General features: G+C 70.2%; 764 protein-coding genes, 7 tRNA genes, 15 pseudogenes and 1 riboswitch (2 of these 787 cut by a window edge). Of the genes and pseudogenes, 349 read left to right on the top strand and 437 right to left on the bottom strand.

The window, feature by feature from the left end:
• On the top strand, window positions 1-1318 hold the 3' portion of the coding sequence (locus tag OG219_RS42020; protein ID WP_266835756.1) for a nitrate- and nitrite sensing domain-containing protein. The gene continues 641 nt to the left of window position 1, outside the view; the window shows 1318 of its 1959 coding nt (coding positions 642-1959); its start codon lies beyond the left edge, outside the window; the stop codon is at window positions 1316-1318.
• Between the two features lie 67 nt (window positions 1319-1385).
• Here the strand turns inward: OG219_RS42020 and OG219_RS42015 are convergent, their stop codons facing one another.
• Both OG219_RS42015 and OG219_RS42010 read right to left on the bottom strand, forming a co-directional pair.
• A complete protein-coding gene (locus tag OG219_RS42015) occupies window positions 1386-1604 on the bottom strand; it encodes a hypothetical protein (protein ID WP_266835755.1) in 219 nt (72 codons plus the stop codon).
• A 90-nt stretch (window positions 1605-1694) separates the two neighbouring features.
• Window positions 1695-2285, bottom strand: coding sequence for a helix-turn-helix domain-containing protein (locus OG219_RS42010; protein ID WP_266835754.1), 591 nt, complete (start codon window positions 2283-2285; stop codon window positions 1695-1697).
• 105 nt (window positions 2286-2390) lie between these two features.
• On the opposite strand from OG219_RS42010, the gene OG219_RS42005 reads away from it, so the two are divergent.
• From OG219_RS42005 to OG219_RS41950, 12 genes are all read left to right on the top strand, one after another.
• The gene (locus OG219_RS42005) at window positions 2391-2894 is read left to right on the top strand and encodes a flavin reductase family protein (protein WP_266835753.1); all 504 of its coding nucleotides are present in this window, start codon (window positions 2391-2393) and stop codon (window positions 2892-2894) included.
• Entirely contained in the window at window positions 2891-3778 is an 888-nt protein-coding gene (locus tag OG219_RS42000) for an MBL fold metallo-hydrolase (RefSeq protein ID WP_266835752.1), read from the top strand. Before OG219_RS42005 ends, OG219_RS42000 begins: the two co-directional genes overlap by 4 nt.
• Entirely contained in the window at window positions 3775-4977 is a 1203-nt protein-coding gene (locus OG219_RS41995) for an amidohydrolase family protein (RefSeq protein WP_266835751.1), read from the top strand. Before OG219_RS42000 ends, OG219_RS41995 begins: the two co-directional genes overlap by 4 nt.
• Window positions 4978-5078: 101 nt before the next feature.
• The gene (locus tag OG219_RS41990) at window positions 5079-5825 is read left to right on the top strand and encodes an ABC transporter ATP-binding protein (RefSeq protein WP_266835750.1); all 747 of its coding nucleotides are present in this window, start codon (window positions 5079-5081) and stop codon (window positions 5823-5825) included.
• Window positions 5822-6844, top strand: a complete 1023-nt coding sequence (locus OG219_RS41985) for an ABC transporter permease (RefSeq protein ID WP_266835749.1) — start codon at window positions 5822-5824, stop codon at window positions 6842-6844. Before OG219_RS41990 ends, OG219_RS41985 begins: the two co-directional genes overlap by 4 nt.
• A gap of 179 nt (window positions 6845-7023) precedes the next feature.
• Window positions 7024-8193: a hypothetical protein gene (locus OG219_RS41980; RefSeq protein WP_266835748.1), complete on the top strand. Its 1170-nt coding sequence runs from the start codon at window positions 7024-7026 to the stop codon at window positions 8191-8193.
• Complete coding sequence (locus OG219_RS41975; protein ID WP_266835747.1) at window positions 8193-9590, top strand: FAD-binding oxidoreductase; 1398 nt, start codon at window positions 8193-8195, stop codon at window positions 9588-9590. The genes OG219_RS41980 and OG219_RS41975 overlap by 1 nt, the downstream gene beginning before the upstream one ends.
• A 2-nt stretch (window positions 9591-9592) precedes the next feature.
• Window positions 9593-10366: a creatininase family protein gene (locus OG219_RS41970; RefSeq protein ID WP_266835746.1), complete on the top strand. Its 774-nt coding sequence runs from the start codon at window positions 9593-9595 to the stop codon at window positions 10364-10366.
• Window positions 10367-10449: 83 nt separating this feature from the next.
• On the top strand, window positions 10450-10878 hold the full coding sequence (locus OG219_RS41965) for a cupin domain-containing protein (protein WP_266835745.1): 429 nt from the start codon (window positions 10450-10452) through the stop codon (window positions 10876-10878).
• Complete coding sequence (locus OG219_RS41960) at window positions 10875-12398, top strand: amidase (protein WP_266835744.1); 1524 nt, start codon at window positions 10875-10877, stop codon at window positions 12396-12398. The genes OG219_RS41965 and OG219_RS41960 overlap by 4 nt, the downstream gene beginning before the upstream one ends.
• On the top strand, window positions 12391-13143 hold the full coding sequence (locus tag OG219_RS41955) for a cysteine hydrolase family protein (protein ID WP_266835743.1): 753 nt from the start codon (window positions 12391-12393) through the stop codon (window positions 13141-13143). The genes OG219_RS41960 and OG219_RS41955 overlap by 8 nt, the downstream gene beginning before the upstream one ends.
• Entirely contained in the window at window positions 13140-14201 is a 1062-nt protein-coding gene (locus tag OG219_RS41950) for an acetamidase/formamidase family protein (protein WP_266835742.1), read from the top strand. The genes OG219_RS41955 and OG219_RS41950 overlap by 4 nt, the downstream gene beginning before the upstream one ends.
• Here the strand turns inward: OG219_RS41950 and OG219_RS41945 are convergent.
• The 3 genes from OG219_RS41945 to OG219_RS41935 all read right to left on the bottom strand — a co-directional run bounded on the left by OG219_RS41945 (window position 14155) and on the right by OG219_RS41935 (window position 19606).
• Window positions 14155-14871 (bottom strand): ThuA domain-containing protein, encoded by a 717-nt coding sequence (locus OG219_RS41945; RefSeq protein ID WP_266835741.1) that lies wholly within the window; start codon window positions 14869-14871, stop codon window positions 14155-14157. The genes OG219_RS41950 and OG219_RS41945 overlap by 47 nt on opposite strands.
• Window positions 14872-14895: 24 nt before the next feature.
• The gene (locus OG219_RS41940; RefSeq protein WP_266835740.1) at window positions 14896-16647 is read right to left on the bottom strand and encodes a DUF2264 domain-containing protein; all 1752 of its coding nucleotides are present in this window, start codon (window positions 16645-16647) and stop codon (window positions 14896-14898) included.
• Window positions 16648-16711: 64 nt separating this feature from the next.
• Window positions 16712-19606, bottom strand: coding sequence for a polysaccharide lyase family 8 super-sandwich domain-containing protein (locus OG219_RS41935; protein WP_266835739.1), 2895 nt, complete (start codon window positions 19604-19606; stop codon window positions 16712-16714).
• A gap of 337 nt (window positions 19607-19943) precedes the next feature.
• Between OG219_RS41935 and OG219_RS41930 the strand changes: the two genes are divergently transcribed.
• The 5 genes from OG219_RS41930 to OG219_RS41910 all read left to right on the top strand — a co-directional run bounded on the left by OG219_RS41930 (window position 19944) and on the right by OG219_RS41910 (window position 25620).
• On the top strand, window positions 19944-20954 hold the full coding sequence (locus OG219_RS41930) for a hydroxyacid dehydrogenase (protein WP_266835738.1): 1011 nt from the start codon (window positions 19944-19946) through the stop codon (window positions 20952-20954).
• Between the two features lie 161 nt (window positions 20955-21115).
• Entirely contained in the window at window positions 21116-22540 is a 1425-nt protein-coding gene (ngcE, locus tag OG219_RS41925; protein WP_266835737.1) for an N-acetylglucosamine/diacetylchitobiose ABC transporter substrate-binding protein, read from the top strand.
• Window positions 22541-22637: 97 nt separating this feature from the next.
• Window positions 22638-23546: a carbohydrate ABC transporter permease gene (locus OG219_RS41920; RefSeq protein WP_266835736.1), complete on the top strand. Its 909-nt coding sequence runs from the start codon at window positions 22638-22640 to the stop codon at window positions 23544-23546.
• Window positions 23547-23557: 11 nt separating this feature from the next.
• Window positions 23558-24502, top strand: a complete 945-nt coding sequence (locus tag OG219_RS41915; RefSeq protein ID WP_266835735.1) for a carbohydrate ABC transporter permease — start codon at window positions 23558-23560, stop codon at window positions 24500-24502.
• Window positions 24503-24549: 47 nt separating this feature from the next.
• Complete coding sequence (locus OG219_RS41910) at window positions 24550-25620, top strand: LacI family DNA-binding transcriptional regulator (RefSeq protein ID WP_266835734.1); 1071 nt, start codon at window positions 24550-24552, stop codon at window positions 25618-25620.
• Window positions 25621-25730: 110 nt separating this feature from the next.
• On the opposite strand, the gene OG219_RS41905 is transcribed toward OG219_RS41910, so the two are convergent.
• Together OG219_RS41905 and OG219_RS41900 are read right to left on the bottom strand one after the other, a co-directional pair.
• Window positions 25731-25807 (bottom strand) — tRNA-Pro (locus OG219_RS41905).
• Window positions 25808-25977: 170 nt separating this feature from the next.
• Entirely contained in the window at window positions 25978-26745 is a 768-nt protein-coding gene (locus OG219_RS41900) for an NPP1 family protein (RefSeq protein WP_266835733.1), read from the bottom strand.
• Window positions 26746-27139: 394 nt separating this feature from the next.
• On the opposite strand from OG219_RS41900, the gene OG219_RS41895 reads away from it, so the two are divergent.
• The gene (locus OG219_RS41895; protein ID WP_266835732.1) at window positions 27140-27454 is read left to right on the top strand and encodes a hypothetical protein; all 315 of its coding nucleotides are present in this window, start codon (window positions 27140-27142) and stop codon (window positions 27452-27454) included.
• A 9-nt stretch (window positions 27455-27463) separates the two neighbouring features.
• On the opposite strand, the gene OG219_RS41890 is transcribed toward OG219_RS41895, so the two are convergent.
• From OG219_RS41890 to OG219_RS41875, 4 genes are all read right to left on the bottom strand, one after another.
• On the bottom strand, window positions 27464-28378 hold the full coding sequence (locus OG219_RS41890) for a YceI family protein (RefSeq protein WP_266835731.1): 915 nt from the start codon (window positions 28376-28378) through the stop codon (window positions 27464-27466).
• A gap of 176 nt (window positions 28379-28554) precedes the next feature.
• Window positions 28555-29640: a maleylacetate reductase gene (locus tag OG219_RS41885; RefSeq protein WP_266835730.1), complete on the bottom strand. Its 1086-nt coding sequence runs from the start codon at window positions 29638-29640 to the stop codon at window positions 28555-28557.
• A complete protein-coding gene (locus OG219_RS41880; protein WP_266835729.1) occupies window positions 29637-30500 on the bottom strand; it encodes an intradiol ring-cleavage dioxygenase in 864 nt (287 codons plus the stop codon). Before OG219_RS41880 ends, OG219_RS41885 begins: the two co-directional genes overlap by 4 nt.
• A gap of 61 nt (window positions 30501-30561) precedes the next feature.
• Window positions 30562-32346: an FAD-dependent monooxygenase gene (locus OG219_RS41875; RefSeq protein ID WP_266835728.1), complete on the bottom strand. Its 1785-nt coding sequence runs from the start codon at window positions 32344-32346 to the stop codon at window positions 30562-30564.
• A 120-nt stretch (window positions 32347-32466) separates the two neighbouring features.
• Between OG219_RS41875 and OG219_RS41870 the strand changes: the two genes are divergently transcribed.
• Complete coding sequence (locus tag OG219_RS41870; RefSeq protein WP_266835727.1) at window positions 32467-34485, top strand: helix-turn-helix domain-containing protein; 2019 nt, start codon at window positions 32467-32469, stop codon at window positions 34483-34485.
• 10 nt (window positions 34486-34495) lie between these two features.
• On the opposite strand, the gene OG219_RS41865 is transcribed toward OG219_RS41870, so the two are convergent.
• From OG219_RS41865 to OG219_RS41855, 3 genes are read right to left on the bottom strand one after another with little or no spacing between them, the layout of a single operon-like run.
• The gene (locus OG219_RS41865) at window positions 34496-35536 is read right to left on the bottom strand and encodes a ComEC/Rec2 family competence protein (RefSeq protein WP_266835726.1); all 1041 of its coding nucleotides are present in this window, start codon (window positions 35534-35536) and stop codon (window positions 34496-34498) included.
• A gap of 40 nt (window positions 35537-35576) precedes the next feature.
• On the bottom strand, window positions 35577-36866 hold the full coding sequence (locus tag OG219_RS41860) for a hypothetical protein (protein WP_266835725.1): 1290 nt from the start codon (window positions 36864-36866) through the stop codon (window positions 35577-35579).
• Window positions 36863-38035 carry a caspase family protein gene (locus OG219_RS41855; protein ID WP_266835724.1) on the bottom strand — a complete coding sequence of 391 codons (1173 nt, stop codon included), beginning with the start codon at window positions 38033-38035 and terminating at the stop codon, window positions 36863-36865. Before OG219_RS41855 ends, OG219_RS41860 begins: the two co-directional genes overlap by 4 nt.
• 157 nt (window positions 38036-38192) lie before the next feature.
• Here OG219_RS41855 and OG219_RS41850 point away from each other — a divergent pair, with 157 nt between their 5' ends.
• A complete protein-coding gene (locus OG219_RS41850) occupies window positions 38193-39248 on the top strand; it encodes a DUF2235 domain-containing protein (protein ID WP_266835723.1) in 1056 nt (351 codons plus the stop codon).
• 153 nt (window positions 39249-39401) lie between these two features.
• Window positions 39402-40643, top strand: coding sequence for a glycoside hydrolase family 71/99-like protein (locus tag OG219_RS41845; protein ID WP_266835722.1), 1242 nt, complete (start codon window positions 39402-39404; stop codon window positions 40641-40643).
• Window positions 40644-40652: 9 nt separating this feature from the next.
• Here OG219_RS41845 and OG219_RS41840 read toward each other — a convergent pair whose 3' ends face one another.
• From OG219_RS41840 to OG219_RS41815, 6 genes are all read right to left on the bottom strand, one after another.
• On the bottom strand, window positions 40653-42860 hold the full coding sequence (locus OG219_RS41840) for an ROK family protein (RefSeq protein ID WP_266835721.1): 2208 nt from the start codon (window positions 42858-42860) through the stop codon (window positions 40653-40655).
• On the bottom strand, window positions 42853-45843 hold the full coding sequence (locus tag OG219_RS41835) for a glycoside hydrolase family 38 C-terminal domain-containing protein (RefSeq protein WP_266835720.1): 2991 nt from the start codon (window positions 45841-45843) through the stop codon (window positions 42853-42855). Before OG219_RS41835 ends, OG219_RS41840 begins: the two co-directional genes overlap by 8 nt.
• A 228-nt stretch (window positions 45844-46071) precedes the next feature.
• Window positions 46072-47160 (bottom strand): Gfo/Idh/MocA family protein, encoded by a 1089-nt coding sequence (locus OG219_RS41830; RefSeq protein WP_266835719.1) that lies wholly within the window; start codon window positions 47158-47160, stop codon window positions 46072-46074.
• On the bottom strand, window positions 47145-47804 hold the full coding sequence (locus OG219_RS41825) for a ThuA domain-containing protein (RefSeq protein ID WP_266836418.1): 660 nt from the start codon (window positions 47802-47804) through the stop codon (window positions 47145-47147). Before OG219_RS41825 ends, OG219_RS41830 begins: the two co-directional genes overlap by 16 nt.
• A 53-nt stretch (window positions 47805-47857) precedes the next feature.
• Entirely contained in the window at window positions 47858-49153 is a 1296-nt protein-coding gene (locus OG219_RS41820; protein ID WP_266835718.1) for an enolase C-terminal domain-like protein, read from the bottom strand.
• 136 nt (window positions 49154-49289) lie between these two features.
• Window positions 49290-50075: an IclR family transcriptional regulator gene (locus tag OG219_RS41815; protein WP_266835717.1), complete on the bottom strand. Its 786-nt coding sequence runs from the start codon at window positions 50073-50075 to the stop codon at window positions 49290-49292.
• 160 nt (window positions 50076-50235) lie between these two features.
• Here OG219_RS41815 and OG219_RS41810 point away from each other — a divergent pair, with 160 nt between their 5' ends.
• Genes OG219_RS41810 through OG219_RS41790 form a run of 5 tightly spaced genes read left to right on the top strand, consistent with a single transcriptional unit; the run spans window position 50236 to window position 55438 of the window.
• Window positions 50236-51624 carry an ABC transporter substrate-binding protein gene (locus tag OG219_RS41810; protein ID WP_266835716.1) on the top strand — a complete coding sequence of 463 codons (1389 nt, stop codon included), beginning with the start codon at window positions 50236-50238 and terminating at the stop codon, window positions 51622-51624.
• Entirely contained in the window at window positions 51621-52616 is a 996-nt protein-coding gene (locus OG219_RS41805; RefSeq protein WP_266835715.1) for a carbohydrate ABC transporter permease, read from the top strand. The genes OG219_RS41810 and OG219_RS41805 overlap by 4 nt, the downstream gene beginning before the upstream one ends.
• Window positions 52613-53482: a carbohydrate ABC transporter permease gene (locus OG219_RS41800; protein WP_266835714.1), complete on the top strand. Its 870-nt coding sequence runs from the start codon at window positions 52613-52615 to the stop codon at window positions 53480-53482. The genes OG219_RS41805 and OG219_RS41800 overlap by 4 nt, the downstream gene beginning before the upstream one ends.
• Window positions 53482-54336, top strand: coding sequence for an NAD(P)-dependent oxidoreductase (locus OG219_RS41795; RefSeq protein WP_266835713.1), 855 nt, complete (start codon window positions 53482-53484; stop codon window positions 54334-54336). Before OG219_RS41800 ends, OG219_RS41795 begins: the two co-directional genes overlap by 1 nt.
• Window position 54337: 1 nt before the next feature.
• Entirely contained in the window at window positions 54338-55438 is a 1101-nt protein-coding gene (locus OG219_RS41790) for a glycoside hydrolase family 99 protein (protein ID WP_266835712.1), read from the top strand.
• 70 nt (window positions 55439-55508) lie between these two features.
• Here OG219_RS41790 and OG219_RS41785 read toward each other — a convergent pair whose 3' ends face one another.
• Both OG219_RS41785 and OG219_RS41780 read right to left on the bottom strand, forming a co-directional pair.
• Window positions 55509-59804 (bottom strand): discoidin domain-containing protein, encoded by a 4296-nt coding sequence (locus OG219_RS41785; RefSeq protein WP_266835711.1) that lies wholly within the window; start codon window positions 59802-59804, stop codon window positions 55509-55511.
• A 234-nt stretch (window positions 59805-60038) separates the two neighbouring features.
• The gene (locus OG219_RS41780) at window positions 60039-62252 is read right to left on the bottom strand and encodes an MMPL family transporter (protein ID WP_266835710.1); all 2214 of its coding nucleotides are present in this window, start codon (window positions 62250-62252) and stop codon (window positions 60039-60041) included.
• 453 nt (window positions 62253-62705) lie between these two features.
• Between OG219_RS41780 and OG219_RS41775 the strand changes: the two genes are divergently transcribed.
• Complete coding sequence (locus tag OG219_RS41775) at window positions 62706-64703, top strand: protein kinase (protein ID WP_266835709.1); 1998 nt, start codon at window positions 62706-62708, stop codon at window positions 64701-64703.
• Between the two features lie 54 nt (window positions 64704-64757).
• Here OG219_RS41775 and OG219_RS41770 read toward each other — a convergent pair whose 3' ends face one another.
• The 8 genes from OG219_RS41770 to OG219_RS41735 are packed head-to-tail and all read right to left on the bottom strand — an operon-like array spanning window position 64758 to window position 73817.
• Window positions 64758-66128: an MmgE/PrpD family protein gene (locus OG219_RS41770; protein WP_266835708.1), complete on the bottom strand. Its 1371-nt coding sequence runs from the start codon at window positions 66126-66128 to the stop codon at window positions 64758-64760.
• 24 nt (window positions 66129-66152) lie between these two features.
• Entirely contained in the window at window positions 66153-67760 is a 1608-nt protein-coding gene (locus OG219_RS41765; RefSeq protein WP_266835707.1) for a thiamine pyrophosphate-binding protein, read from the bottom strand.
• Between the two features lies 1 nt (window position 67761).
• On the bottom strand, window positions 67762-68769 hold the full coding sequence (gene tcuB / locus OG219_RS41760; protein WP_266835706.1) for a tricarballylate utilization 4Fe-4S protein TcuB: 1008 nt from the start codon (window positions 68767-68769) through the stop codon (window positions 67762-67764).
• Entirely contained in the window at window positions 68756-70144 is a 1389-nt protein-coding gene (gene tcuA, locus OG219_RS41755; protein ID WP_266835705.1) for an FAD-dependent tricarballylate dehydrogenase TcuA, read from the bottom strand. The genes tcuB and tcuA overlap by 14 nt, the downstream gene beginning before the upstream one ends.
• Window positions 70141-71166 (bottom strand): ABC transporter substrate-binding protein, encoded by a 1026-nt coding sequence (locus OG219_RS41750; RefSeq protein WP_266835704.1) that lies wholly within the window; start codon window positions 71164-71166, stop codon window positions 70141-70143. The genes tcuA and OG219_RS41750 overlap by 4 nt, the downstream gene beginning before the upstream one ends.
• Window positions 71163-72098 carry an ABC transporter permease gene (locus OG219_RS41745; RefSeq protein WP_266835703.1) on the bottom strand — a complete coding sequence of 312 codons (936 nt, stop codon included), beginning with the start codon at window positions 72096-72098 and terminating at the stop codon, window positions 71163-71165. Before OG219_RS41745 ends, OG219_RS41750 begins: the two co-directional genes overlap by 4 nt.
• Window positions 72095-72856 carry an ABC transporter ATP-binding protein gene (locus tag OG219_RS41740; protein ID WP_266835702.1) on the bottom strand — a complete coding sequence of 254 codons (762 nt, stop codon included), beginning with the start codon at window positions 72854-72856 and terminating at the stop codon, window positions 72095-72097. Before OG219_RS41740 ends, OG219_RS41745 begins: the two co-directional genes overlap by 4 nt.
• A gap of 19 nt (window positions 72857-72875) precedes the next feature.
• Entirely contained in the window at window positions 72876-73817 is a 942-nt protein-coding gene (locus OG219_RS41735) for a DUF6282 family protein (RefSeq protein WP_266835701.1), read from the bottom strand.
• A 146-nt stretch (window positions 73818-73963) separates the two neighbouring features.
• Here OG219_RS41735 and OG219_RS41730 point away from each other — a divergent pair, with 146 nt between their 5' ends.
• The 3 genes from OG219_RS41730 (at window position 73964) to OG219_RS41720 (ending at window position 76953) form a co-directional block, all read left to right on the top strand.
• The gene (locus OG219_RS41730; RefSeq protein WP_266835700.1) at window positions 73964-74746 is read left to right on the top strand and encodes an NAD(P)-dependent oxidoreductase; all 783 of its coding nucleotides are present in this window, start codon (window positions 73964-73966) and stop codon (window positions 74744-74746) included.
• A gap of 127 nt (window positions 74747-74873) precedes the next feature.
• Complete coding sequence (locus tag OG219_RS41725; RefSeq protein ID WP_266835699.1) at window positions 74874-75881, top strand: NAD(P)H-dependent glycerol-3-phosphate dehydrogenase; 1008 nt, start codon at window positions 74874-74876, stop codon at window positions 75879-75881.
• Between the two features lie 100 nt (window positions 75882-75981).
• The gene (locus tag OG219_RS41720; RefSeq protein WP_266835698.1) at window positions 75982-76953 is read left to right on the top strand and encodes an NAD(P)-dependent alcohol dehydrogenase; all 972 of its coding nucleotides are present in this window, start codon (window positions 75982-75984) and stop codon (window positions 76951-76953) included.
• 28 nt (window positions 76954-76981) lie between these two features.
• On the opposite strand, the gene OG219_RS41715 is transcribed toward OG219_RS41720, so the two are convergent.
• Window positions 76982-78442, bottom strand: a complete 1461-nt coding sequence (locus tag OG219_RS41715; RefSeq protein WP_266835697.1) for a glycoside hydrolase family 76 protein — start codon at window positions 78440-78442, stop codon at window positions 76982-76984.
• A 34-nt stretch (window positions 78443-78476) separates the two neighbouring features.
• Window positions 78477-80108, bottom strand: a complete 1632-nt coding sequence (locus tag OG219_RS41710) for an alpha-galactosidase (protein WP_266835696.1) — start codon at window positions 80106-80108, stop codon at window positions 78477-78479.
• A gap of 225 nt (window positions 80109-80333) precedes the next feature.
• Between OG219_RS41710 and OG219_RS41705 the strand changes: the two genes are divergently transcribed.
• Window positions 80334-81536 (top strand): glycoside hydrolase family 76 protein, encoded by a 1203-nt coding sequence (locus OG219_RS41705; RefSeq protein WP_266835695.1) that lies wholly within the window; start codon window positions 80334-80336, stop codon window positions 81534-81536.
• On the opposite strand, the gene OG219_RS41700 is transcribed toward OG219_RS41705, so the two are convergent.
• The 4 genes from OG219_RS41700 to OG219_RS41685 form a co-directional block, all read right to left on the bottom strand.
• Window positions 81530-82531 (bottom strand): LacI family DNA-binding transcriptional regulator, encoded by a 1002-nt coding sequence (locus OG219_RS41700; RefSeq protein WP_266835694.1) that lies wholly within the window; start codon window positions 82529-82531, stop codon window positions 81530-81532. The two genes, OG219_RS41705 and OG219_RS41700, sit on opposite strands and share 7 nt — an antisense overlap.
• 224 nt (window positions 82532-82755) lie before the next feature.
• Window positions 82756-84051 (bottom strand): ABC transporter substrate-binding protein, encoded by a 1296-nt coding sequence (locus OG219_RS41695; protein WP_266835693.1) that lies wholly within the window; start codon window positions 84049-84051, stop codon window positions 82756-82758.
• A 40-nt stretch (window positions 84052-84091) separates the two neighbouring features.
• Window positions 84092-85012 (bottom strand): carbohydrate ABC transporter permease, encoded by a 921-nt coding sequence (locus OG219_RS41690; protein WP_266835692.1) that lies wholly within the window; start codon window positions 85010-85012, stop codon window positions 84092-84094.
• Entirely contained in the window at window positions 85002-85976 is a 975-nt protein-coding gene (locus tag OG219_RS41685; protein ID WP_266835691.1) for a carbohydrate ABC transporter permease, read from the bottom strand. Before OG219_RS41685 ends, OG219_RS41690 begins: the two co-directional genes overlap by 11 nt.
• Window positions 85977-86106: 130 nt before the next feature.
• On the opposite strand from OG219_RS41685, the gene OG219_RS41680 reads away from it, so the two are divergent.
• Both OG219_RS41680 and OG219_RS41675 read left to right on the top strand, forming a co-directional pair.
• Window positions 86107-87507, top strand: coding sequence for a glycoside hydrolase family 125 protein (locus OG219_RS41680; protein ID WP_323183333.1), 1401 nt, complete (start codon window positions 86107-86109; stop codon window positions 87505-87507).
• A gap of 77 nt (window positions 87508-87584) precedes the next feature.
• Window positions 87585-89141, top strand: coding sequence for a hypothetical protein (locus OG219_RS41675; protein WP_266835689.1), 1557 nt, complete (start codon window positions 87585-87587; stop codon window positions 89139-89141).
• A 2-nt stretch (window positions 89142-89143) separates the two neighbouring features.
• Here the strand turns inward: OG219_RS41675 and OG219_RS41670 are convergent, their stop codons facing one another.
• The 5 genes from OG219_RS41670 to OG219_RS41650 form a co-directional block, all read right to left on the bottom strand.
• On the bottom strand, window positions 89144-90784 hold the full coding sequence (locus OG219_RS41670; protein ID WP_266835688.1) for a glycosyl hydrolase family 28 protein: 1641 nt from the start codon (window positions 90782-90784) through the stop codon (window positions 89144-89146).
• Window positions 90785-90982: 198 nt separating this feature from the next.
• Window positions 90983-91579, bottom strand: coding sequence for a DUF305 domain-containing protein (locus OG219_RS41665; protein WP_266836417.1), 597 nt, complete (start codon window positions 91577-91579; stop codon window positions 90983-90985).
• A gap of 107 nt (window positions 91580-91686) precedes the next feature.
• The gene (locus tag OG219_RS41660) at window positions 91687-92322 is read right to left on the bottom strand and encodes a DUF3105 domain-containing protein (RefSeq protein WP_266835687.1); all 636 of its coding nucleotides are present in this window, start codon (window positions 92320-92322) and stop codon (window positions 91687-91689) included.
• Between the two features lie 68 nt (window positions 92323-92390).
• Entirely contained in the window at window positions 92391-92759 is a 369-nt protein-coding gene (locus OG219_RS41655; protein ID WP_266835686.1) for a hypothetical protein, read from the bottom strand.
• A 2-nt stretch (window positions 92760-92761) separates the two neighbouring features.
• Window positions 92762-93031 (bottom strand): hypothetical protein, encoded by a 270-nt coding sequence (locus OG219_RS41650; protein WP_266835685.1) that lies wholly within the window; start codon window positions 93029-93031, stop codon window positions 92762-92764.
• 16 nt (window positions 93032-93047) lie between these two features.
• Between OG219_RS41650 and OG219_RS41645 the strand changes: the two genes are divergently transcribed.
• Both OG219_RS41645 and OG219_RS41640 read left to right on the top strand, forming a co-directional pair.
• The gene (locus OG219_RS41645; protein WP_266835684.1) at window positions 93048-93554 is read left to right on the top strand and encodes a hypothetical protein; all 507 of its coding nucleotides are present in this window, start codon (window positions 93048-93050) and stop codon (window positions 93552-93554) included.
• A 144-nt stretch (window positions 93555-93698) separates the two neighbouring features.
• On the top strand, window positions 93699-94397 hold the full coding sequence (locus OG219_RS41640; RefSeq protein WP_266835683.1) for a phosphatase PAP2 family protein: 699 nt from the start codon (window positions 93699-93701) through the stop codon (window positions 94395-94397).
• A 12-nt stretch (window positions 94398-94409) separates the two neighbouring features.
• Here the strand turns inward: OG219_RS41640 and OG219_RS41635 are convergent, their stop codons facing one another.
• The 21 genes from OG219_RS41635 to OG219_RS41535 all read right to left on the bottom strand — a co-directional run bounded on the left by OG219_RS41635 (window position 94410) and on the right by OG219_RS41535 (window position 121998).
• Window positions 94410-95780, bottom strand: a complete 1371-nt coding sequence (locus OG219_RS41635; protein WP_266835682.1) for a glutamate-1-semialdehyde 2,1-aminomutase — start codon at window positions 95778-95780, stop codon at window positions 94410-94412.
• Between the two features lie 8 nt (window positions 95781-95788).
• Window positions 95789-96340, bottom strand: coding sequence for a dTDP-4-dehydrorhamnose 3,5-epimerase (gene rfbC / locus OG219_RS41630; protein WP_266835681.1), 552 nt, complete (start codon window positions 96338-96340; stop codon window positions 95789-95791).
• On the bottom strand, window positions 96337-97569 hold the full coding sequence (locus OG219_RS41625) for a polysaccharide pyruvyl transferase family protein (RefSeq protein ID WP_266835680.1): 1233 nt from the start codon (window positions 97567-97569) through the stop codon (window positions 96337-96339). The genes rfbC and OG219_RS41625 overlap by 4 nt, the downstream gene beginning before the upstream one ends.
• Window positions 97566-98513: a glycosyltransferase family 2 protein gene (locus OG219_RS41620; RefSeq protein ID WP_266835679.1), complete on the bottom strand. Its 948-nt coding sequence runs from the start codon at window positions 98511-98513 to the stop codon at window positions 97566-97568. The genes OG219_RS41625 and OG219_RS41620 overlap by 4 nt, the downstream gene beginning before the upstream one ends.
• Complete coding sequence (locus OG219_RS41615; protein ID WP_266836416.1) at window positions 98510-99799, bottom strand: hypothetical protein; 1290 nt, start codon at window positions 99797-99799, stop codon at window positions 98510-98512. Before OG219_RS41615 ends, OG219_RS41620 begins: the two co-directional genes overlap by 4 nt.
• A gap of 5 nt (window positions 99800-99804) precedes the next feature.
• Window positions 99805-101079, bottom strand: coding sequence for a DUF4910 domain-containing protein (locus OG219_RS41610; RefSeq protein ID WP_266835678.1), 1275 nt, complete (start codon window positions 101077-101079; stop codon window positions 99805-99807).
• A complete protein-coding gene (locus OG219_RS41605) occupies window positions 101076-102101 on the bottom strand; it encodes an NAD(P)-dependent oxidoreductase (RefSeq protein WP_266835677.1) in 1026 nt (341 codons plus the stop codon). The genes OG219_RS41610 and OG219_RS41605 overlap by 4 nt, the downstream gene beginning before the upstream one ends.
• Before the next feature lie 3 nt (window positions 102102-102104).
• The gene (locus OG219_RS41600; protein ID WP_266835676.1) at window positions 102105-102752 is read right to left on the bottom strand and encodes a PIG-L deacetylase family protein; all 648 of its coding nucleotides are present in this window, start codon (window positions 102750-102752) and stop codon (window positions 102105-102107) included.
• On the bottom strand, window positions 102749-103543 hold the full coding sequence (locus tag OG219_RS41595) for a glucose-1-phosphate cytidylyltransferase (RefSeq protein WP_266835675.1): 795 nt from the start codon (window positions 103541-103543) through the stop codon (window positions 102749-102751). The genes OG219_RS41600 and OG219_RS41595 overlap by 4 nt, the downstream gene beginning before the upstream one ends.
• Window positions 103540-104775 carry a class I SAM-dependent methyltransferase gene (locus tag OG219_RS41590; RefSeq protein WP_266835674.1) on the bottom strand — a complete coding sequence of 412 codons (1236 nt, stop codon included), beginning with the start codon at window positions 104773-104775 and terminating at the stop codon, window positions 103540-103542. Before OG219_RS41590 ends, OG219_RS41595 begins: the two co-directional genes overlap by 4 nt.
• Window positions 104772-106013, bottom strand: a complete 1242-nt coding sequence (locus OG219_RS41585) for a glycosyltransferase (RefSeq protein ID WP_266835673.1) — start codon at window positions 106011-106013, stop codon at window positions 104772-104774. The genes OG219_RS41590 and OG219_RS41585 overlap by 4 nt, the downstream gene beginning before the upstream one ends.
• Window position 106014: 1 nt before the next feature.
• Window positions 106015-107319: an O-antigen ligase domain-containing protein gene (locus tag OG219_RS41580; protein ID WP_266836415.1), complete on the bottom strand. Its 1305-nt coding sequence runs from the start codon at window positions 107317-107319 to the stop codon at window positions 106015-106017.
• 1 nt (window position 107320) lies between these two features.
• Window positions 107321-108865, bottom strand: a complete 1545-nt coding sequence (locus OG219_RS41575) for a right-handed parallel beta-helix repeat-containing protein (protein WP_266835672.1) — start codon at window positions 108863-108865, stop codon at window positions 107321-107323.
• Window positions 108866-108873: 8 nt separating this feature from the next.
• On the bottom strand, window positions 108874-110832 hold the full coding sequence (locus tag OG219_RS41570) for an alginate lyase family protein (RefSeq protein WP_266836414.1): 1959 nt from the start codon (window positions 110830-110832) through the stop codon (window positions 108874-108876).
• The gene (locus tag OG219_RS41565) at window positions 110832-113018 is read right to left on the bottom strand and encodes a bi-domain-containing oxidoreductase (RefSeq protein ID WP_266835671.1); all 2187 of its coding nucleotides are present in this window, start codon (window positions 113016-113018) and stop codon (window positions 110832-110834) included. Before OG219_RS41565 ends, OG219_RS41570 begins: the two co-directional genes overlap by 1 nt.
• A 25-nt stretch (window positions 113019-113043) precedes the next feature.
• On the bottom strand, window positions 113044-114972 hold the full coding sequence (asnB, locus tag OG219_RS41560) for an asparagine synthase (glutamine-hydrolyzing) (RefSeq protein WP_266835670.1): 1929 nt from the start codon (window positions 114970-114972) through the stop codon (window positions 113044-113046).
• Between the two features lie 3 nt (window positions 114973-114975).
• Window positions 114976-116496 (bottom strand): Wzz/FepE/Etk N-terminal domain-containing protein, encoded by a 1521-nt coding sequence (locus tag OG219_RS41555; protein ID WP_266835669.1) that lies wholly within the window; start codon window positions 116494-116496, stop codon window positions 114976-114978.
• Window positions 116493-117863 (bottom strand): Wzz/FepE/Etk N-terminal domain-containing protein, encoded by a 1371-nt coding sequence (locus OG219_RS41550; protein WP_266835668.1) that lies wholly within the window; start codon window positions 117861-117863, stop codon window positions 116493-116495. The genes OG219_RS41555 and OG219_RS41550 overlap by 4 nt, the downstream gene beginning before the upstream one ends.
• Window positions 117860-119140: a glycosyltransferase family 4 protein gene (locus OG219_RS41545; protein ID WP_266835666.1), complete on the bottom strand. Its 1281-nt coding sequence runs from the start codon at window positions 119138-119140 to the stop codon at window positions 117860-117862. Before OG219_RS41545 ends, OG219_RS41550 begins: the two co-directional genes overlap by 4 nt.
• Window positions 119130-120446 (bottom strand): nucleotide sugar dehydrogenase, encoded by a 1317-nt coding sequence (locus OG219_RS41540; protein WP_266835664.1) that lies wholly within the window; start codon window positions 120444-120446, stop codon window positions 119130-119132. Before OG219_RS41540 ends, OG219_RS41545 begins: the two co-directional genes overlap by 11 nt.
• Before the next feature lie 73 nt (window positions 120447-120519).
• Window positions 120520-121998 carry a sugar transferase gene (locus OG219_RS41535; protein WP_266835662.1) on the bottom strand — a complete coding sequence of 493 codons (1479 nt, stop codon included), beginning with the start codon at window positions 121996-121998 and terminating at the stop codon, window positions 120520-120522.
• Window positions 121999-122634: 636 nt separating this feature from the next.
• Between OG219_RS41535 and OG219_RS41530 the strand changes: the two genes are divergently transcribed.
• Window positions 122635-122814 carry a hypothetical protein gene (locus OG219_RS41530; RefSeq protein WP_266835660.1) on the top strand — a complete coding sequence of 60 codons (180 nt, stop codon included), beginning with the start codon at window positions 122635-122637 and terminating at the stop codon, window positions 122812-122814.
• A 108-nt stretch (window positions 122815-122922) separates the two neighbouring features.
• On the opposite strand, the gene OG219_RS41525 is transcribed toward OG219_RS41530, so the two are convergent.
• Window positions 122923-122999, bottom strand: a tRNA-Pro gene (locus OG219_RS41525).
• 101 nt (window positions 123000-123100) lie between these two features.
• Between OG219_RS41525 and OG219_RS41520 the strand changes: the two genes are divergently transcribed.
• From OG219_RS41520 to OG219_RS41510, 3 genes are all read left to right on the top strand, one after another.
• Window positions 123101-123625, top strand: coding sequence for a DUF309 domain-containing protein (locus tag OG219_RS41520; protein WP_266835658.1), 525 nt, complete (start codon window positions 123101-123103; stop codon window positions 123623-123625).
• Window positions 123626-123755: 130 nt separating this feature from the next.
• A complete protein-coding gene (gene cobF / locus OG219_RS41515; RefSeq protein WP_266835656.1) occupies window positions 123756-124526 on the top strand; it encodes a precorrin-6A synthase (deacetylating) in 771 nt (256 codons plus the stop codon).
• Window positions 124527-124606: 80 nt separating this feature from the next.
• Complete coding sequence (locus tag OG219_RS41510) at window positions 124607-126694, top strand: MDR family MFS transporter (RefSeq protein ID WP_266835654.1); 2088 nt, start codon at window positions 124607-124609, stop codon at window positions 126692-126694.
• A gap of 21 nt (window positions 126695-126715) precedes the next feature.
• Here the strand turns inward: OG219_RS41510 and OG219_RS41505 are convergent, their stop codons facing one another.
• The 3 genes from OG219_RS41505 to OG219_RS41495 form a co-directional block, all read right to left on the bottom strand.
• Window positions 126716-127462, bottom strand: coding sequence for a cobalt-precorrin-6A reductase (locus OG219_RS41505; RefSeq protein WP_266835652.1), 747 nt, complete (start codon window positions 127460-127462; stop codon window positions 126716-126718).
• 96 nt (window positions 127463-127558) lie between these two features.
• Window positions 127559-128332: a sulfite exporter TauE/SafE family protein gene (locus OG219_RS41500; protein WP_266835650.1), complete on the bottom strand. Its 774-nt coding sequence runs from the start codon at window positions 128330-128332 to the stop codon at window positions 127559-127561.
• Between the two features lie 171 nt (window positions 128333-128503).
• Window positions 128504-129076: a MarR family winged helix-turn-helix transcriptional regulator gene (locus OG219_RS41495; protein WP_266835648.1), complete on the bottom strand. Its 573-nt coding sequence runs from the start codon at window positions 129074-129076 to the stop codon at window positions 128504-128506.
• A gap of 218 nt (window positions 129077-129294) precedes the next feature.
• Between OG219_RS41495 and OG219_RS41490 the strand changes: the two genes are divergently transcribed.
• From OG219_RS41490 to OG219_RS41460, 7 genes are all read left to right on the top strand, one after another.
• Window positions 129295-129846: a YceI family protein gene (locus OG219_RS41490; RefSeq protein WP_266835646.1), complete on the top strand. Its 552-nt coding sequence runs from the start codon at window positions 129295-129297 to the stop codon at window positions 129844-129846.
• A 597-nt stretch (window positions 129847-130443) separates the two neighbouring features.
• Window positions 130444-131508, top strand: a complete 1065-nt coding sequence (locus OG219_RS41485) for a LacI family DNA-binding transcriptional regulator (protein ID WP_266835644.1) — start codon at window positions 130444-130446, stop codon at window positions 131506-131508.
• 304 nt (window positions 131509-131812) lie between these two features.
• A complete protein-coding gene (locus OG219_RS41480) occupies window positions 131813-133144 on the top strand; it encodes an ABC transporter substrate-binding protein (protein ID WP_266835642.1) in 1332 nt (443 codons plus the stop codon).
• 4 nt (window positions 133145-133148) lie between these two features.
• The gene (locus OG219_RS41475; RefSeq protein WP_323183332.1) at window positions 133149-134081 is read left to right on the top strand and encodes a sugar ABC transporter permease; all 933 of its coding nucleotides are present in this window, start codon (window positions 133149-133151) and stop codon (window positions 134079-134081) included.
• Window positions 134078-135004, top strand: a complete 927-nt coding sequence (locus OG219_RS41470; protein ID WP_266835640.1) for a carbohydrate ABC transporter permease — start codon at window positions 134078-134080, stop codon at window positions 135002-135004. The genes OG219_RS41475 and OG219_RS41470 overlap by 4 nt, the downstream gene beginning before the upstream one ends.
• A 64-nt stretch (window positions 135005-135068) precedes the next feature.
• A complete protein-coding gene (locus tag OG219_RS41465) occupies window positions 135069-139604 on the top strand; it encodes a Tat pathway signal protein (RefSeq protein WP_266835638.1) in 4536 nt (1511 codons plus the stop codon).
• Between the two features lie 117 nt (window positions 139605-139721).
• Window positions 139722-140258: an NUDIX hydrolase family protein gene (locus OG219_RS41460; protein WP_266835636.1), complete on the top strand. Its 537-nt coding sequence runs from the start codon at window positions 139722-139724 to the stop codon at window positions 140256-140258.
• A gap of 23 nt (window positions 140259-140281) precedes the next feature.
• Here OG219_RS41460 and OG219_RS41455 read toward each other — a convergent pair whose 3' ends face one another.
• Window positions 140282-141379 carry a PP2C family protein-serine/threonine phosphatase gene (locus OG219_RS41455; RefSeq protein ID WP_266835634.1) on the bottom strand — a complete coding sequence of 366 codons (1098 nt, stop codon included), beginning with the start codon at window positions 141377-141379 and terminating at the stop codon, window positions 140282-140284.
• A 215-nt stretch (window positions 141380-141594) separates the two neighbouring features.
• A complete protein-coding gene (gene nac, locus OG219_RS41450; protein ID WP_266835633.1) occupies window positions 141595-142518 on the bottom strand; it encodes a nitrogen assimilation transcriptional regulator NAC in 924 nt (307 codons plus the stop codon).
• Between the two features lie 290 nt (window positions 142519-142808).
• Here nac and OG219_RS41445 point away from each other — a divergent pair, with 290 nt between their 5' ends.
• From OG219_RS41445 to OG219_RS41415, 7 genes are read left to right on the top strand one after another with little or no spacing between them, the layout of a single operon-like run.
• On the top strand, window positions 142809-143579 hold the full coding sequence (locus OG219_RS41445; RefSeq protein WP_266835631.1) for a LamB/YcsF family protein: 771 nt from the start codon (window positions 142809-142811) through the stop codon (window positions 143577-143579).
• A gap of 1 nt (window position 143580) precedes the next feature.
• Window positions 143581-144372, top strand: a complete 792-nt coding sequence (locus OG219_RS41440) for an allophanate hydrolase subunit 1 (RefSeq protein ID WP_266835629.1) — start codon at window positions 143581-143583, stop codon at window positions 144370-144372.
• The gene (locus tag OG219_RS41435) at window positions 144365-145384 is read left to right on the top strand and encodes a biotin-dependent carboxyltransferase family protein (protein WP_266835627.1); all 1020 of its coding nucleotides are present in this window, start codon (window positions 144365-144367) and stop codon (window positions 145382-145384) included. The genes OG219_RS41440 and OG219_RS41435 overlap by 8 nt, the downstream gene beginning before the upstream one ends.
• Entirely contained in the window at window positions 145381-146694 is a 1314-nt protein-coding gene (locus OG219_RS41430) for an MFS transporter (RefSeq protein ID WP_266835625.1), read from the top strand. Before OG219_RS41435 ends, OG219_RS41430 begins: the two co-directional genes overlap by 4 nt.
• A 60-nt stretch (window positions 146695-146754) precedes the next feature.
• Window positions 146755-147498 carry an SDR family oxidoreductase gene (locus tag OG219_RS41425; RefSeq protein ID WP_266835623.1) on the top strand — a complete coding sequence of 248 codons (744 nt, stop codon included), beginning with the start codon at window positions 146755-146757 and terminating at the stop codon, window positions 147496-147498.
• Window positions 147498-148697, top strand: a complete 1200-nt coding sequence (locus OG219_RS41420) for an aspartate transaminase (RefSeq protein ID WP_266835621.1) — start codon at window positions 147498-147500, stop codon at window positions 148695-148697. Before OG219_RS41425 ends, OG219_RS41420 begins: the two co-directional genes overlap by 1 nt.
• Window positions 148698-148724: 27 nt before the next feature.
• On the top strand, window positions 148725-149399 hold the full coding sequence (locus OG219_RS41415) for a 4-carboxy-4-hydroxy-2-oxoadipate aldolase/oxaloacetate decarboxylase (protein WP_266835619.1): 675 nt from the start codon (window positions 148725-148727) through the stop codon (window positions 149397-149399).
• Window positions 149400-149444: 45 nt separating this feature from the next.
• Here OG219_RS41415 and OG219_RS41410 read toward each other — a convergent pair whose 3' ends face one another.
• The 9 genes from OG219_RS41410 to OG219_RS41370 form a co-directional block, all read right to left on the bottom strand.
• Entirely contained in the window at window positions 149445-151259 is a 1815-nt protein-coding gene (locus OG219_RS41410; RefSeq protein WP_266835617.1) for an ABC transporter ATP-binding protein, read from the bottom strand.
• A 243-nt stretch (window positions 151260-151502) separates the two neighbouring features.
• Window positions 151503-152294, bottom strand: a complete 792-nt coding sequence (locus tag OG219_RS41405) for a polysaccharide lyase family 7 protein (RefSeq protein WP_266835615.1) — start codon at window positions 152292-152294, stop codon at window positions 151503-151505.
• Between the two features lie 72 nt (window positions 152295-152366).
• On the bottom strand, window positions 152367-153536 hold the full coding sequence (locus OG219_RS41400) for a mandelate racemase/muconate lactonizing enzyme family protein (RefSeq protein WP_266835613.1): 1170 nt from the start codon (window positions 153534-153536) through the stop codon (window positions 152367-152369).
• Window positions 153527-154504 carry a D-2-hydroxyacid dehydrogenase gene (locus tag OG219_RS41395; protein WP_266835611.1) on the bottom strand — a complete coding sequence of 326 codons (978 nt, stop codon included), beginning with the start codon at window positions 154502-154504 and terminating at the stop codon, window positions 153527-153529. The genes OG219_RS41400 and OG219_RS41395 overlap by 10 nt, the downstream gene beginning before the upstream one ends.
• Window positions 154501-155499, bottom strand: a complete 999-nt coding sequence (locus OG219_RS41390; protein ID WP_266835609.1) for a hydroxyacid dehydrogenase — start codon at window positions 155497-155499, stop codon at window positions 154501-154503. The genes OG219_RS41395 and OG219_RS41390 overlap by 4 nt, the downstream gene beginning before the upstream one ends.
• Window positions 155496-156728: a hypothetical protein gene (locus OG219_RS41385; RefSeq protein ID WP_266835607.1), complete on the bottom strand. Its 1233-nt coding sequence runs from the start codon at window positions 156726-156728 to the stop codon at window positions 155496-155498. Before OG219_RS41385 ends, OG219_RS41390 begins: the two co-directional genes overlap by 4 nt.
• 5 nt (window positions 156729-156733) lie before the next feature.
• Complete coding sequence (locus OG219_RS41380) at window positions 156734-157609, bottom strand: carbohydrate ABC transporter permease (RefSeq protein WP_266835605.1); 876 nt, start codon at window positions 157607-157609, stop codon at window positions 156734-156736.
• A complete protein-coding gene (locus tag OG219_RS41375) occupies window positions 157609-158631 on the bottom strand; it encodes a carbohydrate ABC transporter permease (RefSeq protein WP_266835603.1) in 1023 nt (340 codons plus the stop codon). Before OG219_RS41375 ends, OG219_RS41380 begins: the two co-directional genes overlap by 1 nt.
• Before the next feature lie 45 nt (window positions 158632-158676).
• Entirely contained in the window at window positions 158677-160140 is a 1464-nt protein-coding gene (locus OG219_RS41370; RefSeq protein WP_266835601.1) for an ABC transporter substrate-binding protein, read from the bottom strand.
• 281 nt (window positions 160141-160421) lie between these two features.
• On the opposite strand from OG219_RS41370, the gene OG219_RS41365 reads away from it, so the two are divergent.
• The 3 genes from OG219_RS41365 to OG219_RS41355 all read left to right on the top strand — a co-directional run bounded on the left by OG219_RS41365 (window position 160422) and on the right by OG219_RS41355 (window position 163501).
• Window positions 160422-161252, top strand: coding sequence for a sugar phosphate isomerase/epimerase (locus tag OG219_RS41365; RefSeq protein ID WP_266835599.1), 831 nt, complete (start codon window positions 160422-160424; stop codon window positions 161250-161252).
• 47 nt (window positions 161253-161299) lie between these two features.
• On the top strand, window positions 161300-162436 hold the full coding sequence (locus tag OG219_RS41360) for a LacI family DNA-binding transcriptional regulator (RefSeq protein ID WP_266835597.1): 1137 nt from the start codon (window positions 161300-161302) through the stop codon (window positions 162434-162436).
• A gap of 249 nt (window positions 162437-162685) precedes the next feature.
• Complete coding sequence (locus OG219_RS41355) at window positions 162686-163501, top strand: alpha/beta fold hydrolase (protein ID WP_266835595.1); 816 nt, start codon at window positions 162686-162688, stop codon at window positions 163499-163501.
• A gap of 20 nt (window positions 163502-163521) precedes the next feature.
• On the opposite strand, the gene OG219_RS41350 is transcribed toward OG219_RS41355, so the two are convergent.
• A complete protein-coding gene (locus OG219_RS41350; RefSeq protein WP_266835593.1) occupies window positions 163522-164859 on the bottom strand; it encodes a hypothetical protein in 1338 nt (445 codons plus the stop codon).
• 113 nt (window positions 164860-164972) lie between these two features.
• On the opposite strand from OG219_RS41350, the gene OG219_RS41345 reads away from it, so the two are divergent.
• Window positions 164973-166211 (top strand): molybdopterin-dependent oxidoreductase, encoded by a 1239-nt coding sequence (locus tag OG219_RS41345; RefSeq protein ID WP_266835591.1) that lies wholly within the window; start codon window positions 164973-164975, stop codon window positions 166209-166211.
• Between the two features lie 331 nt (window positions 166212-166542).
• Here OG219_RS41345 and OG219_RS48205 read toward each other — a convergent pair whose 3' ends face one another.
• The 3 genes from OG219_RS48205 to OG219_RS41325 form a co-directional block, all read right to left on the bottom strand.
• On the bottom strand, window positions 166543-167361 hold the full coding sequence (locus OG219_RS48205; RefSeq protein WP_323183330.1) for a class I SAM-dependent methyltransferase: 819 nt from the start codon (window positions 167359-167361) through the stop codon (window positions 166543-166545).
• A gap of 224 nt (window positions 167362-167585) precedes the next feature.
• Window positions 167586-168200: a DUF2064 domain-containing protein gene (locus tag OG219_RS41330; protein ID WP_266835587.1), complete on the bottom strand. Its 615-nt coding sequence runs from the start codon at window positions 168198-168200 to the stop codon at window positions 167586-167588.
• On the bottom strand, window positions 168197-168931 hold the full coding sequence (locus tag OG219_RS41325) for a glycosyltransferase family 2 protein (protein ID WP_266835585.1): 735 nt from the start codon (window positions 168929-168931) through the stop codon (window positions 168197-168199). Before OG219_RS41325 ends, OG219_RS41330 begins: the two co-directional genes overlap by 4 nt.
• Window positions 168932-169043: 112 nt before the next feature.
• On the opposite strand from OG219_RS41325, the gene OG219_RS41320 reads away from it, so the two are divergent.
• Both OG219_RS41320 and OG219_RS41315 read left to right on the top strand, forming a co-directional pair.
• Entirely contained in the window at window positions 169044-169817 is a 774-nt protein-coding gene (locus OG219_RS41320) for a response regulator transcription factor (protein WP_266835583.1), read from the top strand.
• A 117-nt stretch (window positions 169818-169934) separates the two neighbouring features.
• Window positions 169935-171047, top strand: a complete 1113-nt coding sequence (locus tag OG219_RS41315; protein ID WP_266835582.1) for a sensor histidine kinase KdpD — start codon at window positions 169935-169937, stop codon at window positions 171045-171047.
• 21 nt (window positions 171048-171068) lie between these two features.
• Here OG219_RS41315 and OG219_RS41310 read toward each other — a convergent pair whose 3' ends face one another.
• The 4 genes from OG219_RS41310 to OG219_RS41295 all read right to left on the bottom strand — a co-directional run bounded on the left by OG219_RS41310 (window position 171069) and on the right by OG219_RS41295 (window position 174391).
• Complete coding sequence (locus OG219_RS41310) at window positions 171069-172064, bottom strand: NAD(P)-dependent oxidoreductase (protein WP_266835580.1); 996 nt, start codon at window positions 172062-172064, stop codon at window positions 171069-171071.
• An 87-nt stretch (window positions 172065-172151) separates the two neighbouring features.
• Entirely contained in the window at window positions 172152-172949 is a 798-nt protein-coding gene (locus OG219_RS41305; RefSeq protein WP_266835578.1) for a VOC family protein, read from the bottom strand.
• Window positions 172950-173033: 84 nt separating this feature from the next.
• Window positions 173034-173846, bottom strand: a complete 813-nt coding sequence (locus tag OG219_RS41300) for an NAD(P)-dependent oxidoreductase (RefSeq protein WP_266835576.1) — start codon at window positions 173844-173846, stop codon at window positions 173034-173036.
• On the bottom strand, window positions 173846-174391 hold the full coding sequence (locus tag OG219_RS41295; protein ID WP_266835574.1) for a DoxX family protein: 546 nt from the start codon (window positions 174389-174391) through the stop codon (window positions 173846-173848). Before OG219_RS41295 ends, OG219_RS41300 begins: the two co-directional genes overlap by 1 nt.
• Window positions 174392-174404: 13 nt before the next feature.
• Between OG219_RS41295 and OG219_RS41290 the strand changes: the two genes are divergently transcribed.
• Window positions 174405-175199: an alpha/beta fold hydrolase gene (locus OG219_RS41290; protein ID WP_266835572.1), complete on the top strand. Its 795-nt coding sequence runs from the start codon at window positions 174405-174407 to the stop codon at window positions 175197-175199.
• A 106-nt stretch (window positions 175200-175305) separates the two neighbouring features.
• On the opposite strand, the gene OG219_RS41285 is transcribed toward OG219_RS41290, so the two are convergent.
• Complete coding sequence (locus OG219_RS41285; protein WP_266835570.1) at window positions 175306-176268, bottom strand: nitronate monooxygenase family protein; 963 nt, start codon at window positions 176266-176268, stop codon at window positions 175306-175308.
• Window positions 176269-176474: 206 nt separating this feature from the next.
• Between OG219_RS41285 and OG219_RS41280 the strand changes: the two genes are divergently transcribed.
• Window positions 176475-176684: a hypothetical protein gene (locus OG219_RS41280; RefSeq protein WP_266835568.1), complete on the top strand. Its 210-nt coding sequence runs from the start codon at window positions 176475-176477 to the stop codon at window positions 176682-176684.
• A gap of 126 nt (window positions 176685-176810) precedes the next feature.
• Here the strand turns inward: OG219_RS41280 and OG219_RS41275 are convergent, their stop codons facing one another.
• A complete protein-coding gene (locus OG219_RS41275) occupies window positions 176811-177380 on the bottom strand; it encodes a DinB family protein (protein WP_266835566.1) in 570 nt (189 codons plus the stop codon).
• A gap of 340 nt (window positions 177381-177720) precedes the next feature.
• Here OG219_RS41275 and OG219_RS41270 point away from each other — a divergent pair, with 340 nt between their 5' ends.
• Window positions 177721-178959 carry a ferredoxin reductase family protein gene (locus OG219_RS41270; RefSeq protein ID WP_266835564.1) on the top strand — a complete coding sequence of 413 codons (1239 nt, stop codon included), beginning with the start codon at window positions 177721-177723 and terminating at the stop codon, window positions 178957-178959.
• 115 nt (window positions 178960-179074) lie between these two features.
• On the opposite strand, the pseudogene OG219_RS41265 reads toward OG219_RS41270, so the two are convergent.
• The 4 genes and pseudogenes from OG219_RS41265 to OG219_RS41250 all read right to left on the bottom strand — a co-directional run.
• Window positions 179075-179392, bottom strand: a pseudogene (locus OG219_RS41265) (winged helix-turn-helix domain-containing protein); the annotation flags it as partial.
• A 126-nt stretch (window positions 179393-179518) separates the two neighbouring features.
• The gene (locus OG219_RS41260) at window positions 179519-180124 is read right to left on the bottom strand and encodes a class I SAM-dependent methyltransferase (protein ID WP_266835562.1); all 606 of its coding nucleotides are present in this window, start codon (window positions 180122-180124) and stop codon (window positions 179519-179521) included.
• Between the two features lie 181 nt (window positions 180125-180305).
• On the bottom strand, window positions 180306-180548 hold the full coding sequence (locus tag OG219_RS41255; RefSeq protein WP_266835560.1) for a hypothetical protein: 243 nt from the start codon (window positions 180546-180548) through the stop codon (window positions 180306-180308).
• 96 nt (window positions 180549-180644) lie between these two features.
• Window positions 180645-182051 carry a ferredoxin reductase family protein gene (locus OG219_RS41250; protein ID WP_266835558.1) on the bottom strand — a complete coding sequence of 469 codons (1407 nt, stop codon included), beginning with the start codon at window positions 182049-182051 and terminating at the stop codon, window positions 180645-180647.
• A 297-nt stretch (window positions 182052-182348) separates the two neighbouring features.
• Between OG219_RS41250 and OG219_RS41245 the strand changes: the two genes are divergently transcribed.
• The 3 genes from OG219_RS41245 (at window position 182349) to OG219_RS41235 (ending at window position 185317) form a co-directional block, all read left to right on the top strand.
• A complete protein-coding gene (locus tag OG219_RS41245; protein ID WP_266835556.1) occupies window positions 182349-183038 on the top strand; it encodes a response regulator transcription factor in 690 nt (229 codons plus the stop codon).
• Window positions 183035-184420, top strand: a complete 1386-nt coding sequence (locus OG219_RS41240) for a HAMP domain-containing sensor histidine kinase (RefSeq protein WP_266835554.1) — start codon at window positions 183035-183037, stop codon at window positions 184418-184420. The genes OG219_RS41245 and OG219_RS41240 overlap by 4 nt, the downstream gene beginning before the upstream one ends.
• A gap of 471 nt (window positions 184421-184891) precedes the next feature.
• Window positions 184892-185317 (top strand): HPP family protein, encoded by a 426-nt coding sequence (locus OG219_RS41235; protein WP_266835552.1) that lies wholly within the window; start codon window positions 184892-184894, stop codon window positions 185315-185317.
• Between the two features lie 48 nt (window positions 185318-185365).
• On the opposite strand, the gene OG219_RS41230 is transcribed toward OG219_RS41235, so the two are convergent.
• Window positions 185366-187150 (bottom strand): ABC transporter ATP-binding protein, encoded by a 1785-nt coding sequence (locus tag OG219_RS41230; RefSeq protein ID WP_266836412.1) that lies wholly within the window; start codon window positions 187148-187150, stop codon window positions 185366-185368.
• A 941-nt stretch (window positions 187151-188091) separates the two neighbouring features.
• Here OG219_RS41230 and OG219_RS41225 point away from each other — a divergent pair.
• The 4 genes from OG219_RS41225 to OG219_RS41210 all read left to right on the top strand — a co-directional run bounded on the left by OG219_RS41225 (window position 188092) and on the right by OG219_RS41210 (window position 191340).
• Window positions 188092-188649: a DUF1062 domain-containing protein gene (locus OG219_RS41225; protein ID WP_266835550.1), complete on the top strand. Its 558-nt coding sequence runs from the start codon at window positions 188092-188094 to the stop codon at window positions 188647-188649.
• 215 nt (window positions 188650-188864) lie between these two features.
• The gene (locus OG219_RS41220) at window positions 188865-189530 is read left to right on the top strand and encodes an NAD(P)H-binding protein (RefSeq protein WP_266835548.1); all 666 of its coding nucleotides are present in this window, start codon (window positions 188865-188867) and stop codon (window positions 189528-189530) included.
• Between the two features lie 127 nt (window positions 189531-189657).
• Complete coding sequence (locus OG219_RS41215) at window positions 189658-190125, top strand: nuclear transport factor 2 family protein (protein WP_266835546.1); 468 nt, start codon at window positions 189658-189660, stop codon at window positions 190123-190125.
• A gap of 18 nt (window positions 190126-190143) precedes the next feature.
• Complete coding sequence (locus OG219_RS41210; protein WP_266835544.1) at window positions 190144-191340, top strand: low temperature requirement protein A; 1197 nt, start codon at window positions 190144-190146, stop codon at window positions 191338-191340.
• Between the two features lie 24 nt (window positions 191341-191364).
• Here OG219_RS41210 and OG219_RS41205 read toward each other — a convergent pair whose 3' ends face one another.
• From OG219_RS41205 to OG219_RS41180, 6 genes are all read right to left on the bottom strand, one after another.
• Window positions 191365-193989 carry a LuxR C-terminal-related transcriptional regulator gene (locus OG219_RS41205; RefSeq protein WP_266835542.1) on the bottom strand — a complete coding sequence of 875 codons (2625 nt, stop codon included), beginning with the start codon at window positions 193987-193989 and terminating at the stop codon, window positions 191365-191367.
• A 159-nt stretch (window positions 193990-194148) separates the two neighbouring features.
• On the bottom strand, window positions 194149-194772 hold the full coding sequence (locus OG219_RS41200) for an ATP/GTP-binding protein (RefSeq protein WP_266835540.1): 624 nt from the start codon (window positions 194770-194772) through the stop codon (window positions 194149-194151).
• Window positions 194759-195115, bottom strand: coding sequence for a DUF742 domain-containing protein (locus OG219_RS41195; protein WP_266835538.1), 357 nt, complete (start codon window positions 195113-195115; stop codon window positions 194759-194761). The genes OG219_RS41200 and OG219_RS41195 overlap by 14 nt, the downstream gene beginning before the upstream one ends.
• Before the next feature lies 1 nt (window position 195116).
• Window positions 195117-195545, bottom strand: a complete 429-nt coding sequence (locus OG219_RS41190) for a roadblock/LC7 domain-containing protein (protein ID WP_266835536.1) — start codon at window positions 195543-195545, stop codon at window positions 195117-195119.
• Between the two features lie 11 nt (window positions 195546-195556).
• Window positions 195557-198013, bottom strand: a complete 2457-nt coding sequence (locus OG219_RS41185; protein WP_266835534.1) for a nitrate- and nitrite sensing domain-containing protein — start codon at window positions 198011-198013, stop codon at window positions 195557-195559.
• 213 nt (window positions 198014-198226) lie between these two features.
• On the bottom strand, window positions 198227-199249 hold the full coding sequence (locus tag OG219_RS41180) for a substrate-binding domain-containing protein (protein WP_266835532.1): 1023 nt from the start codon (window positions 199247-199249) through the stop codon (window positions 198227-198229).
• 492 nt (window positions 199250-199741) lie between these two features.
• Between OG219_RS41180 and OG219_RS41175 the strand changes: the two genes are divergently transcribed.
• A complete protein-coding gene (locus OG219_RS41175; RefSeq protein WP_266835530.1) occupies window positions 199742-200278 on the top strand; it encodes a TetR/AcrR family transcriptional regulator in 537 nt (178 codons plus the stop codon).
• Between the two features lie 38 nt (window positions 200279-200316).
• On the opposite strand, the gene OG219_RS41170 is transcribed toward OG219_RS41175, so the two are convergent.
• The 3 genes from OG219_RS41170 to OG219_RS41160 all read right to left on the bottom strand — a co-directional run bounded on the left by OG219_RS41170 (window position 200317) and on the right by OG219_RS41160 (window position 203380).
• Window positions 200317-201033 carry an HAD family phosphatase gene (locus tag OG219_RS41170; protein WP_266835528.1) on the bottom strand — a complete coding sequence of 239 codons (717 nt, stop codon included), beginning with the start codon at window positions 201031-201033 and terminating at the stop codon, window positions 200317-200319.
• The gene (locus OG219_RS41165) at window positions 201026-202198 is read right to left on the bottom strand and encodes an acyl-CoA dehydrogenase family protein (protein WP_266835526.1); all 1173 of its coding nucleotides are present in this window, start codon (window positions 202196-202198) and stop codon (window positions 201026-201028) included. Before OG219_RS41165 ends, OG219_RS41170 begins: the two co-directional genes overlap by 8 nt.
• A 222-nt stretch (window positions 202199-202420) precedes the next feature.
• Entirely contained in the window at window positions 202421-203380 is a 960-nt protein-coding gene (locus OG219_RS41160) for a ScbA/BarX family gamma-butyrolactone biosynthesis protein (RefSeq protein ID WP_266835525.1), read from the bottom strand.
• Window positions 203381-203561: 181 nt separating this feature from the next.
• Here OG219_RS41160 and OG219_RS41155 point away from each other — a divergent pair, with 181 nt between their 5' ends.
• Window positions 203562-204233 carry a ScbR family autoregulator-binding transcription factor gene (locus tag OG219_RS41155; RefSeq protein WP_266835524.1) on the top strand — a complete coding sequence of 224 codons (672 nt, stop codon included), beginning with the start codon at window positions 203562-203564 and terminating at the stop codon, window positions 204231-204233.
• Window positions 204234-204263: 30 nt separating this feature from the next.
• Here OG219_RS41155 and OG219_RS41150 read toward each other — a convergent pair whose 3' ends face one another.
• On the bottom strand, window positions 204264-208115 hold the full coding sequence (locus OG219_RS41150) for a BTAD domain-containing putative transcriptional regulator (RefSeq protein ID WP_266835523.1): 3852 nt from the start codon (window positions 208113-208115) through the stop codon (window positions 204264-204266).
• 185 nt (window positions 208116-208300) lie between these two features.
• Between OG219_RS41150 and OG219_RS41145 the strand changes: the two genes are divergently transcribed.
• The 5 genes from OG219_RS41145 (at window position 208301) to OG219_RS41125 (ending at window position 212652) form a co-directional block, all read left to right on the top strand.
• Window positions 208301-208858, top strand: coding sequence for an SDR family oxidoreductase (locus OG219_RS41145; RefSeq protein ID WP_266835521.1), 558 nt, complete (start codon window positions 208301-208303; stop codon window positions 208856-208858).
• 95 nt (window positions 208859-208953) lie between these two features.
• Window positions 208954-210186 carry an MFS transporter gene (locus OG219_RS41140; protein ID WP_266835519.1) on the top strand — a complete coding sequence of 411 codons (1233 nt, stop codon included), beginning with the start codon at window positions 208954-208956 and terminating at the stop codon, window positions 210184-210186.
• Between the two features lie 119 nt (window positions 210187-210305).
• Window positions 210306-210443, top strand: a complete 138-nt coding sequence (locus OG219_RS41135; RefSeq protein WP_266835517.1) for a hypothetical protein — start codon at window positions 210306-210308, stop codon at window positions 210441-210443.
• 361 nt (window positions 210444-210804) lie between these two features.
• Window positions 210805-211959 carry a transposase gene (locus OG219_RS41130; protein WP_266835515.1) on the top strand — a complete coding sequence of 385 codons (1155 nt, stop codon included), beginning with the start codon at window positions 210805-210807 and terminating at the stop codon, window positions 211957-211959.
• 27 nt (window positions 211960-211986) lie between these two features.
• Window positions 211987-212652, top strand: a complete 666-nt coding sequence (locus tag OG219_RS41125) for a response regulator transcription factor (RefSeq protein ID WP_266835513.1) — start codon at window positions 211987-211989, stop codon at window positions 212650-212652.
• Between the two features lie 46 nt (window positions 212653-212698).
• On the opposite strand, the gene OG219_RS41120 is transcribed toward OG219_RS41125, so the two are convergent.
• Entirely contained in the window at window positions 212699-213448 is a 750-nt protein-coding gene (locus tag OG219_RS41120) for an arylmalonate decarboxylase (protein ID WP_266835511.1), read from the bottom strand.
• Between the two features lie 206 nt (window positions 213449-213654).
• Here OG219_RS41120 and OG219_RS41115 point away from each other — a divergent pair, with 206 nt between their 5' ends.
• From OG219_RS41115 to OG219_RS41060, 12 genes are all read left to right on the top strand, one after another.
• The gene (locus OG219_RS41115; RefSeq protein WP_266835509.1) at window positions 213655-214806 is read left to right on the top strand and encodes an isopropylmalate synthase; all 1152 of its coding nucleotides are present in this window, start codon (window positions 213655-213657) and stop codon (window positions 214804-214806) included.
• A 40-nt stretch (window positions 214807-214846) separates the two neighbouring features.
• Window positions 214847-215032, top strand: a complete 186-nt coding sequence (locus tag OG219_RS41110) for a lysine biosynthesis protein LysW (RefSeq protein WP_266835507.1) — start codon at window positions 214847-214849, stop codon at window positions 215030-215032.
• A gap of 1 nt (window position 215033) precedes the next feature.
• Window positions 215034-215885 (top strand): RimK family alpha-L-glutamate ligase, encoded by an 852-nt coding sequence (locus OG219_RS41105; protein WP_266835505.1) that lies wholly within the window; start codon window positions 215034-215036, stop codon window positions 215883-215885.
• Window positions 215882-216937: an N-acetyl-gamma-glutamyl-phosphate reductase gene (argC, locus tag OG219_RS41100; protein WP_266835503.1), complete on the top strand. Its 1056-nt coding sequence runs from the start codon at window positions 215882-215884 to the stop codon at window positions 216935-216937. The genes OG219_RS41105 and argC overlap by 4 nt, the downstream gene beginning before the upstream one ends.
• The gene (locus OG219_RS41095) at window positions 216934-217737 is read left to right on the top strand and encodes an acetylglutamate kinase (protein WP_266835501.1); all 804 of its coding nucleotides are present in this window, start codon (window positions 216934-216936) and stop codon (window positions 217735-217737) included. The genes argC and OG219_RS41095 overlap by 4 nt, the downstream gene beginning before the upstream one ends.
• An 11-nt stretch (window positions 217738-217748) precedes the next feature.
• Window positions 217749-218312, top strand: coding sequence for a type 1 glutamine amidotransferase (locus OG219_RS41090; protein ID WP_266835499.1), 564 nt, complete (start codon window positions 217749-217751; stop codon window positions 218310-218312).
• A gap of 43 nt (window positions 218313-218355) precedes the next feature.
• Window positions 218356-219474, top strand: a complete 1119-nt coding sequence (locus tag OG219_RS41085; protein WP_266835497.1) for a Glu/Leu/Phe/Val dehydrogenase dimerization domain-containing protein — start codon at window positions 218356-218358, stop codon at window positions 219472-219474.
• Window positions 219471-221186 (top strand): AMP-binding protein, encoded by a 1716-nt coding sequence (locus tag OG219_RS41080; RefSeq protein WP_266835495.1) that lies wholly within the window; start codon window positions 219471-219473, stop codon window positions 221184-221186. Before OG219_RS41085 ends, OG219_RS41080 begins: the two co-directional genes overlap by 4 nt.
• A 229-nt stretch (window positions 221187-221415) precedes the next feature.
• Window positions 221416-222714: a pyridoxal phosphate-dependent aminotransferase gene (locus OG219_RS41075; protein ID WP_266835493.1), complete on the top strand. Its 1299-nt coding sequence runs from the start codon at window positions 221416-221418 to the stop codon at window positions 222712-222714.
• A 35-nt stretch (window positions 222715-222749) separates the two neighbouring features.
• Complete coding sequence (locus OG219_RS41070) at window positions 222750-223652, top strand: fumarylacetoacetate (FAA) hydrolase (RefSeq protein ID WP_266835491.1); 903 nt, start codon at window positions 222750-222752, stop codon at window positions 223650-223652.
• 12 nt (window positions 223653-223664) lie between these two features.
• Window positions 223665-225032, top strand: coding sequence for an NtaA/DmoA family FMN-dependent monooxygenase (locus OG219_RS41065; protein WP_266835489.1), 1368 nt, complete (start codon window positions 223665-223667; stop codon window positions 225030-225032).
• Complete coding sequence (locus tag OG219_RS41060) at window positions 225029-226252, top strand: LLM class flavin-dependent oxidoreductase (RefSeq protein ID WP_266835487.1); 1224 nt, start codon at window positions 225029-225031, stop codon at window positions 226250-226252. The genes OG219_RS41065 and OG219_RS41060 overlap by 4 nt, the downstream gene beginning before the upstream one ends.
• 10 nt (window positions 226253-226262) lie before the next feature.
• Here the strand turns inward: OG219_RS41060 and OG219_RS41055 are convergent, their stop codons facing one another.
• From OG219_RS41055 to OG219_RS41045, 3 genes are all read right to left on the bottom strand, one after another.
• Window positions 226263-227726 (bottom strand): hypothetical protein, encoded by a 1464-nt coding sequence (locus OG219_RS41055; protein WP_266835485.1) that lies wholly within the window; start codon window positions 227724-227726, stop codon window positions 226263-226265.
• A gap of 186 nt (window positions 227727-227912) precedes the next feature.
• Window positions 227913-228098, bottom strand: a complete 186-nt coding sequence (locus OG219_RS41050; RefSeq protein ID WP_266835483.1) for a hypothetical protein — start codon at window positions 228096-228098, stop codon at window positions 227913-227915.
• A gap of 92 nt (window positions 228099-228190) precedes the next feature.
• Window positions 228191-228649, bottom strand: coding sequence for a MarR family winged helix-turn-helix transcriptional regulator (locus OG219_RS41045; protein WP_266835481.1), 459 nt, complete (start codon window positions 228647-228649; stop codon window positions 228191-228193).
• Between the two features lie 222 nt (window positions 228650-228871).
• Between OG219_RS41045 and OG219_RS41040 the strand changes: the two genes are divergently transcribed.
• Window positions 228872-229555 carry a hypothetical protein gene (locus OG219_RS41040; protein ID WP_266835479.1) on the top strand — a complete coding sequence of 228 codons (684 nt, stop codon included), beginning with the start codon at window positions 228872-228874 and terminating at the stop codon, window positions 229553-229555.
• Window positions 229556-229954: 399 nt separating this feature from the next.
• Here the strand turns inward: OG219_RS41040 and OG219_RS41035 are convergent, their stop codons facing one another.
• Both OG219_RS41035 and OG219_RS41030 read right to left on the bottom strand, forming a co-directional pair.
• A complete protein-coding gene (locus OG219_RS41035) occupies window positions 229955-231613 on the bottom strand; it encodes a molybdopterin-dependent oxidoreductase (protein ID WP_266835477.1) in 1659 nt (552 codons plus the stop codon).
• Between the two features lie 38 nt (window positions 231614-231651).
• Window positions 231652-231855, bottom strand: a complete 204-nt coding sequence (locus OG219_RS41030; RefSeq protein ID WP_266472649.1) for a hypothetical protein — start codon at window positions 231853-231855, stop codon at window positions 231652-231654.
• A 217-nt stretch (window positions 231856-232072) separates the two neighbouring features.
• On the opposite strand from OG219_RS41030, the gene OG219_RS41025 reads away from it, so the two are divergent.
• Both OG219_RS41025 and OG219_RS41020 read left to right on the top strand, forming a co-directional pair.
• Window positions 232073-233320, top strand: coding sequence for a sensor histidine kinase (locus OG219_RS41025; protein WP_266835475.1), 1248 nt, complete (start codon window positions 232073-232075; stop codon window positions 233318-233320).
• Between the two features lie 18 nt (window positions 233321-233338).
• Complete coding sequence (locus OG219_RS41020; RefSeq protein ID WP_266835473.1) at window positions 233339-233974, top strand: response regulator transcription factor; 636 nt, start codon at window positions 233339-233341, stop codon at window positions 233972-233974.
• A gap of 222 nt (window positions 233975-234196) precedes the next feature.
• Here the strand turns inward: OG219_RS41020 and OG219_RS41015 are convergent, their stop codons facing one another.
• From OG219_RS41015 to OG219_RS41005, 3 genes and pseudogenes are all read right to left on the bottom strand, one after another.
• Window positions 234197-234454, bottom strand: a complete 258-nt coding sequence (locus OG219_RS41015; protein WP_266836411.1) for a hypothetical protein — start codon at window positions 234452-234454, stop codon at window positions 234197-234199.
• A 218-nt stretch (window positions 234455-234672) separates the two neighbouring features.
• Window positions 234673-234990 (bottom strand): annotated as a pseudogene (locus tag OG219_RS41010) (ornithine cyclodeaminase family protein); the annotation flags it as partial.
• 56 nt (window positions 234991-235046) lie between these two features.
• Complete coding sequence (locus tag OG219_RS41005) at window positions 235047-235247, bottom strand: hypothetical protein (RefSeq protein ID WP_266835471.1); 201 nt, start codon at window positions 235245-235247, stop codon at window positions 235047-235049.
• Between the two features lie 382 nt (window positions 235248-235629).
• Between OG219_RS41005 and OG219_RS41000 the strand changes: the two are divergent.
• Window positions 235630-235959: pseudogene (locus OG219_RS41000) on the top strand (TIM barrel protein); the annotation flags it as partial.
• Between the two features lie 484 nt (window positions 235960-236443).
• Here OG219_RS41000 and OG219_RS40995 read toward each other — a convergent pair.
• Window positions 236444-238021, bottom strand: a complete 1578-nt coding sequence (locus OG219_RS40995; RefSeq protein WP_266835469.1) for a glycoside hydrolase family 32 protein — start codon at window positions 238019-238021, stop codon at window positions 236444-236446.
• A 209-nt stretch (window positions 238022-238230) separates the two neighbouring features.
• Between OG219_RS40995 and OG219_RS40990 the strand changes: the two genes are divergently transcribed.
• From OG219_RS40990 to OG219_RS40975, 4 genes are all read left to right on the top strand, one after another.
• A complete protein-coding gene (locus OG219_RS40990; protein WP_266835467.1) occupies window positions 238231-239640 on the top strand; it encodes an extracellular solute-binding protein in 1410 nt (469 codons plus the stop codon).
• Window positions 239637-240632, top strand: coding sequence for a carbohydrate ABC transporter permease (locus tag OG219_RS40985; RefSeq protein WP_266835465.1), 996 nt, complete (start codon window positions 239637-239639; stop codon window positions 240630-240632). The genes OG219_RS40990 and OG219_RS40985 overlap by 4 nt, the downstream gene beginning before the upstream one ends.
• A gap of 65 nt (window positions 240633-240697) precedes the next feature.
• Entirely contained in the window at window positions 240698-241558 is an 861-nt protein-coding gene (locus OG219_RS40980; RefSeq protein WP_266836410.1) for a carbohydrate ABC transporter permease, read from the top strand.
• Window positions 241559-241575: 17 nt separating this feature from the next.
• Window positions 241576-242976: a glycoside hydrolase family 32 protein gene (locus OG219_RS40975; RefSeq protein WP_266836409.1), complete on the top strand. Its 1401-nt coding sequence runs from the start codon at window positions 241576-241578 to the stop codon at window positions 242974-242976.
• On the opposite strand, the gene OG219_RS40970 is transcribed toward OG219_RS40975, so the two are convergent.
• Window positions 242939-244003 (bottom strand): LacI family DNA-binding transcriptional regulator, encoded by a 1065-nt coding sequence (locus OG219_RS40970; protein WP_266835463.1) that lies wholly within the window; start codon window positions 244001-244003, stop codon window positions 242939-242941. The two genes, OG219_RS40975 and OG219_RS40970, sit on opposite strands and share 38 nt — an antisense overlap.
• Window positions 244004-244447: 444 nt before the next feature.
• Between OG219_RS40970 and OG219_RS40965 the strand changes: the two genes are divergently transcribed.
• From OG219_RS40965 to OG219_RS40955, 3 genes are all read left to right on the top strand, one after another.
• Entirely contained in the window at window positions 244448-244600 is a 153-nt protein-coding gene (locus OG219_RS40965) for a hypothetical protein (RefSeq protein ID WP_266835461.1), read from the top strand.
• Window positions 244597-244791, top strand: a complete 195-nt coding sequence (locus OG219_RS40960) for a hypothetical protein (RefSeq protein WP_266835459.1) — start codon at window positions 244597-244599, stop codon at window positions 244789-244791. Before OG219_RS40965 ends, OG219_RS40960 begins: the two co-directional genes overlap by 4 nt.
• A gap of 812 nt (window positions 244792-245603) precedes the next feature.
• Window positions 245604-246824, top strand: coding sequence for a metallophosphoesterase (locus OG219_RS40955; protein ID WP_266835457.1), 1221 nt, complete (start codon window positions 245604-245606; stop codon window positions 246822-246824).
• 59 nt (window positions 246825-246883) lie between these two features.
• Here the strand turns inward: OG219_RS40955 and OG219_RS40950 are convergent, their stop codons facing one another.
• The 3 genes from OG219_RS40950 to OG219_RS40940 form a co-directional block, all read right to left on the bottom strand.
• Complete coding sequence (locus tag OG219_RS40950; protein WP_266836408.1) at window positions 246884-247096, bottom strand: hypothetical protein; 213 nt, start codon at window positions 247094-247096, stop codon at window positions 246884-246886.
• 276 nt (window positions 247097-247372) lie between these two features.
• Window positions 247373-248014: a TetR/AcrR family transcriptional regulator gene (locus tag OG219_RS40945; RefSeq protein ID WP_266835455.1), complete on the bottom strand. Its 642-nt coding sequence runs from the start codon at window positions 248012-248014 to the stop codon at window positions 247373-247375.
• 92 nt (window positions 248015-248106) lie between these two features.
• Window positions 248107-250803: an AAA family ATPase gene (locus OG219_RS40940; RefSeq protein ID WP_266835454.1), complete on the bottom strand. Its 2697-nt coding sequence runs from the start codon at window positions 250801-250803 to the stop codon at window positions 248107-248109.
• A 518-nt stretch (window positions 250804-251321) separates the two neighbouring features.
• Between OG219_RS40940 and OG219_RS48200 the strand changes: the two genes are divergently transcribed.
• Window positions 251322-251687, top strand: coding sequence for a hypothetical protein (locus OG219_RS48200; protein ID WP_323183367.1), 366 nt, complete (start codon window positions 251322-251324; stop codon window positions 251685-251687).
• Between the two features lie 7 nt (window positions 251688-251694).
• Here OG219_RS48200 and OG219_RS48195 read toward each other — a convergent pair.
• Window positions 251695-251996: pseudogene (locus OG219_RS48195) on the bottom strand (helix-turn-helix domain-containing protein); the annotation flags it as partial.
• A 293-nt stretch (window positions 251997-252289) separates the two neighbouring features.
• Between OG219_RS48195 and OG219_RS40925 the strand changes: the two are divergent.
• Window positions 252290-253336 carry a medium chain dehydrogenase/reductase family protein gene (locus OG219_RS40925; protein ID WP_266835452.1) on the top strand — a complete coding sequence of 349 codons (1047 nt, stop codon included), beginning with the start codon at window positions 252290-252292 and terminating at the stop codon, window positions 253334-253336.
• Between the two features lie 196 nt (window positions 253337-253532).
• Here the strand turns inward: OG219_RS40925 and OG219_RS40920 are convergent, their stop codons facing one another.
• Window positions 253533-253664 (bottom strand): hypothetical protein, encoded by a 132-nt coding sequence (locus OG219_RS40920; RefSeq protein WP_266835450.1) that lies wholly within the window; start codon window positions 253662-253664, stop codon window positions 253533-253535.
• Window positions 253665-253950: 286 nt separating this feature from the next.
• Here OG219_RS40920 and OG219_RS40915 point away from each other — a divergent pair, with 286 nt between their 5' ends.
• The 4 genes from OG219_RS40915 (at window position 253951) to OG219_RS40900 (ending at window position 258000) form a co-directional block, all read left to right on the top strand.
• On the top strand, window positions 253951-254589 hold the full coding sequence (locus OG219_RS40915; protein ID WP_266835448.1) for an ABC transporter permease: 639 nt from the start codon (window positions 253951-253953) through the stop codon (window positions 254587-254589).
• 147 nt (window positions 254590-254736) lie between these two features.
• The gene (locus OG219_RS40910) at window positions 254737-255429 is read left to right on the top strand and encodes an SRPBCC family protein (RefSeq protein ID WP_266835446.1); all 693 of its coding nucleotides are present in this window, start codon (window positions 254737-254739) and stop codon (window positions 255427-255429) included.
• A gap of 115 nt (window positions 255430-255544) precedes the next feature.
• On the top strand, window positions 255545-256147 hold the full coding sequence (locus OG219_RS40905; protein ID WP_266835444.1) for an SRPBCC family protein: 603 nt from the start codon (window positions 255545-255547) through the stop codon (window positions 256145-256147).
• Window positions 256148-256872: 725 nt separating this feature from the next.
• Entirely contained in the window at window positions 256873-258000 is a 1128-nt protein-coding gene (locus OG219_RS40900; RefSeq protein WP_266835442.1) for a tyrosine-type recombinase/integrase, read from the top strand.
• Between the two features lie 32 nt (window positions 258001-258032).
• On the opposite strand, the gene OG219_RS40895 is transcribed toward OG219_RS40900, so the two are convergent.
• A tRNA-Pro gene (locus OG219_RS40895) sits at window positions 258033-258109 on the bottom strand.
• 152 nt (window positions 258110-258261) lie between these two features.
• Between OG219_RS40895 and OG219_RS40890 the strand changes: the two genes are divergently transcribed.
• Both OG219_RS40890 and OG219_RS40885 read left to right on the top strand, forming a co-directional pair.
• Complete coding sequence (locus OG219_RS40890; protein WP_266835440.1) at window positions 258262-258963, top strand: transketolase; 702 nt, start codon at window positions 258262-258264, stop codon at window positions 258961-258963.
• A 97-nt stretch (window positions 258964-259060) separates the two neighbouring features.
• Window positions 259061-259972 carry a transketolase family protein gene (locus OG219_RS40885; RefSeq protein ID WP_266835438.1) on the top strand — a complete coding sequence of 304 codons (912 nt, stop codon included), beginning with the start codon at window positions 259061-259063 and terminating at the stop codon, window positions 259970-259972.
• A 48-nt stretch (window positions 259973-260020) separates the two neighbouring features.
• Here the strand turns inward: OG219_RS40885 and OG219_RS40880 are convergent, their stop codons facing one another.
• The 10 genes and pseudogenes from OG219_RS40880 to OG219_RS40835 all read right to left on the bottom strand — a co-directional run bounded on the left by OG219_RS40880 (window position 260021) and on the right by OG219_RS40835 (window position 269836).
• Window positions 260021-260380, bottom strand: a complete 360-nt coding sequence (locus OG219_RS40880; RefSeq protein WP_266835436.1) for an MmcQ/YjbR family DNA-binding protein — start codon at window positions 260378-260380, stop codon at window positions 260021-260023.
• Between the two features lie 79 nt (window positions 260381-260459).
• Window positions 260460-261362 (bottom strand): LysR family transcriptional regulator, encoded by a 903-nt coding sequence (locus OG219_RS40875; protein ID WP_266835434.1) that lies wholly within the window; start codon window positions 261360-261362, stop codon window positions 260460-260462.
• A gap of 59 nt (window positions 261363-261421) precedes the next feature.
• On the bottom strand, window positions 261422-262615 hold the full coding sequence (locus OG219_RS40870) for a glycine C-acetyltransferase (RefSeq protein WP_266836406.1): 1194 nt from the start codon (window positions 262613-262615) through the stop codon (window positions 261422-261424).
• Between the two features lie 59 nt (window positions 262616-262674).
• Window positions 262675-263703, bottom strand: coding sequence for an L-threonine 3-dehydrogenase (gene tdh / locus OG219_RS40865; RefSeq protein WP_266835432.1), 1029 nt, complete (start codon window positions 263701-263703; stop codon window positions 262675-262677).
• A 165-nt stretch (window positions 263704-263868) separates the two neighbouring features.
• Entirely contained in the window at window positions 263869-264450 is a 582-nt protein-coding gene (locus OG219_RS40860) for a GAF domain-containing protein (RefSeq protein WP_266835430.1), read from the bottom strand.
• A 60-nt stretch (window positions 264451-264510) separates the two neighbouring features.
• On the bottom strand, window positions 264511-265110 hold the full coding sequence (locus OG219_RS40855; RefSeq protein ID WP_266835428.1) for an ATP/GTP-binding protein: 600 nt from the start codon (window positions 265108-265110) through the stop codon (window positions 264511-264513).
• Entirely contained in the window at window positions 265088-265459 is a 372-nt protein-coding gene (locus tag OG219_RS40850) for a DUF742 domain-containing protein (protein WP_266472880.1), read from the bottom strand. The genes OG219_RS40855 and OG219_RS40850 overlap by 23 nt, the downstream gene beginning before the upstream one ends.
• Window positions 265460-265461: 2 nt before the next feature.
• Window positions 265462-265896 (bottom strand): roadblock/LC7 domain-containing protein, encoded by a 435-nt coding sequence (locus OG219_RS40845; RefSeq protein WP_266835426.1) that lies wholly within the window; start codon window positions 265894-265896, stop codon window positions 265462-265464.
• 596 nt (window positions 265897-266492) lie between these two features.
• A pseudogene (locus OG219_RS40840) lies at window positions 266493-268214 on the bottom strand (ATP-binding protein); the annotation flags it as partial.
• A gap of 407 nt (window positions 268215-268621) precedes the next feature.
• Entirely contained in the window at window positions 268622-269836 is a 1215-nt protein-coding gene (locus OG219_RS40835) for an MBL fold metallo-hydrolase (RefSeq protein WP_266835422.1), read from the bottom strand.
• Between the two features lie 372 nt (window positions 269837-270208).
• Here OG219_RS40835 and OG219_RS40830 point away from each other — a divergent pair, with 372 nt between their 5' ends.
• Together OG219_RS40830 and OG219_RS40825 are read left to right on the top strand one after the other, a co-directional pair.
• Window positions 270209-271387, top strand: coding sequence for a Glu/Leu/Phe/Val dehydrogenase dimerization domain-containing protein (locus tag OG219_RS40830; RefSeq protein WP_266835420.1), 1179 nt, complete (start codon window positions 270209-270211; stop codon window positions 271385-271387).
• An 83-nt stretch (window positions 271388-271470) separates the two neighbouring features.
• Window positions 271471-272091, top strand: a complete 621-nt coding sequence (locus OG219_RS40825) for a TetR/AcrR family transcriptional regulator (protein ID WP_323183329.1) — start codon at window positions 271471-271473, stop codon at window positions 272089-272091.
• Between the two features lie 122 nt (window positions 272092-272213).
• Here OG219_RS40825 and OG219_RS40820 read toward each other — a convergent pair whose 3' ends face one another.
• The 3 genes from OG219_RS40820 to OG219_RS40810 all read right to left on the bottom strand — a co-directional run bounded on the left by OG219_RS40820 (window position 272214) and on the right by OG219_RS40810 (window position 276779).
• Complete coding sequence (locus tag OG219_RS40820; RefSeq protein ID WP_266836404.1) at window positions 272214-272999, bottom strand: SGNH/GDSL hydrolase family protein; 786 nt, start codon at window positions 272997-272999, stop codon at window positions 272214-272216.
• A 324-nt stretch (window positions 273000-273323) separates the two neighbouring features.
• On the bottom strand, window positions 273324-274247 hold the full coding sequence (locus OG219_RS40815; RefSeq protein ID WP_266835418.1) for a LysM peptidoglycan-binding domain-containing M23 family metallopeptidase: 924 nt from the start codon (window positions 274245-274247) through the stop codon (window positions 273324-273326).
• A 4-nt stretch (window positions 274248-274251) separates the two neighbouring features.
• A riboswitch (cyclic di-AMP (ydaO/yuaA leader) is annotated at window positions 274252-274409 on the bottom strand.
• Between the two features lie 300 nt (window positions 274410-274709).
• Window positions 274710-276779, bottom strand: coding sequence for an alpha-galactosidase (locus OG219_RS40810; protein ID WP_266835416.1), 2070 nt, complete (start codon window positions 276777-276779; stop codon window positions 274710-274712).
• Window positions 276780-276983: 204 nt separating this feature from the next.
• Here OG219_RS40810 and OG219_RS40805 point away from each other — a divergent pair, with 204 nt between their 5' ends.
• Window positions 276984-277781: a tyrosine-protein phosphatase gene (locus OG219_RS40805; RefSeq protein WP_266835414.1), complete on the top strand. Its 798-nt coding sequence runs from the start codon at window positions 276984-276986 to the stop codon at window positions 277779-277781.
• A 31-nt stretch (window positions 277782-277812) separates the two neighbouring features.
• On the opposite strand, the gene OG219_RS40800 is transcribed toward OG219_RS40805, so the two are convergent.
• The 20 genes from OG219_RS40800 to OG219_RS40710 all read right to left on the bottom strand — a co-directional run bounded on the left by OG219_RS40800 (window position 277813) and on the right by OG219_RS40710 (window position 298922).
• Window positions 277813-277965, bottom strand: a complete 153-nt coding sequence (locus OG219_RS40800) for a DUF6126 family protein (protein ID WP_266835412.1) — start codon at window positions 277963-277965, stop codon at window positions 277813-277815.
• A complete protein-coding gene (locus OG219_RS40795; RefSeq protein ID WP_266835410.1) occupies window positions 277962-278606 on the bottom strand; it encodes a helix-turn-helix domain-containing protein in 645 nt (214 codons plus the stop codon). The genes OG219_RS40800 and OG219_RS40795 overlap by 4 nt, the downstream gene beginning before the upstream one ends.
• A gap of 89 nt (window positions 278607-278695) precedes the next feature.
• Window positions 278696-280096 (bottom strand): aspartate aminotransferase family protein, encoded by a 1401-nt coding sequence (locus OG219_RS40790; protein ID WP_266835408.1) that lies wholly within the window; start codon window positions 280094-280096, stop codon window positions 278696-278698.
• Entirely contained in the window at window positions 280093-281988 is a 1896-nt protein-coding gene (gene dxs, locus OG219_RS40785; protein ID WP_266835406.1) for a 1-deoxy-D-xylulose-5-phosphate synthase, read from the bottom strand. Before dxs ends, OG219_RS40790 begins: the two co-directional genes overlap by 4 nt.
• Before the next feature lie 28 nt (window positions 281989-282016).
• Window positions 282017-283174, bottom strand: a complete 1158-nt coding sequence (ispG, locus tag OG219_RS40780; RefSeq protein WP_266835404.1) for a flavodoxin-dependent (E)-4-hydroxy-3-methylbut-2-enyl-diphosphate synthase — start codon at window positions 283172-283174, stop codon at window positions 282017-282019.
• 4 nt (window positions 283175-283178) lie between these two features.
• Complete coding sequence (hpnH, locus tag OG219_RS40775; RefSeq protein ID WP_266835402.1) at window positions 283179-284201, bottom strand: adenosyl-hopene transferase HpnH; 1023 nt, start codon at window positions 284199-284201, stop codon at window positions 283179-283181.
• 5 nt (window positions 284202-284206) lie between these two features.
• Window positions 284207-284848: a 1-hydroxy-2-methyl-2-butenyl 4-diphosphate reductase gene (locus OG219_RS40770; protein WP_266835400.1), complete on the bottom strand. Its 642-nt coding sequence runs from the start codon at window positions 284846-284848 to the stop codon at window positions 284207-284209.
• Window positions 284848-286851 carry a squalene--hopene cyclase gene (gene shc / locus OG219_RS40765; protein WP_266835398.1) on the bottom strand — a complete coding sequence of 668 codons (2004 nt, stop codon included), beginning with the start codon at window positions 286849-286851 and terminating at the stop codon, window positions 284848-284850. The genes OG219_RS40770 and shc overlap by 1 nt, the downstream gene beginning before the upstream one ends.
• A 111-nt stretch (window positions 286852-286962) precedes the next feature.
• A complete protein-coding gene (locus OG219_RS40760; protein WP_266835396.1) occupies window positions 286963-288090 on the bottom strand; it encodes a polyprenyl synthetase family protein in 1128 nt (375 codons plus the stop codon).
• Complete coding sequence (hpnE, locus tag OG219_RS40755) at window positions 288090-289505, bottom strand: hydroxysqualene dehydroxylase HpnE (protein ID WP_266835394.1); 1416 nt, start codon at window positions 289503-289505, stop codon at window positions 288090-288092. The genes OG219_RS40760 and hpnE overlap by 1 nt, the downstream gene beginning before the upstream one ends.
• Window positions 289502-289642: a DUF6380 family protein gene (locus tag OG219_RS48305; RefSeq protein WP_353962411.1), complete on the bottom strand. Its 141-nt coding sequence runs from the start codon at window positions 289640-289642 to the stop codon at window positions 289502-289504. Before OG219_RS48305 ends, hpnE begins: the two co-directional genes overlap by 4 nt.
• Window positions 289642-290592 (bottom strand): presqualene diphosphate synthase HpnD, encoded by a 951-nt coding sequence (gene hpnD, locus OG219_RS40750; protein ID WP_266835392.1) that lies wholly within the window; start codon window positions 290590-290592, stop codon window positions 289642-289644. Before hpnD ends, OG219_RS48305 begins: the two co-directional genes overlap by 1 nt.
• Complete coding sequence (gene hpnC, locus OG219_RS40745) at window positions 290589-291491, bottom strand: squalene synthase HpnC (protein ID WP_266835390.1); 903 nt, start codon at window positions 291489-291491, stop codon at window positions 290589-290591. The genes hpnD and hpnC overlap by 4 nt, the downstream gene beginning before the upstream one ends.
• Window positions 291492-291848: 357 nt before the next feature.
• Window positions 291849-292628, bottom strand: coding sequence for an ABC transporter ATP-binding protein (locus tag OG219_RS40740; protein WP_266835388.1), 780 nt, complete (start codon window positions 292626-292628; stop codon window positions 291849-291851).
• Window positions 292621-293550, bottom strand: coding sequence for an ABC transporter permease (locus OG219_RS40735; protein ID WP_266835386.1), 930 nt, complete (start codon window positions 293548-293550; stop codon window positions 292621-292623). The genes OG219_RS40740 and OG219_RS40735 overlap by 8 nt, the downstream gene beginning before the upstream one ends.
• 100 nt (window positions 293551-293650) lie before the next feature.
• A complete protein-coding gene (locus tag OG219_RS40730) occupies window positions 293651-294544 on the bottom strand; it encodes a glycosyltransferase family 2 protein (protein WP_266835384.1) in 894 nt (297 codons plus the stop codon).
• 23 nt (window positions 294545-294567) lie between these two features.
• Complete coding sequence (locus tag OG219_RS40725; RefSeq protein WP_266835382.1) at window positions 294568-295350, bottom strand: CDP-alcohol phosphatidyltransferase family protein; 783 nt, start codon at window positions 295348-295350, stop codon at window positions 294568-294570.
• Window positions 295328-296389 carry an iron-containing alcohol dehydrogenase family protein gene (locus OG219_RS40720; protein ID WP_266835380.1) on the bottom strand — a complete coding sequence of 354 codons (1062 nt, stop codon included), beginning with the start codon at window positions 296387-296389 and terminating at the stop codon, window positions 295328-295330. Before OG219_RS40720 ends, OG219_RS40725 begins: the two co-directional genes overlap by 23 nt.
• Window positions 296377-297129: a phosphocholine cytidylyltransferase family protein gene (locus tag OG219_RS40715; protein WP_266835379.1), complete on the bottom strand. Its 753-nt coding sequence runs from the start codon at window positions 297127-297129 to the stop codon at window positions 296377-296379. Before OG219_RS40715 ends, OG219_RS40720 begins: the two co-directional genes overlap by 13 nt.
• Window positions 297126-298922: a DUF5941 domain-containing protein gene (locus OG219_RS40710; RefSeq protein ID WP_266836403.1), complete on the bottom strand. Its 1797-nt coding sequence runs from the start codon at window positions 298920-298922 to the stop codon at window positions 297126-297128. The genes OG219_RS40715 and OG219_RS40710 overlap by 4 nt, the downstream gene beginning before the upstream one ends.
• A gap of 316 nt (window positions 298923-299238) precedes the next feature.
• Here OG219_RS40710 and galE point away from each other — a divergent pair, with 316 nt between their 5' ends.
• The 3 genes from galE to idi all read left to right on the top strand — a co-directional run bounded on the left by galE (window position 299239) and on the right by idi (window position 302199).
• Window positions 299239-300219 carry a UDP-glucose 4-epimerase GalE gene (gene galE, locus OG219_RS40705; RefSeq protein ID WP_266835377.1) on the top strand — a complete coding sequence of 327 codons (981 nt, stop codon included), beginning with the start codon at window positions 299239-299241 and terminating at the stop codon, window positions 300217-300219.
• 134 nt (window positions 300220-300353) lie between these two features.
• Entirely contained in the window at window positions 300354-301292 is a 939-nt protein-coding gene (locus tag OG219_RS40700) for a cation diffusion facilitator family transporter (protein WP_266835375.1), read from the top strand.
• Window positions 301293-301605: 313 nt separating this feature from the next.
• The gene (gene idi / locus OG219_RS40695) at window positions 301606-302199 is read left to right on the top strand and encodes an isopentenyl-diphosphate Delta-isomerase (protein ID WP_266835373.1); all 594 of its coding nucleotides are present in this window, start codon (window positions 301606-301608) and stop codon (window positions 302197-302199) included.
• 15 nt (window positions 302200-302214) lie between these two features.
• Here the strand turns inward: idi and OG219_RS40690 are convergent, their stop codons facing one another.
• Complete coding sequence (locus OG219_RS40690) at window positions 302215-302721, bottom strand: ATP-binding protein (RefSeq protein WP_266836402.1); 507 nt, start codon at window positions 302719-302721, stop codon at window positions 302215-302217.
• A 260-nt stretch (window positions 302722-302981) separates the two neighbouring features.
• Here OG219_RS40690 and OG219_RS40685 point away from each other — a divergent pair, with 260 nt between their 5' ends.
• Window positions 302982-303737 carry an enoyl-CoA hydratase/isomerase family protein gene (locus OG219_RS40685; protein WP_266835371.1) on the top strand — a complete coding sequence of 252 codons (756 nt, stop codon included), beginning with the start codon at window positions 302982-302984 and terminating at the stop codon, window positions 303735-303737.
• Here the strand turns inward: OG219_RS40685 and OG219_RS40680 are convergent.
• Both OG219_RS40680 and OG219_RS40675 read right to left on the bottom strand, forming a co-directional pair.
• Window positions 303724-304359 carry a DJ-1/PfpI family protein gene (locus OG219_RS40680; protein WP_266835369.1) on the bottom strand — a complete coding sequence of 212 codons (636 nt, stop codon included), beginning with the start codon at window positions 304357-304359 and terminating at the stop codon, window positions 303724-303726. The two genes, OG219_RS40685 and OG219_RS40680, sit on opposite strands and share 14 nt — an antisense overlap.
• 10 nt (window positions 304360-304369) lie before the next feature.
• Complete coding sequence (locus OG219_RS40675; RefSeq protein WP_266835367.1) at window positions 304370-305323, bottom strand: GlxA family transcriptional regulator; 954 nt, start codon at window positions 305321-305323, stop codon at window positions 304370-304372.
• Between the two features lie 124 nt (window positions 305324-305447).
• On the opposite strand from OG219_RS40675, the gene OG219_RS40670 reads away from it, so the two are divergent.
• The gene (locus OG219_RS40670) at window positions 305448-306314 is read left to right on the top strand and encodes a hypothetical protein (RefSeq protein ID WP_266835365.1); all 867 of its coding nucleotides are present in this window, start codon (window positions 305448-305450) and stop codon (window positions 306312-306314) included.
• A gap of 121 nt (window positions 306315-306435) precedes the next feature.
• On the top strand, window positions 306436-308820 hold the full coding sequence (locus tag OG219_RS40665; RefSeq protein ID WP_266835363.1) for a Tex family protein: 2385 nt from the start codon (window positions 306436-306438) through the stop codon (window positions 308818-308820).
• Window positions 308821-309083: 263 nt separating this feature from the next.
• Here the strand turns inward: OG219_RS40665 and OG219_RS40660 are convergent, their stop codons facing one another.
• Entirely contained in the window at window positions 309084-310724 is a 1641-nt protein-coding gene (locus tag OG219_RS40660; RefSeq protein ID WP_266835361.1) for an ABC-F family ATP-binding cassette domain-containing protein, read from the bottom strand.
• Window positions 310725-310784: 60 nt separating this feature from the next.
• The gene (locus OG219_RS40655) at window positions 310785-311804 is read right to left on the bottom strand and encodes an oxidoreductase (protein ID WP_266835359.1); all 1020 of its coding nucleotides are present in this window, start codon (window positions 311802-311804) and stop codon (window positions 310785-310787) included.
• Window positions 311805-311876: 72 nt separating this feature from the next.
• Between OG219_RS40655 and OG219_RS40650 the strand changes: the two genes are divergently transcribed.
• Complete coding sequence (locus OG219_RS40650; RefSeq protein WP_266836401.1) at window positions 311877-312824, top strand: FAD-dependent oxidoreductase; 948 nt, start codon at window positions 311877-311879, stop codon at window positions 312822-312824.
• Window positions 312825-312894: 70 nt separating this feature from the next.
• Here OG219_RS40650 and OG219_RS40645 read toward each other — a convergent pair whose 3' ends face one another.
• The 3 genes from OG219_RS40645 to OG219_RS40635 all read right to left on the bottom strand — a co-directional run bounded on the left by OG219_RS40645 (window position 312895) and on the right by OG219_RS40635 (window position 317890).
• A complete protein-coding gene (locus OG219_RS40645; protein WP_266835357.1) occupies window positions 312895-314568 on the bottom strand; it encodes a BCCT family transporter in 1674 nt (557 codons plus the stop codon).
• Between the two features lie 80 nt (window positions 314569-314648).
• Complete coding sequence (locus OG219_RS40640) at window positions 314649-315932, bottom strand: M14 family metallocarboxypeptidase (RefSeq protein ID WP_266835355.1); 1284 nt, start codon at window positions 315930-315932, stop codon at window positions 314649-314651.
• Window positions 315929-317890: a Xaa-Pro dipeptidyl-peptidase gene (locus OG219_RS40635; RefSeq protein ID WP_266835353.1), complete on the bottom strand. Its 1962-nt coding sequence runs from the start codon at window positions 317888-317890 to the stop codon at window positions 315929-315931. Before OG219_RS40635 ends, OG219_RS40640 begins: the two co-directional genes overlap by 4 nt.
• A gap of 182 nt (window positions 317891-318072) precedes the next feature.
• Between OG219_RS40635 and OG219_RS40630 the strand changes: the two genes are divergently transcribed.
• Window positions 318073-319596, top strand: a complete 1524-nt coding sequence (locus OG219_RS40630) for a M1 family metallopeptidase (protein WP_266835351.1) — start codon at window positions 318073-318075, stop codon at window positions 319594-319596.
• On the opposite strand, the gene OG219_RS40625 is transcribed toward OG219_RS40630, so the two are convergent.
• Together OG219_RS40625 and OG219_RS40620 are read right to left on the bottom strand one after the other, a co-directional pair.
• Complete coding sequence (locus OG219_RS40625; protein ID WP_266835349.1) at window positions 319590-320531, bottom strand: adenosine kinase; 942 nt, start codon at window positions 320529-320531, stop codon at window positions 319590-319592. The two genes, OG219_RS40630 and OG219_RS40625, sit on opposite strands and share 7 nt — an antisense overlap.
• A 150-nt stretch (window positions 320532-320681) precedes the next feature.
• Window positions 320682-321161 carry a macro domain-containing protein gene (locus OG219_RS40620; protein WP_266835347.1) on the bottom strand — a complete coding sequence of 160 codons (480 nt, stop codon included), beginning with the start codon at window positions 321159-321161 and terminating at the stop codon, window positions 320682-320684.
• A 159-nt stretch (window positions 321162-321320) separates the two neighbouring features.
• Between OG219_RS40620 and OG219_RS40615 the strand changes: the two genes are divergently transcribed.
• On the top strand, window positions 321321-322019 hold the full coding sequence (locus OG219_RS40615) for a MerR family transcriptional regulator (RefSeq protein ID WP_266835345.1): 699 nt from the start codon (window positions 321321-321323) through the stop codon (window positions 322017-322019).
• A gap of 24 nt (window positions 322020-322043) precedes the next feature.
• Here the strand turns inward: OG219_RS40615 and OG219_RS40610 are convergent, their stop codons facing one another.
• A complete protein-coding gene (locus tag OG219_RS40610; RefSeq protein WP_266835343.1) occupies window positions 322044-322769 on the bottom strand; it encodes an SDR family NAD(P)-dependent oxidoreductase in 726 nt (241 codons plus the stop codon).
• Between the two features lie 141 nt (window positions 322770-322910).
• Here OG219_RS40610 and OG219_RS40605 point away from each other — a divergent pair, with 141 nt between their 5' ends.
• The 3 genes from OG219_RS40605 (at window position 322911) to OG219_RS40595 (ending at window position 326596) form a co-directional block, all read left to right on the top strand.
• Complete coding sequence (locus OG219_RS40605; protein ID WP_266835341.1) at window positions 322911-323969, top strand: ABC transporter permease; 1059 nt, start codon at window positions 322911-322913, stop codon at window positions 323967-323969.
• A 67-nt stretch (window positions 323970-324036) separates the two neighbouring features.
• On the top strand, window positions 324037-325110 hold the full coding sequence (locus tag OG219_RS40600) for a sugar ABC transporter substrate-binding protein (protein WP_266835339.1): 1074 nt from the start codon (window positions 324037-324039) through the stop codon (window positions 325108-325110).
• Window position 325111: 1 nt separating this feature from the next.
• Window positions 325112-326596, top strand: coding sequence for a sugar ABC transporter ATP-binding protein (locus OG219_RS40595; RefSeq protein WP_266835337.1), 1485 nt, complete (start codon window positions 325112-325114; stop codon window positions 326594-326596).
• Between the two features lie 257 nt (window positions 326597-326853).
• Here the strand turns inward: OG219_RS40595 and OG219_RS40590 are convergent, their stop codons facing one another.
• The 7 genes from OG219_RS40590 to OG219_RS40560 form a co-directional block, all read right to left on the bottom strand.
• The gene (locus tag OG219_RS40590) at window positions 326854-327594 is read right to left on the bottom strand and encodes an IclR family transcriptional regulator (RefSeq protein ID WP_266835335.1); all 741 of its coding nucleotides are present in this window, start codon (window positions 327592-327594) and stop codon (window positions 326854-326856) included.
• A gap of 63 nt (window positions 327595-327657) precedes the next feature.
• A complete protein-coding gene (locus OG219_RS40585; RefSeq protein WP_266835333.1) occupies window positions 327658-329283 on the bottom strand; it encodes a thiamine pyrophosphate-binding protein in 1626 nt (541 codons plus the stop codon).
• Window positions 329284-329390: 107 nt separating this feature from the next.
• Window positions 329391-331592 carry a 3-hydroxyacyl-CoA dehydrogenase NAD-binding domain-containing protein gene (locus OG219_RS40580; protein ID WP_266835331.1) on the bottom strand — a complete coding sequence of 734 codons (2202 nt, stop codon included), beginning with the start codon at window positions 331590-331592 and terminating at the stop codon, window positions 329391-329393.
• A gap of 32 nt (window positions 331593-331624) precedes the next feature.
• Window positions 331625-332839, bottom strand: a complete 1215-nt coding sequence (locus OG219_RS40575) for an acetyl-CoA C-acetyltransferase (RefSeq protein ID WP_266472945.1) — start codon at window positions 332837-332839, stop codon at window positions 331625-331627.
• A gap of 21 nt (window positions 332840-332860) precedes the next feature.
• The gene (locus tag OG219_RS40570) at window positions 332861-334003 is read right to left on the bottom strand and encodes an acyl-CoA dehydrogenase family protein (protein WP_266835328.1); all 1143 of its coding nucleotides are present in this window, start codon (window positions 334001-334003) and stop codon (window positions 332861-332863) included.
• Window positions 334000-335139 carry a CaiB/BaiF CoA-transferase family protein gene (locus tag OG219_RS40565; RefSeq protein WP_266835326.1) on the bottom strand — a complete coding sequence of 380 codons (1140 nt, stop codon included), beginning with the start codon at window positions 335137-335139 and terminating at the stop codon, window positions 334000-334002. The genes OG219_RS40570 and OG219_RS40565 overlap by 4 nt, the downstream gene beginning before the upstream one ends.
• A gap of 130 nt (window positions 335140-335269) precedes the next feature.
• Window positions 335270-335650 carry an MmcQ/YjbR family DNA-binding protein gene (locus OG219_RS40560; protein ID WP_266835324.1) on the bottom strand — a complete coding sequence of 127 codons (381 nt, stop codon included), beginning with the start codon at window positions 335648-335650 and terminating at the stop codon, window positions 335270-335272.
• A gap of 130 nt (window positions 335651-335780) precedes the next feature.
• Between OG219_RS40560 and OG219_RS40555 the strand changes: the two genes are divergently transcribed.
• Window positions 335781-336971: a trans-acting enoyl reductase family protein gene (locus OG219_RS40555; RefSeq protein WP_266835322.1), complete on the top strand. Its 1191-nt coding sequence runs from the start codon at window positions 335781-335783 to the stop codon at window positions 336969-336971.
• Between the two features lie 31 nt (window positions 336972-337002).
• Here the strand turns inward: OG219_RS40555 and mmpA are convergent, their stop codons facing one another.
• From mmpA to OG219_RS40540, 3 genes are all read right to left on the bottom strand, one after another.
• Window positions 337003-337149, bottom strand: coding sequence for a morphogenic membrane protein MmpA (gene mmpA / locus OG219_RS40550; protein ID WP_266835320.1), 147 nt, complete (start codon window positions 337147-337149; stop codon window positions 337003-337005).
• An 83-nt stretch (window positions 337150-337232) separates the two neighbouring features.
• Complete coding sequence (locus tag OG219_RS40545) at window positions 337233-337922, bottom strand: endonuclease V (RefSeq protein ID WP_266835318.1); 690 nt, start codon at window positions 337920-337922, stop codon at window positions 337233-337235.
• A 72-nt stretch (window positions 337923-337994) separates the two neighbouring features.
• On the bottom strand, window positions 337995-339104 hold the full coding sequence (locus OG219_RS40540; RefSeq protein WP_266835316.1) for an oxidoreductase: 1110 nt from the start codon (window positions 339102-339104) through the stop codon (window positions 337995-337997).
• A 249-nt stretch (window positions 339105-339353) separates the two neighbouring features.
• Here OG219_RS40540 and OG219_RS40535 point away from each other — a divergent pair, with 249 nt between their 5' ends.
• The gene (locus tag OG219_RS40535) at window positions 339354-339770 is read left to right on the top strand and encodes an SsgA family sporulation/cell division regulator (RefSeq protein WP_266835314.1); all 417 of its coding nucleotides are present in this window, start codon (window positions 339354-339356) and stop codon (window positions 339768-339770) included.
• A gap of 143 nt (window positions 339771-339913) precedes the next feature.
• Here OG219_RS40535 and OG219_RS40530 read toward each other — a convergent pair whose 3' ends face one another.
• Entirely contained in the window at window positions 339914-340594 is a 681-nt protein-coding gene (locus tag OG219_RS40530) for a GPP34 family phosphoprotein (RefSeq protein WP_266836400.1), read from the bottom strand.
• Between the two features lie 338 nt (window positions 340595-340932).
• Between OG219_RS40530 and OG219_RS40525 the strand changes: the two genes are divergently transcribed.
• From OG219_RS40525 to OG219_RS40515, 3 genes are all read left to right on the top strand, one after another.
• Complete coding sequence (locus tag OG219_RS40525) at window positions 340933-342567, top strand: ABC-F family ATP-binding cassette domain-containing protein (RefSeq protein ID WP_266835312.1); 1635 nt, start codon at window positions 340933-340935, stop codon at window positions 342565-342567.
• Between the two features lie 152 nt (window positions 342568-342719).
• Window positions 342720-343496, top strand: coding sequence for a dimethylargininase (gene ddaH / locus OG219_RS40520; RefSeq protein ID WP_266835310.1), 777 nt, complete (start codon window positions 342720-342722; stop codon window positions 343494-343496).
• A gap of 214 nt (window positions 343497-343710) precedes the next feature.
• Window positions 343711-344688 (top strand): acyl-ACP desaturase, encoded by a 978-nt coding sequence (locus OG219_RS40515; protein WP_266835308.1) that lies wholly within the window; start codon window positions 343711-343713, stop codon window positions 344686-344688.
• 45 nt (window positions 344689-344733) lie between these two features.
• Here the strand turns inward: OG219_RS40515 and OG219_RS40510 are convergent, their stop codons facing one another.
• Entirely contained in the window at window positions 344734-348612 is a 3879-nt protein-coding gene (locus OG219_RS40510) for a hypothetical protein (protein WP_266835306.1), read from the bottom strand.
• A gap of 83 nt (window positions 348613-348695) precedes the next feature.
• Between OG219_RS40510 and OG219_RS40505 the strand changes: the two genes are divergently transcribed.
• The gene (locus OG219_RS40505; protein ID WP_266835304.1) at window positions 348696-349601 is read left to right on the top strand and encodes a hypothetical protein; all 906 of its coding nucleotides are present in this window, start codon (window positions 348696-348698) and stop codon (window positions 349599-349601) included.
• A gap of 48 nt (window positions 349602-349649) precedes the next feature.
• Here OG219_RS40505 and OG219_RS40500 read toward each other — a convergent pair.
• A tRNA-Trp gene (locus OG219_RS40500) sits at window positions 349650-349725 on the bottom strand.
• An 88-nt stretch (window positions 349726-349813) separates the two neighbouring features.
• Here OG219_RS40500 and OG219_RS40495 point away from each other — a divergent pair.
• Both OG219_RS40495 and OG219_RS40490 read left to right on the top strand, forming a co-directional pair.
• On the top strand, window positions 349814-351214 hold the full coding sequence (locus OG219_RS40495; RefSeq protein ID WP_266835302.1) for a hypothetical protein: 1401 nt from the start codon (window positions 349814-349816) through the stop codon (window positions 351212-351214).
• Window positions 351215-351339: 125 nt separating this feature from the next.
• Window positions 351340-353088, top strand: a complete 1749-nt coding sequence (locus tag OG219_RS40490; protein ID WP_266836399.1) for an AAA family ATPase — start codon at window positions 351340-351342, stop codon at window positions 353086-353088.
• 124 nt (window positions 353089-353212) lie between these two features.
• On the opposite strand, the gene OG219_RS40485 is transcribed toward OG219_RS40490, so the two are convergent.
• From OG219_RS40485 to OG219_RS40475, 3 genes are all read right to left on the bottom strand, one after another.
• Window positions 353213-354544, bottom strand: a complete 1332-nt coding sequence (locus OG219_RS40485) for an SDR family NAD(P)-dependent oxidoreductase (protein WP_266835300.1) — start codon at window positions 354542-354544, stop codon at window positions 353213-353215.
• Window positions 354545-354578: 34 nt separating this feature from the next.
• A tRNA-Glu gene (locus OG219_RS40480) sits at window positions 354579-354650 on the bottom strand.
• Between the two features lie 8 nt (window positions 354651-354658).
• Window positions 354659-354730, bottom strand: a tRNA-Ser gene (locus OG219_RS40475).
• A 96-nt stretch (window positions 354731-354826) separates the two neighbouring features.
• Between OG219_RS40475 and OG219_RS40470 the strand changes: the two genes are divergently transcribed.
• Complete coding sequence (locus tag OG219_RS40470) at window positions 354827-357298, top strand: hypothetical protein (protein WP_266835298.1); 2472 nt, start codon at window positions 354827-354829, stop codon at window positions 357296-357298.
• 21 nt (window positions 357299-357319) lie between these two features.
• On the opposite strand, the gene OG219_RS40465 is transcribed toward OG219_RS40470, so the two are convergent.
• Together OG219_RS40465 and OG219_RS40460 are read right to left on the bottom strand one after the other, a co-directional pair.
• Window positions 357320-357568: a WhiB family transcriptional regulator gene (locus OG219_RS40465; protein WP_266835296.1), complete on the bottom strand. Its 249-nt coding sequence runs from the start codon at window positions 357566-357568 to the stop codon at window positions 357320-357322.
• Between the two features lie 200 nt (window positions 357569-357768).
• Complete coding sequence (locus OG219_RS40460) at window positions 357769-358560, bottom strand: VOC family protein (RefSeq protein ID WP_266835294.1); 792 nt, start codon at window positions 358558-358560, stop codon at window positions 357769-357771.
• 94 nt (window positions 358561-358654) lie between these two features.
• Between OG219_RS40460 and OG219_RS40455 the strand changes: the two genes are divergently transcribed.
• Complete coding sequence (locus tag OG219_RS40455) at window positions 358655-360127, top strand: hypothetical protein (protein WP_266835292.1); 1473 nt, start codon at window positions 358655-358657, stop codon at window positions 360125-360127.
• A gap of 207 nt (window positions 360128-360334) precedes the next feature.
• Here OG219_RS40455 and OG219_RS40450 read toward each other — a convergent pair whose 3' ends face one another.
• Together OG219_RS40450 and OG219_RS40445 are read right to left on the bottom strand one after the other, a co-directional pair.
• Window positions 360335-361381 carry a LacI family DNA-binding transcriptional regulator gene (locus tag OG219_RS40450; RefSeq protein WP_266835290.1) on the bottom strand — a complete coding sequence of 349 codons (1047 nt, stop codon included), beginning with the start codon at window positions 361379-361381 and terminating at the stop codon, window positions 360335-360337.
• A gap of 198 nt (window positions 361382-361579) precedes the next feature.
• Entirely contained in the window at window positions 361580-362533 is a 954-nt protein-coding gene (locus OG219_RS40445) for a multicopper oxidase domain-containing protein (RefSeq protein ID WP_266835288.1), read from the bottom strand.
• 274 nt (window positions 362534-362807) lie between these two features.
• Here OG219_RS40445 and OG219_RS40440 point away from each other — a divergent pair, with 274 nt between their 5' ends.
• Window positions 362808-365237 carry a ThuA domain-containing protein gene (locus OG219_RS40440; protein WP_266836398.1) on the top strand — a complete coding sequence of 810 codons (2430 nt, stop codon included), beginning with the start codon at window positions 362808-362810 and terminating at the stop codon, window positions 365235-365237.
• Entirely contained in the window at window positions 365237-367453 is a 2217-nt protein-coding gene (locus OG219_RS40435) for a family 16 glycoside hydrolase (RefSeq protein ID WP_266835286.1), read from the top strand. The genes OG219_RS40440 and OG219_RS40435 overlap by 1 nt, the downstream gene beginning before the upstream one ends.
• A gap of 56 nt (window positions 367454-367509) precedes the next feature.
• Here the strand turns inward: OG219_RS40435 and ligD are convergent, their stop codons facing one another.
• Window positions 367510-368526 carry a non-homologous end-joining DNA ligase gene (gene ligD / locus OG219_RS40430; protein ID WP_266835284.1) on the bottom strand — a complete coding sequence of 339 codons (1017 nt, stop codon included), beginning with the start codon at window positions 368524-368526 and terminating at the stop codon, window positions 367510-367512.
• Between the two features lie 74 nt (window positions 368527-368600).
• Between ligD and OG219_RS40425 the strand changes: the two genes are divergently transcribed.
• Both OG219_RS40425 and OG219_RS40420 read left to right on the top strand, forming a co-directional pair.
• Window positions 368601-369671 (top strand): ATP-dependent DNA ligase, encoded by a 1071-nt coding sequence (locus OG219_RS40425; protein WP_266835282.1) that lies wholly within the window; start codon window positions 368601-368603, stop codon window positions 369669-369671.
• Between the two features lie 165 nt (window positions 369672-369836).
• Window positions 369837-370847 (top strand): DUF3048 domain-containing protein, encoded by a 1011-nt coding sequence (locus OG219_RS40420; RefSeq protein ID WP_266835280.1) that lies wholly within the window; start codon window positions 369837-369839, stop codon window positions 370845-370847.
• Between the two features lie 29 nt (window positions 370848-370876).
• Here the strand turns inward: OG219_RS40420 and OG219_RS40415 are convergent, their stop codons facing one another.
• The gene (locus OG219_RS40415) at window positions 370877-371341 is read right to left on the bottom strand and encodes a MarR family winged helix-turn-helix transcriptional regulator (RefSeq protein ID WP_266472977.1); all 465 of its coding nucleotides are present in this window, start codon (window positions 371339-371341) and stop codon (window positions 370877-370879) included.
• A 251-nt stretch (window positions 371342-371592) separates the two neighbouring features.
• Here OG219_RS40415 and OG219_RS40410 point away from each other — a divergent pair, with 251 nt between their 5' ends.
• The 8 genes from OG219_RS40410 (at window position 371593) to OG219_RS40375 (ending at window position 378959) form a co-directional block, all read left to right on the top strand.
• Window positions 371593-372375 (top strand): CoA transferase subunit A, encoded by a 783-nt coding sequence (locus OG219_RS40410; protein WP_266835278.1) that lies wholly within the window; start codon window positions 371593-371595, stop codon window positions 372373-372375.
• Window positions 372375-373019 carry a CoA transferase subunit B gene (locus OG219_RS40405; RefSeq protein WP_266835276.1) on the top strand — a complete coding sequence of 215 codons (645 nt, stop codon included), beginning with the start codon at window positions 372375-372377 and terminating at the stop codon, window positions 373017-373019. The genes OG219_RS40410 and OG219_RS40405 overlap by 1 nt, the downstream gene beginning before the upstream one ends.
• Entirely contained in the window at window positions 373016-374218 is a 1203-nt protein-coding gene (locus OG219_RS40400) for a thiolase family protein (RefSeq protein WP_266835274.1), read from the top strand. Before OG219_RS40405 ends, OG219_RS40400 begins: the two co-directional genes overlap by 4 nt.
• A 10-nt stretch (window positions 374219-374228) precedes the next feature.
• Window positions 374229-374999 (top strand): protocatechuate 3,4-dioxygenase subunit beta, encoded by a 771-nt coding sequence (gene pcaH, locus OG219_RS40395; RefSeq protein ID WP_266835272.1) that lies wholly within the window; start codon window positions 374229-374231, stop codon window positions 374997-374999.
• A 2-nt stretch (window positions 375000-375001) separates the two neighbouring features.
• Window positions 375002-375565: a protocatechuate 3,4-dioxygenase subunit alpha gene (gene pcaG / locus OG219_RS40390; protein WP_266835270.1), complete on the top strand. Its 564-nt coding sequence runs from the start codon at window positions 375002-375004 to the stop codon at window positions 375563-375565.
• Window positions 375562-376890, top strand: coding sequence for a 3-carboxy-cis,cis-muconate cycloisomerase (gene pcaB, locus OG219_RS40385; protein ID WP_266835268.1), 1329 nt, complete (start codon window positions 375562-375564; stop codon window positions 376888-376890). Before pcaG ends, pcaB begins: the two co-directional genes overlap by 4 nt.
• Window positions 376887-378035: a 3-oxoadipate enol-lactonase gene (pcaD, locus tag OG219_RS40380; protein ID WP_266835266.1), complete on the top strand. Its 1149-nt coding sequence runs from the start codon at window positions 376887-376889 to the stop codon at window positions 378033-378035. Before pcaB ends, pcaD begins: the two co-directional genes overlap by 4 nt.
• A 114-nt stretch (window positions 378036-378149) precedes the next feature.
• Window positions 378150-378959, top strand: a complete 810-nt coding sequence (locus OG219_RS40375; RefSeq protein ID WP_266835264.1) for an SDR family NAD(P)-dependent oxidoreductase — start codon at window positions 378150-378152, stop codon at window positions 378957-378959.
• On the opposite strand, the gene OG219_RS40370 is transcribed toward OG219_RS40375, so the two are convergent.
• Entirely contained in the window at window positions 378956-381625 is a 2670-nt protein-coding gene (locus tag OG219_RS40370; protein WP_266835263.1) for an AAA family ATPase, read from the bottom strand. The genes OG219_RS40375 and OG219_RS40370 overlap by 4 nt on opposite strands.
• A 259-nt stretch (window positions 381626-381884) precedes the next feature.
• On the opposite strand from OG219_RS40370, the gene OG219_RS40365 reads away from it, so the two are divergent.
• The 3 genes from OG219_RS40365 to OG219_RS40355 are packed head-to-tail and all read left to right on the top strand — an operon-like array spanning window position 381885 to window position 385372.
• Complete coding sequence (locus OG219_RS40365; protein WP_266835261.1) at window positions 381885-383180, top strand: MFS transporter; 1296 nt, start codon at window positions 381885-381887, stop codon at window positions 383178-383180.
• A 4-nt stretch (window positions 383181-383184) separates the two neighbouring features.
• The gene (locus OG219_RS40360; RefSeq protein WP_266835259.1) at window positions 383185-384339 is read left to right on the top strand and encodes an anhydro-N-acetylmuramic acid kinase; all 1155 of its coding nucleotides are present in this window, start codon (window positions 383185-383187) and stop codon (window positions 384337-384339) included.
• A 55-nt stretch (window positions 384340-384394) separates the two neighbouring features.
• Window positions 384395-385372 carry a DUF2510 domain-containing protein gene (locus OG219_RS40355; protein ID WP_266835257.1) on the top strand — a complete coding sequence of 326 codons (978 nt, stop codon included), beginning with the start codon at window positions 384395-384397 and terminating at the stop codon, window positions 385370-385372.
• A 151-nt stretch (window positions 385373-385523) separates the two neighbouring features.
• On the opposite strand, the gene OG219_RS40350 is transcribed toward OG219_RS40355, so the two are convergent.
• Window positions 385524-386138, bottom strand: coding sequence for a TetR/AcrR family transcriptional regulator (locus OG219_RS40350; RefSeq protein WP_266835255.1), 615 nt, complete (start codon window positions 386136-386138; stop codon window positions 385524-385526).
• 230 nt (window positions 386139-386368) lie between these two features.
• Between OG219_RS40350 and OG219_RS40345 the strand changes: the two genes are divergently transcribed.
• A complete protein-coding gene (locus OG219_RS40345; RefSeq protein ID WP_266835253.1) occupies window positions 386369-387220 on the top strand; it encodes a phosphatase PAP2 family protein in 852 nt (283 codons plus the stop codon).
• Complete coding sequence (locus OG219_RS40340; RefSeq protein ID WP_266835251.1) at window positions 387217-388197, top strand: DMT family transporter; 981 nt, start codon at window positions 387217-387219, stop codon at window positions 388195-388197. The genes OG219_RS40345 and OG219_RS40340 overlap by 4 nt, the downstream gene beginning before the upstream one ends.
• A gap of 61 nt (window positions 388198-388258) precedes the next feature.
• On the opposite strand, the gene OG219_RS40335 is transcribed toward OG219_RS40340, so the two are convergent.
• Window positions 388259-389110, bottom strand: coding sequence for a phospholipid scramblase-related protein (locus OG219_RS40335; RefSeq protein ID WP_266835249.1), 852 nt, complete (start codon window positions 389108-389110; stop codon window positions 388259-388261).
• A gap of 64 nt (window positions 389111-389174) precedes the next feature.
• Window positions 389175-391226 (bottom strand): phosphocholine-specific phospholipase C, encoded by a 2052-nt coding sequence (locus OG219_RS40330; protein ID WP_266835247.1) that lies wholly within the window; start codon window positions 391224-391226, stop codon window positions 389175-389177.
• Window positions 391227-391655: 429 nt separating this feature from the next.
• Here OG219_RS40330 and OG219_RS40325 point away from each other — a divergent pair, with 429 nt between their 5' ends.
• From OG219_RS40325 to OG219_RS40290, 8 genes are all read left to right on the top strand, one after another.
• Entirely contained in the window at window positions 391656-393818 is a 2163-nt protein-coding gene (locus OG219_RS40325; protein ID WP_266835245.1) for a hypothetical protein, read from the top strand.
• A gap of 1 nt (window position 393819) precedes the next feature.
• A complete protein-coding gene (locus OG219_RS40320) occupies window positions 393820-395061 on the top strand; it encodes a hypothetical protein (protein ID WP_266835243.1) in 1242 nt (413 codons plus the stop codon).
• Window positions 395058-397607, top strand: coding sequence for a GTPase-associated protein 1-related protein (locus OG219_RS40315; protein WP_266835241.1), 2550 nt, complete (start codon window positions 395058-395060; stop codon window positions 397605-397607). Before OG219_RS40320 ends, OG219_RS40315 begins: the two co-directional genes overlap by 4 nt.
• On the top strand, window positions 397607-399250 hold the full coding sequence (locus OG219_RS40310; RefSeq protein WP_266835239.1) for a hypothetical protein: 1644 nt from the start codon (window positions 397607-397609) through the stop codon (window positions 399248-399250). The genes OG219_RS40315 and OG219_RS40310 overlap by 1 nt, the downstream gene beginning before the upstream one ends.
• 74 nt (window positions 399251-399324) lie before the next feature.
• Window positions 399325-399450 (top strand): hypothetical protein, encoded by a 126-nt coding sequence (locus OG219_RS40305; protein ID WP_266835237.1) that lies wholly within the window; start codon window positions 399325-399327, stop codon window positions 399448-399450.
• Between the two features lie 98 nt (window positions 399451-399548).
• Window positions 399549-400229, top strand: coding sequence for a VWA domain-containing protein (locus tag OG219_RS40300; protein WP_266836397.1), 681 nt, complete (start codon window positions 399549-399551; stop codon window positions 400227-400229).
• Window positions 400223-401134 (top strand): PP2C family serine/threonine-protein phosphatase, encoded by a 912-nt coding sequence (locus tag OG219_RS40295; RefSeq protein WP_266835235.1) that lies wholly within the window; start codon window positions 400223-400225, stop codon window positions 401132-401134. Before OG219_RS40300 ends, OG219_RS40295 begins: the two co-directional genes overlap by 7 nt.
• On the top strand, window positions 401131-402468 hold the full coding sequence (locus OG219_RS40290; RefSeq protein WP_266835233.1) for a protein kinase: 1338 nt from the start codon (window positions 401131-401133) through the stop codon (window positions 402466-402468). Before OG219_RS40295 ends, OG219_RS40290 begins: the two co-directional genes overlap by 4 nt.
• 102 nt (window positions 402469-402570) lie before the next feature.
• Here OG219_RS40290 and OG219_RS40285 read toward each other — a convergent pair whose 3' ends face one another.
• Window positions 402571-402897, bottom strand: a complete 327-nt coding sequence (locus OG219_RS40285; RefSeq protein ID WP_266835231.1) for a hypothetical protein — start codon at window positions 402895-402897, stop codon at window positions 402571-402573.
• Window positions 402898-402922: 25 nt separating this feature from the next.
• Window positions 402923-404410 (bottom strand): hypothetical protein, encoded by a 1488-nt coding sequence (locus OG219_RS40280; RefSeq protein WP_266835229.1) that lies wholly within the window; start codon window positions 404408-404410, stop codon window positions 402923-402925.
• 862 nt (window positions 404411-405272) lie between these two features.
• Between OG219_RS40280 and OG219_RS40275 the strand changes: the two genes are divergently transcribed.
• Window positions 405273-406112: a hypothetical protein gene (locus OG219_RS40275; RefSeq protein WP_266835227.1), complete on the top strand. Its 840-nt coding sequence runs from the start codon at window positions 405273-405275 to the stop codon at window positions 406110-406112.
• Window positions 406113-406149: 37 nt separating this feature from the next.
• Here OG219_RS40275 and OG219_RS40270 read toward each other — a convergent pair whose 3' ends face one another.
• Both OG219_RS40270 and OG219_RS40265 read right to left on the bottom strand, forming a co-directional pair.
• On the bottom strand, window positions 406150-406980 hold the full coding sequence (locus OG219_RS40270) for an MHYT domain-containing protein (protein ID WP_266835225.1): 831 nt from the start codon (window positions 406978-406980) through the stop codon (window positions 406150-406152).
• Between the two features lie 538 nt (window positions 406981-407518).
• Window positions 407519-408454, bottom strand: coding sequence for a LysR family transcriptional regulator (locus OG219_RS40265; RefSeq protein WP_266835223.1), 936 nt, complete (start codon window positions 408452-408454; stop codon window positions 407519-407521).
• A 139-nt stretch (window positions 408455-408593) separates the two neighbouring features.
• Between OG219_RS40265 and OG219_RS40260 the strand changes: the two genes are divergently transcribed.
• Window positions 408594-409838: an MFS transporter gene (locus OG219_RS40260; RefSeq protein ID WP_266835221.1), complete on the top strand. Its 1245-nt coding sequence runs from the start codon at window positions 408594-408596 to the stop codon at window positions 409836-409838.
• A gap of 89 nt (window positions 409839-409927) precedes the next feature.
• On the opposite strand, the gene OG219_RS40255 is transcribed toward OG219_RS40260, so the two are convergent.
• The gene (locus OG219_RS40255; protein ID WP_266835219.1) at window positions 409928-410482 is read right to left on the bottom strand and encodes a TetR/AcrR family transcriptional regulator; all 555 of its coding nucleotides are present in this window, start codon (window positions 410480-410482) and stop codon (window positions 409928-409930) included.
• 30 nt (window positions 410483-410512) lie between these two features.
• Entirely contained in the window at window positions 410513-411778 is a 1266-nt protein-coding gene (locus OG219_RS40250; RefSeq protein WP_266835217.1) for an amidohydrolase, read from the bottom strand.
• Between the two features lie 249 nt (window positions 411779-412027).
• On the opposite strand from OG219_RS40250, the gene OG219_RS40245 reads away from it, so the two are divergent.
• The 4 genes from OG219_RS40245 (at window position 412028) to OG219_RS40230 (ending at window position 416449) form a co-directional block, all read left to right on the top strand.
• Window positions 412028-412798: an alpha/beta fold hydrolase gene (locus tag OG219_RS40245; protein ID WP_266835215.1), complete on the top strand. Its 771-nt coding sequence runs from the start codon at window positions 412028-412030 to the stop codon at window positions 412796-412798.
• Between the two features lie 144 nt (window positions 412799-412942).
• Window positions 412943-413824 carry a bile acid:sodium symporter family protein gene (locus OG219_RS40240; protein WP_266835213.1) on the top strand — a complete coding sequence of 294 codons (882 nt, stop codon included), beginning with the start codon at window positions 412943-412945 and terminating at the stop codon, window positions 413822-413824.
• 347 nt (window positions 413825-414171) lie between these two features.
• Window positions 414172-415074: a S1 family peptidase gene (locus OG219_RS40235; RefSeq protein ID WP_266835211.1), complete on the top strand. Its 903-nt coding sequence runs from the start codon at window positions 414172-414174 to the stop codon at window positions 415072-415074.
• Between the two features lie 217 nt (window positions 415075-415291).
• Entirely contained in the window at window positions 415292-416449 is a 1158-nt protein-coding gene (locus OG219_RS40230) for a serine hydrolase (RefSeq protein ID WP_266835209.1), read from the top strand.
• 30 nt (window positions 416450-416479) lie between these two features.
• Here the strand turns inward: OG219_RS40230 and OG219_RS40225 are convergent, their stop codons facing one another.
• The 5 genes from OG219_RS40225 to OG219_RS40205 all read right to left on the bottom strand — a co-directional run bounded on the left by OG219_RS40225 (window position 416480) and on the right by OG219_RS40205 (window position 424012).
• The gene (locus tag OG219_RS40225; RefSeq protein ID WP_266835207.1) at window positions 416480-417625 is read right to left on the bottom strand and encodes an acyl-CoA dehydrogenase family protein; all 1146 of its coding nucleotides are present in this window, start codon (window positions 417623-417625) and stop codon (window positions 416480-416482) included.
• 11 nt (window positions 417626-417636) lie between these two features.
• Window positions 417637-419190: an AMP-binding protein gene (locus tag OG219_RS40220; RefSeq protein WP_266835205.1), complete on the bottom strand. Its 1554-nt coding sequence runs from the start codon at window positions 419188-419190 to the stop codon at window positions 417637-417639.
• Between the two features lie 99 nt (window positions 419191-419289).
• Window positions 419290-421320, bottom strand: a complete 2031-nt coding sequence (locus OG219_RS40215) for an NADPH-dependent 2,4-dienoyl-CoA reductase (RefSeq protein WP_266835203.1) — start codon at window positions 421318-421320, stop codon at window positions 419290-419292.
• Window positions 421321-421355: 35 nt separating this feature from the next.
• A complete protein-coding gene (locus tag OG219_RS40210) occupies window positions 421356-422531 on the bottom strand; it encodes an acyl-CoA dehydrogenase family protein (RefSeq protein WP_266835201.1) in 1176 nt (391 codons plus the stop codon).
• Window positions 422532-422638: 107 nt separating this feature from the next.
• Window positions 422639-424012: a carotenoid oxygenase family protein gene (locus OG219_RS40205; protein WP_266835199.1), complete on the bottom strand. Its 1374-nt coding sequence runs from the start codon at window positions 424010-424012 to the stop codon at window positions 422639-422641.
• 181 nt (window positions 424013-424193) lie between these two features.
• Between OG219_RS40205 and OG219_RS40200 the strand changes: the two genes are divergently transcribed.
• The 4 genes from OG219_RS40200 (at window position 424194) to OG219_RS40185 (ending at window position 429010) form a co-directional block, all read left to right on the top strand.
• Entirely contained in the window at window positions 424194-424772 is a 579-nt protein-coding gene (locus tag OG219_RS40200; RefSeq protein ID WP_266835197.1) for a PadR family transcriptional regulator, read from the top strand.
• 120 nt (window positions 424773-424892) lie between these two features.
• A complete protein-coding gene (locus OG219_RS40195; RefSeq protein ID WP_266835195.1) occupies window positions 424893-426233 on the top strand; it encodes an aldehyde dehydrogenase family protein in 1341 nt (446 codons plus the stop codon).
• A gap of 84 nt (window positions 426234-426317) precedes the next feature.
• On the top strand, window positions 426318-428300 hold the full coding sequence (locus OG219_RS40190) for a dehydrogenase E1 component subunit alpha/beta (protein ID WP_266835193.1): 1983 nt from the start codon (window positions 426318-426320) through the stop codon (window positions 428298-428300).
• Window positions 428297-429010, top strand: a complete 714-nt coding sequence (locus OG219_RS40185; RefSeq protein ID WP_266835191.1) for a hypothetical protein — start codon at window positions 428297-428299, stop codon at window positions 429008-429010. Before OG219_RS40190 ends, OG219_RS40185 begins: the two co-directional genes overlap by 4 nt.
• 194 nt (window positions 429011-429204) lie before the next feature.
• On the opposite strand, the gene OG219_RS40180 is transcribed toward OG219_RS40185, so the two are convergent.
• Window positions 429205-430698 carry an aldehyde dehydrogenase family protein gene (locus OG219_RS40180; RefSeq protein WP_266835189.1) on the bottom strand — a complete coding sequence of 498 codons (1494 nt, stop codon included), beginning with the start codon at window positions 430696-430698 and terminating at the stop codon, window positions 429205-429207.
• 306 nt (window positions 430699-431004) lie between these two features.
• Between OG219_RS40180 and OG219_RS40175 the strand changes: the two genes are divergently transcribed.
• From OG219_RS40175 to OG219_RS40150, 6 genes are all read left to right on the top strand, one after another.
• Window positions 431005-432150 carry an acyl-CoA dehydrogenase family protein gene (locus tag OG219_RS40175; RefSeq protein ID WP_266835187.1) on the top strand — a complete coding sequence of 382 codons (1146 nt, stop codon included), beginning with the start codon at window positions 431005-431007 and terminating at the stop codon, window positions 432148-432150.
• 76 nt (window positions 432151-432226) lie between these two features.
• Window positions 432227-433795 carry an AMP-binding protein gene (locus tag OG219_RS40170; RefSeq protein ID WP_266835185.1) on the top strand — a complete coding sequence of 523 codons (1569 nt, stop codon included), beginning with the start codon at window positions 432227-432229 and terminating at the stop codon, window positions 433793-433795.
• The gene (locus OG219_RS40165) at window positions 433792-434268 is read left to right on the top strand and encodes a MaoC family dehydratase N-terminal domain-containing protein (protein ID WP_266835183.1); all 477 of its coding nucleotides are present in this window, start codon (window positions 433792-433794) and stop codon (window positions 434266-434268) included. Before OG219_RS40170 ends, OG219_RS40165 begins: the two co-directional genes overlap by 4 nt.
• A 61-nt stretch (window positions 434269-434329) precedes the next feature.
• Complete coding sequence (locus OG219_RS40160) at window positions 434330-434764, top strand: acyl dehydratase (protein ID WP_323183328.1); 435 nt, start codon at window positions 434330-434332, stop codon at window positions 434762-434764.
• A gap of 30 nt (window positions 434765-434794) precedes the next feature.
• The gene (locus OG219_RS40155; protein WP_266835179.1) at window positions 434795-435376 is read left to right on the top strand and encodes a TetR/AcrR family transcriptional regulator; all 582 of its coding nucleotides are present in this window, start codon (window positions 434795-434797) and stop codon (window positions 435374-435376) included.
• Window positions 435373-436137, top strand: a complete 765-nt coding sequence (locus OG219_RS40150; protein ID WP_266835177.1) for an SDR family NAD(P)-dependent oxidoreductase — start codon at window positions 435373-435375, stop codon at window positions 436135-436137. The genes OG219_RS40155 and OG219_RS40150 overlap by 4 nt, the downstream gene beginning before the upstream one ends.
• A gap of 65 nt (window positions 436138-436202) precedes the next feature.
• Here OG219_RS40150 and OG219_RS40145 read toward each other — a convergent pair whose 3' ends face one another.
• Window positions 436203-437270 (bottom strand): sorbosone dehydrogenase family protein, encoded by a 1068-nt coding sequence (locus OG219_RS40145; RefSeq protein WP_266835175.1) that lies wholly within the window; start codon window positions 437268-437270, stop codon window positions 436203-436205.
• Window positions 437271-437445: 175 nt separating this feature from the next.
• On the opposite strand from OG219_RS40145, the gene OG219_RS40140 reads away from it, so the two are divergent.
• The 3 genes from OG219_RS40140 to OG219_RS40130 are packed head-to-tail and all read left to right on the top strand — an operon-like array spanning window position 437446 to window position 439609.
• On the top strand, window positions 437446-438510 hold the full coding sequence (locus tag OG219_RS40140) for an aromatic ring-hydroxylating dioxygenase subunit alpha (RefSeq protein WP_266835173.1): 1065 nt from the start codon (window positions 437446-437448) through the stop codon (window positions 438508-438510).
• The gene (locus tag OG219_RS40135) at window positions 438507-438686 is read left to right on the top strand and encodes a hypothetical protein (protein WP_266835171.1); all 180 of its coding nucleotides are present in this window, start codon (window positions 438507-438509) and stop codon (window positions 438684-438686) included. Before OG219_RS40140 ends, OG219_RS40135 begins: the two co-directional genes overlap by 4 nt.
• Complete coding sequence (locus OG219_RS40130; protein ID WP_266835169.1) at window positions 438683-439609, top strand: PDR/VanB family oxidoreductase; 927 nt, start codon at window positions 438683-438685, stop codon at window positions 439607-439609. The genes OG219_RS40135 and OG219_RS40130 overlap by 4 nt, the downstream gene beginning before the upstream one ends.
• Here the strand turns inward: OG219_RS40130 and OG219_RS40125 are convergent.
• Window positions 439560-440375, bottom strand: coding sequence for an IclR family transcriptional regulator C-terminal domain-containing protein (locus OG219_RS40125; protein WP_266835167.1), 816 nt, complete (start codon window positions 440373-440375; stop codon window positions 439560-439562). The two genes, OG219_RS40130 and OG219_RS40125, sit on opposite strands and share 50 nt — an antisense overlap.
• A gap of 187 nt (window positions 440376-440562) precedes the next feature.
• Between OG219_RS40125 and OG219_RS40120 the strand changes: the two genes are divergently transcribed.
• Genes OG219_RS40120 through OG219_RS40105 form a run of 4 tightly spaced genes read left to right on the top strand, consistent with a single transcriptional unit; the run spans window position 440563 to window position 443904 of the window.
• Window positions 440563-441531 (top strand): ABC transporter substrate-binding protein, encoded by a 969-nt coding sequence (locus tag OG219_RS40120; protein WP_266835165.1) that lies wholly within the window; start codon window positions 440563-440565, stop codon window positions 441529-441531.
• Window positions 441528-442301, top strand: coding sequence for an ABC transporter permease (locus tag OG219_RS40115; RefSeq protein WP_266835163.1), 774 nt, complete (start codon window positions 441528-441530; stop codon window positions 442299-442301). Before OG219_RS40120 ends, OG219_RS40115 begins: the two co-directional genes overlap by 4 nt.
• Entirely contained in the window at window positions 442298-443077 is a 780-nt protein-coding gene (locus tag OG219_RS40110; protein ID WP_266835161.1) for an ABC transporter permease, read from the top strand. The genes OG219_RS40115 and OG219_RS40110 overlap by 4 nt, the downstream gene beginning before the upstream one ends.
• A gap of 20 nt (window positions 443078-443097) precedes the next feature.
• Window positions 443098-443904: an ABC transporter ATP-binding protein gene (locus OG219_RS40105; RefSeq protein WP_266835159.1), complete on the top strand. Its 807-nt coding sequence runs from the start codon at window positions 443098-443100 to the stop codon at window positions 443902-443904.
• Here OG219_RS40105 and OG219_RS40100 read toward each other — a convergent pair.
• The 14 genes and pseudogenes from OG219_RS40100 to OG219_RS40035 form a co-directional block, all read right to left on the bottom strand.
• On the bottom strand, window positions 443876-446032 hold the full coding sequence (locus OG219_RS40100; protein ID WP_266835157.1) for a discoidin domain-containing protein: 2157 nt from the start codon (window positions 446030-446032) through the stop codon (window positions 443876-443878). The two genes, OG219_RS40105 and OG219_RS40100, sit on opposite strands and share 29 nt — an antisense overlap.
• An 85-nt stretch (window positions 446033-446117) precedes the next feature.
• Window positions 446118-447728: a glycoside hydrolase family 13 protein gene (locus tag OG219_RS40095; protein WP_266835155.1), complete on the bottom strand. Its 1611-nt coding sequence runs from the start codon at window positions 447726-447728 to the stop codon at window positions 446118-446120.
• A gap of 56 nt (window positions 447729-447784) precedes the next feature.
• Entirely contained in the window at window positions 447785-448660 is an 876-nt protein-coding gene (locus OG219_RS40090) for a carbohydrate ABC transporter permease (protein WP_266835153.1), read from the bottom strand.
• On the bottom strand, window positions 448657-449619 hold the full coding sequence (locus OG219_RS40085; protein ID WP_266835151.1) for a carbohydrate ABC transporter permease: 963 nt from the start codon (window positions 449617-449619) through the stop codon (window positions 448657-448659). The genes OG219_RS40090 and OG219_RS40085 overlap by 4 nt, the downstream gene beginning before the upstream one ends.
• A gap of 8 nt (window positions 449620-449627) precedes the next feature.
• Window positions 449628-450977 carry an ABC transporter substrate-binding protein gene (locus OG219_RS40080; protein WP_266835149.1) on the bottom strand — a complete coding sequence of 450 codons (1350 nt, stop codon included), beginning with the start codon at window positions 450975-450977 and terminating at the stop codon, window positions 449628-449630.
• 144 nt (window positions 450978-451121) lie between these two features.
• Window positions 451122-452120, bottom strand: coding sequence for a LacI family DNA-binding transcriptional regulator (locus OG219_RS40075; RefSeq protein ID WP_266835147.1), 999 nt, complete (start codon window positions 452118-452120; stop codon window positions 451122-451124).
• A 398-nt stretch (window positions 452121-452518) separates the two neighbouring features.
• Window positions 452519-453759: pseudogene (locus OG219_RS40070) on the bottom strand (RNA-guided endonuclease InsQ/TnpB family protein).
• A 277-nt stretch (window positions 453760-454036) separates the two neighbouring features.
• A complete protein-coding gene (locus OG219_RS40065; protein ID WP_266835145.1) occupies window positions 454037-454732 on the bottom strand; it encodes a GntR family transcriptional regulator in 696 nt (231 codons plus the stop codon).
• A gap of 52 nt (window positions 454733-454784) precedes the next feature.
• The gene (locus OG219_RS40060) at window positions 454785-456149 is read right to left on the bottom strand and encodes an aldehyde dehydrogenase (protein ID WP_266835143.1); all 1365 of its coding nucleotides are present in this window, start codon (window positions 456147-456149) and stop codon (window positions 454785-454787) included.
• A 141-nt stretch (window positions 456150-456290) separates the two neighbouring features.
• Entirely contained in the window at window positions 456291-457292 is a 1002-nt protein-coding gene (locus OG219_RS40055) for a proline racemase family protein (RefSeq protein ID WP_266835141.1), read from the bottom strand.
• Between the two features lie 139 nt (window positions 457293-457431).
• Window positions 457432-458328 (bottom strand): dihydrodipicolinate synthase family protein, encoded by an 897-nt coding sequence (locus tag OG219_RS40050; protein ID WP_266835139.1) that lies wholly within the window; start codon window positions 458326-458328, stop codon window positions 457432-457434.
• Between the two features lie 112 nt (window positions 458329-458440).
• Window positions 458441-459838 carry an FAD-dependent oxidoreductase gene (locus OG219_RS40045; protein WP_266835137.1) on the bottom strand — a complete coding sequence of 466 codons (1398 nt, stop codon included), beginning with the start codon at window positions 459836-459838 and terminating at the stop codon, window positions 458441-458443.
• Window positions 459831-460139, bottom strand: coding sequence for a (2Fe-2S)-binding protein (locus tag OG219_RS40040; protein WP_266835135.1), 309 nt, complete (start codon window positions 460137-460139; stop codon window positions 459831-459833). The genes OG219_RS40045 and OG219_RS40040 overlap by 8 nt, the downstream gene beginning before the upstream one ends.
• Window positions 460136-461299 carry an FAD-binding oxidoreductase gene (locus tag OG219_RS40035; RefSeq protein WP_266835133.1) on the bottom strand — a complete coding sequence of 388 codons (1164 nt, stop codon included), beginning with the start codon at window positions 461297-461299 and terminating at the stop codon, window positions 460136-460138. Before OG219_RS40035 ends, OG219_RS40040 begins: the two co-directional genes overlap by 4 nt.
• Before the next feature lie 102 nt (window positions 461300-461401).
• Here OG219_RS40035 and OG219_RS40030 point away from each other — a divergent pair, with 102 nt between their 5' ends.
• On the top strand, window positions 461402-462811 hold the full coding sequence (locus tag OG219_RS40030) for an aminopeptidase P family protein (protein ID WP_266835131.1): 1410 nt from the start codon (window positions 461402-461404) through the stop codon (window positions 462809-462811).
• Window positions 462812-462848: 37 nt separating this feature from the next.
• Here the strand turns inward: OG219_RS40030 and OG219_RS40025 are convergent, their stop codons facing one another.
• Genes OG219_RS40025 through OG219_RS40010 form a run of 4 tightly spaced genes read right to left on the bottom strand, consistent with a single transcriptional unit; the run spans window position 462849 to window position 466841 of the window.
• The gene (locus OG219_RS40025; RefSeq protein WP_266835129.1) at window positions 462849-463664 is read right to left on the bottom strand and encodes an ABC transporter permease; all 816 of its coding nucleotides are present in this window, start codon (window positions 463662-463664) and stop codon (window positions 462849-462851) included.
• A gap of 10 nt (window positions 463665-463674) precedes the next feature.
• Entirely contained in the window at window positions 463675-464565 is an 891-nt protein-coding gene (locus OG219_RS40020; RefSeq protein WP_266835127.1) for an ABC transporter permease, read from the bottom strand.
• 3 nt (window positions 464566-464568) lie between these two features.
• Entirely contained in the window at window positions 464569-465765 is a 1197-nt protein-coding gene (locus OG219_RS40015; protein ID WP_266835125.1) for an ABC transporter substrate-binding protein, read from the bottom strand.
• Between the two features lie 38 nt (window positions 465766-465803).
• Complete coding sequence (locus OG219_RS40010) at window positions 465804-466841, bottom strand: ABC transporter ATP-binding protein (RefSeq protein WP_266835123.1); 1038 nt, start codon at window positions 466839-466841, stop codon at window positions 465804-465806.
• Window positions 466842-466948: 107 nt separating this feature from the next.
• Here OG219_RS40010 and OG219_RS40005 point away from each other — a divergent pair, with 107 nt between their 5' ends.
• Complete coding sequence (locus OG219_RS40005) at window positions 466949-467773, top strand: FadR/GntR family transcriptional regulator (protein WP_266835121.1); 825 nt, start codon at window positions 466949-466951, stop codon at window positions 467771-467773.
• On the top strand, window positions 467730-468518 hold the full coding sequence (locus OG219_RS40000; protein WP_266835088.1) for a cache domain-containing protein: 789 nt from the start codon (window positions 467730-467732) through the stop codon (window positions 468516-468518). Before OG219_RS40005 ends, OG219_RS40000 begins: the two co-directional genes overlap by 44 nt.
• 32 nt (window positions 468519-468550) lie before the next feature.
• Here OG219_RS40000 and OG219_RS39995 read toward each other — a convergent pair whose 3' ends face one another.
• Window positions 468551-469207, bottom strand: coding sequence for a hypothetical protein (locus tag OG219_RS39995; RefSeq protein ID WP_266835086.1), 657 nt, complete (start codon window positions 469205-469207; stop codon window positions 468551-468553).
• 222 nt (window positions 469208-469429) lie between these two features.
• Between OG219_RS39995 and OG219_RS39990 the strand changes: the two genes are divergently transcribed.
• The 3 genes from OG219_RS39990 to OG219_RS39980 are packed head-to-tail and all read left to right on the top strand — an operon-like array spanning window position 469430 to window position 471849.
• Window positions 469430-470086 carry a helix-turn-helix transcriptional regulator gene (locus tag OG219_RS39990; RefSeq protein WP_266835084.1) on the top strand — a complete coding sequence of 219 codons (657 nt, stop codon included), beginning with the start codon at window positions 469430-469432 and terminating at the stop codon, window positions 470084-470086.
• A gap of 32 nt (window positions 470087-470118) precedes the next feature.
• Entirely contained in the window at window positions 470119-470649 is a 531-nt protein-coding gene (locus OG219_RS39985; protein ID WP_266835082.1) for a toxin-antitoxin system, toxin component, read from the top strand.
• 6 nt (window positions 470650-470655) lie between these two features.
• Window positions 470656-471849 (top strand): MAB_1171c family putative transporter, encoded by a 1194-nt coding sequence (locus OG219_RS39980; RefSeq protein WP_266835080.1) that lies wholly within the window; start codon window positions 470656-470658, stop codon window positions 471847-471849.
• A 15-nt stretch (window positions 471850-471864) separates the two neighbouring features.
• Here OG219_RS39980 and OG219_RS39975 read toward each other — a convergent pair whose 3' ends face one another.
• Complete coding sequence (locus tag OG219_RS39975; RefSeq protein ID WP_266835078.1) at window positions 471865-472902, bottom strand: alpha/beta fold hydrolase; 1038 nt, start codon at window positions 472900-472902, stop codon at window positions 471865-471867.
• A 240-nt stretch (window positions 472903-473142) separates the two neighbouring features.
• Here OG219_RS39975 and OG219_RS39970 point away from each other — a divergent pair, with 240 nt between their 5' ends.
• On the top strand, window positions 473143-473379 hold the full coding sequence (locus OG219_RS39970; protein WP_266835076.1) for a hypothetical protein: 237 nt from the start codon (window positions 473143-473145) through the stop codon (window positions 473377-473379).
• Window positions 473380-473409: 30 nt separating this feature from the next.
• Here the strand turns inward: OG219_RS39970 and OG219_RS39965 are convergent, their stop codons facing one another.
• Both OG219_RS39965 and OG219_RS39960 read right to left on the bottom strand, forming a co-directional pair.
• On the bottom strand, window positions 473410-474102 hold the full coding sequence (locus OG219_RS39965; RefSeq protein ID WP_266835074.1) for a 4'-phosphopantetheinyl transferase: 693 nt from the start codon (window positions 474100-474102) through the stop codon (window positions 473410-473412).
• Entirely contained in the window at window positions 474050-474958 is a 909-nt protein-coding gene (locus tag OG219_RS39960; protein ID WP_266836396.1) for a metallophosphoesterase, read from the bottom strand. Before OG219_RS39960 ends, OG219_RS39965 begins: the two co-directional genes overlap by 53 nt.
• Before the next feature lie 264 nt (window positions 474959-475222).
• Here OG219_RS39960 and OG219_RS39955 point away from each other — a divergent pair, with 264 nt between their 5' ends.
• Window positions 475223-476428: an ATP-grasp domain-containing protein gene (locus OG219_RS39955; RefSeq protein ID WP_266835072.1), complete on the top strand. Its 1206-nt coding sequence runs from the start codon at window positions 475223-475225 to the stop codon at window positions 476426-476428.
• Between the two features lie 132 nt (window positions 476429-476560).
• Window positions 476561-478246 (top strand): carbohydrate binding domain-containing protein, encoded by a 1686-nt coding sequence (locus OG219_RS39950; protein ID WP_266835070.1) that lies wholly within the window; start codon window positions 476561-476563, stop codon window positions 478244-478246.
• 56 nt (window positions 478247-478302) lie between these two features.
• Here the strand turns inward: OG219_RS39950 and OG219_RS39945 are convergent, their stop codons facing one another.
• Genes OG219_RS39945 through OG219_RS39935 form a run of 3 tightly spaced genes read right to left on the bottom strand, consistent with a single transcriptional unit; the run spans window position 478303 to window position 483480 of the window.
• Complete coding sequence (locus OG219_RS39945) at window positions 478303-481350, bottom strand: glycoside hydrolase family 38 C-terminal domain-containing protein (RefSeq protein ID WP_266835068.1); 3048 nt, start codon at window positions 481348-481350, stop codon at window positions 478303-478305.
• 28 nt (window positions 481351-481378) lie between these two features.
• A complete protein-coding gene (locus OG219_RS39940; RefSeq protein ID WP_266835066.1) occupies window positions 481379-482716 on the bottom strand; it encodes a 6-phospho-beta-glucosidase in 1338 nt (445 codons plus the stop codon).
• Window positions 482713-483480 carry a DeoR/GlpR family DNA-binding transcription regulator gene (locus OG219_RS39935; RefSeq protein WP_266836395.1) on the bottom strand — a complete coding sequence of 256 codons (768 nt, stop codon included), beginning with the start codon at window positions 483478-483480 and terminating at the stop codon, window positions 482713-482715. The genes OG219_RS39940 and OG219_RS39935 overlap by 4 nt, the downstream gene beginning before the upstream one ends.
• A gap of 126 nt (window positions 483481-483606) precedes the next feature.
• On the opposite strand from OG219_RS39935, the gene OG219_RS39930 reads away from it, so the two are divergent.
• The 7 genes from OG219_RS39930 to OG219_RS39900 all read left to right on the top strand — a co-directional run bounded on the left by OG219_RS39930 (window position 483607) and on the right by OG219_RS39900 (window position 494298).
• Window positions 483607-484614 carry a carbohydrate kinase family protein gene (locus OG219_RS39930; protein ID WP_266835064.1) on the top strand — a complete coding sequence of 336 codons (1008 nt, stop codon included), beginning with the start codon at window positions 483607-483609 and terminating at the stop codon, window positions 484612-484614.
• A gap of 103 nt (window positions 484615-484717) precedes the next feature.
• Window positions 484718-486004 (top strand): ABC transporter substrate-binding protein, encoded by a 1287-nt coding sequence (locus OG219_RS39925; RefSeq protein ID WP_266835062.1) that lies wholly within the window; start codon window positions 484718-484720, stop codon window positions 486002-486004.
• Entirely contained in the window at window positions 486004-486954 is a 951-nt protein-coding gene (locus OG219_RS39920) for a carbohydrate ABC transporter permease (RefSeq protein WP_266835060.1), read from the top strand. The genes OG219_RS39925 and OG219_RS39920 overlap by 1 nt, the downstream gene beginning before the upstream one ends.
• 14 nt (window positions 486955-486968) lie before the next feature.
• Complete coding sequence (locus tag OG219_RS39915) at window positions 486969-487808, top strand: carbohydrate ABC transporter permease (RefSeq protein WP_266835058.1); 840 nt, start codon at window positions 486969-486971, stop codon at window positions 487806-487808.
• Window positions 487805-490726 (top strand): glycoside hydrolase family 2 TIM barrel-domain containing protein, encoded by a 2922-nt coding sequence (locus OG219_RS39910; protein WP_266835056.1) that lies wholly within the window; start codon window positions 487805-487807, stop codon window positions 490724-490726. The genes OG219_RS39915 and OG219_RS39910 overlap by 4 nt, the downstream gene beginning before the upstream one ends.
• A gap of 42 nt (window positions 490727-490768) precedes the next feature.
• The gene (locus tag OG219_RS39905; protein ID WP_266835054.1) at window positions 490769-492613 is read left to right on the top strand and encodes a LamG-like jellyroll fold domain-containing protein; all 1845 of its coding nucleotides are present in this window, start codon (window positions 490769-490771) and stop codon (window positions 492611-492613) included.
• 20 nt (window positions 492614-492633) lie between these two features.
• Window positions 492634-494298: a PHP domain-containing protein gene (locus OG219_RS39900; protein WP_266835052.1), complete on the top strand. Its 1665-nt coding sequence runs from the start codon at window positions 492634-492636 to the stop codon at window positions 494296-494298.
• 100 nt (window positions 494299-494398) lie between these two features.
• On the opposite strand, the gene OG219_RS39895 is transcribed toward OG219_RS39900, so the two are convergent.
• Genes OG219_RS39895 through OG219_RS39880 form a run of 4 tightly spaced genes read right to left on the bottom strand, consistent with a single transcriptional unit; the run spans window position 494399 to window position 498207 of the window.
• A complete protein-coding gene (locus OG219_RS39895) occupies window positions 494399-494854 on the bottom strand; it encodes a MaoC family dehydratase (RefSeq protein ID WP_266835050.1) in 456 nt (151 codons plus the stop codon).
• A 14-nt stretch (window positions 494855-494868) separates the two neighbouring features.
• Window positions 494869-496374: a long-chain fatty acid--CoA ligase gene (locus tag OG219_RS39890; RefSeq protein WP_266835048.1), complete on the bottom strand. Its 1506-nt coding sequence runs from the start codon at window positions 496372-496374 to the stop codon at window positions 494869-494871.
• A 40-nt stretch (window positions 496375-496414) separates the two neighbouring features.
• The gene (locus tag OG219_RS39885) at window positions 496415-497290 is read right to left on the bottom strand and encodes an amidohydrolase family protein (RefSeq protein ID WP_266835046.1); all 876 of its coding nucleotides are present in this window, start codon (window positions 497288-497290) and stop codon (window positions 496415-496417) included.
• Window positions 497290-498207, bottom strand: a complete 918-nt coding sequence (locus OG219_RS39880) for an SDR family oxidoreductase (RefSeq protein WP_323183327.1) — start codon at window positions 498205-498207, stop codon at window positions 497290-497292. The genes OG219_RS39885 and OG219_RS39880 overlap by 1 nt, the downstream gene beginning before the upstream one ends.
• Before the next feature lie 251 nt (window positions 498208-498458).
• Here OG219_RS39880 and OG219_RS39875 point away from each other — a divergent pair, with 251 nt between their 5' ends.
• Window positions 498459-498887, top strand: a complete 429-nt coding sequence (locus OG219_RS39875; RefSeq protein ID WP_266835044.1) for a MarR family winged helix-turn-helix transcriptional regulator — start codon at window positions 498459-498461, stop codon at window positions 498885-498887.
• A gap of 8 nt (window positions 498888-498895) precedes the next feature.
• Window positions 498896-499648, top strand: coding sequence for an IclR family transcriptional regulator (locus tag OG219_RS39870; protein ID WP_266836393.1), 753 nt, complete (start codon window positions 498896-498898; stop codon window positions 499646-499648).
• A 28-nt stretch (window positions 499649-499676) separates the two neighbouring features.
• On the opposite strand, the gene OG219_RS39865 is transcribed toward OG219_RS39870, so the two are convergent.
• Window positions 499677-500729 carry a hypothetical protein gene (locus OG219_RS39865; protein WP_266835042.1) on the bottom strand — a complete coding sequence of 351 codons (1053 nt, stop codon included), beginning with the start codon at window positions 500727-500729 and terminating at the stop codon, window positions 499677-499679.
• A gap of 172 nt (window positions 500730-500901) precedes the next feature.
• Between OG219_RS39865 and OG219_RS39860 the strand changes: the two are divergent.
• The 3 genes and pseudogenes from OG219_RS39860 to OG219_RS39850 all read left to right on the top strand — a co-directional run bounded on the left by OG219_RS39860 (window position 500902) and on the right by OG219_RS39850 (window position 504634).
• Window positions 500902-501319 (top strand): annotated as a pseudogene (locus OG219_RS39860) (hypothetical protein).
• A gap of 467 nt (window positions 501320-501786) precedes the next feature.
• Window positions 501787-503031: an Ig-like domain-containing protein gene (locus tag OG219_RS39855; RefSeq protein WP_266835038.1), complete on the top strand. Its 1245-nt coding sequence runs from the start codon at window positions 501787-501789 to the stop codon at window positions 503029-503031.
• Between the two features lie 211 nt (window positions 503032-503242).
• A complete protein-coding gene (locus OG219_RS39850) occupies window positions 503243-504634 on the top strand; it encodes a glycoside hydrolase family 16 protein (protein WP_266835036.1) in 1392 nt (463 codons plus the stop codon).
• 42 nt (window positions 504635-504676) lie between these two features.
• On the opposite strand, the gene OG219_RS39845 is transcribed toward OG219_RS39850, so the two are convergent.
• A complete protein-coding gene (locus tag OG219_RS39845) occupies window positions 504677-505597 on the bottom strand; it encodes an AraC family transcriptional regulator (protein WP_266835034.1) in 921 nt (306 codons plus the stop codon).
• A 146-nt stretch (window positions 505598-505743) separates the two neighbouring features.
• On the opposite strand from OG219_RS39845, the gene tkt reads away from it, so the two are divergent.
• From tkt to OG219_RS39810, 7 genes are read left to right on the top strand one after another with little or no spacing between them, the layout of a single operon-like run.
• The gene (tkt, locus tag OG219_RS39840; RefSeq protein WP_266835032.1) at window positions 505744-507843 is read left to right on the top strand and encodes a transketolase; all 2100 of its coding nucleotides are present in this window, start codon (window positions 505744-505746) and stop codon (window positions 507841-507843) included.
• A 19-nt stretch (window positions 507844-507862) separates the two neighbouring features.
• Window positions 507863-509008 carry a transaldolase gene (gene tal / locus OG219_RS39835; RefSeq protein WP_266835030.1) on the top strand — a complete coding sequence of 382 codons (1146 nt, stop codon included), beginning with the start codon at window positions 507863-507865 and terminating at the stop codon, window positions 509006-509008.
• Window positions 509005-510678, top strand: a complete 1674-nt coding sequence (gene zwf / locus OG219_RS39830) for a glucose-6-phosphate dehydrogenase (RefSeq protein WP_266835028.1) — start codon at window positions 509005-509007, stop codon at window positions 510676-510678. Before tal ends, zwf begins: the two co-directional genes overlap by 4 nt.
• Window positions 510675-511610: a glucose-6-phosphate dehydrogenase assembly protein OpcA gene (gene opcA, locus OG219_RS39825; protein ID WP_266835026.1), complete on the top strand. Its 936-nt coding sequence runs from the start codon at window positions 510675-510677 to the stop codon at window positions 511608-511610. The genes zwf and opcA overlap by 4 nt, the downstream gene beginning before the upstream one ends.
• Window positions 511603-513252, top strand: a complete 1650-nt coding sequence (pgi, locus tag OG219_RS39820; protein WP_266835024.1) for a glucose-6-phosphate isomerase — start codon at window positions 511603-511605, stop codon at window positions 513250-513252. The genes opcA and pgi overlap by 8 nt, the downstream gene beginning before the upstream one ends.
• 6 nt (window positions 513253-513258) lie before the next feature.
• The gene (gnd, locus tag OG219_RS39815) at window positions 513259-514137 is read left to right on the top strand and encodes a phosphogluconate dehydrogenase (NAD(+)-dependent, decarboxylating) (protein WP_266835022.1); all 879 of its coding nucleotides are present in this window, start codon (window positions 513259-513261) and stop codon (window positions 514135-514137) included.
• Between the two features lie 5 nt (window positions 514138-514142).
• Complete coding sequence (locus OG219_RS39810) at window positions 514143-514733, top strand: histidine phosphatase family protein (protein WP_266835020.1); 591 nt, start codon at window positions 514143-514145, stop codon at window positions 514731-514733.
• 22 nt (window positions 514734-514755) lie between these two features.
• On the opposite strand, the gene OG219_RS39805 is transcribed toward OG219_RS39810, so the two are convergent.
• Both OG219_RS39805 and OG219_RS39800 read right to left on the bottom strand, forming a co-directional pair.
• Window positions 514756-516564 (bottom strand): bifunctional sugar phosphate isomerase/epimerase/4-hydroxyphenylpyruvate dioxygenase family protein, encoded by a 1809-nt coding sequence (locus OG219_RS39805; RefSeq protein WP_266835018.1) that lies wholly within the window; start codon window positions 516562-516564, stop codon window positions 514756-514758.
• 152 nt (window positions 516565-516716) lie between these two features.
• Window positions 516717-517592: a shikimate dehydrogenase gene (locus tag OG219_RS39800; protein ID WP_266835016.1), complete on the bottom strand. Its 876-nt coding sequence runs from the start codon at window positions 517590-517592 to the stop codon at window positions 516717-516719.
• Between the two features lie 153 nt (window positions 517593-517745).
• Between OG219_RS39800 and OG219_RS39795 the strand changes: the two genes are divergently transcribed.
• From OG219_RS39795 to OG219_RS39785, 3 genes are all read left to right on the top strand, one after another.
• Window positions 517746-518411, top strand: a complete 666-nt coding sequence (locus tag OG219_RS39795) for a TetR/AcrR family transcriptional regulator (protein WP_266835014.1) — start codon at window positions 517746-517748, stop codon at window positions 518409-518411.
• Between the two features lie 251 nt (window positions 518412-518662).
• The gene (locus OG219_RS39790; protein ID WP_266835012.1) at window positions 518663-520015 is read left to right on the top strand and encodes an MFS transporter; all 1353 of its coding nucleotides are present in this window, start codon (window positions 518663-518665) and stop codon (window positions 520013-520015) included.
• A gap of 178 nt (window positions 520016-520193) precedes the next feature.
• A complete protein-coding gene (locus OG219_RS39785) occupies window positions 520194-521948 on the top strand; it encodes a hypothetical protein (RefSeq protein WP_266835010.1) in 1755 nt (584 codons plus the stop codon).
• On the opposite strand, the gene OG219_RS39780 is transcribed toward OG219_RS39785, so the two are convergent.
• Window positions 521923-524037 carry a tetratricopeptide repeat protein gene (locus tag OG219_RS39780; protein ID WP_266835008.1) on the bottom strand — a complete coding sequence of 705 codons (2115 nt, stop codon included), beginning with the start codon at window positions 524035-524037 and terminating at the stop codon, window positions 521923-521925. The two genes, OG219_RS39785 and OG219_RS39780, sit on opposite strands and share 26 nt — an antisense overlap.
• 173 nt (window positions 524038-524210) lie before the next feature.
• Window positions 524211-524822 (bottom strand): TetR/AcrR family transcriptional regulator, encoded by a 612-nt coding sequence (locus tag OG219_RS39775; protein WP_266835006.1) that lies wholly within the window; start codon window positions 524820-524822, stop codon window positions 524211-524213.
• Window positions 524823-524857: 35 nt separating this feature from the next.
• Between OG219_RS39775 and OG219_RS39770 the strand changes: the two genes are divergently transcribed.
• Entirely contained in the window at window positions 524858-525886 is a 1029-nt protein-coding gene (locus OG219_RS39770) for an NAD(P)-dependent oxidoreductase (RefSeq protein WP_266836392.1), read from the top strand.
• On the opposite strand, the gene OG219_RS39765 is transcribed toward OG219_RS39770, so the two are convergent.
• Window positions 525845-526279 (bottom strand): PPOX class F420-dependent oxidoreductase, encoded by a 435-nt coding sequence (locus tag OG219_RS39765; RefSeq protein ID WP_266835004.1) that lies wholly within the window; start codon window positions 526277-526279, stop codon window positions 525845-525847. The genes OG219_RS39770 and OG219_RS39765 overlap by 42 nt on opposite strands.
• Before the next feature lie 75 nt (window positions 526280-526354).
• On the opposite strand from OG219_RS39765, the gene OG219_RS39760 reads away from it, so the two are divergent.
• Genes OG219_RS39760 through OG219_RS39750 form a run of 3 tightly spaced genes read left to right on the top strand, consistent with a single transcriptional unit; the run spans window position 526355 to window position 529616 of the window.
• Window positions 526355-526936 (top strand): TetR/AcrR family transcriptional regulator, encoded by a 582-nt coding sequence (locus OG219_RS39760; protein ID WP_266835002.1) that lies wholly within the window; start codon window positions 526355-526357, stop codon window positions 526934-526936.
• Window positions 526933-528333, top strand: a complete 1401-nt coding sequence (locus tag OG219_RS39755; RefSeq protein ID WP_266835000.1) for an MFS transporter — start codon at window positions 526933-526935, stop codon at window positions 528331-528333. Before OG219_RS39760 ends, OG219_RS39755 begins: the two co-directional genes overlap by 4 nt.
• 56 nt (window positions 528334-528389) lie before the next feature.
• A complete protein-coding gene (locus tag OG219_RS39750) occupies window positions 528390-529616 on the top strand; it encodes a serine hydrolase (RefSeq protein WP_266834998.1) in 1227 nt (408 codons plus the stop codon).
• Window positions 529617-529622: 6 nt separating this feature from the next.
• Here OG219_RS39750 and OG219_RS39745 read toward each other — a convergent pair whose 3' ends face one another.
• Genes OG219_RS39745 through ribA form a run of 5 tightly spaced genes read right to left on the bottom strand, consistent with a single transcriptional unit; the run spans window position 529623 to window position 534712 of the window.
• Window positions 529623-530786, bottom strand: a complete 1164-nt coding sequence (locus OG219_RS39745; RefSeq protein WP_266834996.1) for a saccharopine dehydrogenase family protein — start codon at window positions 530784-530786, stop codon at window positions 529623-529625.
• Window positions 530779-531834, bottom strand: a complete 1056-nt coding sequence (locus OG219_RS39740; protein ID WP_266834994.1) for a saccharopine dehydrogenase — start codon at window positions 531832-531834, stop codon at window positions 530779-530781. Before OG219_RS39740 ends, OG219_RS39745 begins: the two co-directional genes overlap by 8 nt.
• On the bottom strand, window positions 531831-532976 hold the full coding sequence (locus OG219_RS39735; protein WP_266834992.1) for an FAD-binding oxidoreductase: 1146 nt from the start codon (window positions 532974-532976) through the stop codon (window positions 531831-531833). The genes OG219_RS39740 and OG219_RS39735 overlap by 4 nt, the downstream gene beginning before the upstream one ends.
• A complete protein-coding gene (locus OG219_RS39730; protein WP_266834990.1) occupies window positions 532973-533977 on the bottom strand; it encodes an ornithine cyclodeaminase family protein in 1005 nt (334 codons plus the stop codon). Before OG219_RS39730 ends, OG219_RS39735 begins: the two co-directional genes overlap by 4 nt.
• Window positions 533978-533980: 3 nt before the next feature.
• Window positions 533981-534712, bottom strand: coding sequence for a GTP cyclohydrolase II (gene ribA / locus OG219_RS39725; RefSeq protein ID WP_266834988.1), 732 nt, complete (start codon window positions 534710-534712; stop codon window positions 533981-533983).
• A gap of 38 nt (window positions 534713-534750) precedes the next feature.
• Here ribA and OG219_RS39720 point away from each other — a divergent pair, with 38 nt between their 5' ends.
• Complete coding sequence (locus OG219_RS39720) at window positions 534751-535596, top strand: creatininase family protein (RefSeq protein ID WP_323183326.1); 846 nt, start codon at window positions 534751-534753, stop codon at window positions 535594-535596.
• 197 nt (window positions 535597-535793) lie between these two features.
• On the opposite strand, the pseudogene OG219_RS48190 reads toward OG219_RS39720, so the two are convergent.
• The 5 genes and pseudogenes from OG219_RS48190 to OG219_RS39695 form a co-directional block, all read right to left on the bottom strand.
• A pseudogene (locus OG219_RS48190) lies at window positions 535794-536552 on the bottom strand (lysylphosphatidylglycerol synthase transmembrane domain-containing protein); the annotation flags it as partial.
• A gap of 101 nt (window positions 536553-536653) precedes the next feature.
• Window positions 536654-537586, bottom strand: a complete 933-nt coding sequence (locus tag OG219_RS39710) for a class I SAM-dependent methyltransferase (RefSeq protein WP_266834984.1) — start codon at window positions 537584-537586, stop codon at window positions 536654-536656.
• Complete coding sequence (locus OG219_RS39705; RefSeq protein ID WP_266834982.1) at window positions 537583-538785, bottom strand: glycosyltransferase family 4 protein; 1203 nt, start codon at window positions 538783-538785, stop codon at window positions 537583-537585. Before OG219_RS39705 ends, OG219_RS39710 begins: the two co-directional genes overlap by 4 nt.
• Window positions 538782-539180: a 6-carboxytetrahydropterin synthase gene (locus tag OG219_RS39700; protein ID WP_266473132.1), complete on the bottom strand. Its 399-nt coding sequence runs from the start codon at window positions 539178-539180 to the stop codon at window positions 538782-538784. The genes OG219_RS39705 and OG219_RS39700 overlap by 4 nt, the downstream gene beginning before the upstream one ends.
• A gap of 128 nt (window positions 539181-539308) precedes the next feature.
• On the bottom strand, window positions 539309-540289 hold the full coding sequence (locus tag OG219_RS39695) for a zinc-binding alcohol dehydrogenase (protein WP_266834980.1): 981 nt from the start codon (window positions 540287-540289) through the stop codon (window positions 539309-539311).
• A gap of 105 nt (window positions 540290-540394) precedes the next feature.
• On the opposite strand from OG219_RS39695, the gene OG219_RS39690 reads away from it, so the two are divergent.
• Both OG219_RS39690 and OG219_RS39685 read left to right on the top strand, forming a co-directional pair.
• Complete coding sequence (locus OG219_RS39690; protein ID WP_266834978.1) at window positions 540395-541108, top strand: CDP-alcohol phosphatidyltransferase family protein; 714 nt, start codon at window positions 540395-540397, stop codon at window positions 541106-541108.
• 127 nt (window positions 541109-541235) lie between these two features.
• The gene (locus OG219_RS39685) at window positions 541236-542048 is read left to right on the top strand and encodes an SAM-dependent methyltransferase (RefSeq protein WP_266834976.1); all 813 of its coding nucleotides are present in this window, start codon (window positions 541236-541238) and stop codon (window positions 542046-542048) included.
• A gap of 8 nt (window positions 542049-542056) precedes the next feature.
• On the opposite strand, the gene OG219_RS39680 is transcribed toward OG219_RS39685, so the two are convergent.
• Both OG219_RS39680 and OG219_RS39675 read right to left on the bottom strand, forming a co-directional pair.
• Window positions 542057-543175, bottom strand: a complete 1119-nt coding sequence (locus OG219_RS39680; protein WP_266834974.1) for a serine hydrolase domain-containing protein — start codon at window positions 543173-543175, stop codon at window positions 542057-542059.
• A complete protein-coding gene (locus tag OG219_RS39675; protein WP_266834972.1) occupies window positions 543172-544620 on the bottom strand; it encodes an MFS transporter in 1449 nt (482 codons plus the stop codon). Before OG219_RS39675 ends, OG219_RS39680 begins: the two co-directional genes overlap by 4 nt.
• A 302-nt stretch (window positions 544621-544922) precedes the next feature.
• On the opposite strand from OG219_RS39675, the gene OG219_RS39670 reads away from it, so the two are divergent.
• The 4 genes from OG219_RS39670 (at window position 544923) to OG219_RS39655 (ending at window position 548138) form a co-directional block, all read left to right on the top strand.
• Window positions 544923-545501, top strand: coding sequence for a TetR/AcrR family transcriptional regulator (locus OG219_RS39670; protein ID WP_266834970.1), 579 nt, complete (start codon window positions 544923-544925; stop codon window positions 545499-545501).
• 119 nt (window positions 545502-545620) lie between these two features.
• Window positions 545621-546760 carry an ABC transporter ATP-binding protein gene (locus tag OG219_RS39665; RefSeq protein WP_266834968.1) on the top strand — a complete coding sequence of 380 codons (1140 nt, stop codon included), beginning with the start codon at window positions 545621-545623 and terminating at the stop codon, window positions 546758-546760.
• A complete protein-coding gene (locus tag OG219_RS39660) occupies window positions 546757-547467 on the top strand; it encodes an ABC transporter permease (protein ID WP_266834966.1) in 711 nt (236 codons plus the stop codon). The genes OG219_RS39665 and OG219_RS39660 overlap by 4 nt, the downstream gene beginning before the upstream one ends.
• The gene (locus OG219_RS39655) at window positions 547464-548138 is read left to right on the top strand and encodes an ABC transporter permease (protein ID WP_266834964.1); all 675 of its coding nucleotides are present in this window, start codon (window positions 547464-547466) and stop codon (window positions 548136-548138) included. Before OG219_RS39660 ends, OG219_RS39655 begins: the two co-directional genes overlap by 4 nt.
• 55 nt (window positions 548139-548193) lie before the next feature.
• Here OG219_RS39655 and OG219_RS39650 read toward each other — a convergent pair whose 3' ends face one another.
• From OG219_RS39650 to OG219_RS39635, 4 genes are read right to left on the bottom strand one after another with little or no spacing between them, the layout of a single operon-like run.
• Window positions 548194-548805 (bottom strand): ATP/GTP-binding protein, encoded by a 612-nt coding sequence (locus tag OG219_RS39650; protein WP_266834962.1) that lies wholly within the window; start codon window positions 548803-548805, stop codon window positions 548194-548196.
• A complete protein-coding gene (locus tag OG219_RS39645; protein ID WP_266834960.1) occupies window positions 548756-549190 on the bottom strand; it encodes a DUF742 domain-containing protein in 435 nt (144 codons plus the stop codon). Before OG219_RS39645 ends, OG219_RS39650 begins: the two co-directional genes overlap by 50 nt.
• A 56-nt stretch (window positions 549191-549246) precedes the next feature.
• Window positions 549247-549726 carry a roadblock/LC7 domain-containing protein gene (locus tag OG219_RS39640; protein ID WP_266473148.1) on the bottom strand — a complete coding sequence of 160 codons (480 nt, stop codon included), beginning with the start codon at window positions 549724-549726 and terminating at the stop codon, window positions 549247-549249.
• Entirely contained in the window at window positions 549723-552263 is a 2541-nt protein-coding gene (locus OG219_RS39635) for an ATP-binding protein (protein ID WP_266834958.1), read from the bottom strand. Before OG219_RS39635 ends, OG219_RS39640 begins: the two co-directional genes overlap by 4 nt.
• A gap of 382 nt (window positions 552264-552645) precedes the next feature.
• Here OG219_RS39635 and OG219_RS39630 point away from each other — a divergent pair, with 382 nt between their 5' ends.
• The 3 genes from OG219_RS39630 (at window position 552646) to OG219_RS39620 (ending at window position 555713) form a co-directional block, all read left to right on the top strand.
• Entirely contained in the window at window positions 552646-553602 is a 957-nt protein-coding gene (locus tag OG219_RS39630; RefSeq protein WP_266834956.1) for an ABC transporter substrate-binding protein, read from the top strand.
• Between the two features lie 104 nt (window positions 553603-553706).
• Window positions 553707-555203, top strand: coding sequence for an aromatic amino acid lyase (locus tag OG219_RS39625; RefSeq protein WP_266834954.1), 1497 nt, complete (start codon window positions 553707-553709; stop codon window positions 555201-555203).
• Window positions 555204-555272: 69 nt separating this feature from the next.
• A complete protein-coding gene (locus OG219_RS39620; RefSeq protein WP_266834952.1) occupies window positions 555273-555713 on the top strand; it encodes a PAS domain-containing protein in 441 nt (146 codons plus the stop codon).
• Between the two features lie 67 nt (window positions 555714-555780).
• Here OG219_RS39620 and frc (OG219_RS39615) read toward each other — a convergent pair whose 3' ends face one another.
• On the bottom strand, window positions 555781-557037 hold the full coding sequence (frc, locus tag OG219_RS39615) for a formyl-CoA transferase (RefSeq protein WP_266834950.1): 1257 nt from the start codon (window positions 557035-557037) through the stop codon (window positions 555781-555783).
• A gap of 111 nt (window positions 557038-557148) precedes the next feature.
• Window positions 557149-558900: an oxalyl-CoA decarboxylase gene (gene oxc / locus OG219_RS39610; RefSeq protein ID WP_266834948.1), complete on the bottom strand. Its 1752-nt coding sequence runs from the start codon at window positions 558898-558900 to the stop codon at window positions 557149-557151.
• Window positions 558901-559166: 266 nt separating this feature from the next.
• Here oxc and OG219_RS39605 point away from each other — a divergent pair, with 266 nt between their 5' ends.
• Complete coding sequence (locus OG219_RS39605; RefSeq protein ID WP_266834945.1) at window positions 559167-560756, top strand: FadD7 family fatty acid--CoA ligase; 1590 nt, start codon at window positions 559167-559169, stop codon at window positions 560754-560756.
• A gap of 34 nt (window positions 560757-560790) precedes the next feature.
• Here the strand turns inward: OG219_RS39605 and OG219_RS39600 are convergent, their stop codons facing one another.
• Window positions 560791-561726: a LysR family transcriptional regulator gene (locus tag OG219_RS39600; protein WP_266834943.1), complete on the bottom strand. Its 936-nt coding sequence runs from the start codon at window positions 561724-561726 to the stop codon at window positions 560791-560793.
• A gap of 114 nt (window positions 561727-561840) precedes the next feature.
• The gene (locus OG219_RS39595; RefSeq protein WP_266834941.1) at window positions 561841-562815 is read right to left on the bottom strand and encodes a 2-dehydropantoate 2-reductase; all 975 of its coding nucleotides are present in this window, start codon (window positions 562813-562815) and stop codon (window positions 561841-561843) included.
• A 93-nt stretch (window positions 562816-562908) separates the two neighbouring features.
• Between OG219_RS39595 and moaA the strand changes: the two genes are divergently transcribed.
• Window positions 562909-563898, top strand: a complete 990-nt coding sequence (gene moaA / locus OG219_RS39590) for a GTP 3',8-cyclase MoaA (RefSeq protein WP_266834939.1) — start codon at window positions 562909-562911, stop codon at window positions 563896-563898.
• Window positions 563899-564096: 198 nt separating this feature from the next.
• Here moaA and OG219_RS39585 read toward each other — a convergent pair whose 3' ends face one another.
• From OG219_RS39585 to OG219_RS39570, 4 genes are read right to left on the bottom strand one after another with little or no spacing between them, the layout of a single operon-like run.
• A complete protein-coding gene (locus OG219_RS39585; RefSeq protein ID WP_266473163.1) occupies window positions 564097-564279 on the bottom strand; it encodes a formate dehydrogenase subunit delta in 183 nt (60 codons plus the stop codon).
• 31 nt (window positions 564280-564310) lie between these two features.
• Complete coding sequence (gene fdhF / locus OG219_RS39580; protein ID WP_266834936.1) at window positions 564311-567130, bottom strand: formate dehydrogenase subunit alpha; 2820 nt, start codon at window positions 567128-567130, stop codon at window positions 564311-564313.
• Window positions 567127-568740 carry an NADH-quinone oxidoreductase subunit NuoF gene (locus tag OG219_RS39575; protein WP_266834934.1) on the bottom strand — a complete coding sequence of 538 codons (1614 nt, stop codon included), beginning with the start codon at window positions 568738-568740 and terminating at the stop codon, window positions 567127-567129. The genes fdhF and OG219_RS39575 overlap by 4 nt, the downstream gene beginning before the upstream one ends.
• Window positions 568737-569216 (bottom strand): NAD(P)H-dependent oxidoreductase subunit E, encoded by a 480-nt coding sequence (locus OG219_RS39570; RefSeq protein ID WP_266473166.1) that lies wholly within the window; start codon window positions 569214-569216, stop codon window positions 568737-568739. The genes OG219_RS39575 and OG219_RS39570 overlap by 4 nt, the downstream gene beginning before the upstream one ends.
• Window positions 569217-569457: 241 nt before the next feature.
• Here OG219_RS39570 and OG219_RS39565 point away from each other — a divergent pair, with 241 nt between their 5' ends.
• On the top strand, window positions 569458-570147 hold the full coding sequence (locus OG219_RS39565; protein WP_266834932.1) for a GntR family transcriptional regulator: 690 nt from the start codon (window positions 569458-569460) through the stop codon (window positions 570145-570147).
• Between the two features lie 29 nt (window positions 570148-570176).
• Here the strand turns inward: OG219_RS39565 and OG219_RS39560 are convergent, their stop codons facing one another.
• Window positions 570177-570977 carry an acyl-CoA dehydrogenase family protein gene (locus tag OG219_RS39560; protein WP_266834930.1) on the bottom strand — a complete coding sequence of 267 codons (801 nt, stop codon included), beginning with the start codon at window positions 570975-570977 and terminating at the stop codon, window positions 570177-570179.
• Window positions 570978-571208: 231 nt separating this feature from the next.
• Between OG219_RS39560 and OG219_RS39555 the strand changes: the two genes are divergently transcribed.
• Window positions 571209-571904: a GntR family transcriptional regulator gene (locus tag OG219_RS39555; RefSeq protein ID WP_266834928.1), complete on the top strand. Its 696-nt coding sequence runs from the start codon at window positions 571209-571211 to the stop codon at window positions 571902-571904.
• A gap of 16 nt (window positions 571905-571920) precedes the next feature.
• On the opposite strand, the gene OG219_RS39550 is transcribed toward OG219_RS39555, so the two are convergent.
• The 5 genes from OG219_RS39550 to OG219_RS39530 all read right to left on the bottom strand — a co-directional run bounded on the left by OG219_RS39550 (window position 571921) and on the right by OG219_RS39530 (window position 578502).
• The gene (locus OG219_RS39550) at window positions 571921-572445 is read right to left on the bottom strand and encodes a carbonic anhydrase (RefSeq protein WP_266834926.1); all 525 of its coding nucleotides are present in this window, start codon (window positions 572443-572445) and stop codon (window positions 571921-571923) included.
• Between the two features lie 156 nt (window positions 572446-572601).
• The gene (locus tag OG219_RS39545; RefSeq protein WP_266834924.1) at window positions 572602-574890 is read right to left on the bottom strand and encodes an FdhF/YdeP family oxidoreductase; all 2289 of its coding nucleotides are present in this window, start codon (window positions 574888-574890) and stop codon (window positions 572602-572604) included.
• A gap of 209 nt (window positions 574891-575099) precedes the next feature.
• Window positions 575100-576329 carry a formyl-CoA transferase gene (gene frc, locus OG219_RS39540; protein WP_266834922.1) on the bottom strand — a complete coding sequence of 410 codons (1230 nt, stop codon included), beginning with the start codon at window positions 576327-576329 and terminating at the stop codon, window positions 575100-575102.
• 146 nt (window positions 576330-576475) lie between these two features.
• Window positions 576476-577177 (bottom strand): response regulator transcription factor, encoded by a 702-nt coding sequence (locus OG219_RS39535; protein WP_266834920.1) that lies wholly within the window; start codon window positions 577175-577177, stop codon window positions 576476-576478.
• Window positions 577162-578502 (bottom strand): sensor histidine kinase, encoded by a 1341-nt coding sequence (locus tag OG219_RS39530; RefSeq protein ID WP_266834918.1) that lies wholly within the window; start codon window positions 578500-578502, stop codon window positions 577162-577164. The genes OG219_RS39535 and OG219_RS39530 overlap by 16 nt, the downstream gene beginning before the upstream one ends.
• 221 nt (window positions 578503-578723) lie before the next feature.
• Between OG219_RS39530 and OG219_RS39525 the strand changes: the two genes are divergently transcribed.
• Together OG219_RS39525 and OG219_RS39520 are read left to right on the top strand one after the other, a co-directional pair.
• Complete coding sequence (locus OG219_RS39525; RefSeq protein ID WP_266834916.1) at window positions 578724-579416, top strand: ABC transporter ATP-binding protein; 693 nt, start codon at window positions 578724-578726, stop codon at window positions 579414-579416.
• Window positions 579413-581782 carry an ABC transporter permease gene (locus OG219_RS39520; protein ID WP_266834914.1) on the top strand — a complete coding sequence of 790 codons (2370 nt, stop codon included), beginning with the start codon at window positions 579413-579415 and terminating at the stop codon, window positions 581780-581782. The genes OG219_RS39525 and OG219_RS39520 overlap by 4 nt, the downstream gene beginning before the upstream one ends.
• A gap of 20 nt (window positions 581783-581802) precedes the next feature.
• Here the strand turns inward: OG219_RS39520 and OG219_RS39515 are convergent, their stop codons facing one another.
• The 6 genes from OG219_RS39515 to OG219_RS39490 are packed head-to-tail and all read right to left on the bottom strand — an operon-like array spanning window position 581803 to window position 589778.
• Window positions 581803-583443, bottom strand: coding sequence for a thiamine pyrophosphate-binding protein (locus OG219_RS39515; RefSeq protein ID WP_266834912.1), 1641 nt, complete (start codon window positions 583441-583443; stop codon window positions 581803-581805).
• Entirely contained in the window at window positions 583443-584225 is a 783-nt protein-coding gene (locus tag OG219_RS39510) for a cyclase family protein (RefSeq protein ID WP_266834910.1), read from the bottom strand. Before OG219_RS39510 ends, OG219_RS39515 begins: the two co-directional genes overlap by 1 nt.
• 25 nt (window positions 584226-584250) lie before the next feature.
• A complete protein-coding gene (locus OG219_RS39505; RefSeq protein WP_266834908.1) occupies window positions 584251-586635 on the bottom strand; it encodes a bifunctional salicylyl-CoA 5-hydroxylase/oxidoreductase in 2385 nt (794 codons plus the stop codon).
• 19 nt (window positions 586636-586654) lie between these two features.
• Window positions 586655-588355, bottom strand: coding sequence for an AMP-binding protein (locus tag OG219_RS39500; protein WP_266834906.1), 1701 nt, complete (start codon window positions 588353-588355; stop codon window positions 586655-586657).
• 41 nt (window positions 588356-588396) lie between these two features.
• Window positions 588397-589299, bottom strand: coding sequence for an acyl-CoA thioesterase II (locus OG219_RS39495; RefSeq protein ID WP_266834904.1), 903 nt, complete (start codon window positions 589297-589299; stop codon window positions 588397-588399).
• Window positions 589296-589778, bottom strand: coding sequence for a cupin domain-containing protein (locus OG219_RS39490; protein ID WP_266473210.1), 483 nt, complete (start codon window positions 589776-589778; stop codon window positions 589296-589298). Before OG219_RS39490 ends, OG219_RS39495 begins: the two co-directional genes overlap by 4 nt.
• 176 nt (window positions 589779-589954) lie before the next feature.
• Between OG219_RS39490 and OG219_RS39485 the strand changes: the two genes are divergently transcribed.
• Window positions 589955-590377: a RidA family protein gene (locus tag OG219_RS39485; RefSeq protein WP_266834902.1), complete on the top strand. Its 423-nt coding sequence runs from the start codon at window positions 589955-589957 to the stop codon at window positions 590375-590377.
• A 7-nt stretch (window positions 590378-590384) separates the two neighbouring features.
• On the opposite strand, the gene OG219_RS39480 is transcribed toward OG219_RS39485, so the two are convergent.
• On the bottom strand, window positions 590385-591257 hold the full coding sequence (locus OG219_RS39480; protein ID WP_266834900.1) for a PaaX family transcriptional regulator C-terminal domain-containing protein: 873 nt from the start codon (window positions 591255-591257) through the stop codon (window positions 590385-590387).
• A 107-nt stretch (window positions 591258-591364) separates the two neighbouring features.
• Between OG219_RS39480 and OG219_RS39475 the strand changes: the two genes are divergently transcribed.
• Window positions 591365-592747: an SWIM zinc finger family protein gene (locus OG219_RS39475; RefSeq protein WP_266834898.1), complete on the top strand. Its 1383-nt coding sequence runs from the start codon at window positions 591365-591367 to the stop codon at window positions 592745-592747.
• A complete protein-coding gene (locus OG219_RS39470) occupies window positions 592744-595416 on the top strand; it encodes a DUF6493 family protein (RefSeq protein ID WP_266834896.1) in 2673 nt (890 codons plus the stop codon). The genes OG219_RS39475 and OG219_RS39470 overlap by 4 nt, the downstream gene beginning before the upstream one ends.
• 374 nt (window positions 595417-595790) lie before the next feature.
• Here OG219_RS39470 and fusA read toward each other — a convergent pair whose 3' ends face one another.
• Window positions 595791-597923: an elongation factor G gene (gene fusA / locus OG219_RS39465; protein ID WP_266834894.1), complete on the bottom strand. Its 2133-nt coding sequence runs from the start codon at window positions 597921-597923 to the stop codon at window positions 595791-595793.
• A gap of 543 nt (window positions 597924-598466) precedes the next feature.
• Between fusA and OG219_RS39460 the strand changes: the two genes are divergently transcribed.
• Complete coding sequence (locus OG219_RS39460; RefSeq protein ID WP_266834892.1) at window positions 598467-599753, top strand: vanadium-dependent haloperoxidase; 1287 nt, start codon at window positions 598467-598469, stop codon at window positions 599751-599753.
• Between the two features lie 3 nt (window positions 599754-599756).
• Here OG219_RS39460 and OG219_RS39455 read toward each other — a convergent pair whose 3' ends face one another.
• Window positions 599757-600590 (bottom strand): DUF429 domain-containing protein, encoded by an 834-nt coding sequence (locus OG219_RS39455; protein ID WP_266834890.1) that lies wholly within the window; start codon window positions 600588-600590, stop codon window positions 599757-599759.
• 201 nt (window positions 600591-600791) lie between these two features.
• On the opposite strand from OG219_RS39455, the gene OG219_RS39450 reads away from it, so the two are divergent.
• The 4 genes and pseudogenes from OG219_RS39450 to OG219_RS39435 all read left to right on the top strand — a co-directional run bounded on the left by OG219_RS39450 (window position 600792) and on the right by OG219_RS39435 (window position 605164).
• A complete protein-coding gene (locus OG219_RS39450) occupies window positions 600792-601718 on the top strand; it encodes a hypothetical protein (RefSeq protein WP_266834888.1) in 927 nt (308 codons plus the stop codon).
• Window positions 601719-601734: 16 nt separating this feature from the next.
• The gene (locus OG219_RS39445; protein WP_266834886.1) at window positions 601735-602391 is read left to right on the top strand and encodes a hypothetical protein; all 657 of its coding nucleotides are present in this window, start codon (window positions 601735-601737) and stop codon (window positions 602389-602391) included.
• Between the two features lie 194 nt (window positions 602392-602585).
• A pseudogene (locus tag OG219_RS39440) lies at window positions 602586-602693 on the top strand (pyridoxamine 5'-phosphate oxidase family protein); the annotation flags it as partial.
• Between the two features lie 74 nt (window positions 602694-602767).
• A complete protein-coding gene (locus OG219_RS39435) occupies window positions 602768-605164 on the top strand; it encodes an excinuclease ABC subunit UvrA (RefSeq protein WP_266834884.1) in 2397 nt (798 codons plus the stop codon).
• Window positions 605165-605245: 81 nt separating this feature from the next.
• Here OG219_RS39435 and OG219_RS39430 read toward each other — a convergent pair whose 3' ends face one another.
• From OG219_RS39430 to OG219_RS39400, 7 genes are all read right to left on the bottom strand, one after another.
• Window positions 605246-607033, bottom strand: a complete 1788-nt coding sequence (locus tag OG219_RS39430) for an RICIN domain-containing protein (RefSeq protein WP_266836391.1) — start codon at window positions 607031-607033, stop codon at window positions 605246-605248.
• A 20-nt stretch (window positions 607034-607053) separates the two neighbouring features.
• The gene (locus OG219_RS39425) at window positions 607054-609201 is read right to left on the bottom strand and encodes a beta-galactosidase (RefSeq protein ID WP_266834882.1); all 2148 of its coding nucleotides are present in this window, start codon (window positions 609199-609201) and stop codon (window positions 607054-607056) included.
• A gap of 37 nt (window positions 609202-609238) precedes the next feature.
• A complete protein-coding gene (locus tag OG219_RS39420; RefSeq protein WP_266834880.1) occupies window positions 609239-610174 on the bottom strand; it encodes a carbohydrate ABC transporter permease in 936 nt (311 codons plus the stop codon).
• Window positions 610171-611097: a carbohydrate ABC transporter permease gene (locus tag OG219_RS39415; RefSeq protein ID WP_266834878.1), complete on the bottom strand. Its 927-nt coding sequence runs from the start codon at window positions 611095-611097 to the stop codon at window positions 610171-610173. Before OG219_RS39415 ends, OG219_RS39420 begins: the two co-directional genes overlap by 4 nt.
• Before the next feature lie 2 nt (window positions 611098-611099).
• A complete protein-coding gene (locus OG219_RS39410) occupies window positions 611100-612497 on the bottom strand; it encodes an ABC transporter substrate-binding protein (protein ID WP_266834876.1) in 1398 nt (465 codons plus the stop codon).
• Window positions 612498-612678: 181 nt separating this feature from the next.
• Entirely contained in the window at window positions 612679-613722 is a 1044-nt protein-coding gene (locus OG219_RS39405) for a LacI family DNA-binding transcriptional regulator (RefSeq protein WP_266834874.1), read from the bottom strand.
• A gap of 228 nt (window positions 613723-613950) precedes the next feature.
• Window positions 613951-614976, bottom strand: a complete 1026-nt coding sequence (locus tag OG219_RS39400; RefSeq protein WP_266834872.1) for a LacI family DNA-binding transcriptional regulator — start codon at window positions 614974-614976, stop codon at window positions 613951-613953.
• 109 nt (window positions 614977-615085) lie between these two features.
• Between OG219_RS39400 and OG219_RS39395 the strand changes: the two genes are divergently transcribed.
• The gene (locus tag OG219_RS39395; RefSeq protein ID WP_266834870.1) at window positions 615086-616246 is read left to right on the top strand and encodes a Gfo/Idh/MocA family protein; all 1161 of its coding nucleotides are present in this window, start codon (window positions 615086-615088) and stop codon (window positions 616244-616246) included.
• Here OG219_RS39395 and OG219_RS39390 read toward each other — a convergent pair.
• On the bottom strand, window positions 616227-617258 hold the full coding sequence (locus OG219_RS39390; RefSeq protein ID WP_266834868.1) for a LacI family DNA-binding transcriptional regulator: 1032 nt from the start codon (window positions 617256-617258) through the stop codon (window positions 616227-616229). The two genes, OG219_RS39395 and OG219_RS39390, sit on opposite strands and share 20 nt — an antisense overlap.
• A 107-nt stretch (window positions 617259-617365) precedes the next feature.
• Here OG219_RS39390 and OG219_RS39385 point away from each other — a divergent pair, with 107 nt between their 5' ends.
• From OG219_RS39385 to OG219_RS39370, 4 genes are read left to right on the top strand one after another with little or no spacing between them, the layout of a single operon-like run.
• Window positions 617366-618541 carry a phytanoyl-CoA dioxygenase family protein gene (locus OG219_RS39385; protein WP_266834866.1) on the top strand — a complete coding sequence of 392 codons (1176 nt, stop codon included), beginning with the start codon at window positions 617366-617368 and terminating at the stop codon, window positions 618539-618541.
• Between the two features lie 8 nt (window positions 618542-618549).
• Window positions 618550-619326, top strand: coding sequence for an SDR family oxidoreductase (locus OG219_RS39380; RefSeq protein WP_266834864.1), 777 nt, complete (start codon window positions 618550-618552; stop codon window positions 619324-619326).
• A gap of 43 nt (window positions 619327-619369) precedes the next feature.
• Window positions 619370-620374: a Gfo/Idh/MocA family oxidoreductase gene (locus OG219_RS39375; RefSeq protein ID WP_266834862.1), complete on the top strand. Its 1005-nt coding sequence runs from the start codon at window positions 619370-619372 to the stop codon at window positions 620372-620374.
• Window positions 620371-621393, top strand: a complete 1023-nt coding sequence (locus tag OG219_RS39370; RefSeq protein WP_266834860.1) for a Gfo/Idh/MocA family protein — start codon at window positions 620371-620373, stop codon at window positions 621391-621393. Before OG219_RS39375 ends, OG219_RS39370 begins: the two co-directional genes overlap by 4 nt.
• Window positions 621394-621639: 246 nt before the next feature.
• Here OG219_RS39370 and OG219_RS39365 read toward each other — a convergent pair whose 3' ends face one another.
• From OG219_RS39365 to OG219_RS39350, 4 genes are read right to left on the bottom strand one after another with little or no spacing between them, the layout of a single operon-like run.
• Window positions 621640-622548: a sugar phosphate isomerase/epimerase gene (locus OG219_RS39365; RefSeq protein ID WP_266834858.1), complete on the bottom strand. Its 909-nt coding sequence runs from the start codon at window positions 622546-622548 to the stop codon at window positions 621640-621642.
• Window position 622549: 1 nt separating this feature from the next.
• Window positions 622550-623467 (bottom strand): ATP-binding cassette domain-containing protein, encoded by a 918-nt coding sequence (locus tag OG219_RS39360; protein ID WP_266834856.1) that lies wholly within the window; start codon window positions 623465-623467, stop codon window positions 622550-622552.
• A 5-nt stretch (window positions 623468-623472) separates the two neighbouring features.
• Window positions 623473-624549 carry an ABC transporter permease gene (locus OG219_RS39355; RefSeq protein WP_266836390.1) on the bottom strand — a complete coding sequence of 359 codons (1077 nt, stop codon included), beginning with the start codon at window positions 624547-624549 and terminating at the stop codon, window positions 623473-623475.
• Window positions 624549-625568: a sugar ABC transporter substrate-binding protein gene (locus OG219_RS39350; RefSeq protein WP_266834855.1), complete on the bottom strand. Its 1020-nt coding sequence runs from the start codon at window positions 625566-625568 to the stop codon at window positions 624549-624551. Before OG219_RS39350 ends, OG219_RS39355 begins: the two co-directional genes overlap by 1 nt.
• 292 nt (window positions 625569-625860) lie before the next feature.
• On the opposite strand from OG219_RS39350, the gene iolC reads away from it, so the two are divergent.
• From iolC to OG219_RS39300, 10 genes are all read left to right on the top strand, one after another.
• Window positions 625861-626841 (top strand): 5-dehydro-2-deoxygluconokinase, encoded by a 981-nt coding sequence (gene iolC, locus OG219_RS39345; RefSeq protein ID WP_266834854.1) that lies wholly within the window; start codon window positions 625861-625863, stop codon window positions 626839-626841.
• A 51-nt stretch (window positions 626842-626892) separates the two neighbouring features.
• Complete coding sequence (locus OG219_RS39340; protein WP_266834853.1) at window positions 626893-627771, top strand: deoxyribose-phosphate aldolase; 879 nt, start codon at window positions 626893-626895, stop codon at window positions 627769-627771.
• A gap of 14 nt (window positions 627772-627785) precedes the next feature.
• Window positions 627786-628682, top strand: a complete 897-nt coding sequence (iolB, locus tag OG219_RS39335; RefSeq protein WP_266834852.1) for a 5-deoxy-glucuronate isomerase — start codon at window positions 627786-627788, stop codon at window positions 628680-628682.
• Entirely contained in the window at window positions 628682-630559 is a 1878-nt protein-coding gene (gene iolD, locus OG219_RS39330; protein WP_266834851.1) for a 3D-(3,5/4)-trihydroxycyclohexane-1,2-dione acylhydrolase (decyclizing), read from the top strand. Before iolB ends, iolD begins: the two co-directional genes overlap by 1 nt.
• A 26-nt stretch (window positions 630560-630585) precedes the next feature.
• Complete coding sequence (locus OG219_RS39325) at window positions 630586-632079, top strand: CoA-acylating methylmalonate-semialdehyde dehydrogenase (RefSeq protein WP_266834850.1); 1494 nt, start codon at window positions 630586-630588, stop codon at window positions 632077-632079.
• Window positions 632080-632111: 32 nt separating this feature from the next.
• On the top strand, window positions 632112-632897 hold the full coding sequence (locus OG219_RS39320) for a GntR family transcriptional regulator (RefSeq protein WP_323183325.1): 786 nt from the start codon (window positions 632112-632114) through the stop codon (window positions 632895-632897).
• 79 nt (window positions 632898-632976) lie between these two features.
• Window positions 632977-633291 carry a metalloregulator ArsR/SmtB family transcription factor gene (locus OG219_RS39315; protein ID WP_266834849.1) on the top strand — a complete coding sequence of 105 codons (315 nt, stop codon included), beginning with the start codon at window positions 632977-632979 and terminating at the stop codon, window positions 633289-633291.
• Window positions 633288-633707: an SRPBCC domain-containing protein gene (locus tag OG219_RS39310; protein WP_266834847.1), complete on the top strand. Its 420-nt coding sequence runs from the start codon at window positions 633288-633290 to the stop codon at window positions 633705-633707. Before OG219_RS39315 ends, OG219_RS39310 begins: the two co-directional genes overlap by 4 nt.
• A 359-nt stretch (window positions 633708-634066) precedes the next feature.
• Window positions 634067-636907 (top strand): carbohydrate-binding protein, encoded by a 2841-nt coding sequence (locus OG219_RS39305; RefSeq protein ID WP_266834845.1) that lies wholly within the window; start codon window positions 634067-634069, stop codon window positions 636905-636907.
• A gap of 1 nt (window position 636908) precedes the next feature.
• Window positions 636909-639071, top strand: coding sequence for a ThuA domain-containing protein (locus OG219_RS39300; protein WP_266834843.1), 2163 nt, complete (start codon window positions 636909-636911; stop codon window positions 639069-639071).
• A gap of 160 nt (window positions 639072-639231) precedes the next feature.
• Here OG219_RS39300 and OG219_RS39295 read toward each other — a convergent pair whose 3' ends face one another.
• Together OG219_RS39295 and OG219_RS39290 are read right to left on the bottom strand one after the other, a co-directional pair.
• Window positions 639232-639627, bottom strand: coding sequence for a VOC family protein (locus OG219_RS39295; protein WP_266834841.1), 396 nt, complete (start codon window positions 639625-639627; stop codon window positions 639232-639234).
• A gap of 105 nt (window positions 639628-639732) precedes the next feature.
• Complete coding sequence (locus OG219_RS39290; RefSeq protein WP_266836388.1) at window positions 639733-640368, bottom strand: TetR/AcrR family transcriptional regulator; 636 nt, start codon at window positions 640366-640368, stop codon at window positions 639733-639735.
• A gap of 281 nt (window positions 640369-640649) precedes the next feature.
• Between OG219_RS39290 and OG219_RS39285 the strand changes: the two genes are divergently transcribed.
• Window positions 640650-641285, top strand: a complete 636-nt coding sequence (locus OG219_RS39285; RefSeq protein ID WP_266834839.1) for a nuclear transport factor 2 family protein — start codon at window positions 640650-640652, stop codon at window positions 641283-641285.
• Window positions 641286-641483: 198 nt separating this feature from the next.
• Here the strand turns inward: OG219_RS39285 and OG219_RS39280 are convergent, their stop codons facing one another.
• The gene (locus OG219_RS39280; protein WP_266834837.1) at window positions 641484-642377 is read right to left on the bottom strand and encodes an RNA polymerase sigma-70 factor; all 894 of its coding nucleotides are present in this window, start codon (window positions 642375-642377) and stop codon (window positions 641484-641486) included.
• A gap of 72 nt (window positions 642378-642449) precedes the next feature.
• Window positions 642450-643676, bottom strand: coding sequence for an NAD(P)/FAD-dependent oxidoreductase (locus tag OG219_RS39275; RefSeq protein WP_266834835.1), 1227 nt, complete (start codon window positions 643674-643676; stop codon window positions 642450-642452).
• A 509-nt stretch (window positions 643677-644185) separates the two neighbouring features.
• Between OG219_RS39275 and OG219_RS39270 the strand changes: the two genes are divergently transcribed.
• From OG219_RS39270 to OG219_RS39260, 3 genes are all read left to right on the top strand, one after another.
• Window positions 644186-644926: an FHA domain-containing protein gene (locus OG219_RS39270; protein ID WP_266836387.1), complete on the top strand. Its 741-nt coding sequence runs from the start codon at window positions 644186-644188 to the stop codon at window positions 644924-644926.
• A complete protein-coding gene (locus tag OG219_RS39265) occupies window positions 644923-646401 on the top strand; it encodes a protein kinase (RefSeq protein ID WP_266834833.1) in 1479 nt (492 codons plus the stop codon). The genes OG219_RS39270 and OG219_RS39265 overlap by 4 nt, the downstream gene beginning before the upstream one ends.
• Before the next feature lie 358 nt (window positions 646402-646759).
• Entirely contained in the window at window positions 646760-646951 is a 192-nt protein-coding gene (locus OG219_RS39260; RefSeq protein ID WP_266834831.1) for a DUF6381 family protein, read from the top strand.
• A gap of 109 nt (window positions 646952-647060) precedes the next feature.
• On the opposite strand, the gene OG219_RS39255 is transcribed toward OG219_RS39260, so the two are convergent.
• Window positions 647061-647261 (bottom strand): hypothetical protein, encoded by a 201-nt coding sequence (locus OG219_RS39255; RefSeq protein ID WP_266834829.1) that lies wholly within the window; start codon window positions 647259-647261, stop codon window positions 647061-647063.
• A 175-nt stretch (window positions 647262-647436) separates the two neighbouring features.
• Entirely contained in the window at window positions 647437-648546 is a 1110-nt protein-coding gene (locus tag OG219_RS39250; protein WP_266834827.1) for a hypothetical protein, read from the bottom strand.
• A gap of 291 nt (window positions 648547-648837) precedes the next feature.
• Here OG219_RS39250 and OG219_RS48300 point away from each other — a divergent pair.
• From OG219_RS48300 to OG219_RS39240, 3 genes and pseudogenes are all read left to right on the top strand, one after another.
• Window positions 648838-649143: pseudogene (locus OG219_RS48300) on the top strand (transposase domain-containing protein); the annotation flags it as partial.
• Between the two features lie 28 nt (window positions 649144-649171).
• Window positions 649172-649657 carry a hypothetical protein gene (locus OG219_RS39245; protein ID WP_266834825.1) on the top strand — a complete coding sequence of 162 codons (486 nt, stop codon included), beginning with the start codon at window positions 649172-649174 and terminating at the stop codon, window positions 649655-649657.
• A gap of 284 nt (window positions 649658-649941) precedes the next feature.
• Window positions 649942-650619 (top strand): SpdA protein, encoded by a 678-nt coding sequence (locus tag OG219_RS39240; RefSeq protein WP_266834823.1) that lies wholly within the window; start codon window positions 649942-649944, stop codon window positions 650617-650619.
• 604 nt (window positions 650620-651223) lie between these two features.
• Here the strand turns inward: OG219_RS39240 and OG219_RS39235 are convergent.
• The 4 genes from OG219_RS39235 to OG219_RS39220 form a co-directional block, all read right to left on the bottom strand.
• A complete protein-coding gene (locus OG219_RS39235; protein WP_266834821.1) occupies window positions 651224-652552 on the bottom strand; it encodes a phosphoribosyltransferase family protein in 1329 nt (442 codons plus the stop codon).
• A gap of 181 nt (window positions 652553-652733) precedes the next feature.
• A complete protein-coding gene (locus OG219_RS39230; protein ID WP_266834819.1) occupies window positions 652734-653861 on the bottom strand; it encodes a CapA family protein in 1128 nt (375 codons plus the stop codon).
• Window positions 653862-653917: 56 nt separating this feature from the next.
• The gene (locus tag OG219_RS39225; RefSeq protein WP_266834817.1) at window positions 653918-654364 is read right to left on the bottom strand and encodes an SRPBCC family protein; all 447 of its coding nucleotides are present in this window, start codon (window positions 654362-654364) and stop codon (window positions 653918-653920) included.
• 350 nt (window positions 654365-654714) lie between these two features.
• Window positions 654715-655593, bottom strand: coding sequence for a hypothetical protein (locus OG219_RS39220; RefSeq protein ID WP_266834815.1), 879 nt, complete (start codon window positions 655591-655593; stop codon window positions 654715-654717).
• Window positions 655594-656220: 627 nt separating this feature from the next.
• On the opposite strand from OG219_RS39220, the gene OG219_RS39215 reads away from it, so the two are divergent.
• Window positions 656221-656778 carry a hypothetical protein gene (locus OG219_RS39215; protein ID WP_266834813.1) on the top strand — a complete coding sequence of 186 codons (558 nt, stop codon included), beginning with the start codon at window positions 656221-656223 and terminating at the stop codon, window positions 656776-656778.
• A 226-nt stretch (window positions 656779-657004) separates the two neighbouring features.
• On the opposite strand, the gene OG219_RS39210 is transcribed toward OG219_RS39215, so the two are convergent.
• On the bottom strand, window positions 657005-657436 hold the full coding sequence (locus tag OG219_RS39210) for an SRPBCC family protein (protein WP_266834811.1): 432 nt from the start codon (window positions 657434-657436) through the stop codon (window positions 657005-657007).
• 717 nt (window positions 657437-658153) lie between these two features.
• On the opposite strand from OG219_RS39210, the gene OG219_RS39205 reads away from it, so the two are divergent.
• The 3 genes and pseudogenes from OG219_RS39205 (at window position 658154) to OG219_RS39195 (ending at window position 661371) form a co-directional block, all read left to right on the top strand.
• Window positions 658154-659173 carry a DNA-directed RNA polymerase subunit alpha gene (locus OG219_RS39205; RefSeq protein WP_266834809.1) on the top strand — a complete coding sequence of 340 codons (1020 nt, stop codon included), beginning with the start codon at window positions 658154-658156 and terminating at the stop codon, window positions 659171-659173.
• Window positions 659174-659305: 132 nt separating this feature from the next.
• Window positions 659306-659584: pseudogene (locus OG219_RS39200) on the top strand (hypothetical protein); the annotation flags it as partial.
• Window positions 659585-660441: 857 nt separating this feature from the next.
• A complete protein-coding gene (locus tag OG219_RS39195; RefSeq protein ID WP_266834807.1) occupies window positions 660442-661371 on the top strand; it encodes a recombinase family protein in 930 nt (309 codons plus the stop codon).
• 240 nt (window positions 661372-661611) lie between these two features.
• Here the strand turns inward: OG219_RS39195 and OG219_RS39190 are convergent.
• The 4 genes from OG219_RS39190 to sucC all read right to left on the bottom strand — a co-directional run bounded on the left by OG219_RS39190 (window position 661612) and on the right by sucC (window position 665929).
• A tRNA-Leu gene (locus OG219_RS39190) sits at window positions 661612-661696 on the bottom strand.
• 459 nt (window positions 661697-662155) lie between these two features.
• Window positions 662156-663712 (bottom strand): aldehyde dehydrogenase family protein, encoded by a 1557-nt coding sequence (locus tag OG219_RS39185; protein WP_266834805.1) that lies wholly within the window; start codon window positions 663710-663712, stop codon window positions 662156-662158.
• Window positions 663713-663887: 175 nt separating this feature from the next.
• Window positions 663888-664787 carry a succinate--CoA ligase subunit alpha gene (sucD, locus tag OG219_RS39180; protein ID WP_266834803.1) on the bottom strand — a complete coding sequence of 300 codons (900 nt, stop codon included), beginning with the start codon at window positions 664785-664787 and terminating at the stop codon, window positions 663888-663890.
• Window positions 664788-664798: 11 nt separating this feature from the next.
• Entirely contained in the window at window positions 664799-665929 is a 1131-nt protein-coding gene (gene sucC / locus OG219_RS39175) for an ADP-forming succinate--CoA ligase subunit beta (RefSeq protein ID WP_266836386.1), read from the bottom strand.
• 165 nt (window positions 665930-666094) lie between these two features.
• On the opposite strand from sucC, the gene frc (OG219_RS39170) reads away from it, so the two are divergent.
• From frc (OG219_RS39170) to OG219_RS39155, 4 genes are all read left to right on the top strand, one after another.
• Window positions 666095-667327 carry a formyl-CoA transferase gene (frc, locus tag OG219_RS39170; protein WP_266834801.1) on the top strand — a complete coding sequence of 411 codons (1233 nt, stop codon included), beginning with the start codon at window positions 666095-666097 and terminating at the stop codon, window positions 667325-667327.
• Window position 667328: 1 nt separating this feature from the next.
• Window positions 667329-667499, top strand: coding sequence for a hypothetical protein (locus tag OG219_RS39165; RefSeq protein WP_266834799.1), 171 nt, complete (start codon window positions 667329-667331; stop codon window positions 667497-667499).
• A 118-nt stretch (window positions 667500-667617) separates the two neighbouring features.
• Window positions 667618-669009 (top strand): OFA family MFS transporter, encoded by a 1392-nt coding sequence (locus tag OG219_RS39160; protein ID WP_266834797.1) that lies wholly within the window; start codon window positions 667618-667620, stop codon window positions 669007-669009.
• Window positions 669009-670418, top strand: coding sequence for an OFA family MFS transporter (locus tag OG219_RS39155; RefSeq protein WP_266834795.1), 1410 nt, complete (start codon window positions 669009-669011; stop codon window positions 670416-670418). Before OG219_RS39160 ends, OG219_RS39155 begins: the two co-directional genes overlap by 1 nt.
• A 135-nt stretch (window positions 670419-670553) precedes the next feature.
• On the opposite strand, the gene OG219_RS39150 is transcribed toward OG219_RS39155, so the two are convergent.
• The 20 genes from OG219_RS39150 to OG219_RS39055 form a co-directional block, all read right to left on the bottom strand.
• Window positions 670554-671732, bottom strand: coding sequence for a sugar phosphate isomerase/epimerase (locus tag OG219_RS39150; protein ID WP_266834793.1), 1179 nt, complete (start codon window positions 671730-671732; stop codon window positions 670554-670556).
• A 106-nt stretch (window positions 671733-671838) separates the two neighbouring features.
• A complete protein-coding gene (locus OG219_RS39145) occupies window positions 671839-673263 on the bottom strand; it encodes a nucleotide pyrophosphatase/phosphodiesterase family protein (protein ID WP_266834791.1) in 1425 nt (474 codons plus the stop codon).
• Entirely contained in the window at window positions 673260-674429 is a 1170-nt protein-coding gene (eboE, locus tag OG219_RS39140) for a metabolite traffic protein EboE (protein ID WP_266834789.1), read from the bottom strand. The genes OG219_RS39145 and eboE overlap by 4 nt, the downstream gene beginning before the upstream one ends.
• Before the next feature lie 3 nt (window positions 674430-674432).
• On the bottom strand, window positions 674433-675281 hold the full coding sequence (locus tag OG219_RS39135; protein ID WP_266834787.1) for a TatD family hydrolase: 849 nt from the start codon (window positions 675279-675281) through the stop codon (window positions 674433-674435).
• Window positions 675281-675967 (bottom strand): EboA domain-containing protein, encoded by a 687-nt coding sequence (locus tag OG219_RS39130; RefSeq protein WP_266836385.1) that lies wholly within the window; start codon window positions 675965-675967, stop codon window positions 675281-675283. The genes OG219_RS39135 and OG219_RS39130 overlap by 1 nt, the downstream gene beginning before the upstream one ends.
• A gap of 29 nt (window positions 675968-675996) precedes the next feature.
• Window positions 675997-676929, bottom strand: a complete 933-nt coding sequence (locus OG219_RS39125; RefSeq protein WP_266834785.1) for a sugar phosphate isomerase/epimerase — start codon at window positions 676927-676929, stop codon at window positions 675997-675999.
• Window positions 676926-678398, bottom strand: a complete 1473-nt coding sequence (locus OG219_RS39120) for a UbiA family prenyltransferase (RefSeq protein WP_266834783.1) — start codon at window positions 678396-678398, stop codon at window positions 676926-676928. Before OG219_RS39120 ends, OG219_RS39125 begins: the two co-directional genes overlap by 4 nt.
• 200 nt (window positions 678399-678598) lie before the next feature.
• Entirely contained in the window at window positions 678599-679732 is a 1134-nt protein-coding gene (locus tag OG219_RS39115) for an inositol-3-phosphate synthase (protein ID WP_266834781.1), read from the bottom strand.
• Between the two features lie 126 nt (window positions 679733-679858).
• Complete coding sequence (locus tag OG219_RS39110; RefSeq protein ID WP_266834779.1) at window positions 679859-681205, bottom strand: ThuA domain-containing protein; 1347 nt, start codon at window positions 681203-681205, stop codon at window positions 679859-679861.
• A 15-nt stretch (window positions 681206-681220) separates the two neighbouring features.
• Window positions 681221-683725, bottom strand: coding sequence for a PQQ-dependent sugar dehydrogenase (locus OG219_RS39105; protein ID WP_266834777.1), 2505 nt, complete (start codon window positions 683723-683725; stop codon window positions 681221-681223).
• Between the two features lie 174 nt (window positions 683726-683899).
• Entirely contained in the window at window positions 683900-684904 is a 1005-nt protein-coding gene (locus OG219_RS39100) for a sugar phosphate isomerase/epimerase (protein WP_266834775.1), read from the bottom strand.
• A gap of 3 nt (window positions 684905-684907) precedes the next feature.
• Complete coding sequence (locus tag OG219_RS39095) at window positions 684908-686176, bottom strand: Gfo/Idh/MocA family protein (protein WP_266834773.1); 1269 nt, start codon at window positions 686174-686176, stop codon at window positions 684908-684910.
• Between the two features lie 79 nt (window positions 686177-686255).
• A complete protein-coding gene (locus tag OG219_RS39090; RefSeq protein ID WP_266834771.1) occupies window positions 686256-687293 on the bottom strand; it encodes a substrate-binding domain-containing protein in 1038 nt (345 codons plus the stop codon).
• Window positions 687294-687310: 17 nt separating this feature from the next.
• Complete coding sequence (locus OG219_RS39085) at window positions 687311-688333, bottom strand: ABC transporter permease (protein ID WP_266834769.1); 1023 nt, start codon at window positions 688331-688333, stop codon at window positions 687311-687313.
• Entirely contained in the window at window positions 688330-689847 is a 1518-nt protein-coding gene (locus tag OG219_RS39080) for a sugar ABC transporter ATP-binding protein (protein WP_266834767.1), read from the bottom strand. The genes OG219_RS39085 and OG219_RS39080 overlap by 4 nt, the downstream gene beginning before the upstream one ends.
• 119 nt (window positions 689848-689966) lie before the next feature.
• Window positions 689967-691148: an ROK family transcriptional regulator gene (locus OG219_RS39075; RefSeq protein WP_266474984.1), complete on the bottom strand. Its 1182-nt coding sequence runs from the start codon at window positions 691146-691148 to the stop codon at window positions 689967-689969.
• Between the two features lie 233 nt (window positions 691149-691381).
• On the bottom strand, window positions 691382-692059 hold the full coding sequence (locus OG219_RS39070; protein WP_266836384.1) for a GntR family transcriptional regulator: 678 nt from the start codon (window positions 692057-692059) through the stop codon (window positions 691382-691384).
• Between the two features lie 135 nt (window positions 692060-692194).
• Complete coding sequence (locus OG219_RS39065; protein WP_266834765.1) at window positions 692195-693133, bottom strand: beta-ketoacyl-ACP synthase III; 939 nt, start codon at window positions 693131-693133, stop codon at window positions 692195-692197.
• Window positions 693134-693271: 138 nt separating this feature from the next.
• Window positions 693272-693421, bottom strand: coding sequence for a hypothetical protein (locus OG219_RS39060; RefSeq protein ID WP_266834763.1), 150 nt, complete (start codon window positions 693419-693421; stop codon window positions 693272-693274).
• Window positions 693399-694721, bottom strand: coding sequence for an OFA family MFS transporter (locus OG219_RS39055; protein ID WP_266834761.1), 1323 nt, complete (start codon window positions 694719-694721; stop codon window positions 693399-693401). The genes OG219_RS39060 and OG219_RS39055 overlap by 23 nt, the downstream gene beginning before the upstream one ends.
• A 478-nt stretch (window positions 694722-695199) precedes the next feature.
• Between OG219_RS39055 and OG219_RS39050 the strand changes: the two genes are divergently transcribed.
• The 4 genes and pseudogenes from OG219_RS39050 to fdhD all read left to right on the top strand — a co-directional run bounded on the left by OG219_RS39050 (window position 695200) and on the right by fdhD (window position 697959).
• Window positions 695200-696171, top strand: coding sequence for a 2-dehydropantoate 2-reductase (locus OG219_RS39050; protein ID WP_266834759.1), 972 nt, complete (start codon window positions 695200-695202; stop codon window positions 696169-696171).
• Between the two features lie 47 nt (window positions 696172-696218).
• Window positions 696219-696983, top strand: a pseudogene (locus OG219_RS39045) (molybdopterin dinucleotide binding domain-containing protein); the annotation flags it as partial.
• Window positions 696965-697105, top strand: a pseudogene (locus OG219_RS39040) (Fe-S-binding domain-containing protein); the annotation flags it as partial. The pseudogenes OG219_RS39045 and OG219_RS39040, both read left to right, overlap by 19 nt.
• 5 nt (window positions 697106-697110) lie before the next feature.
• Complete coding sequence (fdhD, locus tag OG219_RS39035; protein ID WP_266834757.1) at window positions 697111-697959, top strand: formate dehydrogenase accessory sulfurtransferase FdhD; 849 nt, start codon at window positions 697111-697113, stop codon at window positions 697957-697959.
• A 102-nt stretch (window positions 697960-698061) separates the two neighbouring features.
• On the opposite strand, the gene OG219_RS39030 is transcribed toward fdhD, so the two are convergent.
• Both OG219_RS39030 and OG219_RS39025 read right to left on the bottom strand, forming a co-directional pair.
• The gene (locus OG219_RS39030) at window positions 698062-698598 is read right to left on the bottom strand and encodes an isochorismatase family protein (RefSeq protein ID WP_266834755.1); all 537 of its coding nucleotides are present in this window, start codon (window positions 698596-698598) and stop codon (window positions 698062-698064) included.
• A gap of 19 nt (window positions 698599-698617) precedes the next feature.
• Complete coding sequence (locus OG219_RS39025) at window positions 698618-699052, bottom strand: MarR family winged helix-turn-helix transcriptional regulator (RefSeq protein ID WP_266834753.1); 435 nt, start codon at window positions 699050-699052, stop codon at window positions 698618-698620.
• Window positions 699053-699238: 186 nt separating this feature from the next.
• Between OG219_RS39025 and OG219_RS39020 the strand changes: the two genes are divergently transcribed.
• Window positions 699239-701119: a sialidase family protein gene (locus OG219_RS39020; protein ID WP_266834751.1), complete on the top strand. Its 1881-nt coding sequence runs from the start codon at window positions 699239-699241 to the stop codon at window positions 701117-701119.
• Window positions 701120-701129: 10 nt separating this feature from the next.
• Window positions 701130-702365 (top strand): DUF4185 domain-containing protein, encoded by a 1236-nt coding sequence (locus OG219_RS39015; protein WP_266834749.1) that lies wholly within the window; start codon window positions 701130-701132, stop codon window positions 702363-702365.
• On the opposite strand, the gene OG219_RS39010 is transcribed toward OG219_RS39015, so the two are convergent.
• The gene (locus OG219_RS39010; protein ID WP_266834747.1) at window positions 702301-703335 is read right to left on the bottom strand and encodes a bile acid:sodium symporter family protein; all 1035 of its coding nucleotides are present in this window, start codon (window positions 703333-703335) and stop codon (window positions 702301-702303) included. The two genes, OG219_RS39015 and OG219_RS39010, sit on opposite strands and share 65 nt — an antisense overlap.
• 148 nt (window positions 703336-703483) lie before the next feature.
• Here OG219_RS39010 and OG219_RS39005 point away from each other — a divergent pair, with 148 nt between their 5' ends.
• The 6 genes from OG219_RS39005 (at window position 703484) to OG219_RS38980 (ending at window position 712573) form a co-directional block, all read left to right on the top strand.
• Window positions 703484-704353, top strand: coding sequence for a LysR substrate-binding domain-containing protein (locus OG219_RS39005; RefSeq protein ID WP_266834745.1), 870 nt, complete (start codon window positions 703484-703486; stop codon window positions 704351-704353).
• Window positions 704354-704847: 494 nt separating this feature from the next.
• On the top strand, window positions 704848-706674 hold the full coding sequence (locus OG219_RS39000; RefSeq protein WP_266834743.1) for a long-chain fatty acid--CoA ligase: 1827 nt from the start codon (window positions 704848-704850) through the stop codon (window positions 706672-706674).
• Between the two features lie 147 nt (window positions 706675-706821).
• On the top strand, window positions 706822-708078 hold the full coding sequence (locus OG219_RS38995) for an ABC transporter substrate-binding protein (protein WP_266834741.1): 1257 nt from the start codon (window positions 706822-706824) through the stop codon (window positions 708076-708078).
• A 22-nt stretch (window positions 708079-708100) separates the two neighbouring features.
• Window positions 708101-710827: an ATP-binding cassette domain-containing protein gene (locus OG219_RS38990; protein WP_266834739.1), complete on the top strand. Its 2727-nt coding sequence runs from the start codon at window positions 708101-708103 to the stop codon at window positions 710825-710827.
• Window positions 710824-711699, top strand: a complete 876-nt coding sequence (locus tag OG219_RS38985; protein ID WP_266834737.1) for an ABC transporter ATP-binding protein — start codon at window positions 710824-710826, stop codon at window positions 711697-711699. Before OG219_RS38990 ends, OG219_RS38985 begins: the two co-directional genes overlap by 4 nt.
• A gap of 82 nt (window positions 711700-711781) precedes the next feature.
• A complete protein-coding gene (locus tag OG219_RS38980; RefSeq protein WP_266836383.1) occupies window positions 711782-712573 on the top strand; it encodes an aldo/keto reductase in 792 nt (263 codons plus the stop codon).
• A 72-nt stretch (window positions 712574-712645) separates the two neighbouring features.
• Here the strand turns inward: OG219_RS38980 and OG219_RS38975 are convergent, their stop codons facing one another.
• Entirely contained in the window at window positions 712646-713347 is a 702-nt protein-coding gene (locus OG219_RS38975) for an SDR family oxidoreductase (RefSeq protein ID WP_266834736.1), read from the bottom strand.
• Window positions 713348-713503: 156 nt separating this feature from the next.
• Between OG219_RS38975 and OG219_RS38970 the strand changes: the two genes are divergently transcribed.
• Window positions 713504-714454 (top strand): GNAT family N-acetyltransferase, encoded by a 951-nt coding sequence (locus tag OG219_RS38970; protein WP_266834735.1) that lies wholly within the window; start codon window positions 713504-713506, stop codon window positions 714452-714454.
• A gap of 47 nt (window positions 714455-714501) precedes the next feature.
• On the opposite strand, the gene OG219_RS38965 is transcribed toward OG219_RS38970, so the two are convergent.
• The 3 genes from OG219_RS38965 to OG219_RS38955 form a co-directional block, all read right to left on the bottom strand.
• On the bottom strand, window positions 714502-715395 hold the full coding sequence (locus OG219_RS38965; RefSeq protein ID WP_266834733.1) for a trans-aconitate 2-methyltransferase: 894 nt from the start codon (window positions 715393-715395) through the stop codon (window positions 714502-714504).
• 177 nt (window positions 715396-715572) lie between these two features.
• On the bottom strand, window positions 715573-717282 hold the full coding sequence (locus OG219_RS38960) for a glycoside hydrolase family 6 protein (RefSeq protein WP_266834731.1): 1710 nt from the start codon (window positions 717280-717282) through the stop codon (window positions 715573-715575).
• A gap of 54 nt (window positions 717283-717336) precedes the next feature.
• Window positions 717337-718815 carry a cellulose binding domain-containing protein gene (locus OG219_RS38955; protein ID WP_266834729.1) on the bottom strand — a complete coding sequence of 493 codons (1479 nt, stop codon included), beginning with the start codon at window positions 718813-718815 and terminating at the stop codon, window positions 717337-717339.
• A gap of 254 nt (window positions 718816-719069) precedes the next feature.
• Here OG219_RS38955 and OG219_RS38950 point away from each other — a divergent pair, with 254 nt between their 5' ends.
• Window positions 719070-721985: a glycoside hydrolase family 48 protein gene (locus OG219_RS38950; RefSeq protein WP_266834726.1), complete on the top strand. Its 2916-nt coding sequence runs from the start codon at window positions 719070-719072 to the stop codon at window positions 721983-721985.
• A 258-nt stretch (window positions 721986-722243) separates the two neighbouring features.
• Window positions 722244-724895, top strand: a complete 2652-nt coding sequence (locus tag OG219_RS38945; RefSeq protein WP_266834724.1) for a cellulose binding domain-containing protein — start codon at window positions 722244-722246, stop codon at window positions 724893-724895.
• 45 nt (window positions 724896-724940) lie between these two features.
• Here OG219_RS38945 and OG219_RS38940 read toward each other — a convergent pair whose 3' ends face one another.
• On the bottom strand, window positions 724941-726824 hold the full coding sequence (locus tag OG219_RS38940) for a rhamnogalacturonan lyase (RefSeq protein ID WP_323183324.1): 1884 nt from the start codon (window positions 726822-726824) through the stop codon (window positions 724941-724943).
• Window positions 726825-726863: 39 nt separating this feature from the next.
• Window positions 726864-727832 carry a YafY family protein gene (locus tag OG219_RS38935; RefSeq protein ID WP_266834722.1) on the bottom strand — a complete coding sequence of 323 codons (969 nt, stop codon included), beginning with the start codon at window positions 727830-727832 and terminating at the stop codon, window positions 726864-726866.
• 62 nt (window positions 727833-727894) lie between these two features.
• Between OG219_RS38935 and OG219_RS38930 the strand changes: the two genes are divergently transcribed.
• On the top strand, window positions 727895-728374 hold the full coding sequence (locus OG219_RS38930) for a hypothetical protein (protein ID WP_266834720.1): 480 nt from the start codon (window positions 727895-727897) through the stop codon (window positions 728372-728374).
• A complete protein-coding gene (locus tag OG219_RS38925; RefSeq protein ID WP_266834718.1) occupies window positions 728371-728844 on the top strand; it encodes a hypothetical protein in 474 nt (157 codons plus the stop codon). Before OG219_RS38930 ends, OG219_RS38925 begins: the two co-directional genes overlap by 4 nt.
• Here OG219_RS38925 and OG219_RS38920 read toward each other — a convergent pair.
• The 3 genes from OG219_RS38920 to OG219_RS38910 form a co-directional block, all read right to left on the bottom strand.
• Entirely contained in the window at window positions 728819-729547 is a 729-nt protein-coding gene (locus OG219_RS38920) for a class I SAM-dependent methyltransferase (protein ID WP_266834716.1), read from the bottom strand. The genes OG219_RS38925 and OG219_RS38920 overlap by 26 nt on opposite strands.
• 5 nt (window positions 729548-729552) lie before the next feature.
• Window positions 729553-729858, bottom strand: coding sequence for a 4a-hydroxytetrahydrobiopterin dehydratase (locus OG219_RS38915; protein WP_266834714.1), 306 nt, complete (start codon window positions 729856-729858; stop codon window positions 729553-729555).
• Window positions 729859-729942: 84 nt separating this feature from the next.
• Window positions 729943-731010, bottom strand: coding sequence for an ADP-ribosylglycohydrolase family protein (locus tag OG219_RS38910; RefSeq protein WP_266836381.1), 1068 nt, complete (start codon window positions 731008-731010; stop codon window positions 729943-729945).
• 36 nt (window positions 731011-731046) lie between these two features.
• Here OG219_RS38910 and OG219_RS38905 point away from each other — a divergent pair, with 36 nt between their 5' ends.
• The 3 genes from OG219_RS38905 (at window position 731047) to OG219_RS38895 (ending at window position 733749) form a co-directional block, all read left to right on the top strand.
• Entirely contained in the window at window positions 731047-731877 is an 831-nt protein-coding gene (locus OG219_RS38905) for a helix-turn-helix domain-containing protein (RefSeq protein WP_266834712.1), read from the top strand.
• A gap of 91 nt (window positions 731878-731968) precedes the next feature.
• Window positions 731969-732832: a helix-turn-helix transcriptional regulator gene (locus tag OG219_RS38900; protein WP_266834710.1), complete on the top strand. Its 864-nt coding sequence runs from the start codon at window positions 731969-731971 to the stop codon at window positions 732830-732832.
• Between the two features lie 101 nt (window positions 732833-732933).
• Entirely contained in the window at window positions 732934-733749 is an 816-nt protein-coding gene (locus tag OG219_RS38895) for an SAM-dependent methyltransferase (RefSeq protein WP_266834708.1), read from the top strand.
• Window positions 733750-733828: 79 nt separating this feature from the next.
• Here OG219_RS38895 and OG219_RS38890 read toward each other — a convergent pair whose 3' ends face one another.
• The 7 genes from OG219_RS38890 to OG219_RS38860 all read right to left on the bottom strand — a co-directional run bounded on the left by OG219_RS38890 (window position 733829) and on the right by OG219_RS38860 (window position 743609).
• Window positions 733829-735043: an esterase-like activity of phytase family protein gene (locus OG219_RS38890; RefSeq protein ID WP_266834706.1), complete on the bottom strand. Its 1215-nt coding sequence runs from the start codon at window positions 735041-735043 to the stop codon at window positions 733829-733831.
• 254 nt (window positions 735044-735297) lie between these two features.
• Window positions 735298-737202, bottom strand: a complete 1905-nt coding sequence (gene dnaK / locus OG219_RS38885; RefSeq protein ID WP_266834704.1) for a molecular chaperone DnaK — start codon at window positions 737200-737202, stop codon at window positions 735298-735300.
• A 179-nt stretch (window positions 737203-737381) separates the two neighbouring features.
• The gene (locus OG219_RS38880; protein WP_266834702.1) at window positions 737382-737810 is read right to left on the bottom strand and encodes an OsmC family protein; all 429 of its coding nucleotides are present in this window, start codon (window positions 737808-737810) and stop codon (window positions 737382-737384) included.
• A gap of 98 nt (window positions 737811-737908) precedes the next feature.
• On the bottom strand, window positions 737909-739714 hold the full coding sequence (locus tag OG219_RS38875) for a hypothetical protein (protein WP_266834700.1): 1806 nt from the start codon (window positions 739712-739714) through the stop codon (window positions 737909-737911).
• A gap of 28 nt (window positions 739715-739742) precedes the next feature.
• The gene (locus OG219_RS38870) at window positions 739743-740804 is read right to left on the bottom strand and encodes an ATP-binding protein (protein ID WP_266834698.1); all 1062 of its coding nucleotides are present in this window, start codon (window positions 740802-740804) and stop codon (window positions 739743-739745) included.
• Between the two features lie 150 nt (window positions 740805-740954).
• Window positions 740955-743039, bottom strand: a complete 2085-nt coding sequence (locus OG219_RS38865; RefSeq protein ID WP_266834696.1) for a phage holin family protein — start codon at window positions 743037-743039, stop codon at window positions 740955-740957.
• A gap of 111 nt (window positions 743040-743150) precedes the next feature.
• The gene (locus tag OG219_RS38860; protein ID WP_266834694.1) at window positions 743151-743609 is read right to left on the bottom strand and encodes a hypothetical protein; all 459 of its coding nucleotides are present in this window, start codon (window positions 743607-743609) and stop codon (window positions 743151-743153) included.
• An 84-nt stretch (window positions 743610-743693) separates the two neighbouring features.
• On the opposite strand from OG219_RS38860, the gene OG219_RS38855 reads away from it, so the two are divergent.
• Both OG219_RS38855 and OG219_RS38850 read left to right on the top strand, forming a co-directional pair.
• The gene (locus tag OG219_RS38855; RefSeq protein ID WP_266834692.1) at window positions 743694-744467 is read left to right on the top strand and encodes an MBL fold metallo-hydrolase; all 774 of its coding nucleotides are present in this window, start codon (window positions 743694-743696) and stop codon (window positions 744465-744467) included.
• Between the two features lie 61 nt (window positions 744468-744528).
• Window positions 744529-745152 carry a DedA family protein gene (locus OG219_RS38850; RefSeq protein WP_266834690.1) on the top strand — a complete coding sequence of 208 codons (624 nt, stop codon included), beginning with the start codon at window positions 744529-744531 and terminating at the stop codon, window positions 745150-745152.
• 73 nt (window positions 745153-745225) lie between these two features.
• Here OG219_RS38850 and OG219_RS38845 read toward each other — a convergent pair whose 3' ends face one another.
• The 4 genes from OG219_RS38845 to OG219_RS38830 form a co-directional block, all read right to left on the bottom strand.
• Complete coding sequence (locus OG219_RS38845) at window positions 745226-746314, bottom strand: MBL fold metallo-hydrolase (RefSeq protein WP_266834688.1); 1089 nt, start codon at window positions 746312-746314, stop codon at window positions 745226-745228.
• Complete coding sequence (locus OG219_RS38840) at window positions 746311-747558, bottom strand: aminotransferase class I/II-fold pyridoxal phosphate-dependent enzyme (protein ID WP_266834686.1); 1248 nt, start codon at window positions 747556-747558, stop codon at window positions 746311-746313. Before OG219_RS38840 ends, OG219_RS38845 begins: the two co-directional genes overlap by 4 nt.
• Before the next feature lie 294 nt (window positions 747559-747852).
• On the bottom strand, window positions 747853-748551 hold the full coding sequence (locus OG219_RS38835; protein WP_266834684.1) for a hypothetical protein: 699 nt from the start codon (window positions 748549-748551) through the stop codon (window positions 747853-747855).
• 145 nt (window positions 748552-748696) lie between these two features.
• Entirely contained in the window at window positions 748697-749413 is a 717-nt protein-coding gene (locus tag OG219_RS38830) for an ANTAR domain-containing response regulator (RefSeq protein WP_266834682.1), read from the bottom strand.
• A gap of 113 nt (window positions 749414-749526) precedes the next feature.
• Between OG219_RS38830 and OG219_RS38825 the strand changes: the two genes are divergently transcribed.
• A complete protein-coding gene (locus OG219_RS38825; protein ID WP_266834680.1) occupies window positions 749527-750741 on the top strand; it encodes a PAS domain-containing protein in 1215 nt (404 codons plus the stop codon).
• A 24-nt stretch (window positions 750742-750765) separates the two neighbouring features.
• Here the strand turns inward: OG219_RS38825 and OG219_RS38820 are convergent.
• Window positions 750766-751559 (bottom strand): annotated as a pseudogene (locus OG219_RS38820) (RNA polymerase sigma factor SigF).
• Between the two features lie 302 nt (window positions 751560-751861).
• Here OG219_RS38820 and OG219_RS38815 point away from each other — a divergent pair.
• Window positions 751862-752323 (top strand): CBS domain-containing protein, encoded by a 462-nt coding sequence (locus tag OG219_RS38815; protein ID WP_266834678.1) that lies wholly within the window; start codon window positions 751862-751864, stop codon window positions 752321-752323.
• Window positions 752324-752352: 29 nt separating this feature from the next.
• Here OG219_RS38815 and OG219_RS38810 read toward each other — a convergent pair whose 3' ends face one another.
• From OG219_RS38810 to OG219_RS38780, 7 genes are all read right to left on the bottom strand, one after another.
• On the bottom strand, window positions 752353-752586 hold the full coding sequence (locus OG219_RS38810) for a DUF6158 family protein (RefSeq protein ID WP_266834676.1): 234 nt from the start codon (window positions 752584-752586) through the stop codon (window positions 752353-752355).
• 162 nt (window positions 752587-752748) lie between these two features.
• Window positions 752749-754368, bottom strand: coding sequence for an ATP-binding cassette domain-containing protein (locus OG219_RS38805; RefSeq protein ID WP_266834674.1), 1620 nt, complete (start codon window positions 754366-754368; stop codon window positions 752749-752751).
• 332 nt (window positions 754369-754700) lie between these two features.
• Window positions 754701-755819, bottom strand: coding sequence for a glycosyltransferase (locus OG219_RS38800; RefSeq protein WP_266834672.1), 1119 nt, complete (start codon window positions 755817-755819; stop codon window positions 754701-754703).
• A 47-nt stretch (window positions 755820-755866) separates the two neighbouring features.
• Window positions 755867-757036 carry a glycosyltransferase gene (locus OG219_RS38795; protein WP_266834670.1) on the bottom strand — a complete coding sequence of 390 codons (1170 nt, stop codon included), beginning with the start codon at window positions 757034-757036 and terminating at the stop codon, window positions 755867-755869.
• Window positions 757037-757059: 23 nt separating this feature from the next.
• A complete protein-coding gene (locus tag OG219_RS38790; protein ID WP_266834668.1) occupies window positions 757060-757668 on the bottom strand; it encodes a hypothetical protein in 609 nt (202 codons plus the stop codon).
• 37 nt (window positions 757669-757705) lie between these two features.
• A complete protein-coding gene (locus OG219_RS38785) occupies window positions 757706-758185 on the bottom strand; it encodes a hypothetical protein (RefSeq protein WP_266834666.1) in 480 nt (159 codons plus the stop codon).
• 43 nt (window positions 758186-758228) lie between these two features.
• Complete coding sequence (locus OG219_RS38780) at window positions 758229-758849, bottom strand: TetR/AcrR family transcriptional regulator (protein ID WP_266834664.1); 621 nt, start codon at window positions 758847-758849, stop codon at window positions 758229-758231.
• 36 nt (window positions 758850-758885) lie between these two features.
• On the opposite strand from OG219_RS38780, the gene OG219_RS38775 reads away from it, so the two are divergent.
• The 5 genes and pseudogenes from OG219_RS38775 (at window position 758886) to OG219_RS38755 (ending at window position 762756) form a co-directional block, all read left to right on the top strand.
• Window positions 758886-759683, top strand: coding sequence for an alpha/beta fold hydrolase (locus OG219_RS38775; protein ID WP_266834662.1), 798 nt, complete (start codon window positions 758886-758888; stop codon window positions 759681-759683).
• Window positions 759683-759841 (top strand): annotated as a pseudogene (locus tag OG219_RS38770) (leucine zipper domain-containing protein); the annotation flags it as partial. The gene OG219_RS38775 and the pseudogene OG219_RS38770, both read left to right, overlap by 1 nt.
• Window positions 759842-759917: 76 nt before the next feature.
• Entirely contained in the window at window positions 759918-761411 is a 1494-nt protein-coding gene (locus OG219_RS38765) for a bifunctional phosphatase PAP2/diacylglycerol kinase family protein (RefSeq protein WP_266834660.1), read from the top strand.
• Window positions 761412-761515: 104 nt separating this feature from the next.
• On the top strand, window positions 761516-762337 hold the full coding sequence (locus OG219_RS38760; RefSeq protein WP_266834658.1) for a class I SAM-dependent methyltransferase: 822 nt from the start codon (window positions 761516-761518) through the stop codon (window positions 762335-762337).
• A gap of 65 nt (window positions 762338-762402) precedes the next feature.
• A complete protein-coding gene (locus OG219_RS38755; RefSeq protein WP_266834656.1) occupies window positions 762403-762756 on the top strand; it encodes a VOC family protein in 354 nt (117 codons plus the stop codon).
• A gap of 202 nt (window positions 762757-762958) precedes the next feature.
• Here the strand turns inward: OG219_RS38755 and OG219_RS38750 are convergent, their stop codons facing one another.
• The 10 genes from OG219_RS38750 to OG219_RS38705 form a co-directional block, all read right to left on the bottom strand.
• Window positions 762959-763510 (bottom strand): GNAT family N-acetyltransferase, encoded by a 552-nt coding sequence (locus OG219_RS38750; RefSeq protein WP_266834654.1) that lies wholly within the window; start codon window positions 763508-763510, stop codon window positions 762959-762961.
• 32 nt (window positions 763511-763542) lie between these two features.
• A complete protein-coding gene (locus OG219_RS38745) occupies window positions 763543-763791 on the bottom strand; it encodes a DUF1049 domain-containing protein (RefSeq protein ID WP_266473465.1) in 249 nt (82 codons plus the stop codon).
• 86 nt (window positions 763792-763877) lie between these two features.
• Window positions 763878-765668 carry a CocE/NonD family hydrolase gene (locus OG219_RS38740; RefSeq protein ID WP_266834652.1) on the bottom strand — a complete coding sequence of 597 codons (1791 nt, stop codon included), beginning with the start codon at window positions 765666-765668 and terminating at the stop codon, window positions 763878-763880.
• A 135-nt stretch (window positions 765669-765803) separates the two neighbouring features.
• Entirely contained in the window at window positions 765804-766733 is a 930-nt protein-coding gene (locus OG219_RS38735; RefSeq protein ID WP_266834650.1) for an LD-carboxypeptidase, read from the bottom strand.
• A 31-nt stretch (window positions 766734-766764) separates the two neighbouring features.
• Entirely contained in the window at window positions 766765-768726 is a 1962-nt protein-coding gene (locus tag OG219_RS38730; RefSeq protein ID WP_266834648.1) for a prolyl oligopeptidase family serine peptidase, read from the bottom strand.
• Window positions 768727-768756: 30 nt separating this feature from the next.
• Complete coding sequence (locus OG219_RS38725) at window positions 768757-770061, bottom strand: M20/M25/M40 family metallo-hydrolase (protein WP_266834646.1); 1305 nt, start codon at window positions 770059-770061, stop codon at window positions 768757-768759.
• A complete protein-coding gene (locus OG219_RS38720) occupies window positions 770054-770887 on the bottom strand; it encodes a M55 family metallopeptidase (RefSeq protein ID WP_266834644.1) in 834 nt (277 codons plus the stop codon). Before OG219_RS38720 ends, OG219_RS38725 begins: the two co-directional genes overlap by 8 nt.
• A 65-nt stretch (window positions 770888-770952) precedes the next feature.
• Window positions 770953-772392 carry a gamma-aminobutyraldehyde dehydrogenase gene (locus OG219_RS38715; protein ID WP_266834642.1) on the bottom strand — a complete coding sequence of 480 codons (1440 nt, stop codon included), beginning with the start codon at window positions 772390-772392 and terminating at the stop codon, window positions 770953-770955.
• A 16-nt stretch (window positions 772393-772408) separates the two neighbouring features.
• Window positions 772409-772810 (bottom strand): nuclear transport factor 2 family protein, encoded by a 402-nt coding sequence (locus OG219_RS38710; RefSeq protein ID WP_266834640.1) that lies wholly within the window; start codon window positions 772808-772810, stop codon window positions 772409-772411.
• A 75-nt stretch (window positions 772811-772885) separates the two neighbouring features.
• Window positions 772886-774421 (bottom strand): cytosine permease, encoded by a 1536-nt coding sequence (locus OG219_RS38705; RefSeq protein ID WP_266834638.1) that lies wholly within the window; start codon window positions 774419-774421, stop codon window positions 772886-772888.
• Between the two features lie 101 nt (window positions 774422-774522).
• Here OG219_RS38705 and OG219_RS38700 point away from each other — a divergent pair, with 101 nt between their 5' ends.
• The 7 genes from OG219_RS38700 (at window position 774523) to OG219_RS38670 (ending at window position 783991) form a co-directional block, all read left to right on the top strand.
• Entirely contained in the window at window positions 774523-775974 is a 1452-nt protein-coding gene (locus OG219_RS38700) for a PucR family transcriptional regulator (protein ID WP_266834636.1), read from the top strand.
• Between the two features lie 128 nt (window positions 775975-776102).
• The gene (locus OG219_RS38695) at window positions 776103-777200 is read left to right on the top strand and encodes a LacI family DNA-binding transcriptional regulator (RefSeq protein ID WP_266834634.1); all 1098 of its coding nucleotides are present in this window, start codon (window positions 776103-776105) and stop codon (window positions 777198-777200) included.
• Between the two features lie 51 nt (window positions 777201-777251).
• Entirely contained in the window at window positions 777252-778850 is a 1599-nt protein-coding gene (locus tag OG219_RS38690) for an FAD-dependent oxidoreductase (protein ID WP_266834632.1), read from the top strand.
• 99 nt (window positions 778851-778949) lie between these two features.
• The gene (locus tag OG219_RS38685) at window positions 778950-781079 is read left to right on the top strand and encodes a hydantoinase/oxoprolinase family protein (RefSeq protein WP_266834630.1); all 2130 of its coding nucleotides are present in this window, start codon (window positions 778950-778952) and stop codon (window positions 781077-781079) included.
• On the top strand, window positions 781076-781675 hold the full coding sequence (locus OG219_RS38680) for a hypothetical protein (protein WP_266834628.1): 600 nt from the start codon (window positions 781076-781078) through the stop codon (window positions 781673-781675). Before OG219_RS38685 ends, OG219_RS38680 begins: the two co-directional genes overlap by 4 nt.
• A gap of 3 nt (window positions 781676-781678) precedes the next feature.
• Window positions 781679-782959 carry a TRAP transporter large permease subunit gene (locus OG219_RS38675; RefSeq protein ID WP_266834627.1) on the top strand — a complete coding sequence of 427 codons (1281 nt, stop codon included), beginning with the start codon at window positions 781679-781681 and terminating at the stop codon, window positions 782957-782959.
• Between the two features lie 30 nt (window positions 782960-782989).
• Window positions 782990-783991 (top strand): hypothetical protein, encoded by a 1002-nt coding sequence (locus OG219_RS38670; protein ID WP_266834626.1) that lies wholly within the window; start codon window positions 782990-782992, stop codon window positions 783989-783991.
• A 61-nt stretch (window positions 783992-784052) separates the two neighbouring features.
• Here OG219_RS38670 and OG219_RS38665 read toward each other — a convergent pair whose 3' ends face one another.
• The 5 genes from OG219_RS38665 to OG219_RS38645 are packed head-to-tail and all read right to left on the bottom strand — an operon-like array spanning window position 784053 to window position 789958.
• Window positions 784053-786185: a hypothetical protein gene (locus OG219_RS38665; RefSeq protein ID WP_266834624.1), complete on the bottom strand. Its 2133-nt coding sequence runs from the start codon at window positions 786183-786185 to the stop codon at window positions 784053-784055.
• A 7-nt stretch (window positions 786186-786192) separates the two neighbouring features.
• Window positions 786193-786804: a hypothetical protein gene (locus tag OG219_RS38660; protein WP_323183323.1), complete on the bottom strand. Its 612-nt coding sequence runs from the start codon at window positions 786802-786804 to the stop codon at window positions 786193-786195.
• Window positions 786805-786807: 3 nt separating this feature from the next.
• A complete protein-coding gene (locus tag OG219_RS38655; protein ID WP_266834622.1) occupies window positions 786808-787680 on the bottom strand; it encodes a carbohydrate ABC transporter permease in 873 nt (290 codons plus the stop codon).
• Entirely contained in the window at window positions 787680-788630 is a 951-nt protein-coding gene (locus OG219_RS38650; protein WP_266834620.1) for a carbohydrate ABC transporter permease, read from the bottom strand. Before OG219_RS38650 ends, OG219_RS38655 begins: the two co-directional genes overlap by 1 nt.
• Window positions 788627-789958 carry an ABC transporter substrate-binding protein gene (locus tag OG219_RS38645; protein WP_266834618.1) on the bottom strand — a complete coding sequence of 444 codons (1332 nt, stop codon included), beginning with the start codon at window positions 789956-789958 and terminating at the stop codon, window positions 788627-788629. Before OG219_RS38645 ends, OG219_RS38650 begins: the two co-directional genes overlap by 4 nt.
• 484 nt (window positions 789959-790442) lie before the next feature.
• On the opposite strand from OG219_RS38645, the gene OG219_RS38640 reads away from it, so the two are divergent.
• Window positions 790443-793565, top strand: a complete 3123-nt coding sequence (locus OG219_RS38640) for a discoidin domain-containing protein (protein ID WP_266834616.1) — start codon at window positions 790443-790445, stop codon at window positions 793563-793565.
• A gap of 64 nt (window positions 793566-793629) precedes the next feature.
• Here the strand turns inward: OG219_RS38640 and OG219_RS38635 are convergent, their stop codons facing one another.
• The gene (locus OG219_RS38635; RefSeq protein ID WP_266834614.1) at window positions 793630-795873 is read right to left on the bottom strand and encodes an MMPL family transporter; all 2244 of its coding nucleotides are present in this window, start codon (window positions 795871-795873) and stop codon (window positions 793630-793632) included.
• 211 nt (window positions 795874-796084) lie between these two features.
• Here OG219_RS38635 and OG219_RS38630 point away from each other — a divergent pair, with 211 nt between their 5' ends.
• Window positions 796085-797491, top strand: coding sequence for an FAD-dependent oxidoreductase (locus OG219_RS38630; RefSeq protein WP_266834612.1), 1407 nt, complete (start codon window positions 796085-796087; stop codon window positions 797489-797491).
• A 46-nt stretch (window positions 797492-797537) separates the two neighbouring features.
• Window positions 797538-798023, top strand: coding sequence for an SRPBCC family protein (locus OG219_RS38625; protein WP_266834610.1), 486 nt, complete (start codon window positions 797538-797540; stop codon window positions 798021-798023).
• Window positions 798024-798072: 49 nt separating this feature from the next.
• On the opposite strand, the gene OG219_RS38620 is transcribed toward OG219_RS38625, so the two are convergent.
• Window positions 798073-798696, bottom strand: a complete 624-nt coding sequence (locus OG219_RS38620) for a TetR/AcrR family transcriptional regulator (protein ID WP_266834608.1) — start codon at window positions 798694-798696, stop codon at window positions 798073-798075.
• A 186-nt stretch (window positions 798697-798882) separates the two neighbouring features.
• Here OG219_RS38620 and OG219_RS38615 point away from each other — a divergent pair, with 186 nt between their 5' ends.
• Genes OG219_RS38615 through OG219_RS38605 form a run of 3 tightly spaced genes read left to right on the top strand, consistent with a single transcriptional unit; the run spans window position 798883 to window position 802510 of the window.
• On the top strand, window positions 798883-800226 hold the full coding sequence (locus OG219_RS38615) for an NAD(P)/FAD-dependent oxidoreductase (RefSeq protein WP_266834606.1): 1344 nt from the start codon (window positions 798883-798885) through the stop codon (window positions 800224-800226).
• Window positions 800223-801101, top strand: a complete 879-nt coding sequence (locus tag OG219_RS38610; protein ID WP_266834604.1) for an SDR family oxidoreductase — start codon at window positions 800223-800225, stop codon at window positions 801099-801101. The genes OG219_RS38615 and OG219_RS38610 overlap by 4 nt, the downstream gene beginning before the upstream one ends.
• Window positions 801098-802510 carry an aldehyde dehydrogenase family protein gene (locus OG219_RS38605; RefSeq protein ID WP_266834602.1) on the top strand — a complete coding sequence of 471 codons (1413 nt, stop codon included), beginning with the start codon at window positions 801098-801100 and terminating at the stop codon, window positions 802508-802510. Before OG219_RS38610 ends, OG219_RS38605 begins: the two co-directional genes overlap by 4 nt.
• 4 nt (window positions 802511-802514) lie before the next feature.
• Here the strand turns inward: OG219_RS38605 and OG219_RS38600 are convergent, their stop codons facing one another.
• Window positions 802515-803615, bottom strand: a complete 1101-nt coding sequence (locus OG219_RS38600) for an AraC family transcriptional regulator (protein ID WP_266834600.1) — start codon at window positions 803613-803615, stop codon at window positions 802515-802517.
• Window positions 803616-803747: 132 nt separating this feature from the next.
• Here OG219_RS38600 and OG219_RS38595 point away from each other — a divergent pair, with 132 nt between their 5' ends.
• Window positions 803748-804983, top strand: coding sequence for an MFS transporter (locus OG219_RS38595; RefSeq protein ID WP_266834598.1), 1236 nt, complete (start codon window positions 803748-803750; stop codon window positions 804981-804983).
• Here OG219_RS38595 and OG219_RS38590 read toward each other — a convergent pair.
• The 3 genes from OG219_RS38590 to OG219_RS38580 are packed head-to-tail and all read right to left on the bottom strand — an operon-like array spanning window position 804973 to window position 808327.
• Window positions 804973-805824, bottom strand: coding sequence for a carbohydrate ABC transporter permease (locus OG219_RS38590; RefSeq protein WP_266834596.1), 852 nt, complete (start codon window positions 805822-805824; stop codon window positions 804973-804975). The genes OG219_RS38595 and OG219_RS38590 overlap by 11 nt on opposite strands.
• Before the next feature lie 10 nt (window positions 805825-805834).
• On the bottom strand, window positions 805835-806830 hold the full coding sequence (locus OG219_RS38585; protein WP_266834594.1) for a carbohydrate ABC transporter permease: 996 nt from the start codon (window positions 806828-806830) through the stop codon (window positions 805835-805837).
• 9 nt (window positions 806831-806839) lie between these two features.
• Window positions 806840-808327: an ABC transporter substrate-binding protein gene (locus tag OG219_RS38580; RefSeq protein WP_266834592.1), complete on the bottom strand. Its 1488-nt coding sequence runs from the start codon at window positions 808325-808327 to the stop codon at window positions 806840-806842.
• Window positions 808328-808631: 304 nt separating this feature from the next.
• Between OG219_RS38580 and OG219_RS38575 the strand changes: the two genes are divergently transcribed.
• Both OG219_RS38575 and OG219_RS38570 read left to right on the top strand, forming a co-directional pair.
• Window positions 808632-809666 carry a LacI family DNA-binding transcriptional regulator gene (locus tag OG219_RS38575; RefSeq protein ID WP_266834590.1) on the top strand — a complete coding sequence of 345 codons (1035 nt, stop codon included), beginning with the start codon at window positions 808632-808634 and terminating at the stop codon, window positions 809664-809666.
• Complete coding sequence (locus OG219_RS38570; RefSeq protein WP_266834588.1) at window positions 809663-811624, top strand: DUF2264 domain-containing protein; 1962 nt, start codon at window positions 809663-809665, stop codon at window positions 811622-811624. The genes OG219_RS38575 and OG219_RS38570 overlap by 4 nt, the downstream gene beginning before the upstream one ends.
• 118 nt (window positions 811625-811742) lie before the next feature.
• Here the strand turns inward: OG219_RS38570 and OG219_RS38565 are convergent, their stop codons facing one another.
• A complete protein-coding gene (locus tag OG219_RS38565) occupies window positions 811743-812720 on the bottom strand; it encodes a glycoside hydrolase family 6 protein (RefSeq protein WP_266834586.1) in 978 nt (325 codons plus the stop codon).
• A gap of 109 nt (window positions 812721-812829) precedes the next feature.
• Window positions 812830-815055: a glycoside hydrolase family 9 protein gene (locus tag OG219_RS38560; RefSeq protein ID WP_266834584.1), complete on the bottom strand. Its 2226-nt coding sequence runs from the start codon at window positions 815053-815055 to the stop codon at window positions 812830-812832.
• A gap of 309 nt (window positions 815056-815364) precedes the next feature.
• On the opposite strand from OG219_RS38560, the gene OG219_RS38555 reads away from it, so the two are divergent.
• From OG219_RS38555 to OG219_RS38535, 5 genes are all read left to right on the top strand, one after another.
• Window positions 815365-816699, top strand: coding sequence for a GH1 family beta-glucosidase (locus OG219_RS38555; protein WP_266836379.1), 1335 nt, complete (start codon window positions 815365-815367; stop codon window positions 816697-816699).
• A gap of 70 nt (window positions 816700-816769) precedes the next feature.
• Window positions 816770-817771, top strand: coding sequence for a LacI family DNA-binding transcriptional regulator (locus OG219_RS38550; protein ID WP_266834582.1), 1002 nt, complete (start codon window positions 816770-816772; stop codon window positions 817769-817771).
• A gap of 453 nt (window positions 817772-818224) precedes the next feature.
• Window positions 818225-819817 (top strand): carboxylesterase/lipase family protein, encoded by a 1593-nt coding sequence (locus OG219_RS38545; RefSeq protein WP_266834580.1) that lies wholly within the window; start codon window positions 818225-818227, stop codon window positions 819815-819817.
• A 67-nt stretch (window positions 819818-819884) separates the two neighbouring features.
• Complete coding sequence (locus OG219_RS38540; RefSeq protein WP_266834578.1) at window positions 819885-821540, top strand: carboxylesterase/lipase family protein; 1656 nt, start codon at window positions 819885-819887, stop codon at window positions 821538-821540.
• Window positions 821541-821778: 238 nt separating this feature from the next.
• Window positions 821779-823302: a carboxylesterase/lipase family protein gene (locus OG219_RS38535; protein ID WP_266834576.1), complete on the top strand. Its 1524-nt coding sequence runs from the start codon at window positions 821779-821781 to the stop codon at window positions 823300-823302.
• Between the two features lie 51 nt (window positions 823303-823353).
• On the opposite strand, the gene OG219_RS38530 is transcribed toward OG219_RS38535, so the two are convergent.
• The 4 genes from OG219_RS38530 to OG219_RS38515 form a co-directional block, all read right to left on the bottom strand.
• Window positions 823354-824079, bottom strand: a complete 726-nt coding sequence (locus OG219_RS38530; protein ID WP_266834574.1) for a class I SAM-dependent methyltransferase — start codon at window positions 824077-824079, stop codon at window positions 823354-823356.
• A gap of 170 nt (window positions 824080-824249) precedes the next feature.
• Window positions 824250-826706 (bottom strand): SpoIIE family protein phosphatase, encoded by a 2457-nt coding sequence (locus tag OG219_RS38525; protein WP_266834572.1) that lies wholly within the window; start codon window positions 826704-826706, stop codon window positions 824250-824252.
• Window positions 826707-826854: 148 nt separating this feature from the next.
• A complete protein-coding gene (locus OG219_RS38520; protein ID WP_266834570.1) occupies window positions 826855-829242 on the bottom strand; it encodes an MFS transporter in 2388 nt (795 codons plus the stop codon).
• Window positions 829243-829423: 181 nt separating this feature from the next.
• The gene (locus OG219_RS38515) at window positions 829424-829867 is read right to left on the bottom strand and encodes an SRPBCC family protein (protein WP_266834568.1); all 444 of its coding nucleotides are present in this window, start codon (window positions 829865-829867) and stop codon (window positions 829424-829426) included.
• A gap of 172 nt (window positions 829868-830039) precedes the next feature.
• On the opposite strand from OG219_RS38515, the gene OG219_RS38510 reads away from it, so the two are divergent.
• From OG219_RS38510 to OG219_RS38500, 3 genes are all read left to right on the top strand, one after another.
• Window positions 830040-831083, top strand: coding sequence for an Rv2578c family radical SAM protein (locus tag OG219_RS38510; protein WP_266834566.1), 1044 nt, complete (start codon window positions 830040-830042; stop codon window positions 831081-831083).
• 150 nt (window positions 831084-831233) lie between these two features.
• Window positions 831234-832817, top strand: a complete 1584-nt coding sequence (locus OG219_RS38505; RefSeq protein WP_266834564.1) for an alpha/beta hydrolase — start codon at window positions 831234-831236, stop codon at window positions 832815-832817.
• A gap of 162 nt (window positions 832818-832979) precedes the next feature.
• Window positions 832980-833492 carry a GNAT family N-acetyltransferase gene (locus OG219_RS38500; protein ID WP_266836378.1) on the top strand — a complete coding sequence of 171 codons (513 nt, stop codon included), beginning with the start codon at window positions 832980-832982 and terminating at the stop codon, window positions 833490-833492.
• A 9-nt stretch (window positions 833493-833501) separates the two neighbouring features.
• On the opposite strand, the gene OG219_RS38495 is transcribed toward OG219_RS38500, so the two are convergent.
• Complete coding sequence (locus OG219_RS38495) at window positions 833502-834074, bottom strand: adenylosuccinate lyase (RefSeq protein ID WP_266834562.1); 573 nt, start codon at window positions 834072-834074, stop codon at window positions 833502-833504.
• A gap of 363 nt (window positions 834075-834437) precedes the next feature.
• Here OG219_RS38495 and OG219_RS38490 point away from each other — a divergent pair, with 363 nt between their 5' ends.
• From OG219_RS38490 to pssA, 9 genes are all read left to right on the top strand, one after another.
• The gene (locus OG219_RS38490; protein ID WP_266834560.1) at window positions 834438-836243 is read left to right on the top strand and encodes a 3-hydroxyacyl-CoA dehydrogenase family protein; all 1806 of its coding nucleotides are present in this window, start codon (window positions 834438-834440) and stop codon (window positions 836241-836243) included.
• A gap of 136 nt (window positions 836244-836379) precedes the next feature.
• Window positions 836380-837192, top strand: a complete 813-nt coding sequence (locus tag OG219_RS38485) for a TetR family transcriptional regulator (protein WP_266834558.1) — start codon at window positions 836380-836382, stop codon at window positions 837190-837192.
• 420 nt (window positions 837193-837612) lie between these two features.
• On the top strand, window positions 837613-838950 hold the full coding sequence (gene ccrA, locus OG219_RS38480; protein WP_266834556.1) for a crotonyl-CoA carboxylase/reductase: 1338 nt from the start codon (window positions 837613-837615) through the stop codon (window positions 838948-838950).
• A 10-nt stretch (window positions 838951-838960) separates the two neighbouring features.
• Window positions 838961-840988: a protein meaA gene (locus tag OG219_RS38475; RefSeq protein ID WP_266834554.1), complete on the top strand. Its 2028-nt coding sequence runs from the start codon at window positions 838961-838963 to the stop codon at window positions 840986-840988.
• Window positions 840985-841944, top strand: a complete 960-nt coding sequence (locus OG219_RS38470) for a CoA ester lyase (protein ID WP_266473540.1) — start codon at window positions 840985-840987, stop codon at window positions 841942-841944. The genes OG219_RS38475 and OG219_RS38470 overlap by 4 nt, the downstream gene beginning before the upstream one ends.
• Window positions 841945-841949: 5 nt before the next feature.
• Entirely contained in the window at window positions 841950-842462 is a 513-nt protein-coding gene (locus OG219_RS38465; protein ID WP_266834552.1) for a MaoC family dehydratase, read from the top strand.
• 2 nt (window positions 842463-842464) lie between these two features.
• Window positions 842465-843670, top strand: coding sequence for an acyl-CoA dehydrogenase family protein (locus OG219_RS38460; RefSeq protein ID WP_266834550.1), 1206 nt, complete (start codon window positions 842465-842467; stop codon window positions 843668-843670).
• A 173-nt stretch (window positions 843671-843843) separates the two neighbouring features.
• Window positions 843844-844500: a phosphatidylserine decarboxylase gene (locus tag OG219_RS38455; protein ID WP_266473544.1), complete on the top strand. Its 657-nt coding sequence runs from the start codon at window positions 843844-843846 to the stop codon at window positions 844498-844500.
• Window positions 844501-844528: 28 nt separating this feature from the next.
• Window positions 844529-845347 (top strand): CDP-diacylglycerol--serine O-phosphatidyltransferase, encoded by an 819-nt coding sequence (gene pssA / locus OG219_RS38450; RefSeq protein ID WP_266474991.1) that lies wholly within the window; start codon window positions 844529-844531, stop codon window positions 845345-845347.
• 110 nt (window positions 845348-845457) lie between these two features.
• Here pssA and OG219_RS38445 read toward each other — a convergent pair whose 3' ends face one another.
• Genes OG219_RS38445 through OG219_RS38425 form a run of 5 tightly spaced genes read right to left on the bottom strand, consistent with a single transcriptional unit; the run spans window position 845458 to window position 850411 of the window.
• Entirely contained in the window at window positions 845458-846723 is a 1266-nt protein-coding gene (locus tag OG219_RS38445; protein WP_266834548.1) for an ABC transporter substrate-binding protein, read from the bottom strand.
• On the bottom strand, window positions 846720-847793 hold the full coding sequence (locus tag OG219_RS38440) for a branched-chain amino acid ABC transporter permease (protein ID WP_266836377.1): 1074 nt from the start codon (window positions 847791-847793) through the stop codon (window positions 846720-846722). The genes OG219_RS38445 and OG219_RS38440 overlap by 4 nt, the downstream gene beginning before the upstream one ends.
• A gap of 37 nt (window positions 847794-847830) precedes the next feature.
• Window positions 847831-848721 (bottom strand): branched-chain amino acid ABC transporter permease, encoded by an 891-nt coding sequence (locus tag OG219_RS38435; RefSeq protein WP_266834546.1) that lies wholly within the window; start codon window positions 848719-848721, stop codon window positions 847831-847833.
• Window positions 848718-849596, bottom strand: a complete 879-nt coding sequence (locus tag OG219_RS38430; protein ID WP_266836376.1) for an ABC transporter ATP-binding protein — start codon at window positions 849594-849596, stop codon at window positions 848718-848720. Before OG219_RS38430 ends, OG219_RS38435 begins: the two co-directional genes overlap by 4 nt.
• Before the next feature lie 8 nt (window positions 849597-849604).
• A complete protein-coding gene (locus OG219_RS38425; RefSeq protein WP_266834544.1) occupies window positions 849605-850411 on the bottom strand; it encodes an ABC transporter ATP-binding protein in 807 nt (268 codons plus the stop codon).
• A 187-nt stretch (window positions 850412-850598) separates the two neighbouring features.
• On the opposite strand from OG219_RS38425, the gene OG219_RS38420 reads away from it, so the two are divergent.
• A complete protein-coding gene (locus OG219_RS38420; RefSeq protein ID WP_266834542.1) occupies window positions 850599-851804 on the top strand; it encodes a CdaR family transcriptional regulator in 1206 nt (401 codons plus the stop codon).
• A gap of 245 nt (window positions 851805-852049) precedes the next feature.
• On the opposite strand, the gene OG219_RS38415 is transcribed toward OG219_RS38420, so the two are convergent.
• Window positions 852050-853168, bottom strand: a complete 1119-nt coding sequence (locus tag OG219_RS38415) for a glycerate kinase (protein ID WP_266836375.1) — start codon at window positions 853166-853168, stop codon at window positions 852050-852052.
• A gap of 185 nt (window positions 853169-853353) precedes the next feature.
• Here OG219_RS38415 and OG219_RS38410 point away from each other — a divergent pair, with 185 nt between their 5' ends.
• Both OG219_RS38410 and OG219_RS38405 read left to right on the top strand, forming a co-directional pair.
• Entirely contained in the window at window positions 853354-854424 is a 1071-nt protein-coding gene (locus OG219_RS38410; RefSeq protein ID WP_266834540.1) for an ADP-ribosylglycohydrolase family protein, read from the top strand.
• Between the two features lie 116 nt (window positions 854425-854540).
• Window positions 854541-855032, top strand: coding sequence for an NUDIX hydrolase (locus tag OG219_RS38405; protein WP_266834538.1), 492 nt, complete (start codon window positions 854541-854543; stop codon window positions 855030-855032).
• Between the two features lie 48 nt (window positions 855033-855080).
• Here the strand turns inward: OG219_RS38405 and OG219_RS38400 are convergent, their stop codons facing one another.
• The 4 genes from OG219_RS38400 to OG219_RS38385 form a co-directional block, all read right to left on the bottom strand.
• Complete coding sequence (locus OG219_RS38400) at window positions 855081-855815, bottom strand: hypothetical protein (protein ID WP_266834536.1); 735 nt, start codon at window positions 855813-855815, stop codon at window positions 855081-855083.
• Window positions 855816-856017: 202 nt separating this feature from the next.
• Window positions 856018-856503 (bottom strand): methylated-DNA--[protein]-cysteine S-methyltransferase, encoded by a 486-nt coding sequence (locus OG219_RS38395; protein ID WP_266834534.1) that lies wholly within the window; start codon window positions 856501-856503, stop codon window positions 856018-856020.
• A gap of 9 nt (window positions 856504-856512) precedes the next feature.
• A complete protein-coding gene (locus tag OG219_RS38390; RefSeq protein WP_323183322.1) occupies window positions 856513-858012 on the bottom strand; it encodes an AlkA N-terminal domain-containing protein in 1500 nt (499 codons plus the stop codon).
• A gap of 49 nt (window positions 858013-858061) precedes the next feature.
• Window positions 858062-860047, bottom strand: a complete 1986-nt coding sequence (locus tag OG219_RS38385) for a heavy metal translocating P-type ATPase (RefSeq protein ID WP_266834532.1) — start codon at window positions 860045-860047, stop codon at window positions 858062-858064.
• 35 nt (window positions 860048-860082) lie between these two features.
• Here OG219_RS38385 and OG219_RS38380 point away from each other — a divergent pair, with 35 nt between their 5' ends.
• Together OG219_RS38380 and OG219_RS38375 are read left to right on the top strand one after the other, a co-directional pair.
• The gene (locus OG219_RS38380) at window positions 860083-860445 is read left to right on the top strand and encodes a metalloregulator ArsR/SmtB family transcription factor (RefSeq protein ID WP_266834530.1); all 363 of its coding nucleotides are present in this window, start codon (window positions 860083-860085) and stop codon (window positions 860443-860445) included.
• A gap of 46 nt (window positions 860446-860491) precedes the next feature.
• On the top strand, window positions 860492-861646 hold the full coding sequence (locus OG219_RS38375) for an MFS transporter (protein ID WP_266836373.1): 1155 nt from the start codon (window positions 860492-860494) through the stop codon (window positions 861644-861646).
• A gap of 179 nt (window positions 861647-861825) precedes the next feature.
• Here the strand turns inward: OG219_RS38375 and OG219_RS38370 are convergent, their stop codons facing one another.
• The 5 genes from OG219_RS38370 to OG219_RS38350 form a co-directional block, all read right to left on the bottom strand.
• Complete coding sequence (locus OG219_RS38370) at window positions 861826-862767, bottom strand: lysylphosphatidylglycerol synthase domain-containing protein (protein WP_266834528.1); 942 nt, start codon at window positions 862765-862767, stop codon at window positions 861826-861828.
• Window positions 862768-862972: 205 nt separating this feature from the next.
• On the bottom strand, window positions 862973-863482 hold the full coding sequence (locus tag OG219_RS38365; protein ID WP_266834526.1) for an O-acetyl-ADP-ribose deacetylase: 510 nt from the start codon (window positions 863480-863482) through the stop codon (window positions 862973-862975).
• Window positions 863479-864888 carry an NAD(P)/FAD-dependent oxidoreductase gene (locus tag OG219_RS38360; RefSeq protein ID WP_266836372.1) on the bottom strand — a complete coding sequence of 470 codons (1410 nt, stop codon included), beginning with the start codon at window positions 864886-864888 and terminating at the stop codon, window positions 863479-863481. Before OG219_RS38360 ends, OG219_RS38365 begins: the two co-directional genes overlap by 4 nt.
• 245 nt (window positions 864889-865133) lie before the next feature.
• A complete protein-coding gene (locus tag OG219_RS38355; protein ID WP_266834524.1) occupies window positions 865134-865979 on the bottom strand; it encodes an inositol monophosphatase family protein in 846 nt (281 codons plus the stop codon).
• A gap of 121 nt (window positions 865980-866100) precedes the next feature.
• Window positions 866101-867921 carry a gamma-glutamyltransferase family protein gene (locus tag OG219_RS38350; protein ID WP_266834522.1) on the bottom strand — a complete coding sequence of 607 codons (1821 nt, stop codon included), beginning with the start codon at window positions 867919-867921 and terminating at the stop codon, window positions 866101-866103.
• Window positions 867922-868195: 274 nt separating this feature from the next.
• Between OG219_RS38350 and OG219_RS38345 the strand changes: the two genes are divergently transcribed.
• Entirely contained in the window at window positions 868196-869260 is a 1065-nt protein-coding gene (locus OG219_RS38345) for a biotin/lipoate A/B protein ligase family protein (protein WP_266834520.1), read from the top strand.
• A gap of 37 nt (window positions 869261-869297) precedes the next feature.
• Here the strand turns inward: OG219_RS38345 and OG219_RS38340 are convergent, their stop codons facing one another.
• The 3 genes from OG219_RS38340 to OG219_RS38330 all read right to left on the bottom strand — a co-directional run bounded on the left by OG219_RS38340 (window position 869298) and on the right by OG219_RS38330 (window position 871755).
• A complete protein-coding gene (locus OG219_RS38340; protein ID WP_266834518.1) occupies window positions 869298-869915 on the bottom strand; it encodes a DUF4232 domain-containing protein in 618 nt (205 codons plus the stop codon).
• Window positions 869916-869977: 62 nt separating this feature from the next.
• Window positions 869978-870646, bottom strand: coding sequence for a response regulator transcription factor (locus tag OG219_RS38335; protein ID WP_266834516.1), 669 nt, complete (start codon window positions 870644-870646; stop codon window positions 869978-869980).
• Window positions 870643-871755: a sensor histidine kinase gene (locus tag OG219_RS38330; protein WP_266834514.1), complete on the bottom strand. Its 1113-nt coding sequence runs from the start codon at window positions 871753-871755 to the stop codon at window positions 870643-870645. The genes OG219_RS38335 and OG219_RS38330 overlap by 4 nt, the downstream gene beginning before the upstream one ends.
• 273 nt (window positions 871756-872028) lie before the next feature.
• Here OG219_RS38330 and OG219_RS38325 point away from each other — a divergent pair, with 273 nt between their 5' ends.
• Together OG219_RS38325 and OG219_RS38320 are read left to right on the top strand one after the other, a co-directional pair.
• Entirely contained in the window at window positions 872029-873060 is a 1032-nt protein-coding gene (locus tag OG219_RS38325) for a carboxymuconolactone decarboxylase family protein (RefSeq protein ID WP_266834512.1), read from the top strand.
• Window positions 873061-873182: 122 nt separating this feature from the next.
• Window positions 873183-873851 carry a hypothetical protein gene (locus tag OG219_RS38320; RefSeq protein ID WP_266834510.1) on the top strand — a complete coding sequence of 223 codons (669 nt, stop codon included), beginning with the start codon at window positions 873183-873185 and terminating at the stop codon, window positions 873849-873851.
• Window positions 873852-873890: 39 nt separating this feature from the next.
• Here OG219_RS38320 and OG219_RS38315 read toward each other — a convergent pair whose 3' ends face one another.
• The 9 genes from OG219_RS38315 to OG219_RS38275 all read right to left on the bottom strand — a co-directional run bounded on the left by OG219_RS38315 (window position 873891) and on the right by OG219_RS38275 (window position 885316).
• Window positions 873891-875420 carry an NCS1 family nucleobase:cation symporter-1 gene (locus OG219_RS38315; RefSeq protein WP_266834508.1) on the bottom strand — a complete coding sequence of 510 codons (1530 nt, stop codon included), beginning with the start codon at window positions 875418-875420 and terminating at the stop codon, window positions 873891-873893.
• 142 nt (window positions 875421-875562) lie between these two features.
• Window positions 875563-876585 carry a TIGR03842 family LLM class F420-dependent oxidoreductase gene (locus OG219_RS38310; RefSeq protein WP_266834506.1) on the bottom strand — a complete coding sequence of 341 codons (1023 nt, stop codon included), beginning with the start codon at window positions 876583-876585 and terminating at the stop codon, window positions 875563-875565.
• Window positions 876586-876603: 18 nt separating this feature from the next.
• On the bottom strand, window positions 876604-878004 hold the full coding sequence (gene hydA, locus OG219_RS38305; RefSeq protein WP_266834504.1) for a dihydropyrimidinase: 1401 nt from the start codon (window positions 878002-878004) through the stop codon (window positions 876604-876606).
• Between the two features lie 139 nt (window positions 878005-878143).
• Window positions 878144-878986, bottom strand: a complete 843-nt coding sequence (locus OG219_RS38300; protein ID WP_266834502.1) for a nitrilase-related carbon-nitrogen hydrolase — start codon at window positions 878984-878986, stop codon at window positions 878144-878146.
• A gap of 148 nt (window positions 878987-879134) precedes the next feature.
• On the bottom strand, window positions 879135-880691 hold the full coding sequence (locus tag OG219_RS38295; protein ID WP_266834500.1) for a PucR family transcriptional regulator ligand-binding domain-containing protein: 1557 nt from the start codon (window positions 880689-880691) through the stop codon (window positions 879135-879137).
• Between the two features lie 22 nt (window positions 880692-880713).
• The gene (locus OG219_RS38290) at window positions 880714-882000 is read right to left on the bottom strand and encodes an aspartate aminotransferase family protein (RefSeq protein ID WP_266834498.1); all 1287 of its coding nucleotides are present in this window, start codon (window positions 881998-882000) and stop codon (window positions 880714-880716) included.
• A complete protein-coding gene (locus tag OG219_RS38285; RefSeq protein WP_266834496.1) occupies window positions 881997-882839 on the bottom strand; it encodes a nitrilase-related carbon-nitrogen hydrolase in 843 nt (280 codons plus the stop codon). Before OG219_RS38285 ends, OG219_RS38290 begins: the two co-directional genes overlap by 4 nt.
• Window positions 882840-883025: 186 nt before the next feature.
• Window positions 883026-884861 (bottom strand): hypothetical protein, encoded by a 1836-nt coding sequence (locus OG219_RS38280; RefSeq protein WP_266834494.1) that lies wholly within the window; start codon window positions 884859-884861, stop codon window positions 883026-883028.
• A gap of 203 nt (window positions 884862-885064) precedes the next feature.
• Window positions 885065-885316 carry a helix-turn-helix domain-containing protein gene (locus OG219_RS38275; RefSeq protein WP_266834492.1) on the bottom strand — a complete coding sequence of 84 codons (252 nt, stop codon included), beginning with the start codon at window positions 885314-885316 and terminating at the stop codon, window positions 885065-885067.
• Between the two features lie 32 nt (window positions 885317-885348).
• Here OG219_RS38275 and map point away from each other — a divergent pair, with 32 nt between their 5' ends.
• A complete protein-coding gene (gene map, locus OG219_RS38270) occupies window positions 885349-886116 on the top strand; it encodes a type I methionyl aminopeptidase (protein WP_266834490.1) in 768 nt (255 codons plus the stop codon).
• A gap of 62 nt (window positions 886117-886178) precedes the next feature.
• Here the strand turns inward: map and ggt are convergent, their stop codons facing one another.
• Window positions 886179-887984, bottom strand: coding sequence for a gamma-glutamyltransferase (gene ggt, locus OG219_RS38265; protein ID WP_266834488.1), 1806 nt, complete (start codon window positions 887982-887984; stop codon window positions 886179-886181).
• Window positions 887985-888088: 104 nt separating this feature from the next.
• Here ggt and OG219_RS38260 point away from each other — a divergent pair, with 104 nt between their 5' ends.
• Together OG219_RS38260 and OG219_RS38255 are read left to right on the top strand one after the other, a co-directional pair.
• Window positions 888089-888847, top strand: coding sequence for a hypothetical protein (locus OG219_RS38260; protein WP_266834486.1), 759 nt, complete (start codon window positions 888089-888091; stop codon window positions 888845-888847).
• Between the two features lie 116 nt (window positions 888848-888963).
• On the top strand, window positions 888964-890535 hold the full coding sequence (locus OG219_RS38255; protein WP_266834484.1) for an alpha/beta fold hydrolase: 1572 nt from the start codon (window positions 888964-888966) through the stop codon (window positions 890533-890535).
• Between the two features lie 236 nt (window positions 890536-890771).
• Here OG219_RS38255 and OG219_RS38250 read toward each other — a convergent pair whose 3' ends face one another.
• The 16 genes from OG219_RS38250 to OG219_RS38175 form a co-directional block, all read right to left on the bottom strand.
• The gene (locus tag OG219_RS38250; RefSeq protein ID WP_266834482.1) at window positions 890772-891662 is read right to left on the bottom strand and encodes an amino acid ABC transporter permease; all 891 of its coding nucleotides are present in this window, start codon (window positions 891660-891662) and stop codon (window positions 890772-890774) included.
• A complete protein-coding gene (locus OG219_RS38245) occupies window positions 891659-892303 on the bottom strand; it encodes an amino acid ABC transporter permease (RefSeq protein ID WP_266834480.1) in 645 nt (214 codons plus the stop codon). The genes OG219_RS38250 and OG219_RS38245 overlap by 4 nt, the downstream gene beginning before the upstream one ends.
• 7 nt (window positions 892304-892310) lie before the next feature.
• On the bottom strand, window positions 892311-893228 hold the full coding sequence (locus tag OG219_RS38240) for a glutamate ABC transporter substrate-binding protein (protein ID WP_266834478.1): 918 nt from the start codon (window positions 893226-893228) through the stop codon (window positions 892311-892313).
• Window positions 893229-893244: 16 nt separating this feature from the next.
• Entirely contained in the window at window positions 893245-893988 is a 744-nt protein-coding gene (locus OG219_RS38235; protein ID WP_266834476.1) for an amino acid ABC transporter ATP-binding protein, read from the bottom strand.
• Window positions 893989-894096: 108 nt separating this feature from the next.
• Complete coding sequence (locus OG219_RS38230) at window positions 894097-894537, bottom strand: DUF6278 family protein (RefSeq protein ID WP_266473618.1); 441 nt, start codon at window positions 894535-894537, stop codon at window positions 894097-894099.
• A gap of 181 nt (window positions 894538-894718) precedes the next feature.
• Complete coding sequence (locus tag OG219_RS38225; RefSeq protein ID WP_266834473.1) at window positions 894719-895498, bottom strand: exodeoxyribonuclease III; 780 nt, start codon at window positions 895496-895498, stop codon at window positions 894719-894721.
• A gap of 79 nt (window positions 895499-895577) precedes the next feature.
• On the bottom strand, window positions 895578-896210 hold the full coding sequence (locus tag OG219_RS38220) for an MBL fold metallo-hydrolase (RefSeq protein WP_266836371.1): 633 nt from the start codon (window positions 896208-896210) through the stop codon (window positions 895578-895580).
• 91 nt (window positions 896211-896301) lie between these two features.
• Window positions 896302-897597, bottom strand: coding sequence for a 4-carboxymuconolactone decarboxylase (gene pcaC, locus OG219_RS38215; protein ID WP_266834471.1), 1296 nt, complete (start codon window positions 897595-897597; stop codon window positions 896302-896304).
• Window positions 897598-897902: 305 nt separating this feature from the next.
• Complete coding sequence (locus OG219_RS38210) at window positions 897903-900176, bottom strand: SWIM zinc finger family protein (protein WP_266836370.1); 2274 nt, start codon at window positions 900174-900176, stop codon at window positions 897903-897905.
• A 44-nt stretch (window positions 900177-900220) separates the two neighbouring features.
• Window positions 900221-903121, bottom strand: coding sequence for a DEAD/DEAH box helicase (locus tag OG219_RS38205; protein WP_266836369.1), 2901 nt, complete (start codon window positions 903119-903121; stop codon window positions 900221-900223).
• Window positions 903122-903222: 101 nt separating this feature from the next.
• A complete protein-coding gene (locus tag OG219_RS38200) occupies window positions 903223-903804 on the bottom strand; it encodes a sugar kinase (protein ID WP_266834469.1) in 582 nt (193 codons plus the stop codon).
• The gene (locus OG219_RS38195) at window positions 903801-904946 is read right to left on the bottom strand and encodes an ROK family glucokinase (protein WP_266834467.1); all 1146 of its coding nucleotides are present in this window, start codon (window positions 904944-904946) and stop codon (window positions 903801-903803) included. The genes OG219_RS38200 and OG219_RS38195 overlap by 4 nt, the downstream gene beginning before the upstream one ends.
• A gap of 155 nt (window positions 904947-905101) precedes the next feature.
• Entirely contained in the window at window positions 905102-905905 is an 804-nt protein-coding gene (locus OG219_RS38190) for an ATP-binding cassette domain-containing protein (protein ID WP_266836368.1), read from the bottom strand.
• 14 nt (window positions 905906-905919) lie between these two features.
• The gene (locus OG219_RS38185) at window positions 905920-906951 is read right to left on the bottom strand and encodes an ABC transporter permease (protein WP_266836367.1); all 1032 of its coding nucleotides are present in this window, start codon (window positions 906949-906951) and stop codon (window positions 905920-905922) included.
• A gap of 20 nt (window positions 906952-906971) precedes the next feature.
• A complete protein-coding gene (locus OG219_RS38180) occupies window positions 906972-907976 on the bottom strand; it encodes a sugar ABC transporter substrate-binding protein (protein WP_266834465.1) in 1005 nt (334 codons plus the stop codon).
• Between the two features lie 235 nt (window positions 907977-908211).
• Window positions 908212-908949, bottom strand: coding sequence for a GntR family transcriptional regulator (locus OG219_RS38175; RefSeq protein WP_266836366.1), 738 nt, complete (start codon window positions 908947-908949; stop codon window positions 908212-908214).
• A 128-nt stretch (window positions 908950-909077) separates the two neighbouring features.
• On the opposite strand from OG219_RS38175, the gene OG219_RS38170 reads away from it, so the two are divergent.
• The gene (locus OG219_RS38170; protein WP_266834463.1) at window positions 909078-910088 is read left to right on the top strand and encodes a Gfo/Idh/MocA family oxidoreductase; all 1011 of its coding nucleotides are present in this window, start codon (window positions 909078-909080) and stop codon (window positions 910086-910088) included.
• Between the two features lie 40 nt (window positions 910089-910128).
• On the opposite strand, the gene OG219_RS38165 is transcribed toward OG219_RS38170, so the two are convergent.
• The 3 genes from OG219_RS38165 to OG219_RS38155 form a co-directional block, all read right to left on the bottom strand.
• Window positions 910129-911313: a cytochrome P450 gene (locus OG219_RS38165; protein WP_266834461.1), complete on the bottom strand. Its 1185-nt coding sequence runs from the start codon at window positions 911311-911313 to the stop codon at window positions 910129-910131.
• Window positions 911314-911354: 41 nt separating this feature from the next.
• Window positions 911355-912026 carry a response regulator transcription factor gene (locus OG219_RS38160; RefSeq protein ID WP_266834459.1) on the bottom strand — a complete coding sequence of 224 codons (672 nt, stop codon included), beginning with the start codon at window positions 912024-912026 and terminating at the stop codon, window positions 911355-911357.
• A 325-nt stretch (window positions 912027-912351) separates the two neighbouring features.
• Window positions 912352-913605, bottom strand: a complete 1254-nt coding sequence (locus tag OG219_RS38155) for a sensor histidine kinase (RefSeq protein ID WP_266834457.1) — start codon at window positions 913603-913605, stop codon at window positions 912352-912354.
• 384 nt (window positions 913606-913989) lie between these two features.
• On the opposite strand from OG219_RS38155, the gene OG219_RS38150 reads away from it, so the two are divergent.
• Window positions 913990-914196 (top strand): hypothetical protein, encoded by a 207-nt coding sequence (locus OG219_RS38150; protein WP_266834455.1) that lies wholly within the window; start codon window positions 913990-913992, stop codon window positions 914194-914196.
• Between the two features lie 57 nt (window positions 914197-914253).
• Here OG219_RS38150 and OG219_RS38145 read toward each other — a convergent pair whose 3' ends face one another.
• The 3 genes from OG219_RS38145 to OG219_RS38135 form a co-directional block, all read right to left on the bottom strand.
• Window positions 914254-914646, bottom strand: coding sequence for a ribonuclease domain-containing protein (locus OG219_RS38145; protein ID WP_266834453.1), 393 nt, complete (start codon window positions 914644-914646; stop codon window positions 914254-914256).
• Between the two features lie 109 nt (window positions 914647-914755).
• Window positions 914756-915382: a dihydrofolate reductase family protein gene (locus OG219_RS38140; protein WP_266834451.1), complete on the bottom strand. Its 627-nt coding sequence runs from the start codon at window positions 915380-915382 to the stop codon at window positions 914756-914758.
• Between the two features lie 74 nt (window positions 915383-915456).
• On the bottom strand, window positions 915457-916284 hold the full coding sequence (locus OG219_RS38135; protein WP_266834449.1) for an AIM24 family protein: 828 nt from the start codon (window positions 916282-916284) through the stop codon (window positions 915457-915459).
• A gap of 130 nt (window positions 916285-916414) precedes the next feature.
• Between OG219_RS38135 and OG219_RS38130 the strand changes: the two genes are divergently transcribed.
• On the top strand, window positions 916415-917164 hold the full coding sequence (locus OG219_RS38130; protein ID WP_266834447.1) for a 3-oxoacyl-ACP reductase family protein: 750 nt from the start codon (window positions 916415-916417) through the stop codon (window positions 917162-917164).
• A gap of 207 nt (window positions 917165-917371) precedes the next feature.
• Here the strand turns inward: OG219_RS38130 and alc are convergent, their stop codons facing one another.
• Window positions 917372-918502 (bottom strand): allantoicase, encoded by a 1131-nt coding sequence (alc, locus tag OG219_RS38125; RefSeq protein ID WP_266834445.1) that lies wholly within the window; start codon window positions 918500-918502, stop codon window positions 917372-917374.
• Between the two features lie 96 nt (window positions 918503-918598).
• Entirely contained in the window at window positions 918599-919939 is a 1341-nt protein-coding gene (allB, locus tag OG219_RS38120; protein ID WP_266834443.1) for an allantoinase AllB, read from the bottom strand.
• 270 nt (window positions 919940-920209) lie between these two features.
• Between allB and OG219_RS38115 the strand changes: the two genes are divergently transcribed.
• Window positions 920210-921013 carry an IclR family transcriptional regulator gene (locus tag OG219_RS38115; protein ID WP_266834441.1) on the top strand — a complete coding sequence of 268 codons (804 nt, stop codon included), beginning with the start codon at window positions 920210-920212 and terminating at the stop codon, window positions 921011-921013.
• 123 nt (window positions 921014-921136) lie between these two features.
• Here OG219_RS38115 and OG219_RS38110 read toward each other — a convergent pair whose 3' ends face one another.
• Window positions 921137-921451, bottom strand: a complete 315-nt coding sequence (locus OG219_RS38110; RefSeq protein ID WP_266834439.1) for a DUF5955 family protein — start codon at window positions 921449-921451, stop codon at window positions 921137-921139.
• A gap of 208 nt (window positions 921452-921659) precedes the next feature.
• Between OG219_RS38110 and OG219_RS38105 the strand changes: the two genes are divergently transcribed.
• Window positions 921660-922259: an NTP transferase domain-containing protein gene (locus tag OG219_RS38105; RefSeq protein ID WP_266834437.1), complete on the top strand. Its 600-nt coding sequence runs from the start codon at window positions 921660-921662 to the stop codon at window positions 922257-922259.
• A 187-nt stretch (window positions 922260-922446) separates the two neighbouring features.
• A protein-coding gene (gene aceB / locus OG219_RS38100; protein WP_266834435.1) for a malate synthase A crosses the window boundary here: on the top strand, window positions 922447-922746 show its beginning. 1335 nt of this gene lie beyond the right edge of the window; 300 of the gene's 1635 nt are visible here — the first part of the coding sequence; the start codon lies at window positions 922447-922449; the stop codon falls past the right edge of the window.

Below are 922746 nucleotides of genomic sequence, written 5' to 3'. Positions count from 1 at the left end.
CCGTTCCGGCGAGTACCTCGACTTCACCGAGATCCGGGCCACCCGTGTCGCCGAGCTCGGCCAGTTCCGCCAACTCGCAGGCGGTGGCGAGGAGTCCGCCCTCGACCGAGCCTTCAAGACTGCCGCGGCCCGCCGCGTCACCGCGTACGAAGCCAAGGCCGAAGCGGGCGCCGACGGCTCACCCCTCGATGTCACCCCCGCCCGTTGGTGGGCCGACATGACGACGCTCGTCGACGATCTGCACGCCGTGCAGAAACAGGTCGGTGACGACGTACGGGCAGGAGCGGGCCGGACCGGCGACGCGGCCACCCGGCAGCTCATCGGCTTCCTGGGCCTGGGCGCGCTGATCCTCGCCGTCGCCTCCGCACTCGCGGTGTTCTCGGCCCGCTCCATCACCCGCCCCCTGGGCGCCCTGGCCGACGAGGCGGACGCGGTCGCGGGCAGCAGGCTTGCGGAGGCGGTCAAGCGCATCCAGGAGGCGGACCCCGACACCCCGCTGCCCGAGCATCCCGAGACGGCCGAAGTCCCGGGTACCGCACGGGAGATCACCCGGCTCGTCGCCGCCCTGCACAACGTCCAGCGCACCGCCGTCCGTCTCGCCGCCGAGCAGACCGTTCTACGCCGCAACAGCACCGAGTCCCTGGCCAGCCTGGGCCGCCGCAACCAGTCCCTCCTCATCCGCCAGCTGGGCCTGATCACCACCCTGGAGAGCCAGGAACTCGACCCCGACGCACTCGCCGAGCTCTTCGAACTCGACCACCTGGCCACACGCATGCGCCGCAACGCCGAGTCCCTGCTCGTCCTTGCCGGCGAGGAGTCCCCGGCGCGCCCCTGGCCTGGCACGGTCACCGTCACCGAGGTGGTGCAGTCGGCCATCTCCGAGGTCGAGCAGTACCAGCGGGTCGCCGTCACCGACATCGAACACTGCCGCGTCCGCGGCCACTGCGTCGCCGAACTCTCCCACCTGCTCGCCGAGTTGGTGGAGAACGCGCTGATGTTCAGCTCGCCCAAGCAGCCCGTCGAGCTCTACGGCTGGCGGGACGGCGGCGAGTACTGCCTCGCGGTCGTCGACCGGGGCATCGGCATGACGGCGGAGCGGATGGCCCAGGCCAACGCCCTGCTGTCCGGCAAGAGTGGCTCCCTGCTCACGGCGCCCACCCGGTTCCTCGGCCACCATGTCGTCGGCGCACTCTCCGATCGCCTCGGCGCCCACGCCGAGTTGCGGCCCACACAGGGCTCGGGCGTGACAGCGTACGTAGCCCTGCCCGCAACGCTCGTCCAGGCATCGGATACCTCAATCACCTCCGCAGCCCGGTGAGTTCACGCCGGTGCTCGCAGCCGTTCGCGTCACCGTGCCCGCGTGTCGTGTCACGGTGTGCGGGCTGTCATACGGTGTTGCTCCAGTCGTACGGCCCTCCGCCGCGCCACTCGATCAGCTCGGGGTCGTCGATGGCCGTATCCGTTGTGGGCAGACCCGCACGGTGAAGGTATTCCAGCACGTCGAACAGGCTGTACGCGGTGCCCATGCGCTCGCCGTGGACCGTCACCCGCCGCCCTCCGTCCGACTGCGGCGGAAGCACGACCACAGGGGGGCTCTCGTCCATAACTCCACCATGCGCCGGAACCGGCCGTCACGCAGCTCGGCGACCATCGCAGCGGTCTGACGCCGCTGGTCAGCGGGGTCGCCCGGAGATTTAACGAGGGGCGTTCTGAACGGTGAGAACGTGCACCCCGGAGGGGTCCTGATCCTCCAGAACCCGCCAGCGGTGCGGGGTTCCGCCTGGGTAGAGCAGACTGTCACCGGCGTGGAGGCGGTGCAGTTCGCGGCCGCCGGGGCCCAGTAGGTCGATCTCGATCGCGCCGTGGACCACATAGAGGAACTCGTCACCCGGGTGGTCGTAGTACTCCTCGAAGTCGGTGGGTCCTCCCGTGTATTCGACCGGGTGGACGGCGAATTTGGGTGCCCCCAGCATTCGCGCCGAGCCGCCGCTGTTGACCACGGGGGTGCCGGTCCCCTCCCGTACGACATGGATGTCGGCGGGAGAGGTCGCCGAGTGCGCCAGCAGGGCCTGTTGGGTGGTGCCGAGCGCCTGGGCGATCCGGTGCAGCGAGGGCATGCTCGGGCGGGTCAGCCCGCGCTCCAGCTGGCTGAGGAAGGGGTGCGAAAGGCCTGCGCTGCCCGCGAGCTGGACAAGGGTGAGGCCGCGCTCCTTGCGTAGCCGTCGGATCGCGTTGCCGAGCTGCTGGTCCGGATCGGTGGGGGTTTCGGTGGGGCGGTCTGCCATGACGGAGATCCTAAGCGGTCACTTCGGAGTGGGATTTACTCCCGCGAAACACATACCTCTTACGCTCAATGTTGATGTGACGAACATTCTAGGCGAGGAGCCCGAATGACCGCGACCACCGCCGACCGACCCTCCACGGCCGGATTCCTCGATGCCATGGCCGCCCTCGCCGGCGGCGTCTGCGTGGTGACCACCGCCGCAGCCGATGGCACACCTGCCGGATTCACCAGCACCGCCGTGATGAGCCTCAGCCGCACGCCGGAGCTGATAGCGATCGGTGTCCAGCACGGCAGCCGCACCCTGCCGCTGCTCCAGGACGGCGGCAGGCTGGCCCTCAACATCCTCGCCGCGAACGGCGAATCCGTCTCACGGCGGTTCGCCGATCCGGCCGCTGACCGGTTCGCCGGGCTGGAGTGGACGACGGGAGAGGGAGGTGTGCCGCTGCTGCTCGCGCAGAGCACGTACGCCGTCGTGTGCCGCGTACGGGAAGAGGTGGCGGCCGGGGACCACCTGCTGCTGATCGCCGACATCGAGGAGATCGTCCCCGGCCAGGGCGGCATCAGCGCTCTCGTCCACCACGCCCGCCGTTACCACGGCATCGGCGCATGAGCGGGCGCGACTGGTTCTCCGTACGGGAGACCGGGCCCGGGACCTTCCTCCTCGCCGAGCCCGGGCACGTCAACAGCTATCTCGTCGTGGGCGACGACCTCGCCCTGCTGTACGACACCGGGATGGGCATCGGGGACATCGGGCGCGAGGTGCGTGCACTGACCTCGCTGCCGCTGCTCGTCGTCAACTCCCACCACCACTACGACCACCGGGGCGGCAACGCCTCGCTCGTGGGCGAGGCCAAGGACTTCGCCGTCCACGAGGCGGGCGGGGACCTGCACGGCGAGCCCGCACCGCGCGAGTGGCTCGAGACGTACTCGCACATCGCCCAGGACATGCGACAGCGCTACATCGAGCTGAGCGCACTCTCCGCAGAGGGCTTCTTCCTCACCGACTCGCGGATCGAGGTGCGGCCCGTCCCCGAACTGGCCCAGTGGCGTATCGACGCGGTGCGACCGACCCGGCTGCTGAGGGAAGGGGAGCAGCTCGACCTGGGCGGGCGGAGGCTGCACGTCCTGCACACCCCCGGCCACTCGCCCGACGGCATCTGCCTCTGGGAGCCGGAGAGCGGCCAGCTCCTCGCCGGCGACACCCTGATCAGCGGCACCTTCTTCGCCCATGTGCCGGGCGCCGATGTACCCGCCTTCGCCGCATCGACTCGGCGACTGGCCGAACTCCCGGTCAGGACAGCGCTGTTGGGGCACAACCTCCGCCACCGTGAGGACCATTACTTCGTGGGACGGGTCGCCGAAGCCTTCGATCAGGTGGTACGCGGACGGACCCGCCCGGTCCGCCGCCAGGACATGTTCGGCGCGCCCGCGATGTGGCACGCCTTCGACGGCTTCGCGGTACTCACGGCACCGGAGAGCGGAGACACGCGATGACGGCGACGGCACTGCTGCTGCGCGGGGCGCGGCTGCCCGAAGGGCAGGTCCGGGACGTACTGATCGAGGACGGGCGGGTGTCGGCCGTCGCACCGGCCGGTCAACTCCCCTCCGTACGTGAGGAGATGGACCTCTCCGGCTTCATCCTGCTGCCCGCCCCCGCCGAACCCCACGCCCACCTCGACAAGGCCCTCACCTGGGACCTGGCCGGTGCACCACCCTGCGACCTGCCCGGGGCGGTCGCCGCCTGGCACGGCTATGCCGAGCAGGTGACGGAGGAGGACGTGCTGGTCAGGGCCCGCCGCGCCCTGGACGAACTGGTCGCCAATGGCGCGACCGCCGTCCGCACCCACGCCGACATCCTGCCCGGCCCCGATCCGCTCCGGGGGCTTCGGGCGCTGTTGCGGCTGCGCGAGGAGCTGAGCGAGCGGGTCGCACTGCAGATCGCCGTACTGCACATCGAGGCACCCGACGAAGTCCTCGACGAGGCACTGGAGTTGGGAGCCGACCTGCTCGGCGGCTGCCCGCACCTCTCCGACGACCCGCAGGCCGCCGTCGCCCGTGTCCTGACCATCGCCGAGCGGCACGGCGTCGGCGTCGATCTGCATGCGGACGAGCATCTCCGTCCGGATCCGAAGGATCTGCTGCTGCTCGCCCAGGCGGTACGGGAGCGGGGCTTCGCCCACGGTGCGACCGCCGGCCACTGCGTGGGCCTTGGCGGTCTGGACCCGGCCGAGGCCACCCGGATCGCCAAGGAGGCGGCGGCCTCCGGGATCGGGGTCGTCGCACTGCCGCTCACCAACCTCTACCTCCAGGGCCGCGACACCCCTGCCCGCACCCCACGCGGTCTGACCGCCGTACGCGCCCTCCTGGACGCGGGCGTGCCGCTGGCCGGGGGTGGCGACAACATCCGCGACCCCTTCAACCCGGTGGGCAGGGCCGACCCCCTGGAGACCGCTGGACTCCTCGTCGTAGCAGGTCACTTGACACTGCCCGAGGCCGTCCACGCGGTGACCACCGGCGCCCGCACGGTCCTCGGGCTGCCCGTAGCAGGGCCGTACGAGGGTGCGATCGCCGACCTCCTCGCCGTACGGGCCGACTCGCTCTCCGGGGCTGTCGGTGCCTCGTACCCGGACCGGATCGTCTTCAAGGGCGGGCGAGCGGTGAGCCGTACCACGGTGATCCGCGAAGCGCTCTGACTAGTCCCGGGCGTAAACGCCCGGGACATCACCCCGAAACAAAGAATGTTGATGCTACGAACATCGGTGAATGCATCACAGGTTCAAAGGAAGGAGTCGACGTGGCGACAGCAGTGCAGACGGCGCTGAGCTTCGTAGCCGTCGACAAGCGTTTCGACAGCGGGACCACCGCGCTCTCGGGAGTGGAACTCCACGTCGGTGCAGGGGAGTTCGTCGCAGTCGTCGGCCCCTCCGGATGCGGCAAGTCCACCCTGCTGCGGCTCGCCTCCGGTCTCGATGCCCCCAGCGCGGGCGAGATCAGCACCCCGGGCGGGGACATCGGCTACGTCTTCCAGGACGCCACCCTGTTGCCCTGGCGCAGCGTCCTCGCCAATGTGGCACTGCCCGCCGAACTGGCCGGCCGTCCCAAGGCCGAACGGCACGAGCGCGCCATGGACGCCATCCGTCTCGTCGGCCTCGACGGCTTCGAGGAGCAGTTGCCGGGACAGCTCTCGGGCGGGATGCGGATGCGGGTGTCGCTGGCCCGCGCGCTGATGATGCGCCCCGCGCTCTTCCTCTTCGACGAACCCTTCGGCGCGCTGGACGAGATGACCCGGCTTCGTATGCAGGAGGAGCTCCAGCGGATCTTCGCGGAGACGGGATTCGCGGGTCTCTTCATCACGCACTCGGTGACCGAGGCGGTCTTCCTGGCCAACCGGGTCGTGGTGATGTCGGCTCGACCTGGACGCATCACCGCCGAGTTCGAGGTCCCGTTCGCCCACCCCAGGCCCGCATCGCTCCGTTACGAACCGGAGTTCGCCGCGATCGCGGGCGCGGTCTCCGGGGCCCTGCGAGGAGAGGCCCAGTGAGTACGAACACCCCGGCTGCCACGGCCGCCGACGCGCCGACTGCCCACGCAACCCCTGCTGCCGCGGTCGCAGCCGGCCCGAGCCCCGGCGCAACGTCGGCGGCCTCCGAACCTGCCGTCACCGGTCCGAGCGCTGCCGCTCCGGCCCACGAGGCGAAGACCCCCGTGCACCAGTCCGATGCTGCCGCAGACGCCACGGTCGAGACCTTCCCGGCCGCCAATGCGTCCGTCCGCACACGCCGGGGCCCCGTCGCCCTGCTCGCCCCCATCGGCTCGCTCGCCGTCGCCATCGGCCTCTGGTACGCGGTGAGTTATCTGCTCCTCGCCCCCGCCCGCCGCTTCCTCGTGCCGCCCCCGCACCAGGTACTCCAGGTCGCCGTCCTCGACTGGACCCACCTGCAGCCCATGCTCCAGGCCCTCGCCCTCACCGCGCAGGTCGCCCTCGCCGGACTCGCCATCGCCGCCGCCCTCGGCATCACCGGGGCCGTCGTGATGAGCCGGGCCCGCTGGCTGGAGCGCTCCCTCTACCCCTACGCCGTCATCCTGCAGACCGTCCCGATCCTCGCCATCGTCCCCCTCATCGGCCTCTGGTTCGGCTTCGGCTTCACCAGTCGGGTCGTGGTCTGCGTCCTCATCGCCCTCTTCCCGCTGATCGCCAACACCCTCTTCGGATTGCAGTCCGTGGACCGCGCACACCACGACCTCTTCACCCTCCAGAAGGCGAGCCGCTGGGACCGCCTGCGCAAGCTGGAACTGCCCGCGGCGCTCCCGGCCATCTTCACCGGGCTGCGTACCTCCTCCGGGCTCTCCGTCATCGGCGCGATCGTCGGCGACATGTTCTTCAAGCAGGGCGCGGCCGGCATCGGCACCCTCCTCGACATCTACCGCTCACGGCTCCAGTCCGAGGACCTCTTCGCCGCGATCATCCTCGCCTCCCTCTTCGGGGTCGCCGTCTTCGCGCTCTTCACGTTCCTGTCCCGCCTCGCCATCGGCTCCTGGCACGCGTCCGGGCGCAGCTAAACGCTCCGCTGGAAGTGCCGCGATATGCCGTTGACCGTCTGCGACACCGTCGTGGCTGGTCGCGCAGTTCCCCGCGCCCCTTCAGGGCGCTTCCCAACCGCAGTGGACTTCACCCGACCTGCTCAGCCGGCCCCACCCCCTCTCCGCTTTCCCGTCACAGCCCCTTCCGGGAGACAGTCATGCCAATTTCCGCCAGAAGAAGCCTTGTTGCGGGACTGAGCGCCTCGCTCCTTCTCGCCGCCACCGGCTGCGGAGCCGGCGCCACCACCGCCGCCGGTTCGTCCGCCGACCTCGAGCCCGCTCCCGCCGCTCAGCGCCTCGACAAGGTCTGTCCCGCCACCGTCGTCGTCCAGGCCGACTGGGAGCCCGAGGCCGAACACGGTCCGGTCTACAACCTCGTCGGCCCCGGCTACACCGTCGACACCGACAAGAAGCGGGTCACCGGCCCCCTCGTCATCGGCGGCAAGGACACCGGCGTCAAGATCGAGGTACGGGCGGGCGGTTCGGCCGTCGGATACCAGACCCCCGCCTCGCAGATGTACATCGACCAGTCCATCACCCTCGGCATGGTCACCACCGACAGCGCCATCCAGTCAGCGGGCAAGCAGCCCGTCACCGCCGTCGCCGCGCTGATGAAGAAGAGCCCGCAGGTCCTGATGTGGGACCCCGAGACCCACCCGGACTGGAAGACCGTCGCCGACATCGGCAAGAGCGGGGCCAAGGTCGTGTACCGCGACGGCGAGGTCTTCGCCCCGATGCTGGTGGCGAAGGGTCTCATCAAGAAGAGCCAGCTGGACGGGAGTTACGACAGCGCCCCGTCCCGCTTCGTCGCCGACCCCTCCATCGCGCAGCAGGGCTTCGCGACCGCGGAACCGTACATCTATGAGCACGAGGTCGCCGCCTGGAAGAAGCCGGTCGAGTTCCAGCTGCTGTCCGATGTCGGCTACACCGTCTACCCGGAGGCACTCTCCGTCCGCACCGGTGCGCTGAAGAAGCTCAGCCCCTGCCTGAAGAAGCTGGTTCCCGTCATCCAGCAGTCGGCCGCCGACTTCGCCGCCGCACCGGACACAGCGGTCACACTCATCGACGACATCGTCAAGCAGTACGCCACGAGCTGGGTCTACTCCAAGGGCACCGGCCAGTACGCCGCCAAGGAGATGGTCGAGCTCGGCATCCTCGGCAACGAGGCCGACGGATCGATCGCGAGCTTCGACAAGACGCGGGTGACCGACTCCCTGAAGACCTTCGGGCCGATCCTCACCGCGAGCGGCGTCAAGATCCCGGCCGGGCTCAGCGCCGAAGACCTGGTGACCAACGAATTCATCGACACCAAGATCGGAATGAAGTAATGGCCGTCGACCCCAAGGGCACAACCCTCTCCGCCGCCGAACTGCGCCGGATGACCGAACTGGTCGCGGACGAGGCGGTATTGGACGCCGAAGCAGGTCCTGCGTACCGCACCCCCGGCATCGAGGAATTCTGTACGGAGGCCGCCGCACTCCTGGGCGAGGATGCCGTCGTACGCGAGGACTCCGCCCTCGACAAGGCGTCCCGCGACTGGGCGCACATGTCGCCGATCCTCGCCGCCAAGCTCCCCGCCGGCCGCGCCGAAGTGGTGCTGCGCCCGTCGTCGTACGAGCAGATCCAGCCCCTCGTCGCCCTCGCCCATCGTCTGCGCATCCCGCTCACCCCGCGCGGCAAGGGCACCGGAAACTACGGTCAGGCGATCCCGCTCCACGGCGGCGCCGTCCTCGACCTCACCGGATGCGGACGCGTCCTGGGCGCGGGCGACGGGTGGATCAGGGCCGAGGCGGGCGCGAAGATGTCCGACCTGGAGGCGCATGCGCGCACGCTGGGCCAGGAGCTGTGGATGTTCCCCTCCACGTTCGGGACATCGCTCGGCGGCTTCCTCTGCGGCGGGAACGGCGGCACGGGATCGCTCGCCAACGGCACCAACGGGGATGGTTTCGTACGGGAGTTGACCGTCGTCCCGTGCACAGCGGAGGCCGAGCCCTTCACCGTACGCGGCGAGGAGGCCCTCCCGTACATCCACGCCTACGGCACCACCGGCATCACCGCGACCGCGACCGTCGCCCTCCAGCCGGCCCGGGACTGGACCGGTCTCTTCGCCTCCTTCGACACCTGGACCGCCGCCACCGCGGCCCTCTCCGACCTCGTACGCCTGGAGCCCGCCCCGCGCCTGGTCTCCCTCGACGAGCCCGGCCTCGTCGAGACCTTCGAGGCCGACCCGGCCCTCGACCCGGTGGCGCTGAGCGTCCGCGCGATCATCGAGGAGCGGGCCGAGGACGACGCCCGGGCGATCATCGAGAAGCACGGCGGCCGGGTGACGGAGGTACGTCCCGCGCCGCGCGGCCCGGCTCTCATCTCCTCGCTCTCCTTCAACCACCCCACGTACCACCTGATGAAGGCCCAGGACGGCTACTTCCACCTGGAGATCGGCGGCGACGTACTGCTCGGCGATCCGGCGGCGGTCAAGGCCGTCTTCCCCGGCACGGTGCTGCACCTGGAGGGGATGCGCTCGGGGACCGTCGGCATGCTGATGGCGCACTACCAGGACGAAGCCACCGTGTACGAGGGGATCGCCGCCCTGGAGGCACTGGGCGTCGGCGTCCATGACGTCCACAACTGGTACGTCGACCGGCGCGTCGACCTCGTCCGTGCCACCGCCCGCACCGCCGACCCGCTGGGGCTGCTCAACCCCGGCCACCTCCTGGGAGCGCGCTGACCATGGCCTTCACCCGCTTCACCGACCTCAGCGGACCGTCGGTCACCGACCTGTCCGCCGACACCGTGGCCGTCCTTCCCGTCGGCGCGATCGAGCAGCACGGGCCCCATCTTCCTGTCGCCACCGACTACTTCATGGCCGAGGCGATAGCGGAGGGCGCTGCCATGGCCGCCTCCGACAGCTGCGACATCACGCTGCTGCCGGGCCTCGCGTACGCCAAGTCCGACGAACACGCCTGGTCGCCGGGGACGCTGTGGCTCAGCGCCTCGACGCTCTTGGCGGTACTGGACGACCTGGGACGTTCTCTCGCCAAGGGCCCCGTCCGACGGCTCGCGTTCCTCAACGCACACGGTGGCAACAGCGCGCTGCTGGGGGTCGCTCTACGCGAACTCCGCACCAAATACGGTCTGTTCACCTTCCTGTTGCACGCCGCGCTCCCCGCGGACCAGGGCGGCGCGTCCCCGTCCGGCGAGCTGGGTCTGGGGGTGCATGGTGGGCTGAAGGAGACCGCGGCGATGCTCCACCTCCACCCGGAGACGGTGGACATGTCGCTGGCCGAGCGGAGTGTCCCCGAGCACCTGACCGCCTACGAGCACATCGGCTTCGGCAAGTCCGTCTCCTTCGGCTGGACGAGCGACGACTTCGGCACGGGCAACGGTGTCATCGGCGACCCGACCGGAGCCACCCCCGAACTCGGCCGCAAACTCGTCGACACCGCCATCGCCGACAACGCGGCCGCACTGCGCGAATGCGCCCGCTTCCTGCCTTCCGCCTGAACGCCATCTCTTGACCGCCTTCTTCTGAACGCCTTCTTCCTGAACGCCTTCTTCCTGACCGCCTGACGTCGAGGACACCCGCCATGGCCATCCCCCCGCTCCACAAGCCGCTCAGCGAGATCACCGCCCACCACATCACCGCAGGCGACACGGTCAAGCTCGCCGTCCTCACCGGACCGGCCGACGGCTCACCGACCACCGTCGTCTTCGAGGTGTGGGAGCCGGGCGGCGCCCAGCCGCTCAACTGGCACCCCGAGTCCGTGGAGACCTTCGTCGTGCTCGCGGGCGAGGGCCGCGCGGTGAGCGACGAGCACGAACGCGACCTCGCACCCGGCGATGTGCTGGTCCTGCCCCTCGGCTCCAAGCACCGGATCACCAACACCTCGGCCACCGAGCGGCTCTACACCCTCACGATCATGTCCCCCGACGAAGGCTTCGCCGACCTGATCCAGCGCGGCCCCTTCGCGGTGCTCGACGACGCGGACCTGGCCGTCCTCGGAGCCGCCCGATGAGCGAACTCCTAGACGCCTTCTGGTCGTACGAACAGGCCCTCGGCGCCAATGACTTGGCGGGCCTCGACCACTGGTTCCTGGACGCCCCGGACACGGTGCGCGCCGAGGGCTCGATGGTGCTGAGCGGGCATGCCGCCATCTCGGACTTCCGCCGCGGCCGCAGCGCGGGAGCCCCGGCCCGTACGGTCGAGCGCGTCCATGAGGTGAGGATCGCCGAGGACGTCGCGGTACTGACCGCCGAAACGCTGCGGGCCAGCGGGACGCGCGGGATACAGACTCAGGTGTGGCGGCTGACGGGCGCGGGCTGGCGGATCGCGGCCGCGCACGTCAGCGCGGTGCCGGATCCGGTGGCGGACGAAACTCCGGACCCCGCGGTGTGGCGGGTCGTGGGAGAGCCGCTGGTCGCCGGGGCGGAGGCGGGACCGCTCGCCGGTGTACGTACTGCCGTCAAGGACCTCTTCGCCGTTGCCGGACAGCGGATCGGCGGGGGCAACCCGCAGTGGCTGGCCGAAGCGCCGGTGGAGCCCCAACATGCCGACGCTGTACGGGAATTGCTCGGCGCCGGCGTCCGGCTCGCCGGGATCGTCCAGACCGACGAACTCGCCTTCAGTCTCGCCGGGACCAACATCCACTACGGCACCCCCGTCAACCCCGCCGCCCCCGGCCGGATCACCGGCGGCTCCAGCAGCGGTCCGGCGGCGGCGGTCGCCCGCGGTTGGGCGGACCTGGGGCTGGCCACGGACACCGCGGGCTCGATCCGGGTCCCCGCCTCCTACTGCGGCCTCTACGGCTGGCGCCCCACCCACGGAGCCGTCCCCACCGGCGGCCTGCTCCCGCTGGCCCCGTCCTTCGACACGGCGGGACTGCTCGCCCGGGACCCGGACCTGCTGCGTACGGCGGCGAAGGTGCTCCTGCCCCGGGACGACGAAGCCCCGATGACCACGCTTCTGGTCGACGACGCCCTCACCGCGCTCGCCGAAACCGAGGTCCAGGCATCCTTCGAGGCGGCATGCCGGGCGCTCTCCCTCCGCACCGGCCTGGAGCTCGTCCGGACCGACACCGGCATGGCCCCACACCTGGAGGAGTGGCTGCCCGCCTTCCGTACCGTCCAGGCGGCCGAGGCGTGGGCCGCGCACGGGGCGTGGATCGAGAAGCACCCGGGCGCGCTGGGGGCCGACATCGAGGCCCGGTTCGCCGGGGGGAGCCAGGTCACGGAGGGGGAAGTGCGTGACGCCAACTCCGGGCTCCTGTCCGCCCGTTCGGTCGTCGTCGAAGCCCTTCCGCCCGGCACGGCTCTCCTTCTCCCCGCCACGAGCAGCCCGGCCCCCCGCGCCGATGCGACACCGGCCGAGGTCGAGACCGTACGAGCCGCGACCCTCCGCCTCACCTGCATTGCCTCGCTCGCCGGGCTGCCCGCCGTCACCATGCCCCGGCTGCGGGTCCGCGACCTCCCGGTCGGCCTCTGCGCGATCGGCGCACCGGGCACGGACCACGCCCTCCTGGAGCTGACCCATGCTTGAAATCGGCCCCAACTCCCGCAACTCCTGGCGCGCGGACGCCAAGCACGTCGACCTCCGTCGCCCGCAACGCCCGGCCCGCCCCGTGACCGTGGAGGCTCAGCCCCAGATCCTGACGCTCGACCTGGCCAGGACGGCGATCGTCGTCATCGACATGCAGAACGACTTCTGCTCGCCCGACGGCTGGCTGGCCTCGATCGGCGTGGACGTGTCCCCGGCCCGCACCCCCATCCCCGTACTCCAGCGGCTCCTCCCCGCACTCCGGGCGGCCGACGTCCCCGTCGTCTGGCTCAACTGGGGCAACCGCCCCGACCGCGCGAACCTCCCACCCGGTGTCCTCCACGTCTACGACCAGGGTGGAAGCGGAGGCGGCCTCGGCTCCCAACTGCCCACTGGGGCAAGGGTTCTGGAGCGCGACAGCGCGTCCGCCGACATCACCGCACCCCTCTTCGCGGCACCCGGCGACCTGCACATCGCCAAGTACCGCATGAGCGGCTTCCAGGACACCGAACTCGACAGCGTCCTGCGCAATCTCCGCGCCGACACGCTCCTGTTCGCCGGAGTCAACGCCGACCAGTGCGTCCTCGCCACCCTCATGGACGCGGCGAGCCTCGGCTACGACGTGCTGATGCTTCAGGACGCGGTGGCCACCACCTCACCCACGTACTGCATGGACGCCACCGTCTACAACGTCCGCCAGTGCTTCGGCTTCACCCTCACCGCCGCCGACCTCCAGGAAGCCCTGTGACGCTCCTCCAACCCCATCAGGGTCCCGTCGACGGCGACCACTACCTCCCCGCCGACCCAGCCGCAGTGCACTGGGGTCTGCTCCCCAACGCCCGCTCCAAACCGGCCCTTTCGGTCCCCTCCGGCGCGAGCGTCAGCCTCGACACCATCAGCCACGAGGGCATCCTCGCCGACCAGGGCCGAGACCCGGCCGCCTTCTTCGCCGCGGCCGGCATCCACGGCATCCTCCACGACACGGCCGAACTCGCCGCGTCCACCCGACTTCACGACCCCGCCGCCCACGGCCCGCACGTGGTCACAGGACCCGTCCACATCCAGGGGGCCGAGCCCGGCGACGTTCTCGAAGTGGAAGTCCTCCGCCTGCGCCGCCGCGCCCCCTACGGAGTGATCAGCAACCGCCACGGCAAGGGCGCGCTCCCCGGCGAATACCCTCAGGGCCCCGGCCCCGACCCGGTCAGCCTGGTCGCCACCGTCGACGACGACGGCCGTGGCCGCCTCCCCGTGGGCGACGGTCGCGACATCCGCTTCCCGCTCCGTCCCTTCCTCGGCATCATGGGCACCGCCCCCGCAACCGTTGCCCCGGTCCACTCGGTGCCTCCCGGCCCGCACGGAGGCAATCTCGACGTACGCCACCTCGGCGTCGGCGCCCGCCTCTTCCTCCCCATTGCCGTCGAAGGCGCCCTCTTCTACGCCGGCGACCCGCACTTCTCCCAGGGCGACGGCGAAGTGGCCCTCACCGCCTTCGAAGCCCCGCTGCGCGCGACCCTCCGCCTCACCGTCCACCGCGACCCCGCTCTCCGCCGACTCGCATCCCGCCTGCGCGCCCCCTTCGCAGAGACCGACACCGAGCACATCGTCATGGGCTTGGACACCGACCTCGACGAGGCCATGCGCGATGCCGTACGCGACGCCCTCACCCTCCTCGACGAGCGCTTCTCCGTTCCCGGACCGGTGGCCCTCGCCTACCTCAGCGCGGCCGCCGACTTCCAGGTCTCCCAGGTGGTCGACATCGTCAAGGGCGTCCACTGCCGCATTTCCAAGGCGGACCTGACCTTCTGACGCCGAGTGGGGAGCCGACATCGCCCTCCGGCCAGGCGGCCGCACATCGCAGGGCGCCGAGGAGATGCGCCCTGAAGGCTGGATCGGCGTAGGCCTCGGGCGCATGGCCGAGTGCGGTGTAGAAGCTGCGCCCTCGGCCGTGGTGCCGGTACCAGACGAGGGGGTGATCGGCCCCCATGCAGCCGCCGGTGTAGGTCGTCTCGTCCACGGTGGCCAGCACTGTGACGTCGCTGGGCGGTGCCCTGAAGTCGTACCACTCGTCGGTCCAGTGCCACTGCCGCGGAAGGTGTGCGGTGGCCGGGTGCGAGCGGTCGACCGTGAGGACGGCAGGCTGCACCGGCGGATGCCCGGCGAACCGGGCGCCGAGGAGTTCACCGTAGGCGGGCCACTCGTACTCGGTGCAGGCGGCGGAGTGGACGCCCAGGAATCCGCCACCGCCCGCGACGTGTTCCAGCAGCGCCGACCGGCCAGGTTCGTCGAGGACCTCGCCGCTGGTCGACAGGAACACGACGGCGTCATAGCCGTCGAGGGAGCGCAGGGGCTCCTCGGTGGCGTGGACCACGAACCCGTGTTCGGCGCCCAGTTCACGGAAGGCGGCCACGCCGGCGGGTATGGAAGCGTGCCGGTACGCGGCGGTCGCCGTGTACACGAGGATCTGGCGGTCAGACATGCGTGCTCCGGTGCGAGGAGGGATTCATCGGCGGGTGAGGGACACCCGGCAGCGCAGGACGTGCTCGCCGGGATCGAGTACGCCGCGCAGTGTCGGCAGGGCTGTGCGCGGGTGCAAGAGATGCGAGCCCGGCAGCGGCAGTACGACGACCCCTTCGCGGGGTGATGTGTCGGCGGCGAGGCAGACGATCTCGCTCACAGCGGCGTCGGCCGTCGCCCGGGCCAGGCCGGGGTGCTCCGTGAAGTTGTGGGGTGTCGCACCGAGGCCGGTCTTCGGGACGCAGAAGGCGCCTTCGGCCGTGTACAGCAGGCGACCGGTGGTGATGCGGTGCTCGCGCAGGTGCCCGCCGTCGGTGTGCCGCAGCCGGGTCTCGACGGTCACGTCCGGCCATGGCTGCCAGCGCACGACGAGCGTCACGCCGTCGATCCGGGACTCGCCGGCGGAACGCGTACGCCAGCCTTCGCCGTCGTCGGACAGGGCCAGCGCGCTGTCGAAACCCCCTTGCTCCAGGGTTGGTTCGCCCGTGGGCACGCTGAAGGCGGCGAGCGTCGAGTAGGCGAACTTCGCGTACTTTGCGGTCCCGCCGCGGGGGTTCCAGGCGGGCGCGTTCTGCCCGGCGAGCGCGACGACGTCCCCCGCCGTGTCCCGCGCGAGAATCATCGCGGCGGCCGGCTGTCTGCTGATTCCGGGAGGCGGGACCGGCGCGGGCGTCGCCGTCCAGAAGGGATGGTCCTCGGTCGCGGCGAGGCTCGCGAAGACCTTCGTGCCCCAGTACGGGGAACCGCCGGCCAGGTACTGCTCGACGACGCCGGTGTTCGGGTAGGCGTAGCCGACGGTCAGGGAGCCGTCCTCGGCGAGGACCGGACGCTGCCACCACCAGGCGAGGTTGCGCTGCGCCAGCAAGCGTGCGGTGCTCCAGCCGACGGCGGGCTGGTCCGCCGCGGCGAGGGCCGACCAGAAGGCGCCCTGGGCGAACCGGTAGCCGAGGCTGCGTCCGAAGGGCAGGGCGGCTCCGTCGGCGGCGAACCAGTGCTGGAACTGCGTGGCGAACTCGGCGGCACGCTGCCGGTAGCGCCGGCCGCGCTCCTCGTCGACCGCTTTCAGCGAGGCCAGCAGCAGCCCGTAGAAGTGGAATCCGAACGGGACGTAGTAGTCGCGCGAACCGGGGCGCTCCGGTGTGCCGGGCCCGTCGGCGTACCAGCCGTCGTTCAGGGCGAAGTCCTCGATGCGGTCCAGATGCGAGGCCATCCGTGTCTCGTCCACGGGCACGCCCACCGAGCGCAGCCCGACAGCGGCAAGCACCGGGAAGAAGCACCAGTTGTTGTCCCACGGCGTCGCCGAAGCCGCCGCCGACAGCCAGTCGGCGAGCTGCTGCCGTTGCCGTTCGGTGAGCGGGTCCCAGAGCTGGTGCCGTGCGACGGCGAGCGCGTAACCGACGGCGGCGGACTCGACGAGGCGCTGGTCCATGTCGGCCGGACTGCCGACGTACCACGGGTGTTCGGGGTCGACGGCGGAGGTCAGCGCGTGGCGCGCCTCCTCCCACTGCCGGTCCGCGCCGGAAAGGCCGCCGGCGGCGTGCGCGGCGAGTCCCCACAGGGGGCGGGCGACGAGTTCGAACCAGACCGCCCGGTGGTCGCTCATGCTCGCGTGCACGGGCATCCGTCCGGGACCGGCAGCCGCCGTGCGCGTGGCGGGTGCGGCGAGGGCGAGCAGCGCGTCGGCCCAGCCTTCCCTGGTGGTGGGGGCTGGGCCGAACAGCTGTGACGGGGTGGGCATGGCCGTCATCGTAGAGATCGATCACAGGGTGTGCAATCGGTTTCATCTGTTTCCTAAAACCAGTTCACCCGGTAATGACCTGCAAGAACGGCTGGTTCGCCGAGCTGCTCCGGCTGGCCAGGAGGGCGGCGACGCCGGCCGCGCTCTCGGCGAGCGCCACAGTCGCCGTCCCATCCCCCGCGTACTGGGTCTGGAGGTGGCCGGTGACCTCGATCGGGATCCAGTCCTTGGCGTTTCCGATCGATCCGGAGGACAGCGCGTCGCCGAGCGACGGCTGGGTGTTCCAGGTCAGGCCGGTCTCCGTCCAACTGTCGCTGCTCACCGCGTACCCGGTGAGGGTGGCCTGCGTGCCGGTGGAGTCGGAGGTGGCCCCGCGCACCCACAGCACCGCGCGCCTGGGTGTGCCCGTCAGGGCGGACAGGTCGAACTTGAGGAACGACCGGCGGTGGTAACCGGTGCCTGCGTTCTTGACGACCAGGTCGGTGGTGCCGCCGTAGTTGGTGTCGGCGTAGGAGCCGTCGCGGACATAGGCGTCGGCGGTCGGGGCGAGTGCCGTGTACGTGCCGGCGGTGACGGTCGCTCCGGTGCCGAACGTGACGGTGCGGGAGGCGCCCTGCGTGCCGCCGACCTCCACGACCAGGGTGAGGGGAGCGAGGCCGACGACGCTGACTCCGTCGTCCGCGGTGGCCTTGGTGTATCCGCTGCGGGCGACGGTGACGGTGACGGTCGCTGCGGCGCGGGTGGGGTCGGCGACGCTGACCGACAGCGTGCCGCCGGACTCCCGCACGAGGACGGAGCAGGGGGCCGAGACGGTGATCGGGCCCGCGGTACCTGCGGCGAAGAAGTTGGCGGCGGTCACGCCAGTGGCGGTGTCCGTGACCGCCTGGACGGAGGCGGTGTTGGCCAGGACGGTGACGGTCGGGGCGGCCGCGCGGGCGGCGGTGAGGCTGGGCGTGGCGCCGGGCAGGAGGATGTAGCTGTAGGCGGCGCCGGCGGGGTCGGTGCCGTGGTCGACCCACAGGGTCAGGTAACGGCGGGTCAGGGAATCCGTCGAGCTCTCGGTGTTGATGTCGCTCCATGCGCCGGTACGGGCCTCGCGCAGCGCCTTCAGGGTGGCCCCGCCTGGGAAGACATAGCCGGCGACCCCGGTGATCGACGCCCAGGAGGCACCGGAGAAGGTGCCGGACCAGCCAAGCGTGGTCGACTGGGCGGTGCCGTCGACGGTCAGCGCGTTGGAGGCGGCGGAGCCCAGGTTGCGGTTGTCGACGGTGGTCTCGACCGCGTATCCGTCGCCCGCGTTGATCCCTGCGCCGAGGCAGACGACCTGGTCGTCGAGGCAGAACCAGGACTTCTTGGCGGCCAGGGTGGAGCCGAGGCCGCGGGTGTCCTGGCCGAGCGCGCTGTACGTTCCGTCGGTGGCGCCGCCGGCCCAGACGGCTCCCGTAGGCGGGGTGGGCCTGGGCGTTCCCTGTCCGTCCGTCAGCGGGATGCGGGAGACGGTGGTGCCGGGCAGGCGGTAGGGGTCGACGGTCGGCCAATAGGCGTCCGAGTACTGGCCGTTGCCGTAGGTGCCGCCCCACCAGTAGGTCATTCCGGAGCCGGTGTGCCAGCCGCGCAGGTTCTCGCCGTTGATGCACTCGTAGAACGCGGTTCTCGCGGAGCACATGGAGACGGCGAGGGCCCAGGAGGCGCGGCGGTGGGTGGCCCGGTCCATGCTGCCGAAGACCCGGGAGGCGACCGGTTCGGCGGTCGCGGTGACGGCGGTGTCGTCGACGACGGACTTCCCCAGGGCCAGCACGGGCAGCGTCTGGTAGGAGTCCTCCAGGAACGGGGCCCAGTAGTCGCGCTCCAGCCAGCCCTTGGCCATCGCCTTCCAGGTGGCGGCCTCGTCGGTGGAGGCCGCGTCCGCCAGCATCAGGATGCTGCCGATGATGAGATGGCCGCGTACGTGGTCGTCCTGCTGGATGCCCAGCGGATTGTCCACGGCCTTCACGCCGCGGCTGATCGCCCGCCCGGACACGCCGTCCATCATCAGCCCGTTGAACAGGAACGGGGCGAACGCGTCGGTGACCGCGTCGAAGAGCAGCTGCCGGTTGTCGTCCGTCACCTCCCAGGTCGATCCCGCCAGGAGCGAGAACAGCCCGGCCAGTCCGCTGATCAGGACGGAGCCGTAGGACCCGGTGTAGGGCACGTTGGTGTGCTGGACGAACGACCCGTCGGCGTATAGGCCGTCGCCGCTGCGGACCAGCGGGAACACGGCGGAGAGACCGGCGACGCCCGTGGCGATCTTCGCCGAGCTCTTGGCGAGGATGCCGCGGAGGATGAGCACGCGGCACAGGTCGACACGGTTGGCTCCGGTGCTGACTCCGCTGTAGGTGGCGACCGCGGAGTCCGGCACGAAGGCGTCGATCGCCGCCAGGTAGTTGGATAGTTGGGTGCTGCCGAGTTCGGCGTGGACCAGGCAGGCGGTGTCGAGCGAGAGCCGCGAGGCGCCGATCTGCCAGTCCCACCAGTTGTCGTAGGTGGTCGTCGTCGGCGTGTACGCGGTGGCGTACATCCAGTCGAGGCCGGTCAGGACGGCGGCGAGGAGATCGGCGTCGCCCGTCAGCCCGGTGCCGTCGAAGGCCCATGCCTGGGCCATCCACTTCAGACGTACGTAGCTGGAGGTGACGTTGGCGCTGACGCTGCCGATCGGCAGGTCGTCCCAGAGCGAGGCCGTCGACGGGTTCATGCCGGACAGATGGCCGGACGCGGTGCTGCCCATGCGGGTGAACAGAGTGGCGAACGGCTCCTGCGTGGCGTCGTAGCCGGTACCCAGCAGGGTCCTGTCGATCCAGCGCAGGCGAAGGGTGTCGTACTCGTCGGCGGCGAAGGCCGGCGGTGAGCCGATCGCGGCCATGCCCAGGGTGATACCCGCCGTGGCGGTGGCGAGGTGCAGCAACTGTCGGCGAGTGAGCATCGGGGATCCCCTCCGCACCCCGTGCGGGGCGCGCGGTCATACGGACGTGGGCGCCCGTCGTCGGATGGTTGGCCGGCTCCCCCGCCTGTCGGATGGGGCAGTTGGGCGGGGACGGTAAACCGGTTTCATCCAAGAGGACAACCCCTCTGGCCTCAACTCACCCGGACTCACAGCTTTCTGACCACCGGAACCCCATTTCTGCAGAGAGCCCCTTGACGGATCGCCTCAACGCTCAATAGCTTGACGGCCACCTCACGTGAAACCGGTTGCACGTCATGAAGCAACCCCACGCCGTGAAGCAACCCACCATCCCGAACCCCCAAGGAGCAGTGAACCGGTGAGCCGTCGCATGACCGTCGCCATCGCGATGCAGCCAGAGGTAGCCGCGCTCGCCCTCACCGAAGAGCTCACCGCTCGGCTGGACAAGAGCGTGGACGTCCGGCCCGGCATCATCGTCGACTTCGCGACCCCGGCCTCCCGCAGCCGCCTGGCGGACGTGGACGTGCTGCTCACCGGCTGGGGCTGCCCGCTCGTCGACCATTCCGTCCTCGATGCGGCTCCCCGGCTGCGCGCGATCGTGCACGCCGCCGGATCGGTCAAGCAGCACCTCACACCCGAGGTCTGGCGGCGCGGAATCCTCGTGTCCTCGGCGGCCTCCGCCAACGCCTTTCCCGTCGCGCAGTACACCGTCGGCGCGATCCTGCTCGCCGGGAAGCGTGCCTTCCGGCTTGCCCACGACTACACACAGGGCCGGTACAAGAACAAGCTCGCCGACGACACCGGCAACCATGAGCGCGTCGTCGGGATCGTCGGCGCGTCCCGCACCGGACGTCTCGTCCTGGAGCTGCTCGCCCCGCACGGCTTCCGGCTACTGGTCAGTGACCCGACCCTGGACGCGCGAGCGGCGGCCGGACTGCATCCGGCCGGACAGGTGGAGCTGGTCGACCTGGACGAACTGCTGGGCCACAGCGACATCGTCAGCCTGCATGCCCCGGCCCTGCCCGAGACCCACCACCTGCTCGACGACCGCCGGCTCGCCCTGCTGCGCGACGGTGCCGTCCTGATCAACACGGCTCGTGGACAACTGATCGACACCGAGGCGCTGTTCCGGCACTGCGCGGACGGCCGGATCGACGCCGTCCTGGACGTGACCGACCCCGAGCCGCTGCCCGCCGGCCACCCGCTGCTGTCCCTGCCCAACGTCATGGTCACGCCCCATGTGGCCGGGGCGATGGGCACCGAGATACGCCGGCTCGGCGAGTTCGCCGTCACCGAGATCGAACGCCTCAGCGTCGACGAGCCCCTGCACGGGGGCATCCATGCCGACCAGTTGGCGCTGCTCGCCTGAGCCGTAACGGCCTCCCCGTGCCGCCCTCGTCCACAACGAAGCCCGCACCAACCCCTCGCGCGGCGAACCCCGCCGCGCAATGAAGCCTGTGCCAACCCACCGCACAGCGAAGCCCGTACCAACCCATCCCACAGCGAACCCCGCCGCACAAAGGAGCACCAGTGAACACCCAGCCCCCGAGCTTCTCGAGACGAAGCCTGCTGAGAGCGACAGCCGTCGCCGCTTTCGCCGTGTCCGGCTCCGGCCTGCTGGCCGCCTGCGCCGCCGCCGATGGCGACGCCGAATCCGGCTCGGCCAAGGGCAAGGCCAGCGCCACCAACCCGTTCGGCATCGACGAGAGCGCCGCGCTGGACGTCGTCGTCTTCAAGGGCGGTTACAGCGACGACTACGCCAAGTTCGACGAAAAGCTGTACGCCAAGAAGTACCCCAAGGCGAAGATCAGCCACTCCGGCATCACCGAGATCCAGACCGAGCTGCAGCCGCGGTTCGTCGCCGGCGACCCGCCGGACGTCATCGACAACAGCGGCGCCAAGAAGATCGCGATGGGCACGCTGGTCGCCGATGGCCAACTGGCCGAGCTCGCCGACCTGTTGAAGGCCCCTTCGGTCGACGACCCGGACACCGCGGTCGAGGACACGCTGCTGCCGAGCACGCTGGACGTGACCACGTTCGACGGCAAGGTGATGGGCCTTCCGTACGTCTTCACCGTCAACGGCTTCTGGTACTCCCAGACGCTGTTCGACAAACACGGCTGGACCTGGCCGACCACCTGGGACGGCCTGACCGAGCTCGCCGCCAAGATCAAGAAGGCGGGCATCGCCCCCTTCGCGTACGGCGGTACGACGGCGCCCGACTACTTCTTCAGCCCGCTCATGGCTCTCGCGGCCAAGCAGGGCGGCGTCGACGTGATCAAGGCGATCGACAACCTGGAAGCCAAGGCGTGGCAGGCCGAACCGGTCAAGGCCGCCGCCGAGGCGATCGCGGGTCTGGCCTCGTCCGGGTACTTCCTCAAGGGCAGCGAGGGGCTGGACCACACGCAGGCGCAGACCGCCTGGGTGCAGGGCAAGGCCGCGCTGTACCACGCCGGTTCGTACGTCGAGAACGAGATGAAGGCGATCACCCCGGACGGGTTCGACATGGTCTTCGGCCCGGTCCCCCCGCTCACGGCGGACGGTGCCCTGCCCCAGAGCGCGCTGCACGCGGTCGCCGGAGAGATCTTCGTCGTACCGGCCAAGGCCAAGAACCTCCGCGGCGGCAAGGAGTTCCTGCGGATCATGCTTTCCAAGGAAGCCGCGTCCAACTTCACCGAGACGACCCACGCCCTCACCATCGTCAAGGGGGCCACGGGCGACAACGACTTCGGTTCCACCGCGCTGGGCTCGGTGCTGAAGGCCGTCACCGCGGCCGGGGACGACCTGTTCAACTACCGGTTCATGAGCTGGTACGCCGACTTGGCCACCACGCTGAAGTCCGAGGTCGCCAACCTGCTCGCCGGGCGCATCGACGCGGCCGAGTTCCTCTCCGCGATGCAGGCCAAGGCCGACGACATCGCCGCCGATCCCTCCATCACGAAGTTCAAGATCTAGGACCTGTCCGGCGGATCAAGCCGCAGACACGGAGGATCCGCCGTTCCTCGCCCCGCAGGAGCGGCGGACCCCGTCTCCCCCATCCCCGGAGTCGTTCGTGAACCACGGAAAAACCCGCATCATCCTTCTCTTCCTCGCACTGCCGCTCACCTTGTACGGGGCGCTGGTGGTCTCCCCCTACGCGCAGGCGTTCTCGATCTCCCTGACCAGTTGGTCGGGGTTCACCGCCGACAAGCCCTTCGTCGGCCTCGACAACTTCCAACGTCTCTTCCAGGACCCGGAGTTCTGGCAGGCCCTGGGGCACAACGGGCTGCTCCTGCTGGTGGTTCCGCTGGTCACGATCGCGCTCGGGCTGTTCTTCGCTGCCATGCTCAACGTGGGCGGCTCGGACGGCAAGGTGGCGGGAGTCCGTGGCTCGGCCCTCTACCGCCGGGTCTACTTCCTTCCGCACATCCTCCCCGTGGTGATCACGGCGATCCTGTGGCAGTTCATCTACAACCCGCAGATCGGGCTGCTCAACGGCGGACTGGACGCGATCGGTCTGGGCGGGCTGGCACACACCTGGCTCGGTGACCCGGCCGTCGCTCTGTGGTCACTGATCGCGGTGATGGTCTGGGCCGGCGTCGGTTTCTACGTCGTGCTGTTCAGCGCCGCGATGCAGTCCATTCCGAAGGACATCTTCGAGGCCGCCGACCTGGACGGCGCCGGACGCTTCCAGACGCTGACCCGCATCACCCTGCCGCTGCTGCGGGAGTCCGTCCAGGTCGCCTGGATCTATCTGGGCATCCACGCGCTCGACGCGTTCGCCCTGTTCATGGTCCTCACCCCGACCGGCGGCCCGGACAACTCCACCATGGTGCTCTCCCAGTACCTGTACCTGTCCGCGTTCGGGAACGGCAAGTTCGGCTACGCCACGGCGATCGGCGTGATGCTGAGCCTGCTCAGCCTGCTGCTGACGGCGCTCACCTTCCGCGGCTCCCGCGACAAGAACACGATCGAGTTCTGAGGCCCACCACGATGAAGACTTCGACTCACCCCACGCAGGCCGACGCGAGCCTGCCGAGCCCCACGCGCCAACAGCACGATCGGGTCCCGAAGCCCACCACGCCGCCAACTCCCCCGCTCCTCAAGCGCGTTGGCGCTCCCGCGGCCACGGGCGCGACCCACGCCCTGCTCGCCCTCTGGGCCCTGCTGTCCACCGTGCCCCTGCTCTGGGCCCTGATCAGCGCGTTCAAGGACAACCGGGAACTGTTCGGCAACCCCTGGCAACTGCCCAGCACTTGGCACGCCGACAACTTCACCCGCGCCTGGTCCAGGGCGAGCATCGGCGACTACTTCATCAACACCCTCATCGTCGTGCTCGGTTCGCTGGTCCTCACGATGATCCTGGGCTCCATGGTCGCCTATGTGCTGGCCCGGTTCACCTTCCCCGGATGCCGGCTGATCTACTACGCGTTCGTCGCCGGAATGGCGTTTCCCGTCGTGCTGGCCCTGGTCCCGCTCTTCTTCGTCGTCAAGAACCTCGGGCTGCTCGGCAGTTACCACGGCATGATCCTCGTCTACACGGCGTACGCGCTGCCGTTCACCGTCTTCTTCCTGACCAGCTTCTTCCGGACGCTTCCCACCGCGGTGGCCGAGGCCGCCCTCATCGACGGCGCCTCGCAGGAGGCCATCTTCTTCCGGGTCATGCTGCCCATGGCCAAGCCGGGCCTGCTGTCGGTCGGCATCTTCAACTTCCTCGGCATGTGGAACCAGTACCTGCTGCCGGTCGCGCTCAACACCGACCGCGACAAGTACGTGCTGTCCCAGGGGCTGGCGAACCTGGCCAGCCAGCAGGGTTACGAGGCGGACTGGAGCGCTCTGTTCGCCGGACTCGTCATCGCGGCGGTCCCCGTGATCGGCCTCTATCTCGCGCTCCAGCGACGCATCCAGGCCGGCCTCACCGTGGGGATGCTCAAGTGAGCCCGTCGCCCTCCGAGGAAACACACAGGCAACCGTATACTCCACACATGCACGACCCTCAGGACGCGCCTGCACGAGCCGCCACCATCCGTGACGTCGCTGCAAGAGCCGGAGTCTCCCCGGCGACCGTCTCCCGGGTTCTGACCGGCAGCCGCCCGGTGTCCTCCTCGGCGCAGGCGCGCATCCAGCGGGCCATCAAAGAGCTCGACTATGTGGTCAACGCCCAGGCACGCGCCCTGTCGGCCCCGCACTCGCGCACCGTGGCGATCCTGCTTCCCGGGCTGTCCTGGCAGTACCACAACCGGGTCGCGAGCGGTATCGAGCAACAGGCCGTCAACGAGAACCGGCTCTGCATCGTCTGTTCCACCAGAAGCGACCCGGACCGGGAGATCGCGCTACTGGAGACGCTGCGCGAGCACAACACCGAGGCGGTCGTGCTCATCGGCGGGACCGTCGTCACACCCCACTACGCGGAGCGGATCGCCCGCTTCGCCCGGATCCTCGACGCCAGCGGCTCCAGGCTGGTGCTCTGCGGACGGCCCGCCCCGGCACCCGACCTGCCGATCACGGTCGTGAACTACGACCATGAAGGCGGCGCCCACGCGGCCGTCAGCCACCTGCTGTCCCTCGGCCACCGGCGCATCGCCCTCCTCGGCGGCCCGCGTGACCACACCACGACCGATCTGCGGATCGCCGGCTACCGTCGCGCCCACGAGGACCACGGAATCACGCCGGATCCGGGCCTCCTCCACATCGGAGGGGCCGATCGGACGTTCGGCTACGAGACCGTGCGGTCCCATCTGGCCGCCGGGCGCCTGCCGTACACCGCGGCCTTCTGTTTCGACGACTACCTCGCGGCCGGCGCGATGACCGCCGCCCGTGAAGGCGGTCTGACACTCCCGGACGACCTGTCACTCATCGGCTACAACGACGAGGCGATCTCCGCCGATCTTCCCCTGCCGCTGAACTCGGTGCACGTGCCCTTCGACGAACTGGGCCGCGCCGCCGTGCGGATGGCGCTGCACCGCGACGACCCGATGTACAGCGACCAGAACGTCATGCTGGGCACGCACCTGGTCATGCGCCAGAGCGTGCGCTCCACCCGGGTGAAACCGTAGGCAGGCACTTTCGCCGGAGCGGACCTGACAGCTGGGTGTCCCGGGCCCGCCGGAACGCAAAAAGCCGCCCTCTCATAAATGAGAGAACGGCCTCCGACCTGCAACAAAGCTGGTCGGGACGACAGGATTTGAACCTGCGACCCCTTGACCCCCAGTCAAGTGCGCTACCAAGCTGCGCCACGTCCCGATGCGTTTCACCCGGGTTGACCCCGTGTTCATGCAGGTAAACCCTACCGCACCCGAGTGGCCGGACTTGCACGGGCGGTCACCGTCCCCTCTTAGGGAGGGGCATCGGCCTGAGCGGCGTGCGGACCCCGGGGGCGATTGAGGCGGCGTTCGGTCCCCGGGGTCCACTCGTCACGCGTTCGGGTCGAACGCGATGCCGGCGGGCTTCGCCTGCTCCAGGTGGTAGTTGAAGTTGCCGTCCTTGAGGCCGAAGACGGCGCTGCCCCAGTTGGCCCCGGTCAGCTTGTCACGCACGCCCGCGGGGTAGCCGTCCCAGCCGACCAGACGGGGGAACTGCCAGGTGTGCTGGTGGTTCTCCGGCGGCTCGTCGTTGGAGTTCGCGGGGCGGAAGCAGTGGGTGCTGATCCCGTCCTTGTGGTACACGATCTTGGGGTGCGTGCCGTCCCAGCGGATCTGGTCACTGCTGTAGGTGTTGAAATCGCCGTGGGCGGAGGTGGAGACGTACTTGGCAACGTTGTCCTGCACCCACACCACGACGTGCTCCCAGTCGTGCCGGTGCCCGCCGAGGCTGCTACCGGCCACGGCCTGGTCCTTCTCGAAGTAGAGGGCGTACAGGATCGCGCACCAGCCGTTGTTGCACTTCTCGCGCGAGTACCCGTTGGTGTTGTCCAGGTCCCAGGAGTCGCGGCACGAGCCGTTGAGAGCACCGGTCGGGTTGAGGCCGCCGTTGAGGGTGCCGTCGGCGGCGATGGCCGGGGTGGGGTAGCAGCCATCGGTGTCGTAGTCATAGGCGGGCTGGAACGTCTGCTCCAGTCCGTTCGCGTTGACCGGCAGGGCCGACGGCGGGTCGGCGAGGGCGATACCCGGAAAGGCGACGACCAGCGCGACGGCGCTTCCGAAAACGATCGAAACCTTGCCGATGCGCGAATTTTTCTTCACTGCGTCCTCCTGATCGACCGCGGCGTGGGGGCTGTTCGAGCGGTCGCATTGACATGCCCGGATCAGCTTCCCGGTGCACGGTCGAAAACTCCAGAGTCCGGAGGTGTCAGAGCGATGAAAGGTCAACTAATCCATGTCGACCAATCAACGGGCGAACGGGAGTTGGCAGCGTCGCCGCCCGCGAGTTTCCGGGTTTGTCTGGTGGCGGCCAGGCCTTGGCAAGAGCATTCCGGCGCGTAGTCACACAGCTACCCGAGGGCCTCACCTGATGCAGGCGTGACCCTTGCTGCTGGCCGGTTGTGTCCCCGCTCACATACTCGCCGGGACTCCTTGCCGCCCCCTTCACCACTGGCCAATCTGCCGTCAAGTACCAGGCGGACATCGGGGGTTGGACATGCAGTGCGCGAAGTGCAAGTCGACGAACATCGAGAAGCTGGCCCACTACTGGGCGGCCCTGCCGGCGGAGTCGCCGTTGCGGGTGAAGTACGCGCCGCCGCATGTGACCGAGTCCCGCTACCTGCTGGTGCTGGCCGCGGTGGCGGTCGGCATCCTCGTGATGGTGTCGGGTGAGGCGCTCCTCGGCCTGGCGGTGGCGGTGGGCGGGCTCGTGTGGGGTGCGGTGATGTTCCAGATGGTGGCGTCGTCGCTTGCCGGCTACGCGGCGTGGAACAGCTTGCAGATATGCCTGGCGTGCACGAAGCAGTTCTAGACGCGACCCCTATTCCGGCGGCGTAGGCGTGTCATGCGTCCGGTACATCGCCTGTACGTCCAGCTCCAGTTGGACCGTCGGGCCGACCACCGCGATGCCACGCGCCAGCATGGAACGCCAGTTGAGCGTGTAGTCCTCGCGGTGCAGCTCCGCCTTCGCCAGGGCCGCGCAGCGCAACTCCTCGCCGTAGCCGCCGTTGACCGTGCCGAGGTAGGTCGTGTCGAGTGCCACGGACCGGCTCACTCCGTGCATCGTGAGCGAGCCCTGCAGGGTCCACTTGCTGCCACCGCGGTAGGCGAAGCGCGTGCTGCGGAACTCGATGTACGGGAACCGCTCGACGTCGAGGAAGTCGGCGGAGCGCAGGTGGTTGTCCCGGGTCACGTTCCCGGTCGTGATGCTCGACGCGTGGATGCGGACCTGGACCAGGGAGTCGGCCATGTCGGGGGCGATCCGGATGCCGCCGTCGAAGCGTTCGAAACGACCGTGCACGTTGGCCATGCCGACGTGCTTGGCGATGAAGCGGATCGCCGTGTGGGGCGGGTCGAAGAGCCAGGTGCCGGGTACCGGCAGCTCCAGGACGCGGGCGGTCTGCAGCCAGATCCGCTCCGTGGGGGTCGCGGTTCCGGCCTGGACGTCCACCGTCTCGCGGTGCGGTTGCAGCCCCTCGGCCGCGATCATCAGGCTGTAGCGGCCGGGGGGCAGCGCCGCGAGGAAGAAGCCGTACGGGTCGGTGATGCCGCGGGCCACGACACGGTGCGAGTCCATCGCGGTGACCGTCACCTCGGCCGCACCCATGGCCACACCCATGGGGTCGAGCACCTCGCGGCCGAGCGCGCCGGCACCCTGCGGGAGGGGGAGCGAGAGGCCCGCCGCGTCGGCGGAGGCACCCTTGGATCGCAGGCGCCTGAGCAGAGCGAGGGCCATGGTCTTCACCTTTCTTCGCGAATGTTCAGATCCGTGCACGCGGCCACCGAAGGCGTGTTCGCGGTCACCAGAGGCGCACACGACGAGCCGGGCGGGCGTGGAAGTCACGGTCCATTTGCGATCCTGAAGCACATCGCGAGGTCTCGGGTGTCTCATCCTGAGACAGCGGCGGCCGTCTACTGGACGGCGTCGCTCCGGGGTTCCCAGCCTTCGTACGCCGCAGTCAGCAGACCGAGTACACCGCTCGCGGTGACCTCACGGGGGTTGGGATACGCGGCCGCGGTGGCCTGCGCGGCCGCGACTGCCAAGTCGGCCTCTTTCAGGCCGAGTTCGGCGAGCGTGCGGGGAGCGCCGAGGTTTCCGGCCAGGTCGCGAAGGGTGCGGGAGACGTCGTCGGTGGCCAGGGCGCGGGACAGGGCGCTGATCGCCTCGGGGGCGGCGGAGGCGTTGTACGCGAGGGCGTACGGGAGGACCACCGTGTGGGTCTCGGCGTGCGGCAGGCCGAAGGTGCCGCCGAGGACATGGCAGAGCTTGTGGTGCAGCCCCATGGTGGTGGCGCCCAGGCAGGCTCCGCAGAGCCAGGCGCCGTACAGGGCGCGGCTGCGCGCGTCGAGGTCGTCGGGAGCGGCGGCCACCAGGGGAAGCGCCCCGGCCATCGCGCGTACGCCCTCCTCCGCCATCAGCGAGACGAGGGGCGAGGCGTCGGGCGCGTACAGGGCTTCGACGGCGTGCGCGAGCGCGTTGACGCCGCTGGTGACGGAGAGGGGGACGGGGAGCGCGAGGGTGAGCTCGGGGTCGTAGACGACGGTGCGGGGCTGGACGACGGGGTCGCGTCCGGTGCGTTTGGCGCCGTGCTCGGTCAGGCCCCAGACGGGGGTCATCTCGGATCCGGAGTAGGTGGAGGGCACGGCGATCAGCGGCAGCCCCGTACGCAGGGCGATCGCCTTGCCGAGGCCGATCGCGGAGCCGCCGCCGACCGCGACACATCCGTCGGCGCCCACGGCCCGCGCCACCTCTACGGCCCGGTCGGCGACCTCCACGGGTACGTGCATACGGGCCTCGGCGTGCAGCCCCGCGCAGGCGTCGCCCAGCGCGTCCGCGACCGCCCGCGCGACCTCCGAGCCCCTGCTCCCGCACACCACCAGCACCCTGTGCAGCCCGAGCCGCGCGACCTCGCCCGGCGTAGCGGACACCGCCGCGCCGGGCCGGAAGACGACCCGCCCGGGCCGGCTCTCGTAGGAGAAGTCGAGCGCGGTGGTCATGACGGCTCCAGTACGAGGTCGAAGCGCGCGTGGCGGAAGGGGTTCGGGACGCCGAACTCCCGTGCCAGGGAAGGGTCGTCGGTCTCGGCGAAGTCCTGGATCAGGCTCTGCTTGACGGCGAACACCGCGTCGGAGTCGAGGTATTCGCTGCCCGCCACGAAGATGTGCGTGGTGACGGGGGCGTGGCCCTCGGCCGAGGCGATGAAGTGGATGTGGGCGGGGCGGTAGGGATGGCGGTCGGTCGCCTTCAGGAGCTCGCCGACCGGGCCGTCCGTCGGGATCGGGTACGGGCTCGGTACGCAGCTGCGGAACCAGAAACGGCCCTCGGCGTCGGCCGTGAAGAGTCCCCGTCCGTTGCCCGCCGGCTGGACGTCCGGCCGCTGCACGTCGTAGTAGCCCTCGGGGTCGGCCTGCCACACGTCGAGGACGGCGCCGGGCAGCGGGGTACCGTCCGGTGACAGCACCCGGCCGCTGACCACGCACGGCTCGCCGCTGCCCACCAGGTCGATGTTCGCGCCGAGTTCACGGACCGGCGACTCGGTCATGTGGAAGGGACCGAGGACGGTCGACTCGGTGGCGCCCGGATCGCGGTGGCCGTTGATGGTCTCCACGAGCATCGAGACGCCGAGCACGTCGGAGAGGAGGATGAACTCCTGCCGGGTGTCGGTGCACATCTGCCCGGTCGCCGTCAGGAAGCCGACGGCGCGCTCCCACTCCTCCATCGTCGGCTCCGTCTCGCGCACGAAGGCGTGGAGGTGCCGGGTGAGCGCGCTCAGGAGTTCGCGCAGCCGGGGGTCGGCCGTCCGCTGGAGGCTGTCGACGACCTCGCCGGTGAGGTCGTCCGTGAATTCGGTGGTCATTCCACTCCCCTGGTCCCGTCAGGCATGTCCGACGGTCCCATCGGACAAGTCCTCTGAACCCTCAGGCATGTCCGAGGATCCGCCGCAAGGCCGCCGACAGCAACCGCTCGGCGTCCTCGGAGGCCGCCGCGTGCCGGAAGGCCACATACCCGTCGGGCCGTACGAGCAGGGCGCCGGCGTCGGAGATCTCGCTCAGCCGCGCCCAGTCGCCGTACGGGTCCTCGTACTCCTGCCCAGGCCCGATGACGACGGTGGCGATGCCGAGGTCCTGCGCGTCGGCCGCACGCACCCAGTCCTCGCCGCCGATGCCCGTGACCAGGGTGAAACGGCCTCCACCCACCGTGTCGAGGGTGGACAAGGTGCGGGTCCCGGACGTGATCCAGGCGTGCGGGAGCTTGGCGCCGGGGCGGGAGGAGGGCTGGTGGTACAGCTCCGGGTCGCGCGCGAAGCCGGGATCCTGCGAGCCGTCGGGGACGATCGCCTCCGACGTGTAGCGCTGGTTGAGGTCGACGCCGTGCGCGTTGAACTCGTACACCTTGAAGGCGATCGCCTCGCGCAGCGCCTGCCGCTGCTTGGCCGCGGCCTCGGTGGCGTTCTTGCGGGCGGCGATGTTGGCCCACAGCTGCTCGGGCGTCTGCGGCGAGAGCCCGTCGAGGGCCTCGAAGATGGGGGCGGTCTCGCCGATCGACTTGTTGGCGCGGGTGACGATCTGCTTGCCGACCGGGGCGCGCTCGGCGGTGTACGTGTCGAGCAGCTTCGGTGCCGCCGTGCCGTCGAGGACCAGCTTGAGTTTCCAGGCCAGGTTGTACGCGTCCTGGATCGAGGTGTTGGAACCGAGGCCATTGGACGGCGGGTGGCGGTGCGTGGCGTCGCCGGCACAGAAGACACGGCCGTTGGAGTACGTCTCCGCGTACATCTCGTTGACCGTCCACGCCGAGGACGACCTGATGGTCACCGGGATGTCGTCGTCGCCGACGAGTTGCCGGACGACCGACTCGGCGTACTCGGTGGTCAGGTCGGGGGCGCCCGCCGTGACGTCGTACCCCCAGACGATCATCCACTCGTTCCACGGGCGGACGTTGCGCACCAGGCCCGCGCCGATGCCGCCGACGGTGGCGCCGGGCGCCAGCACCCAGTAGAGGGTGGAGGGCCGGTGAGCGGTGTACTTCGACAGGTCGGCGTCGAAGACGATGTTGATACTGCCGGCGACACCCATCTGGCCGCCCATCGGCAGGCCCGCGTCCTCGGCGACCTTGGAACGGCCGCCGTCGGCACCGATCAGGTACTTGGCGCGGATCTCGTACGTGTCCCCGCGCAGCCGGTCCCGGACGGTGGCCGTCACGCCGTCGGCGTCCTGAGTGTGCGAGAGGTACTCGGTCTCGAAGCGCAACGACGTGCCGCGCGCGACCGCCGCGTCGACGAGCACCGGTTCCATGAGGTGCTGCGGCATGTCGCACATGCGGGTCGGGCTGGCGAGTTCGTGCGCCGCCTGGACGAGCGGATCGTTGCCCCAGGAGCGGACACGGCCCAGCTCCTCGCCCGCGAGGCTGGTGCAGAAGGTGGTGTTGCCCATCAGGTGCTGCGGGGTGGCCTGCGCGACGACCGTCTGCTCCACGCCGAGGTCGCGGAGCACCTCCATCGTGCGCTGGTTGGTGATGTGCGCGCGGGGGGTTTCGGCGAGGCGCCCGTAGCGGGTGGCGACGATGTTGGGTACGCCGTACGTGCTCAGGGCCAGCGCGGCCGAGGCGCCCGCGGGGCCGCTCCCGATGATGAGTACTTCGGTCTCGACGGTGCGCACGGGAGAGGCTCCTGGGGGTGGGAACGAGCACGGGCCACTCTTGATCATGGGGTGCGGGGTGGGAATTCGGGTGTCTCATTTCGAGACAGCGGGCGCTGCCCCAGGTCACAGGTGCTGTCCGGGGTGGCGGTCCCTTCCCGCCGTTCGCCCGATACGGTGAGAGGTGTCGTGAGCATCGCCGAGCACTCCCCCGCCTTCCCCACTCTCGCGCCGCTGCGCCAGGCGCGTGAGCGGTTTCTGACGGGGCGGCCGCTGCCCGACGGCGTGCCGGACGAGATCGTCGCGGCCTGGCGGCGCGCCCGGTTCTTCGGCGTACCGCACGACTTGAAGGAACCCGCCGAGTTCCCGGCGGGCGCGCGGCCGGAGTCGGCGCTGCTGTCCGCGGCCCGTCCCGTGCTCGAACGGCTCGCCCCCGCCCTCGACACCGGGCGCTCGTCCCTCACCCTCACCGACGAGCGGCTGCGGGTGCTGTGGGCTGCCGGTCGCGCGCCCGGGGACCAGCCGTGCACCGACCTGTCCGAGCGGGAGGTGGGGCACAACAGCGCGGCCCTCGCCCTGCGCACCCGGTGCCGTGCCGAGGTGCACGGCCCCGAGCACTTCCTCGACCTGTGGCAGGACGTGTCCGCGGTGAGCGTGCCGGTGCTGGCCCCCGAGACCGGGCAGGTGCTGGGCACGGTGACGGTCGCCTCCGGGCTGTGCGCGGAGTGCTCACCGCATCCCGGGGCGGCACTCGCCGAGGCCGCCGCCGCGGCGGTGGAGGCCGAACTCCTCGCACGGACGCGGGCGGTCGAGCGCGTGCTGCTGGACGCGTACCTGAGCGCGACCCGAGGTCCGGCGCCCGCCGTGGTCGCCCTCGACGGGCGCAACCGGCTGGTCAGCGAAGCGGCGGCGCGGATGCTGTCGCCGGAAGGGCTGGAGGTGCTGGAGCGAGGCGCCGGGGCGGTGCTTCGGCAGGGGGCGGCGTCGGAGTCGTACGACACGGGGGTGGGGGTCGGGCGGGGTGCGCCTACCGAGCCGTACGACACAGGGCTCGGGCTCGGGCGGGGCGCGCCAAGCGAGCCGTACGACACAGAGCTCGGGCTCGGGCGGGGCGCGCCAACCGAACCGCACGCCACAGGGCTCCGGCAGAGCACGCCCTCCGCAACGGACGCCACGCCCCTCCCGCACGCCACGCTCTCCGAACCGGACGACACACCCCGTCCGCACGCCTCCCCCTCCGAACCGCACAACTCAGGCCCTGGGCAAAGCGCTCCCTCCCCGTCCTACGTCGTCGAACTCCCCGACGGTTCGGGCTGTACCGCGCGGTTCAGTCCCGTGCGTCATCTAGGGTCCGTCATCGGGCTGCTCGCCGTGCTCGAGCCGGTCGGCGATGGAGCCGTGCCGGTTATACCTCGCGCGGCTATCCCGCTCGCCGGGCGTTCCGGCCCCTGGCGGCTTGCTGTGGGGCGCGCCACGGAGCTGGCCCGGTCGCGGGAGCCGCTGCTGTTGACCGGCGAGCGCGGGACGGGGAAGACCACGTTGGCGCGGGAGTTGCTCGGGGAGTTCGCGCCGCTGGTCGTGGATGCGGCGGAGGGTGAACTCGGCTCCGGGTACCAGGAGTTGGCGGGTCGGCCTCTCCTGCTGCGGCATGCCGAGCGCCTGGCGCAGAAGGACGTCGCCGCTCTCAACTCCCTGCTCCACGAGCAACCGGGCGCGCACCTGCTCGTCACCTACACCCCCGGAACGCCTGCCGGCCCGTGCCTCCAGCGACTCCTGGACACCCTGGCCGCACGGGCGGTCACCCTGCCCGCCCTGCGCGAACGCCCGGACGACATCCGGGAGTTGCTCACCACCCTGGCTCCGAAGCCCGCTCCGGGACAGCCCCCGCTCACCTGGACACTCGACGCGCTGCGAGCCCTGGAGCAGCATCCGTGGCCCGGCAATGTCACCGAACTCGCCCATCTCGTACGGGCGTTGGCGGAGGACCGACGGACGGTGGGTCCGGTCCGGCGCGCCGAACTGCCGGATCCCGTCCGGGAAGGTCCCGCGACTCGGCGGCTCAGCCCGATGGAGCACGCCGAGCGCACCGCCATCCTGGAGGCGCTGCGTCGCCACGGCGGCAACAAGGCACGTACGGCTGCCGCGTTGGGGATCGGCCGGGCGACGCTCTACCGGAAGCTGCGGGGATACCGGGACTCGTCCTCGTAGTCGAGGGAGTTCACAGTTCGAAGCCGATGAACCCGTCCTCCGCGTCCCGCTCCGGCGCCGTCACCGTATAGCCGAAGCGGTCCTTGAGTCTGGCGTCGTCCCACATCGCCGCCCGGTCACGGTAGTTGAAGACGAGTTCCTTCTCGGCGCCGCCGTGTTTCAGGATGCGGGCGATGGCTATCTCGTTGGGATGGTCGTGCCGGGCACCGCTCGTCGATATGAGATAGCGGTCGCAGTCGATGAGGTCGAGCAGTTCGTTGGAGAGGTTGTGGTCGCTGCCGTGGTGGGCGACCTTGAGGACGTCGACGTGGAAGCGGCCGCCCTCCGCCTCGGCCCGGGGCCGTATCGACGCCACGAGCCTGCGGTCGTCGGCGTCGCCGGTGAGGACGACGCGCTTGTCCTCGAACTCGAAGAGCAGGCCGATGCTGCTGATGTTCGTCTTCGACGTGTCCGGTTTGAAAGGCGACGCGGCCAACTGGTCCACGTTCACGCCGCCGAAGTGCTCGAAGCCGGGGACCGGGGGGATCTCGTCGGGGTCGCGGCCCGGGATCAGGCCGTGCTTGGCGCACTCCTTGACCCACGCCGGTGCCAGCCGCTCCAGTTGCGCGCGGTCGGGCGAGAGCACGTCCATCGCGGAGCCGTCGTCGAACCACGCGAGTTCCCGCCCGACCTCGACGCTGCGCCCGCCGAAGGAGTCGTTCCACCGCACCTTCTGCTCCAGGAGCAAGCTGGTGAGCTTCTCGCCGTCCTGGGCACCGAACCCCTCGGTGTCGAGGAGATGGTCGAAGCCGTTGAACCACACGTCCCCGAACTCCACCGCTCTGTCGGCGTCGTCAAGGAGGGCGAGCACCCCCAGGATGTGGTCCTGGTCGACATGGGTGACGACGAGGACGTCGACCAGACCGTCGAGCCCGGCGAGCGTGGGCTTCACGAGCGGATACGTGCCCGAGCGGCCGCCGTCGACGAGGATCCGGCGGATGAAGGTGTCGTCGCCGTACTCCAAAAGCAGGCAGTCGCCGTCCTCGCCGGGCAACATGGTGAACCGGATCATTGGGGCTCCCTCTTCCATGCAGGGCTCGTACAGGGGGCTGTCATCGCGGCTTCCCGTGCAGTGCGACGACCACGAACGGTTCACGCATGTCGACGCGCCAGGACAGGCGGCGGGCCTGGTCGAGCCGGTCGGCGCACTCCGGGTCGTCGGGGAACTCGGACAGCCCGTGGATGAGGCGGCTCAGGCCCAGGGTGAAAACGGGAACTCCGCGGTCGAAGGCCTCGATGAGCGCGTCGCGGGCCGCCTGCCGCTCCACCTCGCTGTGTGCCCGGCGCAGATGGCGCATGGCCCACAGCAGGGAGCCGTCGCTCATCCAGTCGAACTCGTGCCGCAGCCGGGCGAGCCAAGGATCCCAGCGGTGCGGCCGCTCGGTCAGCTCGCTGCCGACCAGGACGTACGCGCCGGCCACCGCCGCGAGCGGGTTCGGCATCCTGCCCTTGCCGTAGAGCATGGTCTCCGCGTCCCTGACCAGGGTGGCCGCCGAGTCGAACGCGCCACGGGCCATGTACCCCAGGGCGGGTCCGACCCGGCTGTCGCGCACGGTCACGGAGACCGCGCTGCCGGTCGGGCTCTGCCGTTCGTTGACCATGACCTCGATCTGCGCGGAACCCCACGGCGCCGGCAGCGTGACGACGTACTCGCTTCCCGCCAGCGAGACGACCAGGAACTGCCGTGGCCCCATGGGCCCGCCGCCGAACGTGGGCTCGCCGTCCTCGTCGACGGGGCCCTGCGCGCCGAAGCGGTAGAGCCGTGCGGCCGCGTCGCCCAGATGGAGACTGGCGATGGAGTGGGGCGCGGAGTGGGCGATCTCGAACACGGCCGACCGTGTCGGGGGCTCCTCGGTCAGCTTGAGCATCGACGCGAACTGCCAGCTCTTCACCTTCGGGTCACCCACCCAGGCCGAGTGGCCCGGTTCGACGATCGAGTCCCACTCCCAGACACCGGACCGAGCCCCCTGGGAACGGGGAACGGGGATCGCCTCACCGTCGTGGTAGGGCCCGTAGGACTCGATGTTGCCCATGAGGTACTGCCATGAGTGCGACTCGTAGGGCGAGGGCGCCGCGCGCAGCGTCACATGGGTGTCGGCGCCCTCCCGTACTTCGGCGTCCTTGGACAGCACGACGCCGGAGGGCAGTGTGGCGGCCACCGTGTAGTGGCCGGGGCCGACCTCGTAACGTGTCGGTGGCGCCGAAGTCCCGCAGGGGAAGAGGACGTTGCGGTGGGCGGGGCCGCCCTCGGCCGAGTAGATGTTCCCGACGACCTTCGCGCCGTCGGGCAGGTCCGACTCGTAGAGGCTCAGCGCGACGGTCACTCTCAGGCCGGCACTCATGGCTTCACCAGCTGCACGCGACGGAACACCGGTCGTACGGTGATGGACTTGGTCCGCACGTCCTGGTCGCCGAGTCTCGCCTCGAAGTCGTAGTTCCCGAAGCGCAGTTCGATGGCCCACTCGCTCTCCGGGGCCGAGTCGTCGATGTCCTCCGCCGCCCGGCGCAGCCGCTCGAGACCGTTCTCCCGGCAGACGAATTCGGCCTCGGCGTTGTCCCGTGCGGACGCGCAGCCCACGTACACGGGGACGACCGGCGGGCCGGGCAGCTGGTGGAGGACGAATATGGGCAGTTCGCCGACCGAGGGGACCTGGACGCCCGCGACCGCTCCGGCGAACTCCGGTTGGTGCATGAAGTGGTCGATCGCTTCGAGGAGATGGGAGGTGTTGACCCGCCAGTCGCCCTCGGGATCGTCGCTCGCCGCACCGGCAAGGCTTTTGAGCAGGGCCTCCGTGAAGAGGCTCACCTGCCCGGGGCGCGCGTGCGACCGGTCCCCGGCCAGGGTGGCGTAGTACGGGATGTAGAAGCGGCGCGGGAGGTCGAGCGGGCGCGTCCCGGCGCCGAGCGGTGACCGCCCGGCGAACCGTGTGCCCGAACTCTCGATGAGCACATCGGAGTTGGACCGGCAGGCGTCGACGAAGAACACCTGCTGGGTGGCCTTGCAGCGCTTGAGTCCGTTCATCAGGCCCGCGAAGTCCAGTGCCCCGTTGAGCGGGTTGTGCTGGTCGGCGAAGATGTCGGCGGCGAGCAGGGCCATGTCGTCGCCCTGCGAGACGCCGTGTCCGCAGAAGTAGAAGACGAGCCGGTTGTCGACGTGGCTGTCACCGCGGTCGTACCACTGCGTGACCGCCGTGAGGATGTTCTCGATGGTGGCCTTGTCGACGTCGTGCGAGGCCTGGGTGCGGGGGTCCACGAACGGGGTCGGCTGTTCCTCGCTCAGCAGCAGGGCGAGGCTCCCGAGCGGTCGGCCCGGATCGTGGTACTCGGCGAGCAGCCAGGTCGAGAGGGCACGCGCGGAGAGGGGCGGCGAACTGAGCTGCCGCATCCCGTCCGAATCCGCGACCGGTGCCTCGCCGCCGGCGAGATGGGGGTATTTGCCGACGCCGATGACCAGGGCGTGGGTGCAGGGAGAACCGGCCTGCTCATCGAGGTGAATTACCGAACCGGCCATGGATCCTCCGGAACCCGCACACGCCGGAGACTGCCCGACAGGCAGCATTTCATCTATTATATTGCGGGAAACCAGAATTGTCCTGGTATGGAATGCGTCCGGGCATGGAATGTGTCCTGCTGTCCGATCCGGTACGCGAGGGAACGCGAGGCCCCACATGGCGAAGAATCTCGTCATCTGCCTGGACGGCACGGGCAATCAGTTGAAGGCGAAAGGGAATACCAACGTCGTCCGGCTCTACGAAATGCTGGACCTCTCCGATCCCACCCGCCAGATCGCCTATTACGACCCCGGCGTCGGCACCTTCTCCGCCGCGGGCGCCTGGACCCCCGCCGGCCGGAGCGTGTCGAAGCTCCTCGGCCTCGCCTTCGGCTCCGGGATGAAGACCAACCTGGCCGAGGCCTACACGTATCTGATGCAGCGCTACCAACCGGGCGACCGTATCTACGTCTTCGGCTTCAGCCGCGGCGCGTACACGGCCCGCGCGCTCGTGGGCATGCTCAAGGCGGTCGGCCTGATGCGGCCCGGCATGGAGAACCTCGTCCCGTACGCCATCTCCGTGTACGCGAAGAACAAGGACTGGACCCAGCGCGACTGGGACCAACTCCACCGTTTCGCGGAGGCCTTCAGCAATGCGGTCGACGGGCGCTTCGGCATCCCCGTCACCTACCTCGGGATCTGGGACTCCGTGAAGGCCGCCGGTCTGCTGCGCTGGAACCTGCGCTGGCTGCACACCCGGCAGGTCCCGAACGTACGACGCGTCCGCCACGCGGTGTCCATCGACGAGAAGCGCAGGCCCTACGGCGAGTACCTCGTCCAGCGCGACGACAAGGAGCGGCCCGATCCCACCCCGATCGAGCAGGTGTGGTTCGCGGGGGTCCACTCCGACGTCGGCGGGACCTTCGACGACGATCCCGGGCTCGCCACGATCGCCCTCAAGTGGATCGTGGACGGGGCGCTCGAAGAACAACTCCTGCTGAAGAGCGGGGCGTACACGCACGAGCTGCGTCTCAAGCCCGAGTCCGCGCGGGGGAAGGTGCACCGGATGGGCTGGATCTGGGCCCTGCTCACCTACCGGCGCCGCGTGCTGCCGAAGGACGCCCAGGTACACGCGAGCGTCCGCACCCGCGTCGAGGAGGACAAGGCCTACGCGAAACGGGTCCCGCAGACCGTCGCCTGGGCCGACGAAGAATGGCTCACTCCACGCGGCTGATTCACAATTCGGCGGAATCGGAAATTGGAAAATAAGGAGCCTGACAAATAGCGTGTCCGGCCCCGGAGTTTTCTGACTTACTCACTCTCAACGGCTTGTACCGGCGCGGGAATTCCCTCTACTTTCGAACCACCCCCACATGGAGGAATTCCCGTGAGCATCACAAGACGGAAGTTACTCGGTACAGCACTCGCCACCACGGCGGGACTCGGCACCGGCGCTCTCCAGGAGGCCGCCGCCGCACCGGCCGCGAGCCCGCCGGGCGATGTCGTCGGCAAGGTGTCCGTCGGCTACCAGGGCTGGTTCGCCTGCAAGGGCGACGGAGCCCCCATCGACGGATGGTGGCACTGGAGCCAGGACATGAGCCGGCCGCCGTCGCTGTCCAACACCACCATCAAGTCGTGGCCCGACATGCGCGAATACAGCCGCGGGTTCGCCACCGGGTATCCGAATCTCAACAGCGGCGCGGCCGCGACCCTGTTCACCTCGTGGGACCAGCAGACGGTCGACACGCACTTCCGCTGGATGCGCGAGAACGCCATCGACACCGCCGCGCTGCAGCGCTTCAACCCGTTCGGCTCGGAAGGCCCGACGCGAGACTCGATGGCGCAGAAGGTGCGACAGTCCGCGGAGGCCAACGGGCGCAAGTTCTACATCATGTACGACGTCACCAGCTGGACGTCGATGCAGTCGCAGATCAAGGAGGACTGGACGTCGAAGATGCAGGCGCACACGTCCTCCAGCGCCTACGCGCGGCAGAACGGCAAGCCCGTCGTGTGCATTTGGGGCTTCGGCTTCAACGACTCGGGGCGGCCCTTCGAGCCCGGACCCTGCCTGGACGTCGTCAACTGGTTCAAGGCGCAGGGCTGTTACGTCATCGGAGGCGTCCCCACGCACTGGCGCACCGGCACCGAGGACTCGCGCGCCGGCTTCTCCGACGTCTACCACGCGTTCAACATGATCTCGCCGTGGATGGTGGGCCGGATCTCCAGCGCCGCCCAGTCCGACCAGTTCTTCACCAGCGTCAACACACCCGACCAGGCGGACTGCGATGCCCACGGCATCGACTACCAGCCGTGTGTGCTGCCGGGCGACCTTCAGGAACGTCACCGGGCCCACGGCGACTTCATGTGGCGGCAGTTCTACAACATGGTCCGCCTAGGCGCGCAGGGCATCTACATCTCGATGTTCGACGAGTTCAACGAGGGCAACCAGATCGCCAAGACCGCGGAGACCGGCGCCGCCGTACCCTCCGGATCGGGCATCTGGGCCCTGGACGAGGACGGCACGCCCTGCTCCGCGGACTACTACCTGCGGCTCACGGGTGACGGCGGCCGGATGCTGAAGAAGACGATCGGCCTGACGCCCACCCGGCCCACACCGCCGACCCCCTGACCAGGAGGCTCAGACCTGGCCCCGGCCCCGCAGCCGGGGCGTGAACGCCGCATGGAACAGCGTGGAGGCCGCACCCACGGCCGCGGCCTCCGCGCTGAGCACCGAGCGTTCCACCTCGACGCGGCGCAGCCGTCGCGCGGTGGGGAACTCGTTGACCGCACGGCTGATTTCGTCGAGGTAGAACTCGGCGACGTCGTCGGTGAAGAACGGGCCGCCGAGCACGATCAGATCGATGTCGAGCAGGTCGACGAGCCCGAGGGCGCCCCCTCCGACCGCGCGTGCCACCTCCCGCACGGCGGTGACCGCGGCCCGGTCGCCCGCGGCGGCGGCCCGGCCCACGGCCCGGTAGGCGGCGGTACTGCCACCGTCGCCCGCGGCGCGCAGGCCGAGCCGGGCCGCGAAGTCCGCCACGGAGACAGGCGGGTTGCACTCCGGCAGCAGCTCCGGGCGGCCGTCGGACGCCATCCGGCCCAGCGCGATCGCGCACAGCTGCCCGAACTCTCCGGCGTTGGCGCTCACCCCGCGGTACAGGTCGCCGTTGAGGTAGAGCCCGGAGCCGACGCCCGTCCCCAGGTACAGGTAGGCGAAGTCCCGCGCCCTGCGGTCACGCCCGATCCACCGCTCCCCCGCCGCCGCGGCGAGCGAGTCCTTCTCGATGAGCACCCGGCACGGGAAGTGGTCCTTGAGGAGGTACAGCAGCGGCAGATCCTCCCACGCCGTCATCAGCGGCGGGTTGAGTACGGTGCCGGAGGCGATGTCGACCGGTCCCGGTACGGCCACACCCACGCCGAGCAGTCCGTCCTCGCGCACGGCGCCCCGCGCCTTCTCCAGGGCCTCGTGGCCGAGCGCGACGACCTGGGCGACGAACTCGCCGGGGTCGATGTCCGCGCTGACCGGCCGGGTACAGGTACACACGATGGCGCCGTCGAGGTCGATGACGACGGCGGTGAGCAGTTCGGGGTCGATGTGCAGGCCCAGGGCGTGCGCGGCGGTGCCGCAGAGCCTGACCGGGGTGCGCGGTTTGCCGGAGGTGGCGCGCCGCTGCGCGTCCTCGACGAGGATCCCGCGGTCCAGGAGCGAGCGGGCGATCCGGGAGACCGACTGCTGGGTGAGGCCGGTGCGGTGGGCTATCTCGCCGCGGGTGATGCTGCCGGAGAGGCGCACGGATTCGATGACCACGCACTCGTTGAACGAGCCCAGGTCGATCTGGTTGACGCCGCTGAACGACGGTGGGTGGGAGGGGAGTTCGCTCCGGCGCGATGCGCGCAGATGCTCGGCGACGTTCTCGCGCAGCCAGTGCGCGGGCTCGGCCGGCGGCAACTGCGTGTGCCGTTCCAGGGCGGCCACGAGGTCGAGGTACACGCGCCGGGAGGACTCGGGATGGCTGGTGCTGTCGAGCGCGATCATGGCGCGCAGGAAGCCGCGCCAGGTGGTTCTGGCGGGCAGCTCATGGAAGGTGACGGGGGTGTCGGCGGTGCGGTGCTCCCGAGCGACCGAGGCGATTCCCCTCTCCCACAGCACTACGGCGTGCAGCGCGATGTCGGGGTGGTGCTCGGCCGCATCGGTCAGGTAGGCGAGGAGCGTCAGGGGGTCGTCGGGTTCGATCCCGGACGCGGTGGTGGCCGCCGCGCGGAGCGTGCAGAGCGCCCGGTCCACTCCCTCCAGCACGTCCTCGCCGATCACTGTCGCGGCCGGGGCGGCGCGCGGTGCCTGGGGCCGGGTGCCCGTGAGGAGGACGGCGCGCAGCGGATCGACGTACAGGCCCATGACCCAGATGTCGGCGCCGGGCAGCGGTGGCCTGGTCGGGACGTGCGGGGCGGGTGACTCGTCGGGCGGGAGCTGCCAGCGGCGGCGGATCGAGGCCACCGTCGCATGGGAGAGGCCGAGGTCGCGGGCGATGGCCCGGCTGGCGCCGCTGCCTCCGGGGGCCAGCAGGGCTCGGGTGATGACCTCCGCCTCGTCGACCGTCGCGGGCCGGCCGGTGCGTGGGCGCTCATCGAGGCCGGGCAAGCCAGCACTCTGCCAACGATGGCGCCAGCTCCCGACGGTCTGCCGAGAGACGCCGAGGCGACGGGCGATGTCGGCGTCACGCAGGCCTTCCTCGGCGAGCAGGACGACGTGGGCGCGGGTCGCACGGGGGCCGCCGCTACCGGCCCAGCTGCGCAGCACGGCGAGGGTTTCGGGTGCGAGGCCCTCCTCGGGAATCGGTTCAGGCACCGCTGTCCTCCTGGCCGTGTCCGGCTCGCCGGAACCGCAACGTGCGGATCTGGAAGGGTCGCAGGGTGAGCGGAACACGGCCGTGCCGATGGGCGCGGGGCGTGGGGTGTTCCTCCAGGAGGTCGGTCTCGTGGACCGCCTCGACGGGGAAGTCCACGGCGAGCGTGGCGTGCGCCCGGCCGCCGCGTGCCTCGTAGAGCCGTACGACGATGTCGCCGCTGCGGTCGTCGGCCAGTTTCACCGTCTCGACGACGACATCCGGGTGCTCCACATGGACGAGCGGCGCCTGCGGGCCCGTGTCCGGGCCGGGGCGCAGCGGGAGGTCGAGGGCGTATCCCTCGGTGATGGCGTCGCCGAGGGTGGCGCCGGGGCGCAGGGTGTGGCGGAAGTGGTGGAGGCCCCGGTCGGCGTGCGGGTCGGGGCCTCGCGTGGCGCGCAGCAAGGTGTGGCGTACGACGGTGGTGGTGCCGTCGTCGCGAGGGTGCCGGGCGACGTCGTAGCCGTAGGTGGAGTCGGCGGCCAGGGCGACGCCCCAGCGGTGCTCGCCGACGTGGATCCAGCGGCGGGCTGCGTTGTCCTCGCGCACAGTGTCGGTGTTGTCGTGCGTGGGGTGGGCGACGTGCCCGAACTGCACGTCGCAGTGGCTGAGTTCGGCGTGCACGTCGAGCGGCCAGGTCAGTTTGAGGGCGGTGTCCCGCTCACGCCAGTCGACCTCGGTGTCCACCGTCAAGGCACGGCTCCCGGCGGTGAGGGTCAGATCCTGGAGGAAGGTGGAGCGTCCGGTTCCGCGCCGGACGCGCACGGTCGCCAACAGGGGTCCGCACGCCCGTAGTTCAACCTGTTCGGCGGCTCTCAGGTCGCGGCTGCCACTGGAGTCGAGGTCCAGGGCGGCTGCGTCGCGCAGGAGTTGGAGGAGGTTTCCCGCCGCACCGGGGGCGAGGGCATCCCGTCCGGTGGTCAGGTCGACGACCGAGCGGACCAGACCCGCCGCGTCGACGCACACCCTCAACAGGCCGTTGTCCATGATGTGTTGGCCGTCGACCGTGGTGTGTGCGGTCACGCGTGCGATGCTCCCGTCGAGAGAGAGTCCGGTGCTTCCCGCGCCGAGGGCGGGTGCCTCGGCCAGGACCGCGATGCGCCCGTCGGGCAGGACCTGTGACGTGCCGGACGCGGGGCCGGTACCTGCCGCGAGGACGAGGACCTCGCGGCGTGGGTGCGGCGCCCCGTTCAGCGCGGTGGCGCCGTCCGGTTCGCCGACCGCGCGCCGGACCAGGCGGGCGAGTCGGCGGTGCAGGTCGCGGTGCTCGTGTTCAGTGTCCTCGTGGACCCATGCGATGGAGGTGCCCGCCAGGATGTGCCGGCTCTGCTGGAGCAGTAAGCGCCGCCACAGGGCGTCGAGTTCGTCGTACGGGTAGGGGACGCCGTGGCGCACGGCGGCGGTCGCCGACCACAGCTCCGCCTCGTGCAGCAGGGCTTCACTGCGGCGGTTGCCGCGCTTGGTGCGTGCCTGAACGGTGTACGTGCCCCGGTGCGGGGCGAGGTCGAGTGCTCCCCGCCAGACGGGAGCGTGCGCGTACCCCTCCTGCGCCTCGCGGAAGAACTGGGCGGGATGACGCGTCGCGAGGCGGGGGGAGTCGTCCAGGTCGGCGAAGTCGGCCACGGAGTCGGCGGGTTCGGGGCCTGCGAGTGCCGCGCCGTCGGGTGCGAGGTGGGTGAGGAGCCTGGTGCCGTCGATGCCCTCCCAGCGGAAGGTCTCGTGGGGCGGTGCCGTGGGGTGGTCGGTGGCCGGGCGGCGGGTCAGGAACCAGCGGGCGCCCGCGAGGGCGGCGATCTGCGGGAAGGCGGCGGTCGCGCCACTCGCTCCGGGGAGCCAGGCGCCCTCGCTGTCGGTGCCGAGTTCGTCGCGGAAGAAGCGGCGGCCGAGGACGAACTGACGCACCAGGGCCTCGCCGCCCGCCAGTTCGACGTCGGGCTCCACCCATGTGCCGCCCGCGGGCGCCCAGTTGCCGTCGGCGACGGCTTTGCGGAGCCGCTCGAAGACGTGCGGTTGCCGGTCTCGCATCCAGGCGTAGTGCTGGGCAGGCGAGGCCTCGACGACGAGTTCGGGATACTCCTCGGCGAGTGTGACCAAGGTGCTGAAGGTACGGGCGCAGCCGCGGACCGACTCACGTGTGGGCCAGAGACCCCCGCAGTCGACGGGTGCGTGCCCGACGCCCGCGAACACGTGCGCCGACGCGTGGGCGTGGTGGGCGAGTGCGGGAGCAAGGACACGGCGGGCGGCCGCCGCGGTACGGGCGACGGCGTACGGGTCGACGCTGTCGACCGCATGCTCCAGGGCCGTCCGTATTTCGTGTCGGCGCGGGTGTGCGGCGGGCAGTGCGCGCATGAGTGCGTCGAGGGTCCGCATGTCGTGCAGCAGGTGCCAGACGTCGTCGTCGCGCAGGACGAGGTCCGCTCGCAGCAGGCGGTACAGCGGCGCGTCCCCGGCGGTGACCGGGTCGCCGTAGTGGACTCCGCTGCCCGTGGCCGCGTCGATGTACGGGTTGGCGGCGGCTTCGACGAGGAGGCGGACGGTTTCGCCGCCGCGAGCGGAGGCCGTCACGGGAACGGCACCGGTGTGCAGATGCAGGCCGTGCAGCGGGATGCCGTGTTCGTCGTGGACGAGGCCCTCCGCCTGATGGCCGCCGGTACGGGCGGGGTCGGCACCGAGGTCGATGAGGGCTTCGACGCGGCGGCCCGCCCACCGCTGCGGCACGCTCGCGCTGGTGCGGAACCATGTCGTCGACCAGGGACTGCCCCAGGGCTCCCCCACCGCGAACGGCGTGTACTCGGCACGCAGCGCGACACCCACGGGTACCGGCTCCCCGGGGATGTGCCAGGCGCCGACGTCCATGGGCAGTCGCTGCGGATACAGCGCGGGGTGGAGCCGTTCGCTGAGAAATGCGGCTATGCGCTCTTCGCCGGACTTTCTCCGGTCATGCATCGGCAGCCCTTCCTGTCCGGCCAGTAACCGCCATGTAAAACCATGTGTGTTATCAAGTCAACGCCTCTCACTCGTTCCTTCTTCTCGCAGATCGAGAGGCCATCTCCGGGAATTGTCAGGTGAATTCAATTCCACTGACGGACATCTTCGTCAATTAATTCGACTGACAGTCGGGATGGCAAAAGGCGGCAGGAAGGCCGACGCCTTCCTGCCGCCCGTCCCCCCGGTCTAAGGGATGCGGTGGTCCACGCGTTCGGGCCGCTCGCACGTCGCGGTCACCGGTAGGGACCTGCCGCCGTGGGCGGCGTCCAGCAGAGTGAGCATCACATCCAGTACGTGGTGGGCGAGTTCGGCCGACGCGCGATGCGGACGTCCGTCGGCGATCGCCTCGGCCATGTCCGCAAGTCCCGTACCGCGTCCTGCCGTTGGGTATCCGGCGGAGACGGGGAGGGGTGTCCAGTCGCCGCCCCGGTTCAGTTCGACCAGTCCCTCGAACCAGTTCGGGTCGGGGACGGAGAGCGAGCCCTCGGTGCCGTGGACCTCGATGCGGGGCAGTCTGGCCGCCTGGACATCGAAGCTCATGACGAGGGTGGAGAGGGCTCCGCCGGCGTGTTCGAGGATTCCGCTGACGTGGGTGTCCACCTCCACCGGGAGGCGGGTGCCGGCCCGGGGCCCGCTGCCGATCCGGCGTTCGGCGCGGGGCCGGGACGCGGCGCCCGTGACGCGTACGACCGGTCCGAGCAGGTGGACGAGGGCGGAGAGGTAGTAGGGGCCCATGTCGAGGAGGGGGCCGCCGCCCGGACGGTAGTAGAAGTCGGGGTCGGGGTGCCAGTCTTCGGGCCCTGCCGATGTCATGAACGCGGTGGCCGCGACCGGCGTACCGATGAGTCCGTCGTCGACGGCCTTGCGGGCGGTCTGGGTACCGGTGCCGAGAACGGTGTCCGGGGCGCAGCCCACCCGCAGTCCGCCGGCCCGGGCGGCGGCGAGCACCGACTCGGCCTCCTCGCGGGTGGCGGCCAGGGGCTTCTCGCCGTAGACGTGCTTGCCCATCGACAGCGCGACCAGGGCGACGCCCGCGTGGGCCGCCGGGATGGTGAGGTTGAGGACGGCGTCCACGTCCTGCCTGCTCACGAGGTCGACGACGGAGCCGGCGACGCGCACGTCGCCGGGTGCCTGCATGGCGGCCGCCTTCGCCCGGTCGGGGTCCAGGTCGGTGACGGCGGTGAGCCGGACGGTGTCGAGGCCGGCCAGCGTGTCCAGGTAGGCCCCGCTGATCTTCCCCGCGCCGACCATGCCGATCCTCAGCGGCTCGCCCACAGCAGTCCCCTCTCGGTCAGCGCCCGCACCTCGGGCACGTCGAAGTCGTCCGGCTTGTGTCCGACGGCGGACACGAACACGCGGCCCGCGCCCCAGTTCCTGGTCCACACCGCGGGCATGACGACCGCCCGGTCGCGTACGTCGTCGGGTTCGAAGGCCGTCGTCGCCAGGACGTCGATGAGCGGGTCGGTGGCCAGCCAGTACTGCTCGGTGTGGACACGGAAGTCGCTCAGTCCGCGCAGGACCGGGTGGTCGGCGCGCTCGGGCACCAGGTGCACGTCGTGGTCGTGGAAGCCGGGCGGGTGCATGAGGAACTGCCCGCCGGTCAGGAGCTGGTAGCCGACGTCGCCCCGGAAGGAGTCGACGATGCCGCCGTGCCAGCCCGCGAGTCCGGTGCCCGCGCGCACGGCGGCGGCGAGCCCGCCGCTCTGCTCCGGCGTGATCTCGCCCATGGTCCAGCACTGCACGATCAGGTCGGTGGCCGCGAGGAGTTCCGCATCCTCGTACACGTCGAGGGACTCGGAGGTCTCGACGGTGAAGCCCTGGTCCTTGAGGAACGGCAGGAAGAGGTCGGTGACGGTGATCGGCTGGTGGCCTTCCCAGCCGCCTCGGACGACGAGTGCTCGCCTCGGTGCGCTGTTCACGGTTACTGGTCGCGGTGCTTCGGCGGCCACGGACAGTTGTCGCGGTGCGTCGGTCACGGTCGTTGTACGCTCCCGTCGGTGTTGCGCAGCAGGGCCCAGCAGTCGTGTTCCAGTGGTTCGGGCACGGGATGGCGGCGGGCCGCCGACTCGTCGAAGTCGACGCCGTGCCCGGGTACTTCCGACGGTACGAGGAGACCGCCGCGCGGGACGACAGTGCCGGGGAAGACCTCGGCGACAGTTGGCCGGAATGTCGCCGCCTCCTGCACTCCGAAAGCGTGGCTGGACACGTCGAGGGCGAGGGTCGCCGCCCGGGCGACCGGGCTGACGTCGGCAGGTCCGTGCGGCGCGAGCCGTACGCCGCGCAGCTCGCACAGGGCGGCGATCTTGCGGGCGGGGGTGAGTCCCCCGAGCGTCGGGACGCGTATCCGCGCGAAGTCGATGTCGGGTCCGTCGAGAAGCGCCGTGAACTGCGCGGTGTCGCTGAAGAGTTCGCCGACCGCGAGCGGTACCGGAGACACCGCGTGCAGCCGCGCGAAGTGCCCGGCGTCCTCGGGCGCGAGGAGATCCTCGACGAAGTAGAGGCCCGCGTCCTCCACGCGCCGCAGGAAGTCCCGGGCCTGGCGCGGATCGAGCCGTTCGTGCACGTCGTGCAGCAACTCGACGTCGTCGCCGACCAGTTCACGCACCCGGGTGAGGATCCGCGGGACGGTCCGCACGTACGCGGCCGAGTCCCACGGGACACGCCGGGCCCGTACGGCGTCCGGATCGACGGCCGCTCCCCCGGTTCCGTAGGTGTCCGCGCCAGGGACTGCGGCCTGGACGCGGACGTGCCGGAATCCGCGCTCGCGTGCGGCGGCGACCTGGTCGGCGATCTCCCGCTCGTCGGCGCCGTCGACGTGCGTGTAGGCCTCGGCGCCGGTGCGGACCCGGCCGCCGAACAGCGAGTACAGGGGCGCCCCGAGCCGCTTGGCCTTGAGGTCCCACAGGGCGACGTCGACGCCGCCGAGGGCGTTGCCGGTGACCGAACCGCCGCGCCAGTAGGCGCTGTTGAGGAGCAGCCGGTGGATGTCCTCGATGTCGTCGGGGTCCCTGCCGGTGAGCATCGGGGCGAGGTAGTCGTCGAGGACCGAGCGGACGGCGAGGGTGCGCTGCGGGTCGCTGGCGCAGCCGAGTCCGTAGAGCCCGGGCTCGTTGGTCTCGACGCGGACGACGAGGTGGGGGCAGCCGTGCGGGGCCGTCAGGAAGGTGCGTACGGCCGTGATGCGGATCTTGGCGCCACGCTCCTCGACCCAGGGAGCCGGAGCGAGAAGGGGAGTGTGGGCGGGCGTGCGGGTGACAGGCTGAGCCATGCGAACTCCCGCGTACGGATAGCAGAATGACATACAGCCATCGGAACGTACGGAGCGTGCTGCGGGTTTGTCAACGGGCCTGCCAAATATGTCACCGGGGTGGCCGGAACGCCATCCCCGGCCCCCGGAAGCGCTCTCAGCGCTGCCCGATCCGCTTGAGGAGCGTCCGCAGGGAGTGCGCCGCCTCGGTGACGGCCTGCGCGACCTCCTCCACGCGCGCGTCGTCCATCCTGGTGCGCGGCGCCGAGCAGCTGAGGGCGTCGCCGCCGTCCGGGGCGACGCCGAGCGCGACGGCCACGCACCGGATGTCCACCGCGTTCTCGCCGTCATCCACGGCCCAGCCGCGCAGCCGGGCCTGGGCGAGCTGGCCGAGCAGGGCTTCCGGTTCGACGACCGTGTCCGGGGTCAGCCGCTCCAGCGGCCAGTTGAGCCGGCGCTGCACCTCCGCCGGGTCGTACTGGGAGAGCACGGCCTTGCCCAGGGCGGTGGCGTGCGCGGGCAGTCTGCGGCCCACCGCCGAATACATCCGCAGGGCGTGCCGCGACTCGCGTTTGGCCAGGTAGACGATGTTCGTGCCGTCGAGTCTGCCGAGGTGCACGGCCTCGCCTGTCTCCTCCGCGAGGGCGTCGAGGACGGGTCCCGCCAGGCTCGCGACGTCGTCGCCCTCCAGATAGGCGGTTCCCGTCAGCAGGGCCTTGAGTCCGAGGCTGTAGCGGGTCCCGGACGCGTCCACGTCCACCCAGCGGCGCGCCTCCATCGTGCGCAGGATCGCGTGCAGGCTGCTCTTCGGCACCGACATGGCGCTCGCCATCTCGGCGAGCGAGAGCCTGGCGCCGTCCTGCCCCAGGAGCTCGAGCACTTCGAGCACCCGAGCCGCGGACTTGACCTCTTCGACCTTGCGCCCGCGCGCTGTCGCTGTCACCGATTCCACTGACCCTCCGCCTCCCCGCCCCGGCGCCCCTCGGCCGACCGGTCAACACCTCATCGCAGCCTGCGTCTTGACGCTATATCACGACGACCCTAAGTTCGGTCACTCCAACGCTATTCGTCCTTCTGAACGGTCGAACCCTAGGTAGGGGTCCATGCGTATACGTATTTCACGAAAGGCCCGGCTTGTCGCGGCGGCCGTGGCCACGGCACTCTCGCTCACCTCCCTCACCGCCTGCGGCGGTTCCTCCGGATCGGGGGACTCCGAGTCGCTGGAGATGTGGACCTTCAAGCAGTCCCATGTGAGCGCGCTGCGCGCCGCCGCGGAGGAGTTCGAGAAGGAGACCGGCATCTCGGTCGGCATCGAGGCCTACACGCCCGACGACGCGTATACGACCAAGGTCCAGAGCGCGGCGAAGACCGGAGACCTCCCCGACGTGCTCGAAGTGCACTCGGACGGCGAGGACCGGGTCCTCGGCGCCGCCGGGATCCTGTCGGACCTGGCCGGCGACTACGACAGCGACTGGTCCGGACGCATCCAGAAGGCCGTCCAGGAGTCGGGACTCGTCACGGACCAGCGGTACGAGAACTCCCTCAACGCGGAGGCCAAGGACCACGGGGTGGAGAAGGGCGCCCGCTACAGCGTGCCCCTCACGGTCGGCACCTTCGGCATCGTCTACGCCAACAAGCAGATGCTCGCCGACGTCGGCATCACCGAAGCCCCCGCGAACTGGCAGGAGTTCCTCGCCGCGCTCAAGGCGACCAAGGCGAAGGACGCGAAGAACGGCGGACTCTCGCTGGGCCTGAAAGTGCAGGCAACCGGCCTGACCTGGGTGCTCCAGCCGCTGGCCTTCGCCCAGTTGGGGCAGCAGGACTACGAGAAGCTGTGGGGCAAGGACGAGAGCGCCGACTTCGGCTCGGCGAACGGCACCGAGGTCCTGTCTCTCTACGACGAGCTCACCCCGTACTGGATGCCCGGCTCCCAGAGCCTGACGATCGACCAGGCGGACCAGGCGTTCGCGCAGGGCAAGTCGGCCTTCGCCGTGGGCGGCACGTTCACCCTCGCGTTCCTCAAGCAGAACGGCATGAACCCCGACGACGTGCTCGCCTTCGGCCTGCCCGCCCCCGCGGACGGCGCCGTGCCCGACCGGGGCCTCGGCCCGCTCGCCCTGACTGGCCTCGGCGTGACCTCCACGAGCGAGCAGCCGGACAACGCCAGGAAGTGGATGGAGTTCCTCTCCCAGCAGGACGTCGCCACGCAGTTCGCCAAGAACTCCCTGGACCTGCCCGCCACGGAACTCGGCGCGGACTCCGCCAAGGTCCTCGGCCCCACGCTCAGCTCCATGGTCGACAGCTTCAAGGGCACACCCGAGACGACGTACGACCCCAGTCGCGGCGACGAGTTCCGCCCGATCGGATACGAGCAGGACGACGCCGGCGCGATCCTCGCGGACCTGACACCGCTCAAGCAGACCTCGGTCGAGGAGACCGCGCAGAAGCTCCGCAGCCTCAACCAGTCGTACTGGAAAGCGGCAGGCCAGTGACCACCGCTCCCCGGCGGACCGTGCCGAAGGCGGTGGACGAGGGGGGCGGTACCCGCCCGGTGAAAGCCGTGGCCGCTCCCCCGCCGCCCCGCCGGTGGCGCGGGTACGAGGCCCTGTCCGGGTATCTGTTCGTCGCCCCGGCCGTGGTGCTCTTCGCGGTGATGGGCCTGTACACGGTGGGCTACGGCTTCGCGCTGTCCTTCGCCACCTGGAACGGCTTCACCCCGAACTGGACCTGGGTCGGCCTCGACAACTACGCCGATCTGCTGTGGCGCGACCCGGTCTACGCCCCCCGCGTGCGGCACGCCACCCTCAACACCCTCTGGGTGATGCTCGCCGCGCCGGCCCTGACGGTCCTGGTGTCGTTTCCCCTGGCTGTGCTGCTCAACCAGGTCAAGCGGTTCCAGACGGTGCTGCGGTCCGTGTACTTCCTGCCGTACGTCACGAGCGGCATCGCCGTGTTCTTCGCCTGGCAGTACATCCTGCAGCCGGACGGCGCGGTCAACTCCCTGCTCGGCAGCGTCGGTCTGGGCTCGCTGGAGCAGCCGCAGGGCTGGCTGGGCAATCCGACGACCGCGATGCCGACGATGATCGTGGTGACGGTCTGGGGTGCGGTGCCGGTCGCGATGCTGCTGTATCTCACGGGGCTTCAGGGCATCGACCGCAGCGTCCTGGAGGCGGCACAGCTGGACGGCGCGGGCTGGTGGCGCACCAACGGGTCCGTGGTCTGGCCGCTGGTGCGCCCCATCACCGCGATCGTGGTGCTGCTGAACCTGCGCGAGTCCCTGCAGGGGTTCCAGACCTTCCTGGTGATGACCAACGGCGGTCCTGGCGACCACACGAACGTCCTCGGTCTGGAGGCGTACCGCCTGGCGTTCCTCAAGAACCTCTCGCCCACGCTCGGGCTCGCCAGCGCGCTCGGCTGGATCCTCTTCGCCGCGGCCCTCGTCCTGGCCCTGATCAACCTACGAGCGCTGCGGAGCAAGACATGACAACGATTTCCCCCGCCCGCTCCGGCGCGGGTGCACCGGGTGGCGCCCGCAAGCTCGTGGCCCGCACGGTCGTCGGCGTGCTGCTTGCCGCGTACGGCCTGGTCAGTGTCTATCCGTTCCTGTGGATGGTGTCGGCCGCGTTCAAGGATCAGATCGAGGTCGTACGCGGCGGGCACCTCATCCCCGACGACCCCACGCTCCAGACGTTCGCCGACACCTGGAACGAGCTGCACTTCTTCGACTTCTTCCTGAACAGCCTGCTGGTGACCGGGTACACCGTGGTCCTCACGCTGGTGATCTACGCGGCCGCCGGATACGCCTTCGCGGTCCTCCGTTTCCCCGGACGCGGGTTCCTCCAGAAGCTCTTCGTGTCCCTGCTGTTCGTGCCCGGGATCACGGTGATGCTGCCGATCGTGCTCCTGGAGGACAAGATGCGCATCCTCGGCACGCACTGGGGCCTCGTCCTGCCGTTCGTCAACGGCGGCGCCCCGCTGTCGATCCTCCTGATGACCGGCGCGTTCATGGCCGTGCCCGGGGAGCTGCGGGACGCGGCGCGCGTCGACGGCGCGAACGAGCTGCGGATCTTCACCAGGGTGTATCTGCCGCTCTCCCAACCCGCGCTGATCACCGTGGCGTTGCTCACCGCCATCCCGACGTGGAACGAGTTCCTGCTCACGCGCGTGTCCCTGAACGACCCGTCGACGTACACGCTCCCCCTCGGCCTCCAGACCCTGTCCGCGGAGAACGTGCCGCACTACAACAACCTGATGGCGGGCGCCCTGATCGTCGTCATCCCGGTGATCCTGCTCTTCCTCAGCCTCCAGCGGTACTTCGTCAACGGCCTTGTCGGGGCGGTGAAAGGCTGATGCGGGTCCTGGTCACCGGGGCCGCAGGCCACATCGGGCAGCACGTCCTGGACGAGCTGTTCGCGGCCTCGTACGACTACGAGATCGTGGCCACCGATGCCGTGCCCTTCGAGGCCCCCTCGGCCGAACGCGTGCACATCGGGGACCTCCAGGATCCCGACCTGGTGCGCAAGGCGGTCGACGGAGTGGAGGCGGTCGTCCATCTGGGGGCGATACCCCACCCCAACACGGACGATCCCAGTGCCCTGTTCGCCACCAACTGCCTCACCGCGCACCGCGTCCTCGACGAGGCAGGCCGCGCCGGGGTACGCCGGATCGTGGCCGCCTCCAGCATGGCGGCCGTCGGACTCGCCTGGTCACCCGTACCGGTCTCGCCCCTCTACGTACCGCTGGACGAGGAACACCCACTCCTCATCCGCGATGCGTACGGCCTGTCCAAGGCCGTCCTCGAGGAGACCGCCCGCAGCACGCACCGCCGCTGGGGCACGGACATCGTCTGCCTGCGCTTCCCGTTCACCGGCAGCGGCGAACGGCTTCACGGGCAGCTCGCCAAGGTCGCGGCGGACCCGGGAGCCCACCGGCACGACCTGTGGGGCTGGCTGCACACGCGGGACGCGGCGACCGTGGTGCACCGGGCGCTGCGGGCCGACCTCACCGGATGCCATGTGCTCAATGTCGCCGCGGCCGACACCTCCTCCCCGCTTCCCACCGCGGAGTTGATGGACCGCTTCCACCCGGACGTGCCGACGTTCTCGGCGCTGCCCGGCCGCACCTCCCTGTTCGACACGACGGCCTGCGCCGAGCTGCTCGGATTCGTCCCGCGGTACGGCCGGCCCGGCAACCGAGGAGAGTGACATGAACGATCCCCGACACCAAAGGCCCCTGTCCCGCAGAGGGTTACTCGCGGGCGGCGCGGCAGTCGGCACCGCCGCACTCGTCGCGGGGACGGCCACCCCCGCCGCGGCGAGACCCAAGGGCGTGTCCGCCAACGCGCACATCTTCTACTACCCGTGGTACGGCTCCCCGCGGGTGAACGGCGAGTGGCGCCACTGGCAGCAGGGCGAACTCAGCCCGCCCGACAACATCAGCGCCGACTACTACCCCGTGCTCGGCCCGTACGACTCCGGCGACCTGCACGGAGCGGTCGCCCGCCACATGCGCTGGCTGCGCCGGGCCGGGACGGGTGTGCTGGTCAGCAGCTGGTGGGGGCAGGGCAGTTACGAGGACCGGATGGCGCCCGTCGTCCTGGACGCGGCCGCCGTCGAAGGGCTCCAGGTCGCCTGGCACATCGAGCCGTACCAGGGCCGGGACGCCGCGTCCGTGGTCGCGGACATCCGCTATCTGACCGACCTCTACGGCGATCACCCCGCCTTCCACCGCGCCGCCGAGTACGGCGGCCGGTGCGCCTACTACATCTTCTACAGCCTGCTCTCCGTCGACTGGTCGGCGCTGCACGAGGTCGACGACATCGCCATCGTCATGGCACAGACCTGGGACCTGTCCCGCATCGGCGACTTCGGCGGCGTCTACACGTACGACGCCATCGCGACCGCCAACCGCCCCGACTGGACCGGAGTCGCGGCGTTCTGTGCGGAGCGCGGCATGGTGTGGGCACCGTCCCTCGGTCCCGGCTACCTGGACGACCGGGCGGTCCCCGGCAACACGACCCCCACCCTCGACCGGGCCGACGGCCGCACCTACGACCTGGAGTGGGAGTACGCGCTGGAGAGCGGCCACGGTGAGGCGCCACCGGACTGGGTGAGCATCACCTCGTTCAACGAGTGGCACGAGGGCACGCAGATCGAACCCGCGACGGCGCGCACGCCCGGCGCCCTCGACTACCTCTCCTACGAGGGTGCCTACGGACGGCGGGGCGCACACGCCGAGACGGCGTACCTGGACCGGACCGCCCAGTGGGTGACTCGCTTCGAGGCCGCGCGAGCCGCCCGTTACTGAGCCACCCGTTGCTGAGCACCGCGCCCGCTGCCCCGGCGCCTCCTGCGCGCCGGGGCAGCGGACTGCCGCGCTAGGGCAGCAGGTTGATCTTGAACGCCGGCGTCGTGTTCTTCACGTCCAGCGCGTTGTCGCTCAACTTCAGGTTGTGGAAGGTGACTTCACCGACGGCGGGCCCTTGCCCGGCCTCCGGCATCTCGTTGGCCCACAGGCCGAACCCGGACTTCGCGTCGTAGGCGTCGCCGCTCTTGTGCGCGCCGGAGATCGTCACGTCCGTGAGGATGGTGTCCTTGATCGGGAACTGGGGTTGTCCTCCCACGTAGTTGGTCTGGAACATGATGCCGCTGTACGTCGGATCGACGATGTCGACGTTGTTGACCCGGATCCCCTGGAAGACCTTCGAGGCGGAGAACATCCAGATGCCGGGGAAGGTCTGCGCTCCCCAGAAGTGACCGCCCGCGCGGACGATCGAGATGTTCTCCAGGGTCGTCGGTTCCGTGCCGAAGCCGTTCATCGGGTAGCCGAAGTCCAGCGAACTGACCGTGATCCCGGAGTAGACCAGGGTGTCGGCGATGTGGATGTTGCGGAAGGTGTTGTTGAAACCGCCGTAGACGGCGATGCCCGCCGCGCGCCACGTCAGGATCGACGTGAGGTTCTCGTACAGGTTGTTCTTCTCGTCGGCCCCGCCCGCGTCGATCGCGGAGAACAGCGCGAAGCTGTCGTCGCCGGTGGCCCGCGCCTCGTTGTTGACGACGTGGTTGTCCGTGCTGCCGTTGGTCATGTTGACGCCGTCGGCGAACATGTCGCGGATCCGCGAGTTCTTGATGGTGATGTTGTCGGTGTTGGCGCCCCAGTAGAGGCACACCATGTGTTCGTTCCAGATGTTGTCGATGGTGATGTCGGAGACGTTGGAGAAGTCGAACACCTTGCCCGGACCGTCGATGCGGGAGGTGTAGTTGCCGAAGTACGCGAAGTTCGCGAACGACGACCCCTTGGCGGTGCCCTCGGCCCGGAAGCCGATGTCGGTGTTCTCCTGCGAGGTGGGCGCACGGAAGCGCGTGAACCAGGGCCCGGCACCGACGACCTTGACGGCCTTGCCGTACACCTGGAACTTGCTCGACGTCTCGTAGTCACCGGCCGGCAGATAGACGCCGACGAGCGTGCCCGTGGTGTCCATGCGGACCTTGTCGAGCGCGTTCTGCACGTCCTGGTGCGAGAAGCCTGCCGGCACGGTGTACGTCGCCGGGTCCGGGTTGGGGATCGCCGACACCTGTTCCAGGCTCACGAAGTCGATCGCGTACGTGGAGGAGTTCGCGGCGTCCTTCTGGAGCCGGATCTTGCTGCCGGCCGGGACGGTCTGGCCGAGCATCAGGTTCGCTTCGTCGTAGATGTGCCGGGGCGCGCCCGAGCCCGGTGAGTTGCCGGGGCCGGCCTCCGCCCCGTACAGCCAGGCGTACTTGGATGTCAGGTCGATGACCTTGAGGAAGGTGCCGTTGACGTAGACGTTCAGCGTGGAGTTGGTGCCGCCGCCGCCCGCGGAGTCCGGGAGGGAGAAGCGGGTCACCAGGGTGTTGGTGCTGGCCTTGGTGGTCCATTCCACGTAGTTGCCGGTGTTGTTGAGCGTGACGGCCTTGCGGCCGGAGGCCTCACCGGCGATGTCGCCGATGGTGCGGTTGGGTCCGACGGTCTGGGCGCCGCCGCCCACGGTGCCGTCCTCGGCCTCGTAGTTGTCGAACGGCATGCTGGCGCCGCGGCCGACGAACAGCGACTGGCTGCTGGTGTTGTTGGCGCGCTTGACCTCCAGTTCGTTGGCGTCGGGGTCGATCACGGTCTTCACGGTGAACTTTCCGGGGCCCGCGGTCCAGGTGCCCAGGTTCACCGGGGAGGCCGTGGCGCCCGCCGCGATCGCGCCGCTGTGGGCGCCGGTGAGGGTCTTCACCGTCGCACCGGAGGCGTCGAGCACGGTGAGCGTGATGCCATGGCTGCCGGTCGCGGTGGCAACCGTTCCCTGGTTCTTCAGGGCGACGGAGAAGGTGACCGTGTCGCCCTCGGCGGGCGCGCTCGGCGACCAGCTGACCGGCGAGGCCACCAGGTCGGAGCTGGAGACCGGCTTGACGACGAGGGCGGTGGGGCTGGTGTAGGAGTTGTTGCCCTCGTTCTGCTCGATGACCTTGTTGTCGGGGTCGGCGGTCGCGCTGACCTGGTAGGTACCTGCCTCGCGAGCGCCGATGTCGGCGGTGACCGTCGCCGACGCGCCTGCCGCCAGGGCTCCGACGGCTGCGGTGCCCACCTTGGTGCCGCCCAGCTGGAACTGCACGTCGGTGGCGCCCGACGCCTCCGTGCCCGCGTTGCGCACGGTCGCCGTCAGCTTCACGGCGTCGGACTCGACGGGGCTGGCCGGGGCCGAGGTGATGCCGGTGATCTGGAGGTCAGGGTTCGGGGCGGGAGTGCCCAGGACCTGGAACTCGGCGACCTGCCCGGCAGGCGCGCCGGAGTTGGCGGTGAACACCAGCTGGACGTCCGCGACTCGGCCCGTGAGGGCGATCCGCACGGTGTTCGCGGTCGCCGGGTCGAACGTGTAGTCCTTCGCTGCGACCAGGCTCGTGAACGCGGTGGCGTTCTGCTCCCGGCCGAGCACCTGGATCTTCTGCGTCCGGGTCGCCCAGGCGGCGTCCGGACTGAGTTTCAGGACAACGGTGTTGACGTCCGCGTTGGCGCCGAGCTTCACGGTCAGGCTGTTCGGGTACGCTCCCGGACCGCCCTCCCAGTAGGTGCTGGTCTTGTCGTCGTTGGCGTTCTCCGCGACGAACGTGAACACGGAGGACGAGGCTGTGATCGCCTTGCCGACGGCGAGGTTCGCGTCGTCGGTCGTGGAGCCGTTGCGGGTGACGGTGTTGCTGTTGGCGGACTGGTTGCCCGCCGCGTCCTTGGCCCGCACGTGGTACGTCACCGTCGCCGACGCGGGCTGCGTGTCCGTGTACGTCGTGACGTTGCCTGCGACGCTCTGGCGCAGGGTGCCGTTGGCGTAGATGTCGTAGCCGGTGACCCCGACGTTGTCCGTAGAGGCCGTCCAGGTCAGCTTGACCTGCCCGCTGGTGGCCTCCGTGAAGGCCAGGTTGGCGGGTGCGGTCGGGGCCTGGGTGTCGCCCGAATCCCCTGTGCGGGTCACGGTGTTGCTGTTGGCGGACTGGTTGCCCGCCGCGTCCTTGGCCCTGACGTAGTAGGCGACGGTCGCCGAGGCGGGCTGGGTGTCGGTGTACGTCGTGGCGGCGCCGTCGACCGAGGTGCGCAGCTCACCGTTGGCGTAGATGTCGTAGCCGGTGACCCCGACGTTGTCCGTGGCGGCCTGCCACGTCAGCTTGATCTGCCCGGTGGCGGGTTCGGTGTAGGCCAGCGCGGTGGGCGCGGTCGGCGCCTCGGTGTCGCCCGTGGTCGGTCCGTACACCTCCAACTCCGCCAGCTGGCCCGCCGGTTGCCCGGTGTTGGCGGTGACGAGGACCCGTACGTAGCGCGTGGTGGTGGCGTTGAAGCTCAGTGTCTGCGACTGGTCGTTCGCCGCGTTGAAGGCGAGCGCCTGCGACGCGGTGAGGTCGCTGAACTCCGAACCGGTGGTGCTGCCCTGGAGTTTGAGGGTCTGTGTCCTCGCTCCCCAGTTGGCGGGCAGCCGCAGCGTCACACGGTCGACGCGCACGGACGAGCCGAGGTCGACCTGCACCCACTGCGGGAGAGCGTTGTTGCTGCTCTCCCAGTAGCTGGCCCGGTTGCCGTCGCCCGCGTTCGCGGCCAGGTACGTCTGTGTGTAGCTGCTCGCGGTGAACTGCTTGCCCGCGGCCAGGTTTCCGGAGGAGTCCGTCGCGCCGTGCACTTCCAGCTCGGAGAGCTGTGCGGCCGCCCAGCCGGTGTTCGCGGTGATGTTGACGCGCACGAAGCGGGTCTGGGTGGCCGGGAAGGAGATGGTCACCGTGTTGGCCGCGCTCGGCGTGAAGGCGTACGACGCCGAGGACTTGATGGTGTCGAAGCTCGTGCCGTCACCGCTGCCCTGCACGGTGAGCGTCTGGTTGCGGCTCTCCCAGGAGGCCGGGAGCTTCAGGACCACTTCGTCCACGCGGGTGGTGGCACCGAGGTCCGCCTGCGCCCACTGCGGGAAGCTCGATCCCGAACTCTCCCAGTACGTGGTGGCGTTGCCGTCGGTGGTGTTGGCGGCGCCGTAGCCGGAGTTGGAGCTGCTCGCGGTGGCGGTCTTGCCCGCGGCGAGGTTGGGGCCACCGGCCGCCGTCGCGGTCGAGGTCAGCGCCGGAAGCCCGATGAGGGCGAGCGCGGTGGTCAGCAGAGCGGCCAGCAGACGGCCTCTCCAACGATGTCTGGTCATGGTTCTCCTGCCCTTGAGCGGTGTCGTCACGGGGGAAGCGGAAGACTCACAAGAGAGCGAGAATCGATTTTTTGCGTTCAGTTATTGCAGATTTGCATGGTGATGTTGTTGAGTCCACAGTCTGTGCAGAGATAGTTGCTCACTGACGTTGGCGGGGAGGCAGCGGCGGGCGCACGGCAGCAGGGCCCGGCCGCTGTGCGGCCGAGCCCTGCTGAGTGAGGTGGCGGCGAGTCGCTAGACCCGGGCGGTCGGGTCGTCCGCAGGCGGGACGGCGGTACTCGCGTCGAACTGATGCTGAAGGCGGTCGCCCTCGATGTCGAGGTCGGGGATGTAGGTGCCGAACCACTTCGGGTGGTACCAGATCTTGGCGCCGATGATCGCCATGAAGGCGGGCACGAGAGTGAGCCGGACCACGAAGGCGTCGAGGGCCACGCCGGCGGCGAAGCTGAAGCCGATCGCCTTGATGGTCGGGTCGTCGGTGAACATGAAGGCCACGAAGATGCTGAACATGATCAGCGCGGCGGCGGTCACCACACGCGCGGCAAGACCGGTGCCGCGCTCCACGGCCCTGACGGCCTGACCGTTCTTGGTGAAGTCCTCCTTGATGCGGGAGACGACGAACACCTCGTAGTCACTGGAGAGTCCGAAGATGATCGCGAGCATCAGGAGAGGCAGGAAGCTGATGGTCTGGCTCGGCGTGATGCCGAACAGGTGCTGTCCCCAGCCCCATTGGAACATCGCGACCTGCGCGCCGAACGCGGCGGCCACCGACAGCAGGAACCCGACGATCGAACTGATCGGCACGAGGATGGTACGGAACGCGAACGTCAGCAGAATGAACGCGAGGCCGACCACCACGACCAGGAACACCGGCAGCGCCGAGGAGAGTTTGCTGGACACGTCGATATTGGACGCGGTGGTGCCACCGACCAGGATCGTGGCGCCCGAATCCCCCGCGACCGCCGCCCGGTCGTCCCGGATCCCGTTCACGAGGTCGGTGGTGGCGTCGTCGTTGGGGCCGGTGCTCGGGGTCACCCGGATGACGGCGACGCCGTTGTCCACCGCCATCGGCGCGGCGGCCACGACCCCCGGGATCTTGGCGAGCCGGTCCGTGATCGGGGTCGCCGCGGCGGCGTTCGGAACACCGTCGGCGACCACCAGGAGCGGACCGTTGAAACCCGCTCCGAAGTTGGCCGTGGTCAGGTCGTAGGCCTTGCGTGAGGTGTCGCTCTTCGGCTTCGACGATCCGCTGGGCAGCCCCAGGTCCATCTTGAGCGCGGGCAGGGCGAGCACCACGAGGAAGGCGATCCCGCCGATCAGCAGGGGAACTCGGCCGCGCACCACGAACCGCGCCCAGACGGCCCCGAAGGTGCGCTCCGGCTCCTTGGCGGCGATCTGGGCGACGTTCTCGTGGTGGCCCGGGCGCAGCGGGGTGCTGATGAACCGAGCCACCTTGTTCCCGGCGAAGCCCAGCATGGCGGGCATCAGGGTCAGGGCGATCAGCAGGGCGATCAGTACGGCTCCCGCCGCGGCGACGCCCATCACGGTCAGGAAGGGGATGCCGACCACGGCGAGCCCGCACAGGGCGATCATCACGGTCAGCGCGGCGAAGACCACCGAGCTGCCCGACGTGCCGGCGGCGAGAGCGACCGAGTCCTCGATACTCATGCCGGTAAGCAGGTTGTTGCGGTGCCGGGCCAGGATGAACAGGCCGTAGTCGATGCCGCAGGACAGTCCGAGCATCGTCGCCACTGTCGTCGAGGTCGAGGCGATCGTCATGACGGACGCCAGCGCGGACACGGTCATCAAGGTGACGACAAGGCCGATGACGGCGGTGAGGATCGGCAGCCCGGCCGCCACGAAGGCGCCGAAGGTGATGGTCAGGATCACGAAGGCGACCAACAGGCCGATGAGCTCGGGCAGTTCCGAGATCTCCTGGTTCCAGCCGGGGTAGACGCTTCCGGAGTATTCGACCTGCACACCGGCGTCCCGCGCCGGGACGACGGCGGCCTTGACCGCGTCCAGGGTCGATTCCTTCACGTCGGTCGGCTGCGCCTCGAACTGCACCGACCCGAGTGCGACATTGCCGTTCTCGGAGATCGCCTTCGCCGCGAAGGGGTCGGTGACCAGGCCTACTTGCGGCACCTTCTTCAGATTGACGATCGCGGCTTCGATGCCTGCCTTGTAGGACGGGTCGGTGACCTTGATGCTCCCACTGGTCGCGAACACGATCTGGGTCTGGCCACCGCTCAGGGCAGGCAGCTTCTCCTTGAGCAGGTTGGTGGCCTGCTGCGACTCCGTCCCGGGAACCGTGAAGGTGTTGTCGGTCTTGCCTCCGCCCACGACCGAGAGGGTGATCGCGGTGCCTGCCGCCAGGATCCACAGGGCGAGGACGAGCCGACGGCGCCGGAACGCCCAGCGAGCCAGGCGGAACAGATAGACGGACACAAATGCTCCCGAACGTGGAACGGCCGGCCTACGGCCGAAGGGCGGAGAGCCCGGACCTGTGCTCTCCGCCCACTCTCGACCTGCCGTCGGGCCGCCGCGAGGAGCGGAGGCCATTCGGGGGACCTCAGCGCACGGACACCGGCGTCACGGGGTTGCCGCTCTCACTCGGGCCGGTGCCGCCGGCGGTATCGGCCCGGTCGTACGCCGACAGGAGCGGGCCTGTAGGCCATCGCCCGGGCGCTGCCCCTCCGCGTGGCCGCCCATGTCCGCCAGTGGCTCATCAACCGCTCGAACCGGAAGCTGTGCCCCCGCCCGACCCCCGTCGACCGTACGCGCGCTGAGCCCGCGGCCGTGCGGAAACCCCTTGCTGTGGAACCGGGCCAACTCGCCATTCGCACACCTGTGCTGCGCTAGTCTCGCGACACACGCGCCACGCTAGAGACCGGGATCCCCATGCCAGAGCTCCACCGCAGCCGGTCCGAAACGATGGCCTATGCGGCGTCCGGGATGGAGCCACCGCCCGTGGTCCCGCTGCGGAAGAGCGATCCGAGACGGGCGGGGCCGTACCAGTTGGAGTCGGTGCTCGGCAGCGGTGGAATGGGCCGGGTCTATCTGGGCCGAGACACCACCGGCGGGACAGGCATCGCAGCCGTCAAGGTGATCCGGCCCGAATACGCGGAAGACCCGCTGTTCCGGAAGCGCTTCGAGCGGGAGGTCGGCGCGCTCGACCGCGTCCAGGGGGCGCACATCGTGCGGCTGATGGGCAGCGGTTGCGACGAGGACCTGGTCTGGGTCGCCACCGAGTACATACCCGGGCCCACTCTCTCGGAGGTCGTCACCGAGCGCGGCCCGATCGACTCGGCGGCGGCATGGCGGCTGCTCGCCGACGTGGGGCGTGCGATCGAGGCGATCTGGCGCGCGGGGCTGGTCCATCGCGACCTCAAGCCGTCCAACGTGATCCTGGGAGCCGACGGTGCCCGCGTCATCGACTTCGGTGTCGTCCAGGCCACCGACGGCACCTCCATCACCGTCACGGGCCAGAACGTGGGAACGCCCGCCTACATGTCCCCGGAGCAGGTCAGGGGCAGAGAGGTGACCGCCGCCTCCGACGTCTTCTCGCTGGCCTCCACCCTCACCTACGCCGTCGCGGGAGAAGCGCCGTTCGGCGAGGGTACGGGTGTCGACGTCCTGCACCGGGTGGCCTTCGAACCGCCCCGGGAGGCTGCCCTCGACAAGGTGGCGGCAGTCGATGCGGAACTGGGGGCGTTCATCCGCACCTGTCTGGACAAGGATCCCGAGCGGCGCCCCTTACCCGAGACGGTCTTCAGGACCGCCATCGGACACCAGCTGTCCGCATCGGCCACAAGCCCGCCACGCCCCGCCCCGAAGCGCCCGAGCATCCCCGCCCAGCGGCCCGCCGTCCTCCCCGCGCAGCGACCCGCCGTCCTTCCCTCCGCGCCGCTCGCGGCCCCGCCCGCCGACCACACCGTCGAGCCCGGCGCCCCTGCCGCCCCCGCACCCAAGAAGCGCAGAGCGCTGATGGTGGGCGCCGCGGCGATGACAGCCCTCCTCGTCGCCGGAGGTGTCACCGTGGCACTGCTGGACAACGGCGACGACCGCACAGACGGCCGGACATCGGCCGCTCCCATTCCCCAGACGTCCCCGGCGCTGACCGAAGCGCCGGCCCCGGCGCCGAGCAGTTCGCCCGAGGCGGCCACGCCCTCGTCCTCGAAGGCGGACCAGGCGGCGGAGGAGCCCTCGGCCCCGACGGTCACGCTGGATCCGTCGGCACTGGACATCCGGTCCGACGCGTGCCCCGCCGCGATCGCCCGGGGAGCACAAGGCGACTGCGTGAAGGCACTCCAGCTCCTCCTCGCCGGCTACGGCCTGCACGTCACGGTCGACGGGCAGTTCGGCGCGGAGACCGTCGCCGCGGTGAAGGCCTTCCAGACCGAGGCCGGGGCGGTCGTCGACGGGAGGGCCGGCGCCAAGACCAAGGCGCTTCTCTACGGTCAGCCGCGCGGTCCGGTCCGGCTCGGCTCGCTCACCGTGACCGAGAGCGTCAACGCCGTCTCGGTCGCGAGGTGCCTCGCCGTCGGCACCGGAGGCCTGGACGCCGAGGTCTGGGGGTGCAAGGACACGGCCGCTCAGCGGTGGGGTCTGTATCGGGTGCCCGGCCAGGACTCCCAGTACATCGTGGTCAACCAGGACAGCCACCGCTGCCTGGACGCCGGCGGCTACCAAGAGACCGTCCGGGTCAGCAACTGCGACGGGCAGAGCTCCCAGAGATGGCGGCTCGGCGACTCCGGCGCATCCGGCGGCCGGACCCTGGTCAGCGTTCCCGAAGGCTTCTGCATGGACGCTGAGGCCGCCACCTCCGGCAAGGACGGTCAGCGAGTCCAGAGCTGGGGATGCGCGGGCAGCACCAACCAGGTGTGGAACTGGTCCTGACACACCGTCAAGCTTCCGACACTGAGCCGGAGTTGTCGTGACAGCCCGGGTGGCTCAATCACCTTCCGCAGGTGTCCGGCGTCGGGTTCCATCAGCTGCCCCCCAGTCCAGAGCACTCATCCGGGTGAGAGCCGGCAGCTTCCACAGCGTGCTCGCGATCGACTCGGCCCGCGACCGGCCGACGACCGGGGGCACGAGTTCGTCGAACTTGTCACGCAACTCCCGGTCGCTCAGGGGGTCTTCGGGGTCGCCCTTGCGGGTGAGCCGCAGCCGTTCGTACGAGGCGCCCTGCCGGTCGGTGACCCGTACGCGGGCGGCCCGGCGCCCGGGGGCCATCATGTCCAGCTCCGGATCGACCCGTGTCGTGGTACGGGCCATGAGGTCCCGGATCGCCGGATCCCGCAACGCCTCGGGTTCGAAGGCGCGCAGCCGGACGCTGCCGAGGACCAGCGCGGCGGCGACGGTGTAGGCCAGGCTGAACCGGGCCTCGCCGGGCTCGCGGGGGTCGGCCCGGCCGGCTACGCGGGTGGCGGTCTCGTAGGTCTCGATCTCGATGCCGATGATGTCCTCCACCCGGGGGCCGTCGGCGCGCAGTTCGAGGGCGGCGTCGATCGCGGCGAACGTGTGCCCGCAGCAGGCGTGGTACTTCACCGTCGTCGCCGTGACGCAGAACGGATCGCCCAGGCCGGTGACCGAGAGGTCGGTGATCCCGGCGGTGGCGACGCCGAAACCGGCCGGTCCCTCAAGGACGTCCAAAGCGCCGGCGAGACCCCTCTCGGCGGCGAGCGCGGCCACCACCCCGGCTTCGGCCGCATGCCCCGAGTGCAGCGGCTTGCCCGTGGACGGCGACCGGAAGGTCTGCTGGAGCCCGGCGGCCATGGTCGCGGCGAGTGCCAGCGCGCCCGCGAACCGGACGGTGTCCAGTTGGAGCAGCTCCGCCGCCGCGGCCGCCGCGCCGAAGGTGCCCACCGTCCCTGTGGTGTGCCAATGGCGGTAGTGGGCCGGCCCGACGGCGAGCGCGATCCGCGCACCGATCTCGTAGCCGATGGTCACGGCGCGGAGGAAGTCCTCGCCGGAGACGTCGAGTTGGTCGGCGACCGCGAACGCCGCGGCGACGGTCGGGGCACCGGGGTGGTAGAACGCGTCGCGGTAGATGTCGTCGAGTTCCGCGGCATGCGCCGCGGTCCCGTTGAGCAGCGCCGCGGTCCGCACATCGGTGTCCTGCCCCGAGGGGATGAGCCGGGCGGGCCCGGGACCTGGGCCGAGCGCCTCGGTCAGACCGCGGGCGGCCGGCGTGACAGAGCCCGGGACCGTGGCCGAGACCCAGTCCACGACCGCACGCACGGCCGCGTGCCGTACGTCCTCCTCGATCGGCGTCGCCCGCTGGGCGGCCGCGAACTCGGCGAGTTGCTCGACGACAGTCATGCCGGCTCCCTGCGCGACTAGAACCTAGAACTGGGCCTCGTACTGGGCGGGGTCGATACGTGCCTCGATGAGCAGCGGCCTGGTCAGCCCGGTGAGCCCGGCCGTGGCCTTCTCCAGCTCGGCCACCGAGGTCACGCGCACCCCGTCGCAGCCCATCGAGCCCGCGAGCGCGACCAAGTCGATGTCGTCCAGCCGGGTCGCCGTGCTCGGATAGCCGAGGGCCCGCTGTTTGAGCTCGATGCGGTTGAGGCTGCCGTCGACGAACACCACCACCGCGAGCCGGAGTTGACGCGCGGCGGCCAGCCGCAGTTCGGTCGCGGCCATCGCGAAGCCTCCGTCGCCGATCAGCGCGACGACGGGAACCTCGCCGAGTGTCATCTGAGCGGCGATCGCGCCGGGGAGCCCGAGCCCCATCGCGGACAGGCCGTTGCTCATGAGGACGCTGCGGGGCCGGCGTGTCTGCCAGCCCTGGCCGACGAGGAGTTTGTGCGAGCCGACATCACAGGTGACGACGGTTTCGGGGGGTGCACTCGCGCGTACGACGTCGATGACGTCGGTGGGGTTGAGGCGGCCGGTGACCCGGCCCGAGTAGTAGGCCGCGCGGAGCCGGTCGCGGTGCGCCGCGACATCCCGCTCCGCCCATCGGGGCTCGCCCCGCCACCCGTCGGCGAGCCAGTCCAGGCTCGCGGAGACGTCTCCGATCACCTCGCAGTCGCTGGGGTAGATCTGATCGACGTTGGGCGTGGTGTCCACATGCAGGACCGGTACGGCGAGCGACCACGGCTTGATCAGCTCGACCGGGTCGAATCCGGCGGTGACGACGAGGTCGCTGCCCGCCAGGAATTCCCACACAACCTGGTTGCACGCCATGTCGAGGACACCGGCGAAGAGCGGATGGTCCTCGGGGAACACGCCCTTGGCCATCGGAGACACCACCACGGGGGCTCCGACCCCCTCCGCCAGCCGGATCAGGGCGCCGGACGCGCCGCATCGGGTGGCTCCGGCCCCGGCCAGCAGCACCGGACGCCGGGCGGAGCGCAGCACCGCCGCGGGGTCCCGGCCGCCGGGAACCAGATGGACCCGGACTCCCCCGCCCGCCCCGTCGAGCGGCGGCGGCCTGATCGCGCCATCGGGTGCGGACGCGGCGAACGTCTCGGCGGAGCCGGTGAGATGGACCGCCCCCGGCCGTTCGGCGACGGCCAGGCGGAGCGCTTTGCGCATCACCGTGTCGACGGACGCGGGGTGAATCCGGCCGGCCCACTTGGCGACCGGCGAGAAGAGCAGTTTGTGGTCCACCACCTGGTGGGTGACGAAGTCCTCACGTCCGGGGTCGATCTGGCCGGAGACCGCCAGGAGCGGTACCCGGTCCCAGGTGGCTGCGGCCACTCCGTTGACGATCGCGGTCGAACCGGGCCCCAGCGTCGACAGACAGACCCCGGGTCGCCCGGTCACCATCGCGTAGGCCTCGGCCATGAACACCGCGGTGCCCTCACGGCTGCCGAGAACGACTTCGACGTCGACGGCGCGCATCGCCTCCATCAGTTCGATGACCGGGTCTCCCGGGTAGGCGAACGCGAACCGAACCCCTGCGGCACGGACGTAACCGGCCACCACCGCGGCGCTGTTGCTCATGTCATCGCTCCAGGTTGTCGTGGTGGATGGAGAGCGTCCGGAAGATCCCGTGGACGAACTTGGTGTACGGGGCGATCCCGAACGCGACGACCACCGCGGCGACATGGAGGAGGAGCAGGGGGCCGAAGGCGACGGTCTCCCTCAGGAGCATCGTGAGCATCCCGGAGGCGGCGAGGACGAGCAGCGCCCACAGGAAGCCGCTGCCGCCGCGCCGCATCCACAGCCCGGTCCCCCCGACGATCATGGCGATCCCGCCGATACTGCCGCTGATGACGGGGACGGACAGATAGGGGTAGGGGGGATGCTCGCCGAGCACGTTCTGCAGGTACGACGCCGCCGTCGTGGAGACGACGCAGAGCCCGAAGCCGTACACCAGCACCAGATGGAATCCGCGCCTGCCGGGTACCTCACATCCCGCGCCACCCCCGGTCATGTGCTTGAGGTGGACGGCCTGCGTGAACGTCGTCAGCCATACGCGGAGCCGGCACAGGTCGGCGAGGCGGCCATGGATCTCGCGCCAGTAACTGAGCGCCGCCCAGGTGAACATGGCGACAGCCCACAGGCTCGGCGCCCCCACCGCGATCAGCATCGGTACGTGCGGAAGAATCTCGTACGGGTCTCCGGGCACGTCCGCCACCACGAAAGCGCGACCGGTGAACAGGTAGGACATCAGGGCGAGTACGAGGCAGGCCACGCCGAAGGCGACGCCCGTCGCCAACCGTCCCGGCGCGCGGTGCGGCCAGACATGGCGTCGGTACGTCTCCGCCCGGACCTCGGTGAAAACCTTCGGGGGGTCCACCGCGAACTCGTGCGGCGGAGCGTACATACAGGCGCTGAGACAGTCGCCGCAGTCGTGGCAGAGGTTGGCGAGGTGGGTGATGTCCGAGAGCTCCAGCTCGGTCCGCAGTTCCAGTGCCGGCCAGACGGGGCAGTAACCGGCGCAGTAGCGGCACGAGTTGCAGATGGTGAGCTGGCGTCCGGCCTCTTCGAACAGGTCATCCAAGGACATGGCGAGCCGCCTCCCGTCCCGCGATGCGACCCCACACGGTGCCGATGGTCATGCCGAATCCGGCGAGGTATCCGGTGGAGAGGACGTTCCCCGACATGATCTCGCCGGCGGCGAAGACGTTGCGGAAGACCCCGCCGTCCACCCTGCGCACCCGGGCCTGGTCGGTGACCGCGACGCCGAGATAGGTGAAGGTGATTCCGGGTCGCATCGGTACGGCGTGGTAGGGCGGGGTGTCGAGGCGCTGGGCCCAGTTGCTCTTCGGCGGGTCGAGCCCGGCGGTGGCCCTGCCGTCCGGCTGGGCCATGGTGAAGGCCCGGGACGGGGCGCCGCCGCGGTCGACCGCCGCGTTGAAGTCGCCGACGGTCTCGGCCGCGGCTCGCTTGTCCAACCCCAGCAGCTCGGCGAGTTCCTCGATCGTCTCCGCCGTGTACGTGCCGTACATGGGTGGCAGGAAGGCCCCTTGGACCTTGGCGTCCCACAGGGCGTAGGCGATCTGACCGGGTTGCAGGGCGATGTTCCGTCCCCAGATCGCGTACCGCTTGGGCCAGATGTCCTCGCCCTCGTCGTAGAAGCGGCGGCCGTCCCGGTTGACCACGATGCCGAAGGGGATGGAGTCGATGCGGGTGGCGATTCCGCCGTCGTACTTAGGGCCCCGGGCGTCCACCGCGACGGCGTGGAACCCCCTTTCCTCACCTGCGCGTTGGGCGCCGGCGTCGAGTAACTCCCGCAGCACTCCCCCATCGTTGTACGACGGCCCGCGCACATGGAAGCCCTTTGCCGCCTCGCCCCAATAGCGGCCCAGCCAGGCGAGGTTGGCCTCGAAGCCGCCGCTCGCGCAGATCACGGAGGCCGCCCGGATGCGGTGCCCGTCCTCGGTGAGCACGCCGGTGCAGGAGTCGCCCTCGAACTCCAGGCACGTGACCGTACGCTCGTACTCGATGCTCACCGACGCCCGCTCGGCGGTCCGGTAGTAGGAGTTGAGCAGTGCCTTGCCGCCGCCGAGGAAGAACCTGTTGGTGCGGGCCAGGTTGAGCGTGCCGGTGAGGGCCCGCTGCCAGTGGGCGCCGTGGGCTGCCATCCAGTCGGGTGCGTACGTCGATTGACGGACCGTCAGTTCGGCGAGGCGCTCGTCGCTCGGCCCGTCGCCGACTCCGCAGAGGTCGTTCCAGAGCTCGGCGAAGGGATAGGGGCCGGTGGTGAACGCGTCGCCGGTGTCGTGCGCGCAGCGGATGTTGCGGGTGTGCCTGCTGTTGCCGCCGCGGAAGACCACGGGCGCTCGCTCCAGCACCAGCACCCGGGCTCCGGCGTCGGCGGCGGTCAGCGCGCTCACAATTGCCGCGTTGCCACCGCCGATGACGAGGACGTCCGGGTTCACTGTTCGCGCAGGTTCGCGGGGACGAGCCGGTCGTAGCCGGGATCCTTCTCGATGAGGCCGGAGAACTTGTGGAACTCGACCGCGGCGTCGAAGGAGGAGCGCTTGAAGCCGTTCGTGGTGGGGATCTCGTCCTTCAGCTGAGGGAGCAGCGCGTCGAGGGTCGCGTCGGGCATTCCACTGCGGTATTCGGCGAGCAGTTTCTTCAGCTCGGCGGAGTCCCCTCCGTGGATGTCGCCCCTCGCCCGTACGAGCGCTCTCTGGAAGGCGGCTATCTCCTTGGCCTTGTCCTTCAGGATGCCCTGGGTGGTGAAGATGACCCCGTGGGACGCGTTGACCAGGCCGGGGATGTCACCGCGGGCCGGGGAGATGTAGGTGGTGCCGACGTCGGTCCCCTCCGCCTGCTGGGCGAGCGGCTGGGCGAAGGAGAGGGCGTCGACCTGGCCGCCCTTGAGCGCCCCGAGCGCCGCGGGGGGTTCGCTGCCGAGGTTGACGAGTTCGGCGTCCTTCTTCGCATCCATCCCGCCCTTGGTGAAGAGGTAGACGACCAGCGCCTCGGTGCCGCTGCCCGGCCCGGTGATGCCGATCTTCTTGCCGCGCAGTGCCGCGATCCGCTTCTCCAGCGGGGCGTCGGCCGCGGCACCCTCGAACTTCGTGCCGGTGATGATGTCGATGTAGTACTTGTCGACCAGGTTGGCGACGAGTCGGATGTCGCTCTGGATCTGGGACAGCTTCAGGACGTCGGTCATCACCGAACCGCCGAGTTCGATGCTGCCGGACTTCAGCGCGGCCGCCACCTTGGAGCCGTTGCCGAGGATCGGCGGATCCCCGAAGGTGACGCCCTCCTCCTTGAAGTAGCCCTTCTTGGTCGCGATGAACATCGGGAAGAACGCGATCGACGTACTGACCTGACCCACCGCCAGCTTGCCGACCGCCGTCGAGGCGCCGGACTCGGCGCAGCCGGCGCCGGTCAGCGTGACGGCTCCGGTCGCGAGGAGACTCTTGACGAGTTGCCGACGGTTCATTTCCGGACCTCCAGAGGCTTCCAGCGGTTGGCCCTGCGGTCGAGCATTCCGACGATCAGGTTGAGGACCGTGGCGATGGTCCCGAGCACGACGAGCGTGGCGAAGACGCCCGCCGTGTCGAAGTTGGCCGCCGCGTCGCTGATCAGATAGCCCAACCCCCGGTTGGAGGCGACCAGTTCACCGATCACCGCACCGATCAGCGAGTACGGGACGGCGACCTTGAGTCCGGTGAGCAGACCGGTCATCGAACCGGGCAGGACGACCTTCCACACGACTTCACGGCGACGGCCTCCCATCAGGCGGACCGCGTCGATCAGTCCCCGGTCGACCTCCCGCACGCCCACGGCGGTGTTGAGGAAGACCAGGAAGTACACGGTGACGGCGGCGAGCAGCACTTTCATCTGGAGGCCGATGCCGAACCAGACGATGAACAGCGGCGCGAGCGCCACCTTCGGCAACGAGTACAGCGCCACCATGAACGGGTCGATCACCCGGTAGAAGGTGGGCAGGGAAGCCAGCACGAACCCCGTGAGCGCGCCGGACCCGGCGCCGAGTGCGAACCCGAGGATGACCTCCTGGAGGGTGACCCAGGTGTTGGACCAGAGCAGGCCGTCCTGATGCCATTCGACCAGCCGGTGCATGACGTCGAGCGGCCGGCTGGTGAAGGTGACGTCGAACAGGCGGCCTGCGGACAGCTGCCAGGCGACCAGCAGCACCGCGACGAAGACCAGCCGCCCGCCCCAGATGATCACCTGGCTGCCGTGCTTGTCCCACCAGGTGCGGTTCAAGGGGATGGTGACCGACTGACCGGTGTTCTTCTCGGCGCCCATCGGTGTCTTCTCCGAGGGATTCTCGGGGGTCCCCGGGGTCTTCGAGGTCTTCGGGGTCTTCTCGGGGGGCGTCTCGGGGGTCATCTCGTCCACCGTGCTCATTGCGCCTCCCGGAGCGCCGCGGTCATCTCCTTGTGCAGGCTGACGAAGCGCGGATCCACCCGCAGTTCGTCGGCGTCGCGCGGCCTCGGCAGGTCGATCGCCTTGTCCAGGACCACCCGGCCGACCCGGCCGAGCACCACGATCCGGTCGCCGAGCAGCAGCGCCTCCTCGATGTCATGTGTCACGAACACCACGGTCTGCCCGCTGCCCTGCCACAGCCGCAGCAACTCGGCCTGCAGAACGGAACGGAGCTGCGCGTCGAGTGCGCCGAAGGGCTCGTCGAGCAGCAGAACCTCGGGGTCACCGGCGAGCATCCGGGCAAGGCTCGCCCGGCGCCGCATGCCGCCGGACAGTTCGCGCGGGTAGTGGCGTTCGAACCCGGTGAGGCCGACCCGCTCGATGAGATCCGCTGCGCGTTCCCGACGGTCCTTCGCCTCAACGCCCTTGATCTCCAAGGGCATCTCGATGTTGCGGCGGACGTCGCGCCACGGCATGAGGGTGTCGGACTGGGTCATGTAGCCGACGTCGGTACGTGGACCGGACACCGGCTCGTCCCGGAACGTGACGACACCCGAAGTAGGGGCCATGAGCCCGGACATCACGTTCAGCATGGTCGACTTGCCACAGCCGCTGCGGCCGAGAACCGTGATGAAGCAGCCCTCCTCGATCCCGAGACTCAGGTCGCGCAACGCCACGATCCCCATGTCGTCCTTGACGAACTGCTTGTTCAGCTCGCGGACCTCCAGGACGCTGTTCATCGTTCGTCCTCCTCAGCGCTCATCGGTCCTTCACCGCACCCGCGAGCCACCGCGTGTTGTCCACGGCCATGGTTCGTATCTCCCCTTCGGTGAAGCCCGCGGCGAGCAACCGGTCGGCGAGGAGCGCCAGGCCGTCCTCCACCGGAGGGTTGAAGGGCTGTCCGAGATCGCTGGAGAGCACGGAGTGCTCCGGGCCGACCGCCCTGATGTTCTCCAGCCACAGATCCCAGGAGACCTTGCCGGTGTACGGGGTGGTGAAGCACCGTTCGAGCAGGGCCCCCCGGGCGGCGAGTGCGCGCTGGCGTTCCACGCCCACCCGCTGGGAGGTGAACTCCGGGTGGGTGACCACGATCCGCCGTACGCCCTCCTCGACCGCGGCGTCCACGACGGCGGCGATCTCGTCGGAGCTGAGATGGCCGGTGGCGAGCGTCATGTCGTGCGCCGCGATCACCCTGAGCACCTGGCGGGTGAGCTCCAGCGCCCTGCCGTCCGGCCCGACCACGTCGACCGGGTCGGCCGCCATGCCGGCGTCCCGTAACTCTTCCTGGAGCTGAGCCCACATGGGCGGCTTGGCACCCTCGGGATCGCTCGCTGTGCAAGCCCGTTGGTTGGCGCTGTCCACGGTCGGCAGCCAGACGAACTGAGCGCCGCCGCGACCGGCGATCTCCACGGCGATCGGATTCATACCGCCCACCGAGGCGTTCAGGGTGATCGCCCCGACCGCGCCGAAGCCGGGCACGGCGTTGCGCACCACCTCGGCCCGTTCCGTGGTCGGCACGTAGTGCGACTTGAGTACGAATCCGGTGAGGCCGACCTCGGTGAACCGGGACGCGAGGGTCAGATCGTCCACGCGGCGCTTCATCAGGTCGGGCGAGATGTGGACGTGGATGTCGTAGGCCGCCGCGACGAGTTGGCGGGCGTGATCGGACGGTGTCGGATGCCTGGCTGGTCGGTCGGTCACGCCGCCTCCCTGTTGCCAATTTGGTAAACCGGATTGTTAACATTAAGGAAGAGGGCGTCAATGAGTTGCGCAGAAAGTGCCCGCTCCGGTTTCCGACCGCCGGCCAGAACCCACCGCCCATGACGCAGATGACGAGAAGGGGCGCCGTGGATTCCACCGTCGTTCAGGACCTTCGTATCGCCGTACTCGGCCTGGGCGAGGCGGGCGGCGCCATCGCGCGCGATCTGGTCGCCGCGGGCGTTCGCGTGCACGGCTACGACCCGAAGGTTCCGGCGCCCCCAGGGGTGGTGGACACAGGCAGCGAGGCGGAGGCGGCCGCGGGCAGCGACCTCGTACTGAGCGTCAACAGCGCCTCGGCCGCCGTGGACGCCCTCCGCGCGGGCCTTGCCGGAACACCCCCCGGCTGCCTGTGGGCCGATCTCAACACCGCGTCTCCCGGAGTGAAGCGGCACCTCGGCGAGATCGCCGCGGACGCCGACCTCGGGTTCGCCGACGTATCTCTGATGGCGACCGTGCCCGGGAAGGGCCTGCGCACGCCGATGCTCGTCTCCGGAGCGGGGGCCGGACGCTACGCCGCGATGCTCCACCCCCTCGGCGCCAGGGTGGACGTGCTCGAAGGGCCGGCGGGGCTGGCTGCCGAACGCAAGCTGCTGCGCAGCGTGTTCTACAAGGGCATGGCAGCGGCCGCCGTCGAGGCTCTCGCGGCGGCCCGGGCCGCCGGCTGCGAGGACTGGCTACGGGAGAACATCGCCGAGGAGCTGACCCGCGCGGACGCCGCGACCCTCGATCGGCTCCTCGAAGGCAGTCAACGACACGCCAAGCGCCGAACCGTCGAAATGCAGGCCGCCGCCGACATGCTCACCGACCTCGATGTGCTCCCGCTGATCGCGACTGCCAGCAGGGATCTCCTGCGTGGGCTGGCCCGCTAGGAGGGCGTGAGGACACCGGCGTCCGCTGTGCCGCGTTGATCTTCATGGGCCCTCCGCCGACGAGTTGGTCGACCGACGTATGGCCTGGATAGGCTGCCCGGGACCAGCGCAGAAGGAGAACCAGCAGATGGCTCGGGTTGCGGTGCTCTCGGCGGGCTCGTGGGGTACGACCATGGCGGCCCTGTTCGCCGACGCCGGCAACGAAGTCCTCGTGCACGCCCGGCGGTCCGAGATCGCCGACGCGATCAACACGCGCCACGAGAACCCTGCCTACCTGCCGGACATCGTCCTCCCGGACACTCTCCGCGCCACCACCGACCCCGTAGAGGCCCTCACCGACGCCGACCTGGTGATCCTTTCGATCCCCGCCCAGACCCTCCGCGACAACCTCGCCACCTGGGCCCCGCTCATCGAGCCGCACGCCGTGCTGATCAGCCTCATGAAGGGCGTCGAGACCCACTCCGGACTGCGGATGAGCCAGGTGATCACGCAGGTCACCGGAGTCCCCGACGAGCGCGTCGCGGTCATCTCCGGCCCGAACCTCGCCCGGGAGATCGCCGCCCGCCGGCCCGCCGCTTCCGTGATCGCGTGCCCCGACGAGACCGCCGCCAAGAACATCCAGGCCGCCTGCCACACCCCCTACTTCCGGCCCTACACCGCCACCGACGTCGTCGGCTGCGAACTCGGCGGCGCCGTGAAGAACGTGATCGCCCTGGCGGTGGGGCTCGCCACCGGCATGGGCCTCGGCGACAACGCGAGAGCACTGCTCATCACCCGCGGCCTCGCCGAGACAGCCCGCCTCGGAACCGCCCTCGGCGCCGACCCGCTGACGTTCTCCGGACTCGCGGGCGCGGGCGACCTCATGGCCACCTGCTCCTCACCGCTGTCCCGCAACAGAACCTTCGGCGAACACCTGGGCCAGGGCCTGACGGTCGCCGAGGCAACCGCCGCCACCAGCCAGACCGCCGAGGGAGTCAAGTCCTGCCAGGCGATCCTCGACCTGGCCCGCGGCCACGGCATCGAGATGCCCATCACCGAACTCGTCGCATCCGTCATCGACGGACGGACCACCGTCAAGGAAGCGGCCGGCATGCTCATGGCGCGCACACCGAAGCCCGAGCGGTACGACATCTGAAGACGAGCGGCGGTCACCGGTCCCGACGGCCCGGTCATCCGCGAACAGCCCAGCTCGTACGACGGTGTGGGGCGCCGGACATTGCCGCTAAGGTCCGTTCATGAGAGCAGCGGCGCACAGCCGGTACGGGCCACCGGACGTGGTCCGTATCGCCACGGTGGACAAGCCCTCGATCGGGGACCTCGACGTTCTCGTCCAGGTGCACGCGACCACGGCCAACCGGACGGACTGCGCCTACCGGGCGGCCAGGCCCTTCTTCATGCGGATGCTCACCGGCCTTGCCCGGCCGCGGCGGACCGTGCTCGGGACCGAGTACGCGGGAGTGGTGGAAGCGGTCGGCAGCGGCGTCACGACCTTCGCGGTCGGCGACCGGGTGTTCGGGTACAACGAGGGCGCGTGCGGAACCCACGCCGAGTATCTGTCGGTTCCGCACGGTGGAGCCATCGCAACGATGCCGGACGGCGTGACCTTCGAGGAGGCCGCTCCCGGTACGGAGGGCTCGCACTACGCGATGGCGTTCCTCAGGAAGGCGGGTGTCCGGGCAGGACAGGACGTCCTCGTCCACGGGGCGACCGGCGGCATCGGCTCGGCGGCGGTGCAGCTCCTGAAGCATCGCGGGGCGGTCGTGACGGCGGTGTGTGACACGGCGCACCTGGAGCTGGTGAAGGGCCTGGGCGCGGACCGGGTCGTCGACTACACGGCCCAGGACTTCACCAGGGACGAGCAGCGCTACGACGCGGTGTTCGACGCGGTCGGCAAGAGCACGTTCGGCCGCTGCAGGCGGCTGCTGAAACCCGGCGGGGTGTATCTGTCCTCGGAACTGGGCCCCTGGTGCCAGAACCTGCTCCTGCCGCTCGTCACGCCCCTGTTCCGCGGCAGGAAGGTGAAGTTCCCCTTTCCGAAGCAGGACCAGGAGATGGTGAGGTACTTCCGCGACCTGATGGAGGCGGGCGAGTTCAGGCCGGTCATCGACCGACGCTACCCGTTGGAGCAGATCGTCGACGCCTACCGGTACGTCGAGACCGGACAGAAGATCGGCAACGTCGTCGTCACCGTCGTACCGCCCAACTGACCTCATCCGCCTCCTTTCTGATGCCTCGTCAATTAACCGCGTTCATCAGGTCGAGGGCACTCTGCTGGCGGGCGGCGTCGGTGGAGTCCAGCGGTCCGGCCCAGTGCAGCCCGTACGCGTCGAGGGCGTTGCGGTCGTTCGCGTACGCGGCGTCGGCCTGCCGCCGGACGTACGACGTGTAGGGCCGGTCGGACAGCCGGGCGTTGAAGGCGCTCAACCCCCGGACGTACGCCCCCTTGAACGACGGGCCGTCGCCGCCGCAGCCGCTCGTCTCGCACGGCTCCCGCAGGATTCCGCCCGGGTTGAGGAACGCGGACGAGGTCGAGGCGTCACCGATCTGGCGGCCGGCGGTGAGCAGGGCGGAGTCCCCGGTCGCCCGGTACAGCTCCGAGAGTCCGCCGAGCAGCACGCCCTGGTTGTACGACCAGGTGGTGTCGCCGTTGTTGCCGCAGGTCGACAGGTTGATGCCGTCGTTGACCAGATGGGAACTGTTGATCATGCCGGTGCCCTTGAACCACGCCCACTCGGCGTTGGCCCGGCCGAGATACACCGTGTCGCCCGCGATGCGGTTGTGCAGGGCGGCGTTCAGCTCCAGGTAGAGGGAGTTGGCGATGGCGTTCTTGTAGGTCTTGGCGGTGCTCCACCACACGCCACCGCCGCACGTGGAGTCCCAGTACCGCGCCATGTAGTCGGCGTCGGCGCGGGCGGTGTTGAGGTATCTGCTGTCGCCGGTGAGGTCGTACGCGGCGACCCAGGCAAGCCCCCACCACCCCGTGTCGTCGATGTAGTCGTTGCGGAACTGGCCGCCCTGCGCGCTCAGTTGGCGGTCGTAGGTGTTGGCGATGGCGTACTTGTAGCTGGGCATTCCAGTGACGCGGATGTTGTCGATGAGGGCGGTCAGGGCGTTGGCCGAGTTCCACCAGCCGGTGGTGTCGAACAGGCCGGTGGAGTTGTTGTACGACTGCATCAGCGCGGTGGCCGCAGCCGTGGGGCGGCTGTACGCGTTCCAGGTCGTCCGGGCCCAGGCCGTGCAGGCGATCTCGGGACGGTCACCGGCCTTGCCGCAGGCGCGCAGGGCGCCGACACCGAGGTTGCCCCAGTCGTCGACGTTGTACATCAGGGTGCGCCAACCGCTCTGCCCCGAGGGGATGGTGGTGTCACCGAGCTTGCTCCCCGAGGCCCAGGTGCGGCCACCGTCGAAGGAGCGGTCGAGCCAGACCTCATCGCCCGGGCTCCCGTTGGCGATCGAGGCCCAGCCCATGGCGTCGTTGTCGTCGAAGTGCAGCGCGATGCTGCGGGAGTAGATGGTGGCGGTGACCGGCTGCCGGTCCCCCGGGGACAGGGCCGGGTCGCGTGCGTCGCAGTACTTGTTGCAGATCGTCGCCTTGGGGGCAGCGGTCGCGACGCCGGTGGTGAGCGGGATCAGCAGGGCCAGGGCGGCGATCAGGCCGGTCCCGATTCTCCGGATGCGTCTTGCTGCTGAGGTCATGCCGACTCCAGGGGGTGGTGGGGGATGCGGGAGGTCAGCCCAGGCGCCACTGCTGGTTGGCGCCGCCGTTGCAGGTCCAGAGTTCGAGCTCGGTGCCGTTGACGTTGCCGGCGGCCTGGTCGCCGCCGGTGACGTCGAGGCAGAGTCCCGACTGGGTTCCGGTGACAGTGCCGTTGGGGTTGAGGCTCCACTTCTGGTTGGCGCCCCCGGTACAGGTGTTGAGCTGCACCTTGGTGCCGGCGTTGGTCCCGTTGTCGCGGGCGTCCAGGCACTGCGTACCGCCGTAGAGCCGCAGTTCACCGGCGGCGGTGATGGTCACGGCCTGGTTGGCGCCGCCTCCGCAGTCCCAGATCTCGATCTTGGTGCCGGGGGCGGTCCGGTTGTCGTACGCGTCCAGGCAGCGGTTGGAGGAGGCACCGACCAGCGGATGGGTGCTGCCGACGCTGGTGCCGCTGCCCACGGAGACCCGGTACATGACCGAGCCGTGGCCGGGGACGCTTGCGGAGATGGTTCCGCTCGTGCTGCTCACGACCTTGGACCAGAGGTTGTTGAGCCGGTAGGAGGAGGCCGCGGGGAGACCGGCCGCGGTGGCGGAGGTGCTGATGGTGGCGGCGGATGCATTCTCGTTGAAGAGGACCACCGACCGGTCGCCGTTCGCCAGTTGCTTGGTCAGCACATGGAGGCCTCCCGAGGAGGAGATCTCGGTGCCCTGCCTGCCCAGGGAGTCCTGGTCCACGGCGATGACGTCTCTGTTGCCGTAGAGGGAGAGGGTGGCGGCGGAGGCCGTGCGCATGTCGTTCCCGGCGATCAGCGGCGCGGCCATCTCGGCCCACAGGCTGAAGTGGGAGCGGTCCTCGTTGAACGACATGCCTCTGCCGACTTCCAGCATGTCCGGGTCGTTCCAGGCGCCGGGCTTGGCGTACGGGGCCAGCTTGACGTTGGCCTTGAAGATCGACACCACGGTGGAGAAGTTGAGGTTGATGTCGTCGGTGGTGCGCCAGCTGTTCCCGACCCCCGCACCCCAGGTCCACACGTCGGCCAGGCCCCAGTTGCAGAGGCTGTAGACGATGGGGCGGCCGGTGTTCGCGAGGGCGTCGCGCATGGCGGTGTAGCGCTGCTGGTCGGGCACGTTCTGGTGGTTGCAGTTGTCGTACTTGAGGTAGTCGACGCCCCAGGCGGCGAAGCTGTTGGCGTCGGTCTGCTCATGGCCGAGGCTGCCGGGGTAGCCGGCGCAGGTGGCACTTCCGGCGCTCTCGTAGATGCCGAGCTTGAGGCCCTTGCCGTGCACGTAGGCGGCGGTGCCGCTGATACCGCTGGGGAACTTGACCGGGTCGGGCACCAGTTGGCCCGCGGAGCTGCGGGTCGAGGCCATCCAGCAGTCGTCGATATTGACGTAGATGTAGCCGGCGTCCTTGAGTCCGGAGGAGACGAGGTAGTCCGCGGTCTGCTTGACCAGTTCCTCACTGACGTTGCAACCGAAGGCGTTCCAGTCGTTCCAGCCCATCGGGGGCGTCCTGGCCAGGCCGTTGTCGAGTGCCTGGGCGCGGGGTGCGGTACCGAGGACGAGCAGGGGCGGCGCGAGCACGAGAAGCAGGAGCAGCACGAGCGCTGTACTCAGCGGCCCCAGGGATCTCGACCGTCTTGACGGTCTTGCAGAGATGGTCATGTCGCTGTCTCCTGCGTGCCTGTGGGGGGCGGACGGGACAACCTGCGCGGACCTCTGGAAACGTATCCATCGCGAAGGTGCCACCACCCCGGTTCACGCGTCAATGGTCTGGGCCAAATCCGTCACACCCGCCAACTACTGCATCTGTTCGGACCGTTGACGACTTCATAGCGCCATGACAACGTTTCCATCACCCCGCACCCGTATCCGAATGGAGACGTTCCCATGCGCAGGTACCCCTCCCGCCGGGCACTGGTCGGCTCCGGTCTGACGGCCCTGGCCACAGCCACCATGACAACGGCCTCCACCGGAAACGCGGCCGCCGCGGGCAGCGGCCACGCGGCGGACTCGGAACTCCGTTCCCGCGCACTGTCCCGCGCCAGAGCCGCCTACGCCGCCCTGGAAAGACACTTCGGCACGACGGACGGATCCGGACTGGTCCGTGAGCAGTATCCGGCGGCCTCGGGCGACCGTCCGTACTCCTTCGAATGGCCCTTCTCCCAGGTGCACATCGCCGCTCTGGACCTCGCGGCGGTGGACAAGGCGTACGAGTCGGAACTGACCGTCCGCGCGAAGGCCCAGGAGCACTACTGGAACGCCGGCGGAGGCACCACCGGGCTGCCCGGATACGACTCCTATCCCCGCGCCCCCTACGGCACGGGCGGCGACATGTTCTACGACGACAACGAGTGGGTCGGCCTGGCGAAGGTCCAGCGCCACCTGCAGACCGGGGATCCCGCCGCGCTGGCCCGCGCGAAGGAGATCTTCGAACTCGTCCGGTCCGGCTGGGACACCGACACCACCCACGCCGCACCCGGCGGCGTCTTCTGGACCCAGGCGACCTGGAGCCACGACCGCAACACCGTCTCCAACATGCCGGGCGCCCAACTCGCCCTGCGCCTCCACCTGATCACCGGCGAGAGCGGCTACCTCGACTGGGCGAGACGGTTCTACGACTGGACGAACACCCATCTGCAGACCCCGGGCGGACTGTACTGGGACCATCTCGACCTCCAGGGCACGATCGAGAAGACGGTGTGGTCGTACAACCAGGGCGTGCCGGTCGGCGTCAACGTCCTGCTCCACCGGGCGACCCGCGACCGTGTCTACCTGCGCCGGGCCGAGCGGATCGCCGAGGCGGCGTACGCCTACTACGTCACGCAGGGACGGCTGTTCAGCCAGCCGGTGTTCTTCAACTCGATCTTCTTCAAGAATCTGCTGCTCTTGGAGTCGGTGTCAGGGGACGGCAGATACCACCGCGCCATGGCCGACTACGCCGACCAGGTGTGGTCCACCATGCGCGATCCCGCGACCGGGCTTGTGCACTTCAACTCGTCCGGCGGCACGGAGGCGATCCAGCAGGCGGCCTTCGCCCAGCTCTACGCCGTGCTCGCGTGGCCGCCCGCCCTCTGGCCGACCCTTTACTGAGCCTGAGGCTGGGGGCCGAGTTCGCCGGTGCCCCGGGCGATGAGCCGCACCGGCAGCACGGTCCTGCGTGAGGGGGCGCCCTCGCCGTTGATGCGGTCGATGAGCAAGTGCGCGGCGTGGCGGCCGAGTTCCTCGGTGTCGGAGGTGACCACCGTGACCGGGGTCGGGAGCATGTCGGCCAGTTTGAAGTCGTCGAACCCCACCACCGCGACGGGCGCCCGTAGTTGCTGGCTGGCCCGCAGGACGCCCTCGGTGAGGAAGCCCGTGGTCGAGAAGATCGCCGTCGGCGGCTCCGCCGACGTCAGCAGGGCGTGGGTGGCGGCGGCGGCGTCTTCGGTGGTGCCGCGCCGCAGGGTGACGACCAGGTCGTCGTCGGCGGGGATGCCGCTGCGCCGCAGGGCCTTGCGGTAGCCGCGCAGTCTGCGGCCGGTGGTGTAGTACGAGGGCGCGACAAGGATCGCGATCCGGCGGTGGCCGTGGTCGATGAGGTGCTGGGTCGCCGCCGCTCCCCCGCCCTCGTTGTCGACCACGACGACATCGGCCTCGGCGCCGGTGGCGGGCCGGTCGACGAAGACGATGGGCACGTGGTCGTGGGCGTTGACCTCGTTGAGGAAGGCGTGGTCGCCCTGGTCGGGCACGATGATGAGCCCGGCCACCCGCCGCCCGATGAGCTCGCCCACCGCACGGCGCTCGACTTCCGGGTCCTCGTCGGCGGTGCTGAGGAGCACCGCGTACCCCGCCCGGTTCGCCACGTCCACGGCCGCCTTCGCCAGGGACGCGTAGAAGGGGTTGGTCAGGTCACCGAGCAGCAGCCCGACGGTCATGGAGTTCTGCCCGGGGCGGAGCGAGCGCGCGATCTCGTTGCGCTGGTAACCGATGGCGTTGATGGCGGCGTTGACCCGGTCGGCCGTCTCCTCGCGGACCGCGCCGATGCCGTTGACGACGCGCGAAACGGTGACGAGGGCGACGCCGGCCCGCTCTGCGACATCGCGCATCGTCGGCCTGGTGCTCTGGCGCTGCGTAGGACGACTGCTCACGTGGGGCGGAGACCAACTTTCATCGCCGGGGCGGCCGGGTGATCGCCCTCAGGATACGTTTCCGGATCCGGGCCTGAGCGCTCCGCTGGATATGCGGTTCGTTTGCCGCGGGTCGGTGGGGGCTGGTCGCGCAGTTCCCCGCGCCCCTTACGGGGCGCGGTTCCGCACTTCGCCAGATGCGCTCAGCCGTTGCTCTTGATCACGTCGTTGATCTTGTCGGTCATGGTCTGCAGATCGGACAGCGGCTTCTTGCCCTGGAGGATGTCCGGCCAGTACGCCGTGATCACGTCGTTGGACTGGCTGGCCCACTGCGTGGTGAAGCGCACGCCCGTGTTCAGCGGGGCGTCCAGGTCCGCCTTGACGGTGGACGCCACGGTCGTCAACCCGGCCTTGCCCAGGGCGTCGAAGTACGCGTCCTGCGCGCCGGTGTAGGCAGGCACGGCCACGGGCGACTCCGGAAGCACCTTGGTCCACACGGTGGAGTTGAGGTACGAGAGGACCTTGAAGGTGGCGTCCGCGTTCTTGGTGTACGACGGGGTGCAGATGCCCACCGCGTCGTACAGGGTGGCCGCCTTGTCGACCTGGGGCAGGGGCGCGAAGCCGTACTCGATCTTCGGCTTGTCGGTGAGGAACCCGGCGGCCAGCCACTGACCGCTCCACAGCATCGGGATCTCTCCCGCGGCGAACAGGGACTGCTGGCTGGAGATGTCGTAGCCGGGAGGCGCCACGGCACCGCTCTTGATGCCCGCCACGAGTTTGCCGACGCCCTCGGTGTAGGTCGCGTCGGCGGTCACCTTCGTGGGCTGGTGGACGCTGTCGGTGAAGGGGGCGCCACCGGCGGACTGGGAGTAGAGGCTGAGGCTGAAGGGCGCGTCCAGAGCGGTCATGGCGTCGGCGACCAGGCCGTACTTGGCACCCTTCTTGTGCAGCTTGTCGGCTGCCGCGTACATCTCGTCCCAGGTCCAGCCGGCCGCGGGCAGGGTTACTCCGGCGGCCTTGAAGGCGTCGATGTCGTACCAGATGCCGTAGGTGTTCATCAGGGAGGGGACTCCGCCGATCTTGCCGTCGGCGGTCGTCCAGTTCTTCATGGCCGTCGGGACGAAGCTGCCGGTGGTGAAGTCACCGGAGCCGGACAGCCTTTCGGACCAGTCGGTGAGCAAGCCCTGCCCTGTGTACTGCAGTTCGGTGTCGTTGCCGCACCAGAACAGGTCGGGCAGCTTCTTGGCCTGGGTGAGGGAGGCGAGCTTGTCCCCGTAGTTGCCGTTGGGTGTGTCGATGCGCTTGACCGTGATGTCGGGGTCGTTGAAGCCGGCCAGAGCCTTGTCGATGAGCTGGTTGGTCGCGTTCGACTCCCAGGTCATCACGGTGACCGTCGTCTTCCCTCCGGACTCGTTGCCCGAGGAGCCGCCGCAGGCGGACGTGGCCAGCAGTCCGCCTGCCGCGAGGAGCACTCCGGCGGCGTGCAGTGTTCGTTTCAACGTGGCCTCCTGGTAGGCGAGTTGGGTAGCAGGGTGCGGGTCAGCGCTGGTTGACGGTGCCCAGTGCGCTCAGACCTTGGATGAAGTAGCGCTGGGCCACGAAGAACACGGCCAGTGGGGGGAGCATGTAGAGCAGGTTCGCGGCCATGTAGAGGTTCCAGTCCGGGGTCTGGCCGGCGAACTGGGAGACGAAGGAGGCCATGCCCACGCTCAGCGGCCACTTCTCGGACGAGTACAGGTAGATGAGCGGGTTCAGGTAGTCGTTCCACGACAGCTGGAAGGCCAGGATGGCCATGGTGATCCAGGCCGGCCGGGTGATGGGGAGCATGACGCTGAAGAAGATCCGGATGTGTCCGGCGCCGTCCACCTTGGCGGCCTCGTCGATGGAGTAGGGCACCGACAGGAAGTACTGGCGGGCGAGGAAGATGAACAGCGGATTGCCGCCCAGGAAGGCCGGCACGATCAGCGGCAGCCAGGTGTCGTACCAGCCGATGTCCTTGAAGAGCTGGAACAGCGGGATGATGCCGACCACCGGGGGCAGCATCATGGAGCCGACGAAGACGTAGAACCAGAGCCTGCGGCCCGGGAAGCGGAGCCGGGCCAGGGCGTATCCGGTCATCATCGAGGTCAGGACGCCGCCGATCACCGAAAGACCGGTGATGACAAAGGAGTTCAGCAGCAGGCGGGGGAAATGGATCGCCTTCGGTCCGTCGATGAAGTTCTCGAAGTGGAACTCGTCGGGCAGCAGCCGGGGCGGTACCTGGAAGACCGCCGAGTGGCCCTTCAGGGCGATGGTGAGCATCCACAGGATGGGCATGACCATCACCGAGGAGATCAGCAGCGCGACGGCGTACCAGGACGCGGTCCGCACCGCCTTCCGGGGCGGCCGGGGCGCACGCGTGGCGGCGGGCGGTCGAGGGGACGTCGCCGGCTCCGGGGCCGTCGTGACGTCAGGAGACATGGTCACTGTAGGTCCAGACGGAGGAGAAGCGGGCGGTGGCGGCGATCACGACGACGATGACCAGGAAGAGCACCCACACCTGGGCGGAGGCGTAGCCGAAGTCGGCGACCCGGCCGAGCGTGGGGAAGCCGTTGTTGTAGATCGACAGCATCAGGACCCTGGTGCTGAATCCGGGTCCGCCCAGTCCGTCCGGCGAGAGGATCTTCGGCTGGTTGAACGTCTGCAGGGCGGTCACCAGTTGGAGCACGACCTGTAGCACCATGATCGGGCTGATCAGCGGCAGGGTGATCCGGAAGAACATGGTCCTGGGGCCGGCGCCGTCGATGCGGGCGGCCTCGTAGAGCTCGGTGGGCACCGCCTGGAGCGCGGCCAGAAAGATGATCATCGTGGAGCCGACGCTCCACAGCATGACGATCACGATCGACGGCATCGCTGAGTTCGAACCCGACAGCCACTCGCTGGTGGGGAGGTGAAGCCACGTCAGCACCTGGTTGGCCAGGCCGACTTGAGGGTTGAAGACGAACTTCCACAGCGTGATCGTGGCGACCACCGGCAGCACCACCGGAAGGTAGACCAGGGTGCGCAGGAGGCGGACGCCGCGGATGCGCCGGTTGCAGAACACCGCCAGCGCAAGGCCGATGACCAGCGACGCCGGCACATACAGGACGACGAGGAGCAGGGTGGCGCGCACCGAGGGCCAGAACGACGGGTCGGTGGTGAACATCCTGCGGAAGTTGTCGAGGCCGACGAAGGTCGGGGCGGTCAGGCCGTTGTACCGCGTCAGCGCGAAGTAGGCCGAGCGGATCAGCGGGTAGACGACGAAGACCGTGAAGCCGATGAGCGCCGGCGCCATGAACGCGTACGCGGCCCGGGTGTCCGAACCGAGCTTCCCTCCTCGACGCCATGAGCGGCGCGGCGACAAATGCGGCGGTCGGTGCGGCTGCTGGTGCGAAGTGGCTGTCACACGGGCTCACCTTCTCCTCCGAGGAGTTGCCGATGACTCAGACCCGGGGCGGACCCGACCGTCTGGTGGTCTCCAGCTCCTTCAAGGTAACGTTTCCATTCCCTGTTGATCACACGGTGGCGCACGCCACATGAGGGAGTCAAGAGGCGCGATGGTAACGTTTCCCGGATCAACATCCGCGACAGCATGGGCAGTTCCTGATTCCCTGAGGACGCTCGGACGACGGCTGGCCACCGAACTGCGGGGCAGCCCGGCAGCGGGCATCGTCGAGGGTTGCCTGACCAACACATGGACCACATCGATGAGTTGGGGCACCCCGTCATCGCAAGTCCCGGAGGTCTCGGGGGCCTCCGGGATCTCCGAGGTCTTCGTCGGGACCGGAGACATCCCGGCGATGTGGCTGCGCGACAGCACGGCCCAGGTCCGCCCCTACCTCGCCGTGGCCTCGGATCCGGAGGTCGCCGACGTCCTGGTCGCCGTATCGCGCCGCCAGATCCGCTGCGTCCTGCAGGACCCGTACGCCAACGCCTTCAACGACGGACCCACCGGCGCGCACGGCGAGCCCGGTGACCGGCCCGCGCCCAGGGATTGGGTGTGGGAGCGCAAGTACGAACTCGACTCCCTCTGCGCGCCGTTGCAGCTGGCGTACGCGATCCGGCGGGCGACCGGTCGCGAGGACCACCTCGACGGCGCCTTCCACCGCGCCGCCTGGACGATCGTACGGCTGTGGCAGGCGGAGCAGTCCCACACGCACTCGCCGTACTGGTTCATCCGGCCGTCCGGCCCCTTCGCCGGTGACAGCCTTCCGCACGACGGCCGCGGAGCCAGCGTCCGGCGGACGGGTATGACGTGGTCGGGCTTCCGGCCGAGCGACGATCCCTGCCGGCACGGCTACCTCGTCCCGGCCAACGCGCTGGCGTCCACGACCCTGCACGGGCTGGCCGAACTGGCCACGTCGGCACTCCGCGACACCGAACTCGCCCGGCATGCCCGGACGTTGGCCGACGAGATCGACGCCGGGATCCTGGCGCACGCGATGGTCGAGGTCGAAGGCACACCCGTACTGGCCTACGAGGTGAACGGCCTCGGCGCGGTGCTGCTGGGCGACGACGCCAACCTCCCCAGCCTGCTGAGCCTCCCCCTGAGCGGCTGGTGCACACCGCAGGACCCGCTCTATCGGGCGACCCGGCGTCTCGTACTCTCCGAGGCGAACCCCTCCTTCTTCCGCGGCAGTTACGCGTCCGGCGTCGGAAGTACACACACGCCGGACGGTCACGTCTGGCCGCTGGCGATCGCCACCGCAGGCCTGACCGGCAACAAGAACGCGGCGGCACGGGCCCTGGAGACACTCGCGACCACGACCGCCGGCACCGGCCTGATGCACGAGAGCTTCCACGTCGACAACCCCGGCCGCTTCACCCGGGACTGGTTCGGCTGGGCCAACGCCATGTTCTGCGAGCTCGCTCTCGACCTGTGCGGAGGCGGCGTACGGCACCTGTTTCCCGTACACCCGCGGACGCTGCCCACCTGACCCGCGCCGACAGCGTCCGAAGCCCCAACTACCCTGAGGATTCTGCCGTGTTGCGCCCACCCGACACCGTCCACGTGATGACCGACGACACCCGGCCGCGTACGGCGGAATCGGCCACCAAAGGCGTCTGGACGGTGCGCGGCGCCCAGGTCACCACCGAGCGAACGTCCGACGGCCTGCGGGTGTGCGCCCGCGCAGGCCCCGAGGGCCTGTCGAGGATCGTGCTGCGCTGGAGGCACCACGTGCCCGAAGGCGCGCGGATCCTGGGAGACGCCTGGGAGCGCGGCTACGGCGATCTTCAGTGGCGCACTCTGCAGCCGGATCGCGCGCTGCCCTGGTACATCCTGATCACCGGCACCTCCGGGGGAACGACGACCGGGTGGGGGGTCCGGACCAGAGCCGGCGCCCTGTGTTCCTGGACGGTCGACGAGGGCGGCATCGCCCTCTGGGCGGATGTGCGCAGCGGCGGCCTGCCGGTGCTGTCGGGCGAACGCGTGCTGGACGTGGCCACGGTGGTGACCGCCGCGGCCCCGACCCCGTTCGCCGCGCACCAGGCGCTCAGCGCCGTCATGAGCCCGGACCCACCGCCGTCCACCGGCCCCGTCGTGGGCAGCAACAACTGGTACTACGCCTACGGACGCGGCTTCGGCCCCGAAGCGCTACTGCGGGACGCGCGGACGGTCGTGGAGTACGCCGACGGGCATCCCGTCCGCCCGTACTGCGTGATCGACGACGGCTGGACCGAGGGCGGCGGAACCGCGCCCGGCGGTCCCTGGGACTCCGGACTGCCGGGCGTGTTCGACGACATGGGAGACATGGCCGCCCGGATCACGGAGACCGGCGCCCGGCCGGGCCTGTGGTTCCGTCCGCTGCTCTCCCGGACCGAGACCGCCGCGGTCCGGCCCGGCATACGCAGGGACGCCGGATTCCCCCTCGACCCGTCGCTGGACGTGGCGCTGGAGACGGTCGCCGAGGACGTGACCCGGTTCCGGCGATGGGGGTACGAACTGATCAAGCACGACTTCTCGACGTACGACGTGTTCGGCAGGTTCGCCGCCGGCTCCCCCGCCGAACTCGCCCTGCCGGGCTGGTCGTTGGCCGACCGGTCCCGCACGAGCGCCGAGATCCTGGTCCGCCTCTACCGCACGATCGCCGAGGCCGCCGGGGACGCGGTGGTGATCGGCTGCAACACGGTCGGCCATCTGTCCGCGGGCCTGGTGGGGGTGCAGCGGTCCGGCGACGACACCTCGGGCCGTAGTTGGGAGCGGACCCGGCGGATGGGCGTGAACACGCTCGCCTTCCGGCTGGCCCAGCACAACCGGTTCTTCACCGTGGACGCGGACTGCGTGCCCTGCACACCGCGGACGGACTGGAACCTCAACCGGCAGTTTCTGGACCTGGTTTCACGCTCCGGTACCGCCCTGTTCGTCTCGGTGGATCCCGCCGTCCGCACGGGCCGCACGGACGCCGACCTCGCCGCGGCCATCGGGCTCGCGCTGGACGGCGGGACACCCGGTGGCGTCGAGCCACTCGACTGGCTGTCCACCACCGCACCTCGTCGCTGGCGGGCCGGTGCGGAGACTCTCGTCTACGACTGGGCCGAACCCTGGGGGGCGACACCCCTGCCCGTTTGAGTTCAGGGCGTGATCGTGAGGGAGCCGTAGTCCGAGAGGTTGGTGAGGTTCACCTGGCTCAGGGTGGTAGCAGGGGTCGTGCTCCCGGGCATCACGATGTTCTTCAGCGCGACCCCGGTGATGGGAGCGCCGGGCAGTCCGTTGACGCGCGCGGCGGTGATCCCGGCGTTGCGCACCTTCACGTTGGAGATCGTGACCCCGGTGACCGGGCCGATGCCCGCCGTGCTTCCGGTCATCAGGGCCAGCCAGGTCCGGTTGTCGTCGTTCTTGAAGCTGAGCCGTTCGATGTCGATGTCGTCGAACTTGATGTTCGTCGCGCCCGCCGTCCCGTACTTGTGGTGGACGCCGATGCCCACGGCGGCGTCGTACACGACGACGTGCTGGAAGGTGACCTTGTTCTGCGCTTGGAAGACGCCCTGGCCCACCTTGACGCCGTAGCAGTAGGTCCAGGAGACCAGGTCGTTGAAGGTGACGTTCTCCAGCGGGCGTGGGCTGCCGGGAACGGTGTTGTAGATGTCGGTGCCGGCCGCCCAGGTCTTGGTGCTGAAGGGGTCGTCGAGCCCGATGCCGATCGCGTGGTCGACGGTGACGTCGGTGGACTCCATGACGTCGATGCCGTCGTTCTCGCCCATGTCGAACCTGTTGAACATCTTGATGTTGCGGAAGGTCATGTTCGAGGACCGCAGAGGAATGACCGCCCAACTGCTGGCCTCACGGAAGGTGATGCCGTCGACCGTGAAGCCGCTCGTGTAGATCGGGGCGAGGAGGTTCACGCCGAGGTTGTCGGGCGCGAGTGCGGCCTGACCGTTCCCGTCGATGATCCCCCGGCCGTAGATCTTGATGTTCGTCGAGGAGTACCGGGTGGAGATGAACCAGGTGAGGTCCCGCCCCTGCGAGTTCTTGTGCCCGTTCACCACGTAGTGGTCGGCGTCTCCCGTGTAGCGAAGGACCGCACCGGGCGCGAGATAGAACGCGAGGTTGCTCCGCAGATAGAGATTGCCCAGCGTGTAGACGCCGGCCGGCACGTACACGATGCCCTGTGTGCCGTTCGCGGATCCGTACGCGGCGGCGTCGTTGAGGGCGTTCTGGAAGGCCGTCGTGGTGTAGGCGCCGGTGTTCGGCTGGGCCGAGTAGGGCGCGCTCTGCACGTTGAAGATCCCGGTCCCGCTGGACGCCGGACGGTTGGTCTCGGCCGGGTCGGCCGCGATGACCAGGTTGGGGCGGCCGTCGAGCTTGACGATCAGGTACTCGTCGTTCTGGGCGGTGAAGGTCAGGGTCGGGCCGCTGACGGACCCGGTGATGCCCAGCTTCTGCGGGCTGATGCTGTACGAGCCGATGTCGGTGTTGTTGACCTTGGTCACCGCGATGGTGGCGGTGCCGGTCCCCAGGGAGAGCTGCGCGATGTCGTACCCCGGGTACTTGGTGACGGGCACGGAGGTTCCGTTGACGGTCAGCCTGTAGTCGGTCGAGGCCTGGTAGATCGACGGGACCGGGTACACCCCCACGGCTCCTGGCGCGGCCTGGGCGGACTGGGGCAGGCCCAGCAGCGCCGCGACGCCGAGCAGCAGAGCGGTCAACCCCTGTGCCAGACAACGCCGTACGCGACTTTCGACTCCGTCGGCCGCGATCAGTGGTGATCTCATCCGGTGCCTCCCCGTCAGACTATCCATCGGGCACACCCGTTCTGGTCATGTGCTCGGTGAATCGGGTGGCCGGTCGGGGCGTCACGCTAGGCAGCCATGGAAACGTTGTCAATGGCATGACAGCCTTGCCGTCGAGCGGTTCGCGGCCGCCGGACTCTCCCGTCCGGCGGCCGCTGCGCACGCGTAAGACCTGACGCGTCACGCCTTGGCGCCACGCGCCTTCAGCATGTCGGCCATGAGCTGTATCTCGGCCTGCTGGCCCTCCACCATGCCCTGGGCCAAGCGCCGCACCTCCTCGGTCTTCGCCGTCCCGGCCGCGGCCTCGGACATCGCGATGCCGCCCTTGTGGTGTGCGGTGAGCAGTTGGAGGTAGAGAATCTCCGCGGCCTTGCCCTTGTCCCGACGCAGCTGGTCCATCTGCCGGTTGGTGGCCATGCCGGGCATCAGGGAGCCGTCGTGCGCCTTGTAGTCCATGCCTTTCATGCCCTCCATCCCGTCCGTGCCGCTCATGTCGTGGTCCATCCAGGACATGTACGGCTGCTGCGAGCTCTTCGGCAGACCCCACACCTCCAGCCAGCCCAGCAGCATCCCTCGCTGGTTGGCCTGGGTGTTGATGACGTCGTACGCGAGCCGTCGCACGTCCTCGTCACCGGTGCGGTCGCGCACGATGAACGACAGCTCCACCGCCTGCTGGTGATGCACCGCCATGTCCCGTGCGAAGCCCGCGTCCACCGAGTCCTTGCGTGGCACGGCCGCGGCGCTGCTCGACGGCCACACCAGCGCCGCGAACACCATGACCGCCGCGAGCACGGCGACGAGCGACCCGCCGATCAGCAGCCGCGACAGCCTCCTGGTGTGCCGGTCTCCGGTGTCCTCCTCGTGTTCCGGCGTCTCGTCGTCACTCACGAGGACTTCCCGCCGGTGCAGGCGGCACCCGGCTCCGGGGTCTGCGCGCCCTGCACGTACTTCTCGAGGAACTCGGCCACCCTCGGGTCGGACTCCTTCGTCACGTTCAGCTGGTGGCCCCAGGCCGTCAGCGAGATCGGCGAGGACTGCGTCTTGTACGGGCTCATCAGCGTGTACGGCGTCTTGGCCACCTTGGCGGCGAGCGTCTTGACGTCGGCGTCGGCGGCCTTGTCGTTGTAGGTGACCCAGACGGCGCCGTGCTCCATGGAGTGCACCGCGTTCTCGTCGCGCAGTTCGCTGGTGTAGACGTCGCCGTTGCAGTTCTGCCAGACGGGATCGTGGTCGCCGCCGGCGGGCGGTGTCATGGGGTAGGTCACGTCCTTGTCGACGTGGTTCTGGGTCAGCTTCGACCAGGTCTTCTCGCCGGAGACGGGCTCGGCCTTGGCCTGCTCCTTCTCGTTGGCGGTGTCGACCAGGTACCAGCCTCCGCCCGCCACGCCGACGAGGATGGCCGCGGACGCGGCGATCGTGATGATCCGGTTGCGGCGCTCACGGGCTCTTTCGGCGCGGCGCTGTTCCTCTATTCGGGCGCGGCGGGACGCGGCCTTGGTCTTGGAGTTGGCGGAACCCATGGTGAAGTCCTTTTCGTGCAGCGGAAGTTGACGGATGCCGGTGGATGGAGAGGGACGGGCATCCGGTTCTAGGTCCGCAGGACTTGAAGGACGTGCAGGTTCGGCGGGCGCGGGGCGACCCCGTACGCCGTGGTCTGTGCCGGGACGGTGGCCGGCCTGGTGTCCACCTGGACGGGCAGGCTCTGAGGTTGCGGGTGCGGCCCGGGGCCGGTCGCGGGGGTGTCCAGTACCCACTGGGCGCCGCACTCGTCATGGCCTGGGGCAGCGCAGACGTGCTCGTGGTCGTCGCCGTCCGGCCCGTGGTACGCGGCGGACGACATGGCGGCGACCGGCTGCACGGCGGGCCCGTGCGTGCACAGGCACGCCACACCCAGCACCGTGGCCAGGGCCACCAACAGGCCCAGCACCACGGAGCCGGTAGGGCGCCGCACAGTCATCGTCAGTCGCCTGCGTCTTCCGGGTAGGTGAAGGAACGGCGGATCAGCTGGTCGGGGGCGACCAGGGTTTCCCGGACGACCCGGTTGTCCTCGTCCAACGTCAGCTCCGGCTCGGAGTCTACGAAGTGCTCGCCGGACATCTCCAGGCGGGTCGGGGCGATGGCGGCCCGGCCGCCCCACTGGTCATCGGCGGCATCCGCGCTGAACGGCCACAGCCGTTCACCCGTACCCCTTGTCGTATGCCTGGCCGCTCTCGTGGACAGGGCCAGCACCGATCAGGAGAGGCACGTGCCGCAACAACTGCCGCGAGGACGCACCGACCGTACCCAGCTCACCGCCCGCCTGGCGCGCGCGTCCGCGCTGACCGCCGGCCTGGCCCTCCTCCCCCTGGCCACGGCGTGCAGTGGAGGCGAGGACGGCGACGCGAAGAGCAAGCCGACGGCGACCTCCGTGACGGCCGCCGCCGCGGCCGGGGTCGTGGCACCGGCGAAGGTCGAGGTGATCGCCAACCTGACCGGCTGCAAGCCCACGATCCGTATCGAGGCGGACGAACTGCGCCAGGGTCTCTGCCACACGAAGGAGATCGACTACCTCATCACCACGTTTCCGGAGGACGAGTACAAGCAGGCGTGGCTGGACGCCGCCGCCGTCTACGGAGGCAAGTACCTGGTCGGCTCACGTTGGATCGTCAGCGCGAAAGAGCCGGAGATGCTGGAGCAGTTCCGTACCAAGCTCGGCGGGACCATTGAGCAACTGCGCGGCATAGGCCCGACCTCGGCACCGAGCTCGTCGTGAGCGGCGGCCCCGTCGGACCCACCTCGGGCACCGACTTCGACCGCGGTTTCCGCGACCGTATTGTTGGTTAGGGTGACAAGCAGCGGCTGATCTCGATGTCCTTGGCCAGGGCGATGGCGGGTCGGACACGACGGGGGGCTCGCGTTGGATCGCCTGGCAGGAGCAGACCTGGAAGCCGGCCAGGCCCAGTCCGTGCTGCCCCCGTCGCTGCGCGCGTTGCTCGGGCTGATCGCGGCGCCGGCCACGCTGTTGGTCGTCGTGCTCGGGGTGCTGTACGCCGGCCAGAGCGAGCCTGGCAGGGTGGACAGGTGGATCATCGAGCCGACGGCGGACAGTGTGGGGCCGCCTTGGCGGCGCGTCGCTCTGGCCACTGACTTCCTGGGAGAGCCCGCGGGAGCCGCGATGCTGGTCGTGGCCGCCGTGGCATGCTGCCTGCTGCTTCGGCGTCCTCGCGCGGCGGTGCTCATAGTCGCCGGTGCCGGCCTGACCGTGGGGACGGCGACGCTGCTCAAGCACCTGGTGGGACGCACCATCCACGGCGACGGCAACCTCTCCTACCCGAGCGGGCACACCGCCTTCCTCACCTCTCTCGCCCTCATGGTGGCGCTGCTCGCGACCGGCCGGCTCGGCCTCGGCAGGACGGCCGGCACGTTACTCGTGCTCGCCGCGGCACTGGTTGCCGGCGCCGCCATGGGCTGGGCGCAGGTCGCCCTGGGCGCGCACTACCCGACCGACGTCCTCGGCGGCTGGTGCACCGCGCTGGCGGTGATACCGGCGACCGCGTGGCTGGTCGACCGGATCGCCGACCGGATGGCCGACGCCGGTCCTCGGGAGCGCCGCTGACGTCACGTCACCTCACACCAGGCGGCGGAACACCGGCTTCACCGGCCGCCCCGCCAGCCAGGGGGTGGGGTCACCGACGTCCAGCGCCTTGCGGTACACCGCACATGCCTGGGCCACCACATCGACGGTGTGGTCGATGTCGGCGTCGTCAAGCGCACTGCTCACCACGAACGACGGGGCAAGCACCCCACCCGCGAGGAGCCGGCGCAGGAACAGGGTGCGGTACTGCTGCGACGGCCGCCGGTTCTCGTCGAGGGTGGCGAAGACCAGATTGCTGGCCCGGCCCCGGACGACGATGTGGTCACCGACGCCCATGGCGGCCGCGGCGTCGCGGACACCGGCGGCCAACCTCTCACCGAGGGCGTGCAGCCGTGCGGTGATGCCCTCCTCGGCGTAGGTGGTCTGCACGGCCATCGCGGCTGCCAGGGAGTGTGTTTCCGCACCGTGCGTGGTGGACAGCAGGAACACCCGGTCGCCGGAGTGACGCAGCCCGCCCCACTCCATCAGCTCGCGTCGCCCGGCCAGCGCGGAGACGGCGAACCCGTTGCCCAGCGCCTTGCCGAAGGTGGAGAGGTCGGGGACGACGCCGTACAGGCCCTGGGCGCCCGCCTCGGACCAGCGGAAGCCGGTGATCATCTCATCGAAGACCAGTACGCAGCCGTGCCGGTCCGCCAGCTCGCGCAGGCCGGCGAGGTAGCCGGGCGGCGGCTCGGTGTGGCCGGCGGGTTCGAGGATCAGGCAGGCGACCTCGTCCTGGTACCGGGTGAGCAGCTCCTCCGTCGCGGCCAGGTCTCCGTAGGGGAACGCCACGGTGAGTTCGGTGGTCGCCGCCGGAATGCCGGCGGACATCGGTGTGGTGCCGATGAACCAGTCGTCGACGGAGAAGAAAGGATGGTCGCCGCAGATGGCCACCCGCGGACGCCCGGTGACGGCGCGCGCGAGGCGCACCGCGGCGGTGGTGGCGTCGGAGCCGTTCTTCGCGAACTTCACCATCTCGGCGGTCGGCACCGTGGCCAGGAAGCGTTCGGCGGCCTCGACCTCCACGATGGACGGCCGGACGAAGTTGCTGCCACGGTCGAGTTCCCGCCGCACCGCCTCCAGCACGCGTGGGTGGGCGTGACCGAGACTCACCGACCGCAGGCCGGACCCGTACTCGATGTAGCGGTTGCCGTCGACGTCCCACACGTGGGCACCGCGGCCGTGGCTGATGACCGGGGCCAGATTCTCGGGGTACTGGTCGTCGCCCTTGGCGTAGGTGTGCGCGCCCCCGGGGATCATCGCGTGCAGCCGCTCGTTCGCCGTCCGCGACCGGGGCAGGAGGAACTCCTCGGTCTTTTCGGTCTCTTCGGTCTGTTCGGTGTGTTCGGTGTGTTCTGTTTCCACGCCGACCCTCACTTCTCTCTGTGCTTCAGGACCTCGGCGAGGCTCGGCGCCTCCCGGTCCCGCTGGGACATCGATTTGACCGGCAGCGGCCAGGGAATGGCGAGCTCCGGGTCGTCGAAGGCGATCGTCACGTCCTCGGCCGGATCGTGCGGGCGGTCGATCCGGTACGAGGTGTCAGCGGTGTCGGTCAGCGCCTGGAAGCCGTGCGCGCACCCCGCCGGGATGTACAGGGTCGTCTGTGTCTCGCCGGACAGCTCGAAGAAGGCCCGGTTGCGGTAGGTCGGCGAGTCCGTCCGCAGGTCCACGACGACGTCGAAGATCCTCCCGTACGAGCACCGCACCAGCTTGGCCTCGCCGGCGCCGGAGCGCAGGTGCAGGCCGCGCAGCACACCCCGGACCGAGCGGGACAGGCTGTCCTGGACGAAGGCGTCCGGGTCGAGGCCCACCGAGCGCACCACGTCGGCGTCGAAGGTGCGGCAGAAGAAGCCGCGCTCGTCGGCGTACGGCGTCGGCTCGAACAGGTACGCGCCGGTGATCTCCGGGACTTCGGTCGCTTTCATGGAGCCTTCCGCAAGGTGTGTGCATGGTCGGTCGACGGGAACAGGGCCGCGGTCAAGGAGTTGAACTGCTGATCGAGTCGCCGGGCGGTGGCCTGGTTCCGCTCGGTGAGGGTCTGCCGCAGCTCGGCCGAACTCTTCTCCAGCGCACGGAACTGCTCGAGCAGTCGGTCGGCGTCGACCTCGCGCGCCGGGTGGCAGTACGCGCCGAGGCCCATCTCCGCCATGAGCGCGTCGCTCTTCGCCGCGTAGCAGAGAGCGAGCACCGGCGTACCGGTCTTCAATGCGCAGATCAGGTTGTGGTATCGCACCGCCACCACGGTGTCGGCAGCCGCCATCTCCTTCATCAGGTCGGCCAGTGAGGACGGTTCGGCAGCGGTGACCAGCGGCGAGTCCACCGCGTCGAGGATCGCGGCGACCACCGACGCGTCGCACTCGTCACCGGTGAGCAGCCGGACCGGCCTGCCCTCCTCGACCAGCGCGCGGACGAACCGGATCGTCCCGTCGAGGTAGCGCCGGTATATCTCATCGGCCCGGGCGCGGTCGTCGTTGCCGCCGTGGAAGTCCATGACGCCGACGCAGACCGGGCCCGGCGAGCCCGAGGGCGCGCTCGCCCGCGGCGTGGGCAGGGCGAACGCGAGGTCCGGGTAGACCTCGTCGCGCGCGGTGTCCACGCCCATCGCCCGCATCGCGTCGCGGGACTGCGCGTCCCGGTACGACCGGTATGCGGCCAGCCGCGCCGACCAGCGAACCAGGAGCCGGGTCGGCCGGTTGCCGATCGCGGCGGCGCCGACGCTGACCAGCGCGACCCGGGTGCCGAACAGCCGGCCGCTCGCGCAGAGCAGGAACAGCGAGTACGGGAAGCCCCACGGCCGCAGCGGCAGCGTGGCCTCCAGGACGCCCATGCCCGGCACGATCACCACGTCGTGCCGGCGCACCCAGGCCGCGGTGCGGAAGACGTCGACGAGTTTGCCCAGACCCTTCCCCGCGATGGCGCCCGCACGCGACGCGGTCCGGTACTCCCGTCGGTACCAGTGCAGCCGCGTCGCGGGGATCCCGAACCGGGTCGTCACGGCCTCGGGTCCGCCGCACAGCGCGTCCACGACCGCCTCCGGGTGTGCGGCGCGGAGGTACCCGAGCACGGCTTCGAGCGATCCGTCGTTGCCGAGGTTGCCGGATCCGAGCAGGCCGAACACCCCTACGCGCACCGGAGTTTCGTCCCCGGACGTCATACCTGCCTTCCCTCACGGCCGGCGACGACGGCGTCGACGGAGACCGTGAGCTGGGCCGGATCGACCGGGGCGCGGTCCTCGATCCGCTCGCCGGCGCCCGGCCGGACCCGGCTGGTCATCCACGCGGCCAGGTGGCGGTAGCATGCGCGCCGGTCGGCCGGGGACAACGGCGCCCGCCGGATCGCCGAAGCGAAGCCCCAGATGTACTCGGCGAGCAGCCGGGGCGTCGGATGCAGCGGGCCTGCCCGGCGCGGGTCCAGGTTGACGCACCGGGAGCGCTTGGAAGGGTTCGCCCGCTCGGCGCGCGTGGGGTGGTCGCGGCGGAAGTACAGCAGCTCCGGTACCTGGTGGAAGGGCCCGTGCAGGGTGATCTCGGCGACGTAGGTGCGGTCCGCGTGGTGGTAGCTGTCCATCGGTTTCACCCGGCGCAGCATGTCGGTCCGCATCACCCCGTAGAAGTCGTCGCCACCCGGCTCGAACAACAGACTGCGGAAGCGCTCCGGCGCGTGCGGCGAGTCGGTGACGAGCCCGTACTCGTAGGGGACCGTCACCTGGCCGTCGCCGTCGATGACCGCCTGGCCGGTGTGCGCGAGGATCACGTCCGGCCGCTCGTCCAGCGCCTCCACGCAACGCCGCAGCAGGTCGCGGCCGTAAAGGTCGTCGTGCGAGGCCCACTTGAACAGCTCGCCACGGGACTCGGCGAGCACATGGTTGTGGTTCGGGGTGGCGCCGATGTTCCGGGGCAGCCGGAGGTAGCGGATGCGTGAGTCCCGCGCGGCGTACTTGCGGCAGATCTCCTCGGTCCCGTCGGTCGAGGCGTTGTCGGAGACGACCAGCTCGAAGTCCTCGTAGGTCTGACCGAGCAGGGCGTCGAGCGACTCGGCCAGGTACTCCTCGCCGTTGTACACGGGCAGGCCGATGCTCAGCCTGGGTTGGGCGGTCATGAAGTCCTCACTTCGGGTGTGGGGGTGTGGTTGTGCTCGTGCAGGGCGGACCGCAGTTGGAGCCACCACACGGCCGAGCTGCTGACGGTCGCGGCGGCGACGCCCCAGGCCGAGCCGACCGTGCCGCCGACGGCCGCCCCGCCCAGCCCGCCGCTGACATAGCAGGCGGAGGCGAACAGTTGGGCGCGCAGGCTGCGCCGGGCCGCGCCGAGCGCGCGCAGCCCGGCCGCCGCACCGGTGCCGAGGCCGGCGCCCGCGACGCTGAGCGTGACGGGCACGATGAGCTGAGAGGCGGGGCTCCAGACGTCGCCGAGCACGAGCTCGCCGAGCCGGTCGGGCATCAGCAGCAGCGCCCCGCCCCATAGAAGCGCGGCGACGGCCTGCCCGCCGCCGAGGAAGAGGCAGAAGTTCCCCAGCCGCTGCGGGGCCCGCCGCAGCACCCGGGCCGCCTCCGGGACGGTGACCAGCGAAAGCCCCATCAGCACGGCGAGGAACGGGCCGAGCAGGAGTTCGGCGCCCCGGACCGCACCCACCGCGCCGACCCCGACGATCGCGCCGAGTCCGTATGCCCGCAGCTGGCTCGCGCCGCTGAGGCTGACGTTCTCGATCAGGTACCGGGAGCCGAGGTCGCGCTGCTCGCGAAGCCATCCGCGGGCCCCGGTCATCAGGGGCCGGATGCCGGACTGGATGTAGCCGTACGCCGCCGCCACCGTGGCGGAGGCGCCCCAGGCGAGCACGAAAGCCGCCACGCTGCCCACGTGGGCCGCCACGACCATGGCCGGGACGAGTGCGACGCCCCACACGACGTCGTTGACGAACGCCTTCCGCCCGGTGCCGGCGGCGAAGAACGAGAACCGCCAGGCGTCCTGCAGCAGCAGCCCGGGCAGCATGACGCCGAGGCAGGCGAACGCGAGCCCCACGCGGCCGCCGAGACCGAGCCCGGCCACCAGACACACCGCGCCGATGGCTGTACCCACGCCGAGTGCGGTACCGGTCGACCGGGCCACCGCCCCGCGCCAGGACGCCTCCGGCACGCCGCTGAAGCGCACCACGAGCGGATCGGTGGCCAGCCCGCGGGAGACGTTGAGCACCACGCCGTAGGTCACCCAGGCGAGGCTGAACACGCCGAACGCGGTCAGCCCCAGTGAGCGGGCCACGTAGATGCCCACCACGAAGTTGGACATGCTGGAGGCCGCCTGGTCGGCCAGTCCCCAGGACAGCCGGCCGGCGAGGGCCCGCCGGGCGGATCCGGCCGGTCCCGTCGCCTTCTCCCCCTCGGTGGTCATCTGCGTCATGCCTTGATCAGCCCGGCGGCGCCCAGGGCGTCGGCCGCGGCGGCGACGGTCTCGAACGGCAGCCCGGACCGCTCGGCGACGTCCAGCAGACTGTGCTCGCCGTCGGACAGGTTGAGCACCCAGAGCATGGCCATCTGGGCCTGCTTGGTGTCGCTGCGGCCGCCGAGCGCGTCGTACAACCCGCGCCGCCCCAGCTGTGGTTCGCCGTAGGGGCTGAGGTTGAGGTACCGCCGGTTGCGGTCGAGGACGGCCGACGCCTCGCGGCAGACGGCGAGGGTGTCCGCCATCGCCTCCGGGGAGACGAAGTCCAGGTTGTCCGCCGAGGTGTGGTACTCGGGGTAGCCGGCGTACGGGGTCCGGGTGAGCGAGCCCACGCCGAGGTTGAACCCGGGCGAGCAGTACTGCCGCTCGTCGTAGCCGTACGGAGTGAACTCGTTGACGTGGTGCGGGCGTTCGGATGCGGCAAGGACGTGCCGCATCACCTGATCGATCTCCGCGTCGCCGCGCCTGCTCTGCTTGTACGTCAGTTGGCCCGGGTCGCCGGCGCAGGCGAGCACCAGGCCGTGCTTGACCCGTTCCACCCGCTCCGCGTTGCGGGCCAGCCAGGTGATCGCCCCGATGGTGCCGGGCGCGTAGATGAACCGGTAGGTGTAGTACGGCGTCTGCTCCGCCAGCTCCCGGGCGAGGAACGTCGCCACCGCGATGCCTGCGAGGTTGTCGTTGGCCAGCGACGGGTGGCAGGTGTGGCAGGAGACGATCACCTCGTCGGCCACCTGTCCGGGGACCACGTGCTCGGCGTAGGTGAGGTGACCGTCCGCGAGTGTGGAGTCGATGTGGACCTCGTAGTCGCCGTCCGGCAGCGCGTCCAGGGTCTCCTGGGCCAGGCAGAACCCCCACTCCGGCTTGTAGTAGCTGGTGCGGTACGGCACCCAGCTCGGGTGGTCCGGCAGGGTGTGCATGTGTTCGCGCAGCTCGGACAGGGGCATGGTCGCCGACACCGGCACGCTGTAGCCGAGCACGTGCAGGCTGGACGCGGCGAAGTCGACGACCCGGTTCCCGGCGGTGTCGGCGATGTACGCGTCCCGGATGTTCCACTCCTGCGGCACCGTCCAGTCGAGCACTTGAGTCCCGGTCGGCACCTCGTGCACCTGCAGCGGGATGTACTCGCCGACGATGTCCAGGGTGGCGCGCACACCGTCGCCTGTGATGCTCCGGCACAGCGGATACAGCCGCTCCACCAGGGCGTACATCTCTTCACCGGCCTTGGTCATCGGCGCCACCGCAGGGTGTCGTCGACGGTGCCGGCCTCGGTCGCCGCGCGCAGCACGGCAAGGCGCGTGAAGCGCCGCTCGAAGTCCTCGTGGGTCAGCCCGAACTTACGGTAGGCGTCGGCGAGTTCGAGCGCGCCCTGCTTCACCGTCCACTCGCAGTCGAAGCCGGGGATCGCGGCGCGGAACCGGGAGAAGTCCACCCGGTACGACCGCGGATCGGCACCGGCCTCCCCGGTGATCACCACCTTCGCGCCGGACACCGCCTCGGCGACCTGGTCGGCGATCTCGGCGACCGTGACGTTGTTGATCTCGCTGCCGATGTTGAACGCCTGGTCGTGCACCGCCTCGCGTGGCGCGGTCAGCGCGGCCGTGAAGGCGCGCGCGATGTCGCCGGCGTGCACCAGCGGGCGCCAGGGGGTGCCGTCGGAGAGCACCAACACCTCTCCGGACAGGAGCGCGTGACCCACCAGGTTGTTCAGCACGATGTCGGCGCGCAGCCGGGGCGAGTAGCCGAAGGCGGTGGCGTTGCGCATGAACACCGGGGTGAAGTCGCCGTCGGCCAGCGCGTGCAGGTCGTCCTCCACCCGCACCTTGGACTCCGCGTACGGCGTCACCGGGCGCAGCGGGGCGTCCTCGGCCACCAGGCCGCTGTCGCCGGCGGCTCCGTAGACGGAGCAGGTCGACGCGTACAGGAAGCGCCGCACTCCGGCGTCGCGGGCCAGCCGGGCAAGGCGTACGGACGAGTGGTGGTTGATGTCGTAGGTGAGCTCCGGCGCCAGCGATCCCAGCGGGTCGTTGGACAGTGCGGCCAGGTGGATCACGGCGTCCACCCCGGCCACGTGTTCGGCCGTGACGTCACGCAGGTCCACCCGATGCCCCGGCGGGTCCGCGGGCGGCTCGCCCAGCACGCAGTCGGCGAACAGGCCGGCGTCAAGGCCGACGACCTCGTGCCCGGCGGCCGCGAGGATCGGGGCCATCACGGTGCCCAAGTAACCCTGGTGTCCGGTCAGCAGTACGCGCAAAGTTCAGTCCCCCAGATTGAGCGTGAGTTTGGTGACCGCGAACGCCTCGGCGTAGCGGGCGTGGCATTCGATCCCGCGGATCCGTGCGAGACCGAGGAAGGCCTCCCGGTCGTACCAGGGCCGGTGCCGCTGCGAGGGGTAGTGCTCCTGGAGCAGCCGCACCTTCTGTTCGGCGATCTCCGGCGACAGCGGCTGGTACGCCGTCATACGGCCGAGATCGCCGTCCCACTTGACGATCTCGTAGCCGAGCACGAGGTAGTCGCGGAACGCGGTGGGGATCAGCTTCGCCAGGCCGCGGTGATCCTGGTGCGCGTCGTCGGTACGCGGGGCCAGCACGAGATCCGGCTCGGTCCGCTCGCGCAGTTCCTCGACCGCGGCCTTGGCCTCGTCCCAGTGCACGGGCAGTCGGCCGTCCGGCAGCTTGTGCACGGTCAGCCGCAGGTCGGCACCCGGGCAGAAGGCGGCGAGCGCGGCCTGTTCCTCCTGCTCCCGCTCGCTGCCACCGCCGGAGAGAACCAGTGCGTCGACACGGACACCCGGCCGCGCCAGGCACATCGTCAGCAGGGTGCCGCCGGCGCCGATGGCGATGTCGTCGCAGTGCGCGCCCACCACGACGATCCGGTCCAGGCGCCCGGCACCGAGCCGGATCACGCGCGCACCCCGGCGTTGTCGCGTTCCCATACCGCCCACGGCCGGTCGCCCCGGGCGTAGGCCTCGTCGAGCGCGGCCCGCTCCTTCACGGTGTCCGTCGGCTTCCAGAAGCCGCGGTGCTGATGGGCCACCAGCCTGCCCTGCTTGGCCAGTTGGGCGCATCCGTCGGCGACCAGGTCCCCGTTCTCCGGTATGTGGTCGAAGACCTCCTGGCGGAGCACGAAGTAGCCGCCGTTCTCCCACAGCGGCAGTTCGCTCACCGCGGTGATGCCCCCTACGAGGCCGTCCTCGCCCAACTCCACGCAGTGGAACGAGGACTGCGGCGGCACCACCATCATCGACGCACCGGCGTCACGCAGGGCGAACTTCTCGATCATCTCCGGCAGCGGGGCGTCGGTGAGCACGTCGGCGTAGTTGGCGAGGAACATCTCGTCGCCGTCCAGGTGGTGCCGCACCCGGCGCAGCCGCTCCCCGATCGGTGACTCGATGCCGGTCTGCGCGAACGTGATCGTCCAGTCCGAGATGTCGGTGGACAGCAGCTCGGTCCGCCCGCCCCGCAGCACGAAGTCGTTGGACGTCGTCTCCTCGTAGTTGAGGAAGAAGTCCTTGATGTGGTGAGCACCGTACCCGAGGCACAGGATGAACTCCGTGTGCCCGAAGTGCGCGTAGTAGCGCATGACGTGCCAGATCAGCGGTCTCGGGCCGACCATGGCCATCGGCTTGGGCACGTCGTCGGCGGTTCCGTTGCGCATCCGCATCCCGTAACCGCCGCAGAACAGAACGACCTTCATGACTTCACCTCGACAATGCTCAGTTCCGGGATGGGAAAGACCAGGCGGCCGCCCCAGTCGTGCACGAAGGACAACTGCTCGGCCAGCTCGGCCCGCAGGTTCCACGGCAGGACGAGGACGTAGTCCGGTTTGTCGGCGGCTATCTGCTCGGGCGGCAGGATCGGGATGCGGGTGCCCGGGGTGAACCTGCCGTGCTTGTAGGGGTTGCGGTCGACCGTGTACGGAAGCAGGTCGGGCCGGATGCCGCAGTGGTTGAGCAGGGTGTTGCCCTTGCCCGGGGCGCCGTAGCCCACGACCGTCTCGCCGCGCTCGGCCGCCTCGATGAGGAACTTCAGGAGGTCCCGGCGCACCTTGGCCACCCGGGCGGAGAACTCGGTGTACCCGGAGAGTTCCTGAAGCCCGGCGGCCTTCTCCCGGTCAAGGACGTCGGCCACCCGCCCGGTCGGCTCGCCGGCCACCTCGGCCGGCCGGGCCCACAGCCGGATGGAGCCGCCGTGCGTGGGCAGCAACTCGACGTCCACGAGCGTGAGTCCGCCGCTCGCCAGGGCCCGGCTCGCGGAGGCGACCGTGTAGTACTGGAAGTGCTCGTGGTAGATCGTGTCGTACTGGTTCTCCTCGATGAGGGTCAGCAGGTGCTGCACCTCGATGGAGACCCAGCCGTCGTCGGCGACCAGGGCGCGCAGCCCCTGGGTGAAGCCGACGACGTCGGGGATGTGCGCGTACACGTTGTTGGCCACGACCAGGTTCGCCGGGCCGTGCTCCTCGCGGACGGCGACGCCGGTCTCCGGGCTCAGGAACTCCGTGAGCGTGGGCACACCCGCGTCCCTCGCCGCTGCCCCGACGTTCACCGACGGCTCGACGCCGAGGCAGCGGATCCCCCGGTCCACCACGTGCTTCAGCAGGTATCCGTCGTTGCTCGCGACCTCGACCACGAAGGCGTCGGGGCCGAGCCCCACCCGCTGTACGGCGCCGTCGACGAACGTGCGCGCGTGCTCCACCCAGGAGGTCGAGAACGAGGAGAAGTACGCGTACTCCTTGAACGTCTCCTCCGGCGTGATCAGCGGCGGGATCTGCGCCAGCCAGCAGTCGGTGCAGACCCGCAGGTGCAGCGGGTACGCCGGTTCCGGCAGGTCCAGTTGGTCCGCGGCGAGAAAGCTCTCGCACGGCGGGGTCGCCCCCAGATCTACGACGCTCGCCAGCGTCGCCGAGCCGCACAGTCGGCAACGTGTCATTTACTGCCCCCCATTGATTCCGTTCCTATCGGCGGCGCACTGTCCCCGCCGCCGGACCGCACCGCGATCGCGGTGCGGTACCCCTCCACCAGGCGCTCCAGGCCGACGGCCGGGCTGAAACCCTGCTCGTAACGGCGTCGGGCCGCCTGGCCCATCTCCCGGTTGCGGGCAGGCTCGGCCGCGATCCGGCGTATGCAGGACGCGAGCGAGGCGGGCTCGCCCGGCCGGTGCAGCAACCCGGTCACCCCGTCCTCGACGAGTTCGACGAAGGCGCCGTGGCCGGCGGCGACGGTCGGCACCCCTGCCGCCATCGCCTCGACCACCACCAGGCCGAACGCCTCCAGCCACGTCGAGGGAGCCACCACGGCGACCGACCGCGCGATCGCCCGACGGCACTGGGCCGTGTCGTACAGGCCGACGTACCGCACGTCGTCCCGGCCCGCCGCCCAGGCGGTCACCTCTCCCTCCAGCGGCCCCGTGCCCGCGATCACGAGCGGCACGCCCAGGCCGCCGCTCGCTGCGATCTCGTCCCACGCGGTCATGAGCAGCCGCACGCCCTTGGCCTCCGCGAGCCGGCCGAGATAGAGCAGATGCTCGCCGTCTCCCGTTCGGCAAGTGCCCGGCTCCGGCACGAAGTTGTGCTTCACCGCCAGCCGCTCGGCCGGCATGCCGGACCGCACCAGAACGTCGCGCTGCGCCGCGGAGATGCAGAAGAACCGCTCCACGCCGGACCACCACCGCCGCCGGTTGACCGACAGGCTGACCGCGAGCGGCACCGTCGCAAGGCGGGAGTTCCGGTAGCAGCCGTGCCGGACGGCGGGCAGCGGCGTCTTCCCGACGCACTCGGTGCACGGCCGGCCGTCCCGCTGCAGCGTGCCGGGCGGGCAGACCTGGGTGTAGTTGTGCAGCGTGGCGACGACGGGCACGCCGACGTCGGCGCAGGCGGCAAGGACCGCGGGCGACAGCAGCGGGAAGACGTTGTGGACGTGCACCACGTCCGGTCGCTCGGCGCGGAGCCGGGCGGCAAGTTCCGTGCGGACCGCCGGGTTCCATGGCACCAGGAGCGGCACCGCAACCTTGCCGAGCAGGGACCGGGCCCCGATGTCGTCGCTGCGCCGCTCGAACAGCTCGACCCGGTGGCCGGCCGCGCGCAGCAGTTCCACCTCCTGGTCGACGACCTTGTTCTCCCCGCTCGGCTGCGCCGAGGCGTAGCGGTTGTGCACCACGAGGACGTGCATGTCAGGTCACCTCCGATCTCTGAGCCCATCGCGGGATGCGTCGTCGAGGGATTGCGGGCGTCGGGAACGGAGTTGCCGGGGCGGGTGCCGCGAGGAGCGAGGCGGCCAGGGCCAGATGCAGCAGATACGGCGAGGCGTCGCCAAGGCCGGCCTCGGTGTACGACGCGATCGCGCAGTAGCTGATCAGGAAGACCGCGCAGGCCCTCTGCAGCGACGGTGGCCGCAGCAACGCGACACCGCCAAGGACGATGATGATCGCCGCCACCAGGGAGACCCCGATCAGACCCTGTTCCTGGTAGACGGCCAGCCAGCTGTTGTCGATCGGCAGTCCGCCGAACGACTTGTCGCCCAGGCCCATGCCGAACACCTTCTCCGCGGTCGTCCTGGGCGCTGTCAGCAGGGCGTTCCAGACCTTGGCCCGACCGGTGAGGTTGGAGAAGTTCTCCTGGCTCTGCCCGCGCAGGAACCACGCCTGAAGCGCGGAACTGAACCCCACCGCGGCCACCGTGGCGCACAGCACCGCCCAGGTGAAGAACCGGCGGGCGGCGGCGCTGGTCAGGATGAGCGAGCCGATCGCCAACGCCAGCCCGATGAGCAGGCCGAGCGTGGCCGTCCGGGTATGGGTCAGCGCGAGCAGGACGAGTGACGGCACGATGACCACCGCCGCGCCGGCCCTGTCGATCCGCCGGCCCACTACGAGCAGCACGGTGAGCCCGATGATCACCGCGGCGTACTGTCCGATCTGCGGCGGGGTGAGCGGCCACAACGCGCCGACAAGGCGTCCGCCGTAGAGGTCCGGCAGTGCCGCGCCCGGTGAGACGACCAGGCCGACGGCCACCGATCCGAGCACCGCGAAGTACATCCGGATGTGGTGCCGGACGAACGTCAGGCTGCCGTCCCACCAGCGGCTGAGCAGCCACAGCGTGCCGACGAAGAGAGCCAGCCGGGCGCAGCGGAACAGCGCGCCGAACCCCGACTCCAGGTTCACGCTGGAGATCACGCTCGGCACCAGCAGCAGAGTGAGCAGGAACAGGAAGGCGCCGGCTCGGATGCGCAGCCGGAGATTGACCGCGAGCGCCAGCGCGAACGCGGCGACCAGCGCGCCCATGGTGACCATCTGGATGAGGGAGCGGGGCAGCGGGATGATGGTCTTCGCCCCGGCGGAGCCGAGTGTGTTGAGGACCAGCAGCCCCCAGACGATCCCGACGATCTTCGGCGTGCCGGCAGGGCGCGGTTGGGCGCCGGGCCGCGTGCCCGCCGTGTCCGGTCCGCCCGGCAGCCCACCGCGCCGCAGGTCCACACCCATCTCAACCACCGGCCCGTTGGTCGAGGGTGCTGCCCGCGTCCTGCTGGTACGGCGCGCCCTGCCACTGCGCGAAGTCGAACACCCGGCTCTGGTCCTGGGCGACGAACTTCCATGGTCCGAGGTAGACGTTGTCGTGCCAGCGGTTGTGCTGCTCGGTGGTGATCGCCTCAGCCACCCGCTCGCCCTTGTACGGCGACCAGTCCGGATAGGTGCCGTAGTTGGCGAGGACCGCCATTCGGTCGCACATCACCGTGCACTTGACGACGGACTTGTCCAGCTCGAAGCGGTTGTCGTGGATGTCCACCCGCTGGGTCTTCCACCGGCAGTCGGCGTAGAGCGGTGGCTTGGTGATCTCCGGCGTCGCGCAGCGGTCGGTGTCCGGCACCAGCAGGGTGCAGTCACCGGAGGAGGTGTTGGCCGGGCTGTTGCAGAACCGGTCGGCGTTCTCCCACAGGGTGATCCCCGACCAGTTGTTCTCCAGCACGTTCCCGTAGACCTCGAGCTTGTCCGTACGGGCTCGGATCCGTGGTTCGCCGCCGGACTCGGACAGGTAGATGGTGGCGTACGGGAAGTTGTCGCCGCGGTCGGCCTCCCCGCGGCCCTCGACCCAGTTGTTCCGCCGGATCGTGTTCTTCCGGATGACCGCGTTGTAGCTGGTCTCGTAGATCAGCGCGGCACCGTCGTTGTCCTCGATCACGTTGTTCTCGATGCGGAAGTCGTTGTTGTTGGTGTCCGCCCACAAGCCGGTTCCGCGGTTGTCGTGCACCCAGTTGCCGCGTATGTCGGCGCCGTTGACTGCCCAGAACTTGATGCCTCCGGTGCAGCCGCAGCCCTCCCGACGCCGCTCCCAGTCGCCGGTGTTGTTGCCCACGATCTCGTTGCCTTCGACCACCAGGCCGGTGATACCGCCTTTGGCCTGGTACGCGTTCATGCCGTACTGGCCGTTGCCACGCAGGCAGCTGGCGCGGACCTGCTGGCGGGCACCGGCCATCAGCCCGGCGGCGGAGTTGTACTGGATCGTCGCGTGCTCGATCACCCACCCGTCGGCCGAGTCGTGGTTGACCACGCCCTCGTCGTGCGGCGCGACGAAACGCTGCACGGTCAGGTAGCGGATGGTGACGTCGGGGGCGGTGCCGCCGAACGCGTACTGGTTCTTCTTCCCGCCGTCGAGCACCGCGCCCGGCGCACCGATGTAGCGGTCCCCCTCCTTGGGGATGACCTGGGCGTAGCGGTCCGGGTCGAGCCTGTGCTTGCCCGGTCGGAGCCAGAACGTGGTGTTCGGGGGGTTGCTCTTGGTCTTCGCCGCCAGGTCACCGACCACCGAGGGGTCGACCGTCACCGCGCCCGCCGGCGCCTTTGCCGGACCGGCGGCGGGCTTGGCGCACGCCCGGGCCACGTTCGTGGACGGCACACCGGACGTGGACGTGGACGCCGTACCGGCCGGCTTCGCCGAGGCGTCCGGCGTGCTCGTGCAGCCGGTCGCGGACAGCAGGACCAGCGCCAGCGGTGCCGCCGCCAACGCCCATTGCCGCCTCTTGATCCCCACCTGCCCCCCTAGCCGCGGAACCTGAGTACGGTGATGAACCCCTCCGCGCCGTCGGCGAATCCGGTGCCGACCAGCGTTGTGGTGGGTTCCTTGCGCCCGAAGCCCGCGGAGTACCAGCCCAGCGGCGGTTCACTCTCGCCCCGATGGGCCCGCCAGCTCAGCCGGCCGGGCAGGTCGAGCACCGCGGAGCGCCCCTCGCCGTCCCGGGTCCAGGTGAGCCGGGCCCGGTTGTCCACCAGGTCCGCGGCGATCGCCGGGCCGAGGTGGAACGCCAGCTGCACGGCCCGGCGCGGGCCGCGCACCTCGTCGACCACCCTCAACTCCTGGGCTGCGGGCGTCAGTTCCACCCGGCGGCGGTGCACGGAGCTCTGGTAGCCGTCGTGCTCGGCGCACCAGCGGGCCACACTTTCGTCCGATGTGTCCGCGGCCAGGACGCGGCTGCGGGCATGCCGGGTCCACAGGAACGGGCCGCCGGAGACGGACTGGTCACTGCCGTCCAGCTGCAGGGTGTTGTGGCCGAGCGTCGACCGGAAGTACTGCCGCCACTCGGGTTGCCCGTGGTAGCAGAACGTCCCCGGGTCGGCGAGCACGTCGACCCCGTCGTGCCGGACCTCCACGGACAGCGCGTCCGCGTGGGCATGAGCGGCGATGGACAGGAAGCCGTGCGGACCACCGTCGCAGCGGCACCAGATCTCCTCCGGACCGCGCAGGATGGTCATGCCCGCGTCGGCGAAGTGGGCCGGTCGGCTTGCCGGGCGGGTCGCGGCCGGTGCGGTTCCGTTCTTCGAGTACGGCCGGATGAGCGCGGCAAGGAGCGGGGTGCGCACATCGGTGCCGGTCACCGCCGGCCACCAGGCGAGCCGGCCGAACACGGCGTCCCCGGTGGCAAGGAGCGAGGCCCAGCGGTCGGTGCCCGCGCCGTCCACGATCAGACCGTGCCCGTCGTCCGCGTCCCCCTGGCGCGGCGGCCGCAGCCGGTTGTCCACGACGGCCGCGAGCGCGTCGGTCATCCGCAGCAGCACCAGCCGGATCGACGCGGGGACCGGTACGTCGGCGGCATCCGCCTCGGCCACGGCGGCCAGGCCGAGTTCCAGCACGAGTCCGTGGTACTCGGTGGCCAGCTCGCGGTTGAGGCCGGAGTCGAAGGTGTTGCCGCGCAGGTGCCGCTCCAGCGACCGCAGCGCGCCGGACCTCCATCGCGCGGAGGAGGGGAACCACCCGAACGCGCAGGCCGCTGCGAACTGCCCGGCGGTCTCGGCGATGACGTGGTTGTTCGCCGAAGACCCCCGGCTGGGGAAGGCGGCCAGCCAGCGCTGGTGGTGCCAGATCTGGTTCAGCGCCACCGGGTTGCCCTCGAAGAGCCCGGCCGCGCCCGGCCAGCCGTCGAGCAGCCGGCGGATCCACACCCAGGACAGCAGCCGGATGCCCAGCTCGATGCCGCTGATCCAGTGCACGCCGCGCAGCGGTGGGTTGGCCGCCCACCACGACCGCAGGTGCTCGGCCACGCGCTCGGCGTACCGCTCGTTCCCGGTGATCGCGTAGGCGGCGGCGAGCACGGTGAGGTACTGGTGCCGGGACGGCTCCCAGATCTGCTTGATGTCCCCGACCGCGTCCTCGTTCCGGTACGGCACGTCGAAGGCGTAGCCCCCCGGGGCGCGGCGCCCGGTCTTCGGGTCGCACCACCAGTCCGGATCGGTCAGGTCGTCGCGGACCACCCCGAAGAACTCGGCGTGCCCGTCCATCAGCCGGTCCGCCTCGGCGATGAGACGTTTCGCGGCGTCCGGAGGTATCGCGGCGATCGTCCCGGCGGGCAGTACCGCGGTGAACCGGGCGCCGGTCACGCTCGGGCAGTCCGGCTGCGCCGACCGCCAACGCCGCCTGCGCACGGCGTCGCTCACCCGGCCGCCGACCTCCTGCGGCCCCATCCGGGACAGCCGCCGCAGGTACCAGCCCGCGCTCATGGTCATCATGGCCTCGCCAACGTCACCGGCGCGCCGCCGGCCAGGCCGGCCTGCACGGCGAGGGTGGCAGCGGTGGTGGCGACCAGCGACTCCAGCGGCACCGGCATCGGCCCGCCGGTCCGCACGGCCTTGATGAACGCGGCCAGTTCGGCGTTCTGGCCCTTGTCCCGGGCCTTGGGGAGGCGCGAACTGACCCACTTCTTACGGCCGTAGACCGAGGCACGAACGAAGTCGTCGAGCCGCAGCACCTTGCCGTCCGCGACGAGGTCCAGCGTCTCCTTCGGGAAGCCGGGCGCGCCGGTGGTGACGTAGCTGATGGCGGCGGTGGACCCGTCCGGGTACCGCAGGACGACCTGGAGGTCCTCGTTGCCGGGCGCGGCTGTCGCGTACACCGAGACCGGGTCGGCGTCGAGCAGCCAGCTCGCCGTGTCGATGAAGTGTCCGCCCTCACCGGCGAACCGCGAGCCCTCGGAACCCTGTTGGAGGTACCAGCTGCCGTGCTGCAGCTTGCCCGCGTTGACCAGGTAGCGGAGGCTAGCCGGACCGGTCCGGGCGCCGAACCGCTTCCTGGCCTCCTGCAGCAGCGGCGCGAACCGGCGGTTGAAGCCCACCTGCAGCCGGTCGTTGCCGGACTCCTCCACCGCCGCGAGTACGCCGGCCAGCTCGTCCTCGGTGAGGGCCAGGGGCTTTTCCACGAACACCGTCTTGCCCGCGAGCAGTGCCCTTCGGGTCAGTTCGGCGTGCGAGCTGTGCCGGGTGACCACGAACACCGCGTCGATGGACTTGTCGCCGAGCACGGAGTCGAGATCGGTGGTCGCGTCGGCGAAGCCGAACTTCCGCTGCGCGTTGGCCGCGGACAGTGCCGTCGTGGTGACGACTGTCGACAGCTCGACGCCGTCGCGCTGTGCCAGGTGCGGCAGCAGCATCGACGTCGCGTAGTTTCCCGCGCCTACGAAGGCCAGCCGCACCGGCGCCTGGGCGGACCGGGCCGGGGCGGGCGCTCCGCCGTTGCGTCGCACCGCGGGCACGGCCAGCGCCGGGGCCTCCGATTCCCCCTTCTCCTCCGCCTGTTCGGGGTACCGGAACAGCACAGCCACGGCCTTCAGGTCGCCGTCCTTCAGGCTCTGGTACGTCTCGACGGCGTCGTCGAAGTCGGCGATGTGGGAGACCAACGGCTCCACGTCGACGCGGCCGCGGGCGAGGAGATCGAGGAAGCACGCCAGGTTGCGGCGCTCGGTCCAGCGCACGTAGCCGATCGGGTAGTCCCGCCCCTCCAGCTCGTACGCCGGGTCGTAGCGCCCGGGGCCGTAACTGCGGGAGAACCGGACGTCGAGCTCCTTCTCGTAGTACGCGTTCCACGGGAGGTCCAGGCGGCACTTGCCGATGTCGACGACCCGGCCGCGGTCCCTGCAGAGCCGGGCGGCCAGCTCGACGGGCTGGTTGCTGCCGCCGCCTGCGGCCAGGTACACCTGGTCCACGCCGTGGCCGCCGGTGAGTTCGGCGACGGCGGCCTCGACGGCAGCGGACGCGGGATCCCCGCAGGCCGCGGCGCCCAGGCGCTCGGCGAGCTCGCAGCGCACCGGGTCGGGGTCGGCCCCGACGACACGGACCCCCGCGGCGACCAGAAGCTGCACGACCAGCTGCCCGATCAGGCCGAGGCCGATGACAAGGGCCACCTCACCGAGCTGCGGCTCGCCCTGGCGGACGCCCTGCATCGCGATCGACCCGACGGTGCCGAAGGCCGCGTGCCGCGCCGCGAGGCCGTCCGGCACCGGGGCGTAGAGGTTCTTCGGCACCCAGTTCAACTCGGCGTGCAGCGCGTGCTCATTGCCGGCGCAGGCCACGAGGTCGCCGACCTTCACATCGTCGATCCCGGCGCCGACCTGCTCGACCACCCCGCACAGCGAGTAGCCCAGCGGCGTGTAGGAGTCCAGCTTGCCCATCACCTTGCGGTAGGTGGCGGGCACCCCGTTGGTGGCCACGCTCTGCATGACCTTGGCCACCTGGTCCGGCCGTGAGCGGGCCTTGCCCACCATCGACATGCCGGCCTCGGACACCTTCATGAGCTCGGTACCGGTGGATATCAGCGAGTAGGCGCTGCGGACCAGAACACCGCCCGGCTTGCACCCCGGCACCGGTACGTCGAGCAGCGCCAGCTCGCCACTCTTGTAGTTCTGCACAACCTGTTTCACTCGAGCTCCTCTTGATTCCACGCCGTCAAGCCGCCCGGCTCTGGCCGGAGCCAGAGGTCGCGCCGCGATACCAGTACTCGAGGGTCAGCACATGCCACAGATGCTTGGAGAAGTCCCGCTGCCCGGCGGCGTCCTCGGCGACCATCCGCGCCAGCGCGTCGCGGCGCAGGATCCCGGAATTGACGAGCACGCCGTCGTTCACCACCTCGCGCACCAGCGGTGCCAGATCCCGGCTCATCCAGGCACGCAGCGGGGCGCTGAACAGGCCCTTGGGCCGGTACACGATCTCCCGGGGCAGGATCGAGGTGGCCGCCTCCTTGAGGACGGCCTTGCCCTGCCGTCCGACGATCTTGCGATCACCGGGCACGGCGAACGCCGCCTTGACCACCTCGACGTCCACGTACGGCACCCGCACCTCGGTCGAGGCGGCCATGCTCGACCGGTCCGTGTAGGCGAGGTTCAGGCCCGGCAGGAACATCCGGGCGTCGCCCAGGCACATGCGGTTGACGAAGTCGTCGAGGTCGTTGTCCTCGTAGATGTCCGCGTGCTCGGTCAGCACGTCGTCGACCGTCCCGGCCAGGTCCGGACTGACCAGGGCGAGCAGCTCGTCCTGGTCGTACATGGTGTAGCTGCGCCGGAAGGCGGTCTCCTCCGGCAGGTCGGCGAAGGAGAGGAACCGCTTCGCGAAGCGCACCGACCGGTAGCCGCGGCGGGCCGTGGCGACCGGCAGCCGGTCGACGGCCGCGGACAGTCCGCGCCGCAGGGGCCGCGGAACGCGCTGGTAGCGCAGCGCGAGCAGGTTGGCCAGGTGCTTGCGGTAACCGGCGAACAGCTCGTCGGCGCCCATCCCCGAGAGCATCACCTTGACGCCGGCCTCCCGGGCGGCCTCGCAGATCAGAAAGGTGTTGATCGCGGCGGGGTCGCCGATCGGCTCGTCCAGGTGGTGCGTCATCTGCGGCAGCAGGTCGAGCACGTTCGGGGCTATCTCGATCTCGTGCAGGTCGACGCCGAACCGCTCGGCCACCTGCCGGGCATAGCGCAGGTCGTCCGGCATCGCCTCGAACTTGGCGTCCTCGGCGCGGAACCCGATCGTGTAGGCGGAGATCCCGGGTCGGTCGCGGGCCGCCAGCGCGGTCAGCCAGCTGGAGTCGAGGCCGCCGGAGAGGAAGGTCGCCACGGGTACGTCGGAGAGCAGGTGGCGCCGGGTCGACTCCTCGACGATGGCGGCCAGGTCCGGCTGCTCGCCGCTGCGGGCCCGCTCCTGGCCCTCGGCGGCGACGTCCTTCAGGTTCCAGTACCGGCCGCGCTCCACCCGGCCGTCGGGCCGGAACCGGATCCAGCTTCCCGGCGGCAGCTTCTCCGCTTCGCGGTAGGCACAGCGTGAGTCCGGCACCCAGTAGTACAGCAGCGAGGCCACCAGCGCCGCATGGTCCACCTCAAGGGACCCGCCGGTCGCGGCGGCGAGCGCCTTGAGCTCGGAGGCGAACACCAGGCCCTCGCCGCGCCGGAGCAGGAACAGCGGCTTGATGCCCAACTGGTCGCGGGCGAGCACCAGTTCACCGGTTCGCTCGTCGAAGATCCCGAACGCGAACATGCCGCGCAGCCGGGGCAGGCAGTCCGTGCCCCAGTGCCGCCAGGCCTCCAGGAGCACCTCGGTGTCGGACGTACCGCGGAAGCGCACCCCGGCGGCTGCCAGCTCGGCACGCAGCTCGGGCGCGTTGTACAGCTCGCCGTTGTACGTGAGGGCGAGGCCGTCCGAGACCATCGGCTGGGCGCCGGTCTCGGACAGGTCGATGATGGCCAACCGGCGGTGCCCGAGCTGCACTTCGCCGTCACCGACGGGGTGGCCGTACCGGCCCGCCCCGTCCGGACCGCGGTGGGCGAGGGTATCGGTGAGCCGGTCGGTCACGACCTTCCCGTCCGGCCATCGGTAAGTGCCTGCGATGCCACACATGTCCTACCGCGCTTCCTGGTCGTTGTCCGGGCCGCGCGCGGCCCACACCGGCAGCCGCTCCGTCTGCGGCCGGCCCGTCCCGTTCTGCTGGGCCGGCCGCTCGCTCCGGCCGCGCAGCGCGGTGTGCAGCCCGTCCCACAGGGTGCCGTCGGTCCGGTCGCGCGGATCGGGGTCGATCAGCACCACACCGATCACCGGAATCCGCTGGTCCGCGAGCTGCCGTGCCACGGTGTGCAGCCATTCGGCGCTGCCGTGCCCGGCACGCACGACCAGCACGGTCTGGCTGCCGAGGTACTGGAGGTCGGTCCACGCGGTGCCGGGCGCGACCGAGCCGACGCCGATCCGGCGCTCCTGATGCGGCACGGCCGCGGCACGCTCGCCGCTGACCACGGTGGGGCCCCCTGACTTCTGGCGGCGCTTGGCGAGCTGCGGGCCGGGCAGACCGTCGATGATCACCACGGGTTCCTCAGCCACGAGTGCCCCGGCGAGGTTCAGGGCGATCACGCTCGTACTGCGTGCGCAGCCCAGTTCCAGCAGCGACACCGGTTCCGCGGAGCCGCGCACGGTGCGGGCCAGGGTCGCGGTGAGCCGTTCGCGTGCCGCCCGGGTCCGTCGGCGCCGCCACAGCTTCCCCGACCGGCGGGGCAGCTCCGCGATGACCGAGGCGCCCAGATTCGCCGCGATGTCCCGGCGCAACACGGGGCGGTCCGCCACGACCACTCCGACCGCGGCCAGCGCGAGCCCGAGGAAGAGCCCGAGGAAGAGCCCGATCGCGGCGTCGGTGGCAAGGGCCTTGGGCAGGGAGTGCCGCACCGCGCGCGGGGCGTCCACGATCTGCGTACCGGCGATGACCTTGGGCGTGCCGGTGCGCGCCTCGGCGGCACGCTGGTCGAATTCGGCGATGCGCGAGTTGAGTTCGGCCCGGCGGGCGAAGAGCGACTCGATGCTCGCCGACGCCGTCGGGTCGCTCTCCGGCGATCGGCCTCCGATCTCCTCGTTGACCTGGGCAAGCTCGTCCCGCATGCGGTCACGCTGGTCGATGAGGGCCTTGGACTCGGCCTCCGCGATTTCCCGCATCCGCCTCACATGGTCCGCGATGAACGCATCGGCCAGCGCCTTGGCCCGGGCCACCGCTTCCGCGTTGCTGTCCCCTGTCACATCGATCTGCAGCAGGTTGTTGGTCAAGCCGGTGCCCCGGTAGTCCCGCATGAAGTCTTCCGGCTTCTCCGGGGACTTGAGGGCCTGCAGGGCCTTGTCGGCGATCCGCGTGGTCCCCAGCACCGCGACGTCGGTGCGCATCAGCGTCCCGGTGTCGTTCGGCTGGTCCTCCGCGTGCGCGACCAGCACCTTGGTCACCGCGCTCGGTGGGGGCGGCAGCAGGACCGCCACCGCCGCGCCGACCAGCAGTCCCAACAGCGCCATGGAGTACCAGAGTCGGCGGCGCCTGCGCACCGCCACCACCAGTGCCTGCAGGTCGAAAAGCGGTGTGGCGGCCGGCGACTCCGAAGTCGTGCTCGTCGTCACGCTGAACCTCCCGTCGCTTGGCCGCGAGCCGCGAGCGCGGCAGTGGCGTTGTCCGGAAGTCGGCCGGCAGACCGCGTCGTCGGACTGGCCAGGACCGTGCCCGCGACGACGATGCCGACGACCTCGTGCCCGCCGTCCGCACACGCCTCGGCGATGCCGGCGAGCTCCTCCGCGGTCCAACTGCCCGCGCTGAGGACGACCAGGGCACCGGCCTCCGTGTCGCGGTCCGGCACCATCGGCCGGTCCACCGAAACCTCCACCACCCGCAGCAGCGGATCGCCCTCGGCCTCGGCGACGAGTTGCCCGGCGGCCCGGCGGGCGATCTCGTCGCCGTCCGGTACGACGACCAGGAGCCGCCGGGCGCCCGGCAGTCGGTCCCTCAGGCGAGCGCACACCCGCCGGTAGCGGAGCCGTCTGCCGGCCTCGTCGCCGGACTTCTGCGGGGCCGGTACGTCCCACCGCGTGTCGACGCCGAGGAGTCGGCGGATCCGGGCTCGTGGGCCCCTGCCTTCCGGCCGGTGCGCACTCCGTTCATCGGGCACGTCGACGGTGCCGAGGAGCGCCGAGCCCAGCGCGCCGGCGATCTCCCGTTCGGTGCGCAGTCGGCGATTCACCCGTGCGGCGACGAGATGGCCGATCACCGCGAACAGGAAGAACAACAGCGCCCCGGCGACGACGAGCTGCACCCTCGTCGGCGGCGCCTCGCCGGTCGGCCGGACCGCCGACCCCATGACGACCATGCCGGCCTTGTTGGTCGCCAGGTCGGCGTCGTCCAGCTTCGTCATGGCCTCTTCCAGCGAGGTGCGCAACTTCTCGAGTTCGGTGCGGGCCTGCACGCTCTCCACGGTCTGCCCCGGATCGGCCGCATTGGCCAGGTCGGTGATGCGGCGGTTGGTCTCCGCCACCTGCTGCCGCAGCGCCTCTGTCCCGGTGGCCGCGTCGGGGTCGGTGCTGCCGCCTGCGATCTCCGCGGCGAACTTGACGAATTGCTGGGCAATCCGGTCGGAGAGCTGCTGTGCGCGCTCCGGGGTGCCGGCCGTACCTGAGATCTTGATGATGTTCCCGTCGGCGGCCTTTGCGCTCACTTGATCCCGCAGCTCGGTGCCGCTGACTCCGCTCCAGTCGAGAGCGGCGGCCGCGCGGTCGACCACTGTCGAACTGGTCACGATGTCCACCTGGGTCAGCAGTTCGCGCTCTTCCCACTGCCCTGGCAGCAGTACCGATGCCGACGTCGTGTATCGCGGCGGGAACACCACCGAGGCGCCGTAGCCGACGAGCGCGCCCACCACGGCGAGGACGGCGAGCAGCCGCCACCGTCGACGGAGAATCCGCCCGATCGTGACCAGGCGGATCGTGTCATCGCTCAATGGTGCTGCCTCTTCCCTGTGCGTACCGGGTCGCCCGCCGACACCGGAGTGTGGTCACGGCACGCAGCGGCGTAGGCGGCGAGCAGCGACGCTTGCGAGTTCCGCCAGGAAAGCTCTCCGCTGATCCGCTCCTGGCCGATCTCGCCCATCCGGGCCCGCTTCTCCGGATCGTCCAGGAGCAGCGCGATGAGCTTGGCGAATTCGGCCTCGTCGTTGGCGGGCGCGTAGAGGGCGGCGTCACCGGCGGAGACACGCGCCTCCCGGAGGTCGAACGAGACGATGGGCCGGCCCATCGCCATGTACTCCAGGACCTTGTTCATGGTCGACACGTCGTTGAGCGGATTGCGCGGGTCGGGAGAAAGGCACACGTCCGCGGTGGACAGGTAGCGCACCAGATCGGCGTCCGGAATGCGCCCGGTGAACTGCACCTGCTCGGAGAGACCGAGCCGCCGGGACAGCTCCACCATCTCGTCGTAGGCGTCGCCGGAGCCGACGAACACCGCATGCCAGTCGGTCCGCCCGAACTCGTCGCGCAGCTTCGCGAGGGCGCGCAAGGCGTAGTCGACGCCGTCCTGCGGGCCCATGACGCCTAGGTAGCACAGCAGATGAGGCTTGCCGCGCTTCAACTCCGGCTCGGGCGGCACCGGTTGGAACCGGTCGGTCTGGGGCGCGCTGCGCACCACGAAGACGTCCTCAGGGCGTTGACCGCCACGGCCTGTCGCGACGTCCCGGTAGCTCTCGTTCGTGGCGAGCACGACGTCCGCGGCCCGGTAGGTCCGCCGTTCCAGCGCGCACACGGCGCGGTAGAGCAGGTCCTCGCCGCGGTCGAACCGGGAGAGGTACAACTCGGGTACCAGGTCGTGCTGGTCGAAGACGAACCGCGCGCCGCGCCGCTTCAGCCACAGCGCCGGCAGGAACAGCAGGTCGGGCGGGTTGCAGGCGTGGACCACGTCGACCGGGCCGACCTTGCGGGCCAGCCGGGCCGTGTGCCACAACGCCGATCCGTACTCCCGCAGGTAGCCGGCCGGTCCTCCGGTGGCCGCGCGCAACGGGTAGCGGTGGATCCGCACCCCGTCGATCACCGCCTCCGGCTCCGTGTCCCGCTTCTCCCCCCGGGGGCAGATGACGTGCACCTCCCAGCCCGCGTCGCGCAGCGTCGTGCACTCCTGCCACACCCGCCGGTCGAACGGCACCGACAGGTTCTCCACCAGGATCAGCGCGCGCCGGCCCGGCCGGTCGCCGCCGGCTGTGTCATCGATCGATCTGTCACCAAGCAAGGCCCACGTACCCCGGTTCGGCCCGCCGCGCCTCGGCGTCGGGAAGGTGGATGAGGTCGACGATCACCGGGCCGTCGCCATGGGGCAGCGCCGAAAGCACGGCCGGATCCCTGGTCCCGACGAGGCACACCTCGGCGTGCTCGAGCACCTCGTCGACGGACTCCGCGAGCAGCTGCCCGAGGTGCGGCAGCCGGGTCTCGATGTACTCGCGGTTCGCGCCGAGCAGCCGGGAAAGGCTCACGTTGGCGTCGTAGATCTTCAGGTCGTAGCCCTTGCCGAAGAGTCTCTCCGCCAGTTCGACGAGTGGGCTCTCACGCAGGTCGTCGGTGCCGGGTTTGAAGGACAACCCGAACAGGCCCACCCGGCGCTTGCCGGTGCGCTCGACCAGCTCCACCGCGCGTTGCAGATGTGCGGAGTTGGAGGGCAGCACGTGGGCGAGGATGGGCACCGAGATGTCGGCCCGCTGCGCCGCGTGGACCAGGCTGCGCAGGTCCTTGGGCAGGCAGGAGCCACCGAAGGCGAAGCCGGGCCGCAGGTAGGCGGGGCTGACGTTCAGCTTGCGGTCGGCCAGGAACACGTCCATCACCTGGTGCGAGTCCACCCCGAGCGCCTGGCACACCGCGCCCAGCTCGTTCGCGAAGCCGATCTTGAGGCCGTGGAACGCGTTGTCCGCATACTTGATCGCCTCGGCCGTCGGGATCGGCACCCGGAACACCTCGCCGGGCACGCCGTCGTACAGGGCCAGCACCGCGTCGCCGCTTGCCGGGTCGAATTCGCCGATGACGGTTTTGGGCGGGTCGAAGAAGTCCCGCACGCTCGTGCCCTCGCGCAGGAACTCCGGGTTGACCGCGACCCCCAAGTCCGCCCCGGCCATGCCGCCGACGTACTTCTCCAGGATCGGTACCAGCAGGTTCAGGCAGGTGCCCGGGAGCATGGTGCTGCGGAACACGACGGTATGCCGCCCGCCCCGCTCGGCCAGCGCGGCGCCGATCTGCTCGGTGACCCGCTCCAGATACGTGGTGCACAGGCTGCCGTTGGGCTCCGAAGGCGTGCCCACGCAGACCAGCGACACCTCGCTGCCCATGATCGCCTCGCGGACGTCGTCGGTAGCGCGTAGCGCTCCGGTCCGCACGACCTCGGCGATGAGTTCGCCGATCCGCTCCTCGACCACCGGGGCCTTGCCGTCGTTGACCAGGTCGACCTTCACCTGGTTCACGTCCACCCCGATGACCTCGTGACCCATGCTGGCCAGGCACGCGGCCGACACACAGCCCACATAGCCGAGCCCGAAAACGCTGACCTTCATGATTCGTCCCTCCCCCCAGGCAGGCCCTTCCGGCCTGCGGTCCGCCCCCGCACCGAACGACAACCCCCGCGCATCAATAGGCCCCCTGCCCGTGGAGCACCGCACGCAGCGTCTTCCACAAGATCACTGCGTCCAGGGCGAGCGACCAGTCCTCCACGTACCGCAGGTCGAGGCGGACCGCCTCCTCCCACGGCAGGTCGCTGCGTCCGCTGATCTGCCACAGGCCGGTGAGCCCGGGCTTGACCAGCAACCGCCGCCTGATGTCCGGGCCGTAGGCGGCGGACTCCTCCGGCAGCGGAGGCCGCGGACCGACGAGCGACATCGATCCGGTGAGTACGTTGAAAAGCTGCGGGAGCTCGTCGATCGAGTACCGGCGGAGCACTGCTCCCACCCGGGTCACCCGCGGATCCCGGCGGAGCTTGAACAGCAGCCCCGCGCCCTCGTTGCGGCCGGCCAGCTCGCCACGTGCCCCGTGAGCCCCGGCGGCCATGGTGCGGAACTTGAGAATGGTGAACTCGCGGCCCTTCTTGCCGACCCTGCGCTGGCGGTAGAACGCCCCGCCCCGGCTGTCCATCAGCACGAGCAGCGCGACCGACACCATCAGCGGCGCGAACAGCAGCAGCAGGATCGCCGCGCCCATCCAGTCGACGACCCCTTTGATCGCCCGGCGGCCCCCGGTGAAGGTCGGCATGCTGACCCGCAGCAACGGAATGCCGAGCACCGCGTCGACGTGCAGCCGCGGGCCGGCCACCTCCATCAGCACGGGGGCCACGATCATCTCGGCGTCGCTGCCTTCGAGGTTCCAGGCCAGCCGTTGCAGCCGGTGCGGTGACCAGTACGGGTCCGAGGTGACGGCGACGACACGGTAGCCGTCGCGGCGGACGTGGCCCGCGACGTCCGCGAGTCGGCCGACGACCGGCACTCCGTCCAGTTGGTCCTCGTCGAGCCCGAGGCCGTCCGTCGTGCACACCGCGTCCACGCGCCAGCCGAGGTGCGGGAACTTGCGGGTTCGGTTGATCAGGTCGCGCACGGTGGCCGGGCTCCCGGCGGCGAGCACCGGTCTCAGGCACTGTCCTGCCTTCCGCTGTCTGTGCAGCCGGAGGCGGAGCAGATACCGGGCGGTCATGGTGACGAGCGCGATCGCAGGGATCGCGACGAAGATCCAGAGCTTGATGTTGCGCGAGGTGAGGGCTATCCCGCCGAGTGCCAGTACGACGGTCGCCGTGAACAGTGCGCGTCCGAGCCTGCGGAATTCGTCGGCTCCCTGGCCGAGCACCGCCGGAGCCCACGACCGGCTCACCGCCAACGCTCCCAGCACCAGGAGCTCGGTGCAGAAGGCGAGAATTCCCCACTTCTCGTGCCAGTTGGCCGCGTCCCGGGCCCCGAAGAAGTTGCCGATCCCCCCCACCACCAAGGCGGTGGCCACGGTATCGCTCATGATCACGGTACGGCGGTACCGATGCTCCCAGTCGTTCGCCGACTGGCTGATCGCCCCATTCCCCAGACGCTCGCGCGCCGACGGAAAAGGGCCGACTATTCCCCCCTGCCGCACAGAAACCCCCCGGTCCCCAGTGGTACGACGTGGTCGACTAACACCGTTCCTCCCCCCGGGAGGCCCCCGCCTCCCGCACGCTTCCTCCCCTCGGAAGGCCCCCCGCCTCCCGCGCCGCACTGTTCCTCCCTCGGGAGGCCCCCGCCCCCCGCGCATGGCTTTCCGGCTACTTCAGCGCTATGTGAACAACCCGCCCCGGCGGCAGCGGACTCGCATGTCCTGCCTGCCTCTCAAGGTGCGCGGATACCCGTCGAAACCTCGGGTGCTCCCCGCACCCAAAGGCCCTTTCGGGCTCCAAGAATTGATCACCCTCACGTCTGGCGCCGTAGACGCGGCTGTTGACTCTTCGTAGCGCCAGACCAATAGATCATCATTTGTCGCCTCGTGTCCCAGCATGTGAAGCACGGTCAATCTAGACCATCAGGGCCCGTCTGAAGAGAGGGGTGTGTGGAATTTGTGCCCCCATTTGAAGATGGGTCCAAGGATCGGTGAACGCCTGCGGGTGCCTTGGCGACGAAGGTGTGCCCTGTGACCTGTGGTAATGGGAGTTCTGTGGGTCGCTGGCACGGGTAACCCGGAGGCGTCCCGGCACTGTCAACTGGGCCGCGCCCAGGGCCTGTCCGGCGACTCTTGTCAGTGAGCACGGGGCGGTGGCTGCGGATGCGGACGATCGACGGCACGTGGGAATGGATCTTCACCGTTCCGCTCGCGCAGGCAGACTCCGAGGGCCACCTCGACCGGGTCGTCGCCGACGACTCCGCGAAGCCCCCAACCGGCTCCGCTCCCCCACACAGCCCGGCTTCTGCGCCACCGTGAACCGGCCCTGCATCCGACCTACGACCACAGTGCGACCACCAGCCCTCCAGGAACCCGAAAAGCCGCCCTCCCGTAAACGAGAGAACGGCCTCCGACCTGCAATAAAGCTGGTCGGGACGACAGGATTTGAACCTGCGACCCCTTGACCCCCAGTCAAGTGCGCTACCAAGCTGCGCCACGTCCCGGTGCGTTTCACCCGCGGTGACCCGCGGGATCGTGCGAACAGAACTTTACCCCACGCAGGGGGCTGCTCCGTGAGGGGCTCGGGGCGCGCGACAATCGACTCATGAGCGGGACATCTGAGGTTCAGCAGGACGACGGGCGGGACCGGGACCCGGACGGGCGGGCGCGGAACGCACGGCCGCGCGACGGGCTGGGGCGGCCGCTGCCGTACGGCGCGGACGGTGTGGAACGGCAGCCGGAGGGCCTCGTACGCAGCCCCGAGGAGACCGTCGCCGAGGCGCAGGCCCTACTGGACGACGGGAAACCGTTCCACGCGCACGAGGTCTTCGAGGACGCCTGGAAGGCGGGCCCGGAAGAGGAGCGCGCGCTGTGGCGGGGGCTGGCCCAGCTCGCCGTGGGACTCACACACGCGGCCAGGGGCAACACGACGGGCGGCGCCCGGCTACTGCGACGCGGTGCCGGGGCGGTGGAGGAGTGGTCCTCGGTTACCGGCCGGGCACACCCCTACGGGATGCGGCTCGGTGAACTGAGCGCCTGGGCAAGGGAGTTGGCTGGAGTCGTGGAGCGGGACGGCACGGCGATCAGCGCGGAGACGTGGGCGCCGCGACTGCGGGGGCGCGGGGCCTGACACGGGCGGCACCTTGGGACCGGTACGGCCGGTCGTGACCAGACCCGTCCCCCACACCATTCACCCCGACCCCGACCCCGACCCCGGATGCGGTGGACCCACTGTCAGTGGCGTGCGGCAGACTCTCGGTGTGCGAAAGATTCATGTCATCGGGATTGGGTCGGGTGACCCCGACCAGCTCACGCTTCAGGCGGTCAAGGCGCTGAGGGACACGGACGTGTTCTTCATCCTGGACAAGGGCGAGGTGAAGGCCGACCTCGTCCAGCTGCGCCGCGACATCCTCGACGCGCACGTACCCGAGGGGGCGTACCGGCTGGTCGAGGCGCGTGACCCGGACCGCGACCGGGCCGCCGGGGGTTCGGCGTACTCGCCGGCGGTCGGGGACTGGCGCAGCGCCCGCGCCGACATCTACGAGCGGCTGATCTCCGATGAGCTGGGCGAGGGGGAGAGCGGCGCGTTCCTGGTGTGGGGCGATCCCTCGCTGTACGACAGCACGCTCGGGATCCTGGAGGAGATCCTGGAGCGGGGCGCGGTGGCGTTCACCTACGACGTCGTGCCCGGGATCAGCAGTGTGTCCGCGCTCGTCGCCCGGCACCGCACGGGGCTGAACCGGGTCGCCCGGCCTGTCCAGATCACCACGGGCCGCCGCCTCTCGGAGGGCTTCCCCGACGGCGTCGACGACGTGGTCGTCATGCTCGACGCCCATCAGACCTTCCGGCAGTACGCCGACGAGGACATCGACATCTACTGGGGCGCCTACATAGGCACCCCCGACGAGATCCTCGCCTCCGGCCCGATAGCCGAGGCGGCCCCCCGCATCGAGCGCCTGCGCGCCGAGGCCCGGGAACGCAAGGGATGGATCATGGACACGTACCTGCTGCGCAGGCATCCGAAGGGGTAGCGCGCCCGTCGGGCGGGGCCTGTACGCCGGGCGGGTCGTCCCGCATGCACATGGCGTCCTGCGGTGTGAAAGTGACGAATGTGACGACCACCGAGGAATCCGTGCCGCCCGCCGCACAGGCGTCCGCACCGCCGGTGCTGGACAAGCGGCGCCGCAATGTCGTCTTCGTGACGATCATGCTGGGCATGCTCCTCGCGGCCCTGGACCAGACGATCGTGGGCACCGCCCTGCCGACGATCGTGTCGGATCTCGGCGGCGCGGCGCACATGTCGTGGGTGGTGACGGCGTACCTGCTGGCGGAGACCGTCGCCACGGTGCTGGTCGGTAAGTTCGGTGATCTGTTCGGCCGCAAGGTGGTCTTCCAGGCCTCGGCGATCATCTTCATCACCGGTTCGTTCCTGTGCGGCCTCTCGCCGAACATGACGATGCTGATCCTCTGGCGGGCGGTGCAGGGCATCGGCGCGGGCGGCCTGATGGTCACCGCCATGGCCCTGATCGCGGACGTCATCCCGCTTCGGGAGCGCGGCAAGTACCAGGGGGCGATCGGTGCCGTCTTCGGCGTCGCCACCGTCATCGGACCTCTGCTCGGCGGCCTGTTCACGGACCACCTGACCTGGCGCTGGGCCTTCTACGTCAACGTGCCCATCGCGATCGTCGTCGTCATCGCCGCGGCCCGCACCATCCCCGTCGTGAAGTCTGCGGTCCGTCCCGTCATCGACTATCTGGGCATCGCGTTCGTCGCGATCGGCGCCAGCGCCCTGATCCTGGCGACGAGTTGGGGCGGCAACGAGTACGCCTGGGGTTCGGGCATGATCATCGGCCTGTTCGTGGGCGGCGTGATCTCGCTCGGCCTGTTCTGCTGGGTCGAGACCCGCGCGGCCCAACCGACCCTGCCGATGCGCCTGTTCGCCAACCCCGTCTTCACGGTGTGCTCGATCCTCAGTTTCATCGTGGGCTTCGCGATGCTCGGCGCGATGACGTTCCTGCCGACCTATCTGCAGTACGTCGACGGCGACTCCGCCACGGTCTCCGGTATCCGCACCCTGCCCATGGTCATCGGCCTGCTCATCGCCTCGGTGTTCAGCGGCAACGTGGTCAGCAAGACCGGGCAGTACCGGATCTTCCCGATCGTCGGCTCCTTGGTGATGGGCGTCGGCCTCTTTCTGCTCTCCCTGATGGGACCGGACACCAGCGCCTGGCTGGCGTCGCTGTACATGTTCGTGCTCGGCACCGGGATCGGACTGTGCATGCAGGTGCTGACGATCGCCGTCCAGAACACCGTGGCCTACACCGACCTCGGCACCGCGACCTCCGGCGTCACCTTCTTCCGTACGCTGGGCAGTTCGTTCGGCACAGCCGTCTTCGGCACGATCTACACCAACACGCTGAAGACGAACCTCGCCGACGGGGTCGGCGAGGCCACCCGGACCGGTGCGGCGGATCCGGCCGCGATCGCCCAGGCCTCGCAGAGCCCGGAAGGACTGCACGAACTGCCGTCGGCCGCGGCCGAGCCCATCATCACGGCGTACGCCGACACACTCCAGACCGTCTTCCTCTGGACGGTCCCGGTCGCGGTCCTCGGCTTCATCGTGGCCCTGTTCCTCAAGCAGGTGCAGCTGCGCGACAGTGCGCGGATGGGCTCGACCGACATGGGAGAGGGCTTCGCGTCCCCGTCCACCGCGGATTCGCAGCGGGTCCTGGAAGCCTCCGTCGGGAAGATCATCGGCAGTACTCAGCTGGACACCGCGCGCCGCATCATCGCGGAGTCGGACACCCGCCTCGACATTGCCGGGGCATGGGCAGTGATGCAGGTGGAGCTGTTCACCCGGATGGTCGGCCATGCCAGTCTCGGGCTGATCGCCGCCCGGCGCCGGCTGCCCCCGGAGGTCCTGGTCCCGGTCTTCGACCGCATGGTCCAGGAGGGCTACCTCGCCCGCGACGGCTCACTCTTCTCGCACACCGCGGCGGGCGAGCGGGAGGCGCAGGTCCTCGGCAAGGCGTGGGGCTCCTGGCTCGCCCAGCGCGTGGAGCAGGACATCGGCCGCCCGTCCGGCGACGACCTGCGTGTCGCCGTCGACTCCATCGCCAAGCGTCTTCTGGTCGAGGACCTGACCACCGGCCTGCCGGCCACCCGGAATCCGGAGCCGGCCGAAAGTAGGTCGAGCTGACGGTCCAGGCACACCCGCCCGTCAGAGCGGGCCGAGGTCCAGCCCGGCCAGAGCCGACGCCACGTCCGGGACCGGGCTCACACCCTCCGGAAGAGGCGGGCGGCGTACGACGACCACGGGAAGCCCGAGTTCACGGGCGGCCACGAGCTTCGCCGCCGTCGCCGCTCCCCCGCTGTCCTTGGTCACCAGGACGTCGATGCGGTGCTCGCGCAGCAGCGTCCTCTCGCCGTCCACCGTGAACGGACCGCGCGCAAGGAGCACCTCGACGTCCCCGGGCAGCGGCGGCTCGGGCGCCTCCACCGACCGTACGAGAAAGTGGAGTCCGGGCAGCTCCGCGAAGGCCGCGAGGCCCAGGCGGCCCGTGGTGAGGAAGACGCGGCGGCCCAACTCCGGGAGCAGCGCGGCGGCTTCGGCGAGGGACGCCGCCGAATGCCACAGGTCACCGGGGCCCGGACGCCAGCCGGGGCGGCGCAGCACCACGGCCGGAATTTCCGTCACGGCCGCCGCGAGCGCGGCGTTCACCGTGATGCCCGCCGCGAACGGGTGCGTCGCGTCCACAACGGCGTCCACGCGATGCTCGCGCAGCCACCGCGCCAGCCCGTCCACCCCGCCGAATCCGCCGATCCGCACGTCCCCTTCGAGCGCACCCGGCCGGGACACGCGCCCCGCAAGCGACGTGGTCACCCGCACACCGGGACGGGCAGCCAGCCGGGCGGCGAGTTCTCGCGCCTCGGTGGTGCCGCCGAGGACCAGGACGTGGGGGGACATGGCGTCGAGCGTACGGGGGGTGAGGAAGGGGTTGGGGACAGGGTTGGGGAAGGGGTTCGCGGGGCCGGGTCCGGTGGTGCCACGGGTCGAAGCGGGTCAGCGCAGCAGGAGCTGCACTCCACCCACCACCGTCGCCGCGATCACCAGCTGTTCGAAGAGCCTCTGGTTGATCCGGTTCACGGCCCATTTACCGAGGACGGCACCCGGCAGGACGAAGGCGGCAAGCGCCGCGTCCAGCAGCAGCGAGTTCCCGTCGATCAGGCCGAGGCCGACGCTGAACGGCACCTTCGACACATTGACGATCAGGAAGAAGAAGGCGGACGTCCCGAGGAAACCGAGCTTCCGGAAGCCCGCCGACAGCAGGTACATGGACATCACGGGACCGCCGGCGTTGGCGACCATCGTGGTGAAGCCGCCGAGCACGCCGTAGGAGCGGGCCTGGACCCGTCCCCTGCGTGTCGCCACGGAGTCGGGTTCCTCGTTCTTGTCGGCGGTCCGTCTGCGCCACAGCGTGACCGCGGCCATCAGCAGCAGGATCGCGCCGATCGAGGTCCGCACCACACCGTCGTCGGCCCACACCAGGAACAGCGTGCCGAGGACGACTCCCGCGGCGACCGCCGGGAACAGCCTCCACAGCGTGGGCCAGTGGGCGTGGCGCCGATAGGTGAGCACCGCGAGCACGTCCCCGACGATGAGGATGGGCAGCAGCACCCCCGTCGAGGCGCGGGCGGGCAGCACCGCGGCGAAGATCGCCAGGCTGACCGTGTTGGCCCCACTGACGGCGGTCTTCGAGAAGCCGACGAGCAGAGCCGCGGCGGCGAGAGCGGCGAACTCCCATACAGATATGTGCCAGAGCGTCATCGTGTTCATGCGGGAACCGATGCTATGCCCACGTATCTCTTCCGCGTAAGGACCGTCTCGCCCATTGGCCCCTGGGGCGCCGTCGGACCGCACAGTGGATGCGGCGCCGCCCTCATCAGCTCTTCGTGAGGCGTGTACGCGCCGGCCGACTCACAGGACCGTACGCCGCGACTTCCGGCGTCAGGGGCTCCCCGCCGCCGCACCCCCGGGGCACGAATCGCCGCCCACGAGTCCCAACGTGGCGAAAGCGGCCGCGAACGACGCGAAGCCCTCCTCCCCCAGCGGTTCCACGACGCGGCGGCGCACCGAGTCCGCGAACGCCCTGGCCGTGACCGTGGCGGTCTCGCGGCCCTGCGGCGTCAACGCCGCGTACGTCACCCTGCGGTCCGAGCTCGACGGCCGGCGTTCGACGAGGCCGGCTTCGGCCAGCCGGTCGACCACTCCGGTCGTGCCCGCGGTGGAGAAACCCAGTGTCTGGGCGAGCAGCCGCATCGGGGCCGCCTGCTCCGGAGTGGTGGCCAGGAAGCAGAGCACTTCGAGCAACGACGGAGGCAGTCCGACCTCGCGCTGCGCGTCGCCGAGGAGCTGGTCCGTGAGCTCCCGGAATCCGGTCGCCAGAGAGTTCCAGCGCTGGAGCAGCTCAGCCTCCTCGGTACTGGGGCACCCGTCCGCGGCCGCGGTTGCGGCCGCGCTGGGGCACTCGGCCGCAGCAGCCCACTCGACCCGCCCCGCTGTCTGCTGGGACTCCCCCATGCACTGGCTCCCGTCGCCCGGTTCCACATCCTGACCCTCTTGTCGAGAATACCCCGGCCAGCTATTATCTCGCTAACTACCTAATAGCTGGCAACATATTGATTCTTCAAGCGGCCAGTTCGCTCAGCAGCATGCGTTCCGGCGCACGGGCCGCCGCCGATCTCCCACGGATCACCGTCGACTCCCCCCAGAGACGCTCACGAAAGGCACGACCGATCATGTCCAACACCACCTCGAACTCCCGCTCCTCCGGTTCACTCACGGACGTCGGCCCGGGCCGCTGGACGCTCGATCCGGCCGGTACGTCGGTCCGCATCCAGAACAGGACGATCTGGGGCCTCGTCAACGTCAAGGGCGTCTTCACCAAGGTGAGCGGCGAGGGCGAGGTACTCGCCGGGGGCGGTGCGCACGGCAGCATCACGATCGACGCCGCTTCCCTGGACACCAAGAACGCCAAGCGCGACAAGCACCTGCGCTCCGCGGACCTCTTCGACGTGGACAAGCACCCCACGCTCGTCTTCACCGCCACCGATGTCACCCCGGTCGGCAACGGCACCGCCCAGGTCACCGGCGAGCTGACCGTGCTCGGCGTGAGCCGCGCGCTCTCCTTCATCGCGGAAGCCTCCGAGGTCTCGGCGGACGCCGTCACCCTCACCGCCGAAGTCCCGGTGGACCGCAAGGAGTTCGGCATGACCTGGAACCAGGCCAACATGCTCAAGCCCCTGACGCTCGTCACGATAGCCGTGCGCTTCACCCGCCGGTCCGCCTGACGCGGCCCACCCGAACCCCGGGGACACCACCGAGAGCGGAGTGTGGAGACCCGGACCGCACCCGACCCGTGGGGACGGGGCCAGGGCGCGGAAACCAGGCCCCGGCGGCGGTCTTCCGACACCCTTCGGAAGACCGCCGCCGGGGCCTTCGTCGTGCGAGGACGGGGCAGGGCAGGAATCCGTGCGGTACTCGTCACCCTCCTCCGCGATGGCGACCTGGAACCGCTCACCGAACCCAAAAGGCAACCGGTCACTGTAGAGCGATCAGCAAATTCCACCTCTCTCGCCGCACAACCTCCTGACCACAGGCCCACTTTGATGAGCCCGGCCATTGACCCTCCCATCGAACGGCGCCTAGCGTAGAGAACGGTTGCTAACGACATCCGTCGGCTGCAGTCACCGTCCCGCCGACTGCCGTCCCACGAGAGCCGCCTTCCGAACCAGGCCGACCACACAGAACTGGAACGCGCCGCACGACCCCGGCCAGGGCACTGCTGCCGGTCATCCCGCCTGAGCCGGTCTCGGCCGTACTCCCGCAGGTGGCACGCCGTTAAGGTGAGCGTCTACGCAGGTGCGCGGGGTGGAGGGAAGTAAACGGTGGACAAGAACGCGGCGGCCTCACCCCACGGCGATGCCTCGACGGTCAGGGATGTCGCCGCGCGGGCCGGAGTGTCGGCGTCCACGGTCTCCCGAGTGCTCGGCGGCACCTACCCGGTGGCCAAGGCGACCCGTGCCAGGGTCCTCAAGGCCATGCGCGAGCTCGACTATGTGGTCAACGCACACGCCCGGGCCCTGGGCGGCTCCACCAACAAGACCGTGGCGTTCGTCGTCGACGACGTCACCGGGCCGTTCTACGCCTATATCGCCCGAGGCGTGGAGGAGCAGGCGTCCGCCGAGAGCAGGCTCTGCATGCTGTGCACCACGCACGGCGATCCGCAGCGCGTTCTCGCCGTCGTCGAGACGATGCGCGAGCAGCGCGCCGACGCCGTGATCGTGGTGGGCGGCGCATGGGACGACAAGGCCTACCAGGACCGCATGACACACTTCGCGCACGCGCTGGACCGGGCGGGCTCACGGCTCGTACTCGTCGGACGGCCACCGCTCGGCCCGGGTGTGCCCGCCACCGTCGTGGACTACGACAACGAGGGCGGCGCCTTCGCCATGACGACCCATCTGCTGAGCTCCGGCCACCGGCGGGTCGCCTATCTGGGGCGGGTGCCGGGTCTGTCCACCAGCAGCCAGCGCATCAGCGGCTTCGCCCGCGCGCACGAGATGCTCGGTCTCGAACTCGACCCGAAGCTGATCGTGGACGGCATCTTCACCCGTAGCTTCGGCTATCGGGGAATGCGTGAACTCCTCGCGTCCGGCCTGGAGTTCAGCGCTGTCTTCGCGGGCACCGACATGGTCGCCGCGGGGGCCCTCCAGGCGCTGCGCGAGGCCGGCGTGCGGGTGCCCGACGACATCGCGCTGGCGGGCTACGACGACATCCCGACCGCCATCGACGTGTGTCCGACACTGACCACGGTCCACGTACCCTCCGAGGAACTCGGCCGCACCGCGGTCCGGTTGGCGCTGCACCGCGAGGAGTTCCCGGATCGGCAGCACCAGGTGCTCGGCACGCATGTCGTCATACGGGAGTCGACCCGGCGGCCCGTCCGCTGACCCCACGTACATCCCACCCGGGGTGTCTCCCGCGCGAGCGCGTGGGGGGCACCCCTTTCCGCTGTTCACAAGCACCCTTCTAGAAAACGGTTCCTAGCCGGCAGAGCGCCGGTTGCCGATTCCGCTTGTTCGAAATGCCGTGCATACAGGGGGCATTCGCTGCGAACAGAAGATTTCCGCGTACGACGTCTTGTCCGACGGGGGGCGCGGCTCTAGCTTCCGTAGAGACCGATTTCTATGTGCCGCTCAGGCGGGTCCGGGAAGCGGATCGCCGCCCCATGCCCGAAATCCGAGGAGGACCCTCATGAACCGCAAGCAGGGCAGAGTGGCCGCTGCGACCGCAGTGGCGCTCTCCGTCGTTCTGGCCGGCTGCGGCAGCGGTGGTGACGACACGGGCGCCGAGGACAAGGGGCCGGTCACCATCGAGATGTGGGGCTGGCGGGAGAACAGGGTCGTCGACCCCATCGTCAAGAAGTTCAACGCGACCCACGACGACATCAAGCTGAAGTTCGTGAAGCAGGCCGACAACACCAGCGCGGCTGCCAACCTGCGCAACGCCGTCGCGGCCGGCAAGGGTGTGCCGTGCCTGGTGCAGAACTGGGACGCCGAGGCACCCAGCGTCGCCGCCGAAGGGCTGGCCGCGGACGTCACGGAGTACATCGAGCCGTACGTCGAGAAGGGGGTCTTCAACGAGTCGGCGCTCGCGTCGGCCCAGGTGAACGGGAAGTACTACGGCATACCCAGCGGCGCCGAGCCGTCCTTCATGATCGTGAACAAGGCGGTCTACGACAGGTACGGCGTCGCGGTCCCCAAGACCTGGGACGAGGTCATCACCGCCGGCAAGGAGCTGAAGAAGCACGGCGTCTACATCATGAACATGGCCGGAGAGGACCCGTCCACGCTGGTCGGTCTGGTCCAGCAGGCCGGCGGCACCTGGTACAAGATCAACGGCGACAGCTGGCAGGTCGACTTCCTGTCCCCCGAGTCGCTGAAGGCCGCCGACGTCATCCAGCGGCTGGTCGACAACGACCTGGTGGCGAACCAGACGTACATGGACAAGCCCGCGCTGATCAACTACTTCGACTCGGGCAAGATGGTCTCCCTGATGACCCAGGTCTGGCAGCTGGGCTCCCTCGAGATCGACTACAAGAAGTCGCTGGGCGACTGGCAGCCGATCGATCTGCCGCAGTTCTCCGACGCGACGCAGTTCGCGACGATGGCGCACGGCAAGCCCGAGTTCGTCCCCAAGGGCTGCGCACACCTCAAGGAAGCGGTGGAGGCGGGGGTCTGGAAGTCGACCACCAAGGCCGGCATCGACGCCTCGTACGACTCCAAGACCAAGTCGTACCCGTGGCCGGGCACCATCGCCGACCCGTCGCCGTGGATCGACTCGTCCGTGCCCGACAAGCTCTTCGGCCCGCGCAAGTCCGAGGCCAAGGCTGTGATCCAGAAGGCCGTCGAGGGCGGTCAGGACACCTGGGTGGTCGGCCCGAACTACACCGGTGTCTTCGCCGAACTCCAGGACCAGTGGGCCAAGGTCGCCGCCAAGAAGATCACCATGCGTGAAGCCCTTGAGCACATGCAGGAGTTCACCGTCGACGACCTGAAGTCGAAGAACATCAACGTCGAAGGCTGATCACGTGTCCACCGCCGCCAAGCAGCCGTCCCGTGCCCCGCACCTCCGCTGGAAGAGGGTCATGGCGCTCAAGGGTGCCTCCTTCACCCTCCCCTTCTTCCTCGGGTTCGCGCTCTTCACCGTGACCCCTCTGTTCATGGCCCTCAAGGAGAGCCTGTACAGAGCGAAGAGCTCAGGTCTCGGCTTCGGTGAGAAGACCGTCGAGTTCGTCGGCTTCGACAACTTCGCCGAAGGCCTCGGTGACGCCAAGTTCTGGGGCGGCATGGGCCGGGTCGCCCTCTTCGCGGCGATCTGCATCCCGCTGATCCAGGTGGCGAGCGTCGGCCTGGCGCTACTGCTCGACGCGGCCTCGCAGCGCCTCGCCGACCGCTTCCGGCTCCCGCTGCTCGTCCCGTTCATGGTCCCGGGCATCGTCGCCACCCTGATCTGGATCTACCTCTACAGCCCGGACGTCGGTCCGCTCACCCCGTTCTTCGCCCTGTTCGGGATCGACGCCGACTTCTACAGCGGCTCGCTGATCTGGATCTCCATCGGCAACCTCATGGCCTGGAGCAGCATCGGCTTCAACATGCTGATCGTGTACGCCGCCCTGCGCGCCGTACCACCCGAGATCTACGACAGCGCGCGCATCGACGGCGCCTCGGAATGGCGTATCGCCTGGTCCATCAAGGTGCCGCTGGTCCGCCGCTCCCTGGTGCTCACCACGGTGCTCAGCATCATCGGCACCCTGCAGATCTTCAGCGACCCGATGCTGTTCCGGTCGATGACCCCGGAGACCGTCACCCGCGACTTCACCCCGATCATGGCGATCTACGACTGGGCCTTCGCGCAGGGCGAGTTCAACTACGCGGCCGCCCTGTCGATCATCCTCGCCGTGGTCGTCGGCACCGCCTCCGCCATCTTCTACCGGCTCACGAACAAGGCGCCCACCTCATGACCGTAACCATGGACAGGCAGACCGGGCCGGCCGCCGGCAGCAGGCCCCCGCGGGCGAGCCGACGCACGGAACCGGGCCGGGTCCGCCAGACGACTCGCACCAAGACGCTGGTCATCACCGGCCTGGTGCTCTTCTCCCTCTACTCGCTGCTCCCGGTCTGGTGGCTGATCGTCTCCGCGACCAAGAGCCGCGGCGACCTGTACACCACCAACGGCCTGTGGTTCACCGACATGAACGTCGGGGAGAACCTCCGGCAGCTCTTCACCTATCAGGACGGCATCTTCCTGAGGTGGATGTGGAACACCCTGTTCTACGGCTTCGTCGGCACCGCGGGCATGACCCTGATCTGTGTGGCCTGCGGATACGGGCTCGCGATGTACGAGTTCCGGGGCAAGGGCTTCCTGATGGGCTGCATCATCGGCTCGTTCCTGGTGCCGGGGGCGCTGCTCACCATCCCGTCGTTCCTGCTCTACACCGACCTGAACCTGATCGACACCCCGTCGGCGATCATCGTGCCGAGCTTCTTCAACGCCTTCTCCGTCTATCTCGCCAAGGTGTACGCGGAAGGCGCCATCCCGCCCGAACTCCTGGAGGCGGCCCGCATCGACGGCGCCGGCGAGTACCGCATCTTCTTCCGGATCGGTGCCCGGCTGATGTCCACCGGAGCGGCGACCATCTTCCTGCTCGGCTTCGTCGGCTCCTGGAACTCCTTCTTCGGACCCCTGGTCTTCCTGCGCAGCACCGAGAAGTGGACGGTCATGCTCGGCCTGTACTCCTGGCTGAAGGTGAAGACCGACAGTTCGTACGACCTCACCGGCATGGTCGTCGTCGGCTCGATCGTCTCCCTGATCCCGATGGTGATCCTCCTGATCTCCATGCAGCGCTACTGGCGCTCCGGCGTCACGCTCGGCAGCTTGAAGTAGCCCCGGCCCGGCCAACCCCCCACCCCCTCACGTCCATTCACCCTGCTCGAAAGGGCTCTTCGTCATGCCCAAGCCAGGTCTCAGCCGTCGTCACTTCGTCCAGATCGCCGGTGCCGGAACCGCCGCCGTCACCGCGAGCGGCTGGCTCTGGCAGCAGGCGCCCGCCGCCCACGCCGCCGAGTCGGCGGCGACCAGACAGGCCGGACTGCTCGACAGACTCGTCCTCGGCGACGAGGACTCCGAGGCCGGCCACGGTTTCACCAGCGACGGCAGCGAAGTCGTCACGGGCGGGAACAAGGTCAAGGCCAGGGTCGCCGTACCGCTCTCCCCGATCGGCGTGAGACTGGGCGAGCTGCGGTTCACCATGAAGACCGACCCGCAGGCGCAGAACTACCTCACGGTGAAGCTCTGGGGCTCGGACCCCGGCTCGTACATCACCCTGGCCTACATCAACGGCGAGCAGATCGGCTACCGCCGGACCTTCGACTACGGGCCGGTCGCACTCGGCCTGGCCAAGCCCGTCCCGGAGCGCTTCTACTACTCCACCGTGATGCTGCCGCTGGAGATGACCACCGGCCGGGACCAGGTGGAGATCACCTTCCGTGCCTACGAGGGCAGTTACACCGGCAAGGCCACCCAGAAGTCCCGCGGCTACTACAGCGTCTACACCCACACCGCCGCCCAACTGGACCTCTCCGGTGAGGACCTGCCCAGCTACTCCCCGCCGGCCGCCACCCCGGACGACATCGGCGACGCGGCCAAACAGGCGATGATCGACGGCTTCCGCGCCTCCCAGGTCACCCTCTTCGACAACCACTCCGCCACGATGGACAGTTCGGACTCCGCCAAGCTCTCGATCGTCCGCTATGTCGACGACCTGCGCTTCTACGCCAATGTCCTGACGACCGACTGGTGCCCGGCCAGGACGGCCGAGGAGAAGAAGAAGGCCCTGCTTCGTCTCTTCAAGGCCATCGACAACCACGTCAAGGACTACTACGGCAACACCAGGCTGCTGTTGCGCGGCGGCCACCAGGGCGACTGGGGCGGCTACTACGGGGCGCTGGGCGAGGCGCTGTACATCGTGGAGAACGTCATCTCCGACGCGGACATCTACGGAGCCGAGGCCTTCACGGCCCTGTTGGACGAGGAGTTCACCACCGGCACCTCGGAGGGCGAAACCTCCCTGAAGGACGTCGACTTCGACGGCGGGACCCTGACCCGACGGGCCGCCTGGGGCCGCTGTCTCAAGGCCAACTTCGACTTCGCCCGCGCGCGACTCTCGTACATCTACAACCAGGTGCTCTTCACCTACGAGGGTGCCTGGGAAGCCCACGAGGGCCTGCGTGTCATCGGCTCGGAGTTCTACGAGGGCAGGAAGCGCAGCCACGCGATCCTCGGCGAGACGCTCGGCACGGTGCCGTGGCTCGGCGAGGAGGTCCTGGTCGGCCCGGACGGCGAGGATCTGGACCTGTTCCACTCGCTCTTCTACCACGACACCACGGCGCGCTTCACCGACGACTTCGTCCGGATCGTGGGCAAGGGCCTGGCCAGGAGCAAGCTCGACGCGAACGGCGAGGTCGTACGGCGGCTGCCCTACGGCCGGCACTACACCGGCATCACCGCCGCCGGTCTCACCCGCGAGAACACCTACGTCGGCAACTACGGCGAGGAGGCCTCCCGCTTCCTGGGCGAGTACTACTTCAAGACCTTCGGCCACGCGGGCGACGAGGACCTCAACGACGACATCCTCAAGCTCACCCTGCGCAACTCGCACGCCCGCGGCCACACCCGGTACCCGGCGGCCGACGACAGCAACGAGCACCGCCTGATGCGTACCGAGGGCTTCATCGACGAACGCAACGTGTACGTCCCCGGTATCCCGGCCTACTGCACCCGCATCAACGCCGGGCAGTCGCTCTACCTCGCAGGCGTCGAGGCGCACATGAAGGCCAACGCCGAGCGGTACGCGGGCCCCGGCTGGGACGTCTACTTGGAGTACGCGGCCGAGGCGGTCGGCTTCGCCCAGCAACAGCTGGTGGACCACCAGTACTTCAACCAGTTCAACCTCACCACCAGCAACAACAAGGCGGACCTGCGCCTGGCGGAGACCTGGGCCTACCTGGCCGAGCGGGGCCCGGCCGGCAAGGTCCTGCCGCAGACGAACTTCGCCTCCTACACCGCCGCGGAGATCTCCGAACTCGGTGTGGACCAGGCCGACTACGAGCAGTTCGCCTGGGTCGACGTCGACAACATGTTCGTCTCGATGCGCGACGGGGACCTGCGTGCCTTCGGCTCGCTCTTCGCCCAGAACCGCGGGGTGGCCGGCAGCGGCAAACTCCACGTGATCACCCCGACGTACGAGCACGTGGTGCAGCTGCGCACCAACGGCCTGTTCCAGTACCGCGACTACTGGGCGCGCACCGACAACATCGACGCCGACTTCATGGAGGACATCAACACCGGCGACAACTGGGCCCCGCAGGCGCTGGCCGGGGAGATCTGCCCGATCGCGTACCAGCCGGGGGTCGGCACCGTCCGCCGCGAGAACTTCGAGGCGGACACCCCGTACTCCGGCTACACCGACTTCCTCACCGCCCGCTACGGCCATTACCTCTTCGGGATCAACACCACACGCAAGGTGTACGGCAACAAGCGGACCCACCAACTCGCCGTCCCCCGGGGCCATTCCGGCTCCACCGTCCTCGACCTGGTCTCCGGGAAGCGGCTGCCGGTCAGCGGCGGAAAGGTGACGGTCCCGCCGTTCACCGCCGTGGTGCTGAAGCTGCCCGAGGGCGCGAGCGAGGTGCTGCTGCCGTCCGTCGTGCGGTACGCGGCGGCGCTGCCCGGCGACACGTACATCGGGGTCACCTGGACCACGACCGCGGGCGCCACCTCGTACACCGTCAGGCGGGCCACCCGCGAGGACGGTGAGTACGAGACCGTCGCCGAGGGGGTCACGGGCCTCTACTGGCGCGACGGCAAGGTCAAGCAGGGGCGCCGGTACTTCTACACGGTCACCGCCGTGAACGAGGCGGGCAGCGGCTGGGCGTCCTGGCGGGCCGAGGCGGAGCTGTCCGGGCCGGTGTCGGGGGGCCTGACCGGCTCCGGGTGGCGCGACGACCGGCTCGGTTCGCAGCGGAGCGGCAGGACGTCGGTCAGCGGGGCGCGTATCACGGTCGCGGGCGGTGACGGCGAGGGGCTGGGCAAGGGCGACGACTACATGGTCGCCACCCGCGACATCGAGGACTCCCTCCTCTTCGTCAGCCGGGTGCTCGCCGGCACCGGCACGGTCACCGCCCGCATCGACGACCACCAGGGCCCGCTGACCGGGCTGATGCTGCGCGACAAGCTCGACGCCGACACCCGGTACGTCTACTTCGGCGCCGACTCCGACGGAAAGCTCGTCCTCGCCAACCGCGACCGCGACAGCCGCCACGACTGGCAGGACCAGGTGCGCTCCCCGCGCGACGCGGGGATCTCCGGCTTCACCGCCTCCAACTACCCCTGGCTACGGCTGATCCGGGACTACGAGACCCACCAGATCCTCGCCTTCGCCTCGCCCGACGGCACTTCATGGACGTACACCGGGTCGATGCTCACGCCCCTCCCGCACGCCGTGCACGCGGGTGTCGCCGCCTCCGGCGACGCGGTTCTCGCCACGGTCCGGGTGCGGGACACGGCTTCCGGTGCGCTGCTTCCGTACGTGGCGGGGCGCGAGGCGGACCAGGCCGTCATCGCCTGGAACAAGCCCGAGGACGCGACCGGTTTCACCCTCTACCGCACGTCGGACGCGGACACGTCCGCCACCAACCCCCTGCAGAACGCGGCGGGTTGGGACACAGTCAGCGCCGACACCCGCGACCGGCGCTGGACGGAGAAGGAACTGCGCCACGGCAAGCGGTGGTTCAAGGTCGCCGCCTCTCTCGCGAGCGGCGGCAGCACGGTCGGTGAGGACGCGGCGGTCGCCGTCGCCGAGACCCTCGCCCAGCTCCTCGTCCGTGCGGGGAGGACCGACTCCGCCGATTGGACGAAGAAGAGCTACGCGGCCTTCACCGCCGAGGTCGAGCGGATCGAGAACGCGAGCGAGGAGCCGGGAGCGGACCAGGACGCCTTGATCGACGAGGTGTACGCCGCGTACGACCTGCTGTTGTCGAAGGACACCCTGCTGGTGAAGTTCGGGGTCACGGCGACGATGGTGGAGGCCTCCACCGTCCAGTGGCCCGGCACCGGCACCAAGGCCGCCAACGGCTGGCGGGCCTTCGACGGCGATGTCGCCACCAGCCCCGACACGCTCGCCGCCGAGAGCTGGATCGACATCGACCCGGGCGACGCCGGGCCCGTCACCATCGACAGGATCCGCTTCCGCCCGCGCGGTACCCACCTCTCCCGGGCCAACGGCACGGTCTTCCGCGGCTCCGACGACGACGGCGCCACCTGGACGGATCTGCACACCATCAGTGGCGTGAGCGCGGACCAGTGGTACGAGGTGAAGCTCGCCGAGCGGGCCTCGCACCGGAGGATCCGCGTGTACGACAACCACGACGGCAGGGCCAATCTGTCCGAAATCGAGTTCTGGTACCACCTGCCCGACGAGTCGTGACCATGATCCGTAGACGCCGTTCCGGGGCCGGGAAGTGGTGCGGGTCACGGTCTACTTGGAGGGCCTGACCTGGAGCGGCGCGCGCCAAGGGGGTGCCATGGAAAGTACGATCAACGAATGGCTGACACGACCGAAACCACGCCCGGCTGGCTGAGTCCCGACGACCTCGAGCTGGCGCGCGCACGCATGCCGATCCTTTACGTCGAGGCCGTGCCGGTGCGCGTCGACGACAACGGCGAAGTGACCAGCATCGGACTGCTCCTGCGGATCGGGTCGGAGGGGACGGTCAGCCGTGCCCTCGTCTCCGGCCGGGTACTGCACCACGAGAGGGTCCGGGACGCGCTCATGCGCCACCTGGAGAAGGACCTGGGTCCGGTGGCGCTGCCCCGTGTCCCGGCCTCCCCGCAGCCCTTCACCGTCGCCGAGTACTTCCCGACGCAGGGGACCACGCCCTTCCACGACCCCCGCCAGCACGCGGTGTCCCTCGCCTACATCGTCCCGGTGGCCGGCGACTGCCGCCCCCGCCAGGACGCTCTCGACCTGGTCTGGTTCAGCCCGCAGGAGGCCTCCTCGCCCGTGGTCCAGAACGAGATGCAGGGCGGGCAGGGGGTCCTCCTCAAGCAGGCCCTCGCGCACGTGGGCTGCCTGTCCTGAACGAGGGGGTGTGCAGGCTGCGCTCAGGGCGCCGCTCTGTGCACCGCAAGCAACGCCTGGTCGTCCTGCGGGCGGCCGCCGCAGTGCCGGCGTACGTCCGCGGCGAGCACATGCAGCAGCCGCTCGGCGATGCCACCGTGGTGGCGGGCCGTGAAACCGTGCGGGAACAGGTGCGGCAGCCGGGCGACCGGGTCGTAGAAGCGCCCGTGCCGGTCGCGGGCCTCGGTGAGACCGTCGGTGAAGCACAACAGGGTCGCTCCCGCGGGTAGGCGGAAGGACTCCACCGGCGACTCCCAGACGCCGAGTGCGGTCATGCCCAGCGGCGGGGCTTCTTCCGACGGGGGCAGGGCGAGGACCGTGGCGTCCGCGGAGAGCAGCAGCGGCGCGGGGTGTCCGCGGTTGATCACGCGCACCGTTTCCCCGTCCGGGTCGAACTCGACGACGAGGGCCGTGGTGAACCCCTCCTCCTCTTCCAGACCGCCGCGCACCTCCGCCTCACGCAGCAGCGCGGCCTCCAGCATGCCCAGCAGTTCCGGCAGATCGCGGGCATGGTCCGCGGCGTACCGGAAGGCCCAGACATCGGCGCACGCCGCGCGCACCGCGTCCAGGCCCTTGCCCCGTACGTCGCCGATGAGGACCCGCGTCCCGAAGGCCGAGTGCCGTACGGCGTACAGGTCGCCTCCGATCAGCCCTTCCTCCTCGGCCGGCTCGTACCGGGCGGCGATCCGCAGGTCACCGATGCGGGGCGGCGGAGTGGGCAGTACCGCCTGCTGTACGACGGCGGAGATCCGGCGTACCCGACGCAGGCCGTCCTCCCTGCGCGCGAGCATGCGGTTGATGCCGACGGCGAGCACGGTGACACCCGCGAGGGTGAGCTGGTTCGCCAGCCCGTGATGCCAGCCGAACGTGTGATCGATGGCTGCGAGGAACGCGTGCACGATCATGGCCGTGACTCCCACCGCCACGATGCCCGGCGGGCTCATCACCGTCGCGGCGGCGACCGGCGCGGCAACGGTGAGCGGAGCCGTGGTCACATCCGTCGGCGTGGCCAGGTCTCCCACGACGGCCAGCACGAGGATGCCCCAGGGGAGGATCGCCCAGGCGCCTCGATGCCGGTCCACATGCCCACCTTGTCCGGGCGGGGGGAGATCCGCATCCCGGACCGGGCGGCGGGGCGATCCGCTCTCCGCCCTTGGCAGCGCATCCGCAGACGGGTGGAATCCCCCGAGATTCGGACGGGCGGGACCAATTCCCGAAAGCGCTCCTGGGTGATACGGGTAGCTACCCCATATCCATTCCGCATGACGTCATCGGCGGCGGATATGTCGCACCACGCTTATTTGTGGCGGAGCTCGTCCCCGTCGAAGTCGCGGATCAGTTCGTGAAAGAGGTCGTGCACCGCGAGGGCGGGTTCCGACAGGGGCTGGTGGTCGGATGTGCAGAGGGAGAGCTTGACCTCGATGGCGGGGTCGGTGATCCGTCGTACGACCAACTTCCGTACGTCGAGGATGGCTTGGGCCGCCGACCACGGGAGCACCGTCGCGCCGAGGCCGGCGCCGATGGCGCTGGTCAGGGTGAGGACGGACTCGATCTCGCCGACGACTTTCGGTTCGAGTGAGGCGTGCCGGAAGGCGGCGTCGACGACCTGGCGGATGGTGTGGATGCGGCTGGGCAGCAGGAGGCCCACATCGGCGAGTTCCGTGATGGAGACCTCGTCGCCCGGGAGGGCGGGCGCGGCCGTGCCGGGCGCGCCGATCAGGTAGAGGTCCTCGGTGCGCATGGGCTCGAACTGGACGCCTCGCAGGGGCCCTGCGCCGTAGATGAAGGCCATGTCCATGCGGCCGGTCATGATGGCCTCGCTGATCACGCCGCCGAAGTTCTCGTTGATGTGCAGCAGGATGTCGGGGTAGCGCTCGCGCACGGCGCGCAGCAGGGGCAGGGCGAGCGCGGCGCCGGTGCTGTACGGGGCGAGGCCGACGGAGACGCTTCCGGCGGGGGCGCGGCCCGACACGTCGACCGCGGCCTGGGCGAGTTCGAGCTGGCGCAGGATCAGCTGGGCGTGCCGGTAGAGGGCGCGGCCCGCCTCGGTCGGTGCGACACCGCGCTTGCTGCGGATCAGCAGCTGCTGTTTGAACTGGGTCTCCAGTGTGGAGACCTGCTGGCTCAGCGCGGGCTGCGCGATGTGCAGGATGTCGGCGGCGCGGGTGATGCTCCCGGCGTCGACGATCTTCACGAACGAGTACAGACGCCTTGTGTCCATCGGCGGCCTCCAGCCCAGCAGCCTGAGAAGGGGCTCATCGTACGGGCCGGGTGCCGGACGCGGTGTCATACCGGGGGCCTATCACGTCACACCCAACGTGTATTTGATGCGCCAACACCCCGGTATTACGGTCACCGAAACGCTTAATTCCCGGACGGCGGCGAACGCCCGAAGAAAATGTAACGGCCGAGTTAATCACGTTACGAATTCTTTTCCGGGGGCCCGCGCGAAGAGGCGCGACGACGCGTGAAAACACGTAATCGGGCACATTCCTGTTTCCGGAGGACGACATGGCACTCAGGGTCGATCTCGTGGCCGACCTCGGTGAGGGGTTCGGCGCATACACGATGGGCGACGACGAGGCGCTCCTCGATGTCCTCACCTCGGCCAACATCGCCTGCGGCTTCCACGCGGGCGACCCCCGGATCATGGACGCCACCGTCCGGCACTGCGTGGAGCGCGGGGTCGCGGTCGGCGCCCACCCCAGCTTCCCCGACCTGGTCGGCTTCGGCCGCCGCGCGATGGACCTGTCGCCGGACGAGGTCCGCACCGACGTCCTCTATCAGGTGGGCGCGCTCCAGGCGTTCGCCGCCGCGCACGGCACCCGCGTAGGGCATGTGGCACCGCACGGCCGCCTCGGCAACCTGGTCGCGACCCGCGCCGACTACGCGCACGCGGTGGCCGAAGCGGTGGCCTCGCTCGATCCCACGCTGATCGTGCTGGCGCAGGACGGCGCTCTCGCCGATGCCGCCCGCGCCCGTGGTCTGCGGGTCGGCATCGTCGGGATCGCCGACCGGGCCTACCGGGACGACGGCACGCTGGTGCCCAGGAGCGAGCCGGGCGCGGTCATCCACGACGAGCACGAGATCGCCGAGCGCACCGTACGGATGGTGACCGAAGGGGTGATCCGCGGCGTCGGCGGCCGGGACATCCCGGTCGCGTGCGACACCGTCCTCCTGCACGGCGACACCCCCGGGGCCATCTCGCTCGCCCACCTCATACGCAAGGAACTCCTCGCGGCGGGCGTGACCATCGCCCCGCTGAACGGCAGGGGTGCCTGACGTGGGCGGCGAAATCCTGATCGCGGACTGCGGGGACTCGGCCGTGGTGGTCAAGGCCGAGGGCTCGAACGCCTGGGAGACCGTGCACGCGCTGGCCGACGCGATCGAGGCGGCCCGGCTCGACGGGGTGTACGGGATCGTGCCGACGTACGACTCGCTGCTCGTCGAGTTCGACTGCGCGGACACCGATCACGACACGGTCCGCGACGCGTTGACGCACGAGATCGGGCGGCTCGCGGAGGGTCCGGTACGACGGCTCCCGGCCCGGCGGTTCGTGGTTCCGGTGGTGTACGGGGGTGAGTACGGGCCCGATCTCCCCGTGGTGGCCGAGCAGTTGGGGCTGACCGAGCAGGACGTCGTCCGGCTGCACTCGGGTGCGGATCTGACGGTCCGCTGCCTGGGAGCGCCGGTGGGGGCGCCGATGACGGACGGCCCCGCCTTCCCGGGGCCGGTCCCCCGGCTGGCCTCGCCCCGTACCAGCGTGCCGCCCGGTTCGGTCGCCGTCGCCGGCCGGCAGGCCGTGATCTGCCCGATGCGGTCCCCCGGCGGCTGGCCACTCCTCGGCCGCACCCCGCTCCGCGTCCTGGACCTCGACTCCGAGCCGCTGACCCCCTACCGGCCCGGTGACACCTTCCGGTTCGTGCCGATCGCTCCCGAGCAGTGGGACGAGTACGACGGCCTCGCGCTGGCGGCCGCCACGTGTGACGCGCACAACGACCCAGCGCTGACGGCTGCCACGTGTGACGCGCACAACGGCCTCTCCCTCGCGCCTGCGACGGTGGCCCATGGCTGACACCCTCGCCATCCACCGCGCCGGTCTCACAGCGGTCCAGGATCTCGGCCGGCCGGGCCGCTCCCGGTTCGGGCTTCCGGTCAACGGCGCCCTCGACCAGTACTCCGCCCGCGTCGCCAACGTCCTCACCGGCAACGCCGAGAACGCGCCGCTGCTGGAGATCACCGCGCTCGACTTCAGCTGCACGCCCTCGGCCGATGTACTCATCGCGGTGACCGGGGCTCCCGCCGACCTCACCGTGGACGATGTACGACGCCCGCAGTGGGAGCCCACGATCGTCCGGTCCGGCGAGACCATCCGGATCACCGGGATCCGGCGGGGCATACGGGTCTATCTCGCGGTGTACGGATCGGTGAACGCGCCCTCCCTGCTGGGCAGTTGCGCCCCGGACACGATCCTCGGCTTCGGCCGGCAGCTGCGCGACGGCGACGAGATCGCCGTGCACGTCCCCTGCCCGCCCCTCGATCACCCGGTGTTCCGCATCCCGCTCTTCCAACTGCACGCCCCCGTACCGCGGTTCGGTGAGGCGTGCACGGTCGATGTCACCGACGGCCCGGAGCTGGCGGAGTTCGGCGCGAGCGCCGGGCGGCTCTTCGACTCACGGTTCACCGTGACCCCGCAGAGCAACCACATCGGTCTGCGGATGAGCGGCGACGTGCCGCGCCGGGTGACGAGCGGCGAGGTGCTCTCCCGTGGCGTGCCCGTGGGAGCGGTCGAAGTGCCCGCGGGCGACGAGCTCCTTGTTCTGCACCGCGGCCGGGGTGTCACCGCCGGCTACCCCGTGCTCGCGGTGGTGACCTCCACGGGCCTGTCCTCACTGGGGCAGGCCCGGCCCGGCCAGACCGTCCGCTTCCGGCGCCGGACGGTCACCGAAGCGGTGGGCGCCCACCGCGCCCAGCGCCACAGCATCGACGCCCTCCGCACCCGCGTCCGCACGGTGTTCGACGCCCTCCACATCCCCGTCCCCGTCCCGCAGCTCAGCCACCTCGTCCAGCAAAGGAGTCAGTCATGAGTACCCTGGCCGCCGCTCAGCCAGTGCCCAACACGGTCGACCCCACAACAGCGCGCAAAGTCACCCTCGCCGGCTGCGTCGGTATCTTCGCCGAGCTCTACGACAACGGCATCTTCGGCTTCATGGCGGGCACCCTGGCCGCCGTCTTCTTCCCCGGGTCGGAGAACGCCGTCCAGCTCGTCTTCCTGGGATACGCGGTCTCGTTCTTCTTCCGGCCGCTCGGCGGGGTGATCTGCGGCCACCTCGGCGACCGCATCGGACGCCAGCGCATGCTGGTCTTCGTCATCATGCTGATCAGCGTCGCGACGGCCGCGATCGGCCTGCTGCCGACGTACGCGAGCATCGGCATCGCCGCGCCCGCGCTCCTCATCCTGCTGCGAGTCCTCCAGGGTTTCTCCGTCGGCGGCGAGGCATCCGGCGCGATGAGCTTCCTCGCCGAGCACGCCCCCGAGGGCAGGCGCGGCCGCTACACCAGCTACGCGCAGATCGCCTCCTTCCTCTCCCTGCTCACCGGAACGCTGATCGCCGCCGCACTGACCAGCGGTCTCGGCACCGAGCGCATGGAGTCCTGGGGCTGGCGGATCCCGTTCCTGCTGGCGATCCCGCTGGGCGTCACCGGGATCTACATCCGCAAGCGGATCAGCGACACCCCCAACTTCATCCGCCTGCAAGAAGAGGGCGGCCTGTCGAAGAACCCGCTGAAGGAAGCGTTCACGTCCCCGGAACACCGTCGCGCGATGCTGCTCGCCCTGTTCATCCCGCTGATGAACGGCTCCGGCTACTACGTGCTGTTCGGCTACATGCCCACCTTCATGAGCACCGAGCTGGACTTCAGCAAGGTGCAGGGCCTGCTCGTCACCGCGACCAGCCTCGTCGCCATCTGTCTCGCGATCCCGTACATGGGCTCGCTGTCCGACCGGATCGGCCGCAAGAAGGTCCTGGCGGGCGCCGCCGTCGCCATGGCCGTCGCCGGAGTCCCCTGTTACCTGCTGATCGGCACGGGCAGTGTGCCGCTCGCCGTCCTCGGGGCCTGTCTGATGGCGGTCATCTTCGCCGGCCACACGGGCGTCATCCACATCCTGCTCGTCGAGCTCTTCCCGACCCGGGTCCGCTACTCCGCCTACGGCCTGGGCTACAACGTCTCCGCCGCCCTCTTCGGCGGCACCGCCCCGCTGCTGATGACGTACCTCATCGACCGCACCGGCAACACCAACATGCCCGCCTTCTACGCCGTCCTCACCGCCCTCGGCACACTCCTCGCCGTGTCCCGGGTGAAGGACAGGGCCCACCTTCCGCTGCGCGACGCATAGCCACGCGCCCGGCAGTCACTACGGCACCCGCACCCACCTCTCCCCCAGGAGCACTCCACCATGCCTTTCTCCGACTACAGGACCGCGCTGGTGACCGGCGCCTCGACCGGCATCGGAGCGACCGTCGTCGAGCGCCTGGCCAAGCAGGGCCTGGAAGTTCACGCCGTCGCACGCAACGCGGACCGGCTCGACGACCTGGCCCGGCGCACCGGATGCACCCCGCACGCCGTCGACATCACCGACACCGCCGCGCTCACGGAACTCCTGCGCGGCATCGAGGTGGACGTCCTCGTCAACAACGCCGGCGTCTCACGCTCCGGGAACATCCTCACCGCCGACGAGTTCGCCATCGACGAGCAGGTCGCGGTCAACATCCAGGCCGTGCTGCACCTCGTACGCCTGGTCATGCCGGGGATGGTCGAACGCGACCTCGGGCACATCGTCAACATCAGCTCGATCGCCGCGGTCTACAACTTCGGCGGCAACACGATCTACCACGCCACCAAGTCGGCCGTGCACACGCTCTCCCGCCAGCTCCGCGTCGACGGCTACGGCCGCCGTATCCGGGTCACCGAGATCTGCCCCGGCCGGGTGGAGACGGAGATCTTCGGCCGGCTCCTCGGCGACATGGAGGAGGCGCAGCGTACGTACTACGACGGGTACGAGTCGCTGAAGCCGGAGGACATCGCCGATGCCATCGAGTACGCGGTCGGCTCACCGCGCCATGTGAACATCGGCCATCTGGAGATCATGCCGACCTTCCAGGTGCCCGGCGGCCTCAACTTCGAGCGGAGGACCGGCTGATGGGCCTCGCCGAGCGGGTCGACCGCATCAAGCCATCCCCCAGCACCGCCGCCGCGCAACGGGTCCGTGAGCTCAAGGCGCAGGGCCACGAGATCCTCGATCTCACCGTCGGCGAGCCCGACTTCGACACCCCCGACCATGTGAAGGCCGCCGCCGTCGCGGCGATAGCACGGGGCGAGACCAAGTACACGCCCGTCAACGGCACTTCGGAGTTGCGCGCCGCCATCGCCGAGAAGCTGCACGAGCGCCACGGGCTGCGCTATCCGGTGGATCGGATCACTGTGGGCGGCGGTGCGAAGCAGGTCATCTTCCTGGCCCTGATGGCGACGCTCGACACCGGCGACGAGGTCATCATCCCCGCGCCGTACTGGGTGTCGTACCCCGACATGGTCCTCGCCAACGACGGCACACCGGTGGTCGTCGAGTGTCCGGAGGCGGACGGGTTCAAGCTGACGCCGGACCGGCTGGCGGCGGCGATCACCGACGCCACGCGCTGGGTCGTCCTGAACGCCCCGAGCAATCCGACGGGTGCGGCATACACGGCGGACGAACTCCGGTCCCTGGCCGACGTGTTGCTGGACCGCCCGCACGTCCTGGTCCTGACCGACGAGATCTACGACGAGATCTGGTACGAGCCGGGCCACGTCCCCACGCTCCTCGGAGTGGAGCCGCGCCTCGCCGACCGGGTGTTCGTCACCAACGGCGTCTCCAAGACGTACGCCATGACGGGCTGGCGCCTCGGTTACGGCGCGGGACCGGCCGAACTCGTGGGCGCCGTCAACAAGTTGCAGTCGCAGATCTCGTCCTGCCCCTCGTCCATCAGCCAGGCGGCCGCCACCGCCGCGCTCACCGGCGACCAGAGCTTCGTCCGCGAGTGCGTCGCCGTGTACCAGGCCCGGCGCGACAGGACCGTGAAGATGCTGGCCGACGTCCCGGAGCTCTCCTGCTCCACACCGAGCGGCGGCTTCTACGCGTTCGTCGGGTGCGCCGGGGCGCTCGGCAGGCGGACTCCCGCTGGTGAAGTGCTGCGCACCGACGAGGACTTCGCCCGCTACCTCCTGGAGTCCGGGCAGGTGGCCGTGATCCACGGTGCGGCCTACGGCTCCCCGGGCTACTTCCGCGTGTCGTTCGCGACGTCGAGCGCCGTGCTGACCGAGGCGTGCGAGCGCATCGCCCGCGCCTGCGCCGACCTGTCCTGAATCCTTGACCGTCTTCGAGAGGGAACCATGCCGCACGTCACCACGAAGTTCGACCGCCCCGATCCCGCGCTGGTCGAGCAGCTGAGCAAGTACTCCTCCGCGACCATCCACGAAGCACAGGGCCGGCTCGGAGCCCTCGGCTCCTCGATCAAGCCGGTCGACCACACCATGTCCCTGTGCGGCCCCGCGTTCACCGTGCGCTGCGCCCCGCGCGACAACATCATGCTCCAGGTCGCCATCGCCCACGCCCGGCCCGGCGACGTCATCGTGGTCTCCGCCGGCGAGTACGCCGAGGCCGGCTCCTTCGGCGACGTACTGGCCAACGCCTGTGTGACCAAGGGGATCGGCGGTCTCGTCACGGACACCGGTGTCCGTGACACCCTCGAACTGCGCGAGCTGGGCTTCCCGGTGTTCTCGCACAGCGTCTCCATCAAGGGCACCGTCAAGGAGACCGTCGGCCCGATGGCCCAACCGGTGCTGATCGGCGGCGAGTTGGTCCGCCCCGGCGACGTGGTGCGGGGCGACGCGGACGGCGTCGTGGTCGTACGCCGTGAGGACGCGGCCGACGTCGTGGGCAAGTCCCAGGACCGCGTCGACGCCGAGGCCGCCTACATCGCCGCCTACCGCTCCGGGAAGAGCGTCATCGAGGTCAGCAACCTCGCCGACGTGCTCGCGGCCAAGGGACTCGTCATCGACGGGTAGGCGCGGCCCGCGTTCAGGTACGGGCCGCGCCCACCGGGCTCGCGTTCAGTGCAGGTCCACCCGCGCGGGGCTGTCGTCGAGGAAACCGCCCGACTGGTGTTGCCACAGCTTCGCGTAAGCGCCTTCCGACGCGAGCAGTTCCTGGTGCGTGCCCTGCTCGACGATCCGTCCGCGGTCCAGGACGACGAGCCGGTCCATGGTGGCGACGGTGCTCAGCCGGTGCGCCACCACGAGCGCCGTCCGCCCCTCCATGAGCCGCCACAGCGCCTCCTGGACGAGGACCTCGCTCTCCGAGTCCAGGGCGCTGGTCGCCTCGTCGAGCAGCAGGACGGGAGCGTCACGCAGGATCGCCCTGGCGAGGGCGACCCGCTGGCGCTGTCCGCCGGACAGCTTGACGCCGCGCTCGCCCACCATGGTGTCGAAGCCGTCCGGCAGCGCGTCGGCGAACTCCGTGACGTGTGCAGCCTCCGCGGCGCGGCGGATCTCGGCGTCGGTGGCGTCCGGCCGGGCGAAGACGATGTTGTCCCGCAGCGAGCGGTGGAACATCGCCGGGTCCTGCGGCACGTAGGCGGTCAGGCTGCGCAGGTCGGCCTGGCGCATCCTGCTGATGTCCTGACCCCCGATCAGGATCCGGCCGTTGTCGATGTCCGTCATCCGCAGCAGCAGCCGGGTGAGCGTGGTCTTGCCCCCGCCGGAACGGCCGACGAGACCGATCTTCGCTCCGCTGGGCACAGCCAGGTCGAGCCCCTCGAAGAGCGGCGCCGCGCCCGCGTGGGCGAAGGTCACCTGCTCGAAGCGGACGTCGGCGGCCTTGGACAGCAAGGGCTCCGGCGTTGCCGGGTCGAGCACGGTCGGCGGAATCAGCAGCAGTTCGGTGAACTGCGCGGCCTCCGTCATCGAGCTCTCCAGGCGGCGGTAGATCTGGTTGAACTCGAACATGATCCGCGTCGCGTTGGTGTAGTACATGAAGGCGACCACGACCGACTCGACGCCGTTGCTGCCCCCGCCGAGCGCGACCGCGAGCAGCAGGCCCAGCGCGTTGGTCAGCACGGACATCGGCGCGACCAGCGTGTCGATGCGCAGATTGCCGTAGTCCCACGACCGGAGCGTGAGCCGGCGCGACACCGCGACGCGGGACCGGTGCTCGGCGGCCTCGCGCTCCTCGGCGGCGAACGCCCGGACCGTGTCCATGTTCATCAGGCTGTCGGCGACATGCCCCGACACCCGGGCGATCGCCTCCTCGCGCTCGTCGACGAGCGCCTGCCGGCGCCGGATGAGGGGCACCACGCACACCGCCGTCAGCGCGATCATCGCCAACAGCCCGACAACGAGCAGCGGTTCGTAGAGCCACAGCACCACCGACCCGAACGCCAGCGGCACGAAGCTGCCGGCGACCTGGAAGGTCATGGTGTCGACGAACTCCTCGAAGCGGGAGGCGAAGCTCAGCACCCGCTTGGTCAGCGATCCGGCGAAGTTGTCGTGGAAGAACGCGGCGTCCTTGGCGAACAGTTCGTCCATGCCGATCACGTACAGGTGCTCGATGCCGAGCGCGTCGAGACGGTTCAGGCAGTGCAGGCCGATGCGCCACAGCGTCTCGGCGAACAGCAGGACGCCGGCGAAGCCGAGGACGTAGGGAAGCGTCGAGCCGATGCTGAGGTCGGCGTCGCCCGCGATGGCTCCGACGAGCTTGGCGACGATCAGCGGCGCGATGTAGTTGAGGCCGATGTTGCCCAGCGCCGGCAGCAGCATGGCGGGTGCGGTCAGCCGTCGGAGCCGGGCCATCTCCCGGCCGTAATAGCGAAGCGCGAGGAGCACCGAGCCCTTGCCCGGCGAAGCCTCACGCGATTCAGGCGAACCCATCTCCCCCACCCCGTCGTTCCGTCGTACGGCATCCCCCGGATGCGCGCGGCGGCGCCAAGGTGCGAGTACGGGGAGGCCGGAAGACGCAGTGTCCCGCGACGCCGTGTGCGCGGTCCAAGCGTTTTTCTCAGCCATCGGCACGCCGGAAACAGAGGTGGCCGGGGCCACCCGCTCCCGGTGCGATCAGCGAGCCACGGCGAGCGGACTCGGAACTGAAACACCGGGAGGAGCGACCCCTTCAGCTCAGCTGTGCGTCACGGTGACCTTGTACAGAGCGACCTCGCCGTAGTTCGAGTTGTCGCAGGGCGAGGAGTTGGTGCAGTTCGCCTGGGTGTAGTCGCCCGCCTTGAAGTAGCCGCTGGCGAACGCGGCGGCGACGGTCGCCTTGAGGGCGCCGTTGTAGTAGACGTCGACCTTCCCGTCGTGGGCCACGAACTTCCCCTGGAAGCGGGTGCCGAGCTGGTAGTTGGACGTCACCAGCTTGTAGTGCGTGGTGTTGAACGAGGTGATGTACAGCGAGGTCCCTTCGAGACGGAACGAGGTGACGTCGCTGTCGGAGTCATGTATCTGACCCGCCATCACATGCGGTTTGGTCTTGGGGAGATGAGTGATGGCCTGGTCGACGACCATGGTGTGGGTGCCCGACGTGGACGGCCAGCTCTTCGTCGCCGACCCGTCCGCGGTCATCTCACGCAGTTCCGACCGCGGGTATCCGGTGTTGCTGGTGGTGGCGCCGTTGACCGCGGCCCGCAGCAGGATCGCCTTGCAGTCCGAAGTGGTCGTGAACCAGGGCGCGTTGTTGTAGGTCTTCAGCGCGGGCTGCTTGATCTCCACGGGAGAACCCGAGCTGGTCGGGGTGGGCAGCTGAAGCTTCCAGGCGGTGCTCAGGCCGATGGCCGCGGCCGGCGCGGGGCAGGCGGCGGCCTTCGCCGACGCACTCTCCGCCGAGGCCAGGAGGCCGACGGTGAGTGCGGGTGCCGCGAGCAGACACAGGGTGCGGCGGCGAGACCTGCGTGAGGAGATGGGAGATTTCATGAGCGGCTCCTTCAGTGTCAGGGCCATGACAGACCCGTCGGGGTTTTGAACAGGCGGACACACCCGCGCGGTTCAGCGGGCGAGTTCTCGTACGATCCCTTCGTCGATGCCGATACCGAGGCCGGGGCCCGAAGGCACCTCGGCCACCCCTGCGCGCACCTCGATGACGGAACCGGTGGCGTAGGGAGACTGCAGGAACTGCCGGCCGTTGAGGTCGGCGGGGGCGGTGAGGTCGTGGGCCGCGAACAGGTGCAGGGACGCGGCGAGGCCGATGTCGGACTCGGTCAGGCCCGAACCCATCAGCGCCACACCGCAGTCCTCCGCCAGCTGGCACTGGCGCAGCGCCAGGGTGAGTCCGGCGCAGCGCTGCACCTTCGCCACGGCGATGCCGATGGCGCCCCTGCGGACGAACGAGGCCAGGTCGGTGGGGTGCCGCAGGCTCTCGTCCACGGCGATCGGCACCGGGCTGAGGTCGCGCAGCCAGCGGAGTCCTTCGATGTCGTTGGCGGGCAGCGGCTGCTCAAGTGCCGCGATGTCGAGCGGTGCGAGCCGGCGGGCGAGGCGGAGCGCGGAGTCCTGGGTGCCCGCCTGGTTGGCGTCGACGATGAGCCGGGCGTCGGGGGCCGCCGCGCGTACGGCCGCTACGCGGGCGACCTCCTCGGCCTCGTCCTGTCCCGGCACGAGCCCCGTCTTGATCTTGAAGTGGCGGTACCCGTGGGCCTGCCCCTCGGCGACCGATTCGGCGAGGGCACCGGCCTCGGCTCCGGTGGCGATCCAGCAGAGTTCGACGGTGTCGTGGCGGCGCCTGCCCCACAGTTCGCCCAGGCTCACGCCGCGGGAGCGCGCGAGTGCGTCGTGCCAGGCGACGTCCAGGGCGGCACGGGCCAGCGGCATCCCGGTGGACCAGCCGCGCCGGATGACGCGGTCGCAGGCCCGCACCAGGCCGTCGAGATCCCACAGCGGGAGGCCGGTCGCGGCCGGCGCCAGGTAGTGCGTCAGGGTCGAGACGATGGACTCGGTGGTCTCGTACGTCCATGACGGGATCGGTGTCGCCTCGCCCCAGCCCGTGCTTCCGTCCGAGGCCGTGACCTTGACGAGCACGCGGGTCGCGGGCCGGCCCCGGGCGGTCACGCCGCCGCCCGCGACCGCGAAGTCCCGCAGCGTCGGCAGGGCGACCGTGAACGTCTCCACGCGCTCTACGGTCACCGCGGGCCGGGTGTCGGGGGATGCGGTCAGAACCATAGCGACTTGTCCACTACGTTGATCAACGGCCGCCCGTCGGCGAACCGCCGCGCGTTCTCCGCGAGCACGTCGAACCGCCGCTCCGAGGCGTGCGGTCCGGCCCCGCCCACGTGCGGGGTGATAAGCGCCCGGGGGTGGCGCCAGAGCGGATGGTCCGGCGGCAGCGGCTCCAGTTCCATGACGTCGAGGGCGACGCCTCGCAGTCGCCCCGTGTCCAGGGCCGCCACGAGGTCGTCGAGGCGGACGGTGGGGCCGCGGCCCACGTTGACGAGGCAGGCTCCGTCCTTCATCGCCGCCAGACGGCCGGCGTCCATCAGCCCTTCCGTCTGAGGGGTGTGGGGCACGGTCAGGATCACGATGTCCGCCTGGGGAAGCGCGCGATCGAGCTGTCCGGGTGGAAGGACCCGGAGGAAGCCGGGCGGTGCCGTGGTGACACGGGGATCGATGCCTTCCACACGGGTGCCGAACTCGGCGAGCAGTCGTCCGGTCTCGGCGCCGATCGCACCCGTTCCGACGATGAGCGCGCGCGCCTCGCCGAGTGGCACGACCGCACCGTCCGACCAGTCCGGCGCCCAGTTCGCGGCCGCCTGTTCGCGCACATAGCGGGGCAGCTGCCTGGCGAGGGCCAGGACCAACGCCATCGTGTGGGCGGCGACATGGTCGGTGTAGGTGTCCCGCATGTTCGTCACCTCGACCGGATGACGTACGAGCGCGGGATGGTAGAAACCGGGAGGAGGGCCGGCCTGGGGAGCCTGCAGCCAGCGCAACCGGTCCGCCGAGCCGAGGAGTTCGGGTGTGAGGGTGCCGTACGCGGCATCGGCGCGGACCAGCGCGGCGTCGACGTCCCGAGGGCCCTGGGGGCAGAGCACCTCGATCCCCGGTACGGCCTCGACGAGCCTGTCGGGCCAGGACCGGGCCTCCGCCGACAAGGGCGGCACCATGACCAGGGTGAAGGCGGCTGTGGTCATGCGGCATGCTCCATCGACGCGGCGTCCACCTCGTGACGCAGCGGGCTCCCGGAGACGTACCGGGCCAGTTCCTCGGCCATGGCCCGGCCCAGCAGGCGCCGTTCGGGGCCGAGGCTGCCCGCCAGATGCGGGGTGACCACCACGTTGTCCAGCTCGAACAGCGGGGAGCCGGGGGGCGGCGGCTCGGGGTCGGTGACGTCGAGTACGGCGAACAGGTCGGCGCGTTCTGCGAGCACGGTCACCAGCGCCGACTCGTCGACGAGGCCGCCGCGCGCGGTGTTGACCAGCGTGGCGTCGGGACGCATCGAGCGCAGCAGCCGTGCATCGACCATGGCGCGGGTCTCGTCGAGGAGCGGGGCGTGCAGGCTCACGACGTCGCTCTCGGCGAACACGCCCTCCAGCGTGGCCAGTTCGACACCGAGTGCATGGGCTTTGTCGACGGGTACATAGGGGTCGTGGGCCAGCACCCGCACGCCGTGCCTGTTCAGGAGCCGCGCGGTGGCCCGCCCGGTGGCGCCGAGGGAGACCAGGCCGACGGTGGCCCCCGCGGTGCCGAGTTCGCTTCGGCGCACGGCCGCCGTTCCGGTACGCCGTGCGGTGAGGACATAGCGCCAGCCGTGCTTGAGTGCGTACAGGATCTGCGCGAGTGCGAAGTCCGCCACCTTGTCCGCGATCACCGTGCCGGCGGAAGTGATCCGCACTCCGCGTGCCCAGGACTCCTCGGTCACCAGGGGGCGTACGGACCCTGCGGCATACAGGACGAGGGCGAGCCGCGGCGCGCTGTCCAGGAGCTCGGCGGTGAGCCGGGGCGCGCCCCAGCCGGTGACGAGCACGTCGACTCCCGCCAGCAGGTCCGGCGACAGGTCCGCCGCGGAGACCGGGGGCTCCTTGATGGTCAAGTGGCGTTCGAGGGCGGTGCGTTCGGCCGGCCCGTAGACGTCGTCGAAGCGCTCCGGATCCATCACGTACAGTCCGGTGAACGGCTCGTTCGTCATGCTGCTCCCTCCGTGGTCCGCGTACCTGCTCCCGCGATGGCTCGCACCGCTTCCTGGGCGTTGGCCATGCGCAGCGCCCGTAGTCGCGCGGGTGAGGACAGGCCCGCGTGGTAGTAGCGGATCTGCTGCGCTCCGGCGGCCAGCAGCCGCGCGACCCGCCTGGTGAGATCGGCGGGGTGCTCGTCAAGCACCGACACATTGGCGATGACCGGCCGTGAGCTGTCGCGCACCGCTTCCTCGACGCGGGCCACCGCCCGGTTCTCCTCGTCCCAGCACTTGAGGACGAGGGCCGTCGCCCGGCCGCCGAAACGGCCCAGGTCGAGTCCGCTGTCGGGGCCGGTGGCCTGCGGGTCGCCGTCCGCCATCAGGAGCAGCTCCCGGCCGGGGGCCACCGCCGCGACCTGCCGTGTCAGGTCCTCGATCACCGACTGGCGGTGGCGCAGTAGTGCTTGCGCCGCGCGTTCACCGAGCGATTCGGCGAGCGTGGCGGGTGCGCGTACGCCGTCGCGCATCTCGGCGTCGACCGTGCGGCGGACCGTCTGTGCGAGACCGGCGGGGTCTCCCCCGCAGGCCTCGATCCCCTCGCGGCACGCGGCGCACAGGCAGATCGACAGCAGATCGCGGCAGCCTCCGCTGAGGTCGGCGCCCGCCGTCTTCTCATGGTGGCTGCCGTGTTCGAAGCCCAGCCAGCCGCAGGCCTCCAGCATCAGGGCCGGTACCTCGGTGGCGTCGTAGCGTTCGCAGAAGGAGCGGACCAACTGCGCCGCGTACGCGGCCACTTCGGGCTGTGCCGGGCACAGGGCGTACCCGTATCGCTCGTCGAAGGCGTTGCGGACCGTGAGGTCGGGTGCGCGCTCTCCCGCCGCGGTGCTGTGCGTGAGTACCAGCCAGGCTTCGACCCGCAGCCCTTGCCTCCGCAGCTCTGAGGTCGCCGTGCCGAACCGGTCGGGAGCGTCGACTCCCCAGTCCGGCGCGGCGGGTCTCAGGCGCTTGCCGCGCCACTGGTGCGGGTCGAGCGGGAAGTACGCGGCCGCATGTGTGGCGTGCACCGTGCGGTGGACGGGGTGGTACGGCGTCATGGCGCGCACCGAGTGGTAGGCGGCCTGGAGGACCACCGCGCCCACGCCGAGTGAGGCTATTCGTTCGGCCGCGGCGGGGTCGCCCACCAGGTCCCAGGTATAGGCGAAGACGCCGCTGAGGTCGGCGGAGCCGGGCGGCTCGGTTGTCACGTGGTTCACTCCTTGGTGGCGCCGGCCAGGCCGCGCACGAAGTAACTCTGGAAGAAGACGAAGACGATCAGCATGGGAATGACGGAGAGCGTCATTCCGGCGGCGAATCCGGTCCAGTCCACGGAGTGCTCTCCCTTGAACGACAGCATTCCGACCGCGAGGTTCTGCAGATCCGGCTGGCCGAGTGTGAACACCAAGGGGATGTTGAACTCGTTCCAGTTGGTGATGAACTGGAAGATGACGACCACCGCGATGACGGGCTTCGCCAGCGGGAGGACCAGCCGGAACGTACGGAGGAAGCCGGCGCCGTCGAGCTTTGCCGCGTCGAACAGATCCTTCGGTACGCCCGAGAAGAATCCGATGAAGAGCAGCACGTAGAGGGCGCCCGCCGCGCCGGACATGGCCAGGATGACGCCGGCCTGGGTGTTCAGCAGGCCGAGCCGTTCCACCAGTACGAACTGCGGAATGATGATGGAGGCCACCGGCACGAACAAGGTGGCGACGATCATGCGGTGCAGGAGCTTTCGCCCCGGGAATTCGTACCGGGCGAGAATGTATCCGCACAGCGCCGACTTGAACAGTTCGATGACGGTGGACACGACCGCGTACAGAATCGTGTTGAAGAAGTACCGGGAGAATCCCGCATCCACCCACGCCCGCTGGAAGTTGTCGAAATTCCATTGATCGGGCATGAGGCTGGCGCCACCGGTGAAGAGCCCTGTCTGTGTCTTGAACGCCCCGGCGACGATCCAGAGGAACGGATAGATCCAGACCAGACCCACCACGATCAGCAGGGGCAGCGCGATGAGGTTGGCCCGCGCGGGCCGTGACAGCCGCGAGGAACGTGGTGCTCGCGGGGTGCGGAGTTCGGGACGGGACATCAGACTCCGTACTCCTTCCGCATCTTCTGCGCCCTGCGCACGAAGAGGCCCTGACCGGTGACGAGGAAGAACGCCATGACGGAGAACAGCAGGGCGGCCGCCGACGCGTATCCGTACGCGAAGGGCATCGAGCCGAAAGCCTGCTTGTAGATGAAGTACGAGACCACGTAGGTGCTCGATCCCGGGCCGCCCCCGGTGAGCGTGACGACGAGCCCGAACACGTGCATCGCGTTGACAAGCGCGAGCATCACGATGACCACGGCCACCGGACGGATCAGCGGCAGGGTGATCCGCGTGAGTTTCTGCCATTCGGTGGCGCCGTCGAGCTCCGCGGCCTCGTAGAGCTCGTCGGGGACGTTCTGCAGCGCGGCCATCCAATAGATCATGTACTGGCCGAAAACCTGCCAGACGGAGATGAGGACCAGGGTCAGCATCGCGGTCCAGCGGTTGGCGAAGACATCGGTCGTGCCGTCGGTCAGGCCCAGACCGTGCAGCGCGGAGTTGAGCGCGCCGTTGGACGGGTTGAGCAGGTAGGTGAAGACCAGGCCCGCCATCGCCACGGGGATGATCAGCGGTGCGAAGAAGACGGTGCGCAGCGCCCTCTTCGCCCGCAGCCACTTCCTGGTCATCACCAGTGCGGCGAGGAGGGACAGCGGCAGCTTGATCAGGGTCGTACCGACGGCGAACAACAGGGTGTTGACGACCGCCTGCCAGAAGAGCGGATCGCCGAGGATACGGCTGTAGTTGCCGCCGCCGACGAACTGGTCGAGCGGTCCGGTGCCGGACCAGTCGAAGAACGAGTAGTAGACCGTCACGACCAGCGGCCAGAGAGTGAAGCCCAGATAGAGAAGGAGGAACGGCACGAGGAAGGCCGCCACCCACAGCCGGTCGCGCCCTTTGGCGCGCTCGCGGTCCCCCTCCGGTGGCTTCGAGGGCCGGGTCGGGCGCATCGCCCTACTGGGCCGGGTTGCGGTGCTGGACGCCGTGTCGGGTGGACGCGGGTCGGTGGAGGCGAGAGCCATGTGAGGTCCTTTGCGGCTGACTTCCGGCTTCCGGGGCGTGAGCGGCTACTCGGCCGGCCGGTAGTCGGAGGTGTACGACCAGTCGGGGAACGTGAAGCAGTCGAGGGAGACCTTCAGCCCCTGGGCCGCTTCCTTCTTGAGCTCGGCCGTGAGGGTCTTCTGGCGTTGCGCGACGATCCGCTCGGCCTCGGGCTTCAGTGACTTGTCGCCGCTCAGGGCGCCGGACATCGCCTCGTACTCCCAGGTGGGACGTTCACCGATGGCCTTGACGTAGGCCTTGGACTTCACGAGGTCCGGGCACTTGGTGACCGGGAGCGGCAGATCGACCCGGTAACCCGGCTTGTCGGCTATGCCCATGATCTGTCGCATCGCGGGGTCTTTGATGTAGCGGGCGTTGTCCGCGAACGCCAGCGTCCCGAAGCCGCCTTCGAGGTACTGCTTGGCGAAGTAACCATCGGGCTGGGTCAGCCAGTTCAGGAAGGTCCACGCGGCCTTCGACTGCTTCGTATCCGCGCTCACCCAGTACTTGTTGCCGTCGGGCTGGCTCCACAGGGCGCCCTTGGCACCCGAGTCGGGCACGGGATGCGCGGCGACCTCGTACTGCGAGGAGTCCAGGCCGAGGGACTTGAACACCGAGGGAGTCCAGGTGCCGTCCATCATGATGCCGGCCTGTCCGGTGGCGAACTGCTGACGGGAGAAGTTCTTGTCGTTGGAGCCGGGTGCCAAGTAGCCCTCGTCCTTGAGTTCCTGGATGAACGCGAACACCTTCTGCGCCTGTGGTTCGGCCAGCGAGAACGTGCCCTTCTTGTAGTCGAAGAACCAGTCGTTGACGGTGTATTCGCCGGCGGCGAGTGCGTAGAAGATGCGCTGGAAGTCGACGTCCTTGCTGGGCGAGGCGATGCAGTACGCCTTCGTCTTCGCCTTGATCCGCGCGCAGGTGCTCTTCAGCTCGGACCAGGTCTTCGGCGGCTTCGCGGTGTCGAGTCCGGCGTCACCGAAGACCTTCTTGTTGAGGAACATGTATCCGGGGCCCCAGTAGGTGCTCTCGGACAGGGGGAAGCTGTACGTCTTGCCGTCGAGCTGGTTGACGCCGTTGATGAACGAACCCTCGGGCCACCGTTCGGTGAAGCTCGCGGGCAGCTTCGCTCCCCCGTTGAGCGGCTGGATCCACTTCTGCTCAAGGAGCTGCGACATCGCCAGCGGACCGTTGTCGCTCCAGTAGAAGACGTCCGGGCCCTGCTTGCTCTGGAAGGCCAGCGGGAGGGTCCGCTTGTACTCGTCCTGAGCGATCGACTGCCACTGCACGGTGATGTCCGGGTACTGCCGGTGGAACTCCTCGGCGGCCTTCTTGTGGAAGTCCGACTGCTCCGCCGAGTAGTCCCAGACCTTGAGCGTGGTGCCCGAGGCACCGGAGCTTCCACCGCATGCGGCGAGCAGTGGTGCCAGCAGCAGGGGCGCGAGTGCCAGCCTGCCGATCCGGGATGACCCAACTCTGTGTCCTGTGCCCATGGTTCGTCTCCTGCTCCGTCGAGATGGCGACCCGAGCGGCTCTCGGGACTGAGACGCGGACGACGTTAGGGCGCAGCCCCTGGCCTAGCAAGCGTTTTCACAGGAATCACTTGGCGAGCTCTCGGGCGAGCATCGCCAACAAGCCATCTCACCTGGGACGTTGCATGCTCTCTCGATCTTCAGCCGGAGTAGCGGTTAAGCTGAGGGAGCGCTTTCACAGATTTTCGCGGTGTCGGTCGGGGCCTCCACGGGGCTCGCGGGCGACCGGAAGGGAGTACGTCGTGCGCGTTCTCGTCCTCACGAAGCCGTTCGGCGCTCTGCCGCCCGGGGAACTCTCCGAGCAGCTGGCACAGGCCGGCGCGGACGGCGCCGACCTGCTGGTCAGGGACGGGCAGACCGTCACACCGGACACGTCGGGGCGGATCGCCGAGACGGCAAAGGCCTTGCGCGGCAACGGACTTGAGCTCGGTCAGGTCAGCACGGACCTGATCTCGGCGGACAGCGAGTCCGAGCGCGTCATCGCGCACTGTGCCGAGGCAGGCGTGTCCCTGATGCGCGTCGGGTTCTACCGTTACGACGCCGGACTCGGCTACGACGCCGGCCTGGACCGGGCCCGCCGCGGCCTCGCGAGTCTCGCCGAACTCGCCGCCAGCCACGGCGTCCGGCTCGTACTCGCTCTGCACCACGGCACCTTGCACCCGTCGGCCGCGCACGCGTCGCGGCTCCTGGACGGCCGAGAGGACGTCCTCTTCCACCCCGATCCGGGCAATCAGGCCAAGGAGGGCAGCGAGCACTGGCGTCTCACGCTCGATGTCCTCGGCGGCCCGGACCGGGTCGGCTGCGTGGGCGTGAAGAACGCGGTGTGGGAACCGGACGGTGCGCCCGGATCCTGGAACTGCCGGTGGCAGCCGCTCGCCGACGGCGGCGTCGTCCCCTGGGCCACGATCCTGCCCGGTCTCCAAGAGCTCGGCTACACCGGCCCGTTCTCCCTGCACGTCCACTACCCGGCCGACGACCCGCTCGCGGCGGTACGCCGGGACCTCGGGTACCTGCGCGGACTCCGGTCGGGGCCGTTCCGGTCCGAGCCGGGGATCGCACCGCCCGCACGCTGAACGACGAACTACGCTGACCACGGGACCGAGGGCACTGGGAGCAGGGCTTGGCAACTTCGAAAGCACCGGACACGACGGGAAATCCGGGAACGTCCGCGGAGCCGCAACTGCCGGGCGACGGCCCGCCCGAGAAGTCCCGGACGCCCGGGACGGCGAACGGGTCCGCCGCGAAGAAGGCCCCGCGTCAGCGGCGGGTCACGATCACCGATGTCGGCACGGCCGCGGGAGTCTCCACCTCCACCGTCTCCCGGGTGCTCAACGGCACGGCCCGGGTCGACCCCGAGCTGGTACGCCGGGTGGAGAGCGCCGTCGCCGAACTGGGCTACCGCCCCAACGCCGCCGCCCAGGGCCTGGCCCGCGGCGAGGCCGGCGCCATCGGCGTCCTCGTGCCCGACCTGGCCAACCCGTACTTCCCCGATGTCCTCAAATCCGTCTCCGCCGTAGCCCGCTCCAACGGACGCCGGGTGATGGTGATGGAGTCGGACGAGGACGCGACCAGTGAGCACGAGCTCGCCGAGGACCTCATGCGCTGTTGCGACGGTGTACTGCTGTGCTCCCCACGCATGGACCGCACGGCGCTCATCGACCTGTCCTTGCGCGGCCACCCTGTCGTGCTGGTCAACCGGATCGTCCCCGGCCTCGGTGTCCCCTCGGTCTCCGTCGACTTCTACGGAGGCATGACCCTGGTCTGCGGTCACCTGACCCAGCTCGGGCACCGCCGGGTGGCGTACCTGAGCGGCCCCGAAGCGTCCTGGGCCAATGCCGAGCGCATCCGGGCCTTCGACGCCGCGGCGGCTTTCGGCGTCGACGTCACTGTGATCCCCTGCGGCCACACCGCACGGCACGGCTACGCCGCGGCAGGCGCCGTACGGGACTCCGGTGTCACCGCCGTCGTCGCGTACAACGACCTCGTGGCGCTCGGCGCGGTGACCGCGCTGGAGGAGTCGGGCCTGCGGATCCCCGAGGACATGTCGGTCATCGGCTGCGACGACATCTCCCTCGACGACCTGCCCAGTTCACGCAGACTCACCACGGCCTCGCTGGCCCGGCACGAGCTGGGCAGGCAGGCCGCCCAGACACTGGAAGCGCTGATGACCGCCAACGGCGACACCGAGCCCAGGGTCATTCCGATGGAACTGCGCGTACGCCACACGAGCGCTCCACCGGCCGTGCCCGCGCGCTGAGGGCGGATTTCCCGCAGCTTCACCAAGGCACCGGAAAGAAAATCTTACGAACCCGTGAAAAGCCCCGCGAACCAGCGCGGATCGACGGGGACTGAAGAGTGCACGGGACATAGTGGCGGAGATGCGACGGTCGGCTCTGCCGGCCTCGCGGACTTCGTCCCGCCACCGGTTCAGGAAACCCCACGAGCGCCGGCAGACGCTCGTGGGCATCGGCCCTCACGGGCCGCGAACGAGTGAGGAAAACAGTCCTTGATCAGTCGACGAACATTTTCTGGTGCGCTCACCGCGGGAGCCGCGGCGGCGGTGTCCGGTGTGCCGTCCACCGGGGCCGCGGCCCAGGAACGGCCCGCTCCCTCCGTCAGCCCCGACCCGGGCGACGCGCCGGTGCGCAATGTGGTGCTCGTCCACGGCGCTTACGCGGACGGTTCATCGTGGTCGGAGGTGATCGAGCGCCTCCAGTCGGCCGGCATGAACGTGACCTCCGTACAGAATCCGCTCACGTCCCTCGCCGAAGACGTCGCCGCGACGGAACGTGCCCTCGCCCTGCAGGACGGGCCGACGATCCTGGCCGCACACTCCTGGGGCGGCACGGTCATCTCGCAGGCGGGCCTCGCCGCGAACGTCACCGGCCTTGTCTACGTCGCCGCCCGTGCGCCCGACGCCGGAGAGGACTACACGGCGCTCGCCGCGAAGTTCCCCACACCGCCTGCCAACGCCCAGCTCGTCGAGTCCGGCGGATTCAAGCAGCTGAGCAAGGAAGGGTTCCTCCGGGATTTCGCGGGCGGAGTCCCCAGGCGCCGGGCGCTCGCGCTCTACGCCGCGCAGGGCCGTATCGCGTCCTCGCTGTTCCCGACCTCGACGACCACGGTGGCCGCGTGGCGGCACAAACCCACCTGGTACGCGGTGTCGAAGAACGACCGGACCACGTCACCCGAACTCGAACGGTTCCTCGCCGCACGCATGCGCGCCAAGACCATCGAACTCGACTCCAGCCACCTGTCGATCGTCACCCACCCCGACGCGATCGCACAGCTGATCCTCGACGCCGCCGCCCACAAGTCCTAAGGTTCGCACCCCGGCCGCTCTCACCAGCCGGTCAGCAGCAGGTGGTTGAGGAGCAGGGCGAGAGCGGCCTGTGCGGCGAGCCAGGCGCGGGGACGGGTGAGGAACGCGCAGGCCGGGAGCAGCCACATCACGAACGGCAGCCAGATGCGTTCCGTCTCCGCCTTGCTCATGCCCGAGAGGTCGGCGATGAGGAGGGCGAGCAGCGCCGCGAGTACGAGCAGGGCGAGGCGGAGTTCGGGAGTGGTCGTGCGGACGCGGGCGCGTAGGTCCTTGTGCAGGGAAGCCGCGCCGGCCCGCCTCAGGCCCGCCACCGTCGCCGGGCCCGCGATCAGTACCGTGCAGGCGAGGTTCGCCCACACCCAGTAGCCGTACGGCCTGACGCGGGCGGCCCCTTGGTAGTAGCGGGTCACCAGCAGGCGGTACGCCTCCCACCAGTCGAAACCGGCGAGGGTGAACGCGAGCGGGACGACGAGGGCACCGGCGACCAGGTAGGGCAGCGGGCGCAGTCGCCGCGTACCGAGCAGCAGGACGGCGGCCGCGATCACCGCGAACAGCGTCAGCCCGTACGACAGATACATGGTGAGACCGAGGAGGAGCCCGGCGGCGAGGCCGGTCGCCCGCGGCCGGTGTCCCGTGACCGCGAGCGCGAGGAACGCCACGGCCCACGCGGCGACCGCGGCGAAGTACCCGTCCGCCGAGGCCCCCATCCAGACCGCGGCCGGGGCCAGGACGAGGAAGGGCGCGGCTCGGCGGGCGAGAGCCTCCCCGGACAGCGCTCGTACGGTGACGAGCACCGCGACCGCCGCCGTCGCCCCGACGGTGATGCACCAGACGCCCGCCCAGGCCCCGCCACCGAGCCCGATCCGGTCGAGCAGGACGAAGGTGAGGGTGGCGGCCGGGGGATGTCCGGCGACGTGCGCGGGCCAGTGGTCGGGGGATCCGATCAGGATGTGGTGCGTGAAATCCCGCAGGGTGTGGGGGATGTCATGGAAGCGGTCGATGACCTGGAGGTACTCGTACCTGGTCGTGAGCCGCTGGGCGATCCCGCGGTGCCAGCCGTCGACGAGGGCCAGGGAGAACGTCCACGCCATGCCGGTGCCCCAGATGCTCAGCAGCAGCGCCCGCCAGGGCAGCCGGGCGGCGACGAGCGGACCGTAGGCGACGACCGCGACGGCCACCACGATCGCGGCCGGGGTGCCGGGGCCGACGTGCGGATCCCAACGGGCGTACAGCGGCGGCCAGCCGACGTGGAGCGTCCCGTCGCGGTGCTCGATGGCGGTGCCGACCAGCACGGCAACGAGCACGAGCAGCGCGGCGGCCAGGGCCGCGGACAGGTCTCGGAGAAGATCGCGGTTCACACCAGCACGTTAGGGCGGGATCGGGTCCCCAGGGCCGCCACCAGGGTGGACGTCAGAGTTTCGTCATGGTTCGCGGACCCATTCGTGGGCTGTCCCGCGCCTACGGTCGGAGCATGCCACGGTCCCCCTCCTCCCCCGCCTTCTGGCGCAGCCCGCTGCGCGGCCCCTGGTTCACCTCCGTGCTGGGCATCGTCCTGCTCGGCGGCATCACGGTGCTGTTCGTGACGGGTCTCCTGTCGTACGCCGCCTACAACCCGGGCCTGTCACGGGTGAACGACATGACCCCGGACAAGGGTCTGCTCGGCTTCTATCTCTTCTCGTGGCCCACCGACCCGCACTGGCTGTACCGGCTCACGCAGGGCGTCCACGTCACGCTCGGCATCACGCTGATCCCCGTGCTGCTGGCGAAACTCTGGTCGGTGGTGCCGAAGCTGTTCGCACTGCCGCCCGCACGGTCCCTCGCGCACGCGCTGGAGCGGATCTCGCTGCTTCTGCTGGTCGGCGGCGCCCTGTTCGAGTTCATCACGGGCGTGCTGAACGTCCAGCTCGACTACCTCTTCCCCGGCTCCTTCTATCCGCTGCACTTCTACGGGGCCTGGGTGTTCTTCGCGGCGTTCGTCACGCACGCGGTGCTGAAGACGCCGAAAGCCCTGCGCAATCTGCGCCACCTGCGTGAGGAACACTCCTCGGAGGACGAGGAGTTGGTGTCCCCGGATCCCGCCGAGCCCACCGTCTCGCGGCGCGGCGCCCTCGGCTTCGTCGGCGGCGGATCGCTGCTGCTGTTCGCCACGACGGCGGGCCAGAGCTTCGACGGGCCACTGCGGGAGACGGCCCTGCTGGCGCCGCACGGCGGCCCTGAACCGGGTTCCGGCCCCGGCGGGTTCCAGATCAACAAGACGGCGAAGTCGCGCGGGATCAGCGCGACGGAGACGAGCGAGGAGGCCTGGCGGCTGGTCGTCGAGGGACACGGGCGGACGGTCCGCCTGAGCCGGGACGAGCTCCTGCAACTCCCGCTGCACAGCGCCGCGTTGCCCATCGCCTGTGTGGAGGGCTGGTCGACCTCCGACCAGTGGTGGCGGGGCGTACGGCTGCGGGATCTGGCCGTGCTTGTCGGGTATGAGGAGGGCGCGGCGCCCGACGTGCTGGTGGAGTCCCTCCAGCGGCACGGGGCTTTCCGCCGGGCCGCGCTGCGCTACAACCAGGTGCGCGACGCGCGCTCTCTGCTCGCCCTGTACGTCAACGGCGAGCCGCTGACCCCCGACCACGGCTACCCGGCGCGGATCATCGTCCCGGCGGCGCCCGGGGTGCTCAACACGAAATGGGTGGCACGGATGACGTTCGGAGACCTGTGATGCGCCTGATGCGACGACCGTTCGGGAGGGCTGTCATCGGCAGTCCGCTGCAACTCCTGCTGCTCGCCTGCTCGTTCGCGCTCGCCGGTTACGCGGGGGTGCGGCTGCTCGCGGGCGACTGGTTCGGGGTGGCGCTGTGGTTCGTGGGCGCGGCGGTGCTGCACGACCTGGTACTGGTACCGCTGTACGCGGGGGCGGACCGCGCTCTCTCACGCACGCTGGGAGCGGTCGGCCGCCGGGAGTGGACGGTCTTCGTCCGGGTGCCGGCGGCGCTCTCCGGTCTCCTGCTACTGGTGTGGTTTCCGCTGATCAGCGGGCAGGTCGCGGACCACTACCGGTCCGCGACCGGCCTGTCCGGCGACAGGTTCCTGTCCCGCTGGCTGCTGATCACGGCCGCGCTGTTCGGGGGCTCCGCGGTGCTGCTGGTGCTGCGGTTGCGCAGGGCGACGAAGGACCGGCCGCCCGCCTCCCACTGAGCGTCCGGGCGCCAACCCGCGCGCGCCGCGTGCCTCAGCAGGGCCGGGGCGCCGAGGCGGGCCCACGGGAAGGCCGGGCCCGCGGCACCGTGGTCGTTGGCGACCCGAACGACATGGACGTGGACGCGTTCGTCCACGTCCATGTCCGGGACGGCCTCGACGATCAACAGGCCGCCGGGGGCCAGGAGTTGGGACATCCGTCGGAGCAGGGCGGCCGGGTCGCCGCCGATGCCGACGTTGCCGTCGACGAGGAGAGCGGTGTCCCAGCGGCCTTCGCCGGGGAGCGGCTCGAAGACCGACCGGTGCAACGCCTGCCCGCCGAGCCGCACGGTGTGGGCGACGGCGGCCTCGCTGACGTCGATGCCGAGCGCGGGCCTGCCCAGCGCCGCAAGCTCGGCGACGAGCCGCCCCGGCCCGCACCCCACATCGAGCACAGCGCCTTCGCAGCGCCGCAACGCCTCCAGATCGGCCGCGTCGGCCCGCGCGCACCACCGCTCGACGTCGAGGGGGAGCAACCAGCCGTCGGGGCGACGGAGGTAGAGGGGGCCTTGGCCGGTACGAAGCGCGTCGGAGTACGGGTCGGCCGACCAGGGGGTGGGGGGACTCGCCGACGTGTCGGGCGTTCGAGGCCGAGACCGTTCGGGCCGGGAGCGGAGCGCTCCGCGGACGGGCACGGACGCGGGCGCAGGCGCAGGCGACGGTGCCGGGGAGAGCCGCCCGGCAGACGCGGCGTGGGCACCCGGACCCGCGCTCATCGGCGGCTCACCGCCCGCACGCGGGCCAGCTCCACGGACCGGAACAGGCACGGGCGCGGGCGCGGGCTGGGGCACGGGCACGGGCGACGTTGCCGGGGTAAGCCTCCCGGCAGACGCGGCGTGCGCACCCGGACCCACGCTCATCAGCGGCTCACCGCCCGCACCCGGGCCAGCTCCGCGGCGAACCGGCCGCCGGGCGCCGCCGCCGCGACCGCCTCCGCGTCGGCGGCCGTGTCGACGTCCCGAAGAGCGGGCAGGTCGCGTACGCGCAGGCCCGCGGCCGTGAGGCGGTCCCGCTGCACGGCGCCCGTGGTCGGCGTCGACATCGGTACGCCGCGCAGCAGTTCGGGGTCGGGGGTGGCAAGTCCCAGTGCCCAAAAGCCGCCGTCCTCGGCCGGTCCGAAGTACGCGTCGCAGTCGGCGAAGTCCACGGTGAGAAGTTCGGGCGTCACCTGAGGGGTGTCCATGCCGATGAGAAGCGTGGGCCCTTCGCAGCCGGCGAAAGCGGCGGCGAGCCGCTCGTCCAGACCTCCCGCACACTGCGGTACGACGTCGAAGCCGGGCGGCAGCCAGCGGCCAGGCGTTCCGTCGAGCACCAGCACGTGGCGCGAGGCGGGCGTCGCCGCCACCGTACGCAGGGTGTCCACGAGGGCCGCCTCGGCGAGCAGTGCCGCTTCCCGGGGCGTGAACGGCGGTGTGAGCCGGGTCTTCACCCGCCCCGGCCGTGGTTCCTTGGCGATGACGAGCAGGGTGCTCACTGGGCGGTTCCTCCCTGGGAGGGGGCGGCCGCCATGATCGGCGCCGGTGGTTCGGCCAGGACGCGGCGCATGTCCCGTACCGCCTGCCAGGTGCCGCGCCAGGTGCCGGTGACCTTGGAGGCGCCGGTGCGGGGCAGGTACGGCACGTCGTGCTCGGCGACGCGCCAGCCCGCGTCGGCGGCCCGGACGACCATCTGGAGCGGGTAGCCGCTGCGGCGGTCCGTGAGGCCGAGGGCGAGCAGCGGTTCGCGGCGGGCCGCACGGAGCGGGCCGAGATCGTGCAGGCGCAGCCCTGTGCGGCGGCGCATCATCCGAGCGAGGGCGAGGTTTCCCGCCCTGGCGTGCACGGGCCAGGCGCTCCGGCTCTGCGGGCGGCGCCGGCCGAGCACGAGGTCCGCCTCCCCGTCCCGCACCTCGCGCACGAAGGGGACGAGCAGCGCCGGGTCGAGCGAGGCGTCGCAGTCGCAGAAGCACACGAAGTCCGCGGTGGCGGCCGTCAGCCCGGCGTGGCAGGCGGCGCCGAACCCGCGGCGCGCCTCGTGCACGACGGTCGCGCCGAGGCCGCGGGCCAGTTCCGCCGAGCCGTCCGTGGACCCGTTGTCCACGACCAGTGCGCGCCAGCCCGGGGGGATGCGGGCGAGTACCCAGGGCAGGGCCTCGGCCTCGTTCAGACAGGGGAGGACCACGTCGACCTGCGGGTCCGTTGCGGGAAAGGCGCGATTTGCAGTCACGGCTTTCACCTTACGAACGCGAAAGGGACATATCAGGCTTGGCCTCCTTACGAAACACGGACGTCGAGCCACGCCGACGGCACAAGGGCGAGGCCGGTGGGAGGCTGGAGGCATGCAGCAGCCGTACGAACCCCCAGGTGCCGGACGTGCTCCGAACGGCCATGGGGACACGACCCCGGGCGGGTCCGGGGACACGACGCGCGTTCTCGTCGTCGACGACGATCCGACGGTCGCCGAGGTCGTCTCCGGCTACCTCGACCGCGCGGGGTACGCCGTGGACCGCGCCGCGGACGGGCCCGCCGCACTCGCCCGGGCGGCAGCGCACTGGCCGGACATGGTGGTCCTCGACCTGATGCTGCCGGGGATGGACGGCCTCGAGGTGTGCCGGCGGTTGCGGGCGCGCGGTCCCGTGCCCGTCATCATGCTCACCGCCCGCGGTGACGAGGACGACCGGATCCTCGGCCTGGAGGTCGGCGCCGACGACTACGTCACGAAGCCGTTCAGCCCCCGGGAACTGGTGCTGCGGGTGGAGTCGGTCCTGCGCCGCGCACGGCCCGCCGCCGACGCCCGCCCCCTCCACGCGGCCGGTCTCACCGTCGACCCCGCCGCCCGCCGCGCCACCAAGAACGGTACGGAACTCGCCCTCACCATCCGTGAGTTCGACCTCCTCGCCTTCTTCCTCCGCCATCCCGGCCGCGCCTGCAGCCGCGAGGACCTGATGCGCGAGGTCTGGGGCTGGGACTTCGGGGACCTGTCGACGGTCACGGTCCATGTACGCCGGCTACGGGGGAAGGTCGAGGACGACCCGGCGCGACCGCGGCTGATCCAGACGGTGTGGGGCGTCGGCTACCGCTTCGACACCACGCCCCGCGAAGAGGCGGTCTGACCATGCTGAAACGCCACGCCTCCCGAGGGGGCGGTCCGACCATGCCCGACACGACACCCCACGACGAGACGGTCTGACCATGCCCGAGACGACACCCCACGACGAGACGGTCTGACCATGCGCGACATGCTGCTCATCGCCCTCTACGCCTTCCTCGGCGCCGCAGCGGCCGGGCTGCTCGGGGCGGGTGCGCTCTGGCTGATCCGGCGGCGGTCGCTGACCGCGTCCCTCGCCGTCGTCGCCGCCGTGGCCGTCACCGCGATGCTCGCCGGGACGCTGGCCGTGGCCTGGGCGATGTTCCTGTCCTCGCACGACCTCAGCGTCGTGACCACGGTCGTCGCGATGGCGGCCGTCGTGTCCCTGGCGACCGCCCTCGTCCTCGGCCGCTGGGTCGTCGCCCGCAGCCGGGCACTCACTCTCGCCGCCCGCTCCTTCGGCGACGACGGCGACTTCGCGGCCCCCGACGGCCCGGCCATCGCCGAACTCACCGCACTGAGCCGGGAGTTGGCGGCCACCAGCGCCAAACTCGCCGAGTCCCGCGACCGCGAACGCGCCCTGGAGACCTCGCGCCGCGAACTCGTCGCGTGGATCTCGCACGACCTGCGCACCCCGCTCGCCGGACTGCGCGCGATGTCGGAGGCCCTGGAGGACGGCGTCGCGGCCGACCCGGACCGCTACCTCCGCCAGATCCGCACCGAGGTCGAGCGCCTCAACGACATGGTCGGCGACCTGTTCGAGCTGTCCCGCATACACGCCGGGACGCTCGCCCTCTCCACCTCCCGGATCTCGCTGTACGACCTCGTCGGGGACGCCCTCGCGGGAGCTGACCCGCTCGCCCGCGAACACGGTGTACGGCTGGTCGGCGACCGGATCGAACCGGTGCCCGTCGAAGTCGACGGCAAGGAGATGAGCCGCGTCCTGGGCAATCTGCTGGTCAACGCGATCCGGCGGACACCGGCCGACGGCACGGTGGCGATCGCGGCGGAGCGGTCGGAGAGGGGTGTCGTGCTGTCCGTCACCGACGGCTGCGGGGGCATCCCCGAGGAGGACCTCCCGCGCGTCTTCGACACCGGCTGGCGGGGCACGCACGCGCGGACTCCTCCCGCGGGTGCGGGGCTCGGCCTCGCGATCGTCCGGGGCATCGTGGAGGCTCACCGGGGCCAGGCCGCCGTGCACAACGTGCCCGGCGGCTGCCGCTTCGAGGTCACGCTTCCCACGGCCGAGGCGTGAGCGGCGGCACCGTACCGGGCTCTACTCCCCGCGCAGCTTCGCCGTCGCGAACTCCCGCATCCCCTCTGCGAACCCGACCTCGGCCTTCCAGTCCAGCTCGGCCCGCAGCCGGGACGAGTCCGCAGTGATGTGGCGTACGTCGCCGAGCCGGTACTCCCCCGTCACGACGGGCTCGGGCCCCCCGTACGCGGAGGCCAGCGCCCGCGCCATCTCTCCGACCGTGTGCGGCTGCCCGCTCCCGGTGTTGTACGTGGTCAACACCCCTTCCCGGGGCTCGGCCTCCAGCGCGGCCACGTTGGCCGCCGCCACATCACGTACGTGCACGAAGTCCCGTCGCTGGCCGCCGTCCTCGAAGACACGCGGGGCCTCGCCGCGGGCGAGCGCGGACCGGAAGAAGGAGGCCACTCCCGCGTAGGGGGTGTCGCGCGGCATCCCGGGCCCGTACACGTTGTGGTAGCGCAGCGACACCGCCGAACCGCCCGTGGAACGCGCCCACGCCGCCGACAGATGCTCCTGGGCGAGCTTGGTCGTCGCGTACACGTTCCGCGGGTCGACCGGAGCGTCCTCACCGACCAGGCCGGGCATCAACTCCCGCCCGCACCCTGGGCACATGGGCTCGAAGCAGCCGTCCTCAAGGTCCTTCACACTCCTGGGCCCGGGCCGTACCACCCCGTGCCTCTCGCAGCTGTAGGAACCCTCCCCGTACACCACCATCGACCCCGCGAGCACCAGCCGCCGCACCCCTGCCTCGGCCATCGCGGCAAGCAGGACCGCCGTACCGAGGTCGTTGTGGGACACGTAGTCGGGGGCGTCGCCGAACCTCGTCCCCAGCCCCACCTTCGCCGCCTGATGGCAGACGGCGTCGACGCCCGGCAGTGCGGCGGCGACCGCCCCGGCGCTGCGCACGTCCAGACCGTCGCGCAGGTCGAACCCGACGGTCTCGTGCCCCCTCGCGGTCAGCGCGTCGACGACATGGGATCCGATGAAACCGGCTGCGCCGGTGACCAGTACTCGCATGTGCGAAACGCTAGTACCGTGCAGACACCGTGCCGCGGCACGGCGCCTGCACGTCACCGGTCCGTAAGACCTCGGCGGACGCGGGGGTCAGCTCTCGGCCGGGGCGAGGACCACGAAATCCGCGTTCGACGGGTCGAGGCAGACGGCCAGCCGGCCGACACCCTCCACGTCCGCCGGACCCATCTGCACGCTGCCGCCCTTCTCGGTGACCTTGGCGACCGCGGCGTCGCAGTCGGTGACGGCGAAGACCGGGTGCCAGTACGGACGCCCGTTCGCCAGGGTGAGATCCTCCTCGCGGACCTCGACGAGGCCGCCGTGCATACGCTCTTCGGGGAGTCCGGCGGGAGTGACGAGGGTGTACGTGCCGCCGCCGCCCGGCATCTCCATGTCGCTGAACTGCCAGCCGAGGACCCCGCTGTAGAACTCCTTCGCGGCCGCGGTGTCGCTCGTGTACAGCTCGGTCCAGGACAGCGAGCCCGGCTCGTCGACCAGCTCGACGCCCTTGTTCTTCCCCGGCTGCCAGACGGCGAACTGGCCGCCCGACGGATCGGTGTACTGCGCCATAATGCCCCAGCGGTCGAGGTCCCTCGGCGCCACCCGCACCGTGCCGCCCGCGCGCTCCACGGCCTTCGTCGTGGCGTCCGCGTCGGCGACGCTGTAGTAGATCATCCAGGCCGGGCGGGCGCCTTCCTCGGTGAGCTTGCCGAGTCCGGCGACGATCTTGCCGTCCTTCCGGAACATCCCACCCTCCATGTCCTCGCCCTCTCCCATGGACTCGAAGTCCCAGCCGAGCACCGCGCCGTAGAAGGCCGCGGCAGCCGGAACATCGAGTGCGCCGAGGTCGAGCCAACAGGGGGAGCCGGGGACGAAATCAGTGGTGATCACAGCGATTTCCCTTCGCAGTTCCTGAGTGACCCCAGCGTGGCACCCGGCACTGACACTCGCCCGTCGGACCCGACGGCGGTGGGCTCAGGGGTGGTGGTTGTTCATCCGTGCGAGTGCCGCGTCGGCCGCCGCGACGACGGTGCCGGAGGCGGCGCCCGCGGTGACGGCGACGTCGGTCACCAGGCGGACGTCCTTGCTGAGCAGGGGCCCGGCGTGGGCGGCGATGCGGTCGAGGGTGCCGCCGACGGCAGCGACCCGGTTCAGGGCGAAGCTGCCGTGGGTGACGGCGGCGGCGAGGGCCGCGGGGTCGACGCCGAGGTCCCGGCCGAGCGCGAGGGTGTCGGCCGCGGTGGCGAGGTTGGCGGTGAACAGGACGTTGTTCAGGAGCTTCGCGAGTTGTCCGGTCCCGAGCGGGCCCATGTGCACGACCGGGTCGCCGTAGGTGGCGAACACGGGGCGGCAGAACGCGACGGTGCCTTGTTCGCCCCCTGCCATCACCAGCAGACGGCCCTCGGCGGCCGCCGGCCCGCCACCGCTGACGGGTGCGTCGATGAGGGTGACACCGCGGGCCCGGGCGCGATCGGCGAGGCGTCGGCAGGTGTCGGGGTGGACGGTGCTGTGCACGGCGATCACTCCCCCTCTGCGCAGCCCGGTCAGGACGCCGGACGATCCGGTGATGACCTCCTCGACGTCTGCGTCGTCGACGACGCAGACGCAGACGAGATCGCTGACGGAGGCGAGGTCCGCCGCCGACGAGGCGCATTTGGCCGCGGTGTCGGCGAAGGGCAGGAGCGTGGCCGGGCGGCGTGCCCACAGCGTCGTCTCGAAGCCCGCGTCGATGATCCGGCGCGCCATGGGGGCGCCCTGGCTGCCCAGTCCGATGAAACCGACGCGCATCAGCGGGCCTCCTGCTCAAGGGGTTCGTTGGTGGAAGGCTCGGGTTCCGGTGCCGGACCGGGGCGCCAGAACGCGGCGAGCAGCCCCGCTGTCGCCGCCACGGCCGCCCCGAGTGCCAGACCGCCACCCGCCCAGCCGGTCATCTCGATGCCGCTCGCCTCGTCCAGCGAGAGCCGCCCCGGTCCCAGTACGGCCAGCGCCAGGGACACCGCGGCGAGGGTGAGGACGTACTCGTAGCCGTCCTTGAAGACGAAGAATCCGTTGCGGCGGTGTGCGAGGAGTCCGGCGACCAGCATCACCGAGATGACGGCCGCGGACGCCAGCGGTGTGAGCAGGCCGAGCAGCAGCAGCGCGCCGGCTCCGATCTCGGTGACGACGCTCATCCAGGCCTGCAAGGTGCCGTGCCGCAGACCGAGGCCGGTGAACCAGCGGGCGGTGCCTTCGATACGGCCGCCGCCGCGCCAGTGGTTGAGGCCGTGCACGATCATGACGACGCCCAGGACCAGGCGTACGAGCAGCAGCGCGACGGCGCCCGGATGGCTCATCCTGCTCTCCCTTGTGGAACGCGCACGCCCTGGCAACGCGGAAGCGCAGCCGGGCGGCGCACGTTCACAGGCGAACCGGCGGAAGAGGACCGCCACGTACGTCCTGGTCCATGGGGGTGCTCACGGCGGATGGTGCTATCAGCGCGTCGCGCGGATCCTGCGTTCGGCCGGGCACAAGGTGTACACGCCCACCCTGACCGGTCTGGGCGAGCGGGCGCATCTGGTCGGCCCCGCCGTCGACCTGGACCTCCAGATCCAGGACATCACCCAGGGGCTTCGCTACGAAGACCTCAGCGACGCGATCCTGGTGGGCCACAGCTACGGAGGAATGGTCATCACCGGCGCCGCCGACCGCGCCATCGACCGGATCGGCCATCTCGTCTACCTGGATTCCATCACCCCGTACAACGGTGAGTCCCTCGCCGACATAGCCCCGGAGCTGATGGCGGCAGCCCGCGCCCAGGGCAAGGTGGTCGACGGCGTCGAACTCGTGCTGTTCCCCGGCACCGAGCCGATCCCGAACTACGGGGTGACCGACCCGGAGGACATCGCCTGGCTGCAGTCGAAGCTGACTCCGCACCCGTACAAGTGCTTCGACCAGAGGCTGCGCCTGGAGAACGAGGAGCAGCTGTGGAAGATCCCGCAGAGCCAGATCGTGTGCACCTCGACGCTGCCCTACCGCGACCCTGAGCGGATGAAGCTCGCGCAGGAGGCCGGCCGGGTCTGGGACATCGACACGGGCCACGACCTGATGATCACAGAGCCGAGGAGGGTCGCCGATCTGCTTCTGAGGCTGGCGTCGGTCTGACGTTCCGACGAAGAGTGAGCATCTGTCGGAGAGCCGGCGGCAGTGGGGACCTGTCGTGGCCGCGACTGTCGGGACCTGTCGTAGCCGCGGCTGTCGGGTGTTGTGCTCAGCGCCTTCCCGCCCGGTTCAGGGCGTCCTCGGCCTGTGTGGCCAGGGTGCCGACGAGGTCGGCCGCGGGTGGCTGGTCGTTGATGAGGTCGACCGCCTCACCTGCCCAGACGGGTAGCGGCGGCACGTCGCCTCGGGCCACGTCGTCCTGATACGCCCGCTGAGCCTGGGCGTCCGCGGCGAGTTCCGCTTCCCGGCCGCGCCATTGGTCGAGGTAGCGATGGCCCAGGGTGCGGGCGGTGTACCGGGAGGGCCACCGGGAGCCGCGGGCGATGTCGAGCACGCGGTTGCGCTCGGTGTCCTGCCCGTGCCCCTCGACGATCGCGGTGGCGATCGAGGGGTGGACCAGGGCTTCGGCGGTGGCCTGGAAGCGGGTGCCTATGACCGCACCCGCGGCCCCCAGGGCCAGGGCTGCCGCCAGCCCGCGGCCGTCGGCGATCCCGCCGGCCGCCAGCACCGGCACCGGTGCCGCCAGATCCACCACCACCGGCACGAACGGGAGGGTGGACCGCCCGTGCCGGGCCCCGTGCCCACCGCTCTCGCTGCCCTGCGCCACGATGACGTCGGCGCCCAAGTCCAGGGCCTGCCGGGCCTCTTCCAGGTCGGTGACCTGGATGATGAGTGCCGCGCCTGCCCGGCGGACGCGTTCGGTGTACGGGCTCGGGTCGCCGAAGGAGAACATCACCGCCCTGGGCTGGTGTTCCAATGCCCGCTCGACCGCCGGGGTTTCGAGCTGCCAGGTCAGAAAGCCGATGCCCCAGGGCTTGTCGGTACCCTGCTCGACGAGGGGCACTTCACGGGCCAGCCAGTCCGGATCCCCGTTCGCGGAACCCAGCAGTCCGAGCCCGCCACCGCGCGAGACGGCCGCCGCCAGCGCGCCACCGGCGGACCCGCCCATCGGTGCCAGCGCGATCGGATGCCGCACCCCGAACAGTTTCGTGAACGCCGTCGACAACGCCATGGCCACCATCATCGCGCATCGCGCTCGCCGGTACCCAAGTCTGACCAAGGCCACCGCCATGGCGACCATCGCGGCATTCGCACTGACCGCCGGCGCAACTGCCGCGGCAGAAGCGGCGCCGAGCGCGGCAAAGCACCGGGTTTCCCAGCACGTCGAAGGTCAGCAAGGGCACCTCTGTCGCCACGAAGGCCTTCCGCGGCGGCACCGTGACAGTGGCCGTCGACGCCAGCGGTTCCAGGGACATCAAGCACACCTGGAAACTGAGCGTCGGCGGCAAGCAGTTCACCTCCGGCACCTACAAGGAGAGCGACAAGAAGAAGAGTTGGACCTTCACCAAGGTCCGGTCCGGCGAGCTCAAGCTCTCGGCTCCGGCCGCCAAGGGCGAAGTCACGAAGATCACGCTCGAATGGAACTGATCCCGAGCGGCCGATGACCCGGGCTTCTCACCAACCGCGCACCTCACACGTTACGGAGAAGCGTGTGAGGTGCGCACCGCGCTGTGACCGCAGCGCGGCTACGGCGCCGGACAGCTCCGGCCCTCGTTACTGGCCAACCCTTCCGTCGATGCACTCGCGCAACAGGTCGGCGTGCCCGCAGTGACGGGCGTACTCCTCGACCCTGTGCACCATCAGCCCCCGAACCGTGATCCCGTCCTCCCCCAGACGCTCGCCCAGATCCGGGTGCTCGGCCAGCGCGGCGTCGGTCGCGGCCTGCTCGCGCGCCAGATCGGAGTACGCGGCTTCGACCACGGCCTGATCGGCGACAGCTCCGTCGAAGTCCGCGTCGCGTTCGCCGTACAGCTTCGGCAGCGGATCACCGTCGCCGATCCAGTTGTGCCAGTCCCGTTCCACCTCGACGAGGTGCCGAAGCAGGCCCAGCAGCGACATCGTCGACGGCGGAACCGACCGACGGGCCAGTTGCTCCGCGTCCAGGCCCTCGCACTTCATCCGCAGGGTCAGACGGTAGTTCGCCAGGAAGTCCAGCAGCGTCGCAAGCTCGCCTTCCGGATGCACATCTTCGGCGCCGCGGGGGTCATCGTCCGGGTCCGCCCACATGTCGGGGTAGACGGTCGCCTGGCTCCATCGTGCGGGTTGGTCACTCATGCGCGCCATGTTCGTCGGTGAGGACTCGAGCCCGCCAGCGAGTTTCGGTCCGGACGAACGGGTGGCCCTTCTTAAAGTGGTCACAAAAAACTCCATCATCCTGATTCGCGCAGCGCCATCCGCATAGCGGGAATGGGCTACGGGCCTCGGGTGTGATGAGAGGGTGTCCATGGGAACGATTCATCAGGTATCACCGGACCGATCGCCCCAGCCCCCGGACGGAACGTCACCACGTCCAAAGCGGTACAGGCCCGGGTGGGGAGACCTGCTCGGCACCCTCGCAGTCTTTACGACCGTCGCCCCTGTCGCGCTGTGGTTGCTGAACCACGGGCTGCCCCTGCCGCTGGGAATGAAGTCCACCGTCGGCATGCTGGGGCTGCTGTCCTCACTCGTCGCGACCCAGCTCATGCTCCTGCTGGTCGTCCTCATGGCGCGGATCCCATGGGTGGAACGAGCCTGGGGGCACGACCGCCTGGCTCGGCAGCATCGCTGGATCGGGTTCGCGTCCTTCTGGTTCATGATGGCGCACCTCGTCGCCCAGACCCTGGAGCGAGTCTCCCGCGACTGGTCCGTCGCCTGGCAACGGACCTACGAGCTCTACGTAGTTGAACCGTGGATGCTCGCGGCCACCGTCGGCACCGTCCTCATCATCGGCGTCATGGTCACGTCGATGCGCTGGGCACGTCGGCGCCTGCGCTTCGAAGGCTGGCACCTGCTGCACCTCTACACCTACCTCGGCCTGATCCTCATCCTGCCGCACATGCTGGTGACCGGTCCGGAGTTCCACGCGCAGTGGGCACGCGCTTATCTGTGGACCGAATACATCCTCGCCGCTGCCTGCATCCTGGCCTTCCGCCTCGGTCTGCCGCTGTACCGGTCCCTGTACCACCGGCTCCGGGTCGAGGAAGTGAGCAGCGAGGCGCCCGGCGTGGTGTCGATCTCACTGACGGGCCGTCAACTGGACCGGCTGCACGCCAAGTCGGGGCAGTTCTTCATCTGGCGCTTCATGGACGGACCCGGTTGGACCCACGGCCACCCCTACGCCCTGTCCGCCGCACCTCAACACGACCGGCTCCGCATCTCGGTCCGGGAGTCCGGCGACGGCAGTGCCCGCGCCGCCACGCTGCGGCCCGGTACCCGTGCGCTGATCGAAGGGCCGTACGGCACCATGACCGCGCGTCGGCGCCGCTGGCCGAAGATGCTGCTCCTCGCGGCCGGAATCGGCATCACGCCGTTGCGGGCACTGCTGGAGGACACGCGATACGGCTCCGGCGAGGCCACGTTGATCTACCGCTTCAGCAGCGAGGACGACCGGCTCTTCACAGCGGAGCTGCAGGAGCTCGTCACCCGCCGCGGCGTCGACCTGGTCCTGCTGCCCGGAGGACGCGGCTCCGACGGCTCATGGCTGCCGGCCGACTTCGGTGCACAACCCGATGAGATCCCCGTACTGCGTCACGCCGTCTCCGACTTGACCTGCCGGGACGTCTACGTGTGCGGCCCTCCCCCGTGGGCCTCCGCGGTCCACGAGACACTGCGCCGCGCGGGCGTCCGCGAGGAAGACATACACACCGAAGTCTTCGCCTGGTAACCGTCTCTGATCCAAGGAGCGACCCCGTCATGCATCGCATCACCCTGTGGAGTGCTCTGGTCCTGTCCGCTGTCGGCCTGGTCGTCTGCTACCTGGTCAATGCCGGCGGTCTGACCTACAACCCTGCGGTACCCACGGACAACGACAGGGAGCAGGGCACCCACATGCCGGCTCCAGGTACGGAGAAGAAGTAGCCGCCCGCCTCAAGCTTGCGGCGCAGGTACATGACGTACACGTCAACGGTGTTGGACGTGGGTCCGCCCTGTTCACCCCACAAGGACTTGAGCAGCCACTCCCGTGTCAGTACGTGGCCCGGACGCGCGAGGAAGAGTTCCAACAGGGCGAACTCGGTTCGTGTCAGGTGCAGATGACGGCCGTCGCGAGTCACCCGGCGGTTCGTTGTGTCCATGCGCAGACCGGCGAAGGTCAGGACGCGCGAGGCGAATTGGCTCTTCGTCATCGACTACGAGAATGCTCGGACCGTCGTCGGCGGTGGTTGTTGCCATGTCTTGTTCTCCGAGGTCGTTCGGCACGGAGCCGGCGGAGGTGGCTCGGCTCTTCACGCTTGCGGAAGCGCTCCGCAGCGGCAGCGGGCCGGGGCGGGGACCAGGAGGTGATGGACGTACGCCGGGGGCACGTTGGAGACGACGATCTCGCTGCCGACCACATGGAGGTCTATGGCCTCGCGCAGTGCTCGCCGGGAGAGAGCCTGCCGGGGATTGAGATGCTGCACGGCCCGGCCTCCGATGTAGCTGAAGAAGGAAAGCCGGCCACCAGGTCTGAGCGACGCGAGGAGTTGGCGGACGACGGCCTCGATCTGCGAGGGCGGGAAGTTCGCGAAGGGCAGCCCGCACACGATGTGGTCGTAGTGCCCGAGTTGCTGGTCCTGGACGAGGCCGTGGTGCAGGCGCGTACGGGGAGCGATGGCTGCCAGCCGTGAGTCGTGCCGCAGAGCCGCCGCCAGGTGGTCGACGAACGGGCGGTTGGCCTCGACGAGTTCGAGGGTGTCGTTGGGGCCGAGGCGTTGGGCGAGGTGGCGGGTGACGGCTCCGGTGCCCGGTCCGACTTCCAGCACGGCACGCGGCTGGTCCGGGCTGCCGGGCTGGACGTGGCGGGTGAGGGCACGGGACAGGGCAGCTCCGCTGGGCGCGATGGATCCCGTCATTTTCGCGGTTCGGGTGAACTGCCGGAGAAATGCCAGAGCTTCTGTCAGAGCAGCTGATGCGGTCGAGGTCGTCACGTGGGCACCTTCGCCTTGCTGAATGGCGGGTTACTGGGACCGTCGGTTCCGACCAGGACGGTCCCAGTAACTGTCGGAAATTGCCGGCAGGATGTAAGACGGTGAGCTACTTGTTCTCGCCGGGCTTGCCGACATGCTCGCCGTCGCCCGGTGTGTCGTCACCGGACTTCGCCTGGTCGGCGGGGCTTGCGGACGCGTCGGCGCCAGGGCTGGCAGAGGCCGTCGCGACGGGTTCCTCGTTCTTGGTCTCGCCTCCCTTCGCACCACTCCCGGAAAGGTTGAGCTGGTAGGCGAAGAGAAGGGCGGTCACGGCGAGGGTGGCCGTGAGCCAAAGCGTGATGCGGCGCATCATTACTCCTTCGGGTATTTGCGAATTACGGTTGGCGGATTCCACCGGACTCCACCGGATTGCGGATCGTGGATTGCGGGATTGCAGGATTGCGGATTACCAGGCGAATTCCTCGGTGTGCAGACTGTCTCGATGCACGCCTGCGGACCTGGTTGCCTTGCGGACCGCTGAAAGCCAGGCGGGCGGACCGCAGACATAGACATCGCGATCGGCGATGTCCGGGACGAGTTCCTTGAGCACTTGGGCGTCATCGGCACGGGTGCCGACGCCTGCCGGCAGCCACGAGTCGTCGGCACGGCGGGGGCCTGGCATGAAGTGCAGCTCGACACCGCGCCGGGCGGCGATCTGCCTCAACTCGTCCGCGAACACGGCGTGTTCACCCTCGGTGTAGCGGTAGAGGAGGGCTGCTTCCCCGGGGGCGTAGGCGGTGTCCTCGAGCAGGGCACGCATGGGGGTGACGCCGATACCGGCGGCGATGAGGAGCATGCGGGGGTGTCGGCGCTGCCGTGCCGTGAGCGTGCCGTACGGGCCTTCGATCAGAACGCGGGTGCCGGGCTTGAGGCGGGCTTGGCGCTCGCTTCCGTCTCCGGCGATCTTCACCGTGATCCGCAGGCGGTCGGCTGTGGGTGCCGCGGAGAGGGTGTACGGATTGCCGCGGGACCAGCCCGGGCCGTCGAGGAAGCGCCAGATGAAGAACTGTCCGGACTCGGTGCGCAGCCTGTCCAGCCGGTGTCCGCGCATGGTGACGGAGAAGATCCCCGGCCCTTCGGGACGTACCTCTGCCACGCGCAGCCGGTGGTAGAGGGAGCGCCAGGCGGGCCAGCCGAGCCGGTAGAGGACGGTGACGCCCGCGGCGAACAGATACAGGGTCCACCAGTAGGTGCGGGCCCAGGCCTCGTGGAAGTCGGCGCCGTCCTCCAGCATGTGCGGGAAGGTGAATGCGACGCCGAGGTACGCGTACAGGTGGAGCAGGTGCCAGGACTCGTACCGCAGCCTGCGGCGGGCCGCCCGGACGGACGTGACGACCACCATGATCACCGCGATGGTGCCGATGGTGGCGAACAGCATCCACGGGTCGGTGATGAACAGCTTCCACAGCTCGTCCAGCGCACTGGCCGGGTCCCGGGAAATGCGCTGTACGGCGAAGAGCACGACGTGCGCCATCATCAGCCAGAACGACGCGAAACCGATCCAGCGGTGCCGCCGGGTGAGCAGATCGTGGCCCCAGGACCGCTCGACCCAGGGGATCCGGGCAAGGAGCACGACCTGCAGCAGCATCAGATCGGCGGAGACCAGCCCGGTGAGCAGGCCGAGCGATCCGACGGCGGTGTCCACGGTGGTCAGGCTCAGCAGGCCCTGATTGCGGATCCAGAGGAATACGACGGCGACCACTGAGGCGATGGCGGCCGGCCCCAACAGGTCGGCGAGGCCCAACCTGAGGGCGCCACGCTGCGGCGCGGGCGGCCTTCGGTGGCCGGTGGCCGCCGCATTGGATGTGGTCATCACTACCTTCCCTCGGACATGTGACGGGGGTGACAGGCACCCTGGTGGGCGCTTCGACGACCAGCGTGGAGGGCGTTTTTGTGGCGTCTTTAAGAAGGCGTGGCGCCTTCGAGACGGCCTGGTGCGTTCGAGGAGGCGCAGGCAGCGGCGTGGCCGCGCCGTTCTTAATCTGTTTTGTGAAAGATCGGCCATCCTGGTCGTGGGTGGCCGGACGGGCCCGTCCGGCCGGTCCGGGCCCGGTCATCCGCGATCGCGATACGGCTTGGGTGTCCCGCCCGGCACGGAAAGTGAGGGGCGATGTCGGTTTCCCGGCGAAAGCCACTGGTGCTTGTGGTGGACGACGACCAGGGCGTCCGCCAGGCACTGCGGCTGGGACTGTCCGTCGAGGGCTTCGACGTCCATGAGGCCCCCGACGGGGAGGCCGGTCTGGACGCGATCGCCGCGCAGCTGCCCTCGGTCGTCCTGTTGGACGTCGTCATGCCCGGCATCAGCGGGGTGGAGGCGGTACGGCGTATGCGGCTGCAAGGGCGCACCATCCCGGTGTGCATGCTCTCCGCACGCGACGAGGTCGACGACCGGGTGGCGGGACTGGCGGCCGGCGCCGACGACTACGTGGTCAAGCCCTTCTCGGTCGCCGAGCTCGCCGCCCGGCTGCACGCCCTGGTCCGCCTCCACGAGGGCAGTCGGCAGCGCCCTCTCCTGCTGGGCGACCTCACCATCGAACCCGCCCGCCGGGAGGCCACGCGCGCGGGCCGTGAGCTGGGGCTCACCACACGCGAATTCGATCTCCTGGCGGCGCTCGCCCAGCGTCCGGGGCAGGTCCTGAGCCGCGCCCAGCTCCTTGAGCAGGTGTGGGGCTACACCTGGGACGTGGACACCAACGTGGTCGACGTCTTCATCGGCTATCTCCGCAGGAAGCTCGAGGCCGGCGGCGAGAAGCGGATCCTGCAGACGGTGCGCGGCGTCGGATTCGCGCTGCGGACATGAGGCTCCCCCTGCCGCGCAGCCTGCGCTCACAGATCACCGCGAGCGTCGCCCTCCTGGTGGTGCTCGTGGTCGGCGTCGCCGGCCTCGTCATCGTGGACCGCATCGACCACCGTGACCGCACCGACGTCGACCGGCAGCTCACCGCCCGCGCCACCAAGGTCCAGGAGGACGCGGACAAGCTCCTCTCCCAGGGAGACGGCGCCGACCGGGTCGGGAGCGACGACTACGGCGGCCTCCTCGCCGGCAGCCAGTCCCTGGTCCGGCTCATCTCCGGCGACGAGATCATCGCCCAGCGCGGCGACGAGCTCACGGTCGACATCCCCGTCCCCACCTCGGACGGCCTGAGCACCATCCGGGCCGGTGGTCAGACCTGGCGTTCCCTGGTGCAGCCCGTGGAAGACACCGGCAGCGAACGCCTCCAGGTGCTGCAGGACCTCGGCCCCATCGAGCAACGGCTGGCCGACAACACCCGCATCGTGGCCGGCGTCGCCGTGCTGTCCATGCTGTTCACGGCAGGCGGCGTGTGGCTGATCACCAGAGTGGTCCTGCAACCTCTGCAGCGGCTCCGTACCGGCGCGCAACGCATCCGCCCCGCCGATACCCATCAGGAACTGCCCACAGTCACCCGGCCGCAGGAGGTCGCGGACCTGTCCGCCTCCCTCAACCGCATGCTGGGCCAGCTCCAGACGAGCATGCACGCCACTCGCCGTTTCACCGCCGACGCCGGGCACGAGCTGCGCACCCCCCTCACCACCATCGGCATGAACCTGGAAACCCTGCAGCGCAACCCACAACTCCCCGCCGCCCAGCGGCAGGAAGCCCTCGACGCGATGGTCGTCGAGCATCACCGCATCACGACACTGCTGGAGGGCCTGCAGATCCTCGCCCGCGGAGATGCCGGTGCGCTCCCGCCCCGTGCCGCGGTGGATCTGCCGGCGCTGCTCGATGAAGCCGTACGACACGCGCAGCACCGGCATCCCACGACCACCTATTCCCTGTCCGTCGCTGCCGGCAGCGCTCCGCGCGTGCAGGGCTGGCCCGCCGGGTTGCGGCTGGCCGTGGACAACCTGCTCAACAACGCGGCCCTGCACGGCCGGCAACCCCACGGGCAGGTCCACGCATCACTCGTATGGGACTCGTCGCTGTCCTACCTCTCCGTCACCGACAACGGGCCCGGCATCCCCGCCGACGAACGGGAAGCCGTCAAGGAACGCTTCGCACGAGGCCGTCGGCCCCGCAGCCACGGCTCCGGTCTCGGACTCGCCCTGGTACAGCAGCAGGCAGAACTCCACGGCGGCACCCTCACCCTGGGAGACGCTGTCGGCGGCGGACTCCAAGCGACGCTGGCGATCCCACTGCGACAGGCCCCAGCGGTTCGATAGAGGCCCTCGATCGAGCGATAAAGAGGCGGGCTTGGACAGGCGTTGGCCTGCGACGTCAGGATTCAGGGCGTGATCCCCGTCTTCACGGACGACGAGCCGCCGTGGGCCGGAAGCGGGGACGGTTCCGAGGAGTTCCCTTGCTGCCTCCGTGCGCGCCGAAGGTGTACGCCCTGTCCGGCAGGACCGAGATCGCTCCTACTCTCCACGCGCCGCGGACGCATGCTGCGTGCTGTCGGCTGGGCAGATCTACGGCTGTGGGCCTTTCGACAGCTGTCGGCCGTTCTACAACTGTCGGCACTTCTACGGCTGTCGGCCTTCCGTCCGGACAGGTATGTCGCATTCATGGCGTGTGACGCGCCCGGGCTACCGGAAGCCATGAACGCCCCGACCCGCCTGGCGAAGCGGCCTCCCGTTCGCCGGCGGGAGACCGGCGAACCACGGCCGCCACGGCGCACGGTCGCATCGGCGGCCGTGACCACGTCCGTCGGGCTGGCCGTGTTGGTCGCCTTGGGAGCGCTCACTCACCAGACGGTGCTTGTGCCACCGCTCGCGGCCACCATGGCCATCGTCACCGCGACTCCCGACTCGCCTCTCGCGCAGCCCCGCCATGTCATCGGCGGCCACATGCTGTCCTGCCTCGTCTGCTTCGCGGTGCTCGCCCTCGGCTGGCACGGTCCCTGGGCCGCGGCCGTGGCCTGCGGCATCGCCTGCGGACTCGTGCTCGTACTCAAGGCGGCCCATCCACCCGCCATGGCGACCGCCGTCATGATCATGCTCACCCACCCGCCCGCCGAACGCTTCGTACCCCTGCTGGCCGCCGGTGCGGTACTGCTCGTCGCGGTGCAGATGGTCTCCGCCCGCCTGCAGCGAGAGGTCTATCCCACCTCTTGGTGGTGAGCCGGCACCGTCGTGCGGCCCCGCGTGGCGGGGGCGGTCGTACGGCGGTCACCAGGTCGTCTCGTTGAAACGGGCGTCGGTGGGTCCGGCCTTCTTGAGCCGGACGCCGTGCGGTGCTCCTTGCAGTTCCGCGTAGACCCCGCGGCGGGCGAGGAGTTCTTGATGGGTGCCGCTTTCCACCATCCGCCCGTGATCGAGTACGACGATGCAGTCGGCCTGCGGAGCCAGCTGAAGGTCATGAGTGATCATGAGGGTCGTACGGCCGGACATCAGCTCGCGCAACGGGCCGATCACCCGACGGGCAGCCAGGGCGTCCAGTCCGGTCGTGGGCTCGTCAAGGATCAGTACGGGCGCGTCGCGGAGCATCGCGCGGGCAATCGCGATGCGCTGCAGTTGCCCGCCGGAGAGCCGGGCGGTGTGGGGATCGATGGGGGTCTCGTAGCCCTCCGGGAGTGCGGCGATGAAACCGTGGGCGGCCGCGGAGCGGGCCGACTGCTCGATCTCCCGCTCGGTGGCCCCGGGGCGGCCGCAGGCGATGTTCTCGCGGATGGTGTCGTGCAGGATCAAGGTCTCTTGGGGCAGCAGGGTGACGTGTTCGCGCAGGAAGGACACCGGTACGGCGTCCAGGGCGACACCGTCGAGCCGGACACTTCCCTCGGTGGGGTCGTAGAAGCGCAGGAGCAGCTTGGCGACGGTGGACTTGCCCGCGCCGCTCGGTCCGGTGACCACGACGAATTCACCGGGCCGTGCGGTGAGGGACACGTCGTGGAGGGTGGGCGCGTCCTGTCCCGGATAGCTGAAGCCGACCCGGTCGAGTTGTACGGTCCCGTGCACGCGCCAGGGGGTGCTCGCCCGATGCGCGGGCGGGTCGGAGACGGCGGGCCGTGTGTCGAGGATTTCCAGCAGCCGTTCGGCGCCCGCGGTGGCCGCGGTGATGGTCAGACCGAGCTGGCCGAGGCTGCGCAGCGGCGGGTACAGGTAGCCCAGGAAGGCGGCGAAGGACAGGAGTTGGCCGATGGTCATGCGGTCCTGGGAGATTTCCCAGGCGCCCAGTCCGATCACGCCGAGGACGCACACCGTCTCGATGACTTCCACGGCCTGTTCGTAGAGTTCGCTCATGCGTGCCCCGGTCACTGAGGCCCGCATCCATGCGCGGGCTTCGCGCCGCAGCCGCTTCTCCTCGGCGTTCTTGAGGTTGTAGGCCTGGGTGAGCACGACGTTGCCGAGTGCTTCCTCGACGACGGAGGTGATGGCTCCGTCGGCGACGCGCTCATCGCGTGCGACCGACTTGATGGGCGCGGAGAACTTCCTGGCTGTGAGCCACAGGACAGGGGCCAGGGTGAAGGTGGCGAGGGCCAGGTCCCAGCGCAGCCACAGGGCCGCAGCCGAGAACAGTACGACGTTGAAGATCGCGGAGACGATGCCGACGACGCCGGAGACGACCATTTCCTCGATGGATTCGACGTCCCCCGTCAACCGCTCCACCAGGTCGCCCTGCCGGTGCCGTTGGAAGAAGTCCGGCGGGAGGTCCTGGACGTGCCCGAAGACTCGAGCACGCAGCCGCATGACGAAACGCTCCGCGGTCCACACGGCCGCCGAGTTGCCGGCGTATCCGACAGCGGCGCCGAGGACCGCGACGGCCAGCCACTGCCCCGCCGGTACCCAGAACGCGCTGAGTGAGCCCTTTTGGAGCGCGTGGTCGGTCAGTTCACCGAACAGCAGGATCGCCGCCGTCTCGCACACCGCGGCCACGATGACACAGCAGCAGATCAGCACCAGCCAGCGCCGATCGTCCTTCGTCAGCGGCCAGAAACGGGAGAATGCCTGCCGCATGGTGAGTTGTGGCGCCGCGTCCGTGTCACCGCCCTCCGCCTCGGCGGGGTCCACGCCGACACGCTCCAGTTGGAGTCCCACGAGCGTCTGGGTGCCGTGAGGGCGCAGCAGACCGGCTCGGCGGTGACGGCCTCTCACGGGCGGTACCGACGCCTGCGACAGGCGCAGTTGCATCGTCTGCTGATCGTCGTTCAAGGCCACTGCCACTCCTGAATCGGGCTCTGACATGGAAACACTAGGAGGCCTTCTTGAGGGTGGTTTAAGGAAACTCCCCGATATCCCGATTCCAGAAGTCACGCCCAGAAAGCACGCTCACAAAATGCCGAAAGCGGGCCCGCGACCGGCCGTCGCAGGCCCGCTTACCGCGGACTACTTGATCGGGCGGGTCTTGCGGACCTTCGCCGTCTTGGCCGGCTTGGCGGGCTTCACCTTGGCGGGCTTGGCCGTCTTGGCGGGCTTGACAAGGGCAACCTTCTTGAAGCTCACGATTCCTCCATAGGCGCAGCTCAACTGCTGCGTAGTTCCTTTCGCCGAAGCCGTCCGGCTTCGACACGGAAGACATTAGGAGGCTTTCTTGAGGCGAGTTTAAGAGGAAAGGAAAAGGCAGGGAGAGCTCTCTCCTTGCCGCTCTCGACGTCAGCCGGTGATCGGCTCGATCAGCTGTCGCGCCTCGCCCCCGGACGACCGGGAGTCGGTCCGCACGCTCAGCGCGCAGCAGCTCCTCGCCTCCGCGGGGACGTCACCGGCCTGCGTGGGCGTTCGAAAAACCAGTGGAACGGGGCCGCTGCGCGCCGTTACCGTGCTGCCGAGCCAAGTCGTCTGGGTTAGGACGTGCCGTTGTACACCCTGTGAGACCCCCCGAGAGCTGATCTGTCGCGCGTCGCGCATGTGCGCCGCGCTCCTTTTTGCTGCGGACTTCTCACTGAAATCGGTGTATTTCTGTGCTCAATAGCTGGGTGGTCATGCCCACCTGCCTGCCGACTGTTCTCCGCCGTTGCCACGCGTGCGCGTCCGAGCGTTTCCGGGCAAACGGCAAATTTCGCGTCAACGCAAACCACAAGCTCCTCGACGCCTGGCTCCTCGTGCTCTGCACGGGTTGCGGGGACACGGCCAAGCTCACGGTCGTGGAGCGGATGAATGTGCGCTCCGTACGACCTGAGCTGCTGGACCGGATGCATGACAACGACCCTGGCCTGGCCGCTGAGTTGCTCCAGGATCCGGTCGTGCAGCGCCGTAATCGCATAGCCCTCGACTGGGACAACGCCTGGCGCCTCGACACCGGCGGATCGGATCACCTGGACCGCAAGGTGGGCGATGCGATCGATGTGTCGGTCCGCTTTGCGGCGCGGATCCCTGTCCGGCCGGTGCGGCTGATCGCTGAAGGCTGCGGCCTTTCGCGGGCCGAGGTCGAGCGACTGATCACGGAGGGGAAGCTCGTCTCCGCAGTCCGGCTGAGCGGCAAGCTCTCCGGCGACTTCACCTTCACGCTCAAGCGCTGAGCCTTCCTAGGGACCAGGGCCTGTCCGGCAGGACCCGCCGGACAGGCCCTGGTCCACCGAACGCGCCACTCGGGTACGTGGCCGTACGCGCGAATCACCGAATTCCGGTGGCGACCTTTCACCTGCCCGGCGGGGACTCTGGACACGGGTCGCCGCAGTACCCGGCTTCGGCAGATCATGGAACCCTCAAGTACGAAACCTGGAACGGAGTCGACGTGAAGGTAGTTCTCTTCGGGGCGTCAGGCATGGTCGGCCAAGGCGTCCTGCGCGCATGCCTGGAAGATCCCGAGGTGGCCGAGGTCATCGCCGTCGTACGGCGACCGCTCGGCAGGACCGCACCGAAGCTGCGCGAGGTCCGGCACGCCGACCTCTCCGATCTCACCCCGATCGCAGCGCAGTTGTCAGGGGCGGACGCGTGTTTCTACTGCCTCGGAGTCTCGTCGGCGGGGCACAGTCGCGAGGAGTACGAGAGGATCACCTACGGCTACACCCTGGAGGCCGCGCGAGTCGTGGCGGCCGGCAATCCGCACCTGACATTCGTGTACGTGTCGGGGGAGGGCACCGACAGCACGGAGCGGGGGCGGGCCTTCTGGGCCCGGGTGAAGGGCCGGACGGAGAATGCGCTGATGGCCATGGACATGCGCGCGTACGCCTTCCGCCCCGGATGGATCCAGCCCGTCCACGGGGAGACCTCCGGAACGCGGTGGTACCGGGTGGCCTACCGGCTCACGTCCTGGCTGTATCCGCTCCTGCGCCGCGTGGTGCCCCGCTACGTGACCAGCACCGAGTACCTCGGGCGGGCGATGATCGCCGTTGCCCGGCTCGACGGTTCCGGACCCCGCGTTCTGCGGACGGACCAGATCACCCGGCTCGGGGCGTAGCGACGTACGGGCGGCAGGCCGTCCGGCGGGAATCACCGGAATCCGGTGAGGACTGGTCACCTGCTCTGCGGCAATCCTGAACTGGGCGTGCAGTGAAGGCGCCGCGGCCTGTGGAGGAGATGTCGCCGTGAGTATCCGTACGTCAGTCACCGAGGCGGAGGCCGCCGACCGGCTCGCCCTCCGCGAACTGATCGACGCCTACGCGCACTGCGCCGACCGGCGTGACGCCAAGGGGCAGATGGCCCTGTTCACCGAGGACACCCACTTCGTGGTGTACATGGACGCGAGGGATCCAGAGCCGACGCAGGAGTTGCACGGCCGCGAGTCGCTGGCGCCGGTCTTCGACGCGCTCAACGCGTACGCCGCCACCATGCACTTCAACGGGCAGAGCACGATCGAGTGGGAAGGCGACCGCGCGAGCGGGGAATCGTACTGCCTGGCCCATCATCTGACGGAGGCCGACGACGGCTCGCGGACGATGATGGTCGCCTCGATCCGCTACCTCGACACGATGGTCAAGCGGGAGGGAGAGTGGCTGTTCGCCGAGCGCCGTCTCCTGGTCAACTGGACCGATACACGGCCCCTTCAGCTCTGATCCGGACCCACGCCCACCATGCCCGAGGCACTCGAACGCTGGGCGCGGCTGCGCCACCGGCTGTGGCAGCCGCCGCGCCCGCACGGCGAGCAGCCGCTCGAACGCGCCGTCAGCCCGCTGGAACTGTTCTACGACCTGGTCGTGGTCGTGCTGGTCGGCCAGACCGCCCATCATCTGTCGGGGCATCTGAACTGGCGCGGGCTCGCGGAGTTCGCCGCGGTGTTCACGCTGATCTGGATCGTCTGGCTCAACGGCAGCCTCTACCACGACCTGCACGGCCGCGAGGACGCCCGGGGCCGGACGGTGCTGCTCGTGCAGATTCTCGCCATGGTCCCGCTGGGTGCGTTCATCCTCGAGGCCGGCGGCTCGGGCGGCTTCGCCTTCTCGGTCAGCGCCGCAGTGCTGTTCGCGGTCCTCGCCCTGGTCTGGCGTCTCGCCGGGCGCGGCACGACTGCGGAGTACCGCCGCTCCGGTCTCGTGTTCGTGGCCGGGACCGCGGCCTGTGCGGTCCTGCTGGCGTCGACGGCCTCGCTGCCGGCCGACGGCTGCCTCGCGGTCTGGCTGCTCCTTGACCTCGTCTATCTCGTGGGCTTCGGCGTCATGATCGGGACGGCGACGCCCGGTCTCACCGTCACGCCCGCGCTCATCGAGCGGTTCGGTCTGTTCACCATCATCGTGCTCGGAGAGACGGTGCTCGGTGTGGTCGACGGGCTGGCCCACGAGCCCGCGAACGCCCTCACGATCGCTGTAGGCCTCGTCGCCGTCGTGATCGGGTTCGGCGCGTGGTGGACGTACTTCGACTTCGTCGGGCACCGCCCGCCGCGGCCGACCCGTGCGGCGACCGTCCAGTGGATCCTGGCCCATCTGCCTCTGACGGCGGCCGTGACCGCCATGGGCGCGAGCATGCCGGGGCTGGTGGAACACGCCCACGACGGGCGTACCGCGGCCCCCGTCGCGTGGCTGCTGTGCGTCGCCACGGTCGTCGCGCTCGGCGCGGCGATGGCTCTGGCGGCGAGCCTCGATGCATGGCGCGACGACCGAGCCTTCTATCACTCCGTCGCCCGCACCTGCGCCATCGTGGGCGTCCTGTGCCTGGCTCTTGCCTTCGTACGCCCGGCTCCGCTGCCGCTCGGGCTGGCCCTTGTCGTCCTGCTCGGCATGCCCTGGGGCGTCGCCGTCATCCGCCAGACTGCGAACGACGCCGTCCGGGAGTAGCCCGCCGCGTCCCCGTCCGGTATCTCAGGCCCTGCCGCCGGGCAGAAGGCGCAGCTCACGGCCGCGCTGCACGGCCGCCGAGCGGTCGGTGACGCCGAGCTTGGCGTAGATGTTGCGAATGTGCGTGCTGACGGTGTTCAACGAGACCGTCATCTCATTGGCGATCTCCTGCCGGGTCAGGTTGCTCGGCAGGTAGCGCAGCACACGGAGTTCGCTCGGGCTGAGCGGCTCGGCCCGGTCCCGGTCGGCGTCGGCGTGGCCGTGCACGGCGTTGAGGATGCCGGTGATCTGCGCACTGTGTGCATTGCCCGCCGTACCCCCCGTCAGCACCGTTTCCAGCAGTCGCCAGGCACCGGTCATGGCGAACGGGAGGACCAGCCGGTCCGGCTCGGCGAGGGAGAGTGCCCGCTCGACGGCGGCCCCTGCCGCGCTCTGCTCGCCCAGTTCGTGATGAGCGAGGGCGTCCAGGAGGTGGGCCTCGATCAGGGTGAGATGCGGGTTTACGGGCGCGGTTCCCTCCAGCACGGGTTGGAGCGCCTTTTGTGCGGCGACGGGGTCGTGCTCGGCGAGGCGGAGCGTCGCGATCGCGTTGCAGAGCTCGCCTCTGGCCAGCTGCCTGTCCGTGACCATCGCGAGCCCGGCCCGGGCCTCTTCGAGCAACCCGAGCCGCGCCTGCGTGGCGATCGTCCAGGACGCCACCCGAGCCGTCAGCGCGTGCTCCCCGACCATGAGAGCGTTCACCCGCGTGGCGGCGTCGAACTCCTCCAGCGCCAGGTCGTTGCGGCCGCGCGCGGCGTGCAGCACCCCGGCGACGAGGTGCAGGAGCAGCCGGATCCCCGGTTCGGCGCCCGACCTGCCGGCCTCCGTGGCGCGCTCCAGCCAGCGTGCACCGTCGTCGAACTCGCCCGTCCAGATCTTGGCCCCGGCGAGCGTCGCCAGCGCGGGGACGATGACTGGAAGTTCGTCCCAGCCCTGCCGGGTGGCCACCGCGATCGCCTCCTCGCAGCGTCGACGGGCCAGGCCGAAGGAGTGGACTGTGGCGGAGAAACCGAGGTGCGCTAGGCAGGCGATTTCGAGGTAGGGACGTTCGATGGCGCGGGCGAGGGCGGCGCCCTCCGTGAGGTGGCGCTCGCTGTCCGAGAGCCGCAGCAACCACGCCTCCGTGACACCGAGATTGAGCAGCGCGACGGCGCGCAGATCGCTGCCGAGGGCGATGTCGGCGTCGGACCGGCCGGTCGCGGGTGACGGCAGCGAATCCACGAGTTCGAACACGCCGTCGAAATGGCCTCGCAGCCGCGCCAGAAGCAGTTCAAGGGAGGCGATCGCCATGGTGAGGCGATTGCCGCGATCCGGCGGCGCTGTTCTGGCGTGGGTTCGCGCCATCTCCAGATGGGCGGACGCCTCGTCCAGGCGGAGCCGGTTGAGGTCGGCTGTCGCGTGGGCCAGCGCCAGCTCGTTCTCGTACGTCCTGGCGGGGAAGGAATCCAGCAGCGCCTGGACGGTGTCCGCCTGGCCGTCCAGGGTCAGGCTCAGGGCGTGGTCGGTGAGCAGATGAGCCGCCTCGGACCAGTCCCCCGCGGCCTGCAGATGCTCGATGGCATCGGCGATCCGCGTGCGCCCGACCAGCCAACGCGCCGCGAGCCTGTGCAGTTCGGGCAGCTCTTCGGGCTGTGTCCGGCGTAGTTCCAGCCTCAGAAGGCCGCCGAACAGGTGGTGGTAGCGGAACCAGGTGCGCTCGGGGTCGAGCGATACGACGAAGGCGTTCGCGTCCTCCAGTTCGAGAAGGATCCGCTCCGAGCCGATCGAACCGGTGAGCAGGTCCGCGAGCTCGCCGTTGACCCGGTCCAGCACGGAGGTACGCAGGAGCAGTCGCTGGACGTCCTTGGGCTGCCGCTCCAGCATCTCGGCCGTCAGGTACTCGGCCACGGTGCGGTCGCTGCCCGAGAATTCGGCGACGAAACGCTCGGGGTCGGGGTGGCCGGCCAGGGAGAGCGCCGCGAGCCGCAGGCCGGCGGCCCAGCCCTCGGTGCGCTGTTGCAGCGTCGCGGTCAGGTGGTCGGGCAGCTCCAGACCGGACGCCGCCAGCAACGCGCGGGTCTCGGTCTCGGCGAAGCGCAGCTGCGGGCCGCGGATCTCGGCCAGGTCGCCCGTGAGACGCAGTCTGTGCAGCCTCAGGGGAAGATCGCGGCGGGTGGCGAGGACCGCGTGCGCGTGGCGGGGAAGGCGGGTCAGAAGCGAGGTGAGCTGTTCGATGGCCTCCGTCGAGTCGAGCTCGTGAAGATCGTCGATGACCAGCGTGATGGGATCGTCGGTCTCGGCGAGCTCGGTCAGGACCCGGTTCATCATGGCGCCGCCGTCGAAGCCGGGCGTCGCGTGCGGCGGTTCGGCCGCCTTGTTCAGAGCACCGCGGATCTCGCCGACCAGGTCGAGCCAGAACAGTTGCGCGTCGTGCCGGCCCGACCGTACGGAGACGAACGCGATGGGACGCTCCTTACGGGCCCAGTCGGCCCAGGCCCGCAGCAAGGACGTCTTCCCGCTGCCCGCGGGCGCCGAGATGATCGTCACTCGCCGACGCGCGGCAAGGTCCAGGGTGGCGACCAGATCGTGCCGATCGATCAACCCGACTCTGCTGCCCGGCCCATCAGCCATCGCGCATTCTCCTCCAGGCGAGCCGTCAGCGTATTCCGAAGAGATCACCCGAATCCACTGACGACACCTCACCGGCGCGGCCGGGACCAAGACGGCCCGACGACAGGACACTGCCATGCCCCGGGCAGCGGGCCGGACGTCCACCGGCGGTCGTGAGCGTCACACGCTCCGGCCGGCCCTGCCGTTTCCGTTGTTCGGGGCCGCGGTGACGATCAACTGGTCGATCAGGGCGATCAGTACGTCCCGGCACGACTCCCGGTCCCGGGCGTCGCAGAGGAGTACGGGAGTTCCCTCCGGCAGGGCCAGGGAGTCGCGGATCTCCTCGGGGTCGTACGGATGCTTTCCGTGGAAGCCGTTGACACCGACGACGAACGGGATGTTCCGCCGCTCGAAGAAGTCGATCGCGGCGAAGCTGGACTTCGGCCTGCGTACGTCGATGAGGACCACCGCACCGAGAGCGCCGATGGCGAGGTCGTTCCACATGAACCAGAACCGCTGCTGCCCGGGCGTGCCGAAGAGGTAGAGGATCAGTTCCTGGCTGAGCGTGATCCGGCCGAAGTCCAGGGCCACGGTGGTGGCGTGCTTCTCCGGGATGCCGTCGAGGTCGTCGACGCCCAGGCCGGCCGAGGTCAGCGGTTCCTCGGTGCGCAGCGGGACGATCTCGCTGACCGACCCGACCATGGTCGTCTTGCCGACACCGAATCCTCCGGCGATCAGGATCTTGACCGTGTCGGGTGCTCCGGGTGCCGAGGTCCCCCGGGTGACGGGGTCAGAGCCGGCCAAGGCCGTCCCTCACTTTCTGCAGCAGGTCCATGTCCGAGGTTCGGGAGATCTGGCGCGGCGCCTGGGCGATGATCCGGCCCTCCTCCAGCAGATCGCACAGCATGATGCAGACGACGCTCACCGACAGGTCGAGCTGGGCGGCGAGTTCCGCCACGACGACCGGCTTCGCGCACAGCCGCAGAATCCGCGCGTGCTCGGGCTGCGGCCGGCCGGCCCGATCGGGCGGCGGGTCCACCGCGGTGACCATCGTGATGAGGGTGAAGTCGGCACGGCTGGGCCGGGTCCGACCGCCGGTCAGTGTGAACGGCCGTACCAGACGGCCCGCCGCGTCGCCTCCGTTCACCTCACTCGCCGTTGTCAGTGATGGCGACGCCGGCACGGGGTGCCGCACTGAGGTGCTCGCCGATCTTCTTCACCAGCATGTTCATCTGGTACGCGACCACGCCGACGTCCGCGCCCTGGCTGGTGAGCACCGCGAGGTGGGCGCCGGGGCCGGCCGTGCTGAGTATCAGATAGCAGTTGGCCATCTCGATGAGCGCCTGGCGCACGGGGCCGCCCCGGAAGTCCATGCTGACGCCCTTGCTGAGGCTCATCAGGCCGGACGCGGTCGCCGCCAGCCGCTCGGCGTCGTCGCGCAGGAACCCCGTGGACCTGCTGACGACCAGTCCGTCCTCGGAGAGCACGACGGCTTGGTTCACCTCGGCGACCCGTTCCACCAGTCCGGTGAGCAGCTGGTCGAGCTGGCTGTGTGTGGCGGGGACTGGACGTGTCATTTCTCTGTCCTTCATGAGCGGTCTGCGGGCGGAGTCGAGGTGACGGATGCGCCTTCCGGTGCGGCTTGTTCCCCTTGGTCGTCCGTCGTATCCGTGACGTCGTCACGCGCCTGGAGCGTTCCGCGCTGGAAGCCGGCGAGGGAGGAGGCCGCGCGCTCGGCGCTGAAGTCCTCGAAGGAATCGTCGGCGACCGCGTCGGGCCCCGAGTCCTCCCGCAGCTCGGCGGCCAGGCTGGTCTGCGGTACCCGGCGCGGCAGCGGAGAAAGTTCTCCCTCGGCTTCGCTCGAGCGGGGGGACCCCAGTCGCCCGGCGGTACCCGAGTCCGGGTGGGGCATACCGGAGTCGGGGGCGGACCCGGCCGGGGAAGCGGTGGCCGGCCGAGCTCGGGCGACGGGCTGGCTCTCCCCGGAGCGCTCGTGGGTCTGCCGCTCCGGGCCGGGAGCGTCTGCGGTGGAGCTCTGCACGGCTGCGGCCGGCTCCTGGGCCGGGGAACCCGCCGAGTCCGCCGTCGACGCGTCCGTGGAAAGGGAGTCGCCGGGCTCCCGCACCACGATGTCGTGCGGGATGAGCACGATCGCGGTGGTCCCTCCGTACGGCGAGGAGCGCAACGTGACGGCGATACCGTGCCGGGTGGCGAGCCGGGCGATCACGAACATGCCGAGCCGCAGGTCGTCGGCCAGCGCCACCACGTCGAACTGCGGGGGCACCGCCAACTGGGCGTTGAACGCCGCGTAGTCCTCCTCGGACATACCCAGTCCGCGGTCCTCGATCTCGACGGCCAGGCCCTTGGCCACCATCCCGGCCCGCATCCCGACCGGGCTGGGCGCGGGCGAGTACACGGTCGCGTTGTCGATCAGTTCGGCCAGCAGATGGATGACGTCCGCCACCGCGGGCGGGGTGAGGAACACGTCCTCGTCGGTGTGCACCTCGACCCGCTGGTACTCGGCGATCTCACCGATGGCACTGCGCAGGATGTCGATCAGCGCGACCGGTTCGGTCCAGCTGCGCCGGGGCTGCCCGCCGCTGATGATGACGAGGTTCTCCTCGTACCGGCGCAACTGGCTTGCGTTGGAGTCGAGTTCGTACAGGCCCTTGAGGATCTGCGGGTCCTGGTGCTCGCGTTCCAGTGTGTCGAGCTTGCTGAGCTGCAGGTTGACCAGGTTCTGGCTCTGCCGGGCGATGCCCAGGATCACCTTCTGGAAGCCGCGTCTGGTGTCGGCGAGCTCCACCGCGGTGTGCACGGCCGTGCGCTGCGCGGTGTTGAACGCCTGTGCCACCTGGCCGAGTTCGTCCCTGCCGTAGTCCAGCGGAGGCGCGGCGGACTCCATGTCGATCTTCTCGCCGCGGTCGAGCCGGGCGACCACGTCGGGCAGCCGTTCCTCCGCCAGGCTGAGGGTGGCGATCCGCAGTCCGCGCAGGCGACGGGAGAGGGACCGGGTGATGCGCCACGACATCACGACGCACACCAGCAGGGCGACGAGTCCGCCGGCGCTCAGCGAGGCCGCTTTGATCAGCAGTCCCTGCGCCTTGTCGTCACTGCGTTCGAGCAGTGCGGCCGTCTCTTGGCGGATGAGGTTCGTGTACTCGTCCGAGAGTTTGTCCAGTGCGGCGTTCCACTGCTTCTGCGCGTCCGGAAGAGCGATCTCACGGCCATCGGTGAGGCCCTTGGCCCGGGCCGCGAGGACCTGGTCCTCGACGGACTCCAGGGCCTTCCACTCCGGGCTCTCCAGGATCCGCTCGGTCTGCGTCTTCAACGTGCCGCGCAGCGAGGGCCGGAGCTGGTCCTCGACGAGCCAGCGCCGTACGTTGACCAGCTGCGCGTATTGGTCCCAGGCCTTCTCGTCGACCTTCCCCGACGGCCAGGCCAGGTGCAGTTGGGCGTCCTCCTGGGAGACCAGCTCCGCCGAGTGCTCAAGGGCGATGAGCGGCCCCGCTTGCGAGGTGAGGTCCCCGTCGTCGACCTGGGAGAGCTCCTGGAAGGCGTGGATCTGGTCGTCGATGATCGAGGTGTACTGGGCCAGCGCCTGGTCGGCGCTCATGTTGGTGGGGTTGTCCACCTGGCCCCGGTAGTACTCCAGGCTCCCCATCGAGGCGATGACCGAGTACATCCGGTCGGAGATCCGCTCGGGGGCCTTCTGGATCGCGTCGGACTCACCGACCAGTTTAGCGACCTCTTCGTCGGTACGTTTCCGCTGCTCGTCCAGGGCGGTCCGGGAACTGCCGGGCGAGGCCAGCAGTACGGCCGACAGGCTGCGTTCCTGCTGCAGCGCGAGCGTCGCGTCGGTGCCCATGGCTCCGGTCGACTTGCTCAACCCGGTCTGGTCCAGCAGCCGCAGACCCTCGGAGAACATCTGGATCGTCGTCACACCCCAAATGGCGGCGAGGGTGACGCTGGGGACCAGAGCCAGCAGGATCAGCGAGAGTCGTATGGAACCGAGACGGCGCCGGGCACCTGTCCGTGGAGACATGGTCGTCCTAGGGCGATCAACAAGCGGATGTGGGCAGCGAGGAGAGAGTGAGCGAACGGGGATGGTCAGCGGGGGCGGGGATTTGTACGAGCGCGGCGGGTGACCGTATGTCCGTACAACACAGTGGGGTGTGCAGGATGCTATCCGTACAAGTGACCGTACACACGGTGAGTACCCCAAACCTTGGTCACGCTGTTACCTGACGGCGGCGGATCAGCGCGTCCCCTTGGCCGCGAACGCTGCGACCGCGGCGACGTTCTCCTTGGTGACGAACGCCGGACCGGTGAGTACCGGGGCCTGTCCGCCGCCACTGAGATTGCCGTTGGTCTTGTAGAGCCAGAGCGAGTCCACGGCGAGATAGCCCTGCAGATAGGGCTGTTGGTCCACCGCGAACTGCACATCCCCCGACTGCACGGCCTTGACCAGGTCCGTGTTGAGGTCGAACGTGGCGATCTTGGCCTTGCTGCCCGCCTCCTTCACGGACTTCACCGCCGCGAGTGCGAAACCGGCCCCGTTCGTGACGACTTCATCGATGGTCGGGTCCTGCCCCACCTTGGCCGCGATGGCCTCGGTCGCCGTGTCCATGTCGGCGCCGTTCACGTAGAGGTTCTCGGTCTCGCCGCCGAATGTCTTCTTCACACCGGCGCAGCGTGCCTCCAGGGCGACGTTGCCCTGCTCGTGGATGACACACAGGGCGTGCTTGGCCTTGTAGGCGTCCAGTTTGTCGCCGACGGCCTGGCCGGCGACGCTTTCGTCCTGGCCGAAGTACTCCAGCAGTCCCTCCGACTGCCAGGCCTCGATACCGGAGTTGAGGCCGACGACGGGTATGCCCGCCGCCTTGGCCTGGTCGACCGCGCTCTTCATGGCTTCCGGCTTGGCCAGGGTCACCGCGATGCCGTCGACCTGGTCGGCGACCGCGTCCCGCACCAGGTTCGCCTGACCTGTGGCGTCGGGGTCGTTCGTGTACGTCAGCTCGATGTTGTCCTTCGCGGCCGCCGCCTGGGCGCCCTTCTGCACCAGCTCCCAGAACACGTCCCCGGGGGCGCTGTGGGTGATCAGGGCGACCGTGAGCCGGGGAGTGTCCGCCTGGCCGGCCGGGGCGGCGTCGCTGCCGGATTCCGACCCGCCGGAGGAGGAGCAGCCGGCGGCGAGCAGACAGACGGCGGCGATGGCCGCTGCCAGGGCCGTGCCGCGCGCGGAACTGTCAGAAAGGTGACTTGAGGGAGTCATGTTCATGGTGGTGCAGCACCTCGCTGTGCGGCCGGGCAAGCAGATGGGGGGTGTCAAGTCGCTACGACCGTCGGCGAGATGTGGACCGACTGTCCGACTATCACTGGCCGGAGCAAAGCGCGTGTGACGCCTGGTAGTCAAGTGAGCACCTGCTTAGGGTGTCCGGCAGATCATGCCTGAGACGCGGGGTCAGGCACACCCGCCGGGCTTCCAGGCGATCGTTGCCCTCCCTCCGTACTGATCCGCTGGTCAGTTCTGGCGGTGGGCGGCTCGGCGGCGAGCGCGGCCAGGATCGGGGCTCAAGCGATCCCAGGCACGGTTCCGCCAGAGCGGTCCCCAGAACCGCGGTCACAACTGAGCCGTAATCCCATCCCAGGCTTGTACGCGGTCCGTCGGCAGGAAAAGATTCTTCGGCGACTGTTATTGCGGGTGACCGCGTGACCACGGAAGGGCATCATCGTGAAACAGGACAGGGCTTCGAGGACTCACGAGCGGTTCTTGGACGCCTCCGCCGACGAGTTCTCGCGCCATGGCTACGCGGGCGCCAATCTCCAGCGCATCGCAGCCCATGTCGGCATGACCAAGGGGGCGTTGTACGCCCACTTCCCGTCAAAGGACGCTCTTGCCGCCGAGTTCACCGCCGCGTTCGACCAGGTGGGGCACGAGCTGCTCCATGAGATCGGTGAGGGCGACCCACCGCTGACGAGCCTGCGCCACGTCACGATCGGCTTCGTCCGCCGTATGCAGTCGGACCTGCGCTTCCGCGCCGGCCTCCGGCTCGCGTCCGAGGAGGCCTGTACTCAGGGACGGGTTCCGGCCGTCATCGTCGACCTGTCGGCCGCGCTCACCCGGCTCGTCGGCGACGCCCAGGAGAAGGAGCAGTTGACCACCCGGCAGCATCCCGAACTGATCAGCTCACTCGTCGTGGCCCTGATGTTCGGGATGTACTACACCGCACCGGCGACCGGATTCGGCGACAGCGCCGAACAGGTCTGCCAGGTCTGGCAGTTGCTCTCCGTCAACGACACGGAGTGACGGCGGAGCGAGGCGGATGGAGGGCGGAACGACGGCAGTCACCGCCCGGCGGCTCCCACTCCCCCGGGGTCTCGGACCAACGCGCCCACCGGCAGAACCCGAGCCCCGGGAATCCGCGCCAGCAACTCCGCGCTGCCGCCCACCACAACCGGGTGTCCGACCTCCGTGAGCATCGGCAGGTCGGACAGATGGTCTCCGTACCCGTAGCAGTCGGCCAGGTCGATGTCCGGGTAGTCCTCGGCCAGGCCCCGTACCGCCCTCCGCTTGCCCTCCCCGATGCACGGCTCTCCGACCACCGCTCCGGTGAGGATCCCGTCCCTCACCTCGGGGCGGGTGCAGAGCACATGGCAGGCGCCGATGTCGGCCGCGACGGGGTCCACCACCGCCGGGAAGGAGCCCGAGACCAGGACGATTCGGTCCCCGGCCTTCCGGTGCTCGCGCAGCGCCGTGTGCGTGGCCGCCAGGTAGAAACCCGGCGTGGTTCTGCGCTGTTCGAACCAGGTGGCTCCCCAGGCCGTCACGACGTCGAGGCGTTCGCCCCTCCAGGCTTCGTAGTACGCGCGGTTTCCCACCTCGCGCGGGGCGCCTCCAGCCACCAGGGCGGCGATACGACGCCGCGTTCCGGCCGCGTGCCGGGTTCCGTCGGTGCCGTGCCGGGCGGCGAAGTAGAAGTCCAGGAAGTCGAACAGACTCTTGCCGCTGATCAACGTCTCGTCGACGTCGCTGAAAACCAGCCGGCGGGGCGCGTCAGGCATCGTCGGACCCGCCGACCGTGTCGAGGGAGCGGGCGAAGGCCTCTGCGGCGGGTTCCAGGCGCAGTGCGCCGTGCGAGGCGACGGTCAGGACGTCCGTCCAGTGCCGGTGCAACTCGCCGTCCGCGTCCCGGAGATGGGCGCCGCCGGTGCGGAACAGCCGGTCGACCGCGGTGGCCAGCCAGTCCACGGCCACGGCGGCGTCCCGGCGGTTGACGGCGACCGCCTGCTGGGTGATCGGTTCGGTGTCCGCCCTTTCCGCAGCGGTACGCAGCATCAGCTCGGCCGCGTCGATCTCGGCGGCCGAGCGGGCCAGACGCTCCTGCACGGACGGGCGGTCCAGGGGCCGTACGTCACCGGGGGCGGCCGCCCTGGCCCACCGGGTCCAGACGGCCAGGGCGCGGCGGGCGGCGCCGACCGCGGGCGCGCAGAACATGAGGCCGCCCGCGAGATGGGCGGGCGCCGCGTGGCACCGGGGCGCGCCCGTGTCGTCGCCGGCCAACAACCTGGCGAAGGGGATGCTGCGGGTGTCGGGTACCACGGTCGCGTCGAGGAGGACCGTGTTGCTGCCGGTGGCGCGCAGCCCTGTGGCGTTCCAGGTGTCGTGGACGGTCACCAGGCTTCTCGGGACAGCGAAGAGGCGTGCCGGACGGTCCGGCTCCGTCGCCTCCGGCGCGACCAGCAGGATCCAGTGGGCGCTCTCGACGCCGCTGGCCAGGTCCCACTCGCCGTGCAGCAGCCAGCCTCCTGGCGTCCTGGACGCGCTGCCGGACCGTGGCATGAGGGCGGCGGCGATCCGCACGTCGGGGCCCTCGCCCCAGATCTCTTTCTGGCCCTCCTCGGGCAGCAGCGACGCGAACCGCCCGTGTGCCGCCCACAACACCGCGCACCATGCGGCCGAGGCACATCCCTCTCCCACCGCGGCGGCCGCGCGGAACACCTCGCCGAACGTCCCTTCCTCGCCGCCCCAGCGCCGGGGAACGAAGTGGCGTGCGAAGCCCGCGGCTTCCAGGGCGGCGACCGTCCCCGGTGTCAGCCGCCGCTCGCGCTGGGCCTCGCGGGTGTCCTGACGGGCCGTGTCGGCCGCCCGCCGAACGGCTTCCGGGTTCAGCGCGCCGGCTTGACCGCGCGGCGTGGCGCGAACTCGTCGTATTTCGGCGTCAGTCATGACGTCCTTCTGTCAATCGGCCATCAGGCGTGGGCTGTTGAGACATGTCGCCCGGCATGGAAAGCGCGTACCGAGAGGCCTTCGATTTTTGGCCACGCTTCAGTACAATTCCTTCCCGACGGTATGTGGCGGCTCGCCGACCATGCCGGAGCCAACAAGAGGAGGCGGGCCGTGGGGAGTTGGTGCGTTCCCGTGCGGGACGGCGACGTCCGCCCTCAGGCTTCAGGCACAGGGCACGGGCAGACCGACCGGACGTTCCCCTGCCGTCGCCGGTCGCATCGGGGTCCACACCGAACCGCAGCTCGCGATCAACGTGTCGTCCTGGAGTGCGTCGAGGCGCAGTCGGCGTTCGGCCCATGGGTCCACGGCCGTCACGTCCTCGCGAACGACGAGGCGGGTGGGCACGTCGACTTCGCCGAAGGCCAGACAGTCGACGGCCGCCGACACGAGCGTGAGCGCGGGACCGCCGGGACGCGCCGCTGGATGGGTCATCAGGTGGCCGAGCTGGCGGAAACCCTCCAGCAGGACCATCAACGGCAGGTGGTCGGTGGGGTGGTCGAAGAGAATGGCGTGATCGAGGTCCGGTCTCAGCAGCCATTCGGCGGCCGACGAACCGGGGGCCAGCACACTGTCCTTGTTCCGCAGTCGGCCGACCAGGCCCGGTTCCAGGCGCAGGCTCGGCTCCTCCGGCGGGACGGCGGCGGACTCGGCTCCGCCGATGCGCCCGCGGATGATCCGATAGCTGCGCTCGTCGAGCGCGACGATCCGCAGACTGCCGCGGCCGCAGCTCCGGCCGCCGACGGAGAGCGCCACCTCGAGACGGGCGCCGTAGCGGCGGGGCGGCCTGCGGTCGGTCCACTGCCAGCGCGCCTCCAGCTCCACCGGCAAGGGTCGGCCGCCCACACACAAGGCGCCCGGGTCGGTGATCTCGAAGTCCATGTCGTACCCCACGAAGCGGTGGGTCAGCGGGACTCCGTAGTGCCAGTGGGCGAGGTAGACGAGCGCCTGTCTGATCGTCTCGGCGAACAGCAAGGGGTCGCTCCTGCGCTGGGCATCGGGATGGTAGAGCGTGTGGTCGCGCGGCCACTGGCTGCCGATCAGGAAGTGGTCCTCGCCGAGCACCACCGCATCCGTGACGAAGACCTCCGCCACGGCGGCCCGGTGCACGAGGCGTCGGGACACCGTCCGCTGGAAGTCGAGCTCCGGATCCGGACGGGCCGGTTCACCTGGAGTTTCTCGCCGTAGTCGGCCCTGGAACATCCTCGTCTCCCCCTAAAAATCGGGTCAAGCCGACGCAGCCTGCCCCCCGGGCGCCAAATATACCTTCGAGCAGGTTTCTTCAAAAGAGCGAAAGTGGATCATCATGGGAATCGCCGGCGAGGCTTTCGGCCCTCAACTCCCCGCGGGCACCAGGGAGCTGAAGCAGGAGCGGGCGGTACGCACGAGGGAGCGCATACTCACCGCCGCCGCCCAGGCGTTCGCGGCCAAGGGCTATCCCGCTGTCACGATCCTGGACGTGGCCGAGGCAGCCGGCATGACGAAGGGTGCCGTCTACTTCCACTACGAGAACAAGGACGCCCTCGCGCTCGCGGTGACCGACCTGTTCTACCGCCGGATCGGCGAGATCGCCGACGCGGTCGAGGAGTTGGCCCTCTCTCCCATCGGCTCCGTGGCCGAGCTTCTGCTGCGGACGGCCACGGCGTTCCGCGACGAGACGGTCCTGCAGGCCGGGGCACGACTACAGCTCGAACGCCAACTGATCGGCATCCGGCTTCCGTTGCCCTTCCAGGGGTACACCGAGCTGATCGCCTCGTGGCTGGCCAGGGATCGCGAGACGGGCGCACGGGACGAACTCCCGGCGCCCGACACGCTCGCCACCGTTCTGGTCTCCGCCTTCTTCGGCGCCCAGCACATCTCGTGGGTGCTCGACGACCGTGCCGACCTGGTGGAGCGCACGACCGCGCTGGTGCGGACGATCATTCCGTCGGCCGAGGAGGACATCGAGATGTGTCCGTCCGCGCCACGACGATGTTGAGGCTCCGGACACCGAACCGTGTGACGGACCTCAACCAGCCGTGTTCTTCGGCCAGTCGAGGGCCGTACGGGCATGACGCACCGCCTCCTCGGCGGTCAGCCGCGCGCCGCGCTCGAAGCCTTCCGTGAACGCCGGTCCGCCCAGGGCCGCCCGTGCCGCTGCCGCGACGCGGTCGACGTCGCCGCGCTCGGCCGGCGGCAGCGGGGCGCCCACCCCACGGCGGGCCGCGTCCGCCGCCCCGAGCAGCAGCGCGGCACACTCGGCCGACGTCCCCGGTCCGCCCAGCGACGCCGCGCCCGCGAGGCCCTCCAGGGACAGGGCGAGGGCGCGCGGTTCGCCGAGGGAGCGGGCGACGTCCAGGCCGTGCAGGTGATGGCGGACCGACTGGCCGGCGTCGCCGCGGACTTCGGCGATGAAGCCGAGTTCCGCGAGGAGCAGATGGTCGCCCGCCTCCGAGGAGACGTCGGCGTGACCGTCGCGGATGTGCAGCAGGTGCGCCTGTGCCGCGTCGAGGTCGCCCGAGCGGCGGGCGCCGAGTGCGAGGCCCATCTCGGCGTGGATCTCGCCGTACCTGTAGCCCTGTTCGGCGGCGCTGCGGCGCGCCTGTTCGTGCAGGTCCCGGCCCTGGTCCCAGTCGCGGGCGAGCAGTGCGAGCCGGCCGAGCCCGGACAGCCGCGCCGACACCTCCGCCTCCAGGCCCAACTCCCGTGCCATGCGCAGCCCTTCCCGCTGAAGGCGGGCCGCTTCGTCGTACTCGCCCTTGATCTCGGCGAGCGCGGCCAGCGGTGACACGGTCTGCAACTCGCCCCACCGGTCGCCCAGTTCACCGAAGAGCTCGGCGCTGCGCAGCCCGTCCCGGCCGAGTGCGCCGAAATCGCCGCGGACCAGAGCGAGGGTGGCCCGCAGGCCGAGCGCGGCAGCCGTACCCCATTGCTCGCCGGCCGAGTCGAAGAGGTCGAGGGCCCGGGCGTTCAGCTCCGCGCTCGCAGTCGCCTCGCCCGCGCTGAACAGGCCGTACGCGCACAGCCAGAGGGCGCGGGCCCGGCGTACCGGATCGGGGACGGCGTCGGCCGCCGCCGTCGCCGTCGCCTCCGTGGGGTCGCCGGTGAGCAGCGCGAACGCGGCGTGCACCAGGGCGAGTTCGGGGGCGGCGCCGTCGGGAGTGGCGGCGAGGACGGTCGAGAGTCTGCGGCGTGCCTCAGTGAGGCGGCCGCGCAGCAGCCACCACCAGGACAGTGCGGTGGCCAGTCGTACGGCCTCGTCGGGCTGTCCGTCGGCGGCGCGGCGCACGGCCTCGTCGAGCGCCGCGCGCAGATTGCCGGCGTCCGCGTCCAGGCGGGCGAGCCAGGACCGCTGGCCCGCACAGCGCAACCGGGACTCGGCACGTTCGGCGAGCGCGAGGTAATGGCGCAGATGGCGGTCGCGTACGGCGGTGAGATCCTGCATCTCGTGCAGGCGCTCCATCGCGTACGCGGAGACCGACTCCAGGAGCCGGTAGCGGGGTCCGACGGGGCCCTCCACGACGACCACGAACGACCGGTCGACGAGCCGGGTCACCAGGTCGAGGACCTCCTCGCGCGCCACGCCGTCGCCCGCGCACACCGCTTCGGCGGCGGCCAGGTCGCAGCCGTCACTGTGCACGGCGAGGCGGCGCAGGACGATGCGCTCGGGCGCGCTGAGCAGTTCCCAGCTCCAGTCGATCATCGCCCGCAGCGTCTGCTGACGGGCGGGCGCACCGCGCTGCCCGGCGGTCAGGATCCTGAACCGGTCGCCGAGCCGGGCCGCCAACTCCCTTACGCCCAGGGCGCGTACGCGGGTGGCGGCGAGCTCCAGAGCGAGCGGGATACCGTCGAGGCGGCGGCAGATCTCGGCGACGGCTGCGCGGTCGGCCGGGTCGGCGGCGTCCGGGTCCTGCGGGAAGCCAGGGGCGGAGGCGGAGGCACGCTCGGTGAACAGCCGTACGGCGTCGTCGGTTCCGAGCGGCTCCACGAGGAACACGGCCTCGCCCGCCAAGCCGAGCGGTTCCTGGCTGGTGACCAGTACCCGCAGCCCGGGCGCGGTGCTCAGCAGCAGCTCGGCGAGTTCGGCGGCGGCGTCGACGACGTGCTCGCAGTTGTCCAGGACGAGCAGGGTGCGGCGGTCCCGCAGGACGGCGGCGAGGCGGTGCGCAGGGGACTGCGAGGGCGCCCCGGCCCCGGCGCCCGGCAGTGCGGACGGGGCGTCGTCCCGGATCCCGAGAGCGGAGGCCACGACCTGGGCGAGGTCGGCGGCGGTACCGCCCCGGACCCCGGAGAACTCCACGAGCCAGACGCCGTCGGGGAGTTCGTCCACCCCCGCCGTCCCGGCCGCCGCCCCCGCGAGCCGGGTCTTGCCCACGCCACCGGGGCCGGTGAGGGTCACCAGGCGGGCGGCGGTGAGGAGTTGGGCGAGACGGGTCAGGGCTACGGCGCGGCCGATGAGGGGGGTCAGGGGGATGGGGAGGTTCGAGTGGGGGGTCGTGAGGGGATTCGGAGTCGGTGGGGTGAGGGCGGGGGGCGGGGCGGTGGTACCGGGGGCGGGAACGGGCGTGGCCGGTGCCGAAGTAGCCGTATCGGCCGGTGCCGTTGTAGGCGTATCGGCCGGTGCCGATGTGGCCGTATCGGACAGCCTCGCAGCACCGCCGGGGTCAGCCGCGGCCTCACCGGGTGAGGTCGCACGCGCGCCCGAAGCCGACGCGGCCCCACCTGACACCCTCGCAGCACCGCCGGAGTCAGCCACGGCCCCATCGGGTGAGGTCACACCCGCGCCCAGTGCCGACGCGGCCGAATCGGACAGCCTCGCCCCACCGCCAGGGTCAACCACAGCCCCACCGCGTGAAGTCACACCCGCACCCGCAGCCGACGCGGCCGCACCTGACACCCTCGCAGCGCCACCGGCGTCAACCGCCGCCTCACCGGGTGAAGTCAAACCCGCGCCCGGAGCCGTCGTCGCCGCACCTGACACCCTCGCGGCACCGCCAGGGTCAACCCCGGCCTCACCACGTGAAGTCACACCCGCACCCGCTGCCGGACCGTCCGTGCCCGGCCCCGCCGCGCCCGCACCCGGCGCCACCGCACCCACCCCAGGTGCCCGCACCCCCGTACCGGCCGCCATGCCGACCGTCTGCCCCAACCCCGCATCCTGACGCAGCACCGCCTGATGGAGTGCGCTGAGCGCAGGGCCAGGGTCGACGCCGAGGTCTTCCGCGAGGCGGGATCGCAGGGACTCGTAGGAGGCGAGGGCCTCGCTCTGGCGGCCGGTCAGATAGAGCGCCCTCATCTGGAGGGCGCGCAGACGCTCCCGCAGGGGGTGACTGGCCACGAGGTCCGCCAGTTCGCCGGCGAGGAGCACGTGGTCCCCGGCCTCGAGGCGGGCCTCGGCCTGCTCCTCCAGCACGGACAGCCGCTGCTCGGTGAGGCGCCGCACGGCCCCCCGTACGAACTCCTCGTCGGCGAAGTCGGCGTAGGCGGGCCCCCGCCACAGGTCGAGAGCCTCGGTGAGCAGCGCGGCCCGGGCGTGCGGGTCCCGGACGGGGCGGGCCTCGGCCACGAGGGCGTGGAAGCGGACGGCGTCCACCTCGTCGGCCGCGGGGTCGAGCCGCAGACGATAGCCGGGGGCCTGCCGTACGACACGGTCCCGGCCGAGGACCCGGCGCAGTTGGGAGACCTTGGCCTGGAGTGCGCCGGACGGCTTGCCCGGCGGTTCGTCGCCCCAAAGGTCCTGGACGAGGCGGTCGGCGGAGACCGGCTTCCCGTCGTGCGTGAGCAGATCCGCCAGCAGTGCCCGGACCTTGAGCTCGGGGACCCTGACCGTCTCCCCCGCGTCGTCCCACACCACAAGTGCCCCGAGCACCCCGAACCGCATGCGGGCAACCGTACATGTCCGGCTGCGGCGGACCCGGATGCAGGGGCGCCCACCTGCGACGACGGTCGACCGTCAGCGAACCGTCAGCGGCTCCGAAGTCTCTCCGAAGCGCCGGCGCGCACAGTCGTTCCCGCCGGGCGACGTGGGGCGCCCGGCAGCGGAGCCATCAGGAGGGAGCGGCAGCCATGACCAGGTACGCGGGCAGGAGGGCCGTGGTCGTCGACCAGGCCAACGGGATCGGTCTGGCCATCGCGAAGCGGCTCGTGGAGGGCGGCGCGGAGGTCCTGCTGACCGCGGGCACCGCTCAGGAGCGGGCGTACGCGAGCGCCGAACTGGGTTCCGCGGCCCGGGTGGTCGCCCCGGACGCCGTCGAGTCCGCCCTCGGACCGGTCGACGGCACCGGCCACGGCGGCGTCGACCTCGTGTTCGCCGATGCCGTACCGACCGCTCGTCCGCTGCTGCCGCACCTCGACGACGGCGGCGCGGTGGTGCTCACCGCCGCCGCCCCGACCCCGGCGTCCGTGCGCACGCTCGCCGCCGAGCTCGCCCCGCGCGGCATCCGCGTCAACGCGGTGGCCGCGAGCTGTATCGAGGCGCCGGCCGGCGGCGCCGAACCCCTGCCGCCGCTGGGGCGCCTCGGCTCCGCCGAGGAGGTGGCCCGGGCCGCGCTGTTCCTCGCAACGGACGCGACGTTCACGACCGGCGCCCGGCTCCCCGTCGACGGCGGTCTCGGCCACCCGTAGCCGGACGTACGTGCCGGTTCGCCCAGCACCCGAAACGCCCCCAGCACACAGAACCCCGAACGCACACCGTCCCCAGACGATCCGGAGATCACGGCATGAGCACGTCTTCCAACACCACAACCACCCCCGGCAAGGACACCCGCGCCGCACCCGACGCGGAGGAACGGCGGAAGCTCCCGCTCTTCGCCCTGCTGGCCCTCGCCACGGCCGTCTTCATCACCAGCCTCACCGAGACCCTCCCGGCGGGCCTGCTCCCCGCGATGAGCGACGACCTCCGCATGAGCGAGTCCGCGACCGGCCAGACGGTGACGATCTACGCGATCGGCACCGCCCTGACCGCGATCCCGTTGACCGCGGCCACCGCGGCCTGGCGGCGCAAGGTACTGCTGCTGACCGCCATGGCGGGCTTCGCCGTGGCCAACACCGTCACCGCCGTGTCGTCGAACTACGGCGTGACGATGGCGGCGCGGTTCGTCGCGGGTGTCGCCGCCGGTGTGGCCTGGGCGCTGCTCGCGGGGTACGCCCGGCGCATGGCGCCCGTCGCGCTGCAGGGCAAGGCGATCGCCGTCGCCATGGCCGGTATTCCGTTGGCGCTCTCGCTCGGTGTGCCGGCCGGCACCTTCCTCGGCGAGACGCTCGGCTGGCGCACGGCGTTCGTGGCGATGACGGTGCTCACGGTGGTGCTGCTGGTGTGGATCTTCGTGGCCGTGCCTGACTACCCCGGGCAGCCGGCCGGTGAGCGCCCGAAGATGCTGGAGGCGCTGCGCGTCCCGGGCGTGGCCCCGGTGCTGTTCGTCACGCTGGCCTTCGTTCTGGCCCACACCGTGCTGTACGCCTACGTCGCCACGTTCCTGGAGGACCTGGGCATGGGCGGCGACACCGACGTGGTGCTGCTGGTCTTCGGTGCCGCCTCCCTGCTCAGCATCTGGATCGTGGGCGCCCAGATCCACCGCCGGCTGCGCTCCCTGACCATCGCCAGCACCCTGCTGGTGGCCGTGTCGGCGGCGCTGCTTGCCGTGCTCTCCGACACCACCGCCCTGGTGTACGTCGCCGCCCTCCTGTGGGGCCTGGGCTGGGGCGGCGTGCCGACCCTGCTGCAGACGGCCGCTGGCGACGCCGGTGGCGAATCCGCCGACGCGGCCCAGGCGATGCTGGTCACGCTGTGGAACGTGGCCATGGCGGCCGGCGGTGTCATCGGCGGCATCCTGCTCGACGTGGTCGGCAGCGACTCCTTCCCCTGGACCATGCTCCTGCTCCTGCTGCCGGTGCTCGTGGTCGTCGTCCTCTCCCGCAGCCACGGTTTCCCCGCGAAGCGCGTCGGCGCGTAGGACGCCGGACGGCCTCCGAACGTCCCTCCCCCGTGGGGGAGTTCGGGGGCCATCCTCGTGACGGCCCTGCACCTTCTGGCGACTGGGCGTAGGACAATCCCGTAGACCTGCAGAAACAGTTGGAGCTCCTGGAGGACCGTCCGCACCTGCCGTACGCGGCGGCGGACGGCGCCGGCCACAACGTCCGCCTCCACCAACTCCCGGTCGTGGGCCGCCCGTCGGGCGGCCGGCCCGACACCCTGGCGGCCGGTCGCTGACGCGCCCCCGCCGGGCCATGAACGGCCGCCGAAGGTACATCCCCCGGCCTTCGGCGGTCATCGGCCTTTTGTTCACGATCTGTTGACACTGCGTCCGACCCCGGACAGCACACCCCCGGCAGGCCGGTTCACCGGCATCTGTGCCGCCCGTCACACCTCCCGGTCCCCTTTCGGCGCTGGTCAGAGGGCGAAGTCGCGAAGTCGCCGTGCACCCCGTGAAATTTTCCTTCGAGAAGGTATTTTTGTGGCCGCGAGGCTGCTCGGTACACCTGCCGGGGTGCGAGCGATCGAGTTCTAGGGGGCGTGACGTCAGATGTCGTCAGGAGAGATACGCGCGGCGGATGCGGGCGAAGAAGCCCGCATGCAGACGTACCTCGAGGAGATCTTCAGTCCGCTCCACCGGGCGGAGCAACGCCGTTGGGCCCGGGCGTATCTGCGGGGCCTGCTCCATGGCACCTGCCGCAAGACGCCACGGCGGATGGCGCGGGCCGAGGCGCTGCCACCGGCCGCGGCACAGGGCATGCACCAGTTCATCAACGCCAGCCCGTGGGACTGGGCACCGGTCCGGAGCCGGCTCGCCCTGCGGGTCGCCGCGAGCACCACGCCGTACGCCTGGACCGTCGCCGAACTCATCATCCCCAAGCGTGGCGAGCACTCGGTGGGCGTGCACCGCCGCGTGGACGCCGGGACCGGACTGACCGTCAACTGCCAGCGGGCGGTGGGGCTGTTCCTGGCCGCGGGCGCCCACTGCTTCCCCGTGGACTGGAGTCTCGTCCTGAACGACGCCTGGGGCCGGGACCGGCAGCGCAGACTCCGGGCACGCATACCGGAGTCGGAGACCGCGCGTCCCGTCGGCGGCCATGTCCTCGACCTCGCCGCCGACGTCGTGGCGCAGCCCCGGCTGCCCGCCGTGCCCTGGGTACTCGACCTGACGCGCAGCGACGACGCGAGCGGCGTCCTGGCGGGGCTGGCCAGGCAGCAGTTGGACATCGTCTGCGAGGTCGACCCCGGCCAGATCGTGTTCACCGGGGACAGCTTCCCGACGGTGATCACCGTGGGCGAGCTGATGGAGGGCCGGTACGCCCGGAAGCCGCAGGTGATCACGCGGCAGGCGCCGGACGGCACGGTCAAGGCGATACCTATCCACATCTACGCAGGGACCGTGCGCCTGCCGCGGCGCAGCACCGGCCGGGAGGACGGCTCGGTCAGCTACCGCATCCTGAAGCTGCGCGCCCCGGACGGACGCCGGGCCGCCCGGTACTGGATCACCAGCCTCACGGACCGGAGCGTGGAGGAGGTCATCGCGCCGGTACGCAGCCGAGCCGCCGTCCGCACGGCCGTCACCGCACTGCGGAAGGAGTTCGGCGCCCTCGACTTCGAGGGCCGCTCCTTCCCCGGCTGGCACCACCACATGACCCTGGCCTCGGCCGCGTACGCCTTCCGAAATCTCCCCGCCGGCCCCGGCCTGGCTCCCGTCACGCCGGTGCCCGCCGCGGCGGGCACGGCCGCGAGCTGACGCGGCGCGAAGAGGAAGGCCCCCCACATGAGCAACGTACTCGTGGTGGAGCAGGACGCCTGCACCGCCGAAGCCCTGATGCGTGATCTGCGCCGGCAGGGATACACCACACTCAGCGTCGACACCGGCGCGCACGCCCTTCGCATCTACCGTGACGCCGATCTCGTCCTGCTCTCCCTGGAACTGCCCGATATCGACGGACTGGAAGTGTGCCAGTCCTTACGGGCCGAGAGTGACATCCCCATGATCGCTTTCACGCGTATCGACGAGGAACTGGAAAGGGTCCTCGCCCTCAGGGCGGGCGCGGACGACTGTGTGGTGAAAACCTGGGGATTCCGGGAAATCGGCGCACGTATCGAGGCGGTGCTGCGCCGTACCCGGCCCCGGTCGACCGTTTCCGAGACCATTTCGCTGCGCCCGCTCCACATCGATCCGCGAACCCGGGAAGTGCGTGTGCGCGACCGGATCGTCGACGTCACGTCGAAGGAATTCGAGCTGCTCCACCTGCTGGCCGCCAATCCGGAAACCGTGGTGACCCGGAAGGAGTTGATGGCGAAGGTCTGGGGCAGCAACTGGTCGCGGACCAGCCGCACCATCGACACGCATGTAAGCAGTCTGCGGGCGAAACTGGGATCCAGTGGATGGATCATCACGGTCCGCGGCGTCGGTTATCGAATGGGCCACGCCGGCTGACACTGGGCCCCGGGCGACTTCATGTCACCCGGGGCCATTTGCCGTGTCACGCAATCCGGTCGTCCAGGTCCCGCAGCAGCGAGTGGGCGGCGCCGGCGTCGCTCACCGCGCGCCGCGCCCACCAGACGGACGCCAGGTTCGAGGAGAACAGGGGGCGGCCGGGGTCCTCGCGGGCGAGCTCCGTGAGGGCGGCGATGGTGCCCATGCCCGTGCCGGTGAACAGCACCGCGGTGCCGTCCGCGAGCCCGCGTTCCCGTATGCGCCGCAGGATCTCCGGCGTGGTCACCCGGTACGGGTCGTAGTGCTCGCTCCCGTCCTGGTTCCGCGCCGCCGGGACGAGCACCACGTCGTCGACCTGCAGCCCGGCCCGCTCCCAGAAGGCGCGGGAGGTGTCGGTGAGCCACGGCTGGTAGGGCGAGACGAGCGTCAGGCGGGCCACGCCGAGCGCCTCGCACAGCGCGAGGATCGCCTGCGTCGACGACGCCACGCGATAGCCCACGCGCTCCGACAGTTCCTCGCACAACGCACGGTCGCCGTCGGGGTTCAGCAGGTAGTGCGAAGCACTGCAGGCCACCACGGCGGCGTCCAGGCGTAGTTCACCGAAGTCGCCGAGGGTGTCGGGGAGTACGCGGTTGTACGTCTCCAGCATTTCCTTGAGTTCCGTTCCTGGCGTCACCGGGAAACGCGCGGTGAACACATTCATTCCGGCGCCCGCCAAGTGGTTGAACTCCGGTTCCGCTGTGGGGTTTTCCGGCGGTACGACGAGCCCGAGCCTGGGGTTTGAGAAAAGGTCCATGCCCGCACCGTAGGACGCCTGTCACAGCGACGGCGGACAACTCCCCTGGAAATGACCTCGGGCGCACACCGGCCTTGCACTCCCTTTCCTACTTGACACTCCTTGACACTCCCTCACAGAGCCCTGACCCCAATCCCCTTGTTCTGCCCCGGAGTTCGGGAGAGCGTATGAACCACGGCCTGCCGAACCCTTGAGGAGTGAAGGCAATGACCACCGAAGAAATCCCCGAGGAAATACCGGCGCAGCCCCGCATTTCCGACGCGACCCTGCGGGATTCCGCGCACATGGCCGGCGTGGAGTTCGGCCCGAAGGACGCCGCGACCATCGCCCGTCTGCTGGTGAGGACCGGCGTCGAGCTGGTCGAGGTGGGCATGGTGTCGGGACCGGGCTCGAAGGACGCCGATCTCGTCCTCGCCACCCATGAGGCCGTCGGCCCCGAGCGCAGCATGACGCTGGTCGTGGTGCGGGACCGCCGGCAGGTCGCCGAGGCTCTCGACGAGGCCGAGCGGCTGGGCGTACGGCACATCATGTACTCCATCCCCACCTCCGAGCAGCACGCCCAGCTGAAGCTCGGCTCGTCCAGCCCCAAGTTCCTGCAGACGCTGGCCCGTTCGGCGATCTCGCAGGCCAAGGAGCGCGGCTTCCACGTCACCTTCAGCGGCGAGGACGGCGCCCGCACCCCCAAGGAGCGGCTCGTCCCCTACGTCGCCGCGGGCTTCGAGGCCGGGGCCGACCGGTTCCGGCTCGCGGAGACCGTGGCGTACCTGTCGCCCTGGCAGATGGAGAAGGTGATCGCCGGTCTCACCGCGATCGACGGTTCCGAGATCGAGATCCACTCGCACAACATGCTTGGCATGGCCGTCGCCAACTCCCTGGCCGCGGTGCGCGCGGGAGCCCAGTGGATCTCGGCGACCGTCGGAGGCATCGGCGAGCGCGGCGGCAACGCACCGCTGGCCGAGCTGCTCACCTCCCTGCGCGTCATCCACGGCGACACCCGCTTCGACCTGACCCATCTCACCGAGCTGTCGCGGGTCGCCCTCAAGGGCGCCGGTCTCGGCGAGGCGTTCCAGTCCGGGCCGACCACACCGCACGCCTTCGCCTACGAGCTGCCCGGTCAGCTCAACCATCCGGCGGCGTACGAGACGCTGCCCGCCGAACTCGTCGGCAACGTCCGCGAGTTGCGGGTCCGCAGCCGTCTCACACCCGCGCTCGTCAAGTGGGCGCTCGACGGCTCGGGCGTCTTCGTCGACGTCGAGGCGTTCACCCCGTGGCTGGTCGACCGGCAGGAGCGCACCGACGGCCCGCTCCTCGACCAGGACGCCATCCGCAAGGCCGCCATCGACTTCCAGGCCGCCTGAACACCACCCCAATTCACCCTGACACACCAGGAGTTGTGCCATGCCCACCGCCACTCTCAACGGCGTCTGCCCCGAATGCGAGACCGACCTGACCGTGCCGCCGATCGACCGGGGCGAGACCCTCTCCTGCCCCGAGTGCATGCTCACGCTGCGCGTCGAGGACGTCCAGGACGGGCAGCTGACCCTGCACATGGTCGAGGTGCAGCTGCGCGACTGGGGTCAGTGAGATGGCCAAGTCGGTAGCCATCGTCGCGGACCGGATCAGCTGGGAGGAACGCGAACTCATCAAGGCCGCGCCGGACTTCGGCCTGAACATCGAGTGGGTCAACGACGAGTCCCTGTGCCTCGGCCACCCGGACGCCCCCTCCGTGCAGGACTACGACGCGCTGCTGCTGCGCAGCCGCAGCTACACCCGCGGCGGCCTGATCGCCACCCTCGCCGAGGCGGCAGGCGTGCCGGTCCTCAACACGGCGAGGGCGGTGCACGCCTGTGAGAACAAGGCCGTCCTGCGCACGGTGCTGCGCACCGCCGGGGTGCCCGTGCCGGAGTACCGGCTCGTGCTGTCCCGCAAGGACTTCGAGAAGTCCCTCGACCAACTGGAACTGCCGCTGGTCCTCAAGCCGGTCTACGGCGGCATGGGCAAGCGCGTCACCCTGATCCGGCACGCCGACACCGCCCAGTCCGTGTACGACTACGTCGAGGATCTCGGCCACGCCTTCGAGCAGGCCTGCCTGGTCGAGCCGTACCTCGGCGGCGGCACGTCGGTGCGCTGCCTGGTCGTCGGCCACGAGCTGGTCGGCGCCGCGGAGTTCGCCTCCGGCGGCACCGACTGGCGCAACAACGCGGCGCTCGGCAACAGCAGCCGCGCCGTCGCCCACGACCCCGACGTACTGAAGATCATCGACGGGGTGGTGGCCGAACTCGGCCCCGGGATCTACGGAGTCGACCTCTTCGGCACCGCCGACGGCTACGTCGTCAACGAGGTCAACCACGCGCCCGGTTTCCGGGCGGTGGCCTCGGCGACCGGGGCGGACATCCCGTCGGCCGTCGCCCGCTACGTGCAGGAGCTGATCGCATGATCCGCGCGGGAGTCGTCGGCGCCTCCGGGCTCGCCGGCGGCGATCTCATCCGACTGATCACCCAACACCCCGATCTGGAGCTGACCTTCCTCGGCGGCTCCTCCAACATCGGCCGGCGCCCGGCCGAGCTGCACCCGAATCTCCGTCTCGACCTGGGCCTGACGGTGCAGCCGGTCACCGAGGAGATCGCCGACCAGGTCGACGTCGTCTTCCTGGCCACGCCCGCACCGGTGTCCGCGGAGCTGGCCGCGCTGCTCGCGGACCGGGTGCCGGCCGTCGTGGACCTCAGCGGCGCCTTCCGGATCCGCACCCCGGAGCTGCACGACCGCTGGTACCCGAAGGTCAAGCGCCGCACCGACCTCGCGGACCGCTTCGTGTACGGCGTACCGGAGCTGATCGGCGACCAGTTGACGGACGCGGCGCTCATCTCGCTGCCCGGCTGCTACGCCACCGCGATCACCCTGGGCCTCGCCCCGCTCACCCTCGGCCTCGGGCTGAACCTGAAGACCGTGGTGGTGGACGGCAAGAGCGGCTCCAGCGGCGGCGGCCTGCAGCTGCGCACCTCCGACCTGCACCCGTTCCGCAGCGGCGCCATCACCCCGTACTCCCCCACCGGGCACCGGCACGCCGCCGAGGTCGGCGACTTCCTGGAGCGCGGCAAGCCCGGCACCGTCGGCTCGCTGAGCATGTCCGCGTACGGCGTCTCGCATGTGCGCGGCCTGCTCACCAGCTCCTACGTGTTCACCGACGACCCGGTCGACCAGCGCGAGCTGCAGCGGGCGTACGTCCGCTACTACAAGGAGCACCGCTTCGTGCGGGTGCGGCGGCACGCCGAGACGCTGATCCCGGTGCCCGACCCGCAGGCCGTGCTGGGCTCCAACTACTGCGACGTGACCGCCCTGCACGACGAGGAGGGCGGCCGGATCGTCGTACTCGCCGCCCTCGACAACCTGGTCAAGGGCGCGGCGGGCCAGGCCGTCCAGGCCGCCAACATCCGGTTCGGGCTGCCCGAGGAGACGGGTCTGACGATGCAGCCGGTGATGCCCGCATGAGCGGGACGGCAGCCGGGACCGCGCCCACCGTGGTGAAGCTGGGCGGCAGTTGCCTGGACGACCTCGCTGGCGACTGGTGGGACGACCTGGCCCGGCACGGCCGGGAGCGGCCACTGGTCCTGGTGCACGGCTGGTCCAAGCCGCTGAAGCGGCTCAGCCCGCGCTACAGCGAGCCGTCGGCGATCCTGCGCGACCGGTACGGCAACCAGAGCCGCTGGACCACGCCCGAGGTCATCGCGGACATCAAGACCGTCAGCGCCCGCCTTGGCGAGGAGGTCCTCGGCCGCCTCGAACAGCGCGGCATCGCCGCGGAACGGCTGCTCGGCAGCGACGGACTGGTCGCCGCCGGCGAGGGCGAGCGCTGGTGGTGGCAGGACAGGCAACTCGTCGAGCTGGAGAACCTGGTCGGCCCGATCACCGGGGTGGACCCGGCATCGCTGAAGAACCTCCAGCCGGGCCACGCCTACCTCGTCACCCCGCTGGCCAGGAACGCGGCGGGCCAGGAGGTCAACACCGACGCCGACCGGGCCGCCGCCGCCATCGCCGCCGCCACCGGCGCCACCGACCTGGTGCTCGTCACCGATGTCGCCCATCTGCTGATCGACGGGGAGCCGGTGCGCCGGATCACCGCGAAGGCCGCGGGCACCTTCCGCGACAAGGGCGCCACCGGCGGCATGCGCAAGAAGCTGCGCGCCGCGGGCGAGGCCCTGGACGGGGGCGTGGAGCGCGTCGTCATCGGCAGCGCGACCGTCACGGATCTGCTCGCCGCCCGCACGGGCACCGCCATCACCCGCACCTGAGGAGCAAGCACGTGGCGCACTCCCGCGTACTCGTCGTCAACAACGGAACGCTGTCCCTGAAGCAACTCCGCAGCAGGTTCGAGGAGTTGGGCTCGGACACCGAGGCGGTCGACGCCGCGTCCGTGCCCGCCCGGCTCGACGGCCGCTACCAGGCGATCGTCCTGAGCGGCACCAAGGTGCGGGCCTACGACCGCGATTACTACAAGCCGCTCGTGGACCTCGTCATGACCTCCGACGTCCCGGTCCTCGGGATCTGCGGCGGCATGCAGATCCTCGCGGTCGCGGCCGGCGGCCGCCTGGCCGAGGGACCGCAGCGGGTCGGCGGCCACGAGGCGCAGGTCGACAAGTCGGAGCCGCTCTTCACCTACGTGAAGCCGACGGTGACGGTCTTCCACCGGCACACCCTCTATCTCCAGGAGGCCCCCGAGGGCTTCCGCTCCATCGGCCGCTCCGAGCACGCGCCCGTGGAGTTCCTGCGCTCCGACGACGGCCGCATCTTCGGCGCCCAGGCACATCTGGAGTTCCGCAGCGACGGCCTGGAGATCCTGCGCGGCTTCGCCCAGCTCTACCGGTGACGGCCCCGAATTCCCGTACTCGATCAAGGATTTGGACTAGGCAATGAGTGATCTGGAAACCTCGCAGGACCCCGCGTTCACGGTCCACCTGAACGGCAGCGGCGGCGCGCTCAAGGGCTGGGTGGTCGTCGACACGCTGTACGAGGGTCTGGCCATGGGCGGTGTGCGGATGACCCCGGGGGTCACCGAGGAGGAGGTGGCCGGCCTCGCCCGTGACATGACCCAGAAGTTCACGCTGGCCGGGCTGCCCATCGGCGGCGCGAAGGGCGGCATCGTCTCCGACGGCACCGACCGCGAGGAGACCTTCCGCACCTTCGGCCGCACCGTGAAGCCGCTGCTGCACGGCGGTATCCACCTCGGCATCGACATGGGGGTCACCCCGGCCGACCGGGCCGTGTTCTTCGCCGAGGCCGGCTACGACCCCCGCTACCGCTCCGGTGCCCCGGACATGCCGATCGACTGGCGCACGTACTACGAGCCGTTGATCGACTGCACCGGACACGGCGTCGGGGTCGCGGCGGTCACCGCTCTGGAGGCGAGCGGCCGCAGCGGTCCTGCCCGGGTCGTGGTGCAGGGCTTCGGCGCGGTGGGCCGGGCCGTCGCGCGGTTCCTGGAGGACCGCGGGCATGTGATCGTGGGCGTCGCCGACGTCGAGGGCACCATCAGCGCCGACCGGCTGCCGGTGGCCGAACTGGTCGCCGTCACCGACGAGTTCGGGCGGATCGACCGCTCCCGACTGCCGCAGCAGGTCACCGTCACCGCAGAGCCGGACGCCTGGCTCGACGTCGACGCCGACCTGCTGATCCTGGCGGCGCAGAAGCACGCGCTGAACGCGGACAACGCCCACCGGCTGCGCGCCGGCCTTGTGGTCGAGGGCGGCAACATCTCCTCCACCGCCGAGGCGCGGGAGAAGGTGCGGGCCTCGGGCGCCTTCCTGGTGCCGGGCGTGATCGCCAACATCGGCGGGGCCGGTTCCGCCGCCCTGGCCGTCACCCGGGTCGTGCCCTTCGACCTGCCGGCGGAGGCCCGTAAGGCATGGGTCTTCGACTGGGTCGGCGACTGCGTCCGCCGCAACACTCGGGACCTGCTGGAGATCGCCGCCGGGAGTCCGGGCGACCCGCTGACCGAGCTGCTCGACGTCCGCGGAAAGGAGCGCGGATGACCACGGCGGCGACCGAGCGCGCCACCCCGGGCCCGGCTCCGCACGCGGCCGAGTACCGGCGCCGGGGCTGGTGGCGGGACGAGACCTTCCTCGACGACCTGCACCGCCAGGCACGGATACGGCCGCACAAGCTCGCGATCGCGGGCCGCCGGATCGCCGAGTCCCGCACCGACACCCTCGACTACGCCGAACTGGCCCGCCTCACCGACCGGTTCGCGCTGGCACTGCTCGAACTCGGCGTGCGACGCGGGGACTTCGTCGCTGTCCAGCTCCCCAACCGGTGGGAGATGGTGGCGCTGATGTTCGCCGGCATGCGGGTCGGCGCCGTCATCTGCCCGATGTCGCCAATCTGCCCCGAGGACGAGCTGCGCCACCGTCTCGGCCTCACCGAGGCCCGGGTGTGCGTGACGCTCCCGGAGTGGTCGGGCACCCCGCTGGCACAGATCGTCACCGACCTCAAGGACGAACTCCCCTCCCTCGACCACGTGTTGGTGGTGGACGGGCAGGCCCCCGAGGGCGCGCTGTCCTTCCACGACCACTTCGTGGCCACGGCCCGCGAGGAGCACCGGGCCGCCGACCTGGACGGCCTGGCGCTGACGGCCGACGAACCGTTCGTCGTCCTGTTCACCTCCGGCACCACGGGCGAGTCCAAGGGCGTGCTGCACAGCCAGAACACCGTCCACTCCGCCGTACGCGGCTATGTGGACGCCTTCGGGCTCGGCGACGACTGGGTCGCCGCCGTGTCCACGCCTCTCGTCCACTACTCGGGCTTCGCACAGGGCGTCCTCGCGGGCGTCATGGTCGGCGGCACGGTGGCGTTCCAGGACATCCGCAGGAACGAGGCGCTGCTCGACCTGGTCGAGCACTACGGCGCCACACTCCTGTACGGGCCGCCCGCCACCCTCGCCGACGTGGCCGCCTCGCAGCGGACCCGGAAGCGGGACACGAGCTCCCTGCGGCACGTGGTGATCGGCTCCGCGCCGGTCCTCGCGGAGCTGGCCGCCGAGGTCCACGACGCCCTCGGCGCCCGCGCCCACTCGCTGTGGGGCATGTCGGAGAACGGTCCGGTCACCATGACGCGGCCCGAGGACCCCGACGACTGGGCGGCACACAGCAACGGCCGCGCCATCGACGCCATGGAGATCCGCGTCGACCTTCCCCCACTCTCGGCTTCGCTCGAACGGGGGGACCCCCATGGCATCGACGGGGAGAACGGGGAGAGCGGTCTCGTGGGCCGGCTCCGGGTACGCGGAGCATCCCTCGCGCTCGGCTACCACCGGCGCGAGGAGGCGTTCGCGGCGGAGCTGGGCGCGGACGGCTGGTTCGACACCGGGGACCTGGCGCGGGACGACGGCCGGGGCGGCATCCGCATCATCGGCCGCGCCCGCGACGCGATCCACCGCGACGGCGTGGTGGCGCCGATGACGGAGCTGGAGGCGCTGATCGGCAGCCACCCGAAGGCGGTCGAGGCCGCGGTGGTGGGTCTGCCGTCGGAGTCGGCCCCCGGCGGGACCGAGATCTGCGCGGTGGTGGTCCCGGCCGGCGGCGCGGTCCCGTCGCTCGACGGCATCCGCAGCCACCTGCGGGAGTCGGGCCAGGACCCCCGCTTCCTCCCGGACCGCCTGGAGCTGCTCCCGGCTCTCCCGAAGACCTTGACGGGCAAGGTCCGCAAGGCGGAGCTGCGACAGCGGTACGGAGCGCCGACGAGCTGACCGGCTCGGCGTACCGGCGAGTCGGCGGTCCGGTCGCCGGTACGCCGAGACCCCGCCCCATCGGCCCGCCTGCCCGCCTGCCCACCTGCTCACCGCCGGCTGATTGGCCGATCCACTGAGCCACCCAGCCACCGACCCGGCGCGGCCGCCTCCCCGACAGACCAGCCGCCCCTCTCCCCCATCCCCCAACCCGTCCTCACCCTCGCCCTCATCCTCGTTGGAGCCAGAAATGCCCGAACCCGCACCGGTCTCCATGTCGGCGACGCTCGCCGCCGACGAGGCCATGGCCCGGCGGCGTCGCGCCGGGGAGCAGGTGCTGTCGATGACCAGTGGCGAGATCGGCCTGCCCGCCCACCCCGCCCTGCGGGAGCGGCTGGCCGCCGCGGCGGAGGAGAACGCGTACGGCCCCGTGCCCGGGAGTGAGGCGCTGCGTGCGGCCGCCGCCGGGTACTGGGGGCGACGCGGACTCGCCACCGATCCCGCACTGGTCGTCGCGGGTCCGGGCAGCAAGCCGCTGCTGTTCGCGCTGCTGCTCGCCGTCGGCGGCGACGTGGTCGTGCCCGTGCCGAGCTGGGTGAGCTACGCGGCGCAGGCCAAGCTCGCGGGAGCCCGCCCCCTCGGCGTACGGACCCCGCCAGGCCAGGGCGGTGTGCCGGACCCGGAGCGGCTGCGCGAGGCGGTCACCGAGGCGCGTGCCGCGGGGCGGGATCCGCGGTCCGTGGTGGTGACGGTGCCGGACAACCCGACAGGCACCGTCGCCTCACCTGAAGTGGTGCGTCAACTGGCACTGGTGGCACAGGAGTTGGATTTGGTCATCATCTCGGACGAGATCTACTGCGACCTCGTGTACGCCCCCTCGGCGCCCGCCGAGTCCCCGGCCCGGCACGCCCCCGAGCGCACCGTCGTCACCACCGGGCTCACCAAGAACCTGGCGCTGGGCGGCTGGCGCACCGGGGTGGCCCGGCTGCCGGACGGCGACCTCGGGCGGGCCCTGCACGGCCGGCTCGTCTCGATCGCCAGCCAGATCTGGTCCAGCCCGACGGCACCCGTGCAGACGGCGGCCGCGTACGCCTTCGGCGAGCCCCCGGAGATCACCGAGCACATCGCGGCGAGCCGCCGGCTGCACGAAGCGGTGGCGCGCACGGTCGCCGACCGTTTCACCGCGGCCGGCGCCCTCCTGGCCCCGGTCCGCGCGACCTGCTACCTCTACCCGGACTTCGAACCGCTCCGGGACCACCTGGCGCGGACGCACGGCGTCCTCGACGGCGACGACCTGGCCCGTTTCCTCACCGACCGCCACGGCCTCGGCGTACTCCCCGCGAGCGCCTTCGGCGAGTCCCGGCACGCACTGCGCATCCGGGCCGCCACCAGCCGCCTCTACGGCGACACGGACGAGCAGCGCCGGGCCGCCCTCGCGGCACCGGACCCTCTCGAACTGCCGTGGATCCGTGGGGCAGTTGATCGCATAGCCGCGATCCTCACCGACCTCACCGGCACGGCGGCTCTCTCCCTCACCCCGCAGTCCTGATTCCCAACTCCCACGAGCCCAGGAGAACCTTCCCCATGTCTGACCAGATCCTCTTCGAGGCCCTCTACCAGGGCGAACGTCACGTCGGCTTCGGCCTCCCCGAGCCGGGCACCGAGCAGACCCTGTACCGGGTCGCCGACGGGCAGCTCGCGGCGGCGTTCATCGCCACCGACGGCTCGGCGGACGCGATCAAGGCCGCCGTCACCGAAGGCGCCGAGGCGGTCACCGTCACCGCCGGCGACCCGGAGTTGCGGCCGCTGCCGCCACTGCTTCCGACGGCCACCGGGAACGCCCTGCTGAGCGGCTTCATGGGCACGCACAAGAAGAAGTGGGGCGGGAAGTCCGCCCCGGAGGGCGAGTTCACGCCGCCCAAGTGGTTCTTCAAGGGCTTCGGCGACTGGGTAAGGCTGCCGGGCGAGCCGCTGACCGTGCCCGCGAACCCGGTCGCCCTCATCGAGGAGCCCGAGGTCGCCCTCGTCTACGTCAACGACGCCGACGGCACCCCGCACTACGCGGGCTACACCTTCGGCAACGACCTGTGCGACATCGGCCTGCACCGCCAGGACCCCGGCTACAACCCGTACTGCAAGCTGTGCGACACCGCCCTCACGCCCTGGCTGTTCCTCGGCGAGCCGCCGGCCTCGGTGACCGGCCGGGTCACCATCGAGCGGGACGGCGCGACCGCCTGGGAGGGCAGCTTCGACTGCGGCGACGACGCCCTGTACTTCCGGATCCGGGACATGGCGGAGCACCTGTTCTCGTTCCCTGCGGTGCGCCGGCCCGGACTGGTCAACTACGTACTCCTGGGCGCCGACGAGGCCAGCTTCCACGACGGTTTCCGGATCGCCGACGGCGACCGCATCGCCATCGACGTCAAGAGCCACGGCGTGGCCTTCGACAACACGGTGCGGTACGTCTCCCCCGCTCCCCTCGTCTGAGAGGCAGACTCCATGACCGCGGTCGTCAGAAAACAGGTGCACCTCGCGGCGCAGCTGCCCGGCATTCACAACGTGACCGTGTGGTCCGACCCGCGGTCACGGAGCCAGATCGCCCTCGACTCCTTCGTACGGCTCGCGCGGACCGCCGAACGCGGCAGGTTCGACTTCTTCTTCCTCGCCGAGGGACTGCGACTGCGCGAGCACAAGGGCGAGTTCTACAACCTGGACGTCGTGGGCCGCCCGGAGAACCTGACGCTGCTCGCCGCGCTCTCCGCCGTCACGAACCGGCTGGGACTGGCCGCCACCGTCAACGCCACCTTCAACGAGCCGTACGAGGTGGCGCGCAGGCTGGCGACCCTGGACCACCTCAGCGGCGGGCGCGCGGCCTGGAACGTGGTCACCAGCTTCGACGCCTTCACCGGCGAGAACTTCCGCCGGGGCGGCTTCCTCGCCGAGGCCGATCGTTACAGCCGGGCCGCCGAATTCCTGCGTACGGCACGGGAGTTGTGGGACAGCTGGGCCGACGACGCGGTGCGGGCCGACGCGCGGACCGGGGAGTTCGCCGACTCCGGCGCTGGTGCGTTCGCGCACCGGGGGCGGCACTTCGACATCGCGGGGCGGTTCAACACGCCGCGCGGTCCGCAGGGACATCCCGTGGTCATCCAGGCCGGGGAGTCCGACGCGGGGCGGGAGTTCGCCGCGCGAGACGCCGACGTCATCTTCAGCAAGTACAACTCGCTCGACGAGGCCCGCGCCTTCTACCGGGACGTCAAGGGACGCCTGGCCCGGTACGGCCGCCGCCCCGACGACCTGTTGGTCGTCCCCACCGCCACCGCCGTGGTCGCCGACACCGACGCGGAGGCCGTGGCGTACGCCGAGGAGATCACCCGCGCCCAGGTGAGCCCGGGGACCGCGATCGCCCACCTGGAGGCGGTGTGGGGCCGCGACCTGTCGGCGTACGACCCGGACGGGCCGCTGCCCGACGTCGACCCGGAGCCCGACTCCCAGCTCCTGAAGGGACATTCGGTGTTCCGCAACAGCAGCCGCCGGGAGGAAACGGCACGGCGGTGGCGCAAGCTGGCCGAGGAGCGGGGGCTGAGCATCCGCGGGCTGGTCATCGAGGTCCACGGCGGCCAGACCTTCGTCGGCAGCCCGCGCACCGTGGCCGACGCCATCGACCACTTCGTGCAGAGCGACGGGGCCGACGGCTTCGTCCTTGTCCCGCATCTGACGCCCGGCGGCCTGGACGACGTGGTCGACCGGGTGGTGCCGCTGCTGCAGGAGAAGGGCGTCTTCCGCGAGGACTACACGGGGACGACGCTCCGGGACCACCTGGGCCTGCGCCCGCGCACCCGCACGTCCACCGAGGAGGACTCGTGACCGGCACCCCGCTGCACCTCGCCGTCGCCTTGGACGGCGCGGGCTGGCATCCGGCGGCCTGGCGGGCCGCGGACGCCCGGCCCGGCGAGCTGTTCACGCCCGGCTACTGGGCCGACCTGGTGGCCGAGGCCGAGCGTGGCCTGCTCGACTTCGTCACCCTGGAGGACGCCCTGGGCCCGCAGTCCGCGGCCTTCCACCGGCTCGACGACCGCGTCGACCAGGTCCGGGGCCAGTTGGACGCGGTGCTGCTCGCCGCCCATCTGGCCCCGCTGACCACGCACATCGGCCTGGTCCCCACCACGAACGTCACGCACACCGAGCCTTTCCACATCGCCATCGGCATCGCGACCCTCGACCACGCCGCCGAGGGCCGGGCCGGCTGGCGCCCGCAGATCTCCGCACGCGCCACCGACGCCGCCCACTTCGGCCGCCGTACGACACCACTGCTGACCGACGAGGACGTGCGCGACCCGGAACTGATCGCGGCGCGGCTGCGGCCGCTGTTCGCCGAGGCCGTCGACGTGGTGGAGGTGGCGCGGCGGCTGTGGGACAGCTGGGAGGACGACGCGGAGATACGGGACACCGCGACGGGCCGCTTCATCGACCGCGCCAAGCTGCACCACATCGGCTTCGAGGGCCCGCACTTCACCGTCAAGGGCCCCTCGATCACGCCGCGTTCGCCGCAGGGCCAGCCGCTGGTCGTGAGCCTGGCGCACGCCTCCACGCCGTACGAGTTCGCGGCGCACGCCTCCGATGTCGTGCTGGTCACCCCGCACAGCCTCGTGGGCGCCCGGGCGATCCTCGGGCAGGTCGACGAGGCGGTGGCGGCGGTGTGCCGGGACGTACGGGCCCGGCCGCTCAAGCGGTTCGCGGAACTGCTCGTCTTCCTGGACGACGAACCGGGCGCCGCCGCCCGCCGCAAGGCCTCCTTGGACGCGCTGGACGGCGCCGAACTCGCCTCGGACGCCGAGATCTTCACGGGCACGCCCGGCGACCTGGCCGACCTGCTGCTCGACTGGCGCACCGCCGGCCTCGACGGCTTCCGCCTGCGCCCCGGCACCCTGCCGCACGACCTCGCCGCGATCACCCGCGCCCTGGTCCCGGAGTTGCAGCGACGCGACGCGTTCCGCACCGCCTACGACGCCACGACCCTGCGCGGACACCTGGGTCTGGCCCGCCCGAACAGCCGCTACGCAAACGCAGGTTCCGGAACCGGATGAGCCGGCGACCTCAGGGAGCTATTCCGACGCCGTCGATGCGGCTCCAGGATTTCTCCCGGGCGGCGGTCATGGCCGGCCAAGCGAGCCCGCCCGGCCGTGCGTTGACCCGTGACGCGTAGGGGCCCGGGTGGAAGTCCGGGTCGTAGAAGCAGCCGGTGCCGTACGTCTCGTCGAACGCCGCGCACGATGCCGCGATCGACCGGGCCGTCGGCTTCTTTCCGGTGCGCACCCACGCGTCCAGGGCGGAGATGGAGTTGGCGTACTCCGAGTTGCTCAGTCCGCTGTGCTCGCTCTCGCCGGTGAACGTCTGCACCAAGTACTTCTCCCGGTGCGCGCCTTGGAGGGAGGCTCGGTAGGCCGCCTCGTGTTCGACGAACGCCGTCGGGTCGTCGATCGCGTGGAGGGTGAGGACCGGGATGGCGACCTTGCCGGTGAGGTCGCTGTCGTAGGACAGGTCCCGTACGGCGGTCGGGTCGGCGGAGAACCGCGCGACGCCGGCGTTGAGCGCCTTGTCGTCGTGTGAACCGGCGTACCGCACGCCCTGGTTGCTGAACGGATTGCGGTCGCCGAGCCGGTTGTGCACGATGTCGCGGAAGGTGAAGGTCGCGAACCGCAGGTGTGACTCCAGGGTGCGCTCGGGGATCTTCGTGACGGCGAGGATGTCGTCGAGGTTGCGCTGCTGCAGCGCGGTCCGCTCCTGCGGGGCGGATGCGAATCCCGTGCATTCCTGCAGGCGGGCGCGGAGCCCGGCGGATGTCATGGTCGAGTCGGCGCGCAGCCCTTGCCACAGCGGGTACTGGGGCTCGCTGGGACGCGGGTGGTTCTGGCAGTAGTACTGGTAGACCACGCGCAGGTCGACCCGGTAGTCGTAGCCGCGTGAGCCGCCGCCGAGGACGCCGTTGGTGAGCAGGGCTCCGTCGTACGGCCCGTTCTTCTTGCCGTAGGTCTCCACGACCTTGGCGGCGACGTTCCCGCCCCAGGACTGGCCGTGCACGTAGGTGCGTTTCGGCTTGCCGAACTCCTCTACGAACAGGCGCCGCAGGTTCTCGGTGTCGGCGGCCGCCATCCGGGTGCCGTAGCCACCGCGCCGATAGGACGAGCCGGCCCAGGCGTAGCCCTCGTCCACCATGACCGACCAGCGGTCCAGATCGTCGACGCTGCGGCCGGGGTCGGAGCCTTCGCCGAGGTCGGGGCCGCCGTGGGCATGTACGACGAGCGAGCCGTTCCATGTCTTGGGGACGGCGATCGCGTAGAAGGCCCCGTTCGCATCCTGGCCGGTGTAGCAGGTGGCCTTTCCCGCCAGGTTCGACGGGCATGCGGTGGAAACCGGATGGCCCGCCTCAGCCTGGGCCGAAGGCGCGCTCGTGAGAGCGCCGACTACGACGCCGGCAAGGCAGGCGGCCAACCCGATTCGGCGCTGCTTGGCCGACCGGAACCGTCTGGGGATGCGTGCGAACGTTCGGGTCCTGTCCATGCTGCGGCTCCCTGTACTCGCGGACGCACCGTTGCGCCGCGAGTGGTGATGCTAAGGAGGCCGCGACCGAGGGGCCACGCTCTTGATCGTTATGTTCATTGTGTTCTCACAGCACTGCGCCGCCCTCGGCCTACACCTCTCAGCCGCTCGGCCCGAGCCTTCCGCCGTACGCAGTCAAGCCCGAAACTAGGCTTCACTGTCATCGGCGTAGTCGCTGTCCTCGTCGCCCTCGTGGCCCTTGGCGCTCACAAGAGCCCACACGACAAAGGCGAGCACCAGGCCACCGAAGATCGCCGTGGTGAGGTAGCCCTGGATGATGCCGATGATCAGTAACACGGCACCAAATGCCAGCATCAGGACCAAGGCACACACGCCGACCTCCGGAATTGGCATCCGTCCCGGCTTCGCATCATACGAGCGTTGCTCGGACCCCGTGAATCCCAACTCCGCCGCATTCCGCACCGTCAGGTGACAGCAACCAACCGCGACATGAGGCTGACGAACTGACGTCGCTGAGCAACCGTCAAGGGCGCCAACACAGCTTCTTGGATCTGGTCGATCACGTCGTCGAGGTCGAGGAGGGTGTCCAGGCCCTGGGGCGTAATCGTCACGATGTTTCGACGCTTGTGGTCGGGGTTGACCCTGCGTTCGATGAGGCCGCGTGATTCGAGTTCGGTGAGTGCCGCGGTGACGTCGCTTCGGTCGATCCCGGTATCGCGGCCGAGGTCGGCCTGGCTTGCGGGCCCCCACTGCTCGAGTGCGGCGAGCAACCGGTAGTGGTACCCGCGCAGGCCATCGCCCTTGGCTTCGAATCCGGCGGCGAGCAGTGCCGCGGACTGCGCGTAGGCCCGACCGATGAGCCAGGTTGGGCGGTCCTTGAGCCGATCCGGCGTACGGCCGGGCTGAACGGGATGCGCAGGCATGCCTGCAGATTACCCAATTGTGGGGACGGCCAACAATGCCCATGTTGGATGTATGTTGGACAAGCCAACATTGGCTGGGCCAACATAGGAGGCGGGCGCAGCACGTATCCACCACCCACCCACGCGCCGCGTCCCCGGCGGCGACGAACCGATGGCGGACCCGCAACTCGACCAGCCGCAGCGCATCGCCGGCTTCGAATCCATCACCAAGGAGATCTGTCGATGAACACCACGCCCGCCAACGAACCCGATCGCATCCTCGTGGTCGGCCGCAGCCCCAGCGTCCTCGTCGCCGCAGTCGACATCCTGCGCGCCAAGGGCTACACCGCCGACGCGACCAACCAGTTCGACCACGTCCTCGACGACTACGACGTCACCGACCTCGACGTAATGGTCTTCGGCGGGATGGTCCCGGCCGACACCAAGCAATACCTGCGCGGCGAAGTCTCCAAGCGCAACCCGCGGGTGAGGTTCATCCAGGGACTCGCAGGCATCGCCGGTGTCATCGCCGCCCAGGTCGAGGCCCTCACCTCCGACGAGCAACTAGGCCCGGACGGTGCCGAAATCACCTACGACGCCGCCCGCCGATGCGCGCAGCTGACACTCGAAGAACCCGCACACGCCACCGTCGAGGCCCTATGGGTCACCTCCTTCACACCCCCCGAGCCCAAGAGCACCTCGACGCGAGTCTTCGACGGCAATCTCGAGGCCGGATTCCACACGATCCCGCTGCCCGACCGGGTGCCGTTTGAAGCCTCCTTCACCACCGTCGCCGTCGACGACCTGGTCCGCGTGTTCACCGTCGGCGCGATGCCCAACGCGATCACACGGATGGCCCCTACCTCGGCGAACGACAAGCGACTCCCCGAAGTCCGCCAGGTCACCACGAGCAGCAATGACGACTGACGCAAGCGAGGACGGTTCAGGCTCCCGGCCCGAGCTTCCCAGCCGTACCACCCACACGAAAAGGGCCCCCGCAGGCTCTCGCCCGCGAAGACCCTTCGCACCGTCGGGACGACAGGATTTGAACCTGCGACCCCTTGACCCCCAGTTGCGGAGCCCCGGAGCGGCGTGCGATGGGTCGTTCTTCGAGGTCAGTGTCCAGCGTACTCAGCCGAGTAGAGGAGTCTGTGTGTTCAGGCCTCCGCCGGACGGCCCCGTCGCCTCACGCACCGCCTTCCAGTGATCGAGGGGAGCCACTGCGAGCTCTGGTGCCTCCATCGGCGCGCTTCAAGCGAGAGCCGGCAAGTCAGCACATCTGCACGGTCCTTGCACACTGAGTCATCTGCGCCCGGCGGGAAATGCTCAGGTAACCGTGAGCTCTATCGTGTGCCGGCCTGTTGCCCCGTCAGGCAACGGCTTGTGCACCCGTCCTGTCTGTACCTGGCCGGTGTTGTCGGTGGCGCGTACTTGCAGGCGATGCTTGCCGGGCGTCGCCTGCCACGGCCAGCTCCACTGCCGCCATGTGTCCACCGACGGCACCGCCGCGAGCTGTGCCTGCTGCCATGGCCCGTCATCCACGCGAACCTCCACCACGGACACCCCACGATGCTGCGCCCACGCCACCCCGGCCACCATCACCAGACCTTGCTCCAGACGCTTGCCCGCGGCCGGTGTGTCAATCCGCGACTGTGTCTTCACCGGAGCCAACGCCGCGTAATCCCGCCGCACCCAATAGGCGCTGAAGTCCGAGAAACGACTCAGCTCCAGCTCCGTCAACCACTTCGTCGCAGATACGTATCCGTACAGTCCGGGCACCACCATCCGGACCGGGAACCCGTGCTCGACCGGCAGTGGCTCCCCGTTCATTCCGACCGCCAGCAACGCGTCCCGCCCGTCACGCAACGCTGCCGTCGGCGTTCCGGCCGTGTAGCCGTCCACGGAACGGCTCACCACCTGATCCGCCCCGCCCTCCGGCTCGACTTCATCCAGCAGATCCTTGATCGGTACCCCCAACCACCGCGCGTTGCCGATCAACTCACCGCCGACCTCATTGGACACACACGCCAGCGTGATGTACCGCTCCACCATCGGCCGCGCCAGCAATTGCTCGTACGTCAGCGTCAGCGGCCGTTTCACCCGGCCATGAACCCTCAGCCGCCAGTCCTTCGGTTCCATCTGTGGCACCGTCAATGCGGTGTCGATCCGGTAGAAGTCCGCGTTCCTGGTCACGAACGGCTCCGCTCCGGGCACGCCGGCGGAGACCTTGGCGGACAACGGCGGTGCCGGGCTCGACGGCGATGGAAGTACCACCGCGTCCCGGGCCGCGGCCACACGCTGTGCCCAGAGCCGGCGTCCGCCCGGTACAGCCACCGCGGCCGCACCGATAGCCCCGACCGCCAGTGCGAGAAACCGTCGCCGGTCCGGTGGCTGTCCCGCGCCGTCCACCACCGGCATGCCGGCATCCGACGACGGTGAACGGGCGCCCTGCACAGGGGTGGGGGCTTCCTGCGCCGGCACGTTCGTTTCCGGGCCGGTGTCCCCCAGGTCTGGTGCCGATACCGCAGCGCGGCGCGGCAGGGTGCGACGCAGCAGCACCAGAAGACCTGCGGCGGCCAGTGCACCAACCACCGTCGGCAGCGGGTACGCCCACGTGGCGCCGGCCCGGGTGGCTGACGCGAGTACGCCGACCATCCCGAACACAGCGACGCCGGCCAGCCCGTATGCGAGTCGGCGCATGGCCAGTGCACCGATGAACGCGGCGAAGACCGCCAACACAGCCACGATTCCCGCCTGCAGCGCCAGCTTGTCGTACGTGTAGAACAGCGTGACTGCGAACTCCTTGACCGGAGTCGGCGCGGCGTCCACGGCGACGCCTCCCACTGCCACGAGTGGTGCTGAGGGCCCGCCCGTCGCGGCTGCCACCAGTTCACCGACGCCCAGGGCGAGTGCGGTGGCCGCGACGCCGGCAAGCTCGCCGTACCACTGCTTGGGCGGTTTCACCGGTGCCGGCCGTCCTGTCATCGGAGTCTCCATGTCGGTATCGGACAGTTGGTGGGCGCTTATCGGCTGACCCGGCGTCGCCGGGAGATGCCGACGCCAAGCAGGGCCAGGCCGACGACCACCACGATCGGTCCGACGACCGCCCACAGCGTCACGCCGCTCATCGCGGAGCCCTTCATGACGTCGAGTCCCTGCAAGGTCCAGCCCGCGCCGAAAAGGACCAGCAGTGCACCGAGGACGAGGACGAACCAGTTCTTCTTCATGGGGTACCTCCAGGTGTGGAGCCGAGGTTCTCGGTTAAGAGCGTGACGGTTCGGTGGCCGCGACCGGAACAACGCTTGGTTGGACCCCCTTGTCAACCGATCGACGTACGCACGGCCCCACCGGTGCGTGGACGTTCCTCGGCACCGGGTCAGGCACTCTGGGTGTGAGCGCCCGTAAACTGGCGGGCAGATCTCGGCGGGTGAAGGTGGGCGGGACGTGACAGCGCGCAGCACCGTCGACTTCGGATACCGCTACCGCGTCGGATGGCACGTCCTCATCGCCGCCGTCGCGATACCCCTGGCCGTTGCCATAACGGCCGACGTCACCGTCGCGCTCGGACAACGCCTCCTTGCCCTCGGCACGCTCGCCGTCATCGTCGCCTGGTACGCCCTGGTCGCTCCCCTGGCCATGGAAAACCGCGACGAGCGTTGGGGCGCGGCCTATTTCGCCGTCCTGGCGGTCGCCTTCCCGCTCCTGCTCGCCATCGCCCCGATCAGTGGCGCACTGCTGTTCGCGCTCGGCCCACAGCTGTTCGTGATGGTCGCGAGGTGGCGGATACGTATACCGCTGCTCCTCATCCTCTACGCCGAACTCGCCTGGGCCATGCTGGCGCCGGTCGGAGTCGGCCGCTACACGCTGGCGATGATCGGCGTGACCGTTCTGGTACCCATGACCGTGACGATCCTCGTGGGCGCCTATCTGACCGGCATCCGCGAGCAGAACCGCAAACGGGCCGCGCTGATCGAAGAACTGACCCGGACACGGGCAGCGCTGGAACGCGCGGGCCACCAGGCAGGCGTCCATGCCGAACGCGAACGTCTGGCCGCCGAGATCCACGACACCCTGGCACAGGGCTTCACCAGCATCCTCATGCTCGCCCAAGTCGCACGGACGACCCTGCACCGGGATCCGGCGGCCGCCGACAGCCAGCTCGACATCCTTGAACAGACCGCCCGCGAGAACCTCGCCGAGGCACGCTCGCTGATCGCCGCATTGGCCCCGGCCGACCTGACCGGCCGCAGCCTCGCGGATGCGCTGGACCGGCTCGCCGCCCGGCATACCCGCGACACGGGTACGCGCGTCGAGGTGTCGATCTTCGGCGAGCGGTCCGGCGCGCCGACAGGCACCGACATCGCCCTGCTGCGCACCGCGCAGGAAGCCTTGGCCAACGTCGGCAAGCACGCCGACGCCACAACGGTGCAGATTGAACTGCGCCACGAAAACGGCCTCATGGCGCTGGCCGTGACCGATGACGGCAAGGGCTTCGACCCGGCCACCGTCCGCGGTGGATACGGACTGCCCGGCATTGGCACCCGCGCCACCGGCCTCGGCGGGACCTGCACGGTGCGATCAGCTCCTGGCCAGGGCGCCACGGTGCGGGTCGAGCTGCCGCTGGCCCCGGCCGAGCAGGCGGCGCGTAACCTGCAGCCTGTGCTTGACCTCAGCTCCACACCCGACCACTGAGCGGGCGGAACCGGCTCGATGACTGTCCACATCCTGATCGTCGACGACCATCCCGTCGTACGCTTCGGCCTCCGCGGGATGCTTGAGGCCTACGACGACCTGCGGGTCGTTGGAGAGGCAGGCTCCGGCGACGAGGCGATCGTCCTCGCCGCCGCGACGCGCCCGGACGTCATCCTGATGGATCTGCGGATGCCGGGCACCGATGGCGCCACCGCGACGGCGCGCATCCGCCAGGAGCACCCCGGCATTCGCGTGCTAGTGCTGACCACCTACGAAGGTGACGCCGACATCCTGCCGGCGATCGAGGCCGGCGCCACCGGTTACCTGCTCAAGGACACGCCGATCGGTACCCTCACCGACGCGATCCGGGCGGCCGCCCGCGGCGAAACCGTCCTCGCCCCACTGGTAGCCGCCCGGCTGGTGACCCACATGCAGGCACCGGCCGGAGAGCAGTTGACCCCCCGTGAAGTTCAGGTACTCGGCCTCGTCGCGCGAGGTCTGTCCAACAGCGAGATCGGCCGGCAGCTGTACATCGGCGAAGCGACGGTGAAGACGCACCTGCTGCGCACGTTCGTCAAGCTGGGTGTCAACGACCGCACCGCAGCCGTCACCATCGCTCTCTCGCGCGGCATCCTCACCACACCACACCAATGACGCTCCGCATGCCGGCCATTGCGCACATCTGCGACTGACGACCAGCTCGGTAGGAGTTCAGGCGTCCGCTCAGAGGGGCGCGGCGATCCATCGTCTGGCCGACGACGAGGTCGCAGCACGGGGTGGTGGCCACTACATCTCCAGGGTCGTGCCCATGCCGTGGGCGCGGGCGACGTCGTGGACCACCGCCGCCGCGGCGACATCGAGCGCGGCGTGGCCCGTCTACTTGAAGACTGTCAGCTCGGTGGGTCCCCGACGGCCGGGATGGCTGCCGTCGAGGACCGAGCCGAGGAGGGTGATCCGGTGTGGCGGGATGCCTTGCATTTCGTGGGTCCCGGCCGGCGGAGCCGAGGCGGCGGCACCCGGCCATTCGACGAAGAGGGATCCGGTGCGGACGGTGTCGGGGGCGAGTTCGTGGCCGTGGGAGCCGCCGACGGAGCTGATGTGGGCGCATTTGGCCGGCCACGACGGGTCGAGCACGGGTTCCCGGGCGCTGGTGCAGCAGAACACGACGTCGGCCTCCCGGCCGCTTCCTCGATGGAGCCCGCGGAGGCGTTCGGGTGCAGTTCCGCGAGCCGCCGGGCGCGTTCAAGGTCGTGCCCGCCCACGACGAGGGGTGCGTCGGCGTCGGTCGTCGCGAGTAGTTCGACCTGGGCGTGGGCTTGAACTCCCGTGCCCAGTAAGGCGATCCGGTCCGGGCGGGGGCGCGCCAGCGCGCGCATGCCGATCGTCGCGACGGCGGCGGTGCGCACGGCGGTGACCGGTTCGGCGTCCATGAGCGCGAGCGGGCGGCCGTCGTGTTCGCCGAACAGGGCTACGACGCCTCGGTGCGCGCTGCCGCCTGTCCGGCCGGGCGCGGCGAAGACCGACACCAACTTGGCGGCCAGACCGAGGCCTGGAACGTATCCCGGCATGGCGCCGAGGAGTCCCGCGGGCGCTTGCGCGGCGATCCGGGCAGGGGCCGAGACCTCGCCGCGGCTGATCGAAACGAGCGCCTGAGTGACCGCTGTCAGCACCCGCGCCGGATCCAGGCAGGACCGGGTCTGCGAGCGGTCGAGGACCAGTACGCCGCTCACGCGGGATCCTCCTGCGGCGACGAGGAAAAGCCCGTCAGCGCGTCCTGCAGTGCGCTCATCGCGCCGCGGAGATGCCGCTTCAACTCGGGCAGGTGCGGCTCGTCGAACTCGGCGTCGAGCCCGACCAGGGTGAGCGCGCAGATCGGCCACCCCTTCGCGGAGACCACGACCCGGCTCACCGACGCGACGAGTTGCACGGCGCGACCGCGCTCGAAGGCGTGACCGGTGCGCTCGGCCTCCTCGATGTCCGCCAGTAGGCCTTCCGGGCCGGCGAGCGGATGACCGGCCTCCTCCGCCAGGCGCAGATAAGGGGCGCCGCGCGTCCTTGTCGAGCAGTGCCACCAACGCCACTGGACCGGCGAATCTGTGGACGGGGAGCATCTCGTCCCGCAGATGATTGATCATCTCCAGCCGCAGCGGTCGTACGACGTCGATCACACGCCAGCGGTCGGCTTCCAGCACCTGAAGGTTCACCATCATGCCGGTGAGCTCCGAGAGGGCCTCCAGCATCGGGCGCCCCACTGCGACAAGCGAGTTGTGCGCGGCCGAGTGCGACAGCTGGAGCGCTGCCGCGCCGACCACCTGTCGGGCTCGGATCCGAAAGCGGACATCGCGGCGATGATGCGCTACGCCGGCGACAAGCTCCAGCACGTGCACATCGCCGACTCCTTCAACCACAAGGGCTCCTCCGGCCTGCGCTACATCCTCAACCCGCCAGGCACCACCGCCCGCATCCACCAGCACCTCGACATCGGCCAGGACGAGGTCGACTGGGATGCCTTCTTCGGCACACTCCGCGAGCTGGACTTCGACGGCGTGGCCACCGCCTGCGTCTTCGCCTGGGAGGAACGCGCCCGCGAGTCCTCAACCGTCATGCTCGACCACATCACCAAGGAACTCGCTGTGTGATCGACCGCCCCATCAGACCGACATGAGACACGCTCCGGGAGCCGGCGGACACGGTCACGCTGTACCAGTCGCGCCCGAAGCAACCATCAAGTAGGCCGCCGCCGATCCGGGAGGCAACCGCCGGGCCGCCCAAACCGCTGGAGGCGGAGCACGCAGCCCCGCGAAGGAAGGTCCGTGAGCTGGAGGAGGAGCGCGAGATCCTGAGGACGGTCTGTTCCTGTCCTTGTGGCCTCAACGCGGCCTCAATGAGGCCGCAAGGGGCAAGACCCACGGCGTCGAGAGTGATCTCGCCGGCTGGACAGGACCTCTCGAATTCGCCCGCGGCGGATTCCCCTACCGACGGGCGAGGCTCCACCACATGTGCGGGCGTGGAATCTCGTGCCCGTTTCCGCGGTGCCGATGTCTGGCTTGCCTCGGTATAGAGAGCCCTGGCGCGCCGGTCGTCGGCAGCGTCTCGGCCCGCCCCGGCCACCTCCCCGTCGGATCAGACCGTGAACTCCCGGATCACTACGTTCCGGAACACCGCCTGCCCGTCGATCGTGAACAGCGCCAGTGCGGTGTCGGACGGGTCGGGGAAGGCCTCTGTCGAGTGCACGTACCGGCCGTCGCCGACGAACATCTCGACGGACGTGCGGTCGACGAGGATCCGCAGGCGGACCGTGCCGGCGGACAGGTCGAACGGCGTGCGGCTCTCCTGCCAGCGGCCGGAGGTGTCGGGGTTCACGGTGTAACCGCGGTTGACGAAGGCGTAGTCGCCGTAGACCCCCGCGTCGATGTGCCGCCCACCGTCCGACGACCGCCGCAACTGGAGGCCGGCGCCCACCAGTTGGTCCCAGGTGATCTCACAGGTCAGCTCGTACGCGGTACCCGTGTAGTCGAGCGGTCGTGTGCCATCGACCGCGATGTCGCCGAGGTCCACCGTGCGCGACACATGGTCGTCCAGGGCCGCCACCGGCTGGGACGCCAGGTAATACGTGCCCGACGCGTGCTTCAGTCGTACCTCGCGGACGATCGAGTCGGTGCCGTTGAAGCCGTCGCACTCGATGGTGGGCGTGGTGTTCGCGTAGTCCCAGTGGTTCATCCAGCCGATCGCATACCGCGCGTCCGGGTCCAGGACCCCGCTCGCGTCACGTTTGTCGAAGGTGACCGCCGCGTACCAGTCCCAGCCGTGGTCCAGCCACTGGGGATCGGACGCGTCGGCGGTGAAGGTCGTACCGTCGAAGGAACCCGTCCAGTACGCGAACGTGCTCGGCAGACCGGAGCCCTTGCCGTTGGCGCTGACGCCCAGCACCCACTTCCAGGTCCCGTCGTCCGCCCTGATCCGGAACAGGTCGGGGCATTCCAGGACGCCGATGCCGCCCTTGATGAAGCCGCCGACGTACGTCCACGCTTTGAGGTCGGCGGAGTGGTAGAAGCCGACTTTGTCGTTCTCGGCGAGCAGCATCACCCACCGCCCGCGCTCCTCGTCGCGGATCACCTTGGGGTCGCGGAAGTCCCGTACGCCGGGGTTGGGGAGGACCGGGGCGGTGCCGTGGTTGGTGAAGGTACGGCCGTCGTCCGTCGAGTAGTACAGGTACTGGGCCTGGGTGACGTCGTCGGGCGCCATGGTGGCGAGGACGATCACCGCGCCCGCGCCGAAGCCCGCCGTGTCGTCCGTGTCGACCACCGCCGAGCCGGACCAGACATCGCCGTTGGGAGTGGTGTCCTTCGGTACGGCGATGCCCCGGTCGGTGAAGGAGACGAGGTCGGTGCTGGTGGCCAGGCGCCAGTTGGTGCCGGCCGTCGTGCCGCCCGTCGAGTAGTCGGGGTTGTAGAGGTAGTAGTAGTGGTACTCGCCGTCGATCCAGATCGGGCGCTGCGGGTCGTTCATCCACTGGTCGGGGACCGTGAAGTGGTACTCGGCGCGGTAGCTGCCCGTGCACGCGGCCGTCGCCTCGCGGGGCACCGCCACCGCCGGTCCCACGAGGTCCGGCAGCAGAACACCGGCGGCGCCGACGGCCGAGGCCGTCAGCAGCGACCGCCTGGACAGTGTCTCCGCTGGGCCGAGCGAACTCCTCTTCATGCCACGCATCGTGCGGCTCCCTTCCCCGACGTCGTCGTCGGGACACGGCTCATGTTGAACGGAACCGTAAACCTAACTCGTTAAAGGTCAAGCCCTCGTGCACCGGCCGTTCCCTTAACTTCCCATCCGTGCACGCCCCTTGACAGCGCCGTAGCGAGGTTCTCATCATCATGGAATCCAACTTCGGCTAACACGAGTTAGGCTCGCCGATGACCGACTCGCTCCTCTCCCGACGGGCCCTGATGCGCTACGGCGCGTACGGCACCGGAGCCGCCGCGCTCGCCGGTGTCGCGGCCGGCTGGGACCGCCTCACGGCCGCCGACATCCCCGGCCGCGACGACGGCTCGCTCGTCATCGCCACCCTGGGCTCCGCCTTCAACCCCGAGGCGCAGCGCGCCCTGCGCGACGGATTCCGCGAGGTCCACCCCGACATCAGGATCCGCATCAACCCCGTACAGGCCTACGACTGGTCGGACTTCTTCTCCAAGATCCTCACCCAGATCGCCGCGGGCACGGCACCCGACCTCGTCTACGTCGCCACCGAGGGCGTGCAGCTCTTCGCCCAGCGACTCGGCGTACCGCTGGACAGGTGGGCGAAGCGGGACGCGGCCGAGCTGCGCACGTACTTCGCCGACGTCCATCCCTCGCTGGTCGAGTCGATGATGTACGAGGGGAGCCTCTACCAGCTGCCGGTCGAGTTCAACGCGGCCGACATGTACCTCAACAACCGGGTCCTCGAACGCGCGGGTGCCGGCCTCCCCGACGACGACTGGACCCACGACGACTTCACCACGCTGCTGCGGGCGATGAAACGCAGCAACGGCGACCGGTTCACCCCGTACTTCTGGACCAACCGGCTGTGGGGCGGAGTGGTCCCCTGGCTCTTCGCCAACGACACCAACCTCCTCACCGAGTCCAAGGCTCCCGGCGGCCACTGGCTCTGGAACTCCTTCTATCCCGAGGCACAGCGGCGCGGCCGGGGCGGCGGCTACCGGTGGACGACCCCCCTGGCCGACTCCGACCGCGTCGCGGAGGTCTACGACTACCTCTCCTCCCTCATCCAGGAGGACCTGTGCACCCGGCCTGAGGGCGGCGACGGCCGCAACCTCGTCGGCGTCTTCTCCACCGGCCGCGTCGGTGTCACACCCGCGGGCGGCTTCTGGGCAGGCGGCCTGCATGAGGCGGGCATGAAACCGGCCGACTACGACGTGCGGTACTTCCCGCGTTGGCGTACCCGGCGTCACCAGTTCGGCGCCGCCGGGTACGCGATGCTGCGCACGTCGAAGTTGCGGGACGAGGCCTGGGAGTTCATCAAGTACACCGCCCGCAAGGACGTGATGACCCAGCTCTTCGCGGCCAACCAGACCACTCCGGCCCGCCGCTCCATGGTCGACGAGGCCCGCTACCGGGAGACCGGCCCGGCTCACTGGCAGGTCTTCTACGACACCCTCGACAAGATCCCCACCACCGGCCCGATCCCGGCCCCGCCGCAGGTCAACGAGGTCGAGCAGCTGCTGATCAAGCACACCGGAACCGCCCTCGCGAGCCCCGGCGCGGTGCGTCCCGCGCTGCGCCGGCTGCAGGGGGACCTGGAGAAGGCCATGGAGCGTGAAGTGTGACGAACACCGAGATCAGGCCCGCAGGACCGGAGCCCGCCCGCACCCGCAAAAGCCGCGGGAACCGCAGGACCGGTCGGACCCGTAAGGCATCCGAGTCCACGGCCGCCAGCACCATCCGCACCCGGGGCACCCGCCTCCTCGCCGTACTGTTCCTCGCGCCCACCGTCGTCGGCATCGTCGTCTTCACGGTCGTACCGATCGTCGGCTCGGTCGTCCTCAGCCTCTTCCAGTGGGACGTGATCGACGACCCGCGGTGGGCCGGAGCGGCCAACTACCGGGAGATCCTGACCGATTCGACGGTCCTCGTCTCCTTCCGCAACACGCTCGTCTTCATGGTGCTCGCGGTCGCACTCCAGTTGCTGATCGCGCTCGTGCTGGCGATCGCGGTGAACGGCCGGATGCCCAAGTGGCTGCGGTCCGTGTTCCGTTCGGCGTTCTTCTTCCCGCTGGTGCTGTCCGCCGCGTCCATCTCGGTGGTGATGAAGTACCTGTTCAACCAGGACTTCGGCCCCGTGAACTGGCTGCTCGGCACGGTCGGTATCCCCTCGGTCCCCTGGCTGACCTCGGAGAACGGGGCGATGGCGGCCGTGGTCCTGGCGTACGTCTGGCAGCAGTTCGGCTTCTCGTTCCTGCTGTTCGTCGGCGGCCTGAACAACATCCCGAAAGAGGTGCACGAGGCGGCTTCGCTGGACGGCGCGAGCGGGGTGCGCAAACACCTCGCCATCACCCTGCCGCTGCTGTCGCCCACGCTGCTGGTGGCGTCCGTGGTCGGCATCATCAACGCCCTCCAGGTCTTCGAGCAGCCGTACGTCCTCACGGCGGGCGGTCCCGGCGACTCGACGCGCACGGTCGTGATGGTCATCTACGAGACGGCCTTCGAGCAGCTCCGCTTCGGCGAGGCGTCCGCCGTGGGCGTCCTGCTCTTCGCCCTGATCATGGCGGTCACCGCACTCCAGTTCCGGCTCAGCCGGCGTTACGTCCACTACCAGTGAGCCGGGTGAGTCAGATGAGTACGAGTTCCCTCTCGGGTCCGGCATCGGTTTCGGCATCGGGGTCGATGCCGGGTCCCCGCACGAGCCCCACCGCGTCACGCGTACGGCACGGCCTGGCGCCCTGGGGCCGGATCGCGGCCCTGGCGCTGTGCGCCCTGTTGACGCTCGGCCCGGTCATCTGGACGGTGTCGACGTCACTGCGCACGCCGGCGGAGTCCTTCGACCTGCCGCCGAGGATCATCCCCACGGACCCCACCGTCGACGCCTACCGCGGGGTCTTCGACCAGATCGACGTCTGGCTGTACGCGCTGAACTCCACCCTGGTGACCGCGCTGATCGCGGCCGGCCAGATGATCACCGCGGGCCTGGCGGGCTATGCCTTCGCCCGCCTCGAATTCCGCTTCAAGAAGCCGCTGTTCGCGCTGGTCCTGGCCACGATGATGGTGCCGTTGCAGGTCACGATGGTCCCGGTCTTCCTGGAACTGAAGACGATGGGTCTGACCGACACCCTGCTCGGCCTCATCGTCCCGGCCTTCCCGACGGCCTTCGGCACCTTCCTGATGCGCCAGTACTTCCTGGGCATGCCGAAGGACCTGGGCGAGGCGGCGATGATCGACGGTGCGGGTCCGTGGCGCGTCTTCCGGTCGGTGTACGCCCCCTTGGCGGCCCCCGGTCTCGCCATCGTCGGCGTGCTGGCCTTCAACTACCACTGGAACGAGTTCTTCCGGCCGCTGATCCTCGAAACCTCCACCGAGAACCTCACGCTGCCCCTGGGCCTCGTCTCCCTCCAGGGCAACCTCGGCACCGGTTCGATCTCCGTCGTCCTCGCCGGAGTCGTCCTCTCCATGATCCCCGCCGTCGTCGTGTTCGTCGTCGGCCAGCGCCCTCTGCGCGAGGGCATCACATCCGCAGGAGTCAATCGTTGAGTTCCGTGAGCCGGTCGCTGGTAGAAGAGACCGACGCCAACAGCCCGCGTTTCAGGGTCCGCCCGCCGGCCAACTGGATGAACGACCCGAACGGCCCGTTCCGCTGGGGCGATCGATACCACCTCTTCTACCAGCACAACCCCGACGCCCCCGTGCACACGAACGTCCACTGGGGCCACGCCTCCAGCCCCGACCTCGCCCACTGGGACGACCACGGGATCGCCCTGCGCCCCACGCCCGACGGCCCGGACGAGGCGGGCTGCTGGTCCGGCTGCGTGGTGGACGACGGTGGTGTACCGACAGCGGTGTACTCCGGGATCGACCACGACCACCGGGGCCTGAGCGCGATCTGTCTCGCCGTGGCCGAGGACGACGGCCTGCGGAAGTGGAAGCAACTGCCGGTGCCGGTGGTCGCCGGCCCACCACCCGGCCTGGGCGTGACGATGTTCCGGGACCCCTTCGTCTTCCGCTTCGCCGGACGCCGCTGGGCGCTGATGGGCGCCGGCCATGCCGACGGCACCCCGTCCGTCCTGGTGTACGACTGTGAGGACCTGTACGACTGGCGGTTCGCCGGGGTCCTGCTGGACGGCCGGGACCCGGCGGCGGATCGCGCCTTCGGCAAGCGGGCGATCGGCTGGGAGTGCCCGCAGTTGTGGGCGACCCCCGGGGGCGACTGGGTGCTGGCGGTGGCCCTGTGGGACGGCGACCCGCTGAGCACCGCGTACGTCACGGGCCGAATGGTGGAGCGGGCGGACGGTGGACCGAGGTTCGCGGCCGGTACGGGCGGCGGCCCGCTGGACCTCGGCCGTGACTTCTACGCCCCCTCCGTCCTCCAGGACACGGAGTCGGGCCGCGCCCTGCTCTGGGGCTGGTCCTGGGAGTCACGCCCGCCCGAGGAGGTGGACCGCGCGGGCTGGTCCGGCGTCCTCACGGCACCCCGGGTGATGGACGCCCACGAGGACGGCACGCTACGGGTCGTACCGGCTCCGGAGCTCGAACTGCTGCGAGCGGCCGTCCCGTTCACGGCCGCACCCGGACCACACCGGCCACTCCCCCTCGCGTACGACCTGCTGGTGACCGCCCGTTCGGCGGCGACCGTGAGTCTGCTGCGGGCCGCGTCCGGGGCCGAACTGACCGTGCGCCTGGACCCGGCGTCCGGCACGGTGACCCTGGACCGCACGGCCTGGCCACGCTCCCGCCCGGACGGCACGGCCCCCCTGGTCCTGCCGACCCCGCCGGGCGAGACCCTCACCGTACGGATCCTCGTGGACGGCTCCCTGCTGGAACTGTTCGCGGGCGACCGGGCGACGGCCACGGAACGGGTGTACCGGCGCGGCGACGACATCGCGGAGCTGACCGTGGCGGGGACGGACGTCGAGGTCACGGGCTGGGAGCTGGTCCCACCGAACCCCGCGTGACGACGGGGCACTCCAGCCGCCGGGTGGTGACCGGCGGCGCGGTCCCGCTGTCGATGGCGTCCAGGAGCAGGCGGACGGCCGTCTCTCCCATCGCGCGATGGGGCAGAGCGACCGTGGTGAGGGGCGGGGTGAGGAAAGCCGCCATGTGTTCCTGGTCGTCATAGCCGACGACGGACAGCTCGGCGGGCACGTCGAGGCCTAGGCGCGCGGCGGCATGGAGGACACCGGCGGCGACCCGGTCGTTGTAACAGACGATGCCGGTGGGCCGCCGGTGGGCGGGAACACCGTCCAGCAGCCGCAACGCTCCCTCGTACCCGGCGGAGATCTCCCCTCCCGTCCGCACGATCCAGTCCTTCTCGGCCGTCAGCCCCACCGTCCGCAGCGCGTCCCGGAAGCCGCGCAGCCGTTCCGCGGTCGCGATGTCGTCCAGACCGCCCACCAGGGCGACACGGCGGTGGCCCGCGTCGAGAAGAACACGCGCGGCGCTGCGGCCACCGGCCCGCTCGGCGGGGATGACGGCCGGGAGGGAGCCGTCCTCGGGGAGGCAGTTGGCGAACACGGCGAACGTGCGGTGCAGCCCTTCCGGGACTCGGGCGCGGCGCAATGACAGTGCGGCGTAGATGATCCCGTCGACCCTGCGGTCGAGCAGTTCGGCGACAGCCGCGTCCTCGGCGACCGGGTCCTGCCCGGAGTCGACGGTGAGCACCAGGTGCTCACTGCTCCACGCCATGTCCATGGCCCCGCGCAGCAGCCGCCCGGCGAACGGCGAGGTGGCGATCTCGTCCGTGACCAGACCGATCACGGCGGTACGACTCCGGCGCAGGCCACGGGCGACCGCGTTCGGCCGGTAGCCGAGCTCTTCGGCCGCCTTGCGGATCTTCTCCTGCGTCTCGGCGGAGAGGTTGCCCTGGGCACGCCCGTTGAAGACGAAGGACACGGCCGTGTGCGACACCCCGGCAAGCCGGGCGACATCCCGCGAGGTCGCCCGCTCAGCCCCGCCACCCCGCGTCTTCTCGACCCCGCCCATGCCTCGTCCCCGCCTACTTTGCCTGATCAGGCAAAGCCTACCCGCGGGAGATGTTGCGGAGCCCGCCGCCGCAGACCGAATGGGACACCGCGGTGGAACGGCCGCTGACCTCGGCACGCCAGGGTGCGGGTCGCCGTGCGACCGTGGACGTCCGACTGCCGTCCCTCGCGGCTGTCAGCACGCCTCAACGAGACTCGGCCTCGACCGCCCCCGACAACCGTCGAGGGCCCCCTACGAGGCCGCTTTCTCTCGGGGCCGTTTCCTCACTACTTACCGGCCATGGCCAAGGCACATCCCGAGCGGTCCACAACCCAGAGGACCCCAATCGAACTCTTCGACCGCATGCTGACGCCGGCCCGGCGGGCACTCGACGTCCTGAGGGTTGAAGTGCGCACCGGAGACGGGACCGAGAAGGCACGCCCGCGCCGTCGGGGTCCACCGCCTGTGACGCGACGACGGCTTCGCCGTCGCGCCCTCCTCGCCGATGCCTACGGCGTCACCACCGCGATCTGGACCGTCGCCGCCCTCACCGCCGTTACCGGCCTGATCGTCGCCGTCCGCATGTCAACCTGCGCCACACCGCCGCCACCATCATGATCAGCTCACGGGTTCCCCTGGCCGTGGTCTCCAAGACGCTGCGGCACTCGACGCTGTCCACCACCGTCAACTTCTACGGCCACCTGCTGCCCTACGCCACCCGCGACGCCGTCACCGCCAAGGCCCTGTCCCGCGCCGACCGCAAACACCACCACCAGACCGCCCCGGCGTCAGCAGACCGCGCGGCCTGAGACGGATCAGCGAGCGTCTCTTCTGTGTGCTCGGCCCTCCGCTGGACAGCCTCGTCGCATCACGCAACGCCTTCCGCTCGTCGAGGGATACCGCAACAAACGAAGCAATCCCGCATTGGTGGATGCTCTACGCATTGGCTCCAACCCCGAGTTGCGGCCGCCGGACGCAGTAGTCGCCTTCGCGTTCGACGGGCGGATATCGCCGATCGCGGTGTGCAGGGGCAGACTGTCAGGTGCGGTCATCGTGCTGATCTCCTTCGAGGCTTCGACACTTCGAGATCAGCTGGTGACCGTTCCTCTATGCGGGGCATCACCCTGAAGCCGGAACGAACCCCGGATCAGGTTGAACCCGTACACCACTTCTCAGGACGCAACCCTCCGCCAATGACGCCAGGAACCCGGTCGGAGTCATACGGATCGACCGAGACGATCACAACGCTCAAGCGGCCCGCACCGATCACGGTCGGCATCTGTTGCCGACTCTCCGGTCGGTGTCCGGACGGCCCAGCCCTTTGGGGACCAGTTCCGTGAACACCCCGATCGCCACCTGATCCATCAACCTGCCATCAGCTACGGCGCGTTGACTCTGCGAACCCCCACCCGCCATATTCAACAGCCCAGTCCGCCCAGCCCCGCCAGCTAAGCGGCATTGCCATCAGACCCGGAGCACTTCAAGGTGCCTACGGCGGAGTCCTGCCATCCCGCACAGAACCCTTCGCCCCACGGGGCCGCCCCCCTGAACGCCCGTCCGGCCGGCCCGAGGACGACCGGATACAGTGCGCGGGACGGCAGCCTGGCCAGAGAGGGGAAGCGTGACCGACACCAGCGACACCCGACCCGCCAACAGCGAAGTGCAGGCTCCGCGGCAGAGCCGACTGCACCGCCTGATGCGCTACCTCCCCCTGATCGCCCCCGTCCTGCTGTGGGCCGTGCCCTGCTGGGTGCTCCTGCACACCGGCCAGCACTTGCCGCTGCCCGTCACACTGGTCGGCACCGCCCTGTTCGCCCTCGGCCTCATTTGTATGCCGCTCGCCATGGTGCGCGGCCACGGCCGGCGTCAGCAGGACCGGGCAGCGATCGTCGGTGACACCCTGCTGGGCACGAGCTGGGTTCTGTTCACCTGGTCCGTTCTGCTCGGCGTCTTCTTGCGGTTCGCCCTGACCGTGGCTGGTGTCGGCGAGAGTCAGGACCGGGCCCGAATCGTCACTTGGGCCGTTCTCGGCATCACCGCCGTGCTGCTCGCCTGGGGTTACGCCGAGGCCCGCCGCGTCCCACGCGTGCGCCGCCTCGACGTACAACTCCCGCGGCTGGGTGCCGGGTTGGACGGCCTCCGCGTCGCCCTCATCACCGACACCCACTACGGCCCGCTCGATCGCGCCCGCTGGTCGGAGCGGGTGTGCGAGACGGTGAACACTCTGGAAGCCGACCTGGTCTGCCACACCGGCGACATCGCGGACGGCACGGCCAACCGCCGCCGCGCCCAGGCCGTCCCACTCGCTACCGTGCGGGCCACCCGGGCCCGGGTGTACGTCACCGGCAACCACGAGTACTACAGCGAGGCCCAGGGCTGGGTCGACCTGATGGACGAGCTGGGCTGGGAGCCGCTGCGCAATACCCATCTGCTGCTCGAACGCGGAGGCGACACCCTCGTGGTCGCCGGCGTGGATGACGTCACCGCCGAGTCCTCCGGCCTGGCAGGCCACCGCGCCCACCTAGCCGGAGCCTTGAACGGCGCCGACCCCGACCTACCCGTCCTGCTCTTGGCACACCAGCCCAAGTTCGTCGACCGGGCGGCAGCCGACGGCATCGACCTCCAACTCTCCGGCCACACCCACGGCGGCCAGATCTGGCCCTTCCACCACCTGGTCCGCATCGACCAGCCCGCCCTCGCCGGCCTCAGCCACCACGGCACCCGCACCCTCCTCTACACCAGCCGCGGCACCGGCTTCTGGGGCCCGCCGTTCCGCATCTTCGCCCCCAGCGAGATCACCCTGCTCGTGCTCCGCTCCCCGCACCTGCCCACCTCGCCGTAACACTGGGCGGGGCCAACGCATCCGCGCTCGCCGCGGTGCACGACAGCTAGCGGTACGGCCTACTCCAGGCCCTGGCGCCGTCTCTCTGCCTCTTTTTTCGGCATCGTCCCGATGCGGTTGCCGTTCGCATCCACGACGGTTCCGGCGCCGGAGTCGGAAGCGTGCGCTCGCAACTCGTCGAGGATGCCCATCCGTTCGAGCACTCGCACGGTCGTATCGCGGAATTCGACAAGGTGACCGCCGGGGCGCACCTCCTGGGCCCGTTCGACGATCGTCGTTCGCAGACCGTAACGGTGCAGCCAGTACGCCAGAGTTGGCCCGCAACACTTGCCGCTGATATCAGCACAGTCATGGTGTCCCGCACGATCACCAGTGTGCTGAGCGAATACTCAGTCGCCGGTGATTCCTGGCGGATCGTGGCAAGTTGTGCATAACCCTTGCCCGAAAGTCCTCAGCTTTCATGGTTCGCCGCACTTTTGACTTCCGTGGCGCACCCGGCCCGGCGGGTCTGCTTCACGAGCGTGAGCAGATGGGCGTAGTTGCGACTCCTACGCGTCCGTGAAGTGCGCGAGCGTGGTGATGACACGGTCGGCGATGTCCGGCGGCCAGGGGAATGAGGGGGCGACCGCTCGCTGGTGGGCGAGTCCGTGCAGGCCGAGCCACAGCGCGACCGCGTCGGCGGACACGTCGGTGCTGGTCGCGCAGCCGGCGGTGACGCACTCCTGGAGGGCTTCGGCGAGTCGCCGCATGCTCGCCTGGCCGAGCGTGACCATGTCCTCCTCGGTCACGGAGCTCTCGTTCAGATCGGGCACCCAGACTCCCCCGAACATCGTGCGGTAGCGGCCGGGATGGGCCAGCGCGAACTCCAGGTAACTCCGGCACAGCACGGTAAGCCGCTCACGGGGCGCGTCACCCGCGGTGTCCACGGCGGTGCGCAACTGTTCGTCCAGCTCGGTGAAAGCGCTGCGCACCACGGCCAGCATGATGGCGGGCTGGTCGGGGAAGTGACGGTAGATCGAGGGGGCGGCGATTCCGACACGGCGAGCGACGGAGCGCAGGGTGATGGCGCTCTCGTCACCGGTCTCGTCGAGCAGGTCGACCGCCGCCGCCACGATCTCGTGACGCAGTCGATCGCCCTCCCCGCGGCGGTTGCGGACGCGGACGCGAGTCGCCGATGTGTCGTCTCCCATGCCATTACCTTACATCACAAAACTTACGAGTGTTGTCCTTGCGCCCAAAGAGACAGACAGAGAGGGCAGCGCGGCCGAGGTCGTCCTGCCCGTCAGGTACCGAGGCCGGGATGCTCCCTGAGCTGCCTGCGGGAGGCGATGCCGAGCTTGCGGAAGATGTTGCGCAGATGCGCGTCGATGGTGCGCGGGCTGAGAAACAGTCGGGCGGCGACCTCCTTGGACGTCGCACCGGTGGCGACCAGCCGTGCGATGTACACCTCCTGCGCGGTGAGCTGGTCGTAGGCGGGCCCGGACCGGCCGCGGGCCTTTTCGCCGGTGGCACGCAGTTCGTCGGCGGCCCGCCGGGCGAACGCCTCGATGCCCGCCTCGGACAGCAACTCGTGAGCGGTACGCAGGTGCGGGCGGCAGTCGCGCCTGCGGCCCTCGCGCCGCAGCCACTCCCCGTACAGGAGGTGGGCCCTCGCCCGGTACGGGACCATGGGGCTCTTCTCCAGGTGCTCGACGGCCTCCCGGTAGTGGTCCTCGACTCCGGTCACCAGCCCTCGTGCGTACGCCGCGATGCCCAGACCCGAGGCGGTTCCACTGGCGTCGGTGCGCTCGGTCAGCGATTCCAGGGCCCTGGCGGCTTCGTCGCGCTCACCGCACCGGACGGCCGCCTCCACCAGCTCGGGCAGGGAGAAGCCTGCAAGGAAGAGGTCGCCCTGCGCGGCAGCCTGCCGGGCCGCGACCAGTGCGGCCGGATAGTCGCCCAGGCCGTTGTGCAGCACGGCCGCCGTCACCTGGGTGTTGGCGATCAGTTGCCCCGAGCCACGCACGGTCGCCGCCGCGGTGACTGTCTCGAACAGCTCCAGGGCCTCCTGGCGGCGGCCACGCATCGCGACCAGTTGCAGCCGGTGATACGTCACCGGGGGTCCGCCGGTCGCGTCGGTGATCGCCTCCTCCTCGGCGATCGCCGCCATCGCCTGCCCCAACTCGCCGGTCAGCACGGCGTAGGACGCCAACTGGGCGAGGCCCAGGCGCAGCAGGAGCGGCGAACCCGACTCGCGGCCGGTCTTCATCAGCCACTCGACGATCGCCCCGAGGGCGTGCGGGTCCCACAGTTCGCCCGCGAGCATGACGGCGAGTCCGGGCCGCCGGGTCCACATCGGGGCGCCATCGCCATCGCCGTCGAGAACGCTTCGTATCAGCGGAACCGCGGCCCGGTGTCCGTCCGCGGCCAGCCGGATCAACGCGTCCAGGACGTCCGGGGAACGCGGCGCCGGCTCCGCGGACCGTGCCGCCGCCAGGACCATGTCCATCACACCGGTGGCCCGGCCGACGACCAGGCTCATTTCGAGCGCGTCCAGGAAGCACTCGCGGGACCGTTCCGGGTCCGGTTCCGCGAGCCGCTGGGCGGCGCGCAGCATGAACATCGGGCCGTTGCCGTCGGTGGTGCGCACGAAGGCGATCTGTCCGCGCAGCAGATCGACCCTGGCGTGCTGGAGTTCGTCCAGTGCCGCGTTCTCGACGGTCATGAGGAGTTGTGCCGCGCTGTCGTTGAGGCCCGCTTCGAGCTTCGCCTGCACGGCCGTGAGCGTGCGTTCGGTCCGGCTGTCGGCGTCCAGCGACAGTTCCGCCGCGCGTTCGAGGAAGGCCGCCGCGGCCACCGCACCGCCGCGCGACCGGGCACGAAACGCGGAACGCTCCAGCTCGGCGGCGACGTCCTCGTCGGGTCCCGTACCGGCCTGGGCGCGGTGCCAGGCACGCCGGTCGAGGTCCGTGACCGGGTCGGTGACCTCGGCCAGCACCCGGTGAGCGGTCCGGCGCTGTTCCGCCTCAGCGGCCCGGTAGACCGCGGAACGGGCCAGCGGGTGGCAGAAACGGACGCGGGTGGAGAACTCGACCAACCCGGTGGCCGCCGCGGCCGCGCCGGACGCCGTCAGGTCGAGGTCCAGTTGCCGCGCGGCGGCCCACAACAGGCCGGGATCGCCGGTCGGGTCGGCGCTCGCGACGGTCAGCAACAGCCGTGCCCCGTCGGGCAGTTCGGCCAGCCTGGCCTGGAAACCGCGCTCGATCCGATTCGGCACCGACGACGCGTCCGGCGGAGCGAACCCACCGGCCCTGGGCAGTTCGAGCAGCGCCAGGGGGTTTCCGCGCGCCTCGGCCATGATCCGCTGACGTATCTGGTCGTCGAGCGTCACATGACTCTTCGCCGCCAGTAACGTCCGTGCGTCGTTGTCGCTCAGCCCGCCGACGAACAGGCCGGGCAGTTCGTCCAGTTCGCCCGACGCTTGGTTCGGCCGGGCCGCGAACACCATAGCGACGGGTTCGCAGGTGACACGCCGGGCAAGGAAGGTCAGCACCTTCGACGACGCCGTGTCCAGCCACTGGGCGTCGTCGATCAGGCACAGCAGCGGGCGTTCGCGGGCCGCGCAGGTCAGCAGCTCCAAGGTCGCCACACCGATGCGGAACACGTCAGGCGCGCCCGTGACCAGTCCGAAGGCGATCCGCAGGGCATCGCGGTGCCGGTCGGGCAGTTCAGCGAGATGCGGCAGCATCGGCAGGCACAGCTGGTGGAGGGCGGCGAACGGCAACTCCCGCTCGTACTCCGATCCACACGCCTGGACGGTCCGGAACCCGGAGGCCGCCCGCCGGGCGTGGTCCAGCAGTGTGCTCTTGCCGATGCCCGCCTCACCGCGCAGGACCAGTGCCCCGCCCCGGCCCGCGCGCGCGGCGCCGGTCAGCTCGTCGATGCGCCTGATCTCGGCCTGTCTGCCGACGAGTTGACCGGGAGAGTGGGCCGACGTCATGCCGCCTACGTTAGGCGACCGCCGTCACTCGGGCATGTGATCGCCCATGCGGCGCCGGCCGTGGCCTCATAGGCGGACTTCACCGACGCGAGGGCGCGCGCGTCGGTACGAGTCTGGCCACTCGACGTCGTGCTTAAGGAGCGGCGGTCGGCGGCGGCCTTGCGTTCACCGGTGCCGTCGCCGTGCTTGTGCCTCGTCAGCACGTCTGTCCGATCCGGGGTGTTCGGCCCGTGGACCGGCGCGCCACGCAACCGAAAGAGAGCCCGATGATCCACCACGGCACCCGGATAAAGCTGAAGGAAGGCATCACCCCGGAGCAGTCCGAGGAGGCGTTGGAGATCCTGCATGAGCAGCCGGACCATCCCCGTGATGAAGTTCTACTTCATCGGCGTCCCGGAGCTCGTGCGGCTGGTCGCGGCCCTTCCCTCTCATGCGGGCAGCAGCGCCCTCCCAGAGACCAGCCAGTGCCGCATCAGACAACGTCCGCCCTGTCGGAGCGTTCTGGGAGGGTGAGCCACATGGACGAGGAAGCCCAGCTGATTCTTCGCGTCAAGGATGAGCCTGGGGCGTTCGCGTGGTGTGACCGTCCGGGCTTCACCAAGCATGTGAAAAGTTACGTAGTTGCACTTCTGCTTTCTCCGCTGCTGCTTGTATCCGGGTGCAAAGGAACCCTTAGGGAGCAGTACGAGAAGGGCTACCGCTTCGGCCAAGAGGGGCCTGCGGGCCATCTCGGTGATCCCACTTCTTTCGACAAAAGCGGCGCGGCAAGGTCGGAGTGCTCCGAACACGCAGAGGCTCTAGGAGTGAAAACTTCCCAGAAGTGGATGGCAGGCTGCATCGACGGTGCTCTGGGCCGACCCGCCGATCCACCAACATCTCGTTAGTGTCGCACTTCGCGATCTTCTTGATCTCGCGCCGCTCGGGCAGGGTGAAGGTCTTGGGCCGGCCGTCCTTGTACTTCGGATACAGGGAGTCGAAGCCGTCGGTGTCGAAGTTGTGGATCACATCCCGGACCCGGTCCGCGCTGCTGAAGGTGACCTCGGCGATCTTCGCCACCGGCATGCCCTGGGCGGACAGCAGGACCATCCGGGCACGCCGCCAGGTCACTACCGACCGGTTCTCCGGCGGATGATCCGAAGCAGCCGTCTGCCGGCGTCATCGTCGATCTCGCGTACACGTACTCGCTCTGCCACCCGGACAGGGTGACGGCCACCCGCCGCCCTTCACAGCACCGCGACGGCACGTCACAGCACAACAGGGCAAACGTTGCCCGCTACGGCACTGGTACCGCTGGAGCCCTCCGCCGGAGGTCGCCGGCAGCGGCGCCGAGGGTCCGGAGGGACGAGGCCGGCCGGGGAGTGCGCGGTGGCCCCCACCCCATCGACTTACACCGTGAAGTTTATCGGCACACCTCCTTGCCACGCATGAACTAACATGCGTAGCCTTACGACCGTAAACACACAGCCGAAACCTCTAGAGGTACGCCATGAACAGCACCGTCACCACCTCCGTCACCGAGATCGTCCTGCCCGGCACCGTCGAGCCGGACGGCCTGGAGGTGCGCACCCGGGACCTCCCGGCCCCGGCCAAGGGCCAGGTCGTCCTGCGGATGGACGCGACCGGCGTGTCGTTCGCCGAGCAGCAGATGCGGCGCGGCACGTACTACGACCAGCCGCCGTTCCCCTTCGTGCCGGGCTACGACCTGGTCGGCACCGTCACGGCGGTTGGCCCGGAGGCGAATGCCACGCTCGTCGGACGCCGGTTCGCCGCGGTCACCAAGACCGGCGCATGGGCCAGCCACCTCCTCATCGACGCCGCGGACCTGATGCCCGTACCGGACGAGGTGGACGCGGCCGCCGCGGAGACCGTGCTCGTCAACGGCATCACCGCCTGGCAGATGCTGCACCGCGTCGCCAAGGTCCGCACCGGCGGCACGGTCGTGGTGCTGGGCGCCAACGGCGGCGTCGGCTCCACGCTCGTGCAACTGGCCCGCCACGCCGGGATCACCGTGATCGGCACGGCATCGGAACGGCACCACGCGACCGTGCGCGCGCTCGGCGCGACCCCGGTCGACTACCGCGACCCGCACATGTACGACCGGATCCGCGAACTCGCACCCGACGGCGTGGACGCGGTCTTCGATCACGTCGGCGGCGCCGGGATCGAACAGTCGTGGCAACTGCTGCGCCGCGGCGGAGCCCTCGTCTCCTACGGCAGCGCGGCCACCAAGGACAACGAGGGCAAGTCACAGCTGCCGGTGCTCAAGCTGTTCGCGCGGCTCACCGCCTGGAACTCCCTGCCCAACGGCAAGAGCGCACAGTTCTACAACTTCTGGGCCGGCAAGCGCCGCTGCCACACGTCCTGGCAGCAGCGGATGAACGAGGACCTCACCCAGGTGCTGCGCCTGGTGGCCGACGGCGCCCTCACCCCGCAGATCGCCGCGAAGATCCCGCTGTCGGACGCCGCCTCGGCGCTGACGCTCGCCGAGTCCCGCACCGTCGCCGGCAAGATCATCATCTTCCCTGAAGCGTGACCACCGTGAGCGCGGCCGCCGATTCGCGGCCACCGCGCCGGGCCGTCCGCCCGCGTGGCCATCGAGGCGAGGGCGCTCACCCGAGCGCCGGCATCCTGGTCGCCGCGGCCGAGCCTCACGATCGCAGCGACGAACGGACCGCGCCCGTGCGCGCGATAGCCCGGCCGACGGGAATCACCACGCCCCCCGTCCACCCTCACTTGCCCGACCGACCATCCTGCTCGCCGTAGTCCGCGAAGCCTTGGGCGGCCTGTCCGGCCGGCTTGAGGCCGCCGCGCACGATGCCGGCGGCGCCGACCGGCGCCGGTACGCCACCTGCCACGGCCATCCCGGCTCCCGACCCTCGCCTGCGCCGGATGCTCGCCCAGCACCGGCCCCTCCGCCGACGCGGTCGCTCTCTGGCTCAGCCCGCAACGGACTCGCTCACCAGCGCACCGCCTGCCCTCGTTCTCCTGGCCCGTCGACGTCGCACGGCCCGGCGGCGTGGCGGCACCCCGCGGTCGCACACCGGCCCCACCAGCACTCGCCCGAACCACGCGCTCACGCACCGGGCCACGCCTCGTGAACTCACGCACCATCTGACGCTCCGCCCCACGACTCCGGAAGGCTCCGCCATGTCCCTCACCACCACCGTCACGCCGGCCACCACCGGCCGCCCGGCCGCGGCACGCCTCGCGGGCGACGTCGACAACCGCGCGACCTACATCAGCTTCGGGCTGGCCTACGTGTTCGGCCACGGCTCCGCCGCGCTCTCCAAGGGCGACACTCCCCTGCTCGACCTGCCCGGCTGGCTGCCCATGGCCCTCCTCGGTGCCGGGCTCGCCGTCGGCACCATCCAGGCCACCGTCGCCGCCCTGCGCGCCCAGCGCACCTCCACCGAGCCCGACGACGTTCTCTCCGGCAAGCTCCTCGGCGCGGCCTGGATCACCGCCTTCGCCGCCCTGTTCCTCGCCATCACGGGCCTGGCCTCCACCCTGGACATGCCCGACGTGCAGTCCCTGCTCTGGCCCACCGGCTCCGGCTTCGTCGTCGGCCTGCTCTACGTCGCCGAAGGCGCCCAACGCCGCAACCTCCTCCACTACGGCCTCGGCACCTGGCTCGCCCTCACCTCCACCGCCGCACTCCTCGTCGGCAGCCCCGGCCTCTACTGGGTCCTCACCCTCGCCGGCGGGAGCGCCTACGCCATCGCGGCGATCCTCGAACGCCGCCGTCTCAACTCCCTCTCAGGGCACCCCCAGAACTCCCGGCACTGAAACCGCACCGACGCTCCGCGACGGCCACCTTCCACGGCCACGCCCCGCCCTGCCCCGCCCTCACAGGCCGACGAAACCCGTAGGGACGCACTCACCCGGCAGCGCCCCGGCCATCCGATCCCGATCACCCACCCCTGGAGGAACACCATGCCCAGCAACAGCCCCTCACCCCTGCCCGGTCAGCCGCCCCGGCGCCGGCCCCGAATGCGCGTGCGCGCCACCGCGATCACGGCCTCACTCGCCGCCGTCGGCATCCTCGCAAGCACCGGCCCCGCCCAGGCCGCCCCCGCCCGCACTGGAGCCGCCCACCACACCGGCACGCTCCGGTGCCAGGGGAAGGGCGTCGACCCCGCCGCCCTCATCCGCTACCGGTCCGACATCGTGATCAAGGCGCCGCTGAGCACCGTCTTCAAGCTGCAGACCGACGTCGAACGATGGCCGTCGTGGCAGGCACCGGTCCTCTCCATGAAGCGCCTCGACCCCGGCCCTCTCCGGAAGGGCTCGCGGTTCCGGTGGACGACGCCGGCGCCCGCCACTCCCACCACCCCCGCCACCACCCTGGAAATCACCTCCACTGTCCGGCAGTTCGACCGCGACTCCTGCATTCGGTGGACCGGACCCGCGATCGGAGACGGGCTGCGTATCGACGAGGGTGTCCACGTGTGGGCCTTCACCAAGGTCAAGGGGGGCGTGCGCGTACAGACCGAGGAAACCTGGACCGGCGCCCAGGTCGAAGCGGACGTTCCCACCGCGACAGCGCTCCTCGGCGCAGGACTCGAACAGTGGCTCCGCGAGTTGAAGGCCACCGCGGAGGCCCAGAGCGGCGGACCGTGCACGTGACCGGCCGGCATACCAACGGCTTCGAGCTACGCACTTTTCGCCGACGCGACGGCGGGACGCCCGCCAGGACGATCGACACCAGCAGTACAGGACCACTGAGGAAGAGACCGACTCCATGACATCACGACACAAACTCATGCAGGGCATGGCTGTCACCGCGATCGCCACGGCAACGACTCTGTCCGCGCCGTCCGTGGCAGCGGCGCACCAGGCGCAGCCCGATGCCGGGACCTACCAGGAATGCCGGGGCGTGACCGTCGACAAGAACGCACCGGTCGTCAGCCGCGCAAGCGTCCTCATCAAGGCGCCGCTGACGACGGTCTGGAAACTGCACACCGACATCGACGCATGGGCCACCTGGATACCGGAGATCACCCCGGCGCGGAAGAAGACGCCGGGACCGCTACGACCGGGCTCGGTCTTCGAATGGTCCCCCCAGAACATGAAGGTCACCTCGACGGTCGCCTCGGTCCAACGGCTGCGGTGCACCGCATGGGCCGCGCCCGTGAACGGCATCGACGGCATACACCTGTTCACCTTCAAGCCGGTCAAGGACGGTGTGCTCGCCACCACCGAGGAATCCTGGGCAGGCGCCCCCGTCGAAGCCGACATCCCCGGCAACCAGGCCGCCCTCGACGCCGGTCTCAACGACTGGGTGAACCGGCTCAAGACCACGGCCGAGACGAAGACCGGCTGCACCGACCACAGGGGCAAGTGACACGAATTCCGGTGGTCCAGAGGAGCAGCGGGGGTGCGCACAGGGGGACCCTGACCGGCTGAATTTCCGTTTGTACATGCGTGCACTCAGGGCCTCCCGACAACTTGAGGACGCGAAACGAACCGCAGGCCGCCGGGAGGCCCTGCCGCCACGGCTGTGGCTGCCGCAGGCGCCGACCGAGCCAGGACATCGGGTGACATGGACTGCACCCGATCCCATGGTTCCGGACAGAGCCACGCAACCAGGTCATGGCCTGGCCACTGCTGCGCCAGAGGTACGCGCCCGAGCCGAGCCTCGAGGTCGAGGGGCAGGTTCCTTCAGCGGACCCCGGTCACGGCCGTCGACATCGTCGCCGCATGCCGTAAAGCCGCAGCTCAGGAGCCATTGATGACCGGGTCCAGAATCGCCACGCACTTCACGTGCGAGGTCATCGGGAACACGTCGGGAGCCTCCGTCTGACTATCGCTGCTTGCGTATTCACAGCCGTACGGCCGCCTCACGACAGTGAGGCGGCCGCTCGCGACTCGACCTGAGCGGTCGGGACAGCAAAACGAGCTCAACCGGCACGCTTGAGATCATTTAAAGGCAGCCCTCAGACCGCCGCCCTTGGTGCCCGGCCAAGGGAAACGCGCTGGCCATGGCAGGCAGGGCGCGCGTGGTGATCGCATGTGGTCGCACGAGACTGGAGGTGTCGGCCCTTCCTCCGCCTCCAGGAGGCGATCCTCATGCGTACCACCGCAGACCGCGGCCTCATCTACCGACGATGCGGCTGCCGAGACACCCACCGCCACCAGCTCGGGGCACACTGTCCGCGCCTGCTCGCCGACACTCACCACGGGACGTGGACCTTCGCGGTCGACGTTCCCGCCCCGGACCGCCACCGGGCCACCGTCCGGCGAGGCGGCTTCACCAGCCACGACACTGGGGAGGTCGCATTGACAAAGTTCCTGGAGGGCGAGGCCGGCGGGTTCAACGCTGACCCAAACCAGACCGTCGCCGACTACCTGCACACCTGGCTGGTGGCCAAGGCGCTCAAGCCGACAACCATGGCCCGCTACCGCGACTACGTGCACAACGATCTCGTCCCCGCCTTCGGCAGCCTGAAGCTGGACGAGCTTAGGCACCGGCACATCAGCGCGTTCGTGACCCACGAGCTCGCCGGCGGCCGCGGCCGCACCACCCTCTACCGGTGTCTCGCCACGCTGTCCAGCGCGCTGGGGGATGCCGTCCGCCAGCACCGCCTCGCCCACAACCCGGCCAGCCCACCGGCCCTGCGCCGTCCGCCCTCGCCGGAGCGCCGGATCTGGACCGCCGACGAGGCGGTCCGCTTCCTCCCGCACTGCCACGAAGCCGACCCCGAGATGGCCGACCTGTTCGAGTTCCTCATCGGCACCGGCCTACGCAAAGGCGAGGCCCTCGGCCTGCACTGGGACGACCTCCACCTACGCGAGGGCGTCCTCTACGTACGCTGCACGCTCTCCGCGATCGACAACAACCGGCTTGTGATCAGCCCGCCGGCGTCCCCCTCACCGTGGTCTCCAAGACCCTGCGCCACTCCACCCTGTCGACCACTGCCAACATCTACAGCCATCTCACCCGGCAGGCCGCCCGCGAAGCCGTCGACACCATCCAGCAGAGGCTCACCCGGGCCGAGCAGAAAGCCAGCCGCCAGGCCCGGCTGGAGCGGCTGCGATCACCAGCGACCACATCCAACGACTCCGCGAATCCCTCAACCGGCTCCGCTCCCCCACCCCGCCCGGCTCCCGAACCTCCGCGAACCGGCCCGGCACCCGGTCTGCGACCACAGTGCGACCACCAGCTCTCCAGGAACGCGAAAAGCCGCCCTCCCGTAAACGAGAGAACGGCCTCCGACCTGCAATAAAGCTGGTCGGGACGACAGGATTTGAACCTGCGACCCCTTGACCCCCAGTCAAGTGCGCTACCAAGCTGCGCCACGTCCCGGTGCCGTCTGACCTGGGGTTTCCCCTGGCTGAACGCGCACCGAAACAATACCGCACTCGCGCTGCTGATCGCGCCCTCGTTTATACGGGCCGTACGGGGCCCGCGCCGTCGCGGTTGACCTCAAGTTTGGTTGAGGTTGCAAGGTCGTCTGCATGAGGATGACAGCGGAACAGAGTTACGTGTACGCGGACCTGCCCCGGTTGATGGGGCTGATGACCGGCGACGAGAAGCACGGGCCGGCGGCGACGTCCACCTTGGACGCGCTGTGGGTGCTGTACGACCGGGTACTGCGAGTGGGGCCGGAGCGAATGGGTGATCCGGAGCGGGACCGGTTCCTGTTGTCCAAGGGGCACGGGCCGATGGCGTACTACGCGGTGCTGGCGGCCAAGGGGTTCGTGCCCGTCGCGTGGCTGCCCGGGTTCGGGTCGTACGACTCACCGCTCGGGCACCACCCGGACCGGGTGCTGGTGCCGGGCGCCGAGATCGGGAGCGGGTCGCTGGGACACGGGCTGCCGATCGGCGTCGGCATGGCGCTGGGGCTGCGGGCGCAAGGGCTCGACGAACCGCGCGTATGGGTGCTGACCGGTGACGCCGAGCTGGACGAGGGCAGCAACCACGAGGCGATCGCGTACGCCGGTCCGGCCGGCCTGGAACGACTGCACACGGTCGTGATCGACAACGCCTCCGCCAGCCACGCCCGGCCGGGCGGCATCGCCGCGCGGTTCGAGGCGGCCGGCTGGTCCGCGGCGACAGTCGACGGCCGTGACCACGAGGCGCTGTACGCCGCCTTCACCGCCCCGCATCCGGGCCGTCCGCGGGTGATCGTCGCTCAGGTCGAGCCGAAGCTCACCTGAAGCGGGCCCCTGCCTCCTGCCCCCTGTCACCTGCTTCCCGTCACCTGTCACCTGCCCCGCGACTCTCCGTAAGGCCATCGGAAGGACACGAGTACCCATGGACACCATGCGTGACCGTTTCGCCCCCGTCATCACCCAGCTGCTCGACGAGGATCCACGCGTCGCCGTCGTTCTCGCCGAGATCGGCACGGACGGTTTCGCAGAGGCCCGACGCAGGCACCCGGACCGCGTGATCAACGTGGGCATCCGCGAACAGCTCCTCGTCGGGGCGGGCGCCGGCCTGGCGCTGACCGGGCTGCGGCCCGTGGTGCACACCTTCGCCAGTTTCCTCGTCGAGCGGCCCTTCGAGCAGGTCAAGCTCGACCTCGGACACCAGGACGTGGGCGCGGTGCTGGTCAGCGCGTCCGCGTCCTTCGACTGGCCCGCGGGCGGGTACACGCACATGGCGCCCGACGATGTGGCCCTGCTGGACACACTGGACGGCTGGACCGTGCATGTGCCGGGCCACCCGGACGAGGCCGAGACGCTGCTGCGCCACGCGATCGCCGCCGGGGACGACAAGGTGTACGTGCGGTTGTCGGTGCAGTCCAACGCGCAGGGGCTGCCGGTCGACGGGGCGCGCTTCGTCACCGTCTGCGAGGGTCGCGCCGGGGTGGTCGTAGCCGTCGGCCCGATGCTCGACGCCGCGCTCGAAGCCACGGAAGGCCTCGACGTCACCGTCCTGTACGCGACGACCGTCCGCCCCTTCGACACGGCCGCGCTGCGTCGGGCCAGTGAGGCGGCCGGCACCGATGTCGTCCTCGTCGAGCCATACCTGGCCGGCACCTCCACGGCCGTCGCGGGAGACGCCCTCGCCGACGTGCCCCACCGCGTCCTCGGCCTGGGCGTGGCCCGCCGTGAGCTACGCCGTTACGGCCAGGTTGACGAGCACCTGACCGCACACGGTCTCGACGCGGGCGCGTTGCGGGAGCGGATCAGCGGCTTCCTGGGAGCCGGCGTCCGCAAGTGACGGTCCGTTCTCCGGGCGGACGTCCGCCCGTGACCGTCCCCCGGAGGTTCAGTCGACAGCCGGGAGACCCAACTCCGGGTAGGACTCAAGCAGTTGGGGCGAGGCCGCCTGGCGCCAGGAGTCGGCGAGGATGTCGCGCAGCTCGTCGGTGTCCTCCAGCGCCGCGAGGCGGACACGGACCCAGGCGAAGCCCGCCTCGTGGTCGGCGATCCAGAACTTCCCGGGCTCGGCCCTGGCCAGTTCGTCCCGCTCCTCCTTCGGGCAGCGCACGGCGATGGAGGTCTCCTCCTCGGGCAGCGTGGCGAACATCTTTCCCGCGACCCGGAACGTGGGCATGCTCCAGGCGATCTTCTCCGTCGTGTCCGGCAGGGAGAGGGCGATACGTCGTACGTCTTCGGCATCCGGCATGAGACGCACCGTAGCCAATGGCACCGACAATCGCGCCGGACCAGCAGGTGCAGAAGGGGCACCCCCGCAGCAGCCCCCGCTACCGCTCCGCAGCCCCTCGAAGCGCGTCCAGCACCGGCCGGATCAGCGGGTGACCCTCGGCACCCCGCCGTACGGCCGCGAAGACCCGGCGCGTCGGAGCCACCCCGTCGACCGGGCGGACGACCACACCGGTGAGGTCCATGCCGCGCAGTGCCGAGCGCGGTACGAGCGCCACCCCCGCGTCGGCCGAGGCCAGGGCCACCACCGCGCGGAAGTCGTCCGAGGAGTGTTCGAGGCGGGGCTGGAATCCGGCGCTCTCGCAGGCCAGGACCACCACCTCGTGGCACGGATTCCCGGGGTACGGGCCGATCCACGTGTCCTTGGCCAGCTCCGCGAGCGGCACCTCGTCGGTGTCGGCGAGGCGGTGGCCGACCGGGACGACCGCGTCGAAGGGTTCGGCGTACAGGGACACGTGGGTCAGGCGGGGGTCGTCGGCGGGCGGGGCCCCGCGGTACTCGACGGCGACCGCGACGTCGACCTGCCGGTCGAGGACCATCGGCAGGCTGGCGTCGCCCTCGGCGTCCTGGACGCGGAGGCGGATGCCGGGCGCCGACACTGCGAGGCGGGCCACCGCGGGGGCCACGACCAGGGCGATACCGGTCGCGAAGGAGGCGACCGTGACCGTGCCGGCCGCGCCCGAACTGTAGGCGGCGAGCTCCGCCTCGGCCCGCTCCAGCTGGGCGAGGACCGTGTTGGTGTGGCTGAGCAGGATCTCTCCGGCCGGAGTCAGCCGTACGCCCTTCGCGCCGCGCTCCACAAGCCTGTGACCCGTCTCCTGCTCCAGGGCGGTCAGCTGCTGGGAGACGGCCGAGGGCGTGAGATAGAGCGCGGCAGCAGCCGCCGTCACGGTGCGGTGGTCGGCCACCGCACGGAGGATGTGGAGCCGCCGCGCTTCGATCATGTGACCGATTCTCTCAGGTCGAACGAGCAGGCCGGGCGAACCGGAAGTTCGGCCCTTGCTCAGGCGTCCAGCTCCGCGCGGGCGGCCACGAACGCGTCCACCGCCCGGTTCACGTCCTCGGTCGAGTGCCCGGCGGACAGCTGAACCCGAATACGCGCCTGCCCCTGCGGCACGACCGGGAACGAGAAGCCGATCACGTACACGCCGCGCTCCAGGAGCAGCTCCGCCAGGCGTCCCGCCCTCGCCGCGTCCCCGATCATGACGGGTGCGATCGCGTGGTCGCCGGGGAGGATGTCGAAGCCCTCCTCGGTCATCCGGCGGCGGAACAGCGCGGTGTTCTCGGCGAGCCGCACCCGCAGGTCGTCCGCCAACTCCAGCAGGTCGAGCACCTTGAGGGAGGCGGCCGCGATCACCGGGGCAAGCGTGTTCGAGAAGAGGTAGGGGCGCGAGCGCTGGCGCAGCAGCGCGACGATCTCGGCGCGGGCGGCGACGTAACCGCCGGAGGCACCGCCGAGCGCCTTGCCGAGTGTGCCAGTGATGATGTCGACACGGTCCATGACGCCGTGCAGTTCGGGGGTGCCGCGGCCGCCGGGGCCGACGAAGCCGACAGCGTGCGAGTCGTCGACCATGACCATGGCGTCGTAGCGGTCGGCGAGGTCGCAGATCTCGCGCAGCGGGGCCACGTACCCGTCCATGGAGAAGACGCCGTCCGTGACGATCAGCCTGCGCCGGGCGCCCGCCGCCTCCTTCAACTGCTGTTCCAGATCGGCCAGATCACGGTTGGCGTACCGGAAGCGGCGGGCCTTGGACAGGCGGATGCCGTCGATGATCGAAGCGTGGTTGAGGGCGTCGGAGATGACCGCGTCCTCGGCGCCGAGGAGGGTCTCGAAGACGCCGCCGTTGGCGTCGAAGCAGGAGGAGTAGAGGATCGTGTCCTCCTGGCCGAGGAACGCGGACAGCCGCTGCTCCAGCTCCTTGTGCACCTCCTGCGTACCGCAGATGAAGCGCACGGACGCCATGCCGTAGCCCCAGCGGTCGAGGGCCGCGTGGGCGGCGGCCACGACCTCGGGGTGGTCGGCGAGGCCGAGGTAGTTGTTCGCGCAGAAGTTGAGGACCTCGCCGGGTCGCCCGCCCGCGGTGACGCTCACCGTCGCCGACTGCGGGGTGCCGATGACGCGCTCGGGCTTGTGGAGACCGGCGGCGCGGATCTCGTCGAGGGTGGTGCGCAGATCGTCGCGTACGGAATCGAACATCATCAGTTCCTTAGAAGTCTCAAGCTGTCCGGGAAAGTGTCGGACGGCCAGGGAAGGTCTCAGACGGCCCAGTCGAGGATGACCTTGCCGCCGCGGCCGCTCGCCGCGTCGGCAAAGGCCGCCTCGTAGTCGCGGTAGCCGTACCGGCCGGTGATCACGGGCGCGAGGTCGAGACCGCCTTCGAGGAGGACCGACATCGCGTACCAGGTCTCGAACATCTCGCGGCCGTAGATGCCCTTGATCGTGATCATGGAGGTGACGATCCGGGACCAGTCGACCGGGAACTCCTCGGCGGGCAGGCCGAGCATCGCGATCCGGCCGCCGTGCGTCATGTTGGCGATCATGTCGCGCATCGCCTCGGGACGCCCCGACATCTCCAGACCGATGTCGAAGCCCTCGCGCAGCCCCAGTTCACGCTGGCCGTCGGCGATCGTGGCGTTCGAGACGTTGAGGGCGAGGCTCGCGCCGATCTTGCGGGCGAGCTCCAGTCGCTCTTCGCTGACGTCGGTGACGACGACGTTGCGGGCGCCCGCGTGCCGGGCCACCGCGGCGGCCATCAGGCCGATGGGTCCTGCGCCGGTGATCAGGACGTCCTCGCCGACCAGCGGGAAGGAGAGGGCCGTGTGCACGGCGTTGCCGAACGGGTCGAAGATCGCGGCGACGTCGAGGTCGACGGGGACGCGGTGCACCCACACATTGGCGGCGGGCAGGACGACGTACTCGGCGAACGCGCCGTCGCGGCCGACGCCGAGACCGACCGTCGCACGGCAGAGGTGGCGCCTCCCGGCCTGACAGTTGCGGCACTTGCCGCACACCAGGTGACCCTCGCCGCTGACACGGTCACCGATTTTGATGTCGGCGACGTCGCGACCGGTCTCGACGACCTCGCCGACGAACTCGTGCCCGAGCACCAGCGGCGTCCGGATGGCCTGCTGCGCCCAGCCGTCCCAGGACCGGATGTGCAGATCGGTGCCGCAGATCCCGGTTCTGAGGACCTTGATCAGTACGTCGCCGGGGCCGGCCTGCGGCTCCGGAACGTCCACGAGCCAGAGCCCGGGTTCCGCCTTCTCCTTGACCAGCGCCTTCACGCTACGGCTCCTGTGGGTGAGGTCCCTGAGAAGGGCACGCCGGAACGGCCGGCCCGTACCGGGGAGAGGGGTGGGATCCCGTAGAAATCTGCCGTACGAAGGCGCCCTGGTCCATCGAGGATTTCTTAAGCTCGGCCGCAGCTCTGCTTCACGCCGCCCTGGACTTCACCCCTCGGGCAGCCCTCCGCCCTCCCGGAGTTCGATCTGCTGGACCAGCTCCGCCGCCATCGACTTGATGGTCTCGAGGCCCGCTCGCCCCCACGGGCGCGGCTCGATGTCGACGGCACAGACCGTGCCGAGGACGATGCCCGTGTGGTCGATCAGCGGGGCGCCGAGGTAGGAACGGACACCGATCTCGTCGACCACCGGGTTCCCGGCGAACCGCGGGTAGTCGCAGACGTCCTCCAGCACCAACGCCTTGCGTCGGACCACCACATGGGGGCAGAAGCCATAGTCGCGGGCCATATAGCGGCCCACCACACCAGGACCACCGCCAAAGCCGTCACGCAGGCCGTCGCCGTCCGGGGTGTGCAGGCCCGCGAAGAACTGCCGGTTCTCGTCGATGAAGTTGACCATCGAATACGGCACGGCGGTGACCTCGGCGAGCCGGTCCGCGAAGGCGTCGAAGGCAGGCTCCGCGCGCGCCCCCAGGCCCATCCCGCGCAGCCGCCGCACCCGGGCGGCGGCGTCCTTGTCCTGCGGGGTCAACAGCAGACGACCGGCAGGACGCGGGGGCTCATAACTCATATACGGACTCCACGACTTGGGGCAGATGTCATACACGGGCTCCGTGGCTCGGTGCGGGCGTCACGTGTGGGCTCCGTGGCTCGGCGCGGGTGCCGGCGCGTGCGCGAGGAGGTGCCGCACCAGGACGAGCAGGGTCTGCACGCCCGAACTGGAGATCCGGGCGTCGCAGCGCACGACGGGGATCCCGGGGTCGAGGTCGATCGCCGCGCGCACCTCCTCGGGGTCGTAGCGGTAGGAGCCGTCGAACTCGTTGACCGCGACGATGAAGCCGAGACCGCGTTGCTCGAAGAAGTCGACGGCCGCGAAGCAGTCCTCCAGGCGCCGTGTGTCGGCGAGGATCACCGCACCGAGCGCACCCTCGGAGAGCTCGTCCCACATGAACCAGAACCGCTCCTGTCCGGGCGTTCCGAACAGATACAGCACGTGTTCCGGATCGAGGGTGATGCGTCCGAAGTCCATCGCCACGGTCGTCTCGACCTTGTTCTCGATGCCGTCGAGATTGTCGGTAGCCGTGCTGACCGTGGTGAGCAGCTCCTCCGTACTGAGCGGCGCGATCTCGCTCACCGCGCCGACAAAGGTCGTCTTGCCGACCCCGAACCCTCCCGCCACCAAGATCTTCAGTGCGGTGGGGAAGGGGTCAGAGCTGTCGTCGTAGTCCATCGAGCACTGCCTCCAGAAGAGACTGGTCAGTGGGGTTGTGGTGGAAGGTGGGAGGCTTCGTCGTCAGCGCCCCGCAGTCGACGAGGTCGGACAGCAGCACCTTGGTGACTGCCGCCGGCAGCTTCAGGTGTGCGGCGATCTCCGCGACCGAGACGGGGGCCCGGCACAGTTCGAGTGCCTGGGAGTGCTCGGGCCCGAGGTAGCCGAGGGGGGTGGCGCCGGTGGCCATGACCTGCGACAGGAGGTCGAGCGCGGTGGTGGGCCGGGTCCGGCCGTTGCTGACCGTGTAGGGGCGCACCAGCCGGCCGGCCGCGTCGTCGAGCCAGGGCCCGTCGCCGGCCGCGGCCACGCTCAAGGCCTCATCGCCGAGGGTTCGGCCGCGGGCTGCCGGGGTGCGGTCATCAGATACGGCCGGACGCTCTTGACCAGCATGGCCATCTCGTAGCCGAGCACCGCCGCGTCGGCCTCGCGCCCGGCAAGTACCGCGAGACAGGTGCCCGAGCCGGCCGTGGAGACGAACAGCAGGGTCGAGTCGAGTTCGACGACGACCTGGCGTACGTCGCCGCCGTCCCCGAAGCGGATGCCCGCGCTGCGGCCGAGGGAGTAGAGGCCGGAGGCCAGCGCCGCCATGTGGTCGGCGCTGTCCGTGTCGAGGCCGTGGACCGACTTCACGAGTCCGTCGCAGGACAGGAGTACCGCGCTCGTGGTGTGCGGTACGCGCTGTACGAGGCCGCTCATCAGCCAGTCGAGATCGGATACATGGCCGGTCGGCGCATCGCTCGCCATGGTGGATCGACTCCTTGAGGTACGAAGGTCTGCGGGAGCGGAGGGGGTGGGTGTGGGGGTGGAGAGGCCACTGGTCATCCGGCCGGTGCGCTCCCGTCGTGCCGGGTGGTGAAGTCCTGTCCCGGCGCAGGCGCGGGCGCGGCGTCGCGCGCCCCCTGCGCCTCGTGCGGCGCGGGCGCATGGGCCGTGTGCGCTTCGGCTATGTGCACCGCGCCGATGGGCGCTCCGGGTGCTCCGTCGACTCGGGCCACTCCATCCATTCCATCCATGTGCAGCCCATCCATATGCGGTCGCTCCATGTGTGAGGCATCCACGGGTGAGGCATTCACGGGTGGTTGCTCGGCACGCGGAGCATCGGGGGCATCCATGTGCTCGGTGCCCCTGTGGCCCGCATCCATAGGGGCGGAGTCCATGTGTCCGGAGTCCGTGTGTCCGGAGTCCATGGCGGCGGTGCCCATGGCGGCGGACTCCATGGCAGCCGTGTCCCTACGCCCCGCACCCACGATCGGCACATCCACTCGAACGACTTCCAGCGGCGGCAGCGAACCCGTGTCCACCAGACCCAGGTGGGCCCGGTCCCGCGAAGCCTCCGTACGCGCCGACTCCGCGTGGGCCGCCTCCGCAAGCCCGATCCCGCGCTGGAACGCCGCCATGAGGCCGGGGTCGTGACCGGCGACGTGCTCCGTGTCCTGGCGGGGTGCGGGCCCCTCGCGCAGTTGGGGGACGATGTGTTCCTGGGCGCGCCGCGTGGGCAGTTGGGGCTTGCCCATGGTGCCGCGGACCGCGCCACCTCGTGCCGTGGGCGGCAGACCCGCGTTCCCCGTCAGCGCGTGCCGGTCGTCGGGGCGGATGCCGGGCACGGCCTCCGCCGGGTTGGGCCGCTCCACGTGGCTACCACGCACGGGCAGCGGCGCCGGACCGCCGCGCCCCGTGGTCCCCGCGCCCCGCGGCGCCTGGTCCCGCTGCGGCTGCCGAGGCACGGGAGACCGCGCGCCGCCCCCGGGCGGGGCGGACACCGGAGCCGCCTGCACGGTCTGCGGTCTCGCCGGCGGGCGCCGGTCCGCGGCAGGCTCCTGGGGCTGCGCCCGCGCGAGTACTCCGGGGTCGCCCTGCGTCGTCCCCAACAGCGCCTGCGGCACGACGAGTACGGCTTGCATACCGCCGTAGATATTGGTCTGCAGCCGGACATGGATGCCGTGCCGCCGAGCGATCTGCGAGACCACGAACAACCCGATACGGCCGTCCTGGAGCAGGCTGGCGACATTGACCTGGTCGGGATCGGCGAGCAGGGCGTTCATCTTGTTCTGTTCGCCGAGCGGCATGCCGAGGCCCCGGTCCTCGACCTCGACGGCGAGTCCGGAGGTCACGAGGTTGACGCGCAGCAGCACTTGGGTGTGCGGGGCCGAGAACACCGTGGCGTTCTCGACGAGTTCGGCCAGCAGATGGATGACGTCGGCGACGGCGTGCCCGCGCAGGGTGCCGTCGATCGGAGGCACCAGCTTCACCCGTGAGTACTGCTCGACCTCGGCGATCGCGGACCGCAGCACCTCGGTCATGGAGACGGGGTTGCTCCACTGGCGGCGCGAGACGGCGCCGCCGAGCACGGCGAGGTTCTCCGCGTGCCGCCGGATGCGGGTGGCGAGATGGTCGATGTGGAAGAGGCCCTTGAGCAGATCCGGGTCCTCGATCTCGTTCTCGAGCTCGTCGAGGATCGAGATCTCGCGGTGCACGAGAGACTGAAGCCGCCGCGCCAGATTGACGAAGACCTCGACCTTCTGCTCGCTGCCCGCGTGGCTGGAGAGCTGCGCGGCCTGCACGACGGCGGTGACGGCGCCGTCGTGGGCGCGCGAGAGGTCGGCCGCGAGCAGCTCGAAGTCGTCGGCGTCGGCGGGGGGCTGGCGACGCGCTTTGCGCGCGGGCGGGCTCTCGCCGCGGCGCAGTCCTTCGACGAGGGCGCGCAGGTCGCCCTCGGTGCGGGCGCTGGTGCGGCGCAGGGCGCCTATCCGCTCGCGTACGGACGTGGCGGCACGGCCGGCGGCCACGGCGGCGATCACGATGCCCGCGAGCGCCACGCCCACGGCCCCCGCGAGCACGGCCCACAGGGTGACACTGGGCCGTGCGCCGGTCGAGCGGACGGTGAACAGTACGGCCGCGCACGCGCTGAGGGCCACCGCGGTCGGCGGCAGCACCGCGAGGCGCAGCAGCTGGGGCCGTAGGTGGGTCTCGGGCAGCGAGGGTGCGGTGTGGGCGACCGGCCGTCCGTGCCGTCCGCCCTCACGGCGGTCTGCGCGTGCGGCCGGTGCGCGAAGGTGAGACATCGGCGTCCTCGTACTGGTACGTCGGGGGTGGGGGGCCTCTGACGGGTCGGAGACGGGTCGGACGCCCCCTGGGGCTCCCGCAGGTCTGCGCGACTCGGTCGTGCGTCATCGCGGTGCCGGTCGAGAGAGCCGAAAAATTCGACCCCGCGTCGCCCGACGGCAACTGACAGTAGTCGGCAACGCATCATGTGCGGTGGGCAGTTGACAAACTCCCCCGGACAAGGTCCCGCTCTGGTATTAGGCCTCGTACGACAGACCGATAACACCCTCGGACACACGTTCCCGTCGCGGCGCGGATTCGATCAGAGCTGGTCAGAAGCGGTCGGGAACAAACGGCGAGGGCCGGGGAGCAGTGCGCACCCCGGCCCTCGCCGTCGATCGAAAAATCAGCCCGCGTGAGCGGAGAATCAGCCCGCGGGCACCGTTTCCGGCTCCCCGGTGCCCTCCGTGGCCCCTGCGGCGACGTCACCCGGTGTGCTGACCGTGCTCTTCTGGACAGCGGGCCAGCCGCCCTCCGGCGTGACGGCCACGGCGCGCCACCAGGGCTCGGACGGGACGGTCTCGGACGTCGGTTCGAAGGGCTCGCCGGGGCGGGGCAGCGCCACACGCGCACCGGCCGCCTCCGCGGCGGCGATCGACCCCTCGCCGGGCTCCGCCCACGGGTGGGTCGCCAGGTTGAACGTCGCCCAGTGGATCGGCAGCATGACGCCGCTGGGCCGCCCGCCCTGAAGGCCCAGGTGGGCGCGCATGCCCTCCTCGGGCGTCATGTGGATGTCCGGCCAGAACTCGCTGTACGCCCCGATCTGGATCATCGTGGCGTCGAACGGGCCGTGCTCGGCACCGATGTCCTTGAAGCCCTCGAAATAGCCGGTGTCGCCGCTGTGGTAGATCCGGTGCTCGTCGCCCGCCACCACCCAGGACGCCCAGAGCGTGTGCTGGGTGTTGCGCAGGCCGCGGCCGCAGAAGTGGCGGGCCGGGGTGGCCGTCAGGGTGATTCCCCCGACCTTCGTCGACTCGTTCCAGTCCAGCTCACGCAGCCGGTCCGCCGACACGCCCCAGTGCTCCAGGTGGGCGCCGACGCCGAGCGGCACCGCGAACAGCGTGTCCGAGTCGGCCAGGGCCTTGATCGTGGGCAGGTCGAGGTGGTCGTAGTGATCGTGCGAGATGACGACGACGTCGACCGGGCCGAGCGCGGCCAGTGGCAGCGGTACCGGATGCAGCCGCTTGGGTCCGGCGAAGTTGAACGGGGAACAGCGCTCTCCCCAGACCGGGTCGAAGAGCACCCGGTGTCCGTCGATCTCGGCGAGGACGCTGGAGTGCCCCATCCACGTGAGCCGCAGCCCGGTGGACGCGGGCCTGCCCAGGTCGGCGAGCGTCGTGGCATGCACCGGCACCGTGCCCTCCGGGGCGCGCAGGACACGCTCCTCCTTGCGGAAGAAGGTCTTCGCGACCTCGCGCATGGCACCGTCCGGCCGAGGGGTACCCTCCGGGTTCTTGAAGACACCGTCCGCGAAGTTCGGCGATCTGCGGATGCGCTCCAGGCGCTCACCCGCCGGATCCGCGCCGAAGGCGGCGGGCCGCAGCGCGCGGAGCCCGGAGCTCAGGGGACGGAAACCGGTCACAGTACCTCCAGGTGGAGTCAGTCAGGCTTTCATTATGGTCGCCGCCTCTGACAGCGCCGGGTCGGCCCTGTCACAGCACAATTTCCGTGACCCCATGGCCTGTATCTCCTCAACCCCACGGCGCCCGCTCTTCTTCCTGACCACGGGACGCGAGTTCCGGCGGCCCCGGGACGGACGTGCGTCCGCTCCACGGCGCCGGCTCGGCCCAGCCGCACCGGTTACTGACTGGCAGTTCAGTACGCGTACTGTGACCGTCCGGCCCCGTCCATCCGGCCGCCTTTGGAGACACCATGTACCGAGGCTCCGACACCCCCACGGCGGTGGGCCTCGCTGGTCGTCCAGCCCCTGACCGCCGTACCCCGAGGAGACCCCGTGACCGCCCCCCTGATGCTGCTCACCTGGACCGACCACGTCACCGGCCACCAGGGCTTCCTCGTGGTCGACCGGCTCGTACGAGGCGTCGCCAGTGGCGGACTGCGGATGCGGGCGGGCTGCACGCTGGACGAGGTCACGGGGCTCGCCCGGGGCATGACCATGAAAGAAGCCCTGCACTACAACCCCGAGGGCCGCTACATCCCGCTCGGCGGCGCCAAGGGCGGCATCGACTGCGATCCCCGGGACCCGGCGGCGTACGGCCTTCTGGTGCGCTACCTGCGTGCCATGCGCCCGTACATCGAGAGCTTCTGGACCACGGGCGAGGATCTCGGCCTCACCCAGGACCTGGTCGACCGGGCGGCCGAGGAGGCGGGGCTCGTCTCGTCCATCCAGGCCGTGTACCCGCTGCTCGACGACGAGGTGGCGGCCAGACGGCGGCTCGCGGACGCCTTCGCGGTCGAGGTGGACGGGATCGGGCTCGACGAACTGGTCGGCGGCTGCGGTGTCGCCGAGTCGGTGCTCGCGGCCCTGGATCGCGCCGGGGTGCCGTACGCGGGCACGCGCGTCGCCCTGCAGGGACTCGGCACCATGGGAGGAGCCACGGCTCGCTTCCTCACGCGCGCGGGGCTCACGGTAGTGGCCGTCGCCGACATCAAGGGCACGATCGCCAACCCTGCGGGCCTCGACGTCGACGCGCTGCTCGCGGCACGGGACGGGTACGGGACGGTCGACCGCTCGGCGCTGCGCCCGGCCGACCGTGAACTGCCGGGCGAGGCCTGGCTGTCCGCCGACGCGGAGGTGCTGGTGCCCGCGGCGGTCTCGTACGCGATCGACACCGTGAACCAGCGCCGGATCACCGCCCGCTGGGTCGTCGAGGCGGCCAACATGCCGGTTCTGGCGGAGGCGGAGGAACTGCTCGCGGCGCGCGGGGTCACCGTTCTGCCGGACGTCGTGGTCAACTCCGGGACGAACGCCTGGTGGTGGTGGACGCTGTTCGGCGACATCGGCGCGGACGCGGACGAGGCGTTCGCGTACACACGGCGCTCCATGCGCGCCCTCATCGACCAGACGTTGGCCCGCGCGGAGGCCGACGGGACCACACCGCGGGCCGCCGCGCACGCCATTGTCGCCGACCGGCTGCCGGCGATCGCGGAGCGGTTCGGCTGGTACGGATGACGGCGGGGACCACCGGCACGACCAGCGCGAACCATGGTGCCCCGGCTCCAACACCGCCTCTGGCGAGGGATTAGGGTTGACGCGTGGCGAGAGTGCGTTTGAACGTGGCGGAGCGGCGTGAGGAGTTGCTGCGCGCCGCCGTCGAACAGATCGAGGCGCGCGGTGTGGCGGCGGTACGGATCGCCGACGTGGCCTCGGCACTCGGAGTGAGCAACGCACTGGTGCTGTACCACTTCTCGACCAAGGAGAAGCTGGTCGCCGAGGCGTTCACGTTCGCGGCCGAGGACGATCTCGCCCATCTGCGCAAGCTGCTCGGCCGTCGTACGTCGGCGCTGCGACGGTTGCGGGCCGCGGTGCGCTGGTACGCGCCGACCGGGCAGGCCAAGGGATGGCGGCTGTGGATCGAGGGCTGGGCGGCCGCACTGCGCGAGCCCGCGCTGCGGGAGGTCACGTGCTACCTGGACAAGCAGTGGAAGGCCGCGATCATCGAGGTGATCGCGGAGGGAGTGGCCGCGGGCGAGTTCCGTTGCCCTGATCCCACCGGCACGGCCCTACGGCTCACGGCGCTGCTCGACGGGCTCGCCGTGCAGATGACGTCGTACGACGGTGCCGTGTCGCGGGCGCGGACCCACGAATGGGTGGACGAGGCGCTCGCGCGCGAACTGGGCCTTGAGCGGGAGGCGTTGACGGCGGCGGTGCGCTGAGGCGCGTACCTGAAGGGGTCTCCTCCGGAACGGCGAAACGTCGAGGGGTGGTTCGTGGTGCCGGGTCCCGGCACCACGAACCACCCCTCGCTCAGCCGCCGAGCCCGGCGCCGGACCTCGCTTCAGGCCACGGCGTCGATCCACGTCTTGATGTCGTCCGGCGAGAGCGTCCCCTTGGCCGCCACATGATCCCCGGAGGACTCGCCGCGCAGGCGACGCCCGATCCACGGGACCAGGTACTCACGCGCCCAGAGGATGTTGTCGCGCCTGGCCTCGAGAGTGCCGCGGGGCGGGAGGGGCGGCCACGGCTGGTCCGGGTCGGCCGGTACTTCGAGGCCGAGGACCTGGCCGGCCCGGAGCGCGACGCGGGTGTGGCCCTCGGGTGACAGGTGCAGGCGGTCGCCGTCCCAGGCGCGGCGGTCCTGAATCGTCTTCAGGGACCACAGGTCGAGGACGTGGCAGCCGTACCGGTCGGCGATGGCCCGGATGTGCCCGTTGTACGTGGCGATCTTGCCGCGCATGTGTTTCAGCACGGGCACGCCACGGGTGTCGAAGCCGGTCGTCACCATGACGGTGCCGACATGGGAGGTGAGGTCGGCGACCGCGCGCTCGAAACGCTCCGCGACCTCGTCGGGGTCGACGCCTGGCCGGATGATGTCGTTGCCGCCCGCACAGAAGGAGACCAGGTCGGGCGCGAGCTCCTTCGCCCGCGAGAGCTGGTCCTCGACGATCTGGTCGAGCAGTTTGCCGCGCACGGCGAGATTGGTGTAGTTGAAGTCGCCCTCGGGCTGCCGGTCCGCGAGAAGTACCGCGAACCGGTCGGCCCAGCCGACAAAGGCCCCGTCGGGCCCGGGGTCGCCGACGCCCTCGGTGAAGCTGTCCCCCACCGCCACGTACGACCCGATCACTGATCTGTTGACACTCTTCGAATCGTCTGCCACAACGACCCATGATTCACCTTCGGGTGTGAGCTACGCGACCGTAGGAAGGGGTTGACGGGTGGTGAGATAAGCCACTCATAAAGTCTGGGTCAAGCTCGGAATAAGGGCCTTTCAGGGGTGGTTGAACAGCCGCCACACCTGGAGTTGCCCGTTGTTCCACCACTGGACCGTGGAACCGTCCGACAGGGCCCCGATCGTGAATCCAAAGGAACGCGGCGCGTCGACCACGACACACCGAAGGCCGGACCCCGGGGATCGTGGGGTCCGGCCTTCGGAGATGAGGGAGAGGCGTCAGCCGACGGTGACACCGTGCGAGCGCAGGTACGCGACCGGGTCCACGTCCGAGCCGTAGTCCGGCGTGGTGCGGATCTCGAAGTGCAGGTGCGGTCCGGTGACATTGCCGGTAGCGCCGGAGAGGCCGATCTGCTGCCCCTCGGTCACGGTCTGGCCCGCCGAGACGGAGAGGGAGGACATGTGGGCGTACTGCGAGTACTGGCCGTCGGCGTGCTGGATGACGACCTGATTGCCGTACGCGCCGCCCCAGCCCGCCGAGACGACGGTGCCCGCGGCGATGGACTTGATGGTGGTGCCGGTCGGGACCACGAAGTCCACGCCGGTGTGGTAGCCACTGGACCACATGCTGCCCGCGGTCTTGTAGGCGGTGCCGACGGTGGCGCCCTCGACCGGCATGGTGTAGCCGGAGCTGCTGGCGGTGTCGGTGGCCGGGGCCGTGGTCTCGGCGGTCGTCTTGGTGGACGACTCGGAGGACTTGGACGACTCGGCGGACGACTGCGACTTGGCGGACGACTCAGCAGAGGAGCTCGACGCGGCCTTCTTGCCGATCGTCAGCTTCAGGCCGGGGTGGATCAGAGCCGGGTCCTCGCCGACGGCCTTGCGGTTGTCCGAGTACAGCTTCTTCCAGCCGCCGCTGACACTCTGGTCGGTGGCGATCTTCGAAAGAGAGTCGCCCGCCTTTACCGCGTAGGTCTTCGTCGCGGTCTTCTTGGCGGCGGCCGGAGCAGAAGCGGCGGCCTTTTCCAAAGCCGTCGCGGCCTTTTCCTGAGTGGAGGAAACCGTGGCCGTCGGAGTAGCCGCATGGGCGCCGGTGGCTCCCATCAGCGGCAGCGCGAGCGCGGCGCCACCCGTTCCGGCAACGGCGATCGAGCGCGTGAAACGCTGGGACTTGGGACGGCGGTGCTTACCCTTCGCGGGCATGACGAATTCCTCTCCGGCGCCTGCGAGGTGAGCTGTCGGGTGCGGGCTGGAGATGCCCGGCCGCGTGGCTGCGCGGCTATACCCCTAGCCCGTTCCGGAGACCGGAACAGGCGTCGTACCTGTGGGTCCCCCGCTCCTGCCACATACGGGTGAGTGCGGATTCCGGGCGGCGGCAGGATTGGGCGTCCGTCCGGATTGAGGGCGAACGTAAGCGAAATGAGAGCGCGTCGACAACCATGTGCGCTTTCTGTGGACGTCACCCTCTTGATCCTTGCCGGAATTCCCGTCACCCTCTGTGGACAGATGACCTTTCCGCCCTCTCAAATAGCCCGGGAATTCGGGCGGGTTGACAAAAAGGGGTCGCAACACATCGTCACGAATATGACGCTGCTCACGCACGTCGGCCCACGGCACCTTATTCCAGGGCCAGTTGGAATGAAGCAGCTAATTCGGACAGAACAGTCACATGCGACGCAGGCGGATAACCGTCGCATCGAGATCCCCGCGCAGCCCCGTCCGCACCCCGTGATGCAGCAGCACCGCACCCCGGTGCACTTCGCCCGTTTCGCAGCACTCGTACGCTTGTGTCGGGTCGAGTCCGCGCAGTCGGAGCGGCGCGACCGGCTCACCGTGGCGCTGGGCCTGGAGCCAGGCGAGGACGACGGTCTCGTCGCCATGGACGTACTGCACCGCACTCAGCCCGCCCTCCGGGGGCCGCAGCCGATAGAGGTCGCCGCGCTGCACGACGGGCCGGATCTCCTTGTACAGCTCCACCCAGTCCCGCGCCTCGGCAAGCTCCTGCTCACTCCACTCGCTCAGGTCGCCGCCGACGCCGAGCACCCCCGCCATCGCGCTCACGAACCGGAAGCGCAGCGAGCTGACCCGCCCGTTGAGCTGCGTGTTCGGGCTGTCCGTGACCCAGGCGGCCATGATCCGGGCCGGGTGGATCTGACTGAAGCCGTCCTGGATCGCGAGCCGGTCGAGCGGGTCGGTGTTGTCGGAGGTCCACACCTGGTCCGTACGGGCCAGGACACCCAGGTCGATACGGCCGCCACCGCCCGAGCAGGACTCGAACGCGACACCGGGGTGCGCGGCCCGCAGCCGGTCGAGAAGGCCGTACAGGGCCTCCACGTGCGCCACCCACAGCTTCTGCGGAAAGCGCTCGCCCGGCCAACCCGCGTCCGTGAAACAACGATTGAAGTCCCACTTCACATAGTCGATGGGAGCACTGGATAGCAGTCCGTGGAGCTGCTCCCACAGGTACTCCTGGACGTCCTGGCGCGCGAGATTCAGTACGAGCTGATTGCGGTACTCCGTCCTGGTTCGCCCCTGCTGGAACTGCACCCATTCGGGGTGCGCGCGGTACAGCTCGCTGTCCGGATTGACCATTTCCGGCTCGACCCAGATGCCGAACCGCATGCCCAGCGCGTGTACGTCCTCGGCCAGCGGCTTCAGACCGGCCGGGAAGCGGTCCGGATTGGGCGTCCAGTCACCGAGCCCCGCGCGGTCGCTGGTGCGCGCCCCGAACCAGCCGTCGTCGACCACGAACAGCTCGACGCCCATGGCCGCGGCCCGCCGCGCGAGCTTGCGCTGCTGATCCTCCGAGATACCGAAGCCGGTGGCCTCCCAGGAGTTGTAGAGCACGGGCCGGTCCTGCTCCGCGTCCGGGATGACATACGTACGCTGGTACGCGTGCCAGGCGCGGCTCGCCCCGCCGAAGCCGCCGTCGCTCCAGAGCCCCGCGAAGACCGGCGTCGTGAACGACTCCCCCGGCTCCAGGCGCAGCAGCCCCGAGTCGTCGTACCCGGCGCCGCCGGTGATCTGCACGCGCGCGTCCGGGAGTTGGGCCACGGAGATCCGCCAGGAACCCGACCAGCCGAGCGCGCACCCGTACACCTCGCCGCTCTCCTCGGTCGCCTCGCTGTCGAGCGCGACCCACGGCAGGTGCTGGTGCCCGGTGTGCCCGCGCCGACTGCCGATGACCTTCTCGCCGTAGGTGAGGTGCGATCGCACGAGCCGGGACTCGGCCGCCCACCGCCCGTGCAGCTGGGACAACCGCCAGCCGTCACGCTCGGGCAGTGTCCAGGTCGCGGAGTCGGCGCGCAGCAGCTCCAGTGCGGGCCCCGCGTTGACGAGGCTCACCCGGCGCTCGACCACATCGCCGCGCATCCGGTAGTGGAGGGTGATGCCGAGCCCGGAGTCGGAGAAGCGCAGCCGCAGCTCGTCCCCGTCCGTCTCGTACTCCTCGAAGCGCCACTCGGTCCCGCGCCGCTCGTCCGTCCGTACCGACAGGGCGGGGCGTGCGAAGCGGGGGCCGCCCTCGACGGGGTACTCCTCGCGGCCGTCGAGCGGGGACTCGAACGGCCAGTACTGGGGTGCGGGCAGGGCGGCGAGCGCCTCGGCGTCGGTGAGCGTGATGCGCGGGCCCCAGTGGAGATGCAGTAGCTCGTCGAGTTCGGTGAGCCGCAGTGCGTAACTGCTCGTCGGTCCCGAGAGAAGCCAGGTACGACCGTCCGCGCCGATCTCCGCCATCAGTCCCCCACAGATACGAACAGGTGCGATCAGGTACCAACATCATCACGCGCTCCAGGCCCTGGAAGCAACGCCTCCGCACCTGGGAAGACGGCGCCTGTGGACAACTCATTGCCCCAGGTACCCATGTCGTATCGTCGATAGCGCAACGTCCGTCGGCGGGCGACGCCGAGCAGCGCCGACGGTTTATTGGGAGGAGTCCCCGTGACGCAGCAGATCCCGTCGACCGAGCCCGAACTGGCCGCAGTGCGCAACTTCCGCGATGTGGGCGGCCTGCCCACCGTGGACGGCCGACGGGTGCGGTACGGGGTGCTGTTCCGCAGCGGCCACCTCGCGCACGCCACCGAGCAGGACGCCGAGTTCCTCTCCTCCCTCGGCCTGCACACGATCTTCGACTTCCGCAATGCCTCGGACCAGAAGCTGGAGGGACCGGACGTCGAGCTGCCCGGCGTGCGGAACGTGAACCTTCCGCTGACCGACCCGGCCGACGGCTCCGAGTTCTGGAAGATGGTCCGCGACGGCGATCTCGACCAGCTGCGCGCCCTCCTCGCGAACGGCAAGGGGGCGAACCGGATGATCAACTCCTACCGCGCCATCGTGAAGCAGCGCACCGCGGAGCACTCCCAGGTGCTGCACTCCCTGGCCGAGGACAGCGTGCCCGCCCTGATGCACTGCGCCGCGGGCAAGGACCGGGCCGGCCTCTCCATAGCCATCACGCTCCTCGCCGTCGGCGTCGAGCGTGAGGCCATCGTGGCCGACTACCTGGAATCGAACGCGGCGCACCGTCGCTACAAGGTCCACCGCAGCAGCACCTCCGACTCCGCGTACTCCCCGGAGGTCATGGAGCTGCTCAGCCCGCTCTTCGACGCGCGTGCCGAATACCTGGCGGCGGCCTTCGAGACGATCGAGGAGACCTGGGGCGGAGTCGACGCCTACCTGGAGCAGGGGCTGGGGATCACCCCGGAGCTGCGGGACCGGCTGCGCGAACGGCTCCTCGACTGACGTACGTCTCCTGGTCCCGACCGACGTGTGCCTACTGGTTCTGCGCGCCCAGGGTGAACAGCAGGTAGACGAAGGCCGCGAAGAGGTGGCCGACGGCCACGTAGATGATCAGCCGCACCCACAGGGCGCGGGGCAGCTTGTCGTCCATGTCGCGGCGAGGGCCGGATTCCGTCGGTTCGGTCATGGCGTCTCTCCCAGGGTGGGGTGCCCCGTCGCCGGCCCGAGGCACAGCGCGGCGGTCGGGCTCTGCAGCAGGGTGTGTACGAAGAGGAGCTCGGCGCCGTCCCGGTCGGCGGCGGCGATGCGGTGCGGGGTGAGCGAGTCGAAGTGCGCGCTGTCCCCCGGCGCGAGCACGTGTGCGGTGTCACCGAGGCGCAGTCGCAGCCGCCCGCGCAGGACATGGAGCCACTCCTCGCCGGGGTGGACCCGCACGATGTCGCCCTGCGAGCCGTACGGGACGTGCACCCGCAGGGCCTGCATCCCGCGCCCGGAGGCGCCGGCCTGCCAGTAGGTCCAGCCGCCCGCCGCGGTCGGCTCCATGTCTGAGGCACGCACCACGGCGTCACGCTCGGCGACCGTCTCGCCGAGCAGATCCGAGACGGTCGTACCGTAGATACGAGCGAGTGCGAGCAGCATCGGCAGTGAGGGCTGGCGCTGCCCGGTCTCCAGGCGTGAGAGGTGGGCGGGCGAGAGCCCGGCGGAGCCGGCCGCTGCCTCCAGGGTCAGTGAGGCACGGCGGCGCAGCGCACGCAGTTGCGGTGCGACGACGTGGATCTCGTCGGCGGCCCCGGGCTGGGAAGGGTCTCTGCCCTCGGCAGTGCTCATGCCTTCCATTGAGCCCGAGGGTTACCTCTGGGGCAAATTTCTTACCCCAGAGGCAAAAACGCCTCGACGCGCTGGGCTCGGCCGGACTCTCAGCGGTTCGCCACCGCCTGCTTCACCAGCGTCTTCCCGAAGTCCCACATCAGTCCGCCCCCGCCGTGCGCGTCGTCCATCACGGCCGTGAAGGCCTCCACGAAGCGGTCCACGTCCCGCTCGTCGATGACCAGCGGCGGGATCAGTTTGATCACCTCCAGGTGATCGCCGGAGACCTGGGTGAGGATGCGGTGCCGTTGCAGCAGCGGTACGACCACCATCTGCGCGAACAAACCCTTGCGCGCGGCCTGCAGCATTGTCCAGCGGCTGCGCAGCTTCAGCGACTTGGGCCGTCCGAACTCGATGCCGATCATCAGTCCCCGGCCGCGGACGTCGCTCAGCAGCTCGTACTTGTCCACGAGCGCCGCGAGCCGGGACTTCAACTGCTCACCCGTGGCCCGGGCGTTGGCCACGATCTGCTCGTTCTCCATGACCGAGAGCACCGCGAGCCCCGCCGCCATGGCCTGCGCGTTCGACCCGAAGCTCGCCGAGTGCACGAGGACCCGGTCGATGGACGAGTAGACCTTCTTGAAGATCCAGTCCTTGCCCAGCGTCGCACCGACCGGCACATAGCCGCCGGACAGCGCCTTGGCCACGCACACCAGGTCCGGTTCCACACCCTCCTCGTGCTGATAGGCGTAGAAGTCCCCGGTCCTTCCAAGACCCGTCTGCACCTCGTCGACGATGAGCAGCGCCTTGTGCTTGTGCAGCAACTCCTGGGCGGCGCGCAGATATCCGGGCGGTGTCTCGTGCACCCCCTTGCCCTGGATGGGTTCGACGATGAGGGCGGCGACGTCACCCTTCTTCAACTCCCCTGCCAGGGCGTCGAGATCACCGAGCGGGACGGCCGTGTCGGGGAGCAGCGGCACGAAGCCGTCCCGGAAACCGTCCTCACCGTTCACGGACAGCGACCCGGTGGTCAGCCCGTGGAAGGCGTGCGAGCAGTACAGGATCCGCGGCTTCCCGGTCGCGTACCGGGCGAATTTCAGCGCGGTCTCGACGGCCTCCGTACCGCTGTTGCCGAAGAACACCCGGTCCAAGTGCGGGCTGTGGACGAGCAGCCGTTCCGCGAGGAGTCCGGGCAGCGGCTGGCAGTCGAAGCGGGTGAGGTCGGCGAGCTCGGCGTCGAGGACGTCGTGCAACGCCTGGCGGACCACGGGGTGATGGCGGCCCAGGCCCATCACCCCGAACCCGGCGAGCATGTCCAGGTAGTCCTCGCCGTCCGCGTCCCAGAAGTGCGCGCCCTCGGCCCGCTCGTACACCTTGTCGAAGCCGATGGTGTGCAGCATGCGCGGGAGCTGGTGGTTCAGGTACTTGGTGTGCAGCTCGTAGCGCTCGGCCCCGCGTTCGGCGAGCAGCGCGCCGAGGTCGAACTCCTGCTTCCCGGAAGGCTCGGTCATTCCTGTTTCTCCTTGGACAGCTCGTCCTTGACTGCCAGACCGGCGCTGATCCGCCCGGCGATCTCCACAGGCGTGAGACCTATGTCGGCCAGCACCTCACCACGTTTGGCGTGCGCGAGGAACTGCTCGGGAATGCCGAACCGCCGTACGGGAACGTCGACTTCGGCGTCCCCCAGTGCCAGCGCGACCGCCGAGCCGACCCCGGCCGCCCGGCTGTTGTCCTCGACGACGGCCACCATGCGGTGCTCGGCGGCGAGCCCGGGCAGCGAGGGATCGACCGGCTTGACCCAGCGGGGGTCGACGACGGTGCACCCGATGCCGCGGGCTTCGAGCAGCTCGGCGGCCTGGAGGCAGACCGGTGCCATGACGCCGATGGCCACCAGGAGCACCGACGGCCGGTCCCCCCTGTGCAGGACGTCCATGCCGCCCACATGGTCGACCGCCGGAATCTCCGGTCCCACCGACTCCTTCGGGAACCGGATCAGCGTCGGCGCGTCGTCGACGGCGACCGCTTCCCGCAGTTGCGCCCGCAGCTGGTCGGCGTCGCGCGGCGCGGCGATCCTGAGGCCCGGCACGACCTGGAGGATCGACATGTCCCACATGCCGTTGTGCGAGGCCCCGTCGACACCCGTGACTCCGGCCCTGTCCAGCACGAAGGTGACGCCGCACCGGTGCAGTGCCACGTCCATCAGGAGCTGGTCGAAGGCCCGGTTGAGGAAGGTCGCGTAGACGGCGACGACGGGATGCAGTCCGCCCGTGGCAAGGCCCGCCGCGGACACCGTGGCGTGCTGCTCGGCGATGCCGACGTCCCACACCCGGTCGGGGAACTTCTCGGCGAACTTGGCGAGCCCCACCGGATGCAGCATGGCCGCCGTGATCGCCACGACGTCCTCGCGCTCCGCACCGATCCTGACGATCTCGTCGCCGAACACCGAGGTCCAGGAAGGCCCGTTGGAGGGCGCGAGGGGCTCGCAGGTGAGCGGGTCCATCACGCCGACGGTGTGGAAGTGGTCCTCCTCGTGCGCGAGGGCGGGCTCATATCCGCGCCCCTTCTCCGTCAGGCAGTGGATCAGAACGGGCCCGTGGAAGCGTTTCGCCCGGCGCAGCGCGGACTCCACCGCCCCGACGTCGTGCCCGTCGATCGGCCCGACGTATTTGAGGCCGAGATCCTCGAACATGCCCTGCGGCGCGAAGGCGTCCTTGAACCCCTTCTTCGCCCCGTGCAGCGACTCGTAGACGGTGTTCCCGATGACCGGCGTGCGCAGGAGTACGTCCTTGCCCCAGGCGAGGATCTGCTCGTAACTGTCCGTCGTCCGCAGGGTCGCCAGGTGGTTGGCGAGACCGCCGATGGTCGGCGAGTAAGAGCGCTCGTTGTCGTTGACGACGATGATCAGCGGCCGGTCCTTGGCGGCGGCGATGTTGTTCAGCGCCTCCCACGCCATGCCGCCGGTCAGCGCGCCGTCGCCGATGACCGCGACGACGTGCCCCTTCTCGCCCTGCACCTGGCGGGCCTTGGCGAGGCCGTCCGCCCAGCCGAGCGCCGTGGAGGCGTGGCTGTTCTCGATGATGTCGTGCTCGGACTCCTCACGCGACGGGTAGCCGGAGAGGCCGCCCTTGCCGCGCAGTTTGGAGAAGTCCTGACGTCCTGTCAGCAGCTTGTGCACGTAGCTCTGATGGCCGGTGTCCCACAGGATGCGGTCGACGGGCGACTCGAAGGCCCGGTGGAGCGCGATGGAGAGTTCCACCACCCCCAGATTGGGCCCGAGGTGACCGCCGGTCCTCGCGACCGCGTGCACCAGGAACTCCCGGATCTCATCGGCCAGTTCACCGACCTCCGCCTCGGACAGCGCCTTCAGGTCGCGTGGTCCCCGGATGCTCTCCAGAATCGTCACGCTCGGGCCCCCTCTCGGTCCGTGCTGATCAACTCACGGTGACGGCCGGTTCGCCGGACGCGACGCCGTCGTTCTCCATCTGCTCGGCGATCTTCATCGCCTCTTCGATGAGGGTCTCCACGATCTTCGACTCGGGCACGGTCTTGATGACCTCGCCCTTGACGAAGATCTGTCCCTTGCCGTTGCCGGAGGCGACCCCCAGGTCCGCCTCCCGCGCCTCTCCGGGACCGTTGACGACGCAGCCCATGACCGCGACGCGCAACGGGACCTCCATCCCCTCCAGGCCGGCCGTGACCTCGTCGGCCAGCTTGTACACATCGACCTGGGCGCGCCCGCAGGACGGGCACGAGACGATCTCCAGGCGCCGTTCCCGCAGCCCCAGCGACTCCAGGATCTGCATGCCGACCTTGCACTCCTCGGCAGGCGGCGCGCTCAGCGAGACCCGGATGGTGTCCCCGATGCCCTCGCTGAGCAACGCCCCGAAGGCGACGGCCGACTTGATGGTCCCCTGGAACGCCGGTCCTGCCTCCGTCACACCGAGGTGCAGCGGGTAGTCGCACTGGGCCGCCAGCTGCCGGTAGGCGTTGACCATGACCACGGGGTCGTTGTGCTTCACCGAGATCTTGATGTCCCGGAACCCGTGCTCCTCGAAGAGCGACGCCTCCCACAATGCCGACTCGACGAGCGCCTCGGGCGTCGCCTTCCCGTACTTCTTCAGCAGCCGCTGGTCGAGCGACCCGGCGTTGACACCGATCCGGATGGGAGTGCCGGCGTCCAGGGCCGCCCGCGCGATCTCCCGCACCTTGTCGTCGAACTGCTTGATGTTGCCCGGGTTCACCCGCACCGCCGCACACCCCGCGTCGATGGCCGCGAACACGTACTTCGGCTGGAAGTGGATGTCCGCGATCACCGGGATCTGCGACTTCTTGGCGATGGTCGCGAGGGCGTCCGCGTCGTCCTGCGTAGGGCAGGCGACGCGGACGATCTGGCAGCCGGACGCGGTGAGTTCCGCGATCTGCTGCAAGGTGGCACCGATGTCCGACGTACGCGTCGTCGTCATCGACTGCACGGAGACAGGCGCTCCGCCCCCGACCGCCACCGGTCCGACCTGGATCTGCCGCGAGAGGCGGCGCTCCGCGATCGGTCGGACCGGCACCTCGGGGAGGCCCAAGGAAACGGCGGTCATGACGTCACCCGCGGCTTTCCGTGAAGGTCTCACGGGAGGCGCGGAGGGACTCCTTGAGGGAGCCCAGGGTGGCGAGGACGGCGGTCGGCTCGTAGCCGCAGTGCGCCATGCAGTTGGCGCACCGGTCGTCCTTGCCGCGGCCGTAGGAGTCCCAGTCGGTCTCCTCCAGGAGCTGCTTGTACGTCTGCACGTACCCGTCGCTCATCAGATAGCAGGGCTTCTGCCAGCCGAAGAGCGAGTAGCTCGGGATCGCCCAGGCCGTGCACGGGAAGTCGACCTTGCCCTCCAGGAAGTCCAGGAAGAGCGGGCTGTGGTTGAGCCGCCAGCGGCGCCGGTTACCGCCCGCGAAGGCCTTCTTGAACAGCTCCCGGGTCTGCTGGACGCCGAGGAAGTGCTCCTGGTCGGGAGCCTTCTCGTAGGCGTAGGCGGGCGAGAGCATCATCTCGTCGACCTTCAGGTCGTCGTTGAGGTAGTTGAGGACCTCGATGATGGTCTGCGGGGTGTCGGTGTTGAAGAAGGTCGAGTTGGTGGTGACCCGGAAGCCACGGCGCTTGGCCTCCTTGATGGCCTCGACCGCCTCGTCGAAGACGCCTTCCTTGGCGACGGACGCGTCGTGCCGCTCACGCAGCCCGTCGATGTGCACGGCCCACGCGAAGTACGGCGAGGGCTTGAACTTGTCCATCTTCTTGCGCAGCAGCATCGCGTTGGTGCACAGGAAGACGAACTTCTTCTTGGCCACCAACTGCCGCACGATCTCGTCGATCTGAGGGTGCATCAGCGGCTCACCGCCGGCGATGGACACCATCGGAGCACCGGATTCGAGCACCGCGCCCACGGCCTGGGCCACGGGCATCCGCTGCTTCAACACCCCCGCGGGGTGCTGGATCTTCCCGCAGCCCTCGCATGCGAGGTTGCACGCGAAGAGGGGTTCCAGCTCGACGATCAGCGCGAACTTGTCCCGCTTCCTGAGCTTCTGTTCAAACAGGTATGCAGCGACCTTCATGGACTGCCGAAGCGGCATGGCCATCTGGCTCACCTCCGAGGGAGCAGCAAAGAACGGTGCCATTCAAAAAAAGCGGGGAGGACGGCACGGAGAACACGGAAAGCCGATATTCCACCGCGTACCGTCCCGATACGGACGAGTTCATGTTCTGGAGCGTCCACGACCACTCGTACGGCCGCAACCGGGCGCGCGCCCGTGCGCACGGCGCTGTGGAGCGTGGACGCCGATTCCATGTCGACCGCGATCGCGCCGGTCGCGAGCAGTCCTGACCGCTCGTGACCGCGGACGACGTGATCGGAGCCGGTGAGCGGCCCCGTGTGGACGGTGCGCCCGGGCACGGCACGCACCAGTTCCTTGACCAGTAGCTCGGTGCCCACGCACGGCGTGGTGCCGCGCGGGTCCCGGGTCTCTTCCGCGACGACCAGGTCCCCGGGGTGCATGCCCGGGGCGAGCCCCGCGCAGAACCCCGTGGCCAGGACCGCCGCCTCGCGCAGCGCCGGGTCCGCGAGGATCCGGGTCACCGAACGCTCGGCTGCCTTGGGGCCCATGCCCGTACGCAGCACGGTGACGGGCCCGTCGGCCCCGCTGCGGTCGCCGCTGCGCAGGGCGAGGTGCTCGATGCCGAGCGCGCAGGCGATCAGCAGCGGTGCCGGTTCGGGCTTCCTGTCCATCAGCCCCCCTTTACCTCGACGAGCGGCTCGCCGTGGATGTACCGGCCGAGCGCGGTGAGCGGGAAGACCTGGCGGTAGAGGTGGTAGTTGATCGAGAAGTCCCACGGGAACCCGGTGCCGGTGAAGTACGGCTCGTCCCAGGAGCCGTCCGCCAGCTGGGTCTCCGCGAGCCAGGCGGCTCCGCGCTCGGTGGCCTTGGAGTCCCGCTCCCCCGCCGCGAGCAGTGCGAGCAGCGCCCACCCGGTCTGGGAGGCCGTCGAGGCGCCACGGCCGCTCCACTCGGCGACCTCGTGGTAGGAGCGCAGGTCCTCGCCCCAGCCGCCGTCCTCGTTCTGCACGGTCTCCAGCCAGGCCACGGCCCGGCGGATCGCCGGATGTGAACCGGGCAGTCCGGCGGCGACCAGTGCGGGCACCACCGACCCTGTTCCGTATACGTAGTTGACTCCCCAGCGCCCGAACCAGGAGCCGTTCGCCTCCTGTTCTGCGAGCAGCCACTCGATGCCCCGGCGGGTGCGCGGGTCGTGCGAGAACCCCTCGAAGGCGAGCATCTCCACGACGTGCGCGGTGACGTCGGCGGACGGCGGGTCGATGACCTCGCCGAAGTCGCAGAACGGCAGCCGGTTGGGGAAGGAGCTGGTGTTGTCGACGTCGAAGGCGCCCCAGGCACCGTTCTTCGACTGCATGCCGAGGTTCCAGCGCACTCCACGCCCGATGGCGTTCTCCAGGCGCTCCGGGTCGTGGTGCTTGACCCGGCGCAGCGCGAGGACGACTTCGGCGGTGTCGTCGATGTCGGGGTAGTTGTCGTTGTGGAACTCGAACGCCCAGCCCCCGGGCTGGAGTCGGGGCCGCTTCACCGACCAGTCACCGGGCCGGACGATCTCCTCACCGAGCATCCAGTCGGCCGCCTTCACGAGCTGCGGATGGTCGGCGGGGACACCAGCGTCGGCGAGCGCGATGGTGGCCAGGCAGGTGTCCCACACCGGCGACTGGCAGGCCTCGATCATCCGGGCCCCGTCCTCGCGCCAGATGGCGAAACGGTCCAGCGACTCCAACCCGGCACGCATCACCGGGTGTTCGAGGTCGTAGCCGAGCAGATGAAGTGCGATGACCGAGTACACGGCGGGCGGCTGGATGCCTCCCCAGCAGCCGTCGTTCTCCTGCCGCTCGATGATCCAGCGCCCCGCGGTGTTCATCGCGGCCCTGCGCAGGCGGCGCGGCGCCACCTTGCGGTACTGGTGCAGAGCCTTGTCGAGTCGTTCGAAGACGCCGTCCCAACTCGCCACCGGGGCAAGGGGCTTGACCGGGTTGGGGTTGCGGGCGTCGGTGTGCAGTTCGTCGAGCGGGAACGGCGCGGGCCGCACCGGACGCTTCGCCGAGACGATGGTGAGCGGCACGATCGTCTGCCGCGCCCAGCACCCGAAGTCGTAGATGTTGAGCGGCATCCACTTCGGGAAGTAGATGAGCTCCGGCGGGAGTTCGGGCAGGTCGTCCCACTTCCACCAGCCGAACAGGGCGAGCCAGATCCGGGTGAAAACGCGGGCCGAGGCGATGCCGCCCCGCTCGCGGATCCACGCGGACGCCTTCGCCATGTGCGGCTCGTCCGGGCTGTCCCCGGCCAGGCGCAGGGCGACGTACGCCTCGATGGTGGTGGAGAGTTCACCGGGTCCGCCGTAGAACGTGGCCCAGGTGCCGTCCTCGCGCTGCTCACCGCGGATGAAGAGTCCGGCGGCGCGTGTGGTCGTCTCGTCGCGGATACCCAGGAACTGACGGAGAAGCAGGTCCTCGGCGTCCATCGTGACGTTCGTCTCGAGGTCGCCCTTCCACCAGCCCTGGGCGTCCTGCCGCGAGAGCAGGAATTCGGTGGCGCGCTCTATCGCGCGCGTGGCGGCGTCTCGGGTCTCGACTGTCCCGGCCGCCCCGGGAGTTGTCGCTTCTGCGGTTTCGCGGGCCGAGGCAGTGCGGGGCGGCAGGGCCCCGGTACTTCCGTCGGTCGTCGCTGTCATGGCTTCCCCTTCGTGCAGTGGCATGTCTCTGCTGTGGGTCCGCCGTCGGCCGGTGCGCGTTTCCCGCGGCACCGGCCGGCGACTACGCGAGGATTATTCGACCGATACTGATCATCTCTTCCGTACGACGACGAAGTCGGCGAGCTCCACGAACTGGGCCCGCACCTGTTCCGGCATATGGATCGCGTCGAGGGCTTCCACGGCGATCGTGTGCTGGCGACGCGCCTCCTGGGCGGTCCAGTCGCGGCCGCCCGCCTCCTCGATGAGCGCGGCGCGCGCGGCGAACTCCTCCTCGGAGAAGTTCTCGAAGTCATTGGCCTTGGCGTCGGCGGCGAGCAGTTCGCCGACGCGCTCGGAGGCCGGCCCGCCCGCGGCGAGCGCCGCCACCACCGGCAGGGACTTCTTGCGCTGGCGCAGGTCGCTCCAGGTCTGCTTTCCGGTGGCCTCCGGGTCGCCCCAGATGCCGAGGAGGTCGTCGACGGCCTGGAAGGCGAGGCCGAGGTGGTAGCCGTACTTCTCAAGAGTGTCGGCGGTGTGGTCGTCGGCGCCGCCGAGCACAGCGCCGATGGAGCAGGCGCAGGCGAGCAGGGCGCCCGTCTTGTTGCCCTCCATCTCCAGGCACTCCTCGACGGTGACCCGCTCGCGGTGCTCGTAGGAGATGTCCTGGGCCTGGCCGTCGATGAGGGCGCGGGTGGCGGTGGTCAGGCGCCGGGTGGCGCGGCCCGCCTCGACGGTGCCCAGTTCCAGCAGGAGTTCGTTGGCCAGTGCGAACAGGGCGTCGCCGACCAGGATCGCCTGGGCGGGGCCGTGCACCTTCCAGACGGTATCGCGGTGGCGGCGCTGCTCGTCGCCGTCCATCAGGTCGTCGTGCAGCAGCGAGAAGTTGTGGACCAGTTCGACGGCGACCGCTCCGGGCACGCCCACCTCGGGGGCGGCACCGGCGGCCTGCGCCGACAGAACGGCGAGCGCGGGGCGTACGGCCTTGCCGCCGTCACCGTCCGCGGGGTTCCCCTCGGCGTCGATCCAGCCGAAATGGTAGGCGGCGACAGTGTCCATGGGGGGCGCCAGGCGGTCGACGGCCGCCCGCAGCACCGGTGTGGCCAGGGTCCGGCCGCGCTCCAGGAGCGCGGTCACGTCCACCGCGTCGGCAGCCGCTTCGGCCGGGGGCACAGTGGGCACAGTCTCTCCTCTTTTTGCGGTACCGGGGGTGCGGGGGTCCGCCACGCGCTGATCGAGCATCAGGCCGCCTCCTCGACTTCGAAGAGGTGATCGCGAGGCCGGCCCAGGGCGCCCAGCGCGGCTCCCGCCGCACTGACACCACTGCGGACCGCACTCTCCATGGTCGCGGGCCACCCTGTGGCGGTCCACGCTCCGGCCAGATACAGACCGGGAGCCTTGGTGCGGGCGCCGGGCCGCAGCCGCCCGACGCCTGGGGTGGGGGCGAACGTCGCCGTACGCTCCCGGGTCACGAAGAAATCCTTAACTTCCGCACCGCGCGTGCCGGGCAACAGCCGCTCCAGCTCCGGCAGATAGCGCTCGCGCAGTACGGACACGGGCTCGTCGATCTCGTCCTGCGCGGCCGACTGCGAGAGGGCCAGGTACTGCCCCTCCCGGAGCCCGGAGGCCTCGGTGCGGTCGAAGACCCACTGCACCGGGGAGCCGAGCGCCGCGAAGAACGGCCGCGTGAGCACCGTGCGGTCGTAGACGACATGGACGTTGAGGATCGGCGCCGTGCCGATCTCAAGGAGCCGCTCGGGGGCGTCGAGCGCCCCTTCGGGCAGCAGATCGTGGGCCTCGCGATGCGGTACGGCGAGGACGACCGTGTCGGCGTCGAGCGTCTCGCCGGGAACCTGAACGCTCCAGCGCCCGTTCTCGTTCTGGGAGATGGAGGTGACGCGTGTACGGACTTCGGTACGGACGCCCGCGGAGTCGAGCGCCTTGCGAGCCAGAGTGTCGTGCAGTTCGCCCAGTGGGACGCGCGCCCAGCCGATGTCGGCCGCGCCCGGGTCGGACAGCAGACCGGTCTTGAACACCATCGCGGCGAGCCCGAGCGACGAGTCGCCGGCCACCGCGTTGAGGGTGGCGACCCCCACCAGGTCCCACAGTGCCTCGACGGCACGCTCGGACTGACCGTGCGCGGCCAGCCAGCTGCCGAAGTTCTGCGCGTCGAGCGCCGGATCGGCGAGGTCGAGCCCCTTGAGCGCCAAGGCGGCACGCCCGACTTTGGCGCGCTCGGCGAGCGAGAGATGCGGATAGGTCGCGAGGCTTTTCGCCAGATGCAGCGGCACGGGCAACGCGGTGCGGCCGATTCTGCCGAGCCGCCGCCCGGGTTTCGCCTCGGCGTCGAGAACGGGCACGTCGAGACGATCCTGCAATGGCGCGAGCGAGGCTCCGTCGACGCGGTCGAGGAACCACCGGTAGGCGGTGCAGCAGCGCAGATACACGTGCTGTCCGTTGTCCACGGTGAGATCGCCGCGCTGGAAGGAGAAGGCGAGCCCGCCGAGCCTCGGCCGGCCTTCGAGGAGTGTCACACGCACCCCGGCGTCGGCGAGCGCCAGCGCGGCGGTGATGCCCGCGAGCCCTCCGCCGACCACCACGGCGGCTGCCGTGTCCGGGCGGCCCGTGGTGTCCACGGGCAGCGTGACCTCGCTCATCGTCCAACCTCCCCCTCGGCCGTGCCGCGGTGTTCGAGCGGTGTGCGGCAGGCCATTGCAGTCAGGGACGCCCCGCGGCTCCGGAGGGTTGCGTGCCACTTTTCGCCGTTGGAATCACCTTGGCCCAAATTGTCCATCAGGTTCGCCTCCTGACGGTCCGCCGGGACACGTACCGGGCGTCCAGGCCGGAGAGACCGCGCACGGCGACGTACGCCTTCTCACGCCCGGGCAGCGAGACACGGCCGCGCAGCACGGCCTCCGGTTCGCGCTCGATGCGGTCGAGGAGGCGGCGGTAGATGCCGGCCATCGCCGCGACGCACGCGCCGCTGCGCCGGTCCAGCATGGGCAGCAGCCGGTAGCCCTCGGCGAAAAGAGCGCGGGCCCGACGCACTTCGAAGTGCACGAGGCCCGCGAAGTCGGAGCCGGGCGGTGGTGTCGACCCGTTGAACCCGGCCGAGCAGCCGAACTTGGCGAGGTCGTCGGCGGGCAGATAGGTACGCCCGCCCTCGGCGTCCTCGCGGACGTCCCGCAGGATGTTGGTGAGTTGGAGCGCGAGCCCGAGTGTGTCGGCATACTCCGGCGCACGCTCGGCTCCGCGCGCCCCGGGTTCCGTACCGAAGACACCGAGCGAGATCCGCCCGATCGCTCCGGCCACACACCGGCAGTACACCTTCAGGTCGTCCCATGTCTCGTACGTCTCTCCGCGTACGTCCATGAGGACGCCGTCGATGAGTTCGTCGAGGCCGCCGAGGGGTACCGGGAAGTACTCGGCGGTGTGGCTGAGGGCGACCGCGACCGGGTCGGTGTCGTCCTCCTCCACGGCGCCCTCGCGGACCCGGGCGAGCAGTGCCCGGGTGTCCTCCAGACGGGACGCCTTCACGTCCGGTGCGAGCGTGCCGTCGCCGATGTCGTCGACACGCCGTGAGAACGCGTAGAGCGCCGACATGGCGCGGCGTTTGGGCGTAGGCAGAAGTCTGATGCCGTACGCGAAATTACGGGCCTGCTGACTGGTTACTGCTTCGCAGTAGCTGTAAGCGGCGAGTACCGGTGCGGGCACGTGTTGTTCAGACTCCACGGTCCGGATCACCCCTTTCCTCGCAGAGTCACTCCCACCTCGCGCAGCAGCTGGAGCTTGCCGTGCTTGGGCGGGCCTGGAAGTACGTCGTATTCGGCGGCGGCAATCGCACGGATTGCCGCCCTTCCTCCCGCAACGAACCCCGCGAGCAGCAGCTTCAGCCTGCCGTGGACGCTACCCACGAGGGGGGTGCCTTCATTCAGGAGGTTCCGGGCGCGTTCTGCTTCGTATGCAACCAGTGCGCGCACCGATGCGCCTGCCGTGGCCGGGGCCAGATCCGCCTCTTGGACATGAAAGCGCTTCATGTCCTCGGCGGGCAGATAGATACGGTCGCGGCCGAGATCCTCGGCCACGTCCTGGAGGTGTTCGACGATCTGCAGTGCCGTGCACACCGCGTCCGAGAGGCGGACGCGCTCGGGGGTCTCGGTGCCCGTGACGGCCAGCACGAGGCGTCCGACGGGATTGGCGGACAGCTCGCAGTAGGCGAGCAGGTCGTCATAGGTCTCGTACCGCTTGACCAGCTGGTCCTGGCGGTTGGCCCCGATCAGGCCCAGAAAGGGCTGGGGCGTGAGGCCGGCCCGGCGGACCGTGGGCTGGAGGCGGCGCAGCAGGGGGTGGCGCGGGGTCGAGTCGAACACCCGGTGGAGGTCGGTCTCGAAGGCGTCGAGGAGGACGACGCGGTCCTCGGCCTCCGTGGGCGACACGCCGAGGAGGCGGGCGTCCGCACCCCCGGGGGCCAGGTCTCCGTCACCGATGTCGTCGACGAGACGGGCGAAGCCGTACACGGCCATCAGATCGTCACGCCAGGCCTTGGGCAGAAAGAAGGGCGCCACCGGGAAGTTCTCGTCCGCGGCCTTGTCGAGGGTGCCGCGCTCCGGGTCGTCCGTACGCGCCGTCCCGGCTTCGGTCACCGCTCGCCGCCCGGCGCGGGGACGGCACACGCATCGCGGAGCTGGAGAGTTTCCGTAGCCATTGCCGTCACATCTCCCGTTCTACACTGCTGACCCAATAGTGCCTATTTCGGACACGCCGCCCGGACGTCCGCGCGGCGCTGCCGTGCCGGGTGCGCGCATTATCGCCCTACTTGCCGCGAATCAGCACCGGTACAGCTTACGTTGTACAACGCGGCACACTCCGTCGGGGTGTCCTGCACATCACAACAACACACCGATTGGCGTCAAGATTCCTAAGGCCGCCAGGAGTTGGCGTTTCCTTTGCAGACGCAGGGCCCCGCCGAAGAGTTCCGGCGGGGCCCGGGGCGAAATGGGCTACTTGCCCGTGAACTTCTCGTACTCCTTGAGGACCTCTTCGGTCGGCCCGTCCATCCGCAGCTCACCGCGCTCCAGCCAGAGCACGCGGTCGCAGGTGTCGCGGATCGACTTGTTGTTGTGACTGACCAGAAAAACCGTGCCGGCGCTCTTGCGCAGCTCGCGGATGCGCTCCTCGGAGCGCTTCTGGAACTTGCGGTCGCCGGTGGCGAGGGCCTCGTCGATCATCAGGACGTCGTGGTCCTTGGCGGCCGCGATGGAGAAGCGCAGGCGGGCCGCCATGCCGGACGAGTAGGTGCGCATGGGGAGGGTGATGAAGTCACCCTTCTCGTTGATGCCCGAGAAGTCGACGATCTCCTCGTAGCGCTCCTTGATCTGCTCGCGGGTCATGCCCATCGCGAGGCCGCCCAGGATGACGTTCCGCTCGCCCGTCAGATCGTTCATGAGGGCTGCGTTGACGCCGAGCAGGGAGGGCTGGCCGTCGGTGTAGACCCTGCCCTTCTCCGCGGGCAGCAGGCCGGCGATGGCGCGCAGCAGGGTCGACTTGCCGGAGCCGTTCGAGCCGATCAGGCCGACGGCCTCGCCCCGGTAGGCGGTGAAGGAGACGCCCCGGACGGCGTGCACCTTGCGCACACCGCGCTCCTCGCCGCGCCTGAGGATGCGGCTGAGGGCGGAGGTGGCACTGCCCTTGCCCGTCTTGGCGCCGTTCACGCGGTAGACGATGTGCAGCTCGTCCGCGATGACGGTGGGGATGTGGGAGTCCTTGCTCAACTCAGCCACGGCCGTACCTCTCTTCCGCCTTCCAGAAGTAGACGAACCCGCCGAGTGCCACGAGGAGGGCCCAGCCGCCCGCGACCGCCCAGACGTGCGGGGGCAGGTTCTCGGAGCCGTAGGAGTCGATGAGGGCGAAGCGCATCAGGTCCATGTAGATCGCGGCCGGGTTCCACTGCAGGACGTCGGCGATCCACTGCGGCTTGTCGGCGAGCATCACAGGGATGGAGTACATGACGCCGGAGGCGTACATCCACGTACGCATCACGAACGGCATCAGCTGCGCCAGGTCCGGGGTCTTGGAACCCAGCCGGGCCATGATCAGGGCGAGGCCGATGTTGAAGAGGAACTGCAGCGCGAGGACCGGGAAGATCAGCAGCCACGACAGGCTCGGGTAGCTGCCGAATCCGACCGCCACGGCGAACAGCACGACCATCGAGAAGAGCAGCTGCTGGAGCTGTTGCAGCGAGAACGAGATGGGCAGCGCGGCGCGCGGGAAGTGCAGCGCTCGGACGAGGCCGAGGTTGCCGGAGATCGCCCGCACTCCCGACATCACCGAACTCTGGGTGAAGGTGAAGGTGAAGACACCCGTCACCAGGAACGGGATGTACACCTCCATCGTCATTCCGCGGTCGGCCTGCAGGATCAGACCGAAGATCAGGAAGTACACGAGCGCGTTGAGCAGCGGCGTCACGACCTGCCACAGCTGGCCGAGCTTGGCCTGGCTGTACTGGGCGGTCAGTCGCGCCTGCGAGAAGGCGAGGATGAAGTGCCGTCTTCCCCACAGCTGACGCACGTATTCGGCGAGCCCAGGCCGGGCACCGCTGACCGCGAGCCCGTACTTGGCGGCCACCTCGGCCGCGGAGAGCCCGTCATCGGGCGACGGTCGTTCGCTCACCGCGACTCCGCCGTCATGCGTTGTCTCACTCACAAGTGGAAACTTTCGTCTTCAAGATGCGCACAGCCTGGTCGGGCATAGGCATGAGCCAGGGACCGGGGTACGGCCACGAATGCTCTCAGAAATGAGCTTGTCAGATGACAGGAGGTCGGCCCAGTCGGGTCAGCCGCCACACCGTACGCCACTTCATGGGACGCCTGGGGCCGCATGGACTGGTCCAGCCTTCTCGGAAGCCGCCGAACCAGGCCCGCAGGGCGGGCCTCGACGGACGGCGGGCAAGCGTCAGGAGCATCCACACGCCCAGGTAGACCGGGACGAGCGGGGCCGGGAGGTTGCGGCGCGCGAGCCAGACGCGGTTGCGGGCCACCATGCGGTGGTAGACCGCGTGCCGCGAGGGCGCGGTCGTGGGGTGGTTCAGCACCATGTCGGACCGGTAGTCGATCATCCAGCCCGCGTCGAGGGCCCGCCATGCCAGGTCGGTTTCCTCGTGTGCGTAGAAGAATTCGTCCGGGAGGGCGCCGACTTCGGCGAAGACCTTCGTACGGACGGCGTTGGCGCCGCCCAGGAAGGTGGTGACCCGGGAGTTGCGCATCGGGTCGGAGGCCCGCAGCCGCGGGACGTGACGGCGCTGCGTCTCGCCCGTCTCCGGGTCGGCGATGCGGAAGCTGATGATGCCGAGCTTCGGGTCGGCCGTGAAGGCCTCGCGGCACAGCTCGGCGGTGTCGTGGCGGGCGAGGAGGCCGTCGTCGTCCAGGAAGAGGAGGACGTCCACGTCGCTGCCGCCGGGGCCGAACAGCTCAATGCCGATGTTGCGGCCGCCGGGGATGCCGAGGTTCTCGGGCAGTTCGACGGTGCGTATGCCCTCGGGGACGTCGGGCACCGGCGAGCCGTTTCCGACCACGACCACCTGGACCGCTTCGCCGTCCTGCTTGGCGACCGAGTCCAGAAGGGCTCGGAGTTCCTCGGGTCGGTTGCCCATGGTGATGATGACCGCGCCCACCTTCGCCACCGCGTCCGCCTTCGTCATCGCACCCGCCTCCATCGCCGCGCTCACTTCAGCCTGCTAGAGGCGAGGATGGACACGAGGTGCAGCAGGGTCTGCAGGATCGCGATGCCGGCCAGGACCGCGATGCCGAGCCGGGTCCAGAAGAGGTCGCCGCCGATCAGGTCGAGGACCGCGACGAAGAGTATGAAGAGGCTGGCTTCGACGCCGCCCACCAACCGGTGGAATTTCAGGGCCGCGGCAGCCCGGCGGGCCAGGGCGAGCCCCGAGGAGCGCGGCGTGGACGCCTCGTCCTTGACCGCGGGCAGACCGCTGCGGGCCCGCGCCACATCGACCAGGTCGGTCTCGGCCTTGATCAGGATCGCGCCGAGCGCGGCCAGGGTGCCCACGAAGGCCCACAGCCACTCGGGGCCCTCGGAGCCGTCCCACAGGTCCGCGCCGCGCAGGCCGAAGCCCACGAGGAGGGCCGCCTCGGACAGGTAGTGGCCTATGCGGTCCAGGTAGACGCCGGTGATCGAGGTCTGCTTGCGCCAGCGGGCTATCTCGCCGTCGACGCAGTCGAGCAGCAGATAGAGCTGGATCAGGATCGCGCCGAGCAGCGCCCCGGTCAGGCCCGGTATGAGCAGTGCCGCACCGGCCAGGACGCCGGCGACGACCATCAGGTGGGTGAGCTGGTTGGGCGTGATCCTGGAGTTGACCAGGAACGGGTCCACCCGCAGCGAGATCTCTCGCATGTACAGGCGTCCCGCCCAGTGCTCACCACTGCGCCGGTCCTTCACCCCTTCGGGATGAACGACGGGGCGGAGTTCAGCTACTGATGGCCTTGGCATAGTCGGCGTAGATGTCCTTGATCTGGTGGGTTTTCAGGTCTAGGTGTTCGAGGATCGTGTAGCGGCCGGGCCTGGTGCGCGGAGCGAACTCCACGACCTGGACGAACTCGTCGACGGTGAAGCCGATCTCCTCCGGTGTCACCGGCAGCCCGTGCCGGTGGAGCACCTCGGCCATGTACACCGACTCCTCGTGCGCCCCCCGCAGATACATCGCGAAGGCCGCGCCCAGGCCGCACTGCTCGCCGTGGCTCGCCGCGCGCTTGGGGAAGAGGAGGTCGAAGGCGTGGTTGATCTCGTGGCAGGCGCCGGAGGAGGGGCGCGAGTCGCCCGACACCGACATGGCCACCCCGCTGAGGACCAGGGACTCGGCGAGCACCTGGAGGAAGGCGTTGTCGCCGATGCCGCCGGGGTGCCGCAGCACGGCCTCGCCGGCCTGGCGCGCCATCGCGGCGGCGAGGCCGTCGATCCGCTCGCCGTTGACACGATTCGCCAGTTCCCAGTCCGCGATCGCGGAGATGTTGGAGACGGCGTCGCCGATGCCGGCGCGCACGAAGCGCACCGGGGCCTCACGGATCACATCGAGGTCGATGACGACCGCGATGGGGTTCGGCACACCGTACGAGCCGCGGCCCGCGTCGTTGTCGAGCGTCGCGACCGGCGAGCACAGGCCGTCGTGCGCGAGGTTCGTGGGCACCGCGACCAGTGGGAGGCCTACGCGCGCCGCGGCGAACTTCGCACAGTCGATGATCTTGCCGCCGCCCAGGCCCACGACCGCGTCGTAGTGCCCGGCCTTCATGGCGCCGGCCAGCTCGATCGCGTCGTCCAGGGTGCCGCCGCCGACCTCGTACCAGGTGGCGCCGGGCAGTGCCGGGGCGATCCGGTCGCGCAGCTTGGCGCCGGAGCCGCCGCTCACCGCGACGGCCAGCTTCCCCGAGTGCGAGATCCGCTCGTCGGAGAGCACCCCCGCGAGGTCGTCCAGGGCACCCGGACGGATGTCGACGACGACCGGCGAGGGGATGAGCCTCGTCAGTACTGGCACGCGATCTCACGTCCCTTGGCGAGGTCGTCGTGGTTGTCGATCTCGACCCACGGGATGTCCCCGATCGGCGCGACATCGATCTGGAAGCCTCGGTTGACCAGCTCCTGGTAGCCGTGCTCGTAGAACTGCTGCGGGTCGGTCTCCCACACCGTCTTCAGCGCGTCGGCGAGCTCGTCGGCGGCCTCGCCCTCGATGAGGGTGACGCCGATGTACTCGCCGGTGGCCTCGGTGGGCTCCATGAGCTTGGTGATCTTCCGAACGCCCTTCTCGGGGTCCACGACGACCTTCATCTCCTCGTCGGCGAGCTTCTTCACCGTGTCGAGGGCGAGGATGATCTTCTTGCCGTCGCCGCGGGCGGCCAGCAGCGTCTTCTCGACGGAGACCGGGTGAACGGTGTCGCCGTTGGCGAGGATCACACCGTCCCTGAGGGCGTCACGTCCGCACCACAGGGAGTAGGCGTTGTTCCACTCCTCGGCCTTGTCGTTGTCGATGAGGGTGAGCTTGAGGCCGTACTTCTCCTCGAGGGCCGCCTGGCGCTCGTACACGGCTTCCTTGCGGTAGCCGACGATGATGCCCACCTCGGTCAGACCGATCTCGGCGAAGTTGCCGAGGGTCAGGTCCAGAACCGTGATGCTGTCCTCCGCACCCGCGGGGCCCACCGGCACCAGAGCCTTGGGGAGGCTGTCGGTGTAGGGGCGCAGACGCCGGCCGGCGCCGGCCGCCAGCACGAGGCCGATCATGCGGGTTCTCCTTCATCGTGTACGGCGGGTGCCCCGGAGGACACCCAGAAGCGGATGCTCTCGACGAGCACCAGCAGTGCCACGGCCACGGCGAGAGCCGTGAGCGCGACCGTGAACTGCTCGGCGGTGAGCAGCGCGGCCAGAACGACGACCAGCAGCGTCCTGCCTTCGTGCCCGCCGATCGCCCGCACCAGCCACTGCGGCGGCGCGCCGGCGTTGCCGCGGATGCGGTACACCGTGTCGTAGTGATGGTAGGCGACAGCGGCCACCAGGCCGAAAGCTGCGGGCAGTGCTCCGTTCACCTCCGCTTTGGCTGCCAGCACCAGAACGGTGCCGTATTCGGCCGCGCGGTAGATCGGCGGGACCAGCCAGTCGAGGGCGCCCTTGAGGGGTCGGTCGAGGGCAATGCGTGACATCAGTACGTAGAGAACGGCGCCGAAGAGGGGCTGCCAACTGCCGTACGGGAGGAACGCGACGTTGGCTACCACGATGCCGCCGGCGAGCAGGGCGGTGGACGCCCGACCGCCGGGAAAGGGCCCGCGCAGGACGCGGGTCAGCAGTTCCGCGAGCGGCCCTGAGTCGGTGAGGTCGGCGAGCGCCCGCGCCGCGCGGTCCGTGCGCTGGGCCTTACGGGTGAGCGAGCGCAGCACACGGCCCGCCGTGGTGTACGTCGCCGCGAAGGCGCAGCCGATGAGCAGCGCGTAGAAGGTGATGCGCGGTGTCGTCAGCGCGGTGAGTACGGCGATCATGGCCCAGCGTTCACCGATGGGCAGGACGATCATGCGGCGCAGCCAGACCGTCCAGCCGACGCTGTCGAGCTTGTCCGAGAGGGCCGCGGTGGGGCTGGTGTTGGCGGTGGCGTCGTGGTTCGCCTCGTTGAAGGAGAAGTCGACGACGTGCCGGCAGGTCTGCAGGACCATCGCCCCGAGGGCCAGCGCCCATACGTCGTCGCCGCCGCGGGCCGCTCCGAGGGCGAGGCCCGCGTAGTAGGCGTACTCCTTGGCGCGGTCGAAGGTCGCGTCGAGCCAGGCGCCGAGCGTGGAGTACTGGAGCGAGTAGCGGGCGATCTGTCCGTCCACGCAGTCCAGGACGAAGGAGAAGAGGAGCAGCAGGCCGGCGGCGACGTAGCCGGCGCGGGTGCCGGTGGCGGCGCAGCCCGCGGCTATCAGGGCGGTGAGGAGTGAGGCGGTCGTCACCTGGTTCGGGGTGAGGCCGCGGCGGGCGCACCAGCGGGCTATGTAGCGCGAGTACGGGCTGATGAAGTGGGTGGTGAAGAAGCCGTCGCGGGCCTTCACGGCGCTGCGCAGACGTACGGCCTCGTCGTCCACGGCCGAGACCGCCTGCCGTGCCTCGTTGCGTTGCTGCGGGTCGGCCGGGACGGCGGCGACGAGCGTGCCGAGCTCGGGGCGGTGCACGGCCACGCCGTCCGCGTCGAGGGCCGTGACGATGCGGTCGGCGACGTTCTCCGTGGCTATGGCGACGCCGCCCGCGGCGGAACTCTCGCGGGCCATCGCCCTGGTCAGCGCGCGGCGCGCGGCGGGCTGCACCGAGACCGCGCCGGATACCGCGGCGACGGGGAACCGGGGGTCCGTGAGGCCGAGGCGCAGCGCGTGGACGTGTCCCACGAAGCGGGCGTCGACGACGGCGACGCGCTGGTCGGCCGGCACGTCGGCCAGAAGTGCCTCGGCGTCACCGGCGTCGGAGGCGAGCCGCACGTCGAAGCCGAGCGACCTCAGATCGCCCTCGATCGACGATCCGGGAACCGGCTGGCCGGTGAGGATGGCGGTCGACAGCGAACTCACTCCCTGGGTGGCCGGCACGGCCTGCCGCACCGGGGCTGTAGGTGATGGGCACCCGGCGGCCTGGACCGGGCGACATGTCGGCAGAGGCTATCGGATGAATGGAAGCGGGCGTTCACCACCCGTTCACGGCCCGATCAACCAGATCTGCCTAGCCGCCTCCGCCGCGATCATCATCAGGGATCCAAGGCCCGCGCCACAAACCGTGCCGCCATTTCTTACCAATTACGACATCAGGGGCGGGGCCAGGCGCCCCGGCCGCACCGGCGCCGAGCTGCCGGAACAGCGGACCGGCATAGGGTTGGCGCCCATGACATGGCTGATCACAGGCGGAGCCGGATACATCGGCGCACACGTGGCGCGGGCGATGGCCGAGGCCGGGGAGCGCGTCGTCGCGCTCGACGACCTCTCGGCGGGCGTTCCGGGCCGGCTCCCGGAGAACGTCCCGCTGGTGCGGGGCTCGTCGCTGGACGGGGACCTGCTGAGGAAGGTCCTCGCGGAGCACGACGTGACGGGTGTGGTGCATCTCGCCGCGCGCAAGCAGGTCGGCGAGTCCGTGGACCGGCCGACCTACTACTACCAGGAGAACGTGGGCGGTCTCGCGACACTCCTGGAGGCGGTCGCCGAGGCGGGCGTCAAGCGCTTCCTCTTCTCCTCTTCGGCGGCCGTCTACGGAAACCCGGATGTGGACCTCATCACGGAGGACACCCCCTACTCCCCGATGAGCCCGTACGGCGAGACGAAGCTCACCGGGGAGTGGCTGGTGCGGGCGGCGGGCCGGGCGCACGGCATCGCGACCGTGTGCCTGCGCTACTTCAACGTGGCGGGCGCGGCCGCACCCGAGCTGGCCGACACCGGCGTGTTCAACATCATCCCGATGGTCTTCGACCGCCTCACCCGCGGCGAGGCCCCCCGGATCTTCGGTGCCGACTATCCGACGCCGGACGGCACCTGCGTACGCGACTACATCCATGTCGCCGATCTCGCCGAGGCCCATCTGACGGCGGCCCGGCGACTCACCGAAGGGGCGACGGGCGACCTGACGGTCAACATCGGGCGCGGGGAGGGCGTTTCGGTCCGCGAACTCCTCACGGCCATCGCGGAGGTGAGCGGCGACAGCACGCCCGCGGTCGTCGGGCCGCGCCGCCCCGGTGACGCGCCGCGCGCGGTCGCCTCGGCCGAGCTGGCCGCGCGGGAGCTGGGCTGGAGCGCGCGGCGCGGGGTGTACGAAATGGTCGAGTCGGCCTGGCAGGGGTGGCAGCGGAACCACTCCCGGACACCAGCCGTGTGATCTTGTGGGCGCTCTGACCTGCGAATCGTTTCCGCAGGTCAGAGCATATGACAACGGTGTTCAGTGCCGCGTTGCCCGATACCCCCCGCCCGTAGTTCACTGTGATTCCGGGCAGAGCGAAGGAGGCGGCTTCCATGGGGGCTGGGCACGATCACGGGCATGCGCACGGTGCTCCCACCACGGGTACGGCGGCAGCGGCGTACCGCGGGAGGCTGCGCATCGCGCTGTCGATCACGCTCACCGTCATGGTGGTCGAGATCGTGGGTGGTGTCCTCGCCGATTCGCTCGCGCTCATCGCGGACGCGGCCCACATGGCGACGGACGCGCTGGGCCTCGGCATGGCGCTGCTCGCGATCCACTTCGCCAACCTCCCGCCCAGCGAGAACCGCACCTTCGGATACGCGCGGGCCGAGATCCTCGCAGCCCTCGCCAACTGCCTGCTGCTGCTCGGAGTCGGCGGTTACGTCCTGTACGAGGCGATCCAGCGCTTCATGACGCCCGCCGACACCCACGGCGGTCTGACCGTCGTGTTCGCTCTGATCGGTCTGGTCGCGAACATGATCTCGCTCACGCTGCTGATGCGCGGGCAGAAGGACAGCGTGAACGTGCGGGGCGCGTTCCTGGAAGTGGTGGCCGACGCCCTGGGTTCGGTGGCGGTGCTGATCGCCGCGGTGGTCATCCTGACGTCGGGCTGGCAGGCCGCCGACCCGATCGCCTCGATCCTCATCAGCCTCATGATCGTCCCGCGCACCTGGAAGCTGCTCCAGGAGACGCTCAACGTGCTCCTGGAGGCGGCTCCGAAGGGCGTCGACATGGCGGAGGTGCGCGCGCACATACTGGCGCTGCCCGGCGTCGAGGACATCCACGACCTGCACGCCTGGACCATCACCTCCGGCATGCCGGTCCTCTCCGTGCACGTGGTCGTCAGCTCGGACGTCCTGAACGCCATCGGCCACGAGAAGATGCTCCACGAACTCCAGATCTGCCTCGGCGACCACTTCGACGTCGAACACTGCACGTTCCAGCTGGAGCCGAGCGGACACGCGGAGCACGAGGCGAAGCTCTGCCACTGACCCGGCACGGTCGACCGGTGCGGGACGGATCGGCCGCTGTACGCGCCGTACGGCGGTCCGACCGCTTCGGAGTACGGCATCCGGCCCGGATTTCGCCTGCCGCCCGAACACCTGATGGCCCCTGTCCCGGACGGTTCCTCGTCCGTGGCACCGGGCACGAACAGGTATCCGGCGCTTTCGGTGCGTGACGTACACCGCCCCGCGCGTCCCGGTCCGAGCTCCCGGAGCGGGACATGCGGGGAGCAGCGAAGTGCCGGGAGTGCCGGTTTCGTACGGCAGACTTGGGGCTCGAAGACCGATGCGAAGGATGGGTATGCCGATCACACCTGCCACCGCGACGCACAGTTCGTCGAACGGCACCGTTGAAGCGATCTTGCTGGAACTGGTCGACGAGGACGGCAACACGATCGGTACGGCGGAGAAGCTCGCCGCGCACCAGGCGCCCGGGCAGTTGCACCGAGCGTTCTCGGTGTTCCTCTTCGACGAGCGCGGGCGGATGCTGCTCCAGCAGCGCGCCCTCGGCAAGTACCACTCCCCCGGCGTCTGGTCCAACACCTGCTGCGGCCACCCCTACCCCGGCGAGGCGCCCTTCGCGGCGGCGGCCCGGCGGACGTACGAGGAGCTCGGGGTCTCCCCGTCGCTGCTCGCCGAGGCCGGCACGGTCCGTTACAACCACCCGGACCCGGACTCGGGCCTGGTGGAGCAGGAGTACAACCACCTCTTCGTCGGGATGGTGCAGTCGCCACTGCGTCCCGACCCGGAAGAGGTCGAGGCGACCGCGTTCGTGACCGCCGCCGAGCTGGCGGAGCGGCACGCGAAGGAGACCTTCTCGTCGTGGTTCATGACGGTCCTGGACGCGGCCCGTCCGGCGGTCAGGGAGCTGACCGGTCCGTCCGCCGGCTGGTGAGAACGGTCCGTTGAGCTAGACCACGCTGGTGGTGAGCGGCAGGGCGGCCCAGATCACCTTGCCGCCGCTCGACGTGTGCTCGACGTCGCACACTCCGCCCGACTCCCTGGTGACCTCCCGTACGAGCAGCAGGCCCCGGCCACCGGTCTGCCCGTGGTCCGCCTCCAGAGCGGTCGGGCGGTAGGGGTGGTTGTCCTCCACGGAGACCCGCACCCACTCGGCACCGACGGCGACCTCCACGGCCAGCACCGGCGAGAGAAGCGCCGCGTGCCGGACCGCGTTGGTGACCAGTTCGGAAACGATCAGAAGGAGACCCTGGACGAGCTCGTCCGAGACGGGCACTCCTTGGCGGAACAGCAGGTCCCGCACGGCGTGCCGCGCCTGTGGAACCGAGGCGTCGACGGCGGGAGCGGTGAACCGCCACACCCCCTCGTACGGCAACGGGCCCGGCGGTCTCCCGTCGGGAGGGATGTCCCCGCCGACTTCAGGGCTCGGGTCGGACCCCCGCCCGAGGTTCTCCATCGTCCGGTCGCCACCCTTGCGCTCGATTGTCACCACGCAATGAGTGTTGGTACTGGGCCCGTCCGCACCGGAGTACTGAACAGAAGTCAGCGACTATCGACGGCTTCTGATCGCAGACGTACTACATGGTCAGCTGTGGGACTGTTCCTGTACCGGTTGTGCCGACTTCGGAGACTATTCGGGTTGTACGGGTTTGACGCCGGGCCCGCCCTGTTCGTTCCGTGCGGAGTGGCCACCTCGCTGTGGATAGCATCCGGCGTATGGAGCCGCAGCTGCCGCACAGCGTCACCGACGGGGTCGCCACCGTCGTCATCCACCATCCGGCCAAGCGCAATGCCATGACGGCCGGCATGTGGCGGGCGTTGCCGCCCCTGCTCGACGAGTTGAGGGACGACGCCGATGTACACGCGCTGGTGCTCACCGGTGAGGGTGACACGTTCTGCGCCGGGGCCGACATCTCGACGCTGCGGGGCTCGCCGGACGAGGCGCAGGGCCTGGCCGTGCTCGCCGAGGAGGCTCTCGCGGCCTTCCCGAAGCCGACGCTCGCGGCGATCCGCGGCTACTGCGTGGGCGGCGGATCGCAGCTGGCGGCGGCCTGCGATCTGCGGTTCGCAGCGGAGGGGGCGCTGTTCGGGGTGACTCCGGCGAAGCTGGGGATCGTCTATCCGTCCTCCTCCACCCGGCGATTGGTGTCACTGGTGGGTCCGGCCACCGCGAAGTACCTGCTGTTCTCGGGCGAGTTGATCGACGCGGAGCGGGCCCTGCGTACCGGCTTCGTCGACGAGGTGCTGCCCGGGGGCGAACTCGACAAGCGTGTCGGGGAGTTCACGCGCGTACTGGCCGGGCGCTCGCTGCTGACGCAGGCGGCGGCCAAGGAGTTCGCGAACGGGCGGATGGACCGGGACGCGTACTGGGCGGAGCGGGCGCGGGGCAGCGGCGACACCGCGGAGGGGGTCGCCGCCTTCCTGGAGCGCCGGCCGCCGCGCTTCACGTGGAGCGTGTCTACGTCAGGGTGAAACGGCTGTTGGCACGGAACTCCTCGACCAGGTGCGCCGGTGCCTTCTCGGGGGATCCCGCGTCGTAGGGCGGCTGGGGGTCGTACTCCGTCAACAGCTGTACGGACTGGGCGTGTTCGTCGCCCGCGATCCGGCCGAGCAGGGTGAGCCCCATGTCGATGCCGGCCGAGACACCGGCCGCGGTCACGTACTTGCCGTCGAACACGACCCGCTCGCCCGTGGGCTCGGCGCCGAAGTGCTTGAGGAAGTCGAGCGCCAGCCAGTGGGAGGTGGCGCGGCGGCCGTCGAGGAGCCCGGCGGCGGCGAGGAGCAGCGAGCCCGTGCACACCGATGTCGTCCAGGTGCTTGTGGCGTCGACGGTCCGCAGCCAGTCCAGGAGGGCCTGGTTCTCCATCTGCGGGGTCTGGCCCGGGCCGCCGGGGACCACGACGATGTCGGGGCGCTCGACCTCGGACAGGGTCTTGTCGGCGGTGAGCGCCAGCTTGCCCGTGTCGGTGCGGACGGGACCGGTCTGCTCGGCGACGAAGACGACCTCCGCGCCGGGCAGCCGGCCGAGGGTTTCGTACGGACCCACCGCGTCCAGGGCGGTGAAGCGGTCGAACAGGACGATGGCGATCTGCATGAGGTTCTCCTCAGCGGGTGGATGCCGGCCGGAACCGGCGTCGGTACTCGGCCGGTGCCGAGCCGAGGGTTTTGACGAAGGCGCGGCGCATCGCCTCAGGGGTGCCGTAGCCGCAGGTTCGGGAGATCTCCTCGATGCCGTCGGCGGTGTCCTCCATCAGGCGCCGGGCGTGTTCGAGGCGGACCCGTTCGACGTACCGGCCCGGCGTCATGCCGGTCTCGGTCTGGAAGGCGCGGGCGAAGTGGCGGGGCGAGAGCCGGGCGCGGGTGGCGAGGGTCTCGACGCTCAGGTCGGCGGCGGGATGCTCGGTGATCCACTGCTGGACCTCGCGCAGGGGTTCGCGCTGGGCCGTCTGTGCGGCGAGCTGGGCGCTGAACTGGGCCTGGTTGCCCGGACGCCGCAGGAAGACGACCAGGTAACGCGCCACCATGAGTGCGGCCTCCCGCCCCAGGTCCTCCTCGACGAGGGCGAGGGCCAGGTCGATGCCCGAGGTGACGCCCGCCGAGGTGGAGACACGGCCGTCGCGTACGTAGATGGGGTCCGGGTCGACCTCGATCGCCGGGTGGTCGCGGGCGAGCTTGTTGCAGTACGCCCAGTGGGTGGTGGCGCGGCGGCCGTCCAGGAGACCCGCTGCGGCGAGCGGGATGGCTCCGGTGCAGACGGAGACCAGGCGCTCGGCGCGCGGCCCGTGCTCGCGCAGCCAGTCGGTCAGGCGGGGGTCGAGATCCCGGGTGCCCTCGCCGCCGGGGACCAGCAGGGTGTGCGGGGCGGGTGCGTCGGCGAGCGCGTGGTCCGGGACGAGGGTGAGGCCGCTGGAGGTGCGCACCGGGGCGCCGTCCAGGGAGGCGGTGAGAATGCGGTACGACCCGGCGCGGCCGGCCTCGGCGCCCGCGAAGACTTCCACGGGGCCCGTGACGTCGAGGCTCTGCACGTCGTCGAAGAGGACGACCAGGACGGTTCGCATGTCCTCGATTGTTGGCGGGTGGGACTATGTCCGCAATGACGAGTACCCCACCTTTCCTGCCATGTCCGTGTCCCCTGCGCCCCCGGGATTCCCCCCGTACCAACCAGTCGGTAACGTGCGGGGCATGACGACACCTCTGCCGGAGCGCGCCGGGCGGCGCTGCCACAACGTCCTCAATTCGATTGCGGCGACGCTGTACTTCTCGCCCGACCTGGGCCGGGAACTGGCCGCGGTCGGTATCGAGGACAGCAACGCCGCGTACTTCGCGACGCGGGCCGCGGCCATGGGCGCGGTGGGCCCGGGCACGGTGACGGCGACGTTCTACAACTTCCGCCACGACCTGATCGCGGAGCACGTGCCCGCGGTGTGGCGGACGGCCTCCCCGGAGACCGTGCTCGCGGCACGCACGCGTGCCGTCGACGCGACGCTGCGACGGCTGCTCGGCGACGACGTCGTCGCCTCCAAGGAAGTGGCCGAGGCGGCGGAGCTCGCCCTGCGGGCGGCCGAGGCCTGCGGCAGGTCCGCGCGCCCGCTGTACGCCGCCCACGCGGACCTGCCCGTCCCCGACGCGCCGCACCTCGCGCTCTACCACGCGGCCACCCTGCTGCGTGAGCACCGCGGCGACGGTCACCTCGCGGTGCTGCTCGACGCGGAACTCGACCCGGTCGAGGCCCTGGTGAGCCACACCGCGACCGGCAGGGGCATGACCCCGAAGTGGGCGCTCGGCACGCGCGGCTGGTCGCGCGGTGACTGGGAGGCGGCGGTCGTACGGCTGAGGGAGCGCGGACTGCTGGACGCGGAGGGCGAGTTGAACGACGCCGGCACGGCCCTGCGCAAGGACATCGAGGCGCGCACGGACCGGCTGGACCGTGCGCCGTACGAACATCTCGGCGCCGCGGGCGTGGAACGGCTCACGGAGCTGGCGAAGGAACTGCTGATGACGGCGTTCGCCGCCGGTGCGTTCCCGGAGGGCATGATCGGCAAGGGGTGAGCCCCTGGCACCGCTCCGTTTCCGGGGCGGTCCCCGCCTCCCGTGCCGCCCTGATCCACCGTTGTCGGTGTCACCTGCCACAATTGCCGCGCAACCTCAGTGGAGAAGGCGGTACGGGATCGTGACGACACCCCTCGTAGGGTCCATCGAAGGCAGGATCGCCGAGGAACTCGGCGTACGGGAGCGGCAGGTCAAGGCCGCCGTCGACTTGCTCGACGGCGGATCGACGGTGCCCTTCATCGCCCGCTACCGCAAGGAAGCGACCGAGATGCTCGACGATGCGCAGCTGCGCACCCTCGAGGAGCGGCTGCGCTATCTGCGGGAGCTGGAGGAGCGGCGCGCCGCGATCCTCGAGTCGGTGCGCGAGCAGGGCAAGCTCACGGAGGAGCTCGAGGCGCAGATCCGGGGCGCCGAGACGAAGGCCCGTCTCGAGGACATCTACCTGCCGTTCAAGCCGAAGCGGCGCACGAAGGCGCAGATCGCGCGCGAGGCAGGTCTGGAGCCGCTGGCCGAGGGCCTGCTCAACGACCCGTCGGTCGATCCGCTCGCCGCGGCCGCGGCCTTCGTCGACGCCGACAAGGGCGTCGCCGATCCGCAGGCCGCGCTCGACGGCGCCCGGTCCATCCTCACCGAGCGGTTCTCCGAGGACGCCGACCTGATCGGCGAACTGCGTGAGCGCATGTGGGTGCGCGGGCGGCTCGTCGCCAAGGTGCGGGACGGCAAGGAGGAGGCCGGCGCGAAGTTCGCCGACTACTTCGACTTCGCCGAGCCCTTCAAGGCGCTGCCCTCGCACCGCGTCCTCGCCATGCTGCGCGGCGAGAAGGAGGACGTCCTCGACCTCGTCCTGGAGCCCGAGGAGCCTTCCGAGCAGCCCGGTCCGTCCTCGTACGAGGGGATCGTCGCCCACCGTTTCCACATCGCCGACCGCGGCCGTCCCGGCGACAAGTGGCTCACGGACACGGTCCGCTGGGCCTGGCGGACCCGCCTGCTTGTGCACCTCGGCATCGACCTGCGCCTGCGGCTGCGTACGGCCGCCGAGGACGAGGCGGTCAACGTGTTCGCGTCGAACCTGCGGGACCTGCTGCTGGCCGCCCCTGCGGGCACCCGCGCGACGCTGGGTCTCGACCCCGGGTTCCGTACGGGTGTGAAGGTCGCCGTGGTCGACGCGACCGGCAAGGTCCTCGCCACGGACGTCATCCACCCGCATGTCCCCGCCAACAGGTGGGACGAGGCCATCGCCAAGCTCGCCCGGCTCGCCAAGGAGCACACGGTCGAGCTGATCGCGATCGGCAACGGCACGGCGTCCCGCGAGACGGACAAGCTCGCCGGTGAACTCATCACCAAGCACCCGGAGCTGAACCTCACCAAGGTGATGGTCTCCGAGGCCGGGGCGTCGGTGTACTCGGCTTCCGCGTTCGCCTCGCAGGAGCTGCCCGACATGGACGTGTCGCTGCGCGGCGCCGTGTCCATCGCGCGCCGGCTGCAGGACCCGCTGGCCGAGCTGGTGAAGATCGATCCGAAGTCCATCGGGGTCGGGCAGTACCAGCACGACCTGTCCGAGGTGAAGCTGTCCCGGTCCCTTGACGCGGTGGTCGAGGACTGTGTGAACGGCGTGGGTGTGGACGTGAACACCGCGTCGGCGCCGCTGCTCTCCCGCGTCTCCGGCATCACCTCCGGGCTCGCCGAGAACATCGTGTCCCACCGTGACGCGAACGGGCCCTTCCGGTCCCGTACGGCCCTCAAGAACGTGGCCCGGCTCGGCCCGAAGGCGTACGAGCAGTGCGCGGGATTCCTGCGGATCCGGGGCGGGGACGATCCGCTGGACGCGTCCAGCGTGCACCCCGAGGCGTACCCCGTGGTGCGGCGCATGGTGAAGACGGCGGGGAACGAAGTCGCTTCCCTGATCGGCAACTCCGGGGTGCTGCGGTCGCTCAAGCCTGTCGACTTCGTGGACGACAAGTTCGGTCTGCCGACCGTCACGGACATCCTGAAGGAGCTGGAGAAGCCGGGGCGGGACCCCCGGCCCGCCTTCAAGACGGCGACCTTCAAGGACGGGGTCGAGAAGCTGTCCGACCTCGTGTCCGGGATGGTGCTTGAGGGGGTCGTCACGAATGTCGCCGCCTTCGGGGCGTTCGTGGATGTGGGCGTCCACCAGGACGGGCTTGTGCATGTGTCCGCGATGTCCAAGACCTTCGTCAAGGATCCGCGGGATGTGGTGAAGCCCGGCGACATCGTCAAGGTGAAGGTGCTTGAGGTCGATATTCCTCGGAAGCGGGTTTCGCTGACGCTGCGGTTGGACGACGAGGCGGTGCCTCAAGGGGAGCAGCAGGGTGGGGGGCGGGCCCAGCGTGGGGGGCGGGCGCCTCAGCAGCGGCAGCAGCAACCCCGGCAGGGGCAGGGGCGCTCCGGTGGGGGGGCGCGGCAGGCGGCGGCGCCTGCCAACAGTGCGATGGCGGATGCGTTGCGGCGGGCGGGGTTGACGGATCCCAAGCGGGGGCGGGGCTGACGTTTCGGTGGCGCCGGGGCTGGGGTGGAGGGTTTTCGCCCCCTCCGCCCCTACCCGTCCCTTGTTCCTGGGGCTCCGCCCCAGACCCCGCTCCTCAAACGCCGGAGGGGCTACCCCGTAGCCCGTCCGGCGTTTGAGGACGAGCGCGTCAGCGCGATACGGGGTCTGGGGGCGGAGCCCCCAGGAACGGGACGGGTAGGGGCGGAGGGGGCGAAAGAAGCCCCCACCCGGCGCTGAAAAGCGCAGCACCCGCCGCCCCGCCGCTAGCGCTCCGTCACCTTGCCGTCCGCGACCTCCAGGCGGCGGGTCGTGTGGACCGCGTCGAGCATTCGGCGGTCGTGGGTGACCAGCAGCAGCGTGCCCTCGTAGGAGTCGAGGGCCGATTCCAGTTGCTCGATCGCCGGGAGGTCGAGGTGGTTCGTCGGTTCGTCGAGGACCAGGAGGTTGACGCCTCGGCCCTGGAGGAGGGCCAGGGCGGAGCGGGTGCGCTCGCCCGGGGAGAGGGTGGCCGCCGGGCGTAGGACGTGGTGGGACTTGAGGCCGAACTTGGCCAGGAGGGTGCGGACTTCGGCGGGCTCGGTGTCCGGGACGGCCGCGCAGAACGCGTCGAGCAGCGACTCGGTGCCGAGAAAGAGCTTGCGGGCCTGGTCGACTTCGCCGACGACGACACCGGGGCCGAGGGCGGCATGGCCGACGTCCAGCGGGACGCGGCCGAGCAGGGCGCCCAGAAGCGTCGACTTGCCCGCACCGTTCGCGCCGATGACCGCGACACGGTCCGCCCAGTCGATCTGCAGCGTCACCGGGCCGAAGGCGAAGTCACCGCGACGCACCTCCGCGTCACGCAGCGTGGCGACGACCGCGCCGGATCGCGGTGCCGCCGCGATCTCCATGCGCAGCTCCCACTCCTTGCGCGGCTCCTCGACGACGTCGAGCCGTTCGATCATGCGCTGCGTCTGCCGCGCCTTCGAGGCCTGCTTCTCGCTGGCCTCGCTGCGGAACTTGCGGCCGATCTTGTCGTTGTCGTTGTTCGCCTTGCGCCGGGCGTTCTTGACGCCCTTGTCCATCCAGGAGCGCTGCATCTGGGCCCGGCCTTCGAGCGCCGACCGCTTGTCGGCGTACTCGTCGAAGTCCTCGCGGGCGTGCCGTCGCGCGGTGTCGCGCTCCTCCAGGTACGCCTCGTAACCGCCGCCGTACAGCGTGATCTGCTGTTGCACCAGGTCGAGTTCGAGCACCTTGGTGACCGTGCGGGTCAGGAACTCGCGGTCGTGGCTGACGACGACCGTGCCCGCGCGCAGGCCGCTCACGAATCGCTCGAGCCTCTCCAGGCCGTCCAGGTCCAGGTCGTTCGTCGGCTCGTCGAGGAGGAACACGTCGTAGCGGGAGAGCAGGAGGGAGGCGAGTCCGGCGCGGGCCGCCTGGCCGCCGGAGAGGGAGGTCATCAGCTGGTCGAGGCCGACGCCGAGCCCGAGGGAGTCGGCGACCTCCTCGGCGCGCTCGTCGAGGTCGGCGCCGCCGAGGTCGAGCCAGCGCTCCAGACTGGTCGCGTACGCGTCGTCCGAGCCGGGTGCGCCGACGACGAGCGAGTCCGTGGCCTCGTCCATCACACGCTGTGCCTCGGCCACGCCCGTGCGGCGCGCGAGGAAGTCCCGTACGGTCTCGCCCTCGCGCCGCTCCGGTTCCTGCGGAAGATGCCCGACGGTCGCGGACGGCGGGGAAAGGCGCAGCTCGCCCTGCTCGGGGGTGAGGAGACCGGCGAGCAGTCGCAGCAGCGTGGACTTGCCCGCGCCGTTGGCACCGACCAGTCCGATCACGTCGCCGGGCGCGACGACCAGGTCGAGCCCGGCGAAGAGGGAGCGGTCGCCATGTCCGGCGGCGAGATTCTTGGCGACGAGGGTGGCAGTCATCAGGAGGCCGATCCTAACGGCCCGGCCGCCCTCACCTCGCCCCGGTTTTCGGTGGGCCGGTCAGTGGGCCATCGGCTCCACCAGCACACTCCCCGAGGTCCGCGCCACGATGAAGGACTCTCCCCGCACGGCCCTGGCATCCAGCGCGAGCCGGTGCCGGCCCGCTTCCAGCACTCCGTCGAAGACCTCCTGTGCGTGGGTGCGGTACAGGCGGTCGAGGCGGTACGCCGTCAGCTGGACGCGGCAGGTCGAGGTGACCTCGATGCCCGCCTCGCCGTCGGCCGCGACCAGGCGCGTGAGCCGGCGCAGCTCGCGCGGACTGCGGTCCAGGGCGTGTTCTATCTGGGCGACGAGGAGCGGAATGATCGGGGCGAGGCCTTCGACGTACGCCACCTCGACGTTCGCGCGTTCGAAGGAGCGGCGTACGGCGGCACGTTCCTCCTCGCCCACGGCGCGTCCGAAGGCCACCGCGCCGTAGGCACGGAGTTCGTCGGCCGGGACGTTCGTGGCGTCCCGTGTGATGTCGGCGCCGATGCCGATGGTGCGCAGGGCGGCGGCGAGTTTGGCGAGGACGGCGACGCGCGCGCCGATGAGGAGGACGCGGCGGCGGGGGCCGGCGTCTCCGTTCAGCAGGGAGTTGAGGGCGCTGCGGTACTCGGTGCCGTGGAAGCGGAACGGCCCTATCCCGTGGTAGCCGTTGAGCTCCAGGTCGGGCCGCTCGTCGGTCTGCCAGGCGAAGTCGCGCCACACATAGTCGTCGCCCGCCTTCTCGATGACAGCGGTGACGGCACCGCATTCGAGGCCCTCGCACTCAGGGCAGCCGTAGATGACGTACCGGCCGCCGGTGAGCGGAGCGTCGGCCTCCAGCAGGAGGCTGCGCACCTGGGCGGTGAAGATCGCGGGCGGTACGTCGGAGGCGAGCGGGGACACCGCGTCGAGGTCGGAGAGCTGGAAAAGCAGCGGGCGCCCGTCGACGATGAAGTCGACGAAGTCCCGGTGCACTTGGTAGTCACCGTTGGCGAGGACTCCACCGGCACGCATCGCCGGTGCCAGGCCGAAGGTCGCGTACTCGGCAGACATGCTGTGAGTATCCCCAGACTGAGGGTGATATGAGCACGGCATGACACATTCCGCTACCTTCGCCGCGTGGGCATGGATCAGAGCGGCGATGTGATCGTGGTGGGCAGCGGCGTCATCGGGCTGACGACGGCCGTTGTCCTGGCGGAGAGCGGCAGGCGCGTACGGGTGTGGGCGGGGGAGCCCGCCGAGCGGGCCACCTCGGCGGTTGCGGGTGCGCTGTGGTGGCCCTACCGCATCGAACCGAAGGCGCTCGCCCGCGAATGGGCTCTCCAATCACTCTCCGTGTACGAGGAGTTGGCGGAGCGGCCCGCGGAAACGGGGGTACGCATGGTCGAGGGCGTAATGGGTGAGTCCCGGTTGGACGAGCAAGGGCCGTGGGCTGCCGCCCGGTTGCCGGGGCTGCGGGCCTCGACGGCCGAGGAGTACGCGGGGACGGGGCTGTGGGCCCGGCTGCCGCTGCTGGACATGCCGGTGCATCTGCGGTGGCTGCGGGAGCGGTTCCTGCGGGCGGGTGGGGTGGTCGAGGTCCGCACCGTGACGGACCTCGCGGAGGCGGCGGCACCGGTCGTCGTCAACTGCACGGGGATCGGCGCGCGCCGACTCGTCCCGGATCCGGCTGTGCGGCCCGTACGCGGACAGCTCGTGATCGTGGAGAACCCCGGCGTCACCACCTGGATCGTCTCGACCGACGAGACCGCCGGGACGACCACGTACCTCTTCCCGCAGCCGGACCGGCTCGTGCTGGGCGGCACGACCGACGAGGACGACTGGTCGTTGACGCCCGACCCCGCGGTGGCCGCCGAGATCGTCAAGCGGTGTGCGGTGCTGCGCCCCGAGATCGCCGGGGCGCGCGTGCTCGGCCACCGGGTGGGGCTGCGGCCGGTGCGCGACACGGTCCGGCTGGAGCGTGAACCGCTGCCGGACGGGCGGCTGTTGGTGCACAACTACGGTCACGGGGGTGCGGGCATCACAGTGGCGTGGGGGTGCGCGCGGGAGGCGGCGGGGCTCGCCTCCCGCTGACGGTTCATCCTCGGTCGTGCCCGATCAGACCCGATCACCCATGCCCACGGCCATCACCGAGCGGACACGATCACCCATGGTCGTGCCCGATCGGATCCCCCTCCGTGTCCGTGCCGGGCCCCGGACCGATACTGATCTCGAACTCGCCGTCGTACTGCTTGTGCCCCTCGATCACGGCGAGTTCGATGGCCTCGGAGGCCATCTCCCCTCGCACCATGAGCGGGTCCTTGCGCAGGTCACGCATGAGCGCGACGCACATGCCGATCATGACGAGGACGAAGGGAGCGGCGGCGAGGATCGTGAGGTTCTGGAGGCCGGTGAGCGCGTCGCCCTCGCTGCCGACGAGCAGCATGATGGCGGCGACGGCACCGGTCAGGACGCCCCAGAACACCACCACGAACCGGCCCGGTTCGAGCGCGCCCTTCTGGGAGAGCGTGCCCATCACGATGGACGCGGCGTCCGCTCCCGAGACGAAGAAGATGCCGACCAGGATCATCACGAGCAGGCTGGTGGCGGTGGCGATGGGGAACTCGGCGAGCACACCGAAGAGTTGGCCCTCGGGTGTCGACTCCCCCGCGAGCTGTCCGCTCTCCTTCAGCTTCATCGCCGTACCGCCGAAGACCGCGAACCAAACCAGGCTGACGGTGCTGGGGACGAGGATCACGCCGCCGACGAACTGCCGGATGGTGCGGCCGCGGCTGATGCGGGCGATGAACATGCCGACGAACGGCGTCCAGGAGATCCACCACGCCCAGTAGAAGACGGTCCAGCTGCCCAGCCAGTCCGCGACACCCTCGCCGCCGCTGGCCTCGGTGCGTCCGGCGAGCTGGGGCAGGTCACCGAGGTAGGCGAAGATCGAGGTGGGCAGCAGGTCGAGGACGATGATGGTCGGCCCGGCGATGAACACGAAGACCGCGAGGATCAGGGCAAGGACCATGTTGATGTTGGACAGCCACTGGATGCCCTTCTCGACGCCGGAGACGGCCGAGGCGACGAACGCCACCGTCAGCACGGCGATGATCGCGACGAGCAGTCCGTCGCTCACCTTGTCCATCCAGTCCAGCTCGGTGAATCCGGAGCCGATCTGGAGCGCGCCCAGGCCCAGCGAGGCGGCGGAGCCGAAGACGGTGGCGACGATCGCGAGGATGTCGATCACCCGGCCCGCGGCGCCGTTCGCGTGCCGTTCGCCGATGAGTGGCGTGAAGACCGCGCTGATCGTCTGGCGCCGGCGTTTGCGGAAGGTGCTGTAGGCGATGCCGAGGCCGACCACCGCGTAGATCGCCCAGGGGTGCAGCGTCCAGTGGAAGAGGGTCGTGGCCATCGCCGTCTCCATGCGCTCGCCGGAGTCGGCGGGGGTGGTGCCCGGCGGGGGCGTCGTGTAGTGCGACAGCGGCTCACTCACGCCGTAGAACATCAGGCCGATTCCCATGCCGGCGCTGAACATCATCGCGACCCACGACACCGTACGGAACTCGGGCTCCTCGCCCTCGGCGCCGAGATGGATCCTGCCGTAGCGGCTGATGGCGAGCCAGAGGGCGAAGACCACGAAGCAGGAGGCGGCCAGCATGAAGGCCCAACCACCGTTGTGGATAAGCCCGTTGAGCATCCTGGTGGAGGCGCTCTCCAGAGAGTCGGTGGCGACCGAGCCCCAGATCACGAACGCCACGGTGAGCACGGCGGTGACGCCGAACACCACGCGATCGGTCCGCCCGCCGTGGGCCGTCTCTTCTTCTTGCCCCGTCATGGGCAGCGCCTTTCGCGATAGGGCGTATGGGTGCTATTGCACCCATACGCCCTATCACAGGCACGGCCGTTCTCAGCGTCTCAGCAGTCGGTGTCGGGCTCCCCGGCCATGAGGTGGTACGGAGCGCGCTCGTCGAGGAGCAGCGGGACGAGGGCTCGCAGGGACTGCCTAAGGGGTACGAGTACGCCGTCGGCCTGCTGTTGTACGCGGACGCCGTGGAGGGCGAGTTCGTCGCTCAGGTCCGTGTGCTGGTCCGCCGTGAGCCGGTAGCCGCAGGGCGGGTCCTGGATCACCTCGGCCGGTTCCGCCGGGTCGTTGTCGGCACCGCCGACGTAGACCGGGCCACTGTCCAGGTAACCCTTGATCCGGGCCGCCGAGGTGGCTGCCTCGACCTGTGCGCGGCGCTCACCGGTGAAGGTGAACAGGCCTCCGAGCGCGGCCAGTTGGGAGTCGACCCGGCGGCGGTTGTTCAGGGCCGGGTCCGCCTGTTCGGCATCCGTGAGGGGGTCGACGCGGCTCTCGATGAGGAGTCCCGCGGAGTGTTTGACGCCCGACATGTTCCGCAGGATGCGTTCCTGGCCGTCCCCGGCCACCTGCTGGATCGGATCGCCGGTCACGGGGTCGGTCCAGATGCCGTAGGTGCCCGTCGAGTACCCCTCGTCCTGGGCGGCGGGCCGTACGTAGTCCAGCGACAGGGTCTGCGCCTCGTCGTGCACGGCCGTGTCCGTGTTGAGGTTGCGCGGCCAGAGGTCGAAGAGGTCCTTGTCGTAGTACGGGGGCGTGGCGCCGTACTCGTGCAGGTCGTAGACGACGTCGGGCTCGCGGTCGCGGACGACCGCTGCCATCGCACGGGCCTCGGCGGTCTGGAGCGCGAGGTGGTCGCGGTTGATGTCGAGGCCGTCGCTGTTGCCGCGGGTGTCGGCGGCGCGGCCGTCCGGGTTGGCGGTGGGCACCACGAGGAGGGTGGTGCTCCTCAGGAAGCGCTGGGTGCTCTGGTCCTTCGTGTACGCCAGGTCGCGGATCGTGGTGAGGCAGGCCTCGCGCCCGGACGGCTCGTCGCCGTGCTGACTGCACACCAGGAGCACGGTGGTGGCCGCGCGTTGGGCGCCCACGCGGACGAGCTGGAGCGGGCGGCCCTGTTTGGTCGTGCCGATCCGGGCCACCGAGACGCGGTCGCTCGCCCTGTCGACGGCCGCCAGGAAGTCCTGCTCCTCGGGCTGGCTGGTCCAGCGGGCGCCATCGGTCTGCTCGAAGCCGGTGCGCGGCGGGGCTTCCGCCGCGTAGGCCGGTGCGGTCAGCAGGGGCGCGGCCAGGGCCGTGGCGGTGACCGCCACGGCCAGGGCGCTGATACGTAAGCCGGTCAACTGGTCACTCCCGGGATTCGGAGGGCGGTGCGCGGGTCGCGTACGCCGTCCAGGACGGAGGCGCTCGGAGCCGCGGCGGAACCCGACGTCGCCTTGGTGAAGGCCTTGGCGCCGCCGACCAGCGGGACCTTGGCCGAGGTGCGGGACAGGTCGAGCGTCAGGGTCGGGGTGCTCGACGGCGGGTCGATGAGGTCCTTGTCGGTGCCCGCGACGATCAGGGCGAGCCGGTGGCCCTGGGGGACGACGTGGTCGGTGGCGGCCAGGTCGAGGGTGATCGTGTACGCCTTGCCGGGGGTGAGCGGGACGCCCTTCGCCGCCGAGGCGTAGTTGCCGAGGTCGGCCCAGCCGCGGCTGAAGACCGTGTAGTCGACGTCCGCGTTCTTCGACTGCGTCACCTTGAAGCAGGAGCTGTCGCCGGTCGTGCTCGGGCCCCAGCAGGTGCGGTCGGTGAGGGTGGTGATGCCCTCGCCGGAGGCGGCGTAGTCGCGGATGGTGTCAGGCCCGAGATCGACAAGTACCGCGGTGAGATGGGCCGTTGAGGTCGTCGGGGTGGCGGTGACCGTCACCTTCGACGAGCCGGACAGGCGCAGGTCCTTCGTCAGCGGCTGAGTGACGAAACCGGCCTTCTCGGGGGTCGACTGGTCGATGTACGCGGCCCAGTCGGTCTCGCTCAGCTGCGGGTTGTCGGTGAAGGTCTCGGTTCCGGAGCCCTTGGCCAGTCCGAGGGTGCCGACGCCCGCCGCGGAGCCCGTGGCCGGGCGGAGGGTGGTGGTGTCGGTGGCGCGGGGCGGCCAGACGCTGGAGGTCACCCACTGGTCGGGGTGGCGCTCGATGTCGGCCATCGGCTCGTCGTCGATGCCGTTGTCGTAGCCGAGGAGTTCATGGTCGAACCAGCGGTGCAGGGTGTCGACCCACTCGGCGCGGCGGAAGTCGAAGGGGTCGACATGGCCGGTCTGCGAGATCCAGATCTTGCGGTCGACGCCGTTCTCGGCCAGGGCGTCCCACCACGGACCGACGTGCTGGGTACGGACGTTGAGGTCCTGGGCGCCATGGATCAGGAAGACGCTCGCCTTGACCTTGTCCGCGTCCTTCACGTAGTCGCGCTCGGTCCAGAACGGGGTCCAGTCACCGGTGCGCGGTGCCCCGTCGACGATCTTCTGCTGGACCGCGGCGCACTTCGCGCGGGCGTCGGGGCTGTCGACGTAGTCGGACAGCCAGTCCGGGCCCGAGTCGTACAGCGGGGCGCCCTCGCTGAAGTAGTAGTCGTACCAGGAGGAGATGGCGCTGATCGGCACGATGGTCTCGAGGCCCTTGACGCCGGTGGCGGCGACGCCGTTGGCGATGGTGCCGTCCCAGCTCTTGCCGACCATGCCGGTTTTGCCGTTGGTCCAGGTGGCCTTGGACGTGGTGGCTCCGGTGCGGCTGGTGTACGCCTTGGCCCGGCCGTTCAGCCAGTCGACGACCGCCTTCGCGGACTGGATGTCGGAGCGGCCTCCCACGTCCACACAGCCGTCCGAGCGGTTGGTGCCGGCCAGGTCGACGCCGACGAAGGCGTAGCCGCGGGGCACGAAGTAGTTGTCGTAGAACAGCGGCATCTGGACGACGTTACCGTTCGCGTCGTACGTCTTCTTCTGGCTCTCGTTGCCGCGTCCGCAGCAGGAGTAGTACGGACTGGCGTCCATGATCACGGGTATCTTGCGGCCCTGCGCGGCGAGTTCGCGGGGCCGGACGATGTCGACGGCGACGCGGTCGGTCTTCCCGTCGCTGTCGCCGTCGAGGCCGGTGTCCACCCACACGGATTCGCGGATCGCGTTGTCGTACGAGTAGATCGGGGTGCTCTCCCGCGGCGCGCTCTGTGCGGCGACGGGGGTGAGCAGGGTTGCCATCAGGGCGGCGGTGGCCGCCGTCGCGAGCGATCTCCAGGTTGTGAAGCGCATACGGCGCGCACGTATCGGCATGCGCGGAAGGTACCCCGGTCAACTCCCGTGCAAAAGAGGGTCTGTGAAAGGTCCCTGGGGCGGGATTGCTCATGACGGCCGAATGGCGATCGTGTGACAGGGGTGGCCGTGGACATGACCGGGGCCACAGGGACTGAATAGGCTCCGAACAGACTTCACGCCCCCACGACTTGGAGCTTGACGTGCATCGCAGACTCATCGCCCCGGGCGCTCTCGCCGCTTCCTTCCTGCTGGCGATCCCGGCATCGGCGGCCAGTTACTCCCCCGGGGCGCCGGGCATCGGCGACCCCTACTACCCGGCCTACGGCAACGGCGGATACGACGTCTCGCACTACGATCTGCGGCTCCAGTACCAGCCGCAGACCGATGAGCTGGAGGGCACGGCGACCCTCCTGGCGACCACCAAGCAGGATCTCTCGCGCTTCAATCTGGACTTTCTGCTCGATGTGAGCGAGGTGCGGGTGAACGGCGTGAAGGCGTCGTTCGCCACGTCCGGCGAGCACGAGCTGGAGATCACCCCGAAGACCCCGCTGGCCAAGGGCAAGACCGTGACGATCGTGGTGCGCTACAGCGGCGTGCCGTCGTCGAAGACCGCGTACGGGTTCACCAGCTGGCACCGCACTCCGGACGGAGGCGTCGGCGCGAACGAGCCCGAGGCGGCGTGGTGGTGGTTCCCGAGCAACGACCACCCGCTCGACAAGGCCACGTACGACGTTTCGGTCAACGTCCCCGACGGCACCCAGGCGATCTCCAACGGCACGCTTCAGTCGACCAGTTCACGGCTCGGCTGGACGCGCTACAACTGGCGGTCCAACAAGCCGCAGGCCACGTATCTCGCCACCCTCGCGGTGGGCAAGTTCGACATCACGACCGGGACGACCGAGAGTGGCATCCCGATCATCAACGCGTACAGCAAGGACCTGGGCGACAACGCCGGGGCGGCGCGGGCGAGCATCGAGCGCACCGGGGAGGTCGCCGACTTCCTCACGGAGTACTTCGGCCCCTACCCCTTCAACGCGCTGGGCGGGTACGTCCCGAACACCAACACCGGGTACGCGCTGGAGACGCAGACGCGGCCGTTCTACAGCCCGCGCCAGTTCGCGAACGGGTCGAACGTGTCCGTCGTCGTCCACGAGCTCGCCCACCAGTGGTACGGGGACGAGGTGTCCGTCGCCGGGTGGAAGGACATCTGGATCAACGAGGGCTTCGCGCGGTACGCGCAGTGGCTGTGGTCGGAGCACGAGGGTGAGGGGACGGCGCAGGAACTCGCGGACTACGTGTACGCCTCGCACCCGGCTGACGACGCCTTCTGGACGGTCGCGCCCGGCGATCCTGGTCCGGAGAACCAGTTCGACATCGCGGTCTACGACCGAGGGGCACTCGCCATTCAGGCGCTGCGCAACGAGATCGGGGACGACGCGTTCTTCGCCGTCCTGAAGGGGTGGCCGAGCGAGCACGCGTACGGGAACGCGACGGTCGGCGACTTCCAGACGTACGCGGAGGAGGTGTCGGGCCAGTCACTCGGCTCGCTCTTCGACACCTGGCTGTTCCAGCCGTCGAAGCCGGGGGCGCCTGCGGCGCAGGGCGCGTCGATCGCCCGGGCCGCGGGGACGGACGGGGCTTCTTCGCTGACTCCTTCCCAGGCTCCTGCCCAGCCGAAGTCCTGGAAGAAGATCGCCGCGACCGACTCGGTGCACGATCACTGAGGTGTGATGTGAGGCGGGCGGGCGCCATCGGCTTCCAACTTCTTGACCCGGGTCAAGAGTTCGTCGCGGCTGATGGCGTCCGCCCGCGTCGACGGCACGGTGCAGGCGTGGGCGCCGGCCACCGCGCCGTACAGGGCGCAACGCCTGGGCGGCTCGCCGGCCAGCCATCCGAGGAGGAAGCCGGAGGCGAAGGCGTCGCCCGCGCCGTTGGAGTCCACCACCGGGGCCGGGGGTACGACCGCCGAGATGTGGGTCACCTCGTCGTCCGACAGGAGATACGCGCCGTCGGCTCCGGCCATGGCGACGACCACCTCAGCGCGGCCCCGCTCGACGATCTGCCGCATCGTCCGCTCCGGGTCGGGCAGTGCGGTGGTGGACACGAACACGAGGTCGGCGGCGTAGGCGAACGGCTCGTGGTAGGGATTCTCGCCGTCCCAGTTGTGCAGGTCGGTCGAGAGGGTCACCCCGGACTCCCGCAGCGCGGGGAGCGTGAAGGCGCACGGGTGGGTGATGACGACATGCGCGTGACGGCTCGCCCCGGCCAGCGCCCGGACCGTCTCCTCCGGCAGCCGGTCCGTCTCCCGCGAGCGGCTCTCGTCGTACAGCGACAGCCGCCGTCCTCCGGGGTCCACGAGATTGACCGCGCGCTTGGTGCCGCCGATCTGGAGGACCTCGGTGAGCGGGATGCCCCGGTCGCGGTGCAGCGCGCGGATCAGCTCGCCCTCGTGGTCGTCGCCGATCATGTCGAGGTGGTGCGTGCGCAGGCCCAGGGTGTGCACGCCGAGGGCGACGAAGTCCCCGCTCTGGCCGGCCCGGGTCTCGATGCCGGGCCGGATCATGTAGCTGTCGGCGTACGGGAGCGGGAGTTCGGGGACGTACACGATCGTGTCCACACCCGCGCCGCCCAGGACGAGGACGTCGATCTCGGTGGTCATGGGGGTTCCTCTCGGCTCTGGGCAGGTGAGAGTCAAGCAGGGTCTACCAGTACCGGCAATGGATTGCAGAATCTTTCCGCAAGCCATTGCCGTTGCCCCGCATGACCGTTGCTCCTCATGACCGTTGCCCTTCTTGGCCGTTGGCCGTGCTCAGTCCCCGTGGTCATACACCGTCACGGATATCCCCTGCTTCACCAGCCGCTCTGTGACGAGCGGCTCCACGCGGGACCACTTTCCACCGGCCAGACCGCAGCCGATCCGGGGCATATGGACGGACGCGCCGAGCTCGGCGGCCTTGCCGGCCAGCAGTCCGAGCGCGGTGTCGATGGCCTCGTAGCGCACGGGCACTCCCTTGCTGCCCGTGCGTATGCCCCGCTGGCCGACCAGGTTCGCCACCCACACGTACCGCTCGACCTGGACGAACTGCGCCGCTCCCAGGCCGAAGTCGTTGCGTGCGCGGTCCCGGTGCCAGGCCCGGTACGCCGCTTCGGGTTCCGGCCAGCGGCGCGAGACGGCGAGTACGAAGCCTTTACCCCATCCCCCGATGTCGTTGCAGACATGGGCGATCACCTTGACGCCCTTCCCCAACGGAACGGTGGCGTCACCCCGGACATACGCGATCTCTGACATGAGGCAACCGTAGGCGCAGCCACTGACAGTGACCGGCGACCGGGCGGACAGCGGGCGGCGGCTTTCACAACACTGGTGAGACAGCAATACTGTTGCACCTGACCGCTGCACAAGCGGCTGCACCTGACCGCTGCACGACCCGGAGAGGCAGGACCCGCCATGACCACCGACACCGAGGAGCCGGCGCTCACGGTCGATGAGCTGGCCGCGCGTGCGGGTGTCACGGTCCGTACGGTCCGCTTCTACAGCACCAAGGGTCTGCTGCCGCCGCCGGTGATCGGGCCACGGCGTGTGGGCCACTACAGCCAGGAGCATCTGGCCCGGCTCGCGCTCATCGAGGAGTTGCAGCACCAGGGCATGACGCTGGCCGCGATCGAGCGCCATCTCCAGCAGTTGCCGCCCGGCCTGAGCGCCCACGACCTCGCCATCCACCGTGCCGTGGTGGCTTCTTGGGCGCCCGACGCGGCGGAGGACGTGACGCGCGCGGAGCTGGAGCGGCGGGCAGGGCGCTCGCTGGGCGAGGAGGATCTGGACCGGCTCGCCGCGATGAGTGTCATCACGCGGACCGCGGACTCGTTCCGCGTGGACCCTGGGCTGCTGCGGCTCGGCGTACAGCTCCTCGACGTACCCATCGCGCACGAGACGATCCTCGCGGCCCGGGCCGTACTCCTTGAGCACTCGCGCGCGGCGGCCCACGAGTTGTCCGCGCTGCTGCGTGACGCGGTGGGCGAGCGCGAGTCCGTGGCGGCGGTGAAGTCGCTGTCGGCGCACATGCAGCCGCTGGTGGTGCAGGCGCTGCTGACCACGTTCCAGCGCTCGCTGAAGGAAGAACTCCGGGAGTGGCTCAAGGAGTCCTGAGCCACCCCCCGGCTCGACAGCCGTCTACAAGTAGGCGGACCCGCCCGCCACGTTGAGGGTCTGGCCAGTCAGGAAGCCGCTGCCCTCGTCGACGACGTACAGCAGGGTCGAGACGAGATCGGACGGCTCCTGGGTCCTGGGGACGGCCTGCTGGGCGCGGACGTGCTCGAAGCCGCCGTCCGCGCCGACGGTCCGTTCGGCGGTGGCGGTGCGGACCATGCTCGGCGCGATCGCGTTGACGGTGATGCCGCAGGGCCCGAGCGCGGAGGCCAGCGAGCGCGTGAAGCCGATCAGGCCCGCCTTCGAGGAGACGTACGCGACCATCGTCGGGGGCGCGGTCAGGACGGCCGCCGACACGATGTTCACGATACGGCCCCAGCCCGCCGCCTTCAGATACGGCAGCACGGCGCGGGACAGCAGGAACGGCGCCTCCAGATTGACGCGCATGACCCGCCGCCACTCCTCGGGCGTGGTGTCCTCGAAGGCCGACTCCGGGTACACACCCGCGTTGTTGACGAGGACGTGCAGTGTCCCGAACCGGTCGATGACGCGCTCAAGGGCGTCCGCGATCTGCTCCTCGTCGGTGACGTCGGCGATCAACTCCAGGTAGTCCAGCACCCGTTTGGACGTCTCGGGCTGCGGCACGAGATCGATCCCCGCAACCCGGTATCCACGCCCGGCGAGCGCGACGGCGAACTCCTGCCCGAGGCCCTGTGCCGCTCCGGTCACCAGGGCGGTACGTGTCTCCATGGGGCGAGTGTGATGAACCGTCAGTCCCTCGGCAAGAGCGCATTCCACTCGCCGGAACGGCCCTGTTGCCGCGGGCGTTCGTGAGGCCCAGGCTGCGGGGCGAACGCCCAGCCAGCGTCAGCCGTACGGGAGCCGTGCCCGATGACCGAGACCGAGCGTGCCGTGGACGACGCCGAGGGCGCACGTCAACAGGGCGGCGAGGGACGGCGGTTGAAGCTGCCGTCGGGCTGGCCGCGGCCCCACTGGTCCCGAGTTCGCAGGCTGGTCCCGGACGAGTTGGGCGTGCTGGTCGTCCTCGGGCTGCTGATCGCCGGGATCGGCATCCCGTACCCGGACTTCCTCGACAGCGACAACCTGCTCACCACCGCCCACAACTCCGTCTACATCTCGCTGATGGCATGCGGAATGGTGTTCGCGCTCGCCATGCGCGAGGTCGATCTGTCGGTGGGCGGCACCTATGCGATGTGCCTGGTCGTCGGGGCGCTGCTGGTGCGGGACGGCACTCCGCCGTGGCTGGCGGTCCCCGCGATCCTGCTCACCGGGACCCTCCTCGGTGTCTTCAACGCGCTGGTCACGACGCTGCTCGCGCTGCCCTCGTTCATCGTGACGCTGGGCACGCTGATGCTGTTCCGCGGCGTGGGGCTCGCGCTCGCCGACGGCAAGCAGATCACCGATCTGCCGCTGAACGACTCGTTCTTCACGCTCGCGGGCGGCGACGCGGGCGGGGTGCCGTTCGCCCTGTGGGTGCTGATCGCGGTGGTCGTGGTGCTGACGGTCGTACTGACCCGGACGCGTTTCGGCGCTCGGGTGCGGGCGATCGGATCCAACCCGGACGCCGCCGAGTTCAGCGGCATCCCCGTCGTCCGCACCCGGGTACAGGCGCTCGCCCTGTCCGGGCTGACCACGGCCTGCGCGGCGTCGCTCGCGCTCGCCTTCTACGGCGCCGGTGACCCGACTCTTGGCCAGGGCTACGAGTTGCAGGCCATCGCCGCCTGCATCATCGGCGGCACTCCGCTCGCGGGAGGGCGCGGATCGGTGGTCGGGGCGGTGGCCGGAGCGATGATCCTGTCCGTCGTCGCCTCGGGGCTCGTGTTCTTCGAAGTACCCATCAACTGGACGTCGTTCGCGACCGGCGGGGTGATCCTCGTCGCCGTGGCGGCGGACAGCGCGCTGCGCCGCAGCGGACGGCGACGCCGATGACGTTCACCGGTCACAAGGACCGTCAGATGTGGACCGGTCACAAGGACCGGCTGATGTGGAGGCCGTGATGCACCCCCGATTGCGTACGTGGTTCGCCGTGCCCGCCGCGCTGGCTCTCCTCGCTGCCGCCGCCGGCTGCGGCAGCGAGAACGACTCGGGCTCAGGCTCGGGCGGAAAGCTGAGCATGGGCATCGCGGTCGCCAACATCAGCCTGAACTTCGCCCATGAGATGGTCCTCGGCGCCGAGAGCGCGGCGGACCACGCGGGGAACATCGACTTCAAGGCGGTCGGCCCGCCCAACACCGACGGGCCCGCCGAGGTGCAGCTCTTCCAGAACCTCACCGCGCGCGCCAAGGACGGCATCGTCCTGGAGAACCTCGACCCGCCGATCTTCACCCGGCCCGCCGCGCGCGCCGTCGACCAGGGCATCCCCATCGTCGCCCTGGACACCTCGCCGACCGACGGCAGCAAGGTGAACTTCTATGTGGGCAACGACAATTACGCACTCGGCGAGCTGATGGCGAAGGAGGCGCTGAAGCGGCTCGGCGACGACCCGAAGGGGGAGATCGTCATCGGGGTGCCCAACCCGGGGACGCCGGTGCTCGACAACCGGGCCAAGGGCATCTCCGACACCTTCGCGAAGGAGGCCCCGAACGTGAAGGTCCTGGGCCCCTTCCAGACGTACAGCGATCCCGGGCAGAACTACAGCTCCTGGTCGGCGCAGGTGAACGCGCACCCCGACGCGCTCGCTTTCCTGGGCGTCGGTGACGCCGACAGCTACAACCTCGCGAAGATCAAGAAGGCCGAGCAGGGCACCTGGCTCACGGCGGGCTTCGACGTCGACCCGAAGACCCTCGACGCGGTCAAGGACGGCTCGAACTTCGTCACCATCGACCCGCAGCACTTCCTCAAGGGCTATCTGTCGACCGCGATGCTGATCGAGGCGGTGCGCGAGAACGACGGCAAGCTGCTCGACGGCTGGTTCCTGTCCCCCGGCGGGGTCGTCGACAAGACCAACATCGACGACATCATCGCGCGGCAGAAGACCGCCGAGGCGGCGTACGACTGGTACAAGCCGACGATCGACAAGCTGCTCGGCGACCAGCAGGCCCAGCTCAAGCCCCTCAAGGACGCGCGCTGACATGAGCGACGGCGACATGCTCGTGGCGCGGGACCTGGTCAAGTCGTACGGCGGGGTCAAGGCGCTGGACGGAGCGGGCATCAGGCTGCGCGGCGGTGAAGTGCACGCGCTGGTCGGGGAGAACGGCGCCGGTAAGTCGACGCTGGTGCGGATCCTGTCGGGCACGGTGGCGGCGGACGCCGGGACGGTTCGGCTCGCGGAGGAGGCGCGGGCGGGTGGAATCGCCGTCGTCTCCCAGGAGTTGAGCCTCTTCCCCGACCTCACCGTCCGCGAGAACCTCTACCCCTACCGGCCGCCCCGCCGCTTCGGCCTGCTCGACCGGCGTGCCATGGACCGCGCCGCCGGTCCGGTCCTCGCCGAGCTGGGACTCGATGTCGACCCCGGTGCGGGTCTCGGTGAACTCGCCCTGGCCGACCAGCAGTTGACGGAGATCGCGCGGGCGTTGCTGCGGCGTCCCAAGGTGCTGGTCCTCGACGAGCCGACCTCCGCGCTGCCCGCCGCCGCCGTGGACCGCCTCGAACAGGTGCTGCGCACCCTCACCGGGCAGGGCATCGCGGTCCTGTACGTCACCCACTTCCTTGAAGAGGTGATGCGCTTCGCGCAGCGCGTGACGGTACTGCGCGACGGGCACGTCGCACTGGACGGTGCGCGGCGTGAGGAGGTCGACGTGCCGGAGCTGGTGACGGCGATGCTGGGCGGACAGCCGCCTCCGCCCGTACGCCGCACGCGGGTCGTCGCCGACGGGCCGCCGCCTGTGGTGCTGTCCGAGGTGAGTGTGCCGGGGCGGCTCTCCGACGTCACTTTCACCGTGCGCGCCGGGGAGGTGGTCGGTGTGGCCGGGCTCCAAGGGGCGGGCCATCTCGATGCGTTGGAGGTGGTGTGCGGGCGTACGGCGATCTCTGCGGGGCGTGTCGATGTGGGTGGCCAGGGGCTGCCTCGGTCTCTGCGGGGCGCCGTCCGTGCGGGGGTGGCCTTCGTGCCCAGTGACCGTAAGCGGTACGGGCTGATGGCCGAGCGTACGGTCTGGGAGAACGCGACCTCGGTGAGCTGGCTGGCTCTGGGGCGGGGTGGAGTGTTCCCCTCGCAGGGGGAACTGGTGCGGCGTACCGGTGACTTGACGCAGCGGTTGCGGCTGCGGGGTGGTCCCCACGACATCGTCGGGCGGCTGTCCGGGGGGAATCAGCAGAAGGTCGTCTTCGCCAAGTGGCTCGCCACCGAGCCGCGTGTCGTCGTCCTGGACGATCCGACGCGGGGGGTGGATGTCGGGGTGCGCGCCGAAATGCATCGCATCGTCGGGGAGTTGGCTGCGGGTGGGGCGGCGGTTCTTCTCGCGTCGACCGATTTGGCTGAGTTGACCGAGGTGTGCGATCGGGTGTTGGTGTTCGTTCGGGGGCGGGTGGTGGGTGAGGTGTACGGGGAGCGGCTCACGGAGCATGCGTTGGCTGTGGCGGTGCAGGCGGGGGTTGCGCGGTCGGCTGGGGACTAGGTTTTTCGCCCCCTCCGCCCCTACCCGTCCCTTGTTCCTGGGGGCTGCCGCCCCCAGACCCCCGCTATCGGCCTGAACGGCCTCGTCCTCAAACGCCGGACGGGCTGAAGGATCTCTCCCCGGCCGGGGATGAAGGGCGGAGCCCCCACGGGTGGGTGGGGGATCGGGACGGCGCCGCCTGGTCGTCAAACGCCGGACGGGCTAAAAGATCTCCCCCGGCCGGGGCTGAAAGGATCTGAGGGCGGGGCTGAAGGGTTTCAGGCCGACAGCGCGCGCGTTAGTGCCCGGGCCGCCGCGCACACCCTCGCGCCTATGCGGTCGACGTCCAGGCGGCGGGTGCCTGCGGTGACCGAGATCGAGGCGATGGGGCGGGGGCCGCGGGCCCGTTCGTAGACCGGGGCTGCTACCGCGGAGATGCCGATCTCTGCCTCCTCCAGGTTGACGCCGTAGCCGCGGGCTCGGGTCGCGGCGAGGTCTCGGGCGAGCTGGCCGGGCAGGGTGAGGGTGCGCGGGGTGAGGCGGGGCAGGGAGAGGTGCGGGGGTCTGGGGTCGTGGGCGAGGAAGACCTTGCCGGTGGCGGTGCAGTGGGCCGGGAGGCGGCCGCCGGCGCGCGAGACGATCGGGGTGGCGCGGCGACCGGTGATCTTCTCAAGGAAGAGGGTGTCGGCCCCGTCGGGGACGGCCAGGTGCACGTTCTCGTGCGTCTCCTCATGGAGGTCACCGAGGTAGGGCAGCGCGATGTCCCTCAACTCCCGTGCGGACTGCGCCGATTGGCCGAGTACGAAGAGGGCGAGCCCGATCCGGTAGCAGCCGTCCTTGGCGCGCTCCACGAGCCCGAGCCGGACCAGCTCGCCGATCAGGCGGTGCGCGGTCGGCTTGGGCAGCCCCGTGCGGAGCGCGAGCTCGGCGAGGCTCAGCGCGCCCTCGGAGTCCCCGCAGGCACGCAGCAGCGACGCTCCGCGAGCGAGCACCGACTTGGGCGCCGGACCGTCCGTCATGGACCGATGGTGGGGCGCCCGGGGGCAGTTGACAAGGTGCGGGTCGGTGTTGGTCGGCCGCGCTCACCGAAGTGGTACGTCGATCAGCATCGGGCGGGTCAACCCGCCTGTCTCGGAGACGAGTTCACGCAGTTGGTCCGCGCTCTCCGCCCGCACCGCGTCGATCCCGAAGAACCGTGCCGCCTGCGTGAAGTCGAGTGCGCCCAACTCGGTGCCGGGACAGGCACCTTGGCCGCCCATGACTTCGTAGGTGTCCTGAAGGGTGCGGTAGGCGCCGTTGTTCAGCACCACGAACAGCACCGGCGCCGCACTGCGCGCCGCACTCCACAGCCCCTGCAGCCCGAACAGCGCACAGCCGTCGCCGAGTACCGCGACCACCGGCCGCCCCGGCTCGGCGAGCGCACGGCCCACAGCGGCCCCGATCCCCCAGCCGAGACCGCCGCCGACGGTGTGCGTGTAGCTGCCGGGACGGTCGAGGCGTACGAGCCGGCGCAGCAACAGGCCCACGGTGATGGCCTCTTCGACGACCACCGCGTCGGGTGGCAGGCCGCGCGCCACCGCGTGGGCCGCGGCCCAGGGCGCGAGCGGCGCCGGGGAGTACGCGGCGCGGGCCGCGGCTTCCGTGCGGTTCCGCTCGGCCGTGTGCCGTTCGCTCGCCCGCAGCACCCGGGCCTTCGCGGTGTGCGCGGGAACGCGCTGGGTCAGCAGCTCGGCCAGCCGGCCGAGCGAGGGGGCGAGGGCCCCGACGAGCCCGGTGTCGGCGGGGAAGTTGCGGCCGATCTCGTCCGGGTCGGAGTCGAGCTGTACGACCGTGATGCCGGGCGGCAGCGGAGGGCCCGGGCTGTAGTGGTGCGGGGTGAACGCGTGTGCACCGGCGATGAGGACGGTGTCGTACGACTTGAGGGCGTCGCGGATCGCGTCGTGACGCGGCGGCAGCATGCCCGCGTACAAGGCGTGTGTGGTCGGGAAGTTCAGGAAGTCGGCCATCGGCTGGTGGTGGACGGGCGCGCCGCAGGCCTCGGCGACGCGTACGAGCGCGGGGAGGGCGTTCTCGCGGCCCACGCCGTCCCCGGCGACGATCACCGGGCGGGCGGCGGCGCCGAGCAGGACGGCGGCACGGTCCAGGCCGACGGCCGCTCCGCTGCGGGGCGTCGGGGTGCGGGCCGGGACCTCGACCTCGGTGTCCTCGGTGAGCAGGTCCATGGGTACGGAGAGGAACACCGGTCCCGCGGGCGGCCGTACGGCGAGGGCGAAGGCGCGGCGAACGGCGAGTGGCAGGTCGCGGGCGTGCTGGACGTCGAAGGTGGCCTTCACAGCGGGTGCGGCAAGGCCGGTCAGGTCGCCCGACAGCATGGGGTCCTGCTGGAGGTGGCGCCGGTCCTGCTGTCCCGCCATCACCACCAACGGGGTGCGCGAGCGGCGGGCGTTGAGCAGTCCGATGAGGCCGTTGGCGAGCCCGGCCGCTATGTGCAGGCTGACGAACGCGGGCCGGCCGGTGGCGCGGGCGTACCCGTCGGCCATGGAGACGACGGCGCCCTCGTGGATGCCGAGGACGTACTCGGGAGCGTCCTCGGCGTCCATCAGCGCGGCGAGGAAGGGCAGTTCGGTGGTTCCGGGGTTGCCGAAGACGCGGTCCACGCCCTCGCCGCGCAGGATCTCCAGCAGGGCGAGGGCGGGGCGGCGACCCATGGGAACTCCTTCGGTGGGGGGCGGGGACCGGTTCGCGGTCAGCGTCGGGTCCCCGAACCACCGGGAGCAAGGGCGGCATGTCACTCAGCGATACGTCATCGCCGTCGTCAACGGGCGTCGGTGAACCGCTCCCCCTTCTCCGCCTTCTCCACCAGCAGCGCCGGGGGCGTGAACCGCTCCCCGTAGCGCTCGGCGAGTTCACGCGCGCGGGCCACGAATGCGGGCAGGCCCGTACCCACCCCGGCGCCGCCGCCCTCGTACCCGTTGATGTACTGCAGGACGCCGCCGGTCCAGCCCGGGAAGCCGATCCCGAAGATGGACCCGATGTTGGCGTCCGCGACGGAGGTCAGTACGCCCTCCTCCAGGAGCCGGACGGTGTCCAGCGCCTCGGAGAAGAGCATGCGCTCCTGCATGTCGCGGAAGGGGATCTCGGATCCCGGCTTCGTGAAGTGCTCGCGCAGGCCCGGCCACAGCTTGCCGCGCTTGCCGTCCGCGCCGTACTCGTAGAAGCCCGCGCCGCCGCTGCGGCCCGTGCGGCCGAACTCGTCGACCATGCGGTCGATGACCGCCTCGGCCGGGTGCGTCTCCCAGGCGCCGCCCGCCTCCTCGACGGCCTGCTTGGACTCCTTGCGGATCTTGCGCGGGAGGGTGAGCGTCAGCTCGTCCATGAGGGACAGGACCTTGGCCGGGTAGCCCGCCTGGGCGGCCGCCTGCTCGACGGACGCGGGCTCGATGCCCTCGCCGACCATCGCGACACCCTCGTTGATGAAGTGCCCGATGACGCGCGAGGTGAAGAAGCCGCGCGAGTCGTTGACGACGATCGGCGTCTTGTTGATCTGGCGTACGAGGTCGAAGGCGCGGGCCAGCGCCTCGTCTCCGCTCCGTTCGCCCTTGATGATCTCGACGAGCGGCATCTTGTCGACGGGCGAGAAGAAGTGCAGGCCGATGAAGTCGGTCTGCCGCTCCACGCCCTCGGCGAGCGCGGTGATGGGCAGGGTCGAGGTGTTGGAGCACAGCAGCGCGTCGGGCTCGACGATGTGCTGGATCTCCTGGAACACCTTGTGCTTGAGCGAGGTGTCCTCGAAGACGGCCTCGATCACGGCGTCGCAGCCGGCCAGGTCCTGCGGGTCCGCGGTGGGCGTGATGCGGGCCAGGAGCGCGTCGGCCTTCTCCTGGCTGGTACGTCCCCGGGAGACGGCCTTCGCGCAGAGCTTCTCGGAGTAGGCCTTGCCCTTGGCCGCCGCCTCGGCCGACACGTCCTTGAGGACGACGTCGATGCCGGCGCGGGCGCACGAGTACGCGATGCCCGCGCCCATCATCCCGGCACCGAGGACGGCTGCCTTGCGGACCTTGCGCGGCTCGATGCCCTTGGGACGGTTGGCGCCGGAGTTGACCGCCTGGAGGTCGAAGAAGAACGCCTGGATCATGTTCTTCGCGGTCTGCCCGGTGACCAGCTCGGTGAAGTAGCGGGCCTCGATGACCAGCGCGGTCTCGAAGTCGACCTGCGAGCCCTCCACGGCGGCCGCGAGGATGTTGCGCGGCGCCGGGTAGGGGGCGCCGTTCAGCTGCTTCCTCAGGTTGGCCGGGAACGCGGGCAGGTTGGCGGCGAACTTCGGGTTCGCCGGCGTACCGCCCGGGATCCGGTAGCCCGGCTTGTCCCACGGCTGGCTCGACTCGGGGTTGGCGTCGATGAAGGCGCGCGCCTTGGCGAGCAACTCCTCGGGGGTGGCCGCCACTTCGTGGACGAGGCCGTTCTCCAGGGCCCGCTGCGGGGAGTACTGGGTGCCCTGGAGCAGCACCTTCAGGAGCGCGTCCGCGATGCCCATCAGGCGGACGGTGCGGGTGACGCCGCCGCCCGCCGGGAGCAGGCCGAGGGTGACCTCCGGGAGGCCGATCTTGGAGCCGGGCGCGTCGAGGGCGACGCGGTGGTGGGAGGCGAGGGCGATCTCGTAACCGCCGCCGAGGGCCGCGCCGTTGATGGCGGCGACGACCGGCTTGCCGAGGGTCTCGATGCGGCGCAGGGAGGACTTGATGGCCGTACCGGCGTCGAAGGCCTGCTGGGCGTCCTCCGGTCCGGCCTGGATCATCTCCTTGAGGTCGCCGCCCGCGAAGAAGGTCTTCTTGGCGGAGGTGTAGATGATCCCGCGGATGGAGTCCTTCTCGGCCTCGGCGCGTTCGGCGATCGCCGCGATCGAGGCCTTGAAGGCCTGGTTCATGGTGTTGGCGGACTGGTCGGGGTCGTCGAGGACGAGGGTGACGACGCCGGTCTCGTCCTGTTCCCAGCGGATGGTGGTGGGCTCAGTGCTCATCAGGGGTTGCTCCGTTGATCCGTTGGGAGTGTTCAGACGCGTTCGACGATGGTCGCGATGCCCATACCGCCGCCCACGCACAGCGTGGCGAGGCCGTAGCGCTTGTCCTGGCGCTCCAGTTCGTCGACGAGCGTGCCGAGGATCATCGCGCCGGTGGCGCCGAGCGGGTGGCCGAGCGCGATCGCGCCGCCGTTGACGTTGACCTTGTCCAGGGACAGGCCCATGTCCCGCGCGAAGCGCAGGACGACCGCCGCGAAGGCCTCGTTGATCTCGACGAGGTCGATGTCGTCGATGGTCAGACCGGCCTTGGCGAGCGCCTTGCGGGTCGCGGGCGCGGGCCCGGTGAGCATGATGGTGGGCTCGGAGCCGGAGACGGCCGCGGAGACGATCCGCGCGCGCGGGGTGAGGCCGTGGCGCTCGCCGACCTCCTTCGAGCCGATGGCGACGAGGGACGCGCCGTCCACGATGCCGGAGGAGTTGCCGGCGTGGTGGACGTGGTCGATCGCCTCCACCCAGTGGTACTTCTGCAGCGCCACGGCGTCGAAGCCGCCCAGGTCGCCGATGTCGGCGAACGACGGCTTCAGCCTGGCGAGCGAGTCGGCGGTGGTGCCGGGGCGCAGGTGCTCGTCGTGGTCGAGGACGACGAGCCCGCTGCGGTCCTTCACCGGGACGACGGACTTCGCGAAGCGCCCGTCCTTCCATGCGGCGGCCGCCCGCTCCTGGGACAGCGCCGCGTACTCGTCGACATCGCGGCGCGTGAAGCCCTCGATGGTGGCGATGAGGTCGGCGCCGATGCCCTGAGGTACGAAGTTCGTGGCCAGGTTGGTCATCGGGTCGGCGAACCAGGCGCCGCCGTCCGAGGCCATCGGCACGCGCGACATCGACTCGACGCCGCCCGCGAGCACCAGGTCCTCCCAGCCCGAACGGACCTTCATCGCGGCCAGGTTGACGGCCTCCAGGCCCGAGGCACAGAAGCGGTTCTCCTGGACGCCGGCGACCGTGTCGGGCAGTCCGGCGGCGATCGCGGCGATCCGGGCGATGTCGGAGCCCTGGTCGCCGACCGGGCCCACGACACCGAGCACGATGTCGTCGATCGCCGCGGGGTCGAGGCCGGGGAGGCGGCGCTGGACCTCGTGGATGAGCCCGACGACCAGGTCGATGGGCTTGGTGCCGTGCAGGGCGCCGTTCGCCTTGCCGCGGCCGCGCGGGGTGCGGATCGCGTCGTACACGTACGCTTCGGTGCTCACTGGTCAAGCCTTTCAGGAGGGTTAGCCGAGGAGGGAACGGCCGATGATCTCCTTCATGATCTCGGTGGTCCCGCCGTAGATGGTCTGGATGCGGCCGTCGGTGAAGGCCTTGGCGACGCGGTACTCGGTCATGTAGCCGTAGCCGCCGTGCAGTTGGAGACAGCGGTCCGCGACCCGCTTCTGGAGTTCGGTGGCCCACCACTTGGCCATCGAGGCGTGCACGGCGTCGAGTTCCCCGTTCGAGTGATCGACGATGCAGCGGTCGAGGAAGGTCCGGGTGACGGCGCACTCGGTGGCCATCTCGGCTATCTCGAAGCGGATGTGCTGGAGCTTGGACAGCGGCCGTCCGAAGGCCTCGCGCTCCTTCACGTACTCGGTGGTGATCTCCAGGAGGTACTCGGCGGCCGCGATCCCGGCGACGGCGATGCCCATGCGCTCCTGCGCGAGGTTCGTCATCAGATGGACGAAGGCGCCGTTCGGCTCACCGAGCAGGTTCTCCTTGGGCACGGCCACGTCGTTGAAGAACAGCTCGGCCGTGTCCTGCGCCTTCTGGCCGATCTTGTCGAGGTTGCGCCCGCGCTCGAAGCCCGCCATGCCGCGCTCGACGACGAGCAGGGACAGCCCCTTCGCACCGCCTTCAGGAGTCGTCTTCGCCACCACGATCACCAGGTCGGCGAGGATCCCGTTGGAGATGAAGGTCTTGGAGCCGTTGAGCAGCCAGTGGTCGCCCCGGTCCTCGGCGTGCGTCGTGATGCCCTGGAGGTCGGATCCGGCGCCGGGTTCGGTCATGGCGATCGCCGTGATCAGCGAGCCGTCGCAGAACCCGGGCAGCCAGCGCCGCTTCTGCTCCTCGGTGGCCAGGCCCGTCAGATACGGCCCGATGATGTCGTTGTGCAGCCCGAGGGCGATCCCGGCGGCTCCCGCGCGCGTGAACTCCTCGGCCAGTACGGCGCTGTAGCGGAAGTCAGCGTTGCCGCCGCCCCCGTACTCCTCGGGCACCGCGAAACCGAGCAGTCCCTGCTTCCCGGCCGCCCGCCAGGCCTCGCGCGAGACGATGCCGTCCTGCTCCCACTGCTCGTAGTACGGCAGCACTTCCTTCGCGAGGAAGGTGCGCACGGTCTCACGGAACGCGTCGTGCTCGGGCGCGAAGATCTGCCGCTTCATTCGGGGCTGCCCTTCAGGAGATCCGGTACGTCCCAGTCGCGGGCCACGTCCGCCGTGTCGGCGCCCGGCTGGGCGGGGCCGCTGCGGACGGAGGTGTGGGTGACGGAGAAGCGCGGTGCGGGGGCGGGCTGGGTGATGCCGCCGTGGTCGGTGAAGGTGCCGCGGGCGGCGAGGTGCGGATGGGCAGGGGCCTCGCGCAGCGAGAGGACCGGCGCCACGCACGCGTCGGAGCCCTCGAAGACGGCCGTCCACTCGTCCCTCGTACGGGTCCTGAAGCGGGCCGCGACCGTCTCGCGCAGTTCGCCCCAGCGCGACAGGTCCTTGCGGGCCTGGGCCTGGTCCTCGATCCCGAGCAGGTCCACGAACTCGGCGTAGAACTGCGGCTCCAGCGCGCCCACCGCCATGTACTGCCCGTCGGCCGTCTCGTACGTCCCGTAGTAGGGGCAGCCGCCGTCGAGCAGGTTGGCGCCGCGCCGGTCCTGCCAGCCACCGGCGGCGAGCATGCCGTGGATCATCGCGGAGAGGTGTGCGGTGCCGTCGACGATGGCCGCGTCCACGACCTGTCCGGCGCCGGTCGCGCGCGCGTGGTGGAGTGCGGCGAGGACGCCGACGACGAGGTAGAGCGAGCCGCCCGCGTAGTCACCGAGGAGGTTCGCGGGGGCCACGGGCGGCTCGTCCGGCTTGCCGATCATCCCGAGGGTGCCGGTCAGGGCGATGTACGCGATGTCGTGCCCGGCGCGCTGGGCCAGCGGGCCCTCCTGTCCCCAGCCGGTCATCCGGCCGTAGACGAGCGCGGAGTTGCGGGCGTGGCAGGCCGCCGGTCCCACCCCGAGGCGCTCGGCGACGCCCGGGCGGTAGCCCTCGACGAGGATGTCTGCGCGTTCCACCAGGTCCAGGAGGCGGGCGGGCCCGTCCTCGGCCTTGAGGTCGATCACGACCGACCGCTTGTTGCGGTTGGTGACGTCGTACTCGGGGTTGATCGCGAGTCCGGAGCCGCCGGGCCGGTCCACCCGGACGACGTCGGCGCCGAGGTCGGCAAGGAGCATCGCGGCGAACGGACCGGGCCCGATCCCCGCCAGCTCGACCACGCGCACTCCGGCGAGCGGACCGTGCGCCGCCGTACCTGTCACTGCCATCAAGCCCCCAGCACTGTGACACTACTGATGTGACATCAGTGATGTTAAGAACGTGTTCCACATCGGGCAAGCCCCTGACGAGCAAGCGCTTAGTTAAATTCCGGCGCGACGGACGGCCGGGCAGCGCGCCTCAGCGGGCGTCCAGCTCCGCGACCAGCTTCTTCGGCGCGATCACGCGATAGCTCTCCTCGACCCAGTCGCACAGCAGCTCCGCGGCCGGAGCCCCTTGCTCCTCCAGGGGTATGCGCACCCAGCCGGACTTGCCGAGGCCATAGCCGGCGGGCTCGGCGCCGGGCGAGGTCAGGGCGTGGGCGTGCGCCTCCTCGTCCTTGAGCTTCAGCGTGACGCCCATCGGATAGCTGCCGTCGTCCATGCCGAGGAAGACGAACACCTTCTTGTTCACCTTGGCGACGGATTCGCCCCAGGGGAACTCCTCGTTGGCGCCGGGCAGCCCGAGGGCGAACCCGCGCACCTTCTCCCACTTCTTCAGCGCGTTCTTCGGCACCGCCACGGCTACCTCCGGCCTGTTCGCCCTGCCTCTTCTTCGGACCTCGTCGTTCGGCTGCTCGTACCTCACGCTAGCCTCAGCCACCGACAACGGCGCTTCGCGCACGGCTGGCCGGATCACGAGCAGGAGTGTCATGAGCAGGCTGAACGGGACGGATCACGCGGATCGCGCGTACGACATCGTGCTCTTCGGAGCCACGGGGTTCGTCGGAGTGCTCACTGCGGAGTACCTCGCCGCGCACGCGCCCGAGGGGCTGCGGTGGGCGATCGCAGGGCGCAGCCCGGAGAAGCTGGAGCTGCTGCGCGAGCGGCTGGCGGGCGCCACCAGTGTTCCCGGCGTCCTGCACGCGGACGTGTCCGATCCGGCGTCGCTGCGCGAACTGGCCCACAGCGCGCGCGTGGTGGCCACGACGGTCGGGCCGTACATCACGTACGGCGAGGGGCTGGTGGCCGCCTGCGCGGACGCCGGCACCGATTACGTCGACCTCACCGGTGAGCCCGAGTTCGTCGACCTGATGTACGTCCGGCACGACGCACGCGCGCGGGAGACCGGGGCACGGCTCGTGCACGCCTGCGGTTTCGACTCGGTCCCGCACGACCTGGGCGCCTACTTCACCGTGCGGCAGCTTCCCGAGGGCGTTCCGCTGCGGGTCGACGGTTTCGTGCGCACCCACGCGATGTTCTCGGGCGGCACGTTCGCCTCGGCGCTCACCCAGTTCTCGCGCGGGCGGCAGATACTGGCCGCGGCGCGGGACCGCAGGCGGCACGAGCCGCGGCTGGTGGGCCGCCGGGCTTCCGCGCCGGCGAGCGCACCGCGGTTCGCCAAGGAGGTCGGGGCGTGGGCGCTGCCGCTGCCCACGATCGACCCTCAGGTGGTGCAGCGGTCCGCACGGGCCCTGGAACGGTACGGGCCCGACTTCCGCTACCGCCACTACGCGGCCGTCGAACGGCTGCCGATCGTGGTGGGCGGCGTCGCCCTGACGGGTGCGGTCTTCGCGGCCGCCCAACTGCCGCCCGCGCGGCGCTGGTTGTCCGACTGGTTCAAGCCCGGGGACGGACCGAGCGCCGAACTGCGTGCGAAGAGTTCTTTCTCGGTGCGGTTCGTGGGTGAGGGCGGCGGGCGCCGCGTCTTCACGGAGGTCGCGGGTGGCGACCCCGGCTACGACGAGACCGCCAAGATGCTCGCGGAGTCCGCGCTGTCCCTGGCCTTCGACGAGCTGCCGGAGACGGCCGGGCAGGTCACCACGGCGGTGGCGATGGGGGACGCGCTGACGGAGCGGCTGCGCGGGGCGGGGATCACGTTCCGGGTGGCGGCCACCCGCTGAACGGGCTCTGTCGGGCCCACTTGAACAGGTTCTATTGGGCCCACCCGGTGACCGTGTAGATCATCCCGCCTATCCAGGCGACTCCGGCGATCACGGCGAGGACGAGGGCGGCCGTCACGGCGCGCTCGACGGACTGGGTGGGGTGGACTTCGGGCTTCGGGGCGCGGTGCGTCGTCATACGTCACAGCCTGCCGATCATGACGGCGCCCCGGCATCCGTACAAGTACTCAGATCACGTACTCAGCCAACGGTGCGGACCGCTCAGGGAGTTGCCTCCTGGAGCGCCCGTCCGCAGAGGGAGTCCGCCCGTCGGGTGGACTCCGGGAGGCGGTACTTCGGGGTGAGCGCGAGCGTGTGCGCACACGCGTTATCGAGGCTCACCCGGTGCCCGACCGACACGAAAACCGGCTTCACGCCGTCCTGGGTACGCAGCGCGCGACCCACCTCGTCCTGGCCCGCGACGAGCGGGGACGCGCTGCCGCGCCGGGCGCCGGGCTCCTCGTACGAGAAGGTGAAGGGGTTCTTGGCCACCCCGATGGTGGGCAGCCCGGTGAGTACGCCGAGGTGGCTGGCGAGGCCGAAGCGTCGCGGGTGGGCCAGGCCGTAGCCGTCGCAGACGACGAGACCCGGTGCGCAGGGCAGGGCGTCGAGTGCGGCCAGGACGGTCGGGATCTCGCGGAAGGCGAGGAGTCCGGGGACGTACGGGAAGGAGACCCGGCCGACGGCGGTGACCTCGGCGACGACATCGAGCGTCGCCGCGTCGAGCACGACAGCCGCGGCCACGACGACGTCCCGCTCGTCGTCGTACGCCACGTCGACCCCCGTCACATGGCCGGTGCCGGGCAACGGTCCCGCCTCTTCGAGGACCACGCGCCCCCGCAGTTCGTCCTGCACGGCGCGCGCCTGCTCTTCGGTGGCGGGCCAGCCCGCGGGGATCCGTACCGTCGTCATGATGGGCACGAGCGTACGACCACGGAGCGGGGCGGTCGCGGCCTGTCCATGTCCGAGCGGCCGTGGAACAGGTCAACGCTCCAGGCGTGCCACCCGGCCCTGCTCGCCGGAGGCCCAGCAGCCGAGGTCGGGGGCGCAGTCCACTGTGTCGTACGAGCCGGTGTCCAGCGTGCGCCAGGTGCGGCCGCCGTCGGTCGTCAGGTCGGTGCCGGTGGGGCCGACGGCTAGTGCGGACGTGCGGCTGTGCGGGAGCCAGGTGACGCCGGAGCGGTAGGCGGGCGGCGGCTGTGCCGCGGGCGTCCAGGTGCGGCCGCCGTCGGGGGTGAGCGCCGCCGCCTGCGGGGAGGCCTGGTCGGCGCGGTAGTCGCCGCCGACCGCGAGGCCGTGGGTGCGGTCACGGAAGGCGAGGGCGAAGACGCCGCGCGCCGGGTCGCCGGCCGGGATGGTCGTGTCGGCGGCCGTCCAGGTGAGGCCCCGGTCGGCGGAGTGCAGCACACGCGCGCGTGCACCCCCACCGGTGGCCAGCCACACGTCACGCGAACCCGAGCTCACCAGGCACTGCCCGCCGGCCGCGAAGCCCGCCTCGCCTGCCTGGGCCGCGGGCATGCCGTCGTCGGGCAGGACCTTCCAGGAGCGGCCGCCGTCACTGGTGGAAAGAATGCGGAACTTGCCATCCACCGGGTCGCTCATCGCCAGGCCGTGGCGGCTGTCGAAGAAGGTGACGCAGTCGTAGAAGGCTCTGGCGTCGGTGTTGCGGAACGACTCGGTCCAGGTCGTGCCGCCGTCCTCGGTCCTGAACACCCGGGAGGCCTCGCCCTCGCCGATGGCCAGGACCACGGCACGCCGCACGTCGAAGGCCTCGATGTCGCGGAACTGCAGGTCCTGGGCGCCGGGCGGCGAGACGTTCCGCCAGTTCGCGCCGCCGTCGACGGTACGCAGCACGGTGCCGTCGGAACCGGCCACCCAGGCGGTGTTCCGGCTGACGGCCGACAGCCCGCGGAAGCGTACGTCCGTGCCGCTGTCCTTCAGCTCCCAGTGGGGCATCCTCGCCACGGCCTCCGCCACCGTTTGCGCCTGCGCGGGCGCCGCCGTCAGCACGGCGGCGACTGCTGTCGCGCACAGTCCCACGGTGACCGTCCGACTCGTACGTCTCGTCCGTCGCGTCTTTCCCAAGCCCCTCATGGCGGGCGAAGCTAGCCCACTCCCCCAGTGACGTCCAGATGGCGTCCTGCGGGAACCTCGGGACCTCGACTGGGTGTCCTCTTGGATGTCCGGACACCACGGGACGGGAATGGATCACCACAGCAAATGAAAGCGGTGACACAGGTCACTCAGGTTTCATGTGCACGAATCGACTCGTTCTTTCGTCTCTTCAATTGACCGGCCTCATCCGCCCGGAGTTCGTTCAGCTGTCACCAAGGGAGCAAGGCGTTGTCCATCGTCATCGAGCAGCCCGTAGAGGCACGTCTCGTCGCCGCCGCGCCGCGGATGCCGAGCATTCCCGCAACCCTCCACTACGACCGAAGCGATCCCTTCGCCGTCCGCATGACCTTCCCCGCCCCGGCCACTCTGGAAGGCGTGGAGGTCTGCTGGACGTTCGCGCGCGAACTTCTCGTGTCCGGACTGGAGGGCGCGGTGGGCTGCGGCGACGTACGGGTGCGGCCCTACGGCTACGACCGCACCGTTCTGGAGTTCCACGCCCCCGAGGGCACCGCAGTGGTGCATGTGCGCTCCGGTGACGTACGGAGCTTCCTGAGCCGCAGCACGGACCTCGTGCCCGTCGGACTCGAGCACCTCCAGGTGGACCTGGACCACGACCTCGCGGAGCTCATGCGCGGCCCCTGCTGAGCGGCTCCCCCGCTCCGCCTCAGCAACTGCCACTCATCAGCGCGTCGAGCTCGGTGCGGTCGAGCCCTTCCGTCGGCGAGTCGTAGGTTCCCGTGCCCCGCAGCTCCCGCGTGACACGAGGAACCACGGCGTGCGCCGCGTCCTCAACCGCCGGTGGCGGCCCCCGTCGCCGCCCCCGTGGTCACCGCGACCATCACCGCTGTGCGTACCTCCTGGATGACCTTCTTCAGGGCCGGAGCCGCCGCGCCGCTGCGGTCCGTCAGTTCCTCGATGCGGTCCTTGTGGAGTCTGCGTTCTTTGCCCGACAGGAGGGTGCGGAGTTCGGCCGCGGCGGCGAGGGCCGCGAGAGCCGCGTCGCGATCGGAGACGTCGGCCACGGGCCGGGCGCCCAGCACCACCTGACGTACCTCCTCGCGCAGTCCGTCCACGGCGGACACCCGCTCCAGCTCGTACTCCACGGACGGGAACAGCCCGAGCACCCGCTTCTTCTCCGCCCGCAGATATCCCTCGGCCGCGAGCTGCGCGCGTACGGCGTCCAGCGTGACGCGCGCCCGCAGGGTCACCCACGCCTTCCACTTCCGTGGCCGGGACTCCTCGACGAGTTCCAGGAGGCCGTCGAGGACGAGATCCCCCGTGCGGGCGTCGGGATCGACCGGGGTGGCGATGCCTTCCACATCCGCGAGCAGACCCCGCTGCGCGAGTTCGGTGAGGGCGCCGGCGCGCACCAAGTGGTGGAGGTGGGTCGCGCCGGTGACCTTGAGCCTCTCGGTGTCCCAGGAAAGCAGGTAGAGCCGGGCTGGCAGCGAGAGCGAGCCGTCGGGCACGGGGTCTCCTTCGCGTCGTCTGAGGGCCACGTTAATTCCTTTGACAGGGGTCAGGGCCCGCTTCTAGCGTGTGAAGCGGTCCTGTTGCCGTCGATTGGAGAAGGACGTTGCTCGTCTGAGGTCTGAGACACCGCGTCACATCCAGCCGGCCCCTGTCGGCCTCGGTGTGCGCAGCGTGCGACCTCGGCGTACGAGCCGTCCTTCCGGTACAGGGCCTTCTTGCTGCCCTCGGAATTGGATCCGTCCTCGGACTTGATCTGCCTCGTACCTTGATCGTCCCACCTCGCGGTGTCCCCCACACGTGCCCCTGACCACACCCGGCAAACCGCGAGGCCTCCTTGTCAACCTTCCCCACCTCCATCACCTGCACCTCCCTCTCCTTCGCCTGGCCGGACGGCACCGCCGTCTTCGACGACCTCCAGATCGCCTTCGGCCCCGGCAGGACCGGACTCGTCGGCGTCAACGGCTCAGGGAAATCAACCCTGTTGAAGCTGATCGCCGGAGAACTCACCCCTGCGGACGGCACGGTGCGTGTGGCGGGCGAGGTCGGCCACCTGCCGCAGAGCGTCACGCTCGACACGGGTCTGCGTGTCGACGAGGTGCTCGGCATCGCCGCCACCCGAGCCGCGCTGCACGCCATCGAGGCGGGCGACGCGTCCGAGGAGCACTTCGACGCCGTAGGAGACGACTGGGACGTCGAGGAGCGGGCGCTCGCCACACTCGGCGAACTCGGGCTCGGCCACGTCGACTTGGACCGCACCATCGGTGAGGTGTCGGGCGGCGAGTCGGTACTGCTGCGCCTGGCCGCCCTCCTGCTGCGCCGTCCCGACGTACTCCTGCTGGACGAACCGACCAACAACCTGGACCTGTACGCGCGTCGGCGGCTGTACGCGGCCGTCGAGGCCTGGTCCGGGGTCATGGTCGTGGTCAGCCACGACCGCGAACTCCTCGACCTGGTCGACCAGATCGCCGATCTGCACTCCGGTGAGGTCACCTGGTACGGCGGCAACTTCTCCGCGTACGAGGAGGCGCTCGCCGTCGAGCAGGAGGCGGCCGAGCGCATGGTGCGCGTCGCCGAGTCCGACATGAAGAAGCAGAAGCGCGAACTGGTCGACGCCCAGGTCACTTTGGCCCGGCGCAAGCGGTACGGGCAGAAGATGTTCGACCAGAAGCGCGAGCCGAGGGCTGTCATGCGGGTACGCAAACGCACGGCGCAGGTGTCCGCCGGCAAGTACCGCACCCTGCACGAGGAGAAGCTCGCCGAGGCCAAGGAGCGCCTCGACGAGGCGGCGGACGCCGTACGGGACGACGACGAGATCCGCGTCGAGCTGCCGTACACGGCCGTGCCGCCGGGCCGTGACGTCCTCACCCTCCAGGACCTGGAGTTGAGGTACGACGCGCGCGTGGCCGGTGGTTTCGACCTGCGCGGACCCGAGCGGATCGCGCTGATCGGGCGCAACGGCGCGGGCAAGACGACGCTGCTCCGCACGATCGCCGGGGAACTGGACGCCGTGTCTGGTGAGGCGCGGGCCCATGTGCCGTTGCGGTTCCTGCCGCAGCGGCTCGACGTTCTCGACGACGAGCTGAGCGTCGTGGAGAACGTGGCCCGCTTCGCGCCCGACGCCACCAACAACCGGATCCGGGCGCGGCTGGCCCGCTTCCTGTTCAAGGGGGCGAAGGCGGACCAGTGTGCGGCGACGCTCTCCGGCGGTGAGCGCTTCCGCGCGGCGCTCGCGGCGCTGATGCTGGCCGAGCCCGCGCCGCAGCTCCTGATGCTCGACGAGCCGACGAACAACCTCGACATGGCGAGCGTCCGGCAGCTCACCACGGCCCTGGAGTCGTACGAGGGGGCGCTGATCGTCGCCAGCCACGACATGCCGTTCCTCGAATCGGTCGGAATCACGCGCTGGCTGCTCATGGAAGGAGGAGAACTGAAAGAAATCGGGCGGGAAGCTGTCGGGTATCCCTCCTAGCGCCGGGCGCGGGAAACCGCATAGCTTCGGAGGCAGGGGCCGCCCGGCCTCGCCGGCCAAGACCGCCTCATGGGGTCCTGGGGGCTGTTGTCGGCGCGGATCGGCGCTGCATGATGTGCGCCGACGCCCCCTGCCGATTCGGAGACCCGCACGTGCCCAGCCAGAAAGCCCTCATACGCCGGCCCAGCCCCCGCCTCGCCGAGGGGCTGGTGACGCACATCGAGCGCGAGAAGGTGGACGTCGACCTGGCGGTCGAGCAGTGGGAGGCGTACGCGGAGGCCCTGCGTACGCACGGCTGGGAGACCGTCGAGGTGGATCCGGCCGACGACTGCCCGGACTCCGTGTTCGTCGAGGACACGGTGGTCGTCTTCCGCAACGTCGCGCTGATCGCCCGCCCCGGCGCGGAGTCCCGGCGCGGCGAGACCGCCGGGGTCGAGGAGGCCGTGGCCCGTCTCGGCTGCTCGGTGAACTGGATCTGGCCCCCGGGAACCCTGGACGGCGGTGACATCCTGAAGGTCGGCGACACCGTGTACGTGGGCCGGGGCGGTCGGACCAACGCGGCCGGGGTCCAGCAGCTGCGGGCGGCGCTCGAACCGCTCGGGGCCCGGGTCGTCGCCGTACCCGTGAGCAAGGTGCTGCACCTGAAGTCGGCGGTCACGGCGCTGCCGGACGGGACGGTGATCGGCCACGTCCCCGAGGTGGACACGCCGTCGCTGTTCCCGCGCTTCCTGCCGGTGCCGGAGGAGTCCGGTGCGCACGTGGTACTGCTCGGCGGCGGAAAGCTGCTGATGTCGTCGAGCGCCCCGAAGACCGCGGAGCTGTTCGCGGACCTCGGCCATGAACCCGTTCTCGTCGACATCAGCGAGTTCGAGAAACTCGAAGGCTGTGTGACATGCCTCTCGGTCCGGCTCCGGGAGCTGTACGTCTGAACGGGTGATCGAGTCGCCCGTTCGGACCCGTGAACTGCGGGTCCGGAGCCGGTTCGAACGAGTGCCGAAAGGTACTCGATCTCCAACGGAGACCCCTGCTGATCAGGGGGTCTTTACAGAATGCTTAACCTACGGTTTCGTAACCTACGGATACGTAGCCTACGATGGCGTAGGTTGCGAAAACGCTCAGCCCTCCCGTCCCCCTGGAGCCCTCGTGACGATCACTTCTCCCCACCTCGGCAGCCCGTCCTCCGACTGGACCGACGCTCGGCTGCTGTACGCGCTGGAGGAAGTGGTCGAGACGGAACTCAACCGGCACCTCAAGGTGACCAAGGACTGGATGCCCCACGAGTACGTGCCGTGGAGCGACGCCCGCAACTTCCCCGGCCTCTTCGAGGACGGCGAGGCCTGGGGCAAGGAGCAGTCCAAGGTCACCGAGATCGGCCGGATCGCGCTGGTCGTCAACCTCCTCACCGAGGACAACCTGCCGAGCTACCACCACGAGATCGCCTCCCTCTTCGGGCGTGACGGCGCCTGGGGCACCTGGGTGCACCGCTGGACCGCGGAGGAGGGCCGCCACGGCATCGTGATGCGCGACTACCTGCTCGCCTCGCGCGCCGTCGACCCCGACAAGCTCGAAGCGTTCCGCATGATGCACATGAGTGAGGGCTTCGAGTCGGACAACCGCCACTCGATGCTGCACTCCGTCGCGTACGTCGCCTTCCAGGAACTGGCGACCCGTGTCTCGCACCGCAACACCGGTCACCAGTCGGGCGACCCCGTCTGCGACCGCATGCTGGCGCGCATCGCGACCGACGAGAACCTGCACATGGTCTTCTACCGCAACCTCCTCAAGGCCTCCTTCGAGCTGGCCCCCGACCTCACCATGCAGGCCGTGCGTGACGTCGTCGTCAACTTCCGGATGCCCGGGCACGGCATGCCCGGCTTCGAGCGTGCCGCCGCGCAGATGGCCATCGGCGAGGTCTACAACATGCGCATCCACCACGACGACGTGCTGCGGCCGGTGCTGCGCCACCTGCGGGTCCTGGAGATGGAGGGCTTCGGCCCCGAGGGTCTGCGGGCCCAGGAGGAGCTCGGCCTCTTCATGAACGGCCTGGACTCCGAGGCCTCGAAGTTCGACGAGAAGCTCGCGACCCGCAAGGCCCGCATGGCAGCCCGCGCCGCCGGCTGACACCCCGGCCCTCGGGTCCCCCTCCGGTCCCTCTCCGGAGTCACCTCACTCGTACGCCGTCACCAGGTCCAACGCCGCATCGCGCACGTCGGCCACCGGGTGGCGGCGCAGTGCTCTCAGCTGTTCCCGCCAGGGCGCGGCCCAGCCCGTGCGGGTGCCGATCGCCTCGGTGAGGGCCGCTGCGAGCAGTCCCTCGCCGTGACCGCCGTGCGCGGTCAGGCGCCGGGCCGTATCGAGCAGCACCTGGGGGTCACCTTCGTGCGCCTGTCCGCGCAGCCGCGTCGCGAGCTCCCCGGCAGTCCGGGCCGCGAGCGCCGGGCGGCCTTCGGTGAGCGCGGCCAGGCGGTCCAGCCGGCCTGGTTCCGCGTCCAGGTCCAGATGGAACACCGTGATCGCGGCGGCCTGGGGCACGAAGGCGTCATACCCGGCGAGCAGCTCACCCGCGGCGAGGGCCGCGGGCCGGATGGGCCCCGGGGCCGTCCTCGCGTGCTCGGCGAGGCGGGCGACGAGGTACTCGACGCGTTGGCGGGCGGGGCGATCACGGCGCTCGCCGGCTTCGGCTTCGGGGCCCGCTTCGGGGCCGGGTCCGGGTCCGGGTCCGGGTCCGGCTCCGGCTCCGGCTCCGGCTCCGGCTCCGGCTCCGGCGTAGCCGAGCGCTTCTGTGCTGGTGACGGTTCCGGCGCGGTCCTGGGCCGGAACAGCGCCGCGCTCCACCGGGTCGGCTGAGGGGGCAGTGTCTGCCCGGTCCGAGGCCGGCTGTACGCCGCGGTCTGCGTCGCTGGCCGAGCCCGGCGCCTCGGCTGGGGGGACGGCGTCGGGCCGGTCCAGGGCCGGCTGTACGCCGCGCTGAACGGCATCGGCAGAGCCGACCGCCTCGGCTGAGGCCACGGTCCCGGACCGGCCTGGAGCCGGGCGAACACCGCTCTCGGCGTCACCGGCCAAGCCGTCCGCATCACCGCCCCCGGCGGGCCCCGCCCCGGACCCGGTGTGGGCATCCCCCACAGCCGCAGGCCGGCCCCCGCCTCGGGCGGAGCCGACGGCACCCCCGTCGGCAGGCCGCGCCGCGTAGTGGGCCTCCGTCTCGGCGAGGGTCCGCAGCGCCTGCTGGAGGCCCCGGCCACCCCGTGGCGACCCCGCCGCCGCGGTCACCAGGCCGTTGGCCGCGGCGCGCCAGCTCGTGCGTTCCGTCAGGTCGGCGGTGGCGTCGGCGAGGACCGTCGGGGCGTCCGGGGACCAGGGTGCCCAGCGGGCGAGCGCGTCGAAGGCGAGGGTGGCTGTCTGCGGGTCGTCGGTGGAGCAGACGTCGCGGATCAGGCGGGCGTAGCGCTCCCGAGAGGGTTCAGGCAGGTCCAGGGGCGAGGCCCGCAGGACAGCGGTGCGGAGTACGGACTCGGCGCCGGCGGCGTCACGCAGCAGGTCCCAGACCGGTTCCTCGGAGAGCAGCACGCCCGCGACGGCGACGCAGGCGGCGCGGACGTCGACGTGGGCGCCGGGGTCCGCGTAAGCCGCTGTCACCAGCTCCGCCGCCCGCGCCGGCGGGAGCCGTACGGCGGCGAGCCGGACGGCCTCCTTCCGGCTGGTGACCTTGGCGTCCGACGCGAGCAGCACGGCCCGCAGCTGCTCGGCCAGCCGCGACGGGGCCTCGTGCCGGGACGCCTGCGCGGCCGCGTACACGGCGACACGGGCACGGTCGCCGCCCGCGTACGCCAGCAGTTCGAGCAGTGCCTCGGCGGGCCGGTCGGTGCGGGCCAGCGCGCCGAGGGCGGCCTCGGCGAGCACCACCTCCGGGGATCCCGTCCAGCGGCGTACGAGATCGGCTCCTCGGCCGGGGACCGACGCGCCCCGGGCGATGGCGGACGCCCGCTGGTACAGCGGCAGTCCGGCATCCTCCGCCTCCGACGCCAACTGCCGGACTGCCACTGCCTGTTGACGCGGAACCCAGCGCCGTACGTCACGCCCGACGGGCAGCGTCCAGGGCGTGCCCTTGGTGAGGAAGCGCCCGTACGGCGGGGTGGCGGCCGGCAGCAGGTCGAGGAGATCGGTGCGGCGCCGGGCGACGACCTCGCGGACGGGCCACAGCGCGACGGCGGAAGGTTCCAGCGCCAGGATCCGTGCCACCCGTTCGTCCCGGGTCGCCGGCGGCTCCAACCACAGGGCGACCGCCGTGCGCACGGTGGCGTCATTGCCGTACCGAATGGCCTGCCACAGGAGTTGCTGCAGCTCGGGCATGCCCGCGGCGCGCCGCCCCACGGCGCGGGCGAGCGCGAAGGCGAGGCTGTAGTCGACCCGCTCGGCGCCCGCCTCGATCCAGGGGCTCAGCGCCTCGTACACCTGGTGCTCCTGGCCCCGGCGCAGCGTCGCGTCGAGCCTGCCGAGGTCCGCGCCTCCGGTGTTGCCGGATATCCGGACCAGTGTGCGCAACGCCCAGTTGACCAGGTCCCGTTGGCCGCCCGCCGCGTGCTCGCGCAGGACGACGAGGGCCAGCCGACTGAGGGCCTGCCGGGTGCCGGGCGAGGAGTCGCGGGCCTCGACGGCGTCCGTGGTGATGCGGTCGAGGTGCGGCTCGGCGTCCTCGGTGTAGAGCGTGGGCCGGACTCCGGAGAGCGCGTGGAGCGCGGCGGATCGCACCGGGTCCTGTTCGTTGCGCAGCCGCGCCATCTCCTCCAGTACGGAGGTGACGGCGGCGGGGTCACCGGAGCGCGCCGCGTTGGCGATGAGCAACGGCCAGGCCGTGGCGCGGTCTTCGGCGGCCGGGCGCCTGGTGGCCTCGACGAGCCGCTCGCGCACCTCGGCGACGGGCAGGAAGGAATCGGCGAGCAGCAGGGTGTCCCACAGGGCCCCGCGTTCACGGGCGACGGCGGCCATCCGCCGGGCCTCCTCGGCGACACAACTGCGCGGCAGCGCTTCGAGCATCACCGCGTCGACGGTGACGGGTCCGGCTCCGTCGAGGCTGGCAGGTCCCGCTCCCCGGCCCCCGTGCGCGGCCCGGTAGAAGGCGTGCCGCTGCGCCGGCGGCAGCGCTCTCACGAGCGCCGCGAGATCGCCCCACCCGGCCAAGATCTGTCCGCACGCGGCGAGTTCGGGGGCACCGGAGCGGGCCAGCCGGCGCAGTACGGCGGGACTCAGGACTCTGCCGCGCAGTACGGCGATTCCGGCCGGGGTGAGCAGCAGCCTCAGCAGCCGGCCCGGGTCGGCCGACGCGAACTCGCCGAAGCGGTCGTGGAGTTGGTACGGCAGGGCCCCGGGTGGCCCGAAGCGTTCCAGCAGGTCGAACACCCGCAGCGGCTCTGCTGCGACCGTGGCGTCCACGCCCAGCACGTACCGGTCCCACCAGGTGTCGCGCAGCCCCTCGGGGAGTGTGCTCAACTCCCGTTCAGCGACATCGAGAAGGGTGCCGGGATGCCGGCCGGCGAGCGCCTTCCAACCGGTGACGGCGTGGAAGAGTTCGGGCAGCAGGCGGGCGACCGTCTCCGACGCGCAGCCGGGCAGCACCCGCGCCGCCTCCGCGTCACCCCACTCCCGCCGCAGCGCGTCCACCAGCCGGTCGGCGAGCGCGGTACGGCGCCCCGCGACGATCGCGCGCAGCAGCTGTCTGCGGACCGCCTCCGGAGCGTCGTCGAGCGCCGACTCGTAGGCGGAGTTGGGTACTTGGAGGCTGTCGGCGACGCGCAGCGCGTGACCGCGTACGAATGCGTCCTGGTCGGCGATGCGGTCCGCGATCCACCCGGCGTCCCTGCCGACGGACGCCGCGACGACGGCGATCCCGCGTTCGTAGGGACCTTGGGCTTCGAGTTCTTCCAGCACCGGCCGTAGCGGGTCCATCTCCCGTACCCGCAGGGCGAGTTCACGCATGCGCTGCGGATGGGCGAGCGGATCGAGGGCGTTGAGCAAACTCTCGGCACGCTGCTGCGGGGTGCGGGTCATGCCGGGGATTGTGCCTGCTCGGGGCAGCGCGGCGGACCGATTTCCCGGTGCGGACCCGGGCGCGCCTGCGGCATCATTCGGCCATGCATGACAACAGCACGACAGAACGGGCGGTCGACTTCCTGCTCGGTCTGATCGAGGCCGAAGCGGCCGAGCGGGCACGGCAGCGGATGGGACCGCGGCCGCTCCCGAGCAAGCAGCGGACAGGCCTGCGGTCGTTCCTGGGCAGGAAGTCCGAGGAGGCCGAGCGGCCCGAGGACTCCTTGGACGCGCGCCGCAAGTCGTACTCGTGGTGGACGCAGACGCCCGTGCCGTCCTCGGTGCTGCTGTGGGTTCTGGAGGAGGACGATCCGGAGCTGAACGCCATCGTGTGGCGGCACATGAACGCGGACGACTCGATGCGCCGCGCCATCGCGAGGGGGATCCCGTACGGCGCCGGCCGCACGACCGCCGTACCTCTGACGCATCCCCTGAGGCGCGATCAAGAGCCGCCCGTTCCTGAGCACTTCACGAAGTACGGGCTCATCGGCGCGCTGCGGGCGTCCACTTCCATGGCGCCGGCCAGGAACGCCGGGTCCATGGTCCTGGGAGCCGCCGACTGGCAGACGGTCACGGAAGCGGACCGGGAGCATCCGCTGCCCGGCTATGCGCGCTGGGTCCTGGCCGTACGCCCCGACTGCCCACCCGCGCTGCGCGCCCAGTTCGGCTCGCACGCGAAGTTCACTCACCGGGTGCGGCAGGCCGGCGTCATCGACGGTGCCGCGCAGTACGCGCTGTCCTGGAACCCCGCCGGCCGGGTACTGCGGGTGCTGTCCCTGGGCCGGACGATGTTCCCGTCCCGCGTCGGGGAGGCCGAGGACGCGCTACGGCCGCTCGTGCGCGAGCACTTGGGCGACCGTGAGGAGGCCTGGGCCGTACTCGCCCAACTGATCGGGACCTACCACGGGACGGTCCCGGAGCTGGTGATCACGGCGGGAGCGATCGCCTGAGGGCGTTGGCGGAACGTCCTGGGATCGTTCTCCCGTACGGCGGACGGGGGCGGGGCGGCTGGATTCGAACCAGCGTGTTCTGGTTTTGGAGACCGGTGCGCCTGCCTCTGCGCTACGGCCCCGCCCTTGGGGCCGAGCGTAATGCCTTGGCCCGATGTCAGTGGCACCTGGTACCAAAGAGGCAATGGGGGACACGACACGGGGGGCGGGTCATGGCGTACGGAGTGCGAGGACGGCGTCGTCCCGTGGTCGATCTGGCGGACCGCCGGGCGCTGGAGCGGTACCGCCCGGCCGATGCCGAGGTCATGGAGCAGGCGGGGCGGCTCAAGGAGGCCGCGCTGCTCGACTTCGGGCTGACGGAGTCGGCGGTGGCCTCCTGGCTGTACGCGAAGTGCCACCACCAGCTGGCGACGACCGCGGTGGACACCGCGGCGGTGGTGGCTTCGGGCGACGGCTCCTGCCTGCTGCTCTACAACCCTGACTTTTTCGTACGACTCGGCCTGGACGGCGTGAAGTTCGTGCTGTTCCACGAGGCCCGGCACCTGGTGCAGCGTCATCTGTTCGCCGAGCCCGAGCTGCGCGCGGATCCCGTCTTCGAGGTGGCCACCGAAGTCTCCATCAACCATGTGGCCCTGGTGCGGCTCGGCAGGGACGAAATGCCGCTCCTTGACGACCGTCCTACGGGCATCGATCCGCGCAAGGTCCATGAGGCGTACCGGGAGGATCTGCTCGGGCAGGGGCTGGAGCCGGTCACGTACGGCGAGTTCACCGAGACCGACCTGACGGTGTACGGCGAGCTGAAGAGGATGCGTCGGCCACCCGTGCCCGCGGAGCCGTCGTGCGCGCATCTGCTGTCCGACGTGCCCGCCGACCAGGAGACCGTCGACGAGGTGACGTCCTCCGCCCTCCTCAACGCTCTGCTCGCGGCCCGGCGTGGGCATACGGGCGCCGAGCAGGAGCTGCTGGACCTGATGGGCCGTACCGAGGGAGCCTCGGCGCGGACCACGAAGATCTGGGGGCGGCTGGGCGCCGGCGTGCTGCGCGGCCAGACCTCGCGGACGCGGACGGTCGACTGGTGGCAGCGCTGGCTGGTGGACGTGCTCGGTTCGAAGCTGCGTGACGGAGAGCGGCTGGTGTACCCGAAGAAGCGGGGCGCGCTGCTCGCGGCGCTCGGCCAGGACCCTATGTTGTCGCGGCGCGGCCCGGTGCGGGACAAGGTGCTCGTCATCGCGTACGACACCTCGGGTTCCATGCCGAGCCGGGTGATCGAGTGGCTCACCGAACTCGTCGGACGGATCGACGGGGTCGAGGCGCACTGGCTGTCCTTCGACACCGTGGTGATGCCCTTCGCGGCGGGCGAACGCGTGTACGGCGGAGGCGGCACGAGTTTCCAGGCCGTCGCCGACTACGTGGAAGGGCGCACCGAGGTGAACGGCCGTCTCTGCGAGGCGGGTCCGGACGCCGTGGTGATACTCACCGACGGACACGCCCCGCCGATCACGCCCGCCGAGCCCGACAAGTGGATCTGGCTGATCACCGAGGGCGGTCATGAATGGCCCGAGACCCATATGCCAGCCATGGACTGTCATCGCGTCACCACGGGATCGCGGTAACCCATCGACTCAGTACAGGATCAGGACGGATGACGACCGCCACCAACCCCGGGCCCAACTCCCGGCCCAGCCCCAGCGACTCCACCCCGCCCGCGCTCTCTCGGCTCGAGTCGTTCATCGACGCGATGATCGACATGGGTCAGACGGGCCAGATCTTCGGCGAGCACGGCATCGGAAAGACGGCGACTTTCTTCTCTCACGTGGCGCGCAACCGCCCCGACACCACGCTGGTCCATGTGCCGGCGGCGAACCTCACACCGGACGACCTGCTGGTCAACGCCCCGGTACGGGACCCTCGCACCGGTGAACTCGTGCTGCGCCAGCTCGTGATGAGCCAGCTCAAGCCCGGCACTCCCTTCGTGCTGCTCATCGACGACTCGCTCCAGGCGGGCGAGACGATCCAGTCGCAGCTGATGCAGATCGCCTGCGACTGGACGCTCGGTGAGCACGATCTGCGCGCCCTGGGCTGCGTCGGCGTCTTCCTCACCGACAACGAGTCGCTGGCCGAGACCTCGGCGCGGCGCAGCGATCTCGCGCTTCTCGACCGCATGGTCACGATACGGATCTCGGCGAACGACACCTCGTGGCGGAGCCATCTGGCCGCCAAGTACCGGGAGTGGGACCTGAGTCCGGTCTTCTCCCTGTGGGCGTCCCTCTCCCCCGCGCTGCGCGAGCTGCTGTCGCCGCGCACCCTGGACCACGTCCTGGCGAACGCCCGCGAGGGTTTTCCGCTGCGCTGGGGCCTGCCGCTGGTGGGCGGCGAGCGGCTGCGCCTGGGCGAGGCCCGCCCGGACGGCAAGCCGGGACAGAACCGCACGGCCGAGATCCTGGACCGGATCGCCGAGTACCTGGGCGTCTCCAATCCTGCGGCTGTTCCCGATCCCGTCCGCCAGGTGGTGCGGGCCGCACTGCGCAATCGCTGGACCGTGCTGCTCCAGGGCCCGCCGGGCTGCGGCAAGACGGAGCTTGTACGGGAGACGGTGCGTGACGCTCTTGGCCGGCCGCCGCTGTACTTCTCGCTGCCGGTGACCAACGTCGAGGACCTGTGCGCCCCGATCCCGTCGGCGGACGGCACCCTGGACAACCTGCTCGCGGCCAACTTCACCGGTCCCGAGCCGAAGGCGATCGTCTGGGACGAGTACAACCGGCCCAAGGACAAGGCCGCGTTCGCGAAGCTGATGGAGATCACCCAGGAGTGGTCCCTCGCGGGGCGGCGGATCGAGAACCTGCGCGCACAGATAGCCGTCCAGAATCCGCCCTACCACCTCGGCCGCAAGCTCCTGGTCTCCCGGAACAACATCGCCCAGGCGACCCGTTTCACGGCCTCGCTGACGGTCGAGCCCGAGGACATCCCGGCCAACGAGTGGCTGCTCGCCCGATACGGCTCGGATGCCGAGACCGTCCTCGAGTGGTGGAAGCACGACATCGACGACGACGGCCGCGCCTGGATCACCAAGCGGACGCTGGAGCGGCTCATCAAGCTGCACCGGCACGGGCTGCCGCTGGAGATGGGAACGGTCTATCTCGGCGACGGCGAGTACGCCCCCGTGCCGCTGACAGCCCTCGTCGACCGGCTGCGCGGCCGCCCCGTGACCGGCCTGCGTGAGCTCGCCCGCGAGGCGGACGCCTGGGAGACCCGGCTGCGCCGAGCGGCCGAGCACTCCGACGAGGGCGCCGACGACAGCGACGTGGTCCACCAGATCCTCGCCAACGCCGAGCTGTCCCAGCTCAAGAAGCACCGGAAAGCGGTCGCCCGACTGGTGGCACTCCTCCCGCCGAAGCTGCGGGCGACGTATCTGGTGGGGGCGACGGAGGGGCAGCAGCGGTTCTGGACGGAGATATTCGTGGAGATGGGGATGCGGATGCGGAGCTGATCTTTCAGCCCGTCCGGCGTTTGAGGACGAGCGCGAAGCGCGAAAGGGGGGTCTGGGGGCGCAGCCCCCAGGAACGGGACGGGAAGGGGCGGAGGGGGCGAAGACACATCGCCTCACCCCCCACTCACCACTCCGCCACCCGGTAATCCTTCAGGAACACCCCGGACAAAGGCGCCCCCGCCTCCCCCCGCACGATCGGGTCGTACACCCGAGCCGCCCCGTCCACGATGTCCAACGGCGTACGAAACCCCGCCCCCGCCATCCGCTCCTTCTTGGGAGCGGGGTTCTCATCAGTGATCCACCCGGTGTCCACAGCACACATGTGCACACCCTGCTCGGCCAGTTCAGCGGCACTGGTCCGCGTGAGCATGTTCAGCGCGGCCTTGGCCATGTTCGTGTGCGGATGACCGGCCGTCTTGTTGCGGACGGCGAAGCGACCCTCGACGGCCGTCACGTTGACGACATACCGGCGTGGGTGGGGCGAGGCGAGCAGCAGCGGCAGCAGCCGGTCGCAGAGCAGGGCGGGGGCGAGCGCGTTGACCAACTGGGTCTCCAGGACCTCGGCGGGGTCCAACTCACCCAGCCGGGCGGACCACGAGTTGTCCGGGGACGGATCGGGCAGCAGCCCGGCCTCGTCGGCCTCGTGAAGCAGCACGGGCAGCGAGGTACCGCCCTCCAGCGCCCGCATCGGCGTGAACCCGGGCGCCTGCCGGGCGCCTTCGGGCAACTCGGCGTACTCCCCCGCGGCCAGCACGGCGTACGACTCGACGGGCCGCCGCACCGTCTGCGCCGCGTTGTTCACCAGGATGTCGAGCGGCTCACCCTCCTGCCTCAACTGCTCGCACAGACCGAGGACTTGGCGCGGATCCCGCAGATCCACGGCCAGCACGGTCAGCCGGTCCAGCCACTTCTCACTGCCCGCCTCGGCACGGAACCGGCGCACGGTGTCGTGCGGAAACCGGCTGGTGACCAGGAGTTCGACGCCGTCGCGCAGCATCATCAGGGCCAACTGAAAGCCGATCTTGACCCTGCCGCCGGTGAGCAGGGCACGGCGACCGCTCAGGTCGGTGCCGAGCGCCCGCCGGGCGGTGTTGTCGGCGGCGCAGTCCGGACACAGGCGGTGGTAGAAGGAGTCGACCTGTCGATAGGGCGTCTTGCAGACGTAGCACGCTCGCGGCTTCGCGAAGACGCCCCGCTCGCCGGGCCGGTCCAAGGGCGCGTCCTCCCGCCGGTCGACCGCGCCCGTCGCCGTCGCGGCCATCGCGGCCGCATCGGCCGAGGTCACCTCGGCGCCGCGCGTCTTGCGCCTGCGCAACCGCCCGTCGCGCGCGAAGGACGCCGCGACCTGCTCGGCCCGCAGTCTCACCGGGTCGTCGACGGGCAGTGCCCGCAACTTCCCGACCGTACGGTGGAAAGCCGCCAGTTCCTCCTCGGTGATCCCGTCGCCGTCGGCCATGTGTCCCCGCCCCGCGTGTTGCCGATGTTCCCGGTGGGCCCGGCCGGATTCGAACCGGCGTATCCGCCCTGAGAAGGCGGTGAGTCTGCCTCTGCTCTACAGGCCCCCGCGTGATCCGGCCGACCGGATTCGAACCGGCGTGTTCGCCTGAGCAAGGCGGTGCGCCTGCCTCTGCGCTACGCCCGGACGCGCCCACGGATCCTAACCGCACGCCCTTCGGGCCGCCGCATCGATTTACGGCGTCCTCTCGCGGTGCAACGGTGGGGCAAGGGGGTGAACACCATGGCCCAGACCCATGAATGGATGTTCTACGAGGTCATGTGGCGCAGCTGGGCGGGACGGGCGCAGGTCCCGTATCCCGTGCCCTGGTGGGCTCAGCAGGCCTTCCGGCGGTGGAGCGACGACTTCGACGCGGGGACGTACGACTCCAAGGAGGCGGCCTTCGCGTCCAACGCCCTGTACCGCTACTGGAGCATGGTCGGCGTCAAGGACCACCGCCAGGAGTCCCTGATCGGGCAGGCGGGCGAGATCGAACCGGTCTACGACAAGTACTGTCTCTCCTTCTTCCTCCACGACCCGGCGACCGGTGCGCTCCGACTGCCTCAACTGCCCGACTCGGGAAGCGTCGAACAGCGTATGGAGGCACCGCATCTGCCGGTCGTGCTGACGACGTTCCGTACGCCGGAAGACGTCGAGTTCACGCAGCGGACCCTCGCCACGACCACGGGTGTGCGACAACGCGATCTGGTTCTCACCCGGGTGTCGGTGAGCAGTCCGACCGGGCAGCCACGGGACGGTCTGCTGTGCGCGGCGCTCATGCCGGCCGGGCCGAGCGGATTCCAGCGGCACGACCGCGACGGCCACCGGATCACCGACCGCCGTCTGACGTTCCTGCGCCATCTGCCGAACGAGCAGCGCGTGGAGACCAACTCGGGCTGGGGCCCGGCCTTCGACACCGCGCCCCACCAGTTCGGGGTGTACGGCAATCCGGACTTCTCCTCGGACCCGGACTCCTACCTCTCGCACAGCGCGTTCCGCGACCTGGTGACGGGCGGGAAGCTGAACGGCGCGGTGGAGGCTCAGGACCAGGTCGCCGGCCTGTGCAGCGCCGTGTTCGCCTGGCAGTTCCGGGTGACGGGTGACGAGGTCTTCGAGATCGACGTACGCCTGCCCGTCGATCAGTTCAGCGGGGCGGCCGACCTGGCGGAGCTGCGCGCGACCCCGGCGGCCGAACTGGAATCCGCCAACCGCGACTTCTGGACGGCGAAGCTCCTCGGCCAGGGCCTGCAACCCCAACTCCCGCGCCCGGTTGGCCATCTGACCGATCTCTTCCGGCAGGCGCGTTCGCAGCTGCTGATCCTCTCCGACCAGGGCGAGATCCATCCGGGCCCGACGGTGTACGACTCGTTCTGGATCCGCGACTCGTCGGTGGAGGCGACGGCGTGCTCGCTGGTCGGTGACGCGGCCCTGGCGGAAACGCAGTTGGGCACGCACTATCCGCTGAAGTTCAACCAGGGCCAGGGACGCATCGGGCCCTGCGCCGAGTACGGCTTCTACGGCGGCCCGCACGAGAGGGACGACCGCGAGTGGGACAGCAACGGGCAGGCGCTGTGGGCGATCGGCCGCTTCGACCGTACGAGCGGTCCCGCCGCGGCGTTCGGGGCGAAGCTGTACGTGCCGTACGTCCGCGACGCCGCCCGCTGGATCCGCGACAACCGGGACGGTGTCGGCCTGTTGCACCAGGGCTGGAGTGCGGAGCACCTCGGCGAACGCGACAAGCGGCACTTCTGGGACGACTTCTGGGCGCTGGCCGGACTGTACGAGGCGGCTCGCCTCGCGGAACGGATCGGCGCACCCGAAGTACCCGAACTCTGGGCGGCCTTCGACGACTTGAAGCGGGCCACGGGTGACGGGATCCGCTGGGTGCTGGGTGAGCAGCGCTCGCGCGGGGCGTGGGAGACGTACATCCCGACCGGGCCCGACGACGTCGGACGGCTCGACTCGACGCTGATCGGCGGGGCGGCGTACTTCCATCCGCTGCGCCTGCACATGGGCAACAAGCTGGGCGACGACGTGGACCGCGCGGCACGCTTCACGCTCGACACGATGTACGCGCACTTCGTGACCGGCGGCTACCGTCATGAGGCGGCCTGGAACGCGTACGGGCCCTATCTGACCATGCAGTTGGCGCACGCGTATCTGCTGGCCGGTGATCCGGCGCGGATGGACGAGCTGCTCGGCTGGGTGGTCGGCGCGGGTTTCCCGGAGACGGCGGGACGGGCGGCGGCGCTGGGCGCGTGGAACGAGCAGCACGCCTTCCCCGTAGCCTCGGACTTCGCCGAAGTCCCCTCCCGGCACTGGTACATGGGCGACATCCCGCACGGCTGGGCGGCGGCCGAGTATCTGCTGCTGATCCGCGACATCCTCTTCTTCGAGGCCGACGAGGACCGCGATCCGCACATTTACATCGCGCCCGGGATACGCCCGCACTGGGTGCCCGCGGGCGAACGCGTGGCGGTGGACGCGGCGCCCACGATCTTCGGGGAGCCGTTCGGGTACCGGCTCAGCCATGATCCGGAGCAGCGGACGGTGACCGTGGACATCACGCAGGCGCCGGAGCGGGTGCGGTTCGTCTATCCGTGCCGGTTCGGCGCGGTGCGGTCGGCGTCCGCGGACGGACGGGAGCTGCCGGTGGCGGGGAACGACGTACAAGCTCCGGCCGGGACCTGGCAGTTGACGGTGTCGTACGACTGAGGGACCTGCCGAGGCACCCGGTCAGTTCTGGTCCGTGCGCCGGAGGCTGAGCCGTTCCTTCTCGGAGAGGCCGCCCCAGACTCCGAAGCGCTCGTCGTTGTTCAGGGCGTACTCGAGGCAGGCGGAGCGCATCGCGCACATACCGCAGATGCGCTTCGCCTCGCGGACCGAACTGCCCGGCTCGGGAAAGAAGAACTCGGCCCCGGTCTGCGCGCACAGCGCCTGGTCCTGCCAGGCGATGTCGGGCGGGGTGATGGTGTCGGTGTGCATGGCGAAGATCGTGCCGCCGGACGAAAAACGTTCGATCAATGACTCATCAACGCCGCGTCAATCCGGTGCCCACAGGCGCCACGACATCCGTGATGATGGCCCGGCGGGGACAGGGCCCGCACGGCGGCGCGCGGCACGGTCGCCGAGTTTTCCCGGCGACCGCGCCCGCCACGCCCGCCCCCAAGTCCTGGGGCCGGCCGTCAGCCCGGCTGCGGCGCGCTCTTGATCACCGCGAAGCGTGCCCCGTACGGGTCGGCGAGTTTGGCCATACGGCCCACGCCCTCCACATCGGTGGCTGCCATGCGGACCTTGCCGCCCAGTTCCTGGGCCTTGGCGACCGTGGCGTCGGTGTCCTCGACCTCGAAGTACGGCAGCCAGTACGCGCCTGTCTCGACCTCGATCGGATCGTCGGCCAGCGGGACGACGCCGCCGAACATGTCCTCTTCCTGGGCGCCCGCCGGGTTGATACAGGTGTACGTGCCACCGGGGAACGGCTGGGCGGAGGTCTCCCAGCCGAACACCGAGTTGTAGAAGGCGGCCGACAAGGCGATGTCCAGGGTGTAGAGCTCGACCCAGCACAGCGAGCCGGGGTCCCCGGCCACGTCGATGCCCTTGAGCTGGTCGGGCTGCCAGATGCCGAAGGGCACCCCCGCCTCGTCGGCGAGGATCGCCATGCGGCCCTCGGTCATCACGTCCATGGGCTGCATCAGCACCGAGCCCTTGGCCTGCTCGGTCGACTTGGCCGTGGCATCCGCGTCGGGGGTCTGGAAATAGACGGTCCAGGAGGGCGGGCCCTGATCCGGAGTGGTCTGCATACCGCCCGCGGCGGACTTTCCGGCGAGCTGGAAGAAGCCGTAGCCGCCGGATTCGGACCCCGCTGACTGGAACTGCCAGCCGAAGAGCCCTCCGTAGAAGGTGGTGGCGCCGTCGATGTCGGGTGTGCCGAGATCGACCCAGTTCGGAGCGCCGGTGACAAAACGGGTGGTGAGCATGGTGCCCTCCTTTGAGGGGTCCCGTTGCCTGCACCGCCGAGTCTTCCACCGCCCACTGACAATCGCTGGCGGAGCCGCCACCTAGAATTCCCGGATGTTCTCTCGGCGCCGGGCACAGAAGCGACAGGAGCTCCGTCTCACCCTCGCCGAGCGGCTCAGGTCGCCCGACCCCGCGGTCCGCGAGAAGGCCTCCGCCGACGTCGCCCAGACGCGTGACCTGGAGTGGGCGCTGCGCGAACTGGCCCAGGCACTCGATCACGAACCGTCACTGGACGCCTTCGTGGCGGCGACCGGAGCGTTCTCCGACGCCCTGTGCCGTGATGAAGCACTCCGGGGGCGCGCGGTGCGGGTCTTCGCGCGGAACCTGGACGATCCCGACGGCGTCCTGCGCGAGTGGACGGCTCTGGTCGCGGAGCTGGGCGGAGCCCCTGCGCTGCAGGTGATCGACGCGGACCTCCGGCACGACGCCCGGCTGCGCCTTGAGGCCCTGCGGAAGCAGGGCTGGACACCGGAGGGACTGCCCGGGGTCCAGCCGGGAACGTTTCTATTCGAACTGCAATTCGGTATCGCCGTCTCGGCCGTCCATGCCGCCGTACGCCGCGGGGAGCCGCTCTCCGAGGAGCACGCGCAGCACACCCGCGTGGAAGCGCGAGCCGTCTTCAAGAAGGCGCTGCCGCATCCTCGGGGCAGCACGGAAAGCGCCGAACAGCTCATGCCGCTCGCCGCGCTGCCCGACGAGGACTCCTGGTCGGACCGAGCCCGCACGGGTCTTCGCGTCGATGAAGCGCTCTCGCTCTGCGGGAGCGGCGAAGAGGACCTGGTGGCACTTGGCATGGAGGTGCTGGGCTGTCTGGTGACTCTGCACGACGGGATACGGCGGGATCCTGTACGCGAGACCCTGGACGATCTCGCCTCGCGGGACCAGGAGCCGTTCACGCTCGGCGAGATCCTGGACTGCTACAGCCTCATGCACGCGGAGCTCCCGCTGACCGACCCGCCGTTGGAGCTCTTCCTGGACAAAGTCCGGCACTCCGCCGCCCAGGTCCGCAGCTCCGCGGCCCTCGGGCTCTCGCATCTCGCCCCGGGACACCCCGAGGAGACCTCGGCGGTGGACGCTCTGGTCCGCCTGCTGGACGAGGACGTGGACGACGAGGTGCGGCATTGTGCCGCCGGGGCGCTGCGCCGCGGCGAGTACAGCGGCCCGGACAATGCGACCGCGGCGTCCTCCGCCCTGGCCCGCCACGCCGACTCGGCCGTCCCCGCCATTCGCGCCGAGAGCCTGGCCGACCGGCTCGGCCAAGGCGCACCGGACGCGTTCCCCGGACTGCTGACCGAACTCGAACTTCCCGACCCGCACTGGCGGTTCATGCCCGTCGTCATTCTCGCCGCCACGCGGCAGCGGCCTTCGGACTCCCCGATGCCACGCCCTGTCCGCACTGCTCTGATCAAACGCGTCGTCCACTTGCAGAAGACCGGCTGGGCCGACCGGCACGCCGACCCCGTCTACCCCGACGCCCAGGACCGGGCGGAGCTGTTGGAGGATGCGTTGACGAACCTTCGCGCCTAGGTCGTGTCCGACGGATCGCGCCGGAGGCGCGGAGGCGCGGAGGCGCGGAGGCGCGGAGGCGCGGAGGCGCGGAGGCGCGGAGGCGCGGAGGCGCGTGACACCGGCCGCTCCGCGGCGGGCGCCCGCTGCTTCCCTCCGGCCTGATCCGCCGGACAGACCCCGGGACCTGTTCAGACGCGGGGTGTGCGGCACCAATCGACGGCGCCGCTACGCCGAGACGCGTCGCACCAACGTCGTCGGCAGCACCACGCTGGACGGCGCGCCTCCCAGACCTGCCTCGCCGCCCCGGCGGTCGAGGCCCCGCAGCAGCAGCCTGGCCATCAACCGGCCCATTTCCTCTATGTCCTGACGGACCGTCGTCAGAGGCGGGTCCGTCTGTTCGGCGACCGGCAGCATGTCGTCGAAGCCGATCACGGCGACGTCCTCGGGCACCCGCCGCCCCTGTTCGCGCAGGACGCGCAGGGCGCCGGAGGCCGCCAGGTCGTTCGCGACGAACACCGCGTCGATGTCGGGGCGGCGCTCCAGGAGCTCCCGCATCGCGCGCTCGCCGCCCGCGGGTGTGAAGTCGCCCTCGGCGATGAGACCGGGGTCGCCGTCGACCATGACGTCCCGGAACCCGTCGAGCCGGTCGACCGCCGACGTCTGGTCGAGGGCGCCGGTGATGTGCGCGATGCGCGTACGCCCGAGCGCGACGAGATGACGTACGGCCTCTCGGGCGCCGCCCCGGTTGTCGGAGTCGACATAGACCGCCGACACGGCGTTGCGGGGGCCGTCGCCCCAGCCGGGCCGCCCGCCGAAGACGGTGGGCACGCCCGCGCCGTGGATCAGGCCGGGCAGTGGGTCGTCGAGGTGCAGCGAGAACACGAGTGCGCCGTCGACATGGCCGCCGGCGAGATAGCGGCCGACGCGTGCGTGGTCGTCGCGGCCCTCTGTGAGCAGCAGCACGAGTTGTGAGTCGTGCGCCGTCAATTCCTTGCTGATGCCGCGGAGTTGGAGTGCGAAGAAGGGGTCCGCGAAGACCCTGGTCTCCGGTTCGGCGACGACGACGGCAACAGCGTCGTGGCGCCGGGTGACGAGACTGCGGGCGGCCTGGTTGGGGACGTAACCCAGTTCCTCGACGGCCCGCCTGACACGCTCGACGAGCGGTTCGCGCACCCCGTCGCCCCCGTTCACGACGCGCGACACGGTGGCCCGGGAGACCCCGGCCCGCGCGGCCACGGCCTCCAAAGTGGGGCGCGACGCTGTCTCGGTCACCTCTGGGCTCCTCATCGGCGGTTGCGGATCAGGATAGCCGCGCCGCCGCCCAGGCGTGAGAGCGCTCTCGGATCACGGAGGTCCGGTTCGGCAGCGCCCGAAGGGGCGCGGGGCCGTGACATGTATGCGGCTCCGCCGCGTGGGCGCGACCAGCCACGACGGACCCGCAGACGACACACCGCCCCTCCAGCGGAGCGCTCAGTGCTCGTGCGGCTCGTACCCCGGAATCGTCCCGTCCGCCTTCTTCACCAGGAACAGCCCCACCATCCCCATGTCGGAGTGGCTCTGCACGTGGCAGTGGTACATCCAGGCCCCCGCTCCGACCCCCTCCCCCGCGATCACCTGGAAGCCGAATGAATCGGCGGGCCCGACGATCTTGTTGTCGATGACCTGGCTCGGGTCGTCGGGGCCGGTCAGCAACCCCGTGCGGTTGTCGGCCCAGCGATGACCGTGCATGTGGAACGTGTGGTAGTACTCGCCGTGAGTGATCATCACGATCTCCACGCGATCGCCCACCGTGGCCTCGAAGTTGGGGCCCGAGTGGGCAGGCTTGTTGTTGATCAGCATGTCGTTGAAGACGATGGTGAAGGTCGCATCGGGCAGGATGTCGCCCTTGCGGCGGACGATCACCGGGCCGTAGAGGCCCTTGCGGATGCCGCCCGTGCCGTGCTCGGTGCCGACGACGTGGTCGTGGTAGTGCCAGTACCCCGCGCTGCCCGCGCGCCAGGTGCCGTCGGCGCGGCGGCCGGGCGCATGGGTGCGCCAGGTGTAGGTGCGGGTCCCGCCCGGTTCGACGTCACTCCTGTTCAACTTCGTTCCGTCGCTGGAGATCTCGTAGTCGAGACCGTGGACGTGCAGGCTCGCCGCCACGTCCATGGTGTTCTCGAACTCGATGTGCAGCGTGTCGCCCTCGTTGAGCTCGATCAACGGGCCGGGGATCGACGCCTTGCCCTTCTCGAGCCCGTAGCCCATCTGCCCGTCGGCGAGTTTCTCGGCGTACAGCTTGATGTGCCGGACCTCCCCGCCGGCCGGCGCGGTCCGCACCGTGCCACCGGCGCTCACCGCCTGCGTGGCCGACGACAACGATGTCGCACCGGTCGCGATCGCCGCCCCGCCCAGCAGCATCCGCCGATTGAAGCCGCGTCTGTCCATGCCGAACTCCCCACGCTGGTACGGAATTTACGGAGATGAACCTGTGAGACCGTAGTCGCGCCGCCCCCGTTTATCCACACCCAGGACAAAGTTCGTTCCATCCCGGTCATACCTATTGGCGAGCCACGAAAAGAGGTCTAGCTTCCTTTGCGCTGTCTGTGACCGACGAGGAGTGGATGACCACATGCGGCTCACATCGCATCAAACACCGTCAGTTTTACGAGAGTCGAGCGCGAGAAGACGCAGAAGGCACCGCCGCGCCTGGGCAGCCGCCCTGGCCGCCGGAGCTGTCACCGCCGGGGCGCTCTCGGCGCCGTCCGCAAGTGCGCGCCCCGCCCCCGATCCGGCTCTGACAACGATGTCCATCACGTCGCCACCGGGCGGCGCCAACGCAAGGGTGCTGGTCTTCTACGGCTCCGCGGCCGCCGGGGACGAGTCACCGGTCGTCAACGCCGGGATCGAGGCGATCGAGAAGATCGGTCTGTCGGGTCCGGCCGCACAGCAGTTCACGGTCGAGGCGACGGACGACGCGTCGGTCTTCACCAACGAGACGAAGCTGGGCCGGCTCAACGCCATCGTCTTCGTGACGGGTGGCGGGGACGTCCTCGATCCGGAGCAGGAGGCCGGCCTCGAGGCCTACATGGAGGCGGGCGGCGGTTTCGTCGGCATCCATGACGCGGCCCGCGCCGAGCCGTACTCGGACTGGTTCACCGGACTCGTCGGCGCCCGTCCGGCGAGCACCAGCCCGACAACCGTGCAGCGGGCGACCGTTGAGGTGGGTGACCGGCAGCACCCCGCGAGCAAGGATCTGCCGGTCCAGTGGAAGCGTCCCGACCAGTGGCTCAACTGGGTGAAGAACCCCTCGGGCGACGTGCACACGGTGGCGCGGGTGCGCGAGTCGACGTATCAGCCGGGCGCGAGCAAGAACGGCTGGGACCACCCGGTGAGCTGGTGCCGCGACTACGACGGCGGCCGCTCCTTCTACACCGGCATGGGCGGCACGGCCTCCTCGTACGACGAGACCGACTTCCGTACGCATCTGCGCGGCGCCCTGCTCTGGACGACCCGCCTCGCCCAGGCCGACTGCAAGGCGACGATCAACGCCAACTACAAGGCGGAGCGCCTGACCCAGCCCAACCAGCCGGGCCAGAACGACCAGATCGGCGAGCCGCACGGCCTGGTCACCGCGCCCGACGGACGGGTGCTCTACATCGGCCGCGGCGGAGCGGACTCCTCCCAGCCCGTGATCACCGACTGGAACAACCCGGATATCGGCAAGGGCAGGGGCGAGATCCACGTCTACGACCCGAAGACCAAGAAGGTCACCCTGGCCGGAGCGCTCACCGTGTTCGGCAACAAGGGCGGCGGCGATGAACTGGTCAAGGTCGAGGAGGGATTGCTCGGCATCGAGATCGACCCGGCCTTCGAGCGGAACGGCTGGGTGTATCTGCACTACACACCCCACTCCCAGATCAACCGCGATACGCGGATGGCCGAGCGCCGGGTCTCCCGCTTCACGCTCGATCCCGCCACCGAGAAGCTGGACCTGAGCAGCGAGAAGGTGCTCCTCAAGTGGCCGGTGCAGATCCACAGTTGCTGCCACGCGGGCGGCGGGATGGCCTGGGACTCCAAGGGCAACCTGTACATCGCCACGGGTGACAACAACTCCAGCGGCTTCAGCGACGGCTACTCCGGCAACAACCCCCAGCCCAACTACAAGGGTGTCTCGTTCGCGGACGCGCGCCGTACCGCGGGCAACACCAACAACCTCAACGGCAAGATCCTGCGCATCCACCCGGAGGCCGACGGCACGTACACGCTGCCGGCGGGCAACCTCTTCACGGGCGAGGAGCCCGACGAGGGCGGCGGCAAGACGCGCGGCGAGATCTATGTGATGGGCGTCAGGAACCCCGCCCGCATCTCCGTCGACAAGACCACCGACACGCTGTACGCCGGCTGGGTCGGCCCCGACGCGGGCGCGCCGTCGACGACCTGGGGCCCGGCCAAGTACGACACCTTCGCCGTCATCACCAAGGCGGGCAACCGGGGTTGGCCGTACTGCATGGGCAACAACCAGCCCTACCGGGACCGCAATCTGCCGGACCCGACCAAGCCACTGGGCTGGTACGACTGCGCCCACCCGAAGAACGAGTCCCCGAACAACGACGGTCTCGTCAACCTCCCGCCGGTCACCGGCAACAGCATCTGGTACTCGCCCCAGGGCGGTGCCCCGGACTATCCGCGCGACGTGAACGGCATCCCCTCGTACAAGCAGGAGGAGGCCACGTACCTGCTGCCGTGGCTGAAGGGCGGCGGTCAGGCGGCGATGAACGGGCCGGTCTACCGGTACGACTCCTCGGTCGCGGGCGACGCGAAATGGCCCGCCTACTGGGACGGCAAGTGGTTCGTCGGTGACTTCTACGACTCCGACCAGCCGCGCAACGCCGTGATCACCGACCCGAAGACGGCCGGCGACGGCGGCCTCCCGATCCACTCGGAGTCCCTGAAGAAGATCGTGCCCATCGGCAACGACGGCATCAAGAACCTCATGGACTGGAAGTTCGGACCGGACGGCGCGCTCTATGTCCTCGACTACGGGCGCGGCTTCTTCACCTCGGACGCCAAGTCGGCGCTGTGGAAGGTGACTTACACGGGCGGTGGACCGACTCCGGCCGCCGACCGGCTCGCCAGGAAGGCGGAGTGATGCGCGTACGAAGGCGAAGAACAGGACGTCTGTGGACGGCCCTGCTGGCGTCCCTGCTGATGGTGCTCGGGCTGACGTCGACGTCGGCGTTCGGGCGTACGGAGGACGCTCCCTCGGGCGCCGCCGCCGCACAGACGCTCACCTGGACGGCGGGCGACGACATCACCAAGTACATGTCCGCGCCGACGACGGCCGTGGCGGGGCCGACCACGATCGTCTTCGAGAACAGCGTGGCGACCGGCAACACGACCGGCATGCCGCACACCCTGACGTTCGTGACCTCCGACCCCGAGTTCAACAACGACGTCGAACTCAACATCCTGGCCAACCCGTTCGACGACCAGGGCGGCCTGCACACCGCCGAGGTCACCCTCACGCCCGGCCGCTACTTCTACCACTGCACGATTCCGGGCCACGGACAGATGCAGGGCATCCTCGTGGTCACCGAGGGCACTGGCGAGGACACCACGGCGCCCGAGACCTCGGCCGCCGTGAGCGGTACGCAGAACTCGGCGGGCGCGTACGTCGGTTCGGCGACGGTGACGCTGAGCGCCTCCGATGCCGGATCGGGCGTCGAGCGGATCGAGTACGCCGTCGGTGACACGGGGGCCTGGCAGCCGTACACCACGCCTGTCGTGATCGACCAGGTCGGCTCCCACAAGATCCGCTATCGGGCGGTCGACAAGGCGGGCAACACGGCTGCCGAGAAGGCTGCGGAGTTCAACGTGGTCGCCCTGCCGACGGACGACACGACCGCGCCCGAGACCTCGGCGACCGTGACCGGGGAGAAGAACGATCAGGGCGAGTACCTGTCGATGGCGACCGTCACCGTCTCCGCCTCCGACACCGGTTCGGGCGTCAACACCATCGAGTACGCGGTCGACTCCGGTGCCTGGCAGCCGTACACGGCTCCCGTGATGGTGCACTCGCTCGGCGCACACCAGGTGCGTTACCGCGCGACCGACAAGGCGGGCAACACGGCCGCCGAGAAGAGCGTCGCCTTCACGGTCGTGGAACCGCCCGTCTCCGACACGACGCCGCCGGTGACCGGGGTGACCGTCGACGGGACGAAGAACTCCGACGGCGCGTACGTGAACAGCGCCGTGGTGACCGTGAGCGCGACCGACGAGGGCGGCTCGGGGGTCTCCGCGATCGAGTACTCCCTCGACGCCGGGCCCTATCTGGCGTACACCGCACCGGTGTTGGTCGACCGCGTCGGCGCGCACACGGTGGCGTACCGGGCGAGGGACAAGGCGGGCAACACCTCCGATCCACGCACCGTGAGCTTCACGGTCGCACCGGGCGGCGGGGTTCCGGCACCCAACTGCCCTGAGTTCGACGAGCGGTTGACGGTGATCGTCGGCACGGTCGACTCGGGTGTGCCGAACCGGGTGACCAACAACCGTTGCCGGATCAACGAGTTGATCGAGGACGAGAAGGAGTGGACCTCCCACGCGCTGTTCCTCAAGCATGTGAAGACCGTCCTCGACAAGCTCCTCAAGGAAGGCGTCATCGATCAGCGGGAGTACAACACGGTCAACAGGGCGGCCAAGCAGTCCGGTATCGGCAAGCCGGGCCAGACCGACGGCTACAGCAAGATCTTCGACGGCTCGCAGGAGTCCTTCGCCAAGTGGGCGCAGGTGGGCGGCGGTTCGTTCGGGCTGAACGCGGACGGGTCGATCACCTCCGGCACATCGGTGGGCGGCCTCGGCATGCTGTGGTTCCCGCAGCGCAAGTACGGAGACTTCTCGCTGAAGCTTCAGTGGCGTGACGACGCTCCGGGCACCGGCAACGCCAACTCCGGTGTGTTCGTGCGGTTCCCGTGGGTCCACGACCACCCTGAGGAGTCGCGCCCCGAGTGGGTCGCCATCAAGTACGGGCACGAGGTGCAGGTGCTCGACCGGCCCGACGGCGACATGTACAAGACGGGTTCGGTCTACGGCTTCGACCGGGTGGGCCTGGCCGGTGCGGGCGTCACCCAGAAGGGCACCTGGAACGACTACGAGATCCGTGTGGTCGACCAGCACTACTCGGTGTACCGCAACGGTGTGCTGATCAACGAGTTCGACAACATCGGCGGCCAGGACTTCTACCCGCCGCGCTCGGACGACCCGGGCACGGACGGACGGCGGTTCGCCTCCGGCTATGTCGGGCTCCAGGTGCACGGCACCACGGATGTGGTCTCGTACCGGGACATCCGGATCAAGGAGTTGTAGCCGACGCTCTGCGCGGGGAGGCTCCGGATCGTCCCGGAGCCTCCCCGTTCAGGCTGCTAGCTCTCCTCGTGCTTGGCCCTGCTCGGCTGCACCCGCTTGGGCTCGCCCGGCATCTTGGGGTACTCGGGCGGGTACGGCAGGTCGCCCAGGCCGTGGTCGTGCTCGTCGCGGTTGGCGAGGTCCAGCAGGGCTTCCAGGGAGAAGGCGTGGTCGTCCATGTCGGCGTGCACGTCGCCGAGTTCGGCGAAGCGCGCGGGCATGGTCGCGAGGTCGAAGTCGCGGGGCACGGCGTCGTCCACCTCGTCCCAGCGCAGGGGCGCGGAGACGGGGGCGTGCGGACGGGGGCGTACCGAATAGGCGGAGGCAATGGTGCGGTCGCGGGCGGTCTGGTTGTAGTCGACGAAGATCCGCTCACCGCGCTCCTCCTTCCACCACTTGATGGTCACGCGGTCGGGCATCCGGCGTTCCAGTTCGCGCCCGACGGCGATGGCGGCCCGGCGCACCTGTGTGAACGTCCAGCGCGGCTCGATCGGCACGAAGACGTGCAGGCCCCGGCCGCCGGAGGTCTTCGGCCAGCCGCGCAGCCCGCCGAACTCGTCGAGGACGGCGCGCAGTTCATGGGCGGCGTGGACGGCGTCGGCATAGTCCGTGCCGGGCTGCGGGTCGAGGTCGATGCGGAGTTCGTCGGGGTGGTCGACGTCATCGCGGCGTACCGGCCACGGATGGAAGGTGAGCGTGCCGAACTGGGCCGCCCACAGGACCGCGGCGGGCTCGGTGGGGCACATCTCGTCGGCGCTGCGGCCGCTGGGGAAGGTGATGTGGGCGGTCGGGATCCAGTCGGGCATGTTCTTGGGCGCCCGCTTCTGGAAGAAGGACTCGCCCGCGACGCCGTCCGGGTACCTCTCCAGGGTGGTGGGGCGGTTGCGCAGCGCGCGGAGGATGCCGTCACCGACAGCCAGGTAGTACTGGGCGAGGTCCAGCTTCGTGAAGCCGCGCTCCGGGAAGAAGACCTTGCCCGGGCTGGACAGACGTACCGTCCTCCCGGCTGCTTCCAGTTCCACCGCTTCGCCCATGCGAGACACGGTAGGCCTACGGTGGTTGCGCCGCACACCGGGCGGACGGCTCCGGAACCGCGCAGAATCGGAGCATGGACCTGCCGGTGATGCCACCCGTGAAGCCGATGCTCGCCAAGTCCGTGGCGAAGATTCCGCCGGACATGCACTACGAGGCGAAGTGGGACGGCTTCCGGGCGATCGTGTTCCGGGACGGCGACGAGGTCGAGCTCGGCAGTCGTACCGGGAAGACGCTGACCAGGTACTTTCCCGAACTGGTCGAGGCGCTGCGGGAGCGGCTGCCGGCGCGCTGTGTGATGGACGGGGAGATCGTGATCGCCAGGGACGGGCGGCTCGACTTCGACGCGCTCACGGAACGGATCCACCCGGCGGACTCCCGGGTGCGCACGCTGGCCGAGCGGACGCCCGCCTCCTTCGTGGCCTTCGACCTGCTGGCCCTGGCCGACAACTCGCTGCTCGACGTCGAGCTGGGCGACCGACGCGCCTTGCTGGTGATGGCGCTGTCCGGCGTCACCGCTCCGGTCCACGTCGCGCCGGCGACCACGGACATCGACGTGGCGCGCCGGTGGTTCGAGCAGTTCGAGGGCGCGGGCCTGGACGGTGTGATCGCCAAGCCGCTCAATCTGCTCTACCGGCAGGACGAGCGCGCCATGTTCAAGATCAAGCACGAGCGGACGGCGGATGTCGTCGTCGCCGGCTACCGCTTCCACAAGAGCGGGCCGATCGTCGGCTCCCTGCTGCTGGGTCTGTACGACGACAAGGGCACCCTGCAGCACGTGGGGGTGAGCGCCGCGTTCCCGATGAAGCGGCGCGCGGAGCTGGTGGAGGAACTGGAGCCGCTGCGACTCCAGGACGTCGGGGAGCATCCCTGGGCCGCCTGGGCGGACGAGTCGGCGCACGAGACGGCGCGGCTGCCGGGCGCGCCCAGCCGCTGGTCGTCGAAGAAGGACCTCTCCTGGGTGCCGCTGCGGCCCGAGCGGGTGGCCGAGGTGGCGTACGACCACATGGAGAACGGCGTGCGGTTCCGCCACACGGCCCGCTTCCGCCGCTGGCGCCCCGACCGCACCGCCGAGAGCTGCACGTACAGCCAGCTGGAGGAGCCGGTGGGCTACGACCTCGCGGAGATCTTCGGCCCGCAGGACTGACCAAGCCGATCAGCCCACCGTCCCGCCCTCCCCCGAACCCCCTCCGATGCATCCCGCTGAGCCGAACGGCTCACTTGGCGCGCGCAATCACAACCGAACGGGTATGGCCACCGATGAACCTATAAGCGCACAATCGATGACACGGGACAGGGTGGCACGGTGGGCATGCGACAGATGGCGCGGATGCGGCGCGGCGCGATGACGGCGGCACTGCTGGCCGCCGCGATGACGGGCTCCCTGATGACCGGCTGCACTTCGGGCGGCGACGCGATCGACGACGGGCGCGGGAACAACCAGATCCCCGGCCCGAGCCAGGAGACCGAGGAGGGGCGGACGCAGAGCCCCATCCCTCCCGCGAGCGCCGGTTCGGTGCTCGCCGTGAAGATCGACAACGTGCGTGCGGCCCGCCCCCAGACCGGCCTGGAAGCGGCGGACATCGTGTACGCGGAGCAGGTCGAGGGCGGTCTGAGCCGGCTGATGGCGGTCTACGCGAGCAAGCTGCCGAAGGTCGTCGGCCCGGTGCGCAGCGCCCGCGAGTCCGACCTCGAACTGCTGCGCCAGTTCGACGAGCCGACGCTCGCCTTCTCGGGCGCCCAGCACAAGCTGCTGCCGCTGATCAACAAGGCGCCACTGAACGCGCACCCGCCCGGGAAGGCGTCCGGAAACGCCTACTACCGGGGCACAGGCAAGTCCGCCCCGCACAATCTCTACCTGCGCCCCCAGCGGCTGGCGGCATCCTCACCGGGCTCCGCCGCCCTCACCACCGGGTTCCACTTCGGTACGGCGCCCGCGGGCGGCAGCCCGGAGACCTCACGCACGGTGCGCTTCCCCGCGGCCCGCTTCACCTTCACCTGGTCCGAGAGCCGGCAGCGCTGGCTGGTGGCCATGGACGGGACCCCGACGGTGACGACGGACGGGAACACGGTGGCTCCCGCGACGGTCGTCGTGCAGTACGTGAAGGTCCGCAAGTCCAAGTACCACGACGTCCTCGGCAGCAACTCGCCGTACACGGAGACGGTGGGCTCGGGGACCGCGAAGGTGCTGCGCGACGGCCGCGTCTTCGATGTGGACTGGGCGCGTCCCAGCGCCACGGACGGTACGGAGTTCACGACGGCGGACGGAGCGCCGATGAACTTCGCCAAGGGCCAGGTGTGGGTGGTCTTCGCGAAGGCGTGACCCCGAAGATCGAGCGCCATGGCACGCGGCTAGCGCTGGGTGACGAGCGGCTCCGCCGGATTGCGGAGCCCCTCCGCCGCGTCCGAGACGCGCCGGATGAGGTCGAAGAACAGGGCCTGCTCGTCGGTGGAGAGCGGGGCCAGGAAGACCTGGTTCATCCGTGCCGTGCGGACGGTCAGCTTGCGGTGCGTGCGCGTCCCCTCGTCCGTGAGGCGCAGCAGGAAGCGGCGGCCGTCCTGCGGGTCGCGCACCTTGTCGAGCAGGCCGCGGCGCCCGAGCCGGCTGATGACCTCGGCGATGGTGGACCGGTCCAGGCCCACCCGCTCCCCCACCGTGCGCTGGTCCATGCCCGGCTCCGCGACGAGCGCGTTCAGCACCGCGAACTGCGGCGAGGTGATCTCCTCGGAGACCATCGTGTTCCACAGCAGGTAGTGCGCCTGCTGCAGTCGCCGGGCCAGGTGCCCGGGGTGGGTGGAGAGGTCCACCGCGGCCATGTGCGCTCCTCGGCTCGGCCCGTGCGGCGCCACGTATGCGCCACTCGTACGGATCAAATTCGTTGGTGTACTGAACGATACCCGGCCGCACCACCGCCTGTCTCGCCCCATTCCAAGACTCTCACCTGCACATTCCCCGGAGGTCTTGACTGAAGTGGGCCGGGGTGGCAGCGTGTTTGAAACCTCGAAGAAATAATCAGTGCCCTGACTAACTGGGGCGCTGGACGCTCGGGAGAGATGGGGCTTCTCGGATGGACAAGGTGGTCGCCACAGCCGCGGAGGCGGTGGCCGATGTGCCGGACGGCGCGACACTCGCGGTCGGCGGTTTCGGCCTCAGCGGCGTGCCGAACGTGCTGATCCAGGCCCTGTACGAGCGCGGTGTCACCGGGCTCGGGGTGGTCTCCAACAACTGCGGGGCGATGGAGTCCGGCCTCGCGGTACTGCTCGCGGCCGGGCGGATCGCCCGCGTGACGGGGTCGTACATCGGCGCGAACAAGGAGTTCGCCCGCCAGTACCTGTCCGGGGAGCTGGAGGTCGAGATGATCCCGCAGGGCACCCTCGCCGAGCGGCTGCGCGCCGGTGGCGCCGGGATTCCCGCGTTCTACACCCCGGCCGGGGTCGGCACCCAGGTCGCGGACGGCGGACTGCCCTGGCGCTACGACGGTGAGGGCGGCGTCGCGCTCGCCTCACCGCCCAAGGAGGTGCGGGAGTTCGACGGCACGGAGTACGTGCTGGAGCACGGCATCCGCACCGACTTCGCCCTCGTGCGGGCCGCCAAGGGCGACCGGCACGGGAACCTGGTCTTCAACAAGTCCACCCGGAACTTCAACCCCCTGGCCGCGATGGCCGGGCGGCTGACGATCGCCGAGGTGGAGGAACTCGTCGAGCCCGGGGAGATCGACCCGGACGCGGTGCACCTGCCCGGCATCTTCGTGCAGCGTGTCGTCGCTCTCACTCCCGAGCAGGCGAACGCCAAGATGATCGAGCAGCGGACGGTCTCGGCGCCCGCGGCCAACGGAACGGTGAGCAGCTGATGGCCTGGACACGCGAACAGATGGCCGCCCGCGCCGCGCGCGAGCTCGAGGACGGCCAGTACGTGAACCTCGGCATCGGCCTGCCCACGCTGATCCCGAACTATCTGCCGGACGGCGTCGAGGTGATCCTTGAGTCGGAGAACGGCATCCTCGGCACCGGCCCGTACCCCACCGAGGACCAGGTCGACCCCGACCTGATCAACGCCGGCAAGGAGACCGTCACGGTCCTGCCCGGCGCCTCCTACTTCGACTCCTCGCTGTCCTTCGGGATGATCCGCGGCGGCCACATCGACGTCGCCGTGCTCGGCGCCATGCAGGTCTCCGCGAGCGGCGACCTCGCCAACTGGGCCATCCCCGGCAAGATGATCACCGGGATCGGCGGGGCGATGGACCTCGTGCACGGCGCCCGCACCGTCATCGTCGTCATGACGCACACCGCCAAGGACGGCTCCCCGAAGATCCTGGAGGAGTGCGCGCTGCCGCTCACCGGGAAAGCGTGCGTGAACCGGGTCATCACCGATCTCGGCGTTCTCGACGTGACGGACGAGGGCCTGGTCCTGGTGGAGACCGCGCCCGGGGTCGACATCGGAGAGATCGTCGCCAAGACCGCCGCCAAGGTGCGCACCCCGGAGGAGACCTCATGAGGGACGTCTACATCGTCGACGCGGTCCGCACACCGTTCGGCAAGTACAACGGTGCGCTCGCGTCCGTCCGCCCGGACGACCTGGCCGCCCACGCCATCCGTGAACTCCTCGCCCGCACACCGGACTTGGACCCCTCCCGGATCGAGGACGTCTACTTCGGCAACGCCAACGGCGCCGGCGAGGAGAACCGCAACGTCGGACGTATGGCCGCGCTCCTCGCGGGCCTGCCCACCTCCGTGCCGGGCGTGACCGTCAACCGGCTGTGCGCCTCCGGGCTCGAAGCCGTCATCCAGGCCGCGCGGGCCATCGCTCTCGGCGACGCCTCCATCGCCCTGGCCGGCGGTGTCGAGTCGATGACCCGCGCCCCCTACGTCCTCCCCAAGAGCGACAGGCCTTTCCCTGCCGGGCACACCGAGCTGTACTCCACCACGCTCGGCTGGCGCATGGTCAACCCGAAGATGGACCCCCAGTGGACCATCCCGCTCGGCGAGTCGGCCGAACTCATCGCCGACAAGCACAAGATCACGCGCGAGCAGCAGGACGAGTTCGCCCTCGCCAGCCACCGCAAGGCGGCCCGGGCCCAGGCGGACGGCCTCTTCGACGGCGAGCTCGCCCCGGTCTCCATCCCTCAGCGCAAGGGCGAGCCGCTCGTCTTCGGCGCCGACGAATGCGTACGCGAGGACGCCTCCCTCGCGGCGATGGCCAGGCTCAAGCCGTCCTTCCGCACCGAGAACGGCACGGTGACGGCGGGCAACGCCTCCCCGCTGAACGACGGCGCGGCGGCCCTGCTCCTCGTCGACGAGGAGGGGCTCGAAGCCACCGGCCGCGAGCCGCTGGCCCGCGTCTCGGCGACCGGCGTCTCCGCGATCGAGCCGCACTACTTCGGGCTGGCCCCGGTGGAGGCCGTCAACCGCGCACTCTTCAAGGCGGGCAAGACATTTGACGACCTGTCAACCCTGGAGCTGAACGAGGCCTTCGCCGCGCAGGTCCTCGGCTGCGTGGCCGAGTGGCCCGAGTTCGACCCGGCCGTCCTCAATCCCCAGGGCGGCGCAATCGCCCTCGGACACCCCCTCGGCGCCTCCGGAGCCCGCCTCGCCGGAACCGTCGCCCACCAACTCGCCCGCAAGGGCAGTGGAGTTGGTGTCGCCACCCTCTGCATCGGCGTGGGCCAGGGCCTCGCCCTCGTCCTCGAACGATAGGAAGTCGACCATGGCTCTCACTCAGTCGGACATCGACGTCGAGATCAAGGACCGCCAGGACGCGTACGACAAGGCGGTGGCCGGCGGCGGAGTGGTCCTGAACCACGCGCAGCGCGACTACGCCCCGTACCGCAGCTCGGTGCTGCGCCACCCCGAGCAGCCTCTCGTCGCCGTGAGCGGCGGCGACCCGGAGACGGTCGAGCTGTCGGGTCCGGTCTTCGGCGTCACCGACATCACCGAGATCGACAACGACCTCACCCGCCACCACCGGGGCGAGCCGATCGGCGAGCGCATGACCGTCTCGGGCCGGCTGCTCGACCGCGACGGCCGCCCGGTGCGTGGCCAGCTGGTCGAGGTCTGGCAGGCCAACGCCGCCGGCCGTTACGCCCATCTGCGCGAGCAGCATCCGGCACCTCTGGACCCCAACTTCACCGGTGTGGGGCGGACCCTGACGGACGATCAGGGACGGTACGCGTTCACCACGATCAAGCCGGGCCCCTACCCCTGGGGGAACCACACCAACGCGTGGCGGCCCGCACACATCCACTTCTCGGTCTTCGGTACGGCGTTCACCCAGCGGCTCGTGACCCAGATGTACTTCCCGAGCGACCCGCTGTTCCCGTACGACCCGATCCTGAACTCCGTGACGGACACGGCGGCCCGCAACCGCCTGATCGCCACCTACAACCACGACCTCTCGGCGCCCGAGTTCTCGCTCGGCTACGAATGGGACATCGTCCTCGACGGTCCCTCCGCCACCTGGATCGAGGAAGGCCGTTGAGCATGACCGAGCGGTTGCTCCCCACCCCGTCCCACACGATCGGCCCCTTCTACGGGCACGCCCTCCCTTTCCCCGAGGGCGACCGGATCGCGCCCCCGGGTCACCCCGAGGCGATCACCCTGCACGGGTACGTGTTCGACGGCGCGGGCAAGCCGATCCCCGACGCCCTCCTGGACTTCTGGCAGGCGGCGCCCGACGGCTCCCTGACGGGTGCCCCCGGCTCGATGCGCCGCGACCCGTCCACGGGCGGCTTCCTGGGCCGCAACGGCACCGACTTCACCGGCTTCGGGCGGGTCCCCACCGACGCCGACGGGCACTACGCGCTCTCCACGCTGCCTCCGGGCAACGCCGGACAGCCGTACATCAGCGTGTGCGTGTTCGCGCGCGGTCTGACGAACCACCTCTTCACCCGCGCGTACCTCGCCGACGGCGCCGACCCGCTGCTCGACTCGCTCCCGGCCGACCGGCGCGCCACGCTGATCGCGGCCGAGGGCGCGAACCGGACGTACCGTTTCGACATCCGCCTTCAGGGCGAAGGCGAAACGGTCTTCCTGGAGTTCCAGTGACATTCGGTGATTCCGAAGCCCTGCTCGCCCCCGGGTGGGCGGGCTCCCCGGCGTCGGCCGCGACGGGCGACACCGCGTATCTGCAGGGGTTGCTCGACGCGGAGGCCGCGCTGACCCGTGCCCAGGCGTCCCTGGGGCTGGCTCCGGCGGAGGCGGCCGACGCGGTGGACGCGGCCGCCGACGCCTCGCGTTTCGACGTACGCGCGATCGCGCTGCGGGCCCGTGGCGGCGGCAATCCGGTGATCCCGCTGGTCGCGGACCTGACGACGGCGGTCGGCGCGGAGTACGGGGCGTACGTCCACCGGGGTGCGACCAGCCAGGACATCATGGACTCGGCAACCATGCTGGTCGCCGCGCGCACACTGGATCTGGTCCTGGGGGATCTGGACCGTACGGAACGGGCGCTGGCCCGGCTCGCGGCGGAGCACCGGGACACGGTGATGCCGGGCCGGACGCTGACCCAGCACGCGGTGCCGACGACCTTCGGGCTGAAGGCGGCCGGGTGGCGATCGCTTGTCCTTGACGCCAGGGACAGGGTCTCGGTCGTACGGGGGTCGCTGCCCGCCCAACTCGGCGGTGCCGCCGGGACCTTGGCTGCCTTTACCGTGTTCGGCGCGGAGGACACCCAGGCCCTCACCGCCGCATACGCCCGTGAACTCGGCCTCGCCGAGCCCGTGTTGCCCTGGCACACCCTTCGTACGCCGATCGGTGACCTGGCCGGAGCGCTGGCCTTCACGGCGGGGGCGCTGGGCAAGACCGCTGCCGACGTGCTCACGCTCGCCCGTACCGAGATCGCGGAGCTCGCCGAAGGCACCGGCGGCGGTTCGTCCGCCATGCCGCACAAGGCCAATCCCGTGCGGGCCACCCTCATCGCCGCCGGGGCCCGGCGCGCACCGCAGCTCGCGGCCACGCTGTACGGGGCGATGGCGGCCGAGGACGAGCGTCCCGCCGGGGCCTGGCATGCCGAATGGGAGCCGCTGCGGGACCTGCTGCGGCTCGTCGGCGGGGCGGCGCGCGATGCCGTGGAACTGGCCGAGGGGCTACGGGTTAACGCGGACGTCATGCGTGAACACCTCGGCCTCACCCACGGGTTGATCGTCTCCGAGCGGCTGGCCGCCTCGCTCGCTCCCGTGCTCGGGCGGGCCCGTGCCAAGGAGCTGCTGACGGCGACCGCGAAACGGGCCGTCGCCGAGAACCGGCCCCTCCTGGAGTTGCTCGGCGAGGAGCCGGAGCTCAAGGACCTCGATCTCGCGGACCTCACCGACCCCATCCGCTACACGGGCTCCGCGGGAGCCCTCACCGACCGTGCCCTGGAGCGACGTTGACCACGCAGCCGACCTTCCCGAACGGCAAGCTGCCGCACTACCGCGCCGAGGGGCCGGCCAGTGCTCCCCCGCTGCTGCTCGGGCCCTCGCTGGGCACCTCGACCGCCCTGTGGGACAGGGTCGCGCCCGAGCTGTCCGTGACGCATCGGGTCATCCGCTGGGACCTGCCGGGCCACGGCGGCTCCCCGGCCGGCCTGATCGGGCCCGGCGCGACCGTCGGCGACCTGGCCGATCTGGTGCTGGCCCTCGCCGACTCGCTCGGCATCGGCCGATTCGCCTACGCGGGCGTCTCGTTGGGCGGCGCGGTCGGTCTGCACCTGGCCGCGTACCACCCGGAGCGGGTGTCGTCCCTCGCGGTCATCTGCTCCTCGGCCCACTTCAACGGCGCCAAGGCGTGGGAGGAAAGGGCGGCCACCGTTCGCCGCGAGGGGCTTGCCGCACTCGCCGAGACCGCGAACTCCCGCTGGTTCACGCCCGGTTTCACCGTGCCGGAGCTGATCGAGGACCACCGCGCCGCGGATCCGGAGGCGTACGCCGCCTGCTGTGACGCGCTCGCGGCGTTCGACATCCGCGACCGGCTGACGTCGATCGGCGCGCCGACCCTGCTGATCGCCGGCCGCGAGGATCCGGCGACGCCGCCCGCGCATCTGCGGGAGATCGCGGACGCGGTGCCCGGCGCCACCCTCACCGAGATCGCGGGCGCCTCGCATCTGGCACCGGCCGAACGCCCGGAGGCCGTACTCGCCGCGCTGCGCGGGCACTTCGACGGGTACGCGCCGCGCGGCATGGAGGTACGCCGCCAGGTACTCGGCGACACGCACGTGGACCGCGCGCAGGCCCGCCAGACCCCCTTCACCGCCCGTTTCCAGGACTTCATCTCCCGCTACGCCTGGGGCGAGATCTGGACGGATCCGACGCTCGCCCGCCGTGAGCGCAGCATGATCACGCTGACCGCCCTCGTGGCGCACGGCCATTACGACGAACTCGCGATGCACGTCCGTGCGGCCCGGCGCAACGGGCTCACGCCCGAGGAGATCGGCGCGGTCCTGCTCCAGACGGCCGTGTACTGCGGTGTCCCGGCGGCCAACTCGGCGTTCGCGGTGGCCCAGCGGGTGCTGGCCGAGGAGGACGGGGCGGAAGCCTGATCCGCAGCGGCGATTCGGCACGGTAACCCTGCCGAGCGTAGTGACAACTGCACCAGGCACCGGCCCTCGCGCCATGCCTACGCTGGACGGAGATCCTCTGCGAACGGAGCCCCCGTGCCCACTGTCCTGATCACCGGCGCCACCTCCGGCCTGGGCCGTTACGTCGCCTTCGAGCTGGTCCGCTCCGGGTACGTCGTCCTCGCGCACGGTCGCGACGGTGCGCGTACCCGGCAGCTCGTCCAGGAGCTGCGCGCCGAGGGTGGTGAGGCGCAGGGCTTCGTCGCCGACCTGGGCTCCCTGGCACAGGTGCGTGCACTGGGGGCGGAGGTCGCGGCCGCGTATCCGCGCCTCGACGTACTGATCAACAACGCAGGCGTGGGCGGCGGTTCACAGGGTGCGGGCCGTGAGGAGAGCGTCGACGGACACGAACTCCGCCTCGCGGTGAACTACCTCGCCCCGGTGGCGCTGACCCGGGCGCTGCTGCCCGCGCTCCGTGCGGGCGCCCCCTCCCGCATCGTCAACGTCGGCTCCGCCGGCCAGGAACCGCTGGACTTCGACGACCCCGAACTCACCCGGGGCTACAGCGGCGTATCGGCGTACTGCCGCAGCAAGTTCGCGCTCGCGGCGCACACCTTCGCACTCGGCGAGGAGCTGGCGGGAAGCGGTGTCTCGGTGAACGTGCTGCACCCGGCGACCTACATGGACACGGCGATGGTCCGCGAGGCCGGTGTCAGCCCGTGGTCCTCCGTGGCCGACGGTGCCAGGGGTGTACTCGCCCTGGCCACAACGGAGTTGGGCACAGGCGGGTACTTCGACGGTACGAGTCCCTCGCGGGCGCACGAGGAAGCGTACGACCGCGAGGTCCGGAAGCGACTGGAGGCGACCACCGAGCAGCTGCTCGAAGGCCGGTACCCGACGGGCTAGAAACCCTCCAGCGCCCGCTGCGCCTGCGCCACCAACCCGTCCGCTCCGCACGAACGCGCCAGCGTCAGGCCCTTGTTGAGCTCGGACACCGACCTGGCCGCGATGCCGTACTCGACGCGGGCCGCCGCATGTTCGTACTGGCAGGGAGAGGACTCCAGATAGGTGACCGCCTGGGCGGCGAGCCGTACCGCGCGCTGGCCCGACTCCAGGGCGGCCGCACAGCGCAGGGCCTCACCGATGGCCGTGTCCGTGCCGAAGCGCTCGGCCTGGCGGCGGGCGTCGGCGGCCAGGCGGGCGGCGCGCGCCGGGTCCTCCGTGGCGAGGGCGCGGGCGAGGTCGACCGCCCAGGGAGCGAGCACCGTGTTGTGGTGACCGCGTACGGCGGCGGCCTTCTCGGCCGCCTCCAGTTCGTTGATGCCTTCCTTGGCGCGGCCGGCGGCGAGCAGCAGGCGGCCGCGTACGGAGCGGGTGTCCGGGAGGACGATGGTGGACGGGTACGGCGGTGCGAAGCCGTACTCCTCGGCGATCTCCTCGGCCTCCAGGACGTGGCCGCGGGCGAGCAGGGTGTCGATGAGCCCGCAGGTCGCCGACCAGTACAGGGGCAGACCGCGCCCGACCCGTTCGGCGAGGCGCAGTGATTCGCGCTGGTAGGTCTCCGCGTCGGCGAGGCGGCCCCGTCTGCGGTGGGCGAGGCCGAGGTAGGCGTTGGCCAGGGCGAGATGGCCGCCGCTCCAGCCGGCCTTCATGTAGGCGTGCAGGGCCTCGCTGAACAGGCTTTCGGCCCGGTCGAGCCGGTCGCTGTAGGCGTACGCGCTGCCCAGCATCAGGAGGAGTTCGATGCCCCACTCGGTGTCGGTCCAGCCGAGGCCGGGTGCGAGGCGGCCGTTGACGAGGGCGCGGTCGCAGAGTTCCGCGACCTCCTCGGCGTTCTCGCCGCGCGTCATCGCGTCGAAGCCGCGCAGTATGAGCAGCGCGCGCTCGGAGTTGTCGCGGCCGGTGCAGGTCTTGACGAGTTCGGCGAGACCGCTGGAGCGTCCGGAGGTCTGCTCCTCGCCGGCGTGGATGCCCTCCCACATGTAGTGCACGGCCTGGAGCCGCATCCGGGCGGGGCCCGGATCGAGGCGGGCGGCCTCGGTGACGACGGTGCGGACGGCCTCTTCCAACTGGTCGTTGTGGAGGAGCGCTTGAGAGAGGCGGAAGACGGCGTCCACGCGGAGATCGCCTTCGAGACCGGGCCGGTCGAGCGCGGCCTGCAGATGGCCGATCGTCTTGGCGGGCGCGGTCAGGAGCGTGGCGCAGCCCAGTTCGTAGAGCACGCGCGCGTGGACCTCGGAGGGCGGGGGCTCGGCCAGTGCGCGCTCCAGACACCGCCTGGCCGCGTCGGGCGCGCCGACGGCGAGGTGTTCGCGGGCGGCCTCGCGCATCTGCTCGACGAGTTCGGGGTCTTCGTCCGGGTGCACTTCGAGGAGGTGGCGGGACGCGGCGGCGGCGCCGCGCCCGGAGTCGGTGACCGCCCACGCGGCCTGGCCGTGCATCGCGGTGCGCAGCGCGTCCGGGATCGAGCGGTAGACCGCGCTGGCGATGAGCGGGTGCACGAACTCCAGGTCGCCTTCGGCCACCCGGCCGTTCACGGGCTCGGTCTTGGTCAGGATGCGGGCGGCGCCGAGCAGTTCGGCGCAGCGCAGTGCCTCCTCGGCCGGCATTCCGGCGAGGTGGGCGGCGAGGTCGAGGGAGATTCCGGTGCCGAGGATGGCGGCCGCCCAGGCGAACCGCGTGGCGTCGATGCCGAGCCCTTCGAGGCGGGCGACGAGTCCGCGGCCGCGGGCCGAACGGTTCAGGGCGCGCAGCTCGGCGGCCGAGGCCTCGACCGGATCGAGTCCGCTGTCCTGCACCTTGGCGAGCAACTCGACTGTCTCGTACGGGTTGCCGCCGGTGACGGCCCACACCTCACGGCAGAACGGGGCGTCGGCGTGCTCTCCGACGGTGGCTCGGGTCAGCCCTTCGGCGGCCGCGGGTGTCAGCGCGCTCAGGGTGGCGATCGGAGGGGCCGCGGCGGCGATGGTGTCGAGATGACCGGCGCTCACGCCGCTCACACCGCCCGGGCGGCGGGCCACCACGACGAGGACCGACAGGTCGTCGAGGCGCTCGGCGAACGCGGCCAGCCAGCGCAGGGTCTCCTGGTCGGCCCAGTGCGCGTCGTCGATGAGGAGAACGAGCGGCCACTCGCGCTTGGCCAGCCGTCGTACGGCCGCGACCAGGCCGTCGCAGACGCCCTGCGGGTCGGGCTGGCGGTCGCCCGGTTCCGCTATGCCGAGCGCGGGTCCCGCGATGTCGTACCAGTCGCCCAGGTATTCGCGCGCCTCCTCGGACAGCAGCGACACCAGGGCGGGCTGCAGGAGCTGCCGTACGACGTTGAAGGGGACGGACGTGACGGTCTCGCCGCCGCGTGCCGACCACACCGCGCAGCCGTTGCTCTCCGCGATCCGGCGCGCCTCTGCGAGGAGCGAGGTCTTGCCGAGACCCGCGTCGCCGCTGAACACCAGCAGGCTTCCCGGTAAGGCGGAGTCCGCGCACAGGGCGCCGATCGCCTGCTCGAGCGTGGCGACTTCCTCATCGCGCTCCCACAGGGGAGCCGAGGCGGCCACTCCTGGCCGTACCTCCGTCATCCCGCTACCTCCCCAGGTCGCCCAAACGACGTACAGGCAACGAGCCTAGCCCTCCCTGAGCCACCATGTCGGCCGGTCCGGGCAGCTGTTGCCGATACGGGTGACGGCACGGTTCCGAAGGCGACGCGCCGGAGCGCCGACCAGCCGGTGTGAAAGTTATTGACAGTCAACAACCCGTAAATTGAAACTAACTTTCCCAGGTCAGCCCCCGCCACCGGCCGGCACCGCCCGGCCCCGGCACCCCCCGGGAGGAACCGGCATGAGCGCCCCCGCGCACGACTCCGACCTGCGCGCCTCCCCGCGCGGGCACTCCCGCAGGGCCCTGTTCGCGGGCTCCGTGGGCAACTTCATCGAGTGGTACGAGTTCGGGGTCTACGGCTATTTCGCGACGATCATCGCGGCGCGGTTCTTCACGCCCGAGGGCGGCAGCGAGGTCGAGGGACTGGTGAAGACGTACGCGTCCTTCGCACTCGCGTTCTTCTTCCGGCCCGTGGGCGCCGCGCTGTTCGGGCGGCTCGGCGACCGGATCGGGCGCCGTCCGGTGCTGATCCTGGTGATCGTCCTGATGACCGCCGCGACGACCCTGATCGGCATGCTGCCCACATACGCCACCGTCGGCGCCCTCGCCCCGTGGCTGCTCACCTTCCTGCGGGTACTCCAAGGGCTTTCCGCGGGAGGGGAGTTCGGGGGCGCTGTGTCGTTGATGACGGAGTTCGCGCCGCCGGGCCGGCGCGGTCTCTACGGGTCCTGGCAGTCCTTCACGGTGGCACTGGGGCTGCTGGCCGGCGCGGGGATCGCTGCGCTGCTGGCCACGGTGCTCAGCGCTCAGGCGTTGAGCGACTGGGGCTGGCGGCTCCCCTTCCTGCTGACGCTGCCGCTCGGTCTCGGCGCACTCTGGCTGCGGCTGAAGCTGGACGAGACACCGGCCTTCGAACGGGAGCGGCTGCAGGAGCGCCCACCGGTAAGGGAGTTGGTCGGGGCGATCATGCTCGGCGCAGGGCGCGTCATGGGCTGGGCGGCGGCCGGCTACACCTTCCTGGTCGTGCTCCCCTCGTACCTCCAGAGCAGCTTGAACGCCACCTTCCAGCAGGCGCTGCTCGCCACTGTTCTGGCCAACCTCGGCTTCGCGGCCACGATCATCCCGGCGGGCCTGCTCAGCGACCGGATCGGGCGCCGTCCGGTGATGCTCACGGGGGCCGTCCTGGTCACCGTGCTGGCGGTCCCGCTGCTCAACCTCCTTCAGGACAGCGGGACTTCGAACGCGCTGAAGGGTGCGGCCGTGTTCCTGGCGGGCGCGGTGGTGGGGCTGATGGCCGGGCCGGGACCGGCGATGCTCTCCGAGATGTTCCCCACGAGCGTCCGCTACACGGGCCTCGGACTCGCCTACGCCCTGTCCAATGCGGTGTTCTCGGGCTGTGCGGGGCTCATCATCACGGAGACGATCAAACGGACCGGGAGCGTGGACATTCCCGGGTACTACGCGGCGGCGACCTGCGCCGTCAGCGTCTTCGCACTGGCCACGCTCCCCAAGGGGCGCCAGAGGCAAGGGAGTTGAGAGCGTGCGGGTGATCGGCCTGATGTCCGGCACGTCGTACGACGCCATCGACGCGGCGGCCGCCGAGCTGACCCTCGACGAGGACAGCCTCGTCCTGCGGCCGCTCGGGCTCGTCAGCGAGTCGTACGACCCGGAACTGCGCGGCGCGCTGGCGGCGGCGCTGCCTCCGGCCACGATCGGCCTGGCCGAGGTGTGCCGCCTCGACACCCTGATCGGGCAGGCCTTCGCGGCCGCGGCGGTCCGCGCCGACCGCGAACTGTGCGACGGGGGCGCCGAGTTGGTCGCCTCCCACGGCCAGACCGTCTACCACTGGGTGGCGGATGGACGGGTGCACGGGACCCTCCAGCTCGGGCAGCCCGCCTGGATCGCCGAGGCGACGGGGCTGCCGGTGGTCTCCGACTTCCGCCCGCGCGACATCGCCGCCGGTGGCCAGGGCGCGCCCCTGGTCAGCCTGTTCGACCTGCTGTGGCTGCGCGGCAGACCGGGAACGCCGGTGGCACTCAACCTCGGCGGCATCGCGAACCTCACCGCGCCCGACGGCACCGCCTTCGACACGGGGCCCGCGTGCGCGCTCCTCGACGCGGCGGCGCGGGGCTTCAGCGGCGGCCGCCTCGAACACGACGTGGACGGCGCCCTCGCCGCCCGCGGCACCGTCCACGGCCCGCTCCTGAGACGCCTGCTCGCGGAGCCCTACTACGCGCTGCCCGCGCCCAAGACGACCGGCAAGGAGTTGTTCCATTTCGCCTATCTGCGTGACGCGTTGACGGGCTTCGGGACACTCACCGCCGAGGACGTCATCGCGACGCTCACCGCACTCACCGCCCGCACGGTCGCGGACGCGGTGCGCACGGTGCGGGCCACCGAGGTGATCGCCTCCGGCGGCGGCACCCGTAACCCCGTACTCATGGCGATGCTCGGCGCCGAACTCCCCGGGGTCGCGCTGCGCAGCTCCGACGCGCTGGGCGTGGCCTCGACCGCCAAGGAGGCGTACGCCTTCGCCGTGCTGGGGTTTCTGACCGTGCACGGGCTCGCGGGCACCGACCCGGCGAGCACCGGGGCCCGGCATCCCAGCGTGCTCGGCTCGGTCACGCCGGGGCGGGAGGGGCTGCGGCTGCCGTCGCGGCCGGATCGGGCACCGCATCGGCTGGTCCTGAAATGAACCTTGCCCGCCCCCTCTCATCCGTCTTTCACCCACGCCTCATACGGTGGGCCCCATGACGCAGGTGACTCCTCCCGGCTGGTATCCCGACCCCGGGCAGACAGATGACAGTCCCGCCACCGAGCGCTGGTGGGACGGGAAGACATGGACGGACCAGACCCGCCCCGTCGGGTCGGCCGCCGCATGGGGTCCCCCGGTGCACCCACCGGGCGCCGGACCGTATCCGGCCTTTCCGCCGGGTCCGCCGCGACGTGGGCTGCGCACGGGCATAGCGGTCGCCGTGGCGATCGCGGTCCTGGCGGGCATCGGGGGTGGTGTGTACGCGCTGACCAAGGACGACGGCAGCAGCGACACCACCGCCAACTCCCAGGGTCCCGGCGGGCTCCAGGGCGGTACGGGCGGTCCCTCGGGTGCTCCCAGTGGCGCGCCCGGCGGTCCCGGTGGCGGCTCGGGCGGTTCCGGCGGCCAGACCCCGGCGCCGGGTCAGTCCGGGCAGCCGCAGACCGAGGACGGTTTCGCCACCGACGCGGTCAACGGCATCAGCATCCCCGTGCCCGACGGCTGGACCGGCTCGAGCATCTCGGTGGGCGCCGCGGTGACCTCGGACGACTCCTACAAGTGCCCCGGCGACACCACGGCGACCTGTACCGCTGGCGGGCTGTACTCGGCCCCCGCGCTGGCCCTGGAGCTGAAGGCGACCACCGCGGAGGCGGCGGCCAAGGAGGACATCTCCAAGAACGCGGAGGAGTCCTACGGCGGCGCGTCCTACGGCGAGATCACCTCGCACGAGGTGCTCGCCTCCAAGGCGGTCACCGTGGCGGGGCAGAAGGGGTACCTGGTCCGCTGGAAGGCGGTCACCAGCAAGGGCGAGGACGGCTATGTCGAGTCGCTCGCCTTCCCCTCCCCCCTCAGCTCCGGGCAGCTCGTCGTGATCCGCTTCGGCGTCGACGTCAGCGAGAAGCAGGACGTGATCGACACGATCACGAAGGGCATCAAGGTGGCGTCCGCGGCCGGCAGCGGGCAGGGCGTGTAGGGCCTGTCCGGCAGGAGACAGTTCGGCCGGGTGAGGCGCCTCTCCGCTCAAGAGGAACCCCACCCGGCCGGGGGGTGCGCGCCGCCCCCGTCCCCACGGTGCGGCGCGAGCAGGCCGACGTCCGGTCATCCCGCGGACGGCGGCCTGGGTCTCAGGTGAGGCCGAGGGCCGGAATCACGACTGCCTCCACGAATTGTGTGAGATACGCCGCATCCGCGTACTCCCCCTCCAGGACGGGGCGGACCCGCATGACGCCGATGATCTGCGCCGGAATGAACTCGAGCGCCGGGTGATCGGCGGCGATCTCACCACGGTCGACCGCCCGGTCGATCATCTCCTTGAGCGAAGCCACCTCGGGCTCGACGAGCGCTTCACGCAGCGCCCGCTGGAGCTCCTCGTCCGCCATCACGGTGTGGCCGAGGGCCTGGAGCAGCTGGGTGTCCTGGCCCGACCACTCGCCCGCGGCCCGCGCCGCCTCGCGCAGGTCCCCGGCGAGCGAGCCGGTGTCGATACCCATGAACCGAGGGCAGCGGTTGGCGCGCAGCGCCGCCGCCACGAACTGGGGCTTCGTCTTCCACTGGCGGTAGAGCGTGGACTTGCTGCACCGGGTGCTGGCCGCCACGCCCTCCATGGTGAAGGCGTCATAGCCGCACTCGCGGAGCTGCTCGATCACGGCGTCGTAGAACTCCTGCTCACGCTCGGGCGTGATTTTGGAGCGGCGCGAGGCGACGACCGTCTCCGGTCCGTCCGCGGCCTGCGACGTCATGCTCTTCTCCTCGCTCGGTTCGGTTCGACCCGGTTCGTTTCCGGTGGTGCTCTTCACACAGTCTAATCGATACGCCAGTGTACCGATACGGCGGCGTATCGGTACACTGGCGTATCGATGAGCCTTGGACAGGACCCACTCCCGTGTAGAGCGGACCTGTGAGGAGTGGACCTTGTCCTGGGCTCACCACGCACCACCCCGCGCAAGACCGTCAGCAAGGGGGCCGGGGGATGGATTCCCGTACCGAGCCTGCAGAGTCCGAGACAGAACCGGAGCCCGCGTCGGCCATACGCCGCCGGGCGTCGCCGGACGACACCGCCGCACGCCCGCCGCTCCTGCGCGAGCTCCTGCTCGTCGTGGGCCTCTTCCTCGTCTACAAGGTCGGCCGGCAGCTGGCCACCGGCCACACCGCCGAGGCCTTCCGCAACGCGGACCGCGTGTGGGACTGGGAGCGGTCCCTCCACCTGCCCGGCGAAGGCAGCCTGCAGAACGCGATGCTGCACAGCGACACCCTCGTGCACATCGCGAACACCTACTACGCGACCGTCCACTTCCCGGCCACGGTCGCCTTCCTGGTCTGGCTGTACCTGAAGCGCCCGGCCCACTACGTGTGGGCGCGCCGCGTCCTCGCGGTCGTCACCGGCGCCGCCCTGGTCGGACACCTCTTCTTCCCCCTCGCACCGCCGCGCCTGCTGAAGGCCGCGGGTCTCGTGGACACGGGGCAGGCGTACGGGCCCACGGTGTACGGGGCGCATCCCGCGACCGACGCGGTGGCGAACCAGTTCGCGGCGATGCCGTCGCTGCACTTCGGCTGGGCCCTGATGGTCGCGATCGGCCTGATCGCCGCGACCCGCTCCCGGTGGCGCTGGCTGTGGCTGCTGCATCCGCTGATCACGCTGGTGGTGATCGTCGGTACGGCGAACCACTACTGGCTCGACGCGATCGTGGCCGCCGCGCTGCTCGGGATCGCCCTCGCGGTGATCCACCTGCCGCACCGGACGACGACAACGGCGGGGCGCGCCCAGGAACGTGCCGACGACTCCGTACGGGACATACCGGAGCTCGTGGGAGCCGGCCGATGAACGCCACGGCCGCCGCCATCGTCCTGTCCCTGTTCTCGGCCGTCGCGTACGCCGCCGCGGCCGTGGCCCAGGAGCGGCTCGCCTCCCGCAGTTCCGACTCGGGCATGCTGCGTCTGCTGGGCAGCGGGGCCTGGTGGTGGTCCGTCGCGCTCAACGCGTCCGCGGCGCTGCTGCACGTGGCCGCGCTCAAGTACGGCACCCTCACGCTGGTTCAGCCGCTCGGCGCGCTCACCCTGGTGGCCGCGGTGCCGCTGGGTGCGCGGGTCGCCGGGCGGCGGGTCAGCGCGGTCGAGTGGCGCGGCACCGCGCTCACCCTGATCGGCCTCGCGGCGCTGCTCGTGACGGCGTCCGGGCCCGCGCCCGACGACGTGCTGAGCGTGCCGCAGGCGCTGGCCGTCGCCGGCACGACCGCCGTACTGATCGGCGCTCTCGCGCGACGGGGCACCCGGCCCGGGCTGCGGCACGCGACCGCCTCGGGCTTCGCCTCCGGTGTCGCCTCGGCGCTCACGCAGACGGTGACGGTGGCCGCGACGGACCGCTCGGACTCGCTGCTCAGTGCCCAAGTGATCGTGGTGGCCGTGCTGGTGGCGGCCTTCGCGGCGGGCGGACTGCTCCTGTCGCAGACCGCGTACCGCGGCGGTCTCGGCGCACCCCTGGCCGTCGTGACACTCGCCAATCCGCTGGCCGCCGCCGTGATCGGCCTGTCCCTGCTCGGCGAACGCCTTCAGGGCGGCGCGGCGGGCGTACTGCTGGCTCTCATGGGAGCCGGGGTCGCGGCGTGGGGCGTGGTGACGCTGTCGCGGTCGGCGCCCGAGCTCGTCCTCGCGTCCATGGCCGACGACCACCCGGTCCGGGCGGTCCTGTCTGTCGACGACCACCCGGTCGCCGCGGTGCTGGCGCTGGAGCCCGAGTCGGCGGCGTACGAACCCTCGTTGATGCCCCAGCAACCGAACCCGGGGCATTTGACCGCCCACTAGAACCGCCATGGGAAAGGGCGGCCGCGGAGTGTCCGCGGCCGCCCTTTCCCATGGTGTCGTGTCAGCCGAGCCCGCGGGAGTCCTGCTTGAGGGCCGTGTCGACGGTCAGAGCCGTCGCCACGACCAGGCTCAGCAGGGGTTCGGGGAGCTGGTAGTGGATCTGCAGGACGTAGTTGTCCGCGGTGGTGAACATCGTCTTGGCCAGGCCTTCCCAGGTCTTGGTGATCCGGGCGACCTCGTTGTCCGACTGGTCGACGATCGCGAAGTTCCAGGCGCGCCAGTTCTCCGCCTTGATCGCGCCGACCTGCTGACCGTTGGCGTTGATCGCGAAGTTGATCTTCCCGATCATGTTCTGCTGGACGATCTCGCCGACGGGCGAACCGTCCGGACGCGCCACGAGCACCCGCGACTTCAGGAACTTCGCGGGGCGTGTCAGCAGCAGTTGCGGCTGGCCGTACGCGTCACGGATCTCCAGCTTGTGGGTCATGAACTGGTCGATGCTGGCGACGAAGCGGAGGATCTTCTTCAGCGCGCTCTGTCCGACCTGGACGACCGAACCGAGCTGGTTGCCCTGCTGGTCCATGACCTTGTACTCGTTGGTCAGCTCGATGAGCTTGGCCTTCTGGTTGACCACCAGGACCGGCTCGGTGAACAGGGTGCCGCCGCCCGCGCCGTTCGCCGCGACCCCGGCCTGCTGCTGCACCTGACGCTGCACGCGCGGGTCGGGACCCGCGGCGGGCTGCGTCGGCGCGTACGCCTGCTGGGTCTGATGCGGTACCTGCTGCGCGGGCTGGGCCTGCTGGTCCGCATTCGTGTGCTGCGTCCATTGAGAGCCGTCCCAGTAGCGCTGTGTCTGGGGCGCCCCGTTCGGATCCGGGTACCAGCCTGCAGGTGTGTTCGAATGCGTGGTCACCGGGGCACACTACCGCGAGATGGCTTGAAAGCAACCAGCAGTTGGGCAGTCATCAGCCGCTCCCTCAGACGGTCACGATCGCCGGGTCGCTCACGCCCGGCAGGCCGTTCTCCACATGTCCGGCGAACCGGCGCAGGAAGCTCGCGTCCGTGGCCGACACGACGGTCAGGTCGTACCAACGCTTGCTCGCCCGCAGGTCGAAGGTGTGCTTCACGGTCGCGCCCGCCCGCACCTTGAACGACTTCGACGGGCCGCCGTAGCCGCTGCTCACCTTCAGCTCGACCGTGCCGGAGCCCTTGTTGGTGAGGGTCAGCTCGACGTTGCCGCCCGTGTGGCGCGCGGTGACCTCGGGTCCCGCCTTCCTGCCGGAACCCTTGAACGTGCGCAGGAAACCGTTCGGGCCGTGCACCGTCAGGTCGTACGCGCCGTTCGAGTACGCCGAGTTCCAGGTGTCCGAGACCTTCCTGCCCGCCTCGGCCGTGTAGGTCCAGGGGCCGTCGGTGCGGTTGCCGGAGGTGACGAGGAAGGCGGCGCCCGCCTTGGCGCCCGAGCCGAAGGTGAGCGTGAACGTGCCGGCCGCCGCGTCCGCCGAACCGTCCACGAGGGGGGCGTACTTGAGCGGGCGGGCCGGGCGCGTGCCGCGCTCCTGCTTGGGCAGGGCGGGGTTCGCGGGCGGGGTCGGCACATAGTCGGGGTGGCGGTCGCCGTCCGGCGGCTCGTAGCCGTCGGTGTCGGGCAGCGCGACCGGCTTGGTGTCCTTGCGTGCGAAGTCGAAGGCCGAGCTGAGGTCGCCGCTGATCGCGCGCCGCCAGGGCGAGATGTTGGGCTCGTGCACGCCGAAGCGGCGCTCCATGAACTGGATGATGGACGTGTGGTCGAGCGTCTCGGAGCAGACGTAACCACCCTTGCTCCAGGGCGAGACGACGAGCATCGGCACCCGCTGGCCCATCCCGTACGGACCGGCCGTGCGGCTCGCGTCACCCGCGTAGAGGTCCGGGCCGACCTCGACCGTGGACTTGCCCTGCGCGGCGGACTGCGGCGGGAACGGCGGTACGAGGTGGTCGAAGAAGCCGTCGTTCTCGTCGTACGTGATGAACAGCGCCGTCTTGCCCCACACCTCGGGGTCGGAGGTGAGCGCGTCCAGGACCTGGGAGATGTACCAAGCACCGTAGTTCGCGGGCCAGTTGGGGTGCTCGGTGAAGGCCTCGGGCGCGACGATCCAGGAGATCTTCGGCAGCTTCTTGCCCTTGACGTCGGCCTTCAGCTGGTCGAAGAAGCCCTCGCCCTTGCGGGCGTCGGTGCCCGTGCGGGCCTTGTCGTAGAGCGGGTCGCCGGGCTCGGCGTTGCGGTACTTGTTGAAGTACAGCAGCGAGTTGTCGCCGTAGTTGCCCCGGTAGGCGTCGGGGATCCAGCCCCAGGAGCCGTTCGCGTCCAGGCCGTCGCCGACGTCCTGGTAGATCTTCCAGGAGACGCCGGCCACTTCGAGGCGCTCGGGGTACGTCGTCCAGTCGTAGCCGACCTCGTCGTTGCCGAGGACCGGGCCGCCGCCGGTGCCGTCGTTGCCGGTGTAGCCCGTCCACATGTAGTAGCGGTTCGGGTCGGTGGAGCCGATGAACGAGCAGTGGTAGGCGTCGCAGATGGTGAACGCGTCGGCGAGCGCGTAGTGGAACGGGATGTCCTCACGCGTCAGGTACGCCATCGTCGTCGACGACTTGTTGGGCACCCACTTGTCGTACTTGCCCTTGTTGAAGGCGGCGTGCCCGTCGCTCCAGCCGTGCGGGAGGTCCTGGATGAACTGCAGGCCCAGGTCGTCGGCGTCGGGCCGGAAGGGGAGCACGTCCTTGGTGCCGTCCGACTGGTACCAGACCGACTTGTCGCCCGAGGTCGTGGCCGGAACCGGGTCGCCGAAGCCGCGGACGCCCCTGAGCGAGCCGAAGTAGTGGTCGAAAGAACGGTTCTCCTGCATCAGGACGACGATGTGCTCGACATCGTCGATCGTGCCGGAACCGTGGTGCGCGGGCAGCGCGGCGGCGCGCTCGATGCTGTTGGACAACGCGGTGAACGCCGCGGTGCCGCCGGCCAGCTGGAGGAAGCGGCGCCGATTCACTTGAGGCATGGGTGGTTGACCTCTGTCCTGACGGGGCGCGTATCGCCCGATGCTGATGGAACCTGCGCGAAGGGAGTTTTGCAGGCACACCAAACGTCAGGAAAGGGTCGGGTGTCGCTGATGTGAAAGTCGGCGGTACGGGAGATGCTCGGCGACTGCCGTTTCCTGAGAGGCTCCTGGGGCACGGCTTTTTGAGCGGTGTCGGCAGGTGCCGTGGCATCGCGTTCGGCCGCCCGGGTCCGACCTGTCAAAGGCGGGGCGCACACCTGTCGAATCTGCTGCAATGGTCTCTCCAGCCCGTCCCGGACCTGCCGACGCCAAAGGCCGGCCAGAGGTGGGCGACATGCGGCGGGGGGTCGCGGGGTGCCGTATCACGGGGGGCGGGGGAAGCGGCCGGGGAGCGCGTGGGCGCCTCTCGAACTGCCGTTGACTCCCGGGATGACCGGTCACGCGGCCTGGTCCTCGGGTCTGCGCGCCCTCGGCTTCCGGCACACCGCTGAACTGCTCGGCGCCTGGGGCGTACGCCCCGGGTTCAAGGTGCTCGACGGACTCTGGTTCCGCGGTCGCGGCATGACGTGGCTGCGCGTCGACGAGGCCTACGTCGAGGCGCAACGGGAGCACTGGCGGCGCGAAGGTGGCCCGCAGCGGGCGAAGGCGACGGCCCTGCTCGACCGGGCGGCGGAAATCCTGGGCACCGACCCGATGGGCCTGCGCCGCGTCGTCGTCCACGAACTGGTGCTGCTGCTCCAGGACCACCCCGACGGAATCAGCGTCCCGGCCGCCGTGGAACTGGGCGTGGACAAGGACGAGGCGGCGGAGCTGGTCGCCGCCGTGACCGCGTGCCTGAAGCCGGCCGGGCGGCTCGACGGGGAGGCGGCCGGGAGTATCCACGAGGCCCTGACCGGTCGGCAGCTGTGCCGGGCGGAACGGTACGCGGCCCGGCTGGCCGGAGTCGTGGCCGACCCGGAGCTGCGCGCACTGCTGGCGTCCGTGGCCGAACTGCGCGCCGGCACCGACGAGGCACTGGCCCGGGCGGACGCACTGCACCGGAAGGGCGAATACCGGCAGGCGGCCACCGGCTATCTGGTCACGGCCCGGTACGCCGTCGACGAACCGAGGGCGCTGACCGGTCTGCTGCGGAGCGCGGAGGCCGGGGCACCCGTGGCCCCGGGCCTCCTTCCGGTCCGCGCGGAGGCCGGACACGACGGCGTGACGGTCACCTGGAACGCCGCCACCGACCAGGGCGGGACCATCCTCTACCGGGTTCTGCGCCACCCACCGGGCAAGCCGCACCGGCACACCGAGGTCGGCGTGCCCGGCGCCGCGACCCAGGTGACCGACACGGCCGCCGTACCCGGCAGCAGGGTGCGCTACGCGATACTCCCGCTGCGCGACGGACGGATCGCCGGGCGGCCCCGGATCAGCGACCCGCTGCTGGTCGCCCCGGAGGTGCGTGAACTCACGCTGTCCGCCGGGCGGCCCGGCGTCAGCGCCACCTGGCGGGCTCCCGCCGCGGCGGTGGCGATCCGCGCGCTGCGCGAACACGACGACGGCGAAACCGAAGTGACGTGCCGTCAGGACGGTTTCGAGGACGGGCCGTTGGAGCCCGGAACCTACTCCTATGAGATCCACTGCGAGTACCCGGGGTCCGACCGGCGGACCGTCCGCTCCCCGGGCGTGACCGCCCGCGTGGAGGTCGAGGAGTGGCCCCGGCCGGTCGAGTCGCTGACCGGCGAGCAGCACACCGCGACCGGTCCGGTACGGCTCAGCTGGATTCCGCCGGCCCGGGGCGAGGTCCTGCTGGTGCCGTGGAAGGGGCCGCCGCCCGAGCCCGGCGCCGAACTGCCGGACGGCTTCACCGCGAAGCTGCCCCAGCCGCCCCTGTCCTCTCCCCTGCTCGAACCGGCGGCGGGCACCTCGGTGCGGATCACCGCGGTGACGGTGCTCGGCAGCCACGCCGTCGCGGGCCCCAGTGTGCTGGTCGAGGCCCAGACCCCGGTCCGTGGCATGACCGCCGAGCGCGGCCCGGACGACACGGTGCGGCTCGGCTTCGAGTGGCCCGATCCGGCCCCCGTGGTGCTCGTGGGATGGCGGCAGAGCGGTGTGGCCCGGGAGCGTCGGGTGACCCGCAGCGCCTATCTGCGGGAGGGGCTGAGCCTGGCCGCGAACGGCGAGGCGCTCGACGTGGCCGTGGCGCCGCTGCCCTCCGACGACGCGGAGTTCGTGATCTCCGGGGAGGGGCACATACGGGTGCCGTCCCGGATACGGCTCTCCTACCGGCTGGTCAAGCCGGGCTGGCGGGCCGGGGCGCGACGCCTGGTCGAGGTGCGGGCCGAACTGCCCGGCGCCGCACCCGGCGCGACCGACTGCCCGGACTTCCTGCTGGTCGGCCGGGAGAGCATCGCCCCACTGCATCCGCGGCACGGCATCGAGGAACTGCGCCTGACCGGCGACCGGTTGGCCGCCGGAGAGCCGGTGCGCGCCGAGATCGACCTGCGCGGCCGGACCAAGCCCTATCTGCTGCGCGGCTTTCTGCTCGGAGCCGGCGCTCCCGCCGCGCAACTGGACCATCCGCCGGCCGACACACTGGTGGTGCGCTGACATGACGACCATCGTCTGCCCCTACTGCTTCACCTCCGACCGCGCCTCCAAGCTGGCGTACCGCTGCCTGATGGCGCGCACCGGTGTGCGCGGTGCGGCACCCTGCGCGCCCGAGCCCGACGCCACGTGGGCGGCCTTCACCGGTGCCCCGGCCTCCGGGCCCGCCGCCCAGCGAGGTCCCTGCTTCGACGCACCGCGCGGCCTGCGCACCGGGCGCGGGCGCGCGCCCTGCCCCGCGTGCGGTGTGGGCACCCCCGTACGGGTCTGCCGCAACTGCCACAACGACCTGCCCAGCGACTACTGCGACCAGAGCAGCCGGATCATCGCCCTCATCGGCCCGAAGAGCGCGGGAAAGAGCACCTATGTCACCGTGCTCGCCCACGAGTTGCGCAACAGGGTGGGCCGGGAGTTCAACGCGGCCCTGGCCAGCATGGGCAGCGCGACACAGCAGCGGTACCGGGTCATGGAGGACGACCTCTACCACCGGCTGCTGCTGCCCGGGCCCACCCAGCCGGCCGCCATGCGCTTCAACGACCCGCTGATATTCCGGCTGAGCACACCTCGGCACGGAGTGGGCGGTCTGCGCGACGGCAGCAGGCACACCGCCCTGGTGTTCTTCGACGCTGCCGGTGAGGACCTGGCCAGTGCCGAGGCCATGGACCGCTACACCGCCTATCTGGCCGCGGCCGACGGCGTCATCCTGCTGGTGGACCCGCTGCAGTTGCGGACCGTACGGGAACAACTGCCGGAACTGGCAGGGCAGTTGCCGCCGGTGGAGACCGCCCCCGAGCAGATCGCCGCCGACCTCGCGGCCCAGTTGCGCGGCCGCCGCAGAGGCGAGGGCAAGGGCAAGGTCACCACCCCGCTGGCGGTGGCGATCACCAAGAGCGACGTCCTGCGCGCCTGGCTGCCGCACGGCTCGGCCCTGGGCCGTCCGGCCGTCCGTACGGGAGCCCTGGACGACAGCGACCGGGTCGCCGTGGACCAGGACGCCCGTGCACTCCTCGACGAGTGGGACGGCGGGGTGCTCTATCGCCAACTCGACCGGGACTTCGCCGAGTTCTCACTCTTCTGCCTCTCCGCCCTTGGCTCACCGCCGCCCGCCGAATCGCCCTCGGACGCCCCGAAGTCGGGGCCCCGGCCACTGCGCGTCGAGGATCCACTGCTGTGGCTGCTCGGCAGGCGCGGCCTGCTTCCCGTCCGCACGGCACGTACCGCCCGGAAGGGACGTGAGCCCCGATGACGCTCCGTCAACTGCACTACACCTCCGCCCCGCCCGGCCCCGACGGCTCCGGCTTCCGCTTCACCGCCACGAGCCCGGACACCGACCCCGCACTGCTCCGGCTGGCCGAACCACTCCTGGGCTACGAACCGCCGCGCGACTCCCCGGCCCGGCCGACCGAGGCCGAACTGCCCGCCTTTCCCGTCGCGTTCGGCTTCAGCCTGCTGCCCGACGGCACCGGGGTGCTCAGCCGTACGCGCTACACCGGCGCGGACTACAGCGGCCGCTACGGCAACTTCCACGCGCACGCCCTGCTGGTTCCGCCGGGAGCCGGTCTGCCGGGCGGGATGCTGCCCATCGCGGCCTGGGAGTCGCCGGACTGGCGGACCGTCACACCGGTGGACGGTGCGCCGCCGCTGGCGGCGGTGAGCCCCGGCGACCGGATCGGACGGCAGCAGCTCACGGCCTTCGCCCGGCGCCGGGCCGAACGCCTCGCACCGTTCCTGTCCGACGTGCGGCGGCTGTTCGAGGACGAGCGGGCACCCACCCTGGTGATGGTCGAGGAGGGCGCGGAGGAAGTCGCCCTGTGGGTCGCCCTGGCCTGTGCGGCGCTGCCGCCCGCATACGCGCCGACGCTGACCTTCACCACGTACACCCGTCGCCCCTACCTCGCCGAGCAGCAGATCGTGGGGGTGCTCGCGGACGCCGAATTCGGGTACGCCTCGGCCGACCTGGGCCACCAGTTCCGCTTCCACCACTGCCTCGGCGGCACGTCCAGCGATCCCCGCACCGCGCCCTGGGCGGCGGTGGCCGCCCGCGTCTGGCTGGCGGGCCGGCCCGACCTCCTGGTCCGGGCGGCGGCCGACGCGCCCTTCGACGCGGAGGTACTCGCGTCCCGCGCGCTGTACGAGGGCATCCCCCTGGAGGCGGCCGGCCGTGCCGCCGGCACCGCGTGGGCCCTGCGCCACGCGGACCGGCAGGACGAAACCTTCTGGCAGCGTTTCCTGGAGACCCTGCTCACCGAGGACACCGACGGCACCGGCACCGACGCGCTGCCCGGGCTGCTGGACGCCCTCGCGGCTCAGTGGCCGCCCGAGGTCACCGAACCCCTCGCGCGCGACACGGTGCGCGCCGCGATCGACGGCCGGGGCGCGGTGCCCAGCAGTCTCCACTCGGCGCTGACCCCGGAGGCCTGTGTCGAGCTGGCCCGGGAGCTGGGTCCCCGGCTCACCGTCCTGCTCGCCGATCCGCACGTACCGACCGAGCGGCTCCTCACCCTGCTGAGCCTGGGCGAAACGCTGGCCACCCACCTCGTCGGACACCCGCCGCCGGCCGCGCCGGGGGTGCGGCTGGCCGACCATCTGCTGGCGCGCGCCGCGGACGGCGCCCCCGGATCCGGGCCGTCCGCCCGCGAAGTGGCGGCCGCGGTGTCCGGGCACGGGTCGCGGGGCGTACGCGGCGCCCTGCTCGACCGCCTCAACGACGTGGCCCTGTCCGGCGACCCGATCCCGGTGGTACCCGTACTGGCCGGCCTGGACGCCACGCTGGACCCGGCCGAGCTGGCCGACTATCCCCACCTGCGCGCGGCCGCGGCCGCCGGACGCGGGACGCGGGATCCCGACAGCGGACTGCGGATGATGAACCGGCTGATCCGGGAGGCGAAGTGGCAGGAGACCGCCGATCCCTCCGTCCTGCGGACCGCGTTCCTGCTGACCTGGCCCGGGCGGCGGCCCTCGATGGACGACGCGCTGATGCTCCTTGCCCAGACCCCGCCGGATCTGCTGACGGCCAGCGGTCTCGATCACCAACTGGCCCGCACCGCGCTCGCCGCCGACGCCGCCGACCCGGACGCCCCAGAGGTGGCACGGGCCCTGCTGTCCGCCCTGCCACCGGGCCTCGGGCTGACCGAACCACGCGTGCGTGACGGGCTGAACCTGCTGCTGCACGCCGAGGACATCCGCACCGGCCACGCCGAGCGCGGCTTCACCGCGTACGCCATCGCGCTGCGCGACCGGGCCCGCCCGCTGGACGACAGCCTCGAACGCAGGCTGGCCCGCGGTCTGGTGGCCCGCATCCTCAGCGGTGCCACCCCCGAGAGTTCCGTCCGTCCGGGCGTGGCCGGGACGATGCTGCGGGACGAGCTGGAGCAGCTCGTGCGCTTCGGCGACGAGGGCTTGATGGACACGTACGAGGCAGAGGCCCGGAGTTCGGTGACCCTTGACCGGCTGCAGCGCGACCCGTCACATCTGGCCGCCCTGTTCATCGCGTGGAACAGCTTCGGCGACTTCAACCCTGCCTGGGACCGCGTCCGGCTCCGCCTGCTCGACCAGTTCCTGAAACCGGCCGTACGCAGACTGCCGGAACCCCATCTGTCGGCGGCCGAGTCGGAGCTGACCGATGTGAGCAGCACCTGGGCCGAGCGGTGGCGGGACTGGTACCGGCCGGGCCTGGCCCGCCGGTGGGGGCGCCGTCGCGGGTCCGGAGCAGGCGGCGCCCGCCCCTCGAAGGGCTGGCGCGACGCGGGCCCCGGCACGGTGGAGACACAACCGGGAGCGGAGGAACACTGATGTCCTTGAGCGATCTCTTCTCCGGCTCCCCCTGGGTGTCCGCCCTCGTCGTCCTGCTCTTCATACAGTCGCCGGTCATCGTCTGGAACCTGCTGCGTTCCGCGCCCGTCGCGTACGCGCAGTACGTCACGGTGACCGGCAAGAACCTGGGTCCATGGCGGCCCGGGACCTACGACCCCCGCGTGCGGCCGCCCGGCGGAGCCGAACCCGCCTACCGGGCCTATTGGGCACAGCAGGCGTGGACGGACGCCGTCAGCGCCACGGCGATGGGCGCGACCGACATCTGGCGGCGCGTGGTGGACGTATGGATGAAGGACCGGGTCCGCTCGATGTGGAACCTCTACCGGAAGCCGTACGGAAGGCGGGAGACGTGGGAGGTGCTCTTCCTGCGGTTCTTCAGCGTCGGCGTCGCCCTGGGCGCGCTCCTCGGCAGCCTCGCCGCCGCCGCGACCGCCGTCGCCACGACGCTGGTGTTCGGGGTACTGCTCTGCACCGGCTGTGCCGCACTGGTCCTGGCGGCTCTGTGCGTGCGCGGCATCGACACGGGCAGGCTCGTCGTGGGGCGGATCCGGATGAAGTGCCCCCACCCGGGGTGCTATCACTCCGTGGCGCTCCCCGTGTACCGGTGTCCCGGCTGCCGCCATCCGCACAGTTCGCTGCGGCCCGGCCGCTACGGCGTCCTGCGCCGCGTCTGCGAGTGCGGCCAGGTGCTCCGCACCAGCTTCCTCACCGGGCGGCACCGGCTCGACGCCGAGTGCCCCGAGTGCTCCCTCCCGCTCCCGGACGGCCTCGGCTCGGCCCGGCTCGTCCATGTGCCGCTGATCGGCGGCACCTCCTCCGGCAAGTCGATGCTGCTGCAGGCGATGGTCGCCGGGCTGCTCGCGCGAATGAAGGGCGGGGAGCTCTCGGTCCGCTTCGCCCGGGACGCGGACCGCCGGGAGTACGAGCGCGACGCGGCCCAGCTCGCAGCCGGCGGCGGCATCGGCAAGACCACGGCCGTCCAGCCGACCGCGGTCATGCTGTACGTCGGGAAGCGCTACCGCAAGCGGCTGCTGTACCTGTACGACCCCCGGGGCGAGAACCTGGAATCCCCCCAGCGGCTGCGCGAGCAGGAGTATCTCGCCCATGCCGACGCCCTCGTACTGGTCGTGGACGCGCTCGCGGACCCCTCGGTGTACGCCGGACTGCCCCCCGACGAACGTACGCGGGCCGATCTGGCCTCCCCTTCGGCGGAGAGCCCGATGCACACCTACGAACGGCTCTCCGGTGAACTGGCCGCCATGTCGGGGCGCCGCCGGCGTACTCCGGTGGCGGTCGTGGTGACCAAGAAGGACGTGCTCCACCGACTGGACTCACTGCCGACGCTGACGGACGGCGTCGACGGCTGGCTGCGGGCCGTGGGGCTGGAGAATCTGGTCCGCGGCCTCGAACACGACTTCGGGGCCTGTCGGTTCACCGCGCTGAGCGCGCAGGACGCCGTCGGCACGCAGCCCCACGCGGCCGAACGGCGGCATGCGGCGGAGCCGGTCCTGTGGCTTCTGCGCCGTACCGGACTGCGGATCAAGAAAGCGCGCCCGGCGGTTGCTTCCGGTCGGATTCCGCCACGGCCGACAAGGGATCCGGGTGTTGCCGAAAGCTCCTGACGGCAGCTCAGAGCCACGAGTATCTTCGATGAGGCAGCCCGGAAACGGGCGAGTCTGCGGAGGGGGAGCCGGAGATGACGCAGGTGCCCACCCACGTGTGCCGGCAGCGCCGCGTGATTCTCGGGATGTTCGCGGTGTCGGTGGCTGCCGTCCTGCTGCTCCCCCTGGGCGCCCTGGTCCTCGCTCTCACGAGCGGATAGCCGATCGGACGGACAGCGGATCAGGCGGACGGCGGATCAGGCGGAAAGCCGATCCAGACTGAGGGGGACGAACCGTGAGCGATATCCCAGGCGGAGCGATGGCCAGCCGTCCGGTCCATTTCTTCTGGATACTGGACACCTCGTATTCCATGGGGGTCAACGGAAAGATCGGCGCGCTCAACTTCGCCATCAAGGAAGCCCTGCCCGAGATGCGGGCGGTGGCCAAGGACAATCCGGCGGCCTCGCTGATGGTGCGGGCCCTCACCTTCTCCACCAGCGCGCGCTGGCAGCAGCCGACCTCCACACCGGTGGACGACTTCCACTGGCAGGACGTCCAGCCGGACGGCATCACCAATCTCGGTGAGGCGCTCAAGCTGGTCGCCCGTGAGCTGGAGATGCCGCCCATGCCGGAGCGGGCCCTGAAGCCCGTCCTCGCACTGGTCTCGGACGGGCAGCCCACCGACGACTGGCGCTCCGGCCTCAGAGCGGTCGACGCCACGCCCTGGGGCAAGCGCGCCGTGCGGGTCTCGATCGGCATCGGCGAGGACGTCGACCGGGCCATGCTCAAGGAGTTCCTCGCCAACCCGGAGCTGGAGCCGTTCGACGCCAACAGCCCCAAGCAGCTGGCCGCCGCCATCCGCTGGGCGTCAACGGTGGCCGTCAAGGCGGCCTCCACCCCGGTCGCGGCCGCGGCCGACGCCAAGACGCTGGGCGGCGGGTACGCGCCCTACGCCCCGCCCACCGTGACGACGGCCGACGACGATGACGACGTGTGGTGACCGTGCCCGGCGCGGCTGAAGCGACCGGCTTGTCCTCGGGTGACCACTGGCGGATCCACTGCGAACACGTGATGGGCCCGCACAAGAAGAACTACCAGGACGACGCCTCCGCCGAGCTGGTCCCCGGCCGGGACGCCGCGGTGCTCGCGGTCGCCGACGGACACGGCTCCGCCGCCCACGCCTACAGCCATGTGGGCGCCCAGTACGCGGTGAAGATCTTCATCCGGCTGGGCAAGGAGTTCGCGGAGCGGGCCCTGCGCTCACTGCCCCTGCCCCGGCTCAAGGCCGACGCCGAGGACCGGATGCCCCGCGAGCTGGTCCGGTCCTGGCAGCACGAGGTCCTGGAGCACGCCCGGCGCAAGGCCGGCGGGCCGGACTCCACGCCGCCCGCCGCGGAAGGAGTGCGGCAACAGGATCTGGTGCCGTACGGGACGACGCTGATCGGCGCCGTCATCACCCCGGGGCTGCTGGTGGGCTGGCAGCTCGGGGACGGCGAGCTGGCGGTGGTCGACCCGCGGGGGAAGATCCGGCTGCCGCTCGATTCCGGCCTGCCGGAACTGGGCGACGAGACGGACTCGTTGTGCAGCCGGCAGGCCTGGGACCTGATGCGGGTGCACTGGTCCCCGATCACCGCGGCGGACAGTTCACCCGCGCTGGTGCTGCTGTCGACGGACGGGCTCTCCAAGAGCTTCGTGGACCGCCAGGGCTTCCAGGACTTCGTCCGGGGCACCTATGAACGGCTGCGGGAGCAGGGCCCCTCGGCGGTCGCGGACGATCTGCCCAAGTGGCTGGCCCAGGCGGCGAAGTACTCGGGCGACGACACGACGGTGGCCGCGGCCTGGCGGGCGGCGACCGGCCCGAGCGGCACCTCGGCGAGCACCTGGACCGGTACGGAGGAAGAATGACGAACGGCATGCTCCCCCCTGGCACCACGCTCACCGACGAGGACGGCGGGGGCGTGATGATCGACGTTCTCCTGGGCTCAGGAGGCCAGGGAGAGGTGTACCGGGTGCGCACCCCCGCCGGGGAGCGTGCCCTCAAGTGGTACTACCCCGGCTGCGCCACCGATCAGCAACTGCAGATCGTGGAGGACCTGGTGGGCCGCGGCTTCACCGACGAGCGGTTCCTCTGGCCCCAGCAGGTCGTTCAGGACAACGCCGGGGGCTTCGGCTATCTGATGGACCTGCGCCCGGACCGCTTCCGGGGCCTGCCGGAGCTCTTCCGCCGCCAAGTGAGCGTCCAGTACCAGGAGTTGGTCACCGCCGGGATCCACATGGTGGAGGCGTACAAGGCCCTGCACTCCAGAGGCGTCGCCTACCGCGACATCTCCTGGGGCAACATCTTCTTCGACCCGGCCACCGGGGACGTACTGGTCTGCGACAACGACAACGCGGTGGTGGAGGGGGCAGTGTCGGGCATCGCCGGCACGATGGAGTTCATGGCCCCGGAGCTGGTGCGCGGCGACGACGGCGCGACGCCCAGCACTCAGACGGACCTGCACTCCCTGGCCGTACTGCTCTTCATGCTGCTGATGAACCATCACCCCCTCAAGGGCATCGCGGAGTTGCGGATCCGCTGTCTGGACGAGGCCGCCGAGAAGAAGCTGTACGGCACGAATCCGGTGTTCGTCTTCGATCCCGCCGATCAGTCCAACCGCCCTGACGCGCACGAGCAGACCACCGTGCTGGCCACCTGGGGCGTCGCGCCTCCCGCCCTGCAGGATCTGTTCGTGCACAGTTTCACGGAGGGGCTCAGGGAGCCGTCCCGGCGGGTGCGCGAGTCGCAGTGGCGGGAGACGCTGAGCAAGATCCGCGACACCATCGTGATCTGCGCCGACTGCGGCCGGCAGAACATGACCGAGCCCGACGCCCAGACCGCCCCCACCTGCTGGAGCTGCGGAAAGACCCTGGTCATGCCCGCCCGGCTGGTGGTCACCACCGCGCATCCGCGCACCGTCCGCACGGTTCGGCTCGGCCGGGACGCCCGTCTCTACGGGCATCATCTGGAGGCTGAGCCCAAGCGCCACGACTACTCCACCAACGCGGTCATCGCGGAGCTGTCGGAGAACCCGAAGCGCCCCGGCCAGTTCGGGCTGACCAACCGCTCCCAGGAGGTCTGGCACGCCCGCCGTACGGACGGCACGGCGCAGGAGGTCGAACCCGGCCGCTCGGTGTCGCTGCGGCCGGGGCTCGGGGTGGATCTGGGCGGCGGGGTGGAGGCCGTGGTGCACTCGTCCTGAGGACGAGGCGGCGGGGTGGAGGCGTGGTGCACTCGTCCTGAGGGACGGCCGGTCCGGTGTCTGTGGCCCAACCATCCCTGAACCGGGCCGTGTTGGGTCGGTTCAGCCGCCGAGGGCGCGCATGATGCCCTCGGAAAGGACCAGCGCGCTGCTGCCGGTGCCGACGCCCAGGCTCACGGTGTTGAGCCAGGCCCGGATCCTGCCGTGGTCGGGCGGCTCGTTGCTCGCCTCGGCGCGGGCCAGTTCGGCGCGCACCGCTTCGGCCTCGGGCGGCGCCGACGGGCCGAGTTCGCGGACGAGGTCGGTGGCCAGCCGCAGCGCTTCGGCGGTCGAAGTCCCGCTGTTGTAGACGGTGTTGTGCTGGACGGTGTGGTCGCCCGCCTGGACCGGGCCGGTGATGGGGCCGTTGAAGTTGAAGTTGCTGCTCATGGGTGCTGCCTCCTCGGGGAGTTGCTCACGGACGGCCGGGCGGGCCCTGCTGGCCTCCGCCGCCCTGCGCGGGACCGGGCGGGGGCGTGTGCTGCTGGTGGTTGACCTGCTGAAGGTGGTTGCCGAACTGCGCGGGGCCGGTGATCGGGCCCGCGAAGTTGTAGGTCTGCGCGTTGACGATCCGCTTCTCGGTCTCCTCGAAGTCGGAGGTGTCGACGTGGTGTTCCCTGAGAAAGGCACCGGTGGCCAGGAGCACGCCCTGCTCCAGCCGCTTGAAGTAGTGGGAGGTGTCGCGCCGTTCGATGTACCCCATGCGGTCCCAGTCCGCGATCGCCTCGCGCAGCCCGTTCTCCGCGCCGTAGTCCCAGTCCGTCCGGCCCTTGCGGATCTCCTTGCGGACCTGGCTCAGCAGGCGGGCCTTGCGGCGCAGCCGAGCACCCTCGCCGTTCAGTCGCCCCAGAGCGCCGAACAGTGTGTGCCGGAAGCCGCGGTTGACCGTGCGGACGGTGTCCCACCACAGCCGTACGGGGCCGGTCGGCAGGTACTCCACCGCGTCGAAGCGCTCGGACAGCGGCGGTATCACATACGCGGTGACCTCCCACGTCAGACGGGGCATCAGCAGGTGCGCCCGCAGATGCATGGTCACCACCACCCGCCCGCCCGGTCCCAGCATGCGCAGACACAGATACGTCTCCGCGCCCGCGCCCGTCTGCACCGTCCCGCTCTTCACCAGTTGCTTGGGCACGACGACGACCGGCGGACGGGTGGCGTCCGGCAGCACGTCCTTCCCCAGGTACGACACGTGCAGCCCGCGGACGTACAGCCGATTGCGGGCGTGGAGTGTCTCAAGGCCCACGATCTTGGGCATCTCGACGGCCAGGTAGTGGTGCAGATCGGCGGCGTCGAACGGGATGATCTGCTTGTCCCGGCCCTGGTCGTCCTTGGCCGGACGGCTCACGTCGACCGCGTCCCAGACCGACTCGGTGATCCGCCAGCCGCTCCCCACGAAGGGATTGATCCTCTCCACCGCGGCGTGGTACGCGACGAAGTTCGCCCGCTTCATGGACTCCAGCCGCTGCTCCACCTCCGGGTCGAGCGGCGGCGCCAGGTCCATCGCGGGGGCTCCTTCCCGTCCCAGCAGCAGTGCCGCGCGCCGTGCCCCCAACTCGGACCCGTGGGCCACCCACCAGGCGGCCACCAGCGTCACGACGGCCACCACGGCCGAGGCCGCGGCCATGCCCTGGCTACCGGCGACGACCTGCCACAGCGCCACCGCCGTCGCCGCCGGCAGTGCTATCGCCGCCACGGCCAGCGCCTGGTCCCGGCGCCGCCACCGGGCGATGGCCTGCCGCGTATGCCGTATCAGCGCGACCAGGTTGATCCCCTGCGGCAGCGCCACCGCCTGGAGCCCGTCCTCCACGTACTCCTCCCACACCGCCCGTGCGAGGACCTCGTCGAGGTGGACCGTGGCGCACAGCCGGCGGGTCACAAGATCCGTACGGTACTTCGGCAAGGGCGTGAGACTGGCACTGGTGAGCGGCATACGTTCCCCCCGGCGGCTGCCCAGCACATCCCGGTATCCGGTGTTGTGCGCTGCCTCCACGGTAGGGCTTGCGCAGGTCGCGGGGCGGCACTTCGCTCAACTCCCGTCCTGCCGTTTGTCGTTGTCCCCTCCTCCGCCGTTTCCTGGGTTCGGGTGATGGTATGCGCCGTACAATCCGCTCAGCGCGATGGCGACCGTGGAGAGCGAATTCGGGGTCACTCCCAACGCGATGAACGCTAGGCCGGCAGCCAGGACCGCGAGGAAGACGATCAATTCGGTGCGGCGATGCATGGTGGGCCTTTCGACGGGACTTCGGAAGTCCCAGTTCACCGCGCCAAAGAGATGTTGCGTGAGGCATCAAATAGTTCACCTTGATGCCTCATCATCGGGGGAAAGGCGGGGGCCGGGCGTGCGGCAGTTCAAAGAACTGAGCGAGGACCTTTCGGCGGAGAACCGGGCGCTAGCCGAAGCACTGCGGGAGCTGCACCGCCTCCTCGACGAGTCACTGAACTCGTATTCGACTCGAACTTCGTGCGACAAGGGCGCCATGTCGCTCTACCTCGCGGGAAAGCGGATTCCCCCTTGGGATTGGATCTCAGAACTTCACCAGGAGGCCCTCAAGAAGACAGCGGACACATCCGTGGTGACAGCCGAGACGGCGACTCTGCGGGACATCCATGACGCGGCGCTCGAGGCAAGCCCGAGCACGTATCACCAAGTCATCTGGCTGAAAAGGAAATCCAAGTCGCGCGAACTGTTGTTACGCCCTCCACAACATCCCGAGGAACCGCAGCAACGGCGTCCGGAACCAGCCCATTCAGAACCTCTCCCCGTGCCCTGGCGCCTCGCTCAGGTCTCGGCGGAGATCGAGCACGGGCTGCACGGGGAGCGACTGCCCGAACACATCAGAGAACTCCAGGCACTTGAGCGGCATGCGGAAGCGCAGGAATTACTGGCCGTGGCGGCCCGGCGTCCCGTCCCCCAAGCTCTGCACGCGCTGCGCTGCTTGGAGCAGGAGGGGCTCACCTGGGAGGCGAACTTCCTGGTCGGCTTCGCCGCGGCCCGGCCTCCGCGGGACGCCGCGAGGATGGCGGAGACGCTGCTCGGCAGCGAGAATCGCAGCAACGAGCACTTGTTGAAGAATTTCCTCTCCGCGATGTCACGTCGGGAGCCCACGGTGGTCGCCGAAGCGGCACAGCAGCTGGCGATCGTCGACCGAGCGCGGGGTGATGGCCGCCTGCTCTGGTGGGAACTGCTGTCCGTGGCCGGCGACCGGCCGGTGGAGGACATGGCCGACGTCATCGCCGCACTGGGCAGGACGAGCCTGGAACAGGACGGCGTACGTGCGGTGTTCTCGGGAAACTCCTGCCGCAGAAGGGACCGCTGCTCGAAGACGGCGAGGCTGCTGCGTCTCCTCGAAGACAGAGGGTGTACGTCGCAGCAGGAAACGGTCATTCAGGAGGTCGTCAAGCCGCGCATCGGAATCGACCAGGTCGTCGGGCTCGTCAACGCCCTGTACGAGGTTCGGTTGCGTCCTCTGGCCAAGGGGCTGGGGCCACGGGCAGTCCGCGCCCGCGGTGAGGCGAGGTGGCGCGACAAGCTGGCCCGAGCCCTCCGCCGCGCCGGCCTGACGGCCGAGGCCGAACTCGTCCGGCAGGCGCCGCTCGCCTGAAAGGCCGGCCACGACTGCTCGCGGTGGCGGAGTCAGGTCACCAGGAGGTGCGGGTAGGCGACGGCTGCGCCGGAAACACAGGGTCGCCGCCGAACGGTGTGGGCACCGACGCGTCCGGGTCGCCCTGGCCGAGCATCATGTCGGGGTCGAACATGACGATCACGGCGGCTACCAGGAGTACGAGGAGCGGGCCGGCGAGCATGACCAGGAGGAACGCGATCAGGTCGGCCGAGGACTGCGAGGACTCGGTCTGGTGGGTGAGGTGGACGGAGACCGCGGCCATGCCCGTGTAGTGCATACCGGTCACGGCCACGCCCATGACCAGGCTCGCACCCAGGCTCGCCCACAGCGCGTGGATGGAGACCGCCGCCCACAGGGCCGCGGTGGCGGCCGCGATGGCGATCACGACGGACAGCAACACGGTCGGCGCGTCGTAGTGGAGGGTTCCGTTCGTCTGGATGGCGGCCATCCCGAGGTAGTGCATGGCTGCCACTCCGAGCCCGGTGAGCACGCCCGCCACACCCAGGTTCAGCGGCGAGCCGCCTCGGTAGCCGACGAGGAACACGCCCACGGCGACCACCGCGATCGCCACGAAGAGGCTCAGGAGCGTCTTCGTGGCGTCGTAACCGACCAGCGCACCCTGGACGCTGAAACCGATCATGGCGATGAAGTGCATGGTCCATATGCCGCAGCCGATCGACACCGCGCCCAGCGCCAGCCAGCGTGCCCTGTACCGCGGGCGCCGCAGTGAGCGCGTCGTGCACCGCAGCCCGAGGGCAGCCCCCAGGCACGCCATCAGATAGGCGGCGACGGGGGTCGCGGCGCCGTAGTAGAAGTCGGAGACGGTGGCTGCGGCGGTAGCGGTCATGGAGGGTTCCCTTCACGTACGTGACGGCAGGCGGCACCGCAGTCGCGGTGTGCCGGCACGGTGACGTGACGCACGCTCCCGTCCGGCGGTCCGCGGACGTTGCCGGGCCGCGCCGGGCGCGGGCCTCCGGTCGGGAGGGTCGCGGGGACAGGGGGTGCGCTACGGCAGGAGCGCGTGCGGATCGACCGCTCCCGCCCCTGCAGCACGTTCGTACCGGCTCGGCCGGGCGGCCCCGCACAAGCGCACGGACGTCCTGCCGACGGGCGACAGGACACGGGGGACCGAGCGGTCGATTTCAAGCCACCAGGCCGAGCTGTGCATGATTCAAGCACGTGTTTCACACATTTCCTGCACAACCTGGATAGGTGTTAGCCGAATCGATACATCACCACCACTGCCCACAAAGCCCACCAGCAATGGGAGTTCAGTGGCCGGCGCGTCGAAGGCCTGCTTCGCAGGGACCCGCGCTTCGCCCGTCTGTGGTTCAACGGCACTGCCGACCCCTATGGCGAGTTCCGGCCGTGCGGGCGGGGACCGTTCAGCGCGGAATCACCCAGCCCGGTGCCCAGGTCCCGGCGGCGTCGTGACCGGTTGCTGTGGCAGCGAGGTGGGCGCGGAGGGTGGCCAGCGCCGGGTGGGGGTTGTCGCGGTGCCACAGGAGCGAGTGCGGGTAGACGGGCGTCGGGTCGGTCACCGGGATGCGGCGCAGGCCGTGGTCGGCGGGCCAGATGAGGCGGGTGTGCTCGCCCATGAAGGTGGCGAGGGCCGGGGTGTCGGCGATGGTGTCGAGGAGCGCGTCGGAGCCGAAGTTGGGGCCGGTCGCCTCGATGGTGAGACCGAACTCGGCGACGAGGTCGTCGTAGTAGGCGCCCCATTCGGTACCGGGGACGATGCCGGGCATCCAGATGCGGTGCCCGGCTAGCTGGGCGACGGTCACCGACCGGGCGCCCGCCAGGGCGTGGGCCGGGCCGGTGAGGAGCTGGAGCGGCTCGTCGAGCACCCGGACGGACTCGATGCCCTCGGGAAGGGGCCGGCCTGGGGCGGCGACTGCGCGGAAGGACGCGTCGATCGCACCGGACCGGATGGCGGCGACGGCCGTCTCGATGTCGAGCAGCATCACCACGTCGAGGTCGATCTCGGGGTGTGCGCGATGGAAGCCGCGCATCAGGCCCGACTGCGCGCCGCGCGAAGCGATCACGTCGACGCGTAGCGGGCGGCGGCCGGGGCGCACGGACGCGACCGCGCGCTCGTCGACGCGCAGCAGCTCGCGCGCGTGGGGCAGGAACGCCTGCCCGTCGATGGTGAGCTCGGCGCCGCGGGGGGCGCGGGTGAACAACCGCACGCCGAGGGTGCGCTCCAGCGCGGCGATGCGCTTGGAGACGGCCTGCTGGGTGACCGACAGATCGGCAGCGGCTTTCTGGAACTGCCCCGCGTCCGCAACGGCAACGAAGGTACGTACTGCTTCGAGGTCCACGCCGATCCACCCTAGTGAACAACGGCTGGTTGTGAGTCCGTGGCCTGGCAGTTGTTTGACCTGCTGTTGTGCTGCTCGCTTAGCTCTCTCCGGTCAACGTCGGTTTGTTCGGGTGGGACATCGAGGGGGCGCGCTGAGCATGGTGGGCAGGAGACCGTTGGGCCGGCGGTTCGGCTGGCTGTGGGCGGCATACGCGGTGAGCGCCTACGGGTCCGGGCTGGGGTTCGGCGCACTCCCGCTGATCGCCGTGCTGGCGTTGCACGCCAGTCCCGCCGAGGTGTCCGCGCTGTCCGCGGTGGGGCCCGCGGTGGGCGCGCTGATCGCGCTGCCACTCGCCCCGTGGGTGGAGTTTCGGCGCAAGCGGCCGGTCATGATCGCGATGGACCTGACCCGGTTCGCGGCCATCGCGACGATCCCGGTCGCCTACGCCTTCGGACGGCTCAGTTTCGTCCAACTGCTCGTGACCTCGGCCGTGGTCGCCGCAGCCAAGATCGCCTTCAACGCGGCCGCCGGCGCCTACCTCAAGTCCCTCGTCCCGCCGGATGACCTGCTCATCGCCAACGCGCGGTTCGAGTCCACGAACTGGAGCTCCATCGCGGTCGGACCACCGCTCGGCGGGGCGGCGATCGGCCTGTTCGGGCCGGTCACCACCGTGGTGGCCGACGCGCTCAGTCACCTGCTCTCCGCGCTGGGCATCACCGCGATCCGCGACCGAGAAGAAGCGCCGCGAACGACCGACAAGAGCCCGCTGCGGGCGGGCGCACTGCTCGACGGCTGGCGACACATCATGGGCCACCCCGGCCTGCGGCGGCTCTACCTCAACAACATGCTCGTCGCCGGTCTGATCATGGCCACCGAGCCGTTGCTGGCCGTACTCCTGCTTCGCCAACTCGGTTTCCCACCCTGGCAGTACGGCCTCGCCTTCGCCGCCCCCTGCGTCGGCGGACTCATCGGCTCCCGACTGGCCCACCGCGTCGTGACCCGCTACGGCCGGCACGCGGTCTTCCGCACCGTCGGCACCCTGCGCGCCATCTGGCTGATCGGCCTGGCCTTCGTCCAGCCCGGCATCGTCGGCCTCGTCACCGTGATCGCCGTCGAACTGGCGATCATCGTCAACATGAGCCTGTACACCCCGGTGCTCGCCACCTACCGGCTCGAACACACCCCCAGGCATCTCGTCGCCCGCACCCTGTCGGCCTGGTCGATCGGCCAGCAGGCGTCCATCGCCATCCTCACCGCACTAGCCGGTCTGCTCGGCGACGTCACCAGCCCACGCACCGCTCTCACGGTCGCGGGACTACTCATTCTGACCACCCCGCTCCTACTGCCCCGCCCCGACCAGACGTCGCAGCAGGAACCGGGACTGTCCCGCAGCCACTCATGAAGCCCCGCAACCCGCCGCTGAAGCCCGCGGACCTCAGCCGGCCCGCCGGTACCCGTCCGCGGCGACCAGGCGCACACCACCAGCAATGTCTAGTAGCCCAAGTGGTGGATGACGCTTCGAAGTTCGTCGAGCGCTTCCTGGCGCCTGCCGGTGGTGATCCCCGTGACGACGAGGCCGCGCACGGTCCAGACGAGTGCCTGGGCACGGGCGCGTGCGGCCTCGTGCGGGAGGCCGTCGCGCTCGCCCAGGGTGGTGAACAGGGTGGTCCAGTCCTCCAGGGAGTCGAGGAACTCGCGGTAGGAGTCGGGGTCTTGGACGGCGAGGCCGAGGACGTAGAAGAAGGCGCTGATCCTCGGGCCTTGGGCGGGGTCGAGGTAGAAGCCTTCGAGTAGTCGCAGGGCGTCCTCGTAGGTGCCCTCGGCGGAGACGGCGCGCAGGGCCGTCTGCTCCTGCTGGCGCAGTTCGCTGAGGAGGGCGGCGAGAAACCCGTCGCGGGAACCGAAGTGGTGGATGAGCATGCGATGGCTGGTGCCGAGGTGTTCGGCGAGCTTGCGCAGCGTCAGGTCGCTGAGCCGGCCTCCCCGTTCCGCCAGCAGATCCTGGCCTTTGCGGAGTAGTTTCGCGCGGGGCGTCTCGTCGCTCATGTCCCTCTCTGACCGTTCCGGCGGGCCAGTCTAACCGAGGGTTTCGACGGGCTTGCCCAGCCAGGTGAGGGCGGCGACGACCAGGGTCTCGACGCCCGTGGTGAGGGTGGGTTCGAGGACCGGGGCGAAGCGCGGTGAGTGGTTGGTGGGCAGCTGGTCGAACCGGCCGTCGCGGAGCGCGGCGGTGACCGTGTCCGCGTCCAGTCCGCCCCAGAACCAGAACACCGTGGGGGCGCCTGCGGCTTCGCCCAGTACGCCGATGTCCTCGCCCGCGGTGAGGGGCGGCAAGGGAAACAGCCGCTGCTCGCCGAAGTGTTCGGCGAAGGCCGCCACGGTGGTCTCCGTGGCGTTCGGGTCACTGATCAGCGGAGGGACGGCGATCGTCCATTCCAGCTCGGGCGGACGGGGCGCGGCGCTGGCGGTGGCCTCGCTGCGGATGATCCGCTCGATCGCTTCATGGACCAGCGTGCGGGTCCGGGCGGAGTAGGTGCGGACGTTGATGCCCAGTTCCGCGGTGTCGGGGATGATGTTGTCCTTGGTCCCGGCCTGGAGCCGCCCCACGGTGACCACGGCGGACTCGGAGGGCGGGACCTCGCGCCCGACGATGCCCTGGAGCCGGGTGACGACGTGCGCCGCCATCAGGACCGGGTCGACGGTCGCCTCCGGGCGGGATCCGTGTCCGCCCCGGCCGTGCAGGACGACCTTCGCGGAGTCCCCGGCGGCCATGATCGGCCCCGAGGCATGTCCGATGGTGCCGGCGGGCAGCGGGCCGACGTGCTGGCCGAGCACGATGTCCGGCTTGGGGAACCGGCGGAACAGCCCGTCGTCGACCATGTCCCGTGCTCCGCGCCCGAGTTCCTCGGCCGGCTGGAAGACGACGAGCAGCGTCCCGGACCAGCTGCCGGGGTCGCGGGCCAGCAAAGTCGCGGCACCGAGCAGACAGGTGGTGTGCATGTCGTGGCCGCAGGCGTGCATCACCGGCACTTCCTGTCCGTCGGTGTCGGTGGCCCTAGCGGTGCTCGCATACGGCAGGCCGGTCTCCTCCTCCACCGGAAGCGCATCGAGGTCGGCGCGTACCAGCACCACCGGCCCGTCTCCGTTGCGCAGTACTCCCACCACGCCCGTCCCGCCGACCTGCTCCGTCACGTCGAAGCCGAGAGGCCGCAGGGCGCTCGCCACGAGCCCCGCGGTGCGGTGCTCCTGCAGGGACAGCTCAGGGTGCTCGTGCAGGTCCCGGTAGAAGTCCGCGAGTTCGGAGACCAGCTGGTCGAGACCGGTCCATACGGTGCCTGTCAAGGGAGTCGCTCCTTCGCCCGGAAAATTCAGTTGTTCCAATGGTACACACGTGATGTTCCAATGGTACATTGCCGGGAACGTGAACAGCCGAAAGACGTCGGCGGCCACCCCAGGCCGATGTCGGCCATCCGGTCCCGAGGCAACCCACCGTCCCTCGCGACCGTCCACGCGGAGCCTCTGATCACCTACGCCGCGGCCCGGCTCCCGCTGGTCCCGCCCGGCAACACCACGCCCAGGAGAGGAGCGCACGTGCTCCACCATCAGGAAGTCGGTCAAGGCCCCCTGGCCGTGCTGCTGCACGGCCTGACAGAGAACGGCACGGCCTGGGACCCCGTCATCGGGCCGCTCGCCACGACCCATCGGGTCCTCACCCTCGACCTGCGCGGTCACGGACGCTCACCCGCGCAGCCGCCGTACGACATGCTGACCCTCGCCGAGGACGTCCACGCCACCCTGGACGCCGTGGCACCCCAGGAACCGCCGCTGATCATCGGGCACTCCCTCGGGGCAATGGTCGCCACCGTGTACGCCGCCATGCATCCGGTACGCGCGGTGGTGAACGTCGACCAGTCGCTCGACCTCGCGTCCATGCAGCGGACGGTGCTGGACATGCTGCCGAGGCTGCGAACGGCGGAGTTCACCAACGCACTCGACGAGATGTTCACGCAGTTCGAGGCCGGCGCACTCTCCCCGGCCGAGTCCGCACGCCTCTACGACCTCCGTCGCTACGACCGCGACGTCGTCCTGGGGATCTGGGGCGGAGATCTAGAGCAAGCCGGCCCGGCCGAACTCACGGAACTCGCGGCCGGGTTGCTCGGCGCGATCAACGCGCCCTACCTGGCGCTGCACGGCACCGAGCCGGGTCCCGAATACCGGACCTGGCTGGCCGGAACCGGTCCGACCGTCACCGTCGAGGCATGGCTCGGCACCGGCCATTACCCGCACCTGGTGCACCCGCAACACTTCGTCAACCTCGTGCGACGCGTGGACATGGAACACCGGACCGCGACACATCGGTGAACCCGCGTGACCGGGCTCGACGCCACGGCCCAGCCCTGAGCTCCCCCTGAAACCCACGAGGTTCGCAAGGCGACGGAGCCCACTGGCCGCCAACCCCCTCGGGCCGCTTCGGCGGCGAAGCTCCGACCACTTCAGGAGACGCTGGTGTCAGAGGTATACATAACGGTTCTGCTCCCGGTGGCGATCGTCATCACGATGTTCGGTCTTGGACTGACCCTGACCACGGCCGATCTGGCGCGGGTCTTCCAGGCTCCCAAGGCCGCCGTCGTCTCGCTGTTCTGCCAGGTCCTCGTACTGCCCGCCATCGCCTTCGGCCTCACCGTCGCGTTCGGGCTCGCGCCGGAACTGGCGGTCGGGATGATGCTGCTGGCGGCGTCGCCCGGTGGCCCCTCGGCGAGCCTCTTCAGTCATCTGGCCGGCGGTGACGTGGCGCTCAACATCGCCGTGACCGCGATCAACTCAGTCATCGCGATGGTGACCTTCCCCGTCATCGCCCAGGTGTCGATGGCCCACTTCCTGGGCGAGGGCCGCTCGATCGGGCTGCCGGCGGACAAGCTGATCCAGGTCGTCGTGACCGTGGTGATCCCGGTCGTCGTCGGCATGTGGGTGCACCACCGGTACACCGCGTGGGCCGAGCGCATGCGGGGTCCGGTCAAGGTCGGATCGGTCATCGTCCTGGTGGCGGTCATCATCGGCGCGGTGTCGCAGCAGTACGACGTCCTGCTGGACAACGCGGGCACGCTCACCGTCATCACTCTGCTGTTCTGCCTGTGCAGCCTGACCATCGGCTACTTCGTGCCGCGGCTGTTCCGGGTGGGTCTTGAGCAGGCCATCGCCTCGGCCATGGAGATCGGGATCCACAACGCGGTGCTCGCGATCACCGTGGCGATCACGGTGCTGGACAACCCGACGATGGCCATCCCGCCCGCGGTGTACGGCATCTTGATGTACTTCCCCGTCGCGTTGGTCGCGTACGGGTTCGCCCGAAGAGCGGGCGTCGCGAATCTCGAAGGCGTGTCCGACTGACATAGCCACGCACATGCCATAGAGCGCGCCATTCTCGGCCACCACCCCACCCGTCGAGCGATGGCCTCCGTCACGGCCGACACGATCTGCGGCAGCTGTGGCGTCACGCTCAACGCCTGCCATCAGGCGTTGTACGCGGACCTGGCTCCAGCAAGGGCAATCCCCACACCCCGTCCACCGGATGAACCCGCGTGGCGGAAAAGCGCCCTTGTGTCGACCGATCAGTCGGTCGAACTCCCCACGGCGTTTGTCAGGGGCACGGCTTATCCGGATCCAGACCGCCCCTGCTGCGCCTCACGGGCCCCGACCCCGCGCGGGCCCACCACTTCCCCTCGGAGGAACGAAACGTGAGAATCAAACGCACCACCCCTCGCAACGGCACGGCGGGACGAACCCGGCTGATCGCCGTAGGCACCGGACTCGTGGCCGCGGCAGCGTTCACCGTCCCCAGCGCGAACGCGGCCGACGTCCAGGCCTTCAGCGCCACCGAGCTGAACACGGTGCAGGAGTCGGTACTCGAGTCCGACATCGCCGGTACCGCCTGGGCCGTCGACCCCGAGACGAACCGCGTGCTCGTCACCGTCGACAGCACGGTCTCCGACGCCGAGATCGCGCAGATCAAGGAGGACGCGGGCAGCAACGCCGATGCCCTCACGATCGAGCACACCTCGGGCGAGTTCAAGCCCTTCATCGCGGGCGGCGACGCCGTCTACGGAACCGGCCTCCGCTGTTCGCTCGGCTTCAACGTCATCAAGGCCGGCGTCACCTACTTCCTGACCGCGGGCCACTGCGGCGAGGCCGTCTCGACCTGGTACTCCGACTCCGGTCTGACTGCCGCGCTGGGCACGACCGTCGGCTACACCTGGCCGATCAACGACTACGCGCTGGTCCGCTACACCAACCCGTTCGTCTTCAAGCCCGGAATAGCGGGCAACACCAACATCGTCAGTTCCGGCAACGCCACCGTCGGCCAGGCGGTGATCAGTGACGGCTCCACCAGCGGCAGGCGCACCGGCACCGTGACCGCCGTCAACGCCTCCATCAACTACGGCGGCGGATTCGTGCTCTACGACTTGATCCAGACCGACATCTGCGGTGGGGTCGGCGACTCCGGCGGCCCCCTCTACACCGCCGGCGGCGTCGCGCTCGGCCTGACCCACGGCGGCACCGGTGACTGCACCTCGGGCGGCACCACCTTCTTCCAGCCCGTGACCGAAGCCCTCAGCGCCTACGGCGTCAGCGTCTACTGACCGGCACGCGTCGGATCGGCATCCGCACGGCTCGGCCTGCGGCAGGCAGTCGGCGAGCCCCCGCACGCAAGTGACGTGTGGGGGCTCGTCGTTACCCGGGTGCCGGGGAGGCCGTCGGCAAGGCCGAGGGGGGTCTTTCCGCATCGGCCGCGATCAAGTCTCCCACCCTGCTCGCATTCCCCATTTCGTCTGAGCGATTGAAGATTGAAGGACGACGATGACTGATCAGCAACGTCAGAACCTTGGCGACCTCGGTCTCTTCACCGGTGCCCCGCAGCACGAGAACTTCTGCCGGATCAAGGACTTCGCGGATACCCGGGAGACGGTTCCCTCGTCGAAGCCGTACGCCTGGCCCGTGGGAAAGTCGATCACGTTTCCTGATGCGTACGAGTTCGACGGCACCGTCCGGTCGACCGAGGAGTTCCTGGCCGACACGGACACCGCGGCGCTTCTCGTGCTGATCGACGGCGAGATCCGATACGAGCGATACCTGCTCACGGGAGGGCCGGACGTGCCGTGGCTGTCCATGTCGGTGTCCAAGAGCTTCGTCTCCGCCCTCGTCGGCATCGCGGTCGAGGAGGGGCACATCCGGAGTATCGACGAGGCGATCAGCGCTTACGTGCCGGTGCTGCCCGGCTCCGCGTTCGACGAGGTCACGATCCGGAACGTCCTGCGGATGTCGTCCGGCGCCCGCTGGAACGAGGACTACAACGACCCCGACTCCGACATCTTCCGGCTCAGCCTGGCCACCGTGGGTTTCGGCGGCACACTCGACGACTTCGTCGCGAGCATGGTGCGCGAGAGCGAGCCGGGCACCGTCTGCCGCTACAACTCCGGGGAGACGCAGGTGCTTTCCCTGCTCGTGGCCCGGGCGACCGGGCGCTCGATGGCCGACTACATGCAGGAAAAACTGTGTGAGCCGCTCGGCATGACCTCGCCCGGATACTGGATCGTCGCCCCGGACGGAACGGAGATGGCCTACGGCGGGCTCAACCTCACCGCCCGCGACTACGCCCGGATCGGCGAACTGTACCGGGGCGGCGGCGCATGGCAGGGCGAGCAGATCGTCCCCGCGGCGTGGGTGCGCGACTCGGTGGCGGTCGCCGCCCCTCACCTGGAGCCGGGCCGCCCGATCGTCGGCGGCCACCCCATCGACCTCGGTTACGGCTACCAGTGGTGGCTCCCGGCCGGGGACCGCGGCGAGTTCAGCGCGATCGGTGTCTACAACCAGTTCGTCTACGTCGACCCGACCGCCCGCACCACCATCGTCAAGCTCTCCGCCAACCGCAGGTACGGCACCTCCACGGAGGAGTCCACCAACCGCGAGATGGAAACGGTCGCCTTCCTGCGCGCGATCGCCCGACACGACAACTGACAGGGCCTGTCCCCCCACATGGCCGGCGTCTCAGAGCCCCAGCGACTTGGCGATGATCGTCTTCAACACCTCGGTGGTGCCGCCCAGGATGCGGGAGATGCGGGCATCGGTGTACAGCCGGGCGATGGGGTACTCCCGCATATAGCCGTAGCCGCCGTGCAGTTGAAGGCAGCGGTCGATCACCCGGCCCTGCAGTTCGGTGGTGAAGACCTTGACCTTCGCGGCGTCGGCGGCCGACAGTTCGCCGGCGTCGTGCGCGACCAGGGCACGGTCGACCAGGAACCGTCCGGCCTCGATCTCGGCCGCGCAGGCGGCGAGTTCGAACTTGGTGTTCTGGAAGGACGACACGGTGGTGCCGAACACCTTCCGGTTCTGGACGTACTCCAGGGTCGTGGTGAGCGCCGCTTCGGCCGCCGCCTGCGCGGCGACGGCGATGCCGAGGCGTTCCTGGGGCAGGTTGCTCATCATGCAGCCGAACGCCTTGCCCTCCTCACCCAGCAGGTTCTCGGCGGGCACGCGGACGTCCTCGAAGAAGAGCTCGGCGGTGTCCTGGGTCTTGAGGCCGATCTTGTCGAGATTGCGGCCCCGGCTGAAGCCGGGCATGTCCCGCTCGACCACCAGGAGGGAGAGGCCGTCCCGCCGGTCCTCGCCCTTTCCGGTCCTCGCCACCACGAGGACCAGATCCGCGTTGATCCCACCGGTGATGAAGGTCTTCGCGCCGTTCAGCACATAGTGGCCGTCCCGCTTGTCGGCCGTGGTCGTCATGCCGGCAAGATCCGATCCGGTACCCGGTTCGGTCATCGCGATGGATGCCATCAGGTCACCGGAGGCCAACCCGGGGAACCAGCGCCGACGTTGTTCTTCGGTGGCGTACGCGAGGAAGTACGGCAGCACGATGTGCAGATGCGCGCTGAAACCGCCCAGGTTCACATAGGCGCGTGCCGTCTCCTCGGCCCAGACCGCGGCGTACAGGAAGCTGTCGGATCCGCCGCCCCCGTACTCCTCCGGTATCTGCATGCCCAGGACGCCGAGTTCACCGATGCGGCGGAAAACATCGCGCGGAACGATTCCGGCCGCGTCCCATTCCGCGAAGTGCGGGACGACCTCTTTGGCCATGAACTCCCGTGCGGTCCTGCGGAAGATCTCGTGACTGTCGTTGAAGATGGTGCGTTCCATGGTGGACATTCCTATTCGTCGTGTGGCGTCGCCGCTGTGCGCAGCTCGTGCCGGCGCACCTTTCCCATCGCTGTTCGGGGCAGGCGGCCGGTGAAGGTCATGGAGCGGGGGATCTTGAATGCGGCCAGTTGGGTGCGGCAGTGCTCGGTGAGGCGCCCGGCCAGCTCGTCCCCGGCCGGCACACCGGCTTCCGGCTGTACGACGGCGGCCACCCGCTGCCCCCACTCCGCGTCCGGCACACCGATCACGGCGGCGTCGGCCACGTCCGGGTGGGCGAGGAGAACGGCTTCCACCTCCGCCGGATAGACGTTGACTCCGCCGGACAGGATGAGGTCCGTGCGGCGGTCGCAGAGGAACAGCCACCCGTCCTCGTCGAGATAGCCGATGTCGCCGACCGTGAACAGGCCGTCCTTCATTGAGTTGGCGGTCTTCTCCGTGTCCTTGAAGTACTCGAATTCGTACGACGGGCTGTAGTAGACGGTGCCGGTCTCGCCTGCGGGCAAGGTGTTTCCGGCGGCGTCGACGACACGCACCTCGATGCCCCGCAGCGGGCGGCCGACGGTGCCCGGCCTGGCCAGCCATTCCCGTGCGGTCGCGGTGGTCGCCGGGCCTTCGGTGGCCGCGTAGAACTCGTGGACCACCGGGCCGAGCCAGTCGATCGCGGCCCTCTTCACCTCGGCCGGGCAGGGCGCGGCCCCGTGGACGAGACTGCGCAGGCTCGATGTGTCGTACCGTCCGCGCACCTCTTCGGCGAGGCGGAGCAGCCGGTGCAGCACCGTGGGCACGGTGAACGTGATCGAGACCTTGTGCCGGTCGATGAGCTGCAGCCACTCCTCGGGGGTGGGCCGCTGCGCGATGACGATGGTGTGCCCGAAGTTGAGGCCCGCGTTGGCGAAGACCCCGGGGGCTCCGTGGTAGAGCGGGGCGGCGGCCAACTGAACCTCGTGGCCCGGGAAGATGCCGAGCGGGCGGGTGAGGTTGAGTTCGGTCTCCGTTACCTGCGGAGGGCCTTCGGGCAGCTGTCGCCGTACACCCTTGGGGCGGCCGGTCGTCCCTGAGGTGTACATCATGATGCTGCCGGACCTCGGCCGCTCCGGCGGTGTGGTCGGCTGTTCCCGGAGGAAGTCCTCGTAGCCGACCCAGCCCGCCGCCGCACCCACCACGATGCGGCCGTCGACGCGGAAGCCGACCTCGTCCAGGGCCCGTTCGGCCGTGCCGAGCAGCGATTCGTCGACGACCACGACCCGGGCTTCGCAGTCCTCGACGATGTAGGCGATCTCCGCCGCGGTGAGATGGTGGCTGATCGGGATGAAGTACAGCCCGGACCGGCCGGTGGCGAACCGCAGCTCGAAGTAGTGACGGCTGTTCGGCAGGATCGCCGCGACGCCGTCTCCGGTCTTGAGGCCCAGGGCGGCGAGCGCATGCGCCAACTGGTTGACACGGGCGTTCAGTTCGCCATAGCTGAGTGAGTGCCCGTCAGGTTCGATCAGGGCGGTCCTGTCGGGGTTGGTGGCGGCGATGTCCGCGAATCCCAGCGGTTCTTGCGATGAGGGTGTGTCGGGCATGGCAGCTCCGTCCTCTTGGCGGCTCGACGGGAAAGACTCGACAGGAAAGGGGCGTGCGGCTCTGTGGCGTGAGCCGCCGGGCGTCCTCCTCGCCAGGGCTCAGATCGACGCGGCGAGCCGTGTGCCCTGCTCGATGGCCCGCTTGGCGTCCAGTTCGGCCGCGACATCCGCGCCGCCGATGACGTGCGTGGTGATGCCCCGCTCGGTCAGTCCGTCCACGAGATCGCGCAGCGGTTCCTGACCGGCGCAGATCACCACGGTGTCGACGGCGAGCACCTGGGGGCGTTCCCGCTCGGGGCCGTACGAGATGTGCATTCCCGCGTCGTCGATCCGCTCGTAGCTGACCCCGGTGATCTGCTCCACGCCCTTGGCCCGCAGCACCGCCCGGTGCACCCAGCCGGTGGTCTTTCCGAGGTCCTTGCCGATGCGGGAGGTCTTGCGCTGCAGCAGATACACCTGCCGGGGCGAGGGTTCGGGCTTCGGCTCGACCAGGCCGCCGCGCAGGTCCTCGGCGTCGATGTCGATACCCCACTCGGCCCGCCACGCCTGGGGATCGAGCGTCGGCGACGTGGTGTGCGTCAGGAACTCACTGACGTCGACTCCGATACCGCCCGCACCGACCACGGCCACCCGGTCACCGACCGGTGCTCCGTGCCGTACGACATCGACGTACGACACCACCGAAGGGTGGTCGATGCCGGGGATGTGCGGCACCCGCGGCACGACGCCCGTCGCGACGACCACTTCGTCGAAGCCGGCCGCGGCCAGTGTGTCCGCGGTGGCGCGGGTGTTCAGGTGCAGGGTGACGCCGGTGGATTCGATGCGGCGGCGGTAGTAGCGGATGGTCTCGGCGAACTCCTCCTTGCCCGGGATGCGGGAGGCGATGTCGAACTGCCCGCCGATCGTGTCCGCCGCCTCGAACAGCTCGACCCCGTGGCCGCGTTCGGCGAGCGACACCGCGCAGGACAGTCCGGCCGGGCCCGCACCGACGACGGCGACCCGCTTGGCGCGCCGTACCGGTTCGAGGCGCAGTGTGGTCTCGCGGCCGGCACGCGGATTGACCAGGCAGGAGGCGGCGGTCCGGGTGAAGGTGTGGTCCAGGCATGCCTGGTTGCAGGCGATGCAGGTGTTGATCTCGTCCGCCCGGCCCGCCTCGGCCTTGGCCAGCCACTCGGGGTCGGCGAGCAGCGGGCGGGCCATGGACACCAGGTCGGCGTCGCCGCGGGCCAGCAACTCCTCGGCGACCTGCGGCATGTTGATCCGGTTGGAGGCGACCACCGGGATCCCGACATGCTGCCTGAGCTTGGCGGTCACTGCGGTGAAGGCGGCCCGTGGCACGGAGGTGACGATGGTGGGCACGCGGGCCTCGTGCCAGCCGATGCCGGTGTTCATGATGGTGGCACCCGCCGCTTCGACCTCCTTGGCGAGGGCGACGACCTCGTCCCAGGTCTGCCCGTCCTCCACCAGCTCCAGCATGGACAACCGGTAGATGATGATGAAGTCGTGCCCGACGGCCTCTCGGCAGGACCGGACGATCTCCACCGCGAGCCGCCGTCGGTTCTCGGCGGTACCGCCCCAGTCGTCCGTGCGGTGGTTGGTACGCGGCGCCAGGAACTGGTTGATGAGGTAGCCCTCGTTGCCCATGATCTCGATGCCGTCGTAACCCGCCTCCCGGGCGAGAGCCGCCGAACGGGCGAAGTCGGAGATCGTCGTACGGATGTCCTGGTCAGTCAGGGAACGCGGGCGGTACCGCTTGATCGGCGCCTGGAGCGCGGAGGCCGACACAGCACCGGGGTGGTCGGAGTAGCGGCCTGCGTGCAGCAGTTGGACCGCGATCCTGCCGCCCGCGTCGTGCACCGCCTCGGTGACCGTGCGGTGCCGCAGCGCCTCTTCGGTGGTACTGAGTTTGCAGGCGCCCGGGTAGAACATCCCGTCCTCGTTGGGCGAGTAGCCGCCCGTCACCATGAGTCCCACGCCACCGCGGGCCCGTTCGGCGAAGAACGCGGCGAGCCGGTCGAGCGGTCCGCTGCCGTCTTCGAGGCCGGTGTGCATCGAGCCCATGATCACGCGGTTGGGGAGGGTGGTGAACCCCAGGTCGAGGGGGCGGAGCAGATGGGGGTAGTCGGTCATCGTCACTCGCTTCTCCGATGTTGTGCTGCGGCCCGTCAGCGGAACGCGGCCTCGCCGGTGATCGCCTTGCCGACGATCAGGGTGTGCACCTCACTGGTGCCTTCGTAAGTCAGCACGGATTCAAGGTTGTTGGCGTGACGCATCACCGGGTACTCCAGGGTGATGCCGCTGGCACCGAGGACGGTGCGGCACTGCCGGGCGATGTCGATGGCCTCCCGGACGTTGTTGAGCTTGCCCACGCTGACCTGCTCGGGCCGGAGCCGGCCCGCGTCCTTGAGCCGGCCCAGGTGCAGGGCGAGCAGCATGCCCTTGTCGAGTTCCAGGGCCATGTCCACCAGCTTCTGCTGGGTGAGCTGGTAGGAGCTCAGCGCGCGATCGAACACCATGCGCTCGCCGGCGTAGGCGATCGCGGTCTCCAGGCAGTCCCGGGCAGCGCCGAGCGCTCCGAAGACGATGCCGAAGCGGGCTTCGTTGAGGCAGCCGAGCGGGCCGGACAGACCCTGGGCCTCGGGGAGCATCGAGTCGGCGGGCAACCGTACGTCCTCAAGGACGAGTTCACTGGTCACGCTGGCCCGCAGCGAGAGCTTGCCCTTGATCTCGGTGGCGCTGAAGCCGGGGGTGCCCGACGGCACGAGGAAGCCCCGGACGCCGTCATCGGTACGGGCCCACACCACGGCGATGTCCGCCACCGAACCGTTCGTGATCCACATCTTGGTGCCGTTGAGCACCCAGTCGGGCCCGTCGCGCTTGCCGGTGGTGCGCATGGCGCCCGGGTCGGACCCGGCGTCCGGCTCGGTGAGACCGAAGCAGCCGATCTTCTCGCCCGCCGCCATGCCCGGCAGCCACTGCTGCTTCTGCTCCTCGGACCCGTACGCCCGGATCGCGTACATCGCGAGCGAGCCCTGGACCGACACCAGGCTGCGCAGCCCGGAGTCGACAGCCTCCAGTTCCAGGCAGGCCAGCCCGTACGACACGGCGTTGGTGCCCGCACACCCGTAGCCCTCCAGGTGCATGCCGAGTACGCCGATCTCGCCCAGCCGCCGTGCCAGGTCACGGGCCGGGATCGCGCCTCGCTCGAACCATTCGGCGAGGTGCGGGCGCAACTCGCGTTCTCCCATGGTCCGGACAGTCCGGCGGATTTCCTTCTCCTCGTCGGTCAACAGCCCGTCCAGGGCGAGCAGATCGGTGGAGGGGAGGGGTGACGACTTCATTTCCGGCCTCCAGGCCGTGACAAGCGGGGCGTGCCGACCCCGCGGTGGTGACTGGTGTGCGTGGATGCCCGGGCTGCCGGGCATCCACTGCCGTCGGGACGCAGGCGTCAGGCCGGGTCGGGGATCCATCGGCCGTGGAAGCCGAACGGCACGCGCGCGGGGAGATGGACCGTGGCCACGGGGGCGCCGGTGAAGTCCTGTCCGGAGAGGATCACCAGGTCGCTGGCGCCCCGGTCCGGATCGAAGACGTACGCCATGAGGTAGCCGTCGTCCTCCGCCTGCGCGTTCTCGGAGGGCACGAAGAACGCCTCACTGGCATAGCAGCCCTTGGCGAAGCGGTGCACCTCCATGGTCTGGTCGGTGAGGTCGTGCTTGAGGACCGAGTCGCCGAAGGAGTCGTCGGACAGGTCGTCCAGCTCGGCGGTCGGGCCCGCGAAGCGGATCATGGGCGCGGTGACGGCTGTGTAGCCGTAGCGGTACGTGCTGCCGACGACGGCCGGACTGGCCACCGGGAACTCCTGCGGGCGGTCGTCGATGCGCGTCTCGGTGACCTTTCCGGTGACCGTGTCGACCACCCAACGGTCGAGCGTCGGAAGGCTGTTGCCCTGGAACTGGGCATTGACGAACATCTTCGGATACGAGACCAGGTCCAGGACGACCGTGTCACCGTCGTCGTAGGCGTTGAGGGTGTGGAAGACCCAGGAGGGCGGGATGTCGAGCCAGCGCACCTCGGTGCCGCCCCTGGGCAGCAGGCCGATGCGCCCGCCGCGTCCCTCGTGCCAGGCCAGCGGAAGCCGCGCGCCCGCCTTGGCCGCCTCCAGGCTGAAGGCGATGGGCAGGTCGTAGAGGACCACGTACTTCTGGGTGAGCGAGAAGTCGTGCATCATCGGCCCGTGCGGGGCCGGGATCTCGACGGTGCGGGTGACGAGACCGGCCGGGGAGATGACCAGGTAGCGCACGGTGTCGCCGGGGATGTCGTACGTGACGGCGTGGATCTCACCGGTCTGCGGGTCGACCTTCGGGTGGGCGGTGAAGCCCTCGCGCAGGGTCCCGCCGAGGTCGCAGGGGCCCAACGTGTCGAGCTCGTAGGTGAGTTCGTAGGGCCGGGTGCCTCCCTCCATCAAAGCGAAGGTGCGGTCGCCGAGGCCCATGACGCTGGTGTTCGCGCCGAGGTCGTTCCTGCGGTACTCACCCGGGCGGGGCTCTTCGCCCAGGGCCTTGGCGATGTGCTGGGAGCGGACCCAGCGGTTGCGGTACCACTCCGCCTTGCCGTCGCGCAGCCGTACGCCGTGGACCATGCCGTCGCCGATGAAGACGTGCAGCAGCGGGTCGTCGAGGTTCATCTCGTTGGGGCCGTTGCGCAGGTAGCGGCCGTTCAGCTCGGCCGGGATGCGCCCGGTGACGGGCAGATCGAAGGCCGTGACCTCTTCGGTCGCCGGCGCCATGACGCTGTCGTACGGGGACTTCGGTGACGCTTTCATGCCGTCTCCTGCTCCTGTGGAGAGCTGCGGGCGTGGCGTCGGAAGCGGCACGACTCCCACGCCCTTGATACTCATAAATTTGAGTACTAATATCATTGAGTAATCTAGAAGCGTCAACCCCCGCACGACGGGCAGGTGGCCGATGGAATCGTCAGCGACAGAGACATCAGGGAGCGCGATCGTGGGTCTGCGGCACGCGGTGCTGGCGGCATTGCTGGACGGGGAGTCCAGCGGCTACCAACTGGCCAAGTCTTTCGACCTGGGCATGGCCAACTTCTGGCACGCACTGCCTCAGCAGCTCTACCTGGAGCTCACCAAGATGGAGAAGGCCGGTCTGGTCGAGGGCCACAACGTGGTTCAGGAATCCCGCCCGACCAAGCGTCTGTTCACCATCACCGACGCCGGTCTCGCCGAGCTCGAGAGCTTCGCCCAAGCCCCCGTCAAACCGTCCTTCGTCCGCGACGACCTCATGGTCAAGATGCAGGCCGTGGACAGCGTCTCCGCGGAAGCCGTGATCGAGCAGGTGGAGGAGCGAGCAGCCATCGCCGCCGCCAAGATCGACATCTTCACCCGGTTCCTGCGCCGCCTGCGCGGCGACCTGGACGAGCAGGAGTTCCTGAGATCCAGCGACCGGATCGGGCCGTACCTGACCTGCCTGCGCGGCCTCCGTTTCGAGCAGGAGTACGCCGACTGGTGCGAGGAGACCGCCCGAGTCCTGCGCGCACGACAAGCGATCACGCAGGACGGCACGCTCTCGTGACCGGGGTGTCCGAGGGCAGCCCAAGGCCGCCCTCGGACACCGGTAAGACGCCTGTCCCCCTACCTCCGCCGAAGACGTCGGCCGACGATCGGCGCCCCCACCGCAGGAATGGACGAGCCTGTGACCACTGAGACCAGGACCGGCTTCACCGCCGACGAGGCGGCGGCGCTGGTCGACCGGCTGCGCACCACGTTCCGCACCGGGCGTACGAAGCCTCTTGCCTGGCGCAAGGAGCAGCTCACCCGGCTGCGCGCACTGCTGACCGAGCACGGAGACGACCTCGCCGACGCTCTCCATACGGACCTGCACAAACCGCGGGCGGAGGCGTACCTTTCCGAAATCGACTTCACCGTGCGGGAGATCGACCACACGCTGGAACACTTGGAGGAGTGGCTGCGCCCGCAGCCCGCGGCCATCACGGGCCCCGGGTTCCCCGACGGATCCGCGGCCCGCACCAAGTTCGATCCGCTGGGCGTGGCCCTCGTCATCTCCGCCTGGAACTATCCGGTCAACCTGCTGCTCGTGCCGGTCGCCGGCGCGCTGGCCTCCGGCAACGCCGTCGTCATCAAGCCCGCCGAGTACACGGAGGCGACCTCCGCGCTCCTCGCACGGCTGCTGCCTGCCTATCTGGACGACGAGGCGACCGCCGTCGTCGAGGGCGGTCCCGCCGAGACCACGGCCCTCCTGGCCCAGCACTTCGACCACATCTTCTACACGGGTGGTGGCGCGGTCGGCCGCATCGTGATGAAGGCGGCCGCCGAGCATCTCACCCCGGTCACCCTCGAACTCGGCGGCAAATGCCCGGTGTTCGTCGACAGCGACGCGGACCTGACCACGGTCGCCGCACGGCTGGTGGGGACCAAGTTCGCGAATGCCGGCCAGACCTGCGTCGCCCCCGACTACGTACTCACCGACCCGGCCACCGCCCGCGCGTTGGAGAACGCCCTGACCGATGCGATCGAGGACCGCTACGGTGCCGGTCCGGCTCCTTCCGACGCGTACGGACGCATCATCAACGAGCGCCACTTCGACCGTCTGACCGCGCTGCTCGGCTCGGGCCGCACGGTGACCGGAGGACAGCACGACCGCGCCGACAAGTACATCGCGCCGACCGTGCTGGCCGACGTGTCACCCGACGAACCGGTCATGCGGGAGGAGATCTTCGGCCCCATCCTGCCGATCCTCACCGTCGCCGGGCTCGACGAGGCCATCGAGTTCATCAACGACCGCGACAAGCCGCTGGCTCTTTACGCCTTCACCGAGAACGACACCACCCGTCGGCGGCTCGCCGACGAGACGTCCTCAGGAGGCCTCAACTTCGGCCTGCCGATTCGCCACCTGGCCGTCCCCGAGCTGCCGTTCGGCGGCGTCGGCGCGAGCGGCATGGGCAATTACCACGGCCGCTACTCCATCGAGACCTTCAGCCACCGCAAGGCGGTCCTCGACGTACCGCTGAGCTGAACCGCCACCAACCGGTCCGCAGGGCCTGTACATCGTTCGGGCCTCGGTCGGGGTCGAGTCGGATCGATTGTGAGGATGCCAAGCATGGTGACCAGTGTGTCCGAGGCCCCGGCCGCGCAGGCGGAGGCGGTGGTCGAGCTGTACCGGCGCATGCGCCGCATACGCGAGTTCGAGACCCGGACATCCGCGCTCTACAAGGCCGGTGAGGTTCCCGGTTTCGTCCACCTGTCCATAGGTCAGGAGGCGACGGCGGTAGGCGCGTGCCGGCACCTGCGCGAGGACGACGTCGTGACGTCGACCCACCGGGGCCACGGTCACTGCCTGGCGAAAGGGCTCGGCGCGGACCAGATGATGGCCGAGCTGATGGGACGGGACAGCGGAACCTGCCGTGGGCGCGGCGGGTCCATGCACATCGCCGACCCCGAGCAGGGGATCTTCGGGGCGAACGGCATCGTCGGCGCGGGGCTCCCCATCGCCGTGGGCGCCGCGACCGCGGCCCAACTGCGGGGCGGCGACAGTGTCGTCGTCTCCTTCTTCGGCGACGGGGCGGTCGCTCAGGGCATGTTCCACGAGGCCGTGAACCTCGCGGGTGTCTGGGACCTGCCCGTCGTCTTCTTCTGCGAGAACAACCAGTACGCCGAGTTCTCCAGGGCGAGCGACCAGCACCGGGCCACGCTCAAGGAGCGCGCGGTCGGCTACGGCGTGCCGTATCGCAGGGTCGACGGCAACGACGTGATCGCGGTGGCCGACGTCATGGACAACGTCATCGCCCACACCCGCGCCGGGCACGGTCCGTTCCTGGTCGAGGCCTTCACCTACCGCTGGCACGGGCACTACGAAGGAGATCCCGAGCACTACCGCACCGGCGAGGAGCTCGCGTCCTGGCGGGAACGCGACCCGCTGAACCTCGCGTACGACAAGGCGCTGGCGGCCGGCGCCACACCTGATGTGCTCATCGAGGTCGACGTCGCCGTCCGCGCGGAGATCGACGCCGCGGTCGAACACGCCCGTCAGGCCGAGGCCCCGAAACCCGCGTCCCTCTTCGACTTCGTGACCGCGCCCCGTCCCGACATCCCCGAGCCGCCGGCGCCCAGCGGCGAACCCGTCAAGATGATGGCCGCCATTCGCGAGGCCATCGAACGCGAGATGACCGACGACCCGAGCGTCTTCATGGCCGGGATCGACGTCGCACAAGGCAATGTGTTCGGTCTGTTCCGGGGAATGGCGGACGCCTTCCCCGGGCGCGTCCGCGACACCCCGATCTCCGAGACCGCGATCGTCGGCACTGCGGTGGGGGCGGCGCTGGCCGGATTCCGTCCCGTTGTCGAGATCATGTACATGGACTTCATCGGTGTGTGTCTCGACGGGTTGATGAACCAGGCGGCAAAGCTGCGGTTCATGACCGGCGGGCGGGCTTCCCTGCCGCTCGTCGTGCGTACGCAGTTCGGCGCCGGCCGGTCATCCGGCAGCCAGCACTCGCAGAGCCTGGAGGCCGTCCTCGCCCACATACCCGGCTTGACGGTGGTGATGCCGTCGAACCCGGCCGACGCCTACGGCCTCATGCGTGCCGCCATCCGCGACCCCAACCCGGTGGTCTTCATCGAGAACCGGCTCCAGTACGGGATGAAGGGGCCACGCCCGGAGCCCGATCACCTCGTACCCTTGGGGCGCGCCAAGGTCGTGCGCGAGGGCCGCGACGTGAGTGTCGTCAGCTGGTCGCGGATGCTGACCACGGTCCTGCAGGCCGCTGACCGGCTCGCCGAGGACGGCATCTCCGCCGAGGTCATCGACCTGCGGACGATCTCGCCGTTGGACCGGGAGACGGTGCTGCGATCGCTCGAGCGCACCCACCGCCTCGTGATCGTCCACGAAGCCGTCCAGGACTTCGGTGTCGGCGCCGAGCTTGCCGCGCTGGCGGCGAACGAGGGCTTCTGGCACCTCGACGCCCCGGTGGCCCGCGTCGCGCCGCCGGCGATCCCGAGCCCCTACGCCCCCAGCCTTGAGAAGCTGTGGCTGCCCGACGCCGACGCCATCGCCGACACCGTCCGGCGGGTGGTGCGGTCATGACCCCGTCGACGATGGCCGCGGGCTGGGCGTCGCAACCCGCGGCGCCGCCGCCGTCCACCAGGCGGCTCGTGACACCGGCGGCGCGTGAATTCCTGCGCTCCCATGATGTCCGACTCGACCTCTCCCCCGGCCTGCCCGCCGTTCGCCTGTCGGACGCACGCTCGCTGGTCCGGGCCGCCGCCCCGGAACCCGCCGGACAGGACTGGGTCGCGGTCGACACGCTGGTCCCGTCCGGTCAGGACGCGATGGATCGCCTGGCTCGCTTGACCGCAGGGGCTGTCAGGGCGATGCGCGGGATCACCAACCAGCACATTCGCGTCGCTGTGCGGTTCGGCGTCGACGGGTCGCCCGAACTCCCCTTCACGACCGTGGTTCTGGAGGACGCCGGCCGGCTGTCGGCCGGCGGCATCCAGCGGCGGCTCGCGGCACGCGAACACGTCGTCGACCGAGCGGACGACGTCGACCTCGACATCGTCGACGGCTCCGCCACGGGTGTGACCCGGCTGCTTACGGCTTCCGGCCGGCCCGTCGTCACCATCGGCGCCCCCGTTCGGCGCGTGGTCGCGTCCGTGCACAACGGTGACGAAGTGATGGCCGTACGCCAGGTGCTTGAGGTCTGGGCCAACGGCGGAGCAACCCTCGACACCGCCGAGACCGCTCACCTCGCCGGCTCCGCCGCGCGGGCGATCGGGGAGCTGGGCCCGTCATGACCGCCGTGAGTACGCCGGTCGAGATGTCGGTGGCCGACGGCGTCGCCGCCGTGTGCCTCAACCGCCCCCGATGAATCCCATCGACGCCGCGATGCGGGACGCGCTCATCGCGGTGACCCGGTGACTCGCCGATGACCCCTCCCCGGCGGCTGTTCCTGGTGCGCAGGCGTGAACTCCGCACCAGGAACAGGCCCTCAGCCGAGATCGGTGATGACGGTCTTGGTCTCCAGGTAGTTGTCGAAGACCGCGCCGCCCATTTCGCGGCCCCAGCCGGATTCCTTGTAGCCGCCGAACGGCAGCGACGCGTCGAAGACGTTCCAGGTGTTGACCCAGACCGTGCCGGCGCGCAAGCGGCGTGCGGTGCGGTAGGCCTTGCTGATGTCGCGGGTGAACACGCCCGCGCCCAGACCGTAGTTGGTGTTGTTGGCCGTGGGCACGATGTCGGACTCGGCGCTGAACGGCGCCACGGCGACCACCGGGCCGAAGATCTCCTCGCGCACCGCGGTCATGTCCTCGCGGGTGCCGGCGAGCACCGTGGGAGCGACGAAGTAGCCGCGGTCTCCCACGCGGTCACCGCCGTGGACGACGGCGCCTTCGTCCCGGCCGGAGCGGATGTAGCCGGTCACGCGCTCGAACTGCGCCTGCGATATCAAGGGGCCCATCGCGGTGCCCGGGTCGAGACCGTCACCGACCTTGATCGACCGGGCCTGTTCGGCGATGCCCGCCACCACCTCGTCGTACACGGATTCCTCGACGTACAGCCGGGATCCGGCCACACAGGACTCGCCCTGGTTGAAGAAGATCGCGTTCGCCGAGTCGGTGATGGCCTTGTCGATATCGGCGTCGGCGAAAATCACGTTGGGCGACTTGCCACCCAGTTCCAGGCTGACCTTCTTGAGGTTGCTGCCTGCCGCGGCTTTCACGATCTTGCGACCGACCTCGGTGGACCCGGTGAACGTGACCTTGTCCACGTCGGGGTGTGCGGCCAGCGCGGCCCCCGCGTCACCGAATCCGGTGACGATGTTGAGCACACCGGCCGGAACGCCGGCTCGCATGGCCAACTCACCGAGCAACAACGCCGACAGCGGCGTCTGTTCGGCGGTCTTGAGCACAGTCGTACAGCCCGCTGCGAGCGCCGGGCCGATCTTCCACGCCGCCATCAGCAAGGGGATGTTCCACGGGATGATCTGCGCGCACACGCCGACGGGCTCCTTGAGCGTGAAACTCAAGTACTGCGTGGGATCAAGGCCGGAGGTGGGAATCGTGCTGCCTTCGATCTTCGTCGCCCAGCCGGACATGTAGTGAAGCAGGTCCGCCGCCAACGGAACGTCCACGGCCTCGGCGGCCCAGTACGGCTTCCCGTTGTCCAGCGACTCGAGCAGCGCGAAGTCTTCCAGGTGCTCCAGGACCAGATCGCCGAGCCTGTGAATGATCTTGCCGCGCTCACCATGGGGCATCCGCCGCCACGGCGCACCTTCCTCGAACGCCGCGCGAGCGGCACGCACCGCCAGGTCGACATCCTCGGCCTCACCATGGGCGACCGACGCGAGGACTTCCTCGCTGGCCGGATTGAGCGTCTCGAACGTGCGGCCGGACGCAGCGTCCACCCATTCACCGTTGATCAGCAACTGATGGCTGAGCGAGCCCACTACTTCGTCGATCCGTGTCTTGTCGACAACAAGGGTCACCGTTGACCTCCTTCATTGCGGGATATCAGTGCGGACTTCGGTGCGCTGCGGGGAGTCGGCGGTACGCGAGCCGATGCCATTGCATCGCCCCTTGATATCGGCTCTCCCGACTCATGGGTCGGGCCGGGATGCGGCGCACTCTAACCAGCCGCCAACGGGAGGGCAAGCACCGTACACTGCGACTTTCTCTGCCCCCAACGCTTGACGGCGCCATGGAGGACAGTCACGCTAGGGCCGTTCGACTGACGGGTCGACTCGGTGGCGAATGGTCTGCCGCCGGTGACCGCGGGAGTGCGGAGGCTGTACGTGGACTACTCGATTCCGCCCGAGTTGGCGATGTTCGTCGATTCAGTGCGGCAGTTCCGGGAAAAGGAGCTGATGCCCCTGGAGCACGAGTTCCTGATCAAGGGTTCGTTCGACGCGAAGACTCGCACCGAGCTCGAGGAGAAGGCGCGACGCCAGGGATTCTGGGCGCTGGACGTGCCGGAGGAGTACGGCGGGCAGGGGATGGGGACGCTGGCCACCTGCCTGGTCGTCGAGGAACTGTTCAAGCATCCCGCCATGTTCGAGTTCGGCGGCAGTCCCGAGCCGGTGCTGTACAAGTGCAACGAGGAACAGAAGCAGCGTTTCCTCTACCCGATCATCAAGGCGGATCACCGCTGTTGTTACGCGTTCACCGAGCCGAGCGGCGGCTCGGACGTGGCGGCCATTCACACGACCGCGGTGCGAGACGGCGACAACTGGGTCATCAACGGGACGAAGACCTTCATCTCGTATGCCGAGCGCGCGAACTTCGTGATCCTCTTCGCGAGTACCGACCGGGAGCGCGGCGCGCGCGGTATCACCTGCTTCCTCGTCGAGAAGGGCACGCCCGGGTTCAGCCTGTCGCGCTCGATCCCGACCATGGGCGACGACTGGGAACCCCATGAACTCGTCTTCGACGACTGCGTGGTGCCGGATGCCAACCGGCTGGGAGACGTCGGAGGTGGCTGGGCGCTGGTCAACGAGCAGCTCACCCACGGCAGACTCAAGATCGCTGCCTTCCAGTTGGGCATGGCACAGCGCAGCATCGACATCGCGGTCGAGTGGGCGAAGAGCAGGGTCACCTGGGGCAAGCCGATCGCCTCGCGCCAGGCGGTGCAGTGGATGCTGGCCGACTCGGTGACCGAACTCGACGCGGCACGCCTGTTGACCTACCGGGCGGCCTGGCTCGCCGACGAGGGAAAGCCGTGTGAGACCGAGGCGTTCATGGCCAAGTTGTACGCCACGGAAATGGCGCAACGGGTGACGGACCGGTGTCTGCAGATCCTTGGCGGTCTCGGCTACAGCAAGGAAGTCCCCATCCAGAGTTTCTACCGGCAGGTCCGGGTGTGGCGCATCGGCCACGGCACCGCGGAGATCCACCGCTGGATGATCGCCCGCGACCTGCTCGGCCTGTCCGCGCGCGACTAGGGCGCGCGACCAGAGCGCTCGACCAGAGCGCTCGACCAGACAACGGCACGACAGCGCCGTCGGAAGCGAGGAAGCCATGGACATCGTGGGCGCGCGCACCCTGCGCGATCTGCTGACCGAGCGGGAGAGGCGGTTCGGGCCGAAGCCCTTCCTGATTTTCGTCGACCGCGACTCCTCAGTCACCGAGTTCACCTACGCCGAGTTCGTACGGCGGGTGCGGTCGGTGGCCGCCGGTCTGGCCGCGGAGGGCATCGGCAAAGGCGACAAGGTCGTCGTGCACCTGTCGAACTGCCCGGAGTTCCTGTTCTGTTGGTTCGGGCTGAGCTGGATCGGCGCGGTCGCCGTACCGTCCAATACCGCCAACACCGCCGACGAGATGCAGCACGTGGTGTCCTTCTCGGACGCCGTCGGCGTGGTGACCGGTGCCGAGCACGCCGGCATGCTCGCCGCCGTGGCGGACGCCAATCCGGCGGTCCGGCTGCGTGTGCTCGCCCGCTCGGAGGCTCCGCTGCCGGGCTGGGTGCCGTTGGGGGCGCTGGTGAACCACGACGCCACCCCGCCGGAAGTCGTCGTGGAGTCGGACGACGTCGCCGAGCTGCTGTTCACCTCGGGCACCACCGCACGGCCGAAAGCCGTCATGCTCACCCACGCGAACTGCCTTTTCGCCGGCGAGCGGGAATGGCGGGTGCTCGGTATCGACCACACCGACCGGTGTCTGACCGCACTGCCGGTGTTCCACGTGCTCGCCCAGACGATCACCGTCATGGCGTCGCTCACCGCCGGAGCGACCTGCGTCCTGCTGGCCGACTACAGCGCCGGCAAGTTCTGGGCCCAGGTGCGCAAGCGGCACGCCACCGTGCTCTCGCTGGTGGCGATGCAGCTCCGCACGCTCCTGGCCCAACCGCCCGCCCACGGCGACCGCGAGCACTCCGTACGCCGGATCTCCTACGGCATCAACGTGCTCGACAAGGAGAAGACCGAGTTCGAGCGGCGGTTCGGCGTCGAACTCGTCAACGGCTACGGGCTGTCCGAGGCGATGACCATGGTGACCGCCGCCCCGGTGCACGGGGAGAAGCGCTGGCCCTCGATCGGGCTGCCCGTGCTCGACCGGCAGGTACGCATCGTCACCCCGGACGGCGTGGACGTGGCTGTCGGGGAGGTCGGCGAGCTCATCGTCGGCGGCATCCCGGGCCGGACCCTGATGAAGGGCTACTACAAGAACCCGCAGGCCACCGCCGATGCCCTGCGCGAGGGCTGGCTCTACACCGGCGACAACGCCTACTTCGACGAGCACGGCTACATCTACTTCCTCGACCGTCTCAAGGACGTCATCAAGGTGGCCGGCGAGAACGTCTCGGCCAGCGAGGTCGAACGCGTCCTGCTCACCCATCCCGGCATCGCCGAAGCCGCGGTGGTGTCCGCCGTCCACATCATCAACGACGAGGTGCCGGTGGCCTTCGTGGCCCCGCGGCCCGACGTGCTCCTTGATCGCGACGACATCCTCCGCCTCTGCCACGAGCACCTCGCCAAGTTCAAGGTTCCCGCGGTGGTCGAGGTCTGCGACGAACTCCCCAAGACCTCGATCGGCAAGATCGAGAAGAAGCTGCTGCGCAAGCGGGTCCAGGACTGGGGGCCGATCGAATGAGCGCCCTCCTGGAGGCCCACTGCGAGCGGCTCCGGGCCGAGGTGGGTACCGAGCGCACGGAACGGCTCGGCACCATCGGGCAGCGGGACATCGTGCGCTTCGCCGTCGCGTCCCACGCGCCGCCTTCCCACCCCGGTCCGGGGGACGCGACGGCCCACCCGTTGTTCCTCAGCTCCGTCATGGGCTGGGGCGACGGGCCGGCCGAGTCCGAACTGGACACCGACGGCACCGCGGCCTCCGACACGCGGGGAATCCCGCTGGACGGAGTCCGGCTGATGGGCGCCGGCCAGGAGCTCGAGTTCCACCACCCCGTCCGGGCCGGTGCGAGCCTCGTCGTACACACCAGCCTGGCCGATGTGCGGCTCAAGCGCGGCCGATCCGGCAGCCTCCTGCTGCTGCGCATCCGGCGCCGCTTCACCGACGAAGCCGGCACCCCGCTCGTCACCTGTCACGAATCTTTCATCGCCCGCTGAGGTCGCCATGCCCAATATCGTTCCGAGTGTCACCGAGGGAACCCCGATCACGCCCTACAGCGTGACCACCACGACAGTGCAGCTCTTCCGGTTCAGTGCCGTCACCTGGAACGCCCACCGCATCCACTACGACACCGCGTACGCGCGGAGCGAGGGCTACCCGGACGTCCTCGTGCAGTCCCACCTGCACGGCTGCTTCCTCGCCAACGCCGTTCTCGCGTGGGCGGGCCCCGATGCCCGGCTGCAGTCCTTGCGCTGGGAGAACCGCGCCATCGCCATCGCCGGCAACACCCTCACCGTGACCGGCACGATCACCGCCAGTCGTGTCGCCGACGGCCGGCAGGTGATCGAGGTGGATCTCGAAGAGCGCGACCAGTACGGCGCGTTGTGCACCCCTGGCCACGCCGTCGTGGTCCTGCCCGTGCCTCGACCCGTAGGTCGGAGCCACCAGCAGGCGCCTACCATTCACGCTGAGAACGTCCCGACCCATGAGTAGGCTCAGCGAGTAGGCCAGGAGAACAACGCCATGACCATTACCGCGGAGGCGACCCAGCGACGCGCGGAAATCATCCGGGCCGCCGCACGGCTCTTCGACGAGAAGGGCTATCACAACACCGGCATGGACGACATCGCCGAGGCGGTCGGTCTCCGCAAGCCGACTCTCTACCACTATGTGAAGAGCAAGGTGGAGATCCTGGTCTGGATCCACAACGACGTCATGACCGACGTGTTCCCGCGACTCGAGGGGTACGTCGACGAGGGCCTCGATCCGCGCGAAACCTTGCGCCGCGTCGCCGCCGACATCCTGGAGATCATGGACACCCGGCCGGGCTACCTCCGGGTGTTCTTCGAGCACCACCGCGAAATCCCCGAGCCGCTGCGCACCGAGGCGGTGCGCAGCCGCGACCGGTACCAGTGGCTGGTCGAGTCGACCATCAAGGACGGCATCCGCCAGGGCATCTTCCGCGAGGTCCGTGTCCGCCCCGCGACCCTGGCGCTGTTCGGCATCACCAACTGGTCCTACCAGTGGTACAAGCCGGGCGGGAACTACCGCGAACTCGCCGACGAACTGCTGGACTTCTACCTGAAGGGCCTCGAACCACGATGATTTCACCTGGTGTCGCCGGGCGGCTCGCGGGCAGGACCGCGTTCATCACGGGCGCCGGCGGTGCGCTCGGCGCGGCGATCGCCGAGGCTTTCGCACGCGAGGGCGCGCGGGCGCTCACGCTCTCCGACATCCGTGTGGAAGCGGTCGGTGATCTGGCGGCGCGTCTGAGGCGAGACGGCGTTGAGGTCACCACACCAGAACTGGATGTCACCGACGGAGACGCTTTCGACCGTGCCGTCCGTAGCGCGGTCGAGGCCTTCGGCGGCCTCGACCTCCTGGTGAACAACGCCGGCGCCGTGTCGCCGAACGCTCGCATCCACCACGTCACCACGGACGATTTCGACCGTTGCGTTCGCATCAATCTCACCGGTACCTTCCACGGCGTCCGGGCCGCCGCACGCGTGATGCGGGACCGTGGCGGATCGGTCATCAACATCGCCTCGGTGGCCGGCCTCACGGCATGGCCGTACGCCGCGCCCTACGGCGTCGCCAAAGCAGGCGTCATCCACCTCACCCGTGTCGCCGCACTCGAATACGCCAAAGAGCGAATTCGCATCAACTGTGTTTGCCCGGGCGCGTTCCCGTCCGCGATCCACGACGGTGTCCCCGACGACGCCATGGACGTCATCGAAGCGCGCCACCCCTTCGGCCTGGGCAAGCCGCAGGATCTCACCGGTGCCGTCACCTATCTCGCCAGCGACGAAGCTGCCTGGACCACCGGCCAAGCCATCGTCGTCGACGGCGGTTACTCGCTGCCGTAGCTGAGCCTCGCGCGGCGCTTCAAGTCATCTGAGCGGAGGCGTGCTCGCGGCGCCCTCGCAGGCCGTCACGGGGTCACCCGGAGGATCAGGTCGTAGTCGGGGCCGGTGCGGCCGTTGGTCAGCACCCACAGCGAGCCGTCCGGGGCCTCCGTCACGAGCCGGAGCCGGCCGTACTGGCCGGTCAGCAACTGCTCGGGCGACGAGCCGTCGGTGGCGATCCGGTAGAGCCGCTCACCGCGCAGGCAGGCGACCCAGATACGGCCGTCGTGGTACGTCATCCCGCTGGGTGAGGCGTCGGCAGGTTTCCAGGTCGCGATCGGGTCCGTGAAGTCGGGCTCCCCACCGGTGCCCTCCACCTCGGGCCAGCCGTAGTCGGCGCCGGGTTCGACCCGGTTCAACTCGTCGAGGTTGTGGTGGCCGAACTCGGAGACGTAGAGCTGACCCTTCTCGTCCCAGGCGAGCCCCTGCGGGTCACGGAACCCCCAGCTGTACACCGGCGAGCCCTCGATCGGGTTGCCCGGTGCGGCCTTGCCCGTCGGCGTGACCCGCAGGATCTTGCCGCCCAGGTCGTTGCGATCCTGGGCCCTGGAACGGTCGTCGGCCTCCCCGGTGGTCACGTAGAGCATGCCGTCCGGGCCGAACCTGATCCGCCCGCCATTGTGGATCTCACCGCTGGGGATGCCCGTCAGGATCGGCTCGGGCGGAGCCGACGAGTCCAGCCGCAGCCGGCCCACCCGGCTGTCGTGCGCGGTGGTGTAGTAGACGTAGATCCAGCCGTCCTGTTCGTAGGAGGGGGAGACGGCCACTCCCTGCAGCCCGGCCTGTTTGGTCGGTTCGGCGATCTCCTGGATGGTCCGGACCTCGCTGAGCCGCCCGTCCGGGGTGACCTTGCGCAGACGGCCGGTCTCACGCTCGGTGACCAGCGCCGCCCCGTCGGGGAGGAACGCCAGGTCGAAGGGGAGGCGCAGCCCGCTCACGACCGGCTCCACGGCCGCCGGTTTCGCCTCCGGAGCGTCACGGACGGTCGGGCGGGCCCACCAGCCGAAGAAGGAACCGTAGGAGTAGATCCCGATGGCGGCCGCCGTCACCAGCAGACCGGCCAGGCCAAGTACGAGTATCCGTCGCCAGCGCACGCGGCGATCTTAGGAATCGCCCCGTCGGGCCATCCACCTCGGAACGGTGACCGTCAGCTGAAAAATTGGCTCTGCCGGCCAGAGGATTTCCGTCCGACGGAAGTCCTATTGCCGGGGTGTCGGCGCCATCGTCATGGTATTTCCGACACGACGTCGACGATGACGGGACCCGCCAATGCCGCACATGACTGCTTTCGCCAGGAACCAGTGGTACGTCGCCGCCTACTCGCACGAGGTGGGGCGCGAGTTGCTCGGCCGGACGATCCTCGGGGAGCCGCTCGTCTTCTACCGGACCGAGGAGGACGGGACGGCCGTCGCCCTGTCCGACCGTTGTGTGCACCGCCGCTTCCCGCTCTCGGAGAGCCGGCTCGACGGTGACCGGATCGTGTGCGGCTACCACGGGTTCACGTACGACACGACGGGCACGTGTGTGTACGTGCCGGGGCAGAAACGCATACCGCGGACGGCCCGCGTCGCCTCCTATCCGGTGGTCGAGCAGGACGCGCTGATCTGGGTGTGGGTCGGCGACCCGGCCCTCGCCGACCCGGAGGCCATCCCGCGCGCCCGCCACCTCGGCTCCCCCGACTGGGTCACGGTCTGCGGCATGGAGCCGATCGACGCCGACTACGGGCTGCTCGTGGACAATCTGCTCGACCTCTCGCACGAGACGTATCTGCACGGCGGCTACATCGGCAGCCCCGAGGTCGCCGAGACGCCGATCACCACCGAGGTCGACGAGGGCGCGGGGATCGTGCGGGTCAGCCGGCACATGGACGACGCCGAGTGCCCGCCGTTCTACGCCCGTTCGACCGGCATCGAGGGCCGGATCACCCGCTGGCAGGACATCGAGTACCACACCCCGTGTCTCTACCTGCTGCACAGCCGCATCGCACCGGTCGGTGTCCTGCCCGAGGCGGACGGCAGCGACCCGAACGGCTTCCACACCGAGATCACCTACGCCATCACCCCCTCGTCGGACGGCAAGGTGTACGACTTCTGGGCGGTCTCGCGCGACTGGGCCACGGAGGACACCGAGGTCACCGAGTTCCTGCGGAGCAACAACCACACCGTCGTCATGCAGGACGTGGACGCGCTCAACCTCTTGCAGAGGACGCTGGGTTCGGAGCGCAGCGGCTACCAGGAGCTCAGCATCAACATCGACACCGGCGGGCTGGCCGCCCGCCGTATCCTCGCCCGCCTGGTCGAGGAGGGCGACAAGCCGATGGAGAAGGTGCTGTGACGAGCCCGACCGGCGAGATCTACCGCATCGACTGGGTGCCGGGCACGGACATCCTGCACGGCACCTGTCACTGCGGTGCCGAGCACTCCGCCCAGGACCCGATCGAGATGTGGGAGTGGATGCTCGGCCACCCCGAGGGGCACTTCCCCGACCGCTCTCAAGGAAACAGCTCATGACCGTGTACGAGGCCGAACTCGTCGTCGAGCGACGGGAGTTCGCCGCCGATGGCGTGCTCGCCCTCACCCTTCGCCACCCGCTCGGCGAGGAGCTTCCCGCCTGGCAGCCGGGCGCCCACATCGACGTGTCACTCGGGCCGGAGCTGGAGCGGCAGTACTCGCTGTGCGGTGATCCGGCCGACCGGCTCTCATGGCGGATCGCGGTGCTGCGGGAGCCGGACGGGCGCGGCGGATCGTCGTACGTGCACGAGGAGTTGAGCGAGGGCGACAAGGTGCGGGTGCGCGGCCCGCGCAATCACTTCGCCCTCCAGGACGCCCCGCGATACCGGTTCGTCGCGGGCGGCATCGGCATCACGCCCATCCTGCCGATGCTCGCCGCGGCGGAGGCGGCGGGCGCGCAGTGGACGCTGCTGTACGGCGGGCGTACACGCGAATCCATGGCGTTCACCGGAGAGTTGGGCCGCTACGGGGACCGGGTGACCATCGCCCCGCAGGACGAGACCGGACTGCTGGATCTGGCCCCGTTGGACGCCCCTGACGCCCTGGTCTACTGCTGCGGGCCCGGCCCGCTCCTGGACGCGGTCGAGAAGCGGTGCCCCGCCGGGCTCCTGCACGTCGAGCGCTTCCAGCCGAAGGTCCAGGAGAGCGGCCCGGACGGTGAGTTCGAGGTGCTGCTGTCGCGGAGCGGGCGCACCCTGACCGTCCCCGCCGCTGTCTCCGTACTCGACACCGTGCGGGCCGCGGGCGTGGAAGTGCTCTACTCCTGCACCGAGGGCACCTGCGGGACCTGTGAGACGGAGGTCCTCGAAGGGACCCCGGACCACCGGGACTCGGTGCTCAGCGACGAGGAGCGGGAGGCGGGCGAGACGATGCTCATCTGCGTCTCTCGCTGCCTGGGGAAGCGGCTCGTGCTGGATCTGTGACCTGGAGGTCCGCCTCGATGCGGGCCACGGTGGCGAGCAGGTGGGGCAGCAGGTCCCGGCGGACGGAGTCCATGGAGTTGCGGCTGGCGTGCACCGGGATGTTCACGGCCGCCACGACCTCGCCGTCCCGGTCGCGTACCGGGGCGGCGACCGAGCGCAGCCCCTCCTCCAACTCCTGGTCGACGATGGCGTACCCCTGGCGCCGTACGCGCAGGAGTTCCACCTTGAGCGACTCGGCCAGGACGATCGTGCGTGCCGTCAGGGGCCGCAGTTCGGCGCGGGCGAGCCGGGCGTCGATCTCCTCGTCCGGCAGATGGGCGAGCATCACCCGTCCCACGGAGGTCACATGGGCGGGGAAGCGGGTGCCGACGGTGATCGTCGCGGTCATGATGCGGCTGGTGGGGACACGTGCCACGTACACGATGTCGTCGCCGTCGAGGACGCAGAGCGAGGACGACTCCCGTACCTGCGCGACGAGTTGCTCCAGATGGGGCTCGGCGAGGTCGGGCAGGGTGAAACCGGAGAGGTAGGAGTAGCCGAGCTCCAGCACACGGGGGGTGAGCCGGAACATCCGGCCGTCGGTGTGCACGTATCCGAGGTCGAGGAGCGTCAGCAGGAAGCGGCGGGCCGCCGCACGGGTCATGTCGCAGGTCCGAGCGACCTGACTGAGCGTCAATTCCGCGTGATCCGCGTCGAATGCGCGGATGACGGCGAGGCCCCGCTCGAAGGACCGGACGAAATGGGGCGCGCGGGCTGCCGCAGGCATCGTCGCCTCCAGATGGACGCACGGCGGGCGCCTTCTGCGCACACCAGGACGCATTTCGGTAACTGTCAACAATATTGTCAGCGAAAAGGATTGACCCCGTCGAAACGGGGTCCTAGTTTCCCGCTGAGCACTATTGTGCGGTGTGCGCACAGCCTGTCGGAACACTCTCGTCTGCACAGGAGGAGTAATGCGTCGTCTGCTTGCCGGTCTCGCGGTCGGATCCTTGCTGGTGGCCGCATCGGCCTGCGGTTCGTCCGACTCCGGGTCGTCGGACAAGAGTTCGTCGTCGGGCGGGACCACCACGGTCAAGGTGGGACTCATTCCCATCGTCGACGTGGCGCCCCTCTACCTCGGCCAGGAGAAGGGCATCTTCGCCAAGCACGGCCTCAAGCTGGAGGTGACCACCGCGCAGAGCGGCGCCGCGATCGTGCCGGGCGTCGTCAGCGGCCAGTTCCAGTTCGGGTTCTCCAACGTGACCTCGCTGATGATCGCCCAGACCAACAGCGTGCCCGTGCAGGCCGTGGTCAACGGCATCGCCTCAACGGGCGTGCAGGGCAAGGACTTCGGCGCGATCACGGTGAAGAAGGACAGCGCCATCAAGTCGGCGAAGGACCTCGAGGGCAAGACGGTCGCCAACAACGCCCTCAAGAACATCAACGAGACCGCGGTGCGCGAATCGGTGCGCAAGGCGGGCGGCGACCCCGACAAGGTGAAGTTCGTCGAGCTCCCCTTCGACCAGATGCCCGCCGCCCTCGACAGCGGCCAGGTCGACGCCGCCATGGTCGTCGAGCCGGCGCTCGCCACCATCAAGAGCCAGGGCGGCCAGGAGATCGCCTCGCCGTTCCTCGACGTCGCGCCGAACCTCACCATCGCCATGTACTTCACGTCGACGCAGTACCAGCAGCAGAACCCGGACGTCGTGAAGAAGTTCCAGGAGGCCACCGCGGAATCCCTCGCCTACGCCGACTCCCACCCCGACGAGGCCCGGGACATCGTCACCACGTACACGAAGATCCCGGCGGCGGTGCTGGCGAACGTGGTCCTGCCGAAGTGGCCGGCCGAGGCGAACCGTGCCTCGATCGAGGCGCTGATGAAGCTGGGCGAGGAGGACGGGCTGTTCAAGTCGACGCCCGACCTGGACAAGCTGCTTCCGTGAAGGGACTGAACGCCGCACTGGGTGCGGCCGGGCTCGCGGCCTTCCTCGCTCTGGGCGAGGCGGTGCCGCGGCTCGGCCTTGTCAAGGAGGAGTACTTCCCGCCGACCAGCCGTATCGCCGAAGCGCTCTGGCGGGAGCTCAAGGACGAGGTGTTCTGGACGGCGCTCGGGGACACCCTCAGGGGCTGGGGCCTGGGCCTGGCGATCGCGGTGAGCGCCGGAATCCTGGCCGGCGTGCTGATCTCGGTCGTGCCCCACCTGCGGGAGGCCACCGCCTCCACGATCGAGTTCCTCCGCCCGATCCCCTCCGTCGCCCTGATCCCACTCGCCGTCCTCCTCTACGGCACCGAACTCCGCTCCGTCCTCCTCCTCGTCGTGTACGCCTCCTTCTGGCAGGTCCTCATCCAGGTCCTGTACGGCGTCCAGGACGTCGACCCGGTGGCGGACGAGACGGCACGCTCGTACGGTCTCGGCACCTGGGCACGGATCCGCCATGTCCTGTGGCCCTCGGCCCTGCCGTACGTCATGACAGGCGTCCGGCTGGCCGCCGCGGTCGCCCTCATCCTCACCGTGACCGCCGAACTGGTCATCGGAGCACCGGGGTTGGGCAAGAACATCGGCATCGCCCAGACCTCTCAGGCCGTCCCCGAGATGTACTCCCTGCTCGTGGTCACCGGTCTCCTCGGCCTGCTGATCAATGTGGGGGCCCGCGCGCTGGAGCGGCGCGCGCTGGCCTGGCACCAGTCGGTGCGCGGGGAGGTGGCGGTGTGAAGCAGGTACTCCTGCGGTCGCTCTACGTCGTCGCACTGCCCGCGCTGCTCGTCGTGGTCTGGTGGTTCGCCTCCGACGGCAGCACCGACGTCTTCTGGCCGCCCCTTCGCACGATCCTCAAGACCTTCCCGGACGTCTGGACGGGCGAGCGGCTGCGCACCGACGTCCTGCCCAGCGTGGTGCGGCTCCTCGTCGGCTACGCGTCGGCGGCCGTCGTGGGCGTGGCGGTGGGCACGGTCATCGGCTCCTACCGGCGGGTCCGGGCCTTCTGCGAGCCGGTCCTGGAGTTCCTGCGCGCGGTGCCGCCGCCCGTGCTCGTCCCGGTCATCATGCTGTTCGCGGGCATCGGCGACACCATGAAGATCGTGGTGATCGCGAGCGGCTGCGTCTGGCCGATCCTGCTCAACACGGTCGAGGGCGTGCGGGCGGTCGACTCCGTGATGTCCGAGACGGCGCGTTCGTACGGCATCACGGGCGTCGCCCGGCTGCGGTACGTGGTCCTGCGTGCGGCGAGCCCGCAGATCTTCGCGGGGCTGCGCCAGGCGCTGTCCATCGGCATCATCCTGATGGTCATCAGCGAGATGTTCGCGGCCAGCAACGGCATCGGCTTCACCGTCGTGCAGTTCCAACGAAGCTTCGCGATCCCCGACATGTGGACCGGAATCCTCGTCCTGGGCCTGCTCGGATTCCTACTTTCCGTGGTCTTCCAGCTGGTCGAGCGCCGGGTGCTCGGCTGGTACCACGGTCGGCGCGCATCCTCCCGGCGGTCCCCGTGAAACTCGCGAAAGGGCGGTCCATGCTCGACGTACGCGGCCTCAACAAGGTCTACGAGGGATCCGGCCGCCGGGTGGAGGCGGTACGGGACCTCACCTTCACGGTGGAGGCGGGTGAACTCGTCTGTCTGGTGGGCCCGTCGGGGTGCGGCAAGACCACGCTCCTGAAATGCATGGGCGGACTGCTGACACCTACCGCCGGTGAAGTGCTGCTCGGCGGCCAGCGGGTCAGCGGGCCGCCGCCCGGGATGGCGTTCGTGTTCCAGGAGTACGGGCGCAGCCTGTTTCCGTGGATGCGGGTCGGCGAGAACGTCGAACTCCCGCTGAAGCAGAAGGCGTTGGGCAAGGCACGGCGCCGTGAGCTGGTCGCCGACGCACTGGAGTCGGTCGGGCTCACGGACGCCGCGGGGGCCTACCCCTGGCAGTTGTCCGGCGGTATGCAACAGCGCGTCGCCATCGCCCGCGCACTCGCGTACGAGCCCGATGTGCTGCTGATGGACGAGCCGTTCGCGGCGGTCGACGCGCAGACGCGCGCCGACCTGGAGGATCTCGTGCGCGGGCTGTGGCGGGAGCGCGGGATCACGATCCTGTTCGTCACCCACGACATCGACGAGGCCGTCTATCTGGGCGAGCGGGTACTGATCCTCTCCGCCTCCCCCACCGTCGTACAGGAGCAGCTGAAGGTCGATCTCCCGGACGAGCGGGACCAGTTGCACACCCGGGTCGCCCCGCGCTTCGCCGAACTGCGGACCCATGTGTACGAGCAGATCCAGGCGGCGAAGCGCGGGACACCCCTTGATCTCACGAAAGATACGCCTCCACCTCGCTGAGCTGGGCCGCCGGCCAGCCCGTGTTCCCGGTGACGTTGACCCTGAGGTAGCGCAGGTTCGTGCCGCTGGGCAGGGACACGGTGACCGTGTTCCCGGTGGCCGGGTCGAAGCGGTAGCCCGTCGAGGCGACGACGGTCGAGTACGAGGAACCGTCCGCGCTGCCCTGCACGGACAGGGTCTGCGTGCGCGCGCCCCAGGCCGCGGCGGGCGGGAGCTTCAGAACGACCCTGCGGGCGGCCTGAGTTGAACCGAGGTCGACCGTCAGTGCCTGCGGGAAGGCGTTGTTGGTGGACTCCCAGTAGGTGTTGGCGTCGCCGTCGACAGCCTTGCCGGGCGTGTAGACGTCCACCGAGCCGGTGGCCGTGGCGGGGCGGCCCTTGGCCAGGTTGGTGGTCGGCTCGGGGTCCGGGTTTCCGGAGCCGGGCTGGGGCCAGGCGGAGCAGTTGGACCAGGTGGTGTCCCAGCCGGAGTTGCCGCCGCCGTTGGTGAGGGTGAAAGTACCGCTCGGGTAGGGGCAGTTGTAGACACCCGCCGCGCCCACTCCGGTGGCCGTGACGTTGCTGAACCTGGCCGCGCCCTGCGTCTCGGCCTGGACCACGACCGTGCCGACCTTGTTGACCGTGGCGCCGGTGACGTTCACGTTGCTCGTCGCCAGACCGCGCCCGCCGCCCGACACGAACTCGAAGGCGCTGTACGGGCTGTCGGTGATCGTGGTGTTGGTGATGTTGACCGTGGCGTTGATCGCGCTGTCGTACGAGTCGACCCGCAACGCACCCATGGGATGGCCCCAGTTGGGGTTCATCGCACCGGCGCGCACGAGCGTGTTGCCGTCGACCGTGATGGTGCCCGCCAGCGGGTGGAAGGGGTCGAGGAACTTCTGGTTGGAGATCGCGATACCGCTGCCGAGCGCGTTGGTGTCGGAGACCAGGTTGTTCCTGACAGCGATGTCGGTGCCGCCATAGATCGCGATGCCGTTCGCCAGGTTCGGCTGCGAGATGGTGTTGTTCTCGAAACTGCTGTTGGTGTCGGGCGAGTTGAGCGACCACATGGCGAGCGAGTCGTCGCCCTGGTTGCGCAGGAAGTTGTTGCGGACCCGGACACCGTGCGCGTTCCCGTTCAGGTTGAGGCCGTCGGCGGTGGTGTCGAGGATGCGGTTGTTCTCGACGACGAGGTTGTCGTTGTTTCCCGTCAGCCAGAGGCCGACCTTGAGGTGCTGGATCCACATGCCGGAGACCGTGGAGTTCGGGCCCAGGGTGCCGTTGACGAAGTTGTCCGGGTTGGAGTCGACGCGCTCGGTGACCTCGCCGATGACCGCGAAGTCCCTGAGGCGGACGCTTCCGGACGAGCTGCTCTGGTCGATGAAGCGCGAGGCGCGCACGACGGAGTACCAGCTGCCCGCGCCCTGGAGGGTCACGTTCTGGACGCCGCTGAGCGAGGAGGTGATGCGGTAGTCGCCCGGCGGGATCCACACGACTCCCCCTTGTGCGGCGGAGATCGCGTCGCGGAAGGCCTGTGTCGAGTCGCCCTGCCCTGTGGGGTCCGCGCCCCTGTCGGTGACGGACACCGAGCCGGCGGGGCGTGCGGCGGCTGCCGCGACCTGCTCGAAGTCGGCCACGTCGACGGTGGCTTGGACGGAGGTGGCCTGGAAGGCGACCTTGTCGCCGGCCTGCACGTTCTGGCCCAGGAGCAGCCGGGCGTTGTCGTAGAAGTGGTGGGTCCTGGCGCCGGCGATCCAGGAGGTGTCCACGTACGAGTACTTGGAGGTGACGGCGAGGGTCTTGGTGATCTTGACACCGTTCACGTACACGTCGAGGGTGCCGGACTGGCCGTCGGGGACGCTGTAGGAGACGTTCACCGCGTTGGCCGCTCGGGGGACGGTGAACTCGACGCGCTGGCCCGCCGTCAGCCGTACGGCCTGCCGTCCTGAGGCTTCCGAGGCAAGCGTGCCCTGGGTGTAGTCGGGGCCGATCCGCGTGCCCGTGGAGGTGGCGGACTCGGCCTCGACGGAGGTGAAGGGGAGGGTGGCGCCCGCCGCGGTGACCGCGGAGTGGGCTGTGGTGGCGCTGAGCATGCCGGCGGTGAGGGCGACGGCCACGGCGGTTGCCGCTGTTGCTACAACTATTGGCATGCTCCTGACAGTTTTCGACATGTGCTGATCCCTTTCGTGTGGGGGTGCCGGGATAGCGGGGTGGAACGGCAGCCTGGCTGCGGTGTCAGGCGCGCAGCCAGGCCGCCGAGTCCTGGGGAAGCCGCCCCTCGGTGTCCAAGGGACCGCTGGTGAGGATGAGTTGGGAGTGTGGGGGGAGGTCGGCGGGGGTGTCGGAGAGGTTGACGACGCAGAGCACGCCGTCCGTGCGGGCGAAGGACAGGACGCCTTCGGCGGCCGGGAGCCAGGTGAGCGGTCCGTCGCCGAAGCCGGGTTCGGCGCGACGGACGCGGAGTGCCTCGCGGTAGAGGGCGAGCATCGAGGCGGGGTCGGCCGACTGCTGGTCGGCCGCGTACGCGGACCAGCCCACGGGTTGCGGAAGCCAGGGGTCACCGCCGAAGCCCGCGTGGGGCGCCTCCGCGATCCACGGCAGCGGGACCCTGCACCCGTCCCGGCCCGGGTCGGTACCGCCGGAGCGGAAGTGCATCGGGTCCTCGATGCGGTCGCGCGGTATCTCCGCCTCGGGCAGGCCGAGTTCCTCGCCCTGGTAGACGTAGACGGCGCCGGGCAGGGCGAGTGAGAGCAGGGCGGCGGCGCGGGCGCGCCGAGTGCCGAGGGCGAGGTCGGTGGGGGTGCCGAAGGCCTTGGTGGCGAAGTCGAAGCCGGTGTCGGTGCGGCCGTAGCGGGTGACCGTGCGTGTCACGTCGTGGTTGCACAGCACCCAGGTGGCCGGCGCGCCGACCGGGGCGTGCTCGGCGAGGGTCTCATCGATCGACGTACGCAGCCGTCCGGCGTCCCAAGGGCAGGACAGGAAGGAGAAGTTGAAGGCGGTGTGCAGTTCGTCCGGGCGGAGGTAGCGGGCGAAGCGCTCGGTGTCGGGGAGCCAGACCTCGCCGACGAAGATGCCGTCGTAGGCGTCGGCGACCGCGCGCCAGGATCGGTAGATGTCGTGGAGTTCGTCGCGGTCGACGAAGGGGTGCGGGTCGCGACCCTCGACGAAGTCGGGCAGGTCCGGGTCCTTGGCGGGCAGCGCGGCCGAGTCGATGCGGACACCGGCCACACCCCGTTCGAACCAGAAGCGCAGGACGTCCTCGTGTTCCTGCCGGACGGCCGGGTGTGCCCAGTTGAGGTCGGGCTGCTCGGGGGTGAACAGGTGGAGGTACCAGTCGCCGTCGGGCAGCCGGGTCCAGACGGGTTCGGTGGAGCCCGCGAACTGGGACGGCCAGTCGTTGGGCGGGAGTTCGCCGTGCTCGCCGCGTCCGGGACGGAAGTGGAACAGCTCGCGCTCGGGGCTGCCGGGGCCGGCCGCGAGGGCCGCGCGGAACCAGGCGTGCTGGTCGGAGACGTGGTTCGGAACGATGTCGACGAGGGTGCGGATGCCCAGCTCCCGTGCCTCGGCGATGAGTTTCTCCGCCTCGGCGAGCGTTCCGAAGGCCGGGTCGATGGCGCGGTAGTCGGCGACGTCGTAGCCGCCGTCGGCCATGGGTGACAGGTACCAGGGGTTGAACCACAGGGCGTCCACGCCAAGTTCGGCGAGGTAGGGGAGTTTGGCGCGGACGCCCGCGAGGTCGCCGGTGCCGTCGCCGTCGCCGTCCGCGAAGCTGCGGACGTACACCTGGTAGATGACGGCGGAGCGCCACCATTCGCCCTGAATGCGGGCAGGGGAATGCTGTCCCACGGTGCCTACCTTTCTGTGAAGCTCTGGAAGGGGGTGCCGTCGGCCGGGAGGTGCCGTCAGCCCTTCGTGCTTCCCGCGCTGATCCCGGCGATGATGTGGCGCTGGAACACCAGGAACATCGCCACCATGGGGATGCTGGCGATCACCATCGCGGCGAGCAGCACGGTCAGCGGGATGTTCTGCGACAGCTGGACGAGAGCCACGCTGATGGGCTGTTTGTCGGTGTCGGAGAAGACCATCAGCGGCCAGAGGAAGTCCTGCCAGACGGCGACCAGAGCGAAGATCGACACGACTCCCAGGACCGGCCTGGACATGGGCAGCACGATCGACCAGAGGGTGCGCAGCCGTCCGGCGCCGTCGATCTCGGCGGCCTCCAGGACGTCGCGCGGGATCTGGTCGAAGAAGCGCTTGAGGAGGTAGAGGTTGAAGGCGTTGGCCACCGCGGGCAGCCAGATGCCGAGCGGGTCGTTGAGCAGGCTGGTGTGGATCAGCGGGAGGTCGGCGACGGTCAGGTACTTCGGGACGACCAACGCCTGGGCGGGGACCATCAAGGTGGCGAGGATGCCGCCGAGGAGGATCTTGCCGAAGGCGGGCTTCAGCTTGGACAGGGCGTACGCGGCGGCCGTGCAGAACACGAGTTGGAGAATCCAGGCGCCGGTGGCCTGCACCACCGTGTTCCAGAGGTGGGTGGGCAGGTCCATCAGGTCCCAGGCATCGGTGTAGCCGCTGATGCTCCACCGGTCGGGGACGAGCGTCGGGGGTGTGCGGGTGACCTCGTCCGGCGACTTGATGGCGCCGGTGACCATCCAGTAGACGGGGAAGAGGAAGGCGAGCGCGAAGAGCAGGACCACCCCCGAAAAGACGCTCCAGTAAAGGGTCTTGCCGCGGCGGCGGGCCAGGGTGAGCGGTGAGACCAGTGTTCGGGTGCTCATGAGTCCTCGCCTCCGGAGCTGGTCAGCTTCAGATAGAGCGCGGAGAAGGCGCTGAGCAGGACGAGGAGCATGACGCTCAGGGCGCAGGCTCCGCCGAAGTCGTTGTAGAGGAAGGCGTACTTGTAGATCAGGTACAGGACCGTCACGGTCGAGTTCTCGGGGCCGCCGCCCGTGATGACGAACGGTTCCGTGAAGATCTGCATGGTGGCGATGATCTGCAGCAGCATCAGCATGAGGATGATGAAGCGGGTCTGCGGGATCGTCACATGGCGGATGCGCTGCCAGATGTTCGCGCCGTCCAGCTCGGCCGCCTCGTACAGCTCACCGGGGATGCTCTGCAGCGCGGCCAGGTAGATGAGGACGGTGCCGCCGAGGTTGGCCCAGGTGGCGACGATGACGAGCGAGACGAGGGCGGTGTCGGCGCCGTTGGACCAGTTCGAGGTGGGCAGGTGCAGGAAGCGCAGCGCCTCGTTCGCCAGGCCCGCTCCGGGATCGTAGAACCACTTCCAGAGGAGGGCGCTGACCACCGGCGGGATCATCACCGGCAGATAGACCACGACTCTGAAGAACGCCTTCGCGTGCCGGAGTTCGTTCAGCACCAGCGCCATCACGAAGGGGACGGCGAAGCCGATGAGCAGGGCGAGGAGCGTGAAGGTCAGGGTGTTGCGCCACGCGGCCGCGAACTCCGGGTCGTGGAAGACGCGGGTGAAGTTCTCGGTGCCGACCCACTCCGCCTCCGCCCCTGGCGTGTACTTCTGGAAGGCGATCACGACCGCGCGGATCGCCGGGTACCAGGAGAACAGCGCGAAGCAGAGCAGGCCGCCGATGAGGAAGCCGTACGCGCGCGACTGGTCGGCCAGGCGCCGCCGCAGTGGACGCCGTTGGGGTCCGGGCCTGGGTGCCTCCACCGGCCGTACAGTCGTCGGTGGAGGCACCGCGGGCTTCGATGCGGTCTTCATGAACGGTGTCAGCCCCGGGCCAGAATCGAGTCGATCTTGCCGGACGCGTCGCTCAGGAGCTTGTCGATGTCGGCGTCCTTCTTGGTGAGCACCGCGGAGACGGCGCCGTCCAGGACCGAGTAGATCTGCTGGGCCTGCGGCGGCTCGATCTTCATGTCCAGGCTCTGGTTGCCGTCGAGGAAGGCCTGGTAGTTCTCGACCGGGACGTTGGCGTTCGCCGTCTTGACCTGCTGGTCCTTCGCGTCGGCCGCGCCGGTGAACAGGCGGGGCTCGGGCAGGCCGACGGGTGCGTCGTTCTGCTTGGCGCGGGCGTAGTCACCGAGGAAGCCGTCGCCGGGGGTGAGGAACATCGAGTCGAGCCACTTCAGACCCGCCTTGATCTGCTCGGGCGTCGCCTTCTTGTTGAACATGTAGCCGTCGCCGCCGACGAGCGTGCCGTTGCCGCCGGGCATGGGCGCGAGGGCGAGGTCGTTGTAGTTGCCGCCCTTCTCCTTGACCAGGATCGGGATGTTGTCCGGCGCGGAGAGGTACATGCCGAGCTTCCCGGAGCCCATCATCTGCTGGACGTCATTGAGGATGAGGAGCTGCTTGGTGCCCATGGAGTTGTCGGTCCAGCGCATGTCCTTGAGGTTCTGCAGGACGGCCTTGCCCTCGGGGGTGTCGACGTTGGCCTTCTTGCCGTCCTCGCTGACGACGTCGCCGCCCTGCGAGTACATCTCGGCGGTGAAGTGCCAGCCGCCCTGGTTCTGGGCGCTGTAGTCGGCGTATCCGACGGTGCCGTTGCCGAGCCCGGCTATCGCCTTGGCGGCCGCGCGCAGCTCCTCCCAGGTCGCCGGGGGCTTGTCGGGGTCGAGGCCCGCCTCCTCGAAGAGCTTCTTGTTGTAGATCAGGCCCATCGAGTAGCCGGTGCGCGGGACGCCGTAGATCTTGCCGTCGACGGTGTAGATGTCGCGCAGCTGCTGCTGGATGGTGTCGTAGCTCTTGAGGTCCTTGACGTAACTCGTGATGTCTGCGGCCTGGTTGATGTCCACGACGTGCTTGGCGTCCGTGAAATAGGTGTAGAAGACGTCCTCCATCTGGCCGCCGGCCAGCTTGGCGTCGAACGTCTTGGGGTCCTGACACGGGAACGCGTCGTGCGCGACGACGTCGATGGTCGGGTTGGCCTTCTCGAAGGCCTTGATGTCCGCCTCGAAGAACGAGCGGTCGACCTTCGCGCTCTTGGGCGGCATGCAGTTGACGGTGATGCTGGTCTTGCCGTCGGCCGTGTCGTCGTCGCCCGAACCGCAGGCGGTGGCGGTGAGCGCGAAAGAACACGCCATGAGCGTGATGAAGGTGCGGCGGAACCCGGTGCTTCTCATCGGTGGACCCCTTTGGGCAGGAGCGGGTGGAACCCTTTGGCAACCCGTGGCCTGGAGCGGTGGGCGCCGCACACTCAAGCACCGACGACATCCGTCCGCAAGATGTCGCGCAGAATCTGTAATTATTTGACAGTCACCTGTTGCTCAGTGGCGCGGCGCTTGCGCTGTCGAACCACGGACCACCAACTCGGGCTCGAACAGCAGCTCTTCGGGGGTGACACTGCTGCCGCCGATCTGGGCGTTCAGCAACTCGACGGCCGCGCGCCCCATGGCCTCGATGGGCTGGCGCACGGTGGTCAGCGGCGGCTCGGTGCAGTTCATGAACGCCGAGTCGTCGTAGCCGACCACGGAGACCTCGCCGGGGACGGTGAGTCCCTTGCGGCGGGCGGCCCGTACGGCGCCGAGCGCGAGCGGGTCGCTGGCGCAGATGATGCCGGTGACACCCCGGTCGAGCAGCCGGGTGGCCGCGGCCTGGCCGCCCTCCAGGGAGAACATGGCCCGGGCGATGTGCTCGTCTGGCAGGTCGGGGGCGAGGACGCGCGCCGCGGCGAGTTTGCGCCCCGAGGGCATGTGATCGCCGGGGCCGAGGACAAGTCCGATGCGCTCGTGGCCGAGCGAGTCCAGGTGGCGCCAGGCCTGCTCAACGGCGACGGCGTCGTCGCAGGAGACGCAGGGGAAGCCGAGGTGCTCGATGGCCGCGTTCACAAGCACCACCGGGATGTTGCGGTCCGCGAGCTGCCGGTAGTGGTCGTGCGGCGCGTCCGCCTGCGCGTACAGACCGCCCGCGAACACCACGCCGGAGACCTGCTGTTGGAGCAGCAGCTCCACGTAGTCCGCCTCGGAGACGCCGCCCTTGGTCTGGGTGCACAGCACCGGGGTGAGTCCGAGCTGCGCGAGCGCCCCGCCGATCACTTCGGCGAACGCCGGGAAGATCGGGTTCTGCAGCTCGGGCAGCACGAGGCCCACGAGCCGGGCGCGTTCACCGCGCAGCTGCGTGGGCCTCTCGTAGCCGAGCACGTCCAGTGCGGAGAGAACCGCCTGCCGAGTGGAATCGGAGACTCCGGGCTTGCCGTTGAGCACCCGGCTGACCGTGGCCTCGCTGACCCCGACCTTCTTCGCCACCTGAGCAAGTCGTCGCGTCACATGCGCAAGAATAGCGCAAGATATGCAAACGGCTTGCGTAAAGGTGGAAGCAGTTTACCCAGGAAGCTCCCACCGAGACCTTCACCCGGCCGTCGCTGCACTCCTTCTTCATCGTGACGGTCCTACCCGAGTCTGCGCGTCGTAGCTGGAGCCGTACGGCGCGGTGGAGTAGCGATGGATGCCGTTGACGTCGTCGAAGACCGGGACACCCGTCTGGGCCGGAATGGTCGTCTCGACGCCGTTCCGATAGCTGAGGCGTTTCTTCTCTTCGGGCGGGTGGGGTACCAGCCGAGGTTGTACGGGCAGCCATCCAGATACCGGTCGTCGCCGACGTACTGACGGTCCTCGACGATGTATTGACATGCTCCCACCCTGAAAGGTGGGGATTCTGGCCGTCCCTACCGGATGCTGTGCCGCCTCGCGGCACGGTGCCCAGTAGGGATTCCATGGCTTCCTGTTTCTTCGCGCTGAGCCAGAACGGGTTCTGGTCTTACTGGCGCTCCGCAGGCCGATACCGCCAGTCCGGCGGCCGTCTTGACGTTGGTGGCGGCGTTGATGTCCCGGTCGTGGACGGTGCCGCAGGCAGAGCAGGTCCATTGGCGGACGTGGAGGGGTTTGGGCCGTCCTTGGTCCCGCAGGTGGAGCAGACCTGGCTGGTCGGCTCGAACCTGCCGATCGTGATGAAGGTGCGCCCGTACCGTCTCGCCTTGTATTCGAGCATGGCGAGGAAGGCGCCCCAGCCCGCGTCGTGCACCGATTTCGCCAGCCTGGTGCGTGCAAGTCCGTTCACGGCCAGGTCTTCCACGGCGATCGCTTGGTTCTCGCGGATCAGCTTGGTGGAGAGCCGGTGGTGGAACTCGCGGCGGGCATCGGCCACTTGAGCGTGCGCGCGGGCCACCTTCAGGCGGGCCTTGGCACGGTTCTTCGATCCCTTCCGTTTGCGGGAGAGGTCTTGCTGGGCCTCCTTGAGTTTCTTCTCCGCGCGGCGCAGGAACCGCGGGGAGTCGATCTTCGTGCCGTCGGACAGGACCGCGAAGTGCGTCAGCCCGAGGTCGATGCCGACACTCTGCCCGGTGGCGGGCATCCGGGCGGCGTCAGTGGCGGGGTCGGTGTCGATGACGAAGGACGCGAAGTACCGCCCGGCACTGTCCTTGATCACGGTGACGCTGGAGGGAGTGACGGGCAGCCGCCTGGACCAGGCGACCTTCACCGCCCCGATCTTGGGGAGGTTCAGCTTCCCGCCCGGGGTGATGGACCAGCGGGCGTTGGCTGTGAACCGGATGGCCTGCCGCTTGTCCTTACGTGACTTCATCCGGGGCGGGGCTGTCTTCGGGCCTTTGCGGTCGCCCTTGAGTGAGGTGAAGAAGTTCCTGTAGGCAGTTTCGGCGTCGCGCAGGGACTGCTGGAGCACGACGGAGGAGACCTCCGCGAGCCAGGCCCGCCCGGGGCGTTGCTTCGCCTCGGTGACCAGCGTTCGGGACAGCACGGCCAGGTTCGGGTAGGGCAGACCGCTTGCGTGAGCGTCGCGGCGGGTGCGCACGGCGTCGTTGTACACGACACGGGCACACCCGAACGCCCGCACCAGCGCGCTCGCCTGGCCGGGCTCCGGGTAGAGCCTGAAGGCATACCGGAGCTGCATGACGATCACACTAGGCACACCGCGCACACACCGTCACGACAGAACACCCATTCGACATATCACCGTACATGGCCCACGCACACAGTCCCGCTCCGCCGAAACGCCACCGCGGTGCCCGCGCCGCCACCGCCAGATTCGCTTCATTCCGGCCTGAAGGCCGGAGCACTGCGAATGAATCCCGGCGGCGGTGGACGGTCAGCAGCCGGGCCCTCGCCTCGGCCTCGGCTCCGGCCAGGGCGGGCACGCTGTTCCTCATTCAGCTTGATCCACGGGCCGGTTACTCGGACTCGGCGGCCCACAGGCCCCGCACATGCCCGAGGTGCCGCGTCATGACGGCACGTACGGACTCCTTGTCGCGGGCGAGCAGCGCGTCGAGGAGTTCCAGGTGCTCCTCGGCGGAGTCCTCCAGGCGGCCCGCTGCGACGAGGGCGTTCAGGCCGTAGAGGCGGGAGCGCTTGCGCAGGTCGCCGACGACCTCGACCAGGTGCGCGTTGCCCGCGAGGGCGAGCAGTCCGAGGTGGAAGCGGATGTCGGCCTCGACGTACGCGATGAGGTCACCGGCCGCCGCGGCCGTCACGATCTCCTGGGCCACAGGCCGCAGGGCCTCCAGTGCCACCGGATCGGCCGCCGTGGCGAGCTCGACGGTGGTGGGGATCTCGATCAGCGAGCGGATGTGGGTGTATTCGTCGAGCTGCTTCTCGGAGACCGCGGTGACCCGGAAGCCCTTGTTCGGGACCGTGTCGACGAGGCCTTCCTTGGCGAGGTCGAGCATGGCCTCGCGCACCGGGGTCGCGGAGACGCCGAAGCGGGCGGCGAGGGTGGGCGCGGAGTAGATCTCGCCGGCGCGCAGTTCACCGGCGATCAGCGCGGCGCGCAGCGCGTCCGCGACACGCTCGCGGTAGCTGCTCTTCTTGCCGCCCAGCGAGGGCAGGTCGGGAGCGGCGGGCGGGGCGCTGGTGCGCTGGGCGGCCATGGGTCGTCGTCCTCCTGGTACGGGCATATGCAATGTCACGTGCTACCAGTATCTATGCGGCGGAGAGCATCGTGACCGTGCGGGTCCTGGTGTAGAAGTCGAGGGCCGCCTTGCCCTGCTCGCGCGGGCCGTGGCTGGAGGCCTTCTCGCCGCCGAAGGGCAGATGGAAGTCGACGCCGGTGGTGGGGGCGTTGACCTTGACCATGCCGGTGGCGAGCCGGTCGGCGCAGCGCAGGGCGGCGTCCAGGTCGGCGGTGTGCACGGACGAGACCAGGCCGTGGGCCACGGAGCCCGCGCAGGCGATCGCGGTGTCCAGGTCGGGCGCCGAGCTGAGCGCGGCGATCGGCCCGAAGACCTCTTCGGTGGCCAGCAGGTGGCCCTCGGGGAGCCGGTCCACGAGAGTCGGTGCGGCGTACCAGCCGTCGAGTCCGGCCGGGCGCACTCCCCCGGTCAGCAGGCGCCCTCCGGAAGCCGCGGCGAGGACGGCGTCGCGGGCCGCTGCGGAGATGAGCGGGCCGCACACGGTGTCCGGGTCGCCGGGGTCTCCGGTACGCAGGGCGTGCAGCGCGCTGATCAGGGCCTCCCGGAGCGGCCCCGGGTCGCCGACCGTGATGATCCGCTTGGTGGCCGTGCACTTCTGGCCCGCGAATCCGGCGACGGCGGCGGCGAGTTGCGCCGCGGTCGTCTCCACGTCGGCGTCGGGCAGCACGAGAGCGGCGTTCTGGCCGCCCATCTCCGCCTGTACCGGAGTGCCGCTCGCGGTCGCGGCCTGTACGACGGCCCGGCCGACGGCGGTGGAGCCGGTGAAGGAGACGACGTCGGCGCCGTCGACCAGCGCCATGCCCTCCTCGGCCCCGCCGGGCACGACCGTGAACACACCCTCCGGAAGCACTCCGTCGAGGAGTTCGGCGAGCCGCAGCGCGCAGGCGGTGGCGGGCGGTGCGGGCTTGAGCACGACCGCGTTGCCGGTGGCGAGCGCGGGCGCGGCCTTCCAGAGGGGGATGGCGAGCGGGAAGTTCCAGGGCGTGATCAGCCCGGCGACGCCGTGCGGGGCGCGCCGGGTGAACAGCAGTCCTGCCCCGGCCGCCGGTTCGTGGACGGAGCCGACCGGGTCGTAAGGCTGCTGTGCGTAGTAGCGCAGGATCGCGACGGCGCGGGCGATCTCGCCACGTGCTTCGGTGATCGGCTTGCCGACCTCGCGGACGACGAGCGCAGCGAGTTCGTCGCCCGCCTGCTCGACGCGCTCGGCAGCCGCGTGCAGGGCTGCGGCGCGGCGGGCGGCACCACCCTGGGCCCACAGGCGGGAGGCGGCACGGGCGTGTTCGACCGCGGCGAGGACACCCTGGCGTCCGATGGCGGGCGTCTCGGTGAGGATGTCGGCGGGGCGGGCGGGGTTGTGGCTGACGACGAGGGTCATGTGGTGCGCTCCTGGGACCCGTGGGGTCCAGAGGGTGAGTCCGGCCGGGAACGGGTCGGAGAGGTCTGGAGGATGAACCCGGCGGGAAACGGGTCGGATGGATCTAGAGGATGAATCCGGGCGGGAACGGGTCGGAAGGATCTAGAGGACGAACCCGGCAGGGAAGGGGTCGGAGGGGTCCAGCAGGTACTGGGCGGTGCCGGTCACCCAGGCGCGGCCGGTGAAGCTGGGCAGTACGGCCGGGATCCCGGCGACCTCGGTGGTGCCGAGCAGCCGTCCCGTGAACTGCGTCCCGATGAACGACTCGTTCACGAACTCGGTGTTCAGGGGGAGTTCGCCGCGGGCGTGCAGCTGCGCCATGCGCGCGCTCGTGCCGGTACCGCAGGGCGAGCGGTCGAACCAGCCGGGGTGGATGGCCATCGCATGGCGGGAGTGCCGTGCCGTGGCGCCGGGGGCGATGAGGTGGACGTGGTGGCAGCCGCGGATGGACGGGTCCTCGGGGTGGACGGGTTCCTCCTCCGCGTTGATCGCCTCCATCAGCGAGAGGCCGGCGGCGAGGATGTCGTCCTTGCGGGTCCGGTCGAAGGGCAGCCCGAACTGCTCCAGCGGCAGGATCGCGTAGAAGTTGCCGCCGTAGGCCAGGTCGTACGTCACCGTCCGGCCGTCGGAAAGCGTGATCTTGCGGTCGAGGCCGGCGGAGAAGGAGGGGACGTTCTTCAGCGTCACCGACTTCGCGGCGCCGTCCTCCACCGCGACCTCGGCGACGACGAGGCCCGCCGGGGTGTCCAGGCGGATGGTGGTGACGGGCTCGACGACCTCGACCATCCCCGTCTCGACGAGGACGGTGGCGACGCCGATGGTCCCGTGGCCGCACATCGGGAGATAGCCGGAGACCTCGATGTAGACGACCCCGTAGTCGCAGTCGGGGCGGGTCGGCGGCTGGAGGATCGCGCCGCTCATCGCCGAGTGCCCGCGCGGCTCGTTCATCAGGAGCTGCTTGATGTGGTCGCGGTGCTCACGGAAGTAGAGCCGGCGCTCGTTCATGGTCGCGCCAGGGATGGTGCCGATCCCGCCGGTGATCACCCGGGTCGGCATTCCCTCGGTGTGCGAGTCGACGGCGTGCAGGACGAGTTTGCTGCGCATGTCCGAGCTGCTCCCTTGAACGTGGGACACGGATGAAGAGGTGGAGGGGTGACGGGCGCGGCGGTCGGTGAGGGCCGCCCGCCGCGCCCGTCGGTCGGTGTGGGACCGGCCGCACCCGGTCCCGTACCACCGGCGACGGTCAGGCGAGACCGTCGGCGACGGCCTTCTCGGTCGCGGCGCGCACCGCGGCCTCCTGCTCCGGCAGCAGCGGAACCCGCGGCGGCCGGACCGGACCGCCGTGCCGGCCGACGATGTCCATGGACAGCTTGATGGCCTGCACGAACTCGACCTTGGAGTCCCAGCGGTGCAGCGCGTGCAGCTTCCGGTAGAGCGGCAGCGCGGTCTTCAGATCGCCCTCGATCGCCGCGTGGTAGAGCTCCACGGTGGACTTCGGCAACGCGTTCGGGTATCCGGAGACCCAGCCCTTCGCACCGGCGATCGCCAGCTCCAGGAGGACGTCATCGGCGCCGATCAGGACGTCCAGCTCAGGGGCCAGCTCCTGGATCTGGTAGATGCGGCGCACGTCGCCGGAGAACTCCTTGACGCCGTGGATGTGGCCCGCGGCGTGCAGCTTCGCCAACAGTTCCGGAACCAGGTCGACCTTGGTGTCGATGGGGTTGTTGTACGCCACGATCGGGACGCCCGCCTTGGCGACCTCCTCGTAGTGGGCGAGGACGGAGCGCTCGTCGGCGCGGTAGGCGTTCGGCGGCAGCAGCATCACGGACGCGCAGCCGGCGTCGCGGGCCTGCTCGGCCCAGCGGCGGGCCTCGGCGGAGCCGTAGGCGGCGACGCCGGGCATCACACGGGAGCCGCCGATGGCGGCCACGGCCGTCTCCACGACCTTGGTGCGCTCCTCGGGCGTGAGCACCTGGTACTCGCCGAGGGAGCCGTTCGGCACGACGCCGTCACAGCCGTTCTCGACGAGCCAGGCGCAGTGCTCGGCGAACTTCTCGTAGTTGACGGAGAGGTCGTCGTTCAACGGAAGGGCCGTGGCGACGAGGACTCCGCGCCAGGGGCGGTTCTCGGTGGTGGTCATGAGCGGTCCCATCTCAATAGGGTGTGACATTTTACTGGCAGTCATAGGTTGCTGGTAATCAGCCATAGGTTGCTGGTAATCACGGGCCGAGGCGCCCTGCCCGCTGCAGGGCTCAGGGTTCCTCGGACTCCCCCGCACGGGCCAGCACCCCGAGCGGTACGGGCCGGGCGAACGGCCGCCGCGACGGCGTGAGTTCGCATCCGGCGAGCCCCGCGACAGCGGGACCGCACACCCGGCCCTGGCACCAGCCCATACCGGCCCGGGTCAGCAGCTTCACCGTGCGGACATCGCCCGCGCCGAGTTCGCCGACGGCCTCGCGGATCGCACCGCCGGTGACCTCCTCGCAGCGGCAGACGACCGTGTCGTCGGTGATCAGCTCGGTCCAGTGCGCGGGCGGCGCGTAGGCGCCGTCGACGGCCGCGAAGAATTTCCGCAGTTTCGTACGGGTCCTCGCTGCCGCCGCCCAGCCGCGCGGGTCGGGTTCGGCGCCGGAGAGCCTGGCCGCGATCGAGCGTCCCGCGATGTGGCCCTCGGCGAGCGAGAGGGCGGCGCCGCCGATGCCGGTGGTCTCGCCGGCCGCCCAGACTCCGGGGACATCGGTGCGCTGCTCGTCGTCGACGTGCACGTCGAGCCCGTCGATACGGCAGCCGAGCGCCTCCGCGAGGTCGGTGTGCGGCAGCATGCCGTGGCCGACGGCGAGCGTGTCGCAGGGGATACGCCGTTCGGTTCCGGGCCGCACCCGGCCGTCGGCGTCGAGTGCGGCCACGGTCACGGCGTCCAGCCGGTCCCCGCCGTGTGCCTCGACCACGGTGTGGTGCACGAAGGTCTGCACCCGGTGCCGCAGCAGTTCGGCCGCGTACTGGGCGCCCTCCGCGATCTTGGCCGGATACACCGCGAACGTCCCGCCCCGACGCAGGAACGCCTTCGGGTCCGCGGACTCCACGAGAGCGGCGACCTCGGCACCCGCCGCGGCGAGCCCCGTGGCGACCGGCAGCAGCAGCGGCCCGGTGCCCGCCACCACGGCGGTACGGCCCGGCAGGACGAGCCCGCCCTTGAGCATGGCCTGCGCGCCGCCCGCGGTCACCACGCCGGGCAGTGTCCAGCCGGGGAAGGGCAGCACCTTCTCGTATCCCCCGGTGGCGAGCAGTACGGCGTCGGCGTGGACCTCGGCGGGCTCCTCCTGCTCGGGTCCGAGCAGGGCGTGGACGGTGAATCCGTTCAAGTCCGGTTCCACGAACCACACATGATGTTCCGTCAGGTGGACCGCGCGTCCACTGGCGATGTGCGCGCCGAGTCCGTCGCGCAGCCGCTCCCAGGTGCGCCACTGGTGGTGCAGGGCCTGGGGGCGGCGGGCGCCGAGGCCTTCGGCGGGCTGCCGGTAGAACTGGCCGCCGGCCTCCGCACCGGAGTCGATCACCGTCACGTGGACACCTCGCGCGGCGGCGGCGAGCGCGGCGGCGAGCCCCGCGGGGCCGGCGCCGATCACGGCCAGGCGGGTTCCCTCAGCCATCGTGACCGGTTCCTTCTTGTGTGCGGATGGCGTCCCCCGGCTTCAGCGGCAGCAGGCAAGCCCGTTGATTGAGGCGGCCGTTGACGGTCACCAGGCAGTCGAAGCAGACGCCGATGCCGCAGAAGACGCCGCGCGGACGGCCTTCGCCCCGGGTGGTGCGCCAGGAGGTGACGCCCGCGGCCCAGAGCGCGGCGGCGACGGTCTGCCCGGGCAGGGCTTCGATCTCGCGTCCGTCGAGCGTGACCGTGAAGGCCGGTCCGGGCCGGGCGTCGGCCAGTTCCAGCGGGGTACGGGAACTCACTGGGCCTCCTCGGGCGCGGGAGAGGGGAAGCGGTTGGGCCGGAACGGTCCGAGGGCGAGATCCGGGGTCTTGCCGGTCAGCACCTGGGCGATCAAGTGCCCGGTGCCGGTGGCGAGCCCGATGCCCGCGCCCTCGTGCCCGCAGGCGTGGAAGAGGCCCGGCACCCGTGCGTCGGGACCGATCGCGGGCAGATGGTCGGGCATGTAGGGGCGGAAGCCCAGGTACCCGCGCATCGCCTTCACCTTCTCCAGGAAGGGGAAGAGGCGCGTGGCGCCTCCGGCGAGGGCCCGGGCGACCGGCAGCGAGAACGTCCGGTCGAAGCCGACCCGTTCACGACTCGCGCCGATCAGCACAGGCCCCGCGGCCGTCCCCTCCACGACCGGCGAGGTCTGCAGTGCGGCCGAGTCACTGGCGACGTCGGCCACATAGTCGGCGGCGTAGACCTTGTGGCGGATCATGCGGGGCAGGGGTTCGGTGACGAGGACGAAGCCTCTCCGGGGAAGCACGGGAAGGGAGACTCCGGCGAGCGCGGCCAGCTCTCCGCCCCAGGTGCCGGCCGCGTTCACGACCACCGGGGCGTGGATCTCCCCCTTGTCCGTACGGACACCGCGTACCGCTCCGTCCGCCGTGCGCAGCACCTCCGTGACCGTCCGGCCGGTGAGCAGGCGGGCACCCGAGGCGCGTACGAGATGGGCGGCGGCCAGCGTCGGCATCACCTGGGCGTCCTGCGGGTAGTGGACGGCGCCCGCGAGGCCGGGCGCCAAGTGGGGCTCCAGGTCGTGGAGTTGCCCGGCGGCGACCGTTGCGGCCTCGACCCCGGCGGCACGCTGCCCGACCGCGAAGGTCTCCAGCGCGGCCAGCCCCTCGGGCGTGGCGGCCACGACGAGGCCGCCCTTGGCCTCGTACTCGATCGCCTCGCCAACTTCCTGGGCGAGGTCGGTCCACAACCGCCCCGAGAGCAGGGCGAGTTCCAGCTCGGGGCCCGGCTCCTTGTCGGAGACGAGCAGATTGCCCTCGCCCGCGCCGGTGGTACCGCCGGCCACCGGGCCGCGGTCCACGAGGACGACGTCCAGGCCCGCCCGAGCCGCGTAGAGGGCGCTTGCCGCGCCCACCATTCCGGCTCCGACGACCACGACATCGCAGGTCAGTCGCTTGGTCACGTCAGTACTATGTCACATGTTTCCTTTTCGGCCAAGGGCATCTAGGCTCGGTCACGCCTCACCCGAAACCCGAAAAAAGACTGCAGAAGAAGGTGCCTGACCGTGGCCAAGGGTCGAAAGAACGGCCTCTACCAAGGTGTCTCCGCGGAGCTCTCCGCCCTGATGAGGACGGGCTGGGCCGACACCGAAAAGCGTGACCTCCAGCCGAACGAACAGACGCCGTACGCGGCCCGCCGCCGCGCCGCACTCTCCGCCCGCTTCCCGGGCGAGCGCCTCGTCATCCCCTCCGGAAGCCTCAAGACCCGCTCGAACGACACCCCCTACCCGTTCCGCCCGTACTCCGGCTACGTCCACCTGACGGGGGATCAAGCCCGGGACGGCGCCCTGGTGTTGGAGCCGCGCGCGGACGGCGGTCACGACGCGCACTGCTACCAGCTCCCCCGCGACACCAGGGACAGCGACGAGTTCTGGACGGGCAAGACGGCCGAGCTGTGGATGGGCCGCCGCCGTTCCCTCGCCGAGTCGGAGCGGGTGCTCGGCCTGCCGTGCCGAGACATCCGTACGATCGCCGAGGACCTGAAGGACACCGGCGTACCGACCCGTCTCGTACGCGGTCACAACGCCGTGCTCGACGCGGCGCTCACCACGGACGAGGAGCGGGACGCCGAGTTCGAGGAGGCGGTGTCCGGACTGCGGCTGGTCAAGGACGAGTGGGAGATCGGCGAGATGCGCCGCGCCGTGGACGCCACGGTGCGCGGATTCACCGATGTCGTACGGGAGTTGTCGCAGGCGGTCGCCACCTCCGAGCGGTGGATCGAAGGCACCTTCTTCCGCCGCGCCCGCGTCGAGGGCAACGACGTCGGCTACGGCTCCATCTGCGCCGCCGGCGAGCACGCCACGATCATGCACTGGACGGACAACGACGGCCCGGTCCGCCCGGGCGAACTCCTCCTGCTCGACGCGGGCGTGGAGACCCGCACCCTCTACACCGCCGACGTCACGCGCACCCTCCCCGTCGACGGCACGTTCACCCCGCTCCAGCGCGAGATCTACGACGCGGTTTACGAGGCGCAGGAGGCCGGCATGGCCGCTGTGAAGCCGGGTGCGCACTACCGCGACTTCCACGAGGCGGCCCAGCGGTCGATGGCCGAGCGCCTCGTGGCGTGGGGATTCATCGAGGGCCCGGCCGAGCGGGCGTACGAACTCGGTCTGCAGCGGCGCTTCACCATGGCGGGCACCGGCCACATGCTGGGACTCGACGTCCACGACTGCGCGAAGGCCCGCAACGAGGAGTACGTCGACGGGGTCCTGGAGCCGGGCATGGTGCTCACCGTCGAGCCCGGCCTCTACTTCCAGCCCGACGACCTGACGGTGCCCGAGGAGTGGCGCGGCATCGGCGTCCGCATCGAGGACGACCTGCTGGTGACGGCGGAGGGGTACGAGAACCTGTCGGCGGGGCTCCCGCGCTCGGCCGACGAAGTCGAGGCATGGATGCGGGAGTTCGCCGGATAGCGCCCAGCCGGTTCAGATCCTGCTCTCGGTCACCGTGTCAGATCCTGCTCTCGGTCGCCGTGTCGGCGGACAGCCGCTGAGCCACGTAGATCGGAATCACCGAGAACAGGACTAGGACCGCCGCGACGACGTTCACGACCGGTGCCTGCTGGGGCCGTGTCATGTTGTTGAAGATCCAGATCGGCAGGGTCTCGATGCCGGGTCCGGCCGTGAACGTCGTCACCACGATCTCGTCGAAGGAGAGCGCGAAGGCCAGCAGTCCGCCCGCGAGGAGCGCCGAGCGGATCAGCGGGAAGGTGATGTCGACGAAGGCCCGGAAGGTGTCGGCGCCCAGGTCCATGGCCGCTTCCTCGTAACTGCCCGAGGTGCGGCGCAGTCTCGCGACGACGTTGTTGAAGACGACGACGATGCAGAAGGTGGCGTGGCCGACGACCACGGTGAACATGCCGAGGCCGACGCCGAGCGGCTCGAGTACCGTGCTGAACGCCGAGTTGAGCGCGATGCCGGTGACGATGCCGGGCAGCGCGATCGGCAGGACGACCACGAAGGAGATGGCGTCGCGGCCGAAGAAGCGGTGCCGGGCCACCGCGAACGCGATCAGCGTGCCGAGCACCAGGGCGATGGCGGTGGCGCCGAGCCCCGCCTTGACGGAGACCCAGAGCGCCTCGCGGGCGCCCGTGTTCTCCCAGGCGACCGACCACCAGTGGAAGGTGAGGCCGGTCGGCGGCCAGCTCGCGCTGCGGTCCGGGTTGAAGGAGTTGACCAGGACGAGCGCGAGCGGGACGTAGATGACCGCGAAGCCGAGCCCGGCGGCGACGCGCAGCGCGATGCGCGCGGAACGGGACAGTTGCACAGCGGGCTCCTCAGAGACTGCTCAGGGCGCCGGTGCGGCGCATCGCGAGCAGGTAGAGCACGATGACCACGACGGGCACGGTGCCGAGCGCGGCGGCCATGGGCAGGTTGAGTTCGATGTTGGAGTAGACGAGGTTGCCGATGAGCTGGGTCTTGCCTCCGACGATCTGCACGGTGATGTAGTCGCCGAGGCTGAGCGAGAAGGTGAAGACCGAGCCGGCGGCCACCGCCGGCGCCACCATCGGCAGGACCACGGAGCGGAAGGTGCGCCCGGCACGCGCGCCCAAGTCGGCGGACGCGTCAAGGAGGTTGGCGGGCAGCTGCTCCAGTGCCGTGTGGATCGGCAGGATCATGTACGGCAGCCAGAGATACGTCAGCGCGATGACCGTCGCGGTCAGCCCGTACCCGGGTCCGCTCAGCCCCAGCGGCTTCAACATCCAGTCGGCCAGGCCTCCCTGAGAGACGATCAGCCGCCAGGCGTACACCTTGACGAGGTAACTCGCCCACAGCGGAGTGAGGATGGCGACCACGAGCAGCGGGCGCCATTTCGGCTTGGCGATCCGGGCCGTGAAGAAGGCGACCGGGAAGGCGATCACCGCGCACAGGGCGGTGACCGCGAGCGCGACGCCGACGCTGCGCAGGATCACCTGCCGGAAGACGGGCGTGGTGAACAGCGCCTCGAAGTTGTCGGTGGACCAGACCTTCACGACCTCGGAGGTGAAGGAGTCCGTCGTCCAGAACGCCGAGATGAACAGCACGGCCAGTGAGCCGAGGTAGAGCACCGCCAGCCAGAGCAGCGGGGCGGTCAGCAGCAGGGACAGCCTGAGCCGGGGGCGGCGGTGCAGGGTCCCGGCGAGCCGCCGGACGGGTGACCGTCCGGCGGCCTGCACGGAAGAAGTCATCGCTCAGCCCTTGATCTCGGTCCAGGCCTGGACCCACTTGGCGTAGGGCACGCACTTCACGTCGGTGCGTCCGTCGAGGCACTGCTCGATGGGCGTGTTCCAGAACGCGATGTTCTTGAAGTAGCTCTCGTCGGTGGCGTGGAAGGTGTCGCAGAAGCTCGCGTCGCTGGTCTCCTCGCACGCCTTGGCGTTGGCCGGGGCCTCACCGAAGTACTCGGCGACCTGGGCGTTCACCTTCGGCGAGATGATCCAGTCCATCCACTTGTAGGCGCAGTTGGGGTGCTCGGCCTTCGCGGAGAGCATCCAGGTGTCGGACCAGCCGGTGGAGCCCTCCTTCGGCACGATCGCCTTCACCTTGGCACCCTCCCCCTCGGCGAGGTTGGCGATGACCTGCCAGGTGGTGCCGACCACGGAGTCACCGCTCTTGAAGGCGGAGATCTCCTTGAGGTAGTCGCTCCAGTACTCGCCGACGTTGGCGTTCTGCTTCTTGAGCAGGTCGACGGCCGCGTCGAACTGGTCCTGGTCGAGCGCGTAGGGGTCCTCGATCTTCAACTCCGGCTTGGTCGCCTTGAGATACAGGGCGGCGTCGGCGATGTAGATCGGGGAGTCGTACGCCGTGACGTGGCCCTTGTACTGGGAGGCGTCGTCGAAGACCGCGGACCAGGAGGTCGGGGCGGGCGAGACCTTCTCGGTGTTGTACATCAGCAGGTTGGCGCCACGGCCGTGCGGGATGCCGTACGCCGTGCCGTCGACGGAGTTCCACGCCTGCTGCTTGAGGCCGCTGAAGACGTCCTTGTAGTTGGGCACGAGGTCGGTGTTGACGGGGGCCGCGTCGCCGGAGGCTATGAGGCGCAGGGACGCGTCGCCCGAGGCGGAGACGGCGTCGTACTGGCCGGTCTTCATCAGCTTGACCATCTCGTCGGAGCTGGCCGCGGTCTTCGTGTTGACCTGGCAGCCGGTCTGCTTCTCGAAGTCGCTGACCCAGTCGACCTCGGGGTCGTTGGAGCCGTCCTCGACATAGCCGGCCCAGGCGATGAGGTTGACCTCGCCCTCGGTCTTTCCGAGCTCGGACTGCGCCTTGAGGTCAGGTGGGTTGAGGCCGGTGGACGAGGACGAGGCGGAGTCGGACGAGCCGCAGGCCGTGGCCGCGAGGAGCACCGCGGCGGCGGCCGCGGCTTGAAGGGTTCGGTTGAGGCGCACGAGGGTCTCCATACGTGAGGGGCCTGGCGTGGTGGGGATCAGCGGGCGTCCGGGACCTTGAAGCTGTGGCGGCGGTGCCACTGGAGCCGGACGCGGGTGCCGCGGTAGGCGGCGACGTCCTCGGAGGAGGTCTCCAGGTTCTGCTGGAGCGCGGTCAGGCGTCCTCCCGCGTCGAGGTCCACGAGGAAACGGGTGGCGTCGCCCAGATAGACGACCTCGACGACGGTGCCGGTGGCGGTGGAGTGCTCCGGCTCGTCCGCGACGGCGGACTCCTTCAGGACCCGGATCTTCTCGGGCCTGATGCTGTAGGTGCCCTCGTCGCCGACGACCTGCTCGGCGGAGGCTCCTTCGAGCAGGTTGGAGGTGCCGACGAAGCCCGCGACGAAGGGGGTGGCGGGCCGTTCGTAGATCTCGGCCGGGGTGCCGACCTGCTCTATCCGGCCCTGGTTGAAGACGGCGATGCGATCGCTCATCGTCAGGGCCTCCTCCTGGTCGTGGGTGACGAAGACGAAGGTGATGCCGACCTCGCGCTGGATCGCCTTGAGTTCGACCTGCATCTGCTCGCGCAGCTTGAGGTCGAGCGCGCCGAGCGGCTCGTCGAGGAGCAGCACGCTGGGGCGCCCGACAAGGGCACGGGCGAGCGCGACACGCTGGCGCTGGCCGCCGGAGAGCTGACTCGGGCGCCGCCCGCCGAAGTCGCCGAGGCGTACGCCTGCGAGCGCCTCGCGGGCCCGCAGGAGCCGCTCGGCCTTGGGCACCTTGCGGACCTTGAGGCCGTACGCGACGTTCTGCTCCACGGTCATGTGCGGGAACAGGGCGTAGTCCTGGAAGACGGTGTGCACGTCCCGCTCGAACGGGGCGAGCCCCGTGACCTCCTGTCCGGCCAGTTCGATGCGGCCCGAGGTCGGGCTCTCGAAGCCGGCGATCATCCGCAGGACCGTGGTCTTGCCGGAGCCGGACGGGCCGAGCATCGAGAAGAACTCTCCGTCGGCGATGTCCAGATCGACTCCGGCCACGGCGGTCGTGTCACCGAACGCCTTCCGCAGTCCCTGGAGCCGGACCGCACTTCCCTCCATGGTCGGGAACCTTTCTGGTGCACTCGGACGTTGGAGTGAAAGATATGAAGTCATAGTTCAAAGCTCAAGACCCCCTTAGAGTAAAGGTTGAGTCAACGGACAAGGCGGTGACCGTGAAGCAGCACAGCGGCGAAGGCGTCCGGCGAGCGGTTTTCACCCCGGTGGACAACCGGGCCCGGGTCGAGACGGTCGTGAGCAGGCTCGGCGACGCCATCGAGCTCGGCCTGCTCGCCGACGGGGAGCAACTGCCCGGCGAGAGCGAGCTGGCCGGACAGCTCGGCGTCTCCACCGTGACCCTGCGTGAGGCCCTGATGGCGCTGCGACAGCAAGGCCTGGTCATCACCCGCAGGGGGCGCGGCGGCGGCAGCTTCGTGTCGCTCCCCGAGGACCCCGGCGAGGACCGGCTCAGGGCGCGACTGGCCGCCTGGAGCACCGAAGAGCTGCGCGACCTGGGCGACCACTGGGCCGCCGTGTCGGGCGCGGCGGCCCGGCTCGCCGCACAGCGCACGGAGCCGGGTGACCTACAGCAACTGCGGCGCACACTGGATGAGTTGGCCTCCGCCGAGGAAGCGGCCGCGCGCAGCCGCGTGTACGGCCGGTTTCATGTCGAGCTGGCCGCGGCGGCACAGTCCGCCCGACTGACCCGCGAACAGGTCGCCCTCCAGACGGAAGTGGGGGCTCTGTTGTGTCTCGTGCTCGGGAACGACGAATATCGTGAAGAGGTCTCGGACCGTCACCGCTCCGTAATCTCGGCGGTGCAGGATGGGGCCCACGAATCGGCCAGAGCGCTGGCCGAGCGGTGCGTGCAGGACTCGACGGCGCGGCTCATCACCCTGCGCCTCGCGATGCCGCGCACCGCGTCCGGTCCCCGTCCGCTGGAGGGCACCCATGAGCAGGAGCCCCGCCCCGGCCGGCGCCGCGGCGACGCTTGACGCGACACCGGAGGCGGCCGTGGCCGCACAGGTCCGCTCCACCGTGGAAGCCGTCTTCGAGGCCGTCGCCGCCACCCGGGCCGATACGGCGGCCCTGCTCACCAGGGTCGCCGCGCAGAGCCGTCGCCCCGCGAGCGCGGACCTGGCCGCACTGCGCCCCGGGCTCCATCTCCGGCTCGCCCGGCAGGAGTTGGTGTCGGGCGTCGGGTTCGTCGCGGCGCCCGGGCTGCTGAGTGACGTACCTGCGTGGCTGGAGTGGTGGCAGCAGGGCGCCGGCGGGGAGGTACGACCGCTGCTGCTCGACCTCGACCCGCAGCACTCGGCGTACTCCGACTACACGCACTGGGACTGGTTCGCCCTCCCCCGCGACACCGGGCAGCGCGCGGTCGCCGGGCCCTATGTGGACTACCTCTGCTCCGACGAGTACAGCCTGACGCTGTCCGCGCCCGTGCACGTGGAGGGTAAATTCGTGGGGGTGGCCGCGGCCGACGTCTATCTGCGGCACTTCGAGTCGGCGGTGATCCCGCTGCTCCAACGGCTGCCGGGGGCGGCCTACTTGGTGAACGCGCGGGGGCGGGTGGCGGCGTCCGCCGATCCCGCCCATCTGGCCGGGTCACTCACCAAGGGGCCGGACTTCGGGTCGGTGCTGACGCGGGCGCGGGCCGAGAGCTTCGAAGGAATGCGGCTGGTGCCGTGCGACGGGGTTCCCCTCGTGCTGGTGGTGCCGCACGTGTCGCACGGCTGAGCGGCGCCGCACCGGTCGCAGGCCGAGCGGGCTCACACCGCCCGCAGCTCCGCCACGCCGTTCCGGGTCTTGCGTGCCTTGCGCGGTCCTGTCGCCGCCTGCCGCGCCTCGCGCAGGACCAGCGTCATCCGTGTGTAGCCCATGTCCTGAAGGGACTTGGGGGTGTCGCCGACGATCCGGCAGTCCGTACGACCCCAGCGCGGGTCGGGGTGCACCAGCGGGCGCACGGCACCGTCGGGCTCGACGCCGTCCGGGCCGACCGCGCGGATCCAGTGCGGCAGACCGTGCCGGTAGGCGACGTCCATGATCGGGTCCTGGGCGATGTCCCGGCGGATCGACTGCAGTGCGCGGTCCTGGTCGTGCCGCTCCACGGCGGCCGCGAAGTGGGCCAGCATCGGCAGACACCAGCTCGACTCGTGCTCGCCGAGGACCGTGCTCGCGTCCGGATGGAACAGTACGAACCGGAGGAAGTTGTCGCCCGGCATGGCCGTCGGGTGCGGTGCGACGTCGGCGAAAAGTGTCTCGAACGCGTCGTTGCACAGGACGACGTCCCAGCGGTGGTCGAAGACGACGGAGGGGAACGGGACGGCCCCGAGAAGAGCGGCGTAGTCCTGGAGATACGCCTGGGCTTCGAGACTCTCGGGGACAGGTCGCGGCTGGGACCGCTGCCATCCTGCCTGGTACGCCATCGGGAGGTCACCCCTCTTGCCTCTGCGGCCTTCACGCGGCGCCCTGATCCTGCTGCCCGCAGTACAGTCGTGTCAACTATCGTGGCATTTGACTCCTGTTGACGGCTGAATCTCGCCACAGTTGTGGCGAGACCTGGATGTGAGTTCGAGCTAGGGGCTAGTCTCCCGATGGTTCCTGACCATCGTGAGAGCGAACTGAGAAGAGATGTAGGAGATCTGTCGGTGACGGATGGCTTCGAAGTTCCGGGCGCCACGGCGACGGTTCTGCTGCAGGCCGTCGTGGCCCGGGTCACCGCACTCGCCGACCGGCTCGGGGTTCAGCACGCCGAGGTCTTCGACCTCCGGCGGCTGTCGGCCGAGTCCGGCGTCCCGGACCCCGTGGTGCGAGCCCTGCTGAGCGGCCGCCGCGCCGGGGAGCCCGACCTGCAGGCCCGATTCCTGCAGCGACTGGATCTGCTGCGCCGCACCCGGCTCAAGCCGAACGGCCGCCGGTACACGCAGCAGGAGATCGCGGACGGCGCCGGTATGTCGCGGCAGCAGGCCGGAGCCCTCATCAATGGCGACCGGCGCCCCACCATGGAGCACTGCGACGCCATCCAGCGCTTCTTCAGGGTGCATGCGGGATTCCTCACGGCCGAGGACTCCGAGGCGCTCGTGGGCGCCCTCCAGCGCTCGGAGCAGGAGCTGCTGCAACGGCTCGCCGACCGTGAGCGCGCGGCCGCCTCGGTGGCCGCCGACCCGCTGGAGCGGCTGCTGCTCGACCACGGTGTCCGTGGAATCGCCTGGCGGGCCGCTCAGTTGCCCACCGACCAGCACCGGGACAAGGTCGCCGAGTGGCTGGACATGCTCTTGGAAAGCGTCAAGCGGCCCGAGTCGTGAGCACGGGGAGAACTGTGGGCATCCAAAGGGAAATGCGCCGCCTGTGCGGGGAGTTGGTCGGGGAACTGACCCTCCCGGCACCTGCGGAACCCGCCGACCTCTACGCGGAGCTGTGCGACGCGATGAGCAGACGCCGCGGGCGCCCCGTCCAGTTCCGCACGGCGGCGTTCCCGCCCGGGACCGCCAGCGGGCTCTGGCTCGACATGGCCGAGCAGGACCTCGTCGTCATCGAGGAACGCACCGCCCCTGACCACCAGTTGGTGATCCTGGGCCACGAGCTGTGGCACATGCAGGCCGGGCACTGCAGTCACCACGTCGAGGGCGCGGCCGTCGCGGCCCGCTTACTCAACGACTCCGCGGACCTCCAGGAGACCGTCCTCAAGGTCGCCGCGCGCACCCGGTCGCACCTCGCGGACGAGGCGGAGGCCGAGAGTTTCGGCCTGCTGCTCGCCAGCAAGTGCCGTACGTGGCTTGCCGGATCGTCACTGCGCAGGCCTGCCCGACGCGACGGACTCGCGGGCCGGATCGAGGCGTCGCTCGGCTACCGCGGGCCGCAGGGCTGAGGCGGCGTGCACGACTCCAGCTACTACATACCGGCGGCCGCGATGGCGGTCGCCCTGGTCATCAAGGGCCCTTCGGTGCTGCGCGGCCGGCGCGACCCGCTGCTGGGGTCGGCGTACGCGCTGATCCTCCTCGCCGGCCTGGTGTTCTTCTTCGCGGCCCCGCCGACGATCGGCTGGGTCAACCGCGCCACCGGGATCTCGAACTTCTCCGTGGCGATCGTGTACTCCCTGCTGAGCGCCTTCAGCGCCTCCTGCCTGGTGCTGCTGATCAACTGGCGCGGCGGATCGAACACGCGGCTCGTCTCACGCCGCTGGATCGCCGGGTACGCCGTGGTCATCGCGGCGACGGTGGTGCTGTTCGCGCTCGGGGACGCGCCCGTGGAACGCCGGCGGGACTTCGACACCTACTACGCCAACACGCCGTACATGCGCGAGATGATCGTGCTGTACCTGACGGCGCTCGCCGTCGCGAACGTCTCGATGACCGTGATGTGCTGGCGCTGGGCTGTCGAGGTGAGCGGCTGGCTGCGCGTCGGGCTGCTGGTCATGAGTGTCGGCTTCCTGTCCAACATCGGTTTCGCGGCGGCCAAGCTGACCGCCGTCAACGCCCGCTGGAACGGCGGGAACCTCGACGACCTGAGCACCTACCTCGCTCCCACGCTGGCCGCCGCCGGAGAGCTCGTCTGCGCCATCGGTTTCTGTGTCCCGATGGCCTGCCAGCGCATCGGGGACGTGTGGAGCACCTGGTCGACGTACCGTCAACTCGGTCCGCTGTGGCGTGAGTTGCGTCCGGCGGGGGACCACGGCGACCGCGCGGTGCGGATCGCCTGGTGGGCGCCCGCCGAACTTCAGGTCACCCAGCGGGAGTCCGACATCCACGACGGGATGCTCGCCCTGTACCCCTACTTCGACCTCGAGGTACGCGCGCACGCCTACGACGACGCCGTGGCCGCGGGCTCCGGCCCGGACCGGGCGCGGGCCGAGGCCGACGCGACGATGGTGACGGCGGCGCTGCGGGCCAGGGCGGACGATCCGGAGGGCAAGGTCATCAGCGCCCCGTCCTCCGCCGCCGAGTCTGCCGGCGGTCCCCGGGACCTGGTGGGGATGTCCATGGCCCTGCGCAAGTCCCCGGTCGTCGCGACAGCCCGGGAACGGATCGAGGCCGGTGCGGGGACGGCTTCCCGCGAGCGGATCGGATAGGCACCGGCCAAGGCGTCACGTCGCGCTGCGTTCGCTCGCCTCGCGCAGGTCCCGTTCCACCGCACGGTTCTGGGCAGTGTCCGGCTGCCCGACGGCCGTGCCCGGGCGGCCCGCGCGCAGCAGTTCGCGCCAGTGCTCGCGGCTCCAGTCGGCCGGACTCGTCGTGCTCGTGAACTCCTCGACCAGGGCGAGGAAGCGTGCCGGGTCGCTGTGGAAGGGGAAGTGGCCCGCGCCCTCGAAGATCTCCAGGCGACTGCCCGGCATCGCCTTGTGCGCCCCGTACGCGTGCCGCACCGGCACCACACTGTCCCGGTCCCCCCAGAGCAGCATCGTGGGCATGCCCTCGGTCAGATAGCAGCGGTCGAGCATGGTCACTGCCTGCCCCCGCCAGTCGACCACGGCGCGCAGGGTGCGGATGAAGGCGCTGCGGGACGTCGCGTCGGGCAGCGCGTCCACGAGGGTGAGCAACTCGGGCGCGTCCTGGCCCAGATCGGTGTTGAGCATCCTCATCAAGCGGAGGAACAGGCCCACTTGGAGGCGCGCGCCGGGCAGTCTCAGTGTCGAGAGCATGAGGTGGGCGCCCGGCAGCGAGACCGCCCGCAGTACGGGGTTGACCTCGCCCCCGACGCCGCCCGCGCTGACCAGGATCAGCCGCTCGGTGCGCTCGGGGAACTGGTAGGCGAACTGCATCGCGACGCCGCCGCCCAGCGAGTGCCCGACCAGCGTGGCGGACTCGATGTCGAGCGTGGTGAGCAGATCGCGTACCCCGTTGGCGTACGCGGCCACCGAGTAGTCGGCCCGCGGCTTGTCGGACGCTCCGTGGCCGAGCAGGTCGGGCGCGATCACCGTGTGGGTGCGGGCGAGGTCGGGGATCAGCTCTCCCCAGGTGTCCGAGGAGTCGCCGATGCCGTGGATCAGGACGAGGGCCGGGCCCTCGCCCGCCATCCGGTAGGCGCGCCGGTAGCCGTGCACGACGCGGTGGTGCAGGCGCAGCTCCCCGTCACCCACGGAGCGCAGGGTGCGCCGCGGTCGCTTGGGCGGTACGTCGACCATGGGCTCGCCTCCTGTTCGCAGGCCGCCGAGAGGCAGCCCCGAGCCGCCGGGAAGACGGCTGCCCCGCTCACCGTTCCAGCCTAGGGCTCCCGTCCCACAAGGGATTTCCGTGAGGTTTCGCCTCCGCTAAGCGGGCGAACCTGGGCGTACCAAAAGGGCATTGTCAGTGGCGGACGGCAAGCTGGAGTCACGTACCGCCATGTACCGCTTCGACAAGCCGACCCCGGGGAGAGCCGTCCGATGCCGACCGCCGTACTGACCGATCACGAACGCGCCGCCGTGCAGGCCTACCTGCGTCTCCTCCAGACCGTACGAGCCGCCTTCGACAGTCCGCCGGACGGGCGCCGACCACCCGTGGTGCCGCCCGCCGCACTGGCCGAGGCGGAGCGGGCGCTGGCGGCGGCCGGACTCGCGGGCAACGAGGAGGCGTTCTTCCGGCTGCTGCACACGTGGTGCCCCGAGCGGACTCAGCTCTGAGCGCGGTGGTCGCCGGGCCCCGTGGCGGCCTCAGCCGTGCGGCACCGTGACCACCGTCGCGGCCAGGCCCCGCTGGACGGTCCAGCGCCCGTCGAAGGACGCGACGCGGCGGCCATCGACCAGCGGGCCCGGTACGAGGAGTTCGGCGCGCAGTCGCCCCGACGGGGCGGGGCCGCCGCCGGACCCGGGGTCCAGGATGAGGTCGATGTCCGCCTCGGCGAAGTCCAGCCACTTCCCGGTGAGCGGGAACCAGGCCTTGTAGACCGACTCCTTGGCGCTGAACAGCAGCCGGTCCCAGTGGACGGCGGGGAGCCGGCCGCCGAGGCCGGCCAGTCTGTCCAGCTCGGCGGGCAGGGCCACGGCGTCGAGGACCCCCTCGGGGAGCGCCAGGTGGGGTTCGGCGTCGATGCCGAGGGAGGCGAGGTCGGTGGCGCGGGCCAGCGCGGCGGCGCTGTAGCCCTCGCAGTGCGTCATGCTGCCGATCAGGCCCGCGGGCCACTGCGGGGCGCCGCGCTCGCCGGGCAGGATGGGCGCCGGGGGCACGCCGAGCTTCTCCATGGCGCGCCGGGCGCAGCCGCGCACGGCGGTGAACTCGCGCCGCCGTTTCGCCACGGCCCGGGTCAGGAGCGCCTGCTCCTCGGGGTACAGGGTCGTGCCCTCGGCCCCGTCGTCACCGTAGGTCTCCACGGCCACGACGGACTCCGGGAGCAGCTCCTCGATCACCGGCTCCGACCTCCATCGGCAGAATGCGGCGCAGCGTGCCCGGCGGTCCCGGGCGGGTGCGCCACTCGCGGGGGTAGCCCACGGACACCTCTTCGAATCGGACGCCCTCGTGCCAGGTGGTCCGTGGGATGTGGAGATGACCGTAGACCATGGTCTCGATGCGGAACCTGCGGTGCCAGTCGGCGGTCAGCGTGGTGCCGCACCACATCGCGAACTCGGGGTAGCGCAGGATGTCCGTCGGGTGACGGTCGAGCGGGTAGTGGTTGACCGGGATCACGGGCAGGTCGTCGGGCAGCTCGGCGAGTCTGCGCTCGGTCTCGGCGACCCGGGCCCGGCACCAGGCCTCGCGGCTCGGGTAGGGGTCGGGGTGCAGGAAGTGCTCGTCGGTGCAGATCACCCCGGTGCCCTCGGCGTAGGCGAGGCCCTCGTCCCTGGTCGTGCAGCCCTTCGGCAGGAACGAGTAGTCGTAGAGGAGGAAGAGCGGTGCGACCACCGCCGGGCCGCCCGGACCTTCCCAGACCGGGTAGGGATCCTCGGGGGTCGTGACGCCCAACTCCCGGCACAGGGCGACCAGATGCTCGTATCTGGCGACGCCGCGCAGCTGGACCGGGTCCTTCGGGTGGGTCCAGAGCTCGTGGTTGCCGGGCGCCCAGATCACCTTGCGGAAGCGGTCGCCGAGCGTTTCGAGGGTCCAGTGGATGTCGGCGACGCTCTCGCTGACGTCGCCGGCCACCAGGAGCCAGTCGTCGTCCGACTGGGGGCGCATCTTCTCGACGAGGGCGCGGTTCTCGGCGTATCCGATGTGCAGATCGCTGATGGCCAACAGTTGTCCCGAACGGCCGGCCTTCGACTCCACCCTCGCCCCTTCCACGAACACGATTGGGCTCACGAGAACACATCGGACCGAGCCCGGACAAGAGCGTCCCGCGCGGCCCGGGGTCCACAATTCGGGAATCCGTAACACGCCTGTAGCGCCACACCCGCCCCGCGCCCCTTATGATCGCCCCAACACCACCGCCCTGAACCTCCCTCGGGTGTGCGACGGCCTGGTGCACCTCCCTCTCCCCTGGCCGGGCACGGCCTGCTCCGCTGTGCCCGGAAACCCCGAAAGGCGGCCTGCATGGGTTCTCGCGTACGCGTCTGGCTCAACCGCACGTACGCGGAGAACGTGTTCTTCATGGATCAGCTGCGAAGTAATCCGCAGCGCCGCCCGGTCGAGATCCATGCGACGCACGGAGACGCCGACTCGCCCATCCTGGCCGCTGCCGACACCGCCGCCATGGAGCCCGAGGGTCTCTCCCGGGCCGCCTACGTCGAGTACGCCCTCGACCAGTGCGCCCGGCACGAGATCGATGTGTTCGTGCCCGTGCTGCACCAGGCGACGATCGTGGCGCACCGCGCGGAGTTCGCCGCGCTCGGTACGGCCCTGCTCGCGCCGCCCGCCGAGGCCGTGGCCATCTTCCACGACAAGGTGACGGCGTATCAGGCGCTGCAGGCGATGGGCATTCCGGTGCCGCCGTGGTGGCGGGTGCGCAACGAGGAGGAACTCCTCGTCGCCGTTGAGGCGTTGGAGGCGGCGGGTCACAAGGCCTGCTTCAAGCCCGCGGCTGGAGCGGGCGGAGTCGGCTTCCGCGTCATCACGCGCGCCCCCTTCTCACTCAACCACCTCAACGGATTTCCCAGCTCGTACGTGCCGCTGAGTCTGGTGCAGGACGCCGTGCGGGGTGCCGAGAAGCCCGTCGACTGGCTGGTGATGCCGCTCCTGGCGGAGCCGGAGGTGTCCGTCGACTGCCTCACCGGGCCGGACGGCCGGGTCCGGATGGCGGTGGGCCGCACCAAGAACGGGCGCCGTCGCGGGTTCACGCTCCATCCCTCCTGGATCGACCCCGCGCGCCGGCTCGCGGAGGCGTTCGGACTGCACTATCTGACGAACATTCAGTTCCGTATGTTCGGGGACGAGCCGGTCCTCATGGACGTCAACACCCGGCCGGCCGGCGGACTGCACCAGCTCGCACTGTGCGGCATCAACGCCCCTTGGGCGGCAGTGCAGTTGGCGCTCGGCGAGGAGACGGGCGAGGTGGTTCCCACGCTGCTCGGGCAGGACTACGCCGTGGTCACGGGGCCGCGTCCGGTGCGTCCGGTGACGTTGCCGCAGCAGCGGGCCGAGACACTGCCAGCCATGCCCGCGCCCGCCGCGGAGACCGTTGCGCCGACGGTCGCGGAAACCACGACCGCACCGACGACGAGCAGCACGCTCACCCCGACCATCACACCGATCACCGCCCCGGCCGCCACGTCCGCCAACGCCGCCATCGCACCGGCCTAGCCTTCAGTCGACTCCCCACCAACCGGTCTGGACCAATTCACGCACAGCATCTTGACAGGGTGATTGGTCCATACCAACTTGGTTGCGCACCTTCAGCACTCCCGAACACCCCCATCACTTCAGGGAGATCGCGTGCGCATCGACTTCTTCAGGCGTTCCAGACGTCGCTTCTTCGCTCTGCTCGGCACCGCCGCCCTGGCTCTGGCCGGGGCGGTCGCCCTGCCCACCACGGCCCACGCGGCCAACATCCTCACCAACCCCGGCTTCGAGTCGGGCGTCCTCTCCCCCTGGTCCTGCACCGGGAACCTGGGCTCGATCGTCTCCACCCCCGTGCACGGCGGCACCAAGGCCCTTGCGGGGGCGGCGAGTTCGAGCAACAACGCCAAGTGCAGCCAGACCGTCGCCGTCCTGCCGAACACCGCGTACAGCCTGACGGGCTGGGTGCGCGGCAGCTATGTGTACCTGGGCGTGGACGGCGGCGCCGCGACCTGGACGACGTCCACGGCGGCGTACAGCCAGCTCACCGTGAACTTCACGACCGGTGCCTCGCAGACCAGCGCCACGATCTACACGCACGGCTGGTACGGCCAGGGCACCTACTACGCCGACGACGTCAGCCTGGACGGACCGGGCGGCGGCGGTGGCTCGGACACCCAGGCGCCCACCGCGCCGACGAACCTCACCTCCCCCGCCAAGACCTCCTCCAGCGTGTCCCTGTCGTGGGGTGCGTCGAGCGACAACGTCGGCGTCTCCGGCTACAACATCTACAGCGGCGCCAACCAGGTGCTCACCGTGTCGGGCACGACCGCGACCGTGAGCGGTCTGTCGCCGAGCACGGCGTACACGTTCACCGTGCGGGCACGGGACGCGGCCGGGAACGTCTCCGCCGCCTCCAACTCCCTTGCCGTGACGACGAACGCGGGCACCCCCGGCACCACCTTCAAGCAGGCGGCGCCGTACCTCTACCTCGGCTGGGGCGATCCGCCGGCCGTGAGTACGGTGATGAGCTCCACCGGGATCAAGTGGTTCACGATGGCGTTCATCCTCTCCTCGGGCGGCTGCAGCCCGGCCTGGGACGGGAGTCGCGCGCTGACCGGCGGCAACGACCAGTCGGTCATCAACTCCATCCGCGCCGCGGGCGGTGACATCGTGCCCTCGATCGGCGGCTGGAGCGGCAACAAGCTCGGGCCGAACTGCTCGACGCCGGAGGCACTGGCGGGCGCGTACCAGCAGGTGATCAACGCGTACGGGCTCAAGGCGATCGACGTCGACATCGAGAACACGGACGAGTTCGAGAACGAGGTCGTCCAGGACCGCATCCTCAACGCACTGAGGATCGTCAAGGCGAACAACCCGGGGCTGCGCACCATCATCACCTTCGGTACGACGACGACGGGCCCGACCTACTGGGGCAACCGGCTCATCGAGCGGGCCTCGGCACTGGGCGCCAACATCGACGTCTTCACGATCATGCCGTTCGACTTCGGCGGCGGCGCCGACATGTACGGCAACACCGTGAACGCCACCGAGGGTCTGAAGACCAAGCTGAAGTCCACCTTCGGCTGGGACGACGCCACGGCGTACGCGCACATCGGCATCTCCGGCATGAACGGGCTCAGCGACCAGCAGGAGCTCACCTCACCGACGACCTGGACGCAGATCCGCGACTGGTCGAACTCGCACCACATCGCCCGGCTCGCCTTCTGGTCGGTCAACCGCGACCGTCCCTGCGCCGGCGGCGGAGTGGTCAGCAACTGCTCCGGCATCAGCCAGAACAACTGGCAGTTCACGTCCATCACGGCCGGCTTCACCGGCTGAACCGACCGAAACGAAGGAGGGTGCCCGGCCACGAAGGCCGGGCACCCTCCCGCGTTCTACGGGCGCCGCGCCAGCCGCAGCGTCTGCACCTCGAACGGCCGCAGCGAGACCGTCACCGCGTCGCCGTCCACCTGCACCTGCGCTCCCGCGAAGGGGCGCTCAAGGAGATCGGTGACCTGGGCGCCCGCCAGCGCGAAGCCGGTGCGCAGCACACCCTCCCCACGACCGCCCCGGGACTCGTAGAGGCGTACGACGACATCGCCCGAGGCGTCGTCCGCGAGCTTGACCGCCTCGATCGTCACGCCCTCGCCCTCGACGGACACGACGGGCTCGGTCGGCCCGGCCTCCGCCACCCGCAGCGGCAGGTTGAGCGAGTAGCCCTCCGCGACCGCGTCCTCGATGCTCGCCCCGGGAAGGAGCGAGTACGTGAAGCGGTGCTTGCCCTGGTCGGCCTCGGGGTCGGGGACACGCGGGGCGCGCACCAGGGAGAGGCGTACGGTCGTCGTCGTACCGCCGTCCTCGCGGACCGTGCGGGAGACGTCGTGGCCGTACGTCGAGTCGTTGATGACCGCGACGCCGTACCCCGGTTCGCCGATGTGCACCCAGCGGTGGCCGTAGACCTCGAATCGGGCCGCTTCCCAGCTGGTGTTGGTGTGGGTGGGGCGCTGGACGTGGCCGAACTGGATCTCGGCGGAGGAGTGCGGGGCCCGGATGTCGACCGGGAAGGCGGCCTTGAGGAACTTCTCGGCCTCGTGCCAGTCGATCTCCGTCTCGAAGTCGATGCGGGGGCTGCCCGCGCGGACGGTGATCGTCTGCACGATCCGCGATCCCTTGCCGAAGCTGCGCTCCACCCTGATCGCGCCGAGCAGCGGGTCCTCGTCCACGACCGTGATCGAGTCGGCATCCAGGAGGTCCGTGTAGCGGTTCTTGTAGTGCTTGTCGACGTCCCAGGCGTCCCAGTAGTTGGGGAGGTCGCTGTGCAGGCGGAGCAAGTTGCCCTTGTCCGCGAGGACTTCACGGTTCGCCTTCAGGTCGCGTACCGAGGCGAGGGTGCCGTCCTCGGCCAACTCGACGCGCACCAGGCCGTTTTCGAGGACCCGCCCGGTGACCGTCACCGGGTGCGGGGACTCGGCGACGGCGAGGGGCGCGCTGCCGCTCGCCGGTACTTCCGCGTACATCGGGACACCCGCCGACGTACGGACCACCTCGGCCCGGTCGTACGGACTCGTGTTGAAGACGCGGGTCTCCCCCGATCCGAGCGCGGCCAGCGCCTCGGCCGTGAGCACCTCCAACTCCTCGGCCACGCGGGCGTATTCGGCCTCCGCCTCGCGGTGCACCCACGCGATCGAGGACCCCGGCAGGATGTCGTGGAACTGGTGGAGCAGGACCGTCTTCCAGAGCCGGTCAAGCTTCTCGTACGGATAGGCGTAGCCCGGCGCGTGCAGCGCGGCCGTGGTCGCCCACAACTCGGCCTCGCGGAGCCGGTGTTCACTCCTGCGGTTGCCCTGCTTGGTGCGCGCCTGCGAGGTGTAGGTCGCGCGGTGCAGCTCCAGATAGAGCTCGCCGACCCAGACCGGGGCGTCCGGGTACTCCTCGCGGGCGGCGGCGAAGAACGCGTCGGGATGCTCGACGACGACCTTCGCCGAACCCTCCAAGTCCGCCAGCCTGCGCGCCCGTTCCATGATCTCGCGGGTGGGTCCGCCGCCGCCGTCACCCCAGCCGAAGGGGGCCAGCGAGCGGGTGCCGCGGCCCTTGTCGGCGTAGTTGCGGACGGCTCGGGACATCTCCTCGCCGCTGAAGCGGGCGTTGTAGGTGTCGACCGGCGGGAAGTGCGTGAAGATGCGGGTGCCGTCGATGCCCTCCCACCAGAAGGTGTGGTGGGGCAGCTTGTTGGTCTGGTTCCAGGAGAGCTTCTGGGTCAGGAACCACTCGTTGCCGGCGAGCTTGGCGAGCTGCGGGTAGGCGGCGTTGTAGCCGAAGGAGTCCGGCAGCCAGACACCCTTCGTCTCGACGCCGAAGTGCTCGATGAAGAACCGCTTGCCGTGGATGAGCTGACGGGCCAGCGCCTCACCGCCGGGCAGGTTGCCGTCGGCCTCGACCCACATGCCGCCGACCGGCGCCCACTGGCCCCGCTTCACCGACTCCTGGATACGGGCCCAGACCTGCGGGTAGTTGTCGCGCACCCACTCGTACTGCTGGGCCTGCGAGCAGGCGAAGATGAACTCCTCGTACTCGTCGGCGAGCGAGGTGACGTTCGAGAAGGTGCGGGACGTCTTGCGCTTGGTCTCGCGGATCGGCCACAGCCAGGCGGAGTCGATGTGCGCGTGACCGACGCCGGAGAGGGTGTGGGCGCTGGCGTGCGCGGGCTTGGACAGCACGGGCACGAGGGCGGCGCGCACCTCGGCCGCCGAGCCGGAGATGTCGTCCAGGTCAAGGAGGTCCAGGGCGTGGTCGAGCGCGTGCATGATCTCGTGGCGGCGCGGGTCCTGCTCGTTCAGCTCCAGCATCAGTTCGCGCAGCACCTGGATGTCCAGGTCGAGGTGCCAGACCTCCTCGTCCAGGACGGCGATGTCGGCGCGGCGGAAGGTGTAGAGGGGCTTGTCGCCGGCCGTGAGGACGTCGCCGAGCGGGGTCGGGCGGGCGAAGTCGTTGGCCAGGATGTCCGGGTTGGACGCCGCCTCGACCAGGTAGTCGATCTCCTCGCCGCCCGTCGCCGGATTGGCGATCGCCACGTACTGGTTGAGCGGGTTGACCGCCTTCAGCGGGGTGCCGTCCGTGAGGTGGACGAGCGCCTCGGCCTGGTTGCCGGGCCAGTCGCCGGTGAAGCCGAGGTCGATGACGGCCTCGACGCGCTTGCCGGTCCACTCGGGCGGCACGGTTCCGCGCATCCGGAACCAGGTGGTGCCCCACGGCGGGCCCCAGGGGGTGTCCATGGCGAACGGCTTGTACGAGGCCGAGGCGGCCTCCTCGAACGGGACGGGCTCCCCGGGAGCCTGCCAGGCCTCTACCTCGAAGGGCACGGTCGCGGCGTAGGTCGCGGGCTTGATGCGCTGGTCGTGGACGCGTGCGACGCGCTCCTCGATACGGCGGCGTTCGTCATGCATAGGAAGTCTCCAGGAAGGTGGAAAGCGCTTACTTAAGGTACGCCAAGCCTGGGTGGACCGAGGTGTAGCCATCGACCAGTCTGCGCGCGACGTTCACGGAGTCCACCAGCGGGTGCAGGGCGAAGGCCTTCACCGCGGTCGTGCGCGAGCCCGACTCGGCCGTGGCCAGGACCTCCCGCTCCACCGCCTTGACCGCGCACACCAGTCCGGTGGCGTGGTCCGGCAGCGGGTCGACGGCGACGGGATGCGCGCCGTTGGCGTCGACATGGCAGGGCACCTCGATGACGGCCTCCGTGTCGAGGACGGAAAGGGTGCCGCGGTTGCGGACGTTGAGGATCAGGGTGGTGCGCTCGTCGCGGGCGATGGCCCGCATCAGGGCGAGCGCGACCTTCTCGTAGCCGCCGGAGAGGTCGTCGGCGTCGCGTTCGCCCGCGTCGGCCACGTCCCGGTTCTCCGCCATGTACGTGGCCTCGCGCTCGGCGCGGGTACGGTCCCAGGCGGTCAGCGCGGCGGCGTCCGGGCGCTTCATCTCGTCGTAGAACGCGGCCTGCTGGTCCCGCAGGAACGCCCCGCGGGTCTTCTCCACCTGCTGGTAGGCCCGTACGGCCTCGCGGTTGAAGTAGTAGTAGTGCAGGTACTCGTTCGGGATCGCGCCGAGCGACTGCAGCCACTCCGGGCCGAAGAGCTTGCCCTCCTCGAAGGAGCCGAGCAGTTCCTGGTCGGCGAGCAGCCGCGGGAGTTCGTCGCGGCCCGCGACGCGCAGCCCGCGTACCCAGCCGAGGTGGTTGAGGCCGACGTAGTCGATCCAGGCCTCGCGCGGATTGGCGCCGAGCACCTGGGCGATACGGCGGCCGAGGCCGACCGGCGAGTCGCAGATGCCGATCACGCGGTCGCCGAGGTGACGGGACATGGCCTCGGTGACCAGGCCCGCCGGGTTGGTGAAGTTGATGACCCAGGCGTCGGGGGCTAGGCGGGCCACGCGTCGCGCGATGTCGACGGCGACGGGCACCGTGCGCAGGCCGTACGCGATGCCGCCGGCGCCGACCGTCTCCTGGCCGAGGACGCCCTCGTCCAGTGCGACGCGCTCGTCGGCGGCTCGTCCTTCGAGTCCGCCGACGCGGATGGCGGAGAACACGAAGTCGGCGCCGCGCAGGGCGTCGTCGAGGTCGGTGGTGGCGGTGACCTCGGGAGCGTCCGGGTCCCCCGCGGCCTGTTCGGCGAGCACGCGGGTCACGGCGGAGAGCCGTCCCGCGTCCAGGTCGTGCAGCACGACCTGGGTGACGCGGCCCTCGGCTCGGTCCCCGAGGAGCGCTCCGTACACGAGCGGCACCCGGAATCCGCCGCCACCCAGAATCGTCAGCTTCACGCTGTTTCCGCCTTTCCTGTCACGACCACTTGCACGCCCGCTTCCTCCAGGGAGGACCGCGTCGCCGCGTCCACCGGCGCGTTCGTCACCACCACGTCCAGGTCCTCGGGACCGCAGACCTTCGCCATGCCGGTCCCGGGGAACTTCGCCCGGTCGGCGAGCAGGACCACCCGCTCCCCCGCCTTGATCATGGCGCGCTTGACCGGCACCTCGACGACGGTCGTGTCCATCACCTGGCCGCCCGGCCGTATGCCGCTGGTGCCGAGGAAGACCCAGTCCGCGTGCAGCTGGCGCAGATTGTCCTCGGTGAGGAAGCCGACCAGGGAGCGGTACTCGCGGCGGACCATGCCGCCGAGCAGCACCAGCTCGATGCCCTCGTCGTCCACCAGCTCCTCGAAGACCACCAGGTTGCTGGTGATCACGGTGATCCGGCGGCCGTGCAGCTGTCTGGCCAGCCGGTACGCGGTGGTGCCGATGTCGAGGAGGACGGACTGGCCGTCCTTGACCATCGACGCCGCCTTGGCCGCTATGGCGTCCTTCTCGGCCACGCGGACCTCGGCGACCTCGGCGAAGGGCTGGTCGCCCTCGTCCACGACGGCGCCGCCGTGCACCCGCGTCAGCAGGCCTTCCTCCTCCAGTCTCACCAGGTCACGGCGGACCGTGGCCGGGCTCACACCCAGTTGTTCGGAGAGATCGGTCACGGCCGCGGGGCCCCCTGAACGCAGGGCCCGCAGGATGAGTTGATGTCGTCGCTCTGCCAGCACGTCGTGAACAGTACTCGTCATTCTCAATCATTTCCATGCTCAGTTCTGCTCGACTATTGCCAAATGGCTGGAAGGCGCGCACGATCCTGTGCACCGCTTGCAGACTTTTGACGAGAGGAAGCGCTCGTGGGTGACGAACGGCCCGATGTGCTGCTCACCGGGCTGCTCTTCTACGACCTGGTCCTCACCGGGCTGGGCAAGCCGCCGACCCCCGGCGAGGAGATCTGGACCGAGGGCATGGGCGTGAGCCCCGGCGGCATCGCCAACCTGGCCGTGGCGGCCTCCCGCTTCGGCCTGCGCACCTCCCTGGCCACGGTCTTCGGCGACGACTCCTACGGCACCTACTGCCGCACGGTCCTCGCCGGCCAGGAAGGCGTCGACCTCTCGCTCTCCCGCACCGCGGACGGCTGGCACACCCCGGTCACCGTCTCGCTCGCACACGGCGACGACCGTGCCCTGGTCACCCACGGCCAGGAACCGCCGTACTCGCAGGACGAGCTGATGGGCGACCCGCCCGAGGCGCGCACGGCCCTCGTGCACATCGAGGCCGAACCGCGCGCCTGGCTCGCCAAGGCGGCCGCCAACGGCACCCAGATCTACGCGGACGTCGGCTGGGACCCCACCCAGCAGTGGTCCACGGACCTTCTCGACCAGCTCTCCCTGTGCCACGCCTTCCTCCCCAACGAGGCCGAGGCGATGGCCTACACGCGCACCGACAGTGCGGTCGCCGCGCTCGGCACGCTCACCGAACTCGTGCCGGTCGCCGTGATCACCCGGGGCGGCGACGGCGCGGTCGCGGTGGACCAGACGACGGGCGAGTACGCCGAAGTACCCGCCCTCGACATCGATGTCCTGGACGCGACGGGCGCCGGGGACGTCTTCGGCGCGAGCTTCGTCGCGGCCTCGCTCGGCGGCTGGCCGCTGGAGGAGCGGCTGCGCTTCGCGGTGCTCGCCGCCGGGCTCTCCGTGCAGCGGCACGGCGGTGCGCTGGCGGCGCCCGGCTGGTACGGCGTCCACCGCTGGTGGCACTCCCTCAAAGATCCCGAACTGCGGCGCGCGTACGGCTTCCTGACGGAGCGGATCCCGGCCGACCCCGGCCCGCCCGTCCGGTACGCGCCCGTCACCCCCGACTGAATTCGTCCGCACCACCTCGTCCCCCCACTGAACCTTCTGATCGGCACCTCTCGTACAGAAAGCGCTTCATGGCGCTTCGAAGAACCGAAAGGCGGTGGGAGCTGTGCGGCTCTCACGAAGAGGCCTGCTGCGCGCGGGCCTGGCCGGTACGGCCGCCACCGCGCTCGGCGGCCTGGCGACCGGCTGTGCCGTTCCGACCGGCTCGACCGGGCGGAACATGGTCCTGTGGTACTGGAGCGGGGGTCTGAGCGACACAGTCGTGAAGAACGCCAAGGCCCGTTACGACAGTTCGGTCGATCTCAACGCCATCCAGATCGGCGGCCAGTACCGCTCCAAGCTCATCACCACCATCACCGGCCGGGCCCACATCCCCGACATCGCGGGGCTCAAGGGTGAGGACATGGCCGCCTACCTGCCGAACGCGGACCAGTTCATCGATCTGCGGACGCTGGGCGCGGAGAAGTACAAGAGCCAGTACCTGTCGTGGAAGTGGGACCAGGGCATCGCCGACGACGGCACGATGGTCGGCTTCCCGATCGACTGTGGGCCTGTCGGGCACTTCTACCAGTTCGAGGTGTTCCGCAAGGCGGGGCTGCCGTACGAACCGGCCGACGTGTCCAAGGAGTTGAACACCTGGGAGAACTTCTTCGCCGCGGGTGAGCAGCTCAAGAAGCGGATCCCCGGGACCATGCTCCTCACCGACGTCAACTCCGTCTTCGAGAACGTCGTACAGCAGGGTTCCAAGCGGTACGTCGACAAGGACCGCCACTTCATCGGCGACCAGGAGCACGTACGCAACGCCTGGGCACTCGCGGTGGAGGCCAAGCGTCGCGGGATCGTCTCCGACCTCGTGAACGGCACTCCGGACCAGCTGTCGGCCAAGCAGGACGGCAAGCTGCCCAGCGAACTGGGCGCGTCCTGGGCCGCCTTCGACATCAAGAACGGTGTGCCGAAGGCCAAGGGCAGGTACCGGGTCGCCGACATGCCGGTGCGCCCCGCCAACAACGGTGGTTCGTTCCTGTCGATCACCAAGGCGTGCCGGGAGCCCGAGCAGGCCTTCCAGATCATCACCTGGATGCTCGACGCGTCCAACCAGGCGCAGGGTTACGTCGACGCGGGCCTCTTCCCCTCCACGCCCGCCTCGTACCCGCTCAAGCAGATGCAGGAGCCCGACCCCTTCTTCGGCGGCCAGGTCACCACGGACATCTTCGGGCCCGCCGCGCAGAAGATCGCGGTCGCCTACAACAGCCCGTACGACATCGCCCTGGGGCAGCCCATCAAGGACGAGATCAAGAACGTCGGCGTCCTCGGCAAGGACCCCGAGAAAGCCTGGAGTGACGCCATGAGCAAGTGCCGTCGCATCGCGAAGCACCTGGGGGTGAGCTACTGATGGCAGTCATCGAGCGGACCCCGCCCGTGGTGGCAAAACCCTCCCCGGCCGGTCCGAAGAAGGGCCTGCGCAAGTACTGGCACCTCTACGCCGCGATCTCCCCCTTCTATCTGATCTTCCTCGGCTTCGGCCTGTTCCCGGTCGGCTTCTCGCTCTATCTGTCCTTCCACCGCTGGGACGGCCTCGGCCCGATGGAGTGGGCCGGGCTCTCGCAGTACCAGTACCTGCTGAGCGACAGCGACTTCTGGAACTCGATCGGCAACACGATCATCATCTGGGCCCTTGCCACCTTCCCCATGATCTTCCTGGCGATGGTCACGGCCGTGATGCTCAACTCGGCGGTCCGCTTCAAGAACCTCTACCGGTTCGCGTACTTCCTGCCGAACGTCACCTCGGTCGTCGCGATCGCGATCGTCTTCGGCTCGATCTTCTCCACCAACTTCGGCATGGTGAACGCCGTCCTCAACGCGGTGGGGATCGACCAGATCGCCTGGCTGAACACACCGTGGGGCATCAAGGTCACCATCGCGGCGCTGATGACCTGGCAGTGGACCGGCTACAACGCCATCATCTTCCTCGCCGGGCTCCAGACCGTCCCGAGCGAGCTGTACGAGGCGGCGCGCATGGACGGTGCCGGCCCGATCCAGACCTTCTTCCGGATCACGTTGCCGCTGCTGCGGCCCACGCTGCTGTTCGTGCTCGTCGTCTCGACGGTCACGGGCCTGCAGAGCTTCTCCGAACCACAGGTCCTGCTCCAGACCTCGTCCAACGACTCGACGTTCGCGGGCGGTCCGGGCCACTCGGGCCAGACGATGGTCCTCTACTTCTTCCAGCAGACCTTCGACAACAACGACTTCGGGTACGGAGCCGCGGTGGCGTGGGGCATCTTCCTCGTCGTCGTCATCTTCTCGATCATCAACTGGCGCCTCGTGCAGCGCCGGGGCGACTAGGAAGGGCCCGCATCATGGCATCCATCAAGGGGTCCCGCCGCAGAGGGATCGCGCTGCACCTCCCGCTGGTCATCGGCACACTGATCTCGGCCTTCCCGTTCTACTGGGCCGTCATCATGTCGACGCACAGCTCGACGGAGATCTTCTCGTACCCGCCGAAGCTGCTGCCGGGCACACACTTCCTGGAGAACGTCCGCAACCTCTTCGACGCCATCGACTTCTTCGGGTCGATGTGGAACTCGCTCCTTGTCGCGACGTCGGTGACCTTCCTGGTCCTGCTCTTCGACTCCCTCGCGGCGTTCGTCTTCGCCAAGTTCGAGTTCCCCGGCAAGGGTCTGCTGTTCGGGCTGCTCATGGTCATCTTCATGGTCCCGGCGCAGCTGTCGGTCATCCCGCAGTTCGTCCTCATGGCGAAGATCGGCTGGATCGGCTCGATGACCGCGCTGATCGTGCCGGCCGCGGCCAACGCGTTCGGCATCTTCTGGATGCGCCAGTACATGAAGTCGGCGATCCACGACGAGCTGCTCGACGCCTCCAAGCTCGACGGCGCGAACTTCCTGCGCCAGTACTGGCACGTGGCCCTGCCGGTGGTCCGCCCCGGCCTCGCCTTCCTCGGCATCTTCACCTTCATGGGCCAGTGGAACGACTTCGCCTGGCCCCTGATCTCCCTCACCAACCCCGACAACGTGACCCTCCAGGTCGCGCTGTCCCAGCTCAACGGCACCCATGGCACCACCGACTACGGCATCGTGATGACCGGCGCGCTGCTCGCCCTCATCCCGCTGCTGATCGTGTTCGCGATCGGCGCCAAGCAGATCATCGGCGACCTCGCGAAGGGAGCCGTCCGCGGATGACGAGTGATCCGCTGCTGGCCCTGCGCCCCTGGGAGTCACCTGAGGTGACCTCCTGGGGGCGGTTGGCCATGAACGCCGTCGACCGGCGTTCCGGCGCCCTCCCCCTCGACGGCGACTGGCGCTTCCAGCTCCTTCCGTCGCCCGACTCCCCGGTGGGCCACACCTGGTCCTCCGCGCACGTCCCCGGCGCCTGGACCATGCAGGGCACCGACGACCTGCCCTGGTACACCAACTCCCAGATGCCGTGGGGGGAGTTCCCGCCCGCGTCTCCGGCGGCCAACCCGACGGGCGTGTACGAGCGTGAGGTCGAGGTTCCGGCCGAGTGGGCGGGCCGTCGGATCGTGCTGCAGGTGGGCGCCGCCGAGAGCGTGCTGCTCGTCCATGTGGACGGCCGGCCCGTCGGCATCTCCAAGGACTCCCATCTGGCGGCGGAGTTCGACCTCTCCGACGTCGTGTGGCCGGGCGCCTCGGCGACCGTACGGCTGACGGTCGTCAAGTGGTCCGACGCCACCCACATCGAGGACCAGGACCAGTGGTGGCACGGCGGCATCACCCGCTCGGTGCTGCTGTACGCGACGGACCCGCTGTATCTCGCGGACGTCACCGTGCGCGCCCGCGCCGACGGGGACCTCCGGGTGGACTGCAGGGTGCGGGACGCGGGCGGTGCGCTGCCCGAGGGGTGGTACGTCACCGGCGAGATCGACGGTCGACTCCTGCTCCAGGACGCCGAGTTCGACCGCCTCAACGCCGAGGACGACCGTGTCTCCGACTTCCTCGGCGAGCCCCGGCTGCGCGCTCAGGTGCCCGGCGTACGCACCTGGACCGCCGAGACGCCCGAGCTGTACGACCTGACCGTCCGGCTGCACCGCGCCGACGGGACGGTCTCCGACACCTCGTACCAGCGCATCGGTTTCCGGGACGTCGAGATCGTCGGCCGGGACCTGCTGGTCAACGGCGAGCGGATCTACGTCCGGGGCGTCAACCGGCACGACTTCCATCCGCTGACCGGGCGGACGGTGTCGTACGACGACATGCGCGCCGATCTCGTGCTGCTGAAGCGGTTCGGGTTCAACGCGATCCGCACCGCGCACTACCCGAACGATCCGGCGCTGTACGACCTCGCGGACGAACTCGGTTTCTATGTGGTCGACGAGGCGAACATCGAGGCGCACGACCACGCCCACGAGATCGCCGACGACCCGCGCTACACGAGCGCCTTCGTGGACCGTGTCGCACGGATGGCGCTCCGCGACAAGAACCATCCCTGCGTCATCATCTGGTCGCTCGGCAACGAGTCGGACTACGGCGCCAACCACGACGCCGCGGCGGGCTGGCTCCGCCGCCACGACCCGACCAGGCCGCTCCAGTACGAGGGCGCCGCCAAGCTCGACTGGGCCGACCCGGCGCTCGCCTCCGACATCGCCTGCCCCATGTACGCGCCCGTCGAGGACTGTGTCGCGCACGCCCTGTCCGGCGAGCAGACCAAGCCGCTCATCCAGTGCGAGTACTCGCACGCCATGGGAAACAGCAACGGCACGCTCGCCGACCACTGGGCCGCCATCGAGTCAACCCCAGGGCTTCAGGGCGGTTTCATCTGGGAGTTCTGGGACCACGGCATTCTCCAGCGTGTGAACGACGGAAAACCGGCCGGGCCCGGTGGCGCCGGGCTGTATGACAACGGTGTCGCCGCGCCGGGCCACCGCTGGGCGTACGGCGGCGACTTCGGGGAGACGATCCATGACGGTGTGTTCATCGCCGACGGGGTCGTCTTCCCCGACCGCGCGCCCAAGCCGGTGATGTACGAGCACCGGGAGATCGCGGCGCCCGTGCGGCTGGCGTACGACCGCGGCGGGCTCCGGGTGACCAATCACCAGCACTTCCGCGGTCTGGACTGGCTGGCCGCCGAGTGGTCGCTCGCCCTCGCGCACGGCGGCACGTTCACGGCGCCGGCCGAGCTGCCCGCCGTACGGCCGGGCGGGACCGCGTCGGTGCCGCTTCCCTTCGCTCTGCCCGAGGACGGCGGCGAGGCCTGGCTCACGCTGCGGGTGACGACGGCCGGCGACGAGCCGTGGGCGCCGCGCGGCACGGAGGTGTGTGTGCCGCAGGTGCGGCTGCGGGCGGCGGATCCGGTGACCCCCGTCCCGCCGAAGGGCACGCCCGTCGAGGTCGACGAGGACGGCCTCCTTGTCCATCCGCTGCTCACGGCCGCCCCCGTGCTGTCGCTGTGGCGGGCGCCGACCGACAACGACGTCCTTGGCGGCATGGCGGCGCGCTGGCGAGCGTGGGGCCTTGACGCCCTGGTACGCAAGGTCGTCGCCGTACGCCGTGAGGGCGGGAGCGTCACCGTGCTCGCCGAGTACGTCACCGAGGCCGGCTCCGTACGCCACGAGCAGGTGTTCACCCGCGTCCAGGGCGGGGTGCGCGTCGAGGAGACGGCCGAACTGCCGGACGGGCTCGACGACGTGGCGCGGGTCGGCTCCGTCTTCGAGACCGTCGCCGGGCTCGATGTCCTTGAGTGGTACGGGCAGGGCCCCTGGGAGTCCTACCCGGACCGGAGCACGGGCGCGCCCGTGGGCCACCACTCCGTTCCCGTCGACGAGCTGTTCACCCCTTATCTGCGCCCGCAGGAGAGCGGCGGGCGGCACGGCGTACGGCACTTCACGCTGTCGGCGCCGGACGCCACGGGTCTGACGGTGGACCTCGCGGAGCCCGCCCAGGTCTCCGTGACCCGCTACCTGGCCGAGGATCTGGCCGCCGCCACGCACCACGACGAGCTGGTGCCGCGGCCCGGCTGCGTCGTGCACCTCGACGCCGCCCACCGCGGCCTGGGCACCGCCTCGTGCGGGCCCGACACCTCGCCCTCCTATCTCGTCGCGGCCGGTACCCACCGCTGGTCCTGGACGCTGCGGGTGCTCTGAATCCGCGTGTGATCCCACAACTCTTCGATGGAGCAAGCAGACGTGTGTACTTCGCATGGACAGACGGAGGCCGAGCAGGCCGGCGCCGGCAGACGCAACTTCCTTCGGGCCACCGCGCTGATCGGCGCGGCCACGGCGGTCGCGCTGCCCGCGGTCACCACCGCGCAGGCCGCCCCCTCCTCCGCCGGAGCGACGTGGCGGCCCGACTCCGAGAGCCGCCGTTTCACGCTCGCCGTGATGCCCGACACGCAGTACCTCTTCGACGGGGCGAGCATCAACCCCGCCCCGATCGAGGCCTCGCTCCGCTATCTCCTGGACCACGGCAAGGACGACAACATCGTCTTCCTTTCGCACCTGGGCGACATCACGGAGAACGGCGCGAAGGCCGAATTCGACGCGGCGGGCAAGGCGTTCGAGCTGCTCGACAAGCGCGGTGTGGGCTACAGCGTTCTCGCGGGCAACCACGACATCAGGTCGTCCACGGACGACCAGCGCGGCTCGACCCCGTACCTGGACGCCTTCGGACCGCAGCGCTTCGCGAGCAAGCACACCTTCGGCGGCGCCTCGCCGGACGGCTACAACACCTTCCACCTCTTCAAGGCCGCCGGGCGGGAGTGGCTGGTCCTCGCCCTGGACTGGCGGCTGTCGGCGAAGGGGTACGCATGGGCCAACCAGGTCATCGCCCAGCACCCGAAGACGCCCGTCATCCTCACGACGCATGAACTCGTCTACGGCGACGACGCCCTCTCCTCGTACGGGCAGCAGCTCTGGGACCAGCTGATCCGCGACCACGACCAGATCTTCCTCACCCTCAACGGGCACTACTGGCCCGCCGCCCGCGCCTCCCGCAAGAACGCGGCCGGGAACGACGTACACCTTCACCTGACGAACTATCAGAACCGTTACTACGGCGGCGCGGCGATGATCCGCCTCTACCACTTCGACCTCGACCGGGACACCATCGACGTCGAGACGGTCTCGCCGTGGATCCTGGGCCGGGCGGCAAAGGGGCTCAACGAGCTGGAGCGCCAGGAGATGGAGCTCAGCGGCGACGCCGACCGGTTCTCGGTCGGCATCGACTTCGAGGAGCGCTTCTCGGGCTTCGCACCGGAGCCCGCGCGCCCCTCCCGGCCCGCCTCGAAGATGCTGGTGCGGGACACGGTCGCGTACTGGCGCTTCGACGGGCACGAGGACGGCAGTGCGGTCGAGGGAACCGTGCGCGACCTGTCCGGGCACGGCAACGACCTCACACTGGTCAAGGTCGGCGACAGCTCCCTGACCTTCTCGTCGGCGCATCACCCGGACCAGCCGGGACACGGCAGCCTCGACTTCCAAGGCGGCAAGCCTCCGTTGCAGGGCGCGTACCTGCGCACCATCGACGGCGCTCCCCTCAACTCGGCCACCTTCGGCCGCGGTTACACCATCGAGGCCTTCTACCAGGTGCCCGCCGACTGGAGCGCCTCGCGCAACGCGTGGGCCGGTCTTGTCAGCCGCACCGGCACGGGCGGCGGCGCGGGCAAGACCGAGGGAGACCCCGACGAGCCGCTCGCCACACTCTCGCTGTCCGACGGACCCGGCCCGCAGTGGGCGGCGCGACCCCTCAACCAGCAGGGCATCGCGACCAACTGGGGCGACGAGACGGCCCGGGAGCAGTGGTGGCACGTCGCCGTCGTCAACGGCGGGTCGCACACGACGATGTACGTCCAGGGCTGCCCCGTCGCCCGCAACCCCACCGCGGTCGCCGTCGGACTCACCTCCCTCGGACTGCCCTGGCTGCTCGGCGGCTACGAGTACGCGGGGAAGATCGACCAGATTCTGTACGGCCGGCTCGGGGACGTCCGGATCGTCGAACGCGCCCTGCCCGTCACGTCGTTCATGAACCACTGACCCGAGGGACCCACACCGTCATGACCGAGCAGCAGCTGCCCGTCTGGGCCGATCCGTCCGTCTCCCCGTCCCACCTCGACGCACAGGGTGTCTCCAGACGCCAACTCCTGCGCCGGGCAGGCCTGTTCAGCGCCGCCTTCGCCGCCGGTTCCCTCGCGACCCCCGCGGCCGCGCAAGGACAGTCTCTCGGCGGCAACGACCCGCGCCTCGCCTATCTCGTCGGCGACCACCACATCCACACGGTCTACAGCCACGACGCGAAGTACACGTTCTCCCAACTCGCCGCCGCGGGCGCCGACTACGGCCTCGACTGGATGGTGTTCACCGAGCACTCCAACTTCGGGCACGCCCAGTACGGGGCACCGCTTGAGCGCAAGGAGATCCTCGATGCGCGCGCCGAGAACCCGCGCCAGCTGATCTTCCAGGGCCTTGAGTGGTACATCCCCGCCGCCGAGCACGCCACGGTCTTCGCCGCCCCCGGCCGCCACGAGGTCGACCTGCTCACCCAGTTCGAGCTGGCCTACGACGGCAAACTGCTCGGCTACACCGACGGCGCCGCCGACAACCCGAACACGGCTCGCAACCAGGAGCACGCCGTCAAGGCGATCAAGTGGCTGGCCGAGCAGCGCCGTAGCGGATACGTCGACGACGTGCTGGTCCTTGCCAACCACCCGATGCGCCTGGGCATCGACTCCCCGTACGAGATCCGCGACTGGCGGGACGCCGCGTCCGAGATCATGATCGGCATGGAGGGCGCTCCCGGCGCCCAGGGCGCGGCCATCCCCGGCTGGCGCGGTACGACCTCGATCCGCGGCGAGTACGAGAACAAGCCGTCCGCGCAGTCCTGGCCCGGCTACCCGACGGACGCCTACCTCACCTACGGCGGCTTCGACTGGGCGACCGCGACCGTGGGCGGCCTCTGGGACGCCATGCTCGCCGAGGGCAAGCTCTTCTCGGTCACCACCAACTCCGACGCCCACCGCATAGTGTTCGACACCTGGAAGAACGGCGACTGGGCGGCCGGCCAGAACTTCGACAACACCGGCAGGCTGCCGGACCCGGTGAACACAGACACCCCGCAGCCGGGAAGCGACTTCTGGCCCGGCCAGTTCAGCCGCACGCACGTCGGTGTAACCCGCTACGGCTACCGCGCGGTGATGTCAGGCCTGCGCGCGGGCCGGGTCTGGCTCGACCACGGGCATCTGATCGACGGGCTGGACGTCCGGCTGAAGCGGGACCGCGACCAGGGCCGGGGCGTGACGATGGGCGGCCGGCTGCGCGTCCGCAAGGGCGACAAGCTCACCCTGTCGGTCACGGTGACGAGCGCCTCCCGCCCCAACCCCCAAGGAATCCTGCCCGAGTTGGCCCACGTCGACGTGATCCGCGGCGCCGTACGCGGACCCGCCGCCCGCGACTCCTGGAAGGCGCCCGACACCAAGGTCGTACGCACCGTGGACGTCAGCGGCCGGAAGGGCACGTACACCCTGCGCATCCCGCTGACCGCCGGCGACGAGTCCTTCTACGTCCGCCTGCGCGGCAGCGACGGCAACCGCAACGGCACGGGCTATCTGGGCGCCGCAGTCGACCCGCACGGCCCGATCACCCACGCACCGGGGAACGGCGACCCGTGGGCAGACACCTGGTTCTACGCGAACCCGATCTTCGTGGACGTGACAGGGGCCTGAGCTGCACCCCGCTAGGGGCGCGGGGCTGCATTCAATATGCGGCTCCGCCGCGTGGGCGCGACCAGCCACGACGGACGCGCGGTTCTCCAACGGCCCGCACTTACGCATAGAACCTGGAGAGGCTCTGGAGGACGGCGGCGGGCTTCCCCCCGCCGTCGATCTCTATCGTGCCGTCGACGGCGACCTGGACCCCGCCCGGCACGTCCTCGACCGAGGCGAGCCGGGCGACCAGCCGGATCCGCGAGCCCACCTTCACCGGCGAGGGAAACCGCACCTTGTTCAGCCCGTAGTTGACCTTCGTCGCCACGCCCTCGACGTCAAGGAGCTCGGTGAAGAGCGGGATGAAGAGGGACAGGGTGAGATATCCGTGGGCGATGGGCGCGCCGAAGGGACCCGCCGCCGCCTTCTCCGGGTCGACGTGGATCCACTGGTGGTCGCCCGTCGCGTCGGCGAAGGTGTCGATGCGCTCCTGGGTGATCTCGATCCACTCACTGGTGCCGAGGTCGCTGCCGGCCAGCTTCTTGAGTTCGTCGAGGCCGTTCACGGTGATGGTCATGTGCCGTTCCCTGTCTAGGAGTTGGTGCCGTACCGCGAGCGGACACGGGCCTTGAGGAGCTTCCCGGAGGCGGTGCGCGGGAGTTCGTCCGCGACGACCACCGACTTCGGGATCTTGTACTTGGCGAGGCGTCCGGCGAGCGACGCGAGAACGTCGTCCGGGTCGAGTTCGACGCCCTCGCGGGCGACGACGACCGCGCGCGGCACCTCGCCCCACTTGTCGTCCGCGACACCGATGACCGCGCATTCGACGATGTCGGGATGGGCCAGGAGCAGGTCCTCGACCTCGACGGGATAGATGTTCTCGCCACCCGAGATGATCATGTCCTTGATGCGGTCCACGATGAAGACGTAACCGTCCGCGTCGATCCGGGCGGCGTCCCCACTGCGGAACCAGCCGTCGGCGAAGACGGCGGCCGTCTCGTCCGGCAACCCCCAGTAGCCGGGCATGACATGGGGCCCGCGTACGACCACCTCGCCCGTCTCGCCGACCTCGGCCGGCGCGAAGTCCGGTCGTACGACGCGCACATCGCTGAAGAAGTGCGGCACCCCGGCCGAACCCGCCTTGCTCACCGCGTGTTCGGCGTCGAGGAAGAGCGTGCCGGGCGCGGCCTCGGTCATGCCGTAGCCCTGGAGGAAGGTGAGCCCGCGCTCCTGGTAGGCGGCGATGAGCGCAGTGGGCACCGGCGACCCGCCGCACGTGAGGATCCGCAGCGACGACAGGTCGGCGTCGGCCCAGCGCGGCTGCCGTGCCACCTGGTCGAACATCGTCGGTACGCCGAACATGAAGGTGATCCGGTGCCGTTCGATCAGGTCGAGGGTGACCGCCGGGTCGAAGGTCTCGACCAGGACACAGGTGCCGCCCTTGAGCAGCACCGGCAGGGTGAGCATGTTGAGCCCGGCCGTGTGGAACAACGGGGCGGAGACCAGGGCGCGTTCGTCGGCGATCAGGTCGGTGTCCACGAGGACGTTGATCGCGTTCCACGTCAGGTTGCCGTGCGTGAGCATCGCGCCCTTGGGGCGGCCCGTGGTGCCCGAGGTGTACATGATGATGCAGGTGTCGTCGGCGGTGACGGGCTGGTCGACCGGCTCTTCGGAGGCTCCGTCGATCAACTCCTCGTACCGGGCGCCGACTTCGACGTACGTCCGCACGTCCGCGTTGCCGGGAAGACCTGCGACGAGTCCTGCCAGCGTCGGCGCGTACACCAGGGCCTTGGCTCCCGAGTCGCCCAGCTGGTAGGCGATTTCGGGTCCGGCGAGGCGGGGGTTGAGTGGGACGAAGACCGCGCCCAGGGCGCCCGCCGCGAAGAGGGTTTCGAGGTAGGACGGGTGGTTGGGGCCGAGATAGGCGATGCGGTCGCCGCGGCGGAGGCCGAGGGCGCGCAGGGCCTGGGCGAGGCGGGTGGTGCGCGCGTACAGCTGCGCGTAGGTGACGGCGGTGTCGCCGTGGATCAGGGCGGTGCGTTGGGGAGTCTTGCGGGCCCGGCGTGCGGGCCACGACCCCAGTCCCTCGTTGCGCATCGTTGCGCCCCTTTGCGAGTTCCGGATACGAGTCGGGGAGTTACGGTTTCGTCAGCCCGAGCAGCCGGGCCGCGTTCTCCTTGAGGATCTTCGGCCTGACCTCGTCCTTGATCGGCAGCTTCTCGAAGTCGGCGAGCCAGCGGTCCGGGGTGAGGACGGGGTAGTCGGAGCCGAACAGCACCTTGTCCTTGAGCAGCGTGTTCGCGTACTGCACCAGCTGCGGTGGGAAGTACTTCGGTGACCAGCCGGACAGGTCGATGTGCACGCCCGGCTTGTGCGTGGCGACGGCGAGGGCCTCGTCCTGCCAGGGGAAGGACGGGTGCGCCAGGATGATCTTGAGGTGCGGGAAGTCGGCGGCGACGTCGTCGACGTGCAGCGGGTTGGAGTACTTGAGCCGGATCCCGCCCCCGCCGGGCACTCCGGCGCCGATCCCTGTCTGCCCGGTGTGGAAGAGCGCGATGGTGCCGGTCTCCTCGATCACCTCGTACAGGTCGTACGCCACCGACCTGTCGTTGGGGAAGAAGCCCTGGATGCTGGGGTGGAACTTGAAGCCCTTCACCCCGTACTCCTCGACCAGACGGCGGGCCTGCTTGACCCCGGCCTTGCCGCGGAAGGGGTCGATGGAGGCGAAGGGGATCAGCACGTCCGGGTTGGCGGCGGCCGCCTCGGCGACCTCCTCGTTCGGGACGGGCTCGGTGCCGGTGGCGGACTCGGCGTCCACCGTGAAGATCACGGCGGCCATCTTCCGCTCGCGGTAGTAGGCGGCCGTCTCCTGAAGGGTCGGCTTCCGCTTGCCCTCGACCTTGAAGTAGGCGCTGGAGGCGTGGTGCAGGTCCTCGTCGAGCGAGGAGTGGCCCTTCGACGACACCTCGGCGTGGGTGTGGACGTCGATCGCGACGAGTTCGTTCGGGTCCATCACGCCTCCGGAAGTTTCGGCGCGGGGATGCCGACGGTCTGCGGTTCGGCGCCGACCGAGGTGTGCCAGGCGTCGGCGAGGGTGTCGGGGGTCCAGCCGCCGTCCGCGTACGCCACCTTGATCTCCTGCGGATGCGACCAGAGTGCCACCTTGTCGCCGCCGATGCCGATGGCCTGCCCGGTGACTCCGCGGGCGGCCTCGGAGGCGAGGAAGGGGACGAGGGCCGCGCAGTCCTCGGGGGTGCCGAAGCCCTCGCCCTTGCGGAGGAAGTCGGGCAGCGGCTCGCCGCGGTGCATGGCCTCGATGTAGGGGGCGAAGGCGGGGATGGTCTCGGTCATCGCGGTCGCGGCGACCGGGACGATCGCGTTGACGGTGATGCCCGCGCGGCCCAGCTCCATCGACCAGGTACGGGCCATGGCAGCGATGCCCGCCTTCGCGGCGGCGTAGTTGGTCTGGCCGAAGTTGCCGCGCTGCCCGGCCGGCGAGCCGACCAGGATCAGGCTGCCGCCCTCGCCCTGCTCCCGCATCCGCACGGCGGCGGCACGGGCGCAGGTGAAGGTGCCCTTGAGGTGGGTGGTGATCACCGCGTCGAAGTCCTCGTCGGTCATCTTCCACAGCACCTTGTCGCGCAGGATGCCCGCGTTGGTGACCAGGATGTCGAGCCGTCCGAACTCCTCGACCGCGCGGGTGACGAGCTTGTCCGCGGCCTCGGCCGTGCCGACCGCGACCACCTCCGCCACGGCCTTGCCGCCCGCCTCGGTGATGGACTTGACGGCCTGCTCGGCCACGGCCTCGTCGACGTCGTTGACGACCACGGAGGCACCGACGGCCGCGAGTGCGTGGGCGTAGGCCAGGCCGAGGCCACGGCCGCTGCCGGTGACGACGGCGACCTTGCCGGTGAGATCGATGCTGGGCACGAGGGGTCCCTTCGAGATGCGGGTCCGCTGCGGGAAGCGGGGCGGCTACGAGATCGAAGCTAAGGACAATAATTGTTGACGTCAATAGTTGTTGCTGTCCGAGTCATGCGTCATGCTGTGCGCAGGACATCGAGCAGCACAGCGGAACAGCCCCGCCCGGGGCCCGGCCCAGGGAGCCCGTCATCGCAGGTCAGCAGCGCACCACCGGCCACGCCGAGGGCTCTGCCCTCATCGACGCCCAGGAGCCGTGGATGCGCGGGCTGCACGCGGACACCGGCTATCTGCTGTACCGGCTCGGGCTGCGCTCGGGGCAACTGTTCAACACGTTCCTCCAGGAGTCCGGGCTGCGCCTGCGCCACTACGCGCTGCTCCGCTTCCTGGCCACCTCCGAGGGCGCGCTGCAGAGGGAGCTCAGCTCGCGGCTCGGCTACGACCCGAGCGCGATCGTCGGGCTCGTCGACGACCTGGAGAAGCTCGGTTTCGCCGAGCGGCGCCCCTCGCCCGACGACCGCCGCAGCCGGATCGTCGTGCTGACCGAGGACGGCCGGGCATTCCTGCGCGACACCGACGAGGCCGGGCTGCGCGTGACGAACGACCTGCTCCAGCCCCTGGACCCCGCCGAGCGCGACACCCTGCACACGCTCCTGCAACGGGTCGCCGAAGCCGAACTCGACCGATGACCACGGCCATGACCGCGCTGTCCGCGCCCGAACGACTCCTCGCCGTGCTCGCCGCCTTCGACCACGGGCACCCCGCGCTGTCCCTGACGGACATCAGCCGCCGGGCCGGCCTCACCCTCACCACGGCCCACCGGCTGGTGGGCGCGCTCACCGAGTGGGGCGCCCTGGAGCGGGACGAGGACGGCGTCTACCACGTGGGCCTGCGCCTGTGGGAGGTCGCGGCGCTCGCTCCGCGCGGGCTCGCGCTGCGGCAGATCGCGCTGCCGTACCTGGAGGACCTGTACGAAGCGACGCACGAGAACGTGCAGTTGGCGGTCCGCGACGGCTCCGAGGTCGTCTACATCGAGTGGATCTCCGGGCGTTCCGCGGTCGGCGTACGCATCCAGGTCGGCGCCCGCTGGCCCCTGCACGCCACGGGCGTGGGGCTCGCACTGCTCGCGCACGGCGACCCCGCGTTCCAGGAGGCCTACTGCGAGCGCCCGTTGGCCGCCTTCACCCCGTACACCGTCACCGATCCGGCGAGGCTGCGCCGGGCGCTTGCCGAAGTACGGCACTCAGGCGTGGCGGTGAGCAGCCGTCAGGTCACCGACGACGCGCTGTCGGTGGCCGCTCCGGTGCGCGGCGCGGGCGGCTCGGTGGTCGCGGCCGTGTCGGTCGTGGTGCCCCAAGTCGACGCACAGGTACCGGTGTTGATCCCTGCGGTGCGGCTTGCGGCGCGCGGGATCTCGCGGGCCCTCGGGTGGCAGCCGGAGCCGCGCTGAGGACTCTCCGGCGAGGACACCCTTCGAGTCATTGATTCTGGTAGAGGCATTCCGTCCCCGTCGCGCGCCGGGTGACGGACTGCTTCCTCAGGTCGGCGCGGAACTCGTAGCAGCCCTCGAGCCACGCCTGGTCCAGGGGCCGCACCTCGGCGACGACGGTCACCTCGGTGCGCGAGCGCTCCGTGCCGACCGGGACGGCGACCGGGTCGTCGGCGTCGGGCTGCCCCATCGAGTCCGTCCTCGGCAGGGCGAGGGCGCGCTTCAACTCGGCATCCGTCAGGGCCCCGTCGGAGACCGCGCCGTCGAGGCGCCGCTCCACCGCCTCGGCACTCGCGTCGAGTTGGGCCGCCCGGTCCGCCGCCGCCCGCGCGTCCTGCTCACGCTGGATGCGGTGACAGCCGTCCGTCTTCAGCCTGTCGGCGGTGACGTTGCGGGGCTTCTCCGTCGCACGGAACTCGTAGCAGACCTCGTCGCCCCCGTCCTCCGCGGACAGCCAGACCAGGGCGGTCAGCCGGCCGACCGCCACCTCCTGGTCCTCCACCTCGACGCCGACGGTCTCCCAGACCTGGGCACCCTGGACCTCGGTCAGCCCACCGCGGTCCAGCGCCGATCGCAGTTCCACGACCACATCCGCGGCGACCTCCGCCGGCTTGCGGAACCGGTACACCGGCAGATCGCGGCACGTCTCCCGGGACACCTCGTCCACGGAGACGGAACGCCCGTCGACCTCGAAGCGGTAGCAGCCCGTGACCTGGGTACCGCCAGCGAACATGCCGGGCCCGAGCCCCATGAGCTCGGCGGTCACGGTCACCTGCTGCCCCTCCCGACGGACGTACGACATCCTCTTGTTCATGCTCCGCACCGCCCGGTCGATCTCCGTGCCGAGCAGCGTGCCGTCCGCCGCCGCCTGGGTGAGCCGGTCCTTCGCCCCGTCCGCGGAGCTCTCCAAGTTGTCCTGTGCCTGGTCCTCGTAGCGGCCGGGTGCCGTCATGATCCACACCATCACGCCCAGGACGAGTACCAGCGCGATCACCAGCACGGTCAGACAGCCGTTCAGCACGCATCCCCCGCGTCTCGCCATGCCCGCAGGCTTCCCCACGCACGCCTCGCCGGCAGGACCCGTGTCCAACACGTGATCGAACAGGGCCCGGCACGAGACGGGCCGGTTCCGGCACTGCCCGTGCGTCCCGTCACCCGACCGGCGGGTTGTTCACTTGTAGCCTGTCGGCGCCGTACGTCGGGGGGAGCTGACCGTGGAGAACATCCTGGCCGTGGCCATCGGGGCCGCTATCGGCCTCATAGGGGCAGTGTTCGTGTTCGTGGTTCACCGCGCGCCGACAGGACCGCATGTGGCTCCGCGAACAGAAGCTCAAAGCCGGGATCGGCTTCAACACGGCCGTAGTCCAGCTACTGGACCACCTGAAGGAGACCCAGCTCAGTGACGACGGTCCCGGACCCAACGAGTTGACGAACCGGATGCAGGAGGCACGCTCAGCCCTCTACCTGCTCTGTGCCGGCGACACCGTCGATCTGGCCGATGCTCTCGCGCGTCGGGTCTGGAGCACCCGGCCCACCGACGGCAGGGACGACCGCCGGGCCGAGTTCCGCGAGACGTTGGACCTCCTGCGTCGCTTCACGCACCAGCTCCGGCAAGAAATCACCAGATCGTAGGGCCTCGAAGGATCACCGGGCGGACCGGAGGAAGGTGCCTGCGGAGGGCTGACGGACGTGCCTCAGTTCACACGCCACGTGGCGACGGCGACGGAACAAGCAGCGGCAGTTGACCGTTCACCTACATGTGGCTGCGGAGGGGACAGTGTCCCCGGGCCTCACCTACAGCCCATGGGGACGATCGTCCGGCTGAAGCCCCATGGAGCCTTCCGCCGCGAGGCGACCGCCCTCCGCAGATCACCACGCACCGCCCCGGCTGGTCTCCCCCGTCCAGCCGGGGCTTTCTCATTCGGCGCCCCCGGGGTCGTCGTTACCGGCGCCACGCCGCCGAGATGATTCACACATGCGGGATCCCACCTGGCCGTCTTCACGGGAATCTCAGCTGAGACCCCACGGATTCAAAGAAACCACCAATGGAGGAGGCGCAGGATGCAGCGGCAGTGGTGGTCATCCAAGAAAGGCGTGCCGTGGGCGTCCCTGAGATATCGAACCGGACCGAGCGTCCGGCGTGGTCCCGGCGCGGGATCCTCGCCGTGCTCGGTGCCGTGCCGGCCGCCGTTCTGACGGGCTGCACCGAGTCGGCGGACGCCTCTGAGGCGACGGCCGCGTCCGCGGGCACGGCCGCGAGCACCAAGGCGGAGACGAAGGTCAAGGCGCCGACGATCACCGTCACGCCCGCCGACGGTACGAAGAAGGCCGGCTTCACCAGCCCGGTCGAGGTCGCGGTGTCCGACGGCACGCTGTCGGCCGTGAAGGTCACCGGCAACGACGGCTCCACCCTGGCCGGGTCCTACGACGACACCCGTACAAAATGGACGTCGAGCGAGAACCCGTACTCCGGCACGAAATACACGGTCACGGCCCAGGCACAGGGGGCCGAGGAGGAGACGGCGACTTTCACCACCAAGTCTCCCGGCGAGACCTTCGTGGGGTATTTCACCCCCGAGGCGAATTCGACCTCCGGCGTCGGCATGCCCGTGTCGATCAATTTCACGAAGGCCGTGTCCGACCGGGCCGCCGTCGAGAAGGCGATCACCGTGACGGCGGAGCCCGCCGTCGAGGTGGTCGGCCACTGGTTCAGCGACACGCGGCTCGACTTCCGGCCCGAGGATTACTGGGCCGCGGGCACGAAGATCACCCTGAGTCTGCGCCTGAAGGACGTCGAGGGCACCGACGGCGTCTACGGCACCCAGTCCAAGGACGTCGTCTTCAACATCGGCCGCTCCCAGATCAGCACGGTGGACCTGGCGGCGAAGTCGATGACGGTCGAGCGGGACGGTTCGGCCCTCGCCACCTATCCGGTGAGCGGGGGCGACGCCGACCACACCACCTGGTCGGGGATCATGGTGATCAGCGAGCGGTTCAAGGAGACCCGGATGGAGTCCTCCACCGTCGGCCTCGGCGACGAGTACGACATCGCGGACGTGCCGCACGCCCAGCGCCTGACCACCTCCGGCACGTTCATCCACGGCAACTACTGGGCGTCGACGTCGATCTTCGGCAGCAGCAACACCAGCCACGGCTGTGTGGGGCTGCACGACACCAAGGGCGCCGACGACACCGCCGTGGACGGCTACAAGTTCTACAAGAGCTCGATGCTGGGTGACGTGGTGATCGTCAAGAACTCGGGCGAGGACACCGTGGACCCGGCCAACGGCCTCAACGGGTGGAACCTGTCGTGGGCCGACTGGACGGCGGGCAGCGCGATCTAGGGCCTGTCCGGAACGCGCGGCTCCCCGGCCGTACCCCCGCCACCCTTCCTTCACGGCGTGAACTCCCGTGCGCCCGAAGGACTTTACCGACTGCACCTCTTGACGGTCGGAGTGACAGAGAGCACATTGGCGGCGCAGCCGCTTTGAGAGCGCTCTCAAGCGGTCTTCCCCAACACCCGCGCGCCCTCACTCCGTACCCGAAGAGGCACCCATGCGTGAAAACTCCGGCACACCCACCAGACCCCGCCCCTTACGCCGAGCGCTCATCGCCGTGCTCGGCACGCTCGCCCTGGCGGCCACCGCCGCCACGGCCGCCACCCTCCCCGCCAACGCCTCCGCTCCTCCGCCGCCCACCGGCTGGTCCCAGGTCTTCGTCGACGACTTCAACGGGACCGCCGGAACCGGCGTCAACACCGCCAACTGGCAGTACACGACGGGCACGAGCTACCCCGGCGGGCCGGCCAACTTCGGTACCGGCGAGATCGAGACGATGACCTCCAGCACCAACAACGTCTCGCTCGACGGCTCGGGCAACCTCCGCATCACCCCGCTGCGCGACGCCTCCGGCAACTGGACCTCGGGCCGCATCGAAACGGTGCGCACCGACTTCCAGCCCCCGGCCGGCGGCAAACTCCGCGTCGAGTCCCGCCTCCAGATGCCGAACGTGACCGGCGCCGCCGCCAAGGGCTACTGGCCCGCCTTCTGGATGCTGGGCGCGCCCTTCCGCGGCAACTACTGGAACTGGCCCGGCATCGGCGAACTGGACATCATGGAGAACGTCCAGGGCCTCGGCACCCTGTGGGCCACCATGCACTGCGGCACCTCGCCCGGCGGCCCGTGCAACGAGACGAGCGGCATCGGCGGCAACACCCCCTGCACGACCTGCCAGTCGAGCTTCCACACCTACGCCGTGGAGTGGGACAAGTCCACCAGCGTCGAGGAGATGCGCTTCTACCTCGACGGCGTCAACTTCCATACGGTCAGGGCGAATCAGGTCGACGCGACCACCTGGACGAACGCCACGAACCACGGCTACTTCCTCATCCTCAACGTCGCGATGGGCGGCGGCTTCCCGGACGCCTTCGGCGGCGGCCCGGACGCCGGCACGGTGCCAGGACACCCGCTGGTCGTGGACTACGTCCAGGTTCTCCAGTCAGGTGGGAGCGGTACCACACCGCCCCCGACCGGCAACCGTGACGCCTACAGCGCCATCCAGGCCGAGTCCTTCGACGCCCAGGGCGGCGTGGGCACCGAGTCGACCACGGACTCGGGCAGCGGCCAGAACCTGAGCGCGCTCGCGAACGGCGACTGGGCCCAGTACAACGGCGTCAACTTCGGCTCCACGGCGGCCACTCAGTTCGTCGCCCGGGTCGCGAGCGGCGCGTCCTCGGGCGTGAGCGGCCTGGTCGAGGTGCGCCTGGACAGCCGTACGAACGCGCCCGTCGGCAGCTTCGCCGTGGGCAACACCGGAGGCTGGCAGAGCTGGCGGACGGTTCCGGCGAACATCAGCGGGGTCACCGGAACACACACCGTCTATCTGACCTTCACCAGCGGCCAGCCGGCCGACTTCGTGAACGTCAATTGGTTCAACTTCGGACGCTGACCGGACGCTTGGCGAAGGGGCGGGCCACAAGGCCCGCCCCTTTCAGCGCAGTTCGGCCCGGAACCCCGCCGGACTCATGTCCGTGTGCTGAGAGAAGAACTTGGAGAAGTTCGCGGAGTCGGGGAAGCCCACGGCGACACCGATGCGGCCGATGGGGATGTCGGTGTGGGCGAGGAGGCGCTTGGCCTCCAGGATCACCCGTTTGTCGATGAAGCCCTTCGGGGTCTCGCCGGTGGCCGCGCGGACGGCGCGGACGAGGGTGCGGCGGGAGTAGCCGAGGGCGTCGGCGTACGCGCTGACGCTGTGGTTGGTGGCGAAGCCCTTCTCGACCGCGTCCCGGAAGCGGGTGAAGGTGGTGTCGGTCTGCCCGTGCGCCGCCTCGGCGGAGCTGGCGGCGAGGTGGGCCAGGCGGAGCAGGAACGCGGTCAGCGAGTGCCGCAGCACCGATGTGTGCAGGCTGAGCGGCAGCGTGGTGGTGTCGACGTACTCGCGTTCCAGCTGGGCGAGTGAGTGCTCGAGGGCGGCCAGCCGGTCCGCGTCGGGGCGCAGCAGCGGGGGCTGGTCGTAGCGGTAGAGGCCGGTCGCCTCGACGGTGGCCCGCGGCAGGAAGCCGGGCTGCATGGTGAGGACGGTGCCGCGGTAGTCGTCGGTGTTGGAGAAGCGGTGCACCTGGCCGGGGCGGATCCACAGGATGTCGCCCGCGGCCACCTCGTACTCGGCGAAGTCGACCATGTGCCGGACGGGGCCCGCGTGAAACAGCATCACGACGTGGAAGTCGATGCGGTGTACGCGCTCCAGGGGTCCCTCCGCATGCCAGGTGCGGCCGGTCCCCATCGCGCCGACCTGCATGCCGACACCGGAGAGGCTCAGATCGACCGGGAAGGGGAAGGTCCTGATCCCGTCGGTCCCCTCGCCGGTTCCCTGTTCGCTCCCGGCACCGTCTTGGGTGCTTCTGTCTGCCATGTCCCTCTCGCGCCGGCTCGTTCCCGCACTCCGTGTCCCACTTTCACCGAAGGCTGACACACGGGCACCTTCCCCGGCAAAAGTCAGACTTTTAGATTTGAACGCATCAGAGCAGTTATCCCGCTCCTATCGAGGACTTCTTGAAGATGAGCACGCAGCAGAGCCCGCAGACACCTGCCCGCTTCTCCGACGGATTCGAGTGGACCGAGCTGGACCGGCGTGCCGTCGACACCGCCCGTCTGCTCGCTGCAGATGCCGTACAGAAGGTCGGAAACGGCCACCCGGGCACCGCGATGGCCCTGGCCCCCGCCGCGTACACCCTCTTCCAGAAGGTGATGCGGCACGACCCCGCCGACCCGGAGTGGACCGGCCGCGACCGCTTCGTCCTCTCCCCCGGCCACACCTCGCTGACCCTCTACACTCAGCTCTTCCTTTCAGGTTATGAACTCGAACTCGATGACCTGAAGGCGTTCCGCACGCACGGTTCCAAGACGCCGGGCCACCCGGAGTACGGCCACACGGCGGGCGTCGAGACGACGACGGGGCCGCTCGGCCAGGGTGTCGCCAACGCCGTGGGCATGGCGATGGCCGCCCGCTACGAGCGCGGCCTCTTCGACCCCGAGGCCCCGGAGGGCGAGTCCCCCTTCGACCACACCATCTGGGCGATCGTCTCGGACGGCGACCTCGAGGAGGGCATCTCCGCCGAGGCCTCGTCCCTGGCCGGCCACCAGAAGCTCGGCAACCTCGTCTTCGTCTACGACGACAACCACATCTCGATCGAGGGCGACACCGCGACGGCGTTCTCCGAGGACGTACTGAAGCGGTACGAGGCGTACGGCTGGCACGTGCAGCGGATCGAGCCCGCGCTGGGCGGCGACATCGACGTCCACGCGCTGCACTCGGCGCTGAAGACGGCGCAGGACGAGACCGGGCGCCCCTCCATCATCGCGATGCGCACGATCATCGCCTGGCCCGCCCCGACCGCGCAGAACACCGAGGCCTCCCACGGCTCGGCGCTCGGCGCCGACGAGATCGCGGCCACCAAGCGGATCCTCGGCTTCGACCCGGAGAGGACCTTCGAGGTCGCGGACGAGGTACTCGCCCACGCCCGCGGAGCCCTCGACCGCGGCGCCGACGCGCACGCCGCCTGGGACAAGCAGCTCGCCGAGTGGCGCACCGCGCAGCCCGAGCGCGCCAAGCTCTTCGACCGTGTCGTCGCCGGTCAGCTGCCCGAGGGCTGGGAGTCCGCGCTGCCGGTCTTCGAGGCGGGCACCTCGGTGGCCACCCGCGCCGCCTCCGGCAAGGTCCTCCAGGCACTCGGCGGCGTACTCCCCGAGCTCTGGGGCGGCTCCGCCGACCTCGCAGGATCGAACAACACGACCATCGACAAGACCAGCTCCTTCCTCCCGAAGGGCAACCCGCTGCCGGAGGCCGACCCGTACGGCCGCACCGTCCACTTCGGCATCCGCGAGCACTCGATGGCCGCCGAGATGAACGGCATCGCGCTGCACGGCAACACCCGTATCTACGGCGGCACCTTCCTGGTCTTCTCCGACTACATGCGCAATGCCGTGCGCCTCTCCGCCCTCATGCAGCTCCCGGTGACGTACGTCTGGACGCACGACTCCATCGGCCTCGGCGAGGACGGTCCGACCCACCAGCCGGTCGAGCACCTGGCCTCGCTGCGCGCCATCCCCGGCCTGAACATCGTCCGCCCGGCCGACGCCAACGAGACGGCGATCGCCTGGGCCGAGATCCTCAAGCGGCACGCCACGAACCCGGCCCCGCACGGCCTGGCACTGACCCGGCAGGGCGTACCGACCTACCCCGTGAACTCCGATGCGGCGCGCGGCGGTTACGTCCTCGAGGACTCCTCCACCGGCACGCCCGACGTCGTCCTCATCGCCACCGGCTCCGAGGTGCAGCTCGCCGTCGCCGCGCGCGAGCGGCTGGAGGCCGAGGGGGTCGGCACGCGGGTCGTGTCCATGCCGTCCGTGGAGTGGTTCGAGGAGCAGTCCGCCGAGTACCGCGCGTCCGTGCTGCCGCCGTCCGTGAAGGCCCGCGTGGCGGTCGAGGCGGGTATCGGCCTGACCTGGTACCGGTACGTCGGTGACGCAGGACGCATCGTTTCGCTGGAGCACTTCGGCGCCTCCGCCGACGCCAAGACCCTGTTCGCCGAGTTCGGTTTCACCCCGGACAACGTCGCCGCCGCCGCCAGGGAATCGCTGGCCGCGCTCCGCGGTTAATCCGATCGCACGAAGGAAGATGATCACCGTGACCGAAGCAACCGCACCCGCGGCAAACCTGAAGCGCCTCTCCGACGAAGGCGTCTCCATCTGGCTGGACGACCTCTCGCGCAAGCGGATCGCGTCCGGCAACCTCGCCGAACTCATCGGGACCAAGCACGTGGTGGGCGTCACCACCAACCCCTCCATCTTCCAGGCCGCGATCGGCTCCGGAGAGGGTTACGAGGAGCAGCTCGCCGACCTCGCCACGCGCGGGGTGACGGTCGACGAGGCCGTACGCATGATGACGACCGCCGACGTCCGGGCCGCCGCCGACATCCTGCGCCCGGTGTACGAGGCGACCGGCGGCCGCGACGGCCGGGTCTCCATCGAGGTCGACCCCCGTCTGGCCCACCGGACCGCCGCGACGATCGCCGAGGCCAAGCAGCTCGCCTGGCTGGTCGACCGCCCGAACGTGATGATCAAGATCCCGGCGACGAAGGCCGGTCTCCCGGCGATCACCGAGGTCATCGGCAGGGGCATCAGCGTCAACGTCACGTTGATCTTCTCGCTCGAGCGCTACCGCGAGGTCATGGACGCCTATCTGGCGGGCCTGGAGAAGGCACAGGCCGCGAGCATCGACCTCGCGACCATCCACTCCGTCGCCTCCTTCTTCGTCTCCCGCGTCGACAGCGAGATCGACAAGCGCCTCACGAAGACCGGCACGGACGAGGCCCTCGCCCTCAAGGGCAAGGCGGCTCTCGCCAACGCCCGGCTCGCCTACGAGGCGTACGAGGAGGTCTTCGGCTCGGCCCGCTGGACCGCGCTCGCCCCCTCCGGCGCCCACAAGCAGCGCCCCCTGTGGGCCTCGACGGGCGTCAAGGACCCCGCGTACAAGGACACCCTGTACGTCGACGAGCTGGTCGCACCCGGCACCGTCAACACCATGCCGGAAGGAACCCTCAACGCCACCGCCGACCACGGCGACATCCACGGCGACGCGGTGACCGGCGGCTACGCCCAGGCCCGTGCCGACCTCGCGGCCGTCGAGGAGCTCGGGATCTCGTACGACGAGGTCGTGAAGCAGCTGGAGGACGAGGGCGTCTCGAAGTTCGAGGCCGCCTGGGAAGATCTGCTCGACGCGGTGGCGACTTCGCTGCGCGGCAAGGGAGCTGAGGGGGAATGAGCAGGCGTGAGGCGCTTTCCGGCAGTGCCCCGCAGGTTGCGGCCACCGCGACGGCGGGATCTGGTGACACGGCCCTGGAACCGGCCGCGGTAACGGCGACATCGACGGATGCGAGTGCCGATGTGAGTGCCGCGCTCGCTGTCGACCTCGACTGGTCCAACCCCCTCCGCGACCCCCGGGACCGCCGCCTCCCCCGTATCGCGGGCCCCTCGGGCCTCGTCATCTTCGGCGTCACCGGCGACCTGTCCCGCAAGAAGCTGATGCCGGCCGTCTACGACCTCGCCAACCGCGGTCTGCTCCCGCCGGGCTTCTCGCTCCTCGGGTTCGCCCGCCGCGAGTGGGAGGACCAGGACTTCGCGCAGGTGGTGCACGACTCGGTGCGCGAGCACGCCCGTACGGAGTTCCGCGAAGAGGTCTGGCAGCAGCTCGCCGAGGGCATGCGGTTCATCCCGGGCGACTTCGACGACGACACGGCGTTCAAGCAACTGCGCTCCGCCGTCGACGAGTTGGACACCTCGCGTGGCACCAGCGGCAACTACGCCTTCTATCTCTCCGTACCGCCGAAGTTCTTCCCGAAGGTCGTCAAGCAGCTCAAGAAGCACGGGCTCGCGGACGCGCCGGAGGGTTCCTGGCGGCGCGCGGTCATCGAGAAGCCGTTCGGGCGCGACCTGGCCAGCGCGCGTGAGTTGAACAAGATCGTGCACGAGGTGTTCGACCCGGAGCAGGTGTTCCGCATCGACCACTACCTCGGCAAGGAGACCGTCCAGAACATCCTGGCGCTGCGCTTCGCCAACCAGATGTACGAGCCCATCTGGAACCGGTCGTACGTCGACCACGTGCAGATCACGATGGCCGAGGACATCGGCATCGGCGGCCGTGCGGGGTACTACGACGGCATCGGCTCCGCCCGCGACGTGATCCAGAACCACCTCCTCCAGCTGATGGCGCTGACCGCCATGGAGGAGCCGGCCGCCTTCGACGCCGAGTCGCTGCTCACCGAGAAGCTCAAGGTGTTCAAGGCCGTGAAGCTGCCGGACGAGCTGGGCGAGCACACGGTGCGCGGACAGTACGCGGCGAGCTGGCAGGGCGGCGAGCGGGTGCGCGGCTATCTCCAGGAGGACGGCATCGACCCCAAGTCGACGACCGACACCTACGCGGCCGTCAAGCTGGAGGTCGACAACCGCCGCTGGGCAGGCGTCCCCTTCTACCTCAGGACCGGCAAGCGCCTCGGCCGGCGGGTCACGGAGATCGCGGTGGTCTTCCAGCGCGCCCCGCACTCCCCCTTCGACTCGACCGCCACGGAAGAGCTCGGCGCGAACGCGATCGTCATCCGTGTCCAGCCCGACGAGGGCATGACCGTGCGCTTCGGATCGAAGGTGCCGGGTACGTCGATGGAGATCCGGGACGTCACGATGGACTTCGCTTACGGCGAGTCGTTCACGGAGTCCAGCCCGGAGGCGTACGAACGGCTGATCCTGGATGTCCTGCTCGGCGACGCCAATCTCTTTCCCCGTCACCAGGAGGTGGAAGAGTCCTGGAAGATCCTCGACCCGATCGAGGGTTACTGGGAGAAGCACGGCAAGCCCGCGCAGTACCCCTCGGGCAGCTGGGGCCCGGAGGAAGCCGACGAGATGCTCGCACGAGACGGACGGAGCTGGCGCAGGCCATGAAGATCGACCTCACCGACACCACGGCAAGCAAGATCAACAAGGCGCTCGTGAAGGGCCGCCGCGAAATCGGCACACCTGCCGTGGGCATGGTCCTCACGATGGTCATCGTGACCGACGAGGAGAACGCCTACGACTCCATCAAGGCTGCCGAGGAGGCCTCGCGCGAGCATCCCTCGCGCACCCTGGTCGTCATCAAGCGGGTCGCCCGCACTCCGCGCGACCGCACGAACTCCCGGCTGGACGCGGAGGTCCGGGTCGGTTCGGACGCGGGCACCGGTGAGACGGTCGTCCTGCGGACGTACGGCGACGTGACCGACCACGCCGACTCGGTGGTCCTGCCGCTGCTGCTGCCCGACGCGCCTGTCGTCGTGTGGTGGCCGGTGGACGCGCCCGAGATCCCGGTCAAGGACCCGCTGGGCGCCCTCGCGCAGCGCCGGATCACCGACATGTACGCCGTCGAGAACCCGCTGCGTGCCCTGGAGGCCCGCGCCGCCGCGTACGCGCCCGGTGACACCGACCTGGCGTGGACCCGGCTGACGCCGTGGCGTTCGATGCTGGCCGCCGCGCTCGACCAGGCCCGTACGAAGGTGACCTCGGCGGCCGTCGAGAGCGAGGCCGAGAACCCGAGCGCCGAACTGCTGGCGCGCTGGCTGGAGGCCCGCCTCAAGGTTCCGGTCGAGCGTGTCGTCACCGCCGGTCCCGTCGTGACCGCCGTACGGCTCGGCACGAAGAGCGGCGAGATCGTGATCGACCGCCCCGAGGGCCCGCTGGCCACGCTGTCCCTGCCGGGACAGCCCTCCCGCACCCTCGCGCTGAAGGTGCGCTCCACCTCCGAGCTGATCGCCGAGGAGCTGCGCCGCCTCGACGCGGACGAGATGTACGCCGTCGCCCTGCGGGGCGAGGGCACCAAGGAGACCCCCAGTCATGTCTGACTCCCCCAAGCTCACGCGGCGCCCCGAGTGGGTGGCCCTGGAGGACCACCGCGCCGGTGCGCTCCTGCACCCGCAGCTGCGTGAGCTGTTCACCGCCGACCCCGCTCGCGCGGAACGCTACGTCGTCCGGGTCGGCGACCTGCGCATCGACTACTCCAAGCACCTGATCACGGACGAGACCCTCGCCCTGCTCCAGGAACTGGCCACCGCCACCGATGTGTTCGGGCTGCGGGACGCCATGTTCCGCGGCGAGAAGATCAACACGACCGAGGACCGCGCGGTGCTGCACACCGCACTGCGCGCCCCGCGCGACACGGTCGTCGAGGTCGACGGCGAGAACGTCGTCCCCGGTGTGCACGCCGTGCTCGACGAGATGGCCGGCTTCGCTCTCAGGGTCCGGTCCGGTGAGTGGACCGGGCACACCGGCAAGCGCATCCGCAATATCGTCAACATCGGCATCGGCGGCTCGGACCTCGGTCCCGCCATGGCGTACGAGGCTCTGCGGGCCTTCACCGACCGGGAGTTGACGGTCCGCTTCGTGTCGAACGTGGACGGCGCCGACCTGTATGAGGCGGTACGCGACCTCGACCCGGCCGAGACGCTGTTCATCATCGCCTCGAAGACCTTCACCACCATCGAGACGATCACCAACGCGACCTCGGCGCGGTCCTGGCTGCTCGACGGGCTCGATGGCAACGAAAAGGCGGTGGCCAAGCACTTCGTGGCGCTGTCGACGAACGCCGGGAAGGTCGCCGACTTCGGCATCGACACGGCGAACATGTTCGGGTTCTGGGACTGGGTCGGCGGGCGGTACTCGTTCGACTCGGCGATCGGTCTGTCGCTGATGGTCGCGATCGGTCCCGACCGGTTCCGGGAGCTGCTCGACGGGTTCCGTATCGTCGACGAGCATTTCAAGAGCGCCCCCGCCGAGTCCAACGCGCCTTTGCTGCTCGGCCTGTTGGGCGTCTGGTACGGCAACTTCTTCGACGCACAGTCGCACGCCGTGCTGCCGTACTCGCACTACCTGTCCAAGTTCACCGCGTACCTGCAGCAGTTGGACATGGAGTCCAACGGCAAGTCGGTGGACCGGGACGGGAACCCTGTGGAGTGGCAGACAGGTCCGGTGGTCTGGGGCACGCCCGGCACCAACGGGCAGCACGCCTACTACCAGCTCATCCACCAGGGCACGAAGCTGATCCCGGCGGATCTGATCGGCTTCGCCAACCCGGTCGGCGAGCTGAGCGACGAACTCAAGGCCCAGCACGACCTGTTGATGGCCAACCTCTTCGCGCAGGGCCAGGCCCTCGCCTTCGGCAAGACGAGCGACGAGGTACGCGCCGAGGGGGTGGCCGAGGAGCAGGTGCCGCACCGCACCTTCCGCGGCAACCACCCCACCACGACCATCCTGGCAGCCGAGTTGACCCCTTCGGTCCTCGGCCAGCTCATCGCCCTCTACGAGCACAAGGTCTTCGTGCAGGGCGCCGTCTGGAACATCGACTCCTTCGACCAGTGGGGTGTCGAGCTGGGCAAGGTCCTCGCCAAGCGTGTGGAACCCGCCCTCACCGAAGGCGCCGACGTACCCGGCCTCGATCCCTCCACCGCCGCCCTCGTGGCCGCCTACCGCACCCTCCGGAAGAAGTGAACTGACATGCAGCTCGGACTCATCGGCCTCGGCAAGATGGGCGGCAACATGCGCGAGCGGATCCGCCGCGCAGGCCACACCGTCCTCGGATACGACCGCAACCCGGACCTCGCCGATGTCCACAGCCTGGAAGAGCTTGTGGGCAAGCTCAAGGGCCCGCGTGTGGTGTGGGTGATGGTGCCGGCCGGTGCGGCGACCCAGTCCACCATCGACGAGCTGGCCGCGCTCCTGGAGCCCGGTGACGTCGTGGTGGACGGCGGCAACTCCCGCTGGACCGACGACGAGAAGCACGCCGTCGAACTCGGCATCAAGGGCATCGGCTTCGTCGACGCCGGCGTCTCCGGCGGAGTCTGGGGCCTGGAGAACGGCTACGCCCTGATGGTCGGCGGCGACGCCGAGAACATCGCCAAGGTCCAGCCGGTCTTCGACGCCCTCAAGCCGGAGGGCGACTTCGGCTTCGTGCACGCCGGGAAGGTCGGCGCCGGCCACTTCTCCAAGATGGTCCACAACGGCATCGAGTACGCCATGATGCAGGCCTACGCCGAGGGCTGGGAGCTCCTGGAGAAGGTCGGCTCCGTCACCGACGTACGCGAGGTCTTCCGCTCCTGGCAGGAAGGCACCGTGATCCGCTCCTGGCTCCTGGACCTCGCCGTCAACGCCCTCAACGAGGACGAACACCTGGACAAGCTCCGCGGCTTCGCGGAGGACTCCGGAGAAGGCCGCTGGACCGTCGAAGCGGCCATCGACCACTCCGTCCCGCTCCCCGCGATCACCGCCTCGCTGTTCGCGCGCTTCGCCTCCCGACAGGACGACTCGCCACAGATGAAGATGGTCGCGGCACTGCGCAACCAGTTCGGCGGCCACGCCGTCGAGTCGACGAAGTAACCGCCATGGGGGACCTTCTGCTGGTCCGCCACGGCGAAACCGAGTGGAGCGTGTCGGGCCAGCACACCAGCTGGACCGACCTGCCCCTCACCCAGCGCGGCGAGGAACAGGCCAAGTCCCTCGCCCCGCTGTTCGCCGACCGGACCTTCGCCCTCGCGCTCACCAGCCCGCTGGGCCGCGCGATACGCACCGCGGAACTCGCGGGCCTGTACGGGGCCGTACCCGATCCCGATCTGCACGAATGGGACTACGGCGCCTACGAAGGCATCACGACCGTCGAGATACACCGCACCCGGCCCGACTGGTACCTCTGGAACGACGGGGTACCGCCCGGCCCCTCGGGCCACCCCGGCGAATCCCCGCCAGAGGTGGGACAGCGCGCCGACCGCGTGCTCTCCCGCATCGAGACCGCACTCGGCGAAGGCGACGTCGTCCTAGTGGCGCACGCCCACTTCCTACGAGTGCTCGCCGCCCGCCGCCTCGGCCTCCCCGCCGCGGACGGACGCCTGTTCCAGCTCGCCACGGGCACGGTCAGCCGGCTCTCCACGGAGCACGGGCGTCCGGTGATCGCCCAGTGGAACGCCAGAGGGATCTGAGCCTTTCCGCCGTAGGAGCGCGTCAACGCCCCGGTCGCACCGCGTGCTGCGCGGCAAGCCGCACCGGGGCGTTCTGCGCGCCGTAGCCGCGGTAGCCGCCGTCGCGCTGGACGAGTTCGAAGAAGACGCGGCCGACGGTCTCCGTGTAGCAGTGGCGGAACTCGCCGTCGGTGTCGCGGTCGTAGAGGATGCCGAGTTCGCGGTACGTCGCCAGCTCGGCGTCGGTGAATTCGAAGCGGGCGGCGAGGTCGTCGTAGTAGTTGGCAGGCATCTGGAGGATCCGGCCGCCGGCGTCGCGGAAGCGGCGGGCGGCGGTGACCACGTCGTCCGTGGCGAACGCGATGTGCTGGGCGCGGGCGCCGTCGTCGCTGGGGGCCGGGCCGACGGAGAGGGCGATCCGGACGGTGCCGTCGGAGTTGGTGACGGCGCGGCTGCGGTGCAGGCCGTAGGGGTCGGCGACGTCGACGCTTTCCTGCGCGCTCAGCCCGAGCACGCTGTGATGGAAGAGGGCTGCCTCGTCGAACTGGTGCCAAGGCTGGGTGAGGGCCAGGTGGTCGATGCGGGACACCCGCTCCGGGTCCTGAGCGTGCTCCACCGGCTCGAAGTCGCTGGTCCAGCTGGGGTGTTGCGCTCGCCCGGGAGCTGAGAGATCGAGGGCGGCGCAGAAGAACAGTTCGGTGCCGTCGGGTGCGGCCACCGCGTCGAGGGGCGCGTCCTCCAGTGCGCGGCGGCGTGGCAGGACGGGTGCGAGGAGGGATTCGGCGCGCCGGGCCGCGGCGGCCGGGTCCGGTGACTCCAGGCCAATGGCGGCGAGCGCGGTGCCGTCGCGCCGGGCGGCCGGACCGGTGTTGACCAGGACACGGGCCTCGCCCTGCTGCCAGAGGTCCACCGGTTTGCTGCGGTGCCTGGCGGTGCGGGTGAAGCCGAGGGCGCCGAGGACCGCGGAGACCGGTGCGACGTCGGGCGTGACGAGTTCGGCGAAGGCCACGCCGGTGGGGACTACGGGTGCGGGCGGGCTGGCGAGACCGGTCTCCTCCTGGAGTACGAGGAGGGAGCGCCGGGCGTCGACTGCGGTCGGTCCGGCCTCCGCCTGGCGGAAGACGTCGTTGAAGACCTCAGGGGAGAGCGGCCCTTGGTATCCGGCGCGCACCACGTGCCCGAGCAGCCCGGCAATGTCGAAGCCGCCCTGGCCCGGGAAGCAGCGGTAGTGGCGGCTCCACTGAAGGACGTCCATCGCCATCAGCGGCGCGTCGGCCAGCTGCAGGAAGAAGATCTTCTCGCCGGGGATGTCCTCGATGCCTTTCGGATCGGACCCGCGGGCGAGGATGTGGAAGCTGTCCAGGCAGGTGCCGAGGGAGGGGTGGTCCGCCGCCTCGACGATGCGCCAGGCATGGTCGTACGTGCTCACGTGGCGGCCCCAGGCGAGCGCCTCGTACGCCACTCGGATACCGAATTCCTGTGCCAGATCGGCCAGTTGGCGCAGCTGACCGGCCGCGAGCGCGTCGTCGTCCACGGCGAGCGGCGAGACGCTGGAGCACACCAGGACGGTGTCCGCGCCCAACCGTCCCATGAGCTCGAACTTGTGCCGCGCCCGGCGCAGATTTCGGGCGAACTCCTCCCGCGGCACCGCCTCGATGTCCCGCATCGGCTGGTACAGGTCGATGCTCAGTCCGAGGTCGGCCGTCCGCGCCCGGATCTCCTCAGGGAGAAGCGGACTGGCAAGCAGATCGTTCTCAAAGATCTCGACCCCGTCGAAACCGGCCCGGGCAGCGGCAGTGAGCTTCTCGGTCAGAGACCCACTGAGGGAGACGGTGGCAATGGACGTACGCACGTTTACAGCTCCTTCGATGTCGCTTCACCAAAACGGGGGGCGCGGCTCTGTCAGGGACACGGCCCCGATAGGGGCGCGGGGAACTGCGCGAGAAACCCCCACCGGCCCGCACCCGCCGGCGTCACCACAGCCACCCCGCCCACGAGGCGCCCTCAGCTCCGGGCACCGGCAGCACCGGCCAGTTCGGCGATGTCCGCGAGCATCCGCCCGCTGTCGGGTTCCAGCCCGGTGAACAACCGAAAGGCATCCACGGCCTGGAAGACGGCCATCCCACCCCCGTCAAGAGTCGCGCAACCCAGCGCCCGAGCCGCACGCAACAACTCGGTCTCCAACGGCCGGTAGACAACCTCAGCAACCCACAACCCGGGATGCAACAGCGAGGCGGCAAACGGCAGCCCGGGATGCGCGGCCATCCCGGTGGGCGTGGCGTGCACAACACCGTCGGCGCGGGCAAGCAGCCCCCCGAGCGAGTCCGGCGAAGCGGCGCCGGCCCGCCCCTCACCGAAATGCCGGTTCAGCGAGGCGGCAAGCCCCGACGCACGCTCGGGCATCGGATCGACGACGGTGACATGCCCCGCCCCCAGAGTGAGGACGGCGTGCGCGACGGCAACCCCCGCCCCGCCCGCACCCAGCTGCACGACCCGCTCCAGCGGAACATCGGGCAGCCCGCGCGCGAAGGACGCCGCGAACCCGGTGACGTCCGTGTTGTGCCCGATCGCGCGCCCACCCTCGAAGACGACGGTGTTGACCGCGCCGAGCGCCTCGGCCTGCGGGGCGAGTTCATCGAGGTGGGGGATGACCAGCTGCTTGCAGGGGTGGGTGATGTTCAGGCCGTCGAAGCCGAGGTCGCGGCCGGCGCGCACGAGGTCGCCCACCGCCTCCGGGCCGACGCCGAGCCGGTCGATGTCGATCAGCCGGTACAGATAACGCAGGCCCTGCCGGTCGGCCTCCCGTTCATGCAGCGCGGGGGTGAGCGAGGGGCCGATTCCGGATCCGATGAGGCCGACGAGATAGGAGTTCTGGGGCACGGCGGGCCTCCGGGAGCGGCTAGCTAATGTACGAACTGGTTCGTTAGTCATATCAAGCCGTCCGCCGGATGGGAAGGGGCCGGCATTGAGGCGCCCGCCGTCGGACCCTGCTTCTACAATCGCGGACACTGGCCCCTCGCCCGAAGGAACCCGATGACCAGCGTCGAAGAACCGGCACGACCCAACGGGCGCACCCGTGACGCCGCCCGCACCAAGGCCGAGATTCTCGACGTGGCGACCGTGGAGTTCGCGCGGGCCGGTTACGACGGTGCCCGGGTCGACGAGATCGCCGCCCGCACCCGCACCACGAAGCGGATGATCTACTACTACTTCGGCGGCAAGGAGCAGCTGTTCACGGCCGTTCTGGAGCGCGCGTACTCCGTGATCCGGCAGGCCGAACGGGAGCTGGACGTCGAGCACCTGGACCCGGTCGCGGCCATCCGTCGGCTCGCCGAGCTCACCTTCGACCACCACGAGGCGCATCCCGACTTCATCCGCCTGGTGAGCATCGAGAACATCCACGAGGCCGAGCACATCGCGGCCTCCGAGGAACTCGGCAGGATCGGCTCGCCCGCGCTCGACGTGACCGGCCGCATCCTGGCGGCCGGACGCAAGTCGGGCCTGTTCACGGCCGACGTGGACGCCGTGGACCTGCACGCGATGATCAGCTCGTTCTGCTTCTTCCGGGTCTCCAACCGGCACACCTTCGGCGCCCTCTTCGGTCGTGACCTGGTCGCCCCCGACCAGCGGGAGCACTACCGGACGATGCTCGGCGACATGGTCATCGCCTACCTCACGGCGGACCGCTCGGCGGACTGAGAGAGCCCGTGACCCGGACCAGCCTCCGACCCCATCCGGGGAAGATCGTTCGACGTGACCTCTTGACACCCGGGAAACGTGCGCGCAACATCCGTAGCCATCCGCTACTAACTATCCAGTGGGTTAATTAGCCGGGGCGCCCAGCAGTCCAGCAGACGCGCACCCGGCACGGCCGACCCGCCACCCCAGGGCCCCGGCACCTCTCCCCCGCCGCCACTCCCGTCCCCGGAGTTCCCCCGAAGGAGCACGCCGTGTCCGTCCCCGCCGCCCCGCTCGACGCGCCACCCGGCCAGCCCAGGAAAGCCGCCATGGCCGCCTGGATCGGCAGCGCCCTGGAGTACTACGACTTCTTTATCTACGGCAGCGCCGCCGCCCTGATCTTCCCCAAGGTCTTCTTCGACGAGTCGGACCCGGCCACCGCGACCCTCCTCTCGCTGGCCACGTTCGGTGTCGCGTACGCGGCCCGTCCGATCGGCGCGCTGTTCCTCGGCCACTTCGGTGACCGGGTGGGCCGCAAGAAGATCATGGTCTTCACGCTGATCCTGATGGGTCTGTCGACCTTCCTCATCGGCTGCCTGCCGACCCGCGACCAGGTCGGCGGCCTCGCCCCGGTCCTGCTCGTCCTCTGCCGCGTCCTCCAGGGGATCTCCGCCGCCGGCGAGCAGGCCAGCGCCAACTCGATGACGCTGGAACACGCGCCACCGGACCGGCGCGGCTTCTTCACCAGCTTCACCCTCAGCGGCACCCAGGGCGGCCAGCTCCTCGCGACCCTGGTCTTCCTCCCGGTCGCCGCGCTGCCCGACGAGCAGCTGCTCTCGTGGGGCTGGCGCATCCCGTTCTGGGCCAGCGTCGCCGTCGCCGTCGTCGGTTTCGTCATCCGCCGCACCCTCCAGGAGACCCCGGCCTTCACCCAGCAGGCCGCCACCGAGGGCGTCGCCAGGCTTCCCCTCGCCATCCTGTTCCGCGAGCACTGGGCGGACGTCCTGCGGGTCGTCGCGGCCGCTCTCATCGCCTCGGTCAGCACGATCTTCACGGTGTGGGCGCTGGCGTACGGGACGAGTGACTCGGTGGGCCTGTCCCGTTCGCAGATGCTGTGGGTGGGCGCGCTCGCCAACCTGGCCGCCCTCGGCGCGATCCCGCTGTGGGCCAAGCTCTCCGACCGCATCGGCCGCCGTCCGGTCTTCCTGGCCGGCGCCGCAGGCAGCGCGATCATGATGTTCGTCTACCTGTGGGCCATCTCCACGGGCTCCTACCCGCTGATCCTGGTGCTCGGCATCGTCACCTTCGGCATCGTCTACAGCGCGGCCAACGGAGTCTGGCCGTCCTTCTACGGCGAGATGTTCTCCACCCGAGTCCGGCTCTCCGGCATGGCGATCGGCACCCAGATCGGCTTCGCCGTCGCCGGATTCGCCGTCACCTTCGCCGCGCAGATCGCGGGCCCGGACGGCGACGACTGGTCGTCCGTCGCCCTGTTCACCGCGGCCCTGTGCGTCCTGCCGGTCATCGCCGCACTCACCGCCCGCGAGACCCACAAGGTGCCGACCGAGCAGCTCGGCGAGCGCCCGGTCCATGAGCCCGCGGGACGGGAGAAGGTCGCGGCCTGAGCCGCGCTTCTCCCCCTCCCCCCAAGTCCCCGGCGCCCGGCAGGCGTTCGGGGACTCGGGCGTGTGCCCCGGAGTCCCTCCGGCCACGATGGAACTCCGGTCGACTACCGTTGCCCGATCACACGAGTGGCGCCCCGCTGTGAGCTGGGCCGACGGGCACGAGGGGCGGCGCGGGAGCGTGGGACGGGACGGGTGGATACGGGTGCCGGTCGGGGACGACGCGGCCCGGTGGGCCACGCGCGGGCAGGGCCGCCGAGTGCTGCTCGTCGTGCACAACGTCACCTCCGCCACACGGCTCCTGGACGTCCTCCCCCTGTTCCACGACGACTTCCGGGTGCAGTTGCTGGTCACGTGCACGGGGTCGTCCGCGTTCCGGTCGGGGGTCGCCGAGCTGCTCGCCGACACCGCCGTGCCGGTACTGCCCTGGGAGCAGGCGGTGGAGACCCCTGTGTCACTGGTGATCTCCGCGAGCTTCGGCGGCCAACTCCAGGCATTTTCCGGCAAGTTGACCGTCTTGTCCCATGGGATTGGCTACACTAAGAGGCTGGCGATACCGGATACCGGATACCGGATACCGGATACCGGACGCCGAGAGCCCTCGCTCTTGCCCGTCTTCGGGATGTCCCGCGAATGGCTGCTGGGCGAGGACGGGGAGCCGATCGCCGACGCGCTCGTGCTGTCGCATCCGGAGCAGTACGAGAGGCTGCGCGTCGCCTGTCCCGAGGCGGCGCCCACGGCCGTGCTCGCCGGGGACCCCTGCTTCGACCGCATGCTGGCGGCCCGGCCCTACCGCGAACGCTTCCGCCGCGCCCTCGGTGCACGCACCGGCCAGCGGCTGATCCTGCTCAACTCCACCTGGAACCCGGAGTCGCTCTTCGGGGACGGCGGCGGAGATGACGTACTCCCGTCCCTGCTGCCCCGGCTGACCGCGGAGTTGCCGGCCGACGAGTACCGTCTCGCGGCCGTGCTCCACCCCAACATCTGGCACGGTCACGGCCCCGGCCAGATCCGTGCCTGGCTCGACCGGGCCCGGCGCGCGGGACTGACGCTCGTCGACCCGCTGGAGGGCTGGCGCCAGGCCCTGCTCGCGGCGGACGCCGTGATCGGCGACCACGGCTCGGTCACCTATTACGCCGCCGCGCTCGGCACGCCCGTGCTCCTCGGCGCCGCACCCCTGGACGGCCTCGATCCGGACGCGCCGGTGTACGACTTCGTACGGAAGGCTCCACGGCTCGACGCGCGAGCCGCGCTGCTCCCCCAGGTGGAGTCGCTGCTCGCCGCTCACCGCCCACTGCCGGATCCCGCCGGGTTCGCCAGTTCCGTGCCGGGCGAATCGGCGGCCCGGCTGCGCCGCCTCTTCTACGAGATCATCGGCATTCCGGAACCCGACCGGCCGGCGCTCCTCGAACCGCTCCCGCTCCCGCCGTACGAGCCTCCGTCACGCACCGCGCCGCTGCGCGTCCTGACGCGGCTTCTCGGTTCGGGCGAGGTCTCGGTCGTACGCCATGCCGATCCCCGCACCGAGCCGGAGGGGGCCGGCGAGGCGCACACGGCCGTGCACGAGGACACCCGCGACCCCGGCCAACTCGCCCTCGCGGACGTCGTGTTCCGGTACGGGTCGGCGGCCGATCCGCGGTTCGGCTCCCCTGCGGAGTGGACCCGCGAGGTGCTCGTCCGTCTCCCGGGGTGCGCGCTCGCCGCCTTCGTCACGGGGCCGGGCGACTGCACCGTCCGCACCCGCGCCGGGGACTCGCTCCGGCTGACCGGCGAGCCGTCGGCGGCGGACGCCGATCCGGCCGCGTACGCCTCCGCCCTGCACGCCTGGCTGGCGGCGGGCAAGTCGCTGGACGAACTGGCCGCCCAGGGCCTGACCGTGCGCACCGGCCCGGCGGTTCACCGCGTACGGATCACTCCTGAGGACCGGCAGCACTGACGCACCGCTCGCGCAGCGACCGAAGATGCGCGAGCTGATAGGCCGCGTTCTCCTTCGCCAGGGCCGCGACGGCCTCGTCGATCAGTGGCAGCGCCTGCGCGAACTCGCCGCCGTCCAGGCTGGTTTCGGCGAGGTCGGTGAGTGCGCGTGCCGTGTTGTACGCCTCGCCGCTCTCCCGGAAGAACCGCAGCGCGCGCTCCAGCCGCTCCCTCGCCTCGTCACGGCATCCCAGTCCGCGCAGGGCGCGCCCACGGTGGCGTTCCAACAGGGCGCGGGCGCGCGGCAGATCACCCGCGCCCTCGTCGTCGGGGCCGATGCCGTCGAGGACGGCGGCTGCCTCCTCGAAGGAGTCGTACGCCTCCTGCCAGCGCCACTGGCGCAGTCGCAGCAGCCCGAGGAACTCGACGGCGGAGGCGTGTCCGCGTGCGTGACCGGCCGCGTGCTCGTCCCGCGCCGCGGCGAGCGCCTCGGGCTCGGCCTCGTCCCAGCGGCGCAACTCGGTGAGCGTGTGGGCGAGTTGGGCGTGCAGCGATCCGGCCGTCCGGGTGCCGGGGGAATGGGCGTCGGCCGTGCGCGCGCCGATCCGGAGGGCGGGCAGGAGGACGTCGTGGTGGCCTGCCTTGAGCTGGAGCGGCCACAGCGCCCGGCAGAGCCTCGCGACCGTGTCCCAGTCGCGGAACTCCTCGGCGGCGTACACCGCTTGGACGAGATTGCGTGACTCGGTGGCGAGCGCGGCCAGGGCCTCACCCCGGTCCCCGTACCGGAGCGGGGAGGTGCCGGAGGGGACCCGCCAGCTCTCCGGGAGTGCCGCCTGCGCGGCGCCGACCGCCAGGTGCAGATACCCCTCGACGGTCCGGGACACGGCGGCGGAGCAGACGGCGATGCCGTCGGTGGCGGCCGCCGCGGCTTCCGCGTGCGCGCGGACGACGGGACGGTAGTGGTAGCGGCCGGCGCCGGTGCGCTCCAGGAGCAGCGTGTCGGCGAGTTCCTCCAGGAGCGGGGCCGCCTCGGTCTCCTCGATGTCCGCGGCTCGCGCCGCGGCCGCGGCGTCGAAGGCGGGCCAGTCGCGGAGGCCGGTCAGCCGGTAGAGCCGGGCCGCTTCGGGGCGAAGGAGGCGGTAGGAGTCCTCGGCCGCTGCGCGCACCGGATCGCTGACGGTGACCGGCGGCTCCGCCGCTGGGGGTTCGGAGAGACGGGGCGCTGCCGCGCGGAGGGCGTACGGCGAGCCGCCGCAGCGCTCCAGTACGGCGGGCAGCGTGGCCTTGGCCGCGCTGATCGCGGGCTTGCCGGCCAGGTCGGTGAGCAGTCGTAACGCGTCGCGCCGGGCCAGGGGGTCGACCTGGACCGGCAGGGCGTCGATGCCAGGGAACGGGCGACGGGTGACGACGACCGTGAAGACGCCGGGCGCCGGGGTGAGCAGCGGGCGGATCTGCGCGGCGGACTGGGCGTGGTCGAGCACCAGCAGCAGGCGCCGGTCGGCCAGGTGGTGCCCGAAGCGGTCGACGCGGTCCGCCGTGGAGGGCGGTATCTCCTCGTCGGGCAGGCCGAGTTGGCGCAGCAGTGAACTCAGGAGCGCCCCCGCGTCGGTCGCGCCGGGGCCTCGCAGGTCGGCGTAGAGCTGGCCGTCCGGGAAACGGTCCGCCTGGCGCCAGCCCCAGTGCACGGCCAGCGTGCTGGTGCCCATGCCCTCCCTGCCGTGCAGGAGTGCCACGCGGGGGCTGCCGTCGAACGCCCGTGAGGCCTCCTTGTCGAGGAGTTTCAACGCCTTCTGACGGTCCGTGAAGTACCTGGTGGACGGGGGCAGCCGGGGATGTTCTGGCCGGGATCCGGCACCGGGCATCCGTACACCCTGCGCGAACAGGGTCCAGGCGCAGGCGAGTTGTTGATCGCCCTGCACGCGCTCGTGCACCAACTGAGCGACTTGGGTCAGCTGTTCGGCGTTCGTCGGCGCCGCGACCTCCCGGCCCGCGATCCGGCGTACCAGTCCCCCGGTCGACTCCCAGGCCCATCTGCCCGCTTCGTTGGCCATTCCCGATCCGACGGTTCCGAGCACCGCCGAGATGGCCGCCAACGAGATGGGATCCAGCATGCCCCCGCACTCCCCGCTTCCCGCACCCGCGCCCAGCAGGGCGTCCCGCACCTCACACCGATGTCGGGTTCGACCTTACGCGGCATGCGAAGCGCCACGACGACACAACCGGCCCTTTCCAGAAGCCCAGTTGACGGCAGGAAACTCCCCGTGCGGAGCGGCGCGAGTGCCCCCTACCGCTCCGGCGGCGCCTGGTTCGTCGTTCGCGCCCCGTCCAGGAGTGGGCCAAGCTCCCGGGACACAGTCGTCAGAGCGCGTACGTCCCGCTCGGTTCTGGCGATGAGGAGCGCTCCCTCCAGCGCGCTGATCATGAGGGTGGCGAGCGGCTCGGCCCTGTCGTGCGGTACGCCCAGGTCCGTCAGCGCCTCGGCGACCGGGCGGTTCCAGCGGGCGAACGCGGCGGCGGCAGCGGCTCTCGTGGATTCGGTGGACTCCGCGCAGTCCACGGTCGCCGCCGCGACGGGGCAGCCCGAGGTGTATCCGGCTGTCCGGAACTCCTCGGTCCACTGCCGCACCATCGCCGCGAACAGACCGCTCGGCGTCGGCTCCGGCAGCTCGGCGAGGAAGCGGGCGACGCGCTTGCCCGCGTAGCGCCCCGCCCAGTCGACGGCCTCGTTGACCAGCTGCTCCTTGCCGCCCGGGAAGTAGTGCTGGAGGGAGCCGCGCGGGGCCCCGGCGTGCACGGCGACCTCGCGCATGCCTGTCGCGGTGACCCCGTCGCGCCGGATGAGCTGCGCCGCGCTGAACACCATCCGCTCGCGCGGGCCCCGCTCGGAACGCGTCATCGTCGGCCTCCCGCCCTGCCTGCCGTGCATCACGAATCCAGTATGACAGCCGTCATAGATCTGGCTACTATGACAGCTGTCATGGTCATCAGTGGGGGTGGCCCGGCGCACTCGCCGGCCAGAGACGGCGGTGCGGCATGCACGTGGGTTTCATCGGCCTCGGAACCATGGGACAGCCCATGGCACTCAATCTGGCGCGGGCCGGAACCGCCCTCCTCGTCTGGAACCGCACGGCTGCCAGAGCCGAGCCACTGCGCGCGGCCGGCGTCGAGGTGGCGTCCCGTCCCGCCGAGGTCTTCGAGCGTGCACGCGTCGTGTTCCTGATGCTGGCGGACGGAACCGCGATCGACGAAGCTCTGGGACGGGGCACCCCCGACTTCGCCACGCACGTTGCCGGACACACCGTCGTCCACATGGGGACGACGTCGCCGGAGTACTCGCGTGAACTGGAGGCCGACATCCGCGAGGCGGGCGGCCGGTACGCCGAGGCCCCCGTCTCCGGATCGCGGGTCCCGGCCGAGGCCGGGCAGCTGGTGGCGATGCTCGCCGGGGACCCCGCGGCCGTCGGGGAAGTGCGCCCACTGCTCGGGCCGATGTGTCACGAGACGTTCGACTGCGGGCCGGTGCCGAACGCCCTGCTGATGAAGCTCTCGGTGAATCTGTTCCTGATCACCCTGGTGACCGGCCTCAGCGAGGCGTTCCACTTCGCCGACCGGCAGGGCCTCGACCGGAAGCTGTTCCTGGAAGTGCTGGGCGCCGGGCCGATGTCCAGTGCCGTGTCCCGCATGAAGGCCCCGAAGCTGCTGGAGCGTGACTTCGCCGTGCAGGCCGCGGTCCGCAACGTCCTGGTGAACAACGAGTTGATCGCCGAGGCGGCCAGGAAGTCCGGCCTGGCCTCCCCGTTGCTGGACGTCTGCCACGCCCTCTTCGAGGAGACCGTGGCGCTGGGGCACGGCGGGTCCGACATGGCCGCCGTGCTCCACGCGATCGAGGCCCGCACCGACGGGCAGGACGGGGAAGCGTCAGCCGGGAATGCCGTACGCGCGCTCGACGTGGAGCCGTAGTACGAGACGGCGGTCGCGGACCATGGCGGCGCGGTAGTCGTCCCAGTCGGGGTGCTCGCCCAGCACGTCCCGGTAGTACCGGATGAGTTCCTCGACGGTCTCGTCGTGCGGGTCCGAGGCGACGGGCGTCAGATCCGCCGTGCCCTCGGCGACCGTGTACGCCCTCCGGTTCTCGCTGGTCACGTGGTACGAGGCCCGTGCGTCCCGGCGCAGATTGCGGGTCTTGGCGCGGTCGTCGGTGAGTGAGATCCGGATGATGCGTTCGTCGGGGTCGTAGGCATGGCTGACGTTCGACAGTTGGGGCCGGCCGTCCTTCTTGAGGGTGACCAGCACCCCGCCCTTGTACTCGGAGAGCAGCTTGAGCAGTGCGTCCTGCGTCGCATCCTGAGTCATGGCTTGGTCAACGCTTCGGGCAGCGCCGGGCATTCCTGGTAGACACTGTCTACTCAACCTTGGTAGACAGTGTCTATGAACAGCGAGCAAGAGGCAGGGCTGCGCGCCCGCCTGATCGAGACCGGGGTCGAACTCGTGTCCGCCGAAGGCGCCCAGGCCCTGACCCTGCGTGAGATCGCCCGGCGGGCCGGGGTCTCCCACGGAGCCCCCCGCCGCTATTTCCCCACACACCTGGAGTTGCTGTCCGCCATCGCGCGCCGGGGTTTCACCGACCTCGGAGCCCGGGCGGCGGAGTCGGTCGCGGGCGAGGCCTCGTCTCCCCGCGCCCAGCTCACGACGCTGGGACGGGTCTACCTGGACTTCGCGCTGACCAACCGCGGAATGTACGAGCTGATGTTCCGTCACGATCTGCTGGAGAGCGGCCGGCTCGGACTCCGCGAGACGAGTCTGCCGCTGTTCGGCGCACTGGTGGAACTGGTCGGGCAGGTACGGCCCGAGGCCGACGCGCAGGTCGTCGCGGGCGCCTTGTGGGCGAACCTGCACGGAATCGCCCAGCTGTGGAGCTTCGGCAGCCTCCAACTCACCACGGGCACCGATGACTTCGTACCCCTGCTGCATGCGGCGCTGGACGCGCACCTGGGGCCCGAGCCCCGATGAACTCACGCTTCCATCGTCGGCTCACGCTCGCGAGCAGTGTCACCGGTGCCGTGGCGGTCGCCCTGGACGGAACCGTGCTCACCGTCGCGCAGCCCACCCTGCAACGCGATCTGCACGCCACGTTCGCGCAGGTCCAGTGGACGAGCACCGGATATCTCATCGCGGTCGCGAGCCTGTTGGTGTTCGCGGGCCGGCTCGGCGACCGCTACGGGCACCAACAGGTCTTCGCCGTGGGGATCCTGGGGTTCGGCGCGACCTCGGCGGGGATCGGTTTCGCGCCCGGGATCGGCTGGGTGATCGGACTGCGGGTCGCGCAGGGCGTGTTCGGCGCGCTGCTGCAACCCGCCACGCTGGGGATGCTGCGCGCCGCGTACCCCGCCGACCGGCTCGGGATGCCCATCGCGCTGCGCACGAGTGCCATCGGGCTCGCGGCCGCGGCCGGTCCGGTGGTCGGCGGGGCGCTGGTGACCGCTCTGGGCTGGCGCGCCGTCTTCTTCCTCAACGTCGTGCCCGCGCTGGTCATGGGCGTACTGGCGCTCACCGTCCGGGGCCCGGCCCGGAGCAGGGCGGCCTCGGGCGGGCTCGACGTGCCGGGGGCCTGTCTGCTAGCGGTCGCGCTGGTGAGTCTGGTGCACACGCTGGTCGGGATACCGGAGACCGGCTGGACGACTGCGTCCACGCTCGGTCTGGCAGTGGTCATGGCCGCGGGAGCCGCCTTCGTACGTCACGAGCGCCGCACCGCGAGCCCGTTGGTGCCCTACGACGTGCTCGGCTCCGCGACCGTCGGCGCGGCGCTCGGCATTCTGGTGGCCGGGTCGGCGGCGATGCTGGGCTCGTTGTTCGTCGGCAGCTACTACCTCCAGGAGGTCCTGGACCTGGACCCGTTGCAGACCAGTCTGCGGGCGCTGCCCGGGGCCGTGATGATGGTGGTGGGCGCGCCGGTCGCGGCCGTGCTGCTGCGCCGGCAGGGTGCGCGCCGGACGACGCTGGGCGGGATGATCGCCCTGACTTCGGGTGTCCTGCTGCTCTCCCGGCTCGACCGGGCCTCGACGGCCGTGTCGATCGGCGGCGGGTTCCTGCTGCTCGGCGCCGGTTTCGGGACGGTGATGGTGACCGCGACGGCCGTTCTGGTACGACAGGCCTCGGCGGAGTCGGCCGGTGTCACGGGCGGACTCCAGCAGACGGCGATGAATGTGGGACCGACGCTCGGCGTCGCGACCGCGACCCTGCTGATGGCCCTCGGGACCGGTGTCGCCATGGGCCCACCGCTGACGGCACTCGGGGCCGTGTCCGCGCTCGGCGTCGTGCTCGCGCTGAGGCTACCGGGGTCACCGGGATCCTCGGGGCGCATTGGTCAGGAGTCCATCAACAAGTACGGGGCAGGCGACGGTTCATGAATCCGTACGAGACCATGAGGCGAGTTGGTCCAAGAGCCGCAGCCCGGAGGAGAACCATGGGACACCTGCGACAGGAGGCCGAGCCGCGCGAGGCCGGCCTCGATCCGAAGGCGCTGGCCCGCCTCGATCAGCATTTCAACCACCTCGTCGACGACGGAAGACTCCCCGGGTACCTCGTGTCCGTGTCCCGGCACGGCCGCGTCGCCCATCTCACCGCCTACGGCTGCCGTGACCGGGCGGCCGGGCTCCCCGTCGAGACCGACACCGTGTGGCGGATGTACTCGATGACCAAACCGGTCACCTCGGTCGCCGCGCTGATGCTCCTCGAAGAGGGCCGCCTCCGGCTCGACGACCCCGTCGGCGACTTCCTCCCGGCCTTCGCCGACCCCCTGGTGTACGTGGACGGATCCGGCGCGGACACCAGGACCCGCCCGGCCGCACAACCCATCCTGATCCGGCACCTGTTGACGCAGACAGCGGGCCTGACCTTCGGCTTCTACCACTCGCATCCCGTGGACGCGCTGTACCGGGACGCCGGTCTTGAGTCGTCCGTGCCGACGGGCGCGGATCTGGCCGAGACCTGCGAGGCGTACGCCGGGCTGCCGCTCCAGTTCGAGCCGGGCACCCAGTGGAACTACTCGGTCGCCACCAATGTCCTCAGCCGCGTCATCGAGGTGGTCTCCGGCCAGGACCTCGACGAGTTCCTGGCCGAGCGGATCTTCGCACCGCTCGGTATGAAGGACGCCGGATTCTGCGTCACGGACGAGCAGGACGGCCGGCTGGCCGAGTTGTACGGCGAGGACGACGAGGGCGGGATCACCCCGATCGCCGGGCTGCCCCTGCACGGCCGCCCCCGCTGCGTGTCCGGGAGCGGCGGCATGGTGGCCACCGCCCACGACTACCACCGCTTCATGGAACTGCTCCGCCTGCGCGGGACACTCGACGGCACCCGCCTGCTGAAGCCCGGGACCGTGGACCTGATGGCGTCCAACCACCTCCCCGGCAACGCCGACCGCCGCACCTTCGGCAGCCCGGTCCACCAGGAGCCCGGCAACGCGGGCCTCGGCTTCGGCCTCGGCGTCTCCGTCGTGGTGGACCCGGAGATCACCCAGTCCCCGGCGGGGCAGGGAGCGTACGGCTGGAGCGGAGTGGCCGGTACGACGTTCTGGATCGACCCGGCCAACGACCTGACCGTGCAGTTCCTGACCCAGGTCCGCCCCACCTCCTCCCACTCGGTCTTCCGCGAGCTGAAGCGGCTGGTGCACGAGGCGATCCTCGACTGACCCCGGTCACCCGGTCCGCAGCGTGAAGTCCACTCCGTCCCGGGCCAGTTCGGTGAGCCACTCCTCCGACCGCTCCGCCGTCTCCGCGGCGCGGCTCAGCCCTGGCGGGAGCGAGCCGTCGAGGATGTGGCGGACACCGAGGGCGAGCGTGCGGGAGACACAGCGGGCCATGGCGCTCTCCTCGGCGGTGCCCTCCAGGTCGAGGAGGTAACGCCCCGACCAGTCCTCCCCCGAGCCCGAACCCGTTCCGCCGCGCACCTCCAGCGAAACGGCGAGTACGACCCGGTCACGGTCGGCCTCGGTGGTCGGGTAGGCCCTCGCCAACTCCTGTGCGAGGGCCGCGATGCGCCGGTCGTCGCCCGCCTTCAGCTCCTCGAACACCGCGTCCCAGGCCTGCAGCCAGCCCTCGAGACGGAGGGTACCGCGGACGAAGGCCGCCGGTTTCCAGGCCTCCGGAAGCCCGTACTGGTCGAGGAAGGGAACGCTGTCGCGGTTGGGGTAGACCTCGAAGGTCTCGCCGTCGATCACATGGGTGCGGGTCGCCTCCCAGGGGCGGACGGCCGTCGTCACCGCGCCGTCCTCGACGTAGCGGGCGGGCGAGCGCAGGGCGCCCAGGACGCCCGCCGGTGCCCAGCTGAAGCGGTACTTGAAGTCGTTGGGCACGGCAGGGATGCCGCCGCAGTACGAGGTGAGGCTGTACGAGGCGGCCGACTCGGCGCCGATCGCCGCCTGGGCACGGGCGATCAGACTGTGTGCGAAGAGGTGGTCGATGCCCGGGTCGAGCCCGCACTCGGTCAGCACCACGACACCCGCCGCCGTGGCCTCGGGCACCTGCTCCAGGACCGCGGCGGACACATAGCTGGAGCAGGCGAAGTGGGCGCCGCGTTCGACGCAGGCGGCGAGCAGCGGGGCGTGTTCGGGCGCGGGCAGCATGGAGACGACGACGTCTCCGGAGGCGAGTTCGGCGGTGAGCGCGGGAAGCGTGTACGCGCGGGGTTCGGCGCGCCCGGTCAAGTCCAGGGCGGCCAGGGCGCTTGCGGCGCGTTCCTCGGTGCGATGCCACAGTCGTACGCGGTCGGCGGCGTCGCACGTCGCGGCGAGACCGCTTCCGGTGGACAGGCCCGCACCGATCCAGTGCACGGTGCCGCTCGCGGCCGTCGCCTCAGGCATCGCGGAACTCCCCTTCTGTTGCGCCGAGTTCACGGCAGGCTTGACGGAACCGGTCGAGACCGCGGCCCCATGCCCCGCCGGTCTCGAACTCCAGGAGCAGCGGCAGCAGCTCCGCCGAGAAGTCGACGCTCGCCTCGCGCGGCAGCAGGGAGGGCAGGTTGTCGATGGCGATCAGATCGAGGGCGGGCCGGTCGCGCAGCCGGCGGACGGGCTCCGTCCAGTCCGTGGTGGTGTCGTAGACCGGCAGTACGTTCATCGGCGACCCGACATCGCAGGTGACGTCACACAGGGTGCGGAGCCGGCGGCCGGGCTCGTCGAGGTCCTTGTCGGTGAGGAAGGGCGGGACCGGCCTGGTGGTCAGCACGGTGTTGACCATCAACTCGTGTTCCAGCAAGGCGTGCCGGTCCAGATCGCGGGTCTCGGCAAGGTCCCAGCAGGTGGGCTCGACTTCGGCCACCTGCAGGGCGACCCGGGCGCCTCGGCCGCTGCGGCCCAGGGCGCCGATCACCAGTGCCTTCAACTCCGCGCCGTCTCCGGCGAGTTCCGCGTCCAGCTCTTCCTTGGACGTCGGCCGAAGCGGGGCCCGGAGCCTGCCCCGGTGGTGCAGTACGGCGAGGGCGGCACCGAGATATCCGGCCCAGTAGCCGAAGGCGGCGAGCCTGCGCCCGTCGTCGTCCACCAGGTATTCGAGGTCGAGCAGGGCTCCGCCGCCCGCGAGGAATCTGCGCAGCAGGGTCTCGGCTCCGGGCTGCTGCTTGTAGGCATGCCCGAAGAAGACGTGGCGGTGTGTCAGTGCGGCTGGCTCGTCGGGGAGTTCCTTGAGTCCGAGGACGACCGCGTCAGACGGGGCCGAGACCCAGGATCCGGTCCGGGCGACACGGCAGCCGGCCGCCTCGTACGCCTCGATCGGGAAGACCCGCTGCGGTGACTCCTCGACGGTGAGTGTCACGCCGCTCTCGACGAGCCGTCGGGCGTCAGCGGGCACGACGGGCGTGCGCCGCTCGGTCGTACGGGTCTCGTGACGGAGCCACAAGTGGAGGGAGTTCATACGCAGTTGATCTCCGGGCGCAGTGCGTCGGCGGCGAAGCGTTCGGCGCTGAGGGGGCTGATGTCGACGAAGGGTACGCGGCCGAGATATAGATCGCGGACCACCTCGCCGACCGCCGGTCCCTGCAGGAATCCGTGGCCGGAGAACCCTGTCGCGTACAGGAACCGCGTACACGAATCCGCTTCGCCGATCAGCGCGTTGTGGTCCGGTGTCATCTCGTACAGGCCCGCCCAGCCGCCCGTCCTGCGCAGGTCGAGCAGGGCGGGGGCGCGCCGCTCCATGGCCTCGCACAGGCGCGGGACCCAGCGGTCGTGGGTGTCGGTGGAGAAGCCGGGGGTCTCGTCGGGGTCGGACATGCCGAGGAGGAGACCGGGGCCCTCGGTGTGGAAGTAGAGGCTGCTCGTGAAGTCGATGGTCATGGGGAGGTCCGGCGGCAGTCCGGGGACGGGCTCGGTGACCGCGATCTGGCGGCGCAGGGGCTCCACGGGAAGGTCCACGCCCACCATCGCGCCGATGGCCCGCGACCAGGCACCGGCCGCGCAGACGACCGTGTCGGTCTCGATCCGGCCCCGGCTGGTGACCACCGCCGTGATCTCGTCGCCGCGCAGTTCGACGCCGGTGACCTCGCAGTGCCGCAGTACGGTCGCGCCGTGCCGACGGGCCCCGGCGGCGTAGCCCTGGACGACGGATTCGGGCGTGCAGTGCCCGTCGTCCGGTGAGAAGGCCGCCGCGAGCAGCCCGTCGGTGCTGATCAGGGGTGAGAGCCGGTGCGCCTCGGCCGGTTCGATCATGCGGCTGGGCACGCCGAGGGAGTTCTGCAGCCGGACGCCGGCCTCGAAGGACGCGATCTCTTCGGGTGTGGAGAGCAGGAAGAGATAGCCGACCCGGTGCAGTCCGATGTCCTGGCCCGGATCCTCGCCGAAGCGGCCGAACGCCTCCAGGCTCCGGGCGCCCAGCTGGATGTTGAGCTCGTCGGAGAACTGCGCCCGGACCCCGCCCGCGGCCCGCGAGGTCGACCCGGAGGCCAGTTCGTCGCGCTCGACGAGCACCACGTCGGGTACGCCCGCGCGCGCCAGGTGGCAGGCGATGCTGGTGCCCATCACCCCGCCGCCGATGACGACGACCCGCGCCGTCCGGTTCACCGGCGGGACTCCTTGGCGCGGGCCGCGTCGATGACGGCCCAGGCCGCGGCGGCGTCCTGGATGCCGAGCCCGACGCTGTTGTAGTACACGATGTCGTCGTGGTGCCCCCGGCCCGGGTGCGTGCCGGTGAGCACGCCGCCGAGCGGAATCAGGTCCTCCTGGGCGAGCCGCCCGGCCCGCAGCGCGTCGACGAGCGGACCGGCGTGCTCCGCCGCCGTCTCCGGGTCGTCGACGACCACCGCAGCGGCCCGGCGTACGACCTCCGCGTCGACCTCGCTCCTGCTGGGCTCGAAGGAACCGACGCTGACGACCGTGCATCCCGGCGCCAGCCACTCGCCCCGTACGACGGGCGTGCTGCTGAGGGTGCAGGCCGCGACCATCGGCAGCCCGGCGACGGCTTCCTCGGCCGTTTCGACCGCCTTGACGGCGACACCGAGTTCGGCCGCGAGGCGCTGCGCCGCGTGCGCCCGGCGACCCGGGTCCGGACTCCACAGCCGTACGGACCCCAGCTCCCGTACCCGCGCGACGGCCCGCACATGGGCGAGGGCCTGCGTACCGGAACCGAGGACGCCGAGCTCCGCACTGTCGGCGTTCGCCAGCGCGTCGAAGGCGACGGCGCTCGCCGCTGCCGTGCGCAGGGTCGTGACCGCCGTGCCGTCCATGACGGCGGCGAGCTGCCCGGTGACCGGGTCGAGCGCGTTGATCACCGCGTGGACGGTCGGCAGCCCGGCCGCCGCGTTGCCCGGGTTGACGCTGCCGATCTTGGCGACGGCCCCGGTGGCCGCGGACAGCCGGGCGAGGTACGCGAAGACGACGCTGTCGTCGAAGCGGCTGGGGTGCATGATCTTCCCCGGCAGCTCCGCGGTGCCCTCGCCGAGCGCGGTGAAGGCCGCGCGCTGCGAGGCGATCGCCGTATCGGTGTCGAGCAGCTCCCGCACCTGCTCGCGCGACAGATACAGCGGACCCGCGTCGTCAGAGCCGTCGGCGTCGTCTTCTCTCATTCCTCAGTGATAGCCGTCTTTGCCGATCCGCAAAAGATCGCGGTCGCCCAAGGGGGATCCGTTGAGGGGGGATCCGCCCAGGTGGGCTCCGTCCAAGTGGGGGAGGTGGTGGTCCATGCGCTCCCGCTTGGTCAGCAGATAGCTGAGGTTCTCCTCGCACGGCGGGATCAGCAGGGGGACCTGTTCGGCGACCTTGATGCCGTGGCGCAGCAGCGCCTCGCGCTTGCGCGGGTTGTTCGACATCAGCCGCACGGACCGTACGCCGAGGTCGTGCAGGATCTCCGCCGCCACCCGGTAGTCGCGGGCGTCCACCGGCAGGCCCTGGGCGAGGTTCGCCTCGACGGTGTCCATACCCTCCGACTGGAGCTTCATCGCGCGGAGCTTGGCGAGCAGGCCTATGCCGCGGCCCTCGTGGCCCCGGAGGTAGACGAGGATGCCGCGCCCCTCCGCCACGATGGCGCGCAGCGCGGCGGCGAGCTGGTCGCCGCATTCGCAGTGCATGGACCCGAAGGCGTCCCCGGTCAGGCACTCCGAATGGAGACGGGTGAGCGTGTCCCCTTCCCCGATGTCGGCCAAGTCCCCGTACACCAGGGCCACTTGTTCCTCTCCCCGGTCGTGGTCCAGGTAACCGACTGCGTGGAAAGCGCCGTACACAGTGGGCAATGGGGCAATCACGACGCGTTCGACACCTGTGAGGTGGGCATTCCCGCCGAGTACTCCAAAGTTATCTGTCATGATCTGATTCCTAAGCAGAGTCGAAAGGCCGTGAAAACATGAGTGGTTCGGGAACGCGCTCGACGGTATCCGGTCTGTTGCCGGTTGACACCACCGAAGACGTACGGGCGCGGGGGGCGGATGTGTCACGGCAGGTCGCCGTGCTTCCGGTCGGAAGCTTCGAACAGCACGGTGCGTTCCTGCCGTTGGCGACGGACACGCTCGTCGCGTGTGCCATCGCGCGGGAGGTCGCCGCCGCGTATCCGGTCCATCTCCTTCCTCCGGTGACGATCTCCTGCTCGCACGAGCACGCCGCGTGGCCGGGGACCGTCAGCATCTCTTCCGTCACGCTCCACGCGGTGGTCAGGGACATCGCCGATTCGCTGCGCCGGTCCGGCGTCGACACACTGGTGGTGGTCAACGGACACGGCGGAAACTACGTACTGGGCAATGTGGTTCAGGAATCCGCGGGCAGCGGTACGCGGATGGCGCTTTTCCCGGCCATGGAGGACTGGGACGCTGCGAGGGAACGGGCCGGAGTACAGACCTCGCTGCTCAGTGATATGCACGCGGGGGAAATAGAGACCTCCATTCTTCTGCACGCCCATCCTGAATTGGTCAAGGCCGGTTACGAGACTTCCGATTTCCTCGCGGACGACCGGCGTCATCTGCTCACCCTCGGTATGTCCGCCTATACCGAGTCCGGTGTCATCGGCCGTCCCTCGATGGCCAGCGCCGAGAAGGGGAAGGAACTGCTCGCCGGGCTGACCGAGGCGTTCGCGGCGTATTTCTCCCTGGTGACGTCGAAGACGCTGCCTTTGGAGACCGGGAGTTCGGAGACCGGGAGTTCGGAGACCGGAAGTCGCGAGGCCGGGAGTCGCAGGACCGGCACTTCGGAGAGCTGAGCTTCGGAGATCTGAACTCCGGAGAGCTGAACCTCGGCGGTCGCTGATCGTCGGCATTGTTCGTGCCCTCCTGCGCTCTCCTCGCGGGGGCGCCGGAGCGCCGCCGCCCACCGGACGACCAGGACGGCGACACCGGGCAGGCTCGCTGCGAAGCTGAGCACGCCGTAGACCACGGCGACGGTGAGGCCCATGCTCGCGCCGAGCCCCGCGGCACCGAACGCCCAGGCGGTGACGCCCTCACGCGGGCCCCAGCCGCCGACGTTCAGGGGCAGCCCCATGGCGATCAGGGCCAGCAGCGCCAACGGCAGCAACTCGGCGGCGGACGCGGTGGATCCGGCGACGCGGGCGGCGAGCAGGAACATGGCCAGGTGACCGGCCAGCACCACGACCGATGAGAGCGCCAGGCCGGGCCAGCTTCCCCGGGCGAGCAGGGCGCCGCGCGCTTCGACGAGCGCGGCGCGGACGGCGCCGTACCGCTGGGAGCGGCTGGGCGTACGCACCCGGCGCACCGCGCCGACGGTCACGACTCCGCACACCGAGACGATCGCCAGGACCAGGGCGAAGTGGCGGGTCTCCGCGAGCACCGGGGACGGCTGGGTGAGCAGCACCACCACTCCGACCGCCGCCAACACCGCCTGGCCCGCGGTCCGTTCCAGGACCACCGCCCTTACGCCGCGGCCGACGTCCCCGGCGCTCTGGCCGTGCCGTACGGCGCGGTGCACATCGCCGAGGATCCCGCCGGGCAGCGCCGCGTTGAGGAACAGCGCCCGGTAGTAGTCCGCGACGGCCGGCACCAGCGGCAGCCGGATCTGCAGCCCGCGCGCCACCAGGCACCAACGCCAGGCGCTGAACACGGTGGTGAGCAGCCCGAGCCCGAGCGCCGCGAGCAGCGCCACTCCGTCGACCCGCCGCAGCCCGTCCAGGAAGACACCGGTGCCGAGCCGCCAGAGGAGCACCCCGAGAATCGCGGCACCGGCGACGGTGCCGAGGTGGGTGCGGATCCGGCGGGAGTTGCCGCGGGCGCGCTTCGGACTCGTGTTCACGTCCGCCCCCGCGCTCACAGCGACCCACCCGTCGGCCGGGGCAGCGCCAGCACATCGCTGTGGTGGACGATCACGCGCAGTTCGCCCGCGGCGGCCGCCGCCACCCGAGACCGCAGATACGTCTCTGCGTGGGCGGTGAGTTCGGGTCGCTCCTCGCAGGCCGCGCCGACCCAGCCGCGCAGCCACTCCTGGGTGAGCGCGGCGGTGTCGGGGCCGAGCCGCCAGGGGCTCGGGTGGGTGCGGACCGTCGCGCCGTAGCGGGCGAAGGCCTCGCAGGCGGCCGTGATGGCTTCGGGACCGAGCAGGTCACCGCGGCGCTGGTGGGCGTTGAAAGCCTCGGCGAACTCGGCGTCGAGCGGTTCGGCCGGGGTGAGTTCGACGCGGCCGACGACGGAGAGCGTCAGCAGGGCCGGCACTCCGGCGCCCGCGCAGGCCGCCGCGAGGCGGTCGATCTCGTCACCGGTGAGCACGTCGAGCAGCGCGGAGGCCGTCACAAGGGAGGCCCCGGCCAGGGCGTCCGCGGTGAGCCGGCCGATGTCACCGCGCTGCGTGGTGACGGTGACCCGGCTGCCGTCGGCGGCCGCGCGGGGCGCGCCCACGGTCGCGAAGTGGAGCAGATAGGGGTCCCGGTCGTGCAGGATCCAGTGCTGGCCGCCGTCGAGCCGGGGCGCGAGCCAGCGGCCCATGGACCCGGTGCCACAGCCGAGGTCGTGAATCACCAGGTCGTCGCCGCGTCCGGGCCGGTTCGCGAGACGGATACGCAGCGGGTCGAGCAGCTCGGACGCCCGCGCGGCGGCATCGGCGCCTTCGCGCAACTGCAGCCACTGGGGCGCGTATCGAGGCACGTCATCGGCGCCGACCGCGTCGACGCGCTCCCCTGGCAGACCTGCCCGAACCTCCGGCTCGGGCACGCCCGGCACCCCTGACGGACTGGTAGCGGTACTCATGCCGCCCTCCTGGGTTCCCGCGGCAGCCGTCCAAGGACGCCGGCCAGGCTCCGAGCCGTGGTGGCCCAGCCGTTCAGCGCGGCGCGTCGGCCGCGGGCGGCCGCCTTCAGACGGCGGCGCACGTCGGCCTCGCCGAACCAGCCGCGCAGTTCCGAGGCGAGAGCCGCCGGATCCTCCGGTGGTACGAGGATGCCGGGCACCCCGCCGTCGGGTGCGCGTCCGACGGCCTCGGGCAGGCCGCCGACGTCGGTCGCAAGGACCGGGATGCCGCGCGCGAGCGCCTCGGTGACGGCCATGCCGTAGGTCTCGGCGTAGGAGGTGAGGACCATCAGGTCCGCCGCGGCGTAGCTGGCGTCGAGTTGGGCGCCCGCCTGCGGTCCGGCCAGGTGCAGCCGGTTGCCGACGCCGTACTTCTCGATGAGGGCGCGGATCTGGGCGACGTACGCCGGGTCCTGGGCGAGTCCGCCGACGAGGACGCAGCTCCAGGGCAGGTCGGTGACGCTCGCGAGGGCCTCGACCAGCCGGTGCTGTCCCTTGCGCGGGGTGACCGCGGCGACGCAGAGCAGCCGCGAGACCCCGTCGGTGCCGGAGGCGATCGGCGCGATGTCGGCGCCGGGCTCGGCGACATGGACCCGGTCGGGGGCGAGCCCGTGGTGGGCCACGAGCCGGCGCACCGCCCAGTCACTGGTGGCGACGACGGCGGACACGGCCCGCAGCGTCGTACGTTCCTTGGCGTCCAGTTCGGCCGCCACGGCGGGAGCGAGTCCGGTCTCGTCGCCGAGCGGCAGGTGCACGAGGACGGTGAGGGCGAGCCGTTCGGCCTCGGGGACGATGATCTCGGGGACGCCGCAGGCGACGAGCCCGTCGAGCAGGACGGTCGTGCCGTCCGGCAGCTCCCGCAGCGTGCGGGCGAGTTCGGTGCGGGCGGCGGCTCCGGGGCTGGGCCACTCGCCCGCGACGGCGTGCCGGTGGACCTGCCAGCCGAAGCCGGGCAGGTCCAGGCAGAGCCTGCGGTCGTAGGCGTTGCCGCCGCTCGGCGCGGCCGGGTCGTCGACGCCGCCCGGCATGACGAAGTGCACGGAGCGCAGGGACATGGGGATGATCTCGGCCTTCTTGAGAGCCGCGTTCTGCACCGGCACGTAGTTCAGGGAGGGCTGGTTCCCGTTCACGGCTGCCTGGTCGATGGTCGTGTCGGTCACAGCGCACGCTCGTAACTCGCCCAGGCGATGTGCGACTCGTGCAGGGTGACGGTGATGCCCGCGAGTCCTTGGGCGCCCTCGCCGAGCGCCCCCGCGTGCACGCGGTCGGCGAGGCGGTCGGCGATGACCTTGGCCAGGAACTCCGTCGAGGTGTTGGTGCCCTTGAAGACCGGTTCGTTGTCGAGGTTGCGGTAGTTCAGGTCGCTGACGACAGCGCCGAGTTCCTGGGTGGCCAGCCCGATGTCGACGACGATGTTGTCGTCGTCCAGCTCGGCGCGGCGAAAGGTGGCGTCCACCAGGAACGTCGCCCCGTGCAGGCGCTGCGCGGGGCCGAAGACCTCGCCACGGAAGCTGTGGGCGATCATCAGGTGATCGCGGACGGTGATGCTGAACAACGGACGACCCTCCAGGTGCGGTGCGTCTGATCCCCTGCCGGGACCGTGCCGTGTAGTACGGCTGGTCCGTACTCCTTGTTCAGCCGCCCGTTTCCCTTTTTTCGGAGGTCAGGCAGCTTGTTACGGGCTCAAACCCCGTCGTAGACCACGCGGTGACACAAGGCGGGTATCGAACCGGAGGCCAATTTGCCCATCGCGTCGGGCAGTTCCTCGAATCGGCACTCGCCCGTGACAAGCGCGTCGAAGGCGGGGTCGGCGAGCAGGTCGAGGGCGAGCGCGAACCGGTCGGCGTACGTGCGGCCCGCTCGCCGCGCGGGGGAAAGGGAACCCACCTGGCTGCTGCGGACCGTCAGGCGCCGTGAGTGGAAGGCCTCCCCCAGCGGCAGGCTGATCCGCCGGTCGCCGTACCAGCTGAGTTCGATCACGGTGCCTTCGGGGGCGAGGAGTTCCAGCGCCCGCGCGAGCCCGGCCTCGGTGGCGCTGGCGTGCACGACGAGGTCGAGGTCGCCGGCCGCGTCCTCGGGCAGCGCGAAGTCGACGCCGAGTGCCCGCGCGATGTCACCGCGTGCCGGATCGGCGTCGACGAGCTGGACCCGTACGCCCGGGAACCGCGCGAGAAGCGCGGCGACGGAGCAGCCGACCATGCCGCCGCCGACCACGGCGATCCGGTCGCCGATCATTGGCGCGGCGTCCCAGAGGGCGTTCACCGCGGTCTCCACGGTCCCGGCGAGCACGGCGCGCGAGGCCGGCACGGAATCGGGGACGACGGTCACGGCGCTCGCGGGGACGACGTACCGCGTCTGGTGCGGATACAGGCAGAAGACGGTCCGGCCGAGCAGCGCCGCGGGCCCCTCCTCCACCCGGCCGACATTGAGATAGCCGTACTTCACGGGTGCCGGGAAGTCGCCGTCCTGGAACGGTGCGCGCATCGCGGTGTGCTGGTTCTCCGGTACGCCGCCACGGAAGACGAGGGTCTCGGTGCCCCGGCTCACTCCGGAGTAGAGCGTGCGTACTAGCACCTCGTCCTCGGCGGGTTCCGGCAGGGCTGTTTCCCGTATCTCGGCGTGTCCTGGCGAGTTGATCCAGAAGGCTCGGGCTGTGAGTTCCATGAGGGTCTCCTGAACGATCCGGCAGATCTTCACGTACGGAGCGGTGACAAGCCGCGCACTGTACGCGGCGTTGATCGACTCTGTCATACGGCCGGAGGACTAGCGGTGGCCCTGAACAACACATACGACCTGAGGCTCCCCCAGCAGGAGACCATCGTGGGAGCGGGTGTGCAGCTCCTGGTGCTGGCCTTCCTGGGCTCGGCGATCGGCATGGGCCCTGCGGGCTGGCTGACGGGCCTCGCCTTCGCGATCGCCACCTGGGCGGTGCTGAACCGCGCCCTGCGCCGCACACAGCCCCGGTCCTTCGGCCCGGCCAACCGCGTCACCCTCGGCCGGGCCATCCTCGTCGGCGGCGTCACCGCCCTGGTCGCGGACTCCTTCCAGAGCTCGCCGCCGGTCACGCTCCTCGTCGGTCTGACGGCGGTCGCCCTGATCCTCGACGGCGTCGACGGCAAGGTCGCCCGCCGCACCGGCACGTCCTCCGCGCTGGGCGCCCGCTTCGACATGGAGGTCGACGCGTTCCTGATCCTGGTGCTGAGCGTGTACGTCTCCATGTCGCTGGGCCCGTGGGTGCTGCTGATCGGCACGATGCGCTACGCCTTCGTGGCGGCGGCCCGGGTGGCGCCGTGGCTGAACGCCCCGCTGCCCCCGAGCATGGCCCGCAAGACGGTGGCCGCGCTGCAGGGGATCGTGCTGCTCGTCGCGGGCGCCGGGGTCCTGCCGTACGAGGTGACCGCCGGGACGGTGCTGCTGGCGCTCGCGTCACTGGTGTGGTCGTTCGGCCGCGACATCAGCTGGCTGCGGCGCGCCGCGGCCTGATCGGGGCCGGTTCACGGGCGCGCACCAACCCCTGGCAACTGAACCCACCTGGCTGGAAGTTGCGGCTCCGAGGTCGGTTACCGTGTGCCACGGCAGGCGGATGACGGCGTATGAGGGGCTGGGCATCATGAACGAACGGTCGGCGGGCGGCATGGTCCCCATCAACTCCTCGGTGGCACATCCCGCGCGCGTCTACAACGCCTGGCTGGGCGGCAAGGACAACTACCCGGCCGACCAGGAGGCCGCCGAGCTGGCCGCCTCCGCCAATCCGGAGATCATCCCCGCGGTCCGGGCCAACCGCGCCTTCCTGGGCCGGGCGGTGCGCGAGCTGGCCGGGACGGGTATCCGGCAGTTCCTCGACATCGGAACCGGCATCCCCGCCGCGGACAACACCCACGAAGTGGCGCAGCGGGTCGATCCCGGCGCCCGGGTGGTGTACGTCGACAACGACCCGATCGTGCTGGCCCACGCCCGCGCCCTCCTCGTCAGTACTCCCGACGGGGCGACGGACTATCTGAGCGCGGATCTGCGCGACGTGGACCGCATCCTCACCGCGGCCCGCGACACACTCGACCTGTCGCAGCCCGTGGGCCTCATGCTGGTGGCGATCCTGCAGTACATCCCGAACGCCGACGATCCGTACGCCATCACCGGCCGTCTCCTCGACGCGCTCGCCCCCGGCAGCCACCTCGTCCTCTCCCACCCCGCCTCCGACGTCGGAGCCGACGAGGTCGCCGAGTCGATGCGCGTCTACAACGAACGCGCCGCCGAGCACGCGGCCGCGACGCCCCGCTCGCACGCCGACGTCACCCGCTTCTTCGACGGTACGAAGCTGCTGGATCCCGGAGTCGTCCAGTTCCCCCGATGGCGTCCCGGCCCGGACGACGTACCGCCCGTCGGCTCGCTGCCCATGTGGTGCGGGGTCGGACACAAGCTGTAACGCTCCGGTCAGGACAGGAGCGACCGGACCTCGTTCGCCAGTACACGGCCGGTGTCGACCTCCGGGGAGACCAGCCGGGTGCGGGTGAGGGCGAAGGAGAGGCTCCGCTCGCGGTCGGCGAAGGCGATACTGCCGCCGCTTCCGTGGTGACCGAAGGACGTCGTCTCCCCCGCCATTTCGGGCAGGCCGAGGAAGTAGCCGAGCCCCTTGGTGGACCTGCCGAGGAACGTCCTGTCCTTGCCGTCGACGGCCACGGCGGAGGCGAGCCGCATCCGCTCCGGGGTGAGCAGCCGTACGCCGTCGACCTCGCCGAGGAGCGCCGCGTACATGCGCGCCGCCGCCCGCGCGGTGGTGGTACCGCCGGCGGGCAGGTCGGCGAGCAAATAGTCGCGGCGGTTGGCCAGTTCGGCGGTGGTCCACACACTGCGGTTCGGCGCGACGAGCCGGACGAAGGGCACGGAAAGCGGCAGGCTCTCCAGGTACGCAGCCCAGTCGCCCTCCACCAGCGGTGCCGTACGCGCCAGTTCACTCTCCGGCAGCCCGAAGAAGAGCTCGTCGGCGACGCCGAGGGGCTCCGCGACGTACGTACGCAGTGCCTCCGCCGGAGTCAGCCCGGTGATCCGGCGCACGGTCTCACCGAGGATCCAGCCGAAGGTCCAGCCGTGGTAGCCGCTGGCGGTACCCGGCTCCCACAGGGGTTCCTGCGCCGCGACGATCGCGCACATCGTGTCCCAGTCGCACAGCTCGGCCGGGGTGATGGCGGCGGGCAGCTGCGGTACGCCCGTCGCGTGGGTCAGGGCGTGCCGTACGGTGGCGCGGTCCTTGCCCTGGGCCCCGAACTCGGGCCAGTAGTGGGCGATCGGGGTGTCGTAGTCGATCAGCCCGCGGTCGGCGAGGATGTGCACGAGGGTCGTGGTGAAGCCCTTGCCGAGCGAGAAGCTGTGGATCAGCGTGTCGGGTGCGACGGCACTGCCCGGGGAGGCGTCGCCCGCGCACGCGTCGACGATCAGCTCCCCGTGCAGATGGACCGCCACCTGGAGACCGTTCTCCTGCCCCGACTCCACGAGCCGTTCGAGGACGGCGCCGACCCGCGCCCGCAGCCGTGCACCCACGCCGTCATGACTCACCTGGGCATCATGGCATCGGTCTCCGGCTCCGTACGGGATACCTCGGAGGACGCACGGGGCGTACCGGGGATGCGCCCGGCGCGCCGACCCGGCACGAGGAGTGCCGCCAGGGCCGCGGCGAGGCAGAGCAGGGCGAGCAGGGTGAAGCCGTGGGTGTATCCGGAGGCGTACGGCAGGCCCGAGGGCTGGAGGTGGCCGGTGACCAGGACACTGGTGACCGCCGCTCCGATGGAGCCGCCGATGGTGCGGATGTTGGCGTTCATGCCGGTCGCGGCGCCGGTCTGTTCGGGCGGGACGCTGCCGACGATCAGGTTGGCCATCGAGGCGAAGGCCAGTCCGATGCCGAGGCCGAAGACACCCGCCGCGAAGGCGACCTGCCATTGCTCGTCGTGCCAGAGGGCGAGGAAGCCGCAGGCCACGGCGCCGAGTGCGGCACCCGCCGTGAGCAGCTTCTTGGCGCCGAGTACGGGTTCGAGGCGACCGCTCAGCACGCCCGAGCAGAACATCGCGATCAGCATCGGCAGCATGAGCAGTCCGGCCGCGGTGACGCTCGAACCGAAGCCGTAACCCGCGGAGCTCGGGGTCTGCACGAAGCCGGGGAGGAAGGACCAGATCGAGTACATGCCCGCGCCGAACAGCAGGGCGGCGGCGTTGGTGGTCCACACGGCGGGCAGCCGCATGATGCGCAGGTCGATCAGCGGGGAACGGGAGCGCGCCTCGGCCAGCAGCCACAGCGCGAAGAGCAGTACGGCGGCGGTGAACAGCCCGATCACCCGGCCCGACCCCCAGCCCCACCGGCTCGCCTGGCTGAGCGGGAGCAGCAGGGCCACCAGCCAGCCGGAGAGCAGTACGGCGCCGAGCCAGTTGACGCGTCCCTCGGCCCGGCTGGGCGACTCGGGCACGTAGCGCAGGGCGATCAGCGTCGTGACGGCGACGATGCCGACGGGGAGCCAGAACAGCCAGCGGTAGTCGAGCGCGGTCACGATGGGACCGGCGGCCACCATGCCGACGCCGCCACCCGCGGCGATCACGGCGGACAGGTTGCTGATGCTGGGGCCGACCTCGGCCGGGGCGAACTCGTCGCGGATGATGCCGAAGGACAGCGGGAACAGCGCACCGCCGATGCCCTGGACGACCCGGGCGAGGATCAGCACGCCGATGGTCGGGGCGAGCGCGGCGAGCAGACAGCCGATCGTCACGGTCACCAGGACGGCGACGAGGGTGCGTTTCTTGCCGATCAGGTCGCCGACGCGGCCGAGTATCGGGGTGAAGACCGAGGCGGACAGCAGGTACGCCGTCATCACCCAGGTCGCGGTGGACTGCGAGGTGTGCAGAGCGTGCTGAACCGTCGGCAGGGCCGGCGCGATCAGCGACTGGAGCATGGAGAACACGCCCGCACCGGTCGCGAGGACCGCGAAGGTGAGACGGGTGGACTTCCGGGGCATGAAAAGGGCCTCTCCGAGCAGAGCAGAAGAGAAAAGACGAGAGCTGGATCGCCGCGAGGCAGCGTCGGTCACGCCGCCGACCGCAGAGGGCGGTCGCGGCGGGGATGGGACAGGTACGGGGGACGGGCGGTGCGGAAGGCGCAGGGCCCGGTACGGGTCGAAGCGGGGGCCGGCGCGTCGGCGATGCGTGCGGCCGCACGCATCCACGCGGAGGACACCCCTACTGGTAAAGTGGAGGTACGCCTCCACTGTAGCGGAGGCCTACCTCCGCTTCAACCTCGTACCGGCCCCGGGAGGCAGCAGTGACGGCTCAGCCGTTCCCCGTCAGCGAGATCGTCGCGGCCCGGCGCCCGCACCGGAAGGACGCCGCGCGCAACTACGACGCCCTGATCGCAGCCGCGCGCGAGGCGTTCGCGGAGAACGGCGCCGAGGCCTCCCTCGAGGACATCGCCCGCCGCGCGGGCGTCGGGATCGGCACCCTCTACCGGAACTTCCCGACCCGCCGCCACCTCTTCGAGAGCGTCTACGCGGACGAGGTGGACGACCTCTGCCAGGTCGCCCAGGATGTCGCCGTACTGGAGCCCTGGGAGGCGCTGGCCTCGTGGCTGCGCCGGTTCGTGGACTACACGGTGACCAAGCGGGCCATCCGCGAGGCGCTCAACAACGAGTCGGAGATCTTCCTCGCCTGCCGCGACTCGATGTACGCGGCGGGCGGGCCGCTGTTCGAGCGGGCGCAGCAGGCCGGCGAGGCGCGAGCCGACATCGCCTTCGACGACCTCCTGCGGATGGTCTCCGGGATCACCTCGACGACCTTCCTCGACGACGCCCAGCGCGACCGCGTCCTCGCCGTCGCCCTCGACGGCGTCCGCACCGCACGCTGACGAGGGAACTTCCCGACGGGCGCCGCACCGGGCGCGAACCCCAACTGGCTAGACTGCGCACCCTCGTACACGTGATCGCACCACGTGCGAGCGCATGCGCTTCCGAAGGGTTTCGACGCTTGATAGCCATCGAAGATGTCAGCAAGCGATACGCCGACGGCACTGTGGCCGTCGATCGCCTGTCACTCCAGATACCGAACCACTCCATCACCGTGCTCGTCGGGCCTTCGGGATGCGGCAAGACCACCACGCTGCGCATGATCAACCGCATGGTCGAGCCGAGCAGCGGCACGATCCGGGTAAACGGCGAGGACGTCCAGCGCCAGCCGGTCAACGCCCTTCGCCAGTCCATGGGTTACGTCATCCAGAACGCCGGGCTCTTCCAGCACCGCAACATCCTCGACAACATCGCCACGGTGCCGCGGCTGCTCGGCTGGACCAAGCAGCGCGCCCGGGCCCGTGCCGCCGAACTCATGGAACGGGTCGGCCTCGACAAGGACATGGCCCGCCGCTACCCCTACCAGCTCTCCGGGGGCCAGCAGCAGCGTGTCGGCGTCGCCCGCGCACTGGCCGCGGACCCGCCGGTGCTTCTGATGGACGAGCCGTTCTCCGCGGTCGACCCGGTCGTGCGCCGGGGCCTGCAGGAGGAGTTGCTGCGCATTCAGGGCGAGTTGGGCAAGGCGATCGTGTTCGTCACCCACGACATGGACGAGGCCATCAGGATCGGCGACCGCGTCGCGGTGCTGCGCACCGGCGGCAAGCTCGCCCAGTTCGCCACGCCGGACGAGCTGTTGTCGTCGCCGGCCGACTCCTTCGTCGAGGAGTTCCTGGGCGCCGACCGGGGCATCCGCGGTCTGTCGTTCCTGTCCACCCGCGACCTCCCCCTCGACCGCTCCCGGGTCCTCCCCGTCGGCACCGACTGGGAGGAGACCGCCGGGCGCATCGGCGCGGAAGCCCCGGTCCTGGTCACCGACGCCGACGGCAAGCCGCTTGGCTGGGCCGACCTCGCGGAGTGGCGCGGTGACGTCAAGACGCTTGAGCCGTACGGCCAGAGCTTCGAGATCGGCCGGGACTCGCTGCGCGTGGCCCTGGACCGGGCGGTGCTGTCGCCCACCGGCCAGGCGGTCGCCGTGGACGGCGCGGGGAAGGTGCTGGGCCTCGCCGGGCAGGAGAAGATCGCCGCGGCGATCCGGGCGGCCAGGCAGCAGCGGGCGGCGGAATCGGCGGAGCTTCCGTCGCAGGTGAAGGCCGATCGATGAACGGCTTCTTCGACATCCCGAGCGACCTCCAGAGCAGCTATCTCGGTCTGATCTCCACGCATATGCAGGAGGCGCTGATCCCGGTGCTAGTCGGTCTCCTGCTGGCGTTGCCGATCGGCCTGCTGTGCCTCCGCTTCAACTGGATCTATCCGCCGGTCCTCTGGCTCACCACGGTGCTGTACGCGATCCCCTCGATCGCCTTCTTCGTGGTGCTCATCGACTACACGGGACTGAGCAAGACGACCGTGATGATCCCGCTGTGCCTCTACAGCCTGGTGATTCTGGTCCCGGCGGTCGTCGACGGCGTCCGCTCTGTGCCCGAGGAGACGAACGCCGCCGCCGCGGCGATGGGCATCGGACCCGTGCGCCGCTACCTCCAGGTCCAACTCCCCATCGCCGTACCGGCGATCATGGCGGGACTGCGCGTGGCCACCGCGTCGAGCATCAGCCTGGTCAGCGTCGGCTCGCTGATCGGCAACGAGGGTGCGCTCGGCAATCTGCTGACCACGGCGATGCTCTACCACCGCCCCGTGCTCGCGGTGAACTCGGTGGTCACCACCGCCGTCCTCGCGGTGCTGGTCGACGCCGTACTCGTCCTGCTGCGGCGCGTGCTCACCCCCTGGCAGCCGCCCTCGGGCCGCAAGGCCGCACGCCGTTCGCCGTCCAAGACCGCGGGCGCCGCCCGCACCCCGGAGAGCGTCTCGTGAACGTACTCAACTTCATGCAGTCCTTCTTCAGCGACGGGTCCCACTGGCACGGCTACGACGGGATCCCGCAGCGTGTGTGGGAACACGTCCAGTACACCGCCGGGGCACTCGCGATCGCCGCGGCCATCGGCCTGCCCATCGGGCTCGTCACCGGACACACCGGCCGCGGTGGCAACACGCTGGCGTTCGTGGCCTCGGGGGCCCGGGCGCTGCCGACGTTCGGGCTGCTTGTGCTGATGTTCGTGTGGCTGGGCCTCGGCATCGTGCCCGTGATGATCCCGCTCGTGGTGCTGGCGATCCCCCCGATCCTCATCACCACGTACGAGGCGATCCGCACCCTGGACCCCTCCCCCGTCGACGCCGCCCGCGGCATGGGCATGTCGGAGGGGAAGATCCTTTTCCAGGTCGAGGTGCCGGCGGCGCTGCCGCTGATCCTCAGCGGTCTGCGCTCGGCGACGATCCAGATCGTGTCGACGGCCACGATCGCTGCCTATGTGGCCCTGGGCGGAGTCGGCCGGTACATCCTGGACGGCCTGTACCAGCGCAACTTCGAGAAGACGGCCGGCGGGGCGGCTCTCATAGCCATCCTGGCGCTGCTCGTCCTCGTGCTGTTCTGGGTCGTGGCCCGGGTGGCGGTGTCCCCGGGGGTGCGCAGGCGCCGTACGGCCTGACGGAAGCAAGGAAGGGGGCGACGGGCCGTGCCCGTCGCCCCCTTCCCGCTCTGTTCTACTTCTGCGCGGTGGCCAGGGCGTGTTCGAGGACGACGAGGAGCGCGTCGCGCACCGATCCGCGTTCGCGGGCGTCGAACACGGTGAGCGGCACGTGCTCGCCGACGTCGAGGGCCCACCGTACGTCGTTCAGGTCGTGCTCGACCTTGCCGTCGAAGGCGTTGATGGCCACCGCGAAGGGGATCTCGCGGTGCTCAAAGTAGTCGACGGCCGCGTAGCAGTCGTCGAGCCGCCGGGTGTCGACGATGACGAGGCCGCCAAGGGCGCCCTCCATCAGGTCGTCCCACATGAACCCGAAGCGCTCCTGGCCGGGGGTCCCGAACAGATAGAGCTTCAGGGTCGGGTCGAGGGTGACGCAGCCGAAGTCCATGGCGACGGTGGTCGTCACCTTCTGCGGCGTGTGGGAGAGGTCGTCGACGCCCGCGGCGACCGAGGTGATGGACGCCTCGGTGGTCAGCGGCTCGATTTCGGAAATGGCGCCCACCGTCGTGGTCTTGCCCACGCCGAAGCCGCCCGCGATGACCATCTTCACCGGCATCGGCGGCCGGGGACCCTCGGATTCAGCGCTCACGGATCGCGCCCCGGGAGTCGGGGATAGCTCGGAGACCATCGATAACCCTTCGCAATACGGTGGCGTCGCGGGCGGAGTCGGCCTGCGGTGCGTACAAGGCCAGTTGACCGTCGGCGCGCAGATCGTCGGCGAGCACCCTGATCACATTCAAGTGCATCCGCAGCTTCGCGGCGATCTCCGCCAGGGACTGCGGCTGGCGGCAGACCGCGATGATGTCGCGGTGCTGGTCGAAGACGAAGGCGTCAAGGGCGGCAAGACCCAAGTCCGTTGCCACCACCTGGGTCTCGATCGGGATCGGCGGTACGAGACTGTCGCCGCCCGCGATCCGGCCCGCGGTCAGCAGGAAGGGCCGGACGACCGACGCGGGGGGCTCCGTGCCCCACGCGGTGTCGTCGTCGCCTGATGGCTCGCCGGCCGTCGTCACGTCCCTGTCCCTTCGCCTCGCGGGTGGTCATGGACCGGCGCCGCCCTTGTCGACCGTCAACCGGTCGGTGCGATGCCCACGGTGTTCTTGAGTTCCATGACCAGCTGGGGGCTCAGGACGGCACCCGCGCGGTTGGCGAACAGCGTCATCTCGTACGCGATGTTGCCGAGCTTCGCCTCCTTGGAGGCGACCACGCCGAGCACCGCGCCCGCGCCGAGCGCCGACACCAGGACATGTCCCTCCTCCAGGTCGATGATGACCTTGTTCAGGCCACCGAGCCCGTAGTTTCCGGACGCTCCCATGGCGAGGCTGGTGATGCCGGAGACGATCGCGGCGAGCCTCTCCGAGTCCGCCTGGCCGCGCAGTTGGGACACCGCGAGCAGCAGGCCGTCGGAGGAGACGCCGATGACGTCGACGACCCCGGCGGTCTCGGTGGCGAATCGATTGAGCAGCCAATTGAAGTCGGCAGCGGCGGCCTTGACGTCCGTCACCGGTTCCGCGGCTCCGGATTCCGGCTTGCCTGTCAAATTGGTCACTTGCTCGTGCCTTCCGGGAATGAGGATCTGCTGTTCGGAGTGGTCTGCTCGGTCGGTGCTCCGGGGCGGGTCACGCCGGGGCTCGTGTCCTCGGCCTCGCACTCGCTCTGGGCCCGCAGGACCGCGGCCTCGAACTCGTCGAGCTCGGAGCGGGTGGCCTCCGGGTCGGCGGGCTGCCAGGCGGGCGGCCGCGGAGTGGGCATGGGCTGCTTGGGCAGGCGGGTCGACGCGGTGCTCGACGACAGGGTCGCACCGCGCACCCGGCGCCGCAGCGAACCGGTGGCCTCGGCGGGTTCCGACGGGGCCGTCCTGCCGCGCCGCCGGCTGAGTCCGTTCGTGGGGTGGGCCAGGGCGTCCTCGCCACCGGTTCCCGTCGCGGGTTCCTGTCTGCGCCCGTGACCGGGGGCTTCCTCGCCCCGCGACCGTGAGGGAACCCTGCGGGGCAGGGCCGAGGCGCCCGGCGCCGGCTCGACCGTCGAGGGGCGCGGCTCGGGCGGGCCGGAGCGGCGGGCGGGCGGCATGATGTGCGGGGCCCGCGCCGCGGCTCCCGTCGGGTCGGCGAGCAGCAGATGCGAGGAGGGGACCGCGACGGTGGCGGTGACGCCGCCGCCCGGGGTGCGGGACAGGACGACCTCGATGCCCCAGCGCCGGGACAGACCGCCGACCACGAAGAGGCCGAGGACCTCGGTGGGCGCCAGGTCGAGCCGCTCGCGGCGGATCAGGCGGGCGTTCTCCTCGGCCAGCCGCTCGGTGTTCATCCCGAGCCCGTGGTCGATGATCTCGACGAGGGCGCCGCCGGCGGAGTCGTGCCGGGGGCGCAGGACCACTTCGACGCTGCTGGACGCCGGGGAGAACATCACCGCGTTCTCCAGCAGTTCGGCGAGCATCAGCGTCAGATCGCCAACGATGTCAGGGGCGACCGTGACATCGCCTTCGGCGTGCGGGGTGACGCGCTGGTAGCCCTCGATCTGGCCGAGCGCGGCGCGGACGATGTTGCTGAGCCGCATGGGGCCGGTGTTGAGGCCGCCCTCACGGATTCCGGCGAGCAGCATCAGGCTGTCGGCGTTGCGCTGGAGGCGTACGGCGATGTGGTCGATGCGGTAGAGCCGGTCCAGTACCTCGGGGTCGGTCTCGCCGCGCTCCACCGAGTCGATCAGCGCGAGTTGGCGTGCCGTCAGGTTGCTGACGCGACGGCCGACGTTGCCGAACATCTCGGCGATGTTGCGGCGGCTGACGACCTGGCGCTCCAGCAGGGCGGTCGCGGTGACCTGGACCTGGTTGAAGGCTTCGGCGAGTTCACCGATCTCGTCGCGGACCGGCACGGGTACGGCTTCGAGGCGTGGCGGGCTCGCGTCCTCGGCGTCGTCGTCCGCGACCCGGGCGAGCTCGTGCTCCGCCGCCGCGGCCACATGCTGGGCCGCCGAGGTGAGGCTCTGCACGGTCCGCATCACCGACCGGCGCATCAGCACCGAGAACAGGAACCAGGCCACGAAGGCGAGCAGGTTGCCGACGACCAGCCAGACCACCAGCCACCAGGCGCTGTTCGAGGCGTCCTGGGTCTCGGCGGCGATCTCGCCGATCAGCGACTCGGTGATCTTCAGCCGGTTCTGCGCCTGGCGCTCGTAGGTGGGGTCTGCGCTCAGCGCGTCGTCGAGGACGTTGCCCAGCTGCTGGGCGTTCTCGGCGACCAGGGCGCCGGGGTCGACCTGGAGCTCGGCGTAGTGCTGGGCGATGACGCTCTGGTACGGGCTGTGTTCGATCCCGGCGAGATCGCTGCCCTGTTCCTGGGTGGCGAACCGGGTGAACCGCTCGGCCTGGTAGGTGTACTGGTCGTAGTCACCGACGGCGCCGGTGTACTCGATCAGCGCGTTGGAGTTCCGGGTCCGGGCCGCGAAGACACTGGTCTCGAAGGAGGCGTGGGCGGTGTCGGCGCGCAGCAGCGCGTCGAGCAGATTGCCCGCGGACGACGTGGACTCGCTGGGCGACTGGCCGAGCCCGAGGCCGTTGATCAGTCCCTCGATGACCGATCCGTACGCCGGGTCGATGTTGTCGGCGGGAATGGGCCCCGACTCGACGGTCTGCCGGAGGCTGTCCAGGCCCTCCAGTTCCTTGAGCGCCTGCGCCTCGGCCTCGGGCAGCCGGTCGCCGAAGGCCGAACGGACGGCATCCGCCTGGGTGTTGACGTTCTGCTGGGCGTCGAGGTAGGAGGAGGTCTCGGGCGGGCCCTCGTCGGAGGTGGCGGCCTCGTAGCGCAGCGAGACGAGGAGCGCCTGCCGGTGCTCGGCCTGCACGCTGTCGATGAGCTTGGTCACCTCCGCGCTGTCCCGCACGAGTTGGGCGGTGTCAGCGGCGGACAGGGCCCGGTCGACCTGCATGTAGACGACGTACGAGAGCATCACCGAGACGACCGTGAGCGGCACGATCACCAGGACGTTGAGCTTCCGGCGGAAGGGCCAACGGTCAAGGAGGGTCGGAGTCCGGCCTGTTCGGGGGGCCGCGGACGGCTCTCCCAGGACGGCTTTCCTGTGCGCGGGCACCAAACCTCCTTGACTTCACTCCATGGAAGCCCGCTGCCCGGGCTTGGTGGGTTCACGATCGCGACAGCGCGCTCAGGCCGGCAAGTGGAACAAGGCCCTCGACTCCGCCAACATTAGCGGCTGCCGGAAGTGTTCGGCCATGATCAACCAAACTCTGACATGCGGATACGTCCCGTTCGCAGGCATTCCGGCCACATTGCGCCCACTGAATGGAGCCGCGTGGTCTCCAAAGGTGATCCAGTGGTGATCCTGTGGTGATGAAGTGGTCTCCGTCGGTGATCTATTCGTGTCTTGACGGTCCGTAAGCGGGCTCGATTGGATCGTCTGGACCATCGCAACGCCGCGCCCGTCGGGCCGCCGCTCCGCCCCATGCCAAGTCTGGATGACCAAAGTGACCTTCGCCAGAAGCACCAGAACGTCCGCAACGTACGCTGTTTCCCTGCTGGTTGCGGCCGCTGCCGCCCTGACGGGCTGCGGCTCCTCCGACTCCGGCAGCGACGACCCCTTGCAGGACGACGCCGCCGCCGGCGGGACGGTCGTGGTCGGTTCCAACAACTTCCCCGAGAGCATCCTGCTCGCCGACATCTACGGCGAGGCCCTCAAGTCCAAGGACATCAAGGTCAGTTACAAGCTGAACATCGGCAGCCGTGAGACCACGTACGGACTGATCAAGAACGGCACGATCACGGTCATGCCGGAATACAACGGCGCCCTGCTGTCCTATCTGAATGCCGACGCGGTCCCGACCTCGGTCGAGGACACCAACAAGTCCATAACCGCCGAACTCGATCCCAAGCTCACCCTGTTGGAGCCGTCCACAGCCGAGGACAAGGACGCGGTCGCCATCAACGAGGCGACGGCCAAGAAGTACAGCCTCACCAGTGAGTCGACGATCGCCGACCTCGCCGACGTGGCCTCCGACCTGGTCATCGGCGGTTCGCCCGAGTTCCAGACGCGCCAGCAGGGGCTGTTGGGCCTCAAGTCCGAGTACGGCCTTGAATTCAAGTCCTTCAAGGCGCTGGACGCGGGCGGTCCGCTGACGGTCGCGGCTCTCAAGGGAAACAACATCCAGGCCGCGGACCTTTTCACGACGGACCCCACCATCACCGCCAATAAGTTCGTCGTCCTCAAGGACCCGAAGAACCTCTTCAGTTTCCAGAACGTGACTCCGCTGGCGTACAAGAGCGATCTCCCTGCCGAGGGCGTCACCGTGCTCAATGCCATTTCGGCGAAGCTCGACACCGAAACCCTGATCGAGCTCAACAGCCAGGTCCAGGCCGACAACAAGGACCCGCTGGACGTCGCCAAGGAGTGGCTCGCCTCCGCCGGACTGTCCTGACCCACCGCATGACGGCCGGGGCGGACATCGGCGAACAGCCGCTCCGGCCGACGTCCTGAGACGCGCAGGCGACCTAGAACGCAGGGCTGAGGAGTACGTCCAGGATGCTCAACGGCCGTGACCTCGACGCGGACGCCGTCAGCCGGATCGCCGGGGGCACGATGGCTCCCGCCGTGCATCCGGCGGCGCTGGAGGCGATGGAGCACACCCGGTGCGCCGCACGGAAGCTGACGGCGGACGGCGCCCGGGTGTACGGGCGCAGCACCGGAGTCGGGGCGCACCGCACCGCCGTCGTCGAAGAGCACGACGGAGACGGCCACGATCTGCGGCTGCTGCGCAGCCACGCGGGCGGCGTGGGCGAGCCCCTGCCCGCGCGCCAGGTCCGCGCCATGATGGCGGTCCGGATCAACCAGCTGCTCGCCGGCGGCTCGGGCCTGCGCCCGGAGATCGCCGAGGCCATCGCGGCCGCGCTGCGAGCGGGAGTACATCCTCCGGTCACCGAGTACGGGGCGGTGGGCACCGGGGACCTGACGGCGCTGGCCCAGTTGGGCCTTGCGCTGTTCGGGCAGGGCGCCTGGGAAGGCTCCACGGCGGACGCCGGGAAGCCGGTTCCACAGGCTCTGCGGATCGAACGCGGCGACGCGCTGGCCCTGTTGAGCAGCAGCGCCCTCACCCTGGGCCAGTCCGCGCTCGTCAGCCACGACCTGGGCGGGCTGCTGCGCGCCGCGCATGTGGTGGCCGCGCTGGCGCTGTTCGCGATAGACGGCTCCCTGGAGCCGTACGCGCCCGAGGTCCACCGGGCCCACCCGCATCCGGCCATCGGGCGCTCCGCGGCACACGTACGACGGCTGCTCGGCGTTCCCGGGCGACGGCCGGCCGGAGTGCCGGAGCAGCCCCTGCCGCCGTCCGCGCGGGTGCAGGACCCCTTCGGCTTCCGGTGCTTCCCCCAGGCGCACGGCCCGGCGACGGAGGCATGGGCGGGACTGGAGCGCGTGCTGTCCATCGACCTCAACTCCGCCACCGAGAACCCGCTGATCGGCTGGGACGAGGTCACGGGCGCCCCGGTCGCCCACCATCACGGCGGTTTCTTCGCCGCGCCGCTCACTCTGGCCCTCGACCAGCTGTGCCTGGCCACGCTCGGCACGGCACGGCTGTCCGCCGCCCGGCTGTCCGGCCTCTGCCGCCCCGAACTGACCGGACTGCGCTCCTTCCTGGCCGACGAGGCATCGGCGGGTTCGGGCGTGATGATCCTGGAGTACAGCGCGTCGGCCGCGCTCGCCGAGGTCCAGGCGTGTGCCACCCCGGCCGCCCTCGGACATGTGGTGCTGGCGCACGGGCTGGAGGAGGCGGCGAGCTTCGCCACCCAGGCGGCCCGCAAGGCGCTGCGGCTGACCGAGGCGTACCGGCTGGTGCTGGGCTGCGAACTCGTCGCCGCGGTACGGGCGTTGCGCCAGCGGGGTACCGCGCCGGACCCGGCGGTCCCGGCGGGCCTGGCCTACGCCCGGGCGGCAGCGGTCCTGGACCCCGCCATGGCCGACCGCCCGCTCACGGACGACGTGGCGGCCGCCGCGGGTCTCCTCAATGACCTGGCCAAGACTTAGCCAAACTGTATGCAATGTGAATTGTATGCAGTATGCTGGCGCTTCCAATGGCCCCGGCTCGGAGGAGACATGGAAGATCTGGATCCCGAGGTGGTGCTGGGAATGGCTGCCCAGGCACCCGACGGCATAGTGATCATCGACCGCGAAGGACTGATCCGCTATTGGAACCGGGGTGCGGAGCGCATCTTCGGGTTCTCGGCGGGCGAGGTCGCCGGTCGCAGCCTGGACATCATCATCCCCGAGAAGCACCGGCAGCGTCACTGGGACGGCTTCGTGACGGCCATGGAGCAAGGGACCAGCAGGTACGGGGAAGCGGACCTCCTGTCGGTTCCCGCGCTCGGGGCGGACGGCCGCAAGCTCTCCATCGAGTTCAGCGTGGTGCTGCTGGCCGATCCCGACGGCGGCGCGGCCCACTGCGGTGCGGTCATCCGGGATGTCACCGCGCGCCGGGCCCGGGAGAAGGAGCGGATGCGGCGCAACGAGGCCGCCGCGGCCCAGACCACAGCCTGAGAAACGCCTCCGCAACGGCAGGGCCACCGTCACGACGGTGGCCCTGCTTCGTGGTGCGGGACTCAGGTCAGGCGACGACCTTGCCCTCGTGCAGCTTGCGGATGTCGTTCGCGTCGTAGCCGAGGTCCGCGAGCACCTCGTCGGTGTGCTCGCCGAGCAGCGGCGCACCCTCGATCTCGGGCTTGAAGCCGGAGAACTTGATCGGGCTGCCCACGGTCAGGTAGGTGCCGCGCTCCTTCTGCTCGACCTCGACGATCGTGCCGCTCTTGCGCATGTCGGGGTCGGCGGCGAGCTCCTTCATGCTGAGCACCGGCGCGCAGGGCACCTCGAAGGTGCGCAGGATGTCGACCGCCTCGTACTTCGTCTTGTCGGCCAGCCACTTCTCGATCTCGGCGAAGATGTCCATGATGCGCGGCTGGCGGGCCAGAGCGGTGGTGTACTCCGGGTCCTCGGCCCACTCGGGATGCCCGATGACCTCGCAGGTGCGCACCCAGTTCTGCTCCTGGATCGTGAAGTAGATGTAGGCGTTGGGATCGGTCTCCCAGCCCTTGCACTTCAGGATCCAGCCCGGCTGGCCGCCGCCGCCGGCGTTGCCGCCACGGGGCACCGCGTCGCCGAACTCGCCGTTCGGGTACTGCGGGTACTCCTCCAGGTAGCCGATCTTCTCCAGGCGCTGCTGGTCACGGAGCTTGACCCGGGTCAGGTTGAGCACGGCGTCCTGCATGGACACCGATACCTTCTGGCCGAGGCCCGTCGCGTTGCGCTGGATGATCGCGGTCAGCAGGCCGATCATCAGGTGCATACCGCTGTTGCTGTCGCCGAGGGCCGAGCCGCTGATGGTGGGCGGACCGTCCCAGAAACCGGTGGTGGACGCGGCCCCGCCGGCGGCCTGGGCGACGTTCTCGTAGACCTTGAGGTCGTTCCACTTCGAGTCGTCGTTGAAGCCCTTGACCGAGCCGAAGATCAGCCGCGGGTTCAGCTCGTGGATGTAGTCCCAGCCGAGGCCCATGCGGTCCATGGCGCCCGGCGCGAAGTTCTCCACCAGGATGTCCGCCTCGCGGATCAGCTTCTCCATGACCTCCTTGCCCTCGGGGGCCTTGGTGTTGATGGCCAGCGAGCGCTTGTTGCTGTTCAGCATGGTGAAGTAGAGGGCGTCGAGGTCCGGGATGTCACGGAGCTGACGGCGCGTCACGTCGCCGCCGTTGATGCGCTCGACCTTGATGACGTCGGCGCCGAACCAGGCGAGCATCTGTGTACACGCGGGACCGGCCTGGACCCCGGTGAAGTCGATCACCTTGATTCCGGCGAGCGGCTTTTCACTCATGGTGTTTTCCTTCTCCTGAGAGCTCTCGCTTTTGCAAGAGGTGGCTGTGCGGGGGAAGTTGTTCGGGGATGGAGCGCTCGGGGTCGAGGCGCTCGGTGTCGAAGGGGTGGCTCACTTCTTCTTCGGCGTGATGTTGCCGACGGTGATGCCCTTGGGGTTGAGGTGCGCGATGTGGCCGCTCTCGGTGCCGGCCGAGGGGTCGATCACACAGTCGATGAGCGCCGGGCCGCCCGTGGCCAGCGCGTCGACGAGGGCCGCGGTGACCTCGGCGGGCGTGGTCGCGCGATAGCCCTTGCCGCCGAACGCCTCGATCATCAGGTCGTGGCGGGCCGAGAGCATCAGGGTGGTCGGCGACGGGGCGTCGTCGAGGGGGTTGACGTCGTCGCCGCGGTAGACGCCGCCGTTGTTCATGATCACGGTGACCACGGGCAGCTTGTAGCGGCAGATCGTCTCCAGCTCCATGCCGCTGAACCCGAAGGCGCTGTCGCCCTCCACCGCCACGACCGGCTCGCCGCTCTCGACGGCGGCGGCGATCGCGTACCCCATGCCGATGCCCATGACGCCCCAGGTGCCGCTGTCGAGGCGGTGGCGGGGTACGTGCATGTCGATCACGTTGCGCGCGATGTCCAGCGCGTTGGCGCCTTCGTTGACGATGTACGTCTCGGGGCGCTCGACCACGACGTCACGTACCGCCTTCAGCGCGCCCATGAACTGCATCGGGCTCGGGTCGGCCTTGAGGCGCTCCGCCATCTTGGCGACGTTCTGCGCCGAGCGCGCTCCCAGTTCCTCCCGCCAGGCGGCGGGGGCCGCGATCTGACCGGGTTTGGTCCGCTCGGCGATCGCGTCGAGCACCGACTCGATGTCCCCGACCAGCGGGGCCGCGATGGGCTGGTTGCTGTCCATCTCCTTGGGCTCGATGTCGATCTGGATGAACTTGGCGTCGGGGTTCCACGACGGCCCCTCGCCGTGGTTGAGCAGCCAGTTCAGGCGGGCGCCGACGAGCACCACGACATCGGCCTTCTTCAGTGCCAGCGAGCGGGCGGTGGCGGCCGACTGCGGGTGGTTGTCGGGCAGCAGGCCCTTGGCCATCGACATCGGTACGTACGGGATGCCGGTGGACTCGATGAAGTCGCGAACCTTGTCGTCCGCCTGCGCGTAGGCGGCGCCCTTGCCGAGCAGGACCAGCGGCCGCTGCGCCCCCGCCAGCAGCTCGATCGCCCGGTCCACCGCTTCCGGCGCGGGCAGTTGGCGCGGCGCCGGGTCGACGAGACGGCTGAGCGTCTTGGCACCGGCCTCCGCGTCCATGATGGACCCGAGGACCGCTGCCGGGATGTCGAGGTAGACACCGCCGGGACGCCCGGATATCGCGGTGCGTAGCGCTCGGGCGATACCGCGGCCGATGTCCTCGACCCGGCTCACGCGGTACGCGGCCTTCACGAACGGCTGCGCCGCGGCGAGTTGGTCCATCTCCTCGTAGTCGCCCTGTTTGAGGTCGACGAGGTGGCGCTCGCTGGAGCCTGAGATCTGGACCATCGGGAAACAGTTCGTGGTCGCGTTCGCCAGCGCCACAAGTCCGTTGAGGAAGCCCGGTGCGGACACCGTCAGCGCCACTCCGGGCTTCTTCGTGAGGTATCCGGCCGCCGCGGCCGCGTGTCCCGCGTTGCTCTCGTGGCGGAAGCCGATGTAACGGATGCCCTGTGCCTGCGCGAGGCGGGCCAAGTCGGTGATCGGGATGCCGACCACCCCGTAGATGGTGTCCACGTCGTTCAACTTGAGCGCGTCGACGACCAAGTGGTACCCGTCGGTGAGCTCGGTCGGAACGTCGGCGCTCGCCGGTGTCTCCACAGTTGAGGGGGCGGTCATGATCCGAGGTCCTCCTTGGGCAGGTCCTGCCAGTGCGGCTACTCCACTCACCTTCGTGAGCCGCGCTCCCCGCGTCCAAGACCCATCGACGACCAGCTGATAAACAGCATCTATCGATGGCGGGTGGAGAGCCCCCGACCTGCGGCGCAACCCCCTTGATAGACACCTGCTATCGGCCGGTCGCCAGTGCGTATTGGACGCGCACCGCACACGACCGCAGGCTCGCAGAGGACTGGTTCATCGGACGTGGCACGGGAGGTGGAGTCATGGCCGTTCCGGCGGCGGCATCCGTGCGCGACGCGGACCGGTACCGGCCACCCTCGGTCACGGGCCTCGCCGATCTCCTGGACCGGCACGTACACGAGCGTCCGCACGCCCGTGCCCTCGTCGTCACCGGGGACCGGGTACACCTGTCCTACCGCGCCCTCGCGGCCCTCGCCGACGAGGTGGCGGCCCGGCTCGGTGGCACGGGGCTGCGTCGCGGCGACGCGATCGGACTGCTCTGCGCCAACAACGCGGAGTTCGTCGTCGCGCTCCTGGGTGCGGCGCGGGCCGGTCTGGTGGTCGCCCCGCTGGACCCGACGCTGCCCGGGTCCCAGCTGTCCGCCCGGCTCGAAGCGCTGGGCGCGCAGGCGCTCCTGCTCGGTCCCTCGGTGGCCGACGCACCGCCGGCCGCCGAGGTCGCTCTCCCCACCTGGCCGATCCGCGTGATCGCCTCCCGCGCGGGGACGGCGGCGGTCGACCTCGACACCGGCGCGCGTGCGGTGCGCCGGGTGCGGGGCGCGGCCCCCGAACTCTCGGAGCAGGACGCCCTCGTCCTGTTCACGGCGGGCACCACCGCCCGCGCCAAGATGGTCCCGCTGACGCACGCCAACGTGGCCGCGTCCGTGCGGAGCATCTGCGCCACCTACGAGCTGGGGCCGGCCGACGCGACGGTCGCGGTGATGCCGTTCTTCCACGGCCACGGACTCTTCGCGGCGCTCCTGGCATCCCTGGCCAGTGGCGGATGCGTACTGCTGCCCGAGCGGGGACGGTTCTCGGCGCGCACGTTCTGGGACGACATGCATGCCGCGGGCGCCACCTGGTTCACCGCGGTCCCGACCATCCACGAGATCCTCCTGGACCGGGCGGAGACCGAGTACCCGGGCCCGCAGACCCCGCCGCTGAAGTTCGTCCGCAGTTGCAGCGCGCCTCTCAACACCGCCACGCAGCGGGCGCTGGAACGCACCTTCGGAGCGCCGCTGCTGTCCGCGTACGGGATGACCGAGTCCACGCACCAGGCCACCAGTGAGCCGCTGCCGCCAGGACCCCTGAAGCAGGGATCGGTCGGCCGGCCCACCGGAGTGGAGCTCCGCGTCGTCGACCCGAGCGGGCGGACATGTCCCGTCGGCACCGAGGGCGAGGTGTGGGTGCACGGTCCGACCGTCGCCCGCGGCTACCTCGGCGACCCCGGCGAGACGGCACGCGGTTTCGCCGATGGGTGGCTGCGCACCGGTGACCTCGGCCGCCTGGACAAGGACGGGTACCTGTCCCTCACCGGGCGCATCAAGAACCTCATCAACCGCGGCGGCGAGAAGATCTCGCCCGAGCATGTCGAGGACATCATCGCCGGGTGCCCCGGAGTCACCGAGGCGGCCGTGTTCGCCGTCCCCGACCCGGTCTACGGGCAGCGGGTCGCGGCCGCCGTGGTCGTACGCGAAGGCGAGAGCATCGGGTCCGAGCAGATCCTGCGGTACGCCCGTGACCGGCTGGCACCCTTCGAGGTTCCCGACCGGATCGAGCTCGTCGCCGCGCTGCCGCACACCGCCAAGGGAGCGCTGGACCGGCTGGCGGTGGAGGCCGAGTACGCCCCGTGAGGCGCCCGTCGTGCCGCACGGGCGGGCCCCCGGCTCAGCGCACGCGGTGCTCGGCCGGCAGCGGCTGGTTGAAGAAGTCGTCCAGCGCGAGCCCCGTCGCCGCGTTGACGAACGCCCGCGCCGCGACCGAACCGGGGGTCGCCGCGTGGATCGCCACCGACACCTGCGCCCCGGCCTCCGGGTCGACCAGGGGCAGCGCTCGCGTCCGGCCGATCACCGGCATCGCACGCAGCCACGCGTGCGGCACGATGCTCGCCCACTCACCGCCGCCGACGTGCGCGTAGAGGGAGGCGATCGAGTCCGTCTCCACCTGCGGGGTCACCACGAAACCCTTGTCCGCGAAGACGCTGTCGATGATCTGGCGGATCCTCATGTCGGGGGTCAGCAGCGCGAGCGGCAGCTGGGCCGCGTCCGCCCAGGTCATGGTGGAGGTGGTCTGGGAGGTCAGCTGGTCGGCGGAGATCAGGAGCATGTACCGCTCCTGATACAGGGGGACGACCTGCAGTCCTTCCTGGTCACCGGGGTCGAAGTGGGCGATCGCCACGTCCAGCTCGAAGTCCCGCAGCTGGCGGTGGAGTTCCTTGGTCGACAGCCGGGACCGGACCTGCACCTTGGCCAGCGGGTGGGCCGCGCAGAACGCAGCCACGGGAAGCGCCAGGGTCGTCGACGCCGTGGGGTCCGTGCCCAGCCGCAGGGTTCCGGTGATGCCGGACTGTACGGCGGCCACCTCGGCCTTGAACGCGTCCTGCTCGGCGAGGATCCGCTTGGCCCACACGACGAGCCGTTCGCCCTCCGGGGTGAGGCCCTGGTAGTTGTGCCCGCGGTTGATCAGCGTGACGTTCAGCTCGCGCTCCAGCTTGGCGATCGCCGCCGAGAGCGCGGGCTGTGAGACGTAGCAGGATTCCGCCGCCCGGGCGAAGTGCCTCTCCCTGGCCACCGCTACGAAGTACTCCAGCTGACGGAACAGCATGAACGACTCCTCGCTGGTGCCATGTGATCGGCCAAGCCTACCCAGCCTGGCTGGTCACGCCTGTTGTCAGCCCCGTTGCCGGCTCCGTTGTCCGCCCCGCTGCCCGTGCTGCTGTCAGCTCCGCTGCCCGCCCCGCGCCAGCAGATCGGTCGCGGCGTGGACCGCGCGCAGTGTGGGTGCGTCGGCGCCGGAGATGTCGGCCATCTCCACCACCGCGGTCACGATGGCGTCGAGCTCCAGCTGCTTGCCGGCCTCCAGGTCCTGGAGCATCGAGGTCTTGTGGTGCCCCACTCCTTCGGCACCGCGCAGCCGCTTCTCGATGGAGATGTCGGGCGTGCTGCCGACCCTGGACGCGATGTCGAGGGTCTCCTCCATGAGAAGGGTGACCAGCCGCCGGGTGGGAGGGTGCCGGCAGATGTCGGCCATCGTCGCCCGGGTGAGCGCGCTGATCGGGTTGAAGGCGACATTGCCCATCAGCTTGATCCAGATGTCGTCGCGCAGATTGGGCTCCACCGGGCTCTTCAGCCCGCCCGCGACCATGGCCTCGCTCAGGGCCGTGCACCGGTCGGAGACTCCGCCCGCCGGCTCCCCGATGGAGAACCTGGTGCCCTCCAGGTGCCGGATCACCCCGGGGGCCTCGATGACCGTGGCGGGGTAGACCACACAGCCGATGGCCCGCTCCGGCGGCAGCACCCGGCTGGTCGCGCCGTCCGGGTCGACCGCCTCGATGCGCCGGCCTTCGTAGGGACCGGCGAGTTTGTGGAAGTACCACCACGGAACGCCGTTCTGACCGGCCACCACCGCGGTCCGGTCGCCGAGCAGCGGGGCGACCAGCGATCCGCTGGAGGGGTAGGAGTGCGCCTTCAGCCCCAGGAACACATAGTCCACGGGGCCGATCTCGGCCGGGTCGTCCGTGGCATGGGGATGTGCCACGAAGTCGCCGCGCGGGCTGTTCACCCGGACCCCGTGGGCCCGTATCGCCTTCAGATGCTCACCGCGTGCGATCAGGTGGACCTCGGCGCCACCGCGGTGCAGTGCCGCTCCGACATAGGCGCCGATCGCACCGGCTCCGAGAACGGCGATTTTCATGGCGGCTCCTCTTCGAAGGGGTCGTGATAAATACTGTATGCAGTATCCTCACTGGATGTACAGTCTCGTGCCACAGAGCCAAGGGGGCAGCTCGTGCTGATCGATACGCATGGCCGGATCGCCACCGATCTACGGGTCTCACTGACCGACCGGTGCAATCTGCGGTGCACGTACTGCATGCCGGAGGAGGGCCTGCGGTGGCTGCCCAAGCCGGAGCTGCTCACGGACGACGAGATCGTGCGCATGGTCTCGATCGCGGTGACCGAGCTGGGCGTCACCGAGGTGCGCTTCACCGGTGGCGAGCCCCTGCTCCGCCCGGGCCTGGTGGGCATCGTCGAGCGCTGCGCCGCCCTGGACCCGCGCCCCAGGATCTCCCTCACCACCAACGGCATCGGCCTGGCCCGCACCGCCGGGGCGCTGCGCACCGCCGGGCTCGACCGGGTCAACGTCTCCCTCGACACCCTGAACCCGGAGGTCTTCCGCACCCTCACCCGCCGCGACCGGCACCACGACGTCATCGCGGGCCTCACCGCCGCCCACGACGCGGGCCTCACCCCGGTCAAGGTCAACACGGTCCTGATGCGCGGCGTCAACGACGGCGAGGCCGCCGACCTGCTCGACTGGGCCCTCCGCCACGGCTACGAGCTGCGGTTCATCGAGCAGATGCCGCTCGACGCCCAGCACGGCTGGCAGCGCGAGGACATGGTCACCGCCGCCGAGATCATCGAGCGGCTCTCGGCCCGTTTCGCCCTCACCCCCGAGCCCTCGGCCGTACGCGGCTCCGCGCCCGCCGAACGCTGGCTGGTCGACGGCGGACCCGGCCGGGTCGGAGTGATCGCCTCCGTCACCCGACCGTTCTGCCGTGCCTGCGACCGCACCCGGCTCACCGCCGACGGGCAGGTCCGCGACTGTCTGTTCGCCCGCGAGGAGTCCGACCTGCGTGCTGTTCTGCGTGCCGGTGCGCCGGACCGGGAGATCGCCGACAGCTGGCGCGCCGCGATGTGGGGCAAGAAGGCAGGCTCCGGCCTCGACGACCCGTCCTTCCTCCAGCCTCAGCGCCCGATGTCCGCGATCGGCGGCTGAGAGCCTTTTCCGACCACCGGGCCCGGGGCCGGCGACCCTGGGGCTCGCGGTCGGCTGACTCGCGACCGGCAAGCCGACGACCAGCGGGCACACGACCGGCAGACACCCGGCTGGCAAGCTCGCCACCGGCCGGCATGCGGCCGACAGGCACGCGGCCGGTGGGCCGCACCGGCCTCGAGCGCCGGTGCGGCCCGCCGGTCATCGCAGCAGCCGGACCGCGGCCACCACCACCGGGTCGAGCCCGTCCGCTCCGGCGTCGACGAACTCGTACAGCCGGTTGCGCATGCGCGGGTCCCAGAACTTGCCGATGTGTCCCGCGATCGCCTCGGCGGCCGCATCACCCGGCAGGTGCACATGGTTCGCCGCGATCTGGTTCGCCATCCTGGACTCCGGTGCCACCCCGCCCGCCATCTCAGTCCACCACCGTGACGAGTCGGTCGTCCTCGACGACTTCCGTGCCGCTCTGCCCGAGCGGATGCGCGAGGCCGACCTGTACGGCGGTCACCTTGTACTCCGGGCAGTTGGTCGCCCAGTCGGAGTTCTCCGTGGTCACCACGTTCGCGCCGGTCACCGGGTGGTGGAACGTGGTGTAGACGACGCCGGCCGGCATCCGGTCGGAGATCTCCGCGTGCAGCGTCGTCTTCCCGACCCGGCTGGCCAGCGTCACCAGGTCACCGTCCTTGATGCCGCGGGTCTCCGCGTCGTGCGGGTGCAGTTCCAGGATGTCCTCGGGGTGCCAGGCGACATTGCCGGTACGGCGGGTCTGCGCGCCCACGTTGTACTGGCTGAGGATGCGGCCCGTAGTCAGGACCAGCGGGAAGCGCCGGGTGCTGCGCTCGTCGGTCGGCACGTAGTTGGTGACCACGAACTTGCCCTTGCCGCGCACGAATTCGTCGATGTGCATGACCGGAGTGCCCTCCGGAGCCGACTCGTTGCACGGCCACTGGACGCTGCCGAGCTTGTCGAGGACCTCGAAGGAGACGCCGGTGAAGGTCGGCGTGACCGAGGCGATCTCGTCCATGATCTGGCTCGGGTGGTCGTAGGACATGGTGTAGCCCATCGCGGTGGCGATCTCGCTGATGATCTGCCACTCGTGCTTGCCCGTCTTCGGCTTCATCACCGCGCGCACCCGGTTGATCCGGCGCTCCGCGTTGGTGAAGGTGCCGTCCTTCTCCAGGAAGGACGCCCCGGGCAGGAAGACGTGCGCGAACTTGGCCGTCTCGTTGAGGAACAGGTCCTGTACGACGACCAGTTCCATCGCTTCGAGGGCGGCGGTGACGTGCTTGAGGTTCGGGTCGGACTGGGCGATGTCCTCGCCGTGCACGAACAGGCCCCGGAAGGTGCCGTCGATCGCGGCGTCGAACATGTTGGGGATGCGGAGTCCGGGCTCGGCCAGGAGCGTGCCGCCCCAGAGCTTCTCGAAGACCTCGCGCACGGCGTCGTCGGAGACGTGCCGGTAGCCGGGCAGTTCGTGCGGGAAGGAGCCCATGTCGCAGGAGCCCTGCACGTTGTTCTGACCGCGCAGCGGGTTGATGCCGACACCGTCACGGCCGACGTTGCCGCACGCCATCGCGAGGTTGGCCATTCCCATGACCATGGTCGAGCCCTGGCTGTGCTCGGTGACGCCGAGGCCGTAGTAGATGGCCCCGTTGGGCGCCGCCGCGTACAGCCGGGCGGCGGCCCGCAGTTCCTCGGACGGTACGCCGCTGATCTCCTCGGTCGCCTCCGGGCTGTTCTCCGGACGGGCGACGAACTCGGCCCACTCGGCGAACCCTTCGCAGCGCTGCGCCACGAAGGCCAGGTCGGCCAGGCCCTCGGTGACCACGACGTGCGCCATGGCGTTGACGACGGCGACGTTCGTGCTCGGCTTGAGCTGGAGGTGGTGCGCGGCCTCGATGTGCGGCGAGCGCACCAGGTCGATACGGCGCGGGTCGACCACGATGAGCTCGGCGCCCTCGCGCAGCCGGCGCTTCATCCGGGAGGCGAACACCGGGTGCCCGTCGGTGGGGTTGGCCCCGATCACCATGATGACGTCGGCCTCGGCGACCGAGCGGAAGTCCTGGGTGCCGGCGGACTCGCCGAAGGTCTGCTTGAGTCCGTATCCCGTCGGGGAGTGGCAGACCCGGGCGCAGGTGTCGATGTTGTTGTTGCCGAAGGCCGCGCGGACCATCTTCTGTACGACGTAGACCTCTTCGTTGGTGCAGCGTGACGAGGAGATGGCGCCGATCGAACTCGGCCCGTACCGGCCCTGGAGTTCGCGCATCTTGGTGGCGACGGTGCCGATGGCCTCTTCCCACTCGACCTCGCGCCACGGGTCGGTGATCTTCTCGCGGACCATGGGCTTGAGCATGCGGTCGGGGTGCGAGGCGTAGCCGAAGGCGAAGCGGCCCTTCACGCAGGAGTGGCCCTCGTTGGCGCCGCCGTCCTTGTGGGGCACCATCCGGACCAGTTCGTCGCCGCGCAGCTCCGCCTTGAAGGAGCAGCCGACACCGCAGTACGCGCAGGTGGTGATCACCGACCGGGTGGGCATGCCGAGGTCGACGACCGACTTCTCCTGGAGCGTCGAGGTCGGGCAGGCCTGCACGCAGGCACCGCAGGAGACGCACTCGGAGTCCATGAAGGTCTCGCCGGCGCCCGCCGACACCTTGGACTCGAAGCCGCGGCCCTCGATGGTCAGCGCGAACGTGCCCTGTACCTCGCCGCAGGCCCGCACGCAGCGGGAGCAGGTGATGCACTTGGACGGGTCGAAGTCGAAGTACGGGTTGGAGGTGTCCTTCTCGGCGTCGAGGTGGTTCTCGCCCTCGTAGCCGTACCGCACCTGCCGCAGCCCGACCACGCCCGCCATGTCCTGCAATTCGCAGTCGCCGTTGGCCGGGCAGGTGAGGCAGTCCAGCGGATGGTCGGAGATGTAGAGCTCCATGACGCCCTGGCGGAGCTTCTCCACCTTCGGCGTCTGGGTCCTCACCTGCATCCCGTCGGCGCACGGCGTGGTGCAGGACGCCGGGGTGCCCCGCCGGCCGTCGATCTCCACCACGCACAGCCGGCAGGAGCCGAAGGGTTCAAGGCTGTCGGTGGCGCACAGTTTGGGTATGTCGATCCCGGCCTGCGCTGCGGCGCGCATCACCGAGGTGCCCTCGGGCACGGTCACCGGCATCCCGTCGACCTCCACCGAGACGGTCGCCTCGCCGGGCCTCTCCGGGGTGCCGAAGTCGGGTTCCTTGAGCAGTGTCATGCCGTGCCCTCCGTCCTCGTGCCGGTCGTGGTTACGGGTTGGATCTCCAGGCGTCGACGGCCGCCGAGGAAGTCGTCGGGGAAATGCGTGATGGCGCTGCGTACGGGCATCGGTGTCAGGCCGCCCATCGCGCAGAGCGAGCCATCGGTCATCAGGTCGCAGAGGTCTTCGAGCAACGCCAGGTTCTCGTCCCGGTGTTCACCGGCCACGATCTTGTCGATCACCTCGACACCGCGCACCGAACCGACCCTGCACGGCGTGCACTTGCCGCAGGACTCCTCGGCGCAGAACTCCATCGCGAAGCGCGCCTGCGCGGCCATGTCGACGCTGTCGTCGAACACCACCAGGCCGCCGTGGCCGACCATCGCGCCGGCCGCCGCGAACGCCTCGTAGTCCATCGGCAGATCGAACATCGTCGTCGGCAGATAGGCGCCGAGCGGGCCGCCGACCTGCACCGTGCGCACCGGGCGCCCGGAGAACGTGCCGCCGCCGTAGTCCTCGACGAGTTCGCGCAGGGTGACGCCGAACGCGGTCTCCACGATGCCGCCGTGCGCGATGTTGCCGCCGAGCTGGAACACCTGGGTGCCGCGGGAGCGTTCGACGCCTAGTTCCTGGTAGGCCTTCGCGCCGTCCGCGAGGACGACGGGGACGGTGGCCAGCGTGAGGACGTTGTTCACGACGGTCGGTTTGCCGAACAGGCCCTCGATGGCGGGGATCGGCGGCTTCGCGCGGACGGTGCCGCGCTTGCCCTCCAGGCTTTCCAGCATGGAGGTCTCCTCGCCGCAGATGTACGCGCCGGCGCCGACCCGGACATGCAGGTCGAAGTCGAGCGCGGAGCCGAGGATGCCCTTGCCGAGCCAGCCGTGTTCGCGGGCGATGCCGATCGCCGCACGCATCGTGGCCACCGCGTCGGGATATTCCGAGCGGATGTAGAGGTACCCCTCGCTCGCACCGACCGCGTGCGCGGCGATCGTCATGCCCTCGATGAGCATGAACGGGTCGCCCTCCATGACCATCCGGTCGGCGAAGGTCCCGCTGTCGCCCTCGTCCGCGTTGCAGCAGACGAACTTGAGCGCGTCCGTGCAGCCGAGCACGGTCTTCCACTTGATGCCGGCGGGGAATCCCGCGCCGCCGCGGCCGCGCAGTCCGGAGTCGGTGACCTCCGTGACCACGTCCTCGGGGGCGAGCGCCAGGGCCGCGTGCAGCCCCGCCAGCCCACCGTGCTCCACATAGTCCTCGGTCGACAGGGGGTCGGTGACGCCGATTCTGGCGAAGGTGACGCGGTTCTGGCGGGCCAGCCAGGGCAGTTCGTCCACCAGGCCGAGCCGCAGGGGATGGTCGGCGCCGTCCAGCAGGCCAGCGGCGAGGAGTCCCTCCACGTCCGCGGGGGCCACCGGTCCGTAACCGACCCGGCCCTGCGGGGTCACCACCTCGACCAGCGGCTCCAGCCAGAGCATGCCGCGCGATCCGTTCCGTACGATCTCGATGTCGAAGTCACCTCCGACGGCGGCCAGTTGGAGGGCGTCCGCGACCTCGTCCGCGCCGACGGACCTGGCCGCCGAGTCGCGGGGGACGTAGACCTTCGCCGTGGCCTGCGAAGTGTTGTTCACGATGACACCGTCCCGTTGAGGATCGCGCCCAGACCGGCCGGGCTCACTCGTCCATGCAGTCGGCCGTTCACCTCCACCGCCGGACCCAGAGCGCAGTTGCCGAGGCAGAAGACCTGCTCCACGGTCACCGCGCCGTCCGCCGTCGTCTCCCCCAGGGACAGTCCGGCCTCGCGGGCGTAGCCCACCAGGCTGTTGGCACCCAGGGCCTGGCAGGCCTCGGCACGGCAGATCCGTACCGTGGTGCGACCGGCGGGCTCGCGGCGGAAGTCGTGGTAGAAGGTCACCACTCCGTGGACGTCCGCACGGGAGAGGTTGAACTCGTCGGCGAGTACCGGTATCGCCTCCTGCGGCACATGGCCCAACTCGGCCTGAACGGCGTGCAGTACGGGCAGCAGTGCACCCCGCTCCCCCCGGTGGCGGGCCGCCACCCTCCGCACCACGTGCTCGACCGTCACGTCACTCCCGCTGGTCGTCATGATCGCTCTCCAAGAGCCGATAGCGATGCTTGCAGGGGACTGAGACAATACCCCATACAGGCTTCTGTATACAGAACTCAGCCGTACTCAGCCACACCCAGTGCCATTCCGCCACGGGGTCGCGGACGCCATCTTGCATACCAAAACCTGTATGCTGAGGCCCGCCGTCGGCAACCCTCTCGGCGGCCACCACTTGGCAAAGCCGTCGGCCCCACAGGCCCGGTGGCAGAACGGGGCTCCCATGCGCGAGGCACTCACGGCCGCTGCGTCCCGGCGCGTCACCCGCCCGGCACCGCTGCGCCAGGCCGTCTACGACGCGCTGACCGAACTGATCGTCAGCGGCTCGCTCAAGCCCGGCCAGCATCTCGTCGAGGCCGAACTCGCCGAACACCTCGGTGTCAGCCGCCAGCCGGTCCGCGAAGCGCTGCAGCGGCTCCAGACGAACGGCTGGGTCGACCTCCGTCCCGCCCAGGGCGCGTTCGTGCACTCCCCCACCGAGGAGGAGGCCGCCCAGCTGCTCAGCGTCCGCGCGGTCCTGGAGACCTACTCGGCCCAGCTCGCCGCCGAGAACGCGAAGCCCGAGGACGTCGTACGGCTCTGGGAGTTGCAGGAGGAGGGCGTCGAAGCGCTCGCCGCGGGCGATGTCGAACGCCTGGTCGCCGCCAACACCGCGCTGCATGCCTTCGTCACCTCCGTCGCCGACAACGCCGTACTGTCCGAGTTGATCTCGCTGGTGGGCCAGAAGGTGCGCTGGTACTACACGCCGATCGCCCAGCCCCGCGGCAAGGAGGCCTGGAACGAGCACTCGCAGCTCATCAAGGCCATCGCCAAGGGAGACCCGGACCGCGCGAGCGAGATCATGCGCAAGCACACCGAACGCACCACCGACTTCTACCGCAAGCAGATCGCCGCCGGGGCCACCCAGAACTAGGACCTGTCCGGGCTGCCCCACGGCCGGGTTCAGGACGCCGCGAGGGAATCGGCGGCGCGGCGGGCGGACCGGAGCGAGACATCGGCCACCGCCGGGTGGACCGCCTCCGCGCCGACGGCCGCCTGGAGTTCGAGCAGCCACGGCAGGACCGTGCGCAGCACGATGTCGAGCCCTCCGCCGTCCCCGCCGAGCATCGCGTCGGCGGGAACCAGCACCGGATCGGCGAACACGGTGGACGTCGCGCTGCCGTGCGGCCCTCCCCCGTCCGGCCTGGCCGGCACGAACAGGTCCGGGGCGTGCGCCGGAACCACCCAGAGGGTCAGGCCGTCCGCCGCGGTGAGCGGCCGGGAGGACCAGACATAGCTGTCGGCCTCCCCCGCCGCCACCACCTGGTGTTTGCGGGCACGAAGCGCGACCACGTCACCGGAGCGCGCGGCGGTGGAGCGTGACGCCCAGAACTCCCCCTGTACACCCTCTTCGGCGGGGTCGTCCTCGGCGAGCGCAAGGCTGCCGAGATGGCGTCCGGCGGCGATCTCGCCGCGGATCCAGGCGCTGCCGTACGACTCCAGGACGGCGACCGCCGCGTAGTGGGACTGGAGCACGGCCGCGGTCGCCGGGCAGATACGGGCGATCCGAGCGACCACCTCGGCGGCTTCCGGCAGGCCCGTCCCGAGGCCGCCGAATTCCGTGGAGACGGTGAGCCCCAGCAGCCCGGCGCGGCCGAGGGCCGTCACGGAGGCGCGGGGAAACTTCGCCCGCGCGCCGGTCGCTTCGGCGGTCGGCACGATGACGGTCCTCAGGACTTCAGAGAGAGCGGTGCGGTACGACACGGGGTGACCCCCTCCTCGGGAGCGCAGCTCTGCTGTGCGGCGCACATGATTGCATACAGTATTCTGCATCCGGTTGGATGCGCCAGAGGTGAGGAGGGGGCAATTGGCGAGGGGGAGGCGATTTCCGCGATTTCGCGTCACGGGCGGCACTCAGAGTGGCTATTGCATACTACAGTCAGTATCCCGGAGCCAGAGGCTTCGGGACAGCAGTCCAACGAGGGGGAGGGTTCCATGCCCGACACGCCCACCGTGGCAGCCCGCGGCCCGATCGCCCGGCCCGCTCCGCTGCGTCAGGCCGTCTACGACGCCCTGACCGACCTGATCATCAACGGCACCCTCAAGCCGGGCCAGCACCTAGTCGAGGCCGAGCTCGCCGACCATCTCGGCGTCAGCCGCCAGCCCATACGTGAAGCGCTCCAACGGCTGCACACCACCGGCTGGGTCGATCTGCGGCCCGCCCAGGGCGCGTTCGTCCACTCCCCCACACCGGAGGAGTGCGCCCAGCTCCTCAGCGTCCGGGGCGTGCTCGAAACCCACTCCGCGCGCGGCGCCGCGGAACACGCCACACCCCACGACGTCGACCGCCTGTGGGAGCTGCAGCAGGTGGGGCTCACCGCCCTCGCGGCCGGTGACGCGCGCGCCATCGTCGAGGCCAACGCCGCCCTGCACGGCCACATCACGCACCTGTCCCGCAACGCGGTCCTGGCGGAGCTCATCCCCCAGGTCGACCGGCGCGTGCGCTGGTACTACATGCCCATCGCCAAGCCCCGCGGCACGGACGCCTGGAACGAACACGCCCAGATCATCCGGGCGATCGCCGACGGAGATCCCGAGCGTGCCGAACAGCTCATGCGCCGGCACACCCGGAACACCGCCGACTTCTACTGCGAGCAGATCGCCGCGGTGACCGCCCGGCACATCCGCTGACCGGGGCGGGAGCGGCTCAGTACCCCGGGTCGATCTCCCGCAGCAGGCCCGTCGACACATCGAAGACGAAGCCCCGCACATCGTCGGTGTGCGGCAGGAACGGTGACGTCCGCACCCGCTGCATCGACTGCCGTACGTCCTGATCGACGTCCCGGAAGGCCTCGACCGCCCAGGCCGGCCGCTGCCCGACCTCCATCTCCAGCTCGATCCGGAAGTCCTCGGTCAGGCTCTGCAGACCGCAGCCGGTGTGGTGGATGAGGATGACGCTGCGGGTGCCGAGGGCGCGCTGACTGATCGTCAGGGAGCGGATCGTGTCGTCGGTGACCACTCCGCCCGCGTTGCGGACGGTGTGACAGTCGCCGAGTTCCAGGCCGAGCGCGGCGTGCAGGTCGATCCGGGCGTCCATGCACGCCACGACGGCGACGCGCAGAACGGGACTGGCGCCCATACCGGGGTCGACGAATCCGGCGGCGTAGGCGCGATTGGCTTCAAGGAGCCGGTCGGTGACCGTCCCGCTGAGACGGGTTGCTGGTGTCAACATGCTGGGCTACCTCACTCCGGTCGAACGCCTGAGAAAGAGGATCTACACACGTGATCCGGCGGATCTGTATACGGTATGAAGTAGCCAGTATTCGTAATCGTGCGGCCCCTTGTCCAGAGTGCGTACAAGGGACGCACTCTGGACTGGGGTGCTGTCTCAGGCGACGGCCGCGGGTTCGAGGCGGACGACGACACCCTTCGACGTAGGGGTGTTGCTGATGTCGGCCACGCTGTCCAGCGGCACCAGGACGTTGGTCTCGGGGTAGTACGCCGCGGCGGAACCGGGAGTGGTCGGATAGGCGACCACCCGGAACTTCTCCGCCCGGCGTTCCACACCGTCGCGCCACACGCTCACCAGGTCCACCTCGCTGCGGTCGGCGAGCCCGAGCGCCTCCAGGTCGACGGGGTTCACCAGGACCACGCGGCGCCCGTTGTGGATGCCCCGGTAGCGGTCGTTCATGGCGTACGGGATGGTGTTCCACTGGTCGTGCGAGCGCAGCGTCTGGAGCAGCAGATGCCCCGCGGGTGCGCTCAGCATCTCGAAGTCGTTGCAGGTGAAGACGGCCTTGCCGCTCGGGGTCGGGAACACCCCGGAGTTCACCGGGTTGGGCAGCCGGAAGCCGCCCGGCCGGTCGACCCGGATGCTGAAGTCGTCGAAGCCCGGGACGACCCGGGAGATCCGGTCCCGGATCGTGCCGTAGTCCGCCTCGAACTTCTCCCAGGGGATGGACGGTTCGTCGCCCAGGGTCCGCCGGGCCAGCCGCGAGATGATCGCCACCTCGCTGAGCAGGTGCGGTGAGGCCGGGTGCAGGCGGCCCCGGGAGGCGTGGACCTCGCTCATGGAGTCCTCGACGGTGATGAACTGCTCGCCGCCCGCCTGGATGTCCCGGTCGCTGCGGCCCAGGGTGGGCAGGATCAGCGCGGTCTCGCCGCAGACGGTGTGGGAGCGGTTGAGCTTGGTGGAGATGTGCGCGGTGAGACGGCACCGTCGCATCGCCCGCTCGGTGACGTCGCTGTCGGGCGTGGCCCTGATGAAGTTTCCGGCGACCCCGACGAAGACCTTGGCCTCGCCGTCGCGCATGGCCCGGATGGCGTTCACCGAGTCCAGGCCGTGCGCGGTGGGCGGGGCGAAGCCGAACTCGCGCTCCAGGGCGTCCAGGAAGCTCTGCGGCATCCGCTCCCAGATGCCCATGGTCCGGTCGCCCTGCACATTGCTGTGGCCGCGCACGGGGCAGACGCCCGCTCCGGGTTTGCCGATGTTGCCGCGCAGCATGAGGAAGTTGACGACCTCGCGGATGGTGGGGACGGCGTGCTTCTGCTGGGTGAGACCCATCGCCCAGCAGACGATGATGTTCTCCGCGCCGAGGACCCGCTCCCCTACCTCTTCGATCTCCTCGCGGGTCAGCCCCGTGGCGTCGAGGATGTCGTCCCAGTTGGCCTTGCGGGCCTGCGCGGCGAACGCCTCGAAGCCGATCGTGGAGACGTCGATGAATCCGTGGTCCAGAACCGTTCCGGGATTCGCCTCCTCCGCCTCCAGGATCAGCAGGTTCAGCGCCTGGAAGAGGGCGAGGTCGCCGCCGGGCCGGATCTGCAGGAACTGATCTGCGATTGCGGTGCCCCGGCCGACGATTCCGCGGGCCTTCTGCGGATGCTTGAACCGCATGAGGCCGGCCTCGGGCAGCGGGTTCACGGCGACGATGTGGCCGCCGTTGAGCTTGGTCTCCTCCAGCGCCGAGAGCATCCGCGGGTGGTTGGTGCCCGGGTTCTGGCCCACCACGAAGACGAGGTCGGAGTGGTGGATGTCGTCCAGGCTCACGCTGCCCTTGCCGATGCCCAATGTCTCCCCGAGTGCCGAACCACTGGACTCGTGGCACATGTTGCTGCAGTCGGGCAGGTTGTTCGTACCGAAGGCACGGGCGAAGAGCTGGAGGAGGAAAGCGGCCTCGTTGTTGAGCCGGCCCGAGGTGTAGAAGAGGGCTTCGTCGGGCGAGTCGAGCAGGCGCAGTTCCTCGGCGAGCAGGCCGAGCGCCTCGTCCCAGCCGATCGGCTCGTAGTGGTCCGAGCCGGGCCGCTTGACCATGGGTTCGGTCAGCCTGCCCTGCTGGTTGAGCCAGTAGTCGGACTTCTGGCCCAGCTCGGACACCGGGTGTTCCCGGAAGAAGTCGGCGGTGACGCGGCGTGAGGTCGCCTCGTCGTTGATGTGCTTGGCGCCGTTCTCGCAGTACTCGTTCTTGGCCCGGTGGCCCGGCGCGGGTTCCGGCCAGGCGCAGCCGGGGCAGTCGAAGCCCTTGGTCTGGTTGATGTTCAGCAGGGTCAGCGCCGTGCGCCGGACCGAGGTCTGGCCCAGCGAGTACTGGATCGCGTGCGTCACGGCGGGCAGTCCGGTCGCCCAGGTCTTGGGCGGGGTGACTTCCAGACGGTCTTCCGGGTCCTCGATGGTGCTCATGATCTGGCCTGTGCCTTTCTGCCGCTCCCGCGCGCACGACAAATCCAGCGCCGCGGCGGGAACCGAACTCCCGCTCGTGATCAGCTTCGGCCAGGCCTTGAGAAGTAGTCAAAGAGAGAACAACTTCTACGCGATAGAAGCCGTCTATCAAGCGTTCGGAACCCCCTTTGACCTGCCCCGACGACGGTCGCCGGGTGGACGGCAGTCGGTCAGATCACACCCTGCGCCTTGAGCAGCGGCAGCTCGTCGCGGGAGAGGCCGAGCTCACGGAGGTAGATCTCCTCGTTGTGCTCGCCGAGCAGCGGGGACCGCTCCACCTTGACCGGGGAGTCGGACAGTTTCAGGGGGTTGCCGACCGTGACGTACGTTCCGCGCTCGGGGTGCTCGACCTTGACGACGATCTCGTTGGCGGCGAGCGAGGCGTCCTCGATGATCTCCTTGGTGGACAGGACGGGACCGCAGGGGATGTGGTGGGCGTTGAGCGCCTCCAGGACCTCCATCTTGGAGAGGGTGCTGGTCCATTCCTCGATGAGCTGGAACATCTTCCCCAGCTTGGGCAGCCTGACCTCGGGGGTGGCCCACTCGGGGTCCTCGGCCAGCTCGGGCCGGCCGATGAGCTCGCTGATCGGCTTCCAGCCGACCGGCTGGACGATCACGTACACGTAGTCGTTCGGGCCGCCCGGCGCGCACTTGACCGCCCAGCCCGGCTGCCCGCCGCCGCTCGCGTTGCCCGAGCGCGGCACCTCGTCGCCGAAGTCCTCGTTCGGGAACTCCGCGAGCGGGCCGTGCGCGAGCCGCTGCTGATCGCGCAGTTTCACCCGGCAGAGGTTGAGCACGGCGTGCTGCATCGCGACGTTGACCCGCTGACCGCGACCGGTGTGGGTGCGCTGGAAGAGAGCGGCGAGGATCCCTGCCACGGCGTGCATACCGGTGCCGGAGTCGCCGATCTGCGCGCCGGTCGCCAGCGGTGGGCCGTCCTCGAAACCGGTGGTCGCCATCGACCCGCCCATGGCCTGCGCGACGACTTCGTACGCCTTGTAGTTCGTGTACGGGCCTTCGCCGAAGCCCTTGATGGAGGCGTAGACGATGCGGGGGTTGATCTCTCGAATGCGGTCCCAGGTGAAGCCCATGCGGTCGATGGCTCCGGGTCCGAAGTTCTCGACCATGACGTCGGAGCCCCGGATCAGCTCCGTGAGGAGCTCTTTGCCACGTTCAGTCTTGGTGTTGAGGGTGATGCTGCGCTTGTTGCTGTTGAGCATCGTGAAGTAGAGGCTGTCCACGTCCGGGAGGTCGCGCAGCTGCTTGCGCGTGATGTCACCGGTCGGCGCCTCGACCTTGACCACATCGGCACCGAGCCACGCGAGGATCTGAGTCGCGGACGGGCCGGACTGCACGTGCGTCATATCCAGGACGCGCACGCCCTCGAGAGCCTTCGTCATGATCGCCGCCTCACTCTGTGTGTCGCCATCCCAGGGAACATCCATACTGTAGATTGCATACCGTATGGAGTTGCTCTTCATGGTTGCGGCAGAACCAAGGGATGTCCAGAGGGCGGGGAGGGTGGAGCGCCTTGTACGGCCGGGCCTCAGCCGGTCCCCGTCGAGCCGCCCGGCGAGATCAGCCCGGTCTCGTAGGCGAGGACGACGGCCTGGACGCGGTCGCGGAGGTCCAGCTTCGACAGGATGCGGCCGATGTGCGTCTTCACCGTGGTCGGGCTGAGGAACAGACGGTCCGCCAGCTCGGCGTTGCTGAGGCCCGTGGCGAGCAGGCGGAGAACTTCGAGCTCGCGGGGGGTCAGGCACGACAGGTCGCGGTGGAGAGTGACCGACCGGTCCTCTTCGCGGTGGGCGAAGCGTTCGATCAGCCGGCGGGTGATCGCGGGCGCGAGCAGGGCGTCGCCGGACTGCACCAGGCGTACGGCGCCCACCAGATGCTCGGGGGTGACGTCCTTGAGCAGGAAGCCGCTGGCGCCGGCGGTGAGCGCGGCGTAGACGTAGTGGTCGAGGTCGTAGGTGGTGAGGATGATGACCCGCGTGCCCTGCGAACCGTCGCCGTCGAGGATCCGCCGGGTCGCCTCGATGCCGTCCATCCGCGGCATCCGGATGTCCATGAGGACGACGTCGGGCCGGGTGCGCCGGACGGCCGCGACCGCCTCGGCCCCGTCGGCCGCCTCGGCCGTCACCTCGATGCCGTCGGCCGTGAGGATCATGCCGAAGCCCGTACGCACCAGGGCCTGGTCGTCCGCGATGACGGCACGCAGGGGCGGCGCCTTCACGCTGTCCGCCACGGGACTCGGGCCTTGATCCGGTATCCGCCGGCGAGGGTCGGACCGGCCGTGAGTTCGCCGCCGTACACCGCCAGTCGCTCGCGCAGCCCGATCAGCCCGCGGCCGGTGCCGTCGGCCGGCGAGGAGCCGGTGTCCGCGGACGGGGAGTCGTAGGCGGCTCCGGTGTCCATGACCTCGATCTCCAGACAGGCGTCGGCGTAGCCGATCATGACGGACGCGTCGGCGCCCGGCGCGTGTTTGATCGTGTTGGTCAGCGCCTCCTGCACGACGCGGTACGCCGCGAGTTCCACCCCGGGCGGCAACGGGTCCGGCGGCAGCGACATCGCGACGTTGACCGGCGTCCCGGCGGCCCGTACCCGCTCGGTCAGGGCGTCGAGCTGGCCGAGGCCGGGCTGCGGTTCTAGGCCGTCGGCGGGGCTGTCGGAGAGGCCGGTGTCGGGGGCGGCCAACAGGCCCATCACATGGCGGAGTTCGGCCATGGCGGCGCGGCCCCCGGCCTCGACCGCCAGCAGTGCCTCCTTGGACCGCTCCGGCGCCGCGTCCATCACCTTGCGTGCCGCGCCCGCCTGGATCACCATCACGCTCACATTGTGGGTCACCACGTCATGCAGTTCGGCGGCTATCCGGGCGCGCTCCTCCTCGACGGCCCGGCGCATGGTCTCCTCCTGCGCCTTCTGCAGCCGCGTGAACCGGTCCCGGCTGGCCGCAAGGCGCCGCCGCGAGAAACGGACCAGGCCGGCCGCCACCCCGGCGACCAGCAGCACGACCGCGGGGCTCGACCACGCCGGGAGCATGGGTTCCGCCTCCCGGAACGTGGCTCCGGCCAGCACGGCGGCGACGACCATGGCGGCCAACGCCCCCGCCCGGTAACGGCTGTACATGACGGCGCTGTAGGCGCCGACGACGATGGTCAGCACGTTGATCCAGGAGGCGTCGTCACCGATGGCTAGTGCCGCAACGAGCACCACCGCGAACACGGCCAGCGGATACCTGCGCATGGCCACCAGCGGGAGCGCCGACAGGACCACCAGGGGCCAGGGGACGGAAGCAGGTTCGCGGACTTCGACCAAATCAGCGGGTAATCCACCGGGCTCGGGCGGCCGCGGCGGGACGGGGATCCCGTACTCGTCCCTCGAGATGATGCGTACCGGCCCGTCACCGGGATAGCGCGCCGCCACGATCAGTGCGACGACGGTCAGTACGACCGCCAGCAGCACATCGGCCCACACCGCCCGCCGCGACAGCGGGGCGGGCTTCGCCTCCGGCCGCAGCGCGTCGCGCAGTTGCTGACGCCAACCACGCCGGTCCTCCGTCTCCATCCCCATCAGCACATTGTGTGGCCCACCCGCCCCGGCCCGCGTCCGTCTGCGCGACCAGGGTGCTGTCCCCGAGGCGTACTTCGCAGGGATGACCCCGTGTCCGGGTCCTCCGCGGGGAGGGCGGCATGTCGGTGCCGCGGCCGACGCGGCCGAACAGCGCCCGCCCCTACGTTCACTGGCGCCGGGAAAGGCACGAGGCCTCTCGGACCCAAGGACGGACGACTCCCATGACCCAGGTGATCCAACTGGAGAACGTGGCCAAGCGCTACGACAGCTCCGGCACACCCGCGCTCGGACCGCTCACGCTCTCCGTCGCCAAGGGCGAGGCCCTCGCCGTGACGGGCCCCTCCGGCAGCGGCAAGTCCACGCTGCTGAACCTCGTGGCCGGCCTGGACAAGGCGACCGAGGGTTCCGTGACCGTGGCCGACCGCCGGCTCGACGACCTGAGCGAGCACGCGCTGGCCCGGTTCCGGCGCGAGCAGATCGGCATGGTCTTCCAGTTCTTCAATCTGCTCGACGACCTCACCGTCACCGACAACATCCAGCTCCCCGCCCAACTGGCGGGCGCGGCACGGCGGAAGACGGCGGCCAGGGCCGGTGAGCTCATGGAGGTGCTCGGCATCCAGAAGCACGCCCGCGCCTACCCCGGCCGGCTCTCCGGCGGCGAACGCCAGCGGGTCGCGGTGGCCAGGGCGCTCGTCAACCGGCCTGCGCTGCTGCTCGCCGACGAGCCGACCGGCGCCCTCGACACCGCCTCGGGCCAGGACGTACGGGAGTTGCTGGTGGACCTGCACCGCGGCGGGCAGACCATCGTGCTCGTCACGCACGACCTGGCCCTCGCGGAGGCCTGTGCGAGCCGCACGATTCATCTGGTCGACGGCCACCTCTCCCTCGACACGCATGCGGAGGCCGTCCGATGAGCCGCTTCGGCTCCGGTTTCGGCTCCGGCGCGCTCGGCCGGGTCGTACGTTCCGGGGTGGGCCGGCGCCGGGTGCAGACCGTGGTGATCGCCATTGCCACGATGATGGCCGTGGCCTCCGCCGTGGTCGCCGGATCGCTCATGATCGCCGCGAACGCGCCCTTCGACCACGCCTTCGCCGCGCAGCACGGCGCTCACCTCACCGCGGAGTTCGATCCGGCCAAGGTGAGTACGGCGCAACTCGAGGCCACCGGCGAGCTGGACGGAGTCACCGCGACCGCGGGGCCGTACCCCACCACCTCGATCGGCGGGGCGAACTCGCCCGCGCTGACGCTGGTCGGCCGGTCCGACCCCCGGGCCGACGTGGACGACGTGGACCTCAGGTCCGGCCGGTGGGCGACGAAGCCGGGCGAGGTCGTGCTGTCCGCGACGTTCGCCGGACCCGCCTTCAAGCTCGGCTCCACCCTCAAGACCTCGGACGCCGTGGACGCCCCGACCCTGACGGTCGTCGGCCTCGCCATCTCGGCCAGCAGGACCGCCGACGCGTGGGCGACACCCGCGCAGGTCAAGGCGCTTGCGTCGAAGGACAGTCCGGTCACGAGTCAGATGCTGTACCGCTTCGACTCCGCGGACACGAAGGGGCAGATCGCCGCCGACCGCAAGACGCTCACCGCCGCCGTACCGTCCGGGGCGCTGATCGGCACCACGTCCTATCTGGACACCAAGCGCGCCGCCGACCAGGGCGCGGCGGCGACCATCCCGTTCCTGATCGCCTTCGGCGTGCTCGGCATCATCATGTCCGTCATCATCGTCGGCAGTGTGGTCAGCGGCGCGGTCGGCACCAGCCTGCGCAGGATCGGCATCCTCAAGGCCATCGGCTTCACACCGCGCGAGGTGGTGCGCGCCTATGTGGCCCAGGCGCTGATCCCGGCCTGCGCGGGTATCGCGCTCGGGGTCGTGCTCGGAAACCTGCTGGCCGTGCCGCTCCTGGAGGACACCGAGCAGGCGTACGGCAGCGCCTCGTTGACGGTGGCCTGGTGGGTGGACGTCGTGGTGCCGGCGGTCGCGCTGTCCATCGTCGGGATCTCGGCGCTGGTCCCCGCGCTGCGGGCCGGGCGGCTGCGTACGGTCGAGGCCATCGCGGTCGGCCGGGCGCCGCGTACGGGGCGCGGTCAGTGGGCTCACCGCGCGGCCGGGCGGCTGCCGCTGCCGCGGGCGGTGACGTACGGGCTCGCGAGTCCCTTCGCCCATCCGGTCCGTACGGTCGCGATGCTGCTCGCGGTGGCCTTCGGCACGGTCACGGCGACGTTCGCGGTGGGACTGACCGCGTCGCTGAACGCGGTGGGCAACTCGGCGGATCCCGAGGAGAGCGCAGCGGTCACCGTATTCAGCGGCCGGCCTTCCATCGGCCGTGGCGAACCCGCCCCTGGGCAGGGCAAGTCCGAGGCCCCTGCCGTCGACCCGGCGAAGGTGCGCGCGGCCATCGAGGCCCAGGCGGGCACCGCTTCGTACTACGGCATGTCGCGGACCGAGGTCACCGTTGCCGGGCTCTCCGGCTCGATCGAGGCCAGCTTCTACCAGGGTGATCTGGGGGCGGCCGCCTACGAGATGATCGACGGGCACTGGATCACCGGTGCGGGGCAGGTCGTGGTGCCCACGGGTTTCCTGGACAGGACCGGCACCGAGATCGGTGACACGGTGCGGGTGACCTACGAGAAGGACACCGAGACGCTGCGGATCGTCGGCGAGGCCTTCGACACCTCGAACGACGGTCTCCATCTCCACGCGGACCTCGCCAACTTCGCCGGGGCCAAGCCCGATTCCTTCCTCGTCGACGTGAAGCCGGGCGTCTCCCCCACCCAGTACGCCACACAGCTCAAAGCGGTGGTGCAGCCGCTGGGCGGCGACGTCATGGCCAACTCCCCGTCGGAGGGCGAGAACATGATCCTCATCCTGGAGGCGATGGCGGTTCTCCTCACCCTCATGCTGGTCTCGGTCGCCGGCCTCGGCGTGCTCAACTCCGCGGTCCTCGACACCCGGGAGCGCGTCCACGACCTCGGCGTCTGCAAGGCACTCGGCATGTCACCACGGCAGACCGTGAGCCTCGTACTCGCCTCGGTCGCCGGGATCGGCGTACTCGGCGGTCTGGTCGGCGTCCCGCTCGGATTCGCCCTGCACGGCTACGTACTGCCGGTGATGGGCCACGCCGCGGGCACCAACCTGCCCCCGTCGATCCTCGATGTGTACGAACCCTGGCAACTGCTGCTGCTGGGCCTCGCCGGCATCACGATCGCCCTCCTCGGCGCCCTGCTTCCGGCAAGCTGGGCGGCCAAGACCCGCACGGCGACGGCTCTGCGCACGGAGTAGCGGCTCCCGCGCGCGACTGGTCAGTGACCGCGGAACGCCTCCTCGAGCCACCAGGCACCGCGGTCGCTGACCACCTTGGCGTCGATCAGCAACGGCGCCGACCGTGGCCCGGCCACCCAGTCGCCTACGGCCTTCAGGTCCGCGGACGTGCGCACGGTCACCGTCTCGAAGCCGTAGCCCCGGCCCACGGCCGCGATGTCCGTCGGCGGGAACTCGACCGTGTCGAGCGGGTGTCCGTCGGGCCCGAAGTGGTGGACCTCCGCCCCATAGGCGTCGTCGTTGTACACGACGACCACCATCGGCAGCCCGAGCCGCCGTACGGTGTCGAGTTCGACGGCGCTCATCAGCGCGCCGCCGTCACCGAGGGCGGCCACCGGCAGACGGTCCGGGTGGGCGAGCGCCGCGCCGATCGCGGTCGCGAGCCCGAGGCCGATCGACTGGAACGCCTGGGTGAAGCAGAGGCCGTTGTGGTCGGGGACCGACAGATACATGCTCGGGTAGCCCATGAAGTTGCCGGAGTCCACGCCGATCACCCGCTCGGCGGGGAGAAGGTCGTCGAGGGCGATGCTCAGCGTCCTCGGGTCGATCCGCTCACGGGTGCCGGTGTCCTCGTACGGCACATCCCGCCAGCGCACCCGTGCGGAGATGGCCGCCGCGATGTCGGCCGTCCTGTACCCCTGCCGCTGCCCGCCACCCGCGTCGAGCGCGCGCCGCGCGGTGAGTTCCACGTCGCCGGTGACGCCGAGTCTCACCTCCCGGTGCGCCCCGAGTGCCGACGTGTCGTCGTCGACCTGTACGACGGTCGTGTCCGGGCCGATCAGCCGGCCGTGCCTCATGGTCCACATGTTCAGCGCGCAGCCCCAGCCGACGATCAGGTCCGCCTCCTGGATCAACTCGGCCGCCAGGGGCGACGAGAAGCCGCCGGACACGTCGAGCGACCACGGGTTGCCGTGGAACAGCCCGCGGGCGACGGCCGAGGTCGCGAGCAACGCGCCGTGGCGCTCGGCGAGTTCGGCGAGGGCGTCCCGCCCACCGGGCGTGCGCGCTCCCCGGCCGGCCACGAAGACAGGGCGACGAGACCGCTCCAGCAGCTCCACCAGCGCTGCCGTGTCGGCCGCCGCCGGCTCGACCGCCGCCCGCTCGCCGGGCGGGGCGGCCAGGCCCGACGCACCGTCGGGGACGTCCAGGGCCTGCACCTCCAGGGGGAGGTTGAGCAGCACGGTCCGCCGCTCGTGCAGCGCACGTCGTACGGCGGCACACGCCTGCTCGACCGCGTCCTGCGCCGAAGTCACCCGCGCCGCAACCGCGCCCACCGCGTGCGCCAGTGCCTCCTGGTCTACGTGGAAATTGGATCGCGGCTCGGTCGCCTCGGCCGCCAACACCACAAGCGGCGTACGGCTCTTGGCGGCCTCGGTGATTCCGGTGAGGGCGTTGGTCAGGCCGGGGCCCTGATGCACGGTCAGCGCCGCCACCCTGCCGCTCATCCGCGCGTACGCGTCGGCCATCGTCGCCGCGCCGCCCTCGTGGCGCGCGGCGACGAACCGCGAGCCCGCCGCGACCATGCCGTTGGTGAGATGGAAGTTGCCGGACCCGACGACACCGAAGACGCGGTCGACCCCGGCCGCGGCCAGCGCCCGTCCGACGGCTTCAGCGACCTTCATCAGTGCTCCACCAGTGCGAGTACGCGTGCCGGAGCGCCGGACCCGGAGACGATGGGCAGTGGTCCCGCGACGACGACGGCACCGGTCGGCGGCAGCGCCGCCAGGTTCCGCAGCTGCGTCAGCCCGTACTTGCCGCTGCCCATGAGGTACGAGTGGCAGGGGAAGGCCGGGTCGAAGGAGTGCGCGGCTCCGGCGTCGGTGCCCACCGTCTCGACGCCGAGGCCGATGACCGGCGCCTCCTGGGCCACCCAGCGGGCGCATTCCGGGGACAGGCCGGGGGTGTGCGGGCCGTTCTCGTCGGCGTTGAGGAACGGCTCCTGCGCGTGCGAACGGGCGTCCCAGCCGGTGCGCAGCAGCAGCCAGCCGCCGTCGGGCAGCGGTCCGTGCTCGGCCTCCCAGGCCTTCACATGGTCCACCTCGACGAGGAAGTCGGGGTCCTCGGCGGCCTCGGCTGAGAAGTCGAGGACCGCGGCCGGCGCGATCAGCTTTCGCGCCGGCACCGACGCCACGTCGCCGAGGTCCTTCCCGGTGACCCAGTGGTTCGGTGCGTCGAAGTGGGTGCCGGTGTGCTCGCCGCTGCGGAAGTTGTTCCAGTACCAGGCCGGACCCCGGTCGTCGTACCTGCTGATCTCCTCCAGTTCGAACACCGCGGTCTGGCCGAACTCCGGGGGCAGCTGGATCACCGGCGTGGACGCGGACAGCGGCGAGGTGAGGTCGACGACCTCGATCGACCCCTCCCGCAACGCGGCCACCAGGGCGGGGAGGACGGACGGCTGGGGCATGTGGACCTCCTGGGACGACGACGCGTCACACATTCGCCGGTTCGCGCGGCGGCGTCCAGCGCAGATGCACGTTCCGGTCGGACTCGTCGGCCCGCAGCAGCGACAGCCGGGGCCGTACGGCGTCGGTGCGCGAGGTCGGCGGCTTGCGGCGGCCGGCCGCGAACTGCACCGGCCATTCGGCGGCGTCGCCCCGGTACTCCTGCTCGGCCGCCGCGTGCAGGGTCCAGTGCGGGTCGTAGAGGTGGGTGCGGCCCAGGGCGCACAGGTCGGCGCGCCCCGCAAGGAGGATCGAGTTCACGTCGTCGTACGACGCGATGGCGCCGACCGCGATGACCGCCGTCCCGGTGGCGGCGGCGACCTCGTGCCGGATCCGGTCCGCGAACGGTGTCTGGTAGGAGCGGCCGTACGCGGGCCGCTCGTCCGCGGTGATCTGGCCCGAGGAGACGTCGATCGCGTCCGCGCCATGGGCGATGAACGCGCGGGCGATCTCGACGGCGTCGTGCTCGGTGTTGCCGTCGGGCACCCAGTCGGTCGCGGAGAGCCGCACGACCATCGGCCGCCCGGCCGGCCAGGCGGCGCGCACGGCGTCGAAGACCTCCAGCGGGAACCGGAGCCGGTTCTCGAGCGCGCCCCCGTACTCGTCGGTGCGGTGGTTGGCGACCGGCGAGAGGAAGGAGGACAACAAGTAGCCGTGCGCGCAGTGGAGTTCGAGCAGGTCGAAGCCCGCCTCGGCACCACGTCGCGCGGCGCCGACGAAGTCCTGGACGATCCGGTCCATGTCGGCCCGGGTCACCTCACGCGGAACGGCCGATCCGCTGCCGTACGGCAGCGGCGACGGTCCGACGGTCTCCCAATTGCCGTACGGCAGCGGCTCGTCCATCCCCTCCCACATGAGCCGGGTGGAACCCTTCCGGCCCGCATGGCCCAGCTGGAGGCCGATGCGCGCGGTGCTCCGGTCATGGACGAAGGACACGACCTTTGCCCAGGAGTCGCGCTGTTCGTCGGTCCACAGCCCCGCGCAGCCGGGGGTGATCCGGGCCTCGGGCGAGGTGCAGACCATCTCCGTCATCACCAGTCCGGCGCCGCCCATGGCCTTGGACCCGAGATGGACGAGATGGAAGTCGCCGGGCACGCCGTCGACCGCGGAGTACATGTCCATCGGGGAGACGATGACCCGGTTCTTCAGCTCCAACTCCCCCAGCCGGAAAGGCTGGAACATCGCCGGCGTACCGCCGTCGAGCTCCTGCCCCTGTCCCTGGGCCGCGGCGAAGGCGGTGTCGACGCGGGCGGCGAACTCCTCGTCGCGGGCGCGGAGGTTGTCGTACGTGATGCGGCGCGACCGGGTGAGCAGATTGAAGCAGAACTGGGTCGGCTCCTGATGGACGTACATACCGATGTTCTCGAACCACTCCAGCGAAGCCTGGGCGGCCCGCTGGGTGGACTCGACGACGGGCCGCCGCTCGGTCTCGTAGGCCGTCAACGCGGCCTCCACGTCCGGGTGTTCGTGCAGGCAGGCGGCGAGGGCGAGCGAGTCCTCCATCGCCAGCTTGGTCCCCGAACCGATCGAGAAGTGCGCGGTGTGCGCGGCGTCGCCGACGAGGACGAGGTTGCCGTGGTGCCACCGTTCGTTGCGTACGGTGGTGAAGTTGAGCCACTTCGAGTTGTTGGCGAAGACCTGGTGACCCGCGAGTTCCCCGGCGAAGAGTCCGCGGACGCGCTCGACGGCCTGCTCGTCGGAGACGCCCGGTGCGAACTCGACGCCCTCGGTGGAGTCGAAGCCGGCACGGCGCCAGACGTCCTCGTGCATCTCCACGATGAAGGTCGAGCCGCTGTCGGAGTAGGGGTAGCCGTGGACCTGCATGGTCCCCCACTCGGTCTGCTTGACGAAGAACTGGAAGGCCTCGAAGACCCGGTCGGTGCCGAGCCACATGTACTTGTTGCGGCGCTGGTCCAGGGTGGGGCCGAAGACATCCGAATGGGCGGCCCGGATACGGGAGTTGGCGCCGTCGGCGGCGACCACCAGGTCGTACGAGGCGGACAGGTTCTCGGGTGCCGGTGTCCGGAAGCGCACGTCGACCCCGAGGGCGTCGCAGCGCTCCTGGAGCAGACGGAGCAGCTCCTTGCGGCTCATGGCGGCGAAGCCCTGGCCGCCGACGGTGTGGCTCTCGCCGCGGAAGTGGATGTCGATGTCGGTCCAGCGGGCGAACCGCCGTGCCATGGCGTCGGCGAACTCGGTGTCGGCGTTCTCGATGCCACCGAGTGTCTCGTCGGAGAAGACCACGCCGAAGCCGAAAGTGTCGTCGGGGGCGTTGCGCTCCCAGACGGTGATGTCATGGGCCGGGTCGAGCTGTTTCATGAGAGCAGCGAAGTAGAGGCCGCCGGGGCCACCGCCAACGATCGCGATCTTCAAGGGGGTTGTTCCTCTCACTTCACTGCTCGCCGTCGGGCAAGGCAGCCGCCGCGGCCTGCTCGGCCTCGATGATCTTCCGGAGTGCGAAGCGCTGGAGCTTGCCGCTCGTGTTGCGCGGCAGGGAGTCGCGGAACCGCACGTCACGCGGGTATTTGTAGGGAGCCAGGACCTGTTTGACGTGGTCCTGGATCTCCTTGGCCTTTGCGGCGTCGCCCGGCACACCGTCGCGGAGTACGACGAAGGCGCACACGACCGAGCCGCGCTCGGCGTCGGGACGGCCGACGACGGCGGACTCCAGCACATCGGGGTGGGTGTCGACGGCGGCCTCGACCTCGGGCCCGCCGATGTTGTAGCCCGAGGAGACGATCATGTTGTCGCTGCGGGCGCGGTAGAAGAAGTAGCCGTCCTCGTCCCGGTGGAAGACGTCACCGGTGACGTTCCAGCCGTTCACGACGTAGTCCTTCTGGCGTTCGTCGCCGAGGTAGCGGCAGCCGACCGGACCGATGACGCCCAGCAACCCCGCCTCCCCCGGGCCGAGTTCCGCGCCGTCGGGGCCGAGGACGGCCGCGCGGTACCCGGGTACCGGCTTCCCGGTGGCACCGGGCCGGATGTCGTCACCTGCGGCCGAGATGAAGATGTGCAGCAGCTCGGTGGCGCCGATGCCGTCGATGACCCTGAGCCCGAGCGTGTCCCGCAGCCGCTCCCAGGTGTCCTGCGGAATGTGTTCGCCGGCCGACACCCCGGCGCGCAGCCCGGCGAGCCGCTGTTCCTGGCCCGCCCGCACGATCGCCCGGTAGGCCGTGGGCGCCGTCGCGAGCACGGTGACACCCTCCCGCTCGACGATCTCCGCGAGCTGCGGCGGGGTGGCGGCCTCGGTGAGCAGGGCGCAGGCGCCGGCCCGCAGCGGGAAGACGACGAGCATGCCGAGGCCGAAGGTGAAGGCGAAGGGGGCGGTACAGGCGACCAGATCGTCCGGGACGAGGTTCAGAGTGTGGCGGCCGAAGGTGTTGTCGATCGAGAGGATGTCCCGGTGGAAGTGCATGGTGATCTTCGGGACACCGGTGCTGCCGGACGTCGGCCCGAGAAGCGCCACGTCGTCCGCGGCGGTCTCCACATTGGTGAACTCGCCCGACTTGGCCGCGGCACGGCTGAGGAGATCCTCCGGGCCGGTGCCGCCGAACTCCACGACCGTGAGCGACGGCAGTGCGGTGTCGCGGACGGCGTGGGCGTCCTCGGCGAACCGGTGGTCCACGAGAGCCACGGAGGGCAGAGTCCGCTCGACGACCGGGGCGATCTCGCGGGCCCGCAGTGCGGCCATGGTGGTGACGACGACGCCACCGGCCTTGAGTGCGCCGAGCCAACACGCCACCGCCCAGGGGCTGTTGGGCGATCGCAGCATGACCCGCTGCCCGGGAACCAGCCCGAGGTCCTCGGTCAGCACCTGGGCAACCTGGTTGGCCCGTTGGAGGAGTTGGCCGTACGTCCAGGTCTCCCCGGCTGGCGTACGCAGCGCCGGGCGGTCGGCCCCGTACCTCGATACGGGGATGTCGATGAGCTCGGTCGCGGCGTTGAGCCGGTCCGGGTAGTGGAGTTCGGGCGTGGTGAACTCGATCGTCGGCCACAGGTGCGCGGGCGGCAGGTGGTCGCGGGCGAAGGTGTCCAGGTGTGCCGAGGCCGAGAGGTTCGGATGGGGATTCGGGAGAGGTGACGGAGGATTCAACGGAGGAGTCCTTCCGGGCGCCCGCCGACGGGGGCGGCGGGTCAGGCGGTGCGGATCATGCCCTCCTGGACGACTGTGGCCAGGTGACGGTGGTCGCGCGTGAAGAAGCGGCCCGTGCCCAGTCCGCGGCCCGCGTCCGCGGCCACCGCTTCCTGGACGTAGAGGAGCCAGTCGTCCACCGGTCCGGGGCGGTGGAACCACATGGCGTGGTCGAGGCTGGCGGTGATGAGCCCGGGCTTGGCCCAGGGCAGGTCGAGCACCCGCAGGACGGGTTCGAGGATCGTGTAGTCGCACACGTACGCGAGCGCGGCCAGGTCCCGCTGGGCGTCGGTCAGTCCCTCGACGGACCGCAGCGGGTCGAAGGGCTTCAGCCACACCGCCTGGTGCGGCACCTGCTTCCCCTCGATGGTCAAGTAGACCGGGCCGGGCACATGCCGCATGTCGAAGCTGCGGCCGCCGGACCAGTAGGCCTTCGACTCCTCGGTCATCGTGCCGCCGGCGCGCTCCGCGAGGTAGGCGGCCGAATCGGGCAGCTCCTCGGGACCCGGGACGACCTCGGCGAGTTGGGTCTCGAAGATCCCGCCGGGCTCACCGGCGGCGAAGTTGGCCAGGCAGACATAGAGCGGCTTGCCGTTCTGGTAGCCGCGTACCTGCCGGGTGCTGTAACCCCGGCCGTCGCGCAGCACCTCCACCTCGTACCGCACGCTCGCCCCGATGTCGGCCGGGCGCAGGAAGTAGCTGTGCATCGAGTGCAGCGTCTTGCCGTCGGTCACCGACCGCATCGCCGCGGCGGCGGCCTGAGCGACCAGATCGCCGCCGTACGCCTTGGGCCACGGGCACGGCTGGGTGACGGCGGTGAAGGCGAGGTCGAAGTGCTCGGGCTCGGCGGGCGTCAGCGCGATGGCCCTGGTGAAGGGCTCCGAGGTGGCGTCGGCGGTGGTCATCGGTCGAGCCAGTCGCGCAGGTCGGCGTCGGCGACGTCGGGGAGGTTCACGACGATGTTCTCCGGTGTCCGGGTGGTCATCCAGGTCAGTGGTTTCGTGCGGGAGAGGTTGCACTCGACGTGCGGCATGAAGGGCGGTACGAAGACCCAGTCGCCCTCCTCCATGTCGACGTAGTCCTCGAACTTCTCGCCGAAGTAGATGCGCGCCCGGCCCGACAGGACGTAGCCGCCGGTCTCGGCCTCGCCGTGGTGGTGGGTGACCGAGCGGTAGCCGGGATCGTTGCTGACCTTGCCGAACCAGAGTCTGGTGGCCGGGGTGTGCTGAATGCTCACGCCCGAGATCCGGACGGCCCCGCCCGAGTCCGCGGTGCCCCCGTCCTCGGAGCCGCCGCGGGTCACGACGGGGGCGACGAGACCGCTGGGCAGTCGGTACATCGAGTTGTCGCCTTCGAGGCGGTACTTGCTGAGGTCGGGCTCCACGGGTCGGCTCCGTTTCGGTCGTGGTGGGACGGGCCGTTGGCGCGTCGGTTCCGGTGCTGCCGGGGGAGCGGGACCGAGCGCGTCATGTCTCGTATTTTTCACCGTCGTCATTTATTGTCAATACGCATCGCCGGACGGATCGGAACCCGGTCCGAACTCCCCTGGAGGCCCGCCGCATGACTTCCCCCGTCGCCGTGAACCCGGACGCCCTGCCGACGCCGCGCGGCTACTCACACGGAACCCTCGCGGGAAACACGCTCCACCTGGGCGGACAGACCGCCCTCGACGCCGACATGAAGATCGTGCCGGGCGGCATCGTCGAGCAGTTCCGCCAAGCCTTCGGCAACGTGCTGACCACGCTCCGCGAGGTGGGGGGCGAGCCCGGGGACCTGGTCAGCGTGACCATCTACCTCACCGACATCCCCGACTACCAGGCCCACGGCAAGGAGATCGGCGAGGTCTGGCGCGAACTCGCCGGCGCCGTGTACCCGGCCATGGCCGGTATCGGCTGCACGGCCCTGTGGCAGCCGGAAGCGATGATCGAGATCCTCGGTGTCGCGGTGATCCCCGAGGACCGGCTCCGGGCACCGCGCGGATAGGCGGTTCCTACGCCTGCCGGTACGGCTGTCCCGCCCCGTGGACGACCAGCATCGCGTGCTCACGCGCCGGCCCGCCCAGCGCCTCGTTCAGCTCGTCGAACATCGCTCCCGCGGTCACCCCGTTCCACTCCGGGGGCAGCAGTGCCAGCGGGAGTCCCGGATCGCGGTAGGGCAGCCGCCGCCACTGAGTGAGCATCGGGATGTACGTCCGGAACGCCTCCAGGGGCGTCGTCCCGTCCGCCGACGTCCGGTCGAGGACGGGGCGGTAGCGCCGCAGGAAGTCGGCGTACATCGCGGTGAGTTCGTCCAGGTCCCACCACGCGCGGACCTTCGACCGCAGGTCCCCGAAGGCGAAGTGGTCGCCGCTGAAGATGTCCACGTACGCGGACAGCCCGCGGCGCTCCAGGGTCCGCCGCGTCTCCCCCGCCAGGTTCCCCGGCGCCACCCACACCCCGGGCGCGGCGGTGCCGAAGCCCAGGCGGGTCAGGCTCGTGCGCAGCGCGTGCCGCTTCTCGCGCTCGGACTCGGGCACGGAGAACACGACGACGAGCCAGCCGTCGTCCGCGACGGCCCGGGCCCGCTCGAAGATCCGCACGTCGCCCTCGGCGAGCACCTCCAGGGTCGGGTCCGCGAGGGAGTAGCCGGCCGCGTTCTCGTGGCGCTCGCTACGGAGCACCCCGCGACGCTTCAGCCGGGAGATCGCCGACCGTACGGCCTGCCCCTCCGCCCCGAGGTCCGCCATGAGCCGCACCACGGACGCGACCGAGAGCCAGTTGTGCTCGCCTCGCGCGTACAGCCCGAAGACCGTGATGATCAGCTGGCCGAGGCGGGTGTCGCCACCGCCGGCGGCAACCGTGACCGGCTGAAGATCCGCTGTCATGCCAGCACGATAGCCATCAGTCGCCGTCGGCGAACACGTCGCGGGCACGCCCGGTGCCTGCCAACGGCTCTCGCCGCCCTGTCGGCGCGCGGTCGTAACGTGGCCGCGTGACCTCACACATACAGTCCTACGCCTACTTACATCCGTCGGCCGTGCACGAGTCCTCGGCCGGGCGGCGCACCCTCGCGCTGGAGACCTCCGGTGGTGCCACACCGGCAGGCGAGGCTGCCAATCCGCGGTTGTTCAGCGGATTCCTGACGGCGCCGGCCGTCGCGGCGGCGGCATTGCTCACGGTCGCCGACATCGCGGCCGCCCGTTACTACCGGCCCGCCGCGTCGGTCTCGCTGGACCCGGTGGTGACGGCCGACGGTGACCGGCTGCGGATGGAGTCCTTCTCCGGCTGCTGCGGCGCATACGCCCGCCTCGACGTGCTCGCGCCCGGCCTCGACGGCGACGACGTCGGCCACGGCACGACCAACGTCGACATCAACCTCCCCCTCCGGCGGGCGCTCGCCAGGCTCGGCGGGCTCGATCCGCTGCATCTGACTGTCGGACCCGACGAGTTGGCGGTCACCACCTTCGACGGCCGGTTCGTGGAGAGACAAGTCCCGCTGCCGGAGCGCTGGTTACGCGGCTTCGCCGAAGCACAGGTGCTCGCGGCGGGCTTCACCCTGCGCGCCGAGGTACCGGCAACGGAGGCGGCCGCCTTCCTGCGGACCCTGCCACGGCCCACCCTCCGGTCCGGTGCCCGCACGACGCGCTGGGTGGTGCCCGTGGGCGGCCGCACCCTGCGCCCCACGAGCAGGCCGGCGCCGGACGCCGTGTGCCTGCCGGGCCCCGAACGACTGCTGGCGCTCCAGCAGGTGCTGCGGCACGCGACGACCGTGCGGGTGTACACCCCGGACCTCGCGGAGTCCGACGCGGCAGCCGTCGCCTGGGAGCTCCAACTGCCAGGCATGCGGCTGACGTTGCTGCTCTCCCAGAACGCCTCACGGGGGTTCTCCGGCGAGGGCGGCGTACTCCACGACCTCGCCACCGGCGCGGCGGCGGACGACGCGGATCTGGTCTCGGCGCTGCTGGCCTGGGAGCCGAGGATCGACGTGGCCGAACTGTCCCGGCAGGCCGATCTGCCCGCCGGCCGGGTGCGCGCCGCGCTGACGGTCCTCGGGGCGTCCGGCCAGGTCGGCTACGACCTCGCGGAGGAGGCGTACTTCCACCGGCACCTGCCGTACTCGGTGGGCGACGCGGAGGCGCGCAACCCCAGGCTGCGGCGCGCGCGGGCGCTGGTCGCGGACGGGGCCGTACGGCTGGACGGCGCGCTGGCGTCGGTCGGCAAGGGCGACCACGGCCATCTCGTACGCGCCGACGACACGGGGCAACTGAGCTGCACGTGTCTGTGGTGGGCGAAGTACCGGGGAGGGCGCGGGCCGTGTACGCACGCGCTCGCCGTGCGCATGGTCCGGGACGCGGCGACGGAGGCGGCACGATGAAGCTGGTCGAACGTGTGACGGCCGGCGATGTCGCCGGAGTGGTCCGGGAACTGGGTGCGCTGACGCCGGATCAGCGAGGGGCGTGCACCGCCGAGTTGACAGCCCTGTTCGAGGTCATCGTCCGGCGTGAGAACACGGAGGCGGAGAGGATCGCCCTGTTCGCCGCCCGACTGGGGTGTCAGGTCACCCCCGAGGCCACGGCGGCCTGGATCCGGACGTACCCGTACTTCACGATGGACGCCTGGGCAGTGGACCTCCTGGACCTGTACCCCGCCGCATGGCGAGCCGAGTTGGTCGCGCACCTCGGCGAACGGGCGACGACCGCCGGTGCGGTGTTCGCGGTCACCGAGCACCTCGTCCGCGACACCGGATGTCCGCTGCCGGACTCGCACGAGTTCCTCCTGGCCTGGCTGTCCGACCGCGCCGACAACCAGGAGCGGCACCCGCGGGTGCTCGGCGGAGCACCGGGTGCCGACTTCCTGGAGCGGCTGCGCGCGGACGACTTCACCCCGAAGCTCCTCCCACTGGCCGTGGCCCGGCCGGGGCGCCTCGTCTTCGGTTGGCACACGTCGGAACGGCCGCTGGAAGCGCTCATCGGCCTCGCTGCCGAAGGCGTCGTGGACCGTGACGAGCTGATCCACAACCTCTTCGCGGACATGGTCGGCGATCCGCCGCACGGGACGCGGGCGGTGGTCACGCTGGATGCACTCGCGCTCACCCCGGCCGAACACGCCGGGGTGGCCCGCGAACGCGCCGCGCTGGTCGACCATCTTCTCGGGTGTCTTCTCGAAGACGGCACGCGCACGGAGATCGCGCCCTTCCTGGCGTTTCTGCGGGCCCTGGCCTCCACTCCGGCCGAGGAGGCGCTCGTGGTGAGGGACTACCTGGCGCTGCTGGACCGGTCGTTGCCGGTCGCCACGTACGCCCAGGACGTCCTGACCGGGCTGGACAAGGCGGGTTTGCTGGAGCCCGAGTTGCTCACCGAGGCGTGCGAACGGGTCCTGCTCCGCCCGGAGAAGAAGCTCGTGCGCGCCCAACTCGGATGGCTCGGCCGGGTGGCACGGCGGGATCCGGCGCGAGCGGGCCGGGCACTGGTCGACGCGGCGATGACCTTCGGCCACCGGGAGATGACACTGCAGGAGCAGGCGCTCAAGCTGGTCGCACAACATCTCAAGGCCGCGGGCGGGTCGGCGCTGCCGGAACTGCGGGCGGCCGCCGGACAACTCAGCCCGGGGCTCTCGGCACGGGCCGCCGAACTGCTCGGCGCACCCCGGGACACTGCCACCGAGCCATACGCGGACGTGCTGCCCGCCGTTCCCGAACCCCGCCCGGTGCCGGGCCCCATCGCGACGGCAGCCGAGGTGGCGCAGGAGGTCGCGGCCGTCGTCGCGAACGACAGGGACGTGGTGGCGTTCGAGCGCGCCCTGGACGGACTGGTCCGGCACGCCCACCTCGACCGGACCGCGCTGGCCGAGGCGCTGAAGCCGGTCGTGCGCAGGGAACCGAGGAGCAATGTCGACTGGGTGCAGTCCGACCTCTACGACGTGGCGAGCGCGGTGCGGGGTGACGAGCCGAGGCGACGGGCCGTCATGATGCGCCGGGCCGTCCACGTCACGCGGACCGGCCCGAGCGACAGCCACTCGCTGGCCGGCTCGATGCTCGCGGCGCGCCTGATCGAGGCGATGGACGTCATCGAGTCCGGCACACAGCCCTTCCTGCTGGCCGTGCCGACCCTCACCACCGGCGCGCTGGATGCCGCCGTCCTGGTGGAGCGGATCTCGGCGCTCGACGAACTCGGCGTCACCCCCGCGCCGGTGGACCTGGCACAGGCTCTGCTGCGCGTCATCCCGACGCCGGACGAACAGGTGCTGCGCGCGGCCGGGGCTCTCGGCTCCGACGCCGGGCAGCGGCTGGCACGCTGGCTGCGCGAGGGTGGCCCGGCGCACCAGGATTCGGAGCCGAAGGGGTGGCCCCACTGCAAGCCGCCGAAGCCCGCGTCGCAGGGGTGGTGGACACCCGCGCGGCCCGGAGCGGTCCTCGATCCCCCGCTGCCGCCGGTCGCCGCGGCCCTGCTCGGGCCGTACGTCGGCAACCGAGGCCTGGCCGACCCGATGGCACCCTTCTGGGTGGCACAACTGCCGCACCACCGCGAGGAGTTGATGGCCCGCGACTACTTCGAGCCGCGCATGTCCCAGCGAGGGTGGCCCCGCAATCTGCCGTACGTCGTGGAGTCCGGCGGTCCCGCCGGCTACTCGGTGCACCTCGCGCTGGCGTTCGGACTGATCTGGCAGATGGAGAGCGACGCGGTGGTGGACGCCGTGCTGGTGCTCGCCGCACGGAGACAGTTGGACACGGGACTGCTCGGCCGCCAACTGGAGGCGCTGCTGAACCACGGGTGGCCCCACGCGGACAAAGCAAGCGACTCCCTGCGTGCCGCCGCCGAGACGGGCGCCTACGCCACCGTATGGTCCGTACTCGAAGCCGCCCTGCCCGGCCTGTTGCGCGAAACCCCCGTCCGGGGCACGGCACACCTCCTCTCACTCGCCGTCGAGTGCGCTTCACGCTGCGAGGCCAAGGGAGAGATCACCGAGGTCACAGCGGTGGCCGAGCGCAGCGCGTCGAGCCAGGTGGTGAAGAACGCCAGGCTGCTGCGCGACGCGTTGCGCTGAGGGGACGCGGGAACGGTCCCGCCCGCTCACGGGCGGGACCATCACCACGGCTACCGGGCAGCCGGTGTCCCGTCGGACGCCAAGCCCGATGCCGTCGCCGGGGCGTAGCCGACGGGCCGGGTGGTCAAGAACGCCAGGCTGCCGCGCGACGCGCTGCACTGAGGAGACGCCGGAACGGCCCCGCCCGCTCACGGGCGGGACCATCACCACGGCTACCGGGCGACCGGAGTCCCATGGGACGCCAAGCCCGATGCCGTCGCCGGGGCGTAGCCGACGGGCCGGGTGGTCAAGAACGCCAGGCTGCCGCGCGACGCGCTGCACTGAGGAGACGCGGGAACGGCCCCGCCCGTTTTCGGGCGGGACCGTCACCACGGCTACCGGACGACCGGAGTCCCGTCGGACGCCAAGCCCGATGCCGTCGCCGGGGCGTAGCCGACCGGCCGGGTGGTGAAGACTCCCCGGCCCTGCGTCCGGCTGCGGAGCCGGGTCGCGTAACCGAACAGCTCGGCCAGCGGCACGGTGGCGGTGAGCACCACCGTGGCCGTGCCCGCTCCGCCTCGTGTGGTGGAGCCGGAGACCCGGCCGCGGCGGGCGGCCAGGTCGCCGAGCACCCCGCCGACGGCGTCGTCGGGTGCCGTGACCGTGACCTCGACCACCGGTTCCAGGATGACCACCGCGCACGCGCGCAGTGCCTCCCTGAGCGCGAGCCGCCCGGCCGTCCGGAACGCCATCTCCGAAGAGTCCTTCGGATGGGTGGCGCCGTCGGTCAGGACAACGCGCAGCCCCGTCACCGGATGACCGCCGAGCGGCCCTTCGCCCAGCGCGTCCCGGCAACCGGCCTCCACGGCCCGGACGTACTCCTGCGGTACCCGTCCGCCGACGACGACCGACCGGAACTCGAAGCCCGTCGCACCGTCGATGGTCGTGACCGAGGGGACCGGCAGCGGTTCCACGTCGAGGACGACATGCGCGAACTGCCCGGCGCCACCGTCCTGTTTGACGTGTCGGTGGACGTGTCCGGTGACCCCGCGTACGACCGTCTCCCGGTACGCCACCTTCGGCCGGCCGACCCGGACGTCCAGCCCGTGGGCGCGCCGGATCTTCTCCACCGCCACCTCCAGATGCAGTTCGCCCATGCCGGACAGCACGGTCTGACCGGTTTCGGGGTCGGTCCGTACGACCAGCGAGGGATCCTCCTCGACCAGCCGCGCCAGCGCCGACACCAATCGGTCCGTATCGGTTCGGGTACTGGCCTCGACCGCGACGGAGACGACCGGTTCCGCCGTGGTCGGCGGTTCCAGGACCAGCGGAGCCCCCGGCGCGCACACGGTCGCACCGGCACGGACGGCCTTCAGCCCGACCACCGCGACGATGTCCCCGGCCACCGCCCGGTCCAACTGGGCGTGCCGGTCGGCCTGTACGCGCAGGATCCGGCCGATCCGCTCGGTGCGCAACGCGCCCGCGTCCCACACTGCCACGGCTTCTCCCTTCCCGATCGTTCCCGAGTACACCCGCAGGTACGTCAGCCGCCCGGTGGCAGTGGCGTTCACCTTGAACGCCAGCGCCGCGAACGGCGCCGCCGGATCGGCGGCCCGTTCCTCCTCCCCGCCGTCCCGGCCGCGGACACCCCGCACGGCGGGCACGTCCAACGGCGAGGGCAGGTACGCCACCACGGCGTCCAGCAGCGGTTCGATCCCCCGGTTCCGGTAGGCCGAGCCGCACAGCACGACCACACCGTCACCGGTGCGGGTCAGGTCGCGCAGTGCGCCTTCGAGGGTCCGCGCGGAGAGGTCGGACTCCGCGCAGAACTCCTCCAGTGCGCCGGGATGGAGTTCGGCGACCGCTTCTTCCAGCACCCGACGCCGCCGCCGGGCTTCTTCGAGCAGGCCATCGGGTACGGGCCCCTCCTCGACCGAGTCACGGCCGTCGACCCAGACCAGCGCCCGCATGCGCAGCAGATCGACGACCCCGCTGAACCCGTCCTCCACGCCGATCGGCAGCTGTAGGACCAGCGGGGCCGGATGCAGCCGCTCCCGGATCGACTCGACCGCCGCGTCCAGGTCGGCGCCGGCACGGTCCAGCTTGTTCACGAAGGCGATGCGCGGCACCCCGTACCGGTCGGCCTGCCGCCACACCGACTCACTCTGCGGTTCGACCCCCGCGACGGCGTCGAACACCGCGATCGCCCCGTCGAGCACCCGCAGCGACCGTGCGACCTCATCGGAGAAGTCGACGTGTCCCGGGGTGTCGATGAGATTGATCCGATGCCCGTCCCAGGCACAGCTCACCGCCGCGGCGAAGATGGTGATGCCACGGTCACGCTCCTGCGAATCGAAGTCCGTGACGGTCGTGCCGTCATGGACCTCGCCCCGCTTGTGCGTGGTCCCGGTGACATACAGGATCCGCTCGGTGACGGTGGTCTTGCCGGCGTCGACGTGGGCGAGGATGCCCAGATTACGGACGGTGGTCAGCGGGTTGACGAGATCGCGGTGCAGTTCGGTACGCACGGCCCATGGCCTTTCAGAATGATCCAGAAGGGGTCGGCGCAATTCCCGGACGAACGGGCCATGACCTACGGCACTCCCGAACCGGCGCAACCACGGAAGGACGCGCATGCGGGGCGGGGCGTGCAGAGATCAGGTGTTCGTCAGGGTCATCCGGTCCCGGCCGCGCAGCCGGCACCGGACACCCGAAGACACGAGGATCACCTCGTACCGCGACGGGGGAACAACAACAGCGGTGCGGTAACGCATGGCCGGGCTCCCCTCATTCGTCACGGGGCGCGCCGCGGTGGTACGCGGTGCGCGTGGTGGGGCGAGTGTAGGGAACCGGACGGGGGCGGGGCACCGGATTTTTCCGCCTCGCACGACAGGCCTCCGCACCGAACTGGTGCCCGAGCCTCGTCCTTGCCCGTCACAGGCCTGTCCGTCGCCGGCCTGTGAGGAACCTTGACGAGCATCGGCGGCGCGAGGAGATTGACGGGACCGAGCCGACGGCGTAGCAGCGGATCCATCTCAACACCCCGCCGACCGGCTCCGGTTGGGGGCGTCATGGCTGTCCGAACACTCTTCCGACTGGCCGTCGGATTCGCCACGTCGATGGCGGTCGCGACCTCAACCGCACTGGTGGGCAGCGCGCAGGCATCTCCTCGCCCGACGGCCGCGGATCCGGTGGTGATCACGGAGTGGAACGCCGTCGCGGTGCGGACGATCTTCACGGAAGCGCAACAGGCGTCGCCGGTGGGGCAGTTGTATCTGGGCTTCGTCTCGATCGCCGTGCACGACGCGGTGGCGGCCGTGGACGGCAGGTACGCGCCGTACGCGAAGCAGCCGCGCGCCCACCGGCACGCCTCCCCACAGGCCGCCGCGGCGACGGCCGCGTACAAGGTCCTCAGCCACTACTTCCCGGCGTCCGCGCAGGCTCTCGGCTCCGACTACGCCGCCTCCCTCGCGAAGATCCCCGAGGGCGTCGGCAGGACCCACGGCATCCGGGCGGGAGAGGCGGCCGCCGCCACCCTCGTACGGCTGCGCACGGGCGACGGCCGCAACGCCGATGTGACGCTGGACGTGACCCCCGCGCCGGGGGTGTGGCGTCCGACGCCGCCCGCGTTCGCGCCGATGGCGGTTCCCTGGCTCGGGTTCGTACGGCCCCTGCTGCTCAAGTCGCCGATCCAGATCCGGCTGCCCGGCCCCTACGCCCTCAACAGCACCGCGTACGCACGGGACTTCGCCGAGGTGAAGGCGATGGGCGCGGCTTCCGGGGGTACGCGGACGCCGGCGCAGACCGAGACCGCCAGGTTCTGGAACGACAACGTGCCCCGCCAGTACCAGACCGCGTTCCGTGACCTGGCCACCCGCCGCCATCTCGGCATCGACGACAGCGCGCGGATGTTCGCCCTCCTCAACGCGACCGCCGCGGACGCGGCCATCGCCTGCTGGCGCGGCAAGTACGACCACGCCTACTGGCGTCCCGTCACGGCGATCCAGCTCGCCGACACCGACGGCAACCCGGCCACCACGCCCGATCCGGCATGGAGCCCACTGGTGCCGACCCCGCCCTACCCGGAGTACCCGAGTGGGCACGCCTGCCTCACCGGGCCCACCGCGGCCGGCCTCAGCCAGCTGTTCGGGGCGCGGCACATCGACCTGACGGTGGACTCGGCCGTCACCGGAACGACCCGGCACTACGCCACCGCGGACGCGCTGAACCAGGAGACGATGAACGCCCGGATCTGGCTGGGCATCCACTTCCGCAAGGCGATGACCGACGGCAACCGACTGGGCCGCGAGGTGACCCGTTGGGCGGTGGGGCGCTACTTCCAGCCCGTCGGCCGGTGACCTTCACGCCCCGCTGCCACGCCGCTGCTCCGGGCGGGCCGGGGCGATGATGGTGGCGGCGCGGCCCGGCGGCACGGGACTGTCCGCTCCGAGCACTTGGCAGCGCGCCGGCCCGTGCCGGGACCACAGGGCGGCCGTCCACGCACAGAGCAGTGCGTCGATGAGGTCTTCCCGGTGCTTGTAGTCGGCGGCCCGTTGAGGTGAGGGCTCGTCGAGCAGCCGGCGGGAGACCGGGTGCGAGGCGAGCAGGAGCGGCGGATCGGCGGTGGCCAGGCCCGCCATGCGCGCGATGAGCCTGTCGCACTCCGCTGCCCTCACGGCCCGCCATCGTGTCGTCGGCACGCGCACCGGCCGGCGCTTGTAGGTGGGGCGTTCCTGGTCGTAGCCGAACTCGGAGGCCCCGACCAAGGTCGTGTACGGATAGCACTCGGACATGACCATCCCGCCCGTCGGAGGCCCGTCCCTGCCGTCGTCGTAGACCCAGCCGGACTCCTGCAGCCCTTCCCGCAGGAGAACACCGGCCAGGCGGGGAGAGTTCTGGTTGGTGCTGTTCGCGCTCACCTTCCAACGTCCGTACCTCTGGCCGACCTCCCGCTCGCACGGTCGCTGGCCGGCCGGATTGTCGACGACCAGCGGTGCGTCGACAAAGGCCAGGGCGGATCCGCCGACGGCCGTCCTGGCAAGCCAGGACTTCGTCTCCTCGATCCCACGGGTCCAGCCGCACTCGAGCACCGTGCCGCTACGGTCGACAGCAGCTACCCCGGTCTCATTGGGCTTGGCGCGAGCTCCGCCGTGCGCCCAGGCGAGGTCGATGCCGATGAACCGCTCCGTCTCCATGCAGCGGTAATACCAGATGGCGACGGACCCATTAAAGAAACGCTTGCGTTTCGTTCATAGCCACCGTAGCGTATGTGTACGAAACCGTTTCGTATTGATGGGAGCCCGGGGCGTGCACAGTCGCAGCAGTGGCAAGCCCGACGTGCCGCGTGGGGCGGGGTCCAAGGAGCTGGTCCCGACCGTCGTAGCGCGGGCTTCGCGATGACGGCCTCTCCGGTGCTCCTGGCCGTCGTCCTCTCCCTGGTCTCCGCGGTCTGCTACGCCACAGCCGCCGTGGTCCAGGAACGGACGGCCGCCGGGACGCCGGACCTGCGGGGCGCGCTCGCCCGTGGCTCGTGGTGGTGGGCCGTCCTCCTCAACGCCACCGGCGCGCTGCTGCACGTGGTCGCCCTGCGGTACGGGCCGCTGACCCTGGTGCAGCCGCTCGGCGCGCTGACCCTCGTGGTGGCGGTGCCGCTGGGCTCGCTGGCCGCCCGCCGCCGCACCTCGGGCACCCAGTGGCGCGGCATGGCCCTCACCCTCGCCGGGCTGACCGCGCTGCTGACCGCCACCGCCTCGGGCAACGCGCCGGACAACACGCTGGGCACCACCGAGGTGCTGCTGGTCGCACTCGCCGCCGCCACCGTCATCGCGGCGCTGATCCGCTTCGCCCCTGGCGGCCTCGGCTTCGCGGCGGCCTCCGGCATCGCCTCCGGAGTCGGCTCCACGCTGGCCCAGAAGCTCGCCGTCGGGCCGGCGCTGTCCTGGAGCGTGGCGGCGGTGGCGGTCCTCACCGTCGCGTTCGCCGCGGCGGGGCTGGTGCTCTCCCAGAAGGCATACCGCAGCGGCCTCGGCGGCCCTCTCGCCCTGCTCACCCTCGTCAACCCGGTCACCGCGTCCGTCATCGGCATCACCTTGCTCGGCGAAGGCTTCCAGTACGGCGCGGCCGGCACCCTGCTCGCCCTCGCCGGCGCCTTGACCGCCGCCCGCGGGGTGGTCCTGCTCAGCCGGCCCGAGCCCCCACAAGACCATCCCGACCACCTCGACGGCGGCCACGACCGGCCCCGCGTACCACGCCCCACAAGGCCGGACACCGTGCCGGGGCTGCTACCCACACGGCTTCTCACCGGCACGAGCCGGGCAATCTGAAATGGAGAACACGAACATGACGGTTACTACGGCTCTTCAGCTGCGTCCTCGGACGACCGTGCGTGCGGCGGGCCTGGTGGACGTGCCCGCCGTGGTGCGCCTGATCGCCCCGTCCCCGCCTCCTCCCCCGCTCTCGGGTCCGGGCCCGGACCTGGAGTGCTCCGCACTTGACTGGGAGCAGACACAGAGCGCCATGCGGCTGGTGCTGGCCCACCACACTCTCGAAGAGGGCCAGGTATGGGTGGCCGAGCGTGAGGACGGCACGCTCCTCGCGGCCGCCATCTGGCTGCCGCCCGGCACCGGGTCCGAGCCCCCCGACACCCGCTTCAGCAGCCTCTTCTCCCGTGAGCTCGCCATCGGCCCGCAGGAACGCCCGGTGCTGCCGACGGAGCTGAAGGAGGCGTGGCCCGACGTGCCGCACTGGAAGGTGGTCGTCGTCGGCGCGCTGGACGACACCAGCGCCTGGGACCACACCGTGGCCGCCGACCTGCTGGCGCCGGGGCTGCGCACCGTCGACGCGCAGGACGCGATCGCCGTCGCGGTCATGATCTCCGCCCGCCACGGGGACCAGCTGCGGCCCCTCGGGTTCCGTCGGCCGCGTGAGGTCCACCCAAGGCCGGGCGCGAGCGCGTGGCTGACGACTCGTCACCCGACGGTCCTGGCGGGCGGCTGACGCGGCACTCACACGGACGAGCGAGACCGGGGCAGGGCCCCTTCGTGAACCTATCCGGGCCGTACGGGCGACCGGACCGAGCAGGATTCGAGAAGCGCCGACCCTCGAACCGCAACTAGCGTGACCGCCATGGACATCTCCCGGCGCGCGAGCTGCCTCCCACCTGACGTCCCGCGACGGAGCGTGCGTCGATCACCCCGTACAGCTGGTTGCGCATATCCTCACGCCGCGTCCAGTCTTGGCGCGAGGTGGACGAGCTGCCCGGCCGCGAGCTGATCCGCGACGGCCGCCGGCCGGCCTGAAGCCTCGGCCGGATCCAGCCAGGCGACGCCGACGGAGACCGCGGACGCGGTCCCGCCCGACAGATGGAGACACGATGAGCACGGCCAAGAGGACGGGCACCCCCTCGCCTGAGCTGCACGCCGCCGACAGCCACGATCTGATCCGCGTGCACGGCGCGCGCGTGAACAACCTCAAGGACCTCAGCATCGAGATCCCGAAGCGCCGTCTCACGGTGTTCACCGGCGTCTCCGGCTCCGGCAAGAGCTCGCTGGTGTTCGACACGATCGCCGCGGAGTCGCAGCGGCTGATCAACGAGACCTACAGCGCCTTCGTGCAGGGGTTCATGCCGACGCTGGCGCGCCCCGAGGTCGACGTCCTCGACGGTCTGACCACCGCGATCAGCGTCGACCAGCGGCGGATGGGCGGCGACCCCCGCTCGACGGTCGGCACCGCCACCGACGCCAACGCGATGCTGCGCATCCTCTTCAGCCGGCTCGGCAAGCCGCACATCGGCCCGCCCAGCGCGTACTCCTTCAACACCGCCTCGGTCCACGCCAGCGGTGGGATCACCGTCGAACGCGGTGCCGCCAAGACCAAGACCGTGAAGGCGACCTTCAGCCGCACCGGCGGCATGTGTACGCGCTGCGAGGGCCGGGGCTCGGTCTCCGACATCGACCTCACCCAGCTCTACGACGACTCCAAGTCGCTCGCCGAGGGCGCGTTCACCATCCCCGGCTGGAAGTCGGACAGCCAGTGGACCGTGCAGGTCTATGCCCAGTCCGGTTTCGTCGACCCGGACAAGCCGATCCGCCTGTACACCAAGAAGGAGCTTCAGGCCTTCCTCTACGGGGAGCCGGTCAAGGTCAAGGTCAACGGCGTCAACCTCACCTACGAGGGACTGATCCCCAAGATCCAGAAGTCGTTCCTGTCCAAGGACAAGGAGGCGCTGCAGCCGCACATCCGGGCGTTCGTGGAGCGGGCGGTCACCTTCGCCACCTGCCCCGAGTGCGAGGGCACCCGGCTGACCGAAGGGGCCCGCTCGTCGAAGATCAACCGGAAGAGCATCGCCGACGCCTGCGCGATGGAGATCAGGGACCTGGCCGAGTGGGTCCGCGGCGTCAAGGAGCCGTCGGTGGCGCCGCTGCTCACCGCGCTCCAGCAGACCCTCGACTCCTTCGTGCAGATCGGTCTCGGCTACCTCTCGCTCGACCGGGCGTCGGGCACGCTGTCCGGCGGCGAGGCGCAGCGCGTCAAGATGATCCGCCATCTCGGCTCCTCGCTCACCGACGTCACCTACGTCTTCGACGAGCCCACCGCGGGCCTGCACCCGCATGACATCCAGCGGATGAACAACCTGCTGCTGCAGCTGAGGGACAAGGGCAACACCGTGCTCGTCGTGGAGCACAAGCCGGAGGTGATCGCGATCGCCGACCATGTCGTCGACCTCGGCCCCGGCGCCGGTACGGCGGGCGGCACCGTCTGCTTCGAGGGCACCGTCGAGGGGCTGCAGGCCAGCGACACCATCACCGGCCGCCACCTCGACGACCGGGCCTCCCTGAAGGAGGAGGTGCGCAAGTCCACCCGTGCGCTGGAGATCCGCGGCGCGACGGCGAACAACCTGCAGGGCGTCGACGTCGACATCCCGCTCGGGGTGCTCAGCGTCATCACCGGCGTCGCCGGCTCCGGAAAGAGCTCGCTCGTGCACGGGTCGATCCCCACCGAGGAGGGCGTGGTGTCGATCGACCAGAGTCCGATCCGCGGTTCGCGGCGCAGCAACCCGGCGACGTACACCGGGCTGCTCGAGCCGATCCGCAAGGCGTTCGCGAAGGCCAACGACGTGAAGCCCGCGCTGTTCAGCGCCAACTCCGAGGGCGCCTGCCCCACTTGCAACGGCGCCGGTGTCATCTACAGCGACCTCGGGATGATGGCCGGCACCGCCACCACCTGCGAGGACTGCGGCGGCAAGCGGTTCGACGCGTCGGTGCTCGAGTACCGCCTCGGCGGACGCGACATCAGCGAGGTGCTCGCGATGCCGGTGACCGAGGCCGAGGAGTTCTTCGGCACCGGCGAGGCGCACACACCGGCCGCACACAAGATCCTCCAACGGCTCGCCGATGTCGGGCTCGGCTATCTCACCATCGGCCAGCCGCTCACCACCCTGTCCGGCGGCGAGCGGCAGCGGCTCAAGCTGGCCACCCACATGGGAGACAAGGGCGGCGTCTACGTCCTGGACGAGCCGACCACCGGCCTCCACCTCGCCGACGTCGAGCAGCTGCTCAACCTGCTGGACCGGCTCGTCGACTCCGGCAAGTCGGTCATCGTCATCGAGCACCATCAGGCGGTCATGGCGCACGCCGACTGGATCATCGACCTCGGCCCCGGCGCCGGCCACGACGGCGGCCGACTCGTCTTCGAGGGCACCCCCGCCGACCTGGTCGCCGCCCGCTCCACCCTCACCGGCGAGCACCTCGCGGCCTACGTCGGCGGCTGACTGTCGACCACTTGACCGGGACCTGCTGCGAGGCGAGCCGGATGCTCGCCTCGCAGCCGTCCGCGGGACACGGCCCGGCACCTACTGGACGAGCTCCCACTCCTGCGAGCCGTCCGTAGCCGCGTTCTGCAAGGTGAGCGCCGCTCCGTCGGAGGCACCGGTCAGGTACAGGCTCGTGTTCTTGACCGACTGGAGCTTGTAGAACCCGTCGGTGGTCCTGACGAGGTTCCAGCTGCCGGTGGAGCTGTTGTCGACCCACTGGCCGATCCGCTGACCGGCCGTGGCGTTGCCCGTCCAGATGGCTGCCGCGCGGCCACCCGACTTGTTCAGCAGCGTCACGCCGCCGTTCGGTTCGGTCACCACGTGCCAGTACTGGGTGTCCGGGTTCGCCGCGGAGCCGGGCTCCTCCAGCACGACGTCGGGAACGTCTCCGTTGCCGATGTTCGCGTCGTTGGTCTTGTTGCCGGTGCCGATCACCTGGTCGGTCTTCCGGTTCACCAACTGGTGGTAGGCGCCGGCGGAGTGGCCGAGGTCGACCTCGGCGTAGGCGATCGTCGAGGTGCCCTGGTTGTTGAGTATCGCAATACGGCCAGTGCCCTCGACGTACTGCAGGTTGCGGCTGTAGCCGGCCTTCGAGGTCGTCTGGTACTCCTTCCAGGCGCCGTCGCCGCGTCCGCTCTCGTTGACCCAGACGTTGCCGCTGCCGGCCGCGTTGTAGACCAGGCTGCCGCCGGGAAGCCTGATGAGGACCGGGCTGCCGCCCGTCGCGAGCGCACGGGAGCCGGTGGCGAGGGGCAGTGAGGTGACGCCGGTGCCGGTCGGGGAACCGCGGTAGAACTCCAGGGGGTTGTCGGCGATCACGTATCTGGTGTTGGCGCCGCCGCCCCAGTACTCGTAGGTGAGGAGCCACTTGCCGTCCGAGGTCCGGACGACGTTCGTCATGCCCGGCCGCCCGCCGCCGATCTCCGTCTTGCCGCCGCCCATGTCCTGGGTCAGGCCCGCGATGTCGACGATGGGGGCGCTCCACTGCGCGCTACGGCCGTCCCAGGTCTTGTGGGCGAGGATCTGGCCGTGCGAATCCGTGGCGGTGCCGTTCGCGGGGTCCAGGGTCGGCACGCCGGTGGTCGCGTTGAAGCCGGTGTAGTCGTTCTCGTCGGAGTAGTAGCAGACGAGTTGGCCCTTGTAGACCATCAGGTACGGCTCCCAGAGGGGGTCCACCTGCTTGCTCGTGTTGGCGGTGGCGACGTTCTGGCCGATCGCGCCCGCGCTGCCGCCCTGCCAGCCGCCCGTCGCGACGACGTTGACGACCTTCCACGACGCGCCCTCGTCGGTGCTGGAGTACAGGGCGATCGCCAGGTCCTTGCGGTCGCCGTCGTTCGACGGCGTCCAGTTCGGGTCGGCCGCCTTGTGCTCCTTGTAGTAGGCGTCGTCGCCCGACACGACGCTCGCGAGGAGCAGCGTGCCCTGCTTCAGGTTCCCGACGTCCTGCGGAAGCGTGTAGAGGTACGGGTTCGTCCAGTTGCTCGTGTACTTCGCGTACTGGGGGTCGCTGGACAGGTACGCGGGAGCCTTGACCTCGGACAGCGGTTGCCACGTCGTGCCGTGGTCGTCGCTCTTGTACACCGGGAGCGTCTGCCGGTCGGCGCTGCCCGTCGCGGTCACGACGGTGGACTTCTCGAACGAGGCGACGAGGCGTCCGCCGGGCAGTTGCGCCGACTTCGGGTAGACGGCGCAGTTGCCCCGCCCCTTCAGGCACGGTTCGCTGCCGAGCTGATAGAGGATCCCGCCCGTCGGGTTGTACGCCTGCGCACTGGTCATGGGGATCGCCAGCATCGCGGATGCCGCGACGAACGTACCCAGGGCCTTCATCGCTCTGCTTCCTTGCACAGCTACTCCTTCGGGGAGACGAGTACGCGTACGTCCCACGGGCCGAGCTCCAGCGCCGAACCCCTGGGGAGGGACGTGCCGTTCAGGGCGTCGGAGAGGCCGACCGGCGCCGTTGCGCGGGCGGGCTCCCAGCTCCAGTTGTGGACGATGTGCACCCGGCGTCCGTCGGGCGCCGTGCCGGTGGTCGCCGTGACGGACTCCGGCAGGTCGCCCCAGCCGCTGCGGGCGGCAGGTGCCAGCCACTGGGTCAGCGCGCGGGCGACGTCACGGCCGGGCACGGTGCCGACGTACGTGACGCGGCCCGCTCCGTGCCGGCGGGTGGTGACGGCGGGCCAGCGGCCGAAGTGCGGGTGCTCGTACGCGGCGAGGACGTCGGCGTCGGTGACGGTGAGGCCGTCGGCCCAGGCCGTCGCCTTGGCGTTCTCCGGCAGCGTGAGCGGACTCCCGGGCACCGCGCGTACCGGGATGTCGCTCACCAGGTTGCTGAACTCGTCGTACGACACCCCCGCGGCGTCGGTGAGGCGTGCGGGGGCACTCTCGTGCCGGGCCCGTGCCTCGTGGTCGGCGTAACCCGTGCGCGGGCCGAGGACCAGGTGGCCGCCCGCGTGGGCGTAGGCGGCGAGCCAGTCGAGCGTGGTGTCGTCGGCGACGTACAGGGCGGGGACGACGAGGACGGGGTGGCGGCGTGCGCCCTCCTCCGGGGTCAGGCCCGCCCGTTCCCCGCGCGGGTCCTGCAGTTGGCGGGCGTGGACGATGCGGACCTGTCGTCCGGCTTCGAAGGCTCCGCGGTAGAAGGGGTCGAGGATGCGGTGGTAGGAGGCCGGATCAGGTTCTCCGTCGGGGGTCGCGAGGGGCGGGTGCTTCTGCATCAGCCACTTGCTGGGGGTGGAGTAGACGATCGTGATGTCGGAGTCCGGCTCAAGACCGGCTACGAGCGGGCCGACGGCCTCGAACTCGGCTCCCAGCCGGGCGATTTCCGCGTACGTGCGGCCCGGTCGGCCGCTGTGCGGCAGCACACCGCCCCAGTAGGTCTCCGCTCCGAAGCGCAGGGTCTGCCACTGCCAGTACTCGATCATGCGGGCCCCGCGGCCGACGAGGGCCCAGGCGGCCTGGCGCCACTGTCCGTCGTAGGCGGGGCGGTTGTCCCACGGGTAGCCGATGGAGGCCGCGTTGGTCTCGGTGACCAGGAACGGCTCCTGGCGGGAGGAGAACATCCAGTCGGCGGTCTGGTACAGGGCCCACGTGCCGGTCGTCTTCCAGACCTGCTGGTGGTTGTCGGGCGTGGGGTCGGGCAGCAGCAGGCCGTCCTGCATGGCGTAGTACGGGTTGCCGGTGGCGATGTCGAGGCGGTCGGTGAGCTCGTCGTCCTCAACTGCGGGGCGGGTGTAGGAGATGCAGGTGGTGACGAACTGCTCGGGGCGGGCGTACTCGCGGACGATGTCGGCCTGCCAGCCGATGAACTCGGTGCACTCGCGGGCCTGGAACTCCCGCCAGGCCACGTCGTACTGGGGCTGGGCGTTGCCGTCCGGCGTCCACAGGTCGGCCCAGGTGGACAGCCGGTGGGACCAGTACACCAGGCCCCATTCACGGTTGAGGGTCTCGACATCGCCGTACCGGTCGCGCAGGTGGTCGGTGAAGCGCTGGAAGACGCCGTGGTTGTGGAAGAGCTCAAGGCCCGGTTCGTTGTCGACCTGGAAGCCGATGACGGCCGGGTGGTCGGCGTACCGGGCGACGACCTTCCGGATGATCCGCTCGGCGTGGAACCGGAACGCGGGGTGCGTGAAGTCGACCTCCTGCCGGGCGCCCCAGCCGATGCGCTCGCCGGTCCGCCGCTCGCCGGTGATCTCCGGGTACTGGCGGGCCAGCCACGGCGGCACGGCGTACGTCGGGGTCCCGAGGACGACGGAGATACCGCGTTCGTGGGCGCCGTCCAACACCGGCCGGAGCCAGTCGAGTTCGAAACGCCCGTTCTCGGGCTCCCAGGTGGACCAGACCGATTCGCCGACCCGGATGACGGTGAAGTGCGCGTCGGCCATCAGGTCGAGGTCGGTCTTGAGCTGCTCGTCGGGCCGTACGTCCGGGCCGTACGCGGGGTGGTACTCGTGGTAGTAGGCGGCACCGAACAGAACGCGGGCGGGCAGATCCGCCATGGACAAACCTCCGGGGTGCAGGGGGTGTTGGGGGGTGCTACTGCTTCACGCCGCCGGTGGCCAGGCCGCTCTGCCAGTACCGCTGGAGCATCAGGAAGGCCAGGACGAGCGGGACGATCGAGATCAGGGAGCCGGTCACGACCAGGGCGATCAGGTCGCTGCTGGCTCCGGCGCCGCCGTTCTGCGCCTGGTCGGCCCAGCGGGACAGGCCGACCGTGATGGGGTACAGGTTCGGGTCGTTGAGCATGATCAGCGGCAGGAAGTAGTTGTTCCAGGTGGCGACGAGCGTGAACAGCACAACGGTCACCAGGCCGGGTGCGAGCAGCCGCAGCGCGATGGTGCAGAAGATCCGGAACTCTCCGGCGCCGTCCACGCGGGCCGCCTCGATGAGGCTGTCGGGGACGGCGTCCTCGGCGTAGATCCGCATGAGGTAGAGGCCGAAGGGGCTGATGAGGGAGGGCAGGATGACCGCCCACGGGGTGTTGACCAGGCCCGCCTTGGCGAAGAGCAGGTAGGTGGGGATGGCCAGCGCGGTGGTCGGGATCATGATCGCGCCGAGTACGAGGTTGAAGGCGGCGCCGTGGCCGCGGAACCGGTACTTGGCGAACCCGTAGCCGGCGGCGGCCGCGAGCAGCGCGGCGCCGAGTGCGCTCGCCCCGGCGTAGATGACCGTGTTGAGCAGCCAGCGTCCGAAGACGCCGTCGTCCTGGGTGAAGGTGGCCTTGATGTTCGCGAGCAGTTGCGGCGCGTCGGAGAACCACAGGCCGAAGCTGTTGAACAGGTCCTGGGTGCTCTTGGTGGAGGCGACGAGCAGCCAGAACAGCGGCAGCAGGAAGTAGCCGAGGACGGCCAGCATGGCGATGGTGAGCGGGGTGCTGCGGCGGTGGGCCGAGGACCGGCGCCGCGAGCGGGCCTCCACGGGCAGCCGTTTCGCCGTCGAGGTGGTCGGGGCCGCGGGTGTCACGGTGGTCATGAGGTCCTCCTGCGGTTCGCGGTGAGCAGGAAGGCGTACGACACGATCACGATGACCAGACCGAGGATGAAGGACACCGTGGCCGCGTAGTTGGTCTGCTGGCTGATGAAGGCCACGGAGTAGGCGTAGATGTTGGCGGTGTAGGAGCTGTCGATGACGTCCGGGGCGACCTTCGTCAACAGGTTGGGTTCGTTGAACAGTTGGAAGCTGCCGATCACCGAGAACAGCAGGGTGAGGGTCAACGCCGGTCGCAGCGCGGGGAGTTTGATGGACCAGGCGATCCGCCAGGCTCCGGCGCCGTCCATGGCGGCTGCCTCGTACAGCTCGGCAGGGACGGTGCGCAGCGCGGCGTACAGGATGATCATGTTGTAGCCGACGAACTCCCAGGTCACGATGTTCGCAAGGCTGCCGAGCATCCAGCTGTCGCTGAGGAAGTCCGGGGCCGGCAGGCCGAGATCGTGGCTGATCTGGGCGAAGGGGCCGAAGTCGGGGCCGTAGAGGTAGCCCCACATGAGGGTGGCGATCACGCTCGGGACGGCGTAAGGGACGAAGATGCCGAGCCGGATCACCCGGGAGAGCCGCAGCAGGCCGCTGTCCAGCGCGAGCGCGAAGACGAGGGCGAGGAACAGCATCACGGGAACCTGGATGACGAAGAACAGCGCCACGCGGCCGATGCCCTCGATGAGGAGCGGGTCCTTCAGGGCCGTCACGTAGTTGTCCAGGCCGACGAACGAGGAGCCGCCGATCAACTTCTCCTGGAACAGGCTCAGATAGGCGGCGTAGCCGAGCGGGGCGAGGAAGAGCAGCAGGAACAGCACCATGAACGGGGCGATGAACAGTGCGCCTGCCGTGCCGTGGCGCCGGCGGGGCGGGGACTTCGTGCGGGCGGACGCCTTGGTGGCCGCCGCTGTGGTGGTGGCCATCGTCAGCCTCCCTTGACCGTGAAGCCCTGGCCCTTGGCGAAGGTCGTGATGCGCGACTGCCACGCACCGAGTGCGCGGACGGTGTCGGACTTGTCGGCGAGGGACTTGCCGACGGTCTCGGTCCAGTCCGTGGCCACCCGGTCGAGGAACGGCGGCCACTGGAAGGCGGGGTCGACCTGGGTGCTGACGTCCGCGAAGACCTCGTTGACCTTCTGGCCGCCGTAGAAGTCGGGCGCGTCCCCGAGGAAGCTCGTGTCGGCGAGCAGTGCCTTGGTCGCAGGGAAGAAGAACTGCTCGGTCGCGAACATCTTGGCGCTCGCGGGGTCGCTGTTGAGGAACTGCGCGAACACCGCCGCCGCGATCGGGTTCTTGGTGGAGCGGATCACCGCGGTGGTCGAGCCGCCCCAGTTGCCCGAGCTGGGCTTGGCGGCGTCCCACTGCGGCAGCGGGGCGGCGCGCCACTTGCCCGAGGTGGCCTTGGCGGAACCGGAGAGGAAGGCCGGGCCCCAGGCTCCGGTGAGCCAGGTGGCGTACTTGCCCTTGTTGAGAGCGGCGTACCAGCCGTCGGTGAAGTCCGGCTCGACGCCGATCACGCCCTCCTTGGCGAGGGTGCCCCAGTACTCGCCGAGCTTCCGGGAGACCGCGTCGTCGACGCTGACGGTGATGTCGCTCTTGCCGGAGGTCACATACGGTTTGGCGCCCGCCTGCCAGAGCAGCCCGTGCCAGGCGGCGACCTGGTTGGCGGCGAGGTTGGTGAGGTAGACGTCCGGGTCGGCCTTGTGGAGCTTGCGGGCCGCGGCGGCGAACTCGTCCCAGGTGGCGGGGACTTCGATGCCGTGCCGGTCGAAGATGTCCTTGCGGTACAGCATGCCCATCGGGCCGGTGTCCTGGGGTATCGCCCAGATCTCGCCGCCGCTGCCGCTGACCTGCCCCCAAGTCCAGTCCACGAACGTGGACTTGAGCGCCGAGGCGCCGTACGGCCGCAGGTCGAGGAGGCTGTCGGTGATGGTGAAGGTCGGGATGGCCTGGAACTCGATCTGCACCATGTCCGGAGCGCCGCTGCCCGCCTTGAGCGCGGTGCGCAGCTTGGTGTACTGGGGCGTGCCCTGACCGGCGTTGACGACCTTGACCTTGACGGCCGGGTACTTCTTCTCGAAGAGCGCGACCTCCTTGTCGATGTTCGGGACCCAGGTCCAGAACGTCAACTCGGTAGGAGTCTTCATGGCCTTGTCGATGTCGGCCTGACCGACCGGCTTGCCAGCAGAACCGGCCGTACCGCCGCCGTCGCCACCACAGGCGGACAAGGTGGCGGCCAACGACAGCGCGCCCGTGGCGGCGAGGAAGCCCCGACGACTCAGGGGCGACGGCGATGAGGAGGGGCTGGAGAAGGGTCCAGACATGGTGAACTCCCGCAGATGGGTGTGAAGGACCGGCACACCGGGCAACGGCGTGCTGAAACTGCGTTCGGGTGGTGCCAGACGGTGCGTGACGGACGGGGCTGGGCCCCGTTAGGGGCGCGGGGAACTGCGCGACCAGCCCCCACCGGCCTGCAGAAAAGGAACCGCAGATCCGGCGAAGCGCTTAGCGGGCCGGCGGCGGCGCAGACGAGGCGCGGACGACGAGTTCGACCGGCGGCTCAGCCATCGGCAGCGGAGCCGCCTGAGGGTTCTCGATGACGTACACAAGGCGCTTCAGACCGTCCCGCGCCATGGCATCGAACGGCTGCCGAACAGTGGTCAACGGCGGAGCCACATACGCAGCGACGGGGATGTCGTCGAAGCCCACCACACTGACGTCCTCGGGCACCCGCAGCCCGGCCTCCGTCAGCGCACGGATCAGCCCGATGGCCATGTCGTCATTGGCGGCGAACACCGCGGTAACGCCGGCGTCCGCGCCCAGTTCGCGGCCGGCCGCGTACCCGGAGGCGGCCGACCAGTCGCCCTCGACGACCGCCGGTTCCTCCCGGCCGTGCGCGGCGAGCGCCGCGCGCCAGCCGTCGAGGCGGTCCCGGGCCGAGTACCAGCGCTGCGGCCCCGCCAGGTGGTGGACGGTGGTGTGGCCCAGCTCCAGCAGGTGCTCGGTGGCCGCTCGCGCCATCTGGCCGGAGACGATCCCGCCGGTCACCACGTGCTGGGCGGCGAAGGGCGGGGGTGCGCCGAGCACGAGGACCGGCACGTCGACCCGTACGGAGAGATCCGTGCCGTCTTCCTCGTCGATCGGCTCCGAGATGACGATGCCGTCCACGCCCTGGTCGAGGAGCGAGTCGACGGCCCCGGCGATGCCCGCCGTCTCGCCCTCCATGGTGTTGACCACGCGGAGTGCGTAGCCGGTGTCCCGCACGGCACGCTCGACGCCCATGAGCAGCGAGGCCGGACCGTACAGGGCGGTCCCGAGCGTCACCACACCGATGGACCGGGTGCGTCCGGAGGCCAGCGCGCGGGCCGCGTTGTTCGAGCGGTAGCCGAGTTCCTCGGCCGCCGCCAGGACGCGACCGCGCACCTCGCTGGAGACGTACGGCTCGTCGTTCATGACCCGGGACACCGTCTTCTGCGACACGCCCGCCAGGCGCGCCACGTCCACACTGCGCGGCGCGGCCCCCGCTCCGCGTCCTGCCACTGGTGTCATGGTGTCTCCCGCTCTCCGGCACCGAATTCTAGTCCCGGTCCGGCGTATGACTGCGCTGTCATGACTGCGCAGTCATATCTACGCAACGGGGCGGGGCGCGTCAAGACTTCGCGCAACATCTCTGTAATCCGGCGCGGCCCCGTGTCTCCAATCGGACGCGGCCCCGCGTCTCCAATCCCGCGCGGCCCCGCGTCTCCGGCAGGAACCCGCCGTACCGACCCTGAGCGATCAGCCTCTGACGGCGGCCGTGGTGCCCCGGATCTCCAGCGCGGGCGCCGCGAGATGGACGCGGCCCGGAGTGCCGGGTGCGTCGAAGCGGTCGAGGAGGCAGCGGGCCGCGCGGCGGCCGACCTCGTGGCCCGCGTTGTCGACGGTGGTGAGCCGGACGTGGCGCAGCCGGGAGATGCTCGTGTTGTCGTAGCCGGTGACGGAGAGGTCCCGGGGGACGCTCAGGCCGAGTTCCTCGGCGGCCGACAGCGCGCCGACCGAGGCGATGTCGTTGACGGCGAGGATGGCGGTGGGCCGCCGCGGACCGCTGAGCAGCCGCACCGTGCTGCGGTAACCGCCCTCCTCGGTCATGTCGCTGGGCTCGACGATCGCGCCGTCCGCGAACCCGTGCGCCCGCATCGTCGCCTCGAAGCTGGCCCGGCGCAGCTCGCCGACGGCGCCGTAGCCCGCGATGTGCGCGATCCGGCGGTGGCCGAGGCCGATGAGGTGCTCGGTGACCAGCCGCGCGCCCCGCTCGTCGTCACCCGCCACGACGTCGACGCCGGGCGGTACCGGCTCGCGGGCGCCCGCGACGACGACCGGGATGCGCTCGGCGACCGTGCCGAGCGCGGCCGGGTCGGGGAGGGTGCCGACCACGACGATGCCGTCGACCCGGAGGTCGAGCAGTGGTCCGGCTGGGTCCTGGCCGGTGCGGCGGTTGAGGCGGGCGTCGGCCAGGAGCATGTGCAGGCCGTTGTCGTGCAGCAGCGGGTTCAGGCCGTCCAGGAGGTCCACGAACCACGGGTTGCGCAGGTCGTTCAGGAGGACGCCGACCGTGCGGGTGCGCTGTTCGCTGAGGCTGCGCGCGGCGGCGTTCGGCCGGTAGCCGAGTTCGGTGACGGCACGCAGCACGGCCTCGCGCTTCTCGGGGCGCACCTGGTCGGAGCCGCGCAGCACCAGGGAGACCAGCGACTTGGAGACACCGGCCTGTTCGGCCACGTCGCGGATCGTCGGCGGTCTCGTGTCCGGACTCGTCGGCGGTCGCATGTCTGGACCGTTCCATGCGCCACTCGCGCTTGTCAAAGGCTTGACACCAGGTAGAACCCCGCCCAGGGTGGCCTGGACAGAATATGGACCGGTCCAAAGAAGGGCTGTCATGGTGGATGCGCTCGGTGTCGCCGTCGTCGGATTCGGCTGGATGGGCCGGGTGCACACCCAGGCCTACGCCCGCGTCCTGCACCACTACCCGCAGTTGGCCCTGCGCCCGGAGCTGGTGACGGTCGCCGAGGACGTCCCGGGCCGGGCCGAGGAGGCCGCCGCGCAGTTCGGGTTCGCCTCCGCGGTCCGCGACTGGCGCGAGGTGGCCGCCGATCCGCGCATCGGGGCGGTGAGCATCACCGCGCCGAACTTCCTGCACCGCGAGATCGGCGTCGCGATGGCCGAGGCCGGCAAGCACATCTGGATCGAGAAGCCGGTGGGCCTGACCGCGGCGGACGCGGGTGCGGTGGCCGACGCGGTCGCCAAGGCCGGCGTCCAGGGGACGGTCGGTTTCAACTACCGCAACGCACCCGCCGTGGAGGCGGCCCGCGAGCTGATCGCCTCCGGTGAGCTTGGCACGGTCACGCATGTCCGCGTCCGCCTGTTCAGCGATTACGCGGCGCATCCCGAGGGCGCGCTGACCTGGCGGTACGAGCGGGAACGCGGCGGCAGCGGAGTGCTCGGCGACCTGGCCTCGCACGGCGCGGACCTGGCCCGCTACCTGCTCGGCGACATCGCGTCGCTGACCGCCGACACGGCGATCTTCGTGCCCGAGCGGGCCCGCCCGACCGGCGCGACCGCCGGCCACGCCCGGGCCTCCGGCGGCGAACTGGGCCCGGTCGAGAACGAGGACTACGTCAACTGCCTGCTGCGCTTCGCCTCCGGCGCCCGCGGTGTCCTGGAGGCCTGCCGGGTCTCGGTCGGCGAGCAGAACAACTACGGTTTCGAGGTGCACGGCACCAAGGGCGCGGTGTTCTGGGACTTCCGCCGGATGAACGAGCTGGGCGTCAGCCGCGGCACCGCGTACCAGGACCAGCCCGTCAGCACGGTGTATGTCGGCCCGGGCGACGGCGAGTTCGGCGCCTTCCAGCCGGGCGCGGCGAACGCCATGGGCTACGACGACCTCAAGGTGATCGAGGCGTACCGCTTCCTGCGCTCGATCGCCGAACGCACACCGTACGGGGCGACGTTGGCGGACGCCGTGCACAGTGCGGCCGTACTCGATGCCATGGCGCGGTCGGCGGAGAGCGGCGCGTGGGTCAACGTGGCGGTGTCGTAGGCATGTTGTAGGGCGTGACGACCTGGATCGGCGACGGCAGCGTCGGACCGGCGGGCGGCAGGGCGTCCTGGGCCCGCATGACGAGGCGGCAGGCTTCACGCATGTCCTGGCGCAGATCGTGGTGGAGCACGGCCGACAGGCGCTGTTCGCGCAGCAGCCGGGTGTTGTCGTGGTCGAGGTCGTGGGCGATGAACACGGCGCATTCGCGGCCCAGGTCGGCGAAGGCGCGCAGGATCGCGATGTTGCCGCCGCCGATCGAGTAGACCGCCCTGATGTCCGGGTCGCGCCTGAGCGCGGCCCGGACGAGGTCGTACTCGGTGGCGTCCAGGCCCTGCCCCTCGGCGATCTCGACGAGGTTCCGCTCGGGGTGCCGGGCGCGCATCGCGCCCCGGAAGCCCATCTCGCGCTCCTCCTCGTTGCGGAAGAACCCGCTGCTGAGGCTGGTCAGCACATTGCCGGGCCGGTCGCCGAGCCACTGGCCCATGAGATAGGCGGCCGTCGCGCCCGCCGCCCGGTTGTCGATGCCGACGTAGGCGAGCCGGGCGCTGGCGGGCAGGTCGGTCACCAGGGTGACGACGGGTATGCCGGCGGTGACGAGCCGGCCGACGGCGGCGGTCACCTCAGGCACGTCCGGGGCCTTGAGGATCACGCCCTGCGAGCCGCGCCGCGCGATCCGGTCCAGCGTCCTGACGAGTTCCTCCACCGGCCCGGTCTCCCGGAAGTGGAAGCGTGAGCGCACAACGGCCGGGTGCAGGTCGGGCAGCTCGGCCTCCAGCGCGGCCTTCACGGCGGTGGAGAACCGCTCCGGCGTGTGCATCACGATGTCGATCATGAACATACGTCCGACCAGCCGGACCTGGGTGCGCTGCCGGTCCAGGTCGGCGATGGCCTGGCGCACCTCGCGTTCGGTGCTCTCGCGGACCCCGCCCCGGCCGTTCAGGACCCGGTCCACGGTGGCCTCGCTGAGGCCCGCCTGACGTGCGATTTCCCTGATCGGGAAGGGGTGGCCCATACGGCGGCTCCCTGAAGGGTTTTTGATGGGTCACTGCTGGTTGTTCGAAGGGTTTGTCATGACAAGAATGACAGAGCCGCACCGCACCATGACCCGAGGGGACGACGATGTCCTTCACTTCCGCCGCACCCGGCGCCTGGCTCTCCGAGCAGGACTGCGACCTCGATGCCTTCCGCACCCTGGTCGAGCAGCCGACGGACCTCGCCGGGTTTCCGTACGCCACCTCGGTGGAGCGGAACGTCCTCGTCTACGACAGCCACCGGCTGCGCAAGTCCGTGGCCGCCGGTGAGCGCCGCGAGGTCCAGGCCGAGCTGGTCCGCGCGTTCGCCGACGGGCCCGGCATCGTGGTCCTCCGGGGCGCCTTCCCGGACGCGTCGGTCGTGGACCGTACGACCGCCGTGTTCGACGCCCTGATCGCCGAGCAGCTCGCCTCGGGCGCGGGCGCCGGGGACCACTTCGCCAAGCCAGGGGCCAACGACCGGGTGTGGAACGCCCTGGAGAAGGCCGCGCTCTACGACCCTGAGGCGTTCGCCGACTACTACGCGAACGACATCCTGGCCCTGGTGTCGGCCGCCTGGCTCGGCCCCGGCTACCAGATCACCTCGCAGGTCAACGTGGTCAACCCGGGCGGCGCGGCGCAGACCGTGCACCGCGACTACCACCTCGGCTTCCTCAGCAACGAGGTCGCCACCGGCTACCCCGCCCATGTGCACCGCCTCTCCCCCGTGCTCACGCTGCAGGGCGCGGTCGCGCACTGCGACATGCCGGTCGAGTCGGGGCCCACGATGTATCTGCCGCACTCGCAGAAGTACGAGCCGGGCTATCTGGCCTGGCGACTGCCCGAGTTCCAGGCCTACTTCGAGACGCACCACATCCAGCTCCCCCTCGCCAAGGGCGATGCCGCCTTCTTCAACCCCGCGCTCTTCCACGCGGCCGGCACCAACCGCACGACGGACGTCCGGCGCATGGCCAACCTGCTCCAGGTGTCCTCGGCGTTCGGGCGGGCCATGGAGACGGTGGACCGCGAGGCGGTGAGCAACGCGGTCTTCCCCGTACTGCTCAAGCGCAAGGGCGAGGGCGCGGGCGAGGAGTGGCTGGACACGGTCGTCGCCGCCTGCGCCGAGGGCTATCCCTTCCCCACCAACCTCGACAGCGACCCGCCGGTCGACGGAATGGCACCGCGCACGCAGGCGGATGTCGTACGCCGTGCGGTGCGCGAGGAATGGACCCCGGAGGCGCTCCGCGAGGAGCTGCGGGCCGGTACCGAACGACGCGAAAGCTGAGGAACAGCATGGGACTTCTCGACGACAAGGTCGTCCTCGTCAATGGCGGCAGCCAGGGCGTGGGCGCCGCCATCGCCCGGGCCGCGGCGCGCGAGGGCGCGGTGGTCGCCGTCAGCGGCCGTCGCCCCGAGCCCGGTGACGCCCTCGTCGCCGAGCTGACCGGGGCGGGCGGCAAGGCGATGTTCGTACGCGCCGACCTGTCGGACGCCGAGCAGGCGAAGGCGGCCGTGGCCGAGGTGATCGCCGCGCACGGCCGCGTCGACTGCCTGGTGAACTCCGCCGGGCTCACCACCCGCGGCACCCTGCTCGCCACCACGCCCGAACTGTTCGACCAGCACATCGCGATCAACCTGAAGGCGCCGTTCTTCGCGATGCAGGCGGCGGTGGCCGACATGACGGCCCGCAAGGCGCCGGGCACCATCGTCAACATCGGCTCCAACTGCGCGCACGGCGGGCCGCCCCACCTGGCGGCGTACTCCGCGGCCAAGGCAGGTCTGGCGGGCTTGACGCGCAACGCCGCGCACGCCCACCGCTTCGACCGGGTCCGGATCAACGACCTGAACATCGGCTGGACCGCGACCGAGGGCGAGGACGCCACGCAGAAGGCCTTCCACGGCGCGGGGGACGACTGGCGGGAGGAAGCCGCCGCGAAGCTGCCGATGGGCAAGCTCGGCCAGCCGGACGAGATCGCCGACTTCGTCGTGTTCCTGCTGTCCGACCGGTCCGGGGTGGTCACCGGTTCGGTGATCGACTGGGACCAGAACGTCCTCGGCGCCCTCGACTGACCCCCCTTGCAGAACCCGCACTTCCCAAGGAGCAAGAACCCTCATGCGTATCGGAATCCTCGGCCTCGGCCGCATCGGCGCGTTTCACGCCCAGACCCTGTCCGGCCTCGACGCCGTCGAGTCCCTCGTCGTCAGCGACCCGTTCGCGGACGCCGCCAAGGCCGCCGCCGAGCGGTTCGGCGCCCAGGTCGCGGACTCCCCGGAGGCCGTACTGGCCGCCGGCGTCGACGGCATCGTCATCGCGGCCGCGACCGACGCCCACCCCGCGCTGATCCTGGCCGCGGTCGAGGCGGGCGTGCCCGTCTTCTGCGAGAAGCCCGTCGCCAAGACCATGAGCGAGGGCGTCCAGGTCCTCAAGGCCGTCCAGGGCAGCGACGTGCCGATCCAGATCGGCTACAACCGCCGCTTCGACGCCGGCTTCGTCGCCGCGCGCGCCGCCGTACAGTCCGGCGAGCTGGGCAAGCTGCACACCGTACGGTCGACCACGCTGGACCCGGCGCCGCCGCCGGCCGCGTACATCGCCGCCTCCGGAGGCATCTTCCGGGACTGCTCCGTGCACGACTTCGACATCATCCGCTGGGTGACCGGCCGCGAGGTGACCGAGGTGTACGCGGTCGGCGCCAACCGGGGCGCCGACTACATCAAGGAGGCGGGTGACGCCGACACCACCGGCGCGATCCTCACCCTGGACGACGGCACCATCGCGGTGGTCTCCAACTCCCGCCACAACGCCCGTGGTTACGACGTCCGCATGGAGATCCACGGATTCACGGACTCGATCGCGGTGGGCCTGGAGGACAAGCTGCCGCTGCGTTCCGTCGAGCCCGGCGTGACCTTCCCGGCGGGTACCCCGCACGACTTCTTCATGGACCGCTTCACGGCCGCCTACCAGGCCGAACTCGCCGCGTTCACCGAGGTCGTGGCCGGCACCCGGCCCTCCCCGTGCACGGTCGCCGACGCTCTGGAGGCCGGCTGGATCGCGGACGCGTGCACACTGTCCCTGCACGAGCACCGCCCCGTCACGATCCAGGAGGTACGGGAAGCATGAGCGAACCGGGCCGGGAACCACTGCGCATCGGAGTGCTGGGAGCAGCACGGATCACCGAGAACTCGCTGATCGGCCCGGCCCGGTCGACCGGCCACCGCGTCGTCGCGGTGGCCGCGCGCGACCGCTCCCGCGCGCAGGCGTACGCCGCCGCGCACGGCGTCGAGCGGGTGGCGGACTCCTACGCCGACCTGCTCGCCGACCCGGAGGTGGAGGTCGTCTACAACCCGCTTGCGAACGGCCTGCACGGACCGTGGAACCTCGCCGCGCTGGCGGCGGGCAAGCACGTCCTGTCGGAGAAGCCCTCGGCGAGCAACGCCGGGGAGGCGGCCGAGGTGCGGGAGGCGGCCGCCAAGGCCGGGACCGTCTTCATGGAGGCCTTCCACTACCTCTTCCACCCGGTCACCCGGCGCCTGCACGAAATCCTGGAGAGCGGTGAACTCGGCGAACTGCGCCACGTCGAGACCCTGGTCGCGGTCCCCGCCCCGACGGACACCGACCCTCGCTGGTCGCTTGAACTGGCCGGCGGCGCCGTGATGGACCTGGGCTGTTACTGCCTGCACGCCCTGCGGATGCTGGCCCCCTGGGCGGGCGGCGCGCCGCGGCTCGTCTCGGCCCGGGGCGGCGAACGCGCCGGTGCACCGGGCGTCGACGAGTGGCTGGACGCCGACCTGGCCTTCCCGGGCGGCGCCACGGGCTCCGCCCGCTGTCACATGGCGTACGACGAGCTGGAGATGAGCTGCCGGATCGTCGGATCGCGGGGTGAGGCGACCGCGCCGAACTTCGTCCTGCCGCACCGGGACGACCGGGTCGTCGTCCGCACCCCCGACGGCGAACGCACCGAGCGCCTGGGCGCCCGCTCCTCGTACACCTACCAGTTGGAGGCCTTCGCCGCCCGGGTGCGCGAGGGCGCCCCTCTGCCGCTGGACGCGGATGACGCGCTGGCGACGATGACGCTGATCGACGAGTGCTACCGCGCGGCGGGCTTCGAGCCCAGGCCGCGTGTCTCGGCGACGCGGTAGACGAACGAGGGGTAAGGCTTCGCGGTCGCCCGCTGTTCCCACGCCCGGACGGTCTCGTCCGGGCGTTCTGCTTGGGCGGGACCGGAGGCATTTGCTCTGCAACAGGGCGAGTTGTGGTTCACAGGGCTCGGGATCCCCGGGCCGCGAGGCGCCCCGTCACCAGCCTCGGGGCGGACGTGCCGCGAGCGGGACCCTTGATACGGGTCCCGCTCGACCGGCTCGGCGCCGCCCCGTCCTGGCGGGTCGTCAGGCGCCGCAGGACCGCAGGAACTTGCGGGTGCGCACCGCGATGGGCAGCGGCTTGTCCGGCTCGCACGGGTACATGTCCTGCTCGACGATCGCGAACAGCTCGACGCCGAGGCGCTGCGCCGCGATCAGCACCGGCTCCAACTCCGGTACACCGGACGGCGGTTCGCACATCACTCCGCGCTGCACGGCCGGGCCGAAGGGAACCTCGTTCTTGACGACGTCGGCGAGGATCTCCGGGTCGACCTGCTTGAGGTGGAGGTAGCCGATGCGTTCGCCGTACGTCTCGATCAGCTTGACGCTGTCGCCGCCGCAGTAGGCGTAGTGCCCCGTGTCCAGGCAGAGGTTGACGAGTTCGGAGTCGGTCGAGTCGAGGAAGCGCTCGACGTGGTCCTCCGTGTCGATGTGGGTGTCCGCGTGCGGGTGGACGACGATGTCGAGGCCGTACGTCTCCTTGACCTCGTGTCCGAGGCGTTCCATGCCCTTGGTGAGGTGGGCCCACTGCTCGCCGGTCAGCTCCGGCGGCTCGAGGATCTCCGCTGTCTTGTCGTCCCGCCAGAAGGACGGGATGACGACCAGGTGCTTGGCGCCCATCGCCTGGGTGAGCGCGGCGACCTGGCTGACGTGCTCCCAGGTGGAGTCCCAGACGGAGTGGCCCCGGTGCAGGCCGGTGAAGACCGTGCCCGCGGAGACCTTCAGATCGCGCTTGCCGATCTCCTCGGTGAGCCGTGCCGGGTCGGTCGGCAGATAGCCGTACGGACCCAGCTCGATCCAGGGGTAGCCGGCCTCGGCGACCTCGTCCAGGAAGCGCTGCCACGGCACCTGTTGGGGGTCGTCGGGGAACCAGACGCCCCAGGAGTCCGGGGCGGAGCCGACCCGGATGCGGTCCAGAGAGGGACGGTCGGGCATGTCAGGAAGTCCCTTCGGTGGAAGCGGCAGCCGAAGCCTTGAGGTCCTTCACCTCGGGGAGCTCCTCGACGTCGACGCCGCGGACCTGGGCCAACTCGTGCTTGAGTGCGGCGAGTTCGGTGCCGCCTGCCATGTGGTTGGTGAGTTCTTCGAGGGTGATCTCGCTGCGTTCGGCGGAGAGTTCCATGGTGCCCAGGCGCAGCACGCTGAAGTGGTCGCCGACCATGTAGGCGTGGTGGGGGTTGTGGGTGATGAAGATGACGCCGAGGCCGCGGTCGCGGGCGGCGGCGACGTATTTCAGGACCACGCCGGACTGTTTGACGCCGAGGGCGGCGGTGGGCTCGTCGAGGATGAGGACGCGGGCGCCGAAGTAGACGGCGCGGGCGATGGCGACGCACTGGCGCTGGCCGCCGGAGAGGGTGCCGATGGGCTGTTCCAGGTTGTCCAGGAGGATGCCCATGTTGCGCAGCTCTTCGTCGGCCGTCTTCTTCATCTTCTCGATGTCGAGGCGGCGGACGGGCCAGGGGCCCTTGGTCATCTCCGAGCCGAGGAAGAAGTTCCGCCACACCGGCATCAGCGGCACGGTGGCGAGGTCCTGGTAGACGGTGGCGATACCGCGGTCCAGGGCCTGGCGGGGGGTGGTGAAGTGCACCGGTTCGCCGTCGACGAGGAACTCGCCCTCGGTGTGCTGGTGCAGCCCGGAAATGATTTTGATGAGGGTCGACTTGCCGGCCCCGTTGTCGCCCAGCACGCAAGTGACCTGGCTGGGGCGGACGGTGAGGTCCACCCCGTGCAGGGCGCGGACGTTGCCGTAGGACTTGCCCGCGTTGCGCAGCTCCACGAGCGGAGCGTCCTCGCCCTGGGGGACGCGGTCGGTGAGGATGGCGCCGTGCGTGCCGGATCCGCCTGTGTTCGTCATGGTGGTTACCTCCGGGTCGCGGTGCGCTGGACCCACAAGTTGATGAGGACGGCGCCCAGCAGCATCACGCCGAGGAAGGCCTTGAACCAGTCGGGGTTCCAGCCGGCGTAGACGATGCCCTGCTGCACCATGCCGAACATGAAGGCGCCGAAGACCGGGCCGATCGCACTGCCGGCGCCGCCGGTGAGCAGGCAGCCGCCGATCACGGCCGCGGAGATGTAGATCAGCTCCTGGCCCACACCCTCGCCGGACTGCACGGTGTTGAAGGAGAACAGCTGGTGCATACCGATGAACCAGGCACCGAAACCGACCAGCATGAACAGCGAGATCTTGGTGAAGGCCACCGGGACACCCACCGCGCGGGCGGAGTCCTTGTTGCCGCCGACCGCGAAGATCCAGTTGCCGTACTTGGTGCGCAGCAGTACCCAGGTGGCGATGGCCGCGAAGACCAGCCACCACACGATGGTGATCTTGATCTGGACGCCGCCGACCTCGAAGGTCGAGGCGAAGATCTTCTTGGCCTGGCCGAAGCCGTCCATGGTGCTGATGTCGTCGGTGGCCACGTTGCCGGTGACCAGCTTGGTCACCGCCAGGTTCACGCCCTGCAGGATCAGGAAGCTGCCCAGCGTGACCAGGAAGCTCGGCAACCCGGTCTTGACCACCAGCCAGCCGTTGAGGAACCCGATCCCCAGCGACACCGCCAGGGCGGCGATCACACCCACCCACACGTTCATGCTCAGCTGATACGCGAGCATGCTCGCGGTGAGCGCCGAGGTGATCACCGCGACACCGGCGGAGAGGTCGAACTCGCCGCCGATCATCAGCAGGGCGACCGGGAGGGCCATGATGCCGATGGTCGAGGACTGGTAGAGGACGTTCGCCATCGAGCTGGCCTCGCGCACCGGCGGCGCCGAGATCAGGAAGAACACGTAGACCGCGGCGGCACCGAGGAAGACACCCACCTCGGGCCGGGCCAACAGCCGTATCGCCAGGGGACGTTCCGCGGTCCGGCCGTCGGTCTGCTTCGGGCCGGAGGCCGGCGGTGTGGTCACCGCCGGCTCGGCATGCTGGGTCATGCTGATCACCGGGTTCCGTTGGCGGCGAACTCGGCGACGCTCTCGACGTTGGTCTTGTCGACGAAGGCCGGCCCGGTCAGCACCGGTGCCTCACCGCCGCCGCTGTAGTTCCCGTTGTTCTTGTAGAGCCACAGCGAGTCCACCGCCAAGTAGCCCTGGAGGTAGGGCTGCTGGTCCACGGCGAACTGGATGGTGCCGCTGCTGATGGCGCTCGTCAGGTCCTTGTTGAGGTCGAACGTGGCGATCTTCGCCTTGCTGCCCGCGTCGGACACCGACTGCACGGAGGTCAGGGCGAACGGGGCGCCCAGCGTGACCACGTAGTCGATGGCCTTGTCCTGCGTGAGCTTGGCGGTGATCGTCGACTTCACGGACGGCATGTCGGTGCCGTTGACGTTCAGTGTCTCGACGGTGCCGCTGAACGTCTTCTTCACGCCGTCGCAGCGCTGGGTCAGGCCGATGTTGCCCTGCTCCTGGATGACGCAGACGGCCTTCTTGGCGCCCTCCGAGTTCAGCCTGTTGCCGAGCGCCTCGCCGGCGACGGTCTCGTCCTGGCCGAAGAACTCCAGCAGGCCGAGGCTCTTCCAGTCACTGACACCGGAGTTGAGGCCGACCACGGGTATGTTCGCGGCCTTCGCCTTGTTCACGACGTCCTTCAGGGCGTCCGGCTTGGCGAGGGTGATCGCGATGCCGTCGACCTTCTGGTCGATCGCGTTCTGGACCAGGCTGGCCTGGTTGCCCGCGTTCGGGTCGGCGGAGTAGATGAGCTTGATGTTGTCCTTGGCGGCTGCGGCCTCGGCGCCCTTGCGGACGATGTCCCAGAACGTGTCGCCGGGCGCCTGGTGCGTGACCAGGGCGACCGTCATACGGGGTGTGGTGGCCTTGCCCGCGGAGGCGCCGTCGGCGCTCTCCTCGGACTTCTTGCCGCCCGAGCTGCTGGAGCAGCCAGCGAGGGTCAGGGCCGCTGCCGCGGCCACGGCTACGAAGGGGGCCATTCGGCGGGAGCGGGACTGGGAAGAGCGGTCCATCTTTCCTGCACCTCACTGTGCTACGGGGGAAGTGGAGCAGAGATCACAAGGATCCGGGGGCCCGGGAACTACGGAGAACCCGGGTCGTGTGCCGTAGAAAACGGCTGTTGCGCTGGGACGGAATCCAATCCCTGGGCGCGCCTGCTGTCAATACTTTGTTAAGACATCATTTCACAAGCAGGTCCGAATGTAAGTACAAACTATTGACAGCGCCACCCTCCGAGACCTACACCTGAGAGGCGGCAAGCCCCCTGGGGCCCGCACACCCCCAGCAGCCCGAGGAGCGTCGCGCATGGCCGAGTCATCCCAGCCCTTCGATTTGATCACGATGGGACGCATCGGGGTCGACCTTTACCCATTGCAGTCGGGCGTGCCCCTGGAGCGTGTGGAGACCTTCGGGAAATTCCTGGGCGGTTCGGCCACCAACGTGGCGGTCGCGGCCGCCCGGCTCGGCCGCGGCACCGCGGTGATCACCCGCACCGGCGACGACCCCTTCGGTGCCTATCTGCACCAGGCGCTCAGGGAGTTCGGCGTGGACGACCGCTGGGTCACGCCGGTCGCCGAGTACCCGACTCCGGTCACGTTCTGCGAGATCTTCCCGCCGGACGACTTCCCGCTGTACTTCTACCGGCAGCCCAAGGCGCCCGACCTGGAGATCCGCACGGAGGAGCTGGACTTCTTCGGGATCCGCGCGGCCCGCGTCTTCTGGATCACCGGCACCGGCCTGAGCGAGGAACCGAGCCGCTCCGCCACCCTCGCCGCCCTCAAGGCGCGCGACAAGGCGGGCATCACCGTCTTCGACCTCGACTGGCGCCCGATGTTCTGGAAGGACCCCGCGGAGGCCCGCCCGCACTACGCCGAAGCGCTGCGTCACGCGACCGTCGCGGTCGGCAACCTCGACGAGTGCGAGATCGCCACCGGCGTCCGCGAGCCCCGCGCCTGCGCCGAGGCGCTCCTCGACGCGGGTGTGGAACTCGCCGTCGTCAAACAGGGCCCCAAGGGCGTCCTGGCCATGCACCGCGACGGCACGACCGCCGAGGTGCCGCCGGTCCCGGTCGAGGTGCTCAACGGCCTCGGTGCGGGTGACGCGTTCGGCGGCGCGCTGTGCCACGGACTGCTGTCCGGCTGGGAGTTGGAGAAGACCATGCGGTACGCCAACGCGGCCGGCGCCCTCGTCGCCTCCCGGCTCGCCTGCTCCTCCGCGATGCCGACCGAGTCCGAGGTCGAGGACCTCCTCGCAGGCGCCGGCGTGGGCGCCCGAGTGGCCGGCTGAGCACCCGGTGGAGTACACGGCCGCCCGAGCCACCCTTGAACGGAGCTTCTCTTGAGCATCAGCATCCCCGACCTGGTCACCGTCAGGGCCCGCCATCCGGAGGCCGTCGCCGAGGCGGCCGCCCGCCGGGTGCGCCGCCCGCTGCTCGGTGACAGCGGCCGGCTGATGATCGTGGCCGCCGACCACCCGGCGCGCGGCGCCCTCGCCGTCGGCGACCGCCGCAGCGCCATGGCGAACCGGGCCGATCTGCTGGAGCGCCTGTGCATCGCGCTGTCCCGGCCGGGCGTCGACGGGGTGCTGGCGACCGCCGACATCCTGGAGGACCTTCTCCTGCTCGGGGTCCTCGACGGCAAGGTCGTGATGGGCTCGATGAACCGCGGCGGCCTGGCCGGCGCCTCCTTCGAGATGGACGACCGGTTCACCGGCCACCGTGGTGAGGACATCGCCCGGCTCCGCTTCGACGCGGGCAAGCTGCTGCTGCGTATCGACTACGACGACCCGGGCTCGCTGACCACCCTGGAATCCACCGCGCGAGCCATCGACGACATGGCGGCACGCCAACTCCCCCTGTTCGTCGAACCGTTCATCTCCCGCCGGGTCGACGGCGCGGTCCGCAACGACCTGTCCGCCGAGGCCGTGATCCGCTCCATCGCCATCTCCTCGGGCCTGGGCGGCACCTCCGCCTACACCTGGCTGAAACTCCCCGTCACCCACGACCCTGACGACATGGCCGAGGTCCTGGAGACGTCGACCCTGCCCGCCGTCCTCCTCGGCGGCGAGGTCGGGGACGACCAGGAGGGCGCGTACGAGAAGTGGCGCAAGGCGCTGCGCCTGCCCACCGTCCAGGGCCTCGTCGTCGGCCGCTCCCTGCTGTACCCCGCCGAGGGCAGCGTGGAGACGGCGGTGGACACCGCCGTGGGTCTGCTGTGAACCGGAGGCACGCGATGACCAGTGCATATCACCTTCCCGCCGGCAAGGCCCTGGGCGGCCCCTACGTCGTGGACGTCACCCCCGAGTCCGCGGTCTGGGGCTACTCCAGCCTACGGATCCTGGAGTTGCCGCCCGGCGGCGGGCACACCTTCGACACGGACGACAGCGAGTGGATCGTGCTGCCGCTCAGCGGTTCCTGCACCGTCGCCGCCGACGACGACTTCGGTCACGACACCTTCCAACTGCAGGGCCGCGACAGCGTGTTCACCGGCGTCAGCGACTTCGCGTACGTCCCACGGGATTCCCGTACGACGATCTCGTCGACCGGCGGCGGACGCTTCGCCCTCACCGGCGCGCGCTGCACCCGCCGGCTGCCCGCCCGCTACGGACCGGCCTCGTCGGTGCCGGTGGAGCTGCGCGGCACCGGCAACAGTTCCCGCCAGGTCAACAACTTCGGCGCGGCCGGGGTCTTCGAGTGCGACAAGCTCATCGCCGTCGAGGTGATCACCCCGGGCGGCAACTGGTCGTCCTTCCCGCCGCACAAGCACGACGAGCACCGTCCCGGTGAGGAGTCCGTTCTCGAAGAGGTCTACTACTTCGAGTTCGCCGACCACGAGGGCACACCCGGCCTCGGCTACCAGCGCGTCTCCCCGTCCGGGCAGGGCCGCAACACGGACGTGCTGGCCGAAGTGCGCGGCGGTGACGTCGTGTTGATCCCCGACGGCTGGCACGGGCCCTCCATGGCGGTGCCGGGCCACCACATGTACTACCTCAACGTCATGGCGGGCCCGGAGGACGACCGCTCCTGGCTGATCTGCGACCACCCCGATCACGCCTGGGTCCGCGACACCTGGCCCGAGCAGCCCGTCGACCCCCGCCTCCCCCTCTACACGGCACCGGAGAAGTCCTGATGAGCACCCCCACCCGCCGCCTGACCGTCGCCCAGGCCCTGGTGCGCTTCCTGTCGGTCCAGTACAGCGAGCGTGACGGCGTGCGGCACCGGCTGATCGCCGGTACCTGGGGCATCTTCGGGCACGGCAATGTGGCGGGCATCGGCCAGGCGCTCGTGGAGGCGGGCGAGGAGGCGATGCCGTACCACCAGGGCCGCAACGAACAGGCCATGGTGCACGCGGCGGTCGGCTACGCCCGCCACCTCGACCGGCTGTCCGCGCAGGCGGTCACCACGTCCATCGGACCGGGCGCCACCAACCTCGTCACGGGGGCCGCGCTCGCCACGATCAACCGGCTGCCGGTGCTTCTCCTGCCGGGCGACTACTTCGCCACGCGCGCCGCCGACCCGCTCCTCCAGCAGCTGGAGCACCCGGTCGAGGCGGACCTGTCGGTCAACGACACGCTGCGCCCGGTGTCCCGCTACTACGACCGGATCACACGCCCCGAGGCCCTGATCCCGTCGGCGCTGCAGGCGATGCGGGTCCTCACCGACCCGGTCGAGACCGGAGCCGTGACTCTCGCTCTGCCGCAGGACGTTCAGGCCGAGGCCTACGACTGGCCGGAGGAGTTCTTCGCCGACCGCGTGTGGCACGTACGACGTCCGGCGGCCGACCCGTTCGAGCTGGCGGAGGCGGTGGCGGCGATCCGGGCCGCCGAGCGCCCGCTGATCGTCGCGGGCGGCGGGATCCACCACAGCCGGGCCGAGGAGGCACTGAAGGCCCTGGTGGACGCCACCGGCATCCCGGTCGCGTCGACCCAGGCGGGCAAGGGCTCGCTGCGGTACGACCATCCGGCGGACCTGGGCGGAATCGGCCACACCGGTACGGCCGTCAGCGACGACATCGCGCGCACCGCGGACCTGGTCATCGGCGTCGGCACCCGCTACACGGACTTCACCACCGCGTCCAACACCCTCTTCCAGAACCCGGACGCCCGGTTCGTCAACCTCAACATCGCCGCGTTCGACGCCCACAAGCTGGCGGCGCGTCCACTCGTCTGCGACGCGAGAGCGGGGCTCACGGCGTTGACGGAGGCGCTGACCGGCCACCGTGTGAACTCGGCTTACGAGGCCGAGTACCGCACCGGCAAGGAGCGTTGGGAGCAGGTGGTCGAGGCCGCCTACCGCGCCGACGACGAGAACGCCGTACCGACCCAGACCCAGTTGCTCGGCGCCCTCGACGCGGTAGTGGGTGACGACGACGTGGTGATCAACGCGGCGGGTTCGCTCCCCGGCGACCTGCACAAGCTGTGGCGGGCGCGCAGCCGTCGCCAGTACCACCTGGAGTACGGCTACTCCTGCATGGGCTACGAGATCCCGGCCGGTATCGGTGTCCAGCACGCCGCCCCGGGCACGCCCGTCTGGTCCCTGGTCGGCGACGGCACCTACCTGATGATGCCGACCGAGATCGTCACCGCCGTCCAGGAGGGCCTGCCCGTCAACCTGGTGCTGATCCAGAACCACGGCTACGCCTCCATCGGCGGCCTCTCCGAGGCGGTCGGCGGCGAACGCTTCGGCACCGCCTACCGCTACCGCTCGGCCGACGGCACCTTCTCCGGCGCTCCGCTCCCGGTCGACCTCGCCGCCAACGCGGCCAGCCTCGGCATGGACGTCCTGCGCGCCAAGACGGTGCGCGAACTGCGCGAGGCGCTCGCCACGGCCCGCGCCTCCGACCGGCCGACCTGCGTGTACATCGAGACCGACACCGCCACCCCGACCGCTCCCCCGGCCGAGGCCTGGTGGGACGTCCCGGTGGCCGAAGTGTCGTCCCGCGAGGCCGCGACGACCGCCCGCGAGACCTACGACCGCCAAGTGGCCGACCGCCGCCGGCACCTCTGAACTCCCCTTCCAGGAAGGCCCGCACCATGAAGACCATCACCCACTGGATCGACGGCAAGCCCGTCGAAGGCACGTCCGGCCGCTTCGGACCCGTATACAACCCGGCGACCGGCGCGCAGGAGAAGCAGGCCGCCTTCGCGACCGTCGAGGACGTGGACACCGCCGTGGCCTCCGCCAAGGCCGCGTTCGAGAGCTGGGGCACCGCCTCGCTCGCCAAGCGCACGGCGATCCTGTTCAAGTACCGCGAGCTGCTGGACGCGCACCGCGACGAGATCGCCGAGCTGATCACCGCCGAGCACGGCAAGGTGCACTCGGACGCGCTCGGCGAGGTCGCGCGCGGCATGGAGATCGTCGAGCTGGCCTGCGGGATCAGCGTGCAGCTGAAGGGCGAGCTGTCCACGCAGGTGTCGACCCGCGTCGACGTGGCCTCGATCCGCCAGCCGCTCGGCGTGGTCGCGGGCATCACGCCGTTCAACTTCCCGGCCATGGTGCCGATGTGGATGTTCCCCCTCGCCATCGCATGCGGCAACACTTTCATCCTCAAGCCCAGCGAGAAGGACCCGTCGGCGTCCTTCCGCCTTGCCGAACTGGCCACCGAGGCGGGTCTGCCCAACGGTGTGCTGAACGTCGTACAGGGCGACAAGGTGGCCGTCGACCGCCTCCTGGAGCACCCGGACATCGAGGCCGTCTCCTTCGTCGGCTCGACGCCGATCGCCAAGTACATCCAGCTCAAGGCGGTTGAGCACGGCAAGCGCGTACAGGCCCTGGGCGGCGCCAAGAACCACATGCTCGTACTGCCGGACGCGGACCTGGACTTCGCGGCCGACCAGGCGATCAACGCGGCGTACGGCTCGGCCGGCGAGCGCTGCATGGCCGTGTCCGTCGTGGTCGCGGTCGGTGACACCGGTGACGAGCTGGTCGCCAAGATCGCCGAGCGCGCCGGCAACCTGCGCATCGGTCCCGGCAACGACCCGGCGAGCGAGATGGGTCCGCTCATCACGCGCGAACACCGCGACAAGGTCGCCTCGTACGTCGCATCGGCCGCCGACCAGGGCGCCGAGGTCGTCGTCGACGGCACCGGCTTCTCGGTCGACGGCCACGAGGACGGCTTCTTCCTCGGCGTCTCCCTGCTCGACAAGGTGCCGCTGACGGCGGACGCGTACCGCGACGAGATCTTCGGCCCGGTGCTGGTCGTCGTCCGCGCGGAGTCGTACGACGAGGCCATCAAGCTGATCAACAGCTCCCGTTGGGGCAACGGCACCGCCATCTTCACCCGCGACGGCGGCGCCGCCCGCCGCTTCCAGATGGAGGTCAAGGCGGGCATGGTCGGCGTGAACGTGCCGATCCCGGTGCCCGTCGGCTACCACTCCTTCGGCGGCTGGAAGGACTCGCTCTTCGGCGACCTGCATGTGTACGGCAACGACGGCGTCGCCTTCTACACCCAGGGCAAGGTGATCACCACGCGCTGGCCGGACCCGTCCGACGCCGGGATCAACCTCGGCTTCCCCAGCCACTCCTGACCCCTGCCGACGATCCGAGAGGAGGTGCCCCCGTGGCCGCGACCCGTGACCGCTCTCGCGCCGTGTCCGTCTCCGCGCTCGACGCCCTGAACTTCGCGCTGAACCGCAACAGTCCGGTGCCGTTGTACTACCAGCTCGCGCAGCAATTGGAGTCGGCGATAGAGCACGGGTCTCTCGCCCCGGGAAACCTCCTGGGCAACGAGGTCGACCTCTCCGTGCGCCTGGGCCTGTCCCGGCCCACGGTCCGCCAGGCCATCCAGTCCCTCGTCGACAAGGGCCTGCTGGTGCGCCGGCGCGGAGTCGGTACGCAGGTGGTGCACAGCCAGGTCAAGCGGCCGCTGGAGCTCAGCAGTCTCTACGACGACCTGGAGTCCGCTGGGCAGGGCCCCTCCACGCAGGTGGTGCGCAACGAGGGCGTGCCCGCGACCCCCGATGTCGCGGCCGCCCTCGGCGTCGCGGAGGGCAGCGAGGTCACGCTCCTGGAGCGGCTGCGCTCCACGCACGGCGAGCCCGTGGCCCTCCTCTGCAACTACCTGCCCGCGAATCTGCTCGAACTCGACACCGCCGGGCTGGAGTCGACCGGCCTGTACCGGATGCTGCGCACCGCCGGCGTCACCCTGCACAGCGCGCGCCAGACCATCGGCGCCCGCTCGGCCACCGCCGAGGAGGCCGCCCGCCTCGACGAGCAGGAGGGGACGGCGCTGCTCACCATGCAGCGCACGGCCTACGACGACACGGGCCGTGCGGTCGAGTTCGGGACGCACATCTACCGCGCGTCCCGGTACGCGTTCGACTTCCAGCTGCTGGTCAGGCCCTGACGAGCTCACGGTCCCCGGCACGACGGAACGCGTCGGAAAAAGTTGACACGTCGGAACTCTCCGACACATCATGGTCTCCATGCCCACAGGAGATGTGTTCAGCGCGCTGGCCAATCCGGTGCGGCGGCGGCTCATGGAAGCCTTGCAGGACGGGCCGCGTGCGGCCGGGGAACTCGCCGGCCAGTTCGCGCTCAGCCGGCCCGCGATCTCCGAGCACCTGACGGTGCTCAAGAACGCGCGGCTCGTGCGCGAGGAGCCCAGGGGCCGCCATCGCTACTACCACCTCGAAGCCGCCCCACTGGCCGAGGTGAGTGAGTGGCTGCATCCCTTCGAACACTACTGGCGCACGCGCATGGGTGCGCTGCGTGACCTGATGGACGAGGAGTCCCCATGAGCACCACCGATCCGGCCGTCATCAACTGCGAGCAGTTCATCCCGCATCCCCCCGCCGCGGTGTGGAAGGTCCTGACCGATCCCGAGCTGCACGCGCGCTGGTGGGCGGCCGGTGACGTGCGGCCGGTCGTCGGCCACCGCTTCACGCTCGACATGGGCAAGTGGGGACTTCAGCCCTGCGAAGTACTCACGGTCGAACCCGAGCGCCTGCTCCGCTACAGCTTCGCGTCCGGCACCCTGGACACCACGATCACCTGGCGGCTCCGGAGCGAGGGAACCGGCACCCGGCTGTTCCTCGAACACGCCGGATTCGACCTGGACTCCCCCCTGGGCAAGGCCGCGATCGAGGGCATGGGCAACGGCTGGCCGGGCCTCCTGCGCCGCATCGAATCGGTGCTCGGCGCGGCGGCCCGCTGAGGGACCGGACCACCCCGAAGAGCAATGACCTGGGGGGCGTTGAGGCTGCGCCCCCCTCATGAAAACGGCCGACGCCTCCCGGTGCGGCAGTGCACAGCCCGGCACACGAGCTCCGTATGTCCGGAAGGCGGACATTTGGTACGGGGTTTCGACGGGCATCGATTTTGACAGGCGCTTGACAAATTCCGCGCGCTTCGCGAGCATGCAAAACATCTGCAGACGGCTGCAAATACTGATGTGCAGCACGCAATTACTGCTCGCGACCTCCACACGCATCCCAGTACGGCTGATGCACGCGGCAAGCGCGGCCGGCGCGCGCCTTTGCCTGACAACCCGCACCGTCAGGAAGGAAGCCCCCCATGTCTCGGCGCCCTCGCGCAGGGCTGAGAATGCTCACTGCGCTCGCGCTCATCCTGGCCGGAGCCGCCACGGCGGCGCCCGCGGCCACGGCGTTACCGGCGGATCTCCCACCCGCCGACTACCAGCAGGTACAACTCGCCTCGGGAGCAGCCGAGATGGGCGAGCCGATGTCGCTGACCGTGCTGCCCGACCGGTCCGTCCTGCACACCGCGCGCGACGGCACGATCCGCTACACCGACGCCGCGGGCAACACCAAGCAGGCCGCCAAACTGAACGTCTACACGCATGACGAGGAGGGTCTGCAGGGCATCGCGGCCGACCCCGGATTCGCCTCCAACCGGTACGTCTACGTGTACTACTCCCCCACGCTCAACACCCCTGCGGGCGACGCCCCGGCCACCGGAACCGCCGCCGACTTCGAGCCCTGGAAGGGGCACCTGAACCTGTCGCGGTTCACGCTGAAGACCGACGGCACCCTCGACACGGCCAGCGAGAAGGTCGTCCTCGAAGTCCCCAACGACCGCGGCCAGTGCTGCCACGTCGGCGGCGACATCGACTTCGACGCGACCGGGAACCTCTACCTGACCACGGGCGACGACACCAACCCGTTCGACTCCTCCGGCTACGCGCCGCTCGACGAACGCACCGACCGCAACCCGCAGTTCGACGCGCAGCGCAGCTCCGGCAACACCAACGACCTGCGCGGCAAGCTGCTCCGTATCAAGCCGACCGCCGCCGGCGGCTACACCGTCCCGTCGGGCAACCTCTTCGCGCCCGGCGCCGCGAACACCCGCCCCGAGATCTACGCGATGGGCTTCCGCAACCCGTTCCGGATGTCCGTCGACCGCGCCACCGGAGTCGTCTACCTCGGCGACTACGGTCCGGACGCGGGCGCCACCGACGCGAACCGCGGCCCCGGCGGCCAGGTCGAGTTCGACCGTGTCACGGCGCCCGGCAACTTCGGCTGGCCGTACTGCACCGGCACCAACACCACCGGTGAGACGTACAGCGAGTACACCTTCCCGAGCGGCCCCTCCGGCGCCAAGTACGACTGCGCGGGCGGACCGGCCAACAACTCCTTCCGCAACACCGGGCAGGCCCAACTGCCCCCGGCGAAGCCGAGTTGGATCAAGTACGGGCTCGACGGCTCGCCTCCCGAGTTCGGCAGCGGCTCCGAGTCGCCCATGGGCGGCGATGTCTACCGCTACGACCCCGACCTCGACTCCTCGGTCAAGTTCCCGCAGTCCCTCGACGGCAAGTTCTTCGCCGCCGAGTACGGACGGCAGTGGATCAAGGCCATCGAGGTCAAGAGCGACGGTTCGTACGGCACGATCGAGGACGTCCCCTGGGACGGCACGCAGGTCATCGACAGCGACTTCGGACCCGACGGCGCGCTGTACGTCCTGGACTACGGCACCGGGAGCAACAACCAGGGCCTGTACCGCATCGAGTACATCGCGGGCAGCAACCGCAACCCGGTCGCCCAGGCGTCCGCGGACAAGACCTCCGGGACGCTGCCGCTGACCGTGCAGTTCTCCTCGCAGGGCAGCTCCGACCCCGAGGGCCAACAGCTCACCTACTCCTGGGACTTCGGTGACGGCTCCACGTCCACCCAGGCCAACCCCAGCCACACGTACACCGCCGCGGGCACCTACCACCCCACCCTCACCGTCAAGGACCCCGAGGGCCTCACCGGCACCGCCAGCCTGGTGGTGACCGCCGGCAACACCGCGCCGACCGTCACGCTGCAACAGCCCCTCGACGGGCAGCTGTTCTCCTTCGGTGACACCGTCCCCTTCACGATCCAGGCCAGTGACCCCGAGGACGGCACGATCGACTGCTCCAAGGTGAAGCTGACCTACCTCCTCGGCCATGACAGCCACACCCACGCCATCACCTCCACCACCGGATGCAGCGGCAACCTCACCATCCCGGCCGACGGCGAGCACGACAGCGCCGCCAACCTGTACGGCGTCTTCGATGCCGAGTACACCGACGCGGGCGGTCTGACCACGCACTCCGTGCGCACCCTGCAACCCCGCCACCGCCAGGCCGAGCACTTCTCGGCCCAATCGGGCATCCAGGTCGCCGGGCACGGCACGGCCGAGGGCGCCAACACGGTCGGCTTCACCGACGACGGCGACTGGATCTCCTTCAAGCCGTACGCGCTCACCGGGGCCAACCTCTTCTCCGCCCGGGTCGCCTCCGGAGGGACCGGCGGCACCATCGAGATCCGTGCCGGCTCCACGACCGGGACGCTGCTCGGCACCGCGACCGTGCCGGTGACCGGTGGCTGGGAGACGTACACGGACGTCTCGGCGCCGTTGTCCTCGGTCCCGTCCGGCAGCACCGAGCTGTTCCTCGTCTTCCACGGCCCCACCGGCCAGGGGAACCTGTTCGACGTCGACGCGTTCACCTTCAGCGGCAGCACCCCCACCAACACGACGTGGGAGGGCGAGTCCTTCAGCTCGGGCTCCGGCGTACAGGCCGCGGGGCACGCACCGGCCAGCGGCGGGCAGACGCTCGGCTACATAGAGAACGGCGACTGGGCCGGATACGCGTCCGTGCCCACCACGGGCGCCACGTCCTTCTCCGCCAAGGTCTCCTCTGCGGGCGCGGGCGGCACCATCCAGATCCGCTCCGGTTCGCAGACCGGGACGGTGATCGGCTCGGTGACGGTGCCGGTGACCGGCGGCTGGGAGACCTTCAGCACCGTGACCACCACGCTCAACGGCACCGGGTCAGGGCCGCTGTTCCTCACCTTCACCGGAGGCGGCGGATACCTCTTCGACATCGACACCTTCACACTCGGCGCCTCCTCGGCGCGGAAGGCGGGCTGACATGACCAGCCTGACGCGGCGGTTGCGCCGCGCCCCGGCGATCCTCGCCATGGCACTGACCTGCGCGCTGCTCACGCCCTTCGGGCAGGCGCAGGCAGCCCCCGACCAGCAGGCCGCACCCTTCGACGTCCTCGTGTTCTCCAAGACCGCCGGATTCCGGCACGACGCGATCCCGGCCGGCATCAGCGCCCTGCAAACCCTGGGCCAGCAGAACGACTTCACCGTGACCGCCACCGAGGACGCCGCCGCGTTCACCACGGCCAACCTGTCCGGCTACGAGGCGGTGGTCTTCCTCAACACCACCGGCGACGTCCTCGACGCCTCCCAGCAGACCGCCTTCCAGAGCTACGTCGACTCGGGCGGCGGCTACTTCGGGGTACACGCGGCCGCCGACACGGAGTACGACTGGTCCTACTACGGCCAGCTCGTCGGCGCCTACTTCCAGAGCCACCCCGCGATCCAACAGGCCACGGTCAAGAACGAGGACCGCACCCATCCGGCGACCACGCATCTGGGCGCCACCTGGACGCGTACCGACGAGTTGTACAACTACCGCACGAATCCGCGCGCAGGCGTCCGCGTCCTGCAGACCCTGGACGAGACGACGTACACCGGCGGCACGATGGGCGCCGACCACCCGATCACCTGGTGCCACAACCAGGGCGCGGGCCGCTCCTTCTACACCGGGCTCGGCCACACGATCGAGTCCTACAGCGACCCGGCCTTCCGTTCCCTGCTGCTCGGCGCCGTGCGCTACGCGGCCGGCCAGGTCTCGGCCGACTGCTCGCCAGCGCCCGCCACTGGACCGGTCGAGGCCGAGTCCTACACGTCGGGCTCCGGCGTGCAGATAGCGGGCCACGCACCGGCCAGCGGTGGCCAGACCCTGGGCTACATCGACAACGGGGACTGGGCCGGGTACGCCTCCGTGCCCACCGCGGGCGCCACGTCCTTCTCCGCCAAGGTCTCCTCGGCGGGCGCGGGCGGCACCATCGAGATCCGCTCGGGCTCGGCCACCGGCACCCTGCTCGGCTCGGTGACGGTACCGGTGACCGGCGGCTGGGAGACCTTCACGACGGTCTCGACGACTCTGACCGCCACCGCCTCCGGCCCGCTGTTCCTGAGATTCACCGGCGGTAGCGGATCCCTCTTCGACATCGACACCTTCACGCTCGCCACCGAGCCCGCTTCCAGCGAGCTGTCGCCGAACGTGCACCTCTTCTACTACCCCTGGTACGGCAGCCCGGCCGTCAACGGCGGCTGGCGGCACTGGCAGCAGGGCGGCCGCACACCGCCCGAGGACATCGGCGCCGACCTCTACCCGGCACTGGGCGCCTACGACTCCGCGGACTACGCGGGCGCCGTCGCCCAGCACATGAAGTGGGTCGCCCGGTCCGGCGCCGGCGTCATCGTCTACAGCTGGTGGGGCCAGGGCGGTTACGAGGACCAGCTCGCCCGGGGTGTGCTCGACGCGGCGCAGAAAGAGGGCGTCAAGGTGGCCTGGCACCTGGAGCCGTACACCGGTCGCACCGCGGCCTCGACCGTCGCCGACATCCAGTACATCAACACCACCTACGGGGGCCATCCGGCCTTCTACCGCGACGCCGAGCACGCCGACAAGGGCGCGTTCTACGTCTTCGAGAGCCTGAAGATCACCGACTGGGCGGCGCTCGACCAGGTCACGGGCAACAGCATCGTGCTCGCGCAGACCACCGACACCACCAAGATCGCGCACTTCTCCGGCCTGTACACCTACGACGGCATCGCGGGCGCCACCGCTCCCGGCTGGAAGCAGGCCGGCGACTACGCCCGTGCCAACAACCTGATCTGGGCCCCGTCGGTCGCTCCCGGCTACCTCGACGACCGGGCGGTGCCGGGCAACACGACACCCACCGTCGACCGGGCCGGCGGAGCGGCCTACGACAGGCAGTGGTCCAACGCCCTCGACCCCGCGATCGGCGGCTCACCGACCTGGGTGTCGGTCACGTCCTTCAACGAATGGCACGAAGGGAGTTCGATCGAACCGGCCGACTCCACCCCGCCCGCGGGCCACGGCTACCTCACGTACGAAGGCGCCTACGGCCTGACCGGCGAGGCGGCGCAGACGGCCTACCTGGACCGCACCGCGTACTGGGTCGGCCTCTTCGGGACGGCGCTGCGCGACTGACACGGAACGCCTCGTCGGCGGGGCGTTCCGAGAAGGGCGCCCGACCCGGCACAGGCCGGGATCGGGCGTCCTTCGACCGTCGGGGCGGGTGAGCGATTGACCTCTTCCCGGCAACGTGACGGCTGCGGTGCGTGACGGAGTGCGGGTGCCCGCTCGCGGCCTAGTTCTGCGGTGCCAGGGTGCGCACGACGTCGAACTCGTTGCCCTCGGGGTCGGCCATGACCACCCAGTTCCGGTCTGGGCCCTGGCCCACGTCCGTCGTGGTGGCGCCGAGGTCGAGCAGTCTGGTCACCTCGTCCTCGGTGCTGCCGTCGATCGGGCTGACGTCGAGGTGAAGCCGGTTCTTGACGGTCTTGCCCTCGGGCACCTGGATGAAAAGCAGGGTGGGCGGCATCTGGCGGGCCCGGACATCCTCGACGGTCGGCACCCAGGAGCCGATCTCGACCTTGCCCTCGCTCCGGTCGATCACCTTGAAGTCCAGGACCGCGCACCAGAAGGCCGCGAGCCTCTCCGGGTCGTGGCAGTCAACGACCAACTCGGTGAACCTACTTGTCATGACTCTCCCAGATAGTGCGGACGGCGCTCAGGGTATGCCGCCCGTCCGACGGATCCGAGATCTTTCCGAGAAAGGCTCATGGGGTTCCGGTGGGCTTTGGCCTGGTCAGCGGCCGACGGCGGCGTCCCCGCGGAACGCTCCGGCCACCACGGGGACCAGCTGCCGCTCGATCTGCTCGGCGGGCATGACGGCCAACTCCGCGCCGATGGGCGCCAGCGCGAGCCAGTTCAGCAGGCCGGCCGCGCAGCGCGTACGGAAGACCAGTTCCTGCTCGTCGACTCCGGGAAGGTTCGCCGTCAGCACCCGGAGGGCCTCCCGGCGAGTGCGATCGAACTTGGCGGCCAGACGCTCCCACCCCTGGGGCGGATCAATGCTGACGCGCGCCACCGTCCGCATCACGGCCAGGTCCTGCCCACCGGCCGCCAGCGCGCGCACCATCGGCCGCGCGAACGCCGCCGCCAGGTCCTGGAGTGTCGACGTGGGGCCAAGCGAATCGAGCGCCAGGAGCTGCGCGTCCAGATACCGCTCCAACGCGTGCTCGATCGCCGAGTCGCACAACGCCTTCAACGACCCGAAGTGGTAACTCACCGCAGCGACGTTGGCCCCGGCGCGAGCGGTGATGTCGCGGAGCGTCACGCCCTCCTGGCCTTTTTGCGCGAGCAACTCCAGGGCGGCCGTCTGCAGACCGTCCCGCGTGCGCTGACCAGCCTCTCGGCGCAGGTCCGTCTTTTCCTCCCGCATCACGCCATGTACTCAAGCAGATGCTTGAGTACATCGTCAACAGCGGGCACCTGGGGCGCCGCCCAGGATCACCGCCGCAGACCCGACCCCCTCACCTGACCAGCCACAATGCGGCCGCACGAGCATGCCCCCACGGCTGCGCGCCCACAGAATTCAAACATCTGCTTGACAGCCCGCCACTGCCATCCATAAATTAAAGCGAGCGTTTGAATTACTAAAGACGCGAGAGAGGCCGTTGCGACGGATCTCGGATCCCGAGCACCACCCTGGAGGAACACGACATGAACTTGCTCAGCAGGAAGACGATCACCGCCACGGCCGCGATAGCGGTCCTGGCCGGTCTTTCCATCGCCGCCGCGCCGACACAGGCCGCAAGCCCCGCCGCCGGCAGCGCAGCCGTCCGCGCTGACCTGAGCCCCGGCGACCTGTCGAAGCTGCCGCTCACGGACCGCCACCTGACCAAGCACGAGAGGGCCAACCTCGCAGTCGTCCTGCGCGCCTACCACGTGGCGGAGGGCGACAGCCTGGACGTCAACGCGTTCGTCAACAGCTTCGCCAAGAACGGCGTGTTCAACGACGTAGTCGCCGGCCAGTCCTACCAGGGCGAGGCACTCGGTGGCGTTCCGACCTACATGGCCAACCTCTTCCCCGACGTCCACCGCGACCTCAAGCGCATCACCGTGAACGGCGACGTCGTCAGCATCGAACTCGCGATCCAGGGCACGTTCGAGGGGCCGCTGCAGTCACCGGCGGGCACCGTCAAGCCGAACGGCGCGAAGGTCGACGTACCGACCGCCGACTTCTGGTACCTGCGCAACGGCAAGGTCGAGAAGTTCAACTGCTTCGTCGGCTACTCGAAGATGTACTCCGACATGGGCGTGAACTTCGACTGGGCCTCAGCCGTCAACAAGCCCTGAGCCGCACCCCGGCGGTGATGCCGGCGCCACCAGCCGCGCATCACCCGCCGAGCTCCGCGTTCCCCGTGCAGCAGGCCGCAGTTCAAGAGCGACCGCCGGAACGACAAAGCACCCGCGCCCGGCCGGGAGCCGGAGGCGAGTGCCAGTGTCCCCTGCCCGTGGAACGGGCCTGCGGGTAATTCTTCAGGACTGAACGCTTCAGGACGGCGCCAAGCTGTTGTCGGGGGTCAGGCCGCTGAGTTTGTCGGGGTTGACCTGGAAGCGCAGGTTCTGGATGCGGCCGTCGAGGAGGTCGAATGAGAGGGCACCGACGGTGTGTCCGCCGAGGGTGGCCAGGACGCCGAGTTCGCCGTTGATGACGGCCGGCTCCATGGTCAGGGCGGCCAGTTCGGGCTTGGCCAGGAAACCCACGAGCCAGCGCGCGACGTGGTCGGTGCCGTGGAGGGGGCGGCTGGCGGCTGTGACCTTGCCGCCGCCGTCGGACCAGGCGGTGACGTCGGGGGCGAGCAGCTCCATGACGGCGTTGAGGTCGCCGCCCGCGCAGGCGTCCAAGAACTGGGCGGTGACCTGCCGGCGTCGGGTCTGGTCGGTGTCGAAGCGGGGGCGGCGGGCCTGGACGTGTGCGCGGGCGCGGTGGGCGATCTGGCGGACCGTCGGCTCGGGACGTTCGAGGGTCTCGGCGATCTCGGCGTGCGAGTAGTCGAAGACCTCGCGGAGCAGGAAGACGGCACGTTCGACGGGGCTGAGGGTTTCCAGGACGACCAGCATCGCGGTGGAGACGCTGTCGGCCAATTCGGTCTCCGTGGCGATGTCGGGGGAGGTCAGCAGGGGTTCCGGGAGCCAAGGGCCGACGTAGGTCTCGCGTTTGGCCCGCGCGGAGGTGAGGCGGTTCAACGAGAGGTTGGTGACCGTACGCACCAGGTAGGCCTTGGGGTGGCGAATCGCTTTGCGGTCCGCGGTGCTCCAGCTCAGCCAGGCGTCCTGCAGGACGTCCTCGGCGTCGGCGACGCTGCCCAGCATGCGGTACGCGGTGGCGAACAGCAGCCTGCGGTGCTCGATGTACGGGTCCTGCTCAGCTCTGGCATCGACCATCGGCTCATGCTGCCAGCGCCGTGACCAGGGCGGCAAGGCCCGAGTTCACGGCGCTGGGAGCCGATGTGCCCGTCACAGTGCGGGCTCGCGGGTGGCGCGACCCCCCTTGGAGACGATGGTGGTGACGTTCATGCGCTTGCTGAATCGGTAGGTCGTGAGCGGGCTGGCGCTGACCATCTCCTTGTACGCGACGGCGCTCCGGCCGGTGAGGTGCATACGGCCGGGGGTGTCGTCGGCCTTGGTGAACTGGATGACCGCATCACGGCGACCGAGGCTGACCGGCTGGTGGAAGTAGCCGAAGCGGAACGGCTTGACGGCCTTGCCGCGCACAAGCCGCGCGATGGTGTCGGCGGTGTGCTGGGCGGTGGGCAGGCCGCTCTGGCAGGTGCCGTGGATCTGTCCCCAGGCCAGACGGACGGCGGCGGCGTCGCCGATGGCGTGGATCTCCGAGTGGGAAACCGAACGCAGGGTGGCGTCGACCAGGATGAGTCCGCGCTCGTCGGTGGCGATCCCGGCGGCGGCGGCGAGCGGCGACACCTTGACGCCGGTGGTCCACAGGCAGGCGTCGGAGCGAACGAGCCGGCCGTCGGCCAGCTCGACGGCGTCGGGCAGCACCTTGGTGACGCGGGCGCCGGTCTCAAGAGTGACCCCGAGGCGGTCCAGCGCGCGGTAGAGGTAGGCGCGGGCTTTGGCGCCCATCATGCCGCCGGGCTCGTCCAGGCTGAGCAGCGTGACGTCCAGGCCGGGGTGGCTCTCGGCGATCTCGGTGGCCGCCTCGATGCCGGTCAGGCCGCCGCCGCAGACGGTGACCGTGCCGCCGGACGCGGCGACCTCGGTGAGCCGCGCGGCGAACCGACCGGCGATCTCCGGGTTGTTGAGGGTGAAGGCGTGGGTGTCGGCGCCGGGGACCTTGCCTGTGTCGGTCGAGCTGCCCAGCGCGTAGACGAGCGTGTCGTACCCGAGGGTCTCGGTGCCGTCGACGGTGATCTGCCGGGCCTCGGGGTCGATGGCGGTGGCGGTGCCCTGGACGAACGTGACGCCGGTCCCGGCGAGCAGGTCGGGGATCTGATGGTCGGCCAGCTCCTGCCCGGCGGCGATCTGGTGCATCCGCAGCCGCTCGACGAACCGGCTCGATGGGTTGACCAGGGTGATCCTGACACCGGTCCGGCGGGTGCGGTGGGCCAGCCGAATGGCGCTGAACATGCCCGTGTAGCCAGCGCCGAGGACGACGATGCGGTGGCCGTTGTTCATCTCGATCTCCCTAGGTCGGGCACCGGCTTCGGTGTCGGTGACGCCCATGGGACAAGCCACCCGCACCGGACGTGACAGGGCGCCGATGTGAACCACGTCACACCGGGAACGCTGTTGGTGTGCCCGCAAGAACCCGTCGGTTGCCTCGCTGTACCGGGCCCGGCCGGGGCGGAGCAGGACGCCGAAGAGGGACGGGCCCGACTGCCGGCCTATCCGACGACGCCCCGACGCCCCTCCCCTCTGTCAGAGCCTGCCTGATCGAGTCGCGCCGTCCAGCCATCACCTCGGCGCTCAAGGAGACGCTGTCGCGCTCCACTCACACATCGTTCCCGGGCCTCGACGATCACGAACGGCCACGCCCCCGCTGTCGGCGCCAGGGACAATGAACAAGAGAAATCGGGATCCCGGACAGAGTCCCCCAGTGGATTCGCCGCCCCCTTTCACAGACTCGCCGTTGCGCGGACAAAGCTTCGCTTGGTCGGTAAGGCGTCCCTTACTCTGCCCCTCGTCGGGCTGGGGGCTGCGCCCCCATGGCGTCGGAGAAGGGGGACGACTCCGTGTACAGCGTCATCGTGGTACCACCGCCGGGCGGCGGCACGGACGAGCAGCTCAGGATCGCCGCTGGTGAGCGGCTCGCGTTCGGCAGGGCAGAGGGGGGCGACGGCCTGACGATCGCGCATGAAGGAGTGCCCCGGATCGCCGGCGAGATCACGGCGCACCGGAACTTCTGGCTGCTGAGCAACCTCAGCGAGCACCAGACCTACGTCGTGGAGAACCCGGAAGGCGCGGGCGAACACGTCAAGGTCACACCGGGCCGCCTCGGCGCGCCCGTGCCCTTCGAGTTCTCGCGCGTGGTCCTGCCTGCCGCGGGCGACCTGCTCACCTTCGACGTGTGGGCGCCGCGCCACGCCTTCGGCAGCGTCGCCCGCCATGGCCTCTCCGGAGCGCTCACAACACCCGCGTTCACCCTCGACCGCACCAAGCGGTACTTCGTGGTCCTGACCGCCCTGTGCGAACCGCGCCTGCGCGGCGAACCGCACGCCCCGCTGCCGGCGGTCGAACAGCTCGTGGAGCGCCTGCGGCCGGCCTGGCCGACGGTCAACCGCTCGGCCGTCTACTGGAACATCGACTACCTCGCCGTCAAACTGCGTCTGAGGCCGGGCCCGGACACGGCGGAGCCCGGCCAGCGCGTCAACGGCAAAAAGGAGTCGCTGGTCTCGCTGGCGCTCCGGTTCGACCTGGTCCGCGAGGACGACCTGGCCGTACTCGCCCCGGCCCCGAGCGAGGTGGTCCGATGACCGGGCAGCCGTACGCCGTCCCCGTACCGAAGGGTTATCGGGTCGGCTCCTGGGAGGTCCGCGAACGCCTCGCCTCCGGTGCGTTCGCCACGGTCTACGCGGGCAGACTCGTCGGCGACGACGGGCCCGACCTGCCCCGCCAGGCGGCCCTGAAGTTCCTGCCCACCGGCACCCGCACCCCACGCCAGCTGCACCATCTGCGCGAACTGGCCGAACGGGAAGTGGAGTTACTCGGCAAGCTGCGCGCACCCCGCCTGATCCGGATGTACGACACTTTGACGATCGACGATCCCGGCCACCCGGAGCTCGACGGCGCCACGGTCCTCGTACTGGAACGGGCCGAGGGCTCCCTGGATGCCGCACTCGAACACGAGCCGAAGCCGGAGGCGGGCCCCGTCCTGCTCGCCCAGATCTGCGAGGGCCTGCACCAGCTGCACCACGCGGGCTGGGTGCACGGGGACCTCAAGCCCGCCAACGTGCTGTTGCTGGAGGACGGTTCGGTGCGGCTCGCCGACTTCAACATGGCCGCCGAGATGGAGGGCACCCACGCCTACTCCCCCGCCTTCGCCACCCGCGACTACACCGCACCGGAACTGCTCTGGCCCGAGATCGACGAGCGGGGCACGAGGATCCGTCCCACCGCCGACATCTGGGCCTTCGGCGTCCTGGCCCACGTCGTTCTGACGGGAACCTTCCCCCTGCCAGGCAGCACGACAGAGGCCCGCACCGACGCGGTGATGCGCTACGCGCGCGGTGCGGAGGAGCTGCGCCTGCATCCCGAACTGCCGGAAGCCTGGCGGGATATCGTCCGGGACTGTCTCGCCCGCACGCACGCCGAACGCATCACCGGGAAGGAGCTGCTGCGGCGGGCGGAGCAGGCGGCAGACGTCCCCCGTTCGCCACGGCTGCGCCGCCGCTTCCGGCACCGCCACCGGCACCCGGTCCTCGCAGCGGCCCTCGCGACGGTGCTGCTGGCGACGACGGGGACGCTGGGTACGGCGTACCTGTACGTGAACCAGGACGACGGAACGCCGGTGTACCAGGCCCTGTCCGCCGAATCGGCGTTCCCGACAGGGCCGAACGGCAAGGTGATCTACGGCTACGACCGCTGCCCGCGGGACCGCGTCTGCTTCTTCAGCGAGCACAACGGCACCGGATACATGTGCAGTTGGCAGGGCGACGACGCGAACTGGCAGTCGGGCGAGGAGACGTGCGCCTGGGCAGCGAGCCAACCGGTCCGGTCGGTCTTCAACAACATCGTGAGCTCCCGGAAGCAGCACGACCTGGTGTACTACCGCGGCACCGACTTCGAACCCGCCGGCCACGACCGCAGCCGGCAGGCTCAGCGCACCGGTTGCAGCGCCGTGAACAGCATGGGAAATCTGGCGGGCACGTACGCGCCTCTCTCGCATGAGTTGGTCGGCAGCTGCTCGACCAAGTCGGCTCTGTGGACGATCCTTTCGCTGTTCGACTGAGCGTCGTCGCAGGTCGTCGGCAGCGGAAGCCGTCAGTCCCGTGCCGGGCCTCCGAGCCAGACCCAGACTGGGGTGAACAGGGGCAACCAGCCGCACGGGGGGGGCGGGACGGCGCAGAGCGGGACAACGACGCGCACCGGATGCAGAAACCCTCCTGTCAGCCTCGTGCCCGCGCGACGGCTTGGCCGGTGCACGAGCCAGAGCGGCCCCTGACGACACCGGTGTAATCACCGCTGGGGTCCGTGCCATCCCCACCTCCGGCCCTCTGATGACGGTGGGTGAGCGTTCAAGATGCGCGGGTGCGAGCACGCTGTTTCGCTGGTGTGGCCCGCTCTTCCCCGTCACACAAGGAGTGATCATGAGCGTTGCAGGCGAGTCCGGCGGTCGTTCCCAGCAGATGCGGCAGAAGGCGCAGGAATTGGAACAGGCCTCGGAGCGTGCCACCGACCCGGATGAGCGCCAGCGGCTCAAGGAGAAGGCCCGCCGGCTCAAGGAGCAGAGCGAGCAGCAAGGCGGCACGGGCAGCGGAGACCCTCGCCCCATGCTGTGACAGCCCTTGCACACGCACCGGCCGGCCCCGTCCCCTGACCGTGCGAGGCGACGCACGAGGAGCATGGCGATGGTGAGGGTGCCATCTCGGTCGCCGACGCTCGCCGGGCTCACGCAAGCCACCAGGACGGTGCCGCGGGTGTCGACGAGCAAGTGTCGCTTGAGCCGCTGACCTTCATGGCGCCGTCGTAGCCGTGCAGGCGGCCACCGCGCTCACCGCCTGGCACACTCTGGCTGTCCACGATGGCCGCACTGGGAGTCGGATCGCGGCCGAGCTGTACCCGCTCGCGTTCCCGCAGCGACGTCACCATCCGTTGCCACACGCCTTCTTGCTGCCACTGTCGCCAGTAGTGGTAGACCCGTCTGCCACGGCGGCAGGTCACGCGGCAGCAGTCTCCAAGCGCAGCCGGCACCGGACCGAAGGGCCCGGGCGCGGGGGCCGGAGCGACGTGTCCTCATGATGGCTGCCTGTTCCGTGCTCACTGCTCACACCCGCTCGCCATGCCGAGTCACCGCTGCCGCCCCTCCGGCACCAGGCGTCCGGCGCCGCCGCAGCGGCTGCGCCGCCCTGTCCCTGACGAGGAACAGATGCAGCGCCAGCGGGCACAGGAGGAGAAGCAGAGCCGCCCACATCAGCCCCGGCAGACGCAACCGCCCCAACGGCGTGAAGGAGTCGGCCCGGTAGCCGAGGGTCACGTACGCGTCGTCCCCGACGGCCCGGGTGTCCAGGAAGACCTGAGTCGGGTCGTTGTCGTCTCCGGGCTCGTAGAAGCCACCGATCCCGTAGTAACGCCCGTAACGGTCGCTGGCCTCCGGGCTGAAATGGACGGCGACCACCTGACCCTGGGCGAAGGCGGGGGACGACCCGTGCTGCGCCTCGTCCCACGTGATTGCGCACCCCATCCCCTCGCCCGCCACGCAAAGGGAGGGCAACGGCATGCGCACGGGGTGCCCGAAGCGCATGGCGTAGCCCGGCGAGTCGTACTCGGAGTGCGCGATCGCGCCGAACACGACGACCAGCACGGCGACGGCGACCGGCACCACGGTGAGCGTCACCTGTGCCCGGACCAAGGCGAGGACGGACGTGGTGGCCAGACCTGCCGCGACGAGGGCGAGCAGGATCCATCCCGTCGCGTAGGGCGGCCGTCCGGTGACAAAGGCGGCGACGCTCAGACACGCCGCTGCCAGCGTCAGCGCGCCCGACGCGTGCACCGCCAGCAGCAGACCGCGTACGCCCTTGCGGTACCGCAGGACCGGTACCGCCGCCGCCATCAGCACCGGAATGGTGGCGACCGCCCGGACATGGCCATCGTTCGGCCCCGGGTCGGCCACCGCCAGTTCCACCAACACGATGGCCACGCCGACGACGAGGGCGACGCAGCAGCCCAGGGTCGCCTCGCCGTCCCAGCCGTCGCGCGTGTTCGCCGTGTCCTTGTCCAGAGTGACGCCCTTGACGTCCGTGGCGGATCCGCGGCCCCGGGGCGGGCTCGCTTCCGGTCCCGTGTCCCCGACCCCCCAGCAGGCGATCAGGCCCGCGAACGGCACACCGACCACAGCCGTGACGACCGCCACGAAGATGCCCTGCGCCAGCGTCATGTGTGCCCTCCGTACCTCGCATGGGTGGTCGGTGGACCAACGAGGATCACCGGCCGACAGTCACACGATCAGCGGTGTCCGTCGGCCGTGTCCGGGCGGCGGGCCCGGCGCCCCCCCCGGTCGACGGGGAGCGTCTTTCGGCCAACGGGCGGGCGAAGTTCGCGGAGTTCGCCCGCCCGCATGCTCTACCGGTCAAAGGCCCACTCCGCCTCGGACAGTTCATGACGACGTATCACCCGACCATGATCCCCAACCAAAGATCATTTGACGACAGCTCCTGGGCTGCTGGATATGGCGGGCGGGACTTCGCAGCGTCAACGCGCCGTAGGCGATGGCAGGTTGACGGATCACGTGGCGATCGGTGTGCTCACGGAACTGGTCCCCAGAGGACTGGTCGACGAGGTTGTGGACAAGGCCGGGCGCCGTGAGAAGCGTGTGCGCCTGCTCCCGGCCCGGGCGGTGGTGTACTTCGTCCTGGCAATGTGCCTGTTCTTCAGTGACGGGTACGAAGAGGTCATGCGCAAGTTGGTGGGCGGGCTGCAGTTCCTCGGCGCATGGCGGCCGGGTTGGCAGGTCCCGACCACTGGTGCGATCACCCAAGCGAGGTCGTCTGGGAGCGGAACCGTTGCGTTCACTGTTCGAGACGGTTGCGGCGCCGCTGGGCCAGGAAACGACACAGTGGGCGTTCCTGCGCTCGTGGCACCTGCTGGCGATCGACGGCGTGCAGCTGGAGTGTCCGGACACCGCGGAGAACACCAAGGAGTTCGGGAAGACCTCCCATCGCGGGGCTCCGGGCCCCTATCCCCAGGCCCGGGTGGTGGGCCTGGGCGAATGCGGGACTCACGCGATCATCGATGCACGGATCGGCTCCTGTTCCGGGGCGAAGCCCAACCTGCGTGAGGACCGCGTCCTGCCCCACCTGCCCGCACTACTCCTCCGCCTCACCCACCCCCAAAGAAACTCTGACAGGAAGCTCCTGGCAGCCGCAGCGCCGTCGCCGACAGACGCCATAGAGCACCTCCGGACCGAGGCCATCTCTCTGACCGTCGACCCGACAGCACAGACCCTGACCGCGGACACTGCTCGCGGAGAAAGGATCACGATCGGCTGACCACACCCCCAGCTCACCGACCCCAGACAAGGAGGAGAGGCCAGGAGACAGCCGGAACGACAAAGCACCCGCGCCCGGCCGGGAGCCGGAAGCGAGTGCCAGTTTCCCCTGCCCGCGGAGCGGGACTTGTGGGGCAATTGTGTGTCCGAGGTCGGAGTTGAACCGAAAGCCCAATCGGTGGTGCTGCGCGCCGACCTGGAGATTCAGGTCGACCCACGCGCCGGCCGAGGGCGGTCGGGATCTGCTGCTTCGGACGATGCACCGTGAGGGCCGCCTCGACAAGGGTGAACCCCGAAACCCGCCCGAACGGGATACTCGAGCAGGGCCGCACCCTGCGCGCGGTCACGGCGACCATGGCCACCGTCATCGGCCTGACCTTCCTCTTCGGCTTCGGCAACGTATGGACCCTCGCCCTGCGCCTCGGCGTGCCAGCCTGGGTAGCACCCCTGGTAGCCCCGGCTGTGGACTTGTCGGTACTCGGGCTGCTCCTGGGCATCCGTCACCTCGCCCTGCACGGCGCAACCCCCGAGCAATTGCGCCCAGCCCGGCGACTGCTGATCTTCTCCAGCGTGATGACCTTGGCCCTGAACGTCACCGATCCACTGCTGTCCGGAGACATCGGCAAAGCCGCATTCGACGCCGTGGGGCCATTGCTCCTGATCGGCTGGGCGGAGGTCGGCCCCGGTCTCCTACAGGCCATCAGCAGCATCCAGAGCCGGGACGACGCATGCCCGACCCGGTTCGCGACTGGACCGCATCTCAACGAACCGGCAGAGCACGCAGAGACGGACATCGAGCCCACGCACCACGACCTCCTGCAACGGGCCCGGCGAGAAGACACCCGCCACCGAGAACTACACCAACGCCCGATCTCCGCCGAGACACTGCGCAAACAACTCCACATCGGCGCCGCCAAGTCGAGAATGCTGGTAGCCGTCATCCGCAACGACCGCAGCAGATGACTGGCCATCAACGCATTCTGCCCAGTCCCCCGGGGCGAATCCGGACTTCTGAAGCATCCAAGTTCCGTGAACTCGAGGCACTCCGGCGACCTCGACAAAACCCGGGCCAGCTCAGACAGCAATACCAGAGCAGGCAATCACCTCCCGCCCCGCGGAGAGCGCCTTCATCACCGATGGCGCCGCAAACGGCTCCTGGTTCGCCCTCGCGCTCGCAGAGCGCCGCGCGGCATCAGCTCGATCGCGTTCTCCGCCGGTTCACTCCGCTCACAGAGGAGAACACGGTGCTCTGGACTGCTTGTCCGGCTCTGCCGTCGCGTCACCTCCGCTCGCACGGACGTGACCACATGCCACTTCAGGGAACGACACGTCGTCGACCACCCACACCTCAGGTGTGATCGCCTCGGTCAGACGCTCGGCGATCCGCCACCGCGGCGGCATGGGATCCCACGGCGACTGACCGCGGGAGCAAAGGCGAACACATCCGCAACGACCTCCGATAACTCACCCCGGAGCCGTTCCGCCTACCCGAGCCTCATACCAACCACCATGCCCCCGACCAGGCAGGATCGGCAGAGGAAACGAAGCACTAGCCATTGCTTCCGGATCAGGCCAGTTGCCTGCTGAACCAGTCCGTGGCCAGTTCGGTGACCGATTCCAGGGTGCCGGGTTCCTCGAAGAGATGAGTGGCACCGGGGACGACGGCCAGCTGATGCTCACAGCTCAGGCGCGCCGCGGCCTGCCGGTTGAGGTCCAGCACGAGGTGGTCGCGGCCCCCGACAATGAGCAAGGTCGGAGCCTTCACCTCCGGGAGCCCGGGGCCGGCCAGGTCCGGCCTGCCTCCGCGGGAGACGACTGCCGTGACGTCCGCGGCGGGCTCCGCCGCGGCCCACAGCGCGGCGGCGGCACCTGTGCTGGCACCGAAGTAACCGAACTCCATGCCGTGGGTGTCGGGCTGCTCACGCAGCCATTCGGTCGCCTGGGTCAGGCGGCGGGCGAGCAGCGCCGTGTCGAACACGTTGTCCCGGTTCACCGCCTCTGCCTCGGTGAGCAGATCGAACAGAAGGGTGCCCAGACCGGCGCGGTTGAGCCCGGTGGCCACGAAGCGGTTGCGCGGGCTCTTCCTGCTGCTGCCGCTGCCGTGGGCGAAGAGGACGACCCCGCGGGCGCTGCGGGGAACCGTCAGCCGCCCGTCGAGCGCGACGCCTCCGGCCGGTATCCGGACCGACCTGTCATAGGGCAGGGAATCGTGCTCCGGGGAGGCGCTGCCCGCGGGCGGCGGCGCGTCGGACATGGCGTGCGCCGCGCGGTTGTGCGCCAGGCAGGCGATGACCTCGTCGTCGCTCGTCTGCCCGAAGTCCGCGTAGAACTCACCGATCGCGTGGAACTGCCGGGGGGTGTGCAGACAGACGCCTTCGTCCGCCTCGCCTCCGAGGCGGGCCGACCAGTCGTGCGGCGCCACGGGAACCGCCAGCACGATCCGCGACGCGCCGCGGGCGCGCGCGATCCGGCAGGCCGCCAGTGCCGTGGAGCCGGTCGCCAGACCGTCGTCCACCACCAGAACCGTCCGTCCGTCGTACCGGGCCGACTGCTGCTCACCCCTATAGCGGCGGGCGCGCTGCTCCAGGACGCCTCGCTCGTGTTCCTCCACCGCCGCCAGATCACGGTCCGTCACACCCGTGGCCCGCACCACCGCTTCATTGACGACGCGCACGCCTTCCTCGCCGATGGCGCCCATGGCCAGCTCCGGCTGGAAGGGCACCCCCAGCTTGCGTACGAGGCAGACGTCGAGCGGAGCGCCCAGGGCCTCTGCGATCTGCGCAGCGACCGGGACGCCGCCGCGAGGAAGTCCCACGACCACCAGGTCTTGGCCCTTGAGGTGCTTCAGCCGGGCGGCGAGTCGCCGACCCGCGTCGGTTCGGTCTGTGAAGTACATGGTCGCCTCCCGGGTGAGGTGAGGTCCCCGATTCCCGACTGTCCGTTTGTGCGCGCCGGGCGGCCGTTGCGGAGACGCTCCAGAGGCCCGGAGCCCGGTGAGTCCACGGCACGCGCCAACGGCGCGCCGGGCGTATGCGTCGCCAGGCAGTCCGCGCTCCCCGTCGTGTGCATGGTCTCGCTCACCCCTGCGGCCCCTGGGACGGCCGGACGGTGAGGGTGTCGTCCGGGTTCCGTTCGACGCGTGAGCCGTAGGCCCGGCTGATCCGGCTCAGAACGTCCTGCACCCACCGCAAGTCCTCGACCGTCGCGCGCTCCAGCCGCAGCCGCCGGGACCGCATCGGGTCGATGCGCACGTCATGGAATCTGCCGTCGTGCGGGTCCACGGTGACGAAGTACAGCAGCCGGAGGTCGTCCCGGTACTCCTCACAACCGCCGATGCCCTCGTAGTCGTTGATCAGGTCACCGCAGCCGTGGGTGATGAGCTTTCCCCGGTACGACTCCAACGGCCGCGGATGGTGCGAGGAGTGCCCGTGCACCACGTCCGCGCCGCCGTCGATGAGCGCATGGCCGAAGCGAACCTGGTCACGCGGGATGCCGTAACCCCAGTTGGAGCCCCAGTGGACCGAGACGACCACGATGTCGCCCGGCCGCTTGGCCGGACGCAGCCGGGCGGCGATCCCGGCCGCGGCGGCGTCCGACGGCTCGGCGACGAAGTCGACCCCACTGCGCTGTGCCGTGGCGGCCCAGCTGCCGGGTATGCCGCTGGAAGCCATCCCCACGGAGAAGACCAGGACCCGCCGGCGCCCGGAGACGGGGACGATCGCGGGACGCCGGGCCTCGTCGGCGTCCCGCCCCGCCCCTGCCGAGCGGAGACCCGCGGCCGCCAGGGCGTCGAGGGTCTCCGCCAGCCCGCTGCGGCCGTAGTCCAGCACATGGTTGTTGGCCAGGGCACAGACGTGCGGACGGGCGGCGGCCAGACTGGGCAGGTTGGCCGGGTGCATCCGGTAATGGATCTCTTTGCCGGGCGCAATTTCGTCACTCTGCGTGACGGCGGTCTCCAGGTTGAGGATCCGGGCGTCGGGCGCCACCGCGGCGAGCACGTCCAGCGCGTCGCCCCAGGGCCAGGGGAAGCCGACTGGGTAGGGAATCATGCCGTTCGCCGCCTCGGACAGCTCCACATAGGCGCGGGCGTCCTTGATGTACGACTCCGGCAACTTCGGATCGCCGGGGTGCGGAAGGATCTGGTCGACTCCGCGGCCGAGCATCACATCGCCGGCCAGGAAGAGCGTGACGAGGTCACCGCCCATTCCTCCAGGCTAGGCCGAGCCGGCGGGTACTGCTCAGCCAGAGAGCGACGCTGGGTTCACGCACTCCCCTCCAGCAGTCTCTTCAGCGTTTGCTCGTTCCTCGGCATCTCCTTCCGCACATGCGGACGGACGACGAGCGGAACGAGCACCTTGCCGATCCCATGCGTCTCGAAGTCGAGGGACAGCGTCAGGCGCGACCGTTCACCGTCACCGAGCGGCTCGATCGTCCCCTTCACGTGCCCCCGGATGGGACCGTCGATGCCGTCGACCCGCCAGCTCCTCGGCGGATCAAGCTCGGTCACCTCCGAGGTCATCGGGATGTCCCGGCGACCGATCCGCCGGGTCACCACGACCCTCGAACCCACGGCCACAGGAGCGTCTCCCACGGGGCGTACCGACACGACACTTTCCTGCCACTCGGGGAGGTGCGAGGGCTCGGTCACGTAGGAGAAGACGTCTTCGGGGCGACAGGAGATGTCGACGCTTTCTTCGATCGCAGACATTTAATCCCCCTTTGTCAATTTATATACATAATCCCACGGTGCCGACGACGCACCAACTCCGCCAACCGGACGAGGGCGAACGCGGCAATCAGGGCCGCGGGCGCGGGCCGTTTCCGGCAGCCTGCAGCGGTGGCGTCATGCACCGGGCGCGGGTGCGCAGATCCTCGACTCGCTATTGAGCGCCTTGCTCGAAGCCTCGTATCCGGTGCAGCAGTTCCTCGCGTTCCTCGGGCGGCGGTTCCTCGCCGGAGTCGAGGTGGTGGCGTCGAGCAGCGCGCGCATCTCAACCGGGTCACCGCCATCAGTTCGACCGGCAGCCGGGTGTGGTGCAAGGCCCAGGGTCGGCAGTGCTACTGCTTGCCCGCCCGCCATGAGAGGCAGTACGGGTCCTCTGGCACCTTGCGACAATCCAGCCACGACCACCCATTCGTCACGGTGATGAACCACAGCTGCTCGGGGTTGGTTGGGGCTGCCTCGGCCACGAGCGGCTTCGTGCCGTCCTGCAGCGTCACCTCGCCCGACTTTTGATTCGCGTCGCGGTACTTCGCCTTGATTTTCCACTCGCAGGTCTTGTCTCGGACGTACGCCTCAACGTGCAGGCCCCCTGGGGACTCGCTGTTCCCGAGATCGATCTTCCTGCGGCTGAAGTAGGGCCGCCCTTGGGTGCTGCCTTCATCGGTGGCGATCGGCGCGAAGTTCTTCTTCGTCAAGTCGTACAGGATTCCCGCATAGGAAGCCTCTCCTTGTGGAGGGGCGACCACCACTGTCCTGGCCGTTGGCTCTCGGCACGTCACATCGGCTGCTCGCATGTCGACGATTGACAGGTTCGACTTCCGATTGCTGAACAGGTTCATGTTGAAGATCGTGGAATCTGCTCCGGTCGGGTCGTACGCACCGGGAGGCGCCTGCTGGAGCACGGAGGGGTACCGGAGGACGCGGCCGCCCAGGGAGTGCATGTAGTCCCACACCTGAATGAGGTCGCCGTGAATAGAGGTGAGCCTGTCCTGCTCATTCTCTGTGAGTGGGCGATCCAGGACGATCTTCCAGTTCTCGGGCATGCTGTAGTCGTAATCAACTGCGCCGGTGAAGGGGTCCTCTTCTGCATCCAGCGCATCCTCTGCCTCCTGCTCCGCCTTGACGCGAGGCTTCGCGGTCTCGGTCTCGAAGACGAAACCGGCCAGCAGGCCACACAGGCCCCCGACGACGGCGGCACCCAGAACGATCCCCACAACCTGGGCCTTCTTGCGCCGGGCCAGGCCCTTCAGACCAGGGACGAGCTGTTCGAGTGCGATGTCACGCGCAGAGGGCTCGCCGGATGGCTGCAGTGGCCCGGGCTCTGACGTCACAGGCGAAACAGGTTGCCCCGGAGACAAAGAAGCGGGCGTGGGGGCAGGAACATCGGGCGTTCCGGCACCCTCACAGGTCGCGGCAGGGTCGGAAGTGCCTGGCTGCGGTGCAGCAGGGACGGCTACGGGCGGCGTTTCCGGCCGGTTCGCCCTCGCCGAACCCGTTGGGGCCGCCGACGGTGTCGTGTGTCCGTCGCCCGTTGGCTGCGGCCGCGGACCCGGCGTCCCGGAAGGGGATGCTGTTGCCAAGACCGGCCCTCCACGAGGTCGTGCGTCGCTTCACTCACGGCCATGCGGAAAAGCTGGCCGATCAGGCGATGGGTAGGAGCCCCTCAACGATACGTTCTCGTAAGGGATTTGGCGCACGTTGCGAGATCGCACAACTGATGGCTGCGAGATTCCTGCGACAGTCCCGGAGCCTGGGTAACCCTCCACCCAGCAGGACACGCGGCACCATGCCGTCGCACGTTAACGGGGTAGGGTTCCGCGCCCGCACGGGGGGGGGGGAGCGTGGCGGGAGATGCCCTAGCGGTACGGGTCGGGGGCCGGGTGTACGACCTGGTCATCGACGTCTGGCAGCAGGTCACCAGGCTGCGCACGCGGGGCCAGGGCCTGGACAGCGGCTCGGAGGCCGTGGAGGTCGAACTGCCGGGTCCGTGCCGTGGCGGCCAGCAAGGCCGGCAGGGCATGGAGGGGAGAACGGGGTTGGATAACCACCCGGCTCAAGGCTGCGGGCGCGGCGACCGCCCGGCCGCCTACTGTGGAGGAATGAGCGAGTTCGGAGGAATGAGCGCGATCGCCGTCGTGTACGAACTCGACAAGACGATGGCCCCGCGCATTTCCCCGGGGACACCAGCTGGTGCGGAACGGCCGGTCCGCAGGGTGCACGCGGCGCCCTCCGCCCCGGGGGCACCCGCCACCACGGGACCGCGAACCCTCTGCGGCAAGGACACCTTCGCCATGGAGACGGCCGACTGGAAGCCCTCCGGGCGCTCCGGGGCGCCCTGGTATCCCGCGGGGTACACATCCGTGGTCTGCCCCGACTGCGATGCCGCGATCGAGACCTGACCGGCGTACCACCCGCCCGATGTCACTACTCGGCGGGAGAGCATTCCGCCGCGTTCCCCCCCCACCCCCCCACCCTCGTCCACATACTCGTACGAAGCGAGCCCGACCCACCATCGACACACCACCGCGAGCACGAGCTGAAGCACCCCAGCTCGCCGCGCCGCGCCCGCTCCAAACGGCGGCTGCCGTCCTCAACGGCCTGGTACGCCCGCCCTTTCGATACCGCTCACCGCCCTTGTTCCACACACTCCTTGAAATGCTCCAGATCGCTGCGGACGAGCCGTTCGATCGCGTTCGCCTGGGCGAATCCCTTCGGCCCGCCAAGGGCCTCCCTCATGGTGCCGGGGTCGTACTCAAGCCGTGCCTGGACCCGGGTGCGGTTCTCGTCGATCGGCTGCAGTGAGAAGGACCCGATCAGGTCGGGGGCGCCCGTGGTCTGCCACTCCATCACGTGTTCCCCACTCCGGTCGGAGAGCTCGGCCTCGAGTTCCCGGACCCGGCCACTCGCCTCGACGCTCAGAAACGCCCGGCCACCAGCCTCCGTACGGACCTCGCGCACTCCTTCCACGAAGCGCGGATAGTCCTCCACCCGGTGGAGGCTGTCCCAGACTGTGTCGATCGGAACTCCGACGTCGATGTGTTCTTCGAGGGTGCTCATGGCCCACCTCCAGGTTCGGCTCACGGCATGGCCATCTACATCCAGTGTGCGCCCGGCATAGGAACATCGACCGGAATACGAGACGGACTGACCACCATGTGACTCACTCGATGGCCCGGCCCGTCCCAGCCGGCTCCCGGGCCCCTCCCGGGCCGAGAGGCTGACCGGGGTACCGCCCGAACATCTCACGCACCACAACAGTGCTGTTTTCTCCGGGAGTTGTGACATTCGGCTGGTCAGTGGTTCCTTCGTTCAGGGTCCCCCGATTGGGCCGGTATCACCCTCTTACAAGAGATGGAAGACCGTCGACGACGTCCGCCCCATCCGCGACGACATCGAACTCCACGTCCACGGACTCTTCGACGACCCAGGACAGCGCTGACTGCGGACATTGGTGCGGTGGCCGACCCACGACTCGTCTTCGCCTACGTGCACAGCGCCCCCGCCGACAGTCCCGGCCAACGCCTTTATGACGACATCACCCGGCCATGGCCGCGCATGCCTGCCTGGCCATCCTGCGCGCCACGCGAGGTGGACGCGGGCAAAGCACGAACGGCCGTGGGGGCGGCGGGCGGAAGGGAGGCCCGCAGCCTCCTCGCTGGGTGAGGGAGACGGACCATTCGGCCGCTGCGGAGACCGTATCGCCCGTAACGCCCGTACCCTTCGTGTGTCTACGGCGTCACATAGCGGGCGCCAAGCCACTGGAGGCAACACCTCGTGCTGATTGCTCAGCGTCCGTCCCTGACCGAAGAGGTCGTCGACGAGTTCCGCTCCCGGTTCGTGATCGAGCCGCTGGAGCCGGGCTTCGGCTACACCCTCGGCAACTCCCTGCGTCGTACGCTCCTCTCCTCGATCCCCGGTGCCGCTGTCACGTCCATCCGAGTCGACGGTGTCCTGCACGAGTTCACCACCGTGCCGGGCGTCAAAGAGGACGTCACCGACCTGATCCTCAACATCAAGCAGCTCGTCGTGAGCAGCGAACAGGACGAGCCGGTCGTGATGTACCTGCGCAAGCAGGGCCCGGGTCTGGTCACCGCCGCCGACATCGCGCCCCCGGCCGGTGTCGAGGTGCACAACCCCGACCTCGTCCTCGCCACGCTCAACGGCAAGGGCAAGCTGGAGATGGAGCTGACCGTCGAGCGCGGTCGCGGCTACGTCTCCGCCGTCCAGAACAAGCAGGTGGGCCAGGAGATCGGCCGTATCCCGGTCGACTCCATCTACTCGCCGGTTCTGAAGGTCACGTACAAGGTCGAGGCCACGCGTGTCGAGCAGCGCACCGACTTCGACAAGCTGATCGTCGACGTCGAGACCAAGCAGGCCATGCGTCCCCGTGACGCCATGGCGTCGGCCGGTAAGACCCTGGTCGAGCTGTTCGGGCTGGCGCGCGAGCTCAACATCGACGCCGAGGGCATCGACATGGGCCCGTCCCCGACGGACGCCGCCCTCGCCGCCGATTTGGCGCTGCCGATCGAGGAGCTCGAGCTCACCGTTCGGTCCTACAACTGCCTCAAGCGTGAGGGCGTCCACTCGGTGGGTGAGCTCCTTGCGCGTTCCGAGGCCGATCTGCTGGACATCCGTAACTTCGGTGCGAAGTCGATCGACGAGGTCAAGGCGAAGCTGTTCGGCCTGGGCCTGGGCCTGAAGGACAGCCCGCCCGGATTCGACCCGACGGCCGCCGTCGACACCTTCGCCGCCAACGACGCGGACGCGGGTTTCGTGGAGACCGAGCAGTACTGAACGCTGCGCTGCGCCGGTCATAGAGACACTTCGCGTACCGGGGCAGGGAACCTCCACACCGTTCCCTGCCCGGCGGTCTCGGCCTGGTCCGCGCCCGCCGCCGGGGCCAGGGCGGCGAAGATCCGGTCCCACGGCGGCCGGATCGGCATCTCCGACGTCGTCGCCGACGACACCCTCACCCCCGAACAGCGGGCCGAGCGCGGCGACTACGTCGGCTGCATCGCCGGAGCACTCGTCCAGGCCATACGCTCCGTCTCCTGCCGCCTCTTACAGGGGCACGGACGGGACAGCCGACGGGGCGCCGAGCGTGGCCGAACTGCGGTGCGCGCTGGACGCGGCGGACACCACGGCGAACTGCGCATGCCCGCCCACCTATGCGTGACGCCCTTATCGGTTACCGCGACCTGGTAATCACGAACTTCCCACGGTTCGGGGCCTCGCTCAGCCTTTACAGCATCCTTCCCGCCGGCGCCGAAGGATTCGCCATCATGCCAAAGCCGGATGGCCACGAGGCATGCGATGGACCCGGCCGTGGCGGCCCGCTCCCAGTGCTGCCGCCAGGCCGACGCCTCCCACGCTGCGGCCCTGCGCCCGGCGCAGGCAGAACGTGCGTCGAAAGAGGGCGGGACGGCGGTCATGTGCCGCAGTCCAGCGCGGACCGGTTCGCGCAGTCGCTCATCGCTCCGTCGAGGCTCTCGGCGCTCCAGCACATCTTGTTCGGAGCCAGACGACCTTGCACCCCGGCAAGCGTCGCCCGCATGGCGTGGCGCGGATGCGGGCATGTCTGCAGTGCGGGGTTGCTCGACGACCGGTGGGAGGGTCGATCGTGGCAGCGCGCATTCCTACACTCCGACGAGCCGCGGACGCAGGGCCCCCAGAGCACGATCTGCTCACCGGTTGGGCTCGCGATCAAGACCCACACCCCCGAACCACCGATGCCCCGGATCCCGTTGGTCTGCGGTTCGCGTTCTACGGCCGGGTGTCCACCGAGGACCACCAAGACCCAGCCACATCACGAGCCTGGCAGCTGCTGGGCGCCCAGGCGCTAGTGTCCGGGCACGGGCGGATCGTGGCGGAGTACTTCGACGTGGGTCACAGCCGGACCGTGCCCTGGGCCCGCCGGCCGGAGGCAGCCGCACTACTCGTCGCGATGGCCGATCCGGACCGCTGCTTTGACGCGGTGATCATCGGCTCCAGTGAACGGGCCTTCTACGGTAACCAGTTCGCGACCATGGCCCCGCTCTTCGAGCACTACGGCATCGAGGTGTGTGCCGGAGCTGGGCGGCGCCGTCGACCCGCGGATCGCCGGACAGGAAGAGCTGATGATCCTGCTCGGCATCCTGTCCAAACGGGAGATCGCCCGGGCCCGGATCAGGGTGCGCAGCGCGATGACCGTGCAGACCCGCGACCAGGGCCGCTACCTCGGCGGCCGACCCCCCTACGGCTACCGGCTGGCCGACGCGGGCCCGCACCCCAACCGCTCCTTCGCCCGCCGCGGCGTGCGCATCCACCGCCTGGACATCGACCCCGCGTGCGGGCCCATCGTGTCCTGGATCTTCACACAGCGGCTGGCCCGGCACAGCGTCGCCCGCATCACCCGCGCCCTCAACGACGCCGCGATCCCCTGCCCGTCCGCCGCCGACCCCGGCCGCAACCCGCACCCGTCCGACCGCCAGTGGATCCTCACCACGGTACGGGCCATCCTGGCCAACCCCCGCTACACCGGCCGCCAGGTCTGGAACCGCCAGCGCACCGACCACGACCTCATCGACCCCGCCAACACCAGCCTCGGCCACCGCGACACCATGCGCTGGAACACCCCCGCCGACTGGATCATCTCCACCGCGCCCGCGCACCCCGCGCTGGTCAGCGAAGCCGACTTCATCACCGTCCAACACCTCCACGCAGACCGGCCCACCGCACCGGGGCGGACATACCTCCTGGCGGGCCTACTGCGCTGCGGCGTCTGCAAGCGCCGGATGGAATCCTGCTGGGCCCGCCGACCCGCCTACCGCTGCCGCCACGGCCACTCCAGCGCCACCCCGCCCGCCCCACTGATCGGACACCCAACACCTACCTGCGTGAGGACCGCGTCCTGCCTCACCTGTCCGCACTGCTCCTCCGCCTCACTGACCACCAGACCAACTCGGACAGGACGCTCCTGGCAGCTGCGGCACCCTCGCCGACAGACGCCATAGAGCACCTCCGCACTGAGGCCATCTCGCTGGCCTTCGACCCGACAGCACGGACCCTGACCGCGGACACTCCGCACGGAGAAGCGATCACGATCGGCTGACCACATCCCCAGCCCACCGCCTCAAGGGAGGGAGGAGAGGCCAGAAGGCCGCCGGAACGACAAAGCACCCGCGCCCGGCCGGGAGCCGGAGGCGAGTGCCAGTTTCCTCTGCCCGCGGAGCGGGACTTGTGGGGCAATTGTGTGTCCGAGGGGGGACTTGAACCCCCACGCCCGTTAAAGGGCACTAGCACCTCAAGCTAGCGCGTCTGCCATTCCGCCACCCGGACTAGGTGTCTGCCGCCTGGACGGGGGTGTTCCCCGCGGCGACATGGACAACAATACCAAGGTTTCGGAGTGCCTTTCACCTGCATATCCGGGCTGTCGGGGCGGATACGCGGGCCCCGGTGGGGGTGCCCGCGGAGTCTCACCATGGGTGACGCGTGGGCTACCCAGGGGACACGGTCCGGTTCGCCGACGGTGAGAGCAGCCTCGCGATCACGCAGTGATCTCAGGAGGGAACTCGCGGCTTCCTCCCGGAGCGGGACCAGGAAACGGCGCTCCATCTCGTGACGCGCGGTGCAGGCTAGTCCCGGCCCGCGGCCGCGACCTCGACCTGGGACACACAGGAGAGCGGCTCGCGCTGGAGCAACGACGTGCCCCTGTCGCCCAGCGCAGCGGGGGCAACGAGGGACGGGCGAGCGGCGCCCCGAAGATCACGAACGCCGCCCGCCTCCCCTCACCTCACCTCACGGCATGAGGTGATAGTCGGGGAAGTTGCCCGGCAGCCTCTCCCCCGCCGGCCCCTGGGTCACCGCGCGCACCAGCAGCTCTCCGCCCACGAACGCGCCGCGCCACGACGCGCCGAAGCCGCCGAAGAGCTCGTCGCGGTCGCCGCGGGAGCGGGGCTTGCCGTGGCCGACCTTGAAGGCACGGATCTGCGGTGCCAGGCGGTCGTACGTCGCCTTGTCGTCCGTGGACAGCGTGGCGACGAGCGCGCCGTTGGACGCGTTCATGGCGGCGAGCAGTTCGGCCTCGGTGTCGACCAGGACGATGGTGTCGACCGGGCCGAAGGGCTCCGCGTGGTGCAGCGGCGAGGACGGGGGCGGGTTGAGGATCGTGACGGGATGGACGTACGCCGATGTGTCCTGGCCGGGCAGGAAGCGCGCGTCCGCCAGGCTGCCGCGGTGCAGTGGGACGGCGCCCCGGTCGATGGCCTCGGCGACCTGGTCGTGGAGGTCCTTGGCCTTGGCCGCGTTGATCACCGGGCCGAAGTCGAGGGCCGGGTACGGGTCGTCGGGGTGCTCGACTGCGAGCGGGTGACCGATGCGCAGGGTGCGGACCGCCGGGAGGTAGGCCGCCAGGAACTCGTCGAACAGGGCGCGCTGGACGACGAAGCGCGGGTAGGCGGTGCAGCGCTGCTTGCCGTAGTCGAAGAGCTTGGGGATGACCGCGGTCAGCGCGTCCCAGTCCGTGCAGTTCCAGATGCCCCAGGTGTTCAGGCCCTCCTGTTCCAGTACGTGTCGCTTGCCGAGGTCGGCGACGGCGGTGGCCACCGCGGCGCCTGTGTCGCGGCCGCCGACGAAGGAGACGCAGCCGATCTCGGGTGCGCGGACGAGCGCTTCCGACAGCTCGCGTCCGCTGCCGCTGACGAGGGTGACGGGGATCCCTTCGCGTTCGGCGAGCGCGCAGGCCAGGGAGAGACAGGCGACGCCGCCGTCGGTCGGGGTCTTGGCGATGACCGCGTTGCCTGCCAGTGCCTGTACCAGCATTGCGTGAACGAGCACGCTCATCGGGTAGTTCCAGCTCGCGATGTTGGACACGGGCCCCTCCAGCGGGGTCCGGCCTTCCACCATGGGTTCGATGCCGTCGACGTACCAGCGCACGCCGTCGATCGCCCGGTCCACATCGGCCTGGGCAAGCCGCCAGGGCTTGCCGATCTCCCAGACCAGCAGGAGCGCGAGCAGTTCGCGGTGCTCGGTCAGCGCGTCGAGGGTCGCCGCGACGCGGGCCCGGCGCTCCGCGAGCGGCACATGGCGCCAGGCGCGGTGCTGGTCGAGTGAGGCGCGAACGGCCTGCTGGGCCGTGGCGCCGTCCAGGCGCGGCGGGCCCGCGATGGGGCTGCCGTCGACGGGGCTGGTGGCGGGCAGTGCCCGGCCGTCCGCCTGCCAGGCGGAGCCCCAGAGGTTGAGGACGCGGTCGCCCTGGAACGCCTCGGGCGCCACCTGGAGGCAGCGCTGCCAGGCGTCGGCCCAGGTCGTACCGGACTTCACGACGAGGTTGGTGGTGTTGAGGGTGGTTGTCATTCGGTGTCTCCGCTCTCGGTGCACAGTCGGGGGCGGGGGGCGTGGCTTCTGCCGAACCGCAGGAAGCTCGAGCCCGCGCGAGCAGGTGTCGCGTACGCACGGAGTGGCTGTGAGGGCGCCATGTCCGTACGGAGGAACGTAGTGAGGCCGCGATGTCTCCGGCAGTCACCTCACGTCAACTATGAGTGACGTCACGTTCCGTTTCCAGCTGGGCCAGTACCAGCCGCGCCGTCTCGGTCGGGGTGCCGCCCACGCGCACTCCGACCGCCTCCAGGGCCTTCTTCTTCGCCTGGGCGGTGCCCGACGAGCCGGAGACGATGGCGCCCGCGTGCCCCATGGTCTTTCCTTCGGGGGCGGTGAATCCGGCGATGTAGCCGACGACGGGCTTGGTGATGTGGTCGCGGATGAACGCGGCCGCCCGTTCTTCGGCGTCGCCGCCGATCTCCCCGATGAGAACGATCAGTTCGGTGTCGGGGTCGTCCTGGAAGGCCGCCAGGCAATCGATGTGGGTGGTGCCGACGACGGGGTCGCCGCCGATGCCGACACAGGTCGAGAAGCCGATGTCCCTCAGCTCGTACATGAGCTGGTAGGTGAGGGTGCCGGACTTGGAGACCAGGCCGATGCGGCCGGGTTTCGTGATGTCGGCGGGGATGATGCCCGCGTTCGACTCGCCGGGGCTGATCAGGCCGGGGCAGTTGGGGCCGATGACACGCGTGCCCTTGGTGGCGGCGTACGCGTGGAAGGCCACGGAGTCGTGGACCGGGATGCCCTCGGTGATGACGACGGTGAGCCCGATTCCGGCGTCGGCGGCCTCCCATACGGCCGCTTTGGCGAAGGCCGGCGGGACGAAGACGACGCTCACGTCCGCTCCGGTCGCCTCGATGCCTTCGCGCACCGATCCGAACACGGGCACGGCGCGGTCGTCGAAGTCGACGCTCTGGCCCGCCTTGCGCGGGTTGACGCCGCCGACGACGTCCGTGCCGGCCGCGAGCATCCGCCGCGTGTGTTTCATGCCCTCGCCGCCCGTCATGCCCTGGACGAGGACCTTGGACTCCTTGGTGAGAAAGATGGCCATGTCCTCTTCCTTCAGCCGGTGTTCGCGAGTTGGGCGGCACGGCGCGCGGCGCCGTCCATGGTGGTGGCCTGCTGCACCAGGGGGTGCGCGTGGTCGTCGAGGATGGCGCGGCCGCGGACGGCGTTGTTGCCGTCGAGGCGGACCACGAGCGGCTTGGTCAGCCGCACGGTGTCCAGGGCCTGCACGATGCCGTCGGCGACCGCGTCGCAGGCGGTGATCCCGCCGAAGACATTGACGAAGACGGACTTCACGTCCGGGTCGGAGAGGATGACGGACAGGCCGTCGGCCATGATCTGGGCGGAGGCTCCGCCGCCGATGTCGAGGAAGTTGGCCGGGCGGGCGCCGCAGCCCGCGACCACGTCGAGTGTGGACATGACCAGGCCGGCGCCGTTGCCGATGACACCGACCTCGCCGTCCAGCTTGACGTAGTTCAGGCCCTTGGCGGCGGCCGCCGCCTCCAGCGGGTCGTCGTGCGCGGTGTCCTGCTCTCCCCAGCGCGCCTGCCGGAATCGGGCGTTGTCGTCGAGGGTGACCTTGCCGTCCAGGGCCAGGATCTGCCCCTGGACCGTACGGACGAGGGGGTTCACCTCGACGAGGACTGCGTCCTCACGGGTCAGCACCTCCCAGAGCCGTACGAGCACGTCGACCGTCTGCGGCGGCAGGCCCGCGGCCTCGGCGATCTCGGTCGCCTTCGCCGAGGTGACGCCGACCGCCGGGTCTATGGGGATGCGCGCCACGGCCTCCGGCCTGCTCGCCGCGACCTCCTCGATGTCCATGCCCCCCTCCGCGGAGGCGATCGCGAGGAAGCGTCCGGCGGCGCGGTCGAGGACGTACGAGACGTAGAACTCGCTCTCGATGTCAACGGGTTGGGCCAGCATCACCGTGCGGACCGTGTGGCCCTTGATGTCCATGCCGAGAATCTGACGTGCCGTCAGTTCGGCGGCGGCCGGATCGGCGGCGATCTTCACCCCGCCCACCTTGCCGCGCCCCCCGGTCTTCACCTGGGCCTTTACGACGACGCGGCCACCGAGTCGGCGGGCGATCTCGCGCGCCTCCTTGGGCGAATCCGCGATCTCGGCCCGCGGCACCATGATTCCGTACTCCTCGAAGAGTGCCCGTGCCTGGTGCTCATACAGGTCCATCATGAGGCTCCTGTCTTAAAAGTGCTGCACGCCCCCTGGACATCACCCATCGGATGCGGGATAACAATCTTCATACAGTATCCGTCGACTGTATGCAATGTGCCGAGCAGGCTACGCAACCTGCGACGCCCGGGCGCTGGAAGCAACGGACAAGTGAGGTGACCTGTGACGACGAAGGCTCTCGAAGGCATCCGAGTCCTCGACATGACACATGTGCAGTCCGGTCCCTCAGCGACTCAGCTGCTGGCCTGGCTGGGCGCGGACGTCCTCAAGCTGGAGGCGCCGACCGGTGACATCACGCGCAAGCAGCTGCGCGACCTCCCGGACGTGGACTCCCTCTACTTCACGATGCTCAACAGCAACAAGCGCAGCATCACCCTCAACACCAAGACCGAACGCGGCAAGCAACTCCTCACCGAACTGATCCGGACCTCCGACGTCATGGTCGAGAACTTCGGACCCGGAGCCATCGACCGCATGGGCTTCACCTGGGACCGCATCCGCGAGATCAACCCCCGCATCGTCTACGCCTCCATCAAGGGCTTCGGCGAAGGCCCGTACACCAACTACAAGGCGTACGAGGTCGTCGCCCAGGCCATGGGCGGAGCCATGGCGACCACCGGCTTCGAGGACGGCCCGCCGCTCGCGACCGGCGCCCAGATAGGGGACTCGGGCACCGGCATCCACGCCGTGGCGGGGATCCTCGCGGCGCTGTTCCAGCGGGAGAACACCGGCCGCGGCCAGCGGGTCAATGTGGCCATGCAGCATGCTGTGCTCAACCTCTGCCGGGTGAAGCTGCGCGATCAGCAGCGCCTGGCCCATGGTCCACTCGCCGAATATCCCAACAAGGACTTCGGCGACGAGGTTCCCAGGTCGGGGAACGCCTCCGGCGGCGGCCAGCCCGGCTGGGCGGTCAAATGCGCCCCCGGCGGCCCCAACGACTACGTCTACGTGATCGTCCAGCCCGTCGGCTGGAAACCGATCACCACGCTCCTGGGCCGGCCCGAGCTCGCGGACGACCCCGAGTGGGCCACTCCCGAAGCCCGGCTGCCCAAGCTGGGGAAGATGTTCCAGCTCATCGAGGAATGGACCAGCACCCTCCCCAAGATGGAGGTGCTGGAGAGGCTCAACGCCCACCACATCCCCTGCGGCCCGATCCTCTCCACCAAGGAGATCATCGAGGACGAGTCGCTGGTCGCCAACGAGATGGTCGTGCGGGTGCCGCACCCCGAACGAGGCGAGTTCGTGACCGTGGGCAGCCCCCTGAAGCTCTCCGACTCCCCCGTCGACGTGACCAGTCCGCCACTGCTCGGCGAACACAACGAAGAGGTCTACGTCGGCGAACTCGGTCTCGGAGACGAGGAGCTGCGCCTCCTCAAGTCGAGCGGGGTGATCTGACGTGATCACCGACGCGTACGGGATCGCGGTCATCCACGAGGTGACCGTCCCGGACCACCAGCGGGAGGTCGCGGCCTCCCCGTACACGGCCGAGAGGCCCGTGGACGCACTCGGCGCACAGTGCCGCCGGGTGCGGGCCGCACGGCTGTTGGGAGGCGGGTTCATGACCTAAGTCCGCGCGGGGGCTCCCGACGGTGCGCGTTGGCCGCCCCCGGGACCCGTGAGCGCACGAAAGGCATTTGGCAGGGGGCGCTGTCCAGATCTTTCGACGCAAGGGGTGTTTGACAAAGATGACAACCACCGACTTTTCCAAGCCCGCCGCCTATAGGGAGGTGACGGACGCCAACGGCCGCAAGTACCGCATCGGTGAGACCGATCGCGACATCATGGGCCGACCACGATGGACGATGGTGCTCTTCCCATGGATGGGCATGCTGGGCATCAGCTCCTCGGAGTACGCGTTCACCTCCGCCGAGGACACCCTGCACGAGGCCCATCTCTGGAGCAGCGGCCACATCTTCTGGCTGCTGGGTGTCTGGGTGTTCTTCCAGGCGGCCGTGGCCTTCCCTGCCGGGCAGCTGCGCGAGAGCGGAAAACTGCCCGCGCGGTACGCCATGTTCCTGGGCGCGCTCGGCACGATTCTCGGCTATCTCTCGCTGGCGTACGCGCCGCACGTGATCGTCGCGTACATCGGGTTCGGCATGTTCAGCGGCATCGGAGCCGGCCTCGTCTACGCGACCTGCGTGAACATGGTCGGCAAGTGGTATCCGGAGCGCAAGGGCGGCAAGACCGGCATGGTCAACGGCGGTTTCGCCTATGGCTCGGTGCCCTTCGTCTTCCTCTTCACCTCGTACATGGACCTCAGCAACTACAAGACCGTCCTGGTGATGGTCGGCGTGATCTGCTGTGCCGTCGTCGCCTTCGCGGGCTGGTTCTTCAAGGACCCGCCCAAGGGCTGGTGGCCCGCGCACGCGGACCCGCTGAAGGTGTCGGACGACCCCAGGGTCCGGCGGGCGCTGGAGAAGAACCCGCCGGCGGTGAAGCAGTACACCCCCAAGGAGGCAGCACGCACACCCGTTCTCTGGATGATGTGGTTCTGTCTGCTCTGCACGGCCGGGATCAACATCTTCGGTATTTCCTTCCAGGTGCCGTTCGGCAAGGACATGGGCTTCGCGGGCGGAATCGTGGCCACGGCCATGTCCCTCAAAGCCATCGTCAACGGCACCGGACGCGGCGTCATCGGCTGGATATCCGACAAGTTCGGCCGCCGCAACACACTGATCATCGTGTGTCTGGTGCTGGGCACCGCCCAGTTCGGCGTGCTGGTCTCCGGCCAGATGGGCAGCATGCCGTTCTTCCTGTTCTGCTCCATGGTTTCCGGATTCGGCGGCGGGGCGATCTTCCCGCTGTTCGCGGCCATGACGGCGGACTACTTCGGCGAGAACAACAACGCCTCCAACTACGGAATGGTCTACAGCTCGAAACTGATCTCAGGCCTCGTGGGCGCCGGTATCGGCTCCGTCGTCGTCAATGCCTGGGACTACGAGGGAGCCTTCGTGATCGCGGGCTGCATCGGGCTGGGATCGGCTGTTCTCGCTGTGTTCCTCAAGGCCCCCGGTAGGCCGCAGGCCTCCCGGCTCATCAGTCCCAACCCGCAACCGCTTGGCGAGGAGATGGCGTAATGACGGCGGAACCTATCGCCGCGAAAGACTCGTCGGACAACCCCGACGCCTCGAACCGCGCATACCGTGAAGTCACCGATTCCCGGGGCCGTGTCTACCGGGTCGGCGAAACGGACCGGGACATCCTGGGTCACTCACGCAAGTTCATGGTGTATCTGCCATGGATAGCCATGATGGCCATCAGTGTCTTCGAGTACGCGTTCGGGTCGGCCGAGGACACCTTGTCCCACGCGCATGGCTGGACACAGAGCAACACCTTCTGGATTCTCAGCGTCTGGGTCTTCTTCCAGGCCGGTATCGCCTTCCCCGCGGGCTGGATGCGGGAGAAGGGGATACTGACCGCCCGAAACGCCATGTACGTAGGGTCGGTCATGTGTCTGCTGGGCTTCCTCGCCCTCTCGCACATGGGCAACGTGGTGCTGGCGATCCTCGGATTCGGTGTCATCGGAGGCATCGGATCCGGCCTCGTGTACGCGACCTGCATCAACATGGTCGGCAAGTGGTTCCCCGAGCGACGTGGTGCGAAGACCGGATTCGTCAACGGCGGATTCGCGTACGGCTCCCTGCCGTTCATCTTCATCTTCAACTACGCGTTCGACACGGCCAACTACCACCGCGTACTGGACCTCATCGGCCTCTACATCGTGGTCGTGGTGCTTGCCACCGCGTTCTTCTTCAAGGACCCGCCGAAGAACTGGTGGCCGGCGGACATCGACCCGCTGACCTACGGCGGCACGGAAAAGGGCGCGGCCAGTCTCGCCAAGAACCCTCCCGCGGTGAAGCAGTACACACCCAAGGAGGCCATCAGGACCGGGATGCTCCCCCTGATGTGGATCGCACTCGTCATGACTGCGGGCGTGTCCATCTTCGGTATCTCGTTCCAGGTCGACTTCGCCAAGGAGGTGGGCTTCGGCCCCCTCGTGGCGGCGTCGTCGATGGGTGTCATGGCCGTCATCAACGGTATCGGCCGGGGAGTTGTGGGCTGGCTGTCGGACATATTGGGCCGCAAACAGACCCTGGTGTTCGTCATCGTCGTCCTGGGTCTCGCCCAGTTCGGCATCATCTGGGCCGGCGACATCCACAACGAGGCGCTGTTCCTGGTCTTCGCCTTCCTCTCCGGGTTCGGAGGTGGAGCCTTCTATCCGATGTTCGCGGCTCTGACTCCGGACTACTTCGGCGAGAACTACAACGCCTCCAACTACGGGCTGGTGTACAGCGGCAAGCTGATCAGCGGTCTGTTCGGTGGTGGTCTCGGCTCGATGGTGGTCGCCGCCTGGGGTTACAACGGCGCCTACGCGCTGGCCGGCGGCATCTCCATGGTGGCGGCGGCAATCGCGCTGTTGCTGCGGCAGCCGGGGCAGAGCAGCAAGGCGAACACCTCGGTCCCACAGCCGCAACCAGTGGGCTGAGCAAAGAAGTTCCGGTCGGCTGAGCATGCGCTGAGCAATGCCGACCGGCTGAACAAGGGAGTCCGGACAACGGGCGGCCCTCCCCACGGTTCGAATCGCGGGGAGGGCCGCCCGTCCGTGCGGGTGGAGGTGTGGCTACCTGCGCTTCTTGCGCAGGGCCGCGAGGTTGTCGTAACCGATCTTCGCGTAGGTGAGCGACTGCGCGAGGTCGGTGGAGCTCGGGGCGTTGTCCTGCTCGACCATCGGGTTGTGGTAGTTCCTTTCGCCGACGCGCGAGAAGAACGTGGTGTAGTCGATGACGCCTTCACCGAACGGCACCATGTCGTACCCCATGCCGTTGGTCGTGTTGACCGTGCCGTCCTTCGCGTGGAACAGCGGGTAGCGCTTGTTGTTGCGGACGACGAGACCGGCCGGGTCGAAGACCTTCTCCCGGGTGGAGCCGTCGTGCGCGGTGTAGGTGTGGAACTTGTACTGGGCCACGTGCGCCCAGAAGATGTCCATCTCGAGCCAGACGAGCTTCGGGTCCGTGATCTTCAGGAAGTACTCGAGCTTGCGGATACCGGAGCTGCGGGTGGGGCGTCCCTGGGCGTCGAGCGGGCCTCCGTCCAGCAGGAATCCGTACGCCGCGTCGTGGTTGTGGGTGTACAGCTTGACGCCCTCGCGGCGGGCGATCGCGCCCAGCGCGTTCCACTTGTCGGCCGCCACGTCCCAGTCGGCCCGGTAGTCGCTGCCGGTGGGGTCGCCGCCGGTGCCCATGTGCGCGAGGCCCAGGATGTTGGCGATCTCCAGGTTGCGCTTGAAGTTGTCGAGGTCGGGTGTCGTGAGTGGCCAGGACGGCGGTATGAAGCCGTGGTTGCCCTGCGCCCGCAGACCGTAGTCGTCGAGCCAGGAGCGCAGCAGCTTGGCGCCCGTCACGGACTCCAGACTCGCACCGCCCGGGGCGTTGGCGTGCTGGCCGTATCCGGCGAACTCCACCTGCCGGTAGCCGTATCGCGAGAGCTGCTTGAAGACCTCGCGGAAACCGGAGGGCAGATCGGTGCTGAGCGGGTCACGGCCCGTGGCGTCACGGACGGTGTAGAGGATGATGCCGCGCCTGTTCGCAGGGACGAGGACCTCGCCGCCGTGGTGGCCGCCGCCGCCCTGGCTCTGGGCCAGGGCCGGCGATGCACCGAGGACGGGTGCGGCAATCGCCGCGGTCGCGGCGGCTGTGCAAGTGCTCAGGAAGCGGCGGCGGTTGACGCCGAGAGTGCGGCGCAGGGCCTCGTCGGTGCCGTCGACGCTGTCGGTTCTGGAGGGCTGCTGAAGGTCGGTCACGGGTGCCTCTCTTCGTGTTATTGCAGGTCAGACGCGTGCGGGTCGCTCGCAGCACGCGTTGTCAGTGGCGTGTGCTTCACTTTCCGTAGTTGCTCGTCACGGCTTGTCACGCCTCGTCATGGAGGCCGGCCAGCGCGAGGAGCAGGGATTTCACTTCGGTGGCCGCGACGCGGCCGGTGACTGTGCGGGGGGTGGAGCAGATGATGAGCGGACCGTCGTCGTCGCTCATGGGGAGGCGGCCGTGGCTGCCTCGAATAGGTGAGGGGTCCAGGGGCACGACCGCCATGCGGTAGCGCATGCCGAGCTTCTTGCGGGCCAGCGCGCCCGCGGCCTTGACCTTCACGTAGGGGTCGAGCGGGTCCATGAAGAGTTCGACCGGGTCGTAGCCGGGTTTGCGGTGGATTTCGACGAGCTGCGCGAAGTCGGGGGCGTGTGCGTCGTCGAGCCAGTAGTAGTACGTGAACCAGGCGTCCGGCTCCGCGACGGCGACGAGTTCGCCGGAGCGCGGATGGTCGAGGTGATGGGCCTTCTTGCCCTCGTCGTCGAGGAGTTGCTCGATGCCGGGCAGTTCGGCGAGCGCCGCTTTGGTGGCGTCCAGGTCCTCGGGGCGGCGCACATAGACATGGGCGATCTGGTGGTCGGCGACCGCGAAGGCGCGGGAGGCCATCGGGTCGAGGTACTCCATGCCGTCCTGCGTGTGCACTTCGAGGAGTCCGGCGCGGCGCAGGGCGCGGTTGATGTCGACGGGTCGGTTCACGCGGGTGATGCCGTACTCGGAGAGCGCGACGACGGTGCGGCCCTCGGCCTTCGCGTCGTCGAGGAGAGGGGCCATGGCCGCGTCGAGGTCGGCGGCCGCCTGGAAGGAGCGCGGGTCGTCGGGGCCGAAGCGCTGGAGGTCGTAGTCGAGGTGAGGGAGGTAGCAGAGGGTCAGGTCGGGGTGGCGGGTGCGGTTGATGTGGCGGGTCGCGTCGATGATCCAGCGGCTGGAGACGAGATCGGCGCCGGGACCCCAGAAGTGGAACAGCGGGAACACGCCGAATTTCTCGGTGAGTTCGTCGTGCAGGGCCGGGGGCCGGGTGTAGCAGTCGGGTTCCTTGCGGCCGTCGGCGTAGTAGACGGGACGGGGAGTGACGGTGATGTCGGTGTCGGCGCCCATGGCGTACCACCAGCAGATATTGGCGACCGTGTAGCCGGGGTGCGCGCGGCGGGCGGCGTCCCAGAGCTTGTCGCCGGACACCAGGCCGTTGTGCTGACGCCACAGGAGTACGTCGCCGAGCTCGCGGAAGTACCAGCCGTTGCCGACGATTCCGTGCTCGGCGGGGTGGGTGCCGGTAAGGAAGGTGGACTGGGCGGCGCAAGTGACGGCGGGCAGGACGGTGCCGAGGTGGGCACGGGAGCCGGACTGGCCGAGTGCCTTGAGGTGGGGCATGTGGTCGAGGAGACGGGGGGTGAGGCCCACGACGTCCAGGACGAGGAGAGGGGTGGGGCGGCCGGTGTGCTCCGGTGCTGTGCTCGCGGGTGCTGTGCTCACGGCAGCTCCTTGAGGCCGAGGTCGGTCAACAGGTCGCGGGCGAGGGTGAGTTCGGCGGCGATGCCGTCGGCGAGCTGGGCGCGGGCGCGGGGGCGCAGTTCGGGTGGGAGTGCCTGCCAGGTGTAGGTCTCGACCTCCAGGTGGCGGGTGAGCGCGTGCGGGCCGCCGACGAGATGGGTCAGGGCGGTTCGGAGTACGGGGAGTGTGGAGGTGAGGGGCGCGGCGGGGGCCGCGTGCAGCGGGACGTGGAAGTGGGCGCGCCAGGGGGAGGCGTCGGGCAGGGCGTCGCCGGCGAGGGCTTCGCCCAGGTCGTCGGTGCCGCGCAGGCCCATGGACGTCCGGGTGCGGGTCTGGTGCAGGAAGCGGGGTTCGTCGAAGGCGGCGAGGGCCCCCCGGACTTCGGGGAGATGGGGGTGTTCGGCGTGCAGGGCGGCTGAGAGCTGGGACTTGACGATGGGGACGCGGGCCTCGGTGAGCGCGTCCAGGGCGGTGTGCGGGTCTTCGAAGGAGGTGGCGAGGTGGCAGGTGTCGACGCAGATGCCGATGCGGTGGTGGCCGATGGCGGTGAGCGGGGCGATCGCGTCGTGCGTCGTCTCGACGGTGCAGCCGGGTTCCGGTTCCAGGCCGATGCGGATGGAGCGGCCGGTGAGTTCGTCGAGGGCGTCGAGGCGTTCGGCGAGCGTGGTCAGCGCGGTGTGGGCCGTCGCCGCCCGCTTGTCGTCGTAGGCGGTGCGCCAGGCCAGCGGCAGCGTGGAGATGGTGCCTTCGGTGACGTCGTCGGGGAGGAGCTGGGCGAGGACACGGGCCAGGTCGGTGGTGTGGGCGAGGCGTTCCGGGTCGGCCCAGTCCGGCTGGTAGACGCGGTACTTGACCTCTTCGGCGCCGAAGCCCTCGTACGGGAAGCCGTTGAGGGTGACGACTTCGAGGCCGCGGCGGTCGAGTTCGGTACGCAGGCCGCGCAGTGCGGACGGGTCGGTGACCAGGGCGTGGGCGGCGTCCTTGGCGAGCCACAGGCCGATGCCGAGGCGGTCGCGGCCGAGGCGCCGGCGGACGGGTTCGCAGTGGTCGCGGAGTTGGGCGAGGACACCGTCGAGGGTTTCGGCCGGGTGGACGTTGGTGCAGTAGGCGAGGTGGACGGTCGAGCCGTCGGGGTGGCGGAAGCGCATCGTTCACTCCCCGCCACGGAGGATGGAGTTGCCCTCGTGGGTGGCGTCCGGGGACGTGATGTCGAGGTTCAACCGGCCGCTGAGCCCGTAGAAGGCCACGGGGTTGCGCCACAGCACCCGGTCGACGTCCTCGTCGGTGAACCCGGCCGCGAGCAGGGCGTCGCCGACCCGGCGGGTCTTGAGGGGGTCGCTTCTCCCCCAGTCCGCGGCCGAGTTGACCAGTACCTTCTCCGGTCCGTAGGCCCGCAGGATCGCGACCATCCGGTCCTCGTCCATCTTGGTGTCCGGATAGACGGAGAAGCCCAGCCAGCAGCCGCTGTCCTTGGCCTCTTTGACGGTGGTCTCGTTGAGGTGGTCGACCAGGACGTGGTCCGGGGGCAGTGCGGACTCCCGGACCACGTCGAGGGTGCGGCGCAGGCCGGCCAGCTTGTCGCGGTGCGGGGTGTGGACGAGCGCGGGCAGCTCGTGGTCGGCGGCGAGCTGGAGCTGGGCGGCCAGGGCGGTGTCCTCGGCGGGGGTCATCGAGTCGTAGCCGATCTCGCCCACGGCCACGACCTGGTCCTTGACGAGATAGCGGGGCAGTTCGTCGAGGACGGGGACGCAGCGGGGGTCGTTCGCCTCCTTGGGGTTGAGGGCGAGTGTGCAGTGGTGGGCGATGCCGTACTGGGCGGCGCGGAAGGGTTCCCAGCCGAGGAGGGAGTCGAAGTAGTCGAGGAAGGAGGCGGGTGAGGTGCGGGGCTGGCCGAGCCAGAAGGAGGGTTCGACGACGGCGCGGACGCCGGCGGCGTGCATGGCCTCGTAGTCGTCGGTGGTCCGTGACGTCATGTGGATGTGGGGGTCGAAGATGCGCATCAGGACTCCTTGCCGGACGTGCCGGAGGTCCCCGGTCGGCCAGGACTGCCGGACGTGTCAGTGGGGGTGGCGGTGGGCTCGGTCAGGGTCAGGACGCGGTGCAGGTCCTCGGGTACGGGACGGCCCGCGGCGGTGCGTTCGTCGGCGTAGTCGGCGAGCATGCGGGCGAGTTCGGCGTCGGCGTGGGCGCGCCGGGGCAGCTCGGCCACCTCGTCGACGGGCACACCGGTGAACAGGCACTTCAGTACGGCGTGGCGCCAGTTGTGGGGGTCGAGGTGACGGGCCGCGTACGGGCCGACGGCTGCGGCGACGAGCCGGGTGTCGTTGGTGCGCAGGGCGTCCTCGATCAGGGGCAGGGCGTCGGGCCCTGTCACCAGGTGGGGCAGCGCGTGCAGGACGGCTCGGCGTTCGGCGGCGGTGCCCTGGCGGTAGACGCGGGCGAGGGCCTCCGGGTCGGCGCGGGCGGCGTGCAGGAGGAGGACGCGGGCGGCGTCGGCGTGCTCGGGTCCGCACCGGCGGCCGGCCTCGGCGATCCGCAGCTCCCAGACGGAGATGGGGCCGTGGGTGCCGGGGTGGGCCGTGGCCTCGTCGAGGGCCTGGTCTAGCCAGGCGCGGGCGGCTCCGCCGAGTTGGGTGTTCAGGCGGGCGTGCAGTTCGGCGAGTGCGGGACGGGTGGTCTCGTTCACCGGTGCGTGGTGGGTGGGGTGCGGGTGGTTCACGAGATTCTCCCTTCGGGGCCGTTGGGGGTCGCCCGGGCCGCGCGGTGGAGGAACTGAAGGGACTGTTCGGCGAAGTGGGGGCCCGCGTGGGAGTGGCGGGGCAGTTCGACGACGGTGAGGGCCTGGTAGCCGGTGGCGGCCAGGGCTTCGAGTACGGGAGGGAAGTCGATCTCCCCGTCCCCGAACGGGAGGTGTTCGTGGACGCCGCGGCGCATGTCCTCGATCTGGACGTGGCGCAGCCAGGGAGCGGCGGCGCGTACGCAGTCGGCGGGTGAGAGGGGTTCGAGGCACTGGCAGTGACCGATGTCGAGCGTGATTCCGAGGGCGGCCGGGTCGCCGAGTGCTTGGCGGAGGTGGTGGAAATCGGCGAGGGAGGAGAGCAGGTGGCCGGGTTCGGGTTCGACGGCGAGGGGGACGCCGGCACGGGTGGCGGCGTCCAGCACGGGGGCGAGCGCCTCGGCCAGGCGCTTCCAGGCCGTGTCCTCGTCCGTGCCGGCGGGAGTGATCCCGCTGAAGCAGTGCACGGCGTGGGCACCGAGGTCCGCGGCCACCCGCACGGCGCGGATGAGCAGGTCGACACGGCGGGCGCGGTCCGCCGGATCCGGGTCGAGGAGCGATGGACCGTGTTTGCGCCGTGGGTCGAGGACATAGCGGGCGCCGGTCTCCACGGTGACGCCGAGGCCCAGCGCCTGCAGTCTGCGGGCCACCTTGCCGGTGCGGGCGGCGAGGTCCGGTGCCAGTGGATCGAGGTGCATGTGGTCGAGGGTCAGGCCGACGCCGTCGTAGCCGAGGTCGGCGAGGAGGGTGAGGGCGTCGTCGAGACGGAGGTCGGCGAGGCCGTTGGTGCCGTAGCCGAAGCGGAGCGGAGCCGCTGGAGGCGAGGTGGGGTCGGCTCCCGTCTGCACGGTCCGGTGGGGGCTCGGGGTCATGTGACGCTCACCTTCCTCGCGAACTTGCGGGCCGCTGGGGCGAGTGCGGCGGTCAGGAGGGCGGTGACGGGGGCTCCCGCGCGGGCGGCGAGGGCGGCCTGGAGCGGGATCATGGCGCGGATTCCGCCGCCGACGGCTCGCTGCGTGAGGGGTGGTGAGGGGTTCAGGACGGCGTGGAAGAGGGGGCGGGCGGAGGTCGCGGCGTAGGCGAGGGTGAGCGCTCCGCGTAGGGCGGCTTCTGTGGAGTTCCGGGATGCGCCGAGGCCGGGGGCTCGGTCGAGCCACACCCGGGGTACGGCCACGGGAACCCGGCCGTGCCGCGGGCTCGATGCCTCGGCTCCCCCTCGGCCCGATGTCGGCCTCGGTGCGTCAACAGGTCCTGGGTGAGGGTGTGTTGAGGTGAGGTCAGCAGGCTGTGGTGGTACGGCCACGGGGTCGGCCTCCGGCTGACCTGCGGCTGTCGGGGCGCTCATCAGCCTCCAGGTCAGGGCTGCGGTCGTGGCCAGGGCGGCCAGCGGTGCGGCCGACGAACCGCCTTGCGTCTCTCTCCGGGAGACCGCGGTCACCGCGAGGGTGTGGCAGGCCATGGTGAGGGCGGTGGGGAGGGCATGACGGACGGAGGTACGGCGTGGGGCGATCGGGCCGGGGAGCGGGGGCGCGCCTCGGGGGGCGCGGCCGGTGGTCGTCGCGCCGAGGAGGACGTCCAGGCCTCGGACGGTGGTACGGCGTAGGGGACCGGGGAGCGGAGGCGCGCCTCGGGGAACGCGTCCGGTGGTCGTCGCGCCGAGGAGGACGTCCAGGCCTCGGGCGGTGGCCATGGCCGACGGGCCCGCGGGGGTTCGTTTGAGCCCGAGGTCGTACGCCCAGACGGTGGCCGCGAGGGGAGCGGCGACCGCGAGGGAGGGGCCGCCCGCGCGGGCTGCCAGGGCGAGGCCCGCCGCCGTCAGGGCGCCGGCCGCCGCGAGCGCCGCGGCCGGGTGGATGCGGCCGGAGGGCAGCGGGCGGTGCGGGCGGTCCACGGCGTCCTCGGCGCGGTCGGCCCAGTCGTTGAGGGCCATGCCGGCCTCGTACAGGCAGAGGGAGGAGCCGATGGCGAGCAGGGTGCGGGAGTTGGGGCGGGCCCCGACCGCGGCGGCGCCCGCGAGGGCGTCCCCGGGGACGGTGAACAGGGCGGGCAGGCGCAGCAGTTCGGCCCAGGCTCGGGCCTTGGCCTTGGGCCCAGCCTTGGCCTTGGGCCCAGCCTTGGCGCCGGCCTTGGCGCCGGCCTTGGCGCCGGTCCCGGACTCTGCCTCGACACCAGCCCTGACGCCAGTCCCAGACCCAGTCCCGTCGCCAGTCCCAGACCCAGTCCCGATACCAGCCTCGACGCCAGTCCCAGACCCAGCCCTGACGCCAGTCCCGGACCCAGCCCCGACACCCGCACCCGCACCGGCACCGGCACCGGCCTTGGACCTGGCTTGCGCCCTCATCCTGGCACCAGCCCTCCGGTACCGGTGAGTTCGCGGCGTGCCCAACTTGTCCGAGGGAGCCGATACATCGGCGGGACTCGACCCACCCGAGGGACCCGCCGCCTCGGAGCCAGGCGACCCGGCCGACCCCAGCGAGCCGCCCCTCCCCCTCCGGCCACCCGTCGCCCACACCCCCGCAAACCGAGCCAACCGCCGCCCCCTCACAGCGCCTCCCCCGACGATTCGCCGAGCCGCCCCGCCAGCCCCGCCAGCGCCGCGTACTGCTCCCCGAGCCCCGCGGGTGCCTCCCCCACCGGATCCTTGAAGTAGAAGGCCAGTTCGCTCAACGGGCCGGAGAGGCCGGTGTCGTGGGCGCGGGAGACGATGCGGGCGAGGTCGAGGATCAGCGGGGCGGCGAGGGCGGAGTCGCAGCCCTGCCAGGTGGTCTGGAGGATCATGCGGGTGCCGAGGAAGCCGTCGAAGGCGATGTGGTCCCAGGCGGTCTTCCAGTCGCCGAGGGCGGGGACGTCGTCGATGTGGACCTCTCCCTCCGGTGCGGCGCCGAGGGTGTCCGCCAGCACCCGCTCCTTGCCGGCGTTCTTGGCCGCGGCGGCGGCAGGGTCGGCCAGAGACGCACCGTCGCCGCCGCCGAGGAGGTTCGTGCCGGACCAGGCCCGGACCGTCAGGGCCCGCTGGGCGAACATCGGGCCCAGTACGGAGCGGAGCAGTGTCTGGCCGGTCTTGCCGTCGCGGCCCGCGTACGGCAGGCCGCTGGATCGGGCCAGGGACGCCAGCGCCGGGTGGTGCAGACCGGTGGAGGGGGTGAAGTTCACGTACGGGCAGCCGGCGCGCAGGGCCGCGGCCGCGTACAGCGAACTCGGCGGAAGTGCGGACCCGGTGGCCGCGGGCTCCGTGGAGGCCACGTTCACCACGACCGCGCGGGCCAGCCCACATCGCCGTACGAAATCCCGTATGTCCGCGGCGAAGGCTTCGACGAGCTCGGCCGGGTCCCGGGTGTCGCCGGGGGCAGGGCCGCCCGCGCGTATCTCCCGGTCGGCGGCGGTCAGTTCGGCTTCCACCGCGGACGGGAGGCCATAGGGCAGGACGCGCTCGGCGGCCAGCGTCTCCGCGCGCTTGGGCAGCGGGCAGTCGACCGTGTCGTGGCCGCCGAAGACGAGGGAGGACAACGATGGCAGGCCGCAGTCGGAGAAGAGGGCCGTCTCGGTGACCATGCCCGTCGGGGCGTGCAGCCCCGCGGTGACGGCCGCGCAGCCCGCGACGACGGTGGTGGCGACGGAGCCGCGTGCTCCGATCAGCCACACCCCCACCCTGGGTTCGGAAAGGGACGCGGACATGGGCAGCCTCCTCGTCGTACGTCAACCACGGAGAACGTGAGTCGGGAATCAGGAGTCAGGAGTGAGCAGGAGTGAAGAGGGGCCAAGACGGCGGGCGGGAGTACGGCGTCTCCCGCCCGCCGCCGCTCAATCGCCCTTCACGGGCAGTTCCTTGATCCGGACGTCACGGAAGGACACCTGGTCCTCGGCCCCGTGGTTCTGGAGGCCGATGTGCCCGTCGCGCAGGCTCCGTACCGGATCGGTGTTGGTGAAATCGTTGATCTTCACGCCGTTGAGCCAGACGCGGAGCCGTTCGCCCTCCACGCGGATCTCGTACGTGTTCCACTCCCCCGGCGGGTTCAGCGCACGGTCGCGCTTCTTGATGTCGGCGGACTGGAAGCTGTACACGGCCCCGGTGGTGCGGTCGGGGGCGTCGGTCGCGTCGATCTGGATCTCGTAGCCGTTGTTCACGGCCGACCACGGGTCGTCGGAGGCCGGGAAGCCCACGAAGACACCGGAGTTGTCGTCCCCGGCCACCTTCCAGTCCAGCTTCAGCGAGTACGAACCGAAGCCTGAACCGGAACCGGGGTCGGCGTACCAGAGCATCCCCAGTCCGCCGCTCGACGTGAGCGTGCCGTCCTCGCTCAGCGAGATCGAACCCGGGCCCGCCTGCCGCCACGCCGACAGCGACTCGGCCGTGCCGTCGAAGAGCGGCCGGTAGCCGTTCTCCGGACGGCAGTCGGCCTGTGCGTCGCCGACGGCGTACTGGATTCCGCCCAACAGGTGCTGACGGAAGGCGGGGTCGGCGTAGGACTCCTTGGTGTGGCCGCCCCCGGTGTAGAAGGCGCGGCCGCCCCGGTACTCCTGGCACCAGGCGATCGGATGGTCGCCGCTCATCGTGCCGCCGGTGTACGAGGACTCGTCGAGCGACGCCAGCACGTGGGCGTGTTCCCGGGGATTGGAGCGGTAGTTGTACCACTCGTCGGTCCGGTTCCAGGTACTCGCGAGACCCGAGGTCGCCGGGTGTGCCCGGTCCTCGACGTCGACCGTCGCGGGCTGGATCGCGGGGTGGGACTGGAAGTACGCCCCCGCGAGGCCGCCGTAGAAGGCCCAGTCGTACTCGGTGTCGGCGGCCGCGTGGACGCCCACATAGCCGCCGCCCCGCTTGATGTACCGCTCGAAGGCGCCCTGTTGGGCGGCGTCGAGGACATCGCCCGTGGTGGAGAGGAAGACGACGGCGTCGTAGCGGGCGAGGTTGCCGGCGGTGAAGGCTCCGGCGTCCTCGGTGGCGTCGACGGCGAAGCCGCCTGCCGTGCCCAATTCCCTTACGGCCGCGATCCCTTCGGGAATCGAGTCGTGCCGGAAGCCGGCGGTCTTGGAGAAGACCAGGACCCGCGTCTCATCGGCTCCCTTCGACGCGGCCGGTCCCGACACGCAGCCGATGAGCACGGCCGCCGCCGCGGCGGACGTCATGACTCGCGCTGGTGCGCGCATCACAGAAACACCTCCTCAGCCGCTCGTCGTGAAGGTGAAGTCGTCCACGTCGTACAGCGCGCCGTTCCCGCTGCTCCCCTTGAAGACGAGGTAGAGCGAGGTGGTGCCGCGCGGTGCGCGGGACAGGTCGGCGCTCACGTCCTGGAAGGTCTCCCAGCCGCCGGTCACCGGCACGGTCGCCTTGCCCAGCACCCGGCCGGTCGGGGAGCCCGCGCGGACCTCGAGGGTGCCGCCCGCCCCGGCGGACGCGACACGCGCCGTGATCTTCTGGGCGTTGCTCAGTACGTACGGCGTGAAGGAGATCCAGTCGCCGTTGTCGACGTCGCCGACCGTCTCGCCGCCGTGGGCGGTCGCCTTCGAGATGACCGTGATTCCCGAGGACTCGCCGAAGTGCTCGGCCTGGCGGTGCTTGGGCTGCACGACGGCCTGGTCGTGGCTGGTCAGCGGAGCCTGGCCGCCGCCACCGTTGTCGGTGTACTCGGCGTCGAAGACTCCGAAGATGTTGGCGTCGTCGTCGTGGCCGTCGCCCGCGCCGGTCTGGATGGTGCCGGTGCAGCCGTTGGCCGAGGTCAGCACATGGCCGTGGCTGTCGTGTCCGAGGATGAAGTTGACCTTCACCTTGGCGCAGTCGATCGTCTTGCCGTCCTCCGGGTCGGTGACCTTCACCTTGAACGGAACCGTGTCACCGAAGTTGAACAGCTGTCCGTCCTGCGGCAGTTGGAGCGTCACGGTGGGCGCGGTGTTGCCGACCACGATCTGCACGCTCGCACTGCCGGTACGCCCGGTGGCGTCCTTGGCAGTCACCGTCGCCGTGTAGGTGCCGTTCTTCTTGTACTTGTACGTCGGGTTCGCCGCGGTCGAAGTGCCGCCGTCGCCGAAGTCCCAGCTGTACGTGAGGGCGTCACCGTCGGCGTCGGTCGAACCGGCGGAGGAGAACTTCACCTTCAGCGCGGCCTGTCCCGAGGTGCGGTCGGCCGCGGCCTGCGCGACCGGGGAGTGCCCGTCGGTGGCGTTCTCGATCCGGTACAGACCGGAGTGCTCGTCGCCGCCGAACCAGGCGGTGCCGTAGTCGAGGACGTACAGCGCTCCGTCCGGCCCGAACGCCATGTCCATGATCTGGGTGCCCGTCCAGGGGATGTCGTTGATGGACTGCACGGTGCCGTTGGCGTCCGACTCGATCCGCTTGATCCAGCGGCGGCCGAACTCGCCCGCGAAGAAGTCGCCGTCGTAGGCCTCCGGGAACTTCACCGGCGAGTCGAGCGAGGCGTCGTAGTGGTAGACCGGGCCGCCCATCGGGGACTCCGAGCCGCTGCCGAACTCCGGGACGGACGCGCCGTCGTAGGGGATCCAGGCTGCCTGGGCCGGGGGCAGATCGGTGAGACCGGTGTTGTTGGGCGAGGTGTTCTTGGGGGCGGCGCAGTCGAAGGCCGCGCCCGAGGTACCGGTGGCGAAGTCGTAGTCCACGTAGGCGTCGTTGGCGCCGGTGCAGTACGGCCAGCCGAAGTTGCCGGGGGCGGTCACCCGCGCGAACTCGACCTGTCCGGCGGGGCCGCGTGTCGGGTCGGCGGCGCCGGCGTCCGGGCCGTACTCACCGACGTACAGGATGCCCGTCGCCTTGTCGACGCTGAAGCGGAACGGGTTGCGGAAGCCCATCGCGTAGATCTCGGGGCGCGTCTTGTCCGTGCCGGGCGCGAAGAGGTTGCCGTCCGGGATGGAGTACGAGCCGTCGGCGTTCACCTTGATGCGCAGGATCTTGCCGCGCAGGTCGTTGGTGTTGCCGGACGTGCGCTGGGCGTCGAAGGCCGGGTTGCGGTCGGCGCGCTCGTCGATGGGCGTGAAGCCCTGCGACTGGAAGGGGTTGGAGTCGTCGCCGGTCGACAGGTAGAGGTTCCCGGCCGCGTCGAAGTCGATGTCGCCGCCGACGTGGCAGCAGATGCCGCGGGAGGCCTGGACGTCGAGGACCTTCGTCTCGCTCGCGTTGTTCAGGGTGCCGTCGGCGTTCAGGACGAACCGCGAGAGGCGGTTGACGCCGTCGAAGGGTGCGAAGTCGGCGGCTGTGCCGGTCTCGGGGGCGTCACCCGCGGGGGTGTTCAGCGGGGGCGCGTAGTAGAGGTAGATGAAGCGGTTCTCGGCGAAGCCGGGGTCGAGGCCGATGCCCTGCAGGCCCTCCTCGTCGTGCGAGTACACGTCGATCTTGCCCGCGAGCTTGGTGTTGCCCGCGCTGTCGGTGAGACGGAGTTCGCCGTCGCGTGAGGTGGTCAGGACCGAGCGGTCCGGGAGCACGGCCAGCGACATGGGCTCGCCGACCTCGGGTTCGCCCTTGGCGAGGGTGACCTGCTGGAAGTCCTCGGCAGCGGCGGTGACTTCGGCGGGGTCGGCGACGGCTGCGCCGGCCGCGGGTGCGGTGAGGGTGAGAGAGGCGGCCGCGAGGATCGCGCCGCTCAGCAGGGCGAGTGCTCCGCGTAGTCTCGGGCGTCTTGTGTGGCTCTTGTTCTTCCTGTTACTGGCGTACGGGTGCACGAAATGCCTCCATGAAGGGGCTGGTCGTACGGGCGGGTGCCGCGGTGCGGCGATACGCCGGGGTGCGCCGTCACCCCGGAGAGCTGAACCTTGTGAACTGCGCGATGAAAGCCGCGCCATGTGAGCCGCGCGATGTCGAGTGCGCGACCGGAACTGTGAACTGTGCGATGCGGCCTAGTCGTTGCCGCCGAACGCCGCGTCGAACGATGCCGACGGCGGCTCGAAGTCGTATGCCTTGAGGCGGGTCAGGGCCTCGGGTGCGCCCTGGAGCCGGTCCATGCCGGCGTCCTCCCACTCCACGGAGATGGGGCCCTTGTAATCGATGGACCGCAGCATGCGGAAGACGTCCTCCCAGGGAACGTCGCCGTGGCCTGCGGAGACGAAGTCCCAGCCGCGGCGCGGGTCGCCCCAGGGGAGGTGCGAGCCGAGGCGGCCGTTGCGGCCGTCGAGCCGCTTGCGGGCTTCCTTGCAGTCGACGTGGTAGATCCGGTCGCGGAAGTCGTAGAGGAACCCGACCGGGTCGAGGTCCTGCCACACGAAGTGCGACGGGTCGAAGTTCAGGCCGAAGGCGGGGCGGTGACCAACCGCCTCCAGTGCCTTGTGAGTTGTCCAGTAGTCGTACGCGATCTCGCTCGGGTGGACCTCGTGCGCGAACCGCACACCCTGCGCGTCGAAGACGTCCAGGATCGGGTTCCAGCGCTCGGCGAAGTCCTCGTAGCCGCGCTCGATCATCGACTCGGGCGCGGGCGGGAACATCGCGACCAGATGCCAGATGGCGGAGCCGGTGAAGCCGATGACGGTGTCCACACCGAAGGCGGCCGCCGCCCGTGCGGTGTCGGCGATCTCGGCAGCGGCCCGCTGCCGCACGCCCTCCGCGTCGCCGTCGCCCCAGATACGGGCGGGCAGGATGGCCTTGTGGCGTTCGTCGATGATGGCGTCGCAGACGGCCTGGCCGACCAGGTGGTTGGAGATCGCCCAGCACTTGAGGCCGTACTTGTCGAGGAGTGCGTGCCGGGAGTCGATGTAGGCCGGGTCCGCGAGCGCCTTGTCGACCTCGAAGTGGTCGCCCCAGCAGGCGAGTTCGAGTCCGTCGTAGCCGAAGTCGCGGGCGAGGCTGCAGACTTCCTCGAGCGGCAGGTCGGCCCACTGGCCGGTGAAGAGTGTGAAGGTGCGCGGCATGGCTTAAAGGCCTCCTCGAACCGCTACGGGCGTATGGACCGCTATGGGCGTGTAGACGGAGTTCTTCTCGGCGCTCTCCTCCACCGCGGCCAGCACACGCTGCACTTGCAGCCCGTCGGCGAAGGACGGCACCGGGCGGTGGCCGGCGGCGATGGCCTGCACCAGGTCGCGGGCCTGGTGCACGAAGGTGTGCTCGTAGCCGAGGCCGTGGCCCGGCGGCCACCAGGCGTCCAGGTAGGGGTGGTCGGGCTCGGTGACGAGGATGCGGCGGAAGCCCGCGTGCGCGCCGGGTTCGGTGTGGTCGTGGTAGGAGAGTTCGTTGAGGCGTTCCAGGTCGAAGGCCAACGAGCCTCGCTCGCCGTTGAGTTCGATGCGCAGGGAGTTCTTTCGGCCGGTCGCGAACCGGGAGGCCTCGAAGGAGGCGAGTGCGCCGGAGGCGAAGCGGCCGGTGAAGAGGGCGGCGTCGTCGACGGTGACGGTGCCGACGCCGCCACCGGCTTCCGATGCGGCCGACAGGCCGCTCGTCGTCCCGCCGGGCAGCGGCCGCTCCCGTACGAACGTCTCGGTGAGCGCGGAGACCCCGACGACCGGCTCCCCCGCCAGATACTGCGCGAGGTCGATGATGTGCGCCCCCAGGTCCCCGAGCGCGCCCGATCCTGCGGCCTCCTTGCGCAGCCGCCAGGTGAGCGGGAACTCCGGGTCCACCAGCCAGTCCTGAAGGTACGTCACCCGTACGTGCCGCAGAGCTCCCAGGCGCCCTTCGGCGACCATCGACCGGGCCAGCGAAGTGGCGGGCAGTCGACGGTAGTTGAAGCCGACCATCGCCAGCTGGCCGCGCTGCTCTGCCGCTTCGGCGGCCTCCGTCATCGCCTCCGCCTCCGCGACCGTGTTCGCGAGGGGCTTCTCGCACAGCACGTGTTTGCCCGCGGCCAGGGCGGCGACGGCGATCTCCGCGTGGCTGTCGCCGGGGGTGCAGATGTCGACGAGGTCGACGTCGTCCCGGGCGATCAGGGCGCGCCAGTCGGTCTCGGCAGCCGCCCAGCCGTGCCGGTCCGCCATCGCCCGTACGGCTTCGCCGTCACGCCCGCAGACCGCGGCGAGGACCGGTCGGCGCGGCAGGTCGAAGACGTGGCCCACGGTGCGCCAGCCCTGGGAGTGGGCGGCGCCCATGAAGGCGTAGCCGACCATGCCCACGCCCAATGGCGGCTTCGCGGCCTCGGCCGGTGCCCCGGCGGCTGCCTCGACCTCGTCGCCCTGGTGCGGCTGTCCCATGCGGATGTCCTCCTCGTCGTCGTGGCGCGGTGGGGGGTGGGGGCCTGATCCGTGGGCCAGGCCCCTGGTACTGGGCGCCTCACTTGAAGCCGGTGGACATGTACTGGCCGACGTTCTCCTTGTCGACGACGGCCGAGTAGAGCGTGATGGAGGCCGGGATCTCGAACTCGGCGAGGCCGCCGATGCCCTTGGCCTGGCCGAGCGCGCGGGCGAGGTCGATGGCGGAGGCGGCCATGGTCGGCGGGTAGAGGACGGTGGCCTTGAGGACGCCGTCGTCCGCTTCGATGGCCTGCATGGCAGAGAGCGCACCGGCGCCGCCGACCATCAGGAAGTCGTCCCGTCCGGCCTGCTCGATCGCGCGCAGGGCGCCGACTCCCTGGTCGTCGTCGTGGTTCCACAGCGCGTCGAAGTTCGACTGGGCCTGGAGGAGTTGGGACATCTTCGCCTGTCCCGACTCGACGGTGAACTCGGCGGCCTGCCGGGCGACCTTCTTGATGTTCGGATAGTTCTTCAGGGCCGCGTCGAAGCCCTGGGTGCGCTGCTGGGTCAGCTCCAGGTTGTCGAGCCCGGCGAGTTCGATGACCTTGGCGCCCTGCTTGTCCTTGAGCTTCTCGCCGATGTAGTGCCCGGCGTTGAGGCCCATGCCGTAGTTGTCACCGCCTATCCAACAGCGGTACGCCTGGGGCGAGTTGAAGATCCGGTCGAGGTTGATGACCGGGATCCCGGCCCGCATGGCCTGCAGGCCCACCTGGGTGAGCGCCTTGCCGTCGGCGGGCAGTACGACCAGGACGTCGACCTTCTTGTTGATCAGGGTCTCGATCTGGCCGATCTGCGCGGCGGTGTCGTTGGAGCCCTCGGTGATCTCCAGTGTCACGTCCGAGTACTTCTTGGCACGGCTCTTGGCGTTGTCGTTGATCGCGTTGAGCCAGCCGTGGTCGGCCTGAGGCCCGGCGAAACCGATCGTCACCTCCTTGCCGGGTGTGTCGGAGGCGGCCGGCTGGTCGTTCGCCGCGGCGTCGTCGTCGGACTCGTTGCTGGTGCAGCCTGCGAGCAGGACACCGGCCCCGACGGCGGCGGTCCCGAAGAGCAGCCCTCTGCGGCTCGTGAGCTCTGGCATGGCGGTGGACCCTTCCCTCAAGTCGTGCTTGCGGTACGGCGCTGGACGAGCACGGCGGCCACGATGATCGCGCCCTTGGCGATCTGCTGGACGTCGCTCTGCAGGTTGTTGAGCGCGAAGATGTTGGTGATCGTGGTGAAGATCAGGACGCCGAGCACCGAGCCGACGATGGTGCCGCGGCCCCCACTGAGCAGGGTGCCGCCGATGATCGCGGCCGCGATGGCGTCGAGTTCGTACAGGTTGCCGTTGGTGTTCTGGCCCGATCCGGACAGGATGATCAGCAGGAACGCGGCGATGCCGCAGCACAGTCCGGAGAGCAGGTAGAGGTACAGCCGCTGCCGTCGTACGTCGATGCCTGCGAGCCGTGCCGCCTCCGCGTTGCCGCCGACCGCGACCGTGCGGCGGCCGAAGGTGGTGCGGTTGAGCAGCAGCCAGCCGATGATCGTGACGACGGCGAAGACCATGACGAGCGGCGGTACGCCGAGCACGTACGAGTCGCGCTCGCCGAGCTTCAGGATGCCGTCGATGGAGACGATCTGCGTTTTTCCGTCGGTGATCTGAAGCGCCAGTCCGCGGGCCGAGGCGAGCATGGCCAGCGTCGCGATGAACGGGACCATCGCGCCGTAGGCGATGAGCATTCCGTTGACCAGGCCGCAGCCGACGCCGACGAGCACGGCGGTGAAGAGGACGCCCGCGAAGCCGAAGTCCTGGGTGGCGACCGTCGTCGCCCACACCGAGGCGAGGGCGACGATCGCGCCGACCGACAGGTCGATGCCGCCGGAGGTGATGACGAAGGTCATGCCGACGGTGACGACGCCGATCACCGAGGCCTGGGTGAGGACGAGTTGGAGGTTGCGGGTGTCGAGGAACTCGTCGGGCTTGGTGATGCCGCCGATGAGGATCAGGGCGGCGAGCACGCCGAGGAGGGAGAGCGTACGGACGTCCGCGCGGGCCGCGAGGGTCCGCCACGGGCTTGTCCGGTCCACCGGCGAGACCTTGCGGGTGTCACCGGGCCTGGGAGGTGACGCTGGCTGCGTCATGACGTTGACGTTCCTTCCATGACGAGGTCGAGGACGCGGTGTTCGTCGAGTTCCCGGGCCGGGGCCGTGTGGACGACCCGCCCCTCGCGCAGGACGAGCACCCGGTCGGCGAGGCCGAGCACTTCGGGCACTTCGCTGGAGACCAGCAGGACGGCGAGGCCTTCGTCGGCCAGCCGCCGGATGACGGCGTAGAGCTCGGCGCGGGCACCGACGTCGACGCCGCGGGTCGGCTCGTCGAGCAGCAGCACCCGGCAGCCGCGCAGCAGCCAGCGTGCGAGGACGGCCTTCTGCTGGTTGCCGCCGGACAGGGTCCGGATCAGGGCGGAGGGGTTGTCGGGGCGCAGCGACAGCTCTCGTGTCGCGGCCCGCGCGGCTCCCCGCTCGGCGCCCCGGTCGATCCAACCCCCGCGTGAGAAGCGGGACATGGACGACACCGACACATTGCGGGTGACGGACTCCAGCATCAGCAGGGCCTGCGCCTTGCGTTCCTCGGGCGCGAGCCCGAGTCCGGCGCGGACCGCCGCGCGTACGCTGCCGGGCCGCAACGGCCTTCCCTCAACGAGGACTTGCCCTTGTGTCGCCTTGCGCGCCCCGTAGATCGTCTCCAGGATCTCGGAACGCCCGGAGCCGACGAGGCCGGCAAGTCCGACGATCTCGCCGGGCCGCAGGTCGAGGTCGATGGGCGCGAACTCCCCTGCCCTGGCGAGGCCTTGGACCTGGAGCACCGGTTCGCCCGGAGGGCGTGTCACGGGCCGGTCCGGGAACACGTACTCGACGTTGCGCCCCGTCATCAGCGCCACGACCTCGCGTGTCGGCGTGGACTTCGCGGGCAGCCCGCCCGCCACCGCCCGCCCGTCCTTCAGCACGGTCACGCGGTCGCCGATGCGGCGGATCTCCTCCAGGCGGTGCGAGATGTAGACGACGGCGACACCGTCCGCGGTGAGGTCTCCGACGATGCGGAAGAGGTTGTCGACCTCGTCGGGGTCGAGGGCCGCGGACGGCTCGTCCATGACGATGAGGCGTACGTCGTGGGAGAGCGCCCGCGCCATGGAGACGATCTGCTGCTGGGCGGCGGACAGTTCACCGACGAGCCGCGCGGGGTCGATCTCGGAGTGCCCAAGTCGCTTGAGGAGAGCGGCGGTCGCCTCCTTCGCCGCCTTTCCCCGTACGACGAAACCGGCGGCCGTGAGTTCATGTCCGAGGTGGACGTTCTCGGCCACCGACAGGCCCTCCACCAGGTCGAGTTCCTGGTAGATGGTGGCGATGCCGAGGCGCATGGCGGCGATCGGCGACCGGAGGGTGACGTGGTCGCCGCGCCAGGTGATGGTGCCGTCGTCGGGCTGGTGGGCGCCGGCCAGCACCTTGATGAGGGTGGACTTCCCTGCGCCGTTCTGGCCGAGCAGGCAGTGCACTTCGCCGGCCTGGACGTCGAGGTCGACACCGTCGAGGGCCCGGACTCCGGGGAACGACTTGGTGATTCCGGACATGGTGAGCAGCGGTGGTTCTGGTGCCATGGCTGTTCCCTTTGGCAGGCGTGCGGGCCGGTTGCAGGGCTGTGCGCGTGCGGAGCATGCGTGTGTGCGGGCAGGGCAGAGCAGGGCGCTGTGCTGGTGGTCCGTCCGAACGGACGTGGTTACGCGGGTGAGAACAGGTGGTCGCTGATGAGCCGGGCCCCGCCGATGACTCCGGCGGTCGGGCCCAACTCCCCGAGAACGATGGGCAGGTTGCCGGTCGCCAGGGGCAGCGACTGACGGTAGACCTGGGTTCGGATCGCGGCGAGCAGGGTGTGGCCGAGACCCGTCACCCCACCGCCGATCACCACCAGGCCCGGATTGAAGAAGCTGACGAGGCCGGCGATGACCTGACCCGTACGGTTTCCGCCCTCGCGGATCAGATCGAGCGCGGTGGCGTCTCCCGCGGCGGCCGCGGCGGCGACATCCACGGCGCTCAGGCTGCCGTTCGCCTCCAGACGGGTCGCGAGATCCGCCGAATGCCCCTGCTGGGCAGCCTCGGTGGCGTCGCGGGCGAGCGCGGCGCCGCTGAAGTGGGCCTCCAGGCAGCCCCGGTTGCCACAGGCGCAGGGGCGCCCGTCGGGCACGGCCTGGATGTGCCCGATGTCGCCCGCGCTTCCCGTCGTACCGCGGTAGACCTCACCGCCGACGACGATGCCGCAGCCGATACCCGTACCGATCTTGACGCAGAGGAAGTCGCCCACGGAGCGTGCGACGCCCGCGTGCTGCTCCCCCATGGCCATCAGGTTCACGTCGTTGTCGACCATGACAGGGCAGCCGAGATCCTGGCTGAGCGCCTCCCGCACGGGGAAGCCGTCCCAACCGGGCATGATCGGCGGGGCGACGGGGATGCCCTCGGGGAAACGGACGGGTCCCGGTACGCCGATGCCGGCGCCGTCGAACCCTTCCGCGAGCCCCGAGGCCCTCAACTTGGCCGCCATCGCGAGGACTTGCTCGAAGACCGCGACCGGGCCCTCGCGCACGTCCATGGGCTGGTTGATGTGTCCGAGGACTTCCAGCTCGGCATTGGTGACGGCCACGTCGATCGAGGTCGCGCCGATGTCGACGCCCAGGAAGCGCAGCGCCGGTGCGAGCCGGATGTTGTGGGAGCGGCGGCCACCGCGGGACGCGGCGAGTCCGTCGGCCACCACGAGCCCGGTCTCCAGGAGCCGTTCCACCTCGACGGCCAGCTTCGACCGCGAGAGGTCGACCTGATCGCCCAGCTGGGCCCGGGAGTTGGGGCCGCCGTCACGCAACAGCCGCAGCAGCCGGGCCTGGTGCGCGTTGGCGGGTCGTGCCGTCATACGTCTCACGAGCCCCTCCCCGCCTCAATTGGCTTGCGTCCACCAGTTCCGGCCGGTTCGCCGGGCCTGCTTTCGAGGGGAACGTAGCAGCGGCTGCCTGGGGTGGGAAGAAGTCGCGCACAGATTGCTGCCAACTTTCTCCACTGACAGGACAAAGGCGAGCCTGCGGGCACGCAAAACGGGCCACAGCCGAGACTGTGACCCGCTCTCCTGGTGTCCTTGACGCGGTCGGCCTACTTCTCCCGCTCGTGGTACATCTTCCGCGTGTGTTCCGTGTGGGTGCGCATGACCGCCGTGGCGCGCTGCTCGTCACGCTCCGCGATCGCCGCGATCAGTTCGCGGTGCTCGATCCAGGACTGCCGGCCGCGCTGCCGGGCGACCGGCGTGTAGTACCAGCGGACCCGCCGGTCGACCTGTGCGGCCAGCTCGGCGAGGACGGTGTTGCCCGCGAGTTCCATGACCTTCGCGTGCAGCCGGGCGTTCGTCGCGACGGCGCCGTCCACGTCATCGGCCGCGACCGCACGCTCACCCTCCGTGCACAGCGCTTCGAGGGCGGCGATGGCCTCGGTCCCCGCGTTGGCGGCGGCGAGCCGGGCGGCCTCGGCCTCCAGGAGCGTACGGACCGTGAGGAGCTGGTCCGCCTCCTCCTCGGTGGGCTCGTGCACGAACGCACCCTGGGCGGGTCGCAGATCCACCCATCCCTCGGTGCTGAGTCGCTGCAGGGCCTCGCGCACCGGCTGCCGGGACACCCCGAGGTGCCCGGCGAGTTCGCTCTCGACGAGGTGCTGGCCCGGCGCCAGGGCGCGGGTGGTGATGAGTTCGAGCAGCGCCTCGTAGACGCGGTCGCGCAGCGGGCCGGGCCGTTCGAGCTTGGGCACCGCACCCTGCGGCAGTCCTGTCGTCGACAACATCACGGTCCCCTCCTGGGCAGCGTTGTCGCTGCATTGCGAAAGCCAATTATGAATTGTCTTTCGCCTACAGTCTACGGCGCACAAAGGCCAGCAGGCACAGGAGTTGAGCTCCTCAAACCAAGATGGGAGAGCTGTTCACGGGCAACGGACGACCTGTCCGGCGTACGACAGGTTCCCACCGAAGCCGAACAGCAGGACCGGGTCGCCCGTGGAGAGTTCCCCGCGCTCCACGAGCTTGGAGAAGGCGAGCGGAATGCTGGCCGCCGAGGTGTTCCCGGATTCGATGACGTCACGCGCGACAACGGCGTTGACGGCGCCGATCTTCTCGGCGAGGGGTTCGATGATGCGCAGGTTCGCCTGGTGCAGGACGACCCCGGCGAGGTCCTCGGGGGCGAGTCCCGCGCGCTCGCAGGCCTTGCGGGCGATGGACGGGAGCTGGGTCGTCGCCCAGCGGTAGACGCTCTGCCCCTCCTGCGCGAACCGCGAGGGTGTTCCCTCGATCCGCACGGCGTTCCCCATCTCGGGCACCGAGCCCCACAGCACCGGACCGATACCCGGTTCGTCGGTCGCCTCGACCACGGCGGCCCCCGCCCCGTCGCCGACGAGCACACAGGTCGTCCGGTCGCTCCAGTCCGCCACGTCGGACATCTTGTCGGCGCCGATCACGAGGGCGCGGGTGGCGGCCCCCGCGCGCACGGTGTGGTCCGCGGTGGCCAGCGCATGGGTGAAGCCCGCGCAGACGACGTTGATGTCCATCGCGGCCGGCGAGGGGATGCCGAGCCGGTTGGCGACCCTGGCCGCCATGTTCGGGGAGCGGTCGACGGCCGTGGACGTGGCGACCAGGACCAGGTCGATGTCGCTCGGGGCCAGGCCCGCCCCGGCGAGCGCCTTGGCGGCGGCGTGCGCGGCCAGCTCGTCGACGGGCTCGTCCGGCCCGGCGATGTGCCGTGTGCGGATGCCCACCCGGCTTCTGATCCACTCGTCGCTGGTGTCGACCAGGCCCGCCAGATCCTCATTGGTGAGCACCTTGGCGGGCTGGTAGTGACCGACGGCGGCGATCCGTGAGCCATTCATGGGTGGGTCCCCCTCGTTGCCTTGGGTAGCGGGATCCTCCAGTCTGATCAGTGACCCATGGGTACGACGGCAGGTGATGCCACAGGATTGAGGCGCCAGGCTTGTCGGCTTCTGTCAGACCATTTCAGGCCCGAACAGTCATCCCGTGAACAGCTGGGTCGCCTTCTGTACGAGTTCGTACACCCCGTAGGCGAGCGGCGCCCCCACCCAGAGCCAGGCGAAGGCGATCAGCGGCCGCCGGTCGGGCGTACCGCTGCCGGACGTGTCAGGCGGACTGCTGCTGGACATCGGAGGCCCCCCTGGGTGCAGGAATGTGGTGCCGGACGTGGACGGGTCGTACGAGCTCATTGGCCACGAAGCCGACGACCAGCAGGCCGATCATGATCAGGAACGACAGACCGTAGAGCGAGGCGCCGGACTTGCCCGCCTCCTCCTGGCGGTCGGCGATCCAGTTGACGATCAGCGGACCGAGGACACCGGCCGTGGACCAGGCGGTGAGCAGCCGGCCGTGGATCGCGCCGACCTGGTAGGTGCCGAAGAGGTCCTTCAGATAGGCGGGGATGGTGGCGAAACCGCCGCCGTAGAAGGAGAGGATCACCAGCGCGCAGAGGATGAAGAGGGGTTTGGACGAGTCGCCGAACCAGGCGATGGTCGCGTACATCAGCGCGCCCACGCCGAGATAGACGCGGTAGATGTTCTTGCGTCCGATCAGGTCGGACGTCGAGGACCAGCCGATACGGCCCGCCATGTTCGCCGCGGAGAGCAGTGCGACGAATCCGGCCGCGGCCGAGACCGACACCGGTGTGGAGGAGTCCGCGAAGAAGTCCGTGATCATCGGGGCGGCCTTCTCCAGGATGCCGATGCCCGCGGTCACATTCATGCAGAGGATCACCCACAGGCACCAGAACTGCGGGGTGCGTACGGCGTTCCGGGCGGAGACCTGCACGCCTTCGAGCGCGCTCGGTCCTGCGGCGACGGGCTTCTCGCCGCGCGGCACGCGGACAAGGAGCACACCGAGGGACATGAAGACGGCGTACGTCAGTCCGTGCACCAGGAACGCCAGCGCGATCCCGGAGGAGTCGGAGCCGAAGGACTCCAGCATCTGCGCGGACCACGGCGAGGCGATCAGCGCGCCGCCGCCGAAGCCCATGATCGCGATGCCGGTGGCCATGCCAGGCCTGTCCGGGAACCACTTGATCAGGGTCGAGACGGGTGAGATGTAGCCGATTCCGAGGCCTATGCCTCCGACGAATCCGTAGCCGAACACGATCAGCCAGTACTGCTCGGTGACGGCGCCGAGCGAGGCGATCAGGAAACCGGAGGAGAAGCAGACGAGGGCGACGGTCATCGCCCAGCGCGGCCCGTTGCGCTCCACGAGAGTGCCGCCGAACGCGGCGGACAGGCCGAGCATGACGATGCCGAGCTGGAAGGGCAGCGCGCTCTGGGTACCGCTGAGGTCGAGCGCGGATTCGAGCGGCGGCTTGAAGACGCTCCAGGCGTAGGCCTGGCCGATGGAGAGGTGGACGGACAGAGCGGCGGGCGGAACGAGCCAGCGGCTCCAGCCGGGGGGTGCGACAGGGGGGCTCATGATCCGGAACGATAGGAAGCGGTTGCGCGTTGGGGAAGCCGCACGGCAAAAACTCGTCGACGGTATGCGATGAGCGGTATGCCTGACGCGACGAGCGGCGACCGGGGCGGGGTGAACGGTCCCCCGGGAGTCGCCCGCGAGCCAACGGAACGAGCCGCGAAAACCGACCGAACACGTCACAAAGCGGACCGGCCGCGTCGCGCAGGCGGACCGACCCCGCGTCACGAAAGCGGGGACCGCGCGCGTCGCGAACGTCGACCGGCCGCATCGCGAAGGCCGACCGATCTCGCCGCGAAAGCCGGCCCAACACGTCGCCACAGTCGGCCTACCGCCTCGCAAAAACCCCGCAAAGGCAGCGCAGGCCGCCACCCACGTACTGCTCCAACCCTTGCCGCCCATCATTCCATCCTGTAGACAATATTTCGTCGACAGAGTTCGGCAGTTCCTCGGTACCCTCGACCGAACGGAGCGCCACACAGTGAAAGTCGCAGTTCTGGGCGCCGGTGCGATCGGCGCCTACGTCGGCGCCGCGCTGCACCGCGCAGGCGCCGATGTGCACCTCGTCGCCCGTGGACCGCACCTCGCGGCCATGAGGCAGCACGGAGTCCGCGTGCTCAGCCCCCGCGGTGACTTCACCGCGCGTGCCCACGCCACCGAAGACCCGGCCGAGATCGGTCCGGTCGACTACGTCTTCCTTGGCCTGAAGGCCAACTCGTACGCGGCGTGCGGGCCGCTGATCGAGCCACTGCTGCACGACAACACGGCGGTGATCGCCGCCCAGAACGGCATCCCGTGGTGGTACTTCCACCAGCACGGCGGGCCGCACGACGGCCAACGCATCGAGAGTGTGGACCCCGACGGCGCGGTCAGTGCGGTGCTCGCGCCCGAACGGGCCATCGGATGCGTGGTCTACGCCGCGACGGAGCTGGAAGGACCGGGAGTCGTACGCCATCTCGAAGGCACCCGGTTCTCCATCGGCGAGCCCGACCGCTCCCTCTCCGAGCGCTGTCAGGCGTTCAGTGAGGCCATGCAGGAGGGCGGGCTCAAGTGCCCGGTCGAGCAGGACCTGCGCAACGACATCTGGCTCAAGCTGCTCGGCAACATCTCCTTCAACCCCATCAGCGCGCTGTCCCGCGCGACCATGCGGCAGATGTGCCTGCACGGCGGCACGCGCAAGGTCATCGAGATCATGATGGCCGAGACGCTGGCGGTCGCGGAGGCCCTCGGCTGCAAGGTGGGCATCTCCATCGAGCGGCGTCTAGCCGGAGCGGAACGCGTCGGCGACCACCGCACCTCCACGCTCCAGGACCTGGAGCGCGGCAAACCACTCGAACTCGACGTGCTGCTCGCCGCCGTCGTGGAGCTGGCGGAGATCACCGAGGTTCCGGTGCCGACACTCCGTACGGTCCACGCCATCTCGGATCTCCTCGCGCTCAGGACCGCGGCATGAGGAGACCCGATCCGCAGGTCCACGCCAGGCCCGCCCACCCGCCGGTCCTGGACGTCGGCACCGACATCGCGCTGGCCCACGCGGTCGGCCGCGAGATCATCCGCGCCGACCTCGCCGACCAGGCGTTCATCGAGCGGGAGACGAGCGGTTTCGAGGAGTACAGACAGCTGGTCGAGCCGTGGACCCCGTCCCTTGCCGCGAAGGTGACGGGCGTTCCGGCGTCCGCCGTACGGGAGTTGGCCCGGACGTACGCCCGGGCGCCCGGCATCACCGAGCCCCGCAACGGCGACGACACGGACCACGTACGCGCGCTCGCCAACCTGTCGCTGCTGACCGGGCAGCTGGGTGTGGGGGGCGGTGCTCGCGCGCCCTTCGCGCTCGTCCGGCACGACCCGCCCGTCGACCTGACGGACGAGCGGTACCCGATCCGGCTCACCACGGGGCGCCGTCTCGACACCGCGGTGCGCGGCGGCGGTTCCGTGCCGTCGCCGCGGCGGCGGAGCGGGTGTGTCGAGCTGTGCCCGGAGGACGCGGAGCGCTACGGCGTGGCCGTCGGCGAGGAGGTCCGGATCTCCTCGCGGCGGGGCTCGGTGGTGGCGCCGGTGTGGGTCGACACCGAGCTGCGGCCAGGACTCGCCTTCATGGCTGCCGCGCACGTTCCCGACGAGGTGGACACCGGCCTGCTGGCGGTCGGGGCGAACTGCCCGATCGCCGGCGCGGCGGAGTTCACGGCCTCGGCGATCCGGATCGAGAGGCTGCCGGCCGGGACCCGGCGGCCGGCGGGCGAGGGGGTGGAGTGGGCTGCCGGCTGATCCTGCGTGTGCAGGACAATGGGACCGTGAAGGTCATCTCACCGCCCGTCGGTCCGGTGATCCACGGATACCTCCGCATCAAGGGCCGCTCAGGCCACCAGTACGTACAGAACCGGGGCTGATCAACATGGGACGAGTCACGGAACGACGCAAGGTGCTCCGTATCCGGGACGGGGCGATCTCCACCCGGCCGGACACGCTCGTCGCCGAGGAACCCCTGGAGATCCGGCTCAACGGCAAACCCCTGGCCATCACGATGCGCACACCGGGCGACGACTTCGCGCTTGCGGCGGGCTTCCTCGTCAGCGAGGGGGTGCTGGGCAGGGCGGACGAGCTGCAGAACATCGTGTACTGCGCGGGGGCCACGGTGGACGGCTCCAACACGTACAACATCGTCGACGTGCGGACGGCGCCGGGCCTGGTGATGCCCGACATCACGCTCGAACGCAATGTGTACACGACGTCCTCCTGCGGTCTGTGCGGCAAGGCGAGCCTGGACGCGGTCCGTACGACGGCCCGCTGGACGATCGACGACACTCCCCCGGTGCGGCTGGAGCCCGAACTCCTCGCCCTCCTCCCCGACCGGTTGCGGGCGGCGCAGCAGGTCTTCGACCGGACCGGGGGTCTGCACGCGGCGGCGCTCTTCACCGAGGAGGGCGAGCTGGTCGACATCAAGGAGGACGTGGGCCGGCACAACGCGGTCGACAAGCTGGTCGGCCGCGCGCTGCAGAACGGCTCGCTTCCCCTGTCCCGGACGGTTCTGCTGGTCTCCGGGCGGGCCTCCTTCGAGCTGGCGCAGAAGGCGGTGATGGCGGGCATTCCGGTGCTCGCGGCCGTCTCGGCCCCGTCCTCCCTCGCGGTCGACCTGGCCGCGGAGACGGGCCTGACCCTGGTCGGGTTCCTGCGCGGCGCCTCCATGAACGTGTACGCGGGCGAGCACCGAATCGCCCTGCGGGCCGCGGCCACCCAGGGCTGACCGGTTCCCCCGCGGCACACGGCGGCGGGGCCTCGAACGGCGGGGAGCGCCCCCTGCGCCGGAGAGGCCCCGCCTCAGCCCAGGCGTCACTACGCCTAGGACCTAGGTGAACCGCACCTCGGACGAGGTCACGACCGTGCCCAGGCGCGGGAAGTTCAGGCCCACCGCGGCCTCGTGCTCAGGTGCGGTGAGGGCGGCCATGGCGTCCTCGACGAAGACGAGGTCGTAGCCGAGGTCGCCTGCGGCGCGGGCGGTGGACTCGACGCCCAGATTGGTGGCGACGCCACCGAACACCAGGGTGGTGATGGCCCGTTCGCGCAGGCGCTCGTCGAGTCCGGTGCCCTGGAAGGCGCCGATCGTCTGCTTCACGATCTCGACATCACCCTCCGTCGCGAGCCCGGCGGCGAGTTCGCTGCCCGGCGGCTGCCGGGGAATCCCCGGCCGCTCCACCCGGACGAGCACGACGAGCGCCCCCGTCTTCCGGAACGCGGCCGCCAACTCCGCGGCCGCGGCGAGGACTTCGGCTCCCTTGCGGGGTTCCAGGGGCAGCCCGACGATGCGGTCCATCAGATCGACGAGCACCAGGGCGGTGCGTGCGGGGTCGAGTGCCAGTCGGGGTTCGGCTTCGGGTGCGTTCATGACGGAACGTTAGCCCGCGTCAGCCGTCCGTACCGGAAATCCGGATCAACAAGCCCATGAACTGCTCCCGTTCGGCCGCCGAGAACGAGGCGAGGAGCTCGTCGTTCGCCTTGCGCGCCGCCTTCTCGCAGCGCTTCAGGAGGCGGTGCCCTTCCGCGGTGATCGACACCGCGTTCTTGCGGCGGTCCTCGGGATCCGGTTCGCGGACGACCAGGCCGGCGGACTGCAGGTCGTTGAGGACACCGACCAGGTCCTTGGGGTCGAGCCGGATACGGCGCCCCAGCTCCGCCTGGGCGAGGGGGCCGAGGTCGGAGACCGCGGACAGCGCCACGTGATGCCACATCTTCATGCCCTCGGCGGCCAGCGCCTCGGCGACGAGCGCGCGGCCGTGGGCGGCGGCCCGGTCGAGGAGCCAGCTGGGGAGGACACGGATGGCGGACAGAGACGCGGACACACAACCATCCTATCCAATAATCATTGGACATCCCAATGATTCTCTGGATATCGTTGGGACTCCCAACGAATCAACCCCTCAGGAGGACGCTGCGTGACCGCACCGCGGAGCACCCCCGGCACAGCGATATCCCTGCCCTGACACCTCGTCACCACATGTCCAGACGTACGAAGGGCAGGGCCGCACATGCCGTCGAGTCTCCGCGCTCGTCTCAGATTGACCCTCACCGCCGTGCTCACCAGCGCCTCGCTGCTCGCGCCGGCGGTCCAGGCCGGAGCCGAACCGGCCACGGCCATCGGTGAGTTCGAGCAGCAGGTGCTCTTCAAGGCCTCCCAGGATCCGGGCTACGCCTGCTTCCGCATCCCGGCCGTGGTGCGGACGACCAAGGGCACACTGCTGGCGTTCGCCGAGGGACGGGTCCTCAACTGCGGGGACGCGGCCGACATCGACATCGTGGTCAAGCGGTCCACCGACGACGGGCGCACCTGGAGTCCCCTCCAGGTCGTCAACGAAGGCGACGGCGACACCCACGGCAACCCGGCGCCCGTCGTGGACCGCGAGACCGGCCGCATCCTCCTGGCCGAGACGTACAACACGGGCCGCACCGACAGCGCGAGCTGCGCCGTCCCCTGCGACCGCGCCCCGTACATGCAGCACAGCGACGACGACGGTCTCACCTGGTCGCGGCCGCGCGACCTGAGCGACGAACTCCTCCCGGCCAACTGGAACTCCTGGTACGCCACCGGTCCCGTGCACGGCCTCCAGCTGACCGGTGGCGGGCACCCGGGACGCCTGGTCCTCGGCGTCAACACCGAGTCCTGGGCGGGCAACCGGCCCACCGCCAACCACGCCGCGCTGATCACCAGCGACGACGGCGGGGACCACTGGGACATCGGCGCGACGGACACCTGGCCCATCGCGGAGGACGGGACCTTCCGCCAGAAGCCGTCCGAGATCGCGCTCACGGAACGCGCGGACGGATCCGTCCTGGTCAGCGGGCGCGAGCAGGACGGGGCCGACCTCGGGCACCGCACCCAGGCCGTCAGCCGCGACGGCGGCGACAGCTTCGAAGCACCCTTCCAGGACATCCCGGACCTCTACGCACCCCAGGTCCAGGGTTCCCTGCTGCGCCTCGGCGACCGGCTGCTGCTCGCCTGCCCCGGCGACCCCGACCGCCGCCGGACGATGATGATCCGCTCCTCCTACGACGACGGCGTCACCTGGGAGAGCACGGACCGCGGCACGGTCGTCACGCAGGACTGGTCCGGCTACTCCGACATGGTGGAGATCGGCGCCGGCACCGTGGGCCTGCTCTACGAGGGCGGCACGGTCGACGCGCGCGACGAGATCCGCTTCGCCCGGTTCACCGAGGACTGGCTCACACCGAGTCGCGGCCCGGACCCGACGACGTCCGACCTCGCACCGGACGCCGAACCCGCCACGGTCCTCGGCGGCGCCCGGGCGACGGCGGGCGTGTCGGGCGACGCGCTCCGGTTCGACGGCGCCGACGACGCCGTACGACTGCCGTACCGGGAGCAACTCCCGCTCGGCACGAAGAACTTCACGGCGTCCCTGTGGTTCCGCTACACGGCCACCACCGGTGAGCAGCCGATGCTGTGGATGGGCGGGTCCGGGAACTCGCAGCCGCAGGTGTGGCTGCGTGGCGAACCCGAGTCCGGCCGGATCACCGGGCTGATCACCACCAGGGACGGCGCGGCACCTCCGGCCACGACGTCCGTGCGCACCACGGACGCGTACAACGACGGGCAGTGGCACCATCTGGCGCTGCGGCGCAGCGCGGGACAGCTCACGCTGTTCATCGACGGTACGGCGATCAGCACGCCGGACGTCCCCGGATCGGTCAGCCGGAACTCGGCGTTCGGGGTGCACATCGGCCAACGGATGGACGGCCGGGCGCACTTCACGGGAGCGATCGACGATGTGCGGGTGTATGCCCACGCGTTGAGCGACGAGGAGCTGACCGGTCTGAGCACGGGCAGCATCCTCCCTGTGACTCAGGACACCGTCGTGTGGCTGCCCATGGACCAGGTGAGCGGCGGCCGCTAACGTCCCGTGCGTGCCAGACGACGCCCGAGCACGACGGCAGAACGGGACCGGGCTCGGCATCCTGCTCGCCCTGGTCTGCGCGGCCGTACTGCTCACCGCCCTCCCGGACGACGACCGGGAGGGCGGCGGCGCGTGCACGGCTCGTACGCTCACGTCCTGGGCCGCCGAGGAGCGGCTCACGGACGAGTTCGCCCGGTACGGGGACGACGCCTCGCGCGTCGATGACTGGACCGGCGGCGACGGCACCCATTCGGTGCGGCTGCCGGACGGGCGGCTGCTGTGGCTGTTCTCGGACACCTATCTGGGCCAGGTGTACGCGCCGCCGAACCCGGTCGGCGAGTCCTACACCTGGCGGGACGCCGCGGCGCCGCTGGTGCGCAACTCGGCCGTGGTGATGTCGGAGTCCGGCCGCCTGGAGAGGACGCTGCCCACCCCCGTGTTCCCCGATCCGGCGCCGCAGCAGTGGCGCTGGCCGGTCGCGGCCCGGGTCGAGCCGCGCTCCCCCGGCTCCGCCGAGCAGGTCGTCCGCGTCCTGCTGTGGACCCGTACGGCCGGCCAGGCCCCGTGGATCTACGGTGTGCCCACGGCCACCGAGGTCGCCACGCTCTCCCTCCCCGACCTGCGGCTCGAAGGTATCACCACGATCCTGGACCAGCGTTCCGTCGCGGATCCCTCCCGGCGCGTGCTGTTCGGCACCACGGCGGTCGACGCGGGCGACTGGACGTACGTCTTCGGCGGCGACGACGGCCAGGCCGCCTCGCGGCCCGCCTCGAAGGCGTACGTCGCCCGGGTGCCGCGCGGCGGTCTTGCCGAGCCGGGGGCCTGGGAGTACTGGGACGGCTCGCGCTGGGCGGTGCGGGCGGCTCCGCAGCCGGTCCTCGGGGACGGGCAGAGCACGGGGGTGGGCAGCGCGTTCAGCGTGGTGCGCGACGACGGGACGTACGTGCTGTTCACGATGGCCGCCGGTGCGGCGGGCCTGACGACGGTCACCTCGTACTGGGCGTGCTCGCCGACGGGCCCGTGGCACGGGCCCACCCGGAGCTTCAGCCCCTCGCTCCCCCAGGGCGAGGTGGCCGCGTACAACCCGCAGGTGCACCCGGAGCTGAGCGACGGGAACCGGCTCGTCCTCAGCTACGACGTCAACTGGCTGGACGCGACGGGCTCTTCGGCGCAGGCGAACCTCAGCCGGAACGTGTCGCTGTACCGGCCGCGATTCGTGTCTCTGCGACTGGGATCCGGTCCCTGACCGCCTCGGGATCGCGGGAGCGCCGCTTGGCGATCACCGCGCACACCATCAGCTGCATCTGGTGGAAGAGCATCAGCGGCAGTACGGCGAGGGAGGCGTGCGCGCCGAACAGCACGCTGGCCATGGGGAGTCCGGAGGCGAGGGACTTCTTCGACCCGGCGAACTGGATGGTGATCCGGTCCTCCCGGTTGAAGCCCAGCGCCTTCGCGCCGTACCAGGTGACCGCGAGCATCACGGCGAGCAGCACGGCCTCGACCGCCAGGAGCCCGGCGAGGCGGACGGCGCTGACCTGGTGCCAGATGCCCTGCACCATGCCCTCGCTGAACGCCGTGTAGACGACCAGGAGGATCGAGCCGCGGTCGACGTATCCGAGGATCTTCTTGTGCCGCGCGATGAAGGTGCCGATCCAGCGTCGCAGCGCCTGGCCCGCCACGAACGGCACCAGCAGCTGGAGCACTATCTCGACGAGTGAGTCTGCGGAGAAGCCGCCGCTGCCGCCGAGCAGCGACGCCGCGAGCAGCGGGGTGACGACGATGCCGGCGAGCGAGGAGAAGGAGCCCGCGCAGATCGCGGCGGGCACGTTGCCCCGGGCCATCGAGGTGAAGGCGATCGAGGACTGGATGGTCGACGGGACGAGCGTGAGGAAGAGGAGGCCCTGGTAGAGCGGGTCCGTCAGGAACACCGGCACCAGGCCGCGCGAGGCGAGTCCGAGCAGTGGGAACAGCACGAAGGTGCTGGCGAGGACGGCGGTGTGCAGGCGCCAGTGGCGCAGCCCGTCCATCGCCTCACGGGTGGAAAGACGCGCGCCGTAGAGGAAGAACAGGAAGGCGATGGCGGCCGTGGACGCGCCCGAGGCGACGTCGGCGCCCGTACCCCGCGCCGGGAGCAGTGCGGCGAGGCCCACTGTTCCGAGCAGCAGCAGGATGTACGGGTCGATCGGCATCCAACTCGGCCACTTCAGGCGTTTCACGGTGCTCCACTACTCGGTTCTGTGCGGGATTCAGTACGTCATCGTCTGAGGTCGGGTCGTGCCCTCTCCATCGTCCTCCTCCGGGCCGCGATCGGGAATCCTTCATACTGCTCTGACTGTCATCATGTTTCGCGATAACCTCTGGACCATGTACGACCCGTCCCAGCTGCGTACCTTTCTCGCGGTGGCACAAACGCTGAGCTTCACGCAGGCCGCCCGGCGTCTCGGGCTGCGCCAGTCCACGGTCAGCCAGCACGTGCGCCGTCTGGAGGACACCGCCGGGCGGCAGCTGTTCACGCGCGACACGCACTCCGTGGAGCTCACCGAGGACGGCGAGGCGATGCTCGGCTTCGCGCGCCGGCTCCTCGATGTGCAGGACCAGGCGACCGCGTTCTTCACGGGGACGCGGCTGCGCGGCCGGCTGCGCTTCGGTGCCTCCGAGGACTTCGTCCTCACCCGGCTCACCGAGATCCTGGAGGGCTTCCGGTACCTCCATCCCGAGGTGGACCTGGAGCTGACCGTCGAACTCTCCGGCACGCTGCACGAACAGCTGGCGGCGGGAAAACTCGACCTGGTGCTGGCGAAGCGGCGGCCCGAGGACCCGCGCGGCGAACTCGTCCGGCACGACCGCCTGGTGTGGATCGGAGCGGAACGCCTCCGCCTCGACCCCGACCGCCCGGTCCCGCTGATCGTCTATCCGCCACCGGGTATCACCCGCGCCCTGGCCCTGGAGGCCCTGGAACGTCAGGGCCGGTCCTGGCGGATCGCGTGCACGAGCGGCAGCCTCAACGGACTCATCGCCGCCGCGCGCGCGGGCCTCGGCGTGATGGCGCACTCGCGTGGGCTGGTCCCCCCTGGGCTGGTCCGCGTCCCGGAGCGGGCCGGTCTGCCGGAGCTCGGCGAGGTCGACTTCGTCCTGGTGCACGGGCGCCGGCGGACGGCGGCGCAGGGTGCGGCGGACGCGCTGGCGGCGGCGATTCTCGGGGGCGGGGACCGGTTGCGGCGGGACAGGGCGTGAGCGCTCCGCTGGATATGCGGCTCGGTTGCCGCGGGCCGGTGGCGTGGTTCCCCGCGCTCCGCGCCGGGTTCCCTTGCTGCGGGCCGGTGGGGGCTGGTCGCGCAGTTCCCCGCGCCCCTTGCGGGGCGCGGTTGCGCACTGGACAGCGGCGGATGTGACGGAGTTGATCGCCGGTGCGCTGGTACTGGTGTTGGTGCGGACACCGCGGGCCGTGGCAGGGCCAAGACAGCAGGTGTTTGTCACGATTTGCGGGCGGAATCGGAACTTCCACATCCGGTTTACGGCGCGGTCCAGGTCGTACAGATTCGGTGGAGATTACGGGACGGAAACCTACGGAACCGTAAGGAATTCTGTCCGGCCCTTCCCCATGTGCGGGCATTTCCGCGACTGACCAGTAGGTATGCCGCGCTCCCCGGCGTTCCGACCCCCCTCCCGCCCGACGGTCCGGTGGGGTAGCTTTCACGGCGCTGTGCGGAGCGCCACTAGGAGCGGGATTGCGCGAGTTCACCAACCCTCCGTTGGCGTCGGCGCCGCCGGTGGGCGGTTTGGCCGACGTCGTATTCGACTATGCCCAGGAAGACCCGCTCCACATCTCCCTCGGCCGCAAGGACGAACAGGGGCAGTGGCGTGATGTGACCGCCGCCGAGTTCCGCGACGAGGTGCTCGCACTGGCCAAGGGGCTGCTCGCCCAGGGGGTCCGGTTCGGGGACCGGGTCGCGATCATGTGCCGTACGCGCTACGAGTGGACGCTCTTCGACTACGCGCTGTGGACGATCGGTGCCCAGGTCGTGCCCGTCTACTCCACCTCCTCCGCCGAGCAGGTCTTCTGGATGCTGCACGACGCCCAGGTGTCGGCCGTCATGGTGGAGCACGAGGACCACGCGATGACGATCGCCACGGTCGTCGACCGGCTGCCGCAGCTGCACAAGCTGTGGCAGCTCGACGTGGGCGCGGTGCAGGAGCTGTACGAGGCGGGCGCGCACATCGAGGACGAGGTGGTGCACCGGCACCGGCGCGCGGTCACACCCGAGTCGGTCGCGACGATCATCTACACCTCCGGCACCACCGGGCGCCCCAAGGGCTGTGTCATCTCCCATGCGAACTTCATGTTCGAGGCGGACACCGTCATCGCGCGCTGGGAGCCGGTCTTCCACTCCAAGCGCGGCGACGAGGCGGCCACGCTGCTGTTCCTGCCGCTCGCGCATGTCTTCGGGCGCATGGTGCAGGTCGCCGCGATCCGCGGGCGGGTCAAGTTCGGGCACCAGCCGCAGCTGAACGCGGCGGCCCTGCTCCCGGACCTGGCCGCGTTCCAGCCGACGTTCTTCCTCGCGGTGCCGTACATCTTCGAGAAGGTCTTCAACGCGGCCCGCCGCAAGGCCGAGAAGGAAGGCAGGTCGGGCCCCTTCGAGAAGGCCGTCGAGATCGCCGTGCGCTACGCCGAGGCCGTCGAGGCGAAGGCCTGGGGCATCGGACCCGGCCCCTCGGCCGGCCTGCGCATGCAGCACCAGGTCTTCGACAAGCTCGTCTACTCCAAGGTCCGGGCCGCGATGGGCGGCCGGGTGAAGCACGCGATGTCCGGCGGCTCGGCGATGGACAGGCGGCTCGGGCTGTTCTTCGCGGGCGCGGGCGTCATCATCTACGAGGGGTACGGACTCACCGAGTCCACTGCGGCGGCGACGGCCAACCCGCCCGAACAGACCCGGTTCGGCACCGTCGGGCAGGCCATCCCCGGCACCACGGTGCACATCGCGGACGACGGCGAGATCTGGCTGCACGGCGAGAACCTCTTCCAGGGCTATCTCAACAACCAGAAGGCCACCGACGCCACCCTGCACGACGGCTGGCTCGCCACCGGCGACCTGGGCTCACTCGACGAGGACGGCTACCTCACCATCACCGGGCGCAAGAAGGAGATCCTGGTGACCTCCGGCGGCAAGAGCGTCTCGCCGGGTGTGCTCGAGGAGCGCGTACGGGACCATCCGCTGGTCGCCCAGTGCATCGTGGTCGGCAACGACCGGCCCTACATCGCGGCACTCGTCACCCTCGACTCCGAGGCTGTCGACCACTGGCTCCAGATGCGCGACAAAGCACAGATGCCCCCGGGCGACCTCGTGCGCGATCCCGATCTGGAGACCGAGGTACGGCGCGCGGTGGTCGCCGCGAACACGCTGGTCTCGCAGGCCGAGTCGATCCGGACGTTCCGGATACTGGCCCACCAGTTCACCGAGGAGCACGGGCTGCTCACCCCTTCGCTGAAGCTGAAGCGGAAGGCCATCGAGAACGCGTACGCGTCGGAGGTCGAGGCCCTGTACCGGGCGTGAGCGCGCCCGGCTCGCGGCGGCACTGTCACCGCCGCGTCCATGCTTGAAGTCATTCTGACGCCTCGTCACTTATCGACGCGTCAGATATTGACGCTCCGTCAGATCCCACGCACACTTTCGGTCACTCGCTACGGAGGGGGACCGACCGTGTCGCGACCGATCCGCACCATCACCGCCGTCATCGCCGCGCTGCTGCTCGCCGCCACCGCCTGCAACTCGGCGTCCAGTGGCGGGAGTTCGGGCAAGGCGGGCAGCTCCGTGCGCGGGGTGACCGACGACTCGATCAAGGTCGGTGGGATCGTCTCGATGACGACCGCCACGGGATACTCCAAGAAGGACACCGACCTCGGCGCGCAGGCCCGCTTCGACCGGGCTAACGCGGAAGGCGGCGTCAACGGCCGCACCATCGACTACCTGGGCGCCGAGGACGACGGTCAGGACCCGGCCAGGAACCTGGCCGCCGCACGCAAACTCGTGCAGCAGGAAAAGGTGTTCGCGATCGCGCCGATGAGTTCGACGACGTTCTCGGGCGCCGACTTCCTGCAGCAGCAGAAGGTCCCCACCTTCGGCTGGGGCACGCTGCCCTCCTTCTGCGGACCTTCCTACATCTACGGCTTCGGCGGCTGCATGGTGCCGATGCCCGGCGGCACCATCTCGCAGACCTGGCCCGAAGGGCTCAAGCAGGTGACGGGCGGCGCGCAGGGCAAGTCCGTGGCGATCCTGGCCAACGACAGCGACGCCGGCACCTTCGCCATCCGCACCTACAAGCAGAGCTTCACCTCGGCGGGCTACAAGGTGACGTTCGCGAAGTCGTCCGTCCCCGCGGGCGCCGTGCCGAGCGACTGGTCGGCGTACACGAAGGAGATCCTGCGCAGCAACGGCGGCAAGGCGCCGGACGCCGTCGTCTCCGTGATGCAGACCCCGTACAACATCGGCCTGTTCACGGCCCTCAAGCGCACCGGATACGACGGCCTGCTCACCGACCCCACCGACTACGACCCCTCGCTGCTCGCCAACGGCGCGACGAAGAAGGCGCTCGACGGGGTGCACATCCTGCTGTCGTTCCAGCCCTTCGAGCAGGACAGCGCGGCGATGACGCAGTTCAAGGAGGACATCAGGCAGGCGGCCGGGAAGGATGTGCCCCTGAACATGCACATGATGACCGGGTACATGTCCGCCGACCTCTTCCTCTCCATCGCCGAGAAGGCGGGCAAGGACCTGACGGTGGCGTCCTTCCAGAAGGCCGCGCAGGGGTTCTCCGACACGGACACGATGGTCGGCGACCGCGCCGAACCCCGGGGCCAGAAGGAGTCGTTCGGCTGCGGAGCGCTCGTGCAGCTCAAGGACGGGAAGTACGTGGTGTCGGCGCCCTTCAAGTGCTACTCGCCGATCCCCTTCAAGTAGCCGGACAGCAGAGGGACTCGGGATGTCGGACCTGCTGGGATTCGTGCTGAGCGGACTGGTCTCGGGGGCGCTGTACGCCCTGCTCGCGACCGGACTCGTGCTGTCCTACTCGGCCTCGGGTCTGTTCAACTTCGCACACGGCGCCACCGCTTATCTGTGCGCGCTCGTCTTCTACGAACTGCACTCGGGCCTCGACTGGCCCGCCGTACCGACCGCCGTGCTGGTGATCGGCGTGCTGGCGCCCCTGCTGGGCTGGGGACTTGACCGGCTGATGTTCCGCAAGCTGGCGCGGGTGGGTGAGACGGCCCAGATCGTCGCCACCATCGGCCTGTTGGTGGCACTGCCCGCACTGGGGCTCTGGATCGTGGAACTCCTCGACGACGCGGGAGTGTCTGTCAAGCCCGCCGAGAACCAGTTCGGACTTCCCGGGGTCGGGCCGAGCCCGGCGAAGTCCTGGCAGCTGATGGACGGAGTCGGCGTCGACTCCGACCAGTTGATCACCTGGGTGGCGACCGCCGTCGTAGCCGTCGGCCTGTGGATCCTGATGCGGCACACGCAGCTCGGGCTCGAACTCCGGGCGGCGGTGGACAACCGGTCCCTCGTCGAACTGCGCGGGATGAGCGCGGACCGGCTGTCGTCCATCGCATGGATGCTGTCCTCGGCGCTCGCCGGACTCGCGGGCGTCCTCGCCACTCCCCTCCTCGGCCTGTCCGCCCACGACTTCACCCTCTTCCTCTTCGTCTCGGCCACCGCCGCGGTACTCGGCCGCTTCGTCTCGATCCCGCTCGCCTTCGCGGGCGGCCTCGGCCTCGGAGTACTGCAGAACCTGGTCGCCGGGTACGCGACGTTCGCCGAGCGCATCACCGGATTCCGTACGGCGGTCCCGTTCCTGATCCTCTTCGCCGGGCTGCTGGTGCTGACACGGCGACAACGGACGGCGGGCACGGCTGCTGCCATGGATCCGCCGCCGGTGGACTACTTGGCGGGGCGGTCGTGGGTACGGCGCTGGGGGCCCTGGGCTGCCGCCGCCCTGCTGCTCGCCACCGCCTTCTACACCGTCACGACCCCCTTCTGGAGCGGCATCCTCGCCCAAGGACTCGCCCTGTCACTGGTGTTCATCTCGTTCACCGTGGTGACCGGGCTCGGCGCGATGGTGTCACTGGCGCAGGCGACCTTCGTGACGGGTGCGGCGCTGGTGGCGGGGCTGCTGATGAGCCATGGATGGCCGTTCGTGGCGGCCGCGGCGGTGGGTACCTGCGCGGCGGCCGTGCTGGGCGCACTGGTGGCGCTGCCCGCCCTGCGGGTGGGCGGCCGCTCCCTCGCACTGGCCACCCTCGCGCTGGCCTTTCTCGCCGACCAAGTCCTCTTCCAGATGGGCTGGTTGAGGAACGGCGACACCGGCTGGGCGATCCCGCGGCCGGTGTTCGGACCGGTGGACCTGAGCGACGACCGCGCGATGGGCGTGGCCATGATCGTGCTCGTCGCGCTGGCCGTGGCGGCGCTCAGCGCCTTGCGGGACTCGCCGTCCGGGCGGGCGATGCTCGCGGTCCGCTCGGCACCGGCGGCGGCGATGGCCTCGGGCGTGTCGGTGATCCGCACCAAGCTGATGCTGTTCACGCTGTCGGCGGGGCTCGCGGGCTTCGGCGGCGTGATGTACGCGTCGTACAGCACCCGCATCACCGCGACCGACTTCACCGCGATGACGGGGCTGATCTGGCTCGCGGTGGTGGTGGCGGCCGGCGTACGCCGCCCGCAGTTCGCCGTGGTCGCCGGGCTCGTCTACGCCGCCGTACCGCATCTGCTGTCCGACTACGTCACCGAGTCCGTCCATCTGCCGGTGGTTCTGTTCGGCCTGGCCGGCCTGGCACTGGCCAACGACCCGGACGGATACGCGGCGGCGGTGTCCACCCGTCTGCACCGCAGGCGTGCGAGGACGACGCCACGTACGGCCCCCGAAACGCCCCCGTCCGCCGCACGGCGGACGACGGCCGAGACACCGGCCCCCGCCGCCCTCGAACTCCGCGCCGTGCACGCCGGCTACGACGGCGCCCCCGTCCTGCACGGAGTCGACCTCACCGTCCGCCCCGGCGAGATCCTCGCCCTCCTCGGCCCCAACGGCGCCGGAAAGTCCACCACCTGCCGCGTCGCCGCCGGGGTCCTGGCCCCGCTCACCGGCCAGGTGTACGTCGCCGGACGCGACGCCACCCGCGAGCGGGCCGTCGGACGGTCCCGGGCCGGGGTCGTGCTCGCGCCCGAGGGACGCGGGATCTTCCCCTCCCTCACCGTCGAGGAGAACCTCGCCCTGCGGCTGCGCGCACGGGACGAACGCGACGCCGTGTACACCCGCTTCCCGGTTCTCGCGGCGCGTCGCAGTGTCCTCGCCGGTTCGCTCTCCGGCGGCGAGCAGCAGATCCTCGCGCTCGCACCTCTCCTCCAGCGCCCGCCGGACGTACTGATCGCGGACGAGCCCTCGCTCGGACTCGCCCCGCGCGTCGTCGAAGAGGTGTTCCGGCTGCTGACCGAGCTCAAGGAGGCGGGCACGGCACTGCTGCTCGTGGAGGAGAAGGCGGCCGAGGTCCTCGGGGTCGCGGACACCGTCGCCTATCTCTCGCGGGGGCGGGTGACGTGGTGCGGGCCACGCGAGGAGGTGGAGGCGGACCGGCTGACGGAGGCGTACCTGGGAATCGGGGCCGGCACCGGCGACTCCCCGCAGCACGGCCCCCGGCCCGAAGGGATGGTGCGGCCGTGAACGACGGCACAGCAGCCAAGAGCGACAACACGCCCGTCCTCGAAGCCGTCGGCGTCGGGGTCCGCTTCGGTGGCGTCCGCGCCCTCGACGGCGTGAGCCTCGCCCTGCGCCCCGGCGAGATCTGCGGGCTCATCGGCCCCAACGGCGCCGGAAAGACCACCCTCTTCGACGCACTGTCGGGCATCCGCCGCCCCGACGAGGGACGCATCCTGCTCGACGGCACGGACGTCACCCGCCGCTCCCCCGTCTGGCGCGCCCGCCACGGCATGCGCCGCACCTTCCAGCGGCAGCAGCTCTTCGGCCAGCTCACGGTGGCCGACAATCTGGTCGTGGCCCAGGAGTGGCGCGGGGGTGGGGGCGGTCTGGTGGCCGATCTGCTGGCTTCGCCCACACGGCGTACGCATGAGAAGGGCCGCCGGGAACGTGCGAGAGACGTTCTACGGAGCTGCGGTCTCGACGGCATCGGTGATGCGTATGCCGGAGCCCTGCCCGTCGGCCAGGCTCGCATGGTCGAGCTGGCTCGTGCGGTCGCGGAGCCGCCCAGGGTGCTGCTCCTTGACGAGCCCGCGAGTGGAATGACAGATGACGAAATTGGTCATCTGTCATCTGTTATCCGTCATCTGTCAGCCGAAGAGGGCTGTGCCGTCCTCCTCGTCGAGCACAACGTCGCCTTCGTCATGAAACTCTCCGCCCGCGTCGTCGTCCTGGACCTCGGCCATGTCCTGGCCGAGGGAACGCCCGCCGAAGTGCACGCCGACCCCAGGGTCAGAGACGCCTATCTCGGATCCGTTTCCGGCCATTCTCCGGCTCGCATCACCGGTCCGCGCGGCGATTCCAGCGGTCAGGAATGCAACACGGCGCGTGATCGTTGACGATGGGAGTTCCACCCGACGACTGAAGGATCGAGAGCTCGTGAGCAAGGTCCCCCCGATCATCCTGAACAACGGCGTCGAGATGCCGCAGCTCGGTTTCGGCGTCTGGCAGGTGCCGGACGACGAAGCGGAGCGGGCGGTTGCCACCGCGCTGGAGGCCGGGTACCGCAGCATCGATACAGCGGCGGCCTACAACAACGAAGAGGGCACCGGCAAGGCCATCGCCACCTCCGGCGTCGCCCGCAAGGATCTCTTCGTCACCACCAAGCTCTGGAACAGCGACCATGGGTACGACTCGACGCTACGCGCGTTCGACACGTCCCTGGAGAAGCTCGGCCTGGAGTACCTGGATCTGTACCTGATCCACTGGCCGACGCCCGCGCGGGGCAAGTACATCGACACGTACAAGGCCTTCGAGAAGATCTACGCGGACGGCCGTGCCAAGGCCATCGGTGTCTCGAATTTCCCTCCGGAGCAGCTGGAGTCGCTGATCGAGGCGACGTCCGTCATCCCGGCCGTCAACCAGATCGAGCTGCATCCGCAGCTCCAGCAGATCGCGGCGCGTGAGTACCACGCGGAGCAGGGCATCGCCACCGAGGCCTGGTCCCCGCTCGGCTCGGGCAGGGGTCTCCTCGAGGTCCCCGCGATCGTCGCCATCGCGCAGAAGCACGGCCGCACGCCGGCCCAGGTCGTCCTGCGCTGGCACCTCCAGCTGGGGAACGTGGTGATCCCCAAGTCCGTCACCCCGTCCCGGATCAAGGAGAACATCGACGTCTTCGACTTCTCCCTGGACACCGAGGACATCGCGGCGATCGCCGCGCTGAACGAGAACCGCCGCCTGGGTCCCGACCCGGCGACGTTCAACCAGGCCTGACCTGGACGGAGAACGGCGCCGGCCCGGATGCGAACCACGCATCCGGGCCGGCGCCGTTCTCCGTCAGGCGCTTCAGACGGGCTGGCCGATCGGCCGTACCACCACGGTGTTCACATCGACACCGGCCGGCTGTTCGATCGCCCAGACGATCGACTCGGCGAGCTGGTCCGAGGTCAGCAGCAGGCCCGGCGGCAGGCTGCCGTAGCTGTCCCAGAACGGGGTCTCCACGCGTCCGGGCGAGATCAGCGTGACGCCGACTCCGAACTCGGTGACCTGGCGGCGGGTGTTCTCGGCGAGCCCGGTCACGGCCCACTTCGTCGCCCCGTAGATGTTGCCGGGCCCGTGGATGTGGCCCGCGACGCTGCCGACCAGCACGATCCGGCCCCGGGTTTCCTTCAGGGCGTCGATGGAGGCCCTGATCAGCAGCGCGGGACCGAGCACGTTGGTGAGCACCATCTCGGGCCACCCGGCGGGGTCGCCCTCGGCGACGGTGTCGTGCGTGGCGAAGCCGGCGTTGGCGATGACGGTGTCGAGCCGGCCGAATTCCTTGAGCGTCGCCTCGACCGCTGCCTGCACGTGGTCGTACTCGGCCGCGTTCCCGGTGATCGTCAACAGGCCCTCGGGTCGGCCGAGTTCCTCGGCGAATCCACGCAGCCGCTCCTCACCCCGCCCGGTGACGGTCACCCGCTGCCCCGCGCCGAGAAGTCGCCGCGCGACCGCGGCTCCGATACCGCTGCCACCGCCGGTGATGAGTGTCACAGGTGAGTCGGTCATGGTTACCCCCATACGTTTCCGGTGAACGCCGGGAGTCCATCACTTGGAGCGCTCTCGAAGTCAAGTGGCCCGACCCCGGCGGGGCCCGCCCGCCGCTGTCGGCACCAGCGGGAAACTCCGTTGCACGCCGTACCGGCGTCGACGGACAGTGGGTCCATGAGCATGCCCACCCCTCCGGCCGGCCTGGCCGTGCGCCCGGCGACGTTCGACGACGCGGCGGCGGTGTGCGCGCTGCTCAACGAGATCGACCTGCTGGAGATCGGCCGCGCCGACACCGAACTGACCGAGATCCAGACGGACTTGAAGCATCCCGAGATGGATCTGGAGCGCGACTCCTGGCTCCTTTTCGACGGCGGTCGGCTGGTCGGTTACGGCCTGCTGTGGGACGAGTCCGGCGGCGAGCGGATCGACATGGACCACTACACGCTGCCCGACCAGCCGCACGGGGCCCAGCACTTGTTCGCCCTGATGGAGGCCCGGGCCGCCGAGTGCGCGGCCGCCAACGGGGCGGCACGAGCGGTGGTGCACCTGCACCTCAACACCGCCCCCACCACGGACCTGCGGGCGTTGCGCGGACGGGGCTGGCGCCAAGTCCGCCGCTACCACGTGATGGCCCGTCATCTCTCGGGCGACACCGACCGGTTGCCCGCCCCTACGCCTGGTGTGACGCTGCGCCCCTGTCTGACCGAGCCGGACCGCCGACGCGCCCACGCGCTGCTCCAGGAGTCCTTCGCCGACCACTTCGACTTCCAGCCGCGTACGTACGAGCAGTGGCTGGACGACATCGACGCCGAGCGTGCCGACTGGTCGCTGATCTGGATCGCGCACCTCGACGGCCTCGGGGATGCGGCGGCGCTGCGAAGCCACGACGACCGCACCTCGATGGCCTGGATCGCCAGCCTCGGCGTCCTGCGCGAGGCCCGGGGCCAGGGCCTCGGCAGCCACCTCCTGCGCCACGCTTTCGGACACTACGCGGCGCGGGGCCGCGACCGAATCGGCCTCGGCGTGGACACCGACAACAGCACCGGCGCGCTCGCACTGTACGAACGGCACGGCATGACCCTCGACTTCGCTGTCGACACCTGGGAGTTGATCCGCCCGGTCTGACGACTCGCTTCGCCGTCCGGTTCGAGGACGACACGCCTGCCGAGGGGTTACTCCGGCTTCACTCCGAGGTACACGGTGTGCGCCGTCAGCAGGAACGCGTCCCCGCGGTGGTGCACGCTCGCCTTGTCGTCCGGGTCGAGGAGCCGGTCGAGGGTGGCGAGATCGTCGGCTTCGAGGTGCTCGCCGAGGCCGTCGCGGCGGTGGGTGAGGGCGGAGACGACGAAGGCGCGGGCCTGGTCCGTGAGGGGGGCGGGAAGGTCGAGGAGGAAGGTGCGGGTGGCGGTGTGGCGCAGCCCGACGGCGTTCATCAGGGCGGGCCAGTCCTCCGTCTCGGTCACCGCTCCGGGCAGCTCGGCCCGCATCTTGGCGAACCACTCCTCCTGGATCGCGTCGATACGGGACTGCAGGCCGGGGCGGCCGATCCCGATGTCGCGCGGGAAGTAGCGCGCGGGCAGTCCGCCTTCCAGGAGAGCCAGCGCGCCGCCGGGGGCGAGCGCCCGTGCGAAGCCCGCGAGTGCGGCCCGCTGGTCGCCGACGTGGTGCAGGGACCTGCTGGCCCACAGCAGGTCGGCGGGATACTCCAGGTCACCGAGCCCGTCGTCGAGCTCGGTCCGCAGCGTGCTGAAGCGGTCGGCGACGCCGAGCCGGTCGGCGCGCTCGCGGGCCCGTTCCAGTAGGGGTTCCACTCCGTCCACGGCGACGACCCGCGCCTGCGGGAAGGTGTCGGCGAGGAGGCAGGAGACGACGCCGGGGCCGCTGCCGGCGTCCACGATCATCTCGGGTTCGGGCTGCCACTCCCGCAGCCAGGCCGCCGCGCTCGCGTAGAGGGGGGAGGTGAGCTCGGCCTCCTGTTCCAGGTAGGGGAGCATGTCGGCGAAATCCATGTGGTTGTGGCCGTCGTGCGTGTGGTCGTTGGGTGCGTGGTCGTGGTCGTGTGCCATGGTTCCGAGCCTCTCGTCCGGGTGTGGACAGCGTGCGCCGCCACTCCCGGAAACGGCCACTCATGTTGCGCATACAGCAAAACGGGCGTACGACGGCGGGCCGGAAAATGCGGGGTCGCGATCCGCCAGGGGCCGAGGAAGCAGGGCCGGCCCCTGGCGGATCGCGTCAGCCGGCCGTCACAGCGCCGGGTAGGCGTTCTTCATGAGCTCCTGGAACTGGGCGGAGAACCAGTGTCCGGACAGCGGAGCGCCCGGCAGCGCGCCGGACATGTTGTTGTTGTTCCGCGGGTTGCCGGTGTACGTCGGGTCGCACATCCGGTCGAAGCCCTTGCCCTCGTCGTTCGGGATGGCGGTGCTGGAGCCGTCCGACTCACCCGGGGGCTTGATCCAGACGTAAGCGTCGATCCCGGTCGCCGGGGCCGCCTGCGGGCGCTCGCCGAGGCCGGCGCCGGACTGGTTGCACCAGTTGCCGAGGTGGATGCGCCGGTCGTAGCGGCCGCCGTCGACGTAGGTGTCCACGGTGGTGGTCGCGCCGGGTCCGGTGGGCCGGGCGGTGCCGCCCCAGCCGTTGCGGGAGGTGTCGATCAGCATGCCGATGCCGGAGTCGAAGCCGATGGAGACGAGCTGGTTCCGCATGGCTTGCGCGTAGGACAGTTCGTCGACGTAGCGGTTCCAGTCGACCCACTTGGACAGGCGGACCGAGGAACCGTTGACGGTGTCGTTGATGGTGAAGTGATCCTCCTTCAGGGCGCTGTAGTTGGCCGTGTTGACGATGAAGCCGTGCACGTCGGCGACGGTCGCGCCTTCGGCGGTGGCGGCCTGCTTGAACATGTCGGCGGAGGCGCCGAAGTTGTCGTCCCAGCCGAGCCAGCCGTGGTGTCCGGCGTCGACGTAGTTGTAGACGTTGGGCACGTCGCCGAGCTTGTTCAGGGCGTAGCCGACGCCCTTGATGTAGTTGCCGTTGGCCTTCATCGTGTCGCAGTTGGCGGTCACGGTGGGGCGCGGGGTGACGTTGGTGACGAGGTTCGGCAGCGAGTCGATCTCGACCGTCGTCAGGATCCGCAGGGCGGCGTACTTCGGGTCGGCGAGGATCGCGGCGATCGGGTCGATGTAGGCGGTCCTGTACCTGTCGATCTCGGTCGCGCCGAGTTCGCCGTTGGAGGCGAGGGCCGCGCAGTCACGGCCGGGAAGGTTGTAGATGACGAGCTGGACGGCCAGTTCGCCGGTGCCCTTCTGTTCCAGGGCCTCGTCGAGGTGGTCGCGCAGTCCCATGCCGCCGTTCACGCCGTTGATGGCGGCGATCCGGTCCAGCCACACTCCGGTCGGCTGGTTGGAGATGCGGCTGCCGCCCGGTTCGGCGGCGGCCTTCGCGGCCCACTCGGGGTTCACGTAGACCTTGGCTCCGGCGTACGGGTTGTCGACCTTGGTGCCGGTGGGCGGGTCCGTCGGATCGCCGCCACCGCCTCCGTCGTCGACGTTGCAGGTCACCCCGTCGAGGGTGAATGCGGTCGGCAGCGCGTTGGTTCCGCTGTACGAGGCGTTGAAGCCGAAGCTGACCGAACCACCGCTGGGCAGCGAGGCGTTGTAGCTCTCGTTGGCGGCCGTGACGGCCGTGCCGCTCTGGCTGATCTTCGCGTTCCAGCCGGAAGTGACCTGCTGGTTCCCGGCGTACGACCACTTCACCGCCCAGGAGGTCTTGGCGGCGCTGTTGTTGGTGACCGTGACGGCGGTGGTGAAGCCGGTGCCCCACTGGTTCTGCACCTTGTAGTCGACGGTGCAGGGGATGGCCGCGGTGCCTGTGTCGGCCGGGATCGCGGCGGCTGCGGCTCCGGCGGTTCCGGCGACCATGGCGAGGGCGGCGAGCAACGCTGTTCTGGTACGGCTCATGAGTGCGGGTTCCTATCCGTTGACGAATGACCGAGGTCAACTCACGGGTGGCGCTTATCCGTTGAGGGCGAGGAGGTGGTCGCGCAGCCCGATGCCGAACGGCGTGGGAGTGCCGTCGTAGTTGGAGATCAGGGCAGGGCCGGAGGAGCAGTCCCAGGTGTTCCAGGTCCAGCCGAGGTAGGAGAGACCTCGCGCGTCGAACCACGCCATGACGCGGTCGATGAAGGAGTGTGCGCAGGTGTTCTCGCCGATCTCGCCTGCCACCAGGGGGACTTGGGCTGCGACGGGGGCGAGCGTGGTGTCCCAGCAGCTCTCGCTGGAGCAGGTGTTGAAGTTGTAGACGTGCCAGGCGGCGACGAGATTGCCCGTCGGGTCGCTGGGTCTGTACGTCAGCCACTGGCTCAGGTCGTTCGAGTACGCGAGCCCGCCGGCCAGGATCAGGTTCTGGGCGCCGGTGCCCCGTACCGCGTCGACGAGGTCCTGCATTCCGGCGACCTCGTAGCCGATGCCGGGGCAGTTGCCGCCGTCCCGCCAGCAGGTCCATGCCTGGGTGACGGTGGAGGTCGCGCGGTCCGGGTAGGGCTCGTTGAACAGGTCGAACGCGACGGCCCTGTCGTCCTTGAAGGTGCCGGCGACGGAGGCCCAGAAGGACGGCGTGTACTGGGCGTTCGGCATCGGTTTCTGGCAGCTGGCGTGCACGTCCGAGCAGCCCGCGGAGTTGCCGGTGTACTGGCCGTAGGACCAGTGCAGTTCGAGCATCGGTGTCATGCCGTGCGCCTCGACCTTCGCCACCAGGTCCTTGACGGCGGCGATGTAGTTGGCGCCGGCGTACTCGGGCTTGATGTTGGACAGGCCGAGCCAGCACTCCTCGTTCAGCGGAATGCGGACCGTGTTGGCGTTCCAGTCGGCGATGGCTTTCACCGAGGCGTCGTCGACCGGCCCGTCGAAGATGCCGTAGCCCTGGACGCACATGTACTCGCCGCCGGAGCGGTTGACGCCGAGGAGTCTGCGGGTGGCGCCGTCCGCGTCGAGGAGTCTGTTGCCCGAGACGTGCAGTTCGGGCGCCTCGCCGGTGGCGGGCGGTGGTTCGGTCGGGGTGGGCGTGGGCGACGGCTCGGCGTCCACGTTGCACGTCGTTCCGTTGAGCTTGAACGATGTCGGTACGGCGTTGCTCCCCGACCACGAGGCGAGGAATCCGGCGCTGACACTGGCCCCTGTGCCCAGCGAACCGTTCCAGCTCTCGTTGGCGGCGGTGACCGTCGTACCGGACTGGGACCACTTGGCGTTCCAGCCCTGGGTGACCTTCTGACCACCTGCGAAGTCGAATCCGAGGGTCCAACCACTCAGCGCGGACATGTTGTTGGTGACTTTGACGGCGCCCTGGAAGCCGGTGTCCCACTGGCCGGTGACGGAGTACTCCACCGTGCACGCGGGTGCGGCTCCTGAAGCCGTGACGACCGGCGCGATCGCGGTGCCGATGAGGGCTGCCGCGGCGCCGAGAACCACAATGCCTAATCGCGGGGGATGTCTCATGAAGCGAGTCCTTGCAGCTCGGACGCGTCGTGACGGACGCGTCGACTGATGGAACCGCTCCCACTGGTGCGGATGAAGCTAGCGCCAAGTGACGGTGAAGGACAGAGCAGTTGCACTGTTGATCAATCGAATCATTTCGACTCTTCAAGCACCTTGACCCCCCTCACCCCTCTCATCAATATGGGAGCGCTCCCACTGGTTCAAGGCTTGTTGCTCCTCCCCCCCTTCTCCGAGCCGCAAGGAGGAACCAGCACATGCATCCCAGACGGAGACGTCACACCGCGCGGCGGCTGTGGACGGCTGTCGTGGCGGCCCTCGCCCTTCCGCTGACCACACTCGCGACCGGTTCAACTCCCGCCCATGCTGCGGCAGTTCAGTGCAGCGTCGACTACAGGACCAACGACTGGGGATCCGGCTTCACCGCGGATCTGACGATCACCAACCGGGGTACGGACGCGATCAGCGGCTGGACCCTGACGTACGGCTACGCGGGCAACCAGACCCTCACCAACGGCTGGAACGGCACCTGGTCCCAGTCCGGCAGGACGGTCAGCGTGCAGAACGCCTCCTGGAACGGCACGATCGCCGCCGGGGCCGCCGTCACCACCGGCGCGCAGTTCACGTACAGCGGCACGAACACCGCCCCGACCTCCTTCGCGGTCAACGGCACCACCTGCGCCGGCGCGCACCAGCCGCCGGTCACCGTGCTGACCAGCCCGGCTCCGGGCGCCGTCTACACCCAGGGCAACACGGTCCCGCTGGCCGCGACGGCGGCGGCGGCCGACAGCGCGACCATCAGCAGGATCGAGTTCTACGACGACACGACCCTGCTCGGCACGGACACCAGCTCGCCCTACACGCTGTCGGTCAACACCTTGACCGTCGGCAGCCACTCCCTGGTCGCGAAGGCGTACGACAGTCTTGGCGCGTCGGCGGACTCCACACCGGTCGGCATCACGGTCGCCTCGGGTCCCGCCGTGGTGGCCTCGCCGGGTCAACTCGGTGTCCAGCAGGGCCAGTCGGGCACCTTCGACGTGAAGCTGTCGACGCAGCCGAGCGCGAACGCGACCGTCTCCGTGGCCCGCACCGCAGGCAACACGGGTCTGTCCGTCACCGGCGGCGCGTCGCTCACCTTCACGCCGTCCAACTGGAACACGGCGCAGCGGGTGACCATCACCGCCGACGCCTCAGGCACCGGTTCGGCGACCTTCACGGCGTCCGCGACCGGCCATGCCCCGGCCACGGTCACCGTGACGGAGCTGGCCGCCTCGAAGGCGTACGACGCCCGTTTCCTGGACCTCTACGGCAAGATCACCAACCCTGCGAACGGCTACTTCTCCCCCGAGGGCATCCCCTACCACTCGGTGGAGACGCTGATCGTCGAGGCGCCGGACCAGGGCCATGAGACGACCTCGGAGGCGTACAGCTATCTGATCTGGCTGCAGGCGATGTACGGGAAGGTCACCGGCGACTGGTCCAAGTTCAACGCCGCGTGGACGACCATGGAGACGTACATGATCCCCACGCACGCCGACCAGCCGACGAACTCCTTCTACAACGCCTCGAAGCCGGCGACGTACGCACCCGAGTACGACACCCCGAACCAGTACCCGGCGCAGCTCGACACCGGAGTGTCGGTCGGTCCCGACCCGATCGCCGCCGAGCTGAAGAGCGCGTACGGCACGGACGACGTGTACGGGATGCACTGGCTCCAGGACGTCGACAACGTCTACGGCTACGGCAACTCGCCCGGCAAGTGCGAGGCGGGGCCGACGGACACCGGTCCCTCGTACATCAACACCTTCCAGCGCGGCCCGCAGGAGTCGGTGTGGGAGACGGTCCCGCAGCCCACCTGTGATGCCTTCAAGTACGGCGGTACGAACGGGTACTTGGACCTCTTCACCGGGGACGCCTCGTACGCGAAGCAGTGGAAGTTCACCAACGCGCCGGACGCCGACGCGCGGGCCGTGCAGGCCGCGTACTGGGCGGATGTGTGGGCCGAGCAGCAGGGCAAGGGCGCCGATGTCTCGGCGACCGTGGGCAAGGCGGCGAAGATGGGCGACTATCTGCGCTACTCGATGTACGACAAGTACTTCAAGAAAATAGGGAGTTGTGTCGGACCTTCGACCTGCCCGGCCGGTACCGGCAAGGACGCCTCGCACTATCTGATGTCCTGGTACTACGCCTGGGGCGGCGCCACGGACACCTCGGCGGGCTGGGCCTGGCGCATCGGCTCCAGCCACACCCACGGCGGCTACCAGAACCCCCTGGCGGCGTACGCGCTCAGCTCGTACGCCGACCTCAAGCCCAAGTCCTCGACCGGGCAGGCGGATTGGGCGACCTCACTCGGCCGACAGCTGGAGTTCTACCGCTGGCTGCAGTCGAACGAGGGCGCCATCGCGGGCGGCGCGACCAACAGCTGGGCGGGCCGTTACGCGACTCCTCCGGCCGGGACGCCGACCTTCTACGGCATGTACTACGACGAGAAGCCCGTCTACCACGACCCGCCGTCCAACCAGTGGTTCGGCTTCCAGGCGTGGTCCATGGAGCGCGTCGCCGAGTACTACCAGCAGACGGGGAACGCGAGCGCGAAGGCGGTCCTCGACAAGTGGGTCGACTGGGCGCTGTCCAAGACCACGATCAACCCGGACGGCACCTACCTGATCCCCTCCACCCTCCAGTGGTCCGGCACCCCGGACACCTGGAACGCGTCAAGTCCCGGCGCCAACAGCGGACTTCATGTCACCGTCGCCGACTACACGAACGACGTCGGCGTGGCGGCCGCGTACGCCAAGACCCTGACGTACTACGCCGACAGGTCCGGTGACACGCAGGCCGCGACGACGGCGAAGGCACTGCTCGACGGCATGTGGGGCAACTACCAGGACGGTCTGGGTATTGCCGTCCCGGAGACCCGCGCCGACTACAACCGCTTCGACGACGGCGTGTACGTCCCGAGCGGCTGGAGCGGCACCATGCCGAACGGCGACGCGGTCAACTCGTCGTCGACCTTCGACTCGATCCGCTCCTTCTACGAGGACGACCCCGCGTGGTCGAAGATCGAGTCCTATCTGGCGGGCGGGGCCGCGCCCTCCTTCACGTACCACCGGTTCTGGGCCCAGGCGGACATAGCCCTCGCCATGGGCTCGTACGCGGAGCTCCTCGAATAGTCCCGCCGGGCGCTCCGCGGGTCGGGCCGTGTTTTGACTGCGGGTCCGTTGTGGCTGGTCGCGCAGTTCGCCGCGCCCCTGAAGGGGCGCTCCGCTACACGGTGTTTCCTCGGAACCGCCTGAAAGCTTCGCGTGCTCGGTCCCGTCACCTGACGACGGGGCCAACCGGCCGGGCGGCCCTCTCCCGCACTGAGGGCCGCCCGGCACTCTCGGCTCACGGAGAAAGCGCTTGCCCACACCCTCCGGAAAGGACCCCCCGTGCGAAGAACCCGCATCCTCACGGCGGTGCTGGCACTGGCGGCCGGTCTGCTCGCGGGCACGCCGCCCGCGCTGGCCACGCCCGCCCCCGCCAAGGCGGTCATCGCCGCCGACACGTACACCTGGAAGAACGCCCGGATCGACGGCGGCGGTTTCGTCCCCGGCATCGTCTTCAACCGCTCCGAGAAGAACCTCGCCTACGCCCGTACCGACATCGGCGGCGCCTACCGCTGGGTGGAGTCGTCGAAGACCTGGACGCCGCTGCTCGACTCGGTCGGCTGGAACGACTGGGGGCACACCGGGGTCGTCGGCCTCGCCTCCGACTCCGTCGACCCGGACAAGGTGTACGCGGCTGTCGGCACGTACACAAACAGCTGGGACCCGGGCAACGGTGCCGTGCTGCGCTCCGCCGACCGGGGCGCGAGCTGGCAGAAGGCGGACCTGCCCTTCAAGTTGGGCGGGAACATGCCGGGCCGTGGGATGGGCGAGCGTCTGGCCGTCGACCCGAACAGGAACAGCGTGCTGTATCTCGGCGCGCCCAGCGGCAAGGGGCTGTGGCGGTCGACGGACTCGGGCGTCTCGTGGTCCCAGGTCACCAGTTTCCCCAACGTCGGTAATTACGTGCAGGATCCGACCGACACCAGCGGCTACGCCTCCGACAACCAGGGCATCGTCTGGGTCACCTTCGACGAGTCGACCGGTTCGTCCGGGAGTGCCACACAGACCGTGTACGTCGGGGTCGCCGACAAGGACAACGCCGTGTACCGCTCGACGGACGCCGGCGCGACCTGGTCGCGGCTCCCCGGCCAGCCCACGGGCTATCTGGCCCACAAGGGCGTCCTTGACGCGACGAACGGCTATCTCTACCTCGCGTACAGCGACAAGGGCGGCCCCTACGACGGCGGCAAGGGCCGACTGTGGCGGTACGCGACAAGGACCGGGACCTGGACGGACATCAGCCCAGTCGCCGAGGCCGACACCTACTACGGCTTCAGCGGACTGACCGTCGACCGGCAGCATCCGGGCACCGTGATGGCCACGGCCTACAGCTCCTGGTGGCCGGACACCCAGCTCTTCCGGTCCACCGACAGCGGCGGCACCTGGACAAAGGCCTGGGACTACACCTCGTACCCCAATCGCTCGAACCGCTTCACGATGGACGGCTCTTCCGCGCCCTGGCTGACCTTCGGCGCGAACCCCTCACCGCCCGAGCAGTCCCCCAAACTCGGCTGGATGACCGAGGCGTTGGAGATCGACCCGTTCAACTCCGCCCGGATGATGTACGGAACGGGTGCGACGGTCTACGGCACGGAGAACCTGACGAACTGGGACAGCGGAAGCCAGTTCACCATCAAGCCGATGGTGCAGGGCCTGGAGGAGACGGCCGTCAACGACCTCGCCTCTCCCCCGTCCGGCGCCCCGCTGCTCAGCGCCCTCGGGGACATCGGCGGCTTCCGTCACACGGACCTCACCAAGGTCCCGCCGATGATGTACACCTCGCCGAACTTCACCTCGACGACGAGCCTCGACTACGCCGAGTCCACTCCGAGCACGGTGGTGCGGGTCGGCAATCTCGACTCGGGTCCGCACATCGCGTTCTCGACGGACAACGGTGCCAACTGGTTCGCGGGGACCGACCCTTCGGGGGTGAGCGGCGGCGGCACGGTCGCGTCCGCCTCGGACGGCAGCCGCTTCGTGTGGAGCCCGACCGGTACCGGCGTGCAGCACACGACCGGTTTCGGGACCTCGTGGTCGGCGTCGAGCGGTATCCCGGCCGGCGCGATCGTCGAGTCGGACCGGGTCGACCCGAAGACCTTCTACGGCTTCAAGTCGGGGACGTTCTACGTCAGTTCGGACGGCGGGGCGACCTTCACCGCCTCCGCCGCCGGTGGCCTGCCGAGCGGTGACAGCGTGCGCTTCAAGGCCCTGCCCGGCGTGAAGGGCGACGTGTGGCTGGCGGGCGGCGCGAGCGACGGCGCGTACGGGCTGTGGCACTCGACGGACGGCGGCGCGACCTTCGCCAAGTTGGCGGGCATCGACGAGGCCGACACCATCGGCTTCGGCAAGGCGGCCCCCGAAGCCTCGTACCAGACCCTCTACACGAGCGCGAAGATCGGCGGCGTACGCGGGATCTTCCGGTCGACGGACAAGGGCGCGAGCTGGACCCGGATCAACGACGATGCCCACCAGTGGGGTTGGACGGGCGCGGCCATCACCGGCGATCCGCGGGTGTACGGGCGCGTGTACGTGTCGACGAACGGGCGCGGGATCGTCTACGGCGACACGGCGGGCACCCCCGACGACGGTGGCGGAGGCGGTGGCGGCGGATCCGGGGCCTGCTCGGTGACGTACGGCATCACGAGCCAGTGGCCGGGTGGCTTCCAGGGCGACGTGAAACTGACCAACACCGGGACCAGTGCCTGGGACGGATGGTCGCTGAACTGGTCCTTCGTGGACGGGCAGCAGATCACGCAACTCTGGAACGCCGAGCACACACAGTCCGGCCCGGCCGTCACGGCGAAGAACGTGGGCTGGAACAGGAAGGTGGCGGCGGGTTCCTCGGTGAGTTTCGGGTTCACGGGGAGCTGGTCGGGGGCGAACGGCAAGCCGACCGCCTTCAGGCTGGGCGAGCAGAACTGCGCGGTGAGTTGAGCGGCGGAGGGCGCGTGCCGGGCTGGCACGCGCCCTCCTGTTCGGTTATGGCGTGTAGACCGCCGGGCGCGGCGCCGTCGCCATCCCGTTGCCGATGAAGAAGCTCGGGTGGGGCGGCTGGTTGTAGGCGGTGTTCTGCCAGGCCAGGCCCGTGCGGTACATCGTGTCGTGGAGCAGAGTGGTGATCTTCGTGCTGGTTTCGTTCGGGGTGGAGTAGATCCGCAAGGCCGTGTTGCCGGTCGTCGGCCAGACGACCTCCTCGCGCCAGTCGCCGAAGAGGTCGCCGGACAGGGACGGGGTGGCCTTGGTGCTGTTGTTGGAGTGGACCGAGGCGCCGGTCAGCAGGCGGGTGTCGGACGAGGTGCCGTACTTGTCGATGTGGGTGCCGTCGAGGAGTTCGCGGGTGGTGTCGCCGTCCCACCAGGACAGGAAGTTGACGGAGGACGGTTCGCGGGCCTTGGTGGCGCCGGACTCGTCGCGGATGGAGGTGTCGGAGGCCGACCACACCTCGGCGCCGTCGTTGCCGGCGTAGATGTCCCCGGCCACTCCCCTGCCGTTGTCGCAGCAGGCCGCAAGGCTCCAGTTCACGGTCCCGTTGGCCGGGTTGATGTACAACTCGGCCGGCTGACCGGTCGACTCCGACACCTTGAAGTACTCCAGGCCCGCGTGCGACGGGTCCAGGTCGCCCAGGTGCTGGGCGTCACCGTGCCCGGTCTTCGTGGTCCACAGCCCGTTGCCGTTGTCGTCGACGGCCATCGCCCCGTAGACGATCTCGTCCTTGCCGTCGCCGTCGACGTCGCCGACGGACAGGCTGTGCGAGCCCTGGCCGTCGAATCCCTTGCCGATGTTGGTGGAGGAGTTGGTGTCGAAGGTCCAGCGGCGCGTGAACGCCCCGTTCCGCCAGTCCCAGGCGGCGATCACGGTACGGGTGTAGTAGCCGCGCGCCATGATGAGCGAGGGCCGGGCGCCGTCCAGGTAGGCGGTGCCCGCGAGGAACCGGTCGACGCGGTTGCCGTACGAGTCGCCCCAGGAGGAGACCGTGCCGCGCGCCGGGACGTAGTCGACGGTGCCCATGGCGGCGCCCGTCTGCCCGTTGAACATGGTCAGGTACTCGGGTCCGGAGAGCACGTACCCGCTCGAGTTCCGGTAGTCGGCGGACGAACTGCCGATCACCGTGCCCCGGCCGTCCGTCGATCCGTCCGCCGTCTTCAGGGCGACCTCCGCCTTGCCGTCGCCGTCGTAGTCGTACACCTGGAACTGCGTGTAGTGCGCGCCCGAGCGGATGTTCCGGCCGAGGTCGATGCGCCACAGACGGGTGCCGTCGAGCTTGACGCCGTCGATGACCGTGTTGCCGGTGTAGCCGGACTGGGAGTTGTCCTTGGCGTTCGTCGGCTGCCACTTGAGGACGAAGTCGAGTGCGCCGTCGCCGTCGAGGTCTCCGACAGAGGCGTCGTTGGCCTCGTAGGTGTAGGCGACCCCGTCGGGGGTCGTGCCGCCCGCGGGCGGGGTGATGGGCACGTCCTTGTATCCGGTGCGGAACTGGATCGCGTGCACCGAGTCGCCCTGCTCGACACCGCCCACGACCGCGCGGACCGTGTAGTCGGCCGAGTTGGGCGCGCCGGAGTGGAAGTAGTTCGTGGAGCCGGTGATCGGGGCCGAGTTGACCTTCGTACCCGCGCGGTAGACGTTGAACGACACGTCGTTCGGGTCGGTGCCGAGCCAGCGCCAGCTGACGAGATTGCCGCTGCCGGTGTAGACGCTGACGACGCCCCGGTCGAGGGCTTCGACCTGGCGGGCGGTGGCGGCCTCGGCGGTGCCCGGGGTGAGCGCGGTGAGTCCGGCGGCGATCAGGGCTGCCGTGGCGATCACTGCGGAGAGGGCGATTCTGCGCCTGCTGTACGGGTGGGGATACGGATGCGGGTGCTGCACGTGACGTACCTCCTGAGAGGACGGACGGTTTCCGAACCCTCAGTCGTCGCCGCTCACCGCGGAGTTGCCGTATCTCTCGGCCAGTTCCACGGCCGTCCTGGCGATCCGCTCGCGCAGCTCGGCCGGTGCCAGGACCTCGATGTCCGTGCCCAGGCGCAGGAACTCGGCGTGCGCGTGGCCGATCGACTCGATGGGGACGGTGGCCTGAATCCAACCGTCCTTGTCCGGGCGGCCGTTGGCCTCGACCGCGCGGGCGGCCGGGCCGGCCAGCTGTACGCCTGGCGCGATGCGGACGAGGGCCTCGCCCTGGTGCAGGCGGTCGTGGAAGTCCCTCTGGTACGCGGTCCAGTAGGCGGCGAGACCGAAGTCCTCGGGGCGGGTGAACTCCTTGTCGGAGGCGGCCAGTTCGAGGATCTGGTCGACGCGGAACGTACGTGGTCCAGGGCCCGCGACGACATACCAACGGCCCGCTTTCAGGACGAGGCCGTACGGCTCCAGGCGGCGCTGCACGTCGGTGGGCTCGCGCCAGCGGCGGTAGCGGATGTACAGGACTCGGCTGTTCCAGACGGCGTCGGCGACGGCGGGCAGGTACGGGGTCTCGTCGGCGTCCGCGTACCAGCCGGGCGCGTCCAGGTGGAAGCGGCCGCTGATCCGGTCGGCGTGCGCGCGCAGCTCGCCCGGGAGTGCGGCGCGCACCTTCAGCTGGGCGGCGGCGAGGACCGAGCCGAGTCCGAGCTCGGCGGCGGGTCCTGGGACACCGGCGAGGAACAGGGCCTCGGCCTCTCCCTCGGTGAGCCCGGTGAGACGGAGGCGGTAGCCGTCCAGGAGCTGGTAGCCGCCCGCGTGCCCGGCGTCCCCGTACAGCGGCACGCCCGCCGTGTGCAGCGCGTCCACGTCCCGGTACACGGTCCGCACCGACACCTCCAGCTCCTCGGCGAGCTGGGCGGCGGTCATCCGTCCGCGGGTCTGCAGGAGCAGGAGGATCGAGACGAGCCGCGCTGATTTCACCTCGCCAGAATCCCAGACTCCACTGACAGAAGGTGTCAGTGGAGCGGGCCTAGCTTGCTCGTATGGCCTTCAGGGAGAAACTGCTGACCGTTCCGCCGCCGATCGAGGTGGCGGGCCGGCGGATCAAGCGCTACCACGTGACCACCGACCCGGCCGGCATCGCGCCCGACGTGGAGAAGGCGGCGTACGCGATGCTGCCCGAACTGCTCCCGGAGCCGGACGGCACGCCGCCCGCGACCTTCGTCGTGCTGCACCGGGGCGGCGACGACGGCGCCTACCTCAACGCATACAGCTGGGTGTGGGACAACGTCCTGCACTTCCGGGGCGCGTCGGCGGGCCAGCCGGTCCTCGGCTGCCCGGACCGGGACCCGACGCACTTCGTCACGCCCGACCTACCGTGGATCGGCTGCGTCTGGGAACTGCCGCCGATCCTGCACGAACGCGACGCCTGGGTACGGCACTTGCTCGCGCCCGAGGTACCCGACCTCGACGCCTACATCCGCGACACCCTCCCCGAGGGCACCACAGGAGACCGCTCATGAGCAGCGCGCACGACTTCGACTTCTTCCACGGCGAGTGGGACGTCCACAACCGCCGCCGCACCGACTTCCTCGACTCGGACAGCGACTGGGAGGAGTTCCCTGCCACGCACCGCTGTTGGAGCCTGTTCGACGGGGCCGCCAACATCGACGAGATGGAGGTGCCGGGTCAGGGCTGGACGGGTCTCACCCTGCGGCTCTTCGACCCCTCGGCGGGCGAGTGGTCGCTGAACTGGTCCACCAGCCGCACCGGGAGGCTGTTCCCTCCGGTGACCGGACGGTTCGGGCCCGACGGGCGGGGCGAGTTCTTCGGGGACGACACGCACGACGGCAAGGACGTACGGGTGCGGTACGTGTGGTCGGGGATCTCCGACACCACGGCGCGCTGGGAGCAGGCCTTCTCCGTGGACGGGGAGAGGACGTGGGTGACCAACTGGGTCATGGACTTCACGCGGAGGGCTTCGGTTTCCTGAAGGCCAACAGGGTGAACTCCGGGTCGGGGCGGGGCCTTTCGGGGTCCGGCAGCGACTCGATGCGCTCGGCGAGAGCGGCGCCTCCGGCCGCGTAGGCCTTCCCGTCGCGGATGTGGCGGGCGAGGCGGCGCGGTATCCGTCCCTGGCCGTGTCCCCGGAAGCGGGCCGTGCCGCCCGGGAGCAGGCCGTGTTCGGCGGCCCGCGCGGTGACGACCGTGGCCCCGTCCGTGGCGGACCACTTGAGGTAGGGCGCGGCCAGTGCGTCGATGTCGCTGCCCACATGGTGCGCGGCGTCCTTGTCGACGGTCGTGACGAGAACGCCGCCGGGGCGCAGGACCCGTGCGGCCTCGGCGACGACGGATGCCGCGTCGTCCAGCAGGTGCAGCAGCCAGATGACCGACACGGCGTCGAACGAGCCGTCCTGGAAAGGGAGTCGGCGGCTGTCGGCGAGGACCACGGTGCCCGGCAGCCTCTTGGCGGCCATGCGTGCCATCCCGTACGAGGTGTCCGCTCCCGCCACCCGCAGCCCCGGCCGCCCCGCGGCGAGCAGCCGGGTGACAAGGCCCGTGCCGCACGCGATGTCGAGCAGGCTCCGCGCCTCCTCGGGAACCAGCCCGAGCACGGACTGCGCAGCCGCCGCGGCCCGGGGTTCACCGCCCCGCGTGGCGTCGTACTCGCCAGCTTCCTTGTCGTAGTCCAGCACGGAGTTCAGCTTGCACCATGCCCCGGGGCCAGGTCCTCCACCCTGCGGGCGAGCGTGAAGTCGAGCTCGGTGACCGCGCCGCCGACGCTGTGCGTGTTCACGGTGAGGGAGACGCTGTTGTAGCCGAGGGTGAGGTCGGAGTGGTGGTCCAGTTCGTCCTGCACCTGGGCGATGTGCACGACGAGCGCGGTCGCCGCGAAGTGCGAACCGAGCCGGTAGGTGCGGGCGAGCCGGTCGCCTTCCAGGGACCAGCCCGGCAGGTCCGCCAGCTGATCCTCGATCTCCTTCTGCGACAGCGGTTCGACGGGCATGACCTGGCTCCATTCGTACGACGACGGGTGCGCGAGGGCTGTTTCTCAGCCTGCCACAGTCCCCTCGGCTCGGCTCCGGGTGACTCAGCGCCGTACGCACTCCGCCGCGAATTCGTCCGCCAGGACGGTGATGGTGGCGCGCCCCTCGATGCGCTCCAGCCACTCCTGCGGGAGCCCGTGGTCTCCGTGCCGGGCTCCGAGGAGATTGCCGCAGATGGAGCCGGTGGAGTCGCTGTCCCCGGAGTGGTTGACGGAGAGGAGGAGGGCCTCGGTCACGTCGGGGGTGGCGAGGGCGCTGTAGACGCCCATGGCCAGGGCCTCCTCGGCGATCCAGCCGGCGCCCAGGGACTCGAGCTTCTCGGCGGTCGGGGCGCCTTCGGAGGCCAGGTCGAGGGCCCTGGTCAGGGCGGCGGTGGTCTCCTCGTGCCCGGGGTGGCGGGCCAGCAGCCGCAGGGCGCGCAGCACGGCGCTCTCCAGGGACTCCCCGGCGACCAGACGGACGACGATCGCGGCGAGCGCTCCGGCGGCGTAGTACCCGGTGGGGTGACCGTGGGTCATCCGGGCGCACCGCGCGGCCATCCCGAAGGCGAAGTCGTCGGAGGCGGGGGTCAGCCCGAAGGGTGCCGAGCGCATCACCGTCCCGCACCCCTTGGAGCCGGGGTTGACGGGTCCGGGCAGGCCGAGCTCGGTCATCGGGTCGGGCACGTGGTCCTGCTCCTTCAGCCCGGAGAGGCAGGCGTTGCCGGGCGCCCGGCGTGCGTACAGCCAGCTCTGCGCGGCGAGCCCCCCGTGGACGTCCGCGGCGGGCCCGGACCGCGTCTGCGTGTCCAGCCACCGTCCGTACGCCCACCGCACCAGCCGCGGCCAGCCGCCCCCGATGCCCTTGAGCCGTTCACGCGCGTGCGCCTGCTGGAGGCCCTCCACCGTGAACAGGGTCATCTGCGTGTCGTCGCTGACGCGCCCCACGACCCCGTCGCCGTCGGGGACCAGGCCGGTCACCCCGCGGGGCCCGTGCGCCGCGCGGATCCGGTCCAGCGAGTCGAACTCGATCGGGTAGCCGAGCGCGTCGCCGATCGCCCCGCCCAGCAGACAGCCCCGTACCCGTGCCCGGTAGACCGCCTCGGCCTCCCAGCCCAGCCGCCCGTTCCACATGTCGTTCACACACCGCTCCTCGACTACCGTCCTCGTATGAGCATTGTCGCGTCCGGTGCCTCCGCGCTCCCAAGTGCCCCCGACGGCAAGGGCGTCGGCCCGCTGCTGCGCGGCTGGCGGGAGCAGCGGCGGGTGAGTCAGCTGGAGCTGGCGCTGCGGGCCGGTTCGTCGGCCCGGCACATCAGCTTCATCGAGACGGGCCGCTCCCGGCCGAGCGAGGAGATGGTGCTGCGCCTCGCCGAGCACCTGGAGGTCCCCGTCCGGGAACGCAACGCTCTGCTGCTCGCCGCCGGCTACGCGCCCCACTACCCGGAGACCCCGCTCGACGATCCGGCGATGGACGCCCTGCGCGAGGGCATGGAGCGGCTGATCCAGGGCTACGAGCCGTATCCGGCGCTGGTGGTCGACGCCACGTACAACGTCCTCGCCGCGAACCGCGGCATCGCCATGCTCCTGGACGGCATCCCCGAAGCCCTTCTCGCGCCCCCGCTGAACGCGATGCGCCTCACCCTGCACCCCGAGGGCATGGCTCCGCGCATCCGCAATCACCGCGCCTGGCGCGACCATCTGCTCGAGCAGATGGACCGGCAGATCGCCCTGCGCCGCTCGGAACCGCTGCGCGCCCTGTACGAGGAGGTGGCCGCGTACCCGGTCCCGGACCCCACCCCGGAGGACCAGCCCCTCGACGCCGTCCCCTACTTCGCGCTCCCGATGCGCATCGAGCACGACGGCCGGGTCCTGTCCTTCATCTCGTCCATCTCGACCTTCAACACCCCGATGGACGTGACGGTCTCCGAGCTGGCCATCGAGACGTTTCTCCCGGCGGACCCGGCGACGGCCAAGTACCTTCAGAATCTGCGTTCTTGACCTGAGGCAAGGGTGACCCGGCCGACCCTGTGAGGGTCGTGGGGGAACATGACACACTGCGCGTGTACTTAGGCGCGTGGGGAGGCGTGGCGTGAGTGAGCGGCGGGCTGCGCCCACCGTAGGGCAGGTGGTTCTGGGGCGGCGGCTCCAGGAGTTGCGGGAGACCGCGGGGCTGAAGCGGGAAGAGGCCGCGCGTGTGCTGCGCGTTGCCCCGGCGACGGTGCGGCGGATGGAGATGGCGGAGGTCGCCCTCAAGATTCCGTACGTGCAGGTGCTGTTGACGACCTACGGCGTGGCCGAGGACGAGGTGGCCGCGTTCGTCGGGCTGGCCGAGGAGGCCAACCGGCCGGGGTGGTGGCAGCGGTTCCACGATGTGCTGCCGGAGTGGTTCAGCATGCACGTCAGCCTGGAGGGCGCCGCCCAGCTGATCCGCTCGTACGAACCGCACTTCATTCCCGGACTGCTGCAGACGGAGGAGTACGCGCGGGCTGTGCTGGAGGCCGGGACGGTCGGGCAGACGGGTCCCGAGGCCATCGAGCGGCATGTGGCGCTGCGCATGAACCGGCAGAAGCTGCTGACCCGCGAGAACGCGCCCCACCTCTGGGTGATCATGGACGAGACGGCGCTGCGGCGCCCCGTGAGCATCGACAGCAAGGTCATGCGCGACCAGATCGACCGGCTCCTGGAAGCCGTCGAGCACGATCACATCACGCTCCAGGTCGCCGAGTTCGAGAACGGCCCGCACCCGGGGACGTACACGTCCTTCGCGCTGTTCCGTTTCGCGGAGCCGGAGCTGCCCGACATGGTCTACAGCGAGTACGTGACCGGTGCCCTCTATCTCGACTCGCGCGCCGAGGTGGCCCTGCACCTGGAAGTCCTGGACCACATGTCGGCCCACGCGGCGTCCGCGCAGCGCACCAAGGAGATCCTCCAGGAGTTCCGGACGAGCTTCTGAGCCGCGGAGACGTACGCCGTCGAAGCCTTGAAGACATTCGCAGATACTCGCCAGCCATTCGCAGACATTCGAGGGTCCTGAAAACACCGAGGAGCATCGCTGTGACCGGAAGTGACGCCGCGCCCACCCGTATCGACACCAGCCGTCCTCATCCGGCCCGTGTCTACGACTGGTGGCTGGGCGGCAAGGACAACTACCCGGTGGACGAGGAACTGGCCCGCAAGATCGTCGCCACGGACGAGGCCGCGGTGCGCAGCGCACGCTCCAATCGCCGGTTCATGCACCGTGCCACCCGTGTCGCCGCGCAGGCCGGGATACACCAGTTCCTGGACGTGGGCACCGGCATACCCACCGAGCCCAACCTCCACCAGGTCGCCCAGGAGATCGTCCCGGAGGCGAAGGTGGTGTACGCCGACAACGACCCGATCGTCCTGCGGCATGCCGAGGCGCTGCTGCGCGGCACCGCGGAGGGCACCACCGAATACGTGCACGCCGACTTCCGCAACCCCGACACCATCCTGCGCCTGGCCGCCGAGCACCTCGATTTCGACCGGCCCGTCGCGCTTTCGCTGGTCGCGCTCACCCACTACCTCGACGACGCCCCCGACGGCGACGACGTGTACGGCCTGCTCGACCGGTACGTCACCGCGCTCGCGCCCGGCAGCTTCGTGATCCTCTCCCAGGTCACCCCTGACCTCAGCGCCGAGACCATCGCGAAGGTCGCGGGACTCTTCCGGGCGAGCGGCACCCCCTTCCATCCCCGCACCCACGCCGAGTTCTCCCGCTTCCTCGACGGCCTGGAGCTGCTGGAACCGGGCGTGGTTCCGGCCGTCGACTGGCGGCCTGGACCCGAGGACGTGGCCGCGAAGGCCGAGGGAATCGTGCCGCTGTACGCGGCGGTGGCCCGCAAGCCCTGACCCGTCAGGACGGCGTGAGCGAGTGCAACACGGCCGCGGCCCGAAGCAGTTCGGGCCGCGGCCTGCCTGCGCAACGCCCCTAGCGGAGGGCGCGCTTGTCCGCCTTCAGGCTCTGCGAGAGCCGGATGGTGATGAACTCGTTGTTGTCCGCCTTGCCCGGCGTACGGCCGGAGGAGAACGGGAAGTTGTTGTCGTTCAGGACGGCCAGCGTCCGGTTGTCGAGGAGGACGACGTCCTCGATCGTGGTGAACGGGAACGTGAAGGTCTCGCCGAAGCCTCCGAGGCCCTTCGGGTTCGCGATGTTCATCAGGTCGGCCACGAGGGTCTTGTCCATGACCCCGTCGCCGTCGCGGTCGCCGGTGTCGGCGAGGTAGATCCGCTTGAACTTGGCGTCGGCGCCCTGGCCGCCGTCGCGCTCGATGACGAGGAAGCGGTTCTTGTCGACGGCGATGGCGTCACCGATGGCGTTCGAGGGCGACTCGAGGCGGTAGGTGAAGCGCTTCCCGGTGTAGTCGCCCGACTTCAGGTCGAACTCGCTGAAGCGCAGGTCGCCGGGGGTGTCACCGTTGACCGTGCCTTCGAGGAGCGGGTAGAGGTGACGGCCGTCGACGGAACGGACCATGCCCTCGAAGCCCTTGCTGCTGCCGGTGGTGGGCTGGGCGCCGTTCAGGTACGGGTTCTCCGGCGCCTGCACTCCGTCGAGGGAGATCGGGGCCTCGAGAAGCTTGCCGGTCGGCGAGAAGTGCAGCAGGAAGGGGCCGAACTCGTCGCCCAGCCAGTACGAGCCGTCGTACGCCCGCACGATCGACTCGACGTCGAAGTCGGCGCCGGTCAGCACCCGGTCGGCCCGGGTGAGCGGGAACGGCACCTTGTGGTCGGGGTCGCTGAGGTTGAAGCCGCCCAGGACCTTGACCTTGCCGGTCTTCGTGTCCGGCTTGACGCGGTGCACGCGGAGCAGGAAGTCGGCGCTGTTGGCCTTGTTGCCGTAGCCGTTGTCGGACAGCACGTCGTAGCTGCCGTCGTGACGGTTGACGGCGCCGCTGAAGCCCTGGACGGGCTGGTCGGCGAACGGGCCGGTGATGCCGTTGAACGGGCCCGCTCCGATGGCCGAGCCGGACGGCTCGCTGTTCGGGACGAACGTCTCGGCCGGAAGCGAGGCGAAGCCGGTCAGCGTGGCCTGGCCGAAGGCCGTGGTGGCCTGACCGTAGTCCTTGGAGTCGCGGTCGGCCATGGCGGGCGACGCGAGTCCGACGGTCAGCGCGACGGCGCTGACCGTGATCGAAAGTCTCTTCATGGCCCGCACGTTAGGGACCCCGGGTGACGGGCGGCCGAACACGAGGCGACGCGGGGCACCGGGATGCTAGGGCCTGTCCGGCGGATCATGCCGGAGACGCGGGGTCTGGTGCGCCCATCTGCCGCGTTGTCGTCGGTCGCCGACGCTCCGCGTCGACTCCCTCCTCCGCCTTGCAGCTGCACGCACCAGACCCCGCTCACCTGGGCTTGCAGGGGAGCCGTTGCTTTCCTCCGGCCTGATCCGCCGGACAGACCCTAGGCGGCACCACCCTTCGAGTCCCTGCCCCTGTCCGCATCTCCACCCCTTTCCCTCTCTTCGTCCACGATCTCCGCGTCCACCACGCCCTCCTCCTCGCTCGGGGCATGCTCGGTGGCCGGCTCCTGCGGGGGTGTCTGCTCGGGCGCCTGCTGGGCCTGCGCGTACATGGCCTGCCCCATCCGCTGGCTCACCGTGGCGAGCTTCTCGACGCCGGCCCGCAGCTCGCTCGTGTCGGCGGACTCCCCCAGGAGTGCCTTCAGCTCCGCGATGGCCGACTCGACGTCCGGCAGGGAGCCGGGCGGAATCCGCTCCTCGTTCTCACGGATGAACTTCTCGGTCTGGTAGACGAGTTGCTCTGCCTGGTTGCGGGTCTCGGCGGCCTCACGACGCTGCCGGTCCTCGTCGGCGTACTGCTCCGCCTCGCGCATCATGCGGTCGATGTCGTCCTTGCCGAGCGCGGAGCCGCCGGTGACCGTCATCTTCTGCTCGCGGCCGGTGGCGAGGTCCTTCGCGGAGACGTGCATGATCCCGTTGGCGTCGATGTCGAAGGCGACCTCGATCTGCGGGACCCCGCGCGGCGCGGGCGGCAGCCCGGTGAGGTCGAAGACGCCGAGCTTCTTGTTGTACGCGGCGATCTCGCGCTCGCCCTGGTAGACCTGGATGCCGACGGAGGGCTGGTTGTCCACGGCGGTCGTGAAGATCTCCGAACGCCGGGTCGGGATCGTGGTGTTGCGCTCGATGAGCTTGGTCATGATGCCGCCCTTGGTCTCGATGCCGAGGGACAGCGGGGTGACGTCGAGCAGGAGGACGTCCTTGACGTCGCCGCGGATGACGCCCGCCTGGAGCGCGGCGCCCACGGCCACCACCTCGTCCGGGTTGACGCCCTTGTGCGGGTCCTTGCCGGTGAGTTCCTTCACCAGGTCGGTGACGGCGGGCATCCGGGTCGAGCCGCCGACCAGGATGACACGGTCGACCGCGGACAGTTTCACGCCCGCGTCCTTCACCGCCTGGTGGAAGGGGTTCTTGCAGCGGTCGAGCAAGTCGGCGGTCAGCTCCTGGAACTGAGCACGCGTCAGCTTCTCGTCGAGGTGCAGCGGTCCTTCGGCGGTGGCGGTGATGTAGGGCAGGTTGACGGTCGTCTCGGAGGAGCTGGACAGTTCGATCTTGGCCTTCTCGGCTCCCTCGCGCAGCCGTTGCAGCGCCATCTTGTCGTGGCCGAGGTCGATGCCGTGCGAGGCCTTGAACCGCTGGGCGAGATGCTCGACGACCCGCTGGTCCCAGTCGTCGCCGCCGAGTTTGGTGTCGCCGTTGGTCGCCTTGACCTCGATCACGCCGTCGCCGATCTCCAGGAGCGAGACGTCGAAGGTCCCGCCGCCCAGGTCGAAGACGAGAACGGTCTGCTCCTCGCCGCGGTCGAGCCCGTACGCGAGGGCGGCGGCCGTCGGCTCGTTGATGATCCGCAGGACTTTGAGGCCCGCGATCTCACCGGCCTCCTTGGTGGCCTGCCGCTGCGCGTCGTCGAAGTAGGCGGGCACGGTGATCACGGCGTCCGTGACGTCCTCGCCGAGATACGCCTCGGCGTCCCGCTTCAGCTTCTGCAGCACGCGCGCGGCCAGTTCCTGCGCGCGGTACCGGGTGCCGTCGATGGCGCCCGTCTCGGGGAAGCGCCAGCTCGACTCCCCCATGTGCCGCTTCGCGGAACGCGCGGTGCGCTCCACGTTGGTCACCGCCTGGCGTTTGGCGACCTCACCGACGAGCACCTCGCCGTTCTTGGCGAACGCCACCACCGAGGGCGTGGTGCGCGCGCCCTCCGCGTTGACGACGACCGTGGGGTCGCCGCCCTCCAGAACAGCGACCACCGAGTTCGTCGTACCGAGATCGATCCCGACCGCACGTGCCATGTCCGTCCCCTTCCGCCCGCCCTGCCCGGCTCTGCCCGCCCTCAAGCACAAAACTTGAGTGCGCATCTGTCAATGGGGCGGTGCCCTGCGCTTCAACGAGGCGGAGGCTCTGCGCGGGCCGGACATGACGGCGCCGCGGCCCCTTCAAGGGGACCGCGGCGGCGCATGGTGCATCCGTGTCAGGCGAGCTTCGCCGACAGCGTGATCGTCGTGCCGGTGAGCGCCTGGCTGACCGGGCAGTTCTTCTTGGCGTCCTCGGCCGCAGCGACGAAGGCGTCCTCCTCGATGCCCGGCACCGTGCCCTCGACGGTGAGGTGGATGCCGGTGATGCCCTCGCCGGGCTGGAAGGAGACGTCGGCGGAGGTGACGAGCTTGGTGGGCGGGGTACCGGCCCCCGCGAGGGCGTGCGAGAACGCCATGGAGAAGCAGCTGGAGTGGGCGGCCGCGATCAGCTCTTCGGGGCTGGTCTTGCCGTTCGCGTCCTGGGCGCGCGACGCCCACGTCACGGGCTGCTCGTCGATGGCGCCGGAGGAGTCGAAGGTGACGACGCCGTTGCCCTCGAGCAGGTTGCCTTCCCAGACGGTGTGTGCAGAGCGCGTGGTTGCCACGATGGGTCCTTTCGGGTGTGGTCCCGTTCCCGGGGTTCCGTATGCCCCATCCGATCACACCCGGGCCCGGAGCACCCAGCGGATCGGGCCGCGCCCGCTCAACTCACCCGGAACACCGGCCCCCGCGCGGTGAACGGCAGCCGCGCACCCTGCGGAATCAGGTACGCGTGCTCGCGCCGCACCCGTAGGACGTCGCACCAGCCGTCCGTGATCACCAGCATGGGCGCCCCCGGCGGGAAGTCGTCGGCGCGGTGCAGAAGGTCGACGCCCGGCTGCAGGACCGTACCGCCGCGCCCGCGCACCCGTACGCGTCCGGCGATCTCCGTCACCGGCAGATAGCCCGCGTCGTGCGGCGCGGCGTCGCAGAAGACGACACGCGCGGCCGGTACGTCACGGGCCTCGGCGTACGAGGCGATGGCGCCCAGCGCCTTGCCGAGCAGCGTGCGGTCCATGGAGGCGGAGGTGTCGAGGACCACGCCGAAGGTGCAGCGGGCGATCTCCTCGGGCGGGAAGTAGCGGCCCGCGCGCGGGATGTCGGGGGTGGCCGCCTGGCGGCGGGAGGGACGCGCGTACGTCCGCAGGGGCTCGGGGCGGGGCACGAACTCGTCGAACCAGCGGGCCAGTTGGGCGTCCCAGGCCAGCGGCGGATGGCTGAGCGCGCGGATCTCCTCGACCAGGCCGCCGGGCAGGAAGCCGCGCTCCTGCCGCTGGTGCAGGTCAAGACCCTGGCGCAGGCCTCTGCGGTAGAACTCGTCGAGGTCGACGTAGTCGCGCGGGGAGCCGAGCGGGCCGCCGAGCATGTCGCCGACGCCCTTGCCGCGCAGTGTGGACAGGCGGCGCATCCGGCGCAGGTCCGTCGCGATCCTGTCGTACACCTCCTCCGCCGACAGGTCCTTCAACTCCTGGTCGTACAGCAGCCCTTCGGGCATCGAGCCGACCTGCATCTCGTTCAGCCAGCCGTTGATGACGTAGTCCGCGGCGATGTTGAAGAGGTACGGGTCGCGGGTACCGCAGCGGTCGCTGTGGCGCAGGGCGGCGTGCAGCATCTCGTGGGCGAGGACGAACCGCCATTCCTCGTCGTCGAACTCGCGCAGCGGGTTGATGTAGATCTCGGCCGCCTCCGCGTTGACCGCGGCGATGGAAATGCCGTGGGCGCGGGCGAGTTCGGCATCGGCGACGACGGTGATGCCGGCCGCGATGCCGCCGAGGAGGGGGTAGGAGGAGACGAACCAGCTCAGCGCCTTCTCCCAGGGCTGCAGCCGGGTGGGTCCGCCGCGCATGGAGGCGCGGCGGCCGCCCGCCATGTCCATCGCGGCGGCCATGGTGCGGGTCAGCGCGTGCGCGAAGGCGAGCTGCCAGTCGGGCGCGGTGCCGCCGCTCCAGGTGTGCCAGGTCACGAGGAGCTGGTCCGGATCAGCGCCCGCCGTACCGCACCGCTCGTACGCCGCCGGAATCCCGTCGCGGCGCCAGCGCGCGGCCAACTGCTCCTCGTCGCCGTCGGGGTAGGAGTCCGGCAGGTCCTCGGGGGTCAGGCCGACGGGGAAGCCGAGCAGGAAGCGGTTGACCACGGCGCAGCGGGCGGCGAGGTCGAAGCGGTCGGGCTGCACCCGTTCGCCGGTGGCCGCCGGGACGTGGCCGAAGCCGAGGTGGATGATGGCGTGCGCGGCGGCCCAGGCCCATTCGGCCGGCTCGGCGCGGCGGGTGGGGTGCACATGCAGCACACCGCCGGAGTCGACGCGGACGAGGCCGTCACGGGGGTTTGCCTCGCAGTCCTTCTGACGGCAGGTGCTGAACCCGATGGCGGCAAGGGCGCGGTTGGCCCGCACCAGCCGCATCCCCTCCGCGAACGCCTCGGCGGCCGGATCAGGCTTCTCCTTGTCGCCCTGCTTGCGCTTGCGGCTCATCGCAGCGCCTCCGCCTCGCACGTGCCGTTCATCGCCGCGCCTCCACCAGGCGCGGCATGTCCCGCGCCGCCTCCACCAGGAACCACGCGGGCAGTACGGGATTGCCGTCGACGTCGGCCGCGATGACACTCTGGGCGACCTCGACGGAGATCTCGGCGAGCTGCACGAGCAGCGACTTGGCGCGGAACGCGGTCTGCCGCCCGTGCTCCGAGGTGTGCTCCTTGCTGGCGGGCAGCTCCTTGACGAGTCGGCCGCGGAAGGACTCGGCGAGGTAGTAGAGCAGGTCGCGGTCCTCCAGGCGGCTGGGCCAGCGGGCCTCGCCCTTGATGATGGCCTCGATACCGAACCGGCTGCGCACGATCTTGACGTAGCCGCAGAAGGCGACCGCGTGCGCGGGAGTCAGCGTGCCGTGCGCGATCACCTTCAGGGTGTCCTCGTCGAGGGCCGGGCCGAAGGAGCGCAGGGCGTCGGACAGCATGTGCCAGGAGCGGGGCGTGGAGAAGGGCTCCTCCGTCTTGGGCGGCTTGGACCACAGGTGGTCGGGGCGGTCGGTGAGGTGGTCGAGGATCCACGGGTGGATGTCGTTGGCGGCGGCCCACACGAGCCAGTCCTTCGGGGAGGCCTCAAGGTGCACGTGGGCGAGGCGGTTGATCAGCGCGGAGGCGATGGGACGCGCGAGGGCGTTGTCCGTCGCGCGGTTGCCCGCGCCGATCACGATCGAGCCCTGCGGCAGTTCGTAGTTGCCGATGCGCCGGTCCAGGATGAGCGAGTAGAACGCCTTCTGCACGTCCGGCGTCGCCGCGTTCAGCTCGTCCAGGAACAGGCAGTACGGCTCGTCGCGGGCGATCGCCTCCGGCGGGCAGAACACCGAGCGCCCGTCGCGGATCTGCGGCACGCCGATGAGGTCCTCGGGCGCGAGCTGCGTACCGAGCAGGCTCACACACTCCAGGCCGAGGGACTCGGCGAACTCCCTCACCAGGGACGACTTTCCGATGCCGGGAGCCCCCCAGATGAAGACCGGCCGAACGGTCGCGAGACCGAGCAGCAGCTCGGGTATCCGGGCGGGAGTGATGGTGACAGCTGCCTGCACGAGGCTCCTGGGATGTACGAGTAGGGCGCGCCGTTGCGCGGTGTCCGATACGGACAGTGTGTGCGCGGAGGTCCGTGCACCGCAGCCCATTTTCCGGCGGCCCCAGGGACGTGCTCAGGCGGCCGCTTTCCGGCGGCCCCAGGAGCGTGCTCAGGCGGCCCGCTCGTTCGGCCGTGCCGTCAGCGGCACTTGAGGCCCGTCGCACTCGCGCAGCCAGCGCCGCAGTACGTGGTGCACCTGCTCCGCGCCGACCAGTTCGGCGCCGTCCTCGACCGGCGCGGACAGCGCGAGGGGCGACAGCAGGAAGGGGTGTCCCTGGGCGCCGCCGAGTCCCCCGTGCGAGCCGATCTGCTCCTCGAAGGCGAGGACTTCGCCCTCCTCGGGGTCGTACCAGGAGTTGACCATGATGTCGGCGACGTGCGGGAAGGAGTGCGTCCGTCGTACGGCCTCGGCGGCGCCGGGGCCGAAGTCGGCCAGCGGGCCCGGGTGTTCGTCGTCGAGCTCGTCCACCGGAACCTCTGCTCCGTGCGCGCCGAGGACGAGCCCGCCGTGCTCCTCGCTGCGTACGAGCACGAAGCCGACGCCGGGATGGTTGGCGAGCGTGGAGAGCAGCGCGGGATGGCGCCGGTCGATCTCCTCGCGGCTCATCCGGTGCGGCACGTCGGGGAAGGAGATCAGTCCGAGGTTCCCGGAGGCCAGCACGATGGGCTCGGACCGGCGCGCGGGCCGGTGCTGCTCGCCGCCCTCCTCGACGGGCCTGCGTAGCGCCGCCCGCACCGCCGCCCGGGCCTCGGCGCCGCTGTGGGTGCGGCGGGCCTTGCGCGGCACGGGCAGCCCGCAGCCGGCCCGGACCAGGTTGCCGAGACTGAGCCCGTACCAGGTCAGGAAGGTCTCGCCGGGGCTCTGGCCGTGGTCGGAGAGCAGCACGATCCGGTAGGGCCGGGGGGCGTGCTCGGCGACCTTCGCGATCAGCGCGAGTGAACGGTCGAGCCGCGCCAGGACCTTCTCGGTGTCCCGGCCGCGCGGGCCGGAGTGGTGTGCCACTTCGTCGTACGCCACCAGGTCCGCGTAGACCGAGTTGCGCCCGGCGAGCATGTCGCCGATCACCGCGGCGACGACGACGTCACGCTCGACGACGGTCGCGAAGGCGCGGATGAAGGGGTACAGCCCGCCGCGTTTGACGCGCGGCCGCTGCTTCCTGGCACGGCACCGGGTGGACTGGCCGATCTCCCGGAAGACCTCGGCGACGAAGGACATGGCGGTGCGGACGGCGTTGGCGGGGTCGATGAAGTACGTGAAGTAGCCCGCCCGGTCGCGGTTCTCCTTGCCCCTCCTCGCGGCCATCGACAGCACGAGGGCCAGCTGGTCGGCGCCGCCGCTGAAGAGGTTGCCGCGGCTGGCGCCGTCTGCGGTGAGCAGTCCCCCGTCGCCGGTGTGCTCGATGGCCCGGCGCTGGAGTTCGGCGGCGCTGCTGGGCCGGTTGCAGACCATGACCTCCTGGCTGTCCTTCTCGTACCACCTGAAGGCCGGGACGTCGTGGTTGCTGCCGTGCAGGATGCCGAGCTGGCTGGCGCCGGTCTGGCTGGACCAGTCGGTGCGCCAGGGGGTGAGCCGGTGGGTGTGGCGCGCTCCCGCCCCGCCACCGCCCAGCCACTGGGCCACGGTCGGCATGAGTCCCTTGCCCACCGCCTCCAGCAGCACGTCGTGGCCCACGCCGTCGAGCTGGAGGAAGACGGCGCCGGGCGTCGAGGGGCCGGCCTGTCCGGGGGCGCGCCTGCGGCGCCGGTCCGCGAGCCGGTACAGCCTGCGCCGGTAGGCGTCGTCGTCCCGTACGGCGAGGGCACCACCGGTGGCCGAGGCGACGGCGGACATCACGGCGGCGACGACGACGGCGGTCTCGGGGGCGGCCTCGCCCTGCCCGGAGGGGTTGATCCGCAGGGCGATCAGCAGCAGGGTCCCGTTGAGGAAGAAGACGAGCAGCCCGAGCACGAGCGCGGGCACCAGGAGCAGCGCCCTGACGAGCAGCGGCCACACCAGGGACGACAGCAGACCGAAGACGGCCGCGCCGACCCCCGCGGTGACGCCGATCCGCGTGGCGCTGTCCCCGGTGTCCGACTGCAGCTTGAAGTCGGGCAGCAGGCCGGCGAGGACGAGCATCGTGACCGTGGACACGGCCCACACCGCGACACTCCGCCACACCCCGCTGAGGACCCGCCGCCAACGCCCTCCACCCACGCCCTGTCCACCTCACGTCCCGGCCCGCCCGGTCCGCGAGGCCTGCTCCCACCCTGTCACAACGGGTGGGCGGAGCCGGTTGTCCCCCGGTCACAGTTCCAGGTCAGCGGCTCAGCGGCCGTCGTACCCCGCGGTCGGCATCGACAGACGGCGGTGGACCCGGGCCTTCATCTGGGCGTCGTAGGAGGGTTCGGCGCTGCCGACGGTCTCGACCCGTACCCCGCGGCGTACGCACTCGGCGGTGAACTCGTCGACCGAGGCGAGGGCGCGCTCCAGGACGCGGTGGCTGGGCGCGACGAACAGGTCGACGAGGCCCGCCTCGACGTCGGCCCACAGGGTGCGGTGGTCGGGACGCAGTCCTCGTACGAGGAGTTCCCGTGTGACGACGTAGCCGTGTTCGGCGGCCCAGCGGGCGCACATCGCGTGCTGGCCGCGGGAGTCCACCAGGAAGGGGTCCGCGTCCAGTTCCTCCAGGGGCGTCAGGCTCGCGATCGCCGTGACGCGCAGCGATGCCGGCCCCTCCGGGCACCTGAGGGCGTGCGTGCCGGAGGCACCGCGCGCTTCTCCCATGGCGTCCCCCTCACCTCCGGGTTTCGTCGCCGACCATACTCCTGCCCGTAGGCTCGGGGGGAGTCGCGCGAGGGAGGCAAAGAAGTGCCGGTGGAGATCACCTGGTGGGGGCACGCCACCTGCACGCTGGAGGACTCCGGCACGCGCGTGCTCACGGACCCGCTGTTCGCGCGCCGGCTCGCGCACCTCAGGCGCAGGCGCGGGGCGCCGCCCCCTCCCGAGGCGGCGGTGGCCGACGTCGCGCTGGTCTCGCATCTGCACTCCGACCATCTGCATCTGCCCTCGCTGGCGCGGCTCGCGCCTGGCACCCGCGTGCTCGTGCCCCGGGGCGCGCCGCGTGCGGTGCCCGCGCTGCGCAGGCTGGACCATCTGCTGCTCACCGAGGTGGCGCCCGGCGACCGGACGGACGTCGGTGACCTGGTCGTACGCACGGTGTCGGCGCGCCATGACGGGCGGCGGCTGCCGCTCGGTCCGCACCGGGCACCCGCCGTGGGTTTCGTGGTCGAGGGCGAGGCCCGCACGTACTTCGCCGGGGACACCGGGCTGTTCGACTCGATGGCCGAGGAGGTCGGGCCGGTCGACGTGGCACTGTTGCCGGTCGGCGGATGGGGGCCGTATCTCGGGGAAGAACATCTGGATGCAGGGCGCGCGGCAGAGGCGCTCGCCCGGCTGATGCCCCGGAGCGCTGTGCCGGTGCACTACGGCACGTACTGGCCGATCGGAATGGACGCTGTGCGCCCCCATGAATTCCACGCGCCGGGCGAGGAGTTCGTGCGCCTCGCCGCCGAGCGCGCACCCCAGGTCGCGGTGCACCGGCTCGGACACGGCGAGAGCGTATGGCCGGAGGTCGCGAAGTGACACCCCTGACCGCCGCGGCCTCAGGGGCCGCGAGCCTGTCCGTGCGTCCGGCGGTGGTCCGGTGAGTTTCCTGGCCGCGGCCTCGACCACGGCACCCGAGTCCACGCAGCAGGCGATCGGGTACCCGACACTCTTCCTGCTGGTGCTCATCGGCGCGCTGGTGCCGGTGGTGCCGACGGGTGCGCTGGTGAGTTCGGCGGCCGTGGTGGCCTTTCATCAGACGGCGCCTTTCGCGCTGCTGCTGGTCTTCGTGGTGGCGGCGCTCGCGGCGTTCCTCGGCGACGTCGCGCTGTACTGGCTGGGGCAGCGCGGGATGGGTTCCAAGAACGGCTCGCGCTGGCTGGAGGCCCTCCGCGCCCGCGCACCCGAGGACCGCCTCACCCGGGCACAGGAGAAACTCGACGACCACGGAATCGCCGTACTGGTCCTCTCCCGCCTCGTCCCGGCCGGCCGCATCCCGGTGATGCTCGCCTGCCTGCTGGCGAAGATGCCCCTGCGCACCTTCGCCCGCGGCGACATCCCCGCCTGCCTGGCCTGGGCGGTGACCTACCAGCTCATCGGCATCCTGGGCGGCTCCCTCTTCAGCGAGCCCTGGGAGGGCGTGGTGGCGGCGGTGGTCCTGACGGTGGTGATCAGCCTGGCGCCGAGCGTGTGGCGCCGAATGCGCAGAACGGCGCCCCAGTAGGGCGTAGCCCTATAGGGGCGCGGGGAACTGCGCGAGCAACCCAGAACAGCCCGCAGTCACCCCACAACCGGAATCACCCCAGAACCCGGGAACCCCCCACCGGCAGATCCCACAAATCCTCCCGGTCCAGCCCCGCCTTCTCCCAGGCCGCCCGAACCCGGGTCAACGGTTCGAGAACCGGCTCGGCGGAGAGGACGAACGTCCCCCAGTGCATGGGCGACATCCGCCGGGCCCCCAGATCGACGGCGGCTCGAACGGCCTCCTCCGGATCGCAGTGGACGTCACTCAGCCACCACCGGGGGTCGTACGCACCGATGGGAAGCAGCGCGAGGTCGATACCCGGGTACCGCCGCCCGATCTGGGCGAACCAGTGGCCGTACCCCGTGTCGCCCGCGAAGTACACGCGCTGTCCGTCGGGGGCGGTCAGGACCCAGCCGCCCCAGAGCGTGCGGCAGGTGTCGGTGAGGCTGCGCTTGGACCAGTGATGGGCGGGCACGAAGTCGAAGCGAACGCCGCCCAGTTCGGCCGCTTCCCACCAGTCGAGCTCGGTGACCTGGGTGAACCGGCGGCGCCTGAACCAGCGCGCGAGGCCCCCCGGTACGAACACCGGTGTGTCGCGCGGGAGCCGGCGCAGGGTCGGCGCGTCCAGGTGGTCGTAGTGGTTGTGGCTGATGACGACCGCGTCGACGCGCGGCAGCGCGTTCCAGGCTACGCCGACGGGCGTGATCCGGGCCGGGGTGCCGAGGATCTTGCGGGACCAGACCGGGTCGGTGAGGACGGTGAGCCCGCCGACACGGATCACCCAACTCGCGTGCCCCGCCCAGGAGACGGCGACGGTGTGCACGCCCACCTGCGGCAGCGGCCCCGGTTCGAACGGCAGCACCGGGATGTCGGCAAGACCGTCGGGACCCGGCCGCAGCGCGCCCTCGCGGGCGAACCGCGCGAAGGCCCGCAGCCCCGGCAGCGGCGCCGTCAGCCGCTCCGCGAAGGTCCGCGGCCAGACACGCCTCTCGCCGAGCGGACGGGGCTCGGCGAGCGGGAGGAGCGGCGACAGGGCCCCGGTCGGTGCCGGGGCCGACGAGGACGCCGGTTCGTCCGCGTCCTGGGTGGTCGTGGTGGTGGCGCTGCTCGTGCTCGTGGTCGACTCGGACTGCTGCGTCATCGAGGAGGCTCCCATCGCTGAGCGTCATCTCGGAGATCGTCGAAGGCTGACCCCAACAGGGTCAACGCGCGTTGCACATGCGGCAGTTCCAACGGCGAGGGTGACGTGAGGCATTCCGCCCGCTCCTCGTCCGTCCGGCCGAGCAGCGGACCGGTGGCCAGCCGCACCCGGAGTGCCGCGAGTTCGTCGCCGAACCGGTGTCCGCCCGGCGCGGGCAGGCCGAGCCGGGCGGTGAGGAAGTCCTCCAGGTCCTGCGCGTCGCCGACCCCGTGCGCGCCGAGTGCGGAGCGCAGCGGCCCGAGGTCCACGTACAGGTGCCTGCCGGCCCGCGGGGGCCGCGCGAACGCGCCCGAGCCGACCACCGCCTGGTGCGCGGCGGTGGCCACGCGCGCGTGGAGGCGTACGGAGGCCGCGAGCCGCCCGGTGATCCCGTCGCCCTCGCCGAGCGCGTACGCGGCCGCCGCGGCGACCGGTTCGGCGACCCGGGCACCGAGCACGGTGAGTACGTCGAGGACGCGGGCGCGCAGCCGGACGCCGAAGTCGTTGTCGGTGAAGCGAGCGACGGCGGCGGGCCAGCCCTGCGGCAGGAAGGGGCCGGCGAGGTCCGTGAGGACGGTGACCTCGCCGGGGAGCATCTCGGCGGGGCTGAGCAGCACGGTGTCGTGCGGCTGGTGCAGGGTGTCGCGCCAGGTCTCGTCGCTGACGATGTGCAGTCCCTCGCCCACCGCGGCCTCGACGGTCTCGTGGACCACCTCGGGGGGCGCGACGGTGGCGGTGGGGTCGTCGGCGACGGAGAGGACGAGCAGCCGCGGGTCACCGCCTTCGGCGCGCACCCTGCGCACGGTCTCCAGGAGGGCGTACGGATCCGGGACGCCGCCGCACTCCGCGGGCGTCGCCACATGGAACACGGATCTTCCCAGCAGGCGTGCCTGCGGCGCCCACCACGCGGCACACGGGCGCGGCACCAGGACGTCGCCGCCGAGCGCGCCGGTCAGCGCGAGGAGCAGTGCGGGGGCGCCGGGGGCGGCGGCCACCCGGTCGGGTGCGGTGGGCAGTCCGCGCCGGGACCAGTAGGCGCAGGCCGCGTCCAGGATCTCCGGTCCGCCGCCCGAGGGCTCGGCGTGGGTCCGGTCCGCGGCGGCGGCAAGCACGGCACGCAGCTCCGGCAGCACCGGCAGCCCCTGATCGGGAAGCGGCGGCCCGTAGCGCACGGGCCCGTGCCCTTCCGGATCCGTCCGCCGCATAGGTGCCTCCGCGCAGTCCGTGGTGCAGTGCCGTGCCGTGTTCGGGTCCGGAGCAGGTGGCCCGGTGACCGGTCCCGGCCTTCGCTCCAGGGCCGGTGACCCCGCTGCCCGTACCGCTCAGCCCGAGCCGCCGGTGCCATCACCGGTTCCGGCGTCTCCGTCTGCGTACAGCTTCCACTGCTCCTGTCTCATAACTCGTCCAGCTCCGCTCGATCTCGTCCAGTCCCGCTCGAGCCCCTGTCCCCCTGTACCCGGCGTCTTGTCACCCCACGGGCGGTTGCCTCCGTCGCGGCGTCAGCCGTCCGCCGACGCGTCCTTGTTCCGCAGGCGGTATACGGCCGCGCCCAGCGCGCCGGTGATCAGGACGCCGCCGGTGATCAGGGCCGGGAGGGAGTCGGAGAAGGTGCCGCCCTCGCCGGCTCGGACGCCGCGCTGGACCGGGGCGGGGCGCTCCACGGTGCCGCGGGCGGTGGCGGTGCCACGGGCCACGGTGTACTTGGCGGTCCACTGTTTCTCGCGGCCACCGGGTGCCACGGGGCACACGCCGTCGACGCCCCACTCGTTCTCGGGAGCGCCGCCGGAGTCGGGACCTACGCCGGCGCCACCGGAGTCGGGGCCCACGGCGCCGCCACCGACGTCGGGGTTCTCGCCTGCGCCGCCGGAGTCGGGGTTCTCGCCGGGCGGGATGCGGGCCGTGCCGCTGTACGCGGCGGCCGCCGCCACACTTCCGTCGCTGCCCGCGCCCTCGTCGTTGCCCGCGACCCGGCGCAGCTGGACCTTGCCCTCCTCGAAGCCCTTCGAGTTGGCGTCGATGAAGTCGGGCGGGGCTCCGCCGATCGCGTCGCAGGTGACGGAGATGGTGACGGTGCCGCCGGGCTCGACGGAGCCCGGGGTGACCTCCGCGGCCGGATCCGCGGACGCGGCCGAGGCGGCGGCCCCCAGGGCGACGCCGGCCAGGGCGGTGGCGGACAGGACACGGGCGGTACGGCGCATGGGCTGGGCTCCTTCGGCGGGGCACGGAAGGGGGCACGGCCGTCGTGCCCCCGGGGCCCATCACAGCCCGCCGGGGCGCCGGGCGCCCGCCGCCGGGCACCATTCGCGCTACCCGCACCGCCGGGTGGGTGACGGTGCGGGACCGTCAGTTGTGGAGCGAGACCAGTTCCTTCTCCAGGCCGCGGCCGCGCTTGTCCACGACGGCCGCCGCGACCTCGGACAGTTTGCGGTTGGTGCCCTGGGAGATCCGGCGCAGCACCCCGAAGGCGGTGTCCGCGTCGCAGCCCAGCACATGCATGACGATGCCGCAGGCCTGGTCGACGACGGGCCGGGAGCGCAGTGCGGCACCCAGCTGGTCCACCTCGGTGAGCGCGGCACGGTAGGAGCGGTCGCGGACCAGGCAGCTCGCGGCGAGGTCGCCGAGCGCGCGGGCGGGGCCGTGCGGGGCGTCTTCCAGGGCGCCGGGGCGGAAGCTGTAGAGGCTGAGGGTCACGGTCAGCCCGGAGCGCCGGAAGGGGATGGTGACGCTGGAGCGCACGCCCGCGTCGAGGGCCATGGCGCGGTACGCCGGCCAGCGCTCGTCGCTGAGCAGGTCCGCCGAGTCGACGGGCTCTCCGCGTTCCAGTGCGGCCGGGATCGGTCCGTCGCCGGAGCGCAGCTGCACGGAGACGAGTCCGGCGAGGTCGGGGTGGGTGACCGCGGCGGGCCGTTCCGCGCCGCCTTCGGCGACCATGCTGCTGGCGCCGCAGCAGTCGGTGGTGCAGCGGGCGGCCTGCTCGACGAGTTCCGACAGCCTCCTGCCGGGGTGCGCGGACTCGGGTGATTCCGTTCCCAGATGGCCGAGTTGCTCGGATTCCGGCATGGTTCACTCCTTCGTCTTCTCGTCGCCTTCCCGCTCACCTGCGTGGAAAACTGGTCCTGTGGGTTCCACCCCCCGCCGCCCCCGGAACCTCAGGTTCGGGTTACGTTCATCGCATGGCGGAGACGGATGAATTCGGTGAAGAACTCGCGGATTTCGTGCGCCGTGTCGCGGAGTTGAAGTCGGCACGCTCCGTGCCCGCCGACGAGCTTCCGACGGTGCTCGACGCGGCGATCTTCGAACTGGACCATGTGGCGGACCAGTTGTGGCCCAGGTTCCAGCAGCTGTCCTCCGACGGCCCGTCCGGCATCGCCTCGACCGACCGCCAGGAGCAGCAGCTTCTCAAGGCACTTTTCCAGCGGGTGCCGGTGCCGGTCGCGCTGGTGGACCGCGAGACGGTGGTGCGCCGGCTGAACTTCGCGGCGGCATCCTTCACCGGTGTCCGGGCCGGCTATGCGACGGGCCGGCCGCTGACCGGGTTCCTCGCGCACGCCGACCGTGCCGCGTTCCGCTCACAGGCGGCGGCGGTGGCGCGAGGCGACGGCGACCGGAGTCTCACCGTGCACCTCCAGCAGCAGCCCTCGGCGCCGGTGCGCGCGACCCTCACCGCGCTGCGGCCCAGCGGCGAACCGCGGTCCGCCGTCCTCGTCGTACTACAGCCCGCGGATTCCCGGGTGCCCTCGGGCGCGAACACGCCCGGCCCGGCGCCGAACCTCACCGAGACCACCCGGCACACGGTGCTGATGGACCTGGTGGACGCCATGACCACGACGCTGCTGAGCGCGTCCGGCGAGGACCGGTCCACGGTTCCCGAACGGGCGGCCGGGGTGCTGCACGGGCGGTTCGCGGACTGGGTGGTGGTGGACACCGGGGCCGCGCGCCTGTCCCGTACGACTGTCCTCGGACCGTCGGACGCCCCGGGACTGGCGGACGCCTCGGGCCCGTCGGGCACCCCAGCGCTGTCGGACGCCCAGGGACCGTCGGAGGTCCAGCGGCCGTCGGCGTACGCCGAGGTGGTCGCGGCCCTGGCCGCGCAGGATCCCGCCGCGTGCCCCCTCGTCGTCGAAGCGGCACGCGGCGGTTCCACGGCCTTGCAGGTGCGCCCCGAGGACCCGGACGTCTTCGGCCGGGACACCTCGGGCGACCCCTTCCTCGTACGCGCCAATGTGACGTCGCTGCTCTGCGTGCCCCTGACCTCCGCAGCAGGACCCGTGCGGGGGGTCCTCACCCTGTTCAGGAGCGGTGGCCGGCTGGCGTTCTCGATGGCCGAGGCGCAGGCGATGGACATGATGTCCCGTCATATCGCCCTGGCTATGGCGCGGTTGAACTGATGCACCCCCCTGGGGCCGCGTCCGCTAGGCCGCGTCCCGCATGACCTGGTCGCGCAGTCGGTCGCAGCAGCGGCTGATCAGCCGGGAGACGTGCATCTGGGAGATGCCGAGCTCCTCGGCGATGCTGCTCTGGGTCATGTCGCCGAAGAACCGCATGTAGAGGATGGCGCGTTCACGTTCGGGCAGGGCGTGCAGCCGGGGCTTGACGGCCTCGCGGTCGATGACGGTGCCAGGGCCGGATCGGGTGAGCCGAGGGAGTCACTGAGCGAGTAGCCGTCCTCGCTGCCCGGGAACTCGGCGTCGAGGGAGAGCGCGGTGAAGCTCTCCAGGGCCTCCATGCCGGTCCGGACGTCCTCCTCGCTCATCCGGGCGTGCTCGGCGACCTCTGCGACGGTGGGCCTGCGGCCCGTGATGGTCCCCGCCAGGTCCTGGTTCGCGGACCGCACGCGGTTGCGCAGATCCTGGACCCGGCGCGGTACGTGCAGGGTCCACATGTGATCGCGGAAGTGCCGCTTGATCTCGCCGGTGATGGTCGGCACGGCGTAGCTCTCGAAGGCGTTGCCGAGCTCGGGGTCGTAGCGGTGGACGGCCTTGACCAGGCCGAGTGCCGCGACCTGGCGCAGGTCGTCGTAGCTCTCGCCGCGGTTGCGGAACCGTCCCGCGATCCGTTCGGCCATCGGCAGCCAGGCTTCGACGATCTCCTCGCGGAGTGCGTCGCGCTGTCGGCCCGGGGGAAGCGTGGCGAGCCTGCGGAATGACCCCGCGGTGTCGGGGGCGTCGTCGTACGGATGGCGATTCGCGCTCGCTCGAGTTCGCATGATGCGTCGCAACTCCCTTACAGGTGCCTTGGGTTGGACAGACACCGTGGGAGCTCATCCGTACGCCGGACAGGCACACCCGGGGCGCGTGATACACCGCTCCCACGGACGTGCCTCCTGTCCGAAGCACTGATACTGCGCCTGCCCCGGCGGATGCGGCACAAACCTCAAGAACCCGGCAAGGAAGCCGAAGGCAAGGCATGGGCGCCCGGCTCGGGGGTACTGCGGGCCTCGTCACACCGGCGTACCCGCACCCCCGCACCCCCACAGCCGGCGAACGCAGGAAGGCAGGCCGAGCAGCCATGGCAGATTTCGTCAGGGAAGCCAGGGAAGTCAGGGAAGTCATGACGCCGGGTGTCGTCGCGGTCCGCCCGGACGCCTCGCTCGTGGAGGCCGCGCAGCTGATGCGCGCCCAGGACATCCGCGGTGTCCTGGTGGTCGGCCACCACCGGGTGATCGGGGTCCTCACCGACCGTGACATCGCGCTGCGCGCAGTAGCCGACGGTGCCGATCCGCTGACCGTGAGCGCCGAGGCCGTGTGCACCCGCGATCCGGTGGTGATCGGCCCGGAGGACGCGGTGTCGGCCGCGGCGAAGCTGATGCGCGACCACGCGGTACGCCGGCTCCCGGTCGTCGAGGACGGCCGGCCGGTGGGGATGGTGAGCCTCGGTGACCTCGCGGTGGCGGTGGACCCGGGCCCGGGGAGCACACCGAGGTACGCGCACGACCGGTGGCAAGGTCACCCGACCGCCCCTGAGGACTGAGCAGTTCGACCTTTGGAGGCAGACGCAGGTCACTCCCCGGCAGGGCCCCGTTCCCGGGCTCCCTCACGCGTCCGGCCCGCTGTGACGGGGCGGCGCGGGTGGCGGCGCAGGTACTCGCCCTCCAGTTGCGCCATGCGGTCGTTGTGGGTCCGCAACGCGTCGTTCGAACCGTGCAGCAGCGTGTCGTGGCGCGTGCGGTGGATCGTCTCCAGCTCTTTCATCAGCTGCTGGTCGTCCAGCCGGCCCGGGTCGACTCCGGTCATGGTGGTACCCCGCTCGTCGTGGCCTTCGGCGCGGTCCGGAGACCCGCCCGGCGAGTTTGCCCCGAGCGGCGTCCGGGAGGGAGCCGTGGATCCCGCCGTCTCCCTCCACTCTACGAACATCCGGGGTCGCGGTCCTCCCGACCGGACCCCCGATTCCAGGCGTTACCGGGCCCGCTCCACGCGCCGCTCGTCCCAGACCGGCTCCTGGGTCTCCCGTACCCGGCCGTCGGAGCCGAAGACCAGGTAGCGGTCGAAGGAGCGCGCGAACCAGCGGTCGTGGGTGACCGCGAGAACCGTCCCCTCGTACGCCTCCAGGCCCTCCTGGAGGGCCTCCGCGGAATCCAGGTCGAGGTTGTCGGTCGGCTCGTCGAGGAGCAGGGCCGTGGAGCCCGCCAGCTCGAGCAGGAGGATCTGGAAACGGGCCTGCTGGCCGCCGGACAGCTTCTCGAACCGCTGCTCGGCCTGTGCGGTCAGCTCGTAGCGGCGCAGCCGGGACGAAGCAGCGCCACGGTCCTGGGCGTGCTCGGTCCACAGGATGTCGAGCAGGGTGCGGCCCTCCAGCTCCGGGTGGGCGTGCGTCTGCGCGAAGTGGCCCGCCACGACGCGGGCGCCGAGCTTCCACTCCCCCGTGTGCGCGACGGTGTCGCCGGCGAGCAGCCGCAGGAAGTGCGACTTTCCCGAGCCGTTGGAGCCGAGGACGGCGACCCGTTCGCCGTAGAAGACCTCCAGGTCGAAGGGGTTCATCAGGCCGGTGAGCTCAAGTCCCTTGCAGGTGATGGCCCTTACTCCGGTACGGCCGCCGTGCAGCCGCATCTTGATGTCCTGCTCGCGCGGCGGCTCCGGAGGCGGCCCCGCCTCCTCGAACTTCCGCAGCCTGGTCTGCGCGGCCTGGTAGCGGGACGCCAACTCATGGCTGATGGAGGCCGCCTGACGCAGATTCAGCACCAGCTTCTTCAACTGGGCATGCTTCTCGTCCCAGCGCCTGCGCAGCTCCTCGAACCGGGCGAACCGCTCCCGCCGCGCCTCGTGGTACGTCGCGAAGCCGCCGCCGTGCACCCAGGCGTCCGCTCCGGCGGGGCTGGGCTCGACGCTGACGATCTTCTCGGCGGCGCGGGCCAGCAGCTCCCGGTCATGGGAGACGAACAGGACAGTCTTGCGGGTCTCCTTGAGCCGCTCCTCCAGCCAGCGCTTTCCGGGTACGTCGAGATAGTTGTCCGGCTCGTCCAGGAGCAGCACCTCGTCGGTGCCGCGCAGCAGGGCTTCGAGCACGAGCCGCTTCTGCTCACCGCCGGACAGCGTCCGCACCTGGCGCCACTGCGCCTTCTCGTACGGGATGCCGAGCGCGGCCATGGTGCAGATGTCCCAGAGGGTCTCGGACTCGTACCCCTGCACCTCGGCCCAGTCGGAGAGCGCCTGCGCGTACCCGAGCTGCGCGGCCTCGTCGTCGACGGTCATCATCGCGTGCTCGGCCGCGTCCACGGCCTTCGCGGCCTGCTGGATCCGCGGCGGCGCCACGGACACGAGCAGCTCCCGTACGGTCGTCTCGTCCCGCACGGATCCCACGAACTGGCGCATCACCCCCAGCCCGCCCCCCACGGTGACGGTCCCCCCGTGCGCCTTCAGCTCCCCCGAGATCAGCCGCAGCAGCGTCGTCTTCCCGGCCCCGTTGGGCCCCACCAGGGCGACGACGGCCCCTTCCCCCACCCGAAACGACACATCGCCGAGCAGCGCCCTCCCGTCGGGAAGGTAGTACTCAAGATGCGCGGCTTCGAGATGTCCCATGGGGGTGCATTCTCCGGGGGCGGGCCGCACTGGGCAAACGCGTTTCTTCGCCCCCTCCGCCTCTGCCCATTCCCGTCCCTTGGGCGACCCGCCCCCAAACCCCCGCTCCTCAGGCCGTGCAGGCCGACAGCGGGGGATGTCCGACGGGGCGCTACGAACGCAATGAGGCGTGTCCACATTGGCTGCTCGGGAAGGCGATGTAGATGGCGTTCTTGCGGGAGCCTGAACGCAGGCGCCGCAGCATCCGCCCCGGCGCTCACAAGCCTGCGAGGCAGGTACTTCTCCGCCACGCACCGGTCCGCCCCGCTTCCGGGGACTTGGGTTCATCAGCCTCAGGGACGGGACACTTGTTCATACAGATCTCGCAGTCGCATGACATAGTTGGCAGATCTGCACCTCTGCGTCGAACTGTAAGCGTCCGCGGAGATTTGCGGGCGACACGTCCGACCGGAGATGACTCGGTGAAGAGTGTCGGCCAGCCCGTCAGGCGACTTATCGGAGAGAATTCGCTTGCCCCCCTTGGCCAAGTATGGATCGGTAACAACCACGGGAATCCCCAAGCATTCTGCCTCGTCGATTACCAAACCCTGGGTCTCAGTGTCCGATGTATGACAGAGAACGTCCGCAAGTGCGAACACTGCACCCATTTGATGATGAGGAACGGGTTGAAGGATGGTGACACCTTCCTCAAGACCGAATCCAGTAACGGACTTCCACAACTCGGTACGATGACGGCCTTCTCCGACCAGAAGAAGATGTGAGTCGGGATTGCCCTTTCGCAACTCCACGAACGCTTGAATGAGAAGATCCCAGCTCTTCTCCTTTCTGAGACGTCCTACACCGAGAACGACTCTCGCCTGGGACCGGATACCCAGACTCAGTCTGAGACGAGCAACCTCATCCTCCAACGGAACCTTGACATCGACCGGCGAGGGAAGGTGCACTACTCGAGTTTCTACGCCCATTCCGGACAGTTGAATCTCCGACTTTTCACTCAGGACGATGACCGCATCCGCCACGTTCATCGCATTGAGGAGTGCCCGCGCGACGCGACCGGCACCGGGCCGCGATTCACTCGCCTTGGATCGTGACACCCTCAGGATTGACCAAACTCTGGCAGCCCATCTGATCTCGGAATAATATTCTTCATATGCCACATAGTCCGTATGCCAAGTAATTACGATCGGGATTCCGCTCCGGATGGCCTCTCTGATCCCGGACAGCCCAATGGGACCCAGGGTGTGGATGTGCATGACATCTACAGTGGGGTGAACCTTTCGGAGTGAAAAGAAGATCGGCATTCTGTAATCACGTCCGGGGATTGGCACCGACCGGACTGCCGAACACCCCGCGACAAAATCGTCGGCACTTGCCTCGGAGGGAGCCACGACAACAACTTCGTCTCCCGTGGAGCGGAGCAGTTGAGTCGTGAGACGCACAACCTGCGCCACGCCATCCGCTCGATTTAGTGGTGTGTCGCAGTAATGAGCAATGCGCATCAGGTCGCCTCTGGCTCATCAACGATAAGAGTATAGAGTCGCTCATACTGCGCAACAGTTGCTTCATTCGAGTGACGGCGGGTCACAAAGGCTCGAGCCGCCTCACCGCGAATCGCAATCTCCTCGCGCGTCATCGAACCGATGAGCCGCACAAGATCGTCTGCGTCAAACGGGTCAAAAAGCCATCCGGTTGAGCCGTCCGGACAGAGTTCCGGCAAAGCTCCTGCATCAGCGACCAGAAGGGCAGTCCCGCAGGCCATGGCCTCAAGGGCGGCAATGCATTGCAGCTCCCACCGCGAAGATAGACAGAAAAGGTCGGCCTTCTGCAGGTACGCCCGCTTCTCCGCCTCAGGTACAGGTCCCGTGAAAACGATTGACAAACCGTTCAAGTCAGTGCGTTTCGCGTCTCTGTGCACAAGGTTCTCAAGCTCTGTACGACAGCTTCCTTCTCCAACTACCGTAAGGTCGATAGCGACTTTACTCTTAATCGACTTGAATAGATTGATGAGCGCGCCTACCTCCTTGTCCGCATCCAGTCTTCCCACATACACAATTCGCAGCGGCGCATCTACCTGCGATTCACCGATCTGCAATATGCCTGGAATGAAGTAGTCAACGTCAACTCCGTTGCTGATAATTGAAACGGGAGACTCGACTCCCAGTTCCAGAGCCAGACGCCTGGCGTAAGCACTGGGGACAATGACGGCATCGAATTTATTGTTGAACCATGCCAGATAGCTGCCGAAAATTTTTTCCAGAACCACATTTCGGAGCAGGCGAGGGGCACTCAATGCGACTTGCTGCACTGTCATATGGTTGGTGCTGATTCTTGCTACGCCGAAAATCCTTGCCAGGGCCATGGCGCACAGGCCCAGCCAACCGGCATTGTGGACATGAATGACGTCGGGTTTCCATCGCCTGAATTCTTGCCAGAGCCTTAGAGGTCGCAGACGCGCTACGCGATATCGCGAATTGGACTTCAACGATCGCGACGCCACTCGGGTGATTACGGTTCCCCCATCTCGCTGCACCCCCGAGGGGCCAGTGGTACTAGGAGCCCAAACCCTCACTTCGTGAATCGCCGCGAGAGAATTAGCCAAACGCCGCTCGAAGAGTGCGCCTCCATCGAGATTTGGCCAATAATCATCGGATACCAACAACAGTTTCATAACCCCTCAAAGACATAACCCTCTCAAATGATTCGGAGGCTCACATCTGCTTCTTTCGCTTTTTCGTATGCACGCTTCTCCGCATTGTTCATCAGGTCAATTACAACATATACTGCGCATCCACAGACAGCGATCCCGAAAAGATGCAGCATCCACCATCCAATATTCCTAGAAAGGTGGGACCAATCCAACGGAGCATAGATGGAAAGTGCCCATCCACTTAGCAGAAGGACGCCGACGCCAGCCGCAGCGTACACCCCTAAGGCTGCCCCCTCGTCTCTCCTTTCAAGGTTTCTAGCGACTTCCATGCGCTTAAAGACATCCTGCCCGATCCGCTTGTTCAGACACTCTTCAAGGAAGCGGCGAATTCCCGCGCAGACTTCGCGTTCTACGTATTTTTGCAACATGAAGAAGAAAACCGCCGTCAATGCATACGGCAATGCGATTAAGAGAGCCATCTGACTCTTGGTCAGCGCGAGCGTGAGAGCCGTAATGATGAGGGCCCCCGCTGCCCCCACACCTTTATCCGCACCTGACATGAAGTCCCTCATCGCAGACTCCAGATCGGCTACTTCTTTCATTGTCGCCTGAATCGAGATCTCCTCGATTTTGTCATTATTAAGAGCCGTCACGAAACCCTCCCCCGGCCAAAATATTGTCCCTGAGGGACTATGCCAGAGTTGGCACAAGGCTGTAACCCGCAGAGGCTGTTGGAAAGACTTTCGATCTTGCGTGAGTGCTGGTCAGGAGAGCCCGAGGAGACTCAGTGGTCGGCAGAAGCTGTCGTAGGGCATCTCGCGGAGTCCGGCCGCGATGTTCATGTGGCCGACGGATCGCCGGGGGTGATCCACTGCGAGCGGACGATCTTCGCGATGCGCTCGGGGAGGCCTCACGGCTGGTCAGGTCCGTGATGACGTAGACCGTCTCGCGGCCACGCTTGCCGGTCTTGCGCTGGGTGCGGTGCCGGACGATCTTCGCGACCTGGACCGCGTGAGGGAAGCCGACGCCGAGGTCGGTGATGCTCAGGGCGCGGACGACGCGGGTCTCCAGGCGGCCGTGGGCGGCGGTGCGGTCGTAGAACTGCGCGCTCGCCTTCTGCCAGGGCAGGGCGGCGAGTTGGCGGTGCAGGTTCCTGTGGTTGCGCTTCATGGTGAAGGCGTAGTGCACCTGCTTCTTCGACTGGTGTTGCGGGTCAGGACGTTGGTGACGTGAGTTGTTGGCAGATCAGATGGTGAGCAAGTTGCGCCGTCGCGAGCAGGTCCTCGCGAGATGTGTCGCCGTTGGATCGCACTGACAATCCGTGCCAGACGCATTGGACCAGCCCGGTCAGGACCGTTGCGTTGGTGCCGGCGGCTAGTTCCCCTTCTCGGATCGCTCGTTCGATGCGTGCGAGGAGGGCCTGCTCATTCGAGTTGTGCAGTTCGGCGACGTAGGCGCTGGTGTCGAGCGTGCCTGTGCTGTCGCTCATCACGGCGCTGCTGATGAGACAGCCGGGGTGTGTGTCGCTTGGCTGGGTGAACTCGTGCACCGAGTCGGCGAGGATGCGTTTGATCACGGTCAGGATGTCGTTCTCGGCGACCGCCTGCTGATAGATCTCGCGGTACCGCTCGGCGTAGGTCCGAACCGCTTCCTCGAACAGTCCAGCCTTGCTGCCGAAGGCGGCGTAGAGGCTGGAGGTGGACAGGCCAAGGGCCGCGGTCAGGGCGCGGGTTGAGGTGCCGGAGTAGCCGCGTCGCCAGAAGAGGCGAGCTGCGTCAAGGACCACGCGGTCGCGGTCAAAGGCTCGTGGTCGCCCACGGTGTCGTTCGGTCACGCTTGCATTGTAGATCGTTTGCTCCATAATAAATTTATGGAGCAAACGATTCAGAAGAGGCTGTCGGTCGGCGGGGACAGTTGGGTGACGGTCGATGTGTACGGGGAGCCGGATGCTCCCGGCATCGTCGTCGTCCCCGGCGTGATGAGCGATGCGCACACGTGGCGCCACGTTGCGGGTGCCATCGATGCCTGGCCCTCGGTGGTAGTCGTAAACCGCAGGGGCCGCGCCCCCTCGGGGGCATTGACCAACTCGTACTCGCTGCGGACAGAGGTCGAGGACCTCGGCGTGGTCCTTGACGAGTTCGACAGCGCGCGAACGCTCTTCGGCTGGAGCTACGGAGGCTTGATCACCTTGCTGGCCGCCAACGAGCGCCCGATTCCCCAGGTGATCGCCTACGAGCCGGTGATGCGCCCATTCGGACGCCATGCACTGCCGGACCTAAAGGTCGCAGAGGAGACGGCGGACTGGGATCGCTGCGTCGAGATCGTCAATCGGCAGATCTCCGGCTTCTCCGCAGCACATGTCGACGACCTTCGGGCCGATCCCCACAGCTGGGCGACACTGCGTCGATTGAGCGGACCGCTGTACGCCGAACTCAGCACCCTCAACGCGGAACCACTTCCGGATCTGATGGCACAGCAGGCAGAACAAGCCGACCTGATCATCGGCCAGCGCAATCGCGGAACGGCCCCCTACGGAACGTCGTTCGACCACGTGCGGCAGCACGTCGCGCACGCCGAAGTCCACGAACTCCCTGGCCAGGGCCACCTGGCCCACGTTCAGGCGCCGGCAGAGCTGGGCCACCTGCTCAATAGCCTCGCCGCGATCTGATGGGCACCCACGCCAACGCACCGCTCTCCGTTGAGGGCCGCAGGCGACTGGTCGAGCGATGCCAGTCACGTCCGATCGCCCACGTTGCTGCGGAGATGAGCATCTCCAGGGCATGCGCCTCCGAGTGGGGCAACCGGTACCGCCGTCATGGTGAGCTGTGATCACCGGGACTTTGAAAGCGCCCTGGCAGGGGCGGAGGGGGCGAAAAACCCGCGCCTGGGTACCCGCACCCCCATGACCCCGATCCCAGACGTGGACCTCACCCTCCGCCCCCCGGGCCCCCGCATCCTCCGGGACCGACTCCTGAGCGCAGACTCCCGGCTCTTCGAGGCCGTGGCGACCCGCCACTGGCCGGGCGGAGACCACCTCCTGCCCCGGCTCACCCACAGCGCGAACCACGGCATCCTGTGGTTCGCCACAGCCACGGCAATCGCAGCGACCCGCACCCCGAGGGCCCGCGCCGCAGCCGCCCGGGGCCTGGCTTCCCTGACCCTCGCGTCGGTCACGATCAATACCGTCGGCAAGCGCTCGGTGCGCCGCCCCCGCCCCGTCCTGGACCCCGTCCCACTGATCCGGCAGCTCAGTCGCCAGCCGATCACCACGTCGTTCCCGTCGGGCCACGCCGCCTCGGCCGCGGCCTTCGCGACGGGTGTGGCGCTGGAGTCCCGCGGCTGGGGTGCGGCGGTGGCGCCGCTCGCGACGGCGGTCGTCGTGTCCCGCGTCTACACGGGCGTCCACTTCCCGAGTGACGTCCTCGCGGGCGCGGCCCTGGGCGTGGGCGCCGCGTACGCCGTACGGACCCTGGTTCCGACCCGCGACCAGGTTCCCCGGCCCGACCGGCCCGGCGCGGACGTGCCCGCGCTGCCCGAGGGCGAGGGGCTGGTGATGGTGGCCAACAACGGCGCGGGCACTCCGGACCAGATACACGCCCTGCGGGACGCCCTGCCGCGTGCGGAGACGGTGGAGTGTGAACCGGCCGATATCGAGGCCGAGTTGGAGAAGGCGGCGACCCGCGCCCGGGTGCTCGGCGTGTGCGGCGGCGACGGCACGGTGAACACCGCCGCCCGGATCGCCCTGCGCCACGGCCTCCCCCTCGCCGTCCTGCCGGGCGGCACCCTGAACCACTTCGCCCACGACCTCGGCGTGGAGGGCCCGCGCGATCTGATCCGAGCCCTCCAGGAGGGCAGCGCCGTACGCGTGGACGTGGGCCGGTTCTCGTCGGGCGGCACGGAGGGCGTCTTCCTCAACACGTGCAGCCTGGGCGTCTACCCGGAACTGGTACGGGAGCGGGAGCGCTGGTCCCGGCGGATCGGCGGATGGCCGGCCGGGGTGCTCGGCGCCCTGCGCGTCCTGCGCACGGACGGCCATCCGCTGCGGGCCCAACTGGGCGGCCGTACCCACCCGTTGTGGCTGCTGTTCGCCGGCAACGGCACCTATCACCGCATGGGTCTCACCCCCGCACGCCGCTTCGACCTCGCGGACGGACGCCTCGACGTACGGGTCGTGCACGGTGGCCGCCGCCCCGCCGCCCGCCTGCTGGCCGCCGCCTTCGCGGGCCCGCTGACACGCTCTCCCGCCCACGCGGCCGTACGGGTGCGCCGGCTGCGGGTGGACGGCGTCGCGCCCGGCACCCTCCTCGCGTACGACGGTGAAGTCACGGAGGTGGAGGGCGAGGTGACGCTCCAGAAGATTCCCGAGGCACTGACCGTCTACCGCCCACGCCCCTGACCATGGCGTCCATATTTCAAGACGCAGGTCTCACTATTCGACATTGGCGCGTACCGTGATCCGTACCCGCCGAGAAGTCGATGAGGACGAGAAGGGGAACGGTCATGTCGAAGTCCCAGGAGACCGCCGTCTACACCCACGGCCACCACGAGTCCGTGCTGCGCTCGCACGTCTGGCGCACCGCCGCCAACTCGGCGGCGTACCTGCTCGACTCGCTGAAGCCACACATGAAGATCCTGGACATCGGCTGCGGCCCGGGCACCATCACCGCCGACCTGGCGGAACTGGTTCCCGACGGCCATGTCACCGCCGTCGACCACGCGCCGGGAATCCTGGACCAGGCCCGCGCCACCGCCACCGAACGCGGCCTGGACAACGTCGAGTTCGCGGTCGCGGACGTGCACGCGCTGGACTACCCGGACGACACGTTCTGCGTGGTCCACGCCCATCAGGTGCTCCAGCACGTGGGGGACCCGGTCCAGGCGCTGCGCGAGATGTACCGGGTGACCAAGCCGACCGGGTACATCGCCGTCCGCGACGCGGACTACGCGGCGATGGCCTGGTATCCCGAGGCGCCGGGCCTGACCGACTGGCAGGACCTGTATGTGCGCGTCGCCCGCGCCAACGGAGGTGAGCCGGCCGCCGGACGGCGTCTCAAGTCCTGGGCACTGGCGGCCGGCATCCGGGACATCACCGCCACGTCGAGCACGTGGACCTTCACCACCGAGGACGAGCGGGAGTGGTGGGGCGGTCTGTGGGCCGACCGCACACTGGCCTCGGCATACGCGGACCGCGCCACGGAGGGCGGTCACGCGACCGCGGAGCGGCTCCAGGCGGTGTCGGACGCCTGGCGGGAGTGGGCGCGGCAGGAGGACGGCTGGTTCTCCGTACTGCACGGAGAGATCCTCTGCCGAAAGGAAGTCTGATCCGCCCACCTGGGTATCGGTGGTAACCCCGTTACCGTAGGCCGGTCCCAACTAGGCTTGTGGGTATGGAGATTCTGGGAGCCACGCTGCGTATCTGCGTCGACGACCTGGAGGCTTCGGTCCCGTTCTACGAGAGACTCGCGGGTGGGCAGGCCCTGCGGTTCGAGCGCGGCGGTGTCTCGGTCGCCGCGGTCGGCTGCTTCCTGCTCATGAGCGGACCCGCGGCCGACCTGGACGTCCTCCGCAAAGTCGCCGCCACCATCGCCGTCAAGGACGTCGAAGAGGCCCACCGCGTCCTCAGCGAATCGGGCGCCCGCATCCTGGCGGGCCCGGTGGCGACCCCGGTGGGCCGCAACCTGATCGCGATGCATCCCGACGGTGCGGTGTACGAGTACGTGGACCGGCGGGCCGGGGAGTAGCTGGGGGTTTTCTCGCCCCCTCCGCCCCTACCCGTCCCGTACCTGGGGGCTGCCGCCCCCAGACCCCCGCATCGGCCTGAACGGCCCCGTCCTCAAACGCCGGACGGGCTGAACCCCGCGGAGCGGGGTCTGGGGCGTAGCCCAGGAACAAGGGACGGGCAGGGGCGGAGGGGGCGAAAAACCACCCACCCACACCCAACCGTCAGCGGGACCGAGTCATCTCCACCGTGATCGCCCACCGCTCATGGTCGCGCCAGGCCCCGTCCATATAGATGAAGTCCGGCGAGAACCCCTCGAGCCGGAATCCGCACCGCCGGGCGAGCGCGATCGAGGCGGCGTTGCCGGGCTGCACATTGATCTCGAGCCGGTGCAGCCGCATCTTCCCGAAGGCGTACCGGACCACGAGTCCGAGCCCCTCGCTCATCAGCCCCCGCCCGGCCGCGTGCGCGAAGGCGCCGTACCCCAGTGCCCCGCTCAGGAAGCCGCCCTCGACGATGTTGTTGATGTTGATGAACCCGGCGATCGCCCCGCCGTCCCGGTCGCACACCAGAAACCCGGCCTTCGTCGGATCCTCGATGAGCCGCCCGGCGTACGCGGCGTAGGCGTCGGCGCTGCCGGGCGGAAACAGCCACGGCTGGTGCAGATCCTTGCTCTCCCGGGTCCGGGCGGTGAACTCCGCGCCGTCCGCGTACGTGAAGTGCCGTATGCCCACGCGGGGTCCTGCGGCGAGATATCCGGGGGCGTTGTCAGGCATCCGGCAACCCTACGCGAGGGCGTGTCCGCCGCTCATCGTCGCCGCTTCATGAAGTACGCCCCGCACAGCGCGCCGATCACCGCGGTGCCCAGCAGCGCCATCCACAGGGGCATGGTGACTTCCGGGATCAGCAGCCGGATCTTGGTGCTCCGCGTGTTCTCGAAGATGAAGATCAGAGCGAGCAGGGCCAGCGCGACCACGCTGACCCTGGTGGGCGTCAGCAACCCACCGCGGCTCTTCCCACCACCCGCACCGGCGCTTTCGGAGGTCTTCGGGCTCATGCGCTCAGCATGAGCCGCGAGGCGCCGGCACGCGCGGCGGGAGGTTCCTCCGGGTGACCCCGGAGGACTCCGCGGGCTACGAAGGCTCAGTCCCTGACGACCGGCAGCTCCAGCACCCCGGTGTTCCGCGGCGCACTGGTGATGGTCACCGGCTTCACGCCCTTGTTCCCGAAGTACGCGTCGTCGCTGGCCGCGACGACGAACTGGAGCCGGTGCCCGGCCTCGTACCGGTGCACGATCCCCGGCAGCGAGACGGTGAAGCTCTTGGTCACGTCCGGCACCCGTACCGGCGCCACCAGCCGGTGCACCAGCGTCTTGGTGCCGTCGGGTGCCACGTCGTACAGCTTGGCGACGAGGACCAGCTTGTCGGCGGCGTCGCCGGAGTTCTGCACCGGCTCGGTCTTCGGCGAGGCCACCTTCAGCGTGGCCTTGGGCGCTCCGACGACATCGAGCGAGCGGGTCAGGGGCTCGCTCGTCCAGCCGAGGTACGTCCCCTCCGTGTCGTACGGCGCCGGATCGGGCAGGCCGACCAGCCCGGCGAGGGAGCTCTCGGAGTGGCTGGTGGGGCCCAGCGCGTTGGTGTACTCGCGGCTGCCCCGCACGACCTTCTTGCGGTTGTCGACGAGCTTGCCGTCCCCGGAGAGGTAGAGCGTGCGGCTCTGCTCGGGCACCCGCGAGGCCGTGGCGTAGGTGCTGTTCGGGTCGGCGATCCAGTCGCGGTAGTACGCGAAGGAGGGTCCGGTGTCGACGCCCTTGCGGTGCTGGAGGTAGCGGTCGAACCAGGCGAGGATCCGCCTGCCGACGTAACTCGTCTCCAAGTTGCCCTGGCTCAGGTTGAGTTCACCGGTCGCCGGGTCGGTGAGCCCGCCGCTGTGTCCCCAGGACTGCCAGATCATCTTCGTCGTGGTGCCCTGCGCCTTGAGGGTCTTGTACGTCGCGGTCGCCTCGTTGAGGTTGAAGAGGCTGTCGGCCTGCCCCTGGACCAGGAGGGTCGGTGCCTTCACCTTCTTGAGGTAGGAGACGGGCGACACGCTGCGCGCGTAACTGAGCAGGGGTCCGGTCTTGTCGGCCGGGTAGCTCCCCGAGTTCAGTGTCCGGATGGTCGAGCAGGCGTCGCTCACGAAGTGCAGGCAGGTTCCGGAGTTGACGCGGGAGGGGTCCAGGTTCGCCACGGTCAGCGGCAGGCTCTCGCCGATCAGGTAGAAGCCGTTGGTCCACTGCCACTTGAAGGCGCCGGGCACGGCACGGGCGCCGGAGGCGTTGTTCGGGTCGAGGGAGTACGAGAGGTCGTTCCAGGTGATCATCGGGACGAGCGCGTCGACGCGGTGGTCCACGGCGGCCGTGGCCATCTGGATGGCGCCCCCGTAGGAGCCGCCGATCATGCCGACGCGCGGGTCGCCCCGGCCGTCGCGGGTGACGAAGTCGACCTTCGTTCCGTCGTCGGCGGCGCGCGTGCCGGCCAGGAAGTCGACGAGGCCGGACGCTGCCGTCCCGTCGACGCGCGGGTCGTCGAGGGAGATCAGGCAGCCGGACCGGCCGAAGCCGAGCCCCGAGTAGACGAGTCCGACGTATCCACGGGCCGCGAACGCCTTGCCGATGGCGTCCGTCGAGCCGTCCGACTTGCTTCCGCCGAAGCCGTTGGTGGCGAGCACGGCGGGGGCGGTGTGACGGCGGTCCACACCTGCGGGCCGGTAGAGATCGGCGTCGATCGTGCAGGTGCCGGCGCCGGCCTGGACGGTGAGCTTCACTGCGGTGACGGTGTACTGACCGGTGGCCGAGGCAGCGGGCGCGGTGATCGCGAGTGGTGCCGTGAGCGCGGCGCCCACGACCAGGGCCAGTGATGCACGGGATCCGGGCACACGGGAACGACGGGACACGAAGACCTCCACACTGAGGACAACCCGACTACGGCAGACGGTACTTACCGACCAGTAATCATGTTGTGACGCGTGTCAGCGGAGGTCAATCACCGTGCCGGGTGTTTCTTGACGGATGTCCAGCTTGCGGCGCTTCTAGAGGAGAGCGGGCTCCTCCAGCGTCAACGTCCCGGCGTCCGCGTCGAGTTCGGCCCTGACCCCGAGGGGGATCGTGAGCGCCCCCTCGCAGTGCCCGAAGCCGAAGTGCTCGACGACGGGCACGCCCAGCCCGCCCAGCCGGTCGGCGAACACGGCGCGCAGTCCCTCGTACGGACCACAGTCCACCCACGAACCGAGCGCGATCCCGGCGACTCCGTCGAGCCATCCCCCGCGCAACAGCTGGGTGAGGATCCTGTCCAGCCGGTACGCCTCCTCGCCGATCTCCTCGATCAGGAGGAGCCCGCCCCGGGCGGAGGCGCGCGCGTGCGGTGTGCCGAGGTCGGCGGCGAGCAGGCTGACACAGCCGCCGAGGACGACGCCCTGCGCCCGCCCCGGCACCAGCGCGGTGCCCGTGTCGGACGCGATGGTCAGCACCGTCTCCGGTTCGAAGAGGGTCGCCCGCAGATGCTCCTTCGCCCGCGCGTTGGCGACGAGGTCGAGGGGAGCCGACACCATCGGCCCGTGCAGGGTCACCAGACCGACGCGGGTCGCGAACGCCTCGTGCAGCGCCGTGATGTCGCTGAAGCCGAGGAACACCTTGGGTCCGGCGGCCCGTATCGCGGCCCAGTCGAGGAGGTCGACCATGCGCTGGGCGCCGTATCCGCCGCGGGCGCAGAGCACCGCGTCCACGTCCGGGTCGCACCAGGCGGCCTGGAAGTCCCCGGCCCGGTCGGCGTCCGTACCCGCGAGATAGTCGAACTCGGCGTGCCGGTCCAGGACATGGGGTGCCACGAAGGGGTCGAGGTCCCAGCCGCGCAGGATGTCGAGGCCGGTCCGCAGCCGCTCCTCGGGCACGGGCCCGCTGGGCGCGACGACGGCGACGCGGGAACCGGGAACGAGCCGCGCGGGGCGGGTCAATGGCTTCACTGGGCGGACTCCAGGGTGTGGGCGGCCGGCTTCACTTGGTGAGCTCCAATGTGGGGACACCGGGCGGGTTCAGCCCGAAGACCTGTGCGTACAGGGATAGTTCGGCCTCCAGGACCCGCACCATCGTCTCGGCCCGCCGGAAGCCGTGCCCCTCTCCCTCGAAGGCGATGTAGGCATGCGGTACGCGTCGCCCCGCCGCCTCAAGGCCGGCGAGGAACCGCTCGCACTGCGCGGGCGGACAGATGACGTCGTCGAGGCCCTGGAGCAGCAGGAAGGGCGCGCCGATGCGGTCGGCGTGCTCGCTGGGCGACCGCTGCGCGTACCGGGACGGCACCTCGGTTAGCGGCCCGACCAGGGTCTCCAGGTACCGCGACTCGAAGTCGTGGGTCTCCCCCGAGGCCCATTCGGCGAGGTCGAGGATCGGGTAGAGGATGGTGCCGCAGGCGTACACGTCGGTGCTCGTCAGGGACGCGGCCGTCGTCCAGCCGCCCGCGCTGCCTCCGCGGATGGCGAGCCGCACCCGGTCCGCGGTGCCCTCGTCCGCCAGCGCGAGCGCGACAGCCGTGCAGTCCTCGATGTCGACGACGCCCCACTGTTCGCGCAGCCGGTTGCGGTACTCCCGGCCGTACCCCGTCGATCCTCCGTAGTTGACCTCGGCGACGCCGATGCCCCGAGAGGTGAAGTAGGCGATCTCCAGGTCGAGGACGAGCGGGGCGCGGCTGGTGGGGCCGCCATGCGCCCGGACGACGTACGGCGGCAGTTCGTCGTCGGGTGCCATGTGGCCGGGGTGGTGCGGCGGATAGATGTGTGCGTGGATCTCGCGTCCGGCGGGTCCGGTGAAGGTGCGGATCTGCGGCTCCGGGTAGTACGCGGGGTCCACCGGGTCGTCGTGCGCGGCGCCGGTGACCCTGGCCCGCCCGGTGCGGGCGTCCAGTTCGACGACCTCGTACGCGCTGCGGGGGCTGGCCCCGATGCCCAGAACGCGGCTGCCGTGCGTGGCGAGCGTCGGGGCGAACTCGGTCCAGGGGCCCGCCGCGTCGACGACCTCGCCGGTCTCCGGGTCCAGGATGCCGAGCGCGGTGGCGCCCCGCCCGTGCACGACGGCGATCAGTCCGTCCTCCAGCGGCGCGAACCAGCGTTGGCCGATCTTCCACAGCGGCCCGCCGAACTCCTCCTCGCGGGGGCACACGGGCACCCCGTCCCGGTACAGGTTCCACCAGCCGGTGCGGTCACTCGCGTACAGCAGGGAGCCGTCGAATCCCCACTCCACCTGGGCGATCGACTCGTCGGGCCCGCCGGCCACCGTGCGGGCCTCCAGGAGCGTCCCGTCGCCGGCCACTTCGGCGACGATCAGTTCCGTGCCGTCCCACGGCATCCGCGGGTGGTCCCAGGCGAGATAGGCCGCGCGTCGGCCGTCGGGCGAGAGACGGGGCCCGGTGACGAACCGGTGGTGCCCGTCGGTGAGTTCACGTACGGCGTCCCGGTCCTGCGCCGCCGAACCGTCCAGCGGCACCGCGGCGAGGACCCGCCGCACGTCGGTCGGTCCGTCTCCGGCGAACTCCTCCAGTACGCACCACACTTCGCCCCGCTCCACACGCAACTGCGGGTCCACCCAGCGCAGTCCGCCGCCGACGGGTGAGACGGGGGTCAACGGGCGCGGTTCCCCGCCGGCTTCGTGCAGATACAGCCGCTGGTCGGCGAAGTCGACGAACACCACCAGCGGTCCTTCGGGGCGCATCTCCCCGGCCCAGGCACGCCCGCCGTACTCGATGACCCGGCTGCGCACGTTCCACGGGGCGGGCAGCACCGATTCCTCCGTGCCGTCGGCCTTCCGCCGTACGAGGGTGCGCCGCCCGCCCTCCGTGGGGCGGGGTTCCGTCCACCAGGACTCGTCGCCGACGAAGCCGACGGAGTCGGGGTACCCGTCGTGCGCGGCGGCGAGCTTCGCATCGATGGGTGAGGGCCACGATCCGTACGCCAGGGTCTGCACCATGTCCCCCACTCTCCCCGTATCCCTACATGTCTAGGCCGTGCGCAGGAAACGGTCGAGGACGTGGACGCCGAAGTGGAGCGCCTCGACGGGGACGCGCTCGTCGACGCCGTGGAAGAGGGCCTGGTAGTCGAGGCCCTCCGGGAGCTTCAGCGGCGTGAATCCGTATCCGGTGATCCCGAGGCGCGAGAACTGCTTGGCGTCCGTGCCGCCCGACATGCAGTACGGCACCACATGCCCCTCGGGCGCGAACTCCTCGACGGCGGCACGCATCCTCGCGTACGTCGCCGTCTCCAGCGGCGCCTGGAGCGCCACCTCGCGATGCTGGAACTCCCACTCCACGTCCGGTCCGGTGAGCCGGTCGAGGGTCGCTCGGAACTCGTCCTCGCGGCCGTACAGATATCGGCCGTCGACGTACGCGACGGCCTCCCCCGGAATCACGTTGATCTTGTAACCGGCGCTGAGCATGGTCGGGTTGGCGCTGTTGCGCACGGTCGACTCGACGAGCGCCGCGGCGGGGCCGAGCTTGGCCAGCAGACCGTCGACGTCCTCCAGGTCGGCGTCGATGCCGTACACGGCGGCGAGTTCGGTGAGCGCCGCGCGCACGGTCGGAGTGAGCCGCAGCGGCCACTCGTGCGCCCCGATCCGCGCGACCGCCTCGGCCAGCCGCGTCACCGCGTTGCTCCGGTTCACCTTGGAGCCGTGCCCCGCCCGGCCGCGCGCGGTGAGCTTGAGCCAGCCTGTGCCGCGTTCGCCCGCCGCGATGGGGTACAGCTCGCGCCCGCTGCCGTCGTGGAAGGTGAAGGCCCCGGACTCGCTGACGCCTTCGGTGCATCCCTCGAAGAGCTCCGGGTGACGGTCGGCGAGGAAACCCGAGCCGTCCTCGGCGCTCGCCTCCTCGTCGGCGGTGAACGCGATCACGAGGTCCCGCCGGGGCCGTACACCCGTACGCGCCCAGGACCGCACGACCGCCAGGATCATCGCGTCCATGTTCTTCATGTCGATCGCGCCGCGCCCCCAGACGACCCCGTCGCGGACCTCCCCCGAGAACGGGTGCACGCTCCAGTCCTCGGCCTGCGCGGGCACCACGTCCAGATGTCCGTGCAGGAGCAGCGCGTCGGCCGAGGGGTCGGTGCCTTCGAGGCGGGCGACGACGTTCGTACGTCCCTTGGTGCGTTCGAGGAGTGTGGGCTCCAGGCCCGCCTCGGCCAGCAGGGCGGCGGCGTACTCGGCGGCCGGACGCTCCTGGCAGTCACCGCCGCCCCGGTTGGTGGTGTCGATGCGGATGAGGTCGGAGGTGAACCGTACGACCTCGTCGAGTGCCTGCCCGTCAGCCATACTGCTCCTCCACCGCGGCCGACACGATCGTCGTGACCGCCTTGAACGTGCGGATTCCCTCGTACATGGTGCCGCTGGTGTACGCCACCTTCCGCTCCCCGACACGCTCGACACCCGGCACCACGGTCGCCGCCATCGACAGGTGCTCGGCGTCGAACTCCAGCATCACGGTGAACGGACCGCCCACGAACGGTTCCTGACGGACCGCCAGGGGTGCGGCCGCCTTGGCCGCCGCGCGGATGTCGGCGGCGGTCCTGGCGGGCGTACGGCACACCGCCGCGTACCGCGACACATGGTCCTTGACGGCGACCTTCAGTGCCCCGGGCGCGTATCCGAGCGCGTCCTCGCAGGCCAGGTCGTCCCCGGTGACGAGCACGACGGGCACGCCGTACTCGGCGACCACATGGGAATTGAGGAGCCCCTCACTGGCGCGTACGTCGTTCACCCACACCCCGGTGATGGAGTTCGCGAGGTACGTGTGTGCGAGGACGCCCTCCATGCCGGCGCCCGCGTGGTAGCCGACGAAGGCGATCCCGTCCACGTCACCGTGCTGCACGCCTTCCACCATGGACAGCGACTTGTGCCGTCCGGTGAGCATCTCCGCTCGCTCGTCCAGCTGTTCGAGCAGCAGATTCCGCATGGTCCAGTGGGCCTCGTTGATCAGCACCTCGTCGGCGCCGCCGTCGAAGAAACCGAGCACGGCGGCGTTCACGTCCGAGGTGAACATCGCCCGGCACCGCTCCCACTGCGGCGTCCCCGGCAGCACGTCGGCGGGCCAGGTCACCCCCGTGGCGCCTTCCATGTCGGCACTGATGAGGATCTTCATGGTGCGTCACGTTACGCATCGACGGGGGAACCTGCCACGAAGAGGCGGCGACGCGTTCCCGGATGTCAGAGCGAGGTCATGACGTGCTTGATCCGGGTGTAGTCCTCGAAGCCGTACGCGGAGAGGTCCTTGCCGTAGCCGGACTTCTTGAACCCGCCGTGCGGCATCTCGGCGACGAGTGCCATGTGAGTGTTGATCCACACGCAGCCGAAGTCGAGGTTCTTCGACATCCGCATCGCCCGCGCGTGGTCCTTGGTCCACACCGAGGAGGCCAGTGCGTAGTCGACGCCGTTGGCGTACCGCACGGCCTGGGCCTCGTCCGTGAACGACTGGACGGTCATGACCGGGCCGAAGACCTCGTTCTGGACGATCTCGTCGTCCTGGCGGAGGCCTGAGACCACGGTCGGGGCGTAGAAGTAGCCCTTGTCGCCGACCCGGTGGCCGCCCGCCTCGATCCTGGCGTGCTCGGGGAGACGCTCGATGAAGCCGCTGACCTGGGCGAGCTGGCCCGCGTTGTTGAGCGGTCCGTACAGCACGTCCTCGTCGTCCGGCTGCCCGGTCCTCGTGTCGGCCGCGGCCTTGGCGAGGGCGGCGACGAACTCGTCGTGGACCGACTCGTGGACCAGGACGCGGGTCGCGGCCGTGCAGTCCTGACCGGCGTTGAAGAAGCCGCCGACCACCAGGTCCTCGACCGCCTTCGCCAGGTCGGCGTCCTCGAAGACCACCGCCGGGGCCTTGCCGCCGAGCTCCAGGTGGACCCGCTTGACGTCCTTGGCCGCGCTCTGGGCGACCTGGATGCCGGCGCGTACCGAACCGGTGATGGAGGCCATCGCCGGGGTCGGGTGCTCCACCATCAGGCGGCCGGTCTCACGGTCGCCGCAGACCACGTTGAAGATGCCGCGGGGCAGCGCCAGTTCCTCCAGGACACCGCCGATGATCTCGGCGATCAGCACCGTGGAGGCCGGGGTGGTGTCCGAGGGCTTGAGGACCACCGCGTTGCCCGCCGCGAGCGCCGGGGCGAACTTCCACACCGCCATCAGCAGGGGGTAGTTCCACGGCGCGACCTGTGCGCACACACCGACCGGCTCGCGGCGGATGACGGAAGTCATCCCCTCCATGTACTCGCCGGCCGAGCGGCCCTCCAGCATGCGTGCCGCGCCCGCGAAGAAGCGGACCTGGTCGACGGCGGGGGCGAGTTCCTCGCTGCGGGTGAGGTGGAGCGGCTTGCCGGTGTCCCGGCTCTCCGCGGCGACCAGCTCGTCGGCCCGTGCCTCCATCGCGTCGGCGATCTTCAGCAGCGCGCGCTGCCGCACAGAGGGCGTGCTGTCGCGCCAGACGGGGAACGCCGCGGCCGCGGCCGCCATCGCCGCGTCGACGTCGGCCGCCCCCGAGAGCGGGGAGGTCGCGTAGACGTCACCGGTGGTGGGGTCCACCACATCGAGTGTGCGGCCGTCCGAGGCGTCGGCGAACGCACCGTCGATGTAGTTGCGGAACGTGCTGCTCATGGAACGACTCTCCTGGTCAGGCGGCGGTGCGGGCGGACAGGTGCTCGTGGACGGCCGTCCAGCCGCCGTCGTCGGCACGGGCGAAGACGATGGTCTCCCGCTCGTGGACCGTCTCCTCGCCGGCGTTGGTGGCGACCCGGGTTTCGACGTCGTGGCTGAAGACGGCCGTGTCACCGAAGGGCTGGATCAGCTGTGCGGACGAGATGCAGCCGAGGATGCGGAAGCCGTCCTGCTCCACCCACTGCTGCCAGAGCGCGCGGTACTCGGCCGTGGAGCCGAGCCGCTGCGGGGTGGTGTGGAAGACGAAGGTCGCGTCCGGGGCGAAGGCGCCGAAGTAGTCGTCGAGGCGGCCCTCGGCGAAGGCGGCGACGAGCGCGTCCGCGGCGGCCCGGACTTCCCGGACGGTGGTGGTACTCATGCACGGCTCCTGGTCGTGGGCGTTCGGCAGGCGGGGGCCGGAACGCCCCGGCGTTCGGTTTCAGGGGGCGAGGCCTCAATGGACCGCGGCGGGCTCGCTGACGGGCTCGTCGGTGCCGCCGGTGATCGGCTCCACGGGGGCGTCCGAGGCCCGGACGAAGCGGGGCCCGGCGGGTCCGTACACGCCGCGCGGCTCGGGGAACACGGCGAGCAGGGCGAGGTACATCACGGTCGCGAGGACGAGGCCGACCGGCAGCGAGATGTCCGTGCCGTTGGCCAGGTCGCCGAGCGGGCCGACGAACTGGCCCGGCAGGTTGGTGAAGAGGAGCGCCACGACGGCGGAGACGAGCCAGGTGGACATGCCGCGCCAGTTCCAGCCGTGTGTGAACCAGTAACGGCCACCGCGCTGGCGGCGGTTGAAGACCTGCAGCGCCTCCGCGTCGTACCAGCCGCGCCGGGTGACGTAGCCGAGCGCCATGACGATCATCCACGGTGCGGTGCAGGTGATGATCAGCGTGGCGAAGGTCGAGATGGACTGCGCGAGGTTGAGCGCGAAGCGGCCGACGAAGATGAACGCGATGGACAGGGCGCCGATGAAGAAGGTGGCCTGGACGCGGCTGAAGCGCGTGAAGACGCTGGAGAAGTCGAGTCCCGTGCCGTAGAGGGCCGTCGTGCCGGTGGAGAGGCCGCCGATCAGGGCGATCAGGCAGAGCGGCAGGAAGTACCAGCCGGGCGAGATCGCGAGCAGTCCGCCCACGTAGTTGGGGGCGGCCGGGTCGACGTACTTCGCGGCCTTCGTCGCGATGATCGACGCGGTGGCCAGGCCGAAGAGGAACGGCAGCAGCGTGGCGATCTGGGCGAGGAACGCGGCCCCCATCACCCGGCGGCGCGGGGCACCGGCCGGGATGTAGCGGGACCAGTCACCGAGGAACGCGCCGAAGGAGACCGGGTTGGAGAGCACGATCAGCGCGGCGCCGATGAACGACGGCCAGAACAGCGGGTCGGCGGTGGAGGCGAAGGCTCCCGCGTAACCGGGGTCGAAGTCGCCCGCGAAGGCGAAGGCGCCGAGCACGAAGAGCGCCGACGCCGCCAGCACCGCGATCTTGTTGACCAGCAGCATGAACCGGAAGCCGTAGATGCAGACGACCAGGACGAGCCCGGCGAACAGCGCGTACGCGATGCCGTAGGTGACGTCCGACTCGGGGACGTCGACGAGCCGGTGCGCGCCGCCGACGAGCGCGTCGCCCGAGGACCACACCGAGATCGAGAAGAACGCGATGGCGGTGAGCAGCGAGAGGAACGAGCCGACGACCCGGCCGTGCACACCGAGGTGCGCGGAGGAGGAGACGGCGTTGTTCGTGCCGTTGGTCGGGCCGAACAGGGCCATAGGGGCCAGCAGCAGCGCCCCCGCGACGAGGCCGAGGACGGTCGCCGCGAGCCCCTGCCAGAAGGAGAGGCCGAAGAGGATCGGGAAGGCACCCAGCACGCAGGTCGCGAAGGTGTTGGCGCCGCCGAAGGCGAGCCGGAACAGATCGATCGGGCGGGCCGTGCGGTCCTCGTCCGGGATCCGCTCGACACCATAGGTCTCGATTTCGGTGATCGAGGTCGTCACGGGCGCTCCACCTTCCGTTCATACATGGGGCCGCCTCACAGTGTGTGGCCCCGGAGGACCAGCGACAATTGTGCCCATCACGGAGCAGTACGCTGTCTTCTGTGGCCAGCAACAAACTAACTGTCCAGGATCTGCTCTCCTTCCCGGCACTCCAGCTCTCCGTGAAGGCCGGCAGCGGCGGTCTTGGCCGGTCCGTGTCCTGGGCGCACGCCAGCGAACTCGCCGACCCGACGCCCTGGCTGCTGGGCGCCGAGGTGATCATGACGACGGGCCTGGCGATCCCCCGTGACGCGGCCGGGCAGTGCGCCTATCTGAAGCTGCTGGACGACGCCGGGGTGTCCGCTCTCGCGCTCTCCGCGCAGCTGCACATGCCCCCACTGCACGACGCGTTCTTCCGGGCGGCGGAGGAGCGGGGCTTCCCGGTCCTCGAAGTGCCACTCGCCGTCCCGTTCATCGCCGTCGCCCAGGAAGTCGCCGCCGCGGCCCAGGAGGACGCCCGGCACCGGCTGGGCGCGCAGCTCCAGGTCTTCGGCTCGCTGCGCTGGCTGGTCGCCGAGGACCTCGACACACCCACACTTCTGCGCCGCCTCGAAGACCTGTCCGGCTACGACGTCTACCTCTGCACGCCGCAGGGCCGCCCGCTCCTGCCCGGCGTTCCCGCGCCGGATCCCGCCGTCCTGCCCGCCTCCATCGACGCTCCCCCGACGATCCCCGGCGGATTCGTCCTCCCAGTGCCCGCGCCCGGCGGCCCGGCGGGCTTTCTCGTCGCGTACGAGCGTCAGGGCGCCCAGCCCGGAGGGCTCGCCGTCGCCCAGCACATCGCCACCGTCGCGGCGCTGCGGCTGGCGATGGTGCGCAACGAGCGCGAGACGCTGCGCCGCGAGGGCGCGGAGACGCTGGCCGAACTGCTGCAGGAGGTGCTCGACCCGGAGGCGGCGCGACGTCGGCTCGCCCGGCACGCGATCGAGGGCGACACCGTGCTCCTCGTGGTGCGCCACACCACCGACGAGGCGCTGCTGCGCTCCCTGGAGGACCATCCCCATCTGCTGCTGACCCGGGGCGAGGACCGCTACGTCCTGGGGGCGCCGGAGCTGGCGGTGGCCGTCGGTGTGCTGCCGGCCGTGGCGGCCGGGATGAGCCGCCCCTTCTCGCCGGGCGCCGCGCTGAAGGTCGCCCAGCGCGAGGCGCTCTGGGCGGTCTCCAAGGCCGTGGAGTCGGGCCGCCCGGTCGTCCGGTACGGCGACGACTCGACGGGCCGGTGGCTGCCCGAGGACCCCGCTGTCCTGACGGCACTCGTCGAGCACGTGCTCGGCGGGGTGCTGCGCTACGACGAGGCCCATGACTCGCAGTTGCTGGTCTCCGCCCGTACCTGGATGGAGCGCAACCGCCGTACCGACACGGCTGCGGCGGCGCTCCACATCCATCCGAACACCCTCGCCTACCGGCTGCGCCGCTTCGGCGCTCTTGCCGACCGTGACCTGACCTCGACGGGGGCCCTGGCCGAGGTCTGGCTGGCGATCCAGGCAGCGGGGGCGCTGGGCCTCACCGACTGATCCACCCTGTCCCAACCCTTGACCCGCCGGGCGGGGAAGTGCACAGTCTCTCGTTAATGCGCATTAGGTAATACGCATTAACAGCGCCGCCGACAGAGCCGAACCCTGCCCGGAGGAGAGAGATCACTGTGGAACCGAGGAAGCGGCCCGGACGTACACCCGCTCCGGCCGGGCGTACGTCAAGGCCACGGCAGGCCGAGGTGGCCCGGCTCGCGGGGGTGTCCCAGGCGACCGTGTCCCTGGTGCTTTCGGCCAGGCCCGACGGCAAGGGACCCGTCATCTCCGAGGAGACCCGCCAACGGGTCCTGGAGGCGGCCCGCAGCCTCGGTTACGTCCCCGATCCGGCCGCCCGCCGGCTGGCCGCCGCCCGCAACAACCTCCTCGGCGTCTTCAGCTTCACCGCCACCTTCCCGACCGATGTGCAGCACTCGTACTACCCCTTCCTGGTCGGTGTGGAGCGGGAGGCGGCGGCGCTCGGCTACGACCTGGTGCTGTTCACCGGGTCGAGCACCGGCGGCGCGGGGGCCGCGGGTCCCGAAGCCCTGAGCCGGGTCCGGCTCGCCGACGGCTGTCTCTTCCTCGGTCGGCACACGCCCCGGGCGGAGCTGAAGCGGCTGGTCGAGGACGGCTTCCCGGTCGTACACCTGGGCCGCCGCGAGGAGTTGGAGGGCGTTGCATGGGTGGGCGCGGACTATGTCGAGGCCACGCGTGAAGTCGTGGGCCATCTGGCCGAGTTGGGGCATCAGCGGATCGTGCTCGTCCGCGAGGACGACGACGCGCCCGCCTCGACGGACCGTCAACGTGGCTTCCTGGAAGGGCTGGAGGCAGCTGGCCTGCCCGCCGGGCCCGCGACCGTCTTCCGGTCGGCGGATCCGCAGCGGGAGCTCACGCCCGAACGGCTGCGCGCCTGGGCCGATGAAGGGGTGACGGCCTTCGTCGCGGAGGAGACCGACACCGGGGCGGCCTGGCGAGGCCTGCTCTCCGCCGTGCGCGGGGCGGGCCTGGACTGTCCCGGGGATGTGTCCCTCGCCCTGCTCGGCAGCCCGCCCGCCGACCTGGCGGGTGAACCCGAACCCACCGGATTCGACATCCCCCGGCCGCAGTTGGGCGCCGCGGCCGTACGTCTGCTGGCCGCGCTCGTCGCGGGCGAGGAGGCACGGGAACCGCTCGTCGGCTGTGTCTTCCGCCCGGGCCCGACGACCGGACCGCCGCGTGCCCGTTCCTGAGCACGGTCCATACGAAGCCCCCAAGAACCCGAACCAGCAGCTAGGAGAAGCGTGATACCCGAAGCCGACATCCTCGTCGTGGGCGGCGGTCTGGGCGGCGTGGCCGCCGCACTCGCCGCCTGCCGGGCAGGACGCAGCGTCGTGCTCACCGAGGAGACGGACTGGATCGGCGGCCAGCTCACCAGCCAGGCCGTACCGCCCGACGAGCATCCGTGGGTGGAGCGGTTCGGTACGACCGCCTCGTACCGGCGGCTGCGTGAGGAGATCCGGAGGTACTACCGCCACTGGTACCCGCTGCGGGCCGAGGCCTTGGCGCTCGCCGACCTCAACCCGGGAGCGGGCCGCGTCAGCAAGCTCTGCCACGAGCCGAGGGTCGCCCTCGCCGTCCTGGAGGGCATGCTCGCGCCCCACCGCGCGGCGGGACGACTGACCGTACTCACCGAACACCGGCCGGTCTCCGCCGAGTCCGACAACGATGTCGTACGGTCGGTGACCCTGAAGGACCTGCGCGACGGGACGCATCGCACCCTCGCCGCGCGTTACGTCCTGGACGCCACCGAGACGGGCGAGCTCCTCCATCTCGCGGGCGTCGAGCACGCGAACGGGGCCGAGGCACGCGCCGAGTTCGACGAACCGCACGCCCCGGACGAGGCTCAGCCTCTCAACCAGCAGGGCATCACGGTCTGCTTCGCGCTCTCCCACCACGAGGGCGAGGACCACACGATCGATCGGCCGCAGGACTACGGTTTCTGGCGCACCTACCAACCCTCTTTCTGGCCGGGCCCGTTGCTCGGATTCGAGGCGCCCGACCCACGCACGCTGGAGCCGGTGCCGCGGACCTTCGTACCGAATCCGGATCTCGATCCGCTCGGCGTCTCGGCCGATCAGAGTGCCGATGCCGGCGACAAGGAGCTGTGGGGCTTCCGTCGCATCCTCGCCCGCAAGCTGCACTCCCCGGGCGCCTTCGATTCCGACATCACGCTCGTCAACTGGCCGCTCAACGACTACTGGCTCAAGCCGTACATCGGCCAGGAGGCCGAAGCGCTGCGTGAGGCAAGGCAGTTGTCGCTGTCGCTGCTGTACTGGCTGCAGACCGAGGCGCCGCGCGCGGACGGCGGCACCGGCTTCCCGGGGCTGCGGATCCGCCCGGACGTGACCGGCACGGCGGACGGTCTGGCCAAGGCGGCCTACGTCCGCGAGTCCCGCCGTATCAAGGCGGTCACCACGGTCACCGAGCACGACGTGGCGATCGACCTGGTCGGCCCGTACGGCGGCACGCGTCACCGCGACTCGGTGGGTGTCGGCAGCTACCGCATCGACCTGCATCCCTCGACCGGCGGCGACGGCTACATCGACATCGGGTCCGTGCCGTTCGAGATCCCGCTCGGCGCGCTCGTGCCGCGCCGGGTGCGCAACCTGCTGCCCGCCGGCAAGAACATCGGCACCACGCACATCACCAACGGCTGCTACCGGCTCCACCCGGTGGAGTGGAACGTCGGCGAGGTCGCCGGCGCGCTGGCCGCGCACTGCGTCACCGAGGACGTGGAGCCGCACCAGGTGCAGGCCGAGGAAAAGCGGTTCGAGGAGTTCGCGCGGCTGCTCGACCGCGACGGAGTGCAACGCCACTGGCCGGACGTACGCGGCTACTGAACACACCACGCGTGGACGGGAGTTCGGGCGGGGCGGCTCCACCCGCCCCGCCCGGTGACCGCCCGCGCGAACCGATCCAGCACAAGGAGGTGCCCGGACATGAACACACACCGCATCCGCGTCGGCATCGACGTGGGCGGAACCTTCACCGACGCCGTGGCCGTAGATGCCGCGACGCTCGAACTACTGGGGCAGGTCAAGGTCCCCACCAGCCACCATCACGAGGACGGCGTCGCACACGGCATCGTCGAGGCGCTCGACCGGCTGCTTGAGCAGACCGGCTGCGCCCCGGCCGATGTCGCCTTCCTGGCGCACGGCACGACCCAGGCTACCAACGCCCTCTTGGAGGGCGATGTGGCGACCGTCGGACTGATCGGCATCGGGACCGGCCCCGCAGCGGTGCTCACCCGCCGCCTCGCCGCGTTCGGCAAGCTCGAACTCGCCCCCGGCAAAAAGCTTCCGCTGGGCTACGCACATGTCGCCGACCCTCAGGACACGGCAGCCGTCCGCCGCTCCGTCGAGGAGTTGAAGGGCGAAGGCGCTCAAGTCCTCGTCGCCAGCCAGCCGTTCAGCGTCGACCGGCCCGAGGGCGAGCAGGCCGTACTGGACGCGGCACGGCCGTACGGGCTGCCGATGACCGCCGCGCACGAGATCACCTCGCTGTACGGGCTGCACAAGCGCACCCGCACCGCCGTCGTCAACGCGGCGATCCTGCCCCGCATGCTGGCCACCGCCGACCTCGTCGACGCCTCCATCACCAAGGCCGGAGTGACCGCGCCCCTGATGGTGATGCGCTGCGACGGCGGTGTGATGGCGCTCGGCGAGATGCGCCGCCGACCGCTCCTGACGGTCCTTTCGGGACCGGCCGCCGGAGTCGCGGGCGCCCTGATGCAGGAGCGGGTGAGCGAGGGCGTGTTCCTGGAGACCGGAGGCACCTCGACCGACATCAGCGTCGTACGTCGCGGCAAGGTCGCCGTCCGGCACGCCACCATCCTCGGCAAGACCTCGTACCTGAGCGCCCTCGACGTGCGCACCGTCGGCGTCGGCGGCGGCTCCATGGTGCGGATCGGCGAAGGCCGGGTGACGGGCGTCGGACCGCGCAGCGCCCACATCGCGGGGCTGCCGTACGCCTGCTTCGCCTCCCCCGACCAGCTGCGCGACGCCAAGGTGGACACCGTCCGGCCGATGGACGGCGACCCCGCCGACTACGCGGTGATCGACGCGGCGGGCGGGCGGTTCGCCGTCACGATGACCTGCGCCGCCAACGCCCTCGGCCGCGTCCCCGAGGGCGACTTCGCCCGCTGCGACCCCGAGAGCGCGCGTGCCGCGATCGCGCCGCTGGCCGCCCATCTCGGCACCGATGTCGCGACCGCGGCCGCGCGGATCCTCGACGCGGGCATAGCCCAGGTGAAGGCGGTGGCGGACGCCATGATCCGCGACTACCGCCTCGACAAGGACACGGCGATTCTCGTCGGCGGAGGCGGCGGTGCCGCAGCCGTCACCCCGCAGCTGGCTCACACCAGCGGCATGGAGAGCAGGATCGCCCGCCACAACGAGGTCATCAGCCCCATCGGCGTCGCCCTCGCGCTCGTACGGGAACAGGTCGAGCGGATCGTGCCCGGCGCCACCCAGGAACAGATCCTCGCCATCCGCGCCGAGGCGGAGCGGGCCGTCGTCGCCCAGGGTGCCGCCGCCGAAGGCGTCGAGGTCGAGATCACCGTGGACCCGCAGACCAACACCGTGCGCGCGGTGGCGACCGGAGCCACCGAACTGCGCACCCAGGACCGGTCCCACCGAGCCGACGACACCGAACGGCTCCATGCCGCGGCGGCCAGCCTCAAGACCGACCCCGCAGCCGTCCAGGTCCTCGCGGGCACCGCCGCCCACACCGTCTACGGCACCGAGGCACGCCGCCGCCTGCGGGCGACCCGCCGCCCCATACGCATCGTCGACGTGGACGGCGTCGTACGCCACCACGCCGCCGACGCCCGCGTGGAGACCACCACCGTGGCCGGCGCCCCCGAGGTGCTCGCCCGGCTGGTGGGCGAGTCCACCTCGTACGGCGACGGCGGCGTACGCGCTCCCGCCCTGCGGCTGCTCCTCGGCTCCCGCATCGCCGACCTGTCCGGCGTCCTCGATCCCCAGCCGCTGCTGGCATTGGCCCGCAGCGAGTTGCGGGCCCGCGCGGCCGACGAGCCGGTGGTCGCGGTCCTGGAGGTGCGGTCATGACGGCCACTGAACTCACCAACCAGGACCGGGCGTTGATGGATCCTGCGTCCGTCGACGACATCGAATGGGCCGTACGGCTGCTGGCCGCCACGCCCACCCACGAGGGCCGCGACCGCGAACTGCTGCACCAATGGGCCCGTAAGGCCGACGAGTTCGGGTCCCGACTCGCCGCCGTCACGTCCACGGCACGCGTGGTCGAGCGGGGCGGCGGTCTGGAGCGGATGCTGCTGGCCCGCTACACGTCACGGCCTCCGACGGTCGAGCTCTACACCGACACGCTCGCCCTCGCCGAGGAGTTGGTCGACGCCCGCGGCTGGCGCGGCTGGTACCCGCCGGGCTCGGTGCGCGCGGCCGCGCTCGCCCATGAGGCCGTGCACGCCCACTTCCACCACGGCCCGGCGAAGGCCGCGCTCAAGCAGGCCCTCGGCCACACCGTGCTGCGCCTCGGACGCCACCGCGTGACCGGTCATGTCGCCGGCGCGGAGGAGGTCGCCGCGCACGCCTACGCCCGAACCGTCTGCGGACTCGGCCGCAGCCCCCTGCTCCTCACCGCCGCGCTCCGTGCGGCGCTCACCCGGCCCGGAAGAGAGAAGTGACCCATGGGTGTCGTCATCCTTCTCGTCATGGCGGCCGGCGTCGCCCTGATGCTCACTCGCAGACTGCCCACCGCCTTCGCGCTTGCCCTGCTCGCCGTCTGCATCGCCTTTCTCGCCGGGGCACCCTTCACCGGCAAGGACAGCGTGCTGGACACCGTCCTCCAGGAGGGCGCGCCGACCCTGGCCGCCACCATGATCGCGATCATTCTGGGCTCCTGGCTGGGCAAGCTCCTCGACGAGACCGGCATCGCGGGCACACTCGTCCGCAAGATCGTCGAGTTCGGCGGTGACCGCCCGACCGTCGTGGCCCTCGGTGTCCTCGCCGTGTCCGCGCTCGTCGGAACGGTGACCGGCTCGGCACCCGCCGCCATGCTCGCCGGCATCATCGGCATCCCCGCCATGATCGCCGTCGGCGTGCCCAAGGTGACCGCCGCGGGCACGGTGCTGATGGGCATCGCCGTGGGCATCCCCTTCGAGCTGCCGCTGTGGCAGTTCTTCTCCACCGCGCTGGAACTGCCGATCCCGACCGTGCGCGGCTTCATGGTGAAGCTCTTCCCGTTCGCACTCGTCGCCGCCCTCGCGTTCGTCCTCGTCGAGACACGACGGCGTGGCACCGAGCACGCCTGGTCGCTCAAGTCCGTGGACACGAAGCCTCGTTCACGGCGCGAGGAGCTTGGCGACGCACCCTGGTACGCGCTGCTCGCCCCCGCCGTCCCGCTCGTTCTCGCCCTGGGCTTCGAACTCGCCATCATTCCCTCGCTGTTGGCGGGAGTCCTGTACGCACTGGTCACCACGACCCGGCCCGGCGGGATGAACAAGCGGCTGCTGCGCACCCTGTACGGCGGCTTCGAGGTGGCCGCCCCGCCGCTCGTCCTGTTCATCTCCATCGGCATCCTGCTCGCGGCGGTGAAACTGCCCGGCGCCGTCGACGCACTCGAACCGCTCGTCAAGTCCGTCAGCCCGCACAACCCCGTGCTGTTCGTCCTCGTCTTCACGCTCCTCGTCCCGCTGTGCCTCTACCGCGGCCCCCTCAACGTGTTCGGGCTCGGCGCGGGCATCGCCGGCGTCCTCATCGCCACCGGCATCTATCCCGCGGCCGCCGTCCTCGGCATGGCCACCTCGTACAACCAGGTGTTCGGCGTCGCCGACCCCACCAGCACACAGACCGTGTGGAGCGCCCAGTACGCGGGCGTCACTCCCCAGCAGGTCATGGTGCGCACCCTGCCGTACGTCTGGGCGGTCGCCCTCGGCGGCCTGTGCGTCACCGCCGCCACCTACCTCTGAGCCGCACACCTTCTGGCATTGGAGACCACCATGCACGAGCAGCACCTCGACCGGCGTCTCTTCCTGCGAGCCACCGCCGCCACCGGAGCCGCCCTCACCGTCGGGACGGCCCTGGGCGCCCAGCCCGCGGCCGCGGCACCCGGCGGATTCCCCGACTACACTTACGTCCGCACGCTTCTGACGCCGTCTCAGCTGAAGTACAACCCCACCGGCGAGATCATCTTCCCCTGCATCAGAGGCGTCTACGACAAGCTGAGCTCCCCGCTCGGCCGCTACTACCTGTACTACGCGCCGCACGACGCGCCCGGTGGGATCTGCCTGGCGTACGGCAACTCGCTGGAAGGGCCGTTCACGGAGTACCCGTCGAACCCGATCGTCCGCAACAACTGGTCGCCGCACTACTCCGTCAGCCATGTCTCGTCCCCCCATGTGCTGTGGAACGAGGACGCCAAGGAGTTCTGGCTGTACTTCCACGGCGAGAACACCACGACCCGCCTCGCCCGCTCGGCCGACGGGATCCACTTCACGTACGACAAGGTCGTCCTGTCGGCATCCATGCTCCCGGCAGGCACCAACGAGACGTCGTACGCCCGGGTCTTCCGCCACGACCTGCCCTCGCGCGGCGCCCGCTACGTGATGGTCTTCATGCTGAACAACACCACCAACCACCGTGACATCCACTGGGGTTGGTCCGCCGACGGCCGCACCTGGACCTACGACCAGACGCCGCTGGTCCGGCACGGGGACGTCGGCGCCGTCAACGTGGGCGGCCCGCACCTTCTCTACCGCAACGGCAGCACCTACGTCGTCTACAACAAGGACAAGGAGAGCGGCGGCGACATCATGATCACCGAGGTCGGCAACGACTTCAGCAAGCGCAGCCACCTCGGCGTCTTCTACAACTCCCGCAGCACGGCTCCGGAGAACGGCCGCTCCGCGGCACCGACCTTCGGCACCGACGGCGGCGTCCCGTACATGATCTACGAGGCGGGCGAGAGGCTCGCGGGAGCCATAGCGGTGGCCCGGGGCTGACTCGGCAGGTCAACTCCCCGCTGACGTCGGGAGGTCGTCAGCGGGGAGAGACCCGCCCCCCTCACCGCACCACCGCCTCCAGCCAGAACGCCTTGCCCTTCGAGGTGTTCTCGGACAGGTCGATCGGCAGTCCCTCGGTGCGCAGCCGCTCGCCGGTGAACTCCCCCTTCGCGGCGTGGGCTTGGCTGCCGTCGTCATCGATCGTGATGTCGGTGACGGCGTAGGTCGTACGGTCGTCCAGCCAGCGCACCTTCGCGTCGACAGCGGTCTGCGGTGTTCCGGCCGCGGTCGCGATGAGGAGCGCGGTACCGCGCCGGTCGTCGGCCCACATCCACACGTACGGGCCCTTGCCGCTGTCCCACTCCGTCGTGTCCCAGCCCAACCCCAGGTACACCGGCAGGAACTGGCCGTCCGTCAGAGTGGTGATCTCGGGCCGTCTGCGCCAGGCGTTGAAGACGCCCATCAGCTTCACGGCCGCCTCGGGCCACTTCGCCGCGTCGCCGGGGTCCTGGCCGAACTTGACCGCGCGGACGGCCATGTAGGAGTAGTAGTCCTCCATGCGGCCTGTCATCCTGCCGCCGTTCATGTACGTCGCCCCCATCGGCAGGTGCCCGAACGCGGTGAGCGCCGTGCGCAGCGACAGGTCCTCTCCGGTGACACCTCCGTTGGAGGTGTTCCAGCCGTTGTACGCGATGTGCAGCAGGCCGTTGTTGCGGTCGCCCTGGGTGGGGGCGATGTCGAGTTCGCTGGTGAGCTTGGGCAGGTACTGAGGGTTCTTCGTCACCAGGTCGTTGAGCATCGTCCTGGTGAGGACGGCCTTGCGGTAGACGTTGTCGCCCGCGCGGGAGTAGGCGGTCGTCTGCTCGTTCTGCCAGTACTCGGTGAGGTCGATCATGTGCTGGGTGACGCCGTAGTCGTTGAGCAGCGTCTCGATCTGGCCTCTCTTATAAGCGAGTTGGGCCGGGTCGGCGAGGTCGCGGCCCTTGAGGTGGCCGTCCCCCGTCAGGCAGAACCACAGACCGAAGCCGAGTCCGTTGTCCTTGAGGGTCTTCGAGAGCGTGGCCAGGCTGGTGATGGACTTCTTCATCGAGTCGCTGGGTTCGATGGAGTCGCGCGTGGTGTTCCAGTAGTCGTCGAGCATCACCATGTCGAGGCCGGCCCGCCTGGTCTGCGGGATGACCGTGTCGTAGTAGTAACCGGCGGGCAGTTCGTGGCCCGGGCCGCCGCGGTAGTCCCAGTCGTTCTGATGGAAGAGCGTCGTGGTGTGGTGGTACTTGAAACGCTTGCGGAAGTGCAGTTCGTCGGCCATCTTGCCGTCGACGACATCCCCCTTGAACACGGTCAGGTTCACCGCGAGGTACTCGAACTCCTCCCCGGGCAGCAGCGTCAGCTGAAGCGATTCGGGGTGCGTGTCCACGGAGACGGTGTCCTGCTCGTGCCAGGCGTTGATGCCCGCGAAGGGCGGCAGCATGTAGTCGGTCGGGTGGTTGCCGTTGCCGCGCTGCGTCTTCCAGTTGAGCTCGGGGCTCACGCTCCAGCCGTGCCCGGTGTCGTACACGGTGAGGGCCTTCTTCGGCCAGGACCTTCCGACGGGTTCGGTGCTCAGCGGGCCGCGGGTGCTGAACCACTTCATGTTCGGGACGTAGTGGAGGGTGTGCGGCTCGTCCGGCAGCCGTAGTTCGATCACGGTGGAGCGGGTGAGGGTGAGTTCGCGGGACGTGTCCTCGTTGCGTACGAGGGTGAAGTAGCGCAGGCCCGCGTCGCCGTCGTAGATCTCGAAGACCAGGGTGACGCGGAAGGGGCGGGGCACGGTCCTGCTCAGGGGGATGCGGACGCGCTCCCCTACCCGCCAGGATCTCTCCTTCGTGCGTACGGCGATGAGTTCCCTGGTCGTGGCTCCCAGGCGCCAGCCTCCGTCGTCCGCGCGGACGGTGTCGGTGCCGTCGAGTTCGTGGGCGAAGAGCAGCGAGGGGGCGCTCAAGTAGTCGTTTCCCGCCCGCTTGTTCAGGATTCGCGTGAGGTGGATTCCGCCGTTCCGGTAGGTCACGGTGGCACGCAGGGAGTCGTTCTCGAAGGTCCAGTCCCTGGATCTGTGCCGGATGGTGTCCGACACCGCGGCGGCCGATCCGGTTCCGGCCGCGAGGAAGGCGGCCGAGGCCGCGCCGAGGAAGAGACGGCGGCTCACAGGAGACATGCGGAGATCACCCTTCGGAGGAGGGAGGCTCGGTGCGGAGTTCAACCGCCGTGATGGCGAAGGCCAGCGGCCCCGGCAGGAGCGGGGCGAGCAGCGGCAGCATCCACAGGAAGGCGGCGCACAGACCGACGGCCGCCGCGACCAGGACGCAGCCCGCCGGATCGGCGACGGAGCGTGTCACGGCCCGGTGCAGGGCCGGACGCCAGCCGCGCGCCGCCTCCGGATCCGCGGCGGCGCGCAGAGCGAGGACGAGCCCTGCTGCCGCGAGAGCGGTCAGTGCCCAGGCCACCGGGCGGGCGCCCGGCAGGCCCGCCCCGGCGAGCGTGAGGTCGAGGACGACCAGGGCCAGAGCCGCGAAGACCGTCACGCCGGCCAGCAGGGAACGGAGGAGTCCGTGGGCGCGGAGCTCGGCGGCGTACTCCCCCAGTGTCACCGGACGGTCCTCGCGGATCGCGCGCCGCAGGAGGGCGCAGGCCGCGGCCAGTGCCGTCGGAGCTGTGACGAGTGGCAGGGAGGCGAGTGTCGCGGCCAGGCCGACGGCGAGCATGTCGGCGAAGAGGGTGAAGCGAGGCCCGAACAGCTCGCCCGGCTCCCGGCGTTCGGAGACGAAGGGACGCACGGCTCAACCCTTCAGTCCGGAGGTCGCCATGCCCTGCACCAGATAGCGCTGGAAGGCGAAGAAGAACAGCACGATCGGCACGATCGAGATCACCGACATCGCGAACATCGGGCCGTACGCGGAAGTGCTGGACTGGTCGACGAAGTTGCGCAGGGCCAGTGTGATCGTGAACTTCTCCGGGTCGAAGAGGTAGATCAGCTGGGTGAAGAAGTCGTTCCAGGTCCAGATGAAGGTGAAGATCGCGGTGGTGATCAGCGCGGGCCGGGTGAGCGGCAGGACCACCGACCAGAAGATCCGGAACGGTCCGCATCCGTCGATGCGGGCGGCCTCGTCCAGTTCGCGGGGCAGGCCGCGCATGAACTGGACGATGAGGAAGACGAAGAACGCCTCCGTGGCAAGGAACTTGGGCAGGATCAGCGGCCAGTAGCTGTCCACCATGCCGAGCTTGTTGAAGATGATGTACTGCGGGATCAGCACGGCGTGGTGCGGCAGCATCATCGTCGCGATCATGAAGCCGAACATCGGACCCCGCATGCGGAAGCGCAGCCGGGCGAAGGCATAGGCGGCCAGCGAGCAGGACACGACGTTCCCGATGACCGAACCCAGGCTGATCAGAAGAGAATTGGTCAGGAGCCGGGTCACGGTGACTCCGCTGACACCGTCCAGGGCGGTGGTGTAGTTCGCCCACACGAGGTGGCTCGGCAGCAGCTTGAGGCTGGTGAGGACCTCGTCCGCCGGTTTCAGCGACGTGGCGAGCAGCCAGGCCAGCGGGTAGAGCAGGACGAGCAGCGCGGCCAGCAGTCCGATGTGCTTCGCGACGGTCGCGGTGCGAGTTCGGCCGTGCTTGCTGGTGAGGACGGGCGCGGTCGTGGCCATCAGGCCCCCTCGTTGGCGTAGAAGACCCAAGAGCGCGAGGTCTTGAAGAGGATGAGCGTGACCGCGCCGATGGCCAGGAGCAGGACCCATGCCATGGCGGAGGCGTAGCCCATGTGCGAGGCGGTGAAGCCGCGTTCGTAGAGGTAGAGCGTGTAGAAGTTGGTCGAGTCGGCCGGGCCGCCCTTGCCGCCGCTGATCGCGAAAGCGGGGGTGAAGACCTGGAAGGACTGGATGGTCTCCAGGACCAGGTTGAAGAAGAGCACCGGGGACAGCATCGGCAGCGTCACGGACACGAACCGCCGCCACTGTCCCGCGCCGTCGAGTGCCGCGGCCTCGTACAGGTCGGCCGGGATCTGCTGCAGCCCGGCCAGGAAGATGACCATCGGGGCGCCGAACTGCCAGGCGGAGAGCAGGGCGACGACGAACACCGCGAGGTGGGGGTCGGACACCCAGCCGCCGGTGTGGATGCCCATGGAGGACAGCAATTCGTCCACGGTGCCGCCGTCGTTGTAGAGCGCGCGCCACACCAGCGCGATCGACATACTCGCACCGAGCAGTGAGGGGGCGTAGAAGGCCGAGCGGTAGAACCCCTTCGCCCCGCGCGTTCTGCTGAGCAGCAGCGCGACGCCCAGCGCGAGGGCCAGTTTGAGCGGTACGGCGACCACGACATACAGGAGCGTGGTGCCCACCGACCGCCAGTAGCGCGGGTCCGCGGTGAACATGTCGGTGTAGTTGCGCAGCCCCACCCACTTGGGGGCGTCGAAGAGGTTGTAGTCGGTGAACGACAGGTACAGGGACACGGCCATCGGCGCGAGCGTCAGGAGGACGACCCCGAGGATCCACGGGGAGAGGAACACGTAGGCGGGACCCTGTCGTTCACCGCGCCCACGGCGTTCCCGGGGTGTCGCGGAGGCGGGTGCGGTACGGGGCCTGGCGGCCGTGGCGGTCATCGCAGCTCCCTCTTCGCCTCGGCCACGAAGTCCTCGGCGGCCGTCCGCGGGCTCTGCATCTCGTAGACGACCCGCTGGTAGGTGCGGGTGAAGGCGACCTGGAGGACGACGTCCCCGCGCGGTGGTGCCATGGGCGGCGCTTCCGTGCCGTAAGCGGCGATCTTCCGCCCGTAGTCGAAGACCTCCTTCTCCGCGCCGGTGAGGCCCTTGCCGATCGCCGCGGCGATCTGCTGGTTGGGCGGTGTGGAGCGGGTGACGCCGAGGATCGTGCCCGCGTCGGGGTCGTTGAGCAAGAAGTCGATCAACTCGGCGGCCTCCTTGGGATGTTGGGATCCCGCGCCCACGCCGATGAGCATGGTCGGCTTGAAGTACTGGCCCACCCTGCCGTCGGTGGTGGGTACGGGCGCGAGGTGGACGTTCTCGCCGAGCAGCGGCGGATAGCCGAGGAAGGGGGCGTCCCAGTTGAAGTCGGTCGCCGCCAGCCCCCGGCCCATCGGGGTGTCCTCGACGGCGCCGCCGATCTGGGCGGTGTCCTTGGCCTGCGAGACGATGCCCTGGCGGCGCAGCTTGTCGGTGAAGGTCCAGAACTCGGTCAGGTCGTCGGCGGTGAAGCCGAGTTGGTGCTGGGAGGCGTAGAGCTCCTTGCCCTTGCCGCGCAGCCAGGTCTCGAAGGCGTCCTCGTTCACGCCGATGTCGGAGAGGCCGGTGTAGGCGTGCCCGTTGGGGCCCTTCATCCCGAGCGCGCTGACCTTCTTGCCCGCCTCGGCCCAGTCGTCCCAGGTCCAGCCGGGCCGGGGCGCCGCGACTCCGGCCTTCTCGAAGACCGCGGAGTCGTAGACGATTCCGGTCGATCCCTTGCCCATCGGGAGGGCGTACTGCCGGCCCTCGTAGACGCCGGTCCGGGTCAGGCCCTCGTCTAAGCCGGCGGTCCGCAGCGTGTGGTTCCTGACGTAGGGGCCGAGGTCCAGGAGTGTGCCGCTGCCCGCGTACTGGGAGATCTGCCGGTAGTCGAGCTGTGCCACATCGGGAAGGTCGCCACCCGCCGCCTGTGTGGCGAGCTTCTGCACATACGCCTCGTAGCCGGCGAAGGAGGTGCGCACCGTGACGCCCGGGTGCCTCTCCTCGAAGAGGTCCACGGCGTCGTTGGTGCGTTGCGCGCGGTCCTCGTTGCCCCACCAGGTGAAGGTGAGCGTCACTCTCCCGCCCGCTTCGGTGCTCGGCCCGTCGGCGCTGGAGCATCCGGTGAGGCCCGCGAGGAGCAGGGCGAGCGCGGCGCCTGCGGCGGCGCCGAGGGTGCCTCGCCTCCGGCGGATGCTGGGTCGTGTCATTCCGGTGCCTCCTGGGCGTGACTTGGACATCGTTGTCGGAGGTCAGGAGCGGGAGCCCTCCCCGGCGGAGCGTGCGGGACGGTCGGCCGGGAGCCCGTGGGTCGCCGTCGGCGGTCGTCGCCGGTCACCAGCGATGGCAACGTTGCCATCGCGGGAAGGGAGGCGCGGTGTGCGCATCATCGGGAGGGTCTCTCCATGGGCGGGCGGATGGCGTGGTGGGGGACACGGCTGTCGGACCGTGCGGGATGAACGGCGGGCCATGGCAAGCGCTTTCACCTCCGGAAAACGTAGGTGCCGTTCGTCCGGCCGGTCAACGGTGCTGCAGGAGTTACTTGCCTGGACCGGAGGTGCGCGCAGGCCGGGAGTCGGACGCGATCCGCCGATATTCGCGAGGGGCTCCAGGAGTCTTGACGTGCGCAGGGGGCGACCACAGAATGACCGCACACCCTGACAACGTTGTCGAAAGGTCGCGTCGATGTCGCCGATGTCGCAGCACGCCGTGGGGTTCACCCGCCGTCAAGCCATGCTGCTACTCGGCGCTTCCAGCACCGCGACCGCCTTCCCGTTCACCTTCGGCGCGGGCCGGGCCTCCGCCGCGACAACCACGGCCGCCCCAGGAGCGGACCCCGTCTCCGACACGTACCACCGCGTCCTGCTCTCGCACACCCGCTGGTCGGAACAGCAGTGGGACCCGGCCCAAGGCCACTACACCGACAAGGACTTCGGCTTCGCCGTCGTACTCGGCAACGCCGTCCTGCTGACCCGTGGCGCGTACGACGCCGAGCGTGCCGGAGTCGACAAGGACACCCTGCACGCCAGGACCCTCGCCACCGTGAAGCACTTCGCGGCCTCCAACCGGCTGGCCGGCGGCACCCAGTGGGGGCGGAAACTGTTCTGGGACACCACCTTCCAGTCGTACTTCGTACTCGCGGCCCGCCTGCTGTGGGACGACCTCGATGAGGCGACGCGCCGGAACGTCGACACCATCGCCCACGAACAGGCGCAGTTCACCGCGCAGTTGGGCACGGGCGACGATCCCGACTCCGGTGGCTGGACCCCGCACGGCCTGAGCGGGGGGTTCGAGGGCGACACCAAGCTGGAGGAGATGGGGGTCTACACCCAGTCACTGGCCCCCGGGCTGGCCTGGGCGAGCGATGATCCGCGGTACGAGGCATGGCGCGCCGCGTTCGGCAGGTGGAGCCGCAACGAGGCCGGCCTGCCTGCCGCCGACCTCGCCAACCCGGCCCGCGTGGACGGCGTCGCCGTCAGCGCGAACACCGCTCAGAACCTCTATGACACGTTCATCGTCGAGAACCACGGCTCGTTCGGCCCGCACTACCAGGAAGAACTCTGGCGTACTTCGGGACGCAACAGCGCCCACTTCCTCGCCGCGGGCCGCGACCTGCCCGAGGTGCTCACGGCGCAGCCGAACGCCGGGCCGTTGTGGCGCACCCTGCTCGGTGTGATGAGCGACGCCGGAGAGCCCCTGATGCCGATGGTCGCCGATCGCGAGCACCTCTACGGCCGGGACGTCATTCCGCTCGCCTTCCTGGCCCAGGTCGTCGGCGACCGTGCGGCGGCCCGCTGCGAACTGGCCCTGGCCGAGCGGCTGGAGGCGTATCAGGAGTACCCGCCGCAGTACCGCCTCGCGAAGTTCTCGGGCGAGTCCAAGTACGAGCCGGAGGCCCGAGCCGAACTGGCCATCAGCTACCTGCTGCACGAGTGGCGGGCCCGGTCGGGGCAGGCACCGGTGCGCCCCCTGTCACAGCGCGAGCTCTTCGAGGAGGCGAGCGGCGTCACCGACCACGGCCCGGGTCCCGGCCTCGTCTCCCATCAGTCACCGGGCGCGTGGTCCGGCGTGGTCAGCAAGCCCGGCTTCGTGAAGTTCGCCTGGCAACCGGCCCATGACGACTGGCTGTTCGCACTCAGCGGTACGACACCGATGTTCCTGCCGAGCACCGGCGCCGGGGTCACCGAGCGTTCGGTCGTCACGTACTCCCTGCCGCGGGACGGGTTCGACGGCAGCGCGAGCATGCTCACGCTCGACAGCGGGTTCGCGGGGTTCACCACGTTGCCGTCCGGCGCCGTCGTGTACGCGACCTCCGGGACGGCGTACGGCGAGGGCCACTTGGAGGTGCACAACCTGGCCATGCCAGGGATGCCGGGGCTGAGCGGGAGCCGCACCTATCGGGTGGCCGAAGGGAGCACGACGGTCGTCGCCGGGAGCGGTGCCACCACGTCCGCCGGCCCGCGCGTCGACGAACTCACCTTTCCCCGCGGCCGGTTCCGTCATCTGCGCATGCTCGGTGTACGTCCCGACCCGTCGTACGGCTATTCGCTGTACGCCTTCGAGATATGTGACGGAGCCTCGGGCCCCGACCTGGCGCGCGAGGCCGGGGCGACCGCCTCCGCCTCCTCCTTCGACCCGGGCAAGGAGCCCGCGCTCGCCGTCGACGGTGTCCCCACCAGCCGCTGGGCGGTGTCGCGCGCGGACCGTCCACGGGCGGACAGCTGGATCGCGGTCGACCTGGGAGCGTCCCGGGAGGTGGACCGGGTGACGCTTCGCTGGGAGGCCGCGGCGGGCCGTGCGTACCGGATGCAGGGATCGGCCGACGGGCAGCAGTGGACCGATCTGGGCGCCTGGCCGCGACCGGACCTCACCAGCCGCGGCGGCTGGCTGGACATCGACGGCCGCGCGGGGCTCCTGGTACGAGGCGGCGCCAACCCGCTCTCGGTGTACGGCGACACGGTCGTCCTCTCCGACGGACCGGCCGAGAGCACGCTGGTCGAGGCGCTCCCCGGCGCGACGACCGAGGAACTGCGTACCGCGGCCGCCCGCCAGGCCCCGTCGGCGGAATCCGCACAGGTGCGGGCAGCCGTCACCGACCACCACCTGAGCCTGTTCAACCTCTCCTCGGAGCCCGTGACCACCACGGTGACGATCCCGGGTTCGCGTGCCGAGGGAATCCGCCTCTACCAAGGCGTCCAGACCGTCACCGATTCGGGCACGGCCTTCCGCGCCGAACTGCCCGCCACCGCTGCCGCCCTGGCGCCTGTACGCATCGTCCTCTCCGGCGCCCGCATTCCCGCCGGGCTCCGCGCCGAGGTACTCGACGGCCGCACCGTACGCCTCACCGGCCCCTCCTGCCGCCTCACCGTCTCGGCACAGGGCAGGAGCCTCGACGTCACGGTCCGTACGGGCCGCACGACCACCGTCACCGTGCCGCGAGCCACGGAATACCCCCTCGCCGACCTGGCACTCGGCCGCACCACCTTCCCGACCGCGCCGTTGCCGCCGGGCATGACGGACCCCGGGGCCGCGGTCGACGGCGACCCGGGCACCGCGTGGAAGCCCGGTCCCGACGGTCGCATGGTCGTCGACCTGGGTTCCGAACAGCACATCACCGAGATCCGGACCCAGTGGCGAGGGGGCCATACCCCGGCATCCCAGGCCGAGTTCAGCCTGGACGGCCGTACGTACGGTGGCGCGGCGCACCTGTCGGCGCACGGCGTCCTGCGCACCGACCGCACGGCTCGCTACGTGGCGCTGCGGGTCCTCGGGGCGGCTACGGGGCCTGTCTCACTCGTCGCCCTGAATATCGCGTAGGAGCGGCCGCACCGGGTCCGGCGGGCGGGCCTCCCGGCCGCCGTTCCCGGCAGGGAGTCACCGCTCAGGAGACGGGCTCAGGTTCCTTGCGGTCCGCCGGTGCCGCCTTCCGGAGGCTGCTCCCCTCGACGTCCAGGTCGGGCAGGATCCGGTCCAGCCAGGCCGGCAGCCACCAGGCACCCCGCCCCGCGAGGGCGAGTACCGCCGGTACGAGCGTCATGCGGACGGCGAAGGCGTCGATGGCCACGCCGACGGCCAGGGCGAACGCGATGGGTTTGATGAGGGAGTCGTCCAGGGGGAAGAACCCGGCGAAGACGGTGAACATGATCAGGGCGGCCGCGGTGACAACCCGAACGCTGTGCCGTGCGCCGTCGACGACCGACTGGCGGGCCCGGCCGGTGTGGGCCCATTCCTCGCGCATCCCGGACACGAGGAACACCTCGTAGTCCATGGCCAGTCCGAACAGCACGCCGATCAGGATGATCGGCAGGAAGCTGACGACCGGACCGCTGTGGGGCACGTCGAGGACGTCGGCCAGCCAGCCCCACTGGAAGACGGCGACGACCAGACCGAGCGAGGCGCCCACCGAGAGCAGAAAGCCGACGGCTGCCTTGACGGGGATGACCAGCGACCGGAAGACGATCATCAGCAGGAGCAGGCTGAGGCCGACGACGATGGCGACGAAGGGCAGCAGGGAGTCGCTGAGGCGGTTGGAGACGTCGATGTTGACGGCGGTGGTGCCGGTGACGGCGACAGAGGCGCCCGTGGTGTCACGGATGTCGGGCGCGGCCTTGCGGATCTCGCGGACAAGTTGGTCGGTGCGGACGCTGTCGGGGCCGGAGGCGGGGAGGACGGTGATGACGCTCTGCGTCGGGTCGCTGGTGGGCTGGGGCGGCAGGACGGCCTTGACGTCCTTGAGGGTCCCCAGCTTCTGGGCCACCTGAGCGCCGGCCTGTGAACTCGTGGCAGCCGTACCGTTGTTGGTCTCGACGAGTACGAGCAGTGGGCCGTTGAAGCCGGGACCGAACTTGTCGCTGATCGTGTCGTAGGCCTTGCGCTCGGTGGAGGCGTGTGGCGCGGAGCCGTTGTCGGGAAGGGCCAGGCGCAGGTCCATGGCGGGCAGCGTGAGGGTCACCAGGATGCCCACGACGGCGAGCACGGTCAGCAGCGGCTTGGCGATGACCCATTTCGTCCAGCGGGTGCCCATGGTGGCGCGGCCGGTGGCCCCCTCCGTGTCGGCGGACCCATCGGCATCGGTGGCTCCCTCGGCGTCGGCGGCCCGCCGGCCGGCGCGGCTGCCGGACTTGGGGGCGAGCCGCGAGCCGGCGAATCCCGCGACGGCGGGGACCAGGGTGATCGCGGCCAGTACGGCGATCAGGACGGCGCCGGCGGCACCGAGACCCATCGTCGTCAGAAACGGGATGCCGATGATGCTCAGCGCGGCGAGCGCGATGATCACGGTGACGCCGGCGAAGACCACGGCGCTGCCGGCCGTGCCGACGGCCAGCGCGACGGATTCCTTCGGATCGGTTCCGCGGGCCAGTTGCTGTCGGTGGCGCGAGAGGATGAACAGGACGTAGTCGATGCCGACGGCCAGGCCCAGCATCAGGGCGAGCGTGACGGCCGTGGAGGAGATGCTGACCGCGGGCGCGAGAGCGAGCAGCCCGGCCAGACCGACTGCCACGCCGATCAGCGCGGGCAGCAGTGCCATGCCGGCGGCCAGCAGCGAACCGAACGTGACGACGAGGACGAGCAGTGCCACGGCCACGCCGATGATCTCCGACGGACCGACGTGAACACCCTTGCTGCTGAAGACGGAACCGCCCACCGATGTCCGCAGCCCGTCGGTCTCGGCCGCCCGGGCCGCGTCCTCGATCGCGTCCACCGATGACGTACGGACCTCCGCGATCTGCACGGGGTACTGGACCTGGACGATCGCCGTGGTCCGGTCGGCCGAGACGGCGCCGGAGGCCTGCGGGTCGACGACCTCGCCGACCTGGGGCGCCTGCTCGGCTTCCGCCACCGCCTCGGCGATGGCCGCCGTGTAGGGGGCTTCGGTGACCTGGCGGCCCTCGGGCGCGGTGAAGACGATCTGGGCGCTCGCACCCGAGGCTTCCGGAAGGGTCTTGCTCAGGCTGTCCAACGCACGCTGCGATTCGGTGCCCGGCACCGAGAAGCGGTCGTCGAGCTTGCCGCCGAAGACACCGACGCACGTGATGAGCGCGGCCAGCACGAAGAGCCATATCCCCAGGACGAGCTTTCGGTGTCGGTAGGCGCTGTGGCCCAGCCGGTGAAGCAGGACGGCCATGACGAACTCCCTCGAACGGTATCGGTGGGCCGACTTTATCACCTGCTCAAGTCACTTGAACGAGTCACTCGACCTCAACTCTTGCCCACTGTGGCACAAGTGCAGGTCAGACGATTGAAGTAGACGACAAAATCACCCGACCTTGTCGCATGACAATGTCGCCTGTAGGTTATCCATCGACCGCTTCACCGCTGGGAGCCGAGGAGTGACCATGACCAGTACGCACAGCACCCGGAACACCGAAAGGCACTGGCGTCGGGAAGCCGACGTCGTCGTGATCGGCGCGGGGCTGGCCGGGCTCACCGCGGCGCGGAAGCTCGTCGCCGCAGGCAAGTCCGTGGCCGTCCTGGAGGCCCGCGACCGGGTCGGCGGCCGAGTGCTCAACCACGACCTCGGCGACGGCCAAGTGACCGAGATCGGCGGGCAGTTCGTCGGCCCCACCCAGGACCGCATCCTGGCGCTGGCCAAGGCGGTCGGCGTAGCCACGTACAAGGCCGCCGTGCCCGGCGAGCAGGTCTACGTCCGCGACGGCAAGGCCAAGAGGTTCTCCGGGCACACTCCCCCGGACCTGCTCGCGCTGCCGGACATGGGCATCGCGCTGGCCCGCATCGGCCAGGCGGCCGGCAAGGTGCCCCCGGCGGCGCCGTGGCGGGCCCCGAACGCCCGTGACCTGGACGGCATGACCTACGAGACCTGGCTGCGCAGGGCCGAGATCACCGGTGACGCCGTCGACCTGATCAACATCTTCCTCAACTCCGCGTACGGCGGCGAGGCGCGCGACGCGTCGGCGCTGTTCAGCCTCTGGTACGTCTCGACCTTCGGCGACGAGACCCGTCCGGGCACCATGGAGCGCGGCACCGGCACCTCCGGCGGTGCGCAGGACAGCCGCTTCGTCGGCGGCTCCCAGCTGGTCGCGACCCGGCTGGCCGAGCAACTCGACGGCCGCGTCCACCTGTCGGCCCCGGTACGCCGGATCAGCCAGGACGGCGACGGGGTCACCGTGATCTCCGACGCCGGCGACTGGCGGGCCGGCCGCGTGATCGTCGCCGTACCGCCGGTCCTGGCCTCAAAAATCGTCTGGGACCCGCTGCTGCCGCCGCAGCAGGGGCAGCTGTTCCAGCGGCTGCCCTTCGGCACCCTCATGAAGTGCGTGGCCGTCTACGACACACCGTTCTGGCGGGCCGAGGGCCTGTCCGGGATGGGCCTGCTGCGGGGAGGTTCGCCGATCCGCGAGATGTTCGACAACAGCCCGCCCGACGGCGGACCGGGCGTGCTCATGGGATTCCTCGGCGGCAAGGAATGGCGCAAGTGGGCGCACCGCCCGGCGGGCGAGCGCCGCGGCGCGGTGCTGCGCTCCTTCGCCCAGGTCGTCGGGGAACGGGCCTACGACGCCGTCGACTACGTCGAGCAGGACTGGACCGCCGAGCAGTGGACCCAGGGCGGCCCGACGTCCGTGGCCGCCCCCGGCGTGCTGACCGAGTACGGGGAGTGGATGGGCCGGAGCTTCGGACGCGTGCACTGGGCGGGGTCCGAGTTCTCCCCCTACTGGAACGGCTTCATGGACGGCGCGGTCCGCTCCGGCGAGCACGCCGCCACCGAACTGCTCGACCACAGCTGAACGAACTGAACGAACTGAACGAACCACAGAAGCAGGAGAACCCCTCATGACCAAGTTCCACGTCACCGAACACGCCGTCATCGACGCCCCCGTAGAGCGCGTCTGGGAGGTCGTCTCCCGCACCGACCGCTACGCCGAGTGGGTCGCCGGCGCCATCGAGGTCACCGACCACCACGGCATCGCCACCGTCGGCAGGACCTACGCCGAACGCAACCGCACCGTCGGCCCGCTGCGCACCGACTCGGTGTGGACCGTGGTGGAGATCGATCCCACGAGGCGCCGCGTCGACACCGGGACGGGGTTCGCTCCGCTGAAGGAGGTGACCAGCATCTTCGAGTTCCAGCCGGTCCGGAGCACGGAGGGGAGGGACGCCACACGGATGACGTACCGGGTGGAATACGTCATCGGTCTCGGCCCGGCCGGACTCCTGCTGGACCGGATACAGCAGCCGGGCATGCGCGCGAACATGCGCGCCTCGATGGCCGGCCTGAACACCCTGATCCGCTCCGAGGCCGTCGACGCGCGCGGCTGACCACAAGCGAAGGGCGCACTCGTACCGTACGAGTGCGCCCTTCCTCGCGTCAGTTCACAGGTACGGGCACCAGGTCCAGCCGACCGTCGGCCATGGCCACCACGGCGGACACGAAGGCCTCGAGGCAGGTGCGCTCGGCCACCTCGTCCGGCAGCGAGAGGCGTTGCATCGTGAGCCCGTCGAAGCCGGCGAGGAAGAAGCGCGCGATCGTCTCCACAGGCTGGGCGAGGGGCCGGTCGGTGCGCTCCGCCGCCTCGGTGATCAGCCTCGCGGTCACCTCGGTCACCCCCCGGAAGTGGGCTTCGAGGGCCTCGCTCAGGGCCGGGGAGCGGAGCGCGAACATCATCAGCTCCGTGAGGAGCTGATGGCTCGCGGGCTGCTCCCGCACCGTCCGCCACAGCGCGGCCGCCAGCGCGCCGACCGTCTCCTCGAAACCGCCGTCGGTCGGCGCCGCCCGCTCGACCTGGGCCACCAGATCCTGCGTGAGCTGCTCCATGACCGCGCGGTACAGCCCTTCCTTCGTGCCGAAGGTGTAGTGCACCGTGGCCTGGGCCACCCCCAGCTCGGCGGCGATGGCACGCGTACTGCCGGCCGCGACCCCTTCCCTCGTCATGAAGTCGATGGCCGCTTTGATCAGCTGAGGACGGCGCTCGGCCGCGGAAACGTGAGCCATGACCTCATCATACCGACTTAGTCCTATGAACAAGTCGTCCGAACAAGTCGAATCCGCCGCGGCGGGAGGCCGCGACCGCGGCCGCTGAGGTCCGGTCCCTGGCCGCGCGGGTCAGTTCCCCCTGAACAGCGGGTGAATACGTTTCCTCCAACACCCGTGAATCGGGATGAACGAGGAGGCAGGCTCGTGCGAGAAAGCCAGTTTGATACATGTGTGATCGGGGCGGGACCCGCCGGGCTGGCGGTCGCGCGGGCCCTGGCGGAGCGCAATCTGCCGTACACGCATCTGGAGCGGCACACCGGGCCCGGCGGTATCTGGGACATCGAGAACCCCGGCAGCCCGATGTACGAGTCGGCCCACTTCATCTCCAGCAGGACCCTGTCAGGGTTCGGCGGATTTCCGATGCCCGACCACTTCGCGGACTATCCGCCGCACCGGCAGGTCCTGTCGTACCTGCGGTCCTTCGCCGACGCCTACGGGCTGACGGACCGGATCGAGTTCGGTGTCGAGGTCGCGGGCGTCGAGAAGAACGCGGACGGCACCTGGACCGTGACCCGGGCCGACGGACGGGAAAGCGTGCACGGGCAGGTCGTGGTGTGTACGGGCTCGCAGTGGCACCCCAACATCCCTGACATTCCCGGCGAGTTCGGCGGGGAGGTCCGGCACACCGTCGGCTATCGCAGCGCGGAGGAGCTGCGGGGCAAGCGGGTCCTGGTCGTGGGTGCGGGCAACTCCGGCTGCGACATCGCGTGCGACGCGGCCCGGACCGCGGACCACGCGGTGATCAGCATGCGGCGCGGGTACTGGTTCATTCCCAAGCACCTGTTCGGCCGACCCGTGGACACCATCTCCGACAGCGGGCCGCACCTGCCGATGTGGCTGGCGCAGCGGGTCTTCGGTGCCCTGCTGCGGATCATCAACGGCGATCCGACGCGGCTCGGGCTGCAGAAGCCGGACCACAAGCTGTTCGAGACCCACCCGGCCATCAACTCGATGCTGATCCACCACCTCCAGCACGGCGACATCACCGCCAGGCCCGGGATCGCCCGCGCCGAGGGCAGGACCGTGCACTTCACCGACGGCACGAGCGACGACTTCGACCTCGTCCTGCTGGCCACGGGCTACGTCCACAAAGTGCCGGTCGCGCAGAAGTACTTCGGTGCCGAGCAGCATCCCGACCTGTACCTGTCGTCGTTCTCGCGCGAGCACCTGGGCCTGTTCGGCATCGGGTTCATCGAGACCAACTCCGGCGCGTACCAACTCTTCGACGCCCAGGCGCAGTTGATCGCCGGGTATGTGTACGACGCGCAGCACGGGCTGCCGAACGCGGAGCGGTTCACCCAGATGATCCGCGCCGACCGGCCGGATCTGACCGGCGGGCTGAAGTTCGTCGCCTCGCCCCGCCACACCGGCTACGTCGACAGCGGGGCGTTCGTGAAGTACCTCGGCAAGGTCGCGGGCCGGATGGGCTGGCGTACTGAGGGCCGGCCGCCGGTGCGGTCCCCGCGCCGTGTGGAGGCGACGGCATGAGCCGGTTCGACTTCGCCGACAAGGTGATGCTGGTGACCGGGGGCGCGGGTGGCATCGGCAGCGCCCTGTGCCACCGCTTCGCCTCCGGCGGCGCCCGCTGTGTCGTCGTCGACATCGACGGGTTCCGTGCCGAGAAGGTGGCCGCTGAGCTGCCAGGCGCCGGGCACACGGGCATCGGCTGCGACCTGCTGGAACGCGCCCAGATGGAGCGGCTGTTCGAGCGGGTAGGTGACGTCTACGGCCGCCTCGACGTACTGGTCAACAACGTGGGCATGACGAGCGCGGAGCGCTTCGACGTCCGCAGCGTCGAGAGCATCGAGCGGGAGATCAGCCTCAACCTGACCTCCCCGCTGGTCGCGACCCGGATCGCGATCCCTCTGCTGAAGGCGTCTCGTGACGCCCGGGTGGTCACCACGGTCTCCCTCGGCGGGATCTTCCCGCTGGGCGAGACCCCGATCTACACGGCCTCCAAGTTCGGGCTGCGGGGCGCGATGCTCGCCATCGGCCTCGACCTCCGGAGCAAGGGCATCCTGGCCGGGTCGGTGCTGCCCTCGGCGACCGACACCCGGATGCTGCGTCAGGAGGCCGTGGACGGCGGGAACTCCATGCAGTTCCAGGACCCGCCGCAGCAGCCCGCCGACGTCGTGGCGGCCGTGGTGAGCCTGCTGGACAGACCACGCCTGGAGGCCTATCCCCGGCCCGGCGAGTCCCGTCTCGTGCGGTTCGCGATGCTCGTACCGAACCTGCTGCCCAGGATCTTCCCGCTGTTCCGCAAGCGCGGTGACCGCGGCATGGCCCGCTATCTGGAGGAACTCCGGCGCCGCGGACTGGCCCGACAGACCGACGGACACTGGGAGTTGGTGGAAGAAGCATGACCAGGAAAGAGACTTTGCACGTCGTCAACCCCGCCACCGGGGAGCCGATCATCGCCCTGCGCGCCGCCGGCGCCGACGACGTCACCAAGGCCGCCGAGCAGGCCCGACTCACCTACGAGGCCGGGACCTGGTCGCGGCTGCCGATCCGGGAACGCGGCGCCGTACTGCTCCGCCTGGCCGACCTGATGGAACGCGACGCCGAGATCCTCGCCCGGATGGACAGCGAGGACGCGGGCAAACCCATCACGGAGTGCCGTACGGGCGACGTACCCGGCGCGATCGAGTCGATCCGCTGGTTCGCCGAGGCGGCCGACAAGGTCTTCGGCCGGGTCGCGCCGAGCGGGCCCGACGGCCTCGGTCTCATGAGCCGCGAACCAGTCGGGGTCGGCGCGGCGATCCTGCCGTGGAACTACCCCCTCGCCATGACCGCCTGGAAGGTCGGCCCCGCCCTGGCAGCGGGCAACTGTCTGCTGGTCAAGCCCGCGGAGGTGACCCCGCGCTCCGCTCTGCACCTGGCCGCGCTGGCCGCCGAGGCCGGTCTCCCCGAAGGGGTGCTCACGGTGCTGCCCGGGTACGGCGGGGAGGCCGGGGCGGCCCTCGCTCGCGACCCCCTCGTACAAGCGCTCTCCTTCACCGGCTCCACCGCGACCGGCCGCCACATCCTCAAGGCCGCCGCCGACAGCAACTTCAAGCGCGTCTCCCTGGAGATGGGCGGCAAGAGCCCCCAGGTGCTGATGGCCGACGCGCTCTCCTACGGCGACGAGCTCATCGCCGACATGATCGAGGCCGCGTTCCTGACGATGGGGCAGAACTGCACGGCCGGCTCCCGTGTCCTGGTCCACCGCAGCATCGCCGAGGAGGTCGTGGAGCGGTTCACGGCCGCGGCGAAGGAACTCGTCGTCGGTGATCCGGCCGACCCGCGCACCCGGATGGGACCGCTCATCAACCGCGCCGCCTTCGACCGGGTCGCGGCAGCCGTGGAGGCCGCCCGGGCGGGCGGAGCCCAGATCCACACCGGCGGGCTGCCCCACGGACTGCCTCCGCGCGGCGCCTACTACCCGCCCACCGTGATCACCGGCGCCCCCGACGGCAGCGACGTACTCACCAAGGAGCTGTTCGGCCCCGTGGTCACAGTCGAGACCTTCACGTCGGAGGACGAGGCGGTACGCCGCGCGAACGCCACCGAGTACGGGCTCGCCGCCTCGGTGTGGACCCGCGACCTCGACACCGCGCTACGGCTGGCACGTCGCGTCGAGGCCGGCGTGGTCTCCGTCAACGCCTACAGCGAGGGCGACATCACCACCCCCTTCGGCGGCTGGAAGCAGTCCGGATTCGGCGGCGTGGAGAAATCCACCAACGCCTTCGACCAGTGGACCCGGGAGAAGACGGTCTGGATCCGCACCCGCTGACCGATCACTCCAGCTGGTCCGCGCCCCGGAGCATCCGCTCCCGCAACTGGACCGGAGAGGTGCCGTGCCAGCGGCGTACCGCGCGGCGCATCGCCCGTTCGTCGGAGAATCCCGCCCGACGCGCGATGTCACGCAGTGTCAACTCCGGCCGGAGCAGCAGCTGTTCGACGCGTTCCCGGCGTACCCCCTCGGCCAGTGCCTCGTACGTCGTGCCGCACTCGGCCAGCCGACGGCGCAGCGTCCGCTCGCTGGTCGCGTGCCTCCGTGCCTGCTCGCCGAACGAGGGGATCGCCGGGAGGCTCTGCGCGACGGAGACCTCCAGCACCTCCAGCAGGTCCTGCTGGTCGTGGCGGGAGGCCAGTTGCGCGTCGAGCATCTCCATGGTCGACGCGTACGTCACCGGATCCCGGCCGGGCATCCGGGCATCGGCCCACGCAGGGTCGATGACGATGCTGTTGGCCGGGGCTCCGAAGCGGACCGGGCAGCCGAACAGGGCGCCGTACAGCTCGCGTTGGCGAGGTGGCGGACCGGAGAACTCCACCGCCCTCGGCACGAAGGTGGACCCGACGGCCAGCCGGGACAGGGTGACCACGGAGGCGAACCCCTCCTCGATCAGAAAGGCAGCCACGCCCGGGTCGATGGCGGGATCGGGGAGGTCCGCGTGCAGCACGAAGGCGCCGTGCTCGCCCATACCGGTCGACCACACCGTCATCGCCCCCGACAGGTTCTGGTACTTCACCCCCGTCTCGATGGCGTGTCGCAGCGTGTCGTCGGCCAACAGGGCGAAGCCGACCAGGCCCCACGCGGTCAGGTGCTGCGCCGCGCCGACCTTCAGCCCCAGCCGCGCATCCCCGGTGAGCTCCAACGCGCGCCGGATCACCGCGCTGCCCTGCCGGTAGGACACCCTCAGCGCGGCGGACCGCATGACGGTGTCGTCCAGCCCGACCTGGCTCAGCAGAGGCCGCAGATCGACGCCGCGCTCGTCGGCGACCACGACGAGATAGCGCAGGATGTTCGGCTGGATCGTCGCCGACGTGCTGCGACTGGTCCCGTGAGGGTCCGCACTGGTCCCGTGAGGGTCTGCCGGACCGGGGGCAAGGGTCATCGCACTCACCTTCTGCTGGGCGACCACCGTAAGCATCGGGACCTCACCGGTCGTACGCCCTGGCCCGCGAAGTCCCCTGTACGGCCTCCGGCGTCCTGCGTTCGCCGGTCCGCGCCTGGCTACGGTCTGCGCATGTCCCTCAGTGCTCCAGGCCGGACGGAGGCCGGGCACCCCGCCCCCGAGGCAGGCGCCCGAAGGGTCGCGACCCTCGCGTTCACCGCCCAAGGTGTCTCCGTCGCCGCCGTGTACACGACCGTCCCCGCTGTCACCGAACGCCTGGAACTGGCTCCGCTCCTGACGACCACCATGATGGTCGCGGTGGCGCTGATGGCCGGGGGCGGCAGCTTCGTGGGGCTGGCCGCGATCCGCCGCGCCGGTCCCGTCTCCACCATGCGCGGGGCCCTGCTGACGGCCGCCGCCGCGCTGACGCTGATCGGGTGGGCGCCCGACACGGCGACCGCCGTCTGCGCGTACGTCGTCTTCGGGATCGCCGTCGGTGCCCTCGACGTCGCCGTCAACACCCGGGCAGCCGCGATCGAACGCGCCTACGGCCGCAGCATCTTCGGCTCCTTCTACACGGCATGGAGTGTGGGGGGCGTCTTCGCGGCGCTGCTCACCGCCGCGGCGGCCCGGCTGCAGTGGCCGGTGGCCGCGGGCCTGACCGTGCAGGCAGGCATCCTCCTCGTCCTCACCGCCTGTATACGCACGCACCCTCTTGCCTCCTCCGAAGGGCCGTCGGACACCCCGGCGCAGCCGCCGCTGGAGCGCCGGGTGTGGATCCGGCTCCTCCCCTTCGGCCTGGTCCTCCTCGTCGTCTACGTCGTGGACTCCACCGTCTCGGCCTGGTCGGCGGTCTACCTCCGCCAGAGCCTCGCCGCCTCCCTCACGGTGGCGCCGATGGCGTACGCGGCCTACCAGGCCGGCACAGTCGCCGGCCGCGCCGCCACCGACCGGCTCGTGCGGAGGTTCGGTGCGGTCGCCGTCGTCCGTACCGCCGCCCTGTTGGTCTCGGGCGCTCTGGCAGGCATGGCCGCCGCGCCGAGCTGGCCGATCGCCGTTCTCGCGGCCGGGGCGGTGGGTCTGGGGGCCTCCGTCCTGGCCCCCCTGTGTCTGGCCTCCGCCGCACGGCTGCGCCCCGCCGCCTCCGAGGCGATCCTGGCCCGCCTGAACCTCTTCAACTACGCGGGCGTCGTCACCGGTGGCGCGGTGAGCGGTCTCCTCGGCTCGACCGGCCAGTTCCGTCTCGCCTACGCGGCACCGGCCGCCCTGGCGGTTCTTCTCCTGGCCGGCGCCCGCCATTTCACCCGCCCTCCGAGCTCGGCCCGTACGGGGAGCGCCCCTCCTGAATCGCCGCCCGCTACTGCTTGACCGCGCCCGCCAGCCCGTTGATGAAGAACCGCTGCAGTACGACGAAGATCAGGACGATGGGGAGCAGGGTGATGACCGACCCCGCGCACACCAGGGTCCAGGCGGTGGAGTTCTGGCCGATGAAGTTGAACATGCCCACGGACAGCGTGTGCAGTTCGGGGCGGGAGAGGGTGAAGACCAGCGGGATGAAGAAGCTGTTCCAGGCGGTGATGCAGGCGAACAGGCCCACGGTCGCCAGCATCGGCCCGGACAGCGGCAACATGATCCGCCAGAAGATCTGGTGGAAGCTCGCCCCGTCCACGCGGGCCGCGTCCTCGAGACCCCGGTCGATCGTCGTGAAGTAACCCATGAAGAGGAAGGTCCCGAAGACCATCCCGCCCGCCGACTGGACGATGACCACCGACCAGAGGGTGTTGAGGAGATGGAGCCGCTGGATCAGGTCGAAGACCGGGATGATCGTGTAGCCGTGCGGCAGGAAGAGGGTCACCCCGACCAGGCCCAGCCAGATCTTCTTGCCGGGGAAGTCGGTGCGGGCCAGGACGTAGCCCGCCATGGAGGTGGCGAGCAGCGTCACGATGACCGTGCCGGTCGCGAACAGGACCGTGTTGACGAAGAACCGGCTGAAGTCCGCCTGCGTCCAGGCCTCGCTGTAGTTGGACCAGTGGAACTCGGAGGGGATCGGGTTCAGTCCGCCGGAGAAGAAGCCGTCGGTGCTCTTCAGCGAGCTGCCAAGCGCCCACAGGAACGGGTAGAGCCAGATGACTCCGCCGCCGAGCAACGCGAGATAGAGCAGGCCGCGCCGGCCCTTGCGCAGGCGCGGGGACAGGGTGGACGTCGCCATGGAGGCTCCTTCACTGATTGGCGGCCGTGCGCCGTCGGCCGATGCGGCGCAGAGCGAGGACCTGCAGCGCGGAGAAGACGATGAGCAGCAGTCCGTAGAGGAACGAGGCCGCGGAGGCCAGGCCGACATCGGGCTGGGCGGCGGAGCCCGGGGAGCCGCCGAAGGCCAGGTGGTAGATGTACGTGTTGACGACCTCGGTGGCGAAGAACGGGCCGCCGCCGGTGAGGACCTGCACCAGGTCGAAGACCTGGAAGCTGCCGATGAAGGCCAGCACGACGATCACGACGCCGACTTGGCGCAGCATCGGGATGGTGATGCGGAAGAAGGACTGCACCGGTCCGCAGCCGTCCAGCTTCGCCGCCTCGTACAACTCCGCCGGGATGGTCTGCAGTCCGGCGAGGAAGTAGACGAGGTTGTAGCCGAGGGTGTGCCAGATGCCGATCGCGATGATCACGCCCAGGGCGGTGTGCGGGTCGCCGAGCCAGTCGATGTGGCCGTTGGTCACCCCCGTCTTGGCGAGCAGACTGCCCGCCGAGTCACCGAAGTTGGCGAGCATCAGCTGGATGACGACTCCGACGACCGCGGCCGAGGTGACGACGGGGATGAAGTAGACGGTGCGGAAGAACAGCGCGAACTTGAGCTTCGGGTTGTTCAGCACCAGCGCGAGGGCCAGCGCCAGCAGCAGTTGCACCGGGACGAGCACGAACGCGTAGACGAAGGTGTGCCCGACGGCGCCCCAGAAGATGTCGTCCTGCAGGATCTGCCGGAAGTTGGCCAGGCCCACGTAGTCGCCGGGTTCGCCGATGCCGTTCCAGCGGTAGAAGGTGTAGCCGAAGGAGGCGAAGATCGGGTAGACCACGAAGGCCAGCAGCAGCACGGCCATCGGGGCGAGATAGGCGTACGACCACTTGGCGGCGCGGATGCGGTGCCAGAGGCCGGCCCGGGCCGCGACCGGTGCTGCGGTCGGGGGCGTTCGCCGGCGCTCACGGGTGTCGAGGAGTGACATGGGGGCTGCTCACGCCTTCTTCGTGGTGTACGGCTTGGTGGGGTCCCAGTCCGGGAAGACGTAGTCGGACGTGCTGACCTTCTTGCCCTTCTTGGCGACTGCGGCGACCGCGTCGGAGAACAGCTGGAACTTCTTGTCGGCCAGGCTGCTCAACTCGCCCTGTACGTCCTTGATCTGGCCGGTGTAGATGCCGGTCACCACATCGCTGATGTCCGGCTTGGGCGCGCTGGGCGCGACGGCGGCCAGCGCCGGGTTGCGCACGAGGGGCACCGGGCCGCGCAGCACCTCCTTGGTCATGCCGACGAAGGCGGCGAACGGCTTGGAGTCGATGCCGTCCGGGTTGTTGTTGGCGGGGTGGGCGGAGACGCCGTTGAGAGCCTGCACCCAGCGGCGGCCCGCGGCGGGGGACGTCAGCGCGTCGAGCCACTGGAACGCCTCGTGAGCCTTCTTGCTCTTGGCGGAGACCGCGGCGAAGGTGCCGTTACCAACGGGGTCCGCGTAGTAGTAGGCCCCCGGGGTGGTGGTGGGCGAGGGCAGGGTGACCAGGCTGTAGTCGGTGAACTTGTGCTGGGTCCACTCGGGTTGGTTCCACACGCCGCCGACGGTCATGCCGAACTTGCCGCGCTCGAAGAACGCGCGGGCCGCTTCGTCGGAGAGGCTGACGGAGTTGGGGTGGAAGAAGCCGCGCTTCTTCCATTCGACGAGCAGCTCCAGGAAGTCGGCGTACGCCCGGTCGGTACCGAATGTCCACTTGCCGACGCGGTAGTCCATGCCCAGGCCGGGGCCGGTGGGGGCACCGCCGGGTGCGCCGGCACCACGCACGAACAGGTCCAGCCACCAGGCGAGGACGCCGATGTTGTCGGCGTTGCCGAAGCCGAAGCCGTACGACTTGCCGCCGCTCTTCTTGGTGATCGTCTGGGCGGCGCTGGTGACTTCGTCCCAGGTCCTGGGGATCTTGACGCTTCCGTCCGGGTTGGTCAGCCCGACGGACTTGAAGACGCCGTGGTGGATGTAGAGCTGGAGCTGTGGTCCCGAGCCCTTGAGCGGGGCCGAATAGACCTTGCCGTCGAAGACGTTGGCGCCTTCCAGGAAGGTGCCCTCGGGGAAGCGCGACTGCCACTCGGGGGTCGCCCACTCGTCGAGCGGCAACAGCCAGCCCTTGGCGACCTGTTCGGCGACGCTGGGCACCTGCGGGATCATGAAGACGTCCGGCGTGTTGCCGCTGCGGTTGGCGAGCGCCACCAGGTCCGCGTACTTGGCGTTCTGCTGGGTGGTCTTGTCGACACTCACCCCGCTGTGGGCCTTCTCGAAGAGTTCTATCTCCTTGTCGACCCAGGGGGCTTGGGTGACGTACCAGTCCCAGTAGGAGAGTGCGTCCGCCGACGCGGAGGGGGAGCCGGAGCTGCATGCGCTCAGGCCACCGCCCAGCGCCATGGTGCCGGCACCGAGTGCGGCAGCGTGCAGGAGTCGGCGTCTGGAGACGTTCGACGAAGTCATCTGGTGTTCCTCCGAGGCGGAAGAGGGATGCTCAACGGCGTGTAACGTTCACTCAACCGTTTACAGTAACCGGGACGTTAAGGGTGCGTGTCACGCCCGTCAAGGGGTTCGACGAGGCTTTACGAGACGATCCGCACGGCACCAGAAAGCCTCACAAGTCAGGTCCCTGCCAGGGCATAGAGAAACGCCGACAAGTTGTGTAACTTTTTCATCGGCGTTACTCACATTGGCTGTTCACCTGGGCGAGGAGAAGCAGAGCATGGCTCAAGGTCGGGGTTCCGCAGGTCGGGCGACGATTCGTGACGTGGCGTCGCGCGCAGGTGTGTCCGTCGCCACCGTCTCGCGGATCCTCAGCGGGGCGTACACGGCGCCCCCGGCGACGCACGACCGGGTCATGGAGGCCGTACGCGACCTCGACTACGTGGTCAACGCCAACGCCCGGTCCCTGTCCACGGCTTCGGGAATGGTGGCGATGGTGGTCAACGACATCACCTCGCCGTTCTTCATGAACGTCGCCTCCGGAGTGGAGGAACAGGCCGTCGCCGACGGCCGGGTCTGCCTCGTCTGTTCCACCCAGGGCGTCCCGGAGCGCGAGTTGTCGGTGATCAACCTGATGCGCCAGCGGGGCGCTGAGGCGATAATCCTGGTCGGCGGCATGGCCGAGACCGAGGAGCATCTCGCCCAACTCGCCGCCGCCGCCGAGGGGATGGACCGGGCCGGCGCCCGCATGGTGCTCTGCGCCCGGCCGTGGAAGGGCGCGAAGGCGCCGGTGGACGTGGTGGAGTGCGACATGGAGGCCGGCGCCTTCGCCGCCACCAGCCACCTGATCTCCGCAGGCCACACCCGGGTTGCCCACCTGGCGGGCCCGCACGAGTTCAGCGTCGCAGGCCAGCGCCTCGAAGGGTACGAGCGGGCACTGCGCGCGCACGGCATCAAGCCCGATCCGGCGCTCGTCGCCGAGAGCGACATGACCCGCGAGTCCGGATACGAAGCGGCCTGCCGACTGCTCACCGGCACCGACGCCACCGCGATCTTCTGCGCCAGCGACATGAGCGCCGCCGGTGCCATCGCCGCCGCCCGCGACCTGGGCCGCTCGGTCCCCGGCGACGTCTCCGTGGTCGGCTTCGACGACATCCCGCTCGCCGAGGACCTGTATCCGCGGCTGACCACCGTGCACGTCCCGCAGCAGGAACTCGGCCGCTCCGCGACCCGCCTGGCCCTGCACCGCCGCCCCACCGATCCGCCGAGCCGCCGCGTGGTGCTCGGCTCACACGTCGTCGTACGTGAGTCGGTCGCGCCCCCGGCTCGCCTCAACACCGTTGGAAAGGCGGACAGTTGACACCCGAAGACCGGCTCCTCTCCCCGTACACCGGCTGGACGCGTACACACTGGGAGGGGCTGGCCGACGCGCAACTGGCCGCCGTCCGCCCGTACGCCACCGACCGGCACGCCCTGCTCCACCTGCCCGGCCCCGCCAGCCGCTCCGGCCGGCACAGCGACGGCCTCGAAGGGTTCGCCCGCACCTTCCTGCTCGCCGGCTTCCGCCTGGCGCGCTCCGGCGACACCGACCCGGGCGGCCATGCCGAGTGGTACGCCGAGGGCCTGACCGCCGGCACCGACCCGCGCTCGCCGGACCACTGGCCGACCCTGCGCGAGTGCAGGCAGGCCAAGGTGGAGTGCGCGTCGGTGGCCATCGCACTGCACGAGACGCGGCCGTGGATCTGGGACCGGCTGGACGACGGCGTACGGCAGCGGATCATCGCCTGGATGACGGACATGCTCGGCAGCGACGTCCCCGACAACAACTGGGTCTGGTTCCGGGCGATCACGTCGGCGTTCCTGCGCTCGGTCGGCGGACCGTGGAGCGCGCGCGACATCGACCACGCGATCGCGCGGACGGAGGCGTGGTACGCGGGCGACGGCTGGTACGCCGACGGAGGCGGCACCGGCGGCGCGCTGCGGCACTTCGACTACTACTCGGGCTGGGCCATGCAGTACTACCCGCTGTGGTACTGCCGCATCTCCGGCGCCGACGCCGGCGCCGACCTGCTCCCCCGCTACCGCGCCCGGCTGCGCCGCTACCTCGACGACGCCCAGCACCTCGTGGCGGCCGACGGCGCCCCGCTGTACCAGGGCCGCTCCCTCACCTACCGCTACGCGACGCTCTGCCCGCTGTGGACCGGCGCCGTCTTCGACGCCACTCCCCTGCCCGCGGGCCGTACCCGCCGCCTCGCCAGTGGCGTGCTGCGGCACTTCACCGAAGCCGGCTGCTTCGACGGACAGGGGCTCCAACCGCTGGGCTGGCACGGGGAGTTCCCAGCCATCCGGCAGCCGTACTCCGGGCCCGGCTCGCCGTACTGGTCGAGCAAGGGCTTCGCCGGACTGGTGCTGCCCGCCGAGCACCCGGTGTGGACGGAGAAGGAAGAAGCGCTGCCGATCGAGAATCAGGATGTGCGGCGAACGCTGACCGCACCGGGGTGGCTCGTCTCGGGCACCGCGGCGGACGGGGTCGTACGCGTCGTCAACCACGGCAGCGACCACGCTTTCGGTGACGGCGTCGAAGCCGAGGCGGACGACCCGGTCTACAGCCGCCTCGCCTACGCCTCGCACGCCGCCCCCGACAGCACGGAGGCGAGCCTCAACGACCCGCTCGACTCCCACATCGCCCTGCTCGACGCCGAAGGGCGCCCCTCCCACCGCCGCCCGCTGACCCGGCTGCACCTCGGTGCGCGCACCGCCGTCTCCCGCCACCGCGCCCACTGGCCACTCGGCCCGGTGCCCGACCCGTACGCCCACGACCCCGCGCCCTCCTTCCGTACGGGTCCGTGGATCACGACGGCGTCCGTGCTGAACGGCCCGCTGGAGGTCCGGCTCACCCGGGTCGACGGCCCGGTCGAGGAGCCGCTGCGGCTGCGCCTCGGCGGCTACTGCCTGGCCACCGCCGAGCCGCCGCTCGCGCACGAGGCGACCGGGCTCGCCGCATGGGTGCGCCGCCCCGCGGGCCTGTCCAGCACGGTGGTCGCGCTGCGCGGTTTCGACGAGGCCGGCATCGCCACCGCGCGGGACGCCAATGCCCTCGGCCCGTACTCGGCGACACCCTGGCTCGGCACGGCGTCGGAGGTCCAACCGGGCACCGTGTACGCCGCGTTGGTGTGCCTCTCCGGAGTGATCGAGGGCCCCGTCACGGCCGAGGCCGTACACCTGGAGGTCTCGTACGACGGCGACGGCACCGCCCTCGCCTCGGTCACCTGGGCCGACGGCACCGTCGACAACGTCCGCCTGGAGCCGCCGAGTTGACGAGCGAGTGGGTACGGCGTGGGGCGCGGGCTGTCAGGGGCCCGCGCCCCACGCCGGATCGTGCGGCGTACGCCGGCATCAGCCGCCGTACGCCTGGATCAGGTGCCGTACGCCTGGATCAGGTGCCATCGATGAGCCGAACGGCGATTGCGGGGCTGAACTGTCCGGCGGGGACCGTCGGGGCGATACCGCACTCCCCGTCGGAGTTGCCCGGTGTCTTGACCCACAGCAGCAGGTCCTCGCCGCCGCCCACGCGCGCGGTGACGCCGAGTTTGCGTCCGGTCGGGTTGCACCACTCGCCGTTGGAGCCGTTGCCGTTGCGGCTGGTGTCCACGACGAAGTGGGAGCCGCCGCCGAGGGCCGAGTTGATCGAGTTGCCGTAGGTCTCCGAGGACGCGGTGGTGTAGAAGTTCGAGACGTTCAGGGAGTAGCCGCGTATGTTGCGCACGCCCGCGGAGTTCAGGCGGCTCGCCATCGTCGCCGGGGCGACCCAGTTGGTGTGTCCGGCGTCCAGATAGGCCCAGGTGTTGGGGGCCTTCTGCTGGAACATCTGGGTGGCGTAGGCGAGCATCGCGAGGCGGTCGGTTATCTGCGTGCTGCTCAGGCAGCTGAAGTCCGACAGGGCGTCCGGCTCGATGACGACCACGGCGGGGCGGGTGCCCACCGCGGCCGCGAAGGTGGATATCCAGGTGCGGTACTCGGCGACGCTGCCCGCGCCGCCGGAGGAGTGGCCGCCGCACGCGTCCCGGAGCGGGATGTTGTACGCGACGATGACCGGCAACTTGTCGTGGCTGTCGGCGGCGCCGACGTAGCTTGCCACGGCCGGTCCGATCCCTCCGCTCTCGCCGCCGGTGAACCAGCGGGCGATCGGCTGGGACGAGATGGCCGACTGGATGCGCGCGGCCCGCGAGTCGGAGGGGTTGTTCCGGACCCAGACGGCCGGGCCGGAGTCGGGGTTGGAATAGAAGCCGCTGGTCAGGGAGATCGGGCTGGCGGCTGCTGCCGGACCGGCCGCCGCGAACGACAGCGGTAGGACGAGCAGACAGATCAGGGCGGTTCGGAGCAGAGCAGCTCGGGGCAGGGCGTTCCAGCGCATGGTGGGTTCCTGTCTCTCGGGGCGGGGCTGCCGCGGGCCCCCCGGCTCGGCTCCCGCCCGCGCTCGTCCGGCGCGGGCGGGGCCACGGCGTTGGTACGGACGCCGGTTCTCAGCGCGCGGAGTCGGCGGCGAAGGTCGCCACCCAGGCGAGTGCGGAGTTCCAGTTGATGGCGATCTCGTTGGTCGAGTACGAGTAGATGTCGTCGATGTAGCAGGTGGCCGGGGCGCAGCCGACCAGGTTCTGCTGCGCGACCGGATCCTGCAGGGCCGAGTCGGGGCCGCCGGCCAGCGAACCGGGCGGGGGGCTGGGCAACTTGGGGTCGATCTGGTGGGCCCAGATCCGGTTGTGCTGGTTGTGGCTGGCCTGGGTGCCGTATCCGGTGACGAAGGACTGGTTGAGGGCGTTGCGGCCGAGGAGGTAGTCCATCGACTCCAGCGCGGCACTGCGGTAGACGCTCCGGTGGGTGATGTCGTAGGCGGTCGCGATGACCAGGGCGTTGTTCACGGTGACGCTGTTGGAGCCCCAGACGTAGGCGCCGTCGGCGGGCAGGTTGGGGTTCGGGTAGCCCTGCGACCGCTCGTCCCGTACGAACCCGTCCGCGACGGCGAGGACGCGCTTGCGGGCGGCGGCGACCATGCGGTCGGGGAAGCGGCTCGGCAGCCGGACGACGGTGAGGTCGGCCAGCGCGCCGGTGTCCCGCCAGGAGAACCCGGCCGAGGTGATCTCCGTGTCGACGCGGGACAGGTAGGCCCGGTCGTGCGTGGTGGCGTAGAGCTCGGTGGCGGCCCACGAGAACTCGTCGGTCACGTCCGTGTCGGCGTACGCTCCGCCGCCGACGCTGTCACTGCTCGGGGCGTACACGTCGGGGTGGGCGAGCGCGGCCTTCCAGGCGGTCTCTGCCGCGGTCAGGCACTTGCGGGCGAAGGCCGCGTCGTGGCGGGCCCACACCCGGGCGCACTGGGCGCCCGCGGCGGCCAGGTTGAGGGTGGCGGCCGTGGACGGCGCGTGCAGGTAGCGGGGTTGGGAGTCCTTGTCGGGCTGGGTGGGCAGGGCGGACCAGGCCAGGTCGTGGATCTTGTGGTGGGCCATGCCGGCCAGCGGTTCACCCGCGGGCACCTGCATGCTCAGCAGGAACTCGGTCTCCCAGCGGGACTCGTCGAGTACGTCAGGGACGCCGTTGTCGTTCTCCGGGATGCTCAGCAGGCCGTCACGCAGCCCCGCCAAGTCGCCCTGGCCGCGGGAGCGTTCGTAGGAGTCCATCAACTGCCAGGCGGCGAGCGCCCCGTTGACGACGTACTTGCCCTGGTCACCGGCGTCGTACCAGCCGCCCCGGACGTCCAGCGAGTAGTCGCAGGTGCCGGGCAGGCAGGGCACGTCCGTGTCGCCCTTGTTCGGTGCCACGCCGAGGTGTCCGGCGGGCCGGGCGTAGGCGTCGCCGGCGTACTGGGCCTCGATGGGGGTGCCGCTGCGGACGGCGTAGAAGTAGGCGAGCGAGTCCTTGCGAAGGGCCTTGTACGGGTTGTCCGCGATGGCGAACGGATAGCTCGTCGCCCCGTCGACCGCGAGCGTGTATCCCGTCCCGGCCGTACGGACCGAGCTGAAGTCGGCGATGTGCACATGGTCGCCGGACGCGGCGTCCGTGCCCTGGACGTGGGTGAGTCCGCTCTTCACGACCGCGCCCGAGGAGTCGAGCAGGCGCCAACTCACGGGCGTCGCCGAGGCGTCGACGATGGACGCCTTCTTGGGGCCGTGGACCGCGTAGCCGTACTGGTTCGCCCGCACCGGGGAGCCGAAGTCGCGACCGCCGCCCGGGGGTATCGCACCGCCGGTGAGGGAGACGTCGTCGAGGCACAGCGTGAACGGCTGGGTGGCGCCGCCCTGTTGGAACAGCAGCTGGGCGTGCAGTCCTGCGGTCGTGGACGTGCCGGTGAACTGGAAGGACTTGGGCGTGCTGGTGACGGCGGCGGCCTTGTTCAGAGTGGCCGGAGCGGTGGGCAGCTGAACCACGGCGCGGATGGACACGTCCCGGGTGGCGGAGGCGGTGAAGCGCAGCGTGTACGGCTGACCGGCCTCCAGTGGGATGTCGTTCTGGCCGATCATGGAGTCCCATACGTTGACGGTCCCCGCGGGGACGTCGGCGCACAGACGGCCCAGACTGACGGCGGACGGCGTGTTGGAGCTGCTCCACCAGGGGCTCTTCACGCTGTCGAAGGTGCCGTTGAGCACCCGTTCGTATGCCGCTTCCGCTTCCACGGTGTGCGCGGGCGTCGCGGCCAGGGCGACGGTGAGGACGGGTGCGAGGAAGACTGCACCCCATCTGGCTCTGTGGGACATACCGGGCCCTTCTCGGTGGCAGGGTTCCCGGTCGGTGCGGCGTCAGTGCCAGATGTTCGGCTGGGCCACCGCGGCTGTCAAGTCTTCACGCACATAAGACTTTTCTGCGTCCGAAGACTTCACAGACTGAACGCGCCACTTCTAGGCTGCGACTGTAAGCGCTTCCAGTTTTGCCTGGAAGTCTCACATAGACACCGGCCGGGCTGCGGCGTCAACCCAGCTCAGCAGTGATGTACGAGTCAAGGACCAGAGCATTCCGATTGTCACCGCTCTCGGAATGTCCACCGGCGGAGGTTCAACTCAGTGAGCATGTTCGATCCCGGCTTCCTGTGGGGCGCCGCCACCTCGAGCTATCAGATCGAGGGCGCGGTCACCGAGGCCGGCCGGGGCCCCTCCATCTGGGACACCTTCGCGGCCACCCCGGGCGCCATCCAGGGCGGCGACACCGGAGCCGTCGCGGCCGACCACTACCACCGCTTCCCCGAGGACATCGCGCTGATGGCCGAACTCGGCCTGCGCGCCTACCGCTTCTCCCTCGCCTGGCCCCGGATCCAGCCCACCGGCTCCGGGCCGGCCGACCAGCGCGGCCTCGACTTCTACCGCCGCCTGACCGACACCCTCCTCGACCACGGCATCCAGCCCTGGCCCACCCTCTACCACTGGGACCTGCCCCAGCCACTGGAGGACCAGGGCGGCTGGCCGGTCCGGGACACCGCCGAGCGGTTCGCCGAGTACGCCGCCCTGGTCCACGAGGCGTTGGGCGACCGCATCACCCACTGGACCACCCTCAACGAGCCGTGGTGCTCGGCCTTCCTCGGCTACGCCACGGGGCGCCACGCCCCCGGCCGCCGCGAACCCGCCGCCGCCGTACGCGCCGCCCACCACCTCCTCCTCGGGCACGGCCTGGCGACGGAGGCGATACGGGGCGACGCCCACGTCGGCATCACCCTCAACCTCACCCATGTCTCCCCGCTCAGCACCGCGCCCGCCGACCTGGACGCGGCCCGCCGCATCGACGGCATGCAGAACCGCCTCTTCCTCGACCCCCTGCTGCGCGCCGCCTACCCCGACGATGTACTCGACGACCTCCACGAGGTCACCGCCTTCGGGCACGTCCACGACGGCGACCTGAAGACGATCGGGGCTCCACTCGACCACCTCGGCATCAACTACTACGCACCGATGCTGGTCGCCGGCGGCTCGACGCCGACCCAATCCGCCTATGTGGGCTCGCCGTTGGTCCGTATCGCCGACGGCGGCCGGCCGAGGACCGCGATGGGCTGGGAGATCGACGAGAGGGGACTCCTGGATCTCCTCCTGCGCCTCAAGGACGACTACCCCGCCGTACCCCTGTACATCACGGAGAACGGTGCCGCCTTCGACGACGTGGTGCGGCACGGCGAGGTGCACGACGCGGACCGCATCGCCTACCTGGACGGCCATCTCCGCTCCTGCGCACAGGCGATCGGCCATGGCGTTCCACTCAAGGGCTACTTCGTCTGGTCGTTCCTCGACAACTTCGAGTGGTCCTTCGGCTACCGGCCCCGCTTCGGCATCGTGCACGTCGACTACGCGACCCAGCGCCGCACGCCCAAGGGCAGTGCCCGCTGGTATGCCGAGGTCATCAGGCGCGGCGGCCCCTGACGCGGTCCGCGCTTACAGTGCTGCCATCCGATAGTGCCCATCCCATCCTTACGAACAGGAGCAGCCCCACATGACGAGACGGCCACCGACGCTGGACGAGGTGGCGCTGCGCGCCGGAGTGTCCGTCGGAACGGTCTCGCGTGTGATCAACAACCGGCAGCACGTCAGCACGAAGGCGCGGCAAGCGGTCGAGAGCGCCGTGGCGGAGCTGGGCTATGTACCCAACGTGGCGGCCCGTTCGCTCGCCTCGCAGCGCCGCGGCGCGGTGGTCCTCGCGATCTCCAGCGACGACCCCGCACTGTTCGCCAACCTCTTCTTCGCCGAGGTGATCACCGGCGTGAACGCGGTCATCGAGGAGACGGACCTCGAACTGCTGCTGGTCCTGGCCGCCTCCGAACGTGGCCGGGCCCGGCTGGCCCGCATCCTCAAGTCCCGGGGCGCGGACGGCGTCATGCTGCTGGCCCTGCGCGAGAACGATCCGCTGGCGAAGGTGGCCGAGGCGGGGGGCGTCCCCGTCGTGCACGGAGGCCGCCCGCTGGAGCGGGCCCCGCGCTGGTACGTGGACGCCGACAACCGGGGCGGGGCCCGCCAGGCCGTGGAGTACCTGATCTCCACGGGCCGCCGCGCCATCGCCACCGTCACCGGCCCGCAGGACATGCACGCGGGCGTCTCCCGCTACCTGGGCTTCCGCGAGGCGGTCGCCCTGGCCGGCCTGAAGGACCACCGCGTGGCCCACGCCGACTTCAGCGAGGCGGGCGGCGCCGCGGCGACCGCCCGTCTGCTCGACGAACACCCGGACCTGGACGCGGTGTTCGTCGCCTCGGACGTCATGGCGGCCGGCGCCCTGCGCGTCCTGCGCGAACGCGGCCGCGCCGTCCCCGAGGACGTCGCGGTCGTCGGCTTCAACGACATCCTCACGGCCCGGCACACCCAGCCGGCCCTGACGACGATCCACCAGCCCATCGTGGCCCTCGGCCGCGAGATGACCCGCATGCTGGTGCGCGTGCTGGGCGGCGAGGAGCCGACGCCCCTCATCCTGCCGACGGAGCTGGTGATCAGGGGTTCCGCGTAGCGCGGTCGGCCGAGCTGTTGGAGGGCACGACCGAGCTCCGCGATCCCCGCGGGCGCGGCGCCGTCCGACCCATGGACGTCACCGCCGGGGTCCACGCCTGACGTTCGCCGATGTGCCCTCGCGCCCGTCGCGCCGCTGTGGCCCGCGCTCGAAGCTTGAAGGCCGGAGGCCCTCCGTCGCCCGGCCCGCTTCAAGAGTTGTAGGAAATCCTGTCGCACATATTGCTGACAGTGTTGCCGCGCGGTTACGTTTCCAGACACGCGAACACGGCTCACAGCGCTCGTGGCACACGTCCCGCCGCAGCGTCAGCAGCCGGCACAGCCGCATACGCACGTACCCGCAGACCGTTCCGCCGCGCCGACCGGTGCCTGTCCCAATCAGTGGTTCTCCGCAGCCGCGCCGCCCCCACACCCACCACCGGTCGCCGACGTGGCCTTCTCATCGGAGGCGAGCGTGATCAGACGTGCCCTGAAACAGCGAGTGGCCGCATGGACGGCGGCCCTCGTCGTACCGGCCATGGTCCTCGGGACCTCGGCCCTCACCGCGGATTCCGCGGGCACGGCGGACCGGGACCGCTCGGCCCCGGTCGTCCGCACCGACAGCGGCCTCGTCCAAGGCGTCGCGACAGCCCGGGCCGACCAGTTCCTCGGCCTCCCCTACGCCGCACCGCCCCTGCGCGAGCTGCGGTTCGCGCCGCCGGCCACGCCCGCCACCTGGACCGGCGTACATCGGGCGGACCAGCAGTCCCCCGCCTGTGTCCAGTTCGAGCCGACGGGCATCCGCGAGGAGCAGGCCGTCAGCGAGGACTGTCTCTACCTGGACGTATACCGTCCGGCCCAGGTGTCCAGGAACGCCGAGCTGCCCGTCATGGTGTGGTTCCATGGCGGCGGCCACACCCAGGGCACCGGTGTCATCTACGGCGGCAGCACCATGGCCGCGAGGACCGGGACCATCGTCATCTCGGTCAACTACCGTCTGGGCGCGCTCGGTTTCCTCGCCCATCCGGCCCTCAGCGAGGTCACGCCGGGCGGGTCAGGCAACTACGGGCGCATGGACCAGCTCGCCTCGCTGGAGTGGGTCCGCGACAACATCGCGCGCTTCGGCGGCGATCCGGAGAACGTGACCGTCTACGGCCAGTCCGCGGGCGGCAGCGCCGTCTGCGACCTGATGGCGATGCCCTCCGCGCGCGGCCTGTTCGACAGGGCGATCGTGCAGAGCTCGGTCTGCACGAGCACCCGGACAACGCTGGCGGCCGGCGAGCGCAGCGGCGTCGAGTTCGCCCGGTCCGTGGGCTGCACCGATCCGGCCACCGTGGTGACCTGCCTGCGCAAGGCGTGGCCGGGGAAGCTGGTCGCCAACCAGGCCAACTACCTCGGCTCCTCCAAGGTGGGCGGCGCGCTCCTCCCCAAGTCCTTCAAGGAAGCCTTCGACGACGGCACTTGGAACGCCGTTCCGCTCCTGACCGGCAACACCCGCTCCGAGAACCGCCTCACCTCGACCGCGCTCGCGGGGATCACCGCCCAGGGCTATCAGGACCTGGTCCGCGAGACGTACGGCGAACGGGCCGACCGCGTCCTGGAGTTGTACCCGCTCAGCGGCTTCAAGAGCCCCTACGACGCCATCACCCAGGTCCAGACGGACGCACAACGCGCCTGCCCCAACTCCCAGATGGCCCAGACCGTGGCGGCCGGGGACCGGACTCCGGTCTACCGCTACGAGTTCAACGACCCGACCTCGCCCACGCTGTACGGATTCCGCATCCCCGGCGAGGACATGTCCAACGCACACAGCGCGGAACTCGCCTACCTCTTCGACTTCACTCTGGGCGAGAAGCCCCTCACCGCGCGGCAGGAGCGGCTCTCGGACCAGATGATGCGCTACTGGGGCGCGTTCGCGCACGACGGCGATCCGAACGTCAACGGCGCCCCCTCCTGGCCGCGCTACGACGCGACCGCGCAGAAGGTGCTGCAGCTCCGCACCGCCGGAGCGAGCCAGGTGATCACCACGTACGCGGCGGACCACCACTGCGACTTCTGGCTCGGCTGACGCCGGCCCGGAAACCCCCCTCCCCTCATTACCCATCCCCTTCACCCTCAACAGGAAGCAGGGATCGATGAGCCGCAGGAGAATCAACACGAGAATCGGTGCGGCCCTGGCCTTCGCGGGCCTGCTGGGCCTCGGCCTCATGAACCCGCTGTCGACCGGCGCTTCGGCACAGAGCTCCGATCGCCCCACCTCCACCGTCGTGGACACCACGAACGGCAAGGTCAAGGGCGGCAGCCGGACCAATTACGACGAGTGGCTCGGCATCCCGTACGCCGCGTCCCCGACAGCCGCCCAGCGGTGGACCGCCCCGAAGCCGGCGGCGAAGTGGAAGGGCGTACGGGACGCCACCGAGTTCAGCGACCGCTGCGCCCAGCCCTCCGGCTGGGATCCCGGCTACGAGAATCCGACCACCACCGAGGACTGTCTCTCCCTCAACGTCTATGTGCCCGAGGGCACGAAGGGCCGCCTCCCGGTCCTCGTCTGGATCCACGGTGGCGGCTACTTCGGCGGAGCCGGGCAGGACACCGACCCGCGCAAGTTCGTCGAGCAGACGGGCTCGGTCGTCGTCACCGTCAACTACCGGCTCGGCCCGCTCGGCTTCCTCAACCTGCCCGAGCTGCGCACGGAGAGCGCCAACGGGGCCGGAAACTACGGGTTGTTGGACCAGCAGGCGGCACTGCGCTGGGTGCAGTCCAACATCACGAACTTCGGCGGCAACCCGAAGAACGTCACGATCGCGGGCCAGTCCGCCGGCGCCAGTTCGGTCTGCGCCCAGCTCGCCTCGCCCACCGCCAAGGGCCTGTTCGCCCGCGCGGGCATCATGAGCGGCAGTTGCGGCATGCAGTCCGCCGCGGCCGGTGAGACGCAGAGCCGGGCCTTCGTCAAGGAGATCGGCTGCTCCACCGCCTCCGACGTCCTCGCCTGCCTGCGCACCAAGCCCGCCTCCGCGATCGTCGCCGCCCAGCAGAAGGCGGCCGTACGGCCCTCGCTCGGCGGCGCCGCCTTCCCGACCGACCCGGCGGTCGCCGTAGGGACCGGGAAGTTCAACCGCGTCCCGGTCGTGCTCGGCCAGACCAACAGCGAGCGCGGCCTGTTCACCTTCCAGGACTACGACTACCTCGGCAAGCCGATGACCGCCGCCCAGTACGAGACACGGGTCCGGGGCGCCTACGGCGCCAACGCCGACAAGGTGCTCGCCGAATATCCGCCCAGCGCCTACAAGACGCCCGGCGAGGCGTGGACATCGGCGCAGAACGACTCCACCTCGTACACCCGCCAACAGCTGATGGACACGCTGTCGCGCTGGACGCCCACCTACGCCTACGAGTTCGCCGAGAGCGACACCCCGCACTTCACCTCGGTCTTCCTGATCCAGCAGAAGAGCGAGACCGCGCGGAACTTCCCGTTCGGCGGCGCCGTCCACGTCGACGACCTCGGCTACCTCTGGGAGTACCTCGGCCAGACCATGCCGTACGACGACGACCAGCTCGAACTGTCCGCGCAGATGATCCGCTACTGGGGCCACTTCGCCGCGAACGGCGACCCGAACGGCCCCCGAACCCCGGCCTGGCCGAAGTACAGCACCAGGACCGGCGCCCTGATGTCGCTCTCCGCCTGCGACACCGCGCCGTCGAGCGGCGCGTCCCCGGCGGCCTGCTCCAAGGCCTCCACACGGTTCGACGAGGAGCACAACCTCGACTTCTGGCAGAGCCTCACGCCCTGACGGTCCGCGCACACCGGCGCTCCCGCTCCCCGCGTCCCCGCGGCCGGGAGCGCCGGCTGTGCACCCCCAACTCCCGTCGGAGATCACCATGTTCAAGTCCCTGGTACACAGTCGCGCCCGAATCCCGAACGGGCGTGGCCTTTCAGGAAACAGCCACCCACTCCGGAAGCCACCCGGGTCCCCACTCCGCGGAATCGCTCTCACCGCCGCTCTGCTGCTCGGGGCCACCGGCGCCCTCGTGGGCCAGGGCTCCTCAGCGGCGAGCGGCGACACCGGGCAGGTCGTCCGGACCGCGAACGGCGCCGTCAGGGGCGTACTCGATGGCGGTCACCGGGTCTTCAACGGCATCCCCTACGCCGAACCCCCCGTCGGAGAGCTGCGCTGGAAGCCTCCCCGGCCCGCCTCTCCATGGTCGGGAGTCCGCTCGGCGGCCAAGCCGGCGGCCGACTGCGTACAGACTGCCGTGGCCTGGCGCCCGGCCGCCGCGAGCACCGACGAGGACTGCCTCTCCCTGAACGTGTGGGCGCCGAAGAAGGCGAGCAAGGGCACCTCGCGCCCGGTCGCCGTCTGGTTCCACGGCGGCGGGTCGGTCAACGGCGCCGGACGCGACTTCGAGCCCGTCTCCATGGCCGAGCAGGGCGATCTGCTCGTCGTCACCGTCAACTACCGCCTTGGCGCCCTCGGTTACCTCACCCTGCCCGAACTGGACGAGGCCGGTGGCGCGGGCGCGTCCGGCAACTACGGCCTGCTCGACCAGATCGAGGCCCTGCGCTGGGTCGAGCGGAACATCGCCGACTTCGGCGGCGACCCCGGCCAGGTCATGATCGCGGGGCAGTCCGCCGGAGCCGGCGGTGTCTGTGCGCTCCTCGCCTCCCCCGAGGCCGCGGGGCTGTTCACCAGCGCGGTCATCCAGAGCAGCACCTGCGGCGTCACGTCCCGCGAGACGGCGCAGAAGAACAACGCGGCCTTCGTGACCGCGCTGGGCTGCGATGCGCGGAGCGCGCCCGCAACCGTGGCCTGTCTGCGCGGCAAGCCGCCCTCCGACATCATCAACGCCCAGCGCAACACGGGCTCTTGGGGCCGGGTGATCCAGGAGGGCGTCCTGCCGGTGACCGCTCAGGAGGCCTTCAGGTCCGGCGACTTCAACCGGGTCCCGGTGCTGGTCGGCGGCACCGCGCACGAGGACCGGGCCTTTGTCTACGAACAGAACGACCTCGTCAGCCAGCCCGTCACCGAAGCCGCCCATGCCGCCGCGGTGCGCGCCCAGTTCGGCACGAAGGCAGACGCGATCCTGGCCCGCTACCCGGTGTCGGCCTACGAGTCGCCGGGTGCCGCCCTCGCGCAGGTCCAGACGGACGGGCCGCGCGTGTGCTCCGGTGTCCTGCCCAACGCGGCGGCACTCACCAGGACCGTACCGACGTACGTGTACGAGTTCCGGGACGAGACCGCGCCCCTGCGTCCCTACGAACTCGTGCCGTCCTCCTTCTCCCTGGCCACGCAGCACTCCGCCGAGCTGCCCTACCTGTGGGGAGCGAACACGGCGACGCCGCTCAGCGCGAAGCAGCGGCAGCTCTCGCACGACATGATCGCCTACTGGGCGGAGTTCGCCCGCACGGGCTCGCTCGCTCCCAAGGGGCTGCCGGCCGTGCCGCGTTACAGCGCCGCGGCTCCCCGCGAGGTCGCGTTCGACAGCGGAGGGCCACGGGTGGTCGACGACATGGCCGTGAAGCACCAGTGCGCCTTCTGGGCCACGCTGTCCTGACGCCGCTCCGGTTCGGGTGGTGCCCCGCCGGCACCACCCGAACCGGCCGCCTCACCCCGTACGCCCCACCACATGCCACGTCGACGGCAGTTCGATCCGGGTCCCGTCCGCCGTGTACTCCGTGGTGATGAGCGGGAGTTCACCGCTCGCGAGCACCGTCAGACCGGCCGCGCCCAGGTACACCGGCACCGCCGCGTCCGCGACCTCGCCGGGGACGATCCCGTGTGCCAGGACGGGCCGCAGCTTGGGCGGCGGTCCCTCGGGGCCCTGTGCGAGGGCCATCAGGATGGGGCGTGCGTTCTCCGACAGCTCGACCAGGAAGCCCCGGCCGCGCTCCCCGAGCAGGGTCGCGATGCCGTCGACGAGGTCCTGCCGGTCGTCGGCCTCGCACTGGTGGAGCACGCCCCGCATATAGACGTTGGTGTCGCCGAGTTCCGCGTGCAGCGCCTCGACCTCGCTCTTTTCGGCGGAGTCGAGGAGCCGGTAGTCGGCCGTGCCCTCGGGGTCCGCGCGGCGGGCGTGGTCCAGTGCGGCGGACGAGATGTCGGCGCCGACCACGTGGGTGAACCGTTCGGCGAGGAACCGGGTCTGTGTGCCGTTGCCGCAGCCCAGGTCCACCAACGGCACTTCGAAGTCCACGAGGCGCGGTTCGAAGAGGGCGAGATGGAGGCCGGCGGTCAGCACCGGTTCGGCGTCCCAGAAGACGGCCCCCTGCCGGCCGGGGGCTTCGCGCCAGAAGCCCTCCCAGGCATCCTTGTACCGACTCGTCACGCTCATGCCCAACTCCCCAGGATGCGACGCCGGCCCGCCGGAGACGACGGGCCAGCTCGGTCTATCGCGCCATGGTTACGGCCACAAGCGCGTGGCGCATACCTTCACGCTCATTCGACATGCGCACGCCGGTGCACGCCCCGCACGCCGCACCGCACTCCCCCGCGCCCGCGCGGCTAACGGCGTCGCGGCAGCGTCAGTTCGAACCACACGGTCTTGCCCGCGCTCGTCCGGCTCGTCCCCCACTCGCGGGCCAGCCTGCTGACGACGCGCAGACCGCGCCCGAACTCGTCGTCGGGGCCCGCGCTGAGCAGGGTCGGCAGCGTGTGGTCGTCGTCGTCCACCTCGCACAGCAGTGTCTCGCCGCGCACCAGGCGCAGCACGATGCGCCGGCTGCGGGCATGCCGTACGGCGTTGGTGACCAGCTCGTCTGCCAACAGCGCGGCCGGGTCGGCGAGCGCGGTCAGGCCCCACACGTGGAGCTGCTCGCGGACCACGGCGCGTGCCCGGCCCGCCTCGATCGGGTCGAGCGCGAGCCGCCATTCGGCGACGTCCTCGGGTTCGATGCCGTTGAGCCGGGCCATCAGCAGGGCCACGTCGTCCTTGCGGCCGCCGCGGGTGTTGAGCGCGCGGATGATGGTGTCGCAGGCGTCGTCCATGGAGGCGGCCGGGTGGGCGGCGGACTCGCAGAGCGTGGCGAGGCCGACGCCGATGTCCTCACCGCGTACTTCGACCAGTCCGTCGGTGCACATCACGAGCCGGTCGCCGGGCGCCACCGGCACGCGTACCGCCTCGAAGGGCACTCCGCCGACTCCGATGGGCGCGCCCGTCGGCAGGTCGAGCAGGTCGCTGTGGCCATTCTCCGCGCGGACGATGACGGGCGGGATGTGGCCTGCGTTGGCGATGTGCAGCTCGCCGGCGATGGGGTCGTAGACCGCGTACAGGCAGGTCGCGAGGTAGTTGTCGCCGAGCCGCTGGGCCAGGTCGTCGAGGTTGCGCAGGAGCTGGGCGGGCGGCAGGTCGAGGGCCGCCATGGTCTGGACGGCGGTGCGCAACTGCCCCATCATCGCAGCCGAGTTGAGGCCGTGGCCCATCACGTCGCCGACGACCAGGGCGGTCCGGGAGCCGGGCAGTTTCACGGAGTCGAACCAGTCTCCGCCGACCCGGCCCAGGAGCGTGCCGGGCAGGTAGCGGGTCGCGATGTCGCAGCCGGCCATACGGGGCGCGATGTGCGGCAGCATGCTGTCCTGGAGGGTCTCGGCGACGCTCTCCTGGTACGTGTACATGCGCGCGTTGTCGAGCACGAGCCCCGCGCGGGCGGCCAGTTCGGCGCCCGTCACCCGGTCCATGTCGTTGAACTCGACCCGCTCGGGGTGGCGCAGCAGGATCATGAAGCCGAGGACCACATTGCGGGCCTTCAGGGGGACGACCAGCATGGAGCGGTGGGTGATGAGCGGCCTGATGTCGCGCTTCTCGAACTGCGAGGCGATCATGTGCCCCATCTGTTCGCTGATGCGCGGCACGAGGACGGGCTCACCGGTGGTCATGCACTGGAAGAACGGCGTGTGCGCGGGAAAGGGCATGGCCTCGCCGACGGGCACGACGTCGTCCCAGCGGCCCGGCTCGTCGGTGTGCTCCAGCGCCACGCGGTGCCACATGGTGGTCGTGTCGGGCACGCCTTCGGGGAACCCCTCACCGGCGACGACCTGTTCGCGCAGGTAGGTGCCCGCCACATCGGTGAAGCGCGGCACGACGGCACGGCTGACCTCGAGGATGGTCTGCGACAGGTCGAGCGAGGTGCCTATGCGCCCGCTGACTTCGTTGAGGAACTCCAGGCGCTCGCGTACGGCGACGTATTCGAGGTCCTCGCCCTCGTCCTGGACGTCCCTCGGCAACGGTCCGCCGGTGGCCACCGCCCGGGCCGCCCGTTCGCGGCGCGCCTTGCGCTCGGCGCGCCGGGGCACGCCCCAGTCGGGGGTGACGGGCACCCGGTCGTTCTGGCTGAACTCCAGGACGGGATAGCCCAGTTCGAGGATCTGCGCGACGATCCGGGCGCCCTCGCCGACGCTCATGCTGGGCAGGATCTCGGGCAGCCTCCGGGCCAGCTGTTCGGCGCCGGGGAAGTCGGTGTGAAGGGCGAAGCCGGGCGCCATGCGCTCGACGGCCACTTCTTCGTCCTCGTGGCGCATCGCGCCGGCGTCGGCGGCCAGCACCAGCAGCCGTTCCTGCCCTGGGCCCACGAGGGGATAGGCCCACCACAGGACATCGACCCGGTCCCGGCCGGTCACGGTGAGCCGGGCGCGCCCCGCGGCCGGGTAGGAGAGCCGCCCGTCGAGGGAGGACTCCAGGTCGGGGCCGAGTCCGTCGTAGGCCGCGTACGCGCCGTAGGGCGCGGTCTCGTCGTCTTCGGGGAGCGCGCCGGACACCGGGAGGAGATCGACCGCGGGGCGGCCCACCGCTTCCTCCTTGGAGGCGCCGAACAGGCGCCTGGCACCGGTGCTCCAGTGCGACACCAGCCCGCCGCGGTCCACTACCACCACGGCCAGGGGGATACGTCCGGCGGCGGCGTGCTCCACCGCGCCGTTCCCAGCTCCGCGGCTGGGAGTTGCGCCCGCTTCGGTGCCACGGTCCATGGCCCAGGCCCTCTCTCCCCACGGCTCCGCAAGATCTGTGCCGCCACTACTACCGTACGGCGCCGGCCGGTTCCGATGTGTGGCAATACGGGAATTGAACTCACGGGTAGGCTCCGGCGCGTTGCGGGACAGGCAATGCCCGGAGCGCTCAGTCCTCGTGTCCCAGTTGCAGGTCGCGCTCCGTCCTGCCGCCCCCGGCCACCTGGAGCACCGTGGCCACCGGCGGATAGCCGGCCGCGATGACGGTGTACTCGCCGGAGGACAGATCCACGAAACGGAACGTTCCGTCGGCGCCGGTGGTGAGCGTGTCCACCACGTTGCCGGCGGCGTCGAGGAGTGTCACGCGCGCGTCCTCGACCGGGCGTCCGCCGCCGGCCCGGACGGTGCCGCGCAGCACGGCGCCACCGGCGAGTTCCACGTCCTGGCGGGTTTCGCGGGCGGCCTGGACGGTGACGGGGAGCGCGGCGGGGCGGAAGGCGGGCGCGCTGGCGGCGAGGGTGTACTCGCCCGCGACCAACTCCGTGATGACATAGCCCCCTTCGCGTCCGCTTCGGGTGGTGGCGACCACCTCCCCGTGGACGTTGGTGAGCGTGACGATGGCCTCGCGCACAGGGGTGCCGTCCGCCGTCAGCACGCTCCCGGCGAGGCGCCCCGCACCGCCGAGCACGACGTCGAGCTCCACCGGGCGTTCGCCGACGGTCACCGAGACGGCCTGCGGCTGATGGCCTCCGGCCGCGGCGATCAGGACGTACGACCCCGATCCCGGCGTGGACAGCGCGTACCGCCCGTCCTCGCCGCTGGCGCCCCGCCCGATCTGCTGTCCCGCGACGTCGATGAGGGTGAGCGCGGCGCGCGGTACGACGGTGCCGTCGGGGTGCTGCACCGTGCCGCAGACGGGGATCCCGGCGGCGTACGACGTGCGGGCGTGCGGGATCCGGGTGAGCGGTTCGGACTCGGCGTCGGTGGCGGGGGCGTTGTGGGACACCAGAGGTTTCTCCTTGAGGAAGAAGGCGATGAGCAGGCCGAGGACGAGTACCGGCACGAGGTAGAGGAAGATCCGCGGCATGGCTTCCGCGTACGCCCCGATGTAGTCGTCGCGCAGGGCGGCCGGCATCGCGTGCACGAGCTGCGGGGTGAGGGACTCGGAGTCCGGAACTCCGGTGCCCCCGTGCGCGGGGAGGCGGTCGGCGAGTTCGTCGGCGAGCCGGTTGGCGAACAGCGTCCCGAAGATGGCCGCTCCGACGCTGCCGCCGATCTGCCGGAAGTAGTTGTTGGCGCTGGTCGCGGTGCCGAGGTCGGCCGGGCGCACGGAGTTCTGCACGGCGAGGATCAGCACCGGCATCACCATGCCGATTCCCGCGCCGAGGACCGCCATCCAGATGCTGTAGTGCAGCCGGGGCGTGTCGACTTCGAGCCGGGAGAGCAGCCACATGCCGAGGACCGAGAGGGCGCCGCCGAGGATCGGATGGACCTTGTAGCGCCCGGTCCTGCTGATGAGCTGCCCGGAGATGATCGAGGCGCCGACGATGCCGCCCATCATGGGGAGCATCAGGAGCCCGGACTCGGTGGCCGAGGCCCCGTCCACCATCTGCAGGAACGTGGGCAGATAGCTGGCGGCGCCGAACAGGGCGACGCCGACGACCAGGCCCACCAGCGCGGTGATGTTGAAGACGCCGTCCCTGAACAGCCGCAGGGGGATGAGGGGTTCGGCGGCGAAGTGCTCGGCGACGAGGAAGAGGACCGTCGCGGCGAGCGCGCCCGCGCCGAGCCCGAGGATGACCCGGGAGTCCCACGCGTACTCGGTGCCGCCCCAACTGGTCAGCAGGACAAGGCAGGTCGACGCGGCGGCGAGCAGCAGCGCCCCCAGCACGTCGAGGCGCGCGCGGGCGGTGGGCTTCGGCAGTTTCAGCACGGCGGTGACGACCGCCAGGGTGAGCAGGCCGAAGGGCACGTTGATGTAGAAGCACCACCTCCAGGAGAGGTGGTCCGTGAAATAGCCCCCGAGGAGAGGGCCGGCGACGGAGGCGAGGCCGAACGCGGCGCCGATCAGGCCCATGAAGCGGCCGCGTTCACGCGGCGGGACGATGTCGGCGATGATCGCCTGCACGCCGATCATGAGGCCGCCCGCGCCGACGCCCTGGAGTGCGCGGAAGGCGATCAGCTGGTCCATGGTGCGCGACCAGCCGGCCAGCGCGGAGCCGATGACGAAGACGACGATCGCGAACTGGAAGACGCCCTTGCGGCCGAAGAGGTCGCCGAGCTTGCCGTAGATCGGGAGCCCAACGGTGGAGGTGAGCAGATAGGCGGTGATCGCCCAGGACATCTTGTCCAGGCCGTGCAGCTCTCCGACGATCTTCGGGAGCGCGGTGGCCACGATCATCTGCTCAAGTGCCGCGAGCAGCAGCGCGAGCATGAGCCCGAAGAAGACCAACCGCACCTGGCGCGGCCCCAGTTGGGCGGCCCGGGTGGCCTGCGGCTCAGGGTTCTGCGGGGGTGCGGCAGCCGGTTCGTCCTTCACCAGAGTGATCCCGCCCACGTACCGCTCCCCTCGTCGCACCTACCCGCACAATTCCCGCTTACGCGACAACTGCAGGCAAGCACGACGAGTTACGGCGTAACGGCACGCCACGAAGAGATCCACTCGAAACGGTGAGGGTGACAACACGCCCTGGAGAGTTGCCTCTTGGACCGTGCACCTCACCAAGTCGCCCTTGGGGCTACTTCTCCACCTCGGTGGCGAGATTGGCGAGCACCAGGTCGTAGATCCGGCCGAGGCCCTTGGGCGCGAAGGTCTTCTCGAAGAAGCCGCCGATGCCGCCCGCCCCGTTCCAGACGGTGGTGACGACGGCGCGCGACTTGCCCTCGCCGGCGGGGGTGACACGCCAGGTGGTGACCATCGAGGAGTTGCGGTCCTTCTCGACGAGCTCGCCGTCGGTGGGCTCGCTCACCTCGAGCAGGCAGTCACGGATGCGCTTGCTGGTGGCCTGGAGCTTCCAGTGAACGAGGGTGCCCTCGCCGTCGCCGCCCTCGCGCACCTCGTACTCGCTGAAGTGCTCGGGCAGCAGCTTCGCGCGGGTGCCGGTGTAGTCGGCCAGGGCGTCGAACACCGCCTCCGCGTCCGCCGCGATGACCCGTTCAGTCGTGGCCTCGACCTGCGCCATTGCACTTCCTCCAGCACTTGGTTTCTCGGGGTGTGCGGCCACCCAACCACCCCCCGGGCGGGCCGCCCAAATCGGGGTCCTCACAGGGTGCCGCGCGGGACACGGAATAGGAGGTCGCACGATCAAGGGAACATGTGTTCTATTCTGTGGTCAGTGCTACCGAGGAGGCGTCATGCGCTGGGAGAACCTCACAGCGGACCCCGCAGGGAATCCCGCCCGGGACGCCGCGCTGTTCGGCGCGGACGCGGTGACCACCCGTACCTTCGACACCCCGGAGTTCCGGGGCATCACCTTCCACGAGATCCGGGCCAAGTCGATCGTGAACCGGGTGCCGGGGGCCTCCCGCATGCCCTTCGAGTGGACGGTGAACCCCTATCGGGGCTGCACGCACGCGTGTGTGTACTGCTTCGCCCGCAAGACGCACAGCTATCTGGACCTCGACACGGGCCTCGACTTCGACTCCCAGATCGTGGTGAAGGTCAACGCGCCCGACCTGCTGCGCCGCCAGCTCGGCTCACGCCGCTGGCACGGCGAGCACATCGCGATGGGCACCAACGTCGACTGCTACCAACGGGCGGAGGGCCGCTACCAGCTGATGCCCGGCATCATCTCGGCCCTGCGCGACCACGCGAACCCCTTCTCCATCCTCACCAAGGGCACGCTGATCCTGCGCGACCTCGACCTCCTGAAGCAGGCCTCCGAGGTCACCGATGTGGGGATCTCCGTCTCCGTGGGCTTCACCGACAGCCGGCTGTGGCGCACAGTCGAGCCGGGCACGCCCGCGCCGGAGCGCCGCCTGGAGGCGGTACGCACCCTGACGGACCACGGCATCGGCTGCGGGGTCCTGATGGCCCCCGTGATCCCCTTCCTGGGTGACGACCCGGCCCAACTGCGCGCCACGGTAAGGGCGATCGCGGCCTCCGGCGCCACCTCCGTGACCCCGCTCGTGCTCCATCTGCGACCCGGTGCGCGCGAGTGGTTCATGGCCTGGCTGGCGCACTACCACCCGCATCTCGTACGCCGTTACGAGCGGCTGTACGCGGAGGGCTCCTACGCCCCGAAGTGGTACCAGCGCCGGATCACCCGTCAGGTGCACGAGCTGGCCCAGGAGTACGGCATCGGCCCCTCGCGCGCGGGGATGCCGCGCAGGATCACGGCACCCGAACCCGCGGTACCGGAACCGGCACAGCAAGCGACTCAGCTCACGCTCCTGTGATCACGGACCTCTCCAGGGCATCCGAGCGCATCCCGCGACCCAATCGGGTCAAGTCTCGCCAGAACGGGTTCTTACGGACCCCCTCTCCGGGACGATGCGGCGAAGGCCGTGGCGTGCACGGCTCACAATCCTCCGTCCCTGGGAGGTTTCATGACGAAACGCGCAGCTGCTCTGTGCGGTGCTGTCGCGGTGGTGGCCGGGATGATCACATCGGTCCCCGCAGACGCGAGCGCCGGCGCCGCGACCGCACCGCGCACCGCCCGGACCGCGAAGCTCACCTGGAAGACGTGCGCCACCAGCGCCTACCCGACGCTCCAATGCGCGTCCCTGCAGGTGCCGCTCGACCACTCGAACCCGTACAGCGAGCGGATCACTCTGGCCCTCTCGCGCGTCCCGCACACCGCGAAGAAGTACCAGGGTCCACTGCTGGTGAACCCGGGCGGCCCCGGCGCGAGCGGGCTCACCCTCGCCGGATACGTCGCCTCCGCACTGCCCAAGGCGGTGGCGGCGCAGTACGACGTGATCGGCTTCGACCCGCGCGGTGTCGGTGCGAGCAAGCCCGCCCTGAACTGCAAGCCGGGGTACTTCAACCCGGGGCGCCCGGACACCGTGCCCAGCACCCCGGCGATCGAGAAGGCCAACCTCACGCGAGCCGAGTCGTTCGCGAAGGCCTGCGGCACCAAGTACGCGAAGCTTCTGCCGTACATCGACACGGTGAGCTCGGTGCAGGACATGGACGCGATCCGGCACGCGCTCGGCGCCGAGCAGATCAACTACTTCGGGTACTCGTACGGCACCTACCTCGGGGCCGTCTACGCCAAGCTCCACCCGGACCGCGTACGGCGCCTGGTCCTGGACTCCATCGTCGACCCCACCGGTGTCTGGTACGGCGACAACCTCATGCAGGACTTCGCCTTCGACGACCGGCACCGGGCCTTCCTGTCCTGGGTCGCCAAGCACAACACCGCGTACAAGCTCGGCACCGACCCCGCGAAGATCGAGGCCAAGTGGTACGCGATGCGGGCGGCGCTCGCCAAGAAGCCCGCGGGCAAGAAGGTGGGCGCCTCCCAGGTGGAGGACACGTTCACTCCCGGCGGCTACTACAACGGCTACTGGCCCTATCTCGCCGAGGCGTTCGCGGCCTACGTGAACGACAAGAACGCGGTCCCGCTGGTCAGGGCGTACGACAAATTCGCGGCCGTCGACGCCGCCGGTGACAACGGCTACAGCGTCTACGCCTCGGTGCAGTGCCGTGACGCGCCCTGGCCGCGGGACTGGAACCGGTGGCGCGAGGACAACTCGGCGGTGTACGAGAAGGCTCCGTTCATGGCCTGGAGCAACGCCTGGTACAACGCGCCGTGCGCGTTCTGGCCGACGGACTCGCTGCGGCCGGTGGACGTCGCCAACGACGCCATCCCACCTGCACTGCTCTTCCAGGCCACGAACGACGCGGCCACCCCGTACGAGGGCGGCGTCACCGTCCACGGCCTGCTGCGCGGCTCCAGCCTGGTGGTCGAGCAGGGCGGCGGGAACCACGGCATCTCGCTGAGCGGCAACGCCTGCCTGGACAAGCACCTGGCGGCGTACCTGACCGACGGCAAGGTGCCGCGCAGCGGCGGTGAGGTCGACGCGGTGTGCAAGAAGCTCCCCGACCCGAAGCCGCTGGGCAAGAAGGCCGCCTCCACCGCGTCGCGCGGCTCGACCCTGCACGGCCTGCTCGGTTTCCGGGGCTGAACACCGCCTGAGCAGCGGCCCGTCGGGGGCGTTGTCGGACCCATGGTCCACCATGGACGCATGAGCGATCCGACTCCCCTTCCCGCCCCCGACGGGCCGGCCCGCCTCGGCTTCCGAGGCGTACGCGGTGATGGGCGCGTGAGTGACCTCCGGATCCGCGAGATGACCCTCGACGACTGCCCCCGCGTCTCCGAGATCCGCATCCGCGGCTGGCAGACCGCGTACAAGGGGCTGATACCTCAGTCGTATCTCGACGCGCTCAGCGTGGCGGAGGACGCGGCGCGGCGACGCGAGCGCTTCGGGCGGGGCGGCACCGAGATCGTGAACCTGGTCGCCGAGCGGGACGGCGAGGTGGTCGGCTGGGTCTGCCACGGGCCGTACCGCGACGGTGAAGTCCGTACCAAGGCAGTCGAGTTGTACGCGATCTATGTGCATCCCGACCGGGTCGGGGAAGGGGTGGGACAGGCGCTGCTGAGTGAGTCGGTCGACCGGTGTGCCGCCGCCGGGTACGAGCGGATTCTGCTGTGGGTGCTCAAGGGGAACATCCCGGCCCGCCGTTTCTACGAGCGGGCCGGGTTCACCCCCGACGGCGCCGAGGAGCCTTTCGACGTGGACGGTGTCGCGGTGCCCGAGGTGCGTTATGTCCGCGCGGTCTCCGGCGTGGAGAGCGACTGACTCAAGGGCCTACGCCTTCGGCAGCCGCGCCAGCGCCCGCACCGCCGCCTCCGCGAGCGCCGGATGCGCCAGCGCCTCCGTCAGGACCGGTTTCGCGCGTACGTCCCCGAGCGCGCCGAGCCCCTCCACGCAGGCTAGGGCGACCGCGCGGTGCGGATCGTGCGGGCGCAGCCTGCGTTCCAGGGTGGTGATCAGCGCGGGCACGGCCTCTGGGGCGCGCAGCTCCGCCAGCAGGCGTACCGGATGCAGGGCGTAGGCGACGCGCAGTTCGTTGGTGGCGAGTGCGGCCGCCGCGCGGGCGGTGCGGGGATCGCCGAGCCGGGCCAGGGCGCAGGCGGCGGACGCGCAGCGCTGCGGTTCCCGGTGGTTGAGCAGCAGGACGAGCGCCTCGAAGGCCCGCCGGTCCCCGGCGGCCCCGAGCCGGAAGGCGACCAACTCCCGTGCCCACAGCGGCTGTCCGGGCTCGGTCAGCGCCGCCGCCAGCTCGTCGGCGTCCTCGGTCGCCATGAGACGGCCGTACGCCGCCGAAGCCCCGGACTCGCTCCGTAAACGCTCCGTGAGTGATCGCAACTCTTCGTCCATGACGCCGAGACTAGAGAAACCCCTGAGGTGCGGGGACGTACATCACAAACTCGGGGGCTGGCGCGCTCGTTACTGGCGGGTTAAGCTCAGACGAGCGAGTTACCCACTCGCCTTTTGCTTGCGGTGGCCTGGTGACGCAGCCGCCGTGAGAGCAGTCGGTTCGGTACTTCAGGTACCTCAGTACGACATGGCTCCGGGACAGAGCCGGTCGGCTTCACGTTCTCTGGACGCTTCGCCCAGGAACGGCACCGGGCGTGTGCGCTCGTCAGCCCGGCATCACCCGCAAGAACTTCCGCACGGTGTGCGCCTGTCGGCGTACCCGCGTGCGCTCCTCAGTCGTCACCCTCTCCCTGGAGTCCCGCGATGGCCACTCCCCTTTCCGACACCTCTCCGTCCCCCCTGAAGACCGTCGCCGTCATCGGCCTCGGCACGATGGGCACCGGCATCGCCGAGGTTCTGGCACGCGCCGGCCGCGAAGTCATCGGCATCGACATCAGCGAGGCCCAGGCCGCCCAGGCGGTCACGGCGCTCGAAGCCTCCACCGCCCGCGCCGTGCGCCGCGAGCGCCTCACCGAGCAGCAGCGCGAGGACGTCCTCTCCCGCTTCCGTACGTTCACCGATCTCGCGGCCGCGGCCGACGCGGACCTGGTCATCGAGGTGACCCCGGAGTCGTACGACATCAAGCAGCAGGTCTTCCGCGCGCTCGACGACATCGTGCGTCCGGAGACGATCCTCGCCACCGGCACGAACGCCCTGTCCGTGACGCGCCTCGCCGCCGACTCGGCCCGACCCGAGCGCGTCCTCGGCCTGCACTTCTTCAACCCGGCGCCCGCGATGAAGCTCGTCGAGGTCGTCTCCTCGGTGCTGACCGCACCGACGGCCGTCGCCGCGGTCACCGACCTGGCCGTCGAACTCGGCAAGGAGCCCGTCGCGGTCGGCGACCGCCCCGGCTTCGTCGCCGACGGGCTGCTGTTCGGCTATCTCAACCAGGCCGCCGCGATGTACGAGGCGAGGTACGCCTCCCGCGAGGACATCGACGCGGCGATGAAGCTCGGCTGCGGGCTGCCGATGGGACCGCTGGCACTGCTCGACCTGATCGGCGTCGACACGGCGCGGACGGTCCTGGAGGCCATGTACGCCGAGTCGCACGACCGTCTGCACGCCCCCGCGCCCATCCTCAAGCAGCTCAGCGAGGCGGGCCTGACCGGCAGGAAGTCGGGGCGCGGCTTCTACACGTACGAGGCCTCCGGCAGCGCGAGTGTCGTGCGGGACGCCCTGACCCCGCTCGAAGGCGCCGCCCCGGCGCCCGGCCGCACCGTCCGCTCCGTCGGTGTCGCCGGCTCCGGCACGATGGCGTCCGGCATCGCCGAGGTCTTCGCGAAGGCCGGGTACGAGGTCGTCCTCGCCGCCCGCAGCGAGGAGAAGGCGCAGGCCGCCAAGGCCCGTATCGGCAAGTCGCTTTCGCGGTCTGTCGACAAGGGCCGGATGACGGCCGAAGCTGCGGCTCAGACCCTGGACCGGATCACCCCGGCGGGCTCCTACGACGCCTTCGAGGACGTCGATCTCGCCCTGGAGGCGGTCGCCGAGGACCTGGAGATCAAGCAGCAGCTGTTCGCGACCTTCGACAAGGTCTGCAAGCCCGGCGCGATCCTCGCCACCACCACCTCCTCGCTGCCCGTCGTCGCCTGCGCCCGCGCCACCTCGCGCCCGCAGGACGTGATCGGTATGCACTTCTTCAACCCGGCCCCGGCGATGAAGCTCGTCGAGGTCGTGCGGACGGTCCTGACCGAGGACGATGTGCACGCCACCGTGCGCGAGGTCTGCGCGAAGATCCGCAAGCACCCGGTGGACTGCGGGGACCGGGCCGGCTTCATCGTGAACGCGCTGCTGTTCCCGTACCTGAACAACGCGATCAAGATGGTCCAGGAGCACTACGCGACGCTCGACGACATCGACGCCGCGATGAAGCTCGGCGGCGGTTACCCCATGGGCCCCTTCGAGCTCCTGGACGTCGTCGGCCTCGATGTCTCGCTGGCCATCGAGAAGGTCCTGCACCGCGAGTTCCGCGACCCGGGGCTCGCTCCGGCGCCGCTCCTGGAGCATCTGGTGGCCGCGGGCTGCCTCGGCCGCAAGACGGGCCGCGGCTTCCGCGAATATGCCCGCCGCTGAGCGACCGGGCGACTGGTTCGCAGACAGCGCCCACTGGGGCGGCCTGCTCGACCCGGCCGGAAACCCCCCGCCCACGGAGGGCGGGGGGATCCCCGGACATGCGCACTCCCCTGCACAGATGCAGTACGTTCGGGTCATGTCCCAGCCCGCCAAGTCCTCACGTACACCAGCCACGCCCGACGCGCCGGAGAGTGCCGCGGGCAGTCGCGCGGCGGCCCAGCGGCTCAAGATGCGTCGCGAGCTGGCGGCCGCGGCCATGGAACTGTTCGCGACCAAGGGGTACGAGGCGACCACCGTCGACGAGATCGCCGCCCAGGCCGGGGTGGCCCGTCGCACCTTCTTCCGGCACTTCCGTTCCAAGGAAGAGGCGATCTTCCCGGACCACGACGACACCCTGATCCGGGCCGAGGCGGTGCTGAACGCGGCTCCCGCGCACGAGCACCCGCTCGACACGGTGTGCCGTGGCATCAAGGAAGTCATGAGGATGTACGCGGCCCAGCCCGAGATCTCCGTCTCGCGCTACAAGCTCACGCGCGAGGTGCCGACGCTGCGCGAGGCCGAGATCGCCTCCGTGGCGCGCTACGAGCGGCTGTTCACCCGCTATCTGCTGGGCCACTTCGACGAGCACGCGCACGACGACGACGCCAACGACGACCCGCTGCTCGCGGAGGTCGCCGCGTCCGCGGTCGTCACGGCACACAACCACGTGCTGCGGCGCTGGCTGCGGGCCGGGGGCCAGGGAGACGTCGAAACCCAGCTCGACCACGCCTTCTCGATCGTCCGCAAGACCTTCGGGACCGGGATCGGCGCCGGGCGCGAGGTCGCGTCGCAGGCGGCACCGGCTTCCTCCTTCACGGAGGGGGACGTTCTGGTGACGGTCGCCCGGGTCGATGCTCCGCTCGACCAGGTCATGCGAACCATCGAGCAGGCTCTCCGCGACCGGTCGTAACGACTTCCCTCACTGAACCGCGGCTTCGCCGCTTGTCCTCAATCGCCGGACGGGCTTGACATGGCTCGTCCGGCGTTTTCATGCCGTTTTCGACCCCACCTGATCGATCATCGCTCAGTTGTTACGTAAAGATTTCACCTGAGCGCAACTTCTGGCACTCCGTGCCTTGTCACGTGACACGCCGTGCCATACCTTGAAGGAGTCCGGGCGGCCGGCGTGCAGAGACCTTTCGTACGTCGGCTGTCCCCGCAAGCCAATGGCGAGCGCGCCCGGACGCCTGCGTCACAGGCAACCTCCTGCGCCGACCCAGCGCTGCCACAGCTTCACCTCCGCCGAACCGACGGCACACCCCTCACCCCAGCAGCACCGACGTAACCCTCAGCGTCTCCCCTCAAGACGCCAGTCGCCGGAGGCAACACCGTGAAGGAAATCCTGGACGCGATTCAGTCGGGGACGGCAACGGCCGCCGACTTCGCCGCTCTGCCGCTCCCCGAGTCGTACCGCGCGATCACCGTGCACAAGGACGAGACGGAGATGTTCGCCGGCCTCGCCACCCGCGACAAGGACCCCCGTAAGTCGATCCACCTGGACGACGTGCCGGTCCCCGAGCTCGGCCCGGGCGAGGCCCTGGTGGCTGTCATGGCCTCCTCGGTCAACTACAACTCGGTGTGGACCTCGATCTTCGAGCCGATGGCGACCTTCGGGTTCCTGGAGCGCTACGGCAGGCTCAGCGAGCTCACCAAGCGGCACGACCTGCCGTACCACATCATCGGCTCCGACCTGGCGGGCGTCGTGCTGCGCACCGGCCCCGGCGTGAACGCCTGGCAGCCCGGCGACGAGGTCGTCGCGCACTGTCTGTCCGTCGAGCTGGAGTCGTCCGACGGCCACAACGACACGATGCTCGACCCCGAGCAGCGCATCTGGGGCTTCGAGACCAACTTCGGCGGGCTCGCCGAGATCGCGCTCGTCAAGTCCAACCAGCTGATGCCGAAGCCGGACCACCTCAGCTGGGAGGAGGCCGCAGCTCCGGGCCTGGTGAACTCCACCGCGTACCGCCAGCTGGTCTCCCGCAACGGCGCCGGCATGAAGCAGGGCGACAACGTCCTGATCTGGGGCGCGAGCGGCGGACTGGGCTCGTACGCCACGCAGTTCGCGCTGGCCGGCGGCGCCAACCCCATCTGTGTCGTCTCCAGCCCGCAGAAGGCGGACATCTGCCGCGCGATGGGCGCCGAGGCGATCATCGACCGCAACGCCGAGGGCTACAAGTTCTGGAAGGACGAGCACAACCAGGACCCCAAGGAGTGGAAGCGCTTCGGGAAGCGGATCCGCGAGCTGACCGGTGGCGAGGACGTCGACATCGTCTTCGAGCACCCGGGGCGTGAGACCTTCGGCGCGAGCGTCTACGTCACCCGCAAGGGCGGCACCATCGTCACCTGCGCCTCGACCTCCGGGTACAACCACGAGTACGACAACCGCTACCTGTGGATGTCCCTGAAGAAGATCGTCGGCTCGCACTTCGCGAACTACCGCGAGGCCTGGGAGGCCAACCGGCTCGTCGCCAAGGGCAAGATCCACCCGACGCTCTCCCGGGTGTACTCCCTGGAGGAGACCGGGCAGGCCGCCTACGACGTGCACCGCAACCTGCATCAGGGCAAGGTCGGCGTGCTCGCCCTCGCCCCGCGCGAGGGCCTGGGCGTCCGCGACGAGGAGAAGCGCGCCCAGCACATCGACGCCATCAACCGCTTCCGGAACATCTGAGGTCCCGTAGATGACTGAGCGCCAGAAGGACCGGCCGTGGCTCATGCGGACCTATGCCGGTCACTCCACGGCAGAAGCGTCGAACGAGCTGTACCGGCGCAACCTCGCCAAGGGGCAGACGGGTCTCTCCGTGGCCTTCGACCTGCCGACGCAGACCGGGTACGACCCCGACCACATCCTCGCCCGCGGCGAGGTCGGCCGGGTCGGCGTGCCGGTCTCGCACCTCGGTGACATGCGCCGGCTGTTCCAGGACATCCCCCTGGAGCAGATGAACACCTCGATGACCATCAACGCCACCGCCATGTGGCTGCTGGCGCTCTACCAGGTCGTCGCCGAGGAGCAGGGCGCGGACATCACCCAGCTCCAGGGGACGACGCAGAACGACATCGTCAAGGAGTACCTGTCGCGGGGGACGCACGTCTTCCCGCCGGTGCCCTCGCTGCGGCTGACCACCGACATGATCACCTACACGGTGAACCACATCCCCAAGTGGAACCCGATCAACATCTGCAGCTACCACCTCCAGGAGGCGGGAGCCACCCCGGTCCAGGAGATCGCGTACGCGATGTCCACCGCGATCGCCGTACTGGACGCGGTGTTCGCGTCCGGGCAGATCGCCGAGGACCGCAAGGGCGACGTGGTCGCGCGTATCTCCTTCTTCGTGAACGCGGGCGTCCGCTTCATCGAGGAGATGTGCAAGATGCGGGCGTTCGGCCGGATCTGGGACCAGATCACCCGCGAGCGGTACGGCATCGAGGACCCCAAGCAGCGGCGCTTCCGGTACGGCGTCCAGGTCAACTCCCTCGGTCTGACCGAGGCTCAGCCGGAGAACAACATCCAGCGGATCGTGCTGGAGATGCTGGCCGTGACGCTCTCCAAGGACGCACGCGCGCGTGCCGTACAACTGCCCGCCTGGAACGAGGCGTTGGGACTGCCCCGGCCCTGGGACCAGCAGTGGTCGCTGCGCATGCAGCAGGTGCTCGCCTACGAGAGCGACCTGCTGGAGTACGCGGACATCTTCGAGGGCTCGCACGTCATCGAGGCCAAGGTGGCCTCCCTGGTGGAGGAGTCGCTGGCCGAGATGGGCCGTATCGAGGAGATGGGCGGCGCGATGGCCGCCGTCGAGTCGGGCTACCTGAAGTCGCAGCTCGTCTCCTCGCACGCCGAGCGCCGGGCCCGTATCGAGTCCGGTCAGGAGAAGATCGTCGGCGTCAACATCTTCGACTCGACCGAGCCGAACCCGCTCACGGCCGACCTGGACGCGGCGATCCAGACGGTCGATCCGGCGGTCGAGGCCCGCGTGGTCGGGGCCCTCCAGAACTGGCGCGACACCCGCTACCAGCCGCCGTTCAACCACCCGCGCCCGTGCAAGGCGCTGGAGCGGCTGAAGGCGGCCGCCAAGGGCACCGACAACCTCATGGAAGCCACCCTGGAGTGCGCGCGCGCCGGCGTCACGACCGGCGAGTGGTCCGGAGCCCTGCGCGAGGTGTTCGGCGAGTTCCGGGCCCCCACCGGTGTCTCGTCCGCGCCCGTCGCGGTCACCGCCGAGGAGGGCACCGCGATGGCGCTGGTGCGCAAGAAGGTGGAGCGGACGGCGCAGGACATGGGCGTCGGCAAGCTCCGCTTCCTGGTGGGCAAGCCGGGCCTGGACGGGCACTCCAACGGCGCCGAGCAGATCGCCGTGCGGGCCCGCGACGCCGGGTTCGAGGTGGTCTACCAGGGCATCCGGCTCACCCCGGAGGAGATCGTGGCCGCGGCCGTAGCCGAGGACGTGCACGGCGTCGGTCTCTCGATCCTGTCCGGCTCGCACGCCCAGTTGGTGCCGGACGTGCTGGAGCGGCTGCGCGAGGCCGGTGCGGCCGACATCCCGGTGATCGCGGGCGGGATCATCCCGAACGCCGACGCCGAACTGCTGCGGGCCGCGGGAGTGGCCGCGGTCTTCACCCCGAAGGACTTCGACATCACCGGAATCATCGGCCGTATCGTCGACGAGATCCGCAAAGCGAACAAGCTCGACCCCCTGGAGGTCCCCGCATGACCGTCAACCGTCTGCGTCCCCGCCGCTCCTGCCTCGCGGTGCCGGGAAGCAACCCCCGCTTCCTGGAGAAGGCGCAGGGCCTCCCCGCGGACCAGGTCTTCCTCGACCTGGAGGACGCGTGCGCGCCGCTCGCCAAGCCCGAGGCGCGGCACACGATCGTCAAGTTCCTCAACGAGGGCGACTGGACGGGCAAGACGAGGGTCGTGCGCGTCAACGACTGGACGACCGAGTGGACGTACCGCGATGTCGTGACGGTTGTCGAGGGCGCCGGTCCGAACCTCGACTGCATCATGCTGCCGAAGGTGCAGGACGCCCAGCAGGTCGTCGCGCTCGACCTGCTGCTGACGCAGATCGAGAAGACGATGGGCTTCGAGGTCGGCAAGATCGGTATCGAGGCGCAGATCGAGAACGCCAAGGGTCTGGTCAACGTCAACGAGATCGCTGCCGCCTCGCCGCGCACCGAGACCATCATCTTCGGCCCGGCCGACTTCATGGCGTCGATCAACATGAAGACCCTGGTCGTGGGCGAACAGCCGCCCGGCTACGGCGCGGACGCCTACCACTACATCCTGATGAAGATCCTGATGGCGGCCCGTACCTACGACCTCCAGGCGATCGACGGCCCGTACCTGCAGATCCGCAACGTGGACGGCTACCGCGAGGTCGCGCAGCGCGCCGCCGCCCTCGGCTTCGACGGCAAGTGGGTGCTGCACCCGGGCCAGGTCGAGGCGTCGAACGAGATCTTCTCGCCCTCTCAGGAGGACTTCGACCACGCCGAACTGATCCTGGACGCCTACGAGTACTGCACGTCCGAGGCGGGCGGCAAGAAGGGCTCCGCGATGCTCGGCGACGAGATGATCGACGAGGCCAGCCGCAAGATGGCGCTCGTCATCTCGGGCAAGGGCCGGGCCGCCGGCATGCAGCGCACGTCCAAGTTCGAAGCCCCGGAGGCCTGAGCACCATGCAGTTCGGACGCACCTACGAGGAGTTCGAGGTCGGCGCGGTCTACAAGCACTGGCCCGGAAAAACGGTCACCGAGTACGACGACCACCTCTTCTGTCTGCTGACCATGAACCACCACCCGCTCCACATGGACAGCAACTACGCGGAGAAGACGACCGACTTCGGGAAGAACGTCGTCGTGGGGAACTACATCTACTCGCTGCTGCTCGGCATGTCGGTCCCCGACGTGTCCGGCAAGGCGATCGCCAACCTGGAGGTCGAGTCGCTGAAGCATGTGGCGCCGACCTTCCACGGCGACACGATCTACGGCGAGACCACCGTCCTCGACAAGACGCCGTCGAGGTCCAAGTCGGACCGCGGGATCGTCTACGTCGAGACCAAGGGATACAAGCAGGACGGCACGCTGGTCTGCGTGTTCCGCCGCAAGGTGATGGTCCCCACCGAGACGTACATCAAGGAGCGCGGCGGCGAGCAGCCCGGCCGCCCCCAGCTCAAGGAGCAGGAGAAGTAGCCATGGCGCGACTCGCCCAGACCGCCGGTCTCACCGAAATCCAGCAGGAGATCCTCTCCACCGTCCGCGACTTCGTGGACAAGGAGATCATCCCGGTCGCCACCGAGCTGGAACACCGCGACGAGTACCCACAGGAGATCGTCGACGGGCTCAAGGAGTTGGGCCTCTTCGGACTGATGATCCCGGAGGAGTACGGCGGTCTGGGCGAGTCCCTCCTGACGTACGCGCTGTGCGTCGAGGAGATCGCCCGCGGCTGGATGTCGGTGTCCGGCATCATCAACACCCACTTCATCGTGGCGTACATGCTCAAGCAGCACGGCACACAGGAGCAGAAGGACTACTTCCTGCCGCGGATGGCGCTGGGCGAGACGCGGGGTGCCTTCTCGATGTCGGAGCCGGCGCTCGGCTCGGATGTCTCGGCGATCACGTCGAAGGCGGTCAGGGACGGCGAGGAATACGTCCTGAACGGTCAGAAGATGTGGCTGACGAACGGCGGCACGTCGAACCTGGTGGCCGTCCTGGTGAAGAGTGACGAAGGACACCCCGAGGGCACCCCGGCCCACAAGTCGATGACGACCTTCCTGGTCGAGAAGGAGCCCGGCTTCGGAGAGGTCCGCCCCGGCCTCACCATCCCCGGGAAGATCGACAAGATGGGCTACAAGGGGGTCGACACCACCGAGCTCATCATGGACGGGCTGCGCATTCCGGCCAATCGGGTACTCGGCGGGACGACCGGCCGAGGGTTTTACCAAATGATGGACGGCGTCGAGGTCGGCCGCGTGAATGTGGCGGCCCGTGGCTGCGGCGTCGCTCAGCGTGCATTTGAGCTGGGTGTCTCCTATGCCCAGCAGCGTCACACTTTCGGCAAGCCGATCGCCCAGCACCAGGCCATCCAGTTCAAGCTGGCCGAGATGGCTACCAAGGTCGAGGCCGCCCATGCGATGATGGTGAATGCAGCACGCAAAAAGGACTCCGGGGAACGAAACGACCTCGAAGCAGGGATGGCGAAGTACCTCGCCTCCGAATACTGCAAGGAAGTAGTCGAGGACGCTTTCCGGATCCACGGCGGCTACGGCTTCTCCAAGGAGTACGAGATCGAGCGTCTCTACCGTGAGGCGCCGATGCTGCTGATCGGCGAAGGTACCGCCGAGATCCAGAAAATGATCATCGGGCGCAGGCTGCTCGAAGAGTATCGACTCCAGGGCTAGATGTCCCGGTTGGGGGTGTTTTCTTCGAGAAGAAGATCACACCCCGTCAGCACTCTTCAGCCGTCGACTCGGCTTCCTGGCTTGCCCAGTTGTGGCCCGCGACCGGTACGATCCCGGGAAAGCCGCCGTCCCCCGTTTTTGCAGCGCGGCATCATCCGCTACGAAGGTCATCCATGCCCCACAGCCAAACCTCTGCACCTCGCGACAGCCTGGCAGGCGTACGCCTCGCGCGCGGAGCATCGCCGTGGCTTCTCCCGACCGTTGCCACCGCAGCCCTCAGCCTGGCACGCGCGCGCCACTCCGGCGTCGCCAAGGCCGTGGCCGTACCCGCCACCGCGCTCGCGGCGGGGATGCTGTGGTTCTTCCGCGACCCAGAGCGCGAGATCACGCAGGGCAGGGTCATCTCGCCCGCCGACGGTGTGGTGCAGAGCATCATGCCGTGGAAGGACGGACGCACCCGCGTCGCGATCTTCATGAGCCCGCTGAACGTCCATGTCAACCGCGCGCCTCTCTCCGGCACGGTGACATCGGTCGAGCACATCCCCGGTGGGTTCGTTCCGGCGTTCAACAAGGAGAGCGAGAACAACGAACGCGTCGTCTGGCACTTCGACACCGAGCTCGGTGACATCGAGATGATCCAGATCGCCGGCGCGGTCGCCCGCCGTATCGTTCCTTATATCCCTCAGGGTACGAAGGTCGAGCAGGGCGAGCGGATCGGCTTGATCCGTTTCGGCTCGCGCGTCGACATCTACCTCCCCGAGGGTGTCGAGGTGGACGTGGAGGTCGGTCAGAAGACCGTGGCTGGGGTGACTCGAATTGACCGTGATTGATCCCGAGACGCAGGCCGGCACCGGCTGGGTGCCGGAGGCCGACGAGGTGGACGACGAAGAGGAGATGCCCCTCTCTCTCCGCCTCTCAATAGCGGACACCCTCACCCTGGGCAACGCGACCTGCGGCTTCATGGCGGTGTACTTCACCACCACCGGCATCCTGATCCCGCACCTCACGGGCAGCCAGGAGACGGGCATGGCACGGCACAGCGCCGCCACGGCCGTCATCCTCATGCTGTGCGCTGCGGTCTTCGACCTCTTCGACGGCCTGGTCGCCCGCAAGCTGCGCTCCTCCCCCATGGGCGCCGAGCTGGACAACCTCTCCGACCTGATCAGCTTCGGGCTCGCTCCGGCGTACTTCGTGCTGGTCTACGGCATGGTCGCGGACGACGCGCATCAGCGGGTGGCGGCGCTGGGGGCCATCGTGGTCCTCCTGGCGGTCGTGCTGAGACTCGCGCGCTTCTCCTGCGTCACGGTCAAGGACGGCACCTTCCAGGGCATGCCATCGCCCTTCGGCGCGCTCACCGTGGTCTCCATCGTGCTCCTGGAGCTGCCGTTCGTCGCCACGCTCATGGCGATCCTCGGCACCGCCTGGCTGATGGTGAGCCGGGTCGAGTACCCCAAGCCGCGGGGTCGCCTCGCGATCGCGATGCTCTCCTGGATCGTCGTCAGCATGGGCCTCCTCGTGGCCTGGGCCTTCGACGCTCCCAGCGGGATACTGCTGCTGCAGACCGGGTGCGCGTTGCAGCTGGTCATGGGCGCGGTGATTCCCCTCTTCGCCACGGCTCGGAAGGTCAACAACTTCCGGGACAACCGGCGTGAGGCGCGGGCGGCTCAGCTGCCGTAGCGCTTGTACGTGCCTCGCTTGTATGTGCCGAAGGGCCCCGAACCACACGGTTCGGGGCCCTTCGGCTTTGTCGGGGCCCTTCGGCTCTCTCGGGTCCTCCGGCCTCGGCGTCACGCCCCCGGCGTGTAGCCCTCGGCCGCCGTCGAGGCCGCCGCCTCCCGTACCACCGTCATCCCGCCCACGGCGCTCTTGTCCGGCTTCAGGATGATGCTCTGCTTCGAGGACGGGGACTTCGGGTCGCTGAAGTCCTGGGTGACGCCGAAGCCCGGGTCGAAGGCGTCGATCGTCAGCAGGGCCTTGTCGACGCCCTCGCGGGTGAGGTCCTTGCTCTCGCAGGCCTTCTTCAGGGCCTCGCCGAAGGCGGCCGCCGCGGTCCAGCCGGCCACCACACCGTTGTCGAGGGAGTCCTTCGGGTAGGCCGCCTTGTAGTCCTCGACGAGCTTCTTGCCCTCCGGGGTGTCGGCGCCGATGGGGAGAGAGGGCGAGGCCACGTAGTAGTTCGCCGTCAGGGCCGGGCCCGCCTGGGTGGCCAGCAGCTGCGGGGCGAAGGCCGAGTTGTTGCCGATGATCGGCACATTGAACTGTCCGGCCGCCGCGACACCGACGAGCGAGGCCGCCTGGCGCGGGCCCGCGCTGATCACGATCGCCTTGACCCCGGCCTGCTTGAGGGCGGCGACCTGGGCGGTCATGTCGTTGTCGGTCGGCTTGATCTTCTGCTCGACGACGGTGAGCCCGGACTCCTTCGCCATGTACTTGGAGCCGACCAGGGCGTTCTCGCCGTAGTCCCCCTCGAAGTACACATGGCCGATCTTGTCGCCCTCCTTGATGCCCTTCTCCTTGATCAGGAAGTCGACGGCGTTGATCGTCTCGATGTCGTACGTGGATCCGATGACCCGGATGTACGGGCTGCCCAGCAAGGTGGCCGACCAGGCCTGCGGCATCACGAGCCCCTTGTCCTGGCCGTCCACGCGCTGCTTCACGGCGGCGACGAACGGCGAGCCGATGAACTGGGTGAAGCCCAGCACCTTGGGTGCCAGCTCCGTGTACCCGGAGACCGCCTTCTGCGGGTCGTAGCCGTGGTCGCGGACGGTGAGCGCCAGCTGGTAGCCGCAGACGCCGCCGTCGGCGTTGACCTGCTTCACGTAGAGCTGCTGGGCCTGCGTGACGCTCTTGCCGAGGGTGGCGTAGACGCCGGTCATGTCGGTGAGCGCGCCGAGGGTGATGGTCTTGCCGGAGATGCCGTCGCCGGTCTTCACCCCGCCGGCAGCCGTCTCCTTGTCGTCGTCCCCGTCCTTGGCCTTGGAGCTGCACCCGGCCAGCACGAGCAGGGCGGCCAGCGTCCCGGCGGCCACCCTTGCCACGTATGTCCTTCTCATCGTTCCTCCCCTGGAGTGGGCCTTGAGCCGTTCGGCTTGGTGCGACGCCGGGCGGCGACCCTGATCAGGCCGCCCGGCAGGAAGAGCACCACCGCCACGACGGCGGCGCCGTAGAGGTAGCGGGATGCCTCGCCCGGTGCGATCCCGCCGGTGCCGGGGTCGGAGACCAGGGGCAGCGCGTCGCTGTAGCGGGTCAGCAGCTGCGGCAGCAGGGAGACGAACACGGCCCCGACCACCGCCCCGGCGACCGAGCCGAGTCCGCCGATCACGATCATGGCGAGGTATTCGAGCGAGAGGATCATGCCGAAGTAGTCCGGCACAGTCCGCTGGAAGATCAGCGCGAGCAGGACCCCGGCCAGGCCCGCGTACATCGAGGACAGCACGAAGACCGCGGCGCGGTAGCGGGCGACCGGCACGCCGATCACCCCGGCCGCGATCCGGTGGTCGCGGATCGCGTTCATGGCGCGCCCCGGCCGGCCACGCAGCACCCCGCGGGCGAAGAGCGCACAGCCGAGCAGCATCACGAGGCCCGCGTACCAGAGCTTCTCGGCGGAGCCGAACGGCACGGCGGCGACGACGAGTTCACGGTCGTCGAAGGTGAGCCCGAAGATGCTCAGGGGTGGTACGTCGCGGCCGTTGAAGCCGCCCGTCAGATCGCGCGCGTTGAACAGCACGTGCTGGCCGATGAAGATCAGGGCGAGGGTGGCGATGCCGAGATAGGCGCCGCGCAGCCGTCCCGCGATGGGGCTGAAGAGCCCGCCCGCGACACCTGCGGCCAGTACGGCCAGGACGGTGGCGAGCCAGGTCGGCAACCCGAGCCCGGTCAGTCCGTCGCCTCCGTCACCGGCGAACACGCAGTAGCCGTACGCCCCGACCGCCAGGAAGAAGGCGTGCCCCATGGAGAGCTGTCCGGTCGCGCCGGTGAGGAGGTTGATGCCGATCGCGCCGATCGCGGCGGCCATCGCGAACAGGCCCGCCTGGAGCCAGAAGCGGTCCAGGTAGAAGGGCAGGGCGAGCAGCAGGACGGCGCCCGCGGCCCAGACGTATGTGCGGGGACGGGTGAACCACAGCGGTGGAGCGTCGCTCCTGCGGGTGCTTGCGAGTACCTCAGACACGGGCGAGCTCCTTCGTGCCGAAGAGCCCGGCGGGCCGGATGAGCAGGATCGCGACCATGACGAGGTACGGGGCGAGATCGCCGAGTCCCCTGCCCAGGAAGGTCAGATCGCTCTGGTATCCGGTGGCGAGGGACTCCGTGATCCCCACGAGCAGACCGCCGACCAGCGCACCCGTCGTCGAGTCGAGGCCCCCGAGGATCGCTGCCGGGAACGCCTTCAGCGCGGCCAGCGAGGTGGCCCGCTCCAGGCCCGGTGTCGGGAAGACGGTGAGGAACAGCGCGGCGACCGCGGCGAGTCCACCGGCCACCGCCCAGGCGCCGAGCGACACCCGCCCGAGCCGTACGCCCATGAGAGCGGCGGTCTCCGGGCTTTCGGCGGCTGCGCGCATCGCCACGCCCCACGAGGTGTACCGGAAGGCCAGCAGGAAGGCGGTGATGAGCAGGGCCGCGGCCACGAACGCGGCGATCCGCGTGTGCGCGAGGGAGACCGGCCCGACGGTGAGCACGGCGTCGCCCCACGGGTCGCCGAGCGGGAGTACGTCGGTGCCGATACGGCGGGTCAGTTCGGTGGTGAGCAGGATGTCGACGCCGATGGTGACGATGGCGAGGACACTGTGGTCGGACCCCCGGTAGCGGCGCATCACCAGGAACTCCACCGCCGCCCCCACCAGCGCGGCGCCCGCGATCCCGGCGAGCAGCGCGGGCCAGAAGCCGATGTCGTCGTGGAGGGAGGCGGTGACGTAGCCGCCCGCGAGCAGCAGCGAGGCGTGGGCGAAGTTCACGACCTCGGTGGCGCGGAAGATGACGACGAAGCCGAGGGCGATGAGGGCGTAGACGGAGCCCAACGAGACGCCGTTGAGGAGGAGTTCGGCGAAGGTGCTCATGAGGCGGTCTCCTCGCCGTCGAGGCGGTCGCTTTCGGTGCGGTCGCGATCGGTGTCGGTGTCGGTGCGGCGCTCGTCCGCACTCTCGCCGTCCGCACGCTCGCCCAGGTAGGCCCGTACGACCGCCGGATCCTTCTGTACGTCGACGGGGGCGCCGTCGGCGATCAGGCGGCCGAAGTCCAGTACGGTCACCGCGTCCGCGAGCCGCATCACCACCCCCATGTCGTGTTCGACCAGCACGATCGAGATGCCGAGGCTGTCGCGGACGCCCGCGACGACCGCGGCGGTGCGGCGTCGTTCGTCGGCGGTCATGCCCGCGACCGGCTCGTCGAGAAGCAGGAGGCGGGGCTCCATGCACAGGGCGCGGGCGAGTTCGGCGAGCTTCTGCTGCCCGTACGGGAGCGAACCCGCCGGGCGGCCGAGTTGCTGTTCAAGACCCACGAACTCGGCTATCTCCCGCACGCGTTCACGGTGCCGGCGCTCCTCGCGGGCCGCCGCGGGCAGCCGCAGCCCCGCGGCGAGGAAGCCGGTTCGCGTCAGCCGGTGGCGGCCGAGCAGCAGGCTGTCCTCGACCGTGGCCTGCGGCGGCAGGGCGAGGTTCTGGAAGATCCGGGCCACGCCCAGGCCCGCGATGCGGTGCGGGGGCAGGCCGGTCAGCTCGTGCTCGCCGAACCGGACGCTGCCGGAGGCGGGCCGGCAGACACCGGACAGCACGTTGAAACAAGTGGACTTGCCGGCGCCGTTGGGGCCGATGAGGGCGTGCACGGTGCCGGGGCGGACGGTGAAGCTGACGGCGTCGAGGGCGGTCAGGCCGGCGAAGCGGACCGTCAACTCCCTTACGTGGAGCGGCGGGACATCGGTGTCGGCCGGGTCCATCGCGGGCGTCACCCCTTCCACCTGGGCAGTGTCGGGTGGGTGGCGCGGGCCTGGGAGGCGTCTTCGGCCGCGTCCTCGTCGACGACGCCCAGATAGCGGCGGCGCACCTCGTCGGAGGCGGCGAGCTCGTCGGCCGGGCCCGAGAGGGTCACTTCGCCGACTTCGAGGACGTACGCGCGGGAGGCGAGCCGCAGGGCGAGTGCGGCGTTCTGCTCGACGAGCAGGACCGAGGTGCCCTGGGCGTTGATCTCCCGTACGGTGTCGGCGATCCGCCGGGCCATCAACGGGGCGAGCCCGAGGGACGGTTCGTCGAGCAGGAGCACCTTGGGAGTGGCCATCAGAGCGCGGGCGACCGCGAGCATCTGCTGTTCGCCGCCCGAGAGGAGTCCAGCCCGCTGCTGTGCGCGTTCGGCGAGGACGGGGAACAGGTCGTGCACACGGCGCAGTGCAGCCGCTCGCTCCGCCCGGCCGCCCACGGCTCCGAGCGCTCCGGCCCGCAGATTGTCCGCGACCGTCATCCGGGCGAACACCCGCCGCCCTTCCGGCACTTGGGACACCCCTGCGGCCACCACCCGGTCCGGGGCCAGCCGGTCGAGCGGCCGTCCGCCGAGGACGACCGTGCCGCCGGTCACCGCTCCCCCGTGGAAGGAGAGGGTCCGGCACACCGCCCGCAGGAGCGTCGACTTGCCCGCGCCGTTGCTGCCGAGGACGGTGACCACGGCTCCCTCGGGCACCTCCAGAGAGACCCCGCGCAGTGCGCGTACGGGGCCGTATCCGACCGACAGATCCCGTACGAGCAGAGCGGAACCGCCCATGACACCTCCACCTCCCGCTGTCCTCGCCCGGTGTGGCGCTCACCTCAGCACCGGTCCAGGCGCCCGTCCACGGGGTGCGGGCGAAACGCGGCGGGTGCCCAGAGGTCGTGCCCGGCCGTTGTGCACGCGCACAACACCGCGTGTCAGGGGCCTGTGCGGCAGGCCCTCCCGGTGACATCCTCCGGCCATGGGAGGGCGCCGACCGCGGACCGGTCATGACTGGAAGCTGCTCGCGGAGTCCTGCGCGACTCTGCTGGAACGGCTGCCCGAGCTCGTCGACGAGCACCTGCGGCAGCTCACCGAGTACTCCCCCGTCTACGGACAGGTGCTGCCTTACGACGAGCAATGGCGGGAGGCGGAGACCGCGATGCGCATCGGCATCGAGACGCTCTCCGCGCCGCGGGACTCGCCACGCCGCGATCTGGAGTACGCCGAGGACGCCGGCCGCCGCCGTGCCCAGCAGGGGATTCCGCTGGAGCTGCTCGTGCACGCCTACCGCAGCGCGGGCTATCTCGTGTGGGACGCGCTGATGGAGGGCGCGGCCGGGCGGGAGCCGGAGCGGCTCGCGATGCTCATGCGTTCGGCGACCATGGTGTGGTCCGCCGTGGACGCGCAGGCCGCGACCGCCACGGAGGCGTACCGGGCCACCGAGATGGAGCTGCGGCGGCGAACCGACGAGCAGCTGCAGGCGCTGCTCGACGCCCTGCTCGAAGGGCAGCAGACGCCCGGGCTCGCGGCACGCGCCGCCGCCGGGCTCGATCTGCCGGAGCGCGGGCCGTACGCCGTGGTGGTACTGCGTGCCGAGCGCCATGACGGACGGGACGCGTGTCCTCGGCCCGTGCTGGGTGCGGGGCTGCGGTTCATCTGGCGGATGCGGGCAGACTGCGAGGTGGGCGTAGTCGCCCTGGGAGCCGGGCAGGGGCTCGACGGGGTGGCCCGGCTCCTTGACGGGCGGTGTCAGGGTCCTGGCGGTATCAGTCCCGTGGTGGCCGGGCTCGCCGAGCTGGGGCGGGCCCGGCGGCTCGCCGAGCTGGCGCTGCGGACCTGTCCGCCGGACGCCACCGATGTCGTACGCCTCGACCAGCGGATGCCGACCGCGCTCGTCGTCAGCCAGCCGGAGCTGGCGGCTCGCCTTGTGTCCGACGTGTTCGGGGAGCTGCTGGAGCTCGAGCCCGGCGACCGGGCCGTGCTCCTCGAGACCCTCGACGTGTGGCTCTCCTGCGAGGGCTCCGCCGGGCGGGCCGCGGGGCGTCTGTACTGCCACCGGAACACGGTGTTCAACCGCCTGAGGCGCCTGGAACAGCTGACCTCGCGGTCGCTGGCGCGGCCTCGGGATCTGATCGAGATGACGTTGGCGTTGGATGCGTATCGGTTGTCGGGGGTGGGGCGGTGAGACGGTTTTTCGCCCCCTCCGCCCCTGCCCGTCCCGTACCTGGGGGCTGCGCCCCCAGACCCCCGCTATCGGCCTGGACGGCCTCGTCCTCAAACGCCGGACGGGCTAAAAGATCTCCAGCTCCGGCCGGGGAAAGATTCAGCCCCTCCGGCGTTTGAGGAGCGGGGTCTGGGGCGGAGCCCCAGGAACAAGGGACGGGTAGGGGCGGAGGGGGCGAAAAAACCACCCCCACCCCCAGCGCCCCCTCAGCTCAAAAAGTCCCGCCCAATGTTCTCCGCCACCCGCTCCAGAATCGGCCCCGCATCCTCGATGCACTTCGCGACATCGGGCTCCACCTCGGTGAGGGGGTACGCGCGGCGGATGCCGGCCTTGCCGAGGGCCTCCGGGCGGAGGCCGAGGCGGCCGCAGACCGCGACGACCTCCTTGCCCGCGGCACGGGCGGCGGCAGCGACCCCGGCGGGAGCCTTCCCGTGCAGGGTCTGCTCATCGAGCGACCCCTCACCGGTGATGACCAACGTGGCCCGCTCCAGCGCGGGCGCGAAGCCGAGAACGTCGAGCATGACCTCGATACCGGGCCGGAAGCGCGCACCGAGGACGAGCGCCCCGTACCCGATACCCCCCGCGGCCCCGGCCCCGGGCGCCGCCGCGTACTCGGCGGCCTTGGAACCGATGGCCTTCTCCAGAACGGCAGCGAAATGGGCGAGAGAGGCGTCCAGGACCGCCACGTCGTCGGGCCCAGCCCCCTTCTGGGGGCCGTACACGGCAGGCGCGCCCTTGGGCCCGGTGAGCGGGTTGTCCACGTCGGAGGCGAGAACGAAGTCGACCGAGGAGAGCCGCGCGTCGAGGCCGGACAGATCGGCGGTCACGACATCGCTCAGCGCGCCACCACCGGGCGCGACGGGCTCACCGTCCGCGTCCAGGAACCGCGCCCCGAGCGCGGACAGCATCCCCGCACCCCCGTCGGTGGTGGCACTGCCGCCCACACCGAAGACGATGGCCCCCGCCCCCGCGTCCAGCGCGGCCCGCAGCAGCTCTCCGGAGCCGTACGTCGAGGACGTGAGCGGCGCGAAGACCCCGGAGGGCAGCCGCTGCAGCCCGCTGGCCTCCGCCATCTCCACGACCGCCGTGTCGCCGCGCAGCGCGAACGCCGCCGTGACCTCGTCACCGAGCGGCCCGGCGACCCGCACCTCACGCCGCTCGAACCCGGCGGCGACCGCCGCGTCGACTGTCCCGTCACCGCCGTCGGCCACCGGCAGCGCCTCGACCTCGACATGCGGCGCGACGCGGCGCAGCCCGGCCGTCACACGCTCGGCGACCTGCACGGCCGTGAGCGATCCCTTGAACTTGTCCGCGGCGATCAGCACACGCGCCGCCTGCCGAGTCCGATTCACAGCAGCGTCCGCCACCTTGCATCCCCTTGCTTTCGGCCTTGCTCACGTCAAGGCAGTCGCGCCGCTGCGACCTTAACCGGAGGAAGCCCCCGCCGTCATGCCCCGCCCGGACCGCGGAACACCGCGCACCACCGTCCGGAATTGGGTAAACCGGAGCTATGACCTCTGTGGGCACTGAGCTCGCCGACCGCATCCATGGGGGCTGGCTGGGCCGGATCGCGGGCAACATGCTCGGCAAACCGGTCGAGCAGGGCGACCACTGGACGCGGGACCGGATCGACCGCTATCTGCGGCAGGCCGCGGCCCTGCCCCTCACCGACTACCTTCCCGAACCCGCCGCCGACGGTGGCGGGAGCGGCGAGTTCGAGCTCCGGCCCGAGTGGCGGCAATGCGTACGCGGCCGTATCCACGGCAGCTGCCGCGACGACGACGTGGACTACGCGATCCTCGGGCTCGATCTCCTGGAGACGCACGGCTTCGGCTTCAGCACCGAGCAGGTCGGTGACCTGTGGCTGCTGCGGCTGCCGTATCTGCAGACGTTCACCGCGGAGCGGGCCGCGTACCGGAACCTCGCCAATGGCATCAAACCGCCGCTGACAGCGACGTACGACAATCCCTACCAGGAGTGGATCGGGGCTCTCATCCGCGCCGACGTCTACGGCTGGACCCACCCGGACTCACCGCGCCACGCGGCCTCGCTCGCCCGCCGCGACGCCGTCCTCTCCCACACCGGTAACGGCGTCTACGGCGCGATGTGGGCGGCGGCGCTGATCTCCGCGGCCTTCACCGCGCCGAGCGTGCGGCACGCGCTGGACACGGCGCTCACGGTGATCCCCGCGAGCTGCCGCCTCGCGCGGACCGTACGACGGGTGATCACGCTCCACGAGACCCGGATGACCTGGGACGACACACTCACGACCGTCTCCGAGGAGACCGCGGGGCTCGGCTGGATCCACACGATTCCGAACGCCGCGGTCCTCACGGCCGGGCTCCTGTACGGCGACGGCGACTTCACCCGCACCATCACGCTGACCGTCCGTGGCGGCCTGGACACGGACTCGAACGGCGCGACCGCGGGCTCGGTGGCGGGTGTCCTGTGCGGAGCAGCGGCGATCCCCTCGCAGTGGCGGGACCCGCTGGAGGACACCGTACGCACTGCGGTGTTCGGCTTCGACGGGGCGCGGATCAGTGAGCTGGCGGAGCGCACCGCCCGGCTGGTGGAGGCCTAGCCGGGCGGCACGGGAATAGGTGCGGGCCCCCACGTCGGCACGAACTCCCGCAGCCCGCAGCCCGCAGCCCGCAGCATCAGCCGGTCACGCGATCCCAGGCTCGTTACCCTTCGTGAGTGACCACTCAAGACTTCGCCACGTACATCGCGGGCCTCCCCCGCGTCCTCGCCGGGGCCGCCGCCCTCTTCCGTGACACCGACGGGCGTGTCCTGCTCGTCGAGCCGAACTACCGTGACGGCTGGGCACTTCCGGGTGGCACGGTCGAATCGGACGACGGGGAGACTCCGCGCCAGGGCGCCCGTCGGGAGACCGCCGAGGAGATCGGCCTCGACATCGAACTCGGCCGACTGCTCGCGGTGGACTGGGTGCACGGCACGGCGAGGCCCCCGCTGGTGGCGTACCTCTACGACGGTGGAGTCCTCGCCGAGAGTGACTTCAAGGCGATCCGGCTGCAGGAGGAGGAGTTGCTGTCGTGGCGTCTCGTCCCGCGGGACGAGCTGGCCGAGTACCTGCCGGGTGCGCTGGGCCGTCGCGTCATGACCGCGCTCGATGTGCTGACGGAGGGCACGGGGACGGCGGAGTTGGAGAACGGACACCGGGTCGGCTGACGCCGCGAGCGGACTTCGGCAGGCCGACCCCTCACGCCACTGCCGCAGCTAGACCTGGACGACCCGCTCGGCGATCCCCTGCTTGATCGTGACCGCAACGGTCAGGTTGCCGTCCTTCGCGACCGCGTCCAGTTCGTCGGCGGTGCAGGTCTCCGCCGCCTGGGTCTCGGGATCACCGCAGATGTCACCGCCCTGGATCTCCGTGTCCTCCGCGACCCAGAAGGGACGGCCGTCGACCTCCAACTTGCCCGGCGCCAGGTACGTCAACGTACCGGTGACCGTACCGTCCGCACGGTTGTCCGCACTCGCGTCCCCGGTGTCGTCCTGTTCGGTCGGCTCCGCCGAGGCGTCGGCGCCCTCACCCGACCCGCCGGTGATTTTGGTCGCTATGCCGTTCGCGATCACTACCTCGGCCGTGACCCTCCCGGTCTTGGCCGCCGCCTCCGCCTCGTCGGCGGTGCAGCTCTCCGCCGCCTGGGTCTCGGGATCACCGCAGATCTCGCCGCCCTGGATCTCCGTGTCCTCCGCGACCCAGAAGGGACGACCGTCGACCTCCAACTTGCCCGGCGCCAGATAGGTCAGCGTGCCGGTGATTGTACCGTCCGCACGGTTGTCCGCACTGGCATCCGTGGCGTCGGCTGCGCTGGAAGGGGTGCTCGCACCGGATTCGGTCCCTGAAGCGGTTGCGGAACCGTCGGGGCCGCACGCGGTGAGGAGCAGACCGGTCGCGGCCAGGAAAGCGACGGCGGCGAGCGTACGGGAGCGGGTGCGGCTGAGCGACATGTCAGGGTGCCCTTTCGGCGGCGTTTTCCTCGTTGATCTCAACCCGTCAAACGCCATACACAGCAAGCCGGTTCATCGGCGCTCTCCCCTGTTGCACAGCCAGGATGAACCGCCGGTATCTGTTACAGGGACCCGTTCCACTGTGACCATCCAGATGCACCCGGCAGCACGAACGGCTGGAAGCGAGGGCAGCCCGATATCCCTAGAAGAGCGCCGCCCCGCTCTCGAAGTCCAGCAGCCGCTTCTTGCGGTCTAGGCCGCCGCCGTACCCCGTGAGGCTGCCGTTCGCGCCGACGACGCGGTGGCAGGGCACGATGATGCCGATCGGGTTCTTGCCGTTGGCGAGGCCCACCGCGCGGGAGGCGCCCAAGTTGCCGAGGGTTTCGGCGAGTTCACCGTACGAGCGGGTCTCGCCGTAGGGGATCTGCCCGAGCTGCTCCCAGACGTCGCGCTGGAAGGGGGTGCCGTCGAGGCGCAGGGGCAGGTCGAACTCCTTCAAGTCGCCCTCGAAGTAGGCCGCGAGCTGGCCCGTCACTTCGTCGAAGAGTGTGTCGTCCTCGCGTGCGCCGAAGTTCTCCTCCGGCGGGCGATGGCGCTGTCCGACCATGTAGAGGCCGCAGAGGTCGCCGCCGTCGGCTACGAGGGTGAGCGGCCCGTACGGACTGTCGATCACGGTGTGGTGCTTCATGGAACGTCCTTATACGGGAAGGAAGTTGATCGGGTGGCTGTCCGTCGCCCACAGGTACTGGACCGCGTACGCCCGCCAGGGACGCCACGCCGCCGCGCGTGCCGTGAGCGCGGCCGGGGTGGACGGCAGGCCCAACTCCTGTGCGGCGCGCCGGATTCCGAGGTCGGTGGGGAGGAAGGCGTCGGGGTCGCCGAGGGCGCGCATGGCGATGACGTCGACCGTCCAGGGGCCGAAGCCCGGCAGGGTGAGGAGCCGGGAGCGGGCCTCCTCCCAGTCGCTCTCGACGCCCAAGTGGAGGGTGTCGTCGGCGAGTTGACGTACGAGGGTGGTGAAAGTGGTGCGGCGGGTGCGTGGCATCGCGAGGGACTCGGGGTCCAGCGCGGCGAGCGACTCGGGGGACGGGAAGAGGTGGGTGAGGCCGCCCTCGGGGTCGTCGACGGGTTCGCCGTGCGCGGTGACCAGGCGGGCCGCGTGGGTGCGGGCGGCGGCCGTGGAGACCTGCTGGCCCAGCACGGCCCGTACGGCGAACTCGGCCTCGTCGACCGTACGCGGCACCCGGCGGCCGGGCGCCTTGTCGACGAGCGGCGCGAGCAGCGGGTCGGTGCGCAGCTGGTCGTCGACCGCGACCGGGTCGGCGTCCAGGTCGAGCATGCGGCGGCAGCGGCTGATGGCGACGGGCAGGTCGCGCAGGTCGCTGAGGGTGAGACGGCAGGCGATGTGGTCGCGGTTGGGCGTGAGGCCGACGATGCCGTGGCCGTACGGCAGGCGCAGGGTGCGCCGGTACGCCCCGTCGCGCCATTCCTCGACGCCCGGCACGGCGGTCGCCGCGAGGTGGCCGAAGAGGTTGTCGGGGTTGAGCGGGGCGCGGAAGGGGAGACGGAGGCTCAGCACTCCCGGCGCGGCGGCCCCCCGCGTGGCGGCTCCCGTCCTCGTCCTGGGCAGCCGGGCGCGCAGCTCGCTCGGCGACAGTGCGAAAACCTCGCGGACCGTGTCGTTGAAGGTGCGGATCGAGGAGAATCCGGCCGCGAAGGCGATCTCCGCCATCGGGAGCGGGGTGGTCTCGATGAGCAGCCTTGCGGTCTGGGCGCGTTGGGCGCGGGCCAGGGCGAGCGGTCCCGCGCCCAGCTCGGCCAGGAGCTGCCGCTCGATCTGGCGGGTGCTGTAGCCGAGCCTGGTGGCGAGGCCCGGTACGCCCTCGCGGTCCACGATTCCGTCGCCGATCAGGCGCATGGCGCGGGCGACGAGGTCGGCGCGCTGGTTCCACTGGGGCGAGCCGGGGCTGGTGTCGGGGCGGCACCGCTTGCAGGCCCGGAACCCGGCCAGCTGGCAGGCCGCGGCGCTCGGGTAGAACGTCATGTTCTCCGGCTTCGGCGGCACCACCGGGCAGCTGGGCCGGCAGTAGATCCGCGTGGTCAGGACCGCCGTGAAGAACCAGCCGTCGAAGCGCGCGTCCTTCGACTGGACCGCGCGCACGCAGCGCTCCGTGTCGGTGTGCATCCCGTTCTGCATGCCTCAAGCATCGACCACGCGCGAGGCCGTAGCTGGCGAGAATCCGACATCAGCCTTGCGTGCCCTGGGACCGGCCGTCAGTCCTGCCTGCCTTGCCCCGGCCGGAACTCCACGCGGAGTCCCGCAGCAGCCGCAGCCCGTTCAGACCGACCAGGACGGTGGAACCCTCGTGCCCCGCCACGCCGAGCGGCAGCGGGAGGTGGCCGATGAGGTCCCACAGCACGAGGACCGTGATGAACGTACCCGCGACGACGAGGTTCTGGGTGACCAGGCGGCGGGCCGTGCGGGAGAGTCGTACGACCGCGGGGATGGCGGCGAGCTCGTCTCGGACGACGACGGCGTCCGCCGTCTCCAGCGCGAGGTCGGAACCGGCGCGGCCCATGGCGATCCCGGAGTGGGCGGCGGCCAGGGCGGGCGCGTCGTTGACGCCGTCGCCGACGAACAGCACCTTGCGGTCGGCCAGTTGGAGTACGGCCGCGACCTTGTCCTCGGGCAGTAGACGCGCGCGTACGTCCGTGATGCCGGTGGCGGTGGCCACCTGGGCGGCGGCGCGCGGGTTGTCGCCGGTGAGCAGCACGGGTGAGGTGCCCGTGAGGGCCCTGAGCGCGGCGACGGTCCCGGCGGCGTCGGGGCGGAGGCGGTCGGCGAGGGAGAGGGTGCCGACGCGGGCGCCGTCGCGTTCCACCAGGACGAGCGTGTGGTCTGCGTCCTCGTCGGTGTGTGCGTCGGGGCGTCCGACGGTGACGATGTGGCCGTCGACGGTGGCGGTGACACCATGGCCCGGCTTCGCCGTGAAGTCGCCGGCGGGCGCGAGGCGCAGCCCGCGGCCCCGGGCAGCGGCGACGATCGCGCGGGCGAGGGGGTGTTCGCTGGGGTGCTCGGCGGCGGCCGCCAGGGCCAGCAGGGCGTCCTCGTCGAGGCCCGACCCGGGCGCCGGACGTACGGCCGTCAATTCGGGAGCGCCCTCGGTCAGGGTGCCGGTCTTGTCGAGTGCGGCGGTGTCGATCTCGCCCAGGCGTTCCATGGCTACGGCCGACTTCACCAGGACACCGTGTCGACCGGCGGTGGCGATGGCGGAAAGCAGCGGAGGCATGGTGGCCAGGACGACCGCGCAGGGCGAGGCGACGATCATGAAGGTCATCGCCCGCAGCAGTGCGCCGGTGAGGTCCTCACCGAAAGCGAGGGGCACCGCGAAGACGGCGAGCGTGGCGGCCACCACGCCCACCGCGTACCGCTGTTCGACCTTCTCGATGAACAGCTGCGTGGGCGCCTTGGTGCGCGAGGCCTCCTCCACCAGGGTGACGATGCGGGCGATGACGGAGTCGGCGGGGTCGCGTTCGACGCGTACTCGCAGCACGCCGGTGCCGTTCAGGGTGCCCGCGAAGACCTCGTCGCCGGGGGCCTTCACGACCGGCAGCGGTTCGCCGGTGATCGTCGCCTGGTCGGCCTCGCTGATGCCTTCGACCACCCGCCCGTCGGCGCCGATCCGCTCGCCGGGACGGATCAACAGCACGTCGCCGAAGGCGAGTTGAGCGGTTGGGACCGACTCCTCACCGTCCGCGGTCACCCTCGTCGCGGTGGCGGGCGCCAGGCCGAGCAGGCCGCGGACGGAGTCGGCAGTACGGGCTGTGGCCAGCGCCTCCAGTGCGCCGGATGTGGCGAAGATGACGATCAGCAGGGCACCGTCCAGCACCTGTCCGATCGCGGCCGCGCCGAGCGCCGCGACGATCATCAGCAGGTCGACGTCCAAGGTCCTCTCGCGCAGCGCCCGCAGCCCTTCGAGGGCGGGCTCCCAGCCTCCGGCGGCGTACGCGATCACGTAGAGCGGGGCGTACGTCCACCCTGGCGCGCCGCCGAGGTGGAGAGGGAGCGCGAAGAGGAAGGCGACCGTGGCCACGAACGCCCAGCGGGCCTCCGGCAGCGCGAGGACGCGCGTGCGGCGCCGGGGAAGCGCCGGGACGGACGGGGCGGCAACGGAAGACGGGGCGAGAGTGGCAGGCACACGGCCACCATACAGGAACACATGAAGACTCATTCATATCTTCATGTACGGTGAGTAAGATACCGCCCATGGGTCATGGAGCCGTCACCACCGCACAGGACGCCACCCCGCGCGTACGTCTGGACGCGGCCAACGTCGCGAAGGTGGCCACCACACTCCAGGCGCTGTCCACCCCCTCGCGCCTGCTGATTCTGGCGCGACTGCGCGAAGGCCCCCTTCCGGCCACGGAGTTGGCCGCCGAGGTGGGCATGGAACAGTCCGCGTGCTCGCACCAGCTGCGGCTGCTGCGCAACCTGGGCCTGGTCGTGGGCGAGCGGAGCGGACGCTCGGTCGTGTACGCGCTGCATGACCACCATGTCGCCGAACTCCTCGACCAGGCGGTCTACCACGTGGAACATCTGCGGCTCGGTCTCAGTGACACGCCGGAATGAGGTGACGGAGGCGTCCTCACCGCACACGGGGGCGTCCTCGCCGCAGATGTGGCCGCTGTACGCCGCCGGGTTCACGACCGCGTTCGGGGCGCACGGCATCGCCGCGAACCTCGGCGGCCACTCCGAGGACGCGGTCACCTCGCTCCTCGTCCTGGGCGGACTGCTCGCCCTCTACGACGGCGCCGAGGTCCTGCTGAAGCCCGTGTTCGGCACGATCGCAGACCGGATCGGCGCCCGGCCCGTGCTGCTCGGCGGGCTCGTCGCCTTCGCCGCCGCGTCCGTTCTGTACGTCGTCGTCGACAGCCCCGGCTGGCTGTGGGCCGCCCGTCTCGGTCAGGGCGCGGCGGCCTCCGCGTTCTCGCCGGCGGCCTCCGCGCTGGTGGCGCGGCTCAATCCGTCGGCCAAGCACGGGCGGGCGTACGGGAGTTACGGCTTCTACAAGTCCCTCGGCTACACGCTCGGCCCGCTCCTGGGAGGCGTCCTGGTGTGGGCGGGCGGGCTGCGGCTGCTGTTCGTGGTGCTCGCGGCGCTGGGCGCGGCCGTCGCCGTATGGGCCGTGCTCGCGGTTCCGGACGTGCCGCCGCTGCCGCGCGCCCGGCAGACCGTGCTCGATCTCGCGCGCCGGCTGACCGACCCGGTCTTCCTCACCCCCACGGCGGCGCTCGCCGGAGCGACCGCCGCGCTCTCCGTCGGCGTGGGGTTCCTGCCCGTCTCCGGGGCGCTCGCCGGGCTCGGCACCGTGGCGACCGGCGCGGCGGTCTCGGTGCTCGCGGCCTGTGCGGCGGTCGTCCAGCCGCGCGCCGGGCGGGCCTTGGACGCCGGCCGGCTGACCACCCGTACGGGAATCGGCGCCGGGCTGCTGGTCACCGCCGCGGGGCTCGCCTGCGCGATGCTCCCCGGCCTTACGGGCGTCCTGCTCGCCGCCGCGCTCATCGGCGTCGGCACGGGTCTGATCACCCCGCTGGGCTTCGCCGCGCTGGCGGCCGGCACTCCTCAGGAACGGCTCGGCCAGACGATGGGCGCCGCCGAGTTGGGGCGCGAACTGGGCGACGCGGGCGGGCCGTTGCTGGTCGCGGGGGTCGCGACCGTGGCGACACTGACGTACGGGTACGGGGTGCTCGCCGTGCTGCTGGCGGTGGGGCCGGTGGTGGGGGTGCTGCTGGGGAGTCGCTCGGGTGGCGCCCGTCGGAGCCGTGTCTGAGGTGACGGGGCGGCCGCGGTGCTCGGGCCTCGGGCCAACTGGTTTTCGCCCCCTCCGCCCCTACCCGTCCCGTACCTGGGGGCTGCGCCCCCAGACCCCCGCTATCGGCCTGAAGGGCCTCGTCCTCAAACGCCGGACGGGCTAAATACGCCGACCAGGTCAGCGGGGCACCTCTTCGTTCACAGCACCCGTCGGCGTACCAGCACTCCCAGCGCCAGCAAGCCCGGCAGCAGTGGCAGCCACACGGTCAGGAGCCGGTAGCCGAGGACAACGGACGCCGCCGCGCCGGCCGGTGCTCCGGCGAGGGTGAGGGCCAGGGCGAGTGCGGCGTCCAGGGAACCGAGGCCGCCGGGGGTGGGTAGCAGGACGGCGGCGCTGCTCGCGGCGAGGTAGGCGAGGGCGACCTGGGCCGGGGGCAGTGGCAGGTCGATGGCCTGGGTCACCGCGATCACCACCGAGGTGTGCAGCGCCGCGAAGGCGAGCGAGCCGCCCCACAACGCGGCCGCCCGCGCGGGGAGTTCGTGCACGGCACGGACATCCGCGAGCACCGCCCGCAGGGCACGCCGCAGCGGCCCCTTCAGGAGCGCCACGGTGACGGCGGTCACCGCGACCGCCACCACCACGGCCGTCGAGGAGACATGCGGGACGTGGAGTACGCCGGGGCAGGCCAGCGCCAGTACGGCGATCAGGCAGCCTCGCACCACGGTCCCCGCGGTGGCCTTCACCGCGAGCGCGGTCGCCGACCGTGCGACCGGCAGCCCGCACCGGGTCAGGAAGCGCAGGTTGACCGCTCCCGCTCCGAGGCCCGCGGGCAGCAGGTGATTGGCCGCGGACGCCGCGAACTGCACCGCCACCAGCCGCCGCGCGGGCAACGACCGTGACACCGCACCCTGTTGGGCGAGCGCCGAACACGCCCAGGTCGCCGAGGTGGCGGCGGTCGCCACGAGCAGCCAGCCGCGGTCGGCGACGGCGAGCCTCGCGGCGCCGGCCTCGATCACCGGCCAGTGGCGTCGCGCGAGATACACGGCGCACACCATCACCAGGAGCGAGACCCCGGCCTGCCAGGGGACCCGCCTGCCGACGGCGGTCGAAGTCGGAGGGGCGGCCGGCGGAGCGGTCATGTCGACGGGCCTCCGGGCGCCTCGGCGGCGATCAACGTCCTGGCCATCGTCCACCCTTCACCCCGACAGGCCTGAGGGCCCACATGGCGGAATAACGGAAATCATGGACAAATTACCGTGCACCGCTCAGGGACGCAGGACGGGTGCGGCATCCGGAGGCTCCATCCCCACCCTGGCCGGTCCTGGCCGATCCGGTCAGGACCGGTCAGCCGACGTGCTCGGCGAACGCCTCGTACGCCCGCTCGTCGAAGAGGACGAACGTCACCTCTTCGACCGCCGTCTCCGCGTCCCGCACCGTCTCCACCGCGATCCGGGCGGCCTCCTCCATCGGCCATCTGAAGACGCCGGTGGAGATGGCCGGGAACGCGACGGTCCGTGCGCCCAGCTCGTCGGCAACCCGGAGGGACTCCCGGTAGCAGGAAGCGAGGAGCGAGGGATCGCTCCCCGGGCCCTGCCACACCGGGCCGACGGTGTGGATCACCCATCGCGCGTCCAGCTCACCGGCGGTGGTGGCGACCGCCCGTCCGGTGGCGAGGCCCTTTCCATAGCGGGAGGCGCGTAGCCGGCGGCACTCGGCGAGGATGGCGGGGCCGCCGCGGCGATGGATGGCTCCGTCCACGCCGCCCCCGCCGAGGAGCGAGGAGTTCGCCGCGTTGACGACGGCGTCGGCGCTCTGCCGGGTGATGTCGCCCTGGACCAGCGTGATCGTGGTCATGACTGCCGCAGCCTCCTCCATACCGCCTTCGCCGCGTTGTGCCCCGACATGCCGTGTACGCCGGGGCCCGGCGGGGTGGCCGAGGAACAGATGAAGACCGCCGGGTGCGGGGTGCTGTACGGGAAGAGGGAGAGCTTGGGGCGCAGGAGGAGCTGGAGGCCCGAGGCAGCGCCGGAGGCGATGTCTCCGCCCACGTAGTTGGCGTTGCGGGCGGCGAGTTCGGGCGGGCCCGCCGTCGCGCGGGCGAGGACGCGGTCGCGGAAGCCGGGCGCGAACCGCTCCAGCTGCCGCTCGATCGCGTCCGTGAGGTCCCCGGTCCAGCCGTTCGGGACATGCCCGTACGTCCAGAAGACCTGCTTGCCGTAGGGCGCCCGGGAGGGGTCGACGACACTGGGCTGGACGGTGATCAGGAACGGTACGTCGGGCGCCCGGCCCTCGCGCGAGGCCTCACGCAGCGCGGTGCCGATCTCCGCGCGGCTCGCCCCGACCTGCACGGTCCCCGCCGTACGCGCTTCCTTCGCCGTCCACGGCACGGGGCCGTCGAGCGCGTAGTCGACCTTGAAGACACTCGCCCCGTACCGGTACCGCTCGTAGTAGCGGCCGAAGCCCGCGATCCGGGACAGCGCAGTGGGCGAGGTGTCGAAGACGTACGCGCGCGCGGGCGGCAGATCGTCGAGGCGCTTGACCTCGTAGTCGGTGTGGACGCTGCCGCCGAGGTCCTTGAGATACGCGGTGAGCGCGTCGGAGATGGACTGGGAGCCGCCGCGCGCGACGGGCCAGCCCCGGGCGTGCGCGGCGAGGGCGAAGACCAGGCCCACCGCGCCGGTCGCGATCCCGTCGAGCGGGGCGATGACATGGGCGACGAGCCCGGCGAACAGCGCTTTGGCCCGCTCGTCGCGGAAGCGGCGCATCAGCCAGGTCGACGGCGGCAGTCCGGCGAGTCCGAAGCGGGCGAGGGTGACCGGGTCGCGGGGCAGCGCGGTCAGGGGCAGCGACATGAAGTCGTGGGCCAGGGTGTCCCACTTGGGCAGGAAGGGTGTGACCAGGCGGCGGTACGCGCCAGCGTCACGTGGCCCGAACGAGGCGGCCGTCTCCGCCACCGACCTCGAGAGCACCGCGGCCGTGCCGTCGGGGAACGGGTGCGCCATGGGCAGCTCCGCGTGCAGCCACTCCAGGCCGTAGCGCTCCAGGGGCATCGCCCTGAACGCGGGCGAGTTGACACCCAGCGGGTGCGCCGCCGAACAGGGGTCGTGCCGGAATCCGGGCAGCGTCAGCTCTTCGGTGCGGGCTCCGCCGCCCACGGTGTCCCGCGCCTCGAACACGGCCACGGAGAAGCCCCGGCGGGCCAGCTCCACGGCGGCCGTCAGTCCGTTCGGCCCAGCACCCACCACGACCACATCGAGCATCGACGGCACCTTCGGACTCCTTTGTCAGCCGATGGCCACTGGGTTCAGGATATGCCGGAGGACTGACAGGCTTGACGGCACGTGCGGTTGGGAGACAGCCGGCCCTGGGGCTCAGGCTCCGGCCCGCCGGCTTCCGGCCGATAGGCAGTCGGCCGATGGGCAGCCGGCCGATGGGCAGCCGGCCGATGGGCAGCCGGCCTCCGGGCTCGGACTCCGCCCTCCGACGGGGCAGCCGGTCCTCGGGCTCAGGCTCCGGCCGCCAGCAGCCCCATCACCCGGCGAGCAGTGGCCGCATCCCGGGCCGCCGTGAACGGCAGCGCGTTGCCCCCGGTGATACGGAACGGCTCGCCCGCGAGGGTCAGATGGGCGCCGCCCGCCTCCTCGACCAGCAGCAGACCCGCGGCGTGGTCCCACGCGGCCTCCCACGAGAAGGCGACCGCGTCCAACTCGCCGCGGGCGATGGCCAGATACTCCAGGCCGGCCGAACCACACGGCCGGGTGACGACACCGTCGACCCACAGGCCGACGAGCGCGCGCTTCTGCGCGTCCGTGGTGTAGTCCGGGTGCGAGGTGGCGACGTCCAGGTCGCGGCCGGGCACGGGCGATCCGGAGCGCAGGGGCGCACCGTCGAGTACGGCGCCCCGGCCGCGTATCGCGGTGGCGAACTCGTCGCGTGCGGGAGCGAACGTCCACGAGGCCTGGACGACCCCGTCCAGCGCGAGCGCGACGAGCGTGCAGAATCCGGAGTCGCCGTGGACGAACTGCCGTGTCCCGTCGACCGGGTCGACGATCCACACCGGGGCGGTGCCCTGTATCGCGTCGTACGTCGCCGGGTCGGCGTGCACCGCCTCCTCGCCGACCACGACCGAGCCGGGCAGCAGTGCGGTGAGGGCCTCGGTGAGGTACTGCTCGGCCTTGCGGTCGGCGTCCGTCACCAGGTCGTGCGGGCCGGTCTTCTGGTCGATCTCGTGCGCAGCGAGCTGCCGGAAGCGCGGCATGATCTCGGTGGCGGCCGCCTGCCGGACCGCTGCTTCGACGTCGGACGTGCGGTGGATAAGAAACTCGTCGATGGTTTCGATGTCTACGATCATGTCTCCATAACAGCACGTGGCACTGACAATCCTCACCGGGCTGGTGCACTCCGGGTGGAATCGCCGTGAATTCCCGGCCTGCCCGGCTACCCGGAGTGAGCGATGACACAGGAGGCCGGGATCAGCGCCCCACCGCGTACCCCTGCATCCCCCGTGGATTCGCCGCCGCCGACAGCACGCCCGTCTCCGGGTCCCGCGCCACCGCGCACAGCCGGCCCTCGGACCAGGCCTCGCCGACCAGGACGTCGTGGCCGCGGCGGCGCAGTTCCTCGACGACCCCCGCGTCCATGCGGGACTCGACGGTGACACTGCCGGGACTCATGCCGCGCGGGTAGAAGGAGCCGGGAAAACTGTCGTTGTGCCAGTTCGGGGCATCGATCGCGCCCTGGAGGTCGAGGCCGCCGCGCACCTCGGAGCCCAGTGCCACGGACAGGAAGAAGTGTGTCTGCCACTGGTCCTGCTGGTCGCCGCCGGGGGTGCCGAACGCCATGACGGGCACCCCGTCGCGCAGTGCGAGCGAGGGGGTCAGCGTGGTGCGGGGGCGGCGGCCCGGCGTCAGGGAATTGGGCAGCCCCTCCTCCAGCCAGGTCATCTGGAGCCGGGTGCCGAGCGGGAAGCCCAGCTCGGGGACGACCGGGTTGGACTGCAGCCAGCCGCCGCTGGGTGTGGCGGCGACCATGTTGCCCCAGCGGTCGACGACGTCGAGGTGGCAGGTGTCGCCCCGGGTGCCGCCGTCCGGTGTCACTTCGGGTTCCGCAGCCGCCCGGGCCACCGTGGGCTCGCCCGCGCCCGGAAGCCCGAGGGCGTCGAAACCGGACTCCCCGGAGGCCACGTCGCGCGCGTGCCCGCTCATCCGCGGGGTGCGCCCGCCAGGGCTGCCGGGGCGCAGCTCGTAGGACGCCTGGTCGCCGACGAGCGTGCGCCGGGCGGTGTTGTACGGCTCCGACAGCAGTTCGTCGAGCGGCACCTCGGCCGCGTCCCCGTACCAGGCCTCCCGGTCGGACATGGCGAGCTTGCAGCCCTCGATCAGCAGGTGGACGTACTCGGCGGAGCCGTACCGCGGCAGCTCCGGCGGCAGCAGGGCCAGCTGTTGCAGCAGGACCGGTCCCTGGCTCCAGGGGCCGGCCTTGCACAGGGTCCAGCCCCGCCAGTCGTACGTCGCCGGGGCCTCGTAGGCCGCGGACCAGGAGGCCAGGTCGGCGGCCGTCAGGGTGCCGGTGTGGCGCTCGCCGCTGGTGTCCATGGTGGGGAGCCGCGCCTGCCGTACGAGCGCCTCGGCGATGAATCCGGAACTCCATACGTGCCGGGCGGCCTCGATCTGCGCCACCCGGTCCGCCTCCTCGGAGACCTCTGCGAGCAGTCGCCGCCAGGTCGCGGCGAGAGCGGGATTGCGGAACAGCTCGCCGGGTCGCGGAGCCCTGCCGCCCGGCAGATACACCTCGGCCGAGGACGTCCATTCCGTCTCGAAGAGCTCGCGCACCGTCTCCACGGTCTCGCCGACACGCTCCACGGGCGGGTGCCCGTCCTCCGCGTACCCGATGGCGTACTTCAGGACGTCGGCGAGGGACTTCGTGCCGTGGTCGCGAAGGAGCAGCATCCAGGCGTCGAAGGCGCCGGGCACGGCGGCGGCGAGCGGCCCGGTACCGGGTACGAGATCCAGACCGAGTCCCCTGTAGTGGGCGATCGTCGCTCCGGCGGGCGCGACGCCCTGCCCGCACAGCACCCGCACCTCTCCGCCCGCGGGGGCGAGGATGATCGGGACCTCGCCCGCGGGTCCGTTGAGGTGCGGCTCGACGACGTGCAGGACGAAGCCGGCGGCGACCGCGGCGTCGAACGCGTTGCCGCCGTCCTCCAGGACCGCCATCGCCGACTGCGAGGAGAGCCAGTGCGTGGAGGACACCATGCCGAAGGTGCCCTGGAGCGTCGGTCGGGTCGTGAACATGCCGTGCCACCTCGCTGTGCGGAGCCATGCGGAGCCATGCGGAGCCATGCGGAGCCATGCGGAGCCATGCGGAGCTGTGCGGAGCCATGCGGAGCTGTGCGGAGCCATGCGGAGCTGTGCGGAGCGATCAACCTCGCGCCCGACTATCGCACTTGCGGTTCCCGGTGGAACAGGGCACGTCATGGCGGGTCGGCGCGCCCGCCCGGCCGGGCGCGACCGGAATCAATCACCCGAGGTCGGCGTTGGTTCTCGTGGACGGAACGGAGGCGGATCGGTGCACGGTGAGTACAAGGTCCCCGGCGGCAAGCTCGTCGTGGTGGATCTCGACGTCGAGGGCGGAGTCCTGCGCCACGCGCGCGTGGCGGGCGATTTCTTCCTCGAACCGGACGAGGCGCTGGACGCCGTCAACCACGCGCTGAACGGCGCCCCCGCGGACACCGACGCCGCGGGCCTGGCCGCCCGCGTCGACGCCGCGCTGCCCGAGGGCACGGTCATGTACGGCCTGACCTCGGAGGGCATCGCCGTCGCCGTACGCAGGGCGCTCGCGCACGCCACCGACTGGACCGACTACGACTGGCAGCTGATCCACGAGGGGCCGCAGTCCCCCGCGCTGCACATGGCCCTGGACGAGGTCCTGACCGCCGAGGTCGCGGCGGGGCACCGCCCGCCGACCCTGCGCGTCTGGGAGTGGGCCGGCCCTTCCGTGATCATCGGCAGCTTCCAGTCACTGCGCAACGAGGTCGACCCGGCCGGCGCGGAGCGGCACGGCATCGAGGTCGTGCGGCGGATCTCCGGCGGCGGCGCGATGTTCGTGGAACCGGGCAACACCATCACGTACTCGCTCTCCGTGCCCGAGGCCCTCGTCCAGGGACTGTCGTTCCAGGACAGCTACGCGTATCTCGACGACTGGGTTCTCGGCGCGCTCGGCGACATGGGGATCAAGGCCTGGTACCAGCCGCTGAACGACATCGCCACGGAGGCGGGGAAGGTCGCGGGCGCCGCCCAGAAGCGGATGGTCGGCCCAGGTGGCGGGCCGGGCGCCGTGCTCCACCACGTGACCATGGCGTACGACATCGACGCCGACAAGATGCTCGAAGTGCTGCGCATCGGCCGGGAGAAGCTGTCCGACAAGGGCACGAAGAGCGCGCAGAAGCGGGTGGATCCGCTGCGCCGGCAGACGGGGCTGGCGCGGGAGACGGTCATCGAGCGGATGATCGACTCGTTCCGCGGCCGGTACGGGCTGGCGGACGGCAAGGTGACACCCGAGGAGCTGGCGCGTGCGGAGGAGTTGGCGCGGACGAAGTTCGGCTCACCGGAGTGGACGAGCCGAGTGCCGTGACCGCGGGCCCGGGGTGCCCTAGGTCAAGGGGCGCCATCTAGGACGCAGGCGCCCACGGCGTTGTGCCGAGTATGTTCTCCGGGCCGATGTCGAGGGGCTCTTCTGGCTGTACGTTCACGAAGTCCCGCTTCTTGTCCGGCGCGACGCGGAGGTAGGCGCCGTCCTCGGCCGCCATCCGCCACAACAGCCCGGCCCTGGCGGTCTCGCCCGGTTTGAGGGTGAAGGCCTTGGGGGCGGAGTCGGGCGGTGCCACGGGCACCTCGTCCGTCCCCTCGGCCGTGCGCACGCCGGGAATCGGGGCGCCTGCCTCGTCCAGGACGCTGACGGAGGGATAGCCGTTCAACTCGTACGGCTGCTCGCCGCAGTTGGTCATCGAGAGCGTCATGGCCCGCAGACCCATGGCCCCATCGACGCGACCGGCCTCGAAACGCAGACCGGACGACGGGCAGCCGCTCACCGGTTGGACCGATACGGACGGTGAGGGCGAGGCGGACGCGGGCGGCGGCGGGGCGGCCCGGGTCTCCGAAGGCGTGGGCTTGCGCTCGGGGTTGGCCTCGCGGTCCAGCTCGGCGGAGAGCCCGCACCCGCTCGTGGCCAGTGCCAGCACGCCGACGAGAGCGGCGCCGCAGGACGATCTCAGACGTATCGCGATCACCCGCCGATCATCGCACGCGGTCGCCACGGCCCTCCCGGTCTCCGCCGTCCTCGCCGCATCCGTCACCGCTCGCTCCCCCGCGCCGCCACCAGGCCCGACTCGTAGGCGAACACGACCAGTTGGGCCCGATCGCGAGCACCCAGCTTCGTCATCGCGCGGCTGACGTGCGTCTTGGCCGTGAACGGGCTGATGACCATGTGCGCGGCGATCTCCTCGTTGGTGAGGCCGCGGGCGGCGAGGGCGGTGACCTCGCGTTCGCGTCGTGTGAGGCTCTCCAGGCCCGGAGCGGTGGCCCGGTCCGGGGGCCGGGCGACGAACTCGCCGATCAGGGTCCGTGTCACGGACGGGGACAGCAGCGCCTCGCCACGCGCGACGACCTCGATGGCCTGGAGCAGGTCGGCGGGCTCGGTGTCCTTGAGCAGGAAGCCGCTCGCGCCGGCCCGCAGCGCCTCGAAGACGTACGCGTCCAGGCCGTAGTTGGTGAGGATGATCACGCGTACGCCGGACAGCTCGGGGTCCGCGGCGATGCGGCGGGTCGCCTCGATGCCCGTCATCACCGGCATCTGCACATCGACCAGGGCGATGTCCGGGATCAGTGCGCGCACGAGCGCCACCCCCTGCTCGCCGTCGGCCGCCTCGCCGACCACCTCGATACCGTCCTCGGCCTCCAGCAGGGCCCGGAACCCGGCCCGCATCAGCGCCTGGTCGTCGACGAGCGCGATCCTGATCACACCGCCTGCCCCACGCCGTCCAGCGGCAGTTCGGCCCGCACGGAGAAGCCGCCCTCCGCGCGCGGAGCGGCGTGCAGAGTGCCGCCTAGGGCCGCGACGCGTTCACGCATGCCGGTGAGACCGATGCCCGGGGCGGGCGACCGGGAACGGTCGGCACTGCCGTCGTCATCGACACATATCGTCAACTCTCCGACCCTGTAGTCGAGTTGGACGACGACCTTGGCGGGGCCCGCATGGCGCGCCGCGTTCGTGAGGGCCTCCTGGACGATGCGGTAGGCCGCGCGATCCACTGTCGCCGTCAACGGGCGCTCGTCGCCGGTCACTCTCAGCTCGACGGCGAGGCCTGCCGCGCGGGCCCGCTCCACGAGCAGCGCCGGTGTGCCGGTCGGCTCGTCGGTGCGCAACACCTCCAGCGTGGCGCGCAGTTCACGCATCGCCTCGCCGCCGGCCTCCTGGATGGCGAGCAGCGCGGGCGGCACCTCCTCGCCGCGCTTACGGGCCAGGTGGACGGCAACGCCCGCCTGGAGCTTGACGATCGAGATGCTATGGGTGAGCGAGTCGTGCAACTCGCGGGCGATACGCAGGCGTTCCTCGCCCGCTCTGCGCAGGGCCGCCTCCTCGCGGGTGCGTTCCGCCTCCAGCGCGCGCTCTTCCGTCTGGCGCAGGTACGCCTGCCAGTTGCGGTCGGCGAGGCCGGTGACCAGGGCGCACAGAAACCAGCCCACGAGCAGCGCCGCGCGCTCGACGATCTCCCCCGTTGTAGGGCCCGTCGCGATGTACCCCGTCAGGAACACCGCGCTCGCGGCCGCGGCCAGGCCGCGGTGGCCCACGCGGGCGGCCGTGTGCACGGCGCCCAGCACCGGGAGCGCGGACAGTGCGCCGGGGTGGGCGTGCAGAACGTACGCGGTCGTGGCGGCCGTGCTGACCGCCAGCACCGCGCGCGGTGCGCTGCGGTAGGCCGCGAGGGCAAGGGAGCCGAGGGCGATCAGCGCGTAGTCGACGGGTGCCGTGCCGTCGTCGAACGCGGCCGCGGTCACGACGAGCGCGCCGACCACGACGGCGAGCGTCGCGTCGGCCAGGCGCCCGCGTGTGACCTGGTCCAACTCCATGCTCGGCACCCTAGACGGCGGCGCCGACAGCCGCGTCAGCCCTGTGGACGGCTCCCGGGCTACTCCCGGCGCAGTAGTCGACGCCGCGCAGGGGCTCCACGGCGCAGCGGGGATTGCCTTCGGGCGTACGACGCGGACAACTGCCTCCCGGGGCGAGGGTTGCGAACACCGAACACCGAACACCGCAGCACCACCGCACCGCCCGGAGCCCGAAGCACAGAACACGGAACTCGGCACCGCACCACACCACACCACAGCAACCAGGAGGCCCACATGCCCACCCCCTTCCGCTACACCAGCCCCCCGCCGCCCAAGTCCGCCACCGGCCGCACCGCCGAGGTGTACGCCCAACTCGCTGAGGACTTCGGCATCGAGCGGGCGACGACCTTCGTGGTGCTGTCCTCGGCGCCCGAAATCCTCACCCCGGCCTGGGCGTTGATGCGGGAGTCACTGATCGCGGGCGAGGGCAGCCGCACCGGCAAGGAGCTGGCGGCCTTCGGGGTGTCGGCCGCCAACCGGTGCCCCTTCTGCGTGGACGCGCACACGATGCTGCTGCACGCCACCGGGGACCACGCGCTCGCGGAGGCCCTGGCACGCGGCGAGACTCCCGCCGACGAGCGGCACGCGCGTGTGCTGGCCTGGGGCGAGGCGACCCGGACACCGGGCGCCGCGGAGCTGACGCCCCTCCCCTTCCCCCGCGCGCATGTCCCCGCCTATGTCGGTACCGCGCTGTCCTTCCACTTCATCAACCGGATCGTGTCGGCGCTGTTGACCGAGAACCTGCTGCCTGGCAACGCCCAGCGGTTCCGTGTGGTCCGGAGTCTGGTCGGCCGCTCGGTCGCCAGGACCGTACGCCGCACCGCCGCCCCCGGCGCGAGCCTGGCACTCCTCGACGACCACGACCACGGCCCCGGCCCGGACTGGGCACGGGGAAGCGCCGTCGGCCCGGCCTACGCCGCGCTGCGCACCGCCGCCGGCGCGGGCGCGGGACTCCTAGACGAGGCCGACCGGACCCTCGTACGGGAAACGCTCCAGGCCTGGAACGGCGCGCACCCGCCGCTCGCGTGGGACGAACTGCCCGGCCGTTCCCGCCCCGGGGCACGCCTCGCGCTCCTGGCCGCCCTCGCCCCGTACCGCATCACGGACGAAGACGTCACCGCCTGGCGCAAACCAGAACATTCCGACCACTGTCTCGTACATCTCGTCGCGTACGGCGCGTTCGCCGCCGTGGACCGGATCGAGAGCGCGCTTCCCTTCGCCAACTACGAGGCGACATCACCTTCTCGCACAGTCAGCGAACAGTGAGCCACTGTCACCACACAGGCACGGAGCGAGTTGGCACTTCCGCCCCACAGGGACTCGTGTGACACTGGCGTCCCGTCCGCAGTGCGGACCACCTCCGCACCGTCCCCCACGAGAAGTGCGCCGTGCGTTCTCTTCCTTTGCCGCTCGCCCTCACCGCGCGTCTGCTGCCGGTCGCCGTGCTCGCCTCGGCGGGCTGGGCGTTGACGTCCGGTCCGCTGGCCGCGACCCCGACCGCCGCCGAGGACAAATCGGCCCAAAAGCCTACGGATTCGACTTCTGCGCCCTCGACGTCCGCGGCCACCAAGACGTACGCCGCATCGCCCGCACCCTGCGACAGCGTGACCGAGAAGACGGTCAAGTCGCTGGTCCCGGGCGCCAAGACGGCCGGTCAGGAGATCGCGTCGACCGACAAGTCCGTGCGCCGCACCTGCTCCTGGAACGCACTGAAGGGGTTCGACTACCGCTGGCTCGACGTCTCGTTCGAGATCAAGGAGTCGGACGCGGCGGCGGAGACGTCCTACAAGGAGCGTGTCGCGGACAAGAGCGGTGGCGGAGCGGTCCCCGGCGTCGGCGACACCGGCTACTCCGTCGTGAACCTCACCACCGAGGACAAGCAGCAGACGCGCGAGGGAGTGGTGATCGTCCGCGCGTCCAACGCGCTGGTCGTCATCACGTACAACGGCAGCGACTTCGAGTCGAAGAAGGCACCCAGCGCGGACGTGATCAACAAGGGCGCCATCAGTGCCGCCAAGGACGCGGTGGCCGCACTGGAGAAGACACAGCAGAGCTGACCGCCATCAAACGGTCAGCTCCGCCCAAGTGCTCCTAAATCAGACAGCGATCTTCCCCCGCCCACGCGACAGCATCAGCGCGAGGTAGAGGACCATCGACGTCCCGAGCCCGACCGCCCAGCCGTAGTCGGCCAGCGCGTCCAGCGCCGGAATGGGCCGTCCGTCGATCAGCGGATGGAAGTCGGCACCGCCGATCGCCAGGACGCCGCCGACCACGAAGGCCACGACCGCACGCCAGTTCCAGCCGCCGTCGTACCAGTAGCGGCCGCCCGTGCTGTACAGGTCGGCGAGGTCGAGCTTGGTGCGGCGCAGGATCCAGTAGTCGGCGATGAGGATGCCCGCGACCGTGCCGAGCAGACCGCCCACCAGGCCGAGCCAGGTGAAGATGTAGCCCTGCGGGTCGGAGTACAGCTTCCACGGGAAGATCAGTACGCCGAGGACGCAGGTGGTGAGGGCGCCGGCGCGGAAACTGATCTTCCTGGGCGCGATGTTGGAGAAGTCGAAGGCCGGCGAGACCAGGTTGGCCGCGACGTTCACGGACAGGGTCGCGACCAGCACGGTGACCAGCGCGAAGATGATGCCGAAGACATTGTCGGTCTTGGCGGCCAGCTGGACCGGGTCCCAGATCGCCTCGCCGTACACCGCCTGCGAGCCGGAGGTGACCATGACGGACAGGAAGGCGAAGAGCGTCATGGTCGTGGGCAGGCCGAGCGCCTGGCCCCACGTCTGGGCCTTCTGGCTCTTGCCGTACCGGGTGAAGTCCGGGATGTTCAGCGACAGCGTGGACCAGAAGCCGATCATGCCCATGAGGGCGGGAGCGAACAGCGTCCAGAAGTCCGCGCCCCAGCCGAGCTTGGACGGCTGGTCGAGCAGCGGGCCGAAGCCGCCCGCCTTGTCGCTCATCCACCACAGCATCACGCCGGCGCCGACGAGCACGAAGGGCGCCGCCCAGTTCTCGAAGCGGCGGATCGTCTCCATGCCCCGGTAGATGATGGCGACCTGGAGCACCCAGAAGATCGCGAAGGACAGCCACATGGTCCAGGCGTAGCCGCCGATGTGGCCGGCGTTGGCCCAGCTGTCCCCGAAGAGCTTCCCGGCGAGGAAGAAGATCGCCTCACCGCCGATCCAGGTCTGGATGCCGAACCAGCCGCAGGCCACCAACGCCCGTACGACAGCGGGCAGGTTGGCGCCGCGGACACCGAACGAGGCACGGGCGAAGACCGGGAAGGGTATGCCGTACTTGGGTCCCGCATGCCCGGTGAGCAGCATCGGGACGAGCACGATCAGGTTGGCCAGCGCGATGGTGAAGACGGCCTGCTTCCAGTCCATGCCGACGGCTATCAGGCCGGAAGCCAGGGTCCAGGAAGCGGTGTTGTGGGCCATGCCGACCCAGAGCGCCGAGAAGTTGTACGTGGTCCAGGTGCGCTTCTCGACCGGGACCGGCAGCAGGTCCTTGTTGGCGTAGGGGCCGCTCGGCACGGGAGCGAGGGGGGCTATCTCCACCCGGCCGTCAGGGAGCGTGACTTGAGCGGCGGGCGGCGAACTTTCGGTGGGGACGGTCTCGGTCATGGGCAGGCCAATCGAGTGAGGAGTGGCGGGAAAGGCCGTGCGGGGCATCTTGGGGGGGTGCGCGGGGAGCGCCCTGATCCCCTTCCCGGGACGGCGGGAAGGGGAGAACGGGGGAACAGCGAGGGCCTCAACGGCCCATCTTCTAGAGTCCGTTGACGGCCGGGATGACCTTCGTCCCGTACGCGTCGATGGTGGCCTCCTGCGCGTCGTGCATGTCGTACACCGCGAACTGGTCGACGCCCAGCTCGCGCAGCGCGTTCAGCTTCTCGATGTGCCGCTCGGCCGTGCCGATCAGGCAGAACCGGTCGACGATCTCGTCGGGCACGAACTTGGTGTCGGGGTTGTCGCTGCGGCCGTGGTGCGAGTAGTCGTAGCCCTCACGGGCCTTGATGTACTCGGTGAGCTCGTCCGGCACGGCGGCGGAGTGCTCGCCGTACTTGGAGACGAGGTCGGCGACGTGGTTGCCGACCATGCCGCCGAACCAGCGGCACTGCTCGCGTGCGTGGGCGAGTGCCTCGGGCGAGTCGTCCGCGGTGATGTACGCGGGCGCCGCCACGCAGATCTTGGCCTCGGACGGGTCACGCCCGACGGCCACAGCCGCGTCCTTCACGGCCTTGACCATGTACTCGGTGAGGTACAGATCGGCGAGCTGGAGGATGAACCCGTCGGCCTCCTCGCCGGTCATCTTCAGGGCCTTGGGGCCGTACGCGGCCATCCAGACCGGGAGTTCGGCGCCCGGCTTGACCCAGGGGAACTTGATGACGGTGCCGCCGAGGTCGGCCTCGTCGCCGCGCCCGAGGGCACGGATGACCTTCATGGCGCCGCTGATGCGGGCCAGGGTGTTGGGCTTGCGTCCGGCGACGCGCATCGCCGAGTCGCCGCGGCCGATGCCGCACACCGTGCGGTTGCCGTACATGTCGTTGAGCGTCGCGAAGGTGGAGGCGGTGACCTCCCAGGTGCGGGTGCCCGGGTTGGTGACCATCGGGCCGACCGTCAACTTCTCGGTGTTCGCGAGGATCTGACTGTAGATCACGAAGGGTTCCTGCCACAGCACGGCGGAGTCGAAGGTCCAGCCGTACGTGAAGCCGTTGCCCTCGGCCCGCTTCATCAGGTCGATGACGCGGGAGGCAGGTGGGTCTGTCTGCAGGACGAGTCCGAAGTCCATGGCGCCGCTCCTGGTCGCTCAGAGAAGGTACTGACAGGTGGAGCGGGGGGTGTAGACGCCGTGACCCGCGCGTCCGGTGAACTCCCGCTCGGTGATGACGAGTTCGCCCCGCGAGAGCACGGTCTCGACCCGGCCGGTGATGCGCTTGCCCTCGTACGCCGAGTAGTCGACGTTCATGTGGTGCGTCTCCACCGACAGGACCTGCTCGGCGTGCGGGTCGTAGATGACTACGTCGGCGTCGGCGCCCGGCGCGATGGTGCCCTTCTTCGGGTACAGGCCGAACATCCGGGCCGGGGTCGCGCAGGCGATCTCGATCCAGCGGCGGCGCGTGATGTGCCCGTCGACGACGGCCTGGTGGAGCAGGTCCATCCGGTTCTCGACGCCCGGCAGCCCGTTGGGGATCTTCGAGAAGTCGCCGCGGCCCAGTTCCTTCTGGCCGACGAAGCAGAAGGGGCAGTGGTCGGTGGAGACCACCTGGAGGTCGTTCGTACGCAGTCCGCGCCACAGGGCTGCCTGGTGCTCCTTGGGCCTCAGCGGCGTGGAGCACACGTACTTCGAGCCCTCGAAGTCGGGCTCGGCCAGGTTGTCCGTCGACAGGAACAGGTACTGCGGGCAGGTCTCGCCGAAGACGTTCAGCCCCTGGTCACGCGCCCGTGCCAGCTCGGCGACCGCCTCCTGCGCCGAGACGTGCACGACGTACAGGGGCGCCCCGGCCACCTGGGCGAGCTTGATGGCTCGGTGGGTGGCCTCGGCCTCCAACAGCGCCTTGCGGACCTCCCCGTGGAAGCGGGGGTCCGTCTCACCACGGGACAGCGCCTGCTCCACGAGCACGTCGATCGCGATGCCGTTCTCGGCGTGCATCATGATCAGTCCGCCGTTCTCGGCGGAGCGCTGCATGGCGCGCAGGATCTGGCCGTCGTCGCTGTAGAAGACGCCGGGGTAGGCCATGAACTGCTTGAAGGAGGTGACGCCCTCCTCGACGAGCAGGTCCATCTCCTTGAGCGTCTCCTGGTTGACGTCGGAGACGATCATGTGGAAGGCGTAGTCGATGGCGCACTTGCCGTCGGCCTTGGCGTTCCAGGCGTCGAGGCCCTCGCGCAAGGAGTGGCCCACGCTCTGCACCGCGAAGTCGACGATGGTGGTGGTGCCGCCCCAGGCCGCGGCCCGGGTGCCCGTCTCGAAGGTGTCGGAGGCGAAGGTGCCGCCGAACGGCAGCTCCATGTGGGTGTGCGCGTCGACGCCGCCCGGGATGACGTACTTGCCGGTGGCGTCTATGGTCCGCTCGGCCGTCCACGCGTCGGCTGCCGGGGTGCCCGTCGCGGCGAGAGCTGCGATCCGGCCGTCCTCGATCAGGACGTCGGCATGGATCTCGTCGGACGCGGTGACGACCAGGCCACCTCGGATGACGGTACGGCTCATGCTCCCTCTCCTTCCGGTCGTGCGTGCACTGAGGGAATACCGAAGCTGTTAGAAACTGAGGTCAACACTGTTTCCTGGTAAGCAAATCGGTCCCGCGGGCCCGACCCCCCGTGAGCCGGGCCCGCGGAGTTCGACGGGGTTACGGAGCCGTCAGCGGCCCGTACGCCCCCGGAGCGCGGTCCCGGTAGAACTGCCACCGGTCGCGCACCTCGCGGAGCTTGGCGAGGTCCAGGTCGCGGACGACGAGTTCGGTCTCCTTGTCGCCGGCCACCTCGCCGACGAACTGGGCTTCCGGGTCCACGAAGTACGAGGTCCCGTAGAAGTCGTTGTCGCCGTACTCCTCGACGCCCACCCGGTTGATCGCGCCCACGAAGTATTCGTTGGCGACGGCCGCGGCCGGCTGCTCCAGCTGCCACAGGTAGCCGGAGAGACCGCGCGAGGTGGCCGAGGGGTTGAAGACGATCTCGGCACCCGCGAGACCCAGCGCACGCCAGCCCTCCGGGAAGTGCCGGTCGTAGCAGATGTAGACACCGATCTTCCCGACGGCGGTGTCGAACACGGGCCAGCCGGAGTTGCCCGGCCTGAAGTAGAACTTCTCCCAGAATCCCGGCACTTGGGGGATGTGGGTCTTGCGGTACTTGCCCAGGTACGAGCCGTCGGCGTCGATCACCGCCGCGGTGTTGTACAGGACACCGGGCTGCTCCTCCTCGTACATCGGCAGTACGAGGACGATGCCCAACTCCTTGGCCAGCGCCTGGAAGCGCTGGACGATCGGGCCTTCGGGGATCTGCTCGGCGTACTCGTAGAACGCCTTGTCCTGGACCTGGCAGAAGTACGGCCCGTAGAACAGCTCCTGGAAACACAGGACTTGGGCGCCCTGCGCGGCCGCGTCGCGGGCCGCCTGCTCGTGGACCTGGATCATCGATTCTTTGTCGCCGGTCCACGCGGTCTGGAAGACGGCGGCTCGGATCACTCTGCTCATCGGGACCTCCGGTCGCTCGGTGTGCGAGGAGCCTAAGAAGTCCTGAAGCCGGGTTTGAGTTGCACCGTGTCACGTCTACGGACGCCGGGCGTTCCACCGTGTCACTCTCGCCCGTACGCACGCGTTTCCCGCTCATTTCCACGGCGTTTCACCTCTGTTGGGCGTCGTGCGCGAGCAGCGCGATGTGTACGGACGCGGCCTGCTCGAAGTCGTCGAGGTCGACGCCGAGACGTGCCTCTATGGCCTCCAGACGGCGATACAGCGCGGGCCTGCTGACATGGTGGAGCTGCGCTGTGCGCGACTTGTTGCGGCCGGTCGCGAGATACGTCCGCAGCACGGGCAGCAGCTCCGACTCCGCGTCCGCGCCGCACAGCAGTCCGTCCAGCTCCCGCTCGGCGAAGGACTGCACATGCGGATCGTCCCGCAACAGCCTTACCAGGCCGCGCAGATGGACGTCCCGCAGGCGCACGAGCACCGGCTGGTCCTGGTCGAGGGGCGCGTCGGCGGCGGCCTCGGCGACATGCAGGGCCTCGCGCAGGCCCGCCGGGACGTCGTCCCACGCCGTACGGGGGGACGCGGCCGCCACGGTCGTACGGACGCCGGTCTCGTGCCGCAGCCGTACGGCGAAGTGCGCGGCCAGCGCCTCCGCGTCCTGGTCCCTGGCGAGGCTTAGCAGCACGGCGGTGACTCCGTCCGCGAGCTCGGCGACCAGCCCGGGAAGCCCCAACAGCCGCAGAACCCGGTCGAGTTGAGCCGGATCGCCGTCCCTCACCACCAACGGCACGAACGCACGCCGGTTGACGGGCAGCCCGGCCGCCCGCGCCCTCGGCAGGAGCTGCCGGGCCGGTACGACACCGCTCACCAGGTCGGTCAGCAGGCTCTGCGCGGACTGCTCCTCCCAGGTGTGCACGGAGCCGCCGAGCATCCGGTGCAGGACCAGGGCCTCGGCGGCGCGGTCGGCGAGCAGCCGCCCGGTGGCGGCGTCACCGCGGTACCCGCACAGCACGATGCGGCCCCAGCGCTCACCGCGCCCGCCCAGCTCGGCCCTGATCCACCCGTCGCCCTCGCTCCCGCCCGCCTGCCGGGAGATGCGCTCCCAGTCGCGCAGCACGTCGTCCACGGCGGACCGCTCCCCCGCCGTGGCGAGAACCCGGTGGGCGAGATTCGTGACGACGACGGGACAGGCGGCGTGCCCGGCGATCTCGTCGAGCATCCGTTGCAGCGGCGCACCCGAGGTGATGAGCCCGGTGAGCGCGGTCCGCACGGCCTCGGAGAGGCTCACCGCCGCGAACTTGCTTCTGACCAGGCGCGATTGGACCTCTTCCGTCAACTCCGCGAACGGAAAGGGCCGGTGGAGCACCACCATCGGAAGCCCGCACCGCTCGGCGGCCCGGCGCATCACGTCCGGCGGCGCGGGGAAGGCCCGGCCGAGTCCGAGGACGACGGCCGCGGCCTCCGCGCGGTGCAGCGAACGGATGTACTCGGCCTGCGCCTCCGGGTCGCCCGCGAGCAACACCCCGGTGGTGAGCACCATTTCGCCGCCCGTGAGCATCACGCCGACATCGGCGGCCTCGGCGACATGCACCCAGCGCACGGCCCGGTCGAGATGGCTCGCACCGGCCACCACCTCGGGCTCTCCGGCGAGCACCCGGTCCATGGCGAGGACCTGGCGTACCGACAGAGCGGGTTCCAAGGCGGTGGTCATGGCGACGTTCCCTTGCTCAGTCCTACTGGGTGGTACGCCTCAGCGCGCGCTCCAGGATCGCCGCGCCCTCCTCCGCCTCCGCGACGGTGAGGGACAGCGGCGGCGCGATGCGCAGCACGCTGGTGTTGTGACCGCCGCCCTTGCCGATCAACAGGCCTTCTTCCCGGGCCGCTTCGAGTACGGCCGCGGCGCCCTCGGGGTTGGCCTCGTCCGTGCCGGGCTTGACCAGCTCGATGCCGATCATCAGCCCACGGCCGCGGACCTCCCGTACGCCGTCCAGTTGCGCGGCGATCGCCCGCAGCCGCTCGATGAGCAGGCCGCCGACCCGCCGGGCGTTGCCCTGGAGGTCGTGTTCGAGGAGGTACGTGAGGTTCGCGAGCCCCGCCGCCATCGTGACCGGCGAGCCGCCGAAGGTTGAAATGGAGTTGGAGTCGAGGCAGTTCATGATCTCGGCGCGTGCGACGACACCGCCGATGGACGTGCCGTTGCCGATGCCCTTGGCGAAGGTGAGCATGTCGGGCGGTCCTGACGCGGCGTGCGCCTGCCAGCCCCAGAAGTGCTCTCCCGTCCGTCCCCAGCCGGTCTGCACCTCGTCGGAGATCCAGAGGATGCCGCGCTCCTGGAGCACCTCGCGGAAGGCCGCGAACAGGCCGTCGGGCGGCGCGGTGAAGCCGCCGACGCCCTGGATCGGCTCGGCGATCAGGGCGGCGGGCGGCCGCACATGACCGAGCAGGTCCTCCAGGTCGGCGACGCAGGCCGCGATGAACTCGTCGTCGCTGAGATCGGCGTACGGGCCGCGGGTGCGGACGCCGCCATGGACGTACAGCGTCTGGAGCGGCGAGAGCGAGGTCGGCGACCAGCCCTTGTTTCCGGTGATGCCGACCGTGGTGAACGAGCGGCCGTGGTAGCTGTTGCGCATCGCCAGGATCTGGTTGCTCCGGCGGTAGGCGGTGGCGAGCAGCAGGGCCGTGTCGTTGGCCTCCGTGCCGGAGGTCGTGAAGAAGACGCGCGCGTCCGGGATGCCGGACAAGTGGGCGATCCGCTCGGCGAGTTCGACCATCGGGCGGTTGAGGTAGAGCGTGGAGGAGTGGATGATCCGCCCCGCCTGTTCGCCCACCGCCTTCGTCACCTCGGGCAGCGCGTGCGCGGTCATCGTGGTGAGGATGCCGCCGAAGAAGTCGAGGTACTTGTTGCCCTTGGCGTCCCAGACATGCCGGCCCTCGCCGTGGGTGATCTCGATCGGGTCCTCGTAGTAGAGGGCGAGCCAGTCTGGCAGCACGGCCTTGTGGCGCGCGTACAGGTCGGTCACGGCTGCACCAGCCCTTCGTACGCGTCGGGGCGCCGGTCGCGGTAGAACGCCCACTGCTGGCGCACTTCCTCGATCAGGTCGAAGTCGAGATCACGGACGATGAGCTCCTCGGCCTTGTCGCTCGCCGTCTCGCCCACGAACTGTCCGCGCGGGTCGACGAAGTACGAGGTCCCGTAGAAGTCGTTGTCCCCGTACTCCTCCTGCCCGACCCGGTTGATCGCGGCGATGAAGTACTCGTTGGCGACGGCCGCGGCGGGCTGCTCCAGCTGCCAGAGGTAGGAGGAGAGGCCGCGGGAGGTCGCGGACGGGTTGTACACGAGCTGGGCGCCGTTGAGACCGAGCTGCCGCCAGCCTTCGGGGAAGTGCCGGTCGTAGCAGATGTAGACGCCGACGCGGCCCACCGCGGTGTCGAAGACGGGCCAGCCCAGGTTCCCCGGTTTGAAGTAGTACTTCTCCCAGAAGCCCTTCACCTGGGGGATGTGGTGCTTGCGGTACTTCCCGAGGTAGGTGCCGTCGGCGTCGATCACGGCCGCGGTGTTGAAGTAGAAGCCGGACTGTTCGACCTCGAACACGGGCACGACGATGACCATGCCGGTCTCGCGGGCGAGCTCCTTCATACGGGTGACCGTGGGCCCGTCGGGCACGGGCTCCGCCCAGCTGTAGTGCTCGGGCTCCTGGACCTGGCAGAAGTAGGGGGCGTTGAAGACTTCCTGGAAACCGATGATCTTGGCGCCCTGCCGGGCCGCCTCGCGGGCGTGCTCCTCATGCTTGGCGACCATGGATGCGGTGTCGCCGGTCCAGGTGGCCTGGACGAGAGCGGCGCGTACGACGTTGGCCATGAGCTGCTCCTTCGACAGGGACGTCAGAGAGCTTCTACGCCCGTAGACAAAGGCGGTAGAGGCTCGAAAGTAAGCCCACTGAACAGCCTTGCCAAGACCATCGTCGTTAACCCGCTGAGTCGATCACGTTTCGCACCTCTTGTGGGTGAGCGCGCGACCACGCGCGCGTGGCCCGCGCCGGACCTGTCAGGCGGTGAATCCGGCGACCCGGAGAGCATGGACGAGATCCCAGTGGCGCTCCTCGGACACGCCCTTGGCGGCCTCCAGGAGGAGTGGCACAAGGCGCTGCGGGTCCGCCTCCGCGCTGCGGGCCGCCTCCTCGGGGGTGCGCATCCGTACGTACGCGCCGAGGAGCGCGCCGATCTCCCGGCGGCGGCCCTCCTCCGCGAGGCTCAGGACGGCGGCCCCGATCTCCGGCGCGGGGCGGGCGACACCCTGGCGCAGCATCTGCTGCCCGTCGGCCGTGCGGCCCGCGGCGACGAGCGCGTCCGCGGCGGCGACCAGCCGGTCGGCGGGCAGCGAGGCGGCCTCCCACAGCAGGGTGGCCCAGTCGGCGTCGAGGCCCGCCCGGTGCAGTTCGGCGGCGAGCAGCGGGAAGCGGGGGGCCGGCCAGTACGCGGCCTCCACGAGCACGGCGTGCGCCTCGCCGCTCCGGCCCTCGCTCCGCAGCCGGATCAGCGTCCGGACGGTCTCGACGGTGTCCTGCCGCGCCTCGGCGTCCATCGGTTGCGTCCGCGGCGGCTGCGCCGGCTCCTCCGCGACCCCCGCGAAACGGGCGCCACGGGGGCTACGGCCGCCCCTCGCGGCCGGAGCGGGTGCGGCGGGCGCCGCGGTCTCAGGCGCGACCACAGGAGCCGTCTCCGCCTCCGGGTCCATCATTCCGGCGAAGCGGGCGCTGCCCCGGGTGCGGCGCTTCGAGCGCTTGCTGGTGGTGGGGGGTGTCTGGTCTTCGGTGGGGGGTTGGGGGGTGTCGGAGTGCGCAGGGGGCGCGTAGAAGGCGTCGGGTTGCGCGTCGGTGGCGTGCGCGCTCTCTCGGTCGCGGTGCCGATCGGGGGCGTACGTGCCGTCGTGTTGCGCGGCAGCGGCGCGGGAGCCGTCGTCGCGGCGCGCATCAGGGGCGTACGCACCGTCGTGCTGGGCGTGCGGGGCGTGAACACCGGGGCTCGGGCTGAGACCGTCAGCGGCGTACGCGCTGTCACGCCGGGCGCGAGAGCCGTACTCGGAGGCGTACGCACCCGGATCCGCACCGGCAGGATCGTTCGACGGAAGGCGTGCAGCAGGGGCGTACGCGCCGGAGCGGGAGGATGCTCCCGAGCTCGCCCCGTCGTCCGGCACCCCGGGATCCGCGAACGGCGACCGCGGCCCCGTCCGCTCCGGAACGCCCGACCGGCGCCGAGCCGCCTGCCCCGGTCCCAGCCCCCCGTGACGCGCCTCAGCCGGTCGGCCTCCAGCCCCTTGCCGGGCCCCGGCCCCACCGGACGGCTCCGCCCCGCCCTCGGCCTCTTGCGTCCAGAAGACGTCCCCGGCGCCACCCGCCGCGAGGTTCAGTGCGCCCTCGGCATGGGTGCGAAGATCGCGCCGGTCGAGGTTCTCCATACGGCGGCGGATCTCCGCGCAGCGGGCGGTGGCCCGTTCATGGTCGTCGTGAGCCCAGGCGAGGTCGAGCCTGATCGAGTCGGCCTCCTCCTGGGAGGCGGCCGAGTGAAGCAGCCGGCTCAGTTCCACCTGGCGCTCCCCGGCGTAGCGCTGTTCGCGGAGCAGGACGTCGAGACGGTCGCCGAGGTTGTCACGGCCGCCGGGGCGGGCATCGTAGGCAGCGAGCGAGGCACCGTGCAGTTTGCGGGCGCGCTCGCTCTCCTGGGCCGCGGCACGGTCGCCGTACTCAGCCGCGACGTCCTGAAGGAGCGCCTCCACGACGTCCCAGGGTGGAACCTCCCACCCGTCCAGACAGGCTCGCATACCGTCGGGATCGCGCTGCCAGAACACTCCGCACCAGCCACCGCCCTGGTCGAGCCGCTCCATCAGCGTATTCAGAAACCTCGCGAACTCCCCTACCTGAACCGGGAGTTGTTCCACAGCCATCACACAACTCCCGCCAGACTGGAGTGCCCTGATCCGGTAGAAAACACCCTCCGTGTTACGGAAGGGCTACGAGGAGTTTGCGGACCGGACGCAGAGTCCTGTGATCCCGCCGGGAGTTGCGGTGATTCCACAGGCGACCCCGGTCACACCCCGACGGGCACAAGCTCCCCCGCGAGGTCGTCCATGGACAGGCCGAGCGCCCGCGCGAGCGCCGCCACCGTGAAGAAGGCGGGGGTGGGCGCCCGCCCGGTCTCGATCTTGCGCAGCGTCTCGGCGGAGATCCCGGCATGCGCCGCGACATGAGCCATGCTCCGCCCACCGCGGGCCTCACGCAGCATTCGCCCGAGCCGCTCGCCGCGCTCGCGCTCTTCCGGAGTCAGGGGGTTACGCACCATGCCCCCATACTAATACCGGTATAGTAATTGGCATGGTGGAACTGAAGACGGACACATCTATCGACGAAATGTACGAGGCGGGCCAGGTCGTGGGCCGTGCCCTCACAGCGGTGCGCGAGGCCGCGGACGTGGGCGTCTCACTACTGGAGCTGGACGAGATCGCGCACCAGGTGCTGCGGGACGCGGGCGCGGGATCCCCGTTCCTCGGCTACCGCCCATCCTTCGCGCCCACCCCGTTCCCGGCCGTCATCTGTGCCTCCGTGAACGACGCGATCGTGCACGGCATCCCGACCGGCTACCGGCTGCGCGACGGCGACCTGGTCTCCATCGACTTCGGCGCCCAGCTCGGCGGCTGGGCGGGCGACTCGGCGATCAGCTTCACCGTCGGGACGCCGCGCGCCGCCGACGTACGCCTCATCGAGGCCGCCGAGCGCGCCCTCGCGGCCGGCATCGAGGCGGCCGTGGTCGGCAACCGCATCGGGGACATCGCGCACGCCATCGGCACGGTGTGCCGCGCTGCGGGGTACGGCATTCCGCAGGGCTTCGGCGGCCACGGCATCGGCCGCCGCATGCACGAGGACCCGCCCGTCCCGAACGAGGGCCGCCCCGGCCGCGGTCTCCCCCTCCGCCACGGAATGGTCCTCGCCATCGAGCCCATGCTCATCGGCGGCGGCACCGACGGCTACCACGAGGACACCGACGGCTGGACCCTCCGCACGAACGACCGCTCCCGCGCGGCCCACGCGGAACACACCGTGGCGATCACGGACGCGGGCCCCCGCATCCTGACGGCACGCTGACGACCACACCCACAACCGGTGAGGCGGGCGGCAGGGCCGTCCGCCTCACCGCCACGTCACCGCTACGACGCCGGCCGCACCACCATCGCCGACCCGCCACCCCGCCGTACGGTCTCCGCCGCCGCGAGCCACTGCCCGTTGGGCAGCCGCTGCACGCCCGTCGCCGCACCGATCTCGGGGTTCTGCCGGAAGGCCTGGCCGACCGACTCCAGCTGCGCCTTCAACGGGCTGTTCCACAAGCCCGGTTCGAGCTCGGTGGTGGTCTGGTTGCGCTGGCTCGCGCGCGGCGCCGCGATCGCGTCCACCAGGGGGAGACCCCGGTCGACGACGCCCGTCAGGGTCTGCAGCACGGTCGTGATGATGGTCGCGCCGCCCGGCGAACCGAGCGCCAGGACCGGCTTGCTGTGCTGGTCGAGGACGATCGTCGGCGAGATCGACGAGCGCGGCCGCTTGCCGGGACCCGGCAGGTTCGGGTCGGGCACGGCCGGGCTCGCAGGGGTGAAGGAGAAGTCCGTGAGCTCGTTGTTGAGGATGAACCCGCGGTCCGGGACCGTGATGCCGCTGCCGCCAGTCTGCTCGATGGTCAGCGTGTACGAGACGACGTTGCCCCACTTGTCGGCGACCGTCAGATGCGTGGTGTTCTCGCCCTCGTACGTCGTCGGAGCCGCCGTACCGGCCGTCGAGCAGGCCGCCGGGTCGCGCGGGTCACCCGGCGCGAGCGGACTCGTCAGCGTCGCGTCGTCCTTGATCAGGCACTCGCGCGAGTCGGCGTACTTCTGCGACAGCAGTTCCTTCGTCGGTACGTCCTCGAAGGCGGGGTCGCCCACCCAGCGCCCCCGGTCCGCGAACGCGATCCGGCTCGCCTCGATGTAGCGGTGCAGGTACTCCGCCTCGCTCGCCTTCGAAAGGTCGGTGCTCTCAAGGATGTTGAGGGCCTCACCGACCGTCGTCCCGCCCGAGGAGGAGGGCGCGATCGAGTAGACGTTCAGTCCGCGGTACGAGGCCTTCGTGGGCGCCTGCCGCTTCGCCTCGTACGCCGCGAGGTCTTCGAGAGACAGCCGGCCGGGGCGGGCGTTGTAGCCCGAACTCGGGTCCACCGGCGGATCGTTCACCGTGTCGACGATCTCCTTGCCGAGTTCGCCGTCGTAGATCGCGTCGACGCCCTCCTCGCCCAACTCCTCGTACGTACGGGCGAGATCGGGGTTCTTGAACGTCGAGCCGACCACCGGGAGCAAGCCGCCGGGAAGGAAGAGTTCGGCGGTGTCCGGGAAGTTCTTGAACCGCGCCTGGTTGGACTCGGTCTGCGAGCGGAAGGTCGCGTCGACCGTGAAACCGTCGCGCGCGATGCGTTCGGCGGGCTTGAGTACGCTGCTCAGGCGCTTGCTGCCCCAACTGTCCAGCGCCGTCTGCCAGGTTGCGGGCGTCCCAGGGGTGCCCACGCCCAGCCCGCTGGTCACGGCGTCGGCGAAGGCGATCGGCTGCCCGTTCTCCAGGAACAGCCCTGAGTCGGCGGTCAGCGGCGCCGTCTCGCGCCCGTCGATCGTGTGGACCTTACGGGACTTGGCGTCGTAGTAGACGAAGTAGCCGCCTCCGCCGATGCCGGACGAGTACGGCTCGGTGACGCCGAGGGCCGCCGCCGTGGCGACCGCCGCGTCCACCGCGTTGCCGCCCTTCTTCAGGACCTCGATCCCGGCTGCGGAGGCATCCGAGTCGACGCTGGCCACCGCACCGCCGTAGCCGACGGCGACCGGCACCTTCTCCGCGGCGGCCGGACCACCGGAGGTGGACGGTGGTGCCGCCGCGCCGACCGACACCACCGCGGCCGAAACCGCCAAGACCGCCAGATTCCGCGCAACAGAGCGACGCATCCGTACCTCCAGTCAACAACCGTCCGCGCAGCGTAACTTCAGCGAGGCTCTCCCGTCAGGACCCCCTCGAACACCGTTCCGGATTGCCGCTACCATGCGCGCCCATGAATGACGACGTGCGCAACATCGTCCTGGGCGTACTCGCCGCCGGCATCAGCGCCGCGCTCGGCTGGGTCGCGCGGACCTATCTGTGGAGGCGGAAGCTCCGCCGCAAGCAGGCCTTCTTCGGGCTGCCGAACAACTCCGAGTCGCTGCTTGTGGTCAACCGCGACGCGGGCAGCCCCGAGCTCGCGGTGCACCGCTACGACGTGTTCGCGCTCCTGGAACTCTCCGCGCTCATCAAGGACTGCGGCTCCAACGCCGAGGTGATCACGCACGAGGCGGCCAGGCAGGGCTTCGGGGAGCGGACGGAGTTCTGCGTCGGCGGCCCGGGGTCGAACCGGCGCATGGCGGCCCACATGCACGCCATGCTGCCCGGCGTACGCGTGAACACCGACCCGGAACCGGTCCAGGACCGGCTGGCGTTCCAGGTCGGCAGCGAGCGCTACCGCATGGACAAGGGCGTGACCGAGTACGTGCTCCTCGCACGGCTGACGGCCGGGCAACCCGGCCTGTCCCGGCCCGTCTTCCTGTTCTGCGGCCAGCGCGCGATCACCAACCAGGCGGCCACCCGCTACCTCGCCCGCAACCACGAACGGCTGGCCCGCAAGCACGGCAACAACTCCTTCGTCCTCCTCCTGAAGGTCGTCAACTCCCAGGCGTACGGCCCCGATGTCGTCGAACTCGTCGCGGACGTCACGCGTGCGGCACAGACCGCGCTGCCGGAGGCCACGGCGGCACGGAACTCCCATCGCGCCTCCTAGGTTTCATCACTTTTCAACAATCGTTACTGGCGCGTAACTTACCGACGGGTTACTTACGGTAAGAGACCGAGGTTACCGTCGGGTCACTTTGCACTTACACGAGTGAGGAGTGACCCGTGGGACACCCGCACAAGGCCCTGCGCACCACCGCCGTCGGCGTCGTCTCGGCGACCCTGATCGCCGGAACCACCCTCGGCCTGGCCCCCGCGGCCCAGGCCTCCACCACGGCGGGTGTCCGCTTCGTCGACATCGCCGGCGACGGCGGCACCATCCTCAAGGCGAACGTCATCACCCCCGCGGGCGCCGCCGGCACTCGCGGCTTCCCGCTCATCGTGCTTCCCACGAGCTGGGGCCTGCCCCAGGTCGAGTACCTGGCCCAGGCCCAGAAACTGGCGAACTCCGGTTACGTCGTGGTCAGTTACAACGTCCGCGGTTTCTGGCAGTCCGGCGGGGAGATAGAAGTGGCGGGCCCACCGGACGTGGCCGACGCGTCCAAGGTGATCGACTGGGCGCTCGCGAACACCCCGGCCGACGCCCAGAAGGTCGGCATGGCGGGCATGTCGTACGGCGCCGGCATCAGCCTGCTCGCCGCCGCGCACGACAAGCGGATCAAGGCGGTCGCCGCCCTCAGCGGCTGGGCCGACCTGATCGAATCCATCTACTCCGGCCGCACCCAGCACGCCCAGGCTGCCGCCCTGCTGGACGGCGCCGGCACCCTCACCGGCCGCCCCAGCGCCGAACTCCAGCAGGTGTTCAAGGACTTCTTCTCCTCGAACCTGGCCAAGGAGCCGGATCTCATCGCCTGGGGGAAGAAACGTTCCCCCCAGACGTACGTCGACCAGATCAACGCCAACGGCGCGGCGATCATGCTGGCCAACGGCTGGGGCGACACGATCTTCCCGCCGAACCAATACGTCAAGTTCTACGAGGAGTTGACCGGCCCCAAGCGGCTGGAGTACCGGCCGGGCGACCACGCGACCGCCGAGGTGACCGGTCTCTTCGGACTCCCCAACGACGTGTGGACGGACACCGGCCGCTGGTTCGACCACTACCTCAGGGGCGAGGACAACGGCATCGACCGCGAGCAGCCCGTCCAGCTCAAGTCCCGTTCCACGGGCGGCTACGAGGGCTACCCGGACTGGAAGTCGGTCGGCGCAACACGCAAGAAGATCGCCCTCGCCGGTTCGACCACGATCCGCGCGAACGTCGACTCGGGTGCGAACGGCGGAGTCATCTTCCTCTCCAGCATCCTCGACCAGATCGCCCAGCTGCCCCCGATGGCGTCGATCCCGCTGCTGCCGCGCCGCTGGGCGGCCGTCTGGCAGTCGGAGAAGTACACGAGTGCCCAACAGGTGCGCGGAACCGCCAAGTTGCACACCACGGTCACCGCGACCAAGGAGAGCGGAACCCTCGTCGCATACCTCTACGACGTGGGCCCGCTCGGCCTCGGCAAGCTGGTCAGCAACGCGCCGTACACCTTCCACGGGCAGACACCCGGCAAGCCGTTCGGCGTCGACCTGGAGTTGTTCTCCACGGCCTACGACGTTCCGGCAGGGCATCGACTCGCCCTGGTCGTCGACACGGTCGACCCGCTCTACATCGAGCACAACCCGTCCGGCGCGCAGCTGACCTTCTCCTCACCGGAGCACGACCCGTCGTATGTGTCGGTGCCCCTGCGCAAGCAGTGATCTCCGGCTGCCGCCGGCCGGGTTGAGGACCTGTCTTTTGGATCAGGCCCGGGCCGCGGGGTGTGGCACGCACATCTGCGGCGTTGTCGTCGGTCGCCGACGCTCCGCGTCGACTCCCTCCTCCGCCTTGCAGCTGCACGCACCACACCCCGCTCACCGGCACCACCAGGGGCGCCGTTTCCTGAAGGAGACCTGATCCAAAAGACAGGCCCTGGCCCTGTGAGCTGCTGCTCCCCCTACAGTCTCGGGGCTGTGGGGGGACCCCCACCCGGCAGCAGCGTCCCTGGTTCGGCCGGTGCCACGTCCACGGCCTCGGTCTTGGGACTGCGCTGCTCCCGCCGGGACACCCATTGGGCGAACCAACTGAGCAGCATGCACATCCCGATGTAGATCGGTGAGATCACCATCACCACGGGGATGAACGGCAAATCGTAGTCGAGGTTCGACGCGATCAGCTTCCCGGCATGGAGAAACTCTTCGTAGGTGATCAGATAGCCGAGCGAGGTGTCCTTCAGAGCCACCACGAGTTGGCTGATGATGGTGGGCAGCATGGACCGTACGGCCTGCGGTACGAGGACGTACGTCATGACCTGGGTCTTGCGCATGCCGAGCGCGAACGCGGCCTCCCGCTGGCCGCGTTCGATGGAGTTGACGCCCGAACGGAAGACCTCGGCGAGCACCGAGCCGTTGTAGAGCGTGAGCCCGGCGACCAGTGCGGGCAGCGGCTGCACCTTGAGCGCCACGAAGATGAAGAAGATCATCACCAGGACGGGCATGGCGCGGAAGAACTCGACGAGCAGGGTGGAGATCCAGCGCAGGGGTTTGTGGTCCGACAGGCGTCCCGTCGCGAGCAGGGTGCCCAGAGCGAGGGACAGTACGGCGGCGATCGCGAAGGCCTTGAGCGTGTTGCCCAGGCCCCGCAGCAGCAGCTCCTGGATTCCCTTGTACTCGAAGGGCATCCACTTCGTGTAGGTGAACTGGTCGGTGTCGAACAGGAGATACAGGAGCCAGCCGATGAGCCCGAGGATCACGGCGGTGGACAGGACGCCGTACATCCGGTGCCGTTGGCGGGTCTTGGGCCCGGGGATGTCGTAGAGGGCGGTGGATTCGGTGGCGGTGGCGGTCATCGGGCGACTCCCCAGCGCGTCTCGAGGATGTTGAAGACCGCGCTGATGGCGAGGGTGATGATCAGGTAGCCGACGGCGATCCAGACGAAGGTCCAGACGATGTTGTAGCCGAGTTCACTGAGGGTCTTGTACGTGCCTAGCAGTTCGGTGACGCTGAACGCCCCCGCGATCGCCGAGTTCTTGGCGAGCGCGATGAGGGTGGAGCCGACCGGCGGGATCACCGAGCGGAAGGCCTGCGGCAGGACGACCCCGGACAGGGTCTGGCTGAACGTCATACCGAGGCTGCGGGCCGCCTCCCCCTGCCCCTTGGGCACGGTGTTGATGCCCGACCGCAGCGCCTCGCAGATGAACGCGGACGTGTAGCAGCCGAGCGCCAGGATCGCGAACACCTCGAAGGGCAGCACCAGTCCGAAGCGCGGCAGGCCGAGCAGCACCGCGAAGAACAGCAGGGTGAGCGGGGTGTTGCGCAGCACCGTCACCCACGCCGTACCGAGGGCCCGCAGGGAGCCGACGGGCGCGACCCGGAACGAGGCCATCAGGAAGCCCAGGGCCATCGCCAACAGCGAGGCGTAGATGGTGAGTTCGACGGTACCGAGGAATCCGTCCACGAACGTGGAGAAGTTGTCTGTCAGTACGTTCACGACGGCCTCAACTCCCCTGGTAGCGGTCGATCTTGGGCGGGGTGGGCGCGGGCACGCCGGACAGGCCGAGCGTCGCCTCGTAGGCCGTCTTCCAGTCGCCGTTCTTCTCGCGGGCCTCCAGTGCGTCGTCGAGCGCGAACCGCAGAGCGTTGTCGCCGCGCGGCACACCGATGCCGTACGGCTCCTCGGAGAACGGCTTGCCGACGACCTTGAGTTCGTCGGGAACCTTCGCCGCGTAGCCGATCAGGATCGCGTCGTCGGTGGTGACGGCGTCGACCTGGTAGGTGAGCAGGTTGTCGACGCAGACCGAGTACGTGTCGTACGCGACGAGTTTCGCCTTCGGGTAGTCCGCCTTGATGCGCTGGTACGGGGTCGAACCGGCCGCCGAGCAGACGGTCTTGCCGGCGAGGTCCTGGGGGCCGTGGATGTTGTTCTCGTCCGCGCGCACCAGCAGGGACTGACCCGCCATGTAGTACGGGCCCGCGAAGCCGACGAGCTTCTTGCGCAGGTCGTTGATGGTGTAGGTGCCGACGTAGTAGTCGATCTGGCCGTTCTGCAGCGCGGTTTCGCGGTTCGCCGAGGCGATCGTCCTGAAGTGGACCGTGTCCGGAGCGAAGCCGAGCGAGGCCGACATCATCTTGGCGATCTCGATGTCGAAGCCGGAGTACGTGCCGCTCGCCGGATCCTTCTCACCCAGGTACGGCTGGTCCTCCTTGGCGCCTACGGTGAAGTAGCCGCGCTTCTCGGCACGCTTCCAGGTTGACGAGTCCGGGAGCTGAAAGCCTTGCACCACTTGGTAGTTGGGCAGTTTTTCGGCGGCGGGTCCCTTGGTGGGCGGGCTGCCCTCCTTGCCGCAGGCGACAGCCGTGGCGATCAGTGCCGCAATCGCCGCGAGGGCACAGGACACACGTGTCGTACGGATCATGCTGTGCACCCCCCGCTCAGTGCTTGAGGATCTTGGAGAGGAAGTCCTTGGCGCGGTCGCTGCGCGGGTTGGTGAAGAACTCCTCCGGGGTGCGGTCCTCGACAATGCGGCCGTCGGACATGAAGACGACGCGGTTGGCGGCGGAGCGCGCGAAGCCCATCTCGTGGGTGACGACGACCATCGTCATTCCCTCGCGCGCCAGTTGCTGCATGACTTCAAGGACTTCGTTGATCATCTCGGGGTCGAGCGCCGAGGTCGGCTCGTCGAAGAGGAGCGCCTTCGGATCCATGGCGAGGGCGCGGGCGATGGCCACGCGCTGCTGCTGTCCACCGGAGAGCTGCGCTGGGTACTTCGGGGCCTGCGAGGCGAGACCGACGCGGTCCAGGAGCTCGACGGAGCGCTTGTCGGCTTCCTCGCGCTTGCGGCCGCGGACCTTGATCTGGGCGAGTGAGACGTTCTGCAGAACCGTCTTGTGGGCGAAGAGGTTGAAGGACTGGAAGACCATGCCGACCTCGGCACGGAGCTGGGCGAGCGCCTTGCCCTCCTCAGGAAGCGCCTTGCCGTCGAGTTTGATCGTCCCCGACTCGATGTTCTCCAGCCGGTTGATCGCTCTGCACAGTGTCGATTTTCCCGACCCCGACGGGCCGATGACCACGACCACCTCCCCCTTACCGACGGTGAGGTTGATGTCCTGAAGGACATGCAACTCACCGAAGTGCTTGTTCACGTCATGCAGCTCGATCAACGGATCGACAGCCATGCCCGGCCCTACCCACTCTCAGCTGTGTCGCAGTTGCCGCAAACTATCCGGACAAGAACGGACTTAATACTCGACACGCACTTTTCGGGCATTAGCCGTATTGTGCGGTTACCCCTCCGACACTTCCGCATAGAGCTGCGAGAGTTCGGGGGCACCGGTGGACGCCCAGGTGTGGCCGGAGGCGACCACATCGATCTCGCGGCCGGAGGCCAGCCGCACCACGGGATGGCCGTTGGGCCAGATCTCCCATACGGCTCCCGGGACCGTGCGCACGATGACCGTGCCGACGTAGAGGCCGGCGTCGTTGCCGAGCCAGGGCAGGCTCTCCTCGTCGTCCCGCCAGCGCGGCAGCAGTTGGTCGAGCGCCTCCAACGAGGCCACGGAGTCGTCGAGTTCGACCCCCGCCAATTCCGCCTGGGAGCGCAGCAGATCGCACTCGGAGAGGAGCTCGGCGACACCCTCGGAATCGGTCACGCCGTCGGAGAACACCGCGACCCCGAAGGCGGGGCCACGCTTCTTGCGCCAGTTGCCGAGGAAGGGGATGTTCATAAGCCCAGCGTGTCATTCACGCCACCGCGCGCACCACAGGCGCGCGGGGTCGTCTGTTCGAGGGCGTCCCCATCGAGGGAGGCCGCGCCCCAAGTCGTCGCCGGGCCAAGGGAGATCACCGGCAGCGGTCCGCGGAGGGGCCGATGAACCGATGGGCGCGCCGTTCACACGTCCAGGTCCACTACACGTCCAGGTCCACCACGACCGGCGCATGATCCGAGGCGCCCTTGCCCTTGCGTTCCTCGCGGTCCACGTACGAGTCGGTGACGGCCTTCGAGAACGCCTCGTTCCCGTAGACGAGATCGATGCGCATACCGCGGTTCTTCGGGAAGCCGAGCTGACGGTAGTCCCAGTACGTGAACGGGTGGTCGTACTTGAGGGGGCGCGGGACCACGTCCGCGAGGCCCGCCTCGCGCAGGGCGGCGAGGGCGGCGCGCTCGGCCGGGGTGACGTGCGTGGCGCCGTCGAAGACGGAGATGTCCCAGACGTCGTCGTCCGTCGGCGCCACGTTGTAGTCACCCATCACCGCGAACGGCCGGCTGCCCGCGGCGTCGCCCGCGATCGCCGCCCTGAGGGCCTCGAACCACTGGATCTTGTACGCGTAGTGGGGGTTCTCCACCTCGCGCCCGTTCGGCACGTACACCGACCAGACGCGGACCGGGCCGCAGGTCGCGGAGACCGCGCGGGGCTCCTGGACGCCGTCGAAGCCGGGGTCACCGGGCAGGCCCTTGGCGACGTCCTCGAGGCCCACTCGGGAGACCACCGCGACGCCGTTCCACCGCCCCGTGGCGTTCACCGCCGACTCGTAGCCCAGCTCTCGCAGCTCCTCGGTGGGGAACTGCTCGGCGGTGGTCTTGGTCTCCTGGATGCACAGCACGTCCGTGCCGCTGCTCTCCAGCCAGGCCAGCAGCCTCGGGAGACGGGCGGTGATCGAGTTCACGTTCCAGGTGGCGATACGCATGACTCACAACTTACCGGGCGGGTACGACAACGGGTCCGGCGGCGCCTTCCGCGCGCGGAGGGCGCCCGTCGCGGGTGGCTCAGACCTCCGTCGACGCTCCCGGCGTGAGCCGCAGGTGCTCGGAGCCGCCCAGGGCGCCGATCTGGTTGTCGTAGATCGGCCGTGCGAGGTCGGTGAGCAGGGCGTCGTGGATGTCGTACGCGCGCTGCGGCTTGACCTCGCGGACGTAGTCGATGACCTCGGAGATCTTGCTCCAGGGGGCCATGACGGGGAGCAGGAGCGTCTCGACCGGGTGGTCGGGGACGGTGAGGGCATCGCCCGGGTGGAAGACACGGCCGTCGACGAGGTAGCCGACGTTGGTGATGCGCGGGATGTCCGGGTGGATCACGGCGTGCAGTTCGCCGTGCGCCTGGACGTCGAAGCCCGCGGCGGTGAAGGTGTCGCCGTGGCCGACGGTGTGCACGCGCCCCGGGAACGCCGCCGAGATCTTGTCGGCCACCGACTTCAGCGTCCAGATCTCGGCGCCCGGGTTGGACTCGAGCCCGGCCCGCAGCCGCTCCTCGTTGAAGTGGTCGGCGTGCTCGTGCGTGATCAGGATCGCGTCCGCGCCGACCGCGGCGTCCACCTCGCTGAAGGTGCCCGGGTCGATGACGAGCGTGCGTCCGTCCCTCTCCAGGCGGACGCAGGCGTGCGACTTCTTCGTGAGTTTCATGAGGGTCATGGCTCCATCCTGCCCCCGTTGGATCGTCTCCGGGCTGCTCAGGCTGGTGCTCTCGCTGCCCGGATGAAGATCATCAGCGAGGTCACTCCTGGGGTGTGGTCTCTTCGCGTATGACCTGCTGGGCCACCTTGAAGGCGCTGTTCGCGGCCGGTACGCCGCAGTAGACGGCCGCCTGGAGGAGCACTTCCTTGATCTCCACCGGGGTGAGGCCGTTGCGGAGGGCGGCGCGGATGTGGAAGGCGAGTTCGTCGAGGTGGCCGCCCGCGACGAGCGCGGTGAGCGTGACACAGCTGCGCGAGCGCCGGTCGAGCCCCGGCCGGTCCCAGATCTCGCCCCAGGCGTACCGGGTGACGAAGTCCTGGAAGTCCCCGGAGAACTCGTCCGCCGAGGCCAGCGCCCGGTCCACGTGCGCGTCGCCGAGCACCTCACGGCGCACCTTGATCCCGGCGTCGTACGGGTCGGGCCGCCCCAGCCCCTGGGCCTGCGCGGCGGGCGGCGCGATCTCGGCGACAGGGGACGCCGAGGGCGGCGGGGCGATGCCCTGCTTGACCGGGGCCGCCGGGATCGCCATCTGGCCGGTCGCCGAGTCGAAGGCCGGCTGCCAGGCGCTGCTGAAGTGCCGCACGAGGAGGTCGGTGACCGCGGCGGGCTGCTCGACGGGGACCAGGTGCGAGGCACCGGGTACGACCGCGAGCCGGGCGTCCGGTATCCCGGCGACCAGGGTGCGCGCCTCGGCCGGTCCGGTGACCTGGTCGTCCGAGCCGACGAGGACGAGGGTCGGCACACCGATGCGGGTGAGTTCGGCGCGTACGTCGAACGCGGCGAGCGCCTCGCAGGCCGCGATGTAGCAGCCGGGGTCGGTGGTGCGCACCATCTGCACGGCCCACTCGGTGATCGCGGGCTGGGTGGCGGCGAACCCCTCCGTGAACCAGCGCTCGGGCGACATCCGGGCGATCGGGTCGAGACCGTTCGTACGTACGATCACACCGCGCTGCCGGAACTCGTCCGCCGTTCCGAAACGCGGCGAGGCGGCGATCACCGCGAGCGAGGCGAGCCGCTCCGGGTGGCGCAGCGCCAGCTCGATCCCGATGGCGGCGCCGAACGCGCAGCCCGCGTAGCCGAAGCGCTGCACGCCGAGCCCGTCGAGGGTGGCGAGCAGCCGATCGACGAGTTCGGCGACCGAACCAGCCGGGTACGCGGGCGCGCCACCGTGACCGGGCAGGTCGAACCGGAAGATCCGCCAGTGCTTGGCCAGCTCCGGGACCTGCCGGTCCCACATGTGCCAGGTGGTGCCGAGCGAGGGCCCGAGGATGAGGACCGGGGCGTCTTCCGGGCCGTCGAAGCGGTACTGAAGGGCAGGGGTCGTCGTCTCACTCACCGCTCCACGCTAACTTCCGTCCCTGTGGGGGCGGACATGGACCCCGGTTGTCCACTGCGCCCACACGGGTCCGCCACATGGGGTGACGCGCACATGTGCGGAAGGCATACGTGGGGCGGCCGCATGTGGTCAGGGCACCTGGACGGTGCCGGTCGCTCGGGTCAGCAGGGTGTACGTCCCTGGAGTCGTCGGACGCCGGTCGGTGGACCGGCGGACCCAGCCGGCGCGTCGGTGCTCACGTCGACACGGATGAGGCCACCGGCGCCGGACCAGGAACGGCCGGTGAGCGTGGTGAGGCGTCCGCGTCAGAGGTCGCCCGGTGCGCCCAGGCCGGTGAGCGCGCCGACCGGGTCCAGGTCGGGGGTGCCGCGGGGCCACCAGTCTTCCTGGCCCGGTTCTGATTCGTAGGCGTACCAGAGGCCGTTGTGGCCGAGGCGGAGCTGGGCGTGGCCTCGCGGGTGGGTGAGGTGGTTGTGCCAGGGGCGGAAGGCGGGGAGATCGGCGGCGAGGAGGAGCGGGCGGGCTCGGTCGAAGCGGCCCGCGGGCGGATCCCAGGGCTCTTCGAGAACGGCGAGCCCTTCGAACCCGCCTTGGCGCCAGGCGGCGACCGCGCGCGCCAGGTCGGACCGGGTCCGTCCGGCGGCGGTGGAGAGCGAGGCGTAGAGGGTGCGGGTGGCGGCGGTGAGGCCGGAACCGGGGCGGGCCGCGGCGAGGCGCACCGCGTCCTGCCAGAGCGTCAGCCCCGCGACCGGATCGCGGCCCGCGGTGAGCATCGTGTGCGCACGAGCCGCCGCGTCGGTGGCCAACTGGTCCAGCGCGAACGGGTCCGGACCGCCCGGTGCGCCCGGGTAGGTCGGCGGCTGCTCCGGGTGCGCGGGCGGTGGGAGCGGCGCGGGGAGGGGCGCCAGTGCGCGCCGCGCGAGGGCGTCGCGGGCGCGGATGCCGGGGAGGGGGGCCGGTTCCTGGTCCTGGGCGGCGCGCGCGATCCGGGCCGCGTTGCGGCGGGACAGCGCGTCGAGAAGCTCGCGTTCGCCGCGGCCGCGCAGGAGGAGCAGCACGAAGGGGTCTTCGTCCAGCAGCCGTGCGGTTTGGTAGCAGAGGGCGGCCGCGTGCTTGCAGGGATGCCCGGAGTCGGGGCAGCTGCAGTGCGGTTCGAGCTCGCCGGGGCCGGGGAGCAGGGCGACTCCGCACTCTGCGAGGGACTTGGGCATCTCCTTGTCGAGCAGCGCCGCGATGTCCCCGGGGCGCTCGGCGACCGCGTCGAGGAAGCGGTCCCAGTCACCGTCGGGCAGCGTCTCCAGGGCGACCTGCACGCGATACGGCCGCGGACGGCTCCCGTGCACGTACGCGAGCACCAGTCCGGGCGTGACCGTGATCGCGTCCACGTGCCCACGCCCGGCATACGCCCTCCCTCGCGCAAGCCGCGCGGCATCGAGCGCCCCCTCCTCCAGCGCACTCACCCATGCGTTCCCCCACCACGTCTCCGCGAAGCCGCCGGCGCCCGACTCCCGCGCCGGAAAAGCCTCGAACGTACGCCGCAAATCACCATCGCGACCAGGGGATCCCATGGAACGCGGGAGCCGGGTGGGCGCGACTGGGGGCCGCTCCACGGGCCTGGGGTGCGCGGGGTGCGGGTCCGGGGTTGCCCCGCCCGCGGGCGGGGGTGGTGCGTCCGGGGACGGGACGGTTGTGTCACCGGGCTGCGCCGGGCGCCGGTCCGGGATTGCTCCGCGCACGGGCGGGGGCGGCCCGTCCGGGGGTACGACAGCCGCGGCGTCGGGCTGCGCCGGGCGCGAGTCGATGCCCTCGCTCGCGGACCGGGGGTGTGCGCCCCGGCTCGGTCGGGTCGCGTCTGGGGGCTGCTCGGGGTCCGAGTCCGAGCTTGCCTCGACTGCGGCTTCGATGTCGGAGGGCAGTTGGAAGGCTCCGGCGAGCAGATCGCGTAGGTCTTGGGCCTGGGTTCGCCGGTTCTGGCTCCGGGGGTTCCGCGGAGCCCTGGAATCGGTCGGCGCGGGATCGGTGGACCGGCGCCGCGCCTCGACTCGCCTGCTGCCGGGGTCCCTTCCTCCCTGGGTTCCGGCATCCGTTCGTGTCTGCCTCGCCTCGCTCCGCGCGGCGCGCAACGCCTCGCGCGCGATGTCTCCTGGGCGCGGACGCTCTGCGGGCGGACTGCCGGTCGGGGTTGCCTCCGTCCGGGCGACGGCCTCGAGCTCGACCTGGGCCTCGGCCTCGGCCTCGGCTGGAGACTGTGGTCGGCTGGGTTCCACAGCCCCGTCGGACGCCGCAGCCGCACCGGCGTCGGTGCCGTGAACGGCTCCGGTACCGGCGGACCTCCCCGCTGCCGTCGCCCGTCGCAGAGCCTCGCGTGCTGCGTCCCCCGGTCGCGCTCCCGGGGAGGACGCCCTCTGGGGGCGCGGATCGGCGGCGACCCGCTCAGCCGGCTGATCCGGCTGACCCGACTCACCGTCAGCCGACTCGTCCCCCCGAACCTCCCGCTCCCGCGCGGCCCGCAGAGCCCGACGGGCCACGTCGGCAGGGCGCGCCCCCGCTTCCTCCGCCTCGAACTGTGACTGATCGATCCCCGCGCCCCCGGCCTCCGGAGCCGTCTCATCCGCGTCGGCGTTCACACGGACCTCCTAAGGGACACCAGGTCCGACAGCTCGCGGTCGGTCAGTTCGGTGAGAGACGCCTCGCCAGAACCGAGGATCGCGTCCGCGAGTGCCCGCTTCGCTTCGAGCATCTCGGCGATGCGGTCCTCCACCGTGCCCTCGGTGATCAGGCGGTGGACCTGGACGGGCTGGGTCTGGCCGATGCGGTAGGCGCGGTCGGTGGCCTGCTCCTCGACGGCCGGGTTCCACCAGCGGTCGAAGTGGACGACGTGTCCGGCCCGGGTGAGGTTCAAGCCGGTGCCCGCGGCCTTGAGGGAGAGCACCAGGACGGGGGTCGCACCGCTCTGGAAACGGTCCACCATGTGCTCGCGTTCGGGGATCGGGGTTCCGCCGTGGAGGAGCTCCACGGGGACCGCGCGTGCGGCCAGGTGGGCGGTGATCAGGCGGGCCATGCCGACGTACTGCGTGAAGACCAGCGCCGAGCCGTCCTCGGCGAGCAGCGTGTCCAACAGCTCGTCGAGCAGGGCGAGTTTGCCGGAGCGGGCGGAGGGTCCATGGGCGGCGGCCCGCGCGTCCTCCTTGAGATAAAGCGCCGGGTGGTTGCAGATCTGCTTGAGGGAGGTGAGGAGCTTCAGGACCAGCCCCCGCCGCGCGATGCCGTCGACGGTCTCGATGGCGAGCAGCGACTCGCGGACCACCGCCTCGTAGAGGGAGGCCTGTTCGCGGGTCAGCGGGACCGGGTGGTCCGTCTCCGTCTTGGGCGGGAGCTCGGGGACGATCCCGGGGTCCGACTTCTTGCGGCGGAGCAAGAACGGGCGGATCAGCCGGGCCAGGCGTGTCACCGCCTCCTCGTCCTCGCCGTTCTCCACGGCGCGCGCGTGCCGGGCGCGGAAGGACTTGAGGGGGCCGAGCAGGCCGGGGGTCGTCCAGTCGAGCAGGGCCCAGAGTTCGGAGAGGTTGTTCTCCACGGGGGTGCCGGTCAGCGCCACGCGCGCGGGGGCCGGGATCGTCCGGAGCGCCTTCGCCGTCGCCGAGTAGGGGTTCTTGACGTGCTGGGCCTCGTCCGCGACGACCATGCCCCAGGGCTGCTGGGCGAGGTGCGCCGCGGCCGACCGCATCGTGCCGTACGTGGTGAGGACGAAGCCGCCGTCGAGGTCTTCCAGGGTGCGGTCGGGTCCGTGGAAGCGGCGCACGGGGACACCGGGCGCGAAACGGGTGATCTCCCGCTGCCAGTTGCCCATCAGCGAGGCCGGGCAGACGACCAGGGTCGGTTCGCTGCGGGCCCGGCGCAGGTGCAGCGCGATGAGCGTGACGGTCTTGCCGAGCCCCATGTCGTCGGCGAGGCAGCCGCCGAGGCCGAGGGAGGTCATCAGGTCCAGCCAGGCGAGACCCCGGAGTTGGTAGTCACGGAGCCGCGCCTGGAGGCCGGGCGGGGGCTCCACGGGAGTCACACCCGCCGTCAGCCGGTCACGCAACACGGCCAGCGCACCGACCGGCACCGCCTCGACGGTCTCGCCGTCGACCTCGGCGCTGCCGCTGAGTGCGACGGAGAGCGCGTCGACCGGGTCGAGGAGGCCCAGTTCGCGTTTGCGTGCCTTGCGGACCAGGGCAGGGTCGACGAGGACCCACTGGTCACGCAGCCGTACGACCGGACGGTGGGCCTCGGCCAGGGTGTCCATCTCGGCCTCGGAGAGCGGGTCTCCGCCGAGGGCCAACTGCCAGCGGAACTGGAGCAGTTCCTCGCTCTCGAAGAACCCGGTGCCGTCCGTCGCCGACCCGGGCGCCGGGCGCACCACGGCCGCCGCGCTCAGGTCGTGGGCGAGGTCCCGGGGCCAGTGGACGGCGACTCCGGCCGCGCCGAGCCGGTTGGCCGCGACGCCGAGCAGGTCGGACAACTCCTCTTCGGAGAGGGCGAGTACGTCGGGCACGTCCTGCTCGGACAGCCGGTCCATGGGTGGCCAGACGCGGGCCGCGCGACGGACGGCGAGAGCCGCGTCCACCCGCGCGCGGGCGCCGAACGTCGCGTCGGCCTCTCCCGCCCACAGCGCCGCGGCGTCGACGACGAGGGTGGGGTCGGCGAGGCTGTGCACCTGGACGACGGCCGCGCCCGCGCGGCGCGCTCCCTCGCCGTCGTCGAAGAGCTGGTACGCCGACAGGTCCAGGCGGAGCGAGATCCGTACGCCCGCGTCCATGCCCGCGGCGACCTCGGCGGCCCAGTCGTGGGCGCCGGGCAGCCGCTGCGGCGCGATCGCGGCGAAGGGTTTGCCGGAGGTGTACTGCGCGGCCGGGGTGCGCGGCAGCGTGTCGGCGACCGCGTCGAGGAAGGACCGCATCAGCGCTTCCGGTTCCGGCAGCCGGAGCGGGCCCTTGCCGGGGAGGGGGACGGCGTGTCCTTCGTACGGCAGAGCCGCGGCCACCGCCCTCAGGTGGGCGATGTCGTCCGGGTCCAGGGGGCCCGCGCGCCAGGCGTCGAAGCCGTCGGCCGTCAGCCCCGGCAGCAGCCGCCCGCGTGCGACGAGCCGCAGCGCGTGCAGTGCGGCGGCGCCCCAGCAGGCCGTGGCGGGATGCGCGGCGGGGTCGCGGCGTGCGCCGGCCAGCAGCGGCAGGGCCTCGCCGATCGGCAGGGTCACGGCGGGGACGGTGCCCCTGCGGATTCCGGGACCGTGCCGCCGTACCACCGTCAGTTCGGTCGGCTCACCGGACGATCCCCGCTCGACGCGCTCACCGGATGTCCCCCACTCGGAGCTCTCGCCGGACGACGGCCCCCGTTCGCCGGCACGACCGTCGGACGGCAGCGGCTCGCCCTCCGGATCCCAGAAGGCGACCCGCCCCTCGCGCGGCAGCGGCGCGGGCAGGAAGACGGCCGCGAGCCGCACCGGGACCGCCTCGTCGGCCACATCCACCCCGTCCCCCATACGCCCGCTCACCTCCCGCCCCTCAGCCGAATCAGTCGTCTTCGACTCTACGGGCCGGGTCTGACAACAGGCTTCGACGACCGCGCCGACAGCGGCACAGGTCAGGGCGTCGTGCGCGAGACCACGTACACCATGGGGTGCGCGGGGTTGGACAGGTTCACGACGATGTCCTGGGTGGGTGCCGGGTCCTTCTGCTTGTGGACGAGGCCCGACCACGGGCCGGGGCCCGTGAACTCCCAGCCGACGACCTGCTGGTCACGGGCGTTTATGGTGAGGTCGTCCGGCTGCAGGGCGGCACGGCTGGTGCCGACGTTGCCCAGGAACCTGTCCAGGCCCGCGCTGGTGGTGCCGAACTGGACGTACAGGCGGCTGGTCTTCCAGTTGTTCGTCTCGTAGTAGGCGACGTCGGTCGACTTCCCCGGGATGGGGATCTGGTAGAGGCGGCGCTGGACGCGCGACGGCCAGCCCGTGGTGAGGCCGGTCGCGGAGTACTTCTCCTCCTTCTGCTTGCCCGCGTCGCGGCTCTGGTTGGCGGAGATCACCAGATAGCCGGCCGGGACGCCGATGAGCAGCACGATGATCAGAAGGGTGAGAGCGCGGCGGCGGAACCTGTGGCGCGGGTCCTCGGGTGGCCGTTCGGGCTCGTCCGGCGGCGATGCCTGGCGCGGCAGCGAGGCCGTCACAGCGACCCCTGCGACGTACGGCGGGACTCGACGTAGCGCTCGTACCGCTCGTAGCGCTCGACCCGGCGGCGGTTGGCCCGGCGGAAGCGGCGGGCGACGAGCCGGGCGAGGTCGGCGGCGCCGACCATGCCGGCCTCGGGGCCGAGCTGGGCGCGGGCGATGCGGGCCTCGGGACGGTAGCCGCGGCCGGTGAGGTGCCTGCGGAACGCGTCCCGGGCCGGGCCGATGAGCAGGTCGTCGGCCGCGCTCACACCACCGCCGATCACGAAGCAGGAGGGGTCCAGGGCCGCCGCCAGGTTGGCGATGCCGACGCCGAGCCACTGTCCGATGTCCTGGAGCAGTTCGATGCACATGGCGTCGCCCTCGCGGGCCAGCTCGGTGATCAGCGGCCCGGTGATGTCGGGGATGCTGCCCTTGACGCGCTCGATGAGCCCGTACGCCACCGGGGAGTCGGCGGCGGCGAGTTCGCGGGCCTCGCGAACCAGCGCGTTGCCGGAGCTGTACTGCTCCCAGCAGCCGCGGTTGCCGCACGGGCAGCGGTGGCCGCCGGGCACGACCTGCATATGGCCGAACTCGCCCGCGACGCCGAACTTGCCGCGCTTGACCTGGCCGTCCTCCAGGATCGCGCCGCCGATACCGGTGCCCAGCGTGATCATGACGAGGTGGTCCTCGCCCCGGCCCGCGCCGAAGCGCCACTCGGCCCAGGCGGCGGCGTTGGCGTCGTTGTCGACCAGGACGGGTACGGCGAGGCGGCTGGAGATGCGGTCCCGGAGGGGCTCGTTGCGCCACGAGAGGTGCGGGGCGAACAGGATGCGGTTGCGCTCGGCGTCGACCCAGCCGGCCGCGCCGATGCCGACCGCGTGCACGTCGTGCCGGTCGGAGAGGTCCAGGACCAGTTCGACGATGGTGTCCTCGACGACCTTGGGGCTCTTGGACTTGTCCGGTGTCTCGGCGCGGAGCTTCTCCAGGATGTTGCCGTCGGCGTCGACGACACCGGCCATCACCTTCGTGCCGCCGATGTCGATGCCGACGGTGGGAACGCGGGGGGCCGTCAGGTGGGAACGGCGCTCGCGCGTTCCCACGGTCCGCAGGACGGTGGCCCGCGCGGAGCCGCGGTGTGCGAGGTCGCGGTAAGTGCTCATCGCGCCGATTCTGCCCTACGCGGGCGCTGGCCTGCACGGTGGGAGACCGCGGGTGCGTTGGGTCGGTCCGTCCTCCGCGGGCCGGCTGTGGCTGATCGCGCAGTTCCCCGCGCCCCTTACGGGGCGCCTCCAGTTCGCGGCGAAGATACCTCCCCCTACGTTGCCCGTTCCAGCTCATGACGGAGATCGTCCAGCTCGCTGCCGCCTGCCATCTGGCGGGTCAGCTCGTCGAGCGTGATCTCGTCGCGCAGATGGCTGCCGGACATCGTGCCCCGCTTCAAGAGCACGAAGCGGTCGCCCACCAGGTACGCGTGGTGCGGATTGTGGGTGATCAAGACAACACCCAGGCCCGCGTCCCGTGCGGCGGCCACATATTTGAGGACCACACCGGACTGCTTGACGCCGAGGGCGGCGGTGGGCTCGTCGAGGACGAGCACCTTGGCGCCGAAGTGGACGGCACGGGCGATCGCCACGCACTGGCGCTCGCCACCGGAGAGGGTGCCGATGGGCTGGTCGACGTCGCGGAGGTCGATGCCCATGCGGAGGAGTTCCGCGTGGGTGGTCCTGCGCATGAACTCGACGTCCATGCGCTTGAAGGGGAACACGCCCTTGCGCGGTTCGGAGCCGAGGAAGAAGTTCCGCCAGACCGGCATCAGCGGGACTACGGCGAGGTCCTGGTAGACCGTGGCGATACCGCGGTCCAGGGCATCGCGCGGGGACGACAGGCGCGTCTCCTCGCCCTCGATGCGCAGGGTGCCCGCGTCGTGCTGGTGCAGGCCCGCGATGATCTTGATGAGCGTGGACTTGCCCGCGCCGTTGTCGCCGAGCACGCAGGAGATCTCGCCTGCGTGGACTTCCAGCGAGACGCCTTCGAGGGCGCGGATGTTGCCGTAGTACTTACTGACGTCGTCGAGCTCGACGAGCGCCGGACGTTCCGCGGCGGCCGCGTCCTTCGTCATGTTCGCGTCCGTCGTCATTTCGTCGCCTCCGCGCGCTTGCGGACCCAGTGGTTGAGCAGGGTCGCGAGGAGCAGCATCACTCCCAGGAAGAACTTGAACCAGTCCGGGTTCCACTCGGCGAACACGATGCCCTTGCTGACCATGCCGAAGATCAGGGCACCGACCGCCGCGCCGACCGCGGAGCCGTAGCCGCCGGTGATCAGACAGCCGCCGATGACGGCCGCGATGATGTACGTCAGTTCGTTGCCGACGCCCTCGCCCGACTGCACGACGTCGAACGAGAACAGCAGGTGCTGGCCGGAGATCCAGGCGCCGAAAGCGACGCCCATGTAGAGGCCGATTTTCGTCTTGTCGACGGGCACGCCGACCGCGCGGGCCGCTTCATCGCCGCCGCCGACGGCGTAGATCCAGTTGCCGATGCGGGTGCGCAGCAGGATCCAGGTGGCGACGGCGATCAGGCCCAGCCACCACAGGATGGTGATCTTGAAGTCGACGCCGCCGATGGTGAGTGTCGAGGCGAAGACGTCCCTGGCGGAGGAGAAGCCCTCCATGTCGGAGATCGACTTGGTCGAGACCGTGCCGCTGATCAGCTTGGTGAAGCCGAGGTTCATGCCGGTCAGCATCAGGAACGTGCCGAGCGTGATGATGAAGCTGGGCGGATCCGTGCGGGTCAGCATGACGCCGTTGAAGACGCCGATCGCCAGCGTGACGACCAGCGAGACCAGGACGCCGACCCAGACGTTGGCGGTCATCTGGTAGCTGAACATCGAGGAGACCAGCGCGGAGGACGTCACCATGACGCCCGCGGACAGGTCGAACTCGCCGCCGATCATCAGCAGCGCGACCGGTACGGCCATGATGCCGATGGTCGAGGAGGCGTACAGGACCGTGCTGAGGCTGGCGGCCCGCACGAAGCTGTCCGCGAAGATCGCGAAGAAGAGGAAGACCGCGATCGCGCCGACCACCGAGCCGAGCTCGGGGCGGCCCAGGAGCTTGCGCAGCGGCGACTTCTTCAGGAGGCGTTCGTCGGGCCTCGCGCTGGGCATGGGCGCGGGAGCTGCCGCGGTCACCGGGTACCCCGCTCGGTGTACTCCTCCAGGGCGGCGGCCATGTCCTTGGTGATGATCTGCGGTCCGGTGAGGACAGGCTTGCCGCCGCCGAGGACGTTGGAGTTGTACTTGTAGAGCCAGAGCAGGTCCACGGCCTCGTACCCCTGGAGGTAGGGCTGCTGGTCGACGGCGAAGCCGAGCGTGCCGTCCCCGAGCTCCGTCGCCACCTTCGCGTTCAGGTCGAAGGTGTCGATCTCGGCCTTGCTGCCCGCGTCCGCCTTGGCCTTGACCGCGGTGTCCGCGTACGGGGCGCCGAGCGTGACGACGGAGTCGATGGACTGGTCGGCCTGGAGCTTGGCACCGATGGAGGACTGCACGTCGGGCATGCTCGTGCCCGTGACGTAGAGGTTCTCCACCGTGCCGTCGAAGGTCGCCTTGATGCCCGCGCAGCGCTGCTCGTGGCCGACGTTGCCCTGCTCGTGCAGGATGCACAGGGCCTTCTTCTTGCCCCGCTTGTTCAGCTCGTCGCCGACGGCCTCACCGGCGATCGTCTCGTCCTGGCCGATGTGCGCGGCCGCGCCGAACTCCTCGGACTCCGCGGAACCCGAGTTCACGGTGATCACGGGGATGCCGGCCTTCTCGGCCCGCTCGACCGCCGCCTTCATGGCGTCGGGCTTGGCGAGCGTGACGATGATGCCGTCGACCTTCTTGTCGACCGCGGCGTCGACGAGCTGCGCCTGCTGCTGTGCCTCGTCGTCGTGCGAGTACAGGAAGTTGATGTTGTCCTTGACGGCGGCCTGCTCGGCGCCGCTCTGGACGATGTCCCAGAAGGTGTCGCCATCGCCCGAGTGGGTGATCATCGCGAACGTCCACTCGGGAGTGTTCACCGCGGCTTTGCCCTGGGCGGCCGCCGCCTCGCGGGCGTCCTCGGCCCGTTTGCCGCCTGTGCTGCTGCAACCGGCGAGGGATACCCCCAGCGCCCCTGCGAGCGCGATGCTTACCCAGGTCCGAGTCCGTGCCACGAGGCCGTGCCCTTCTTGCTGTGCTGCTTGGTGCGCCGGGGCATGCGGACCGGCCCGGAGGGCCGTCCCGCATGCCCCGGGGGCCGGCATCTCACCAGCCCAAACGACCAAGTATCAATCACGGGGATCATGCACCCAAGCAGCGGGTCTCGCGCGCGGTGTACTTCTCGGGTTGCGGTGCGGCTCCCTCCGTGACGATCACCCCCCGAACGCTCCGCGGCCGTCCGGCCGCAGGTCAGGGCCGTACGAGGAGCTGGAACTCGAAGGAGTAGCGCGAGGCCCGGTAGGTGTGGGAGCCGAACTCGACCGCGCGGCCCGTGTCGTCGAAGGTGGTGCGCTGCATGGTGAGCAGCGGCGCCCCCGCGGGCTCGCCGAGCCGCTCGCCCTCCTCCGCGGTGGCCGCGCGGGCGCCGATCGACTGGCGGGCGCTGTGCAGCGTGATGCCCGTGGCACGCATCAGCCGGTACAGGCCGGTGGCCTCCAGCTGTGCCGAGTCGAACTGGAGCAGATCCGGGGGAAGGTGATTGCAGAGGTACGCCATCGGCTCCCCGTGGGCGAGCCGCAGCCGCTCGACACGGTGCACCTCGCTGCCCTCGGCCACGGACAGGGCGGCCGCCACTTCGGCGGACGCCGGCTCCACGGTGTTGACGAGCACCTGGGTCTCCGGGCGCTGCCCGGCCGCCTCCAGGTCGTCGTACAGGCTGCTGAGCTCCAGCGGGCGCTTGACCTGGCTGTGCACGACCTGGGTACCGACGCCGCGGCGCCGCACGAGCAGGCCCTTGTCGACGAGGGACTGGATGGCCTGGCGGACCGTTGGCCGGGACAGCCCGAGCCGTCCGGCGAGCTCGATCTCGTTGCCGAGGAGGCTGCCCGGGGTCAGCACCCCGTGCTCGATCGCGGCCTCCAGCTGTTGGGACAGCTGGAAGTAGAGCGGGACCGGACTGCTGCGGTCGACGCTGAGCTGGAGCGACACCCTCGGATCCACATCTGGTTTCGGCACGGCCCGAGCGTAGCTCCGGGAGATGTTGACGGGAAGTTGTGAAGTTCGATTGTCCGGACAAAGCATTGACAGGTTGCCGGGTCCGCCCTCACTTTGTAGCCATGCGCATCGGACTTATCGGAACGGGTCGTATCGGCACATTTCACGCGACCACATTGAGCCGCCACCGCGAGGTCGGCTCCCTGATCGTCACGGACGCGGACACCGTGCGGGCCCAAGAGCTCGCGGACCGTCTGGGCGCCACCGCGGCGCCCGGCGTGGACGAGATCTTCACCTGGGGTGTGGACGCGGTCGTCATCACCGCGGCCACCTCCGCCCACGCCGAACTGATCGGTCGGGCAGCACGCTCGGGACTCCCGGTCTTCTGCGAGAAGCCCATCGCGCTCGACCTGCCGGGCACGCTGGCGGCGCTCGCCGAGGTCGACGCCGCCGGGACCGTGCTCCAGCTGGGCTTCCAGCGCCGCTTCGACGCGGGCTACACGGCCGCGCGCGAGGCGGTGCGCTCCGGACGGCTGGGGCGGCTGCACACGGTCCGAGCGATGACGTCCGACCAGTCACCGCCCCCGGCCGGCTACCTCCCGCTCTCCGGCGGGCTCTACCGGGACTGCCTGATCCACGACTTCGACATGGTGCGCTGGGTCACCGGCCGCGAGGTCGTCGAGGTGTACGCGACGGGGTCGGACGCGGGGCCCGCGATGTTCCGTGAGGCGGGGGACATCGACACCGCCGCAGCAGTCCTCACCCTGGAGGACGGCACGCTCGCCACGGCGACGGCGACCCGCCTGAACGGCGCGGGCTACGACGTCCGCATGGAGCTCGCCGGCGAGCTGGACCAGATCACCGTCGGACTTGACGACCGTACGCCGATCGCCTCCACGGAACCGGCCGGGCCGCCGGCCGCGAACAAGCCGTGGATGAGCTTCCTGGAGCGCTTCGGCCCCGCGTACGAGGCCGAACTCGCCGCCTTCGTCGATGTCGTCCGCGGCGAACGCACCAACGCGTGCGACGGCCACGAGGCCCTGCAGGCCCTGCGCATCACCGAGGCGTGCGAGCTGTCGCGGCACGAGCGGCGCCCGGTACGGCTGGGGGAGATCCCGGGCGGACGGGACTGACCCGGAGCCCTTGGGCGTATGCCCCACCCACAGGACGGCCTCACCACCGCACCGGCAAGCGGCGCACGCCTCTCATCAGCATGCCGGACAGCCAGTCTCCGGGCGGCCCGTCGAGCGCCAGGTCCGGGCAGCGGTCCAGCAGGGAGCGGAGGGCGACGCGGGCTTCCAGGCGGGCGAGGGGCGCGCCCAGGCAGTAGTGGATGCCGTGTCCGAATGCGAGGTGACCGCGGGAGTCGCGCCGGATGTCGAAACGGTCCGGTGCGGGGTACCGCACACCGTCGCGGTCGGCAGCGGTGAGGCCGATCATCACCGCGTCGCCCGCCTCGACGGGCGTCCCGCCGATGTCGAGGGGTTCGGCGGCGTAGCGGAACGTCGCGTTCTCCACCGGCCCTTCGTAGCGCAGCGTCTCCTCCACAGCACCGTCGACGAGTGTCATGTCGGCGCGCAGCGCGGCGAGTTGGGCGGGGTGGGTGAGCAGCGCGTGGACGCCGCTCGAAATGAGGTTGACCGTCGTCTCGTGCCCGGCGACGAGCAGCACGAACGCCATGCCACGCAGCTCCTGGGGAGAGAGCCGGTCGCCGTCCTCCGCGGTCGTCCGGATGAGACTGCTGAGCAGGTCGTCGGCCGGGCCGGAACACCGCTTGTCCTCGATCAAGTCGGTCAGATACGCCGCGAGTTGAACGAAGGCGTCGTACTCGCTCTGCGCACTGCTGGGCGCGACCGCCTCCGACGACAACGCACGGAACGCCGCCCGATCCATCTCGGGCACCCCGAGCAGCTCACAGATGACGGTGAGCGGAAGCGGATAGGCGAACGACTCCACGAGGTCGGCACACCCGCCCGGCAGCATCGCGTCGAGCAGCCCGTCGGTGATCTCCTGGACGCGCGGCCGCAGCGTCTCCACGCGCCGCATGGTGAACTCGCGTGCGATGAGCGCGCGCAGCCGCGTGTGCTGCGGCGGGTCGGCGACCAGCAGATACTTGCCGATCAGCTCCTCGTCGAGGAACCTGACCCCGATCTTCTCCCCGTCCTTGGCCAGCCGCGGATCGGCGAGCGCCGCCCGCGCCTCCTCGTAGCCGACGACGAGCCAGGTCTCGTGGCGCGCGTCAGGGACTGGCAGCCGCACCCGGTGCACCGCCCCGAGCGCGCGCAACTCGGCATACACGGGATGCGGATCCTCCCTGAACCGCGCCCCGTACTCCCCCAGATCGATCACTTCCGCCATACGCCCCCCCCTTTCACCACCAAAACGCACAAGTCCGCCGACTAGTGCCCGTCCTCTTCGAGCAGTCCGGCGTCGTACGTCAACAGGGCGATCTGCACACGGTTGTTGAGGTCGAGCTTGGCGAGAATGCGCGAGACGTGCGTCTTGACGGTGGCGACGCTCATGAAGAGCTCGGTCGCGATCTCGGCGTTCGCCCTGCCCTGCCCGACGGCCACCGCGACCTCACGCTCACGGTCGTTCAGAGCGGCGATCCTCGTGCGGGCGCCCGACCTCCGGGTGTCGAGGGCGGATCCGGCGGCGTGGGCCATCAACTGGCGGGTCACGGTGGGCGAGAGCACGGGATCGCCCGCCGCGACCCGTCGTACCGCCGCGAGGATCTCAGTCGGCGGGGTGTCCTTGAGCACGAACCCGGCCGCGCCCGCACGCAGCGCCCGCAGTACCTGGTCGTCGGCGTGAAAGGTGGTGAGGACGACGACCTGGGGAGCGTCCTTGCGTGCACGCAACTCCTCGGTGGCCGTGAGCCCGTCGACGTTCGGCATCCGGATGTCCATGAGGACGACGTCCGGCCGGGTCCGGTCGACGAGCGCCGCGACCTCGCTCCCGTCCGCGGCCTCACCAACGATCTCGATGTCGTCGGCGCCGCCCATCATGAAGGACAGGCCTGCCCGCACAAGCGGGTCGTCGTCGACAAGGACCAGTCGAATCGCAGTCATTGGCCTACCGTAGTGACGCGGCGCGTGCGGGACGGTTTCTCGCCCCCTCCGCCCCTACCCAACCCGTACCTGGGGGCTCCGCCCCCAGACCCCCAATCGCCCGAAGGGCTCGTCCTCAAACGCCGGACGGGCTGGAGATACCTACCCTGGGCTGATAAGTGCGGCGCCCGCAGCCACCAGACCACGGAAGGGGGCGTGCCGGTACGTCCAAAGCCCGTCGCGTACGCCCGCGTCACCGGACGCTCCCCTACCCGGCCAACGTCTGATCCGGCGGCGACGGGCGGACGTACCGGCACGCCCCCGACCCACCCACCACCCGGCACCCTCAGACCCCCCACGGCAACCACGCCCGCACCTCGAACCCCCCATCCCCCGAGCCCCCATGCGCAAGCCGCCCACCCGCAAGCGTCGCCCGCTCGGTCAGCCCGATCAGCCCCTGCCCCGACCCGGGCACGTGCGGAACCTCCCCCGGCGGCGCCGGATTGTGTACGACCACGGTGAGGCCGCCCCCCGCAGCGCCCGAGACGGACACCGTCACCTCCGCGCCCGGTGCGTGCTTGCGGGCGTTAGTCAGCCCTTCCTGGGCGATGCGGTACGCGGTGCGGCCGACGGAGGCGGGCACGGCGGCCGGATCGGTGACGCGGTTGTCCAGGGCGACCTTCATGCCCGCCGAGCGGGACTCGGAGACCAGCCCGTCGAGCGCGGCGAGCGTGGGCTGCGGCCGCCCCGCGTCGTCGGAGTCCCCCGTGCGCAGCACCCCGATGATCTCCCGCAGATCCTGCAGGGCTTCGTGCGCGCTCTCCCGGATCACCCCGGCGGCCCGCGCGACCTCCTCGCGGGGCGCGTCCGGCCGGAACTCCAACGCCCCCGCGTGCACGCTCAGCAGCGTGAGCCGGTGCGCGAGCACGTCATGCATCTCGCGCGCGATGTCCTCGCGGGCCAGCCGCTGTGCCTGCTCGGCCCGCAGCGCCGCCTCCGTCTCGGCCCGCCGCGCCCGGTCCCGCAGACTCAGCATGAGCTGCCGCTTGGACCGTACGAACATGCCCCAGCCGACCAGTGTCACGGTGAGCAGAGCGGTGATGACGACGGAGGCGAAGTACGGCAGATCGGGGTCGGGCCGCAGCCAGAAGAAGACCGGGAGCATCGCGAGCGAGATGGCGGCGAGCGTGCCGACGTACTTGAAGGGCCGGTGCACGGCGAGGGTGAACAGGGCGACCATGCCGGCGCCGCCCGCGGTGTTGGAGAGCAGTCCTATGGAGAGCATCGCGATGGCCAGCCCCAGTGGCCAGCGGCGCCGCAGCCAGACCGCGGCGCAGGCCAGTGCGCCGATCAACTGGTCGAGGACGGCCAGGGAGTGCGGGGTGTTCGGGTCGTTGGTCAGCGCGTCCGCCGCCAGCATCCCGACGACGACGGCGATCACGAAGCACCCGAAGTCGACGACCCAGTCCCGCGCGGTGCGCCTCGGCCGCCCGGCCTGCTCGGGGCCGAGCTCCGCGACCAGGGCGGAGGGCAACAGCCACCGCCGCGTCGGCAGCCCCCGTGACCCCACCGCCCCCGACCCGTCCAAGCCGCCGGACACCACCGCCACCGCCCCCGCCCCAGTCCGACCCCCAGGCGCAGCAACGCCGCTCGGCCCAGCAGCAAGCCCCCCAGGCCCACCCGCACGGAAGCCGTCGGCCGGCCCCTCGGCCGCAGCCGCCGCCCCGGTCGGGGCCTGCGCCCGAGGCGCCGCCGCCCGCCCCGTCAGGTCTCGCGCCGCACGCGCCGATTCGTCACTACTCACGGTCGACAAATCTACGCAGCCACGCCCGCGCCCACCTCCCCTCACCGGAGATCACCGACCAAAGTCGCACCTCTTCAGACTTTGGTCCCGCCCGCTCCCCTGCACTCCGCCACTTAGGTCGGACATGCCTCGCCCCGCGGCCGATGAACGTGGGGGGTCCGCGGGGCGAGGGTTTTCTCCATGAAGCAGTTTCTGGAGTTTCTCGGCTTTGTCGCCATGGCCCAGGGCGCTGTGGGCCTGATGAACGAGTTCACCGGCCGCCTACGAGGGTGGGGCCTCGTACAGCGGCTCGGTTTCCTCGACGGTTACGAGATCTACGCGAGCGTCACCCTGCTCGTGCTGTCGTTCGCGCTGTTCGCGGCCGCCGAGAGCCGGAAGCCCGGCTGAACACGGACGGGCTTCCGGGTCACCGGGTCACCGGGTCACACCCGGATCACCCTCGGTTCAGCAGCTGTAGTTGACCAGCTTGAACGTGACGTAGTGGTCCGCGGTGTAGTAGTCCTCGTTCGTCCTGTTGCCGGTGACGATGCGTCGGGCGCCACGCGTCGAGGAGCCGGGCGTGACGACCGTGTACTCGTGGTAGTAGCCGGTGGACTGGGAGGGCAGGATGCCTTCCCGGTTCTGGAAGACGGAGCCGTCCTGCGAGTACGGGAAGGGGCCTCCCGAGTCGATCAGGCGGAGCGTGGTGTACGCCTGGGACGGCAGCGCGCCGTAACAGATGCTGCCCACGGCGGTCGCCGCCGCGTTGGCCGGTACCGCGGCGGTGCCGCCGACGAGCAGGGCGGACATGAGGGCGACGATGGCGCCCGTGCGAGTGGTTCGTGGGGGGAATCTCATGGACCTAGGATGACGCGCGTAGACCATGGCATGTCAATGACAAGTCTAGGGATTTCTCCCGCCAAGTCCGATGAATTTTCCGGGAGTTAACCTGCCGCCAAGGCAGGCCCTAGCCGTTTTGCACGTGCTCGTACGAGCCGTACTCCGGGCGGCCCGCGAAGTCGTACGACTGGATGGAGACGCCCGTCGAGGTGATGCGTCCGCCGCTGTGCCGGAAGGCGGTCGGTACGGAGCCCTCCCGGAAGAGGCGGCGGCCGGCGCCCAGCACGACCGGGAAGGTGAGCAGGTGGAGGGTGTCGACGAGGTCGAGGGCCAGCAGGGACTGCAGGAGGGCGCCGCTGCCGTGCACCTGGATCTCACCTTCGGTGCGCTCCTTGAGGGCGGTGACCTCTTTGGCGAGGTCGCCGCTGATCACGGTCGTGCCGGCCCACGCGGGGTCGGTGAGAGTGGACGAGGCGACGTACTTCGGCAGGGCGTTGAGCTTCGAGGCGACGGGGTCGGCGGGGTCGGTCACCTTCGGCCAGAACGCGGCGAAGATGTCGTATGTACGGCGGCCCAGGAGGAACGCGTCGACGCCGCCGAAGACCTCGGTGACGAACCGGCCGAAGTCCTCGTCGTCGTACGGGACGGTCCAGCCGCCCTGTGCGAAACCGCCCCTGGGGTCCTCCTCGGGACCGCCCGGGGCCTGGTAGACGCCGTCGAGGCTGACGAAGAGCTGGGAGACGAGCTTGCCCATGACGGGTGCCTTCTCTCTCGGGTGGGGTCTGTTGTCATCAGCTCAGACCCCACCGGCACCCGCAACTCATCGGTTCAGCCGGCGTTCGTCGAGAAGAGACCGCCCGTCGGGCCCTGCTTGTCGCCGCCCTGGGCCTTCCTGAGGGCGTTGGCGAGGCTCTCGATGGTGAGGGACTGCAGGATCACCCGGCCGTGGCCCTCCAGGGTCGCGAGGGAGAGGCCCTCGCCGCCGAACACGGCGTTCATCAGGCCCTGCCGGTTGAGGCCGCCGACGCGCTGGATGCCGTACCGGATGCCCTCCTCGAAGGCGACGACGCAGCCCGTGTCGACCTCGATGCGGCCGCCGAACTCGGACGGGTCGAGGTCGATGAAGTTGCCCGCGCCCGCGATGATCACCGTGCCCCGCCCGGTGAACTTCTCCAGGACGAAGCCCTCGCCGCCGCTGCGCCCCGTCTTCCCGCCCTGGAAGGCGATCCCGAAGTCCACGCTCGACTCGGCGGCGACGAACGCGTCCTTCTCTGCGAACCACGCGCGCGTGCCGTCCAGCTCCAGGGCGCGCATCTCGCCGGGCAGGACGCCCGCGAAGCCGACCGTGCCCTCGCCGCCTGTCGACGTGAAGTACTGGAAGGCCAGCGACTCGCCCGCGAGCGCGCGCTGGCCGGCCTGCATCGCCGTGCCCATGGCCTGGCGCAGCATGCCGCCCATGCCGCCGCCCGCGCCCCCGGTGCCGCCCTGGGGCCCTCCGCCGGCGCCGCCGGACGGCCCGGAGAGTCTGGTCTCCATCGTCACGTTGGTGGTCTTGAAGAGGAACTTTCCCGCCTCGCAGTACACGGTCTGGCCGGGGCTCAGGCTGACGACCGCCATCTGCATGGCATTGCCGACGATTTCCTGCTGAAGAGTCACAAATGGAGAACGCGAGAGGCGGAGGGAAGAGTTCCGGCCATCCGAGTGGCCTGTCGGCCTGGCAGGCCCCGGCGAGCTCGCCGTCCGTTTACCGCCAGCAACCGGGCCTCGAAGCCGCTGGGATGGGTCCATGACTTCACGAGAGAACATGAGCGGCAGGGTGGCCCTGGTGACCGGGGGCAGCCGGGGTATCGGGGCCGCGACGGCTCTGCGGCTCGCCCAGGACGGTGCGGATGTGGCCATCACCTATCTGCGGGACAAGGAAGCCGCCGAGGACGTCGTACGGAGGATCGAGGCGCTCGGCAGGCGTGGGCTGGCGCTGCGGGCGGACTCTACCGACGCGGTGGAGGCCGTCGAGTCGGTGCGCACGGCTGCGCAGGCGTTCGGGCGGCTCGACGTGCTGGTCAACAACGTGGGCGTCGGGCTGCTCGGTCCCCTGGACTCGCTGTCCCTCGCCGACATCGACCGGGTCCTCTCCGCCAACGTGCGCGGGGTCTTCCTGGCCTCCCAGGCGGCGGCTCCGCACCTGGGGCACGGCGGGCGGATCATCACGATCGGTACGTGCATGACGCAGCGGGTGCCCGGGCCCGGGGGCACGCTGTACGCGACCAGCAAGTCGGCGCTGATCGGGCTCACGAAGGCGCTGGCGCGTGAGCTGGGTGAGCGGGGGATCACGGCGAACATCGTCCACCCCGGGCCGGTGGACACGGAGATGAATCCGGCGGGCGGGCCGCATGGTCCCGGGCAGGCGGCGATGACCGCGCTGGGGCGGTTCGGTACGGCGGGGGAGGTGGCGTCGATGGTTGCGTATCTCGCCGGGAGCGAGGCGGGGTATGTCACGGGGGCGGAGTTCGCGGTGGACGGGGGGCATGCGGCGTAGGGGCGGAGTTTTTCGCCCCCTCCGCCCCTTCCCGTTCCCGTCACTTGGGGGCTCCGCCCCCAAACCCCCGCTCCTCAAACGCCGGAGGGGCTATTTCCAGCCCGTCCGGCGTTTGAGGACGAGCGCGTCAGCGCGATACGGGGGTCTGGGGGCGGAGCCCCCAGAAGCAAGGGACGGGCAGGGGCGGAGGGGGCGAAAAACTGCTCGTCAGCCGCCCAGCTCCTGATGGCGGGCCGTCAGGCGTGCCGCGCCCTCCTCCGTAAGGGAGCCGAACAGCCGAAGGCGCGAGATGCCGCCGTCCGGGAAGATGTCCACGCGCGCGTGGGTGCCGACGGCGGGGGCGGCGAGGACGAAGCGGTGGTTGGTGTCGGGCTGGAGGCGGGTGCGGGGGACGATCTCCGTCCAGTCCCCGTCGGCGCCGTCCTTCACCGACACCGAAGCCCAGCCCGCGCTGTTGCCCTTCAGGTACGCCGTATCGATCTCGATCGCGCGGATCTCCGACTGGGCGACCAGTTGGTAGCGGATCCAGTCGTTGCCCTGGTCACGGCGGCGGCGGGTCTCCCAGCCGTCGTCCATCTTGCGGGAGCGGCCGGGCTGGATGGTGTTCGAGGCGGGGGAATAGAAGAGGTTCGAGGCGTCCTCTGCCCGGCCGCCGTTCTCCAGGGCGACGACGTCGAAGGTGCCGAGCACGGACAGCCACTCGGGGTCCGGTACGACCTCGCCGTGGACGCGCAGGCGCGCGATGCCGCCGTCGGGGTGCTGGTTGACGCGCAGGTGCGTGAAGCGCTGCTCGACGGAGACGGCGAAGCCGTTGGCCGCGTGGCCGCCGACCGCCGTGCGCGGGACGAGCGTCGTCCACTTCACGTCGTCCGCCAACAGCTCCTCGGGGGAAGGGGAGCCTGCGACGGAGGCGCCCTCGACCGAGACGGCCTGCGGGTAGTTTCCGCGGAAGTGGGCCGTGTCGACGACGATGCCGCGTACTACGCCGGGCGCGCCCAGGCGGACGAGGGCCCAGTCGTGGTCCTCGGCGGTCGGCCACGGATGCTCGGCCGAGGCACCGCGCCGGCGTCGGGTCTCCCAGCCGTCCATGATCTTGCCCTTGTGGCCGAAGTGCTCGGGGTCGAACTCGGCGGCACCGGGCAGGAGAAGGTTCTCGCGCTGGGCGAAGAACTCGTCGTTGGCGGCGATGACACCGGCGCCGAGCTGCCGGTCGGCGAGGTTGGTGTACTGGGTGAAGGGGAAGTCGGCGGTGCGGTAGTCCGCGTACGGGTCGCCGCCTCCGTAGGGGTTCGCGTCGCCGGTGAAATGAGCCGGAGTGGACTGAGGCTGCGCCGTCACGGTGATCAGGTCTGCCTTTCGAGGGTCGGCCGCTGCGGGTGCGGATGCGGGTGCGTGCGTGGAGTTGGTACGGCTACGGCTGTGGCTCGGCCATGGCTACGGCTGCCGGGTCAGCAGGTGCCCCGTCGGCTCGCCGAACTCACCGTCGGCCACGATGCGTATCCCCCGCAGCCAGGTGGACTTGACGACCCCGCTGAGGGTCTTGCCCGCGTACGCCGTGACCCGGTTGCGGTGCTGGAGCGCGGCGGGGTCGACGGTGAAGGTCTCGTCCGGTGCGAGGACCGCGAAGTCGGCGTCGTGGCCCACCTCGATGGCGCCCTTGCGGTCGCCGAGGCCGACGAGTTCCGCCGTGCGCGTCGACATCCAGCGCACCACGTCCTCCAGGGCGTACCCGCGCGCCCGGGCCTCCGTCCAGACCGCGGACAGGCTCAGCTGGAGGCCGGAGATGCCGCCCCACGCGGTCGCGAAGTCGTCGGTCTTCAGGTCGGCCGTGGAGGGCGAGTGGTCGGTGACGACGCAGTCGATGGTGCCGTCGGCGAGGGCCTGCCACAGCAGGTCCTGGTTGGCGGCCTCGCGGATGGGCGGGCAGCACTTGAACTCGCTGGCGCCGTCCGGGACTTCCTCGGCGGTGAGTGTGAGGTAGTGCGGGCACGTCTCGACCGTGAGCCGGACGCCCTCCGCCTTCGCGGCGGCGATCAGCGGCAGCGCGTCGCTCGACGACAGGTGCAGGACGTGCACGCGCGCGTTGAGGCGCTTCGCCTGGGCGACGAGGTTCTCGATGGCGGTGTCCTCGGCGTCGCGCGGGCGCGAGGCGAGGAAGTCGGCGTACTTCCCGCCGCCCTTCTGCGGGGCGGCGGCGAGGTGGTGCGGGTCCTCGGCGTGCACGATCAGCAGGCCGCCGAACCCGGCGATCTCGGCGAGCGACTGGGCGAGTTGCTCCTGATCGAGCTCCGGGAACTCGTCCACGCCGGACGGCGAGAGGAAGGCCTTGAAGCCGAAGACTCCCGCGTCGTGCAGCGGTCGCAGGTCCTTGACGTTGTGGGGCAGCGCGCCGCCCCAGAAGCCGACGTCGATGTGCGCCTTGGAGCGGGCGACGTCCTTCTTCGTACGGAGGTTGTCGACCGTCGTCGTCGGCGGGAGGGAGTTGAGCGGCATGTCGATCAGGGTGGTGATGCCCCCGGCGGCCGCCGCGCGCGTGGCAGTCCAGAAGCCCTCCCACTCCGTGCGCCCCGGATCGTTGACGTGCACGTGGGTGTCGACCAGGCCGGGCAGCAGGACGTCGTCGCCGAAGTCCTCGATGCGGGCACCGGCCGGTACCTCCGCGTCGTGCGCGAGTACGGCCGTGATCTTTCCCCCGGCGACCGCGACCGAGGCGGCGCGCGTCCCTTCGGGAGTGATGACGCGTGTCGAGCGCAGCACCAGTTCGACGTCGGACACCCGGACCCCTCTCTGTCCCTGTTGACTCCCGGCACGGCTGTTTACTTCCGCGTAACGAAATTCAACGTTCTGTTGAAGGAGTCTTCACTTCGACCCACGCGCCGTCAAGGGCACACTTCTCCACTCTGCCTCTCATGCGCCGACTCTGGACGTTTCCACAAAGTGGAATTACAATTCCGCCCAGCAGAACGTAGCTATGCACCACCAGGGGGTCGACCGACTGCCGGGTAGGCTGCACCACTGCCTGTCAGCCGTGAAAGGACCGCGCCCGTGCCGACGTCCAGCGCCAGCACCACCGACGCCGCCAAGTCTTCCGCACCCAGCGGTGGCGTCCAGTCCCTCGAGCGCGCCTTCGATCTGCTCGAGCGGATGGCGGACGCCGGGGGCGAGGTCGGCCTGAGCGAGCTCGCCGCGAGCAGCGGGTTGCCGCTGCCCACCATCCACCGCCTCATGCGCACACTGGTGTCCTGCGGCTACGTACGCCAGCAGCCCAACCGCCGGTACGCGCTGGGCCCCCGCCTGATCCGGCTCGGGGAGTCCGCCGCCCGGCTCCTCGGCACCTGGGCCCGCCCCTACCTCGCACGTCTCGTCGAGGAGACCGGCGAGACCGCGAACATGGCACTGCTCGACGGGGACGAGATCGTCTACGTCGCCCAGGTGCCGTCCAAGCACTCGATGCGCATGTTCACCGAGGTGGGCCGCCGGGTGCTGCCGCACTCCACGGGCGTGGGCAAGGCGCTGCTCGCGCACACACCGGCCGGCGAGGTGCGCTCGCTCCTCGCCCGTACCGGCATGCCCGCCGCGACGGAGAAGACGATCACCACGCCGGACGGCTTCCTGGCCGCACTGGAAGAGGTGCGCCGGCTCGGCTACGCGATCGACGACAACGAGCAGGAGATCGGCGTCCGCTGCCTCGCCGTGTCCGTGCCCAACTCCCCCACCGCGGCGGCCATTTCGATCTCCGGCCCGGCGGGCCGCGTCACCGAGGCGGCCACCGAGAAGATCGTGCCGGTGCTGCAGCAGGTCGCTGTGGAACTGTCTGAGGCCCTGGCGAGCTCGGGCCCGGCGGTCTGACCCTGCGACGGTACGGCAGCGCCCCGAAGGGGCACGGGGAACTGCGCGACCAGCCACGACGTACCCGCAGCTGATGGCGGACCGGACTTCCAGCGGCACGGTTGCCGCCCGGCTCCACCGGGACTACCGCCGCGGCGGTTCCCCGAACAGCTCCACCGCGCTGCGGACATCCGCGAGGCTCGTCGCCAGCGCGCTGACCGAGCCGATCGCGCCCGCGACAAGCAGCAGGGAGCGGCGCAGGCGCGGGATCTCGGGGACGCCGCTGACGGCCATCGCGGCGAGGGCCGCGAGCTCGTCCTCGGCGATGCCCCGGTCGGGGAACTCGGCCGGATGCGCGGCGAGTTGACGGCGCAGCCGGGAGACGGCGGTACTCAGTTCCGCCACCCTCGGGTCCTCGTCGCTGCCGGTCACTGGCCTCTGCCCCAAGCTCCGCAACACAGCTCTCCCCCTCGCACGTCCTTGTGCGCAAGTCCTTCGTACGTCGGTCCAGCACCCCGTGGCGTGGTCGGGCGCCGAGGGACGCGGGCCAGTAAACGCCACCCGGCGCGGTGGGCGCCACTCCTCTGACCGAAATTCAGCCCGTGGACATCGTGCGGTCCACCCGGGTTCCGGAGCGCGCCCCGGCGGGGTCGGGTATGCAGGGGACATGACGGAGAACAAAGACCAGGTGGCCGGGCTGCTGCTGGCGGCCGGCGGCGGCCGGCGGCTCGGCGGGCGCCCCAAGGCCCTCCTGTCCCACCGAGGGCGGCCCCTTGTCGAACACGCGGTCGCAGTGCTGCGCGCGGGCGGCTGCACCCGCGTCCATGTGGTCCTGGGGGCCCGGGCCGATGACGTACGGGAGCAGGCTTCACTGCCCGGCTGCGCGCTCGTCGACAATCCGGAGTGGGAGGAGGGCATGGGTTCCTCGCTGCGGGCGGGGCTCGACTCGCTGGCGGGGACGGGAGCGCGGGCCGCGCTGGTGTCGCTCGTCGACCAGCCCGGCATCGGACCGGAGGCGGTGGGCCGGGTCCTTGCCGCGTACCAGGGCGAAGGATCGCTGGTCTCGGCCGCCTACGAGGGCGTGCGCGGCCACCCCGTCCTCTTCGGCGCCGCCCACTGGGTAGGGATAGCCGCGACTGCGACCGGGGATCGAGGGGCACGCGCGTACCTGAAGGAGCACGCGGAGGCGATCACGCTCGTCGAGTGCGGAGACGTTGCACGGCCGTACGACATCGACACGGCGGAGGACCTGGTCCACCTTGAGTGAACGGGGTGGCACTGAGCGCCACACTCTGTCGACCCGGAGAATCTCGACATCAACAAACCATTGAACTTCCACAATGAGGAAACTAGTATCCACTGTTCAGAAGCGCCCCGTTGCTCCGCGGGCGTTCACAGTCGTACTCAGATTGACTGGCACCCGGTGCCACGCTCGCTGAAGGAAGTGACAGCTCATGTCCGCACCAGCGCCGTCCTCGCTGGCCATCGTCGACGCCGAGCCCCTGCCCCGGCAGGACGAGGTCCTCACCGACGCGGCCCTCGCCTTCGTGGCCGAGCTGCACCGGTTGTTCACGCCCCGGCGTGACGAGCTCCTCGCCCGCCGTGCGGAGCGCCGCGCCGAGATCGCCCGCACCTCCACGCTCGACTTCCTCCCGGAGACCGCCGCCATCCGCGCGGACGACTCCTGGAAGGTGGCCCCCTCCCCGGCGGCCCTGAACGACCGCCGTGTCGAGATCACCGGCCCCACCGACCGC

The organism is Streptomyces sp. NBC_00038, from assembly GCF_026343635.1.
GTDB lineage: Bacteria > Actinomycetota > Actinomycetes > Streptomycetales > Streptomycetaceae > Streptomyces.
Note: the sequence above shows the minus strand (reverse complement) of the source record. Positions and strands in the feature narration are given on the sequence as shown.

Bases quoted from the DNA above. Each gene is read 5' to 3' on its own strand.
- OG219_RS41130 (WP_266835515.1), top strand. From the start codon at position 210,805: ATGCAGACGTACCTCGAGGAGATCTTCAGTCCGCTCCACCGGGCGGAG.
- OG219_RS40730 (WP_266835384.1), bottom strand. From the start codon at position 294,544: ATGACGAAGGCGGACGCGGTGGCGAAGGTGGGCGCGGTCATCATCACC.
- OG219_RS38185 (WP_266836367.1), bottom strand. From the start codon at position 906,951: ATGCCCAGCGCGAGGCCCGACGAACGCCTCCTGAAGAAGTCGCCGCTG.
- OG219_RS38890 (WP_266834706.1), bottom strand. From the start codon at position 735,043: ATGAAGAGACTTTCGATCACGGTCAGCGCCGTCGCGCTGACCGTCGGA.
- OG219_RS41380 (WP_266835605.1), bottom strand. From the start codon at position 157,609: ATGTCCCGTCCCGAACTCCGCACCCCGCGAGCACCACGTTCCTCGCGG.
- OG219_RS39470 (WP_266834896.1), top strand. From the start codon at position 592,744: ATGAAGCTGGTCGAACGTGTGACGGCCGGCGATGTCGCCGGAGTGGTC.
- OG219_RS39110 (WP_266834779.1), bottom strand. From the start codon at position 681,205: ATGCGCGCACCAGCGCGAGTCATGACGTCCGCCGCGGCGGCGGCCGTG.
- OG219_RS41490 (WP_266835646.1), top strand. From the start codon at position 129,295: ATGTCCAACACCACCTCGAACTCCCGCTCCTCCGGTTCACTCACGGAC.
- OG219_RS41190 (WP_266835536.1), bottom strand. From the start codon at position 195,545: ATGACACGTCCAGTCCCCGCCACACACAGCCAGCTCGACCAGCTGCTC.
- OG219_RS40625 (WP_266835349.1), bottom strand. From the start codon at position 320,531: ATGACCACCGAGATCGACGTCCTCGTCCTGGGCGGCGCGGGTGTGGAC.
- OG219_RS39155 (WP_266834795.1), top strand. From the start codon at position 669,009: ATGACGGCGGAACCTATCGCCGCGAAAGACTCGTCGGACAACCCCGAC.
- OG219_RS41970 (WP_266835746.1), top strand. From the start codon at position 9,593: ATGGCCTTCACCCGCTTCACCGACCTCAGCGGACCGTCGGTCACCGAC.
- OG219_RS38300 (WP_266834502.1), bottom strand. From the start codon at position 878,986: ATGAGCAGAGTGATCCGAGCCGCCGTCTTCCAGACCGCGTGGACCGGC.
- OG219_RS40080 (WP_266835149.1), bottom strand. From the start codon at position 450,977: ATGAGAAGCACCGGGTTCCGCCGCACCTTCATCACGCTCATGGCGTGT.
- OG219_RS40800 (WP_266835412.1), bottom strand. From the start codon at position 277,965: ATGACCGAACCGACGGAATCCGGCCCTCGCCGCGACATGGACGACAAG.
- OG219_RS40100 (WP_266835157.1), bottom strand. From the start codon at position 446,032: ATGCCAATAGTTGTAGCAACAGCGGCAACCGCCGTGGCCGTCGCCCTC.
- OG219_RS39070 (WP_266836384.1), bottom strand. From the start codon at position 692,059: ATGTTGTCGACGACAGGACTGCCGCAGGGTGCGGTGCCCAAGCTCGAA.
- OG219_RS40495 (WP_266835302.1), top strand. From the start codon at position 349,814: ATGGCGTACGGAGTGCGAGGACGGCGTCGTCCCGTGGTCGATCTGGCG.
- OG219_RS38930 (WP_266834720.1), top strand. From the start codon at position 727,895: ATGGCCTTCAGGGAGAAACTGCTGACCGTTCCGCCGCCGATCGAGGTG.
- OG219_RS39995 (WP_266835086.1), bottom strand. From the start codon at position 469,207: ATGGCGTACCAGGCAGGATGGCAGCGGTCCCAGCCGCGACCTGTCCCC.
- OG219_RS42000 (WP_266835752.1), top strand. From the start codon at position 2,891: ATGAGCGGGCGCGACTGGTTCTCCGTACGGGAGACCGGGCCCGGGACC.
- OG219_RS39430 (WP_266836391.1), bottom strand. From the start codon at position 607,033: ATGAAGGCCCTGGGTACGTTCGTCGCGGCATCCGCGATGCTGGCGATC.
- OG219_RS40960 (WP_266835459.1), top strand. From the start codon at position 244,597: ATGATCAGCTCACGGGTTCCCCTGGCCGTGGTCTCCAAGACGCTGCGG.
- OG219_RS40945 (WP_266835455.1), bottom strand. From the start codon at position 248,014: ATGGGAGACGACACATCGGCGACTCGCGTCCGCGTCCGCAACCGCCGC.
- OG219_RS40290 (WP_266835233.1), top strand. From the start codon at position 401,131: ATGACGAACGGCATGCTCCCCCCTGGCACCACGCTCACCGACGAGGAC.
- OG219_RS38190 (WP_266836368.1), bottom strand. From the start codon at position 905,905: ATGACGAAGGACGCGGCCGCCGCGGAACGTCCGGCGCTCGTCGAGCTC.
- OG219_RS38275 (WP_266834492.1), bottom strand. From the start codon at position 885,316: ATGGTGCGTAACCCCCTGACTCCGGAAGAGCGCGAGCGCGGCGAGCGG.
- OG219_RS41670 (WP_266835688.1), bottom strand. From the start codon at position 90,784: ATGAGATCACCACTGATCGCGGCCGACGGAGTCGAAAGTCGCGTACGG.
- tal (WP_266835030.1), top strand. From the start codon at position 507,863: ATGATCACCGTGACCGAAGCAACCGCACCCGCGGCAAACCTGAAGCGC.
- OG219_RS39910 (WP_266835056.1), top strand. From the start codon at position 487,805: ATGACGAGTGATCCGCTGCTGGCCCTGCGCCCCTGGGAGTCACCTGAG.
- OG219_RS38510 (WP_266834566.1), top strand. From the start codon at position 830,040: ATGCGCTGGGAGAACCTCACAGCGGACCCCGCAGGGAATCCCGCCCGG.
- OG219_RS41820 (WP_266835718.1), bottom strand. From the start codon at position 49,153: ATGGCTCAGCCTGTCACCCGCACGCCCGCCCACACTCCCCTTCTCGCT.
- OG219_RS39520 (WP_266834914.1), top strand. From the start codon at position 579,413: ATGAGCCGCTTCGGCTCCGGTTTCGGCTCCGGCGCGCTCGGCCGGGTC.
- OG219_RS38815 (WP_266834678.1), top strand. From the start codon at position 751,862: ATGGCAGATTTCGTCAGGGAAGCCAGGGAAGTCAGGGAAGTCATGACG.
- OG219_RS39185 (WP_266834805.1), bottom strand. From the start codon at position 663,712: ATGACAACCACCCTCAACACCACCAACCTCGTCGTGAAGTCCGGTACG.
- OG219_RS38530 (WP_266834574.1), bottom strand. From the start codon at position 824,079: ATGAGCGTGACGAGTCGGTACAAGGATGCCTGGGAGGGCTTCTGGCGC.
- OG219_RS38965 (WP_266834733.1), bottom strand. From the start codon at position 715,395: ATGGCACACGACCACGACCACGCACCCAACGACCACACGCACGACGGC.
- OG219_RS40795 (WP_266835410.1), bottom strand. From the start codon at position 278,606: ATGAGCACTGCCGAGGGCAGAGACCCTTCCCAGCCCGGGGCCGCCGAC.
- OG219_RS41095 (WP_266835501.1), top strand. From the start codon at position 216,934: ATGAGCGGGACGGCAGCCGGGACCGCGCCCACCGTGGTGAAGCTGGGC.
- OG219_RS39480 (WP_266834900.1), bottom strand. From the start codon at position 591,257: ATGACAGCGGATCTTCAGCCGGTCACGGTTGCCGCCGGCGGTGGCGAC.
- frc (WP_266834950.1), bottom strand. From the start codon at position 557,037: ATGAGTGAAAAGCCGCTCGCCGGAATCAAGGTGATCGACTTCACCGGG.
- OG219_RS40910 (WP_266835446.1), top strand. From the start codon at position 254,737: ATGCCCAGCAACAGCCCCTCACCCCTGCCCGGTCAGCCGCCCCGGCGC.
- OG219_RS39385 (WP_266834866.1), top strand. From the start codon at position 617,366: ATGTCCTTCACTTCCGCCGCACCCGGCGCCTGGCTCTCCGAGCAGGAC.
- OG219_RS41105 (WP_266835505.1), top strand. From the start codon at position 215,034: ATGGCCAAGTCGGTAGCCATCGTCGCGGACCGGATCAGCTGGGAGGAA.
- OG219_RS41480 (WP_266835642.1), top strand. From the start codon at position 131,813: ATGAACCGCAAGCAGGGCAGAGTGGCCGCTGCGACCGCAGTGGCGCTC.
- OG219_RS38910 (WP_266836381.1), bottom strand. From the start codon at position 731,010: ATGTGGAACGGGCGGCTGGGCTGGGAGGCCGAGGCGGTCTACCGGGCA.
- OG219_RS39090 (WP_266834771.1), bottom strand. From the start codon at position 687,293: ATGCCAGAGCTCACGAGCCGCAGAGGGCTGCTCTTCGGGACCGCCGCC.
- OG219_RS41675 (WP_266835689.1), top strand. From the start codon at position 87,585: ATGACCGACGACACCCGGCCGCGTACGGCGGAATCGGCCACCAAAGGC.
- OG219_RS40725 (WP_266835382.1), bottom strand. From the start codon at position 295,350: ATGCCAAGGCCATCAGTAGCTGAACTCCGCCCCGTCGTTCATCCCGAA.
- OG219_RS38330 (WP_266834514.1), bottom strand. From the start codon at position 871,755: ATGGAGTTGGACCAGGTCACACGCGGGCGCCTGGCCGACGCGACGCTC.
- OG219_RS39235 (WP_266834821.1), bottom strand. From the start codon at position 652,552: ATGTACTTCACAGACCGAACCGACGCGGGTCGGCGACTCGCCGCCCGG.
- OG219_RS38465 (WP_266834552.1), top strand. From the start codon at position 841,950: ATGCAGTTCGGACGCACCTACGAGGAGTTCGAGGTCGGCGCGGTCTAC.
- OG219_RS39780 (WP_266835008.1), bottom strand. From the start codon at position 524,037: ATGCTGGATCCCATCTCGTTGGCGGCCATCTCGGCGGTGCTCGGAACC.
- OG219_RS38145 (WP_266834453.1), bottom strand. From the start codon at position 914,646: ATGAGATTCCCCCCACGAACCACTCGCACGGGCGCCATCGTCGCCCTC.
- OG219_RS38375 (WP_266836373.1), top strand. From the start codon at position 860,492: ATGTGGCCGCTGTACGCCGCCGGGTTCACGACCGCGTTCGGGGCGCAC.
- OG219_RS40045 (WP_266835137.1), bottom strand. From the start codon at position 459,838: ATGGCTGAGGGAACCCGCCTGGCCGTGATCGGCGCCGGCCCCGCGGGG.
- OG219_RS38105 (WP_266834437.1), top strand. From the start codon at position 921,660: ATGACGGAGAACAAAGACCAGGTGGCCGGGCTGCTGCTGGCGGCCGGC.
- OG219_RS41405 (WP_266835615.1), bottom strand. From the start codon at position 152,294: ATGAAATCTCCCATCTCCTCACGCAGGTCTCGCCGCCGCACCCTGTGT.
- OG219_RS38285 (WP_266834496.1), bottom strand. From the start codon at position 882,839: ATGGCCAACGTCGTACGCGCCGCTCTCGTCCAGGCCACCTGGACCGGC.
- OG219_RS39435 (WP_266834884.1), top strand. From the start codon at position 602,768: ATGAGCACGGCCAAGAGGACGGGCACCCCCTCGCCTGAGCTGCACGCC.
- OG219_RS41055 (WP_266835485.1), bottom strand. From the start codon at position 227,726: ATGGACAGGACCCGAACGTTCGCACGCATCCCCAGACGGTTCCGGTCG.
- OG219_RS39425 (WP_266834882.1), bottom strand. From the start codon at position 609,201: ATGGCGGATCTGCCCGCCCGCGTTCTGTTCGGTGCCGCCTACTACCAC.
- OG219_RS39095 (WP_266834773.1), bottom strand. From the start codon at position 686,176: ATGGGACAGCCGCACCAGGGCGACGAGGTCGAGGCAGCCGCCGGGGCA.
- OG219_RS41590 (WP_266835674.1), bottom strand. From the start codon at position 104,775: ATGACACGTTGCCGACTGTGCGGCTCGGCGACGCTGGCGAGCGTCGTA.
- OG219_RS41185 (WP_266835534.1), bottom strand. From the start codon at position 198,013: ATGTCTCCACGGACAGGTGCCCGGCGCCGTCTCGGTTCCATACGACTC.
- OG219_RS41935 (WP_266835739.1), bottom strand. From the start codon at position 19,606: ATGCTCACTCGCCGACAGTTGCTGCACCTCGCCACCGCCACGGCGGGT.
- OG219_RS40925 (WP_266835452.1), top strand. From the start codon at position 252,290: ATGAACAGCACCGTCACCACCTCCGTCACCGAGATCGTCCTGCCCGGC.
- OG219_RS39720 (WP_323183326.1), top strand. From the start codon at position 534,751: ATGAGTGGTTCGGGAACGCGCTCGACGGTATCCGGTCTGTTGCCGGTT.
- OG219_RS41995 (WP_266835751.1), top strand. From the start codon at position 3,775: ATGACGGCGACGGCACTGCTGCTGCGCGGGGCGCGGCTGCCCGAAGGG.
- OG219_RS40870 (WP_266836406.1), bottom strand. From the start codon at position 262,615: ATGTTCGATTCCGTACGCGACGATCTGCGCACCACCCTCGACGAGATC.
- OG219_RS39065 (WP_266834765.1), bottom strand. From the start codon at position 693,133: ATGAATGGCTCACGGATCGCCGCCGTCGGTCACTACCAGCCCGCCAAG.
- OG219_RS40660 (WP_266835361.1), bottom strand. From the start codon at position 310,724: ATGACTGCCACCCTCGTCGCCAAGAATCTCGCCGCCGGACATGGCGAC.
- OG219_RS39115 (WP_266834781.1), bottom strand. From the start codon at position 679,732: ATGTCCGCGTCCCTTTCCGAACCCAGGGTGGGGGTGTGGCTGATCGGA.
- OG219_RS41120 (WP_266835511.1), bottom strand. From the start codon at position 213,448: ATGGACCTTTTCTCAAACCCCAGGCTCGGGCTCGTCGTACCGCCGGAA.
- OG219_RS40315 (WP_266835241.1), top strand. From the start codon at position 395,058: ATGACGCTCCGTCAACTGCACTACACCTCCGCCCCGCCCGGCCCCGAC.
- OG219_RS39100 (WP_266834775.1), bottom strand. From the start codon at position 684,904: ATGCCGCGCACCTTCACACTCTTCACCGGCCAGTGGGCCGACCTGCCG.
- OG219_RS41180 (WP_266835532.1), bottom strand. From the start codon at position 199,249: ATGAACATGACTCCCTCAAGTCACCTTTCTGACAGTTCCGCGCGCGGC.
- OG219_RS48200 (WP_323183367.1), top strand. From the start codon at position 251,322: ATGGACGAGGAAGCCCAGCTGATTCTTCGCGTCAAGGATGAGCCTGGG.
- gnd (WP_266835022.1), top strand. From the start codon at position 513,259: ATGCAGCTCGGACTCATCGGCCTCGGCAAGATGGGCGGCAACATGCGC.
- OG219_RS41585 (WP_266835673.1), bottom strand. From the start codon at position 106,013: ATGCACGTCCTCGTGGTGCACAACCGCTACGCCTCGGCGCAGCCGAGC.
- OG219_RS39460 (WP_266834892.1), top strand. From the start codon at position 598,467: ATGGCTGTCCGAACACTCTTCCGACTGGCCGTCGGATTCGCCACGTCG.
- OG219_RS40545 (WP_266835318.1), bottom strand. From the start codon at position 337,922: ATGACGACGGTACGGATCCCCGCGGGCTGGCCCGCCACCGAAGAGCAG.
- OG219_RS38365 (WP_266834526.1), bottom strand. From the start codon at position 863,482: ATGACCACGATCACGCTGGTCCAGGGCGACATCACCCGGCAGAGCGCC.
- OG219_RS41250 (WP_266835558.1), bottom strand. From the start codon at position 182,051: ATGACCACATCCAATGCGGCGGCCACCGGCCACCGAAGGCCGCCCGCG.
- OG219_RS39005 (WP_266834745.1), top strand. From the start codon at position 703,484: ATGTACGACCCGTCCCAGCTGCGTACCTTTCTCGCGGTGGCACAAACG.
- OG219_RS38795 (WP_266834670.1), bottom strand. From the start codon at position 757,036: ATGAAACTGTTGTTGGTATCCGATGATTATTGGCCAAATCTCGATGGA.
- OG219_RS39875 (WP_266835044.1), top strand. From the start codon at position 498,459: ATGCGCGGGCTGCACGCGGACACCGGCTATCTGCTGTACCGGCTCGGG.
- OG219_RS38150 (WP_266834455.1), top strand. From the start codon at position 913,990: ATGAAGCAGTTTCTGGAGTTTCTCGGCTTTGTCGCCATGGCCCAGGGC.
- OG219_RS41410 (WP_266835617.1), bottom strand. From the start codon at position 151,259: ATGGGTTCGCCTGAATCGCGTGAGGCTTCGCCGGGCAAGGGCTCGGTG.
- OG219_RS40340 (WP_266835251.1), top strand. From the start codon at position 387,217: ATGAACGCCACGGCCGCCGCCATCGTCCTGTCCCTGTTCTCGGCCGTC.
- OG219_RS41785 (WP_266835711.1), bottom strand. From the start codon at position 59,804: ATGACCAGACATCGTTGGAGAGGCCGTCTGCTGGCCGCTCTGCTGACC.
- OG219_RS42005 (WP_266835753.1), top strand. From the start codon at position 2,391: ATGACCGCGACCACCGCCGACCGACCCTCCACGGCCGGATTCCTCGAT.
- OG219_RS42015 (WP_266835755.1), bottom strand. From the start codon at position 1,604: ATGGACGAGAGCCCCCCTGTGGTCGTGCTTCCGCCGCAGTCGGACGGA.
- OG219_RS41370 (WP_266835601.1), bottom strand. From the start codon at position 160,140: ATGGGCACAGGACACAGAGTTGGGTCATCCCGGATCGGCAGGCTGGCA.
- OG219_RS38670 (WP_266834626.1), top strand. From the start codon at position 782,990: ATGCACGAGCAGCACCTCGACCGGCGTCTCTTCCTGCGAGCCACCGCC.
- asnB (WP_266835670.1), bottom strand. From the start codon at position 114,972: ATGTGTGGCATCGCAGGCACTTACCGATGGCCGGACGGGAAGGTCGTG.
- OG219_RS38590 (WP_266834596.1), bottom strand. From the start codon at position 805,824: ATGGCGACGTCCACCCTGTCCCCGCGCCTGCGCAAGGGCCGGCGCGGC.
- OG219_RS41115 (WP_266835509.1), top strand. From the start codon at position 213,655: ATGACCACCGAAGAAATCCCCGAGGAAATACCGGCGCAGCCCCGCATT.
- OG219_RS38525 (WP_266834572.1), bottom strand. From the start codon at position 826,706: ATGGACCGTGGCACCGAAGCGGGCGCAACTCCCAGCCGCGGAGCTGGG.
- OG219_RS40540 (WP_266835316.1), bottom strand. From the start codon at position 339,104: ATGAGGGGCTTGGGAAAGACGCGACGGACGAGACGTACGAGTCGGACG.
- OG219_RS41470 (WP_266835640.1), top strand. From the start codon at position 134,078: ATGACCGTAACCATGGACAGGCAGACCGGGCCGGCCGCCGGCAGCAGG.
- OG219_RS41435 (WP_266835627.1), top strand. From the start codon at position 144,365: ATGGCTGACACCCTCGCCATCCACCGCGCCGGTCTCACAGCGGTCCAG.
- OG219_RS39870 (WP_266836393.1), top strand. From the start codon at position 498,896: ATGACCGCGCTGTCCGCGCCCGAACGACTCCTCGCCGTGCTCGCCGCC.
- OG219_RS40645 (WP_266835357.1), bottom strand. From the start codon at position 314,568: ATGACGGGGCAAGAAGAAGAGACGGCCCACGGCGGGCGGACCGATCGC.
- OG219_RS40215 (WP_266835203.1), bottom strand. From the start codon at position 421,320: ATGACCGACTACCCCCATCTGCTCCGCCCCCTCGACCTGGGGTTCACC.
- OG219_RS38315 (WP_266834508.1), bottom strand. From the start codon at position 875,420: ATGACCGAGACCGTCCCCACCGAAAGTTCGCCGCCCGCCGCTCAAGTC.
- OG219_RS40210 (WP_266835201.1), bottom strand. From the start codon at position 422,531: ATGAAGTCGTCACCCCTCCCCTCCACCGATCTGCTCGCCCTGGACGGG.
- OG219_RS41040 (WP_266835479.1), top strand. From the start codon at position 228,872: ATGAACACCACGCCCGCCAACGAACCCGATCGCATCCTCGTGGTCGGC.
- OG219_RS41230 (WP_266836412.1), bottom strand. From the start codon at position 187,150: ATGCGGCAGGCATTCTCCCGTTTCTGGCCGCTGACGAAGGACGATCGG.
- OG219_RS40905 (WP_266835444.1), top strand. From the start codon at position 255,545: ATGACATCACGACACAAACTCATGCAGGGCATGGCTGTCACCGCGATC.
- OG219_RS41890 (WP_266835731.1), bottom strand. From the start codon at position 28,378: ATGGCCCTCGCTCTGCTCAGGCGCCTGCGATCCAAGGGTGCCTCCGCC.
- OG219_RS40120 (WP_266835165.1), top strand. From the start codon at position 440,563: ATGCGTCGTCTGCTTGCCGGTCTCGCGGTCGGATCCTTGCTGGTGGCC.
- OG219_RS41800 (WP_266835714.1), top strand. From the start codon at position 52,613: ATGACAACGATTTCCCCCGCCCGCTCCGGCGCGGGTGCACCGGGTGGC.
- OG219_RS38675 (WP_266834627.1), top strand. From the start codon at position 781,679: ATGGGTGTCGTCATCCTTCTCGTCATGGCGGCCGGCGTCGCCCTGATG.
- OG219_RS40405 (WP_266835276.1), top strand. From the start codon at position 372,375: ATGGCCTGGACACGCGAACAGATGGCCGCCCGCGCCGCGCGCGAGCTC.
- OG219_RS38875 (WP_266834700.1), bottom strand. From the start codon at position 739,714: ATGAGCCGCAAGCGCAAGCAGGGCGACAAGGAGAAGCCTGATCCGGCC.
- OG219_RS38630 (WP_266834612.1), top strand. From the start codon at position 796,085: ATGACCAGTACGCACAGCACCCGGAACACCGAAAGGCACTGGCGTCGG.
- OG219_RS41205 (WP_266835542.1), bottom strand. From the start codon at position 193,989: ATGGCTGATGGGCCGGGCAGCAGAGTCGGGTTGATCGATCGGCACGAT.
- OG219_RS38725 (WP_266834646.1), bottom strand. From the start codon at position 770,061: ATGGCTGACGGGCAGGCACTCGACGAGGTCGTACGGTTCACCTCCGAC.
- OG219_RS40810 (WP_266835416.1), bottom strand. From the start codon at position 276,779: ATGGCGGAGATCGGCGCGGACGGTCGTACCTGGCTTCTCTCGGGACCG.
- OG219_RS40635 (WP_266835353.1), bottom strand. From the start codon at position 317,890: ATGCCGATACGTGCGCGCCGTATGCGCTTCACAACCTGGAGATCGCTC.
- OG219_RS40155 (WP_266835179.1), top strand. From the start codon at position 434,795: ATGACCATTACCGCGGAGGCGACCCAGCGACGCGCGGAAATCATCCGG.
- OG219_RS38170 (WP_266834463.1), top strand. From the start codon at position 909,078: ATGCGCATCGGACTTATCGGAACGGGTCGTATCGGCACATTTCACGCG.
- OG219_RS40165 (WP_266835183.1), top strand. From the start codon at position 433,792: ATGAGCGCCCTCCTGGAGGCCCACTGCGAGCGGCTCCGGGCCGAGGTG.
- OG219_RS40790 (WP_266835408.1), bottom strand. From the start codon at position 280,096: ATGACCGAGCCTTCCGGGAAGCAGGAGTTCGACCTCGGCGCGCTGCTC.
- OG219_RS40715 (WP_266835379.1), bottom strand. From the start codon at position 297,129: ATGATCGGCCTCGTGCTGGCGGCCGGCGCCGGCCGGCGTCTGCGCCCC.
- OG219_RS39210 (WP_266834811.1), bottom strand. From the start codon at position 657,436: ATGAGCACCCTCGAAGAACACATCGACGTCGGAGTTCCGATCGACACA.
- OG219_RS41420 (WP_266835621.1), top strand. From the start codon at position 147,498: ATGGGCCTCGCCGAGCGGGTCGACCGCATCAAGCCATCCCCCAGCACC.
- OG219_RS40815 (WP_266835418.1), bottom strand. From the start codon at position 274,247: ATGCCCGCGAAGGGTAAGCACCGCCGTCCCAAGTCCCAGCGTTTCACG.
- OG219_RS40225 (WP_266835207.1), bottom strand. From the start codon at position 417,625: ATGGAACGCACCATCTTCAACGACAGTCACGAGATCTTCCGCAGGACC.
- OG219_RS38715 (WP_266834642.1), bottom strand. From the start codon at position 772,392: ATGAGCAGCACGTTCCGCAACTACATCGACGGTGCGTTCGCCGACGCC.
- OG219_RS38495 (WP_266834562.1), bottom strand. From the start codon at position 834,074: ATGGACGAAGAGTTGCGATCACTCACGGAGCGTTTACGGAGCGAGTCC.
- OG219_RS40325 (WP_266835245.1), top strand. From the start codon at position 391,656: ATGACCGGTCACGCGGCCTGGTCCTCGGGTCTGCGCGCCCTCGGCTTC.
- OG219_RS39515 (WP_266834912.1), bottom strand. From the start codon at position 583,443: ATGAAGGTCGCTGAAGCCGTCGGACGGGCGCTGGCCGCGGCCGGGGTC.
- OG219_RS39160 (WP_266834797.1), top strand. From the start codon at position 667,618: ATGACAACCACCGACTTTTCCAAGCCCGCCGCCTATAGGGAGGTGACG.
- OG219_RS40330 (WP_266835247.1), bottom strand. From the start codon at position 391,226: ATGCCTCAAGTGAATCGGCGCCGCTTCCTCCAGCTGGCCGGCGGCACC.
- OG219_RS40680 (WP_266835369.1), bottom strand. From the start codon at position 304,359: ATGCAGATCGCCATCGTCCTGTTCGACCGCTTCACCGCCCTGGACGCG.
- OG219_RS40345 (WP_266835253.1), top strand. From the start codon at position 386,369: ATGGATTCCCGTACCGAGCCTGCAGAGTCCGAGACAGAACCGGAGCCC.
- OG219_RS38240 (WP_266834478.1), bottom strand. From the start codon at position 893,228: ATGATCCGTACGACACGTGTGTCCTGTGCCCTCGCGGCGATTGCGGCA.
- OG219_RS39495 (WP_266834904.1), bottom strand. From the start codon at position 589,299: ATGACCACCGCCGACGCCACCTCGGAGCCCTTCACCAGGGCCATCGCG.
- OG219_RS39300 (WP_266834843.1), top strand. From the start codon at position 636,909: ATGACCAGCCTGACGCGGCGGTTGCGCCGCGCCCCGGCGATCCTCGCC.
- OG219_RS41945 (WP_266835741.1), bottom strand. From the start codon at position 14,871: ATGTCTGACCGCCAGATCCTCGTGTACACGGCGACCGCCGCGTACCGG.
- OG219_RS41895 (WP_266835732.1), top strand. From the start codon at position 27,140: ATGCAGTGCGCGAAGTGCAAGTCGACGAACATCGAGAAGCTGGCCCAC.
- OG219_RS41720 (WP_266835698.1), top strand. From the start codon at position 75,982: ATGAGAGCAGCGGCGCACAGCCGGTACGGGCCACCGGACGTGGTCCGT.
- OG219_RS41125 (WP_266835513.1), top strand. From the start codon at position 211,987: ATGAGCAACGTACTCGTGGTGGAGCAGGACGCCTGCACCGCCGAAGCC.
- OG219_RS40555 (WP_266835322.1), top strand. From the start codon at position 335,781: ATGAGCAGGCTGAACGGGACGGATCACGCGGATCGCGCGTACGACATC.
- OG219_RS38475 (WP_266834554.1), top strand. From the start codon at position 838,961: ATGACTGAGCGCCAGAAGGACCGGCCGTGGCTCATGCGGACCTATGCC.
- OG219_RS39275 (WP_266834835.1), bottom strand. From the start codon at position 643,676: ATGGGCGTCACCGACACCGAAGCCGGTGCCCGACCTAGGGAGATCGAG.
- OG219_RS39975 (WP_266835078.1), bottom strand. From the start codon at position 472,902: ATGGTCGACGTACCGCCCAAGCGACCGCGGCGCACCCTGCGCTCCGTG.
- OG219_RS41740 (WP_266835702.1), bottom strand. From the start codon at position 72,856: ATGAACAGCGTCCTGGAGGTCCGCGAGCTGAACAAGCAGTTCGTCAAG.
- OG219_RS38385 (WP_266834532.1), bottom strand. From the start codon at position 860,047: ATGAGTCTTCATGTGTTCCTGTATGGTGGCCGTGTGCCTGCCACTCTC.
- OG219_RS40465 (WP_266835296.1), bottom strand. From the start codon at position 357,568: ATGCACACCGACACCATCACCCCGCCCGACATCGCCTGGCAGGACCAG.
- OG219_RS41300 (WP_266835576.1), bottom strand. From the start codon at position 173,846: ATGCGCGTCGGTTTCATCGGACTGGGCAGCCAGGGCGCCCCCATGGCG.
- OG219_RS38295 (WP_266834500.1), bottom strand. From the start codon at position 880,691: ATGACCACCGCCTTGGAACCCGCTCTGTCGGTACGCCAGGTCCTCGCC.
- map (WP_266834490.1), top strand. From the start codon at position 885,349: ATGGTGGAACTGAAGACGGACACATCTATCGACGAAATGTACGAGGCG.
- OG219_RS38445 (WP_266834548.1), bottom strand. From the start codon at position 846,723: ATGAGAAGGACATACGTGGCAAGGGTGGCCGCCGGGACGCTGGCCGCC.
- OG219_RS38220 (WP_266836371.1), bottom strand. From the start codon at position 896,210: ATGAAACTCACGAAGAAGTCGCACGCCTGCGTCCGCCTGGAGAGGGAC.
- OG219_RS41975 (WP_266835747.1), top strand. From the start codon at position 8,193: ATGGCCGTCGACCCCAAGGGCACAACCCTCTCCGCCGCCGAACTGCGC.
- OG219_RS41910 (WP_266835734.1), top strand. From the start codon at position 24,550: ATGCACGACCCTCAGGACGCGCCTGCACGAGCCGCCACCATCCGTGAC.
- OG219_RS39410 (WP_266834876.1), bottom strand. From the start codon at position 612,497: ATGTCTGGACCCTTCTCCAGCCCCTCCTCATCGCCGTCGCCCCTGAGT.
- OG219_RS39445 (WP_266834886.1), top strand. From the start codon at position 601,735: ATGACGGTTACTACGGCTCTTCAGCTGCGTCCTCGGACGACCGTGCGT.
- OG219_RS38980 (WP_266836383.1), top strand. From the start codon at position 711,782: ATGCCGCAGCTCGGTTTCGGCGTCTGGCAGGTGCCGGACGACGAAGCG.
- OG219_RS40170 (WP_266835185.1), top strand. From the start codon at position 432,227: ATGGACATCGTGGGCGCGCGCACCCTGCGCGATCTGCTGACCGAGCGG.
- OG219_RS39135 (WP_266834787.1), bottom strand. From the start codon at position 675,281: ATGCGCATCTTCGACCCCCACATCCACATGACGTCACGGACCACCGAC.
- iolD (WP_266834851.1), top strand. From the start codon at position 628,682: ATGAGCACCCCCACCCGCCGCCTGACCGTCGCCCAGGCCCTGGTGCGC.
- OG219_RS38235 (WP_266834476.1), bottom strand. From the start codon at position 893,988: ATGGCTGTCGATCCGTTGATCGAGCTGCATGACGTGAACAAGCACTTC.
- OG219_RS39055 (WP_266834761.1), bottom strand. From the start codon at position 694,721: ATGAGCCCCCCTGTCGCACCCCCCGGCTGGAGCCGCTGGCTCGTTCCG.
- OG219_RS39890 (WP_266835048.1), bottom strand. From the start codon at position 496,374: ATGCGCAACGAGGGACTGGGGTCGTGGCCCGCACGCCGGGCCCGCAAG.
- OG219_RS39080 (WP_266834767.1), bottom strand. From the start codon at position 689,847: ATGGCACCAGAACCACCGCTGCTCACCATGTCCGGAATCACCAAGTCG.
- OG219_RS40255 (WP_266835219.1), bottom strand. From the start codon at position 410,482: ATGAGCGACGAGACGCCCCGCGCGAAACTACTCCGCAAAGGCCAGGAT.
- OG219_RS39325 (WP_266834850.1), top strand. From the start codon at position 630,586: ATGAAGACCATCACCCACTGGATCGACGGCAAGCCCGTCGAAGGCACG.
- OG219_RS38645 (WP_266834618.1), bottom strand. From the start codon at position 789,958: ATGACACGACCCAGCATCCGCCGGAGGCGAGGCACCCTCGGCGCCGCC.
- OG219_RS40410 (WP_266835278.1), top strand. From the start codon at position 371,593: ATGGACAAGGTGGTCGCCACAGCCGCGGAGGCGGTGGCCGATGTGCCG.
- OG219_RS40890 (WP_266835440.1), top strand. From the start codon at position 258,262: ATGAGGATGACAGCGGAACAGAGTTACGTGTACGCGGACCTGCCCCGG.
- OG219_RS41790 (WP_266835712.1), top strand. From the start codon at position 54,338: ATGAACGATCCCCGACACCAAAGGCCCCTGTCCCGCAGAGGGTTACTC.
- OG219_RS38845 (WP_266834688.1), bottom strand. From the start codon at position 746,314: ATGACGCAGCAGTCCGAGTCGACCACGAGCACGAGCAGCGCCACCACC.
- OG219_RS41295 (WP_266835574.1), bottom strand. From the start codon at position 174,391: ATGAGCCATCCGGGCGCCGTCGCGCTGCTGCTCGTACGCCTGGTCCTG.
- OG219_RS40285 (WP_266835231.1), bottom strand. From the start codon at position 402,897: ATGAGCAGCAACTTCAACTTCAACGGCCCCATCACCGGCCCGGTCCAG.
- OG219_RS39955 (WP_266835072.1), top strand. From the start codon at position 475,223: ATGGGTTCTCGCGTACGCGTCTGGCTCAACCGCACGTACGCGGAGAAC.
- OG219_RS40425 (WP_266835282.1), top strand. From the start codon at position 368,601: ATGGACCTGCCGGTGATGCCACCCGTGAAGCCGATGCTCGCCAAGTCC.
- OG219_RS39295 (WP_266834841.1), bottom strand. From the start codon at position 639,627: ATGACAAGTAGGTTCACCGAGTTGGTCGTTGACTGCCACGACCCGGAG.
- OG219_RS40675 (WP_266835367.1), bottom strand. From the start codon at position 305,323: ATGCGAACCGTCCTGGTCGTCCTCTTCGACGACGTGCAGAGCCTCGAC.
- OG219_RS39900 (WP_266835052.1), top strand. From the start codon at position 492,634: ATGACCGAGCAGCAGCTGCCCGTCTGGGCCGATCCGTCCGTCTCCCCG.
- OG219_RS40940 (WP_266835454.1), bottom strand. From the start codon at position 250,803: ATGACGTCGGCCCACTCTCCCGGTCAACTCGTCGGCAGACAGGCCGAG.
- OG219_RS41770 (WP_266835708.1), bottom strand. From the start codon at position 66,128: ATGACTGTCGTCGAGCAACTCGCCGAGTTCGCGGCCGCCCAGCGGGCG.
- OG219_RS38830 (WP_266834682.1), bottom strand. From the start codon at position 749,413: ATGCCGGAATCCGAGCAACTCGGCCATCTGGGAACGGAATCACCCGAG.
- OG219_RS41610 (WP_266835678.1), bottom strand. From the start codon at position 101,079: ATGACCAAGGCCGGTGAAGAGATGTACGCCCTGGTGGAGCGGCTGTAT.
- OG219_RS39530 (WP_266834918.1), bottom strand. From the start codon at position 578,502: ATGGGGATGGAGACGGAGGACCGGCGTGGTTGGCGTCAGCAACTGCGC.
- OG219_RS41375 (WP_266835603.1), bottom strand. From the start codon at position 158,631: ATGGCTCTCGCCTCCACCGACCCGCGTCCACCCGACACGGCGTCCAGC.
- OG219_RS40065 (WP_266835145.1), bottom strand. From the start codon at position 454,732: ATGGCCGCCCAGCGCACCAGCGCCCCGCCCGCCGCTCCCGACCTGCCC.
- OG219_RS38500 (WP_266836378.1), top strand. From the start codon at position 832,980: ATGACCCTCGACGACTGCCCCCGCGTCTCCGAGATCCGCATCCGCGGC.
- OG219_RS41715 (WP_266835697.1), bottom strand. From the start codon at position 78,442: ATGACCTCAGCAGCAAGACGCATCCGGAGAATCGGGACCGGCCTGATC.
- OG219_RS40420 (WP_266835280.1), top strand. From the start codon at position 369,837: ATGCGACAGATGGCGCGGATGCGGCGCGGCGCGATGACGGCGGCACTG.
- OG219_RS39685 (WP_266834976.1), top strand. From the start codon at position 541,236: ATGAACGAACGGTCGGCGGGCGGCATGGTCCCCATCAACTCCTCGGTG.
- OG219_RS41955 (WP_266835743.1), top strand. From the start codon at position 12,391: ATGCTTGAAATCGGCCCCAACTCCCGCAACTCCTGGCGCGCGGACGCC.
- OG219_RS40685 (WP_266835371.1), top strand. From the start codon at position 302,982: ATGGAGCCGCAGCTGCCGCACAGCGTCACCGACGGGGTCGCCACCGTC.
- OG219_RS39810 (WP_266835020.1), top strand. From the start codon at position 514,143: ATGGGGGACCTTCTGCTGGTCCGCCACGGCGAAACCGAGTGGAGCGTG.
- OG219_RS41390 (WP_266835609.1), bottom strand. From the start codon at position 155,499: ATGACGAACGAGCCGTTCACCGGACTGTACGTGATGGATCCGGAGCGC.
- OG219_RS39550 (WP_266834926.1), bottom strand. From the start codon at position 572,445: ATGTTGACACCAGCAACCCGTCTCAGCGGGACGGTCACCGACCGGCTC.
- OG219_RS38390 (WP_323183322.1), bottom strand. From the start codon at position 858,012: ATGCAGAACGGGATGCACACCGACACGGAGCGCTGCGTGCGCGCGGTC.
- OG219_RS41270 (WP_266835564.1), top strand. From the start codon at position 177,721: ATGAAGTCCACCGTCGGCATGCTGGGGCTGCTGTCCTCACTCGTCGCG.
- hydA (WP_266834504.1), bottom strand. From the start codon at position 878,004: ATGAGCCGTACCGTCATCCGAGGTGGCCTGGTCGTCACCGCGTCCGAC.
- OG219_RS40490 (WP_266836399.1), top strand. From the start codon at position 351,340: ATGATCGACATGGGTCAGACGGGCCAGATCTTCGGCGAGCACGGCATC.
- OG219_RS39630 (WP_266834956.1), top strand. From the start codon at position 552,646: ATGACCAAAGTGACCTTCGCCAGAAGCACCAGAACGTCCGCAACGTAC.
- OG219_RS39570 (WP_266473166.1), bottom strand. From the start codon at position 569,216: ATGACGACCAGCGGGAGTGACGTGACGGTCGAGCACGTGGTGCGGAGG.
- OG219_RS38250 (WP_266834482.1), bottom strand. From the start codon at position 891,662: ATGACCGCCACCGCCACCGAATCCACCGCCCTCTACGACATCCCCGGG.
- OG219_RS39120 (WP_266834783.1), bottom strand. From the start codon at position 678,398: ATGAGGGCGCAAGCCAGGTCCAAGGCCGGTGCCGGTGCCGGTGCGGGT.
- OG219_RS41165 (WP_266835526.1), bottom strand. From the start codon at position 202,198: ATGACTGACGCCGAAATACGACGAGTTCGCGCCACGCCGCGCGGTCAA.
- OG219_RS39290 (WP_266836388.1), bottom strand. From the start codon at position 640,368: ATGCGGGAGGAAAAGACGGACCTGCGCCGAGAGGCTGGTCAGCGCACG.
- OG219_RS41595 (WP_266835675.1), bottom strand. From the start codon at position 103,543: ATGAAGGTCGTTCTGTTCTGCGGCGGTTACGGGATGCGGATGCGCAAC.
- OG219_RS38430 (WP_266836376.1), bottom strand. From the start codon at position 849,596: ATGGACCCGGCCGACACCGATGTCCCGCCGCTCCACGTAAGGGAGTTG.
- OG219_RS48305 (WP_353962411.1), bottom strand. From the start codon at position 289,642: ATGGACAATTTGGGCCAAGGTGATTCCAACGGCGAAAAGTGGCACGCA.
- sucC (WP_266836386.1), bottom strand. From the start codon at position 665,929: ATGGACCTGTATGAGCACCAGGCACGGGCACTCTTCGAGGAGTACGGA.
- OG219_RS39450 (WP_266834888.1), top strand. From the start codon at position 600,792: ATGACGGCCTCTCCGGTGCTCCTGGCCGTCGTCCTCTCCCTGGTCTCC.
- OG219_RS41245 (WP_266835556.1), top strand. From the start codon at position 182,349: ATGTCGGTTTCCCGGCGAAAGCCACTGGTGCTTGTGGTGGACGACGAC.
- OG219_RS41775 (WP_266835709.1), top strand. From the start codon at position 62,706: ATGCCAGAGCTCCACCGCAGCCGGTCCGAAACGATGGCCTATGCGGCG.
- zwf (WP_266835028.1), top strand. From the start codon at position 509,005: ATGAGCAGGCGTGAGGCGCTTTCCGGCAGTGCCCCGCAGGTTGCGGCC.
- OG219_RS40205 (WP_266835199.1), bottom strand. From the start codon at position 424,012: ATGAAAGCGTCACCGAAGTCCCCGTACGACAGCGTCATGGCGCCGGCG.
- OG219_RS40000 (WP_266835088.1), top strand. From the start codon at position 467,730: ATGAGCAGGAGCCCCGCCCCGGCCGGCGCCGCGGCGACGCTTGACGCG.
- OG219_RS39755 (WP_266835000.1), top strand. From the start codon at position 526,933: ATGAACTCACGCTTCCATCGTCGGCTCACGCTCGCGAGCAGTGTCACC.
- idi (WP_266835373.1), top strand. From the start codon at position 301,606: ATGCCGATCACACCTGCCACCGCGACGCACAGTTCGTCGAACGGCACC.
- OG219_RS40760 (WP_266835396.1), bottom strand. From the start codon at position 288,090: ATGCTCGATCAGCGCGTGGCGGACCCCCGCACCCCCGGTACCGCAAAA.
- OG219_RS41150 (WP_266835523.1), bottom strand. From the start codon at position 208,115: ATGCGGTTCGGGGTGCTCGGGGCACTTGTGGTGTGGGACGACGCGGGG.
- OG219_RS39750 (WP_266834998.1), top strand. From the start codon at position 528,390: ATGGGACACCTGCGACAGGAGGCCGAGCCGCGCGAGGCCGGCCTCGAT.
- OG219_RS38635 (WP_266834614.1), bottom strand. From the start codon at position 795,873: ATGGCCGTCCTGCTTCACCGGCTGGGCCACAGCGCCTACCGACACCGA.
- OG219_RS39760 (WP_266835002.1), top strand. From the start codon at position 526,355: ATGAACAGCGAGCAAGAGGCAGGGCTGCGCGCCCGCCTGATCGAGACC.
- OG219_RS40845 (WP_266835426.1), bottom strand. From the start codon at position 265,896: ATGGCGAGCGATGCGCCGACCGGCCATGTATCCGATCTCGACTGGCTG.
- OG219_RS39285 (WP_266834839.1), top strand. From the start codon at position 640,650: ATGAACTTGCTCAGCAGGAAGACGATCACCGCCACGGCCGCGATAGCG.
- OG219_RS39400 (WP_266834872.1), bottom strand. From the start codon at position 614,976: ATGCGACCGCCGACGAGTCCGGACACGAGACCGCCGACGATCCGCGAC.
- OG219_RS38955 (WP_266834729.1), bottom strand. From the start codon at position 718,815: ATGAGACATCCCCCGCGATTAGGCATTGTGGTTCTCGGCGCCGCGGCA.
- OG219_RS41660 (WP_266835687.1), bottom strand. From the start codon at position 92,322: ATGGGTTCCGCCAACTCCAAGACCAAGGCCGCGTCCCGCCGCGCCCGA.
- OG219_RS40370 (WP_266835263.1), bottom strand. From the start codon at position 381,625: ATGACGGAGGTACGGCCAGGAGTGGCCGCCTCGGCTCCCCTGTGGGAG.
- OG219_RS39970 (WP_266835076.1), top strand. From the start codon at position 473,143: ATGCCGACCGCCGTACTGACCGATCACGAACGCGCCGCCGTGCAGGCC.
- OG219_RS38990 (WP_266834739.1), top strand. From the start codon at position 708,101: ATGTCGGACCTGCTGGGATTCGTGCTGAGCGGACTGGTCTCGGGGGCG.
- OG219_RS38205 (WP_266836369.1), bottom strand. From the start codon at position 903,121: ATGGGGGACGGGGTGGATGTGGCCGACGAGGCGGTCCCGGTGCGGCTC.
- OG219_RS40140 (WP_266835173.1), top strand. From the start codon at position 437,446: ATGCCGCACATGACTGCTTTCGCCAGGAACCAGTGGTACGTCGCCGCC.
- OG219_RS39945 (WP_266835068.1), bottom strand. From the start codon at position 481,350: ATGCATGACGAACGCCGCCGTATCGAGGAGCGCGTCGCACGCGTCCAC.
- OG219_RS40260 (WP_266835221.1), top strand. From the start codon at position 408,594: ATGGTGGGCAGGAGACCGTTGGGCCGGCGGTTCGGCTGGCTGTGGGCG.
- OG219_RS38420 (WP_266834542.1), top strand. From the start codon at position 850,599: ATGGGAGGGCGCCGACCGCGGACCGGTCATGACTGGAAGCTGCTCGCG.
- OG219_RS38355 (WP_266834524.1), bottom strand. From the start codon at position 865,979: ATGATCGTAGACATCGAAACCATCGACGAGTTTCTTATCCACCGCACG.
- OG219_RS39675 (WP_266834972.1), bottom strand. From the start codon at position 544,620: ATGCCCCGGAAGTCCACCCGTCTCACCTTCGCGGTCCTCGCGACCGGT.
- OG219_RS39885 (WP_266835046.1), bottom strand. From the start codon at position 497,290: ATGGACCCGAACGAACTCGTCGCGATCGACGTCCACACCCACGCCGAG.
- OG219_RS38950 (WP_266834726.1), top strand. From the start codon at position 719,070: ATGCATCCCAGACGGAGACGTCACACCGCGCGGCGGCTGTGGACGGCT.
- OG219_RS41700 (WP_266835694.1), bottom strand. From the start codon at position 82,531: ATGCGCGATGTCGCAGAGCGGGCCGGCGTCGCCCTCGTCACCGTTTCG.
- OG219_RS38550 (WP_266834582.1), top strand. From the start codon at position 816,770: ATGACGAGACGGCCACCGACGCTGGACGAGGTGGCGCTGCGCGCCGGA.
- fdhD (WP_266834757.1), top strand. From the start codon at position 697,111: ATGGGACGAGTCACGGAACGACGCAAGGTGCTCCGTATCCGGGACGGG.
- OG219_RS41750 (WP_266835704.1), bottom strand. From the start codon at position 71,166: ATGAACCGTCGGCAACTCGTCAAGAGTCTCCTCGCGACCGGAGCCGTC.
- OG219_RS38395 (WP_266834534.1), bottom strand. From the start codon at position 856,503: ATGAAGCACCACACCGTGATCGACAGTCCGTACGGGCCGCTCACCCTC.
- OG219_RS40020 (WP_266835127.1), bottom strand. From the start codon at position 464,565: ATGACTTCTTCCGTGCAGGCCGCCGGACGGTCACCCGTCCGGCGGCTC.
- OG219_RS39650 (WP_266834962.1), bottom strand. From the start codon at position 548,805: ATGGTCTCCGAGCTATCCCCGACTCCCGGGGCGCGATCCGTGAGCGCT.
- OG219_RS40305 (WP_266835237.1), top strand. From the start codon at position 399,325: ATGACGCAGGTGCCCACCCACGTGTGCCGGCAGCGCCGCGTGATTCTC.
- OG219_RS39895 (WP_266835050.1), bottom strand. From the start codon at position 494,854: ATGACCATCACCGTGAACGGCCTCGACGAACTCAAGAAGCTGGCCGGC.
- OG219_RS39415 (WP_266834878.1), bottom strand. From the start codon at position 611,097: ATGGCCACCACCACAGCGGCGGCCACCAAGGCGTCCGCCCGCACGAAG.
- OG219_RS41500 (WP_266835650.1), bottom strand. From the start codon at position 128,332: ATGAACACGATGACGCTCTGGCACATATCTGTATGGGAGTTCGCCGCT.
- OG219_RS38610 (WP_266834604.1), top strand. From the start codon at position 800,223: ATGAGCCGGTTCGACTTCGCCGACAAGGTGATGCTGGTGACCGGGGGC.
- OG219_RS40875 (WP_266835434.1), bottom strand. From the start codon at position 261,362: ATGATCGAAGCGCGGCGGCTCCACATCCTCCGTGCGGTGGCCGACCAC.
- OG219_RS39915 (WP_266835058.1), top strand. From the start codon at position 486,969: ATGGCATCCATCAAGGGGTCCCGCCGCAGAGGGATCGCGCTGCACCTC.
- OG219_RS40300 (WP_266836397.1), top strand. From the start codon at position 399,549: ATGGCCAGCCGTCCGGTCCATTTCTTCTGGATACTGGACACCTCGTAT.
- OG219_RS38560 (WP_266834584.1), bottom strand. From the start codon at position 815,055: ATGTCCCACAGAGCCAGATGGGGTGCAGTCTTCCTCGCACCCGTCCTC.
- OG219_RS39600 (WP_266834943.1), bottom strand. From the start codon at position 561,726: ATGCTGTTCCGTCAGCTGGAGTACTTCGTAGCGGTGGCCAGGGAGAGG.
- OG219_RS40010 (WP_266835123.1), bottom strand. From the start codon at position 466,841: ATGGAGGGAAGTGCGGTCCGGCTCCAGGGACTGCGGAAGGCGTTCGGT.
- OG219_RS41310 (WP_266835580.1), bottom strand. From the start codon at position 172,064: ATGCGAGTACTGGTCACCGGCGCAGCCGGTTTCATCGGATCCCATGTC.
- OG219_RS40615 (WP_266835345.1), top strand. From the start codon at position 321,321: ATGACCACCGACACCGAGGAGCCGGCGCTCACGGTCGATGAGCTGGCC.
- OG219_RS39710 (WP_266834984.1), bottom strand. From the start codon at position 537,586: ATGAGTACCGCTACCAGTCCGTCAGGGGTGCCGGGCGTGCCCGAGCCG.
- OG219_RS42010 (WP_266835754.1), bottom strand. From the start codon at position 2,285: ATGGCAGACCGCCCCACCGAAACCCCCACCGATCCGGACCAGCAGCTC.
- OG219_RS39660 (WP_266834966.1), top strand. From the start codon at position 546,757: ATGAACGGCTTCTTCGACATCCCGAGCGACCTCCAGAGCAGCTATCTC.
- OG219_RS40595 (WP_266835337.1), top strand. From the start codon at position 325,112: ATGAGCGACGGCGACATGCTCGTGGCGCGGGACCTGGTCAAGTCGTAC.
- OG219_RS40435 (WP_266835286.1), top strand. From the start codon at position 365,237: ATGCGCGTACGAAGGCGAAGAACAGGACGTCTGTGGACGGCCCTGCTG.
- OG219_RS40400 (WP_266835274.1), top strand. From the start codon at position 373,016: ATGAGGGACGTCTACATCGTCGACGCGGTCCGCACACCGTTCGGCAAG.
- OG219_RS40690 (WP_266836402.1), bottom strand. From the start codon at position 302,721: ATGGAGAACCTCGGGCGGGGGTCCGACCCGAGCCCTGAAGTCGGCGGG.
- OG219_RS39545 (WP_266834924.1), bottom strand. From the start codon at position 574,890: ATGAGCACCATCGAGGACCCGGAAGACCGTCTGGAAGTCACCCCGCCC.
- dnaK (WP_266834704.1), bottom strand. From the start codon at position 737,202: ATGGCACGTGCGGTCGGGATCGATCTCGGTACGACGAACTCGGTGGTC.
- OG219_RS39060 (WP_266834763.1), bottom strand. From the start codon at position 693,421: ATGTCCAGCAGCAGTCCGCCTGACACGTCCGGCAGCGGTACGCCCGAC.
- OG219_RS41885 (WP_266835730.1), bottom strand. From the start codon at position 29,640: ATGACCACCGCGCTCGACTTCTCCTACGAGAGCCGGCCCGGGCGGGTC.
- OG219_RS41580 (WP_266836415.1), bottom strand. From the start codon at position 107,319: ATGGGTGTGGACCTGCGGCGCGGTGGGCTGCCGGGCGGACCGGACACG.
- OG219_RS40885 (WP_266835438.1), top strand. From the start codon at position 259,061: ATGGACACCATGCGTGACCGTTTCGCCCCCGTCATCACCCAGCTGCTC.
- OG219_RS39740 (WP_266834994.1), bottom strand. From the start codon at position 531,834: ATGAACTCCCTCCACTTGTGGCTCCGTCACGAGACCCGTACGACCGAG.
- OG219_RS39030 (WP_266834755.1), bottom strand. From the start codon at position 698,598: ATGAACGCACCCGAAGCCGAACCCCGACTGGCACTCGACCCCGCACGC.
- OG219_RS39255 (WP_266834829.1), bottom strand. From the start codon at position 647,261: ATGGTGACGTCGCTGCGGGAACGCGAGCGGGTACAGCTCGGCCGCGAT.
- OG219_RS39365 (WP_266834858.1), bottom strand. From the start codon at position 622,548: ATGCCCGACCGTCCCTCTCTGGACCGCATCCGGGTCGGCTCCGCCCCG.
- OG219_RS39510 (WP_266834910.1), bottom strand. From the start codon at position 584,225: ATGCCCCAGCCGTCCGTCCTCCCCGCCCTGGTGGCCGCGTTGCGGGAG.
- OG219_RS40125 (WP_266835167.1), bottom strand. From the start codon at position 440,375: ATGCCTGCGGCAGCCCGCGCGCCCCATTTCGTCCGGTCCTTCGAGCGG.
- OG219_RS38785 (WP_266834666.1), bottom strand. From the start codon at position 758,185: ATGAAGCGCAACCACAGGAACCTGCACCGCCAACTCGCCGCCCTGCCC.
- OG219_RS41540 (WP_266835664.1), bottom strand. From the start codon at position 120,446: ATGAAGGTCAGCGTTTTCGGGCTCGGCTATGTGGGCTGTGTGTCGGCC.
- OG219_RS40105 (WP_266835159.1), top strand. From the start codon at position 443,098: ATGCTCGACGTACGCGGCCTCAACAAGGTCTACGAGGGATCCGGCCGC.
- OG219_RS40700 (WP_266835375.1), top strand. From the start codon at position 300,354: ATGGGGGCTGGGCACGATCACGGGCATGCGCACGGTGCTCCCACCACG.
- OG219_RS38960 (WP_266834731.1), bottom strand. From the start codon at position 717,282: ATGAGCCGTACCAGAACAGCGTTGCTCGCCGCCCTCGCCATGGTCGCC.
- OG219_RS39525 (WP_266834916.1), top strand. From the start codon at position 578,724: ATGACCCAGGTGATCCAACTGGAGAACGTGGCCAAGCGCTACGACAGC.
- OG219_RS40510 (WP_266835306.1), bottom strand. From the start codon at position 348,612: ATGACCCGCACCCCGCAGCAGCGTGCCGAGAGTTTGCTCAACGCCCTC.
- OG219_RS41915 (WP_266835735.1), top strand. From the start codon at position 23,558: ATGAAGACTTCGACTCACCCCACGCAGGCCGACGCGAGCCTGCCGAGC.
- OG219_RS40130 (WP_266835169.1), top strand. From the start codon at position 438,683: ATGACCGTGTACGAGGCCGAACTCGTCGTCGAGCGACGGGAGTTCGCC.
- OG219_RS38840 (WP_266834686.1), bottom strand. From the start codon at position 747,558: ATGCGGCGGACGGATCCGGAAGGGCACGGGCCCGTGCGCTACGGGCCG.
- OG219_RS41020 (WP_266835473.1), top strand. From the start codon at position 233,339: ATGACTGTCCACATCCTGATCGTCGACGACCATCCCGTCGTACGCTTC.
- OG219_RS38655 (WP_266834622.1), bottom strand. From the start codon at position 787,680: ATGGCCACGACCGCGCCCGTCCTCACCAGCAAGCACGGCCGAACTCGC.
- OG219_RS40880 (WP_266835436.1), bottom strand. From the start codon at position 260,380: ATGCCGGATGCCGAAGACGTACGACGTATCGCCCTCTCCCTGCCGGAC.
- OG219_RS38810 (WP_266834676.1), bottom strand. From the start codon at position 752,586: ATGACCGGAGTCGACCCGGGCCGGCTGGACGACCAGCAGCTGATGAAA.
- OG219_RS38685 (WP_266834630.1), top strand. From the start codon at position 778,950: ATGAACACACACCGCATCCGCGTCGGCATCGACGTGGGCGGAACCTTC.
- OG219_RS40855 (WP_266835428.1), bottom strand. From the start codon at position 265,110: ATGGACTACGACGACAGCTCTGACCCCTTCCCCACCGCACTGAAGATC.
- OG219_RS40455 (WP_266835292.1), top strand. From the start codon at position 358,655: ATGTTCTCTCGGCGCCGGGCACAGAAGCGACAGGAGCTCCGTCTCACC.
- OG219_RS38505 (WP_266834564.1), top strand. From the start codon at position 831,234: ATGACGAAACGCGCAGCTGCTCTGTGCGGTGCTGTCGCGGTGGTGGCC.
- OG219_RS38515 (WP_266834568.1), bottom strand. From the start codon at position 829,867: ATGGCGCAGGTCGAGGCCACGACTGAACGGGTCATCGCGGCGGACGCG.
- OG219_RS38765 (WP_266834660.1), top strand. From the start codon at position 759,918: ATGACCCCGATCCCAGACGTGGACCTCACCCTCCGCCCCCCGGGCCCC.
- OG219_RS41880 (WP_266835729.1), bottom strand. From the start codon at position 30,500: ATGACCACCGAATTCACGGACGACCTCACCGGCGAGGTCGTCGACAGC.
- OG219_RS39850 (WP_266835036.1), top strand. From the start codon at position 503,243: ATGCGTGAAAACTCCGGCACACCCACCAGACCCCGCCCCTTACGCCGA.
- OG219_RS39360 (WP_266834856.1), bottom strand. From the start codon at position 623,467: ATGACGAACACAGGCGGATCCGGCACGCACGGCGCCATCCTCACCGAC.
- OG219_RS40570 (WP_266835328.1), bottom strand. From the start codon at position 334,003: ATGAAGCGGCAGATCTTCGCGCCCGAGCACGACGCGTTCCGTGAGACC.
- OG219_RS41520 (WP_266835658.1), top strand. From the start codon at position 123,101: ATGAGCGGGACATCTGAGGTTCAGCAGGACGACGGGCGGGACCGGGAC.
- OG219_RS40915 (WP_266835448.1), top strand. From the start codon at position 253,951: ATGTCCCTCACCACCACCGTCACGCCGGCCACCACCGGCCGCCCGGCC.
- OG219_RS39075 (WP_266474984.1), bottom strand. From the start codon at position 691,148: ATGACGGCACGACCCGCCAACGCGCACCAGGCCCGGCTGCTGCGGCTG.
- OG219_RS39695 (WP_266834980.1), bottom strand. From the start codon at position 540,289: ATGGAACTCACAGCCCGAGCCTTCTGGATCAACTCGCCAGGACACGCC.
- OG219_RS41795 (WP_266835713.1), top strand. From the start codon at position 53,482: ATGCGGGTCCTGGTCACCGGGGCCGCAGGCCACATCGGGCAGCACGTC.
- OG219_RS38805 (WP_266834674.1), bottom strand. From the start codon at position 754,368: ATGGGACATCTCGAAGCCGCGCATCTTGAGTACTACCTTCCCGACGGG.
- OG219_RS39730 (WP_266834990.1), bottom strand. From the start codon at position 533,977: ATGAGAGAAGACGACGCCGACGGCTCTGACGACGCGGGTCCGCTGTAT.
- shc (WP_266835398.1), bottom strand. From the start codon at position 286,851: ATGACAGCGACGACCGACGGAAGTACCGGGGCCCTGCCGCCCCGCACT.
- OG219_RS38755 (WP_266834656.1), top strand. From the start codon at position 762,403: ATGGAGATTCTGGGAGCCACGCTGCGTATCTGCGTCGACGACCTGGAG.
- OG219_RS40650 (WP_266836401.1), top strand. From the start codon at position 311,877: ATGGATCAGAGCGGCGATGTGATCGTGGTGGGCAGCGGCGTCATCGGG.
- OG219_RS41875 (WP_266835728.1), bottom strand. From the start codon at position 32,346: ATGATCAAGAGTGGCCCGTGCTCGTTCCCACCCCCAGGAGCCTCTCCC.
- OG219_RS38540 (WP_266834578.1), top strand. From the start codon at position 819,885: ATGAGCCGCAGGAGAATCAACACGAGAATCGGTGCGGCCCTGGCCTTC.
- OG219_RS41460 (WP_266835636.1), top strand. From the start codon at position 139,722: ATGGCTGACACGACCGAAACCACGCCCGGCTGGCTGAGTCCCGACGAC.
- OG219_RS40565 (WP_266835326.1), bottom strand. From the start codon at position 335,139: ATGGCAGTGACAGGTACGGCGGCGCACGGTCCGCTCGCCGGAGTGCGC.
- OG219_RS38490 (WP_266834560.1), top strand. From the start codon at position 834,438: ATGGCCACTCCCCTTTCCGACACCTCTCCGTCCCCCCTGAAGACCGTC.
- OG219_RS39380 (WP_266834864.1), top strand. From the start codon at position 618,550: ATGGGACTTCTCGACGACAAGGTCGTCCTCGTCAATGGCGGCAGCCAG.
- OG219_RS39405 (WP_266834874.1), bottom strand. From the start codon at position 613,722: ATGACACCAGTGGCAGGACGCGGAGCGGGGGCCGCGCCGCGCAGTGTG.
- OG219_RS40355 (WP_266835257.1), top strand. From the start codon at position 384,395: ATGACGCAGGTGACTCCTCCCGGCTGGTATCCCGACCCCGGGCAGACA.
- OG219_RS38600 (WP_266834600.1), bottom strand. From the start codon at position 803,615: ATGACCCTTGCCCCCGGTCCGGCAGACCCTCACGGGACCAGTGCGGAC.
- OG219_RS41710 (WP_266835696.1), bottom strand. From the start codon at position 80,108: ATGACCATCTCTGCAAGACCGTCAAGACGGTCGAGATCCCTGGGGCCG.
- OG219_RS38380 (WP_266834530.1), top strand. From the start codon at position 860,083: ATGGGTCATGGAGCCGTCACCACCGCACAGGACGCCACCCCGCGCGTA.
- OG219_RS40920 (WP_266835450.1), bottom strand. From the start codon at position 253,664: ATGGCCGTGGCAGGTGGCGTACCGGCGCCGGTCGGCGCCGCCGGCATC.
- OG219_RS41155 (WP_266835524.1), top strand. From the start codon at position 203,562: ATGGGAATCGCCGGCGAGGCTTTCGGCCCTCAACTCCCCGCGGGCACC.
- OG219_RS38585 (WP_266834594.1), bottom strand. From the start codon at position 806,830: ATGTCACTCCTCGACACCCGTGAGCGCCGGCGAACGCCCCCGACCGCA.
- OG219_RS41045 (WP_266835481.1), bottom strand. From the start codon at position 228,649: ATGCCTGCGCATCCCGTTCAGCCCGGCCGTACGCCGGATCGGCTCAAG.
- sucD (WP_266834803.1), bottom strand. From the start codon at position 664,787: ATGGCCATCTTTCTCACCAAGGAGTCCAAGGTCCTCGTCCAGGGCATG.
- OG219_RS39375 (WP_266834862.1), top strand. From the start codon at position 619,370: ATGCGTATCGGAATCCTCGGCCTCGGCCGCATCGGCGCGTTTCACGCC.
- OG219_RS39775 (WP_266835006.1), bottom strand. From the start codon at position 524,822: ATGACGCGTTCCGAGCGGGGCCCGCGCGAGCGGATGGTGTTCAGCGCG.
- OG219_RS41425 (WP_266835623.1), top strand. From the start codon at position 146,755: ATGCCTTTCTCCGACTACAGGACCGCGCTGGTGACCGGCGCCTCGACC.
- mmpA (WP_266835320.1), bottom strand. From the start codon at position 337,149: ATGACGACGCACCGCGCCCCGAAGCCCGAAGTCCACCCCACCCAGTCC.
- OG219_RS38400 (WP_266834536.1), bottom strand. From the start codon at position 855,815: ATGTCGCTCAGCCGCACCCGCTCCCGTACGCTCGCCGCCGTCGCTTTC.
- OG219_RS38470 (WP_266473540.1), top strand. From the start codon at position 840,985: ATGACCGTCAACCGTCTGCGTCCCCGCCGCTCCTGCCTCGCGGTGCCG.
- OG219_RS40655 (WP_266835359.1), bottom strand. From the start codon at position 311,804: ATGTCTGCCGAGTACGCGACCTTCGGCCTGGCACCGGCGATGCGTGCC.
- OG219_RS38730 (WP_266834648.1), bottom strand. From the start codon at position 768,726: ATGGTGCAGACCCTGGCGTACGGATCGTGGCCCTCACCCATCGATGCG.
- OG219_RS39420 (WP_266834880.1), bottom strand. From the start codon at position 610,174: ATGACCACCGTGACACCCGCGGCCCCGACCACCTCGACGGCGAAACGG.
- OG219_RS41705 (WP_266835695.1), top strand. From the start codon at position 80,334: ATGCGCAGGTACCCCTCCCGCCGGGCACTGGTCGGCTCCGGTCTGACG.
- OG219_RS40470 (WP_266835298.1), top strand. From the start codon at position 354,827: ATGGCCCAGACCCATGAATGGATGTTCTACGAGGTCATGTGGCGCAGC.
- OG219_RS38565 (WP_266834586.1), bottom strand. From the start codon at position 812,720: ATGCGCTGGAACGCCCTGCCCCGAGCTGCTCTGCTCCGAACCGCCCTG.
- OG219_RS40060 (WP_266835143.1), bottom strand. From the start codon at position 456,149: ATGACCCTCGTCGTCAGCCACAACCCCGCCCGCCCCGCCGACATCCTC.
- OG219_RS40185 (WP_266835191.1), top strand. From the start codon at position 428,297: ATGACCCCGTCGACGATGGCCGCGGGCTGGGCGTCGCAACCCGCGGCG.
- OG219_RS40050 (WP_266835139.1), bottom strand. From the start codon at position 458,328: ATGACCACCACCGAGAACCGCCCCTGGCGCGGAGTCCTCGTCGCCACG.
- OG219_RS40310 (WP_266835239.1), top strand. From the start codon at position 397,607: ATGTCCTTGAGCGATCTCTTCTCCGGCTCCCCCTGGGTGTCCGCCCTC.
- OG219_RS39595 (WP_266834941.1), bottom strand. From the start codon at position 562,815: ATGAAAATCGCCGTTCTCGGAGCCGGTGCGATCGGCGCCTATGTCGGA.
- OG219_RS41765 (WP_266835707.1), bottom strand. From the start codon at position 67,760: ATGAGCAACAGCGCCGCGGTGGTGGCCGGTTACGTCCGTGCCGCAGGG.
- hpnE (WP_266835394.1), bottom strand. From the start codon at position 289,505: ATGAGCGAGGTCACGCTGCCCGTGGACACCACGGGCCGCCCGGACACG.
- OG219_RS41345 (WP_266835591.1), top strand. From the start codon at position 164,973: ATGCCACGGTCCCCCTCCTCCCCCGCCTTCTGGCGCAGCCCGCTGCGC.
- OG219_RS40150 (WP_266835177.1), top strand. From the start codon at position 435,373: ATGATTTCACCTGGTGTCGCCGGGCGGCTCGCGGGCAGGACCGCGTTC.
- OG219_RS38360 (WP_266836372.1), bottom strand. From the start codon at position 864,888: ATGCTCGATGTGGTCGTGGTGGGTGCTGGGCCGAACGGACTGACGGCC.
- OG219_RS38595 (WP_266834598.1), top strand. From the start codon at position 803,748: ATGTCCCTCAGTGCTCCAGGCCGGACGGAGGCCGGGCACCCCGCCCCC.
- OG219_RS41615 (WP_266836416.1), bottom strand. From the start codon at position 99,799: ATGACCACCGAGGGGGAGAAGGCGACGGGACCGGCCGGATCCGCCCGG.
- OG219_RS40995 (WP_266835469.1), bottom strand. From the start codon at position 238,021: ATGAAGAGGAGTTCGCTCGGCCCAGCGGAGACACTGTCCAGGCGGTCG.
- OG219_RS38580 (WP_266834592.1), bottom strand. From the start codon at position 808,327: ATGACTTCGTCGAACGTCTCCAGACGCCGACTCCTGCACGCTGCCGCA.
- OG219_RS39605 (WP_266834945.1), top strand. From the start codon at position 559,167: ATGGCCGTTCCGGCGGCGGCATCCGTGCGCGACGCGGACCGGTACCGG.
- OG219_RS41285 (WP_266835570.1), bottom strand. From the start codon at position 176,268: ATGGCGTTGTCGACGGCGTTCACGAAACTGTTCGGGGTGCGGCATCCG.
- OG219_RS41255 (WP_266835560.1), bottom strand. From the start codon at position 180,548: ATGCGCCGCATCACGCTTTGGCTCACGGCCACCCTCGCCGTGACCGCC.
- OG219_RS38165 (WP_266834461.1), bottom strand. From the start codon at position 911,313: ATGGCGGAAGTGATCGATCTGGGGGAGTACGGGGCGCGGTTCAGGGAG.
- OG219_RS40860 (WP_266835430.1), bottom strand. From the start codon at position 264,450: ATGAGTTATGAGCCCCCGCGTCCTGCCGGTCGTCTGCTGTTGACCCCG.
- OG219_RS39250 (WP_266834827.1), bottom strand. From the start codon at position 648,546: ATGACGCTGGCGCAGGGCATCTTCGTGGCGGTCGTCACGGCTGTGGTC.
- OG219_RS40365 (WP_266835261.1), top strand. From the start codon at position 381,885: ATGAGCGCCCCCGCGCACGACTCCGACCTGCGCGCCTCCCCGCGCGGG.
- OG219_RS39280 (WP_266834837.1), bottom strand. From the start codon at position 642,377: ATGGTCGATGCCAGAGCTGAGCAGGACCCGTACATCGAGCACCGCAGG.
- OG219_RS38625 (WP_266834610.1), top strand. From the start codon at position 797,538: ATGACCAAGTTCCACGTCACCGAACACGCCGTCATCGACGCCCCCGTA.
- hpnH (WP_266835402.1), bottom strand. From the start codon at position 284,201: ATGGCCATGCCGCTTCGGCAGTCCATGAAGGTCGCTGCATACCTGTTT.
- OG219_RS38460 (WP_266834550.1), top strand. From the start codon at position 842,465: ATGGCGCGACTCGCCCAGACCGCCGGTCTCACCGAAATCCAGCAGGAG.
- OG219_RS41320 (WP_266835583.1), top strand. From the start codon at position 169,044: ATGCAGCAGCCGTACGAACCCCCAGGTGCCGGACGTGCTCCGAACGGC.
- OG219_RS41665 (WP_266836417.1), bottom strand. From the start codon at position 91,579: ATGGTGTTCGCGGCGCTGGTGTGGCCGTCGAGCAGCGCCGCGGCCGTG.
- OG219_RS41960 (WP_266835744.1), top strand. From the start codon at position 10,875: ATGAGCGAACTCCTAGACGCCTTCTGGTCGTACGAACAGGCCCTCGGC.
- OG219_RS38325 (WP_266834512.1), top strand. From the start codon at position 872,029: ATGCCCACCCCCTTCCGCTACACCAGCCCCCCGCCGCCCAAGTCCGCC.
- OG219_RS40320 (WP_266835243.1), top strand. From the start codon at position 393,820: ATGACGACCATCGTCTGCCCCTACTGCTTCACCTCCGACCGCGCCTCC.
- OG219_RS39555 (WP_266834928.1), top strand. From the start codon at position 571,209: ATGCCCGACACGCCCACCGTGGCAGCCCGCGGCCCGATCGCCCGGCCC.
- OG219_RS40350 (WP_266835255.1), bottom strand. From the start codon at position 386,138: ATGACGTCGCAGGCCGCGGACGGACCGGAGACGGTCGTCGCCTCGCGC.
- OG219_RS38260 (WP_266834486.1), top strand. From the start codon at position 888,089: ATGAATGACGACGTGCGCAACATCGTCCTGGGCGTACTCGCCGCCGGC.
- OG219_RS41430 (WP_266835625.1), top strand. From the start codon at position 145,381: ATGAGTACCCTGGCCGCCGCTCAGCCAGTGCCCAACACGGTCGACCCC.
- OG219_RS38835 (WP_266834684.1), bottom strand. From the start codon at position 748,551: ATGCGCCGTACCGCCCGTGTCCTGTCCGCCACCGCCCTGGCCGGCGTC.
- OG219_RS40620 (WP_266835347.1), bottom strand. From the start codon at position 321,161: ATGTCAGAGATCGCGTATGTCCGGGGTGACGCCACCGTTCCGTTGGGG.
- OG219_RS41965 (WP_266835745.1), top strand. From the start codon at position 10,450: ATGGCCATCCCCCCGCTCCACAAGCCGCTCAGCGAGATCACCGCCCAC.
- OG219_RS41080 (WP_266835495.1), top strand. From the start codon at position 219,471: ATGACCACGGCGGCGACCGAGCGCGCCACCCCGGGCCCGGCTCCGCAC.
- pcaH (WP_266835272.1), top strand. From the start codon at position 374,229: ATGGCTCTCACTCAGTCGGACATCGACGTCGAGATCAAGGACCGCCAG.
- OG219_RS41865 (WP_266835726.1), bottom strand. From the start codon at position 35,536: ATGATCCGGTTCACCATGTTGCCCGGCGAGGACGGCGACTGCCTGCTT.
- OG219_RS40445 (WP_266835288.1), bottom strand. From the start codon at position 362,533: ATGGACAGACGCGGCTTCAATCGGCGGATGCTGCTGGGCGGGGCGGCG.
- OG219_RS39920 (WP_266835060.1), top strand. From the start codon at position 486,004: ATGGCAGTCATCGAGCGGACCCCGCCCGTGGTGGCAAAACCCTCCCCG.
- OG219_RS38555 (WP_266836379.1), top strand. From the start codon at position 815,365: ATGTTCGATCCCGGCTTCCTGTGGGGCGCCGCCACCTCGAGCTATCAG.
- OG219_RS41745 (WP_266835703.1), bottom strand. From the start codon at position 72,098: ATGAGCACGGTGGACGAGATGACCCCCGAGACGCCCCCCGAGAAGACC.
- OG219_RS40900 (WP_266835442.1), top strand. From the start codon at position 256,873: ATGCGTACCACCGCAGACCGCGGCCTCATCTACCGACGATGCGGCTGC.
- OG219_RS39370 (WP_266834860.1), top strand. From the start codon at position 620,371: ATGAGCGAACCGGGCCGGGAACCACTGCGCATCGGAGTGCTGGGAGCA.
- OG219_RS41210 (WP_266835544.1), top strand. From the start codon at position 190,144: ATGCCCGAGGCACTCGAACGCTGGGCGCGGCTGCGCCACCGGCTGTGG.
- OG219_RS41620 (WP_266835679.1), bottom strand. From the start codon at position 98,513: ATGACCGCCCAACCCAGGCTGAGCATCGGCCTGCCCGTGTACAACGGC.
- OG219_RS38825 (WP_266834680.1), top strand. From the start codon at position 749,527: ATGGCGGAGACGGATGAATTCGGTGAAGAACTCGCGGATTTCGTGCGC.
- opcA (WP_266835026.1), top strand. From the start codon at position 510,675: ATGAAGATCGACCTCACCGACACCACGGCAAGCAAGATCAACAAGGCG.
- OG219_RS41570 (WP_266836414.1), bottom strand. From the start codon at position 110,832: ATGACCATGAGCGCGGGCTGGTACCTGCGGCGGCTGTCCCGGATGGGG.
- OG219_RS40600 (WP_266835339.1), top strand. From the start codon at position 324,037: ATGCACCCCCGATTGCGTACGTGGTTCGCCGTGCCCGCCGCGCTGGCT.
- OG219_RS39315 (WP_266834849.1), top strand. From the start codon at position 632,977: ATGCCCACAGGAGATGTGTTCAGCGCGCTGGCCAATCCGGTGCGGCGG.
- OG219_RS38915 (WP_266834714.1), bottom strand. From the start codon at position 729,858: ATGCCCGTCGAACCGCTGTCGCAGAAGGAGATCGAGGATCAGCTGGCG.
- iolC (WP_266834854.1), top strand. From the start codon at position 625,861: ATGGCCGAGTCATCCCAGCCCTTCGATTTGATCACGATGGGACGCATC.
- ggt (WP_266834488.1), bottom strand. From the start codon at position 887,984: ATGCGTCGCTCTGTTGCGCGGAATCTGGCGGTCTTGGCGGTTTCGGCC.
- eboE (WP_266834789.1), bottom strand. From the start codon at position 674,429: ATGCGCTTCCGCCACCCCGACGGCTCGACCGTCCACCTCGCCTACTGC.
- OG219_RS38225 (WP_266834473.1), bottom strand. From the start codon at position 895,498: ATGCGTATCGCCACCTGGAACGTGAACTCGATCACCGCCCGTCTCCCG.
- OG219_RS41315 (WP_266835582.1), top strand. From the start codon at position 169,935: ATGCGCGACATGCTGCTCATCGCCCTCTACGCCTTCCTCGGCGCCGCA.
- OG219_RS40460 (WP_266835294.1), bottom strand. From the start codon at position 358,560: ATGCTCACCACCCGTTTTGTCACCGGCGCTCCGAACTGGGTCGATCTC.
- OG219_RS39260 (WP_266834831.1), top strand. From the start codon at position 646,760: ATGAGCGTTGCAGGCGAGTCCGGCGGTCGTTCCCAGCAGATGCGGCAG.
- OG219_RS41445 (WP_266835631.1), top strand. From the start codon at position 142,809: ATGGCACTCAGGGTCGATCTCGTGGCCGACCTCGGTGAGGGGTTCGGC.
- rfbC (WP_266835681.1), bottom strand. From the start codon at position 96,340: ATGAAAGCGACCGAAGTCCCGGAGATCACCGGCGCGTACCTGTTCGAG.
- OG219_RS41690 (WP_266835692.1), bottom strand. From the start codon at position 85,012: ATGTCTCCTGACGTCACGACGGCCCCGGAGCCGGCGACGTCCCCTCGA.
- OG219_RS38745 (WP_266473465.1), bottom strand. From the start codon at position 763,791: ATGAGCCCGAAGACCTCCGAAAGCGCCGGTGCGGGTGGTGGGAAGAGC.
- OG219_RS39455 (WP_266834890.1), bottom strand. From the start codon at position 600,590: ATGGAGACGGAGCGGTTCATCGGCATCGACCTCGCCTGGGCGCACGGC.
- tkt (WP_266835032.1), top strand. From the start codon at position 505,744: ATGAGCACGCAGCAGAGCCCGCAGACACCTGCCCGCTTCTCCGACGGA.
- OG219_RS40230 (WP_266835209.1), top strand. From the start codon at position 415,292: ATGACTGATCAGCAACGTCAGAACCTTGGCGACCTCGGTCTCTTCACC.
- OG219_RS38130 (WP_266834447.1), top strand. From the start codon at position 916,415: ATGACTTCACGAGAGAACATGAGCGGCAGGGTGGCCCTGGTGACCGGG.
- OG219_RS41070 (WP_266835491.1), top strand. From the start codon at position 222,750: ATGTCTGACCAGATCCTCTTCGAGGCCCTCTACCAGGGCGAACGTCAC.
- ispG (WP_266835404.1), bottom strand. From the start codon at position 283,174: ATGACCGCCGTTTCCTTGGGCCTCCCCGAGGTGCCGGTCCGACCGATC.
- OG219_RS38410 (WP_266834540.1), top strand. From the start codon at position 853,354: ATGACCTCTGTGGGCACTGAGCTCGCCGACCGCATCCATGGGGGCTGG.
- OG219_RS41075 (WP_266835493.1), top strand. From the start codon at position 221,416: ATGCCCGAACCCGCACCGGTCTCCATGTCGGCGACGCTCGCCGCCGAC.
- nac (WP_266835633.1), bottom strand. From the start codon at position 142,518: ATGGACACAAGGCGTCTGTACTCGTTCGTGAAGATCGTCGACGCCGGG.
- iolB (WP_266834852.1), top strand. From the start codon at position 627,786: ATGACCAGTGCATATCACCTTCCCGCCGGCAAGGCCCTGGGCGGCCCC.
- OG219_RS41400 (WP_266835613.1), bottom strand. From the start codon at position 153,536: ATGGTTCTGACCGCATCCCCCGACACCCGGCCCGCGGTGACCGTAGAG.
- OG219_RS41415 (WP_266835619.1), top strand. From the start codon at position 148,725: ATGCCGCACGTCACCACGAAGTTCGACCGCCCCGATCCCGCGCTGGTC.
- OG219_RS40190 (WP_266835193.1), top strand. From the start codon at position 426,318: ATGGTGACCAGTGTGTCCGAGGCCCCGGCCGCGCAGGCGGAGGCGGTG.
- OG219_RS40085 (WP_266835151.1), bottom strand. From the start codon at position 449,619: ATGAAGACCGCATCGAAGCCCGCGGTGCCTCCACCGACGACTGTACGG.
- OG219_RS38905 (WP_266834712.1), top strand. From the start codon at position 731,047: ATGAGCATTGTCGCGTCCGGTGCCTCCGCGCTCCCAAGTGCCCCCGAC.
- OG219_RS39865 (WP_266835042.1), bottom strand. From the start codon at position 500,729: ATGGCGAGACGCGGGGGATGCGTGCTGAACGGCTGTCTGACCGTGCTG.
- OG219_RS38370 (WP_266834528.1), bottom strand. From the start codon at position 862,767: ATGACCGCTCCGCCGGCCGCCCCTCCGACTTCGACCGCCGTCGGCAGG.
- OG219_RS38775 (WP_266834662.1), top strand. From the start codon at position 758,886: ATGGAGCAAACGATTCAGAAGAGGCTGTCGGTCGGCGGGGACAGTTGG.
- OG219_RS41465 (WP_266835638.1), top strand. From the start codon at position 135,069: ATGCCCAAGCCAGGTCTCAGCCGTCGTCACTTCGTCCAGATCGCCGGT.
- OG219_RS39795 (WP_266835014.1), top strand. From the start codon at position 517,746: ATGACCAGCGTCGAAGAACCGGCACGACCCAACGGGCGCACCCGTGAC.
- OG219_RS40415 (WP_266472977.1), bottom strand. From the start codon at position 371,341: ATGGCCGCGGTGGACCTCTCCACCCACCCCGGGCACCTGGCCCGGCGA.
- pcaG (WP_266835270.1), top strand. From the start codon at position 375,002: ATGACCGAGCGGTTGCTCCCCACCCCGTCCCACACGATCGGCCCCTTC.
- OG219_RS39625 (WP_266834954.1), top strand. From the start codon at position 553,707: ATGCTCAACGGCCGTGACCTCGACGCGGACGCCGTCAGCCGGATCGCC.
- OG219_RS39390 (WP_266834868.1), bottom strand. From the start codon at position 617,258: ATGGGCCACCCCTTCCCGATCAGGGAAATCGCACGTCAGGCGGGCCTC.
- OG219_RS38605 (WP_266834602.1), top strand. From the start codon at position 801,098: ATGACCAGGAAAGAGACTTTGCACGTCGTCAACCCCGCCACCGGGGAG.
- OG219_RS40580 (WP_266835331.1), bottom strand. From the start codon at position 331,592: ATGAGCACTGAGCCCACCACCATCCGCTGGGAACAGGACGAGACCGGC.
- pgi (WP_266835024.1), top strand. From the start codon at position 511,603: ATGTCTGACTCCCCCAAGCTCACGCGGCGCCCCGAGTGGGTGGCCCTG.
- OG219_RS40990 (WP_266835467.1), top strand. From the start codon at position 238,231: ATGACCGACTCGCTCCTCTCCCGACGGGCCCTGATGCGCTACGGCGCG.
- OG219_RS41655 (WP_266835686.1), bottom strand. From the start codon at position 92,759: ATGACTGTGCGGCGCCCTACCGGCTCCGTGGTGCTGGGCCTGTTGGTG.
- OG219_RS38925 (WP_266834718.1), top strand. From the start codon at position 728,371: ATGAGCAGCGCGCACGACTTCGACTTCTTCCACGGCGAGTGGGACGTC.
- OG219_RS41395 (WP_266835611.1), bottom strand. From the start codon at position 154,504: ATGACCACAGCCGCCTTCACCCTGGTCATGGTGCCGCCCTTGTCGGCG.
- fdhF (WP_266834936.1), bottom strand. From the start codon at position 567,130: ATGACACTGCTCAAGGAACCCGACTTCGGCACCCCGGAGAGGCCCGGC.
- OG219_RS39485 (WP_266834902.1), top strand. From the start codon at position 589,955: ATGACTTCCCCCGTCGCCGTGAACCCGGACGCCCTGCCGACGCCGCGC.
- OG219_RS41140 (WP_266835519.1), top strand. From the start codon at position 208,954: ATGAGCACGTCTTCCAACACCACAACCACCCCCGGCAAGGACACCCGC.
- OG219_RS39745 (WP_266834996.1), bottom strand. From the start codon at position 530,786: ATGCCTGAGGCGACGGCCGCGAGCGGCACCGTGCACTGGATCGGTGCG.
- OG219_RS39310 (WP_266834847.1), top strand. From the start codon at position 633,288: ATGAGCACCACCGATCCGGCCGTCATCAACTGCGAGCAGTTCATCCCG.
- OG219_RS38280 (WP_266834494.1), bottom strand. From the start codon at position 884,861: ATGGAGCGGCTCGACCAGGGCGGTGGCTGGTGCGGAGTGTTCTGGCAG.
- OG219_RS39585 (WP_266473163.1), bottom strand. From the start codon at position 564,279: ATGGCGAACCAGATCGCGGCGAACCATGTGCACCTGCCGGGTGATGCG.
- OG219_RS40485 (WP_266835300.1), bottom strand. From the start codon at position 354,544: ATGGCCGACGGCGACGGGATCACCGAGGAGGAACTGGCGGCTTTCCAC.
- OG219_RS40670 (WP_266835365.1), top strand. From the start codon at position 305,448: ATGACGACACCTCTGCCGGAGCGCGCCGGGCGGCGCTGCCACAACGTC.
- OG219_RS41030 (WP_266472649.1), bottom strand. From the start codon at position 231,855: ATGAAGAAGAACTGGTTCGTCCTCGTCCTCGGTGCACTGCTGGTCCTT.
- OG219_RS41940 (WP_266835740.1), bottom strand. From the start codon at position 16,647: ATGCCCACCCCGTCACAGCTGTTCGGCCCAGCCCCCACCACCAGGGAA.
- OG219_RS38350 (WP_266834522.1), bottom strand. From the start codon at position 867,921: ATGTTCACGACCCGACCGACGCTCCAGGGCACCTTCGGCATGGTGTCC.
- OG219_RS40505 (WP_266835304.1), top strand. From the start codon at position 348,696: ATGCATGACAACAGCACGACAGAACGGGCGGTCGACTTCCTGCTCGGT.
- frc (WP_266834922.1), bottom strand. From the start codon at position 576,329: ATGACGAAGGCTCTCGAGGGCGTGCGCGTCCTGGATATGACGCACGTG.
- tcuB (WP_266835706.1), bottom strand. From the start codon at position 68,769: ATGTCCTTGGATGACCTGTTCGAAGAGGCCGGACGCCAGCTCACCATC.
- OG219_RS41085 (WP_266835497.1), top strand. From the start codon at position 218,356: ATGAGTGATCTGGAAACCTCGCAGGACCCCGCGTTCACGGTCCACCTG.
- OG219_RS38680 (WP_266834628.1), top strand. From the start codon at position 781,076: ATGACGGCCACTGAACTCACCAACCAGGACCGGGCGTTGATGGATCCT.
- OG219_RS39085 (WP_266834769.1), bottom strand. From the start codon at position 688,333: ATGACGCAGCCAGCGTCACCTCCCAGGCCCGGTGACACCCGCAAGGTC.
- OG219_RS38160 (WP_266834459.1), bottom strand. From the start codon at position 912,026: ATGACTGCGATTCGACTGGTCCTTGTCGACGACGACCCGCTTGTGCGG.
- OG219_RS41065 (WP_266835489.1), top strand. From the start codon at position 223,665: ATGACCGCGGTCGTCAGAAAACAGGTGCACCTCGCGGCGCAGCTGCCC.
- OG219_RS38195 (WP_266834467.1), bottom strand. From the start codon at position 904,946: ATGAGCACTTACCGCGACCTCGCACACCGCGGCTCCGCGCGGGCCACC.
- OG219_RS41625 (WP_266835680.1), bottom strand. From the start codon at position 97,569: ATGACGTCCGGGGACGAAACTCCGGTGCGCGTAGGGGTGTTCGGCCTG.
- OG219_RS40585 (WP_266835333.1), bottom strand. From the start codon at position 329,283: ATGGGTCGCCGCCCCGCCCTCGCCCTGCTGGAGATCCTGCGCGGCGAG.
- ribA (WP_266834988.1), bottom strand. From the start codon at position 534,712: ATGACAGATAACTTTGGAGTACTCGGCGGGAATGCCCACCTCACAGGT.
- OG219_RS39305 (WP_266834845.1), top strand. From the start codon at position 634,067: ATGTCTCGGCGCCCTCGCGCAGGGCTGAGAATGCTCACTGCGCTCGCG.
- OG219_RS41240 (WP_266835554.1), top strand. From the start codon at position 183,035: ATGAGGCTCCCCCTGCCGCGCAGCCTGCGCTCACAGATCACCGCGAGC.
- OG219_RS41725 (WP_266835699.1), top strand. From the start codon at position 74,874: ATGGCTCGGGTTGCGGTGCTCTCGGCGGGCTCGTGGGGTACGACCATG.
- OG219_RS41110 (WP_266835507.1), top strand. From the start codon at position 214,847: ATGCCCACCGCCACTCTCAACGGCGTCTGCCCCGAATGCGAGACCGAC.
- OG219_RS38230 (WP_266473618.1), bottom strand. From the start codon at position 894,537: ATGAACATCCCCTTCCTCGGCAACTGGCGCAAGAAGCGTGGCCCCGCC.
- OG219_RS40055 (WP_266835141.1), bottom strand. From the start codon at position 457,292: ATGCGCAGCAAACTCGTCCTGCACGCCGTCGACTCGCACACCGAGGGA.
- OG219_RS38485 (WP_266834558.1), top strand. From the start codon at position 836,380: ATGTCCCAGCCCGCCAAGTCCTCACGTACACCAGCCACGCCCGACGCG.
- OG219_RS40970 (WP_266835463.1), bottom strand. From the start codon at position 244,003: ATGGGCGGGGTCGAGAAGACGCGGGGTGGCGGGGCTGAGCGGGCGACC.
- OG219_RS40980 (WP_266836410.1), top strand. From the start codon at position 240,698: ATGCCGGGTCCCCGCACGAGCCCCACCGCGTCACGCGTACGGCACGGC.
- OG219_RS38140 (WP_266834451.1), bottom strand. From the start codon at position 915,382: ATGGGCAAGCTCGTCTCCCAGCTCTTCGTCAGCCTCGACGGCGTCTAC.
- OG219_RS41145 (WP_266835521.1), top strand. From the start codon at position 208,301: ATGACCAGGTACGCGGGCAGGAGGGCCGTGGTCGTCGACCAGGCCAAC.
- OG219_RS41680 (WP_323183333.1), top strand. From the start codon at position 86,107: ATGAGGGAGTCAAGAGGCGCGATGGTAACGTTTCCCGGATCAACATCC.
- oxc (WP_266834948.1), bottom strand. From the start codon at position 558,900: ATGACCGCCCCCTCAACTGTGGAGACACCGGCGAGCGCCGACGTTCCG.
- OG219_RS38640 (WP_266834616.1), top strand. From the start codon at position 790,443: ATGTCGCAGCACGCCGTGGGGTTCACCCGCCGTCAAGCCATGCTGCTA.
- OG219_RS39350 (WP_266834855.1), bottom strand. From the start codon at position 625,568: ATGGACCGCTCTTCCCAGTCCCGCTCCCGCCGAATGGCCCCCTTCGTA.
- OG219_RS41260 (WP_266835562.1), bottom strand. From the start codon at position 180,124: ATGACGGGATCCATCGCGCCCAGCGGAGCTGCCCTGTCCCGTGCCCTC.
- OG219_RS38425 (WP_266834544.1), bottom strand. From the start codon at position 850,411: ATGGGCGGTTCCGCTCTGCTCGTACGGGATCTGTCGGTCGGATACGGC.
- OG219_RS41835 (WP_266835720.1), bottom strand. From the start codon at position 45,843: ATGCATGACCGGAGAAAGTCCGGCGAAGAGCGCATAGCCGCATTTCTC.
- OG219_RS38750 (WP_266834654.1), bottom strand. From the start codon at position 763,510: ATGCCTGACAACGCCCCCGGATATCTCGCCGCAGGACCCCGCGTGGGC.
- OG219_RS38310 (WP_266834506.1), bottom strand. From the start codon at position 876,585: ATGGACTTCGGACTCGTCCTGCAGACAGACCCACCTGCCTCCCGCGTC.
- OG219_RS39565 (WP_266834932.1), top strand. From the start codon at position 569,458: ATGCGCGAGGCACTCACGGCCGCTGCGTCCCGGCGCGTCACCCGCCCG.
- OG219_RS41860 (WP_266835725.1), bottom strand. From the start codon at position 36,866: ATGAGTGCCGGCCTGAGAGTGACCGTCGCGCTGAGCCTCTACGAGTCG.
- OG219_RS38970 (WP_266834735.1), top strand. From the start codon at position 713,504: ATGAGCATGCCCACCCCTCCGGCCGGCCTGGCCGTGCGCCCGGCGACG.
- OG219_RS38620 (WP_266834608.1), bottom strand. From the start codon at position 798,696: ATGGCTCACGTTTCCGCGGCCGAGCGCCGTCCTCAGCTGATCAAAGCG.
- OG219_RS41170 (WP_266835528.1), bottom strand. From the start codon at position 201,033: ATGCCTGACGCGCCCCGCCGGCTGGTTTTCAGCGACGTCGACGAGACG.
- OG219_RS41275 (WP_266835566.1), bottom strand. From the start codon at position 177,380: ATGGCGCGCATGAGTGACCAACCCGCACGATGGAGCCAGGCGACCGTC.
- OG219_RS41980 (WP_266835748.1), top strand. From the start codon at position 7,024: ATGCCAATTTCCGCCAGAAGAAGCCTTGTTGCGGGACTGAGCGCCTCG.
- OG219_RS41495 (WP_266835648.1), bottom strand. From the start codon at position 129,076: ATGGGGGAGTCCCAGCAGACAGCGGGGCGGGTCGAGTGGGCTGCTGCG.
- OG219_RS41505 (WP_266835652.1), bottom strand. From the start codon at position 127,462: ATGTCCCCCCACGTCCTGGTCCTCGGCGGCACCACCGAGGCGCGAGAA.
- OG219_RS40590 (WP_266835335.1), bottom strand. From the start codon at position 327,594: ATGACGGACGGTCCGGCGCCCAAGTCGGTGCTCGCTCGCGGAGCGTCG.
- ligD (WP_266835284.1), bottom strand. From the start codon at position 368,526: ATGGGCGAAGCGGTGGAACTGGAAGCAGCCGGGAGGACGGTACGTCTG.
- OG219_RS40270 (WP_266835225.1), bottom strand. From the start codon at position 406,980: ATGACCGCTACCGCCGCAGCCACCGTCTCCGACTTCTACTACGGCGCC.
- OG219_RS38650 (WP_266834620.1), bottom strand. From the start codon at position 788,630: ATGACCGCCACGGCCGCCAGGCCCCGTACCGCACCCGCCTCCGCGACA.
- OG219_RS40090 (WP_266835153.1), bottom strand. From the start codon at position 448,660: ATGAGCACCCGAACACTGGTCTCACCGCTCACCCTGGCCCGCCGCCGC.
- OG219_RS39020 (WP_266834751.1), top strand. From the start codon at position 699,239: ATGCCGTCGAGTCTCCGCGCTCGTCTCAGATTGACCCTCACCGCCGTG.
- OG219_RS41850 (WP_266835723.1), top strand. From the start codon at position 38,193: ATGGCGAAGAATCTCGTCATCTGCCTGGACGGCACGGGCAATCAGTTG.
- OG219_RS38455 (WP_266473544.1), top strand. From the start codon at position 843,844: ATGCCCCACAGCCAAACCTCTGCACCTCGCGACAGCCTGGCAGGCGTA.
- OG219_RS41855 (WP_266835724.1), bottom strand. From the start codon at position 38,035: ATGGCCGGTTCGGTAATTCACCTCGATGAGCAGGCCGGTTCTCCCTGC.
- OG219_RS39395 (WP_266834870.1), top strand. From the start codon at position 615,086: ATGGTGGATGCGCTCGGTGTCGCCGTCGTCGGATTCGGCTGGATGGGC.
- OG219_RS38975 (WP_266834736.1), bottom strand. From the start codon at position 713,347: ATGACCGACTCACCTGTGACACTCATCACCGGCGGTGGCAGCGGTATC.
- OG219_RS39230 (WP_266834819.1), bottom strand. From the start codon at position 653,861: ATGGGCGGTGACCTCGTCACGCTCTTCCTGGCCGGCGATGTGATGCTC.
- OG219_RS40610 (WP_266835343.1), bottom strand. From the start codon at position 322,769: ATGGAGACACGTACCGCCCTGGTGACCGGAGCGGCACAGGGCCTCGGG.
- OG219_RS39125 (WP_266834785.1), bottom strand. From the start codon at position 676,929: ATGACCCCGAGCCCCCACCGGACCGTGCAGACGGGAGCCGACCCCACC.
- OG219_RS39620 (WP_266834952.1), top strand. From the start codon at position 555,273: ATGGAAGATCTGGATCCCGAGGTGGTGCTGGGAATGGCTGCCCAGGCA.
- OG219_RS38435 (WP_266834546.1), bottom strand. From the start codon at position 848,721: ATGAGCACCTTCGCCGAACTCCTCCTCAACGGCGTCTCGTTGGGCTCC.
- OG219_RS38720 (WP_266834644.1), bottom strand. From the start codon at position 770,887: ATGAAGATCCTCATCAGTGCCGACATGGAAGGCGCCACGGGGGTGACC.
- OG219_RS39985 (WP_266835082.1), top strand. From the start codon at position 470,119: ATGCGCCGCCTGTGCGGGGAGTTGGTCGGGGAACTGACCCTCCCGGCA.
- OG219_RS39265 (WP_266834833.1), top strand. From the start codon at position 644,923: ATGACCGGGCAGCCGTACGCCGTCCCCGTACCGAAGGGTTATCGGGTC.
- OG219_RS40770 (WP_266835400.1), bottom strand. From the start codon at position 284,848: ATGGACAGGAAGCCCGAACCGGCACCGCTGCTGATCGCCTGCGCGCTC.
- OG219_RS40605 (WP_266835341.1), top strand. From the start codon at position 322,911: ATGACCGAGACCGAGCGTGCCGTGGACGACGCCGAGGGCGCACGTCAA.
- galE (WP_266835377.1), top strand. From the start codon at position 299,239: ATGACATGGCTGATCACAGGCGGAGCCGGATACATCGGCGCACACGTG.
- OG219_RS40220 (WP_266835205.1), bottom strand. From the start codon at position 419,190: ATGCCCGACACACCCTCATCGCAAGAACCGCTGGGATTCGCGGACATC.
- argC (WP_266835503.1), top strand. From the start codon at position 215,882: ATGATCCGCGCGGGAGTCGTCGGCGCCTCCGGGCTCGCCGGCGGCGAT.
- OG219_RS38860 (WP_266834694.1), bottom strand. From the start codon at position 743,609: ATGGGAGAAGCGCGCGGTGCCTCCGGCACGCACGCCCTCAGGTGCCCG.
- OG219_RS38710 (WP_266834640.1), bottom strand. From the start codon at position 772,810: ATGAGTACCACCACCGTCCGGGAAGTCCGGGCCGCCGCGGACGCGCTC.
- OG219_RS39845 (WP_266835034.1), bottom strand. From the start codon at position 505,597: ATGGCAGACAGAAGCACCCAAGACGGTGCCGGGAGCGAACAGGGAACC.
- OG219_RS38665 (WP_266834624.1), bottom strand. From the start codon at position 786,185: ATGTCTCCTGTGAGCCGCCGTCTCTTCCTCGGCGCGGCCTCGGCCGCC.
- OG219_RS41035 (WP_266835477.1), bottom strand. From the start codon at position 231,613: ATGACAGGACGGCCGGCACCGGTGAAACCGCCCAAGCAGTGGTACGGC.
- OG219_RS39765 (WP_266835004.1), bottom strand. From the start codon at position 526,279: ATGACTCAGGATGCGACGCAGGACGCACTGCTCAAGCTGCTCTCCGAG.
- OG219_RS38760 (WP_266834658.1), top strand. From the start codon at position 761,516: ATGTCGAAGTCCCAGGAGACCGCCGTCTACACCCACGGCCACCACGAG.
- OG219_RS41810 (WP_266835716.1), top strand. From the start codon at position 50,236: ATGCGTATACGTATTTCACGAAAGGCCCGGCTTGTCGCGGCGGCCGTG.
- OG219_RS39225 (WP_266834817.1), bottom strand. From the start codon at position 654,364: ATGTCTGCGATCGAAGAAAGCGTCGACATCTCCTGTCGCCCCGAAGAC.